Annotated in this window: 678 protein-coding genes, 6 tRNA genes, 1 rRNA gene, 1 other RNA gene, 162 pseudogenes and 1 riboswitch; of the genes and pseudogenes, 458 read left to right on the top strand and 390 right to left on the bottom strand. The window is 38.5% G+C overall.

Features of this window, described 5'->3' with window-relative positions; genetic code table 11:
- Positions 1 to 99: 99 nt before the first annotated feature.
- From AAZO_RS03775 to purD, 3 genes are all read right to left on the bottom strand, one after another.
- Positions 100 to 1589, bottom strand: a 16S ribosomal RNA gene (locus AAZO_RS03775).
- 714 nt (positions 1590 to 2303) lie between these two features.
- Positions 2304 to 4313: a two-component system sensor histidine kinase NblS gene (gene nblS / locus AAZO_RS03770; protein ID WP_013190230.1), complete on the bottom strand. Its 2010-nt coding sequence runs from the start codon at positions 4311 to 4313 to the stop codon at positions 2304 to 2306.
- A gap of 156 nt (positions 4314 to 4469) precedes the next feature.
- On the bottom strand, positions 4470 to 5756 hold the full coding sequence (gene purD, locus AAZO_RS03765) for a phosphoribosylamine--glycine ligase (protein ID WP_013190229.1): 1287 nt from the start codon (positions 5754 to 5756) through the stop codon (positions 4470 to 4472).
- 401 nt (positions 5757 to 6157) lie between these two features.
- Here purD and AAZO_RS03760 point away from each other — a divergent pair, with 401 nt between their 5' ends.
- A complete protein-coding gene (locus tag AAZO_RS03760) occupies positions 6158 to 7108 on the top strand; it encodes an NAD-dependent epimerase/dehydratase family protein (protein ID WP_013190228.1) in 951 nt (316 codons plus the stop codon).
- 595 nt (positions 7109 to 7703) lie between these two features.
- On the opposite strand, the gene AAZO_RS36705 is transcribed toward AAZO_RS03760, so the two are convergent.
- Positions 7704 to 8177 carry a hypothetical protein gene (locus AAZO_RS36705; RefSeq protein WP_228371488.1) on the bottom strand — a complete coding sequence of 158 codons (474 nt, stop codon included), beginning with the start codon at positions 8175 to 8177 and terminating at the stop codon, positions 7704 to 7706.
- Positions 8098 to 9135, bottom strand: a complete 1038-nt coding sequence (locus tag AAZO_RS36700) for a hypothetical protein (RefSeq protein ID WP_228371487.1) — start codon at positions 9133 to 9135, stop codon at positions 8098 to 8100. The genes AAZO_RS36705 and AAZO_RS36700 overlap by 80 nt, the downstream gene beginning before the upstream one ends.
- On the opposite strand from AAZO_RS36700, the gene AAZO_RS36695 reads away from it, so the two are divergent.
- Entirely contained in the window at positions 9134 to 9316 is a 183-nt protein-coding gene (locus AAZO_RS36695) for a hypothetical protein (RefSeq protein ID WP_228371486.1), read from the top strand. The two genes, AAZO_RS36700 and AAZO_RS36695, sit on opposite strands and share 2 nt — an antisense overlap.
- Before the next feature lie 202 nt (positions 9317 to 9518).
- Here AAZO_RS36695 and AAZO_RS36690 read toward each other — a convergent pair whose 3' ends face one another.
- From AAZO_RS36690 to AAZO_RS03750, 4 genes are all read right to left on the bottom strand, one after another.
- Positions 9519 to 9866 (bottom strand): hypothetical protein, encoded by a 348-nt coding sequence (locus AAZO_RS36690; RefSeq protein WP_228371485.1) that lies wholly within the window; start codon positions 9864 to 9866, stop codon positions 9519 to 9521.
- A gap of 59 nt (positions 9867 to 9925) precedes the next feature.
- Complete coding sequence (locus AAZO_RS36685; protein WP_228371484.1) at positions 9926 to 10096, bottom strand: hypothetical protein; 171 nt, start codon at positions 10094 to 10096, stop codon at positions 9926 to 9928.
- 34 nt (positions 10097 to 10130) lie between these two features.
- Positions 10131 to 10997, bottom strand: a complete 867-nt coding sequence (locus AAZO_RS36680) for a hypothetical protein (protein WP_228371483.1) — start codon at positions 10995 to 10997, stop codon at positions 10131 to 10133.
- Positions 10998 to 11185: 188 nt separating this feature from the next.
- Entirely contained in the window at positions 11186 to 12625 is a 1440-nt protein-coding gene (locus AAZO_RS03750; RefSeq protein ID WP_013190227.1) for an FAD-binding domain-containing protein, read from the bottom strand.
- 332 nt (positions 12626 to 12957) lie between these two features.
- On the opposite strand from AAZO_RS03750, the gene AAZO_RS03745 reads away from it, so the two are divergent.
- Together AAZO_RS03745 and AAZO_RS36675 are read left to right on the top strand one after the other, a co-directional pair.
- Positions 12958 to 13500, top strand: coding sequence for a cupin domain-containing protein (locus tag AAZO_RS03745; protein ID WP_013190226.1), 543 nt, complete (start codon positions 12958 to 12960; stop codon positions 13498 to 13500).
- A gap of 175 nt (positions 13501 to 13675) precedes the next feature.
- Positions 13676 to 13795 (top strand): annotated as a pseudogene (locus AAZO_RS36675) (IS701 family transposase); the annotation flags it as partial.
- An 84-nt stretch (positions 13796 to 13879) separates the two neighbouring features.
- On the opposite strand, the gene AAZO_RS28610 reads toward AAZO_RS36675, so the two are convergent.
- From AAZO_RS28610 to AAZO_RS36670, 3 genes are all read right to left on the bottom strand, one after another.
- Positions 13880 to 14452 (bottom strand): hypothetical protein, encoded by a 573-nt coding sequence (locus AAZO_RS28610; protein ID WP_228371482.1) that lies wholly within the window; start codon positions 14450 to 14452, stop codon positions 13880 to 13882.
- Positions 14453 to 14479: 27 nt separating this feature from the next.
- Positions 14480 to 14614, bottom strand: coding sequence for a hypothetical protein (locus tag AAZO_RS40890; RefSeq protein ID WP_266888061.1), 135 nt, complete (start codon positions 14612 to 14614; stop codon positions 14480 to 14482).
- 207 nt (positions 14615 to 14821) lie between these two features.
- Positions 14822 to 15100 carry a hypothetical protein gene (locus AAZO_RS36670; protein ID WP_081462686.1) on the bottom strand — a complete coding sequence of 93 codons (279 nt, stop codon included), beginning with the start codon at positions 15098 to 15100 and terminating at the stop codon, positions 14822 to 14824.
- Positions 15101 to 16092: 992 nt separating this feature from the next.
- Between AAZO_RS36670 and AAZO_RS03730 the strand changes: the two genes are divergently transcribed.
- The 5 genes and pseudogenes from AAZO_RS03730 (at position 16093) to AAZO_RS42175 (ending at position 20734) form a co-directional block, all read left to right on the top strand.
- Positions 16093 to 16740, top strand: a complete 648-nt coding sequence (locus tag AAZO_RS03730) for a histidine phosphatase family protein (RefSeq protein ID WP_013190225.1) — start codon at positions 16093 to 16095, stop codon at positions 16738 to 16740.
- A 189-nt stretch (positions 16741 to 16929) separates the two neighbouring features.
- Entirely contained in the window at positions 16930 to 17955 is a 1026-nt protein-coding gene (locus AAZO_RS03725; protein ID WP_013190224.1) for a glucokinase, read from the top strand.
- 42 nt (positions 17956 to 17997) lie between these two features.
- The gene (locus AAZO_RS03720; protein ID WP_013190223.1) at positions 17998 to 18621 is read left to right on the top strand and encodes a hypothetical protein; all 624 of its coding nucleotides are present in this window, start codon (positions 17998 to 18000) and stop codon (positions 18619 to 18621) included.
- Between the two features lie 284 nt (positions 18622 to 18905).
- Positions 18906 to 20385 (top strand): annotated as a pseudogene (locus AAZO_RS43305) (IS1634 family transposase).
- A gap of 154 nt (positions 20386 to 20539) precedes the next feature.
- Positions 20540 to 20734, top strand: a complete 195-nt coding sequence (locus AAZO_RS42175; protein WP_013190222.1) for a hypothetical protein — start codon at positions 20540 to 20542, stop codon at positions 20732 to 20734.
- Positions 20735 to 21101: 367 nt separating this feature from the next.
- Here AAZO_RS42175 and AAZO_RS03710 read toward each other — a convergent pair whose 3' ends face one another.
- Both AAZO_RS03710 and AAZO_RS03705 read right to left on the bottom strand, forming a co-directional pair.
- Positions 21102 to 21599, bottom strand: coding sequence for a hypothetical protein (locus tag AAZO_RS03710; protein ID WP_013190221.1), 498 nt, complete (start codon positions 21597 to 21599; stop codon positions 21102 to 21104).
- Positions 21600 to 21609: 10 nt separating this feature from the next.
- Positions 21610 to 22989 carry an aminopeptidase P family protein gene (locus AAZO_RS03705; RefSeq protein ID WP_013190220.1) on the bottom strand — a complete coding sequence of 460 codons (1380 nt, stop codon included), beginning with the start codon at positions 22987 to 22989 and terminating at the stop codon, positions 21610 to 21612.
- Between the two features lie 139 nt (positions 22990 to 23128).
- Here AAZO_RS03705 and AAZO_RS03700 point away from each other — a divergent pair, with 139 nt between their 5' ends.
- Positions 23129 to 23836: a 16S rRNA (uracil(1498)-N(3))-methyltransferase gene (locus AAZO_RS03700; protein WP_013190219.1), complete on the top strand. Its 708-nt coding sequence runs from the start codon at positions 23129 to 23131 to the stop codon at positions 23834 to 23836.
- 590 nt (positions 23837 to 24426) lie between these two features.
- Complete coding sequence (locus tag AAZO_RS44565; protein WP_476691476.1) at positions 24427 to 24630, top strand: hypothetical protein; 204 nt, start codon at positions 24427 to 24429, stop codon at positions 24628 to 24630.
- 776 nt (positions 24631 to 25406) lie between these two features.
- Here AAZO_RS44565 and AAZO_RS03690 read toward each other — a convergent pair.
- Positions 25407 to 25766, bottom strand: a complete 360-nt coding sequence (locus AAZO_RS03690) for a hypothetical protein (RefSeq protein ID WP_013190218.1) — start codon at positions 25764 to 25766, stop codon at positions 25407 to 25409.
- A 357-nt stretch (positions 25767 to 26123) separates the two neighbouring features.
- Between AAZO_RS03690 and AAZO_RS36650 the strand changes: the two are divergent.
- Positions 26124 to 26669: pseudogene (locus tag AAZO_RS36650) on the top strand (esterase/lipase family protein).
- Positions 26670 to 26935: 266 nt separating this feature from the next.
- On the opposite strand, the pseudogene AAZO_RS43300 reads toward AAZO_RS36650, so the two are convergent.
- Positions 26936 to 28259: pseudogene (locus tag AAZO_RS43300) on the bottom strand (IS1380 family transposase); the annotation flags it as partial.
- 1459 nt (positions 28260 to 29718) lie between these two features.
- On the opposite strand from AAZO_RS43300, the pseudogene AAZO_RS32690 reads away from it, so the two are divergent.
- The 4 genes and pseudogenes from AAZO_RS32690 (at position 29719) to AAZO_RS28575 (ending at position 33211) form a co-directional block, all read left to right on the top strand.
- Positions 29719 to 30770, top strand: a pseudogene (locus AAZO_RS32690) (IS630 family transposase).
- Between the two features lie 432 nt (positions 30771 to 31202).
- Positions 31203 to 31397 (top strand): annotated as a pseudogene (locus AAZO_RS44560) (ISLre2-like element ISCst1 family transposase); the annotation flags it as partial.
- A 209-nt stretch (positions 31398 to 31606) separates the two neighbouring features.
- Positions 31607 to 31864 (top strand): hypothetical protein, encoded by a 258-nt coding sequence (locus AAZO_RS03665; RefSeq protein ID WP_013190217.1) that lies wholly within the window; start codon positions 31607 to 31609, stop codon positions 31862 to 31864.
- Positions 31865 to 31944: 80 nt separating this feature from the next.
- Positions 31945 to 33211: pseudogene (locus AAZO_RS28575) on the top strand (IS701 family transposase).
- A 328-nt stretch (positions 33212 to 33539) separates the two neighbouring features.
- Here AAZO_RS28575 and AAZO_RS44555 read toward each other — a convergent pair.
- Positions 33540 to 33782 carry a hypothetical protein gene (locus tag AAZO_RS44555; RefSeq protein ID WP_476691478.1) on the bottom strand — a complete coding sequence of 81 codons (243 nt, stop codon included), beginning with the start codon at positions 33780 to 33782 and terminating at the stop codon, positions 33540 to 33542.
- Between the two features lie 93 nt (positions 33783 to 33875).
- Entirely contained in the window at positions 33876 to 34079 is a 204-nt protein-coding gene (locus AAZO_RS36635) for a hypothetical protein (protein ID WP_049790540.1), read from the bottom strand.
- Between the two features lie 771 nt (positions 34080 to 34850).
- Between AAZO_RS36635 and AAZO_RS36630 the strand changes: the two genes are divergently transcribed.
- The 3 genes and pseudogenes from AAZO_RS36630 (at position 34851) to AAZO_RS28565 (ending at position 37365) form a co-directional block, all read left to right on the top strand.
- Positions 34851 to 34988: a transcriptional regulator gene (locus AAZO_RS36630; RefSeq protein WP_013190216.1), complete on the top strand. Its 138-nt coding sequence runs from the start codon at positions 34851 to 34853 to the stop codon at positions 34986 to 34988.
- Between the two features lie 106 nt (positions 34989 to 35094).
- Complete coding sequence (rsmG, locus tag AAZO_RS03650; protein ID WP_013190215.1) at positions 35095 to 35850, top strand: 16S rRNA (guanine(527)-N(7))-methyltransferase RsmG; 756 nt, start codon at positions 35095 to 35097, stop codon at positions 35848 to 35850.
- Between the two features lie 634 nt (positions 35851 to 36484).
- A pseudogene (locus tag AAZO_RS28565) lies at positions 36485 to 37365 on the top strand (IS701 family transposase).
- Positions 37366 to 37643: 278 nt separating this feature from the next.
- Here the strand turns inward: AAZO_RS28565 and AAZO_RS03640 are convergent.
- Complete coding sequence (locus tag AAZO_RS03640) at positions 37644 to 38366, bottom strand: superoxide dismutase (protein WP_013190214.1); 723 nt, start codon at positions 38364 to 38366, stop codon at positions 37644 to 37646.
- A gap of 718 nt (positions 38367 to 39084) precedes the next feature.
- Here AAZO_RS03640 and AAZO_RS03635 point away from each other — a divergent pair.
- From AAZO_RS03635 to AAZO_RS40860, 3 genes and pseudogenes are all read left to right on the top strand, one after another.
- Positions 39085 to 39888 (top strand): annotated as a pseudogene (locus tag AAZO_RS03635) (SDR family NAD(P)-dependent oxidoreductase).
- 101 nt (positions 39889 to 39989) lie between these two features.
- Positions 39990 to 40124, top strand: a complete 135-nt coding sequence (locus AAZO_RS40865; RefSeq protein ID WP_266888031.1) for a hypothetical protein — start codon at positions 39990 to 39992, stop codon at positions 40122 to 40124.
- A 45-nt stretch (positions 40125 to 40169) separates the two neighbouring features.
- Complete coding sequence (locus AAZO_RS40860; protein WP_266888028.1) at positions 40170 to 40292, top strand: hypothetical protein; 123 nt, start codon at positions 40170 to 40172, stop codon at positions 40290 to 40292.
- Positions 40293 to 40879: 587 nt separating this feature from the next.
- On the opposite strand, the gene AAZO_RS36625 is transcribed toward AAZO_RS40860, so the two are convergent.
- The 3 genes from AAZO_RS36625 to smc all read right to left on the bottom strand — a co-directional run bounded on the left by AAZO_RS36625 (position 40880) and on the right by smc (position 46843).
- Entirely contained in the window at positions 40880 to 41059 is a 180-nt protein-coding gene (locus AAZO_RS36625; protein WP_228371478.1) for a hypothetical protein, read from the bottom strand.
- A gap of 1013 nt (positions 41060 to 42072) precedes the next feature.
- The gene (locus AAZO_RS03630; protein WP_013190213.1) at positions 42073 to 43062 is read right to left on the bottom strand and encodes a PRC-barrel domain-containing protein; all 990 of its coding nucleotides are present in this window, start codon (positions 43060 to 43062) and stop codon (positions 42073 to 42075) included.
- 127 nt (positions 43063 to 43189) lie between these two features.
- On the bottom strand, positions 43190 to 46843 hold the full coding sequence (smc, locus tag AAZO_RS03625; protein WP_013190212.1) for a chromosome segregation protein SMC: 3654 nt from the start codon (positions 46841 to 46843) through the stop codon (positions 43190 to 43192).
- Positions 46844 to 47028: 185 nt separating this feature from the next.
- Between smc and AAZO_RS03620 the strand changes: the two are divergent.
- The 5 genes and pseudogenes from AAZO_RS03620 (at position 47029) to AAZO_RS03605 (ending at position 49090) form a co-directional block, all read left to right on the top strand.
- Positions 47029 to 47464: pseudogene (locus AAZO_RS03620) on the top strand (GNAT family N-acetyltransferase).
- 100 nt (positions 47465 to 47564) lie between these two features.
- Positions 47565 to 47708, top strand: coding sequence for a hypothetical protein (locus AAZO_RS42170; RefSeq protein WP_338027024.1), 144 nt, complete (start codon positions 47565 to 47567; stop codon positions 47706 to 47708).
- 267 nt (positions 47709 to 47975) lie between these two features.
- Positions 47976 to 48263, top strand: a complete 288-nt coding sequence (locus tag AAZO_RS42165; RefSeq protein WP_338027023.1) for a ComF family protein — start codon at positions 47976 to 47978, stop codon at positions 48261 to 48263.
- A gap of 138 nt (positions 48264 to 48401) precedes the next feature.
- On the top strand, positions 48402 to 48524 hold the full coding sequence (locus AAZO_RS42160; protein WP_338027022.1) for a hypothetical protein: 123 nt from the start codon (positions 48402 to 48404) through the stop codon (positions 48522 to 48524).
- An 89-nt stretch (positions 48525 to 48613) separates the two neighbouring features.
- On the top strand, positions 48614 to 49090 hold the full coding sequence (locus AAZO_RS03605; protein ID WP_013190211.1) for a PPC domain-containing protein: 477 nt from the start codon (positions 48614 to 48616) through the stop codon (positions 49088 to 49090).
- A gap of 53 nt (positions 49091 to 49143) precedes the next feature.
- On the opposite strand, the gene AAZO_RS03600 is transcribed toward AAZO_RS03605, so the two are convergent.
- Positions 49144 to 49761: a TetR/AcrR family transcriptional regulator gene (locus AAZO_RS03600; protein ID WP_013190210.1), complete on the bottom strand. Its 618-nt coding sequence runs from the start codon at positions 49759 to 49761 to the stop codon at positions 49144 to 49146.
- A gap of 361 nt (positions 49762 to 50122) precedes the next feature.
- Between AAZO_RS03600 and AAZO_RS03595 the strand changes: the two genes are divergently transcribed.
- Both AAZO_RS03595 and AAZO_RS03590 read left to right on the top strand, forming a co-directional pair.
- Complete coding sequence (locus tag AAZO_RS03595) at positions 50123 to 51613, top strand: M16 family metallopeptidase (protein ID WP_144031378.1); 1491 nt, start codon at positions 50123 to 50125, stop codon at positions 51611 to 51613.
- Between the two features lie 194 nt (positions 51614 to 51807).
- Positions 51808 to 53328: a M16 family metallopeptidase gene (locus tag AAZO_RS03590; protein ID WP_013190208.1), complete on the top strand. Its 1521-nt coding sequence runs from the start codon at positions 51808 to 51810 to the stop codon at positions 53326 to 53328.
- A 398-nt stretch (positions 53329 to 53726) separates the two neighbouring features.
- Here AAZO_RS03590 and AAZO_RS03585 read toward each other — a convergent pair.
- Positions 53727 to 54982, bottom strand: a pseudogene (locus tag AAZO_RS03585) (IS701 family transposase).
- Between the two features lie 230 nt (positions 54983 to 55212).
- On the opposite strand from AAZO_RS03585, the gene AAZO_RS03580 reads away from it, so the two are divergent.
- From AAZO_RS03580 to AAZO_RS03555, 6 genes are all read left to right on the top strand, one after another.
- Entirely contained in the window at positions 55213 to 55461 is a 249-nt protein-coding gene (locus tag AAZO_RS03580; protein WP_013190207.1) for a hypothetical protein, read from the top strand.
- A 444-nt stretch (positions 55462 to 55905) separates the two neighbouring features.
- Positions 55906 to 56139 (top strand): hypothetical protein, encoded by a 234-nt coding sequence (locus AAZO_RS03575; protein ID WP_013190206.1) that lies wholly within the window; start codon positions 55906 to 55908, stop codon positions 56137 to 56139.
- Positions 56140 to 56302: 163 nt separating this feature from the next.
- Positions 56303 to 56518: a hypothetical protein gene (locus AAZO_RS03570; RefSeq protein WP_013190205.1), complete on the top strand. Its 216-nt coding sequence runs from the start codon at positions 56303 to 56305 to the stop codon at positions 56516 to 56518.
- Positions 56519 to 56603: 85 nt separating this feature from the next.
- Positions 56604 to 57761, top strand: coding sequence for a phosphotransferase (locus tag AAZO_RS03565; protein WP_013190204.1), 1158 nt, complete (start codon positions 56604 to 56606; stop codon positions 57759 to 57761).
- A gap of 40 nt (positions 57762 to 57801) precedes the next feature.
- Entirely contained in the window at positions 57802 to 58899 is a 1098-nt protein-coding gene (locus AAZO_RS03560; protein ID WP_013190203.1) for a T3SS effector HopA1 family protein, read from the top strand.
- Positions 58900 to 59023: 124 nt separating this feature from the next.
- Entirely contained in the window at positions 59024 to 59326 is a 303-nt protein-coding gene (locus AAZO_RS03555; protein ID WP_013190202.1) for a HetP family heterocyst commitment protein, read from the top strand.
- Between the two features lie 682 nt (positions 59327 to 60008).
- Here the strand turns inward: AAZO_RS03555 and AAZO_RS03550 are convergent.
- The 12 genes from AAZO_RS03550 to moeB all read right to left on the bottom strand — a co-directional run bounded on the left by AAZO_RS03550 (position 60009) and on the right by moeB (position 79270).
- Positions 60009 to 60794: a peptidylprolyl isomerase gene (locus AAZO_RS03550; protein ID WP_013190201.1), complete on the bottom strand. Its 786-nt coding sequence runs from the start codon at positions 60792 to 60794 to the stop codon at positions 60009 to 60011.
- Between the two features lie 154 nt (positions 60795 to 60948).
- Positions 60949 to 62475 carry a beta-barrel domain-containing protein gene (locus AAZO_RS03545; protein WP_013190200.1) on the bottom strand — a complete coding sequence of 509 codons (1527 nt, stop codon included), beginning with the start codon at positions 62473 to 62475 and terminating at the stop codon, positions 60949 to 60951.
- A 250-nt stretch (positions 62476 to 62725) separates the two neighbouring features.
- Complete coding sequence (locus AAZO_RS03540; protein WP_013190199.1) at positions 62726 to 65767, bottom strand: ABC transporter transmembrane domain-containing protein; 3042 nt, start codon at positions 65765 to 65767, stop codon at positions 62726 to 62728.
- Positions 65768 to 65788: 21 nt separating this feature from the next.
- On the bottom strand, positions 65789 to 66388 hold the full coding sequence (locus AAZO_RS03535; RefSeq protein WP_013190198.1) for a helix-turn-helix domain-containing protein: 600 nt from the start codon (positions 66386 to 66388) through the stop codon (positions 65789 to 65791).
- A gap of 1630 nt (positions 66389 to 68018) precedes the next feature.
- A protein-coding gene (locus AAZO_RS28550; RefSeq protein WP_085940196.1) for an IS5 family transposase occupies positions 68019 to 68812 on the bottom strand; the annotation gives its coding sequence in 2 pieces (ribosomal slippage) (positions 68019 to 68461 and positions 68461 to 68812; 795 coding nt in all).
- A gap of 763 nt (positions 68813 to 69575) precedes the next feature.
- On the bottom strand, positions 69576 to 69959 hold the full coding sequence (locus tag AAZO_RS03520; RefSeq protein WP_013190195.1) for a HetP family heterocyst commitment protein: 384 nt from the start codon (positions 69957 to 69959) through the stop codon (positions 69576 to 69578).
- Between the two features lie 294 nt (positions 69960 to 70253).
- The gene (locus tag AAZO_RS36620) at positions 70254 to 70637 is read right to left on the bottom strand and encodes a hypothetical protein (protein WP_228371477.1); all 384 of its coding nucleotides are present in this window, start codon (positions 70635 to 70637) and stop codon (positions 70254 to 70256) included.
- Positions 70638 to 72718: 2081 nt separating this feature from the next.
- Positions 72719 to 75139 carry a GH116 family glycosyl hydrolase gene (locus tag AAZO_RS03510; protein ID WP_013190193.1) on the bottom strand — a complete coding sequence of 807 codons (2421 nt, stop codon included), beginning with the start codon at positions 75137 to 75139 and terminating at the stop codon, positions 72719 to 72721.
- Between the two features lie 172 nt (positions 75140 to 75311).
- Positions 75312 to 76391, bottom strand: coding sequence for a recombinase RecA (gene recA / locus AAZO_RS03505; RefSeq protein ID WP_013190192.1), 1080 nt, complete (start codon positions 76389 to 76391; stop codon positions 75312 to 75314).
- Between the two features lie 195 nt (positions 76392 to 76586).
- Complete coding sequence (locus tag AAZO_RS36615; protein ID WP_228371476.1) at positions 76587 to 77330, bottom strand: MFS transporter; 744 nt, start codon at positions 77328 to 77330, stop codon at positions 76587 to 76589.
- Between the two features lie 90 nt (positions 77331 to 77420).
- The gene (locus AAZO_RS36610) at positions 77421 to 77702 is read right to left on the bottom strand and encodes a hypothetical protein (RefSeq protein ID WP_228371475.1); all 282 of its coding nucleotides are present in this window, start codon (positions 77700 to 77702) and stop codon (positions 77421 to 77423) included.
- Between the two features lie 395 nt (positions 77703 to 78097).
- On the bottom strand, positions 78098 to 79270 hold the full coding sequence (gene moeB / locus AAZO_RS03495; RefSeq protein ID WP_013190190.1) for a molybdopterin-synthase adenylyltransferase MoeB: 1173 nt from the start codon (positions 79268 to 79270) through the stop codon (positions 78098 to 78100).
- Between the two features lie 759 nt (positions 79271 to 80029).
- Here moeB and AAZO_RS28545 point away from each other — a divergent pair.
- The 3 genes and pseudogenes from AAZO_RS28545 to AAZO_RS03475 all read left to right on the top strand — a co-directional run bounded on the left by AAZO_RS28545 (position 80030) and on the right by AAZO_RS03475 (position 82242).
- On the top strand, positions 80030 to 80296 hold the full coding sequence (locus AAZO_RS28545; protein ID WP_081462685.1) for a helix-turn-helix domain-containing protein: 267 nt from the start codon (positions 80030 to 80032) through the stop codon (positions 80294 to 80296).
- Positions 80297 to 80424: 128 nt separating this feature from the next.
- Positions 80425 to 81002, top strand: a pseudogene (locus AAZO_RS28540) (transposase); the annotation flags it as partial.
- 130 nt (positions 81003 to 81132) lie between these two features.
- A pseudogene (locus tag AAZO_RS03475) lies at positions 81133 to 82242 on the top strand (ISAs1 family transposase).
- A 415-nt stretch (positions 82243 to 82657) separates the two neighbouring features.
- Here AAZO_RS03475 and AAZO_RS28535 read toward each other — a convergent pair.
- The 3 genes and pseudogenes from AAZO_RS28535 to cysS form a co-directional block, all read right to left on the bottom strand.
- A pseudogene (locus tag AAZO_RS28535) lies at positions 82658 to 83796 on the bottom strand (TldD/PmbA family protein); the annotation flags it as partial.
- Positions 83797 to 83875: 79 nt separating this feature from the next.
- On the bottom strand, positions 83876 to 84040 hold the full coding sequence (locus tag AAZO_RS42155; RefSeq protein WP_013190189.1) for a four helix bundle protein: 165 nt from the start codon (positions 84038 to 84040) through the stop codon (positions 83876 to 83878).
- Positions 84041 to 84212: 172 nt separating this feature from the next.
- The gene (gene cysS / locus AAZO_RS03460; protein ID WP_013190188.1) at positions 84213 to 85673 is read right to left on the bottom strand and encodes a cysteine--tRNA ligase; all 1461 of its coding nucleotides are present in this window, start codon (positions 85671 to 85673) and stop codon (positions 84213 to 84215) included.
- Between the two features lie 172 nt (positions 85674 to 85845).
- On the opposite strand from cysS, the pseudogene AAZO_RS03455 reads away from it, so the two are divergent.
- From AAZO_RS03455 to dtd, 3 genes and pseudogenes are all read left to right on the top strand, one after another.
- Positions 85846 to 86467 (top strand): annotated as a pseudogene (locus AAZO_RS03455) (Uma2 family endonuclease).
- A gap of 78 nt (positions 86468 to 86545) precedes the next feature.
- The gene (locus AAZO_RS03450) at positions 86546 to 87628 is read left to right on the top strand and encodes a CobW family GTP-binding protein (protein WP_041642491.1); all 1083 of its coding nucleotides are present in this window, start codon (positions 86546 to 86548) and stop codon (positions 87626 to 87628) included.
- 207 nt (positions 87629 to 87835) lie between these two features.
- On the top strand, positions 87836 to 88288 hold the full coding sequence (gene dtd / locus AAZO_RS03445; protein ID WP_013190186.1) for a D-aminoacyl-tRNA deacylase: 453 nt from the start codon (positions 87836 to 87838) through the stop codon (positions 88286 to 88288).
- Between the two features lie 484 nt (positions 88289 to 88772).
- Here dtd and AAZO_RS03440 read toward each other — a convergent pair whose 3' ends face one another.
- Positions 88773 to 88961 (bottom strand): hypothetical protein, encoded by a 189-nt coding sequence (locus AAZO_RS03440; RefSeq protein ID WP_144031232.1) that lies wholly within the window; start codon positions 88959 to 88961, stop codon positions 88773 to 88775.
- A 276-nt stretch (positions 88962 to 89237) separates the two neighbouring features.
- On the opposite strand from AAZO_RS03440, the gene psb28 reads away from it, so the two are divergent.
- From psb28 to AAZO_RS28525, 4 genes and pseudogenes are all read left to right on the top strand, one after another.
- Entirely contained in the window at positions 89238 to 89573 is a 336-nt protein-coding gene (gene psb28, locus AAZO_RS03435) for a photosystem II reaction center protein Psb28 (RefSeq protein ID WP_013190184.1), read from the top strand.
- A gap of 128 nt (positions 89574 to 89701) precedes the next feature.
- Entirely contained in the window at positions 89702 to 89872 is a 171-nt protein-coding gene (locus tag AAZO_RS28530; RefSeq protein ID WP_081462888.1) for a zinc ribbon domain-containing protein, read from the top strand.
- A gap of 278 nt (positions 89873 to 90150) precedes the next feature.
- Positions 90151 to 90628, top strand: a pseudogene (locus tag AAZO_RS03430) (MogA/MoaB family molybdenum cofactor biosynthesis protein).
- Between the two features lie 66 nt (positions 90629 to 90694).
- A pseudogene (locus AAZO_RS28525) lies at positions 90695 to 90844 on the top strand (PCP reductase family protein); the annotation flags it as partial.
- A gap of 77 nt (positions 90845 to 90921) precedes the next feature.
- Here AAZO_RS28525 and mraY read toward each other — a convergent pair.
- Together mraY and AAZO_RS03420 are read right to left on the bottom strand one after the other, a co-directional pair.
- Positions 90922 to 92025 (bottom strand): phospho-N-acetylmuramoyl-pentapeptide-transferase, encoded by a 1104-nt coding sequence (gene mraY / locus AAZO_RS03425; RefSeq protein ID WP_187289592.1) that lies wholly within the window; start codon positions 92023 to 92025, stop codon positions 90922 to 90924.
- Between the two features lie 90 nt (positions 92026 to 92115).
- On the bottom strand, positions 92116 to 92355 hold the full coding sequence (locus AAZO_RS03420) for a DUF3134 domain-containing protein (RefSeq protein WP_013190182.1): 240 nt from the start codon (positions 92353 to 92355) through the stop codon (positions 92116 to 92118).
- 240 nt (positions 92356 to 92595) lie between these two features.
- On the opposite strand from AAZO_RS03420, the gene AAZO_RS03415 reads away from it, so the two are divergent.
- Positions 92596 to 93177: a PAP/fibrillin family protein gene (locus AAZO_RS03415; RefSeq protein WP_013190181.1), complete on the top strand. Its 582-nt coding sequence runs from the start codon at positions 92596 to 92598 to the stop codon at positions 93175 to 93177.
- 438 nt (positions 93178 to 93615) lie between these two features.
- Entirely contained in the window at positions 93616 to 93867 is a 252-nt protein-coding gene (locus AAZO_RS03410; protein WP_013190180.1) for a type II toxin-antitoxin system RelN family antitoxin, read from the top strand.
- Here the strand turns inward: AAZO_RS03410 and AAZO_RS03405 are convergent.
- Together AAZO_RS03405 and AAZO_RS03400 are read right to left on the bottom strand one after the other, a co-directional pair.
- Positions 93864 to 94489, bottom strand: a pseudogene (locus tag AAZO_RS03405) (Uma2 family endonuclease). The gene AAZO_RS03410 and the pseudogene AAZO_RS03405 overlap by 4 nt on opposite strands.
- A 334-nt stretch (positions 94490 to 94823) precedes the next feature.
- Positions 94824 to 96079, bottom strand: a pseudogene (locus tag AAZO_RS03400) (IS701 family transposase).
- 279 nt (positions 96080 to 96358) lie between these two features.
- Between AAZO_RS03400 and sbcC the strand changes: the two are divergent.
- Both sbcC and AAZO_RS03390 read left to right on the top strand, forming a co-directional pair.
- Positions 96359 to 99382: an exonuclease subunit SbcC gene (gene sbcC / locus AAZO_RS03395; RefSeq protein WP_013190179.1), complete on the top strand. Its 3024-nt coding sequence runs from the start codon at positions 96359 to 96361 to the stop codon at positions 99380 to 99382.
- Between the two features lie 563 nt (positions 99383 to 99945).
- Positions 99946 to 101709, top strand: coding sequence for a sensor domain-containing protein (locus tag AAZO_RS03390; protein WP_228371474.1), 1764 nt, complete (start codon positions 99946 to 99948; stop codon positions 101707 to 101709).
- Between the two features lie 101 nt (positions 101710 to 101810).
- On the opposite strand, the gene AAZO_RS03385 is transcribed toward AAZO_RS03390, so the two are convergent.
- Both AAZO_RS03385 and AAZO_RS03380 read right to left on the bottom strand, forming a co-directional pair.
- The gene (locus tag AAZO_RS03385; RefSeq protein WP_013190177.1) at positions 101811 to 102287 is read right to left on the bottom strand and encodes an SH3 domain-containing protein; all 477 of its coding nucleotides are present in this window, start codon (positions 102285 to 102287) and stop codon (positions 101811 to 101813) included.
- Positions 102288 to 102437: 150 nt separating this feature from the next.
- On the bottom strand, positions 102438 to 103949 hold the full coding sequence (locus tag AAZO_RS03380; protein ID WP_013190176.1) for an AAA family ATPase: 1512 nt from the start codon (positions 103947 to 103949) through the stop codon (positions 102438 to 102440).
- 426 nt (positions 103950 to 104375) lie between these two features.
- On the opposite strand from AAZO_RS03380, the gene AAZO_RS36605 reads away from it, so the two are divergent.
- Positions 104376 to 104597, top strand: a complete 222-nt coding sequence (locus tag AAZO_RS36605; RefSeq protein ID WP_228371473.1) for a hypothetical protein — start codon at positions 104376 to 104378, stop codon at positions 104595 to 104597.
- A gap of 673 nt (positions 104598 to 105270) precedes the next feature.
- Here the strand turns inward: AAZO_RS36605 and AAZO_RS36600 are convergent.
- From AAZO_RS36600 to AAZO_RS03340, 10 genes and pseudogenes are all read right to left on the bottom strand, one after another.
- Complete coding sequence (locus AAZO_RS36600; protein ID WP_266889310.1) at positions 105271 to 105618, bottom strand: DNA methyltransferase; 348 nt, start codon at positions 105616 to 105618, stop codon at positions 105271 to 105273.
- A 331-nt stretch (positions 105619 to 105949) separates the two neighbouring features.
- Positions 105950 to 106312: a site-specific DNA-methyltransferase gene (locus AAZO_RS36595; RefSeq protein ID WP_228371472.1), complete on the bottom strand. Its 363-nt coding sequence runs from the start codon at positions 106310 to 106312 to the stop codon at positions 105950 to 105952.
- A gap of 620 nt (positions 106313 to 106932) precedes the next feature.
- A pseudogene (locus tag AAZO_RS36590) lies at positions 106933 to 107140 on the bottom strand (AbrB/MazE/SpoVT family DNA-binding domain-containing protein).
- A 69-nt stretch (positions 107141 to 107209) separates the two neighbouring features.
- Positions 107210 to 107716, bottom strand: coding sequence for a YceD family protein (locus tag AAZO_RS03365; protein ID WP_013190175.1), 507 nt, complete (start codon positions 107714 to 107716; stop codon positions 107210 to 107212).
- A gap of 78 nt (positions 107717 to 107794) precedes the next feature.
- Positions 107795 to 108328: a Jag family protein gene (locus AAZO_RS03360; protein WP_013190174.1), complete on the bottom strand. Its 534-nt coding sequence runs from the start codon at positions 108326 to 108328 to the stop codon at positions 107795 to 107797.
- Between the two features lie 2 nt (positions 108329 to 108330).
- The gene (gene yidC, locus AAZO_RS03355) at positions 108331 to 109482 is read right to left on the bottom strand and encodes a membrane protein insertase YidC (RefSeq protein WP_013190173.1); all 1152 of its coding nucleotides are present in this window, start codon (positions 109480 to 109482) and stop codon (positions 108331 to 108333) included.
- Positions 109483 to 109717: 235 nt separating this feature from the next.
- Positions 109718 to 110107 carry a PH domain-containing protein gene (locus AAZO_RS03350; protein WP_013190172.1) on the bottom strand — a complete coding sequence of 130 codons (390 nt, stop codon included), beginning with the start codon at positions 110105 to 110107 and terminating at the stop codon, positions 109718 to 109720.
- A complete protein-coding gene (gene rnpA, locus AAZO_RS03345) occupies positions 110094 to 110516 on the bottom strand; it encodes a ribonuclease P protein component (RefSeq protein WP_013190171.1) in 423 nt (140 codons plus the stop codon). The genes AAZO_RS03350 and rnpA overlap by 14 nt, the downstream gene beginning before the upstream one ends.
- Before the next feature lie 26 nt (positions 110517 to 110542).
- The gene (gene rpmH / locus AAZO_RS28515; RefSeq protein WP_013190170.1) at positions 110543 to 110677 is read right to left on the bottom strand and encodes a 50S ribosomal protein L34; all 135 of its coding nucleotides are present in this window, start codon (positions 110675 to 110677) and stop codon (positions 110543 to 110545) included.
- A gap of 155 nt (positions 110678 to 110832) precedes the next feature.
- Complete coding sequence (locus tag AAZO_RS03340; RefSeq protein WP_013190169.1) at positions 110833 to 111345, bottom strand: DUF2808 domain-containing protein; 513 nt, start codon at positions 111343 to 111345, stop codon at positions 110833 to 110835.
- 1074 nt (positions 111346 to 112419) lie between these two features.
- Between AAZO_RS03340 and AAZO_RS03335 the strand changes: the two genes are divergently transcribed.
- From AAZO_RS03335 to AAZO_RS03310, 6 genes are all read left to right on the top strand, one after another.
- Positions 112420 to 113574, top strand: coding sequence for a Re/Si-specific NAD(P)(+) transhydrogenase subunit alpha (locus AAZO_RS03335; RefSeq protein WP_013190168.1), 1155 nt, complete (start codon positions 112420 to 112422; stop codon positions 113572 to 113574).
- A gap of 172 nt (positions 113575 to 113746) precedes the next feature.
- Positions 113747 to 114040, top strand: coding sequence for an NAD(P) transhydrogenase subunit alpha part 2 (locus AAZO_RS03330; protein ID WP_013190167.1), 294 nt, complete (start codon positions 113747 to 113749; stop codon positions 114038 to 114040).
- Positions 114037 to 115440: an NAD(P)(+) transhydrogenase (Re/Si-specific) subunit beta gene (locus AAZO_RS03325; RefSeq protein WP_013190166.1), complete on the top strand. Its 1404-nt coding sequence runs from the start codon at positions 114037 to 114039 to the stop codon at positions 115438 to 115440. The genes AAZO_RS03330 and AAZO_RS03325 overlap by 4 nt, the downstream gene beginning before the upstream one ends.
- A 461-nt stretch (positions 115441 to 115901) precedes the next feature.
- Positions 115902 to 117482, top strand: coding sequence for a photosystem II high light acclimation radical SAM protein (locus AAZO_RS03320; RefSeq protein WP_420807044.1), 1581 nt, complete (start codon positions 115902 to 115904; stop codon positions 117480 to 117482).
- Positions 117483 to 117546: 64 nt separating this feature from the next.
- Positions 117547 to 118929: a DICT sensory domain-containing protein gene (locus tag AAZO_RS03315; protein WP_013190164.1), complete on the top strand. Its 1383-nt coding sequence runs from the start codon at positions 117547 to 117549 to the stop codon at positions 118927 to 118929.
- The gene (locus tag AAZO_RS03310) at positions 118926 to 119570 is read left to right on the top strand and encodes a pentapeptide repeat-containing protein (RefSeq protein ID WP_013190163.1); all 645 of its coding nucleotides are present in this window, start codon (positions 118926 to 118928) and stop codon (positions 119568 to 119570) included. The genes AAZO_RS03315 and AAZO_RS03310 overlap by 4 nt, the downstream gene beginning before the upstream one ends.
- Positions 119571 to 120059: 489 nt before the next feature.
- Here the strand turns inward: AAZO_RS03310 and AAZO_RS03305 are convergent, their stop codons facing one another.
- Together AAZO_RS03305 and clpS are read right to left on the bottom strand one after the other, a co-directional pair.
- A complete protein-coding gene (locus tag AAZO_RS03305; protein ID WP_013190160.1) occupies positions 120060 to 120893 on the bottom strand; it encodes a CPBP family intramembrane glutamic endopeptidase in 834 nt (277 codons plus the stop codon).
- 57 nt (positions 120894 to 120950) lie between these two features.
- Entirely contained in the window at positions 120951 to 121229 is a 279-nt protein-coding gene (clpS, locus tag AAZO_RS03300) for an ATP-dependent Clp protease adapter ClpS (RefSeq protein WP_013190159.1), read from the bottom strand.
- A gap of 333 nt (positions 121230 to 121562) precedes the next feature.
- Between clpS and AAZO_RS03295 the strand changes: the two genes are divergently transcribed.
- Complete coding sequence (locus tag AAZO_RS03295; protein ID WP_013190158.1) at positions 121563 to 121919, top strand: hypothetical protein; 357 nt, start codon at positions 121563 to 121565, stop codon at positions 121917 to 121919.
- A 55-nt stretch (positions 121920 to 121974) separates the two neighbouring features.
- Here AAZO_RS03295 and AAZO_RS03290 read toward each other — a convergent pair whose 3' ends face one another.
- Positions 121975 to 122172: a hypothetical protein gene (locus AAZO_RS03290; RefSeq protein ID WP_013190157.1), complete on the bottom strand. Its 198-nt coding sequence runs from the start codon at positions 122170 to 122172 to the stop codon at positions 121975 to 121977.
- Between the two features lie 565 nt (positions 122173 to 122737).
- Here AAZO_RS03290 and AAZO_RS03285 point away from each other — a divergent pair.
- From AAZO_RS03285 to AAZO_RS03275, 3 genes are all read left to right on the top strand, one after another.
- The gene (locus tag AAZO_RS03285) at positions 122738 to 125434 is read left to right on the top strand and encodes a TIGR03960 family B12-binding radical SAM protein (protein ID WP_013190156.1); all 2697 of its coding nucleotides are present in this window, start codon (positions 122738 to 122740) and stop codon (positions 125432 to 125434) included.
- 567 nt (positions 125435 to 126001) lie between these two features.
- Positions 126002 to 128143: a ribonuclease E gene (rne, locus tag AAZO_RS03280; protein WP_013190154.1), complete on the top strand. Its 2142-nt coding sequence runs from the start codon at positions 126002 to 126004 to the stop codon at positions 128141 to 128143.
- An 8-nt stretch (positions 128144 to 128151) separates the two neighbouring features.
- Complete coding sequence (locus tag AAZO_RS03275) at positions 128152 to 128817, top strand: ribonuclease HII (RefSeq protein WP_013190153.1); 666 nt, start codon at positions 128152 to 128154, stop codon at positions 128815 to 128817.
- Positions 128818 to 128931: 114 nt separating this feature from the next.
- Here the strand turns inward: AAZO_RS03275 and AAZO_RS03270 are convergent, their stop codons facing one another.
- Positions 128932 to 129519 (bottom strand): DUF1997 domain-containing protein, encoded by a 588-nt coding sequence (locus AAZO_RS03270; protein ID WP_013190152.1) that lies wholly within the window; start codon positions 129517 to 129519, stop codon positions 128932 to 128934.
- A gap of 326 nt (positions 129520 to 129845) precedes the next feature.
- Here AAZO_RS03270 and pheA point away from each other — a divergent pair, with 326 nt between their 5' ends.
- A complete protein-coding gene (gene pheA / locus AAZO_RS03260) occupies positions 129846 to 130727 on the top strand; it encodes a prephenate dehydratase (protein WP_013190151.1) in 882 nt (293 codons plus the stop codon).
- 112 nt (positions 130728 to 130839) lie between these two features.
- Here the strand turns inward: pheA and AAZO_RS03255 are convergent, their stop codons facing one another.
- The 9 genes from AAZO_RS03255 to AAZO_RS44550 form a co-directional block, all read right to left on the bottom strand.
- Complete coding sequence (locus AAZO_RS03255) at positions 130840 to 131490, bottom strand: LON peptidase substrate-binding domain-containing protein (protein ID WP_013190150.1); 651 nt, start codon at positions 131488 to 131490, stop codon at positions 130840 to 130842.
- Positions 131491 to 131687: 197 nt separating this feature from the next.
- Positions 131688 to 132005 (bottom strand): 30S ribosomal protein S10, encoded by a 318-nt coding sequence (rpsJ, locus tag AAZO_RS03250; protein WP_010998474.1) that lies wholly within the window; start codon positions 132003 to 132005, stop codon positions 131688 to 131690.
- 199 nt (positions 132006 to 132204) lie between these two features.
- On the bottom strand, positions 132205 to 133434 hold the full coding sequence (gene tuf / locus AAZO_RS03245; RefSeq protein ID WP_013190149.1) for an elongation factor Tu: 1230 nt from the start codon (positions 133432 to 133434) through the stop codon (positions 132205 to 132207).
- A 22-nt stretch (positions 133435 to 133456) separates the two neighbouring features.
- Complete coding sequence (fusA, locus tag AAZO_RS03240; protein ID WP_013190148.1) at positions 133457 to 135535, bottom strand: elongation factor G; 2079 nt, start codon at positions 135533 to 135535, stop codon at positions 133457 to 133459.
- A 139-nt stretch (positions 135536 to 135674) separates the two neighbouring features.
- Positions 135675 to 136145: a 30S ribosomal protein S7 gene (gene rpsG / locus AAZO_RS03235; protein WP_013190147.1), complete on the bottom strand. Its 471-nt coding sequence runs from the start codon at positions 136143 to 136145 to the stop codon at positions 135675 to 135677.
- 363 nt (positions 136146 to 136508) lie between these two features.
- Complete coding sequence (gene rpsL, locus AAZO_RS03230) at positions 136509 to 136892, bottom strand: 30S ribosomal protein S12 (protein WP_013190146.1); 384 nt, start codon at positions 136890 to 136892, stop codon at positions 136509 to 136511.
- 189 nt (positions 136893 to 137081) lie between these two features.
- Positions 137082 to 137414, bottom strand: a complete 333-nt coding sequence (locus AAZO_RS03225) for a HesB/IscA family protein (RefSeq protein ID WP_013190145.1) — start codon at positions 137412 to 137414, stop codon at positions 137082 to 137084.
- Positions 137415 to 137583: 169 nt separating this feature from the next.
- Positions 137584 to 138003, bottom strand: coding sequence for a phosphomannose isomerase type II C-terminal cupin domain (locus tag AAZO_RS03220; RefSeq protein ID WP_013190143.1), 420 nt, complete (start codon positions 138001 to 138003; stop codon positions 137584 to 137586).
- Between the two features lie 352 nt (positions 138004 to 138355).
- Entirely contained in the window at positions 138356 to 140284 is a 1929-nt protein-coding gene (locus tag AAZO_RS44550) for a phosphodiester glycosidase family protein (protein WP_013190142.1), read from the bottom strand.
- Between the two features lie 876 nt (positions 140285 to 141160).
- On the opposite strand from AAZO_RS44550, the gene gltB reads away from it, so the two are divergent.
- A complete protein-coding gene (gene gltB, locus AAZO_RS03210) occupies positions 141161 to 145876 on the top strand; it encodes a glutamate synthase large subunit (RefSeq protein ID WP_013190140.1) in 4716 nt (1571 codons plus the stop codon).
- 60 nt (positions 145877 to 145936) lie between these two features.
- On the opposite strand, the gene AAZO_RS03205 is transcribed toward gltB, so the two are convergent.
- The 3 genes and pseudogenes from AAZO_RS03205 to AAZO_RS03195 all read right to left on the bottom strand — a co-directional run bounded on the left by AAZO_RS03205 (position 145937) and on the right by AAZO_RS03195 (position 149225).
- The gene (locus AAZO_RS03205; protein ID WP_013190139.1) at positions 145937 to 146845 is read right to left on the bottom strand and encodes a polysaccharide deacetylase family protein; all 909 of its coding nucleotides are present in this window, start codon (positions 146843 to 146845) and stop codon (positions 145937 to 145939) included.
- Positions 146846 to 147512: 667 nt separating this feature from the next.
- Entirely contained in the window at positions 147513 to 147806 is a 294-nt protein-coding gene (locus AAZO_RS03200) for a hypothetical protein (RefSeq protein ID WP_013190138.1), read from the bottom strand.
- Between the two features lie 474 nt (positions 147807 to 148280).
- Positions 148281 to 149225, bottom strand: a pseudogene (locus AAZO_RS03195) (glycosyltransferase family 2 protein).
- Positions 149226 to 150008: 783 nt separating this feature from the next.
- Here AAZO_RS03195 and AAZO_RS36580 point away from each other — a divergent pair.
- The 6 genes from AAZO_RS36580 to dxr all read left to right on the top strand — a co-directional run bounded on the left by AAZO_RS36580 (position 150009) and on the right by dxr (position 156529).
- On the top strand, positions 150009 to 150377 hold the full coding sequence (locus AAZO_RS36580) for a hypothetical protein (protein ID WP_228371470.1): 369 nt from the start codon (positions 150009 to 150011) through the stop codon (positions 150375 to 150377).
- A gap of 396 nt (positions 150378 to 150773) precedes the next feature.
- On the top strand, positions 150774 to 150908 hold the full coding sequence (locus AAZO_RS40855; RefSeq protein WP_266887911.1) for a hypothetical protein: 135 nt from the start codon (positions 150774 to 150776) through the stop codon (positions 150906 to 150908).
- Positions 150909 to 151444: 536 nt separating this feature from the next.
- Positions 151445 to 151669 carry a hypothetical protein gene (locus tag AAZO_RS36575; RefSeq protein ID WP_228371469.1) on the top strand — a complete coding sequence of 75 codons (225 nt, stop codon included), beginning with the start codon at positions 151445 to 151447 and terminating at the stop codon, positions 151667 to 151669.
- A gap of 263 nt (positions 151670 to 151932) precedes the next feature.
- Positions 151933 to 153480 carry an ArnT family glycosyltransferase gene (locus AAZO_RS03185; protein ID WP_013190137.1) on the top strand — a complete coding sequence of 516 codons (1548 nt, stop codon included), beginning with the start codon at positions 151933 to 151935 and terminating at the stop codon, positions 153478 to 153480.
- 227 nt (positions 153481 to 153707) lie between these two features.
- The gene (locus AAZO_RS03180; RefSeq protein WP_013190136.1) at positions 153708 to 155198 is read left to right on the top strand and encodes a glycosyltransferase family protein; all 1491 of its coding nucleotides are present in this window, start codon (positions 153708 to 153710) and stop codon (positions 155196 to 155198) included.
- Positions 155199 to 155332: 134 nt separating this feature from the next.
- The gene (gene dxr / locus AAZO_RS03175; RefSeq protein ID WP_013190135.1) at positions 155333 to 156529 is read left to right on the top strand and encodes a 1-deoxy-D-xylulose-5-phosphate reductoisomerase; all 1197 of its coding nucleotides are present in this window, start codon (positions 155333 to 155335) and stop codon (positions 156527 to 156529) included.
- 158 nt (positions 156530 to 156687) lie between these two features.
- On the opposite strand, the gene AAZO_RS03170 is transcribed toward dxr, so the two are convergent.
- Positions 156688 to 157113: a hypothetical protein gene (locus tag AAZO_RS03170; protein WP_041639415.1), complete on the bottom strand. Its 426-nt coding sequence runs from the start codon at positions 157111 to 157113 to the stop codon at positions 156688 to 156690.
- Between the two features lie 257 nt (positions 157114 to 157370).
- Here AAZO_RS03170 and AAZO_RS36570 point away from each other — a divergent pair, with 257 nt between their 5' ends.
- The 5 genes from AAZO_RS36570 (at position 157371) to AAZO_RS36560 (ending at position 159202) form a co-directional block, all read left to right on the top strand.
- Positions 157371 to 157649: a hypothetical protein gene (locus AAZO_RS36570; protein WP_081462684.1), complete on the top strand. Its 279-nt coding sequence runs from the start codon at positions 157371 to 157373 to the stop codon at positions 157647 to 157649.
- A gap of 15 nt (positions 157650 to 157664) precedes the next feature.
- Positions 157665 to 157850 carry a hypothetical protein gene (locus tag AAZO_RS36565; protein ID WP_041639414.1) on the top strand — a complete coding sequence of 62 codons (186 nt, stop codon included), beginning with the start codon at positions 157665 to 157667 and terminating at the stop codon, positions 157848 to 157850.
- Positions 157851 to 157856: 6 nt separating this feature from the next.
- Positions 157857 to 157991, top strand: a complete 135-nt coding sequence (locus AAZO_RS40850) for a hypothetical protein (protein ID WP_266887901.1) — start codon at positions 157857 to 157859, stop codon at positions 157989 to 157991.
- A gap of 27 nt (positions 157992 to 158018) precedes the next feature.
- A complete protein-coding gene (locus AAZO_RS28500) occupies positions 158019 to 158588 on the top strand; it encodes a hypothetical protein (RefSeq protein WP_228371468.1) in 570 nt (189 codons plus the stop codon).
- 416 nt (positions 158589 to 159004) lie between these two features.
- Positions 159005 to 159202, top strand: a complete 198-nt coding sequence (locus AAZO_RS36560; RefSeq protein ID WP_013190133.1) for a hypothetical protein — start codon at positions 159005 to 159007, stop codon at positions 159200 to 159202.
- 50 nt (positions 159203 to 159252) lie between these two features.
- Here the strand turns inward: AAZO_RS36560 and AAZO_RS03145 are convergent, their stop codons facing one another.
- From AAZO_RS03145 to AAZO_RS03130, 4 genes are all read right to left on the bottom strand, one after another.
- Positions 159253 to 159750, bottom strand: coding sequence for an acyl-CoA thioesterase (locus AAZO_RS03145; RefSeq protein WP_013190132.1), 498 nt, complete (start codon positions 159748 to 159750; stop codon positions 159253 to 159255).
- Between the two features lie 202 nt (positions 159751 to 159952).
- On the bottom strand, positions 159953 to 160297 hold the full coding sequence (locus AAZO_RS03140; protein WP_013190131.1) for a DUF1815 family protein: 345 nt from the start codon (positions 160295 to 160297) through the stop codon (positions 159953 to 159955).
- Positions 160298 to 161059: 762 nt separating this feature from the next.
- Positions 161060 to 161275 carry a DUF2839 domain-containing protein gene (locus AAZO_RS03135; RefSeq protein ID WP_013190130.1) on the bottom strand — a complete coding sequence of 72 codons (216 nt, stop codon included), beginning with the start codon at positions 161273 to 161275 and terminating at the stop codon, positions 161060 to 161062.
- A 193-nt stretch (positions 161276 to 161468) separates the two neighbouring features.
- The gene (locus AAZO_RS03130; RefSeq protein ID WP_013190129.1) at positions 161469 to 163031 is read right to left on the bottom strand and encodes a helicase C-terminal domain-containing protein; all 1563 of its coding nucleotides are present in this window, start codon (positions 163029 to 163031) and stop codon (positions 161469 to 161471) included.
- Positions 163032 to 163194: 163 nt separating this feature from the next.
- Between AAZO_RS03130 and AAZO_RS03125 the strand changes: the two genes are divergently transcribed.
- A complete protein-coding gene (locus AAZO_RS03125) occupies positions 163195 to 164157 on the top strand; it encodes a M48 family metalloprotease (protein ID WP_013190128.1) in 963 nt (320 codons plus the stop codon).
- 139 nt (positions 164158 to 164296) lie between these two features.
- On the opposite strand, the gene AAZO_RS03120 is transcribed toward AAZO_RS03125, so the two are convergent.
- Positions 164297 to 165235, bottom strand: a complete 939-nt coding sequence (locus tag AAZO_RS03120) for an AAA family ATPase (RefSeq protein ID WP_013190127.1) — start codon at positions 165233 to 165235, stop codon at positions 164297 to 164299.
- 425 nt (positions 165236 to 165660) lie between these two features.
- Between AAZO_RS03120 and AAZO_RS03115 the strand changes: the two genes are divergently transcribed.
- Positions 165661 to 166056 (top strand): hypothetical protein, encoded by a 396-nt coding sequence (locus AAZO_RS03115; protein ID WP_228371467.1) that lies wholly within the window; start codon positions 165661 to 165663, stop codon positions 166054 to 166056.
- A 644-nt stretch (positions 166057 to 166700) separates the two neighbouring features.
- Here AAZO_RS03115 and AAZO_RS43285 read toward each other — a convergent pair.
- Positions 166701 to 168303: pseudogene (locus tag AAZO_RS43285) on the bottom strand (IS1634 family transposase).
- A gap of 244 nt (positions 168304 to 168547) precedes the next feature.
- On the opposite strand from AAZO_RS43285, the gene AAZO_RS28495 reads away from it, so the two are divergent.
- The 3 genes from AAZO_RS28495 (at position 168548) to AAZO_RS28485 (ending at position 169492) form a co-directional block, all read left to right on the top strand.
- Complete coding sequence (locus tag AAZO_RS28495; protein ID WP_081462683.1) at positions 168548 to 168754, top strand: helix-turn-helix domain-containing protein; 207 nt, start codon at positions 168548 to 168550, stop codon at positions 168752 to 168754.
- The gene (locus AAZO_RS28490) at positions 168700 to 169059 is read left to right on the top strand and encodes a hypothetical protein (RefSeq protein ID WP_187289590.1); all 360 of its coding nucleotides are present in this window, start codon (positions 168700 to 168702) and stop codon (positions 169057 to 169059) included. The genes AAZO_RS28495 and AAZO_RS28490 overlap by 55 nt, the downstream gene beginning before the upstream one ends.
- Positions 169060 to 169165: 106 nt before the next feature.
- Positions 169166 to 169492 carry a transposase gene (locus AAZO_RS28485; protein WP_081462681.1) on the top strand — a complete coding sequence of 109 codons (327 nt, stop codon included), beginning with the start codon at positions 169166 to 169168 and terminating at the stop codon, positions 169490 to 169492.
- Positions 169493 to 169844: 352 nt separating this feature from the next.
- Here AAZO_RS28485 and AAZO_RS03095 read toward each other — a convergent pair.
- Together AAZO_RS03095 and AAZO_RS34810 are read right to left on the bottom strand one after the other, a co-directional pair.
- A pseudogene (locus tag AAZO_RS03095) lies at positions 169845 to 170464 on the bottom strand (Uma2 family endonuclease).
- Between the two features lie 66 nt (positions 170465 to 170530).
- A complete protein-coding gene (locus AAZO_RS34810; protein ID WP_187289589.1) occupies positions 170531 to 170689 on the bottom strand; it encodes a hypothetical protein in 159 nt (52 codons plus the stop codon).
- 96 nt (positions 170690 to 170785) lie between these two features.
- Here AAZO_RS34810 and AAZO_RS03090 point away from each other — a divergent pair, with 96 nt between their 5' ends.
- From AAZO_RS03090 to AAZO_RS28475, 8 genes and pseudogenes are all read left to right on the top strand, one after another.
- Positions 170786 to 171112 (top strand): hypothetical protein, encoded by a 327-nt coding sequence (locus AAZO_RS03090; RefSeq protein ID WP_144031231.1) that lies wholly within the window; start codon positions 170786 to 170788, stop codon positions 171110 to 171112.
- Positions 171113 to 171434: 322 nt separating this feature from the next.
- Complete coding sequence (locus AAZO_RS40835) at positions 171435 to 171557, top strand: hypothetical protein (protein ID WP_266887887.1); 123 nt, start codon at positions 171435 to 171437, stop codon at positions 171555 to 171557.
- Positions 171554 to 171727: a hypothetical protein gene (locus AAZO_RS36530; RefSeq protein WP_228371463.1), complete on the top strand. Its 174-nt coding sequence runs from the start codon at positions 171554 to 171556 to the stop codon at positions 171725 to 171727. Before AAZO_RS40835 ends, AAZO_RS36530 begins: the two co-directional genes overlap by 4 nt.
- A gap of 304 nt (positions 171728 to 172031) precedes the next feature.
- A complete protein-coding gene (locus AAZO_RS03080; RefSeq protein ID WP_338027159.1) occupies positions 172032 to 172430 on the top strand; it encodes a DNA methyltransferase in 399 nt (132 codons plus the stop codon).
- A gap of 505 nt (positions 172431 to 172935) precedes the next feature.
- Positions 172936 to 174201 (top strand): annotated as a pseudogene (locus AAZO_RS28480) (IS701 family transposase).
- Entirely contained in the window at positions 174198 to 174542 is a 345-nt protein-coding gene (locus AAZO_RS03075) for a hypothetical protein (protein ID WP_041639412.1), read from the top strand. Before AAZO_RS28480 ends, AAZO_RS03075 begins: the two are co-directional and overlap by 4 nt.
- The gene (locus tag AAZO_RS03070; RefSeq protein WP_041639411.1) at positions 174539 to 174787 is read left to right on the top strand and encodes a hypothetical protein; all 249 of its coding nucleotides are present in this window, start codon (positions 174539 to 174541) and stop codon (positions 174785 to 174787) included. The genes AAZO_RS03075 and AAZO_RS03070 overlap by 4 nt, the downstream gene beginning before the upstream one ends.
- A 34-nt stretch (positions 174788 to 174821) precedes the next feature.
- Positions 174822 to 175634, top strand: a pseudogene (locus AAZO_RS28475) (IS5 family transposase).
- Positions 175635 to 176544: 910 nt separating this feature from the next.
- On the opposite strand, the gene AAZO_RS03050 reads toward AAZO_RS28475, so the two are convergent.
- Positions 176545 to 177141 carry a hypothetical protein gene (locus AAZO_RS03050; protein WP_013190122.1) on the bottom strand — a complete coding sequence of 199 codons (597 nt, stop codon included), beginning with the start codon at positions 177139 to 177141 and terminating at the stop codon, positions 176545 to 176547.
- Between the two features lie 214 nt (positions 177142 to 177355).
- On the opposite strand from AAZO_RS03050, the gene AAZO_RS03045 reads away from it, so the two are divergent.
- Positions 177356 to 177979, top strand: a complete 624-nt coding sequence (locus AAZO_RS03045) for a hypothetical protein (RefSeq protein WP_013190121.1) — start codon at positions 177356 to 177358, stop codon at positions 177977 to 177979.
- A 101-nt stretch (positions 177980 to 178080) separates the two neighbouring features.
- Complete coding sequence (locus tag AAZO_RS03040) at positions 178081 to 179187, top strand: tetratricopeptide repeat protein (protein WP_013190120.1); 1107 nt, start codon at positions 178081 to 178083, stop codon at positions 179185 to 179187.
- Between the two features lie 94 nt (positions 179188 to 179281).
- Here AAZO_RS03040 and AAZO_RS03035 read toward each other — a convergent pair whose 3' ends face one another.
- The 6 genes and pseudogenes from AAZO_RS03035 to AAZO_RS34800 form a co-directional block, all read right to left on the bottom strand.
- Positions 179282 to 180037 (bottom strand): hypothetical protein, encoded by a 756-nt coding sequence (locus AAZO_RS03035; protein WP_013190119.1) that lies wholly within the window; start codon positions 180035 to 180037, stop codon positions 179282 to 179284.
- Between the two features lie 97 nt (positions 180038 to 180134).
- Positions 180135 to 180584 (bottom strand): annotated as a pseudogene (locus AAZO_RS43280) (DUF2267 domain-containing protein).
- 707 nt (positions 180585 to 181291) lie between these two features.
- The gene (locus AAZO_RS03025; RefSeq protein WP_013190118.1) at positions 181292 to 182656 is read right to left on the bottom strand and encodes a sensor histidine kinase; all 1365 of its coding nucleotides are present in this window, start codon (positions 182654 to 182656) and stop codon (positions 181292 to 181294) included.
- A 362-nt stretch (positions 182657 to 183018) separates the two neighbouring features.
- On the bottom strand, positions 183019 to 183270 hold the full coding sequence (locus tag AAZO_RS36520; RefSeq protein WP_228371462.1) for a transposase family protein: 252 nt from the start codon (positions 183268 to 183270) through the stop codon (positions 183019 to 183021).
- Positions 183236 to 183412 carry a hypothetical protein gene (locus AAZO_RS34805; protein ID WP_187289588.1) on the bottom strand — a complete coding sequence of 59 codons (177 nt, stop codon included), beginning with the start codon at positions 183410 to 183412 and terminating at the stop codon, positions 183236 to 183238. The genes AAZO_RS36520 and AAZO_RS34805 overlap by 35 nt, the downstream gene beginning before the upstream one ends.
- On the bottom strand, positions 183409 to 183615 hold the full coding sequence (locus tag AAZO_RS34800) for a hypothetical protein (RefSeq protein WP_041639410.1): 207 nt from the start codon (positions 183613 to 183615) through the stop codon (positions 183409 to 183411). Before AAZO_RS34800 ends, AAZO_RS34805 begins: the two co-directional genes overlap by 4 nt.
- A 353-nt stretch (positions 183616 to 183968) precedes the next feature.
- Between AAZO_RS34800 and ppk1 the strand changes: the two genes are divergently transcribed.
- Positions 183969 to 186134, top strand: coding sequence for a polyphosphate kinase 1 (ppk1, locus tag AAZO_RS03010; protein ID WP_013190117.1), 2166 nt, complete (start codon positions 183969 to 183971; stop codon positions 186132 to 186134).
- A gap of 224 nt (positions 186135 to 186358) precedes the next feature.
- Here the strand turns inward: ppk1 and AAZO_RS28465 are convergent.
- The 5 genes and pseudogenes from AAZO_RS28465 to AAZO_RS02990 all read right to left on the bottom strand — a co-directional run.
- Positions 186359 to 187135 (bottom strand): annotated as a pseudogene (locus tag AAZO_RS28465) (transposase); the annotation flags it as partial.
- Between the two features lie 9 nt (positions 187136 to 187144).
- A complete protein-coding gene (locus AAZO_RS03000; RefSeq protein WP_041639409.1) occupies positions 187145 to 187624 on the bottom strand; it encodes a transposase in 480 nt (159 codons plus the stop codon).
- A gap of 93 nt (positions 187625 to 187717) precedes the next feature.
- Complete coding sequence (locus AAZO_RS43275; protein ID WP_187289510.1) at positions 187718 to 187885, bottom strand: winged helix-turn-helix domain-containing protein; 168 nt, start codon at positions 187883 to 187885, stop codon at positions 187718 to 187720.
- 108 nt (positions 187886 to 187993) lie between these two features.
- Entirely contained in the window at positions 187994 to 188221 is a 228-nt protein-coding gene (locus tag AAZO_RS33215) for a helix-turn-helix domain-containing protein (RefSeq protein WP_041640488.1), read from the bottom strand.
- A gap of 73 nt (positions 188222 to 188294) precedes the next feature.
- Positions 188295 to 188852, bottom strand: a pseudogene (locus AAZO_RS02990) (transposase); the annotation flags it as partial.
- 257 nt (positions 188853 to 189109) lie between these two features.
- On the opposite strand from AAZO_RS02990, the gene AAZO_RS02985 reads away from it, so the two are divergent.
- The gene (locus AAZO_RS02985; protein ID WP_041639408.1) at positions 189110 to 189526 is read left to right on the top strand and encodes a response regulator; all 417 of its coding nucleotides are present in this window, start codon (positions 189110 to 189112) and stop codon (positions 189524 to 189526) included.
- A gap of 199 nt (positions 189527 to 189725) precedes the next feature.
- On the opposite strand, the gene AAZO_RS02980 is transcribed toward AAZO_RS02985, so the two are convergent.
- Positions 189726 to 189920, bottom strand: coding sequence for a hypothetical protein (locus AAZO_RS02980; protein WP_013190115.1), 195 nt, complete (start codon positions 189918 to 189920; stop codon positions 189726 to 189728).
- Between the two features lie 130 nt (positions 189921 to 190050).
- On the opposite strand from AAZO_RS02980, the gene AAZO_RS02975 reads away from it, so the two are divergent.
- Positions 190051 to 190596, top strand: coding sequence for a DUF2854 domain-containing protein (locus AAZO_RS02975; protein WP_013190114.1), 546 nt, complete (start codon positions 190051 to 190053; stop codon positions 190594 to 190596).
- 80 nt (positions 190597 to 190676) lie between these two features.
- On the opposite strand, the gene AAZO_RS02970 is transcribed toward AAZO_RS02975, so the two are convergent.
- Together AAZO_RS02970 and AAZO_RS02965 are read right to left on the bottom strand one after the other, a co-directional pair.
- On the bottom strand, positions 190677 to 190937 hold the full coding sequence (locus AAZO_RS02970) for a CRR7 family NDH-1 assembly protein (RefSeq protein WP_013190113.1): 261 nt from the start codon (positions 190935 to 190937) through the stop codon (positions 190677 to 190679).
- Between the two features lie 98 nt (positions 190938 to 191035).
- On the bottom strand, positions 191036 to 192241 hold the full coding sequence (locus AAZO_RS02965) for a histidine kinase (protein ID WP_187289587.1): 1206 nt from the start codon (positions 192239 to 192241) through the stop codon (positions 191036 to 191038).
- 585 nt (positions 192242 to 192826) lie between these two features.
- Here AAZO_RS02965 and AAZO_RS42140 point away from each other — a divergent pair.
- From AAZO_RS42140 to AAZO_RS02955, 4 genes are all read left to right on the top strand, one after another.
- On the top strand, positions 192827 to 192982 hold the full coding sequence (locus AAZO_RS42140; protein ID WP_338027019.1) for a hypothetical protein: 156 nt from the start codon (positions 192827 to 192829) through the stop codon (positions 192980 to 192982).
- Positions 192983 to 193078: 96 nt separating this feature from the next.
- Positions 193079 to 193300 (top strand): hypothetical protein, encoded by a 222-nt coding sequence (locus AAZO_RS42135; protein ID WP_338027018.1) that lies wholly within the window; start codon positions 193079 to 193081, stop codon positions 193298 to 193300.
- A gap of 474 nt (positions 193301 to 193774) precedes the next feature.
- Positions 193775 to 193915 (top strand): hypothetical protein, encoded by a 141-nt coding sequence (locus AAZO_RS42130; RefSeq protein ID WP_338027017.1) that lies wholly within the window; start codon positions 193775 to 193777, stop codon positions 193913 to 193915.
- Positions 193916 to 194062: 147 nt separating this feature from the next.
- Positions 194063 to 195451 (top strand): S-layer homology domain-containing protein, encoded by a 1389-nt coding sequence (locus AAZO_RS02955; protein WP_041639406.1) that lies wholly within the window; start codon positions 194063 to 194065, stop codon positions 195449 to 195451.
- Between the two features lie 236 nt (positions 195452 to 195687).
- Here the strand turns inward: AAZO_RS02955 and AAZO_RS02950 are convergent.
- Positions 195688 to 196456, bottom strand: a pseudogene (locus AAZO_RS02950) (class II aldolase/adducin family protein).
- A 194-nt stretch (positions 196457 to 196650) separates the two neighbouring features.
- On the opposite strand from AAZO_RS02950, the pseudogene AAZO_RS28455 reads away from it, so the two are divergent.
- Positions 196651 to 196963, top strand: a pseudogene (locus AAZO_RS28455) (M42 family peptidase); the annotation flags it as partial.
- A 572-nt stretch (positions 196964 to 197535) separates the two neighbouring features.
- Here AAZO_RS28455 and AAZO_RS34795 read toward each other — a convergent pair.
- The 3 genes from AAZO_RS34795 to AAZO_RS02930 all read right to left on the bottom strand — a co-directional run bounded on the left by AAZO_RS34795 (position 197536) and on the right by AAZO_RS02930 (position 198727).
- Positions 197536 to 197733 carry a hypothetical protein gene (locus AAZO_RS34795; protein WP_049790531.1) on the bottom strand — a complete coding sequence of 66 codons (198 nt, stop codon included), beginning with the start codon at positions 197731 to 197733 and terminating at the stop codon, positions 197536 to 197538.
- A 405-nt stretch (positions 197734 to 198138) separates the two neighbouring features.
- Positions 198139 to 198378, bottom strand: coding sequence for a hypothetical protein (locus AAZO_RS34790; protein WP_049790530.1), 240 nt, complete (start codon positions 198376 to 198378; stop codon positions 198139 to 198141).
- Positions 198379 to 198655: 277 nt separating this feature from the next.
- Positions 198656 to 198727 (bottom strand) — tRNA-Thr (locus tag AAZO_RS02930).
- A 36-nt stretch (positions 198728 to 198763) separates the two neighbouring features.
- Between AAZO_RS02930 and AAZO_RS02925 the strand changes: the two genes are divergently transcribed.
- Positions 198764 to 199033, top strand: coding sequence for a DUF3493 domain-containing protein (locus AAZO_RS02925; protein WP_013190109.1), 270 nt, complete (start codon positions 198764 to 198766; stop codon positions 199031 to 199033).
- Between the two features lie 96 nt (positions 199034 to 199129).
- Here the strand turns inward: AAZO_RS02925 and AAZO_RS02920 are convergent, their stop codons facing one another.
- The 7 genes from AAZO_RS02920 to AAZO_RS02885 all read right to left on the bottom strand — a co-directional run bounded on the left by AAZO_RS02920 (position 199130) and on the right by AAZO_RS02885 (position 209679).
- Positions 199130 to 200770, bottom strand: coding sequence for a DUF1565 domain-containing protein (locus AAZO_RS02920; RefSeq protein ID WP_013190108.1), 1641 nt, complete (start codon positions 200768 to 200770; stop codon positions 199130 to 199132).
- A 491-nt stretch (positions 200771 to 201261) separates the two neighbouring features.
- Positions 201262 to 201459, bottom strand: a complete 198-nt coding sequence (locus AAZO_RS02915) for a hypothetical protein (RefSeq protein WP_013190107.1) — start codon at positions 201457 to 201459, stop codon at positions 201262 to 201264.
- 654 nt (positions 201460 to 202113) lie between these two features.
- Positions 202114 to 205242: a translation initiation factor IF-2 gene (infB, locus tag AAZO_RS02910; RefSeq protein WP_013190106.1), complete on the bottom strand. Its 3129-nt coding sequence runs from the start codon at positions 205240 to 205242 to the stop codon at positions 202114 to 202116.
- A gap of 488 nt (positions 205243 to 205730) precedes the next feature.
- Positions 205731 to 206003, bottom strand: coding sequence for a YlxR family protein (locus tag AAZO_RS02900; protein WP_013190105.1), 273 nt, complete (start codon positions 206001 to 206003; stop codon positions 205731 to 205733).
- Positions 206004 to 206155: 152 nt separating this feature from the next.
- Positions 206156 to 207433 carry a transcription termination factor NusA gene (gene nusA, locus AAZO_RS02895; protein ID WP_013190104.1) on the bottom strand — a complete coding sequence of 426 codons (1278 nt, stop codon included), beginning with the start codon at positions 207431 to 207433 and terminating at the stop codon, positions 206156 to 206158.
- 117 nt (positions 207434 to 207550) lie between these two features.
- Positions 207551 to 208012 (bottom strand): ribosome maturation factor RimP, encoded by a 462-nt coding sequence (gene rimP / locus AAZO_RS02890; protein ID WP_013190103.1) that lies wholly within the window; start codon positions 208010 to 208012, stop codon positions 207551 to 207553.
- A gap of 251 nt (positions 208013 to 208263) precedes the next feature.
- A complete protein-coding gene (locus AAZO_RS02885; protein ID WP_013190102.1) occupies positions 208264 to 209679 on the bottom strand; it encodes a hypothetical protein in 1416 nt (471 codons plus the stop codon).
- Between the two features lie 253 nt (positions 209680 to 209932).
- Here AAZO_RS02885 and AAZO_RS28445 point away from each other — a divergent pair.
- The 4 genes and pseudogenes from AAZO_RS28445 to AAZO_RS02855 all read left to right on the top strand — a co-directional run.
- Positions 209933 to 210730: pseudogene (locus AAZO_RS28445) on the top strand (IS5 family transposase).
- Between the two features lie 126 nt (positions 210731 to 210856).
- Positions 210857 to 211534 carry a peptidoglycan-binding domain-containing protein gene (locus AAZO_RS02870; protein WP_013190101.1) on the top strand — a complete coding sequence of 226 codons (678 nt, stop codon included), beginning with the start codon at positions 210857 to 210859 and terminating at the stop codon, positions 211532 to 211534.
- Positions 211535 to 213179: 1645 nt separating this feature from the next.
- Positions 213180 to 214268, top strand: a complete 1089-nt coding sequence (rfbB, locus tag AAZO_RS02860) for a dTDP-glucose 4,6-dehydratase (protein ID WP_013190100.1) — start codon at positions 213180 to 213182, stop codon at positions 214266 to 214268.
- 245 nt (positions 214269 to 214513) lie between these two features.
- Positions 214514 to 214927, top strand: a pseudogene (locus tag AAZO_RS02855) (sugar nucleotidyltransferase); the annotation flags it as partial.
- A 300-nt stretch (positions 214928 to 215227) separates the two neighbouring features.
- Here the strand turns inward: AAZO_RS02855 and AAZO_RS02850 are convergent.
- Both AAZO_RS02850 and AAZO_RS02845 read right to left on the bottom strand, forming a co-directional pair.
- Positions 215228 to 216331, bottom strand: a pseudogene (locus tag AAZO_RS02850) (ISAs1 family transposase).
- Positions 216332 to 216497: 166 nt separating this feature from the next.
- Positions 216498 to 217463 (bottom strand): annotated as a pseudogene (locus tag AAZO_RS02845) (IS701 family transposase).
- Between the two features lie 222 nt (positions 217464 to 217685).
- On the opposite strand from AAZO_RS02845, the pseudogene AAZO_RS43270 reads away from it, so the two are divergent.
- The 5 genes and pseudogenes from AAZO_RS43270 to AAZO_RS42110 all read left to right on the top strand — a co-directional run.
- Positions 217686 to 218172 (top strand): annotated as a pseudogene (locus tag AAZO_RS43270) (sugar nucleotidyltransferase); the annotation flags it as partial.
- A gap of 86 nt (positions 218173 to 218258) precedes the next feature.
- A pseudogene (gene rfbC, locus AAZO_RS02835) lies at positions 218259 to 218804 on the top strand (dTDP-4-dehydrorhamnose 3,5-epimerase).
- A 56-nt stretch (positions 218805 to 218860) separates the two neighbouring features.
- Positions 218861 to 219031 carry a sugar nucleotide-binding protein gene (locus AAZO_RS42120; protein ID WP_338027015.1) on the top strand — a complete coding sequence of 57 codons (171 nt, stop codon included), beginning with the start codon at positions 218861 to 218863 and terminating at the stop codon, positions 219029 to 219031.
- A gap of 19 nt (positions 219032 to 219050) precedes the next feature.
- On the top strand, positions 219051 to 219314 hold the full coding sequence (locus AAZO_RS42115; RefSeq protein WP_338027014.1) for an SDR family oxidoreductase: 264 nt from the start codon (positions 219051 to 219053) through the stop codon (positions 219312 to 219314).
- Positions 219315 to 219359: 45 nt separating this feature from the next.
- Positions 219360 to 219692 (top strand): sugar nucleotide-binding protein, encoded by a 333-nt coding sequence (locus tag AAZO_RS42110; protein ID WP_338027013.1) that lies wholly within the window; start codon positions 219360 to 219362, stop codon positions 219690 to 219692.
- A gap of 5 nt (positions 219693 to 219697) precedes the next feature.
- On the opposite strand, the gene radA is transcribed toward AAZO_RS42110, so the two are convergent.
- The 3 genes and pseudogenes from radA to AAZO_RS28440 all read right to left on the bottom strand — a co-directional run.
- Positions 219698 to 221254, bottom strand: a complete 1557-nt coding sequence (radA, locus tag AAZO_RS02825) for a DNA repair protein RadA (RefSeq protein WP_013190098.1) — start codon at positions 221252 to 221254, stop codon at positions 219698 to 219700.
- Between the two features lie 197 nt (positions 221255 to 221451).
- Positions 221452 to 222186, bottom strand: coding sequence for an IS200/IS605 family accessory protein TnpB-related protein (locus AAZO_RS02820; protein ID WP_228371460.1), 735 nt, complete (start codon positions 222184 to 222186; stop codon positions 221452 to 221454).
- 25 nt (positions 222187 to 222211) lie between these two features.
- Positions 222212 to 222551, bottom strand: a pseudogene (locus AAZO_RS28440) (helix-turn-helix domain-containing protein); the annotation flags it as partial.
- Between the two features lie 276 nt (positions 222552 to 222827).
- Between AAZO_RS28440 and rpaB the strand changes: the two are divergent.
- From rpaB to AAZO_RS02795, 4 genes are all read left to right on the top strand, one after another.
- Positions 222828 to 223556: a response regulator transcription factor RpaB gene (gene rpaB, locus AAZO_RS02810; RefSeq protein ID WP_013190096.1), complete on the top strand. Its 729-nt coding sequence runs from the start codon at positions 222828 to 222830 to the stop codon at positions 223554 to 223556.
- An 83-nt stretch (positions 223557 to 223639) separates the two neighbouring features.
- Positions 223640 to 224278 carry a cofactor assembly of complex C subunit B gene (locus tag AAZO_RS02805; RefSeq protein WP_013190095.1) on the top strand — a complete coding sequence of 213 codons (639 nt, stop codon included), beginning with the start codon at positions 223640 to 223642 and terminating at the stop codon, positions 224276 to 224278.
- 104 nt (positions 224279 to 224382) lie between these two features.
- A complete protein-coding gene (locus tag AAZO_RS02800; RefSeq protein ID WP_013190094.1) occupies positions 224383 to 224901 on the top strand; it encodes a DUF456 family protein in 519 nt (172 codons plus the stop codon).
- A gap of 535 nt (positions 224902 to 225436) precedes the next feature.
- On the top strand, positions 225437 to 226111 hold the full coding sequence (locus AAZO_RS02795) for a PEP-CTERM sorting domain-containing protein (protein ID WP_013190093.1): 675 nt from the start codon (positions 225437 to 225439) through the stop codon (positions 226109 to 226111).
- Positions 226112 to 226248: 137 nt separating this feature from the next.
- Here the strand turns inward: AAZO_RS02795 and nblB are convergent, their stop codons facing one another.
- Both nblB and AAZO_RS02785 read right to left on the bottom strand, forming a co-directional pair.
- On the bottom strand, positions 226249 to 226905 hold the full coding sequence (nblB, locus tag AAZO_RS02790) for a phycobilisome degradation protein NblB (protein ID WP_013190092.1): 657 nt from the start codon (positions 226903 to 226905) through the stop codon (positions 226249 to 226251).
- A gap of 107 nt (positions 226906 to 227012) precedes the next feature.
- Positions 227013 to 227471 (bottom strand): CBS domain-containing protein, encoded by a 459-nt coding sequence (locus AAZO_RS02785; protein WP_013190091.1) that lies wholly within the window; start codon positions 227469 to 227471, stop codon positions 227013 to 227015.
- A 431-nt stretch (positions 227472 to 227902) separates the two neighbouring features.
- On the opposite strand from AAZO_RS02785, the gene AAZO_RS02780 reads away from it, so the two are divergent.
- Entirely contained in the window at positions 227903 to 228202 is a 300-nt protein-coding gene (locus tag AAZO_RS02780; protein WP_013190090.1) for a hypothetical protein, read from the top strand.
- 122 nt (positions 228203 to 228324) lie between these two features.
- Here the strand turns inward: AAZO_RS02780 and mutT are convergent, their stop codons facing one another.
- The 5 genes from mutT to dpsA form a co-directional block, all read right to left on the bottom strand.
- Positions 228325 to 228744: an 8-oxo-dGTP diphosphatase MutT gene (gene mutT, locus AAZO_RS02775; RefSeq protein WP_013190089.1), complete on the bottom strand. Its 420-nt coding sequence runs from the start codon at positions 228742 to 228744 to the stop codon at positions 228325 to 228327.
- Between the two features lie 191 nt (positions 228745 to 228935).
- On the bottom strand, positions 228936 to 229280 hold the full coding sequence (locus AAZO_RS02770) for a DUF760 domain-containing protein (RefSeq protein WP_013190088.1): 345 nt from the start codon (positions 229278 to 229280) through the stop codon (positions 228936 to 228938).
- 251 nt (positions 229281 to 229531) lie between these two features.
- Positions 229532 to 230488: an RNA polymerase sigma factor, RpoD/SigA family gene (locus tag AAZO_RS02765; protein ID WP_041642460.1), complete on the bottom strand. Its 957-nt coding sequence runs from the start codon at positions 230486 to 230488 to the stop codon at positions 229532 to 229534.
- Between the two features lie 674 nt (positions 230489 to 231162).
- Positions 231163 to 234447: a carbamoyl-phosphate synthase large subunit gene (carB, locus tag AAZO_RS02760; protein ID WP_013190086.1), complete on the bottom strand. Its 3285-nt coding sequence runs from the start codon at positions 234445 to 234447 to the stop codon at positions 231163 to 231165.
- Positions 234448 to 235034: 587 nt separating this feature from the next.
- Entirely contained in the window at positions 235035 to 235589 is a 555-nt protein-coding gene (dpsA, locus tag AAZO_RS02755; protein WP_013190085.1) for a DNA starvation/stress protection protein DpsA, read from the bottom strand.
- Positions 235590 to 235903: 314 nt separating this feature from the next.
- Here dpsA and AAZO_RS02750 point away from each other — a divergent pair, with 314 nt between their 5' ends.
- Positions 235904 to 236140: an Asr1405/Asl0597 family protein gene (locus AAZO_RS02750; protein WP_013190084.1), complete on the top strand. Its 237-nt coding sequence runs from the start codon at positions 235904 to 235906 to the stop codon at positions 236138 to 236140.
- A gap of 40 nt (positions 236141 to 236180) precedes the next feature.
- Complete coding sequence (locus AAZO_RS02745) at positions 236181 to 236765, top strand: (2Fe-2S) ferredoxin domain-containing protein (protein WP_013190083.1); 585 nt, start codon at positions 236181 to 236183, stop codon at positions 236763 to 236765.
- A 19-nt stretch (positions 236766 to 236784) separates the two neighbouring features.
- Here AAZO_RS02745 and AAZO_RS02740 read toward each other — a convergent pair.
- Positions 236785 to 236858, bottom strand: a tRNA-Pro gene (locus tag AAZO_RS02740).
- A 127-nt stretch (positions 236859 to 236985) separates the two neighbouring features.
- Between AAZO_RS02740 and lipA the strand changes: the two genes are divergently transcribed.
- From lipA to AAZO_RS02720, 4 genes are all read left to right on the top strand, one after another.
- Positions 236986 to 237855: a lipoyl synthase gene (gene lipA, locus AAZO_RS02735; protein ID WP_013190082.1), complete on the top strand. Its 870-nt coding sequence runs from the start codon at positions 236986 to 236988 to the stop codon at positions 237853 to 237855.
- Between the two features lie 135 nt (positions 237856 to 237990).
- Complete coding sequence (locus tag AAZO_RS02730) at positions 237991 to 238944, top strand: NAD(P)H-dependent glycerol-3-phosphate dehydrogenase (RefSeq protein WP_013190081.1); 954 nt, start codon at positions 237991 to 237993, stop codon at positions 238942 to 238944.
- Positions 238945 to 239623: 679 nt separating this feature from the next.
- Positions 239624 to 240877 carry an RNA polymerase sigma factor SigC gene (gene sigC / locus AAZO_RS02725; RefSeq protein ID WP_013190080.1) on the top strand — a complete coding sequence of 418 codons (1254 nt, stop codon included), beginning with the start codon at positions 239624 to 239626 and terminating at the stop codon, positions 240875 to 240877.
- A gap of 146 nt (positions 240878 to 241023) precedes the next feature.
- A complete protein-coding gene (locus AAZO_RS02720; RefSeq protein WP_013190079.1) occupies positions 241024 to 241479 on the top strand; it encodes a Fur family transcriptional regulator in 456 nt (151 codons plus the stop codon).
- Between the two features lie 119 nt (positions 241480 to 241598).
- On the opposite strand, the gene AAZO_RS42105 is transcribed toward AAZO_RS02720, so the two are convergent.
- The 4 genes from AAZO_RS42105 to cobN all read right to left on the bottom strand — a co-directional run bounded on the left by AAZO_RS42105 (position 241599) and on the right by cobN (position 246488).
- Positions 241599 to 241799 carry a peptidoglycan-binding domain-containing protein gene (locus AAZO_RS42105; protein ID WP_338027158.1) on the bottom strand — a complete coding sequence of 67 codons (201 nt, stop codon included), beginning with the start codon at positions 241797 to 241799 and terminating at the stop codon, positions 241599 to 241601.
- Between the two features lie 70 nt (positions 241800 to 241869).
- On the bottom strand, positions 241870 to 242127 hold the full coding sequence (locus AAZO_RS42100) for a peptidoglycan-binding domain-containing protein (protein ID WP_338027012.1): 258 nt from the start codon (positions 242125 to 242127) through the stop codon (positions 241870 to 241872).
- Between the two features lie 75 nt (positions 242128 to 242202).
- A complete protein-coding gene (locus AAZO_RS42095; protein ID WP_338027011.1) occupies positions 242203 to 242385 on the bottom strand; it encodes a hypothetical protein in 183 nt (60 codons plus the stop codon).
- Between the two features lie 230 nt (positions 242386 to 242615).
- Positions 242616 to 246488, bottom strand: coding sequence for a cobaltochelatase subunit CobN (cobN, locus tag AAZO_RS02710; RefSeq protein ID WP_013190078.1), 3873 nt, complete (start codon positions 246486 to 246488; stop codon positions 242616 to 242618).
- Between the two features lie 149 nt (positions 246489 to 246637).
- On the opposite strand from cobN, the gene AAZO_RS02705 reads away from it, so the two are divergent.
- Positions 246638 to 248560 carry a GAF domain-containing sensor histidine kinase gene (locus AAZO_RS02705; RefSeq protein ID WP_013190077.1) on the top strand — a complete coding sequence of 641 codons (1923 nt, stop codon included), beginning with the start codon at positions 246638 to 246640 and terminating at the stop codon, positions 248558 to 248560.
- Positions 248561 to 248665: 105 nt separating this feature from the next.
- Positions 248666 to 249355, top strand: a complete 690-nt coding sequence (locus AAZO_RS02700; protein ID WP_013190076.1) for an N-acetylmannosamine-6-phosphate 2-epimerase — start codon at positions 248666 to 248668, stop codon at positions 249353 to 249355.
- Between the two features lie 104 nt (positions 249356 to 249459).
- On the opposite strand, the pseudogene AAZO_RS36510 reads toward AAZO_RS02700, so the two are convergent.
- A pseudogene (locus AAZO_RS36510) lies at positions 249460 to 249715 on the bottom strand (IS4 family transposase); the annotation flags it as partial.
- Positions 249716 to 249758: 43 nt separating this feature from the next.
- A complete protein-coding gene (locus tag AAZO_RS34785) occupies positions 249759 to 249896 on the bottom strand; it encodes a hypothetical protein (RefSeq protein WP_187289586.1) in 138 nt (45 codons plus the stop codon).
- A 653-nt stretch (positions 249897 to 250549) separates the two neighbouring features.
- On the opposite strand from AAZO_RS34785, the gene AAZO_RS02695 reads away from it, so the two are divergent.
- Positions 250550 to 251212 carry a DUF4159 domain-containing protein gene (locus AAZO_RS02695; RefSeq protein ID WP_013190075.1) on the top strand — a complete coding sequence of 221 codons (663 nt, stop codon included), beginning with the start codon at positions 250550 to 250552 and terminating at the stop codon, positions 251210 to 251212.
- 103 nt (positions 251213 to 251315) lie between these two features.
- Here the strand turns inward: AAZO_RS02695 and AAZO_RS02690 are convergent.
- Positions 251316 to 252233 (bottom strand): annotated as a pseudogene (locus tag AAZO_RS02690) (IS701 family transposase); the annotation flags it as partial.
- 254 nt (positions 252234 to 252487) lie between these two features.
- On the opposite strand from AAZO_RS02690, the gene AAZO_RS02685 reads away from it, so the two are divergent.
- On the top strand, positions 252488 to 252736 hold the full coding sequence (locus tag AAZO_RS02685; protein ID WP_041639359.1) for a transposase family protein: 249 nt from the start codon (positions 252488 to 252490) through the stop codon (positions 252734 to 252736).
- A 36-nt stretch (positions 252737 to 252772) separates the two neighbouring features.
- Positions 252773 to 253033 (top strand): transposase family protein, encoded by a 261-nt coding sequence (locus tag AAZO_RS25775; protein WP_081462680.1) that lies wholly within the window; start codon positions 252773 to 252775, stop codon positions 253031 to 253033.
- Between the two features lie 652 nt (positions 253034 to 253685).
- Here the strand turns inward: AAZO_RS25775 and AAZO_RS02675 are convergent.
- The 7 genes and pseudogenes from AAZO_RS02675 to AAZO_RS28425 form a co-directional block, all read right to left on the bottom strand.
- Positions 253686 to 253922 (bottom strand): annotated as a pseudogene (locus AAZO_RS02675) (amidase family protein); the annotation flags it as partial.
- A gap of 7 nt (positions 253923 to 253929) precedes the next feature.
- Entirely contained in the window at positions 253930 to 254118 is a 189-nt protein-coding gene (locus AAZO_RS02670) for a DUF4089 domain-containing protein (protein WP_013190073.1), read from the bottom strand.
- Positions 254119 to 254359: 241 nt separating this feature from the next.
- The gene (locus AAZO_RS42090; protein ID WP_338027010.1) at positions 254360 to 254458 is read right to left on the bottom strand and encodes a DUF952 domain-containing protein; all 99 of its coding nucleotides are present in this window, start codon (positions 254456 to 254458) and stop codon (positions 254360 to 254362) included.
- Between the two features lie 10 nt (positions 254459 to 254468).
- Complete coding sequence (locus tag AAZO_RS42085) at positions 254469 to 254618, bottom strand: DUF952 domain-containing protein (RefSeq protein WP_338027009.1); 150 nt, start codon at positions 254616 to 254618, stop codon at positions 254469 to 254471.
- 276 nt (positions 254619 to 254894) lie between these two features.
- On the bottom strand, positions 254895 to 255002 hold the full coding sequence (locus AAZO_RS43265; RefSeq protein WP_081462679.1) for a hypothetical protein: 108 nt from the start codon (positions 255000 to 255002) through the stop codon (positions 254895 to 254897).
- Positions 254987 to 255244, bottom strand: a complete 258-nt coding sequence (locus AAZO_RS02665) for a hypothetical protein (protein ID WP_013190072.1) — start codon at positions 255242 to 255244, stop codon at positions 254987 to 254989. Before AAZO_RS02665 ends, AAZO_RS43265 begins: the two co-directional genes overlap by 16 nt.
- A 115-nt stretch (positions 255245 to 255359) precedes the next feature.
- A pseudogene (locus AAZO_RS28425) lies at positions 255360 to 256098 on the bottom strand (thioredoxin-like domain-containing protein); the annotation flags it as partial.
- 81 nt (positions 256099 to 256179) lie between these two features.
- On the opposite strand from AAZO_RS28425, the gene AAZO_RS43260 reads away from it, so the two are divergent.
- The 4 genes from AAZO_RS43260 (at position 256180) to AAZO_RS43245 (ending at position 257105) form a co-directional block, all read left to right on the top strand.
- Positions 256180 to 256362 carry a hypothetical protein gene (locus tag AAZO_RS43260; RefSeq protein ID WP_420807043.1) on the top strand — a complete coding sequence of 61 codons (183 nt, stop codon included), beginning with the start codon at positions 256180 to 256182 and terminating at the stop codon, positions 256360 to 256362.
- Positions 256363 to 256388: 26 nt separating this feature from the next.
- Entirely contained in the window at positions 256389 to 256478 is a 90-nt protein-coding gene (locus tag AAZO_RS43255) for a hypothetical protein (protein ID WP_420807042.1), read from the top strand.
- Positions 256479 to 256540: 62 nt separating this feature from the next.
- A complete protein-coding gene (locus AAZO_RS43250; protein ID WP_420807054.1) occupies positions 256541 to 256825 on the top strand; it encodes a glutaminase in 285 nt (94 codons plus the stop codon).
- 70 nt (positions 256826 to 256895) lie between these two features.
- Entirely contained in the window at positions 256896 to 257105 is a 210-nt protein-coding gene (locus AAZO_RS43245) for a glutaminase (protein ID WP_420807041.1), read from the top strand.
- A gap of 50 nt (positions 257106 to 257155) precedes the next feature.
- On the opposite strand, the gene AAZO_RS02650 is transcribed toward AAZO_RS43245, so the two are convergent.
- Positions 257156 to 258661, bottom strand: coding sequence for a hypothetical protein (locus tag AAZO_RS02650; RefSeq protein ID WP_013190071.1), 1506 nt, complete (start codon positions 258659 to 258661; stop codon positions 257156 to 257158).
- A gap of 596 nt (positions 258662 to 259257) precedes the next feature.
- Here AAZO_RS02650 and psaA point away from each other — a divergent pair.
- Together psaA and psaB (AAZO_RS02640) are read left to right on the top strand one after the other, a co-directional pair.
- On the top strand, positions 259258 to 261516 hold the full coding sequence (gene psaA, locus AAZO_RS02645) for a photosystem I core protein PsaA (protein ID WP_013190069.1): 2259 nt from the start codon (positions 259258 to 259260) through the stop codon (positions 261514 to 261516).
- 222 nt (positions 261517 to 261738) lie between these two features.
- Positions 261739 to 263970, top strand: coding sequence for a photosystem I core protein PsaB (gene psaB / locus AAZO_RS02640; RefSeq protein WP_013190068.1), 2232 nt, complete (start codon positions 261739 to 261741; stop codon positions 263968 to 263970).
- Between the two features lie 568 nt (positions 263971 to 264538).
- Here the strand turns inward: psaB (AAZO_RS02640) and AAZO_RS34780 are convergent.
- Positions 264539 to 264685 (bottom strand): hypothetical protein, encoded by a 147-nt coding sequence (locus tag AAZO_RS34780; RefSeq protein WP_187289585.1) that lies wholly within the window; start codon positions 264683 to 264685, stop codon positions 264539 to 264541.
- A gap of 289 nt (positions 264686 to 264974) precedes the next feature.
- Here AAZO_RS34780 and AAZO_RS43240 point away from each other — a divergent pair.
- A pseudogene (locus AAZO_RS43240) lies at positions 264975 to 265163 on the top strand (STAS-like domain-containing protein); the annotation flags it as partial.
- Positions 265164 to 265648: 485 nt separating this feature from the next.
- Here AAZO_RS43240 and AAZO_RS02630 read toward each other — a convergent pair.
- Both AAZO_RS02630 and AAZO_RS02625 read right to left on the bottom strand, forming a co-directional pair.
- Positions 265649 to 266224 (bottom strand): annotated as a pseudogene (locus AAZO_RS02630) (Uma2 family endonuclease).
- 52 nt (positions 266225 to 266276) lie between these two features.
- Positions 266277 to 270266, bottom strand: coding sequence for a magnesium chelatase subunit H (locus tag AAZO_RS02625; RefSeq protein ID WP_013190066.1), 3990 nt, complete (start codon positions 270264 to 270266; stop codon positions 266277 to 266279).
- Between the two features lie 459 nt (positions 270267 to 270725).
- Between AAZO_RS02625 and AAZO_RS28415 the strand changes: the two are divergent.
- From AAZO_RS28415 to AAZO_RS02610, 3 genes and pseudogenes are all read left to right on the top strand, one after another.
- Positions 270726 to 271142: pseudogene (locus AAZO_RS28415) on the top strand (Uma2 family endonuclease); the annotation flags it as partial.
- Between the two features lie 282 nt (positions 271143 to 271424).
- Positions 271425 to 272666: a glycosyltransferase family protein gene (locus tag AAZO_RS02615; protein ID WP_013190065.1), complete on the top strand. Its 1242-nt coding sequence runs from the start codon at positions 271425 to 271427 to the stop codon at positions 272664 to 272666.
- Positions 272667 to 272891: 225 nt separating this feature from the next.
- Positions 272892 to 273221, top strand: a complete 330-nt coding sequence (locus AAZO_RS02610; RefSeq protein ID WP_041639351.1) for a TaqI-like C-terminal specificity domain-containing protein — start codon at positions 272892 to 272894, stop codon at positions 273219 to 273221.
- Between the two features lie 181 nt (positions 273222 to 273402).
- Here the strand turns inward: AAZO_RS02610 and AAZO_RS02605 are convergent, their stop codons facing one another.
- Both AAZO_RS02605 and AAZO_RS34775 read right to left on the bottom strand, forming a co-directional pair.
- On the bottom strand, positions 273403 to 274767 hold the full coding sequence (locus tag AAZO_RS02605; RefSeq protein ID WP_013190064.1) for a UDP-N-acetylmuramoyl-tripeptide--D-alanyl-D-alanine ligase: 1365 nt from the start codon (positions 274765 to 274767) through the stop codon (positions 273403 to 273405).
- 498 nt (positions 274768 to 275265) lie between these two features.
- Entirely contained in the window at positions 275266 to 275403 is a 138-nt protein-coding gene (locus AAZO_RS34775; protein WP_013190063.1) for a hypothetical protein, read from the bottom strand.
- A gap of 626 nt (positions 275404 to 276029) precedes the next feature.
- Here AAZO_RS34775 and AAZO_RS36505 point away from each other — a divergent pair.
- Positions 276030 to 276281: a hypothetical protein gene (locus AAZO_RS36505; RefSeq protein WP_228371647.1), complete on the top strand. Its 252-nt coding sequence runs from the start codon at positions 276030 to 276032 to the stop codon at positions 276279 to 276281.
- Here AAZO_RS36505 and AAZO_RS02590 read toward each other — a convergent pair.
- The 4 genes and pseudogenes from AAZO_RS02590 to AAZO_RS02575 all read right to left on the bottom strand — a co-directional run.
- Positions 276246 to 277160, bottom strand: a complete 915-nt coding sequence (locus AAZO_RS02590) for a histone deacetylase family protein (protein ID WP_013190062.1) — start codon at positions 277158 to 277160, stop codon at positions 276246 to 276248. The two genes, AAZO_RS36505 and AAZO_RS02590, sit on opposite strands and share 36 nt — an antisense overlap.
- 495 nt (positions 277161 to 277655) lie before the next feature.
- A complete protein-coding gene (gene lnt / locus AAZO_RS02585) occupies positions 277656 to 279155 on the bottom strand; it encodes an apolipoprotein N-acyltransferase (protein ID WP_041642442.1) in 1500 nt (499 codons plus the stop codon).
- Between the two features lie 96 nt (positions 279156 to 279251).
- Positions 279252 to 281861 (bottom strand): DNA topoisomerase (ATP-hydrolyzing) subunit A, encoded by a 2610-nt coding sequence (gyrA, locus tag AAZO_RS02580; RefSeq protein ID WP_013190059.1) that lies wholly within the window; start codon positions 281859 to 281861, stop codon positions 279252 to 279254.
- A gap of 1393 nt (positions 281862 to 283254) precedes the next feature.
- Positions 283255 to 283625, bottom strand: a pseudogene (locus tag AAZO_RS02575) (IS701 family transposase); the annotation flags it as partial.
- A gap of 78 nt (positions 283626 to 283703) precedes the next feature.
- On the opposite strand from AAZO_RS02575, the pseudogene AAZO_RS28400 reads away from it, so the two are divergent.
- Positions 283704 to 284970, top strand: a pseudogene (locus AAZO_RS28400) (IS701 family transposase).
- A 19-nt stretch (positions 284971 to 284989) separates the two neighbouring features.
- Here AAZO_RS28400 and AAZO_RS36500 read toward each other — a convergent pair.
- Positions 284990 to 285664: pseudogene (locus AAZO_RS36500) on the bottom strand (IS701 family transposase); the annotation flags it as partial.
- Positions 285665 to 286198: 534 nt separating this feature from the next.
- On the opposite strand from AAZO_RS36500, the gene AAZO_RS02565 reads away from it, so the two are divergent.
- The 3 genes from AAZO_RS02565 to AAZO_RS02550 all read left to right on the top strand — a co-directional run bounded on the left by AAZO_RS02565 (position 286199) and on the right by AAZO_RS02550 (position 288888).
- Positions 286199 to 286834 (top strand): bifunctional 4-hydroxy-2-oxoglutarate aldolase/2-dehydro-3-deoxy-phosphogluconate aldolase, encoded by a 636-nt coding sequence (locus tag AAZO_RS02565; RefSeq protein ID WP_013190058.1) that lies wholly within the window; start codon positions 286199 to 286201, stop codon positions 286832 to 286834.
- Between the two features lie 724 nt (positions 286835 to 287558).
- Positions 287559 to 288026, top strand: coding sequence for a L,D-transpeptidase (locus AAZO_RS02555; protein ID WP_013190056.1), 468 nt, complete (start codon positions 287559 to 287561; stop codon positions 288024 to 288026).
- A 328-nt stretch (positions 288027 to 288354) separates the two neighbouring features.
- Complete coding sequence (locus AAZO_RS02550) at positions 288355 to 288888, top strand: L,D-transpeptidase (RefSeq protein ID WP_013190055.1); 534 nt, start codon at positions 288355 to 288357, stop codon at positions 288886 to 288888.
- A 274-nt stretch (positions 288889 to 289162) separates the two neighbouring features.
- On the opposite strand, the gene AAZO_RS02545 is transcribed toward AAZO_RS02550, so the two are convergent.
- Both AAZO_RS02545 and AAZO_RS33195 read right to left on the bottom strand, forming a co-directional pair.
- On the bottom strand, positions 289163 to 290758 hold the full coding sequence (locus tag AAZO_RS02545) for an Hsp70 family protein (protein ID WP_013190054.1): 1596 nt from the start codon (positions 290756 to 290758) through the stop codon (positions 289163 to 289165).
- A 66-nt stretch (positions 290759 to 290824) separates the two neighbouring features.
- A pseudogene (locus tag AAZO_RS33195) lies at positions 290825 to 290938 on the bottom strand (UV damage endonuclease UvsE); the annotation flags it as partial.
- 203 nt (positions 290939 to 291141) lie between these two features.
- Between AAZO_RS33195 and AAZO_RS02535 the strand changes: the two are divergent.
- Positions 291142 to 292129 (top strand): annotated as a pseudogene (locus tag AAZO_RS02535) (hypothetical protein); the annotation flags it as partial.
- Positions 292130 to 292136: 7 nt separating this feature from the next.
- Here AAZO_RS02535 and AAZO_RS40830 read toward each other — a convergent pair.
- From AAZO_RS40830 to AAZO_RS02525, 3 genes and pseudogenes are all read right to left on the bottom strand, one after another.
- The gene (locus AAZO_RS40830; RefSeq protein WP_266887812.1) at positions 292137 to 292262 is read right to left on the bottom strand and encodes a hypothetical protein; all 126 of its coding nucleotides are present in this window, start codon (positions 292260 to 292262) and stop codon (positions 292137 to 292139) included.
- Positions 292263 to 292585: 323 nt separating this feature from the next.
- A pseudogene (locus tag AAZO_RS02530) lies at positions 292586 to 292972 on the bottom strand (IS66 family transposase); the annotation flags it as partial.
- 397 nt (positions 292973 to 293369) lie between these two features.
- Complete coding sequence (locus AAZO_RS02525; protein ID WP_041639337.1) at positions 293370 to 293552, bottom strand: hypothetical protein; 183 nt, start codon at positions 293550 to 293552, stop codon at positions 293370 to 293372.
- A 66-nt stretch (positions 293553 to 293618) separates the two neighbouring features.
- On the opposite strand from AAZO_RS02525, the pseudogene AAZO_RS36495 reads away from it, so the two are divergent.
- The 7 genes and pseudogenes from AAZO_RS36495 to glf form a co-directional block, all read left to right on the top strand.
- A pseudogene (locus AAZO_RS36495) lies at positions 293619 to 293990 on the top strand (hypothetical protein); the annotation flags it as partial.
- Between the two features lie 354 nt (positions 293991 to 294344).
- A complete protein-coding gene (locus AAZO_RS44545; protein ID WP_041639337.1) occupies positions 294345 to 294527 on the top strand; it encodes a hypothetical protein in 183 nt (60 codons plus the stop codon).
- Between the two features lie 397 nt (positions 294528 to 294924).
- Positions 294925 to 295311, top strand: a pseudogene (locus AAZO_RS44540) (IS66 family transposase); the annotation flags it as partial.
- A 323-nt stretch (positions 295312 to 295634) separates the two neighbouring features.
- The gene (locus AAZO_RS44535) at positions 295635 to 295787 is read left to right on the top strand and encodes a hypothetical protein (RefSeq protein WP_187289584.1); all 153 of its coding nucleotides are present in this window, start codon (positions 295635 to 295637) and stop codon (positions 295785 to 295787) included.
- Positions 295788 to 295855: 68 nt separating this feature from the next.
- A complete protein-coding gene (locus tag AAZO_RS36490; protein ID WP_013190053.1) occupies positions 295856 to 298120 on the top strand; it encodes a glycosyltransferase family 2 protein in 2265 nt (754 codons plus the stop codon).
- Positions 298121 to 298177: 57 nt separating this feature from the next.
- Positions 298178 to 300043: a glycosyltransferase gene (locus AAZO_RS02495; RefSeq protein ID WP_013190052.1), complete on the top strand. Its 1866-nt coding sequence runs from the start codon at positions 298178 to 298180 to the stop codon at positions 300041 to 300043.
- Between the two features lie 126 nt (positions 300044 to 300169).
- Complete coding sequence (gene glf, locus AAZO_RS02490) at positions 300170 to 301321, top strand: UDP-galactopyranose mutase (RefSeq protein ID WP_013190051.1); 1152 nt, start codon at positions 300170 to 300172, stop codon at positions 301319 to 301321.
- Positions 301322 to 301572: 251 nt separating this feature from the next.
- On the opposite strand, the gene AAZO_RS42080 is transcribed toward glf, so the two are convergent.
- The gene (locus tag AAZO_RS42080; protein ID WP_338027157.1) at positions 301573 to 301992 is read right to left on the bottom strand and encodes a DsbA family protein; all 420 of its coding nucleotides are present in this window, start codon (positions 301990 to 301992) and stop codon (positions 301573 to 301575) included.
- 636 nt (positions 301993 to 302628) lie between these two features.
- On the bottom strand, positions 302629 to 303966 hold the full coding sequence (locus AAZO_RS02480; RefSeq protein ID WP_013190050.1) for a Mur ligase family protein: 1338 nt from the start codon (positions 303964 to 303966) through the stop codon (positions 302629 to 302631).
- A 190-nt stretch (positions 303967 to 304156) separates the two neighbouring features.
- Between AAZO_RS02480 and AAZO_RS02475 the strand changes: the two genes are divergently transcribed.
- Complete coding sequence (locus AAZO_RS02475) at positions 304157 to 304747, top strand: thylakoid membrane photosystem I accumulation factor (RefSeq protein ID WP_013190049.1); 591 nt, start codon at positions 304157 to 304159, stop codon at positions 304745 to 304747.
- Positions 304748 to 305049: 302 nt separating this feature from the next.
- Positions 305050 to 305658, top strand: coding sequence for a hypothetical protein (locus AAZO_RS02470; protein ID WP_013190048.1), 609 nt, complete (start codon positions 305050 to 305052; stop codon positions 305656 to 305658).
- Between the two features lie 124 nt (positions 305659 to 305782).
- On the opposite strand, the gene AAZO_RS02465 is transcribed toward AAZO_RS02470, so the two are convergent.
- Positions 305783 to 307015, bottom strand: a complete 1233-nt coding sequence (locus AAZO_RS02465) for a bifunctional cobalt-precorrin-7 (C(5))-methyltransferase/cobalt-precorrin-6B (C(15))-methyltransferase (protein ID WP_013190047.1) — start codon at positions 307013 to 307015, stop codon at positions 305783 to 305785.
- 54 nt (positions 307016 to 307069) lie between these two features.
- On the opposite strand from AAZO_RS02465, the pseudogene AAZO_RS02460 reads away from it, so the two are divergent.
- From AAZO_RS02460 to AAZO_RS02445, 4 genes and pseudogenes are all read left to right on the top strand, one after another.
- Positions 307070 to 307869, top strand: a pseudogene (locus AAZO_RS02460) (PhzF family phenazine biosynthesis protein).
- 42 nt (positions 307870 to 307911) lie between these two features.
- The gene (locus tag AAZO_RS02455) at positions 307912 to 308337 is read left to right on the top strand and encodes a DUF4332 domain-containing protein (RefSeq protein ID WP_013190046.1); all 426 of its coding nucleotides are present in this window, start codon (positions 307912 to 307914) and stop codon (positions 308335 to 308337) included.
- Between the two features lie 75 nt (positions 308338 to 308412).
- On the top strand, positions 308413 to 308595 hold the full coding sequence (locus AAZO_RS28390) for a hypothetical protein (protein WP_081462677.1): 183 nt from the start codon (positions 308413 to 308415) through the stop codon (positions 308593 to 308595).
- Positions 308596 to 309029: 434 nt separating this feature from the next.
- Positions 309030 to 309248, top strand: a complete 219-nt coding sequence (locus AAZO_RS02445) for a hypothetical protein (RefSeq protein ID WP_144031229.1) — start codon at positions 309030 to 309032, stop codon at positions 309246 to 309248.
- Positions 309249 to 310372: 1124 nt separating this feature from the next.
- Here AAZO_RS02445 and cobS read toward each other — a convergent pair.
- On the bottom strand, positions 310373 to 311140 hold the full coding sequence (gene cobS / locus AAZO_RS02440; RefSeq protein ID WP_013190045.1) for an adenosylcobinamide-GDP ribazoletransferase: 768 nt from the start codon (positions 311138 to 311140) through the stop codon (positions 310373 to 310375).
- A 406-nt stretch (positions 311141 to 311546) separates the two neighbouring features.
- Here cobS and AAZO_RS02435 point away from each other — a divergent pair, with 406 nt between their 5' ends.
- The 5 genes from AAZO_RS02435 (at position 311547) to psbM (ending at position 314165) form a co-directional block, all read left to right on the top strand.
- Positions 311547 to 311999, top strand: a complete 453-nt coding sequence (locus AAZO_RS02435) for a hypothetical protein (RefSeq protein ID WP_013190044.1) — start codon at positions 311547 to 311549, stop codon at positions 311997 to 311999.
- Between the two features lie 34 nt (positions 312000 to 312033).
- On the top strand, positions 312034 to 313218 hold the full coding sequence (gene tgt / locus AAZO_RS02430; protein ID WP_013190043.1) for a tRNA guanosine(34) transglycosylase Tgt: 1185 nt from the start codon (positions 312034 to 312036) through the stop codon (positions 313216 to 313218).
- Positions 313219 to 313300: 82 nt separating this feature from the next.
- Entirely contained in the window at positions 313301 to 313438 is a 138-nt protein-coding gene (locus AAZO_RS28385; protein WP_013190042.1) for a photosystem II reaction center protein K, read from the top strand.
- A gap of 195 nt (positions 313439 to 313633) precedes the next feature.
- A complete protein-coding gene (locus AAZO_RS02425) occupies positions 313634 to 313930 on the top strand; it encodes a 2Fe-2S iron-sulfur cluster-binding protein (protein ID WP_013190041.1) in 297 nt (98 codons plus the stop codon).
- A gap of 121 nt (positions 313931 to 314051) precedes the next feature.
- Entirely contained in the window at positions 314052 to 314165 is a 114-nt protein-coding gene (psbM, locus tag AAZO_RS28380) for a photosystem II reaction center protein PsbM (RefSeq protein WP_013190040.1), read from the top strand.
- Between the two features lie 126 nt (positions 314166 to 314291).
- Here the strand turns inward: psbM and AAZO_RS02420 are convergent, their stop codons facing one another.
- The 3 genes from AAZO_RS02420 to AAZO_RS02415 form a co-directional block, all read right to left on the bottom strand.
- A complete protein-coding gene (locus AAZO_RS02420) occupies positions 314292 to 315143 on the bottom strand; it encodes a universal stress protein (protein ID WP_013190039.1) in 852 nt (283 codons plus the stop codon).
- Between the two features lie 569 nt (positions 315144 to 315712).
- Positions 315713 to 315904, bottom strand: coding sequence for a hypothetical protein (locus tag AAZO_RS34770; protein ID WP_187289583.1), 192 nt, complete (start codon positions 315902 to 315904; stop codon positions 315713 to 315715).
- The gene (locus AAZO_RS02415; RefSeq protein ID WP_013190038.1) at positions 315882 to 317987 is read right to left on the bottom strand and encodes a M3 family metallopeptidase; all 2106 of its coding nucleotides are present in this window, start codon (positions 317985 to 317987) and stop codon (positions 315882 to 315884) included. The genes AAZO_RS34770 and AAZO_RS02415 overlap by 23 nt, the downstream gene beginning before the upstream one ends.
- A 233-nt stretch (positions 317988 to 318220) precedes the next feature.
- Here AAZO_RS02415 and AAZO_RS02410 point away from each other — a divergent pair, with 233 nt between their 5' ends.
- The 8 genes and pseudogenes from AAZO_RS02410 to AAZO_RS02370 all read left to right on the top strand — a co-directional run.
- Complete coding sequence (locus tag AAZO_RS02410) at positions 318221 to 319006, top strand: dienelactone hydrolase family protein (RefSeq protein WP_013190037.1); 786 nt, start codon at positions 318221 to 318223, stop codon at positions 319004 to 319006.
- 556 nt (positions 319007 to 319562) lie between these two features.
- Positions 319563 to 319934: a hypothetical protein gene (locus AAZO_RS02400; RefSeq protein WP_228371459.1), complete on the top strand. Its 372-nt coding sequence runs from the start codon at positions 319563 to 319565 to the stop codon at positions 319932 to 319934.
- A 6-nt stretch (positions 319935 to 319940) separates the two neighbouring features.
- A pseudogene (locus tag AAZO_RS02395) lies at positions 319941 to 322051 on the top strand (hydantoinase/oxoprolinase family protein).
- 61 nt (positions 322052 to 322112) lie between these two features.
- Positions 322113 to 322826: pseudogene (locus tag AAZO_RS02390) on the top strand (Uma2 family endonuclease).
- A gap of 80 nt (positions 322827 to 322906) precedes the next feature.
- Positions 322907 to 324465, top strand: a pseudogene (locus AAZO_RS02385) (hydantoinase B/oxoprolinase family protein).
- A gap of 190 nt (positions 324466 to 324655) precedes the next feature.
- Entirely contained in the window at positions 324656 to 325030 is a 375-nt protein-coding gene (locus AAZO_RS02380; RefSeq protein WP_013190033.1) for a DUF1823 family protein, read from the top strand.
- Between the two features lie 435 nt (positions 325031 to 325465).
- Positions 325466 to 326515: a 3-deoxy-7-phosphoheptulonate synthase gene (locus AAZO_RS02375; RefSeq protein ID WP_013190032.1), complete on the top strand. Its 1050-nt coding sequence runs from the start codon at positions 325466 to 325468 to the stop codon at positions 326513 to 326515.
- Positions 326516 to 327501: 986 nt separating this feature from the next.
- A pseudogene (locus AAZO_RS02370) lies at positions 327502 to 327874 on the top strand (MotA/TolQ/ExbB proton channel family protein); the annotation flags it as partial.
- A 17-nt stretch (positions 327875 to 327891) separates the two neighbouring features.
- On the opposite strand, the gene AAZO_RS32680 reads toward AAZO_RS02370, so the two are convergent.
- Positions 327892 to 328942, bottom strand: a protein-coding gene (locus AAZO_RS32680) for an IS630 family transposase (RefSeq protein WP_144031228.1) whose coding sequence is annotated in 2 segments (ribosomal slippage) — positions 327892 to 328495 and positions 328494 to 328942 — 1053 coding nt in all. Because the reading frame shifts where the segments join, the coding sequence is not laid out codon by codon here.
- Between the two features lie 71 nt (positions 328943 to 329013).
- Between AAZO_RS32680 and AAZO_RS02355 the strand changes: the two are divergent.
- The 3 genes and pseudogenes from AAZO_RS02355 to AAZO_RS02345 all read left to right on the top strand — a co-directional run.
- Positions 329014 to 329301: pseudogene (locus tag AAZO_RS02355) on the top strand (MotA/TolQ/ExbB proton channel family protein); the annotation flags it as partial.
- Complete coding sequence (locus tag AAZO_RS02350) at positions 329285 to 329698, top strand: ExbD/TolR family protein (RefSeq protein WP_013190031.1); 414 nt, start codon at positions 329285 to 329287, stop codon at positions 329696 to 329698. The pseudogene AAZO_RS02355 and the gene AAZO_RS02350, both read left to right, overlap by 17 nt.
- Before the next feature lie 20 nt (positions 329699 to 329718).
- Positions 329719 to 330713, top strand: a pseudogene (locus AAZO_RS02345) (FecCD family ABC transporter permease).
- A gap of 637 nt (positions 330714 to 331350) precedes the next feature.
- On the opposite strand, the gene AAZO_RS02340 reads toward AAZO_RS02345, so the two are convergent.
- Positions 331351 to 331611: a helix-turn-helix domain-containing protein gene (locus AAZO_RS02340; protein ID WP_081462676.1), complete on the bottom strand. Its 261-nt coding sequence runs from the start codon at positions 331609 to 331611 to the stop codon at positions 331351 to 331353.
- Between the two features lie 400 nt (positions 331612 to 332011).
- On the opposite strand from AAZO_RS02340, the gene AAZO_RS02335 reads away from it, so the two are divergent.
- On the top strand, positions 332012 to 332215 hold the full coding sequence (locus AAZO_RS02335; RefSeq protein WP_013190028.1) for a hypothetical protein: 204 nt from the start codon (positions 332012 to 332014) through the stop codon (positions 332213 to 332215).
- A gap of 177 nt (positions 332216 to 332392) precedes the next feature.
- On the opposite strand, the gene AAZO_RS02330 is transcribed toward AAZO_RS02335, so the two are convergent.
- The gene (locus AAZO_RS02330; protein WP_013190027.1) at positions 332393 to 333127 is read right to left on the bottom strand and encodes a DUF1995 family protein; all 735 of its coding nucleotides are present in this window, start codon (positions 333125 to 333127) and stop codon (positions 332393 to 332395) included.
- A gap of 165 nt (positions 333128 to 333292) precedes the next feature.
- Positions 333293 to 334354, bottom strand: a complete 1062-nt coding sequence (locus AAZO_RS02325; protein WP_013190026.1) for an aromatic ring-hydroxylating oxygenase subunit alpha — start codon at positions 334352 to 334354, stop codon at positions 333293 to 333295.
- Positions 334355 to 334499: 145 nt separating this feature from the next.
- On the opposite strand from AAZO_RS02325, the gene AAZO_RS43230 reads away from it, so the two are divergent.
- Both AAZO_RS43230 and AAZO_RS36470 read left to right on the top strand, forming a co-directional pair.
- A complete protein-coding gene (locus tag AAZO_RS43230) occupies positions 334500 to 334622 on the top strand; it encodes an S-layer homology domain-containing protein (RefSeq protein ID WP_420807053.1) in 123 nt (40 codons plus the stop codon).
- A gap of 163 nt (positions 334623 to 334785) precedes the next feature.
- Positions 334786 to 334959 carry a hypothetical protein gene (locus tag AAZO_RS36470; protein WP_228371789.1) on the top strand — a complete coding sequence of 58 codons (174 nt, stop codon included), beginning with the start codon at positions 334786 to 334788 and terminating at the stop codon, positions 334957 to 334959.
- Between the two features lie 43 nt (positions 334960 to 335002).
- Here AAZO_RS36470 and AAZO_RS02315 read toward each other — a convergent pair.
- Positions 335003 to 335074, bottom strand: a tRNA-Thr gene (locus AAZO_RS02315).
- Positions 335075 to 335511: 437 nt separating this feature from the next.
- Between AAZO_RS02315 and argF the strand changes: the two genes are divergently transcribed.
- The 3 genes and pseudogenes from argF to AAZO_RS02300 form a co-directional block, all read left to right on the top strand.
- Positions 335512 to 336432: an ornithine carbamoyltransferase gene (gene argF / locus AAZO_RS02310; protein ID WP_013190025.1), complete on the top strand. Its 921-nt coding sequence runs from the start codon at positions 335512 to 335514 to the stop codon at positions 336430 to 336432.
- A gap of 171 nt (positions 336433 to 336603) precedes the next feature.
- Entirely contained in the window at positions 336604 to 337206 is a 603-nt protein-coding gene (gene lexA / locus AAZO_RS02305) for a transcriptional repressor LexA (protein ID WP_013190024.1), read from the top strand.
- A 120-nt stretch (positions 337207 to 337326) separates the two neighbouring features.
- Positions 337327 to 338400, top strand: a pseudogene (locus AAZO_RS02300) (DEAD/DEAH box helicase); the annotation flags it as partial.
- Between the two features lie 542 nt (positions 338401 to 338942).
- Here AAZO_RS02300 and AAZO_RS02295 read toward each other — a convergent pair.
- Positions 338943 to 339586, bottom strand: a pseudogene (locus AAZO_RS02295) (DGQHR domain-containing protein); the annotation flags it as partial.
- 298 nt (positions 339587 to 339884) lie between these two features.
- Here AAZO_RS02295 and dndC point away from each other — a divergent pair.
- The 6 genes and pseudogenes from dndC (at position 339885) to AAZO_RS36455 (ending at position 344107) form a co-directional block, all read left to right on the top strand.
- A pseudogene (dndC, locus tag AAZO_RS02290) lies at positions 339885 to 341504 on the top strand (DNA phosphorothioation system sulfurtransferase DndC).
- 112 nt (positions 341505 to 341616) lie between these two features.
- Positions 341617 to 341826 carry a hypothetical protein gene (locus AAZO_RS42075; protein ID WP_041639304.1) on the top strand — a complete coding sequence of 70 codons (210 nt, stop codon included), beginning with the start codon at positions 341617 to 341619 and terminating at the stop codon, positions 341824 to 341826.
- The gene (locus AAZO_RS42070) at positions 341811 to 342044 is read left to right on the top strand and encodes a Uma2 family endonuclease (protein WP_338027156.1); all 234 of its coding nucleotides are present in this window, start codon (positions 341811 to 341813) and stop codon (positions 342042 to 342044) included. The genes AAZO_RS42075 and AAZO_RS42070 overlap by 16 nt, the downstream gene beginning before the upstream one ends.
- A 457-nt stretch (positions 342045 to 342501) precedes the next feature.
- The gene (locus AAZO_RS36465) at positions 342502 to 342726 is read left to right on the top strand and encodes a hypothetical protein (RefSeq protein WP_266887767.1); all 225 of its coding nucleotides are present in this window, start codon (positions 342502 to 342504) and stop codon (positions 342724 to 342726) included.
- A 557-nt stretch (positions 342727 to 343283) separates the two neighbouring features.
- Complete coding sequence (locus AAZO_RS36460; protein WP_228371458.1) at positions 343284 to 343628, top strand: hypothetical protein; 345 nt, start codon at positions 343284 to 343286, stop codon at positions 343626 to 343628.
- A gap of 119 nt (positions 343629 to 343747) precedes the next feature.
- Positions 343748 to 344107: a hypothetical protein gene (locus tag AAZO_RS36455; protein WP_228371457.1), complete on the top strand. Its 360-nt coding sequence runs from the start codon at positions 343748 to 343750 to the stop codon at positions 344105 to 344107.
- Here AAZO_RS36455 and AAZO_RS28370 read toward each other — a convergent pair.
- Positions 344084 to 345393 (bottom strand): annotated as a pseudogene (locus tag AAZO_RS28370) (IS701 family transposase). The gene AAZO_RS36455 and the pseudogene AAZO_RS28370 overlap by 24 nt on opposite strands.
- Positions 345394 to 345469: 76 nt before the next feature.
- On the opposite strand from AAZO_RS28370, the pseudogene AAZO_RS02265 reads away from it, so the two are divergent.
- From AAZO_RS02265 to AAZO_RS02235, 6 genes and pseudogenes are all read left to right on the top strand, one after another.
- A pseudogene (locus AAZO_RS02265) lies at positions 345470 to 345757 on the top strand (DNA sulfur modification protein DndD); the annotation flags it as partial.
- Between the two features lie 41 nt (positions 345758 to 345798).
- Positions 345799 to 346136 (top strand): annotated as a pseudogene (gene dndE, locus AAZO_RS02260) (DNA sulfur modification protein DndE).
- Positions 346137 to 346293: 157 nt separating this feature from the next.
- Positions 346294 to 347580: an AmpG family muropeptide MFS transporter gene (locus AAZO_RS02255; RefSeq protein ID WP_013190023.1), complete on the top strand. Its 1287-nt coding sequence runs from the start codon at positions 346294 to 346296 to the stop codon at positions 347578 to 347580.
- A complete protein-coding gene (locus AAZO_RS02250) occupies positions 347565 to 347966 on the top strand; it encodes a hypothetical protein (protein ID WP_013190022.1) in 402 nt (133 codons plus the stop codon). Before AAZO_RS02255 ends, AAZO_RS02250 begins: the two co-directional genes overlap by 16 nt.
- Positions 347967 to 348298: 332 nt before the next feature.
- Positions 348299 to 348862, top strand: coding sequence for a GNAT family N-acetyltransferase (locus AAZO_RS02240; RefSeq protein WP_013190020.1), 564 nt, complete (start codon positions 348299 to 348301; stop codon positions 348860 to 348862).
- A gap of 93 nt (positions 348863 to 348955) precedes the next feature.
- Positions 348956 to 349714 (top strand): HEAT repeat domain-containing protein, encoded by a 759-nt coding sequence (locus AAZO_RS02235; RefSeq protein ID WP_041642384.1) that lies wholly within the window; start codon positions 348956 to 348958, stop codon positions 349712 to 349714.
- 245 nt (positions 349715 to 349959) lie between these two features.
- Here AAZO_RS02235 and ung read toward each other — a convergent pair whose 3' ends face one another.
- The 8 genes and pseudogenes from ung to AAZO_RS02195 form a co-directional block, all read right to left on the bottom strand.
- Positions 349960 to 350640, bottom strand: a complete 681-nt coding sequence (ung, locus tag AAZO_RS02230; RefSeq protein ID WP_013190018.1) for a uracil-DNA glycosylase — start codon at positions 350638 to 350640, stop codon at positions 349960 to 349962.
- Positions 350640 to 351026, bottom strand: a complete 387-nt coding sequence (locus AAZO_RS02225; protein ID WP_013190017.1) for a phosphomannose isomerase type II C-terminal cupin domain — start codon at positions 351024 to 351026, stop codon at positions 350640 to 350642. The genes ung and AAZO_RS02225 overlap by 1 nt, the downstream gene beginning before the upstream one ends.
- Positions 351027 to 351105: 79 nt before the next feature.
- Positions 351106 to 352317: an EAL domain-containing response regulator gene (locus AAZO_RS02220; protein WP_013190016.1), complete on the bottom strand. Its 1212-nt coding sequence runs from the start codon at positions 352315 to 352317 to the stop codon at positions 351106 to 351108.
- Positions 352318 to 352325: 8 nt separating this feature from the next.
- Positions 352326 to 355742 (bottom strand): PAS domain S-box protein, encoded by a 3417-nt coding sequence (locus AAZO_RS02215; protein WP_013190015.1) that lies wholly within the window; start codon positions 355740 to 355742, stop codon positions 352326 to 352328.
- Between the two features lie 368 nt (positions 355743 to 356110).
- A pseudogene (locus AAZO_RS28365) lies at positions 356111 to 358033 on the bottom strand (glycoside hydrolase family 10-like protein); the annotation flags it as partial.
- Between the two features lie 105 nt (positions 358034 to 358138).
- Positions 358139 to 358348 carry a hypothetical protein gene (locus AAZO_RS02205; RefSeq protein WP_013190014.1) on the bottom strand — a complete coding sequence of 70 codons (210 nt, stop codon included), beginning with the start codon at positions 358346 to 358348 and terminating at the stop codon, positions 358139 to 358141.
- A gap of 84 nt (positions 358349 to 358432) precedes the next feature.
- Positions 358433 to 359758 (bottom strand): TIGR03279 family radical SAM protein, encoded by a 1326-nt coding sequence (locus tag AAZO_RS02200; RefSeq protein WP_013190013.1) that lies wholly within the window; start codon positions 359756 to 359758, stop codon positions 358433 to 358435.
- A gap of 94 nt (positions 359759 to 359852) precedes the next feature.
- Positions 359853 to 360761: an undecaprenyl-diphosphate phosphatase gene (locus AAZO_RS02195; protein WP_013190012.1), complete on the bottom strand. Its 909-nt coding sequence runs from the start codon at positions 360759 to 360761 to the stop codon at positions 359853 to 359855.
- A 917-nt stretch (positions 360762 to 361678) separates the two neighbouring features.
- On the opposite strand from AAZO_RS02195, the gene AAZO_RS33165 reads away from it, so the two are divergent.
- The 3 genes from AAZO_RS33165 to AAZO_RS02185 all read left to right on the top strand — a co-directional run bounded on the left by AAZO_RS33165 (position 361679) and on the right by AAZO_RS02185 (position 362754).
- Positions 361679 to 361858 (top strand): hypothetical protein, encoded by a 180-nt coding sequence (locus AAZO_RS33165; RefSeq protein WP_144031227.1) that lies wholly within the window; start codon positions 361679 to 361681, stop codon positions 361856 to 361858.
- 92 nt (positions 361859 to 361950) lie between these two features.
- Positions 361951 to 362181, top strand: a complete 231-nt coding sequence (locus AAZO_RS43225) for a winged helix-turn-helix domain-containing protein (RefSeq protein ID WP_049790517.1) — start codon at positions 361951 to 361953, stop codon at positions 362179 to 362181.
- 93 nt (positions 362182 to 362274) lie between these two features.
- Positions 362275 to 362754, top strand: a complete 480-nt coding sequence (locus tag AAZO_RS02185) for a transposase (protein ID WP_041639278.1) — start codon at positions 362275 to 362277, stop codon at positions 362752 to 362754.
- Positions 362755 to 362764: 10 nt separating this feature from the next.
- Here AAZO_RS02185 and AAZO_RS43220 read toward each other — a convergent pair.
- From AAZO_RS43220 to AAZO_RS43210, 3 genes and pseudogenes are all read right to left on the bottom strand, one after another.
- Positions 362765 to 363081: pseudogene (locus AAZO_RS43220) on the bottom strand (DUF4277 domain-containing protein); the annotation flags it as partial.
- A 100-nt stretch (positions 363082 to 363181) separates the two neighbouring features.
- Positions 363182 to 363511: an IS5/IS1182 family transposase gene (locus tag AAZO_RS43215; RefSeq protein ID WP_041642380.1), complete on the bottom strand. Its 330-nt coding sequence runs from the start codon at positions 363509 to 363511 to the stop codon at positions 363182 to 363184.
- Positions 363481 to 363864: an IS5 family transposase gene (locus tag AAZO_RS43210; protein WP_013190010.1), complete on the bottom strand. Its 384-nt coding sequence runs from the start codon at positions 363862 to 363864 to the stop codon at positions 363481 to 363483. Before AAZO_RS43210 ends, AAZO_RS43215 begins: the two co-directional genes overlap by 31 nt.
- A gap of 372 nt (positions 363865 to 364236) precedes the next feature.
- On the opposite strand from AAZO_RS43210, the gene AAZO_RS02170 reads away from it, so the two are divergent.
- The 6 genes from AAZO_RS02170 to nadB all read left to right on the top strand — a co-directional run bounded on the left by AAZO_RS02170 (position 364237) and on the right by nadB (position 369287).
- Positions 364237 to 364581: a hypothetical protein gene (locus AAZO_RS02170; RefSeq protein ID WP_041639274.1), complete on the top strand. Its 345-nt coding sequence runs from the start codon at positions 364237 to 364239 to the stop codon at positions 364579 to 364581.
- A gap of 245 nt (positions 364582 to 364826) precedes the next feature.
- Positions 364827 to 365039, top strand: a complete 213-nt coding sequence (locus tag AAZO_RS02165) for a hypothetical protein (RefSeq protein ID WP_041639271.1) — start codon at positions 364827 to 364829, stop codon at positions 365037 to 365039.
- 45 nt (positions 365040 to 365084) lie between these two features.
- Positions 365085 to 365207: a hypothetical protein gene (locus AAZO_RS40820; RefSeq protein WP_266887753.1), complete on the top strand. Its 123-nt coding sequence runs from the start codon at positions 365085 to 365087 to the stop codon at positions 365205 to 365207.
- Positions 365208 to 365915: 708 nt separating this feature from the next.
- Positions 365916 to 366695 (top strand): DUF3120 domain-containing protein, encoded by a 780-nt coding sequence (locus AAZO_RS02160; protein ID WP_013190009.1) that lies wholly within the window; start codon positions 365916 to 365918, stop codon positions 366693 to 366695.
- 368 nt (positions 366696 to 367063) lie between these two features.
- The gene (gene psbU / locus AAZO_RS02155; protein WP_041642372.1) at positions 367064 to 367492 is read left to right on the top strand and encodes a photosystem II complex extrinsic protein PsbU; all 429 of its coding nucleotides are present in this window, start codon (positions 367064 to 367066) and stop codon (positions 367490 to 367492) included.
- Positions 367493 to 367616: 124 nt separating this feature from the next.
- A complete protein-coding gene (nadB, locus tag AAZO_RS02150) occupies positions 367617 to 369287 on the top strand; it encodes an L-aspartate oxidase (RefSeq protein WP_013190007.1) in 1671 nt (556 codons plus the stop codon).
- A 184-nt stretch (positions 369288 to 369471) separates the two neighbouring features.
- On the opposite strand, the pseudogene AAZO_RS02145 reads toward nadB, so the two are convergent.
- Positions 369472 to 371547, bottom strand: a pseudogene (locus AAZO_RS02145) (CHASE2 domain-containing protein); the annotation flags it as partial.
- Between the two features lie 139 nt (positions 371548 to 371686).
- On the opposite strand from AAZO_RS02145, the pseudogene AAZO_RS02140 reads away from it, so the two are divergent.
- Positions 371687 to 372778: pseudogene (locus tag AAZO_RS02140) on the top strand (ISAs1 family transposase).
- Between the two features lie 693 nt (positions 372779 to 373471).
- Here the strand turns inward: AAZO_RS02140 and AAZO_RS02135 are convergent.
- Both AAZO_RS02135 and btpA read right to left on the bottom strand, forming a co-directional pair.
- Positions 373472 to 374455 carry a vitamin K epoxide reductase family protein gene (locus tag AAZO_RS02135; RefSeq protein WP_013190006.1) on the bottom strand — a complete coding sequence of 328 codons (984 nt, stop codon included), beginning with the start codon at positions 374453 to 374455 and terminating at the stop codon, positions 373472 to 373474.
- 99 nt (positions 374456 to 374554) lie between these two features.
- Entirely contained in the window at positions 374555 to 375403 is an 849-nt protein-coding gene (gene btpA, locus AAZO_RS02130) for a photosystem I biogenesis protein BtpA (RefSeq protein ID WP_013190005.1), read from the bottom strand.
- An 803-nt stretch (positions 375404 to 376206) separates the two neighbouring features.
- Between btpA and rimO the strand changes: the two genes are divergently transcribed.
- On the top strand, positions 376207 to 377529 hold the full coding sequence (gene rimO, locus AAZO_RS02125) for a 30S ribosomal protein S12 methylthiotransferase RimO (RefSeq protein ID WP_013190003.1): 1323 nt from the start codon (positions 376207 to 376209) through the stop codon (positions 377527 to 377529).
- Between the two features lie 96 nt (positions 377530 to 377625).
- The gene (locus tag AAZO_RS02120; protein ID WP_013190002.1) at positions 377626 to 379167 is read left to right on the top strand and encodes a DEAD/DEAH box helicase; all 1542 of its coding nucleotides are present in this window, start codon (positions 377626 to 377628) and stop codon (positions 379165 to 379167) included.
- A gap of 114 nt (positions 379168 to 379281) precedes the next feature.
- On the opposite strand, the pseudogene AAZO_RS28345 reads toward AAZO_RS02120, so the two are convergent.
- Positions 379282 to 379735, bottom strand: a pseudogene (locus AAZO_RS28345) (aldo/keto reductase); the annotation flags it as partial.
- A gap of 165 nt (positions 379736 to 379900) precedes the next feature.
- Here AAZO_RS28345 and AAZO_RS36445 point away from each other — a divergent pair.
- The 21 genes and pseudogenes from AAZO_RS36445 to AAZO_RS36365 all read left to right on the top strand — a co-directional run bounded on the left by AAZO_RS36445 (position 379901) and on the right by AAZO_RS36365 (position 389927).
- Positions 379901 to 380116 (top strand): hypothetical protein, encoded by a 216-nt coding sequence (locus tag AAZO_RS36445; RefSeq protein WP_228371455.1) that lies wholly within the window; start codon positions 379901 to 379903, stop codon positions 380114 to 380116.
- Between the two features lie 74 nt (positions 380117 to 380190).
- Positions 380191 to 380772, top strand: a complete 582-nt coding sequence (locus AAZO_RS02110; protein ID WP_266887741.1) for an acyl-CoA synthetase family protein — start codon at positions 380191 to 380193, stop codon at positions 380770 to 380772.
- Between the two features lie 393 nt (positions 380773 to 381165).
- Positions 381166 to 381522, top strand: coding sequence for an acyl-CoA dehydrogenase family protein (locus tag AAZO_RS36440; RefSeq protein WP_228371454.1), 357 nt, complete (start codon positions 381166 to 381168; stop codon positions 381520 to 381522).
- Complete coding sequence (locus tag AAZO_RS36435) at positions 381503 to 381961, top strand: acyl-CoA dehydrogenase family protein (RefSeq protein ID WP_228371453.1); 459 nt, start codon at positions 381503 to 381505, stop codon at positions 381959 to 381961. Before AAZO_RS36440 ends, AAZO_RS36435 begins: the two co-directional genes overlap by 20 nt.
- Before the next feature lie 213 nt (positions 381962 to 382174).
- Positions 382175 to 382381 (top strand): helix-turn-helix domain-containing protein, encoded by a 207-nt coding sequence (locus AAZO_RS36430; protein WP_228371452.1) that lies wholly within the window; start codon positions 382175 to 382177, stop codon positions 382379 to 382381.
- Positions 382327 to 383106, top strand: coding sequence for an IS630 family transposase (locus AAZO_RS28340; RefSeq protein ID WP_228371451.1), 780 nt, complete (start codon positions 382327 to 382329; stop codon positions 383104 to 383106). Before AAZO_RS36430 ends, AAZO_RS28340 begins: the two co-directional genes overlap by 55 nt.
- Positions 383107 to 383351: 245 nt before the next feature.
- Complete coding sequence (locus tag AAZO_RS36425; RefSeq protein WP_228371450.1) at positions 383352 to 383555, top strand: hypothetical protein; 204 nt, start codon at positions 383352 to 383354, stop codon at positions 383553 to 383555.
- Between the two features lie 132 nt (positions 383556 to 383687).
- Positions 383688 to 384653, top strand: a pseudogene (locus AAZO_RS28335) (IS701 family transposase).
- Between the two features lie 60 nt (positions 384654 to 384713).
- On the top strand, positions 384714 to 385094 hold the full coding sequence (locus AAZO_RS36420; protein ID WP_338027155.1) for an MBOAT family O-acyltransferase: 381 nt from the start codon (positions 384714 to 384716) through the stop codon (positions 385092 to 385094).
- Positions 385085 to 385396 (top strand): hypothetical protein, encoded by a 312-nt coding sequence (locus tag AAZO_RS36415; protein ID WP_228371449.1) that lies wholly within the window; start codon positions 385085 to 385087, stop codon positions 385394 to 385396. The genes AAZO_RS36420 and AAZO_RS36415 overlap by 10 nt, the downstream gene beginning before the upstream one ends.
- Before the next feature lie 392 nt (positions 385397 to 385788).
- A complete protein-coding gene (locus AAZO_RS36410) occupies positions 385789 to 386058 on the top strand; it encodes a hypothetical protein (RefSeq protein WP_228371448.1) in 270 nt (89 codons plus the stop codon).
- Positions 386059 to 386060: 2 nt separating this feature from the next.
- Positions 386061 to 386411 carry a hypothetical protein gene (locus AAZO_RS36405; protein WP_228371447.1) on the top strand — a complete coding sequence of 117 codons (351 nt, stop codon included), beginning with the start codon at positions 386061 to 386063 and terminating at the stop codon, positions 386409 to 386411.
- A 28-nt stretch (positions 386412 to 386439) separates the two neighbouring features.
- Positions 386440 to 386676, top strand: coding sequence for a hypothetical protein (locus AAZO_RS36400; protein WP_228371446.1), 237 nt, complete (start codon positions 386440 to 386442; stop codon positions 386674 to 386676).
- Positions 386677 to 386752: 76 nt separating this feature from the next.
- Positions 386753 to 386983 carry a hypothetical protein gene (locus AAZO_RS36395; protein ID WP_228371445.1) on the top strand — a complete coding sequence of 77 codons (231 nt, stop codon included), beginning with the start codon at positions 386753 to 386755 and terminating at the stop codon, positions 386981 to 386983.
- Positions 386984 to 387021: 38 nt separating this feature from the next.
- Positions 387022 to 387210, top strand: coding sequence for a hypothetical protein (locus AAZO_RS36390; RefSeq protein ID WP_228371444.1), 189 nt, complete (start codon positions 387022 to 387024; stop codon positions 387208 to 387210).
- 33 nt (positions 387211 to 387243) lie between these two features.
- Entirely contained in the window at positions 387244 to 387423 is a 180-nt protein-coding gene (locus AAZO_RS36385; protein WP_228371443.1) for a hypothetical protein, read from the top strand.
- A gap of 197 nt (positions 387424 to 387620) precedes the next feature.
- On the top strand, positions 387621 to 387755 hold the full coding sequence (locus AAZO_RS40815) for a hypothetical protein (RefSeq protein WP_266887730.1): 135 nt from the start codon (positions 387621 to 387623) through the stop codon (positions 387753 to 387755).
- A 348-nt stretch (positions 387756 to 388103) separates the two neighbouring features.
- Positions 388104 to 388493 carry a hypothetical protein gene (locus AAZO_RS36380; protein ID WP_228371442.1) on the top strand — a complete coding sequence of 130 codons (390 nt, stop codon included), beginning with the start codon at positions 388104 to 388106 and terminating at the stop codon, positions 388491 to 388493.
- The gene (locus AAZO_RS36375) at positions 388469 to 388756 is read left to right on the top strand and encodes a hypothetical protein (protein ID WP_228371441.1); all 288 of its coding nucleotides are present in this window, start codon (positions 388469 to 388471) and stop codon (positions 388754 to 388756) included. Before AAZO_RS36380 ends, AAZO_RS36375 begins: the two co-directional genes overlap by 25 nt.
- A 123-nt stretch (positions 388757 to 388879) precedes the next feature.
- Complete coding sequence (locus tag AAZO_RS36370) at positions 388880 to 389542, top strand: thiol-disulfide oxidoreductase DCC family protein (protein ID WP_228371440.1); 663 nt, start codon at positions 388880 to 388882, stop codon at positions 389540 to 389542.
- A complete protein-coding gene (locus AAZO_RS36365) occupies positions 389499 to 389927 on the top strand; it encodes a hypothetical protein (protein ID WP_228371439.1) in 429 nt (142 codons plus the stop codon). The genes AAZO_RS36370 and AAZO_RS36365 overlap by 44 nt, the downstream gene beginning before the upstream one ends.
- Positions 389928 to 390138: 211 nt before the next feature.
- Here the strand turns inward: AAZO_RS36365 and AAZO_RS02055 are convergent, their stop codons facing one another.
- Positions 390139 to 391074 carry a 1-aminocyclopropane-1-carboxylate deaminase/D-cysteine desulfhydrase gene (locus AAZO_RS02055; protein WP_013190000.1) on the bottom strand — a complete coding sequence of 312 codons (936 nt, stop codon included), beginning with the start codon at positions 391072 to 391074 and terminating at the stop codon, positions 390139 to 390141.
- A gap of 72 nt (positions 391075 to 391146) precedes the next feature.
- Between AAZO_RS02055 and AAZO_RS02050 the strand changes: the two are divergent.
- Positions 391147 to 391713: pseudogene (locus AAZO_RS02050) on the top strand (pyridoxamine 5'-phosphate oxidase family protein).
- 40 nt (positions 391714 to 391753) lie between these two features.
- Here AAZO_RS02050 and AAZO_RS02045 read toward each other — a convergent pair.
- Positions 391754 to 392233: a DUF1499 domain-containing protein gene (locus AAZO_RS02045; protein ID WP_013189999.1), complete on the bottom strand. Its 480-nt coding sequence runs from the start codon at positions 392231 to 392233 to the stop codon at positions 391754 to 391756.
- Between the two features lie 22 nt (positions 392234 to 392255).
- On the opposite strand from AAZO_RS02045, the gene AAZO_RS02040 reads away from it, so the two are divergent.
- Positions 392256 to 392438 carry a hypothetical protein gene (locus AAZO_RS02040; protein WP_049790514.1) on the top strand — a complete coding sequence of 61 codons (183 nt, stop codon included), beginning with the start codon at positions 392256 to 392258 and terminating at the stop codon, positions 392436 to 392438.
- A gap of 367 nt (positions 392439 to 392805) precedes the next feature.
- Entirely contained in the window at positions 392806 to 393714 is a 909-nt protein-coding gene (gene rnhA / locus AAZO_RS02035) for a ribonuclease HI (protein WP_013189998.1), read from the top strand.
- 46 nt (positions 393715 to 393760) lie between these two features.
- Here rnhA and cruG read toward each other — a convergent pair whose 3' ends face one another.
- Both cruG and cruF read right to left on the bottom strand, forming a co-directional pair.
- Positions 393761 to 394927 (bottom strand): 2'-O-glycosyltransferase CruG, encoded by a 1167-nt coding sequence (gene cruG / locus AAZO_RS02030; protein WP_013189997.1) that lies wholly within the window; start codon positions 394925 to 394927, stop codon positions 393761 to 393763.
- A 114-nt stretch (positions 394928 to 395041) separates the two neighbouring features.
- Positions 395042 to 395950, bottom strand: coding sequence for a gamma-carotene 1'-hydroxylase CruF (cruF, locus tag AAZO_RS02025; protein WP_013189996.1), 909 nt, complete (start codon positions 395948 to 395950; stop codon positions 395042 to 395044).
- A 447-nt stretch (positions 395951 to 396397) separates the two neighbouring features.
- Between cruF and AAZO_RS02020 the strand changes: the two genes are divergently transcribed.
- Positions 396398 to 396823 carry a hypothetical protein gene (locus AAZO_RS02020; RefSeq protein ID WP_013189995.1) on the top strand — a complete coding sequence of 142 codons (426 nt, stop codon included), beginning with the start codon at positions 396398 to 396400 and terminating at the stop codon, positions 396821 to 396823.
- A gap of 178 nt (positions 396824 to 397001) precedes the next feature.
- Here AAZO_RS02020 and rpmA read toward each other — a convergent pair whose 3' ends face one another.
- Both rpmA and rplU read right to left on the bottom strand, forming a co-directional pair.
- On the bottom strand, positions 397002 to 397280 hold the full coding sequence (rpmA, locus tag AAZO_RS02015) for a 50S ribosomal protein L27 (RefSeq protein WP_013189994.1): 279 nt from the start codon (positions 397278 to 397280) through the stop codon (positions 397002 to 397004).
- 31 nt (positions 397281 to 397311) lie between these two features.
- Complete coding sequence (gene rplU / locus AAZO_RS02010; RefSeq protein WP_013189993.1) at positions 397312 to 397719, bottom strand: 50S ribosomal protein L21; 408 nt, start codon at positions 397717 to 397719, stop codon at positions 397312 to 397314.
- Positions 397720 to 398152: 433 nt separating this feature from the next.
- On the opposite strand from rplU, the pseudogene AAZO_RS02005 reads away from it, so the two are divergent.
- The 3 genes and pseudogenes from AAZO_RS02005 (at position 398153) to AAZO_RS01995 (ending at position 402229) form a co-directional block, all read left to right on the top strand.
- Positions 398153 to 399286 (top strand): annotated as a pseudogene (locus AAZO_RS02005) (nucleotidyltransferase domain-containing protein).
- The gene (locus tag AAZO_RS02000; RefSeq protein WP_013189992.1) at positions 399286 to 400548 is read left to right on the top strand and encodes a proton extrusion protein PcxA; all 1263 of its coding nucleotides are present in this window, start codon (positions 399286 to 399288) and stop codon (positions 400546 to 400548) included. Before AAZO_RS02005 ends, AAZO_RS02000 begins: the two are co-directional and overlap by 1 nt.
- A gap of 463 nt (positions 400549 to 401011) precedes the next feature.
- Positions 401012 to 402229 (top strand): hypothetical protein, encoded by a 1218-nt coding sequence (locus tag AAZO_RS01995; RefSeq protein ID WP_013189991.1) that lies wholly within the window; start codon positions 401012 to 401014, stop codon positions 402227 to 402229.
- 127 nt (positions 402230 to 402356) lie between these two features.
- Here the strand turns inward: AAZO_RS01995 and AAZO_RS01990 are convergent, their stop codons facing one another.
- The 4 genes from AAZO_RS01990 to AAZO_RS44520 form a co-directional block, all read right to left on the bottom strand.
- Entirely contained in the window at positions 402357 to 404249 is a 1893-nt protein-coding gene (locus AAZO_RS01990) for a transketolase (RefSeq protein ID WP_013189990.1), read from the bottom strand.
- 867 nt (positions 404250 to 405116) lie between these two features.
- A complete protein-coding gene (locus AAZO_RS44530) occupies positions 405117 to 405239 on the bottom strand; it encodes a hypothetical protein (protein ID WP_476691475.1) in 123 nt (40 codons plus the stop codon).
- Positions 405240 to 405766: 527 nt separating this feature from the next.
- The gene (locus AAZO_RS44525) at positions 405767 to 405916 is read right to left on the bottom strand and encodes a hypothetical protein (protein ID WP_476691474.1); all 150 of its coding nucleotides are present in this window, start codon (positions 405914 to 405916) and stop codon (positions 405767 to 405769) included.
- A gap of 12 nt (positions 405917 to 405928) precedes the next feature.
- Positions 405929 to 406111, bottom strand: coding sequence for a hypothetical protein (locus AAZO_RS44520; protein ID WP_041639258.1), 183 nt, complete (start codon positions 406109 to 406111; stop codon positions 405929 to 405931).
- Positions 406112 to 406480: 369 nt separating this feature from the next.
- On the opposite strand from AAZO_RS44520, the gene AAZO_RS01980 reads away from it, so the two are divergent.
- On the top strand, positions 406481 to 406816 hold the full coding sequence (locus tag AAZO_RS01980; protein WP_228371438.1) for a hypothetical protein: 336 nt from the start codon (positions 406481 to 406483) through the stop codon (positions 406814 to 406816).
- 82 nt (positions 406817 to 406898) lie between these two features.
- Positions 406899 to 407350, top strand: a pseudogene (locus AAZO_RS01975) (DUF4231 domain-containing protein); the annotation flags it as partial.
- A 144-nt stretch (positions 407351 to 407494) separates the two neighbouring features.
- On the opposite strand, the gene AAZO_RS01970 reads toward AAZO_RS01975, so the two are convergent.
- The 6 genes from AAZO_RS01970 to alr all read right to left on the bottom strand — a co-directional run bounded on the left by AAZO_RS01970 (position 407495) and on the right by alr (position 417349).
- Complete coding sequence (locus tag AAZO_RS01970; protein ID WP_013189989.1) at positions 407495 to 410428, bottom strand: hybrid sensor histidine kinase/response regulator; 2934 nt, start codon at positions 410426 to 410428, stop codon at positions 407495 to 407497.
- 161 nt (positions 410429 to 410589) lie between these two features.
- Positions 410590 to 412842 (bottom strand): methyl-accepting chemotaxis protein, encoded by a 2253-nt coding sequence (locus AAZO_RS01965; protein ID WP_013189988.1) that lies wholly within the window; start codon positions 412840 to 412842, stop codon positions 410590 to 410592.
- Between the two features lie 150 nt (positions 412843 to 412992).
- Positions 412993 to 413508: a chemotaxis protein CheW gene (locus AAZO_RS01960; RefSeq protein ID WP_013189987.1), complete on the bottom strand. Its 516-nt coding sequence runs from the start codon at positions 413506 to 413508 to the stop codon at positions 412993 to 412995.
- 63 nt (positions 413509 to 413571) lie between these two features.
- Positions 413572 to 414618, bottom strand: coding sequence for a response regulator (locus tag AAZO_RS01955; protein ID WP_041639247.1), 1047 nt, complete (start codon positions 414616 to 414618; stop codon positions 413572 to 413574).
- Between the two features lie 1320 nt (positions 414619 to 415938).
- Positions 415939 to 416020, bottom strand: a tRNA-Leu gene (locus tag AAZO_RS01950).
- Positions 416021 to 416161: 141 nt separating this feature from the next.
- Positions 416162 to 417349 (bottom strand): alanine racemase, encoded by a 1188-nt coding sequence (alr, locus tag AAZO_RS01945; RefSeq protein WP_013189985.1) that lies wholly within the window; start codon positions 417347 to 417349, stop codon positions 416162 to 416164.
- A 316-nt stretch (positions 417350 to 417665) separates the two neighbouring features.
- Here alr and AAZO_RS01940 point away from each other — a divergent pair, with 316 nt between their 5' ends.
- The 5 genes from AAZO_RS01940 to AAZO_RS43195 all read left to right on the top strand — a co-directional run bounded on the left by AAZO_RS01940 (position 417666) and on the right by AAZO_RS43195 (position 421138).
- The gene (locus AAZO_RS01940) at positions 417666 to 418163 is read left to right on the top strand and encodes an HNH endonuclease (RefSeq protein ID WP_013189984.1); all 498 of its coding nucleotides are present in this window, start codon (positions 417666 to 417668) and stop codon (positions 418161 to 418163) included.
- A 513-nt stretch (positions 418164 to 418676) separates the two neighbouring features.
- Positions 418677 to 419966, top strand: a complete 1290-nt coding sequence (locus AAZO_RS01935) for a DHH family phosphoesterase (RefSeq protein ID WP_013189983.1) — start codon at positions 418677 to 418679, stop codon at positions 419964 to 419966.
- 171 nt (positions 419967 to 420137) lie between these two features.
- Complete coding sequence (locus tag AAZO_RS43205) at positions 420138 to 420320, top strand: hypothetical protein (protein WP_041639242.1); 183 nt, start codon at positions 420138 to 420140, stop codon at positions 420318 to 420320.
- Positions 420321 to 420332: 12 nt separating this feature from the next.
- Positions 420333 to 420482: a hypothetical protein gene (locus AAZO_RS43200; protein WP_187289579.1), complete on the top strand. Its 150-nt coding sequence runs from the start codon at positions 420333 to 420335 to the stop codon at positions 420480 to 420482.
- A 269-nt stretch (positions 420483 to 420751) separates the two neighbouring features.
- Positions 420752 to 421138: an IS66 family transposase gene (locus tag AAZO_RS43195; protein ID WP_049790510.1), complete on the top strand. Its 387-nt coding sequence runs from the start codon at positions 420752 to 420754 to the stop codon at positions 421136 to 421138.
- Positions 421139 to 421500: 362 nt separating this feature from the next.
- Here AAZO_RS43195 and AAZO_RS36360 read toward each other — a convergent pair.
- Both AAZO_RS36360 and AAZO_RS43190 read right to left on the bottom strand, forming a co-directional pair.
- Positions 421501 to 421746 (bottom strand): annotated as a pseudogene (locus tag AAZO_RS36360) (C4-dicarboxylate ABC transporter).
- 139 nt (positions 421747 to 421885) lie between these two features.
- Positions 421886 to 423523, bottom strand: a pseudogene (locus AAZO_RS43190) (IS1634 family transposase).
- 192 nt (positions 423524 to 423715) lie between these two features.
- Here AAZO_RS43190 and AAZO_RS01915 point away from each other — a divergent pair.
- From AAZO_RS01915 to AAZO_RS40800, 17 genes and pseudogenes are all read left to right on the top strand, one after another.
- A pseudogene (locus AAZO_RS01915) lies at positions 423716 to 424477 on the top strand (IS701 family transposase); the annotation flags it as partial.
- 294 nt (positions 424478 to 424771) lie between these two features.
- Positions 424772 to 424942 (top strand): hypothetical protein, encoded by a 171-nt coding sequence (locus AAZO_RS01910; protein WP_013189981.1) that lies wholly within the window; start codon positions 424772 to 424774, stop codon positions 424940 to 424942.
- A 148-nt stretch (positions 424943 to 425090) separates the two neighbouring features.
- Positions 425091 to 425585, top strand: a pseudogene (gene sixA / locus AAZO_RS01905) (phosphohistidine phosphatase SixA).
- A 112-nt stretch (positions 425586 to 425697) separates the two neighbouring features.
- Positions 425698 to 426834, top strand: a complete 1137-nt coding sequence (locus AAZO_RS01900; protein ID WP_013189980.1) for a citrate synthase — start codon at positions 425698 to 425700, stop codon at positions 426832 to 426834.
- Between the two features lie 533 nt (positions 426835 to 427367).
- Entirely contained in the window at positions 427368 to 428486 is a 1119-nt protein-coding gene (nuoH, locus tag AAZO_RS01895) for an NADH-quinone oxidoreductase subunit NuoH (RefSeq protein WP_013189978.1), read from the top strand.
- Between the two features lie 138 nt (positions 428487 to 428624).
- Positions 428625 to 429209 (top strand): NAD(P)H-quinone oxidoreductase subunit I, encoded by a 585-nt coding sequence (ndhI, locus tag AAZO_RS01890; protein ID WP_013189977.1) that lies wholly within the window; start codon positions 428625 to 428627, stop codon positions 429207 to 429209.
- Positions 429210 to 429384: 175 nt separating this feature from the next.
- Positions 429385 to 430002, top strand: coding sequence for an NADH-quinone oxidoreductase subunit J (locus tag AAZO_RS01885; protein WP_013189976.1), 618 nt, complete (start codon positions 429385 to 429387; stop codon positions 430000 to 430002).
- A gap of 110 nt (positions 430003 to 430112) precedes the next feature.
- Positions 430113 to 430418, top strand: a complete 306-nt coding sequence (gene nuoK, locus AAZO_RS01880) for an NADH-quinone oxidoreductase subunit NuoK (RefSeq protein WP_006199065.1) — start codon at positions 430113 to 430115, stop codon at positions 430416 to 430418.
- A 6-nt stretch (positions 430419 to 430424) separates the two neighbouring features.
- Entirely contained in the window at positions 430425 to 431345 is a 921-nt protein-coding gene (locus AAZO_RS01875) for an NAD(+) kinase (RefSeq protein WP_013189975.1), read from the top strand.
- 1124 nt (positions 431346 to 432469) lie between these two features.
- Positions 432470 to 433243, top strand: coding sequence for a GNAT family N-acetyltransferase (locus tag AAZO_RS01870; protein ID WP_013189972.1), 774 nt, complete (start codon positions 432470 to 432472; stop codon positions 433241 to 433243).
- A gap of 230 nt (positions 433244 to 433473) precedes the next feature.
- Positions 433474 to 433929, top strand: coding sequence for a DM13 domain-containing protein (locus AAZO_RS01865; protein WP_013189971.1), 456 nt, complete (start codon positions 433474 to 433476; stop codon positions 433927 to 433929).
- Positions 433930 to 434368: 439 nt separating this feature from the next.
- Complete coding sequence (locus AAZO_RS44515; protein WP_041639239.1) at positions 434369 to 434638, top strand: hypothetical protein; 270 nt, start codon at positions 434369 to 434371, stop codon at positions 434636 to 434638.
- 9 nt (positions 434639 to 434647) lie between these two features.
- Complete coding sequence (locus AAZO_RS44510) at positions 434648 to 434806, top strand: cell wall metabolism sensor histidine kinase WalK (protein WP_144031226.1); 159 nt, start codon at positions 434648 to 434650, stop codon at positions 434804 to 434806.
- Between the two features lie 49 nt (positions 434807 to 434855).
- Entirely contained in the window at positions 434856 to 435038 is a 183-nt protein-coding gene (locus AAZO_RS25710) for a hypothetical protein (protein WP_049790513.1), read from the top strand.
- A gap of 12 nt (positions 435039 to 435050) precedes the next feature.
- Positions 435051 to 435200: a hypothetical protein gene (locus tag AAZO_RS34765; protein ID WP_187289580.1), complete on the top strand. Its 150-nt coding sequence runs from the start codon at positions 435051 to 435053 to the stop codon at positions 435198 to 435200.
- Between the two features lie 320 nt (positions 435201 to 435520).
- Complete coding sequence (locus AAZO_RS34760) at positions 435521 to 435697, top strand: hypothetical protein (protein WP_228371436.1); 177 nt, start codon at positions 435521 to 435523, stop codon at positions 435695 to 435697.
- 45 nt (positions 435698 to 435742) lie between these two features.
- Entirely contained in the window at positions 435743 to 435865 is a 123-nt protein-coding gene (locus tag AAZO_RS40800; protein WP_266887688.1) for a hypothetical protein, read from the top strand.
- 502 nt (positions 435866 to 436367) lie between these two features.
- Here the strand turns inward: AAZO_RS40800 and AAZO_RS01840 are convergent.
- Positions 436368 to 437388: pseudogene (locus tag AAZO_RS01840) on the bottom strand (ISKra4 family transposase).
- A 130-nt stretch (positions 437389 to 437518) separates the two neighbouring features.
- On the opposite strand from AAZO_RS01840, the pseudogene AAZO_RS28305 reads away from it, so the two are divergent.
- The 4 genes and pseudogenes from AAZO_RS28305 to arsS form a co-directional block, all read left to right on the top strand.
- Positions 437519 to 437908: pseudogene (locus AAZO_RS28305) on the top strand (sensor histidine kinase); the annotation flags it as partial.
- 352 nt (positions 437909 to 438260) lie between these two features.
- A complete protein-coding gene (locus AAZO_RS01830; protein ID WP_013189970.1) occupies positions 438261 to 438935 on the top strand; it encodes a response regulator transcription factor in 675 nt (224 codons plus the stop codon).
- A 114-nt stretch (positions 438936 to 439049) separates the two neighbouring features.
- Positions 439050 to 440018, top strand: a complete 969-nt coding sequence (arsM, locus tag AAZO_RS01825; protein ID WP_013189969.1) for an arsenosugar biosynthesis arsenite methyltransferase ArsM — start codon at positions 439050 to 439052, stop codon at positions 440016 to 440018.
- Between the two features lie 302 nt (positions 440019 to 440320).
- A pseudogene (arsS, locus tag AAZO_RS01820) lies at positions 440321 to 441307 on the top strand (arsenosugar biosynthesis radical SAM (seleno)protein ArsS).
- Positions 441308 to 441696: 389 nt separating this feature from the next.
- On the opposite strand, the gene tatC reads toward arsS, so the two are convergent.
- Positions 441697 to 442491 carry a twin-arginine translocase subunit TatC gene (tatC, locus tag AAZO_RS01815; RefSeq protein ID WP_013189968.1) on the bottom strand — a complete coding sequence of 265 codons (795 nt, stop codon included), beginning with the start codon at positions 442489 to 442491 and terminating at the stop codon, positions 441697 to 441699.
- Between the two features lie 501 nt (positions 442492 to 442992).
- Here tatC and AAZO_RS01810 point away from each other — a divergent pair.
- Complete coding sequence (locus tag AAZO_RS01810) at positions 442993 to 443223, top strand: hypothetical protein (RefSeq protein ID WP_013189967.1); 231 nt, start codon at positions 442993 to 442995, stop codon at positions 443221 to 443223.
- A 20-nt stretch (positions 443224 to 443243) separates the two neighbouring features.
- Here the strand turns inward: AAZO_RS01810 and AAZO_RS01805 are convergent, their stop codons facing one another.
- Together AAZO_RS01805 and AAZO_RS36335 are read right to left on the bottom strand one after the other, a co-directional pair.
- Positions 443244 to 444077: a DNA adenine methylase gene (locus AAZO_RS01805; protein WP_013189966.1), complete on the bottom strand. Its 834-nt coding sequence runs from the start codon at positions 444075 to 444077 to the stop codon at positions 443244 to 443246.
- 859 nt (positions 444078 to 444936) lie between these two features.
- A complete protein-coding gene (locus AAZO_RS36335) occupies positions 444937 to 445230 on the bottom strand; it encodes a hypothetical protein (protein ID WP_228371435.1) in 294 nt (97 codons plus the stop codon).
- A gap of 100 nt (positions 445231 to 445330) precedes the next feature.
- Between AAZO_RS36335 and AAZO_RS01795 the strand changes: the two genes are divergently transcribed.
- From AAZO_RS01795 to AAZO_RS01790, 3 genes are all read left to right on the top strand, one after another.
- Complete coding sequence (locus AAZO_RS01795; protein WP_013189965.1) at positions 445331 to 446056, top strand: cytochrome b/b6 domain-containing protein; 726 nt, start codon at positions 445331 to 445333, stop codon at positions 446054 to 446056.
- A gap of 305 nt (positions 446057 to 446361) precedes the next feature.
- Entirely contained in the window at positions 446362 to 446505 is a 144-nt protein-coding gene (locus AAZO_RS34755; RefSeq protein WP_187289683.1) for a hypothetical protein, read from the top strand.
- A 390-nt stretch (positions 446506 to 446895) separates the two neighbouring features.
- Positions 446896 to 447084: a hypothetical protein gene (locus AAZO_RS01790; RefSeq protein WP_013189964.1), complete on the top strand. Its 189-nt coding sequence runs from the start codon at positions 446896 to 446898 to the stop codon at positions 447082 to 447084.
- A gap of 54 nt (positions 447085 to 447138) precedes the next feature.
- Here the strand turns inward: AAZO_RS01790 and AAZO_RS01785 are convergent, their stop codons facing one another.
- The 3 genes and pseudogenes from AAZO_RS01785 to AAZO_RS01775 form a co-directional block, all read right to left on the bottom strand.
- Positions 447139 to 448227, bottom strand: a complete 1089-nt coding sequence (locus AAZO_RS01785) for a hypothetical protein (RefSeq protein WP_041639225.1) — start codon at positions 448225 to 448227, stop codon at positions 447139 to 447141.
- Positions 448228 to 448323: 96 nt separating this feature from the next.
- Positions 448324 to 451735: pseudogene (locus AAZO_RS01780) on the bottom strand (molecular chaperone).
- A gap of 74 nt (positions 451736 to 451809) precedes the next feature.
- Positions 451810 to 454368 carry a dynamin family protein gene (locus tag AAZO_RS01775; protein ID WP_013189962.1) on the bottom strand — a complete coding sequence of 853 codons (2559 nt, stop codon included), beginning with the start codon at positions 454366 to 454368 and terminating at the stop codon, positions 451810 to 451812.
- Positions 454369 to 455074: 706 nt separating this feature from the next.
- Here AAZO_RS01775 and AAZO_RS36330 point away from each other — a divergent pair.
- From AAZO_RS36330 to ilvD, 8 genes and pseudogenes are all read left to right on the top strand, one after another.
- Positions 455075 to 455332, top strand: a complete 258-nt coding sequence (locus tag AAZO_RS36330; RefSeq protein WP_338027154.1) for a helix-turn-helix domain-containing protein — start codon at positions 455075 to 455077, stop codon at positions 455330 to 455332.
- Between the two features lie 356 nt (positions 455333 to 455688).
- Positions 455689 to 455949 carry a hypothetical protein gene (locus AAZO_RS25700; RefSeq protein ID WP_049790511.1) on the top strand — a complete coding sequence of 87 codons (261 nt, stop codon included), beginning with the start codon at positions 455689 to 455691 and terminating at the stop codon, positions 455947 to 455949.
- A gap of 50 nt (positions 455950 to 455999) precedes the next feature.
- Positions 456000 to 456158 (top strand): annotated as a pseudogene (locus AAZO_RS36325) (IS701 family transposase); the annotation flags it as partial.
- 226 nt (positions 456159 to 456384) lie between these two features.
- Positions 456385 to 457350 (top strand): annotated as a pseudogene (locus AAZO_RS28290) (IS701 family transposase).
- Between the two features lie 67 nt (positions 457351 to 457417).
- Positions 457418 to 458277: pseudogene (locus AAZO_RS25695) on the top strand (IS701 family transposase); the annotation flags it as partial.
- 1004 nt (positions 458278 to 459281) lie between these two features.
- Positions 459282 to 459893 carry a cyclase family protein gene (locus tag AAZO_RS01745; protein ID WP_338027153.1) on the top strand — a complete coding sequence of 204 codons (612 nt, stop codon included), beginning with the start codon at positions 459282 to 459284 and terminating at the stop codon, positions 459891 to 459893.
- A 190-nt stretch (positions 459894 to 460083) separates the two neighbouring features.
- A complete protein-coding gene (locus AAZO_RS01740; protein ID WP_013189960.1) occupies positions 460084 to 460854 on the top strand; it encodes a pentapeptide repeat-containing protein in 771 nt (256 codons plus the stop codon).
- A 185-nt stretch (positions 460855 to 461039) separates the two neighbouring features.
- Positions 461040 to 462731 carry a dihydroxy-acid dehydratase gene (ilvD, locus tag AAZO_RS01735; protein ID WP_013189959.1) on the top strand — a complete coding sequence of 564 codons (1692 nt, stop codon included), beginning with the start codon at positions 461040 to 461042 and terminating at the stop codon, positions 462729 to 462731.
- Positions 462732 to 462944: 213 nt separating this feature from the next.
- Here the strand turns inward: ilvD and modA are convergent, their stop codons facing one another.
- The 7 genes from modA to AAZO_RS01700 form a co-directional block, all read right to left on the bottom strand.
- Positions 462945 to 463757 carry a molybdate ABC transporter substrate-binding protein gene (gene modA / locus AAZO_RS01725; RefSeq protein WP_013189958.1) on the bottom strand — a complete coding sequence of 271 codons (813 nt, stop codon included), beginning with the start codon at positions 463755 to 463757 and terminating at the stop codon, positions 462945 to 462947.
- 262 nt (positions 463758 to 464019) lie between these two features.
- Positions 464020 to 464844, bottom strand: a complete 825-nt coding sequence (gene thiD / locus AAZO_RS01720) for a bifunctional hydroxymethylpyrimidine kinase/phosphomethylpyrimidine kinase (protein ID WP_013189957.1) — start codon at positions 464842 to 464844, stop codon at positions 464020 to 464022.
- A 77-nt stretch (positions 464845 to 464921) separates the two neighbouring features.
- Complete coding sequence (locus AAZO_RS01715; protein ID WP_013189956.1) at positions 464922 to 466196, bottom strand: M16 family metallopeptidase; 1275 nt, start codon at positions 466194 to 466196, stop codon at positions 464922 to 464924.
- Between the two features lie 138 nt (positions 466197 to 466334).
- Entirely contained in the window at positions 466335 to 467576 is a 1242-nt protein-coding gene (locus AAZO_RS01710; protein WP_013189955.1) for a M16 family metallopeptidase, read from the bottom strand.
- Positions 467577 to 467806: 230 nt separating this feature from the next.
- Positions 467807 to 467990, bottom strand: a non-coding RNA gene (gene ssrS / locus AAZO_RS28285) — 6S RNA.
- A 117-nt stretch (positions 467991 to 468107) separates the two neighbouring features.
- Positions 468108 to 469247, bottom strand: a complete 1140-nt coding sequence (locus tag AAZO_RS01705) for a 5-(carboxyamino)imidazole ribonucleotide synthase (RefSeq protein WP_013189954.1) — start codon at positions 469245 to 469247, stop codon at positions 468108 to 468110.
- Positions 469238 to 469726, bottom strand: coding sequence for a pentapeptide repeat-containing protein (locus AAZO_RS01700; protein WP_041639209.1), 489 nt, complete (start codon positions 469724 to 469726; stop codon positions 469238 to 469240). The genes AAZO_RS01705 and AAZO_RS01700 overlap by 10 nt, the downstream gene beginning before the upstream one ends.
- A gap of 431 nt (positions 469727 to 470157) precedes the next feature.
- Here AAZO_RS01700 and AAZO_RS01695 point away from each other — a divergent pair, with 431 nt between their 5' ends.
- A complete protein-coding gene (locus AAZO_RS01695) occupies positions 470158 to 470481 on the top strand; it encodes a slr1957 family protein (protein ID WP_013189951.1) in 324 nt (107 codons plus the stop codon).
- 447 nt (positions 470482 to 470928) lie between these two features.
- Here AAZO_RS01695 and AAZO_RS36320 read toward each other — a convergent pair.
- The 10 genes and pseudogenes from AAZO_RS36320 to AAZO_RS01650 form a co-directional block, all read right to left on the bottom strand.
- Positions 470929 to 471285, bottom strand: a pseudogene (locus AAZO_RS36320) (Uma2 family endonuclease); the annotation flags it as partial.
- A gap of 60 nt (positions 471286 to 471345) precedes the next feature.
- Positions 471346 to 471561, bottom strand: coding sequence for a hypothetical protein (locus AAZO_RS36315; RefSeq protein WP_228371434.1), 216 nt, complete (start codon positions 471559 to 471561; stop codon positions 471346 to 471348).
- Positions 471562 to 472034: 473 nt separating this feature from the next.
- Positions 472035 to 473902: pseudogene (locus AAZO_RS01685) on the bottom strand (GTPase family protein).
- A 145-nt stretch (positions 473903 to 474047) separates the two neighbouring features.
- Positions 474048 to 475889, bottom strand: coding sequence for an ATP-dependent zinc metalloprotease FtsH3 (gene ftsH3 / locus AAZO_RS01680; protein ID WP_013189950.1), 1842 nt, complete (start codon positions 475887 to 475889; stop codon positions 474048 to 474050).
- Positions 475890 to 476004: 115 nt separating this feature from the next.
- On the bottom strand, positions 476005 to 476796 hold the full coding sequence (locus AAZO_RS01675) for an aminotransferase class IV (RefSeq protein WP_041639204.1): 792 nt from the start codon (positions 476794 to 476796) through the stop codon (positions 476005 to 476007).
- 225 nt (positions 476797 to 477021) lie between these two features.
- Positions 477022 to 477807, bottom strand: coding sequence for a hypothetical protein (locus AAZO_RS01670; RefSeq protein WP_013189948.1), 786 nt, complete (start codon positions 477805 to 477807; stop codon positions 477022 to 477024).
- Positions 477808 to 477832: 25 nt separating this feature from the next.
- Positions 477833 to 479050, bottom strand: coding sequence for an acetate kinase (locus AAZO_RS01665; protein ID WP_013189947.1), 1218 nt, complete (start codon positions 479048 to 479050; stop codon positions 477833 to 477835).
- Between the two features lie 105 nt (positions 479051 to 479155).
- Positions 479156 to 480505, bottom strand: a complete 1350-nt coding sequence (locus AAZO_RS01660; protein ID WP_013189946.1) for a (Fe-S)-binding protein — start codon at positions 480503 to 480505, stop codon at positions 479156 to 479158.
- Positions 480506 to 480696: 191 nt separating this feature from the next.
- Entirely contained in the window at positions 480697 to 482010 is a 1314-nt protein-coding gene (locus AAZO_RS01655) for an FAD-binding oxidoreductase (protein WP_013189945.1), read from the bottom strand.
- A gap of 182 nt (positions 482011 to 482192) precedes the next feature.
- A pseudogene (locus AAZO_RS01650) lies at positions 482193 to 482944 on the bottom strand (Uma2 family endonuclease).
- A gap of 536 nt (positions 482945 to 483480) precedes the next feature.
- Here AAZO_RS01650 and AAZO_RS01645 point away from each other — a divergent pair.
- A complete protein-coding gene (locus tag AAZO_RS01645) occupies positions 483481 to 483684 on the top strand; it encodes a hypothetical protein (protein WP_013189943.1) in 204 nt (67 codons plus the stop codon).
- Between the two features lie 871 nt (positions 483685 to 484555).
- Here AAZO_RS01645 and AAZO_RS01635 read toward each other — a convergent pair.
- From AAZO_RS01635 to AAZO_RS01630, 3 genes are all read right to left on the bottom strand, one after another.
- On the bottom strand, positions 484556 to 484942 hold the full coding sequence (locus AAZO_RS01635) for an IS66 family transposase (protein ID WP_049790510.1): 387 nt from the start codon (positions 484940 to 484942) through the stop codon (positions 484556 to 484558).
- A gap of 269 nt (positions 484943 to 485211) precedes the next feature.
- Positions 485212 to 485361 carry a hypothetical protein gene (locus AAZO_RS34750; RefSeq protein WP_187289579.1) on the bottom strand — a complete coding sequence of 50 codons (150 nt, stop codon included), beginning with the start codon at positions 485359 to 485361 and terminating at the stop codon, positions 485212 to 485214.
- Positions 485362 to 485373: 12 nt separating this feature from the next.
- Complete coding sequence (locus AAZO_RS01630) at positions 485374 to 485556, bottom strand: hypothetical protein (RefSeq protein ID WP_144031225.1); 183 nt, start codon at positions 485554 to 485556, stop codon at positions 485374 to 485376.
- Positions 485557 to 485744: 188 nt separating this feature from the next.
- Here AAZO_RS01630 and AAZO_RS01625 point away from each other — a divergent pair.
- A pseudogene (locus AAZO_RS01625) lies at positions 485745 to 486836 on the top strand (ISAs1 family transposase).
- 497 nt (positions 486837 to 487333) lie between these two features.
- Here AAZO_RS01625 and AAZO_RS28280 read toward each other — a convergent pair.
- Positions 487334 to 487612: pseudogene (locus tag AAZO_RS28280) on the bottom strand (NAD(P)/FAD-dependent oxidoreductase); the annotation flags it as partial.
- Positions 487613 to 487789: 177 nt separating this feature from the next.
- Between AAZO_RS28280 and AAZO_RS01620 the strand changes: the two are divergent.
- From AAZO_RS01620 to AAZO_RS01585, 8 genes and pseudogenes are all read left to right on the top strand, one after another.
- The gene (locus tag AAZO_RS01620; protein WP_041639194.1) at positions 487790 to 488029 is read left to right on the top strand and encodes a histidine kinase; all 240 of its coding nucleotides are present in this window, start codon (positions 487790 to 487792) and stop codon (positions 488027 to 488029) included.
- 120 nt (positions 488030 to 488149) lie between these two features.
- Positions 488150 to 489145, top strand: a complete 996-nt coding sequence (gene ilvC, locus AAZO_RS01615; RefSeq protein WP_013189941.1) for a ketol-acid reductoisomerase — start codon at positions 488150 to 488152, stop codon at positions 489143 to 489145.
- Positions 489146 to 489651: 506 nt separating this feature from the next.
- Positions 489652 to 490281, top strand: a complete 630-nt coding sequence (locus tag AAZO_RS01610; RefSeq protein ID WP_228371433.1) for an SAM-dependent methyltransferase — start codon at positions 489652 to 489654, stop codon at positions 490279 to 490281.
- Positions 490282 to 490814: 533 nt separating this feature from the next.
- Complete coding sequence (locus AAZO_RS01605; protein WP_013189940.1) at positions 490815 to 491306, top strand: hypothetical protein; 492 nt, start codon at positions 490815 to 490817, stop codon at positions 491304 to 491306.
- 269 nt (positions 491307 to 491575) lie between these two features.
- A pseudogene (locus AAZO_RS01600) lies at positions 491576 to 492027 on the top strand (sodium-dependent bicarbonate transport family permease); the annotation flags it as partial.
- A gap of 81 nt (positions 492028 to 492108) precedes the next feature.
- Positions 492109 to 493370 (top strand): annotated as a pseudogene (locus tag AAZO_RS01595) (IS701 family transposase).
- Between the two features lie 37 nt (positions 493371 to 493407).
- A pseudogene (locus tag AAZO_RS01590) lies at positions 493408 to 493911 on the top strand (sodium-dependent bicarbonate transport family permease); the annotation flags it as partial.
- A gap of 4 nt (positions 493912 to 493915) precedes the next feature.
- Positions 493916 to 494209 carry a P-II family nitrogen regulator gene (locus AAZO_RS01585; protein WP_013189939.1) on the top strand — a complete coding sequence of 98 codons (294 nt, stop codon included), beginning with the start codon at positions 493916 to 493918 and terminating at the stop codon, positions 494207 to 494209.
- Positions 494210 to 494492: 283 nt separating this feature from the next.
- Here the strand turns inward: AAZO_RS01585 and AAZO_RS01580 are convergent, their stop codons facing one another.
- The 7 genes and pseudogenes from AAZO_RS01580 to AAZO_RS01550 form a co-directional block, all read right to left on the bottom strand.
- The gene (locus AAZO_RS01580; protein WP_013189937.1) at positions 494493 to 495020 is read right to left on the bottom strand and encodes a Crp/Fnr family transcriptional regulator; all 528 of its coding nucleotides are present in this window, start codon (positions 495018 to 495020) and stop codon (positions 494493 to 494495) included.
- Entirely contained in the window at positions 495020 to 496417 is a 1398-nt protein-coding gene (locus tag AAZO_RS01575; protein WP_013189936.1) for an amidase, read from the bottom strand. Before AAZO_RS01575 ends, AAZO_RS01580 begins: the two co-directional genes overlap by 1 nt.
- Before the next feature lie 162 nt (positions 496418 to 496579).
- Positions 496580 to 497407, bottom strand: coding sequence for a type I methionyl aminopeptidase (gene map / locus AAZO_RS01570; RefSeq protein WP_041642316.1), 828 nt, complete (start codon positions 497405 to 497407; stop codon positions 496580 to 496582).
- A gap of 667 nt (positions 497408 to 498074) precedes the next feature.
- Positions 498075 to 498454 (bottom strand): annotated as a pseudogene (locus tag AAZO_RS01565) (cupredoxin domain-containing protein).
- Between the two features lie 155 nt (positions 498455 to 498609).
- Positions 498610 to 501423 carry a M16 family metallopeptidase gene (locus AAZO_RS01560; protein WP_013189934.1) on the bottom strand — a complete coding sequence of 938 codons (2814 nt, stop codon included), beginning with the start codon at positions 501421 to 501423 and terminating at the stop codon, positions 498610 to 498612.
- Positions 501424 to 501580: 157 nt separating this feature from the next.
- Positions 501581 to 502015, bottom strand: coding sequence for a VOC family protein (locus AAZO_RS01555; protein ID WP_013189933.1), 435 nt, complete (start codon positions 502013 to 502015; stop codon positions 501581 to 501583).
- Positions 502016 to 502103: 88 nt separating this feature from the next.
- Positions 502104 to 502616 (bottom strand): TIGR02652 family protein, encoded by a 513-nt coding sequence (locus AAZO_RS01550; protein ID WP_013189932.1) that lies wholly within the window; start codon positions 502614 to 502616, stop codon positions 502104 to 502106.
- 239 nt (positions 502617 to 502855) lie between these two features.
- On the opposite strand from AAZO_RS01550, the gene AAZO_RS01545 reads away from it, so the two are divergent.
- From AAZO_RS01545 to AAZO_RS34745, 4 genes are all read left to right on the top strand, one after another.
- Entirely contained in the window at positions 502856 to 503377 is a 522-nt protein-coding gene (locus tag AAZO_RS01545) for a gamma carbonic anhydrase family protein (protein ID WP_013189931.1), read from the top strand.
- Between the two features lie 198 nt (positions 503378 to 503575).
- On the top strand, positions 503576 to 503701 hold the full coding sequence (locus AAZO_RS01540; protein WP_013189929.1) for a photosystem II protein Y: 126 nt from the start codon (positions 503576 to 503578) through the stop codon (positions 503699 to 503701).
- Positions 503702 to 503828: 127 nt separating this feature from the next.
- On the top strand, positions 503829 to 505145 hold the full coding sequence (locus AAZO_RS01535; protein ID WP_013189928.1) for a bifunctional folylpolyglutamate synthase/dihydrofolate synthase: 1317 nt from the start codon (positions 503829 to 503831) through the stop codon (positions 505143 to 505145).
- Positions 505146 to 505166: 21 nt separating this feature from the next.
- A complete protein-coding gene (locus AAZO_RS34745; RefSeq protein WP_187289578.1) occupies positions 505167 to 505304 on the top strand; it encodes a hypothetical protein in 138 nt (45 codons plus the stop codon).
- 226 nt (positions 505305 to 505530) lie between these two features.
- Here the strand turns inward: AAZO_RS34745 and AAZO_RS01530 are convergent, their stop codons facing one another.
- Entirely contained in the window at positions 505531 to 506829 is a 1299-nt protein-coding gene (locus AAZO_RS01530; RefSeq protein WP_013189926.1) for an ABC transporter substrate-binding protein, read from the bottom strand.
- Positions 506830 to 507043: 214 nt separating this feature from the next.
- Here AAZO_RS01530 and pilM point away from each other — a divergent pair, with 214 nt between their 5' ends.
- The 7 genes from pilM (at position 507044) to AAZO_RS01495 (ending at position 515828) form a co-directional block, all read left to right on the top strand.
- A complete protein-coding gene (pilM, locus tag AAZO_RS01525; protein ID WP_013189925.1) occupies positions 507044 to 508168 on the top strand; it encodes a type IV pilus assembly protein PilM in 1125 nt (374 codons plus the stop codon).
- A gap of 4 nt (positions 508169 to 508172) precedes the next feature.
- Positions 508173 to 508982, top strand: coding sequence for a PilN domain-containing protein (locus AAZO_RS01520; protein ID WP_013189924.1), 810 nt, complete (start codon positions 508173 to 508175; stop codon positions 508980 to 508982).
- Entirely contained in the window at positions 508979 to 509758 is a 780-nt protein-coding gene (locus tag AAZO_RS01515; protein WP_013189923.1) for a GspMb/PilO family protein, read from the top strand. The genes AAZO_RS01520 and AAZO_RS01515 overlap by 4 nt, the downstream gene beginning before the upstream one ends.
- Positions 509759 to 509897: 139 nt before the next feature.
- On the top strand, positions 509898 to 512354 hold the full coding sequence (locus AAZO_RS01510; RefSeq protein ID WP_013189922.1) for a type IV pilus secretin family protein: 2457 nt from the start codon (positions 509898 to 509900) through the stop codon (positions 512352 to 512354).
- 495 nt (positions 512355 to 512849) lie between these two features.
- Positions 512850 to 513134, top strand: a complete 285-nt coding sequence (locus tag AAZO_RS01505) for an HU family DNA-binding protein (RefSeq protein ID WP_013189921.1) — start codon at positions 512850 to 512852, stop codon at positions 513132 to 513134.
- Positions 513135 to 513160: 26 nt separating this feature from the next.
- Positions 513161 to 514255, top strand: coding sequence for a threonine-phosphate decarboxylase CobD (cobD, locus tag AAZO_RS01500; RefSeq protein WP_013189920.1), 1095 nt, complete (start codon positions 513161 to 513163; stop codon positions 514253 to 514255).
- Between the two features lie 67 nt (positions 514256 to 514322).
- Positions 514323 to 515828, top strand: coding sequence for a dihydrolipoyl dehydrogenase family protein (locus tag AAZO_RS01495; RefSeq protein WP_013189919.1), 1506 nt, complete (start codon positions 514323 to 514325; stop codon positions 515826 to 515828).
- A 41-nt stretch (positions 515829 to 515869) separates the two neighbouring features.
- Here the strand turns inward: AAZO_RS01495 and AAZO_RS01490 are convergent, their stop codons facing one another.
- Positions 515870 to 517618: a DUF3685 domain-containing protein gene (locus AAZO_RS01490; RefSeq protein WP_013189918.1), complete on the bottom strand. Its 1749-nt coding sequence runs from the start codon at positions 517616 to 517618 to the stop codon at positions 515870 to 515872.
- A gap of 123 nt (positions 517619 to 517741) precedes the next feature.
- Positions 517742 to 518179, bottom strand: a complete 438-nt coding sequence (locus tag AAZO_RS01485; RefSeq protein WP_013189917.1) for a Fur family transcriptional regulator — start codon at positions 518177 to 518179, stop codon at positions 517742 to 517744.
- 437 nt (positions 518180 to 518616) lie between these two features.
- Between AAZO_RS01485 and AAZO_RS01480 the strand changes: the two genes are divergently transcribed.
- Entirely contained in the window at positions 518617 to 519111 is a 495-nt protein-coding gene (locus AAZO_RS01480; protein WP_013189916.1) for a CRR6 family NdhI maturation factor, read from the top strand.
- Between the two features lie 109 nt (positions 519112 to 519220).
- Here AAZO_RS01480 and AAZO_RS01475 read toward each other — a convergent pair whose 3' ends face one another.
- Positions 519221 to 520180: a glycosyltransferase family 9 protein gene (locus AAZO_RS01475; RefSeq protein WP_013189915.1), complete on the bottom strand. Its 960-nt coding sequence runs from the start codon at positions 520178 to 520180 to the stop codon at positions 519221 to 519223.
- A 522-nt stretch (positions 520181 to 520702) separates the two neighbouring features.
- On the opposite strand from AAZO_RS01475, the gene AAZO_RS36310 reads away from it, so the two are divergent.
- Complete coding sequence (locus AAZO_RS36310) at positions 520703 to 520873, top strand: helix-turn-helix domain-containing protein (protein WP_228371432.1); 171 nt, start codon at positions 520703 to 520705, stop codon at positions 520871 to 520873.
- A gap of 670 nt (positions 520874 to 521543) precedes the next feature.
- Here AAZO_RS36310 and pabB read toward each other — a convergent pair.
- The gene (gene pabB, locus AAZO_RS01465) at positions 521544 to 523739 is read right to left on the bottom strand and encodes an aminodeoxychorismate synthase component I (RefSeq protein ID WP_013189914.1); all 2196 of its coding nucleotides are present in this window, start codon (positions 523737 to 523739) and stop codon (positions 521544 to 521546) included.
- A gap of 416 nt (positions 523740 to 524155) precedes the next feature.
- Here pabB and ispD point away from each other — a divergent pair, with 416 nt between their 5' ends.
- The 3 genes from ispD to AAZO_RS01450 all read left to right on the top strand — a co-directional run bounded on the left by ispD (position 524156) and on the right by AAZO_RS01450 (position 525934).
- Complete coding sequence (gene ispD / locus AAZO_RS01460; RefSeq protein ID WP_013189913.1) at positions 524156 to 524836, top strand: 2-C-methyl-D-erythritol 4-phosphate cytidylyltransferase; 681 nt, start codon at positions 524156 to 524158, stop codon at positions 524834 to 524836.
- 24 nt (positions 524837 to 524860) lie between these two features.
- Positions 524861 to 525436, top strand: coding sequence for an SMC-Scp complex subunit ScpB (gene scpB, locus AAZO_RS01455; RefSeq protein WP_013189912.1), 576 nt, complete (start codon positions 524861 to 524863; stop codon positions 525434 to 525436).
- A 153-nt stretch (positions 525437 to 525589) separates the two neighbouring features.
- The gene (locus AAZO_RS01450) at positions 525590 to 525934 is read left to right on the top strand and encodes a DUF760 domain-containing protein (RefSeq protein WP_013189911.1); all 345 of its coding nucleotides are present in this window, start codon (positions 525590 to 525592) and stop codon (positions 525932 to 525934) included.
- A gap of 40 nt (positions 525935 to 525974) precedes the next feature.
- On the opposite strand, the gene AAZO_RS01445 is transcribed toward AAZO_RS01450, so the two are convergent.
- The gene (locus tag AAZO_RS01445) at positions 525975 to 527180 is read right to left on the bottom strand and encodes an HhoA/HhoB/HtrA family serine endopeptidase (protein WP_013189910.1); all 1206 of its coding nucleotides are present in this window, start codon (positions 527178 to 527180) and stop codon (positions 525975 to 525977) included.
- Positions 527181 to 527474: 294 nt separating this feature from the next.
- Here AAZO_RS01445 and AAZO_RS01440 point away from each other — a divergent pair, with 294 nt between their 5' ends.
- Positions 527475 to 528359, top strand: coding sequence for a LysM peptidoglycan-binding domain-containing M23 family metallopeptidase (locus AAZO_RS01440; protein WP_013189909.1), 885 nt, complete (start codon positions 527475 to 527477; stop codon positions 528357 to 528359).
- A 31-nt stretch (positions 528360 to 528390) separates the two neighbouring features.
- Here AAZO_RS01440 and AAZO_RS01435 read toward each other — a convergent pair whose 3' ends face one another.
- The 3 genes from AAZO_RS01435 to AAZO_RS43180 form a co-directional block, all read right to left on the bottom strand.
- Entirely contained in the window at positions 528391 to 529428 is a 1038-nt protein-coding gene (locus AAZO_RS01435; RefSeq protein ID WP_013189908.1) for a cysteine hydrolase family protein, read from the bottom strand.
- Positions 529429 to 529919: 491 nt separating this feature from the next.
- Positions 529920 to 530084, bottom strand: a complete 165-nt coding sequence (locus tag AAZO_RS43185) for a hypothetical protein (protein ID WP_187289572.1) — start codon at positions 530082 to 530084, stop codon at positions 529920 to 529922.
- Positions 530074 to 530301: a hypothetical protein gene (locus AAZO_RS43180; RefSeq protein ID WP_420807040.1), complete on the bottom strand. Its 228-nt coding sequence runs from the start codon at positions 530299 to 530301 to the stop codon at positions 530074 to 530076. Before AAZO_RS43180 ends, AAZO_RS43185 begins: the two co-directional genes overlap by 11 nt.
- A gap of 1047 nt (positions 530302 to 531348) precedes the next feature.
- Between AAZO_RS43180 and AAZO_RS01425 the strand changes: the two genes are divergently transcribed.
- The 3 genes from AAZO_RS01425 to ispG all read left to right on the top strand — a co-directional run bounded on the left by AAZO_RS01425 (position 531349) and on the right by ispG (position 533442).
- On the top strand, positions 531349 to 531579 hold the full coding sequence (locus AAZO_RS01425) for a hypothetical protein (protein WP_013189906.1): 231 nt from the start codon (positions 531349 to 531351) through the stop codon (positions 531577 to 531579).
- A 29-nt stretch (positions 531580 to 531608) separates the two neighbouring features.
- Positions 531609 to 532037: a PIN domain-containing protein gene (locus tag AAZO_RS01420; RefSeq protein WP_266887610.1), complete on the top strand. Its 429-nt coding sequence runs from the start codon at positions 531609 to 531611 to the stop codon at positions 532035 to 532037.
- Positions 532038 to 532218: 181 nt separating this feature from the next.
- Entirely contained in the window at positions 532219 to 533442 is a 1224-nt protein-coding gene (gene ispG / locus AAZO_RS01415; protein ID WP_013189904.1) for a (E)-4-hydroxy-3-methylbut-2-enyl-diphosphate synthase, read from the top strand.
- A 51-nt stretch (positions 533443 to 533493) separates the two neighbouring features.
- Here ispG and AAZO_RS01410 read toward each other — a convergent pair whose 3' ends face one another.
- Positions 533494 to 534186, bottom strand: a complete 693-nt coding sequence (locus AAZO_RS01410) for a response regulator transcription factor (protein WP_013189903.1) — start codon at positions 534184 to 534186, stop codon at positions 533494 to 533496.
- A 344-nt stretch (positions 534187 to 534530) separates the two neighbouring features.
- On the opposite strand from AAZO_RS01410, the gene AAZO_RS01405 reads away from it, so the two are divergent.
- The 5 genes from AAZO_RS01405 to AAZO_RS01385 all read left to right on the top strand — a co-directional run bounded on the left by AAZO_RS01405 (position 534531) and on the right by AAZO_RS01385 (position 538110).
- Positions 534531 to 535049, top strand: a complete 519-nt coding sequence (locus AAZO_RS01405; protein ID WP_013189902.1) for a globin family protein — start codon at positions 534531 to 534533, stop codon at positions 535047 to 535049.
- A gap of 61 nt (positions 535050 to 535110) precedes the next feature.
- Positions 535111 to 535599, top strand: coding sequence for a globin family protein (locus AAZO_RS01400; protein ID WP_013189901.1), 489 nt, complete (start codon positions 535111 to 535113; stop codon positions 535597 to 535599).
- A 109-nt stretch (positions 535600 to 535708) separates the two neighbouring features.
- Positions 535709 to 536542, top strand: a complete 834-nt coding sequence (locus AAZO_RS01395; RefSeq protein WP_013189900.1) for a phycobilisome linker polypeptide — start codon at positions 535709 to 535711, stop codon at positions 536540 to 536542.
- Positions 536543 to 536657: 115 nt separating this feature from the next.
- The gene (locus AAZO_RS01390) at positions 536658 to 537443 is read left to right on the top strand and encodes a HEAT repeat domain-containing protein (RefSeq protein WP_013189899.1); all 786 of its coding nucleotides are present in this window, start codon (positions 536658 to 536660) and stop codon (positions 537441 to 537443) included.
- Positions 537444 to 537654: 211 nt separating this feature from the next.
- On the top strand, positions 537655 to 538110 hold the full coding sequence (locus AAZO_RS01385; RefSeq protein ID WP_013189898.1) for a HEAT repeat domain-containing protein: 456 nt from the start codon (positions 537655 to 537657) through the stop codon (positions 538108 to 538110).
- A 5-nt stretch (positions 538111 to 538115) separates the two neighbouring features.
- Here AAZO_RS01385 and AAZO_RS42055 read toward each other — a convergent pair whose 3' ends face one another.
- A complete protein-coding gene (locus AAZO_RS42055; protein ID WP_338027008.1) occupies positions 538116 to 538241 on the bottom strand; it encodes a hypothetical protein in 126 nt (41 codons plus the stop codon).
- Between the two features lie 398 nt (positions 538242 to 538639).
- Here AAZO_RS42055 and AAZO_RS40795 point away from each other — a divergent pair, with 398 nt between their 5' ends.
- Together AAZO_RS40795 and AAZO_RS40790 are read left to right on the top strand one after the other, a co-directional pair.
- Positions 538640 to 539101 (top strand): transposase family protein, encoded by a 462-nt coding sequence (locus tag AAZO_RS40795; protein ID WP_266887596.1) that lies wholly within the window; start codon positions 538640 to 538642, stop codon positions 539099 to 539101.
- Complete coding sequence (locus tag AAZO_RS40790; RefSeq protein ID WP_266887593.1) at positions 538986 to 539279, top strand: transposase family protein; 294 nt, start codon at positions 538986 to 538988, stop codon at positions 539277 to 539279. The genes AAZO_RS40795 and AAZO_RS40790 overlap by 116 nt, the downstream gene beginning before the upstream one ends.
- Before the next feature lie 128 nt (positions 539280 to 539407).
- Here the strand turns inward: AAZO_RS40790 and AAZO_RS01370 are convergent.
- The 3 genes and pseudogenes from AAZO_RS01370 to AAZO_RS34730 all read right to left on the bottom strand — a co-directional run.
- A pseudogene (locus tag AAZO_RS01370) lies at positions 539408 to 539734 on the bottom strand (Uma2 family endonuclease); the annotation flags it as partial.
- A 371-nt stretch (positions 539735 to 540105) separates the two neighbouring features.
- Positions 540106 to 540378, bottom strand: coding sequence for a DUF6883 domain-containing protein (locus AAZO_RS43175; protein WP_420807052.1), 273 nt, complete (start codon positions 540376 to 540378; stop codon positions 540106 to 540108).
- A 128-nt stretch (positions 540379 to 540506) separates the two neighbouring features.
- Positions 540507 to 540683 (bottom strand): hypothetical protein, encoded by a 177-nt coding sequence (locus tag AAZO_RS34730; RefSeq protein WP_187289577.1) that lies wholly within the window; start codon positions 540681 to 540683, stop codon positions 540507 to 540509.
- A 156-nt stretch (positions 540684 to 540839) separates the two neighbouring features.
- Between AAZO_RS34730 and AAZO_RS01365 the strand changes: the two genes are divergently transcribed.
- Complete coding sequence (locus tag AAZO_RS01365) at positions 540840 to 543494, top strand: PAS domain S-box protein (RefSeq protein ID WP_013189896.1); 2655 nt, start codon at positions 540840 to 540842, stop codon at positions 543492 to 543494.
- 121 nt (positions 543495 to 543615) lie between these two features.
- On the top strand, positions 543616 to 544899 hold the full coding sequence (gene ctpC / locus AAZO_RS01360; RefSeq protein WP_013189895.1) for a carboxyl-terminal processing protease CtpC: 1284 nt from the start codon (positions 543616 to 543618) through the stop codon (positions 544897 to 544899).
- 43 nt (positions 544900 to 544942) lie between these two features.
- Here the strand turns inward: ctpC and AAZO_RS01355 are convergent, their stop codons facing one another.
- Positions 544943 to 545128, bottom strand: a complete 186-nt coding sequence (locus AAZO_RS01355; protein ID WP_041639165.1) for a hypothetical protein — start codon at positions 545126 to 545128, stop codon at positions 544943 to 544945.
- A gap of 176 nt (positions 545129 to 545304) precedes the next feature.
- On the opposite strand from AAZO_RS01355, the gene AAZO_RS43170 reads away from it, so the two are divergent.
- Together AAZO_RS43170 and AAZO_RS01350 are read left to right on the top strand one after the other, a co-directional pair.
- A complete protein-coding gene (locus tag AAZO_RS43170) occupies positions 545305 to 545379 on the top strand; it encodes a hypothetical protein (RefSeq protein WP_420807051.1) in 75 nt (24 codons plus the stop codon).
- A 100-nt stretch (positions 545380 to 545479) separates the two neighbouring features.
- On the top strand, positions 545480 to 546043 hold the full coding sequence (locus tag AAZO_RS01350; protein WP_420807050.1) for a DUF4058 family protein: 564 nt from the start codon (positions 545480 to 545482) through the stop codon (positions 546041 to 546043).
- Positions 546044 to 546850: 807 nt separating this feature from the next.
- Here AAZO_RS01350 and AAZO_RS43165 read toward each other — a convergent pair.
- Positions 546851 to 547174 (bottom strand): annotated as a pseudogene (locus tag AAZO_RS43165) (prohibitin family protein); the annotation flags it as partial.
- A 271-nt stretch (positions 547175 to 547445) separates the two neighbouring features.
- On the opposite strand from AAZO_RS43165, the gene AAZO_RS01340 reads away from it, so the two are divergent.
- Positions 547446 to 547892, top strand: coding sequence for an EVE domain-containing protein (locus tag AAZO_RS01340; protein ID WP_013189892.1), 447 nt, complete (start codon positions 547446 to 547448; stop codon positions 547890 to 547892).
- Here the strand turns inward: AAZO_RS01340 and AAZO_RS01335 are convergent.
- Positions 547889 to 548170, bottom strand: a pseudogene (locus AAZO_RS01335) (hypothetical protein); the annotation flags it as partial. The gene AAZO_RS01340 and the pseudogene AAZO_RS01335 overlap by 4 nt on opposite strands.
- Positions 548171 to 548256: 86 nt before the next feature.
- Between AAZO_RS01335 and AAZO_RS28250 the strand changes: the two are divergent.
- A pseudogene (locus tag AAZO_RS28250) lies at positions 548257 to 549744 on the top strand (IS1380 family transposase).
- A gap of 409 nt (positions 549745 to 550153) precedes the next feature.
- Here the strand turns inward: AAZO_RS28250 and AAZO_RS28245 are convergent.
- Positions 550154 to 550387 (bottom strand): annotated as a pseudogene (locus AAZO_RS28245) (IS4 family transposase); the annotation flags it as partial.
- 325 nt (positions 550388 to 550712) lie between these two features.
- Here AAZO_RS28245 and AAZO_RS28240 point away from each other — a divergent pair.
- Positions 550713 to 550961: a DUF29 family protein gene (locus AAZO_RS28240; protein ID WP_081462886.1), complete on the top strand. Its 249-nt coding sequence runs from the start codon at positions 550713 to 550715 to the stop codon at positions 550959 to 550961.
- An 89-nt stretch (positions 550962 to 551050) separates the two neighbouring features.
- Here the strand turns inward: AAZO_RS28240 and AAZO_RS34725 are convergent, their stop codons facing one another.
- The 3 genes from AAZO_RS34725 to AAZO_RS28230 form a co-directional block, all read right to left on the bottom strand.
- Positions 551051 to 551188, bottom strand: coding sequence for a hypothetical protein (locus tag AAZO_RS34725; RefSeq protein ID WP_187289576.1), 138 nt, complete (start codon positions 551186 to 551188; stop codon positions 551051 to 551053).
- A 272-nt stretch (positions 551189 to 551460) separates the two neighbouring features.
- Positions 551461 to 553491 carry an elongation factor G gene (locus AAZO_RS01320; protein WP_013189890.1) on the bottom strand — a complete coding sequence of 677 codons (2031 nt, stop codon included), beginning with the start codon at positions 553489 to 553491 and terminating at the stop codon, positions 551461 to 551463.
- 354 nt (positions 553492 to 553845) lie between these two features.
- The gene (locus AAZO_RS28230; protein WP_187289649.1) at positions 553846 to 554862 is read right to left on the bottom strand and encodes an IS630 family transposase; all 1017 of its coding nucleotides are present in this window, start codon (positions 554860 to 554862) and stop codon (positions 553846 to 553848) included.
- Positions 554863 to 554951: 89 nt separating this feature from the next.
- Here AAZO_RS28230 and AAZO_RS01310 point away from each other — a divergent pair.
- The 5 genes and pseudogenes from AAZO_RS01310 to AAZO_RS28225 form a co-directional block, all read left to right on the top strand.
- Positions 554952 to 555820, top strand: a pseudogene (locus tag AAZO_RS01310) (tetratricopeptide repeat protein).
- 87 nt (positions 555821 to 555907) lie between these two features.
- Positions 555908 to 556459 (top strand): annotated as a pseudogene (locus AAZO_RS01305) (phosphate-starvation-inducible PsiE family protein).
- A gap of 167 nt (positions 556460 to 556626) precedes the next feature.
- Positions 556627 to 556866, top strand: a complete 240-nt coding sequence (locus tag AAZO_RS01300; protein ID WP_013189888.1) for a hypothetical protein — start codon at positions 556627 to 556629, stop codon at positions 556864 to 556866.
- 375 nt (positions 556867 to 557241) lie between these two features.
- Positions 557242 to 557439: a hypothetical protein gene (locus AAZO_RS01295; RefSeq protein WP_013189887.1), complete on the top strand. Its 198-nt coding sequence runs from the start codon at positions 557242 to 557244 to the stop codon at positions 557437 to 557439.
- A gap of 67 nt (positions 557440 to 557506) precedes the next feature.
- Positions 557507 to 557806: pseudogene (locus AAZO_RS28225) on the top strand (IS4 family transposase); the annotation flags it as partial.
- Between the two features lie 66 nt (positions 557807 to 557872).
- On the opposite strand, the gene AAZO_RS01285 reads toward AAZO_RS28225, so the two are convergent.
- The 8 genes and pseudogenes from AAZO_RS01285 to AAZO_RS01265 form a co-directional block, all read right to left on the bottom strand.
- Complete coding sequence (locus AAZO_RS01285; RefSeq protein WP_013189885.1) at positions 557873 to 558928, bottom strand: D-alanine--D-alanine ligase family protein; 1056 nt, start codon at positions 558926 to 558928, stop codon at positions 557873 to 557875.
- Between the two features lie 261 nt (positions 558929 to 559189).
- Positions 559190 to 560046: pseudogene (locus AAZO_RS01280) on the bottom strand (SDR family oxidoreductase); the annotation flags it as partial.
- Positions 560047 to 560060: 14 nt separating this feature from the next.
- The gene (locus tag AAZO_RS36295; protein WP_228371431.1) at positions 560061 to 560228 is read right to left on the bottom strand and encodes an alpha/beta fold hydrolase; all 168 of its coding nucleotides are present in this window, start codon (positions 560226 to 560228) and stop codon (positions 560061 to 560063) included.
- Between the two features lie 151 nt (positions 560229 to 560379).
- Positions 560380 to 560529: a hypothetical protein gene (locus AAZO_RS36290; protein ID WP_228371430.1), complete on the bottom strand. Its 150-nt coding sequence runs from the start codon at positions 560527 to 560529 to the stop codon at positions 560380 to 560382.
- Positions 560530 to 560776: 247 nt separating this feature from the next.
- Complete coding sequence (locus tag AAZO_RS40785) at positions 560777 to 560992, bottom strand: SDR family oxidoreductase (protein ID WP_266889254.1); 216 nt, start codon at positions 560990 to 560992, stop codon at positions 560777 to 560779.
- A gap of 25 nt (positions 560993 to 561017) precedes the next feature.
- Complete coding sequence (locus tag AAZO_RS40780) at positions 561018 to 561275, bottom strand: SDR family NAD(P)-dependent oxidoreductase (RefSeq protein ID WP_266887581.1); 258 nt, start codon at positions 561273 to 561275, stop codon at positions 561018 to 561020.
- 343 nt (positions 561276 to 561618) lie between these two features.
- Positions 561619 to 561885 (bottom strand): annotated as a pseudogene (locus tag AAZO_RS36285) (hypothetical protein).
- Positions 561886 to 561924: 39 nt separating this feature from the next.
- Positions 561925 to 562719, bottom strand: a pseudogene (locus AAZO_RS01265) (thiolase family protein).
- A gap of 109 nt (positions 562720 to 562828) precedes the next feature.
- Between AAZO_RS01265 and AAZO_RS28215 the strand changes: the two are divergent.
- Positions 562829 to 564094 (top strand): annotated as a pseudogene (locus AAZO_RS28215) (IS701 family transposase).
- Between the two features lie 514 nt (positions 564095 to 564608).
- Positions 564609 to 565417: pseudogene (locus AAZO_RS28210) on the top strand (IS5 family transposase).
- A 429-nt stretch (positions 565418 to 565846) separates the two neighbouring features.
- Here AAZO_RS28210 and AAZO_RS42050 read toward each other — a convergent pair.
- From AAZO_RS42050 to AAZO_RS40775, 6 genes are all read right to left on the bottom strand, one after another.
- Complete coding sequence (locus AAZO_RS42050) at positions 565847 to 566050, bottom strand: hypothetical protein (RefSeq protein WP_338027152.1); 204 nt, start codon at positions 566048 to 566050, stop codon at positions 565847 to 565849.
- Positions 566051 to 566227: 177 nt separating this feature from the next.
- The gene (locus tag AAZO_RS36280; RefSeq protein ID WP_228371429.1) at positions 566228 to 566434 is read right to left on the bottom strand and encodes a hypothetical protein; all 207 of its coding nucleotides are present in this window, start codon (positions 566432 to 566434) and stop codon (positions 566228 to 566230) included.
- A 39-nt stretch (positions 566435 to 566473) separates the two neighbouring features.
- Positions 566474 to 566704, bottom strand: a complete 231-nt coding sequence (locus AAZO_RS36275; protein ID WP_228371635.1) for an alpha/beta fold hydrolase — start codon at positions 566702 to 566704, stop codon at positions 566474 to 566476.
- A gap of 650 nt (positions 566705 to 567354) precedes the next feature.
- Positions 567355 to 567918 (bottom strand): general stress protein, encoded by a 564-nt coding sequence (locus AAZO_RS01240; protein ID WP_013189881.1) that lies wholly within the window; start codon positions 567916 to 567918, stop codon positions 567355 to 567357.
- Positions 567919 to 568637: 719 nt separating this feature from the next.
- On the bottom strand, positions 568638 to 568886 hold the full coding sequence (locus tag AAZO_RS01235; protein ID WP_144031221.1) for an IS66 family transposase: 249 nt from the start codon (positions 568884 to 568886) through the stop codon (positions 568638 to 568640).
- A 6-nt stretch (positions 568887 to 568892) separates the two neighbouring features.
- Positions 568893 to 569015, bottom strand: coding sequence for a hypothetical protein (locus AAZO_RS40775; RefSeq protein ID WP_266887576.1), 123 nt, complete (start codon positions 569013 to 569015; stop codon positions 568893 to 568895).
- A gap of 411 nt (positions 569016 to 569426) precedes the next feature.
- Here AAZO_RS40775 and AAZO_RS28205 point away from each other — a divergent pair.
- Positions 569427 to 570914, top strand: a pseudogene (locus tag AAZO_RS28205) (IS1380 family transposase).
- Between the two features lie 357 nt (positions 570915 to 571271).
- Here AAZO_RS28205 and AAZO_RS01225 read toward each other — a convergent pair.
- Positions 571272 to 571454, bottom strand: a complete 183-nt coding sequence (locus AAZO_RS01225) for a hypothetical protein (RefSeq protein ID WP_041639142.1) — start codon at positions 571452 to 571454, stop codon at positions 571272 to 571274.
- A 97-nt stretch (positions 571455 to 571551) separates the two neighbouring features.
- Here AAZO_RS01225 and AAZO_RS01220 point away from each other — a divergent pair.
- Positions 571552 to 572599: pseudogene (locus AAZO_RS01220) on the top strand (phytoene desaturase family protein); the annotation flags it as partial.
- Positions 572600 to 572637: 38 nt separating this feature from the next.
- On the opposite strand, the gene ndhI (AAZO_RS01215) reads toward AAZO_RS01220, so the two are convergent.
- Positions 572638 to 573261: an NAD(P)H-quinone oxidoreductase subunit I gene (gene ndhI, locus AAZO_RS01215; RefSeq protein ID WP_013189879.1), complete on the bottom strand. Its 624-nt coding sequence runs from the start codon at positions 573259 to 573261 to the stop codon at positions 572638 to 572640.
- A gap of 566 nt (positions 573262 to 573827) precedes the next feature.
- On the opposite strand from ndhI (AAZO_RS01215), the gene psaB (AAZO_RS01210) reads away from it, so the two are divergent.
- The 3 genes and pseudogenes from psaB (AAZO_RS01210) to AAZO_RS43160 form a co-directional block, all read left to right on the top strand.
- A complete protein-coding gene (gene psaB / locus AAZO_RS01210) occupies positions 573828 to 576056 on the top strand; it encodes a photosystem I core protein PsaB (RefSeq protein WP_013189878.1) in 2229 nt (742 codons plus the stop codon).
- Positions 576057 to 576223: 167 nt separating this feature from the next.
- Positions 576224 to 577690: pseudogene (locus tag AAZO_RS01205) on the top strand (hydroxysqualene dehydroxylase).
- A gap of 96 nt (positions 577691 to 577786) precedes the next feature.
- Positions 577787 to 578042 (top strand): annotated as a pseudogene (locus AAZO_RS43160) (ISAzo13-like element transposase-related protein); the annotation flags it as partial.
- A gap of 996 nt (positions 578043 to 579038) precedes the next feature.
- On the opposite strand, the gene AAZO_RS01200 reads toward AAZO_RS43160, so the two are convergent.
- The 9 genes and pseudogenes from AAZO_RS01200 to AAZO_RS01165 all read right to left on the bottom strand — a co-directional run bounded on the left by AAZO_RS01200 (position 579039) and on the right by AAZO_RS01165 (position 586942).
- Positions 579039 to 579320: a DUF427 domain-containing protein gene (locus AAZO_RS01200; RefSeq protein WP_013189876.1), complete on the bottom strand. Its 282-nt coding sequence runs from the start codon at positions 579318 to 579320 to the stop codon at positions 579039 to 579041.
- A 136-nt stretch (positions 579321 to 579456) separates the two neighbouring features.
- Positions 579457 to 579564: a hypothetical protein gene (locus AAZO_RS44505; RefSeq protein ID WP_476691473.1), complete on the bottom strand. Its 108-nt coding sequence runs from the start codon at positions 579562 to 579564 to the stop codon at positions 579457 to 579459.
- Between the two features lie 280 nt (positions 579565 to 579844).
- Complete coding sequence (locus AAZO_RS44500) at positions 579845 to 580033, bottom strand: hypothetical protein (protein WP_041639134.1); 189 nt, start codon at positions 580031 to 580033, stop codon at positions 579845 to 579847.
- Positions 580034 to 580302: 269 nt separating this feature from the next.
- A pseudogene (locus tag AAZO_RS44495) lies at positions 580303 to 580596 on the bottom strand (PAS domain-containing protein); the annotation flags it as partial.
- Between the two features lie 15 nt (positions 580597 to 580611).
- Positions 580612 to 580827 carry a hypothetical protein gene (locus AAZO_RS44490; RefSeq protein ID WP_228371428.1) on the bottom strand — a complete coding sequence of 72 codons (216 nt, stop codon included), beginning with the start codon at positions 580825 to 580827 and terminating at the stop codon, positions 580612 to 580614.
- A gap of 126 nt (positions 580828 to 580953) precedes the next feature.
- The gene (locus AAZO_RS44485) at positions 580954 to 581928 is read right to left on the bottom strand and encodes a hypothetical protein (protein WP_041639116.1); all 975 of its coding nucleotides are present in this window, start codon (positions 581926 to 581928) and stop codon (positions 580954 to 580956) included.
- A gap of 337 nt (positions 581929 to 582265) precedes the next feature.
- Positions 582266 to 583753 (bottom strand): annotated as a pseudogene (locus AAZO_RS28190) (IS1380 family transposase).
- 84 nt (positions 583754 to 583837) lie between these two features.
- Positions 583838 to 586219, bottom strand: a pseudogene (locus AAZO_RS28185) (ATP-binding protein); the annotation flags it as partial.
- Positions 586220 to 586543: 324 nt separating this feature from the next.
- A complete protein-coding gene (locus AAZO_RS01165; RefSeq protein WP_049790498.1) occupies positions 586544 to 586942 on the bottom strand; it encodes a hypothetical protein in 399 nt (132 codons plus the stop codon).
- 612 nt (positions 586943 to 587554) lie between these two features.
- Between AAZO_RS01165 and AAZO_RS01160 the strand changes: the two genes are divergently transcribed.
- On the top strand, positions 587555 to 588007 hold the full coding sequence (locus AAZO_RS01160) for a response regulator (protein WP_013189875.1): 453 nt from the start codon (positions 587555 to 587557) through the stop codon (positions 588005 to 588007).
- A gap of 166 nt (positions 588008 to 588173) precedes the next feature.
- Here the strand turns inward: AAZO_RS01160 and AAZO_RS34720 are convergent, their stop codons facing one another.
- Positions 588174 to 588386 carry a response regulator gene (locus AAZO_RS34720; protein WP_041639113.1) on the bottom strand — a complete coding sequence of 71 codons (213 nt, stop codon included), beginning with the start codon at positions 588384 to 588386 and terminating at the stop codon, positions 588174 to 588176.
- A 148-nt stretch (positions 588387 to 588534) separates the two neighbouring features.
- Here AAZO_RS34720 and AAZO_RS25600 point away from each other — a divergent pair, with 148 nt between their 5' ends.
- Together AAZO_RS25600 and AAZO_RS34715 are read left to right on the top strand one after the other, a co-directional pair.
- Entirely contained in the window at positions 588535 to 588723 is a 189-nt protein-coding gene (locus AAZO_RS25600) for a hypothetical protein (protein WP_049790496.1), read from the top strand.
- Positions 588724 to 588857: 134 nt separating this feature from the next.
- Positions 588858 to 588998 (top strand): type III secretion system chaperone family protein, encoded by a 141-nt coding sequence (locus tag AAZO_RS34715; protein ID WP_187289575.1) that lies wholly within the window; start codon positions 588858 to 588860, stop codon positions 588996 to 588998.
- Positions 588999 to 589204: 206 nt separating this feature from the next.
- Here AAZO_RS34715 and AAZO_RS01145 read toward each other — a convergent pair whose 3' ends face one another.
- Together AAZO_RS01145 and AAZO_RS01140 are read right to left on the bottom strand one after the other, a co-directional pair.
- The gene (locus tag AAZO_RS01145; protein ID WP_013189874.1) at positions 589205 to 589528 is read right to left on the bottom strand and encodes a hypothetical protein; all 324 of its coding nucleotides are present in this window, start codon (positions 589526 to 589528) and stop codon (positions 589205 to 589207) included.
- Positions 589529 to 590320, bottom strand: a pseudogene (locus AAZO_RS01140) (ion transporter).
- A gap of 121 nt (positions 590321 to 590441) precedes the next feature.
- Between AAZO_RS01140 and AAZO_RS01135 the strand changes: the two are divergent.
- Positions 590442 to 590852 (top strand): annotated as a pseudogene (locus tag AAZO_RS01135) (nucleoside deaminase).
- A 159-nt stretch (positions 590853 to 591011) separates the two neighbouring features.
- Here the strand turns inward: AAZO_RS01135 and AAZO_RS01130 are convergent.
- The 7 genes and pseudogenes from AAZO_RS01130 to AAZO_RS01105 form a co-directional block, all read right to left on the bottom strand.
- Positions 591012 to 591510 (bottom strand): annotated as a pseudogene (locus tag AAZO_RS01130) (protoglobin domain-containing protein).
- A gap of 84 nt (positions 591511 to 591594) precedes the next feature.
- The gene (locus AAZO_RS36255) at positions 591595 to 591783 is read right to left on the bottom strand and encodes a hypothetical protein (protein ID WP_228371427.1); all 189 of its coding nucleotides are present in this window, start codon (positions 591781 to 591783) and stop codon (positions 591595 to 591597) included.
- A 60-nt stretch (positions 591784 to 591843) separates the two neighbouring features.
- Positions 591844 to 592215: a DUF4388 domain-containing protein gene (locus tag AAZO_RS36250; protein WP_228371632.1), complete on the bottom strand. Its 372-nt coding sequence runs from the start codon at positions 592213 to 592215 to the stop codon at positions 591844 to 591846.
- Positions 592216 to 592359: 144 nt separating this feature from the next.
- A pseudogene (locus AAZO_RS01120) lies at positions 592360 to 592672 on the bottom strand (hypothetical protein).
- Positions 592673 to 592948: 276 nt separating this feature from the next.
- Positions 592949 to 593321 (bottom strand): annotated as a pseudogene (locus AAZO_RS28170) (roadblock/LC7 domain-containing protein).
- 898 nt (positions 593322 to 594219) lie between these two features.
- Entirely contained in the window at positions 594220 to 594876 is a 657-nt protein-coding gene (locus tag AAZO_RS01110; protein WP_013189870.1) for a response regulator transcription factor, read from the bottom strand.
- Entirely contained in the window at positions 594873 to 596081 is a 1209-nt protein-coding gene (locus AAZO_RS01105) for a sensor histidine kinase (RefSeq protein ID WP_013189869.1), read from the bottom strand. The genes AAZO_RS01110 and AAZO_RS01105 overlap by 4 nt, the downstream gene beginning before the upstream one ends.
- Before the next feature lie 226 nt (positions 596082 to 596307).
- On the opposite strand from AAZO_RS01105, the gene AAZO_RS01100 reads away from it, so the two are divergent.
- The gene (locus tag AAZO_RS01100) at positions 596308 to 596787 is read left to right on the top strand and encodes a hypothetical protein (RefSeq protein ID WP_013189868.1); all 480 of its coding nucleotides are present in this window, start codon (positions 596308 to 596310) and stop codon (positions 596785 to 596787) included.
- 108 nt (positions 596788 to 596895) lie between these two features.
- Here AAZO_RS01100 and gntT read toward each other — a convergent pair whose 3' ends face one another.
- The gene (gene gntT / locus AAZO_RS01095) at positions 596896 to 598254 is read right to left on the bottom strand and encodes a guanitoxin biosynthesis MATE family efflux transporter GntT (RefSeq protein ID WP_013189867.1); all 1359 of its coding nucleotides are present in this window, start codon (positions 598252 to 598254) and stop codon (positions 596896 to 596898) included.
- A 138-nt stretch (positions 598255 to 598392) separates the two neighbouring features.
- Here gntT and sipA point away from each other — a divergent pair, with 138 nt between their 5' ends.
- Positions 598393 to 598641, top strand: a complete 249-nt coding sequence (gene sipA / locus AAZO_RS01090) for a regulatory protein SipA (protein WP_013189866.1) — start codon at positions 598393 to 598395, stop codon at positions 598639 to 598641.
- Positions 598642 to 599053: 412 nt separating this feature from the next.
- Positions 599054 to 599612 (top strand): annotated as a pseudogene (locus AAZO_RS01085) (peroxiredoxin).
- A 115-nt stretch (positions 599613 to 599727) separates the two neighbouring features.
- Here the strand turns inward: AAZO_RS01085 and ppsA are convergent.
- The 4 genes and pseudogenes from ppsA to AAZO_RS01065 all read right to left on the bottom strand — a co-directional run bounded on the left by ppsA (position 599728) and on the right by AAZO_RS01065 (position 606376).
- Positions 599728 to 602169, bottom strand: a pseudogene (ppsA, locus tag AAZO_RS01080) (phosphoenolpyruvate synthase).
- 722 nt (positions 602170 to 602891) lie between these two features.
- On the bottom strand, positions 602892 to 603113 hold the full coding sequence (locus AAZO_RS01075; RefSeq protein WP_013189864.1) for a DUF4327 family protein: 222 nt from the start codon (positions 603111 to 603113) through the stop codon (positions 602892 to 602894).
- A 380-nt stretch (positions 603114 to 603493) separates the two neighbouring features.
- The gene (locus AAZO_RS01070) at positions 603494 to 605389 is read right to left on the bottom strand and encodes a CheR family methyltransferase (protein WP_013189863.1); all 1896 of its coding nucleotides are present in this window, start codon (positions 605387 to 605389) and stop codon (positions 603494 to 603496) included.
- Between the two features lie 97 nt (positions 605390 to 605486).
- Positions 605487 to 606376 (bottom strand): annotated as a pseudogene (locus AAZO_RS01065) (PPK2 family polyphosphate kinase).
- Positions 606377 to 608102: 1726 nt separating this feature from the next.
- Between AAZO_RS01065 and AAZO_RS01060 the strand changes: the two are divergent.
- A complete protein-coding gene (locus AAZO_RS01060) occupies positions 608103 to 612359 on the top strand; it encodes a PAS domain S-box protein (RefSeq protein WP_013189862.1) in 4257 nt (1418 codons plus the stop codon).
- 74 nt (positions 612360 to 612433) lie between these two features.
- Here AAZO_RS01060 and AAZO_RS01055 read toward each other — a convergent pair.
- The 11 genes and pseudogenes from AAZO_RS01055 to AAZO_RS00990 form a co-directional block, all read right to left on the bottom strand.
- Positions 612434 to 613510 (bottom strand): annotated as a pseudogene (locus tag AAZO_RS01055) (ATP-dependent 6-phosphofructokinase).
- Positions 613511 to 613616: 106 nt separating this feature from the next.
- Positions 613617 to 614655, bottom strand: a pseudogene (locus AAZO_RS01050) (dihydroorotate dehydrogenase-like protein).
- 351 nt (positions 614656 to 615006) lie between these two features.
- A pseudogene (locus tag AAZO_RS34710) lies at positions 615007 to 615306 on the bottom strand (hypothetical protein); the annotation flags it as partial.
- A pseudogene (locus tag AAZO_RS28160) lies at positions 615301 to 615522 on the bottom strand (C4-dicarboxylate ABC transporter); the annotation flags it as partial. The pseudogenes AAZO_RS34710 and AAZO_RS28160, both read right to left, overlap by 6 nt.
- Before the next feature lie 109 nt (positions 615523 to 615631).
- Positions 615632 to 617285 (bottom strand): annotated as a pseudogene (locus AAZO_RS43150) (IS1634 family transposase).
- 139 nt (positions 617286 to 617424) lie between these two features.
- The gene (locus AAZO_RS01030) at positions 617425 to 617904 is read right to left on the bottom strand and encodes a transposase (protein WP_041639070.1); all 480 of its coding nucleotides are present in this window, start codon (positions 617902 to 617904) and stop codon (positions 617425 to 617427) included.
- Positions 617905 to 617997: 93 nt separating this feature from the next.
- The gene (locus AAZO_RS43145; RefSeq protein WP_049790495.1) at positions 617998 to 618228 is read right to left on the bottom strand and encodes a winged helix-turn-helix domain-containing protein; all 231 of its coding nucleotides are present in this window, start codon (positions 618226 to 618228) and stop codon (positions 617998 to 618000) included.
- Between the two features lie 45 nt (positions 618229 to 618273).
- Positions 618274 to 618501: a helix-turn-helix domain-containing protein gene (locus AAZO_RS33090; RefSeq protein ID WP_041640488.1), complete on the bottom strand. Its 228-nt coding sequence runs from the start codon at positions 618499 to 618501 to the stop codon at positions 618274 to 618276.
- Positions 618502 to 618664: 163 nt separating this feature from the next.
- A pseudogene (nifJ, locus tag AAZO_RS28150) lies at positions 618665 to 622120 on the bottom strand (pyruvate:ferredoxin (flavodoxin) oxidoreductase); the annotation flags it as partial.
- A 487-nt stretch (positions 622121 to 622607) separates the two neighbouring features.
- Positions 622608 to 622826, bottom strand: coding sequence for a hypothetical protein (locus AAZO_RS34705; RefSeq protein WP_013189861.1), 219 nt, complete (start codon positions 622824 to 622826; stop codon positions 622608 to 622610).
- 920 nt (positions 622827 to 623746) lie between these two features.
- Positions 623747 to 624040, bottom strand: coding sequence for a HetP family heterocyst commitment protein (locus tag AAZO_RS00990; protein WP_013189860.1), 294 nt, complete (start codon positions 624038 to 624040; stop codon positions 623747 to 623749).
- A gap of 1475 nt (positions 624041 to 625515) precedes the next feature.
- Between AAZO_RS00990 and AAZO_RS00985 the strand changes: the two genes are divergently transcribed.
- Both AAZO_RS00985 and pgmB read left to right on the top strand, forming a co-directional pair.
- A complete protein-coding gene (locus AAZO_RS00985) occupies positions 625516 to 627945 on the top strand; it encodes a sucrose synthase (RefSeq protein ID WP_013189858.1) in 2430 nt (809 codons plus the stop codon).
- Positions 627946 to 628026: 81 nt separating this feature from the next.
- On the top strand, positions 628027 to 630924 hold the full coding sequence (pgmB, locus tag AAZO_RS00980) for a beta-phosphoglucomutase (RefSeq protein ID WP_013189857.1): 2898 nt from the start codon (positions 628027 to 628029) through the stop codon (positions 630922 to 630924).
- 63 nt (positions 630925 to 630987) lie between these two features.
- Here pgmB and AAZO_RS43140 read toward each other — a convergent pair.
- Together AAZO_RS43140 and AAZO_RS40755 are read right to left on the bottom strand one after the other, a co-directional pair.
- Positions 630988 to 631518, bottom strand: a pseudogene (locus tag AAZO_RS43140) (Uma2 family endonuclease).
- 39 nt (positions 631519 to 631557) lie between these two features.
- Complete coding sequence (locus tag AAZO_RS40755; RefSeq protein WP_013189856.1) at positions 631558 to 631683, bottom strand: hypothetical protein; 126 nt, start codon at positions 631681 to 631683, stop codon at positions 631558 to 631560.
- Between the two features lie 624 nt (positions 631684 to 632307).
- On the opposite strand from AAZO_RS40755, the pseudogene AAZO_RS00970 reads away from it, so the two are divergent.
- The 3 genes and pseudogenes from AAZO_RS00970 to AAZO_RS00960 all read left to right on the top strand — a co-directional run bounded on the left by AAZO_RS00970 (position 632308) and on the right by AAZO_RS00960 (position 634110).
- A pseudogene (locus AAZO_RS00970) lies at positions 632308 to 632790 on the top strand (adenosine-specific kinase).
- A 12-nt stretch (positions 632791 to 632802) separates the two neighbouring features.
- Positions 632803 to 633225: a hypothetical protein gene (locus tag AAZO_RS00965; protein WP_013189855.1), complete on the top strand. Its 423-nt coding sequence runs from the start codon at positions 632803 to 632805 to the stop codon at positions 633223 to 633225.
- A 354-nt stretch (positions 633226 to 633579) separates the two neighbouring features.
- The gene (locus AAZO_RS00960; RefSeq protein ID WP_013189854.1) at positions 633580 to 634110 is read left to right on the top strand and encodes a hypothetical protein; all 531 of its coding nucleotides are present in this window, start codon (positions 633580 to 633582) and stop codon (positions 634108 to 634110) included.
- Between the two features lie 826 nt (positions 634111 to 634936).
- Here the strand turns inward: AAZO_RS00960 and AAZO_RS00955 are convergent.
- Both AAZO_RS00955 and AAZO_RS00950 read right to left on the bottom strand, forming a co-directional pair.
- Positions 634937 to 635341 carry a response regulator gene (locus AAZO_RS00955; protein WP_013189853.1) on the bottom strand — a complete coding sequence of 135 codons (405 nt, stop codon included), beginning with the start codon at positions 635339 to 635341 and terminating at the stop codon, positions 634937 to 634939.
- 94 nt (positions 635342 to 635435) lie between these two features.
- Positions 635436 to 636059 (bottom strand): 4Fe-4S single cluster domain-containing protein, encoded by a 624-nt coding sequence (locus AAZO_RS00950; RefSeq protein ID WP_013189852.1) that lies wholly within the window; start codon positions 636057 to 636059, stop codon positions 635436 to 635438.
- A 357-nt stretch (positions 636060 to 636416) separates the two neighbouring features.
- Here AAZO_RS00950 and AAZO_RS33080 point away from each other — a divergent pair, with 357 nt between their 5' ends.
- On the top strand, positions 636417 to 636683 hold the full coding sequence (locus AAZO_RS33080; protein WP_144031219.1) for a hypothetical protein: 267 nt from the start codon (positions 636417 to 636419) through the stop codon (positions 636681 to 636683).
- A gap of 473 nt (positions 636684 to 637156) precedes the next feature.
- Here the strand turns inward: AAZO_RS33080 and AAZO_RS00945 are convergent, their stop codons facing one another.
- From AAZO_RS00945 to petN, 4 genes are all read right to left on the bottom strand, one after another.
- On the bottom strand, positions 637157 to 637366 hold the full coding sequence (locus AAZO_RS00945; protein WP_013189850.1) for a hypothetical protein: 210 nt from the start codon (positions 637364 to 637366) through the stop codon (positions 637157 to 637159).
- Between the two features lie 69 nt (positions 637367 to 637435).
- Positions 637436 to 640075, bottom strand: a complete 2640-nt coding sequence (locus AAZO_RS00940; RefSeq protein ID WP_041642289.1) for a GAF domain-containing sensor histidine kinase — start codon at positions 640073 to 640075, stop codon at positions 637436 to 637438.
- Positions 640076 to 640243: 168 nt separating this feature from the next.
- Positions 640244 to 640405 (bottom strand): hypothetical protein, encoded by a 162-nt coding sequence (locus tag AAZO_RS34700; RefSeq protein ID WP_013189848.1) that lies wholly within the window; start codon positions 640403 to 640405, stop codon positions 640244 to 640246.
- A 7-nt stretch (positions 640406 to 640412) separates the two neighbouring features.
- Positions 640413 to 640499, bottom strand: coding sequence for a cytochrome b6-f complex subunit PetN (gene petN / locus AAZO_RS28140; RefSeq protein WP_013189847.1), 87 nt, complete (start codon positions 640497 to 640499; stop codon positions 640413 to 640415).
- Positions 640500 to 640606: 107 nt separating this feature from the next.
- On the opposite strand from petN, the gene AAZO_RS42035 reads away from it, so the two are divergent.
- The 3 genes from AAZO_RS42035 to AAZO_RS00930 are packed head-to-tail and all read left to right on the top strand — an operon-like array spanning position 640607 to position 641610.
- Entirely contained in the window at positions 640607 to 640774 is a 168-nt protein-coding gene (locus AAZO_RS42035; RefSeq protein WP_338027007.1) for a hypothetical protein, read from the top strand.
- Complete coding sequence (locus tag AAZO_RS42030) at positions 640768 to 641052, top strand: hypothetical protein (RefSeq protein ID WP_013189845.1); 285 nt, start codon at positions 640768 to 640770, stop codon at positions 641050 to 641052. The genes AAZO_RS42035 and AAZO_RS42030 overlap by 7 nt, the downstream gene beginning before the upstream one ends.
- Positions 641053 to 641073: 21 nt before the next feature.
- Positions 641074 to 641610, top strand: coding sequence for a 3'-5' exonuclease (locus AAZO_RS00930; RefSeq protein ID WP_013189844.1), 537 nt, complete (start codon positions 641074 to 641076; stop codon positions 641608 to 641610).
- Positions 641611 to 641615: 5 nt separating this feature from the next.
- Here the strand turns inward: AAZO_RS00930 and AAZO_RS00925 are convergent, their stop codons facing one another.
- The 3 genes from AAZO_RS00925 to AAZO_RS00915 all read right to left on the bottom strand — a co-directional run bounded on the left by AAZO_RS00925 (position 641616) and on the right by AAZO_RS00915 (position 646307).
- Entirely contained in the window at positions 641616 to 642857 is a 1242-nt protein-coding gene (locus AAZO_RS00925; protein WP_013189843.1) for a glycosyltransferase, read from the bottom strand.
- 165 nt (positions 642858 to 643022) lie between these two features.
- Positions 643023 to 644714, bottom strand: coding sequence for a glycosyltransferase family 39 protein (locus tag AAZO_RS00920; RefSeq protein ID WP_013189842.1), 1692 nt, complete (start codon positions 644712 to 644714; stop codon positions 643023 to 643025).
- A 21-nt stretch (positions 644715 to 644735) separates the two neighbouring features.
- Positions 644736 to 646307 (bottom strand): LA_3751/LA_3752 family putative glycosyltransferase, encoded by a 1572-nt coding sequence (locus AAZO_RS00915; protein ID WP_013189841.1) that lies wholly within the window; start codon positions 646305 to 646307, stop codon positions 644736 to 644738.
- Between the two features lie 24 nt (positions 646308 to 646331).
- On the opposite strand from AAZO_RS00915, the gene cofH reads away from it, so the two are divergent.
- The 5 genes from cofH (at position 646332) to AAZO_RS34695 (ending at position 648678) form a co-directional block, all read left to right on the top strand.
- Positions 646332 to 647480: a 7,8-didemethyl-8-hydroxy-5-deazariboflavin synthase subunit CofH gene (cofH, locus tag AAZO_RS00910; protein WP_013189840.1), complete on the top strand. Its 1149-nt coding sequence runs from the start codon at positions 646332 to 646334 to the stop codon at positions 647478 to 647480.
- Positions 647481 to 647579: 99 nt separating this feature from the next.
- On the top strand, positions 647580 to 647978 hold the full coding sequence (gene psb27, locus AAZO_RS00905; RefSeq protein WP_041642284.1) for a photosystem II protein Psb27: 399 nt from the start codon (positions 647580 to 647582) through the stop codon (positions 647976 to 647978).
- 174 nt (positions 647979 to 648152) lie between these two features.
- Entirely contained in the window at positions 648153 to 648266 is a 114-nt protein-coding gene (locus AAZO_RS43135) for a hypothetical protein (protein WP_144031374.1), read from the top strand.
- On the top strand, positions 648229 to 648447 hold the full coding sequence (locus AAZO_RS00900) for a DUF4253 domain-containing protein (protein WP_013189838.1): 219 nt from the start codon (positions 648229 to 648231) through the stop codon (positions 648445 to 648447). The genes AAZO_RS43135 and AAZO_RS00900 overlap by 38 nt, the downstream gene beginning before the upstream one ends.
- A 72-nt stretch (positions 648448 to 648519) precedes the next feature.
- Complete coding sequence (locus AAZO_RS34695) at positions 648520 to 648678, top strand: hypothetical protein (protein ID WP_187289681.1); 159 nt, start codon at positions 648520 to 648522, stop codon at positions 648676 to 648678.
- A 38-nt stretch (positions 648679 to 648716) separates the two neighbouring features.
- On the opposite strand, the gene AAZO_RS00895 is transcribed toward AAZO_RS34695, so the two are convergent.
- The gene (locus AAZO_RS00895) at positions 648717 to 649469 is read right to left on the bottom strand and encodes a tetratricopeptide repeat protein (RefSeq protein ID WP_013189837.1); all 753 of its coding nucleotides are present in this window, start codon (positions 649467 to 649469) and stop codon (positions 648717 to 648719) included.
- Between the two features lie 758 nt (positions 649470 to 650227).
- Between AAZO_RS00895 and AAZO_RS00890 the strand changes: the two genes are divergently transcribed.
- Together AAZO_RS00890 and AAZO_RS00885 are read left to right on the top strand one after the other, a co-directional pair.
- A complete protein-coding gene (locus tag AAZO_RS00890; protein ID WP_013189836.1) occupies positions 650228 to 651193 on the top strand; it encodes a protochlorophyllide reductase in 966 nt (321 codons plus the stop codon).
- Positions 651194 to 651416: 223 nt separating this feature from the next.
- Positions 651417 to 652763 (top strand): pentapeptide repeat-containing protein, encoded by a 1347-nt coding sequence (locus AAZO_RS00885; protein WP_013189835.1) that lies wholly within the window; start codon positions 651417 to 651419, stop codon positions 652761 to 652763.
- A 19-nt stretch (positions 652764 to 652782) separates the two neighbouring features.
- On the opposite strand, the gene AAZO_RS34690 is transcribed toward AAZO_RS00885, so the two are convergent.
- The 4 genes from AAZO_RS34690 to AAZO_RS36220 all read right to left on the bottom strand — a co-directional run bounded on the left by AAZO_RS34690 (position 652783) and on the right by AAZO_RS36220 (position 654644).
- Positions 652783 to 652956 carry a hypothetical protein gene (locus AAZO_RS34690; protein WP_187289574.1) on the bottom strand — a complete coding sequence of 58 codons (174 nt, stop codon included), beginning with the start codon at positions 652954 to 652956 and terminating at the stop codon, positions 652783 to 652785.
- Between the two features lie 242 nt (positions 652957 to 653198).
- On the bottom strand, positions 653199 to 653900 hold the full coding sequence (locus AAZO_RS43130) for a carboxymuconolactone decarboxylase family protein (RefSeq protein WP_013189834.1): 702 nt from the start codon (positions 653898 to 653900) through the stop codon (positions 653199 to 653201).
- Positions 653901 to 653972: 72 nt separating this feature from the next.
- Positions 653973 to 654215, bottom strand: a complete 243-nt coding sequence (locus tag AAZO_RS00870) for an HNH endonuclease family protein (RefSeq protein WP_013189833.1) — start codon at positions 654213 to 654215, stop codon at positions 653973 to 653975.
- A 219-nt stretch (positions 654216 to 654434) separates the two neighbouring features.
- The gene (locus tag AAZO_RS36220) at positions 654435 to 654644 is read right to left on the bottom strand and encodes a hypothetical protein (RefSeq protein ID WP_041639018.1); all 210 of its coding nucleotides are present in this window, start codon (positions 654642 to 654644) and stop codon (positions 654435 to 654437) included.
- Positions 654645 to 655011: 367 nt separating this feature from the next.
- Between AAZO_RS36220 and AAZO_RS36215 the strand changes: the two are divergent.
- Positions 655012 to 655185 (top strand): annotated as a pseudogene (locus tag AAZO_RS36215) (TauD/TfdA family dioxygenase); the annotation flags it as partial.
- 146 nt (positions 655186 to 655331) lie between these two features.
- Here AAZO_RS36215 and AAZO_RS00855 read toward each other — a convergent pair.
- From AAZO_RS00855 to AAZO_RS00845, 3 genes are read right to left on the bottom strand one after another with little or no spacing between them, the layout of a single operon-like run.
- Positions 655332 to 655547, bottom strand: coding sequence for a hypothetical protein (locus tag AAZO_RS00855; RefSeq protein ID WP_041639010.1), 216 nt, complete (start codon positions 655545 to 655547; stop codon positions 655332 to 655334).
- Complete coding sequence (gene map / locus AAZO_RS00850; protein WP_013189831.1) at positions 655534 to 656322, bottom strand: type I methionyl aminopeptidase; 789 nt, start codon at positions 656320 to 656322, stop codon at positions 655534 to 655536. Before map (AAZO_RS00850) ends, AAZO_RS00855 begins: the two co-directional genes overlap by 14 nt.
- Positions 656323 to 657330, bottom strand: a complete 1008-nt coding sequence (locus tag AAZO_RS00845; RefSeq protein ID WP_013189830.1) for a Gfo/Idh/MocA family protein — start codon at positions 657328 to 657330, stop codon at positions 656323 to 656325. It lies immediately after the preceding gene.
- Between the two features lie 426 nt (positions 657331 to 657756).
- Between AAZO_RS00845 and AAZO_RS00840 the strand changes: the two genes are divergently transcribed.
- Positions 657757 to 658056 carry a ferredoxin gene (locus AAZO_RS00840; RefSeq protein WP_013189829.1) on the top strand — a complete coding sequence of 100 codons (300 nt, stop codon included), beginning with the start codon at positions 657757 to 657759 and terminating at the stop codon, positions 658054 to 658056.
- A gap of 446 nt (positions 658057 to 658502) precedes the next feature.
- On the opposite strand, the gene AAZO_RS00835 is transcribed toward AAZO_RS00840, so the two are convergent.
- Complete coding sequence (locus tag AAZO_RS00835; RefSeq protein WP_013189828.1) at positions 658503 to 660104, bottom strand: SpoIID/LytB domain-containing protein; 1602 nt, start codon at positions 660102 to 660104, stop codon at positions 658503 to 658505.
- Between the two features lie 181 nt (positions 660105 to 660285).
- Here AAZO_RS00835 and AAZO_RS00830 point away from each other — a divergent pair.
- The 4 genes and pseudogenes from AAZO_RS00830 to AAZO_RS00820 all read left to right on the top strand — a co-directional run.
- A pseudogene (locus AAZO_RS00830) lies at positions 660286 to 660465 on the top strand (ParB N-terminal domain-containing protein); the annotation flags it as partial.
- A pseudogene (locus AAZO_RS34685) lies at positions 660463 to 660546 on the top strand (DNA starvation/stationary phase protection protein); the annotation flags it as partial. The pseudogenes AAZO_RS00830 and AAZO_RS34685, both read left to right, overlap by 3 nt.
- A gap of 211 nt (positions 660547 to 660757) precedes the next feature.
- A complete protein-coding gene (gene grpE, locus AAZO_RS00825; RefSeq protein ID WP_013189827.1) occupies positions 660758 to 661450 on the top strand; it encodes a nucleotide exchange factor GrpE in 693 nt (230 codons plus the stop codon).
- A gap of 263 nt (positions 661451 to 661713) precedes the next feature.
- Positions 661714 to 662040: an STAS domain-containing protein gene (locus tag AAZO_RS00820; protein ID WP_013189826.1), complete on the top strand. Its 327-nt coding sequence runs from the start codon at positions 661714 to 661716 to the stop codon at positions 662038 to 662040.
- On the opposite strand, the gene AAZO_RS00815 is transcribed toward AAZO_RS00820, so the two are convergent.
- The 3 genes and pseudogenes from AAZO_RS00815 to AAZO_RS00805 form a co-directional block, all read right to left on the bottom strand.
- Positions 662037 to 663173, bottom strand: coding sequence for a PP2C family protein-serine/threonine phosphatase (locus tag AAZO_RS00815; protein WP_013189825.1), 1137 nt, complete (start codon positions 663171 to 663173; stop codon positions 662037 to 662039). The genes AAZO_RS00820 and AAZO_RS00815 overlap by 4 nt on opposite strands.
- Positions 663174 to 663404: 231 nt before the next feature.
- Positions 663405 to 664172, bottom strand: a complete 768-nt coding sequence (locus AAZO_RS00810) for a DUF1350 family protein (protein ID WP_013189824.1) — start codon at positions 664170 to 664172, stop codon at positions 663405 to 663407.
- A gap of 415 nt (positions 664173 to 664587) precedes the next feature.
- Positions 664588 to 665614: pseudogene (locus tag AAZO_RS00805) on the bottom strand (IS701 family transposase).
- 832 nt (positions 665615 to 666446) lie between these two features.
- Here AAZO_RS00805 and AAZO_RS36210 point away from each other — a divergent pair.
- The 6 genes and pseudogenes from AAZO_RS36210 to AAZO_RS28115 all read left to right on the top strand — a co-directional run.
- Positions 666447 to 666998 (top strand): annotated as a pseudogene (locus tag AAZO_RS36210) (AAA family ATPase); the annotation flags it as partial.
- Positions 666999 to 667233: 235 nt separating this feature from the next.
- A pseudogene (locus AAZO_RS00795) lies at positions 667234 to 668299 on the top strand (ISKra4 family transposase).
- Between the two features lie 66 nt (positions 668300 to 668365).
- The gene (locus tag AAZO_RS25580) at positions 668366 to 668665 is read left to right on the top strand and encodes a hypothetical protein (protein ID WP_049790494.1); all 300 of its coding nucleotides are present in this window, start codon (positions 668366 to 668368) and stop codon (positions 668663 to 668665) included.
- Positions 668666 to 669556: 891 nt separating this feature from the next.
- Positions 669557 to 669886, top strand: a complete 330-nt coding sequence (locus AAZO_RS33065) for a S8/S53 family peptidase (protein WP_144031217.1) — start codon at positions 669557 to 669559, stop codon at positions 669884 to 669886.
- Between the two features lie 541 nt (positions 669887 to 670427).
- The gene (gene ndhD1, locus AAZO_RS00780; protein ID WP_187289648.1) at positions 670428 to 671996 is read left to right on the top strand and encodes a photosynthetic/respiratory NAD(P)H-quinone oxidoreductase subunit D1; all 1569 of its coding nucleotides are present in this window, start codon (positions 670428 to 670430) and stop codon (positions 671994 to 671996) included.
- Positions 671997 to 672173: 177 nt separating this feature from the next.
- Positions 672174 to 672982: pseudogene (locus AAZO_RS28115) on the top strand (IS5 family transposase).
- A 238-nt stretch (positions 672983 to 673220) separates the two neighbouring features.
- On the opposite strand, the pseudogene AAZO_RS00765 reads toward AAZO_RS28115, so the two are convergent.
- Positions 673221 to 674286: pseudogene (locus AAZO_RS00765) on the bottom strand (ISKra4 family transposase).
- A gap of 437 nt (positions 674287 to 674723) precedes the next feature.
- On the opposite strand from AAZO_RS00765, the gene AAZO_RS00760 reads away from it, so the two are divergent.
- A complete protein-coding gene (locus AAZO_RS00760; RefSeq protein WP_013189820.1) occupies positions 674724 to 676007 on the top strand; it encodes a valine--pyruvate transaminase in 1284 nt (427 codons plus the stop codon).
- Positions 676008 to 676012: 5 nt separating this feature from the next.
- Positions 676013 to 676666 (top strand): ribosome maturation factor RimM, encoded by a 654-nt coding sequence (gene rimM, locus AAZO_RS00755; protein WP_013189819.1) that lies wholly within the window; start codon positions 676013 to 676015, stop codon positions 676664 to 676666.
- Positions 676667 to 676738: 72 nt separating this feature from the next.
- On the opposite strand, the gene proS is transcribed toward rimM, so the two are convergent.
- Positions 676739 to 678532: a proline--tRNA ligase gene (gene proS, locus AAZO_RS00750; RefSeq protein ID WP_013189818.1), complete on the bottom strand. Its 1794-nt coding sequence runs from the start codon at positions 678530 to 678532 to the stop codon at positions 676739 to 676741.
- A 1172-nt stretch (positions 678533 to 679704) separates the two neighbouring features.
- On the opposite strand from proS, the gene AAZO_RS43125 reads away from it, so the two are divergent.
- On the top strand, positions 679705 to 679890 hold the full coding sequence (locus AAZO_RS43125; protein ID WP_049790493.1) for a helix-turn-helix domain-containing protein: 186 nt from the start codon (positions 679705 to 679707) through the stop codon (positions 679888 to 679890).
- 799 nt (positions 679891 to 680689) lie between these two features.
- On the opposite strand, the gene AAZO_RS00740 is transcribed toward AAZO_RS43125, so the two are convergent.
- Positions 680690 to 681463: a class II glutamine amidotransferase gene (locus AAZO_RS00740; protein ID WP_013189816.1), complete on the bottom strand. Its 774-nt coding sequence runs from the start codon at positions 681461 to 681463 to the stop codon at positions 680690 to 680692.
- A 252-nt stretch (positions 681464 to 681715) separates the two neighbouring features.
- On the opposite strand from AAZO_RS00740, the gene msrB reads away from it, so the two are divergent.
- Entirely contained in the window at positions 681716 to 682210 is a 495-nt protein-coding gene (gene msrB / locus AAZO_RS00735; RefSeq protein WP_013189815.1) for a peptide-methionine (R)-S-oxide reductase MsrB, read from the top strand.
- A 233-nt stretch (positions 682211 to 682443) separates the two neighbouring features.
- Here the strand turns inward: msrB and AAZO_RS00730 are convergent, their stop codons facing one another.
- The 4 genes from AAZO_RS00730 to AAZO_RS00715 all read right to left on the bottom strand — a co-directional run bounded on the left by AAZO_RS00730 (position 682444) and on the right by AAZO_RS00715 (position 685247).
- A complete protein-coding gene (locus AAZO_RS00730; RefSeq protein ID WP_013189814.1) occupies positions 682444 to 683253 on the bottom strand; it encodes a TPM domain-containing protein in 810 nt (269 codons plus the stop codon).
- A gap of 193 nt (positions 683254 to 683446) precedes the next feature.
- Positions 683447 to 684025: a DUF948 domain-containing protein gene (locus tag AAZO_RS00725; RefSeq protein ID WP_013189813.1), complete on the bottom strand. Its 579-nt coding sequence runs from the start codon at positions 684023 to 684025 to the stop codon at positions 683447 to 683449.
- A 194-nt stretch (positions 684026 to 684219) separates the two neighbouring features.
- Entirely contained in the window at positions 684220 to 684573 is a 354-nt protein-coding gene (locus AAZO_RS00720) for a YtxH domain-containing protein (protein ID WP_013189812.1), read from the bottom strand.
- A gap of 380 nt (positions 684574 to 684953) precedes the next feature.
- Positions 684954 to 685247, bottom strand: a complete 294-nt coding sequence (locus AAZO_RS00715; RefSeq protein ID WP_013189810.1) for a hypothetical protein — start codon at positions 685245 to 685247, stop codon at positions 684954 to 684956.
- Positions 685248 to 685460: 213 nt separating this feature from the next.
- Here AAZO_RS00715 and AAZO_RS34680 point away from each other — a divergent pair, with 213 nt between their 5' ends.
- The 3 genes and pseudogenes from AAZO_RS34680 to AAZO_RS00700 all read left to right on the top strand — a co-directional run bounded on the left by AAZO_RS34680 (position 685461) and on the right by AAZO_RS00700 (position 688042).
- Positions 685461 to 685850 carry a hypothetical protein gene (locus tag AAZO_RS34680; RefSeq protein ID WP_013189809.1) on the top strand — a complete coding sequence of 130 codons (390 nt, stop codon included), beginning with the start codon at positions 685461 to 685463 and terminating at the stop codon, positions 685848 to 685850.
- Positions 685851 to 686065: 215 nt separating this feature from the next.
- The gene (locus AAZO_RS00705; protein WP_013189808.1) at positions 686066 to 686785 is read left to right on the top strand and encodes a hypothetical protein; all 720 of its coding nucleotides are present in this window, start codon (positions 686066 to 686068) and stop codon (positions 686783 to 686785) included.
- 254 nt (positions 686786 to 687039) lie between these two features.
- Positions 687040 to 688042 (top strand): annotated as a pseudogene (locus tag AAZO_RS00700) (IS701 family transposase).
- Positions 688043 to 688265: 223 nt separating this feature from the next.
- Here the strand turns inward: AAZO_RS00700 and AAZO_RS00695 are convergent.
- The 3 genes from AAZO_RS00695 to AAZO_RS00685 all read right to left on the bottom strand — a co-directional run bounded on the left by AAZO_RS00695 (position 688266) and on the right by AAZO_RS00685 (position 692596).
- Positions 688266 to 690353, bottom strand: coding sequence for an NAD(P)H-quinone oxidoreductase subunit 5 (locus tag AAZO_RS00695; RefSeq protein WP_013189807.1), 2088 nt, complete (start codon positions 690351 to 690353; stop codon positions 688266 to 688268).
- Between the two features lie 322 nt (positions 690354 to 690675).
- On the bottom strand, positions 690676 to 691062 hold the full coding sequence (locus AAZO_RS00690; RefSeq protein WP_013189806.1) for a thioredoxin family protein: 387 nt from the start codon (positions 691060 to 691062) through the stop codon (positions 690676 to 690678).
- Positions 691063 to 691879: 817 nt separating this feature from the next.
- On the bottom strand, positions 691880 to 692596 hold the full coding sequence (locus AAZO_RS00685; protein ID WP_013189804.1) for an NnrU family protein: 717 nt from the start codon (positions 692594 to 692596) through the stop codon (positions 691880 to 691882).
- Between the two features lie 240 nt (positions 692597 to 692836).
- Between AAZO_RS00685 and AAZO_RS00680 the strand changes: the two genes are divergently transcribed.
- The 3 genes and pseudogenes from AAZO_RS00680 to AAZO_RS42025 all read left to right on the top strand — a co-directional run bounded on the left by AAZO_RS00680 (position 692837) and on the right by AAZO_RS42025 (position 695702).
- Entirely contained in the window at positions 692837 to 693850 is a 1014-nt protein-coding gene (locus AAZO_RS00680; protein ID WP_013189803.1) for a LysR family transcriptional regulator, read from the top strand.
- 76 nt (positions 693851 to 693926) lie between these two features.
- Positions 693927 to 694896: pseudogene (locus AAZO_RS43120) on the top strand (protein kinase domain-containing protein); the annotation flags it as partial.
- 647 nt (positions 694897 to 695543) lie between these two features.
- Positions 695544 to 695702: a hypothetical protein gene (locus AAZO_RS42025; protein WP_338027006.1), complete on the top strand. Its 159-nt coding sequence runs from the start codon at positions 695544 to 695546 to the stop codon at positions 695700 to 695702.
- Here AAZO_RS42025 and AAZO_RS42020 read toward each other — a convergent pair.
- Positions 695699 to 696001: a hypothetical protein gene (locus AAZO_RS42020; RefSeq protein WP_338027005.1), complete on the bottom strand. Its 303-nt coding sequence runs from the start codon at positions 695999 to 696001 to the stop codon at positions 695699 to 695701. The two genes, AAZO_RS42025 and AAZO_RS42020, sit on opposite strands and share 4 nt — an antisense overlap.
- Positions 696002 to 696084: 83 nt before the next feature.
- Here AAZO_RS42020 and AAZO_RS00665 point away from each other — a divergent pair, with 83 nt between their 5' ends.
- From AAZO_RS00665 to AAZO_RS00660, 3 genes and pseudogenes are all read left to right on the top strand, one after another.
- Positions 696085 to 696507: a nitroreductase family protein gene (locus AAZO_RS00665; protein WP_228371422.1), complete on the top strand. Its 423-nt coding sequence runs from the start codon at positions 696085 to 696087 to the stop codon at positions 696505 to 696507.
- Between the two features lie 355 nt (positions 696508 to 696862).
- Positions 696863 to 697018: pseudogene (locus AAZO_RS33055) on the top strand (ISLre2-like element ISCst1 family transposase); the annotation flags it as partial.
- A gap of 360 nt (positions 697019 to 697378) precedes the next feature.
- Positions 697379 to 698449, top strand: a pseudogene (locus tag AAZO_RS00660) (PstS family phosphate ABC transporter substrate-binding protein).
- A 73-nt stretch (positions 698450 to 698522) separates the two neighbouring features.
- On the opposite strand, the gene AAZO_RS00655 reads toward AAZO_RS00660, so the two are convergent.
- Positions 698523 to 699242 (bottom strand): Crp/Fnr family transcriptional regulator, encoded by a 720-nt coding sequence (locus tag AAZO_RS00655; RefSeq protein ID WP_013189801.1) that lies wholly within the window; start codon positions 699240 to 699242, stop codon positions 698523 to 698525.
- A gap of 311 nt (positions 699243 to 699553) precedes the next feature.
- Here AAZO_RS00655 and AAZO_RS00650 point away from each other — a divergent pair, with 311 nt between their 5' ends.
- Positions 699554 to 700474 (top strand): DALR anticodon-binding domain-containing protein, encoded by a 921-nt coding sequence (locus tag AAZO_RS00650; RefSeq protein WP_013189800.1) that lies wholly within the window; start codon positions 699554 to 699556, stop codon positions 700472 to 700474.
- 231 nt (positions 700475 to 700705) lie between these two features.
- Here AAZO_RS00650 and AAZO_RS00645 read toward each other — a convergent pair whose 3' ends face one another.
- Both AAZO_RS00645 and AAZO_RS00640 read right to left on the bottom strand, forming a co-directional pair.
- Positions 700706 to 701545 (bottom strand): Cof-type HAD-IIB family hydrolase, encoded by an 840-nt coding sequence (locus AAZO_RS00645; RefSeq protein ID WP_013189799.1) that lies wholly within the window; start codon positions 701543 to 701545, stop codon positions 700706 to 700708.
- A 226-nt stretch (positions 701546 to 701771) separates the two neighbouring features.
- Positions 701772 to 702467, bottom strand: coding sequence for a choice-of-anchor E domain-containing protein (locus AAZO_RS00640; protein ID WP_013189798.1), 696 nt, complete (start codon positions 702465 to 702467; stop codon positions 701772 to 701774).
- A gap of 647 nt (positions 702468 to 703114) precedes the next feature.
- Here AAZO_RS00640 and polA point away from each other — a divergent pair.
- Positions 703115 to 706063: a DNA polymerase I gene (gene polA / locus AAZO_RS00635; RefSeq protein ID WP_013189797.1), complete on the top strand. Its 2949-nt coding sequence runs from the start codon at positions 703115 to 703117 to the stop codon at positions 706061 to 706063.
- Positions 706064 to 706282: 219 nt separating this feature from the next.
- On the opposite strand, the pseudogene AAZO_RS00630 reads toward polA, so the two are convergent.
- Positions 706283 to 707860: pseudogene (locus tag AAZO_RS00630) on the bottom strand (NAD-binding protein).
- A 284-nt stretch (positions 707861 to 708144) separates the two neighbouring features.
- Between AAZO_RS00630 and AAZO_RS00625 the strand changes: the two are divergent.
- Positions 708145 to 708807: pseudogene (locus AAZO_RS00625) on the top strand (transaldolase family protein).
- Between the two features lie 770 nt (positions 708808 to 709577).
- Here AAZO_RS00625 and AAZO_RS00620 read toward each other — a convergent pair.
- Positions 709578 to 712448, bottom strand: coding sequence for a glycerol-3-phosphate acyltransferase (locus tag AAZO_RS00620; RefSeq protein ID WP_013189796.1), 2871 nt, complete (start codon positions 712446 to 712448; stop codon positions 709578 to 709580).
- A 164-nt stretch (positions 712449 to 712612) separates the two neighbouring features.
- Entirely contained in the window at positions 712613 to 712837 is a 225-nt protein-coding gene (locus AAZO_RS00615; RefSeq protein WP_144031216.1) for a hypothetical protein, read from the bottom strand.
- A gap of 193 nt (positions 712838 to 713030) precedes the next feature.
- Here AAZO_RS00615 and AAZO_RS00610 point away from each other — a divergent pair, with 193 nt between their 5' ends.
- Positions 713031 to 713990: an SGNH/GDSL hydrolase family protein gene (locus tag AAZO_RS00610; RefSeq protein ID WP_041638967.1), complete on the top strand. Its 960-nt coding sequence runs from the start codon at positions 713031 to 713033 to the stop codon at positions 713988 to 713990.
- A 65-nt stretch (positions 713991 to 714055) separates the two neighbouring features.
- Here AAZO_RS00610 and AAZO_RS00605 read toward each other — a convergent pair whose 3' ends face one another.
- On the bottom strand, positions 714056 to 714679 hold the full coding sequence (locus tag AAZO_RS00605; protein ID WP_013189793.1) for a hypothetical protein: 624 nt from the start codon (positions 714677 to 714679) through the stop codon (positions 714056 to 714058).
- A 246-nt stretch (positions 714680 to 714925) separates the two neighbouring features.
- Between AAZO_RS00605 and AAZO_RS00600 the strand changes: the two genes are divergently transcribed.
- From AAZO_RS00600 to AAZO_RS34670, 5 genes are all read left to right on the top strand, one after another.
- Positions 714926 to 715474, top strand: a complete 549-nt coding sequence (locus AAZO_RS00600; RefSeq protein WP_013189792.1) for a pentapeptide repeat-containing protein — start codon at positions 714926 to 714928, stop codon at positions 715472 to 715474.
- A 341-nt stretch (positions 715475 to 715815) separates the two neighbouring features.
- Positions 715816 to 715998, top strand: a complete 183-nt coding sequence (locus AAZO_RS28095) for a hypothetical protein (protein WP_081462669.1) — start codon at positions 715816 to 715818, stop codon at positions 715996 to 715998.
- A gap of 12 nt (positions 715999 to 716010) precedes the next feature.
- Positions 716011 to 716160 carry a hypothetical protein gene (locus tag AAZO_RS34675; RefSeq protein WP_187289573.1) on the top strand — a complete coding sequence of 50 codons (150 nt, stop codon included), beginning with the start codon at positions 716011 to 716013 and terminating at the stop codon, positions 716158 to 716160.
- A 286-nt stretch (positions 716161 to 716446) separates the two neighbouring features.
- Positions 716447 to 716638, top strand: coding sequence for a hypothetical protein (locus tag AAZO_RS25560; protein ID WP_049790491.1), 192 nt, complete (start codon positions 716447 to 716449; stop codon positions 716636 to 716638).
- On the top strand, positions 716628 to 716792 hold the full coding sequence (locus AAZO_RS34670; RefSeq protein ID WP_187289572.1) for a hypothetical protein: 165 nt from the start codon (positions 716628 to 716630) through the stop codon (positions 716790 to 716792). The genes AAZO_RS25560 and AAZO_RS34670 overlap by 11 nt, the downstream gene beginning before the upstream one ends.
- Positions 716793 to 717226: 434 nt before the next feature.
- Here the strand turns inward: AAZO_RS34670 and AAZO_RS28090 are convergent, their stop codons facing one another.
- The 7 genes and pseudogenes from AAZO_RS28090 to cobG form a co-directional block, all read right to left on the bottom strand.
- Positions 717227 to 717367, bottom strand: a complete 141-nt coding sequence (locus AAZO_RS28090; RefSeq protein ID WP_081462884.1) for a hypothetical protein — start codon at positions 717365 to 717367, stop codon at positions 717227 to 717229.
- Complete coding sequence (locus tag AAZO_RS34665; RefSeq protein WP_041638958.1) at positions 717337 to 717564, bottom strand: transposase family protein; 228 nt, start codon at positions 717562 to 717564, stop codon at positions 717337 to 717339. Before AAZO_RS34665 ends, AAZO_RS28090 begins: the two co-directional genes overlap by 31 nt.
- A 1196-nt stretch (positions 717565 to 718760) precedes the next feature.
- A pseudogene (locus AAZO_RS00585) lies at positions 718761 to 720045 on the bottom strand (IS701 family transposase).
- A gap of 552 nt (positions 720046 to 720597) precedes the next feature.
- The gene (gene cobJ / locus AAZO_RS00580; protein WP_013189790.1) at positions 720598 to 722043 is read right to left on the bottom strand and encodes a precorrin-3B C(17)-methyltransferase; all 1446 of its coding nucleotides are present in this window, start codon (positions 722041 to 722043) and stop codon (positions 720598 to 720600) included.
- 149 nt (positions 722044 to 722192) lie between these two features.
- A complete protein-coding gene (locus tag AAZO_RS00575) occupies positions 722193 to 722897 on the bottom strand; it encodes a precorrin-2 C(20)-methyltransferase (RefSeq protein ID WP_013189789.1) in 705 nt (234 codons plus the stop codon).
- A complete protein-coding gene (locus AAZO_RS00570; RefSeq protein ID WP_013189788.1) occupies positions 722894 to 723523 on the bottom strand; it encodes a precorrin-8X methylmutase in 630 nt (209 codons plus the stop codon). Before AAZO_RS00570 ends, AAZO_RS00575 begins: the two co-directional genes overlap by 4 nt.
- Before the next feature lie 35 nt (positions 723524 to 723558).
- A complete protein-coding gene (gene cobG / locus AAZO_RS00565; RefSeq protein ID WP_013189787.1) occupies positions 723559 to 725043 on the bottom strand; it encodes a precorrin-3B synthase in 1485 nt (494 codons plus the stop codon).
- 37 nt (positions 725044 to 725080) lie between these two features.
- Positions 725081 to 725285: riboswitch (cobalamin riboswitch) on the bottom strand.
- Positions 725286 to 726717: 1432 nt separating this feature from the next.
- On the opposite strand from cobG, the gene AAZO_RS00555 reads away from it, so the two are divergent.
- Entirely contained in the window at positions 726718 to 726921 is a 204-nt protein-coding gene (locus AAZO_RS00555) for a type II toxin-antitoxin system Phd/YefM family antitoxin (protein WP_013189785.1), read from the top strand.
- Positions 726922 to 726953: 32 nt separating this feature from the next.
- Positions 726954 to 727337: a type II toxin-antitoxin system VapC family toxin gene (locus AAZO_RS00550; RefSeq protein WP_013189784.1), complete on the top strand. Its 384-nt coding sequence runs from the start codon at positions 726954 to 726956 to the stop codon at positions 727335 to 727337.
- Positions 727338 to 727425: 88 nt separating this feature from the next.
- Here the strand turns inward: AAZO_RS00550 and AAZO_RS00545 are convergent, their stop codons facing one another.
- Positions 727426 to 728838 (bottom strand): lysophospholipid acyltransferase family protein, encoded by a 1413-nt coding sequence (locus tag AAZO_RS00545; protein ID WP_013189783.1) that lies wholly within the window; start codon positions 728836 to 728838, stop codon positions 727426 to 727428.
- A 214-nt stretch (positions 728839 to 729052) separates the two neighbouring features.
- On the opposite strand from AAZO_RS00545, the pseudogene AAZO_RS00540 reads away from it, so the two are divergent.
- Positions 729053 to 729682: pseudogene (locus tag AAZO_RS00540) on the top strand (DUF938 domain-containing protein).
- Here AAZO_RS00540 and AAZO_RS00535 read toward each other — a convergent pair.
- Positions 729683 to 729755 (bottom strand) — tRNA-Ala (locus AAZO_RS00535).
- A gap of 112 nt (positions 729756 to 729867) precedes the next feature.
- On the opposite strand from AAZO_RS00535, the gene trhO reads away from it, so the two are divergent.
- Positions 729868 to 730788 (top strand): oxygen-dependent tRNA uridine(34) hydroxylase TrhO, encoded by a 921-nt coding sequence (trhO, locus tag AAZO_RS00530; protein ID WP_013189782.1) that lies wholly within the window; start codon positions 729868 to 729870, stop codon positions 730786 to 730788.
- An 18-nt stretch (positions 730789 to 730806) separates the two neighbouring features.
- On the opposite strand, the gene AAZO_RS00525 is transcribed toward trhO, so the two are convergent.
- The gene (locus tag AAZO_RS00525; protein ID WP_013189781.1) at positions 730807 to 731469 is read right to left on the bottom strand and encodes a class I SAM-dependent methyltransferase; all 663 of its coding nucleotides are present in this window, start codon (positions 731467 to 731469) and stop codon (positions 730807 to 730809) included.
- Positions 731470 to 731704: 235 nt separating this feature from the next.
- On the opposite strand from AAZO_RS00525, the gene AAZO_RS00520 reads away from it, so the two are divergent.
- Positions 731705 to 732643, top strand: coding sequence for a phosphoribulokinase (locus tag AAZO_RS00520; RefSeq protein WP_013189780.1), 939 nt, complete (start codon positions 731705 to 731707; stop codon positions 732641 to 732643).
- Positions 732644 to 732711: 68 nt separating this feature from the next.
- Entirely contained in the window at positions 732712 to 732903 is a 192-nt protein-coding gene (locus AAZO_RS00515) for a hypothetical protein (protein WP_013189779.1), read from the top strand.
- Between the two features lie 299 nt (positions 732904 to 733202).
- On the opposite strand, the pseudogene AAZO_RS28085 reads toward AAZO_RS00515, so the two are convergent.
- Positions 733203 to 734647 (bottom strand): annotated as a pseudogene (locus tag AAZO_RS28085) (IS66 family transposase).
- 626 nt (positions 734648 to 735273) lie between these two features.
- Between AAZO_RS28085 and AAZO_RS44480 the strand changes: the two are divergent.
- The 7 genes and pseudogenes from AAZO_RS44480 (at position 735274) to AAZO_RS00475 (ending at position 739444) form a co-directional block, all read left to right on the top strand.
- Complete coding sequence (locus AAZO_RS44480; protein WP_476691472.1) at positions 735274 to 735426, top strand: hypothetical protein; 153 nt, start codon at positions 735274 to 735276, stop codon at positions 735424 to 735426.
- Positions 735396 to 735782, top strand: a pseudogene (locus AAZO_RS44475) (IS4 family transposase); the annotation flags it as partial. The gene AAZO_RS44480 and the pseudogene AAZO_RS44475, both read left to right, overlap by 31 nt.
- 549 nt (positions 735783 to 736331) lie before the next feature.
- Positions 736332 to 736544: a DUF2997 domain-containing protein gene (locus AAZO_RS00495; RefSeq protein ID WP_013189778.1), complete on the top strand. Its 213-nt coding sequence runs from the start codon at positions 736332 to 736334 to the stop codon at positions 736542 to 736544.
- A gap of 40 nt (positions 736545 to 736584) precedes the next feature.
- The gene (locus AAZO_RS00490) at positions 736585 to 736971 is read left to right on the top strand and encodes a DUF1257 domain-containing protein (RefSeq protein ID WP_013189777.1); all 387 of its coding nucleotides are present in this window, start codon (positions 736585 to 736587) and stop codon (positions 736969 to 736971) included.
- Positions 736971 to 737426 (top strand): ferredoxin, encoded by a 456-nt coding sequence (locus tag AAZO_RS00485; protein WP_013189776.1) that lies wholly within the window; start codon positions 736971 to 736973, stop codon positions 737424 to 737426. The genes AAZO_RS00490 and AAZO_RS00485 overlap by 1 nt, the downstream gene beginning before the upstream one ends.
- A gap of 544 nt (positions 737427 to 737970) precedes the next feature.
- On the top strand, positions 737971 to 738495 hold the full coding sequence (locus AAZO_RS00480) for a DUF192 domain-containing protein (protein WP_013189775.1): 525 nt from the start codon (positions 737971 to 737973) through the stop codon (positions 738493 to 738495).
- Between the two features lie 721 nt (positions 738496 to 739216).
- A complete protein-coding gene (locus AAZO_RS00475; RefSeq protein ID WP_013189774.1) occupies positions 739217 to 739444 on the top strand; it encodes a DUF2949 domain-containing protein in 228 nt (75 codons plus the stop codon).
- A gap of 441 nt (positions 739445 to 739885) precedes the next feature.
- Here AAZO_RS00475 and AAZO_RS00470 read toward each other — a convergent pair whose 3' ends face one another.
- Together AAZO_RS00470 and AAZO_RS00465 are read right to left on the bottom strand one after the other, a co-directional pair.
- Entirely contained in the window at positions 739886 to 741034 is a 1149-nt protein-coding gene (locus AAZO_RS00470; RefSeq protein WP_013189772.1) for a pyridoxal-phosphate-dependent aminotransferase family protein, read from the bottom strand.
- A gap of 324 nt (positions 741035 to 741358) precedes the next feature.
- The gene (locus tag AAZO_RS00465; protein WP_013189771.1) at positions 741359 to 741595 is read right to left on the bottom strand and encodes a DUF5340 domain-containing protein; all 237 of its coding nucleotides are present in this window, start codon (positions 741593 to 741595) and stop codon (positions 741359 to 741361) included.
- Positions 741596 to 741692: 97 nt separating this feature from the next.
- On the opposite strand from AAZO_RS00465, the gene AAZO_RS40750 reads away from it, so the two are divergent.
- On the top strand, positions 741693 to 741827 hold the full coding sequence (locus AAZO_RS40750; protein WP_266887431.1) for a hypothetical protein: 135 nt from the start codon (positions 741693 to 741695) through the stop codon (positions 741825 to 741827).
- On the opposite strand, the gene trpC is transcribed toward AAZO_RS40750, so the two are convergent.
- Both trpC and lpdA read right to left on the bottom strand, forming a co-directional pair.
- Complete coding sequence (gene trpC, locus AAZO_RS00460; RefSeq protein ID WP_013189769.1) at positions 741808 to 742692, bottom strand: indole-3-glycerol phosphate synthase TrpC; 885 nt, start codon at positions 742690 to 742692, stop codon at positions 741808 to 741810. The two genes, AAZO_RS40750 and trpC, sit on opposite strands and share 20 nt — an antisense overlap.
- A 161-nt stretch (positions 742693 to 742853) precedes the next feature.
- Complete coding sequence (lpdA, locus tag AAZO_RS00455) at positions 742854 to 744284, bottom strand: dihydrolipoyl dehydrogenase (RefSeq protein ID WP_013189768.1); 1431 nt, start codon at positions 744282 to 744284, stop codon at positions 742854 to 742856.
- Positions 744285 to 744573: 289 nt separating this feature from the next.
- On the opposite strand from lpdA, the gene AAZO_RS36200 reads away from it, so the two are divergent.
- The 9 genes and pseudogenes from AAZO_RS36200 (at position 744574) to AAZO_RS00430 (ending at position 748341) form a co-directional block, all read left to right on the top strand.
- Complete coding sequence (locus AAZO_RS36200; RefSeq protein WP_041638936.1) at positions 744574 to 744771, top strand: SWIM zinc finger family protein; 198 nt, start codon at positions 744574 to 744576, stop codon at positions 744769 to 744771.
- A gap of 53 nt (positions 744772 to 744824) precedes the next feature.
- On the top strand, positions 744825 to 744950 hold the full coding sequence (locus AAZO_RS36195; RefSeq protein WP_266887424.1) for a hypothetical protein: 126 nt from the start codon (positions 744825 to 744827) through the stop codon (positions 744948 to 744950).
- Positions 744951 to 745114: 164 nt separating this feature from the next.
- A complete protein-coding gene (locus tag AAZO_RS36190; protein ID WP_228371420.1) occupies positions 745115 to 745537 on the top strand; it encodes a hypothetical protein in 423 nt (140 codons plus the stop codon).
- Between the two features lie 394 nt (positions 745538 to 745931).
- Entirely contained in the window at positions 745932 to 746147 is a 216-nt protein-coding gene (locus AAZO_RS36185) for a hypothetical protein (RefSeq protein ID WP_228371419.1), read from the top strand.
- A gap of 3 nt (positions 746148 to 746150) precedes the next feature.
- Positions 746151 to 746330: a hypothetical protein gene (locus AAZO_RS36180; RefSeq protein ID WP_228371418.1), complete on the top strand. Its 180-nt coding sequence runs from the start codon at positions 746151 to 746153 to the stop codon at positions 746328 to 746330.
- A 9-nt stretch (positions 746331 to 746339) separates the two neighbouring features.
- Positions 746340 to 746485, top strand: a pseudogene (locus AAZO_RS36175) (type II toxin-antitoxin system RelE/ParE family toxin); the annotation flags it as partial.
- Positions 746486 to 746531: 46 nt separating this feature from the next.
- A complete protein-coding gene (locus AAZO_RS00440) occupies positions 746532 to 746876 on the top strand; it encodes a helix-turn-helix domain-containing protein (RefSeq protein ID WP_013189767.1) in 345 nt (114 codons plus the stop codon).
- 132 nt (positions 746877 to 747008) lie between these two features.
- Positions 747009 to 747554 (top strand): photosystem II reaction center PsbP, encoded by a 546-nt coding sequence (gene psbP / locus AAZO_RS00435; RefSeq protein WP_013189766.1) that lies wholly within the window; start codon positions 747009 to 747011, stop codon positions 747552 to 747554.
- Positions 747555 to 747747: 193 nt separating this feature from the next.
- A complete protein-coding gene (locus tag AAZO_RS00430; RefSeq protein WP_013189765.1) occupies positions 747748 to 748341 on the top strand; it encodes a Maf family protein in 594 nt (197 codons plus the stop codon).
- Positions 748342 to 748450: 109 nt separating this feature from the next.
- Here the strand turns inward: AAZO_RS00430 and AAZO_RS25555 are convergent, their stop codons facing one another.
- On the bottom strand, positions 748451 to 748687 hold the full coding sequence (locus AAZO_RS25555) for a DUF4351 domain-containing protein (RefSeq protein ID WP_013189764.1): 237 nt from the start codon (positions 748685 to 748687) through the stop codon (positions 748451 to 748453).
- Positions 748688 to 748871: 184 nt separating this feature from the next.
- Between AAZO_RS25555 and AAZO_RS00420 the strand changes: the two genes are divergently transcribed.
- The 4 genes from AAZO_RS00420 to AAZO_RS00405 all read left to right on the top strand — a co-directional run bounded on the left by AAZO_RS00420 (position 748872) and on the right by AAZO_RS00405 (position 754023).
- Positions 748872 to 749609 carry a phycocyanobilin:ferredoxin oxidoreductase gene (locus AAZO_RS00420; RefSeq protein ID WP_013189763.1) on the top strand — a complete coding sequence of 246 codons (738 nt, stop codon included), beginning with the start codon at positions 748872 to 748874 and terminating at the stop codon, positions 749607 to 749609.
- Between the two features lie 921 nt (positions 749610 to 750530).
- Positions 750531 to 751970, top strand: a complete 1440-nt coding sequence (locus tag AAZO_RS00415) for an HlyD family efflux transporter periplasmic adaptor subunit (protein WP_013189762.1) — start codon at positions 750531 to 750533, stop codon at positions 751968 to 751970.
- A gap of 37 nt (positions 751971 to 752007) precedes the next feature.
- Positions 752008 to 753162, top strand: a complete 1155-nt coding sequence (gene devC / locus AAZO_RS00410; RefSeq protein WP_013189761.1) for an ABC transporter permease DevC — start codon at positions 752008 to 752010, stop codon at positions 753160 to 753162.
- A gap of 132 nt (positions 753163 to 753294) precedes the next feature.
- A complete protein-coding gene (locus AAZO_RS00405; protein ID WP_013189760.1) occupies positions 753295 to 754023 on the top strand; it encodes a DevA family ABC transporter ATP-binding protein in 729 nt (242 codons plus the stop codon).
- Here AAZO_RS00405 and AAZO_RS00400 read toward each other — a convergent pair.
- Entirely contained in the window at positions 754020 to 754838 is an 819-nt protein-coding gene (locus AAZO_RS00400; RefSeq protein WP_013189759.1) for a hypothetical protein, read from the bottom strand. The two genes, AAZO_RS00405 and AAZO_RS00400, sit on opposite strands and share 4 nt — an antisense overlap.
- A gap of 91 nt (positions 754839 to 754929) precedes the next feature.
- Here AAZO_RS00400 and AAZO_RS00395 point away from each other — a divergent pair.
- A pseudogene (locus tag AAZO_RS00395) lies at positions 754930 to 755739 on the top strand (HAD hydrolase family protein).
- A gap of 24 nt (positions 755740 to 755763) precedes the next feature.
- On the opposite strand, the gene AAZO_RS00390 reads toward AAZO_RS00395, so the two are convergent.
- Both AAZO_RS00390 and AAZO_RS00385 read right to left on the bottom strand, forming a co-directional pair.
- Entirely contained in the window at positions 755764 to 756459 is a 696-nt protein-coding gene (locus AAZO_RS00390; protein ID WP_013189758.1) for a M15 family metallopeptidase, read from the bottom strand.
- 576 nt (positions 756460 to 757035) lie between these two features.
- Complete coding sequence (locus AAZO_RS00385) at positions 757036 to 757518, bottom strand: retropepsin-like aspartic protease family protein (RefSeq protein ID WP_228371417.1); 483 nt, start codon at positions 757516 to 757518, stop codon at positions 757036 to 757038.
- Between the two features lie 467 nt (positions 757519 to 757985).
- Between AAZO_RS00385 and AAZO_RS00380 the strand changes: the two are divergent.
- Positions 757986 to 759635: pseudogene (locus AAZO_RS00380) on the top strand (IS1634 family transposase).
- Positions 759636 to 759954: 319 nt separating this feature from the next.
- Here the strand turns inward: AAZO_RS00380 and yidD are convergent.
- Positions 759955 to 760200: a membrane protein insertion efficiency factor YidD gene (gene yidD / locus AAZO_RS00375; RefSeq protein WP_013189756.1), complete on the bottom strand. Its 246-nt coding sequence runs from the start codon at positions 760198 to 760200 to the stop codon at positions 759955 to 759957.
- Between the two features lie 43 nt (positions 760201 to 760243).
- On the opposite strand from yidD, the gene AAZO_RS00370 reads away from it, so the two are divergent.
- From AAZO_RS00370 to AAZO_RS25550, 14 genes are all read left to right on the top strand, one after another.
- Positions 760244 to 760954: a diacylglycerol/polyprenol kinase family protein gene (locus AAZO_RS00370; RefSeq protein WP_013189755.1), complete on the top strand. Its 711-nt coding sequence runs from the start codon at positions 760244 to 760246 to the stop codon at positions 760952 to 760954.
- A 285-nt stretch (positions 760955 to 761239) separates the two neighbouring features.
- On the top strand, positions 761240 to 761629 hold the full coding sequence (locus tag AAZO_RS00365) for a CTB family bacteriocin (RefSeq protein WP_013189754.1): 390 nt from the start codon (positions 761240 to 761242) through the stop codon (positions 761627 to 761629).
- A 401-nt stretch (positions 761630 to 762030) separates the two neighbouring features.
- The gene (locus tag AAZO_RS00360) at positions 762031 to 762414 is read left to right on the top strand and encodes a CTB family bacteriocin (protein ID WP_013189753.1); all 384 of its coding nucleotides are present in this window, start codon (positions 762031 to 762033) and stop codon (positions 762412 to 762414) included.
- Between the two features lie 481 nt (positions 762415 to 762895).
- Positions 762896 to 763267 (top strand): CTB family bacteriocin, encoded by a 372-nt coding sequence (locus AAZO_RS00355; RefSeq protein ID WP_013189752.1) that lies wholly within the window; start codon positions 762896 to 762898, stop codon positions 763265 to 763267.
- A gap of 42 nt (positions 763268 to 763309) precedes the next feature.
- Positions 763310 to 763609 carry a CTB family bacteriocin gene (locus AAZO_RS00350; RefSeq protein WP_013189751.1) on the top strand — a complete coding sequence of 100 codons (300 nt, stop codon included), beginning with the start codon at positions 763310 to 763312 and terminating at the stop codon, positions 763607 to 763609.
- Positions 763610 to 763723: 114 nt separating this feature from the next.
- The gene (locus AAZO_RS00345) at positions 763724 to 764047 is read left to right on the top strand and encodes a CTB family bacteriocin (RefSeq protein ID WP_013189750.1); all 324 of its coding nucleotides are present in this window, start codon (positions 763724 to 763726) and stop codon (positions 764045 to 764047) included.
- Between the two features lie 986 nt (positions 764048 to 765033).
- A complete protein-coding gene (locus AAZO_RS00340; RefSeq protein ID WP_013189749.1) occupies positions 765034 to 766554 on the top strand; it encodes an HlyD family secretion protein in 1521 nt (506 codons plus the stop codon).
- A gap of 93 nt (positions 766555 to 766647) precedes the next feature.
- The gene (locus tag AAZO_RS00335; protein WP_013189748.1) at positions 766648 to 768816 is read left to right on the top strand and encodes a peptidase domain-containing ABC transporter; all 2169 of its coding nucleotides are present in this window, start codon (positions 766648 to 766650) and stop codon (positions 768814 to 768816) included.
- 34 nt (positions 768817 to 768850) lie between these two features.
- Positions 768851 to 769168: a hypothetical protein gene (locus AAZO_RS00330; RefSeq protein WP_013189747.1), complete on the top strand. Its 318-nt coding sequence runs from the start codon at positions 768851 to 768853 to the stop codon at positions 769166 to 769168.
- A 422-nt stretch (positions 769169 to 769590) separates the two neighbouring features.
- Complete coding sequence (locus tag AAZO_RS33040; RefSeq protein WP_013189746.1) at positions 769591 to 769860, top strand: hypothetical protein; 270 nt, start codon at positions 769591 to 769593, stop codon at positions 769858 to 769860.
- Between the two features lie 982 nt (positions 769861 to 770842).
- On the top strand, positions 770843 to 771082 hold the full coding sequence (locus AAZO_RS34660; protein WP_013189744.1) for a hypothetical protein: 240 nt from the start codon (positions 770843 to 770845) through the stop codon (positions 771080 to 771082).
- A gap of 261 nt (positions 771083 to 771343) precedes the next feature.
- Positions 771344 to 771556, top strand: a complete 213-nt coding sequence (locus AAZO_RS00315) for a hypothetical protein (RefSeq protein ID WP_013189743.1) — start codon at positions 771344 to 771346, stop codon at positions 771554 to 771556.
- Positions 771557 to 771738: 182 nt separating this feature from the next.
- Positions 771739 to 771900 carry a hypothetical protein gene (locus AAZO_RS34655; protein WP_187289571.1) on the top strand — a complete coding sequence of 54 codons (162 nt, stop codon included), beginning with the start codon at positions 771739 to 771741 and terminating at the stop codon, positions 771898 to 771900.
- Positions 771901 to 771921: 21 nt separating this feature from the next.
- Positions 771922 to 772446 carry a transposase family protein gene (locus AAZO_RS25550; protein ID WP_049790490.1) on the top strand — a complete coding sequence of 175 codons (525 nt, stop codon included), beginning with the start codon at positions 771922 to 771924 and terminating at the stop codon, positions 772444 to 772446.
- Between the two features lie 404 nt (positions 772447 to 772850).
- On the opposite strand, the gene AAZO_RS00305 is transcribed toward AAZO_RS25550, so the two are convergent.
- Positions 772851 to 773744, bottom strand: coding sequence for an alpha/beta fold hydrolase (locus tag AAZO_RS00305; RefSeq protein ID WP_013189742.1), 894 nt, complete (start codon positions 773742 to 773744; stop codon positions 772851 to 772853).
- A gap of 349 nt (positions 773745 to 774093) precedes the next feature.
- Here AAZO_RS00305 and AAZO_RS00300 point away from each other — a divergent pair, with 349 nt between their 5' ends.
- From AAZO_RS00300 to AAZO_RS00285, 4 genes are all read left to right on the top strand, one after another.
- Positions 774094 to 774618 (top strand): redoxin domain-containing protein, encoded by a 525-nt coding sequence (locus AAZO_RS00300; protein WP_338027003.1) that lies wholly within the window; start codon positions 774094 to 774096, stop codon positions 774616 to 774618.
- Positions 774619 to 775085: 467 nt separating this feature from the next.
- Positions 775086 to 775814 (top strand): UMP kinase, encoded by a 729-nt coding sequence (pyrH, locus tag AAZO_RS00295; protein ID WP_013189740.1) that lies wholly within the window; start codon positions 775086 to 775088, stop codon positions 775812 to 775814.
- Complete coding sequence (gene frr, locus AAZO_RS00290; protein ID WP_013189739.1) at positions 775801 to 776349, top strand: ribosome recycling factor; 549 nt, start codon at positions 775801 to 775803, stop codon at positions 776347 to 776349. The genes pyrH and frr overlap by 14 nt, the downstream gene beginning before the upstream one ends.
- Positions 776350 to 776586: 237 nt before the next feature.
- Complete coding sequence (locus AAZO_RS00285; RefSeq protein ID WP_013189738.1) at positions 776587 to 777708, top strand: geranylgeranyl reductase family protein; 1122 nt, start codon at positions 776587 to 776589, stop codon at positions 777706 to 777708.
- A gap of 257 nt (positions 777709 to 777965) precedes the next feature.
- Here AAZO_RS00285 and AAZO_RS00280 read toward each other — a convergent pair whose 3' ends face one another.
- The 3 genes from AAZO_RS00280 to AAZO_RS40745 form a co-directional block, all read right to left on the bottom strand.
- Entirely contained in the window at positions 777966 to 778838 is an 873-nt protein-coding gene (locus AAZO_RS00280) for a CPBP family intramembrane glutamic endopeptidase (RefSeq protein ID WP_013189736.1), read from the bottom strand.
- A 191-nt stretch (positions 778839 to 779029) separates the two neighbouring features.
- Positions 779030 to 779467 (bottom strand): AbrB family transcriptional regulator, encoded by a 438-nt coding sequence (locus AAZO_RS00275; RefSeq protein WP_013189735.1) that lies wholly within the window; start codon positions 779465 to 779467, stop codon positions 779030 to 779032.
- Between the two features lie 455 nt (positions 779468 to 779922).
- The gene (locus AAZO_RS40745) at positions 779923 to 780054 is read right to left on the bottom strand and encodes a hypothetical protein (RefSeq protein WP_013189734.1); all 132 of its coding nucleotides are present in this window, start codon (positions 780052 to 780054) and stop codon (positions 779923 to 779925) included.
- Between the two features lie 919 nt (positions 780055 to 780973).
- Between AAZO_RS40745 and AAZO_RS00270 the strand changes: the two genes are divergently transcribed.
- The gene (locus AAZO_RS00270; protein WP_187289570.1) at positions 780974 to 781972 is read left to right on the top strand and encodes a succinate dehydrogenase/fumarate reductase iron-sulfur subunit; all 999 of its coding nucleotides are present in this window, start codon (positions 780974 to 780976) and stop codon (positions 781970 to 781972) included.
- A 47-nt stretch (positions 781973 to 782019) separates the two neighbouring features.
- On the opposite strand, the gene AAZO_RS00265 is transcribed toward AAZO_RS00270, so the two are convergent.
- From AAZO_RS00265 to psbX, 4 genes are all read right to left on the bottom strand, one after another.
- Entirely contained in the window at positions 782020 to 782547 is a 528-nt protein-coding gene (locus AAZO_RS00265) for a TolB family protein (RefSeq protein WP_013189731.1), read from the bottom strand.
- Between the two features lie 58 nt (positions 782548 to 782605).
- On the bottom strand, positions 782606 to 783160 hold the full coding sequence (locus tag AAZO_RS00260) for a TolB family protein (protein WP_013189730.1): 555 nt from the start codon (positions 783158 to 783160) through the stop codon (positions 782606 to 782608).
- A 46-nt stretch (positions 783161 to 783206) separates the two neighbouring features.
- Positions 783207 to 784127 (bottom strand): Ycf66 family protein, encoded by a 921-nt coding sequence (locus AAZO_RS00255; protein WP_013189729.1) that lies wholly within the window; start codon positions 784125 to 784127, stop codon positions 783207 to 783209.
- 232 nt (positions 784128 to 784359) lie between these two features.
- Positions 784360 to 784479 (bottom strand): photosystem II reaction center X protein, encoded by a 120-nt coding sequence (gene psbX / locus AAZO_RS00250; RefSeq protein ID WP_013189728.1) that lies wholly within the window; start codon positions 784477 to 784479, stop codon positions 784360 to 784362.
- A gap of 222 nt (positions 784480 to 784701) precedes the next feature.
- Here psbX and AAZO_RS00245 point away from each other — a divergent pair, with 222 nt between their 5' ends.
- Positions 784702 to 784995: a YggT family protein gene (locus AAZO_RS00245; protein ID WP_013189726.1), complete on the top strand. Its 294-nt coding sequence runs from the start codon at positions 784702 to 784704 to the stop codon at positions 784993 to 784995.
- Between the two features lie 163 nt (positions 784996 to 785158).
- Here AAZO_RS00245 and accC read toward each other — a convergent pair whose 3' ends face one another.
- Positions 785159 to 786505, bottom strand: coding sequence for an acetyl-CoA carboxylase biotin carboxylase subunit (accC, locus tag AAZO_RS00240; protein WP_013189725.1), 1347 nt, complete (start codon positions 786503 to 786505; stop codon positions 785159 to 785161).
- A 333-nt stretch (positions 786506 to 786838) separates the two neighbouring features.
- Here accC and AAZO_RS00235 point away from each other — a divergent pair.
- The 4 genes from AAZO_RS00235 to ccsB all read left to right on the top strand — a co-directional run bounded on the left by AAZO_RS00235 (position 786839) and on the right by ccsB (position 790772).
- A tRNA-Leu gene (locus AAZO_RS00235) sits at positions 786839 to 786919 on the top strand.
- Positions 786920 to 787075: 156 nt separating this feature from the next.
- Positions 787076 to 787693 (top strand): chorismate lyase, encoded by a 618-nt coding sequence (locus AAZO_RS00230; protein WP_013189724.1) that lies wholly within the window; start codon positions 787076 to 787078, stop codon positions 787691 to 787693.
- 137 nt (positions 787694 to 787830) lie between these two features.
- Positions 787831 to 789531, top strand: coding sequence for a DUF3352 domain-containing protein (locus tag AAZO_RS00225; RefSeq protein ID WP_013189723.1), 1701 nt, complete (start codon positions 787831 to 787833; stop codon positions 789529 to 789531).
- A gap of 188 nt (positions 789532 to 789719) precedes the next feature.
- Positions 789720 to 790772: a c-type cytochrome biogenesis protein CcsB gene (gene ccsB / locus AAZO_RS00220; RefSeq protein ID WP_013189722.1), complete on the top strand. Its 1053-nt coding sequence runs from the start codon at positions 789720 to 789722 to the stop codon at positions 790770 to 790772.
- Between the two features lie 150 nt (positions 790773 to 790922).
- On the opposite strand, the gene AAZO_RS36170 is transcribed toward ccsB, so the two are convergent.
- Positions 790923 to 791156 (bottom strand): hypothetical protein, encoded by a 234-nt coding sequence (locus AAZO_RS36170; RefSeq protein WP_013189721.1) that lies wholly within the window; start codon positions 791154 to 791156, stop codon positions 790923 to 790925.
- 185 nt (positions 791157 to 791341) lie between these two features.
- On the opposite strand from AAZO_RS36170, the pseudogene AAZO_RS28065 reads away from it, so the two are divergent.
- Positions 791342 to 792108, top strand: a pseudogene (locus AAZO_RS28065) (IS5 family transposase).
- A 107-nt stretch (positions 792109 to 792215) separates the two neighbouring features.
- Positions 792216 to 792386: a hypothetical protein gene (locus AAZO_RS34650; protein ID WP_187289569.1), complete on the top strand. Its 171-nt coding sequence runs from the start codon at positions 792216 to 792218 to the stop codon at positions 792384 to 792386.
- Between the two features lie 35 nt (positions 792387 to 792421).
- On the opposite strand, the gene AAZO_RS00200 is transcribed toward AAZO_RS34650, so the two are convergent.
- Positions 792422 to 793558 carry a cob(I)yrinic acid a,c-diamide adenosyltransferase gene (locus AAZO_RS00200; protein ID WP_013189720.1) on the bottom strand — a complete coding sequence of 379 codons (1137 nt, stop codon included), beginning with the start codon at positions 793556 to 793558 and terminating at the stop codon, positions 792422 to 792424.
- A 226-nt stretch (positions 793559 to 793784) separates the two neighbouring features.
- Here AAZO_RS00200 and fraC point away from each other — a divergent pair, with 226 nt between their 5' ends.
- The 3 genes from fraC to AAZO_RS00185 are packed head-to-tail and all read left to right on the top strand — an operon-like array spanning position 793785 to position 796198.
- Complete coding sequence (fraC, locus tag AAZO_RS00195) at positions 793785 to 794333, top strand: filament integrity protein FraC (RefSeq protein WP_013189719.1); 549 nt, start codon at positions 793785 to 793787, stop codon at positions 794331 to 794333.
- A 33-nt stretch (positions 794334 to 794366) separates the two neighbouring features.
- On the top strand, positions 794367 to 795377 hold the full coding sequence (fraD, locus tag AAZO_RS00190) for a septal junction protein FraD (RefSeq protein WP_013189718.1): 1011 nt from the start codon (positions 794367 to 794369) through the stop codon (positions 795375 to 795377).
- Positions 795374 to 796198, top strand: coding sequence for an ABC transporter permease (locus AAZO_RS00185; RefSeq protein WP_266887351.1), 825 nt, complete (start codon positions 795374 to 795376; stop codon positions 796196 to 796198). The genes fraD and AAZO_RS00185 overlap by 4 nt, the downstream gene beginning before the upstream one ends.
- Positions 796199 to 796259: 61 nt before the next feature.
- On the opposite strand, the pseudogene AAZO_RS00180 reads toward AAZO_RS00185, so the two are convergent.
- Positions 796260 to 797132 (bottom strand): annotated as a pseudogene (locus AAZO_RS00180) (carbohydrate ABC transporter permease).
- A 60-nt stretch (positions 797133 to 797192) separates the two neighbouring features.
- Between AAZO_RS00180 and purN the strand changes: the two are divergent.
- The 3 genes from purN (at position 797193) to rdgB (ending at position 800073) form a co-directional block, all read left to right on the top strand.
- A complete protein-coding gene (purN, locus tag AAZO_RS00175) occupies positions 797193 to 797870 on the top strand; it encodes a phosphoribosylglycinamide formyltransferase (protein WP_013189716.1) in 678 nt (225 codons plus the stop codon).
- 101 nt (positions 797871 to 797971) lie between these two features.
- Positions 797972 to 799414: a phosphoglucomutase/phosphomannomutase family protein gene (locus AAZO_RS00170; protein WP_013189715.1), complete on the top strand. Its 1443-nt coding sequence runs from the start codon at positions 797972 to 797974 to the stop codon at positions 799412 to 799414.
- Positions 799415 to 799494: 80 nt separating this feature from the next.
- The gene (rdgB, locus tag AAZO_RS00165; protein WP_013189714.1) at positions 799495 to 800073 is read left to right on the top strand and encodes an RdgB/HAM1 family non-canonical purine NTP pyrophosphatase; all 579 of its coding nucleotides are present in this window, start codon (positions 799495 to 799497) and stop codon (positions 800071 to 800073) included.
- Positions 800074 to 800114: 41 nt separating this feature from the next.
- On the opposite strand, the gene AAZO_RS43115 is transcribed toward rdgB, so the two are convergent.
- From AAZO_RS43115 to AAZO_RS25545, 4 genes and pseudogenes are all read right to left on the bottom strand, one after another.
- Complete coding sequence (locus tag AAZO_RS43115; RefSeq protein WP_420807083.1) at positions 800115 to 800372, bottom strand: TIGR02391 family protein; 258 nt, start codon at positions 800370 to 800372, stop codon at positions 800115 to 800117.
- A gap of 477 nt (positions 800373 to 800849) precedes the next feature.
- Positions 800850 to 801188: a P-II family nitrogen regulator gene (locus AAZO_RS00150; RefSeq protein ID WP_013189711.1), complete on the bottom strand. Its 339-nt coding sequence runs from the start codon at positions 801186 to 801188 to the stop codon at positions 800850 to 800852.
- A gap of 111 nt (positions 801189 to 801299) precedes the next feature.
- Positions 801300 to 803771: a cell division protein HetF gene (hetF, locus tag AAZO_RS00145; RefSeq protein ID WP_013189710.1), complete on the bottom strand. Its 2472-nt coding sequence runs from the start codon at positions 803769 to 803771 to the stop codon at positions 801300 to 801302.
- A 282-nt stretch (positions 803772 to 804053) separates the two neighbouring features.
- Positions 804054 to 805341: pseudogene (locus AAZO_RS25545) on the bottom strand (IS701 family transposase).
- Between the two features lie 2261 nt (positions 805342 to 807602).
- On the opposite strand from AAZO_RS25545, the gene AAZO_RS00130 reads away from it, so the two are divergent.
- The 4 genes and pseudogenes from AAZO_RS00130 (at position 807603) to AAZO_RS00110 (ending at position 812255) form a co-directional block, all read left to right on the top strand.
- Positions 807603 to 809036 carry a BCD family MFS transporter gene (locus AAZO_RS00130; RefSeq protein WP_013189707.1) on the top strand — a complete coding sequence of 478 codons (1434 nt, stop codon included), beginning with the start codon at positions 807603 to 807605 and terminating at the stop codon, positions 809034 to 809036.
- 59 nt (positions 809037 to 809095) lie between these two features.
- A complete protein-coding gene (locus tag AAZO_RS00125; protein WP_013189706.1) occupies positions 809096 to 809905 on the top strand; it encodes an inositol monophosphatase family protein in 810 nt (269 codons plus the stop codon).
- A 491-nt stretch (positions 809906 to 810396) separates the two neighbouring features.
- Positions 810397 to 811224, top strand: a complete 828-nt coding sequence (locus tag AAZO_RS00115) for a BTB/POZ domain-containing protein (RefSeq protein WP_228371415.1) — start codon at positions 810397 to 810399, stop codon at positions 811222 to 811224.
- Between the two features lie 51 nt (positions 811225 to 811275).
- Positions 811276 to 812255, top strand: a pseudogene (locus tag AAZO_RS00110) (alcohol dehydrogenase catalytic domain-containing protein).
- Between the two features lie 162 nt (positions 812256 to 812417).
- Here AAZO_RS00110 and AAZO_RS34645 read toward each other — a convergent pair.
- From AAZO_RS34645 to petP, 5 genes are all read right to left on the bottom strand, one after another.
- The gene (locus AAZO_RS34645; protein ID WP_013189703.1) at positions 812418 to 812606 is read right to left on the bottom strand and encodes a globin family protein; all 189 of its coding nucleotides are present in this window, start codon (positions 812604 to 812606) and stop codon (positions 812418 to 812420) included.
- 5 nt (positions 812607 to 812611) lie between these two features.
- Positions 812612 to 812881 carry a hypothetical protein gene (locus tag AAZO_RS00100; protein ID WP_013189702.1) on the bottom strand — a complete coding sequence of 90 codons (270 nt, stop codon included), beginning with the start codon at positions 812879 to 812881 and terminating at the stop codon, positions 812612 to 812614.
- Positions 812882 to 813032: 151 nt separating this feature from the next.
- On the bottom strand, positions 813033 to 814064 hold the full coding sequence (gene chlG, locus AAZO_RS00095) for a chlorophyll synthase ChlG (RefSeq protein ID WP_013189701.1): 1032 nt from the start codon (positions 814062 to 814064) through the stop codon (positions 813033 to 813035).
- A gap of 106 nt (positions 814065 to 814170) precedes the next feature.
- A complete protein-coding gene (locus AAZO_RS00090; protein ID WP_013189700.1) occupies positions 814171 to 815274 on the bottom strand; it encodes a Get3/ArsA fold putative tail anchor-mediating ATPase NosAFP in 1104 nt (367 codons plus the stop codon).
- 69 nt (positions 815275 to 815343) lie between these two features.
- The gene (gene petP, locus AAZO_RS00085; protein WP_013189699.1) at positions 815344 to 815535 is read right to left on the bottom strand and encodes a cytochrome b6f subunit PetP; all 192 of its coding nucleotides are present in this window, start codon (positions 815533 to 815535) and stop codon (positions 815344 to 815346) included.
- A 107-nt stretch (positions 815536 to 815642) separates the two neighbouring features.
- Here petP and AAZO_RS00080 point away from each other — a divergent pair.
- From AAZO_RS00080 to AAZO_RS36145, 12 genes and pseudogenes are all read left to right on the top strand, one after another.
- Positions 815643 to 816251, top strand: a pseudogene (locus tag AAZO_RS00080) (Uma2 family endonuclease); the annotation flags it as partial.
- 109 nt (positions 816252 to 816360) lie between these two features.
- Positions 816361 to 816657, top strand: coding sequence for a hypothetical protein (locus AAZO_RS25535; RefSeq protein ID WP_081462667.1), 297 nt, complete (start codon positions 816361 to 816363; stop codon positions 816655 to 816657).
- Positions 816658 to 816906: 249 nt separating this feature from the next.
- Positions 816907 to 817116, top strand: a complete 210-nt coding sequence (locus AAZO_RS25530) for a hypothetical protein (protein WP_144031215.1) — start codon at positions 816907 to 816909, stop codon at positions 817114 to 817116.
- A 45-nt stretch (positions 817117 to 817161) separates the two neighbouring features.
- Positions 817162 to 817284 carry a hypothetical protein gene (locus AAZO_RS40740; protein WP_266887285.1) on the top strand — a complete coding sequence of 41 codons (123 nt, stop codon included), beginning with the start codon at positions 817162 to 817164 and terminating at the stop codon, positions 817282 to 817284.
- Between the two features lie 578 nt (positions 817285 to 817862).
- Positions 817863 to 819107, top strand: a complete 1245-nt coding sequence (locus AAZO_RS00070) for a type IV pilus twitching motility protein PilT (protein WP_013189698.1) — start codon at positions 817863 to 817865, stop codon at positions 819105 to 819107.
- Between the two features lie 44 nt (positions 819108 to 819151).
- Complete coding sequence (locus AAZO_RS00065) at positions 819152 to 819907, top strand: circadian clock KaiB family protein (protein ID WP_013189697.1); 756 nt, start codon at positions 819152 to 819154, stop codon at positions 819905 to 819907.
- Positions 819908 to 819965: 58 nt separating this feature from the next.
- Positions 819966 to 820718, top strand: a complete 753-nt coding sequence (locus AAZO_RS00060) for an MBL fold metallo-hydrolase (RefSeq protein WP_013189696.1) — start codon at positions 819966 to 819968, stop codon at positions 820716 to 820718.
- Positions 820719 to 820844: 126 nt separating this feature from the next.
- Positions 820845 to 822225 (top strand): annotated as a pseudogene (locus AAZO_RS43110) (tetratricopeptide repeat protein); the annotation flags it as partial.
- Positions 822226 to 822297: 72 nt separating this feature from the next.
- A pseudogene (locus AAZO_RS28050) lies at positions 822298 to 823739 on the top strand (IS66 family transposase).
- Between the two features lie 1085 nt (positions 823740 to 824824).
- Complete coding sequence (locus AAZO_RS00040) at positions 824825 to 825592, top strand: hypothetical protein (RefSeq protein ID WP_013189693.1); 768 nt, start codon at positions 824825 to 824827, stop codon at positions 825590 to 825592.
- A 732-nt stretch (positions 825593 to 826324) separates the two neighbouring features.
- Positions 826325 to 827947: pseudogene (locus tag AAZO_RS43105) on the top strand (IS1634 family transposase).
- 129 nt (positions 827948 to 828076) lie between these two features.
- Positions 828077 to 828238 carry a hypothetical protein gene (locus AAZO_RS36145; protein ID WP_081462666.1) on the top strand — a complete coding sequence of 54 codons (162 nt, stop codon included), beginning with the start codon at positions 828077 to 828079 and terminating at the stop codon, positions 828236 to 828238.
- 34 nt (positions 828239 to 828272) lie between these two features.
- On the opposite strand, the gene AAZO_RS00020 is transcribed toward AAZO_RS36145, so the two are convergent.
- On the bottom strand, positions 828273 to 829121 hold the full coding sequence (locus AAZO_RS00020) for a hypothetical protein (RefSeq protein WP_013189691.1): 849 nt from the start codon (positions 829119 to 829121) through the stop codon (positions 828273 to 828275).
- A gap of 437 nt (positions 829122 to 829558) precedes the next feature.
- Positions 829559 to 829687, bottom strand: coding sequence for a hypothetical protein (locus AAZO_RS40725; protein ID WP_013189690.1), 129 nt, complete (start codon positions 829685 to 829687; stop codon positions 829559 to 829561).
- Between the two features lie 224 nt (positions 829688 to 829911).
- Here AAZO_RS40725 and AAZO_RS33025 point away from each other — a divergent pair.
- A pseudogene (locus AAZO_RS33025) lies at positions 829912 to 830067 on the top strand (ISLre2-like element ISCst1 family transposase); the annotation flags it as partial.
- A 387-nt stretch (positions 830068 to 830454) separates the two neighbouring features.
- On the opposite strand, the pseudogene AAZO_RS36140 reads toward AAZO_RS33025, so the two are convergent.
- Together AAZO_RS36140 and AAZO_RS36135 are read right to left on the bottom strand one after the other, a co-directional pair.
- Positions 830455 to 830613 (bottom strand): annotated as a pseudogene (locus AAZO_RS36140) (C4-dicarboxylate ABC transporter); the annotation flags it as partial.
- 129 nt (positions 830614 to 830742) lie between these two features.
- Positions 830743 to 832369 (bottom strand): annotated as a pseudogene (locus tag AAZO_RS36135) (IS1634 family transposase).
- Positions 832370 to 832500: the final 131 nt, after the last annotated feature.

Below are 832500 nucleotides of genomic sequence, written 5' to 3'. Positions count from 1 at the left end.
TTTTCAACCAATCTCCACCGACCTAGGATAGACCAATTCAGAATCTAATTACAGAATAACAGAATGTGTTCGATTTCTAAATGGATTAGGTCTCCCTAAAAAGGAGGTGATCCAGCCACACCTTCCGGTACGGCTACCTTGTTACGACTTCACCCCAGTCACCAGTCCTACCTTAGGCATCCCCCTCCAAAAGGTTGGGGTAATGACTTCGGGCGTGACCAACTTCCATGGTGTGACGGGCGGTGTGTACAAGGCCCGGGAACGAATTCACTGCAGTATGCTGACCTGCAATTACTAGCGATTCCTCCTTCACGAAGGCGAGTTGCAGCCTTCGATCTGAACTGAGCTACGGTTTATGAGATTTGCTTGCTATTGCTAGCTTGCTGCCCTTTGTCCGTAGCATTGTAGTACGTGTGTAGCCCAAAACGTAAGGGGCATGCTGACTTGACGTCATCCTCACCTTCCTCCGGTTTGTCACCGGCAGTCTCTTTAGAGTGCCCAACTTAATGCTGGCAACTAAAAACGAGGGTTGCGCTCGTTGCGGGACTTAACCCAACATCTCACGACACGAGCTGACGACAGCCATGCACCACCTGTGTTCGCGCTCCCGAAGGCACTCTCAGCTTTCACCGAAATTCGCGACATGTCAAGTCTTGGTAAGGTTCTTCGCGTTGCATCGAATTAAACCACATACTCCACCGCTTGTGCGGGCCCCCGTCAATTCCTTTGAGTTTCACACTTGCGTGCGTACTCCCCAGGCGGGATACTTAACGCGTTAGCTCCGGCACGGCTCGGGTCGATACAAGCCACGCCTAGTATCCATCGTTTACGGCTAGGACTACTGGGGTATCTAATCCCATTCGCTCCCCTAGCTTTCGTCCCTCAGTGTCAGTTGCGGCCTAGCAGAACGCTTTCGCCACCGGTGTTCTTCCTGATATCTACGCATTTCACCGCTACACCAGGAATTCCCTTCTGCCCCGAACGCACTCTAGTTCTGTAGTTTCCACTGCTTTTACAAGGTTGAGCCTTGCTCTTTAACAGCAGACTTACAGTACCACCTACGGACCCTTTACGCCCAATCATTCCGGATAACGCTTGCATCCTCCGTATTACCGCGGCTGCTGGCACGGAGTTAGCCGATGCTTATTCCTCAGGTACCGTCATTTTTTTCTTCCCTGAGAAAAGAGGTTTACGACCCAAGAGCCTTCCTCCCTCACGCGGTATTGCTCCGTCAGGCTTTCGCCCATTGCGGAAAATTCCCCACTGCTGCCTCCCGTAGGAGTCTGGGCCGTGTCTCAGTCCCAGTGTGGCTGATCATCCTCTCAGACCAGCTACTGATCGTCGCCTTGGTAGGCTCTTACCCCACCAACTAGCTAATCAGACGCGAGCTTATCTTCAGGCAATAAATCTTTCACCTCTCGGCATATCCGGTATTAGCCACCGTTTCCAGTGGTTGTCCCCGACCTAAAGCCAAATTCTCACGCGTTACTCACCCGTCCGCCACTAAGTTCCTAAGAACTTCGTTCGACTTGCATGTGTTAAGCATACCGCCAGCGTTCATCCTGAGCCAGGATCAAACTCTCCGTTTTGGTAAGTTTGTTTTTTAGCTCTATTTTTTTCGAGTATCTGAATCCTCTACTTGTCTTTCCAGGATTCTTAAATCTCAAATCTCTTGAGGAGTAATGGTCGTCTCTATTCTTTCAAAGTATTATCTTTTCTCGGTTCAGTGGTTGAGGCGCTTGCCCTTCACCTCTATTAATATACCAACTCTTTCTCTTTTTTGTCAAGCAGTTCTTTAAACTTTTTTTGGTCGGGGTTGAGTGAATGAAGTTGCAGTGATTAAAAACCTCATGGTATATAGCTTTAGGCTACTTTTTTATTAACTAAAGCTATCTTGCCTGTCTTCTTAGCATCCTCTTGTTGCATCAATGGGTAGAATTAGGACGTTTACTCGTACTTGCATATTTTCCTTCAAGTTTTGGCTACTATATAATATTGTTCTCGTTATTGTCGGCTCACTCTCAAAGCCTATGATTATCCTATAATTCCCTTGCACTGAGCTATTGGGGAGGATTATCTCTGTGGGAAGTGCATCTATCATTTTGATGATATTTGTAATTTTCCTAAACGTCCGTATGCTAAATACTGTAAGCTTTACAAGAATTTAGAGGAGATTACATTAGGAACACAACAACAGATTTTTGCTAAAAGCTGTGGTATAACTATCAAAAATTGGTTTAAAGGCTATCAGGCTTGGCTGTTACTACTATTTGTAATATTTCGTATGCTTGCTTATTAGTGTGTCAAGTTTCTAAAGAATCAGCATTGGCAGTTTCTATCTTGGTAGGTGATATTTTTTCTTCCAATACGTCTAAGTCAAACCAAAAAGTAGTACCGACACCAACTTCACTGACTAAATTAACCTGACTGTGATGCCTTTGCATAATATTTCTGACAATTGACAGACCTAAGCCTGTGCCTTCAAGGGTATGAACTCGATTTTCTACTCGAAAAAAGCGGTCAAAGATTGCCTGTTGGTCTTCTGGGGCGATACCAATTCCTGTATCACTGATTTCAATCCGTACTCTGGAACGATGATTATGTTCGTTTAGTGTTGCGTGGGTGTGGTTTTCTGTTTCAACCAAGTCTGTCTCAGGAGAAGATAAGGCAAAATTGGGGTGAGGATGCAGCTGGTAGGCTCGAATTGCGACTTTCCCTCCTGCTTTTGTGAATTTGAGTGCATTACCGATTAAGTTGCCAAAGACTTGTAGTAATAAATCGTAATTACCTATAACTAAGGGTAAGTTGGGGGCGACTTCCTGAACTAGTTCAAGTCCTTTGTCTTTGGCATTGAGTTGGTAAGTACGTAGTGTCTGCTCTAATGCTTGTCCTAAATCAACTCCGTCAAAATTATAAGTGCGTCCGGATTCAAGTTTTGATAAGTCTAAAACATCATTAACTAAGCGGGTAAGTCTGTCTGTTTCATGATTAACAGTTTCGAGGAATTCTTGGCGTTCTTCTGCACCTAAGTCTTCACCGTAGTCATGCAGAGTTTCAATATAGGTTTTGATGTTAAATAGAGGTGTGCGTAGTTCGTGGGAAATGTTGCTGATAAATTGGCTTTTGGCTTCATTCAGTTCTACTTCACGGGTGATGTCTTGAACTGTAATAGCAATACCTTTGATACTTTCTCTTTGCAGGTTGAGGACTGTTGTTAAGAGAATGCGGATTGTGCGCTTGGTGGGTTGCTGGAGCGGGATGCGGAATTCCGCACTTTCACATTCACCGGCGGCCATTTTGTATAAGGTACGGGTGATTTCTATTTGTATGCTTTGAGGTAAGTTGTGAAGTAAATTGCTACCGACAACATCAACTCCTTCCCAAGCAAAAATGCGTCTGGCTGTGGGATTGACTAAAATGATCTGCATATTATTGTCAATCAATACTGCTCCATCTGCAATGGTGGAAACTAAGGTTTCTAACTTTGCTTTTTCGGCTGTCAGTTCTTCAATATTTTGTTCTTCATAGCGTTCTAGACGCTCTGCCATTTCATTAAAGCTGAAAATAAGTTCTCCTAGTTCTCCTCCTAGTGGGAGGTCTATTCGCTGTTTAAAATTCCCTGCAGCAATTTGTTTTACTCCTACGAGTAGTTCTTTAATGGGTTTAGTAATAGTTAAGGCATTGATTACTCCTGCTAATATCACCATCACCCAAATTGTGATAAAGACTGCAATGGTGACATCACGGGTGAAGTTGGTGGAAATAACTGCTGTTTGGTTGGGGTTGATGCCGATAGCTAACACACCCAGGTATTTTTTATCCACTATTAAGGGAATAAATACATCTGTAACTATGCCGTCTGGGGTTGTATGTTGGCGTACGATTGGCTGGTCATCATCGCTGGGATAATCTTCTGGTAGTTGCATTTTCCGTTTGATGGTGAGGGAGTTTTCTACTTCTGGTTCCCAGAATGGAATGCCGAAAAAGATTTTTCCTGTTTCATCGGCATAAAGCATATAACGCACACTGGATGTGCTGCTGTAGAAACGTTGGGAAAATTGGGCAACTTCTGTAAGATTGTGATCAGCGATGAGTGGAGCAACGTTAGAAGCAAGTAGTAATCCCAGGTCGCGGCTGAAACGGGTGTCATTGAGACGTGCATCTTGCTGAATTGTATTCACTGCCCAAAATGTCAGCCCACTCATTACCAGGGAAACCACCAGGGTAGCGACAGCTAAGAGTTTGGTTTGCAGGGTGAACTCATACCACCAATGAGTAATCGCATCTCGGATTGTTGTAAAAAAAGCCAGCATCTTAAATAGACTTAAAATATAGTTGTTAGTAGTTCTTTGTTTTCTCCCCCAACAACTTAAAAATTAACAGCTAATTCAGTAAAGGTGTTAGGGAGAAATAGGAAATATGGAAAGATGGGAGGGTGGAGAGATAGAAGAACTACTAATTAAGCTAACTCAGGTCTCAATTTTTAGGACTCTATGACCAATATCTCTACGGTAATATACGCCTGGAAATTGAATGTGTTTGATGCCAGTATAAACTTGAGCGATCGCCTCTTGGAAATTTTCGCCAGTCCCAGTTATATTCAACACTCTACCACCTTCTGTAATGATTTGTTGGGCTGAGTTCAACTTGGTGCCGGCATGAAACACAATGGCTCCGGCTGCTTCTGCTTTTTGAATCCCAGTAATGATCTTACCTTTTTCATAATCTCCAGGATAACCTCCTGAAGCAGCCACTACTGTAGCCGCTGCACCTTCCTTCCAAGCAAGAGGTGGCATTTCTCGTAAACGTTGGTCGATGCAAGCCAAGATTAAATCTTCTAAGGGGGTTTCCAGCAATGGTAAAATTACTTGGGTTTCTGGATCACCAAAGCGACAGTTAAATTCTAAAACTTTAAAGTCGCCATTGGGTGCAACCATTAAACCAGCATACAAAACTCCTCGATAGTCAATACCCCTGTTTCTTAAAGCGGTAATAGTTTTTTCTAAAACTTCTGTTTGCACACGCGCCATTAACTCTGGTGTAGCGATAGGTGTAGGAGTGTATGCTCCCATGCCTCCGGTATTTTCTCCTGTATCACCTTCTCCAATTCGCTTATAATCTTGGGCTGGTAGTAATGGACGAATTGTTAACCCATCAGTAAGTGCTAAAACCGAAACTTCTTGTCCTAGCAAACATTCTTCAATGACCACAAAATTGCCTGCACTACCAAACTGTCCTTGAAAAATGGTATCAATGGCGCTTTCTGCTTGTTCAATAGTTTCAGCCACTGTCACACCCTTGCCAGCGGCCAAGCCGTCAGCTTTAATAACTATTGGCGCTCCTTGTGCTTGGAGATATGATTTTGCTGCTGCGGACTCTCTAAATACTGCAGCTGTAGCTGTTGGTACTCCGGCTTCTTGCATTAAAGCTTTAGCCCAAGCTTTACTAGCTTCAATTTGCGCTCCTGCTTTAACCGGTCCAAATACCATGAGTCCTTGATTTTGGAGATAATCTGTAATTCCATTGGACAAAGGCACTTCTGGACCAACTACTACCAAGGAAATACCCTTTTTTAAGGCAAATTGACTGATGCCTTCAAAATCATCTACCGCTAAGGGCAAGTTTTGACAGCGTTCCAGAGTTGCTGTACCTCCATTACCTGGTACACAGACAACTTGCTCAACTTTATTCGATTGCAGCAGTTTCCACGCTAGAGCGTGTTCACGTCCCCCATTACCGACAACTAAAACCTTCACTTATTTCCTCGTGTGTCCCTTGCAAACAGCAAATGCCTTAAAGCTACTCGGAGATCAATTTTTTCATTAATTATGCCACTAATCAAGTGTTATAACAGAGAATGGGGAACGCAAAACAATAATTTCAAAGCGAAATTAATCACAATCAGTTAAAAATGTAAACATTTCATGAAGTTTTCTACTTTTTAAGTAGGCTGCAAATCAGTGCTTAAAAATTAATGACAATTTAGCTTAATTTATTAATAGTTATAGCAATTGTATGTGAAGTTCCATCCAACAGATTTTGTATAAACGAAATCTCTAAAGTTTCTGTAGTGAGGAATAAGGTGTATCTTCATAGGAAATTTGTATGAATATGAGGCTGCTAAATAATTCAGAAAGAAATATCAAAAATAAACAACATGGCTAAGATTATTGTTACTGGGGCTGCTGGTTTTATAGGTTCTCACCTGGTTGATATTTTATTGCAACGGGGAGAAGAAGTAATTGGCATTGATGAGTTTAATGATTACTACGATCCAGTTTTGAAACGAAAAAATATTGCTACTTTTCAAAATTTGTCTAATTTTACTTTAATTGAAGGGGATATTCGATTTTTAGAGTTACCAGGAATTTGCCAAAATGTGGAGATAATTTATCACCAAGCTGCACAAGCTGGGGTCAGAAGTTCATGGGGTAAGGGCTTTCGGGCTTACACTGAACGAAATATTAATACTACACAAGTTTTGTTGGAAGCTGCTAAGGATGCTCGAAATTTGAAAAGACTAGTTTTTGCTTCGACTTCTAGTATATATGGTGATGCCGAAACTCTACCGACAAATGAAGAAATTCATCCTAAACCTGTTTCACCGTATGGTATTACAAAGTTAGCGGCTGAAAGGTTGTGTGGACTATATCAAAAAAACTTTGGTGTACCTTTTGTTTCATTGCGTTATTTTACTGTTTATGGTCCTAGGCAACGGCCAGATATGGCATTTAATAAGTTCTTTAAAGCTGTTTTAGAGGATGAGGCTATTCCTGTGTATGGTGATGGACAACAAACACGGGATTTTACATTTGTGAGTGATGCTGTTGCTGCTAATTTAGCTGCTGCTACTGTACCAGAAGCGGTGGGCGAGATTTTTAACATTGGTGGTGGTAGTAGGGTGGTTTTGGCTGAAGTGCTGGATACAATGTCCGAAATAGTTGGCAAGCCTATTAAACGTAACCATATTGAAAAAGCTATGGGAGATGCGCGTCACACAGCTGCAGATGTATCTAAGGCGCGAAAAATTCTGGGTTATGAGCCACGGATTTCTCTGAGGGAGGGTTTGCAGCAGGAATGGGAGTGGGTGAAGTCGTTGTATTTGTAGGGAGGAGATAAGAATTAGTCTCTCGCAAAGACGCAAAGATAAAAAGGAAGAAAGAATAGCTTTTGATGATGTAAGTCCCTAGCTTCTTTGAGAGGTTGGGGCTATCTTAAGTCTTAATTTTAATTTTTAATTAGTCTTATTCCCATTCTTGAAATTTGTTGCTGCTACTACGAAGTAGACCGTTTATTTGGGTGCGTCGGGTTTCACAGTTGGCTGCTATGTAAATTAAGATAATACCGACTAGTAAACCTACAATCCATTTTAAGAAGGAATAGCGGGGGCTAAATATTACTAACTGATAACTACTGCTGCTGAGAAAAGTGGCTGTACCAATATAGAGAAATGCGCGTATTCACAAAGCTAGTCCAGCAAAGATGGTGATGAGGCTAAGAATAGTGGGGATAAGAGGTAAATTTTGATGAAAAAGTAACCCCCAACTACAAATTAAATCACTGCCGATTGTTCGTACAATATGACGAATTTATTTTGATTGTGGTAGTTTTAGTTGTGGGTCTATCTGGGCAATATTATATAGTATTTATAGTCCGATATGTGTGATATACCATAAGGTATCTTTGAGGTTTAATTCTTGAAATCAGTTAAATAAGCCCCAATGAATTAAGATGATACTAATGTAGGTAAACTGTGGTTGTCTTTTGGTTGTGGCAAGAACGATATAATATCCGGCTGCAATTATTAAGGTGATGGGATAAATTTTTTGTTGGATTAATCCTAGAATGATTAATGCTAAGATGTATGCTGTTATTTGCCAAGGAGTTTTTAACCAACCTAAAGTATCCCAAGGTAAGATGTAAAGGAAGTAGGAAAATAAGCAAGTCATCGCACCATTCCAAGGAACTAATTTTTGTTGAGTAAAAAAGCGTCCTATTGATAAGTCTTGTAAATATAAACTTGTGATTCCTAATTCCATCGAACCCAGGTAAACCAAAATTTCATCTACACCTATCTTTCCAATACTTTGTGCAGGTTCATGAATATTGTTTCGTCTTCCTTGGCATATTGCATAGCGGGTTAAAAATATTCCTGTTCCTATTCCTACATAAAGCATAAAGGTTATTTTGAATAGGAATTGTAATGGCAAATAAAAATAAACTGCTACTCCCAATCCAGTATAAGTGGGCAATATTTTGTAGTTCTTCTGGTGTAAGTCGCAAATAGCTAATTAACCAAGGGTGAAGGATGCGGGAAACATACATGATGCTAGTAACTAAAGCGGACATAGCGATTAGAATATCACCAATTGCACCTCCTTTTACTACAGAAAGTTGATAGAATAGGAGTTGATAAGCAGAAATGAATACACCAATTATACCAAAGTAAAGTAGGGCTTTACACTCTTCTTTTCTGCGTCCTATACTAATTGAAATTAAGGCTATACTCAAGGAAGAAAAACCTGTCCATTCGCAGAAGTTATTAATTCGTAAGATGTTGCTAAATACACCAGAGATGAGGGATATGATATTAAAGCTAGGGGGTAATATTTGATATCTCCTATGCCACCATTCTCCAAACAATTGAGTTTTTAACCCAAGGGCAATATTAGCAATAGTAATACTAATAATAGATGGTTGCCAAAATCTGAGAACTTCGGTGACTAATAATTCTAAACACCAGCCGATGCTATAAAATGCCCAATTAGATGGTTGTTGGCAACTACGATAGATAATTGGTGCTAGAGTTATTAGTGTGGCAGTTGGATAGCAAATACTGGGGCTTCTATCCCCTGCATAAATGAGGAAGGAGTCTATAGTGATGCTAAATAATTCTAGGATAGAGAGTGCGATCGCCCATTTGTCAGCGCCTAAGGCATAAATTTGAGTTTTGTTAAATAGTAATTTCCTCGCTACCCATGAACTGACAATGGCTAAGGCATATACTATTAACCAACCTGATAACCCTAGATCTGGGAAAATTTGCCATAATGAGGCAACTATTAAACTCAACCCTAAACCGATGGTAGTTCCCATAGTTGTTTGATTTCGTGAATAGCAAGTATTGACAAACATGACAGCAGTTCCTACTGCGAAACCAATTAGTCTATTTCCTGCTAATGGAAGGGTTAAAAGTTGGGCTTATAATACAGCTATCACAGTGACAAAAATTCTGGTACTGCGGCTAGTGTCACTGCTACGCTTTTCTAAAGCGGTGAGTGTTAAAGGTGTAATTAACCAAACAGTACGCGAATAATCGGCATTAGTGATATTAGCATACCAAAATGCTTCCGCTTTTATCCATAAGTAGGAAAAGACTGACAGTAGCTAAACCTAAATCAATATACCAGGCACTATTTTTCCAGATAGTTTCTGTCCAGCTAAATATCCATTCTCCTACTATCAAACCTAATAAAAATGTTGCCCAAATTTCATAACTGAGATTAGGAGACCACCAATTAATAGTATAACAAAGCGCTATTACTCCTGTAACGTGAGTCAGATATACATAAGATACTAGAATAAAAGCGTTGTTTGGTGATAGTAGCTAGGGTAATAGTAGAGAAGAGAAGATTCAGTAATCGCACTGTGGGACTAATTATCGCTAAAATTGTCAAGGATACCCCAAATAATACATTTAACTGCACGCCAAAGATCACCAAATTTGCTTTATTAGCACGATGTAAACTATTTGTTAGTACCACCATCAAAACTAAATAGGGAAATAAAGCCCGAGTCGATAATACAAAATTTTGATTTTGAGTATTAGTTAAATTAGTAGCGATATTAATAGTTAACTTCTGCAATTCACCAGGAAGTAACCCCCAACCTCACCAAATTGTTTGTAACCCAATTAGAAAAAACGCTAATAAGTCAATAATAAGTCAATTTGAAAAATATACTTTCCTAAACGGCGACTAAAAAGCCATAAATTCAAACCACTGACAGTTATTGCTTGCCAAAGTTCATCGATTACCGACTCTAACCAACCCAAGAACAATAAAATTCCCCCTAATTTTTCCCAAATATGAAGCAAGGGAAGGTGTATTTGTCGAGGTGCTTACTTTCCTCTATCCTTGGGGAGAGGAGTTGGGGGTGAAGTTTCTCTCTGCTAACAAAACTGCCAACCAACCACAAATACCAATAGCTAAACCCAACTGATTAACATTTACACCAGCCACAAAAATGGCCCTTGATATTATTCCTAATAACCCGTAAAAGAGCACAGGAAAATATATACCAGTGCCCCAAATATCATTGTGTGCATCTGAATCTTTTCTAGTTTGGCTTAGCTCTGTATAAAGAGTAATCAAACTTGTACCTACTATTGCCAAATAAACAGCAATTAAAGGAAAACCGGATATCTTCCAACCCCAATGCAAATAACTCAGACCCAAAATATTGAATAATGGTAAATTCCCACTGTGAAAATTACTAAGAATTGTCTGATTTCGAGAAAGTGAAACGGTTATCGTTGATAGTACTAGAGAACCAAAGGCTAAAATTACCCAGTTGATAGGATTGTTCCACAAACTAAAGGTATCCATCGCCCAGAAATTGACAGGCACTAATAACGAAGTCAAAATTAATAAAGTCTGTGCTGTCAATTTAAGGTTAGTTTGTTTTCCAGCCCAGAAAGTGAAACCGTAAAAACTCAAAGTATAGGCTAATAAAACTCCATATTGTCCAATGACAGTAAACCTTTTCCACGGACTTCCAGCCAATACACCAGAGGATAAAACTACTAAAAATACTCCCGACAATAACAACCAGGGTACACTTAATTCTTCACCCAATGATTGAAACATCGAAGTGAAGACATTTGGTTTAGCCGGTGCTTTTGGTTCTGGGGGTAAAGTAGTAATTAATGGTTTTGATCTATTTGCACTTGTCAATACACCTTGTGGAAGATTTTCAATTTGTGGTTGTAATACCATAGGACAATCAAGATATTCCCGACATATTTGCCTAACTTTGGTATCAGATATTAAACCTAAGCGCAGCTAAATATCCAGTCCCTCGAATAACTGAGGATGGTACAGTGCAAGCGCACAGAAAAGTGTAGTCTTTTATTAAAGAGACAAGGTATATTGTAGCCATTTACTGAAAGTGTCACTGGTGGAAATCAATCCATACCTGTTTTTTGCTCTTGATATAATTGTTTAAACAAACCTTGCTGTTTTTTATGATCTACTATGGGTGTAGGATAACCAACAGCACGACGTTCTAAAGGTGTAATATTACCACTTACTAAGTATTCTGTATCTACAGATTTTAATTCTCGAACCCATTGACGAATATATTCACCGTCAATATCGAATTTTTGCGCTTGGCTGGCTGGGTTAAATATCCTCAATGGTTTGGAATCCATCCCACTCGAAGCACTCCATTGCCAACCACCATTATTAGCAGATAAATCACCGTCAATGAGTTTCTGCATAAAATATTTTTCTCCCCATTGAGGATTAATAATTAAATCTTTGGTGAGAAAACTGGCTACAATCATTCTACATCTATTGTGCATCCAGCCGATTTCATTTAATTGCCGCATCGCTGCATCAACTATCGGATAACCAGTTTTCCCCTCACACCAAGCTTGAAAATGTGCTTGATTATTCTGCCAAGGGAACTTTTTGAAAATATCTCGATATGCACCATTAGCTAATGCCGGAAAATGATACATTGCATGTTGATAAAATTCCCGCCAAGCGAATTCTTGTTGCCATGTGCGAATACTCGCTGTTACTTCTTCACTATTACTAGTTTCTAATAATTCTTTTGTAGCTTGCCAGATTGTACGAATACCAATTACACCAAATTTCAAAGCTGCACTTAATTGGGATGTTCCATGTACGGTGGGAAAATTACGTTGTTCTTGATATTCATTAATGGCAGAAGTGGTAAAGGTTTCTAACCTGGCTTTTGCTACTGCTTCTCCTGGTTCAATGATTAATTCTCCATCCCAAATAAAGCCTAAATCTTGTGCAGACGGTAAGTTAATTGCACCAGATTGTTTTGCAATTTCTTGTTCTGCTGCTGTCAATCCTTCGGAATTTTTTAAAGTTGCAACTGGGTTTGCTTTTGGTTTACTACTCCAATTTTTCCAGAAGGGAGTATAAACTGTGTATGGGGTTTTAGAACCACTAAGAATTTCATCCGGTGAGTGTAGCAACTGATCCCAATTTTGATTAAGAGTCTGAATACCTTTTTCTCTAAGGACGCAAATTACATCATTATCCCGTATTTGTGCGTAAGGTTCTACATCCCAATTCCAAAATACTGCTTTAACTTTCAATGCTTCCGCTAAGGCGGGAATGACTGCGATAGGGTTATCATATAAAATTACTAACTGGCTACCTGCTTGAGTGTATTGTTTTTCTAATGACTGTAAACAGCCCATCATATACTTTATTCTTGCAGGTGCAACATCATCACTGTTTAAAATACAAGGGTCAAGACAAAATACACCTACTATCTTTGAACTTTGTTCTCTAGCCGCTATTAGTCCTGTATTATCAGAAATACGTAAATCCCGGCGATGCCAAAACAAAATTAAATGAGACATTTCGATATGATATAGTTTTCTTGTACTATTTTACCCTAATAGAATTATTCACAGTTATCAATTCAGGACTTATGCAACTGGCATATTAGTATGGTGGGTCAGACCTATAAATCAGTTAATATCAACGAATTTTCGGCATCTGACACACCCTACAAGAGACTTGATTGTGACACTTGCGTAAGTCCTACGAAAAAATCGGTGTAAAGCAGAACTGGCGTAAATACCTAAGAATATTTAGTATGTGTTAAAACACCTCTTTGTCAGTCGAAGATAGTGGCTTTTTGGTAGAAATTTAAGTAAACTGTTCTTAATAAAGAATTTAGTATTTTGTCATGGCGATTTTATTACTTGACAACGGCATAACCGAGAGTAATTTCAGTGAGATAGTTCATGAACTAAAATCCCTAAATATCAAGCTGAGAAATTATGAACTAGGAACATCACTGCTTTCCTCTGAATTGCTAGAACAGGAAACTGTTACGGAATCAGAGAAACTTTACATTATCGAACTTCATAACAGTCTGTTTGAATTCCTGCAAAAAGAAACCGATTATCATTGGAGTGATTTACTCAATATACATCCTGGCTCCACAAATTTAGAAACTTGGATAGTAACTTACGGACGTTACCATACGCACAATGCAGCTGAAGTGATTTATTTGTTAGCAGGAGAGATGATTTATGGTTTCGTTAAGCCTGATGGTAGCCAAGTCCAGTTATTACTTCAGCATCAAGACTATTTGTACATTCCCATCGGTGTAGAACATTGGTGTAGTCCTTCAGCATCCTTACATTTTAAGGTGATCCGTTATTTCACGACTGTTGAAGGTTGGATGCCAAATTATACGGGTACTCATCAGCAATTCAAAATTTAGCGACTCAAAAGCTAAGAGAGTGCATCTACTTAATATAATATCGAACGAGTACAATAATATTGTATGACTTATCCACTAATAAAGTAGCAAAATAGTGTAGTGATGAAAATGTCATCTACTTAGCAGGTATGGGAGAATTAGAGAAATAACCAAACCTGCTACAGCACAATAGAATCTGGAACATTACACTCTGTTTTTGCTATCATAACTAAAGCATGGGGGATGTTGTAGATTGGCAGAGATATTGGAAAACGTTTCACATGACAGTGTGAATAGATTATTTCTCAGAGAGAGATAGGAAGCGAAAGATTTACTCGATACAGTAAAGGAAATCATAAATATACTAGGAGCTATCCCCTGAATACTTCGGGGGAAGAACTTATTCAGGTACCCATAAGCAATCAAAAGGATTGAAAGCAGATTTTTCGTCAAGAATAGTCGCCAAATAGGGAATATTACCAACCTTAGAAATGCAGTCACGAATATATTTAAAGAAGCTAATTCCCAACTTACGAGTAGTAGTAACAAGAGACATAAAAGTATCCCAAGTCTGAGTCCCTTCGAGAGTCTGAGTGGCATCACTAATATTACCTCGCTGCACCATAGTTCTAGCACCTAACTCAGCCGGGTTATTGTGCAAAGGTAATTCAGGATGCTCTAAAACATAAAGCAACTCAGAAATTTTGACCAGAGTTAATGGTTTTCGCTCATCCAATTGTTGATAACCACCACTGTCAGTGTGGAACAACTTCCAAAACTTATACCGGAGTTTATCTGCCGTTTGCTGATTGGGAGAATCTTGATCAGGGAGTAAGTCTCGGTAGTAATTGCAGAAATCATCCAGGAATTTATCTAAAACCTTTTGGTGACAAGCAATAAACGCACTTAACTTCTTATAATTTCTTCCTTCATCTACCCAACACCAAACGATATTATCAGTCAGTAACTTCAATTGAGGAGCATCATTACAGACCAGAGTTTACACCACTGGCCAATCAGTTTGTTGATGATAAAAAGCAATAGCTACTGCTTCCATAATCCGAGTCCGTTGTTGTGAACCCAGTTTAGGCAGGTGTGTATCCAGTAGGGTATAAAACTCTGCCTCACTCAACACAGTTTCTTAAGGTAATACTTGGAGAGCATTTTTCCATTTAGTTGGTAGTTGAAAATGCTCGAGCAAGTCAATATTCTCTAGGAACTCTAACAACTTGCCTTGGGTCATGTTGCCCCCATACTACAAGCTGATAATCAAGGTTTTTATTCCTAGACCGAATTCTCCCTCATAACCCCAAGGAGGTTCTGCCAAATAGGTTTTTCCTTCTCATAGTGAGTAGTATTTCTCTTTCCGGAATAGTACGTTATCGGTTGCCAGGATGATGTCTTGGATGATTACTTCTTCATACCCTTTGAACTGCGCCTCTGCTGGCAGTAATTCTTGGGGATATTCTAGTATTTCTTCTCTGTCTATTTTAGTCCCAGCCTTCTTACTGCCTTTGTTGTCCTTTTTTGGCGTTTGTCGCTCTTTCTCCCATGAGTGATTGCTTGTGAAGCCTTTTTGATTCTTGGCTTTTATCTCTGGCTGACCGTTTTCTCCCTTCAATCGGTTGTTTTCATCTCTTAACCCTTGATTTTCTGCCCGTAATTCTTTTACTTCTGATTGTTACTGCTCTCTTAGATTCAGTCATATCTCTACTTTCTGACCCATGGATTCCTCTGCAATTCCTTTTCCCTCAATGCTTTGGAGCAACTCTGTTTGTGATAAGTCTTTTGCTAAAATTTTTTGCCTAATGTCTCATATTTTATAATGCCTTGTGTCCCACTCTCAATTTTTTCTTTTTTTCTCTTACCCCTACTTATTCCACCGATACGGTAGGACTTACGCACAATTCATGCAAGAACGAACCACGAAGGGGAGCAAGGCGATTTTGTGAGGTGGGGTAAAGAGTGTGCTTTCAGCTACACCAACCACAGCCATCACTAAAAATTATTTACGGTACAATTAAAATATAGATACAAGTTATCAATTTAAGAATGCAAGGAAACAGTAAATTTTGGTTAGAAGAAAATGGGGAAATTATGTTACGTCTTCCTTGTCAATGGATAGCTGGAAGTTGGCATCATTTCTGTAATTCCATTTTCACCTCTTTTATCCATCTTCAAAGTCTCTAATATTTTATACCTACAACTCCCATTTAACAGAATTATCTGTGCTAATAAATACCTGCTGATTTGATTACTGGCCTAAGCAGCTTATTCCCACCACCCACGAATTCTTGAATATAGGTCTTTCTAGGATATTCCGAGAAGATACTTTCTCTTGCAATTTGATTTGTTTGATATCATTTATTTTACCTTAATTCCAGAAAAATATTTTAGCGATGCCTGTGGTTGGTGTAGCTGAAAGCACACTCTTTACCCCACCTCACAAAATCGCCTTGCTCCCCCACGAAGACACTTTCACATAGTGTCGCGAAGGGATAGGACAGCAAGAAGAGAGACTTTTAGAGATATTTTGCGTAAGTCCTGAAGAGTATATTACATTGGTAACTTGTAAAGAACCTTTACATTGATACCTATAAAATTTTTTCACTCATGAGTCAAATAATCTGGATTGCACGACACGCCAATCGCCTTGATTTCGTAAACCCTGATTGGTTTATGACTGCGGAAAAACCCTATGATCCTCCCTTATCGGATGATGGTATGGTGCAGGCCAAACAATTGGCAAAACGGCTAAAAGGTGAAAAAATATCCCAAATCTTTGCTTCTCCATTTTTGAGAACAGTGCAAACTGCTAACGCGGTAGCAGAAGTTTTGGACCTACCGATTAAATTGGAAACAGGCTTAAGCGAGTGGCTGAATCCAGAGTGGATGTCAGAAGAACCGGAAAAACTGTCAATGATAGCTTTAGCAGCATTATTTCCCAGAATTGATAATGGCTACACATCGCATATTGCGGCACAATATCCCGAAACTCATGAAAAGGTGCGACAACGTTCTGGACAAACTGCTAGATGTTTAGCGGCTGAGTGCTGGCCGGATGATATTCTTTTAGTGGCACATGGGGCTTCGGTACTGGGTGCGGCAATGGGTTTAGTAGGGGATATTGCCAAAACAGAAGTTAAAGCTACTTTATGTTCTTTGGTTAAAGTGGTGCGTCAAGAATCAGAATGGTTGCTAGAACTAAAGGGAGATATTTCCCATTTGACGACAATAGAGGAAGTGGTGCGATTTGTTTAAGTCTCTAATTTAGAGATTTTAAATTACAACAGTTTTCGTTTATTTAAACCACATTTTTATTTTAAGGCTTTCTTGCTGTCTGCCTTTGCATCTTGATGTGACATAAAAATAATGTGGTTCATTTACTTGAAAATAGCTATGTAATTCCATAGTAAGTAAGTACAAGTAACCAAATAGCTGATAAATTTTATGACATTGGTACTAGCAGGAGATATTGGTGGGACAAAAACTATTTTGCGAGCGCTTGAATCTTCTGAATCTTCAGGATTAAAAACTTTGTATGAGGAGAGTTACTGCAGCGGAGACTTTCCCGATTTGGTGTTGATGGTGCAGAAGTTTTTGGCCGCAGCAAATTCTTCGACACCAGAAAAAGCTTGTTTTGCGATCGCAGGCCCGGTGGTAAACAATACTGCTAAACTGACTAATTTAGCCTGGTTTTTAGATACGCACAGGTTAGCCCAAGAACTGGGTATTGTTTCTATTTCCCTGATTAATGACTTTGCGGCTGTTGGTTATGGTATTTTTGGTTTAACTAAACAAGATTTACTGACTTTGCAAGTTGGTAAACATAAACCAGAAGCACCTATAGGGGTTATTGGTGCAGGAACTGGCTTAGGACAAGGTTTTTTAATCAAACAAGGTAATCAATATCAAGTTTTTCCCTCAGAAGGTGGACACGCGGATTTTGCACCCCGGAATGAGTTAGAATTTCAACTTTTAAAATACCTGTTGGATAAACATGATATTGAACGGGTTTCTGCGGAAAGAGTTATTTCCGGCTTGGGTATTACTTCGATTTATCAATTTTTGCGAGATAGAAAAATCGCTAGCGAATCACCAGAAATTGCTCAAGTTGTCAGAAATTTGGAACAAGAAGCGGGACAAGCAGAAAAAACTGTAGATGCAGCTGCAGCTATTGGTAGTGCAGCTTTAGCGAAAAGTGATTGCCTTTCTGAACAAACCATACAACTCTTCATTGAAGCTTACGGTGCAGAAGCTGGTAATCTGGCTTTGAAATTACTACCCCATGGTGGATTATACATTGCTGGTGGTATCGCTCCAAAAATTCTGCCTTTGATGCAAGATGGCAGTTTCATGTTAAATTTCACACACAAAGGGAGAATGCGTTCTATTCTCGAAGAAATTCCAGTCCATATAATTCTTAACCAACAAGTGGGATTAATTGGTGCCGCTTTGTGTGCGTCTAGGCTATAAATAGCACCAACCGTGAAAAGCACATCTGCGAAGGCTACAAATATGACGAGCAAATTTTTCTTACCATTCATTGCTGCTACTATTGTATACAGTGGAGTTGTTTCGGCTGAGGTCTGTAAATCTAAACCTGCGGCTTCCAGCAGCAAATCAACTGTCACCCAACAAAAATCAACTGTTCCTCAAGTGGTGCAGCCACAATGGAAAGTATTCACGCCCCCAGATAAGGGTTTTCAGATTTTGATGCCAGGAAGGCCGAAAACCAAAACTCAAATGCAAAAAACTTATATGGGAGAAATAGAATTACAAATATTTGTAGCCCAACCACCGGAACAGGAAGTTGCATATTTGGTGACTTACAATGAATTTCCTTATAGCTATGCTCAAATGACTAAACCGCAAACTATTTTGAGTCAGGCTCAATCTAATACCTTAAAAGCTACACAAAGCAATTTAATTAGTGAACGGAGTATTCGCAGTTGGAATGGTCATCCAGGTAAAGAAATTCAGTATATAGATTCAGCTGGTAAGGTAACTACAAATAGGATATTTGTTGCTGAGGGGCGTTTATATCAAGTAATGGGAATAGTTTCTAAAAAACAGCGTTCAAATTTAAGTAGAACTATTACAGGATATTTGAATTCCTTTCAGTTGGTTGTGAGAAGATAAAAAGAATTCAAAATTGGTTAGTTATATCCTACCTTCAGCACCCTAACTGTACCCTAACTGTCACAGATATTAGTACATGAAAACTAAAACTCCTGCAAGGAAGAAAAGGCTCAATGAGAATAGTATCATTAAAATGGCAATAGAGTGAGAGAATAAAGTTTTGTAAAGAAGATAAAAGAAAAGAAAATTTAATGATTTAAAAATTAAATTAGAACAGAAGAATAAATGATTTAATCACAACAGGAGTTGTGGATAATTCTGTTGTGAAATCAAAGCTTCAAAAAATGGAGATTCAAAACCTAGACCATTTAGGCATCGTAGCAGGAATAATAGACGCCATAGGAGTAGTAGAAATAATCCTTGAAATTGGAGAGAAACTAAGTCCGGGTCATGTAGTAAAACCCATGATAATCAACGGGTTAGGATTTGTATGAAAACCCTTATATATGTTTCCCCAAGATTTTGAAACAATCCCCTGTGACCATCTAATAGGACCAGGAGTAACACCAGAATATGTCAAGGACGATAAACTGGGGAGAGTCATGGATAAACTATTTATAAAAGGATTGGATAGAATATTCTTTATTGTCGCCTTAAAAGCAGCCCAAAAATTTGGAGTATCCCTATGAGCAGGGCATCTAGACTCATCATAAATGCACATACATGGGCAATATAATACCAGCTTACCAGAAGTAATATTTGAGAGTCAAAAAGTAGGAAATAATCAAGAAATAGAAGAATTAGCAGTAAAATCACCAAAAGAAATAACCATCACCTACGGTTATTCTGGTGACCATAGACCGGAGTTAAAACAGTTCATCATAGAAATGATATGTTCAGGAGATGGAGACATATCAATATATATTTTTAATACTAGCATCGGGAAACCAAGCAGATTCATCATGCTTTGCTAAAATAGCAGTAGAGTACCAACAACAATTAAAAGTTAACAGTCTCATAGTAGCAGACTGGGCCTTATATACAGAATCGAATCTGAAAATGATGTCAGATTTAAGCTGGTTATGTCCAGTGCCATTAAGCGTAGAATCAGCACAATCATTAATATCAACATTACCAGAACCAGAATTTATTGATAGTAACTTACCCGGATATAAACTAGCTTCAAAAACAGTAAATTATCCAGGAATAGAACAAAGATGGTTAGTAGTGCAAAGTCAAGAAAGAAGAGAATCAGACCTGGGTAAACTCTCACAAAGAATTACCAAGGCACAATCAAAAGCTGTGCAAGATTTGAAAAAGTTATCACCAGAAAAATTTGCTTGTGAAGGTGATGCTATCAAGGGGTTATCTAAACTATTCAAACAATTCAAATATCACCGAATTAACCAGAGTAAAGTTACTCAAATCAAATCTAAGAAAAAAGATAGTTCAGGAGAGATATCCTATGAAATATCAGCTACAGTTAAAGTCTCCCAGAATGAAATTAAAATTAATACAGAATCTCTGAGGGCAGGGCATTTATTTTCTGCAGACAGTATTTTCCTAAAAAGTCCAGAGAAAATAGAGTCCCTGGGAATGATTATGGGTTTATGTCTGCTGGTTTATACTTTAGGGCAACGACAAATTAGAACCCCTTTGAGAGAGTCTAAATCAACAGTAAAAAATCAATTGGGCAAACCAACTGACCGCCCCACTTTACGCTGTATTTTTCCATGCTTTTAGTCTATTCATCTAGTTACACTTAACCAGGAAAAACACATCTGTTACTGGACTAAAGAGAGAGATTTTATTGTGAATCTTTGACCAGATCATTGTTTTCCCTACTATAAATTGCTTACCTAATCTTTCTCTCTATTAATTTAGTTTCTATCAGAAGATAACCTAATATCTTTGATTTATAGCTCTATTTTACTATGCCCATAATTTCTTTTTTTACTTCAATCTATGAGTATAAGTTATGATTTATCTCTTGAATATCTTCATTTATCTGTTGACTCCTCTGGGTGGTGTTCTTTCTTATTACTCCTTATTGGGAATAGCTTTTGATACTATTTTTGGTGCTTTACTCTTTCTCCAATACCTTTTTTCACTACATATGTTTGTTTTCATGCTCCCTTGGATTTTTTCTCTCCGTAATTTCTCTCTCTGGTAGTTTAGGGTGCGGAATGTGACTTAGATTCCCCTCAGATTAGAAATCCGCGGCTATACAAGCAAAGCCCGCCTGTGCGGGCCATATTTATCCACTAGATGATAGTAATTGTTGAGTATTATGAACTTGATGGATTAATTGAGGTACTAACCACTCTTATATTGTGCGACTTAAAGTTACAATTGCACCCGAATTTACCAACCCACTGGACAAGATCGTTAAAGGTACTTCTTTCTCTATCTTCCTGGGTAATTTGAACACTGCCTATGACTATTTTTCCTACAGCAATTCCCGGTTGAGTGAGATACAAGGAACCCACCCCCGCAAGCAGGGAGGGGACTATATATAGTATCTGCCATAGATGTAGGAATTATCTAGTTGAAGGAGAATTTACACTTTTTGGTTTTGCCTTTTCTTGTTGATAAAAACGGACAACTTTCTGCACATAATCACCAGTAAAACCTTTATCACAACCTGTATAAAGTCCTGTCATCCACCAACAAGCCGCACCACGGACAGCAGCAATTTCATTATTATTTGTAGCCTTTAACTGGTTAGTTAACTCGCGGTTGACGATACAAGAGATAATTTGACGTGCTGTTTTGGGATCGGTTTCAAACTGAGTTGGTGTGAGTTCTTTTTTCAGGCAATTTTTTGACCAAACCTTCAAAGTTTCTGGTTTAACTTGCCATGCGCTGTAATATCCGCTGTTTGGCTTTTTTGTTTGGGGTGCAGCTAGTCGCAAAGCTTCTACCATTGCTGCAATTTGGCTATAAGAAACAGGTGGTTTGATTTCAGCCAATAATGGGGATAGTCCTACACTGATAATAACTCCGGTAAGTAGCAGTTGCATTGGTTTGTTAATCATGATGTTGCAATTATTTTGGAAGTTTTAACAAATCTTCTATATTATTAGCTTGATTTGGTAATGCGGCTGTTAAGACTTCGCTACCTGATTCTGTAACTAGAACATCATCTTCAATGCGAATTCCACGCACATCTGCAAATTGTTCTAAGCGTTCCCAATTGATTAAATATTCATATTGATCACGAATTTTTGGATCATTTAAAATTCCGGGAACTTGATAAAATCCAGGTTCAATAGTTACTAACATTCCTGCACGCAGAGGACGATTCAAACGCAGGTAACTTAACCCAAATCGATCACTTCTTTTTCTTCCCTCTTCATACCCAGCTAAATCCCCCAAATCCTCCATATCATGGACATCTAAACCTAATAAGTGCCCAATTCCGTGGGGGAAAAATAATGCATGAAGATCCATTTTTACCAAATCTTCTGGCTTACCTTGTAAAATTCCCAAATCCACCAAACCTTCCGTAATCACAGTTGCAGCTATAAGATGAATTTCCCCATATTCCACACCAGGAGCTATTTTTTCAAAACAAGCATCATGGGCAGCTAATACAATATCATAAATATCTCTTTGGGTAGATGAAAACTTACCAGATACAGGCCACGTCCGGGTAATATCAGCAGCCCAACCTGTTTCAGTTTCTGCACCCACATCGGCTAAAAGTAAATCTCCGGGTTCTAACGAGTGATAATAGTGGTTATTGTGTAAGAATTCACCATGCACTGTCACAATGCTGGCGTAAGCAGTTGTCATATTATAACCTATAATCACTGCTTCCATTGCCGCCCGAACTTCTGCTTCTAGTTTTGCTGTAGATGTAACAACCATTCCCGCTTTGTGTGCTTCCACACTCACCGCCACAGCTTTACGCAATTCTACTAATGCCGCTGCATCGTGGGTGAGACGCAAGGAAACAATAGCTTTAGCTAATTCTAAATCAATTCCTTGGGGTGGTTGTTGGGGTAAAAGCCATCTATGTAATAATAGTGATTGCTCTGTCGAAGTTGCCGCATCTTGAACAGGAATAGTGGCAGCATTCTCCAAATAATCTTCTAATTCTGCGATCGGTCTAGCATCATCTGCACCTATATTTGCGGCTATTTCCTCTCGGGTTGGTGTTTCTCCGTGCCACAGGGTGCTACTGGGGTTAGGGTCATCTATAAATAGTTGTAGCTTCCCACTTTCTAGGCGAATGGCAGCATTTTGGAGAGGAATTCCTCCAAAATAGAGGAAATGACTACTAGGGCGAAAGGGGAAGACATTAGCTGGAAAGTTGCGGGAACTGCTACCACCAGACCAGAGAATTGCTGGAAAATCTATCAGTTCTGCCAGTCTTTGACGACGATGGTGGAGGGTTTCTAGAAAGATGCTGGAGGTGTGCATAAATTCTGTAGGAGTTTCAATAAGAAGGCTGTAGGGAAAAATTTGTGGGGACTTGGTTTTAACCCACTACTATCTTATTGATATACAAGCAAAATACAGAAACAATCAACAACCGTCATCCTGTGAATCATAAAAATCTATGTCTCAACTACAACGTATCACTATTAATCCGTCCCAACTCCAAGAAAGCCAACTTTTATTAACACCCCAACAACAACATTATTTATTGCGGGTTTTGCGATCGCGAGATGGAGATAAATTTATTGCTATGGATGGAATCAGTAAGTGGTGGTTGGCACAATTAATAGGGGAACAAGGACAGATTTTAGAACCGCTGGAAGTCACAACAGAGTTACCTGTATCCATAACTTTGATGGTGGCTTTACCAAAGGGAAATGGATGTGATGATATTGTCCGGTGTTCTACGGAGTTAGGCGTAACTTGTATTCTTCCTATTTTGAGTGATCGCACTTTATTAAAACCTAGTCCACAAAAACTAGAACGTTGGCGGCGGATAGCTTTAGAAGCTGCTGAACAATCAGAACGGGCGTTTGTCCCAACGATATTAGAACCGGTAGCCTTTAGGACAGCTATTAATGAATGCGCATCTATTCACCGTTATATTTGTGAAGCGCGTGGTAACTATCCACATTTGACAACAGTGTCTAATAAATTCTCTAGTGAAATTATAATTGCGATCGGGCCAGAAGGAGGATGGACAGATCAAGAACTGGAAATAGCACTAGAATCAGGATTTCAACCTATTTCGCTTGGTCGTCGGATTTTGCGAGCAGTCACAGCCCCTATAGTAGCATTATCCTTGATTGCGGCTGCCTGTGAAGTATAAATGATATATCTCATGCAAAAGTATAACGCTTTTCTTCCACCTTGGAGCGAGCATTCCATCAGGTTCATTATTAAAGTCTGCTAGAAGAGGTTATCGCCGCCTTTGAATCCAAGGACTACCAAACCACAGCCAAATTACTCAAACCGTTACTCAAAGAATCACTAGAAGATCCTTGGGTGCAATTTTATTTTGCAGGATTACATAAAATCTCTGGAAAGCGACAGGAAGGAGAAAAAGTTTATCGTCAACTACTACAGATAAAAACTCATCAGAAGATATTTTGACAAGCACACCAAGGTTTACAACATCTTGAAAAGATTCAGCAAGAAGAAAGACAAAAAGCTATTGCTAAGGTGATCACACAACCAAGTAATAACGAAGCGGGAATATTAGTTTTAGAACCCATCCCTAACGAATAGAAAACTCTAGCTGTGCCCAAATTTGCCCAAATAATCCAAATAGATCCGTACACGGCTAGACTGATGTTACTAAGTAGCTATTGGAAAGTATACCGCAGGGAGAAAATAGGTGAACTGCAATTTTATGGGGCGCAGTTACAACAGGCAGTTATTCCTTATTTTTGATTTAAAATGGCACAAATTAAACAAATGCAAGTATATCAACTTAAATATTGCTCTGAATCACCGTCAAAACCCACAGCTATTTGTCAAAATAGCGAAAATCAACCTGGTTCTATCAATTTGGACTGGTTAGAAGTAACAGCTAGAGTGGTAGAACTGTTGGCCATTTTTAAACAAGTAGTAGATATTAACGTCAGTGGTAAACTAGAATGAAAAACCCAAACTCCAGACTATGCCCAATTCTGTGATTTACACTTACCTGCAAGAAATAGTATTTTGCAAATTTATGACAACGGTTATGAATTTCAACAGGGTTTAGAAATCACTCCCCAAGGCAACCAAAATAAAAATAAAATTAGAAAAAACTGGAATAGTTTGATAAAATGGGTTCAATAGCATTTATGTCAAATCAAAACCTGGTAAAAGTTCCAGCCCTTTGGTGAAACCGTTTTAGATCAAATAGAAGTGCTAAATCAAATTCCCTCTCATCTTCAAGTATTTAGGAGAGAAAAGACCAATTGGGATTCAGCATTTGATTTATACAGTGGAATTGTATTTGTTAAAGATGTGGCAAATAAATTCTAGTATCACAGAAAGGAATTAAGAATTAAAAATTAACAATTAGAGATGAATACCGCATAAGCTGTCCATAGATTTGGAGTTGGTGGTTTATTTCGTCAGTGTAATGGTCAGGGAAATTTTAGGTTTTAGATATTGGATTTTGGATTACATAATTCAATAAATTCTAAGACTTACGCAATTATTACACAGAATATCTCTTATAGACTGCTTCAGATGTCGAAAATCTGTCACTATTAAGCAAATTTATATGTCTGATGCATCCTAGGAATATTCCATTCGTGTAAGTCTTGACATTTAAAAATGCCAAATCCAAAAAGATTTCCAGCCACCTACTTTGAGGTGATACATAAATCTAAAATCATCAATCTAAAATCTAAAATTTACTCATCAATAAGCATTTGACAAACTTAACCAGGAACTTTCACTTGACGCGCCATATCCATATAAGTGTTCATGTTCGCACCGGGACGACGACGATCGTTAGAAGATGAAGGAATCAAATACTTAGGTGCAAAGGTAGTTTCAGTTGGTGCTACTGGTTTAGCAGGTTCTGCTTTGATTGCTTTAGCGGGTTCTGCTTTTACTGATGCCTTAGCTACTTTAGCAGGTTCTGCTTTCGCTGCTGGGGCTACTGCTGGTTTAGCTGCTACTGGTTTGGTTTCAGCAACTTCTTCCTTTAGTTCCAAGTAGTAGCCATCTTTATTGCCAAATAGCCCAGTAATGAAACCTAAAATCCCACCGATTAAATTTTCGATAAACCTGAACATTAAGATTTCTCCTGTCTTTAATATCTTACAATATCACCGCATTGATTAATTATGGCAACATAATGTAAGTTTATGTTCCCATAATTGTTTCGGGTAATAATTTTTTTAGGCATTTTTACTCAATCAGCTTGTAATCATACCTATAACGCAATTGTTATAACTTGACTAGAACTATTGGCAACCTATAGACACTGCGGACTAATTATTAAATCTTACTGTAACTATGAGCAAGATTCTGAGAAGTTCCTTAATAAAAATTAACATCAACTAATTAGCTGCATAAACTGTCATAATCTCATTGTCAGTAAGTAAGGTACTTAGTTATATTTCGTACTTAATTAATTAAGAATAGTCGGAATGAATAGTGAGAATAAACAACGCAATCCCGTCTTGTTAGTGCATGGTATTCATGACACCGGGGCTATTTTCAACAGAATGGCGTTTTACCTCAGACAGCGGGGTTGGTCTGCGCATACTTTGGATTTATTACCTAATAATGGCCCTGTAGTTCTAGATTAGTTGGCACAGTACGTTGCTGATTATGTGGCTGCTACCTTTAAACCACAACAACCATTAGATTTAGTAGGTTTTAGTATGGGGTAATTGTCAGCCGTTATTACATTCAAAGACTGGGGGGAATTAATCAAATTAAGAGGTTTATCACAATTTAATCACCTCATTATGGAATAATAATTGCTTTTGGTTTTCCGCTTCCTGGTTGTGTATAAAGGCGTCCTAATGGTGCATTTTTGAATGATTTAAATTCTGATATAGATATGTTAAAACATTTAAACCTTACATCTATTTGGACACCTTATAATTTGATAATTTTACCGCCAAATAGCTCACAAATGCCTACCTATAGGTAAGGAAGTTACTTTACCAGTTGCACTTCACCCTTAGCCGGGATTTCTCACAAGCAGTAAGAAATAAATTCACATGACCTGATGTGAGACTAAATTTTGATACATCATCAATCAAAACTGAATCGCAGAGATAAATTAAATATAAAATCGCATTTATAAAGCTAAAATAGTCACTATCTTTTTATTGGTAGTAAAATCAAAATGCTCTGTTCATAAAATTAAGCATGACAAAACAAGACTTGAATCAACCCAAGGGCGAAGTATGATTAATTAGAAATAAGTAAAAGGCAATTTAACTTCAAATTAAGCAGTATTAGTCAGCATTATTAAGCGTTTATGAGCAGTAGCAAAGATATGTCTGTATGGGCAAGAACTAGTAATCGCAATTAAAATGGGACGTGTACTTACAGTAATTAAAGCTCCTAACTGTAATAATTTGGTACGAATAGTCCCAACAGTAGCATTTTGTAATTCGGTTTTAGCTAAACATTTTTGACCCAAGGCATTGAGCAAAACCTAAGCTATAGAAGAGAACCATAAACCTAATTGATTTACCGTAAATGTATCGTTGCTTGTTCTATCACTAAAAAGTTCTAATTGTTGTTCTTGAAAATGATTTTCCATCTCACCTCGCTGACAATATTTTTGTCTATATATTTGACTAGGAGGTACTTTATTAGTAGAGACTGAAGTTACAACAAAACGAACATTAGTCCCTTTTACTCCATATTCAACTTTAAAAACAACACGACGACTACGGCTCCAAGATTCACGAGCTTTATAGTCTAAAGATTTATAGCAAATTGAGTTATTAATCAAGTCACCAGCAAATTCTGCAAGTTCTTCATCTGGTTTAAACATAGTTTCTAAGAATGAGACTACTGTTGATAGTTTTTGCTCAAACTCAAGGGATGCTCTACTTTGAGTCGTTCTAGTCATCCCAATTAAACGACTATTTTGCGCCAATCCAAAAACATAATCCACACCCATTTGGGATTCACACCATGTCATGATATCGTCTCTAGAATAAGCACTATCTCCACCTACTAAAATCTCAACATTCTTCTATTGTTGACCTATTTGTTTAATCACTCTTTGTAGTTCTGATAATGCCCCAAATGCTGGGTCTACGTTTGAAGGGCGAAGTTTGGCTGCTAATAGATGTTTTCCACAGAAAATATAAAGTGGAGCATAGCAGTATCCCCCATCATAAGTATTGAAGAAAACCTGCTCCTGATAGCCGTGTACTAAGTCATCAGTTACATCTAAATCCAAAACAATTTATCTTGGTTCTTTGGCGTAAGATTCTAGAAATATTTTGACAAATAAGCTTTCAATTGCTGATGAAGAATCCCCGATTTTATGGTACCCGCTGTCTGCTCCTTGTTCCACATCTTCAGGACAATGTTCCAGGTTCATTCTCTACTCCAATGCTTTTTCCTAATGCTATAGCAAACATCTGGTCATGACGTAATTCTTCGTGGTCATTCAAGTCTTCATACCCCATGACCAGCCCGTATATTCTTTGTTTAATTAAGCTCTCTATTGAATGGTCAATCCGATTTGGCTTTCGCTAATCTTGGAAACATTGTGCAAACTGTGATGTGATTTGTAATTTTCTATCTATTGTAGGATCATTTATCTAAGTCAGGACAGGAAATGGTAATAAACTGGGAACAGTCGAAATTTCTGTGTTGATTGTTCCCACAAGTGGATAATATGAAACTCATGGTAAACAGTTTTCGGCTGACTGACTAATTTTAAGTTTGATCGCAACTCATTCTTTCTGTACCCCTGATAATCTAGCTAGATAGTAATTAAGTTTGTTTCCTAATCCTAATTTTTCCAAGATTGCTCTTGAACGATTGAGCATTTCTTGCGTTGATATGTTCGATTGCAATTCTAAACCCATTCTTACATTTCGAATTGCTGTTCAACTTCCATGTAAATTATAAGATCAAAAAATATAAGCATAGCTGCGTCGCGCTTGGAGTAGTTGTTGAGTACTAACATTAAAGAGTTCATTATCTAATAATAGTAAACTCTCATATTGATCAGAACGTAGTCCACCTGCTAAGGTTAATAAAGTGATTTTACCATAACCATATGAACCAGTAATGATGACTACTTCACCTCACCATTACCTCACCATTAGTTGAGGTTGATATTAAATAAAACTTGTTTGTGGAGTTGTACTTTTTCAGGAAAATGGTCGATAGTTTGAATGGAAATTACTGGTTTTGTCACATCAATAGTTTGCATAATCAATTGTTAATTTGACATTGATATAACTTGTGTTGACGTAAGGAAACCCAAGTTATATCAGAATTTGTTTTGGGTTGTGCTGTTGCTTAACTACAATTTAACCTTCCCTATTTAAAACATATCCTCAGGGTCTTAAAGCGAGATTTATACTTAGTGCTAATCTTCTGGTACAGATCTGTGAAAAGTTTTCATCGCTAGAAATTAACGTAACCTCTGTAGTGAATGATGCTCCTAATTGAAATTATATACTAATATAAATTGTCCATTTAAGTAGAGAGACACAAATAAACATAACTCTGTAACGAAATGTAAATTACTTAAAACTCTTGGGATTGCTTGATTCCCCTTTGCTACATTCGCCATGACATAGTTATGAATTTTTCCGCTCACCTACTTATCTATTGCTGTGCTGGCAGTTTTACCACCATCTATCTGGTTGAAAACTTGATCATCATCTCCTCTTGAACCAAAATCCAAAAGAAAATTATCAGGTAATTGAATCTTATCTAATTGAGTATTAACGTCTGGTATATGTAATGCAGGTTGTTCAGGATTAAAGGCGATGACTTGGAATATGGTTTTGCGTTTTGTTTGGGGATTTTTCTAAGTTGCTAAACCGATATACATGGCTTCGGCTGACTTTACACCGAGGGCAACACAATTTTATGAGGTGGGACAAAAAGTGTGCGATCACTAAACCTAAAACAGGCAGAGATAACAATCATTTACCGTACGATTCAAATATTATATAGAAATCATATTTCATTTTTGAAAAAGACTAAGGGATAATACTGAGGAAATGTCTTGTCTAATAGCTAACAATGACCAACCAGGAGCTACAATCTAAAATTGCAGAACTACAAGAATTTATAGATGAGCGTCCAGATGGAATGGAAGTAAGAAAAGCATTGGCAGTGAAGCTGGTTTATCAAAGCTAGAAGTATGAGGAAATTCAAACAATTTTAGATGTTTCAGTTGGTTCAATAACAACATGGAAATAAGCCTATGAGAAAGATGGAATTTTAGGACTGCGCCTGAAACACAAAGGGAGAAAAAGCCACTTGAATACTCAACAAAGAGAAGAAGTACTGGCTTGGTTACAAACGAATGAATGTTGGGAGCTTGGCGAACTTGAGTATGAATTGGCCTTTGAATATGATGTACTTTATGAATCAAAAGGTAGTTATTACGACTTGTTTGATGCGGCAGGAATTAGTTGGAAGAAAACATCTTCAGCAAATCCAAAAGCTAATGAAGAAGCAGTTGCCGCAAAAAAAAAGAGATTTCATCATTGTTGGCGAGCCGCCGAGAAGATATAGGAGCTACGCTATTGAGAGTTTTGCTATTAGATGAGTGTCATTTACTTTGGGGAGATAGCATTGGATATGTTTCGGGTAGAACTAACCAAGAAATAAGCATTCCAATTAGTATTAGTAACGAATGAGATAAACAAACTTATTATGGAGCAGTTGACTATTTAGGTAAAAATTTATTCTTGAGAACCTATGATACAGCTAACTCAAAAAATACTATTGATTCTCTCAGCTATTTACTATAAGAGTCACTTAACCAACAATTACTTATTTTTTGGGATGGAGCTAGTTATCATTGTTCAAAAGAAATTCAAAATTTTTTAGCATCTATTAACCAAGGTTTACCTTTAGAGCAATGGAAAATTTATTGCGTCCGCTTTGCTCCTAACTGTCCCTCTCAAAACCCCATAGAAGATGTTTGGTTGCAAGGGAAAACTTGGCTGCGACATTTTTGTGCTTTAATCACAACATTTTCTCATCTTAAGTGGATGTTTGAGTGGTTCATTCAAAACAATACCTTTGATTTTCCGTCTCTCCAGATGTACGGGGCATTTTCATAAATCAAATACTATTCCTATATACATCTAAATTAAATAAAATCATTTAAACAAATTTATCAGATGAGAGAAGTTGGGACAGACTGGTATTTTGTTCAAAAACAGGTAGGATCGCCAAAGAAAAAACAGGAAACGTCTACCATTAATGACACAAATAATGACACAAATATATATTGAAGTCCTAATTTATTTAAGCAGATGTTTGAAAGATTTTCAAGAGTAAGTTACGAAACTTTTAGAAAAAAACATTCCCCAATGGAACGGAAAAACTTTTAAGGCCTATGAACAAAAGATTAGAGAAGCTACATTAATATGGATGAATTTATTACTTCAGCAGTAGGATATCACTCTAAAATGCTGGTTCAATAAGGGAATTATCTTTTACATACCTATGGGGAATAACCTTCAAATTATGCTAAAGTTTTAGCTCGTAGATTACCTATTGGTAGTGGAGCTATGGAAAGTTTAATCCGCCAAGTTATCAATTTAAGAATGAAAGAGAACAGTAAATTTTGGTTAAAAGACAATGAGGAAATTATGTTAAATCTTTGTTCTCAATGGATAGCTGGAAGTTGGCGGAATTTCTGTAATTCCATTTTTACCTCTTTTATCCATCTTCAAACTGTCTAATATTTTAGAGCTACAACTCCCATTTAACAGAATTTTCTATGCTAATCAATACCTGCTTATTTGCTTACTGACCTAAGGAGCTTATTCCCACCAGCTACAAATTATAGAATGCAAATCTTCGTAGGATATTTTGAGAAGATACTTTGTGTTGGAACTTTATCTGTTTGGTGTGATTTGTCTTACCTTAATTCCAGACAAATTTTTTAGCCATGTCTGTGGCTGGCGTAGCTAAAATTACACTTCTGCCACACGTCATGAAATCGTGTTGCTCCCCTTTAAACTCTACAGCTTTAATTTACAGTATAGGTGTGACTAGAGCTACTGATGGTTTACAACCATTGATTTACAATACCAGCAACGGTGCATTATTCTTTGATACTGATGGTAATTGCGCAGATTTAAGCGTTCGTATTCCCACTCTAAGTACTCAGCAGTTTCTCAGTAATAGTGACATTACTGTAATTTAATTAACGGGACTTAAATAAAAGTTAAGACTAAAAAGGAGTATCATAGGATTCCGGTGTAGCTTTCACGTTAAAAGAAGCTGATGAAAGAAACTACTGCCGCAGCAATGGCACCATGGTTTGAAAGATGGTGTCATTTAATGATGTATTTACTCATCAAGGGGAAAAAAGAGAGTTTAGACATGATTTAGGGAGATGATTGGGTGAAAATAAGAGAAAAAACCTATTTCAAATGGCAGAGAATGCCCTAGGGGTGACCTACCACCGATTACACCACGTTTTAACTGAAGTATCTTGGTCCAGTTCCCAAGTCAATGACCGTCGGTTAGAGATTATGAACAAATATAGTCAGAGGAGAATCACCAGAGGATTTAGCTTAATAATTGATGATTCTGTCCATAGAAAAAGCGGGAATTTTAGGGATGGAGTAGGAAGACAATATATTGGAGAAATTGGGAAAAGGGATACTGGAATAGTAGTAGTAACAACACATCTATATGGCAGTAAAAGCTTACCATTAGATATAGAATTATATCACCACGGTGATTCTTTACCCAAAGGGAAACCAGACCCTCTATTTGAGAACAAAGAAGAAACCTGAGTTAGGAATTAAATTAATACATCTGACCTTAAGCCGTGGTTATCAACCAAGAATAGTAATTATAGATCCTGGATATGGCCACAATACATCTTTCTTATTAAAGATAGAAAACCGGAATTGAAAGTATTGAGGAGGATTAGCTAAAAATCCCAAAGTCCTTGGCAGTGACCAAGAGGATAGTCCACAAATAATTCGGTTAGATGAATTAGCACAAAGTTTACCCCAACAGGCTTTTACAGAAATTGAACTGCAGTTAGATAAACCCAAAACATTATGGGTAGTAACTAAAGAAGTAGAAATATCAGCCTTAAGTGGAAAGGGTAATATTGCTATCGTCATCAATGCTTCTACTTTCTCTCAAGCCACCGATATTGACTACTTTATGACCAATGTTTCTTCATCAGTTATCACACCCCAGTAGATAGTTGATACATATTCTCAAAGAAATTGGGTATAAGTTTTTTACAGGGAAGCCAAGGGATGGTTAGGACTCAAAGAATATCAAGTTGGAGATAACAGCAGTTTACTGCGCCATTTTATTTTGGTTTTCTGTGCCTACACTTTTATTCTTGGCCATCAGTGGACTGGAGGATTAAGACCAAGGTGGGCTAAGAAACCTTTGAATACTTTTACTGCAGCTTTAGAAGCGTTGAGAACAGCCATATCCTTTCTATTTTATTGATTGGTTCAACTGGAATCCGGACGTGTTTCCTTCTTATCAAGCCAGTTTAGGCTACATTTGGGCTTGATTTTTATTTAAGTCCCGCTAGCCACAAATTATTAAATGCAAGTCTTCTTAGGATATTTTGAGAAGATACTTTGTCTTGGAATTTTATTTATTTGATGTGATTTATTGTACTTTAATTCCAGGAAAATATTTTAGCCATGGCTGTGGTTGGTACTTGCCCCACCTCGCAAAATCGTGTTGCTCTCAGCACGGGTGTGAACATCAAATATTATGCCGTTTTGTGCGGCTTTTACATAAGTTCGATATAAATTTGCCTTTGCTTGTTGTGCTGGGGCTATGGTGCGGTTAACTTCGGCTATTTGGTTTAATGTGGCTTGGGCAGGACTGATTTATTTGCTAGCAGTGGCGTTAACCCGGTTTAGGGAGGTTTTGGCTTCGCTAATTTGCTTTTTTCCCTTGCTATCAATACGATTGAGGTTTGCTTTAACTTCACTCAATTGTTGCGTAATGGTATCCATACTCAGGTTTTTACTATCAAATAAAGATTGAGAAATTACTCCATCTTTGTAAAGTTGCTGGTATCTTTGCAGTTCAACTTGAGTATTTGTGACTTCTACTTGTAGACTATTAATTGTTGCGCGTTGTGCATTGGTTTAACCTTGGCATTGTGCTTCTAATCTTGCTACGGTTTCTCTCTGTCCAGTTTCATCTCCTAAATTTTGGGCTCACATTCTAGCAATTTTGGTTTTTTGGGCTTCTATTTCTCCAATTTTCGCACCTGATTTAACTTTTTTTAGGTTTATCTGAGCAATTTTTACCGCTGCTTGTGCTTCTTGATCAGCAGCTTGGAGACAGGGGCGGTTAACTAAAATGGGTATGACTTGTCTGGCTTTAACTTTATCGCCTTCTTTGACCAAAAGTTGACTCATATCTTGTACCTCCCCGTACAAACCCAGGTAACCTCAAAATATAGGGGATAAGGCCACCTTATTTTTATTCGTTTCTATCGGTAAATCAAGGGTTTTGATAAAATACTGTGTGATTGAATTCCATCAATTTTTGTTGGTGTAAGATGTGAGTCTACTCGGTTGCCTTAACTAGATGTGGGTGCAGAAAGTGTAATTACTTTTCCCTTGGGTTGGATTCTTCCTAAGACTGACACCGTCTTAGTTTGGAGTATCCTGACTTAGGAGACCTGAACTTACGATTATTCAGATATGTTGCATGGTCGACATATTTGACCAATGGAGAGCGATCACTTGATTGATAATCTTGTTAAGTTGAGGGGGTGATAAAGAACCTAAAAAGTTTTCCGTATAAGGGTTATAGCCCTTATAACCTAGTGATAAAATGTCCACTTATTGCGAATAAAACTGATGAGTTCCTCCATTAACAAGACCATTCTTTTCCTCTCTTCACAGTTTATGCTGATCTAGCCGCCTAATGGCTTTACAATTAATTTTGAATAAGCACCGTCCTTTTATCAATTTTTCGAGGGAGCTATCACGTACAACCTTTGTCCTGTGATAGTTTCACTTTGCTTATAGCTCCCTCAACTTGTTAAGTTAATGAGCAGTAATCAAATATCACCCAATATAAATGCTGACAAGTATTCAGGAACAAGGCATAAACCACCCAGAGGCAAGCGCACACCAGGAGGTAAATTTCAGGCTGATTATTTATGGTTCTGAGACTAAAAAATGCGGTCTATCAGGCTTACAGATATAGCTTGGACAAATTTAGATGAATTAGCGCAAGAAAATAATTTAACTTCCAGTGAAATGATTAAACTCTTTCCTTCTGAAGGCTTTGGAGATACTAAGGAGTCAGAAGAGTAGTTTTGTATATAGATGGTAATTATTACCATAGCAGGTTAGAGGGTTGGAAATCTCTTTAGCATTCTGTATTTTGAATACTTACACGCAAACAATTGACTGAGTACAAATGAATTTAGAATCTTTACCTGTAGCTAGTTTGCCGGAAATGCCAGAAATATGGCAACAAACTTTCAATTGGCAACCTACAAATCAACAACAAGAACAACTTCAGCAGTTGTATAAGTTAATTTTAGAAGGAAATCGTCAACTTAATTTAACTCGGATTACGGAACCTGAAGAATTTTGGGAAAAACATCTTTGGGATTCTTTAAAGGGAATTGCACCAAAACAACAATTTATTCCTTTTTTGAATCAAAATGCATCTGTGATCGACATTGGCACAGGTGCAGGATTTCCTGGTGTACCAATTTCTATTATTTTTCTCAGTTGTCAGGTAACTTTGTTAGATTCTACTCGTAAAAAAATAAATTTTATTGACACTGTTTTAAGTAATCTCTCTCTCACAAATGCTAAAACTCTTGTCGGGAGAGTCGAAGAAATAGGACAGGAAAATAAACATAGAGAAAACTATGATTTAGCTGTTATTCGTGCTGTTGGTAGCGCTTCTGCTTGTGCTGAATATAGCTTACCTTTGGTGAAGAAAGGTGGTTTAGCTGTAATTTATCGGGGAAGTTGGACGGAGGAAGAAAACCAAAGTTTACAAAATGCAGTTAAGCAGTTAGGTGGAAGAGTTGAATTAATTGAGGAATTCACAACTCCTTTAACTAACAGTATTCGTCATTATTTATATTTGCGAAAGGTGAAAAATACAGCTTTTAATTTTCCTCGTGCTGTGGGTGTACCAACCCAGAGGCCACTTTAAATGAGTTTTGAGAACACTGTTTAAGAATGTGCTAAACTATTTTATATTTCAATACAATTAGGTTAAAGTTAAAAACTTTCAATCAATTGCGTAGGTTAGTAGAATTTTTTCTTTTAGTCTTTCTTGATAGTCCATCGCAAGTTGTAGCCGCAGTAGAACCCTTACAAGGTTTAATGCAAGTTGCCGACTACCAAAAGATACAGCAGGAGCCAGGAGTCAGGAGTAGAACTCTCTTGCTGTCTAGGATAGAATTTAGATTCTATACCTCATTGATCTGTAATCTGCTGTAGTAAAAAAATACAAGGCATTATCTGGTATTTAAATTTTAGTTAATCCAGGAGATGGTGGGAAAGAAAATGGTGCTACTGGTGCCACTGGGTTTTTAGCCAAGGATGGGAATTTAACTGTTTCTAAATTACTGCCTACCGACTTACAAAAGCGAGGTGCTAGTTAATAAATCAGGACTTAGGCAACTGGCACAGGCGATGGGTGAAATATAGCACATCCGGTATTAAATGAATCGGATACCGAAAGCTTTATCAACCCATAGGAATTAGCTGCAACAGGAAACATTCTTGAAATATTCATGAGAAAATAGGTAGGAGATTGTATTATATAAATATTGCTGACGGTAATGAGATTTACTAAACTTGATTACTGCCAATACTTATTAAGTAGTCAAATCGTAATGGGTACATGATATTTGATCATAGTGTTTTAGACAAAAGGTATTGTGAAGAAATAGAGATGGTGAGGAGACAATATAGTGGTAATGAACATGGCATACTCGAAGGAATTAGTGTATTCAGTTGTGTATATGTGGATTCTAAAGTCAAAAGATTTTGGGGAATAGATCACCGCATTTTTAATGCGGATGTGGATGGTAAAACCAAGATAGACCATGTGAAAGATATGCTGCAAAACCTGGTTTATTATAAGCTTTTCCCATTTGATATGGTTTTGATGGGCACATGGTATGCAGTAAACAGTTTCATGCTGTATATTGATAGCTTAGACAAAATTTATTATTGCCCTTTAAAAAAGGATCGGTTAGTTGATGATACATTTGCCAAAGGAAAAGATAAACCTATTGAATTATGAGAATGGAGTACTCAAGAGTTAGAATGTGGTAAAATTATAAAAATTAAAGGGTTTCCCGCTCAGAAAAGAGTGAAACTGTTCCGGGTTGCTGTTTCTACCAACAGAACGGATTATGTCGCTACTAACGATTTATCTCAAAGTTATACGAATGTTGTAGAAGAGGTGTGTAAAATTCGTTGGAAAATCGAGGAGTTTCACCGAGAGATTAAACAAATAACTGGCATTAAATATTGTCAATGTTGTAAAGCTAGGTTTCAAAGAAATCATATTGCTTGTGCAATGTTGGTTTGGATTAAATTAAACAATTTAGCCTGTCAAACTGGTCAAACTGTTTATCAAAACAAGCATAGATTCCTTTTTAATTATTTAATTCAGCAACTAAAATGCCCCAGTCTTCCTATGTGCTTGGTTTGAGTTCAATTGTTCCGTGCCAGGGCTACATGCCGCCCGCTATTTGTGCCAGTTACTTAAATCCTGTAAATTAGGATGTAAATCTCAAGTTGTGTATTGAATTAACTTAGCACTGACTCGTCTAGAAATTGCACCATCAGTAGTGTTAGAATTGGGTTTTATGACACATCCTGAATAATTCAACTGGAGAGTTAATCCCCAAAAACAAAAAAGTTAGCGATCACACTGACTTAAGCAACTGTAGAATGGTTTAGACATTCTCAGGACTAAAAAGATGGCAATTACCCTAATTCACTTCCATTTGCAAACCTTTGATTAATTTCATCCCAATTCACTACATTCCACCAAGCTTCTAAATAGTCAGGTCGGCGGTTTTGATATTTCAAATAATAGGCATGTTCCCAAACATCATTACCAAAAATTGGGTATTTGCCTTTCATAATTGGACTATCTTGATTTCCTGTGGTTGTGATTTCCAGCTTACCGTTTTTAGTGCGAACTAACCAAACCCAACCGCTACCAAAACGACCAGCACCAGCTTCATTAAACTTTCTTCGAAAATCTATGAAACTGCCAAAATTATCTTTAATTGCAGTTGCTACTTCTCCGCTAGGTTCACCACCACCATTAGGTTTCATTATTTTCCAAAACATCGAGTGGTTAACATGACCACCCGCATTATTTCTAACTATAGTTCTAATATCTGACGGTACCTGATCGAGATTTTGTAGCAGTGCTTCTACAGGTTTATTTTTCAGTTTTGGGTATTTGTCTAATACCTTATTTAAGTTGTTGACATAGGCTGCATGGTGTTTATCGTGATGAAACTGCATTGTTCTACTGTCGATATGCGGTTCTAGTGCTTCGTAAGCGTAAGGTAAAGGGGGTAATTGAATAGTCGGTGTTGTATGGGAAGGTGTTTCAGCGGTAGCATTGCTATCTAAAATAAAAGCACTCGCAGTAGCACCCAGTAAAAGTAAGAAATGACGACGATTTAAAGTCATAAGGCTTTTTCCACCTAATCTTTCATAAATTTACTTACAGTTTTCACTTTTTTAGATCATAACTGCAAAAACGTATTCAGGAATGGTGAGTCTTACCCCTCCACAGTATCACGTGAGTTACAACCCTATAACCCACCATAAAGTTATCACTTGAGTTGGGAATTATTCGTAGGTCGACTTATTTAACCGTAAGATAGTTTCAAGGCAACAATAAGTATCAATACTTATCGCTTAAGTAAAGGGAAAAGGACGAAGAAAAAGCTTTACCCTTTAAGTTTTAAGTATTCCCTAATGCAACTGAAAGTTTCCAAGTTCTTAACTAAGTAGTATTTTATATCAAGTCTGGTTAAAGGCACATAGTTTCAATCCCCTGTAACCAAAGGATTTGTCACTTGTTTTTAGTGTGGTTGTTCAAACGGATTTGATATCAATATGTATGATCCTTCAGCAATCCTAAACCTTGCACTTTTTTCATTCTATTTGGCTACAGTCGCCATAAAATTGTGTAATCAATCAGGCTAAATTACTTACTTACAAAATCTGTATTACGCAAAAAAGCTTCATCAGTTGCATGATAGTAAATCAGGGAATACAGGTTCTCGGATGGGAGACTGATATGGTTAACTTGAATGATGCACAGGTTACTAAAGGTTAATTTAAATAAGGTTCATATAAGAACTTTCTTGGTTTATTCAAGTTAAATTAGCTATTGTATCTAATGAAAAATGATCATAGATCCCAACAGAAAACTGCGCTTATTACAGGATCAGCACATGGAACTTGCTACCAATTAGCATATATTTTTGCTCGTCATAGTTACAATCTAGTTTTAGTGGATAAAGGTCAAGAAAAACTTGCGCTAATTGCTGAGGAATTCATCCAAAAACTTGGTATTTATGTCAAAACTTTAGTTATAGATTTATCTATATCAACATCTCCAGAAGAAATATTCAATGACTTACAGCAAGCAGCAATCAAGATTGATGTATTAGTTAATAATGCTGGATTTGGTACCTATAGAGTATTTAGCGAAACTGACCTCACTACAGAACTAAAAATGTTATAAGTAAACATAGTGGGTCTCACCCATTTAACTAAGTTATTCCTCAAGGATATGATCTACCAAGGCTATGGAAAAATATTAAATGTTACTTCAGTTGCAGCTTCTCAAGCCGGTCCACTAATGGCAGTGTATTTTGCGACTAAAGCTTATATTTTATCATTTTCCGAAGTGATTGCTAATGAAATAGAGGGTACAGGTGTAATAGTAACTACTCTTTTTCCAGGACTGACAGGATCGTAATTTCAAAAGGCAGCGACAATGGAAGAAGCCAAAATTTCTCATATTAATAGAATGATAAATAGTGAGACTATCGCTAAAATTGGCTATTTTAGCCTAATGGTAAATAAAACTATTGTGATTCCTGGTTTGAGAAATAAGATATTAGCTTAATCTGTGATCTTTGCACCTAGCAACATAGTTAGCAAAGTCGTGAAAAATATGTACGAACAAAGGAAATAGTCATGAATGTATTGAAATGAGATGTGGACTAAGAATACAATTTTGGGATGGATTAATAACTAGGGCCATTAGTAGGTACCAGTGAAGGACTAGATGGTCCAGTGGCTCAAAGTATTCATAGCCTCAAACAGTGGATAAAACAAACCCAGCCTCATATCCTTGGGGATGAAATACCCTGGGTAGTCAAATGGGTAAAACAATGGTTATGGATTTTTGCCAATAGTGACTTCCCTTGATTGCATGGGTCTGATACTCCTTGTCCTGGCGAATTAGAATCCATTGTGGGTTCAAGGTACTCTGGTGTACTCAGTTCTGATGACTTTACTGCCTATAAGGGTTATCCGGTCACAGCTCAACAGAAATGTCAGGCACATCTACCCTACCCCGTCACTTCAAGACACTAATCAAGATTCCTGGCTTCAATCACCAAGAAGTTGGCACAAAATTCATGGACCTCATAGATGGTTTTAAAAGCTACCCTTTATTCCAACAAACCCAAAACCTTCATCAATTCTTGACTTGGCCATCCTAGTTTCAACCAAAAGTTGAATCTTCCATTCATTCATTGATCAAGCCCCAGGGGAACCTGGTAAACTTTTACCTTCCTTAGGCACTAGACCTTGATCATAATTTAGCTGAACTAAGGTTAGGTTTAGCACTGACACAATAAAAAGTCTGTGGTGGTTCTCTTTCTCTGGAGCTATTCCAACATCCTGCCAATTTATTGACGGTTATACAAACTTGTCGCCGTCAAGCACTTTCTCTAATTGAGTTTTCTGACCAACCTATGAAAGCTATGGTTCACTCTGCTTTCCATACACCTTCTTCAATCCCTCCACCTTAGACCTGAATACTTACCTCATTAATTTTATTAATGAATCAAATTGTCTAATAATTGAAATATTAATAATATCCATAAACCGACTTATATATCTGTAGTAATTATAGCAAGTCTCTGAGAGGAAGAGCAGAATATACTTAATTTCAGATGTCAAATTATAAGACTCACTTTTTTATTTATCGGATTATTTATGGCTTTTCCTAATTGATTTTTTAGAGTATACTTTAAGTATTTTAAAGTTGCTCTAATTTCTCTTTGTGCTAGAGTGTAAACTAGTAAACAAAACCCCATTCTCACTGCTAATGCTTCTATTGTTTCTGGACTTTCCAAAAAACACTATGCCCTAGAAATAAGGGGTTTTCTAGAAAACTAAATCCTCTTTCACACGATTGCTGCGCTGTATATTCAGAAAGCATTTTCTCATTGCTTAGTTCCTTTTCACACAAAATATTTGTAGCAAACATAAACCTTCCTGCTCTTAATATTTCTCGGTCAATAACATCTTTATTGTCACTAACAGTTGATGAAATCTGATAATATTTTCGATTGATTCTCTTCTTTGGTATCAGTATTTTTTTCCAGCATTTCTATATTTTCTACCTGATGAGATTTAAATAAATTCTTTACTTATTTTGCTTAATTCCTTTCTAGCGTCAGCAGCACAAGGAAATTTTTATCGTGATAGTTTTTAACTTAGCTCTGAGTATTTATCAAGGCTTTTTTTATTTTCTCTGATAATTTCTTTAAGTTAGATTTTTCCTATCCTGACGTTTCTGTGATATAATAAAGGGTTATATATTTTATTTATGTGTTTTTGGTATTCTTTGTGCCCGCTAATTCAAACATAACCCTGTAACTCTAACTTCTGGCTAAAATAAAGACAAACCCCTTTTATAACATGAAATTAATAATTCTCTAAGAGGTCTAATGACTTTAAACCAGGTTTTCCATAAAAAAAACCTAAGAACCAAAATTTTTTACTTAGTCGTGTTTATTAAAACAACATCTAAACTTAATAATAGTATTCATTCCTATTTAGCTCCAATAAATTCTAGTGAATTATCTCTGTAATTAGTTTTCATGTACTAAATACATCCCTTTTATTGGGGTGTGATAGTTGTGGGTGCGGAATATGGTTTGTATTTCTTGACACACCTTTCTTTTATTCTAAATCCTCCTCTTCTTCCTCCTGACTCCTGACTCCTAATCGTCACAAATAACTTTCCTAGCAAGCCCTAGTTAGGATTTTCCAAAACACCAAAGCTAATTCACAGCAAGCATTTCACTTTTAACTTTTCTTATAAAAACCTCCTCTGACTCATGGTAGTGGGGGTTAAATAAACTTAATATCCGCCTTCTTCTTCGTATTCTGGCTGTCTTTCCTTCACCTTTTTGGGAATATTCACAGGCTTAGGTGCATCTTCCCAAGCATCACCTTCTACATCGTCATAATCGTCGTAATCGTCTGAGTATCCCTTGTTAGAAGGTTGAGGTGGGTATCTTAGTGGGACTTGATACCTATCTCTACCTGTCGCTTCACTCCAATTATCTTCTTCGTCCTCTTCATATTGAATTGATTCGTAGGAACGGGCTGGCATAACTCGTCGGTGTGGTCTTTCTTCTTCCATATAATCTTCTGTCCATTCCTCCTCTTCCTCTCCAACAGGTTCAGGAGCACGTACTTTGGGCTTAGGTGGTTGTAATGGTACTCCGCTGGGTAACTGATTGGGTGGGGCAACTACACGCGGAGCAGAATAGCCATATTCTTCTTCTGGGTCTCTTTCCCAAGGTGCTTTACCAATACCCAGTCGTTCTAGAACACCGACTGTTAACTGGTTAACTCGTTCTTCTGCACCTTCAAAGACAATTAACCGACTTGGTCCAGTGCTGACAACTTCATCTATTGAGATTTCGTAGGTACTCAAAAATTGGTCGGGTATTTGAGGTAATCCCAAAGATGCTATGACGAGGGAGTAAATTTTTCCTGTGTCTCCATTAAACTTAAAGCCCCTTACTTTCCCTAATACTTCCCCAGTTTCCGTGATAACTTCCCAGTTGATCAGGTTGCTGAGGGCTTCAACTTCAATATCTTCAATCACATCTTCGTTATCCACGAGGATGACATCACCGATTTGGTTGATGCTATTGAGATACATTTGGCGAGGTAGCCCAGAAATAGAGATCAGGCTGTCTCGTAAACTAAGCGCCACAACCTCTCTTTGATCAATATCAACCCAGACTTGACTGACAATGCCTAACCGCTTGCCATTGTCGCGGGTGATTACCTGAGTGTTTAATATATCGGAACGTCTAATAACTTGTTCAGAGGTCATTCTATACGGAGTCCTGATCTCGAATCCAGTTTATCTATAAACCATTTTTAACAGATACTCAAGGGGATTGGTAATTAGTAATTGGTAATTGGTAGACTTCTTACCTGTTACGTATTTGCTGTTCCCTTTAACTAGAGGATTGTAACTTAATACCCAATACTTGGGTATAGGCTCCTCTGGCTTGAGTAACGCCAATTGTGCGCTCGGCCGATTGTATCATCGGACGACGTAAACTCACAACAATAAACTGTGCTTGTTGTGCCTGTTGTTTAATCATTTTAGCTAATCGTTCGACGTTTGCTCCATCTAAAAACATATCAACTTCGTCAAAGGCGTAAAATGGGCTGGGACGATAGCGTTGTAGGGAAAAAATAAAACTTAATGCTGTTAAGGATTTTTCTCCACCAGACATGGAAGCAAGACGCTGTACTGGTTTACCTTTGGGGTGTGCGACTAGGTTTAAACCGCTGTTAAAGGGATCTTCTATATTATCCAGTTGGAGGTATCCGTCACCGTCGGAAAGGGTGGCGAAAATTGATTGGAAGTTTTCGTTTACTGCGTCGAAGGCTTCTTTAAAGGCGATTTGACGTAAGCTGGTAAAGTTTTCAATTCTTAATAATAGTTCTGTCCGTTCTGCTTCTAGGGTGTGTAACTTATCAGTCAGTTCCTGGAGACGATTTTGGACTTTATCATAGTCTTCCAATGCCAGCATATTGACGGGTTCCATTGTCTGTAAGCGTTTGGCTAGACTTCTCAATTCTTGTTGCAATTCTTCTAATTCAACTTGAGCAGGAACTTCTGGCAGGGGATTGGGTAATTCTGCGCCTAAATCCCGAAATTGAGTTTGTAATGCGGTTAGGTCTTCTCTCCGTTTTTCTTGGGTTTCTTGCAGTTTCTCTAATTCCCATTGTAATTTTTGTTGTCGCAGGAGGAGGGCTCGCACTCCTGTTTCCGTTATATCCCGTTTCTTTTTCTCTTCTCCTAAGTTCTCTTCTAATTGCTTCAAATCGGCTTGAATGGCTGTAATTTGGCTATTCAGTTCTGTCAATTGACTAGTAACTGTTGCGAGTTGATTGTTAACTGTTGTCTGTTCTTGTTGATATTCAATAACTCGCGTCTGAGCTTCTTGTGTTTTTTCTTGTAAACGTTGTTGTTGATTTTCTAAACTCTTCAATTGTTCTTGTGCATCCCTTAAAGCGGTTTCTTTTCCTTGTAATTGTTGCTCCTGAGTTTTAATTACTGCTTGGATTTGTTGCCATTCGCTAGAAGTTTGAGACGATTCCAACTCTGACAAAGTATGTCTTAATTGTTGCAATTGATTTTCTAAACCTGGTAGTTCCCGATTTAAAATTTCCAGACGAGTTTGTGCAGTGGTAACTTTTTCGGTGTTTTGGGATAATTGACAGCGTGCAGTTTCTACTTGCGCGGTTAGAGTCTTGATATCTTTCTCTAACTGTTCTAAACGTAACTGCTGTTCCAGTCGTGCTTGACGTTCTTCTATAAATTCTTGGGAAAGTTTCTTACTGTAGCTAGATAAATTAGAGATTGCTTCTAGACAACGATCTAAAACGCGGTCAATATCTGCCAATCTTGTCTTTAAACTGGATACTTCTTCCGATTCCTTTGCTTCACCTATGCCAAATTTTAACGCTGAACGCTGAGTATTGCTTCCTCCTGTCATTGCACCGCTGGTTTCTAATAATTCACCATCTAGGGTGACAATACGATAAAGACCGATTTGTTTTCTGGCTTGTTCTAAAGTGGTAAAAACTACCGTATTACCAAATACATACTTAAATACTTCTTGATAACGGCGATCACACTCTACCAAATTCATAGCATATTCAACAAACCCATCCGCATAACGCAAAGTTAAATCTGGGGTAAATTTTGGAGCTTGAATTTTATTCAAAGGTAAAAAAGTTGCTCTCCCCACGCGTTTTTGTTTTAACAACTCAATCCCCGCAGATGCCACTCTGTCATCTTCCACCACAATATGTCCCAAACGCGCACCCGCCGCAGTTTCCAAAGCCAAATGATGGCGGTATTCCACCTTAGCAAGGTGTACCACCAACCCACACAAACCAGGTAAACCAGATTGAATAATTATCTTACTCGCTTGTGTACCCTGAACTTCCTGCTGTGCTTGGGCTTGGGCTTCCAATTTATCTAACTGGCGTTGTTTTTCCCGTTGTTCTTGCAAAAGTCGCTTTTGAGTTTCCTGTTGAATTTGTAACTCTTGTTCCGTCGCCGCCAGATTTTCAGCTAAATTTTGAATAGGCACGGTAGAAGCATTAAATTCCGTTTCCAGTTGATTACATTCAACTTGCTTGTCTGCCAATTCCGGTTCTAAAGTGGCAATTAGTTCGGATTGTTCATGAATAAGTTGCTTTAACTGAGTATTTCTTTCTTCCAGTTGTGCTTGTTCAGTTCGTTGAGGTTCGAGAGTTTGCAGTAAAGTTTCAATTTGGCGATTTAACACAGTTTGTTGTTTTACCCAAGCTTCTGAAGCCGAAGCAATCTCAGCTACCGCTTGACGAGAAGCTTCTAAAGCTTGTTGCGTCTCATTTCGTTGTTGTTTAAACGATATTACCTGTGCAGTTTCTACATCTTGTTGTTCAATAGCTTGTGACAGAGAAACTTGATATTGTTGAATTCCTTCCTGAGTTTGCATCAAACGTCTTGCAGATTCTTTTAAAGCCGTTTCTAAATCGCGCTGCTGACGTTGAAATTCCTTGCGTTCTACTTCGTGAATAGCGAGGTTAGACTGAACCGCTAAAAGTTCCTCTTCCCCCAAAGCTTTGACACGAGAATTGAGTTCCTCAAGTTCAAGAGTTTTTTGAGAAATATCCGAGTTAACAGTGTGAAGTTGATTGGTAAAATCCGTAAAAGATTGTTCACCAGCTTGAATTTGTGCTGTTAACTTTTCGTGCTGTACTTGGAGAGAACGGTAGGATAACACAGTTTGCCAAGACTGCTTATGAACAAATTCCGTCCGTAACTTTTGATATCTTTCTGCCTTAGCCTTCTCTTGACCCAAGCGATCGCGCTGTACAATTAACTCAGTCTCAATAATCCGACAACTGTCTTCCCTTTCCTTCACCTTATCCAAAGTTGACTTAGCTTGAATAATCTTCCGATCATAAGCCGCTACCCCAGCCAACTCATCAATAATTTCCCGACGTTCCCGCGCATTCATCGAGATAATGCTAGTTACATCACCCTGCAACACCACATTATACCCTTCAGGATAAACCCGCAGTTCCTGTAATTGCTCATGCAATTCAGTCAGAGTGCAAGAAACACCATTAATATAATAATTGGACGTATAAGTTCCTTGCTGTGTCACCCTTAAGCGTCTAGTAACACTCCATTCTTTTGGGGACTGGGGACTGGGGACTGGGGACTGGGAATTATTGTCCTCTTCCTCCCCAATATCTCCTGTTTCCCCTGCTTCCTCTACTTCCTTTACTTCCTCCCTCTCCCCCTCTGGCTTTCTGCATAAGACAATATCTGATAAATCAAAGGTCACTGTCACACTGGCTTCCAAGGAGGAACGCCCCTTATGCTTTTGGGCATTATTCACCAAATCTGGTAAACGTTCAGCCCGCATTCCCTTAGAACTAGCTAGTCCCAAACAAAACAGCAAACCATCGAGAATATTTGATTTACCAGAACCATTGGGTCCAGATATGACAGTACACCCCGGCAGTAAAGGGACAGAAGTAGTACCGCCGAAGGATTTGAAGTTTGTAAGTTCAACGCGCTTGATATGCACCATTATGGGCGCTGCTTAACTCTTGAGAGAGGCTCAAAGAACAAGTGTATCAATTATTTTAATATATGCATATGCAACTCTTGAGAAGAAGGAATTTTGATTTATAGTAGCTTTAATGTGTGGGCTATACTTTTCTTATAGAAAATTAAGTAAAGTAAGTAATGAAACATTATTAACAAGATTTTGTAATTCGTGATTGGGAACCCAAAGACTGTACACGAGCAGCATCTGTAATTAGTTATGTATTATCAGAATATGGTTTGGGTTGGGAACCTGACAGGGCAGATAGAGATATGTTAGAAATCGCACAATATTACATAGAACCTGGGGGCGAGTTTTGGGTAATTGAACACCAAACTTAAATAGTAGGTACGGGGGCATATTATCCTATTAACCGGGGTGAAAAAGCTTTAGGAATACCCAAAGTGTATCTATTACCAAATATGTGGGATTTAGGTTTAGGGAAGTATTGATTAGAACAAATAGAATTAGCGAACGCTAAACATGGCTTTGAGCAAATTTGGATTGAAACAGCCACTATATTGAAAGAACCAGTCCAACTATATCCCCACCACTGGTGTGGAAACAAAAAGGTGTGATCCCATTTATGTGAAATATATTTAGGGGACTGAAGTTCTCTTTTTATCTCTCCATTAAGTAAAAAATAGGAGTAGCAAGATGAGCGCTCACAAAGTAGAAGCTGTTTTAACTGAAAGATGTAACCTTGATATTGCGGGGCGGTGTTTACCTAACTTTTCATGCAGGGGAAGGATTAGAGGTTATTATTCTCGAAGCTAAAACTCCACAGACTCAAGAAGCACTACCTACCCAACCAGAAAAAAATGCGCGGGAGAGTAGTCCGTTATGATGACCCTACAAAACCCGTCGCTTTAGAAGATTGGGAAGTTTTGCAATGATTATACTTGATACACATATCTGGGTTTGGTGGGTTGACAGTAACCAACGATTCACTACAAAACATCAGGAATATATAGAATAATAGTCAGTCTCAGGGTTTGGGAGTATATTCAAAAATTTACTCAATCTTTTTTTACAAAGCAACTGACCTATCTGTTAGCTCATTACACACGGAGGGATTTTTGAAAATTGTACTAAACAACTCCAACCCTGTTACTTGAAAAATCCTAACTATTTTTTATGGCAACAACCATTACCAGTTTTTGGTTGGGGAAGTTATGGAGGTTTATTGAAAAGAGTGATCGCAGTGATGAAATATGAAAACCAGCCGGAAATTGGGCGAGTTTTAGGTACTCCTTTGGGAGTAGCATGGTTCTTAAATACTCCTCAATTAAATAAAAAACCTGTAGTCATAGTCATACTACTCCACACCAAAAAACTCAAAGAACGAGGTTACAACCAAGCCACACTCATAGCTGAAGGTTCCTGCCAAAGAACGGGTTGAAAGTTAAAAGCAAATGTTTTAGCGAGAATTAAAGAAACTAAGGCCCAGTTTAGTGGGCCCGGGTCTGACCGAGAACAAAACCTAGCCGATGCTTTTTCCATAGGACAAGATTTTAGCTGTCGTCACCCAGATGCACCAGTGCTGTTAGTGGATGATATTTATACCACAGATGCAATTGGCGAATCTGCTGTTTACACAGTTCATCAAAGTAGCATTTCTGTACTTGGTTTAGCTGCTGTTGCCACAAATAGTTCACAATAGATTCAGCCTCAAGTTTATGGGCAATTTCCAATTGGGAAACCTATAATTAGGAAGATTACCCTGTATTTGAGGGAAAACTGTATCAAATTATGAATAAAGCTTTTGTTGCGGCTTTGGGAAAAATTATTATCTTTCCTGTCACGTTGCTGACGATGGGGATATCTATCAATACAGTCTTTGCTCAAAAAAATACTATTATTAACAGCAGTAACTTATATAAGCCACTTCCTATTAATGGAAGTACGGAAATTAAAGATACATTATCAGACCAAGATATTCCCACAGGTCAAGGAGGATTCGCCCGTGATTATACCATGAAATTAACCAAAGGTGATAATTTAGCTATTGATTTGTCTTCTGATAACTTTGACAGCATTATTACTCTGTTATCACCCAATGGTTCAACAGTGGCAGAAAATGACGATGGGCCCGATGGTACAAGTAATTCTCTGTTGTTTACCCGCATCACCCAAACAGCAACTTACATTATTCGCGTGCGGTCTTTCGGAGAAACTGGGTTAGGCAAATTTCAACTCAAAGTGACAAAATTGCAGCCAGTGAAATAATTCAAAATTCAAACCTCTTACCCCATACCCAGTGCCCCATGCCCTATTCACTTTTAAGATTCTTTTGCCAATACACCATTGAGAAAGATATCAGCCAGTCCTTCAGCCATTAGCTGCATTTCTTGAGGTGATGCATTAGGTTCAATGAGGGTGTTGTCAGAAAAGCCGGCAACAGCGAACATTCCCAAAAATACCTTGGCGACTAGGTTAGCATCCATTTGGCGATAGATCCCTTTATCCATAGCGGTTTGGAAGAATGCTTCAGCTACATCAGTCATTTTTGTGATCACTTCTGTTTGAATGCGATCGCGCAAATCTGGGTGAAATTGTACCTCCATGAAGCACACGCGCATCATATCGGCATTTTTTCTTAAATTCCACATCCGACGGCGCATAACCTGGGCTACAGCCTTATAACTGCCCATTTCGCTTAACTCTGTCAGTAAATCTGTGAGAATATCAACCCAGCCATTTGTGGCCACTTCGACTAGAATAGCTTTTTTATTAGTGAAATGACGAAATAGAGTACCCTCAGCCACACCCGCTGCTTGCGCCAAGTCGCGGGTAGTAGTACCATCAAATCCCTGAGATGCAAATAACCGCTGTGCAGCCTGAAGAATGCGGGTGCGCGTCTGTGCTTCTGATGGTGGGGGAGAATTAAAAACTCGCATAATAGTAGTTATTGCTATATCTCTGGAACACGAACTGTAGCAATATTGTCTAACGTGAAGTCCGAAAAGCACAGAAAGCTTAATACAAGATTAACGCTTTGTCTGCTCAATAACCCAAATTTAAGGGTGTAAAGGTGTAAGGGTATAGGGTGTAGGGTGTAGGGGACAAACTTAATTCTTACTTATCCCTCCTGCCTTGTTAAAAACTGTCAATTTCCTTTAATCTCTGTTTATGAATTATTCAATTTTGGATTCCTGGAAGAGTAAAACTAACAAGTCTCAATTTAGATACTCTCAATTATTCCACAAATTTCCTTTCTCTCCAGTTTTGCATCGTTTGTTAATAACTGCTTTGGCGGTAATGATATTTTGTTTGGGTGTAACACCACAAGCTGCAATCGCACTGGAACCTACCCAAAGTTTAATTCAACCATATTTAGATCAAGTAGTTAAGCAATTAACAGAATTTCGCCTTGATAATGGCTTGAAGTTCATTGTTTTGGAAAGACACCAAGTGCCAGTGGTTTCTTTTTTGACTTATGCTGATGTGGGTGGGATAGATGAATCAGATGGTAAAACAGGTGTAGCTCACTTTTTAGAACATTTGGCTTTTAAAGGGACAAAACGTATTGGGACAATAGATTACAAAGCCGAAAAACCGCTACTAGAAAGTTTAGAACAGTTAGATACCCAAATTAGAACTGCTAAATCCCAAGGTAAAAATGATGATTTAGCAAAGTTAGAAACTGAGTTTAAATCATTAGAATCTCAAGCACTGAAACTAGTCAAACAGAACGAAATCGGGCAAATTGTTGAGCAAGCGGGGGGTGTAGGTTTAAATGCGAATACTTCCACCGAAGCTACACGTTATTTCTACAGTTTTCCGGCTAATAAGTTGGAACTGTGGATGTCTCTGGAGTCAGAAAGATTTTTAGATCCTGTATTTCGGGAGTTTTATAAAGAAAAAGATGTGATTTTGGAAGAAAGACGGATGCGGGTAGAAAACTCTCCCGTTGGTTTGATGGTTGAGAAATTTATTGATACTGCTTTCAAAGTTCATCCCTACAGACGACCAGTGATTGGTTATGACGAAGATATTCGCAATTTGTCACCGAAAGATGTGAAGCAGTTTTTTGACAGTTATTATGTTCCTAACAATCTAGTGATCGCTATTGTCGGTGATGTTAAGCCTAATGAGGTGAAAAAATTAGCACAAGTTTACTTTGGACGTTATCCGGCTAAACTTAAAGCCCAAGCAAAAATCACCCCCGAACCTAAGCAAACTGAACCCAGAGAATTTACCTTAAAGTTACCTACTCAACCTTGGTATTTCCAAGGTTATCACCGTCCAGGTATCACCCACCCCGATAATGCAGTTTACGACATTATTGGTAGTTTATTGAGTGATGGGCGCACTTCACGATTGTATAAGTCTTTGGTGGAAAAGCAGAGTTTAGCCCTTGCGGCTCACGGTGTAAGTGGGTTTCCTGGTGATAAATATCCCAATTTGATCTTATTTTATGCTCTCACATCTCCAGGTCATACAGTTGATGATTTGGCAATCGCACTGGGAAAAGAAATCGAAAAGTTGAAAACTGAGCCTGTCTCCACAACTGAGTTACAGCGAGTGAAAACTCAAGCGCGGGCTGGTTTGTTACGTAGTCTTGATTCCAATATGGGTATGGCGCAGCAGTTATTGGAATATGAAGTGAAAACCGGCTCTTGGCGGAATTTATTTAAGCAGTTAGAGAATATTGCAGCAGTGACACCTGCTGATATTCAGCGTGTAGCACAGGTGACTTTTACCCGGGAAAATTGCACTGTTGGTAAGTTGTTGTCGAAGGAAGGATAGGAACAGCCGTGAATTCAAAATGCTTCTATCAGAAGAGCTACGGTAATAAAATAGTCTTTCCAGCAGGATGCAGCGACAAAATTCAAAATGAATACGGTGTTAGCCTTCCAGAGATTTGGAATAGTTGGTTTATTTACGCCGTAGTGTACTAGGTACTGGAAACGAAGAAATAAAGAGAAGAGAAAAATATAGATATGTTGAATTTTCTGGTGAAGGGTAGGAAATTGAAGTTTTCACTAAAGTTTTCCAAGAGTTGGCGGTTTATTTCGGCTTTCGTTGTTGCCTGTTTGTTAACGTTTAATTTTCCTTGGGCGGCGACAGCAACAGCAAAGCATTACACAGATTTACAATTTACTCCTTTGTCGGAGGTAAAGTTACCCAAGTATGAACGTTTTGTACTGGATAACGGTTTAGTTGTTTATTTAATGGAAGACCATGAGTTACCTTTGGTAAGTGGGACTACACTTGTGAGAACGGGAAGCCGTTGGGAAGCAGGTGATAAAAGCGGGTTAGCTGAGATTGTTGGTTCCGTAATGCGGACTGGTGGAACTCTCAAACATTCAGCTGATGAGTTAAATGAGATTTTGGAACAACGGGCTGCGGCGGTAGAAATTAGTATTGGTGAAGCTGTTGGTAGTGCTAGTTTTGACAGCTTGAGTGAAGATTTAGAAACTGTATTTGGGCTGTTTGCTGAGGTGTTACGAGAACCAGCATTTGCTCAAGAAAAGTTAGATTTGGAGAAAACACAGACTAAGGGTAGTATTGCTCGCCGCAATGATGATCCTAGTAGTATAGCCAATCGGGAGTTTAAAAAATTAATTTATGGTCAAGATAGCCCATACTCTCGCACAGTAGAATATGCGACCTTGGAGAAAATCACCCGTGAAGATTTGCTGAGATTTTACCAGCAATATTTTTATCCCAATAAAATGATTTTAGGGATTGTGGGAGATTTTAACGCCAAAAAAATGCGATCACTCATTCAAGCCAAATTTGGCGACTGGAAACCAAATCCTAAAATCTCCAAAACTCTATTACCAGAGGTTTCACAAGCTAATTTAGGCGGTGTGTTTTTTGTCAATCAACCCCAACTCACCCAAAGTAACATTCTCATTGGTCATTTAGGTGGTAGTTTCAATAATCCCGATTATCCAGCCTTGGATGTGATGAATGGGGTATTAAATGGATTTGGTGGACGCTTATTTAATGAAGTGCGATCGCGTCAAGGTTTAGCATACTCTGTATATGGCTCGTGGAGTCCCCGTCATGATTATCCAGGTATGTTCATCGCCGGCGGACAAACCCGTTCTGATGCCACAGTTCAGTTTATCAAATCCTTGGAAGCAGAAATCAAGCGGATGCAAAATGAAAAAGTGACAACACAAGAACTGAATTATGCTAAAGATTCTACCCTCAATTCTTTTGTATTCAATTTTCAAGACCCCAGCCAAACCTTATCTCGGTTAATGCGCTACGAATATTATGGTTATCCCGCTGATTTTCTGTTTCACTATCAAAAAGCTGTCACCGCAACCACAACAGCAGATATACAAAGAGTAGCTAAAAAATACCTCAAACCAGAAAATCTCGTAACTTTAGTAGTAGGTAATCAAACCGCTATTCAACCACCATTAACACAGTTAGCTGCTAAAGTGACGCCAGTAGATGTAACTATTCCCGGTTCTCAAACCCAAGCACAGAACTCTAGCAAGTAATAGGTGATAGGTGATACAGCAGATAGTAGATCAATGAGGTACAGGATTGAAATTGAAACCTAGACAGCAAGAGAGTTTTACTCCTGACACCTGACACCTACTGTAGGTGATAGGCTTCACCGTGAGTGTCAGCAGCTTCCCTCAAAAGCGGGGGTATTAGAGAGAGGGCAATACAGTTCAGGTAAGCCTCTTTCTCTCCCCCTGTTTCCCCTGCCAGCATAAACAGATAATTTTCATCCTTCACTAAACCATATTTAAGGGGGATTAATAAGTCCCTAAAACCACACCAACGACTTTTAGAACAACCTCTCAGAGATTTTGATTCCCGACTTCTTGAAGAAATGGAGAATATTATTTTTCTATAGCATTTGAGAGCGGGACGTAAACAAAAACCAAGCCTAAATGTAGCCCAAACTGGCTTGATAAGAAGGAAACACGTCCGGATTCAAGTTGAACCAATCAATAAATAGAAAAGATATGGCTGTTCTCAACGCTTCTAAGGCTGCAGTAAAAGTATTCAAAGGTTTCTTAGCCCACCTTGGTCTTAGTCCTCCAGTCCACTGATGGCAAAGAATAAAAGTGTAGGCACAGAAAACCAAGATAAAATGGCGCAGTCAACTGCTGTTATCTCCAACTTGATATTCGTTGAGTCCTAACCATCCCTTGGCTTCCCTGTAAAAAACTTATACCCAATTTCTTTGAGAATATGTATCAACTATCTACTGGGGTGTGATAACTGATGAAGAAACATTGGTCATAAAGTAGTCAATATCGGTGGCTTGAGAGAAAGTAGAAGCATTGATGACGATAGCAATATTACCCTTTCCACTTAAGGCTGATATTTCTACTTCTTTAGTTACTACCCATAATGTTTTGGGTTTATCTAACTGCAGTTCAATTTCTGTAAAAGCCTGTTGGGGTAAACTTTGTGCTAATTCATCTAACCGAATTATTTGTGGACTATCCTCTTGGTCACTGCCAAGGACTTTGGGATTTTTAGCTAATCCTCTTCAATACTTTCAATGGCGATTTTCTATCCTTAATAAGGAAGACCTATTGTGGCCATATCCAGGATCTATAATTACTATTCCTGGTTGATAAGCACGGCTCAAGGTCAGATCTATTGGTTTAATTCCTAACTCAGGTTTATTCTCAAATCGAGGGTCTTATTTCCCTTTGGGTAAAGAATCACCGTGGTGATATAATTCTATATGTAATGGTAAGCTTTTACTGCCATATAGATGTGTTGTTACTACTACTATTGCATTATCCCCTTTCCCAATTTCTCCAATATATTTTCTTCCTACTCCATCCCTAAAATTCCCGCTTTTTCTATGGACAGAATCATCAATTATTAAGCTAAATCCTCTGGTGATTCTCCTCTGACTACACTTGTTCATAATCTCTAACCGACGGTCATTGACTTGGGAACTGGACCAAGGTACTTCAGTTAAAAGGTGGTGTAATCGGTGGTAGGTCACCCCTAGGGTATTCTCTGCCATTTGAAATAGGTTTTTCTCTCACTTTCACCCAATCATCCCCCTAAATAATGTCTAAACTCTCTTCTTTCCCCTTTATGAGTAAAGACATCATCAAACCTTTAACACCATCTTTCAAACCATGGTGCCATTGCTGGGGCAGTGGTTTTTTTCATCAGCCTCTTTTAACGTGAAAGCTACACGGAAACCGCACCATACTCCTTTTTACTCTTAACTTTTGTTTAATTGCCGTTAGACACAACTCCTTAAATTGTGTCTGGGAAAACACGCTAAAAGTATTGACTTCTACAGACATAAGTTCAGAATATAAAAGAAGGATTTTAAAATCGTGACTTGATTATATCCAGATCAATATTTGAGCAATATTTAAGGAGGTGATTCAAAAATGGGTATACAAATTTATGACCTATACTCTACTCATGAAGTACAAATGATTGATAAACTAACGTCTTCAGAAATGAAAAATATCAATGGCGGTATCATGAACAGAAGAAGGAGAGACAGGAACCCAACTACAACAGATAGAAGCAACCTTTCCGCACTAGTGGCAGACATAAAGACTAATGTCGGTAACTGGAGATTGGAACTCAACAAAACAATTGATAACTTGAGAGAAGAAAGATTAGATTTTTGATAGACTGAAAATATTCAGATTCCCGATTTATTAAATAAGTCGGGTATTTCTTATATGGTCAGGAATTAACAGAAATTATACCATTATGGACTTTAGAAATGTTCCTATATAAACTTTTCATCTTTCCATTTATCGCCATCTTTTTCTAACTTTGTATTACATCATGACTCCTATCTATATCAATACTTGTTGCTGCCTGGGGGGAATGGGTAAGAAACAACTTTTACCTTTTACCCACCAAACCTGATTAGTATTTCAATGTGAGTTTTATATAATTGCCATTTCAAAAGACATAAAATCGTGATTAATGTCTAATCAACATAGCTTTAACCATTGAAATTATGGATTCTTCTCCATAAGAATAGAAGCATCAGTTAAGAAAATAATAACTTAACTGCCCACATGAATTCAACTAACTGAAAACAAGTCTCTTAGGAGGAAATTATGGCAAGTATTAAACTCTCTCAACTGCAAGCAACTGGTTCTGAATTGTTCCAAGATTCCGAAAGCTTTCTCAATGAAATGAGCGATGTCAGTTCCATCTATGGTGGTGGTTATGACAACGATGTAAGCGATATTTCCACATTGGAGAAATTGGCTGAAGCCTTCGTTAATGTATATGGTATTGGTCATATCGCTTACTTAGCTAAGTCCTACAGCTACAGTAACGGCTACTAATAGTCTTTTAGTTTAGGACTGAGCTAAACGGCTCTCTTGGGAATGAAGGTAAAAGTAATTTATGTGAATAACATAAGTTAATAAATTTACCAATCAACCAGGAGAGCCTGTTAAAAATATCTAACTCTGGGCAAATCACTTAAACAAATTAAATAAAAAATAAATGACAAGAATTATCATTGCTGATCTCCATCTTATTGATTCAGAGGTGTTTATCAATGAAATCACAAGTACAGATGAGCAATCTGTATTTGGTGGTCGATATGAATATCGTCCGCAAATTTTAGAAGTTGGGGTTAAAGCTCTTGAATTTATAGTTATGCTCGCAGCTATTGATGCTATTTCGTTCCTCACTACTTCATTCATAAGAACTGATTAATAGTCCAATTATTTGTGGTGCTTATTACAGTATTGATATAAAGTAGAAAGCGAATTATAAATCATTTCATCAGTCTTTTAATAATATGCCATTTCTCTTGAGTTCTCAAAATGTTTTTAACTATCTAATTTCCCAAGGACTGTGTAATCTAGAAGAACAGTCATTGAGCCAAATTGAGTTAAAAGCTGCCAAAAACTTTAATTTATTAGTCAGCTTACCAGATGGTAGTCAATTTTTAGTCAAACAAGAGCGTCTGAACCGAGAAGGTAAAACTCGTGGTGAGTTTATTAATGAATGGCAAGTACATAATTTTTTTCGAACATTCCTAGAAATTAGTCATTTACGCTCATGTTTATCAGAAGTAATTCATTTTGATGCTGAAAATTCCATCATTGTTTTCAATTATCTTAATGACTATCGTGACCTAGCAGAATTTTATGGACTAGAGAATATCTTTCCTACTAATATTCCTCGGTCAATTGGAGCGAATTTAGCATCAATTCATCGTTTAACTATCAACCGTCAAGATTATCGGGCGTTTTTCCAAACCTCTGATAATATAATAAATCACACAACTTCTACCCTATCTAGGGGATTAGATAGAATTACACCAGAAGTTTTTGGTTCAGTTCCTGCGGATGGTTTAAAATTCTTTGCACTTTATCAACGTTACGATAATTTAGATCAGGCGATCACAGATTTGAGTAATGCGGTCAATCCTTGTTGTTTAACTCACAATGACCTCAAACTCAACAATATTCTTCTCTCGTTAAATTGGCACACAGCCATTCATCCAGAATCACGCCTTATTGACTGGGAAAAAGGCGCTTGGGGAGACCCCGCTAGTGATTTAGGTGCAATTATTGCTAGTTATCTGCAAATCTGGCTATATAGCATGGTAACTAGTAAAACAACACCGATTGAAGAGTCTTTACGTTTAGCTGCAATTCCCTTACAACTGCTACAACCGTCCCTCTCATCCTTGGTAATTGAATATTTAACCAACTTCCCGGAAATTTTAGAACTTCGTTCTAATTTCCTGCAACTAGTTCTCCAATTCTCTGGTTTTTGTCTAATTCGTGCTATTCAAGCCAAATTGCAATATGAGAGGACTTTTGGTAATTCTGGTATCTGCATTCTCCAAGTGGCCAAGAGTTTATTGTGTCGTCCTCAAGCATCTATGACCACAATTTTTGGGATGGAAGCATCAGACTTGACCCCCACATCCTTATCTCATGTTTGATTTTGGATTTTGGACTAATTTTTCCCCACACCCTACAGCCATGCAACTATTAGATTCACTCCATACACAACTGTCCGAATTGCCGGAACAATTGCAAATATCACTGCAAGATATTGCGACTCAGATTGAAATTGCATCTCACCACTGTATTAAACATCCAAAGCACAAAACCATAGCGTTGCCAGAGTCGGTCATACCTCGCTTTGAGCAGTTACCATTAGAGATGCAGCAACAGCATTTAAAACTACAACTGCGTAATTTCATATACAGTGTTTATTATAACGTTGCCTCAAAGCCTATTATCAGTGCTGATGAGAAGGAAAGCAATAGGAAAATTAAGCAAAATCTTGAAAATAAGAACTTATTCGGCATAGATTTAGAATTTTACGATCGCTTACATACCAGGAACAAAAGTGAAGGCTACTGGAGTCATAACTGGCAGGTGGTCAGGGAAGAAACGGATGGCACTTTAGCAGTGCATAAGAATGGGTTAACACTGCATGTTGATCCAAATTTGCATCTGTTACCAACAGTTACCTCTTGGGTTGTTGGTAAGTTTGTATCTATCAAAATGCCAAAGAATTTGGTACAAAACGGGTTTTATATGGCTGTAGCTAATGCAGGCTCCCAAAATGGTCATAATATTACGCGAATATACTTTAATTTAACACCAGAAGGGGCAGCCGCCGTAATGGAAAGTTTAACAGTCCAACTAAATAATATTCCCATTTCTTTTTCCTTCAAAGCACTATATAATCCTCCCGATTATGGACGTTATGACTCAGCCGTGCTTTACTTTAACAAAGACCAATATGAGATAGTTCACCCAGCATTAGAAAGAATCTATGCAGATAATCAATCCTATTTTGATGAACCAGTGCCTTTGTTTACTAAGCAATTAGCACCGGGGTTAGCGTGTGCAGAAGAACCAAACCAAAAATTTGGTGATAAAGAAAGTTTTGGTACAAATCGTTGTCAAATTATCGCTAATGCTTTAGTTACTGCTTGGCAGCAAGGTGAACATAGTCCAGATAAAAGAATGGCATCTATTTTTAAGCAGTTTGCATCACACAAGATTCAGTTACAACGTCCTTATCTTAATGCTAACTCTGAGGATATTTACACTCCCTTGTCTTAATAGCATTAAGAATTGATCATCATGTCTAATGCTTGAATATGTCTAATGCTTGAATGCAGATGATTTTTGTGGGAGCTAGTATAGTTGATAAATTAGGTTAACTTCACATACAGGAGGTAATAGAATGATTAAAGGAAATTACGAACAAAATAAACAGTTCAATAAGATACTTCAGCAGTCACAATTTCGAGAAATTATCAAAGCTATCATCCTTGGTAAATATTCCTGGGCTTGTATTCTATTTCTCCATTTTTCTGGATGCGATCCTCTAGACTATATACCTCATGAAACTTACAGTAAGTTAATCCGAGAAAACTATATCTTTGCTGAAGATAATCATGATTCAATTCATGAAAACAAATTAAGACTACCTGGTATAAAATTAAGCTGGATTAATTTAAATAATGAGAACCACAGCTCAAATTAAAGTTGGGTGATTGGAGATGTCTATTGGGAACTGTGCAAATTTTAATTTCAACCAATTCCTATAAGCAATCATTCTTTGATAGAAAAATCCACCGAATTTATCTGGGAAATTATAAACAAAAACATCCCCGTTTCTCTAAGAAGTCGGGGATATGAAATTTGTTAGATTAAAGTATATTAAATATAGGATTCCCCTTTGATTTTTGAAAAAACTCAGTATAATTTTATTCCTTCTTTCCTGTTCCCTGAATCTACGAGTAGTTATGGCTTACACCACGCAACCTATCAGGAATCAAACCGGATTCCTATAAGTAGGTGGGTGTTAAAAATTATCGTTATGACAAGGTAAGAGGTGAACCAGCGTGGTCTTGGGGAGCCACTCAGGTGGAGGGGTTTCCTGGCATAAAGCAAGTAGTGTGGTTTCCCCCATGTAGGCGCTTCGCCTTCCCCCCAGGGTCCGACTGGAGAACCGGAAGGGCAAGAGGCACTCATGCAATAGGGAAGAGGTTTTGGTCAATTTTACTTTTCATTACATACTACTCTTCGACAAGCCGCTGCGCGTCTATGGTTCTTTTGTCCCTTCCTACTTATATACCAATTTGAACAATGACTGTGAAAAATGGTATTGCTCTAAACCTGATACAGTCAGGGATTCCCAATCCGAAATTATATTAGCAATTATATTAGCTGGCTTCACTCAACTTCTCTGAAGAAGATGGGGGATTTTGATGTTCTATGAGTTTGGCGACAATTTCTAATGTATTAACTTGTTGTTTTAACCAATTTGTAAATAACTCTCCCATAATTTTTAAGCGCATCTGTTCGTTTAACTGGGGTTTAATAATTTCTTCAACCATAATAATATGCGCTCCTTTAGGTGTAATTATGGGTTTGAGAATTTGCGGTGGATTAGCTGCAAAAATTGCCGATGCTATTTCTGGTCTAAAATCGTTACGTTTCCGAATACCTTGATATCCTCCAGCACGACGAATTTCTGCATTGTCAATATATTGACGAGCAATTTCTTGGAAACTTATTTCTCCTTCTTGCAGAGAATAAAATATTTCTAAAGCTAAATCTTCATCATCTAATATTACTTCATAAGTTACTGCTCCAGTATAATCGAGTTGATGAGCATAAAAAAATGGTTCAACTTTATCTGCAAATAAATGATTAGCTAACTTGGCTGATAGTAGATTGAGCTGGGCAATTTCTTCAAAATTATCCAAAGAGAGATAATGTTTTTCTAACCAAGCCCAAGTGTCTTCTGCTTTAATCAGTTTATTGGCTAATCTAAGACTATCTGCTGCCTGTTGTAGTTCTTGGATTTCGATTTGAATACCCTCTTGAACAGCAGTATCAACAATAGTCCTCCTGGTGGCGACCGCTTCTAATAAATTAGGGATTTGGCAAGTTATTCTTACATGATCAACAATATCTTCATGGGAAACAATTATAACTTTTGACATAATCTAATCCCTCAATTTCTAGGTATTTATAATCTTAAATTCTCGCTTTATCTTGAGAATTAATTTTAATTAACCGATGTAATGAAAATCTAAATGCTCATATTCCCAACTTCTCTCATAAATTGGGAATCCTGTTATTCAGGATCTCTCATCTCTAAAGTTCTAGACCATTCTTTTGTAGTTTTTTGAAAGGATCTAAGATAAAGTCAATAACTCGACGCTGACGGACAATTACTTCAGCAGTTGCTGTCTGACCTGGCGTGAGAGGAATGCGTTTATTACCCGTTTGAATATAAGGTTGATCCAATGCAATTTCTAACTGATATGTTTCCTGACGGGTCGGGCTATTTTCCTGAATTTTAGAATCAGGTGAAATCGAAGTTACGTACCCTTGCATCACACCATATTCTTGGAAAGGATAAGCATCAAATTTAATTTTGACTGGCATTCCCTCCTTCACAAAACCACTTTGCCGGCTAGGCATTTCTGCTTTTAAAATTAAAGCCGCACCTTTGGGCGCAATTTGCGCTATCATTTGTCCTGGTTGCACCACAGACCCCGGCTTTTTAATGGGTAATTCAAAGATTGTCCCATCAATAGGCGAGCGCACTACTCGTTGCTGTAACTGCAACTGTAATGATGTAATCTGACTCTTAGTTTGAGAAATTTCTGATTTCAAAGAAGTAATTTGTGTTTGCAGATCTTTATATTGTTCCTGACTTTTTAGTAACGTGAGCTTACCTGCTTGGACTACACTTCCATAGCTATTTTCCTCCTCTTGTAAACGGAATTTTGCCTGTTCAATATCTGACTGAGCTTGACTCATAATTGAATTATATCGACTTAATTCTTCCTGTAGATGCAACTCAGATTGTTGGATATTAGCTTTAGCTTCTTCCTGCAAGCGTTCGCTATCTTCTGCTGTTTTCTCTACTTCTACAACTCTGGTTTCAGGAATTGCACCTTCCTGTAACAGTAGACGATAGCGTTTAACTTCTAATAAGTCTCTACTCAAACGACGTTTGGCTAACCGATGAGAAATTTGAGTAGAATTTATGTTCTGTTCTACTTTATCAATTTGAGCAAGTTTTTCCAGTTTTTGCAAATGATATGCACTTTGTTTCGCATCCAAGTTTTGCCGTGCTTGATTAAGTTGAGCCAGTTTTTCCAAAGTTTGAGACTGATTTTGTCGTTCTTGAATATTAATCACCAATAATACCTGATTTTTGAGTAATTCTAATTGTCCCTGACGATTTACTAAACCTTCTAACTTAGCTTGACTTTGCTGAATTTCAGTCCGCAGAACTTCAGATTCAATTTCTACTAAAACCTGTCCAGCTTTAACATTTGTACCTTCTTTCACATTGACAGCAATAACACTACCAGTAACTACACTATCTAATTTTTGGGTGGATCCTTTAGGTTCTATTCTTCCACTAGCATTTCCAGTTTCATCAACTTTAGTAAACATTACCCAAGGTAAAGCTACTACTGTAAAACTAATCAGTAAATACAGCATTGAGCGTGTCCAAGCTTTGGGTAAGGCATCTAATAATTCTTCTGTACCATAAAACCAGTCGTTAGTTTTACCTGCTGTTTGTGTCTCATGTAGACTGGATGAAGATTTGACCTGTCCTGAGATGAAAAGAGTAGATGATGAATTGTAAGTTGACTGTGGCATAACCAAATTTGGATTAATAATATTAGTGTTTTGGAAAAACTGTTACACATGAATAATTAACCGCAGATTGACGCAGATTAATGCGGATGAAATCCCCTGATACAATCTTGAATATAAGTTGTAAATGAAGCATATATATTAGAGACGTTGTATACAACGTCTCTGAGTTTGAGTTGGAGATTGCCGATTGTGAATCAAAAATACCTAACCAAATCCACTGTTGACTATTAACTGGTAACTGTTAACTGATTCAGCCTGTTGACGCTAGTTGTTGTTGATTAAGATAGTAATAATGTCCTCTCTTGAGAATTAATTCTTCATGAGTACCACTTTCAACTAAAATCCCCCGATCTAAAACTAAAATTAGGTCAGCATGACGCACGGTGGAAAGACGATGGGCGATAATAAAACTCGTGCGTCCTTTGAGAATTGTTTTCAGATTGTTCTGAATAATGCGCTCAGATTCTGCATCAAGATGACTGGTTGCTTCATCTAATATTAAAAGGCGCGGACTTCCTAATAATGCACGAGCTATTGCTAGGCGTTGGCGTTGTCCCCCTGATAACATTCCTCCACCTTCACCGATTTGGGTTTCATAACCCATAGCCATGCGTTTAATAAACTCATCTGCACCTGCAAGTTGGGCTGCTTCAATAATTTCTTCTAGGGTAGCTTCTGGATGAGCTATGCTAATATTTTCTCGAATTGTACCGCCAAATAAAAATGTATCTTGGTCAACAACTCCTATTTGCGAGCGCAATGAATGCAGAGAAATACTAGCCACATCTTGATTGTCAATTAATACTCGGCCATCTGTCGCTGGATATAAACCCAAAATCAACTTAGAAAGAGTTGTTTTCCCTGAACCACTCCGCCCTACAACTGCAACAGTTTGTTCAGGTAAGATCTCAAAACTGAGATTTTCTAGGATGTTAATATCGCTTTCAGCATGATAGCGAAAAGTTACATTGTCAAAATGTAAATGGCCACGTAATCTAGGTAATATTTGACGTGAGTGAACTGCTAGATCCTCTTCTGGGCTTGCTTCTAAAACATCATTAATTCGTTCTGTAGAAACTATCACTTCTTGTAACTGATTCCACAAACTAATTAACCTTTGGAAAGGCTGAATAACGTTACCTAGTAACATATTAAAAGCTACTAGCTGTCCAATGGTTAACTGGTTCTGAATTACTAACCATGCTCCAAACCACAATAATCCTGTACTGGCTATGGCTTGAATTGTAGAACTAATAATTTCCAGTTGATTTCCAATTACTTGAACACTGAAGTTTTTCTTAGTCAAATTATTCAGCAATTCTTCCCAACGCCATCTTACTGTTTGTTCAATAGCCATTGAGCGAATCGAGGAAATTCCCGTTAAACTTTGAATTAAGTAACTATTTTCTTTTGTCACCGCCGTAAAAACTTCACGACTAGTTCGTCTTAAAAAAGGTGTGGCAAAGAGGGCTAGTAATACAAAGGGTGGTACAATTGCCAAAACCAATAAAGCCATTGAAGGACTGTACCAAAACATCAAGCTGATGTAGATAAATACTGTCAGAAAATCTAAAACAATAGATAGTGCTTCACCAGTTAAGAAACGCTGAATTTTTTGATTCTCTTGGACACGAGAAACAATATCACCAACGTAACGAGACTCAAAAAATGAGAGAGGTAAACGAAAGGTATGTTTAATAAAACCTACCATCAAGGCCACACTAATTCTGTTAGCTGTGTGGTCTAGTAAATATTGTCTGAGTCCATTGATAACAACACGAAATAAGCTAAAAATAAGTAACCCAAACCCAACAGTATTTAAAGTAATGGTGCTACCTTGGACAATTACTCTGTCTAATAATAGTTGAGTAAATAAAGGTGTCACCAATCCAAATACTTGAATTAACACTGAAGCAACAAATACTTCTAGCAGTACCTGGTAATGAGGTTTTACTAACTCAAATAACTGCCAAAATGGTGTGTTAGCTTCTGGGATTGTTTGAAGTGAGTTTGTTGGTTGTAATAACAATGCATAACCAGTCCAACCTGCTTTAAATTCTCGAATAGACAGATTAAGTTGACCGATAGCAGGATCGGCGACAATTACCCATTTTTCGGTAATTTCATAGACGACGATGTAATGTTTACCCTCCCAGTGTGCAATCGCAGGTAACGTTTGTTGTGCTAATTTATCTAAACTAGCTTTCACCGGACGAGTAGCAAAACCGATACTTTCAGCCGCCGCAGTTAAACTCCGCATAGATGCACCAGCACGGTTAATATTAGCCAGTTCTCGCAAGCGATTAATGGTAAAATTCTTACCCCAATAACGACTAATCATCACCAAACAAGCCGCACCACAATCAGAGGCGCTTTGTTGTTCACAAAACGGATAGCGTTTACTAACTTTACGCCACCAATTTCCAGCGGTGACAGTAGGACTAGGAAAGTATTTCTGGCTTTGTTTTGGTTGTGATTGTTCCTGGATTGTGGTTTGGGGAAATTGAATCACATTGCGGCTTCTAGCCTTAACTTCGCGCTTGATTGGTTCTGTAATTGGCTCATTTTCTACATCAATTAACCTACTTAATTGCGGCCAATATTGTAGTGCTGTTTGCAAATCAGCATCATGCAAAATGTATACTCTGCTGGGTTGTGTTGCTTGCCACTTTTCCTTGTGGGGATTTACATAAATGTTACCTGGCGTTAATTTTTTACCCTGACAATGTTGTAATTCCCCCTGACACACTAGCAATAGTTTGGTATTTTCGGTCACTTGAGGATTTAGAGAACCAATTTCTAGATTTTGTTTTGCAAATAGAGATAATGCTGTTAGTATCTCCTCTACCGATTCATGACGAGGTGTAGCAGAGTTTTGAGATAATAACACCAGTATATCCCAAAGTTCTGCCTTTATGAATAGGCGATCGCTCACACCCACAAATCTATTAATTACCTCCTGGGGAAGATAACCGACCTTTAAATTTACAGAAGCCCTCGCTACATAAGCACTAAAATTTTGTTCGGGAAATAAAGTCAACTCCCCAAAAGATGAACCAGAAGTCAAAGTTGAAATCAAATTATTTCCACCATCCAATAGCCTGACCTTACCCGACAAAACTAGATAAATTCCTGGTGGTGCTGTTGTCGATATCCAGAATTGTTTGGCTATTGGTGGTTCAATAATATCTAATGCTTGAACACAATTTTCAAGTTCTTGATCTGATAGCGAATCACCCACAATTTTGGTAATTTGTGTTGCTAAATATGACTGAGAAAACGCTGATGGCATTTCCTTACCTCGCTGGCAATATTAGTTATTGGTCTGAATCAAGTTAAATGACCAACTGAAACTAGGTTCGGAACTAGATTGCAAATCGCAAATTGTGATACTAGAATCCTGATTTGGCGCATTTGTTGATGGTTGGGAAATTTTGCGTTTAGTAGAAAGTCCCATTTGTTTAAGCAGGCGATTAATATGGCGATCACTAATTTCAATCCCCAACTCATTTGCTAAATGTTTACTTAACCATTGAGCCGTCCAATACCCAAAAGCATAACCATATTCACGTGGACTATGACTAACCAGTTCTTTCAATCTTTCAATATATTGACTATTTACAGTCTTGGGTCTACCTATCCTTCTTTCATTCCATTTATGAGCTATACCAGCTTCAGCTATACCTATCCAATACCTCGCCATCTCCTGAGAACAGCCAATAATTTCACAAATATGAGATTGCGATCTACCCATATCTGCTAACAACATGATTTCAATCCTGCGTCGATATTCTGGTTGTAAATCAGATTGCAAATTTTTCAGCAACACCTTACGCTGAAACGGTGTTAAGAACTTACTTTCGTGAGCATCGTAAATTTCAGAAACTGTGTTTTGATTAGAAGATGAGGACATAATTCTTACCAGTTGCTGTCTACTGTAAAATTTGGGCAAATTTTTACCTTACATCTGTTACTAAAATCCAGATGCACTATTAATCAATTAGTATTGGACAGTAAAAACCTCAATAGCTGTCAGTTAAGGAAAAAATAAAAAGGTTTTAATTTACCCCCACATTTACACCTTAAATTCCAGTATCAGCCCTTGATCAATAATTACATAAATGCAACTTAGAGCTTATTGTTAGCCCTAATTTTGAGGATGTGTTTGAACACTGCAATACAGGTTCATACAGCAGCCTCCAAATATTTAAATTAGTTGGGTTCTGATTAACCAACCTGAGGTAAAACCTGTTATAACAATACATTGAAGCCTGAAGATTGCTAATATCAGACAAGGAATTTATCTATTTCTTAACGCTAGCTTAAAAATAGTATTTTCTCATCAGCAGATTGTCGTAAGTCTGAAATTTTTCGGAAGAGAAATCACAAGAAAAATCCACAATTCCTCAGTTTTTATCTTTCCTTACTATTATTCATCTTAAAATACTCCTACATCTTTAGCAAAGATTAATATGAAGACGTAAAATCTTTATATAATCTTTACAATAAACTTATATTAAAGTTATATTTTTATAATAACCACTCTAGAGGGAAGATTTCAAGAATTTAGAATTATTAATCAATTAGATTATCAGTTATTTAAAATAATATTAGATCCTTTTGTGAGATTATAAAAATCAATATTTTTTCAACATCAAATAGATAAATATCTATCTTGGGTAATAGAGAGATATCTTCTATTACCATCTCAAATATACTAAAGATGTATCTATCTTCCGAAGGAAGATCTTTAGTTATTAATAAAACCCTTAAAAAATAGATAAGTTAAGTTAAAAAATCTAACTTTCGATAAATTAGCAAACAGTAAATATGTGGTAAGTGATAGGAACTTAATGAAGTACCAAATGAAGAAGTTTTTTTAAAATTTAAAAAAGTTAAACTATACCCCACACCCTGTTTTCTGTCACCTACTATAGGAATCTTATTTGAACCTATCAGGAATCAAACCGGATTCCTCTATATAGAGAAAGAAGCAGTGTAAATTTTAAGCTTCCAGTATCAGTTATATAAATTGCTAATTTATACAGTGAGCGTTATCCTATTTGGGAAAAATAGGGTTCTCATAATTGAGACAGAAGTGTAATAGCGATAAATCCTACCAGCCGTGAGGACGGTTCTACCGTAACTTTTCAATTTCCCAGCCTACTTTTAGTGCTAAAGCTTGTAATCAAAAATTTTTAATTGCTTAGACCTTCCAGGAAAAACAACCACCAGTAGTTACAGCTTATTGTCATTGGTGTAAAAATCATCTAATCCATAAAATGATGAATGTTGAAACATCCACTGTGATGTATTTCATGGTTAGACAGAATTACTAACTTTGTTGGTAAAGGTGAATTTAGGTGCCGTTCACGTCTTTCATGTTTTTATATCTAATCTATAAGATATTATGAGTGTATATTTGCCATTCTGGCAGAACTTTACACTTTACACCGATTCAGCACACCGATTCAGCTATTTGAGCGGCTTGCAGTACATGGTAAATGTAGTACATGGTAAGAGATGATTTATAAGGTAAATCTTTAGGAGACAAGAGGAAGTAGCATAATTCTAGTCATAAGAGCATATATAGCCCCTTCCCTCATTTGTGTTAAACGCTCATAATCCTTGCTTAGACGAGGATATTGGTTAAACCACCCAAATGTTCTTTCTACTACCCAGGGTTGTGGTAAAACTTTAAATTCTTGCTCAGTAGGTCCTATGACTTCAACATGAGCTTGAGTCAGGAACCAAACTGCAAGTGCAAATTTATCACCGTCATAACCGGAATCAACCCATAAAACTTGGACCTTTTCCAATAATTCTGTGGGTTCCTCTAGCAGTTCCATTAGTGCATAGGCAGCAAGTATTCGTTCTGGGGCATTCGCTTCACTAACAACAACTTTCAACACAAGTCCCAGGCTATCAACTAAAGTCTGCCCCTTTCTTCCTTTTACCTTTTTACATCCGTCAAAACCATACACATCCCCTTTTTTTGGTCAGTGTTGACCGACTGACTGTCTGCAGCGAGCGCGGTAGGTTGTGTTGATTTACCTAATTTCGAGCGAACTTGACCACCCAATGTATGGTTGAATTTTTCCCAAATCCCCTGGAGCTGCCATTTCCTGTAATAGCTATATACCGTTGACCTTGGCAGGAAGTCACCTGGAAGCATATTCCATTGACATCCAGTTTTCAAATGATAATAGATGGCATTACATATTTCACCCATATCTGTTGTGGGTGGATGCCCTCCTTCTTTAGCTGGTGGAATCAATGGGGCCAGGATTTCCCACTCCATATCAGTTAAGTCTGTGGGGTAAGACTTTCGTGCCATGATTAGCTATGTAAATACACTACATTTTATGTATCCTATCCTTCTAATATTCCTTTTCTACTCCCCTTTACATTTACTTTATCAGCCTCTTAATGTATTCGTATAGTGTTTAGAAAATTGAATCAAATATTCACTTCTGGAATGCTCTTAAGCTGGGTACTACCCACCCGACTATACTAGTAGAGTACGGCGTAAATATAGCAACCATTTAAAATAGAAGAAAAGCCTACTCCATAAGATTTTGGACTTTTGAATTTCACCTTGCAGTACTATCGTTAGGGGACAAAGGTAAGGGGTAAGAGGAAAAGAAAAATCTTTAACCTAAGAGCATGTTTGAAAAGTTTTAGGAGGTACAAATTGTCATTTTGAGGGCAATTCAATGGAGCGTATCCCTTCTGGACACTGCATGAACGTGAAGCGTGCCGGAGGCTCTAGAATCTAGGTTTTGAGCGTGTACTGAGATGTTTTATTCCGCTCCGCTGCATTCAACATGCTACAAAGACCGACTTTTCAAACAACCTCTAAGACCACTTACCTTTCCTCGTCCTTTTAGGGTATGGGGAAAACTGTCTTTCCCTACACCGCACAACTCATACCTCAGACCCTGTTTTCGGTCAGTCATACTCCTCAACTTCCTATATCAAGATGGTAGTTATAGCAACGGATAAGGAGGTTAGGACATCAAGTGATAGCGTGGTATAAGCCATTGATGAAACTCTATGCACAACAGAGTTTTACTCCTGAATTCTGACTCCTGCTATAGCTATGCTGATTTTTTCTCTCTGTGGCTACCGCGTACTTCTGCTTTTTGCTTACCCCCTACTTCCAGATAAGCAATATCTTTAATTTTGCTCAAGCAAGCAGATGCTAGATGAGTATCACACCTTTTCTCTGTTGCTGGTTTAGCAAGTTTCAGACTTTCATTCTGTTGGGTATTTGACCTACTAATACGAGAGTTTTCTTTGAGTAATCGGTTATAAGTGCGGTAAGGAATGTAATGCAAAGGATTGTAACCAACAAACCGCAGCATTAAAACACAAGCCCAAGAATACTTACCAGCTAGGATAGCTTCTATTACTTGGTCAAACTGTTCAGGATTGATTTTCTTCTCTAAGTTGCTACTTTTACCAGAAATGTCTTGATTCATAATGAGTGTTAGTTTTATTTGAATGAAGTTGACTAGTCCAGTTGTTTTGAGTCTTATTGTGTCAAGTGCTATTTACAAACTGCAATACTAGTCCACCACACCATCTTTGATGAATTCACAATGGGAAGATCATGTATATTCTTTCCATGGGTACCTTGACCCACCAATTCTGGTTTGGTTGATTACTAGCTTTGAGACAGCAGTTGAATTAATTACAGGAATATATTGGTAATGGATTAGTACTGAAAATTGAAAAAGTAGATAACCTTTTCAACAGGCACATCCCGAAATTTCTCAAGTTCTCAGAGGTTGCTGTAACTCCCAGTGGAAAAGGCTTTTTCTAAAACTGCTCTGTTGTTTTGTATGTGTATGGATACTTTTGAGCCAAGTTTTAGTTTCCACAGTGTTGGTTGCTGTCTGGGTAGTTTTCTGTATGTCGAGGAGCAGCTTCAATAAATTAATTTTCAAAGCTAAAGCTCTTCGGGTTGCTTGTTCTGCTCTAGCTATAATCTCCCCAAGGGTTTGAGTCTTTAAAGAACTATGAGCCATCCCATCTATGATTTTCGTTCCTTGGGTGTGGCTGACTTTGACAATCTTTCCTATCCACACCCAAACCACAACTATGGGATAGAAATCTAACTTGCTCCCCCAAACTAAATACAGAAGGTTTGAAAACACCTCAGTTTCAAAGGATGCTGACCTGTTGCTTATATTCTTAATTGCTATGTCACTACTTGTTCGTAGGACTGATAAATTTAACTTTGGTAAAAGTACAAGACTTTCATGAATAGATGCCTGACGAGGATGTAACTCAGAGAGTTTGACCCCTACAAGACCCCGCTGGCTTGATGTTTCGACTGCATTTGACCTGATGATTTGTTTCATGACCTGACCTGTGATTGAAAACCTGACTGTTTTTAATCAAGTCTGTGTGCTGCTTTGCTGTATTGACCCTGTTGTGCAGTTTTGTAACCTGGTGGTTTGAGTTGCTGATGAAAGACAACTACCATTGGTTACTTCTCGGCTGTAGCTTTTGCTGATTCGTAAATGAAAGGTAAAAGTTTACCATCTTTCTGTAATCTAGTGGTCTTAGTAGATGCTGTTGTGTCTTCTAAAAATTAGACAATCTTGAGTTGAATAGATGTTCCCTGGCTATTATTGTATAACTTACGGCTGAGAATTAGTAATAATTTTCAGTGAAGTCTTATAATTTTCAATTGAGCCGAGAAGATCATTCATATTAGGATCTAAATAGCTACATTCGTATTTATACTATTTTTTGTCGCTAATGTCATCTGCCAATTTTGCAGGCTTATAAGTTAAATTTACTGAATATCTCAGAATGTTCATTTGAGGGTTGTGCAACTTTGACTTTTGTCCCATTTTTGTTAAAAGAATGGGGGGTGTCACCCCTCATTTTATCTACTAAAAAACTTTTATTATCTGTAGTTTAACAGCAAATATTACTAGTTATTTAATTTCAGAAGCCTTATAAATAAACAGGCTTAGACCTTTTTCTAAAAGCCTTATTCGTTATTTTTAGCATAATTAGCCCTGAAAGTTTAGTGATTATATATTGTTATATGTTTTTCTTGGAGGTGTTCTCTGAAAATCTTTTCATCCATACCTATTACCTATAAGTGCTAGTCATATCTGACTCATAATTACCTAAGAACAGGTCAGTGCATCCAGAACCTAAATGGTTAAGAATACTATCTTAGAATATGATGTATTTATGTTCTTGATAACACAAACTTTTACAATAAAAAACACCCATAAAGGGTGTGTTTACTAAAACTTTAGCATCTTAAATCTGTATGCAATTATATAATCAACGAAATCAATCTAAATTAAGCGATAAAATACACCTATGAGTTGATTTTAAATAAGTTATATTTTTTTTGATTAGGCAGGAAGTTTACTAATTTCGGTAGGAAAAATTACATCTTCTGTTTCAGCTTTATTGAGTACAGGTTTCAACAGTTAGTTGTTATTAATTTGCCACAAGTAAATGCTGGAGGATTAATACTTCGCTTTAGTAGCATTATTTAATTTGTTGAGTCCTGGTCTGAGATAATTAACTCTCTTGGCTTGTTACTTGCTAATTAGAATTAAAGGAGTTATAATGTAATTCCCTCAAGCTATAACTCGCTACCAAAGGTAAAGAGTGAAACGACTTGTAAACCTGACATCATCAATCAAGACGGTTTTTCCTGCTTTTACTTTCACTACATAGACAGAGCTAAATTTCTTTTTGCTGTGGTTTTTTCTGGGCAAGAGTTTAGAAAAATCTCTTTTTGTCTGTCATCTAACCGCTTATTACCATATGTTTGTCAAACCATGTTTTATGGTTGATGAGGATTTTGCTGTTTTTGTCTCTGGTAATCATGTTTCTGATTTTCCTGGGGGATAGATTGTGAGAGAAGGTGAAAAATCGCAATCTGGGATTGTAGTAATGGACAGAGTAGTGAGGACATAAATTAATAGGCTCTTTTTTACCTGAGTTCTGTTTCCTGCTATATAACAGGTCTGAATACTTGCCCGTTCAGGGAAAAAGGGTGAAAACCTTGACTTTGTACCCATGCCAACCTAATAGCATGACACGAGTCTCAAGGTTTAAATCTTTCAACTCTTACCATTACTTATTTTTTCTACGGATTCCGGAAATAACCGGAAAATACTATCACATTTATTGAGATAATTATTTTTCCCAAGTAGGTATTATCTATTACCAGAGATGGCGGAGATAATAAGAGTATTTAAATGAACATCATATAAATTGCCCAAATAGCCATTGGGCGCAGATAGGTACTAGCGCGAAAAGTACCAACGGGGGTAATGGCTTCGGGGGTGCGAAATTGTAAACCATTGTCGTAAATTTGCTCAACAACGGCTTGCGTTAACTGCATAGCTTCATTTTTCATACCCATCTGCACTAGGAAAGCTGCTAAACCAAAGTTAATTCCAGTCCATACTTCTAGAGGATGGGTGGCTTTGGGGTTTTCTGGAGAACCGTCGGGAAGAACGCCGTTAGCTGCACCAAACTTACCATCATAAAACTTTACAAAGCAGGCTTCATATACTGTTTGCAAGGCAGAATGGGCATGATTACTGGGGACAATATCCGGTAAACCCAGTAACCGCGTGTAGAATTGTCCACATAACTGGTCTGCCATGACTACATCAGAACCACTTTCACTGTCTAAGCGGTAATACTGACCGTTCCAAAGCTTTTGTTCATAAATTGGTCTTGATTGTTGTAACCAAGATTGATAAATTGATTTTTGCGATCGCAATTTGTCTGTCTTCTCTGTGTTCTCTGTGCCTCTATGGTTTGTTAAAATATCAGCTATTGCGATAGCACTTTCTAAAGCCGCTAACCACAACCCGCCACAATATGCACTAACACCATTTAACAGCCAATCATCAAAGGTTTGATCAGGTGCGCCAGAATTTTCTGGTATTCCATCACCATCTAAATCAAAGGTTTTCAAATAATCGAGAGTCTGCACAATTGCATCCCAACAGTCTACCAAAAATTGTACATCGTGACTACCTGTAAATAGAAAATCTCGGTATACTTGCAATACAAAATCGCTACTTAAGTCTTTCCATAAGTTGCAATCTTGATAACAGGTGTAGTTGGTTTTTTCCCACACCCATTCATTTGGTGCGCCTAAGTCATGGGGTGTAGCTTTAGCTACTTTGCGGATGGCTTTTTTTGTTTCAGCACCAATTGTATAATAATAGCCAATCACTCGCAGATGATCATCGCTGTGGGGAATTGCCCGTGCAAAGGCGCGAATTACTGACTTTTCGAGTTCTGGGAATAAGATTAGTAGGGCGAAAGAACCATATAACCTGACATCTAAACTTTCATACCAACGGTAATCTAAACATTCTAAGACAGCAAACTGACCTATGGGATCAATTTCTGAGGCTGCACTCCAGAGAGTTCCACCGCTTGTGAGGTCATAAAGTTCGTTAAAGAGTGCCATCTTAAACCATTCTGGCAAATCTTCGCGGTCAAGAATCGGTTTTTGCCAATTTTGAATCTGCGCTCGCCAAACTTGATATTGTTCTAGTCCTCTAGATGTGATTGCAAAAGCATTATCACCATAGCGACTAAAAAAATCTGTATATCTACGGTAATAATTAATGCCCTCAGCAAATTCCGTTACAGGAAAATCCCAAGCCAGAGTAAAGGGAATTTCCAGAGTTTCCCCTGGTTGGAGAGTACAACGCACAGCCAAGGCAGCCCCTAACCGTGTATCTGCATCTGCGGGAGTTGCATTCAGATAATTAGGCAAATAACCATCAGTTGAAAAGCTTTCCCAAAGATCCGCACCTGAACCGACTGGATTAAAATGCGTATGATAAAATACTTCCATGCGGGGATTTTTAGGAGTAGCAATACACCAGCTACCATCACCTTCCTGTATAGGTAAACCAGTAGGCACACGACCCAAAAAACAGCCAAAAAATTCTGTATTTTCCACTATATGATTGTAGTTTCCTTTACTTTCACCTAAACGCGGCTGATATTCATAAACCGGACTCCCATCATCCCGTATCTGCAAATCAGGAGATTTCAGAGCATTAGTAAACCAACCCACTATGTTTTCCCAAGTCAGCATGATACTGAGGGTAATAGGTGCATTTGTGGGGTTATGTGCTTTCCAAACAAAAACAGCTACAGGATAACTAGTTTCTTGATAATTATTTGCCCAAATAGGGGAAAACTGCTCACAAGTTAGCTGGGTTTGCAAGACATTTTCATAAACAAACCAGCTGCGAGGATAAAGTGCATGATAGGTGCCGGTTGCTTGGGTAGTAGTTGATGGTGGATACCATTGCCAACTTTGTAGAGTCCCATCTTCCGGGATTTCGGTCGATAATGCATAAGCTTTAGAAGATGAACCAGTAGATTCAAATACACTAAATTGGCAAGATGGAAAGGATTTGAAGAGATGTTCACCACCGTCAATGTGCCACAGATTAAAGTCTCCTCGTGAAGAACGGCCAATACAACCAGCACCAAAACCCCCCAAAGGCATTCCGTGCCATGGTCCATCATCTATATTACTCACATAGCGGACAGTATAAGGCTTGTCCCAACCTAACCCGATGGGACGCTGCCAACTACAGGAGGGAATTTCTGGGAAGGGGGAAGTTGTCATTATTTTTCGGGAACAGGAAATAGGGAACAGAGAAGAGGCAGGAGGCAGGAAGCAGGAGGTAAGGAAGGGGCAAGAGTAAGAATTTATTTTTCTTCTCTACAACGCCAGTCGTCTCAAGTCGGGAAACCTGCCCACGACCCTGGATCCCCTACAGACCACACCCTGTTCCTAATTATTCTTCGTCTAATTCAATTTCTTCTTCCTCTTCTTCTCCATTGACTTTAGATACAGAGTTAGCAGAAACTACTGCCCCTTTATCTAGCTTTTCACACACTAACTCTCTAATCTTGTCAGCAAATTCTGTTTTTTCTTCTAAATATCTGATAGCGTTATCTCGACCTTGGGAGATGTTTTCACCGTTATAACTGTACCAAGCACCTTTACGCAGGAGAACTCCTGTTTCTTCTGCTAGGTCAACTAAACAACCTAGGGTAGAAACTCCCTTACCAAAAATAATGTCAAACTCAGCGATTCTAAAAGGTGGTGCTACTTTATTTTTGGCTACTTTCACTTTGACGCGATTACCAAATTCATCAGAGCCTTTTTTTAAGGTTTGAATCCGGCGAATATCTAGACGCACGGAAGCGTAAAATTTCAAGGCGTTACCACCAGTTGTGGTTTCTGGACTACCGTAGGTGACACCGATTTTTTGCCGCAATTGGTTAATAAAAATTACTGTGCAACCAGATTTACCAATATTACCTGTAATTTTTCTGAGGGCTTGGCTCATTAATCGGGCTTGTAAACCGACGTGAGTATCACCCATATCGCCTTCGATTTCAGCGCGGGGTACTAGGGCGGCTACGGAGTCAATGACGACAATATCAACTGCGGCAGAACGCACTAGTTGATCAACAATTTCTAAGCCTGCTTCTCCTGTGTCAGGTTGGGAAACGAGTAAATTTTCAATATCTACACCTAATGCGCCGGCGTAGGTGGGATCTAGGGCGTGTTCTGCATCAACGAAGGCAGCTATACCGCCGTTTTTTTGTACTTCTGCAATCGCATGAAGAGCTACTGTAGTTTTACCAGAACTTTCCGGTCCATAAATCTCAATTACCCGCCCTTTGGGTAGACCTCCACCCAAGGCTAAATCCAAAGTCAGCGCCCCAGTGGAAATAGTTTCTACACGCATCCGGGTAGCATCACCTAAACGCATGATTGCTCCTTTACCAAAACTGCGCTCAATCTGGTTGAGTACCATCGTCAGTGCTTTTTGCTTGCCAGAAGTATCTGCTGTGTTGGTTGCCATTAGAGTCTCTAAATATAGGATTTAAGGAAGTTTACGTTGGAAGCTTAATTAGAACAGATATACTATCTTAACCGGAAAGTGCGCGATTGGTACTCTTGGAAAAAAAGGTTGAGAAGATTGTAACGCGATCCAGACGGCGTGACTATTATAATAGGGCATTGGGCATTGGGAATTACTTTGCCTGTGGACTCCTGGTTATTGCGATTTCGGTAAAATAATACACAGAACAGCTAGCAAAAATGCCAATGCAGGAGCTATATAACTGACTATCATCGTTATCCCTAGGGTAAACACATATCCAAATACACTCACTGCCAAAGAGAACCCACCAAAATAGCTGCCAATACCTAAACCAGGCCAGTGAGGGGGCATTAATTCTAAGATAAATGGAATTGCCCCATTGACAATCAAACTGAAACCCGCTGCTATAAAAAGTATAGAGAGAATCTCTGGGGGCATATAGACCATTAACACTATTAAGAAGATAGTTGAAATAATACCTCCGAGCATTGCCCGACCATTACCTACTTTGGTAGCGCAAAATCCAGCAGGTAAAGCTGTAAAGGCAAGAGCTAAACTAATGATGCAGAGCATGATTGCAGTGACATCGTTTGTATTGAATTGGGGTTTCAGGGTTTTGCCTAAACCATTCATGAGGAAAAGCGAACCCCAAGTAATGCTAGAACCTGTGAGAAAAATAAAAGATAGGTTTTGAAAAGGTATTTTTGGTGTTTTTAGGTTTTGTAATTCTGTTGGTATTTCTGGCGCGTGCAAAAACCGCAGTGTAAATGCTGCTGCCAGAAGAACAAAAGATGTGATCGCAAAAGCCCAAACTGGCCCTAAACTCAGAATAAAGGTATTAGCAACTCCAGGAAAAGCACTAATCAGACCCCCTGCTAAAGTTACAAAACTGAATGCTAAAGGTAACTCAGCAGGCATTAACTACTTTAGCAACAAGGCAAAAGCTTGAGAAGGAAAGACTGTCATTGCTAACGCCCAAGCAGCTAAAATACTGCCGATCACCTCACTTCATGGGACAAAAGTAGCAACACACGGAATAGCAATAAACAAAGTTGACGCGAGAATCACACCAATGGAAATGAAAGGAAAGCGAGTTCCGAATTTCCGTTGATTTTGATCGGAAAGTCCCTCTATTAGTGGTTCCATCACCACAGCTAAAGCATTTTCAACAACCAGCAAACCAGCTGCTAAAGACGCAGGAAAACTAAACTGAGGCAAAAGTTCCGGTAAATAACCATTATAAACCAACCAACTTAATGTAATTCCTCCCTGCAAACCTGCTAAAACCAAAACTTGAACTCATAAAACACTTGGTTGAGATTTTGAGGTAGTCATATTGATATGGGGAGAGGAGGAGGTAGGGAACAGGTGACAGGTGATAGGTGATAGAAGTTATTTTACTTTTCCCCTACAGCCCCGCTCCCTTAGAGGGTGTTTGAAAAGTTAGAAAAGTATAATTTGTCTTTTGTATCCCTTCGGGACACTGAGTGAACGCCATGCCTGGCGTATGACTCCTACGTAGTCACGTAAGCTATAGCCATGTGGAACAAAGTGGGGCGAAGAATCTAGGGTTTGAGCGATTACTCTGAGTGCTTCACTACGCTGCGCTAGGTACCCTATGGGAAGCAAGGTACAGCATGACTTTTCAAACATCCTCTCACACGCGTTGTTGTGTCACCAATAATTTAATATTGAGGAACAGAAGGATCTACTTCTTGACTCCAAGCATTAATTCCACCTTTGACATTTGTTCCCACAATACCCGCATCCGTGAGGATAGCAAGAGCTTTGGCAGAACGTCCGCCCATTTTACAATGAGCAATTAAGCGGTGTCCCTTGAGTAGTTCCTTCACCTGAGTCACACCATTACCATTTTCAATATCTGGTAAAGGTACTAATACAGAACCGGGAATTTTAGCAATTTCGTACTCATGGGGATTACGTACATCCAGCAGCACAAAATCTTTTGCACCACTATCGAGTAATGCCTTCAATTCCTTGACGGTCATTTCTTGAATTTCCATCTGCTGTTTTGCCTCTTCTGCTTTTGCTTGGGGAATACCACAGAATTCTTCGTAGTCTATCAATTTTTGGATGACTGGACGGATGGGGTTAGGACGCAGTTTTAACTCCCGGAATTTCATATCCAAGGCATTGTAAAGCATCAAACGTCCACTAAGAGTATTACCTTGACCAATAATAACTTTGACTGTTTCCGTGGCTTGGATAACACCAATAATTCCAGGTAAAATTCCTAATACACCACCTTCTGCACAGGAAGGAACCATTCCTGGTGGTGGTGGTTCTGGATATAAGTCTCGATAGTTGGGACCACCTTCGTAGTTAAATAGGGTTGCTTGTCCTTCAAAACGGAAGATAGAACCGTAGACGTTGGGTTTCTCTAATAATACGCAAGCGTCGTTAACTAAATACCGTGTGGGGAAGTTATCAGTTCCATCCACGACGATATCGTAAGGATGAATGATATCTAAGGCGTTTTCGGAACTTATCCGAGTTTCGTATAAATCAACCTGACAATGGGGGTTAATTTCATGAATACGGTTTTTTGCAGATTCAATTTTGGGTTTACCTACCCAGGATGTCCCGTGAATTACCTGACGTTGCAAGTTAGAAGTATCAACCACATCAAAATCAACTATACCTATGCGTCCAATACCTGCTGCGGCTAAATATAACAGCAATGGTGAACCTAGTCCACCTGTGCCGATACATAATACACTGGAAGCTTTCAGGCGTTTCTGTCCCTCTAGTCCCACTTCTGGTAATATTAAGTGGCGAGAGTAGCGTTCATAGTCGTCTTTTGTCAACTGGATTTCATCCAGATTGGGATTTAGCATAGTAGTTAAGATGTAGAATGTCAGACTATTAATGTTAACTTAAAGTTGCTAAATTTATACATTCAATGGTTTCAAGTTGAAATTGGTGGTTGTCGTCAATACTCCAGCTTTGTAATTCACCAGCTTTACCATTCATTGTGGAGGGATACTATCACATAAGAGTTTTCTGGACAAGTATATGGGCTGTGGGCGATCGCATTTTCCAGGTATTGCTTAATGATATGGTTTCGTGCAAAGATACAAATAACTAAAGGCGCAAAGGACAGAAGTTTTCAAAGTTGAGTTTAATATTCCCTTCCCACTAAAAGAATAAGGTCATAGTAATAGGGTAGCGGGATAATGCTTTTGTGTAAGGTGGAATCCCACACCCCTAATTTCATACTGGGAAGGGAGTAAGTACGATGTTGTCGCTTGCAAAATTAAATGACCACTTGACAAATAAATGTCCACAAGAAGATTAACTCTATAAACCCTTACTGTGTAAGGGTTTTATTATTTCAGCCTATGTTTAGCTAGTAGTCAACCAAGGCAATGTTGCTGGGTAAGCCCCTCTACATTGATAAACTAGTCAAAAAAGGGGTTGACCATGGCAAAAAAGTATGTTGTAGATTTAAGTAAAGAGGAAGTTTTACAACTGCAAGCAATCCTCAAAAAAGGAAAGCACAAAGCAAGAACTATAACCCGTGCAAACATTCTTTGAATGTCATCTGAGGGAGAAACGGACACGGCGCTGCCGCAGTTCGAGTTCATGTTGCCACGGTGGAAAGGACAAGAGAAAAGTTTGTGATTGGTGGATTAGAATTTGCTTTAAAGGATGGGGAAAATCTACCAAAACCCAAAAAATTAGATGAAAAACAAGAAGCATTTTTGATTGCGACTGCTTGTTCTAATCCGCCAGAAGGAAGAGTACGTTGGACAATGCAATTATTAGCGGAGCATTTAGTGAAGGTTGGTATCATAGATTGCATTTCAGACGAAATAATACGCCAAACTCTAAAAAAAAAAATGAAATTAAACCGTGGGTAAAAAAAGAGTGGTGTATTCCCGAAGTTAACCCAGAGTATGTGTTCAGAATAGAAAATGTTTTGGATTTGTACAATGAGCCATATGATCCGAAAAAACCTACACTCTGCCTAGATGAATGCCCATATCAATTAGAGATAGAATTAGATCACCACGGTGATTCTTTAGCCAAAGGGAAACAAGACCCTCTATTTGAGAAGAAGCCTGAGTTAGGAATTAAATTAATAGATCTGACTTTAAGCGGTGGTTATCAAGCAGAAATAGTAATTATAGATGCTGGATATGGCCACAATACATCTTTCTTATTAAAGATAGAAAATCAGAATTTAAAGTATTGAGGAGGATTAGGTAAAAATCCCAAAGTCCTTGCTAGTGAGTGACCAAGAGGATAATCCACAAATAATTAGGTTAGATGAATTAGCACAAAGTTTACCCCAACAGGCTTTTACAGAAATTCAACTGGAGTTAGATAAACCCAAAACATTATGGGTAGTAACTAAAGAAGTAGAAATATCACGCTTAACTGGAAAGGGTAATATTGCTATAATCCAACGTCATCAACGGTTCTACTTTCTCTCAAGCCACTGATATTGACTACTTTATTACCAATGTTTCTTGAGCAATTGTCACACCCCAATAGATAGTTGATACATATTCTCAGAGAAATTCGGTAGAAGTTGTTTACAGGGAAGCCAAGGGATGGCAGGGCGAACGCATGTAAATATAGTACATATATTAAGAAACGAGAAAGGTAGGGAGGGCTGATGATATAGAGGTTGACCAATGAGGCTCTGATGGTAAAGTCATTGTAAAAGTAGAAGAAGAAAGTCCCAAAAAGTGTGAAGCTCAAGTCCAAAATCACGATTACTGACCACGTTGCACAGATGGAAGATCCAAGAGTAGAGGGGAGGAAACGACACAAGTTAATTGACATTCTTACCATTGGAATTTGTGCAGTAATTTGTGGAGCAGATAGTTAGGTGGCAATTGAACTGTATGGCTGCACAAAATATAAGTGGTTAAAAACCTTTTTAGAACTAGGAAATGGGCTCCGGTCCCAGGACACATTTGGAAGGGTATTTGCACAATTGAATCCGCAAAAATTTCAAAATTGTTTTTTGAACTGGATGAAATCAGTACATAAGATAAGGGATGGTGAAGTTGTGGCAATTGACGGGAAAACTTTATGTAGTTCTCATGGTAAAAATAGTGACTAGAGTGCAATCCAAATGGTAAGTGCATGGGCAACTACAAATAAATTAGTGTTGGGACAGGTGAAGGTGCATGAGAAATCAAATGAAATTACAGCAATTCCCGAATTATTAAAGGTTTTAGAATTAGCTGGATGTATTGTCAGGATTGATGCCATCGGGTGTCACAAAGACATAGTAAAGTTAATTACGCAAGAAAATGCAGATTATGTAATTACTTTAAAAAAGAACCAAGGTAATCTGTATGAGTCAGTAGAACAGCTATTTAAGTCAGGGATAAGTACAGGTTTTCAAGAGCTTCGACATAGCACATATAAACCCGAAGAAACAGGGTATGGTCGTCATGAGATCCGCAATTATGTGATGTTACCTGGAATTGGGTTTCAGCTTGACCCTGATTCAGTTTGGTCAAATCTCAAAAGTGTTGGGATGGTAGAACCTATCGGACAAGTGGACGATAAAACAACAGTAGAGACTCGTTATTTTATTAGTAGTCTTGAGTCAAATGGAGAACAATTGGCTAATTCTGTCCGGAGCCATTGGGCAATAGAAAATTCATTGCATTGGGTATTAGATGTAGCTTTAAAACAAGATGACTGCCGGATTAGGAAAGATAATGCTCAACAAAACTTTGCAGTAATGCGGCAGATAGCAGTCGATCTTTTGGGTAAAGAGAACCCCGTGAAGCGGGGGATAAAAAATAAACAGTTTTTGGCAGCAATGGATAATAACTCTTGAGAAAGAGTTTTAGCTTTAGCCTCAAATAACTTGTCAACAATTTACTTAATATTTTCTTCTACTTATTTTTACAGATAAGTTTACTTATTTATGGATGAATAGTTAGCTCATTTATCCTTAGCTAAGAGTTATTCAATTGGAGATAAGCTAATTCATCGCTTAATAAAAAACTGAAATTTACTTAATATTTTCTTCTGCTTATTTTTACAGATAAGTTTACTTATTTATGGATGAATAGTTAGCTCATTTATCCTTAGCTAAGAGTTATTCAATTGGAGATAAGCTCATTCATCGCTTAGTAAAAAAGTGATTAATTTTGTTTATATATCTATCAAGCTTTGCACTTATATATATAGATGATTTTAAAATCCTCATTAGTTTTTATTAGGAAATAAGGTGCATTTCCCCTGATCTAAACATCGTGTTTTATTCCCGCAATCATGTCTGCCAAACTGGCATTTCCTGGTTCTAAATTTCAGTTTGCCATGCGATCCATTGGTGGCCGATTCCAAGAACAAGCATGCGCACAAGCAACCCCTGGTAAACCTGATCAAGATTGACTTTCTAAACTTCCTAAACCTCTTTGTAAAATACCATCTTTAACCATATATTCTCTGGTTGCTTTTGCACCAGTGTCATCAAAACTATAACTAGCAAATTCACGTTCTACAGTGGGAGCAAAGGTAATATCCATTAAATATGAACTATATTCTAATTGGCCAAAATCACTCATTTTAACAAAACTACCACCAGCATAGTTACGTTCATCTCCTAAAATTCTATCTATTTCTAAGGGATGTCCAATGCTTTCATGAATTTGTAGCATCATTTGGTCTGGTGCTAAAACAAAAAAAATTGGTGCGGATATTTGGAAATTCTTCGGCTGTTAATAATTCTAATGCTTGTTCACCAATTTTCTGCCTTTGATGCCATAGGTTTTCTTCTTTTAAGAGTTCCCATCCACCTTGATAAAAGTGCGCTTGTAGTCCATTATTTGTCCGCTGTTGAACAAATCCACGATCTTGTGTGATCACACCGAGATGAGTACCAATAGACAGAATTTTTTGATATACTTCTGAACCATTACTACTCACAAACCAAGTTTCCTTTTGACCGGTGTTTATGTTAGCGTTAGTTTGTAGAATTTTGTGTTTATCGTTAGTTCTTATGTTTTCGACACAGACGAATTAATGACTCGTTTATTTCACCTAGACTAATAGCATCTAATAGTTCAAACAATGGTGAATTATATTCCCCAACAAGTTTAGGACGGGTGTTTTCTCGAAAAGGATAAATCCAAAATTCACTAGCTGCGAGTGCTTGTTGATAGGCTATTTCGGCAGCATTTTGCAAGGATGATAGTATGAGGGAGTTGGTAGCGGCATAACGTAAAGAACCCTTAAATATGACTTCTATCATCCCTCCCATTGATAATATTTTACCATTCCTTTTGGGTAAGCCATCACGAACAGAATGCTTGCTCGATATTTCTTTGACAGCGCGAATACCGATCCAATCAGCATGAGAAATTGCTGTTGTTAATTCTTTCCACATAATTAAAATTCAAAATTCAAACATTATTATTTTGGCCGATTTTCTTCTTTATTGACTAAAATAGCCGTAATTCTTTTGATCAATTAACTTCTCCCGAAATTGGTAGTAAAAGTTCTTCTGGCATTAACTCAGTCGCTATTAGCAATCTTAGCCAATATCTAGTTTCTCTTCGTTCCTTTAAGGCAATTTCTAATTTGTGAACGAAATCATCTGTACTTTGTTTGTCCAGATTGAGATTCTTCAAGACTTCCTCCAATTGATTTACCCGACCTCACTAATTGCTGAGATATTGTTCGGGATACTCCTGACTTTTCATCTAATGCCTGGCAAAGTTATATGATACGAATCGCGAAATCAAATGTTCTATCAGTGATAGCTTTGTTGTTATTCATAACTTTGAATTTTGAATTTTGAATTTATCCTCTATGCCAACGAGTTCCTTCACAGTTATCAATTAGAGTAATGCCTTTTGATAAAAGATCATCACGAATGCAATCAGATTCAGCAAAATTTTTTCCTTTTCTCGCTTCCTGTCTTTTTTGAATTAGATCCTCTATTTCTGCATCAGTTAAAGCATCCTCAGATATGGTTTCTATTTCTAGTTGTGCAGTTAATCCTAACACATCTGCTAAAGTCACAAGGGTTTGCCATTCTTGCAGTAATTTATCCGGTGGAGTTTCCGTTTTTCCCTGATGTACAATAATATTTTTTTCTCGAATTAGTTCTTTGGCTAATTCAAAAATTACTGCTAATCCACCAGGAAAGTTAAAGTCATCATTAACGACTTCTTTAAATCTCTCGATGTAGGTATTGGAAGTTAGGTTATTTCTGATTCCTAATCCCCACTCCCCAGTCCCCAATTTCTTACCATATTGATAGCCAAATAATAAACCTTGTCTCAATGTATACCAGCCGTTTGTTGCTGCTAATATGGCTTCATCAGTAAAATCAATCGGTTTGCGATATTGTGCCATCAACACAAACAACCTTAATGCCATTGGGTCAACACCCCGATCTAACAAGTTGCGGATGGTGGTAAAATTACCCAAGGATTTGGACATTTTTTCTCCATCGACCTTGACCATGCCATTGTGTAACCAATAATTAGCAAGAGGTTTGCCTGTAACAGCTTCCGATTGGGCAATTTCGTTTTCATGATGAGGGAAAATTAAATCTGCACCACCAGTATGAATGTCAATGGTATCACCCAGGCGCTCGCGCACCATGGCTGAACATTCAATATGCCATCCAGGACGACCTTTACCCCACGGAGATTCCCAAGCAGGTTCTCCCTGTTTTACAGCTTTCCACAGGGCAAAATCAAAGGGGTATTGCTTCTTCTGATATTCCGCATCTTCGATATTTACCCGTTCACTCGCACCGAGTTGTAAATCTTCTAGTTTGCGTCCTGAAAGTTTGCCGTATTCATCAAATTTCTGCACTGCATAATAGACATCACCATTAGCAGGATAGGCAAAACCTTTATGTTCTAAATCGTGAATTAATCTTTGAATACCATTCATCGTATGGGTAGCACGGGGATATTCATTAGCTTCTTTAATCCCCAAACGTGACATATCTTCAAAATATGCCTGAATATAACGTTCTGCTACGGCTTCCATTGTTGACTTTTCTTGTCTAGCGCGGTTCAGAATTTTATCATCAATATCCGTGAAATTTTGGATATAACGGACATCATAACCGATAAGTTGCAGATAGCGACGCACTACATCCCAAATAATACACGCTCTAGCATGACCCAAATGACAATAGTCGTAAACCGTAACACCACAACAATACATCTTGACCTTGCCAGGTTCGACGGTAGTAAACGGTTCTTGACGACGAGTAAGCGTATTATAAATAGATAGGGTCATAATCTAGGAATGGGACAATCTAACGATCAGCAATAATAACGTAAGTTGTGAGTGATGGGCAAAATGTTGCATTCATTATATATACTAAATCATAGCGTTATTTATCAAAGATAATGAAGTAGCCCTAGGACAAAACGTAAAGTTTAAAGTTAACAATATATAAAGGTAAATTGTGATTCTAGCTCTACCGAAAACTCAATCAGTAACTTTTGAGGAACTTGTACAGTGGAAACCATAAGACAAGTATTATAAATTACAAAATGGACTAATTGTTGAAATGAATCAACCATCAGGTCAGCATGAATGGATCATCATTTTTCTGAATAAAGAAATAACCTCAGAATCCACACGCCTAAATTTATACTATGGAATAGCAAAAACTGTTTTGGTTAAACCACCTGAAAGTCAATCAGCTTATTTACCAGATGTTTTACTAGTGAATCCTGTTAATTTGGCAAATGAGCCGTTATGGGAAAAGCAAGCTACAGTTACTCAAGCTGCATCAATTCCATTAGTTATTGAAGTTGTGAGTACAAACTGACGCGTTGATTATTTGACTAAGGTCAAGGAATATGAAGAAATTGGTATTCCTGAATATTGTATTGTTGATTATCTGGTATTAGATGGAACTCCCTAAATAAATAGGAAATCCTAAGCAAGCAACTATTTCTAGTTATGATGTAGTAAATGCCGAATATCAAGTTCAGTAATTTAGAAATGATGAAGTAATTGTATCAGCAACTTTTCCAGAGTTAAAATTAACGGCTAATCAGATTTTTCAAGCTGGTATATGAATCGAGTTCTCATCCAGAAATGCCAACTAGCCCAAATCAGGCTAATATTCAAAATAGACAAAAATCCTACTCATGACTATGCCATCACCAGTTATTTCTGAATCTCAAGCAATGGAAGCCCCTAAACAAGGATTACCTGTAACTATTATTACAGGGTTCCTTGGCAGTGGCAAAACAACTTTACTCAATCATATTCTAACTAATCAACAAGGTGTAAAAACTGCTGTTTTAGTTAATGAATTTGGTGAAATTGGTATTGACAATGAATTGATTGTTGCCACCGAAAATAATATGCTGGAACTTAGCAACGGTTGTATTTGCTGCACTATTAATAATGACTTGGTTGATGCTGTTTACAAAGTTCTAGAACGGGAAGAAAAACTAGATTACCTAGTTGTAGAAACTACAGGATTAGCAGATCCTTTACCTGTAGCCATGACATTTCTCAGTTCGGAACTGCGAATTTTAACCCGTCTTGATTCCATAGTTACTGTAGTTGATGCGACAAATTATAGCTTAGATTTATTCAATTCCCAAGCTGCATTTAATCAAATTAGTTATGGTGATGTAATTCTGTTAAATAAAGCAGATTTAGTCGACAGCAGCACTTTAGAGGAATTAGAAGGAAAGATTAACAAAGTTAAGGAAGGTGCAAGAATTATTAGGACTAAAAATTCTCAAGTTCCACTTCCTTTAATTCTCAGTGTTGGTTTGTTTGAATCTGATAAATACTTTGAATCAGAAGCACACAAACATAACCATCACGATGATGACCATGCTAATTGTGGTCACGATCATCACACCCATGAACACCACCACCATCATCATTCTGACCATTTGGAAAATGATGGTTTCACATCCATATCTTTCCAAAGTGATAAGCCCTTTTCAATTCGCAAATTTCAGTATTTCTTAGATAACCAACTCCCCAACGACGTATTCCGCGCTAAAGGAATTATGTGGTTTGATGAAAGTCCCCAACGCCATATTTTCCATCTCTGCGGTAAACGGTTTACCATAGATGATGATGAATGGAAGGGTGAACGGAAAAACCAAATAGTGTTAATTGGTCAAAATTTGAATGAAGAAACTCTACTCAAACAACTAGAGAACTGTCTTTGTATTCCTTCAGCTAGTAGAGGTAAAGGATTTGGGAAATAATTCGTAATTCGTAATTCGTAATTCGTGATTATCAACAGTCTCAAAATCATCAATAAATTGAGTAGTTTTTTTAACCCTATTACGAATTACGAATATTCTATTTGCTTTTTATAAGTATGTGTGGATTATTGAAAATAATCAAGTTTCATATATTAGGGTTAATCACTATAAAATAAACAACAGAAATTTGACTAATTATTAATAATAATGCGCGTTATTGTTCAACGAGTTAAATCATCGCAAGTAAGTGTAAATGGGGAAATTATCGGTAAAATTGGTCGGGGATTAAATTTACTTGTGGGTATTTCTCAGACAGACACTGATGCTGAAGTTGATTGGATGGTTCGTAAATGCTTAGAACTACGCTTATTTCCTGATTATGAGGGTAGTGACAGATGGCAGAAATCTGTACAAGAAATTAACGGCGAATTATTAGTAATTAGTCAATTTACCCTCTATGGAGATAGTACTAAAGGTCGTCGTCCTTCTTTTGACCGTTCTGCTAAACCAATATTAGCTGTAGATTTATATAATAGCTTTGTTGATAAATTACGAACCAGCGGTTTAAAAGTCGAAATCGGTGAATTTGGTGCAATGATGTCAGTGGGAATCGAAAATGATGGACCCGTGACTTTGATATTAGAACGGGAAGCTAAGTGAAAGGTGATCATAAATAAATATTAATTAGAGACTCCCTTGCCAGTAAGAAATTAGGGGTGTGGGATTCCACCTTACGCAGAAGCATTATCCCTCTACTCCATTAGTATGACCTTATTCTTTTAGTGGGAATCGAGTAGTTGATCCAATAGGTGAACGCTATGCTATCTGATAGCGCAGGATGGCGTAAGCCATGTTTTATTATAACTATCTGTATTACAGTAGTTATGCGATTGGAAAGAATAGTCAGCTTATTAATTGTAGTTGAAATACCCTGAAAGGGATTATATCGTTACTTGTTATAAATAACAAGCAACGGTTTGATTAAAATCAAAGTATTCTCTTGGAGAAAAATCTCATTTCAGTCAAATACTAGGGTTTATCTGGTTGTGAGGGACCTTGGAAAGCTTGACCACTTTGCTTAAAGTCTGCAGTAAAACCAGGGTAGAGGTTAAAACTAGCTGTCCTTGTTGTTTATCCCTCAACTTCAGGGAAACGAGGAGCGACTAGCGACTGTCCACCAGTAGCTTATTGGGGTAGACGAAACTCCTGGTGCAACATAGCCGAAACTCAGCACAGGTTGCCCAGGAGAATCGGTAATTTCACGATTACTATCAGTTATGTGTACATCAAATAGTTCTGAATCATCATCAAGATCAATAATATTTACAATCATTGTGATCGAAGCAATACTGACCCTTGTGATTGCTGAAGCCTCCGGCAAGCTAAGCATTTACGTAGTATCCCAAAAGGATACATTCCGCTTCGCTACATTCGCAATGACATTGTATAATTAATTCTTTCTAGGTACTTATTGAGGGATTTTTCAGTAAAAGGATACCTGTGCCGTAAGTTCTGAGCTATTTAAGAGATTCCACTACCATCACCAAATACCTGCTGTAAGATGAGAGAATATTAAACTAAACATCACAAAACTTAAAATTCATTCATCATGGCAAAAATCCAGTTTTCTAGAGGCGTTGACGAAGTAGTAGTTCCAGATGTACGCTTGACGCGATCGCGTAGTGGGGATCAAGGTACAGCGACATTTATTTTTACCAATCCCCAGATTTTGGGTCAAGGTAGCACTGATGAAATCACTGGGATGTATATGATTGACGAAGAAGGCGAAATTCTTACCCGCGAAGTTAAGGGTAAATTTGTCAATGGTAAACCGGAAGCATTAGAAGCTGTTTATCTGATGAAAACTCCCGAAGAATGGACTCGCTTTATGCGCTTTATGGAACGCTACGCTCAAGAAAACGGACTTGGATTAACTAAATCCTAAGTAAGATAAAGTGATAGGTTAAAGGGAAGTAAGCAGGAGAATATAAGGGAGAAATAAATGAAAAATTAAAAAACTCCTGCCTGTTATCTTGTACATCTTACCTTTTCCTACTAATAACTGATTCATAGATTGCCGGCGCAAAAGTTGTTCTTGTCCCACCTGCCTATACCAGTCAAACTTATTCCCGATGGGGATATATTTACCCAATCAAGGGTAGGTCCTATTACGAGGGGAAAGTTTCTAAGTGTGCGCATTGTGGATTTGAACATGATGGTGATATAAATGCTGCTATTAATTAAATGCTGCTATTAATATTACTGCTTTGGGAAAGTCTATAAGCCTTCCTGAAAGTCCAGGGATGAATTGTCAATTAAAGGATCCACTGCCTTGGGGGGCTCTGCCGACTTGTTAGGGAAGCTCCTCTGAAAGAGGGAGCAAGTGGCGTGGGCAATTCTCTCTCTTCCCGATGGATTCAAATCTGTAGCTAAAGTCTCGTGCCTTTAGGTCGAGGTAAGCTTACCTCTCCTTGTTACCTATTTAAATTTTTGTTCGGTCATTGGCTGAAATTTCCCTATGTATGAAACTGCAACTACATCCAGACTCAGCAGAAATGACTGTCATTTGTACAGTTGTCAGCGTAAGTAATACACGCACCCCAGAAACAGATAAAAGTGGTCAATTGATTCACCAATTGTTGTTGACTGCTAATCATATTATTGATGGTTACACAATTATCAAAGATGAAACAGCACAGATCCCAAAATAGATAGAACTGCTGGGTAACAATGCAAATTTAGGTGCTTTCATTTTTAATGGTGGCATAGGAATTGCACCCAGAGATACCAGTTATAATGCTATTTAAAAGTCGTTAGAAAAGACTTTACCTGGATTTGGTAAATTATTCCGCTTTCGCATCTCCCTCTGTACCTGGTATCTATCAAAATCAATTAATCTTTTCTCTTCCCGGTTCCAGTAACGCTGTACGACTGAGAATGGAAAAACTGATTTTACCACAATTGGTGCATTTGGTAAAACAGGCGACAGGGGATCGGTAGAACCTGTAAACTATCAAAAGTGAAACCTAGAGATCCAGGAGTGAAAAAATTTAATGGACTGCTGAAGCCGAAGCTAAACTCAAAGACATTCCCTTTTTTATCCGTCCTTTTGCTCGTAAAAATATTGAACCTTATCCTCAAGATCATAGTTTATCTCTGATCACAATTGAGATTTATGAACAGGTTAAGCAACAGTTCAATAAAAAATATGACTAACTGATTAAATGAAGCAAGAAAAATAAAAAACCCCCTAATTTACAGGGGTTTTTTATTTTCTTTGTATGCTAAAGTTTTCAGAATGTAATCATTGTCAAGCAGATAGTAGCCAAAATCGCGGCGATAATGTAGAAAACGGAAACTACTTGCAATTCTGACCAACCAGTTAATTCTAAGTGATGGTGTAATGGAGCCATTTTAAATAGACGCTTACCTTTACCATCTGCCCCTTTGGTGGCTTTGTAATAACTCACTTGCGCCATCACAGACAGGGTTTCCACAAAAAAGATACCGCTAAGAATAAACAGGACTACTAAACTGTTAGTTAGCAGTGCAACAGCAGCTAAAGCACCGCCTAATGCTAGAGAACCGGTATCTCCCATGAAAACACGGGCTGGGTTACGGTTATGGGCTAAAAATCCTAAGCAACTACCACTTATGGCTGCACAGAATATCATAAGATCAGGTGAAGTTGGTGTAATAAAAGCACCTAATGCAAAAATAGCGATCGCAACTGTTCCCCCTGCTAACCCATCAATCCCATCTGTTAAATTAGTCGCATTACTTTCTGCTAGCAACACAAAACCAGCCAAAGGCCAAAAGAGTAATCCTAAAGGTAGGGAAAAACTAACCCAAGGTAAGGCGATATTTGATATACTAAAATCTCTATTCAACATCATCCACAGACAGAAACCAGTCGCAAAAAGGATCTGCAAAACCAGTTTCATCTTCGGAGATATACCTTTATTTGATTTACGACGCAAAATTTGCCAATCGTCTATCCACCCAATTAAACCATAGCTGAGCGTTAAAACAGAAACAGCAACTACATCTTGAGCAAAGTTAGACAAGACACAGGCAACCATTATAGCTACAGGTATGAAAAAAACACCCCCCATAGTAGGAGTTCCAGCTTTTTTCAAATGTGCTTGAGGCCCATCTTCCCGAATAACTTGCCCTGTCTTCAATGCTTGTAATAGGGGTATGACAAAATTACCAGCAGCCGCAGCACCCACAGAACACAGTAAAAACGGCATGGTAAGGGAACTCGGATGCCAGGGTAATCTATGCCCCAGCCAATCTAAAATTAATGCAGTTGCAGTCAATGAAAGGGCTAATAAACAAGCCAACCCAATACCAGAAATGTTCAAACCTTGATTAGGAGATAGTTTAGCGTCCACAAAAAATTTCCCTTCACTCCACACTTAAAATAAAAACAGCAAAAAGAGACTATTGATGTTGATCAAACTAAGTCCCCAGGCCTCTTGTGACTAGTCCTCATCTATAGCGATATCATTATCATCATCATAGTCAAGGTCGCCAATTGCATCTTCTCCACCCAGGAAATCTGATATTTCTTCTTCTTGTTCGGAAAAGGCCGATTCGTAAGGTTCACGTGCTATGAGACGACTGCTAGATTGCAACCAGTCCAACATTGAGGACTCTTGCTTCAAGGGAATTACTGTAGCTCGCTGGTTTCGGGGTTGCTCACGTAGAGGAGAATTTAACATATCAACGAATGTACCAAGAGTTCTTTGTAACTAGACATTAAGAGTCTATCATTTGATACGGGATAATTTAGTTAATGATTCAACTCTTTGATTTATAAATCCGAATTAAACAAAAAAATTAATTTAATAAGCCTATAGTAAACCGCCTGTAATTCTTAGTAGATTGCATGGGTGTATAAACAGAACATTTATTAAGATTGTTAATTGTGATTTTATAGTTATATTTTGAGGTAGAAGGCCATGATGACAAAATCTGCTCTTTTAGAAGCAATTGCTGGTACAAATCGCGGTTTGCTGGCAACTGAAACCCAAAAACAGGCTATTCTAGCTGTGATCGCAGGTTTAGAAGACTTTAAGCCCACACCGCGCCTTTTAGAAGCCACCCACTTACTAGAAGGTGATTGGCGACTACTATACACTACGAGCAAAGCTTTGTTAAACCTAGATCGTTTTCCCTTTTATAAACTTGGCCAGATTTACCAATGTATTCGAGTAGAAACTACCAGTGTTTATAACATAGCTGAAATCTATGGACTACCTTCTTTAGAAGCATTAGTCAGCGTAGCCGCTAAATTTGAACCAGTCTCTGACCGTCGAGTCCAAGTAAAATTCCAACGCTCTATTATTGGCTTACAAAAGCTAGTTGGCTACAAATCACCAGCATATTTTATCCAACAAATTGAATCCGGACAGAAATTTACAGCTATTGACTTTCCTATCAACAGCGACCAACAAGGATGGTTAGATATTACCTATATAGATAGCGATTTGCGGATTGGCAGGGGTAACGAGGGAAGTGTGTTCGTCTTGAGCAAGGCATAAATTTTAGTATTTGGTAAGAAGTATTTGCGAACGACCTTATTCTATTATGAGTCGTTTGTCAAGTAGGGAATGATACTCTTATGGGGGAATAGGGTATCGGGTGTAGGGGGAGATAGAGTTCAGCAATTTTCGCACAGGTATGAGAATTCTCACTGATTAGCCGGACTAGGTATGATGCGGGAAGTGCTATTCAGGATTGACGCAACTGGCATATTAGTATGGTGCAACAGACCTATAAGTTGGTTAGTATCAATAGATTTTCGAGCTCTAACGCACCCTGAAAGAGATATTGACTGTGACAGTTGCGTAAGTCCTATAATTTGTTATTCCTGATTTTTGACCATTCTTCCACAACTGGAAAACAGCAATTCCCTTGAAAATCAGCAAAAATATAAAAAAAATAAATCTAAATAATATAGATGAAGTTTGGACAGATAAGTGAAAGCCGTAGAAGTTACAGGAACAACTGACGAAAAAGAACAATTCTTATTAGACCAAGCCATCAATGTAGAAATACCTGGTCGTGTCCGAGTTATTCTTCTATTTGATAGATCTACAGATGAATTAGAAAATGACCCAGATGATACTCCTATTAAATCTGTCAAAGCAAGTCTCAAAATTTTATTACAGCAAGCAAAAGCTGGAGAACATATTCTACTTGCTCAAATGTGGGAGGGAATTGGTTTCTAATCAACCTTTAACTCAGTCTGAACAATCTGCTCAACCGTCAAATTCAATTCTGGGAATCTGGTGATTTAAAGGTTTTATTTCCACGAAACTGAGTAACTTGATATTCTCCATCTACTAATTCATAAACAGGAATACTCAGTTGTTTAGGATTACCAATGAAATTTCTTCCACCGAAAGCTAAATAATCAATAATCCAATATTCTGGAATACCTCACTCCTCATAGTCTCCCAGTTCCTTAAAATCATCATCACGCCAATTGGTGCTGACAACCTCAATGATTAATTTCACTGATCTCCCTTGAGTAATGACTGATTCAGATTCCTATCTGAGTTCATTTACAAGCGCTGCGTCATCTAGAACTATCACCTCTGGTTCATATCCAGATTTTCCGTCTACAGATTTGATGATACATTCTCTGGGAATAAAGAAGGGTAATTTATATTGTCTCAACAGAGAATTTAGCTCAGCGATGATAAATCCTGCTGATTTTGAATGGTTACCTTTTGGTTTCGGCATTTGGGCAATTACTCCATCATGCAATTCATAAGGGTGTTCTGTATTTTCTGGATACCAGGGAATAAATTTGTCAAATGTGACTTCTTTGTGTAAAGCTTGAATCATTGTTGCTGTTTCTCCCCAGATGGACAATGTTCGCTCTAATTCTTGTTGCCAGACATTAATTACCCAGAATAAAATTTTCACCTCAACACCATTTGCCGAATCTGGGGAATGGGAAAAAGTATAACAAATTACCTTCCTCAATAATCTCCACTTTCCAAGAAGAAAAATGAACCGAGAAGAAGTGTTCGCGTAGTTTTAGGAAGGGATAGGAAACAAAGAAAAGAGAATTGCAGAGAGATTTTGCATAAGTCCTGTAATCTCGTGCTTCTAAAGATTATTGTCTATTGTTGGCTTGGGACTGTTTATGCTAACGGGACATAACCAAAAATCAAGGCTAAATGTAGCCCAAACTGGCTTGATAAGAAGGAAACACGTCCGGATTCAAGTTGAACCAATCAATAAATAGAAAAGATATGGCTGTTCTCAACGCTTCTAAGGCTGCAGTAAAAGTATTCAAAGGTTTCTTAGCCCACCTTGGTCTTAGTCCTCCAGTCCACTGATGGCAAAGAATAAAAGTGTAGGCACAGAAAACCAAGATAAAATGGCGCAGTCAACTGCTGTTATCTCCAACTTGATATTCGTTGAGTCCTAACCATCCCTTGGCTTCCCTGTAAACAACTTATACCCAATTTCTTTGAGAATATGTATCAACTATACATTGGGGTGTGACAATTGATGAAGAAATATGAGTAATAAGGTAGTCCATATCAGTTGCTTGAGAGAAAGTAGAAGCCTTGATGACTATAGCAATATTCCCCCTTCCAGTTAAGGCTGATATTTCTACTTCTTTAGTTACTACCCATAATGTTTTGGTTTTATCTAACTCCAGTTGAATGTCTGTAAAAGCCTCTTGGGGTAAACTTTGTGCTGATTCATCTAACCTAATTATTTGTGGATTATCCTCTTGGTCACTCACTAGCAAGGACTTTGGGATTTTTAGCTAATCCTCTTCAATACTTTCAATGGCGATTTTCTATCCTTAATAAGGAAGATGTATTGTGGCCATATCCAGCATCTATAATTACTATTCCTAGTGATAAGCACGGCTCAAGGTCAGATCTATTAATTTAATTCCTAACTCAGGTTTATTCTCAACTAGAGGGTCTTGTTTCCCTTTGGGTAAAGAATCACCGTGGTGATATAATTCTATATGTAATGGTAAGCTTTTACTGCCATATAGATGTGTTGTTACTACTACTATTCCATTATCCCCTTTCCCAATTTCTCCAATATATTTTCTTCCTACTCCATCCCTAAAATTCCCGCTTTTTCTATGGACAGAATCATCAATTATTAAGTTAAATCCTCTGGTGATTCTCCTCTGACTACACTTGTTCATAATCTCTAACCGACGGTCATTGACTTGGGAACTGGACCAAGGTGCTTCAGTTGAAACGTGGTGTAATGGGTGGTAGGTCACCCCTAGGGCATTCTCTGCCATTTCAAATAGGTTTTTTCTCTCACTTTTACCCAATCATCCCCCTAAATCATGTCTAAACTCTCTTTTTTCCCCTTGATCAGTAAATACATCATCAAATGACACTATCTTTCAAACCATGGTGCCATTGCTGCGGCAGTAGTTTCTTTCATCAGCTTCTTTTAACGTGAAAGCTACACCGAAATCCCATTATACTCCTTTCTTTTTAGTCTTAACTTTTGTTTAAGTCCCGCTAACCTAGGTTTTTTTGATTGATTTCTACTGGAACCATCAAATAGTAAAAAAATAGTAAAAAAATTGCTGCTGAATTGTAAATTTTTGTAAAATGAATGTCTTCAAGACTAGAAACGTGATATTCAGACAGCTAAACTAACAAGAAGTGCATCTGTACTGCTAATTATCAAAATTGTAGATATGGCGCTATAGCCTGAATGATCCCAGTTCAACTTATCCTTAAAAACTTCCTTAGTTACCGTGATGCAACTTTAGATTTTGGCGGTTTGCATACGGCTTGTATTTGTGGTTCTAATGGTGCAGGTAAATCTTCCCTTCTGGAAGCTATCACTTGGTCTATTTGGGGTCAAAGCCGTGCCACTGTTGAAGATGATGTTATCTATTCTGGCGCAAAAGAAGTCAGAGTTGATTTTACTTTCTACAATAACCAACAAACTTATCGCGTAATTCGTACTCGCGCACGGGGTGCCACTAGCATCCTGGAATTTCAAATTGAAACTCCTGCCGGTTTTCGTCCCCTAACTCGCAAAGGGATGCGAGCAACGCAGGATGTGATTATACAACATATCAAGCTCGATTACGAAACCTTTATTAATTCTGCTTACTTACGTCAAGGACGAGCAGATGAATTCATGCTCAAACGTCCTACTGAACGGAAGGAAATTTTAGCGGAGTTGTTAAAACTCGATCAATATGATGTATTGGAAGAAAGAGCTAAGGACAGTTCTAAACTTTATAAAGGAAGGGCGGAAGAGTTAGAGCGTTCTTTGGATAATATCAAAGTTCAACTCCAACAACAGGAAACAACAAAAGCGCAAAGAGTGGAGTTAGAATCTCAACTTAATAGTCTTCAACAGCAGCAAGCTCTTGATAATATTCAATTGCAAAGTTTGCAAGTTGTCGAACATAAACGCCAAAACTGGGAACAACAACTGAATTTTGTCTGGCAACAATATCAAAATCTTAGCCAAGATTGTGATCGCTTGCATGAAGAACAATTAGCTGTTAAATCCCAATTAGCAGATTTAAAAGTCATTTTAAATCAAGCTGCCGAAATTATCGCCGGATACGCTCAATATCAGAGTCTACAATCCCAAGAAGAGGCTTTTGCTGTTAAATCTGAACAACATACCCGCGCTACCAGCTTCCGACAACAACAACAACAAGAGCTTACTAAACAAGTCCAAACAATTGAATACCGATTTCAACAAGCTCAAGCTCAATTAGAAGGTTTAGAACAACAAGAGCAAGAAATTCAACAAACTCTCACTAAATCTTCGGAAGTAGAAACTGCTTTAGCTCAATTAGCTTCGGCTCGTAAGCATCTTAATTATTTCGATCAGTTGCAAATGCAAGTGAATCCTTTATTACAACAACGGTTAAGTTTACAGAATCAATTAGATCGCACTCGTGCTAGTTTAGTAGCGCGGCTGGAACAACTGCAAGCTACAGAAACCCAACTCCAAAGTCAATATCGTCGTCAACCACAACTACAACAAGCGGCGCTAGATGTGGGTATACAAATTGAAGAACTGGAGAAAAAACGGGTGTATTTACAGCGGGTGCAGGAAAAAGGACAGGAACGCAGGCACTTTATCGAACGTTTACAAGTACACCAACGAGATTACGAGAAATTACTGGGAGAACTAGAGCAGAAATTACAAGTACTCCAAAGTCCTAATGCTTTGTGTCCTTTGTGTGAACGTCATCTAGATGAGCATCACTGGAGTCGGGTTATACAAAAAACCCAACTAGAGTATGAAGATACCCAAGGACAATTTTGGGTAGTGCGGGAACAAATGGCGGTTTCTGACAGAGAAATTCAGGTACTTAGACAAGAATATCGAGAAATTTCTCAGCAATTAGCTGGTTATGATGCTTTGCGTGAACAAAGGGGACAATTAGCTGCAAAATTACAAGCAACTACAGATGTTCAAGAGCAGTTACAACAAATTGCTCTGGAAAGAGAACATTTAGAAAGTTCTTTGCAAGGAGATTATGCTCCTGATAAACAAGTAGAACTCCAGCAATTAGAGCAATATCTGCAACAGTTGAATTATAATGAACAAGACCATACTTTAGCTAGAAGTGAAGTAGAGCGTTGGCGATGGGCAGAAATTAAACAAGCACAAATTAAAGATGCTACTAAAAAACAGGCTCAATTAGCAGCCAGAAAACCAAAATTACAAGCTACTATTGACGAATTTAAGCTCAAAATTCAGTTAGAACAAACAGATTCTGATACAGCTAAACAAATAGAAGCTTTAACTCAGGAAATTAAAGAGCTTAACTACAGTTCTGAACAACACAATAAGTTGCGTCAAGCTGTACGTGAGTCACAATCTTGGCAGTTGCGTTATCAACAGTTTTTGTCGGCTCAACAAAAGTATCCTCAACTTGAGACAAGATTAGAAGATTTGGCAAGTTCTTACAAGAGTAGATTAGCAGATCAGCAAAGATTTGCTACTCAAATTGACAGCATTGTAGAGCAATTAAAAGCTACAGCGAACCCGACGGAGCAAATTAATGCTTTAGAACAGCAAATAGCGATTCGCAGAAGGGAACTTGACGAGAAAATAGCTAATTTGGGGCGTGTAGAACAACTATTACATCAATTACAAACGTTGCAGACTCAGTATGTGCAAGAACAGGAACAATTAAAATATTGTCAGCAGCAACATCGTGTTTATCACGAATTAACGCAAGCTTTTGGTAAAAATGGTATCCAAGCGTTGATGATTGAAAATGTGTTACCACAACTAGAAGCTGAGACAAATCAACTACTTTCACGGTTGAGTGCTAATCAACTACACGTACAATTCGTTACTGTGAAAGCGGGACGTAGTGGAAAATCAACTAGGAAACATACTAAGTTGATCGATACTTTAGATATCTTAATTGCTGATGGGAGGGGAACGCGAGCCTATGAAACTTATTCTGGGGGCGAAGCGTTTAGAATTAATTTTGCGATTCGCTTGGCCTTAGCGAAATTATTAGCTCAACGTGCGGGAGCAGCCTTACAACTGTTAATTGTAGATGAAGGCTTTGGGACTCAGGATAATGAAGGGTGTGATCGCTTGATTGCGGCGATTAATGCGATCGCTAGTGATTTCGCCTGTATACTTACAGTAACTCATATTCCCCACCTCAAAGAAGCCTTCCAAGCGCGGATAGAGGTTAACAAAACTCAACAAGGTTCACATATATATCTATCAATTTAATTGCTAATTAGTTATAGCCTTACTTAATTAAATCTTTATATAATTGACCATTATTTATTTGATGCGCCAATATACGCAATCCCAAGTGAACCCTTTAACTATTAAGTGGTAGATTTTTTGTTATCACTGCGTAACTTCTAGATTATATCTAAATATATCCTTTATTGATTACAAGTATTCGGTATAGTAGCTTATTAATATCCTGACTATTAATATCTTGACATTTCTAATGTTTATTAGTGATAATACTTAAGACAAGCCCTTAAGCTACCTTTATTTATCTGAAAAGGTTTACAGTTCAGAAAGTTTTGGTTTTAAACTAGATCAGGATATGAACGTGGATTAATTCATTATGCAAAATCACAAATATAAAAAGACGAACATCAGCAGCACTCTACTAGAGCAAGAATAATATGATAATTTTCATGATTGGGGTAATCACCGGCGTAGGGATTCAACTGATTTCTTTATCTCTTTTTAATTTCTTTGTGACTAAGTTTAGTGAGAACCAACCAAAAAAGCAACAGAATAATAATTTAAATTTCACAGAATCAGAAGGATATTTGTCAATAAAATTGGATAAAGAAATATCTGAATGCCAACGTATACAACCTGAATTGCAAAAACTACTGCTTTTGCAAAAAGCGACTTTAGAATCTGCTACAGATGCTATTTTAATAGTAGATAGCCTAGATAAAATTGTAGGATTTAATAAGAAATTCTTGGAAATGTGGGATATACCTGCATTAATGATCACATCAGGTAATTATAAACAAGCATTGAGAACTGCCATCAAAAAATTAGACAATCCTAGACATTATTTATCAATTCTTAGAGAATTAGATGAGAATCCAGATATTCATATTGGTGAGAACATTCTTTTTAAAGATGGACGAATATTTAATCCTTTTTATCAGCAGCAATATAAGTATAAAAAAAATATTGGTCAAGTTTGGATTTTTCGCGATATTACTGCCGAAAAGTTAGCTTCAAATATAATTAATTATGAATCTTTACATGATATTTTAACTAATTTGCCAAATAGACTATTACTTAAAAACTTACTGATTGATGCTTTGACAAAAGTTAGTCATAATCATAGCTTGGGTGTATGTTTTTTAGACTTAGACCGCTTCAAAAAAATTAACGATAGTTTAGGTCATGGTATTGGTGATAAATTGTTACAAATGGTTGCCCAATGTATCAAGAAATCTCTGCGTTCAGATGATATAGTTGCGCGGTGGGGAGGGGATGAGTTCATTATTCTACTACCAGAAATTAGTGAGATGTATAACATTGATCTGATTCAAGAGCGCATATTCGCAGCATTTAAACAAGGATTTAAGATAGATAATTATCACTTAAACATTAGTCCCAGTATTGGAATTGCTTTGTATCCCCAACACGGAGAAGACGGAGAAACATTAATTAAAAATGCTGAAGCAGCATTATCTTTTGTCAAATTACAAGGACGTAATAACTATAAAGTGTATCAAGCAGCTATCAATTCCCAAGCTACAGAATTGTTCATTTTAGAAAATAGCTTATACAATGCCTTAGAACGCCAGGAATTTAAAGTTTACTATCAACCGCAAGTAAATAGTTCTACAGGTGAAATTACCAAAATGGAAGCTCTACTACGTTGGCAACATCCAGAACTAGGTTTAATTCCACCAGCTACTTTTATTCCTATTGCGGAAGAAACTGGATTAATTCTCCCAATTTCTGAATGGGTCTTAAAAACTGCTTGTTTACAAAACAAAGCCTGGCAACAGACACTAAACTTATCATCTCTATCAGTGGCTGTGAATTTTTCAGGCAGACAATTTCAGCAACCTAACTTAGTTGGTATAGTAGAACAGGTATTATGCGAAACTAAATTAGCCCACAGGTATTTAGAGTTAGAAATTACTGAAACTGTAGCTATGCAAGATGTGGAATTGACTCAAAAAATTTTAAGACAATTAGATGAAATGGGAGTTACTATATCAATAGATGATTTTGGTACAGGATATTCTTCTCTAAGTTATTTAAAAGATTTTTCTATTCACGCCTTAAAAATAGATCAGTCTTTTGTGCAGGATTTAGCTAATAAGGATCATCAGACAGCGATTACAACAGCGATTATTTCCTTGGCACATGGACTTAATTTATCAGTAGTTGCTGAAGGAGTCGAAACTCAAGAACAACTAAATGCACTGCGAATTCTGCAATGTGAAATTATGCAAGGGTATTTTTTTAGTCACCCCCTCTCTGCGGAAGAAGCTACAAGAATGTTGACAGCATATCAACCCCATAGACTCAAAGACTCATATTTACTTGCATGAATCAAAGAATAGGAGTTAGGAAAAACCTATTCCATAAGAAAGATTTTTGACTAGAGCATTTGACTTTCGCTTTGCGGTTCTAGCCTTTAGACAAAAGAGTGTCAATCAACTCGTTTACTATTACCTGCTTTTACCCAACCTTCTTTATCAGTACCTTCAATACGAATTTTCTGCCAATTCTTATCTGGGCTTTCTTCTAAAATAATCACCTTTTGATTAGCAGCAACCCCACCTACACTTTGAGCATCCAGGGTTGGTTGATCTCGCATACTCAAGCCTTGTGACCAAGTTACAATGCCTTGGTAAGCTCCTGGTGGTAATGAATCAGGTGATTCACTTAGAGTGGGAGTAGGACTGGGAGTGGAACTGGGAGTAGGTTTGGGTATGGATGTGGCTTTTACCTGAGTGACTTTTGGTTTGTCTGGTTTGGTTTGGGGATTATCGTTAGCAAATGTAGGTCTTGCAGGGGCTATGGCAGTACGATTGACAAAATAAAGAGCTATTGTTAGTCCACTACCTAATAAAACTGCGGTCGCTAATAGAAACCCTAGTATAAGTTTAAGCAAGCTAGAAAGCATATTTATATCCTTTAGTTAGTGGTAATTGGGAAGAGGCAAGAGGCAACAGCTAGAAGGTGATTATCCCCAATCCCTGTTTTAATCAATAGTCCATAGTAAAGCATCATTAAACCATGAACTATTGATCAAGTAATTTTGACTAAAATATTATTACATTTGACGTTGAATACGTTCACTCAAAGGACTATGCTTTGAAGCTAAACGCGCTCTTCCTGCAGCAGCCCATTCTTGCAGCTTCTGAATTTGTTCTACCGCAGTTCGCGCTAAAGGTATGATTTGACTAGCGGCTTCTAAAATATCATCGGTCGTAAAGTCACGATTTTGGCTAAACCCAATGTGCATCGCTTCAGTTAATGTTTGCTCAATTTCAGCGCCCGAAAAATCAGGTGTTTCGTAAGCTAATCTGTCAATTTCATAGCTGTTCAAGTTATGGGGACGCAATCGGGATAAATGGACCTTAAAAATTGCTTTTCTCTCTTCTTGAGTAGGTAAACCAACAAAGAAAATTTCATCAAAACGCCCTTTCCGCAACATTTCCGGGGGTAAGGCTTGGATATCATTAGCGGTAGCAACGACAAATACAGGGGAAGTTTTTTCTGCTAACCAGGTGATAAATGTTCCAAATACCCGGCTAGTTGTTCCCGCATCACCTTTACTACCTAACCCAGAAAAGGCTTTATCAATTTCATCAATCCATAATACACAGGGTGCAAGGGCTTCTGCGACTTGAATCATTTGCCTGGTGCGGGATTCCGATTCACCCACTAAACCGCCAAATAACCGCCCTACATCTAAGCGTAACAGGGGTAAATGCCAATGATGTGCGATAGCTTTGGCTGTTAAAGATTTACCAGTTCCTTGAATCCCCACCAACATTAAACCACGGGGGTGCGGTAATCCGTACTGTCGCGCTCGTTCTGTCAATGAACCACCCCGACGAATCAGCCAATCTTTGAGGTTATCGAGTCCTCCTATATCAGAAATCTGCTCAATGGCGGGGTAAAAGTCCAGGATTTGGGTTTGGCGGATAGTTTGGCGTTTTTCCTCCAAAACTAAATCAACATCCTCTAGTTGTAATTCTCCATGGGATGCAATCGCCCTGGCTAAAACTCGGCGTATCCGTTCCATTGATAATCCTTGACAAGAATGCACCAAGTCATCAAGAAATTTACCAGATGGAGAGTTACCAGTGGTTTGTAATAACCGTTCTACCTCGGTTTTAATTTCCGGTGCGGCTGGTAAAGGAAACTCAACCACCGTCAACACCTCCATTAAATCGTCAGGAATAGCGATCCGTGGCGATAATAAAACAATATTTTTCGGTTGAGATTTTAGCAGTCTGGCTAAGTTGCGGAGTTTGCGAGAAATGGCCACATCATCTAAAAAGCGGTGATAATCGCGGAGAATTAAGACCGCTGGTGCAGTAGCAGGTAATTTTTCGATAAATTCCAACGCTTGTAAGGGGTTGCGCCTTCCAAATCCCGCATCATTAGGGTTTCCTTGATAACCATCGACAAAATCCCAGGTATAAACAGGGCGATTTCCTTGGTTTGTAGCTTCTTCACGGATAGCTGCTTCTACCCGTTCTTCTTCGTAGGTGGGAACATAAATCAGCGAGTAGCGGGCGCGGAGGAGGAGTTTAAATTCGTCACGGAAGTTCATAAGGTAGTTGTTGCTGGTGATTTGTTCTTGATCCCATTTTTCAACTTTGTTAGGAATTACGCACAAGTTAGGAAAAAATGAAACATGTATCTCTTATGGGACTGTAGGAATAGACACGAAGGAAGAAGGGAAGGAGAAGAGCGATCACTGTTTGAAAATTTTGAACACTGCTTTTTTGTTTTGAGCAATCTCCGTTAGGAGATTCGGAAGGGTAGTCGCAAAGACGCAAAGGAAGAGGATACTGACCGCAGGAGATCTGGATATCCAAAGTTGATGGGTGAGTATCCACAGCTTGTTGAATCAACACTTAGACGCGACTAGCACAACTAGTTATGGTAATAACTTGTACTTTTCAGAACAACAGGAAAATAATATTGAATACATTTACTAGTTATAAAACTATAGCATCTAAGTGGAGTACTATATTTGATTACATTTGATTCCCCTTTCTATCAAGATTCCTTGGATGAAGCTAAAATTCTCTATGAGAAAGTATTATTACGTTTTATAGGAGTTGTAGAACAAGGTCAAACCTCTGCAAATTTACTTGAGATTATCACAAAAGAGCCGGATCATTTGCTAGTTCAACTACTTAGAGTTGTTCGCAAATATCTCCAGATACATCAATTGAAGTCAATGTTGAAATGAGCAAGACGAAAAGTGAAATACCTGATATTATTTAGAGACTTTGGCTATAGATTGCGTGCAATAGGGCAAGTGAGGAAAAATCTGCCAAGCCTTCCTATACAGGATTAAACTCCCATGGCAATACTTTTGGAGCAAAGTACACGAGGACAAAAAGTTATGACTTAACATAAAGTTTTTTCTTATAGTTTAACAAAATATTTAGCAAAGATTATTTAATTCGTGGTCCTGTAGGTGCTGGACGATATTTCATACTAAATGAAGTATTAGATAACTGGCAACATAAAACTCCTACGGATATGTTGATATCTCACTTAGATGGTACTCCATTAGTAGTTGTATTTGCTCGTTATGACTCTAACAGAGGAGGTTCTCAGGAAGATGAGAGAACAGGTGGAAATCGAGAGAAAACCACATAAATACTGAGTTATACTCAAATATACAATTTACCATTAAAAGCATTAATACTCAATCATGGACCTGGATTACTTCTCGGTTCTATGTGGGATAATTACGCTAGTATTAAAGAATATGGAGAAGGTAAAGTTATAATTTGTAAATTAAAAATGTAAGATGAAAGACTTACAAAAAATTGGTTATACACTTAAGTTGATTATTCCCATTATCGATGATTTCTGAAGAAATTATCGATAATCTGTGAGCCTTAAATATAAAACTATAAGCCAGTTCTCAAAACTATATTGACTTCAATTAAGTTGATTGATTGACATTGATTATTACCACTTTTGCCACTAACAAATTCCCCCATTACTTCACTGCCATTAACTAAACGTTTAATGATATTATCAATAGATAATGGTGAATTATCAATACCTATCCATTTTCTCCCTAGTTCTTCAGAGACAGCTAAAGTAGTTCCACTCCGACCAAAAGCATCTAAAACCATATCTCCAGGATTTGATGAAGCCATAATTGTCCGTTTCATCAAAGCTACATTTTTTTCTGTTGGATAACCAGTAATTTTAATATTTTGATTGTATGCATCTTTAAAATCAAGCCAAATATCTTGAAGAGAAATACCTTGACTGTTATCTAAATATACTTTTCTTCTGGGATTACCATTTGCAGACTAATATATTTGTCCCCTTACATCCATTTTTTCTAAAGTTCCTGGTGTATATTGCCAATGTTTACCGAGAGATGGTAGCATACTCCTTTAAGGTTAACCAGTTGCTTCTTTTCTTACTCCTGGAGCATAGGTAGGGAATTTTTTATATATTCTTCCTGCTTCTTGTTCTACATATTGATTTTCTTTTTTAAACGCCTCTTCTTTCCAATTCTCAAAGGCTTGGTTCCATAGATAGTTATCTGTTTTTGTATAAAAAAGAATAAAATCAGCTTTCTGATGAAAGTTCTCTGATTTTAATCAGACGTTGGCGCAAAAATCCTAAATATTCTGCACCTTCCATGAGATCATGATAAGCATGGTTTCTATTACGAGACTCAGAACTGCTACCTGTTGAGTATGGCGGATCAATATAAACTAAGTTAACTTTTCTGTTAGCACTATCATGATTTAATAACCTGCGAACCACGTTTAAGTTATCGCCATATATTACTTGATTTCTAGGTTCTCCTTCAACACTGATTACAGGATTTAACTTGGCTGGCTGAATTCTGAATATATCTTGAATAGGCGTTTTACCATCATAATTTAATACGGAATGAGATCGTAGTTTTTTGGTGATTACGTCCATTTCTATTAGGTATTCCTGTTGCTACTTTCTTCTGATTCGAACTTTTTTATCATTGTAATATTACTATATTTTTTCATCAAGATTGTTTTTTATCTCATGCAAAGACGCAAAGATGCAACGGAAGAGGAGAAGAAGGGGTAATATCGGTATTATCGTTTAGCAGCTTGATATGTCTGGGAATTCATTCCCAGTCTCATAACGGAAGTCCGTTCAAACTTACTAAATAATTCTAAATTATTCTAAATAATCAAATATTTTCTCAGTCGTCTTGAAACGAACTTTGCTATTAGCCTGAGATTTCAATCTCAGCCAGATATGGGCGATTTTCCAAACTCTTGAATCATTACTTTACGTTAGTAAGGCATTTTATTTGCATCCGTTGACGGAATCTCCTATCAACTTTTTCAAAGCACTATTAGAAGCTCCACTCGGATGAATAAAATTTAGGTGCTTAAATTTCTTCTCTAGTAAATTGATCAGGTTTACCACGTAAAACTCAGACTCATTCACAGAGAACTACATTAGCAACAAAACATTCCTCCGCAGCTTCAATGATTTCAGCAGCTTGTTCCCACTGTTGTTAATCATATTTTGTCAGGTAGCGCACTAAAATATTTGTATCAACTCCAATCACTTGATCGTTCTCTAAGTGCTGCTTCCATATCCTCTAAAGTTGCGGGAGTCATACCCGGACGATGTAAAATCCCGGATAAACCTTGAACAGGAATATTTAGAGGAATAAGGTTTGACTATCCGATTTTCATCAATGAAAAAATCAACCTTGACAGAGTTAGCAAGGTTGAGATAATCTCTAATTTCTTTTGGGATAGTTACTTGTCCTTAAGTCGTGATAGTTTCACTAGCCATAACTCAAATTCCTTACTTGACTTTATTTTACTATTCTGGAAGTTGCTTTTTCAAGCTTTCCAAAGCAGACCAACGATTATCAATAATCTCCTCAGAAATACTAGCAACAGCATCCAAAATACCTGGACATTTACGATCGCACAATTGACGCTGGGGAATTGCTAAACACATTTGCTCATACAGCCATTCACTAGGATAAAAATAACCATCATGTGAAACCGCCTCCACTAAATCTTCTATAGCCACTTCCCTTTCTAAAGGCAAGTCCTCGGCTTGATTAGCATTTGGATCTAACCAAATAATTTCTTTAGTATTAACAGCCAAACGTTGATTATATTGCTGCAAACAGCGGTTACAGGTACAAGTAATAATTGATTCTGCCTGAGCGGAAACTTCTAAATAATTCCCCTGATGCTGTACGTGGATAACTCCACGTACCGGGGTTAAAGTTTCCAGACCAGGCAGAGACTCATTAACTTGAATTTCCTCTGTCCGCTCCGGGGCTTTAGTTAGCTGCGGAATAAAAATAGCGTCCATAGGATTTGTGAGATATCCTCACGCAAAATTATGATTGATAATCAGCAAAGTTGCTGTTACTACACTTTGATTTTAGCTCTAATAGCCAGGATCTGTTGGTGGTTCAGTCGCAGGTCGAACTACCAAATTACGATGGGGTTCTTTCCCTCGGCTGAAGGTTTCCAAATCTGGAAATTCCTTCAGAAAGTTGTGAACTTGTCGCCGTTCGGCCGAACTGAGGGATCTAATTTCCACTTCTCGTCCAGAAAAACGCACTTCTTGAACCGCTGTTTTTGCTAAAGCACTAATTTCTGCTTGTCGTTTAACACGGTAGCTATTCAACTCAATAGTATAAGATGTATGTGCGTGTTCTGGTTGATGCAAATTCAGCACCGAATTTGCTAGATACTGCATCGCATCCAACACAGTACCACCAGCACCAGTCAACATCCTGATTTGTTCTGGCATCAAATTCGTTTCATCAATTGTCAACCAGTAACTATCCGGTTCTTGAGAACCTACCCCAATAGCTGGAGTAGCATCCAAATTCCCTCTAACATTAGTAGATATACCAGTGAGTTGCAGCAATTGTGTTAACCATTCTTCAACATGCTGCATGGAAATGTAACTCATAATCAGCCTGTAGCCTTTTTCTTAGAACTTTTTGGCTCAAAGGGCAAAGTTTTAGCTTCTGCGGTTGCTGCTTCTTTTTCCTTATCCTGGAGAACCACCAACTTTTGCAACTCCTCCGGTAGAGGTTCGCGGGAAAGAATGTAGGTTTGCAGGGTTTGGAAAATGTTGCCAATCACCATGTACATCAGCACACCAGCAGGTAGTGGGAAAAACAGAAACATCCCCGAAAAGATTACAGGGGTAATTTTGTTAACCGTATCCTGCTGAGGATTCCCACCGCTGGAATTCTGCCCAGAAAGCATTTGGCTGACGTAAAGACTAATGCCAAAGAAGACAATCATCGCCACAATATCCCAGTGAATTGTGCCATCAGGATCTTGTGCGCCTACCCTACCTAAAGCATCAATGAACAGAAATCCTCTATCTGCCGCCAGTCCTGGGATTGAGCCTTGAATTGTCACGTCTCCTGGCTGTAAGGCTTCTATATTGCCTTCGGCATCAATTTTTACCCTATCTTCCCCTTTCATGATTTTCCATTCAGGAGTCAATTTGGTTTCTGGATGTTCTGCTAAGAGCAAATCAAATGGTTTGCCCTCCATTGTTTGATATTGGACTTTTGTCTTTTCTCCTACTGCCAACTTATTACCACTAGGGAGGATAGCGGTAATTTTTGTGTGTTCCCCATCTGCAATGTAGATATTTTGGGGAGCAGTGGCAAAGGCTTGGGGTTGAATGCGTTCGATTTGTTCGGCGGGTAATATTTGCAGGTTAACAGAGTAGTTAACTCCCGCAAATGGTGAACCCCGCAAAGTAGCAAACAGTGCCAGTAAGACAGGCATCTGTAAAAGTAATGGCAAACACCCTGCCAAGGGGTTGCCAAATTCTTTTTGGACATTGACCATTTCCTCTTGCTGCTTTTGCGGATCGTCTTTATAACGCTCTTTGATTTCTGCCATCCGCCTTTGCATCACAGGCTGGACAACCCGCATTCGTCGCATACTGCGAATCGAGCCAGCACTCAGGGGATAGAGCGCAAAGCGGATTATCAATGTCAAGGCAACGATCGCCAATCCATAGCTAGGGAAAAAACCATAGAAGAAGTCTATGATTGGCAGCATCACGTTGTTCGAGAGAAATCCGATACCAAAATCCATTATTCTGAATCCAACCTGAGGTACTGTAAATTGAACTGAATCTAATTTATCTAAATAGTCATTTATTAGCGATTATGCTTCGCTACGGATAGCCGCCCAATGGAGATTGGGGACTGGGGGATGGGGACTGGGGGGTAAATTTGTCCTCTTCCTCTCTTTATCTCCCACTCTTTACTCTCCTACCCACCATCTTTTTCCTATTTGATTGGTCTTGATATACACAGTTTATGAATGACTACTGTTTAGCAGCACTGTATTGGGGATTTTTAGCAGCAACTTTTTCGTTAATGTATTCATAAACTTCCCGAAAGTTGGGAACTGCCCGCATTTCTAAACGAGTGCCGTTTCTGAGTGTAACTACCATATCTCCCCATAAGCCAACACCACGTGGTATTTTCACTAATTTGACGATTTCTGAGTAAATTACGTCAGTGCGATCGCGTCCCATCCAACCACCCATCACCGCAATTCGGCGATCAGTGATGCGAAAACGCAACCACAACGCTCTGACTATTGCGCCAATAGTCAATGGCAAACCAACCAAGGTTAGCCCAATTAATAAATTGAGAATCAAATCCCCAATATGGGGGCCACCTTCATAATAAATTTCTTCACGAATACCCATTTATGACCTCAGCTTTTGCCAATAACTGCTCTAATTCTTGCAGAAATTGTTGGCTTACGCACTCAGATTCTGCTGCCTTTGGCTTCACAATTATGACTAGCCGCCATCCCGGCACTAAATTAGGTATTAATTGATACAAATCTTTAGCAATTTGCCGTTTAATACGGTTGCGAACTACTGCTCTTTTACTGACTTTGGTGCTAATAGAAATGCCAATTTTAGTCGTGGCTAAATTTTCACAGCTAGTTGGTTTTGTTGTGACATCGGCAGCATCCATAGAAGGTCGTTTTACACCCAACGGTTTTAAAGCTCTCAAAGTGAAATGAGAGCTATGACACCGAATTCCTTCTCGGAAAACTGCCTGAAAATCCCGTAGGGATTTTAGTCTATATGCTTTGGGCAAAGGCACAACGGCTGTTTATTGGTGAATTTACCCTAAACACTCAGACGATGACGACCTTTTCTTCTTCTGGCGCTAATCACGTTTCTACCTTCTGGTGTCCGCATTCTGGCACGAAACCCAGAGGTTCTTTTTCTCTTACGACAAGTGCCGCCCAATGTCCTTTGCATACCTTTCTCCTCTTAGCCGATTTTTATAAAAAGTCACAATCTCTAATCTTACTACTTCTCAGGCAATCTAAACATATTTCTGGATAGAGTTCCTGAGGACTGGGGACTGGAGAGAAATTTATTCTTTTGCCTGTTCCCTATCCCCTATTCCCTTTTTAAGAAATACTGATAATCCAAGAACCAAGGTAACGGAGTAGTGGTACATCTCCAGGGGAGAGAACTTGGCAGTTGAAATAGAAAATTCCCCCAAAGGTGGGATTCTGTACGTTAGATAGGACTAACTCAACGTTGGTACCTGCTGGTACTAGTTTCTGGGGTAATATTTCAATTACCCGCCCTTCTTTGTCCCATTTCACTTCACTCAGGGGCACGCTTTTATCTTTGACTCTAACTTCGACCTTTTTGGTGTCAAAGGTGCCTTTATAATATTTAGGGTAAGTAATGGCAAATTGAGCCACTGCCAATTTCATTTTTTTGGCAGGCAGTCGGAGTATATATCTGTCTGTCGAAGCTGTTTGTCCACCAAAATCTAAGCGGAAGGGCAGCTGATTTTCTGATTTAACACCGCTTAACAATGTTAAGCCGGGTAAACTTTGTGCCACACTAGTAGCAGTAAGACTTGTCAACAAATAACCAGTAACAGCCAAAGCCGAAAGTAAATGTCGCATAGTTAGGCATCCTCTAAATAAATATTATCTCTGTAATCTTAAGTAACAGTCACGTTAGTATTCGTAACTACACTTTACTACTTTATGATTGAAGATAGACGGAAAATCACAATTAAAGTGTCTTGTGCGTCCAAAATTAAGGGTGCAGGGTGTAGGTAGGATGTGGGGTAAGGAACTTAATTTTATCTCCTGATCGTTATCGTTGTAGATTTGATGTTTTACATCAAATTTAGGTTATCTGCTTAAATGTTCCTGAGTATATATAAATAAATATTGAGAAATATAAGAAAATTCATAAAAGTTGAAATATAACTTCGCCGATCGCTAGTGAAATTGCGATAAATTTGGTTAGACTGAAACTTTCTAGTTGACTGCCGTGGCTAATCAGATGTATTGTAAACTGAGTTTTGTCTTCTATATACACCAGAATCAAGTAGACATCTTGTAAAATTCTTTCTGTGGTATGATAGAAATTTTTAGATTTTATGTATTTTTGGTGTTGTTTGTGTTCAGTATTTCAAACATAACTGTGTAAATATAACTTTCGTTTGGCTAAAAAAATAATACCTCCATTATAACATACATAAAATTAATTCTGCAAGAGGTATAATCTACATGTGTTGGTATTAACCCTCTCAAGTATTAGTATTTTAGGAATCCCTGAGATTATTTACCAATAGGAATGAACTCATAAAAAATTAACAATTAATAATTGCAAGAAAGCTAAAGTGGCGAAATTTAATGAAAATTGCATGATGCCAACAAAAAATAGCAAACTTTATCAATCCCGAAAATAATCTGAAGACATATATATAACATTAGAAAAAGACCATAAGATGTGCAATAAGTAAATTAGTATCCAACTATCTAGGATAGGTATATGCTTTTTCATTGACATAATCAAGCTTTGCTGGGGGAGAGAAACTAAGAGTGGAGAAGACAGAGTTGAATTTGAAATCTACTAAAAAAATCAGGGCTGACATTACCCGCTTATATACCATAAGTCGCGGAAATCCTTCAACAGAGGAATTCCATAGTTAGTAGATATGTAGGTATTTATCTTCAGGAGATTCCATGAAAATAGCAGTTGCTAAAGAAATTGAAGTTTGTGAACGTCGTGTGTCATTAATTCCTGACATTGTAGCTAAATTGGTCAAACAGGGTTTAGAAATTTATGTAGAAAGTGGTGCTGGAGACAAAACATATTTCACAAATGCAGACTATGAAGCAGCAGGTGCAAAAATTATCAGTGATGTAGCGACATTATGGAGTGAGGCGGATATATTACTGAAAGTAAGTCCTCCCCAAGATAGAGAAGATGGACGTTCAGAAATTGACTTACTCAAACCAGGATCAGTTTTAATCAGCTTTTTGAATCCCTTGGGTAATCCTGTCATAGCGCAGAAATTGGCAAATAGGCAAATTACAGCGTTAAGTATGGAATTAATCCCTCGTACTACCAGGGCGCAAAGCATGGATGCTTTATCTTCCCAAGCATCATTAGCAGGATATAAAACCGTACTGTTAGCAGCAGCAGCATTACCAAAATATTTTCCAATGTTAACCACCGCTGCTGGGACGATCGCCCCAGCCAAAGTATTTATTATGGGAGCAGGTGTAGCAGGATTGCAAGCGATCGCCACAGCCCGTAGACTAGGAGCAGTAGTAGAAGCCTTTGATATTCGCCCAGCCGTGAAAGAAGAAGTACAAAGCTTAGGCGCGAAATTCATAGAAGTCAAACTAGAAGAAGACACCGTAGCCGCAGGTGGTTATGCCAAAGAAATCTCCGAAGACAGCAAAAAACGTACCCAACAACTAGTAGCCACCCACGTCAAAAACTCAGATGTAGTAATTACCACAGCCCAAGTACCAGGGAGAAAGGCCCCCATTCTCGTGACAGAAGAAATGGTAAGAGCAATGAAACCCGGTTCTGTGATTGTGGATTTAGCTGCAGAACAGGGTGGAAACTGCGCTTGTACTGCACCAGGTAAAGACATAGTTTGGAACGGCGTAACAATTATTGGACCCATCAATCTCCCCTCATCCATGCCAGTACACGCCAGCCAACTGTATGCAAAAAACATTACCTCATTAATGCAACTACTAATCAAGGACAAAGCCTTGCAAATCAACTTTGGTGATGACATCGTAGACGCAGCTTGCATTACTCATGGTGTAGAAATTAGAAACCAACGAATCAAAGAAGCCCTACAGACAGCCACAGTTTAACCACCAGCGCAAAAAGATTTAGAACACAGATGAATGGATGAGATATATTCCTTCCCTTTCTTTACGTCTTTGCAGCTTAGCGACGACTCTTAGGAGATATGCCTCCAGCATTTTAGACGAACGCTAAAAGCGATTGCGCGAAACCCAATTCTTCATTCAATCCAAAATAGACATGACAGAAGCATTACTCGCCGCCTTATTTGTACTCGTCTTAGCCTCTTTCATTGGCTTTGAAGTTATCAACAAAGTTCCCCCCACACTCCATACTCCCTTAATGTCGGGTTCAAACGCCATTTCAGGTATTTCCGTAATTGGTGCAATACTTGCTGCGGGGGAGAAGAACACCGATTTATCTGTAATTCTCGGTTTAGTAGCTCTAATTTTGGCAATGGTTAACGTTGTCGGTGGTTTCCTCGTTACAGATAGAATGCTACAAATGTTCAAAAGAAAGGAAGTGAAAGCATGAGCGACTTTTTACCCACTGGGATTCAGCTGACGTACTTAGTCGCTGCATCATTATTCATTCTAGGTTTGAAAAAACTCGGTTCACCAGCTACAGCCAGAAACGGTAATCTTGTCGCTGCGGTGGGAATGCTGTTAGCAATTATCGCAACAATGCTAGATCAGCAAGTATTAAATTACGAAATGATTTTAGTAGGTTTGTCCATTGGTTCAGTTATTGGTGCTGTTGTAGCTTACAAAGTGCAAATGACCGAAATGCCACAAATGGTGGGTTTACTCAACGGTTTGGGTGGAGCATCTTCCGCACTTATAGCAGTTGCCGAATTTTCGCGGTTATTAGGAAGTTCTCAACCTATTCCCCTTCATGTCAACATTTCCATGTTGTTGGATGTGTTAATCGGTGGTGTGACATTAACTGGAAGTTTTCTCGCTTTTGCGAAATTGCAAGGTTTAGTTAGTGGCACACCGATAACCTTTCCTTTGCAACAACCATTTAACCTCTTCCTTTTAGGTACATATATAGCCGGAAGTGCCTATTTAATCATGTCGCCGGATAGTTTACCCATCTTTTTAGCGGTGGTAGCTGTCTCCTTGGTATTGGGTGTGATGTTTGTACTACCAATTGGTGGCGGTGATATGCCCGTGGTAATCTCCCTGTTGAACTCCCTCTCAGGTGTAGCTGCTGCTGCTGCGGGTTTTGTGGTGATGAACAACATGTTAATCATCGCTGGTGCTTTGGTGGGTGCTTCTGGTTTAATCCTGACAGAGATTATGTGTAAGGCTATGAACCGGTCATTATTCAGTGTCTTATTTAGTGCCTTTGGTTCAGTGTCTACCGCTACTGGTGATGCAGTCGCTGGTGCAAGTAATCAAACAGTGCGCAGTATCGATCCGGAAGAAGGGGCAATGATGTTGGGATATGCCCGTTCTGTAGTGATTGTACCAGGATACGGTATGGCGGTTGCTCAAGCACAGCATAGCGTCCGTGAGTTGGCAGATCAACTAGAACGTATGGGTGTGGATATTAAATATGCGATTCACCCTGTTGCAGGGAGAATGCCTGGACACATGAACGTATTATTGGCTGAGGCTAATGTGGCTTATACCCAGTTGTACGACATGGATGATATTAATCCCCAGTTTCAACAAGCTGATGTAGCATTAGTGATTGGTGCTAATGATGTAGTGAATCCAGCAGCCCGTAATGATACGAATAGTCCTATTTATGGAATGCCGATTTTAGAAGTTGATCGGGCAAAGCAGACTATTGTGATTAAGCGCGGGATGAGTGCAGGTTTTGCTGGTGTTGATAATGAGTTGTTTTATAAGGATAACACAACGATGTTGTTTGGTAGTGCTAAGGATATGGTGGCTAAGTTGGTTTCGGAAGTTAAGCAGCTTTAAGACAAACGAAGTACTAAGGCACGAAGAACAAGAATACAAGTATCAATAAGGATTAGCTTGCTTTGAGATTTTAGTAATTTTGAGGCGAGCTAATTTTTCCTTTATAGTTGCTAAAATTACCCGCAGTGAAATCGAATGAAGTAGTTAGTGTTGATCCATCCACTAATTGTAGTGCCAGGCAATTTCAGTTTTTATCACTTTTAAGCTAAGACAATTTACGCGTATGAGCATTAGCTCATTTATTAGTCAAGCAAAATAAAAATAAATATTGGTAAATTAAGATTAACCACACAAACCCACAAGTTCAAAGTGCACATCTCCAACAAAGAAGGTAGAGGCTTTACATGGAAAGTCTTTACAAGGGTTTTGGATGACGCATATTTAATTAATTTCTGGAGATGTGTACTGGGTGCTTATGTAGCTTTACCCTAAAAATTGGTAAGATGGCAGGTAAAACAACTATGATAGACAACCGAATACTTTACGTTCGCCTTCCCTGTAACCCTATCTTTCCCATTGGGGTTATTTATCTTTCTGATCATGTCCACAAGCTGTTTCCCAACATTAAACAGCGGATTTTCGACTTAGGCACAGTCCCACCTCTAGATTATGCTGCTGCCCTAGATTCCTACATTGATGAATTTAAGCCTACACTCCTAGTCTTTTCTTGGCGGGATATTCAAATATATGCTCCAGTGGGTGGACGTGGCGGTAATCCGCTACAGAACGCCTTTGAATTCTACTATGCTAAAAACCCATTCATAAAATTGCGTGGTGCATTAGGTGGTTTGCGAATCTTCATTGCTTACTATATCGAATTATGGCGTAACATAGGACTAATTAAGCGGGGGTTAAAACGCGCCCAAAAATATCACTCTCAAGGGCGTGTACTTGTAGGTGGTGGTGCTGTCAGTGTATTTTATGAACAGTTAGGTAAAAGCCTACCAGCAGGAACAATTATTTCTGTAGGTGAAGGGGAAACCCTGTTGGCAAAATTTTTAGGTGGACAAGAGTTTCGAGATGAACGTTGCTATGTAGTGGGAGAAAATGAACCACGGGAACGCCTGATTCATGAACAACCCACACCCCTAGAAAAAACTGCTTGTAACTACGACTATATAGAAACCATCTGGCCAGAATTTAACTATTACTTGCAAGATCAGGATTTCTACATTGGTATCCAAACTAAGCGTGGTTGTCCCCACAACTGCTGTTATTGTGTTTACACTGTTGTTGAAGGTAAACAAGTACGGATTAATCCCGCTGATGAAGTCGTAGCTGAGATGCGACAATTATATAATCGTGGTATTAGAAACTTCTGGTTTACTGATGCTCAATTTATCCCTGCCCGGAGATATATTGATGATGCTGTAGAACTATTGCAGAAAATTGTCGATTCTGGCATGACTGATATCAATTGGGCAGCATATATTAGAGCAGACAACTTAACACCAGAGTTGTGTGACCTGATGGCTAAAACTGGTATGAATTATTTCGAAATCGGCATTACCAGTGGTTCTCAAGAACTTGTACGCAAAATGCGGATGGGTTACAACCTGCGAACCGTTTTACAAAATTGCCGTGATTTAAAATCAGCGGGTTTCAATGATATGGTTTCTGTCAATTACTCCTTTAACGTGATTGACGAACGTCCCGACACCATCCGCCAAACAATTGCTTATCACCGGGAACTAGAACGAATTTTTGGTGGTGATAAAGTCGAACCTGCAATTTTCTTTATTGGACTCCAACCCCATACCCACTTGGAAGAATATGCTTTTAAGGAGGGTATCCTCAAACCAGGTTATGATCCTATAAGTTTGATGCCCTGGACAGCTAAAAAACTCCTGTGGAATCCTGAACCATTGGGTTCATTCTTTGGTGAAATTTGTTTACAAGCTTGGCGACGTAACCCTAATGACTTCGGACGAGAAGTTATGAATATCTTAGAAGAAAAATTAGGTTGTGCCGAACTAGAAACAGCACTTTCTGCACCAATTGAAGCCAAAGAAAAGCAACGTGCAGGGATAATGAAATCCTGAAGTCCTGAGTGGGCAGGGAAAACCTGCCCTTAATGACTCCCGAACTCCCCAACTCTCGAACTCCATGTTACAAGGTTCAATTCTCCAACAACTAGAAATAGCCCATCGTCACAGTACAAGGCCGATTCACTTTAGGGTGTATTACAAAAATACCCTGGTCGCTTTGTGTCACGCTCTGGAAGACCACATTTTAACTGAAGAAGGTCAACCTTTAGTAATAACGGCATTCCAACGCGGTAAATGGTATCTGCAAGAGGCAAATAGATACGCAGATATTGCCCAAAAAAGCCGTGAAATTGTGATTATCGCTACTGCTGATGCTGTCTTTGCCGAACATCCTACCAGTCAGCTACCTAATGTTAATTTAGTAGGGTTAGAAGCAGATGATCCTGTGGGACAGGAGTGGCACTTGATTATTCTGTCACCCCAATACACAGCAATGGTAATTTGTCAAGAATTATCTGAAAGTGATTATGGTAGTTGTGGTTTACCGACTTCGGATTTAGAGCGTAAATTCTATGGTTTGTGGACATTTGAGCCTGAATTAGTAAGACAGACAGCAGACTTTGTGATCGCTCACATTGAAAAATATAACCCAGAACTAACCACTAAACTCAACACCCATAAACAAGCAGTTCAAGCTGCCATCATCTCACCCAAAGATGTAAGCAAAGTTGTTACCCGCGTAGTTGATTACCTGCAAACAAGACAAAATAATTTAACCATTCCCCCAGTGCTAGATAGTAACTTAGTTTCTAACGAAATCCAGGCATTTTTACGGATGGCCCAACTGGTAGATTTAGCAGAGATCAACAACCCCATGGCCGCGTCAGAAGTAGTCGCAATTGTCGAGACAATGGGGCAATTATTGGATTTACCAGCATGGCAAATTAAAAGATTGCGTCTTGCCGCGTTATTACACCGTATAGATCCACTCCAAAGAGTAGAAAACTTACTCACTCCCAGTGCATCCACAAGTTACGAAAAAGATGCCCCCAGTTGTCCTTTAAGCTGTTCCCTTGTCCCAGGAGCGCAAACACTACGGACAATGCCACGACTGCGAGCAGTTGCTGAAATTATCACCCACCAAACTGAGTGGTGGAATGGAACAGGTCAACCAGCAGGTTTAGCAGGAGACGAAATTCCCCTAGAGTCAAGAATCTTAGCATTAGCAGCAAGTTTTCAATGGCAAGTTAGCAAACAATTATACTCAGAAACAAGTGAAAAAGATGTATTTACTCAAGCCTTAAATGAGTGCAGACAGCAACAATCTACCCGTTTTGACCCTAAACTGATAGATATACTAACTTTGTTAGTGATGGGTTTACAACAGGGACTAGACTTACCCCTGATGAGAACAAAAATCAGCAGAGGTATGTGGTTACTTGATTCTCCATGGGATAGCCACAGTAAAAGCAATGAAAAGATTAATCGTTACCCCCAATGAACATAGAAGCTATTAGATCAGGAAAAATCAAACAACTGCCAGGAGCAGACTTAGAAGAGGAGGAACTATCCCAAATAGATTTAAGCTGTGTCAACTTAGCCGGTGCAACCCTCGTTGGTGCTAACTTTACAGGTTCTAAACTGGAAGGTGCACATTTAGAAGGCGCGAATTTAATAGGCGCTAACCTCCAAGAAACTGACTTGCGAGCTAACCTAATGGGAGCAAACTTGATGCAGGCTAACTTAACCAGTGCGGACTTGCGGGGTAGTAATTTGCGTGGTGCTAACTTAATGGGTGCTACAGTTCGCGATGCCTCTTTCGCAGGTGCTTTCTTGAGTGGTGCTAATTTGATGAGTGTAAATTTGCAAGGTGTTGATTTTCGGGCTGCTGACTTGCGCGGTGCTAACCTCACAGGGGCAAATCTTAAAGGTGCAGACTTGAGTCAGGCTGATCTACAAGGAACTTTATTAAGTAAAGCTAATTTGGAAGAAGCTGATTTGCGGGGTGCGAACTTAGCAGGAGCAAATTTAAGTGGGGCAAACTTACTTTGTGCAGAGCTAGAAACTGCAAATTTCAGCGGTGTAAATTTAGATCGCGCTTGTTTGGTTGGTACAGTGCTTGAGGCAGTTTCTTACTCCTAAGTTTTGTTTATGAATGATATATCACGTTGGCAAGAATGGCTAACTGTACTAGCATATCTGGTAATAACTACATTTATTATGTGGCGCATATTTGCCACAGGAAATAAATAGAATAAACCCGGTCTACCTTGAGAAGCTGATGGTATTTGGCTCGAAAGTATTTCATGACAAGAGATTACGTGTTGATTTATCCTATTATTAGTTCTTAAAAAAAACTACAAATCATCTCACCAGGACTATTCTCTGTAAATTCCGAAACAGTCCCATCTTTATTTACCTTAAACTTAGTACGAGAATTGTGAACTTCTACAGGTGCTTTCTTTCACACCATCAACAGTTATAGCAGCCCTATGTTCCCTATATTTCTTAGCACTGCGTTTAATATTAAGAATACAGACTTCATATCCATCATAATTGTGACAAACAAGAGCAAACGCTGGAGATGTGAAAGACAAAGAAAATATCAACGACAGTAAAATGACCAAATATTTAATCATACAACTTTAAGGCTTTACCCCTCATCCACCAAGCTAGTCCACCCATAAATAACACGCCCAATATTCCCTGTAAAGGATTATTATTTACACCTGTCAACCAGTCTGGAACTACTCCTGAATATTTTGTCAATTTTCCCACATTAATAATGTAATAACCCGAAACTAAACCACCATGTAAACCTATTGGTAATCCTAACCTTCCTCTACATAAACGTTTACCCCATACCTGGGTTAACCCTAACAATACCAAAGCGGGAAATTGTGGCAAAGTATGAATAATAGACTCTAAAGGTTTAATAAAATGGGTGACAGCAAATAAGATACAATCTATCCAAGTTGCTAAACTGAAACCATAATCTCTTTCTAATTCATCCAACAACCAACCGCGAAATGATAATTCTTCAGCAAAACCAACACCGAAACCAACTAGTAAACCTTCTAAAATAATTTTCAATAAGAAAACTTTCGGTTGTTCCCATACCAACCAACCTAACAAACCCTGTAAACTAAATACAATCAAAATACTAATTAAGCCAATAGCCAAACCTTGGACAAAATTTACACCATTTAGACTGGAAAACTCTAAACCATAATGAGTTAATATTTTTGGTTGCTGATAGACTTGCTTTCCCCATAGCTTCAGCAAAAAGATAAACTGAACATAAAGTATGACGATTGTCAAGATGCTTTCTAAATTAGAATAAGGTACTAGCAAGTATATTGGTACAGCCAAAGGCAACCATAGCAGTAATAAAACCAAGATAAAACAACCCAGCCTCAAAGGGGCAGGGCGTTGAGCGATTTGATATAGATTAATTTTTATCATGTATTAGTCAATTATCATCAGTCAATCTTATATATATTCATCAATGACCAATGACTATTAATCAGGTTCAATAGTGCTGCTTAAACCATGACCTTTTAAGGTTTCACAATAAAACTCAGCGTGTTCCTGAGCGCAGGTAATAACTAAGGCTAACCCGCTATTATGGGCTTCCATCATGATATTCACAGCTTGGGGCTGTGTAATGCTCGGCACACTGGTCATTAGCACCTGAACCACATACTCCATAGAGTTGTAGTCGTCGTTATGGAGCAAAACGCGATACTGAGGCGCGAGCTTGCGGGTTGTTGAACGCTTCTCAATGGTTTCGACTGACACTACTCTTTGCTCTTTTATTGTTGATTTACTACAATGCGGTTACTGCCTAGCGTTTGCTTAACACTTATTTACTTAATTTTATAACATTTTATTCCCATTTCCGGCATAAAAATTTTTCTGTCTGAGGATTGCTGGTGCTGTGTACTGAAATACACTATGAGTAAGGAGTAAGGAGTGAAACTCTCTTTCTGTCTAAGTTTCAATTGAGATTCTGTACCTCATTGATCTGCAATCTACTGTATATCAAATGGTAATCATAATACTATATTAGCGTTACTTCTAGAATTAAGAAAACTGCTACAGAATCCTTGCATATACTGTCAATGCTTGATTATGGATATTAACTCTAACTTTCAACCGGGACAAATTCTATCTTTGGATTATGGCCACAGAAATCTTTATGCCGAAGTCATTCAAGTGGTCATTTCTCGAGATTTGTGCTGGGTGCGTCCTTTAATGCTGGTTAATTTTACCCAAGATATACCCTTGATCACGGATATGCGAGATGCATCTGATCTGTTATGGCCTGTAAATTTATTTCGACCTGCTTTAGATACAGAAGTAATTAGCTTTTTGGGTGATCTTTTACCAAAAGAACCAAAAGCCGACAACGATCTCGCTGCTCAACAGCAACTCCACCAGTTCATTTACCAATTTTGGCAAGCCTCCCAAGATGGTCAGCAATTGTAAATTTATGAAGACTCTATTTAATAATTCAGCATTTATGGTGGATAATGAGTGGAATTTAGCTCCAGCGGGGGACTAACTGCACTCGTCCAGCATCCATCTCTGCCATTAAGAGTTCTAAAGCTTCATAATCAACATCAGAGATGTAACCTAGTTGGGTTAGTTCTGAGTTAATCTCATTTTCTATTTCTGGCGTTAATTTTTTTATGTGCAACGCCTTCTCTACTAATTGACGAATCGCGTATTGTGTGATCATAAAGAATAAACTTACTTTAACTGTTGTTGATTATCTGCGATAAGCATTGGTATAAAAAATGATCTAGATATCTGGGTTTAAGTGATATAGATCACGACAGACTTTAGATAGATTTTTTGTTCTCAACCTTGCTTCTGTCATTTTGAAGGTAAAAATTAGTGAGAGGGTTTAAGGAGATTTTGGCTTAGATACTGTAATTTTTAGCCAATAGTAAGGCTGATATCTAAGGGCAGAGATGATTTAATCTGCATTTCGACTATCTTATGTAGATTGTTTTTTAAGTCACCTAAAAAAAATGTATATATAGACACATTTTCTAGTATAGTTATGACAATCTTTAAACTAAAGAGCCGCACCCTAAAAATTTAGCAAAGACGCTACCCAGCACTGCTCAATTGAGGAAAAATCAGTTTATCTTCAAATAACCCAACATAAGTTTACAGATCAGGATATAAACTTATGTAAAACAGTTCTAAGTTAATCATGAGCAATGCGGTTGAAAAACAGAATTAATGCTAAGTTGAAGGAGATTAGCTGTAATTTAAGGTAGCTAGAAGATAGCAAAGTGGCTGTTTTAGTTGAGCAATTAATAACACCGGATATTTTAAAACCTGCCCGTTACCTGGGTAACGAGCGTTTAGCAGTACACAAGCCTTGGGATGAGGCCACTATACGTTGGGTGTTAACTTACCCTGAAGTATATGAGGTTGGTGCATCTAATTTGGGGCATATCATTCTTTATAATATTTTGAATGCCCAACCAAATCAATTATGTGATCGCGCTTACCTCCCAGGGCCAGACTTAGGAGCAAAACTCCGCACGACCCAAACACCTTTGTTTGCGGTAGAGTCAAAACGCTTTCTAACAGAATTCGACATTTTAGGTTTTAGTCTCAGTTATGAACTAGGTGCAACCAACATCCTAGAAATGTTGGATTTGGCGGGTATTCCTTTAACATGGAGAGAGAGGCAAGAGGCAGAAGGCAAGGGGCAGGAGAAAGATAAATCTTCCTATCCATCTTCCCAGTCCCCAATGCCCTTGATTTTCGCCGGTGGGCAAACAGCAACATCTAACCCCGAACCTTACGCCGATTTTTTTGATTTTATTGTTTTGGGAGATGGGGAAGAACTACTACCAGAAATTGGCTTGGTATTAGCAGAAGGTAAACAGGCTCTTTTAAGTCGGGAAGGACTTTTACTGGACTTGGCACAAATCCCTGGTGTATATGTTCCTCAATTTTATCACATGGGAGAGGGTGGTGCAGTACATCCCCTGCGTGCTGATGTACCAAGACGCATTCTCCGCAGAGTAGCAACACCGATTCCTGCTTATTCTATTGGCTTAGTCCCCTACGTTGAAACAGTACACGATCGCCTAACAATCGAAATTCGCCGGGGTTGTACTCGTGGCTGTCGCTTCTGTCAACCAGGTATGTTGACTCGTCCAGCACGAGATGTGAAACCAGATCAGGTGGTAGAAGCAATTGAGGCGGGAATGCAGGCGACAGGTTACAATGAATTTTCTCTGTTATCTTTGAGTTGTTCTGATTATTTATCTCTGCCAGCAGTGGGGATGGAAATCAAAAATCGGTTAAAAAATGAAAATATTACCCTCTCCTTACCTTCTCAGAGGGTGGATAGATTTGATGAGAATATTGCCAATATTTTGGGTGGTACGCGCCAAGGTAGCTTGACTTTTGCACCTGAAGCGGGAACTCAACGGATGCGCGATATTATCAATAAGGGCTTGACAAATAAAGAATTATTGCGGGGAGTAAAAACAGCCTGGGAACAAGGGTGGGACAAAATCAAGCTGTATTTCATGATTGGTTTACCGGGGGAAACAGATGCTGATGTTTTGGGCATTGCGGAAACGGTAAACTGGTTACAGCAAGAATGCCGCGTTAGGGGCAGAAAATTACTTAGCTTGAATTTGACGATTTCTAATTTTACGCCCAAGCCACATACACCGTTTCAATGGCATTCGGTTTCTACATCCGAGTTTAAGCGCAAGCAAAACCTACTGCGACAAGAATTCCGACCCATTCGCAATGTGAAGGTGAATTTTACTGATATTCGCCTTTCGGCAATGGAAGACTTTATAGGCAGGGGTGATCGCTCCTTAGGTAAAGTTTTAAGACGTGCTTGGGAATTGGGTGCAGGGATGGATTCTTGGTACGACAATGTAGAACAGGCTTTTTCCGCATGGGGAACTGCAATCGCTGAAGCTGGTCTAGATTGGAAATACCGTCAAGTTGAAAATGGCGAGTTAAATCTTTTTTCTGTAGGCAACGGGGAACAGGAAACAGAGAATCGCGAACAGGATATAGTCTCACCTATCACTATTCCGCTATCACCTCTTGACATTGCCCTACCTTGGGATCATATTGATACTGGAATTGACAAACAGTGGCTATATGAGGACCTAAAACGCGCTCTAGAAGCAGCAATTGTTCCCGATTGCTCTTTTGAGGGTTGTTCTCATTGTGGTGTGTGTGGTACTGATTTCGGTCACAATATTCTTATTAAGCCACCTGCGATTCCTAAATTTGCTGGTGATTTTATTCCCAACACTACCAAGCTGCAACGTTTACGAGTGCGGTTCGGCAAACATGGTGATATGGCTTTAGTTAGTCACCTAGATTTAATGCGCTTGTTTGATAGAGTCATACGAAGAGCAGGTTTACCAGTTGCCTTTACTGGTGGATTTAATCCCCATCCCCGGATTTCTCTAGCCAGTGCTTTATCTTTGGGTAGCACCAGCAGTGGTGAAATTGTGGATTTTGAGTTAACTCAACCAATGGATTTAGGCAGTTTTCATGAGCAGTTAATCAGCCAACTACCCTCAGATATTCCCATCTACCAAGTGGAAGAGATAGATTTAAAAGCGCCCGCAGCTAACCAAGCAATGCAAGCAGCAGAATATTTGCTCACACTGTCCACGGTTGGTAATGTGACAACAAAACAATGGCAGGAGTGGATTGAAGCAATCAAAATCACAGAGGAGTTCTTGGTAGAACATATAACTAAATCAGGCAAACATCAGATGATAAATCTGCGCGCTCGCTTGTTTGATCTAGAATTAATAGAAGCCTATAACTCCCCAACCAAATCAAAAGCTGTCTTACGTTATTTGGGTAGCTGTTGTCATAACGGTGTGATATTGCGTCCTGAGCAATTATTATCTTTTTTAGAAAAAGTGGCTAAAGCAGAATTTCACCTCCTGCATATCCACCGCAACCGGCTACTTTTAGAGATATAATCCCAGAAGGGCAGCTTGCTAGTAGTTGCCCAGATGTTATACATCATGGGAATTGATTTTTAGCAAGGTTGCGTTAGAATGAGATGAAGAGAAATTTTCTGGCGCTGCATTATTGAATGAGTTGGTTCACTACCCTGATATTCAGGGAGCGAAAGCAAACATATTAGAGTGCAAATTCTAGGATTGAATCCCAGACAAACTGAGGCAGATTAAAGAATACTCTCTCTATAGCGACCTTGTGAATCAATTACTACCAATAGCTCTACGCCTGATCTCCAACTCTAGCTTTTTACAACACCTGCTCAATACAATTACCCTAGATGGTGAAAGTATTGCATCAAAAATCAACCACGGACGGTTGGTTTAATTACTTAAAACATATGCAGCCGTTGTGGAATAATCAGGCGTGTGAACGCAATTACAGTATTAATAGCTTCCAATTATGGAAAGCTCTCTCAGATTTAGAATTTTTATTACCAGTAGCACCGTGTAGGGCTGCCAGTAGGGGCTAGAGGTATAAAAAGTCTTCTAATCCCCATTGGTGCTGCCAATTTTTGAGGAACTTGAATGCCAAAACAAATTATTATCGCAGAACAGCATCAAATAGCTGCCGTTTTTTCGGAAGATCAAATCCAAGAACTCGTTGTTGCCACTGGTCATCATCAAATTGGTGATATCTACTTAGGTGTAGTAGAGAATGTGTTACCTGGGATAGATGCAGCCTTTGTCAATATTGGTGATCCAGAACGCAACGGTTTTATTCACGTCACTGACTTGGGTCCACTCAAACTCAAGCGCAGTTCCGCAGCCATTACTGAATTGCTCACACCACAGCAAAAAGTATTGGTACAAGTAATGAAAGAGCCAACGGGAACAAAAGGCCCGAGACTCACAGGTAACATTACCCTACCTGGACGTTACGTAGTGCTGATGCCCTATGGCAGGGGTGTTAATTTATCCCGACGAATTAAGAGTGAAAGTGAGCGTAACCGCCTCCGCGCCCTAGCAATTTTAATTAAACCAGCAGGTATGGGTGTGCTGGTGCGAACAGAGGCAGAAGGTAAGCCAGAAGAAGCGATTATTGAAGACTTAGAATTGCTACAAAAGCAATGGGAAGTCATCCAACAGGAAGCGCAATCCACCCGCGCTCCAGCATTACTCAACCGGGATGATGACTTTATCCAGCGCGTATTGCGGGATATGTATGGCGCAGATGTAAATCGCATTGTTGTTGATTCCAGCACTGGTTTGCGCCGAGTTAAGCAGTATTTACAGAACTGGAGTGGAGGTCAGACACCACAAGGTGTACTCATTGACCACCACCGCGACCGCTCCCCAATTTTAGAATATTTCCGCATTAACGCCGCCATTCGGGAAGCCCTAAGACCCAGAGTAGACCTACCTTCTGGCGGTTATATTATCATTGAGCCAACGGAAGCGTTAACAGTTATTGATGTTAATTCTGGCTCCTTCACGCGCTCCGCTACAGCCAGAGAAACAGTTTTGTGGACAAACTGCGAAGCAGCTACAGAAATTGCCCGACAGCTGCGTTTGCGGAACATTGCCGGCGTAATTGTCGTTGACTTCATTGATATGGAATCGCGGCGCGACCAACTACAAGTTTTAGAACATTTTAATAAATCGCTCAAAGCTGATAAAGCTCGTCCTCAGATAGCCCAACTCACTGAGCTAGGTTTGGTAGAACTAACCCGCAAACGCCAAGGTCAAAATATTTATGAATTGTTTGGGGAAACTTGTCCCACCTGTGGCGGTTTAGGACATACCGTGCGCTTACCAGGGGAAATAGAAAACCGGATGCCTATTCCCGCAGCAGATATACAAGAGAGGTTTACAACACCCATATCTCAAAGAGAACCACGGATGCCATCTACTCGCATGTCAGAACCACGGGAAAGCTATGATGCATTTGGGGAAGGATTGGAAGGTGACGCTGAGTTAACACCTATGCATCTGATTAACCATCCCAGTTATCAGGAAATGGGCGATAACAAACGTCGTACCCGGACCCGTCGTAGTCGAATTGGTATCAATGGTGCTAATGGCAAGGATGAAAACCGCCTGGGTACGCCACTGGCTTTTGTGAACGATTCAGATTTAGATTTAGATGCTGACAGTGATATAGCTCCAACACCAGAAATTCCCTCTCTGCTCTCCGATACGCGACGAGAAAGAGATGTTATGCGAACACCCACTCTGGGTAAAGCTGGATGGACAGAAAGAACTGAACGCACCAAAGTGAAAATCGATCCCATCAAACCGGTGGTAGAACCTCCGCAAATTGTTTCTGTAGAAATGACAGTGCAGGAACAAGATATGTTTGCTTTGATGGGAATTTCTCCTAGTGTAAAACTGGAGCAAGAAGTCAAAAATCCCAAATCTGTGATTTTTAACATTGTTCAACCTGGACAAACATCAACTTCCACAACGGAATCAACATCAACATCAGAATCAATATCAGAATTAACGGTTTCTGAAAGAACCAATTCTGAACTGACTAAAGTCAAAATACCCATTCCCAAAGTTGAGGTAGAAGAACTATCTTTAGAGCCATTAATCATCGATCCTCCTGTTCAAGAATCCAGCACCATTGGATTTGAGTCTTTCACTGATGAAGAGGAACTAAGTAGTACTTCTTCTACTCCTAATCGCCGTCGTCGCCGTCGTTCTTCAGCAATAGAGGAAAACTAACAGCTGTTATGGTAGAAACAGAACCAAAACCTGTATCTCTTTTGTCAACTGCACCCTTACCAGAATCTAGTTGGTGGGAGTTGTCCACTTGTGCTAATATTCATGGCTTGGTTGCAGGTGTAGATGAAGTGGGACGTGGTGCATTATTTGGTCCTGTAGTTGCAGCAGCAGTGATGTTATCAGCAGATGCATTGCCAAAACTGATGGCGGCTAAAATTAAAGACAGCAAGAAGTTGTCTGCTTCTCGCAGAACTCAGTTGGCACAGCAAATTAATGGGCTCGTTTTAGACTGGAAAATTGGTTATGCTACAACTGCGGAAATTGATCAGTTTAATATTTTGCAAGCTACTTTGTTAGCCATGAAGCGGGCTGTACTGAAGTTGAAAGTACCGCCTGCACTCTGCTTAGTTGATGGTAATCAGTTGGTAAAGGACTTACTGATACCACAAGAAACTATGATTAAGGGAGATGAGCGATCACTCAACATAGCATCTGCTAGTATCATGGCCAAAGTTTGGCGTGATGACTTACTGCTACGTCTGGCATCTAAATATCCGATGTATGAATTAGAGCGTAATAAGGGTTATGGAAGCCAGCGTCATTTGCTGGCTCTTCGAAAATACGGAGCATCACCCTTACATCGTCGATCTTTTCGTCCCTGCCAAATTCAGTGATGAGGCAAAAGGTAGAAGAATTTGTATCTGCTTCGCTAACGCAAATCCCAAATTGTTGGGACAGCAAGCTAGAGTAATTAATCACCAATTACCAATCAGGAATTACTTAGAAAGTTAGTCAAAGTTGAGAATTGCTAAATCAGTATTTTCAGCACCAATAACCTTTGTTTGCGTTTGTGATATTACCCAATGACGATAATCAGTGAGGAGGTGATGTAACAATCTTTGTTTAATTGTCATTAACACACTTTTAAGTAAGCCATTACCTGTGGCTTCTAAAATTGCTCTTGGAGTGAGGGAAAATGGCTGGGGAATATCCACTACCACTTCCAAATCGGCTTTTCCCTGTAAGTGAGTCTCATTATTTACTTGTTGTGGTGATAAATATCCTTTTAAATTCAGAGTAAAGCGTTGGTTAATATACTCAAGTCCAAGGATTTCACAACCGACAGAACGTAAATAAATCGTTCCTTGGGAATCTGACCAAACTCTCATGTCTACAGTAGGTTGAATACTCAATGAAATAAAGGTCAGAGGACGCATTTTTAACCGGAACACTTCCTCAGACAACTGGTGAATCCTGTTGTTATCAGTCAAAGTATTCACCAGCCGTTGAGGCTGACGCAAGTAGTGGTGAATAGGAATAGGCTGTTTGGGGACAGCAATTTCGACCGATTGGGAAGCAGTAAATTTGGTAGCCATGAGTAGATTAAAGCATTGTTTTCTAATTTTAATATTTAAAAAAAAAATTAAATTGATGTGTATACAATCAATAAGTTTATTAATAATCCATCAAAGAACTAGTACCGCTGTGAATTCAAAATGCTTCTTTCAGAAGAGCTACGTTAACAAAATAGTGCTTCCAGCAGGCTGGGTCAACAAAATTCAAAATGAATGGGGCGTCAGCTTTTCAGAGATTTAGAATGGTTGGTTGGTTTATTTACGCCATACTGTACTAGGGTGCGGAAGGTGGGATATAAGGTATAGAAGTATAAGAAACTTTCAGTGAACCCAAAATTCAAAATAATATGACTGTAGCGACGGCGAAACGCGCACCTTCGGTGATTGCACATTTAGGTCCGGCTGGAACTTATTCTGAACAAGCAGCTTTTTTTTATCTCAACTGGCTAAAAAGCAATCAAAATATAGAAGCCAACTTATCTCCTTACCCCACCATTGCTAAATCATTGCAAGCAGTTACTACACAACAGGCTAATATAGCTGTTATCCCTGTGGAAAATTCCATTGAAGGTAGTGTGAGCATGACAATGGATAGCCTTTGGCAATTAGACACATTGCAAATTAAACTGGCTTTGGTTCTGCCTATAAATCATGCCTTAATTTCCTGTGCAAATAGTTTAGATAAAATAGAGACCGTTTATTCTCATCCACAAGCATTAGCACAATGTCAAGGTTGGTTAGCTAAATTTCTACCTAATGCTAATTTAATTGCTAGTAATTCTACGACAGAAGCATTACAGCGACTCCCTGGAGTACCAATAATAGCTGCAATATCTTCTAGCAGGGCCGCCCAGCTTTATAATCTACCTATTCTCGTCAGTGGGATTAACGACTATCCAGAAAACTGTACACGCTTTTGGGTGGTGGATCAAGCCGATAGTGCTGAACAATCTTTTGCACCTACTCATACATCTTTAGCTTTCAGCTTACCTGCTAATATGCCTGGTGCATTAGTCAAAGCCTTGGAAGTATTTGCTCATCTGGGAATTAATTTGAGTCGAATTGAATCTCGTCCCACCAAGCGTTCTTTAGGAGAATACTTATTTTTCATAGATGCAGAAGCAGGGATAAACTCTCCTTTGCTGAGATCTGCTTTATCTGAATTAAGCACTTTTAGTGAGGTTTTAAAAGTTTTTGGCAGTTATAATATTTTAGCTATTAATAGCTAACCAAGTTGGTAGTTATAAGCTTGATGGAGTGTAGGGATCAGAGGAGCGGGGGAGAAATTTTTTTCTTACCTCTTGCCTTTTGCCTTTTCCCTGATAACTAGCCACTTGGTTATTAACTCATATTATTAAATGTATCTTTCAGAACGGAACGTGCTGCCAGATGATTACGAGTAGAAGTTAAAATTTCTGCTTCTCTTTGTAAGCGGGCATATGTATCTTGCAGTTCTAACAAAGCCTGTTGCTCAGGAGCTACACCGTAAAGGTTACTTGCTACCCAGTAAGATAACTCTGTGGGTAAATCTGGTAAGTCTTCTGGTAATTCAACATTTTTCTCAGTTAACTTGACTGAAAGACGGATAACATCTCGAAGTAGCTGTTCTACTTCAGTAGCTAAGGGTCGCAAATCTTTAGATGGTGGTTGATCTTCAATCCATTGAACCAAACCTACACGATAAGGCTTTTCACGAACATATTCTAAAACCCGAAATCTTTGTTGTCCTAGAGTTAACATTTCCATTCGGTCGTCAGGCATTCGCTGATAATGAATAATTTCTGCACAGCAGCCGACCTTGGCAATTGTACCTTTGACTGGATCAATCATCAAAACTCCAAACCTGCGATCGGCTGCCAAAATCGTATTCATCATGATTCGGTAGCGAAATTCAAAGATATGCAGAGGTAATGGTCTGCTAGGAAACAGAACCACTTCAGCTAAAGGGAACAGAGGTAGTTCACGGACAGCGATTCTAGAAGAAGATGTCATTGTTGTTTGGGTATAAATTTTATTCTTAAAATATATTTTTCACTACTTTTCCCTTACTTTGTATTTTATCATTATGTCTTATAGTTAAATGAAAAGCTCTGAGATAAATTTTCCCAGAGCATAGTCAATATTTATCTTCAATTTCAGCAGTCAGTTGTTTCTTGTTCTTTGCAACTAACTACTGAAGAATGACTAAATTACAATTTGACTTCAATATCGACACCAGATGGTAAATCCAACTTCATCAGTGCATCAATAGTTTTAGAAGAGGGCTGATATATGTCAATAATCCGACGATGGGTGCGGGTTTCAAAGTGTTCGCGGGAATCTTTATCTACGTGAGGTGAACGCAGTACGCAATATATCTTCCGTTTTGTTGGTAGAGGAATTGGTCCTATAGCTGTAGCGTTAGTCCGGTTAGCAGTGTCTACAATCTTCTCGCAAGATGTATCCAATAAACGTCGGTCAAAAGCCTGTAAGCGAATTCTAATCTTCTGCTGCTGTAAAGTTGCCATCTTCAGTTTTCCAGGTTCTGTGAATTTTAGATTTTAGATTTTAGATTTTAGATTTTAGATTTTGGATTTTGGATTTTGGATTTTAGACGCAATCCCAAAGCCAAAATTTAAAATCCAACCTTAGTTTGGGGAAACAAAAGGAGCAGAGATGAATTTTAACCATCCCTGCTCCCTGATAATCAGAGCAAAAAGGTGAGTTCTACTTCAGGATTTTGGATACAACACCAGCACCAATGGTGCGGCCACCTTCACGAATAGCGAAGCGCATACCTTGCTCAATGGCGATCGCGTTAATTAGTTCTACTGTCATCTTGATGCGGTCGCCTGGCATTACCATTTCTACCGCACTACCATCATCAGCTGTGTAGCTTTTGATAGTGCCAGTTACATCAGTTGTGCGTACATAGAACTGAGGACGATATCCAGCGAAAAATGGTGTTTTCCGGCCACCTTCTTTTTCTGTCAAAACGTAGACCTCACCTTCAAACTCAGTGTGAGGAGTAATTGAACCGGGTTTGGCGATTACCATACCGCGCTCAATGTCTTCTTTTTTGAGACCACGCAGTAGCACACCTGCGTTATCCCCAGCCATACCTTCATCAAGGCTCTTCTTAAACATCTCAATCCCTGTAACAGTGGTGGTACGAGTGTCTTTAAGGCCAATTAGCTCGACAGTATCGTTAACCTTAACTTTCCCACGTTCGATCCGACCAGTAGCCACTGTACCACGACCTGTGATCGTGAATACGTCTTCTACTGCCATCAAGAATGGTTTATCAACATCACGTTCTGGGTTGGGGATGTAGGAATCTACAGCGTCCATCAGTTGGTAGATTTTGTCTACCCAAGGATTTTCTCCCCGTTGAGTCTTGGGATTCTTAGTCATTGCTTCTAAAGCTTGTAGACCAGAACCTTTGATAATGGGGATGTCATCACCAGGGAAATCATAGCTAGAAAGTAGTTCACGGAGTTCTAGTTCTACTAATTCCAGAAGTTCTTCATCATCCATCAAATCTTCTTTGTTCAAGAAGACAACTAAGCTGGGAACACCTACCTGTTTTGCCAATAGGATGTGTTCACGAGTTTGGGGCATAGGTCCATCAGTAGCAGCAACTACGAGGATACCACCGTCCATTTGTGCCGCACCAGTGATCATGTTTTTCACATAGTCGGCGTGTCCAGGGCAGTCTACGTGAGCATAGTGCCGTCCTGCAGTTTCATACTCAACGTGAGCAGTATTAATGGTAATACCACGTGCCTTTTCTTCGGGTGCGTTGTCAATTTGGTCATAGCCCTTAGCTACAGCTTGACCCATAGCTGCCAAAGTCATGGTAATGGCTGCTGTTAAAGTAGTTTTACCGTGGTCAACGTGGCCAACAGTTCCGATATTAACGTGGGGTTTATTTCTTTCAAACTTTGCGCGTGCCATGAATGCTCGTTTCCTTTTTTAATTATGCGTTCCCTTTGCTTTTTGCGATGATTGCCTCAGCCACGTTACGAGGTACTTCTTCGTAGTTGCTAAACTCCATGGAGAAGATGCCTCGACCTTGAGTTTTAGATCGGATATCAGTGGCGTAGCCAAACATTTCTGCCAGTGGGACTTTAGCAGTCACTTTGGCCAGACCCTGTTCAGATCCCATACCTTCAATTTGACCACGACGGGAGTTGAGGTCGCCCATCACATCCCCAAGAAAGTTTTCAGGTACTTCCACTTCGACTTTCATCATAGGCTCTAAAAGGACTGGTGAGGCTTTCGCTACTGCCTCTTTCATCGCCATTGAACCAGCGATTTTAAAAGCCATTTCTGAAGAGTCTACATCGTGGTAAGAGCCGTCTACCAAAGTAGCTTTGACATCAATGAGTGGATATCCAGCTAATACCCCAGATTCACAACATTCTTTCATTCCCTGTTCTGCGGGGTTGATATACTCTTTAGGTACAGAACCACCAACAATCTTGGAGACGAATTCAAAGCCAGTACCGGGTTCTCCTGGAGCCAAATCAATTACAACGTGACCATACTGTCCCTTGCCACCGCTCTGGCGGATAAATTTACCTTCTATTCTGGTTACTGTTTTACGAATTGTTTCCCGGTAAGCTACTTGTGGAGCACCAACATTGGCTTCTACCTTGAATTCGCGTAACATCCGATCCACAAGAATTTCCAGGTGTAACTCTCCCATTCCGGCAATTACGGTTTGGTTAGTTTCTGGATCAACACGAACACGAAAGGTAGGATCTTCTTCTGACAAAGATTGTAGTGCCTTTGACAGCTTATCCATGTCGTTCTTGGTTTTAGGTTCAACTGCTACCGAGATTACAGGTTCAGGAATAAATAGAGATTCTAAAATGACTGGAGAACCTTCATCACACAAAGTGTCACCAGTCAACGTGTCTTTCAATCCCAAAGCTGCACCTAAATCACCCGCCCGCAGTTCATCCACATCTTGTCGATCATCTGCCTTCATCAGAACCAAGCGGGAAATCCGTTCTTTCTTGTCTTTGCTAGCGTTAAGAACGTAGCTGCCCTTTTTCAAGACACCAGAATAAACACGAACAAAGGTCAGGCGACCGTAGGGGTCAGCCATGATCTTGAATGCGAGAGCAGATAGGGGTTCGTTGTCATCAGCCCGTCGCTCAACAGTATCGCCATTCGGCAATAAGCCTTGAATTGGTGGTACTTCTGTTGGTGCTGGCAGGTAATTTACAACTGCGTCCAGCATCAACTGGACACCTTTATTTTTAAATGCTGAACCACAAAGCACAGGTACTATTGTTCCCGCAATAGTACCTTTACGTAGGGCTGTACGGATTTCAGCTTCTGTCAGTTCTTCACCATCAAAGTACTTGCTCATGAGAGCATCACTGGTTTCTGCTACTGCTTCTACCAACTTAGTACGGTATTCTGTGACCTGCCCTTGCAATTCGGCGGGAATTTCTGTTTCTTGAATATCGGTGCCTTGGTCATTGGTGTACATATATGCACACATCCGTACTAAGTCAACAATGCCCTTAAATTCGGTTTCACTACCTATTGGCAGTTGAATGGCGATCGCATTTGCTCGCAGGCGATCACGCATTTGGTCGTGAACTTTATAGAAGTTCGCACCCGTGCGATCCATCTTGTTAATAAAAGCTATCCGAGGTACTTTGTAGCGGTCTGCCTGCCGCCATACTGTCTCAGATTGTGGTTGCACACCACCTACGGAACAAAAGACGGCGATTACACCATCTAAAACGCGCATGGAACGTTCAACTTCTATTGTGAAGTCAACGTGACCAGGAGTATCGATAATGTTAATTTGATGATCATTCCAGCTGGTACTAATTGCAGCGGCAGTAATGGTAATTCCCCGCTCCCGCTCCTGATCCATCCAGTCTGTTACAGCAGTTCCTTCGTGAACTTCACCAATTTTATGAATTATCCCAGAGTAAAACAATATTCTCTCTGTTGTCGTCGTTTTGCCCGCATCTATGTGCGCCGCAATACCGATATTGCGTACTTTCTCTAGCGGGTTTGTGCGTGCCACAGTTACCTCCTATAATTTTGGCCTCATGATATCTTGTATATTACTCTTTGTTAAGATTCTATACTTTTTCGGAAAACCGTCTTTTTGAGAAGTTCTACGATATACCGCTTTTTCTGAAGACGATATATCGTTGGTCTACTTAGTAACGATAGTGTGCAAATGCTTTGTTTGCTTCAGCCATGCGGTGCGTTTCTTCCCGCTTGCGAATGGCGCTTCCCGTTTCGTTAGCAGCGTCCATTAACTCATTTGCTAGTCTACTGGCCATCGTGCGACCAGGTCTAGACCTAGAGAACTGCACTAACCAACGCAATGCTAACGTAGTACCCCGATCAGAACGTACTTCCATTGGTACTTGGTAAGTTGCTCCACCTACTCGTCGAGCCTTTACTTCTACCAAAGGAGTGGCGTTACGCACTGCTCTTTCAAATGTTTCCAAAGCACTGTTACCAGTGCGTTCTTCAATACTTCTTAAAGCATCATACACAATTCTGGCGGCAAGTGATTTCTTGCCATGACGCATGATCCGCCTGATAATCATGCTCACAAGGCGACTGTTATATACTGAGTCAGACGGAACTGGGCGCCTTTGACTAACACCACGACGAGACATACTTAATCCTTAAATTCGGAATTTGGCAACGAAATTATATGCTATCAGAACACAGAAATCTAAAAGCGGTCTAACTGGCCGCTCAAATCTCCTTGAGTTTTGGCTCTAGTTGCAATAAAGCTGAACTAATTGACCTCTTAACCCTTTATCAAACACACAAAGCGAGAACTTTATCAACTTTAATATTTCAATCAAAGTGTTGACATCCCTTACAGTATTTGGCTTAAAAATCCTTACACTTGCTCGCTTAGTGCAAGTGTAAGGATTGATTGCTTAAACAAGAATACGCCCCTAGATTCTGTGTTTTATGGGTACTGAGACTCAGACAATAATCGTTCATTGGTGCGATTAATCGCCTAGTTTTTACTTTTTAGTTTCTTTTGGGCGCTTAGTTCCATACTTGGAACGTCCTTGTTTCCGGTCTTTAACTCCGGCTGTATCTAAGGTGCCACGAATAATGTGGTATCTCACGCCTGGTAAGTCCTTTACCCGACCGCCACGAATCATGACAACAGAGTGTTCTTGCAAGTTATGGCCAATTCCTGGAATATAAGCTGTAACTTCAAATCCAGAAGTCAGTCTTACTCTTGCCACTTTACGGAGAGCTGAGTTAGGTTTTTTGGGGGTAGTCGTATATACTCTGGTACAAACTCCTCGACGTTGAGGACATTGTTTCAGAGCAGGGGACTTGGTTTTTTGACGCGCTAGTTCGCGTTCACTACGTATTAGTTGCTGTATTGTTGGCATGAGTTACAGCACGTTTTGCTGCTTATTATCTATTTTAACAAATCCTGATTATAGCTTTTTGTGTGTTTTTATGTCAATTATTATTTTTTTTTTGAGGAGTCAGGAGTATGGAGATTGCCACGCTGCGCTATCAGATCAGAATAGACCTTTTACCACCTACACCCTACTTTATTTCCTCTATCCTAAAGACTAAGAACTTGGATTCATAGAGAAAGAATTGCCACAACTACAAGTAGAGGTGGCGATGGGGTTATAAAAGCGAAAACCTCCACCCATAAGATCCTCTGAATAATCTAGTGTTAAACCGTTAATATACTTTATGCTTTCTTTGTCTATGACCAGCTGAATATTATGAACATCAAAAATCTGATCTTCACATTTGACGGCTTCATCAAAGGAAATATTGTATAACCAACCCGAACAGCCACCTGGTTTCACCCGCAAGCGAAATAAGATATTTGGCTGTTGTTTGGATTTTAAGCGCCTGATTTCATTTATCGCTGCTCGACTGAAATTGATCATGGAATTTTTGTAGCACTCAGAAAATCCATATTTAATATTACAGGAGTTCAGGAGTATAGTATGGTGATCGCGACGCTATGGCTACGGCACACTAAGTGTAGCTTGCTTCCTATAGGGTACACTATCAGAAGAAACAATTGATTTTCCCCATGCTCCCAAATCCCACACACTATTTGTCACTGCGAGCATAATCATCTTGGTAGCGGATAATATCATCTTCGCCCAAGTATTCGCCATTTTGCACTTCAATTAGCACCAAGGGAATTACCCCAGGATTTTCTAAACGGTGAACAGTACATTGGGGTACATAGGTAGACTGATTATTGCTTAGTAAAACTTCGTTTTCACCACAGACAACCTTGGCTGTACCGGAAACGACTATCCAGTGTTCGCTACGGTGGTGGTGCATTTGTAGGCTAAGGCGATGTCCGGACTTAACTTCTATGCGTTTTATTTTGTATCCGCGCCCTTCTTCTAAAACTGTAAAAGAACCCCAAGGGCGTAATTCACCGGCGGCAACGCCTCTGGAATTAAGGGTTGCATTTAGGGTGAGAGTGTTGTTACGTAAGGTCTCTGTAAATTGAGCCATAGTTACCTCATTTCTAGATATACAAAAAAGTTATTATTCTTAATATATATTTAGTGAAAAAATTGTGTTTGATATTGCTAATGGGAAAATTAGCTATTTGATTTCACTTTCATAACCATATCAAAATATAAGGTTACACTGTAAACAACTGCCAGTAAAACTCTTGGTTCTACATTAACTCTTGATCAAGAAAAATGCCAGCTTGTTCTCAACTTTAAAAAGTGATTAAAAATCCTCCTTTGCAGAAAATCAAAATGTCAACTTAAACAAATTATCTTTTAATTTCCAGACTTACATAGAACCAACGCAATTACGAGGGAAAAGCCTGAAAACGCTTGAGGCAGTGACTGAATTATCGAGGGTTAATAAAAATACCAATACCGTTGTGGACACGGGCGGCTGTATTTGGAGAACGATCAAGTAATTGTCCTCCCAAATATAGAGTTGTAGAACTACCCCCGTCTAAGTTGAGGGCATTCACACAACCCATAAACTGCATTAATTGGGCATGTTCAGCTAAAGTGGGACCATTACCACCAGCGCGATTATGTACGGCTGCAATCATTAAATTACCTGTTGTGGTGGTACAAATGGCACTGCGAACTGCTTTTTCGGCAATGAAAGCATCGCTGAATGTTTCAGCTTTAGCATTAAGGACAATTTGCCGATTTTGGACTAGAAGTGGACCTGCGCCGATAATGTGGGGATAACGGCTAAAATCACCAGGAGTGGTGGTGCTGGTAAGACTAACTTTTGTACCAATTGGTAATTTAGAGGTGTTAGTGGCAGCTGTACCGCGTAAGCTGAGGAGGTAGCCGTCTTGAGGGATGGGAATTGGTGTTACACCTACTTTACTACCTGGTAGCTGGTTTATAATTTGGTCTTTTTGGACAACGAGGATGATTTCGTTATCTGTGAGGGGTGTGTAAGTAGAGCCCCAAATAGGGGTATAACGGGCAATGCCATTTTGTACATAGCCGCTGTTGAGGAATAGAATTGATAATGGTTGGTTATTGCTGGTGATTAAAGTTTCGTTGAGGGTGAGGCGGCCAAAATAATATTCTCCTGAATCATTCCATCCGATCGCACCTCGGTTCAGAATTGGGCCTGATACCCACTGATTATCCCGCCGAATTGCCCCCAAAGGTAATTTATTGTTACGGTTAAAATAACCCCCGTTAATTCCTGCTACTGCCAAATAACGTTGTGCTGTTTGTATTAAGGGGGCTATACCTGTTTGGGTTTCTGGGTTAGCCCAAATCGGTTTTAGTGATAACCCAACAACGGTGGGATTAATTTCCAGCCAAACTACAGGAAAACTATCTGTACCTGAATTTATAAATTTTTGCTGCCAACGTAAACCCTTTGCCCAGGTTATATCCTTTGCTACTAACCCATCAGGTTGAATATCAATCACCAAGCGATTCGGGTTGGTTATTGCACTAACCTGGGGAGCGAAACCAAAGGGTACACTAAGACTAATAATAGTTCTGTTATTAACAATTTCCACTTTTTGAATTATTTGTTGAGGGGAAACTGGTGAAGGTAATTTTTTTAGTTGTTTTGGCAGTAATCTCGATTGAGGTGTATACCTTTGAATCAAGCTGTTATCAGCGGTACTATCTAGAGTAATTATCCACTCTCTATTTTCTCTATTTAGCGGTTTAGGGGGTTGAGAAATTCGTGTATGAGAATCTACAGGTCTTTTTATCAGTTGACCTTGTGTAACTTGCCACGGAGTTGGGTGATCTAAATCAACAACTAGTCTCTCACCAGTAGGTCGTTTTCCCTGACGAATATTATTGATTTTTGCTTGGGTAGTAGAAATCACCAATGTGTTGCCATTAGCTTCTATTTGCCAACCTGCAATGTGAGCAAAATTAGAAATATCTAGATAGCGATATCCTCCCAAAAGCTTGGCATTAAGTGTTGGTGTACCCGAGGAAAACCATTCCACAGGTTGTAGTTCAGGATTGCTGGTATTTAATAAATCCACCCCCATCAAGTGTCTCAGTGCCCCATCACTGAGATGAGTTATCACTTTACCGTCTGTTTGCCGTTGTTGTAACCAGGCTGCTGATAAAGTACGACCATTAAGGGTAATTTCATTACCGGATGATGGTGTTGGTAATTCAGAAATCAAGCTAGCCAGGAGTTGAGAATTTCTAGGAGACTGTTGGGCGCTAGTAGTATAGGTAGCAATCAAACACAGTGCAGTCGAAAGAATTGATGAAACTGAATAGCGGAAAAACCGCTGGTTGTTAATTACGAGCATGGGCATTTTTAATATCCTTAAATGGGCATTGGTGATTGGTGATTAGCCATTGGTCCTTAGGAAAGTTACTTCCCCAGTCCCCATTTGCCAGTCCCCTTACCACCTTAGAGGATATCTAATCAGTTATGAGGAAATCTTAAAAAATTAAGCTTCTATTTTTCAATAAAAGTGATATTATGTATTTTGCCTATTTTATTTATATCCAGTAAAAACTGGCAAGTAATTTTCCCGCCAAAACTACTAAGGCTAATTGTTCTAAATAACACATTTTTACAAACACGCTATAATAGTAGTCCTGGTATTTAAACCAAAAATTCAGATATTCCATCATCACGGATAGCGCAGCTTGACATAAGTCATTGGCTGTTGCGGTTTCACTGATGTCTCATTGTCAAATAGACAGGTAACGATTGACAATCGGCGAAAATTATAGACAACAGCTATAGTTTACGAATCGTCAAATGGTTATATAGTTTAATACGCTGTCTTTGTGACATGCAACCAGAGAATTCCAGCTTTCGAGACACTGGATTGTTCAGTTTACACTGAATCTCAGGTACACCAAGGCAGGTTATCCTGATAAATACCCTTTATCTGGCTACAAGGGGATTGAAAAATACTTAGCTTTATCATCATAAATAAACGTAATGTCAGCGAAAGCAAATAGTCTAGATAAAGGCAGTTTTTCTAATAGTACATAAACACATAAAAAAATAACGCGGTTATTTTAACACGGTTAACCCAAAAAGTAAATCCGAAGTTAAAATTTTTTTTCCCTAAATTTTTGTGATTATGTATTTCTCCACCGCTAAATTTAGAAATTTTTTTCTTGGCAGTAGCAATAGTGGCAAAATCCGTAACTCAATATTTCAGGAATAGAGTATGAATCATCAATCATTGAATCAGGGTCAAAACATTACATTGTCAGACATGGAAATTACGGATACTTACTCAGGACAACGATGGTTATCAGAGGAAAGAGATGCTTGTGGTGTAGGGTTTATAGCCCATCGGCAAAATCTCGCCAATCATGAAATTTTAACAAAGGCTTTAACTGCTCTAACTTGCTTAGAACATAGAGGAGGATGCAGCGCCGACCAAGACTCTGGTGATGGTGCAGGGATTTTGACAGCGATTCCTTGGGAATTGTTTCAACAAGAAGGGATTAATGTTTCAGATAGTGGTAATATGGCAGCAGGAATGATATTCTTGCCTCAAAACCAGGAATCAGCAAAAAAAGTCAAAGCTATATTTGAGCAAGTAGCGGCTGAGGAAAAATTGACTGTGCTGGGCTGGCGAGTAGTCCCCGTGCGTTCAGAAGTATTAGGGATGCAAGCAAAAGAAAATCAACCCCAGATAGAACAAGTTTTTTTAGCGTCGGCTGATAAAAGTGGCGATGAATTAGAACGGGAATTGTATATTGCCCGTCGCCGTATTGTTAAAGCAGCCAAAAACATTTCCGAAGAATTTTATGTCTGTTCCCTATCGACCTGCACAATTGTCTATAAGGGTATGGTACGTTCGGCGGTGTTGGGAGAATTTTACCCGGATTTAAAAAATCCGGCTTTCAAGATTGCTTTTGCTGTTTATCATCGTCGGTTTAGTACTAACACGATGCCGAAATGGCCTTTAGCACAACCCATGCGGCTATTGGGTCACAATGGCGAAATTAATACACTGCTGGGTAATATTAACTGGATGATGGCCAGAGAAGCTACCTTAGATCATCCGGTTTGGAATGGAAGAGCTGAGGAATTTAAACCATTGGTAAATACTGACAGCAGCGATTCAGCTAGTCTTGATAACGTACTGGAGTTGCTGGTGCGTTCTGGACGCAGCCCTTTGGAAGCTTTAATGATGATGGTTCCAGAGGCTTACAAAAATCAACCTTCTTTGCAAAATTATCCTGAGATTGTTGATTTTTATGAATATTACAGTGGTCTGCAAGAACCTTGGGATGGCCCTGCGCTGTTGGTATTTAGTGATGGAAAAAGAGTGGGTGCGACTTTAGACCGTAATGGTTTAAGACCAGCTCGCTATTTGATTACTAAAGATGACTATATCGTAGTTGGTTCTGAAGCAGGTGTGGTGGAATTCCCAGAAGCCAATATTTTGGAAAAAGGCAGATTGGGTCCAGGACAAATGATTGCTGTAGACTTAACCAGCAATGAGATCCTTAAGAACTGGGAAATTAAACAGCGTATTGCCAAGCTACATCCTTATGGGGATTGGTTGCAACAATATCGCCAAGAATTGAAACATTTGGTAAAACCGTCAGCTGTCAATGCTAACGGTAATGGTCATCATAGGACTGACAATGGACATCTGACCACTGACATACCAGAAAAACAAACTTTACTCCAACAACAAATTGCTTTTGGCTACACCACAGAAGATGTGGAAATGGTGATTCAGCCGATGGCTAATACTGGTGCAGAACCGACTTTCTGTATGGGGGATGATATTCCCTTGGCGGTGTTATCAGAAAAACCCCATCTGCTCTATGACTATTTTAAACAGCGGTTTGCTCAGGTGACAAACCCACCAATTGACCCTTTACGGGAAAAGCTGGTGATGTCTTTGACGCTGGAACTGGGTGAAAGAGGTAATTTATTAGAACCGAAACCAGAACACGCTCGCAAACTGAAGTTAGATTCGCCTGTTTTGACGGAGACTGAGTTAGCAGCAATTAAGTTGTCTGGTTTTGCGACTGCTGAGTTGTCAACTTTGTTTTCTATTGCTGCAGGTCCAGAGGGTTTGAAAGAGGCGGTGGAAGCTTTACAAAGACAAGCAGTGGAATCTGTGCGCGCTGGTGCGAAGATTTTGATCTTGAGTGATAAGATCCCCCCAACCCCCCTTGAAAAGGGGGGCGAAGAAGGCATAAGTGGGATAAGTGCTGATTTTACTTATATTCCACCTTTGTTGGCTATTGGTGCGGTTCACCATTATTTGATCCGCGAAGGTGTGCGGATGAAAACATCTTTGGTTGTTCACACCGCCCAATGTTGGAGTACCCATCATTTTGCTTGTTTGTTGGGCTATGGTGCTGGTGTGGTTTGTCCCTATATGGCTTTGGATACTGTGCAGGATTGGTGGTCTGATCCGAAAACGCAACAGTTTATGGAAAGGGGGAAAATTAATACTCTGACTCTAGAACAGGCGATCGCAAATTATCGCCAAGCTGTAGAATCAGGTTTGTTGAAGATTCTCTCAAAAATGGGGATATCTCTACTTTCTAGCTATCAAGCAGCACAAATTTTTGAAGCTATTGGTATCGGTGGGGATTTGTTGGCTTTGGGTTTTAGAGGAACAACTTCCCGCATTGGTGGCCTTAGTTGCAAGGAATTAGCTCAAGAGGTGCTTTCTTTCCACAGTAAGGCTTTCCCGGAACTGACAGCGAAGAAGTTAGAAAATCTCGGCTTTGTTCAGTATCGTCCTGGTGGTGAATATCATGGTAATTGCCCGGAACTGGTCAAGGCGCTGCATAAGGCTGTGGATGGTAAGAAATATGAACATTACGAAGTTTATAAACAGTATTTACAAGGTAGACCGACAACGGCGTTACGGGATTTGTTGGATTTTGCCAGTGAGTGTCCTTCTATTCCGATTGAAGAAGTAGAGTCTGTCAGCGAAATTGCTAAACGCTTCTGTACTGGGGGAATGTCTTTAGGTGCATTATCACGAGAGGCACATGAAACTTTAGCGATTGCCATGAATCGCATTGGTGGTAAATCTAACTCTGGTGAAGGTGGGGAAGATCCAGTTCGTTACAAAGTATTAAATGATGTTGACTCAACTGGTCATTCATCCAATTTCCCCCATTTAAGTGGGTTGCGAAATGGTGATATAGCTTCAAGCGCCATCAAACAAGTTGCTTCTGGTCGTTTTGGTGTCACACCGGGATATTTAGCCAGCGCCAAACAAATCGAAATCAAAATCGCTCAAGGTGCCAAACCAGGGGAAGGTGGACAGTTACCGGGTCCAAAGGTCAGCCCCTATATTGCTATGTTGCGCCGTTCTAAGCCTGGTGTAACTTTGATTTCTCCACCACCACATCATGATATTTACTCGATTGAAGATTTGGCGCAGTTGATTTTTGACTTGCATCAAATTAACCCAAAAGCACAGGTTTCTGTGAAGTTGGTTGCAGAAATCGGGATTGGTACTATCGCGGCTGGTGTGGCGAAAGCTAATGCTGATATTATCCAAATTTCTGGTCATGATGGCGGTACTGGTGCATCTCCTCTAAGTTCTATTAAACACGCTGGTAGTCCTTGGGAACTCGGTTTAAGTGAAGTGCATCGGGTGTTGATGGAAAATGGATTGCGAGATCGCGTGATTTTAAGAGTTGATGGTGGTCTCAAGAGTGGCTGGGATATTCTGGTTGCTTCCTTAATGGGTGCCGAAGAGTTCGGTTTCGGTTCTATCGCCATGATTGCTGAAGGCTGTATTATGGCACGGGTGTGTCATTTAAATTCTTGTCCCAAGGGTGTAGCCACTCAGAAGGAAGAGTTGCGTCAACGCTTTACAGGTATCCCAGACCATGTCGTTAACTTCTTCTATTTTGTGGCGGAAGAGGTTCGCAGTTTGTTAGCTAAACTGGGTTATCGATCCTTAACAGAATTGACTGGTAGGGCAGATTTGTTAACAGTGCATTCTGATGTGAACCTGGCTAAAACCCAATCCATCAATTTAGGCTGCTTAACTAAGCTACCAGACGCAAAACAAAACCGTAGCTGGTTGGTACATGAAGAGGTTCACAGCAATGGATCTGTGTTAGATGACCAAATTTTAGCTGATAGGGATATTCAAGCTGCAATTAGCAATCAATCGACTATCAGTAAGACTTTTACAGTCGTAAACACTGATAGAACAGTAGGTTCAAGACTAGCAGGGGCAATCGCATCCCAATATGGTGACAGTGGTTTTGAGGGTCAAATTAACCTAAATTTCCAAGGTAGTGCAGGCCAAAGCTTTGGCGCGTTTAACCTTCCTGGTTTAACCCTCGCTTTGACAGGGGAAGCTAACGACTATGTAGGTAAGGGAATGCACGGGGGAGAAATTATCATTAAGCCCCCAGCAGATGCTAACTATGACCCCTCACAAAATGTGATTGTTGGCAATACCTGTCTTTATGGTGCAACTGGTGGTGTATTATTTGCCAACGGTTTAGCCGGAGAACGCTTTGCTGTACGTAATTCTAAAGGTACAGCGGTAATTGAAGGGGCTGGTGATCACTGCTGTGAATATATGACTGGTGGTGCAGTTGTGGTTCTGGGTAAAGTCGGCCGCAACGTTGGCGCTGGAATGACTGGTGGACTGGGTTACTTCTTAGATGAAGATGGTGCTTTCCCTGAGTTGGTTAATAAGGCTCTTGTGAAAATTCAGCGGGTGGTGACGGAAGCTGGTGCAAAACAACTATATGATTTGATTAAAGCTCATGGTGATCGCACTAGTTCACCAAAAGCACAACTAATTTTACAAAATTGGTCAGAATATCTCCCTAAATTCTGGCAAGTTGTACCACCTTCAGAAGCTGACAGTCCAGAAGCTAATGGTGAAACTGAGAAGGTAAGTAAACAGTTAAGTTCGGTTTAAGCTGGGGACTGGGGACTGGGTAAGAGTTTTTACAAATTACCAATTACCCATTACCAATCACTACTTCTTCTTAGCAAGTAACTGTTGATGTTTATCTTGCATTTCTAACATTTCTGGAATAGTGACAAACTCATAGCCTTGCTTGCGGAATTTATTAATAACTTCTGGTAAGGCTTTTACTGTGTGAGAGCGATCACCACCGCCATCATGCATTAATACAATACCACCGGGTTTTGCTGATCTGAAAATATTGTTAATTAATCTTGGGACACCAGGACGAGAATAGTCTGTTGAGTCTGAAGACCACATAATAATTGCATACTTATTACTTCTAGCATAAGCTGCTACTCCATTATTCATAATCCCACCAGGTGGACGAAACAAACCTGTTTTTATACCTGTAGTTTTAAAAATAATATCTGATGTATTAGCAACTTCATAGGCTGCGGTTTGCGGGTTCATTTTATGATACAAGTGATACCAAGTATGATTAGCAATGGTATTACCTTCAGCAACTATTCGTTTAGTTAAATCTGGATAATTTTGTACATTTTGCCCAAGGACAAAAAATGTGCCTTTAATATTATTTCTTTTGAGAATATCAAGGATTAGCGCCGTGCTTTTCGGCCAAGGTCCATCATCAAAGGTAAGTGCAATCACTTTCTGATCTGGGGGGAGTGTTGCGGCTTTAATTGTTTCACCTTGAAAGCGTGATGGCACATCAGTGGTAATACCTTTTTCTTGTGCTTCTTGCTGCCAACTAGTGAGTATTGTCGCCTTAAAAGCCTCAATCCGTTGTTGAGTGCCTACGTTAGCAGCAATATCATTACTACTGATATCGTGCCGACTTTGTGCATCAGAGATATTTGGCTTCACAAGCATCATAAAACCAATGCCTACAGTACCAGTTAAGCAAAGTAATGTAATTAATATTCCCTGCGGCCAAAAAAACGACTTATTGTGTTCCACTATATATCTCCTTGGGGGTTGAACCATCAGTCATGTTTCTGACGGTAGGTTATAACACATTTTGTCTAAATATTAGATACTCAGTGATTGACTAGTAATCATGAAAATTGGGATACAAAGTTACAGAAAATCTGAGATTTAGGCAGGAAGATTAGATTATACTGATTTTCCCAAAACCTGAGTATTTAGCATTCCACGACTAGCTTTAAGCAATGAATCTCTGAGTTTTGTACATTTGTCAACACAGTAGGATATTGAATCAATGATTCTTCCACATAAATAGTCCATAACAATAGAGTATCTATCCTAAAATAACGGCACAAGCTATCAGCAATATTACCAGTAGTGTATATTTTGCTGCTAAAGTTTGTTCCTACATTTTAAAGAGAAAATTGAATTCTCAGATATATATTATTGTTTTAAAAAGTTTATCCAATAAGTGGATAAGTAAAAAACAACTGATCATATTTTCCCATGTTCAAGTCATGTTTATTCGTTAACATAGATCCTGTTCCAGGATACAAAAAAAATAATTTTCTTAATAGATAATGAGGTTGTGTGTCAACGACAATAAATAATTCTGATTTTTAAGTGATTTTCGCCAGATTACTAATATCACTCCTGTCACAATGAAACCTAATCCTACAATACGGAGTAAAGGAATAGGTTATTTAAGAATAAAGTAACTCAGTAATATAGGAAAGATATAACCAACTAATACAGCAGGAGCAGTGACACTGAGATTAACTCTTGTTAAGATTAGGATATAAGCGAGCACACCAATACCATAAGAGGTAAGTCCTAATAGAAGTTCTGGTATGGTGATAATGTTGAAAATTAGACTCCAAAAGTTCCGAGCATGAACTTTACCTAATTTTAATGCTCCTATTTTTAATAAAAACTGTCCAGCAACACTTATGAGAAGCGATATTAGCAGTAAACTAAATTCTCGTGGAGACACTGGTATTACCTGAGTGTTTTAACTCTGATTTTGGGATAAATAACAAGAAAAATTACTTCTGAAAAAATCAGGACTTTAAGAGGATCTTTGAAAAGTTAGAAAAGGTATAATTTGTCATTCTGTATCCCTTCGGGACACTGGGTGAACGCGAAGCATGCCGGAGGCTCTAGAACCTAGGGTTTAAGCAATTAATCTGAGATGCTTCACTTCGCTGCTTACCCTGAGGGAAGCAAGCTACAGCATGACTGTTCAAACACCCTCTAAGTAACGTAAGTTGCTAGTTACCAATATTCAGGTTTATTTCTGAAATAGATCCCCCATAACCCCTTGTTGATAAGGGGGGAAACGGAATCAAGGTCCCCCTTTTTAAGAGAAGCCAGTTGCTCATGGGGGTTTTCCCCCATGAGCAACTGGCGTAGATTTATAGGGAGCGAAAAGACTGCTAGTTATAACTAGCAACTTGGGTTAAGTAGATCAAGTTCTTGTAAAACCTACAGTTTCTTTAAGCGTATAAAGAGGACGACCCTTCACGTCTTCATATATCGGACCAATGTATTCACCCAAAATACCAATACAAATTAACTGTATAGACCCTAAGGAAAACATAGCAATTGTAATTAATGTATAGCCTATTAAGGGAGATACTGCTGCAAATATCTGCCAGTAAAGCACGAGTAGTATCATAATTAAAGCAATAGCAGCCGATAAAAGCCCTAAATAAGTAGCTAGTCTGAGGGGAACTCTGGAGAAAGAAATAGTACCATCGATTGCTAAAGATAAAGATTGACCAAAAGTATATTTTACATCACGTACATAACAGCGATTTCTTTCAAAAAGTACGGATGTTCGTTAAAAACCAACCCAAGCACGTAAACCAAGAATGTAGCGGTTACGTTCTCTCATAGCATTGAGGATATCTACTACCTGTATATGCATTCAACAGGAGTCTCCGGTATGCACAGGGATGTCAACTTGAGCCAAACGCTTGAGAACACGATAAAAAAGATATGCAGTAAAGTGTTTTAGCTAACTTTCTTTTTGACGTGAGATACGTTGGGTATAAACAACTCGATATCCTTCATGCAATTTGTCAATCATAGTTGAAATTAATTCTGGAGGGTCTTGTAAGTCAGCATCCATGACAATGATGCTTTTGCCTTGGGCAAAATTTAAACCTGCGGTGACTGGGACTTGATGACCGAAATTTCTAGCTAGACTCAGGTAACGTACTCAACTATGATGATGATAGAGTTCGCGGATCATACTCAAAGAGTGATAGCCACTACCATGATCAATTAAAATTAGTTCAGCATAACCGTCTAATTCTTCCATGACATTAATTATACGGCTATACATTTCTGTAATATTTTCTTCTTCGTTGTCAATGGGGATAACCAGGGAATAAATGGGCTGATTCACAACAATTGATAATTTTATACACCCTTTTTAATCTAGCTTTGTTGAATCCACAACAGCTTATATAAAATCCGAATTTTGTCGCATTGCTCACTGAAACTATGAATTAGTTTTACCTACTAAAATCGGAGTCTGAGAACGAAAATTCTTGAATTTCATCTTCTAATTTACTAACTCCAGTTTACTTATTGAACTAGAAATTCTTTTCAGCATATAGATAATTTAATCTAGTAAAAAGTCGTGTTCCTATAAATATGAATTATTAGCATGATTCTAAATATGAACAAGATTATCTCATACTATTAGTAATTTGGTTAGTGGCATTAGTTATAGATAGAACTTAGTTTTTATTAGATAACTCTATATGATCAAAGCGCACATTTAATAGGAGCATTAAGTCATTATCGCATCTTTGAGAATTTTAATTTATTCTCAGGGGAATGGTAATTATCTCTGTGGCAATTAGCCCCTAGTTATCCCGCCACACATATATATATCTATACAACTACCTTTTTGTTTCTGTTTGGTCAGGGATACGACCAAGCAAGTTTAGTTAATTTATTATATTCAGCAATAATTATATTATCTATATATCATTTAGGAAAATATTTATTTGAAAATCGCAAAATAGCTATAACTACCAGCATTTTGTGGCTAGTATCTCCTATATTGGGAATTGTCAGAACAGATTATTTATTAGATTATGCTTTAAGAGCAATCGTGATTTCCATATTTAGTATTTTAATCATTTGGAGAAATAGTTACACCAGTTTTATCTCATAGAGATTGACTTTTATATTGGGACTAGGAATAGGGTTGATCATCTTGGCTAGACCCACAGGATTTATTTTTATTTTAATTCCTGGTATCTGGACATTAATTACCTTTGTCACAAACCGAAAATCTATTAAACTAACTCAGTCAGGTTTATCTTTAATTTCTGCCTGGTTAATTTGTAGTTCTTGCTATAGTGTCAACTCGTTAATAATTATCACTTCAGCTTTACACGCTAACAGTTTTAGAAAAAGGGAAGGAGATCCTTCTGTAACACCCATTACTCGATGGTTACTTTATCCGCCATTTGTACCAGAAACTGTGGGTTTACCAATATTTATTATGTGTGAATTTAGCCAGTTTACTAGTTTATGTAAATAAATATAACTTTTATCAAGATGCAATTAAATATAATAGTTTGGGAAACTCTGGTTTAATCTGTTTATTAATTTACCTTGGTTATTAACTTACCTATTCAGCAGTTACATACTTTGTACTTTGGGTACAAATAAAGATATTAGATATATTCTTCCTGTTTTTCCCATCATCAGTTTTATTTTAGCTTATTTGTTCCATCTAATAGAAAATCTCAGCTTTGATAGACTGAGATTAGCAAATTTAGGATTCAGCGTCATAGTTTTATTGAATAACGTGTTTACTTTACCGTTAATACAAGCATGGTAACAAAGACATTTGTCCAATGATGACGCTAAAAAATATCCCCTTTCTCAATTAATAGATGAAATTAAGCAAACAACTCCCTATTGAAGGTTAACTTTGGGGATAATTCCGGTTTCTACACAGCAGATCAACGAATCTACTTTAGATTATTACGGTAAATTAGCAGACTTTCGCGTACATGGTAGAAGATTAACCACAGAATTAGCGCATATCGACCAAGATTTACAGTAGTTTTCCTGCTATATCACAAGAGATAACGAACCAGAACAAGCAGGAGAAGAAGGAGAATTTAAACGCAAATTAAAATCTTCGGTCGAATCTTCTCCTGACTGAAAATTACAACCTAAGTGGGAATTACCAAATAATAATAACTTGCGATTATATCATCGTAAGAATCTCAATATAGTAATTTAGAAATTAGATATTCTTGATCCTGAAGTTAGCTTAACAGTCGTGAAAATTGCCAATGAATTAATCACAGAAAAAATAATCCTGTTACTTCATAAGTCACCGATAAATGGGATGATCTACAAAATGGTTTATTAGTATTAAGATGGCACAATCAGCAATTTTTACTGTTGTATGATCATGCAATCACACTGGGAAGTCTATACTGTGCTTTTAAATGTGATCCCTAAGAAACTCTTAGAGTAATTGAGCATTTATCTACATTTATAACCGAAACACTAGCTTTAAGAAAATATCAACTTTCTGCTTTCTGTTTAGATAGAACAAATCACCAAATTAAACCTTCAAACATCCAAGATTTGACTGTAAATTTTACAGATAAAGGAAACATAGAAAAATTACCACCTTTACACTTAGTTTCCCGCATCTCACAATTAGCACCAGAACTACAAAATGGTATATTAGAAAATATATTTGGGCAGGTAAATAATTTCAATCAACATGATCCTACTCAAGACTATTTAAAGCAAGTTGAAATTCCAGCTAACTATTACCTGCAAAATGAATCAAACAACCTCAATTAGCGTTATACTCTGGTTTTATCACAAGTTTTACAATGCAAAGCACCAGAATTAATCCAGAATTTAACAGAATTAACTAAATATGATAGTCGAAATTATTACCTATGGACATATTTAGCCTTTGTTCATTTATATAACTTTCAACCAAGATTAGCTGAAAAATGATTAATTATAGCCGAAGAAATAAAACCCGATATACCAGAACTAAAAACGTTGGAAAACTTGACAAGTATCATGAATTTTCTGCCATTAATCAAATTCTCAATATGAATAACAAATACTGCTCATTAGGGTTATTAATTACATCTTTATTCTTGTGGCTGATATTTTTAGGAAACTCTCCCTTACGAGATTGGGATGAAGGGACTGTAGCTCAAGTTGCCCGCGAGATTTGGCGTAATCCGGTTGATAAAATGGTTTGGCTTTATCCAACTTTAGGAGGTGAACCATATCATAATAAACCACCTTTAATCCATTGGTTAATTGCTTTTACTTATTCATTAGGAGGTGTAAATGAATGGACAACACGCTTACCAAGTGCAGTATTAACTGCCTTAGGTGTGCCTTTACTTTACTCAGTAGGAAATTTAGTTTTTAACCAAAGTTTACCAGCATTATTTACTGGTTTGGTTTACATGACTATGTTACCTATAGTCCGTCATGGCAGACTAGCAATGTTAGATGGTGCAGTAATTACATTTTTTTTATTGTTATTATTTTGTATTTTAAAATCCCGTCAGCAAAGTATTTATGCTTTAGGGATCGGATTTAGTTTAGGATTAATTACTCTTACGAAAGGTATGATTGTTTTGCTGTTGGGAGGAATTACTGGTTTATTTATATTAGTCAATAGACAGTTTTATTTATTAAATAATTTATATTTATGGATAGGAATATTATTAGGAAATGCTTTACCTATTGCTTGGTATATTGCCCAATGGGAACATTATCGAGAGAACTTTTTACAAATAAATTTGCAAGCACAAACTTTAGCACGACTGGTAGAATCTGTCGAAGGTCATAGCGAACCTGCTTGGTTCTATTTAATAGAAATACTTAAATATGGTTTTCCCTGGTTATTATTTTTGCCAGGAGGGTTATATTTAGCTTGGAAGAGACGCCACACTACGTGGGGTTGTCTGATTCTTATCAGCACAGTTATTTACTTCGGGACTATCTCATTTATGAATACAAAACTCCCCTGGTATGTAATGCCTATATATCCATTTTTAGCTTTAGCAATTGGTGTTAACTTGAGCGAAATTTGGCAGGAAAGGAAATTTAAAGTAAGACTTTGGGGAGGATTTCTTGCTATCTTAACTGTTGCTGGTTTAGGAATTTGTATTTACTTTATTGTTACTGACCCACAACCTGTATTAATTACTCTGAGTATTATTTTAGCAATAAGTATGGGTATTGCTGCATGGTTAGTTATCGAGGAAAATCGTAACTTTATCCCTGTTTTATTTGCGGGAATATATTTAGTTTTATCGCTACTAATGAGTTCAAAATATTGGATTTGGGAATTAAATGAAGCTTTCCCAGTTAAACCAGTAGCTGCATTAATTCGTCAAAAAATTCCAGCGGGAATGAAAATCTATACTTCTTTTACTTATAGTCGTCCTAGTTTAGATTTTTATAGTGATTGTAGAGTTATTGCTGTTCCTATTTCAGCTTTACAGGAAATGTTGTCTAATAAATATTATTTGTTGGTCGATAATGAAGCTTGGGAGAAAATTAATTTAAATCAAAGTAAAATTATAGGAGAATCTAACGGTTTTAAATTGATTTCACCTGATGATGGTAGTCTGTAGAAGTTGAGGAATTTACTATATAAATACCTAAATTTAATTATTGCAATTTAAAAATTACCGTAAGAATTCAGGAGTCAGAATGTTTGAGAAATTAGTTAATCATCAAATATGTATTTTTCCCGTTACTCTGAAAAATATTACTGCTGATGGCTGATGGCTGAATGCTGAAGTTAAAACTTGTCAGATTATCATATTATATATAGGATATTATCTCTCCATAACAATAGATGAACCGCCTGTTTAAACCAGACCACCTATTATTAGGCATCCTGATTATTATTGCATTAATACTGCGTGTTGGCATGGCTTTAAAGTTTCCCAATATATTTTGGGCAGATGAAATTTTTCAATCCCTAGAACCTGCACATAGACTAGTTTTCGGTAATGGTATCGTCACATGGGAATTTAGAGATGGTATTCGTTCTTGGGTATTACCAGGAATTTTAGCAGGTGTTATGCACCTTACAGCATCGATGGGAGAAGGTTCTACTGGATATTTAATAGGAGTTAATATCTTTTTGTCTCTACTTTCCCTGAGTAATATCTTAGTTGCTTATGTTTGGGGAAAAAAAATAGGAGGAACAATTACAGCCCTTATTTGTGCCGCTATTTGTACTATATGGTTTGAGTTGATCTATTTTTCACCCAAAGCTTTTACCGAAGTTGTAGCTACTCATGTCCTCTTACCTGGAATTTACTTAGGAGTGCAAAAAGATTCTATCACTAGAAATCGCCTATTTTTATCAGGATCTTTGTTAGGAATATCTTTAGCATTAAGAATTCATCTCATACCAGCTATAATTTTTGCAGTAGTTTACATTTGTAAACGAGGTTGGCAGCAAAAATGGTTGCCAATGATAGCAGGTATTATAGCTCCCGTATTATTGTTTGGTACTGTGGATGCTTTCACTTGGTCTTATCCTTTTCAATCTTTCTGGTTGAATATTTGGGTAAATATTGTTGAAGGTAGAAGTAAACTATATGGTGTTTCTCCTTGGTATGAATATTTTATTTTTTTGTTCAAAAGTTGGTCGTGGCTATCCATACCTATTATTATTCTTACTATTATAGGTTTTCGTCGTATTCCTATTTTGGGATGGTTAGCCTTAATTATTATCTTGTCTCACAGTTTCTTGGCTCATAAGGAATATCGTTTTATTTATCCAGCATTACCAATGTTGTTTATATTAGCAGGAATAGGCACAGGTGAGTTAGTTTTAAGATCTTCTGGTAGATGGTCTTCACTGCACATCAGGATAATAGCAATATTACTCTCTATTTATCTTTGGAGTTCAACTTCTATTGCTCTCTTGAGTAGATTTAATATTTATGCTCCTTTAAGCTTTTCCACTTTTGGCACGAATTGGGAAATGACACATCTCTATGCTACTGCTAATAATCTCGTAGTCTTGCAAAGTTTAAGTACAGAAGAAAATGTATGCGGTCTTGGACTTTGGGGTGTTAATTGGGCCTTATCAGGAGGTTATACTTATTTTCACCGTGATGTACCTATATATCAAGTTGATACACAAATAGACTTTGCAGTTGCCAATTCAGGTTTTAATTATGTTGTTGGTAATTCTCCTCTACCATCTACATATCCAAATTATTCTTTGCAGCAATGTAGGCTAGGAACTTGTGTTTATAAACGTCCGGGTTCCTGTAGCAAAATTAAGGAACGTGAAATCAATTATGTGCTTAAAATGTCAGGAAATTAGTTAGCATTCAAAATTCAAAATTCAAAATCTCTTACCTCCTGTCACTTATTCCCTGTCACTTAACTAGCAACTGACGTTCAGAGTGAGTCCTCAACAATTTATAGTTAAGAGTAAGTGTAAATTGTTAAATCATTGTGAAAGCTATTACTCTTCTTGGTTCTACCGGCTCTATTGGTACTCAGACTTTAGACATCGTTTCTGAGCATCCAGATAAGTTTCGTATAGTTGGACTGGCTGCTGGGCGGAATGTGGAGTTGTTCGCGGCGCAAATTCGCCAGTTTCGTCCCCAAATTGTGGCTATTTCTGCTGCTGATAAGTTACCAGAACTTCGGGAAGCAATTAAGCATGTCAACCCCCAACCTATTTTACTGGCTGGTGAAGAGGGTGTGATAGAAGTGGCTCGTTATGGTGATGTTGAAACGGTTGTTACTGGTATTGTTGGTTGTGCGGGTTTACTTCCCACTATCGCTGCTATTGAAGCAGGTAAGGATATTGCTTTAGCAAACAAAGAAACTCTCATTGCTGGCGCTCCTGTGGTTTTACCTCTGGTGGAAAAATATGGTGTGAAACTATTACCAGCAGATTCTGAACATTCGGCGATTTTTCAATGTCTCCAAGGTGTTCCTAAAGGTGGTTTAAGGAAGATATTACTTACTGCTTCTGGTGGTGCTTTCCGTGATTGGCCTGTGGAAAAGTTGCCTGAAGTAAAAGTTGCTGATGCTCTGAAACATCCTAATTGGTCCATGGGACGAAAAATCACTGTTGATTCAGCAACTTTGATGAATAAGGGTTTGGAAGTTATTGAGGCTCATTATCTGTTTGGGGTGGATTATGATGATATTGAAATTGTTATTCATCCTCAAAGTATTATTCATTCTTTGATTGAGTTACAAGACACTTCTATTTTAGCTCAACTTGGTTGGCCAGATATGCGTTTACCTTTGCTTTATGCTTTATCTTGGCCGGAGCGAGTTTACACTAACTGGGAAAGATTGAACTTGGTTAAATCTGGTGATTTAACTTTCCATGAACCGGATCATCAAAAATATCCTTGTATGGGATTGGCTTATGCTGCGGGTAGGGCTGGCGGTTCTATGCCTGGAGTTTTAAATGCTGCTAATGAGCAAGCTGTGGCGCTATTTCTAGAAGAGAAAATTAGCTATTTGGATATTGCTCGGTGTATTGAATTGGTGTGCGATCACCATCAACGTGATAACACACGTAATCCTTCTTTAAGTGACATTTTGGCAGCAGATCAATGGGCTAGACAAGAGGTTTTCACGGCTACAGAAAAATTAGTAATTCAGCCACAGATAATTTCTCTAGGCTAACAATCAAGATAGTCCTATACTCCTAATACTCGGTGCGGTATAGGATTATGTTTCATTTATTTTCCTTGGATATTAATTTTTGCACAAGACTCTATAAAATCTTGAAAACTATACAAATAGTATACATTTTCTTGAATTCTGGCTAATAATTGGTCAAATTAAGATTCCTCTGGTACTTCTTTTTGTCTAGATTTACTATAGGATAAATTACGTTCTTTAAAAATCTCTCTCAGATATCCTTCGTGAAATAAAGCTTTGGTTTTATATCCAAGAATTTCCTTTGTATTGCCTTCGTTTTGTTCCAATCCATTAGCTAAATCTTCAGTATCACTCAGTCTTAAATGAAAATATTCAATGTATTTACTCAATATTTTATTGACTTGTCTATTTCTAGGGAGAAGATTTCTATTTCCTAAAAACCAAGTTTCAATACAAACTTTTCGAACAATTATTTCTAATTGATAATTGCCACGTAAAGTTTTAAATGGTTTATTTTTTAAGTTAAACTCTATTTTCTCGAATGCTTCTGCTCTTTTCTCGGAAATCGTCGACCTATCTGCTTCTGTAAATAAGTATCGGCGCAATAAGTAGGGGTAAGAGAAAAAAAGGAAAAAGTTGAGGGTGGGACACAGGGCGTTATAAAATATGAGACATGAGGCAAAAAATTTTAGCAAAAGACTTATCACAAACAGAGTTGCTCCAAAGCATTGAGCGAAAAGGAATTGTAGAGGAATCCATAGGTCAGAAAGTAGAGATATGACTGAATCTAAGAGAGCAGTAAGAATCAGAAGTAAAAGAATTACGGGCAGAAAATTAAGGGTTAACAGATGAAAACAACCGATTGAAGGGAGAAAAGGGTCAGCCAGAGATAAAAGCCAAGAATAAAAAAGGCTTCACAAGTAATCACTCATCGGAGAAAGAGCGACAAACCCCAAAAAAGGACAACAAAGGCAGTAAGAAGGCTGGGATTAAAATAGACAGAGAAGAAATAATAGAATATCCCCAAGAATTACTGCCAGCAGAGGCGCAGTTCAAAGGGTATGAAGAAGTAATCATCCAAGACATCATCCTGGCAACCAATAACGTACTATTCCGGAAAGAGAAATACTACTCACCATGAGAAGGAAAAACCTATTTGGCAGAACCTCCTTGGGGTTATGAGGGAGAATTCGGTCTAGGAATAAAAACCTTGATTATCAGCTTGTACTATGGGGGCAACATGACCCAAGGCAAGTTGTTAGAGTTCCTAGAGAATATTGACTTGCTCGAGCATTTTCAACTACCAACTAAATGGAAAAATGCTCTCCAAGTATTACCTTAAGAAACTGTGTTGAGTGAGGTAGAGTTTTATACCCTACTGGATATACATCTGCCTAAACTGGGTTCACAACAACGGACTCGGATTATGGAAGCAGCAGCTATTGCTTTCTATCATCAACAAACTGATTGGCCAGTGGTGTAAACTCTGGTCTGTAATGATGCTCCTCAATTGAAGTTACTGACTGATAATATCGTTTGGTGTTGGGTAGATGAAGGAAGAAATTATAAGAAGTTAAGTGCGTTTATTGCTTGTCACCAAAAGGTTTTAGATAAATTCCTGGATGATTTCTGCAATTACTACCGAGACTTACTCCCTGATCAAGATTCTCCCAATCAGCAAACGGCAGATAAACTCCGGTATAAGTTTTGGAAGTTGTTCCACACTGACAGTGGTTATCAACAATTGGATGAGCGAAAACCATTAACTCTGGTCAAAATTTCTGAGTTGCTTTATGTTTTAGAGCATCCTGAATTACCTTTGCACAATAACCCGGCTGAGTTAGGTGCTAGAACTATGGTGCAGCGAGGTAATATTAGTGATGCCACTCAGACTCTCGAAGGGACTCAGGGTTGGGATACTTTTATCTCTCTTGTTCCTACTACTCATAAGTTGGGAATTAGCTTTTTTGAATATATTCGTGACCGCATTTCTAAGGTTGGTAATATTCCCTGTTTGGCGACTATTTGTGACGAAAAATCTGCTTTCAATCCTTTTGGTTGCTTATGGGTACCTGAATAAGTTCTTCCCCCGAAGTATTCAGGGGATACGATTTTTTGTTGTATGAGCACTATCTTCTATTTGATTTAGAGCGTCATAAGCGTCTTGTATTCTGCCGTCTTATTTCAATACATGTATGATTAATTGATTGGAAGAAAACTTAGGCATTTCTCGATTGTTAAACATTATTTTTTCTTGACTTGGTTTAGTTAAAATAATATTTTATGAAGTCAATTTCTCATAAAGTAATTACGGTTTTTCTTTTTCCTCGAAAACTAGTTCCTCAAAATCTAAACCTCAAAAATTATTATTGAGTCTAAGTGAAACTATTTTTAGAATAGTATTAAGATTGTATTAATACAAGGAATTATATTGTTATTTGCAACTATAATTGGTAGCGTTTTATTAAAAAGAATCATTGTTAAGATTCTGGTACGATGATAATTACTTTAATAGTCGCTTGGATAATATTTCTCATACTTTGGAAATTAGTAAAAACCACTATCAAAACTGCTGTTACTTTTGCAGCGATAGTGGTTTTATTATACTTTGGTTTTGGCATTACACCTCAGGATATTTTGCATAAAATCTCTGAGATTACTCAAAAATTTTCGCAAACACCTGTGCGTAATTAATCCTGCTTCACGAAAATAAGTTAAGTTTTTAACGGTCAATTTCTAATTGATTACTTATATGATGTGGAAGTTTTAGCCAGTGCATCTTTAACCGCAGGAGGTAATTGAGGCATAATTTTACCTCTTTCCCTGTCTAATGCCACTAGTGTTATCTGTGCAGTAACATATAATTCTTGTTCATCAGTGGAAACAATTTTATAATCCCAGTTAATATGGACACCAGTTACTTCCAGCATTCGGGTTTTGATCAGCGCTATCATTCCTAATTTAAGTGACCGATGATAACGTACTAATAATTCTACAACAGGTAAGTCACAACCTAAAGCTACTAAATCAGCAAATTCAATGCCTATAGAGCGTAAATATTCTACCCGGGCTTCTTCCAACCAAGTTAAATAAGTACCGTGCCAAGCTATTCCTGCATAATCTGTATGATGAGGCTGCACTCTCATAGGATATTCAAACCAATTGTCAAATTCAGCCGTCGTCACTTTATTAATGGCGCTGGTTGGTGGTAGTTTTGGTTGGTTTACTTTTGCTTGAGTCATATTATATCTTCTGAGTACAGGTGTTAATTCTTGCTCATCAGATTTTAACAGACGCTGAAAAACACTGGATAAAACAGTATCAAGATGGTCTATTTCCAGTAATGGTGAATAGGTAGTAAACCTATTACCTATTCACCATTACCGATAAAGCCATATTTACTATCGCGCAACACAACACTTACACAAATCGCTCTTGGGCAATTTAACACTTTTTAATAAGGGTTTTATGACCTGTAGGACTTTGTATAGATTGCTTGACAAGATTAGCGAGTTCTTGTAGTTGGTGGATTGCTTCTGCACCTTCTAATTTCATTAATTCCCGCTCATCTCGCATTTCAGTCCAGGTAATTCCGTAGTCTGATACCAAAAAGCGAATTAGATGGTTGTCTCCTAAGCTGACCATAAATGAAGCACTATTCATTTGGTCGCCACAGGTATAGCAAGAAGCTGGGTAGCCGTTGCGCTCTAATACTATTGCCAAGGCTTGTAGGTTCATTACCAAGTCTTGAACAAATTGTCTATGTTGATGTGCCAGTCTCAAAAACACTTTTTTCCTCCAGACACCACAGTCATTTGAGTCTCTTTTATATTTTCTTTAGATTTTTCTATCCTTTGGTATTGTAAACTATTCATTACAATTTCTAGCGTAAGGTTTAGTATGTCATTGGCTACCTTGCTTAGGGTAGTGAATAACAATTGTCCCTGTCGTATCAAACTATTCAATTTGCAAGATATAAATCTCAGATAAAACGACTAAAGTTAACATTGTCTTTAGATGTTTAGCTCGATTTCCCTACTTGCTTAAGGCAGTCAGCTTTCAGCGTAACTTAAATTTCATGGTAGTCAACTAGGAAAATGTTCCATATTACCCTTTTATAGGTAGTATTTAAGCCAATTTGCACTATTTATTTACTCTAGCGTAACTTTTCATCTTTTTCTTGCTAAATCTATTCTACTGAATTTATTCTTGCTCGTAAAAGTAGATTGAAAGCAATAAAGGAATATCTTATCCTATTTGTGATTTAAGTAAGTGTTTAAATTGTATTGTAAATAGGCTACTTAGAGCTGAATACTGAAAATAGAGTTCAATAGTGATGTATTAAATAAGCTATTTCTACTGAAACTTAATTTGATAAAAGCCCAAACCTATGATACTTCATATTGAAGATATATAAACTGAGGATACCTTTGTACCCATTTAGGCAATTGTTTTGTTTCGAGATATTCAATCGTACAGGCTGGGAAGATAGGGAAATGGGGAGATGGGGAAAAATTATTACCTCCATACACCCCTATCCTAGACCTTTGTTCAATCAACTACTTGCCACCAACCAAAAGCTGGACCGATAAAACGAATTGTCACCCACGCGGCAAACATAAGGCCAATACCGATCCAAGCTCCGCGAGTTGTTAAACTCACAAACAGTTCAGCTTGAGATTTTGTGATGGGAACCCAAGGTAAGATACGAGTGTCTTCACCATATTGTTCTCCCAGTGTGCTTTTACGACGTTTTGCTTCACCCATAATCAACCAGTAATTGAAATTTCGGTTTAGGTTCTTAAATATATGTTCGCAGGAATCATGGATATTGTGGAGAGGATGAAGAAGGCAAGGAGGTAGCACAGATGGGCAGGAGAGCACAAAATTAATAATGCAGAAAATTAAGAATTACGTATCCCTAGCGGAACTAGAGGCACTATGAGGAATTACGAATTACCTATTCCCTATTTGAATTTTCGTCATTTGGTGGAGAAAACAAGCTGGGATCAAGATAGTTCAAGCGTGCTAGAGGGCTAAGGGCAGTGAGAATTTGAACGCCGTAGCTGCGATTTACGACGCGACTATCGAGTAAAGCTACGATACCTTGATTTTCGCGGAGTGGTGCGATCGCTCTTTGCAATTCATTCAATGCAGTGGGTAATAAGTATAACCTGAACCAATCTTGGTGTGCTCGCTTGTAATGAGCTACTCTACCAGCGACCAAAGGATTTTCTAAAGATGGCAAAGGTAGAGTTGCAATAATTAACAATCGGGGAGCGGGTAAAACAGTTTGATGTGCTCGCCAATATTCCCAACCAGTAACCAAAATACCATTTTCATCCAAACAAGTTTTTTCCACCTGCACGCGCGAACCAAACTCCGAAGCCAAAATTGCTGCTACTCTGGATTTGAGAGGTACATCTCCCACTAACACTAAAGTCATTCCTGGTGCTGTCGCACTTAAACAAACCAAGGTGCGGACTTGGTGAATAAATGCTCCTTGAAATTCTGGTGTATTCGGTAGAGGTAACTTATAGGGTGCATAAAGTTGAATTGCTTCCCCTTGACTATCAGTAGAAAACTTTAAGCAAGTTACATCCTTAAACCCCAAACGTTGACGGAACAGAGGAGCTTCCGTTTCTGGTTCTAAGGCGCTGCCAATTAATACTACAGGTTGCCGCTGCCAAATTGGTGTGAGTGCTTTAGCTAATTCCAGTGGGGCGTAATGTAAAGAAAATAAGCCTTGACGACGGGCAATAGTAGCCCAGAAAAGGGGAGGAGAGGCAGAAGAAGACGGATTGTCAACCAGGCTTTGGAATTGTTGCCTTAAGTGTTTCCAAATATCTGGGAAGCTATCTGAGTCTAAGGCTAAAAACAAATTTTGTAAGATTTCTGTTTCTGGCTGGGACAGTAGATAACAGTGGTATGGATTTTCAGGATGTTGGAATAACTCATGTGTCAGTTGTACCCTAGCTTCACGAATTACATTAGCTTCGTAGGGACAAGCAAGCATCAGTTGATCCCAATCATGGGATTGAATCTCTTGTGTTAGCTGATGACGCACCCAATCTTCCAAATCATCAACTCCATCAATAATTGTGGGAATATTTGGGGGAAAACTATCATTATCAGCCAACTGACCTTTTAGCCAAGCTTCTGGGGATGTCAACAACAACCCTTGGAAATCAGTACCAGGCCAAACTTCACCTGTTCTGATGGGTTTGTTAGCTTGTAACCATTGCTGTAGACGGGGAATTTCTATTTTCAGCAACCGCTGCTGCACAACTTCTGAGGCCACAATAATTACAGGGCCATGCCACATCAAGGAGGATGCGATAAAACTTGTGCGATATCGCCCTTGATAGCCACAAACAGCACCTACTTGAATTAAGGCACTACGTCCCAAGCGCAAAGCGCGTGCTACCAACCGTGCCATCGTTAAGTGATGGGGCCAGGAAGGAAAACCCGCCTGCGATCGCAGGAAGTTATGTAGTGATAAATGAACTTCTGCCTCAATCACACGCTTTTCATCCCATAACAAGTGACTTTTTCCAAACTGCCCCATTTATATTATGTTGTCATTAGTCATTGATGATTGGTAATGGGTAATTGGTAAACTTTCTCCTGTATTACCAGTCACCAGTCCCCAATCCCCAACCACCATTTACCAACTTCCCTAAATTATGCCAACCTACACAGGAATTTCCAGCGAAGCCTTTAGGCATCCACTAGATCGTCAAGCTGAGCAAGCCTTACGAAGTTTGTCGGGATTTGATTTAATCGCTCGTAAATTCGTGGAATTTGTCTATGAACGCCCTCAATTAGTCTATTTAATGGGCAACACCATCCAAGTAGGACCGCGTCAATATTCCACTATTTACCAAATATTTCGGGAATGTGTGCGAGATTTGGACATTTACCCTGAACCAACACTATTTATCTCACACAACCCCCAAGCCAATAGCTATGCATTGGGGCAAGAAAATCCCTACATAGTCCTAAACACAGGGATACTTGACTTACTCAATGAAGCCGAAATTCGGGCAGTGCTTGCCCATGAACTGGGGCATATTAAATGTGGTCATACTATTTTAATTCAAATCGCGATGTGGGCAATGAGTGCCGCTTCCGTCATTGGTGAATTAACCTTCGCTTTAGGTGATTTCGTCAGTCAAGCTTTGATTTATGCCTTTTTTGAATGGCGACGTAAAGCCGAATTATCCGGAGATCGCGCCGCATTGTTAGTCATGGATGACCTAGACCCAGTTATGTCATCCATGATGAAAATCTCTGGCGGTAGTAACAAATATGCCAACGAATGTAGTTTACAAGAATTTATTCAACAGTCAGAAAAATATCAAGCACTGGATGATGATGGACTCAATCAAGTATATAAATTTCTCATGTACAATGGCGCTCAAGGAATGATGCTTACCCATCCACTCCCTGTAGAACGCTTGCATTATTTACGCTCTTGGGCAGTATCAGAAGAATATCAGCAAGTTCGCCAAGGAAACTATCAGCAAACACCCACTACCAGAGCAGTCAATGTCAAAGTTGAAACACAGGAAAATGAAGCGGAAAAATTACGTAAACAAATTGAAGAATTGCAAAAAGAAATCAACAGAATGAAAAACTCAGATTAGGGAATAAGTGATAAGTGACAGGTGACAGTAAGAAGGGAATAGGAAACAGGCATATAGGCACGATGATGACAGGAAGATGTTTACTCAATTCCCCTAATCCCCAATCCCCAATCCCCAGTCCCCAGTCCCCAGTCCCAAATCAGCTTTCCGGTTCGCAGTCAGGAACACCTTCCCTAAATACTCGACTAGCAAGAATATCTACTGCTTCGATAGTAATTAAGTCTTGCTTATTTATTTTCTTGCCACTATTCAATAAACGACTAGCTTGACGCAAACGCGCTCTATCTATAGCATTCCGGACACTACGAGCATTAGCAAAATGGGGCATAGTCTTCCGTCTAATTAAATACTCTCGGAAGGCCTGTTCCGCATCTGGGCTAAAACAATAGTTTTGAGTTCTGACTATAGATTGAGCAATAATTAACAAATTATCAACACTATAATCATTAAATTCAATATGAATTCCAATACGAGAATTCATACCAGGATTACTGTGGAAAAAATGCTCCATTTGGGTTTTATAACCAGCAAGGATAACAACCAAATCATCACGCTGATTTTCCATCACCTGCATGAGAATTTCAATTGCTTCCAAACCAAAATCTCCTGGATGATCTGGGCGGTATAAAGTATAAGCTTCATCAACTAATAAAACACCCCCCATTGCATTATTTAAAACTTCCCTAGTTTTCGGTGCAGTTTGTCCAATACCTTGCCCAACTAAATCATCTCGCGTGACCAACATGACATTCTCTTTGCGGATATATTCGAGACGATAGAGAATTTCAGCCATTCTCATAGCTACAGTAGTTTTACCCATACCTGGGTTGCCTAAAAAAGTCATGTGCAAACTAGGGGCACCAGCAGTTAAACCGAGACTTTTACGAATCCGGTCAACCAGCAACAAAGCAGCCATTTCCTTAATTTTGTTCTTGACAGACTTTAAGCCGACTAACTCCTGGTCTAACTTATCAAGAATATCTTGGATATGAGATTCCGAGAAAGCCGCCTCTAAGTCAATTTCGCTATCTTGGGTAACGGGACTAATCGTTTCTTTGTTTAAGACTTGTTCACTCATGACTGTCTCCTCTAGTAATAACTTTGATCATAGCCCCAAGTCTGGTAATATAAAAGAATGTAATTCTAATATGACTGATATATATTTCTTTATTATCCATTTCTGAATTTAGTCATAGAGAAAACATAATCTCCTTCACCACACCGCCAATATAGAGACAGTGTGAGGCCTGGTTATTGGTCATTGGTAAGATTCTTCACGTACGTATAGATAGTTTATACCAATCCTCTTTAACTTTGAAGCATATAAGATCTTTCAAAACTCTTCACTAATAGGGGCTAAGAGGAATGATATGTATCAATATTTAAGAGAAACGGTATTTCCTATAAGTAGGAAAATAATAAGGGCTTGACTATAGCCCAATCTGGAATTTGATTTAGGCTTTTCTCAACATGATAATTAAATTGAAAAAACGGTTGTTTGCATTGCTACTTATTGTTTATGTAGCTTTCTTATTACCAGAAATTACGGTAGCATCAGCAAATAATTTTTTTAATTCATCTCAAGTCATTTTCACTTCTTATAGTGAAGATACTAAGGATACTATTACTTTCTCGGAGGGTGACTTAACTCCCCAAGAACATCAGAAACTTCAAGCAGTCCGTCAGCGTAGAAACAAGGAAATTATCGCAGTTTTAAATTCTGCTCAACGTAAACAAATTGCTCACTATTTGCATACTGGTAATGACCTAAATCACGCCCTAGAGGCGCTAGATTTAACCTCAGAACAACAGGAACTAATAAATGCTGCTATTGAATTTACTAATTTGAAACTGAAGGGAATTTTTTCTAATCATGCATTATTATCGACTGATAAATAAAGCTTATTTATTGGTAATCAGAAACTATGTCATTTGTGAAATGTTTTGCATTTGGAGCCACTGACAATAACAAAGGCAAGATTATTTTTATTTTTATAAGCTATGATTTATTAAAGAATAAGTTTTAAGAATTGATACAATGTGGGGTTGGCTACTTTACATTCATAGAACTCTATTGAGCCAATACAGGTCATTGATGTCTTTTTTTGTCACCTTATTTTACTCTTAGGAAAAATTAATATCATTTAAAATTCTCAGTAGGCAACTCCAATATTTTCTATATTCTAACCTCAAATATCCACAAAAATATTCAACCCACATTCCGCAACATAAACTGCCACAGAGGGAAATTACGGAGACAAAAAATTCAAGGGAGCATAACAACAAACATATGCAGTAAAAGAAGGCATTGGAGAAACAGTAAGGCACCAAAAATAGCATCAAAAGCTATTCTCAATAAGGAGCAATAAGAAAGAACACCGCCCAGAGGAGTCAACAGATAAATGAAGATATTCAAGAGATAAATCATAACTTAGACTCATAGATTGAAGTAAAAAAAGAAATTATGGACATAGTAAAATAGAGCTATAAATCAACGACATTAGCTTATTTTGTGATAGAAATTAAATTAAGAGAGAGAAAAATTAGGTAACTAATTGATAGTAAGGAAAACAATGATATGGTAAAAGATTCACAATGAAATCTCTCTCTTGAGTCCAGTAACAGATGTGTTTTTCTTGCTTAACTGTAACTAAATGAATAGACTGAGCGCATGGAAAAATCCAGGGTAAACTGGGGCGGTCAGTTAGTTTACCCAATTGATTTTTACTGTTGATTTAGACTCTCTCAAAGGGGTTCTAATTTGGAGTTGCCCTAAAGTATAAACCAGCAGACATAAACCCATAATCATTCCCAGGGACTCTATTCTCTCTGGACTTTTTAGGAAAATACTGTCTGCAAAAAATAATGGGTCTTTGAGAAAAGCAAACCCTCTCTCGCAAGACTGTTGAGCTTTATATTCACTCAAGATGGAGTCATGGGTAAGTTCATTTAAATCCAAAAGGTTTGTACCAAAAATAAAAGGCCCTGCCCTCAGGAATTCTGTATTAATTTTACTTTTATTCTGGGAGACTGTAGCTGATATTTCAGAGGATATCTCTCCTGAACTATCTTTTTTCTTAGATTTGATTTGAGTAACTTTACTCTGGTTAATTTGGTGATATTTGAATTGTTTGAATAGTTTAGATAACCCCTTGATAGCATCAGCTTCACAAGCGAATTTTTCTGGTGATAACTTTTTCAAGTCTTGCACAGCTTTTGATTGTGCCTTGGTAATTTCTCCTGAGAGTTTACCCAGGTCTGATTCTCTTCTTTCTTGATTTTGCACTACTAACCATCTTTGTTCTATTCCTGGATAATTTACTGTTTTTGAAGCTAGTTTATATCCGGGTAAGTTACTATCAACCAATTCTGGTTCTGGTAATGTTGATATTCATCATTGTGCTGATTCTACGCTTAATGGCACTGGACATAACCAGCTTAAATCTGACATCATTTTCAGATTTGATTCTGTATATAAGGCCCAGTCCGCTACTATGAGACTGTTAACTTTTAGTTAACTTTTAATTGTTTTTGGTACTCTAGTGCTATTTTACCAAAGCATGGTGAATCTGCTTGGTTTCCCGATGCTAGTTATAAAAATATTGGTATGTCTCCATCTCCTGAACATATCATTTCTATGATGAACTGTTTTAACTCCGGTCTATGGTCACCAGAATAACCGTAGGTGATGGTTATTTCTTTTGGTGATTTTACTGCTAATTCTTCTATTTCTTGATTATTTCCTAGTTTCTGACTCTCAAATATCACTTCTGGTAAGCTGGTATTATATTGCCCATATACGTCCATTTATGATAAGTCTAGACGCCCTGCTCATAGGGATACTCCAAATTTTTTTGCTGCTTTTAAGGCGACAATAAAAAATATTCTATCCAATCCTTTTATCAATAGTTTATCCATGACTCTCCCCAGTTTATCATCCTTGAGATATTCTGGTTTTACTCCTGGTCCTATTAGATGGTCACAGGGGATTATTTCAAAATCTTGGGGAAACATATATAAGGGTTTTTATACAAATCCTAACCAGTTTATTATCATGGCTTTTACTACATGACACGGACTTACTTTCTCTCCAATTCCAACGGTTATTTCTACTACTCCTATGGCGTCTATTATTCCTGCTACTATGCCTAAATGGTCTAGTAGTCAACCAAGGCAATGTCCTCTAATTAATAAACTAGTCAAAAAAGGGGTTGACCATGGCAAAAAAGTATGTTGTAGATTTAAGCGAAGAGGAAGTTTTACAACTGCAAGCAATCCTCAAAAAAGGAAAGCACAAAGCAAGAAGTATAACCCGTGCAAACATTCTTTGAATGGCATCTGAGGGAGAAACGGACACGGTGCTGCCGCAGTTCGAGTTCATGTTACCACGGTGGAAAGGACAAGAGAAAAGTTTGTGATTGGTGGATTAGAGTTTGCTTCAAAGGATGGGGAACATCCATCAAAACCCAAAAAATTAGATGAAAAACAAGAAGCATTTTTGATTGCGGCTGCTTGTTCTAATCCGCCAGAAGGAAGAGTGCGTTGGACAATAAAATTATTAGCGGAGCATTTAGTGAAGGTTGGTATCATAGATTGAATCTCAGACGAAACAATACGCCAAACTCTAAAAAAAATGAAATTAACCCGTGGTTAAAAGAACAGTGGTGTATTCCCCAAGTTAACCCAGGGTATGTGTTTAGAATAGAAGATGTTTTAGATTTGTACAATGAGCCATCTGATCCGAAAAAACCTACACTCTGCCTAGATGAACGCCTATATCAATTATTAGAAGAAGTAAGACTTCCTTTGCCACCAGAACCACATCAGCCTGAAGGTTATGATTGTGAGTATAAACGCAATGGTGTTGTAAATTTATGTTGTAAATTTATTTGGCTTTTTTGAACCAATAGCCGGGTGGAGGCATATTGAAGTTACACAAAGTCGGACAAAAGCTGATTTTGCTAAACAATTAAAAGATTTAGTAGATGTTTATTAACCCCAAGCTGATGTGATACCTTTACTTGTTGATAACCTAAATATTTATACTCCAAGTGTTTTATGTGAAGTTTTCTCTCCACAAGAAGCATGCCGCATTATTCAGAAATTAGAGTTTCACTATACTCCTAAACACGCTTCCTGGTTGAATCAAGTAGAAATTGAATTATCAGTGTTATCTGGCCAATGCTTAGAACGACGTATTCCTAATGTAGAAGTATTATCTTCTGAAATTGCTACTTGGGAGTCACAGCGTAATCAACAAAAACCCAGTGTTTGTTGGGGTTTTAAAATCAAGGATGCACGTAAAAAAATGCAGCGTTTATATCCGATCATTTAACCTAGCAAAATTACCTTGGCAGACTACTAGGTTTTGAATTTCCATTTTTTGAAGCTTTGATTTCACAAGAGAATTATCCACAACTCCTGTTGTGATCCAATCATTTCTTCTTCTGTTCTAATTTAATTTTTAAATCATTAAATTTTCTTTTCTTTTATCTTGTTTACAAAACTTTATTCTCTCACTCTATTGCCATTTTAATCATACTATTCTCATTAAGCCTTTTCTTCCTTGCAGGAGCCTTAGTTCTCGTGTACTACTGTCTGTGACAGTTAGGATACAGTTAGGGTACGGAAGGTGGGTTTTATTTAGTTAAGGGATCAAAGCCTTTTAGTATAAGGCTTTGGAGTTTTTACTCCTGATGGTAAAAATAAATCTGGTTAGTAGTTAGAGACAGTTCTGGGAAAGTTGGTGATACTATTCGGTCGTCACCTCTAAACTGATTAACTTGGTATTTCCCCTCAACTAACGAGTAAATCAAGATGGCTGGTTGCTTAGGATTGCCAAGAAAACGCCTACCTCCCAATGCAGCATGGTCTACAATCCAATATTCTGGAATGCCTACAGCTTCGTATTGATCTAGTTGTGTGAAATAGTGATCACGCCAATTGGTGCTAACTACCTCAATCACTAGAGGGATTGACGCGCCCTGACTAACTGTAGATTGCTTTTTCCATAGTGGTTCATTTACGAGATTGGGGCGATGGACCACCAATATATCTGGTGAATAACCGGATTCATTTTCAGGTCGTTTGACAAGTGCAGTTTTGGGAATGAAGTAGGGAAGATGTAACCGCTTGATATCAGCAGATATTTCTAGTGCCAAAAAACCGACAACATCTTCATGATCACCTGTAGCCTGTCAGATCTTAATAATTACCCTGTCATGTAGTTCATACCTTCCCCCTCTAGTTTCCATTGGGCAAATTCATCAAAGGTTAGTTTCTCAGTTTTAGGTAAGGCCTGAACTATCTATCATTTACCTACCTTTTCTATTTTTAGTGTTTACGATTGGCGAGCGCCAACTATCGCAATTGGTTATATCGCAATTGGTGATTTTACTTTGTAATCAGGATCGTGCTTTTGAACGTATCCCTCTACAACCTCAGTGACAACTTCACTAATATTTCTGTCTTCTTTACCCGATAAAGCCTGAAAGGTTTTTCTGAGTGACTCAGGCATTAGTAACAATATCAAAACTTTAGCTACAGAAGACGAACAACACCAGTATGATCAGAGGATGATACCCACGGAAAGATATTGGTTTGGTATAGTTATCTTTTTCCCAAATGGTTGGAAGAAGAAGACCCCAATTTTGAAAAGTGGAAAGAAAAATTAATGGCTGGAGAGTTTGGACACAGTGAGACTCAAGTCCTGACAGCAGTAGCTAAGGAAATTAGACAGGATGGGGGAGACTTGTGGCAGTCTGATATTGCTGATTTGGCGAGCCCAACTGATATAATTGTGAGTAGTAGGCTAGAACAGCATTTATGTATTCAAGTTACCAGCCTATCTGATCTATCTTCTCAATATAAGTTTGATAAATGGGAAAATACGCTTAAATACTGGGTAATAGAGAGAGGATTATTTTTAAGTTACAATCCTAGTCTAAGTAACTAGACACAAATAAACATAAGTATGTAACAAAATATAAATTACTTGAAACCCTTACAATTGCTTGATTCCCCTTTGCTGCATTCGCCATGATATAGTTAGAAATTTTTCCGCCCACCTACTTGGATGGTTTTGTTCAACAGATAGTTAATATTTCGCTATATAATAGCGATTATTTGTAAGTAGGCGTTTATTTATAATTTAATTTATAGCTGTTTATTTGCATTCACGATTTTCATTAGAGTTAATAATTATAGTAAAAGAAAGACCAACTAACAGCTAAGAGAAGTTCACACAATTTCCGTAACATTTAGGAGAAGGTAGACAGTTGCAGGAAGACTGGATAAATCATGGTATTGACTGTGTAGATTTATATATTGAAAATACAGATAGCGATTGGTTGGAAAGTTGGGTAGATCGTGAGGAGGAACAAGTAATAGAGAGTTATTGACAACTTTGTTAGAAAGTGATGATTCTGTAGCAGTGAAGGTACGCGAGAAGTTGCATAATAAGTCTATTTCAGAAGTTGAAGCTATTCAAGGTTTGGAATATTGTTTGAGTCAATTAACAGAGAATGACAGAATTTTTGTTGCCAAAGACTTTTATTGGGTAGTGTTGTGATCGCAGGAAGTAATCGCAGTTCTAGTGATGAGATGATTGATGAAACTGAGCTATTAGATTTAGCAGAGGATTTGTTGTAGAAGTTGAAGAGAATTCTCAACTAATGCTTTCTCATTCTAAAAAAATAGAATATCTTAACCCAACAATAATATGACATCATCTACACCAGAGAGTTTATCTAAATTTTTTTAATTTTGCCAACAACACATCACCGGAGAAGAACGCGACAAGAACGCAAGGAAGCCCAAACATTTCTCGACCGCTTTTTTCGTACTTTTTTTTGGTCATGAAGGTCCTTTAGAAGCTGGGTTTTTGCGAAGATAGGCTAGAAATAGCAAATACAATTAAAAAACTTTCTGCACTGGAGATAAAATTGCAAAGTCATCGAGTTTTAGATCTGGCTTGTGGTTTGGGTAATTTTCTTTATTTAGCCTGTCAGGGAGTGAAAAGAGTTGAAATATTGTTGTTAGGAAAAACCGCTAACCTGCGGAAGTCAAAAGATAAACAAATGCAGATGAGTTTAGTGACACCTTTGCAATTTTATGGAATGGATACAAATCAGTTTGTGGTGGAGTTTGTAAAGGTGACTTTGATGATAGCACAAAAGGTTGCGACTGATAATTTCCAATTAATAGGACCTGCGTTACCTTTGGATAGTTTAGATATATTATTTGTCAGGGTGCTTTATTTACGCAATGTCTAAAAGCTAACGAAATTATTGTAAATCTGCCTTTTTTGGGTTGTAAAAAATTGAGAATAGAATTAGGAGATGAATATATACATAAGATATATAAAGCTTTTCCACATGACAAAAGGCAGCCTTATTTTTGTGTTTTTTGGTTTAAGAAAGTATGTGATTTATTAGATCAAAAACGTAGGTCAGGATTAGTTGCTAGTAATTCTGTTCCTCAGGGTTCAGGAAAAAAGGCTAGTTTAGCTTATTTATTAATGGTGGTATTATTAATGATGCAATTCTTCTCAAGGATGGTCTGGAGATGCTGCTGTTCATGTAAGTGTTGTTAACTGGGAAAAAGAAGAGCCGAGAAAAAATTTTTAGATAATATTGAGGTTCCGTTTATTTCCTTGTTTCTCATAACTGAAATATCTATTACCTATCCACAAACATTATTAGCGGGACTTAAACAAAAGTTAAGAGTGAAAAGGAGTATAATGGGATTTCGGTATAGCTTTCACGTTAAAAGAAGCTTATGAAAGAAACCACTGCCCCAGCAATGGCACCATGGTTGGAAAAATGGTGCCATTTGATGATGTATTTACTCATGAAGCAGAAAGAAGAGAGTTTAGACATTATTTAGGGGGGTGATTGGGTGAAAATGAGAGAAAAAACCTATTTGAAATGGCAGAGAATGCCCTAGGGGTGACCTACCACCCATTACACCACGTTTCAACTGAAGCACCTTGGTCCAGTTCCCAAGTCAATGACGTCGGTTAGAGATTATGAACAATTGTAGTCAGAGGAGAATCACCAGAGGATTTAGCTTAATAATTCATGATTATGACCATAGAAAAAGGGGGAATCTTAGGGATGGAGTAAGAAGACAATATATTGGAGAAATTGGGAAAAGGGATACTGGAATAGTAGTAGTAAGAACACATCTAATCTATATGATGGCAGTAAAAGCTTACCATTACATATAGAGTTATATCACTACGGTGACTCTTTACCCAAAGGAAAACAAGACCCTCTATTTGAGAATAAACCTGAGTTAGGAATTAAATTAATAGATCTGACCTTAAGCCGTGATTATCAACCAGGAATAGTAATGATAGATCCTGGATATGGACACAATACATCTTTCTTATTAAAGATAGAAAATCGGAATTGAAAGTAGTTAGGAGGATTAGCTAAAAATCTCAAAATCCTTGCCAGTGAGCAAGAGGATAATCCACAAATAATTAGGTTAGATGAATCAGCACAAAGTTTACCCCAAGAGGCTTTTACAGACATTCAACTGGAGTTAGATAAAACCAAAACATTATGGGTAGTAACTAAAGAAGTAGAAATATCAGCCTTAACTGGAAGGGGGAATATTGCTATAGTCATCAAGGCTTCTACTTTCTCTCAAGCAACTGATATGGACTACCTTATTACTAATGTTTCTTCATCAATTGTCACACCCCAATGTATAGTTGATAGATATTCTCAAAGAAATTTGGTATAAGTTGTTTACAGGGAAGTCAAGGGATGGTTAGGACTCAAAGAATATCAAGTTGGAGATAATAGCAGTTGACTGCGCCATTTTATTTTGGTTTTCTGTGCCTACACTTTTATTTTTTGACATCAGTGGACTGGAGGATGAAGACCAAGGTGGGCTAAGAAACCTTTGAATACTTTTACTGCAGCTTTAGAAGCGTTGAGAACAGCCATATCTTTTCTATTTATTGATTGGTTCAACTGTAATCCGGACGTGTTTCCTTGTTATCAAGCTAATTTGGGCTACATTTGGGCTTGATTTTTGTTTACGTCCCGTTAGTAAATAAAGGATTTCCATTTGACGGATGTAAGTTAATAGGAAAACGATTTTTCATATCAGAAAGAGAAGCTAAACAATGGATTACTGCGAATCTAAACAATAAGAAATTTCTCAAGCCCATGATTGACGGGAGAGGTTTAGTCAATCCATTAGAAAAAATAAATTGGGTAATTGATTTTGCGGATATGTCAATTGAAGAAGCTTCTGAGTATCAAGAACCGTTTAACAGAGTTAGAGAGAATGTTAAACCTGAGAGAGAGATAAGAATAAAGAAACTCGTGAAAACTGGTGGTTATTTGAAAGATATAGACCAGCAATGAGAAAGGCTTTAGAAAAGTTGAGAATTTATTTCACTTTACTAAAAATTGCTAAATGGGTGATTTTTACACCTGTGGATATTTCTATATTACCTTGTGAAGCTAATATGGTAATTGCATCAGATAATCTTTCTATTCTGGGTATTCTCACATCTGATTTAGATAGTCTTTGGGTAAAAGCACAAATTTCAGAGGCTATTGATAAAGTAAATGTAAAGGGGAGTAGAAAAGGAATGTTGGAAGGATAGGATACGTAAATGTAGTGTATTTACATAGCTACTGATGGAACGAAAGTCTTACCCCACAGACTTAGCTGATATGGACTGGGAAATCCTGGCCCCATTGATTCCACCAGCCAAAGAAGGAGGGCATCCACCCACAACAGATATGGGTGAAATATGTAATGCCATCTATTATCATTTGAAAGCTGGATGTCAATGAAATATACTTCCAGGTGACTTCCCGCCAAGGTCAACGGTATATAGCTATTACAGGAAATGGCAGGTCCAGGGGATTTGGGAAAAATTCAACCATACATTGGGTGGTCAAGTTCGCTCGAAATTAGGTAAATCAACACAACCTACCGCGTTCGCCGCAGATAGTCAGTCAGTCAACACTGACCAAAAAAAGGGGATGTGTATGGTTTTGACGGATGTAAAAAGGTAAAAGGAAGAAAGGGGCAGACTTTAGTTGGTTGATAGCCTGAGACTTGTGTTGAAAGTTGTTGTTAGTGAAGCGAATGCCCCAGAACGAATACTTGCTGCCTATGCACTAATGGAACTGCTAGAGAAACCCACAGAATTATTGGAAAAAGTCCAAGTTTTATGGGTTGATTCCGGTTATGACGGTGATAAATTTGCACTTGCAGTTTGGTTCATGATTCAAGCTCATGTTGAAGTCATAGGACCTACTGAGCAAGAATTTAAAGTTTTACCACAACCCTGGGTAGTAGAAAGAACATTTGGGTGGTTTAACCAATATCATCGACTAAGCAAGGATTATGAGTGTTTAACACAAATGAGGTAAGGGGCTATATATGCTCTTATGACTAGAATTATGCTACTTCCTCTTCTCTCCTCAACATTTACTTTATAAATCATCTCTCAAGGTCAAAATGTAATACCTGCTACACTAATACAACTTGTTTTGAAACATTCCCATTTCCACAAATAGCAGATATTAAAACAGTAGAAAAAATCCGCGCAAAAGCCGAAGAACTGCATCAATACAGCAAACAACAAATAGAGTCTAAGCAATCGAGAATTACGATATTTTTATATAAAAAATTATTTAATGAACCAAGTAGCCAACTTTATAAACTACATCAAAAATTAGATAAGCTGTTAATGGATGCTTATGAATTTCAACCAGAAGATTATTTTTTAGAAAAACTCCTGATATTGAATTTAGAACTAGCTAAAAAAGAAAAATAGGGAATTAAAATACTAGGACATTGGTCACATAAACTTGGTATAACTTGACAAGTTATACCAAGTTTATGTGAGGCTGCACAGAATTATGAAATCCATTGATCTAACCGTCTTTATCTGTTTTTATTTGCGTTTATCTGCGGTCAATTATTCTTAATATGATACATATTCTATGCAGCTTCTTATGAATTTGGTATTACAATACCTTAGCCAAAATAAAAGGCTACAAAAATTTTGGCAAAATCGGCAAGGTTAAGCACACATAAGCCTTGTCCTTAAAAGCTAGTTTGGAATCTTAAACCCTTATACTGGAGTTAATAGGTTAAAAAACACTTCTAGGAAACCTGGAAGGAATTTTTAAGACTTATTATTTTTGGCAAGCCTCAAAGAAATGGGAGTTAATAGTTCAAGCATCATCAACTCACCCCCCTATTTTGGCGACGGTATTGGTTTTACACACTGCTTTTTCTTCCGTTGCGTCTTTGCGTGAGCCTTTTAAATCTTGAAACAAATATGAAGAAATTTAGGGTGCATCAGCAAAAAACCCAACACACTCTAAAGATTTATGAAGAAACCTACCCCTTAACTTCAGCCAATTCAATCACGCGTCCTTCGTAGTCTTTTACCAAAAAATTCAAAGGCTTCTGATTGCGAATCTTGAACTTCAAACCTCGTGTTTCCACCCGCATTAAAATCAACTCCAAACATTCATGGTCAAAACAAACATGGCGTTGCTGATTTTTAGTACCTATACTCGCACCAGTAATAATGTGGAGTTGAGTATTTTTCTTTAATTGATACCACAACCCATCGTTGGCGTTATTCATCATTTTATTTGACCAACTGGGACTGGTGGACAGATAAAGCGGGTCTATGCCAGTTGCACCAATGGTTTGTTCGTAGTTGTAGTAATAGTGCAAAGGTACTTCTGCTGCTGGCAAATCTAGTAAGCCTTCATACAACTGTCGAGCAATTTCCAAGTCCGACACCATGACAGTATAGACTTTGGGGGCGCTGGTCAGAAACATCCACATTGCACCAGCATAACCTGCCAACAGCATAATCATTATGCCTTGGGTGGAGAACAGGCTATCCAACGGTAAGGAAGGTAAGAAAGAGCCTAAAGTAAAGGGACTAAGCAGGAAAGGTATCAAATTAGCTGCTATAACCATGAATAAACAAAGATTGTATAAGGGAGCCGCTTTTAGTATTCTCGATAAAGACTAAATATTAAGTCCTCTTTTTTAGTTTATCTCATAGTTTGAGGCAGGGAATAGGTATTGGGGACTGGCGAAGATGAAGGGAGATGGGGAAGTAATTTTCCCAATGCCCTATACCCCATGCCCAATTACCCTGTATATTTTAACCACTACTATTTAAAGGCTTGTGCAAATTCCTTCTTTTCCTGAAGCTAATCATCCTCTGGTTAAATCGCTGTTTCATCACACCGACCAGGAATTACTGACTCTGTTTAGGCGCTATCCCGATGATGGTAAATACTTTACGGTCATTTTTTGCCGCTATAGCCCTATAGTTTACACTTTGATTCAACATTCGGCGCGATCGCCTGTCCAGGCAGATTATCTATTTGCGCTCACATGGCGACATATATACTATGAACTCGGTGCACTCTATCTAACTAACCCGGAAACAGGTGAGGATATATTAACCTTGCAAAACTGGTTAATTAACATAACTGCGTTCTGCATTAATGAAATTAAATTACCACCAACAGAGGCAATTCATTATTCACTCAAGGACACTTCACCACCGTTATGGTGTTATATAGAACAGTCATTAGACCAACTACCGTCAATATTACGGTTAATTGTCTTGATGGCTCAAACCTTGCACTGGAGTGAAACACGCATCGCTGCTTATCTGCAAGCTGAAGGCGAAAAGACTTCCCCTGACGAAGTAGCCAATTTTCTCCAAGAAGGTTATCGTATCCTAGAAGACAAATTACCAGCTGATATTCGCGCCATTTACTTAGGTGAAAATGCCGCGTAAGCTTGACTTAGGTATCAATCTGAAATTAGCTATTTTGTACCTAAAAATTTAAACTTTTGCTTACACCTTTTTGAAAAGCCGGAATTTCATGGTTAATTTTTATGAAAAAACTACATTTCTTATCGAATTCTACTATTTTCAGTTTACATGATTCCCTGATTTTACAGCAAGTTCATAAATTGCCAGCGATTATTATTTATACTCTATTATTTACTGCCTCTTCCATACCTACTGGGGCTAATGCCATTGATATTACCAACCAAATCTATAGTCCTTTAAATCATCCTATTGGCAAACGATTAAATGTTAGACAGTTCAGAGAAGAAGCTGATAGGTTACTGTGCCTCGGTAGACAACAATATGCTTCTGGTTCTGTGAATAAAACCATTGAATATGGATTAAAAGCACTAGAAATTTATCACTCTCTTGGTGATATGAACGCACAGGGTTCAACCTATGATTTACTCGCTGGTGCTTATCTAAAATTAGGTAATCTCAAAGATGCTGAAGGTGCTATCCGTCGTCGGTTAGGAATAGCGCGTGATAATAAGGATTTTAAAAATCAGATTTTTGGACTTAATAATCTTGCAACTCTGTTGTTACAAAAAGGCGAGCCAAAAGCCGCTGGAGAAACTATTCAAGATGCTTTAGTGATTGCTCGCAATCTTGATGATATTGAAGGAAAAGGGCTTTCTCTGAGTAATTTAAGCCTGGTATATATAAGATTGGGTGATTATAATCAAGCTGTTAAATTAGCGGAAACTGCTTTATTTTTTCGCCGCCAAACAGGTAATGTTATCGGTGAAATAAATACCCTCAATAACTTAGGTGATTCTTACTTAATGGTGGGAGATTATGGAAATACCATAGGTGCTTATGGGACAGCGATGCGGTTAGCGAAAATGAATTCCTATCGTCGTGACCAACTACGAGCAATTGATGGTTTAGTGACGGCTCATAGTGCTGTTGGTCGTTATGAACGGTGTTTGGAATTACTAGAACAACGGCTTGCAATCGCTAAATTTTTAAATAGTCCCAACGAGGAACTAAAATATTTCGTATCCTCCGGTCAATTGTATGAACAAATCCGTGATTATCCCAAAGCACGTAATTTCTATGAACAGGCGCTTTCACTAGCACGAAAATTAGATGACATTAAACAAGAAGCGAAATTGATGCATAGTCTCAATCAATTGAAAGGAAGTTAACTGTATTAAAGCAGGTGACAGTTAACAGGTAACAGGTGACAGAAGATGGTATGGTCATTAAGTTATATAATGACTAATGAACAATTACTAATGACTAATTCAAGAATACTGAACCGTTTGATTGAATATTCATTGCACTTCTATCTTGGTTAAAATCACTTGTTTCTTGCAATGTTACTTCTAATGTTCCTTTTTCTTGACCAGGTTTAGGTGTGACCATCAAAAATCCGCCATCTTCCCGTTGAAATGTCACAGTTACTGGTGTACTTAAACTTCGTAGAGTCACTCCTGATTTACCTTGTAACTTGCGTGGGGCTGTATCACCAATAACTTGGTAAGTAACGTTTGCCCCTGAATTATTAATTAGCTTGATATTTACTTTGCTATCTGCTAGTGTCATTCTTGCACTGGGATCTTGTCTTTGTTCTGATGCAGGTAGTTGTAAGCTGTTGGATGGGGGAAGAGTTGGTACAGTTTGTACATTATCTCCTGACCGAAATCCGCGTTGAGAACGATTATAAGGCTGTTCACTAAAAATACCGGGATTAGGATTCAGTGCTGATGGTGCTGGTGCTTCACCTCCCACACCCAACCTTACTTGGTATGGTGGTGGAGTAGTAGGGACTGGTAGTAACCCAAGTTGCATGAGTATGAGTGTCAAATCATTGGGAGGACAAACTGCGGGAACTATAACCCGAATATTATAAGGTTCTTCATAAAGAATACCGGGACAAGGGTTAAGTTTAGAAGTTGTTTCTTTTGCCAAAACTGCTTGCGGAATGATTGGTAAGTTCATCAATAATCCACTACAAACAGTGCCAAATAATTTCATATATTTAGGAAAATCCATTATTTTTACTCCTCTTGTGAAAATATTCAGAATTGGGAATAGGGTGTAGGTTGTAGGTAAATCATTTTCTCCTTGTTACCTGTTCCCTACCACCTAATTACGCCTCTTCCCACATTTGATGAATTCTATCAGGTAGCCAGGTAAAAATTTCTTGAATTCGTTCTGCTGATAATTCATCTTTGGTGGTATAAAATACAGCTTTAACTACTTGTTCTACATCTACATTTGGTGGTATTCCTCCTTCATTTGCAACTCGTAATAAAAAGCGAGCGCTATCAATTGCTCTGAAAATTCCTGTTGGTTGTAAAGGTGGACAGAGTCGACTTAAAAATGCCACAATTGGGTTGGTATCATGCCACAAATCGGCAATTTCTACTAGTTGTAGGGATTTATCTCTAGTTATTTCTGCTTTTATTTCTGCTTATTCATGGAGTTCCGCTTCCACTCTGTAAGCAGCTTCAGTTCTCATTAAATCCCCCATGACTCGGAAAAATACTTCTGTTAAATCCCTCACATCGAAAATATCTATCAACCCACTTTTAGCCATTACTTTGTCTAAAAACGGCAAATTTTTATCAGCAATAGCTACTGATGGTTTTGTTTCTGAAAATTGGGGCTGATTAACTTCTAATTTCTCTAATAGATTCTGGACTTTTTCGGTTATTTCTGCTTTTTTGAAAGTGATCAAATGTGGTAAAGGTCCATCCCGTGCGCTATAATTGTTGGCAATTCGCAGGTCAATTTCCTGGGGGTGAATCAAATCAGGAAGATATTCTTGTGTTGCATAGGTATTACCTGTAAACTCAGCATTGATATAATGACTTTGATTTAAGTAATCTAAGTGTCCTAAAAATTCACCTATAGTGATTTGATGTCCGGGAAAATCACTTTGATGAAAGTGAACTTCATGCATTCCCCTGCCAGTTTCTTTAATTTTATTTAGTAAAGTGTAAGTAATATCTTGTCTCATGGTATTTGGCATCTGTCCTGAAACCTAATGTTGTAATTTTTTCATCTTTAACTAAGTAGGAAGGCACAAAAAAACCGTAGACGCGCAGTGGCTTGTCGGAGATTAGTTAGTATGTAACGAAAAATAAAATTGACCAAAACCTCTTCCCTATTGCCTTTTACTTCTTGCCTTGTCATAACGACAGTTTTTAACAACCACCTACTTAATATCTACACTAATAAGTCAATATATTTGTCTCCCTCTACCACAGGAAACAAATGTTGAATAAATGTTTAACTATTAATTTAATACTCAAGAGTGATGGGTAAAATCACGGTAAAAGTAGTACCTTTACTAAAGATACTTTCTACTTGGATTTGTCCTTGATGATGTTCAACAATTGCCTGTGCGATCGCCAGTCCCAATCCTGAACTAGTTGTAGTTTCGCGACTTTGATGAGTTCGCGCTGGATCTACACGATAAAATCTATCAAACAATCGTGGTAATGATTCTGGAGGTATACCAACTCCCGTATCACTGATTTTAACTTCCAAACAAGCCACACCATAACGCACACCAGAAACCCGTGCTAACTCAACCTGCACTTTTCCCTGAGTTGGTGTATAATGCAAAGCATTACCAATCAAATTTGTACATAACCGCACCAATTGGTCCCAGTTTCCCATCAAAGTAAACCAATTGTCTTGTAATTCTGGGTCAAGTTCTAAGGAAGGATCAACCAAGTTGAGAGTTAAGGTAATTTCTTTTTCTTTAGCTACCAGTTGTTGTTCTTCCACAACTTCCATTAGCAAAGCATCAAGGGGACAAGTTGAAAAAACTTCTTGGCCAATTTCACTATCTTGTCGTGCTAAAAATAATAAATCATTTACCAATTTACCCAAACGCTTGGTTAATCTTTCTACTAATTTTAATTGTTGCTGATAATGAGCAACACTGCTGGTTTCTAAGTCTAAATCAGCCAGTGCAACTTGGACATTAGTTTGAATCAAAGCAATGGGACTTCTCAGTTCATGGGAAGCATCAGCTGTAAATTGCTTGAGACGTTCGTAAGACTCTCCCACTGGTTCCATAGCTTTCCCAGACAGAAACCAACCACTCGCAGCTACTGACAACACCATTAACCAAATTCCTAAAGCCAAATCGAAAATCAACTGACGACTGGGTTTGGTGACTTCAAACCAAGGATGACTCACGCGCAGATATCCTAAAACCTGTCTTCCCATTTCTACCCGATGGGTAACTTGTCGCAGTAGCAGTTCTGAGTCTCCCCATCCCCCCAATCTCACCACACGAACAGTTTCACCTGTATTTCCATGAATAGGAATATTTATAGGTTCGGAAAAAGTTGACCACCATAATTCACCAGTGGGGCTAAACCATTCTAGGTCAATGCGATCGTCTTCTGCTGTATGAGAATTATTACGAAAACTCGCTTCTACATTCACGCGGAGTTTATCAGGTTGGAAGTTAACAGGTTCAATTACCAATGAACGCTCTACTACTTCGACTACATGATTTAATGTATCATCAACTCGTTCAATTAGCGTATTGCGAACATATAAATAAACCCCAGTGGCAAATAAGAGTAGTAAAATAGCAGTAACAGCAGTGTACCAAAGAGCAAGACGACGACGAGTAGCTTGGAACATTATTTCCGTATTGTTTGTTAAATATCTCTTAACCAAAACTCACTATATTAACTAGACAGGTCCGAAAATTCACAAAGGAGTCTGTGTCTGGCTTTCCATAGTGTTAAGATGAGGAAAGAGCGAAGAAAAGAATCAGGTTTGGGAATAGTTAATGATAGGAACTATCCATGAAGATATTGATGACAAATTCATAACTGACCTCATATCCATAACATTTATGAAATGGGCAAAACTAATGAACTAATTCCTAATATAATGTGACTAAACCACAAATACTTAGTAAGAATTACTTGTGAGTAAATTGGGGAATTCAGGGGAAATGCCTGTTGAGGTACCCGGAATATTTTTACAAGTCTAATGACCTATTCAATAAAAATACCCTTGGTGAAAAACTCTTTGTTTCCTACCTTTGATTCTAAGGTTAATTCTCCTTTAAGTGGTTTCTTATAAGGTGTGCTAATATTCCTTCCTCCTTGATATGCTTTATCTCCTTCAAACATGTGGTTGTTATGGAACTTTTCTTGTTGCTCTCGAAATAAGCTAATATCACTGGTTGGGCCTTTTTCTCCTACTTCTATATCAACAATATCTTTTCCTTCTGGAGCTAATATCACTGGTTGGTCCTTTTTCTCCTACTTCTACATCAACAATATCTTTTCCTTCTGGTAAGTTGACAAACTGATTTTTAAATCTGTGCTGCTTGTTCTTACCTGGAAAATACTCTTTTGCTCCTGATGATCTCAATGCCTTCCTCATTGCTGTTCCATGCTCTCCACTATTAAGTTAAACTCCGTCAGTAGTTCTATCGCGATGGCATAGTCGCTATCATGTTTTTCTACTTGTTCAAGGAGACTAGCATGGAAAAGATTTCGTAATATTTCTAGCCAGTAATGAAATGTGTCTTTTGCTTCCGTTGTTAATATACCGAAATGCAGACCTAAAACCTCAAATATTGGCATTTTCCTCCAATAGCACAAGCATAGACATACCTGTTATTTTATCTCTAGTTTCCCTTGCCCCTTCCTCCTTTCTGATTTATACCTATCTTTTTACTTTCTATGTCACCTTGAAGTTTTTTATGCTACATTCCAGGTTGGGCTAACAAGTCTTGAAACTGATGGTTAGTTATTCCCAGTATTTGTTTTCTACGATGTGGATATTCTTGAATATAGTTAATTTAGTGGATTTTTCCTTTTGGTAGACGGTCAGAATTCCCTTCTACCATTTTTTGCACACCAAGTTAATTTTCCTGACAGGTCTACTACATCTTCTCCAGTTTGCTGCGCGATATCTACTAGCCTCTAAAGTAATCATGCCAAAATCCAAAAAGACTAACCCTGCCATTAATTTAAGTGATGCACAATACTATATAAACCGAGAGTTAAGCTGGTTACAGTTTAATAGTAGAGTATTACATGAGGCTTGTGATGAAAGAACTCCCCTACTAGAACGCCTCAAATTTTTAGCTATTTTCAGTTCTAACTTGGATGAGTTCTTTATGGTGCGGGTGGCAGCCTTAAAGCAACAGGTAGAAGCAAAAGTAAATCTCTTAACTCCCGACGGTCGGACACCACAACAACAATTAGATGATATTCGGTCGTACCTCAATCCAGTAGTTACAAAACATAACGAACAGTTTGAGCGAGTTTTACAGCCATTGTTGCTTAATCAGGGAATTTACATTTTAGATTACATAGAACTGAATTCAAAACAACGCAGTTATCTGGATCATTATTTTAAAGAACAAATCTTTCCGGTTCTAACTCCTCTTGCTGTTGATCCTAGTCATCCTTTTCCTTACATTTCTAATCTCAGTTTGAATTTGGCTGTTGTCGTGAAGAATCCAGAGACTGAAGAAGAATTTTTTGCCAGAGTCAAAGTTCCCAGTGTTTTACCACGATTTTTACCGTTACCGTCGGAATTAGGACTTCAAAACAACGGTAAACCTGTGTATTGGACAGGTATACCTTTGGAACAAGCGATCGCACACAATCTAGAGTACCTGTTTCCAGGGATGAATATACAAGAATGTCACCCCTTCCGCATTACTCGTGATGCTGACCTAGAACTGGAAGAAGACGAAGCCGATGATTTGTTATTAGCCATTGAACAAGAACTCCGCAAACGTCGCATGGGTGGGACTCCCGTCAGGTTAGAAATTAAATCCCAAACACCAGAAGTATTACGTTGTCGGTTGTTGCAAGATTTGGAACTAACGGAAAACGATATTTATCAAGTCGATGGTTTATTGGGACTGCGAGACTTGATGTATTTTATGGCCTTACCATTATCAGCACTCAAAGAACTACCACGTCAATCTGTTGTTCCTTACCGTTTACAACGTCTCAGAGAACCAAACATAGATCCCGATTTATTGGAACTAGAAGAAGGGAAAGACTTCTTTTCTATTATTCGAGAAAAAGACCTCTTAGTACATCATCCTTATCAATCATTTTCTGGCACAGTCGAACGGTTTATTACTCATGCCGCTTGGGATCCAAATGTATTAGCTATTAAAATGACTCTCTACCGGACTTCTGGTGATTCACCCATAGTTAATGCTTTAATTGCTGCGGCTGAAAATGGTAAACAGGTGTCTGTTCTAGTAGAATTAAAAGCCCGATTTGATGAGGAAAATAATATTTATTGGGCCAGACGTTTAGAAAAAGTTGGTGTTCATGTTGTTTATGGTTTAGTCGGACTCAAAACCCATAGTAAAATCGTATTAGTAGTGCGACGAGAAAAAGACCGGATACGCCGTTATGTCCATATTGGGACCGGAAATTATAACCCGAAAACAGCACGATTATATACAGATTTAGGTTTGTTGAGTTGTCGTGAAGAATTAGGTGCAGATTTAACAGATCTGTTTAACTTCTTAACCGGATATTCTCTGCAAAAATCTTATCGAGAAATATTAGTTGCACCTGTGAATATGCGTGATTGCTTTCTGGGATTAATCAAGCGAGAAATCGAAAATGTTAAAAACGGATTTTCCGGCCGTATCGTTGCCAAAATGAACGCCCTAGTCGATCCCGAAATTATCGCTGCCCTATATGATGCCTCCCGTACTGGTGTGCAGATTGACCTGATTATCAGGGGTATATGCTGCTTGCGTCCTGGACTCAAAGACATCAGTGAAAATATTCGTGTCATCAGCATTATTGGCCGATTTCTAGAACATTCCCGCATTTTTTACTTCTACAATAATACTCAAGAAGAAATATATATTGGCAGTGCTGACTGGATGCGTCGTAATCTAGATCGTCGAGTGGAAGTTACCACTCCCATCAAAGACCAAGATATTGCCAAAGATTTGCAAGAAATCCTGGGAATTATGTTAGCTGATAACCGTCAAGCCTGGGAACTACAGTCTGATGGGAGTTATATTCAAAGACGACCCTGCGATAATTGTCCAGAAGCCAATTCCCAAAAAACTTTCATGTCTATGGCATTACGTTCTACAAACATGACTTAAATTTTGAGGACTTTAAAAAATTTGACTAAGTAGGTAAACACAAATAAATATAACTATGTAACAAAATGTAAATCAGTAAATAACTTGAAACCTTTGGGATTGCTTGATTCCCCTTTGCTGCATTCGCTATGACATAGTTATAAATTTTTCCGCCCACCTACTTATACCTTAAAAAGGGTATCAACTTATATTGTCTTATCAATACCTTGGCCAAGTTACGAGGATTAAACGGCTGTAGAAGCATTATGAATACGACCAAGAGAGGTAAGCTTGGCAAAAATCTGGGCTAATAAAATAGGGTCTGGCGGTTGCGGAAGCATTTTTAATATTTCACGAACATATTGAAAACCACGACAGTAAGCCTTCACATCAACAATGCCAGCACCAGAATTATCTTGACGAAACTGAGCTAGAAGATAATGGGACAAATTAACCATGAAAAAAGAAAGATTAGCAGCATTACTCACCACAGTTTGACCCAGATTCATAAAATCTTCCAATCCCCAAAACTCCTTAGCATCCCGAAAATTAAATTCGATTTGGAAACGAAGTTCGTAGTAGTCGATTATTTTCTCATATGATAAAGAATGGTCACTAGAAAACAGAATTATGTGACTGCGAGTATTAGTTTTCAGATTTGTTTTCAACAAAATAACTACATTCAGGGATTGGGGAAATTCTTTGTGGCATAAGGTGGCTTGCTAAGTATCGGTTTGGATATCCTCTTCAATACTAGTGTGACGCAAATATGCCCCAGGAATATTACACCAGTCCAACTTCTCTCCGTATTTACGACGCGAAAGATGATGAGGATCAGCATTGTGGTAAGGTATATATAACGCTGAATCGTGGCGTAAGTTGGAAATTATGTGCAAGTTTACCTGCCGAGCCATCTGCAAAGCATTATTATTTCCAAAGTGACCGTCTAAAGCTAAGTATGTGAGGGGAATAAAGTTAGCTATTAACTGAAATAGCTCTTTAATCATCTTCTCTATTCTGATACCAATTCTCTATGAGGCTGCACAGAATAAAGCTTGGTGAAACAGAGCTGCAAGGATGAAATCATAACTGGTCAAAGAGGAGATGACCTCAGAAGATAATTGAGCTAATTCATTTTGAACTCCTTGACGCAATTGGTCGAGATGTGAGAGACTTTCACCTTTGAACTGACGTTTAATAAACTGCCATAATCGCTCCATGGGGTTAAGTTGAGGAGAGTGAGATGGTTGAAAAATGGGAATAATATTTTCAGGGCAAGACAGTGCCAAAGCTTGGTGTGCAGAAGCTTGATCCATCTGCATCAATGCCATATCAGAACCTAATTCTTGAGATAGGACATCCAAGAATTTCTGAAAATTCTCACTGTTTAGATGAGGATATTCCTGACAAAAATGCCATCCAGAGGTGGGTTCAATAACTCCATAAAGCCAAAATGCTTTTCGTGGCCACTGCACCCTCACTACAGGTTTAACACCACGAGCCGTAATCACTCACTCCTCCAGTTTCGGTCTTCAAACCTAATCTGGTTTCATCCTGGCACAGGTAACTCAGTCGTTTTCCCCCACCCAATAGTTTCTCTAAAGCTACCAAGGCAAGGGGGATGTTTTCTTAAAAAGGTTTATAGCTTGCTCATCTTGTGATGAGCTGATGGGTCGAGGTACTTTCAATTTTGCCCCTAGTTTGTAGGGCACTAAACTGTAAACTGTCTTGTATTTGACTTGGACGTGCCATTCTTGCTCTAGCCATTCCACAATTTGCCTATAACTGCTAAACCCTTAGGGGGATTCTAACTTTGATATTAGTTGTGATAGCATTTCACCTTGTATTAAAGGAGTTGCCCCAGGCGCAGTTTTTACCTCTCAAAGAGAAGATAGTCCTCCTTTTCCATACCTTTGTAACCATCCTGTTATTGTTGACCCATCTCTGCCCAATCTTCGGCTCACTTCTTGATGCTGGGTTACTTGTTCTGTTTTTATCCACCACAGCATTTGTAAACGTTCTTTGTCTAATGCTGTCCGCGCATTTTTCAGGCTTTTTGACAAATACTCAGCACTTTCTTGAACTTCTAGATTGAAAGGGCGTGCCATTGCTTCCTCATGACTCTTTATCTTCTATGTTCTTTATTCTACAGTTCTATCTACACTCATTTAGACTTGGTATGAGTAATTCTGATGTGAAAATCACTTCTGTTTGATTTTGATTTTTACTTCCTTTTGGTCGTCCTCTTCCCCGTTTATCTTGAGATTTTTTTTCTGGGCTTGATGAGCCACTACTTTTTTTTACATCGCTCTTGATTATCTGTTCTATCTAAATTGGAAATGACTGTCTTTTTTCCACACTTACTAATGAGAATGTAAAGAAACATAGTCCTGATACTGGTTTGCTCAATAGACTAGATTAGAATCTATCTAACCCATATGTTTTTTTACCTGCTTTAGTGATTACTCCCTCGTCTCCTGCCAGCAAATAAACATCATTTGGGCAAAACAAATGCCGAGGAAAAAATACCCAAAACACTGTTGCCCAAGGTATGACTATGTGAAAGAATCTCCTCACTGTTCGATAACTACCTCCCATGGCTGCCCAACGGGAGATTCCCAACATCGTTACTCGTCCGTTCATGGCTCACATGGCCACCATGATCCTGCTCAACTGCCGCATCGTCGTCACTTTTATCTCTGGTAGCAGGCATTGCAATAGTGTTAGTATGTCGAACATGAGCTGTGTGTGGCTTTCGAGTTGTTATTTTGGAAGACTATAACTCTACTATATCAGCCCTCTCTCTTCATACTCTTTTTTTTGGCTAAGGTATTGTTTATAAAATATAAAAAGTTATTTTTTGGTGCAACCTGAATCATGACTTCATCATTACTTCATAATAGAAATGCTATTATTCCCCCTCAAGGTAGAGTCAAAACTGGCACTTCTTCCCATAGACTATAAAAGCTCTTAGATGTAGTATTTTGTAGCTGGGAATGTTAATGTTGTCCTGTGAGTCTTTTTCCTTGCGCGTTCTATTAGTTGATGATCATGAGCTAACTCGCTTAAGCTTACAACTAGTTTTTTCTTGCCAAGAAAATATCCAAGTCGTAGGTTTAGCTAGTAATGGTCAAGAAGCCATAGAAATGGTCAAAAGTTCCCAGCCTGATGTCATTGTTTTGGATTTACATATGCCAGTTATGGATGGTTGGTGTGCATCACGTTATATTAAATCCATATCTCCCAATACTCAGATCTTGGCTTATTCTTCAATAGAGGATCATTATTTACAGCAGACCAAAGCAATGCATAATTTTGATGACGTTTGCAAAAAAGATGCTCCCACAAATGAACTTATTGCTTTAGTTAGACAACTAGGCCAACGTGCTGCCAACAATTCATCTGTAGGATGAGAAATTATCCACTTTGAATTTTTGACAGTATTTTAGATTTTAGATTGAGTTTTAGTGCTGATTATTGAATTATTACTGTATATTTTTATTGACTTGAATCACCCAGCTATATCTATATTCTGGGTGAAAGGAAATTTACATCACAGCAAATATCGTCAGCTTAACAGCAAAATTACGGTTTGCCGACGTAATTTTTAGCTCATAATTTGAACGGCTTACTATCTGCTTGGGGAATTATGCGTTTAAATTCGTCAATTAAATCATCTAATTCTTCCAAAGCTTGATTGACATCAACTCTCAACGTTCCCAGGTTTGGTTGTTCCAGTAGACTCAGCAAGTAGTCACGCTTGGTTTGTACTGATGAAATTCTTTCTTTGATGGTTTGTAGTTCCATTGTTGTATTCCCAATCTTTAACTATCTTCAATTAAAGTTAACGCAAAATGGGCTCAGGCTGATAGCGCATCTTGGCATAAGCCATTGATAATAAAACTAAGATGTTAAGAACTTATACTCACCTCAGATCATGCTAGGCAAGATTTCTTTGGGAACACTCGGTTTAACTGTCGGTGGCATATTAATCATAGTCGGTTTTATCGCCTATGCTGTGGAGAACGCTACTCTCAACCTCGTGGGATTTTTCTATGGCTTTCCTCTTTTCTTGGGAGGTTTAGCACTCAAGGCCAATGAACTCAAGCCTATACCCTTTAGTCAAAGGACCACACCATCAATATTGGATCTCAGAAAACAGCAAGCGACTGTAACTCAAAACAAAATCCGCACGGACATTACACGCTTTTGCTATGGTCAGGAAGCACATTTAGATCGGGCGCTTGCTTATCTGGGTTTGAGTCCTAGCGATGAAAAAAGACCCATAGTAACTGGGTTAAGAGAAACAGAACTTAATGGTGCTTATTCCTTAATTTTAGAATTTGATTCCCCTCTAATTCCCATAGATATTTGGCAGCAAAAACATGCAAAAATGACTAAATATTTTGCTCCTAATGTTGAAGTAAAAATTACACAGCCCGCTGAAAATAGAATTGAACTGGAGTTAATTAAAACTCAATAGGAATTTCTAGTGATTGATGATTGGTAATTGGTAATTGGTAATTGGAGAAGAGAAAAAACCATTACCCATTACCCAATTCTTTATTTTTCTAACCGCACTGCATACCACTGTAGATATTTACCAGGTCCCACATCTAAGTCACAACTGCTATCAACTAAATATTGTGCTTGTTCTGATACTAATTTAAGTTTCTGCACATCAGGAGGCAAGTCATCAAATGGCAGTTGCTGTAAAACATTTTCCAATTTTTCTAATAACTCTGATAATGTCAAAAATTGTTCTGTTTGGTTTGTTTCTAGAACAAGAAAGTGATCCTGTTGATACATTAATAGATTTGGCATTTTTCAATCCATTTATTAAAGGACAATTAAATTTACTTGTGTGCTGGAAGTCAGAAATCAGGAATCAGGGGAAGAATCAGAACTGACAACTGACCTAATTAAGATGGATAAACTGGTAAAGTAAAATGAAACCATGCTCCACCGTGAGGTCCAGAGTCTACCCAAATTTGACCATAGTGTGCTCTGACAATGCGTTGACATAAAGCCAGGCCAATTCCGTAACCATCTGTTCCTTCATCTCGTTGTAGACGGAAATGATTTTCAAAGATGCGATCGCGGTTTTCCTGAGGAATACCAGGTCCAGTATCACCAATGGTAAATTGGACTTTTTGGGTAGTACGGTGCAGTGCAGCCAAACTGATGATGCCGTCACCAGGTGTATATTTAATAGCATTATCTAAAAGATTTACCAAGACTTGGCGAATGCGTTCTGGATCTGCATATACACGGGGTAAATCATTGGGAATATCTGTTTCTATTTTTTGTGATTTAGCAATGTAGCGATCGCGCAATTCTTCCAAAACCTCCAAACTAAGTTTACCTAATTCCAGCTTTTGCGGAACAATGGGAAACTCCGTGTCATGACCACGACCAACTTGTAACAAGTCAGCTATCATTCGATCAATTATTCGCGTTTGATTCCGGGCTTGTTTTAATAATTGGGCTGTCATCGCTGGTTTGAGGCGCTGAAATTCTCCCACTTCTACATTGTAGTTAGATTGCAGAGTTTCTATAGCTATAGCCGTAGCTGTCAAAGGATTGCGGAGGTCATGTGCTAACATTGACATCACTCGATCTTTAAATTGTAGCTGTTCTTGAAGTTTCTCTTTTTCCTGCTTCAAGTGAAAAATTTCATCCGAAAGCCTAATCAACTCGGCAGAAACAGCTACAGAACGGATTGTAGACTGAGGAGATGTTCCCCGCCCATCCTCTTCTATACGTTCTTGCAAATCTTCCTGTAACTTTAAGAAAGCATCTACAGCCGTTTGCCATCGAGGCCACCAGTTTTTCAATTCGGCTATGATATTACTGCCAGCTAGAGTTTGCTGGGGTTCAGGATGAATTTTGATTAAAGCAGGCGTGGCTATTAATTTAAAATGTTCCGCCAAATATGGTTGTTGCCCAACATCAATCATTTGAAGTTCAAAACTATACTGAGCCTCTAATTCTTTTAAATACGCGCGTATTCGCTGTACCTGTTGGCGGGACTTTGGCCGTCCATCGACAAACAACAGCAGCTGGAGTGGGGCTTCAGAATAGATCGGCTGATCCTGGGAAACTTTCATGTAATCGTGTTTCAACACTGGTAACAACCTGGCAACGCTTTCTTTGAAACTAAGAGTATGGCTTGCGCCTCTCTCCGCAGTTCAGGAATTTAGGAGTGAAAAAAGAATAAACCCTTAAGCATCAACATCAAAAGCCATTGAATTAGTTTCTCCAATCTGCAACGGAGGCGAGAGTATTACCCGTTACCCACTTTGCAGAAAGTAAAAGAAACTGACAGTTCTTGATAGTTGTTGTTTTCTTCCAATTTAATATCTATTTTAGATTTTCATCCTCCTATTCTGATCTGCATTTCTGAAATGAAAAAAATCTTTTTGGGACTTTTGGTCCCTTTTCCACTAATTTCCACCCCTAGCTTCACCTCAGCTATGGAATATAAGTCTCCATTTCCACTAAGTCAAAATTCGGCTTCAGCACAAGAAACCGATAGATTTCATACCATGGTAACGAGGCTAGTACAGCAGCAGATTTATTTAATTGCGCGACTTGAGTAAGCACTTAGCAACCCAGACCCCAAAAAAATTAGAGCCGTTCGGGGGCAATTAACTATTAATACTTATTCTGTAGAAAGTTTTCTCAAACGTCAGTACCCAAATCCCAAAACTTTGTGTACTGCAAAAGGAGAGGTTTATCAACAGTCTTCTTTACCTGTGCAGTTAACTGAGTCCCAATCACAAATTTACTGCTCTTTGTACACTTCTAACCAGGAATTATTGAAGTTATCCCCGATTATAGATCACTTATTGTCTCGACGAGGTTAGTTAGCCTTGGTTAGACCTCTACCTTTAGTTTCTGGACAATGAAAGTGAGATCCGGTACTTTCCGTTCCACCAATTCAGCGTCCTGATCTTGGAAAAGTGGCCACACCTTTTATCAGTAGACAACCAAATATCACTTCATACTATGTAGCACCCATCCAACTAGCTATTGGTGTACCAGAAGAGATTATTTTTACTCTCAAAACTGCTGATCAAATGTTGAAAGCAGTCCAACTAGCATTTTCCCAAAATACTAAATTTATCAATCCTCAAACAGACGCAGCCATACTTGAGCGATTTGCTTACGACATTGATCCCTAAGAAAAACAAATCTATACTCAGTTTTCAGCATTGCCTTACACGGGAATTTTTCGAAAATACCTGATTCAACCTACCGTCATTAGCCTAATACTCTCCAAAATAGATTACTACCAAGTGTTAGTAAGCGTTATCCTTTTCCTGTTGTGGGTGAGGTTAAAGGTGATTTAACTCCCAGTTAAGCACTAAAAATGATTGGTGATAAGTTTCAATTAAGCCATCGAGGAATAGATTATGGCTTCATGATAGATGTGGGTGAAAGATACCCTTAGAAAAATTGGAAGGTCGGTTACAAGGCGTTTCTACACCTACTGGAGATTTTTCCCGTAATTACCAGGCGCCAAAATAGTTAAAAGCCTTACAAATAGACAGACTGGAGATTTTTAACTGGTCAAGATTAGAACTGGTCACAAAATCCAATATTGTTGGCGGGTCTAAAAGCTAAGTTCAATCATACCTAATATTAGTGGGGATTTAGTGCGAGCGCACCAATTCCAACTCCCAAAAATAATCTTAAATCCTCAACCCATTTCCGCACAATATAGCCGTATTAAGCAGCAATTAGGACAAATGATAGTGCGTAGCCGTCCAGATGGCAGCTACACCATTCTGTGGTGAGTCCTCAACCAATTACCAGCACCAGAAATTGAAGATTTAGACAAAAAATATGTGCAGTAGGGGAGAAGAGGGACAGAGGGGCATGGCAACTGATAACTGATAACTGAAATGCTAGGGTAGGAAATGAAACTAGATTTATAATTTCCTGTGTTGTCTTCTAAACGTCCAGCTATCTTTCTGAGTATGGCTGTTTTATTATCTTCCTTAACAGCCTGTTCTAACAGTCCTGCATCCAAAAATTTGGAACAGTCTTTAGCAGCAGATCCCCTGCTGCAAAATAACCCTACAGTTTTCGGACAAGCTAAGAATAAAGAAATCTCAACCACACCTACAGTTCAGTTACCTACAGATTTTCCTCAAGAAGTTCCTATATATCCCAATGCTACATTACAAGAAGTCAAACCTGCTAACAACTCAGAAAACTCAGAACCAAAAACTATAACTCGCTGGCAAAGTTCTGACCCCACCAATTTTATCACTAGCTTTTACCGAAGTCAGTTTCAAAACCAAAACTGGCAGATTTTACAACAACCAAAAGATGATACGGAAGGTATTTTTGAAGTAAAGCAAAATAATTTACTTTTAAAAGTAACAATTCGACCAAAATCAGTTACTAACGTGACACCCAATCAAGCTCAAACTACAACTGAATTATTAATTGAATACTTAGCTAATGAAATTGCCATCAATCAACCTACCATTAATCAACCTGATTTAAATCAAAATTCAAATCCAAACTCCAGTGAAGTTGCCCAACCACCTAATCCACAGTTTATTGGACCTATCATACCCAATGCAAATGTAGTCCAACAACCAGTTATCCCAAAAAACACATCTGAACCTCAAGAATTTAGTGACCTAAATCAAGCACCAGCAGAATGGCGAAAACAGATTCAAGATTTGGCAACATTGGGTGTATTGTCAATAGAACCAGAGCAAACTCAACCCAACTCTAATTCTAGAAATAACCAATTCCAACCTAATAAAATCATTACCCGCAGAGAATATGCTCGTTGGCTAGTTGCTGCTAATAATACCATGTATGCTAATAATCCTGGTAAACAAATTCGTCTAGCATCAGGAAATGATCAACCTGCTTTTAGAGATGTTTTACCTAAAGATCCTGATTTTCTCACAGTTCAAGGATTAGCAGAAGCAGGATTAATTCCCAGTTCTTTATCTGGAGATACGACAGCAGTTTTATTTCGTCCTGATGCACCCCTAACAAGAGAACAATTGTTATTGTGGAAAGTCCCATTAGATACTCGTCAAGCCTTACCTGCTGCTAACTTAGAAGCCGTCAAGCAAACCTGGGGTTTCCAAGATACAGAAAAAATTGACCCTAAAGCACTAAGAGCAATTTTGGCTGATTTCCAAGGTGCTCAACAATCAAATATTCGTCGGGTGTTTGGGTATACAACATTATTTCAACCCAAAAAAGCTGTAACTCGTGCTGAAGCTGGTGCGGCTTTGTCATATTTCGGTATTCAGAGTGAGGGAATTTCAGCAACCGAGGCTTTGAAATTAAAGGTGTAAAAACAAACTATACCAAGCGGTTATAAACGTGTCCTCACGACTGTGAATTGCTGGATAAAAAATGTCAAACAGACTATTTTCGACTACAAGTTTTTGATATCTACAGCTTGATGCGGCTTGCAATTTAATAATGTACCAATCGAAATAAGGCTAAACTTTTGCGTTAGCAGCTTAGGGACTGTTGGGTCTGGGGGGGTTCGGTGTAACAGGAGTTATTAAACGTCAACAAAAGACTCTTAATTCAACAAATCTGGTTCTTGCTGCACAATCATCTCGTACAACGCTTGAAAGCTAAACCAACCCAATTCATGAGAACTTACCTGAGAGTGGGTTAAGCTTGCATACTCTGGTTGGATAGGATCGCGTTTCCCTGCAGCTTCAGGTAGTAATTGTGCTTGACAAGAACGCTCCATTGTAATGAACCACCAAGCTGCCTCATCAACTGTTTTCCCTACTGTGAGTAAGCCGTGGTTCTGGAGAATAATGGCTTTGTTTTTACCTAACGTTTGGGAAATACGTTCACCTTCTTTTGGGTCGAGAACGACACCTGTGTAGTCTGCAAATAGGCTGTGGTCTTGCTAGAAAGCGCAAGCATCTTGGGTAATGGGATCAAGGAGACGACCAAGGGTAGACCAACTTTTTCCGTACCATAGAATGGGTATGGGCAGTAGCTATTACATCAGTACGGGCGGTATGAACTTGAGAATGAATAGCAAAAGCTGCCCGATTTACTGGGCTATCACCATAAATTACTTCACCATTCTGGTTAACTAAAATCAGGTTGCTAACTCGAATTAAACCAAAATGGACACCAAGGGTATTAACCCGAAAGTGTTCTGGGTTTTCTGGATCGTGGGCAGTAATGTGACCAGCAATACCTTCCTCAGAACCAAACCGGGAAAATAGACGGCATACTGCTGCTAGACACTGCTGAAGATATAGCCGTTATTCTGCAACAGAATTACAGGTTGGTATTTGGAGAATATTTTTCCTTGGTTGAGATATAACTTATATATGATTCGTATGTTTAATGGAAAGTGGACTATACACAACAGAATTATGAGTCAGGTGTACAAAAGGCTTTACACGCAGCTTTGAAACTAGATAGTGTACTTCATTTATTCTGATATCTGATGTAAGTGTATATATAACTTAAGATATTAATAGCACTGATACGTCTCAAATCTACAATCATATAAATGTGGAATTACGAACAGTTATTTAATAATATTGGAGAATTAGTAATGTACCATTCGCCTAGTGGTGTAGAAACAGAAATTAACGAATTTTTGTTTTTACGATTTACAGGCTTGGGGGTTCAGGTATAGTGTGATCGCGCCGATAATATTATCGCCAAAATCCCCGGAAAAACCCACAGACCGAGCACTCGCCTCTGGTGCTGCGCCCCTGGCAATCGCTATCACTGCCCACAAACATGAAATTGGTACAATTGTGAAAAGCATCGGTGAAGCTGGTAAATTCGAAGTTTGCAAATTAGGTGATGCTTATCCTTGAATTTATGCAATACATTAGCTAAAATAAAAGCCTACAAAATTTTTGCCGATTTTACCAAAATTAAACACACATAAGCGTTTCGTTTAAAAGGCAGTGTGGAATCTCAAACCCTTATACTGCATTTAATACGTTAGGAAACCTGGAAGGAATTTTCAAGACTTATTGGTTTTGCCAAGCCTCAAGGAAATTGGAGTTAATGCTTAAAGTATCATCAACTCACCCTCCTATTTTGGCGACTTTATTGTTTATGGTAAGGGAGTTGTTGATTTACTTGGGGATAAAGAAACGATTAGCAGTATTCTCAGCTTTGGTTCGCGCCACGTTTCCCATGAATCACCCCAAAAATTTCAGGAATACTGGGATAGCTTTTAATTAATTCAAAGCCGTTTTCAACTTCTTTATAGGAATTGACTTTCACTTCTCTAAACCCTTCTTTGGGAAGAGTTCAATATCTAACTGTTAGTTCTTGATATAAATCGAAACTTCCTGTACCTTGATCCTGAAGATTAGGGTTAGCATGTTCCCTATTAATATCAAAAATAATTTCTCCAATAGGATATTGAGGGTTATTAATTATCTTCTGTTAAAAGTTTAAGGACTTGTTCTGGCATTCCTTGACTCTTATCTAAAGTAAGATGTGCATTATTGCTCATTCCAACACAAGATTGAATTATCTTTTTAACTGTGCTAGATTTTCCTGTCCTAGTCATCCCAAAAACAGCCCTTCTTTTCCCTGCAGAATCGGCAGCTTGAACATAAACTATCACATCTTCTTCTTGCTGTTGAAAACGACTACTAGAACTATAGTGAACTTTACCTATTTTGATATCTCTAGAGCCTCGAGTACTTCCATTTTCCCTATAGTTAACAATTCCTTTTAAAATATCTGCTAAAGGTTGAACAACTGAGTAATTATTTACGCTATTAGACTTTTCTAAGTCTGTAGCAAAACGAGTTTCTCCATTTTCATCAATATAAAAATAACCTAAAATTTGACGTTCTAAACCACTAAAGGAGAATTCATACCTGGTAAAAGTATCTAACTGAGATTTCTTAGGTTCTCCTGTTTTAATATCATCTTTATACTATTCAAGTATGCTACTAATTACTTCCTGATCCCTTGTTAATGTCGTTGATTGAATAACTCTGAGTTATATTGCTTCAATATCGTTTTATTTATCAAGTTTATTTTCATAAAAAGCTAATAAAAAGCAACCTTGAGGAATGGCTTTAGCTCTTTGTTTCAAAGCATCAGCTACCAAGATTCCTACTTTTGTATAACTTAATCGAAATGGAGGACCAACAAATATACTAGTTTCCCAATCATCAGTACATTTATTGCGTTTAAAAAGATCAGTTTGTGTTAATTGCTGAATGATACTCATGTGAATAATCCTTTTATCACCACACATCGCCCTTTCCCGGTAAAATTATATCAAGGAAAGCGGAGCATCCTGTGGTGACAACAAGATCAATTGCTTCACTTGACCAGAAGTAAACCACTCCGATTCTTTTGCCTTCAGCCTTTTCAGAGTTTCACAGGCAATATCAAAGCTTATACCCACACACAGCCAATATACTATAGCTACCAGATCCACCAAATTAGACCTCAGTAATAAATACTACCGCCAGTTTCAGTAGCACCAAGTAGACACATAACTGGTATTGTTAAATAAAACAAATAATTAAAGCCGATGATGGGATTTGAACCCACGGCCTGCTGATTACGAATCAGCTGCTCTACCACTGAGCCACATCGGCATATACGATTTGATATCATAGCATATTTTTACAAAAATGGTAGAACCAAATCCTAAAAATCGCCTCAACTCCAAGCAGTATGCTCAGCTCAAAGCTGAAATAACAGCCCCCTATCGTGGTTTGCGCCAATTTATATATGTTGGTATAGGTGCTTCTGGTTTTATTGGTGCATTTGTATTTTCCTTTCAAATACTTGCTGGTAGGAACATCGACAGTGCTTTACCTAACTTTACCCTGGAAGCGGGAATAGTTGGCCTGATGGTATTTCTTTATCGATGGGAACAAAGGCGGCAAAAAGGGTCTTAAAGGTTAAAAATTCCAACTTATAAAACTATGGTGGGTTAGAGCAGCATAACCCACGCTACTAAAACTCATGCAACAACCTCTTTTCCTAGGATCTGACTACTGAGCCGTTACCACATAAGGAGAAGGTGTTGGTTGCGCCCGTCCAATAGTGACAAGTGCTTGATAAACAAAAGCTGCAATTTCTGCTCTAGTAGCTTCACGATTGGGATCAAGTAATTTTACAGTGGGATAGTTAACCACTAATTGCCTGACTGTTGCAGCAGCAACAGATCCCATTGCATAATTAGGGATTTGAGCAGCATCTGTGTAAAAACTAAGAATACTTTCATTGTTGGCAGTAAGGTTTAAACCATTAGCTAGAGCAACTAAAGCCTGAACTCTAGGAATTTGTTGCTGTGGTTTAAAAGTACCATCAGGATACCCAGCCACAAATTGACTTTGGTAAGCTGATTGAATTGCTCCATAAGCCCAAAAATTGCTATTTACATCGTTAAATCGAATTGCTGTCCGTCTAGACGGTGGTGCCAAAGCTTTGGTTATAATGGTAGCAAATTGAGCGCGAGTTACAGGATCATTAGGCTTAAAAGTACCATCAGGAAAACCCGCAATAATATTTTGGGAAGCCAAAGCTTCAATGTAGGCTTTTGCCCAATAACCTGTTGGTACATCCTGAAAACCGGTAGAACCTGTAGTACCTCCACCTGTAGGAGGGTTAACAGTTGCAGCCACAAAATCTACTGCGCCAAAAATCCGCTTTTGATCAAAATCGTTGCCAATAGCAACAATCCTGTTAACCTTAGTAGAATTATTCAAGTCATAACGAGTGTTATTACGGATGAGATTACTACCAGGATTGTCATTAGTACCAAGATTGGGTAGAGCGTCAATAGTTGCGACAATACCATCGCGCCTATTATTCTGAATGACATTCTTACGCAAAATAGGTTTAGCAGATTCGGAGATAAATATACCGTCTTGGTTTTGAAGAATTTGGTTTCCTTCTACCAAGGGTGTCGAACTACCACCAATAGCCAAACCAAAACCAGTATCTTCAAATGAGTTGTTGCGTATCTCACCTTGAGCATATTTAGTTATTGAAATCCCATTACCCCGGTTTTTGATAAAAAGGTTGTTTTCAATTTTGGGATTACCTGTACCTGTAACGAAAACACCGTCTCTGATGCTGTCAGTAAAAGTATTGTTTTTGATAGTTGGACTACTTGACTCTACCCAAACAGCCGTACCTCGTTGATTAGGGTTGGTAACAGTAATACCAGCAATAGTAGTATTTTCCGCTAGGATGGTAATATCTTGTCTAGCAAAGGTACGACTGATATAATGACCACCACCGATGATGACTGTTCCTTGACCTTTGATAGATTCATTACCGACAAGTATCACTCCTAGTTTAAGCAGTAAGGGAAAAGTTTCCCCAGTATCCTTAGTATAGGTACCAGGAGCGAGTTTAATCACTGTATTTGATTTAGCCTGCGAAAGAGCGAAGGTAATAGTTTTATAGGGTGCTTCTGGGGTAATACCAGCACTAGAACTATCTTGACCGATCACAGGATTAACATAAATCACTGTTGCACTTGCTGGAATTTGTGCAATCACAGTAGGAGGAGAACCAGCATTTACTTGACTGGTTAATAGCATGGAACTACTAGCAATTACCAACAAAGCGGTTAGACTAGCGCCTAAAGATAAAGTAGAGATGTGAAAACCGCTATATTTCATTTTATTTTTGCAATGTACTTGATGACGTTACTCTCAACACCATTTGGGAGGACAGCGTTTATTTGTAAAATCAGCAGATCACAAAGTTATTTATTGAGGCTGGTACTGGGGTGTGATGTATTGGAAAAAATAAGGATTGATAAAAGGTTTTTCTTTCCTTTCCCCCTTTCCGCAAGCACCAAAAAGTATTGTATCCCGATGTCCACCAAGAACTTTTTGATCTACAGAAAATCTATGCAAAACTATACTGGATGATCAACACTTATTCAGCGAAAATTTTCATGAAAGAACAATACGGTTCAGTTAACTTGAGCCACAATGTTTAGCATGTGGGGGTGAGTTGAACTGTATTCAATAAAAAAAAGGTAATTGTATGGTTATGGTGGCATTTTATCACGGATTTGGCCTGTAGATGTCTGAGAAGTGATTTCCCATGCATTCCGCCGCCAATTGTTTACCAATTAACAACGCTCCAAAGGTTTACTGAGTTATTAATAAGCTAAAGTTTCTAATGTTTCTCGTAAATACCGTTGTAGTTGCTGTTCTAAGTGCAAGCCTTGTAACTGAGTATTACACTCTAGTTGCCAGCTTTGAAAACCGGAACTAGCAGAAATGGCATACTTAAGGTTTTGCCAAATTCGATTATCACGAGAAAGTTGGCCTGGGCTAGTAGCTGAAATTTGAGCCATAGTTCCTCATTCCTCATTTTTAACTTCCAGGGTCAAACAATTTTAGATTTTGGATTTTGGATTGATGACTTTTTTCATCTCCAAGGGATAAGACATAAACCAAACAAGCTAAATCTAACATTTTTCAAATGGGGCAGGTTGGAATCCACCCTTAGTTCTCAATTTCTGAAATCTTAGTTAATCTCTTCTAAAGAGAACGCTTATATAAGAGTAAATTCTGTCTTACTTGATCACTAAAATGAGGAATATACTCATAGCAATCTATCAAAACAACTTATTTTGTTAATTAAAAGGAAATTCTTTAACTACTGATTTAATGCCTTTTTATGTTCAAGAAGCAGATTTTTACCTATTATCTACCACTTTAGCTGATATACTAAAAACGGTTTAAAAGTGTGATTCTGAAGGTTCGCGGAGCGTCTCTAAAAGAGAAAGTGAAGTATCTCCGAGATACTGCCCTGCACTAGATTACCCATGGCTTACGCCACACTGCGCTATCAGTATGACATAAGTCCAAGTCTCACCCTTTTGCAGTATATGTTTCTGGCGAGTTATGAGTGCTGAGATTTTTTTCTTTGAAAGTTGAATGAACTAAATATTATGTCAATTCAACACTCATAAATGTACTCAGCACTCAACAGTCGGTACTCAAGACTACTTAGTTAATGTAAGAGTACGACGTTTAGTTACCATTTGGTAGGATTCGATGATGTCACCTTCAGCCCAGTCATGGAACTTATCAATACCGATACCACATTCATAACCAGAATTGACTTCGCGGACATCTTCTTTCATCCGTTTGAGGGAATCAAGAACGCCTTCGTAGACCACTTTATTGCCACGACGTACACGCACTTTGCAGTTGCGAAGCAGTTTGCCTGATTGTACATAACAACCAGCTACTGCACCACGACCAACAGGGAAGACAGCACGTACTTCTGTTTGTCCTAGAGGTTCTTCTACCAACTCTGGTTCTAATAGACCTTCCAAAGCTCCTTGGATATCTTCTAGGAGTTTGTAGATGATGTTGTATTCACGCACGTCTACACCTGCTTCATCGGCAGCTTGTCTGGCACCACTAGCGTAGGTGGTATTGAAGCCAATAATGACGGCGTTACTAGCGGCAGCTAAGTCTATATCTGTTTCTGTGATTTCTCCAGCAGTAGCCAACAACATCCGAATTTGTACTTCGTTTTGAGGGATTTGCTTGAGAGAGCTGATAATGGCTTCTACAGAACCTTGGACATCTCCTTTCAAGATCAAGTTAAGTTCTTTCAATTCGCCTTCTTGTGCTTGAGCTGATAGGGTTGTCAGTGTGACTCTTCCTTGTAACAGGCGGGATTGGCGTTGCTTGTCGGCGCGATCACTTGCGAGGGAGCGAGCTTCTTTTTCGTTCGCGAACACCTCGAAATCATCACCTGCTGCAGGTACATCACTTAAACCTAATACCTCAACAGCAAAGGATGGGCTTGCAGCTTCTACACGCTTACCTCTATCATCTACCATTGCCCGGACTTTACCAAATGCCGAGCCAGCTACTAACATATCTCCAACATGGAGAGTCCCATTTTGAATCAGCAGGGTAGCAACTGCACCCTTAGCTTTATCCAAATGGGCTTCAATAACTGTTCCCTTAGCGACGCGATTTGGATTGGCAGATAGTTCTCCTACTTCTGCTACAAGAAGAACCATTTCTAGGAGTGTATCTAGGTTTTCTCCCTTGATGGCACTCACAGGAACCATGATGGTTTCACCACCCCAATCTTCTGCGGTTAAACCATAATTGGTTAGTTCTTGTTTAACGCGCTCTGGTTGTGCGCCTTCTTTGTCAATCTTGTTAATAGCGACAACAATTGGCACACCTGCGGCTTGAGCATGGCTGATAGCTTCCACTGTTTGCGGACGCACTCCGTCATCTGCGGCAACTACCAAAATAGCAATGTCTGTCACCCTTGCGCCTCTAGCTCGCATCGCTGTGAAGGCTTCGTGACCGGGGGTATCTAGGAAAACAATCTGTTGTTGTTTGCCCTCATTTTCTAGATCCACATGGTATGCACCAATGTGTTGGGTAATACCACCAGCTTCACCAGCCGCTACTTTAGTTTTGCGAATTGAGTCGAGCAGAGTAGTTTTACCGTGGTCTACGTGACCCATAATTGTCACGACTGGTGGACGACGAATCAGGTGTTCGAGATCCGCGATGTCAATCATTTCTGTGACTTTGCGGGCTTCTGCTTCTGGTTCTGCCGTTTCAACTTCTACTTCTAATTCTTTAGCTACTAAGGTAATGGTCGGAATATCCAGGTTTTGGGTAATACTTACCGCCATGCCTTTCATAAACAGGATCTTGACGATCTCTGTATCGGCCATCACTAAGCCTTCAGCCAACTCCTGTACTGTCAAGGGTCCTGTGACGATCAGTTTTTCTGGACGCTCACGCTTGACTTCTACTTCTTGTTGACGACGGTTTTGGTCACGGTATGAACCCGATTTTTTATTTTTAGTAGTTGGTGCGTACGCAGCTAGGGTTGGTTGCTGTGGAGATCTAGTCACCTTGGGTTTAGAAGGACGAGCAATGGAAAGGCTTACTTGGACGGTGGCAGGAATTGCCAACCCATCTTCATCAAGCAAGTCGTCTTCTTCAAAATCATCATCTAGGATGGGTTTAGCTCGTTTACCTTTTGGTCCAACCTTTGCCTTTTCTTTAATCTCGTCAATTATTTCCTCTTCTTGCCATTTTTTCCCACCTTTGGCTATTCGAGGCGGCAATGGGCGTTTTAAATCAAGGAGATCAGGTGTGATTGGGGTATCATCTAATCCCTCTTTTTTTGCCCCTACTCCTGCTATCTGTCTTGGTGGGGTAGCAACTGGAGCAGCTGGAGGTTCACTATGGCGAGATGGTCTGGGGCGTTGTACATCTATAGATGATGTTCCTAGAGGAGATGGTCTGTTTCCTCTCGGTTCTGGTCTGGTGGGAGATGATGGAGTTGAACGCGCTCTTTGCTCTGTGCTTGGTTTGCCTACTTTTGGCTTACCTTGTTCACGTTCTTCATCTCCACGCTTTAGACGCTCGCGTTTGAGGATGGGTTTTACTGCCTGAGATAGCTGTTCACTTACAGGCTCTGTTTCCTCTGCTGGTCTTGAGGGTGGATCTACCAGTTGTGGTTTTGGAGTTTTTTCTGGTTTTGGCCTGGGAGAAACTGTTTTTTCTGGTTTTTCCGCTGCTATTTTTTCAGATTCTGGAGGATTTGGATTTGTGGTCTTATCCGTTTCCGGAATCTTGGGTTTCTGCGGGGTCTCCGATTGATTCCGGGGTACAGGTCGAGTTGGTGCCGTCGGCTTCATGGGTGAGACTTGTGTAGCGAAAGGCCTTGGAGGAGAGGGAGAATTAACTAAGGCTCCGTCTTGTAAGCTATCGGACGAAGGAACTTGGTTATTGGTAGTAATTGAATCGCTATCAGGGCGTGAGGTAGTGTTTCTCAATATTTTGGGTTTGCGAATTTCCAAAATTTGTTGTTTATGGGTTGCAGCAGGTCGGTTACGTCCGCCAGTTTGAAGTGAATTTGGTTTATGGTTATTTGTACCTAATTCCTTTTTGGGCGTGACACTCGTAGCTGCGAGTTTCTGCGCAGCTGTACGAATTTCTTCAGCATCAGATTCTGATATGGTGCTGCTATGGCTTTTGACCGCAATGTTGAGCTGGTCGCAAATTGCTAATAGCTCTTTGTTATCCAAATTCAATTCCTTTGATAATTCGTAGATTCTAACTTTTCCGTTGTTCATCCACTCTTTCCCCTTAAATTTACAGTTTTAGCGGATGGTTGCCTGGTTTGCGACATCTCCATCCTTTGATCACTGTTTTTTAGGTTACCCTTGGTGATGTTGCCGATGCCTCCAATTAGGAAAGAGAGATGTTTCGGTTTAATGCTGGCATCTCCATCGGAAATGATGGTTGACTGGCTACCAGAAAAATTTTTTAAATCAAAAATTTTTCTGGTTAGCCTTGACGCCGAACTGGGCTTGAGCGCTACCAGGTTACCATGCTTAAGTTTTTTGTTTTGCCGATTCTGAGTCTTCCACAACACAATCGAGTAAAACTTGTTGGGAGTATTGTTTTATAGTCCCTCTCTATTTTGGAGAGTCGCTTTACTTCTACACCCATTTACTATTTTGGCACTAACCCCAACGATACCAGAGGTTGTGATGAGAGCGCCAGTTATGAGACTTTCATCACAATCTTTTTAGAAATTACCGTTTTGGAGTTTTTCCAATTAAATCTGATTTTCTTGGGTATTGCTTACGGTTAGGCGCTGCCACAATGTTTGATACACTGTTTCAGGCACTGCTCCATGTAGCGACCGCCCTAATCTATTTTTTTTCTGCGCTGCTTGTAGGCAGCTAGTTTGTGGACAAATATAGGCTGAACGCCCCATGCCCTCATCTAATTGTACCTTTCCAGATGGAAAGAGGCGGACTATCCGCCAAAACTCTTCTCTTAGTCCTAGTCGGCGACAACTAATGCAACGCCGATAATTCGGTTTCATCGAGTTTTTACTCAGTCAGGTCAGCAATTCGTACTCTACTAAAAATTTAGTTTTTGTTATTTTTTCTTTATTGTGGCACCTGCTAAATGTTTTTTAATTTACATTTAAGGCTCGAAAGTGAACAGATAAGGCCTAGCAAAAGCTGTTTAGGATTAATCTTCGTCACCAGTGCCAAATCTATCATGCTCTAATTCTAATTCTTCTTGATTTTCATACTCTAGTTCCTCCATTTCATTTTCATCATCTTCCGGTTGATATTTTGCCCTGACAGCCACAAATTTAGTATCTTCTGCGCCATGGTCATATTTAGCTTTATCTTTAATGTCTATTTTCCAACCTGTCAACCTAGCAGCTAATCGAACATTCTGCCCTTCTTTCCCAATAGCTAAACTGAGTTGATCTTCAGCTACCAGTACGTGCGTTTGCCGACTTTCTGGGTCCATCAGCCGCACTTCATCCACTCGTGCTGGACTTAGAGCATTAGCAATATAAGTTGCTGGATCTGGAGACCAGCGAATTACATCTATTTTCTCACCCCTTAACTCATTGACTACTACTTGAATTCGAGATCCTCTAGCGCCAATACAAGCCCCAACTGGGTCTACATCACGATCGAGGGTATCTACTGCTATTTTAGTCCTTGGACCTACGTAACGGGAAGGCGGATTAGCTTCTCGTGCTACTGCGACTATTCGCACGACTTCATCTTCTATTTCTGGAACTTCGTTGGCGAATAAATAAACTACCAATCCAGCATCAGCACGAGAAACTAGTAGTTGAGGTCCACGCTGCTGACCTTGGGATACCTTTTTTAGGTATACCTTAAACGTGGCGTTGGCTCGATAATTATCGTTAGGTAACTGTTCTCGTTTAGGTAATTCAGCTTCTACTTCTGGTTGACCAAAACCACTGGTGACTGCCAATATTACAGACTGCCTTTCAAATCGTAAAACTCTGGCTTGTAAAACGGTGCTTTCTAAATCTTGGAATTCTTCTTGCACCATTTGGCGCTGTTGATCCCGCAATTTTTGCGCTAATACCTGTTTAGTTTGCATTGCTGCCATGCGCCCAAATTCACCTTGATCTGGGGTGACATCTAGCACCACTGAATCCCCTGATTGGGCTTCTGGTGCTACTTGTTGTACTTCTTCGAGAGAGATTTGATGGTCAGAGTTATTGACTTGTTCGACAATTGTTTTGGTAGAAAGAACTCGAAAGCCTTCTCCGTCAATATCCAGTTCTACTTCAAAATTATCAAAATAATCTTCATCAAATTGTTTGCGTTCTAAATTTTGGGCGCGGCGATAACGTTCGTAACCTTTAAGTAATGCTTCTCTAATAGATGATTGCACTGCCAAACGAGGTAAATTTCGCTCGCGGCTAATACTTTCAATTAATTCTTTTAACCCAGGTAAAGTAACCATTGACATAAGCATATTCTCCTTAACTTTTATGTCAGCAACCGCTACAAAGATTTTAAATTGAGAATTTTAGATAAGAATCTAAAATTCTCAATTTAAAATCTAAAATCTCTGGTCTAAAATTAGTTAGCGGCGCTCATCCAGCTGCACCCTAGTAACTAGGGGTCGGGGAATTTCAACTACACGACCTTTTTGGTTTAAGTAAATTTTTGTTTCACCCCGACGAATCAACTGACCTGTCCACTCTTGCTGTCCGTCGTAGGGTTGAGAAGTGGAGATAACTACAGGAAATCCTTTAAAGGAAATAAACTCCCTGTCTGTTATCAGTTGTCGCGAAATCCCAGGACTGGATACTTCCAATACATAAGCATCTGGAATTATCTCTGCCGCATCTAAGGAGGCTTCTAATACACGGCTCATCCGTTCGCAATCATCCAGACTGGTATCCTGTTGGGTATTACGGATGTCTACCCGCAAAACTGGCGGACGTTGGTTCGTGTGCAAAACTATACCAACAACTTCTAGTCCCAGTTGTTCTGCTACTGGTATCGCTAGGTCAATAATTTGTGGAACTAAAGGATGAGTCATGCGAGAATTCAATAAAAAAAGTGGGTATCTACCCACTTCCTGCGATAGGGATATCTTCCAAGAAGTCTTGTGACGAACCGTCGTCGGTTGGCCCCTAACATGAGTGTAGCGTATTTTTTCGGTTAGTCATTAGTCATTAGTCATTAGTCATTGAGCATCAGGAAAATTAGTTCCCTATCTCCCCCATTTCTGTCATCTTCTTCATCTTCCGCAGTCCCCTCTAGCTGTCCCGGATTTCTGGGAAAGTGCGTCTATTGACTATTCTTTGGAACAGATGCTTGAGATCGCATTTGTCTAGTTTGTTCAATAACTTGCTCAATATCCTCTTTAGATAGACGTTGAATGTAGTTAATTTTGACTTCCTCTAAAAAGTCGTTGAGTAAATTTTTAATTTCTACGATTACGTGTTTTTGCTGGATTTCTGAACCTATAACAGTCGTAAATTTCTCAACTAGGTGATTGCTAAGTTCGGCAGCGACGGGATCTTGAATGGCACTAACCAGTGTAAAATACAGATTAGTAGTAATTTGATTTGATAGTTGCTCACTGACTTGGGTTTGTGCTTTTCCTACTACTGGCAACATTAGCAGGTTTCGATAAACAGGAATTTGCTGAAAAGCGGTGTCAATATTGTGGCGTAAAATGGCATTGATTTCTGGCTGGATTTTGGGCAGAACTTGATTAACAATTGTTTGTACCAATAATCCTGCAATTGCTTCGACTTCATTTATATTATTAATATCTATGTCACTACGCTCTTTTTCTGGTTGCAATAGCCAGGGAGTTATATCACCTACTTGGATCCAACCTTGCATCTGGTTAATTACCCGCACCACAACTATTCCTGTGATTTCTTCGGCAAAATTGGCTACTATTCCTTGATGTATTTGCCTTCTGATTAAATGTAAACTAATCAACTGTGCTTTATCTAACCGCACCATGACTGGTAAAATTCTGAGCCAACGCCAAAAAGGAATTAGTAAAAATAGGTCATACCAACGCCACAGAATTGCTTCTAAGCAACTTAAATGGCTATTTTGCCGTTTTATATAGAAAGTGCGTGCCAGTAATTCCAAGCCAAATATGACTACAAATGGTAGATCAATTAGCCAGAAATTATCCAGTAATTCGCCATTTTCCCCTATTTTTCGATAATAGTTCGTTGCGATCGCAGGACGAATTTTCTGGGTGAAAAAATTAATTTCTTGAATCCAGCCACGTTTAGATAAATATTCTCGACTCCAAAAAGTAAGAAAAGCATTTTTTGCAGATTTTTGGCCAATGTGTTCCCGCATACGATTTTTGATTTTTTCCAGAGACCCACTCTTACCCACACCAGCAAAGGGGTTAGTTTCAATCATTTCAGTACTGAGACGACCGATTTCTTCTAACTTGATTTGTACTTGAGGAGATTTTAACCCCATTTGACTGACCTCTTCTTCTAATGCAGCTACTGTTTGTAGATAACTATTCGTATCTCGATGGGGTTCAATACCTTTAATTGGATCATAAATCTGAGTCATTTGGGGAACTTTTCGGAAGTAGAAATCCCGCCATGGCAAGTAACTTAAATCGAAGAAAACTAAACCTAAGTTAACAGTGCTAGTAATGGCTATTAACTTTTCAAACCATAGCTTGTGGTGCTTACGGGATTTGGGGTTACTCATTATTAGTGACTTAATATACAGGGATAAGATATTTCCTATCTTTAATACCAAGCATGGGTAGATAATCACTCCTGGTAATAAAAAATAAGACTATGGATAGATGCAAAAAAACAAAATATCCATAAATGATATTAGTTAATAATCAATTAAATTGAAATTAAGAGGCTATTGATAAAGTAAATGTAAAGGGGAGTAGAAAAGGAATGTCGGAAGGATAGGATACATAAAATGTAGTGTATTTACATAGCTACTGATGGAACGAAAGTCTTACCCCACAGACTTAACTGATATGGAGTGGGAAATCCTGGCCCCATTGATTCCACCAGCCAAAGAAGGAGGGCATCCACCCACAACAGATATGGGTGAAATATGTAATGCCATCTATTTTCATTTGAAAACTGGATGTCAATGGAATATGCTTCCAGGTGACTTCCCGCCAAGGTCAACGGTATATAGCTATTACAGGAAATAGCAGGTCCAGGGGATTTGGGAAAAATTCAACCATACATTGGGTGGTTAAGTTCGCTCGAAATTAGGTAAATCAACACAACCTACCGCGTTCGCCGCAGATAGTCAGTCAGTCAACACTGACCAAAGAAAGCGGATGTGTATGGTTTTGACGGATGTAAAAAGGTAAAAGGAAGAAAGGGGCAGACTTTAGTTGGTTGATAGCCTGAGACTTGTGTTGAAAGTTGTTGTTAGTGAAGCGAATGCCCCAGAACGAATACTTGCTGCCTATGCACTAATGGAACTGCTAGAGAAACCCACAGAATTATTGGAAAAAGTCCAAGTTTTATGGGTTGATTCCGGTTATGACGGTGATAAATTTGCACTTGCAGTTTGGTTCCTGATTCAAGCTCATGTTGAAGTCATAGGACCTACTGAGCAAGAATTTAAAGTTTTACCACAACCCTGGGTAGTAGAAAGAACATTTGGGTGGTTTAACCAATATCATCGTCTAAGCAAGGATTATGAGCGTTTAACACAAATGAGGGAAGGGGCTATATATGCCCTTATGGCTAGAATTATGCTACTTCCTCTTCTCTCCTAAACATTTACTTTATAAATCATCTCTAATCAAAATTGATGAATGATCGCAAAATGACAGCTTAAAGAAATTTAAGATACATTTGTTAGCATTTAGATTTTACTGATTTCATGTAAAGGAGTTGTAAGAATGTGGTGTGATTTAGGAAAATTAAGAACAACAGTGGCTTTAGTCTGTCTAGTCACAGTTAGTGCAGGAATTTCAGACATAGGTTTTGCAGTCCGTCAGCGTAATTATAAACCTCAAGAATTCCGGGCTGTCTTGCATGGGTTAGGATATAGTGTGAAAGTAACAAATGATGCACTGACAGATGAGGAAATTAAAAAAGCAATCAGTGAATTTCAAAAAGGTTATAAGCTGACTGTTGATGGTAAAGCAGGTCAAAAAACTCAGGCTTTTGCTGCGAACATAGTAAAAATTCTCCAAGGGAATTTAAATGCAGCACTGAAACCTAATCCTCCCCTACCCCGTGATCAGTTCTATAGCCCTCGGATGGAAAAATTGGTAAAAGAGTATCAGAAAAAGAATCAATTAACGGAAACTGGTATTGCTGATTTGGTACTTCGTCAAAAGTTGGATGAAAACGCCAAGAAAGCTATCGGACAAACAATGAAGCCGACAGCTAAACCAACCGTCAAGCCAACTACTAAACCAACCGTCAAGCCAACTACTAAACCAACCGTCAAGCCAACTACTAAACCCAAAGCTACACCAACCGTCAAGCCAACAGCTACACCTTCAACCACAACTTCAACTACGCCGTCAGCAGAATCGACGACTACACCTTCAACAAAAGCAATACCCTAGACTCATACTTTATTACTGAGTATATTTCCTACACTGGTTGCAAGCAATACAGTGTAGGATTATAGTTGGATTAGTTACAATCTAGGTTAGTCTCTCACTCTGTGTTATAGATACGGTAAATGTTGATTGATATATAACACTCTATACAAGACCTACACAATAAGGTGTGAAACTATGTTTCTTTATTTTCTATCCTTATGCCTAGAGCACGCTGCAAGTCGCTAACAGCTTTGGTAAGTGTGGTTCGTTTTTCCGTTATCAATACATAAGTGCTAAATATAACCAAGTTTACTATGATACATAAAAATATTATGTATACATGCTATATACCAGATATTTATATGTCAAGTTTCTTTATACTATTGCTACTCACATAGATAGCTATAAAAGTTAAGTGAACTTCTACAATCACTTGTAATTTCATCTTAAGATGAAAATTGCCACTAGATGACAAATTCGCAGCTTTCTATTATTATTCCGATGAGGGAAGGTATTCAACATTCATGACTACAAGAACTCTTAAAAGTTCAAGGTAGCACTGAGTTTATTTTAGTTTATCCACCTCATGTCTGTTTTATCGCTATTAGTGATCCTCGCTTACGTCAAATCATCAGTCCCCTACGAGGAGAACTCATTCAAAGAGTTACTACTTTACTTAATGCATTAGGAAAATACCTTCTCTCCATTAATTGAGATGAATATCTGCATACAAATATTATTGAACTTACAGAAGATTATTTTACAAACTTTTCTGATAGCTATTTCTTCAGATTAAATCAAGTTCAATTTCCTTTTAACAAAGCACCCATTGATAAACCTTGGGATTTATTACCTAATATTCAAAATATCCAAGTCAGAAAGCGTGATGTTTCAAAAAGTTACTCCGACGAAGAAAATAAATATACAATGAGAGAAATTCCCCTTGTTCCTTGTGATAATAAACTAGACTTCTTAGCAATTCTTAGGGGCATAGAGATGAAAAAGGACCTCATCAAGAAAACTTTGACAAGAAGGTTTGGAAAAATGATCTTGTTCAAGAAGCACTCAAGGGGACTTAACCGAACTTTAATCTATTTGGACCATTTAAATATATTCCTTGTTAGACAGCTGACCGATTGATGGGATTATATCTACAGGCAAGATTGTTTGAGCCGGGAAAAATAGCGGGTCATTTGCTACCTTTACCGAAGCAAGTTTGTACTGAGGACAATCTTCCGAACTAACCACGAAGAAATCGATGTTATGTATTAGCTCACATCCTATTATTAAGACAACTTAGAAGTTTTGGCTATATTGAGAATTTGGCAATATTCGATAGAGGTGGGATTTTTATGGTCTGGTTTCCCAAGGATAGACTAAGAGGGTGTTTGAAAAGTCATGCTGTAGCTTGCTTCCCTTAGGGTACGTAGCGCAGCGAAGTGAAGAATCTCAGATTAATTAATTAATCAAACCCTAGATTCTTCATTCCGCTTTGATCCACTCAGAATGACAAATTATACCTTTTCGAAGTTTTTAAACATACACTAAGAAAAATTGCCCAAAAATTAGGCTTGAAAAAATCCTAAACCAGAGATGATATCTCTATTATTAAAATTACCAAAATTCCCTTGAACTCAAAACATAAAAATAGGATGAATAAGTTTATATGTCAAATTTAAATAAAAATGATTTGCCAACTTTATTAGTAACAGGTGGCGCAGGATTTATTGGGGCTAATTTTGTCCTCCAAGTTAGAAAATTCAAATGGGCTAACATCGTTAATTTAGATAAATTGACTTACGCTAGTAACCTCCAGAACCTAGCAGAATTGCAAGATGATACCAACTATTATTTTATTCAAGGAGATGTTAATAATTCTGAATTGCTAAGTTATTTACTAGAGAAATATCAGCCAGATGCCATTATAAATTTTGCCGCTGAAACTCACGTTGATCGTTCAATTATTAGCCCACATAATTTCATCCAGACTAATATAGTGGGAACATTTGAATTATTAGAAGCGAGTAAGGCTTATTGGCAAAAACTCACATCGCCAAAAAAAGAAAAGTTTCGCTTTCTGCACATATCTACTGATGAAGTATATGGTTCTTTAAGTTCAACAGATCCAGCATTTCGAGAAGATACACCCTATGCACCCAATAGCCCCTATTCTGCTTCTAAAGCGGCTGCTGACCATCTCGTGCGCTCCTACTATCACACATACAACCTACCTACTTTAACAACTAATTGCTCGAATAATTATGGACCTCTGCAATTTCCCGAAAAACTGATTCCTTTAACCATTCTCAATGCTTTAAATGGTAAATCTCTACCTATATATGGTGATGGTCAAAATATTCGAGACTGGCTTTATGTAAGAGATCACTGTGATGCTATTTATCTGGTTCTGATAGAAGGCTGTATTGGCGAAACTTACAATATCTGTGGCATGAATGAACAAACAAATTTGGTAGTTGTGGAAAAGATTTGTGCCATTCTTGATAAATTAGCACCTAAAGATAATTTTCAATATTCTTCTCTAATTTCTTTTATTAAAGACCGTCCTGGACATGACCGCCGTTATGGAATTGATTGTAGTAAAATCAGCAAAAATTTAGGTTGGAAACCAAAAGAAAATTTTGATGTTGGTCTATTGAAAACTGTGCAGTGGTATCTGAATAATTCGGCTTGGGTAGACTCTGTATGTACAGGTACATACCAAGGTTGGATTAAACAAAATTATGAAACTCGTTGAGGAAGAAATCAACCCCTCCGGGGAATTGAAAGTTCAAAGCTCAAAATTCGAAATAATCTCTGGGGGCTTGAACCTGTTACTGATTACTGACCACTGAATTTCGTTTAGTGGAAGCCTGTACTCACAATTGGTAAATTGAGAATTCTGTCTTCATCTTATTGGTGCAGCCGGCTGTAAGCACCATTTTGGATTGTGACTCTTGAATTCTTTATGAATAATTTATTCTGCTATATAAGGATAGTAAAATGAAGGGTATGATTCTAGCTGGTGGTTTTGGTACAAGACTTTATCCTTTAACTCAAGTTATCAGTAAACAGTTAATGTCTGTTTATCACAAAGTAATGATTGACTATCCTTTATCGGTCTTAATGTTGGCTGGAATTAGGGAAATCCTGATTATTTCTACTCCCATTGATTTACCTCCTTTCCAGCGACTTCTTAAGGATGCTAGTCAATGGGGTCTTAAGTTCATTTATGTTGAACAGCCTAAGCCTGAAGGTTTAGCTCAAGCTTTCATATTAGGAAAAGATTTCATAAGAAATAACCCAGTATACTTAATTTCGTGAGACGATATATTTTATGGACATGGTTTAACTGAAGTCCTGACTCGTGCGTCTGAACTCCAACATGGAGGGTTGGTTTTTGCTTATAAGGTCAGGACTTACGCAACTGGCACAAATAGCGGGCGGGATGTAGCCCAGGGGAAACGCACGTTATTTCCTAATAAAAACTAATGAGGATTTTAAAATCATCTATATATATAAGTGCAAAGCTTGATGGATATATAAACAAAATCAATCACTTCTTTATTAAGCGATGAATTAGCTTATCTCTAATTGAATAACTCTTAGCTAAGGATAAATGAGCTAACTATTCATCCATAAATAAGTAAACTTATCTGTAAAAATAAGTAGAAGAAAATATTAAGTAAATTGTTGACAAGTTAGTTGAGGCTAAAGCTAAAACTCTTTCTCAAGAGTTATTATCCATTGCTGCCAAAAACTGTTTATTTTTATCCCCCGCTTCACGGGGTTCTCTTTACCCAAAAGATCGACTGCTATCTGCCGCATTACTGCAAAGTTTTGTTGAGCATTATCTTTCCTAATCCGGCAGTCATCTTGTTTTAAAGCTACATCTAATACCCAATGCAATGAATTTTCTATTGCCCAATGGCTGCGGACAGAATTAGCCAATTGTTATCCATTTGAGTCAAGACTACTAATAAAATAACGAGTCTCTACTGTTGTTTTATCATCCACTTGTCCGATAGGTTCTACCATCCCAACACTTTTTAGATTTGACCAAACTGAATCAGGATCAAGCTGAAACCCAAAGTTGCGGATTTCATGAAGACCATGCCCTGTTTCTTCGGGTTTATATGTGCTATGTTGAAGCTCTTGAAAACCTGTACTTATCCCTGACTTAAATAGCTGTTCTACTGACTCATACAGATTACCTTGGTTCTTTTTTAAAGTAATTACATAATCTGCATTTTCTTGCGTAATTAACTTTACTATGTCTTTGTGACACCTGATGGCATAAATCCTGACAATACATCCAGCTAATTCTAAAACCTTTAATAATTCGGGAATTGCTGTAATTTCATTTGAGTTCTCATACACCTTCACCTGTCCCAACACTAATCTATTTGTAGTTGCCCATACACTTACCATTTGGATTGCACTCTAGTGACTATTTTTACCATGAGAACTACATAAAGTTTTCCCGTCAATTGCCACAACTTCACCATCCCTTATCTTATGTACTGATTTCATCCAGTTCAAAAAACAATTTTGAAATTGTTGCGGATTCAATTGTGCAAATACCCTTCCAAATGTGTCCTGGGACCGGAGCCCATTTCCTAGTTCTAAAAAGGTTTTTAACCACTTATATTTTGTGCAGCCATACAGTTCAATTGCCACCTAACTATCTGCTCCACAAATTACTGCACAAATTCCAATGGTAAGAATGTCAATTAACTTGTGTCGTTTCCTCCCCTCTACTCTTGGATCTTCCATCTGTGCAACGTGGTCAGTAATCTTGATTGTGGGCTTGAGCTTCACACTTTTTGGGACTTTCTTCTTCTACTTTTACAATGACCTTACCATCAGAGCCTCATTGGTCAACCTCTATATCATCAGCCCTCCCTACCTTTCTCGTTTCTTAATATATGTACTATATTTACATGCGTTCGCCCTGGGATGTAGCCCTGGCATGCAATAATTGAACTCAAACCAAGCACATAGGAAGACTTGGGTGTTTTAGTTGCTGAGTTAAATAATTAGAAAGCAATCTATGCTTGATTTGATAAACAGTTTGACCAGTTTGATAGGCTAAATTCTTTAATCTAATCCAAACCAACATTGCATAAGCAATATGATTTATTTGAAGCCTAGCTTTACGACATTGACAAGATTCAATGCCACTTATTTGTTTAATCTCTCGGTGAAACTCCTCGACTTTTCAACGAATTTTACACACCTCTTGTACAACATTCGTAGAACTTTGAGATAAATCCTTAGTAGCGACATAATCCGTTCTGTTGGTAGAAACAGCAACCCGGAATAGTTTCACTTTTTTCTGAGCGGGAAACCCTTTAATTTTTATAATTTTACCACATTCTAACTCTTCAGTACTCCATTCTCATAATTCAATAGGTTTATCTTTTTCTTTGGCAAATGTATCATCAACTAACCGATCCTTTTTTAAAGGGCAATAATAAATTTTGTCTAAGCTATCAATATACAGCATGAGACTGTTTAGTGCGTACCATGTGTCCATCAGAACAGTATTAAATGGGAAAAGCTGATGATACACCAGTTTTTGCAGCATATCTTTCACATGGTCTATCTTGGTTTTACCATCCACATCAGAATTAAAAATGCGGTAATCTATTACCCCAAATCTTTGAACTTTAGGATTCACATATACACAACTGACTACACCAATTCCTTTGAGTATGCCATGTTCATTACCACTATATTGTCTCCTCACCATCTCTATTTCTTCAGAATATCTTTTGTCTAAAACACTATCATCAAATATGATGTACCCATTACCATCAGGTTCTACTACCTCTTTCACCTTATCCCATAGTGAACGAGATGTTAACTTTTCGGTTTTTAAATAATAGTTAATTGCATTATAGCTAATACTTTCTAAATGCTCTGCTAAATTAGTAATTGTATAATTAATTTGACTACTTCATAAGTATTGGCAGTAATCAAGTTTAGTAAGTCTCATTACCGTCAGGAACATTTATCTAATACAATCTCCTACCTATTTTCTCATGAATATTTCAATAATGTTTCCTGTTGCAGCTACTTCTGATGGGTTGATAAAGCTTTCCATATCCGATTTATTTAATACCGATGTACTATATTTCACCCATCGCCTGTCCCAGTTGCCTAAGTCCTGAAGGTGACAGAACCTCGAAAGTATAGTGTGATTGAATTTAACGCTGATGGTAAAGCAATTAGGATAGAAGAGAAACCGAAACTTCCTAAATCAAAATACGCTGTTCCTGGTATTTACTTTTATGATGATCAAGTTACGGAAATTGCTGCTAGTTTGAAGCGTTCTCCTCGTAATGAACTAGAAATTACTGATGTGAATTTAGCCTATTTTAGATCAAGGTCAATTACAAGTGGAAATTTTAGGACGGGGATATGCTTGGTTAGATACTGGTACACATGAATCTTTGCATCAAGCTTCCAATTTTATCCGGACTTTGGAACAAGGACAGGGGCTGAAAATAGCTTGTATTTAGGAAATTGCATATCTTCAAGGATATATTGATTCTCTTCCGTTGTCTTACTTGGCTGAATCTATGGGTAAAAGCAGTTATGGTCTTTATTTAAGGAAAATGCTAGAAGATGAAATTGCTTCTAATCTAGAAAAATAGATTCTCTAACCATGGTAATTAGTACATTAGAGAATATTTTATTATCATGGGTGGTTTAATTCTTTTGAGGCAAGAAGTATAATGCTATGAACGTCGTGTTTACAGAAATATCTGATGTGCTGCTAATTGAGCCCCAAATCCTTGGAGATAAACGTGGCTTTTTTTATGAAAGTTATAACGAAAGAGTTTTTTTAGAAAAGGTAGGAATATTATCTCATTTTGTCCAAGATAATCACTCACGTTCTATTAAAGATGTTTTGCGTGGTTTGCACTACCAAATTGAGAAGCCCCAAGGAAAACTGGTGAGAGTTGTAGTAGGTTCGGTATTTGATGTGGCTGTTGATTTGCGAAAAATTTCTGCCACTTTTGGTCAATCTGTTGGTGTGTGTTTGTCGGCTGAAAATAAAGATCAATTGTGAATACCACCGGGTTTTGCTCACGGTTTTGTAGTGTTGTCTGAATATGCTGAGTTTTTGTACAAAACTACTGAATATTATGCACCTCAGCACGATCGCACTATTTTATGGAATGATCCTAATTGAGCGATCACATCGCCTATTAAAGATGAACCTATTGTCTCTGCTAAGGATAAGGTTGGTAAGCTGTTATCGGAAGCAGAGGTGTATTTATGAAAATCCTCTTAACAGGTACAACTGGACAAGTCGGTTAGGAACTGCAACGCACTTTGATGACTGTGGGTGAAGTCATTTCTGTAGGGCGTAACCAAATGGATTTAGCACAACCAGATATGATTTATCAAACAATTAGAGAAATAAAACCCGATTTCATTGTCAATCCTGCTGCTTATATAGCAGTAGATCACACCAGGCGCAATACAATTAATAGCCATCGCTATTAATTGTATTGCGCCTGGTGTGATGGCTGAGGAAGCCAAGGATCTGGGTGCAGCTATGATTTACTATTCTACAGATTATGTTTTTGATGGGACTAAAAATACTCACTATACAGAAAATGATCAACCAAACCCCACAAATATCTATGGAAAAACAAAGTTAGCTGGTGAGGAGGCAATCACATCTGTAGGTGTTGATCATTTAATTTTTCGCACTAGTTGGGTTTATGGTTTGCATGGGAAAAACTTTTTACTGATGATGCAAAGACTGGCGAAGGAACGGGAATAAATCAGGGTAGTTAATGATTAAATTGGCGCACCGACTTGGAGTCGGGTGATTGCGGAAATTACAGCCCAAATTATTTCTCAAGCTCTGCCAAATGCATCTGATTTTTTCGCTAATCAAGGTACATTATATCACTTATCAGCAAGTGTAAAAACTACCTGGTATGGTTTTGCTAAAGCAATCTTTGCCAGAGAAATTTTTGACCCTGATTTACAATCGAGTCGACGCAAGTTACAGAGGTTAATTGCTATTACTTCACAGGAGTATCCTACAGCCCCAAGCAGACTAGGATATTCTCTTTTAGATAATCAAAAATTATCTCATGATTTTAAATTGGTGATGCCAGATTGGGAAAGGATTTTAGAGTTATTGCTTGCTTAGTTTTCTTATTCCTCATCCGGTTCTAAATCTTCTTCTGTAAGTTCTTGATGGGGAATGGCGGCAATAATGGCATCTATGACTTTGGAAACTTGCACAATCTCAATGTTAAGGTCAGGGAATTTTTGTCCTTTGGGAACAATCGCACGTTTAAATCCGAGTTTTGCTGCTTCTTTTAACCGCAGTTCCATTTGGGAAACTGATCGCACTTGTCCCCCTAACCCGACTTCCCCAATTAATACTGTGCCTGGATCAACTATTCTGTCGCGAAAACTGGCAACTATGGCGATTGCTATTCCTAAATCTACTGCTGGTTCTTCTACGTTCAAACCCCCAGCAGATGCAACGTAGGAATCTAATTTGGACATGGGTATTCCTACTCCCTTTTCTAATACGGCGAGAATTTGAACCAAGCGGTTATAATCTATACCTGTTCCCGCTCGACGGGGTGAAGGGTAACTAGTGGGACTAACTAAAGCTTGCAATTCAACAACTATTGGTCTTGTTCCTTCACAAGCTACGACTATGGCTGTCCCTGGTGCGGGATCGTCACGGTTGCCTAGAAACAATTCTGAAGGATTATTTACTTCCCGTAATCCTTGGGATACCATTTCAAATATACCAATTTCGTGGGTAGCTCCGAAACGATTTTTTACTGTTCTTAATAATCGATGGGATGCAAAGCGATCGCCTTCAAAATACAAAACTGTATCTACTAAATGTTCTAATACTCTCGGACCGGCAATCGTCCCTTCTTTGGTAACATGACCAACAATTAACATGGTAATATCTTCATGTTTAGCCACTTTCATTAAAGCAGCAGTACATTCCCGGACTTGTGCTACTGAACCAGGTGCAGATGTCAATGCTGGAAAGAATACTGTTTGTATACTATCAATTACTGCCAAATTTGGTTTAAGTGAGTCTATTTCCCGAAGAATTTCTTCTAAATCTGTTTCTGGCAAAACATACAGATCCGCACCGATGCTGAGAGGATTTATAGGCTCTTCTGTACTATTTTGTATATCCATAGTTCCTGCTGCATCGGTTTCTTTACTTTCAGTTTCGTCAGTAACTACTATATTTATGGGTTTGGACATTCCCAAACGAGAAGCACGTAATTTTACCTGTTGTCCAGATTCTTCTCCTGTGACGTAGAGAATACGGTATTTTTGTGCTAACTGATTAGATACTTGTAGTAATAAAGTAGATTTTCCTATACCTGGATCGCCGCCGATTAGCACCATTGAACCGGGGACAACGCCCCCACCGAGTACCCGATCTAATTCTCTATATCCAGATTCCCAACGAGCAATTTGGCGATCACTAATTTGCTCGAAAGTCAGTGAAGCTCTTGGTTTAGCTGGTTTAGTAGTAGATTTACCATTAGTTTGTGCAGCGTGCCAGTTACCTACTCCCCCATGACTAAGTATGTCTACCCTAAAAGGTCTGGCATTCTGTTCTACTAAAGAATCGTAAGTGTCACAATTTGAACACTTTCCAAACCATTGGGAGAACTCGGCTCCACATTTGCTACAAATGAAAATGGTTTTTGGCTTTGCCATGTTTAATGTTTGTTTAAGAAACTTAATTCTTCCTTAAGTTTTGGAGATAACTAAAGTTGAATACTAGTAGTTACAGCTTTTTCCAATTAACTAGATATTGATTTTGCTAAATTGTGATTACGAACAATGCCTTTGACATGAAGATTCTCTACTTTAACTCTCCCCTAGCCTTTAGCCTAGGGGAGAGTCAAAGGATGCTACACAACAAGGCTAAAGCCATATTGCTTGCTAGGCGTTTTCCTTTCCAATTTAAGAAGATTAATCCTTCTTGGAGCGGTCAAAGACCCTCTCGACACTCGGTTAAAACCTTCGTGCTTACTTTTCCGTCCGATATTCAGTGAACCATTTAGATCTGCATTCACCAGATGTGCAGTTTTTGTCCTGTAAAATCCACGCTGAATTCGCTTATCAGAAAACTGATATTCTTTTGGATTCTCGGCGTTGTAAACAGGTATCTCATCACCATCAGGCGCACTGGCTTTGGAGGTGTAAGATTCGTCTTGCTCCTGATAGTTCAATCCATATCTTTCACACATTGCCTTCAGCTTATAAGGCAATGTGTGAAAAGGAATTTGGACGAAGTTTTGGTTATTGCATCCACCAATATTGATTTCTTGTTTGATACTAGGATTGTAGCCAACAATCAAATTAGCGATACTATTTTGGATGCAGTGATTAACCATAAATCTTCCTGTCTTATTCAGGTAATCTCTGACTTGATTATTACGTTTTGCTGTAAGTTTCACTTGTTGATTAGTGATACCCTTAATTAAGAGCGTATCCTTGATATATTGCAGTTGAGCATTACGCTTGTTGAACCACTGGTTAATAGATTTGATTGGTGGAGCATCCACAAGAAAGGATGCCCATATTATCGATACAGTGGGCTTTAGCTCACCCTCTCCTTTTTCCGCCCAGTGGCTAAAAGCCACTGGGTTTCCAAACTCCCATGAGGTTTTTTATGAAAGCTTGGCTATGCTTAGATTTAAATTTAGGAAACCCAGCCTGGTTATCAACAAAGTCTTTGTATGCTGTCATTAAATAGAGTCTTGTAGCTTCTAAAATCTGACTATCACAATCAGCTAACCACACAGACAGTATATTCAGGTTTTTTCAGTGCAGGAAGAAATGCGTTAAGTGCTGACCTGCCTAGACCCTTACCCGTTTCTTTATAAACCTCAATTGATTTATTTATGGCATAATTCCACCACCAATCAGGGCAACCAAAAGTTTTAGCTAATTGAAGTTGCTGCCCTTGGGACGGATATAAACGGACTTGAACTACTTTGTGTAACACTCAACATCACCTTCTTGTTTACCTATTTTAACACAAAGTATAATTTGTGTTAAAGCTCATCAAATTATAATAATTGCTGATTCCGCACTATGTATTGTTACACTAACATACATCCAGTTTTTGTTTTTGCTGTGCAGAAAATTAACATTTAATATTATAGATGCAATCGTCATTAGCAGCTCAGAATCAGCATTTTACCAGTACATTGAAGGTGGTGACTTCTGGGATCTGTTAAAATCCGTAATGTAAAATTCCAGTTAGGGAGCTTAGGAAAACTTGGACAGTCATAAAGAAAAAATCCTGGTAGTAGACGACGAAGCCAGCATTCGCCGGATTTTGGAAACGCGCCTTTCCATGATTGGCTATGATGTAGTAACTGCTGGTGATGGAGAAGAAGCTTTAGAAACTTTTCGTAAAGCTGAACCAGACTTGGTAGTTTTGGATGTGATGATGCCCAAGCTAGATGGTTATGGTGTTTGTCAAGAATTACGCAAGGAATCTGATGTTCCCATTATTATGCTAACAGCTTTGGGAGATGTAGCTGATCGCATCACCGGCTTGGAATTGGGCGCTGATGACTATGTGGTTAAACCATTCTCTCCTAAAGAATTAGAGGCGCGGATTCGCTCAGTTTTACGACGAGTAGATAAAACTGGTGCGACTGGTATTCCTAGTTCTGGAGTAATTCACGTCGGGAATATCAGAATTGATACAAATAAGCGCCAAGTTTACAAAGGCGATGAACGTATCCGCTTAACCGGGATGGAGTTTAGCTTACTAGAATTATTAGTGAGCCGTTCTGGAGAAGCTTTTTCTCGGTCAGAAATTTTACAAGAAGTTTGGGGATACACACCAGAACGCCATGTGGATACTCGCGTGGTAGATGTACATATCTCGCGGTTAAGAGCAAAATTAGAAGATGATCCTAGTAACCCAGAACTTATACTAACTGCTAGAGGTACTGGTTATCTTTTCCAAAGGATACTGGAATCGGGCGAAGAGTGAAACTGGGGAATAGGGAGCAGGGCGCACGGGGAGAATAATAACTAACCAATGTTCAATGCCCAATGACCAATGACTAATGACCAATGACTAAATCTGATCCTAATGTTGTTTTGCGGCGTTTGCCCTTGGTAGTCGGGGGTTTGAGTGCTGTACTTTTGCTGGTTAATCGCTTGTTGACACCAGAACTCACAAATTCTCAAGCACGGGGGGATGTGTTGGGGGTAATTTTGAGTGCGGTGTTAATTTTAACGGGTTTAATTTGGCAACAGGTACAGCCGCGATCGCCTGATACTGTACAACTAATTGGGGAAGAGGGATTTATTCTAGCACCAGATTTACCAGAAGCCGTGAAGACAGAATTAGCCTGGGCATCGCATTTATTATTGACCAATACAGTCACGCGATCACTCATAGTTTACTACCAAGGGAAAGTTCTGTTACGTCGCGGTATTCTGGCATCTAAATCTGAAGTCATACCAGGAACAATATTACAACGGGTGCTGGAAACACAAAAACCAGTTTATTTAGTAGCGTTGAAAGTATATCCCGGCAGAATCGAATTTGATTATTTACCGGAGAACACACAAGGAGTAATTTGTCAACCTATTGGAAAAGAAGGTGTTTTAATTTTAGGAGCAAATGCTCCTCGTAGTTACACCAAACAGGACGAGAAGTGGATTGCGGGAATTGCCGATAAATTGGCTGTAACTATTCCAGAGTAGGGGTGTATGGGTCTAGGGGAAAATAGGGAGGAGTTTTCCTAATTAGGTATCTCCTACGGAAGCCGGAGGCATTATTAAAAATTACGAATTATGAATTAGAAATTATGCAAATAATTTACTGGTTATTAATAGCTGTCATGCTTGTGGGTGTAGTTGGTGCAGTAGTTCCAGCTATTCCTGGTAGTAGCTTAATATTAGTAGCTATTATTCTCTGGGGAATCGTCAGTAGTTCCTTTACAGCCATTAAAATTCCCTTGATTGTCACTATTATCGTTCTATTTTCGAGTATGGGAGTAGATTTCCTAGGTGGTTACTTAGGTGCAAAACAAGCTGGTGCAAGTAAATGGGGACAAATTGGTGCACTTGTCGGTTTATTTCTGGGATTTTTCGGATTATTGCCAACATTACCCTTTGGGGGACCACTATTAGGAATCTTACTGGGTCCACTTTTAGGCTCAATTATAGGTGATTATACTTGCCGTCGCGACTTGGGTAAAGCGGTCAAAGCCGGGATAGGAATTACAGTCGGAACAGTAGTAGGGAACTTACTTCAGGGTATTATCGCTGTTAGTGCTGTCGTAATTTTTATATGGACTACCTGGAGTCAAGTATATGGAGGGTAGTATTTTCATAGTGAAATATAGTTTAAACGGCAATTTCTGACAACTTTAAATAATCTGGCAGACTGTTGCGGGGTAGATAAATTAAAAATAAAAGTCAATAAAACCTTGAAATATGGGCTTTTCGTTGATTCTTAAAACAGATAGTACAGCTGTTCCGATTCACTAAACTGGCTTGATTTAAGACTATTGCCGTAATATTACGTTTTACATTTACGGATGCAAGAAAAACAACTATCTTCTTGATAAAGATAATATCAAGATGCTTCAGTATATGTTGCCAGTCACTGGCTGAGTATGTAATTATTGTTGTATGGGGAACACAGAAAAAACTCAAGGAACTCAAGCAAACAGCTACAGTATCCTAACGGTCTTAACACAGCAATCCTAGCCTAGTATTTAAACAAAAACACAAAACGACTCCATACAGGGATAATATCACTTAATTTCATAAACTACTACGCAACTTACAGGACGGTTGCTAGGAATATCACCTAATTATTTGTTCGCAATTTTTTGATAGGAGCGGAAGACTACAATGTTTAATTTCAAATCTGAATTGTTAGGCGCTGCTGCTGTACTACCTATTGCTGCTGCTGGTTTCTTAGGTTCTGCTGGTTCTGCTCAGGCCTTAACACTGAATGGCAGTATTGGTATTAATGGTACAGCTATAGTTCCTAGCGATGGAGTGAATCCAGCTACTACTAGCGTTACGTTTGTCGATGTTGATGGTGTGGATCTTACAGGTGATTTTGCAAACTTCACACCAAACTCGGACTCAAATACATTGGCTATTACAGGCATTAGTATTACCACTCTGAATCTAACAAGAACAGCTATTATCTCAGCTATAAGAGCTACATACTTAACAGGAACTTACACTCCATTTATTGACTTTGGAGAAAGAACCCTAGATGGTGTTACTGCCTTTCTTACCTTTGACCTAGACTATACTGAAGTTACCATAACTCAGTTAGCGAGCAATAACATCAGTGATGTAACATTGGATGGTCTGACAGGAAGATTTAATTTCGATGGAGTAACTGTGGCGACAGGCTTTTTGAACGCTTCTCTTTCTGGTATTTCAAGCACTTACCAGTTAACTATAGTTACTGATCTAACTCCTATTCCGGAACCAACTACAATGCTAGGTTTAGGTTTGTTTGCTGCGGGAATGACTGTAGCTCGTCGTCGCCAACTAGTAAAAGCTTAGTTTGAAAGACTAGTTCTGACATCAAGATCTTAATTTGCGATCTGGTTGGAATGCGACAATTTACCAACCAGGTCAATTTTTTTGATCTGTAGAGAAGTTGTATACAATATCTCTACATTCTTTTGTTTACCATATGTCTATTCCAAAGCTTGTTTCGCTTCTTGTCTGATCGCATCTACTTCATCATTAACCAGTGTCTCCAGAATAGATTGAGCTTCCGCACCACCTAAATTGCTTAAAGCTTGGACAACTATGTAACGCACTTGCCAATCTGGGTTAGTGCTGTATGGAATCAATAGAGAAACTGCTTGGACATCTCCTAACTCACCTAGAGAACTGATAGCAGCAGTTTGGATTAAACTGTTATCTGAGTTAAGAGCTTGTTTGAGAAGTTCCAAACTGCGCGGATCACCAAATGCTCCTAATGTAGCAATAATACTGAATTGTACTAGCCATTCCGAGGTTGTATGGTAAAGTTGCTCTAAATCTTCAAAAGCTGCGTGTAATTTAAGCGCACCTAAACAATCTGCTGCTGCTGCTTGCACATCCGCTTCAGGATCATTGAGCAGTTCGCGTAATATCCGCAAAGATAAATCGAAATCCTGCTCTCCCAGGGTATCAAGTTGACTTACCGCCGAATAGCGAACACGGGAATTTTTATCACCAATAGCGATTTGAACCAATTCAAACCCAGTGTTTGGTTCTAGTTCTCGAATTTGATTGACTGCACGCAAGCGATCGCCCAAATTCTCCGAACTCAGTAATTCTCTCACAGATTCAGCAGAAGCACTCATGATAATTATCCTAGATTTTGAAAATTGTAATTAGTCATTGGTCATTGGATATTGGTTTAGTTGTTCTTCTTCCCCTGCTTCCTCCCCCCTTGCTTTCTTTCCAGTCCCTACTCTGTAGCCATAGCTCGGATAATATCACCACGAGTTAGAATACCTATCACTTGACCTGTGCTATCTAACACTGGAAGACGGTGAACTTTATATTCTTGGATTATTTTTGCAGCTTCTTTCAGGGGTTTATCAGGAGTAATAGTAATAGGGCTTTTACTCATCACTTCCCCCACAGTTTGTCCTAAAGCCTTGTGTAAATCCCGTTCATAAGCACCGGGATTTTGTAAATAAATCACACTATCCAAAAACATGATGTAAGCTGGGGGAGTTACACCAGTTTCTTGCCACATCAAGTCAGTTTCTGATATAATTCCCACCACTTTACCTGCATCATCAATAACAGGTAAACCACTAATTCGCTTTTCTGCCAAAATTTGGATAGCTTCTTTTAAGGGAGTTTCAGGACGAACCAGAATAGGATTGCTACTCATCACGTCAGCAACAGTTTTAGGCATTTTTTTTACTTACACCTTTTATAAAAGTATTTATTAATTATTGTAGAAAATTATGAGTAACAAATAAATACTGTTAATACATTGTTACTTCTTATTTTGAGAATAACCACTCATTGTCCTGAGACATACTTTTATATAAACTAGAATCAGTAGGTTGAGTTGACGTAAGAAACTCAAAAATTATTAAAACTTTTCTTGGGTTCCACTGTAGCTTAATCCAAGCTAAATCTTTATTTATCAATTTAATAGCCTAAGTCTCTAACAGCTTTCATCAACTTTTTATATCTTTCAACATTGCTCTGATTTCAAGATAGTTCTGCGGCTACTTGGAAATTAGAAATAGCAGCTTCATCATTACCAAGTCTGGCATAATATTGAACCGCGATTACCATAAGCAGAATCTAGTAACGGTTCTAATACCAATTCAAAAAATGTTTGCGCTAAATAGTACAGAATTACGCGCTGCGGGATTTGATTTAAGTTCTTTATCACAACAAGGTTCGGAAACTTTTGCTTTCAAATCTGCTAAATCTCTTGTACCAATTGGTAAATATCTAGCAACTTTAATTTTAGAATGCAATCATGATAATGATGATGCGGTCGTACTCAAAGGAGAAACAACTCATATCAAACGTCTAGAACCTTCTACTATTTTTGGATTAATGACAACTGCTTTAATTTTTGCGGCGAGTAATTTTGATAAATTGCGTAAATTTCAATTGAGCAAATAGCAATATCTAACAATAGATACGTTAAAAATGAAGAAATAATAATTAATCCTTCATCCCTAAAAATGTTCATCTAACTTTTTGATATACTTGATTGTTTATCTGGCGATTTTTTCCTGACTTGATTAATTATCATTTTGACCTTTTCTCAAAGCGGTAATAATTGCTAAATTCGCTTCTGGAAAACTAAAATCATCTAACTCATCTAAACTTACCCAACGAATTTCTGCACATTCTATAGCTTGGGGAATACCTGCTAAATGACGACAGTGATACACAGTTAAAGTTACTTGCAAATGGCTATAAGTATGATTAATAGTAATCAGATGTATGCCAACTTCTATTTTAATTCCTAACTCTTCTAAAATTTCCCTGCCAATACACTCTTCTATCGTTTCTCGTGATTCAATTTTACCACCAGGAAACTCCCATAAACCAGCCATTGTTCCTTTGGGAAGACGACGGTCAATTAAAATTTGTTTTTGGTCGTTCCAAATTACAGCAACACCAATGATTTTATGAGGAATAGTAGATATTTTATTCATAGAATAATACCCAATCGTCAATAAAGAACTCGACAGATAGATTCTTTGACTGTCGAGTTTGTAATTATACCAAATTTGCAATATAAAATATTAACATTTATTTATTCACTAAAAAACACCAATTATTAAATTTTTCTTGTGAAGTTGATATTTCGCAGAGAATTTATTTAACTGGCGTTAATGTCGTTGTTCTATTCAGCAACATCACTGCTATTTGCTTCAGTTTCTTGCAAGCTCATGTTAAAGCTCATTCGCTGTTCAGCATTACGCAAAAAATAACCACTAATCATAGCAGATGCCAGTAACCGTCCCAAATTTTCCCTATTCGTAGTTATAGTCACACCGAAGTGTTCAGAAGGTAAGTTTCCTAATAGTCCTGTGATATTGCGTTCCATCACGTGAAAGACTTCGGGAGAATTTGGTTTGGATAGCTGGGTAACTGTTTCTGGACTTAAGGATTTAACGTAATGCCATAAGTTGCTAGTTTCAGACTCGCTATCAAAAAACTCAGAGACTCGATTCGGTTGGTTACTCACTTTTGATCTCCTTTACTAACACTGTTAATTGCGGTGTTTGGGACTGAAATAATTAATAACCTATTTCGTATTGAAATTAGATGAAAATTGTGTGTTCATATCAATCAATTTAACAGGTTATGCCAGTCGTGGGAGTCGGTGAAACCGTACCAAAGGCGGAGTATTTTTACGAATAGGTAATTGGTGATTGGGTTATTTAAATCCTCAACTTCCTAATGACTAATCCCCAGTCACCAGTCCCTTTCAACTACCTAACTAGCAAGATATTCGTTAATATTAGCTTTAGATTTGCGAAGTTTCGTTAAGGCTTCGCGCTCAATTTGTCGGACTCTCTCACGGCTGATATTGAGGATTTCTCCGATTTTGGAGAGTGTTAAAGCTTGTCCATCTATTAACCCGAAGCGTAGTTTAATTACTTCCTTTTGTTGAGGAGTTAGTTCTTTCATCAGACGTTCTATGTCGGAAGATAAAGAAGATTGGATCACAAAATCTTCTGGGGTTGCACCTGTATCTTCCAACATTTCACCCAGTTCTGTGTCGTAATTGTCTCCTAACCTTAAATCTAGAGATAAAGGCAGTCGGGCTTTTTCTAGGCACTCCCGCACTTGTCTGGGTGTTAGTTCTAATTCGTCAGCTAGTTCTATAGCTGTGGGTGCACGTCCTAATTTTTGAGATAGTTGACGTTGGGCTTTTTTAATTTTATTGAGTTTTTCTGTAATATGAATAGGTAGCCTTATGGTGCGAGCTTTTTCAGCGATCGCACGAGTGATGGCTTGACGTATCCACCAGTAGGCATAGGTAGAAAATCTATAACCCTTGGTGGGGTCAAATTTTTCTACTCCCCGTTGCATCCCAATACTACCTTCTTGGATTAAGTCGAGCAAATCGATATTACGCTTAATGTACTTTTTCGCAACAGAAACGACTAGACGGAGGTTGGCTTCTACCATTCTCCGTTTAGCAATTTCACCTTCTGCAATCGCTGTATTTAACTCTACTGGTTCTACTTGTGCTGATGCTGCCCACTCTTCTAAAGTTGGCTGATAACCTAACTGGGTAGCAAGATTTTCCCTCACTTCATACAAGGTTGTACATCTTTGTACCTGTTTACCATAATGAATCTCTTCTTCGTGGGTGAGAAGTGGAACACGGCCGATCTCACGCAGGTAAGTCCGCACAAGGTCGGTGGCTGTCTGGGCGGTCTTCATGGCGATACTTTTTGGTGATGATGGGTTTGCTGGTAGTGTCATTAGCTGATAAATGCCTTGAGAGGCTGCTACCCAGATGACCTGGGAAACCATGCTAAGGTTTGCAAATTAAATGCCCGATGAACTCGGCTGCTCGTATTAATTTGGTCAGTTTTGGCTCCTTAACTGCTAGAAGTTACAGTCACTTCCTAGTGATTACAAGTATCTACAGTTAGATATAAGGTAGCAAGTTAAACATTTCATGTTTTACTTGAATATTAATAATTGTAACATTTATGAGAATATTTTGACTACCGAGAAACCCGAAACTTCTTGGTAATTTCCGGTTACTAACTCCCTTAATTATAATGGTAGTATTTTAGACTGTGTAATGAGCCGTCCAATTTTGATAACCCTTGTATAATTAAGATTTGAGGATTTTAGCTTACCTTGGTTATAGTGGCTTATGCTATCAGCTCATATATCTTAAGCCACCGAAATGGTTCTTTGGAGAGGAAATAACTTCCTCATATTTGTTAAAATATCTCAATGATAACTATCATGATTCTCTTATAATGATTGCTTAATATTTCAGGTGACAGGGAAGTAGGTGTGTAGGGAGCAGGGGAGAAAAATAAGTTATTTCTCCTGAACTCCTGATAGTGGAGCGTGGTGATAACCATACTCCTGAAATCCTACCCCATTGGGCAATATTCTTGAATCACCTTCACATCCAAAGTCGTATTTTGCAAAGAACGGATAGCTGCTACTGTTGCTCTAGCTCCAGCTATGGTAGTAATGATAGGGATTTTGTAGGCTAGGCCAGTACGTCGGATTAACCGCGCATCGGTTTGTGCTTCCTCTCCTGATGGCGTATTAATAATTAGTTGGATTTTCTCATTTTTGATAGCATCAAGGACGTGGGGACGCCCTTCATGTAGTTTCAAGATTAAGTCAACTTTTACCCCGTTTTGCTGTAGAACTTGGCGTGTCCCTTGGGTAGCGATGATGGTAAAACCTAAGCTGATAAATTCTTTTACTACCTCTATGGCTGCACCTTTATCTCTATCACTCATAGACACAAATACGCTTCCTTTACGTGGGAGTTTTTCCCCTGCACCTAATTCTGCTTTTGCAAAAGCGCGGCCAAAGTCAGCGTCAATACCCATGACCTCCCCTGTGGAACGCATTTCCGGTCCTAATAAAGTATCTGTACCGGGGAATTTATTAAAGGGTAATACAGCTTCTTTAACGGCTATATGAGAAGGAATAACTTCTTGGGTAAAGTTCAATTCTTCTAGGGTTTTACCCGACATGATTAAGGATGCTAATTTGGCTAAGGGGATACCTGTGGCTTTGGAAACAAAGGGGACGGTACGGGATGCTCTAGGGTTGGCTTCTAGGATGTAAACTTGGGGAGAGTAACCGTTTGCACCAACGACTGCAAATTGAATGTTCATTAAACCCACAACGGACAAGGCTTGTGCTAGTTGCACAGTCCAGGTGCGGATTTGGTTTAATACGGCTGGGGAAAGAGAGATTGATGGTAGGGAACAAGCGGAGTCTCCTGAGTGAATTCCGGCCTGTTCTATGTGTTCCATAATGCCGCCTATGACGACTTTACCTGTATAATCGGCGATCGCATCTACATCCACTTCAATGGCATTTTCTAAAAATTTATCAATTAAAATCGGGTGTTCTGGTTCTACCTGTACTGCAAAAGTCATGTATCTTTCTAACTCTGCATCAGAATAGACGATTTCCATCCCCCTTCCTCCTAATACATAGCTAGGACGAACTACGACAGGATACCCAATCCGTTTGGCAACTATTAATGCATCTTCATAACTTCTAGCAATACCATTAGGCGGTTGAGCAATATTTAACTCTTGCAAAATGTTTTCAAACCGTTCCCGATTCTCTGCCATGTCGATAGAATCAGGAGATGTACCCCAAATCTGAGGGACTGGGGACTGGGAACTGGAAACTGGGGACTGGCAACTTCTTCCCTGTAAATATTGCTGTAATGGTATGGCTAATTTTAATGGTGTTTGTCCACCGAACTGGACAATAATACCGACAGGGTTCTCGGCTTCAATGATGTTGATAACGTCTTCTTTGGTTAAAGGTTCAAAGTACAAGCGATCGCTGGTATCGTAATCTGTAGAAACTGTCTCTGGGTTAGAGTTCACCATGATGGTTTCATAACCGGCAGCTTTCAGAGAATAAGCTGCATGACAACAACAGTAATCAAATTCAATTCCCTGTCCAATACGGTTTGGACCACCTCCCAAAATCATCACCTTGGGCTTGTCGGTGGGTAATACTTCCGTTTCTTCTTCGTAGGTAGAATAGTAATAAGGTGTGAAAGCTTCAAATTCAGCCGCGCAGGTATCCACAGTTTTGTAAACTGGTTTAATACCTAGTTTTTGCCGATATGCTCTCACTTCATCTTCCTTGGTTTTGGTCGCATAGGCAATTTGGCGATCGCTAAATCCATTTCGCTTCACTTCATACATTTTCTCTTTTGTCAACTGCTGTAAAGGTGTGCGTTTGAGGAACTTCTCAACTTCCAAGATTTGCTGTAATTTATCCAAAAACCAAGGATCAATGGCTGTTAGTTCATAAATCTCTTCATTAGTGATACCCAACTGCATCGCATGACGCAACGCATATACTCTTTCTGGGTTGGGAGTCCGTAATTGAGCGCGTATTTGTTCCGCACTAGGTAATTTTTCTGACTTATCACAACCCCAACCTGCACGACCCGTTTCTAAAGAACGCAGGGCTTTTTGGAAAGATTCATTAAATGTCCGGCCAATAGCCATTGCTTCCCCGACAGATTTCATTTGTGTAGTCAGAACCGAGTCAGAACCAGGGAATTTTTCAAAGGCAAACCGGGGAATCTTTATCACCACATAATCTATAGTCGGTTCAAAGGATGCAGGAGTTTGTTTCGTGATGTCATTTTTAATTTCATCCAAGGTATAACCGACAGCTAACTTTGCGGCTATTCCCGCTATGGGAAAACCAGTGGCTTTGGAAGCTAAAGCAGAACTACGAGATACACGGGGGTTCATTTCAATAACTACCACATCCCCGTTCACAGGATTTACCGCAAACTGAATATTAGAACCGCCGGTCTCTACCCCAATTTCGCGGATAATTTTAATTGCCATATCTCGTAGACGTTGATATTCCTTATCTGTGAGAGTTTGAGCAGGTGCAACTGTGATAGAATCGCCGGTATGAATGCCCATAGGATCGAAATTTTCGATTGAACAGATAATCACCACGTTATCTGCTAAATCTCGCATTACTTCTAGTTCATACTCTTTCCAACCTAGCAAAGATTGGTCAATGAGAATCTGAGAAACAGGACTAGCATCAATACCGACCTGTGCCATCAGCTCAAACTCTTCTTGATTATAGGCGATACCGCCACCGGTTCCACCCATTGTAAAAGCGGGACGAATAATGAGAGGATAAGTACCGATATGATGAGCGATCTCTTTAGATTCTTCCAAAGAAGACGCTGTACCACTAGGACAAACTGGAACCCCAATCTTGCCCATCGCTTCATTAAACAACTTCCGATTTTCAGCTTTTTCAATTGCTGGTAATTTTGCCCCAATCAATTCCACATTATACTTATCCAACACCCCATTTTTCGACAAAGCCACAGCCAAATTAAGGGCGGTTTGTCCTCCCATTGTTGGTAACAAAGCATCTGGACGTTCTTTTTCAATGACCTTTGCTACCAATTCCGGTGTTAGTGGTTCAATATAAGTGCGATCGGCAGTTTCCGGGTCAGTCATAATGGTAGCAGGGTTAGAATTAACCAACACGACCTCATAACCCTCTTCCCGCAAAGCTTTACAAGCTTGAGTACCAGAATAGTCAAATTCACAAGCTTGGCCAATCACAATCGGACCAGAACCTAACAGCAATATTTTTCTGATATCTTGACGACGAGGCATAGTTTTTACTTTAGATTGAGAAAATACAAATCTTGACTATTTTAAGGGTCTTTACCCCTGATCATCTTATATTAAGTTTTCCGGGTATCACCCAGTAGCGTGCGTCAGAGATTCAAAATCTGCTCATTATCTATCCCATACATATAATGTTGGCATTTATTTGCACCTATCTAAATTTAGATATAATTAATAAGTCTATAAGGTCTACTATATGTTGTTTGTTCCGTGTATTAAGGAACCTATTCCTACAGAAAAAATGCAAATATACAAACACAGAAATACATCCATATTTACAAATACATATTTTGATTTCTTGATGACTTTTAAACTGAGAATTATAAAAATAATTCTCACAACATCAAAAATAGACTGATTTAATAACCATCAATATAAAAAAACAAATATGACAGTTAATCACAATTAATATATCTAATATCTTTCCGATTTTACCGATAATCATTTTGGCAATGTCCATGAAAAAAACAGAGATCAATTTTCCATATCTCTGCCAAAATTTATTTTACTGAAAATTCCGCTCTTCAACCTATTCTTTAAGTAGTCTTAAACTAAACCTAACCATTTAAAGTTTATTTATGTGCGGGTTGCAAAAATCCTAAAGTTAGACTTTCTTTAGCTAATAAATGTGCTAAATGATAAGCTCTTTCTTCAGTTTTTAACAGAATTTTCTCATAGAGATAGCGTGTACCTCTATCTCCTAAACTCTCAGCCTGAGTAGCTTGACGACGAATCACACCAATCATTACTTGTTCTGCTGCAAGGTCATTTTCTACCATCTTCTGGGAAGAATAAACACCATCAGCTTCAGGTTCAAAGCAGCATAGTTCCGCTAATTTACTAAAACTTGCTGCAGGTACACCACCTAACCCATTTAAACGTTCGCCAATCTCATGAATATGATCTTGAACTTCTCGATAGCTGTCATTGAAGAAATCATGCAAGGAAGTAAATTCTGCACCTTCTACCACAAAATGATGTTTTTGATACTGTAAATAAAGTGCTTGAAAACTTGCTAACGTAACGTTAAATCCTTCTACTACTGGAGCAGTGACGCTGTTATCTAGTAATATTGGATTGTCGTAAACTTGACCAAAGTTGTGTAAAATAGCTTGAGTATCGGACATCGTTCTCCCCTTTTTGTGACAGTTAGAATTTTTAACTGTTCAGTTCTTACATATTAACATTGAACAAAGTGAACGCAATACTAACAAACCTGAGTCAAATTTAGATTTTTAATATTTGCAAGTCAGAGTTCTAACTCTAAGTTTCTGATCACTCATATATTATTATTGACTAACCGGCCTAAGTATGCTTGGTCAGGACAGTATAGTAAAATGAGATTTTATTGCAAAATTAATGATAATATTTTTCATTTAATGTATTCTGAAGACAGATTGGGGTTAGATGTTTAGTTTGTTCTGTACTTAGAACTCTAAAGATGGAAGAAAAGAAGGTTATAGACATAAATTGGGCAGATAGATGGCAGGTCTATCAACGTCTGCGGCAGTTGGATATTCCCTGTACATGTGAGGTTAACCAACCTTTACGGGTCGAAATAGCCACTCCAATATCAGCACTGCAAGCTTGGAGTGTAATGCGGCAAATAACAGCTTCTCGTCAAGATAGGATTCGGAGTTTGGAACGCTGCTGGTGTATGCGTCACAACAACTTTTAATTAGCTGATAGTTTCTTTTAATTAAAAAAAGGTTAAAAAAATGAGAATATCTTCTAGTATGGAAATGACAGAATTTTGCTTAGAAGGCAGATTTTTAGATTTTGTGATTAAGGATGGTTATAAATTGAAGGGTTTATTGTTGGCCACCAGCGAGGGTCAATGCTATGTGAAGTTAGCCAAGCATTTACGGGTGGCTTTTGATTTGGGTTTACCACATGGTACTTGGTTGCAAGTGGTAGGTACGAAAAAGTATGATTCTAAAAAAGATGAACTGACATTAAAAGCTGAACGGGTTATGGCTACAAGTGTTGATATGGGACTTAAACCTAAACCTGAAGCAGCCAAAAAGCAGACTATTTTATTTTGTCAAAAGTCAGGTTGTATGAAAAGCGGTGGTAAAGCTGTATGTCAGATGTTGGAGAAAGAGTTGAGTGATCGTGGTTTGGACAATAAAGTAAATATTAAAGGTACTGGTTGCATGAAAAACTGTAAGGCAGGCCCTAATTTAGTTATGCCAGATAAAACTCGTTACAGTCGCATCCAAGCCAGACAAGTTCCCGCAGTTATAGATAAGCATTTGGGGAAAAATATGGAAACAGAAGTGCCTCAGTTTGTAAAAGTTTAGGCAATAGATATGAAACAAATCGGGATGACTGGATTCGAACCAGCGGCCCCTTCGTCCCGAACGAAGTACGCTACCAAGCTGCGCCACATCCCGCTGAAAAAACAGCAATATAAGCATATAATATCACAATCAGCACAAAATAATAAATCTTCCATCTTCCACAAAGGTCTTTGCTTGCTAGCATTAGATTTGTATAACTAAAAAATGGTAAAAGTAGACTGTGACTTTAAAACCAGACTGGTTGAGGGTAAAAGCACCTCACTGGGAGCGTGTCGGTAACGTTAAAGAAATTTTGCGGGATTTATCCCTCAATACGGTTTGTGAGGAAGCATCCTGTCCCAATATTGGTGAGTGCTTCAATGCTGGTACTGCTACGTTTTTGATCATGGGACCAGCTTGTACAAGGGCTTGTCCCTACTGTGATATTGATTTTGAGAAAAAACCTCAACCATTAGATTCTACAGAACCGACTCGATTAGCAGAAGCTGTACGTAGAATGTGGCTTAATCACGTCGTCATCACTTCTGTGAATCGGGATGATTTACCGGATGGTGGTGCATCTCAGTTTGTTCATTGCATTAATGCAGTTCGCAGCGTGTCACCACACACTACAATTGAGGTGCTAATTCCTGATTTATGCGGAAATTGGAATGCTCTGGAAATTATTCTTGAAGCTGCACCAGAGGTACTCAACCACAATACAGAAACGATATCACGCTTATATTGGCGAGTACGTCCCCAAGGTAATTATGAGCGGACAATGGAATTATTACAACGCTCTCGCCAGATTTCTCCCAGTACATACACCAAATCCGGTATTATGGTAGGCTTAGGTGAAACTGATGCAGAAATTCGTCAAGTTATGCAGGATTTGCGAGCAGTAGATTGTGATATTTTAACTATTGGACAATATCTCCAACCTAGTCAAAAACACTTGCAAGTGGCTGAGTTCATCTCTCGAGAACAATTTGCTGCTTGGAAGGTATTCGGAGAGAAATTGGGTTTTTTACAAATAATTTCTTCACCATTGACACGAAGTTCATATCATGCAGAACAAGTTAGGGAACTAATCACACGCCATCCGCGATAATCAGTTATGACTTACTGCAGATTGCAGATCAATGAGGTACAGAATCTAAGTTAAAACCTAGACAGCAAGATAGTTTTACTCCTGACTCCTGATTTGTGCTGTATCACTTATCACTTGCTACACTTAATCTTAGTAATGACTTATCGAAAATCGAAAATCGAAAATCGAAAAACTGTTGTGATTCTGGGTGCTGGTGCCTGGGGAACAGCCCTGGCAAATTTAGCGTGGGTAAATGGTCATGAAGTGCGTTTGTGGTCCCGTAACAGTTCCCAGACGCTGGCAGCAGTACTACAAGATGCTGCTGATATAGTTCTATCTGCTATTTCTATGAAAGGAGTGAGGGATGTAGCTTTATTAGTAAAGTCTTGTCCATTATCTCCAGAGATAATTTTTGTCACAGCAACAAAAGGGTTAGATCCGCAAACTACTTACACACCTTCACAAACTTGGCAAACAGAATTTCCTCACCACTCAGTAGTTGTACTATCTGGTCCAAATTTATCCCAAGAGATTGAACAGGAACTACCCGCTGCATGTGTAGTAGCCAGCAAAAATTTTGCTGCGGCTCATCAGGTGCAACTGGTATTTTCTTCCAGTCGTTTCCGTGTTTATACCAGTCCTGATCCAATTGGTGTAGAATTGGGAGGAACAGTGAAAAATGTGATGGCAATCGCAGCGGGTGTCTGTGATGGACTGCACTTAGGAACTAATGCCAAAGCAGCTTTAGTAACTCGCGCTTTGACAGAAATGGTTCGGATAGGTCAAGTTTTAGGCTCAAAAACGGAAACATTTTACGGTTTATCCGGTCTAGGGGATTTGTTAGCAACCTGCAACAGTCCCCTAAGTCGCAACTACCAAGTTGGATATCAACTGGCTAGTGGGAAAAGGCTGACAGAAATACTCAATACTTTACCAGGAACCGCTGAAGGAGTTAACACTTGCCGAGTTTTGATGCAAATATCTCAGCAACAAAATATTACTATACCAATCACTGAACAAGTTTATCGGTTACTGGAGAGTGAAGTTACACCTCAACAAGCCCTTGATGAACTAATGTTAAGAGATATGAAGCCGGAATACAACCAATAGAGTTATGCTTTGCACCACAAGGCGCTATCAGCATTATTCCCTAACTAAGATCTGCTTCTTACCAAATAATTACTAAAAAAAGATATTAAATTGTCAGGAAATTACTTTCTTGCTCATGTAATTATAACTATGTAGTTTATCTCCAGCAGAATTACTAGGAATATGTTTATACGCCGTTATGAAAATAATGGTTACTATTCCTGGGAAATTCCATGGTATAGTCCCCCCAGGGTAATTAGGAGAACCTTAAATTCTGGAATCTTTGTCAGACAAGAGTTTTAAAAAGCTGACTGCTGACTACTATGGCTAGGTAATTTCTTAATTTGCAGTTAGATTGTGGCTGTAAACAGTTATAATTTCCATCAAAAAACTACATTTACCGATAAAATTCGGAAAAAATGTATCACTCAGAGGCTGCTAAATAAGTCTCATTTTATACTAGTCATTCATGTTTGGGAGTTCGTTCAGGCTAACTTTGTTTGCGTACTAGCGAATTATACTCGTTACATACTTTTGAGACGGAGAAAGCAGAACTTGTACAATCTCTTGCAAAGAATTGTACGGCAAACCTCAATTATGTTATTTCATCGTGAATTACGGGAACAATAGCAACAGTTAATTAGCTGACCGTAATTTTAGCTGACCTTAATCTATTGTTACCTGGAGCAATAAAGACGTTATGCCAGCAACATCTTTTCATACAGATACCGCTTACGATTCCCCAAGGTCTAATCCAAAATTAGAGCCTGATTTGGGTATTGATGATGGTGATTTTTCCCTAGATGATCTACAGGATTTGGATATAGCTGCTGCTGTTGATTCTCATAATCTAGCTGCAAACACTAACCGTCGCAGCACAGACTTAGTACGTTTATACCTGCAAGAAATTGGTCGGGTGCGTTTGTTGGGGCGGGATGAAGAAGTTTCCGAAGCTCAAAAAGTGCAGCGGTATTTGCGGTTGCGGATAGTGCTTGCTAATGCTGCCAAGCAAGGTGATACTGTGATTGTACCCTATCAGCGGTTAATAGAAGTTCAGGAGCGTTTGTCATCTGAACTGGGACATCGTCCATCATTGGAAAGATGGGCTAAGACTGCTGGTATAGACTTAGCGGATTTGAAGCCAACTTTGTTAGAGGGTAAACGTCGTTGGGCTGAGATTGCCAAATTGAAAGTAGAAGAACTGGAAAATGTTCAATCCCAAGGACTCCAAGCCAAGGAACACATGATTAAGGCGAATCTTCGTCTGGTGGTTTCTGTGGCCAAGAAATATCAAAATCGTGGTTTGGAATTGTTAGATTTAGTCCAAGAAGGGACTCTGGGTTTAGAGCGAGCTGTGGAAAAATTTGACCCAACTAAGGGTTATCGTTTTAGTACCTATGCTTATTGGTGGATTCGTCAGGGAATTACCAGAGCGATTGCTACCTCTAGCCGGACAATTCGCCTCCCTGTTCATATTACAGAAAAACTGAACAAAATTAAAAAAGCACAACGTAAAATCTCTCAAGAGAAAGGTCGTACTCCCACTTTAGAAGATCTAGCAATTGAATTAGACATGACACCTACTCAAGTTCGGGAAGTGTTGTTGAGAGTACCCCGTTCTGTTTCTTTAGAAACCAAAGTCGGAAAAGATAAAGATACCGAGTTAGGGGAATTGCTAGAGACTGATAGTATCACCCCAGAAGAAATGTTAATGCGGGAATCTTTACAAAAAGATTTGCACCATTTACTGGCAGATTTAACCAGTCGAGAACGGGATGTGATCCTGATGCGGTTCGGTTTATCTGATGGTCATCCTTACTCCTTGGCCGAAATTGGTCGCGCTCTAGATTTATCACGGGAACGGGTACGACAAATTGAATCCAAAGCTTTGCAAAAGCTTCGTCAACCTAAGCGCCGTAACCTGATTCGGGACTATTTGGAATCTTTGAGTTAGAAAAGGTGATTGGTGAAAATGACCAATGACTAATGACTAATGACTAATAACAACTACCAAATATTCTCAATAAGCAACAATTGTTGCAAATTAGGTCAAACATTTGCTATATTCTCAATTAACAGGCTTTGTTGAGAAAATTTAGTATGACTGTCTACACAACTGGTTCACTTAAGGCAGAACTAAACGATCGAGGCTGGCGTTTAACTCCCCAGCGCGAAACAATACTTCACATTTTTCAAGAACTTCCACAAGGTGAACACTTAAGTGCGGAGGATCTTTATCTGAGGCTAGAAAGTGACGGTGAGGGCATCAGTCTATCCACAATCTATCGGACTTTGAAGTTGATGGCGAGGATGGGCATTTTAAGGGAATTAGAGTTAGGTGAAGGACATAAACATTATGAAATTAACCAACCCTATCCCCATCATCACCATCACCTCATTTGTGTTAGATGCAACACTACCATTGAATTTAAAAACGAATCTATTTTGAAAATTGGGGTAAAAACAGCCCAAAAAGAAGGTTTCCACCTGCTTGATTGTCAGTTGACAATTCATGCTGTTTGTCCCAAGTGTCAAAGAGCTTTAATGCCTGTTTAACACTTAAGTAGGGGAATCTAACTGCGACCCTAGAAATTACCATTTTTGATATCAGTAAGGCTGATACCATAAAATTCTTGCGCTCGCTGGATGGCTTTTTTGGTATCTGCTACCATTACTCAATTGATTTGACCTTTATAAAAACCCTTTTCTTGCAATCGTCTTTGAATTTCTAAAACGCTAAAATCACTTTTATTTGAAGTTTTGACTAAGTTATGTAACTTAGCTCTGGTAGTTGGCCCAGCAATGCTGTTAGCTTCTACTCGGTGATTTATTTGAAAGCGACTGACAGCACCGACTGTATGAAAACCATAGTAGATATTAGGTTGTTTGTCTAAATATCCAGCTTTGATTAAATGTTCTTACAAAATTCGTACAGCTTCACCGCGATCACCTAAACTCAAATGAATCTGGATTAATTGCTTTTTTGGAAGTTTGTTCTCCATCTGGATTAAGGGGTGGTAATTTGGCAAGTGTGGCTGAACCTACAACACCATCAACATTCAATTTATAAGCCTGTTGGAATCGCTTGACAGCTTCTTCGGTAATTAGCCCAAATATACCAGTAGAATTCCCATAATAAAAGCCAGCGATTCCTACCCGTGCTTGTAAAATACTGATATGTTCACCTTCATGACCTTTGACCAAGAAATTAGGACTTTTGCGTTTTGTAGTGACTGGATTAAAAGTGGTGATTTTTGTGGTTGTGGTTGTAGCGATGGTTCAGTTACTTCCAGGAGTTTTTTGCCAAGGTTCTATTTTTTGTTCTAACTGTTCTGGAATGCTCACTTCAATTACATTATTCACCGATAAATCAGAAATTTTTTGATTACCTATTTCTAATGCTAAAAGGGTACTGACAGCACTCAAGATCGATAAGGTGAGTGCTAGAGGTAGTATATACATCTAAGCTTTGCTGGAAAAACTTTTCTACTTTGGTACTGGTGCTTTATAAAAGAAAGAATCCCAGCAGATTAATTGAGTGATATGACTATCTTCGTAGGCATAAGCTAAGTGCAAATACGCAAGATTTCCCATATTTGTTTCTTACAGAGATTTTAAAGTTTCGCGCAAAGGAAGAAATGAACTTGGGGTGTGGTCAAAAGTCCAGAACTCCTAACTCCTTCCTGCTGTACTTATTGTTCTTCGACTGCTGCTTCTGCTTGATGGACTAGGTTGCGTAGATTGTCCAGTGTCTTTGAATTGGCATCTTGCCATAATCCTCTTTGATGGGCTTCTAGGAGTCTTTCTGCTATATCACGTAGCGCCCAGGGGTTCTTGGCTTGGATGAATTCGCAAACAACAGGATCTTCTAAATAAGCTTGGACAACACCCTGATAAATATGGTCTTCTACACATTGGGCGGTAGCATCGTAGGCGAATAAAAAATCTACCGTTGCAGCCATTTCAAATGCACCCTTGTAACCGTGACGCATCACTCCCGATATCCATTTAGGATTAACTACACGAGAACGGTAGACCCTGGTAATTTCCTCTTTCAGGTGGCGGACTTTAGGCTTGGATGTGTTGGAGTTATCGCCAAAATAGGTTTCGGGATTTTTTCCTTGGAGAGAACGCACCGCTGCTGTTAAACCACCCTGAAATTGATAATAGTCGTCAGAATCAAGAATGTCATGTTCACGGTTGTCTTGGTTTTGCAGGACAATTTGCATTTCCTTCAACCGTTGCTGGAAAACTTCGGGAGAGGTAACAGGTGATAGGTGACAGGTGACAGTATTATTGCTTTCTGTTCCTGGTTCCTTATTCCCTGTTCCCTGTTTTGAAGAATAGGCGTAACTACTCCAATTGATGTAAGCTTGGGCTAAATCTTGGTCTGTTTGCCAGTTTTGAGAGGCGATTAAACCTTGGAGTCCGGCACCGTAAGCGCCTGGTTGAGAACCAAAAACACGATATAGTGATCGCTCTTTTGCTGTTTCTAAAGATAAACCTTGGTCAGTCCATAATTCGGTTTCTTTTTGTACTGCAACTGCTAGAGGGTTGTTTTCTGCTGGTTCATCTAAGTTAGCAACTGCAGCGACTGCTTGGGAAAATAAATCTATTAAGTTGGGGAAAGCATCCCGGAAAAATCCCGAAATTCTTAAGGTAACATCAACACGGGGACGACCCAAAATAGATACGGGCAAGATTTCAAAATCCACTACTCGCCGTGCTGCACCATCCCACACAGGTCGTACACCAAGTAAAGCCAAGGCTTCGGCGATATCATCACCCCCAGTCCGCATGGTAGCAGTCCCCCAAACGGATAATCCCAGGGTTTTGGGATATTCTCCATGTTCTTGAGTATAGGTTTCAATTAGGGTTTCTGCCGCTTTTCTGCCAATGTCCCAGGCGGTTTCTGTGGGTATGGCACGAATATCAACAGCATAAAAGTTTTTGCCGGTGGGGAGAACTTCAGGACGGCCGCGTGTGGGTGCGCCGGATGCGGCGCTGGGGACATATTTACCGTCCAATGCTCGTAAGAGGTTGGTGATTTCTTCTTTTGTTTTTTCTAGTGCGGGAAGGAGTTGTAAGGTGATCCACTTAAGAACTGGGGACTGGGGACTGGGGATTGGGGACTGGGAATTGATGATTTGTTCAACTAAATCCGCGGCTTGTTCTTCTAGGAGTTCTACGATGTCGCCGTGTGTACGGCAAGATTTTAATCTTACGGAGAGATGCAGCGGTGCAGAGAGGGTTGGAGAAGGGGTGAAAGGGGTGCTAAGGTCTGTTGAGAGGGGGTCTATATCTAAGCCCCATTCTTGAGCGATCGCACGGGTAATGCCGATAGAATGACGGTTGGGGATCCGAGCGATCGCTACTATTAAATCTCGCAGTTGTGTTCCTTGGGGGGTTTGTCCAAATATGTGTAGTCCGTCGCGGATTTGGGCTTCTTTGAGTTCACACAGATAGCCGTCGAGGGAGTTTAAAATTAAGGTTTCAAAGTTGAAAATATCTTTTTCGTCGGTGATGCCTAAGTCTTTGTAGAGATTTTCTTTGATGACTAGTTCTTGAATGCGATTGCGGATTGCTGGCATTCTATTAGGATCTAAACTTTCAGCTTCGTAATATTCATCAATTAAATTTTCTACTTGTTGCAATCCCCCATATAAATCAGCCCTGGTCATGGGGGGTGTAAGATGATCAATAATTACCGCTTGGGCGCGTCTTTTAGCCTGTGAACCTTCTCCGGGATCATTGACTATAAATGGATATAAATGAGGCATCGCCCCAAATGCTACTTCGGGATAGCAGGTATCAGATAAAGCTACACTTTTACCCGGAAGCCATTCTAAATTTCCATGTTTACCAACATGAATAATGGCATCACTACCAAAGCTTTCTCTTACCCAATAATAAAAAGCTAAATAATCATGGGTTGGTTCTAAATCTGGTGCATGATAATTTAAACTTGGGTCAATATCATAACCCCTAGAAGGTTGAATACCTACAAAGACATTACCAAATTTAATTCCTAAAATGGGAATGGGTGATTGGCTATTTCCTAGTCCCCAACGTTTAGTAATTCCTTGTTGTACAGTTTCGGGTAAGGTAGAAAAATATTCTTGATATTCCTCCACAGAAAGACTTTGCTGTATTGGTTTCCAGTCTCTTCCTTCTGGATCATTTGTTACACCATATGTTAAACGTTGAATTAATTCATCACCGTCTGCGGGGATATTATCTACTTTATAGCTGGCTAATTTTAAAGCTTTGAGGATTTCCAGACAACTCGCGGGAGTATCTAAACCGACACCATTAGCTAAACGTCCATTGGTGTTGGGATAATTGGCTAAAATTAAGCATATGCGCCGTTGCTGGGGTGGTTTTTGGCGGAGTTTTACCCAGTTAGCTGCTAGTTGAGCGACAAATTCAATGCGATCGCTCACTGGTTCATAAACTACCACATCCGTTTCTAAGTCATTGTTCCGAGTTTGTAAGGTTTTAAAGGAGACAGCACGGGTAATAATTCGCCCGTCTACTTCTGGTAATGCCACATTCATGGCCATATCACGGGGAGTCAAACCTTGTAACCCTACATCCCATTGTTCTCGAAAACCACCACTCAGAATTACCTGGAAAACTGGTACATCTAATTTTTGCCAAAGTTCAATTTCAGGTGTTTCCGTTTCTAACCGCGCTAAGGAAAAACTGGTAGTATTCAATAACAAATCAATATACTGAGAATCTTGAGGTTGAAATAAGTCATATAATCCTTCACAAACACCAGGTTCACGCAAGGAAGAAACAAATACTGCCACAGGCTGTAAGTTTCTTTGTACTAAAGCAGTACATAAAGCATCAATTACCTTGGTATTTCCCGCTAAATAATGAGCGCGATAAAATAAAATACCAACTTTGGGTAATGGGTAATTGCTAATGGGTAATTGGTGATTGGGAATGGAAACAATTTCTCCTTTACTGCTGGTTTCCCTAGTCCCCAGTCCCCAGTCCCCGGTCCCCAGTCCCTCATACAAGCCCACACGGGGAATAGTCTGTGGTAGTGGAGGATTAAATTTAGTATCAAGGCATTTATCAGCAATAAATTGGAGGGCATTGAGGAAGTTTTCAATACCACCTTCTTTAAAGTATTGCCACACTTGATTAACAATTTCTATGGAAATAGTGGAATGAGAAATTAAATCGGGATCAAGAGCGTCGTCTCCTGGCATTACAATTAAGGTTGTACTCTGACGTTGTACAATCTCCTGCACGACTTCTAAACCATAAGCCCAATAAGAATGTCCTCCTAACAGACGCAGCACAATGACTTGGGCAAGTTCTAAAACTTGTTCACCATAAGTATCTATACTTATTTGTTGCTGTAATTGCAACAGGTTGGCGACTCTGAGGGCAGGAAATTGTGTAGGTAATTTTGGGACTGCTGCTGCTAGGGTTTGAACGTCGGTGTCAGCCGCAGTAATAAACACAAAAGGGGCTGGAGTTTGTTCTAGGAAAATTAAACCTTCTGACTGATTCCATTCACCTGGTGTGGCATTGATACGATGCATAATCTTCTATTACGTCCTTAAATGGCTGGTAAGTACACAATTCCCAAAACTAGAAAACAGGAAATGGGTTTTTAAAATTTATTCTGTTCCTGTGTCTGGAGTTGTTGTTTCTATTTAGGCATTTAGCCCATTTCACTTTTATTTTGAAAATGCTTAGTTCTCCCGATTTGAGCTTTTCTCGAACCTTGCCTCTGAGTGTATTTAATCGGCTTGGGGAATTGTTGCAGCAGATGGCTCAAGCAGTGGGTACTGCCGCTTTGATGCTAACAGAAGCTGTGTTGCAGCGAATGCCCATTCCCGCTGAATGGGAAAGGCAACGGTTTACGCTGGTAATTTCTGAACAATTTAGTGCGCTGCTGTTGGGAAATATAGAAGCAGGGGAACAGGAGACTAGGGGACTAGAAAAGCCAGAGAATCCCTCGATAAATACTAGTTTGACATTTAATCCAGATGAGATCGCTTCTTTTATCTCAGAAGTCATAAATTTGTTTGACTGCAATTCTTGCATTTATCAAAACATCGCTCGATATCAACAAGTTATCGCCCCTAATGATGCTAAACTGCAAAGTAAACTTACCCTGTTATTATTAGAATATATGCTACCCATTATTAGTAATGAGGTAACAGTATCTTCAACTATAACTCCTGGTGAAGCTTATAGTTATCAAGGAGTAGAAGACGCTCTAAATAAGCAAATTGCTCAAGAACGACTGTTAAATGAAGTAACAAGCCAAATCCGTAAAAGCTTGGATTTGCCAATCATCATGAAAACGGCAATTACCCAAATACGTGAGTTTATGGTATTAGATAGATTAGTAATTTATAAATTTGCATCGGCTCAAGTTAAGAGTCAATACTCATCATTCAATGACCAATATTTACCTAACTCTCAACATTTACCACAAAATTATCAAAATTACCAGGGTTGTATAGTTTATGAATCTCTGAGCACAGATGATATTCCCTCAGTATTAAATTATCAAGAAGAAACTTGTTTGATGCGAACTTCCTTGTGTTGGGAGAAATACCGTCAAGGTTTTGTTTTAGCTGTGGATGATATAGAAAAAACATATCCTTTGGAAGAATGTTTATTGAATTTCCTAAGAAGAAGTAAAGTCCATGCGAAATTAGTAGCACCGATAATTTTTGAAGAAAAACTGTGGGGATTATTAATTGCTCATCAATGTAATGCTCCCCGTGAATGGACTGAAAGCGAAAAAAGTTTGCTAACTTCAGTTACCAAACAGTTAGCGATCACAATTCATCAAACAGAGTTAATGGCATCTCTTACTAAACAAAAACAAACCCTAGAACAACGGGTTATTGAACGCACAATGGCACTGCAAGAAGCCTTACTAGCAGCGGAAGCAGCCAATCGTCTCCGAAGTGAATTTCTTGCTACCATCAGCCATGAATTATTAACTCCTTTAACCTATGTAATTGGGATGTCTTCAACATTATTGCTTTGGCCTTTAGGCGAATTAAGCAAACGACAACGGGATTATTTACAAACCATCCATGACAGTGGAGAACATTTATTAGAAATGATTAATGACATTCTGGATTTATCACAAGTTGAAGCTGGTAGGACAGTATTAAATATTACCGATTTTTCCTTAGTTAAATCAGCACAAAACACTTTAGATTCTCTCTTAGAAAAAGCCAGAAGCGAAAAAGTAACACTTAAATTAGACTTGCAAATTAATCCCTCACATGATAGCTTTACCGGCGATTCTACAAGAGTAGAACAAATTCTCTGGAATTTATTAACAAATGCAATCAAATTCACTCCCGAAGGTGGTAATGTCACCTTACGTTTGTGGGTAGAAGATGCAACCGCCATTTTTCAAGTAGAAGATACTGGTATTGGTATTCCAGAAGAACAATTACCACTTTTGTTTGAGAAATTTCAACAACTTGACACACCCTACCGTCGTCGCTACGAAGGTACAGGAGTTGGTTTGGCTTTAACCAAACAACTTGTAGAATTACATCGAGGTCGAATTGAAGTAGAATCTACCGTAGGTATAGGTTCTATTTTTACTGTTTGGATACCTAATCAATTAAAGTAATTTGTAATTAAGTTATGTCATCGAGAATTTAGACTTACCTAGAAAAATTATCACTTTTAGAAGTGGTAAACTTAAAAACCTTAAAAATTAGTTAAAAATTAAAAGATGACGCATTTACCCAAAGGCTTAATTGTTTCCTGTCAAGCACCTATAAATTCACCTTTGGATGATCCTTATATCATAGCTGCAATGGCAGAAGCTGCTGTGAATAATGGTGCAGTATCCGTGCGAATTAATACCCCAAATCATATTAAAGCTGTGAGAGCAAAAGTACAAGTACCAATAATTGGACTTTGGAAACAAGTAATAACAGGTTCACATGTCTACATTACCCCACAGTTCCATCATGCTGTCGCAGTTGCTGAAGCAGGAGCAGATATTATTGCTATAGATGCGACTACTAGAAATCGTCCTGGTGATGAAAAATTACCAGATATCATTAATAATATTCATCAGCAATTAGGTAAGCCAGTAATGGCAGATGTAGATACTTATGAAGCAGCAAAATTAGCCGTAGAAGCTGGTGTAGATATTGTTGGCACAACTCTTCTTGGCTACACTTCGGAAACCAAAAGTTTTGCACCTCCTGGTTGGGAATTGCTAACTCAGATCATAGAAAACTTAAATATTTTTGTAATCTGTGAAGGTGGTATTTCTTCACCAGAAATGGCAAAAAAAGCGTTAGAATTAGGCAGTGATGCTGTGGTAGTTGGTACTGCAATTACTGGTATTGATTTATTAGTTCGAGCTTATAATCATAACATTGCCAATTTTTATGGAAAATCGACAATATGAACATTAGGAGATATTTGTAAAGCCTAGTTTTTCCTCAAAGTCCTCCTTAAAAAAAAAGGAGGATTTAGGAGAATTGATAACAAGTTAAGGCTGAAAGTCTTTTGTCAATAGGGTTTTGGAGAAATATGGAAAAAGAATTGATCAGGACCTCGTTGAAGATAAGGAAACGGAGCGATAATTAACCTAAGATTTGGTTTTCGCTGTTGTTTGACAATACCTAGATCGAGATTTAGGGGATCAGGAAAATACTTAACTATCTTCTGTTGCCTTACCTTTTTGATGAGCCATCCTGAAATTATAAATACGACGATAAATCATTTCTAATGAGATTTCATCAAAGGGCAGAGAAAATTCATCCGCTTGGGATTTTCTTCAAACCAAATCTCAACAGATAATCTGGTCATTAAATCAATGACCAGATTATCTTTCCTAGCAATTGTCCTCTTTGAGCTTCTTCTAAACTTTGTAATTTCCTAAATAATGCCTCCAATGTTGAACCCTTCGGGTTCGCCAGTTGCCATAAGGTTAACACCGCAGCCATAATTAACAGTATACCTCTTGCAGAATTAATTTTATGTTACAATGGCGGTTTGTTTTTGTTTTAGCCAAAAGTTAGAGTTACAGGGTTATGTTTGAATTAGCAAGCCCAAAGAACACCAAAAACACATAAAATCTAAAACTCCCTATCATACTACATAAACAATTTTGCAACAGATCTAGTAAATTCAGTATCCGTTTTCTGAGTCTTAATTTTCGGTAGTATTTGTCTTGATTTGTAATGGCTGGTGTCAGTAATATTGAGAGTTGCTCCGCAATTACTTCATCTTCTACCAGTGGTCTGTATTTCTTTTTTGTGTAGTGTCGATTGCTTCTTGGGGACTGTGTGATGGCTGGTAACAATCGCTCAATTACTTGCCTATAATGAGTTGCTAACGATTTTTAAGCACTGCAAATACCACCCTTGACAATTTTGCCTTTTCCTTAACTTCTCACCAATGGTTCCACGTAGATGCACTGTGTTTTATATCACTTATAATTAAGACTGAATTTATTTGTCTCGTTACCCTGGCTTTTGATCAAAACCAGGGATCTTTTTATGACATTGCCGTGCGCCTGGCTGGCTAGACAAATTATATGACGCACTACACTACAGTAACTATTTGAGATGAAGTTAAATTAGCAAATCCACAGGATTTGTTATTCCCTGATCTTAACGAGTTGGATTTGCGCTATCGTTCTCAGGCTAAAGCCAGACCACAGGTGGTAGTGAGTATTGCTACTGCTTTCAATATGAGCGATCACAACTATCAGAAAATTTCCGATTTTATCCAATCTGTAGAAAGACTTTATCCAACTTTACAGGGAACAGCACCAGTTGGACAGATAGATTTACAAATAAACCCCATAGAATATCACTTAGTACATCTCATTGGTTGGCAGCTATTAAATCTAGAACAACAACAACTAGATACTTGCAATGAATACTTACAAACAGGTGGCGTAATTCTCATTGAAGTTCCCACCAATGGTTCTATCTTAACAGAAGATATCAAAAATCTAATTGCATACCACTTTGAGATTCCCTTACAATCTTGGCAGGAACTGAGCCGTAATCATCCCTTAAGAACAAAACCTTTTTTATTCGCAGGACTTCCCCACATAGATGAAGAACTTCTTCGCATTTCAAATGCAGGAGGAATTATTTTGGTAGAAGGTGAATTATCAGCAGCGTGGGGATTAGATGATAATTTGACACTTGATCGCAATGATATTCGCACAGCCCAAGAATTAGGCATTGATTTTCTCCATTTTGCCCTGCAACGCCGACAAATGACACAGTTAATAATTCATAATTAAGTTTTATAAGGGAGATTTAGACCCCTAGAATTAGTTAAGTTTTCTGCATCAAAATTGATAGTAAATAGGAGTTACACATTGACAAAAAAATCATCCGTGCGTATTAAACAGCACCAGCATTGGTAAGATTTTCCACAATGTAGTTGCGCACAACTAAAGTGAATAAGTTCCTTTGCAATTCATACCAATTAGAAATTATATTTTCAGAGCGCATTCTTTCTAAACAAACAAATGCTTGAAGTGAACAAAATATCTGTGTTTTAATTCCTTGGCTATCTCTAACCATAAATCGACAAATTCCACATACTTGTTTAATGGCTCTATGAAAACTTTCAATCCCCCAATGAGTATCATGAATTGTCACAAACTCACTTTTGGTGATTTGGTTGAGAGCTTCTTGATCTGCTAGATACACTATATAGTCTCTAGAGTCTTGTTTTTTGAAGTCTTATCTAAACAGTTTGATCAATCGAAATGCTCTCAAATGAGTTATCAAACCTTCATCAATAATTTCTAAACTCCTTAATAGACAATAATTTTCCAGTTTATTCAATACGGTTCTACTTTTGTCAATCCTAAATAGGAAATCCGACTTCTAGTTTTTTAAAAACTTTCAGCTTTCTACCCCTGAATACTAACTGTCTCCTGTAAGTATTCTTGGCTTTACACTCCAATCAATCACTTCCTTTAGCATTTCCTGAAAATAATTGTTCTTCGTCTTTCCCTCCTTTTTGTCGTATATTATGTAATTTATTCGTACTGAATTTCCATACACATCACTGTAGTACAGTGTGGTTAAGTTTATGCCTTTCATGGTCCTATGATATTTCCTAGACCAACAACAACTGATTAATTCTGCGTTTTTTGGGTCACTATACAATCTTTCTACTACTCTATCATCTACACTTGAAATCCCTCCTACTATATTTAGTATTTTCTTTACTGTATCAAATAAATCTTTCAGTTCATATCTATCTCTGAGCAATAGTCTACTCATACTATCATATGAAACATATTCTAATAGACCTATCCTTAAAAGGCAGTTTGTAGGAGAATAAATAGAAAGAATGTAACTGTGTATTGTATATCAATAATGACAAGTCCCCTAGAAAGAATAGAATTATTCCGCCAGGAATCAAAAAGATTAATTGGGATTAAGTATGAAGACTTTATCAGATTAGTAGCATTAGTAGAAAAAGGTATCTAGAGGAATAAGTAGAAGTTGAAAAAAGAAAAATTAGGTTAATAGCGTCTGGAGGAGGAGGTAAAACAGAAATGACCTCAAGGGAGGGAGTATCTATATCCCTAGTGGACCTGAGACAGAAGCCAATATTTGAAATCCTAGGATTATTGTTTGATCTATGGAGGACAAAAGCAAATAACACATTTAATTATTGGGTAGAAATCCTGAGGGAAATTTTACCTTCTTCCCAAATAGAAGAAGCAAACAAATATGAGCAGGAATATCAAGAATTATGGGAAGGACTCACTGAGTATCCATTACTAATAGATAGTGTACAATAAGCTATAGAAATACCAGGTGACTATTAAAAGCAGAAAATAAGAGCAGAAAAATATTATGCAGTCAAGGAGGAAATACACACTCTAAAAAATCAATTTATAGTATTGCCAGGAGGTAAGGATATAGTTGATATTTCTATTGGACAATTAGGTAAGATAAGTGATATTACACTATTTATAAATAATCGCCAAAACCTAGATGCCAAAGAAAGATTTTTGGGAGAGAAAGCTTATATAGGAGAAGAATTTGTTACTACACATTATAAGAAGCCTAAAAAAGCCGGACCTTCAGAGATTTAAGAAGAAGAAAATCAGAAAATATCATCAATAACAATTGGTGTTGAATATCTCATATGTAGAGTCAAAACTTTTCGAGTAGCTAGTGATAAATTTCGTTTAGCTGGACATCGTTATTATCAGGTGTAATCGCAGTATGTAGATTAGACCTCTTGCAAAATTGTTTCTGTGGTATGATAGAGGGCTTTAGATTTCATGTATTTTTAGTGTTCTTTGGGCTCCCTAATTCAGACATAACCGTGTTCTAACTTTTGGCTAGAACAAAGATAACCCAGTTTTATAACATAAAATTAATTCTGCAAGAGGTCTATTAGTTAGGTTACATCTAAATTACTCATTTATACTAAGTCATGATATTTGAATTATCAGCCTTTAGATTTTCTTTTTTAGAAAGTTATGATAAACATAACTTTTAATAATTTTCATATTTTTATCCCCAAATCCTTATTTTTACCTTCAGCCATAATTAGTGTTTCATCCCAGTTATAGTTCGTGTAACGCTTTCACAGTCAGCTTCTTATCTTTTTTAGACAAGTCTACTGTGCTGTAGAAGGTTTGGTTATTACTCTAATTGTCCGATACCTGCTAAGTAGATGACATCTTTTATTACTACAGTATTTTGCTACTTTGTCAATGCCTAAGTCCTATTATATTTATTAAATGAATTTTTTACTGCAAAAGGTACACCAGCTAATACACGAGGACTTTTACCTTTAGCGATATTTTGATCAATATGTGCTGCATCTTGTAAAGCTGTCTCCACAGCGATATCAGTAAAACAATTAAGTTCATTATCTTTAGTAGGAATTTTCGATAACGCAGCTTGAGTAACTTCTACTGCACTGACTTTACCTGATAATATATTTTTAGCTACAGATACAGCATCATTCATAGTTTATCTATGGTTCAAAAACTGGTGCGATTTCAATTTCTTCTGGTAAAGGACAATTATTAACTATTTTTGCTATGGATATGAGTTTTTCAAAATCTGCTATCATTTCATTTCGATACTCATCTTTTATTTCTAAATTCAGTAACAATGAGATCTGCTCAATATATTCATCTATATCAATCTCTTGATTATTCATTTTTTATGTCTAGACTTTGAGTTTTATTGTAAGAATTCAGGAGTCAGGAGTTAGGAATCACAATCTTTGAGAAATTGGTTAATTATCAAATAGGTATTTTCAGTATTAGTCTGAAAAAGCTGACTGCTGATAGCTGAGTACTTACGTTTTATTTATTTTAAATTTAGTACTTCTGGGAGAGAATCAAAAAAACTATCCTCTCTAGGTAGAAAACTTATAACTTGGTATAGGGCATCAATATTCAAAGCGCCGCGCCATAAATGTGTGGAAATAGTTCACTTACTTCAGCAGCTTCATGACGAACTTCTGATTGCAACTTTTCCGAATCTATAAACAGCAAGAACTAAATCCTATTGATTGTGACAGAAATCATTTGCCACTTTAACAGCTTGTGATGCTAGGGAGTAATGAATAAATCCTTCAGTCTCTAAGGTGCTACAAAGATAGCTTTCAAACATTTTTGCTTGTTGGCATTTTTGGCTTTCGGTGATATGGATCATGGTGTCCATACTGAATTACTGCCAATCAATAGACCTCTTGCAGAATTAATTTTATGTTATAATAGTTGTTTGTCTTTGTTCTAGCCAGCAGTTAGAGTTACACGGTTATGTTTGAATTCGGGAGCCCAAAGAACACCAAAGATACATAAAATCTAAAGCCCTCTATTATACCACAGAAACGATTTTGCAAGAGGTCTAATATAATTCAGAGTAATTGATATTTTTAGCAATGTGTTGTAAATTTTATAATGCTAATAGTTCATCTAAGTCATCAGGCTAAAATTCCATGTACACCTCATCAGCATGTTGACCTTGAGGTGATATAGATATTTTAACTTTCAGTTTTCCTTTCTGCCAGTTTTTACCACCTATCCTGAGTAACAAACAATCTTTGAGAAACTCAAATTAATGCTATTTATTTCTGTCATTTCTTCGGCTATTTCCATATGTGCCAATGATTTGATTATTGCTCCCTGAGACTGTTGTTGATTATTGCGAATTCGCTGCATTAATCTTTCTCTAATTTCCCAAAGTAGCAAGTCTCTAAATCTACTTATTTTAAAAAAATCTTTCGGTAAAGATAACATCCCATCATCAGAATTTGAAAAAATATGCTTTTTCTTCATTCATATTTTTGCCATTTTACTAATGTTTATTGAAACCTATTGAAACCTATTGGTAAAAATTGACCAGCAGCAAGTCAATTTGTCGCAAGGTATAGTTTTGTGTATGAGTACCCTAGAGAATTTGAGTCTCATTATCATAAGTCACTCCCTGTGGTGCATAAAAATATGCTTCATTAAAAGCACCATCAGTTAATCTCAATCTTCCTGTACCAATTATATGAATAAGTTCACCTTCCAATGTACTGATAACTATGTGGTGATGTCCAGTGTCGGCAATAAATAAACCCCTTGCTGTTGCTAATACTTTACCCAGAAAGGCTAGAGGTGTAATTAATGGTTGATGGTGTTTTTCTAAGGTAAGGCTAAATTGTTGAAAATTGATGTTATCTTGATTTTTCTCGTGAAGCTGAATAATCATGTTTTCAATTACTGGAATATGTCCTTCTCCACCAAATTGACTAATCACATATCCTTGTAGATCAATGTAGATCGATAATGATTAAATTAGACCAGGCCTTGATAGTATAACTATCCCAAACGCGAAAATCACTATCGACTAGAACCGGATGTTCAATGTCATAACATAGAATGGCTTGACGCATGTTTTCAATTTCCTTCTTGTTATCGAATTTCTCAGAGTGAAGACCAATAATAGTGAAGCTATCTTGATATTTGTGTTCTAAATATTTCAAACCTGGTAATATGTGTAGACAGTTAATACAGCAATAAGTCCAAAAGTCTAGAATAATGATTCTACCGTTGAGTGCTTTTAGAAATAATGGTTTATCTGTATTTAACCAAGGTTTATTTTATGGTAATTCTGGTGATATAACACGAGGGAGCTGAGATTTTATCTGGCTTCTCAGGGTTACATCTGTCCCATAGTTTTGAGTTGGTATAATTTTATATTGTCTACTTAGAGTCGGATCAAAGTTTTGATCAAACTACAAAGCATCAATCCAGATAATTTATCTCTCTGGGTTAAGCAAGCACAAACTCAAGGAGAACAGGGAAGTGTTATTCAACGCATTCCGCTTTTAGCTGTAGCTAATCCTAACTGGTTTGTTGTTCATATCTGCTGTGAGCTACGTGTCAGTCACGCATTAATTACAACTTAGGTGATAATACTTTTATATTTCCTTTAATGAGTGTTATTAAACCTTTCTCTTTTCTATATCTGCTGGAACATTTAGGTTCAGAAAAGGTATTAGATTGGGTTGGGGTTCGACCTTAATTAATGCCTTTTAATTCCTTATAACATTTAATAGCTGATAATGGACACCCCTGCGATGATTAATTAATACTGGTGCTATTACTGTAGCTGATAATTTACCTGGTAAAGATGGAAGTCATCGCACGCAATTATTTTGTGAATACTTAAATAAGTCAGCAGGTAGTAAACTATATTTAGATGCGGAGATTTTGGCTTCGGTGCGTGGTACTCGTTCTCAGGTAAATGTTCTGATCGCAGACTATCTCCACCAAACTCAATACATTGAAAATATTGAATCAGCTCTTGAGATTTGCGACAAAATATGCTGTATATCTGGGCAAGTACAAGATTTGGGGAAAATAGGATAACTCCTAGCTTCTGAAAGCAGTTTTATAAATTCCCAACATCGTCAGATTGTTAAATCTGTGATGTTAACTTGTGGATTATTATCAAGCTTCTCCCCAGTATGCAGTCACAATTGGTTTACCCATGAAATCGGGTATAAGTGGTGCATTGTTAGCCACCGTACCAAATAAGGGAGCGATAGCCTGCTACAGTCCTGCCTTAGATAGTATAGGCAATCCTGTAGCGGGGTTGGCATTTATCAAAACCTTATCTCAAAATTTGCAACTGAGTATTTTTAGCTAATTAGATTTTTTGAGGTTTAGTCAAGGTTTACCCTTAAAATACTCACTTAATCACCTTAATCCTGTTTTTTCTAGCTTTGATTGATCTTTTTGTATTGACTCAATAGGGCTTGGTGTTTCCTGCGGTTCAGGTGCTGGTTGTATTTGAGGAGTGGGAGAAACTTCAATTTCTGGAGTCGGTGGTTTTTCCACTTGAGCTTGAGGAGTGGGGGAAACTTCAATTTCTGGAGTCGGTGGTTTTTCCACTTGAGCTTGAGGAGTGGGGGAAACTTCAATTTCTGGAGTCGGTGGTTTTTCCACTTGAGCTTGAGGAGTGGGGGAAACTTCAATTTCTGGAGTCGGTGGTTTTTCTACTTGAGGTTGAGGAGTGGGAGAAACTTCAACTTCTGGAGTCGGTGGTTTTTCCACTTGAGGTTGAGGAGTGGGAGAAACTTCAACTTCTGGAGTCGGTGGTTTTTCCACTTGAGCTTGAGGAGTGGGGGAAACTTCAATTTCTGGAGTCGGTGGTTTTCCCACTTGAGGTTGAGGAGTGGGAGAAACTTCAAGCTTGGGCGTTACAGTAGGTGTAGGTTTAGTAACCGGAATCTTAGTTGTATAATTCGGGTCTACAATACCGCGCACCTCATTAGCGGTAAGTTCCCCTCTGACAATTCTTGAAAGTGAGTCTTTACCTTTAGGTTCGTAATTAATAAGTCTAGCTGTACTGTTAAAGACATTTTTAACAGGGTTGCCTTGGTTATCAAGGAATTCCAGTTTTACCCAGTTTTTACCAGGTGTAAAACCTTTGAGATAAACTGACTGCCAGCGATCAAGAATGAAGCTTTCACCATTAATTGTACAACGAATACGCCAATCGCTGATTGTGTCATCAGGATTATCTTCAGCAGCAATATGCAACGGTGCATTAGTTAAGTAAAAATCCAGCATAATAGGTTCTGCACCGTAACTGGCATTAGGACTACTATAAGTCAGGAGGGGTAAATTGGAGGCAGGATTGTTATCATCAGTTTTAGTAAAAATATGAAATCTTATTTGGGTATAAGCACCTTCATTTTTAAAACTTTCATGCCAAGGACGCGACGCAAAAACACGCAATGTATGTGTACCTACGGACAAGTCTGATAAAACTAAAGGTTGATTTAGATCATAAACCGCTATGTAAGGTTCATTGTCAATAATTACGTGCACATGAGGTCCTAATTGCCATTGGGGATCTTTAAATATTGGTAAGTCTGTAACCTGGAAACGGACTGTAATAGTATTGTCTTCAATAACTTCATCTGCCGTAGGAGTCATAATTGTTACTAGTGGCTGATAAAGTTCCAAAATTGGGCGCAGTTCTTGAATTACTTCTGGTGGTGCAGTTTCTGAAAATTGCCGACATACTTGGGAGATTTGTGACGCTGTTTTTTGATTGTCAATAGATACTTCTTGGCTTCCAGCTTTTTCAGTACAACTGGTTAAACTCAAAATTAGCAGTAATGTCATTACCCATTTGAAAATAGGGAAACTCTGAGAAAGGAGTTTCTCTAGAGCCGTCTTTTGCCTAGATTTCATACTTTCCATCTTTATTGATTGTCTGTCTTCAACACCATTTTCTTTTGTTTTCTTCACTACAACCCCACAATGCCAGTAGCCACCCTGCGGGAAATTGTAAAGGTGTGGGGTATAGGGGAAGAAAAAAGGCAACAGGTAGCAAAAAGAAAAACTTTATCCTCTACACCTCGCAGCCTGCCTCCTGAATGTTTATGAAAATTTTTTACTTCTTTATCATAAAACTTGCGAAAATGTAATATTTTCGACAGAATTTTCCAATCTAACTCGAAGAACAACGAAAATATACAGCCAGAACAGCAACATTTACGGCTATATCCAGAATTAAGCACAAGTTTTAAGAATTGTTATAGTTTGTAAATTAAATAGAAAAGGTATTGACTTTTTTTCAATAACTTTGAATATAAAAGGCAGATATGACAATAAATCTAGCGAGTTTGAATTATTGTTAAAATCTCTCCAACAATGTACAAGTACAGACTCTATAATTCAACAGAAACAACAAATCCACATGACTCCAGAAAATCTCTGGAAACGACGAGTAAAATTCACTCGGTGGTATCCATGATTCCTCATTCCTTATTGACAGAGGAGGTCGAATGACGATTAGTCCTCCGGAGCGAGAGGAGAAAAAAGCAAGAGTCATCGTTGACAAAGACCCTGTACCCACCTCATTTGAGCGATGGGCCCAACCTGGACACTTCGATAGATCCTTAGCTAAAGGTCCAAAAACAACAACCTGGATTTGGAACCTCCACGCCCTCGCCCACGATTTCGATACGCATACAAGCGACTTAGAAGACATTTCCCGCAAAATCTTCTCCGCGCACTTTGGCCACCTGGCTGTAGTGACAATCTGGTTAAGCGGAATGTTATTCCATGGTGCTAAGTTCTCTAACTACGAAGCTTGGCTGACCGATCCATTAGGAGTTAAGCCCAGCGCCCAAGTAGTTTGGCCTATTGTGGGACAAGACATTTTAAACGGTGATGTTGGCGGTGGCTTCCACGGCATTCAAATCACCTCTGGCTTGTTTCAAGTATGGCGTGGCTGGGGTATTACCAACTCCTTCCAACTCTACTGCACTGCAATTGGCGGCTTAGTATTAGCAGGTTTATTCCTGTTTGCTGGCTGGTTCCACTACCACAAACGCGCTCCTAAACTGGAATGGTTCCAAAACGTGGAGTCCATGCTGAATCACCACTTGCAAGTATTGCTAGGTTGTGGTTCCTTGGGATGGGCAGGTCACTTGATCCATGTGTCCGCACCAACCAACAAGCTTTTGGATGCAGGGGTTGCTCTTAAAGATATACCCTTGCCCCACGAATTTATTTTGAATAAGGATCTGTTGACAGAGTTGTATCCCAGCTTTGCCAACGGTTTAACACCTTTCTTCACTTTGAATTGGGGAACTTATGCTGACATTCTGACCTTTAAAGGTGGTTTGAACCCCGTAACAGGCGGTTTGTGGATGACTGATATTTCTCATCACCACTTAGCTATCGCTGTACTGTTCATCATCGCTGGTCATATGTACCGTACCAACTGGGGTATCGGTCACAGCATCAAAGATATCCTAGAGAACCATAAAGGCCCCTTCACTGGTGAAGGTCACAAAGGTCTTTATGAAAACATGACCACCTCGTGGCACGCTCAGTTGGCTACTAATCTGGCCTTCTTGGGTTCTTTGACAATCATCATCGCCCATCATATGTACGCGATGCCTCCCTATCCATACTTGGCAACTGATTACGCTACACAATTGTGTATCTTCACTCACCATATTTGGATCGGTGGTTTCTTGATTGTTGGTGGTGCTGCTCACGCAGCAATCTTCATGGTGCGGGATTACGATCCCGTTCTTAACCAAAACAACGTTCTAGATCGTGTGATTCGTCACCGTGACGCTATAATCTCTCACCTCAACTGGGTTTGTATTTTCCTCGGCTTCCACAGCTTTGGTTTGTACATTCACAACGACACAATGCGTGCCTTGGGTCGTCCCCAAGATATGTTCTCTGACGCAGCAATTCAGTTACAACCTGTGTTTGCTCAGTGGGTACAAAACCTGCACACACTGGCTCCAGGTGGTACAGCACCCAATGCTTTAGAACCAGTTAGCTACGCTTTTGGTGGCGGTGTATTAGCTGTAGGTGGTAAAGTCGCAATGATGCCCATAACTTTGGGTACAGCAGACTTTTTGATTCACCACATCCACGCTTTTACCATTCACGTAACTGTTCTTATTCTGCTCAAGGGTGTATTGTACGCCCGCAGTTCTCGTCTGATTCCAGACAAGGCAAATCTAGGCTTCCGCTTCCCTTGTGACGGACCTGGTCGTGGTGGTACTTGTCAAGTATCAGGTTGGGACCATGTATTCCTGGGACTGTTCTGGATGTATAACTCTTTGTCAATTGTTATTTTCCACTTCAGCTGGAAAATGCAATCTGATGTATGGGGTACTGTAGATGCAGATGGTGTAGTAGAACACATCACTGGTGGTAACTTTGCTCAAGGTGCCATCACCATCAACGGTTGGTTGCGTGACTTCCTGTGGGCGCAAGCTACACAAGTCATCAACTCCTACGGCAGTGAACTGTCTGCTTATGGACTCATGTTCTTAGGCGCTCACTTCGTTTGGGCATTCAGCTTAATGTTCCTGTTCAGTGGTCGTGGCTACTGGCAAGAACTAATTGAGTCCATAGTTTGGGCGCATAATAAACTGAAGGTAGCTCCTACTATTCAACCCCGCGCATTGAGCATTACTCAAGGTCGGGCTGTCGGTGTGGCTCACTACCTACTTGGAGGAATTGCTACAACTTGGGCATTCTTCCATGCACATATCCTTTCAGTAGGGTAGCAATCAGTTGAATTTTGGATTTTGGATTTTAGTAAGGTATCGCAGCAAGTTCTTTCTCTATGGTGGTTTTCCCCATAAGCGACTGTCATACCACTTCGTGAAGCTACCCTAACTCCGTAGCCACACCCGAAGGGATTTTAGATTCAATCCAAAATCCAAAATCTAGAATCTAAAATTTTGCTGATACCTGATGGCTAAAGGTCAGAGGACATATCAAAACCTATGGCAACAAAATTCCCAAAATTTAGCCAGGATCTCGCACAGGACCCGACTACTCGTCGGATTTGGTATGCGATCGCTACAGGCAACGACTTTGAAAGCCACGATGGCATGACAGAAGAAAATCTTTACCAAAAGATTTTCGCCACTCACTTCGGTCACTTGGCAATCATCTTCCTGTGGGCATCCAGCCTCCTGTTCCACGTAGCCTGGCAAGGTAACTTTGAACAGTGGATTAAAGATCCCCTCCATGTCCGTCCTATCGCCCATGCGATTTGGGATCCCCACTTCGGTGCTCCAGCAGTTGAAGCTTTCACCCAAGCTGGTGCAAGCAATCCTGTAAACATTGCCTATTCCGGTGTTTACCACTGGTGGTACACCATCGGGATGCGGACAAACCAAGAACTGTACACCGGTTCTGTAGGCTTGCTCCTGTTGGCAGCATTGTTCCTGTTCGCTGGTTGGTTGCACTTGCAACCCAAGTTCCGTCCTAGCCTCTCTTGGTTTAAGAGTGCAGAACCACGTCTGAACCACCACCTGGGTGGTTTGTTCGGTGTTAGCTCCTTAGCTTGGACTGGTCACTTGGTTCACGTTGCTATCCCCGAATCCCGTGGTATCCACGTAGGCTGGGATAACTTCCTGACTGCTGCTCCCCACCCAGCAGGGTTAACCCCCTTCTTCACAGGTAACTGGGGTGTCTATGCTCAGAACCCTGACACCGCTGGCCACTTATTTGGTACTTCCACTGGTGCTGGTACAGCGATTCTTACCTTCTTGGGCGGTTTCCACCCCCAAACAGAATCCCTGTGGTTGACCGATATGGCTCACCACCACTTGGCGATCGCTGTATTATTCATCATTGCCGGTCATATGTACCGCACTAACTTTGGAATTGGTCACAGCATCAAAGAAATGCTGAACTCCAAATCCGGTTTAGTTCCCGGTAGCAAGAGTGAAGGTCAGTTCAACCTACCTCACCAAGGCCTGTACGATACCATCAACAACTCCCTGCACTTCCAACTGTCTTTGGCATTGGCAGCACTGGGAACCATCACTTCCTTGGTGGCGCAACATATGTACTCTCTGCCTCCTTATGCTTTCATTGCTAAGGACTACACAACACAGGCAGCACTGTACACCCACCACCAGTACATCGCGGGTTTCTTGATGGTTGGTGCTTTCGCCCACGCCGCCATCTTCTGGGTACGTGACTACGACCCCGAACAAAACAAGGGCAACGTATTAGACCGGATTTTGCAGCACAAAGAAGCGATTATTTCCCACCTCAGCTGGGTATCTCTCTTCTTGGGCTTCCACACCTTGGGCTTGTACGTTCACAACGACGTAGTAGTTGCTTTCGGTACTCCTGAAAAGCAAATCTTGATTGAGCCAGTATTTGCTCAGTTCATTCAAGCTGCTCACGGTAAATTACTCTACGGCTTAGACACTTTGTTGTCTAATCCCGATAGCGTCGCCTACACAGCCTACCCCAACTACGGTAACGTTTGGTTGTCTGGCTGGTTAGATGCCATCAACTCTGGTACTAACTCCCTCTTCTTAACAATTGGCCCTGGCGACTTCTTGGTTCACCACGCTTTCGCCCTGGCTATCCACACCACAACCTTGGTACTTGTTAAAGGTGCTTTGGATGCTCGTGGTTCTAAGCTGATGCCCGATAAAAAGGACTTCGGCTATGCTTTCCCCTGCGACGGTCCCGGCCGTGGCGGTACTTGCGATATCTCCGCATGGGATGCTTTCTACCTGTCTATGTTCTGGATGTTGAACACCATTGGTTGGGTAACTTTCTACTGGCACTGGAAACATCTAGGTATTTGGCAAGGTAACGTTGCTCAGTTCAACGAAAACTCTACCTACTTGATGGGCTGGTTCCGTGATTACCTCTGGGCTAACTCTGCTCAGTTGATTAACGGTTACAACGCCTACGGCATGAACAACCTGTCTGTTTGGACTTGGATGTTCCTTTTTGGACACCTAATCTGGGCAACTGGTTTCATGTTCCTCATCTCTTGGAGAGGTTACTGGCAAGAGTTGATCGAAACCTTGGTTTGGGCGCACGAGCGTACTCCTCTGGCTAACTTAGTTCGCTGGAAAGACAAGCCAGTTGCTCTCTCCATTGTTCAAGCTCGTGTGGTTGGTTTAGCTCACTTCACTGTTGGCTACATTGTCACTTACGCAGCGTTCCTCATTGCTTCTACTGCTGGTAAGTTTGGTTGATCCTGACTGCTCGTTTTAGGTAAGTAACAAGAAAATCCCCTACCTCACGGCAGGGGATTTTTTCATGGGCGGATTTAGATTATTAATTGCAAAAATGCTGCTTATCTTTTTGTAAGGATTCAGGTCTAAGGTAGAGGGATTAAAGAAGGTCTATGGAAAGCAGAGTGAACTATGGCTTTCATAGGTTGGTCAAAAAACTCAATTAGAGAAAGTGCTTGACGGCGACAAGTTTGTATAACGGTCAATAAATTGGCAGGATGTTGGAATAGCTCCAGAGAAAGAGAACGACCACAGACTTTTCCTTGTGTCAGTGCTAAACCTAACCTTGGTTCAGCTAAATTATGATCAAGGTCTATTGCCTAAGGAAGGTAAAAGTTTACCAGTTTCCCCTGGGGCTTGATCAATGAATGAATGGAAGATTCAAATTTTGGTTGAAACTAGGATGGCCAAGTCAAGAATTTATGAAGGTTTTGGGTTTGTTGGAATAAAGGGTAGTTTTTAAAACCTTCATCTATGAGGTCCATGAATTTTGTGCCAATTTCTTGGTGATTGAAGCCAGGAATCTTGATTAGTGTCTTGAAGTGACAGGGTAGGGTAGATGTGCCTGAGATTTCTGTCTAGTTTTGGTGGCAGCTTCTTTTCCATAACTGCTATATTCTGCCTCACCTATCACACTTGTCAATACCCCACCACCTGAATCCTTACGGTAAGACAAACTTTCTCTTTGGAGATATGATGATTGTATTCTTCTACAAGAGCTAAATCATGTGGGTACAATTATTGATTTCTAAATTGATCCCAGTAAAGATATTGATAGAAAAATTGCACTGGGTGGTTACGAACCTGTAAATTTGTTTCTATAAGATTTGGGAAATGATATAGGTGAGCATTGTATTCCCATTAAAGATCATATATCTGGAACTGGTACACGAATTGCAGCCAACAAAATCTGTACAATTGTAGTTAATATAATTAATATGGGTGCTTCATGAGTTGTCCTTCATTTTTCAGGAACTGCTGTTATTTATTCCAGCTTTGCTGATGAATTTATAGGTAAACTTGTTGTTCAGTATGGTTTTTATGAGTTTCAAAGGAGAATTAGGATAAAAAGTATGAACGAAGTATGTCAAGCCACTGTTCATACATCAGTAGCTCAAAGAATGATGAATAGTATTCACAAAGAACTATATTAAACAATAATGAATCATAAAATTATGAACAAAAGTAAAAAAGTTGAGGACTTTGTTAAAAGCCAGATATTACCAACGGTTATTTATGTTTGGAATATTGGAGGTAGAAAACCTCACTTAAGTCAACCTCATGGGGATATTGACATAGACTCCAATCATTATAGTATTTACTGTGAATATATGGATCAATTTTCCAGGTCTGATCATCAGGGTTTTACCTATAGTAAAGCCGAAGAATGCTTATCTGAAACTCTAATCAAACTTGGCTTAAATAAATAAGGCTCTTCCGTATATATATATTATGGTAAATCCGGTTCATGAAAGCCATAAAACCCTTCGTATTCAACAAATACAGGCTTTGTTATTAACATTTTAGAAGTTTTTCGTGGATTTTATTTTCTTACTTTGATTTTTCAATAAAGTTTTGATGTTTAATTAACAGTTTGGGATAACAAGTAGCGAAGAACCATAAATAATTACTACAAGACCTACCAAATAATACCCAAATTTAACACAAAATCCTTTAAAACATTTTCCCCCGAAACCGCAGCAGGAGAATCCAAGACTTCAACTTCCTTACCTTGTCCATAAATTTCCACGTGATGAGATTTACGATTAATTAATAAACCTAAACGTACACCATTGTCTATATATTCCTTCATCTTTTCCTGTGTAGTCTTTAAACTATCACTAGGAGAAAGTAACTCAATCAGAAAATCAGGACAAATCGCGGGAAACTTTTCCTTTTCTTCCTCAGTTAAATTATTCCATCTTTCTAAGTTTATCCGAGAAGCATCAGGAGAACTATCTGCACCATTGGGTAATTTAAAATAGCTAGAATAATCAAAAACTATATCCTGTTTATTTTAATCATTCCAAATCCAAATTTGAGCAGTGATACCCGCATTCCTATTTCCCGTTTCTCCCCCCGTTGGTGGCATAATTATTAATTCCCCATTTGCTGTTCTTTCAAATCTTAATTCGCGGTTGTTTTGCCATAGCTGAAAAAACTGCTCATCAGTCATTTCTATTACTGATTGTAAATTTACAGTTAAAGCATTCATGGTCATATCCTCCTGGAATATTTAGGCAGGCGTTATACCTGCCTAAATATTCCTATTCTATACCCTCAATCCGGTTTTCCACCTCCTGATACAACTCTCTCAACTGATCCAAATTCTCCTCACTAGTCTCCCAATAACCGCGACCATTGACTTCCAACAAAGTAGAAACAATCTTGCGGAAAGAATGAGGATTAAGATTCATCAAACGCTTCTGCATTTCCTCATCTTTAATAAATGTCTCATTGGTTTCCTCATAAACCCAATTATCCACAGCACCAGCAGTCGCACTCCAACCAGTAGTATTTACCAATCGCTTAGAAAGTTCCCGCACACCTTCGTAACCGTGAGACAACATCCCCTCATACCATTTGGGGTTTAACAACTTGGTCCGCGCATCCAAACGCACAGTTTCTGATAAACTTCTTACCTGTGCATTCGCGGTAGTTGTATCTGCAATGTAAGATGTAGGTTTCTTACCATCTGCACGCAGACTTGCAACTAAGTTAGTTGGGTCAGAGTCGAAATAATGGGAAACATCTGTTAAACTGATTTCCGAAGAATCAAGGTTTTGGAAAGTTGCATCAGCAGTTTTCAAAGTAGTTTCAAAAATCTGCCGTGACTCATCCATAACACCAGGATTATCAGAATTAAAAGAGAAAGATTTGCGCTTCAAATACATTTCTTGCAACTCTGCTTCACTATCCCAAGTGCTATTCTCCACCGCAAGGTTTATATTAGAAGAATAAGAACCAGAAGCATTAGAGAAAACGCGAGTTGCAGCTTGACGCAGATTTATCCCCATTTCCTCTGCTTGTTGCAAAGCGTGTTTACGGACAAAATTCATTTCCAAGGGTTCATCAGCTTCTGCTGCCATTTTCACACCTTGGTCAAGTAGGTTCATTTGGTTAATGAACAAGTCGCGGAACACACCAGAACAGTTAATTACAACGTCAATTCTAGGTCGTCCCAATTCTTCCAAAGGTATTAATTCTAACTTGTTTACCCGTCCCAAAGCATCGGCAACTGGGCGCACTCCCACCATCCACATAATTTGGGCGAGTGATTCACCGTAGGTTTTGATGTTATCTGTACCCCAGAGGACGCAAGCGACAGTTTCTGGCCAGTTTCCACCATTTTCAGCCTTGTTACGTTCTAAAAGCCTATCAACAACGGTTTTAGCTGATTGAACTGCGGCGGTGGTGGGGATAGATTGGGGATCTAAGGCGTGTATATTTTTACCTGTAGGCAATACGTCAGGGTTGCGGATGGGGTCGCCACCGGGTCCTGGTAAAATATATTCACCTTCTAAACCTTGCAGTAAACCACCAAGTTCGTTATCTGCACAAACTTGTTTTAAGCAGAATTCCAAATACTCGAATAATGGTTTTAATGCAGAGGTGTCAACTTTGCTGTAACCAGATTTGTGCAATGATTCTACCCAAGGTTCTTTTTTGCCCATTTTGAAGAAGTTCAACTTGGAAACTAGGGAAACTCTACCTTCTGCGTCGGTTTGTTCTTGTACTAAGGAACCGACAGCAGCGCGAGTTGCGAGGGTGATATCTTGTAATAGTTGCACGTCGGCTAAAATGCCGGCATCGCTGTTTTTGTATATTTCGTCAATGTCCCGTCCTAAGCTGTTGGCAATAATTCGGGGTAAACTGAAAATTTCTTCTTCGCTGCGGTCTAAGCTGGCAATATTGACTAAAGTTGCAACGGCTTCTTCTGCTGTGGGTGGTTTACCAATGACGTGCAAACCGCAAGGTAATAACCGAGATTCAATTTCCATTAACTTGCTATAAACCATACCGACGATATTATCCCTTTCTTCTGAGGACATATCTTTTGCGTCGGTTTCGGGTAAGTTAATATCTTTGTCTAGGTTAACGATACGACATTTATCCATGATGGAGTTAACAATGGGAACTCCACGACCGCTATCTTTTAAGGTTTGGTAAGATGCAATTAATTCACTGAGTTCTTTCAAACCTTTGTACAAACCTGCATTTTCTGCAGGAGGTGTGAGGTAAGAAATTGTTTCTGCGTAACTCCGACGTTTGGCAATGGTGGCTTCACTGGGGTTATTAGCTGCGTAATAATACAGGTTTGGAATTGTGCCAATTAGTTGATCGGGGTAACAATCACCAGACATTCCCATTTGCTTACCAGGCATGAATTCCAATGAGCCATGTGTACCAAAGTGTAAAACAGCATCAGCACTCCAAATCCGTTCTAGGTAGGTGTAGTAAGCGGCAAAACCGTGGTGAGGACTAGCGGAGCGTGAGAATAATAAGCGCATGGGGTCGCCTTCATAACCAAAGGTGGGTTGCACACCGATGAAGACGTTACCGAATTGTTTACCGTAGATGAGTAGGTTTTGTCCGTCGCTGTTTAAGTTTCCTGGTGGTGGTCCCCAGTTTTCTTCTAAGCGTTGGGAGTATGGTGTTAGTGCTTCATATTCTGGCACGGACATTTTGTAAGCGATGTTGAGTTCGGGGCTTGCGTATTGTGCTTGTGCGTCGTGGATGACTTGTTCCATCAACTCTTTTGCAGTTTCGGGAATGTCCTGTACGTCGTAACCGTTGTTTCTCAGTCCTTTCATGACTTCGTGGATTGAACCGAATACGTCTAAATATGCGGCTGTTCCGACGTTGCCTTTATCTGGTGGAAAGCTGAAAACGGTGATGGCAACTTTCTTGTCTAGTTTGGGTTTGCGGCGTAGGTTTGCCCATTTTAAGGCACGTTGGGCTACTGACTCTACTCGGTCTTGGAGTGCGATCGCTTTTCCTGTGGCTCCATCTCTACCTGATAATATGATGGGTTCGATCGCACCGTCAAGTTCGGGAATGGCAATTTGTAAGGCTACTTGAATGGGGTGTAAGCCTAGTTCGCTGTCTAACCATTCTTCGGTAGTTTGGAAAACGAGGGGTAAGGCCACCATGTAGGGACGATTGAGGCGTTTAAGTGCGTCTATAGCTTTGGGATGGTCTTGTCTTGCAGGCCCACCGACTAAAGCAAATCCTGTTAAGGATACTACTGCATCTACTAGTTGTCTACTGGTTGTAGGTTCATAGAAGTAAGCTTCTATTGGCTTCGAGAAATCTAAACCGCCAGCAAACACAGGTAATACTTTTGCCCCTAATGATTCAAATTCTTGCACAATCGCTACATAGTGGGCATCATCACCAGTTACTAAGTGAGTTCTTTGTAAAACTAGTCCAATACATGGAGCAAGTGGGTCTTTTACATCTTTGGAAATATCCTTACGGCCGGTGTACCAGTTGAGGTATTCACGTACATCTTCAAACATTGTAGTAGCTAAAGGGTGCCAAATTCCCATGTCAGGATAAAGAACAGGTGCAGCATAGTTAATACTTTCTTCTGTTCTTTGTTCTTTGCTGCTTTTTAATACATATTTATCTGCCAGCATTAACAGGAAGTTTTCCAGATTCTCGGCTGAACCACCTAACCAATACTGGAAACTAAGCATGAAATTACGTGCATCCTGGGCTTTATCTATGGGTAGGAATTTTAGCACCTGGGGCAGCGTTCTCAGTAGTTTCAACATCCCATCCTGAAAGCTAGCGCCAGATTTTTCCTTGCGCTTTTTCATGAATTGAGCGATTGCACTCTTGGATTGTCCTAATTGTGCTAGGGAAAAAGTACCCATCTTATTAAGGCGCATTACCTCTGGCATAGATGGGAAAACAACGGAAACATCCAGGTTATCCCGATGGGGTTCAACAGCCGCAACGACTTTCTGGGCTAAGTCTTCGATGAAAATTAGTGAGGCAATGAATATATTAGCACTAGCTATGTCACGCTGAAACTGTTCATAATTCTCTGCCTTGCGTAGTTCTTCAATTAAATACCCACTGATTTCAATCGCCACATTGGGATGATTAGCATTAACCTCTCTTACTGCTTGTGATAAAGCACTTTGGTATTGAGACTCAAGCACAACATAAACAACCTTAATCAGATTACGTCCCCGTAAATCATTAGGTGCAATATGTCTAATAGTGGACTTGACCTGGGTAAACATTCAGATAAGCTCCTAGAATATTAACTATCTTCGGCAATTAAGAGTTTTTTAGCAGAAAACTCGGACTCAGTGGGGATTTTGCTCCCTAACTGACACAAAATGATATAAAAAACGTAATCCTTGTTAACTAATCTTAACAAAGAAACAAGATTATCCCAGCCTTCTGTAAATTCCTTAAATTCTTTTTACATTAGTTAGCAAGTTATTATAGTTAGCAAGTTATTATTTAACTTTATAGTTAAATAGCGAAGATTAGAAACAGCAGCAATTCATATTAGTTGATACAGGATGTAAAGCATATTTATACTAAATAAAATAAATGGAAGGCAGTGAATTATACCAAAATCTAAAACATCAGATTCATGATCTAGAATAGGATATGAGATAGTTAAAATTTCTACCTGAATATTCAAGGAGGATATGATCATAAATGCTTTAACTGTCAACTTTTAATCAGTAATAGAAATCACTGATAAGCAGTTTTTTAAACTATGTCAAAAAAACCGCAAAGTGAGATTTCAAAGAACTGCAACTGGAGAATTAGTAATTATGCCACCAATGGGAGGAGAAACAGGAAATTGTAATGGGAGACTAAATCAAGAATTATTTAATTGGACTGATGCTGATGGGACTGGGATAGCTTTTAATTCTTCTACTTGTTTGAAATTGCCTAATGGTCCAGATCGTTCTCATGATGCTGCTTGAATAAAATTAGAAAGATGGAATACTTTAACTGATGAACAAAAAGAAGAGTTTCCTCATAGCGCTCCTGATTTTGTGGTTGAGTTACTTTACCCAAGTGATAGTTTGAAGACTACACAGGAGAAGATAAAGGAATATATAGATAATGGTGTACAGTTAGGTTTATTAATTAATCTTTCATTACTTAAATTCATAGATTTTCAAATTTCCCAGAGTGATATTAAAGATATATAAATACTTTCTTATTACTTAGGTAAGTATGACACTCAATATCTATTTTAAGGTGTATCAGATGTTGGAAATATGTTGATACTCACCAAGTTATAGGTCTGACGAACCCTACTAATATGCCAGTTGGGTCAGTCCTATTTCTATTCTCTATTCCCTAAATCAAAGGATATGATAAGTTTATCTCTTACCAGCAGCAAAGCTCAAAACCGGACATAAAAAAACATAATGACACCAGTAGATATTCTCATTCTCTCCAACGGTCCAGGGGAAGTAACAACCTGGGTACGTCCTGTCGTGAAAGCATTAAGAGAACAATTAGGAAATGACCGTTCTCACGTGAGAATTTCTGTAATCTTATCACCTTGTCTCCATGCTAGTGGAAAAGAAGCAAGCATAGCTAAATCTTATTCAGAAGTTGATAGAGTCCAAGCACCTGAATTCTTTTGGCAGTTTTTAATATGGGGGAAAACCGCAAAAAATTGGGATTGGAGAAATAAAGGTGTAGTAGTATTTCTGGGAGGTGATCAATTTTTCCCAGTGATTATTGGTAAAAAATTAGGATATAAAACTGTAGTTTATGCGGAATGGGAAGCACGTTGGCATAAATTGATTAATCGGTTTGGAATTATGAAAGCTGAAGTTGCAAAACATGTATCACCTAAATATGCTGATAAGTTTATCATTGTCGGTGATTTAATGTTAGAAGCAGCAGAGTATCAAGATATCAAGATAGCACGGGAACAAGGGTGTAGGGAAGAAGAAATTATCGGAATTTTACCAGGTTCAAAATCAGCGAAATTAACGCAAGGTGTACCGTTAACTTTAGCAATTGCTGAATATATCCATGAAAAAAGGCCAAGAACAAAGTTTTTTATTCCCGTTGCACCGACTTTAGATATACCAATTTTACTGAATTTTGCTAATCCTGCAATTAACTCATTTACAAAAGCGTTTAATTTCCAAGGAGCATCTTTAGTAGAGACTAACTTAGTCACTTCTAGAGGTTTAAATGTGGAATTAAAACAAGGAAGTCATGCTTATCATTTATTATCTCAGTGTTCTATTTGTTTAACTACAGTTGGCGCAAACACCGCAGAACTGGGAGCTTTAGGTGTGCCAATGATTGTATTATTACCAACTCAACAATTGGATGCAATGCGTTCTTGGGATGGTTTACCGGGATTATTGGCAAACTTACCAGGGGTAGGTTCTAGTTTTGCTAAATTAATTAATTGGTGGATGGCAAAACGTAAGGGTTTATTAGCTTGGCCAAATATTTGGGCGCAAAAAGAAATTGTACCAGAATTGGTGGGGAAATTGCAACCTTCAGAAGTAGGAGAAATGGTATTAGAGTTATTAAAAAACCCAGAAAAATTAGAGAATATGCGTGATAAATTACGCAGTGCTAGAGGAGAAACTGGTGCAGCAAAAAAGTTAGCTACCTTGGTAAAGGAAGAGTTATTGTAGAGATATTTTGCCGCAAAAGAGAGGAGGTTTAAATTCATGAATGCTAAAACTAATAAATTGATTATTTTCGCTGATATAGTTATAAATAATGGTTTAATGGAATTAATTCCGAGTAAGATTTTTGAGAGTCAATATCCTTTGACGTGGAATTATTGACTAGATAATGAAAATTATTTACAAAGTAGAGAAAATACTAAAATGTTAGGAAACAACTAGTATAGTTATGTGTATCGAAGAACCTTAGATGTAATAGCCTCAGCAAAAATATTTACTCCTGATATTGCTACAGTTTCATCATTTGGATGGGACAAAATAGGCGAAGTATTTTTTACAGGTGGTGTAGCTGGAGGATATGGAATCTTAGTTAAATCTAGCCATTCATGGAAATCCATTTCAGGACTGTTAAATAGTAAAGTCTTAGAACTTTATCTAAAAGAATCATCTACATCAGTGAGAGGCGGTTACTATAGTGTTGAATCTCGATTTATCTGCAATCTTCCTATTAAAATCATGTTTCTGCTTCTCAGTAATGTGAGAAGCAGAAACATGATTTAATTGTTAGTTAAGTCCAACAACTGCTTTCTCTTCATGAACAATTAAATCAAGCATAAACACCACCAGTTATAAGAATAATTCAAAAATAAATTACAGCTACTGATAGACAACTCAAACAGCTAGTGTATGAACTCTATGAATTAACTGATGAGAAAATCACTATTTTAGAAAGTGTATAAGTTTATTGGTTTGAAATAATCAATTCTAGCCGTAACTGATTAACGACCCGATCCAATCCTACCGAATGGGCTGCTTTAAATAGTAAGCGATCGCCTGCTTGCATAAATGTTTTTAATCTTGCTATTAAATCAGCATGAGTGGCAAAACATTCACAAGGAATACCCTTAGCACTATTAGCGATAAATTCCGCATCCTTGCTATCAACTAACAGCAACAAACCATCTAAATTCAACTTCTGTACCATTTCCCCAACTTGTTGATGCAATTGTTGCGATCTTTCTCCTAACTCCTTCATTACCCCTAAAACAGCAATTTTCCGCTTTCCTGGAATATCTGCTAACAACTGCAAAGCTGCTAACATTGCTTCTGGGGCAGCATTATAGGTTTCATCTAAAATTATCACATCATTAGGTAGTGTAAACCGTTGCGATCGCCCATTAGGCATATTTACAATTACCCCAGCTTGCAGCGATTGCCAATCAATTTCTAACACCTTGGCTACTGCTAAAGCTGCTAAAAAATTAGTTGCATTATGACGACCAGGTAAGGGTAAAGGTAAACCTATGCCAGCCACTTCTACAGTTTCATTATCAATTAATTTTCCTTGAATATCTCCACCAGAAAAACCATAACTAATAACTTTCCCCTGCCAAAATTTCTTTGCTGTCTCCATTAATAATGGACTATCATAATTAAGGATTGCCACACTATCATTAGGCATTTCTGCTAACAACTCACATTTAGCTTCAGCTATAGCTTCTTCTGAACTAAGTAACTCAATATGTGCCGTCCCTACATTAGTAATTACACCAATAGTTGGCCTAGCAATTTGCGTTAATTCCGCAATTTGTCCCCTTCCCCGCATCGCCATTTCTATTACCGCAAAATCATGTTCTGCACCCAGTTCTAAAAGAGTTTTGGGAACACCAATTTCGTTATTGAAATTGCCATAGGTTTTGTGAACCTGTCCCTTTGTGGCTAAAACTGCGGCTATGAGTTCCTTCGTTGTGGTTTTACCCACAGAACCCGTTACCCCAATCACAGGAATAGAATAAGAATCCCTCCACCATCTACCAATTTGCTGATATGCTTTCAATGTATCAGTAACTTGCAATACAGGGAACACAGGGTTTTCATAAGCATAATCTACAATAGCTGCGATCGCACCTTTTACGATTGCCATCGCTACAAACTCATGTCCATCAAACTTTTCACCTCGTAAAGCCACAAACACTTCACCCGGTTGTAAAATCCTGGTGTCTGTTTGGATACTTTTACTAACCTTAGTTAACGCAGATGCAGATAAATTTACAGAAGAGGCTGACAGAATTTCAACCAGTTGGGATAAAGTGGCCGACACAGGCATACTGATAATCAATAAAAGTTAATTACCAAATCCTACAATCCTTGAGGCCATAAATAAAGCAGTAAACAAAAACAGGGTGTAGGTTCCCCATACTCAAAAAGAACGGGGAAGAGTTAATAGCTTTTCTTTCACCCTTCCCCTTTTTTATTGACAAATCTCTATAGTTACAAAACTTCATCTAGAATTCTTCATTCGAGAATTTACATAAAAGAGACATCGTTTATCTTCATCAAAAATATAAAATTCTGCTATTGTACTTTTGTACTGTGACAAAAAATAGTATTTTGAATTTTAGCTTGGTAAGCTAATCTCCTAATTTTGAATTTTTGACTGATATTCCCGTCCCAGTAGCGGTACAGTTACCTGGGGGGCTGAAAAATTTGATCACTTCCAGGTAAACCTGCAACGCTGTTAGACCTGTAGAGATTGTTCCCAGATAGAGGGTGAACAAGCCCATAGAATCTTGTGGTTTCATAAGTACACCCAAGGAGTGTAAATTTAGTGTTCTCCCGTTTTTCCAATTGTCTCAATAACTGCCAAACCTATACTGGAAGCTGCAATTAATATGATTGCTGAAATCAAATAGGCATTGGTCAGCATTCGGAGGGCTTCGTCAAAAAAAATGTAGGTGGTCATTTGTTCACCTTCTGAACTTTAATTGGCTACTAGTACTATTTATTTCTCAACACCCTGATAGGTTAATTTCGCTGATTAATTCCTAGCAATAGCATCTTAACAAAACTTTAGCTCTTTCAGAAAACCATGACAAACTTTTCTCCCTAAGGTTTTGATGAATTTAACCTCGATTTGGTGAGAGACAATACAGAAAAATACTATAAGTAAAGATAACACCCTTTGAAAGTACGGCAAATATTGTAAAATCTTTGTTATTTAACATACATAGTAATCGAGAAGTATTATGCAATATTTATATTTAGCAATATTCACAGATCGCTTATTATTAAAGCCACTATCACTCCAATATACTCCAATATAAAGAAGACATTTTTCAGGAATTCACTGTGTAAGTTACAACTTATTTATATGCAGCCCCACCTGAAGAAGTTGGAGATAGTAAATTCTTTATTAATCAACCTTTCCTAGAAATGCAAAGAGGAGAGAGTTTAATAGTTGTGATTTTCAATAAAGATCCTCAAGGATTTTTAGGCTGTATTGGCATATATAAAATTAATAGCAAATATCCCCAAACTGGAATTTGATTAAGAAAATCAGCATTCGGCCAAGGGTATGCAACAGAAGCAATTAAATCCCTGAAAACATGGGCTGATACTAAGTTATATTATGAATATCTCAAATATCCTGTAGACGCGGAAAACGCTCCCAGTAGAGGGATCGTAGACAAACTAGGAGGACAAATATTTAGTAAATATAAGCATACCAATTTGAGTAGACAAGTTTTGAATGTAGTTGAGTATAGAATCCGTAAACAATCAAATTTCTATACTCTCAAAACAACACTAAATACAACAGCTCTCAATAGTGGCAACTACTGATTTTGATAATGTTTGTAAGTCATAGCCTCCTTCTAAACCAAATAGAATTTTGCGAGTTATACCTAAAGAATGTTCTGTGAATAAACCAAAATCTTCAGGTTGCAAATTAACACTTGCCAAACCATCATCTTCTAAAGCATCATAGCCAGCACTAACAATCAGTAAATCTGGCTGAAATTTAGTTAAAAAAGGCAATATCAAACTTTCCCACAAGGGTTGATAGGTAGTAATATCACTACCAGGGGGGAGAGGTAAATTGAGAACATTATTATGCAAACCTTTTTCGGAAGCTTTCCCAGTACCTGGATAAGCTGGGTACTGATGTAAAGAACAATATGCAATTTGTGAGTGAGTCTCCACTATTGCTTGAGTACCATTACCGTGATGTACATCCCAGTCTAAGATAGCGACGCGGTTAACTCCTGCTTGTTGTAAGGCGTATAAAGCAGCGATCGCCGCATTAGAAAATAAGCAAAATCCCATCCCCGTATCACTTTCTGCATGATGTCCTGGTGGACGTGCTAACACAAAAGCCGGATTTTCCCTGGTTAAAACCTCATTTACTCCATCTAACCAAGCACTTACCGCTAACAAAGCCACGTCATAACTGCGAGGAGAAATGGGGGTGTCTCCATCCAAATAACCACCACCACTAGAAGCAATATCTTTAACTTTCTTAATATAAGTCTGATGATGGGCTATTTCTATCCACGACATCAACTCAGGTTTAACTGGTTGAGGATTTACCCATTCTATTTTTTCAGCAAAATTAGCAGTTTTTAAAGCGTTGACGATCGCCCTTAATCGTTCTGGTTTTTCTGGATGATAGGGCCCCGTTATGTGATCTAAAAATTCATCAGAATAGATGACTGGTAGCATGAGATAGAAAAGTCAATATACTTAATTGCCATTCTAGCCTGACTATTCCTTAGTGTAGCTGGTTATTATATCCGTGGGTTCATCCAGGATTTCGGGAACTAAAGCTTGATGTCCGCGTTTTTCCTCTGGTGTTTGTTATCGGATCACATCATCCATTTTTGGAGGGTGTTTAATTTTGTGTTACAACTCTGGACTTAATTCCGATGCATCTCCTTCCGAGTTCAGCTTTTCAGCGTGACTGGCAACTGTTTCTTTATTCATAATTGTTGTCCCAAGTATACCCATTTAGTCTAAAAAATATGATTGTTAAATTCACTTATCTATAGACATAGATGGCCGATTAATTAGAGGATTTTTGAAAAGTGGTGATGTATCAAAAATCTTTAGATCGCCTCTAACCCCCTTTTGAAGGGGGGAAATGGAGTAACCCACCCTAAAGGAGACTTGATTGTGACACTTGGCTAAGCCCTACATATATTATATATATAATATTTTTTAACCCACAGGTTTGATAAACCATGCCAAAATCCCCAATATCAACAATAAAGGCATCAACCAATCACCAAAGCGGACATATAAAGTCTGGGTTTGGCGAGGATAAATAGTTTCGGCGTGGGTTTCGTAGGTGTTATATGCTGATTTCCATACAGTTCTCCCATGAGGATCAACAAAACCTGAATAACCGGTATTTGTTGCCCTAACTGCCCATCTATCAGTTTCAACTGCCCGCATGATATCCTGGGCATGATGTTGGTCTGCCATAGCAGCAGTATAATGGGCATCATTGGAAGAAATAAGAATAAATTGCCCACCTTTAAAAGCTTGACGGCGAAAAGTTTCTGAAAATGCTGATTCGTAACAAATGCCAACAATAACCCGCCCGAAGGGAGTATGAAATACTTGATTTGCTGCACCATGAACTTGATGTTCGTCTAATGGTGATAAACGTTGTATAACTGCCCGTAAAATTTGTTCAAAGGGAATATATTCTCCTAAAGGTACAAGTTTAGATTTATCGTAACGACTGGTAATTTCTCCTTTACTATTAACACCAAATAAACTATTTGTATAGCTTTTTCCCCGTTCTCCAAAACCACCTATCCAAGCAATTACCCCTTTTTCTTTTACTGCATCTAATAAAGGTGTACTTTTAAAGTTGCGTTCATATAAAGGTAATGCACCTTCAGGTGTAAGAACTCCATTAACACCTTGATTTGCTAATTTTAAATATCCGTTGGTGTAACCTGTAACTGCACGACGCAATCCTTCTGGTCTTAGTTTGATTTGATTGGGAATATTACCTTGAATAATACCAATTTTTAAAGCTGTAGTTTGGGTTGGTTTTAGGGGTTGGGTGTAGAGAATAAAACCGATCAGATGGGAAAGAATAAATAGTGAAAAAGCTAAAATTAAATAACCATTGACCAAGCCTTTCCCTAAACCCTTTTCCTCCTTTGCACTTTTGCGTTTCTGGGTGGAATTTTCATAATATATGCAAGCTTCACCAAGCAATCCATTAACAGCAACAATAACTGCTGTCACAGTATTTGGACCTGAAAGTTTCCCTAAATGTAAAATTACTAGATTGTGCGGTGATTGTGTGTAGGAAAGAGAACTCCACCATAAAGATCCTGAACTCCACAAGCTTTCTAAGGCACACCATAAAGCTGTACCAATGAGAACCCGCAGCCACGGTTTTTGTTTATCTAGCCGCACCATCAAAATAGCCCACAGGGAGACTAATATTCCTCCCCACAGGCTGATAAATGTCCAACAAAAGATGGTGATGGCTAAACTTGGCCACCAGGGAACACCCAGCCAGTTCATGGGATGAATGCCCATGATCCAGGAAACGGCGATTCCATGATAGGCGAGCGCCCAAAGAAAGGCAGCAGTTTTTATTCTCGTGGTATATTTAACAACCAACACCCAAAAGGGTGCAAGGGCGAACCAGGCGAAGAACCAAGCGCCAATAGGGGCGACGGTTACACCCATGAGAATCCCACTGATAAAGGATAAACCGTAAAGGTGGAAGGATGAAAACAGCTTTGTTTCTAAATACTTCATGGTTCATCCTTGATCCTTGATCCTTTATTCAACCTCTTCTAATTCGCCAGTATCACCAGTGTCGGGAGGAACGATCGCTACTCCGGTAATAGCATCATCTTCGTCTAAACGCTGTACTCTAACTCCGGTTGCTGACCGTGATTGTACGGAAATTGCATTGACCGTTTGCCGAATAATAATACCGCGATTTGTCGCCATCATAATTTCTTCGTCGCTGTTGACAATTCGCAAGGTTGCTAGTTTGTCTTTGGTTTTGCGGTTTTTGAATTTGGTGGCGGTTAAACCTTGTCCGGCGCGGTTTTGTAGGCGGAATTGTCCCACTGGTACGCGCTTTCCATATCCTCCCATCGTAATTACCAATACCCAAGGTCCTGTGCTGTTGCTGTTGGGTGCTTCAGTGGTTTCTGAAATTTCTTCGATTTCGGTGGTCTCTTCAATGTCAATAGTTTCTTCTTCGATTTCCGCTTCTGTCTCTGTATCTAAAGTTTCCAGAATTGCGGCAGGTAGAATATCCATCCCTACCAGTTCATCACCTGGCTTGAGTTTCATTGATTTTACCCCACGAGTCGCCCTACCAAGGGGACGCAGTTGATCATGGGTACAACGGAAGTGAATGGCCATTCCGTGACGTGAACCAATGATGATACTATCTTCTACTTTGGCGCGTCTTACCCAGCGCAGTTGGTCACCTTCTTCTAAGGATATGGCGATTAATCCGTTAGCGCGAATGTTGCTAAATGCTTCTAGTGCAGTTTTTTTGATGTTACCGCCTTTGGTGAGCATGACTAGATATTCTTCGCTGGTAAATTCGTCTACGGGGACGATAGAGGTAATTTTTTCTTCTTTGGGAATGGGTAACATCTGGACGATGGGTGTACCCCGACTGGTGCGGGAACCTATAGGTATTTGATAGGTTCTGAGGCTGTAGACTACGCCCCGATCGCTAAAAAATAATACGCTGTCATGGTCACAGCAGGTTAAGAAATGTTCAATGGTATCATCATCTTTCACCTTAGCCCCAGCTTTACCTCTGGTAGCACGACTTTGGGCTTCAAAGGTGTTGACGGGCATCCGCTTGATGTAACCTTGTTTTGTCAGCAGAATCAGGACTTTTTCATTGGCTATTAAGTCAATATCATCTATATCCCCTTCTGCGTGGGTAATAATTGTCCGTCGGGGGGTAGCAAATTGGGTTTTGATTTGGGTAACTTCGGTTTCAATGATTTCCAGGACCCTTTCCCGTCTGTCCAAAATATCCTGCAAGTCGGCAATTTGCACCTGTAATTCTTCGTGTTCCAGGCGAATTTTATCTGCTTCTAGGGCTGTTAACCGTCGCAGTTGCATTTGCAAAATGGCATCGGCTTGGACTTCGGAAAGTCCATAATTGGTGATTAATTCACCTTTGGCTGAGGGTGCATCTGAGGCGCTACGAATTCGGTTAATAATTGCGTCTAAATGTGATAGTGCAATTAATAAACCTTGCAGTATATGATCTCTTTCTTCTGCTTTTCTGAGTTGGTAACAGGTACGTCTGTTAATGGTTGCAATGCGGAAATCCAGGAAGACGCTGAGGAAGTTTTTAAGAGTGAGTAATTGGGGTTCCCCATTGACCAAGGCCAACATATTCGCGCCAAAGTTCGACTGGAGTGGGGTTTGTTTATAAAGGTTATTTAAAACCACGCGCGGATAGGCATCCCGTTTTAATTCTATGACGATTCGCATTCCGTCGCGATCACTTTCATCCCGAATATCTGCTATGCCCTCAATTTTTTTATCATTCACCAACTCGGCGATTTTTTCAATTAATGCTGCTTTGTTGGTTTGATAAGGCAATTCTGTAATAATAATTGCCTCCCGTTCCGGTCTATTCCGTTGTTCTATCGTTTCAATGGTAGCCACACCGCGCATGGTAACAGAACCGCGCCCAGTGGTGTATGCCTCTTTAATTGCCGATGTTCCCAGAATTTGCGCCCCAGTGGGGAAGTCTGGACCGTGAACATACTGCATTAACTGCATGTTGGTGATTTCTAGGTTGTGAATCAATGCTACTAACCCATCAATCAATTCTCCCAAATTATGCGGAGGAATGTTGGTAGCCATGCCGACCGCAATTCCAGAAGAACCATTGAGTAATAATTGGGGGATGCGTGATGGTAAAACCGTGGGTTCTTGTTGGGAACCGTCGAAGTTATCAGCAAAGTCTACGGTTTCTGATTCGATGTCTTGCAGTAAGGACGCGCTGGTTAAAGCTTGTAAACGACATTCTGTGTACCGCATCGCCGCTGGGGGATCGTTGTCCACAGAACCGAAGTTACCATGACCGTTAATTAAGGGCGATCGCATGGAAAAATCCTGCGCCATCCGTACCAAAGCATCATATACCGCCGTGTCACCGTGGGGGTGATATTTACCCAACACTTCCCCCACCACACGGGCGCATTTTCTAAAAGGGCGATCCGGCAGCAAACCCAACTCGTGCATGGCATAGAGGATGCGACGATGCACAGGTTTTAGACCATCCCTGGCATCTGGCAGCGCCCGACCTACAATTACGCTCATGGCGTATTCCAGATAAGATTGCGACATTTCTTGTCGTAAATCTGTCGGGATAATCCTCTCCTGTGAGGTTGTCATAAACAACAAAACTCCAAAAATCGTAGATTTTAGCCTTTCAAGTTGACAAAATACAAAATTATGTCAAATGAGTCTTGAATCATTGTCATATCTTGCTATGATTTTAACATAAATTAGTAGTCTTTGTGGAAAAATTCACTCACAAAGGAAGAGGACATAAAAAGTTTAAAATTAAAATCTTATCTTCATCAAGAAAATAAGCATGATTATTGACATATTTTTTCTATCATATTAAAAGCTATAGTTCAATTCATAACTAATTCATATACAGCAGGAGTCAGGAGTGAGGAGTACAACTCTATTTTTGTCTAGGTTTCATTTTAGATCCTGTACCTCATTGATCTGCAATCTGCTATATTACTAACTATGTATGAATAAAGTATGCTTATTCTTAATTTGACAACTTTACGCGAAATAAAAAGATGATTTCATCCACCCCATAAATTTCATATAGACGCATCATCTTCGCTAAATAACCCATCACAAAATAGGAAAGAAAGAAGTGCAAATCTAGACCATTTTGTTAGAACCTTTGCTCATGTAAGGCGCATGAGAAGCTGATACCAATTAGGAAGCAGAGATTACTAAAGATAGTGGAAAAGGGAAGAACCATTTACTAATTTAGTGGGGAAACACTGCATTTTGATGGAAATTAAACAGCACAGACAAGATTTAGGTAAACATTATTCCCAAGCCTTTGATTATTGGACAAGTTTATTACCAAACCGTCCCAATATCACTCGGTTAAAAATCTGAAAATTGTCAGTTGGGTTGGAAAAAAGTTAAAGGGTAAGAAATCTTGATTTTTCTTCCCCTTTACTCCTTAACCTACAAATGTTGGAAATTGACCTAAATATGTAATTTTATACAAGTTTATATTTGTGATTAGTCCGAATTGAGGAACCGACAGGTGTATCTTGTCTTAGTCATTGTTTGATAAATTAATTGTTATATTACTGCCAAATAGTAAAAACGGAAATTTTGCTTTTTGGTGTTGGGTTTCATGTATTGTTGCTTTCTAGCAATCGAGCAATACTTTCAGTTGTTTTAACTGCTGTGACTGTTCTTCCAAGCGAATGGAGAGGTGATTGCACAACAACTCACATATCTGGAAAATTAACGGGTCAGTAATTTCATAATAGACACTTACCCCATTATACAACCGATTCAGGAGCTTACAAAAACTATTTCTGATGTTGCTAATCCTCTAATTGAATATGCAAATATTTATGCAAATCCTGGAGCATCTGGTCATGAATTTGAACATAAAGCATCAGAGAATTTTAGAAAACTCTCATCGCGTCTTAATGCACAAATATATTTAATCCCGTGGTATGACTGTACCTCAAATATATAGGAGTTACCCATTGACAAAAAAACTCATTCATGGTTATTAAGCAGCACCAGCATTGGTAATATTTTCCACAATGTAGTCGCGCACAACTAACGTGAATAAGTTCCTTTGCAAATCATACCAATTAGAAATTATATTTTCAGAGCACATTTTTTCTAAACGAACAAATGCTTGAAGTGAACAAAATATCTGTGTTTCAATTCCTTGGCTATGTCTAACCATAAATCGACAAATTCCACATACTTGTTTGATGGCTCTATGAAAACTTTCAATCTCCCAATGAGTATCATCAATTGTCACAAATTCACTTTTGGTGATTTGATTGAGAGCTTCTTGATCTGGTAGATACACTATATAATATTATATATAGATATATAGTCTCTAGAGTCTTCTTTTTTGAAGTCTTGCCTAACGGGACTGAAACAAAAGTTAAGAGTAAAAAGGAGTATAGTGCGGTTTCGGTGTAGCTTTCACGTTAAAAGAAGCTGATGAAAGAAACCACTGCCCCAGCAATGGCACCATGGTTTGAAAGATGGTGTTAAAGGTTTGATGATGTATTTACTCATCAAGGGGAAAGAAGAGAGTTTAGACATTATTTAGGGGGATGATTGGGTGAAAGTGAGAGAAAAAACCTATTTCAAATGGCAGAGAATGCCCTAGGGGTGACCTACCACCGATTACACCACGTTTTAACTGAAGCACCTTAGTCCAGTTCCCAAGTCAATGACCGTCGGTTAGAGATTATGAACAAGTGTAGTCAGAGGAGAATCACCAGAGGATTTAGCTTAATAATTGATGATTCTGTCCATAGAAAAAGGGGGAATTTTAGGGATGGAGTAGGAAGAAAATATATTGGAGAAATTGGGAAAAGGGATAATGGGATAGTAGTAGTAACAACACATCTATATGGCAGTAAAAGCTTACCATTAGATATAGAGTTAGATCACCACGGTGATTCTTGACCCAAAGGGAAACAAGACCCTCTATTTGAGAATAAACCTGAGTTAGGAATTAAATTAATAGATCTGACCTTAAGCCGTGATTATCAACTAGGAATAGTAATGATAGATGCTGGATATGGCCACAATACATCTTTCTTATTAAAGAGAGAAAATCGGAATTTAAAGTATTGAGGAGGATTAGCTAAAAATCCCACAGTACTTAGCAGTGACCAAGAGGATAGTCCACAAATAATTAGGTTAGGTGAATTAGTACAAACTTTACCCCAAGAGGCTTTTACAGACATTCAATTGGAGTTAGATAAAACCAAAACATTATGGGTAGTAACTAAAGAAGTAGAAATATCAGCCTTAACTAACTGGAAGGGGGAATATTGCTATGGTCATAAACGCTTCAACTTTCTCTCAAGCCACTGATATTGACTACTTTATGACCAATGTTTCTTCATCAATTGTCACACACCAATGGATAGTTGATACATATTCTCAAAGAAATTGAGTAGAAGTTGTTTACAGGGAAGCCAAGGGATGGTTAGGACTCAACGAATCTCAAGTCGGAGATAACAGCAGTTGACTGTGCCATTTTATTTTGGTTTTCTGTGCCTACACTTTTATTCTTTGCCATCAGTGGACTGGAGGATTAAGACCAAGGTGGGCTAAGAAACCTTTGAATACTTTTACTGCAGCTTTAGAAGGGTTTAGAACAGCCATATCTTTTCTATTTATTGATTGGTTCAACTTGAAGCCGGACGTGTTTGCTTCTTACCAAGCCAGTTTGGGCTACATTTGGGCTTGATTTTTGTTTACGTCCCGCTAAACAGTTTGATCAATCTAAATGCTCTCAAATGAGTTATCAAACCTTCATCGAGAATTTCTAAACTCCTTAATAGACAATACTTTTCCAGTTTATTTGATACAGTTCTACTTTTGTCAATGCCAAATAGGAAATCCAACTTCTGGTTTTTTAAAAACTTTCAGCTTTCTACCCCTGAATACTAACTGTCTCCTGTAATTATTCTTGGTTTTACACTCCAATCAATCACTTCCTTTAGCATTTCCTGAAAATAATTGTTCTTCGTCTTTCCCTCCTTTTTGTCGTATATTCTGTAATTTATTGGTACTTAATCTCTATACACATCAATGTAGTACAGTGTGATTAAATTTATTCTTTTCATGGTCTTATGATATTTCCTAGACCAAAAATAACTGGTTAGTTCTGCACTTTTTGGCTCACTATACAAGTTTTATACTACTGTGTCATCTACACTTAAAATCCCTCCTACTATATTTATGATTTTCTTTACTGTATCGAATAAATCTTTCGGTTCCTATCTATCTCTGAGCAATCATCTATTCACACTGTCATGTGAAACGTTTTCCAATATCTCTGCCAATCTACAACATCCCCCATGCTTTGCTTCTGATAGCAACAACAGAGTGTAATGTTCCAGATTGCATTCTGCTGTAGAAAGTTTGGTTATTTCTCTAATTCTCGGACACCTGCTAAGTAGATGACATTTTTTATCACCATACTATTTTGCCACTTTGTCAATGCGTAAGTCCTAATATATTTAAATTACCTTCAAAAGATAAATTATTAAGTGCAGCGGAGGATCTAATTGGTCTTTCCAATGGTGTTTTCAAATCAGCAATGGATGTAACAGGGATAAATATAGAGAGAGCCAAAAGAATTCGCAGTAACCTTGGTATATATATACCGGAAAGTGAATCTTAGCTTTTTCTCAGATACCAGTTTGGTTTAAGCGACAGATCAACCCAATAAAGTCCAGCAGATGTTGGGTTTTCTTCAGTTAATCCAAGCTACTGAGATATTAGACCTCTTGCAAAATTGTTTCTGTCGTATGATAGAGAGTTTTAGATTTTATGTATTTTTGGTGTTCTTTGCGCTCCCTAATTGAAACATAACCGTGTAACTCTAACTTTTGGCTAAAACAAAGAAAACCCCCTATTAAAGTTTTCTAGACCACTAAGCTCAATTCCAGCAATTACAAGTCACCGTCAAAATGTCCAATCAAGTTTGGTTATCACAGTTACAGCAAAATCGAGCCATCGCAGTTATTCGCGCTCCCAAAATGGTATGGGGTGAAAAAATGGCTGTAGCTGTGGCTGATGGAGGTATGCATCTGATAGAAATTACCTGGAATAGCGATCGCGCGGCTGATCTAATTTCTCAACTCCGTACACACTTACCCCACTGTCTGATTGGTACAGGAACGCTGTTTAATGTCCAACAATTACAAGATGCAATCGCCGCTGGGGCGCAATTTCTCTTCACTCCCCACACTGACCCAGAAATGATTAAAGTCGCAGTTTCTCAAGATGTGCCGATTATTCCTGGCGCACTCACACCTACAGAAATTGCTACCGCCTGGACTCAGGGTGCAAGTTGTGTGAAGGTATTCCCTGTCCAAGCAGTAGGAGGAAGTAATTATATTCAAAGTTTACAAGCTCCTCTAGGTCATATTCCCTTAATTCCTACGGGGGGTGTAACCTTAGAAAATGCTCAGGATTTTTTACAAGTTGGGGCTGTGGCTGTCGGCTTAAGTGGGAAATTATTCCCTAAAAAATGGGTATTAGAGGAAAATTGGAGTGCGATCGGACTCCAAGCTAAGAATCTTATGGGGACGTTAAATAGCTGATACTTGCCGATTCTCTCAAACTGTATACGTTTTGGTAACTTGGTCATCACCGTGTTGAAGATTTTCTCACTTCTAATTGTTAAATTCCAACTTTAGCGTGTGTATGGTTGTACTGTATTAAGGTCAGGTATAACCCTTTATTTTGAAATCTTGGGACTCCTGAGATTTTTTGAAAACATTTGAGTGATTTGATCCGGTTTATGTGAGCCGAAGTATTCTCGAAGTGCTACAGCATAAAGCTGACTACGGGATAAATCTTTATGTTTTGCAAATTGTTCCGCAGCGTCAAACATAGGATTAGGGATGGAAATTGTTGTTTTCATAGGTTGGTATAAATTGAGTTATACCCTTATCCTACCTATTTTTCGTAATTATGGCAATGACACACTTCCATCAATCTTTAGCTTTATTCAAATAGATGATTCTAGATCATTACTTCATTCCAAACTAGTATCAAGGGTTACTTGAAGAGCGAAGAACGATGGCTTTGCCCACCGTATACATCGCAGTGCGAATTGCATAATTCCTATTAATGCAATTTACACCTGGTTACAAGAGAATAAAAGGGGTTGTAGGAATTGCCATAGGAAATACTTGTTAGGAGAGGTAAAATAACATTACACTTAATTTAATCAGCAAACAACTTACTTAAATAACTTATTTAAGGTAGGAGTGTTTTTACCATGATAAATCTTATTTATCTTCACTGAATACGTCCTTTAAAATGTTACTTGCAGGTACAGTAGTTTCTGCTAGTATATGCAATCCTATATCAAGTCAAGTTTGGGCAAATTCCGACAATAATAAAATTGCTACCGCTATTCAAACACTCAAACAATCTGAGCAACGCTGGATTCAAATTAACCTATCGAAGCAAAATTTAACTGCTTGGGAAGGCAACAAACCTGTTTATGCAATCACCATTTCTTCTGGAAAAGGCTCTACACCTACTCGCATCGGGACTTTTAAGATTCAAACGAAGCAAAAAAAATCACGGATGCGCGGTAGAGGTTATGACGTTCCCAATGTCCCCCACATTATGTATTATCAAGGCGGTTATGCCATTCACGGAGCCTACTGGCACAACAAATTTGGTACTCCTGTGAGTCATGGCTGTATAAATCTTGCACCTAATCATGCGAAATGGATATTTGAATGGGCTGATATAGGAACTCCAGTAGTAATTCAGTAATAGGTGATTGGTGATTAGTCATAGGTGATTGGTGATTGGTCATAGGTGATTGGTTAGGAGATAGGAGGCAGAAATTTTCAATTCATTTTTCCCCATCTTCCTCATCTCCCCCAGTCCCCAGCGCCCAGTCCCCAAATCACAAGAAATCAAAACAATTAAACAGTTCGCTATTCTCTAGGATAAGTAAGATAGAGAGGGGGTATTGAAAATCTCTATTTTCCATAATTTGGCGTAAATCCTGATGAGTCCTGTGCGAACTGATAATTACAAATCTTCAATCAAGACAAGTTCGCCTCTACTAATTAGATAATTAAAAGGTAATTGGATTATGCCAATGTGGATTCGCAGTGCTTTAATACGTGGCTCTGGAACTTTTTGTACAGGTATAGTATTGATGCTGATGGCTTGGTTTTCTTGGTCATTACCAACCAGTAACCTTAAAACTACTACAGCTAACGCTTATACTTTAAAACAAAGTATTACTGATTCTAAAAATCATCAAATATCCCAATCTCGCTGGATTGAAATTGATTTATCTGAGCAGAGATTACGGGCCTGGGAAGGTAAAACAGTGGTTTATTCTTACCGAATTTCTACGGGTAAGAGCAGAACTCCGACACCTGTTGGTAGATTTCAAATTAATTCTAAATATCCTACTCATCAGATGCGTGGTCCAGGCTACGACATTCCTGATGTTCCTTATACCATGTATTTTTATCAAGGCTATGCCATTCATGGAGCTTATTGGCACAATCGTTTTGGTACTCCAGTGAGTCATGGTTGCGTTAATTTGCCAGTTAGTCAAGCGCGTAGGTTATACAATTGGTCGGGAATGGGTACTGTCGTGGTTGTGCGTCGGTAGGTGATTCAATTTTGGTAGGACTTATGCAACTGTCACACTTAATGTTTCTTCTAGGGTGGGTCAGATGTTGAAAATCTGTCGATACCAACGAATTTATGGGTCTGACACACCGTACTAATATGCCAGTTGCATCAGTCTTGTTTGGGATTCGGATTTTCTAAAAATGTAATCTCAAGTCTGCCTTAATAACCATAGATTTGGGCTGTTTGGTAATTAGTTTTTCCAATTATCAGCCCAAGAAGACCAAAATGTTTTTTAACGTCAACCCAAATATTTAACTCAATTGTGCGACAATTTGATTTTCTACCAGGGTATCATTAGTTAACAAGTCCTCAACAGTAATTCTTAAAAAACGTTGTTCATCGACTTGAAACTGGACTTTAATGCGATCGCTGCCTGGAAAGCCTGGCGGTATGAGTTGGGCTATATTTCTCGCACCTTCTTTATCGTTGAGGGGTTTGACTGTGCTTCCTAGACATTTAATATTGCGAGTAATTAAGCGATCACCATCAAAATAAACTTCTGTTCCCCCTGTTTCAGCTCCAAATTCTCCCAAAATTAACTCTATACTGGGTTGATTTTCCATTGAAGCCCCTAATACTAATTCTACTGGTTGGGTCATGGGGTAAGCCTGTCCGGCTTTGACAATGGGTTGCCAACTGTGACATTGGTTGCGACGATCCCAATAACGTACACCATAACTGTGATAGAGATAGTCTTTAATTTCCATCCCTTGGGTAATTTGTAGCGCACCTTGGGCGATCGCTTCAAAGGGACGTTCACAACGGATTTTTTCTGGCTCAAAATACTGATTCACATAAGTCTGTACTGCCTGCAACTGTACAGAACCACCGACTAACAAAACAGCATTAATATCATCAAGTTCTATTCCTTGTCGTCTGGCTTGCTGTAATAGTGCTATCATGGCATCATGCAATCTATCAAAAAAACCATTTTCTTTGAGGAGTTCTTCTAATCCCTTCCGATTAAGTTCCATTTCAAAACTTTCGAAAGTCTCATTATCAAAAAAAAATTCACTAGCTTGTTCTTGGGTAGATAGCTGAATTTTTAACCGTTCTGCTAGTCTTGTTGTTAGGGAATTAACTGGTAATCCTTGACTTTTGGCAAAGTAATCTACTATCCAATTATCAATATCTGTACCGCCTAAATTTTGTCCGGCTTTAGCTAAAACACGGGCAGTTTTTACCTTTTGTTTTGAGTCTTCAGCAAGGAATTTATTACCCCATTTCAGCAGAAATCCCACAGGTTTTGCATCTGCTACCTTTTTGTCTAAACACACTAAAGACAAGTCTAAAGTACCGCCTCCAAAGTCAATTACCAACAGATTTTCCTGTGCTGATAAACCATAACCCAAAGCAGCAGCTGTTGGTTCATCTAACATCCGCACCTGTGGAACAGGCAGTGCTTGACAAACTTTGCCTAACCAGTAACGATAAGCTTCAAAGCTGTCTACAGGGACGGTTAAGACTAAAGAATCTAAAGGACCTTCTATAGGTGCTAATTCAGTAATCACCTTGGTTAAGAACCATTCTCCTACTTGTTCAAAGGTAATATTTTTCCCATCTAGTTCTGGTAAAAATCCTTGCGTATTTGCACCTATACCCCGTTTAAAGTTTCGGAAAAACCTTTGTTCAGCCTTAATATCCAGCCCGCGATCGCGCACTTGTTGCCCAACTAAGACTTTTCCCTGGGTAGCATCTTCTACATAGACTAAGCTGGGAATCAGTGGGGGATTGAGATTTTGTTGAATTGATAAACCCGGGAAACTTAGGGTTTCTGGTTGCTGGGTGACAGGATTCCAGCGGGTAATGACAGTGTTACTAGTACCAAAATCAATAGCGATCAGCATATCTTATTTTATAATTTTCCATCAGGATGAAAAAACGTAAGTACAGTTAATATATCCTTAGTTATTTTAAATTAACCACCAATCTAGCAAATGAGTTATGGCTTTTTCCTTGTGTTTGGCTTCTAGCTCTATCCAAGGTGCTTGGTAGTAAACATCAGGCATAGCAGTAATTAAATTAGTGATGGTTTGCTCCGATTTGTTGATTTGTAGTAACTGGATTTTAGTCATCCGATTATAGATTTGGGACTTTGGATTGATACCACGGATAAATCTAGAGGTTTCTACCATCAAGGAATTATCATTAAATTTAACAATCTATTCCTAGTATTTTTGCAGAAACTTTTGTGAAATTACATCTGTCAAAGTGCTTAAATTTTCTAAAAATTTCCATATCTGTCCAAGGCATTCCCGGATTGCCAGATTTAACACATCTTGAATTACTTTAGTGCAGTTTGGCACTAAAGTAATTCAAGATTCATTGTTATTTGTATTTTTGATTGTAGCTTTAGGAGTTGCGATCGCACTAATAAGTTTTTCCCTCAGACGCAAAACCACCGAACAAGTAGTTTTCTTTGGAGAATGGTCTATTCGTTATTCCCAACTACTAAAATGACTACAATATTTAGCCCTAATATTTAGTTTTATTAATTACCAGATTTTTCCTGACTTCCACTTTCGCTTGTTTCCACCAGTGGAAACAAGCGAAAGTGGCACAAGTAGCTGAAAGTGTCGCAGGAGATACATTAGATAGAACAAAATGCACCCCAAATACGTTACATTACTGAAGAAGCATACACCTATAAAAGGCAAGTTAACGGTAGAATAGTTAAAGTCAATGATAAACAAAAAGTTACCCGCTACCTCAACTTACCCGCCTCACAAATTCAAGTCAAGATTGACCAAAGTGTCAATGTTCAGAATTTCAGTGCTATTTATAGCACAGATTACACTGACGATTACAAAGTTGTAAATCCACTAAGTGATATTAATAGTTTCCTTTTTGAAACAACACCACCTTATGGTTACTCACTACTAGCTAGTTACAAAGTAGTACGAGACGGAAGAAGATTAAAACAAACCAATCCCGGTGATTATGGTTTTCCATTTCACTTAGAACCAGGACAAGAAACAACATTTAGAGTTACCTATCAAGCCCAAGGTAGACCACGTTGGGTTTATAATTCCGCCAATTAACTGCTTTCTCAATTCCGGCTCACAGCAACAGCTAATTTTAAAAATGCCGACTTTACTAGTGGTATTGTTCCTACAGAAAATAAAGGTGATGCAAACAGCACCCAATTTATCTGGATATTTGATGATAATGTTTCTGTCAAAAATCCCTTTGGTGTTTTTACAAGCACTAGTCAAATATAAGGATTCAGTTGTAAGGTAGAGGGATTAAAGAAGGTGTATGGAAAGGAGAGTGAACCATAGCTTTCATAGGTTGGTCAAAAGACTCAATTAGAGAAAGTGCTTGACGACGACAAGTTTGTATAACCATCAATAAATTGGCAGGATGTTGGAATAGCTCCAGAGAAAGAGAACCACCACAGACTTTTCATTGTGTCAGTGCTAAACTTAACCTTGGTTCAGCTAAATTATGATCAAGGTCTATTGCCTAAGGAAGGTAAAAGTTTACCAGGTTCTCCTGGGGCTTGATCAATGAATGAATGAAAGATTCAAATTTTGGTTGAAACTAGGATGGGCAAGTTAAGAACTCATGAAGGTTTTGGGTTTGTTGGAATAAAGGGTAGTTTTTAAAACCTTCATCTATGAGGTCCATGAATTTTGTGCCAATTTCTTGGTGATTGAAGCCAGGAATCTTGATTAGTGTCTTGAAGTGAGGGGGTAGGGTAGATGTGCCTGACATTTCTGTTGAGCTGTGACCGGATAACTGTTATAGGCAGTAAAGTCATCAGGACTGAGTACACCAGAGTAACTTGAAGCCAGAATGGATTCTAATTCGCCAGGACAAGGAGTATCAGACCCATGAAATAAAGGGAAGTCACTATTGGCAAAAATCCATAACCATTGTTTCAGCCCTTTGACTACCCAGGGTGTTTCATCCCCAAGGATATGAGGCTGGGTTTGTTTTATCCACTGTTTGAGGCTATGAATACTTTGAGCCACTGGACCATCTATTCCTTCATTGGTACCTACTAATGTTCCCACTCCAATTTCTATTTGACCCAGTTCCCACAACAACAAGTGTTGTTTTTCATAGGGTCAATGGCCCTAGTTATTGCTCCATCCCAAAAAAGCTTGTCCTGTGATTCCTATATCTTGTCCCGGTAAGATCTCTGGTGACCAGTGTGGCCTTTGTGTTTCCCCACACACACTCCAAATCCACTTCCATTGGCCTATCCACCAAGTCCCCTACTTGTTGTGTTTGGATTTTTATTGGTTCGCCAAACAATTGCCCCTGAGCTCACCATCCACACACTTACCGTCCCACTATCTCAAATCTATCTACTCCACCAAACACCTTTCTCCTTTTTCCTCTATGCCCTGGTTGTCCTCTTGGTTTCCGTTTTGGTCTCTGGTTTTCTTCTGGTTTCTCTTGTTGTTTATTCTCGGTTTTTTTGAGGATGTATCCCGACGGTGGTTTGGATCATGTTATGGTCTCTAAATCTCTACTGACTTTGAGTTTCTCTATTTGTTTTTCCAGTTCTACTACTCTATTTCTTAGGTTCTCTATACTTTTCCCCTGGTCAATAATGATTTCTACCAGTTGCTCTGTTCCCAACTGCTTCAATATCTCTCTATCTGGTTTTGGTGGCAGCTTCTTTTCCATAACTGCTATATTCTGCCTCTCCTATCACACTTGTCAATACCCCACCAGCTGAATCCTTACAGTCAAATTAAAAATAGTGGCATTATACCCCGGTTATTACTGTTAGCACCAGCCATATTACTCTTTGTGATGGATATTACTGCGGTATTTATCTCTACCAATGAGCTTAAAAAATATCACTATAGCCGACGGTATTTTCTTTGCTTGTTTATTAACATTAACTTATATGGCACGGTTAATAAATGCCGAAATAGGTTGGTTGGGTAATGATTTCATTAATCTTACGAGGTTTAACCTATGGGTTAGGATCAAATAATAGTGCTTCTTTAGGAGTAACTAATTTGTACCATTGCGGGAGGGAGCTTACCTATTTTTCGTTTATTAATACCATTGAGTGGTTTAACCCTTAGCTTTGCTGGGTTGCTTTCAGTTCCGTAGTTAGCTGTACATCACTGGAACTCTTAACAGGTGAGAGGAAACATGTAAAACAAGGGAAGACTATCAATTACCCACACTTATTAATACTAATCAATAACTAAATCCTCACCTACAAGTAGATGGGACTTTTTACATGAATAACGTTTTTTGACTACAAACAATTACTCTATAGACAGACGAACTCAACAATATAACCTGGTAAATATTCGAGCATTATTACCTTTTATTAGTCGTAATAAGCTCAGTCTTTAGAAGTAAGATAAATAAAAATACATACTCAAATAAACTTTCCTGGTAAAGATTCAGGTAGTGGGGTATTGACAAGTGTGATAGGAGAGGCAGAATATAGCAGTTATGGAAAAGAAGCTGCCACCAAAACCAGACAGAGAGATATTGAAGCAGTTGGGAACAGAGCAACTGGTAGAAATCATTATTGACCAGGGGAAAAGTATAGAGAACCTAAGAAATAGAGTAGTAGAACTGGAAAAACAAATAGAGAAACTCAAAGTCAGTAGAGATTTAGAGACCATAACATGATCCAAACCACCGTCGGGATACATCCTCAAAAAAACCGAGAATAAACAACAAGAGAAACCAGAAGAAAACCAGAGACCAAAACGGAAACCAAGAGGACAACCAGGGCATAGAGGAAAAAGGAGAAAGGTGTTTGGTGGAGTAGATAGATTTGAGATAGTGGGACGGCAAGTGTGTGGATGGTGAGCTCAGGGGCAATTGTTTGGCGAACCAATAAAAATCCAAACACAACAAGTAGGGGACTTGGTGGATAGGCCAATGGAAGTGGATTTGGAGTGTGTGTGGGGAAACACAAAGGCCACACTGGTCACCAGAGATCTTACCGGGACAAGATATAGGAATCACAGGACAAGCTTTTTTGGGATGGAGCAATAACTAGGGCCATTGACCCTATGAAAAACAACACTTGTTGTTGTGGGAACTGGGTCAAATAGAAATTGGAGTGGGAACATTAGTAGGTACCAATGAAGGAATAGATGGTCCAGTGGCTCAAAGTATTCATAGCCTCAAACAGTGGATAAAACAAACCCAGCCTCATATCCTTGGGGATGAAACACCCTGGGTAGTCAAAGGGCTGAAACAATGGTTATGGATTTTTGCCAATAGTGACTTCCCTTTATTTCATGGGTCTGATACTCCTTGTCCTGGCGAATTAGAATCCATTGTGGGTTCAAGTTACTCTGGTGTACTCAGTTCTGATGACCTTACTGCCTATAACGGTTATCCGGTCACAGCTCAACAGAAATGTCAGGCACATCTACCCTACCCCCTCACTTCAAGACACTAATCAAGATTCCTGGCTCAAATCACCAAGAAATTGGCACAAAATTCATGGACCTCATAGATGAAGGTTTTAAAAACTACCCTTTATTCCAACAAACCCAAAACCTTCATGAATTCTTAACTTGCCCATCCTAGTTTCAACCAAAATTTGAATCTTTCATTCATTCATTGATCAAGCCCCAGGAGAACCTGGTAAACTCTTACCTTCCTTAGGCAATAGACCTTGATCATAATTTAGCTGAACCAAGGTTAGGTTTAGCAATGATACAACGAAAAGTTTGTGGTGGTTCTCTTTCTCTGGAGCTATTCCAACATCGTGCCAATTTATTGACGGTTATACAAACTTGTCGCCATCAAGCACTTTCTCTAATTGAGTTTTTTGACAAACCTATGAAAGCCATGGTTCACTCTGCTTTCCATACACCTTCTTTAAATCCCTCTACCTTAGACCTGAATCCTTACGTGGCAAATTGGTATTGACGAAATAAAAATATTTAGTTATAAACTGTTAATACAAACTAAATATAATAAGCAAATTCAGGAACTAAATGAAGATTACCAAACTTGCTATCATTATTGTTACATGGAATAAAATGAACCAGGTTTGTCTACTTCTAAAAGACCTTAATAAACTAGAACTACCAGATATTAATATTGATATCTATGTTGTAGATAATGCATCAACAGATGGTACTCAATCTTACATAGAAAAATATTATTCTGATCAAGTTAAGGTTTTACAAACTGGTAGTAATTTAGGTGGTTCTGGAGGATTTTCCTGCGGACTACAGTTTGTTAGTAAACTTGATTACAATTATATTTGGCTACTTGATGATGATATTCGTCTAGATTCTCTAGCACTAATACCATTAATTAATACATTACAGAATTATGAAGAAGTTGGCGTAGTAGGTTCACAAATTCGGAAGCTACAGAAACCCAATGCTATTCAGGAAATTGGTAGCTTTATTAACAATAAAAAAGCCCACTTAAAAGTCAACTTTGGCAATCAAGTAAATATATCCACAGAAGATATTCTTCAAGGTAAACCCTACGTTAATGTAGATATCTGTGCAGCAGCCTCACTATTAGTGCGGTGTAAAATTGTACAAAATATGGGAGTATTTGAAGATTACTTTTTACACTTTGATGATGTGGAATGGTGTTTACGAGTCAAACAAGCTGGATGGGTTATTGCGGTAAATCCACATTCAATAGTTTGGCACGATTCTCCTGATTTCAAATCTAGACCTTGGATGAATTATTATGATGAGCGTAATCTTTGTTACTGTTGGCAAAAACATCGACCAGAACTTTTATTAAAAAGAGTGGTTGTGAGTTTTCCCCGACTAGTTTATTACGCTGCTACAGGAAGATACTTTCTAGCTGAAATTTCTATTGCAGGTTTTCAAGACTTTATCAATGGTGTTCAGGGAAAGATGCTCAGAAAAATTAATTATACTGAGTATCCTTTAGGAGAGATTATTCATGAGCCAGCTAAAGTTTTTGTGCAATCTAGTATCTATCAAGACGAGTTTCAAAGTCAGAACCTCAAAAAGATAGAAGTTGATGAAAAAGTTACTTTTTGGCCTTTACCTAATAAATTCAGTCGCATTTGGTTATGGATAATTGCTTGGTTTTGGAAACCAATTGATATTGCCATTGTTACTTATCAACATCCGACTCTTGACGTTCTCAATCTCGCAAAATGGGTTTACTACTTTACAGGTAATGGTTATGTGCCTGTTGTCATTAATCCGTTAGTTTTGACAAAGGCAGTTATGAAGACTAGTAACGAAATGTGGCAGATATACTGGCAAATTCGCAAGCTGAAGTTATCGTCAATACCAGAAATCATGCCTACTCCCTTATCTCCTCTAGTTTCAATCATACTTTGTACAAGTAATCGCCCCAATTGTTTAGAAAAGGCTTTGCAATCACTAGAACTAATTCACTATCAAAACTTTGAAGTTATTGTGATTGATGCTTCATCAACAAATCAAACAATTGAAATGGTCAATCAAGTGTCTAGCAAAAATAATTTGAAGATAAATTTTCTACAAGTTGAACCAAAAAACATCAGTTATTCCCGAAATATGGGCATCAAATTAGCAACAGGTTCAATTGTGGCATTTTTCGATGATGATGCCATTCCACCGTCTGAATGGATTGAGAAGTTACTAGATATTTACGCCATACATGATGAAAAATGTGCAGCAGTTGGAGGTACAGTGCGTGATTTAACTCGTCCTGGTTATCCCCTACAATTCCACCGGGGAATCACCAATCTTTTCAGCGAAACTATTGCTATTCGTTCTGCTGATGCTACAAACTATAACCAAGCAAATGGCTTATGGTTTAACGGGTTAATGGGAACTAATTGTTCTTTTCGCAAAGACATTTTGGAAAAGATTAATGGCTATGATGAATTTTTTGACTACTTTCTCGATGAAACAGATGTTTGTTTACGTTTAATTCAAGCAGGATATGAAGTTCACTATGCTGATGTAGTAATAGATCATTATCCCCAACCTAGCCACAATCGGATTGATCAAAAACATCTCACCTGTTGGTATTCCTTAGCAAAAAATACAACTTACTTTGCTATCAAGCATGGATTAACAAGAGGTTTATTTCCTATATTCGTTACCCGTTTGCTTTTACTCATTACCTATCGTTGTTGGTTGAGAATTATCCGTCTGAAATTCACCCATCATATTCCTAACTCAGTTTTAATAAAGTATATTCAACAAACCATTGAAGGAATTCGGGTTGGTTGGAAAAGCGGTATGAACCTGCATCAAGTTAATTAATACCATCCTCTCTCTCTAATTGCAATTTCAACTTATTATTACAAGGAAGGATTTTAAATGTCACAAGCTTTGCTAAATTCACGACCCACCCATCAGAATGTACAAACGACTGTTAAATTGCAGAATATTATTTTGCCGAATTTAGATATATGCACTGTCGAAGAACTGTATTTTCGATTAAACTCTGAATTTTCCATGAATTATGAACAAAATATCATTGAGATTAATAAATCTGAAATTATCAGTTTTGACACTTATTTCAATTCTTTCTCAATTCAAAAATGGCAAGAACATACAAATATAAACTCTATCAATATTAACCTGAATGTAAAAGGTAAATTTAAGATTAATCTCCTTAATATCAATTATTCTTCACAGATCAAGGGATTAGTACATCAAAAAATAATAACTAACACCGAACTTAGAGAAGTATGTGTATTTAATGATATAGACACACAACCATATAAAGGATTATTGTATTTAGAACTTGAACCCTTGGAAGATAATTGTATTTTCGCTGGTGGATATTTTTATGCAAACGCGAACATTAATAACTTTTGTAAATCAAATCAGAAAATAGCTATTGTCATCTGTACATACAAGAGAGAAGCTTATGTAAATAGAAATGTGTCTTTGTTAGAAACACATTTATTCTCTCAACCAGACATAGGAAATAAATTTGAAGTATTTATTATTGATAATGGTAGAACAATCAAAGATTTTTATAATAGTAAAATCCACGTCATACCTAATAAAAATGCAGGTGGTACTGGTGGATATTGCAGAGGCATTATAGAAGTTATGAAGCGGAAGTCTGATTTTTCGCATATTGTCTTTATGGATGATGATGTAGTTATTAATCCTGAAGTATTCGAGCGTATTTATAATTTTCAAACTGTCGCTCATAATCAGAATTTATGTCTTGGTGGTAGTATGTTACGGTTAGATACAAAATATATTCAATATGAAAATGGAGCAGTTTGGAATAAAGAAGTAATTAGATTAAAACCAGATTTAGACTTGAGAACTGTAAGAAATATTTTATTAAATGAAATAGAAGAACACCTTAGTTACAATGGTTGGTGGTTATTTTGTTTTCCCATAAAAAGTATAGATGATTCCAAATTACCTTATCCATTTTTTATCAAAATGGATGATATGGAGTTTCCGATTAGGTTAAATCATAAAATTATTACCTTGAATGGTGTGTGTGTTTGGCACGAAGCATTAGAAAATAAATACTCACCCATGATGAACTATTACTTAAAAAAGAACGAGTTAATTTTAAATGTCATTGTATCTGATGACTTTAGTAAACTAGATGCAATCAAACGAATTATTAAATTTACCCTTAGAGAAGCATTTTGCTATAAATACCAAAGTGCAAATGTTATTCTTAAAGCTGCTGCTGATTTCTTGAAGGGTCCCAGACATTTAACAGAAATTGACCCAGAAGAGAAAAACATAGAAATTAGAAGCATGGGAGAAAAATGTGTTAAAGATACTGAATTACCTTTTATGTATATCAAGTATGAAGAAAGCGTAAATAAAATAGAAAGTACAATGCATCGCTGGCTGAGATTTATTACTCTAAATGGACATTTGTTACCTTCTCCATTTTTCTATCAAGATATTAAGTTAACTGGACAGGGATACAAAGTAATTCCTATGCAGGAATATAGACCTACAAATGTATTTAGAGCCAGAAAAGCTTTGTATTATAACTTAATCGATCAAGAAGGATTTGTCGTTAGCTTTTCTAGAGAAGAATTCTTTAAAGTTTTGATGAAAACATTAGCTTTATCGGTAGAAATATACTTTAAGTTCTCTAAATTGAAACAAGACTATAGAGAAACATTACCTGAACTGACTAATAGAGAGTTTTGGGAAACCTATTTAGAAACTAATAAATACTCTAAATAGATTTAAAGATAAACTCTTAGGAATTGAGAACTTACGGAAGAAGTATTTAAAAATCTCTTTTCTTCGTGGCTCGTTTTGCTATTACCTAAAATTCAGAAACTTAAAAATAAGTACTGAGAATAAAAAATGGAACCTAATTACAGTTCTACTACCGTTACTCCAGACACCTTTGAGAGAGATTTTGTATTTGATTATTTAATAGTTGGTGCCGGATTTTCTGGCAGCGTTATTGCCGAACGTTTAGCTAGTCATTCTGGAAAAAAAGTGTTGATAGTAGACAAGCGTAATCATATTGGTGGTAATACCTACGATCATTACAATGAACATGGCATACTTATTCACAAATATGGTCCTCATATCTTTCACACCAACTCCCGCGAAGTTTTTGAATACCTTTCATGCTTTACTCAATGGCGGACTTATGAACATCGTGTGTTAACCAGTGTAGACGGTCAATTAGTTCCCATACCCATCAACCTGGACACAATTAACAAACTCTATGGAATGAATCTCAATTCATTTGAGGTAGAGGAGTTTTTCAAGTCCCTTGCAGAACCAAAAGAATATATCCGCACTTCTGAAGATGTGGTAGTTAGTAAAGTTGGTCGAGATTTGTATGAAAAATTTTTCCGGGGGTACACTCGCAAACAATGGGGACTCGACCCGTCCGAGTTGGATAAATCAGTAATTGCCCGTGTTCCTACTCGTACCAACCGCGACAATAGGTATTTTACGGATACTTATCAGGCTATGCCACTCCATGGTTTTACACGGATGTTCGAGAAGATGTTAGCGCACCCTTATATTAAGGTGATGCTGAATACAGATTACCGGGAAATCCTGCGGGCTATACCTTATCGAGAGATTGTTTATACAGGTCCAATTGATGAGTTTTTTAATTATCGTCATGGCATTTTACCCTATCGCTCCCTTGATTTCCAGCACGAGACTCATGATACTCCCGTATTTCAATCAGCACCTGTTATCAATTATCCTAACGAACATTTATATACCCGTGTGACAGAGTTTAAATACTTGACTGGACAGGAACATACTAAAACTAGCATTGTTTACGAGTTTCCTAAAGCTGAGGGAGATCCTTACTACCCAGTACCACGTTCTGATAATAATGAAATTTACAAGCAATATAAAGCGCTGGCAGATGCAATGCTAGGAGTATATTTTGTTGGCAGACTGGCAACCTATAAATATTACAATATGGATCAATGTATTGCTCAGGCGCTTTCTGTGTATGGAAAAATTGCACTTAAAGTTTAAATATTATGGTAAAAACTCAATATTCAGAATTTGATTTATAGTGTAATGTAAAGAATTTTGAAGTTTATGTGACCACTTCAAGAATCTCGCACAAAAAGCCCGACAAAAAGATAAAAAATAATTAAATTCAGTTATCAATTAACTGACAAATAAGAACTGGTAACTGATCAGGACTGACGCACCCTACAAGAGGCTTGATTGTGACACTTGCCTAAGTCCTACTGATAATTGATAACTGATTTAGGAGGGTTTCAATTTCTGAAAGCTGAACTGGAGTGGAGAAATATCTTGCTATTAATGATAAAATAATGTGTGTTAGAAAGACCCAATTTATATACGAGTTGCAAGTGTTTCTGAATTGCTTTATTAGCTAAGTCCACATCAAGTTTAAACTTTGCTAAATCCAAATTCAAGTTTTTAGCAATATCTAAATAGAAGGTTTCTCCCAATTGTTGTTGATTGGTAAAGAAAGCATCATGATATGGCCAAAATTTACCTTGTTGATATGCTGCCCAAGAGGCTTTTGCTGCTGGTAATGCTTGGTCATGAATTTGAATTAGTAGAAAATTTTGGTACACTAAGGTAAATTGATTGGGATATTTTGCTAATAAGTTTTTGAGAGTTGTATGTGCTTCGGTACAATATGGATATTCAAAACCAGATAATTCGATTAATACTGTTTGTAATTGATTTGAAGCAATGGTGGTAGAATCATAAATTACAGCTTTGGGATTAGTTTTTAAATCCTGTAAAAATTTCTGTCTTAGTTGCTGTAATTTCTGTTGTTGTTCTTCTTCATAAGCTTGAATGGTTTCGATAATTACTTATGGATTTTTGCGAATAATTTGTAACACTCGCTGTTCTAGTTTTGGGTGAATTTTTTGAGCAGCCTGTGCTGGCAGTGACCAGCTAAGACTTAAACACAGTAAAGTGACGAGCGCCCAAATACGTAAAAGTGACGAGCGCCCAAATACGTCAGTTTTTAAAAATTCTGAACATGAGAAAATAATTAATTTAAGTTGCTATAGCAATTCTAAATCATATTGAGTCCGGTTGATATTGTGTTCGGTTCAAGGGGAAAGGGAAAGAAAAACCTTGCACCCTTCACCACGCTAAACTTCAAGTTCAAGATGCTGAAGCTACAGAGGTAAAGCTGTATTCCGGTCGTCTTCTGGATTTCCTTGGGTATCATGTCTAGCTTGGGTATTACCAGGTTGGGGGTCACGGGGTGGTCGGCTTTGGTCTTACCATTCGGGATTACTGGGGTAGTCTTTACTTACCCCAGAATCGCAAAATATAACTAATAGTTAACGAATTTTTCTCCCTGTTAACACTTCCCTTACTTCCAACATGGCAGAGTAAGTAGGAAGAATGTGCAGAGTTTCATTTGCTGGTGTATGTTCTAAAGCTGTGCCGATCGCACGTCGCAAATCTTCATCTACAATCAAGTTAATCTTACTCTCAACAGACTTCTCGCTATAACGCAACCTTAAAGCCATATCATATACGCGATCGCCACTTACAACCAACGTCCCACCACGTTCAACCAACTTCTCAGTATCTACATCCCAAATCCAAGATATATCAGTACCATCAGGAGTGCGATCGTTCAACACCACCAAAGTAGTTGTATCATTACTTTGAGTAACTACGCGAATAGTTTCATTTGTTCCCACAGGATTTTTAGATAACAAAATCCTCACCCGTTTACCATCAATCACCAAATCTTCTGCACGACCAAAAGCAGCTTGGAAATTATTAATGGTTTCTCTAATAGTCCCTTCATCAACTCCCAACTCTTTTGCTGCGGTGGCTGCGGCTAAGGTATTATATTTATTGTACAAACCCACCAGGATTTGTGACCATTTGCCACTTTCTAAACTTGGTCTACTCTTACTAAAACCGCAACTAGGACAAGTGAAATCTCCTAAATGGGAAAGATAAATACCTTGATAATCTAGAGAATGTCCACATCTCGGACAATATATAGAGTCAACAGCATGAGGAATCGCTTCTAAATAATGTTCTGGTTCATTTAAACCAAAAAACAACACCTTTTGATTTAACTGTTGACCCAAATATGATAAAGTCGGATCATCAGCATTGGAAATAACTACCGTATCTGCTGGTAAAGTAGAAATAACCTTTGTCCATCGTTTGCTAATAGTGTCAACTTCCCCGTATCTATCGAGTTGGTCACGGAACAAATTTAAACAAAGAATAATCCTTGGTTCCAGAGGTTTTAAAACCTTGGGAAAAATATTTTCATCAACTTCCAAAATTGCGTAATCTACATCTAAAGAACCTAATAAACCAGTATTCTCTATCAAAGCCGTTGCTAAACCATTTTCCAGATTTGCACCAGTAGAATTATGGGCAATTCTATAACCTTTGTGTTTTAAAATAGTGCATAATAACAGGGATGTGGTGGTTTTCCCATTCGTTCCCGCAATCAAAATTACCCCTTTTTTAACCTGCTGACTCAATAAGTGCAAAAGCCTGGGTTCAATGCGTCGTGCAATAGAACCTGGTAATACACTAGCAGCACCAAGACGCAGAGAACGCACCAAAAATGTGACGCTTTTAGCAATGGATACAGCTAAACCCAGTCGGACTCTATCTATAAGTTGTATTTTCTTTCCCACAGCAGTTGTTAAGTAATAGTCTTTAATTACAAAATTAATCTTGCCAGTGTAGCTAATCTTGGTAAAAAATACCAGCCATCAAGAATTTAAAATTGATGCTAGAGAGAAGACCACTACAAGTTATGGTAAAAAAATAGTGCCCAGATGTAATTATATATCTAGGCAAAAGAGTTGAATAAGGTTCCTGTTGATGAATAGCATAAAGTGGCTTTTTTTACAAACTAAAATAATTACTAACTGGCGACGGTTGGTGTCAAAATCCCTCTTATTGCTGTTTTGCATATTCATAATAAGTATGCAGCCAGCTTTCGCCGGTATGAAAGATGATAGGTATGAAGGTAATATCTTCGTGGTTTTTGCAGGTAATGGTTCCCTAGTACCTTCCAAACTAACTCTAGCTCAAACTTTAGCAGAACATAAACCCGCAATGCTAGCATTTTATGTGGATGATAGCAGAGATTGTAAACAGTATGCGGTCTTTATTTCTCAAACACAAGCATTCTATGGACGGGCTGCGGAGATTATTCCTATCGGTGTTGATACCATCCCCATGAAGGAAACCTACGACCCCACAGAACCAGGATATTACTATTCAGGAGCAGTACCACAAGTTGTCCTCTTTGACCAGTCGGGAAAAGTCATCTTGAATAAAACAGGTCAAGTACCTTTTGACGAGATAGACGATAAATTTAGAGAAGTATTTAATTTGTTACCCCGTGATCAGTCAATTGAGTTCAAGCAGCGTTCATTTAATGAATATAGCAGTGAGTTTAGTCAGTAGATACAGCAGGAGTCAGGAGTCAGGAGTCAGGAGTAAAACTCTCTTGCTGTCTAGCTTTTAATTTAGATTCTGTAGGTCATTGACCTGCAATCTGCTGTATATTTACAAATAATACACAAAGGAGTTAATTTTTGTAAAAGTCCGCCGTTGCGGACTTATTTTCTATCTTCATCATTTCTCATATCCAGGTTGAAAATTTTCGTTTGTTCTGATACTGCATTTCCATTGCTGTCAAGAGATAATAATATTTAAATTACAGCTGACCAATGACCAATAACTAATAACTAATTAGGTTTGTTCCGATGTCCAAAGTTTATACTACCCAGGAACTCATCCAAATTTTAGCAGCAGAACGCCAGGCTTGCTTGAAAGGAGAACGCCTAAAGTTAGAGCTGAAAGTTTCAGGCAATCCTATTATAGACCAGTTTATCACAACCGAAGGGCTACAGAAGTTTACAGCCTATCAAGATTTTAAAGCCTCTATTCATGAATATCAAAGAGACAATGTAGTTTCTGGAATTGTCTGGAAAAATTTGACTATTAAAACTAAAACGTTGGATTATCCAGAAGTTGACGCACAGTTAATTGCATTAAACTCCGATTTAGAAATATTGAAAACAGCGAAAGATTCCATGCTCGAATTTTGGCAGGAAATTACATCTGAAATGGAATTATATTTAAGTGTTAGTAATGGGAAACAACACGCAAAAATCAACAAATTAGATGTAGAAAGAATTGCCCAAAGAACAGAATGGGTAAGTTTGATAAAATGGGAAAATACGAACTTTCTAGAAGTGATTTTACAAATGGGTTGGGGAAAACCAGAAGAAGCTACTTATAAAAGAGGAAGACCACATTCCGGTAGTGAATTTATTCATGCGGTCAACCCTGGTAATTATCCCATTGGTTGATTTCATCCGCGTTTATCTGCTTTTAATTAATCATTATTCTCATCCGGAAAGAAAATATATCATTCCTTTGTATATAGGTATTTTGTGTTCCATTCGGTGTTTTAACTCCCATCATCAATAGGATTTAATCTTGAATTTTGAATTTTGAATTCTTATATCCTACCCATTGGGTGACTTGAGACATTCCCTTCCAACCTAAAAACTTACCAATAGGTTCTGCACGTTGAATAGAAATGCGCGTGAAATTTCCTCCAACTTTTTCATACCACTGAAATAAAGTTTGTTCTCCTTCCAAAGTGACAACATTAGCAACCATCCTCCCTCCAGGACGCAACGCATTCCAACAAACATCAAAAAGTCCAGATGCTGTCACACCACCACCGATAAAAATAGCGTCAGGAGTGGGTAAATCTGGGATAACTTCTCGTGCTTTCCCGGCAATGATTTGTAAATTGGGAGTACCCAAAGCAGCAGCATTATCGGCAATATAATTGAGTCTAGTGGAATTTTGTTCAACTGCGATCGCACGACATTTAAAATTACTCCGCATCCATTCTATAGAAATAGAACCACAACCCGCCCCAATATCCCAGAGTAACTCCCCCGGTAAAGGTGCTAAACTTGATAAAGTCACCGCCCTTACTTCCCGCTTCGTCAACTGTCCATCATGGTGAAAAGCATCATCTGGTAAACCGGGAAAAATCGATAAAGTAACTGTTTCCCCATCAGCAATACATTCCACCGCAATAGTATTTAAAGCTGCGATATCTGTTTCATTCCAACTAGCCGCAGTACCTGTTAAAATCCTCTCATGAATACCACCCATTCTTTCTAAAACAGTAAATTTACTATCACCATAACCCCGCTTCCTTAAAATTTCTGCCACAATTCTAGGTGTATTTTTCCCCTCACTCAAAATCAATAACTTCGCACCAGGATAAATATAAGATTGTAGTAAATAGGCAGGACGACCGCATAAACTTAAACATTCCACTTCCGTGAAACTCCATCCCAACCTAGAACAAGCCAAACTAAAAGCTGAAAGAGAGGGAAGAATAGAAACTTCTGCAATAGTAATATGCTTGAGAATAGTTGCACCCACTCCATAACACATAGGATCACCACTAGCTAAAATGCAAATTGATTCACCCCGACGTTGAACAATTTCTGCTATGGAATCCTGAAAAGAAGACTTCCAAATAATCTTTTCTCTAGTATCATTTGGAGACAAGATTGATAAATGACGTTCACCACCTATGATAATATGAGCTTGGTCAAGGAGAGAACGAGCCATGAGACTTAATCCCTCAATTCCGTCCTCACCTATGCCAATTATCGACAACCATTTTTTACTCAAAAAACCCTCTCTTTGCGCCTCCGCGTGAAATATTTTGTAATTCTTGCTGATTTTATGAACCAAACAATTACCCAACTTGATGCCTTCACCAACATACCATTTAAAGGAAATCCTGCGGTAGTATGCGTATTAGAAACTTCTCAACCAGACGACTGGATGTAAAAAATAGCCCAGTTACTGAACTTATCAGAAACAGCCTTTTAACTAAACAAAACGACAAATATAACTTACGTTGGTTTACTCCAAGGGTAGGAGTTCTCCTTTGTGGTCATGCCACTTTAGCCAGCGCCCATATATTATGGTCAGAAGGACATTTATAACCTGATGAAGAAGCACGATTTGCAACTAAAAGTAGCAGATTGATTGCTAAACTCCAAGGTGATTGGATAGAGTTAAATTTTCCGGTCGATGATTCCCAAGCAATTCCCACACCAGCAGAATTAAATGATATTTAAGGTGTAGAATATCAGACTGTATATTTAAATTCACTGGGTTATTTAGTAGAAGTTGCATCTGAAGATTTGGTACGAGAAATCCAACCCAATTTTCAAAAAATCAAAATGTTACCATTTGGTACGCTGATAGTTACTACTTTGACGGATTCTGGTTCAGATTATGATTTCATTTCGCGTTTTTTTGCACCAGCAGTAGGTATTAATGAAGATCCAGTCACTGGTTCAGCCCATTTCTGTTTAGCACCATTTTGGCGAAATAGGTTAAATAAAGATGAATTTTTAGCTGCTCAGGCTTCTAATCGGGGTGGTATAGTTAAGGTAAGGTATATTGGCGATGCTCGTATTTTTTGGGCTGGACAAGCTATAACTGTGATGCATGGTGAGTTAATTACAAGTTAATTTTTTTCTCAAGTAGAGACGCAAAGAGAAGGAAGAAATGATATGAGTTTAAGATTAAATACTGACTGGCCGATTGAAAATTTACCAGGATTAAATGCAACGGAACAAAACCAATTATTAGATTTTGGTATTAGTACGACTGGGGCATTATTTAAACACGGAAAAACGCCAGAAACAAGGTTAGCTTTGGCGAGTAAATTGCAACTACATCTTCAATATGTGAACAAATGGATAGCCTTAGCAGATTTAGCACGTATTCCTAGTGTGGGTACACAATATTGTGGTTTATTACTTCATACAGGTATGATTTCTGTGGCACAATTGGCGCAAACTCCTACTCATATATTACACCAACAAACTCTGCGTTTGCAGGTAGCAACACTGCAGAGACGTGATTTGTGTCCAGCTATAGAATTAGTAAAGCAGTGGAGTCAACAAGCGGGAACTTTTGTGACTGCTAATAAGTAGGTGACAGGTTAAAAGGTAAGGATTCAGGTGGTGGGGTATTAACAGGTGTGATAGGTGAGGCAGAATATAGCAGTCATGGAAAAGAAGCTGCCACCAAAACTAGACAGAGAGATATTGAAGCAGTTGGGAATAGAGCAACTGGTAGAAATCATTATTGACCAGGGGAAAAGTATAGAGAACCTAAGAAATAGAGTAGTAGAACTGGAAAAAGAAATAGAGAAACTCAAAGTCAGTAGAGATTTAGAGACCATAACATGATCCAAACCACCATCGGGAGACATCCTCAAAAAAAGCGATAACAAACAACAAGAGAAACAAGAAGAGAACCAGACACGAAAACGGAAACCAGGAGGACAACCAGGGCATAGGGGAAAAAGGAGAAAGGTGTTTGGTGGAGTAGATAGAATAGATTTGAGATAGTGGCACGGCAAGTGTGTGGGTGGTAAGGTCAGGGGCAATTGTTTGGCGAACCAATAAAAATCCAAACACAACAAGTAGGGGAGTTGGTGGACAGGCCAATCCAAATAGTAGAATATGAAAGATATACGTAGATTTCCAGTGTGTGTAGGGAAACACAAAGGGCACACTGGTCACCAGAGATAGTACCGGGACAAGATATAGGAATCACAGGACAAGCTTTTTTGGGATGGATCAATAACTAGGGCCATTGACCCTATGAAAAAGAATACTTCTTGTTGTGGGAACTGTGGGAACTGGGTCAAATAGAAATTGGAGTGGGAACATTAGTAGGTACCAATGAAGGAATAGATGGTCCAGTGGCTCAAAGTATTCATAGCCTCAAACAGTGGATAAAACAAACCCAGCCTCATATCCTTGGGGATGAAACACCCTGGGTAGTCAAAGGGGTGAAACAATGGTTATGGATTGTTACCAATAGTAACTTCCCTTGATTTCATGGGTCTGATACTCCTTATCCTGGCGAATTAGAATCTATTCTGGGTTCAAGTTACTCTGGTGTACTTAGTTCTGATGACTTTACTGCCTATAACGGTTATCCGGTCACAGCTCAACAGAAATGTCAGGCACATCTACCCTACCCCGTCACTTCAAGATACTAATCAAGATTCCTGGCTTCAATCACCAAGAAATTGGCACAACATTCATGGACATCATAGATGAAGGTTTTAAAAACTACCCTTTATTCCAACAAACCTAAAACCTTCATGAATTCTTGACTTGCCCATCCTAGTTTCAACCAAAAGTTGAATCTTCCATTCATTAGACCTCTTGCAGAATTAATTTTATGTTATAATCAGGGCTTGTATTTGGTTTGGCCAAAAGTTAGAGTTACAGGGGGATGTTTGAATTAGCGAGCCCAAAGAACACCAAAAATACATCAAATCTAAAACTCTCCATCATACCACAGAAGGAATTTTGCAAGAGGTCTATTCATTGATTGATAAAGCCCCAGGGGAACCTGGTAAACTTTTACCTTCCTTAGGCAATAGACCTTGATCATAATTTAGCTGAACTAAGGTTAGGTTTAGCACTGACACAAAGAAAAGTCTGTGGTGGTTCTCTTTCTCCGGAGCTATTCCAACATCCTGCCAATTTATTGACCGTTATACAAACTTATCGCCGTCAAGGGCTTTCTCTAATTGAGTTTTTTGACCAACCTATGAAAGCCATGGTTCACTCTGCTTTCCATACACCTTTTTTAATCCCTCTTCCTTAGACCTGAATCCTTACAACTTTAGAAGGTATTTTTGTCTAAGTTTTATCAATACCTATGACTTCCAACAGGGAGACACATTAATAGGTTTGGTATCTAATAAATAAACATTGGAGATATGAATTGAATTTATTAGTATTTTTTATATTTAAGTTTAGATACATCATTATCTGTAGGTATTTACCAGTAGTAAACTAGCTTAAATGCAGCACAAAAGCACATTTTAGTATCTGTTACCAAAAAATATGTTTAAAAAATCTTTACTAAATCAAAATTCTAGGCAATTTTCGCACCTAGATTAGTGGGAACTTATGATGCCCAAACAGATATGATAATTTTTATTCAATTAAAACTGGTGAGTACACACAAAAATAAGGCTTCAGTCCACTCGACTACTGCCCCATAAGTATCTCCTGTATGTCCACCTAGTTTATGATTAAACCACGCTCCTGTTAAAGTTGCGAGCGCACTCCCAGCTAAAATCATACCCACAGATAAAACTAAATTTTGGGGATTAATGAACCATATTACACCACTCAAACCCAGCATTAACAATAAGCTTGGTAATAAATCTTTCTCAGAATGAATAGCCTGTTTATGCAATGCACCTTTACCTGTCGGTTTTAGGTAAGGATATCGACAAATAGCCACCTGTTGTCCCCACCTTCCCCAGCCACAAGCAGCTATTAATACTAAGTAGCGATTTTCTGGCATATCTGTCAAAGCAGTTATTTTCAATAATACTATAGCGATCGCACTCATGGCTCCGAACGCACCCGTAGCACTATCAGCCATCACCTGTAACCGTCGTTCTGGATTCGTCACCGCTAACCCATCAGCAGTATCCATTGCTCCGTCTAAATGGAGCCCACCCGTAGTAAAGATCCAAATAATTACTACTAATGCACTACGAGTTAATATTGAGAAATTTAGATAATTAAATGTTGTATCTAATAAACCTAAAATCCCCCCAATCATCAATCCTACAAGTGGGGCAAAACAGGCTACTCTACCAAATTCTAAACTTTTGATATACGGTAGAGGAATAGCAGTATAGAATATAATAGTTGCTACCAAATCTAACAGTTGCTGTTTGCACCAATACAACATTTTATTTTTTTCATAAAAAGTATAATTAAAGCTAGATTTATGTAATTGCTTACGTAATATTCACACTATTAACATCCAGAGATATTCCAGCCTTTTGTAAAGCTTCAGCCATAAATAGAGACTTACGCTACAAAGTTTGTTATGCTAATTTTGTTATGCTAATTTAGTTAGTATACAAAGAAAAATGTCAAACTTAATACAAAAGTATTACTGAGAAAACCAGCAGAAATTAATCATGGGTGGATTCAGATGCTCTGCCTGTACTTATCTCAACTAAGTAGTTGACTTCGGATTGTTGGACGATCACCCTACTAAGTTGATATTTTGGAAATAGTAGGGGTCAAAAGCTAGGCAATTGACTTTTTAGCTGTGTTGTCACTCACCTTCCCTCAATAGCCATTTTTCTATGAGTCATCATCTACCCGACACCAGGATACCCGCTCCGTGTATTGTTAACACTGGCATTATAGTCAATAAGCTCGACATCAGACGATTACTGACTGATTTAGGTCGAGTCCACTACATCTACACCCAAGACAACAAGCTACTGAGCGAAGGTGACGGGGATGTAATGGAAGTATTTGTTCATCATCAAAGATCTACAATTGTTGCTAATCATGCCTTGTATCTGAATATTAATAGTTTTGACTGCCTGGAATTAAAACAGCCATCCGAAAAAGAATCTTTCTTTGATTTAATCCAAGAAGATATCTGTTTGCGTTTAATTCCCCTATCTACACCATTACAAGAACGATACGAGCGCCACTTTCAAGGTACCACCATAGAAGCAATGATGGATCAAGTGCTATCAGCAAGATGGGATGCAGAAATTGATGATGATTGTTCTGATTGCTTTTAAGAAAAGGGAGCGTCAACCCAATGACTAATGACTAATGACTAATTTTTCTTTTCAACTTCTAGCTACCTGTAGTCAGACGAAAGCCAGAGCCGGAGTATTTTCTACTCCTCACGGGCCTGTAGAAACTCCCAGATTTATGCCTGTAGGAACACTGGCAAATGTTAAAACCATTACCCCAGCTCAACTCAAAGATACTGGAGCGCAAATGGTTTTATCTAATACCTATCATTTGCATATTCAACCAGGAGAAGCAATTGTAGCTGCAGGTGGTGGACTGCACAAGTTTATGGGGTGGAATGGTCCCATGCTCACAGATTCCGGTGGATTTCAAGTTTTCAGTCTCAGTGAAATGCGGAACATTACAGAAGCAGGTGTAACTTTTCGCTCACCTTATAACGGACAAGTAATTGAATTAACACCAGAACGTTCCATAGAAATTCAAAATATTTTAGGGGCAGATGTCATCATGGCTTTTGATGAATGTCCTCCCTATCCCGCTACCCGTCAAGAGGTGGAAGCAGCCACAGACCGCACTTACCGCTGGTTAGAACGTTGTATAGTTGCACATCAGCGCACTGATCAAGCATTATTTCCCATCGTTCAAGGTGGTGTGTATTTAGATTTACGCGCTTGTGCTGCGGAAGCCCTAGCAAAATTAGATATGCCAGGATACGCTATTGGTGGGGTGAGCGTGGGTGAACCACCAGAGTTAATGGCAGAAATTGTGAAGACCACAGCCCCACTGTTACCACATAATAAACCCCGTTATTTGATGGGTGTGGGTACCTATCGAGAAATGGCCATAGGGATCGCTTCTGGTGTAGATTTATTTGATTGCGTCATCCCCACCAGATGGGCGCGACACGCAACAGCGATCGTATCAGGTGAAAGATGGAACTTGAAAAATGCTAAGTTTCGTGAAGATTTTACACCATTAGATGAAACTTGCCCTTGTTATGCTTGTCAAAATTTCAGTCGTGCTTACATTTCTCATTTAGTGCGAGCGCAAGAAATATTAGCTTATACATTGTTAAGCATTCACAATATCACCGAATTAGTTCGCTTCACCCAAAAGATCCGCGAGTCAATTTTGAGCGATCGTTTTATTACAGACTTCGGTCACTGGCTAAAAGATGAAGAGGTGACTGGGGACTATGGGCTGGGGACTGGGGAAGATGGGAAAATTACTTCCCCATCTTCCCCAGTCCCCAATAAGTAAAGACTAATAACTAATGACTAAACCATGTTAAGATACTTCTCAATTATGAAAGATGTGTTGGATTAGTTGGATTTAAACAAACATGGAAGCCGCACTATTATTAGCAAAACTGCCTGAAGCTTACCAAATCTTCGAGCCCTTGGTAGATGTACTCCCAGTAATTCCTGTTTTCTTCTTGTTACTTGCTTTCGTTTGGCAAGCAGCAGTTGGTTTCAGATAAATTAATTTATCTTCAATTTTGTGGACAGGTAAAATACACCTGTCCTATTTTTTGTGACCTTATTTTTTTAAAACTTTGTATATTATATATCTTAATATTTTGCAATAAAAAATTAGTATGATTAAGTAAAATAATGTAACAAGCTAGACCAAAAAAAAGCCAAAAGCCACACTTACACTCAGAGAGGAAACAGTTATGGGAAACATCAAATTCGTCAAAGAGAATAAAGAAATAGTGGCGGCAGATGGTGCCAACCTCCGACTCAAAGCCATAGAAAATGGCATTGATATCTATAAGTTCTTGGGAAAAATGACAAACTGCGGTGGTTACGGCCAGTGTGCTACCTGCATTGTCGAAGTTGTTGAAGGACTAGAAAACCTCTCACCCCGTACCGATTTTGAAAACCGCAAATTTAAGAACAAGCCCGATAACTATCGTTTAGCCTGTCAAACCATGGTTAATGGACCTGTCAGCGTTATCACCAAGCCTTAAATTTCTCTATTACCTGGAGATTAGTATTTGCAGACACAGAAAACTTGGGATAACTCTGTCATCTAAGGTGCTATTCTAAAATTAATGACTGAAAATTAATTTAAAGAGAGGCGATCTTGCCATGCAAGTTAATGACCTGGGGTTTGTAGCAAGCATTTTGTTTGTGCTTGTTCCCTCTGTTTTTTTAATAATTCTTTACATCCAAACTGCCAGCCGAGAAGGTGGAAAAAACTAAGAGTTTGGAGATGAAATAAAAACCTCTCCACCATTGGTGTAGAAGGTTTTTATTTTTGAGGACGTAAAAAGTAACAGGCAAAATGCAGAAGGTAGAAATTAAGTTTTTACCCTACACCCTTACTATTTATCCTACAGTCCGCGCCAACAATACCGGACAAGGCGCATTAACTCGCACATAATCAGATAAAGAAGCGCCAATAAGACGATCTAAATCGACAAATTTCTTAGCAATAGATGGACGACGGTCTGGAGAACCCAGCAGCAATAAGTCCACATTCAGTTCTTCAGCTAAACGGCAAATTTCTTCACCAGGTTTACCACTGCTGGTTACACAACGGACAGGAATATTTTGTTTTTCAGCTTCTGCAACGGCATTTCCCAAAACTGAATTTCTTTCTGGCTTGATATCAGTAATTCCTGACAATTTTCCGCATAAATCTGTATTGATATGTGACAGAATCAACTGACCACCTTCAACACCTTGCAACAAAAATAAAGCTATTTTCAAGCAATTTGTTGATGCTTCTGAATTATCTGAAGCAACCATGATGCGCTTAATTCTTTTGACATAAATGTCATCTTTAACCAACAACATGGGACGAGAAGACAACTGGAAAACATACTGGCTGACAGAGTTAGCTAAAATTGATTGTAGTCGCTTCAGTCCTCTTGAACCCATAATAATTAAGTCAGCATCCATTTCTTCAGCTACTTGACAAACTACATCTTTGGGATCACCTTGTCTCAAAATAGAAGAAACCCGACTAGGGTCTAAATTCAAAGACTGTATGGCATTAGCCAGAATTTTGCCACCTTCTTCCCATTTATCCGTCATTGCAGCTGCAGTGCTTTGTGGGGGTACAACGTGCAGAACTGTGACTTTTGCAGATAGGATAGATGGCATTTCTTTCAATGTCTTCATCATTTCTTCTGCGTGTCCCAGTCCAGAGACAGCCAGCAAAATTTTTCGTATCATCTTCCGTAATTGTTCTTAAGGTTTCTTTGGGTTTCCCTGCTAGTACTGAGCATCAGAACTGATGTTCTCCGCTTCACTCAAAAATCTAGTCAGTAATTAGGCGCAAATAAAGCTTAGTCATTGGTCATTGGATTTACTTATTGGTATTTAGTCATCAGTCTTTAATCATGACAACTCAAATTAACCAATGAGCAAAAAACTAATAAAAGGTTAAGTTTCTTTGCGATTAGTTACTTAAAATTGCAACTAGACTTTCCATAGATTAAGCATACTCTCAATTTAGCCTAATAAACTTTACGAAATATGATATTAGTTACTATTTTTAATCTAAATTAATTTCTCTAAATTAGACTTATTTTAACTTTTACTAAAAAAGTTAAATAAATAAAAGAATATTCTATCAATTATCCAAACAATACAGAATTTTACTTCAAAAATATAATTTTTCGTAAGCATTAAGGTGGAAGGAAACAGGGTGTAAAGAAGATAAAGAAAATGCACTAACATACCGCAGATTGCAGATAAATGAGGGACAGAATCTAAATTGAAACCTAGACAGGAAGCAATTTTTACTCCTGACTCCTGACTTCTGACTCCTGACTTCTGACTCCTGACTTCTGACTCCTGACTTCTGACTCCTGACTCCTGACTCCTGACTCCTGCTGTAATTGTGGTCCGACAAGAGGATATTTCGGATTACGAACTTGAAGGGCGGGTAAACTCCGCCCAAAACAGTTTTTAGATAGTAGGCAACAAACCATTATGTTTGAGTAAAGCCGTGGTACTCGGTTCTCGATGTCGGAAGGCTTGAAAAACTTCCATTGGGTGCATACTACCGCCCAGTGCTAATACTGTGTCTCTGTAAAGTCTACCAGTAACATAAATTGCTTCTTCATCTTCTAGTCCAGCTTCTTCAAAAGCAGCAAAAGCATCCGCACTGAGAACTTCAGCCCATTTGTAGCTGTAGTAACCGGCTGCATAACCTCCTTCAAAAATGTGACCGAATGCACATAGAAAACCATCTTCAGGTAGTGGCGGTAAAACGGTAGTGGTTTTAGCAATGCGTTGACGCACATCTATGGGAGTTTCGTCACCACTAGGACGATAGCGGTAGTGTAGTTCTAAGTCCACGCTGCTGAGGTGAATTTGACGCAACATTGCCGAACCACTCATATAATTACGTGATGCTAAGAGCTTTTGATAATAATGTTCTGGTAGAGGTTTACCTGTTTCATAATGTTTAGCCATATCAAACAAAGTGGGACGGTCATAACACCAGTTTTCCATGAATTGACTAGGTAATTCTACTGCATCCCATTCAACGTTATTGATGCCTGCAGCTCCAGTATAATTAACCTTGGTGAGCATGTGGTGTAAACCATGTCCAAATTCGTGGAATAAGGTTTCAACTTCATCAAAAGTCATTAAACTAGGCTTGTGATCAACTGGAGGAGTTTGGTTGCAAATCAAATAAGCTACAGGTAAGCGGATGCTAGTTATACCAAGTTCTGTGATTTTGCGGCGATGAATACAGGCATCCATCCAAGCACCACCACGTTTTTCAGCGGGACGGCTGTAGGGGTCTAGATAAAAGTAGGCGATCGCATTAGCATATTTATCAGAGATTTTAAAATAGCGTACATCTTCATGCCAAACAGGGGCTTGACCATCAGCTGGTGTCACCGTTACACCAAACAGGCGTTTAATTAGCCCAAATAAACCATCTAGCACCTGGGGAAGAGGGAAATAAGGACGTAATTCCTCTTCAGTAAAAGCAAATTTTTCTTCTCTTTGACGTTCAGCCCAAAAGCTGATATCCCAATGTTGTAAATTATCTGCTTCTGCTGCTCCCTTGGATTGAGCAAAAGCTTTAAGTGCTTCTAAATCTTTAACAGCCGCATCATAACTAGCTTGGCGTAGTTCTTCTAACAGCTTTTCCACTGCGGGGACATTCTTCGCCATCTTACTAGCCAAACTCAATTCAGCAAAATTATCAAAGCTAAGTAACTCTGACAATTCTTGCCGCAGTTCTAAAATACGTTCAATCAAAGGATTATTATCCAATTCCCCGAAAGAAGCACGGGTAATATAAGCCTTGTAAAGTTTTTCGCGCAAATCCCGCCTAGTGCTGTGCTGCATAAACGGGAAATAACTGGGAAAATCCAACGTAATATGCCAAGGACCTGTTTCTGGAGTCGCATATTCTTCTCCAGCAATGCGAGCAGCTTGGGCAGCTAAACTTAGTAAACTGCTAGGTAAACCCTCTATTTCTGCTTTGGTAGTGAGAATTAAGCTAAAAGCTGTAGTCGCATCCAAAAGATGATTAGAAAACTTGGTAGCCAGTTCCGCTAACTCCATCTGAATAGCATTAAAACGCTCTCGCGCTTGTCCTTCTAAGCCGACACCAGACAATTTTGCATCTCGAATAGCCGCTTCAATAATCCGCTGCTGGGCTGATTCTAAGGTTTCCCAAGTATCGCTGGCGCGGAGTGCTTTAAAAGCCTTGTATATAGGTTTACTTTGTCCAAGGGTATTAATAAACTGTACTACTAGTGGCTGAACCTTTTGATAAGCTATCCGTAGCTCTGGGCTATTTTGAACACCCATTAGATGGTTCAGGATGCCCCAACTCCAATGCAGCCTTTCTGTTAGCTTTTCTAGAGGTTCTACTAAACCATCCCAAGTAGGTTGGACATTAGCTTCTAAAATATTTAGCTGTTGTTCCAAATCTGCTAACAGATGCCTGAAAGCTGGTTCTACTTGTTCTGGTGTAATCTCTGCAAATGCAGGTAAACCAAAGCCTTGGAGTAGAGGATTTTGAGAAATAATAGCAGTTGCACTCATGGTTTTATGTTAGTAGCCGATTAATAAGCGGAACAATGGTTTTTATTTATTAACTAATAATGTACCGCTACTAAACAATTTAACCTTGCTAGAATGGCAGTCTTATGAATTGCTGAAAATCAGCCATAAAGCAGAAGTAAAATTTTTGAAGTAGGGGGTATGAGATTGCACCCGTTTTGGTTGGCTTTACGGGGATAATCAAGGGTGATGAGTGTCTTAGTATTTACAGCATCATGAAAACTCTACTTTCTGTTTTGTTTACACCTGTGGTTATATTATTTACCACTATGGATGTATTGGCAGCTATTAAGACCAAAACAATTGAATACAAGCAATGTGATACAGTATTAGGAGGGTATTTGGCTTATAATGACGCGATCAAGGGAAAGCGTCCTACTGTGTTAGTGGTTCACGACTGGACTGGCTTACAGTCTTTTACAAAAAAAAGAACTGAGCAACTAGCCAAACTGGGTTATGTTGCCTTTGCGGCTGATATTTATGGTAAAGGGATCAGACCAGAAAATATCCAAGAGTCAGGAACGCAAGCAAAAATTTATCGTGATAATAGATCATTAATGCGCGATCGCGTCAATGCTGGAGTACAAGTTTTACAAAAATATCAATTAACTGATCCCAAACGTATTGCTGCCATTGGTTACTGCTTCGGTGGTGGTACAGTCTTAGAATTAGCACGTACTGGTGCTAATATTCAAGGTGTAGCCAGTTTTCATAGCAACCTCGATACCCCCAACCCCGAAGATGCCAAAAACATCAAGTCAAAGGTTTTAGTATTACATGGAGCCAATGATCCCTTTATCCCACAAGAACAAGTCCAAGGCTTTGAAAGAGAAATGCGACAAGCCAATGTAGATTGGCAATTAATATCCTACGGTGGTGCAGTTCATTCCTTTACTAATCCAGAAGCAAAAAACGGTCCCAAGGGCTCACTTTATAACCCAACTGTAGAGCAGCGTTCTTGGAAAGCAATGCGACAATTTTTTGCAGAAATATTTCGTTAAGGAGAGAGCAAAATTGTAAATTTTAGCTAAGACTTCAGAAGTCAGGAGTCAGGAGTCAGAATGTTTGAGAAATTGGTTAATTATGAAACAGGTATTTTTGGTGTTAGCCTGAAAAAGTGGACTGCTGATGGCTGTTCGCGTAGCGTGCCGTTAGGCATTAGCTGAATGATTACGATTTTAGATTTGGGATTAAACAATCTAAAACTTAAAATATTACCTGCCGTGCCTCTGGTTCTCCAATACCAATCCAAAATTAAAATGGCAGGAGACAGAAGAGAAGAAAGTAGGCTGAATCAGCTTTTTGGGCTTATTAGATTCTTTCACTTCATATATTTTGATATTTGTGAAAATATCCTGGGCCTTGCACTGAAAAACTCCCTACACCCCTGCCTCTCTACTTTCCTGCCCACGCAAGCTATCAAAAATCACATCAAATTGCTATAATAAAAACCCCTTAGTCAAAATTAATCCAAAGACCAACAAAATGCACAGAAATTCATCTGACTTTGAAAAAGTCTTACTTGGCAATTTTGAAGTGCACCAATATTTGTTAAAAATGTCGGAAGTTGTCAGAAAGTATTTCCCTGAAAATACAAGTGAAGCGGAATTATGGTGCGAAAAAATGTTTGAAGGATTTAAAATGTTCATACCTAATGCAGAGTCATTAATAGATGGGATGTTGAAAGTATGTTTTTGGCAACAATCATCTGAAGATGGTACTTTTAGTTTTAGCGCCCCCTACAAATTAGATCACATAGAATTTCATTCAATTTGGGACGAAATAACTCAAGTAGATGCTTATTATAGCTATTGTGGAAATTGGGCTTACAGCGGCTGGGCGACAGAATATAAAATATCACCTGATATAGTTAAAGATATTTGTGTAGAGCTTTTTACCTTGTTTCAGGATTTAACAATATCTGTATAGGCTAAAATGTTGAAAACTTTTGCAGACAGAGGTGGCACATTTACAGATATTGTTGCTGTCACCAAGAATCAGACAATAATAAAGAGACTCCTAAGTTATACAGAACGTTTTTTAATTGTCCCTCTACCTAACCATCAATGGGTAATAGTCTATAAATTATTATCAGACAATCCTGAACAATATGAAAATGCAGTTATCCAAGGAATTCGGGATATTATCGGAATGTCTGCTAAAGAGTCTATTCCCAGCAAAGGTATAGAAATAGTTAAAATGGGAACAACAGTAGCTAGAAGTGCGCTCTTAGAAAGACATGGAGATAGAGTAACTTTGGTCATTACTAAAGGATTTAAAGATCCCTTGAGAATTGCTTATCAAAATCGCCCCAATATATTTGCCAGACAAATTATTTTACCTAGCATAATTTATGAGAAAGTAATTGAGGTAGATGAGAGATATGATGGTAATGGACATGAATTAACACCTGTAAATATTGAACAATTTAAAGAAGATTTACAAACAGTTTACAACACAGGAATTAGAAGTTGTGCAATTGTATTTATGCACAGTGATCGCTATGCTAAACATGAACAATAAGTAGCTACAATTACCCAAGAAATCGGATTTATACAAATCTCTATATCCCCTCAAATAAGTCCATTAATAAAACTCATCAGCAGAGGAGATACAATCGTTGTTGATGGTTATTTAACTCCTATTCTCCGTCGCTATGTTAAGCAAGTAGCTAGTCACTTACCCAACGTAAAATTAATGTTTATGAAATCCGATGGAGGGTTAACCAACGCACAAAAATTTCAAGGGAAAGATAGCATTTTAACTGGTCCTGCTGGTGGTATTGTCGGTGCAGTTCAAAGTAGGAAAAGAGCAGGTTCTGATTTAATTATTACCTTTGATATGGGAGGAACAAGTACAGATGTTGCTCACTTTAAAGGAGAATATGAAAGACAACTAGATTCAGAAATTGCAGGTGCGCAGATGCGAGTTCCCGTATTAGCAATTAATACCATTGCTGCGGGTGGCGTTCAATTTTAGATTTTGATGGTTCTAGTTATCGTGTAGGAGCAGAATCTGCTGGATCAAATCCTGGACCAGCTTCTTACCGACGTGGAGGACTATTAACAGTCACAGATGCTAAGGTCATGTTAGGCAAAATTCAGCCTGCATATTTCCCTGCAGTTTTTGGTAGTGAAGGTAATTTACCCCTAGATAAAGAAATTGTCATTCACAAATTTACCCAAGTAGCTGAAGATATCGCATGTGTGACAGGAAATAGTCGTACTCCTTAACAAGTTGCATCGGGTTTTATTAGCATTGCTCTTGAAAATATGGCAAATGCTATTAAAAAAATCCACCTCCAACGTGGTTATGATGTCAGTCAATATGTACTGTGTTATTTTGGTGGTGGAGGTGGACAAGTTACTTGTTTAATTGCTGATACTTTAGGAATACAAAAGATATTTTTGCACCATTTTGCTGGAGTTCTTTCTGCTTATGGAATGGGGTTAGCTGACGTGATAACTACCAGAGTACCCAGAGTAGAACAGCCTTTAAAGCAAGCACTAATTCCTCAACTACAGCAATTAATAGCATGTTTATAAATCGAATTCCGTAGCGGATTAAACCACCAAGAAGAAATCAAACTAGAAGAAGAAGTAATCGAAAAAGTTAATTTAAAGTATGAGGGTAATAATTCAATTTTCACAGTTGACTTTACCTCAGATGTGACCTTAATACAACATCGTCTTGAAACTGAAGATAAATCAAGATATGGTTTTATTCAAACTGAAAAACTATTAATTATTGAATCTATTTTTGTAGAAGTAATCCAAAAAATGGATACTCCTGAAGAACCAGTCATCATTCGTAAACGCCCTGGAGAGGAAACACCCCAGCCTGTAGAAATAGTAAAAATATTTACTCGTGACGTGAAAAATAGGATGATACACCAGTTTATCTACGAGAAGATTTACAACCAGAAGATTCTATAAACAGTACTGCATGCAATCATTGTTGAAAAAACCAGCACCATTGTAGTTGAACCTAACTGGCAAGCCATATTAACTAAGCGTAATCATTTAATTTTGCAACGTCTTGTTTAATTAGATTTATAGCTACTGTAATTAATGCTAAAATCAACACATAACTACTTGCTATCATATCATGATGATTACTCAAGAATTAGTAGATGAACAAAATATCTCTGAAGATGTAATTTTTCCTCCCAGTGGTTTATCACTATATAAACCACCAGTGGAAACAGAACTACATTTAGAGCCAGTTATGGTCTTAATTAAATGTCTTAAATGGTTATGGAAGGATAGAACTGATTTCGATGCTGCGGGAAATTTAAGTATTTATTATAGTCCTAACTAGAGAAAAACCGAAAACTTTCGGGGACCTGATTTTTTTGTAGTCTTAGGAACTGAACGCAAAACCCGTAAAAGTTGGGTAGTGTGGGAACAAGACGGTAAATATCCTCATGTAATTGTCGAAATTCTCTCACCAACAATAGCTAAAACTGTTAGAGAATCTAAAAAGGAACTTTATCAAGATACTTTCCGCACACCAGAATATTTTTGGTTTGACCCTTATACATTATAATTTGTAGGTTCTCAGTTAATAAATGGCAAATATCAACCAATAGGAACCAATAAGAAGGACATTTATGGAGTGAATAATTGAGTTTGTATTTAGGAATTAATTCATGAGGGTTTATTACGTTATTTCACATCTGAAGGGAATTTAGTAAGCACACCTGAAGAAACCGCATAATTAGGAATTCTAGAATTAGAAATTACGGAATTAGAAACTAAAAGAGCAGAACGTGAAGCATCAAAATTGCGGGAATTAAGTATTAAGCTAGATACGATTTAGAAACATCTGATAAAGTAGACTAGATTGATGCAAAGAAAGCCACCCTAACGTTTATTTTGAAGTTGGAAATAGGGTTAAAGATGTACACCACATCTCAACCAGATCCAGTCCGTTTAGAAATATCTAAAAATCTCTATCAGTTCATCTCATCTTAGAACAAATGGGAATTATTTTGCAATATACAGCAGCATCAGTATCAGTCAATATTAAAGAGCGTCTAGATTTTTCCTGTGCTATTTTTGATGTTTCTGGTTTATTAGTTGCTAATGCTCTTCATATTCCTGTACACTTAGGCTCAATGAGTGAAAGTGTCCGCAGTTTAATAAATGCTTAAGGCCACAATATCAAACCAGGAAATGTGTATTTATCAAATAACCCCTATAACGGTGGAACACATTTACCTCATGTCACAGCCATTACCCCCGTCTTTTTAGAGAGACGCCAAAATATTTTTTTCCGTTGCTTCCCGTGGGCACTAAGCGGATATTGGTGGTATTACTCCCGGTTCTATGGCTCCTCACAGTACCACAGTAGAAGAAGAAGGAATGATTTTTGATAATTTTCTCTTAGTTGCAGAGGAAGAATTTCAAGAAGCAGCAGTAAGAGAATTCTTATTAAATCATCCTTATCCTAGTCGTAATTCTGAGCAAAACATTGCCGATTTAAAAGCCCAAATTGCTGCTAATAAATAAAAGGGGAGTTCAAGAACTTGTGAAAATGGTCAATCAATATCAACTAGAAACAGTTAATCCTTATATGCAGTTTGTCCAAGATAATGCGGAGGAGTCAGTCACACGCGCAGTTGATATTTTGAAAGATGGTTCATCTATTTATGAAATCGATAGCGGTGCAATAATCCAAGTAGTGATAACAATTGACCGGTATAATCGTCGTGCAAAAGTTGATTTTATAGGGACATCTGCACAATTAAATAGTAACTTCAATACCCCCAAAGCTGTAACTCAAGCTGCCGTTTTATATGTATTTCGGACTTTAGCTGATGATAATATTTCTCTCAATGCAGGTTGTCTCAAACCTTTGTAAATCATTATCCCTAAAGGAAGGTTGTATGTTAAAACCAACTTATCCAGCAGCAGTATTAGCAGGTAATATAGAAACTTCGCAAACTATTGTTGATGCTTTATATGGTGCTTTGGGTGTGATGGCCGCTTCCCAAGGAACAATGAATAATTTCATTTTTGGTAATCAACAATATCAATATTATGAAACTATTTGTGCCGGTTCTGGTGCAGGAATTAATTTTGATGGTAGCGATGGGGTTCATACCCACATGACTAATTCTCGTTTAACTGATCCTGAAGTTTTAGAAACCCGTCATCCTGTGCAGGTGGAAAGTTTTAGTTTACGTCCTCATAGTCGAGGAAAAGGAAAATATTCGGGTGGAAGTAGGGTAATTCGCCGTATTAAATTTTTAGAAAAGATGACTGCAAATATTCTCTCTAGCCATCGTTTACTTCCTCCCTTTGGATTAAATGGTGCAGCAGGGAGACAGGTAGGACACAACTGGGTACAACGTCAAAATGGCACTGAGGAAATCTTAGGTAGTACAGCAACTGTAGAGATGCAACTAGGGGATATTTTTGTGATCGAAACTCCAGGAGGTGGGGGTTGTGATTGATTGATTAGTGGGAAAAAGCAAAGTGTAGCTTCTTCTGGTTATGTTTCTTGGTTGTAACCAATAAATCTTCTAGCATTTTTCTAAAATGATAGAATCAAGCCTGTCTTTAGAAATCTATCTAGGTAGTAAAATTTTTTTTGCTTTTATGCAATTAGTTGACAACTGATCACTGACAAACTTTAACTTGCTTATGTCTAACCTACCACCACTCAACACACAAACAATTTGGGCAATCATCAATGATACAATTGACGATTCTACTGTCAACCAATTAGTATGGCATTACTTAGGCTATCGCTACGATTCCATATCTGAAAAATGGGATAGTAGTTCTGTAGCAGTAGAATGGCAACATGAATACCCAGAACCACCTAATTTTCTAGGATCTCGACGCGGAACTATGAAATTAACTCGCTCTATTCCTCAAGAAAATAAACAAATACTCAAACAAAAGTTAGGTTTTAAAGGTTACAAGATTGGTGAATTTGGACCTCGACAAACTCGGAGAGCAACAGCAGCAAATTGGTTATTAAGCTATATGCAATTAAACTCATTATTCAGCTAATAACGTAAATTGCTAGTTACAGCAGATTGAAGATCAATGAGGTACAGAATATAAATTGAAACCTAGACACCAAGAGAGTTTTACTCCTGACTTCTGACTCCTGCTATATACCCAGTCCATAAGAGATTGCACAGAATCATAAAATCAATTAATTCATCTATCTTCATCTGCATTTATCTGCCGTAATTGTCATGAAAATATAATTTTATGATTCTATGCAACTTCATCTGAATTTTGAATTTACGGCGTTACTAGCAATTGAGGCTAAAAATTTATGTCCAATGATAAATTTACTAGAGTGAGCAATTAATTTTATTTATTATTTAAATACACTAATTATAATTATTGGCTTACTGATATTTTTCGTTTATACTGTATATAGTATTCATCTACACACAAAATAAGATTACATAAGCCAGGCTAGAGATTTACACCATGATCAACAAATTAATTAACACTAACATTAAAAGTTCGCACGTTCTCTTAACTCCCAATGAAGTCAAAGCAAAATTACCTCTAACGAAATATGCTGAAAACACAATTTTGAAATTCAGACAACAAATAGAAGATATTCTTGATTTTCAAGATATCAGAAAATTTATTGTAGTTGGTCCATGTTCAATCCACGATCCAAAAGCTGCTATAGAATATGCTGAAAAATTGAAAGTTCTAGCAGAGAAAGTTCAAGATAAACTGGTGCTGATTATGCGGGTCTATTTTGAAAAACCAAGAACAACTGTAGGCTGGAAGGGTTTAATTAATGATCCAGAGATGGATGATTCTTTCCATGTAGAACACGGTATATTAATCGCCAGGAATCTGTTATTAACATTAGCGGAATTAGGTTTACCAACTGCCACAGAAGCACTTGATCCCATCATCCCTCAATATATTAGTGAATTGGTTGCTTGGTCAGCAATTGGAGCTAGGACAACTGAATCACAAACTCACAGAGAAATGGCTAGTGGTCTTTCTATGCCAGTGGGTTTTAAAAATGGTACCGATGGTAATATTCATGTAGCTTTAAATGCTTTAAAATCAGCGAAAACTCCACATAATTTCTTAGGAATTAATCAAAAAGGACAGGTCAGTGTATTTCAAACTAGAGGAAATGCTCATGGTCATGTAATTTTACGTGGTGGAAATCAGCCTAACTTTGATCCAGAAAGTATCAGACTAGTTGAGGAACAATTGAAAGCAGAAAATTTACCCCCGAGAATAGTGATTGATTGTAGTCATGGTAATACGAATAAGGACTACAGATTACAATCTCTTGTGTTAGAAAATGTAATTCAGCAAATCGTCGATGGTAATACCTCAATTGTAGGAATGATGCTGGAATCAAATTTATATGAAGGTAGTCAACCAATTACAGGGAAACGTGAAGAATTACAATATGGTGTTTCAGTAACTGACAAATGTATTAGTTGGAAGGAAACAGAAAAAATTATTTTGGCTGCTCATTCCAAACTGAAGTACATTTAATAATGTAGCAGAGACGCAGACTAATTTTTCTGCAAGAATATGTCTTGAAAAGTTGAGCCACTGCGGTGGAAGGGTTTCCCTGCTTCGAGTAACTTTTCAGGTTCTTCAGTACCTGTTATGCCAAACTATTAATTAAATATAAAAATTTCGTCCAAAAATAAAGGCAAAAAAGGCAAAAAGCTAGAATCTACGACCAACCTCTAAAATGTTAATAAATAATGCCAGTTTTTATTGCATGATAAGGTTTTCCTTGTTTTTGTGAACGAAATTTAGCATCATATGTAATGAAGAGCCACTTTCCTTTGTAATCGAAGGTAAAGGTTTGAGAGGTTCTGTTTTCGGAGCCAGAATCACAGCAGGTTGAGACGAAACTACTGTGTTTTTTTGTGGTTGCGGTAGAACTCCGCTCGGAGAGGAATCAGAATGATTATTTGTACTGGTGAAAATCTGTGAATTATCAACAACTTTAGGTTTTATGTCTTCTTCTGGTTGTTGTATAGGTTTTATTTCTTCCGGTGGAATCTCTACAAAAGTGATTTATACTGGCTCTTCTTGGGGCACTTTCGTGAGTAGATTCCCAATAGCAGAAGCCAGCAACCCAATATGTAGAGTCAACGAGCCAATGAAACTATAGGTTAAAAAGGTGGTCCGTGTCTTTAATTCGTCTTCTCGCTACTCTAGGTCTGTACTGGAAAAATTCATAATTTATTGCTACCTATTTTCAGTAACTTTGGCAGATTAACAGAAATTATCTGTAAATGTCAATTAATCACTTTTAGCTTTTGTATTTGTGGATGTTAGCCATAATCTCTTACCAGCAAATAATTACAGCGATTTTAACCACAGGATAGACTGTATCCATTTCCGAAGATGTAACAAAAGATTAATAGATAGTTTTATTTGCTCTAATTTGAATTGAGAAGTTATAGGAGCTATAGTTGCTAAACTAGTTAGACAATCTACTACTAAGGGCTTGAAAACCGGACATGGATATCAAAAATCTGTTTACAGCAGGTGGTGTGGTCATGTGGCCGCTGCTACTGTCTTCTGTATTGGCGGTAGGGTTAATTGTTGAACGTATTAAGTTTTGGGTAACAATCAGTACCCGTCAGCAACTGGTATTCAGAAATGTGTTGAATCTCTATCGTCACAATAATGTGGTAAGTACAATTGATACACTTCGAAAGAATGCAGATTTACCCATGGCACGGATTTTTTTAACTGCTTTGGAGTTGGAAGAACCAAATCCAGAAGAATTTCGTTTGGCTTTGGAGAGTGAAGCGCAGGCAGAAATAGCTTTATTCAAACGGTTTAATACAATCAATTTTTGACACCATTATTGCTCTTGCACCACTGCTATAGCACTAGTATTTGATTTATGAAAATGCTCCGTACATCTGGAGAGACGGAAAATCAAAGGTAGTGTTTTGAATGAACCACTCAAACATCCACTTAAGATGAGAAAATGTTGGGATTAAAGTACAAAAACGTCGCAGCCAAGTTTTCCCTTGCAACCAAACATCTTCTATGGGGTTTTGAGAGGGACAGTTAGGAGCAAAGCGGACGCAATAAATTTTCCATTGCTCTAAAGGTAAGCCTTGGTTAAGAGATGCTAAAAAATTTTGAATTTCTTTTGAACGATGATAACTAGCTCCATCCCAAAAAATAAGTAATTGTTGGTTAGGTGACTCTTCTAGTAAATAGCTGAGATAATCAATAGTATTTTTTGAGTTAGCTGTATGAGAGGTTCTCAACGATAAATTTTTACCTAAATAGTCAACTGCTCCATAATAAGTTTGTTTATCTCGTTCGTTACTAATACTAATTGGAATGCTTATTTCTTGGTCAGTTCTACCCCAAACATATCCAATGCTATCTCCCCAAAGTAAATGACACTCATCTAATAGTAAAACTCTCAATAGCCCAGCTTCTATATCTTCTCGGCGGCTCGCCAAAAATGATGAAATCTCTTTTTTTTGCGGCAACTGCTTCTTCATTAGCTTTTGGATTTGCTGAAGATGTTTTCTTCCAACTAATTCCTGCCGCATCAAACAAGTCGTAATAAATACGTTTTGATTCATAAAGTACATCATATTCAAAAGCCAATTTATACTCAATTTCGCCAAGCTCCCAACATTCATTCGTTTGTAACCAAGCCAGTACTTCTTCTCTTTGTTGAGTATTCAAGTGGCTTCTTCTCCCTTTGTGTTTCAGGCGCAGTCCTAAAATTCCATCTTTCTCATAGGCTTGTTTCCATGGTGTTATTGAACCAACTGAAACATCTAAAATTGTTTGAATTTCCTCATACTTGTAGCTTTGATAAACCAGCTTCACTGCCAATACTTTTCTTACTTCCCTTGCATCTGGACGCTCATCTATAAATTCTTGTAGTTCTGCAATTTTAGATTGTAGCTCCTGGTTGGTCATTGTTAGCTATTAGACAAGACACTTTCTCAGTATTAGCCCTTAGTCTTTTTCAAAAATCAAATATGATTTCTATAGGATTACTAGGAACTGTATTAGGATTGATTGGTTCTTTTACTTCTCTAAATATTGGTGATGTTGCGGGAACAAAAGCCCCTGGAGTCACTAGCGGTATTAGTGAGGCCTTGCTTTCTAGAGCTACTGGGTTAATTGTGGCAATTTTTACCCTTATTTTTGCTAATACCTTCCGGGGATTTTATCAACGACAATTGGCTTTGATTCAAGAATATGGTGGACAGTTAGAACTTCTATATCGTCGTCGTTACGAAAGAGGAGAAAAAGCGTATGCGTCTACAAGATGAACCGGAACTACCAGCACAGATTAACCCAGCACAGATTAACATTGTGCCGATGATTGATGTCATATTTGCAACTTTGACGTTTTTTATTATGTCAACGTTGTATTTAACCCGTTCCGAGGGTTTACCAGTTAATTTACCTCAAGCAGGTAGGGGAAAAATAAATCGTCCTGTACAGGTAATATTAACTATTAATAATACTGGCAAGATTTTCTTGAATAAAGAAGCAGTTAGCTTAGATCACTTAGCCGCCCAGGTGAGAGAAAAAGTAGAACCATCACAGCCGTTGATGGTGATACTCAATGCAGATGCAGTCGTTAATCATGGACAGGTGGTAGCGGTAATGGATAAAGTCCGACAGTTAGAAGAGGTCAAATTAGGTATAGCTACTCGTAAATAGTTCAGGAGTTGAGAATTTTGATTAATTCGGTGGGTAAACCTGTATTCAGCTTAGTTGTCTGTTTGATACTGCTGCTCATTTGTTTGGTATTTAGTATCACACTGGGGACGGCAGAAATACTACTAGCTCAGATTTTTACATCCTTTGTTAGCTTTGACGATTCATATCAACACTTGGTGATTCAAACAGTCAGATTACCGCTATCACCCATTGCCATTTTAGCCGGTGCAGCCTTGGCAGTATCTGGAGCATTAATGCAAGATTTAACACGCAATCCCTTAGCAGATCCAGGTATTTTGGGTATGGAGTCCGGGGCAGCACTGTCCGTAGTTATAGTAATTTTTGTGTTTGGTACTTCATCCGTTGGGACTTTAACTGTTGCGGCCTTTTTGGGTGCGGGAATCACAGCCATTTTAGTCTACTTCTTGGGTTCATTGGGAAAGGGAGGTGCTACCCCACTGAATATCACAGTAGCAGGTGCAGCCCTAACGGTGCTGATTTCTTCCCTTACCACAGCTATCTTGATTATTAGTCAAGGCACATTAGAAGAAATTAGATTTTGGTTACCGGGTTCATTAGCTGGTAGAGATGTCAGTATTCTCTTGCAAGCACTACCTTTTATCACTATCGGATTAGTAATTGCCCTTGCTTTGGGTCAACAAGTTACCACCATGAGTCTAGGTGACGATTTAGCCAAAGGTTTAGGCTAAAATACTGCCTGGATAAAAATTCTTACTGCCATCAGTGTAGTTTTACTCGCAGGAAGTTCAGTAGCCCTGCCTGGACCTATAGGTTTTATTGGTTTAGTTCTTCCTCACACAGTCGGATTTTTGATTAAAACGGATTATCGCTGGATTTTGCCTTATTCCGCCGTTGCCGGGGCAACTTTACTGTTAGTAGCAGATATTTCTGGCCGTATCCTCCTAAAACCCCAGGAATTACCTGTAGGTGTCATGACACCACTGGTTGGCGTTCCCTTTTTGTCTACTTGGCTAAATCAAAGGTGAAAAAATGAAGGCTGATTGGTTGGTTATCCGTTCCTCAGCGATATCTTTTCGTATAGACCTGCGTATACCAGTCATGGTGTTTTCTTTACTAGCAGTGATTGGGATAGCAATCCAATGCGCGGGAAAATTTCTCATATAACGTTTTTATCCCCCTCCAGTCATTGATTTATCGAGGTTTTCCCTTTATTCAGCAAATCCTAATTATTCTTAAACAAATTCATTGTTGACATTCCCTCAGCCCAACTTAGTGTACCCAATGGTCATACAGTTAGCCAAAAAGAACGATCCGCTTCAAGCAATACTTCTACCGCACAGAAGAAACCTACGTGCAGTAGATTAGATGGACTGTTATAATAGAGACGTTGGTAAATTCACAAAGGAGCCGGTATCTGGCTTTCCATAGTGTTAAGATTACGAAAGAGCCAAGGAAAAAATCACGGCTGGGAATAGTTACGGATAGTTCCTATCCATGAAGATGTTGATAACTAATTCATAACTGACCTCATATCCATAACATTTATGAAATGGGCAACACTCATGAACCAATTCCTAATGTGACTAAACCACAAATAGTAAGAATTACTTGTGACTAAATTGGGGAATCCAGGGGAAATCTTTGTTGAGGTATCCGGAATATTACAAGTCTCATGACCTGTTCAACAAAAATACCCTTGGTGGAAAACTCTTTGTTTCCTGCCTTTTGTTCTGAGTCGCCATGGCATAATCACTATCATGTTTTTCTACCTGTTTAAGGAGACTAGGAGGGAAAACATTTCGTAATATCTCTAGCCAGTAATGAAATGTGTCCTTTGCCTCCGTTTTCCATATACCGAAATGCAAACCTAAAACCTCAAATGTTGGCATTTTCCTCCAATAGAACAAGCATAGACATACCTGTTGTTTTATCTCTAGTTTCCCTTTCCCCCCTCCTCCTTTCTGATTTATAGCTATGTTTTTACTTTCTATGTCACCTTGCAGTTTTTTATGCTACATTTCACCTTGGGCTAACAAGTCTTGAAACTGATGGTTAGTTATTCCCAGTATTTGTTTTCTACCATGTGGATATTCTTGAATATAGTTAATTTAGTGGATTTTTCCTTTTCCTACACCCTCAACATTCCCTTCTACCATTTTTTCACACCAAGTTAATTTTCCTAACATGTCTAATATAATACCTGGGCAAGATATACGAATTTAGCAAATTTGATACAAGTGTTTTGATCTAAGTATATGGTTCTACTTTAAGCCGGACACAGAAGACGATTCCCAATCAAAAATCCAAAATGGTATAAGGAGGCAGCAAGTTATGAATCAAACACAAGCTGCTTTGAGAAACGAAGTTCGAGAACTTGCAAAAGTAGCATTTCATCGCAAGCTGATTTCAGGATATACTGGTGGAGCAGATATCAATGAATACCAAATTATCTACCAAGGAAAACCTAGACATATTTATCTGGAACAAGCTCGTCTTCTTTTGATAGATTTGCTATATAGGAATCAGATTTATTAATATTAGGAATCAGATTTACTAATATTTTATGAAGTTCTACAGACAATACCTTCGCCAATTTATGACGGTTCAACGCTCGTAGTACCAGGGCTCGTAGTACCAGGATGAATACCTCTACTGCGTTATGTTTTGTGCAAGTCCCGATACTCTTTTTTTTGGCGAAGGTAATGAAATTACCTAACTACTCAATGCCTTGATAAACCGTTGCAAACTCTTAAACACACTGGGTTTTTTGGCTGGTGTTCCTTCACTGGTTTTTGCTGGTTGTCCTTTCATCAGGATCATGTCTATTTCGTCACCGGAGGGTCGTTTGGGTAATTCAGCAATTTTTTCATATTCGTTGTTGCTTTCTAGCCATACTTCCCACTGTCCAGGGTAGCAGCGAAAAAGGGCAGATTCATCATCGACGGGACGCAGATAATAACAAGATTCAATGGTACTGATGAAACGTCTGCGGGTTTCTCTGGCTGCGTAACCAATACCCACGACTCCAGAATCTTCTAAACGGGGATTTAACAACACGATGGGGCGCGTATCTATTATTTCACACATTTTTTCTAGTTGAGGTACTTCTACGGGTGTGGGGGCAATAAATAGAAAGATTTCATCTTCTGGTTGAATTTTCGTTTGTAAAGAAGCAGCCCTCCCTGTACCAATATCTTCCACTTTAAATGGTACATTTTGCCAGTCACGACGGGCTAAAGCAGCCGCACCAGCATCAGCAAAAAAGACTTTGACACGGGATTCATATTCAGCAAACAGGGGTACAAATTGTTCTGCTACTGGCATGAATTTGAGTTCTGGGAACAGAAAATCAACTTGAATACGAGTCACGCCATCTGCTAAGGCAGATTTTACCGCTTCACGAGATTGTGTGATCGCTTCTTCTAGGGTTTTGGGTAGTTCAGCCATAATTTAGAGATTTGATAAACTGTCTGGGTCAATATTCAATTCTCGCAGCTTGGCCGCTAGACGTTCAGCTTTTTATTTCTTTTGTTCTACTACTGCTTCTAGTGTGGGTATTAGCTGTCCTTATGCGGTAATATCTCCAACTTTTTCAATCCTTTCAAACACCCTCTAAGCACGCCACCGCAATAATATACTCTTAACAGGATTGATAAATTCTCGTTTTTCAGATGTGGCGCGAGCAAATTCTCGTTTTAGTTGATAATACCATTGTGCTTGCATATCTGAATCTTTAATTAATCGCAACACAGGATTGTATTTAAGCCCAACTTGCTGTTTTTCTACTACTGTTCGGTCTTGTCCCAGAAATTTCCGTGCCAAGATATGAATCAGAGGTTTGAAGATTCTTAACCAAGCAGGTATGCCATAAAGCACAAAATTTACTTCTGTTTCTGTTTCAGAAATTGGTGTAACTGCTGTCAAGTTAGAAACTCGATGTTTGCCAAAAGTAATTTCTTCTATTCTCACACCAGGTAAACGAAAAGAAATTTCTACTTCGGGAATACCACCACCAACTAACCAATATAATCGGCTCATATTCTCCATATTCTCTGAAAGCTTATGTCGCCGGACTGTAAAGCCGTAAGGTGAAGGATCAAACTCTTTAACTTCTTCATGCAGTTCTCCGCTTCTCCACCACCATACCCGATGCACATAAGGAGAATGGGCAGGATCCATTAAACCTGTCACTGCATGATCTATAAAACAGGGAAACCGTATCACTTCTACTAGATGGGGTTGTTGTTCAATAACACCTGATACTATAGGAACTTCGTTTTCCACAGGACTGGGTTTATATTTATCCCCATCTGACATATATATCCAAATGTTGCCTTGAGTCTCTTGTATGGGATATGATTGCACATCAAAGCGACTTAAATCGGTGTTTTGCTCTGGTAATAAGGATGGAATCTCTACACAACGTCCCTTGGGATCAAAGCGCCAACCGTGATAACAGCATTCTACTTCTTGTCCATTGAATCGGCCACAACTTAAGGGTACAGCGCGATGAGGACATATATCTCGCACGGCTGAAACCTGACCATCTTTATTTCTAATCAGCAGTATGGGTTCTTCTAACAAAATCTTCGCCACCATCTTACCTGGCTTGAGGAGATAGCTAGGTAGCGCATAATACCAAATATTACGTAATAAGATGTTGTTATCTATCATAATAATTAAGATTTGTTTGATGTTTGAAATATACGTCTTTTACCAATACAAGCTCAAGTTTTCTGCTATTAACTATAAATATCAAGTTTACGTAGCATCAAGTCTCATATGTTAAACTAGTCCATTTTTTCAGACATTAAGAACCATTGATTGGGCAAAAGCATCTATTCTCGCGGCTGGGGAGCGTAATATACTCAAAGGTTATCCACATGCTACTTTTCGTCCTGATGCACCTGTGACTCGTGCAGAATTTGTGGCTATTATTTAGACAGCCTTACCAAAATAATCATCATCTCGTCTTGGGATTAATTTCATAGATGTACTGGCTAATCATTGGGCACCTCAGGCCATCGAGCGCTTCAGCATATCAAACAAATTGTCTCTCTGGCTATCCCAATCTTTCTTTCAAACCCCGTCAACCAATCCCCCGTGTGCAAGGTTTAACGGCTTTAGCTTCAGGGTTAGGTTATGGGCTGAAAGGAGATGCTATCCCTACTTTCAAAAAGTATTATACTGACTTTGAGCAAACTCCCACTTATGCTATGAATGTGATCGCAGCGGCAATTCAACAAAGTATAGTTGTTAACTACCTGGTGCCTATCTAAACTTCACAGATATAGATATAGTATAAAATTTTCTAAAATCGTAAGCCAGCAGCGGGATTTGAACTCGCGACCTTCCGATTACAAGTCGGATGCACTACCACTGTGCTATGCTGGCGTATTGGTGAATGCCTTAAAACACTCAACGATTAATTATCTTAGCATAAATAAATAATTTGTCTAGGGGTTATAGGAAAAAATTCCCCAATCCCCCATACTCCATGCCCCATGCCCCATGCCCCATGCGTAAGTTATAATCAAATATCATCCCCAAAGTAACTATACTAAAAACGGTTTAAAAGTGTGATTCTGAAGGTTCGCGGAGCGTCTCTGAAAGAGATAGTGAAGAATCTCCGAGATACTTCGCTACACTACGTTACCCATGGCTTACGCCACCCTGTGCTATCAGTATGACATAAGTCCAACTTTCACCCGTTTGCGGTATATAATCCCGTAGATCAAGGTAAAAATATTTGGTACAGTTTTAAGTCTGTATTCCTGTTGACGCGGCTGAGTAAAAATACAGAAAAACATTATTATTTACAAATCATCAGCATGGCAGCATTGATCGGACGAGATTTATTAGGTCTGGCGGATCTTAGTTCCACAGAACTGCAAGAACTTCTAGAAATGGCAACTCAACTGAAGTCACAACAGTTAAAGTTGCATTCTAATAAGGTTTTGGGTTTATTGTTCTCCAAAGCATCAACTCGCACACGAGTAAGTTTTACTGTAGCAATGTATCAGCTTGGTGGACAGGTTATTGATCTCAATCCTAATGTGACACAAGTAAGTAGGGGAGAACCTGTACAAGATACGGCTAGGGTATTGGATCGTTATTTGGATATTCTCGCAATTCGCACTTTTGCCCAGCAAGAGTTAGAAATATTTGCGAATTATGCCAAAATTCCTGTAATTAATGCCTTGACAGATTTAGAACATCCCTGTCAGGTGTTGGCTGATTTACAGACGATTCAAGAATATTTTGGGACTTTGGCTGGTTTAACTTTAGCTTATGTGGGTGATGGAAATAATGTAGCTAATTCCCTCATGCTGGGTTGTGCGTTGGCAGGAATGCATGTGCAGGTTGCTTTTCCTTCGGGATATGCACCTGATGCGGAAATTGTAGAAAAAGCTAGGGCAGTAGCTAATAATAAAACTGAAGTTGTTCTCACTCATGACCCCAAAGCAGCCGCAGAAGGCGCACACATTCTATATACTGATGTTTGGGCAAGTATGGGGCAAGAAGCAGAAGCTGACAACCGCTTACCCATCTTCCAACCTTATCAGATTTCTGAACAATTATTAGGTCTTGCCGATCCACAGGCAATCGTTTTACACTGTCTACCAGCCCATCGCGGTGAAGAAATTACTGAGGAAGTAATCGAAGGTTCTCAATCAAAGGTTTGGGATCAGGCAGAAAATAGATTACATGCTCAAAAGGCTTTACTGGCTAGTATTTTAGGGGCAGAATAACAGTATTGGTAGTGGGTAATGGGTAATGGGTAATCAATTCTATTTTTCCCAATCACCAATTACCTATCACCAATCACTAATTACCATTAATATTTAATTGAATCTTGTTAATGAGGGGTTTTTATAGTACAAATGCTCTAGGGACATTTATAATTACTTCCCAATAAATTTATGGAAAAACTAACTGAAGCTCAACAGGAATTGTACGAATGGTTGGCAGAATATATCCGAGTTAATCAGTATTCTCCCTCAATTCGCCAAATGATGCAAGCGATGAATCTGAAATCGCCGGCACCAATTCAAAGCCGGTTGGAACATTTACGCAACAAGGGATATATTGACTGGAATGAAGGTAAGGCGCGAACGATTCGGGTTTTACGTCAAACAAAGCAAGGTGTGCCGATTTTAGGCACTATTGCAGCTGGCGGTTTGATTGAACCCTTTACAGATGCGGTGGAACATTTAGACTTTTCTAATTTATCATTACCTGCCCATAGCTATGCTTTGCGGGTTGCTGGGGATAGCATGATTGAGGATTTAATTGCTGATGGTGATGTGGTGTTTTTGCGTCCAGTACCAGAACCCAATCATTTAAAAAATGGCACTATTGTTGCGGCTAGGGTGGAGGGACACGGTACAACTTTAAAACGTTTTTATCGTCAGGAAAATATGGTAACTCTCAAACCTGCTAATCCTAAGTATCAACCGATAGAGGTACCTGCTATGCATGTGGAGGTGCAAGGTTCTTTGGTGGGTGTTTGGCGGGGGGTATAACTAGGGACTGGGGTAGATGAGGGACATGAGGAACATGAGGGACATGAGGAAGTAATTCTCCTAATGCCCAATGCCCAATCACCAATCACCAATTATCTTATGTTATATATAACATAAGGTATAAGGCTAAAACCAGTGCAGAAATCGGCTTCTTTATCTCTCAAGTTGCCGTTTGTCAGGGAGAATAGTGGCAGCTATCACGTTAAGCCTGCATCACCAGGATGTCCAAAAATGTCTTTATCTCTGCAGCGGGGATATCAACGTCAAGCTATGACGAGCTGGTTTGCTAATAATGGCAGAGGAACGCTAAAAGTAGCTACTGGTAGTGGTAAGACGATTACTGCGTTGGTGCTCGCTTGGGAGTTGTATCATCAGATAGGCTTACAAGTCTTGTTAGTGGTGTGTCCTTAGCGTCATCTTGTCAGCTAATGGGCAAGGGAATTTGAGAAATTTAACTTGCAACCGATTTTGGCTTTTGAAAACTTAAGTAATTGGCAAAGTCAACTTTCAACACAAATCTATAATCTGCGTTCTAGTTCTCAAAGTTTTGTGACGATAATTACCACTAACTCGACTTTAATTGGTGATGGCTTTCAGTCCCAACTTAAATATTTGCCACCAAAAACTCTAATTATTGGGGATGAACCCCATAATTTGGGCGCACCTAAATTAGAGGAAAGTTTACCCCGGAATGTGGGGTTGCGACTGCCTTTATCTGCGACACCGGAAAGATATTTTGATGATGGTGGTACACAATCTTTATTTGATAATTTCGGAGTTTTTTTACAACCTGAGTTTAATTTGCAGGATGGGATCACAAAAGGAGCTTTGGTACATTATTTATATTATCCAGTTCTCGTGGAGTTGACTGAGGCAGAAAGTCTTCCTGATTTAAAGTTAACCAAAAAAATTGGGCCTTCTCTTCAGTATCGAGAACCGGAAAATGGTGATGTTGGAGATTTTGAAGACAAGCAAGATATCAAATCTTTATTAATGCAACGTGCTAGGCTAATTAGTGCAGCATAAAATAAATTAACAGCTTTGCGAGAATTAATGCAAACTCGCAGGTATACAACCCACACTCTATTTTATTGTAGTGATAGTTCTCCAGAAACTGGGCATTATTGATCTGTGCGCCAACTCAAAGCTGTGGCGAAAATCCTGGGTATAGATTTGGGTTATAAAGTCAGCACGGGAGCAAGGCGATTTTGTGAGGTGGGGCAAAAACTGTGCTTTTAGCTACAGCAACCACAGGCATCGCTAAAATATTTTTCTGGAATTAAGGTAAAATAAATCATATCAAACAAATCAAATTGCAAGAGAAAGTATCTTCTCGGAATATCCTAGGAAGACCTGTATTCAATAATTCGTGGCTGGTGGGAATAAGCTGCTTAGGTCAGTAATCAAATAAGCATGTGCATGTATTGATTACCATAGAAAATTCTGTTAAATAGGAGTTGTAGGTATGAAATCTTAGACAGTTTGAAGATGGATAAAAGAGGTAAAAATAGAATTACAGAAATTATGCCAACTTCCAGCTATCCATTGACAAGGAAGATGTAGCATAATTTCCGCATTTTATTTAACCAAAATTTACTGTTTCCTGTCATTCTTAAATTGACAAATTGTATATATACAATATTCTAATTGTACGGTAAATGATTTTTATCGATGCCTGTTTTGGGTTTAGCAAGCACACACTTTTTGTCCCACCTCACAAAATGGCCTTGTTCCCGTTCTACCTGATATTTATCAATCAAATTAGATAGAGTGATAAAACTCTCATCAACTGCAGTTTTATCTCTTTTATAACGTTGAACTTTACCAGATTGAATTAACTCCATTAAACGTTCTACACTCATTAATCTATGCTGACCATCTAACCGACTTTAGCATCTTCATCTAAAGGTATAAAATCAGTAGTAGCTTTTTTAGCCCGTCCTTGACTATCCCACTCCAGTGCTTTGGAGTTATCTACCCAAGGCAGATTAATTACCACCAAAACAGCCGGAAATTGATGGTTTTTTCTAGCTGCTAAATACTATTATAATAACGCTGTTTGACGCGACCAGTCAACAGGAGGTTGTTGAATTTCATCAATACTATCAGCGTCAATTTCAATATTCTCTGTCTCTGAGTTGTAGTTTTTTTGCAGCAGGGGTAAACCAGACGCAAAATATACCCCTCCCGCGAACCATTCCAATGTAACAGAACCGACGTAAGCCTCAGTACCACCCATTTCGGTTTTTTGGACAAGAATTTGGTCTTTCTTCTCTAAAAACCTCTCTAGCAGTAAAGCTAATACCTGTTTTTCCTTATTTTCTCGTTCTAAATACTCCTTAGCGAGTTGATTATTTAGTGCTCCTGTACTATAACTTATGGGAATTTTTGAGAACTAGAGTATATAAAATAGCTTATCTTGTTTAAAACATTGGATATAGTAACTGTTCTTTTAAAAAGACTTAAAAACGTTATAATGGAGACTTTATGAGCTAATTTAAAGCAAGTGTAGGTTGTGTTTACATATATAGTTCTATGTTATATATAGAAAATTATTATAGTCCGCCTGTGCGGACTCTCTTCGTGTGCTGCCGAATTTTGTTCTCAGCGCCGCTGATTAAGTAAATACAGCAACAAATGAATTTATAAAGATGTGTGTTTAAGTAAGGAATACAAAAATGACTCCTGAACAAGAGCCAGAAAATAAAAATCAGCAAAGCTATACTCTAGCAGAGTTCATTGAAGATATTCAAATTCTTACTACATAAATTCAAGAATTGTATTGTTTAGATCAGATACCTTGGGTTGTAGGTTATTCGGGTGGAAAAGACAGCAGAGCTACTTTACAGCTTCTTTTACAGCTTTTGTGGAATGCGATCGCTGAACTTCCACCTGAAAAGCTAACTAAAAAAATATATGTTATTACTATAGACACATTAGTAGAAAATCCTATTCTTGCTGCTTGGGTTCGTAATTCTTTACAACAAGTGAAATCTGAATCCCAAGCCCAAGGATTACCCTTTAAACCCCATTTATTGCAGCCAGATTTCAAAGAAACATTCTGGGTAGGATTGATTGGTAAAGCTTATCCTGCTCCAAAAGGGAAATTTCGCTGGTGTACAGAACGACTTAGAATAGATCCCTCCAATCGCTTTATTCGCGATGTTATCCGTAATAATGGAGAAGCAATTGTTGTATTGGTAACTCGTAAAGCTGAAAGTGCAAAACGTGCCAACAGAATGAAAAAGTTAGAAGCCCAACGCGTAAGGTATCACCTAAGTCCTAACATGAGTTTCCTAAATTCTCTGGTTTATAGTCCTATTGAAGATTAGCAAAATGATAATGTACGGATTTATTTAATGCAATGGAAAAACCCTTGGAAATACAGCAATAAAGATCTATTTGCTATTTATAGAGGTGCATCAGCAGATAATGAATGTCTTTTAGTTGTTGATACTTCTACTCCTAGTTGTGGAGGTTCTCACTTTGGATGCTGGGTTTGTTCACTTGTTAGTGAATATAAATCACTAACAGCCATGATTAAAAATGATGAAGAAAAACAATGGATACAACCATTATTAGATTTTTCTAAAGAATTAGATCTAGAAGAGAATCGTAGCCGGAGATATTGTCGCCGTAGACGCGGAGGTGTTCAATTATATGAACGTAATTTAGAGAGTGAAGTGTCTATTAACCCTATTCCTGGTCCATATCTTAAAGAAGCACGGGAAGATTGGCTAAGAAAGCTACTAACAGTAGGAAAGCAAATCTGTCAAACAGACCCAGAAAATATGCGTGATATCACTCTAGTTACTATAGAAGAACTGAGTGAAATTCGCCGGATATGGTTAGAAGAAAGACACGAATTTGATGATAGCTTACCCCGCATATATCAAGAAGTCAAGGGAGAAGTATTTAAAGATCACCATTCCTGGTGCTGACTAAAGCATACTCGGAAGTGATGAATGAGAGGTATTAGAAGAAATCTGTGACGGTGACGAAATGCACTTAGAATTGATGGCACAGTTATTAGATACAGAACGCCAATTCAAGAAGAAAACTCGTCGGGTGGGTATCTACGAAAGCCTAGAAGAATACTTTCATACAATTCCCATTCTCCAGAGGGACCAATTAAGAATACCCATTTACAACGGGATTTACGACAAGCAGCTTTGGAAGGTGATGTAGCCAGAATTAGGGAAAAGGTGAAACAATTAAGTTTATGAGATGCACCTGAAAAGAAAGAAAGTAAACCACAAACTTGGGCTAATTTGAAGTATGCAAAAGAGGAAGAATAATGATATTCCTGGTAAATGCAATTTGCGGCTAGATAGCTAAAAATAGCCTAGTCTGGTTCATCAAATATCAATTTTTACTCACGCAAAAAAAGAATTATTTATATTACTAGCTTTGACGGAATTAATAGAGTTATATCAATTTATATATTGGTATCTAGATGGCTATGGACGCTTTGAATTACATGATGGGGTAATTATTGAAATGCAACCGACGGGAACTAATGAACAGGTATCTGGTTTTTCGCAGATCAAGTTAGGTGTACAAATTGAAAAAAATAATCTGCCTTATTTTGTCTCAGACAATATATTATTAAACGTGTAGATTCTGGTAAATCAGGCTATAACCCCGATGTAATTGTTTCAAATTGGAATGCTATTCATCATGAACCTTTATTACATGAAGTTTTTACTATTACTCACGCTGAAACAGTACGTTTACTAATTGAAGTAGTAAGCACTAATTGGCAAGATGATTATTTAATTAAGTTGGCAGAATATGAAAGATTAGGTATTGCTGAAATTGGATTGCTGATTATTTAGGTTCAGACGGTAGGAGATATATTGGCAACCCTAAACAACCAACTATTTCTATTTATAATTTGATTGAAGGCGAGTATCAGGTTAATCAGTTTAGAGGAAGTAATGTCTTAATTTCTGCTGCATTTCGGAATTTGAATTTAACTGCTGATCAAATTTTAAAAATTGGTGATCAAAGGTAGGGACTAGAAACATACTTTCGTCCCTCCTTCCTAGGCTCTGGCTGGGAATGTCAATCTTGAGGTTCTACCTCAACTAATTATAAGATAGGCAGAGCCTCTAGAAAGCATTCCCTGTCAGAGCTAGGGAATGAGATTATTAATCCAAAATCTAAAATTGTCTGATGATATTCCTCGAATTAGTCCTGCAGAACTTCGGTCCTTATACCGGAAAATAAGTCATTAACCTCAACCCGAAAACTGATGAAGATAACATACCCCCAATTATCCTTTTTAGAGGAATGAATCGCGGTGGAAAAACCACTCTGATTGATCCTATTCGCCTGGCTTTATATGGACAACGCGCCCAATGTTATACACCGATAAATCTGAGTTATACTGATTTATTAAGTAAATGCGTAAATACTAAAGTAGATGCTATAGAAAAAACCAGAATTGAATTAGTTCATAAACATATTGAAGATGATAAACAGATTAGACATCGTGTTCTTAGAAATTGGGAATAAATCGTAAAGATGGTAAAGAATATTTGAGAATATTAGGTGATTATGAAACTTGAATAATTGATTCATTACTCAATATTTGGGATGAATATATAGAACATATTTTACCTTTAGTCATTTCTAATTTATTTCTCTTTAATGCTGAACAAGTTAAAGAACTTGCAGAACAGGAAATACCACCGCCAATAGTTATTGATACTATTAACAGACTTTTAGCTTTAGAATTAGGAGATAAATTAGCAGTTGATTTAGGAATTCTAGTCAATCGTAAAGAACGAGAATTTGCAGATAATCAAGATTTAGCTAAATTAGAAGCACTTAAAAGTAAATTACCGGAAAAACAGCAAGAATACGAAAAGAATCAGAAAAAACTAGAAAATCTCAATCTTGAGGTTGATATTTTAGAGAAAATTCAGGAAGAGGCTTTACATAAATTTCTTAATGAAGGTGGTAAAATTGCTGCTCAACGTGGCCAATTAGAACGAGAAAAGGAAGATAAAATCAAAGCTGGTAATAATATCCGTGAGTCTTTATGTGAATTAGGATCTGATTTTTTACCTTTGGTATTAATTAGTCCTTTATTATCTCAAGTCCAACGACAGCGAGAAAAAGAACTTAAAAGCCAACAGATCCAATTAGCTCAAGATGTCTTAGTTGCTAGATATGAAAGATTAATTAATTGGTTACAACAATTAAATCTGGAGACTAATAAAGTTACTCATATTCAATCTTTTTTAGCTGAAGATATTAATAGTTTATATACAAATAATGTCTCAATAGAAAACACTTCGTTGAATGGATATCAAGAAAGTTTAACTTTCCTTGATAATGTAAATTATCGGTTGCAAATTTCCAAAAGTACAGCCCAAAAGCAGTTAAATGAATTAGATAATTATGAAGAATAAATTCTAGCTTTATAAAGACAAGTACAAACTGCAGCTGCACCGGAAGAATATACCAAATTGCAAAAGCTGTAAAACAGGCACAAACTCAATTCAATAAAATTAAATCTCAGGCTGAAATAATGAATCACCAACTGATAGAATTAGATATAGAAATCAAGAAACCGAAGCAAGAATTAAATGAATACACTGTAGAAGATCTTAAATATCAAAATAGTGAATATATTATTGACTCTGCTTCGAGAGTACAGGAAACCTTAAAGGTGTTTCGAGAAAGATTAACGTTGAGAAAACTGAATAAATTAGAAGAGGAAGTAAAAAACTGTTTTCTGTACTTATTATATAAGTCATATTTATTACATCCTATTGCTATTGATGCTAAAACCTTCGGCTTATCTTTATATGATTTAAATGGTAAAGCAGTTCCCAAACATCGACTTTCTTCAGGGGAAAAGCAATTAACGGGACGTAAACAAAAATAAAGCCCAAATGTAGCCCAAACTAGCTTGATAACAAGGAAACACGTCCGGCTTCAAGTTGAACCAATCAATAAATAGAAAAGATATGGCTGTTCTCAACGCTTCTAAAGCTTGAGTAAAGGTATTCAAAGGTTTCTTAGACCACCTTGGTCTTAATCCTCCAGTCCACTGATGGCAAAGAATAAAAGTGTAGGCACAGAAAACCAAAATAAAATGGCGCAGTAAACTGCTGTTATCTCCAATTTGATATTCGTTGAGTCCTAACCATCCCTTGGCTTCCCTATAAACAACTTCTACCCAATTTCTTTGAGAATATGTATCAACTATCCATTGGGGTGTGACAATTGCTCAAGAAACATTGGTCATAAAGTAGTCAATATCAGTGGCTTGAGAGAAAGTAGAACCGTTGATGACGATAGCAATATTGCCCCTTCCAGTTAGTTAAGGTTGATATTTCTACTTCTTTAGTTACTACCCATAATGTTTTGGTTTTATCTAACTCCAGTTGAACTTCTGTAAAAGCCTCTTGGGGTAAACTTTGTGCTAATTCATCTAACCTAATTATTTGTGGACTATCCTCTTGGTCACTGGCAAGGATTTTGGGATTTTTAGCTAATCCTCCTCAATACTTTAAATTCCAATTTTCTATCTTTAATAAGAAAGACCTATTGTGGCCATATCCAGGATCTATAATTACTATTCCTAGTTGATAACCACGGCTTAAGGTCAGATGTATTAATTTAATTCCTAACTATTTAATTCCTAACTCAGGTTGCTTCTCAAATAGAGGGTCTTGTTTCCCTTTGGGTCAAGAATCACTGTGGTGATATAACTCTATATCTAATGGTAAGCTTTTACTGCCATCATAATAGATGTATGTGTTGTTACTACTACTATTCCAGTATCCCTTTTCCCAATTTCTCCAATATATTTTCTTCCTACTCCATCCCTAAGATTCCCCCTTTTTCTATGGACAGAATCATCAATTATTAAGCTAAATCCTCTGGTGATTCTCCTCTGACTACACTTGTTCACAATCTCTAACCGACGGTCATTGACTTGGGAAGTGGACCAAGGTGCTTCATTTAAAACGTGGTGTAATCTGTGGTAGGTCACCCCTAGGGCATTCTCTGCCATTTAAAATAGGTTTTTCTCTCACTTTCACCCAATCATCCCCCTAAATCATGTCTAAACTCTCTTCTTTCCCCTTGATGAGTAAATACACCATCAAAGCTTTGACACCATCTTTCAAACCATGGTGCCATTGCTGGGGCAGTGGTTTCTTTCATCAGCTTCTTTTAACGTGAAAGCTACACCGAAAGCCCATTATACTCCTTTTTACTCTTAACTTTTGTTTAAGTCCCGATATTAGCGATCGCATTTTTGTGGGGATTAGCAAAAGTATCAGGAAAACGCTTACCAGTCGCCATTGACACACCCCTGGGAAGACTTGACTCCTCCCACCGCAACAACCTAGTAGAAAGATATTTCACCTCAACCAGTCATCAATTTATCCTCCTTTCCACTGACAGAGAAATCGGCATAAAAGAATATCAAAACCTCCAAGAAACCGAAGCCATAGCCCGTGAATACCTACTTCAATACAACTCCAGTAAAAGAGAAACTACAATTAAACCTGGTTATTTTTGCTAATGGGTCTAATCACCCATTAGCAATCACCCATTAGCAAAACTATGGAATCACCAATAGAAAGAATTAAACTTTCTCAAAGAGCCAAAGAACAACTTTTCAAACTCAAGCGCAGTACCAAAATTGACCAATGGAACATATTATGTCGGTGGCCATTTTGTCATTCCCTTGCAGAAATAGAATAGCCCCGCCCTCACCTGTACGTATTCCCCAAGATAGCAACGTCGAAATGAAATGGCGCGTCTTTGGTGGTGAAATATCCTATATTTTGCTTTTAGCCCTGAAACAACGCTTCTACAATGACGGCTTAGATACAGATAGAGAAACCCTAATTACGCAATTTAGCTTACATTTACATCGTGGTCTTGGCTATCTAGCATGAGATCAGAATATCAAGAAAATTTAAGATTTAATTGCCATCGCTACAAACAAAGTGAAATCCTGATTTTGCAATGTTAATTGGCGTGTAGGCAGGAAAACACATAGCCAATATGGCAAGATAACTGCAATTTTCTTAGGTGAGAAGGAAATTTAAACTAATGAATACAGTCAAATCTCTACTGCAAGTTTTCGGTAGCCGGAAGATGGCAGCTTTGATACTACTCGGTTTTTCATCTGGGTTGCCCTTGTTTTTGACTAGCAAGACCTTACAAGCTTGGATGACAGTTGAAAATGTCGATTTAACCGCCATCGGGTTATTTAGCCTTGTAGGTGTACCATACTCCTTAAAATTTCTCTGGTCGCCTCTGTTAGACTGGTTTACATTGCCATTTTTAGGAAGGCGACGGGGTTGGTTAATCGCAATTCAAATTGGGTTACTAATAGCGCTCGCTTGCATGGCACTGCAACAGCCCAAACAAGCCCTACAACTGTTAGCCATAAACGCCGTTGCGATCGCATTCCTCAGCGCCACCCAAGACATAGCTGCTGATGCTTACCGCACCGACATTCTTGAACAACTAGAAATGGGCGCAGGTGCAGCAGTATTCGTCTTAGGATATCGTATCGCCCTACTACTCACAGGCTCCTTAGCCTTGATTCTCGCCGATATAATTCCCTGGTCTTCCGTATACTTATTAATGGCAGTCGGCATGGTAGTAGGCATAATTGCCACCGTATTTGCACCAGAACCCAAAGAAATCAGTCCACCAGAATCCTTAAGCGCAGCCGTCATTCTCCCCTTTAGGGAATTTATTCAACGTCAAGGTGTAGTTCAAGCCATACTAACTCTGTTGTTTATAGTCCTTTATAAACTCGGCGATTCCTTTGTCAACAATATGTCCACCTCATTTTTACTAAAAACAGGCTTCAGCCAAACCGACATTGGCGCAATTCAAGGCGGCATGGGACTGATAGCAACCATAGTTGGCATACTGGCAGGTGGTGCATTTTTGAGTAAAATTGGACTGAACCGCTCACTTTGGCTATTTGGTGCCTTGCAAGCAGTCAGCAACTTAGCTTACCTTTTACTTGCACAAGTTGGTAAAAACTATCAGGTTCTCCTACTGACAATTAACATAGAAAACTTTTGTGCTGGCTTAGGAACAGCAGCCTTTGTTGCCTTTTTAATGAATATGTGTAATCAGCGTTATTCCGCAACTCAATATGCTTTACTTTCTAGTTTTATGGCCGTAAGTCGTGATATTCTAGTTGCGCCAGCAGGTTCTTTAGCAAAAAGCACAGGTTGGCCTTTATTTTTTGTCATTAGTATCGTTGCTGCTATACCAGGACTACTCCTATTACCATTATTTGCTCCCTGGAACTCAAAACCATTACCACTCAAAAGACCAGGAATTGAAGAAGAGGATATATGGGGAACCAAGTAGTAATCATTGTCGGTACATTTGTCCTCGTCGTCACAGGGTTATTACTGGGTTACGTACTATCCCAGTTAGTTCTAGGATATCTTGGGTTTAACCTCCTCACCCTCCTAGGAACAATTAGCCTAGTTTTAATTTTCAGCACACTCTACTACGTTTTATTTTGGCAGTTACGACGAGAACCATCACAGCCATTTAAAGGCAAGATACCCAACCAACCAGATGAAGAAATCACAGGTAACTACCTGAAAAATCGGCTGATTGCTAGATTATCCGGTGACATTGCAGCAGCTGAAAGATTAATAGAACAAGCCAAGCAGAATTATCCCGGAATGCCAGAAAATTGGTATTGTGAGAGAGTCCTGGATGATTTAGATCGTGATCAGCGTTAACCTTGTGTTCTCCCTGTCCCCAAAATCGCTAAAATAAATTAAGAAAACTTGACAAATTCTGAGCTAGATTTTCCCAAAATTCCTTGGCTAATTAAAATCCAAATATGGCTATTTTTCGTCAATACATCGCCCCGTTACTCGTCGTTCTAGTATTTATAGTCGCCTTAGTATCAGTCAGCGCCCGCATCTTTTTACCCTCCGACATGGCGGCACCAGCACCCATCGGGATCGTAATTCGTAATTTGTAAAGAAGGGAATAGGCAATAGGCAATAAATAGTTGATTGACTTCCCCTTACCCAATGCCCAATGCCCCAACTTTGAATTTTGAATTTTGAATTTCCCTCTTCCTGGCTACCATATCCGTCGAGGCTCTACGATAGATAGAGCAATCCTAGTCAAGTTCATGCAGTGGACTTACCAGGAAATATTCCCTCATCAAGATTTTTCCCACCTAGCTCGAACAGTTGAGCAATATTTCTCCGTTGACACCCCTTTATGGTGGGTATATGAACAAGCAGGGGAGCAGACACCAGGCTGTAGAGGAGAATTTACCCAGTCCCCAGTGCCCAATCCCCAGTGCCCAATCCCCAGTGCCCAATCCCCAGTGCCCAATCCCCAGTCCCTAGTCCCCATAGCCTGTTTATGGGTGGGTAACGCCATAGATCAAGTCACTGGTAGCCGTCATGCTCACATTTTCCTCCTCTACGTTGTCCCAACATATCGCCGTAGGGGAATTGGTAGAGCCTTAATGCGCTATATTGAAAACTGGGCAAAACAAAGAGGGGATCGCCAAATTGGATTACAAGTATTTGAGTCCAACACACCCGCATTAAATCTTTATCATCAACTTAGTTATCAAACACAATCTCTGTGGATGATAAAATCACTCCAATAACCTGTACAATAATTTAATTAATGTCTATCAGGGTTTTGCTGGTTGGATAGGGGGTTATGAATTGATCCCTAGCAGGGATGTAAATAGATGATTATGTACCACGAAGAAGACCTAAGCTTACTTGATGCCGAAGCGGAGCTAGACAGCCCCCTCGACCATATACAACCACTTACTGCAGAATCAGAAGTGGCAAAACCTGATCCTGAATTAATGCTAGCACTGCTGGAAAATCCTCAGCCCCAGCAACGAATGTTAGCGGCGCGTGCTTTCTGCGATATCGAATATAAACAGGCCATTCCTCATCTTATTAGTCTACTAACTGATGATTGTCCTTTAGTGCGAGTAAGTGCAGCCTATGGGATCGGACGCAATCCTAGCCAAGAAGCAGTAGATCCATTGATTAATCAACTCAACATTGATTGTAACGGCTATGTGCGAAAAGGTGTAGTTTGGGCTTTAGGAAACTGTCGCGATCGCCGTTCCGTAATTCCCCTAGCATATGCCCTCAGAACCGATATTTCCGCCGTCCGTCTTTGGGCAGCAAGCGGACTTGCCCAGATGGCAGGAGTCAGTTATGAAGCTGTTGTTGGAGCAATACCCCCATTAATTGAATCTCTAGTTCAAGACGCCATTGCCGCAGTTCGCAGCAATTCCGCTTGGTCTATTGGTCAACTGTGTAAAGAACTACCTTCCAACGTAGTTTATGCCACAGCCATAGATGCCTTAATTCAAGCCTTTGCGGAAGACAAAGACTTAGGAGTAAGAGAAGATGCCAAAGCATCACTCCTGGGAGTAGGAGATCCCCGTGGCTTGCAATTAATTGAAACCCTAGAACAAGAAGGCTGGTTTTAACAGTTATACTACAAACGGGTGAAACTTGGACTTATGTCATACTGATAGCCCAGCGCATCTATCCCTTCGGGACACTGCGTGAACGCGGGGTGTCCCCTAGGCGCAGGCTGTAGTATCTCGGAGATTCTTCACTATCTCTTTCAGAGACGCTCCGCGAACGTTGAGAATGACACTTTTAAACCGTTTTTAGTATAACAGTTATCAGTCACTTGTCACTTATTCCCCACACCCTATACCCTACACCCTTACACACCTGGCAATTGCCAGTCAATCTCCGGTTTACCATAATCACTTAAGGCTGAATTAATAGCGGAAAAAGGTTTACTACCAAAAAAGCCATTGTGTGCTGAAAGAGGTGAAGGATGGGCAGATTGTATAACTAGGTGTCGGTTAACATCAATCAATTTCAGTTTCCTTTGTGCATATCCACCCCACAGCACAAACACCACCGGATCACTTCTTTCATTAACCTTATTAATAACTGCATCTGTGAAAGTTTCCCAACCTTGATTCTTATGAGAATTTGGTGTGTGTGCTCTTACAGTCAAAACCGCATTAAGCATCAGCATACCCTGTTTAGCCCACTGCGACAAATAGCCATGCTTAGGAATATCACAACCTACATCTGCTCTTAGTTCTTTGAAAATATTTACCAGTGATGGTGGTGGTTTAATCCCTGGTTTGACAGAAAAGCATAATCCATGTGCTTGGTTTTCATTGTGGTAGGGATCTTGTCCCAGCAACAAAACATTAACTTGCTGATATGGTGTCAATTCAAAGGCAGAAAAAATATCTTTCTCAGGTGGATAAATAGTATAAGATAGTCGTTCGTGTATCAGAAAGTCTTGGAGTTTAGCAAAGTATGGTTTTACCAATTCTTCAGCTAGAACTTGTTGCCAAGAACCAGGCATTTGGAGAGTTTTCATTAAACTAAATTCCAAAGACTAGGACGTTCTATATCATCTTCACCCAAATACTCACCATTTTGAATTTCTAGAATCACTAGAGGAATAGAACCTGGATTTTCTACTTTATGCAAAGTTGCAGCTGGTACATAGGTTGACTGATTACGATTTAGCAATATCTCCTTATCACCACAAATTACCTTAGCTACACCAGAAACTACTACCCAATGTTCATGACGATGATAATGAATTTGCGGTTTAATCCCATGTCGGGGCTTAATTTCTACACGACTAATTCTATAATTCTCTCCCTCTTCTATTACTTCTACATAACCCCAATAACGTTCACCTGAATGGGAAGAATATTCTTCAGTCTGGATATTAAGATCATTTTCTTTTTGGGTCATAATTACTTTTCTCACCTTAGAGAATATTAGATTTTAAAGTTCAAACTAATTATTGCCTGTGCATTTTTCATAATTACATTTACATAAATGATGTTTTTTTACCAAATACAAGTTTCTCGAATTCTACTGCTGGTAATGCTGGACTGAATAAAAAACCTTGAATAGCATCACATCTATTTTGCTTTAAAAATAACAATTCTGCTTCTGTCTCTACACCTTCAGCAATTATTCTTAGATTTAGTTCCTGAGCCATTTTGATCATGGATTTAGTAATAACTGATTTGGAGTAATTATTGCTGATATCGTGAATAAAATCACGATCAATTTTGATTGTGTTAACTGGAAAATTTTGGAGATAGTTTAAAGAAGATTGCCCAGTACCAAAATCATCAATTGCTATTTTGATTCCCAGTAAGCGTAATTCATTCATGGTATTGATTGCACTCTGCACATCTTCTATAATCTTACTTTCAGTTAATTCAATTTCTAGAGAACTTGGATCTAACTGATTAGTGTCTATTAAGCCAATAATCTTAGATATTAAACCAGGTTGATTAAATTCAACTGCTGATAAATTTATAGTAATAGTAAAACCACTAATTCCTGCATCGTACCAATTTTTAATTTTTTTACAGACATTTTTCAAAACCCAGTTATCAATAGGAATAATTAAACCATTTGACTCTGCCAGGGGAATAAATTCACTTGGTGAAATTTGACCTAATTCATCACTATCCCAACGCAATAAACTCTCAGCAGAAGTTATTTTACCAGTATTAATGTCCATTATCGGTTGATAATAAATCTCAAATCCCTTAAAATCATATTCTTTTATTACTCGGTATAGACTTTTTTCTAACAACTGCATTCTCGGAGTTAATTTCTGAACAGTGGTCTGCACTAATAAATGTTTTTTTAAATTTGCAAATTTTTCTAATTTGTTTTTAATTGCACTTAATAATTCAGAACGGGTAAATGGCTTGGTGAGATAATCATCTGCGCCCAAATCCATACCTTGTCGGAAATCAGATTTTGCAGATTTAGCAGTTATAAAAATAAAGGGAATAGTCGCAGTTAATGGCTCTTGTCTTAGTGCAGTTAATACCCCATATCCGTCTAATTCTGGCATCATCATGTCACAGAGAATTAAATCTGGTAATTGGGAAATAGCTAAATCCAATCCAATTGGACCATTATCTGCTGAGATCGTTTTAAAGTCTTCAGCTTGCAACAAATCTAACAGGTTTTCCCGAACTGATTCTTCATCTTCTATTACTAAAATTTTGGGCATAATTAACCTCATTTTATATATTTTTCTACTGGTAGTTTAACAGTAAACTGTGTACCTATTCCTAGTTGGCTAGTGAAATAAATTTCACCGTTGTGAATATCTACACACTTTTTAACAATTGCCAATCCTAATCCAGTTCCTAAGATATTCCCGACATTATTAGCACGATAAAAAGATTCAAATAAACGGGGTTGGTTTTCTTCAGGAATACCAATTCCCTGATCTTGAATTTTCAATACTGCTTGTTCATTTTTACAAGCGAGTGTAAATCTAACTAAACTACCATCAGGAGAATATTTGAGTGCATTTGATAGCAAATTACTGAGAATATATCCCAGTAATTTGTCATCCATATAGCAGGATATAGATTTACATTGACTGGTAAAGAAGATCAAGTGTTGACTTTTTAAATTCAACCGTACTTCTTCTACTAATTGACGGCAGTATTCGACCAAATCAAAGAATAAGGGCTTATATTCGAGTTTTCCCGCTTCTGCCTTGCCAATTACCAAGATATCATCTAGCATTTCTGTCATCCTATGGACAGCAGTTTGAATTCGTCTTAGATGTATCAATAATTTTTCTTCTGTCCATCGCTGATGGTAGTGTTCTAGCAACTCAGCAGAAGACAGAATAGTGCTTAAAGGGGTGCGAAATTCGTGGGAAGTCATCGAAATAAAGCGAGATTTAAGTTCGTTGAGTTCTTTTTCTTTCTCTAGTGCTGTTCTGAGTTCTTGCTCTAATTGTTTGCGGCTGGTAATATCTGCCCAGTAACCAACAAGTTCAAGTGGGTTGCCAGCTTTATCCCACACTACCTTACCTTGATCGTATATCCAGCGATAAGTACCGTCTGCATGTAAAAACCGATATTCTAAACTGTATTGTTTTTTATCAAATACTTGTACTTGTGAAAGTTCAGCTAGTACATCTGATGCATCTTCTGGGTGAATGTGACTAAACCAAAAGCCAGAATCTTTGACAAATTCCTGTGCTTCATAGCCTACCATACCTTTGATATTATTACTGATAAAAACAGTGCCATAATCTCTCATGGCTTCGCTGGTATAGATTACGGCTGGGCTAGCACTAAGTAAGTATTGTAGCCGTTGTTGAGTGACAAGTAATGCTGTTTCTGCCTGCTTACGTTGAGTGATATCTGTTTGAATTCCAATATAGTGGGTAAGACAAGCTTCTGTGTCATATACGGGAGAAATATTTAACTCATGCCAGAAGAGGCTGCCGTCTTTACGATAGTTCCGTAAAATAACTTTGCAGTCTTGTCCTGTTTGCATAGCAATTTTCATTTGTTCTAAAGCTGGTTGATTGATATCAGCACCAAGGAACAAACGAAAATTTTGTCTCATCACTTCCGCTGCTGTATAACCAGTCATGCGCTCAAAAGCAGGATTGACATAAGTAATTGAGCCATCAGGGATGGTAATATCAGCAATAATAATGCCATTACTACTAGCTGCGATCGCGCGATCTCGCAATCTTAAACCTTCTTCAATAAACCTTCTTTGAGTAATATCAGTATAGATACTAACCAAATAAACAATCTTACCAGTTGTATCCTTAATCGCATCAGTCCGCAAATCAACCTGCACATAGTCCCCACTCTGAGCTTGCATAGTGACTTCACCATGCCAAGACTCTCCTCTGTGGACAGTAGCCAATACTGTCTCAAAGACTTTGGGATTCCTAAAAGTAGTCACCAAGCCACCACAAGTATTTAATTGAATACCTGTATAGTCAAGTACTTCTGTAAAGGCGGGATTGACATAAATTACCTGTCCAGAAATATTTGCAATACTAATACCATCGCTGGTACTTTCTATAGCTTTTTGTAGTCTTAACAAAGACTTTTCTGTTAACTTCCTTTCAGTAATATCACGAGTTAATTTACAAAAACCTCTGAGTTCACCAGTATCATCATGCAATGCCGTTAAAATACAATTAGCCCAAAAGTAAGAGCCATCTTTGCGAACAAAAATACTTTCAGATTCACACCTAGAATTCACGCTTGCTGCTTCTAGTTGTTGTTTGGGCATGGCATTGGCAATATCTTCAGGTGGAAAAAAGCATGCGAAATCACGTCCTATAATTTCTGCTGCTTGATATCCGGTCATACATTCCGCACCAGAATTCCAACTCATTACCCTGCCTTCAGGGTCTAGCATATAAATAGCGTAGTCTTTAACTCCTTCTACTAATAAACGGAAATATTCTTCACTTTCTCGGAGAGCAATTTCTGCGGTTACGCGATCATGAATGTCAGTGTTAGTTCCAAACCAGTTGACAATTTTGCCTTGGCGATCTCGCAACGCTAAAGCTCGTCCCATATGCCAGTGATAGGTTCCGGAAGGTTTTTGAAACAAGCGAAATTCTACTTCGTAATTTATGCCTGTAGCTAAAGATTGATTCCAAACATTGACAACATTGGGCAAATCATCAGGATGTACCCATTGTGTCCATTTCCCACCCAGAACTCGCTCTCTTGTAGAGCCAAAACCATCCAGAACCCGCTGATTCATATACACAAGATTTCCATCAGCATCAGCAATCCATACTTGCTGGGGAATAGATTCCGCAAGAAACCGAAACCATTCTTCACTTTTTTCTAAAGCCTCTTGTGTTTCCTTCCTCTGAGTAACATCTTGTACTGTCCCTAACATACCAACCACTTGCCCTCCTATACTATGTAAGGGGACTTTATTAGTTTCTAGCCAAATCTGACTGCCATCTGCTTGCTGTTTGGGTATAATCTGATAATATTCAGGCTGATTAGCCTCCATCAAGGTAGCATCATAAAATTCTGCTTGTTCTGGATCGACAACTAAATCAAAATCAGTCTTGCCCACAATATCTTCTGGATTTTCAAAACCTACCATTTTTGCAAAGTTGCGATTACAACCCAAAAAGACAGAATGAATATCTTTCCAGAAAATACCATGTGGAATGGTATCCATAATTAATTGCAACATTTGCTGAGATTGCAGAAGTTGATTTTCCACCATTTCTACTACTCCCAAAGCCAGACAGATACTTTCAGGGGTAATAACTCCCACCATTTGATCTTGCTCATCTATAACAGCTATTAATTGCGTCTGAGTCTGAGAAAACAGAGATACTATGGGTTTTAAAGCGTCTCCTGCTGCTACCTTCAGTTTTATCACTGAGCTTTGCATCACTTCAGCAATCTTAGTAGTTCTCAACTCTGTTCCTAAAGCGACAAGTCGCATGATATCTTGTGATGTCAAGCATCCTATGACCTGGGAGCCAGACTTTACCAAAACATCTTGACATCGTTCTGCCATCAGAGCGATCGCATCTAATACAAGCGTTTCTGGTCCAACCGTCAGGGGTGAAGAGTCAATAATTGCATCTAAATTTCGTAGTACGAGATAGTGAGGTGATGCTTGCATAATTTATTTAAAATTCACTACCAAAAAATATTTCTTAAAATCTGCTGATTCTCATACTGTTGTGTGAAATAAACAATATTATTATATTGGGTAGACTTACAAAAGTATTTATGTTACATAGTATACTCTATTCTCAAACATTAGAAAATAAGGTAGGTCAACAAGATTAGACCTTCTAAAAAAGTCTATCATTATCACCTTAAAATCAAGCTGTTATTGTAAGAATTCAGGAGTCAGGAGTCAGAATGTTTGAGAAAGTGGTTAATTATCAAATAGATATTTTTGGCGTTAGCCCACAAAGCTGACTGCTGATGGCTGTTCGCGTACCGTGCCGTTAGGCATTAGCTGAACACTTACTTACCTATTATCTAATTGAAAGTGGCCTTATTAATCACTCTTCTCTCAGCATAACGCAATAAACTTTCTATAGTAATCAAACGATTTTCCCACACTTTAACTTGATAAGGATTTTCTTGTACTGGTACGCTCATCCAACTTTTAAACTGAGACTGAAAACGAGTCAAAGATACTTTAGCACTAATCAAATTACTAGCAGAAGGTAAAATCGCCAACTGATTTAAAGCATTTTGTAATTCTTGGTATTGGTTCTTAAAATTATCACTTGTAGTTACAGGGTTAGGTGCTCGCTCACTCTTTTCCCACAGAAATTGCCATTCTTTTTGTAAAGCAGCATAGCGAAAAGCTGCAGTCTGAAAAGGCTGACTTTTAGGAATAGGATCATGCTTTGTATTTTGCACCTTCCCTTGAGTGCTAATCAATATTTCGTCTAACTTCTCATTAAAATTCTCAGCCGCAAACAAAGCATAACCACTAACAGGTAAATCCCTCAGCAGTTGTAACTGGTCAAATGTTCCCAGACTTGGTAAAGAAAGCAGACGAATCCCAGGAACCAATAAAGTAGAACCTAATTTAGTAGAATGAGTCCAAGGTTCTGCCAATGGTTGGAAACGGGGAGTATCCAAAGCATCAGTCATCGGCACAACTAAATCTATATCTCCTCGTCTAGCCCAAACTTCCCAATCCTGTTGAATCTTTTGTACTCGCTCGTATTCCCCTAACGGAAACACAGCCACCGATAAAATTAAATAAGACCGCTTTTGTCGCAACATCTGTGCAACTTGACCCACAAAAGTGTCAACTTATTCACTGCGGAATGCTGTCCACTGCCGAATGCTGTCCACTTTTGCCACAACTCCCGCTGAGTGGGCGAAATTTTTACTGGATCCACACCAGTTTGTTGGTGACACTTTTCCCTGACAGCTTTACCATAACCATAAGTTCGACCAGAAAAAGGGTCTTGGAAGGGATAGCGAATATAGTCTAAGTGCAGACCATCAACTTGATAGCGAGTGAAAATTTCCGCGTATAGCTTTAATAAATACTGACGTACTTCCTAGCCGGGTCTAAAAAAGGCTTTGTTGGACTAACAGGAATCATTTGCCCACGCTGATCATAATTTGCCCAATCGGGATTAGCTGCCAGCACAGGCCCTGGATAATCAGCACCAATACCAATAAGTTCATTGTGACGGCGATTACCAGCCGCAAAAGTCCACACCCAAGCGTGTAACTCCATTCGTAGTTCATGGGCTAATTTCACTGCTGCTGCTAGTGGATCCCAGTCTTTAATCAAGGGGTTTTGTTGGGGTCCAACCTGACTGGGATAAATAGTATAATTAGTATTAACGGTTTTAAAAAATACAGTATTAATTCCCGCTTGCGTCAAGCGATCAAAAATCTTTGGTAGTTCCGCTTCATTACCAGCCTTAACAATTGTCCCCCGATCTAACCAAACAGAGCGAATTGCTGGTTGAGCTATTCGTTGATTTACAGGAAATTGTTGCCATAAGGTTGTTTTTGACTTTAAGCACTGTTGACGTACCAAGGCATAGTTTTTTTTGGGAAATCAAAACAGGTATATTTTTGGCAACTTCCCTTGCTTGGGCTCAAGTTTCCTCTAAACTTAAGTCTGTGGTTTCAGTAGAGATTAACTTGGGAGTTTCTGCCTTTAATGATTGAGGTTTATTCACGTTCACAATGGTGGTGTGAACAGATGCAGCTAAATTGGCGCTTTCTAGTCTAACAATCAAACTTTCTAACTCTTGTTGCAGTGTGATCGCATCTTTACTACTTACTAATTGGTTGATTAGAATTAGGTGTGACATCCAAACGCACTCCTGCTTCTAGTTGATCAATATCCTCTTGGAAATTTGGAGGCGTGACTTTAGTAACGGGTTTTAGTTGAGGCGTTGTTTTCGGAACAGTTACCCGTCGAATTTGGGTTTTTGCTTTACCAGGATTAGCTTTCTTGCCAGCATTAAACCGTCGAGATTGGGTTTTTGGTTTCCGAGAATTGGGTTTTTTCCCAACCTTGAGCTATTGAGTTGGTTTTTCGGCTAGCATAGAATTAGTGTTAGTAATATCTATCAATTGCTTGGCATCTTCCTGGCTGTTAATGATGTTTAACTCCCCTGTTTGTGTTGCTGCATTTAGAGGTAATCTTACCCAAAAATTAAAAATTAATAAATTTAAGTTCAAACAAAATAACCCCACTTTTTTTAAGGGGAATTTAATATTTTTACTCATTGGTAATTGGTAATTTAATGCAGATAATTACTTGATGGTACAAGCCCCCAGATTTATCCGTGGGGTCAATCCAAAGTCGGATGACTACTGACAACAACTGTTGATTAAATCTTCAACTCCTCCAACGGGGAATAATTTGGTATTTAATTGAAGAGATACTTCCTCAACAGTCATATCATCTAAAAATATTAACTCCCCATGTTTAAGGATGACAATAGGCAACAAAATACCCTCACCTAAATCTTGTCCTTTTAAGTGGAATATTAAATCATGTCCGGTCAATAATCCCGTAACGCTGATATTTTGCCCCCAATAATCGCTACATAAAGCATGCATATTCACCTCTAATCCTTCCACAGCATTTAACTGTTGAAGAATTGGTTGGAAGGCTTGTTCAACAGCATTACCTACAACCCAAGTTAATTTTCTCGGTTCAGCAATTTTGGGCGGTAGTAATTCTTGGGCAGCATAGGTAAATTGCTTAATAAATAACCGAATAGAACCAACACCATTATCAATTTGTGGATAGTCCTCATATTCAACTTCGCTGGGTAATTCTTCACCAGCGATTAAAAACCACTCATCAGCTAACCAAGCCACACTAGAACGGTATTTTTGACCGAATTCCTGAGATAGTGATTTCACTTGAGTAATTACTTCTCTGGCTTTTCCTGGGGTTACAGGTATGAGTTCATCTTCTTGGGGACGAAATCGCGTTAAACCAACTGGAACGACTGCCACTGATGCTACCGTAGGTATTTCCCCAGTATGAAAAGATATTAAATCTCGTAATGTTTTCTCCAAATGTTCACCATCATTTATACCTGGACACACTACAACTTGAGCATGAATTTGTAAACGTCTTTTTTGAAACCATTTTAGTTGTTCTATAATTTTCCCAGCACGGTTATTTTTTAATAGTCTAGTTCTCACTTCTGGTTCTGTTGCATGAACAGAAACATACAAGGGAGATAAACGCATTTGTTCAATCCGTTGCCATTCTTTATCTGATAAATTAGTCAGAGTTAAATAAGAACCATATAAAAAACTCAGACGGTAATCATCGTCTTTCAAATACAAGCTAGAACGCTTACCTGGTGGTTGTTGATCAATAAAGCAAAAGGGACAACGGTTATTACACTGAATTAAACTATCAAATAAAGCCGTTTGAAATTCTAGCCCCAAGTCGTCATCATAATCTTTTTCAATTTCAATATGATGAGTTTTACCTCCAGCATCTAAAATTTCTAATTTTAAAACTTCATCCGCACATAAAAACTGGTAATCAATTAAATCACGGGGTTTTATCCCATTAATAGCAACAATTGCATCACCCACATCAAAGCCAATTTCAGCAGCTATGGACTCAGGTAGCACCTTGGAAATTTTTGCAGGACTAATAGTAATCATGGAGAACTCAACATTGGGCATTGGGCATTGGGCATTGGGCATTGGGGATATTTATCTTTCTTCTTTCTCCCCCACACCCTAAACCCTTCAATAATTATCCTTGCCAACCGGCTGTTATCGCTAATAAAATGGCACTGCCAAAAGCCAATCTATACCAGACAAAAACAAAGGTATTTTTTGTTTGTAAGTACCGAATCAAAAAAGCGATTGATAGGTAGGAAAAAATAAAAGTTGAAATAATACCAACAATTAACAGAAAAACAATATTACCTGGTAACTGTTGTTCCTGAAATAGCTTGAATATTTTCAGGCTTTTATACAAGGTAGCTATCGTCAGAGTGGGAAAGCCTAACAAAAATGAAAACTTAGCGGCTGTATCACGTTCTAATCCTAAAAATAAGGCAGTTGTCAAAGTTGACCCAGAACGAGAAACCCCAGGAATCAAAGCTAGAGTTTGTCCCAATCCTACTAATATACCATCTCGAATCTGTAAAGAATCCAAACCTCGCTTGCGAGTGCCAATTTTTTCTGCCAAACCTAGTAACAGTGCCATTAATACTGACATGATAGCAATAATTAATGCACTTTCAGGTAAAATATCTTTTAACAGAAAGCCAAAAATTAATGCTGGCATTGTGCCTACAGCAATACCTACAATAATCTTCCATTCTTCACGTTCCCAATCTCTATCCTTTAATGCAGCAATTCCACCTTTAAGAATACTAGAAATCAGCGACCAAAAATACAACACAATAGCAATCACACTGCCAAATTGAATGGCATCAACAAAGTCTTTATAACCTAATTCCTTCCAAGCAAATATCTTGGTCACAATTAACAGATGTGCTGTACTGCTAATGGGTAAAAACTCTGTAATACCTTGAACAATACCCAAAATCAGTGCCTGTAACCATTCAGGGGTGATTTTTTCCGTGTTTTCTGCCACAGCCAAAAGTGGCCAACATAGTAAACCTATACTACTTACTTCTAAGATTGTCGCCATCAACCAGACTCCCAAAATGGATGCGTAATTTTAGCAAATTATCCAACCTGATCCGTTTTCATCATCAGATTTTCCGGGCAAGATTCACAGGAAGAAGTGTGCAGTAATAAGTCCTCGTGCACAATAAATTGCACATTTCGGGAAGGGAACAGGGAATAGGACGAGATTACAGGGATTTCTATTTTTTAGCTAAATGAATAATTAATTTTGGTGATGTACGTAGTCCCTCGCCAGTATTAAATTACGATTGTGGGATTCCACCTTACGCAGAAGCATTATCCCTCTACCTTAGTAACCCACATTCCGCACTTAAATAAGTAGCATAAATAAACTACATTGTAGAGGCAATTCAGAACTAGAGTTTTTAAAGATCCAGTAGCCATGAAAATAGAAATTATGCACATCAAAGTTCCAGCTTTTCTTACACAATCAAAAAGCCAGTCAGACAACAATGTTTAATTTAAATTGTTCAATCACTTATGAAAATACAAGACTATGCGATAGTGAATTAGAGATTTGAAAACTAAGCAAATAAATAATACTTTTGACAAGCTGTAGGTAGGAATTGCAAAATTCGACAACGTTCCTCTGTCAAGTTCAGAATCCTGTGAACTCCTTGTGTAATCAGAAAATGAATCCCTTGAAAACATATGCCAGTTGCTGCCTCTTTCAGAGGAGCTTCCCTAACAAGTCGGGGAACCCGCCGAACCCACAGGCTCTGAAAGATCCAATAATTATTGTCCTAGATTACTTAGGCAATTACTATACTCTCCATGCAAATGCAATGAGGTTGAAGCTAAATGGGAATATTTGATTGCTACTCCATGTTTTTTTACCACTTCTAATACCAAGTCTAAATGAGTGTAGATAGAACTGTAGAATAAAGAACATGGAAGATAAAGACTCATGAGGAAGCAATGGCACGCCCTTTCAATCTAGAAGTTCAAGAAAGTGCTGAGTATTTGTCAAAAAGCCTGAAAAATGCGCGGACAGCATTAGACAAAGAACGTTTACAAATGCTGTGGTGGATAAAAACAGAACAAGTAACCCAGCATCAAGAAGTAGCCGAAGATTGGGCAGAGATGGGTCAACAATAACAGGATGGTTACAAAGGTATGGAAAAGGAGGACTATCTTCTCTTTGAGAGGTAAAAACTGCGCCTGGGGCAACTCCTTTAATACAAGGTGAAATGCTATCACAACTAATATCAAAGTTAGAATCCCCCCAAGGGTTTAGCAGTTATAGGCAAATTGTGGAATGGCTAGAGCAAGAATGGCACGTCCAAGTCAAATACAAGACAGTTTACAGTTTAGTGCCCTACAAACTAGGGGCAAAATTGAAAGTACCTCGACCCATCAGCTCATCACAAGATGAGCAAGCTATAAACCTTTTTAAGAAAACATCCCCCTTGCCTTGGTAGCTTTAGAGAAACTATTGGGTGGGGGAAAACGACTGAGTTACCTGTGCCAGGATGAAACCAGATTAGGTTTGAAGACCGAAACTGGAGGAGTGAGTGATTACGGCTCGTGGTGTTAAACCTGTAGTGAGGGTGCAGTGGCCACGAAAAGCATTTTGGCTTTATGGAGTTGTTGAACCCACCTCTGGATGGCATTTTTGTCAGGAATATCCTCATCTAAACAGTGAAAATTTTCAGAAATTCTTGGATGTCCTATCTCAAGAATTAGGTTCTGATATGGCATTAATGCAGATGGATCAAGCTTCTGCACACCAAGCTTTGGCACTGTCTTGCCCTGAAAATATTATTCCCATTTTTCAACCATCTCACTCTCCTCAACTTAACCCCATCAAGCGATTATGGCAGTTTATTAAACGTCAGTTCAAAGGTGAAAGTTCCTCACATCTCGACCAATTGCGTCAGCAAGTTCAACATGAATTAGCTCAATTATCTTCTGAGATCATCTCCTCTTTGACCAGTTATGATTTCATCCTTGAAGCTCTGTTTCACCAAGCTTTATTCTGTGCAGCCTCATAGAGAATTAGTATAAGGCAATTATTAGGAATAATTTAGTTAATCCATAATATTTGTATAGCTTATCCATTACTCTCCCTATTCTATCATCATTTAAATCTTCGCCTTCAATTCCCACTCCTAATCAATGTTATATGGTTTTTTCCTCAAAAAGTTGAGGAAATAAATATAATGGTCTCCATAGAAAACCTAGTCCATAATGATTGCTTTGACTATTTCTCCTGTATTCACTTTCTCTCTACTATCTATTCAGAATATCTCATTAATTTTTTCTACAATTCCTATCTCATCTATTAGAGATGATTTATAAAGTAAATGTTGAGGAGACAAGAGGAAGTAGCATAATTCTAGTCATAAGAGCATATATAGCCCCTTACCTCATTTGTGTTAAACGCTCATAATCCTTGCTTAGACGATGATATTGGTTAAACTACCCAAATGTTCTTTCTACTACCCAGGGTTGTGGTAAAACTTTAAATTCTTGCTCAGTAGGTCCTATGACTTCAACATGAGCTTGAATCAGGAACCAAACTGCAAGTGCAAATTTATCACTGTCATAACCGGAATCAACCCATAAAACTTGGACTTTTTCCAATAACTCTGTGGGTTCCTCTAGCAGTTCCATTAGTGCATAGGCAGCAAGTATTCGTTCTGGGGCATTCGCTTCACTAACAACAACTTTCAACACAAGTCCCAGGCTATCAACTAAAGTTTGCCCCTTTCTTCCTTTTACCTTTTTACATCCGTCAAAACCATACACATCCCCTTTTTTTGGTCAGTGTTGACCGACTGACTGTCTGCAGCGAGCGCGGTAGGTTGTGTTGATTTACCTAATTTCGAGCGAACTTGACCACCCAATGTATGGTTGAATTTTTCCCAAACCCCCTGGCCCTGCCATTTACTGTAATAGCTATATACCGTTGACCTTGGCGGGAAGTCACCTGGAAGCATATTCCATTGACATCCAGTTTTCAAATGATAATAGATGGAATTACATATTTCACCCATATCTGTTGTGGGTGGATGCCCTCCTTCTTTGGCTGGTGGAATCAATGGGGCCAGGATTTCCCAGTCCATATCAGTTAAGTCTGTGGGGTAAGACTTTCGTTCCATCAGTAGCTATGTAAATACACTACATTTTATGTATCCTATCCTTCCAACATTCCTTTTCTACTCCCCTTTACATTTACTTTATCAATAGCCTCTTATTCCTGCTATTATTCCCAAGTTATCCAAGTTCTTACTCTCAAACTCTTCTTTTTGGTAATTCATATTTTTGGGGGTTTTTACTTAGTTTAGGCTCATTAACATTCATTTTCTCATGTTCTCTCCTGAATTTATTGTCAATACTTACGAGTTCTAAGTTGTTGCCAATTTTTATTGTATTGTCTATTTTCTTACTATTTAAATTATGTGTTTACTACGGTAAGGATTGAGGTGGTGGGGTATTGATAAGTGTGATAGGTGAGTCAGAATATAGCACTTATGGAAAAGAGGCTGGGACTAAAACTAGACAGAGAGATATTGAAGCAGTTGGGAACAGAGCAACTGGTAGAAATCATTATTGACCAGGGGAAAAGTATAGAGAACCTAAGAAATAGAGTAGTAGAACTGGAAAAAGAAATAGAGAAACTCAAAGTCAGTAGAGATTTAGAGACCATAAGATTATCCAAAGCACCCTTGGGAGACATCCTCAAAAAAACCGAGAACAAACAACAAGAGAAACCAGAAGAGAACCAGACACCAAAACGGAAACCAGGAGGACAACCAGGGCATAGGGGAAAAAGGAGAAAGGTGTTTGGTGGAGTAGATAGAATAGATTTGAGATAGTGGGACGGCAAGTGTATAGATTTGAGATAGTGGGACGGCAAGTGTGTGGATGGTGAGGTCAGGGGGAATTGTTTGGCGAACCAATAAAAATCCAAACACAACAAGTAGGGGAGTTGGTGGACAGGCCAATCCAAATAGTAGAATATGAAAGATATACGTAGATTTCCAGTGTGTGTCGGGAAACACAAAGGGCACACTAGTCACCAGATATAGTACCGGGACAAGATATAGGAATCACACAACACTTGTTGTTGTGGGAACTGGGTCAAATAGAAGTTGGAGTGGGAATATTAGTAGCTACCAATGAAGGAATAGATGGTCCAGTGGCTCAAAGTATTCATAGCCTCAAACAGTGGATAAAACAAACCCAGCCTCATATCCTTGGGGATGAAACACTCTGGGTAGTTAAAGGGGTGAAACAATGGTTATGGATTTTTGCCAATAGTGACTTCCCTTGATTTCATGGGTCTGATACTCCTTGTCCTGGCGAATTAGAATCCATTGTGGCTTCAAGTTACTCTGGTGTAATCAGTTCTGATGACTTTACTGCCTATAACGGTTATCCGGTTACAGCTCAACAGAAATGTCAGGCACATCTACCCTACCCCGTCACTTCAAGACACTAATCAAGATTCCTGGCTTCAATCACCAAGAAATTGGCACAAAATTCATGGACCTCATAGATGAAGGTTTTAAAAACTACCCTTTATTCCAACAAACCCAAAACCTTCATGAATTCTTGACTTGGCCATCCTAGTTCCAACCAAAAGTTGAATCTTCCATTCATTCATTGATCAAGCCCTAGGGGAACCTGGTAAACTCTTACCTTCCTTAGGCAATAGACCTTGATCATAATTTAGCTGAACCAAGGTTAGGTTTAGCACTGACACAACGAAAAGTCTGTGGTGGTTCTCTTTCTCTGGAGCTATTCGAACATCCTGCCAATTTATTGACGGTTATACAAACTTGTCGTCGTCAAGCACTTTCTCTAGTTGAGTTTTTTGACCAACCTATGAAAGCCATGGTTCACTCTGCTTTCCATACACCTTCTTTAATCCCTCTCCCTTAGACCTGAATCCTTACTTACTACGTAGCTCTTTGGTTTTTTTTTACACCTATACATGGACTACAAGATGAAGTGCTGAATGTGGGCTATTACTATGACCTTATTCTTTTAGTGGGAAGGGAGTATCTTAATTCTCCTCATCTCCCTCATCCCCTGTCTCTATCGAAAATTTTTCGTTAAATTTGCAGTATAATCAGAATGCCCCCTGGGGGGATTTTAGAGTGTGGTACTGTAGATAAGTAAAGTTTAGTAACAAATATTAAAAACATTGATTAATAATACATTGTCTGCTTACACTGTTGAAAACTCATCTATTGATAATAATTTGCATATTACTGAAACTAGGCATAGAGGTATTAAAGAATTGGAGTCCACCCTTTCGTTATCACCCTTCCTTCCCAGTGGAATAACTTGGAGGCAAACTTGGTTAGTATTTGTCGCAGCGATTTTTTTAGTAACCGTACCAGTATTTATAGAAGCGCCACTAGTGCGATCACTACCTACTCTCAGTTTAGTAATCACAGGATTCTGGATTTGGCTGAGTTTGACATTAATGTCACGTCCTCACACCTATCTCTGGGGAGATTTACTCTTAGGATTTAGCTGGAGTTGGTTCACAGGGGCAATTTATTGGGGTTGGTTACGTTGGGAACCCTTATGGCACTTACCCATAGAATCTCTTGGACTACCCTTTGCTATCTGGTGTTTGTGCCGAAATTGGGGCAAAGTCGGTAACTGGTTTTATCTGGGTTCTTTATTCGGCACAGTTTTAACAGATATATATTTTTATGTAGTAGATTTAATGCCCTATTGGCGGGAAATTATGAGAACAGATGCCGATGGAGCTTCAGGAATCTTAAGAAATGCTTTAGCACAAGTGCAAACTCCTTGGGGAGAAGTTTGGGCAATCATTCTGGCCTTAGCACTATTGACCGTCGGGCTGGTATCTTTGGGTAAAAAGCAAAAACATTGGTACGCCTTTGGTGGAGCAGTTTTGAGTACAATTTTAGTAGACAGTTTGTTCTTAATAGCTGCCATTCTTACTTAAAGTTCTCAGCTACTAACAATCAACTTCAAAAAAGCTCAATACTATATTTGGAAATAAATTTTTACAAAGTAAAATTTCCAAAATATCTCTAACGTGGTAATAGCCAATCGTACTAGAAGTTGCAACTTCAAATGCAGCTTAGTTTCGGTAGTTCACTAAGCTGTATATTAGTTTCTGATGACTGCTGTGTGTTGATTCAGCTATCAGCTATCAGCCCAAGCATGAAGTCAGAGGAAAAAGTACCCCATCACCCCCCAAAGTTATCACGGGGGTTGAATCAATACTCCATACTTCTCACTTCAGCCCACAGTTGACGGCGTTTAGTTGAAAGGTTTGATTTTTGTTTGATGGAAAGAGGTAGAAAAATCGTGAAAGGATTAGTACGTTTATTAACAGTGTTTAGTTTGTTGCTAGGCTGTTGGGGATGGCTGGGAACAACCCAAACAGCCCAAGCTATCAGTTTTAGCAAAATTGCTTTGCGTCAAGTTCCAGTTTTAGCAATTGCACGTCAAAATAAGGCAGATGCCAAGTTAGGAACTGAATTTGGTAAAAAAATTGATTTGAATAATACCAACATTGCTGCTTTTCAGCAGTATCCAGGGCTTTATCCCACCTTGGCTAAGAAAATCATCACAAATGCTCCTTATAAGAGTGTAGAAGATGTATTAAATCTACCAGGATTAAGCGATCGCCAAAAACAAACCTTACAAGCCAACTTAGGTAACTTCGCCGTCACAGAATACGAGCCGAACTTCAATGAAGGAGATGATCGTATTAATAACGGTATCTACAGATAACTTTGGTTGGTAATAGGTAATAGGTAATAGGTAATTGGTGATTAGTGAAAAGTTAATTACCAATTACCAATTACCAATTACCAATTACCAATTACCCATTACCCATTACCAGTAATTTTGAATTTTGAATTTATTAGATATTCCCAGGCAATTTGATGTTTTAATAGTCGGCGCTGGCGCTGCTGGACTATACACAGCACTATGTCTACCAGAATCCTTACGAGTAGGCTTAATTACTAAAGACACTATAACTTTATCTGCCAGTGATTGGGCGCAAGGTGGTATTGCTGCTGCTGTTTCTCCAGAGGATTCACCCAAGCTGCATATTGCAGATACATTAAAAGCCGGAGCGGGTTTGTGTGATGTCAAAGCGGTAAAATTTTTAGCTGAAAAAGCCCCTATTTGTATTCAGTCCTTAGTTAACTTAGGGGTAGCCTTTGACCGTCATGGTAACACCTTGGCTTTAACCTTGGAAGCTGCTCATTCCCGTCATCGTGTTCTTCACGCCGCCGATACCACAGGTAGAGAAGTAACCACAACTCTCGCGGCTCAAGTCTTGCTTCGTCCCAATATCCAAGTTATTCAGCAAGCTTTAGCTTTATCCTTATGGATAGAACCAGAAACCAATCTTTGTCAAGGAATTAGCCTGTTTTATCAAGGTAAGGTTACATGGGTAAAGGCTGACGCTGTAGTTTTGGCAACAGGTGGTGGAGGTCAAGTATTTGCCCAAACTACTAATCCGGCTGTAAGTACAGGTGATGGCGTAGCTATAGCTTGGCGGGCTGGGGCTATCCTCCGCGATTTAGAATTTGTCCAATTTCATCCTACAGCCTTGACAAAACCAGGACGCTTTCTGATCAGCGAAGCTGTACGCGGTGAAGGAGCGCACCTTGTTGATAACGAAGGACGACGTTTTGCTTTTGACTATCATCCAGATGGGGAACTTGCACCGCGAGATGTGGTCAGTAGAGCTATTTTTAGTCATTTACAAGATACAGCCGTTGATCTTGCCACTGCCCATGTCTGGTTAGATATGCGTCCTATCCCTGCTGATAAAATTCGCCATCGGTTTCCTAACATTATTAATGTTTGTCAGCATTGGGGTATTGATGTCTTCAATGAACCGATTCCTGTAGGTCCGGCTGCTCACTATTGGATGGGTGGTATTTTCACAGATTTGCACAATCGTACCAATATCCCTGGTTTATACGCTGTGGGAGAAACTGCCAGTACGGGAGTTCATGGCGCTAATCGCCTCGCCAGTAATTCTCTATTGGAATGTATAGTCTTTGGGGCGCAGATGGCTCATTTCCAGGATGAAATGCTGAGAAAGGGACAAACTACAGAATCTCCATCTTCCCCAAATCCTTTATCTTTTGAGTTATCCGTTAGTGATTGGGAAAATCAACAATTACAACTAGAAGCAATCAGGAAAAAGTTACCCCGTTTAGTCTGGCAAACTGCTGGTATTTGTCGAGAACAATCAAGTTTGGAAAATGCGATCGCTACTATAGAATCTTGGCAACAAGATTTCGCTAATTTACCTTTAAGTAAATTTTTACAACGTTTACGTCCTCAAGAACCAGCAAGTTTCAATTTACCGAATATTGATCAGCAATTGCGACTTTGGGCAGAAACCCACAATTTATTAGATGTAGCTTATTTAATTCTCAAAAGTGCTGCTTTTAGAACTGAAAGCAGGGGGGGACACTACCGTTTAGATTATCCCCAACTAGCTCCTGAGTGGCAAGTCCACACAACTATCCAAAATCATCATTGGTGGCAATCTAACTAAATATTGCAAGCTGATACACACAATCCAAAATCTAAAATCCAAAACTATATCATCAGCGTGTCCCGCTACCATGTTGACTATCAGACGCACCATAGTTTGGGGGAATATATTAGGACTTACGCTGCGAGTATTTGGAATTTTAATTCAATCCAAAATCTAAAATTTTTCGTATCAGCTCAAAAACTTATGACGAAAACTCATAGCGATTTTTCCCCAGATGTTTGGCCTGGTACATTGCTGTGTCCGCTTGTTTAATCAAGGTTTCACTGTTATCGGCATCGTTAGGGTAAATACTAATACCGATGCTGGCAGAAACGCTAATAACATGGCCATCCAAAATTATCGGCTCAGCTATTACACTTAGAAGTTTTTCGGGTACCGTTGCAAGTATCTGTACATTAGAAATAGCCTGTAAAATACCCGTAAATTCCTAACCGCCGAAACGATAAATTATATCAGCAATACGCAAAGTATTACTTAGACGTTGAGCAATAATTACCAGCAGATGATCGCCCATTTCATGACCTAATGAATCATTCACTCATTTAATACCATCTAAATCTATAAATAATAATGCCAACATAAAGTTATTAGATTGTGACCATTTCAAACATGCATATAGTTGTTCAGTGAAAAACTTGCGGTTAGATAAACCGGCCAGAGGGTCATGGTATGCTAATTGCCGCAAGTAGTTTTCTTGGATTTTTAATTCATAATTAGAACGAAATAAATCATCAGCAATTTGTTTTAGTTATTCCTCGATTTGTTTGCGTTGAGTGATATCTCTAAGAACACCAACTAGAAAGAAATTACCAGCAGCATCTTTGTTGAGCGCTCGCTTAGTAGCTATCAGATGAGTTTTACCATGAATGTCAGTAAATTCTTCTTCATGTTCCTGGGGTTGCTGAGTCTGAAAAACAAAATTTTCTTGTTGAAGAAATATATTGGCTTCATGCTGAGGAAAAAGATCGTAATCTGATTTTTCCATTAATAAATTATAGGAATAACCACTAAATTTACAATAAGCCTCGTTTAAAAGAATCTATTGATATTGTTGGTTTTTGACAAAAATGGGATCAGGAATAGCATTGATAACTTGATGCAGAAATTCTTTAGAACGTTTTAATTCTTATTGTATATAAGTGATGTAAAAAGTTATGGCAATAGCTGAACTACAAAAAGTCAGCCCGGGAGGAATAATCGGTATCCACCATCCTGCTAACAAAGCAATGTAAAGACTTATGTTTAACACCAAACCCAACAGTATAAATATGAATATACTTTTTCTTGGCTGTTTGATTTGCCATGTAATTACTGCTCCTATAAAAGACCAAATAAAAATCCACAGGCTTTCTAGGAAATCGGGACAGACTCTCAGTAATGGTCGTCCTTGTAGAGCAGCAGAAATTAATTCATGAATAAAATAAGCTTGTAGTTGAACTCCAGCTATAGGTTTTGCTTCACTCATTCGCATCAAAGGACTGGAGTAGGGAATAAATAGAAAATCCTGGAGGATAGGTGCTGTAGAACCGATAAGTACGATGTGATCGGGAATTAAATCCTCTGGAACTTTGTCAGCTAATATAGCTCCCAAAGATACCTGATGATAACTATAAGATTCCCTAGATGAATTTTGACAACGGGGTTTAGGAAAATTAGATACAATTTGATAGCCTCTCCCATGAGCCCCAATATAAGCACCATTATTACTCTGAAACCGAGGAAATACAGCCTTACCTAACTGTAAATATTCAGGATTGCTAGCAGATTTTTTCGGTGTGATTCCCTCAGAATTAAGATATAATAAAGCCAGCCTCAAAGCAGAACTTTCATAAACTTGATCATTTGCGTGCCAGTATAGTAAACTGCAGCGCACCTTGCCATCATGGTCATATAACACATTATTAAAAGCCACTTGTCCGTGCTGTTTTAACTCTGGTGCAGGTGAAACTTTACTATCTATTTTATGTGCCAGTAGTTCGATACCAATCAAGTTTGGCATTGCCTTATAAGTCGCCACCAGTTTATCATGACCAGGCTGTACAGGCAAATCTCTATAGATATCTAAGCCTATTGCACGGGGTTTATAGCTGTTTAATTTGGACAACACCTGAGCTTTTTGATCAGAAATTGGCCAAGAACCTGCTTGATACAAAGAGGTTTCATCAATTGCGATGATAGTAATACGTTCCTCTGGTGCTTCATAGGGACGCAAATGGAAAAATTGATCTAAAGCTGCTAACTCGAAAGACTGTAATAATTAGGGCGAACGCATGTAAATGTAGTACATATATACTAAGGAACGAGAAAGGTAGGGAGGGCTGATGATATAGAGGTTGACCAATGAGGCTCTGATGGTAAAGTCATTGTAAAAGTAGAAGAAGAAAGTCCCAAAAAGTGTGAAGCTCAAGCCCACAATCACGATTACTGACCACGTTGCACAGATGGAAGATCCAAGAGTAGAGGGGAGGAAACGACACAAGTTAATTGACATTCTTACCATTGGAATTTGTGCAGTAATTTGTGGAGCAGATAGTTGGGTGGCAATTGAACTGTATGGCTACAGAAAATATGAGTGGTTAAAAACCTTTTTAGAACTAGGAAATGGGCTCCGGTCCCAGGACACATTTGGAAGGGTATTTGCACAATTGAACCCGCAAAAATTTCAAAATTGTTTCTTGAACTGGATGAAATCAGTACATAAGATAAGGGATGGTGAAGTTGTGGCAATTGACGGGAAAACTTTATGTAGTTCTCATGGTAAAAATAGTGACTAGAGTGCAATCCAAATGGTAAGTGCATGGGCAACTACAAATAAATTAGTGTTGGGACAGATGAAGGTGCATGACAAATCAAATGAAATTACAGCAGTTCCCGAATTATTAAAGGTTTTAGAATTAGCTGGATGTATTGTCAGGATTGATGCCATCGGGTGTCACAAAGACATAGTAAAGTTAATTACGCAAGAAAATGCAGATTATGTAATTACTTTAAAAAAGAACCAAGGTAATCTGTATGAGTCAGTAGAACAGCTATTTAAGTCAGGGATAAGTACAGGTTTTTAAGAGCTTCAACATAGCACATATAAACCCGAAGAAACAGGGCATGGTCTTCATGAAATCCGCAACTTTGGGTTTCAGCTTGATCCTGATTCAGTTTGGTCAAATCTAAAAAGTGTTGGGATGGTAGAATCTATCGGATAAGTGCATGATAAAACAACAGTAGAGACTCGTTATTTTATTAGTAGTCTTGAGTCAAATGGAGAACGATTGGCTAATTCTGTCCGCAGCCATTGGGCAACAGAAAATTCATTGCATTGGGTATTAGATGTAGCTTTAAAACAAGATGACTGCCGGATTAGGAAAGATAATGCTCCACAAAACTTTGCAGTAATGCGCCAGATAGCAGTCAATCTTTTGGGTAAAGAGAACCCCGTGAAGCGGGGGATAAAAAATAAACAGTTTTTGGCAGAAATGGATAATAACTCTTGAGAAAGAGTTTTAGCTTTAGCCTCAACTAACTTGTCAACAATTTACTTAATATTTTCTTCTGCTTATTTTTACAGATAAGTTTACTTATTTATGGATGAATAGTTAGCTCATTTATCCTTAGCTAAGAGTTATTCAATTGGAGATAAGCTAATTCATCGCTTAATAAAAAAGTGATTGATTTTGTTTATATATCCATCAAGCTTTGCACTTATATATATAGATGATTTTAAAATCCTCATTAGTTTTTATTAGGAAATAAGGTGCATTTCCCCTGCTGTAATAATCCGATATATCGAAATAGCAACACACAGATAGGAGTCCACTAAGCAGTCATTAATTCTCTACGTCCTTGACTCACCATTTGTTGGATTGCAAATACAAGTCTAGGAAGAAAATTTCTGAACTGCTGATGCATAAAAACCTCGTCTCAGTCCTTATTTTATTTGGCTAAAGTACGCTTAAATCTCAATACTACTCGGTTAATAATCAGGAATTAGTAAATTGTTTTGGGGAAAGCTGACTGTGTTTAGGGTAAAGGTTTTTTCTCCTTTTCCCCTTTCCCTTGTCCCAAGCCAAATTAAAAGTATAAGGTAATTAACCGAGCCATATTGAAGCGTAAGTTACGTGTGACGGGTTGATAATCAGGGTAAGAAGAAGACAGTGTAAGGTGTGTTTTGAGTGGAATGAGGCACTTTACTTAAAATACTTGAAGTTTTGAGGTCCTGTATAACCAGTTATCTTTGCCAGTTCGTTTAAATTCTGCACACCACTGTATGTTTTACCATTCATAACCCAAGAAGGGTAACTTTCAATTTTCGCAGCTATGCACTCTTGTGTTGGTGTGCCAGGGTTATCGGGAGAAGCACATTCAATGTGGTTGATTTCTTTGTAAGCTTCTTTGCCAAAGAGTAGCTTTTGTTCATGACAGTGAGGACACCACCAAGCAACATATTCTTTTGCACCGATTTGGGTTAAGTGTTTTGCTAATTGAATTTCTGACTCTCCAGAAGTAGTAGTAATTTGCCAGCCTACTTGTGGTTTTGGTTCTTCTTTGGCGTCAAAGAAAATCTGTACGGTTTTACCATCAGTGGGTTCGGCTATATTCCCTGATGTGTTTATATCGGAGTAAATACTGAATGTAGTAATTAGTGTCACCATACCGACAATTAGAGCAGTGAAGAATATTTGTCCAATATCTTCCCAGTCACGACCCAGGATGGTGAGAGTTAAGATACTCACAGCAAACAAAGCTGAGGCAATACAGTAAAGACACAAAGCTTGGAGTTGAAATGCTAGGACATACATTAAATATCCACTAAATACTGACATAGTGATCGCACCGACCAGCAGCAACCACCAAGTCAGATTTTCTATTTGTTTTCGATTTTTGTTCCCTTCTACTGAGTTCAAAGCCAAGGGAGCTACAGCCAAGAGCAACATACCGATGTATGTCAGCAAACCAAACAGAGCTAAAGGCTGGCCAAAAACTGTACCCCAGGGGCTAGAAAGTACATCAGTACAACCTTTAACACCTTCTGGAGTAGTGCAAACAGGATTACCTCCTGTTAACTTTTCAAACGTGAGATAACCTGTGTTGAGGATACCAAGCCCAGTGATCGCCCCAATCAATGGACGCGACCATTTATGAATCCAAGGAGTAGAACGACGGTGAATCATAATTGGTAATTGGTAATTGGTCAGTAGTAATTGGGCATTGGGCATTTGGTATTAAGAAAATAACTTCCCCATCTCCCGTATCTCCCCAGTCTCCAGTCCCTAAGAATGTAATTTTATTGAGGAACTTGATTTACTTTCACCTTTAGAATTCCAATTCCGGTGAGCAGCTTCTACAAATTGACTGACACGAATTGGGTCAATAGGCTGGGAAATTTGATCGTGGCGTTTGAGAGAACTGGAAACAATCACACCATTTGCTGCTTGCATCAGCGTACCAATATTTTCCCAATTAGCTCCGCTACCAATGAACACTGGTGTACCAGCAGCAGCACCGCAAGCCAGTTCCAAGTCTTCTAAGTTAGGAGGACTGCCAGTAGCCCAACCTGATAAAATCACCCCATCAGCTAAACCTCTTTCTATTGTGTCTTTGACAGCAACTGTTAGATTGGGTGAACTTAAAGGACGCGCGTGTTTAACCAACACATCAGCCAAGATTTTCACATCAGAACCTAGTTCCCGACGATAGCGGAGTAATTGATGTGCCTCTCCTTCAATTAATCCCTGGTCAGTGGCCATTACTCCTGTAAGGATGTTAACCCGGATAAATTGTGCCCGTACACAACTAGCGATCGCCATTGCACTTTTGCCATCATTCCGTAAAACATTTAAACCCACAGGCAAAGTTACTAAATTCTGTATTCGCTGTACCACCACAGTCATAGCACTGACAACGGCTGGATCAACTTGGTTTTTAGTAAAGGGTGCATCGAAAAAATTTTCTACAATTAAGCCGTCTACCCCACCACTGGCCAGGGCGGTTGCTTCTTGTTCAGCACGGTCAGTTACTGCTTTCAGACTACCACCCCAACGGGGTGAGGTAGGTAGGGGTAGCAGATGAACTACGCCAATAATCGGTGTTCGAGTTTTGAATAGCTGATATAAGTCCACGTCTTTATTTTGCTTGGCAAAGTCCAGGGTTGAGAATTTCTTGTTTAAGGATCAAGGATGAAAAGACAAAAATAATTTTGCATCTGACCTGTCCCTTAATAGGTGGTAAATTAGGTATTGGCCTGCTTTTGACTATATCTTCTGGTAATTGAGACAGTCTCCGCCTTCATATTTCATATTTCACCAAACTCTTGACTTTATATCTAGACTAGTGAATTCGTTTGATTATGAATGGTTCGTTACCTCCTTCTCAAGATGGAAATTAGCGTTAAACCTTTCATAAGATATGTTAAGATAAAATCTGGCTACAAGAGGAGTTTGCCACTCACAAGACGCAAGGCAGCTTTCCCGTAGTTTAGGTATTATGCCAGCGCATCATCGCGGGTTTAGCCTAAGATATAGGGTAGCATTACTGCTTTATGGGCGCAGTCGCGTTTGCGATTTCCCTGAGGGTAGCGACTTCTCAAAAACAGCCCTTTGGGCGGCTTCCCGATGGGTAAATTAACAACGCACACGCTGCGGTAGCGTAAAATACCAATAAGCGAATCGTTAAGAAATATTAAGAGTGTCAAAATTGCCATAAGACACTCAGGTTTACCCTAGGAAACAGATTAATAAAAACATCATAGCATGACCGCTATATCTTGACTGATTAGGGTCATACGTCCACTGGCACTTACGAAAAACAACTGGTAGTGAAAATCCATTACTGCGGTGTCCTGATCAGGGTGCGGGAAAAAGCACCTAATTATTACTTGTTATGTTTGACTGCACAAGAAAAAAACTGAAGATATTTTCAAAATATGGGTGACAAACCAACAATAGCCATTTCTCACTTGGGCTGCGAGAAAAACCGAATAGATACAGAACATATGTTGGGTCTGTTGGTAGAAGCAGGTTATGGTGTAGATACAAATGACGAGTTAGCTGATTATGTAATTGTCAATACTTGTAGTTTTATCGAAGCTGCTAGAGAAGAATCGGTAAAAACCTTAGTAGAACTGGCAGAAGCAAATAAAAAAGTCGTTATTACTGGTTGCCTAGCGCAACACTTTCAAGAACAATTATTGGAAGAGTTGCCAGAAGCACTAGCCGTGATTGGCACAGGTGATTACCACAAAATTGTCAATGTCATTGAGCGGGTAGAACAGGGAGAGAGGGTGAAACAAATTACCCCCCAACCTACTTACATAGCGGATGAAACCACACCACGCTACCGAACTACAACCGAAGGAGTAGCTTACCTAAGAGTTGCTGAAGGATGCGATTATCGTTGTGCATTTTGCATTATTCCTCATCTGAGAGGGAATCAGCGATCGCGCACTATTGAATCAATAGTTGCTGAGGCCAAGCAATTGGCAAGTCAAGGGGTAAAAGAAATTATTCTGATTTCCCAAATCACCACCAATTATGGTTTGGATATTTACGGAAAACCAAAGTTAGCGGAATTACTTTGTGCTTTAGGGAAAGTAGATGTACCGTGGATCAGAATGCACTATGCTTATCCTACTGGACTCACACCAGATGTGATAGCGGCAATTCAAGAGATACCAAACGTGCTGCCTTATTTAGATTTGCCCTTGCAACATTCTCATCCAGAAATTCTTCGAGCCATGAACCGTCCTTGGCAGGGAAGAGTGAACGATACAATTATCGAAAGTATCAAAACTGCCCTCCCCTCAGCAGTGCTAAGAACCACATTTATTGTTGGTTTCCCTGGAGAGACACAAGAGCATTTTGAACATTTACTAGAGTTTACCGAGCGACATGAATTTGATCATGTTGGTGTCTTCACCTTCTCACCGGAAGAGGGAACCCCCGCCTACAATTTACTAAATCAATTACCACAAGAATTGATGGTAGAGCGTCGTGATCAACTCATGGCACTCCAACAACCAATTTCCCTCCTCAAAAATCAACAGGAAGTAGACAAAATAGTTGATGTCCTGATTGAGCAAGAAAATCCCGAAAGTGGAGAATTAATCGGCCGTTCCGGCAGATTTTCCCCAGAAGTTGATGGTCAAGTCTATGTTAAAGGCGACGCAGGGCTAGGAACCATCGTGCCAGTAAAGATCCACAGTGCCGATGCCTACGACCTCTATGGTCAAATAATTATGAGTAATTAGTCATGGGTCATATTGCTATGACCCATGACCAAATTTACAAATAAGTATCGGTTTACAAGTCCAAAAAAACTCACAATAAAATCTTTAGGAGAATTAATGAATCTTACCTTTCAAGAACTAGGCATTTCCCAAGAGCGTGTTGAAATTCTAGAAAAACTTAGCTTTACCACACCTACAAATATTCAGACTCAAGCTATTCCGCAACTATTAGCGGGTCGTGATGTAGTTGGGCAATCGCAAACAGGAACAGGTAAAACAGCAGCCTTTTCACTGCCGATGTTAGAAAAGCTGGATGTCAGCAAAAAAGCTGTACAAGCTGTTGTACTAACACCTACTCGTGAATTGGCAATGCAAGTTCATGATGCTATTTCCCAATTCATGGGGAATGATGGATTACGAGTATTAGCAATCTACGGTGGTCAGTCAATCGACCGTCAAATGATGCAGCTAAAACGCGGTGTTCATGTAGTTGTGGGTACACCAGGACGGGTGATAGATTTGCTAGAGCGTGGTAGCTTAAAGCTGGATCAAGTGAAATGGTTTGTCCTTGATGAAGCTGATGAAATGTTGAGCATGGGCTTTATTGATGATGTAATCAGAATTCTGTCCCAAGCTCCCACAGAGCGCCAAACGGCTTTATTTTCGGCAACTATGCCCCCATCCATTCGCCAATTGGTGAATAAGTTTTTAAACTCTCCGGTGACCGTAACCGTTGAGCAACCAAAAGCTGCACCCAATAAAATCAATCAGGTAGCTTACTTGATTCCTCGCCATTGGACAAAGGCTAAAGCTTTACAGCCAATTCTGGAAATGGAAGATCCAGAAACAGCTTTAATCTTTGTTCGCACCAGACGGACAGCCGCAGAACTAACCAATCAATTGCAAGCTGCTGGCCATAGTGTGGATGAATATCATGGTGATTTGTCTCAGCAAGCACGGGAAAGATTATTAACCCGTTTCCGCAATCGTCAAGTCCGCTGGGTGGTAGCTACTGATATTGCTGCACGGGGTTTAGATGTGGATCTACTTTCCCACGTGATTAACTTTGACTTACCCGATAGCGTGGAAACCTACGTTCACCGGATTGGTCGGACTGGTCGTGCTGGTAAAGAAGGAACTGCGATTTCTTTGGTACAACCATTTGAACGCCGCAAACAACAGGCATTTGAACGCCATAACCGCCAAAATTGGCAGGTGTTAACAATTCCTACCAGGGCGCAAATTGAAGCTAGACACATCAAAAAATTGCAAGAACAGGTAGCAGAAGCTTTAACTGGTGAACGTTTGGCTTCATTTTTACCAATCATCAGTGAGTTGATTGAAAAATATGATGCTCAGGCGATCGCAGCTGCGGCTTTGCAAATCGCCTATGATCAAACCCGTCCCGACTGGTTGCAATCTGGTGTAGATATTCCCCAAGAAGAACCATCTCCCAAACCCAAACTCAACAAGCATCGTGATAGTGGCGAATACCCACGCAGCGGTGGTGGTGAACGTGAACGTAGCCGTTCCTCTTGGTCTAAATCAGATAACGGTGGTGATGAAGGACGGGGAACACCAAAACCCAGATTACGGACAACAACTCAACGTGAATCTTCTGTTACACCCAGCCAAAAACTAGGTTCACATAGGGAATAGATCACAGGTGACAGGTGACAGGTGACGACTATCAGATTATGCTTCCCCTGCTTCCCCTGCTCCGCCTCCTTACTCCAAGATTGGATATTTTATTTGGAAATCCCTTATGTTTTTCTAGGGGTGGGTAATTTTATCTAACTTACCTAACCCATCATCAGTCAATTTCCAACCAAAAGCGCCAACATTCTGTTTTACTTGTTCGGCGTTTTTAACCCCAGCAATGGGAATTACGTTCCCCTGAGCAACTAACCAGTTAAGGGCTACTTGGGCAGGGGTACCACCATATTTTTCACCCATGTTTCTGAGTAAAGATAATACCGGGGCAATTTTATAAAAAAGTAGGCTGAAAACCCTTACTAAATTGCGGGTATATGATTGTTGCACCTGTAGGATATTGAAAAGGTGTATATTTACCTGTGAGTCTTCCTTGACCTAAGGGACTATAACCTAATATTGTGACATCTAAATTACGGGCAGTTGACAAAATACTGTTGGTTTCAACTTCGAGTGTTAATAGAGAATAACGAACTTGATGAACTGCTAAAGGTATTCCCCATGCTGCTAATATTAAGTCCTCTATACCCTATCACAGCGAGGTTTTTGCTGATATTACGTTGTGATTTTGTCTAATGTATCTTTCCGAATGTTGGCTTAGTTAGCAAATCACTCACTAGCTACTAACCCCTCACACCCATAAATACTGAAAGCACATAACTGTAATAATTTTTCACGATTGGGATTGGCTACTCTTGATTTGAGTAGTTGGCAAGCTGCGGGAAATGCCGCAGAACCTATTAATCCTAGAGTCTTAGAAGAATTTTTTGATAAATTTTCTGCTTGTGGTTTCTGCTGGGATACCTTTGCACCTGCCTATGGTTTGGCAGAAGATACATTGCTAGTATCAACTAGTCCTAGACAACAACCACAGAAATTGAGAAAAACACAATAGTTGAAGTTGCTGGTTGTGGTGATGGTGTTCGGGCTATTCCTGGATGTGGACAACTGGTATGTGATACTCAAGTAGTGATCGCCAACCCCGAAACTTTAACTCGTTGTCAACCTGATGAGGTGCGTAAGATTTGGGTATCTGATCCTAGTGTGGCTGGTGGTTATTGGAATCGTCCAGAAGAAAGTGAGAGTACCTTCTGTCCCTACACTGCTGATACTAAAGAAGGCCCATTCCTGCGGACAGGCGATTTAGGTTTTATGAGGGGTGGTGAGTTATTTATCACAGGATGGATTAAATATTTGATCATTATCAGGGGTACAAATCACTATCCTCAATATTTAGAGTGGATAGTGCAGCAAGTTCGTCCTTGTTTGCGTCCTGACTATGGTGGAGCCTTCTCCATAGATGCGGATGGTGTGGAAAGACTGATGATAGTGCAGGAAGTAAAACGCAATCCTGAAGAGTTTACAGCGGATGAAGTAATGACTGTTATTCGCCAAGCGATCGGAGAAATTCATGAACCTCAAGTTTTCGCTGTTGTTTTAGCTAACCCAGGTAATATCCACAAAACTTACAGCGGTAAAATTCAACGTCGCGCTTGCTTGCAAAACCACCTTCCTCCCAGGAGAGTTGGAAGTGTTAGCAGACTGGAGTGACAACCCTAAATACAACGCCAACTACCGCAAATTATCCAAGAAAGTTGATACCTCTTACTAGATCAAGTGCAAGTTGCTCACTAAGGAGAACATTATGCAGCCACTTAAACAATTTTGGGTTGCTGAAGGACTAGAACGAGATTTAGGCAACCCTGGCAACCCAGATAATATGATGTCCCTTCAAACAGGTAATCGACCTGGATGAAAAGGAAGAATTTCCCCAGGAAATTATCAACTGGTTATATAACTGGAAACTAAAATATTACTAGATTCCGACAGAATACGGTGGTGAATTTACAAGCTTTGATGAATCTATTTACTTTGCTGATGTGCTCATACAGTTTGCTGTAACAGCAATAATCACTTTAGCACCCATGTTCTATTTATACATGGATGGCACGAACAGACGGGCAGAAACAAACCCTAGCCAGATTTATGAAGGATACCAATGGCACTATGTGTTTAGCTTATTCAGAAAAAGTACATGCTAGTAAATTTTTAAGCGTGGATATGCAAACCACAAAAATTCCTGGTGGTTATCTCCTAAACGGCGAAAAATGGCCAATTAACCGTGCTACCAATTCTATAATCGCTTTCGTACTAGGTAAAACAGAGCCACATGGGGGACCCCGTAGCCTCTCCCTATTCATGGTCGAAAAGAGTAAAATCAACCCAGATAATTATACCACTCATATCCAAAATCCTCACCCATGGGATTCTGGCTTTGGATATGAGTGGTATCCGCTTTGATAACTGCTTTATTCCAAAATCTATGCGGTTAGGGGCTGAACGTGCGGGTTTGGAAATAGCTTTGAAAGGCTTCCAAATTACTAGAGCCTTATGTGCAGCCTTTTCTCAAGGTGCGGCTGATACCGCTTTAGGTACCACCCTGAAGTCTGCTATAGAGCATAAACTATACGGCAAAATATTCTTCGATATACCCCAACCCCAGTGCACTCTCAAAGATCCGTTTTTGGATATCTTGATTTGTGATTGTTCAACCTTTAGTGTGGGACGTAGTTTTAATACCATCCCAGAACAAATTAGTGTCTGGTCAGCAGTGGTGAAATATTTTGTTACCACTAACTTGGAAACAAGGGTACAGAATGTATCCGTCGTTTTAGATTCACGCTTTTATTATGTGGGAACCACACCACTAGTAGTCCACCAAGGCAATGTTGCTGGGTAAACCCCTCTAATTGATAAACTAGTCAAAAAAGGGGTTGACCATGGCAAAAAAGTATGTTGTAGATTTAGGCGAAGAGGAAGTTTTATAACTGCAAGCAATCCTCAAAAAAGGAAAGCACAAAGGAAGAAGTATAACCCGTGCAAACATTCTTTGAATGGCATCTGAGGGAGAAACGGACACGGCGCTGCCGCAGTTCGAGTTCATGTTGCTACGGTGGAAAGGACAAGAGAAAAGTTTGTAATTGGTGGATTAGAGTTTGCTTTAAAGGATGGGGAAAATCCACCAAAACCCAAAAAATTAGATGAAAAACAAGAAGCATTTTTGATTGCGACTGCTTGTTATAATCCGCCAGGAGGAAGAGTGCGTTGGACAATGCAATTATTAGCGGAGCATTTAGTGAAGGTTGGTATCATAGATTGAATTTCAGACGAAACAATACGCCAAACTCTAAAAAAAATGAAATTAACCCGTGGTTAAAAGAACAGTGGTGTATTCCCGAAGTTAACCCAGAGTATGTGTTCAGAATAGAAGATGTTTTGGATTTGTATAATGAGCCATATGATCCGAAAAAACCTACACTCTGCCTAGATGAATGCCCATATCAATTAGTAGAAGAAGTAAGACTTCCTTTGCCACCAGAACCACATCAGCCTAAAGGTTATGATTGTGAGTATAAACACAATGGTGTTGTAAATTTATTTGGCTTTTTTGAACCAATAGCCGGGTGGAGGCATATTGAAGTTACACAACGTCGGACAAAAGCTGATTTTCCTAAACAATTAAAAGATTTAGTAGATGTTTATTACCCCCAAGCTGATGTGATACCTTTACTTGTTGATAACCTAAACATTCATACTCCAAGTGTTTCATATGAAGTTTTCTCTCCACAAGAAGGACGCCGCATTATTCAGAAATTAGAGTTTCACTATACTCCTAAACACGCTTTTTGGTTGAATCAAGTAGAAATTGAATTATCAGTTGTATCTCGCCAATGCTTAGAACGACGTATTCCTAATGTAGAAATATTATCCTCTGAAACTGCTACTTGGGAGTCACAGCGTAATCAACAAAAACCCAGTGTTTATTGGGGTTTTAAAACCAAGGATGCACGTAAAAAAATACAGCGTTTATATCCGAGCACTTAACCTAGCAAAATTGCCTTGGCAGACTATTAGTAGTTCCAGGATTATCAGAAAGTTGGCAATCAAATTCTATTCCTGGTATAGGTTCAATTCCACCAGGATTGTCTTATTATACCTTTCAAATAGTGGGGTTTGTGGTTGACTCCTATACCGGCAGAAAAAAACAACCCATTGCTGCTTTAGATTAGGTCAACTTTGTTTCCTTTTTCCCCCAAGTGGTAGTAGGTCCAATTGAACGCAGGTCAGACTTGTTTCCGGAAATTGAAATCGAAAGTTTTCAATTGACCTTTGATAACTTTGAATCTGCTTCTCGTTGGTTATCTCTAGGACTATTTATGAAGTTTGTCCTGGCAGATAATATTCAGGACTTAGGCAACTGGGACAGGCGATGGGTGAAATATAGTACATCGGTATTAAATGAATCGGATACCGAAAGCTTTATCAACCCATAGGAATTAGCTGCAACAGGAAACATTATTCAAATATTCATGAGAAAATAGGTAGGAGATTGTATTAGATAAATGTTGCTGAAGGTAATGAGATTTACTAAACTTGATTACTGCTAATACTTATTAAGTAGTCAAATTAATTATACAATTACTAATTTAGCAGAGCATTTAGAAAGTATTAGCCATGATGCAATTAACTATTATTTAAAAACCGAAAAGTTAACATCTCGTTTACTATGGGATAAGGTGAAAGAGGTAGTAGAACCTGATGGTAATGGGTACATCATATTTGATGACAGTGTTTTAGACAAAAGATATTCTGAAGAAGTAGAGATGGTGAGGAGACAATATAGTGGTAATGAACATGGCATACTCAAAGGAATTGGTGTAGTCAGTTGTGTATATGTGAATCCTAAAGTTCAAAGATTTGGGGTAATAGATTACCGAATTTTTAATCCTGATGTGGATGGTAAAACCAAGATAGACCATGTGAAAGATATGCTGCAAAAACTGGTGTATCATCAGCTTTTCCCATTTAATACTGTTCTGATGGACACATGGTACGCACTAAACAGTCTCATGCTGTATATTGATAGCTTAGACAAAATTTATTATTGCCCTTTAAAAAAGGATCGGTTAGTTGATGATACATTTGCCAAAGAAAAAGATAAACCTATTGAATTATGACAATGGAGTACTGAAGAGTTAGAATGTGGTAAAATTATAAAAATTAAAGGGTTTCCCGCTCAGAAAAAAGTGAAACTATTCCGGGTTGCTGTTTCTACCAACAGAACGGATTATGTCGCTACTAAGGATTTATCTCAAAGTTCTACGAATGTTGTACAAGAGGTGTGTAAAATTCGTTGGAAAATCGAGGAGTTTCACCGAGAGATTAAACAAATAACTGGCATTGAATCTTGTCAATATCGTAAAGCTAGGCTTCAAAGAAATCATATTGCTTGTGCAATGTTGGTTTGGATTAGATTAAAGAATTTAGCCTATCAAACTGGTCAAACTGTTTATTAAAACAAGCATAGATTGCTTTCTAATTATTTAATTCAGCAACTAAAACGCCCAAGTCTTCCTATGCGCTTGGTTTGAGTTAAATTGTTCCGTGCCAGGGCTATATCCCGCCCGCTATTTGTGCCAGTTACATAAGTCCTGAATATTTCAGCTTATATCAAAATAGACCAAGTTGACAATCTTTGGTTAGTTTGTTTTTTCGCCTTTCTGTTTACATTACAAATTTATTTTGATTTTGGTGGATATAGTTTTATTGCTGTGGGGTTAGGAAAATTTGTAGGTGTTAAGTTAACCCTTCACTTTCTTTCTCCCTATACTTGCCAGAGTATTAAAGAGTTTTGGCGGAGATGGCACGTTACCCTTAACACTTGGTTTAGAGACTGTGTTTTTCTGCCTTTGATGGGCAAGAACATGAAGTATCCCCAATTTTATCTTTTTATTACATTTACCCTATCTGGTTTCTGGCACGGAGCAGCATGGAATTTTATTCTTTGGGGAGCTTATCACTATTGTTGTTAGTCTTGCCCTATGGTGGACGACCATTTTATAAATCTTTAGGACAGCAAAAGTTTATGATGCCGCAGTTTATTTCCTGGGCTTTAACTTTTGGATCTGTAATTCCGGTATGTCTGTTTTTTATGGAAACAAATACACATCACTTAGTGCAGAAATTGCAAGTTTTAGTAACTCCTTGGAATTGTTCTCTATCTAATTTAGCTGAGGTGTTTTCATTCCTTAATGAGAATGGAGCAGCAGCTTTAGTCTTCACTTTGCTACTCTCAACAGGACTGTTATTTATGGAACAAATAGGAGTTTGGTGACAAGGAGAGACGGAATATAATTTATTGGTTTCTCCTTGGATCTCACTGTTACTGTTAGTGCTCCTATATACAGGTTCCCCGTTTATTTACTTTGATTTTTAGAGGGTGTTTGAAAAGTCATGTTCTAGCTTCCTTCCTGCAGGGTACATAGCGCAGCGAAGTGAAGCATCTCAGATTAATTAATCAAACCCTAGATTCTAGAGCCTCCGGCACGCTTCGCGTTCACGCAGTGTCCAGAAGGGATACAGAATGACAAATTATAGCTTTTATAACTTTTTAAACATCCTCTTAGATTCAGTTATCACTCTTGACTGTCAACTCTTCCCTGTCACCTCTTATGAACAAGTTCTTCAGACTTTCCAGTTGATTTGCGATCACAGGTTTAACTTGGGGTGTTGGTTATTTCTATAAATGCCCGTTATGGAGGTGAACTTAGCAGGTTGCGTATGATGTATGAACAGAAAATGGCGATCGCCAAGGAAGTACAAGCACCCCAACGTATTCTAATTGTCGGTGGTTCTGGCGCTCATTACACCGTCGATGCCAAACTGATCCAACAGAAATTAGGCATCCCTAGCATCAACATAGCCACAGATGAGCCAATCGGATTAGATGTGATTCTGCCCAGTGTTGCTGATGTGATTAAAAAAGGCGATATGTAATTTTGATACCTCACTATGTATTATTACTAAATAAAGATGGTTTTGGCGATTGGTCTGGTCAATTTGGTGCACCTATTGGTAAACTCGGCTTAGGAAATGTACCCCCCAAGGAACTAGCCCAAGACCTGATGTTATTAGGTATACCTACCCTAAAAGGCGCAACTAAATCATCTCTGGATGTGGTGCAGAAAGGTCGTTTAACAGGTTATTATTCTGACTCCGTGACAGCTAACGGTGATCCCACAGTCTTGAAAAAACGCACCAAGAGCGAATGGTGGTCATTGAAAATCAATGATAGTCTTTCTCCTCATTCTTTGCGGCGAATTCAGCAATTGAAACAGGAAGTAGATTAAACAGGAAGTAGAGGCTAAAGGGGCAACTTTGGTATTAGGACTTTCTTGGATTTATGGCAGCACTGATACTGAAACTCTTAGTAATATAAGCAAGACAGCAGAAGAGTTAGGCAAAATTGCACCTGTACTTTATGACAAAGAAACCTTAAACGTGAAGACTGATTCTAGTTTGTTTGCTGAAACCCATTATCATCTGAATCCTTATGGTCCTCGCACTCGGACAAGTGAACTTGTTGAGCAATTTAAGGCTGCAAATATCAAATAATATATTTATTTTATTTCGCCTAAAGGAGCAAAGACGCAAAGGAAGAAAGAGAGGAGAAAAGTATGAACTATAGATCATGTATAAGAAAAATGATAGTTTAAGTAAATACAGTAAATTTAAACAATCTGCACTTCCTAATCATCATCCAGTACGGATTTGTATTTTAGGTGGTGGTTTGGGTGGTCTTTATACGGCTTTAGAACTGGAGAAGTTTACTCAAGTTACAAAGCCTAATTCTGAGGTTTTCTTAGTAGGAAAGCGGGAACATTTTTTACTTACTCCTTTACTCTATGAAGTAGTGACGTGAGAACTAAATAACTGGGAATTTGAACCAGGTTATAATTGTTGGCAGATAGTCAAGCTAAATTTTATCAAGGAGGAATTATAAATTCTAATTTAGAGAAAAGATTGGTAAATTTGGAAAATGGAGAAATATTAAATTATGATTTATTTGTGTTGGCTGTTGGTAAAGGAACTAGATTAGATGTAGTCCCAAGAGCAGCAGAATATGCCCGAACTTTTCGGACTTTATAAGATGCTGAATATTTAAAAGAACAGTTACGGGTTTTGGAAACATCTGATCTTGCTGTAATTAGGATCACTATAGCTGGTGCTGGTCCCAATGGTGTGGAAATAGCTTGTAAACTGGTAGACAGGCTGAAGACCCGGGGAGAGATTCGCTTAATTGATAAAGACTTACAACCTTCTATAAAGGTAGTTAAGATGCATCATATAGGGCTTTATTAAAACGGGGTGTACAGATAGACATGAATACTAATATTGAAACGATTCAATCTAATACAGTGATTATTAATCGTCAAGGTAAAACTCATAACTTACCGAGAAATTTAGTTTTGTGGACAGGAGGAAACCGATAAATTAAATGGACACAAAGCCTAAGATATCAACATAATCAACAAGGATAATTAATTGCTACCCCAACCTTGCAACTAGTGGGATATCCAAATGTATTTGTATTAGGAAAGTTAGCAGAAATTAGAGATATTAAAGGTAATAAATCTCCCGCTACAGCCCAAGCTGCCTGTCAACAATCACCCTGTACGGCTCGCAATATCTGAGCAGAAATTACAGGTCGTCGCTTAAAATCATTTAGCTACTTACATTTAGGAGAGATGTTAACTTTAGGTATTGAGAATGCTGTAGTTTATAGCTTTGGCATCACCTTAGATGGTAATCTAGCTAGCATCATTCGCTGAGGAGTGTATATTCAAAGTTTACCAACCCTTAAATATAAACTTCAAGTAGCTAAAAAGTGGATATTTGGAGAAATTAAAAAACTGTTGAGAAGATAAATACTTATGCAAAGGAGGAAAAAGTAAAATTTTACTATATTCCTACTTTAAAAAATGCTTATCTTCCTCCTTCTTCTTCTTCTTCGCGCCTTCGCGGTTCATTAAAAAAATCTAATGGTTACTCAAATACAAACATCAAAAACATCCTGGAGAAGAAATCTAGAAACTGTCTTAGGACTAGATTTGCGATCGCTCGCTGCGTTTTGTATCGGTATTTCCATCATCATTCTCGTAGATTTATTTACTCACTTTGGTGATTTAAACGCCCACTATACTGATTTCGGTGTTCTTCCCCGTACTTTACTAGCGGAAATCGCCAAACCTGGATATTGGTCTTTACATACTATCAGCGGCGAACCGATTGTTCAGGCATTATTATTTGCTATTGCAGCTTTTTTTGCGCTGCTAATGTTAGTGGGTTATCGCACTAGAGTGGCTACCATTGCTTCTTGGGTATTGCTGGTATCCATGCACAATCCATGCACAATCGTAACCCAGCCTTGATTTTTGCAGCGGATGATGTTTTTTTACGCGCTCTCATGTTTTGGGCGATGTTCCTACCTTGGGGCGCTTGTTATTTCTTTGATACTGTTGATAGTGTGCTGAATACTTCTCAACCTCAGTTACCGGAAATAGTGGTTTCTAGTGCTACTTTTCCTCTGATGTGTCAGCAGTATTTTATCTATATTTTTTCCGCTGCAATTAAAACTAAAAGCCCCATTTGGGTTGATAGTAGTGCGGTTTATTATGCTTTGAGTTTTGACTAATATGTTACCTTTTTTGGTTATTCTATCCTCAATTTTCAACCGATTTTAAAGGTATTTACTCAAATTACTTTGGTACTGGAATGGATAGGACCACTGACTATATTCATTCCTTTCCGGAATAGTTTGTTTCGGTTAGATGCAGTTCTGACTTTTATCGGACTTCATGCCGGATTCGGTTTAACTTTCAATATCGGCATTTTCCAGTTTTTGAGCATTTTTAGTTGGTTAGCATTTCTTCCTACTTCCTTTTGGAATAATTTGGAACAGCACCTACAAACACCAGTACGTCAAGGCTTAAAAATTCGTTTTGATGCTGATTGTGGTTTTTGTACAAAGGTAGTGCATATCTTACGAACTCTGTTGATTTTGCCAGTAACACCGTTATTAATGCCGCAGGAATACCCAGATATTCATGCTGATCCAGATATTCATGCCGATATGGAAGCTGAGAATTCTTGGGTAATTGAAGATTATCAAGGAAAGCGACATTTTAAGTCTAAAGGTATTGTTTATGTTGTGAGTTTGTCACCTGTATTTAGGTTTTTAGTGCCATTGCTAAATTGGAATCCAGTGATGGCTGGGAGAAAAAAGTTCTATGAAGCGATCACATCTAATCGTCAGTTCGCTGATAATTTCACCAAACCTTTTCAATTCCGTCCTTTGGAAATTCGTAAATCCCGCCTTTTGAATCTTTTGGCTGTGGTGTTGTTAATTTACGCTTTTATTTGGAATATCCAAAGTTATGCTCCTGATTTATTCAAGTGGAAAATATCGCAAAAACACTGAAGTTACTGGCCGAGTTACAAGGCTTGATCAATCATGGAGTATTTTTGCACCTGCACCGCCTAGAGATGATGGATGGAACATTATACCAGCTAGTCTGGAAAATGGCAGCGAGGTTGATATCTTTCGTTGTGGAAATCCTGTTAATTGGGATAAAACTAGTTTGAGTACCAGAAGTGGTATTTATCACAATATGCAATGGCTAACTTATTTTATTAATCTTAATGGAGCGATCGGTAAAAAGCTTTATCCTTTCTATGGAAAATATCTCTGTTACGCTTGGAATACTAAACACAAAGGTGGTGAAAAATTAGAGAATTCAACATCTACTTTATGGATGAGCGTACTGTTCCCCCTGGTGAACAACAAACTGTTGAGAAAAAGCTGACTTGAGAACAATCCTGTTATGCCACTCCATAATGAAGATAATAGTTAGACAAAATCATGAAATATGTATTGATTATCCATGAAGTTGAAGACTATGATTCATGGAAGAAGGTTTTTGATAATGCAGGCGATATCCGAAAACAAGCTGGAGAAATAGTATATCATGACTTCTGACTCCTGCTGTAGGTGGTTCTGATTTATTAAAAGTTACTTTACTTAAATACTTTCCTAAGTAATTTCTCGTTAATGCCCTGATTTCCCTGTAAAACGCCTGTATGTATTAATAGTAGACGACCTGGTTGAAAAAATCCCTGTTGTAGTAAATTCATGACTCCATAAAACATTTTTCCCGTATATACGTAATCTAGGGGTATGTCGTGTTCTTGGGTAAATTTTTGGCAAAACATAATTAATTCCTGATTTACCTTTGCATAACCTCCGAAATGATAGTCACATACTAATTCCCAAGGTGCAGGAGAATTAACTAGTGCAGGTAAATCAGATGTGAGATAATTGTTAATTAAACTCTCTATTTCTGCTGCTAGAAATTCTCCACCTTTTAATATAGGAAAGCCAATTATTTTCTGTTTCAAATGTAATGATATGGCAATACCAGCTAATGTTGTGGCTGTTCCACAGGCTAGACAAATAGTATCAAATAGTTCTAAATTTTGCATTATTTCTGTACAACCCCGCATTCCATTGAGGTTACAACCACCTTCGGGAATGATAAATACTTCATCAAACCGTTGTTTTAAGTCTTCCTGTAGTTGAGTTGTATGGCGTTGTCGATAGGTTGTGCGATTGCAATATACTAACTGCATACCTTGTTCTACCGCAAAACTCAATGTAGGATTGAGGGGAAAAGTTTCCTCTCCACGAATCACCCCAATAGTACGAAAACCAAAAATATTACCTGCGGCTGCTGTGGCGAAAATATGGTTAGAATAAGCACCGCCAAAAGTGAGTATAGTGGATACATTTTTCTCCTTAGCTGACAACAGGTTATATTTCAATTTGAACCACTTATTACCATTAACCTGTGAGTGCATGAGATCAAGACGTAGTACGTATAATTTAACACCAACACTATCAGCTATTTGACTATTAATTTTTTGTATAGCTGGAGGAAGAAAGATTGACGACATTTAAAACAGAAGTTAAGCTTTTCTAGAATAGTAGATAACAACAAATCTTCTACAAAAACTCTCAGAACGTTTATGGCTAAAGTTTTTGATCCTATTACGGAAGAATTGCAAAAATTTGTAACTCAGCAGATGTTTTTTGTTGGGACTCCGCCTTTAAGTCCTACAGGCCATGTTAACCTTTCTCCTAAAGGTTTAGAAAGCTTTCGTATCATTTCACCCCTTTGTGTTGCTGACATAGATGTAAGATAATAGGTCGTGGAAATAAAACTTCTGCCCATATATTAGAAAATGGCAGAATCACATTTATGTCTTGGCCTTTTCAAGAACCTCCATCTATTCTCCATCTTTATGGCAAGGGAAAAACAATTTTCCCTAATTCCCCACAATGGGATTCTTTATATTCTTTATTTTCTCCTCTTCCCGGAACTCGACAAATAATTGTTGCCGATATTGAACGAGTACAAACTGGCTGTGCCACTGTATAAATATCAAGGACAAAGAGAAACTTTAGTTAATTGGGTTAATAAAAAAGGTGCACAGGGAATTAAAGAATATCATCAGCAGAAAAATTTTGTCAGCATTGATGGTTTGTTAACTACCTTGTTTCAAGTTCACAATCAAAAATCTATTGATTCGTAAATGATCATTATTCAACTTCAACAACTGTATGCAAATAAAATCAAATGTTCAAATCACGCATAGCTAAACGAATTTGTTCCATACGTCTGGGGTTGACACCGAGATCCGACTCTCCTACACGAGATGCTGAACGGATATGAATTACCGATTCATCCACAGGTAAATAAAACTCTACACCATCCACAAATTTGAAGATGCGGCTTTTAGAAAGAGGATGAATGTAATTATCTGTTTGTTCTATAACTTCTGTACGGGGAACAACAGTGAGAACTTTGAGTAAAACTTCTTTAGCTTTTTCACGGTCTACATGATAAGTAATTGGTTCAATGTTGTGATTAGCATCAGCATTTTGACTCACAACACAGTTGTCTGAAGCTGGACAAGAAATAAGATGACCATTATCAATTCCCAAGCCAGTAACCCAAGTTACTCCAGGAAGTATTACACTTATAATTAGGGTTAAGAATATCTTAAAAGTAATACTATGTAGTCGCTGGGATAATGCTGTTAGACGGTACATTATTAATGTACTCCTCAATGATTTGGGTTTTCTTGCCATATCCAATAATTCTAAATTATTAGATGAGGTGATTCATGATTTTCAATTAAAAGAAGTTGTAAAGATTTCTCTTTACTGTTTATCAGAAATGATTCATTTCTATAAGCGTTGGGGTGTCCAAAACGATGTAGATGGAATTAAGTTAATGCGACGTTATAACCTATAATTTGAGGATAGAAGAGCATGATTATTAATGAAAAAAAGTAGTCTTTTTTACCGTTACCCTTAATAGCACCATTGCAGGAATTATTGACATTGGATAAACGAAAAGCGCTCGCACAGTCAATACTACTATAGCGCTCGCAGGTATCGGACTTGCAACCAGTCAAATCGCTTCCTCTGTCCTGGTTTCTCAATTCCCACCATTACGAGAAGACCCATTTATCATCACCCCGCCTTTTTACATCAGTGTTCTAACTTTTTACATCAGTGTTCTAACCGGAGTGATTGTCAGTATAATAGCCTAGATATTATTGACCAAAACTCGTCGCTAACTCTTTCATTTGTCTTCTCTGCGGTTTCATACTCCCACCATGTCTACAGAACGCATAATTCAAAGCATATATACTGATGGTGCTTGCACAGGCAACCCTGGTCCTGGTGGTTGGGCTGTAGTTGTTTATTTTAACGATGGTTCAGTTCACGAAATGGGTGACGTATCACGCCATACCACCAATAATAAAATGGAAATGCAAGCTGCGATAGCTGCCCTGGAACTATTTGAAAAATCTGGACAAACTGAACCCATCACCCTCTATACCGATAGCGAATATGTGATCAACTCCGTTACCAAATGGATGCAAGGGTGGAAAAAGAAGGGCTGGAAAAAGTCAGATGGGAACCCAGTCCAAAACCAAGATCTTTTACAAACTCTCGACCAACTCAACAGCCGACTCGTCAAATGGCAGCACGTGCGCGGACATTCTGGTAACATAGGTAACGAACGTTGTGATGTGATTGCTCGCTCCTTTGCAAGCGGTAAAATCCCATCTCTTCAACAATTATCCCCTGCAAATCCTTACCCAACCTTAACCAATACAAACCAAATCAATGTAGCCAAAGTGTGCAATTCTTCAATAAACTCTACGAAAATTAACGAAAACATCTCGGATAGCAGTAATTTGTCATCAGACATAACCACTATGGAACCATCTACAGCGTCAGCTGCGACCACAAACGACGAAAAACCACCTGAGATGAGGGTTTCACAACTCCGCAACTTAGTTGAAACTCTGCGGGTTGCTGACGAAATAGCAGAAAAAGGCTATTTAATCACTAGTTCAGAACTAGCAGACCTGATGGATGTCCACGCCAGTGCTGTCACCAGTCGAGGAGATCAGTGGCGTTGGCGAAACTGGATAGTTTCCAGAGTACGACGGGAAGGTAATCAAATTCTTTGGGAACTGGAACGAGGTGATCAAATAGGAACTGAAGCCGAATAATTCATTCCCAACTACCAATTACCAGCCACAACCAGCATAACTTACCTTAATACTTCCTTCCTCGCCATTCTCGCGGAGTGTGGAAAGCAGATAAAAAGATTCGCAGTACAGCCAAAGGATCAGCCAGGGGGGAAAGCCAGAACAACCAACCTCCCTTGGCATTTTTACGGTCGTAAGAAGGTGCGATCACTAATAATAGAGCAAAGCGAATGAACAAGAGAAATATATTCAGCCCCAAAACCAAGGAAATAGGGAGATAGGGAGATGAGGACATGGGGAGATAAGCTAACAAAATGATCAGAGGTAAACCTTGCACCGCTGATAATAGCCATAAATCACCCCAAATTTGAGCACGGTTAGACGCATCCTTCAAATCTAAACTGCGCCCCCATTCCTTCCAAGTTTCCATTGCCCCCTCATACATCCGCACCTTTAGCAATTTTGCCCCATCCAAAAACCCCACCTTAAAACCAGCTGCCGCAATATTTCGTGCCAAAGTCACATCATCACAAAACGAACTCTTAGCACTCATATAACCATTTATAGACGCTAAAACCGAGCGACGACACAAAAAACACTGCCCATTGGCCATTACCCTTTCCGCTTCTTCTGTATAAATACCAGGAGGGTCAAATCTATATAAAAGAGTCATTAACAATGACGGTTGTAACCAGCACTCTCCTGGATACTTGAGAATAAACTGAGGCGAAAGAGAAACCAAATCATAACCCTCAGTTTGGGCTGTTTTGACTAAACTTGCCACCAAGCCAGAATTGGGTTGAATATCCGCATCCATACCCAAAAACCACTCACTTCTCTCGGAACTAAACAAAAAACCATTGTGTAACGCCCAAGGACGACCTACCCAACCAGAAGGCAAGGGATCATCTGTGATCACTCGAAACCGTGGATCTTGTTGCTGTGCAGCTTGTACCAAGTCGGGAGTGCCATCTTGGGATCTGCTATCAACCACAATTACTTCTCTGACTTCGTAACTTTGCCGACTCAACCCCTTTAACAGCGGACTAATGCGTAATGCTTCATTTAACGTCGGCACAATAACACTAACACGACCTAACATATCAGGCGTTGGTTGCTGTGGTTGCAGGGGTGGATATCGTCTTGGTCCTTTAAGTAGCCGTGATAGTAGAAGTGCTGTTGCTGGTACTTGAATAAGTAGTAATAGGAGGGAAATAGTGCTTTCTATGATCAAAATATTGATACCAAATTCAAAATTAAAGATTCAAGATTAATTACCAATCACCAATCAGCAATCACCAATTAGTGCTGAGTAAATTAGTAGTAATTATACTCAGCACTAATGAAGTTACTTGAAAGCGACTTTGACGCTGGCAACGGAAACTTCTTTGGTTGCAGGTTCAACACCTACGAGAGTGGATGCGCCAGGACCTCTCAACCACAGTGCTACAGCAGGTGCAACGCCAAGTACCAAACCTAGCAATACAGGAATGGAGAAGCCCGCAGCCAAACTCATCACGGTTGCAAAACCAAAGTTACCCAAATACACAACTAAAGGAATATTGAGTTGTGCGCGCTCTAATTTTACTGGATTGTTTCTCCACAACACCGCCGCTACTGTCATAAAGACTGAACCAGTACCCATCCAACCGGCAAAGTTTTGGTAAGGCATCCCAAAGAAAGCACCTGGTTGTTGCCAATACCAGAAGGGAAGAGAAGTTTGACTCATAGCCGGGTCAAGGACAAAATCCCAAGAAGTCAGCAATAAAGCACCAAGGGCGATTGCACCTAGATGACGGAACAAACTGGGCTTTTTATCTACCTCTAACCCTACACGCGCCAGCAGGTAGGAAACGCATCCCACATAAAACCATGACAAGGGAATGGTAAACGGCACTAAACCCGCAATCTTATAACCCAAGCCACTCAAATAGCTGTAGTTACCAAAAGGAAAACCTGTGCTGGTTCCTAGTAACTCACTAGTCAAAGAAATTAATACAGAAGGCAACAGGAAACACAAAGCACGACCTAAACCCAATGTCCGGTAAGCATACAGGAAAACACCTACTGCACCTAAAATCATATAAGCCACTCCCCCACCTGCCATACTCCACTGCATGACAGTCTGCCCGACTTCAGATAAGCTCAAAATTAATTCCGCATTAGGAATAACTAATAATATCCCTACTAGTCCAAACACCATAGACACGATATGACCAATCAGGCATACGCGCTCAACAATAACTAGTTGTTTCATGATCAGCCCTTAACCTTAATAAAATGAGACACGCGGCTACTCGACTGCTAATAGTTTACAAATGTTTAAGATCATAATTTAACTAATTTTTACAGAATAATCCGGGAAAATTGATAGTTGATTCATCTCTAAGTTGAAAAAAGGATCAATATCCTGAACCCTAAACCCTTGTTTATACTAAAAACGGTTTAAAAGTGTCATTCTGAACGTTCGCGGAGCGTCTCTGAAAGAGATAGTGAAGAATCTCCGAGATAATAGAGCCCACTGCACCCTCTACGTTCACGCAGTGTCCCGAAGGGATACGCTGTACTACGTTATCCATGGCTTAGGCCACGCTGTGCTATCAGTATGAGATCAGTCCAAGTCTCACGCGTTTGCAGTATAACTGCGCCAATCAACTGAAAATTGTGAAATAATATCTCCACCAGCTACTGGGAACACCAATCTATGCCAACCTTAAACAGAATCCCTTGGTTTTCCCTAGCACTAGCAGTGCTGAGTTACAGCACTTTGGGCTGGGTGATATCCGAAACCAAAGCTCCTTGGTTTGTGTGGTTAATAGTTGCAGTGGCTATATTGCTATTACTAGCCAGTTTCACTGTTTCATGGTCAAAACTAGCAGAGTATTACAGTATGCTGTTTCAATCAAATATCAGGTCTTTTGGCATCACTGTGTTGGCAGCTTTCCTCTTCTTTCTCATGATTGCCTGGTTTCGAGTATTTCTTGATACTTTGCTGTTACTCTCAGCTACCATACTGGTGAAGATAGACTTTCAAGTCGCTGGCTTCAAAGAAGGTATAGCTTTTTGCTTGACATCTATTATTTCACTAGCAGGTTTAGCCACAGGCGCTTTACTACACAGGTTTATTTAATAGGTTTGTCAGCAATTAGGAGTTTAGGAGTCAGGAGTCAGGAGTCAGGAGTCAGGAGTTAGCAGTCAGGAGTTGACAAGAAATGTAAATATTCCCTATTCCTAATGACTAATGACTAATGACTAATGACTAATGACTAATGACTAATGACTAATGACTAATGACTAATGACTAAAACTTAACTAGCTACTGCTTCAGCAGCAACAGCAGGATAAACGCTGATTTGTTTCCGGGTTTTGCCCTTTCTTTCAAAAGTAACAACACCATCAACTAAAGCAAATAAAGTATCATCACTGCCAATACCAACGTTATTACCAGGGTGGAATTTAGTCCCACGCTGACGGATAAGAATATTTCCCGCACGCACAGCTTGACCACCAAAACGCTTTACGCCCAGACGTTGAGCATTAGAGTCACGACCGTTTCTTGTACTACCTGTTCCTTTCTTGTGAGCCATAATTTCCTCTTAATTTATCTACTTGTTTTGATTATTCAGCAGCAACAGCTTCTTCAGGAATGCTATCCATAGTATTAGGAATTTCTGGAGTAATTGGCGCTTCTTGATATGCTAAAACCTCACCGTTGAGGTTAATGGAGTTAATTAAAAGTCTGGTTGTTTCCTGGCGGTGTCCGCGTTTTTTGCGGGTTTTCTTCTTAGGTTTCATTTTGTAAACCAGGACTTTACGACCTCTAAAATGTCGCATCACCGTCCCTTCTACCGTCGCACCTGCCACTCGGGGCTGTCCAATTGAGACTTCGCCCTCATGCTGCACCAGCAATACTGCGTCTATGGTCACTTTTTCATCTGGTTGGGTACTCAGCAGTTCAATGTCGTAAAAACGACCTGCTTCAACTTTAATTTGTTTACCGCCAGTTTCAATAATTGCGTAGGTCATGAAATTGTCCTTGAAGTTGCCGTACAGGTAGCTGGTCTTAATCTCCTATAGAGACTATAATTTATGGCTTTTACCAGCTTTTGCAGTATGTCTACCTGATCCGAGCAGGAATTAGACAGACAATCTTATATCTTATCTTAATGAGCAGGATTCAGTCAAGAATATCATTGATTCGAAAATCTTATCTAGAAAATTTGACTTGATTACCGGAATGGAGATGTATGTATTTTTAGTCAGTTGAGACACCGACAGAATAACAATTTAAGCATCTGGGCAGTATCTACCGGTAGAGTTGCTCAGATTTTTTTCAGCGTTTATTTATAAATTTGGTAAGGTTAAAATAGATATCTAGAGACTAGATCAACAATAATATTTCACTATATCATCTTATGGATGCCGTACCACTAGTTATCATTAGGTTTGATAAAAAAATATGAAAAGAATAGAAGTTGAACCAAGAAGTATTTTTATCGGCTTGGCAGGTAGTTACGGCTATGGTTTAAATCGTCCCGACTCCGATTATGATTATCGGGGCGGGGGCGTATTTCTTGCCCCTAAGTGTTACTATTTGGGATTCTCTAGCATAGAACAAAAAGATACAGACTGGGATGAACCAGACATATTTCCCTTTATAGATGGTAATGACGATACTGTTATTTATGAATTAAGGAAAGTATTACATTTATTGGCAGGTGCTAATCCCAATATTCTAGAATTACGCTGGTCGCCCACATATCCAACTTTAACTAATGTTGGACAGCATTTGATTAATCACAGACAGCTATTTTTGAGTAAGAAATTTAAACATACCTATTATGGTTATGCTTTTGCTCAAATTGAAGAAATGGAAACTCATCGCAACTGGTTGTTAAATTCACCCAAGAAGAAACCAATACCTAGTGATCTTGGTATAGAAGATGAACCACCTTTGAGCAAAGATAAAGATGCTCTATAAGAGCATCTTTATCTCTTAATTAGGGGCAAAGTTGAATTTTTAGAAGAACCCGAGCAATTATATAAATTGCTGACAGCAAATATTGATTTTGAAGGCATATTAAAACAATATGCTTTAGCTGATAGAGCTGTAGAATACAGCCAAAATCTAACTAATAGCCCTAAGGATTTGATTCGGCTGTTGCAAAAAAGTCAAAGCTATCAAATCGTGTTAAGAGAATGGAAGGCTTATATATCTTGTCTTGGCAGCCAAATAGAAATCCTGCTAGATCTGAAATTGAAAGAAAGTCATAACCTGACTTGAAACACCGAATGCATTGTATTAGATTACCTACTTCGTAGTGGACTAGAAGTATTGTAAAAAGGAGAAGTAATTATCAATGAAAATATTGCTGGATGTATTGATGATTGAAAAGCTATTTTCAGAGAAAATTCTACTTATTAACAATTGATTAAAATGGCGGAAGACTTAGTGAATAAAATGGATATCTAGTGTGAGCAATCTACCTTACCTCATAAACGATATCTAGAAAAAATTAATGATCTGTATATGGAATTAGTTAAAATGCAAGGTTGGGAAGAGTTCAATAAAGTTCCTGTAGGAGAATTTTGATGAATGGTAAATTTTCTACTCAATATACAAGAGTAATCAGCCAAAAAATTAAAGAATCCTGGCGTTTATTTGATCAGTGGTTTTCAAATACTCCAGAAAGAGCTATTTTAGAAGCTTATGAAGCGGCACAAGCGATTCAAAGAATTGAAGTTGAGCAATTCGGTGGTAAAAAAATTACTCATCAATCAGGGAATTTTAGTGAAAATGTCATGGCTTTCTGGCAAGGAAATTTAAATAGGAATTTAGCTATTATTAGAGTTAGATTAGCAGAATTTCACGTAGTACTTACTTTTGTCAATATTTCAGATCGCAGCTTCTTAGAAAAACTCAAATTTATTGATGAAGTAATATCTAAATATGTCGATCAAAATAAAATCATTAACGAACCAATAGAAAATTCTATTCGGGCAGGTAAAAAACAGCTAAATTCATCGGAGCCAGCTATTTTTAAAGAAGCATCTGCAACTCAACGTACTGGTGTATTTCCCAGGTCAATTAGTAGAACTTTTAATAAAATTGCTCAAGATTTTACTCCCCAGGCAGAAGAAGAGTTTGTCAAACAATATCGAACTTCTAGAAATAGAACTATCAGGGCAGTTAAATTTTTCTTAATACTGATTATTGTACCACTATTAACTCAGCATTTTTCTAAACAATTATTAGTCAACCCTGTGGTGAAACATTTCAGATACGAAAAAACGACGCAAATTTTTATCAATTCACTAATGGAGGAGAAAGCATTGAATGAATTAAAAACTTTTGAGCAAGGATTGAAATTTAGATCCCTCGTCCGTCAAGCACCAGAAATTTCATCTGAAAACTTTGAAGCAAATGTTAAAAATAAAGCGATTGAGATAGCAGAAGAATTCCGCAATAAAACTAACGGTGCTATCAGCAACTTATTTGCTGATTTTATATCACTGATTTCCTTTGCTATAGTAATTGTTCTGAGCAAAAAAGATATCATCTTTGTTCAGTCTTTTATAGATAAGCTTGTTTATGGTTTAAGTGACAGTGCTAAGGCTTTTTTAATTATTTTACTGACAGATATATTTGTAGGATTTCACTCTCCCCATGGCTGGGAAATTCTTTTAGAAGGTTTCGCAGAACATTTAGGTTTACCAGCAAGTAGAAATGGAATATTTTTGTTTATCGCTACATTTCCAGTAGTTCTAAACACAATATTCAAATACTGGATATTCAGCTATCTAAGTCGCTTATCTCCTTCTGCATTGGCAACATTAAAAGAGATGGATGAGTAGGAATGAATAGTTCATGTAGGTATTTAGCTAATATCCTTGTATCCTACAGCTATAGATTGTGTCCCAATACGGCTAAGTTAAGGGGGAATAAAAATCTTTATCCCTTAACCCTTGCCCTACTAATACTATTGGGGAAGGGTTAAGGGATATTAACAGGAAAATAAAAAACTTTATTGGTAATTTTGTCAAGTTCCAAAAATTTTTCATGAATCTAGATAAATATTTAGTGCAGAATCTCCGATTATCTGCTAATAATTAGGTTTAATAATTGCTTTTGTTGATAAACATACAGCAGGAGTCAGGAGTAAAACTCTCTTGCTGTCTAGGTTTCAACTTAGATTCTGTACCTCATTGATCTGCAATCTGCTGTAAAAGTAATTATTAAGACGTATAAGTGATGCACTATGAAGCATCACTTCTAGCTTAGAAATGAATTTAGAAGTTTAGTTCCCGACTTAGCCTTATGAGTGTCTTATTCAATAGTAAATTCCAAATCACAGCAGGTATTGTTACTTTTTTTTTGGTTGTTTTAGCTCATCAAAACCTATATGCACAATCAGAAATTCCGCAAGTAATTACGCAACCACAAATTACACCAACTGAATCTATTAATTTATTCAGTCAGCAAAATCAAGCTACATCTATATTCTATTCTGTCATTGATGAATGGCAAAAATATAAATATAGTGTCAATGGTAAACAGATTTTAAAATCTGTACAATTACCAACAGCTAAAGTTAATTTCAATCAAGCTGATTTATTAACTGTTCTCACTAATACGCGCAAATATTTCCAAGATAATACTGACAAAGATCCTAATATTTCCCGCAATGGATTGTTATTAAGCCAAGGTGTGACTGTACAGGACGTTCTCAAAACTTTGGATTTTATGATTACTGTTTTGCAGGAAGATATTAGTAATAATCGTCCTACTCGTTTACAAGATCCTAATTTTATCAATGCTAATTTTCGAGTAATTAAATGGTCAGCTTATAATCTTAATTATCCGCAACAGAAACAATTAAGAATTACAAAGTATGCAGTTTTTAAACATCCTGGCTCTCGATCTAAAACATCTCAATATAATATACCGATTTATAGTCTGAAAGACAATTTAGGAAATGATAATTTCTACACCAAATACACTAAACAAGATGTTTTATCAGGTATTTATGAACCTGGTGGCAAAGAATTTGGAAGGGTAGAATCTTTGGCATATCTCACCCGTCAAGGTTTAGAGGAAGCATTAATGCAGGGAACTATCTTGATTAATTTTACAGATGGTTCACAAGGGTTGTTTAATGTGGATAGCAATAATGGAATTTCTTATGTAATAGGAGTAAAACCCACATTGCAAAAACGTTATTGGTATTTTAGAAAAGTTGATGAGATCAAAGGTTATGGATATAAGATTGATGCGAAGATTTCTATTAAGCCAGGTGTAACTTTTGCTGGAGATATCCTCAATATTGGGTTGGGTAGAGTGATTGTTATGGAATATAATCAAGGTGGACGCAAACGCCTACAAATGGGTGTAATGGCAGATACTGGTGGGGCATTTTTACCAAATTTGCATCAACTCGATTTTCTGGCAGGTATTTTTGAGGATCAAAAAGATTTTAGGCAGCATATCCAGCAATTACCTGAATATGGGACACCTTATATTTTGGTAAAAAAGTGAAAGTAGTATTATTGAGAATTGCGAGCGTATCTACCAAATGTACAGAATCTACAAAAGTGACAAAAGTGCTGAAAATTTCCTCCCACACTTGAGAAATTGGTAAGTGTAGGCTTCTGAACCAATTTGGCTAAGATACTCCTACCAGTCGCCTAACTTGTGATTTCACAACTTCTACAATGGCATCTGCATCAATTTTAGCAGCATGGAGTAGTTCTTCAGGAGTTCCAGAAGTTGGCATATTTTGAACTGCAAGTTTAATAATCTGTAATTGCGGAATTTTGTAGGCAGGGGTGGTACTATTACCAGCAAAGGCATCTAAGACAGCCGCACCTAATCCTCCTTCTGGCCAATGATCTTCTACAACTACTAAATTACCGTTGGTATCTTTTGCTGCTTGATGTAGTGTTTGCACATCAATGGGTTTAACGGAATAGGCATCAATAATACGGGCTGTGATCCCTTCATTTTTCAATCTGTCATAAGCTTTGAGGGCTTCATGTACAGTGATACCTGCGGCAATAATTGTGGCTTGGTCGCGCTCGGACCGGTGGATAACTTTGCTGCCACCAATGGAAAATTGTTCTTCACTACCATAAATTACAGGTGTGCTTTCTCTGGTGGTGCGGAGGTAAACTATACCAGGGGCATTACTCATCTGTGGTACTAGTTTAGCAGTCTGATTAGCATCACTGGGATACAATACAGTGCTATTACACACAGCGCGAAAAGCTGCTAAATCTTCTAATCCCATTTGGGAAGCACCATCTTGACCAATGGAGACACCCCCATGAGAACCAACTAACTTAATGTTGGCACGAGATACCGCACCCATCCTAATAAAGTCGTAACCACGAGTTAAAAAAGCTGCAAAAGTAGAAGCAAAGGGTTTGTATTTTCGGACCTGCAAGCCTACTGCGGCTGCTATCATTTGCTGTTCAGCAATGTACATCTCAAAGTAGCGTTCTGGAAAAGCTTCGGCGAAATCTTCCGCATAAGTGGAATTACTCACCTCCGCATCAAGAGCAACCACATCAGGTTGCGATGCGCCTAAAGCTAATAAAGCATCTCCATAAGCGCGACGGGTGGCTACTTTATTGCCTTTTTGATATATGGGAAGTTGTAGGGGTTGAGGTACTCCCAGTGTAGCGGGTTGGCTTTGTTCTTCTGGTTTATCAACGGTAATGGTAATGTGACGTTCTCCACCTAGTTCCGTAATAGCTTGTTGTTCTTGATCCTGTTTCAGTGCTTTACCATGCCAACCACCTAAATCTTCTAAAGCCTTCACACCTTTACCTTTCTTTGTCCTAGCAATAATCACCGTGGGACGGTCATTTATAGCCACGGCTGCACTAAAAGCTTGGTCAATTTCTGTTAAATTATGACCATCAATTTCTATTGCTTGCCAACCAAAAGCCTTAGCACGATTGCCATAAGCTTGTGTATTCCAGCCTAATTCAGTTTGACCACGTTGACCAAGCCGGTTGACATCAATAATGGCGAGCAGATTATCTAATGTGTAGTGAGAAGCATGATCAAAAGCTTCCCAAATCGAACCTTCAGCCGTTTCACCATCCCCCAATAATACCCAAACATTATAAGGTAATTGGTCTAAATATTTACCTGCCAAAGCCACCCCCACACCAATGGGTAAACCTTGTCCGAGAGAACCTGTTGCCACATCCACCCAAGGTAAAATTGGTGTGGGATGACCTTCTAAACGGCTACCAGACTGACGCAATGATAGTAATTCTTGGTCAGAAATGACCCCCGCAGCTTTATACATGGAATATAGTAGAGGTGCAGCGTGTCCTTTGGAAAGAATAAAGCGATCGCTATTCGGATTTTCTGGATGATCAAAATCGTAGCGAAGATATTTAGATAGAAAAACCGCCATCAAATCAGCGGAAGACATAGAAGAAGTAGGATGACCTGAACCTGCGATCGTTGTAGCGCGAATACTATCCACACGCAACTGTTGAGCTAGTTCTTGCCATTGATATAGTTGCTCTTGGGTGGTCATGGTTTTTAGGGAATAATAATCAGGGTTTTTTGGCAAAAATTTGAGATTAATGGTATATACAGCGTTTTAGATCTAAATAGCCCACATTATAAAAATGCTACAGACAACATCTCTACAGGTGTGGAAATTTTATTTTGGTGTTTCATTGACCTAAGAATTTATCTTGGCTTGGGTTTAATTTAGAGAGTTGGTTTTATAAAGGCTTCTAGCTAATGGAATAAACATAATTTATATCTAAAGACTTACAAACTTAACTTTCATGGTTGAATTTCAATCTTTAGACAGAATATTCCTGAGCGACAACTAATAATAATTCAGCATATTTTTTTTACAGCAACCAAAATAGTCAAGCATTTATAAACTTTCCAAAAAATCAAATTTTCTCAACTATAAATAGTTTACTTTTCCTTGTAAGGATTCAGGTCTAAGGTAGAGGGATTAAAGAAGGTGTATGGAAAGCAGAGTGAACCATGGCTTTCATAGGTTGGTCAAAAAACTCAATTAGAGAAAGTGGTTGACGGCGATAAGTTTGTATAACCGTCAATAAGTTGGCAGGATGTTCGAATAGCTCCAGAGAAAGAGAACCACCACAGACTTTTCGATGTGTCAGTGCTAAACCTAACCTTGGTTCAGCTAAATTATGATCAAGGTCTATTGCCTAAGGAAGGTAACAGTTTACCAGGTTCCCCTGGGGCTTGATCAATAAATGAATGGAAGATTCAACTTTTGGTTGAAACTAGGATGGCCAAGTCAAGAACTCATGAAGGTTTTGGGTTTGTTGGAATAAAGGGTAGTTTTTAAAACCTTCATCTATGAGGACCATGAATTTTGTGCCAATTTCTTGGTGATTGAAGCCAGGAATCTTGATTAGTGTCTTGAAGTGACGGGGTAGGGTAGATGTGCCTGACATTTCTGTTGAGCTGTAACCGGATAACCGTTATAGGCAGTAAGGTCATCAGAACTGAGTACACCAGAGTAACTTGAACCCACAATGGATTCTAATTCGCCAGGACAAGGAGTATCAGACCCATGAAATCAAGGGAAGTCACTATTGGCAAAAATCCATAACCATTGTTTCAGCCCTTTGACTACCCAGGGTATTTCATCCCCAAGGATATGAGGCTGGGTTTGTTTTATCCACTATTTGAGGCTATGAATACTTTGAGCCACTGGACCATCTATTCCTTCATTGGTACCTACTAATGTTCCCACTCCAATTTCCATTTGACCCACTTCCCACAACAAGAAGTGTTGTTTTTCATAGGGTCAATGACCCTAGTTATTGATCCATCCCAAAAAAGCTTGTCCTGTGATTCCTATATCTTGTCCCGGTACTATCTCTGGTGACCAGTGTGCCATTTATGTTTCCCCACACACACTGGAAATCTACGTATATCTTTCATATTCTACTATTTGGATTGGCCTGTCCACCAACTCCCCTAGTTGTTGTGTTTGGATTTTTATTGGTTCGCCAAATAATTCCCCCTGACCTCACCATCCACACACTTGCCGTCCCACTATCTCAAATGTATTCTATCTACTCCACCAAACCCCTTTCTCCTTTTTCCCCTATGCCCTGGTTGTCCTCCTGGCTTCCGTTTTCGTGTCTGGTTTTCTTCTCGTTTCTCTTGTTGTTTGTTCTCGGTTTCTTTGAGGATGTCTCCCAAGGGTGGTTTGGATCATGTTATGGTCTCTAAATCTCTACTGACTTTGAGTTTCTCTATTTCTTTTTCCAGTTCTACTACCCTATTTGTTAGGTCCTCTATACTTTTCTCCTGGTCAATAATGATTTCTACCAGTTGCTCTATTGCCAACTGCTTCAATATCTCTCTGTCTAGTTTTGCTCCCAGCTTCTTTTCCATAACTGCTATATTCTGCCTCACCTATCACACTTGTCAATACCCCACCACCTCAATCCTTGCTTTTTCTTAATTACTCGTGAACAAATATTTTAAAAGTTTTATGTTTGCTTATATTGATTTACTTATTCAAGAAATTTAAAGAAATTTAAACTTTCTCATCTTCCTTAGATTAAACCTACAAGCTGGCATTTTCAGGACTGTATTTTTGGTAAGTATTAGGCTAATAAGCTTGTAGTAAATGCTACTTTAGTGTATCATAATTGGTTGTTTGTGAAATAAACCTTGTTCGGGACTTTCACCCAATTTTTAATTGAGCCAGAAGTTCTCTGTACATTTCATCTATTTTCTTACCCAGGTGAAAAAATGCCATTGTTTTTAAAGCTGATTGATTATCTATTAGCAGCTGTTTTTATCAGTGCGGCAATCATCATTTATTTCGCTTCTAGTAATCAACAGCATGTAATAGTTGGAGCAGGAGCTTTAGCTGTTGCAATTTTTTCGTTTCTACTCAACAGAAGCTCAGTTAATAATGCTCGTAAAGATGCACAACAGGCTGAACTACAACAAAAGGCTGAAATTTACACTTCATTGTTAACTCATAGTAATTCCTTAGAAAACAATAGACCTCTTGCAAAATTAATTTTAGTTATAATGGGGGGTTATCTTTATTTTAGCCAAAAGTTAGAGTTACACGGTTATGTTTGAATTAGGGAGCGCAAAGAACACCAAAAATACATAATATCTAAAATTCTCTATCATACCACATAAACAATTTTGCAAGAGGTCTAATGGAGTTGTTCCGGCTAGAGCCAAAGCTTTGGAATATTGTCAAGATTTGATTAATGCTTATTAATGCTTACAAAAGCACTAGAAATTAGGCAAGAAATCTTTACTATGTCTTGCAGATTTCTACCGTTATTTTGTCAGGTATAACACCAATTAATTTATTGTTAGTATTGGTAGATAAATTAGAAGTAGGACAAGCTTGGCTGAGGTGGCTATCGGTAATTTGTCCGGCTCTTGCTTCTATCATCGCTAGTATTGTCACTTCTTTTCCTTTCCAAAAAAATGCCGTTGCAGCTAACACAACTGTTGAGTTGTTAGAAGCAGAATAAGAGAAATTTATCTTGGGAATTACTCCAGCCTACCGTTGTTATGATGTTTCTGGAGAAGCTGAACAACAACAAAGAGTAAGTCAAGCAGTAGTTTATTAACCAAGTCAATAGGATTTACCTACAATAAGTTCAACAAGCAACTGAACAACAGGATAAGAAAAAAGAGATAAATACAACCTAAGAATCTAGTGCTGATAAATCCAGAACCGAATGCTCTTCTGAATTCAGTTATCACTTATTATTCTTTCCTTGCTCCTCTAACGTTTATTCAATTATTTACAGAGCCACTTTCCACAATCCTAAAAATCATTTTTTCCAATGTTCTCAACAAATCTTGTTCATTATAAGGTTTAGAAAAATAAGCTCTTGCTCCTAATTGCATTGCTAGTTGACGATGTTTATTACTACTACGAGAAGTCAACATAGCAACAGGAATATTCCTTAAAATATCATTAGATTTAACTCGTTCTAAAAAACTATAGCCATCAAGACGTGGCATTTCAATATCACAGATTACAGCTTGAACTTTTAAACCACTTTCTAACTTTTCCCAAGCATCTTGACCATCTTTAGCCTGTTCAACTTGATACCCTCCTTTTTCGAGAGTTAAAGCTAAATAACGTCGGACATTAATTGAGTCATCGACGATTAAAATCATGCCTTTTTGGTGAGTAGGGCTAGTAATGGGTTTATGCTTTTGTGGTTTGAGAAAAGCTGTTTTTAATTTAGTTGCAGGTGATTTATTACTTAACTGACTACTTCTATGGGGGCGTTGATTGTTAGTAATCCAAGATACTAATTCATTAGTGTTTATTAATGGTACTACCCGACCATCACCGAGCATTGTACAGTTACTAAAACCATCAGGTAAAGGGATTTTTCCCTCAACTTGACGAATGGCCACTTCTTGCTCACCCCAACAGCGATCTATTTGTACAGCTACGGGTTGATGATCATTTTTGATAATTAACACACTGCTGGCATTAATTCCCGTAGGACTTTCTAATTCTAAATTATTGTAGTGGGAACAGTTAAAATCAAAGTAATTCCCAAGTCGCATTAAAGGTAGCATGGTATCTTGCCATTTGAGAAACTCCCCACCATCCATAGCGAAAACCTGATCACTTCCTAGTAAAAAGATTTCTGCAACTAGATCTGTAGGAAATGCCAAAATCATGCGGTGATTTAAACCGCTACCTGTTTCACTTTCTACTAACAAAACTCGCGCTACAGACAGTGTAAATGGGACTGATAAAGTAAAAGTTGTACCAATTCCTGGCTGTGTATCAACTTTAATATCGCCCCGGACGAGTTGTAGGTTATTACGAACTACATCCATTCCCACACCACGACCAGATAAAGCCGTAACTTTATCAGAGGTGGTAAACCCAGGTTCAAAAATCAGTGATAATAGTTCTTCTTCACTAGCTGCAGCTATTAATGCTGTATCCAAACCCATAGCTATAGCACGTTGGCGGATTTTTTCTAGAGAAATACCTCTACCATCATCAGTGATAGCTATGATGGTGCGATCGCTCCGATGATATCCTTTAATTTCAATCAATCCTTGTTCAGGTTTCCCTTGAGCATGACGGGTAGCATGATCTTCAATTCCATGATCAAAAGCATTACGTAATAAATGCATTAAAGGCTCATTCAAAGCCTCTAAGATGCTGCGTTCAATTAATGTTTTACCACCTTCAATTTTTAATTGAACATTTTTATCATACTCAATATTTAAATCGCGGATAGCTCTGGGAAATCTTTCTACCAAATCAGATAAAGGACGCATCCGCACCTGTGTCAACTTTCTCTGCACTTGCTTAGAAGTTTTATTTAACTTCCGCGCAATTTGATCTGTATCATCCACACTAAGTTGAATATCACTGGCAACTTCTGCTACCTGTACAATAGTTTCCATCAACTCCTGAGATAGCAGGTTTAATTTTTGATAGCGATCTATTTCTAAACTAATTACCTCAGAGTCTGTAACCTGCTCATCTGGTGTTAATACTCCAGAAGACATAGTTTGGTGAAAAAGTTTTTGATATGCTGAACACACTTCTCGATGCTCCTGGTCAAGAGTTTGCACTCTTTGGCTCAGTCCTAAAACTAGTTTACGTAATCTTTCTAATTGAGAATTTAAGCCATTACGTTGAATAATTATTTCCCCAAATAAATCATTAATTTCCTCTAATTGCTTACTGGGAACTCTAACTGTATTTTCATGATTTTCTTTATCTTTAGAAACACCAATAATTTCTCCTTTACGTTCAATATGTTTATAATCTAAAGAAGGAATCTCTGGTGGTAACTCTATTTCTAAAGACTCAAAATCAGGAACTTGCTTTTCAGCTACCAAGGTATCTTCTTGATTGATAGCTATTGGGGGAATATTGATTTGCTGAGGAGTGAGGTTAATAACTACTTCACCTAATTTAATTTCTGTAGGTAATCTATCCCTTTGATTTGTCAGGACTAAAGCTTGCGATCGCCTCCAAGCTTGCAATGCTAATTGACTAATTTCTAAATAACGATCAGGCTGACTTTCTAAATAGTGATTAACTGATTTACAAAGCCGGACAAAAGCATGTACCTGAAGCATTTCTCCTAACCCACCCAACTCGGAAGCCATCACATCTACTGCTGTTTTTAAATCATTTGTTGGATGACTTTCTAATAAAGATTCTAAATGTTGTAAACATTCTTCCACCTCAGTTTCAAACAGCAAAGGAACAATTTCTTGCCCATCTTCCGGTGATAGCATTGTGGTGACATCCTCTGGAGAAGGATCACCCAAACGCTGATGCAGTTCATCAAAAATGGGATAACAAAAAGTTTTTAACCACTTATCATCTAGAGATTTTTTCTCTGATAACAAATCCACAATTTGCCTTAACCAGTCAACTCCAGATAACAATAGACTCTGCAAATGAGTATCAATCTCTAGAGATTTATTGCGAGTTTTTAAAACTTTAAAAGAATCTTCTAAACGATGCGCCAAATTACTCAATACTTTAAAACCCATCATCGCTGCACCACCCTTAATAGAATGGGCAGTTCGCATGGCTGCATTAATTTTCTCTAATTCGATATGTTTACTCGTATCAATTTCCAACAAGATAGTTTCTAAAGTATTCAAATAATCGGTTGCTTCTTCCAGAAATTGCATCTGGATTTCCAATTCTTTATCACTAGTCATAAATCATCAGTCCTCATTAGTTGTTAGTCCCTAATTATTAGCCAGAAATAAACTTCAAAGATGAGAGATGCAAAATGAAAAACATAGGTGTATTAACACCTTTGGTGAGTTAAGTTGGTGAGTTCAGTTGTGAAAATTAAAAGCTAGATATAATATATTAATCAATTGATTTTGAAAGTTTCTACGTTGTTTTTTAATTGCTGGGAAATAGCCGCAGTTTTTTGTAAAGATTCAGAAATTTGGAGAGAAGAATCTTTAGTAAGTTGAGAAATAGCAGCAATATCTTGCATCAATTTGCTAATAAGTTGGGATGTTTCTAGCTGAGAACTAGAAGCAGTAGCAATTGAATTTAGCAAAGTATCTATTTGCTGGGAAATATCTAAAATATCATTTAAACTCTGCTTGGCATGTGCAAAAATCTGCGTGCTTTTAACTACCTGATTATTTCCCACTTCCATTGCTTGTACAACTTCATTTGTATCTCGTTTAATTTTTTCAATAATTTGCTCAATTTCTTGGGTAGCAGCCGCACTACGAGCCGCTAACTCTCCTACTTCTTCAGCAACGACAGCAAAACCTTGACCTTCTTCTCCTGCACGGGCTGCTTCAATTCCCGCATTAATTGCTAACAAATTAGTTTGCATGGCAATTTGATTAATTAAAGACACCACGCAGGAAATTTGTTGAGAAGATTCACCCAAGTACCTGACTTTTTTAGCCGTTTCACCCGCAGTTTCCTGTAAAGACAGAACATTCTGCACTGTCAAATCCATCACTTTTTCACTCTCAGCAGCAGTTTGATGAGCATGATGAGCGAGCGCACTAACCTTTTGAGCGCTAGCCGCTAAAACTTGCATGGAATTGGTCATTTGCTCAATCCTTGTTAAGGAGCAATTTATATTTTCAACTTGTGTAGTTGCTTCCTGTGCTAAGTAATTGAAATAATCTTGATTTGAATCAAGGGATGTATTCACTTGACAAGTAGTTTGTTGAACTCGGATAACTATATTGCGGAGATTTTCTACTATTGAGTTAAAAATATTGGCAATATTACCAACTTCACCATCTATCACATCAGCGTGTACAGTTAAATTTCCCTGAGCAGCAGTTTCTATCTGGTTGATTAACTTCAGAAGTTGCAGACGTAAAGTATCTTTTTCTTGCCATTCTTGTTCAAATGTAGATTCTTGATGAGCCTGAATATGCCATTCTTTAAGCGCAGGGGGTAATTCTTCATTTTTTCGCTCGCTCAGGGGAATATTAGTTTCTTCATTGGCTAGAGTTTCTATCCGTGCAGATTCAGAGTGATTTTGCTTTGTTAACAGCTTGATCAATCCAGCTGCAAGCAATGTCATTAATAAGGCTGTTATGGCTGTTATCTGAGCAGTTGCTATCAGAAATTGTCTTTGTGGATATAGAGTGCTCGCTGCATCTTTAGCTAAAATTAATTGCCAGTTTAAATCTGGTAAACCTTCAATTTTTTTAAATGGCACATAACTGACTAGCTGTAATGGTTGATTAATTGTTTCCACTTGTGTAAACTCACCACCATTTCGTTTGTTTAGGAATTTAGACAAACCAGGATATATTACAGTAGCTTCTTGTCCTAATAAATCTTGCTTGGGACTAAAAATAAATTTCCCTGAATCATCTAGCAAATAATAGTCATCACTATTAGGGAAATAATTTTTTATTTCCGCTGCTAACAGATCTATCGGTATCCGAGTTCGCGCTACAGCAATAGTTCTTTGGGTTACAATATCTTTCACAGGTGCGGCAATATATATCACCACCTTGTTGTTTTTTAATGTTTCTGGTTGACTAATAACTAGAGCATTATTTCGCAGAACTTCTTGAAAGTATTTCCGGCTTTTTTCTTGTCCACTAGTTCCACCCCTAGACTGTATCATTACTCTGCCATTAAGATCAAAAACTGCCAGATGATCATAAATTTTATAGGTATCAATAAAACGATTTAATATAGCCTGCTTTTCAGTAAAACTGCTAATCTTACCAACTTCTTGATTTGTCAGGAATGGTAGATGTGAGATAATTTGAATATCTCCATATTTCGAGAAGATAAAACGGTTAATAATATCACTTAAACTAGTTACTTCTGCTTCCTGAGTTCTCACAATTTGCTTACTAATAGATTTACTGCTAAAGCTATAAGCCATAAAGCCAATTCCCAATACAGGCAATGTACCTATAGTAATAGCGAAAATTACTTCTTTTGCATTAAGTTTAAATTTCTGTAAATGTCTAACTACATAATTTCTATGATTATCATCAGTAATTGTGATATCAGGTTGATTGATAATTTCTCCTTTATTTTCATTAACTTTCGATGATGCCAGCAAAGATGCTGTATTTTGAGCATTACCAGTTTGAGCAGTATCAGTTTTATTAAACATAAATTAATTCCCCCTGAATCCATTTAATAATATGAGTAAAACCTGATTTCTATAAACTTCATCACTTACAGTGTATTCTAATTTGTAGAAAGTACAAAATAAGATTGATAAAGCGATACACCAACATATTTCAACGAGTAGAATACACTGCTAAACCTTACTGCTACTGTAATCAGTGCAAGAATTAGCATAATTTACAATATTCTGTGCATCTAAAACTAGCAATGTTTCTTCCTTTTGTTCGACACAACCACATAAATAAGGTACTAAACTAGCTGCGACTTGTCCGATAGGAGAATGAATATCATCTGCTATCAATTTAATCGTACCTTTAATCTCCTGCACAACTAAACCTAAAACCATTGATTCCACGTTGACGACAATAATATTGTACTGCTGAAGAGGATAATCTACTCCTTCTAAATTGAACATCTTTGGCAGATCAATTACCCAAATAATTCGACTACGCCAATTCATTAATCCTAATATAAAAGCGGGCATATTAGGTATAGCTGTTACTGATGTAACAGGTACAATAATCGCTTCTTGAGTGTGATGAATTGATAAAACAGCTGTAGTTTGTTGATTGAGTTGAAACTTCAGATAGCTATCTGGTAAAGACTTTTGGCTGGGTTGATAATAAAGGGTTACTTTTGGATTTGTCATTGCTTAAAGAGCTTATACCAATTTTTAACAAATATTTGGGTTTGATTGTTAGTAATTACTAAATTAACCAATGTGCTTAGCCACCACTTTTAGCAAATCTGCTCTTGTGAAAGGCTTAGTCAAATATCCTGATGACCTAACAATTTTAGCTTTGGCTTTATCAATAAACCCCGTTCTACCAGTCACCATAATAATCGGTGTATTTTTAAATAACGAATGTCTCCTTAATAATGAACATAGTTCATAACCATCTAAATTAGGCATTTCCACATCCAGCAAAATCAAATCTGGTTTGCTTCTGATAATTTGCATTAAAGCTTTCACTGGCTCATTAATCATCACCACTGAAAATGTTTCCTCATCTAAAAAATGTTGGATAGAATTCAACACTGCTTGACTATCATCAATACAGGCAATTGTATAAAACTCCTTACTCAGAGAATACTGGTTATTTTTATGATTTATCTGTTTGGCAGGTGAGATTGTTCTTGATTTCGAATATTGTTCTCCCAGTTGGTTTTCAGTTTGTGTTTGAGGTTGAGAATTATTATTAGATGCAATTCCCGGCTTACTATTTTCCCGATAGTTTAATTGTTTTTGACAATGTTCAACAATTGATTGCAAATCTAAATGACAGAACTTTGGTAGTTCATGTAAATCATGAGCAGCATTAAGTTGATAATTACCTTCTTTTAAACAAATAAATGACTCTAGCACTTCTTTTGCTAATTCTTCTATCAGCATTCCCGCTTGTGCACGAGTAATGTACTCTTGCTTTACTAGCCAGCAGATAGCATAATAATCAGCATTTGCTATCAACTGATTATTATTGTTTGCTTCTGACATCAATCCCATCTCTGCATAAGCCGCATGATTAAAAGCGGGTATTTGCTGGTTTAACCGTTGGAAGTGACTTTCAAGACGTTCAAAAACCTTATCTGAATAAGTAGCGTAAGTTAGTTTACCTTCTTCTAAATAGATTGACCAAGAAACAAGATTAGTGAATACACTTAAGTCTCCTGTAACTTTCCTAGTGCTTAATTGTGCTAGAAGAGAGAGGGGATGTAGTTTGTGAAACAACTTGTAGCTACTTAGAGGAATTGTCATCATTTTGCTTTTTCTTTAGCTAGATTCAATACTTATGATTCTAATTGGCTTATAGCAGTTCTATTTGGTTTGTAAAGGATAAGTCTATCCATCGAGGTAACAAGTAAGCTGCTAGTCCCTTCCCACTAAAAGAATAAGGTCATAGTAATAGGGTAGAGGGATAATGCTTCTGTGTAAGGTGGAATCCCACACCCCTAATTTCATACTGGGAAGGAAGTAATAGATAACAGATGTGGTAACAAAAGATTTCAATTTGCATAGCAGATGGGTAATACTTAAAATCAAGTATAAAGCCTCAAATACTTTGTACTCCTAAATACAAAGTCTGATTTTATCGCTTATAGTAAAACTTAACGATAGCAGTGTTAGTTAAAGATTACCAAATATTAGCCAATTTGTAGATTTTCAATAACTTATTACTGATATTGCGATTATCCGACATCTTTAGGAAATCACACAAAAAGTCTCAACCCCAGATAATAGAAGGCAAAACGCACAAGACAGAAGGCAAGATACAAAAGGTAATAAGCATGAAGTAATATATTACGGGAGCAAGGCGATTTTGTGAGGTGTGGCAAAAAGTAAGTGTGCGATCACTAAACCCAAAATAGGTATCGATAAAAATGATTGACCGTACAATTAAGATATTGTATATATACAAGTTGTCAATTGAAGAATGAAAGGCAACAGTAAATTTTGCTTAAAAGACAATGGGGAAATTATGTTAAATCTTTGTTGTCAATGGATAGCTGGAAGTTGGCATAATTTCTGTAATTCCATTTTTACCTCTTTTATCCATGTTCAAACTGTCTAATATTTTAGACCTATCAATACCTGCTTATTTGCCTACTGACCTAAGCAGCTTATTCCCACCAGCCAAAAATTATGGAATGCAAGTCTTCTTAGGATATTTTGAGAAGATACTTTGTCTTGGAATTTTATTTGTTTGATGTGATTTGTTTTACTTTAATTCCAGAAAAATATTTTATTTTAGCGATGTCTCTGGTTGGCGTAGCTAAAAGCACACTTTTCGCCCTACCTCAGAAAATTGCGTTGCTCCCTATATTACTCTCTCCTTTGTCCCGAAACTCAATGTTAATAAAAGTATTATCGCGTGTTGGGTTGGGATTCCTTTAAACAAAGTCAATAATATTTATGATTGATAGCAGCAAAAATTTGTATGGGAAAACCTGACTTCCTCTATTGAGCAGCGAGATAAAGAAAAAACTGATGATCCATGCTTCAGGATTTCGATCAAGGAAAAATATATTTAATATTTTAATATATTTAACTTATCAATTTTTAATATATTTAACTGATAAATGCGGATGAAAGGACTTGAACCTTCACTCCTCTCGGAACTAGAACCTAAATCTAGCGCGTCTGCCAATTCCGCCACATCCGCATCGGTATTTCATAATAGCATAACACATTATGGATGGCAAGAGGTAATACCAATTCAAAATTCAACATTACATACGCTGGTGATTGGTAGTTGGGAAAAAGACCACAGGGAAAAGTAAACCTTGATAACTGATAACTGATCCTATATCACAGCTACACGGGGTAAACGATGCTTGAAGGCACAGAGAATTTCCCAGGAAATGGTGTTTAATTGATTTGCCCAATCATCTGCGGATATTTGTTCTTGTCCCTGTTCTCCTAGTAGGGTGACTATTTCCCCTTCTTGCAAATCGGGTATAGAACTAACATCTAGCATGATTTGATCCATTGTAATGGTGCCTATTTGGTGCACACGCTGTCCACGGAGTAAAACTTGCATTTGGTTGGAAAGACTGCGGGGAACTCCATCGGCATAACCAATCCCGACAACAGCAATACGCATTTCTCTGGGTGCGATAAACTGATGACCATAGCTGACACCGGTTCCTGCGGCAATAGTTTTAACGTGGGTAACTCGTGCTTTGAGTTGTAAAACGGGTTGCAGTTTGATTTTATTTTCTAGGTGGGTAGCAGGATAAAGTCCGTAAATGGCTAAACCTGCACGTACCATGTCATAGTGCAGTTTTGGATCTGCTAGGGTAGCGGCTGAGTTGGCTAAATGCAAGCTGGGAATTTTGATGCCTCTGGCTTTGATTTGTGCGATTGCCTGTTCAAATCTGTTATGCTGCTGCTGCATGATTGCCGGATCAGGACTATCTGCTGTAGCTAGGTGAGAATAAACACTAGCAATATCAAGATGGGGTAATCCCTGTACTAACTGGACAAAATCACCGGCTTCTTGCCAATTTGTGCCTAATCTGGACATTCCCGTATCTAATTTGATGTGTACAGGGATGGGAGAATTATAATTAATAGCTTCAAGAGTGTTAGAAACTTCTAAAGCCTGTTTCGGGCTGCATAGTGTCGGCTGAAGTTTCCACTGAGCGATGGCATGAATTTGTTCTAGTGTATGAGTTGCTCCTAAAATTAAAATTGGAGCTTTTATACCACCTTCCCGTAATTGAATCCCTTCAGGAACTGTAGCCACTCCCAAGCAACTCGCACCAGCTTCCAAAACCGTTTTAGCAACTGTTACCGACCCATGTCCATAGGCATCAGCTTTTACTACTGCCATTAACTGGGTACGTGATGATAAAAATATTACTAACTGCTTAACATTATAGGACAACGCACCCAAATCAATTTCTACCCAAGCTCGCTGCGAAAACCAAGCATAGGTATCACGTTCTTGACTATCAGCAAAACTAGGGGTTTGCTTGCTACTGAACATTTCTCTTCACTCCTATCACACCACTGCAAAGGTTCCAGACTATCTGATGATTCTGATTGCCCCGCTCAAGGCCATATCAATTTAATCAGGAAAGTTTACCGCTTATCCGGGAGTTTGTACAAGTATCAGTTATTCAGTTATCAGTTATCAGTTATCAGTTATCAGTGGCTATTCTTCTCTAATTCCCCTACACCTTACACCTTTACCGCTCTTCTTCCTGCTACCAAATTATTTAATAAGTATAAATTATTCTCATCTCCCCAGGAAGGTATATCTGTGTTAAAATATTCAAAACTAATACCTTGAGCTAATATCAATGGGGAAGGTTTTAGTCCTGAACGCCTCTTACGAACCGCTCAACATTACGAGTTGGCGACGTGCCATAGTTTTGTTGATTAAAGGCAAGGCAGAGCACGTAGAACATAACGGTAAATTTATCTACTCGGATTTTCCACTGCCAACCGTAATTCGGTTGCGCCATTACGTGCGTGTTCCCTATAAAGAAATCCCTTTGACGCGCCGGAATATATTGCATCGTGATGGACATACTTGTCAATACTGTAGTTATACAGGAGACCAGTTGACCTTAGATCATGTAATGCCGCGATCGCGCGGAGGGGGTGACACCTGGGAAAACATTGTTACTGCCTGTGTACCCTGCAACGTCAAAAAAGGCTGTCGTACACCTCAAGAAGCCCGGATGCCTTTGCGCCATCCACCTCGTCAACCTTACAGTAGCCTCTACTTTGAGGTGACTAAACATCTGAAGAGTGGACTTCACCAAGAGTGGCAAAAATATGTAATAGGACTTTGACATTATACAGAGTCAATGAGTCAAGGAGGGAGACAAGTTCTCACCTGTATATATTATTGCTCTTTGACTATTGTCAGGACACTTTACCACAAGTAGACGGCTTAGTTTGACATTCCTTGGTGTTTTTTTGCGGCTGAAGGGGCAAATTCCTAAAAGCTAGAGGAATGTTCTGCCTAAATCCAGGACAGCTAATAACACACAGAATGACTATTCTAACTCATAAAAATCAGGTATATATCGTTATACCTCTGACTTTTTAGCAGAAATAAATATTTTTGTCAAAATCAGGTTTTCACAAAAATTGCATACGTTGTTGATTCCAGAATCAATATTCAATCCAGACAGATGTAATAAGTTCTTGACCAATACTATTGACAAAAAATAGACCAAGGTATGCAGTGCAAAGATAGTTGATTTCTGTCAAGATCATAATGTGTGGCTAAACCAGTGATGCAATGATTGGAGTATCTCGGAAGGCATACACAAGCCACCGCGCTGAACACCAAATGCCCTATGTATTTGAATTCTCCTGTTACTCAATTTGAGAGTTTTTCATTGACCACAGAACCGAACCCGGAGGAAGTTGAGATAGATAAAGAATCTTCTTATGAACTTCCACCCCTTACCCGTCCTTCTTTACCACCATCGAATAATGGTGATGGAGGTATCTATTTAGCTCAACGTGGTAATTCTCTAGCACTTCAAAAATCAGATGAACTGCAGAAAACCCTGCTTGGACACAGACATGAGCGTCATTTAGTGATTTTGCAAGATTTCCCTGATCCTGATGCTCTTTCTTGTGCTTGGGCTTACCAATTAATTGCTCAACAGTATGATATCAAATGTGAAATCATTTATGCTGGGACATTAAGCCACCAAGAGAATATTGCCTTGGTTAAGTTGACTACTTTACCTGCTCAACGGTGGACAATGCAAACCCTGAAAAATAAAGATTTATCATCTTATCAAGGGTTCGTACTAATTGATAACCAGGGAACCACATCTCAGCTGTTATCAGCAGTACAACAGGCAGGACTTCCCCTGGTGGTGCTGGTCGATCATCATAGCTTGCAGGGAGAACTGAAGGCCGAGTTTGTCGATGTTCGTCCTTATGTGCGTGCAACTGCAACTATCTTCACTCAGTATTTACAAGCGGGTTTGCTGGGATTAGATAGTAGTATTAGCCAGCACGTTAAATGTGCAACTGCTTTGATGCATGGTTTACGCTCAGATACCAATAGGTTGATGCAAGCGCAGGAAGAAGATTTTATGGCTGCTGCCTATCTGAGCAGATTTTATGATGCTCAGTTACTGAATGCCATTTTACAGGCAAATCGTTCCAAGCGGGTCATGGATGTGATCGAGCGATCGCTCAAAAATCGCATTGTCCAAAATAACTTTTCCATAGCTGGGGTTGGTTATTTACGCTACGACGACCGGGATGCTATTCCTCAAGCGGCTGATTTTCTAGTGACAGAAGAAAACGTTCATACCGCAGTAGTTTATGGAATTGTTCATGATGAAGATGATGAATTAGAAGTAGTCATAGGTTCCCTAAGAACCACAAAACTTACTTTAGACCCCGATGAATTTATTAAAGAAGCTTTTGGACAAGATAGCACTGGGCGTTTCTTTGGTGGTGGACGTACAGGTGCAGGTGGCTTTGAAATTCCAATGGGTTTTTTATCTGGGGGCAATGAAAATTCTGCTTATGCCAAAATGAAATGGGAAGTTTACGACGCACAAATTAAACAGAAATTATTGAAATTGGTGAATCCTAGAGATAACCCAATTCAGTCGTAGAGAATGGATTGTTTTCAAGTACCAAGAATCAGTAACCGAATTACGTTCAAACAGACCAAAAAACGGTGTTGATTCAGTGGGGGTAAAGCGCATTGCTAAACCCCTACAAAACTAAGGATTGAGGTGGTGGGGTATTGACAAGTGTGATAGGTGAGGCAGAATATAGCACTTATGGAAAAGAACCTGGGACCAAAACTAAACAGAGAGATATTGAAGCAGTTGGGAACACAGCAACTGGTAGAAATCATTATTGACCAGGGGAAAAGTATAGAGAACCTAACAAATAGGGTAGTAGAACTGGAAAAAGAAATAGAGAAGCTCAAAGTCAGTAGAGATTTAGAGACCATAACATGATCCAAACCACCCTTGGGAGACATCCTCAAAGAAACCGAGAACAAACAACAAGAGAAACGAGAAGAAAACCAGACACGAAAACGGAAACCAGGAGGACAACCAGGGCATAGGGGAAAAAGGAGAAAGGTGTTTGGTGGAGTAGATAGAATAGATTTGAGATAGTGGCACGGCAAGTCTGTGGATGGTGAGGTCAGGGGGAATTATTTGGCGAACCAATAAAAATCCAAACACAACAACTAGGGGAGTTGGTGGACAGGCCAATCCAAATAGTAGAATATGAAAGATATACGTAGACTTGCAGTGTGTGTGGGGAAACATAAAGGGCACACTGGTCACCAGAGATAGTACCGGGACAAGATATAGGAATCACAGGACAAGCTTTTTTGGGATGGAGCAATAACTAGGGCCATTGAGCCTATAAAAAACAACACTTGTTGTTGTGGGAACTGGGTCAAATAGAAATTGGAGTGGGAACATTAGTAGGTACCAATGAAGGAATAGACAGTACAGTGGCTCAAAGTATTCATAGCCTCAAACAGTGGATAAAACAAACCCAGCCTTATATCCTTAGGGATGAAACACCCTGGGTAGTCAAAGGGCTGAAACAATGGTTATGGATTTTTGCCAATAGTGATAGTGACTTCGCTTTATTTCATGGGCCTGATACTCCTTGTCCTACCGAATTAGAATCCATTGTGGGTTCAAGTTATTCTGGTGTACTCAGTTCTGATGACTTTACTGCCTATAACGGTTATCCGGTCACAGCTCAACAGAAATGTCAGGCACATCTACCCTACCCCGTCACTTCAAGACACTAATCAAGATTCCTGGCTTCAATCACCAAGAAATTGGCACAAAATTCATGGACCTCATAGATGAAGGTTTTAAAAACTACCCTTTATTCCAACAAACCCAAAACCTTCATGAATTCTTGACTTACCCATCCTAGGTTCAACCAAAAGTTGAATCTTCCATTCATTCATTGATCAAGCCCTAGGGTAACCTGGTAAACTTTTACCTTCCTTAGGCAATAGACCTTGATCATAATTTAGCTGAACCAAGGTTAGGTTTAGCACTGAAACAACGAAAAGTCTGTGGTGGTTCTCTTTCTCTGGAGCTATTCCAACATCCTGCCAATTTATTGACGGTTATACAAACTTGTCGTCGTCAAGCACTTTCTCTAGTTGAGTTTTTTGACCAACCTATGAAAGCCATGGTTCACTCTGCTTTCCATACACCTTCTTTCATCATTCCGCACCCTAAACTGCCACAGAGAGAAATTACGGAGGGGAAAAATCATAGTTAGTATTAAAAAGTATAAGTATTTAAAAAGGCATTAGAGAAACAGTAAAGCACCAAAAATACCATCAAAAGCTATTCTCAATAAGGAGCAATAAGAAAGAACACCGCCCAGAGCAGTCAACAGCTAAATGAAGATATTCAAGAGATAAATCATAACTTAGACTAATAGATTGAAGTAAAAAAAGAAATTCTAGTAAAATAGAGTTATAAATCAAGGATATTAGGTTATTTTCTGATATTAATTAAATTAATAGAGAGAAAAATTAGGTAAGTAATTGATAGTAGGGAAAACAATGCTCTGGTAAAAGATTCACAATGAAATCTCTCTCTTGAGTCCAGTAACACATGTGTTTTTCTTGGTTAAGTGTAACTAAATGAATAGACTGAAGGCATGGAAAAATCCAGCGTAAAGTGGGGCGGTCAGTTGGTTTCCCCAATTGATTTTTTACTGTTGATTTAGACTCTCTCAAAGGGGTTCTAATTTGTCGTTGCCCTAAAGTATAAACCAGCAGACATAAACCCATAATCATTCCCAGGGACTCTATTCTCTCTGGAATTTTTAGGAAAATACTGTCTGCAAAAAATAATGGGTCTTTGAGAAAAGCAAACCCTCTCTGGCAAGACTGTTGAGCTTTATATTCACTCAAGATGGAGTCATGGGTAAGTTTATTTGAATCCAAAAGGTCTGTAGTAATAATAAAAGGCCCTGCCCTCAGAAATTCTGTATTAATTTTACTTTCATTCTGGGAGAATGTAGCTGATATTTCATAGGATATCTCTCCTGAAATATCCTTTTTCTTAGATTTGATTTGAGTAACTTTACTCTGGTTAATTTGGTGATATTTGAATTGTTTGAATACTTTAGATAACCCCTTGATAGCATCAGCTTCACAAGCAAATTTTTCTGGTGATAACTTTTTCAAATCTTGCACAGCTTTTGATTGTGCCTTGGTAATTTTTTGTGAGAGTTTACCCAGGTCTGATTCTCTTTTTTCTTGACTTTGTACTACTAACCATATTTGTTCTTTTCCTGCATAATTTACTGTTTTTGAAGCTAGTTTATATCCGGGGAAGTTACTATCAACAAATTCTGGTTCTGGTAGTGTTGATATTAATGATTGTGCTGATTTTACGCTTAATGGCACTGGACATAACCAGCTTAAATCTGACATCATTTTCAGATTTGATTCTGTATATAAGGCCCAGTCTGCTACTATGAGACTGTTAACTTTTAGTTAAATTTTAATTGTTTTTGGTACTCTACTGCTATTTTACCAAAGCATGATGAATCTGCTTGATTTCCCGATGCTAGTTTTAAAAATATATATTGGTATGTCTCCATCTCCTGAACATATCATTTCTATGATGGACTGTTTTAACTCCGGTCTATGGTCACCAGAATAACCGTAGGTGATGGTTATTTCTTTTGGTGATTTTACTGGTAATTCTTCTATTTCTTGATTATTTCCTACTTTTTGATTCTCAAATATTACTTCTGGTAAGCTGGTATTATATTGCCCATATATGTGCATTTATGATGAGTCTAGATGCCCTGCTCATAGGGATACTCCAAATTTTTGGGCTGCTTTTAAGGCGACAATAAAAAATATCCTATCCAATCCTTTTATAAATAGTTTATCCATGACTCTCCCCAGTTTATCGTCCTTGAGATATTCTGGTGTTACTCCTGATCCTATTAGATGGTCACAGGGGGTTGTTTCAAAATCTTGGGTAAACATATATAAGGGTTTTTATACAAATCATAACCCGTTGATTATCATGGCTTTTACTACATGAACCGGACTTACTTTCTCACCAATTTCAAGGATTATTTCTACTACTCCTATGGCGTCTATTATTCCTGCTACTATGCCTAAATGGTCTAGGTTTTGAATTTCCATTTTTTGAAGCTTTGATTTCACAAAAGAATTATCCACAACTCCTGTTGTGATTAAATCATTTCTTCTGCTGTTCTAATTTAATTTTTAAATCATTAAATTTTCTTTTCTTTTACCTTCTTCACAAAACTTTATTCTCTCACTCTATTGCCATTTTCATGATACTGTTCTTATTAAGCCTTTTCTTCCTCGAAGAGGAGACAATATAGTGGTAATGAACATGGCATACTCCAAGGAATTGGTGTAGTCAGTTGTGTATATGTGAATCCTAAATTTCAAAGATTTGGGGTAATAGATTACCGCATTTTTAATGCTGATGTGGATGGTAAAACCAAGATAGACCATGTGAAAGATATGCTGCAAAACCTGGTGTATCATCAGCTTTTCCCATTTGGTAGGGTTTTGATGGACACATGGTATGCAGTAAACAGTTTCATGCTTTATATTGATAGCTTAGACAGAATTTATTATTGCCCCTTAAAAAAGAATCGGTTAGTTGATGATACATTTGCCAAAGGAAAAGATAAACCTATTGAATTATTAGAATGGAGTACTGAAGAGTTAGAATATGGTAAAATTATAAAAATTAAAGGGTTTCCCGCTCAGAAAAAAGTGAAACTATTCCGGGTTGCTATTTCTACCAACAGAACGGATTATGTCGCTACTAACGATTTATCTCAAAGTTCTACGAATTTTGTACAAGAGGTGTGTAAAATTCGTTGGAGAACCGAGGATTTTCACCGAGAGATTAAACAAATAACTGGTATTGAATCTTGTCAATGTCGTAAAGCTAGGTTTCAAAGAAATCATATTGCTTGTGAAATGTTGGTTTGGATTAGATTAAAGAATTTAGCCTATCAAACTGGTCAAACTGTTTATCAAAACAAGCATAGATTCCTTTCTAATTATTTAATTCAGCAACTAAAACGCCCAAGTCTTCCTATGTGCTTGGTTTGAGTTCAATTGTTCCGTGCCAGGGCTACATCCTACCCGCTATTTGTACCAGTTGCGTAAGTCCTGATACATAATTTATGATCTTATCTGCGTAACAGCTTATCTACGAGATGTTACGCCAATAAGAGCGCGGCTCAACTAACAAATGAACGAAATCTGTAGCTTGATTTAGCATTAGCCTAACCCAACATTAACTTATATTGGTTTAAACCTAGACTAACTAACAAAGATCTCTAAAATGACACAACAAGAATTATTAAATGAATTTTCATCCCTTCCCTTGAAGCACAGCGTCAAGTGTTCGAATTTATTGCTTTTTTACTACAAAGATATCATCTAGTTGAACCTGCTACTCAGTCACTAGATATTGACTTAATAAATGATGGATTTATTGGGATGTGGAGCGAACGTCAAGATTTAACAGAGAGCAACGCTTGGGTGCGTAGTGTTATAAAAAACGAGTGGTAAGACTCCCATAACTAACTCGACTATTGTTGATACTGATATCATCATTGATGTTGGTCGCGGTGTGATCCAAGCAGTAAGTTTAAACCTATTACCATATCCATAAATTTGATAAGCCCTAACTGATAGTTGAATACTCAACAATAAAAATATGGAACTATATTTAATTAGTCATGGCATCGCCGAAGAACATCAACCATCGCTAAAAGATGAATAACGTAAGCTAACCAAAGAAGGAAGAGAAAAAACCGAAAAAGTAGCCTAAAAATTATTAAAACTGGATCTAAATTTTGATTTAATTCTCACCAGTCCCCTAGTCCGAGCACACGAAACAGCAGAAATACTCATAGCCGTGGGACTCTCTTCTCAATTAGAAATATCTCACCATCTCACCTTTGAAGGAAATATCAAAAATCAGCTCACAAACTGCTTAGAACCAAGAAATTATACTCAACAAACTACCATAGCATTAGTAGGATATGAGCCGTGTTTGAGCAGTTGGGCAGAAATTCTCCTCTGTGGGGAAGCAAAAGAACGCCTCGTCCTTAAAAAAGCAGGTATGATCGGAATAAAACTACCAGATGGTGGTTCTCCTTTGGATCGTAGTCAAATGTTCTGGTTGACACCACCCAAGTATCTGCTATAACAGTTTTTGGACCTTTCGCATAGAATAGTTGTTAAATCGGCAACTGTTATGGTGAAAATAATCTCTGGTGAGTTAGCGTGTTCAGATATTTCACAAAGCAAATGGTGTAGCCATGACGGTGTGCGAATACAAGCCTGGTTTAGAAGGCATTCCCGCAGCCCAATCGAGTATTAGTTATGTAGATGGGCAAAAGGGAATACTGGAGTATCGTGGCATTCGGATTGAGGAATTAGCAGAAAGAAGTACATTCTTAGAAACTGCTTATCTCTTAATCTGGGGTGAATTGCCAAACAAGGAAGAATTGGCGGCTTTTGAAGATGAAGTTTGTACCCACAGGCGGATAAAATACCGCATTCGGGATATGATGAAATGCTTCCCCGAAAGCGGTCATCCAATGGATGCTCTACAAGCCTCTGCTGCTGCCTTGGGTTTATTTTATTCTCGTCGTGACTTACATAACCCTGTCTATATTCGGAATGCAGTAGTACGTTTAGTAGCGATAATTCCCACAATGGTAGCGGCTTTCCAGTTGATGCGGAAGGGTAATGATCCGGTAAAACCAAGGGATGATTTGGATTATGCCGCCAACTTCTTGTATATGCTCAATGAGAAAGAACCCGATCCGTTAGCAGCGCGAATTTTTGACATCTGTTTGATTCTGCACGTTGAGCATACAATGAATGCTTCTACCTTCAGTGCGAGAGTTACAGCTTCTACCTTAACTGACCCTTATGCTGTGGTTGCCAGTGCGGTAGGTACTTTAGGCGGTCCGCTGCATGGTGGTGCTAACGAAGAAGTTATTGAGATGTTGGAAGAAATTAGCTGTGTGGATAATGTCCGTTCCTACATAGAAGATCGTCTGCAAAAGAAGGCGAAAATTATGGGGTTTGGACACCGTGTATATAAGGTAAAAGATCCACGGGCAACTATCTTACAACGATTGGCAGAGCAACTGTTCGATAAGTTTGGCTACGATAAGTATTATGAAGTTGCTCAAGAAGTAGAATGGGTAATGGCCGAGAAAGTCGGCAGCAAAGGGATTTATCCTAATGTTGACTTTTACTCTGGGCTCGTGTATAGGAAAATGGGAATTCCCACGGATTTATTTACACCTGTATTTGCGATCGCTCGTGTGGCTGGTTGGTTAGCACACTGGAAAGAACAACTTGCAGAAAACCGGATTTTCCGTCCTACCCAAGTTTATAACGGTCGTCACGAAATCACTTACACTCCCATCGACAAGCGTTAACCAGCTTGAAAATAGTTGACTCTTAACAGGTGACAGGTGACAGTTCAGAGGAATTTTCCCGCAATTAGGTGACAAGAAACCAATTTTAGATTTGAGATTTGGGATTAACGCCCAACAGTGGACAGATTGATAAGTGTCATCTGTCTGATAAAGTGGGCTTGCACTTAAATATCTCAACTCGATAATCTTAAAATTGTTGCTGTACTTCAATTATCACAGCCATCAGTGCCGGAAAATAAGACAATTTAGTCGGAAGTATTAGGAGTTCAGGAGTTAAAAGCAGAAATTTCACATCTGCTCCCCCCATCTCCCTCATCCTCCCCATCCTCTTCTTTCTTAATCCCAACCATAAGCAGAAGTTGTCATCTTGGTTAATGGGGTGAAAACCATCCCAGGATATACTAAACTCATGGATTGGTAACAAATCTACAATTAGGCATCATCTCGGCAGAGATTATCAACCAGTGAATTTACAGTGATTAACTCAACTAGTTGTGATTCACCATGACTTGAAGATTTAAAGAGTAGCAAAAATGAATGCAGGAATTGACCTCCAAGGAACTTTTATTCAATCTGTCAGGGATTTAGGAATACCACCAGGGGTAGCCAAAGCGATTTGGATGCCATTACCAATGGTCCTGATGCTGATTGGTGCAACGGTGGGCGTACTGGTTGCGACCTGGCTAGAACGGAAAATTTCTGCTGCGGCACAGCAACGAATTGGCCCTGAATATCAAGGGCCTTTTGGGTTGTTAGTGCCTGTAGCAGATGGTCTGAAGCTAATCTTTAAAGAAGATATCGTCCCAGCAAAAGCAGATCGCTGGCTTTTTACTCTTGGCCCAGTAATTGTGGTAATCCCGGTATTCTTGTCGTTTCTGATTGTCCCTTTTGGGGAGAATATCGTCATTACCAATGTGGGGATGGGAGTCTTTTTATGGATTGCATTGTCTAGTATTCAGCCAATTGGCTTGTTGATGGCAGGCTACGCATCCAATAATAAATACTCTCTATTGGGTGGTTTACGGGCAGCAGCACAGTCAATTAGTTATGAAATTCCATTGGCGCTGAGTGTGTTAGCGATCGCAATGATGTCTAATAGCCTCAGCACGGTTGATATCGTCAATCAGCAATCTAATTTTGGCATTCTCGGTTGGAACATTTGGCGACAACCATTGGGTTTCATAATCTTTTGGATTGCCGCTTTAGCAGAATGCGAACGCTTACCCTTTGACTTACCCGAAGCAGAAGAAGAACTAGTAGCAGGGTATCAAACCGAATACTCAGGCATGAAATTTGGTTTATTTTACCTGGGTTCTTACATTAACCTGATCCTTTCTTCTTTGCTAGTAGCAATTTTATACTTGGGTGGTTGGCATTTTCCTGTCCCTATAGATTTACTGGGTAATGTGCTAGGAGTAAGTCCTAACAACCCTGTACTCCAAGTAGTAACAGCCGCTTTAGGCATTACCATGACCGTACTCAAAGCCTATTTTCTAGTATTTTTGGCCATCCTCATCCGTTGGACAGTACCACGGGTAAGAATTGACCAATTACTAGATTTAGGATGGAAGTTCTTGCTACCAGTTGGTTTGGTTAATCTCCTATTAACCGCAGCCCTAAAATTAGCTTTTCCCTTCGCCTTTGGTGGCTAATAGGGGACTGGGGATATTAAAGTCAAAAGTCAAAATTAGAAAAGTCATGACTAATGACTAATGACTAATGACTAATGACTAATGACTAATCACCAATCATCTATCATCTATCACCTGAAAAGAGTAGAGACACAAATAATGCTAAAGTTCCTCAAACAAGTTGGTGATTACGCCAAAGAAGCATTACAATCAGCGCGTTACATTGGGCAAGGTTTATCTGTCACCTTTGACCACATGCAGCGTCGTCCTATTACCGTACAGTATCCCTATGAAAAATTGATTCCTGGGGAACGGTTTCGGGGTAGGATTCACTATGAATTTGACAAATGCATAGCTTGTGAAGTTTGTGTGCGTGTTTGTCCCATTAACCTCCCTGTAGTTGATTGGGAAATGGACAAAGCCACCAAAAAGAAAAAACTCAAACACTACAGTATTGATTTCGGAGTTTGCATCTTCTGTGGTAACTGCGTGGAATACTGCCCCACTAACTGCCTATCCATGACAGAAGAATACGAGCTTGCTAGCTATGATCGCCATGAATTGAACTACGATAACGTAGCACTAGGACGACTGCCTTACAAGGTAACAGACGATCCAATGGTGACACCCTTGCGCGAACTGGTTTACCTACCTAAAGGCGTACTCGAACCCCATAGGGTACCCGCAGATGCTCCCCGTGCTGGTTCTCGTCCAGAAGACCTTGTAGAAATCAGTGAACAGTAAACAGTTAACAAACTGATAAGTATAAAAGTTCCATCGGAACATATCTACAACAGACGACTGACGACTGACAACTGACAACAGACAACAGACAACAGACAACAGACAACAGACAACTGACAACTGACAACTGACAACTGACAACTGACAACTGACAAAGGATAAAGGACAAAATAAAGTGAACCTAGCGGAAGGAGTACAAGTTATTTCATTTGGCATATTAGGTGTAATGATGATTGGGGCAGCATTGGGTGTAGTGCTGTTTTCTAACATCGTCTATTCAGCATTTTTGCTAGGTGGTGTATTCATCAGCATGGCTGGACTATACCTGTTGCTAAATGGTGATTTTGTCGCAGCAGCACAAATTTTGATTTATGTGGGTGCGATTAACGTGCTGATATTGTTTGCCATTATGTTGGTCAACAAGCGTCAGGATTTTTCACCTTTACCTAGTGCTGGGTTGCGAAAAATAATTACATCTCTAGTGAGTATAGGACTGTTTGGCCTTTTAAGTACGATGGTAGTGGCAACGCCTTGGGCATATTCCTCTGTGCCTGTGGCTGGTGAAAGTTCTATAGTTTTGATTGGTGAACATTTCTTCACTGACTTTTTGCTGCCCTTTGAATTGGCTTCTATTTTGTTGCTGATGGCTATGGTGGGAGCAATTATTTTGGCTCGTCGTGAGTATTTACCAGACGAAGTACCTTCTTCTGATATGCCACAAACAATCTTAACCTTGCCAGAACGCCCCAGAGAATTGGTATCAACTGGTAGCGGTGCTGGAACTGAAGAATAGGTAATGGGGACTGGTAACTGGTGACTAGGGAGATAAATTACCCAATTACCAATTACCAATTACCAATTACCAATTACCAATTACCAATTACCAATTACCAATTACCCATCATGCAACTTCAATACTTTTTATTACTAGCAGCAGCTTTGTTTTGCATTGGCATCTATGGCTTAATTACTAGCCGTAACGCTGTGCGGGTACTGATGTCAATTGAGTTGTTGCTGAATGCTGTTAATCTGAATTTAATGGCATTTTCCAACTTTCTCGATTCAACCTTAATTAAGGGTCAAGTTTTCACAGTTTTTGTGATTACTGTGGCAGCTGCTGAAGCGGCGGTTGGGTTAGCGATAGTGCTGGCCATTTATCGCAACCGTGATACCGTCGATATGGAGCAGTTTAATCTCCTGAAATGGTAACAGTGCGTGCAACTAAAGCAGGTAATAATTGCTTATAAAGCGCGAGATTCCCAGAGTAAACGCTGGGCAGAACTCTGTGCTAAACAACTAGAATACCATCAGTGCCAAGTTTTGGTGGGGCCTAGCGGACCAAAAGATAACCCCTATCCGGTGTTTTTAGCATCCTCCAGTCAACCAATTGATTTAGCTTTGGTACTTGGTGGTGATGGTACTGTTTTGACGAGTGCGAGGCATTTAGCCCCAGCTGGTATCCCCATTCTGGGAGTGAATGTGGGAGGCCATTTGGGGTTTTTAACCGAGTCAATGGATGAGTTTCAAGATACAGAACAAGTTTGGGATCGGCTGTTTGAAGATCGTTATGCTCTCCAGCGAAGGATGATGTTGCAAGCGGCTGTATATGAGGGTGATCGGACAAACCTAGAACCGGTGACTGAACAGTTCCTCGCTTTGAACGAGTTTTGTGTAAAACCAGCTTCTGCTGACCGGATGATTACCTCAATTCTGGAAATGGAAATTGATGGTGAGGTAGTTGATCAGTATGTAGGAGATGGGTTAATTGTCTCTACTCCCACTGGTTCAACTGGTTATACGGTTTCTGCCAGTGGACCAATTATGCATGATGGCATGGAGGCAATTACTATTACACCCATTTGTCCCATGAGTCTTTCTAGTCGTCCTCTGATTTTACCCCCTGGTTCGGTGGTAAGTATTTGGCCTCTGGGTGATTATGATTTAAGTACAAAATTGTGGATGGATGGGGTTTTATCTACTTCAATTTGGCCGGGACATCGTGTTGATGTGCGAATGGCTGATTGTCGGGCTAAATTTATTGTGTTGCGGGAGAATAATTCATATTATCAAACGCTGCGGGAGAAGTTACTTTGGGCTGGTACAAGGGTTCGCTACAGTAATAATCATCGCAATTAACCAGCTATTAGCGTTTGCAAATGAAAGAAAAATGATTTTAGCCCCCGGAGATATGTTCGGGGGTTTTTTGAGGGTTCATAAGCAGAAGGTAATAGATGATGATAACATAGTTTAGGGAACTTTATAACCCCTAAGATGGAAAATTAATCTTCTTTAAGTCATACTGGGGAAAAGTCACCGGAGGCTTTAGCCTCTAGATGGCTTTCATCCCCGACTGAAAATACATAACATAGAATCCTAAAAACTTTTTGGCTGTTTAGGGTTCTATATCGGGGTTTTCAGCCTATTTCCTTATAAATGTGTATCTTATTGCCAGATTTTATTGTTCAATATGTTGATAATAAAAGTAATCTCAGCTTCATAATTATTGGGAGCATCCCAAATGTGTAAGTTTATTTTTATCTGACCATACGACTTATCTAAGGCATGAAATAAACAAACTGCAAAGGATAGAAAGAACGCGAAGGAAAGAGAGTTTCAAAGGGTTTTTGAACTAGTACAGTACGGCGTAAATAAACCAACCATTCCAAATGTCTGAAAAGCTCAAGCCGTATACATTTTGAATTTTGTCCGCGTAGGGTCTCCCAAGGAGATATTTTGTTAGGGTAGCTCTTCTGAAAGAAGCATTTTAAATTCACGGCGGTACTATACCTCTTGCAGAATTAGTTTTATGTTATAATGGTGGGTTGTCTTTGTTTTAGCCAAAAGTTAGAGTTACAGGGTTATATTGAAATTAGCAAGCCCAAAGAACACCAAAAATACATAAAATCTAAAACTCTCTATCATACCACAGAAACAATTTTGCAATAGGTATAGTAACGCCGTGATTTTTGCCTTTATTGGGATGCTCCCTAATTATTGAATATATATATTATCTCTGTTATCTGCTCTATATCTGAGTAGGATTTTTCATGCATACAGCACAATATATTGTAGGTAACGCTATCTAATAATAAGGCCTTCCTCCTGATTGCTGACCTCTATTTAGTAATTTCTTGATGGTAAAAGCCCAGGATTTATCTGTGTCATCAATTCAAAATCGTTCCACTGAGTCTCTGAAACGTCCAAAATTTAAAATCCAAAATCGGATGACCGCTGCTGTATAAGTAGGAAAACAGATGTAAATGTATTACCATATCATCTCTTCTCAACTACATCCTATTGATTTTCCCATTTTGCAAAATGACAAGTATATTGTACGACTGGCTGCAAATGAGGAAGAATTAGAATCTGTTTTCCGTTTGCGTTTTGAGGTGTTTAATTTAGAATTAGGTTTGGGATTTTCTGGTTCTAATGTTACAGCAATGGATCGAGATAAATTTGATGATGTTTGTCATCACTTGATACTTATTGCTAAACATACTGGCAAAACTATTGGTACATATAGGATGCAAAGTTATACAATGGCTGGTAAAGGTTTAGGTTTCGATTCTGCTGATATATTTAATCTTAGTAAATTTCCCGATCTTTTACTTCAGTCATCTGTAGAAGTTGGACGTGCGTGTATAGCTAAAGAATATCGGAATCTTCATACATTTTTGTTAATTTGGGAAGGATTAGCTAATTATTTGATTTGGAGTGGAAAAGAATATTTTTTTGGTTGTGCATCATTACTGACACAATGTCCTGTCCAAGCTAATTATGCTTATCATTATTTTCAGCATCATGATTTGATGCATCCAAGTATTTTAGTTGAGCCAAATTCAGAATACTCTGTGGAAATTGCTCAAGATTGTCCTAATATATATAATGTTGAGATTCCGAAGATTTTACAAGCTTATTTGAGTATTGGAGCTAAAATATGTAGTTTACCCGCTATTGACAGACAGTTTAAAACTATTGATTTTTTAATTCTATCGAATATTACTGATTTTGCGAAATTTATGTTATGGGAATAGTAATAATTCAGAATTTATCGGTAAGCAGTAATAATCCTTTAGTCTGTGACATTTTTTAGTATGTTTTGTGCCTTATTTACCTATTAATGTTTGTCACAATTAGGATGCTAATTGATGTTTTTCTCAATAAAGATTGACCGAATTCTAAACAAGTTCTCAGGCTAAATTAATTTAAATGATGGAATCATACTTGAAATTGTCCCTAAGGATAATTCTAAGGAAGTTCAAGTATGAAATTCCACCTTTTAGTTATTGTTGGTATGGTGATTTTTTTCAGCTTAGGTTGTACAAAGGAAATAAAATCAACTCCTATCAATAATCAGCCTCAGTCGGTAAAAAATATGGATAATTCAGTAGCAGCATCTGAAAGCTTTAAGACTTTGGAACACAGGATTCATGGGAAAGTGAGTTTTATTACTGAAAATGGAATTAGCTATTTAGAGTTTGACAAGAGTTTCAAAACTGAGAATAGACCAGATTTATTTTTAAATCTGTATCATTCTAATACACCGGCAAAATATGGTATTAAGGAAAAAGATTATGCACGTATTGCTCCTTTACAAAAGATTAGCGGTTCTCAACGTTATGCCTTACCTAATAATGTGAAGTTGGCAAATTTTGGTTTTTTGGCTATGTGGTGTCGCTCATTTAATGTTAGTTTTGGGTATGCGGGTTTGCCTAAATAGTTACAGCAGGAGTTAGGAGTAAAAGCCATTTGATGGTTGATTTTGGATTTTTAGTTTATCTACTTGAAGTTGCAATATGCTGTATCAGAGATGGTTGATAAAGTAAATATTAAATTGTAGGGTGCGTTATAGCAAAGCTTAATGCACCGAGGAATATGGTGCGTTACGGCTAATCCTCACTCTCTCAAATTCCCCAATCCTTACATAGCCGTAACACACTCTAGTGAATATTTAATTTATAAGTAGGCTCTCACTGGAGTGTAAATATTAATCTTTATATTTCCAATTTAATTAAATTACAACAAATCGCAAATAAACCTAAGTCTGTAAACTTGTTATCATCGAATTTTATAATCACAAACTTCTAAATACTAAAGTGAAACAAATCCACAGGTTTTGGTAGAAACTTGATATTTTTTCTTTGCGGTTACGCCTAAGTATGCGTATTACTGTGGTTTCAGCATCTTCTTTGGGAATAGGTGGACTGGCTAGTTGGACAAGTTTGAATATGGAGCAAATCTTAATTAATAGTCACAAGTATTTCAATATGATGTTATCGCGTCTGTCCCAATCTCGGGAACAGAAACGACAAGTTGTGAGTAATGTGTCTCACGAATTATGTACACATTTGACTATTATGAATGGTTATTTGCAAAGTCTTTTAAGAAGACAGAATAATTTAAATTCAGCGCAACTTGAAGCTTTATAAACTGCGTGTATGGAAACGGAAAGGACTATTAGACTTTTACAAGATTTACTTGATTTGGCTAGGGCTGATAGTGGTTATTTACATTTGCGCTGGGATGTTTGTTTACTAAATGAGTCAGTAGCAGAGGTTGGAAGTATGGCTAGTATAGCGAAAGAATGTAAGGATTGAGGTGGTGGGGTATTGACAAGTGTGATAGGTGAGGCAGAATATAGCAGTTATGGAAAAGAGGCTGGGACTAAAACTAGACAGAGAGATATTGAAGCAGTTGGGAATAGAGCAACTGGTAGAAATCATTATTGACCAGGGGAAAAGTATAGAGAACCTAACAAATAGAGTAGTAGAACTGGAAAAAGAAATAGAGAAACTCAAAGTCAGTAGAGATTTAGAGACCATAACATGATCCACACCACCCTTGGGAGAAATCCTCAAAAAAACCGAGAACAAACAACAAGAGAAACCAGAAGAAAACCAGACACGAAAAAGGAGACCAGGAGGACAACCAGGGCATAGGGGAAAAAGGAGAAAGGTGTTTGGTGGAGTAGATAGAATAGATTTGAGATAGTGGGACGGCAAGTGGGTGGATGGTGAGGTCAGGGGGAATTATTTGGCGAACCAATAAAAATCCAAACACAACAAGTAGGGGACTTGGTGGACAGGCTAATCCAAATCCAAATAGTAGAATATGAAAGATAGACGTGGATTTGCAGTGTGTGTGGGGAAACACAAAGGGCACACCGGTCACCAGAGATAGTACCGGGACAAGATATAGAAATCACAGGACAAGCTTTTTTGGGATGGATCAATAACTAGGGCCATTGACCCTATGAAAAACAACACTTCTTGTTGTGGGAACTGTGGGAACTGGGTTAAATGGAAATTGGAGTGGGAACATTAGTAGGTACCAATGAAGGAATAGATGGTCCAGTGGCTCAAAGTATTCATAGCCTCAAACAGTGGATAAAACAAACCCAGCCTCATATCCTTGGGGATGAAACACCCTGGGTACTCAAAGGGGTGAAACAATGGTTATGGATTTTTGCCAATAGTGACTTCCCTTGATTTCATGGGTCTGATACTCCTTGTCCTGGCGAATTAGAATCCATTGTGGGTTCAAGTTACTCTGGTGTACTCAGTTCTGATGACTTTACTGGCTATAACGGTTATCCGGTCACAGCTCAACAGAAATGTCAGGCACATCTACCCTACCCCGTCACTTCAAGACACTAATCAAGATTCCTGGCTTCAATCACCAAGAAATTGGCACAAAATTCATGGACCTCATAGATGAAGGTTTTAAAAACTACCCTTTATTCCAACAAACCCAAAACCTTCATGAGTTCTTGACTTGGCCATCCTAGTTTCAACCAAAAGTTGAATCTTCCATTCATTCATTGATAAAGCCCCAGGGGAACCTGGTAAACTTTTACCTTCCTTAGGCAATAGACCTTGATCATAATTTAGCTGAACCAAGGTTAGGTTTAGCACTGACACAACAAAAAGTCTGTGGTGGTTCTCTTTCTCTGGAGCTATTCCAACATCCTGCCAATTTATTGACGGTTATACAAACTTGTCGCCGTCAAGCACTTTCTCTAATTGAGTTTCTTGACCAACCTATGAAAGCCATGGTTCACTCTGCTTTCCATACACCTTATTTAATCCCTCTTCCTTAGACCTGAATCCTTACGAAAGAATGATAAAAAGTGGGACCATCGAGTTTTGGCAGAAAGACTCAAATAGGAAGCAAACCATTGAGATAAGCACAAGGAAGGGAAAGGATTTGGTAGACACTTTCAACATTCCACTGTGGGCCAGAAATTCTAATCCTTGCTCCAATCTGTTGAATAGCAGATTCGACAGATCCAGAACCAATAGAACACAGTTGTTCAGCTTGGTAGTAGGTGTAGTTAATAATGCTAGTGGGATATTTTTCGCTTATGTCGAAAAACTTCTTAACTTGTTTGCCTCGACAGTTATTAAATAAGGCTTGAATTGGCTCTATCTGACATTACCACAATAAACTCTCAACAGCTTGGAGATGCTTTAAATAACCACCGATTTAATAAAGATTCTCTTTGAGGTGATACCAATCCAAAATTTCCAAAGGTTTGAATTTTTCAGTTCCAAACTCTTTAACTAAATTCCAAACTCCATCATGACCATCCCCCAAACACACAAGGGGGTTAACCAAAGACTGGCTATTAACATAATCAACTCATGATTGATTAGTTGTTATCAAAAAATGCGCCATCATAAATTCCTTGTAGACGAAGGGTTTTATAGTCTCGCCAGTACCAGCCTGCTTGTAGTTTGCCCCCTAGTCGTACTTTTCCACCATCCATGCTCACTTCACAGATAGCTTGTTTTCCTTGTGGTAGCTCCCAATCTTCTTCCACAACTAGTTTTTGTTGCCTCCTATGGCCAACTTTTACTCCTGTTAATGCTTCAATTTCAACTTCTGCTTGTTGATATGATTCCTTAGCTGATAGCCTCAAGCAGCACTTTTGAAGTAATGGACTTAATCGACTTCTTGGCTTCAAACCCAGTCTCTGCAACTATTTAGCTTTTAGTTTTAGTTCTCCTCTCCTACCAAGGTTTTGACTTTCCTGGTTTTACCTACTTTCCTTCCGGTTGTTTCTTCAATAAAAAATGGCTATTTCTGGACTTACCACTTCTAATATTTGACTCCTTACTGTTTTTTCTATTCCTTCCAAGTCTGTTATCTGACTTTTGTCTGCTTCTTCATATAACAATGTTGCCTATTCTTCTAAGCAGGCTTTGAGCCGTTCTTTCTTCCTGGTTTATGGTTGCTAATCCACACTTGTTTATCCTTATATAATCCTATCACTTGTGTATATTCCAATAGTGGATCCTCCTATAAAAGTTGAGTCAATAAATCAGGTAATTGAGGTAGAAACAGATTTTAATCGTTTAAAACAGATTTTACTAAACTTGATTAATAATGCTGTTAAGTATTCCCCAACAGATACGCCTATACTTATTAATTTAGATTTGCAAGGTGAAGAGGTAATTATTGAAGTTTGTGATCAAGGTTATGGTATTCCTTCACAACATCAGGCACGAATTTTTTAGCGCTTTTACGGTGTAGATGAAGCAGGTACTTATTCTACTGGTAGTTGTGATTTGGTATCATCAATCGTTAAGACTTTTGTCGAAAGGATGGGTGGTCATGTGAGTGTACGCTCTCGGTTAGGGGAAGGAAGTATATTTACAATTAGTTTACTCGCATCACCATTATCTGTTAATCTATAAACCGATATCTTATATAATTATCAATTACTGTCAGTAGGGCTATGTGGTATGCAAAATGATCAGGTATATGGTGAAAGGAGGCAAAAGGGAAGAAAGCATTAAACTTCTTTCACTGGATTTCACTATATATCCCAGTCCTATTTGATTTTTGTAAAGTTAGGTATAGCTGAATTTTCTAAAATCCTCTTGCCTTTTACCTGCGTACACAAGTAAATATGGCTTCGCCTCCTGTAAGGGATACAGGAATCAAACTGGATTCCTATATTTGTTTTCGCCATGGTGAACTGGTGTGGAAAATTTGTCTGTTTTTGTATTAATATGACCATCCTCTGGTAAAATACCAAATATTTTTATGACACACATCTTACTGGTTGAAGATGAAGTGAAATTGGCTCGATTTATAGAACTAGAATTGAGTTATGAAGGCTATCAAGTTAGCGTAGCTTATGATGGACTGACTGCACTGACAGCAGCACGACAGTTAAATCTAGATTTAATAATCTTAGATTGGATGCTACCTGGTGTTTCGGGTTTAGAAATTTGTCGTCGCTTGCGAGCTAGCGGTGATAAAGTACCGATAATTTTATTAACTGCTAAAGATGAAGTTAGCGCTTGCGTGGCTGGTTTAGATGCTGGTGCTGATGATTACGTAGTTAAACCATTCAGTTTGGAAGAATTATTAGCCAGAGTCCGCGCTCATTTACGTAGAAGTAAAGAAACAGATAGCGCAGATATCTTAATGTTTGATGATTTGAGTTTAAATCGGAGTACGGGGGAAGTCTACCGAGGACAGCGTTTAGTCGAGTTGACTGCAAAGGAATTTGATTTACTGGACTATTTACTCACCCATCCGCGACAGGTAATTACACGCGATCGCATTTTAGAAGAAGTCTGGGGTTACGACTTCATGGGTGATTCCAACGTTATAGAAGTTTACATTCGTTACTTACGCCTAAAACTCGAAGCCAACAACGAAAAGCGTCTCCTCCAAACCGTGCGTGGTGTCGGTTACGTATTGCGTGATTAACGTGATTAAGTTTAAGAAATTCTCAGGAAAAACTCATCCGATCCATACTTGACTATACTAATATGCACAATTTATCTATACTGATCTATACACAGTTAATACCAAATAGCAGCAATGACTTATTTAGAAACTGTAGCCCAATTTTATAGCGAAGTTGCCCAAACACCAGAAGTAGGACTATGTTGTATCCAAAGTACACCCCTGCAATTACCAGGATTGAAAATTCCCTTACCAATGCAGGAAATGAATTATGCTTGTGGTACAACTGTTCATACTAATGAACTAGTAAATCAACCTACTGTTTTATATGTTGGTGTTGGTGGTGGTTTAGAAGCATTACAATTTGCCTATTTTTCTCGTCGTCCCGGTGCAATAATTGCTATTGAACCAGTGGAAGCAATGCGCGAAGCCGCTGCACGTAACCTAGAAATTGCTGCTCAAGAAAATCCTTGGTTTGATACCAGTTTTGTCAAAATTTGCCCAGGAGATGCATTGAACTTACCTGTTACAGATGCCTCAGTAGATGTATTAGCACAAAACTGTCTGTTCAATATTTTTGAACCAGCAGATTTAACTCGTGCGTTAAAAGAAGCATATAGAGTATTAAAACCAGGTGGAAGACTGCAAATGAGTGACCCCATTACTACTCGTTCTATTCCTAAACATTTACAACAAGATAAAAGACTACGCGCCTTATGTTTATCAGGCGCACTCACCTATCAAGAACATACCCAATTAATTATAAATGCTGGCTTTGGACAAATTGAAATTCGCGCCCGTCGCCCTTATAGATTATTAGATAAACAAACTTATAACCTGGAAGAAAATATACTCTTAGAAAGTCTTGATTCCGTTTCCTTCAAAGTTGATATGCCTGAAGATGGAGCTTGTATTTTCACAGGCAAAACAGCAATTTATGCAGGAACACAAACATTTTTTGATGATGCAGCAGAGCATATTTTACAACGTGGTATAGCCGTAGCGGTATGTGATAAAACAGCCGCAAAACTAGCAGCATTAAAACCTACAGAAATCATGGTGACAGGTTCCACCTGGTATTATGACGCCGGTTGGTGCTGTTAGAATAATTAGCAATTGTGCCTAGGGCACGCTACACTATACATAATTAAGTTTTATAACGGACATTGAAACCCGACCATAAAACTTGCTGCTTGTGAGTTACAGGGGAGTTAGAGGAGCGGAATTGAGCAACCTCATAGTAAAGCATATCACGATTTAACACAAAACCGAGATTCTTAACTGCACTTCGTTACTTTCAGAATGATAAACTATACCTTTTATAGACATTTAAAGCATCCCTTAAACCCCCAAAATTGGTTAAAAATCAAAAATACCAACCGAGCAAATTGATTAAGGTATAAATTATCGTGCCAACAGGAATTACACCTTTTCAAACTAAACTAACCTCAGTGTTAACCAAAAAAGAAATAAATGTTCTACAAATTAATCTAGGGAAGCGTTGTAACCTAGCTTGTAATCATTGTTATGTAGAAGCAAGTCCCAAAATAACAGAATAACTTTCCCTAGGAACTTGTCTAGAATTAATTGAACTGATTTATAAGTTCCCAGAAATTAAAATCCTCGATTTAACTGGTGACGCACCAGAAATTAACTTTGGTTTTAAGCCATTGGTAGAAGCAGCAAAAGGAGCAGGTAAAGAAGTAATTGTTCGGTCAAATTTAACCATTTATTTTGTTGAAGGATTTGGTCATCTACCTGGTTTTTTTGCTCAAAACCAAGTCAGAATTTTAGCCTCTCTGCCCTGTTATCTAGCAGATAATGTGGATAAAATGCGCGGTAAGGGTGTATTTAATGATTCAATGAAAGCTTTACAATGGCCGAATCAAGTTGGTTATGGAAAACATCCCAATTTAAGTTTAGATTTGGTGTACAATCCCCAATTACCCAACAGTGGAAAATTTTCCTTAACTCCTGAAAAAACAAACTTAGAAATAGCTTATAAAATGTTCTTGCAAAAATATTTCGATATTGTGTTTAATAACCTATTCACTATTACTAACCTACCTATCGGGAGAACAAAGTTACATTTAGAACGTAAACAGCTTTACTGAAGCTCTTTACAATTTTTAGAGATGCAATTTAACTCTCATACTGTTGAGAATTTAATGTGTCGTAATCAACTGTCAGTAGACTATTTAGGACATATCTATGATTGCGACTTTAACCAAGTGATGAATTTACCAGCAAAATATCATCATGGACAAAAATTGACAATTAGCAAATTATTAGATAATGGAAGTTTAGAAGTCATTAGTCCAGTGCAAACCGCTGACTATTGCTATGGTTGTACCGCTGGATGTGGTTCTAGTTGTGGTGGTGCTTTAGTGTAAATTTTCCAGGGTTGAGATTAATGAAGTAATGTATCAATGTCATCAAACCAAAATGATGTAACGAAAGTTGTGGCAATTGAGTAATCAATAGTTATATGCATTATGATAATATTTAGTTAGTTAAGTCTCCTCACACCACACCAAAGACCGTGGATTGATTGAAATCTCCACGGTTTTTATTTATTAGTAAGAAAAATCGAAAAATGCCTTACGCTACGCTGCACTCTCAAGTATTAAGCCGATTTTGCTCCTGAATGCTCATTTTCAAAAATTCTGTTACCAAAAGTGATACAAGCCATCAAGGTGGAAATAGTTAGTCTATGATGATAGTTAGTTAAGCTCCTCACACCATACCGAAAGCCGTGAAACCTTATGGTTCGCGGTTTTTTTTATTTTCCTGTAATTTTAACTAAACCAATACCGGCAAAATAAAGACCTAAAACTGCTCCAGCTAAAAGACTTTGAGTGAGAGGATCAGTAGAAGGTGTAAGTATAGCCCCCAAAACAACTGCGGACATAATTACAAACCGCCAACCAGCCAGCATTTGTGTAGAAGAAACAATACCTAAATTACCTAGCAATAATTGGATAATCGGAATTTGAAATGCCAATCCTGTTGTAAATAACAGCAATAACACAAATTCAAAATATCTTTCAATTGACCACAATTGTTCTACGACATCTGCACCGTAATTGATGAAGAATTGCAAAGCTGCGGGAATAAGTAGAGAATAAGCAAAAGTTAACCCACCAACAAATAATATACTCGATCCCAAAACCACAGGCCCCAACAAACGACGTTCACGGCGTGTTAGTCCCGGAAGCACGAACTGGATAATTTGGTAAAGAATGAAGGGACTAGCAAGCACCAAACCACTGTAACCAGCAACTTTGATAGAGACAAAGAAATATTCTCCGGGTGCAAGTTGTAGAAATTTGATACCATGGGCGGGGATTTCCAGTAGCTGTACCAAGGGTTTAACAACAATAAAACAGCCAACTACACCCAAAGCTATAGCAATTAGAGAATAAAAAATCCGTCGCCGCAATTCTTCCAGATGGTCAAAAAATGACATTTCCACCTCATCTGGTAATTCATCTAGAGGATTAGCCTCAGAATTACTGTATCCTTTCATGTCCGTATCAGGAGAATTGATAGTATCTAAGTCTGGTGAAGGGGTCATGAGTCAATTAATAGGCTACATTCCTTAACTATTTTATCTGGGAGAGCGACTACCAATAGAGGTTTTTCCGGTTTGGGGGATTTTTCCGATTCTGTGGCGCTGCATCTGCTTAAGTAAATAAGAAGCGATGTTGGGGGCAATACTGATTAAATTCTTAACAAGAAGAACTTTTATCATAGTTGAGAAAAGGCTAACGGAAAATTTTAGCCCCTTCTCCCTTTCCTTCTTTGCCAACTCCTGTCAGAAGAATATTATACAGCAGTACAGAACTATTGGTTTTTCAATCACGTCTGGGGGTACTTACTAATCACTCCTGACTCCTGCTGTAAGCCAGGAGTAAAACTCTCTTGCTATCTAGGTTTCAATTTATATTTTGTACCTCATTGATCTGCAATTTGCTGTATGAGTTCATGATAGTTGTACTTCTCCACTACGTTATGAACTCTGATTCATCAAGATAATGTTCCTGATAACACTATTATTAATAGAAACAGAGGATTTATGAATAAGAAAATTATTTATATGGGATTGATAATATTACCAGTGTATATTTCTAATTCCACTTTAGGTCTGATTACTAGTATTTTGTTGGCACCAAAGTATACATTTCCTGTGATAATTACTCACAATACCTTGGTAACTGATGCTAATTTTCTACCAGACTGGAAACCTATCTGCCCCAGAGATGACCAAACAGAAGATTGCTTGCGTTCAGGTAACTGTAAAGCCTGATGATTAGTAAGATAAAAAAATTAAATTCTATTTTCTTCATTCAAGCTAACTTGATTATTACTAATAAATAACTCTTTACTAAGATCAGCTTTCGTCTGTTTATAGTTATTCATCCCATACTGTAATTCCCATTCGGTAATAGTTGTCCATGTAAAATCCTCATGATTTTGTAGTGCATCCTCATAAGTGAGCAACCACTTATGAGGGCATTTTTCTAATGATTTTGCTAATCTTATATGGTCAAAGACCGTGTGTAAATCTCCTCTTTTTCCATGTAATTTAGGTTTTTCGGCTTTCACATAAGGAGGATCTAAAAATATGAATACATTTTTCTCATCTCCATGTAAGAGTTGACTATAATCTAAGTTGGTAATTTTGACATCTGCTGTTAAGATATGCTCTGATTTTTCCAGAAGTTCTATTGATGAATTAGTAAAGCGTTTATGAAAAGCTCCTAGAGAAAAACCACCTGATTCTACAGTGCCACTGAAAGTAATTCTGTTGAGAACAAAGAAGCGGACTGCTCGATCTGAATCTGATAAAGTATTGACATCTACACTGGTTAACTCGGAAAATAGCAATCTGCCGTTTTTATGATGTTCTTTAATATGACCAACTTCAGAAACTAATTTAGATAAATCAGACTGGGGAAAATGCCAAAATAGAAATAGTTCCCGGTTTAAATCGTTAATCCAAATCTTTAATTGAGGAAATTTTTCTTTTAAGTAAATAAAGACAGAACCACCACCAACGAAAGGTTCTCTGAAGTGCGTGAAGGTTTCTGGTAAATATTCAGATATTTTTTCGATTGCTCTTGATTTACCACCAGGATAACCGAGAGGGCTTTTAATCATAACAAGATTATAGCGTATAGTTGCCAGATACTTGTATTTTCAGGTTTGGACTATTATCAGCCTCTAAAGCTAAATTTAGAATAATTTCTTTCTGCTTTTCCTTGAATATGTTTGTATTAGCTTGTAAGAAACATTCTCTTTCTTGCATTGTAGCATCAGGAAAAATAATAGAAACAACTACATTTTTTCCAGTCAGCTTCAATTTAGTAACAACATTACTGGTTCACTGTTCAGTGCTCAATAATCCAAGTTAGAATATAGAATTAATTTGAATCAACCACCTTGAATATCAGGAAGTTTTGGTAAAGATTCTGTTGAAGGATTTTTAGATTATTGAATGATATACATATCATTATCGAAAAATATTTATTTCATCGGCAGTCAAATAGTAAACTCCTCCTAAGTAATTCTCGATACTAAAAGTTACTTTTAGTCCATATGTTAAATATTCCAGTTGATGAAAAGTCATAGCTTCGCGTTTACTGGCATACTAAGAACTTTCCAGGGAAATATTTTTAAATTCTTCAAGTTCCTCTGTAATTTTTTGTAAATATCTCTTCAAACTCACTCGTGAGTTAACCAAGACCCCACTTTGATGGGAAATGACATTATAAGAACTTAATGCTTTCTCAAAAATTGATACCAATCTTTCTTAAGATAAATCCTGATTCCAATGTAAAGTACTTTAACGATATGCTAGTATTTCGTTAATTTGAGAATTCACAAATCCATTACTAAACTTTTGATTAGTAAGCTTATTTTTGCCTGCTTGTCATTTTTTATGGCTTCTTTGTGCTGTTTCATAATAAGCAAGTAAAATGTAAATATTCAATAGATTCATCCATGAAATCGTAGAGTATTAAATCTTATCTATATCTCCATCTCGTCTTTTATCTTTAACTACTGGAATTATGGTTATAATTTTAGATGCATTGTATGTAGCATAAATCCTCGCAAATGGGTAACTTCTAGTTCTTTTACGTGAAACCCATTTAGAATAAGCAAGTTCAGTTATAGACGACTTTATCAATCCATAAGCACCTGCTTGATTAACATCAAAATTACCTATGTAAATTTCATTTAACTTCTCACCTAAGTAAGTTTTATAGATGACTCCTTTGATAAATCCTGTAAAATGTATAATTTCAGCCATTAATGCAGTATTTTTTAAGTATTGTCTAATATATTAGATATGTTTGATGGCATATCTAGAGCAATTTAATCAGCGCATTCAAAACATCTTCAATCAGCTTATGAATCGTTCAGCACCCTATCAACCTTTGTTGTTGCGAATTCTGCATGGTGTCAGTGGAATTTTAGTAATTGCGGCAATTATTAGCGGTTTCTTAGTTTACAACACTTTTGATAAAAGATTTGGCAAAATCCCAATTCCTAAAATTGATCCCATTCAGGATATTCATGGTACTGTGGGGTTATTTCTCTTACTTTTATTACCAGCTTTTACTCTTTATAGCTTTCATGCAGGAGAAAAGCGTTTATTACAACCAGATTTTTTACAAAAACTCTCACAAGTTGGTAAACCAATTTGGTGGGTAAGTCTGCAACGTTTAACAAATACTTTGATGCTTATTGCTGCGGTTTTGGCAGTGATATCTGGCAGAATGATGAAGGAAGAATGGCTACCGATAGGTGAACTTAATCACGTATGGTATTATTTTCACCTAACAGCTTGGGTGATTATGATTTGCTGTTTAGCAATTCATGTTTTGATGTCTGCTAAGGTGGTTGGTGCGCCGTTGTTATTATCAATGTTGTCATGGAAAGTTCGCCATGAAGATAGTCCTAAAAATTGGTTTAGTCGTTTGCGTGGTTGGTTTAGTAATTTTCCCAATCATTTGCAGGCGGGAATTAATCAGTTTGTCCAGGGTAGTTTAATCTTAAGAATTATTGAGGTGGTTGTATTGGGTGGTGTAATAACTGCATTTGTTTTACCATTGTTTTTCTCTGCTGGGGAATGAGTGAAGGAATTGAGTCACCTTGATGTTTAGTTTCTAACTAATGCTGATACCTTGCTTTTTTTGAGCGGTAGATTTTAGCAATTCATCCCAACTTCTACCATCAAGTTCTATACCAAATTTTTTCTTTTGCACTCCTCCCCACTGTTTAAAGGGAAACGGGATATTAGCTTGTATAGATTCAGAAAGAACTTATGAACATAGTGGCATATTCATAGTGGGAAATAAACCAATAACCATGGGTCAGGGATATAGCACAATTGCCTGGATACGAGAAAGTGAAGGGAGTTGGGCATTACCTTTAAGACATGAACGAATCACAAGTGCGGAAAGTCCAGTCTGTTGATAAATTGACCCCTGGAAGAGTTGCTCAAGGGTTGGGTGGAGTTTTTGCAGTCATTGGTACTCCCACCTCTGCACCCAAACCTCGGGGAAAGTCTCCTGGTTGGTAAACAGGAAAAAACGTCAGAGTAAGAACCGATTCGCACTTGTAGAAAACAGGACTTCGATCACCTAAAGAACCATCAGTTACTGTTTAATAGTCAAGATTATTTATTATTTCATTACGTCTCTGATCAACTCAGCCCTGCTGGGTCATTTTCCATAGCTTAGTCTAAACTCCAGTTAGAAAGTGAACTCTGTAACTTTTGGTTTTATAGGATTCACATATGTTCGAATAGACGGAAATATTCTGTTTTACATCTTACTTAAACAACAGATTTTGCAGTTCTTATAGATGTGGTTTTCTACCTAAAGTCACACAAGTAAGACTACCTATAGCGAGATATCTAGAACTTGAGGATTGAGCAAAATAGGGTCATATTAGCCTTGAGGATAAGAATATGAGGAATTTAGCACTAGTGAGTTTAGCTGGATTTTTGGTTACTGCTGCTGCTTTTGCAATACCTAAAGATTCTGTAGCTATGAACGCGCCCCAAACTTTATTATCTCAAAAATTAGCCCGAAAGAATCCTTCGCCTACTTCTCCACCTAGACCTATTAGTACTCCTGGCAGCCCCCGTATGGAGTAAATAGGTAAAATATTAAGGATAAGGAAGGCGGTAATTTGGGAACGTCTTCCTTTTTTACCGTAAAGACCGAAATATGACTCTCCCTGGATTTTGTTCTTCATTAATTCGTGTGTATAATCGCAAACAAGTTAAAACTTCTCCTGGTGTACCTCCGCAGTCTAGTTGGAGGTCATCTTTTGAATAAGCGCAAATATCAGCATAGAGTCCTGATAATTGTCTAATTTTTACGTCATGACCTGCTTGAATAGCTTTATCAGCTAATTTCTTGAGGATACGCCGTGATTCTTGTTGTAGGTTTCCCCACCAGGAATAACGTTCGGCTGGGGGAACAAATACTAGGGAATGTATAGATTCATCCATGTCAATCCAAGCACGTAAGTTTAAGATGGGGTCTGTATTGTCCTCATATTTTTGAACTCGTTCCAAGCGATCACTCAATGCTTTAATATAAAGATGGCACTGTTCTGGCTCGGAATCTAACGAAACAACATCAAAGCTAAACACACTCTTTAAGGCATGATGTAAATCAGGTTCTATTTCAATCAATTTGATATATAGAAGTACAAAACCTGTTAGTAAATGCACATATTCATAATTATATGTCTGAGCAATATCTGATTTTAAAAAGGCTTCTTTTGATAAACATAAACCTCTAGCTTGGACAGAACCATTTAGTCCAGGGTAGATGATTTCATCACGGATAAATGGCAAGTGGTAAAGATTTACATAATCTTCTGTTGCACCAACTTTTTGAACCATTTCTAAAGCGCGTTTTCGCCAAGATGTTGCTAAATATTCTGGAACACGCAACAATTTACGGTGAATTTCATTCCATAAATCATCATCATTTTGACTTTGGAGATGTGTATCTCCTAGATAAAAATTCAGTTCTATGTCAGAATTAAAAGTATCATGTAATTGAATTAATTTAGGTTCATCATGAATATCAATGTGTGTAACTCGGGTGTGATTTAAAAGCGTGTGAAGTTCTTGCAGCACTTGTTCACATAAATCATTTCCTGGATCTTGTGGATATTCTATCAAGGCTTGATTTAATACTGCTTCTAGTCCGTATAAACTAAATTTTAAAGCTTGGGCTAATTGTGAGTTTTCTGTGGCAAATAGTTGATGTAAATGCTGCATCATGGCAATAATAAGGAGAGGGCATTGGGTAGAAGAAAATTAATTAGCTTTTTACTCTTGGATCTTTTTTTCTTCAACTGATAACTGATTACTGATTTAATGTATGCCGCAAAAGGGATCGCGTTCTTTATCAATTTCATTAGGTTGTAATTCTAATTCGGCACCATAAACACATCCTTCTTGTTTAAGGCATTCTTGATTATGTGATGTCCAATAAGGTACTTCTCCAGCATGCATTCGCAAGATACCTTTGTTGTCAAGTGTGACATGATATTGACAGGGGTAATCTGTGGTGATCTCTGGTTTGCTAAGTCCGCCAATACAAATCCATTTTTTGGTCTTGGTTTCGCTATCTGTTTGATAGATATAGAAGGTGTGTTGACCATTTTGCGGGAAGGGGGGTAAGGGATTACTAATTAATCCTTCTCCTGGTTCGTTGATACCATCGTGTAAATAGTGAAATGTTTGCAGTGGTGTATTTTCATTATGATCAACTGCAAATACTAAATGATAAGCATCTGGTTGATCAACTGTTGCTGATTCTAAGACATTGATGGCAATATCACCATCAGTTAAGTCTTTATGGGGTTGTTCAATGGCGATATTCCACTTCAATTTACCATCAGTAAATAAATTGGCTGTTTCTGAGTCTGCTGAGATGACATCATTGAGATCAATACCATGAACATCTATTAAATAATGGGCATTTCCTCGACAAAGGGAAATGCTAAATTGCAGGGTTTGGTCAATTTCAAATTGGACTTTTATATTCTTGAGAAACTCTGGTTCTTCCATGTTTAGTTTCTCCATTAATGTTTTACCATCGTAGCTTCCCCACAGGCGTAAATCTCCATCTTCGTAGTCTTGACGATAAATGATGTTTGTTAATTGGATACCTTGCCAATTAGTACGCACTTTGGCGATGCTTTCCCAAGGTGCTAGTTGATAAAGTTCTTGTCCGGCGTTGAATATGGCCAGGAGTTCGTTGCTTTGAGTTTTGCGTTTGAAGTTGCAAGGTAGATAATAAAAGAGGTTTTCGATATCTATTTCTAGTTGGTTTGCACCTTTACGTAGTAAGCTTTTAGATTCTTCGGGGTCAAATCTTAACCGGCGTAGTTTCTCGGCATAACAAGCACCGGCTGAGGTGGCAAGTTTGGTAAATTCTAAAACGAAGGTAATTCGTTCTGGGTTCCAAACAAAATAGGGAGATTTGCTAAACTCCTGATAAATTTGTTTTTGTACTAGGTCGAGATTGCAAGTTTTACCGGAGAGAATTAACCAATCTACTTTTTGTTTATTTTCCGAATCTAAACGGCTTTCCATTAGTCCTTTAGCAATACCAATGGCTTCTTTAATCGCAGAAATTGCAGTGCGTTCAAATTGCTGACTGTCTAATGTGAGGGAGATAGCATCGGGAATGATTATTTGGAATTTAACTGCGCTTTGGGCAAGTAGTTCACTAATTTGTTGTTCGGAAAGGGTGAAAGTTAATAAAGAACCATCTCCTGGTAATTTTTGTCCTAGTTTGAGTTTTGCAGCTTCGGCATAATCCCAAAGGGTGTAAAATATTTGGAGGCGTTGTGGTGCTTGTTGCCAACGGGTAGGTAATACTTTTTCGGCTGTGTCTAAGGCATCTTTAAAAGCAACATCACCTTCAGGATTTTCTTTATCTACACATTTTAATAAACTGCCACTTTTAAATTTCCCCTCTTCTAGAAAGCGTTCGTTTAATTCGGAGTTGATTAGGTCTTCTAGTTTGTCACTTTCGATATCACCTGTGGTAATTGCTGTTAAGAGAAAATCGGCTAGTGCAATTTTTAAAAGCCGGAATATTCGCAAGGTGATTAATTCACCACCTAATTGTAAATGTCCTGAAGAACCTAATAATTTGGGGGTAAGTTTATAATAACGTCCACCTAAACCTCTATCTTCATTATCTGCAAAGAAGGGAGTTTTATCTTCTAATGTCAGTTCAATTAATGCTAGGTCTGTAGTCCCACCACCGATATCTAAGACTAAAATATTTTGTGACCATTTATTCTTTTCTTGACGACAGCGAGTTTTCAAAGATTCAATGCCAATATTCAGATTTCCACCAAATTCTCGCCATAAAAAGAATATAGCCACAGAAACTGCTTCATCATAAGCAGTTTGCACATCATCCATACCTAATTCTTCGACTAGGGCTTTAATTTCTTTGCGAACTACTGGAGGTGCAACTGTAGGATAGGTGACAACTACTGTTAATAGATCGCCTTCTGAAAATCTTCTTCTAGCCCGTTGGCGATAATCTTCAGTTAACTCAATTAAATGCGCCCACGCAGCTTGAATTAATTGGTTGACTTCAATGTTTTGTTCTTCTCCACCTAAGATAACTGGAAAGGTTCGATTTTGACCAAAATAGCGTTTAGGTGAGTGATGAAATCTGCTGATAATATCCTTAACAGAACTAATTGTACCTTGAGCGATCGCCTTTTTGCGATTGTCCCTTGCTTCTCTACCCATCTGCAATTTTAATGGTTCTACTTGATCAACTTCCATCTCACTGGGAATTTCTGTATCTCGTCTGTCAATATCCAAGACTACAGGAATTAAATTCTGTGATTCTAAGGTGGGAACACGGAAAACTTCGTGATATATCTGATAAAGTCTTTTGCTAACAGCACGGCGAAATCTATCACTATTTCCTAAACATAATTCAATTTGGCGAATTGCTTCTAAAAATTGCTCTTTGTTATCACTTTCAAAAACGTCAATTAATTTTTCTGGTTCAATGTCTAAATTTTTGCTAATATTAGTGATAAACCTTTCCCACTCACTAACACTAATATCTGGTAAAGCAGAAGTAGCAGGAGAATTTAACCATTCTGCTAATCGCTGACGTAATCTTAACTCTTGTTCTCTGGGTAAGACTTCTGCAATTGGTACTTCAATGGGGTCAAAAAGTGTAACTGTGGAGTTAGAAGTTCCAAAATCTAAAGCCAACCAACCAGGAAATCTTTTTTTGGGTTTTTCATTGAGTTTCTCACTCAATTGCTGACTTAATTTATTTAGATATGTGTCTAATTCAAAGGGTTTCATTTGTGTATCCGTTGTGACTGTTTCCAAATTTTGTAAAAACCAAAGATTACAAGAAACTCCCATATTTTTACGAATAGATAATATGGGTTTTCCTGTCATATCAGAATCAAAATACTCAACAATAACCTCTAAGTTACAGTTAACTGCTTCGGTTAAAGGTTTTTCTAACTGACAAAGATATTGACCTAGTTGACATAAGTTAGAGATTTTTTGGGGTGTAGCGGAGTTAAAGTGTTTATATGTTTTTTGAATTTCTGCTGCTAGTTCCGTGGCTGTTCCTCTGACACTACAAGTAATGCGAGATAATGCGAGAAATATGGAGAATATTGCTGTTAGTAGCAACAATTTGGATAGCAGGTAAATCTAAACATTTATTTTCTTTAACCCGCAGTTGATAGCGTGGTGGAAGACGAATTTCCACAGGCATAATAGGTGACAGGTAACAGGTGACAGGTGACAGTGAAGAAACTAACGACTGACTAATAACTAATGACTGATCTGTTAAAGATACTCATAAATATCACTTTCGTTAATTGTGGCGATCTTAGTAAGAATCTCTAACCAAGTGGAAATTGCTAACTCTGGGGGTAAGTCTCCAGCAGCAATGTATCTGAGTAGCTCTTCTTTTTTAGAGAGGTTTTGCAAATTAGGAATTATTTGATCTAAAATTCCTTCTAATTCTGCATTCACTTGTTGATTAACTTCGCTGACATATTGGACAAGGTGAAGACTGGCACTAGTTGTTATTTCATCTCGCAACCGCAAGACAAAAAGTTGATGATTAGCAGTACGAGATGAAATTTGATTTCTGTCAGGAGACCAATCAAATATTTGCCCAATGGTGTGTTTTTCGTCTTGTCGTGCCAGGGGAAACATGATTTCTGGAGAAATTGATTTATCTTGGTTGTTGATTTCTAAGATAATCGCTTCTTTCCATTGGTTGGGGTCACATCCCAAGAGGAGTTTATAAAATAAGTCTGCTGCTTCTACACCAAATTTATCTTCAATAAATTCTTCCATTTCTGGGTTGAGAATCACCTGTAATTTTTCCCGTTCTAGAACTACTTGATGGGCTAATTTATTTAACAGGTCTACCACTGCTTGGCAAATGCGCTCGCGGGCAAATTCTTCTAGTTGTTTAACGGTTTTGGCAAACTCTGGATAAAAGTCATCACTCTTGGTCGGTAGAGAGTTATTAACTCTATTCCCTCGGTCAAATAATTTTCCGGCTGCACCTTTAGATTCTGCTATAGCAATCGTACCATTTTGGGATTTATTAAATAAAAAAGTCCACTGACTCCAATTGAGAATTCTAAAAGTCAGTTCATCTTTAATTACATCACTGACAACCACACCACGTCGGTCTTTAAGTGGTTCTTTACCCAAATCTTTTTGAACGCTTCTGTAGGTTTTCTCTAAGCTCTCAATTGCTAAGCTCAATTGAATTAAAGCTGGATTATCTGCTGTAGGTATACCTTGTTCATGAATTTCAGCTATGATATCTTTTAGTTGTTCCTGTTGTTGACGAATAACATCAGCCGACCTCCGAGTATCTTTATATAATTGCTTTAAACCGTGAGTAGCAACATGATTTTGAATTAATTCTCGCAGTTTATTAATACCACCATCTTGAGCAAAGTAATTTAATTGTCTACCCAGCGAATTACCAGGGTCTGTTGTTAGTAAACGTTCGCTTAATTTACCCCATTTCTGTTGTAATCGTTTGGAGCGATCTAGATAATCAGGATAATCTAGATTAGCGAGGAACTGCTCTGAACCGACTTTAATGGTAGTAGAACTTTTTGCTAATTCAGCTAATCCTAACAATGGAGATAATAAAACAATGCGGTCTTTTTCGGTTGTAAAAGCATCTGCACCATCAATAATGGTTTGCAGAACTTTCAACTTCTGAAAAACTACATCTGTTTGTAAAGGTTGAGCATTGGGATGATCCTCAATTAAGAAATCAAGAGTTCTTTCTCTACCTTCACTGTCTAAAGGTAATTGATCAAAGCGTCCCACACCAACAAGAATTAAATCTTTTAAATCTTGTCCTGGTCGTTGCTGTTGCATCATGGTGAAAATTTTGTTAGCGTGATCGCTCCCCGGTGATTTACCATTCAGCAATACTAAAATTGTCTGTACTTGTGCCAATTCTCGCAATGATAAAAAAGTGTCTCTTGCCCCAGAATTAGCTGCACCCAAGCCAGGAAAATCTAACAGTACAAATTCTTCTGCACCAGTTAAATCCCAAATTTCTCTGCATATTTTTACTTCAAGATGAACTCGACGAATCAAGGGAAAACTATTTTGTAGTAATTGAGTTTCCAGTATTTGGGGCGCACTGGGTAAGCGAATATGTGCCGATGGTATATCCTCAAATTTAAGAGTTTGAATCGCCATTGGCATTTCAGTGAGTTGTAACCCTTCATAGGCTGTAATCGCATCAATGTGATAATGCTTACTACACAAGGCCTCACCATAAGCTTGATAAGCCCGCAGGAATAAAAGTAACTCCCGCAACAGATAGCGTAATTCTAAATTATTTGAGCTTTTCCAGGCTTCTTCGCACCAGTTAGAAATATCTTTCCCAGTTTGAATTTTAGATACTTGTAAAGATGGCAGTCCGGCTGCTGTAGCGCGACGATTTGCTTCTCCTAACATGAAGTGTAAACACTCATTCACACCTTCATGAGATAAATACTCTACTGCATAATTACCTAGCTTAGTGGTAACAAAACTCTCCTGTGGTTTAATATGAATAGCGGTGACATTTCCAGTTGTAGGATTTTCACTCACTGGCAAAGCATCTGCATAACCAATTAAACTACCCAGTAGCAAACTCTTACCGCTACTAAATTCACCCATCACACCGATTTTTACGGGTGAAGTAGCCAGTTCTAAAGTCTTCTGTGCAGCCTCTCTTAAGCCCATAAGACAATCATCAAGGCTGGTCGGAACCCAATCTTCTTGTTGGGAAGGACGTTGGGGTACAGAGTCAATTTTACGGAGGATAAACTCACCGTACTCTTTAAACCTGGCTAGTTTGTCTGGTTCCATAGAGTGGTTTTCTGTCTAAGTTCATTTTCTGTGTGGGTTATAGCACAAAAAATGAAAACCTCCACTTTTGGTGCAACCAGGAAATAATTAAAAATTGAAAAACTCCTGATTTATTTTTTACGAAGGCAGCACGGGAGTTTGAAAGCCGTTGCCAGCCCTGTGTCTTTAGAGGTTAGTATAGTAGGTTGCCAGTCCCACGTAACTGTCGTGAAAAATTGATGCAAAAAGGGCGCACTTACACTTAAATATCGTAATTGCGGCCTCGCTTTCTTCTTCTGTAAAATTAAGTTCTGCAATTGTGTTATCAGATGGCTGCGATGAGACTATCCTCGATTTTTGTGCAGGAGCAGCCTTTGGATCTCTCTCTGAATCTCGAATGCATACAAAGTCATTGAGACTGTGAGGATTGGTGATACAAGTATGACCGTCATTAGTGTGGATTGATCTCTGGGTCAAATTAATACTAGCATGGGCAGGATTAATTTGACCCAGTGTAGATATAAACGATGTAAAAATTGAGGAACTGGCAAGTCAATTCAGTATGAGCTTTTTGTTCATAAACTTCCTAAAAAAAGATAATAGTCCCTATCTTTAGCGAACTGCAAACATCCAGAGATAAAACTGCAAACAACGCAATTTTGAAACCAAATTAACTGCAAATAAAGGGGGTCTCAAAACCAGATTATTTGCAAATGAAACTGCAAACATAACTTTCAAACGGCAAATAAGGGAAGCCGAAATTCGCAGTTATCTAGCTAAAGGCATCAGCAAACGCTCAATTGCTAAACTCGTCGATTGTTCACCTTCCACCCTCTACGACTGGTTAGAACGCAAACATCTCCACAAGAGCCACGATAAAGTTTGCTCAAACCAACCACCGTCAATCTTTATCTCAACAAATGGGGTTACGACCGCGATACCCTCCTGCAACAACGACCTGCTGTTCGCTGCCAGGCAGAATTAGCAATCAATGTTGGTATTTTGACCTCAGTCCATCAGACCTCAAGCAGGTTAAAGCACCAGCCTGGATAGAACCAGGGAGGGGGCATCCTCTGTTAATACTTTATAGTGTTGTGGATGACTGTAGTGGCTTTGCATACCAAGAATACCACTTTGTTTTGCGATTTAAGTACAGAAAAGGATGCTAAAGCACTGACTCAACCAGAACTAAGATAACGGAAATTTTTAGCTTTAATTCAAAAATGCCCTAAGCCTGTAGTGCTTTTTGTTGATTAAGCTCATGACATTCATGCTAGTACGTTAGTCAAGATTAGGCGTTTAATTTAATTAGTACGTCAGAATGGTTGCACTTTATCTGTAGTGCTACTGGGACATCCCAAGTTAAAAAACGATCTGCGCCGACCATCTTTGGAAGAGATTGGTGCTAGAACCAATATTTTTAGTTTAGAAGGTATTAGGGGACATCAGGTTGAGTATATAAAATGGCTGTTGAGCGACTGTATTCACGATGATTATCTGCCTGAAGATTTGATTACCAATGAAGCAATTGCATTTTTAGCAGAACGATTGACGACTCCATTGCAAATTGAACATTATAGGACTTACGCATTGATAAAGTAGCAAAATAGTGTAGTGATAAAAAATGTCATTTACTTAGCAGGTGTCCGAGAATTAGAGAAATAACCAAACCTTCTACAACAGAATGCAATCTGGAACATTACACTCTGTTTTTGCTATCAGAACCAAAGCATGGGGGATGTTGTAGATTGGCAGAGATATTGGAAAACGTTTCACATGACAGTGTGAATAGATTATTGCTCACAGAGAGATAGGTAGGACTTAGGCAACTGGGACAGGCGATGGGTGAAATATAGTACATCGGTATTAAATAAATCGGATATGGAAAGCTTTATCAACCCATCAGAAGTAGCTGCAACAGGAAACATTATTGAAATATTCATGAGAAAATAGGTAGGAGATTGTATTAGATAAATGTTCCTGACGGTAATGAGACTTACTAAACTTGATTACTGCCAATACTTATGAAGTAGTCAAATTAATTATACAATTACTAATTTAGCAGAGCATTTAGAAAGTATTAGCTATAATGCAATTAACTATTATTTAAAAACCGAAAAGTTAACATCTCGTTCACTATGGGATAAGGTGAAAGAGGTAGTAGAACCTGATGGTAATGGGTACATCATATTTGATGATAGTGTTTTAGACAAAAGATATTCTGAAGAAATAGAGATGGTGAGGAGACAATATAGTGGTAATGAACATGGCATACTCAAAGGAATTGGTGTAGTCAGTTGTGTATATGTGAATCCTAAAGTTCAAAGATTTGGGGTAATAGATTACCGAATTTTTAATCCTGATGTGGATGGTAAAACCAAGATAGACCATGTGAAAGATATGCTGCAAAACCTGGTGTATCATCAGCTTTTCCCATTTAATACTGTTCTGATGGACACATGGTACGCACTAAACAGTCTCATGCTGTATATTGATAGCTTAGACAAAATTTATTATTGCCCTTTAAAAAAGGATCGGTTAGTTGATGATACATTTGCCAAAGAAAAAGATAAACCTATTGAATTATGAGAATGGAGTACTGAAGAGTTAGAATGTGGTAAAATTATAAAAATTAAAGGGTTTCCCGCTCAGAAAAAAGTGAAACTATTCCGGGTTGCTGTTTCTACCAACAGAACGGATTATGTCGCTACTAAGGATTTATCTCAAAGTTCTACGAATGTTGTACAAGAGGTGTGTAAAATTCGTTGGGAAATTGAGGATTTTCACCGAGAGATTAAACAAATAACTGGCATTGAATCTTGTCAATGTCGTAAAGCTAGGCTTCAAATAAATCATATTGCTTGTGCAATGTTGGTTTGGATTAGATTAAAGAATCTAGCCTATCAAACTGGTCAAACTGTTTATCAGATCAAGCATAGATTCCTTTGTAATTATTTAATTCAGCAACTAAAACGCCCAAGTCTTCCTATGTGCTTGGTTTGAGTCCAATTGTTCCGTGCCAGGGCTACATCCCGCCCGCTATTTGTGCCAGTTGCGTAAGTCCTGATAGGAACCGAAAGATTTATTCGATACAGTAAAGAAAATCATAAATATAGTACGAGGGATTCCAAGTGTAGATAACACAGTAGTATAGAAATTGTATAGTGACCCAAAAAATGCAGAATTAATCAGTTATTTTTGGTCTGGGAAATATCATAAGAGCATCAAAGGGATAAATTTAATCACACTGTACTACAGTAATGTGTATGGAAATTCAGTATGAATAAATTACAGAATATACGACAAGAAGGAGGGAAAGACGAAGAAGGATTATTGTTAGGAAATGCTCAAGGAAGTGATTGATTGGAGTGTAAAACCAAGAATAGTTACAGGAGATAGTTGGTATTCAGGGGTAGAAATCTGAAAATTTTTAAAGACCCAGAAATTGGGTTTTCTATTTGGGATTGAGAAAAATAGAACCGTATCAAATAAACTGGAAAAGTATTGTCTATTAAGGAGTTTAGAAATTCTCGATGAAGGTTTGATAACTCATTTGAGAGCATTTGGATTGATCAAACTGTTTAGACAAGACTTCAAAAAAGAAGACTCTAGAGACTATATAGTGTATCTACCAGATCAAGAAGCTCTCAATCAAATCACCATGAATTTGTGACAATTCATGATACTCATTGGGGGATTGAAAGTTTTCATAGAGCCATCAAACAAGTATGTGGAATTTCTCGATTTATAGTTAGAGATAGCCAAGGAATTGAAACACAGATATTTTGTTCACTTCAAGCATTTGTTCGTTTAGAAATAATGCGCTCTGAAAACATAATTTCTAATTGGTATTAATTGCAAAGGAACTTATTCACTTTAGTTGTGCGCGACTACATTTTGGAAAATCTTACCAATGCTGGTGCTGCTTAATACTTATGGATGAGTTTTTTTGTCAATGCGTAACTCCTACATTATTTACAAAGGGCATTTGAAGATGCTTACCAAGCAGCAACTAAGCCTGTCACCCTTGATATGCCTGAAGCTGTCTTGACTGTTGAACTTAGCTATTTAGAACCTCGCTTAATATGGCATGGTTACACTGCTAAAGTACTATCTGAATTATTAAATACACGTGTAAGTGAGGTAAATTCTTTTCTACATGCTCAATTGTCTCCTAGTCGAACCCAAGATTTGAGAGACCAGATGTTAAAAACTGGAATTCCTTTGTATGCGTCAGAGGGAAATTAAATTAATATGAGAAATCCCACATCCAGAATTTCTCTGTTTTATTTGTGTTCAGTTCATTTTTCGCGAAATAGACATATGTGTCTGGTGTAAAAGTTCTTTTTTTCTGGACAGTTTGGTGACCATAAATACTGTAAATCAATCACAGTCAGCTTTACGGCTTATTGCCACAGAATGTGATTTCAAACCCGTTATTTGCCGTCTGAAAATTATGTTTGCAGTTTCATTTGCAAATAATCTGGTTTTGAGACCCCCTTTATTTGCAGTTAATTTGGTTTCAAAATTGCCTTGTTTGCAGTTTTATCTTTGGATGTTTGCAGTTTGCTACATCTAGGTTATTCGATTCACTATCAACGATCAAGTGAATTTTCGAAACCACTAAATTTAATAATAGAAAATGTAAGTGTAATAATAGAAAATGTTAAGGTGATTAAAATTGATCGTGTCCCAGCTGGTGAGCTACGTCGAATCATCCTTCTCAGGTCTGTTCGCACAGCGTTTCCGTAGGGTAGACAGGCTCTTGTATCTCATCTCGCGTATCAATCATTAAGATATGAAGTAGCCCATCCAGCGAGGAAAGCTATTATACATCGCCAAAACCAAAATAACATTGCCTACTCCCATGTTATCCACCTGAGTCATCTGATTGACACAGCTATACCGCAATGGACTGGTGATCCGAGTGTGAAATTACTACTCTTGCTGGACTCCAATATGATGGCTATTATCTGCGACGTTTTTCTTTAGGGGAACATAGTGCTACTCATATCAATGGCCCTATTAGTTTTCACAGTAACGGTATCAGCATTGACGAATACTCAGCCCAGTCGCTGGTAGTACCTGCGGTAGTCATAGATATCTGTAAACAAGCTGCAGCAAATCCTGATTATCTTTTAACTGTGGCTGATATTTTGGCATGGGAAGCAGAATTTGGGACTATTTCTGCTGAAAATGTCCTGCTACTTTATACGGGTTCGCAAACTAAATGGCTGGATAAAAACGGATTCTTAAACCAGGATGCAGGCCGAAATATGCAAATTCCAGGGTTTGGCAATGATGCCACCCAGTTTTTAACTACCGAAAGGCAAATTGCTCAAGTGGGAATTGATACAGACGGTGTAGATTCTGGACAAGATAATAATCTTACTACTAATCGTTTGGTCTTGGCAAAACAACCGATTGTCTTAGAAAACCTCACCAATTTAGAGCAACTACCGCCTCAAGGCACTACTATCTCTTTTCCTTCTTGGTCATTGGTATTCTCAGGTTGCGGGGTGGTTCTAGTTCTCCCGCTGCGGTAATACCATTGTTTTGAGTGCTAATTTGTACAAGTTTTTTACGCCTAAATGTAATAGTTTTTTCAGATCAGGTAAGATTGCTATAGAGACAAATACTCTGCTAGATTAGGGCAAATGAATCATATTAACTATCAATGTAAATCTAGATTCAGCTAAGATTTAGTCCTGATGAAGATAGATTGCAATATCAAATATGAAAAGCCAAATTATTTCTACAGCAGCCTTTTTGCTTACTATTAGTTTGCCAGTAACCGCGCAAGCTACAAATGATGACCAGATAAGACAATTGTTAGCCACTAAAAAATGTCAAAACTGTCAACTGATTAATGCTGGTTTGGCTTTGGCTGACTTATCAGGGGCTGATTTGAGAGGTGCTAATCTTGAAGGTGCTAACCTCAGCCGTGCCAATTTGACAGGTGCTGATTTGCGGAGCGCAAACTTGGCTGGTGCTAGTTTATTTGGTGTTAATTTAAGTAGGGCTAAACTCAATGAAGCAAATCTCACGGGTGCTGATTTGAGAAATACTTATTTAATGAATATAGAATTGACTAACGCTAACCTCAATGGTGCTAACTTTCAAGGTGCAGTGGGTATACCTTTGCAAATTGCTAAACCAGAGGAATTTTATGCTTGGGGTGTAGCAGCGGCTGATAAAGGCAACCTCAAACCAGCTATTGATTATTTTAGTCAAGCGCTCGCACTTAAACCGGACTATGCAGGTGCATACTTATCCCGTGGTGTAGCTAGTTACCAAAACTTAGACAGAAAAAATGCCTTGGAAGATGCCCAAATGGCTGCAAAACTGTTTGAAGAACAAAAAAATGCTGAGGGAGTGAAAACAGCACTAGCTTTTATTCTGGAACTAAAAACACCTTATGGTGAAAAAGTTACTACTGGTAAACCCAGTTTTATGGATTTTGTTGGTAGTCTGGGTTCAATATTACTGCAATTTTTGCCTTTTTAGGGGGGGATTGGGTACTGGGGACTGGGGACTGGAGACTGGGGGAGATGACGGAGATGGGGAAGTAATTTTCCTAATGCCCAATGCCCAATAACTAATAACTAATAACTAATGACAAAATTTTGAGAGAATTATTATATACAAAAATCGCAATTATAGCGATGATGGTAAATAAGGAAAAAAGATAGATGTCAGAAAATATTAAGAGTAAATTTATCACACAAGGGGTACAGCGATCGCCTAACCGGGCTATGTTGCGGGCTGTTGGTTTTCAAGATGCAGACTTCAACAAAGCCATAGTCGGTATTGCTAATGGTTACAGTACCATCACCCCCTGTAATATGGGGATTAACCAACTAGCACAAAGGGCAGAAATGAGCCTCAGAAATGCAGGTGCAATGCCCCAAGTTTTCGGCACAATTACCATCAGTGATGGGATTTCAATGGGAACAGAGGGGATGAAGTTCTCTCTGGTGTCACGGGAAGTGATCGCAGATTCCATTGAAACTGCATGTACTGGCCAAAGTATGGATGGTGTTCTGGCTATTGGTGGTTGTGACAAAAATATGCCAGGGGCAATGTTAGCAATCGCTCGCATGAATATCCCTGCTATCTTTGTTTATGGTGGCACAATCAAACCCGGACACTACGATGGCAAAGATTTAACCGTTGTTAGTTCCTTTGAAGCCGTCGGCCAACACAGCGCCGGCAAAATTGACGAAACCGAACTTTTAGAAATTGAACGCCGTGCTTGTCCTGGTGCTGGGTCCTGTGGTGGAATGTTCACAGCTAATACCATGTCTTCAGCCTTTGAAGCAATGGGAATGAGTTTACCTTATTCCTCAACCATGGCCGCAGAAGATGCCGAAAAAGCGGATAGCACAGAGAAATCCGCCTTTATCTTAGTCGAAGCCATCCGTAAGCAAATATTACCCCGGCAACTTATCACCCGGAAATCTATCGAAAATGCCATATCTGTAATTATGGCCGTTGGTGGTTCTACCAATGCAGTTTTACATTTTTTAGCGATCGCCCGCGCAGCTGGTGTAGAACTAACTTTAGACGACTTTGAAACCATCCGGGCCCGTGTTCCAGTTTTGTGCGATTTAAAACCCAGTGGTAGATACGTAGCCACAGACTTGCATAAAGCTGGTGGTATTCCTCAAGTCATGAAAATCTTATTAGTTCGTGATTTACTGCATGGTGACTGTCTAACTATCTCTGGTCAAACTGTAGCCGAAGTCTTAGCAGACATACCAGCAGAACCATCACCCAAGCAAAATGTAATTCGTCCTTGGGATCGTCCCATCTATGCACAAGGACATTTAGCTATTCTCAAAGGTAACTTAGGTACTGAAGGTGCAGTTGCTAAAATTACTGGTGTGAAAAAACCCATCATCACCGGGCCAGCGAGAGTATTTGAATCAGAAGAATCTTGCTTAGATGCAATTTTAGCAGGTAAGATTAAAGCAGGTGATGTGATCATCATCCGTTACGAAGGTCCAAAAGGTGGGCCTGGTATGCGGGAAATGTTGGCTCCCACCTCAGCAATTATTGGTGCGGGATTAGGTGATTCTGTGGGCTTAATTACGGATGGACGCTTTTCTGGCGGTACTTATGGGATGGTAGTTGGTCACGTCGCTCCAGAAGCTGCAGTCGGCGGTAATATTGCCTTGGTAGAAGAAGGTGATAGTATCACCATTGATGCTAATTCTCGATTATTACAAGTGAATATATCGGATGCAGAATTAGCTAGTCGTCGTGCTAACTGGCAACCGCGTCCACCACGTTATACAAAAGGGGTGCTGGCGAAATATGCCAAGTTGGTATCTTCTAGTAGTGTTGGTGCTGTTACAGACTTAGATTTGTTTGGTAATTAACCATTAAGAAGTAGGTGACGGAGGAAAGGAGTTTAAAAGTAGAGAAGACGCAAGAAATAAGGATTGATAGGGTAAAAACTCAAGTACTTTTTCCTATTTTTAATGATTCTGAAAACTTCTTAATTCCTCCTGAACTCCTGATAGCGGAGCGTGGCGATAGCCATACTCCTGAACTCCTACTTCTTCACGAATAAATTTTTCACCAAACCCTAATTAAGGGAGAATAAACGCATATTTTTTGAATATCCCCTTAGCTTGATCACTAGATAAAAATTGAGAAAAATTCCTAGCTAGATCAGGGTTTTTGCTGCGTTTAATAACTGCTAATGGATAAATAATGGCAGAGTGATATTTTTCGTCAGCCCCAACTACAACTTTTGCATTTTTGGAGATTTTTGCATCAGTAACATAAACTAATCCTGCGTCAGCATTTCCACTTTCTACAGATGCTAAAACTTGACGTACATTATTAGTATAAACCAGTTTTGGTTTGACCAATTCCCATATTTTTAATTTCTCCAGAACTTGTTGTGCATATTGGCCAGCAGGTACGCTTCTAGGTTCACCAATAGCTATTTTTTCGACTTTTGCATCTTTGAGATTATAAAAACTACTCACACGAGAAACATTATTTGGTACAACCAAAACCAAGCGATTTTTAGCGATGACAGTACGAGTACCGGGAACTAAAAGATTTTTTTGTTCTAAAGCATCAACTTGTTTTTTTGCCGCAGATATGAAAATATCCGCCGGCGCACCTTGTTCAATTTGTTGTTCCAAAGCACCAGAAGCACCAAAGTTATAACTAATTTTGACGTTTGGCTGACTTTGTTGGTAGAGAGGCTTAATTTCTTCTAATACATCTTTCAGACTGGCCGCAGCAGATATCAGTAAGTTCGTATTTAACTGCGCTTCTACAGCAGTTGGAGTCAGGATTGGTAAACTAATTGCTATGAGCACCGTAGCTAGTGCTGTAGCAATTAATATCATTAACCGTCTTCTTTTCGTTGAGAAAGTTTTTTCCATAACAATTGATACTCAATATGCCTTAGGCAAGATTACAAAATTTTTACCATGTAAGTTGGTAAATATTGGATAACTTTATTTAGAGGATGTCTGAAAACTTTGTCGTGTGGTTCATAACACCTGTTGATCCCCCTAAGTCCCCCTTTCTAAGGGGGACTTAGATTTCTTCTCCCCCCTTTCTAAGGGGGGTAAGGGAAGATCGTTAATTAACTTTGATACTTCTCAGACATCCTCTAAACAAATCCCTACAAGCAAGTAGCTTTCAGCCTTTTACCAACAAGGGGAAAAAATGCCCTACAGGTCCCTGTCCCTTACCAATTTCCAACGAATAAGTAAGTGCAGTTGTCACATAATCTTTAGCTTGTTGTACTGCTGTCCACAAATCTTTACCCAAAGCTAAATTAGCAGTAATGGCAGCTGATAAAGTACAACCAGTACCATGCGTATTCTTCGTTTCTATTTGTTGCGTCGTCAAAGTTTCCAACCGTTGACCATCAAACCACACATCTACACCACGCAAACTCCCAGACATTACCCCACCCTTCACCAAAACAGCCTTAATTCCTAATTTCTTAAATATGATTTCTGCGGCTGTTTGCATATCCTCTAAAGACACAATTTCTAACCCGCTTAAAATCTGTGCTTCATAACGATTAGGTGTAATTATCGCTGCTTGGGGAATCAGTTCATCACACAAAGTTTGCACAGCATCATCATCAATTAATTGCGCCCCCGTCCGTGATACCATCACTGGGTCAACTACCAAATGATCAATTTCTAAAGCTGTTACTTCCCGCGCTACAGCGGTAATAATTTCCTCATTTAGCAACATTCCCGTTTTGGCAGCTTGGACACCAATATCCTCAACCACCGCCCGGATTTGGGCAATAACAGCCTCTTTGCTCATCGCATCAACCCGCACCACACCCACAGTATTTTGGGCTGTAACGCAAGTAATAGCACTAGTACCGTGAACACAGTGAAAAGCAAAAGTTCGTAAATCTGTTTGGATACCCGCACCACCACCGCTATCAGAACCAGCAATAGTTAAAGCCACAGGTATTAATTTGGCGTTGGTTTTTATCATAAATAGGGAAAAGGGAGAAGTCAGTTCAAAATTCAAAATTCAAAAACTTTTACCTCTTGCCTTTTGCTTGCCTTCTTCTAACTTACCGCTGTTGTAATCGCTTCCTCTTGTCCAACTAAAGATAAATACGGTTCTTGTAAATACCGATTAGCTGCTGTCATTGCTAACTTGGAACTGACTTTCTTAATGAGTTCGGAAAATTCCTGGTCAAATTCAATTCCTAAACCTAAAATCTCATACCAACCGTATATTTGAGCTATTTGTCCGTTAGTTTGTTTACCCAATGCATACTGTCCCAAAATTTTATTCTTGGCTGTTTGCAGTTCGTCGGTTGATAGTTCAGTAGTACATAATAGTTCTACTTCTTGGCGTAGTCGTTGTAGGGCTATACTGGTATTTTCCGGTGCAGTACACATATAAACTATAAATGAGGCGGGAAAGAGGCGTGTGGAGAACATAGCAGAGACTTCATAGGCTAAACCTCTTTTTTCTCGTAATTCTACAAATAAGCGGCTAGAAAGCCCATTTCCTAAGTAGGTAGATAATAATTTCAGGGCTGCGTATCCAGGGGCGCTGACTGAGGGACCCATGTAGCCCAACATGACAACTGATTGCTGTGTATTTAAGGGTTTGAGGCAGGATTTGGGTTTGACAGAAATTGCTGGTAAATCTAGTATGGGACGTAGTTGGGGTGGTTGTGGCCAATCACCAAAAACTTCTCCTACTAAGTCTAAGGCTGCTTGTGGTGTAATGCGTCCTACAATACTAATAACGATGTTATCTGGACGAAAATGGGTTTGGTGAAATTCTACTAAGTCTGCACGAGTGATGCTGTTAATGGTTGTTTCTGTACCTAAGACCGACATTGAGTATGGGTGTTTTTGGTACATGGCCTGTCGCATTTGTTCAAAAGCCAAGTTAAAGGGTTGCTCTTTTTGGGAGCGAATATCTTGTAGTGCTAACCGTTTTTCTAGTTCTACTTGGGTTTCGGGAAATGTGGGCGATCGCAACAACAAGCCTGACAATGTTAAAATATCTGCAAAATCGGCACTCACTGTTTTCAAGGACAGTAAGAAGTAATCTGTACCAGCATGTGTGCTTAAACTTGCTCCTACTGATTCCACTTTTTCTGCAATTTCTAAACTCGATAAACCATCGCAACCCTTTGTCATTACTGATGATAACAAATGTGCTAAACCAGCTTTTTCCCGGTGTTCATAACAACTACCAGCACGCACAAAAATCCGCCCTGCAATAATATCCGCAGCTTGGTTTTCTACCACCAAAACAACAATGGCATTAGGTAATACAGTGCGATAAATAGAGGAGTTAGAATTATCTATATTTTGCATTCTTAATCAAGAGGTTAATAATTAAAGGAGTCAGGAGGAAGAAGGCAAAAGGCAAGAGGCAAAAGGCAAGAGTTCTTAATTTTTAATTTTTAATTTTCTTCCCCCTACTCCCTACACCCTACACCCTACACCCTATGACTAATATGGTTTGAGAATAGTAACTGCGTAACTTTGCGGTGAAAGATACTTTTGTGCTAATTTTTGCAGTTCCTGAGCATCAAAGGATTGGATTTCCTGGGGATAGGCAACGGCTAATTCAGCTTGGGCAATGGTATGGTAGTAACCATATAGGGATGTTAACTGATTTGGTGTTTCCGTCGCAAAGGCATATTCATTACATAATGACCTACTGGTACGATTCAGTTCTTGCTCGGTAATACCTATAGTTTGTAAATTTTGCAAATGTTCCTGAATTAAAGACTCTACACGCTCCAAATATTCTGGTTCTAACCAGGCAGTTATTGTCAACAAACTCGATTCCCGTTGTAGGGAAAAATTACTACAAATTGCTTGCACCAGTTGTTTTTCTTCCCGTAAATCATACACCAACCGGGAAGTTCGTCCTTGTGCTAATAATACTGATAGGAAATCTAAACCATGACCATCTCGGAGTTGTTCTACACCTGGTGCTATCCAAGCCATCATTAACCGTGCTTGCTCTAGCCTTGGTAAGATCAACTCTCGACGGCAAATACCTGTAATTACTGGTGCTGGTATTTTATCAGATACAGGAGAATCAGAGCGCTCACTAAAATCTGCAAAGCTACTATTTACCAATTCCCAAGCATATTCTTGTCCAATACCACCTACAACCACCACTGTCATATTTTCTGGTTGGTAGTGAGAACGATGAAAACAGCGCATTGCTTCTGGTGATTGCTGCATTAATTCCTGCTCAGTACCCAACACAGAACGTCCATAGGGATGATTTCTATAGACATTTTTCTGTAGAGATTCATATCCTATCCAATCAGGATCATCAGCACAAGCGCGAATTTCTTCTAAAACAACATCCCGTTCCCGGATAAATTCATCTTTGGGAATTGCCGCATTGAGCAAAAGTTCACCTAAATGGGGTAAAGTCTCTGCTAAGTAAGGAGTAGCTGTGGTGAGAGAGTAATGAGCATAATCATGGCTTGTTGCTGCATTACTCACACCACCCATCTTTTCAATGTTATAATCGAACTCCCCAGGCGGTAAGGTATCTGTACCTTTAAAAATCATGTGTTCTAGAAAATGTGCCATTCCGAAGCAAGGTTCTCGTTCTAAGGTTGCTCCAGCACGAACCCAAACATCTGCCACTACTACAGGGGTAGTGGGTATCTCCTGATGAATAAATGTCAAACCATTGTCTAGGTGAAAAACCGAGGCTGGAAACACTGTGTTAGTTGGGTATTTGGTCAATTTTTTGTATCTTAAACTACTACAATTTAACCTAATTTGGCTATCTTAACTCTGAATTTTACTTAATTTAGAATCAATTAAATTATACAGACTTTTATCTTTAAAAGCATTAGGAAGAATAAGGGTGTAAGGAAGAGACTGAAATAACTGATAACTGTTAAGTGATAAAGCTCCCAAGCTGAAACAACCTGGGAGCAAAAATTTTTAAGTTCACCACAACGCCGTTTTACCTAAGTTTATGACCTGGTTCAACCAGGTGGGAGCGGTAGTTTCTCGTTTAAAGTTTCCGGGTACAGGCCCGGTTTACTGCCACAAGAACTGACTTGCTCCCTTTTCTTTAAAGACATAGATCAAAAAACTTGAGGGCAGTCACCAACGTCGCAGTGCAACTAACTCATTATAACTATCAAAAGCAATTTGTGTGTTGCATGATGAAAAAAATTTGGGTATTGGACATTGGGCATTAGTTCAGTTGTTATTCTCCCCATGCACCCTGCACCCTACATCCTAACCAGGATACCATATAGATTCTATGGTCTGGATGATAGACTCTATCATGTCTCGGCTTTGCCGTTCTAGCAAGACGGTGATATGTCCGAGTTTACGTCGGGGACGAGATTCTGTTTTTCCGTACCAGTGCAAATAAGCTTGGGGAATATCTATTAATTTTTGCCGTTGCTTTGAATAATCGCTGTGTGAGTTTTCATACCCTAGCAAGTTGACCATCACTGCACTGGGACAATTTAAGGAGGTATTAGTCAGAGGTAAACCAGTAACGGCTCTTAGATGTTGTTCAAATTGGGAAGTTTCACAAGCGTCTAAGGAAAAATGCCCAGAGTTATGAGTTCGTGGTGCAATTTCATTAATCAGTATTTTACCGTCAGCGGTGATAAATAGCTCAATTCCAAAGATGCCTACTGCTTGTAGACTGTTTAATATTATATGAGCGATGACATTAATTTCTGCTGCTTGTTCGGGTGTAATATCCGCTGGTGCAATTACTCTCCGACAAACTTGTTGTTCTTGTTGGGTTTCTACCACTGGATAAGTGACAATTTCCCCATTCACAGAACGCGCCGCAATTATAGCTAATTCTCTCGTAAAAGGAACAAATTCTTCTACTAAAAGCTGTGTATTACTTTTATTTACTACAGTTGACAAAGTTGCTAAATCATGAATTATAAAAGTTCCCTGTCCATCGTAACCATGTCGTCTGGCTTTAAGAACAATCGGAAAACCTAAATATTCTATTTTCGATTGAATATCTGCTGATTTTCCCAGAGCGAAAAACTGAGGAACACGTAATCCTAAATCCCGTAAATAGCAACGTTGATGATATTTATCTAATAGCGGAGATAAAGCTGCTAACCTGGGACGAAAACAAACACCTTGTGTCTCTAATAAAGATAAAGCATCTAGATTAACAAATTCATTTTCAAAGGTGATGACATCGCATTTTTTAGATAAAAATTCCGTTGCTGCTGCGTCATCAACTGCTGCTAAAACGATAGCTTGAGCGATAGATACAGCGGGATCATTTTTGCTAGGAGTTTGTACTATTAATTCTATTCCTAGTTTTTTGGAAGCATGCACCATCATCCAGGCCAGTTGTCCACCACCAATTATACCAATACGCTTTATCGACATCCTAAGGACTCACGAGTTTCTACACCAGTTTGAGAATTTACACCACTGGCTTTTTTACATAGCTCTTGAATTTGCGATCGATCTAAAATTGCATCACTAAAGTCTGCACCTTCGATATTGACATCAGTAAAGATAGAACGCAACAACAGAGCTTCTAATAAGATAGCATCACTTAAATCAGCCCCGTTCAATTTTACTTCATTAACCATTGCATTGGTTAAATTTGCTCCATGTAAATTAGCTTTTGTCATCACTGAAGCACTAAAAACTGTTCCTCGCAAGTCAGCACCTGCAAAATTGGCCATTTCCAAGTTAGCGTTGGAAAACTCCGCAGCTTGCAGGCTTTGTCCGGAAAAATCCTGTCTTCCTAACTCTGCATTACTAAATGATAGGGGATGAGTCCAGTCTGCTAGTACTGGAGATGCCACCCAGCATATTATTACTGTTAACAGTAATGCTAACCCTTGTCGCGAATACATCATTATATTAACCAATGGTAATGTTTCATGTATTTTACACTACAGGATTATTCTGGATAGAATCTCTATTTTGCTTAATATTCCGTAATAATTTTATGTGTTCATCCACTAAAAACTCTTATTTATTCTATCGCAAGATTGATAAATTCATGATTACTCAATAGTTAGGGATTACTCACTATTATATTTACATTTATTTATATTGCTTATTTCAAGTAAAGTTTATTGTATTTTCTGGCTGGCCATCTTTATTCCCTGTTATCCTTTTGATTAGGGACAGCAATATAAACTGCTGAACTCAATTTGCTGATTATTTCATTCATAATTATGGAATTAGCGTTAAGCTTATAAGCATTTATTACTTTGTCAAGAATCTGCGATAAATCTATATTCATTAGCTACTCAAACTGAAAACTGGAATTGGTATCCTCATGATGAATCATTACTCTATTGAATGGATTGAAGCTTGGTGCATGGAAAACGGCTGGACAGATTTATTTGTAGAACGCCGTGGTAACTATTGGGCATTTCCTCCAGGGGGAGTAATGCCGGAGCCAATTCCGGTTCATGTCTTGAGAGTAATTAAAGAAGAGAATGGATTAACTAATCAGGAACTATTCTGGTCATTGGCCGCTGTATTTATTACCATCTTATCTGTTATTTATACCTTTGCATTCAAGTGTCCGATACCGTTGGTTTTTGCTTTTGCGTTTAATGCAGTAACAGTGGCACAGCTTGAACCAGAAGATGTCTAAATTATTGATTTTGGCAATTTTGGTACTTGGGAAAGACTGCTTTCTTTAAGAGTGAAAAGAGAGCAGTTATTAATCTTATATTATCTATGCTTATGAGCTTCACTGCTCGTTAGAGATATATTTATCATATCTGTGATGGCAGTCAAAAGGCAAGAGCCAAGAGGCAATAGTAAAGAAGTTATGATAAGTGATTACAACAGATTGCAGATCAATGAGGTACAGAGTCTAAATTGAAACCTAGACAACAAGAGAGTTTTACTCCTGACTCCTGACTTCTGCTGTAAATTGTCATTCTGTGAGCGAAGCGTGGCGTAAGCCATACGGAACGGAGTGAAGTCTATCCCTTCGGGACACTGCGTGAACGCGAAGCGTGCGCTGCGCTTCATACCCTGCGGGAAGCAAGCTACAGCATGACAATAAACTTACACATTTGCGATGCTCCTATTTTTATTGAATCTTACTCCTTACCCATTCTCTAAATTCTTTGATTAAACCTAAAGATTTTTTACTACCAGCATTTTTTAGGAAGTTGGAAATTTCTGTTAAAGGTAAATTAGGAAAAGCTAAACTTTCATCAACAACTATATATTTACCATTTTCTAGAATATTGATCGTAAATACCTTACCATCGTATCGCCAAATTTCCGGTACACCCATTTCTCCATAAATCGCAAAGCGTTCCTTTGAACTGCTAGTAATATCTACTTCTACAACTAAATCAGGTAGTGGATCTTGTTGTAAATTAATTCTGGTTTTACCTTGAATTGAATTAACATTTTTGATGTAGAAACATTTATCTGGTTCTGTACCACTTAGTTCTGGTTATTTGAAAGTAGTAGAGCCTAGTGGATCAATATCCAGTTCTCAGTCTTCGGCTAAAGTTGCAACAAATCGACCAGTAATTTCTTTGTAACGTTCATATTCAGGTGAAGGAACCATAATTTCTAGATTACCCCGATAATAAGTTAAGCGTAGACGACCACCTTTACTCAGTTCGTTGAGCAAACTTTCATAGGTATGCCAACTGATACCTGATAAATGGACGATTTCTTCTGGTTGAATCAGTGTTTCGCTGGTCATGGAGAGATACACTGTATGATAGTTTTATCATAAGAATTTAGGAATCAATAGCAAGCCAGGGTATAAATTATATACATCTATATAGCAATCCTAAATGAATCATGAGAAAATACTGTTACTGCATTTGTAAGTTATAAAACTAGAATTTAAAACTATGAATTACCATTGATATACCACTTCAGCTACAAAACACAGATTTATTTTGTATTTATCTTATCTTTAATAAATTAAGTATTTTTCCACCAATGATTCCGGATTACTATATCAACAAGAAAATAGACAGGGAATAAATTCCCTGTCTTATAGCTAAAGTCGGTTTTACCCAACTATTTTCTATCAACAGACAGATAGCTTAACCACTAAATTCAGTTTTATTTTTCTTAATTTTAGTGCGTCTTAACACACTTTAGCTATTAGGCAGAAACTTAAGTTCTGCGAGGTATATAAAGCCAATAGATAAGCCATTTTTAGCATCAAACTTGTTTGAGATAATAATCAAATCTTTCCCGCAGTTGTTCAATGGTTAAATTCTGAGTCGAATATTCTATTAAAGCATGACCAAATGCCCAGGCGTTAGTATCTGGTTTACCAGTATTTTGTAACAACAAAGGCCAAAGAGATAATAAATAAAAATTGCGGTATTTAGAATCGTCTGTATTTAATAGTGGAAATAGTTCATACTGCAATTTACCAATAACGATGGGTAATTCCTCTACAGAAATTTATTCTGCTAGAAGATAAGCGAGGTTAGAATAACCTGTTGATAAATTAGAAATAAATTGTACAATAGGACTTTTGAGAAGTGCGGTAAGTCCTTGGGTTATTACCATTTGAAATGTATAATGGTCAATTATTTTAGCAGTTGTGGTAATGTGGGTTTCTAGGTTACGTAAAAAGCGGGTGAGACGTAATTTTTCGGCCGGATTTATGGCTGATCATAATCAGAAAAATAATTCATCTAAATTCCAAGCACTGCGTCCAGGTTTCACGTCATTTGTGACAATGGTTACAACTAAGGTAGAGTGATTTACTAACACTTGACTTCGATATTCTGTTGCTTCTCAAATGGAGATTTCTTTGGGTTTGTTTCCTGTTTTCCAATTATAAGGAGGTTGCCATTCACGGATAGGACGCAGTTTATCTACTTGGGTGACAATGGTAATGATGGGTAAATCTACAACTTCTGCTTTAATCTCTTCGAGAAAGTCTACATCCATTTGTAAAGCAGGATCTAGTGCGGGAGTAACTAATAACAATAAATCGGCTTTTGTGGCATAATCAATGACTAAATCTCGCGAATTATTGCATTTTACTTGTTCATAAGTGGGAGTATCGCAAAGAGTAAGTGTTTCTCCAGTGTCTGTTGTCCAATGATAATTTTGAATTATATCAGTGCTGGGTAAAACATCAACAACAGCCAGTTCACTTTGAAAACTAGTATTAATTAAACTACTTTTACCTGACCTGTACGTCCGACAAGGAGAATATTAACTGGCTTTTGTTCTACTTTTTCTGGGGGTTCTGCTTGGGTAAGAATATCTCGCAGGGTTTGGGTTTTAGGCTGGGGTAGGGTGGGGGTAGGTAATTCAATGTTAGTTCCTGTATAGAGTGCGCTCGCTTGTTGATATAAGTTTCCCAAAGCTACTTCTCTTAATAGTTGACTAAAATTTATTAGTAATTCTTGAGAAGCACGATTACTAACTCCTTGACTGGCTTTTTTTGCTACCGCAGTAACAGGATTCAAGAACCATTGCACCCAGTTCCAAACGCCCCAAAATTTGCGAGCAGATGGTTCTAATTTACGGTAGGCTTTGTAAGCTTGGTAAGCTTGTCCAACGGTAACTTGATTGAGAACTGGTGATAATTTCTGCATCCATTTATCCATATCATCGACTGTTCCGCGAATCAGTCCATAGACTTGGGGAATGTAAATATTCCGCAGAGGATATTTTACTTCGGGGTTATAAATTTGTGCGCTCGCAACTACTAAATCTTGACATCTTTGCCAAAAAGTTTGTAAATCTTCCCAAACTGGACGATCATTTTGCGAATCAGTCAGAACTTTTTGTAATGCTGCTTCTATTTGGTGGGTTTTGTCTTTTCCAGTTGACACATTTAGATTATTGTCGGTGCTAGATTCCAATTCTTCTTGCACAGGTGCAAGAAGAATTGGAATCTGATTTACACTAGGTTTAGTCCAGCGTACCAGCAACCAACGCCAACCCACAAATATAACTGTAAATACAGCCCAAATCCAACTTAATCCCCAAGCGTGAATTTGTGTTCCTGCGGCTATAAGTAGGAAGGTGATAATTATTGCTATTGGTGAGACTAGGATGATCCATTGCTAGGGTTTTAAACGTACCATAATTTGATACCTGTTCTCTTTGTATTTTGGTATTAGCCTAGCTCAAAAAAAATTGGAGTAACTCCAGAAAGCCCAGAATTACCCCAATCTTATAAAAGTCTTAAAAACCAACTAAAAACTATGCAAAAGCAGCAGTTTTCACATCGTTATTCGCTAGAACCTCTTGCAATTCATCAGCGTCAACTGTTTCTTTATCAATCAGCATTTGCGCGATTTCATCCAAAATGTGGCGGTTGTTCACTAATACTTCCTTAGCGCGTGCGTAAGCTACATCTACTAATTTACGAACTTCTTCATCAATTGCAGCTGCGGTTTCTTCGGAGAAGTCACGCTCAGACATGATATCTCGACCGAGGAACATATTACCTTGTTGACGACCCAAAGCAACTGGACCCAAGCGATCACTCATCCCAAAGCGAGTTATCATTTGTCTAGCAACTCTCGCTACTTGTTGCAAGTCGTTGGAAGCACCGGTGGTAACTTCTTCTTCACCAAAGATTATTTCTTCAGCTAAACGTCCACCCAAAGCTACAGCCATCTGATTTTCTAGATAAGCACGGCTATATAAACCTGTATCCATGCGGTCTTCGCTAGGGGTAAACCAAGTTAAACCACCAGCACGACCACGGGGAATAATGCTAATCTTTTGTACGGGGTCATAGTCAGGCATCAATGCACCAACTAAAGCGTGACCAGCTTCGTGATATGCAACCAAGGTTTTGCGTTTTTCGCTCATTACTCGGTCTTTCTTCTCTGGTCCAGCTAATACACGGTCGATGGCATCATTGATTTCATCCATCGAAATTTCGGTTAAGTTGCGACGTGCTGCTAAAATTGCGGCTTCGTTCAACAGGTTGGATAAATCTGCACCGGTGAAACCAGGGGTACGACGAGCGATTTTATCCAAGTCCACATCTTTGGATAAGGTTTTACCCCGTGCGTGAACTTTAAGAATTTCGCTGCGTCCACCGTAGTCAGGACGGTCTACCACCACTTGACGGTCAAAACGACCGGGACGCAATAAAGCTGCGTCTAGTACGTCAGGACGATTGGTAGCAGCAATGATGATGATGCCGGTGTTACCTTCAAAACCATCCATTTCGGTGAGTAACTGGTTGAGGGTTTGTTCCCGTTCGTCGTTACCACCACCTAAACCAGCACCCCGTTGACGACCTACTGCATCAATTTCATCAATGAAGACGATACAGGGAGCGTTGGTTTTAGCTTGTTCAAATAAGTCCCGGACCCGGGAAGCACCCACACCAACGAACATTTCTACAAACTCAGAACCGGAGATTGAGAAGAAGGGTACACCAGCTTCTCCTGCTACCGCACGTGCGAGGAGGGTTTTACCAGTACCAGGAGGTCCAACTAATAATACACCTTTAGGAATTTTTGCACCAACGGCGGTAAAGCGATCGGCGTTTTTCAAAAAGTCTACTACTTCGTTTAATTCCAGTTTGGCTTGGTCAATACCAGCAACATCACCAAATGTTACTTGGGTTTGGGGTTCCATTTGGACTCTGGCTTTAGATTTACCAAAGTTCATTGCTTGGCTACCGGGTCCACTTTGAGCGCGACGCAATAAAAAAAATAAACCAACTAGAAGTAATACAGGGAAAAATAAACTGCTGAGTGCTTTAAACCAAAATCCTTCATCGGTTTGGGGTAATACCGCAATATCAACACCTTTAGTAGTCAGTGTATTGATTAAGTCTGGATCGTTAACTAAGGTGACGCGCTTTTTATTGGGGTCATATTTAGGCGTAACCATTGCTGTAGAACGGTCTGAACTGAGACTGACCTTTTCTACTCTACCGCTTTCAACTTCTTGAATAAATTGACTGTAACGCCATGTTTCTACTTGTGGGGGTTGGTTGTCAAAAAACGCAGTCCCTAAAGCAATTACAACTATAAATAACAGCGCATATAGCCCTGTATTTCTCCATCTTTTATTCACTGAGGTCTATCCTCCTGTATCTTTTGTGCGTTAGTGTAACTTCTCTAAAATTTAAGAGAGGGCATTATGAGAATTATGTTAACTTATCTTAAGATATACCAAAATGGCATTCCTGTCATGGTAGAAATAATCCTTTAAGTTGTGAATAACAAGGATGGTAAGGATTATATTCTAACGATCCTATCGGCTGTTGTACGGTATGGATCGGAATTATCTCTACGACACTATTAGTGTAGGAGATCGCTTCTAATTTTTTGACTAGTTCTGGTGTCCAGAGTTGCTGCTGGATGGTAGTTTGACGCTTTTCTAGATGGGTGATGATGTGCGATCGCTCAATTCCAGGTAAAATTCCCACTGTTAACGGTGGTGTCCACCAACTCTCTTCTTTCCATCCCCAAAGATTGCCGGTACTGGTTTCTAGCCAATTTCCCTCACAATCTATTAAAATCACTTCTTCGGCTTTTGAAGACTGTACAATATTTCTTGCTAACCAAGCACTCAAGTAATTGCCGGTTTTATGACTGGGGAGAGAGCGGGCAAATTCTCCATTGGTAAGAGTGGCTATTATACCATGTTTTTGCTTTTGGGTCAAGTTTTCTGGTAATAATCTGCCTGTGATCCATTCTCGACCATCGGGGAAAATAGTAATTCTGAGAACGGGAAAATGTTGTAAAAGAATTTCTGCACCTTGACGCACAAAATCCCAATCTGGTTCTGTCCAATCAAAGGTTTGTAAACTAAATTGCAGACGGGAACAATGGGCTTGCCAATTAGTTAAATTATGATCAAGAGAATGATCATAAACTCGTAAGGTTGTAAAAACCGTAGCTCCATAAATCAAACCTGGATCATTAATATCTAATTCCAGCTTTTGTGATTCTATTAATTTGTTACAATACCAATACATAAAGGGGACTGGGAAGAACGTAACCAGTGACAACTGACAACTAGAGTAAGCCACAAACAAAATAAATGCTCCTATCTTGTTATGCTGAGTATAACGGTCGCGAAGCGTGGCGTAAGCCATAGGCAAAAGAAGCATCTCGGAGATTCTTCACTATCTCTTTTAGAGACGCTCCGCGAACCTTCAGAATGACATTGGGCATTTGTTTTTGTGGAGTTCACCTAAAATCTAATCTTTTTCAGGTAAGATGACAGCAGGTACTCCATTAGAGTTAATCACGACTTTACCTCGGAGATTTTCAATTTCTTTAATTGCTCGTTTCCGATTTCTCTCATCTACATTATTTTGTAATACCATTGTCCAAGTCGCAATTCTGGCAAACTTACTATCAGGATTATTTCGAAGAAACTCTGCTGTTTTTTGGGAGATAAAAACTACATTTTTACTTTCTTGATCATCATATTTACTAGCCCATTCTGCTGCTTGCAAAAAAGATTTTCTTGCTGCTTGGGAGTCACCTAAAAATAATAGCTCATCTGTGCCTTTATAACGCCAGATATAATAAGATTTTGCTGGCAAGTTAGGAGACATTGATTTTAAGCCGTTGTCCATAATAGCAATAGTTCTTTCTGGCATACCTGCATATAAAGAAGTGCTGACAAAAAGACCAAGATAAGCTTCTAAAAATTTAGGGTCACGTTTGAGGACAACTTCAAAAAATTCTGGGCTTAAAGTATAACCTATTTTATCTCTGACTTCATTATCACCAAAGTATTGCAAAAAATCTACATATACCCAGTTAGCAATTATATTATCGTAACCAAAAGTGGGTATTTCTTGGAGTAAACCCAGACGAAAACGTTCTTTTTCCTGTTCTCTTTCTAAAGCTTCCACAGACATAGATTCTTTGCTATTTAACAATTTGTGTAGTCTGGGTAATTGACTGAAGCTAATTCCTACAATGCAGAAACAAGCTACCAAAGGGGTAATAATAAATTCACGAGATAAGAACATATTCAAATGTTGAAAATGATATTTTTTACTCTTGTAATAAATGCCAACATTGTTGAGCGATTTCCCAATCTTCTTGAGTGTGTATAACTAATATTCGCACATTAGAATCAAGTGTAGCAATATCTACATCAACTGGCTGCTGTTGATTTTTTTCTGGGTCTATTTTCAGTCCTAAAAATTCCCAAGCCTCACAAGCCGATTGGCGAATTCCTGGGGATTTTTCCCCTACTCCAGCGGTGAATACTAACGCATCCAATCCTCCTAAACTAGCCAGCATAGAACCGATACCAGTCTGCAAACGATGCACGTATATATCATAAGCCAGTTGGGCGCGCTCGCTACCTTGGTTAATGGCTGTCATGATTTCCCGTAAATCGCCAGAGATCCCCGAAATTCCCTTTAATCCAGAAGTTTTATTTAACACATAATCTAACTCTTCAACCGAGTAATCAGATTGACGTAGCAAGTGAATGAGAATCCCTGGATCAATGGAACCAGAACGACTACCCATCATTAAACCATCTAAGGGTGTGAAACCCATTGTTGTATCAACACTTTTAGCATTTTTAATAGCAGCCAAAGAACAACCGTTACCTAAATGGCAGGTTATTAACCGCAATGATGTTAAATCTCGGTTGAGAATTTGCGCTGCACGGTTGGCACAGTATTGGTGACTTATACCATGAAAGCCGTAGCGACGGATACCTTGTTCTACCCATTCATAAGCACCGGGATAGATTGCAGCTGCATCAGGTAAGGTGCTGTGAAAACTAGTATCAAATACTGCTACTTGTGTGATAGTTCCTAGACTTTTCTTAATAGCTTCTATGCCTTCAACAGCGGCTGGATTATGTGCTGGTGCTAGGGGAGAAAGGTGTGTAATCGCCTTTTTGATATCCTCAGTAATTACTACACTATGTCGGTAATATAATCCACCGTGTACCACACGATGTCCCACTACATCAATCTCCGATAATTGACGGATTACTTGAGTCGCACCACGAGTCAGAGTATCCAGCATATAAGCGACCTGCACTGCACGGGAGTCACCATCAATGGATTCTTGTAGGACCGCCCCAGTTGCTGTTTTTACCTCAATTTCTGGCTCATTCCGTTCTTGATTCCAGTCAACTTTTCCCTCCCAAAGAGGTTGCAGAACTTCCTTAGGTAGATTTGCATCAGGAATTTCATATAAACAACTTTTTTGGCTACTTGAACCAGCATTTAGGACTAGTATTTTCATAAAATCATAGAAAATATAACCTGTTTTATGATGTCACGTTATGCTATCAAAATCCCCAAGTTTTTATAGAAATTGGAGATATTGTAGAGGTGAGCATATAGGATTTTACAATTTCAACTTCTCTCCGCGAATAGAATAATCTAACAATTCCATCGGGTGCATTACTGATATATTCTGTCCAGGCAAATATTTCCTAATTTGCAAAGTACAACCAGGATTTGCAGAAGCAATTAAATCAGCACCTGTATTTAATAAATACTGCACTTTTTGTTTACCTAATTCCTCAGCAACTTCCGGTTGCAACATATTATAAACACCAGCACTACCACAACACAAAGCCGCATCTATTGGTTCTCTTAAATTCACACCCGGAATTTTTCTTAACAACTGACGGGGTTGGACACTAATCTTTTGTCCATGCAATAAATGACAGGCATCTTGATTAACTAAAGTTAAATGTTTATCAGCTAATGGTGAAAGTTTAGCAGTTAAACCAACATTGGCTAAAAACTCCTGTGCATCTTTAACTTTAGCTGCAAAAGCTTTAGCTTTCTCTGCATACTCTTGGTCATCGGCTAAAATACGACCATATTCTTTTAAAGTATGACCACAACCAGCAGCATTAATAATTATAAAATCCACATTTGTATCAGCAAAACTATCAATCATTTGTCTTGCTAAAGCTTGCGCTTGTTCCGTTTGTCCTTGGTGTTCAGGAAGTGCAGCACAACAACCTTGAGATTTAGGAATTACCACTTGACAACCATTTGCAGTTAAAACCCTCACCGTTGCTTCATTCACAGGAGAGAAAAACAATCGTTGCACACATCCCAAAATCACCCCAACACGATATCTTTTGTCACCTTTAGCAGGAATTACATCCGGTAAATTATCTTGAAAACATTGGAGAGTAATTTCTGGTAACATAGATTCCATTGCTGCTAACCGGGGAGATATAGCTTTAATTAACCCAGTAGCCTGCAATAATTTAGAAACTCCCAACTTTTGATAAACCAATAAGGGAAAAAGTAAAATTCTTAAAATATCAGGATTAGGAAACAAAGAAAAAATCAATTTTCGCACTAACTTATCAGGTAAACTGCGGTTATAATTCCTTTCCACCTGATGGCGAGTTGCCGAAATTAATTTATCATACTGCACACCAGAAGGGCAAGTTGACACACAAGCAAGACAACCTAAACAAGAATCAAAATGTTCAATAGTTACCGTATTCAGTGCAATTCTACCCTCATTAATTGCATCCATTAAATAGATGCGTCCCCTTGGTGAGTCCATCTCCTTTCCTAACACTCGATAACTAGGACAAGTAGACAAACAAAAACCACAATGCACACAACTATCAATCAACTTCGGATCAGGAGGATGACTTTCATCAAACCCTTTTAGATTCTTAATACTAGCAACATTATTAACACCACCATCTGAAACTTGCATTTCTCTTTCCTCTCTTTACCTCTGTGTTCTCTGGGAGCATTCAGCTATCAGCTATCAGCTATCAGTAGTCAACTTTTTCAGCCTAAAGCCAAAAATACCTATTTGATAATTGACCAATTTCTCAAACATTCTGACTCCTGACTACTAAATTCTTACGTTCTCTGTGCCTCTGTGGTTCGTTATCTTAAATCTTAAATCCCACCCACAAACCGACCAGGACTTAAAATATAATTACCATCAAACTGTTCCTTAATTCCCCGCATAATATGTAAAGCATTACCAGTATACCCCCACACACCCAATCTTTTTTTGATTTCCACTGATGCAGCCAACACACCTAAAAATCCACAATTAGATTGACATAAATTACGCAATGTCAGAACTAAATCTTCATTTTCCAGACTTACTAAACCCAAACCACTGCTCAGGTGAATTAAACCGGTACTTATCTGATTAATAACCTCTATTCCGGTAGTTGGCATTACTCCTATTTTACAAATAATGAGAGAAGATGTAACATTAGAATATATTTGTTCTGGTAATCGTTGCCATAGTTCAACTTCATTTTCGCCTGAATAAATCGCCCCATGTAAACCCAATTGTTCACCAACTGATAAAAGTCGGTTTGACTGTTCCTTCACACTTTCGCTAATACTTTGGAAACGGGTAATCAAACCTACTCCTGTACCTAAACCTAAGCGAAAAACTAATTGATTTGATATCAAATCTGCTTGAGTTGGTGTTAACTCAGAACCTTGGAGAATTGTCACAGCTTGGGATATGGCTTCAACTTTTCCAGTTAACACCACTGTTCCTGACGTTTCTGGTAAGGGATAAACTCGAAAAGTGACTTGGCTGATAATTCCTAATGTACCGTAAGAACCAGTAAACAACTTCATCAAGTCATAGCCAGCAACATTTTTTACTACCCTTCCCCCCCCTTTGGCTATTTGTCCATCAGCACGCACAAAAGTTATACCTAGAAGTTGGTCACGCACACCACCATAACGTTGACGCAGAGAACCTGTATCAGCAGTAGCAACAATGCCACCAATGGTAGCAGAATTAGGAAAAGCCGGGTCGAGAGCTAAAGTTTGCCGAGATCTGGCTAAAATTTCCTGAAGTTCGCCAAATTTTATTCCTGCTTCAACGGTGATAGTTAAATCACCAACAGCGTGTTCTATCAGTTGGTTGATGCGTTCCGTACTGACAACAATATCAATATTCTTACTTAGGCCACCCCAATTGAGTTTACTGGTACTACCACAAGGAAGAACACACCATTTCTTACGGTTAGCAGTGGCTATAACTGCGGCTAATTGTGCTTGGGTGTGGGGATAAACAATACAACTGGGATGGGTTTGAGAGTCTATTGCTTGTTGGATGTGTTGTTGCTGACTGGGTTCAAGTTTTTCCCAAGGTAAGACAGCGTTTTCTGTATTAATAATAGATGCTAGGGTAGATGCGTAGACACTTTGTGTCTTTTCGTTAGACATCGCATTCATTAGTGTATTTTCATATGCTCTTTACTAATGTACTAGTTAATTTGACCAAAATAGCAATGCTATTGAGGTTTCAATAAAGGGTATTAAGAAAGACTGAAAAAACATTTCCACTCTGGGAACCTCTGCGGGTACCTCCGCGTACCTCTGCGTTAAAAAAAAGAACTTAGTTTGATTGAATAAAACTAATCTAAATCAGGTTCAACACCAAGCCCACGGAGTTGTCCAATTAATCTTTCAGTTTTTTGTCTTTCTTGTTCTGCTTTTTGTCTTTGTTGTTCTGTGGGAGTTAAAACCCAATTACCATCTTTATCATACCAACGTAACCAAAGCATATTTACATTTTTATAACTGCCTTGCCACACTCCTAAACCTAATTCTATTTCTGGAATCCAAAAACGTAAATCTGATCAATTTACTTCAGCATAACGAGGGCCAGTTAACTGAAACATTCTAAACTCAGATTTATAATGGTCAAATATAGCCTAATAGGGTACTCTTAAAATTTGCTCGTAAACTTCCCATTTGCCAGGAGGTTTTTCCACATCTCGCAATGTTGAACCTAAATCTTATTTTTGTGTTCCTGGTGAAAGTAATTCAACGACAATATAAGGATTAACGGCTTCTTGCCAAGCTACATAACATAACTTAAACGTAAATCTCTGTTGTTATAAAGATCAGGAACACCCACAACTGCAAACCAATCTGGGCGTTTATCCCAAAGTGGATGACGGGAATCATAATGAAGATTCATATCACTAGCTGTAAATATTTGGCCCCTAGGATAGATAGGGGGTCTGAATGTTTCTGCTAATAATTGTGGTTGGAATAAATGAAATTGATCTGGCAAACCAGCTTCCTCCGGGTCTTGACTAGGAAGAACATACATTGTTGGTAATGTTTCTTTAGCAGAAAGTGGTGGATCTGTTTGATACATTTTTCACTATCCTCTCAATTTACCTTGTTTATTTATCATATTGTAATCAGAGAATGAATAATATTACTACCCGTCTCGTACTCAACAATGGTATTATAAATAATATGCTTCACTAGGAGCAAAACATTCATGCAAGTAAGTAGGTTGGGCGGAAAAATTTATAACTATGTCATGGCGAATGTAGCAAGGCGGAATCAAGCAATCCCAAGGGTTTCAAGTAATTTACATTTTGTTAAATAGTTATGTTCATTTCTGTCTACCTACTTAGTAAAAAACCAAGACTGGTACTGAAACAATAGTAAAGTTCTTATTGTTGCTGCTAATTGGAGAGGACCCATAGCAGTTAAACATCGCGGTTACATCTGCGAAAATAGGCGAAGTTTTCAATCTTCTCGTTATATTGGGTTCTACAAGAATGGTACAATTAAGTATATTTATGAAATTGTGGATGCTCCATATTATAATTCTACGTTAGGTAAGACACCAGTTTTGAGAACTCTGAATGATTCGACAGGGCAGAAAAACCACGTCAGATAATGTATATCAAGCCCTTCCTTAGAGTTGATCCAATAGTTAATGATACTCTCGACAAAAATAGTAAGTCTTGCGCGTTTACACAGGGTCATCGCTATACTACTCTTGCTCTGGTTCAGAAAGCTAATAAAACATCAGAACTAGTTGCGTCACCTGATGAAGATGTGAATGTTTCACCAGAAGAAAATGTTCATACAGAAAAATAATCACTTGTTCCCAGTTTCTAGACTGTGAATAGTATAAGTCCTCAAAAATCCATCAATTTTAGCTCTAATAAACTCGGTAATCCCATATAATGACGATGACTATATATGGAAGTTGGTTTATTTTTCAGGAATTGCTGATAATAAGCAACCTAAAGCCCGATTTAGTCCTTCTGATATTTGGAAAATTTTAGCGACATCAGGATCAAGGATCACAGTAATTCTCTTCTCTGAAGTTGACGCAAAACGATTAGGACATGCTTTGCTATAATCGAAATTATATTCAGGTAATAAATCATCTGATTCAGACGAGTTTTGCTCACCGACGGTTGTTTCGTTGATGCTCTTGTCGTTATTTTTTAGTGTTTAAACGAGAACTGAAAATACGGATTAAATCTTTATTTCTTTCGGTAAAATGTAAGGATTTAGGTCTAAGGTAGAGGGATTAAAGAAGGTGTATGGAAAGCAGAGTGAACCATGGCTTTCATAGGTTGGTCAAGAAACTCAATTAGAGAAAGTGCCTGACGGCGAAAAGTTTGTATAACCGTCAATAAATTGGCAGGATGTTGGAATAGCTCCAGAGAAAGAGAACCACCACAGACTTTTCCTTGTTTCAGTGCTAAACCTAACCTTGGTTCAGCTAAATTATGATCAAGGTCTATTGCCTAAGGAAGGTAAAAGTTTACCAGGTTACCCTAGGGCTTGATCAATGAATGAATGGAAGATTCAACTTTTGGTTGAAACTAGGATGGGTAAGTCAAGAATTCATGAAGGTTTTGGGTTTGTTGGAATAAAGGGTAGTTTTTAAAACCTTCATCTATGAGGTCCATGAATTTTGTGCCAATTTCTTGGTGATTGAAGCCAGGAATCTTGATTAGTGTCTTGAAGTGACGGGGTAGGGTAGATGTGCCTGACATTTCTGTTGAGCTGTGACCGGATAACCGTTATAGGCAGTAAAGTCATCAGAACTGAGTACACCAGAATAACTTGAACCCACAATGGATTCTAATTCGGTAGGACAAGGAGTATCAGGCCCATGAAATAAAGCGAAGTCACTATCACTATTGGCAAAAATCCATAACCATTGTTTCAGCCCTTTGACTACCCAGGGTGTTTCATCCCTAAGGATATAAGGCTGGGTTTGTTTTATCCACTGTTTGAGGCTATGAATACTTTGAGCCACTGTACTGTCTATTCCTTCATTGGTACCTACTAATGTTCCCACTCCAATTTCTATTTGACCCAGTTCCCACAACAACAAGTGTTGTTTTTTATAGGCTCAATGGCCCTAGTTATTGCTCCATCCCAAAAAAGCTTGTCCTGTGATTCCTATATCTTGTCCCGGTACTATCTCTGGTGACCAGTGTGCCCTTTATGTTTCCCCACACACACTGCAAGTCTACGTATATCTTTCATATTCTACTATTTGGATTGGCCTGTCCACCAACTCCCCTAGTTGTTGTGTTTGGATTTTTATTGGTTCGCCAAATAATTCCCCCTGACCTCACCATCCACAGACTTGCCGTGCCACTATCTCAAATCTATTCTATCTACTCCACCAAACACCTTTCTCCTTTTTCCCCTATGCCCTGGTTGTCCTCCTGGTTTCCGTTTTCGTGTCTGGTTTTCTTCTCGTTTCTCTTGTTGTTTGTTCTCAGTTTCTTTGAGGATGTCTCCCAAGGGTGGTTTGGATCATGTTATGGTCTCTAAATCTCTACTGACTTTGAGCTTCTCTATTTCTTTTTCCAGTTCTACTACCCTATTTGTTAGGTTCTCTATACTTTTCCCCTGGTCAATAATGATTTCTACCAGTTGCTGTGTTCCCAACTGCTTCAATATCTCTCTGTTTAGTTTTGGTCCTAGCTTCTTTTTCATGACTGCTATATTCTGCCTCACCTATCAGACTTGTTAATACCCCAGCACCTCAGGGCGAACGCATGTAAATGTAGTACATATATACTAAGGAACGAGAAAGGTAGGGAGGGCTGATGATATAGAGGTTGACCAATGAGGCTCTGATGGTAAAGTCATTGTAAAAGTAGAAGAAGAAAGTCCCAAAAAGTGTGAAGCTCAAGCCCACAATCACGATTACTGACCACGTTGCACAGATGGAAGATCCAAGAGTAGAGGGGAGGAAACGACACAAGTTAATTGACATTCTTACCATTGGAATTTGTGCAGTAATTTGTGGAGCAGATAGTTGGGTGGCAATTGAACTGTATGGCTGCACAAAATATGAGTGGTTAAAAACCTTTTTAGAACTAGGAAATGGGCTCCGGTCCCAGGACACATTTGGAAGGGTATTTGCACAATTGAATCCGCAACAATTTCAAAATTGTTTTTTGAACTGGATGAAATCAGTACATAAGATAAGGGATGGTGAAGTTGTGGCAATTGACGGGAAAACTTTATGTAGTTCTCATGGTAAAAATAGTGACTAGAGTGCAATCCAAATGGTAAGTGCATGGGCAACTACAAATAAATTAGTGTTGGGACAGGTGAAGGTGCATGAGAAATCAAATGAAATTACAGCAGTTCCCGAATTATTAAAGGTTTTAGAATTAGCTGGATGTATTGTCAGGATTGATGCCATCGGGTGTCACAAAGACATAGTAAAGTTAATTACGCAAGAAAATGCAGATTATGTAATTACTTTAAAAAAGAACCAAGGTAATCTGTATGAGTCAGTAGAACAGCTATTTAAGTCAGGGATAAGTACAGGTTTTTAAGAGCTTCAACATAGCACATATAAACCCGAAGAAACAGGGCATGGTCTTCATGAAATCCGCAACTTTGGGTTTCAGCTTGATCCTGATTCAGTTTGGTCAAATCTAAAAAGTGTTGGGATGGTAGAACCTATCGGACAAGTGGATGATAAAACAACAGTAGAGACTCGTTATTTTATTAGTAGTCTTGAGTCAAATGGAGAACAATTGGCTAATTCTGTCCGCAGCCATTGGGCAATAGAAAATTCATTGCATTGGGTATTAGATGTAGCTTTAAAACAAGATGACTGCCGGATTAGGAAAGATAATGCTCCACAAAACTTTGCAGTAATGCGCCAGATAGCAGTCAATCTTTTGGGTAAAGAGAACCCCGTGAAGCGGGGGATAAAAAATAAACAGTTTTTGGCAGCAATGGATAATAACTCTTGAGAAAGAGTTTTAGCTTTAGCCTCAACTAACTTGTCAACAATTTACTTAATATTTTCTTCTACTTATTTTTACAGATAAGTTTACTTATTTATGGATGAATAGTTAGCTCATTTATCCTTAGCTAAGAGTTATTCAATTAGAGATAAGCTAATTCATCGCTTAATAAAAAAGTGATTGATTTTGTTTATATATCCATCAAGCTTTGCACTTATATATATAGATGATTTTAAAATCCTCATTAGTTTTTATTAGGAAATAAGGTGCGTTTCCCCTGCCCACCACCTGAATCCTTACGGTAAAACAAACTAGAAGTAAGCGATTTTGAGTAGAATAACCAATAATAATTTCTCTTTTTTCACCAAATGAACCAGATCATCAAATATCAAAGCGAACGGGTCATGAAATACTGTCTTTGCTTCCTCATTTATGAAAGTTTATTTCTGCTTTGTTATGATCCCATAGCTGCATCAGTTTCTTTCAAATGCTATAAAAATTCACCGACGCATTTCAATAGCATCCTCAATAGTCTTTAAACCTGGTGCAAAAGTTTCCCAATTATCCTTACCAAAATAGGAATGCTTTGCACCTGTAGCCACAATTAACGTATCATGAGTTACAACTTAATTTCCAACCGTCACCTTTTGGGCTGTGGAGTCAATATCATTCACTTCACCCAACAGCACCTTAGTATTTTTACTCTTACTGAGAACAGAACGCAACAGATAAGAAATATCCCCTGGAAACAAAGCACCTGTAGCTACTTGGTACAGAAGAGGATGATTTTTTAATAAAACCTTTTTCCGCTGATGAACTCATGCGGGCTATAAATAGACAAATGGAAAAAATGGCTGTATTTAAAAAATACACCCAGTCAAAATTAAATACCTTAAGTAATAATATTTCTATGTCTATGCCCCAGGAAATGAATTCATCATTAAATAGGTGTTGCACAAATGTTGATGCAAGGTCATAACTTTCTCAATAATATAGAAGCAATGGAAATGGCTGAATATATTTACAATACAGCTTTGAGATTAAATAGATTAGTCCAGAATTGCCTATATTATACAGAATTAGAATTAACAGCTACACACCCCGATAAAATTAGAGAAACTAAAGGCTGTACCAAAGATATCATTAATCAAGTAGCTTATAGATTGAGAACACCTGTCTGTATCTATATCTGCGGTTAATTAGCAAAATTCTCACCATCACCAATAATTTATCAACAACTTTATTCCCCGTCCCCAATTTACGGTAAAATTATAAATCTGCCAATTTCATAACAAACTTTGCGGACAGGAGATGCTTCTATGGCACGTATGTACTATGATGAAGATGCTAATTTAGACCTTTTAACAGGAAAAACCGTTGCTATTATCGGTTATGGTTCTCAAGGTCATGCCCACGCGCTGAATTTAAAAGACAGTGGTGTTAACGTTATTGTGGGATTATATTCTGGTAGCAAATCCACAGCCAAAGCTGAAGCTGCTGGTTTGAGAGTAAGAAGTGTATCTGATGCTGCGAAAGCTGCTGATTTAATTATGATTTTGTTACCTGATGAGGTACAAAGAACCATTTACAAAAATGAAATTGAACCAAATCTAGAAGCAGGTAACATTTTAGCCTTTGCACATGGTTTTAACATTCACTTTGGGCAAGTTGTCCCTCCTGCGGATGTTGATGTGATCATGGTAGCACCTAAGGGACCTGGGCATTTAGTCCGTCGTACTTACGAACAAGGACAAGGTGTACCTGCGTTATTTGCGATATATCAAGATGCTACTGGAAAAGCACGCGAGCGCGCAATGGCTTATGCTAAAGGTATCGGTGGTACTCGTGCAGGAGTCTTAGAAACCACCTTCCGGGAAGAAACTGAAACCGACTTATTTGGAGAACAAGCAGTATTGTGTGGTGGTTTGAGTGCCTTAATCAAAGCAGGTTTTGAAACCTTAATTGAAGCAGGATATCAACCAGAACTAGCTTATTTTGAATGTCTGCACGAAGTTAAACTCATCGTTGACTTAGTAGTTGAAGGTGGTTTAGCAACCATGCGCGATAGCATTTCCAACACTGCGGAATATGGTGATTATACACGGGGTCCTCGTGTTGTTACAGGCCAAACCAAAGTAGAAATGAAGAAAATCCTCAGCGAAATTCAATCTGGACAATTTGCGCGGGAATTCGTATTAGAAAACCAAGCTGGTAAACCAGGTTTTACCGCTATGCGTCGTCAAGAAGCAGAACATCCTATTGAAGAAGTAGGTAAAGATTTACGTGCTATGTTTAGCTGGTTGAAGAAAGCGTAATTTTTGGTAATTGGTAATTGGTAATTGGTAATGGATAATTACCAGGTTTTAAGCATTACCTGTTACCAAATTACACTAAATTGGTAACTATAGCTTTTTCTAGTTTACTAAGCTACAGATTTATCTGCTTTTATCCGTGTTCATCCTCTTCTATCTGCGGTTAATTTTTATTCCTGTACCTGACTAGAATGGTAATCGCTATATGTAACTAAATTTTATTTATTGTTTTTAATCAAAGTATTGACAGTAGAAGCCGTTTGTTCAGGTTTTCCAGACGTAGGGAAAACTAAAATACTCTTAACTTCTGGGTTATATAATAATGCTCGTAAGCGGTGAACTTGTGGTTCACTAATAGCAATACCATTATTATGTTTGACATAATAGAATGTCCTACACTCACCAAAAACTTATCAATCTACAGAATTTCTGTTCCTTGAGCTACCTCAAAGACAAGATGATCAAATTCTGGCAGATTTAGGATAGAAGAGATACAGAGGGTCAGACAAATGACCAACACTACCCTCAAATTCTCAACTGCTTGTGGACACCAAGTGTTAGCAGCAGCAGGTAAAAAATATCTACGTCCCGATGGAGGCATAGCTACGGAAAAATTATGCCAATGGGCGAATTTTCAACCAAGTGATAGAGTTTTAGAATTAGCTTCTAGCTTTGGTTATAGTGCCATTTCTCTAGTTCAACACTACCATGTAAAGGTAGTAGGAATAGAAAAAAATCCCGAAAGTGTAGCTATTGCGCATGTTAATATCCGCGCTGATGGCTTAGAAAATGAAATTCAAATTAGTGAAGGCGATATTTTACACCTGGATAAAATACCAGGCATATTTGATTACTTTTTAGCAGAAGCAATTCTGATAATGCAATCTCCACAAGGGAAAGCCAAGGTATTAACAGAAATTCACAACCGAGTGAAACCGGGAGGTAAATTTCTCTCCCATGAATTATTAGCTAATGACAAAGAAACAGAAATTAGTGCAGATTTAGCTAAGGTAATTAAAGTGAATTCTACGCCTCTTTCAGCAATTCATTGGATTCAGGCTTTTACACAAGCAGGATTACAAGTACAGAAATATGAAACTGCTGCTATGAGTTTACTGAATTGCTGGCGAATGTTGTAAGATGAAGGAATTATCAACACCATGTAGATTTTGTATAATATCTTGACAAAACCACCTATGCGACAACGGGTTTTAGAAATGCGTCAAGTTTTCCAAAAATATCAGCAAGAACTAGGCTATATTCTTCTCTCTGCTGTTATTGAATAATGTCTTGACACTTTGGAAATTTCACTCTTACATTGTTATTGATTCTACTGTTACCAAACTACGAGAACAAATTTAATATCTCCGGTCGGGAGTTTTAAGCCAAGTGCTGGCAAAAGATACAGCTTGTCAATATACCCTCTTTTCTTTAGCAGCAAACACAGAAATATCTGAGGATACCTCTACCCTTACTACTACTGTAAATGTCTGAAAAGGTAGAGGTTTGCTAACTTTATCAGGGGAAGAAATTGAACTATAACCTGGAGTTTTTAATTTTTTGCTTCCTAATGCCCCTCATGCTTTACAGGCTGAATCTAATCTATCATTCCTGATCACACTTTCTGAAAAATCCACAGATGTTAATTAATTATTTTTTGGAGATTGGCAAAATGTCATCACTAATTTCTACCTTTAGTCACCATTTAGATTTCTCTCAACCAGAAATAGAAGCAATACTTTCCACACCTTTAAATGAGGTGCTTAATTCACCAGCCTTAAAACAAGAACTAGACAGTTTAGACATTAACTTACTGCGAGAAACTTTACCAACGGCAGGTGCAGTTTTAGCCACACATTTACCACCTTTCTATAATTGGCTAAAAAATGAATTAGGAGTTAAGCGTGTTCCTGACAGTCCAGATCATACAACAAAATGGGTAATTGGTTTTCTCAATAATCAAGAAAGTATAAATCATCTAGTTGAGTTACATCGTCCAGTTCCACACGCAGCTTTAGAAATGGCTGTTCCTCGTTTGGTAGGTTTATTTGATGGTGTAGAAGATATTAAAGTTTGTCAGGAATGGAAAAAGGCCGTTGCTGCACTTTGTTTAGTGTTAGTTGTTGATGCCCGTGAACAAGAAAAACTTGCCAAGATAGGTTAATTATTTGGGTGGGCATTGCCCACCCAAATAATTAAAGAAGTATATATGTAATTTATTCTATCTAGGTACTTATGCGACCTGACATTAAATTTGTATAAGCTACCTAGGAACTGCTATAAAATTTATGCTCAATGACAAGGCTGTCAGTTGAACGTCTTTGCTATAGAAAATTATACTGAGGACTAAAATTATGATACTCATTCACAAACCTCTATATTAACAACTATGTTCAATTATGTCTGACATATAAACAATTAAATTAATAAAGAATGAATTCTAGCATTATATTGTCCAACATCTTAAACCCGCCAGTATTATTCTTTTTTTTAGGAATGCTGGCAATTTTCCTGCAATCTGATTTAGAAGTTCCTGAAGCATTACCTAAATTATTTTCTCTTTACGTATTACTAGCAATTGGGTTTAAGGGTGGATATGAAATCGAAGAAAGTGGAATTAATCCTGAAATAGCCCTTACTCTTTTAGCCGCTATATTCATGGCGACAATTGTACCTATTCATTTTTTATCCTGAAATGGAAATTGGATACTTATAATGCAGCGGCTATTGCTGCAACTTATGGTTCCATCAGTGCGGTTACTTTTATTACTGCCTAATTATTTCTCAGAATTCTCAATATTTCTAGTGGTGGAGACATGGTAGCAGCTTTGTCACTGATGGAATCTCCAGCAATTGTTGTGGCTATTGTTTTAGTGAGAGTCTTTGCTAACGGGACTTAAACAAAAGTTAAGAGTAAAAAGGAGTATAATGCAATTTCGGTGTAACTTTCACGTTAAAAGAAGCTGATGAAAGAAACCACTGCCCCAGCAATGGGACCATGGTTTGAAAGATGGTGTCATTTGATGATGTATTTACTCATCAAGCAGAAAAAAGAGAGTTTAGACATTATTTAGGGGGATGATTGGGTGAAAGTCAGAGAAAAAACCTATTTCAAATGGCAGAGAATGCCCTAGGGGTGACGTACTAGCGATTACACCACTTTTTAACTGCAGTACCTTGGTCCAGTTCCCAAGTCAATGACCTTCGGTTAGAGATTATGAACAAGTGTAGTCAGAGGAGAGTCACCAGAGGATTTAGCTTAATAATTGATGATTCTGTCCATAGAAAAAGCGGGAATTTTAGGGATGGAGTAGGAAGACAATATATTGGAGAAATTGGGAACACGGATAATGGAATAGTAGTAGTAACAACACATCTATATGATGGCAGTAAAAGCTTACCATTACATATAGAGTTATATCACCACGGTGATTCCTTACCCAAAGGGAAACAAGACCCTCTATTTGAGAATAAACCTGAGTTAGGAATTAAATTAATAGATCTGACCTTAAGCCGTGGTTATCAACCAGGAATAGTAATTATAGATCCTGGATATGGCCACAATACATCTTTCTTATTAAAGATAGAAAATCGGAATTTAAAGTATTGAGGAGGATTAGCTAAAAATCCCAAAATCCTTGCCAGTGACCAAAAGGATAGTCCAACAATAATTAGGTTAGATGAATTAGCACAAAGTTTACCCCAAGAGGCTTTTACAGACATTCAACTGGAGTTAGATAGAACCAAAATATTATGGGTAGTAACTAAAGAAGTAGAAATATCAGCCTTAACTGGAAGGGGCAATATTGCTATCGTCATCAACGGTTCTACTTTCTCTCAAGCCACTGATATTGGCTACTTTATTACCAATGTTTCTTCATCAATTGTCACACCCCAATGGATAGTTGATACATATTCTCAAAGGAATTGGGTAGAAGTTGTTTACAGAGAAGCCAAGGAATGGTTAGGACTCAAAGAATATCAAGTTGGAGATAACAGCAGTTTACTGCGCCATTTTATTTTGGTTTTCTGTGCCTACACTTTTATTCTTTGCCATCAGTGGACTGGAGGATGAAGACCAAGGTGGGCTAAGAAAACTTTGAATACTTTTACTGAAGCTTTAGAAGGGTTGAGAACAGCCATATCTTTTCTATTTATTGATTGGTTCAACTGGAATCCGGACGTATTTCCTTCTTATCAAGCCAGTTTGGGCTACATTTGGGCTTGATTTTTGTTTACGTCCCGTTAAAAGTCAAGAAGCAGGGGAAGAAGAGAAATTCTCTTGGGGTGAGGTTTTCAGAGAAGCTTTCTTAAACGGTTCTGTTGTTCTGTTAGTTGGTAGTCTGATAGTGCGAATTCTCACAGAAGAAAAAGGCTGGGAAAAATTACATCCATTCACCCAAGATATATTCTATGGTGTGCTATCATACTTTTTACTAGATATGGGTATGGTGGCTGCTAGAGGAATTAAAAAGTTAAGTAAAACAGGTTATTTTCTAATTAGTTTTGGCATTTTTATGCCTGTAGTTAATGGAACTGTTAGCATTATGATCAGTAAACTAATTAGTATATCTGAAGGTAATGCTCTCTTATTTTCCGTACTTTGTGCTAGTGGTTCCTATATTGCTGTACCAGCAGCAATCAGAATGACTATTCCTGAAGCTAACCCCAGTTTATATGTGTCTATGGCCTTAGCTATCACTTTCCCGTTTAATATGATTTTTGGTATACCTTTGTATTTTAACAATATCAAGATTATAGGAGTATAACAAGGTGAAAATTGTCAAGAGAATTGAAATACTTAGTAATTCTTTAGAACTACAAAATATTTTAAAAAAATTAGATAATGCAGGCGTTTCTGGATATAAAATTATTCAGCATGTTATAGGCAAAGGAAACAGAGGTAGAGTTATTGATGATTTAGAAGGCCATGGACTCACTAATGGTTCTATTATGAATACTTGTAGTGAAGAACGAGAATATCAAGTAGTTGAAGCGATTAGACCTGTTCTCAAAAAATTCGGGGGTGTATGTGTTGTTTCTGATCCTAAATCAATTATACATTAGTTGATTTTTTGAACGAGCATATCAAAAATAAGATTAGTTGTTGCTGCCTGTAAGCAGGAAAAACTTTCCACAGTTCGGTTAATTATTTTGGTAGGTGTTTACCACCATAATTAATCAATTTTTCCATCTGGAATATAGTTTAATTTATCAATGTCAATGATTGTGATTTCCCCACCTCGATGATAGGAAATTAATGGTTTCATACTTGTAGGTAAGCGGACACATTATTCATAGGTAATACCTATACTCCGCGCAATAATATGATAAACTTTCTTTTAAATGCTCACCTTTTGCTATTGTTTCTGTTCCCGATGTAGTAGCGAAATATTGAACTAATCTCGCTAGTCGAAAATCGAATAATTGCCCTTTCTGAAACTAAACCGTGAACTGTTTCATGTAATTGCTGTATGCGGTTATTAAAAACTACTAACATTCGCAAAGGAATATCAGGCTTTTGTTGAATAGCTGTTAATAAGGCATCTTGTTCTACAGTTAGAATTTCACAGTCAGATTCAGCGGTGACAGTAGCTGGAGAAATGCCATTACCTAATAATGCAGGTGCGGCGAAAATTTCCCGAGTTCCTAAGTTACGAAGGATTGTTTCTTTACCTGTGGTTGCTGTTTTACTAACTTTAATTACTCCACTAGCAACAGCATACAATTTAGCGGGTAAGGAATCACTTTCATGAAAAATTATCTCTCCTTTTCCATAAGGTTTCACTACAGTATAAGGTTGCAGATTTAGTTGATCTGTGGTTTCTAAATCTGCAAACACTTTAATTTGGGTAATTTGTGCTAAGGAAGCCTGCATTATAGGGCAAATACGGGACGATGTTGAATCCAAGGGTTAGCGGTTTCTAATTGCGCTGCTAGACTAATTAAAGTGGACTCAGCGGCAGGTTTACCTACTAACTGCACACTCATGGGTAACCCGTTGCTATCAAAACCAACGGGAATAGCGATCGCAGGTAAGCCTGTAGCATTTGCTACAGGACAAGGGGCAACCCAGTTAATAATATTTTGGAATGTCTCTTCTGGACTCAAATTTTCCCATTCACCCACGCGAATTGGGGAATGTAAATAAACTGGTAAAACCAGCACATCTACAGTATCAAAAAAGGCGACAATTGACCGAGAAAAGATTTGCATTTGTGCCAATGCTTGTAAGTACTCAGCTAGAGAACCAGTTCTAGCTAATAACCACCGATTCAATGGCTGCAATGCTTCTGGGGGAATTCCCGCCGCAGCTACTCCAGATTGCCAGACAATTTGAAATGGTTCTACTAAACCGCTGAAATCAGGACATCTTTCTTCTACTTCGTGTCCAAATTCTTCTAGAAGTTCAACTGTTTGTAAAACTCCTTGTTGACAATTCTTGTCGGCTGCTCCCAACGGAGGGACACTGGTACTAAAAGCTATTTTTAACCTAAGGTTTTTCACTTGAGTTGCTGCAAAAAAGGAAGGTTGTGGATCGCTTAACCAATAAGGATCACCAGTGAAATAGCCAGATATGACATCTAACATCGCTGCTGCATCTGCTACAGTTCTAGCAATGGGTCCATTGACAGCTATTCCTCCCAAGCGATCACCTACCGGTGCTTTTGTGACTCTTCCCCGCGCTGGTTTGATTCCCACCACACCACAACAAGCCGCAGGACCACGAATTGAACCACCACCATCTGAACCTTGTGCGATCGCACTTAATCCCGCAGCTACTGATGCGGCTGCACCACCACTAGAACCACCGGGAGTATATTCTAAATTCCACGGGTTTCTCGCTGGAGGAAATCCCACAGGTTCGCTGTAAGGATAAGAACCTAACTCAGAAGTGGCAGTTTTGCCAATAATCGTAAAACCGGCTTGTTTAATCCTGATAACTACGCCATCATCATAGTTAGGGATATGATTCAGCAATGCCGCATTTCCGTAAGTGCAAGTAATACCTGCAACAGCATTTAGGTCTTTAATAGAAATCGGGACACCAAAAAATGGTGGTAGTTCTGAGGTGGTTGTGAGTAATTCTGTCTTGGCTTTAGCATCAGCAACAGCCAGATCTGCTGTAACTGTAAAATAACTTCCTAATTGGGGATTTAAGCGGTAAATCCGTTCTAAATATATTTCTACCACATCTAGGGGTGAAACTACCCGAAGACGGATTAGTTGCGCTAATTTTAAAGCTGGGGTAAAAGCTAAATCAATTTCATTCATTGTTATAGCAGGGGACAGGGAACAGGGAATTTAGAGCCTTAATCTTGCTCCTACTTTTTAGCAAGTTATCATTTGTGGATGCTTATGTCTAACGACACAAAAAAATGCGATCGCTAGTCTCACAGTAGGTATCGCATTCTCAAGTAATTCAAATTTGGATCATTAAACTAGGGATCTATCAGTCAAAATCTCATAACCACTGTCTGTAACTAATACAGTATGCTCAAACTGAGCAGACAAAGCATTATCAACAGTTACAGCCGTCCATCTATCAGCTAAAATCCTGGTATTCTTAGAACCAGCATTCAAAATTGGTTCAATTGCCAAAGTCATACCAGCACGCAATTTTACATTGGGAATGTCACGAGTCCGGTAGTTAAAAACCGCTGGTTCTTCATGTAAATTTCTACCCACACCATGACCTGTAAATTGTTCAACTACATTAAAGTCATTAGCTTTAATATGGTCTTCAATTGCAGCAGCAATTTCCACCAGATGAATACCAGCTTTTACCTGTTCAATCCCTTTAAATAAAGCCTCTTCAGCCACACGAATCAATTTAGCAGCTTCTGGAGTAACGTTTTCTACGGCAATTGTAATACAAGAATCGCCGTGAAATCCTTGATAATAAGCTCCTGTATCAACTTTTAATACATCTCCTGCCCTAATCACTTTTTTCGGGCTGGGAATACCATGTACAACTTCATTATTAATGCTAGAACAAATCGAAGCCGGAAAACCGTGATATCCTTTAAAGCTAGGAGTTGCACCCATTTGCCGGATGCGTTTTTCCGCATGAGTATCCAAATCAGCGGTAGTCATTCCTGGCTTGACTAGCTCAGAAATTTCTTTGAGAACAGTTGCCACAATCTTTGCTGATTGTCGCATAATCTCAATTTCGCGGGGAGATTTAATTTCAATGCCCCGGCGTTGTTTTGGTGCTGGTTTTGGCTGAACTGGTTGAGAAAGCAAGCTGCTGAAAATGTTCATCATGAAATTTAGTAATTACCCGCGCTTTACGGATTAGGTGTTAGGTTGTTGAGATTTATTGAGAAAAATATCTACATTTAAGTTAACTTATTTTGCGCTGCTAGAGAAAAATAGGGAATAGCACAAGAAAGAATCTAAACCCAACAAACTAGAGTTGGGGATAGGTTTCTATAAATAAGTTTTTTCAATCTCTATTTTGAGAAAGTTGTACAAATTCCCACCTTTAGCAATAATTGACCTATATTCTCAATATTATTGAGAATATAGGTCAATTATTTGATTAATTTCCGTGTTTTCAGCGTTTTATATTGATCTATTGAGTTTTTTTTCTTTTTTCTATCTAAAATCTAAGGTTTTTTTATATAAACTTATAAAAATATTTATTTTGTTGAAAAACTACATTTTTCTCCCAATAATTTCTAGGCAGTATTTAATTACTGCAACATAGTTCTGCCTTATTAGGGCTAATAATATCAGATTTCGGGGTTCAAGTCAACACCCTCACTTCATAATTTTGGCAGCCATTAACAAAAAATTTACCGCCAATTCTTCACAGGTGACTACTGAAAGGAATAATTTTATGACAACACCAGAAACAACTCAAACTCAATGGTAAATTTTAAAAATCCTGTAAATCCTGATTCTGAGATTAGGATTTAATCACAATCTATCCTGTCATTCCTGCTTCTGAATGTCCAGCAATGGTACAAAGTAAACCATATTTACCTGATTTCAGTCGCATAAACACCCATTCTGCTTCTGCACCGGGTTTTAATTGCAATTCGCGAATACCACCTTTAATTTCTAAATTCCCGGCTTCGACTTTTTGTGTCCAAATTCCATCAGCAAAATCTTTACTCCTAAAATCATGCTTTACTGGGCTAGGATTAGTTAGCTGGAGATTATATGACCAGCTTGAAATTCCAGGTAATTCGGCTCAAATTTGAGTTGACTCGTTGCATTACCCAAACCGACTGTAATTTCTGTAGGTGGTTGTTTGAGTAGATCACCAGATAAATTCACTGCGATAGCTGGAGTTGCATCCATTAAACTCAGACAAAGGGATGTGAATAAAGAAATAGCTATATTTATAGATGTTTAGAAATTCTTGTCAGGAAACTACTCATTTCGCACCTTGTCTATCAGTAACACCTATCACAATTATCCATTATCTGAGCCTCTTTCTTGTCACCAATCACCAATTACCAATCACCAATCACCTCAGCCATGATTGCAGGCCCAGCCGTCACCACTACAAATTTATCAGGATAAAGTAACTGACGCGCAACTTGATTCACTTCATTTTTGGTAACTTTCTGAATCTTTTCAACAAAACCGCGTAATTCCATTTCGTCTAATTCATAAACCTCATTCATCAGAATTCTGGCTGTTAATTGCTCAGGTTTGGACAGAGAAATATGATAGTTACTAATCAGAGTCCGTTTAGCGGTTTCAACTTCTAGTTCTGTCACACCTTGCTGATGCAGTTGTTTTAATAGTTTGCGGGTGGTTGCGATCGCTTTATTAGTATCTTCTGGACTGGTTTGCATTTCAATCAAAAATGTCCCAATATTCTTTCCACCTTGGAAGTTGCTATAAATTTCGTAGGTTAAACCCAAGCGATCGCGCACTTCTGCCCCCAGTCTACTAGATAAACTATCGCCTCCCAAAATTTGATTTAACACCAAAGCTTGATAAAATCTGGGATCTTGGCGTTTAATACCTGTGTAACCCATATAGGTGACAGCCTGGGATTTACCAGGGAGAACAGAATTAACACGCACCCCCTTATCTGTCATCACCACAATGGGATATTCTACCATCGGTGCTTTACCACTGACTCGCCAATCACCAAATTGATTTTCGATGAGTGATCGCACTTTCTCCACATCAAAATCACCCACCAATACCAATACCATACTATCTGGTCGATAATGTTTTTGTTTGAAAGCGATCGCATCCCTTTGTGTAATTCTCTGTATAGTCTCCTTCGTCGCAAAGGTATGAGAAGGGTGATTTTGCGGATACAAAGATTGGATAAATTGTCGGTTCGCTACCTGGTAAGGATCATCTAATTCAACATTCAGCGCATTTAAAGCTTGTTGACGAGTCAGTTTTAATTCCTGCACAGGAAAAGTGCTATTTCTCACAACATCTACCATCGTTGCCAACAAAACAGAAAAATCTTCCCTTAAACTCTTACCCTGGATACGTACACCTTCCCGCTGTGCAGTAAAATTTAAACTCGCTCCTCGATCTTCCAAAATTTTCGCAATAGTCAATGCATCCTTAGTTTTAGTCCCACTCATCAAATTATCTGCCACCAAAGACGCTAAACCCGCTTGTTCATTTTCCTCAAATTCTTTACCCGCTTTGATATAGCCACTTAAAGTTACAGTTGGACTACTATTACCTGGCAATAGTAACACCCGCAAACCATTAGCTAATGTTAGTTTCTGTAGTATTGGATGATTTAATTTATTGTTAGTATCATCCAAATTTGGTAAATACTTGATCACGTCAGATGGAGTTGCTGTAACTCCAGAAGTCAAATTTTCTTCAGTCCCCACAGACGTGGATGGACGATGATCATAGTTAGCATTGTCTTGAGGTTCAAAAAACCCCACTACTTGCGCTTCTGGTTTGAGATACTTCTTAATTACAGCTATCACATCCTCAGATTTTACCTGACGAACATTTTCTAAATAACGTTCTGTATAGCGATCATCACCAGCAATTAGCTGATCATTCGCAAATTGCATTCCTTGACCAGTGATATCACGCCTATTTAAAATCACGGATGCAGTTAATTGAGTTATAGCGCGTTTAACTTGTTCCGATGTCACTCCTCTTTTAAGAAGTTTCGTAATTGCAGTCTTAATAGAATCCTCAACTTTCCGTAAATCTTGATTTGGTGAAGTATTCACATATAAATCATACCAACCGATTGCCCCCAAACTGGCAACATGAGCGGAAACATCATTAGCCAAACCCGACTTCACCAAAACCTGATATAAATAAGAATTCTTCCCCCCCGTCAAAATATAATCCATCACTCCCAAGATTGGTACATCTGGGTGATTGACATCAGGAAGAGGATAAATCACCTGTAACAGTTTCCCCGCACCTGGTTCTCGTAAAACGATGGGAGAAGAAGGAAATTGAGGAATAGGGGGAGTAGGTTTTGGGAGAAGTGTTTGACCTTGGGGAATTTTACCAAAAATCTCTTCAACTGTTTCCAGAGTTTGTGGAGTTTGGAAATCTCCAACAATCACCAATACAGCATTGTCAGGAGTGTAGTATTTTTGATAATACTCCCGCACCTGCTCAACAGTCAATTGTTCCACATCCGCTTTAGTTCCACCTGTAGGTAAACCATAAGCATGATCGGGAAATATAGACTTCAATACAGCACGCTTGAGACGGTATTTGGGACTATTTTCATAACCCTCTAACTCAGAAATAACCACCTGCTTCTCACTCGCTAATTGCTGATGATCAATGAGCGAATTTTGCATCCTGTCTGCTTCCAATTCCAGCAGTGCTTTGAGTTTATCACTTTCAGCGGTATTGTAATATGCCGTTTGCTCATAACTAGTAAAAGCATTGGAGTCACTACCCAAAGCACTAAATAACTGTCCAAATTGAACAGGACGGTTTTTTGTACCTTTAAACATAATATGCTCCAACTGGTGAGCAATACCATTCATCCCAGGTTGTTCATTACCTGAGCCAACTTTGTACCATACCTGCACCGTGACAACTGGTGCATTATGTACCTCTTTTGTCAAGACTGTTAAACCATTTTCCAGCATGGTCTTCTGGACATTTCTTGTCGTCAATGTAAGAATATTCGTTTTTTTATTTACGAAGATTTGCTGAGAATGTTCCCATTGGGGGATCGCCAAATTTTGGCGTTCGGAAACAGGATGCTTCAATAAAACCGCTGCAATTAGAGAAAAAATAAATAGTAGTAGAGGAATACGATATCTATGGAAGACAGAAATAACAAACATATATTTTTTGAATGTAAGTAAATATTACTACATCTTTTTATCTAGACAGTCGGAGTTTAAATTTTCTGGAAAATTTTGAGAAGAAGGATATCAAGGAGTCAGGAGTCAGGAAGCAGAAGAAAGATACTGTTCCTTATTCCCTTCTTACTGTCACCTGTCACCTGTCACCTAACTTGCCTAAAAACCGGATAAACTCCAAAGCCAAGCCATCAGCGTCGGCGATGAAAGCGACTTCTAAGATGTGATCGCCTATTTGCTGCTGAGTTGGTTGTAAAAGGACTGTTAGGGGTTGCAACTCAGTTATCGCAGCTATTTGCGCCTTTAAATCTGATAACCAGTTGTGTAAATCTGGTGTAATCTCAGTTAAATCAAAGGAAAGATGATAATAGCCCACATAATGCTCATCTGCAAAAGCATCAGGGGCTGGTTTAGGCTGGGGAATTTGGATCAATTCAATGCGGCTATCCAAACCTTCCATCCAGCAAGCTAGAGTATAACCTGTAGTGAAGCGATCGCCAACAGTAAATCCTAACTGTTCATAGAAAGCGATCGCACGGTGAATATTAGCAGTCCGAATAGAAGCATGGTGCATAAAATTTATCAAATCTCAGTAGTCAGTGGTCAGTTGTCAGTTGTTAGTTCTTTATTACCACTGACAACTGACCATTGACTACTGTCCACTATTCAAATAAGCGGAAATAAGGATAACGTACCGGTACACCAGGCTCCTTATCCAAATCGAAATTAATCACATCCCAGCATGAATCTTCAGCAGGATTGGGACTAAACTCGACTGGTAAACCATACAAACGAGCAGATGTAGCTTCCGGTTGTCCAGAACGCCAAGGACTACTGCGTTCCAAATAGCCACTCATCAAATCCTGATAGCGTCGGGCAATAATCACCCTTGTAGCTCTATATCCTTGAGTATAAAGCTTATCTAACGCCTCGTGAATTTCAAAGCGAATCCCATCAGGATGAGTATGTTGTCGATACCATTCATTATTCCACCTGCGCCAATGACGACCCGACTGGAGATGTACCAACTCCCCAGTTTTCGGATTCGCTTCAAACGCGCCATGACGGGTACACAGATAGGTATCAGTCAGAGTCAGTGCGGGAATAGTTTGGCGACAGTGAGGACACTGTATTTCAGGGCCAAATATTGGGTACTGCAAGCCTGGATTCATCATGAAGTGCGTACAAGCATAATTTTGTCTTTACCAGCACCAATAGGTTGGATTTAACACTTCGGCTCCACCACCTTGAGTTAGTAGCTCAGCACCGCAAAATAATGAGTTGCAGCAACACCAATTCTCAGTAGTGCCTTCCTTAGCATACAGAGCAAACGGCTGTGATATCCTAGTTGTGCAACCAGCCTCAACGGTTGGAGTTTTTCCAGTGTTCCTGGGTACCATATCAATATTCTATCGTGTCTACTGTTTCCTACTGGACATCTCCTGATTTTTCTCAAGCCGCCTTTGTCGCACCCAACGCCGTTGTTGTTGGTTCAATCAACATAGCAGCAGGCGCAAGCATATGGTATGGCGCAGTACTGAGAGGAGATGTAGTACGCATTGATATTGGCGAATGCACAAACATTCAGGATGGGGCCATTTTGCATGGTGATCCTGGTCTGCCAACAATATTAGAAGATCATGTAACTATAGGGCATCGTGCTGTGGTACATTCTGCCCATATTGAACGTGGAAGTTTAATAGGCATTGGCGCAATAATTTTAAATGGAGTCAGAGTTGGTCATAGTAGCATCATTGGCGCAGGTGCAGTAGTAACCAAAGACATACCCCCATGTTCCGTAGTAGTCGGCATCCCCGCTAAAATTGTCCGTCAACTCACAGACACCGAAACCGCAGAACTCATAGAACACGCCGAAAAATACCAAGAATTAGCCCTAGTTCACGCCAGCAAAGGGACAGATATTGGTTTTAGGTAGGGATTGGGGACTGGGAAGATGGGGAATATGGGGGTGATGAGGGAGATGGGGAAAAATTTCTGCCTTTTGCCACTGACCACTGACCAAGTTAATCATTCTTTACACTTCTCCTTGGAAAAATACCCCACTTCAGATAAAAATAAAAATTGATAACTGTTGATAAATCTTTAATTTCTACATAACAGAGGGCTACTAGATATGGACATTGATACCCGTGTAATCATCGTTTTAGCACCACTAGCCATTGCTGCTGGTTGGGCTGCTTTTAACATCGGCGCTGCTGCTATTAGACAAGTACAAAACTTTTTGAACAAGGAAGCTTAATGACTAACTAAAGGAATAGGGGATAGGGAATAGGGGTTTTTTAATTTTGAATTTATTTCTCCCCATCTCCCTCATCACCCCCATATTCCCCATCTTCCCAGTCCCCAATCCCCAGTCCCCAGTCACCGTGAATATAGATTCCTTACTCCAACCCCTTCAGCATTTTGGTGTCAATCTGGGACTAACACGCATTGTCAAATTATTAGCAAATCTTGACAATCCCCATCATCAAGTTCCTCTAATTCATGTTGGTGGAACTAATGGCAAAGGTTCTGTATGCGCTTATCTTTCCTCCGTACTCACCGAAGCTGGTTATCGTACAGGACGGTACACTTCCCCGCATTTGGTAGATTGGACAGAACGTATCTGTATAAATGAACGGCCAATCAACCCAGAAACTTTATCTCAATTGATACTACGTATTCAATCGGCTATTGACCTAAGAGAAGAGTCACCAACCCAGTTTGAAGTAATTACCGCAGCAGCTTGGTTATATTTTGCACAACAAAAAGTCGATGTGGCGATAGTGGAAGTGGGATTAGGAGGGCGTTTAGATGCTACTAATGTTTGTCCTAAGCCTTTAGTAACGGTAATTACTTCCATTAGTAGAGAACATTGGCAACAATTAGGTCCGACAGTTGCTGATATTGCCGGAGAAAAAGCAGGTATTATTAAACCTGGATGTCCTGTAGTAATAGGACAATTGCCAGCAGATGCTGAAAAAGTTGTGCGAGCGCGCAGCTTAGAATTACAATGCCCTATAATTGCCCCTCAACCTGCTCAAGAAATTAACCCAGGATGGGCAGAATACTATAAAATTCAAAATTCAAAATATCCTCCGGGAAATCACCCTCCAGGTTTATACCAAATTGAAAATTCTGAATCAATTAGATATCATCTACCATTACAAGGACAAATTCAATTACATAATTCGACTTTGGCTTTAGCGGCTTTAGAAATATTACAAAAACAAGGTTGGCAAATTTCTGAACAAACCATTATTAATGGTATAGGAAAAACCAAATGGCCAGGAAGAATGCAATGGTTCACATGGAAACATAATAATTACAATTATCAATTATTAATTGATGGCGCACATAACCCAGCATCAGCACAAGTTTTAAGAAATTATGTAGATAGTTTCAGTACCCAAAATATAACCTGGGTAATTGGAATGTTAGCCACCAAAGATCATAGTGATATTTTTCACGCATTATTGAAAACAGGAGATAAATTATATTTAGTACCAGTCCCGGATAATAATTCAGCCAATCTTGACCACTTATCAAAATTAGCTAATGAAACTTACCCAGACTTAGGTTTTTGCAGCACCTATCCAGATGTATTTTCGGCTTTAGATGCTGCTTTCACCTCTACAGATAACCTAGTTGTTTTATGTGGTTCTCTTTATTTAATTGGACATTTTTTAGGAAATAGTAATTAGGGCTTGCTGAAAGAGTTGTTCGTGACGATTAGGAGTCAGGAGTCAGGAGTCAGGAGTCAGGAGTCAGGAGTCAGGAGTCAGGAGTCAGGAGTCAGGAGTCAGGAGTCAGGAGTCAGGAGTCAGGAGTCAGGAGTCAGAAGGAAGAAGAGGAGGATTTAGAAGAATCTAGAATCTGAAAAAGTGTTTGAGTTTTCATGGTATCAAGGCTTATTTCCTGCATCTTATCCACCTTAAATAACCCTTAAACTATCGATTCATCCAGGTCTGAGGTTTATTCAACAAGCCCTAATTAGGTATTGGGCATGGGGCATGGGGCATTAGGAAAATTACTTCCCCATCACCCCCATCATCCTCATCTTCCCAGTCCCCAATCCCCAATCTACAATCACCGATTATTCCACTGTTGCGCTGCATCTTCTAGAGCTTTATCGACCGTTTTTTGTCCTAACATTGCAGCTTGGAGATTTTCATAAATTGCCTTTTGTAAAAATTTAAAATCCTTCATTTTCGGAGTTAAAACCTCTGCTGTTTGCATCTGTTGGGCGCTGATAATACGTCCCTTTTCCGCAATGGTAGCAGTAGCAGGAACTTCTTTAAAATAACTATCAGCAAGTGCTGTAACTGTTGAAGGTAAAACATTAGCAGCTTTAGCAAAAGCTAATTGATTTTCGTCATTAGTAACAAATAAGGCAAATTTCACTGCTGCATCAGGTTGTTTGCTGGCACGGGGAATAACTATGTTCATGACAGCGACATTTTTCTTCCCTGTATCTCCTGTAATTTGAGGTGCTATAGCAGAAGCTTGAGAAATTTTGGGTGCATTATTTGATATCGTCTCCAAAAACTCAGGACCCGAAGCTAAAAATGCTGTTTCCCCTGATTGGTATAAATCAATTGCATGACGGTGGCCTTGTGTTAATGATTCTTTAGGTAGTAATCCTTTCTTATACAGATATACCCAATACTGAAAAGCTGCTTTTCCTTGTGGTGAATTAAAAGCCGCTTTACCCTCAGCATTGACCAGAGTAACTCCCATCTGTACAAATGATTCCAAAACCTCACCAGAATCTTGGGGTACAAAAGTAGCAAAAAAGGCGTATTTACCAGTTTTATCTTTAATTTGTTGTGCCTCTTGCGCTAATTCTGTATAAGTTGCAGGTGGTTTTGTGATACCAGCTTGTTTTAACAAATCAGTGTTATAAATAGTTAACCTTGTGGTGAGATACCAGGGAATGCCAAAAGTCTTGCCATTCAAGGTACTAGCTTGCCAAATATTAGGCAAATAGGAGGAACTAACTTCACTTGGAACTTTTTCATCCAAATCTAACCAGGCATTTCGTCCTGCCAGTTGGGATGCAAAATCTGGGTTAAGGTTAACAACATCTGGTGGCGTTTTTGCGGAGACAGCTGTTAAAATTTTGTTCTCCATTGCAGACCAAGGCACATCTACCCATTTAACTTTGATACTGGGGTTTTGGGATTCAAAGCTTGTAATCAGGCTTTGGAAGTAGTTGGTAAATTGAGGTTGGAGTTGCATTGTCCAAAACTCAATCTTTGTCACTTCTGAAGTCACTGGTTTTGAAATTGTTCCCACATTGTCTGTGCTGCAACTTACTATCCAACTGGTAAGTAAGCCAAGCATTACCCAAACAGTTAGTTGTTTGAATTTTTGTAATCGAATCATCGTGGTAATATTTTTACGATTAAAAGGGGTGAAAAACTTATGCAGAAATGTCGAGATTATAAGCTATATAGATTACTTACTAAGAACACATCAGTTATTAGAGACAGGTGATGGGGTGTAAGGGTATAGGGGTGTACAGGAAGGATAACCTCTTTTTGCCTCCTGAATTCCTTATTTTAAAAATATTCCATTTAGCAATCTAGCAGGTAAAACTGTGGTAAACGTCTTAAGCAATCTTAGTAATCTCAGTAATATCCTTGGGAAATCTAATAAAGGTGTTGGCATTGAGCTTGCACCAGAACGAATGAATATAGTTCACCTATGTAAGCAACGCCAAGGCTTAAAAATAGAATCTTTGACCACCATACCAGTTCCAGAGGGGATAGTTGTTGATGGTCAAATTAACGATCCTCCTAGGATGGCGGAAATCATCCAACAGGGAATGGCTGAAAGTAAAATTAAAGCTTCCCGTGTTGCCACTTGTATCCCCGGACGAGATGCTATTGTGCGTGTGATTCCTGTTCCAGCAGAGTTGGATAATAAAGAGTTGCGGGAGATGGTGCTTAACCATGAGGCTGCACTATATCTACCCTATCCACGAGAAGAAGCTGATGTAGATTATCAGAAATTGGGGTATTTTGTGGATGAGGATGGTATTGAAAAAGTACAAGTGCTTTTAGTTGCCACTCGTAAGGAAATAACAGATACCTATATTAACACTTTTGCTGAAGCAGGATTAAAAGTTGATGTTTTAGAAATTAACAGTTTTGCCCTGATTCGGACTATTCGAGACCAGTTAAGGCTATTCGGACCCCAAGAAGCCGCTGTATTAGTTGATATCGAGTTTGACAGTACTGAAATTGCTATTATTATCAATGGAGTACCACAATTTTCCCGTACAGTACCTATAGGTACATATCAACTGCAAGCAGCTCTATCAAGGGCAATGAATTTACCCACATCACGAGATATGGATATGTTGATGGGCATGACTATTCCTACAAATTCTATGGATGTGGGTAGGACTGGGACTACTGGTGTTAATCCTGGTATGGGACCTATGTTAAAAATACTGGGAGAATTATCAGATGAACTGCGTCGTTCTATAGATTTTTACATTAATCAGAGTGAAGGTTTAGAAGTGGCGCAGATTCTACTAGCTGGGACTGGAGGAGGACTCCAACAGCTAGATGAGTTCTTTACTCAAAGATTAGGTTTTCCTACTACTCAAATAGATCCAATTAGGGATTTGTCCTTGCAAGTAGAAGCCGAAAAATATCCACCCGTGCAACGTCCTGGATTGGGGATAATACTGGGTTTAGCAATGCGGGAGGGATAACAAGATGTATAGTCTGGATATTAACTTTCTTAGAGACAGAGCGTCTATTGAGTTTAATGAGAATCAACCTGTCAGACAACCAATTAATCTGGAAGATTTAATACCAGTGTTTTTGGGAGTGGGTGTAGGTTTATGTTTCCCAGCTTTGGTATTTGGTGGTTTTTGGATTTTACAAGCACAAAGTTCTGGATTAGAACAAAAAATAGCAAAACTAGATCAGGAAGGTAAGGAGTTAGACGGTAAAATAGCCGACATTAAGAAAATAAAGGATGAAATGGCAGGTGTCCAAGACCAAACACAAGCTTTGGTGACTGTGTTTGATCAGATCCGTCCCTGGTCAGCGATGTTACAAGATTTGCGCGCTCGCATTCCCCCAAGTGTACAAGTTGAAAATATCAGGCAAATACCACCTGTGATTCAAGCACTGGCTGCCACTGCCACTGTTACAAGTCCAAAACCTAGTAATCCTGCGGGGATATTAGAAATTAATGGCTATGCACGCTCTTTTAGTGATGTTAATGACTTTCTACTAACTATGGGACAATCTAACTTGTTGAATGCCGCAGAAAGCGGAATTAGTACAGCAGAGTTAATTGATGCACCTGCTATCACTGGTGCTGTTCCACCTGAAAATAAATCTCAAGATACATCTGGGGTTAAATTCAAACCACCACAAGTGGTTAAGTACACTATTAAAGCTAGTCTCAGTAATGTACCAGCATCGGAATTAATTCGTGAATTAGAACAAAAAGGCACAGTCGGATTAGTAAAGAGGATTCGTAGCCTCCAAGAAACAGGAGCGATCGCTAAATGACACTGAGTGATGATTTAAGTTTTTCTCAACAGAATACCAACTTTGATGATGCGGCATCATCCTATCGATCTGTATTTGGTATCACTTTAACACCACAGATTATTGGTGGATCGGTGGGCGGTATAGGATTTCTTGCCGCCGTTTATATGATACTGAATATGGTCATGCCCGCTTGGGATAACTTTCAGCAGTTACAAACCAAAAGCACCGAACTGCAAGGGCAAGTTGACCAAAAAAGACTCCAAGCCAAACAAGCTGACAAAGTAAAGACAGAATTAGCTGATGTCAAGAAGCAGCAAATCCAAGTTTTAGGCTTGTTTGCCAATGAAAGAAGTTTGGATACTTTATTGATGGATACCAGTCGCTTAGTAGATTCTAGCAATGCTCAAATCACTGCTAATGATGCCATAAGAGCCAAACTCAAACGGTTTGTACCAGCAGCAGATAAAGCAGAAATAATTGCTGATAACAGTCTGGGAGAAAAAGTTAACAATAAGCTTAAACGCAGAGTTGTTAAGGTGGAAATTGAAGGTAATTTTGAACAAACCCAGTCAATAATGCGTAATATTGAGCGTTTACAGCCTTTATTACTTGTTCAAAACTATGATTCAAAATTGGTACCACCAGAGGTAGACAAAGCAAATGATGAAAAAAAGAAAGCAGTGCGGACTGGAATAGGCAAACTGTCAACGTCTTTTGACCTAGTCGCATTAATGCCATTGACAGCAGAAGAAGCCGCAGAATTAGCAGCAAAAGCTGCTCCCCCAGCCAAGTAGTAACCATCAAAATTCTTGAGTGCTGATGAGATCAACTTAAATGTAAATTCAATTCACACTCGGTTAATTTCTAAGTTCTGGTTAATTGGTTAACCACTAAACATACATACTGGTTTTTATTTAGTGTGAGGAATGAACTGTGAAACAAGTTCATAGTAATGTTTTAATCTCAAGTGCAACTGCTTGTGTACTCTTAGCAGCCCAGCCAGCTTCGGCACAGACCACTCAAATTACTCAAGTACAACTAAGTCCTGCTGAGGGAGGAATTAGTGTCATTTTAAAGACCTCTGCTGGTGAGAAGCCCCAAGTATTTACCACACAGCGTGGTAACGCCCTAGTCGCAGATATTATTAATACCAAATTGCTTTTACTGCAAGGTAATAATTTCCGCCAAGAAAACCCCGCCCCCGGAATAGCATCGGTAGAAGTAAATCAATTAAATGCTAATAGTGTGCGTGTGACGGTCACTGGTAATGATACCGCTCCTAATAGTAAACCCGTCATGCGTCAAGATAACAGTCTGACCCTGAGCTTTACTTCTAGCAGAGACGCGACAACATCTATAACACCAAATACAGATACTACCGCAGCAGTACCTATAACCCCTGCTGCTACTCCAGTCGAACCAGGCAAAAAGATAGAAGTGCTAGTTCCTAACCCAGAAGTAACAATTGATGGAAAACCTGCACAACCAGCAGGACCTAATCAACCTTACAACCAAGCACCTCCCTTCTTGCCCAGAGCTGTTGCTCCCCCAGTAGGAGATATTACAGTATCTAACATTGATACTTCTCCTACCAGTATTGATTTAGGAACTCAGGAACGAGTGCCGCGTTTAGTATTGCGAGATGCGCCAGTTAGAGAAGTTTTATCACTGCTGGCTCGTGCTGCTGGTATGAACGTAGCTTATATAGGCAGCGAAGGAGCAGCAGCAACACCACCTGCGGGAGGCCAACTGGCTGCTACCACCAGTCAAACGATTTCTCTGGATATTGAAAATGAAGCAGTGCAAGATGTATTTAATTACGTTTTGCGTTTGAGTGCTTTAGAAGCTAACCGCAGTGGGAGAACGATTTTTGTCGGGGCTAAATTGCCTAATTCCACCCGTGATAATGTCATGCGGAGTTTGCGGCTGAATCAGGTAACGGTTGGTGTTGCTTTAAATTTTTTAGTTGCCTTGGGTGCAGAAAGCGCTGTTAGCCGTGAAAGACTGGTTACTAGCGTGAATGCTGTGCCTGTAGGTAGTGCTGCTAATGCCGCAATTACCCAAACTCAGACCACTACAGAAACAAAAATTGAGACGCAACGAATTGACTACAAAGATTCAGTACCCTTACTCAGAGGGTTACAAGCATCAGGAGACGAACGGACAAATTCTGTCACCTTAGTTGGAAATCCAAAAATAGTTGAGATGGCAATATCTCAACTCACTCAACTTGATGTCCGTCGTCGTCAAGTTGTGGTCAACGTCAAAATTATTGATGTCAACCTTTTAGGTATTCAAGACTATACCTCTAGCTTTTCCTTTGGGATTGGTGATAATTACTTCTCTAATGACGGGGGTGCAGCAACTTTTAATTTTGGTGGTTCTAGACCAGCTACCAGTAGTGAAGTGGCAAATAGTATCACTGACACACCTGTGATCACAAATCCAATTACAGGAGAGCCTTTCTTAAGTACCACTGAATCTACAACGCTTACAGGTGCAGGTCCCGGTACAACAATTATTAACCAATCTGCAAGTGTAGTGCCTCTAGGGGATGGCACTACACTTGCACCCGGAGGTATTAAAGTAATCCCTAACACAGATGCTACTACATTTACACCCATTTCATCGGCATCGAGTAATCCCCTACAACCAGGTTTTACATCAATTACTCAATCAACAAATAATATCATCACTATCAATGCAGATGGAACTACAAGCGTAACACAAGGTACTGCTGGCACAGCAACAGCATCTTTACCTTCTCTGTACAAATTCCCCAAACGTTTCCTTGCAAGTTTACAGGCTCAGGTACAAACTGGGAATGCGAAGATTTTGACTGATCCAACCTTAATTGTGCAGGAAGGACAGGATGCTGTAGTTAAGTTAACCTCAGAAGTATACGGAGGTATTAGAATCACCGACACACTGAGAGAACCAATCATCAAGGAAGCGGGTTTAACTCTAGCAGTTAAAGTAGAGAGGATTGATGACAATGGTTTCGTGTCCTTGTCTGTTGCACCAACTGTATCTGCATTTGCTAATAGTGCATCAACTCCTGATGGCAATATTGCCTTATTAGCAGCCAGAAGTCTTCAATCTGGTATACTTCGCTTACGAGATGGTCAAACCCTGATTTTATCCGGCATTATTCAAGACCAAGACCGAACTACTATTTCCAAGCTGCCTATCTTGGGTGATATTCCTCTGCTTGGGTCGCTGTTTAGAAAAACAAACAGACAGAATGAACGTAGGGAGGTAATTGTGTTACTCACACCGCAGGTAATGGATGACTCGGAGCGTTCTGCTTATGGTTATAACTACAATCCTAGTTCACAGGTGCGACAAATCCTGGAGCGTCGTGGGTTGAAGGTTCCTAATAATCGTTAAGTTGTGCAGATACCCGAATTTTTAGATCATTCGGGTATTTCAAATATGATCCATCCTTCTTTGTCTAGAGTAGTTCTCACTGCATTGTAAAAACAATGCTGCGCTATGTAACATTTCCTGACTCTGTAACCTCAAAACACTACTATCATTTTAGTTCTAAAGAAAAAAATAATCTTTATCCCCAATACCCAATCCCCAATCCCCAGTGCCTAGTAAGTTTTTATTCCTAAAAATAGGGTGTTTCCAGGGCAACAATGAAGCAAAAAACACAATAGATCCTGAAATCTATATAAATTAATGCTTTCATCTGTTCACTTCTGGCTACAACACCTTAGAATGATTCATTGAAAAGTCGAGCCAATCGGATTTACAGCGGTTTTGAGTGTAAATACTCTTAAGGGACGATTTTTGTAATTCTGCCAACAGAGATTTACGTAAAGATGTCATCTATCACATCTTTACGTAAATCCCAAGTAAACCTCAAGGAGTTTGATTATGAACAAGGGCGAATTAGTTGATGCAGTGGCTGAAAAGGCTAGTGTGACTAAAAAACAAGCAGATGCTGTCTTAAGTGCGGCCATAGAAACTATTATTGAGGCTGTTGCCTCTGGTGATAAAGTCACTTTGGTGGGATTTGGTTCTTTTGAATCACGGGAACGCAAAGCTCGTGAAGGTCGCAACCCAAAAACAAATGAGAAAATGGAAATACCGGCAACTAAGGTTCCTGCCTTCTCTGCTGGGAAACTATTTAGAGAAAGGGTAGCACCCCCAAAAGAGTAGGTTCTGTTCTAGCAAATCCATTTTTGATGCGGGAAAAAGCACACGGGGGAAATTTAGTTTGGGCAGCGGCATTAGCTGGCTGTCCCCCTGATGCTATTGTTGATTTTTCTGCCAGCATCAGCCCGTTGGGACCACCAAACAGCGTTATTGCTGCGATCACGTCCCAATTTGCTAATCTTAAGCACTATCCAGACCCAGATTATAGGGAACTCAAACTATCTCTGGGTCGCTTTCATAAAATACCTCTTGAGTGGATTTTGCCTGGCAATGGTTCAGCAGAATTACTAACTTTAGTAGGTAGAGAATTGGCGCATTTAGCGGCAACAATGTTAATTACTCCAGCCTTTGGTGACTATTACCGCACCCTAGCGGCTTACAATGCTAAAGTGCTGGAGTTTCCCGTTAATTTGGGGATTAGGGACTGGGGACTGGGAAAGATTTCTTCCTCTTTTCCCTTGTCTAGAAATTGTGGTTTGTTGCTAAATAATCCTCACAACCCGACAGGGAAGTTATTTTTACGAGATGAGATTTTGCCCTACCTGGAAGATTTTGCTTTGGTGGTGGTGGATGAGGCGTTTATGGATTTTCTCCCTCCTGATGAGGAACAAAGCTTGATTGGGTTGGTGCAGGAATATGAGAATTTGGTGATATTACGATCGCTCACAAAATTTTACAGTTTACCGGGGTTAAGGTTAGGATATGTGATCGCTCACCCTGACCGTCTGGCTAAATGGCAATCATGGCGAGATCCTTGGCCAGTAAATATCTTAGCCGCAGCCGCAGCCATAGCAGCACTTCAAGATACAGAATTTCAACAACTAAGCTGGAAATGGCTACCAGACGCACGCAATCAACTTTTTCAAGGTTTAGTCCAACTTCCGGGATTAAACCCCCTAGAAGGCGCTGTTAATTACCTATTAGTAGAGTCTCAACAGTCTACCTCTGAGTTACAAACAAAATTACTTCAACAGCACCAGGTTTTTATTCGTGATTGTCTTAGCTTTAAAGAATTGGGCGATCACTTTTTCCGCATCGCTGTCCGTTCGGAATCTGATAACCAACGCTTGCTAACAGCCCTTAAATCAGTTATCAGTTATCAGTATGGGGACTGGGGGAGATGAGCGAGATGGGGTAGTAATTTTCCTAATGCCCAATGCCCAATGCCCAATGCCCAATGCCCAATGACCAATGAAAATTGATTATGATGTCGTAATTGTTGGTGGCAGTATAATTGGATACTACGCTGCCTTAACGGCAACCCAACTACAGGCCAAAGTTGCCTTGGTACAGCCTCAAGTCAACTATGAATTTAATTATCATTACGCACTCAGTGAAATTGCTAAAATGATGCAGCATTGCCTTGATGTCGCAGATTTGGGAATTATTACACAACCAGATACTGAATTAAATGGGACGAATAGCGATACAATACTAGCTGACAAATCAGAAATATCAATACATCAAGCCCGCTACATTAACCCTTGGAAACAAGCGATAATGTATGCTGATGCGATCACTACAAATCTCAACCAAGTTAATTCTCTCGCTAATTTAGCTACTCAAGGAGTTGATGTCATTATTGGTAATGGTGAATTTTCATCTTCTCCCCAACTTAGTTTTGCAGTTAATAACCGAATTTTAAACGCGCGTACCTATTTACTTGCTTGTGGTTCGCTTTCCAAAATTCCCGACATTGCAGGTTTGAAAACCACTGGTTATGTAACTCTTACTAATATTTGGCAATCGTTAGAAAAACCTAATCCGCCAAAAAATTGGGTAATTCTTGGTGGGTTACCTCAAAGTATGGAAATTGCGCAAACTTTAGCCCGTTTAGGTTGCAATATCACTCTGATATTTAATCATCCCAGCGTTTTCTCTCATCTTGACCCAGAATTAGCCCAGTTATTGATAGCACAATTAGAAGCTGATGGTGTGTGTGTCTTGAATCAAATAATAGTCACTCAAGTGCGACAAGTTGAAGATAAAAAATGGGTTCAAGCTGGAGATAAAGCCATTGAAACTGATGAAATTTTAGTTGCTACTGGACAACAACCAAATATAGGAAATTTGAATTTAACAGCAGTAGGAGTAAAATGTCGTCCACGCGGTTTAGTGGTTAATGACAAACTACAAACTACAAATCAACGCATTTATGCTTGTGGTGATGTTATAGGTGGTTATGATATTGCCAATATCGCTAATTATGAAGCCAAAATCGCTGTCAACAATGCTCTATTCTTTCCGAGATTGGCAGTTAATTATAATTATATTCCTTGGATGATATCTTCTCAACCAATGGTAGCCCAAGTGGGGTTAACAGAATTGCAAGCTAAACGCCAATATGGTAAACAGGAAGTTTTAGTTTTAAGACAATATTTTAAAACACTAGCAGCAGCCCAAGTTCAAGACAATATTACAGGTATTTGTAAACTAACTTCCTTAGAAAATGGCAAAATTTTGGGATGTTCTATATTGGGTACAGCCGCAGGAGAGTTAATTAATTTAATTGCTTTGGCAATGTCGCAAAATCTGAAAATTCAGCATTTAGCAAAAATAGCTGCTGTTTATCCCAGTTTCTCGGAAACATTAGAACAAACTGTACGAGAATGGAGTAATATAAAACTTTCTAAAAACCACAGGTTACAAGAATTTCTACAAAGTTTCTTCCATTTTCGTCGTGATTGGAATTTATAGGATTTTTTTTAACGCGGAGGAACGCAGAGAGTTTTCTGTAATTATTTGGTTCGTTCTTTCTGACGCTTTTGGGTTTTTTCTGTTAAAGCAACGCTACCGATGCCTTGTAGAACACCACGTCCAATTAAACCTAAACCCCGACCAATTATTTGTGTTAGTATGAAAACAATTCCATTTCCTACAAAAGATAATAGAGATTGTAAACGAGGTGTGATCGCATCCCGGAGTTCTAGCAGTAATGTCACCATTAGTGGCACACCAGAAAGCTTTGCTAATTCCTGATTACGAGGTGAGTAAATTGATATTTTAGCAATACCACGAGGTGCAAATACGAATAGTTCATAGCGACTTTCAAAAATTGCTTGTGGTTCATTAACATAATTATTTAATCTGTATTTCCAAGATAAATTATTTCTAAATCGTTCAATTTCTCTGGTAGAGATAAAGTGACGATCATATAAATTTTGTTTAATCGTTTCTACGTCTGCCAGAGAATTTAATAATGGTTGTAATACCCCATTAGCAATCTGAATCAATAAGTTCTCCAAAATCATTGATCCTTGGGAATTTGCTGGTTCACTACCAGCCGAATATGATATATTATCAATATATAAATCTGTTTGGCAAAGTAAATAAGAAAATAATTCCTCAACTAAAGGAATTTTATTTAAAATTTCAGTTTCTACACCGACTGCATTATTTAATAAGAAATTCACTATTTCTATATCTATATCTCCTACATTGATTTGAGATAACTGGATATAAAAATCTTTAATTGCCGATTGCCATAAATTATTTAATATTTGATTTTTTAAGTCAGATAATTGCTGAATTTTAACTTCGGATTTACGCAGTTTATTTAGTTGTTTAGATACTTGTTGTAAGATAATATAAAGTAACTGCCTTTTTTTGTCTTCCCGTAAAATATCAATTTCTAAAGGTATATCTGTGACATTTGGTAAAGGGAATTGGAGTTTATTAATACAGGATGCAAATAGCGTAGATTGTAGTGCTTTGGGACTCAGTAAAGGCGGTACAAAAGTTTGTATCTGTTGTGATTCTGGTTTAGCAATCAGGTTAGGATAAGGAATAGATAATGGTAGTGGTGGAGATGTTTGTGTTGGTTGTCTTTCTTCTGGTGCAGCTAATAAGTGATTAACCAGCCATTGCGCAGCTAACAATTCTCGGCGATGTCCTGCGAGAATAGCTTTATCTAATAGAGGCAGTCCAGGTATTTTTAATTGGGTGGTGACTGCGGTGAGGGTATGATTAATGTGGTTAATTCCTGAGAAACGGATATGATTCCGTAGTTTAGCAAAAGGTAAATGAGATGATGAAGAGTTTACTATTCCTGTTGTTCCCAACCAATAATAACCACCATTTACTAGTTCTTCCATGATGGGAACTAATTCAGAAATGGATATACCTTTGGGACAATAGCCATTTACACCTGTATTCTGTGCCGCTAACAGCATTTCTTGTGTAGAAACAGAACTCAGAAGCAAAATAGGAATATGAGAATATAAAGCTTTGAGTTGTCTGCAAAATTGCAAACCCAACTGTTGAGAGTCTATAGAAATTCCATTCCCTAACTCTAAAACTATTAAATTTACTTGGTTAAGGTCTGAAGCTGCAATTTCCGCTAACACCTGTAAAGCTGCGGTATGTGTAGGAACATCGGCCAAAATTTGTAGATGGGGGATTGTTTCTAGAGCTACCCTTAATCCTAGACGAAAGATGGGATCCGGGTCGATTAACAATAATTTTAAGGCTAAAGGGTGATCGCTCATAGTCAAGTCAAATACATATAGACTTTCCAAGCATCTCTTGTCAGTGGAAAAAGGCAAAACGCAGAACGCAATACATTATTCCCCTCATCTCCCCACACTCTTGTCACCTGTCACCCTTGTTTCCTATGAGTTACGATGTCCAAAGAAATTAATAGTGTAGGCAATAATCTTTACTCCTGTTTGTGCTTCAACCTGCTGAATTAACTCTGCTGGTAGTTCTATATGTACGTCCAGGATTTGATTTGTATCCACACAGTTAACATGGCTATGAGCATCATTAATATTGCCGTATAAACGCCCGTCGCAATGTTCAATACACTCAATAATACCTTGACTGGATAAGGCTTCTAAATTTTGATAAACAGAAGTATGACCAATCTCTTTACCTTGTTGGTTTAAGCGATCATATATCTCTCTAGCAGAAAGATGTTCATTCGCTTGCCAAAGTAATTCTAGAATAAAACGGCGCTGGCGGCTGACGCGCATACCCAGCATTTGACACCGATGGAGAGCATCTTCTAAGGAACTAATTGCTTTTGTAGAAATAGCTGGCTTTTGCATATTTCAGTTTTCAGTATGGGGATATCTTTCCCCTTCAATGACGATTGTTATTTTTCCTATGCCCGGATATTACATACAACTGTTTTGCTTGTACCTGTGTATTTGTCATTTAATGTCTTATTAATCACAGGCTTGAGCAGGGTTCGCTGTTGATTAACAGTTGTATTGTCACATCTTCAATCTAAAACAAAGTCATTACAACTTTAGCTTATAAAGGCTGCAAATGTCCAGGTTAGGGCAGGTGTATTTTTTTGTAGGTAAAAAGACTAAAAATACAAAAAAATTTAACACCAAAGATAAAATAAATGTGTAGGATATTACCCCAAAGTCCAGGGAGCAGCACCATCAGTAAATAGACAGTAGCATCAAGTCCTAAAAACTGCTACTGTGTATTGTCGATCTTATTTTTGATCCATCAAGAAAGCACCCAACAGTCAATGACAACAACAATCACAATCAACCTCAAAAACGACTCCATCAACAATCTGGATTTGTCACCTGCACTAACGGTAATTGAACCACTCCTGCATGAGGAATCCATTACATCCTATGAACAGCAATTATGCTTTGAAATTAGCTACGCACGGGAAGCCAATGATCCACGGGAGCTTTCAGAAATTCCAGAGGTAAGGTTGTGGTTTGTGCGTTTAGATGCAAAGTATCCATGGTTGCCATTTTTACTAGACTGGAAAGCTGGAGAATTAGCTCGTTACTCTGCCATGCTAGTACCTCATCAGTTTAGTTCTAAAGAAGGTATACAGTACAACCCTGAAGCTTTAGAAATCTTCTTGATGCAGAAAATTTTTATTTTGAGCGATTGGTTAAAACAGCAAAGTATCCCTACTCAATTTCGGCTCAAGTCTCTAGCACAAATCCTGGGTTATGAATTAGAAGATGCTTTCTTTGAAATGATTGAAAAAAGTAATTCGTAATTCGTAATAATGCCTCCGGCTTCTGTCAGGGATAGGCAATTCGTAATTACTAATTCACTCCTCTGTCCCATGCCCCATACTCTAATTTTGAATTGAAGCAAAGCGGTGGTCAACCACCCCAGATTTTTTCTAAAACCGTTGGAGGTGGAATATCTACTGTTTTTCCGCTATGGGATTTAATTGCTAGGAATTTATCACTTTTTGGTAATAACTTGTCTGCATCTGTAGAACTCAGTAGAGCGATAGTATATGTTTGTACAGCGACCGCAAGTTGTAGCGGCCCATTCTCGATAGACAACATTAAACTAGCACCACTAATTATGGCGGTTAATTTGCCAATATCATCAGGAGAGGTGATTTTGAGATTTGAACAAGATTCCAGAAGCACACGCACAAAATTCTCATCATCAGCTTCTTTAATCAGCACTATCGGTAACTCCGGCTGTTTGTGTTGACAATCTTGGATAATTTGCTGCCAACTCGCTATAGGATAGCTTGTATCTGCGCCATCAATTTGGGACGAATGGCTAGAGCCACCATAGATTAGGATGTAACCTGTTTCATGGATACCTAAACGTTTTTGTTCTTGTTGCGCCCATTGAATATCAGGTTTAGGGACATTAGCTGTTAACTCTGGACAAGGTGTTTTAATGCCCACAGGTTTTAATAGATCATGATACATCGCTGCTACATATTGGGATGTATTTCGCCTGATGGTGTTGGTGAGAAAACCTGCACCTTTCCCTTTGTAGCCAATGCGTGTGGGAATTCCAGTCAACCAGAGAAATAAACCTATAAACCAACTTTCTCCAGTAGTCATAGCGACATCATATTCGCGATCGCGAATCGTACCAACTAAGTTACCCCAATCTGCTAGACTGTTGTGATCGCTGTAATCAAAGGTCAATACCTCGTGAACTGACTTGCTCAGTCGGTAGGCAGCCTTTGACTGGGATTCCACAATGACATCTATCTGTGCGTCGGGATAATAACGCTTCAGATCATCCAAAGTGGGAAAAAAGAGAATTTGGTCACTAATTGAACCAGGTACAAAAGCTACTACTCGCATAAATAATATATTATTGACGCTTATTGCTCCTTATTTTAGGGGAATATAGGTAATATCGTTTGACTTTTAAATTACTACATCAGAATAAGCTGTTCAAGAACAGGGTGAAATAGGAACTGATTCAGGCTCCCTTTTTTTGATGAAATTCAGCAGATCTTAACCATAATCAATCAAATGGCTGATACAATGGCTATAACCGCAATGAAGTGCATAAAAATAAATGATAAATTAATCCCAGCAATTAAGGACGGCGTAGGTAAATCTTTCAAATCCAGGGGATTTCTGGTGATATCGTTAAGATATTCAAAGGAAGTTCCTACCTCTCTACTAATTGAAGTAGTATAATTAGTGGAGAGGTAGGAAAATTAACTTGGTGTGAAAAAAATGGTAGAAGGGAATTTTGAGGGTGTAGCAAAAGGAAAAATCTACTAAATTAACTATATTCGAGAATATCCACATCGTAGAAAACAAATACTGGGAATAACTAACCATCAGTTTCAAGACTTGTTAGCCCAAGGTGAAATGCAGCATAAAAAACTTCAAGGTGACATAGAAAGTAAAAACATAGGTATAAATCAGAAAGGAGCAGGGGGGAAAGGGAAACTAGAGATAAAACAACAGGTATGTCTATCCTTATTCTATTGGAGGAAAATGCCAACATTTGAGGTTTTAGGTTTGCATTTCGGTATATAGAAAACGGAAGCAAAGGACACATTTCATTACTGGCTATAGATATTAGGAAATGTTTTCCCTGCTAGTCTCCTTGAACAGGTAGAAAAACATGATAGTGATTATGCCATGGCGACTCAGAACAAAAGGCAGGAAATAAAGAGTTTTCCACCAAGGGTATTTTTGTTGAATAGGTCATTAGACTTGTAAAAATATTCTGCGTACCTCAACAAAGATTTCCCCTGAATTCCCCAATTTACTCACAAGTAATTCTTACTAACTATTTGTGGTTTAGTCACATTAGGAATTGGTTCATTAGTTTTGCCCATTTCATAAATGTTATGGAAATGTTATGGATATGAGGTCAGTTATAAATTTGTCATCAACATCTTCATGGATAGGAACTATCAGTTACTATTCCCAACCCTGATTCTTTCCTTGGCTCTTTCCTAATCTTAACACTATGGAAAGCCAGACACAGACTCCTTTCTAAATTTTCGGCCGTGTCTAGTAATTAATATAGGATAGGTAAAAAACTACTAGTCAAGGCGACCCCGGAAACTAAACCGAGAGAACGAGATAAGGTGACTAAGCTCGAAGCAGTACCTAAGTTGTTTGCAGGTACGGCAGCTATCAATAGGCTCACCTAATTTTCCCACTCTAGGTACAGCAACCGTAAGCACTAAATTCTCAATTAAAAGAACCCATTGTATGGTTTCAAAATCAGATTGGAAAACATCATAAAACACTGGGAAGTTTTTGATTCTACTCCTAAGATACTATATAGGTCTTCTTCAAATTTACCGTGTATTGTCATAACCATAGTCTGGATTAAGGCTTTAGCTTTTAGTAGTATTTCTTGAAATTCCATTTCTGGGTCAGAAAGTGCTACAATACCACCACCGACACCAATAGAAGTTCCATCAGGAGTGAAAATAGCAGTGCGAATAACTATGTTCAAATCGCTTGCACCATTCAATCCCAAAAAGCCGATTGCTCCTGAATATACTCCCCGTGCTTCTTGCTCGAGTCTGTCAATAATTTGCATGGTTCTAATCTTGGGTGCTCCTGTCATCGAGCCCCCTGGAAATGCTGCATGAATACAATCTACGGCTTGGAGGTTTGATGGCAAATGTCCACGGATAGTTGTTACCAATTGATGCACTGTGGCATAGGTTTCTACATCCATTAATTTTGGTACATGAACGCTACCTACTTCACAAACCCGTCCTAAATCATTACGTAATAAATCGACTATCATAAGATTTTCAGCCTGGTCTTTTTCGCTGTTTCGCAGTCGTTCCTGTAAAATGAAATCTTCTTCGGGGTTATCTCCTCGTCGTAGCGTACCTTTTATGGGCTTGGTTTCCACCCACCCCTGGCGATCAATTTGCATAAATCGTTCTGGAGAAGAACAGGCGATCGCAATCTCTCCAAACCGCAAAAACGCAGAGTATGGCGCAGGATTAATCTGACGTAATCGGCGGTAAAATGTCAAGGGATCAGGGCTGATATCAGCGTGAAGTTGATTAGTCAAACAAACTTGATAAGTTTCTCCTTCATGAATTTCCTCTAAACAATGGTGAATGTCATTAATATAATTTTGGTAAGAACGACTTAAATATAACCTTACTGGTTCACCATTTCCCTGTGCTACAAGTGGAGGAAGAGGATTCAAAATTTTTAATTGTTGTTGGATCGTATCAAACCAAGTTCCTGCCTGTTGTGTTTGTCCTGTTTTGACTAATTCCAGCAAATAAAGACACTGTTCTTCGTGATCTATAGCAATCATGCGATCAGCTAGTAAAAAAATTGCATCTGGTAATGGTGAAGAATGTACCAATTTTGCTCCACACTCTGCATTGAGTTCATAACCAAAATAACCCACAAATCCGCAGTTAAAATCAAAAGGTAACTCATCACTTTGACAACTTCGGAGTCCAATTTCCCGTTTGAGAAATTCAAAAATACTTTCGGTGCGACGCGTGACCTTATCTGATTGTGTGATGATCAGTTCTTGAGTTTGAGTATGGTAACGCACCAATAAACTGTTTTTCCCTTTGCCATCACCCATAAATGAGAAGCGAGACAGACCCGGTTCTACTCGACTACTATCTAACCAAAAGCTATTTGGTTCTTCCTGAAATAAATGGACAAATATCTGTTCTGTATTCGGGCAAATATCTAACTTTCTGGTATAAAGTTCAAACCTCTCTTCCTGTTGGTACATGTCCTCAACAGAAGAATAAAGAGACTGATATCCTGGAAAATAATATTTTGATTCTGAACTTATTGATAATTTCTTTGTAAATAGCAGCGTGATATCTCTAAAATTGTTTAATAATGTTGTTCCATATTCTGTACAAATAGATTCGGGATGAAACTGTACACCCCAAAAGGGTAGATACCGATGGCGTAATCCCATTACTAATCCGTCTTCAGTCCAAGCAATTTTTTCTAAACACTCAGGTAATTCATCTGCAACTAACAAAGAGTGATATCGCACCACAGAAAATGGACTAGGAATACCTTGGAATAATTCAGATTCATTGTGATGAATTTTACTTATTCTCCCGTGCCTAACTTCCGGTGCATGAATCACTTTAGCACCATGTAGGTAGCCAATCCCTTGATGTCCCAGACATACTCCCAATAAAGGAACATCTACATTATTTTCAATAATTTGCCGACAAACTCCAAAATCTTCCGACTTTTCTGGGCGGCCTGGACCAGGAGAAATCACAATATTGTCAAAGGCAATTTTTTTTAGTTCATCCCAGGTTACTTCATTATTACGAATTACTAAGGGATAGTTTCCATTTACCTCAGCAATCATCTGATACAAATTGAAGGTATAAGAATCATAATTATCAACAATTAATGTTTGCATGTTTTTTATTGATTAGATATTCTTATGAGAATGTCTGAAAAAAACAACGGCCAATATAATATTGATTCCCAGCGCCAAGGATGTAGCCTGCCTCCTGTAAGATACGCGACTATACAAACAGGATTTACTTACATGGGATAAAAAAACTTTAACCATACAGCTAGGAAGATACTAGATGCATAAGTGACTTGTCAATCCCTTGAACGTAAACTTAGATCTTAAATTGCGTAGGTGATCGCTTCGCTGCAACTCACTCTTGTTTCAAGCAGGTCTAACCCGGATTTTTGACAAGAGAAAAAATCATTTGGACAACAATCTGTGGACTTTGACAGGTGAATATTGACAACTATGCAACGCCAAAAAAAGCAGTAGAGTATAAATTACTAATCCCCAATTGCCAATTATGGAGAAATGTTGTGTATTTATTAATTCCTGCCGCAGGTAGTGGCAAAAGAATGGGTGCTGACCGGAATAAACTTTTATTACAAGTACACTCAAAATCTCTGATTGCTTGGACTTTGTTAGCTGCGGAAGCTGCGAGTTCTATTAGTTGGATTGGGATTATTTCTCAACCGCATGACTGGGAAGACTTTAAAGGCATTATAGCGGATTTAAAGCTCACTAAACCAGTAGAATTAATTACTGGTGGTGCCACCCGCCAAGAGTCGGTTTATAATGGCTTGTTGGCGTTACCAGACGCTGCGAAACAAGTATTAATTCATGATGGGGCGCGGTGTATAGCTACACCGAATTTGCTCAATGCTTGTGCGGAAGCTATTCTTCATTGTCCTGGGTTAATTGCTGCTATACCTGTGAAAGACACCATCAAAGTTGTGGATGAAAGTGGCATAATTCAAAGTACACCAGATCGAGAACAACTTTGGGCGGCTCAAACTCCCCAGGGATTTGATGTTAAGTTGTTGAAACAATGTCATGCTGAGGGTGTGCGACAAGGATGGGAAGTGACAGATGATGCAGCTTTGTTTGAAAAATGCGGGATTAAAGTACGCATAGTGCCAGGAGAGGAAACAAATTTGAAAGTGACAACTCCTCAAGATTTAGTGATCGGTCAATTTATCCTTAGTCACAGGGAATAGGTGATAAGTGACAGGTGTCTCAATATGTCCAAGAAAAATATAGCTATAGGAATCAAAATAGAAGCAATTCTTTATTTAAAGGGTAAACCCTTGTCTTTGAGTGAAATTGCTGAGTATGCTGGGTGCGATCGCCCGACAGTGGAAGAAAGCATAATTGAACTTATGGATAATTATGCCCGTCGAGATAGCGCCCTCGAAGTCGTAGAAACCGAAAATGGTTATAGCTTGCAACTGAGGTCAGATTTTCATGACTTGGTGCAAACTTTGATACCTGTAGAATTGGCAGTAGGACCTTTGCGGACATTAGCTGCGATCGCTCTCCACAATCCCATACTCCAAAGCGATTTGATTAATTTACGTGGTTCAGGAGTATACCAGCACGTTCCTAAACTGGTGGAATTAGGTTTTGTTCGCAAACGTCGAGACAGCGATTCCCGTTCATATTCATTACAAGTGACACCGAAATTTCACCAATATTTTCAAATCGATCAACTCCCCCAAGTGTTTCCCAGAGATGAAAAGGAACAACAGCTAGAACTAAAATTAAATATTCAAAGAGAATCAGTACACAGCGTAGAGGTTACAGAGAAGATGGAGTGAATAACCACTGACAACTGATAACTGATAACTGATAACTGATAACTGATAACTGATAACTGATAACTGATAACTGATAACTGATAACTGATAAATGCGCTAGGCTTGTACTATGGTTTAGAGTAGAATTAGCAACTAAGCTAAAAAAAATTGCCAATGGTGTTTGATCCTGACTTTTTGAACAACAACTCTGAGGAACACACTAATCAGCTTCTGAACGAACACTTTGGGGAACACCCGAATCAACTACTTAAATATTTACAGCACCAGTCTCCCGAAGTTCTAGCCCGTGTAGCTCAGTCTGTCACCCCAGAAATTAAGCAAATCATTTCCCAGAATGTCCAAGGACTAGTAGGAATGCTACCAGCAGAAAGTTTTAACGTCCAAATTACAACAGATCGGGATAACTTAGCTGGGCTGTTAGCATCAGCAATGATGACCGGGTACTTTCTACGCCAGATGGAACAAAGGATGCAATTAGATCATTTATCTAATCAATAGTCAAGAGTACAAACGTCAGCAGCCGAGCCTGTACTTTTAACTATTTGTGAGGGTAAGTTCCTGAGCGTATTTTGAAGATTTGAGTTTTGCCGTTGCGGTGGACTTCAATTGTCAGAATGTCACCGACTGTACTAAACTCAATAATTTTCTGTGCTTGGGCTAAACTTTTAATTGGTTTGCCATTGATTTTTTGAATCACATCGCCTATGAGTAAACCAGCCTTTTGTGCTGGGGAATTTGCCACAATTCCTTTAATGGCAAAACTGACATCAAGCTGAATGTTGAGTTGCTTTTTTTGATTCAATTCTTGTTTTTTGGCAGGTGAAAGCTCTGCCATTTCAATTCCTGAAAAGGGGTGTTCTGCTTTTCCTTTGGTAAATAACTCATGAGCTATGCGGGCAGCAGTTTCAATGGGAATAGCAAAACCAAGTCCTTGAGCGTCGGTGCGGATGGCGGTATTAATGCCAATAACTTCTCCTTGGGTGTTTAAGAGAGGGCCGCCAGAGTTACCAGGGTTTATTGCTGCATCGGTTTGGATAAAACTTACCCGCTTATCAGGAACACCAACTTGGGCACTAGTACGGTCGGTGGCGCTAATGATACCAATAGTAACAGTATTATCTAAACCTAAAGGATTACCAATAGCGATTGCCCACTGTCCAGGAATTAAGTTTTGCGAATTCCCTAATTTCACCGTCGGTAAATTATCAGCGGCAATTTTGACCACTGCGACGTCGGTTATAGTATCAATTCCTACCACCTTACCATCAAAAGTTCGCCCGTCCTTGAGCGTAACTTGTACGGTATCAGTATTATCTACTACATGAGCATTCGTTAGTAACTGACCATTGGCGCTTAAAATGAACCCCGATCCTGTACCACGCTCAATTCGTTCCGAAGGAATTGGTTCTTCATCTTCCCCAAAAAAACGCTTTAACATAGAGTTGTCAAATGCGCCAAAAATTGGATTTGCTACTTTACGAGTAGCATTAATTCGTACAACTGCCGATCCTACTTTTTGTACAGCAGTAGCAATAAAGTTGACATTATCACTCTTAGTAGAGTTAGTTGCTCCATCAATAGGATAGGGAACAACTGCTTCTGGAGGTAAAGCCACTGTGACATTTTCTAACTCTTGAAATGAGTGATGCTGGGGCAAAAAATAGCGACTGCCAAATACACCTCCACCTCCACCAACAGCTACTAAAAACAAGTAAACGACTAGTTGCTTCACAGATAACTTCATATTAATTAATTAAGAATAATTGCGCTCACAGAAAGACAGTTACTAATTTCTAAGTGTAGTTAACTAAATCATAAGTGAACAAATTAATTTACAGAAATTGAATACAATTCATGACAATGCTTCTCGGTGAAGAGAGGAAGAGGTAAATTCCTCAACCCAATTCATAACTTTCTTTTTTGACAAAGTGAGTAGTAATACTATTCATGGAATCACATCCAATCAAGCAAAAAGATTACCCTATCTTTAAGATTCCGCATATAAAATCTAGAATTAGCGAGTTGGGAACTTTTTGTCATGACTTTTTCCTATAGACCACTGTTTTTATATAGCTTAATGAGTGTTTTGGGGCTACTAGCCACATTGTCACCAACCCAAAATGCTAATGCTGCTGTACCAAGTTGTCCAACTCCTACTTTATCCCGTATTCAACGCTATCAAGTAGTTCGTGGTGAAACTTTAGAGAGTATAGCCCAGCGTTACAATCTCCAGCCCACAACAATTGCTGGTATGAATCCATCTGTTAATAACAGAATGCTCGCAGCTGGTACCCAATTGCAAATACCCCCCTTCGATGGAATTGTAGTAGCAGTAACTGGTGATCAAATTTGGCGACAAATAGCTACAAAGTACAAAGTGCGTCCAGATACTTTGTTTGAAATTAATGGTTGTCAACAAAATGCCAGAGTTGTTTTTGTTCCAGTTGTTCCAGAATTAACAAAAACACCTAATAGAATAATTACTGCATCCCTTGGACAAACTGCACGATCTGCAACCATATTTGGATATCCTTTACCAAGAAGTACAACCGTAGCCTTACCTTATGGGTGGCAAATTGAACCAACATCAAGTAAAGTTTTTTTTCATAGTGGTGTAGATTTGGTAGCACCAGTGGGTACTCCTGTGCAAGCGATCACACCAGGTATTGTAGTCTTTGCTAAATACCAGGCTAGTTATGGCAAATTAGTCATTATTAACCACGCAGGTGGACTGCAAACTCGTTATGCTCAACTGGAAACTATTCAAGTTACCCTGGGACAAGCAGTAAAACAAGGTGACATATTAGGAACAGTCGGTGCTACAGGCCAACCAACTTCTAGAGAACCACACCTACATTTTGAAATTCGTGCTAATGAATCCCTTGGTTGGACTGCAAAAGATCCAAAAGAGTATTTGAAATGAGGGACTAGGGACTAGGAAAATATTTCACCAATTACCAATTACCCATTACCAGTTCGGTAGAGTTAATAATATGCATTCCTGCTGCTGCAAATCTAGCGAAAGTGGCATTAGCTTGTTCCGTGTAGTCAACTACTCCCGGAACAACAACAGCTGAGGTGCAATCTTGGAGTAGATAGATTTTATTTGTTAGGGTGCTATCTACCTGTTGAATTTCTGTTAATAAATGGTCAATTGTCCAAGACACACAGTGACTTTTAGCTTGTCCGCCAATAATTACAATATCAAATTCTAAAAGTTGTTTTATTAAATTTGTGTTTTTTTTAGCAATTGGCTTTTGATCAAATCCTAATAATACTTCTGGACGTAAAACAGAATAATTTTCTGTTAAAGGGTTTTCCCCTTTTAGTTCAAATTGGGTTTGACTTTGACGAGCGATACTATGAAAAAATATGGCTTCTTCAACAGATGAAACCAAAGCATGACCAATTCCTCCTAACATAGAATGATAAGGCCAAACTGTTAGCGGGTATTTCCCATCTTGACTGAGTTGTTTAACGTAATGAAAAGCCTGTTCTTTCAATGATTCATAATCACCATTAGTCACACTATTAGCCACTGCTGGGTTAAGTTGCCAAATACCTGCTTCAATATCTGCGGGTGTAATATTGGTTGCTGCTGGTGTAGGATGTTCTCCATCTGTATTTATCCAAAAAATAGGATGGAATATTTGCATAGCTGTGTGAGTGTCGAGGGTGGGGATAATTTTTGTAATTACTCCCAAATTGCAATAAATAAATTCACATAATTTTTTATTATTATCAACTGCACCTGTTCCTGTTTGTCCACCTACATATAATTCAAAATTAGGAATACAAAAAGTGTTTTGGACATCAATTAATAATAGACAAACACGGGCTTTATCTGTTGATGCTGGTGGGATATTATGTTGTTTTGTCCATACTTCCGCTTCGGTTGCGCGTTCTTGGTAAGGTAAGCGGTATACTTCACCGACTTTTGCAGGGTTAAAGTGTGGGGGAATGGGCAGTTGGGTGGTTATTGGAATACTCATGTTCAAATATACCTTGATTTTATTTAAATATTTTGTAAGGATTCAGGTCTAAGGTAGAGGGATGAAAGAAGGTGTATGGAAAGCAGAGTGATCCATGGCTTTCATAGGTTGGTCAAAAAACTCAATTAGAGAAAGTGCTTGACGGCGACAAGTTTGTATAACCGTCAATAAATTGGCAGTATGTTAGAAGAGCTCCAGAGAAAGAGAACCACCACAGACCTTTCGTTGTGTCACTCCTAAACCTAACCTTAGTTCAGCTAAATTATGATCAAGGTCTATTGCCTAAGGAAGGTAAAAGTTTACCAGGTTCCCCTGGGGCTTGATCAATGAATGAATGGAAGATTCAACTTTTGGTTGAAACTAGGATGGGCAAGTCAAGAATTCATGAAGGTTTTGGGTTTGTTGGAATAAAGGGTAGTTTTTAAAACCTTCATCTATGAGGTCCATGAATTTTGTGCCAATTTCCTGGTGATTGAAGCCAGGAATCTTGATTAGTGTCTTGAAGTAACGGGGTAGGGTAGATGTGCCTGACATTTCTGTTGAGCTGTGACCGCATAATCGTTATAGGCAGTAAAGTCATCAGAACTGAGTACACCAGAGTAACTTGAACCCACAATGGATTCTAATTCGCCAGGACAAGGAGTATCAGGACCCATGAAATAAAGGGAAGTCACTATTGGCAAAAATCCATAACCATTGTTTCACCCCTTTGAGTACCCAGGGTGTTTCATCCCCAAGGATATGAGGCTGGGTTTGTTTTATCCACTGTTTGAGGCTATGAATACTTTGAGCCACTGGACCATCTATTCCTTCATTGGTACCTACTAATGTTCCCAGTCCAATTTCTATTTGACCCAGTTCCCACAACAACAAGTGTTGTTTTTCATAGGGTCAATAGCCCTAGTTATTGATCCATCCCAAAAAAGCTTGTCCTGTGATTCCTATATTTTGTCCCAGTACTATCTCTGGTGACCAGTGTGTGTGCCCTTTGTGTTGCCCCACACACACTGCAAATCCACGTATATCTTTCATATTCTACTATTTGGATTGGACTGTCCACCAACTCCCCTACTTGTTGTGTTTGGATTTTTATTGGTTCGCCAAAGAATTGCCCCTGACCTCACCATCCACACACTTGCCGTCCCACTATCTCAAATCTATTCTATCTACTCCACTAAACACCTTTCTCCTTTTTCCCCTATGCCCTGGTTGTCCTCCTGGTTTCCGTTTTCGTGTCTGCTTCTCTTCGTGGTTTCTCTTGTTGTTTGTTCTCGGTTTTTTTGAGGATGTCTCCCAAGGGTGCTTTGGATAATCTTATGGTCTCTAAATCTCTACTGACTTTGAGTTTCTCTATTTCTTTTTCCAGTTCTACTACTCTATTTGTTAGCTTCTCTATACTTTTCGCCTAGTCAATAATGATTTCTACCAGTTGCGGTGTTCCCAACTGCTTCAATATCTCTCTGTCTAGTTTTGGTCCTAGCTTCTTTTTCATGACTGCTATATTCTGCCTCACCTATCACACTTGTCAATACCCCACCACCTGAATCTTTACAATATTTTTTTGGTATTGATCAACTAATTTTCCACTTTTAATAATTATGCCATTAAGACTGTAGAGCCTTGGAGGTGAATTTTTTAGTCAAATTGAATTCATGCATCTTCTATCTGTACTAAAATGTCAGCAGCCATTACACCACGAATAACGCCACCTTCAATAGAAAGCAGTCTTTTTACTTCTGTCATAAATGTTTCCATAGCTTACCCAAATTCCATTATATCTGACATTCGGCAAACTTGGTGAAATTTCCAGGTATTTTTTGATGTTTGAAGTCGGACTGAATACCCAATATAATATATCCTAATTCACATTTATAAAAGATATTATTGAGGTTACATACGTCGGTTTTCCGGAGTTAGCCTATGCTGTTACAAGAACTTAAGGAGCAGGTTTACAAACTCTCTGTGAGTGATCGCCTTTCACTGGTAAGCCTCATTATTGAATCTCTCCAAGCTATATCCAGCCTCCAGCCTGATAAATCTAATGCAATTGGACGAATGCGAGGTTTGTTAAAAACAGACCAGCCAGCACCAACAGATGAAGAAGTCGAGGCAATGTTAGAAGAGCGACTGGTGGAGAGGTATCTTCATTGAAAGTCTTGATTGATAATAATATTATTGTTATGCTGGATTTTCTTTTGCACCGAGAGCCATTTCGACAAGATGCAGAAGAGTTATTTCAAGCAATTGATTCTGGTCGCATCATTGGCTATGTTACAGCAACTACCCTCACAGACATTTTCTACATTGCCCGAAGACATACTCGGAGTATTGAACAAGCACGACAGGCAGTTTTAGAAACATTGACGGTTATGATGGTTTGCCCCGTCAATCGAACTATTTTGGAGTGGGCGTTCGCATCTGGAATCGGTGATTTTGAAGATGTAATTCAAATTGCCTGTGCTGTTACTCAAGGATTAGAAGCAATCTTGACACGCGACAGGCAGGGTTTTTTAAGTTCAACAAACAGTGCCTGTATTGTCGGTTCGTCAGCTATTGGAACAATTAGACATCTCCGAAGGTTGAAATCAAATGTTTTTCTCAGTCACTAGATGGAAAAGATTAAGTTTAATTGCCATTCTTCTCAACTCTACGTGAACACTGGTCATTAGTATCACCAATTTTCTAACTTTCCCACTCCATCACCCCAAAACACCTCAACTGTAGCAATCTGAGAAGCAGAACCCCTTGTAATCTGATATTTTAGCTACAGAAAATCTACATGTTGAAGCTATGCAAACCATACAACCCCTTGAAACTACCAACACTACTAGTCAACCTGTTTTTGATACCACCATCAAACGGCGCAAAACCCGTGCTGTAAAGGTGGGAGATGTCACCATTGGGGGAGGCTACCCAGTGGTGGTACAGTCAATGATTAACGAAGATACACTGGATATTGACGGTTCTGTGGCGGGTATTCGTCGTCTCCATGAAATAGGCTGCGAAATTGTTCGCGTTACAGTTCCCAGTCTAGGACACGCTAAAGCCTTGGCGGAAATTAAGCCAAAATTAATCAAAACCTACCGCGATGTCCCCATTGTTGCCGATGTCCATCACAATGGCATGAAAATTGCCATGGAAGTCGCTAAACACATTGAAAAAGTCCGTATTAATCCGGGTTTATATGTATTTGAAAAACCAAATACCAGCCGCACCGAATATACAAAAGTTGAATTTGACGAAATTGGCGAAAAAATCCGCGAAACCTTAGCTCCCTTAGTAATTTCTCTACGTGATCAAGGTAAAGCTATGCGGATCGGTGTTAATCATGGTTCCTTAGCTGAAAGAATGCTATTTACCTATGGTGACACCCCGGAAGGGATGGTAGAATCGGCTTTAGAATTCATCCGTATTTGTGAATCTTTCGATTTTCGCAACATCGTTATTTCCATGAAAGCCTCACGAGTTCCTGTGATGGTGGCTGCATATCGGTTGATGGCCAAGCGCATGGATGATTTAGGGATGGATTATCCTTTACATCTGGGTGTGACAGAAGCAGGTGATGGGGAATATGGCAGAATTAAGTCTACAGCGGGAATTGCCACATTATTAGCTGATGGTTTGGGTGATACAATCCGCGTGTCTTTAACTGAAGCACCAGAAAAAGAAATTCCTGTGTGTTACAGCATTCTGCAAGCTTTAGGTTTGCGGAAAACGATGGTTGAGTATGTGGCTTGTCCTTCCTGTGGAAGAACTTTGTTTAATTTAGAAGAAGTGCTGCACACAGTTAGAGAAGCTACTAAACATCTAACAGGTTTAGATATTGCTGTCATGGGTTGTATTGTCAATGGCCCTGGAGAAATGGCAGATGCTGACTATGGTTATGTTGGCAAAACTCCCAGTTACATTTCTTTATATCGTGGCAGGGAAGAAATTAAAAAAGTCCCAGAAAATCTGGGTGTGGAAGAACTGATTAATTTGATTAAGGCTGATGGACGTTGGGTAGAACCTTAAGGTGTAAAATCCCAAGCCGTACCCAAGTAGACCTCTTGCTGAATGTGAAAATTAGGACTTTTGCAAGAGGTCTAGTGATTTGAGACGATAGCCCATACCGTGTATTGTTTCAATAAAATCTTCAGGCGCACCAGCAGCTTTTAACTTCTGACGTACACTTCTGAGATGAACTTTCACGGTGTGTTCATCTGGACATGTATCGGTTCTCCAAATATGGTCGATGATGACGCTGCGACTCAGGAGTCGGCGACCATTCCGCAGTAGTAGTTCCAGAAGACTGTATTCTTTGGGTGTGATATGAAGAGGGGTATGGTTATAGGTTACTTCGTAGGTACTAGGATTAAGTTGAAGATTGCCCCACTCTAAAACAGGAGGAGAGATTGTATTACCTCGACGTAATAAAGCCCGAATGCGAGCAAATAATTCTCCCAAATCAACGGGTTTAATAATGTAGTCGTCTGCGCCGGCATCTAGTCCAGAAATTTTGTCGCTGATTGTATCACAGGCAGTGAGCATGAGGACAGGTTTTTGATAGCCATGCGATCGCAACCGATGACACAGAGTTATACCATCAATTTCCGGTAGCATTAGGTCCAACAACAGCAAGTCATAGTCTAGTGCTTTGGTACAATTCCAAGCGGATTCTCCATCTGTGGCGATGTCAACAACATAAAGCTGGTCAGTTAGAGCTTCTGCCAGCGTTTCAGCCAAACGAATATCGTCTTCAATTAGCAGAATCCTCATCAGACTAGATGATTAGATAACAAATTCTAATTATAGCTTACAGGAAAAGAGCTATGTTTATGAGCGGGCGAAATAGGGAATTTTAATTCAAAAACCGCAAAAGATGCAATTCTTTTTGTTGCTTAAAAAATCCAAATACTTCTTTCGTTTTTGCAAAACTTCTTTACAATTTGCATTAACATCTGTAAAGATTGCCGTGGTTCTACTAATCTTTCCGAATTTTTTACAAATCTCTTACCAATTTATTTACAACTAACCAATTACTCTTCTAAAGTAAGGCGGGTCAAGATAATACTCCGATACCAAAACCCAGCCAAAACCTAACAGTTTAGGAGAAATTGAAGATGCTTGATGCTTTTTCTAGAGTGGTTGAACAGAGCGATCGCCAAGGCTCATACTTGAACGATGACCAAATTAATGCTTTGTGTGCATTAGTTGGGGACAGTAATAAACGGTTAGATATAGTAAACCGTCTAACCAGCAACGCCTCAACAATTACAGCTAATGCTTATCGGGCCTTAGTTGCTGAACAACCCAAGGTATTTGGACCTGGTGGTGCTTGTTTCCATCACCGCAATCAAGCAGCTTGTATTCGTGATTTAGGCTTTATTCTTCGTTACGTCACTTATTCCATCTTATCTGGTGATACCAGTGTAATGGACGATCGCTGCTTGAACGGTTTGCGCGAAACGTACCAAGCATTAGGAACACCAGGTGCTACCGTGGCTTCCGGGATTGGCAAAATGAAAGATGCAGCGATCACTATTGCTAATGACAACAGTGGCATTAGCCGTGGAGATTGCAGCAGCTTAATATCAGAACTGGCTACTTACTTTGATCGGGCAGCAGCAGCAGTTGCTTAAAAGCATAAGATTTTGAATTCATTTTTGATCATTGACACATATTTAGGGAGAAATTTTAACTATGAAAACCCCGTTAACCGAGGCTATTGCTGCTGCTGATACTCGTGGTGCTTACCTGAGCAACACTGAAATGCAAGCTGTATTTGGTCGTTTCAGCCGTGCTAAAGCTGGACTAGAAGCTGCCAGAGCTTTCAACCAAAATGGTCAGAAATGGGCAGAAGCAGCAGCTAATCATGTTTATCAGAAGTTCCCTTACACCACCCAGATGCAGGGTTCTCAATACGCTTCCACTCCCGAAGGCAAATCTAAGTGTGTCCGCGATATTAGCCATTACCTCCGCACCATCAGCTATTGCTGCGTCGTTGGTGGCACAGGCCCACTAGACGAATATGTAATTGCTGGAGTTAAAGAACTTAATGCAGCCTTGGGCTTATCTCCAAGCTGGTATGTAGCAGCGTTGGAATTTGTCCGTGACAACAATGGTCTATCAGGTGATGTGGCTGGAGAAGCCAATATTTACCTGAACTACGCCATCAACGCCTTGAGCTAAAAATTAGCAATAATTTAAAGGGGAAAGGGGAAAGGGGAAAATTAATGATTTATCCTTTTGCCCTTTTTATTTATTTCCCTGCGCGAAATTGTTTAACGGAGTTTAAATTATGAGCCTGTCAATGGAACAAAGATTAGGCATCAGTGCAGTTACAAATGCAAAAATTGAACTGCGCCCTAATTACAGGGAAGATGAATTGCAACAGATATTTAAAGCCGCTTACGAACACGTATTTGGACGTGAACGGGTTTATGTTAGCGGAATTTTTTCTAGTGCGGAAGCAATGCTCCGTAATGGCAAAATCAGTGTGCGCCAATTTGTCCAAACATTGGTAAAATCCGAATTTTACAAAGAGAGATTTTTTTATAACAACTCCCAAATTCGGTTCATTGAACTAAACTACAAACATCTGTTAGGACGCGCTCCCTACGACCAGTCAGAAATTGCTTATCATGTCGATCTCTATGCCTCTCAAGGTTACGATGCGGATATAGATTCCTATATCGACAGCCAGGAGTATAATAACGCCTTTGGTGATAACACAGTTCCCTACTATCGGGGATTTAAATCAATTCCTGGCATGAAACAGATTGGATTCAACCGCTTGTTTACACTGTATAGGGGCAATGGTAACAGCGATAATGCTGGCACAAAAAGCCCTCGTTTACGGCAACAACTGGCAATGAATTTGCCTAATATGATTATTCCTCCTAGTTCCGCTATCCGCTTTGCATCTGTGCTGAGTGTTGGACAATTAAATACTTCTCCTGTTCGTGGAGACCAGCGACTTTATGTGATCGAAATTATCGCTGGTGGTGTTGGTACTAAGGTAGCAGTACGTCGTAGCCGACAAGTGTATACTGTGCCGTTTGATCAACTCTCTAAGCGGTATCAGGAAATTCACAAACAAGGTGGCAAGATTATTAGCATCACACCTGTGTAAAAGTGATTGTTAATTGGTAATTTGATGACGAATTACCAATGAGATGAACAGGATAAATTAATCATCTCCAAATCCATCCTGTTCATTCTTTAGTTCTGTAAATTCTGATTCTGACATGGTTGTTACTAATTCCTCTACTGAACCAATTCTCTCTCCTGAAACAGCGATCGCTGCCCTAGATGCAGAGGATAATCAAATTAGATATTATGCTGCTTGGTGGTTGGGAAAACATCAAATTCAATCAGCCTGTACAGCACTTTGTCAGCAACTCCATGATGTACGCTATCGTACAGTTCAAGGCGGTTATCCTTTACGTCGTCAGGTTGCTCGTGCTCTAGGACAACTCAAAAATATTCAAGCATTACCCGCATTGCTGGAAGCCCTCAGATGTGAAGAAGATGGGCAATTTCGGGAAGCTGTCATTGAGGCATTGGGAAAAATTGGCGATCTCACTGCGAGTTATCCTCTGTTACAACTTTTACAGTTGGGTACATCCCAACCCTATGAAGCCTTAATTGAAGCCTTGGGAGAATTACGGGTATCAGAAGCTCGTCCTTTGGTTGAACCATTTTTACAGCATTCCTCAGAAAGAGTGCAGTGTGCAGCTGCTCGTTATCTCTATCTCATCACCCAACAACCTGAATATCTCCAACGCATCATTAAAAATCTGAATCATGAAAATCCCTATTTGCGCTGGGCTGCTGCCTTTGATTTAGGGGCAATTGGTCACATACAAGCAGCTGAAGCAATTGTGCAAGCAAAGGTTGGTAATAGTCTCAAGCTGTTAAACCTAAAACAAATTTTAGAGACAGTATTAGAAGGCGATGTTTCCGAGTTGGAAAAACAAAAAGCAATTCAAAACATATTTAAAGCAATTGATCAACTTTTAATGCGACTTTAAATAATTAAGGCTCTTGCGTTGTTTTTATGGTGATTGAGGATTAATTACAACAAAACCCTTGCCCCGTAAGGGTTATAAAGAATTATTCCCTGACTTTAAATGAAATAACTACGGAATAAGGCTTTCAAGGGTTTTGAAGCTGTTTTCCCATAAAAAGAACTGAAGAACGATAATTAATAATTACCATTACCAATTACCATACCTCACAGATATGATAAGTCTGCAACCAGACATAACATTAGACCAACTTGCATTCCTCAGTGTGGAATCTTTGATTGAGGCTTATCCCGCTTGCCCAAATCAAAACATACAGGCACGTATTATCAGCATTCTAGCTGAACTTGGTGACGAGCGCGCTTTAGATTTACTTGTGGAAGTTGTGGGTGTAGAAGTTGCTAATCACTGCCAAGGAAATATACGTCGAGTGGCAGCTAGGGGCTTAGAACAGATGGTGATTGCCACTACGGACCCGGAAAAAAGCCAAAGAGCAATTTATAAGCTATCTTGGGCATTATTAAATGCTGAAGATTGGGCGTTGCGTTATGCAGCGGCAGTTTCTTTGGGAGGAATTGCTACTGTTGAAATCAATACCATCCTTGACCAAGCTATGACGCAAGAATCAGACCGAGTAGTTAAAGAACGGATTCGGATGATTTTGAATGTGTAAATACTTTAATTACTCATTTTCAGCCAATCAAATACTTTAGTAACTGTTAACTCCAAGTCTATCCCTGCTAAGACTGGTAAACGTTTATCATCCTGTAAAAGTTCTGGTTGTTGATTTGGAGGAAAAATCAAAATAGAACGGTCTTATGGATCTATCAACGAACCTAATTGACAACTATGATTTAAGCAATAAAGAATATTATCCATAACTCGATTTGAACTTTAGACCTGTCAGGAAAATTAACTTGGTGTGAAAAAAATACTAGAAGGAAATTTTGAGGGTGTACCAAAAGGAAAAATCCACTAAATTAACTATATTCAAGAATATTCACATCGTAGAAAACAAATACTGGGAATAACTAACCATCAGTTTCAAGACTTGTTAGCCCAAGGTGAAGAAATGTACCATAAAAAACTATCAAGGTGACATAGAAAGTAAAAAGATAGGTATAAGTCAGAAAGGAGGAGGGGGGAAAGGGAAACTAGAGATAAAACAACAGGTATGTCTATGCTTGTTCTATTGGAGGAAAATGCCAACATTTGAGGTTTTAAGTTTGCATTTCGGTATATGGAAAACGGAAGCAAAGGATACATTTCATTACTGGCTAGAGATATTACGAAATGTTTTGCCTACTAGTCTCCTTGAACAGGTAGAAAAACATGATAGCGACTATGGGATGGCGATAGAACTATTGACGGAGTTTCACTTAATAGTGGACAGCATGGAACAGCCAGGAGGAAGGCCTTCAGATAATCAGGAGCAAAAAAGGTATTTTTCAGGTAAGAAGAAGCAGCACAGATTTAAAAATCAGTTTGTTATCTTACCAGAAGGAAAAGATATTGTCGATGTAGAAGTAGGACAAAAAGGCCCAACCAGTGATATTAGCTTATTTCGAGAGCAACAAGAAAAGTTCGATAACAACCAAAGGAGAATTAACCTCAGAACAAAAGTCAGGAAACAAAGAGTTTTCCACCAAGGGTATTTTTGTTGAACAGGTTATTAGACTTGTAAAAATATTCCGGGTACCTCAAGAAAGATTTCCCCTGGATTCCCCAATTTACTCACAAGTAATTCTTACTAACTATTTATGGTTTAGTCACATTAGGAATTGGTTCATTAGTTTTGCCCATTTCATACATGTTATGGATATGAGGTCAGTTATGAATTAGTCATCAACATATTCATGGATAGGAAGTATCCGTAACTATTCTTAACCCTGATTCTTTCCTTGGCTCTTTCCTAATATTAACACTATGGAAAGACAGACACAGACTCTTTTCTAAATTTTCGGTCCTCTCTTTTGCTCTGGGGAAAAAATTTCAATTGTCCAGTCTGGAAAAAGCGGAAAATCATTAGGTACTTCTCCGTCAGTAGCAAAGGGAATACGTGACCAGTTGAAAACAGCTATATCAGGTACTATTGAGCGAATACCAAAACTACAACGCAGTTCAGGAAAAGCATAAGCAATCTTTTCACTTTCGGTAACATCATTAACACTATTGCAAAGTTTTAACTGTAATCGGCTATACTTCCCTTTTGCCATGGGTTTTGGAATAATTTTACCGTTGATGTATTCGGAGGTATGTTTTGTTTCTAGTAGTTTAAGAAACTCTTCTAAGTCCATGGATTAAGTAATTACCGTTGTCATTTCTCCTGAATCCTGCAAACGAGATGTGTTTTTAGTCTAATGGGACGCTATACAAATACACTACGCAGCATTAGTTATCAAACTGACTGCGGGTCTATCGGCACTATTTGGCAAGCGAAAACAACTCTTTGGTAATGTTACAATTGTCACAGTATTGCCAAGCATATGGAAAAACTCAACACTTTAGCCTGTTTATAGTCCGGGAATATCATGTTTTTCAACTACCGTGCCAATATTTCCAGTCTATACATCCCCTTCAGGAATATCACGCAATAGTTTTATATCACAGTAAATAATATTACATTTGAGTAAAGGGTGAAATTCATTGCAGCCTCCAATATTGCTTGCTAATCGGTAAATAAAGTGATCAGTCGAGGAAAGTCTGTACCTCTATCTATTTGCCAGATTGTCTTGACAAGGAGTGGTCTGTTGATGGGGCTAAGCAGATTTACGCTAACTTCATATCTTGTACCATAAGCAGTTTCTTTAATCAGATTAACATCTATAGTTAGATGAAACTTACGGATATCTAATTCTAGCTGCTGCCAGTGATTGGGAGAATAGTCAAATTGGAGGAGTAATTTAGCTTTTGTCCCACCACGTTTATGTTCAGTTCTTATTAAAAACTAAGTCAGCTTAGATGGCTCGATTACTGCGCGATCGCTATTTGGGATTTTCATAATTAATATTCACTCCTAATTTATCTGCAGCAAGGAGTTCAACACTTCTGGTGATCCAGATGTGATTCTTAATCACAACTCCTCAAATATGTATGTTTGCTAAATAATATCAGGTGTAAATTTTTTTCTTTCAGGGTACGGTAATGAATGTAGGTATGAAAGTCGAAAATTCCATTTTTCAAACTCTTTCTCTTTGCCTCTGTGCGACGCACACTTTGCTCAAGTCGGTAAAGCCACCCACGCAAGTGTCCTCCTGTGCGTGAAACAAATTCATACTTTCATCCAGCAATAGTAGTGAAATAAATAAGATTCTACTGTTACTTTTCACGAAACATCTATATTGTGAAAACAGCATCTAACAATTCATCATACGAGTTATCATAATCGTAAACCCTTGCCCCATGCTTAATCCATTAGGTATTGCAATTGGATTCTTAATTATCATCCTTTTCACAACTTACTACTTACTGCAACGACAAATAACTCAACGACAACAGACAGGAAATATCCTCCGACAACAGACAGAAAGAGAACGTCTAGTTAGCCAAATAGCTCACCATATTCGCACATCTCTGAACTTAGAAGAAGTGCTAGTCACTACAGTTGCAGAGGTAAAACACTTTCTTCAAGCTGACAGAGTGCTGATTTATCGACTTTGGGAAGATGGAACCGGTAGCGCCATTACCGAAACCGTATCACCTGACTATCCTTGTATTTTGGGTCGAATATTTCCAGCGGAAGTCTTTCCTAGAGAATATCATCACGCCTACACTCAAGGAAGAACTACTGCTATTACCAATGTTGAAAGCGATGTAAATTCATGTTTGGCAGAATTTTTGAACCAGTTCGGTGTAAAGGCTAAATTGGTAGTACCGATTTTGCAGGAAGTCAGGAAAGTTAGAGAAACTGATAACTCTGAATCCCTCCACCCTTCTCCCCATCTTTGGGGATTGTTAATTGCTCACCAATGCAGTAATGTGCGTCAATGGCAAACCTGGGAAGTTGAGTTAATGAAACAACTAGCCACCCAGGTAGCGATAGCCATTCAACAATCAGAACTGTACGAACAGTTGCAACAACTCAATGCTCAACTAGAACATCGTGTACAACAACGCACGGAAGAACTAGCCAGAACCAATACATCTTTGCGGGCTGAAATTGTCGAACGTCAGCGCACTGAAGCTGCACTCCGCCACACTAACCAAACCTTACAATCTCTCATCGCCGCCTCACCCCGTGCTATTTTCACCTTGGATTTACACAACAATGTCAAAATGTGGAATCCCGCAGCCGAAAGAATGTTTGGTTGGAGTGAAACAGAAGTATTAGATCAGCCCAACCCGATTATGTCCGCAGAGTTGGAGGAGTATGAAAAGATTAAGGAAACCGTCATCCAAGGTATCACTCCTCCCAGTGTAGAAGTACGTCAACGCAAAAAAGACAATTCGCTAATTGATATTGTGTTCTCTGCTGCTCCCCTACACAACAGTGAGGGAGTGATTAGTGGTATGGTGGCAGTTGTAGCCGACATCACCGAACAGAAACGGCAAGCCGAGCAAGTGCGATTTCTTGAGTCTGTAGTCGTTAACACCAATGATGCAGTTTTGATTACAGAAGCAGAACCCATTGATGAACCAGTTCCCCGCATTCTCTATATTAATGAAGCCTTTACTCGGATGACTGGGTATAGCCCGGAAGAAGTGTTAGGTAAAACCCCCGGTATTCTCCAAGGACCGAAAACTACTGGCGCTGTCTTGGATCAAGTGCGAACCGCCCTATTTAGTAGGGAATCTGTGACAGTGGAGGCAATCAACTATCGCAAAGATGGCTCGGAATTTTGGGTAGAATCCAGTATAGTTCCTGTAGCTGACAAAACTGGTTATTATACGCACTGGATTTCAATCCAGCGAGATGTTAGCGAACGCAAGCGCATTGAACAAGCATTACGTTGTAGTGAAGAAAGATTTCGCTCGTTAATTGAAAATGCCCTAGATGTAATTACCATCCTCGATACAGACGGAACTATTCACTACATGAGTCCATCTGTGGAAAAGGTTTTGGGTTATCGGTCTGTGGAATTGATTAATCAAAACTTTTTTGCCTGGATTCATCCTGATGACTTTGTTGCCACTTGTTACAACATTACCAATGCCATTAAAAATCCAGATGTACCCTTACCTGTAGAATTTCGTTATCGTCATCAAGATGATTCTTGGCGGACTCTAGAAGCCATCAGCCAGAAATTTGTGGATAATTCAGAATTAACAAGCATTGTGGTGAATTCACGTGATATTACGGAACGAAAACGATTAGAAGAAGTGAGACTTGCATTGGAGCGAGAAAAAGAATTAAGTGCTATGAAGATTCGCTTCTTCTCGATGGCATCCCATGAATTTCGGACACCACTGAGTACAGCCTTAGCTGCTGCCCAATTATTAGAAAATTCTCCCCATGCCTGGGAAAATGGAGGAAAGCGATCGCGCAACTTACGGCGCATTCAAGACTCAGTGAAAAATATGGTGCAGCTTCTAGATGACATCCTCACCATCAATCGGGCAGAAACTGGTAACTTAGAATTTAATCCCCAATGGCTGGATTTAGAAAGATTTTGTCGTCAGTTTGTGGAAGAAATCCGTCTGAGTAACACTTCTGAATACATACTCACCTTTACTTGTGACAGCGTCCCCTGGCGTAACACCGTAGAACAATGGCAACAAGCATATCTGGATGAAAAGTTATTGCGCTCAATTTTGGGAAATCTCTTGTCAAACGCCATTAAATATTCCCCAGAAAAAACTCAGGTTGATTTCTGCCTCAACTTTGATCATAATCAAGTAATTATTCAAATTAGCGATCACGGCATCGGGATTTCCACAACTGACCAAGATCAACTATTTGAGCCATTTCATCGGGGTCACAATGTCCGTAACATTGCTGGAACCGGACTAGGACTAGTCGTTGTTAAAAAATGTGTGGATCTACATGGTGGGCATTTGAACATCGTTAGTGAACTAGGTCATGGTACAACTGTCACCGTCACATTACCCCTAGCCTAATCTGAATTTTCTTTACTTTGAATTTTGAATTTTGAATTTTGAATTTTGAACCTTGAATTGTTTACCCTGTGTTAGATTGGGCATACTGACTATAAATTTTCCCTCTGACACAGCTGTCATTATGGTAATTACAAAAAGTAGACTTGTTTTAGGTGCTACGGCAGTGACGCTTTCTACAATTGCTGTTACTAGTCTTGGCATTCACTCCCGTGGTCAGGCTTTATTTAAAGCAAGCCCCAAGGAATTGATAGACGAAGTTTGGCAAATTGTTTACCGTCAATATGTAGACGGGACGTTTAATCAGGTAGATTGGCAAGCTGTTCGTAAAGAATATTTAAGCAAGTCCTACACCAACCAGGAAGAAGCTTATAAGTCGATCCGGGAAATGCTGAAAAAGTTAGAAGATCCTTACACCCGGTTTATGAACCCAGAGGAATTCAAGAATATGCAGGTTGATACCTCTGGAGAACTCACAGGGATTGGTATCACGATCAGTCAGGATGAAAAAACTAAGCAATTAGTTGTGATTGCCCCGATTGAGGATACACCCGCCTTTAAAATGGGAGTTATAGCTAAGGATGTGATCCTGGAAATTGATGGCAAAAGCACTGAAGGCATGGATACTAACCAGGCTGTATCTTTGATTCGCGGTGAAGCGGGAACTAAGGTCAGATTGAAAATTTTGCGGAATGGTCAGAAAAAACAATTTGATATCACACGGGCCAGGATTGAAATCCATCCGGTTAAGTGTTCTGAAAAACAAACTCCAGCGGGTAATCTTGGTTACATTCGTCTAAATCAGTTCAGTGCTAATGCCGCCAAGGAAATGAAAGATGCAATTAGTAAATTAGAGACTAAAAACGTATCTGGTTATATTTTGGATCTGCGGGGCAATCCTGGTGGTTTATTATTCTCCAGTGTGGACATTGCCCGAATGTGGTTAGATAAAGGAACTATTGTCTCTACTATTGACCGTCAAGGTGAACAGGAGAGGGAAATTGCTAAAGGTCGTGCTTTAACTACTAAACCTTTAGTGGTGTTAGTTGATAAGGGTTCAGCTAGTGCTAGTGAAATTCTTTCCGGTGCTTTGCAGGATAATAAACGTGCGACCATAGTGGGTACGCAAACCTTTGGTAAGGGTTTGGTCCAATCTGTACGACCCTTGGAAGATGGTTCAGGGTTAGCAGTGACTATTGCTAAGTATCATACCCCTAGCGGTAAAGATATTAATAAGCATGGTATTGATCCTGATGTAAAAGTGGATTTAACTGATGCCCAAAGACAAGATCTGTGGTTAAAGGAACGGGATAAACTAGCCACTTTAGAAGATCCCCAATTTGCCAAAGCTGTGGAAATTTTAGGTAAACAAGCTGCTAAAAATAGTAAGACTACAAACAAGAATTAAACAAATTGTGTTCGCACAGCCTGCTGGAAGCACTATTTTGAATTTATTGGGGTTGGTATTTTCTAGCCCTGATTAATCCTACTCGACGGGCGATTGCTTCTGGTTGTGAATTAAAAGTTCCCCGTTTTTTGATAATATCTGGGTTATTTTCTTTAACTTGTTGGCTGGGTTCTATTTCGCATATTTCGGATTTATAGTTGATAATATACCAGGTTTGTGTATTCGTCATAATCAAAGATGGGTTTCCTAGCATAGGATTAAGAGGCACAACTTAATTATCAATCCCGGATATTGCAAAAAAAAAACAAGCTGCGCGGGTGTGAATTTTACTTGAGTTGAATTTGGAATTATTTACCTATGCCTTCACCATTTCCAGGGATGAATCCCTATTGAGAACATCCTGAATTGTGGACAGAAGTTCACAGTAGATTAATCATTGCGATCACTGATGCAATTTTCCCTCATTTACGACCAAAATAGAGACTAGCTGTAGAAAAAAGAGTGTATCAAATGACAGATGGAAATTCTGTTTTAATTGGTATTCCTGATGTTACTATAGCACGTTCTTTAAAACCCACAAATCAAGAATTATCTAAAGATTGCTGTTGCTTCTCCACCTGTTCAACCCATAACAGTAAACATTCCCATTCCTGAGGAAATTAGAGAAAGTTATTTAGAAGTCAGAGAAGTTGTGACAGCAGAAGTTATCACAGTCCTTGAACTGCTTTTACCTAACAATAAACGTGCGGGACAAGGAAGAAACACATATCAAACTAAGCGTCAACAAATATTAGGAGGTTCTACACATTTAGTAGAAATAGATTTATTACCTGGTGGTGAATATATACCGATATTAGATAATGAAATTAAATCAGATTATCGAATTTTAGTTAATCGTAGTCAATTACGTCCTAGAGCAGAATTATATCCTTTTAATTTACAAGAATCAATTCCTGCTTTTTTCTCACCTCTGAAAAAAGGAGATATAGAACCTTTAGTAGATTTACAAGATGTGATTCAAGATTTTTTTGATCGTGCTGGTTTTGATTTAGCTATAGGTTATAACTGTGAACCTGTGCCACCAATTCAAGAAACGGATATTATTTGGGTGAATGAGTTGTTAAAAGCCCATGGTTTGCGGTAGACTCAATTTTCTGAATTCGGTCAATTTGCTTTAAATGCAAGATAATAATGCAATTATTACATGGAACCTTTAAATTACTTACATAAATAACAGATGATCACAATGACATTGTTTGTTACTGCTATTGTCCACTACAACACACACAATGTGGTGGTTTTTATATTCTCTTCAGTATTTTGAATTATGTCAGCTTCAATGGAATTGCAACCGACGTTAGGTAAAAGTATTTGTGAAGACTGTGCATTTTATGTCAAATTAGAGTGTACTCACCCCGATGAGTTAGGGGTTAATTGTGCTACTGTGATTTTTTGTAATTCATTCACTCCACCGGTAGAAATTAGACCTCTTGCAGAATTAATTTTATGTTATAATGCGGTTTGTCTTTGTTTTAGCCAAAAGTTAGAGTGACACGGTTATGTTTGAACTAACGAGCCCAAAGAACACCAAAAATACATAAAATCTAAACCTCTCTGTGATACCACAGAAAGAACTTTGCAAGAGGTCTATTGGTAGTCCTTGTGTGTCTTTCGGTAGTGATGATGAATAAAAGATACAATAATCCTAAAAAGTGTGATCGCTCATAATATAACTTACTTAGGTAATTTTTACCTAATAACTTGAATACAAGCATGTTGTCCTAGTAATTCATAAAGCTAAAGGTAGAACCTCATTCCATGTTTGACATCCAGAAGAGATAATTTTTCGGTGATTGTCTGTGTGTGAAGTCTAAATAAACTGAACGGTTTATTTTTAAGTGGGATTGAATTTTAGATTTTGAATGCTTTAAGGTTTTGATATTCCTGTATCTCACTGAATTAAAATAGGCATTCCCCCTTTTTCAGAACCGATGACGAAAATTTTAGAATTATACCGATGACGAAAATTTTAGAATTATTAGGTTGAGCAAGTTTTCCCGTAGCTTCCTTCAATTGAGCGTAATTGCAGAACTTGCTTAGTAAGTCCACCAGAGATAATTTTTTGAGAATCAGCTATACCTTTCGCTTGGATTTTCTTTCTCTCAGCTTCTTGACGCTCTTTTTATAACACAAATCTCATCTGTTGATTTTCTAGTTCTGTTGTTAATTGTTCAATTTCTACGGCTAAATTTCTATCGAGTTTCAAATTAGTGAGAGGAGAACCATTAATTTTAATTTAAATATTATTAAGCGCCGCTTGTAACTTTTCTGTTAAGAGTGGGTCATCAGATAAAATATGTCTACGATTAATTTAGAAAAATTTAACTTAAAACTAAGTTCTTTATGAGCATTATCAGGGATAATACTAGATTATTACAGTATTAGGTTCATTTGCCATATCTGGCTGTCAATTTGGGTCGGTATCTCCCTCATAAATCTTCACAATATTCTTTATCTTCTCAATGAACTATGCAAATTATTAGTTAATGAAATCTGAACCGGAAGTTTATAGTATTACTGACCTGCAACATCAGCGTGAGACTATCTGGGACGGTGTGCGTAATTATCAAGCTCGTAACTTTTTACTACAAATGGAGTTAGGGGACTTAACTTTTTTCTACCACTTTAATACTAGTTACCCTGGTATTGTGGGGTTAATGCCTATAGTCAAAACAGCTATTGCTGACCCGACTCAATTTGAGCCAACGAGTAAATATTATGACCCTAAATCAAGTCCCGAATCCCCTCGGTGCCAAACAGTAGGAGTGGAATTTGTTGAGACTTTTTCTAACCCTATCTTGCTATCAACACTCAAAGAAAAATTTAGTTCTGATGAGCTACTTTTGGTCAGACCAGGAAATCGGTTATGGGTGATGCCTGTGTTGTCAGCAGTGGCTAAGAAAATACTACCTATATCATTTGTGACCAGTTAAGGCTGAAAGTCTTTTGTCAAGAGGCTTTTGGAGAAATAAATATGGAAAAAAAACTGGTCAGTCCCACGTTGAAGATCAGGAAAAGGAGCGACAATTAACTTAACATTTGGTTTTTGCTTCTGTTTGATAATACCTAAATCTCGATTTTGAGGGTCAGCAAAATATTTAACAGGATCTGTTGCCTTACCTTTTTGATGAGCCATAGTAAAATGATAAAGACCACGATAAATCATTTCTAATGAAATCTCATCAAAAGGCAGAGAAAGTTCATCTGCTAAGCCCGGATTTCTCACAAAAAGATAAAAAAAAGGGGTCAAAGACTGCGAAAATGTATATATAGCAGGCATTTCAGCAGTTGGAAACCATGACCCCATCTTCAACAGATTGTATACCAAAACAGTTGAAATTTGAGCAACAAAAATGGCTGCCAGTCATAGTCAATTTCCAGGGTGGACAAGTAAGAGCAGATGCAGGATTAAGCTTAATTGCTGAAATAGACAGAAAATTGCAAATCACATCACAGTTTGCACAATGTTTCCAAGATTAGCGAAAGCTAAATCGGATTGACCATTCAATAGAGAGCTTAATTAAACAAAGAATATACGGGCTGGTCATGGGGTATGAAGACTTGAATGACCACGAAGAATTACGTCATGACCAGATGTTTGCTATAGCATTAGGAAAAAGGATTGGAGTAGAGAATGAACCTGCAACATTGGCAGGAAAGAGTACATTAAATCCCCTGGAACATTGTCCTGAAGATGTGGAACAAGGAGCAGACAGCGGGTACCATAAAATCTGGCATTCTCCATCAGGAATTGAAAGCTTACTTGTCAAAATATTTCTAGAATCTTACGCCAAAGAACCAAGAGAAATTGTTTTGGATCTAGATGTAACTGATGACTTAGTACACGGCTATCAGGAGCAAGTTTTCTTCAATACTTATGATGGGGGATAATGCTATGCTCCACTTTATGTTTTCTGTGGAAAACATCTATTAGCAGCCAAACTTCGCCCTTCAAACGTAGACCCAGCATTTGGGGCATTATCAGAACTACAAGGAGTGATTAAACAAATAGGTCAACAATGGAAGAATGTTGAGATTTTAGTAGGTGGATATAGTGCTTATTCTAGAGACGATATCATCACATGGTATGAATCCCAAATGGGTGTGGATTATGTTTTTGGATTGGCGCAAAATAGTCGTTTAATTGGGATGACTAGAAAGACTCAAAGTAGAGTATCCCTTGAGTTTGAGTAAAAACTATCAACAGTAGTTTCATTCTTAGAAACTATGTTTAAACCAGATGAAGAACTTGCAGAATTTGCTGGTGACTTGATTAATAACTCAATTTGCTATAAATCTTTAGACTATAAAGCTCGTGAATCTTGGAGCCGTAGTCGTCGTGTTGTTTTTAAAGTTGAATATGGAGTAAAAGGGACTAATGTTCGTTTTGTTGTAACTTCACTTTCTACTAATAAAGTACCTCCTAGTCAACTATATAGACAAAAATATTGTCAGCGAGGGGAGATGGAAAATCGTTTTAAAGAACAACAATTAGAACTTTTTAGTGATAGAACAAGCAACCATACATTTACGGTAAATCAATTAGGTTTATGGTTCTCTTCTATAGCTTAGGTTTTGCTCAATGCCTTGGGTCAAAAATGTTTAGCTAAAACCGAATTACAAAATGCTACTGTTGGGACTATTCGTACCAAATTATTGAAGTTAGGAGCTTTGATTACTGTAAGTACACGTCCCATTTTAATTGCGATTACTAGTTCTTGCCCATACAGACATATCTTTGCTACTGCTCATAGACGCTTAAGAATGCTCACTAATACTGCTTAATTTGAAGTTAAATTGCCTTTTACTTATTTCTAAGTAATCATAGTTCGCCCTTGGGTTGATTCAAGTCTTGTTTTGTCATGCTTAATTTTATGAACAGAGCATTTTGATTTTACTACCAATAAAAAGATAGTGACTTTTTTAGCTTTATAAATGCGATTTTATATTTAATTTATCTCTGCGATTCAGTTTTGATTGATGATGTATCAAAATTTAGTCTCACATCAGGTCATGTAAATTTATTTTTTACTGCTTGTGAGAAATCCGGGTAAGGCATCACCTAAATCTACTAAAACACCATAAAATAACCACGTTGCCCAAATTTGTAATTTAATTCCATTGATTGAACCTGTTCATAAATAACTTAAACCCAAGAATCTTTTGACCGTATTAAAAGCATCTTAAATTCGCCTTGACTAAGTTTTGTGGGATTACACCACAGCAAATTATCTCTGGCTAACATTCTTGTCAGTTCTCTGACTCCTGCTATATCTCGCCACAGTAAGGTCAACACTGCAGCCATGATCAACGGTAAATTCAGTATCCGTTATCTGAGTCCTAGTTTTCGGTAGCAATTTTCTTGATTTGTAATGGCTGGTGTCAGTAATCTTTCCAATTGCTGGCCTATTACTTCATCTTCCACCATTTGTCTCTGTTTTTTTTGCCGTGGTCTCGATTCGTTTTTCGGCTGTTTGTCATGGCTTGTTTCAATCGCTCAATTAATTATCTAAAGTGAGTTTATCACGATTTTTAACCTATCCAAATACCATCCTTGAGAATTTCTTCTTTTCCTTAACTAACTTGTCACCAATGGTATAGCAATCTGAATTGATTCCTGATAGTTTGCTTAGCTTCTAACAATCAATTGAAACAGGATAAGCTGTGGAAGTAGAATCCTATTTTTAAGGTTTGGCCATCAACTAAGGAATTTGAGTAATAGTGAATGGGTTAAATATAAATAGGATCATTTCATTCTGCTGAAAGAAGATTTAACCGAAAGTCCAAGTTTAAAAAAATACTTCTCTGAGGTATTTAGCGAATGTTATCAAGATGCGAGAAAACAAACATCCTTAGAAACTGGATTATCACTTGATAGTTTTCCTATAGACTCTCCATTTACTACAGATGAAAGCTTAAATCAAGATTATTTACCAAAACTTGATTCTTATCTTCTCTTCTTGATTTGTGTCTTTGCTTCTCTGCTCCTTTGCGCGAAATAAAAATGGAAGGTAGAAATAGATACCCCCAGCCCCCCTTAAAAAGGGGGGCTAAGAGAAGTTATAAGTATCAGAGTTTTCGTGAAATGGAATCAGAGACTGAGAACGAGATTAAACTTACCGTTACCATTACTAATCAAAATGCGTTCAGCCAGCTTTTTTGGTACTTCCTGAAGATGATCCTGTTGCCAGTGGAAAGAACCAACGCCTAAAGTGAGTGATTCACACAAGCCAATTTCCCTGTAGAATTATTGTTAGATTAACCTGAATATACTAAAAATTATTTCCTAATATGACAGCAGCATCAGTCATTCATAAGCAGTATGTTGAATATAGACAAACTGGTTATTGGATTATAGATAGCCATATTTCCTTAGATTCAGTAGTTTACGCTTTTTTAAAAGGTACATCACCTGAAGGTATTGTTCAGAGTTTTCCCCTTTGCGTCTTTGCGCGAAATAAAAAACTCAGGACACCCTGTATGGGTGTCCCTAAAACTAGCCTATTTACCATTACCACCATTAGTAGTGAGAATTCGTTCAGCAAGCTTTTCTGGTACTTCTTGCAGATGATCTTCTTCCCAATGGAAAGAACCAACGCCTAAAGTGAGCGATCGCAATTCTACAATAAAATTCTGCATTTCCCCTTGGGGTAAATATGCAGAAACATTATCCCAAGCTGGCCAATCTTGTCTACCCTCATAACCCAAAACCTGCCCACGTTTACCACTCAAAAGCTGCAGAACCTTAGAAGTAAACTCACTGGGAGTATTCACATCTACCTTTAAAATCGGTTCTAACAGCGTAGGTTGCGCTTGGGGTATCCCCGTCTGCATTGCTAGACGTGCAGCTTGTTTAAAAGCTTGTTCCGAACTATCAACGGTATGATAAGAACCATTGGTTAATGTCACTGCTACATCCACCATTGGGTAACCTAAAGGTCCATGTGTGAGAAATTCCCTCACTCCCATTTCTACACAAGGAATATATTGTCTAGGAACAACACCACCCACAATTTTTTCCTTAAAATTGAAACCTTCTCCCCTGGGTAAAGGTTGAATATCTAAGAACACATCCCCAAATTGTCCATGTCCACCACTTTGGTGTTTATAACGTCCATGAACTGAATTGACAGGTTTGCGAATCGTTTCTTTATAAGGAACTTGGGGAAGATGAGTAGACATTGGTAAATTATATTTGCGACGCAACCTATCTAATGCAACTTGCAAATGTATTTCCCCTTGTCCCCAAAGTATCACTTCATGAGTATCACCGTGTTGTTCCCAAGCCAGAGAACAATCTTCTTCTAATAATTTGCTAAGAGCTGCACTCAGTTTTACCTCATCATTGCGTTTTTCTGGTGTAATTGCTAAAGCAAAAACTGGTTCTAATTTTTCTGCTTTTGGTAATTCTTTCAAATGGGAATTTGTTGAAATTGTCTCCCCAGTTTTAATTCCTTCCAACCGACTTATAGCGACAATTTCCCCAGCCACAGGTTGATTAATTTGCTGTTGTTGTTGTCCCATTAAGCGGTAAAGACCACCAGCACGCACGCCATTTAAAACTATACCATCAGTTAATGTTCCTTGCCATACTCGCACCAGAGAAAGTTTACCACCTTGGGGAGTGTAGAAAGTTTTGAGAACTTGCGCTAAAGGAGTATCGCTGATTGTTTTTAAGCGCCGTTCCATTGTCGTTTCTGGTTCTGGTGCTTCCCGCAGTAGTGCTTCTAATAAAGGTCTAACACCAAAATCTTGTTCCGCCACACCAAAGAAAACAGGTACAACTAAGTCTGCACCTAATTCTAGTTTTAAATCTTTGAGAATTTCCTCTTGGGGTGGTTCGATGTCTTCTAAAAGTTCTTCGAGTAAATGATCATCAAAATTTGCCAAAGCTTCTAACATTTCTGCTCTAGCTATATGTTCTTCTGCTTTTAATTCTTCTGGAAAAGGTATAGAATCAGCAGGTGCGCCGGCATGATATTGGTAAGCTTGTTCACTTACCATATCAATAAATCCTGTCAGTTGTTCCCCTTGCATAATTGGGTATTGGTGAGCAACTAAAGGACGGCTGGAAACTGCTTTTAGGGCTTCTAATGTTTCTAAAACATGAATATTTGCCCTATCCATTTTGTTCACAAAGACGATATGGGGAATTTCCCAATCATCAAGGAATTTAAATAATGGTGCCAGGGTAAGAACTCGGTCGCGGATTGGTTCGCAAACGACAATTGCGGCATCAACTCCGATTAAAGCATTGTATGTTTCTTGGGCAAATTCTAAAGAACCGGGACAATCTATAAATGTGAAGCGTGTATTTTCATATTCCGTACAAGCTGCAGATACCTCCACACTCATGCGTCTGTCCCGTGCTTCGTTGGCGCTATCTCCGACTGTGTTACCATCTTTAACGTTACCTTTGCGAGAAATCCCTCCGGTGACAAATAACAAACTTTCTAGTAATGTGGTTTTTCCACTTAAATATGGTCCAACAATTGCCACATTCCGTGAACCGGATTTTACGTTTTCGTTCATAAACCCTCCTTTACGGTGATTCTCTCAACCGCATCATGTATATTTTCAGGAGTAATTCATCGATTGGACAGGAGAATTATTCCTGCGTTCTTTAATTTTTCATTATCCATTGTTTAATCTGAGTTTAAAAAAATTGTAGTTTATTGTAAGACTTAGTTTAAGTTATATTAACTTATATGCCAAAATATAGAATTATTGTCAATAAATAAGATTTTAGGAACGTTTTTTAACTAGAGAAACTAACTCAAGATATTTTTATCTAGAAAAGTTATGACATTTTTTTTACACAAATATCTACTAATTGGAATTGTTACTTTATTGGTACTATTTGGTACTATAGGACTAGTATTTGATTTATGAAAATGCCCCGTACATCTGGAGAGACGGAAAATCAAAGGTAGTGTTTTGAATCAACCACTCAAATATCCACTTAAGATGAGAAAATGTTGGGATTAAAGCACAAAAACGTCGCAGCCAAGCTTTCGGTTGCAACCAAACATCTTCTATGGGGTTTTGAGAGGGACAGTTAGGAGCAAAGCGGACGCAATAAATTTTCCATTGCTCTAAAGGTAAACCTTGGTTAATAGATGCTAAAAAATTTTGAATTTCTTTTGAACGGTGATAACTAGCTCCATCCCAAAAAATAAGTAATTGTTGGTTAGGTGACTCTTCTAGTAAATAGCTGAGATAATCAATAGTATTTTTTGAGTTAGCTGTATCATAGGTTTTTAACAATAAATTTTTACCTAAATAGTCAACTGCTCCATAATAAGTTTGTTTATCTCGTTCCTTACTAATTGGAATGCTTATTTCTTGGTCAGTTCTACCCCAAACATATCCAATGCTATCTCCCCAAAGTAAATGATACTCATCTAATAGCAAAACTCTCAATAGCCCAGCTTCTATATCTTCTCGGCGGCTCGCCAACAACGATGAAATCTCTTTTTTTGCGGCAACTGCTTCTTCATTAGCTTTTGGATTTGCTGAAGATGTTTTCTTCCAACTAATTCCTGCCGCATCAAACAAGTCGTAATAACTACGTTTTGATTCATAAAGTACATCATATTCAAAAGCCAATTTATACTCAAGTTCGCCAAGCTCCCAACATTCCTTCGTTTGTAACCAAGCCAGTACTTCTTCTCTTTGTCGAGTATTCAAGTGGCTTTTTCTCCCTTTGTGTTTCAGGCGCAGTCCTAAAATTCCATCTTTCTCATAGGCTTGTTTCCATGTTGTTATTGAACCAACTGAAATATCTAAAATTGTTTGAATTTCCTCATACTTGTAGCTTTGATAAACCAGCTTCAGTGCCAATGCTTTTCTTACTTCCCTTGCATCTGGACGCTCATCTATAAATCCTTGTAGTTCTGCAATTTTAGATTGTAGCTCCTGGTTGCTGATTGTTAGCTATTAGACAAGACACTTTCTCGGTATTATCCTTTAGTCTTTTTCAAAAATCAAATATGATTTCTATATTAAATATTAAACCAGTATTTTCAACTTCTCCTCATCTACCCTTACTGGCGCAAGCTCCTCGCCAAATTGCTTTAGACTGGTTAAATAAAGGCTTACAAGCGATTCAGGAGAGCAGGGTACAAGATGGGATCACCGCTTTTCGTCAAGCAACGCAATTAGATCCGACCTTAGCAACAGCGCATTATAATTTAGGTTGAGCACTGCGACAAGCGGCACAATTACAACCAGCAGCAGAGGCATTTTATCAAGCGACACAAGCATATCCACAGTTTGCACCAGCCTTTGCAAATTTAGGTGGTGCGCTGTTAGAAGGGAATAACTTACAGTTAGCAACTGACTATTTACAACGGGTTTTACAACTAGATCGAAAGCTGGTTTTTGCTTCTTATAACTTAAGATTGGTAAGAGAAATACAAAAAGATTGGAATGGTGCGACCGCATATTTTCAAAAAGCCATAATATATAGTCACAATTCACCAGAGATAGCCTATCATTTAGGAATATCTTATTTACAACAAGGCAAAAATAAACCAGTAAAATAAGCCTTTCCCAAAGCAATATCTAAAAATCCCATATATGTATAAGCTCATTAGAATTGAGGTTTGGTTTTGTTTAACCAAGGTAAATTTAACGAAGCATTACCAGCATTTAGAAAATTAGTCGATACTAACTCTAACTATGCTGATGCTTATTACGGTTGAGGATTATTATTTATATAATTAAAGCAATATACAGAAGCCGTGGAAGTAATAAAATATGCCGGAGATGTCTATAGAAAATAGGTAACTCTAAGTGGGCAATCAACGCCGAAAAATTGTTAGTACAAGTACAAGACTTAAATAACAAACCACACTGAGGCGCAAAGCATTAATATTACGTAACAATAAGAAAATCGGGTTAACTTGCTAGTGTGGTCTAAACTACCATTGGAATGTAAATTGTCATCCAAAAACGCTTCAAGAGTAGGTTTTTATTTTGCGATTGGTAGTTAGATCTTCATGCAGTTGTTCTTAACATGGAGGCATTTCAAGACCTAATTGTGATGGTCCTATCTTTATCGTTATTTCCAGTGATATTGATCCAGGTATGGGGTATATTTATTGCGATCACCCAATTAATAGACTACAAAGAAGTAACAGCTAAAATGCTATTTGTGTTGATTCTAGTTCAGTTATTTAGACTAATCATGGTTTAGTTAAAAGAGCATAGTATAGCTGTTGGTTTAGCAGTCGAAGTAGCTATTGTTTCTGTACTGCGGGAAGTAGTCGTTCATGGTGCGCTAAAAATTTCGGGAATACAAACAGCAGTAATCTGTGGCTTATTATTGATTTTGGGTGGACTATTATTAGTGTCTGCGCAAATACCCCACATGGACTGTATGAGTGCAAACACAAAATACTGTCCTATCGCGCATCAAGGACGGAGAGAACGACAAAACGAGTTGGAATTTCAGTATTTAGATGAATGTGAACAAAAACAGCCTATGTCATACTAAATAGGCCAATGGGTAGAAATAAAAATCATACCCAGATCCCCAACCTCTTTGAAAAGTCGGGGATCTATCTTCTGTAGCAAAACTGATATTTTTTGTCCACTTGCAGGTAGATGAATCAAACTTTGAAGAGTAATAAATTAAATAAACACTTAAAGGATCGAAAAATAATGACTACGGGTAACGGACAATCTCAACAACCCATCACTAATTTAGAGTATGACTTTATCACTATACTGCACAACAAAGCCGCAGCAGTGCAAGCTTATGACCGTTACATTCAAGATGCCCAAGAAGCAAATTCTCAGCCTTGTGTTGAACTGTTCCAAAAATTGCGTCAGTCAGAAATTCAAGAAGCACAAGAAATTCGCCATCATCTCCAACAAGTAATGGCACAAGGAAGGATGTAAACCTTAAACTTAGGGTGCGTTACGCTGTCCCTAACGCACCATTACTATTTTTAATCCCTGTATTCTGTAGTGTGACCTAGACATTTTCTAAAAGAAATATATAATTTAATATTATGTGAATATCAAAATGTACTTCTACACCTTCTTATCACAAAAGTAGTGCGCTCGTCCCTGTCAAAAATACACCAGTTAATACTCTTCAATGGCTATATCTAAACATAGATAAATTAGAATATTTACCAGCAGAATTTGGCAGATTGAGTAACTTGAAACAATTAATCCTAGAGAATATGTAAGACCTCAAAGACCTACCTGCCTGCTGAGTTTTCGCAACTAAGTTCTCTGGAAGAAATAAAGTTGCTTCATTGTGAATTTATGGCAGTGCCAGAGCCTATTTTTGAACTGACAAATCTGAAAAAGCTGAAGTTCAGTGTGAAATCTGGCATACACTGTGTTTTTTCCCCGAAAAATGGTCACCTGCACCAATTGCAAGAGTTAGAGATTGTGGGGACTTTTGATCATTATCAACCAGATGAAATTGGGGAAATATCAGGTTTAGAGAAGGTAAATTAAAATTGCCTAACTAGAGAAATTCGCGCAATGGCTGACCACTAAAGGCATGAATTTCGCTGATTGTAGGTTATTTTATGCTGTTTTAGTAGATTTAGGTGATGCCGTAGCGGATGAACTTTCTCTGGCCTGTGATGAGATTTCATTAGAAATGATTTATCGTCGTCTTGATCATTTTACGATGGCTCATCAAAAAGGTAAGGCAACAGAAGAAAGTTAAGTATTTTGCTGACCCCCAAAATCGAGATTTAGGTATTATCAAATCAAATAACAGTGAAAACCAAATGTTAGGTTAATTGTCGCCCCGTTTCCTGATCTTCAACGTGGGCCTGACCAACTCTCTTTCCATATTTCTCCAAAAGCCTCTTGATAAAAGACTTTCAGCCTTAACTTGTCACCAATGGGCTGTAGAGGGGAAAATCTAATGCCCAATGCCCTAATTAGAATGTCTTTCCATTGCTAGTTGAATTAATTGGTCTACTAATTTAGGAAAAGAAATACCAGTATTTGCCCAAAGTTGAGGATACATACTGGTGGATGTAAATCCTGGTAAGGTGTTAATTTCGTTGATTAAGATTTCTCCGGTAGCTTCTACATAGAAAAAGTCTACCCGGGCTAAACCAGCGGCATCAACGGCTGTAAATGCTTGTAGTGCTTTTTCTTGAATTTGTTGAACAGCTGATTCTGGCAGATGTGCAGGAATAAATAAATCAGCTTTACCTTGGGTATATTTAGTTTCGTAATCGTAAAAATCGCTATCAAAAGTAATTTCACCAATAACTGAGGCTTTGGGGTTATCGTTACCTAAAACGGCACATTCTACTTCTCTAGCGACCACTCCGGCTTCAACAATGATGCGTCTATCATAGGTTGCGGCATTATCTAAAGCTGCTTCTAATTCTTGGCGCGATTGCACTTTGGCAATACCTACCGATGAACCCAGATTAGCAGGTTTAACAAAATAGGGATAGCCTAATGTTGCTTCTATTTCATCACACAATTTTGGGAATACACAAGGATTGGACCAAATCTGCGCCCTAGTTAATGCTTTATATTTTACCTGGGGTAGTCCTGCTTGAGCAAAAGCAGTCTTCATAGCGATTTTATCCATTCCCGTTGCTGAACCTAACACCCCAGAACCAACAAAGGGAACTTGCATCAAAGTTAGTAAGGCTTGAATGGTCCCATCTTCACCGTTTGGACCGTGGAGAATTGGAAACCAAAGATCAATTTCTGCTGTTTGCGGTGGAAACTGCCATAAATTAGCTCTATTGCCTGGATGTTCTTTAGCTACACCTGATGTTAAAACTTGCTGTGCAACTTCACCAGCTTGCCAAAACCCATCTTTTTGGATGTAGAATGGCATAATTTCATACTTATGACTATTTTCTTCTGCACTTAAAGCATTTGCGATCCCCCTTGCGGAAATTATTGAAACTTCATGTTCTCCAGAACGTCCGCCAAACAGCAACCCCACCCGCAGTTTAGACATCTTCTGTACCTCGACACTATCTAAAGGAAATAGCGTACCACAGGGAATGCAATCTTCATTCAAATGGGTGATGACAGGAAAAGAATTTCTATTCTTCCCCTGCTCCCCCTGCCTGCTTTTACCTGTCATTTCTGGGTTGACACTACCAGACCCCTTTCATTCCTAACTTCTGCTGTACAAGGGATTTCAATCCAAAATTCTGTACCTCTTCCCTCTTTTGATCTATAATTTCAATACACCACCATGGTGATCAACCACAACAGGAATAGGCTGATAAAAGTTATTTGGTGCGTTTCAGATTTTGGCTCAGAACTATGTTGTAAATCGAAACCTATGAGCAGTAAGAGTGAATCTGGTAACCCTGGCGAAATCCGTTGTAATAAATCCAGCGTCTTGGCTGCATCACCGACTAAAAGGTCACGGGTGCTGTGTTCTGCTGCATAGGGAACAGCATCAGCTACTAGTTTGGGGTCGTAGTAAGGTGTTATTCCGGCTGCTTTTACGCCTAACTTAGTTAAACTATTATTCCAAAATGGGGTATTAATTACCGCAGGTTTGATACTGGTGAGACTAATCGGCCATTTATCATGTTGTAATTCCACACGCATAGCCTCCACAAAGCCTTCAATTCCATGTTTAGCGGTAGAGTAAGCACTTTGATAAGGAAGTGATCGCCTACCTTCCATGGAAGAAATATGAATTGATGCACCCCTTCCTTCTCGCTTCAGATGGGGTAAAGCTGCCATTGCGCCATAAGCTTGACCAACTAAGTTAACGTTAATAACGTGCTTAGATTCGGCTGGTGTTGTTTTGTCGAAAGTGGCAAAAAGTCCAACTGCAGGGGCATGAACCCAAGTATCAAGCCGTCCAAATGTCTCCACAGTTTTATCTGCGATCGCATTCACCTGTTCAAATTCCTGCACATCGGCAACAATAGAAGTTGCTTCACTCCCAAAACTGCCAATCTCTTCCACCAGAGACTTTAACCCTGATTCCCTACGGGCGGAAACAACTACTTTTGCACCCCGTCTAGGAAATTGCAAAGCTGTTTCTCGGCCAATACCGCTAGAAGCACCAACGACGGAAACGACTTGTTGATTGATTGGTTTTAATTGCATAGATGCTACTCCTTTTATTCAACAGAATCAAGAAACTGGTTTAATTCAGCAGTGAATAATTCAGTATGTCTGGAGTTGGGTATTAAAGCCAAGTGTCCTTGTTGCAGACGACTAACAGCATTTTCAGCTTGATTATTTGGCAAAACTAAATCATTGATTCCCCACATAATTAGAGTTGGCATTTGTAATTGTGGGAGAGAATCAAGTAATATTTGATGCTGTCCAAATAGATTTAATTGGGCGCGGAGTGAAGATAAACCAGCCTCTCAAAAGCCCGGTATTCTTGCCATACCCTCCTGTTCTGCTATCCATTGAGGAAGGGAATTTAACAGGTTAGTTAAACAGCAGTAATGCCCGTGACCAAGCCCGCTGTGTTGCTCCTAGAGAAGTTTTGCACCAGGGGATCACTAACTCTCCGTACAAAGGCAAGGTCAAATTAGACAGAATGGCGTTAACTATGTTGCTAATTCGGGTAGTACGCAAGACCAATCAATAACACTTTCACCAACTCCATGTAGTAAGACCAAAAGTGGATCATTATTACCTGCTCTTATATAGCGGATGTTTAAGCCATCTACATCTATAATATTTTTCTTCTGTCGTAGTTTCTGTAATCCTTTTTTTTAAGGAGTTCAGGAGTCAGGAGAAAGAATAAATTTTTCGCCCTGCGCCCACACCCTTCTAAGTATGATGAGTGCCGTTAACTCGCATAACTGTGCCTGTAATATAGCTACTGGCTAAGGGTGAGAGGAGAAAGGGTACAGCCCAAGCAAGCGACTTCTTCGGGTTTACCAAAGCGTGATAGGGGAATTTCCCATAAAATCCGTTGTTTCACCTTCTCGGAAATGGGGTTAAGCATATCGCTTTCAATGAATCCCGGTGCTACTGCATGTACCCGCACTCGATACATGGCTGCTTCTCTGGCTAAGGATTTAGTTAAGCCTATTACCGCTGCTTTGGATGCTGCATAATTAGTTTGACTGAGCGAGGTTGCCTTGTTCGCCGGAAATTGAGGAAATACAAACTACTGAACCAGAAGGGCAATCGTACATTTTGGGGATAATTGGTTTGAGGGTATTATAGACTCCTTTTAAGTTGCTATCCATAACTGCATCCCAGTCTGCACTTGTTAGCTTGGGAAAAAAGTTATCTTTGGTCATGTCGGCATTAGGGACAATTCCGTAAATTGTACCGGGTTTGTTTTCTACCTGTTCTGCTACTTGTGCCATAGGGGTTTTATCGGTGACATGTGCGGGGATTGGGAGGATGCCAAGTTGGTGAGTGTGCTTGCTGCGCTAGGTGTAAGCTACTTTGCTTCCTAAGTCTAAAAGCAAGTTGATGATCGCACTTCCTATGCCTCGATTACCACCTGTGACTAAAATTAGTTAATTTTCTAATCCTAGAGATGTCATGTTACTGATTGAATGAACCACGTTCGCGGAGCGTCCCGAAGGGATAGACGCGAAGGAAGAAGGAAGAAGAAAGTAGTTTCTACCTGAGTCTTGATAGTGCGATCGCAGTTCTGCCACCACTACCATGACAAACTGCGGCTAATCCTAAATGACCGTTTTTTTACTGTAAGGCGTTGAGTAGGGTAACTAAAATTCCCGCTCCTGAAGCTGCTAGAGGATGTCCTAGTGCGATCGCACCCCCAAAAACGTTTCATTTCTCTTCGCGAATTCTTAATAAGCGATTAAATAATACGTTACTCAGAGCGAAGGCTTCGTTATTCTCAAGTAAATCAAAATCGTTAATTTTCATTTTCAGCTTTTCTAACAGTTTTCTTACAGCTAAAATCGGCGCTTTGGGAAATCTCCAAGCTTCTCCACCTGTCCATATTCCACCTATTAACCTGGCTATAGGTTGGAGTTGATGACGTTATACTGCTGTTTTACTTGCCAAAACTAAAGCTGCTGCACCATCGGATATTTGACTACTATTACCAGCAGTGAAAACTCCATCTTCTCTAAAGGTTGGTTTCAAGTTCGCTAGACTTTCTAAACTCGTTTCTGGGCGAATTCCTTCATCTTGAGCGATAATTTGCTGCCCTTTTTTTCCCTGGATTGTAATGGGAATGATTTCCTGCTTAAGAAAGCCGTTTGCGGTAGCTTCTGTTGCTCGTTGTTGTGAATAAGAAGGAACTTCATCTAACTCAAACCCTGTAATTTGGTAAGTAGTTGCTAACCGTTCCGCTTGTTCTCCCATTGTTTCTCTACTGATGGGATCTGTGAGTCCGTCATCAACTAAAATATCCCTGAGTTGTTCTGGGGATTCCTATGAAAATTTATATCCCCAGCGAGCGCGATCTGATAATAGTACAAATTCTGTATGAGATATAGATTCCATCCCCCCAGTCAGCACTAAATCAGCTTCACCAGAACGAATCGCTGTAGCAGGATTGATGGCGCTCATCATTCCTGATGAACACACCATATCCACCGCATAACCGTTTACTGTGTCAGTAATCCCGATTTTGAAAGCTGCTTGACGGGGTAATGACTGTCCGTGTCCGGCTCTGAGTACATTACCAAAAATATACAAGTCTAAAACATCCCCCGAAATTCCCGCTTTTTCTAAAGCTGCACCCATTGCGCTCGCTCCCAAGTTTACTAGTAAGAAATTTACTAAAATACCTCCAAATTTACCCAGTGGTGTACGGACTGTTGAGACAATATAAGCTTCTTGAATACTGCTCCATCAAACTAACGAGACTTAAACAAAAGTTAAGAGTAAAAAGGAGTATAGTGCGGTTTCGCTGTAGCTTTCACGTTAAAAGAAGCTGATGAAAGAAACCACTGCCCCAGCAATGGCACCATGGTTTTAAAAATGGTGTTAAAGGTTTGATGGTGTATTTACTCATCAAGCCCAAAAAAGAGAGTTTAGACATGATTTAGGGGGATAATTGGGAGAGAGTGAGAGAAAAAACCTAGTTCAAATGGCAGATAATGCCCTAGGGGTGACGTACCACCGATGACACTACGTTTTAACTGCAGCACCTTGGTCCAGTTCCCAAGTCAATGAGGGTCGGTTAGAGATTATGAACAAGTGTAGTTAGAGGAGAATCACCAGAGGATTTAGCTTAATAATTGATGATTCTATCCATAGGAAAAGCGGGAATTTCAGGGATGGAGTAGGAAGAAAATATATTGGAGAAATTGGGAAAAGGGATACTGGAATAGTAGTAGTAACAACACATCTATATAATGGCAGTCAAGGCTTACCATTAGATATAGAGTTATATCACCACGGTGATTCTTTACCCAAAGGGAAACAAGACCCCCTATTTGAGAATAAACCTGAGTTAGGAATTAAATCAATAGATCTGACCTTAAGCCGTGGTTATCAACCAGGAATAGTAATTATAGATGCTGGATATGGCCACAATACATCTTTCTTATTAAAGATAGAAAATCGGAATTGAAAGTATTGAGGAGGATTAGCTAAAAATCCCACAGTACTTAGCAGTGACCAAGAGGATAGTCCACAAATAATTAGGTTAGATGAATTAGCATAAAGTTTACCCCAAGAGGCTGTTACAGAAATTGAACTGCAGTTAGATAAACCCAAAACATTATGGGTAGTAACTAAAGAAGTAGAAATATCAGCCTTAACTGGAAAGGGCAATATTGCTATAGTCATCAACACTTCTACTTCCTGTTAAGCCACTGATATGGACTACTTTATTACCAATGTTTCTTCATCAATTGTCACACCCCAATAGATAGTTGATACATATTCTCAAAGAAACTGGGTAGAAGTTGTTTACAGGGAAGCCAAGGGATGGTTAGGACTCAAAGAATATCAAGTTGGAGATAACAGCAGTTGACTGCGCCATTTTATTTTGGTTTTCTGTGCCTACACTTTTGTTCTTTGCCATCAGTGGACTGGAGGATTAAGACCAAGGTGGGCTAAGAAACCTTTGAATACTTTTACTGCAGCTTTAGAAGGGTTTAGAACAGCCATATCTTTTCTATTTATTGATTGGTTCAACTGGAATCCGGACGTGTTTCCTTCTGATAGAGCCAGTTTGGCCTACATTTGGGCTTGATTTTTGTTTACGTCCCGCTCATACAAATCCCTCTAGAGGAGATAGATGATAGATAACCGACTTCTTTGATAAGTTGGGAATATGGGTATTCTGGGTATGGTTTTTAAACTCTAAATTCCACTATTTTAAATTTCACAATAATATAGAAAAATATTTATTCACGAATCACTCTTGAGAAATAAATAAAATCTGACATATCTAGTCACTTGAAAATTGAAGTTGCATAGATAGAATAATATCAGCCAATAGGAGTAATGACAATGGATTTTTTGAAAAATTTTGAGCAGTTTTTCAGGCAGTTAAACGAATTTCAAAGTTTGGTTATCAATAATTCGACTTCAACTCTATCAAGTATGCAGAATATGAACTTATCAAATCCACCAGAGAACTTATAACAAAGTATGAAACTACAAGAAGACTTAGAGGCTATTGATAAAGTAAATGTAAAGGGGAGTAGAAAAGGAATATTGGAAGGATAGGATACATAAAATGTAGTGTATTTACATAGCTACTGATGGAACGAAAGTCTTACCCCACAGACTTAACTGATATGGACTGGGAAATCCTGGCCCCATTGATTCCACCAGCTAAAGAAGGAGGGCATCCACCCACAACAGATATAGGTGAAATATGTAATGCCATCTATTATCATTTGAAAACTGGATGTCAATGGAATATGCTTCCAGGTGACTTCCCGCCAAGGTCAATGGTATATAGCTATTACAGGAAATGGCAGCTCCAGGGGATTTGGGAAAAATTCAACCATACATTGGGTGGTCAAGTTCGCTCGAAATTAGGTAAATGAACACAACCTACCGCGCTCGCTGCAGACAGTCAGTCGGTCAACACTGACCAAAAAAAGGGGATGTGTATGGTTTTGACGGATGTAAAAAGGTAAAAGGAAGAAAGGGGCAAACTTTAGTTGATAGCCTGGGACTTGTGTTGAAAGTTGTTATTAGTGAAGCGAATGCCCCAGAACGAATAATTACTGCCTATGCACTAATGGAACTGCTAGAGGAACCCACAGAATTATTGGAAAAAGTCCAAGTTTTATGGGTTGATTCCGGTTATGACGGTGATAAATTTGCACTTGCAGTTTGGTTCATGATTCAAGCTCATGTTGAAGTCATAGGACCTACTGAGCAAGAATTTAAAGTTTTACCACAACCCTGGGTAGTAGAAAGAACATTTGGGTGGTTTAACCAATATCATCGTCTAAGCAAGGATTATGAGCGTTTAACACAAATGAGGTAAGGGGCTATATATGCTCTTATGACTAGAATTATGCTACTTCCTCTTGTCTCCTCAACATTTACTTTATAAATCATCTCTTAGTGAAAAACTCATTAGATTTTCAAGAACAGGTGAATCGTTTCTCCATTGACACTCAAAGAAAATTGTGGGATAGTCTTTTTAAGATGATGCGTAAATCATAAACCAATAATGTAGGTTGGAGAGCCATATCTTTGGACGGGTTCCCCGGCTTGTGGCGAGATTAATATTAATGTAGGTTGGATTGACGCAAGGAAACCCAACATCATCTATATGGTTTACCCTATCGCTTAACCCAATCTAAGAGGTTATTTTAAAAGTTTCTGGCTGTGACTTTCCTAACCCCCCTTTGTTAAGGGGGAAACTAGAATCAAAGTCTCACTGAATAAGGGGGATTTAGGGGTATCTAAAAGTTTTTGATACATCAGTAAACTAAGGACTTTTCAAAAATCCTCTAAGATTTTCTACTATTTTTAATTTTTACATTCGCATCTTTAACCAATTTCCAATAGTTAAAGGTAAGTCTTTCTGCACCTTGCTACTTACATACATTCCAATATGTCCAACTGGAAAAGAATGCACTGTATAATCAACACTAGCAATATATTTCTTAAGTGCTAAAGATGAAGCTGAGGGGACTAAATGATCCTGTTCTGCATAAATATTTAAAATTGGTATTTGGATATTTGCTAAATTAACTCGCTGTGTACCAATTTTTAATTCACCTTGAATTTACTTCCTTGATAAAAATCCTTAATAAACTGTCTAAATGTTTCACCAGCTTGATTAGTATTATCAAAAATCCATTTTTCCATTGTCAGAAAATTCAGCTCTCAGAAAATTCAGCACTTTTTCTTCACATTAAATAATCTCTAGCAAATCAATATATTTTTTAATTCCCAATTGAGATAGTTTCAACATTAAAAAGACATAATTAAGTAAATTACCAGGCAGATTCCCCAAAGTATCAACTATTAGGTCTACATCTAAAGCTTGAGAACCTAATGTAGATCTACTCCAAATATTCAGGAGTCCATCATTAACATGAAAGTCCACTGGAGTAATCATCGTAATTAGGTTTTTTACCTTCTCTGGATACAGAGAACTTTAACAAAGGCTGAATGTTCCACCTTGACATATTCCCAATAAATTAATCTGTGCAAGATGATGGACTTTGGATATTACACCTACACAATTATTGATATAATCATGGATATATTTATCCAAAGTCAGCCAGCGTTCATCCTTACCAGGATATCCCCGATCAATTAAGTAGACATCGAAACCAAGTTTGAGCAAATTAGAAACGAAAGAACGTCCCTCTTGTAAATCAACAATCTAGGGACGATTCACTAGAGCACAAACAATCAAGATTGGGATGTTTAAAGAATTTCCACCAGGTGAGAAATGGTATATTACTACTTTATCTTCTTTGTATACTTCTACTTTTAGTGTTACTCCTACCTTAAGTTTATCTGCATACAGATTGACAATATTAATCGGATCAATTTGATTAAAAAAGTTGAGAATAGGCAAAAAATCCTGAATGAGTTGTTGCTGGTGTGACGAATTAACAATAGCTATATTTAAGAATATACATTGAATAATAACGGCATCTTCGGAACGAAATTTATCAGCTTATTTTTGGTCAAACTCATTAGACTATAATTCAATAATGTGCGAGAAATCATCCAGTATTTTTTTTACTATTTCCATCTTTTCATCTACTAAATTCAGATTTTTGATAAATTCCTAAAAAGCCCTAATTAATATAAATATCGTTTAATAAGAGTTGATAATTAAAACTGGCTTGATAGAGCTTAAAGAAATAATTAAGAAATTTTTCGTATTCATCAAGATAATTTTGTATAGGCATCAAAGTAAATTCCCTCATAATCATTCAGGATAAACTAGGGGTTTAGCAGATTTAGATCCCCAACTACTTCCAGTAGTTGAGGATGTCACTTATATAAGTTAGGTATAATTTATCACCGTACTCTTGGAGTTGCTAGAGAATTAAAAACACCCCAATTTTGGATACCTTCCTGACCTAATATTGCTTCAGCACAATCGATTTCTGTGTCTGTACCATCAAGAATAATTAAATAATAACTTTGCTGGAGGTGATCGCTATACATTCTTGCTCTGTCTTCGGGAATACCTAAATCCTTTAAAGACCTGACTAAATTCTCATTTGCGGTTACTCCCACAGTCACACCTGCAATACTAGCCACCAAGGCTACACCTACAGAACCTGCTGCCAGTATCGCTCCTAAACTCGGTATAGCTAGTCCACTCAGTCCAATTAACAAATTAGCCCAGGTAGTTGAAGTCAGTGTATCTCCCACTCCAACCGTAGTATTAACATCTTGATTACCAATTTGATGACTTGTTTGTGCTTCCCCAAGGCTACTATTATGTTTTATATCTTTGCCAATAATGGAAACTTTCTCCATCGGATAGCCGGAAGCTTTTAATTGCTTAATTGCTTGTTCTAATTCTTGGGTTTTAGCAAATACTCCTAATCCACGTTTAGCTTCTTGAGTGATCATATTTTTTTCCTCGTGAATCTTTTTATCTTTACTTGTAATATTGCTTGCTGGTTTATAAGCATTTGGTTCTCATTTAATTACAGCAATTTATGATTGAATATCTCCTCTAACTAAAGTTACTTTTCTTTGAAACGATATAGTGATTACATCACCTTTTTTATAATATAAATTCAACATAAATATCATCAGTATCCTAAAGATAGGCAATAGTTTATAACTCATGAAGGATTTAGATACCTTCAGAAGTTTTTATCATTCTTTCGTAAGGATTCAGGTCTAAGGTAGAGGGATTAAAGAAGGTGTATGGAAAGCAGAGTGAACCATGGCTTTCATAGGTTGGTCAAAAAACTCAATTAGAGAAAGTGCTTGACGGCGACAAGTTTGTATAACCGTCAATAAATTGGCAGTATGTTGGAATAGCTCCAGAGAAAGAGAATCACCACAGACTTTTCGTTATGTCAGTGCTAAACCTAACCTTGGTTCAGCTAAATTATGATCAAGGTCTATTGCCTAAGGAAGGTAAAAGTTTACCAGGTTCCCCTGGGGCTTGATCAATGAATGAATGGAAGATTCAACTTTTGGTTGAAACTAGGATGGGCAAGTCAAGAATTCATGAAGGTTTTGGGTTTGTCGGAATAAAGGGTAGTTTTTAAAACCTTCATCTATGAGGTCGATGAATTTTGTGCCAACTTCTTGGTGATTGAAGCCAGGAATCTTGATTAGTATCTTGAAGTGATGGGGTAGGGTAGATGTGCCTGACATTTCTGTTGAGCTGTCACCGGATAACCGTTATAGGCAGTAAAGTCATCAGAACTGAGTACACCAGAGTAACTTGAACCCACAATGGATTCTAATTCGCCAGGACAAGGAGTATCAGACCCATGAAATAAAGGGAAGTCACTATTGGCAAAAATGCATAACCATTGTTTCACCCCTTTGACTATCCAGGGTGTTTCATCCCCAAGGATATGAGGCTAGGTTTGTTTTATCCACTGTTTGAGGCTATGAATACTTTGAGCCACTGGACCATCTATTCCTTCATTTGTACCTACTAATGTTCCCACTCCAATTTCTATTTGACCCAGTTCCCACAACAAGAAGTATTCTTTCTCATAGGGTCAATGGCCCTAGTTATTGATCCATCCCAAAAAAGCTTGTAGTGTGGTTCCTATATCTTGTCCCAGTACTATTTCTGCTGACCAGTGTGCCTTTTGTGTTTCCCCACACACAGTGCAAATCCACTTCCATTGGCCTGTCCACCAAGTCCCCTACTTCTTGTGTTTCGATTTTTATGATTGGTTCGCCAAACAATTGCCCCTCACCTCAACATCCACACACTTGCCGTCCCACTATCTCAAATCTATTCTATCTACTCCACCAAACACCTTTCTCCTTTTTCCCCTATGCCCTGGTTGTTCTCCTGGCCCGGATTTCTCACAAAAAGATAAAAAAAGGGGTCGAAGACTGCGAAAATGTATATATAGCAAGCATCTCAGCAGTTGGAAACCATGACCCCATCTTCAACAGATTGTATACCAAAACAGTTGAAATTTGAGCAACGAAAATGGCTGCCAGTCATAGTCAATTTCCAGGGTGGACAAGTAAGAGCAGATGCAGGATTAAGCTTAATTGCTGAAATAGACAGAAAATTGCAAATCACATCACAGTTTGCACAATGTTTCCAAGATTAGCGAAAGCCAAATCGGATTGACCATTCAATAGAGAGCTTAATTAAACAAAGAATATACGGGCTGGTCATGGGGTATGAAGACTTGAATGACCACGAAGAATTACGTCATGACCAGATGTTTGCTATAGCATTAGGAAAAAGGATTGGAGTAGAGAATGAACCTGCAACATTGGCAGGAAAGAGTACATTAAATCCCCTGGAACATTGTCCTGAAGATGTGGAACAAGGAGCAGACAGCGGGTACCATAAAATCTGGCATTCTCCATCAGAAATTGAAAGCTTACTTGTCAAAATATTTCTAGAATCTTACGCCAAAGAACCAAGAGAAATTGTTTTGGATCTAGATGTAACTGATGACTTAGTACACGGCTATCAGGAGCAAGTTTTCTTCAATACTTATGATGGGGGATAATGCTATGCTCCACTTTATGTTTTCTGTGGAAAACATCTATTAGCAGCCAAACTTCGCCCTTCAAACGTAGACCCAGCATTTGGGGCATTATCAGAACTACAAGGAGTGATTAAACAAATAGGTCAACAATGGAAGAATGTTGAGATTTTAGTAGGTGGATATAGTGCTTATTCTAGAGACGATATCATCACATGGTATGAATCCCAAATGGGTGTGGATTATGTTTTTGGATTGGCGCAAAATAGTCGTTTAATTGGGATGACTAGAAAGACTCAAAGTAGAGTATCCCTTGAGTTTGAGTAAAAACTATCAACAGTAGTTTCATTCTTAGAAACTATGTTTAAACCAGATGAAGAACTTGCAGAATTTGCTGGTGACTTGATTAATAACTCAATTTGCTATAAATCTTTAGACTATAAAGCTCGTGAATCTTGGAGCCGTAGTCGTCGTGTTGTTTTTAAAGTTGAATATGGAGTAAAAGGGACTAATGTTCGTTTTGTTGTAACTTCACTTTCTACTAATAAAGTACCTCCTAGTCAACTATATAGACAAAAATATTGTCAGCGAGGGGAGATGGAAAATCGTTTTAAAGAACAACAATTAGAACTTTTTAGTGATAGAACAAGCAACCATACATTTACGGTAAATCAATTAGGTTTATGGTTCTCTTCTATAGCTTAGGTTTTGCTCAATGCCTTGGGTCAAAAATGTTTAGCTAAAACCGAATTACAAAATGCTACTGTTGGGACTATTCGTACCAAATTATTGAAGTTAGGAGCTTTGATTACTGTAAGTACACGTCCCATTTTAATTGCGATTACTAGTTCTTGCCCATACAGACATATCTTTGCTACTGCTCATAGACGCTTAAGAATGCTCACTAATACTGCTTAATTTGAAGTTAAATTGCCTTTTACTTATTTCTAAGTAATCATAGTTCGCCCTTGGGTTGATTCAAGTCTTGTTTTGTCATGCTTAATTTTATGAACAGAGCATTTTGATTTTACTACCAATAAAAAGATAGTGACTTTTTTAGCTTTATAAATGCGATTTTATATTTAATTTATCTCTGCGATTCAGTTTTGATTGATGATGTATCAAAATTTAGTCTCACATCAGGTCATGTAAATTTATTTTTTACTGCTTGTGAGAAATCCGGGCTGGTTTCCGTTTTCGTGTCTGGTTCTCTTCTGGTTTATCTTCTTGTTTGTTCTCGGTTTCTTTGAGGATGTCTCCCAAGGGTGCTTTGGATCATGTTATGGTCTCTAAATCTCTACTGACTTTGAGTTTCTCTATTTCTTTTTCTACTTCTACTACTCTATTTGTTAGCTTCTCTATACTTTTCCCCTGGTCAATCGTGATTTCTACCAGTTGCTCTGTTCCCAACTGCTTCAATATCTCTCTGTCTAGTTTTAGTCCCAGCTTCTTTTCCATAAGTGCTATATTCTGCCTCACCTATCACACTTGTCAATACCCCACCACCTCAATCCTTACACATCGGGCAATAAAGTATATTCCTAAAATTGCAGTTATGGAAGCGTATGATGTTGTCATTATCAGTGCAGTGCTGGACATAATGGCTTAGTTTGTGCTGGTTATTTATTCCAAGCAGGGTACAGTGTTTTGCTATTGCAAGGGAGATCCATTCCCGGTGGTGGTTGCACAACAGAATAACTTATACCCCAAGAAGCACCTAGTTTTAAATTCAATCCTTGTGCAGTAAATCACTTATTTATTTTTCTGGGTTCAGTTATTCAAGAATTAGAACTGCAAAAATACGGTTTAGAATATCTGGTTTGTGATCCAGTAGTCTTTTATCATCATCCTGATGGTAAATATTTCTTAGCTCATAAATCTGTAGAAAAAACTTGTGCGGAAATTGCCCATTACAGTCAGCATGATCCCAAAAATATCCTGAATATGTTGACTTCTGGGAAAGGTTTATCACATCTGCCATACTCTTTTTTAATGCTCCTCCTAAATCAATGTAGACATTGCTGGTAATTACAATCTCCAAAATTTACAAGATATGTTTGTTTTGCGTTGTGGGTGGTACAAAGACTACCTTAGATTTAATTCGTACCTTTCTTAGCAGTCCTATAGATAATATCGACGAATATTTTGATTCAGAATTTCTCAAAGCAGCTTTAGCAAAACTTTCCGCAGAATTAACTTCACCAGCATAAGAAAAAGCTATGTCCTTTGGGGCAATGATGATGGTATTACGTCATCATCCTGGTATGGCTAGAGTAAAAGGTGGGAGTGGTGCGCTAATTGATGCTTTGGTGAAGTTAGTAAAAAGTGCAGGTGGTGTGATTCTCACTGACTAAAAGGTAGGAAAAGTTTTAGTTTATAATGGCCAGGCAGTTGGTGTGCGGGTTGCTGGTGGTAAAGAATATCGTGCTAACAAAAGTGTAACTTATCGTATTGATGCGGAACGTTTATTTTTACAACTAATTGATAGTAACGATGTAGATAATGCTGATGCAAATTTACGAACTAGATTAGACCGTCGGATTATTAATAATAACGAAACTATTCTCAAAAACGCAATGGCATGCTTCACTGCGCTGCGCTTCATACCCTACGGTAAGCAAGCTACAACATGACAATAAACCTACACATTTGAGATGCTCTCATGATTAACATCTTTACTATCTTCTCCAGCTTGCTCTAAAATCTCCACAGGAAATAAACCTGCACGATGAGCATCAACAGGAATTCCATGAGGATCTAAACTGCCTTTAGGCAAGTAAACTAATTCTCTTAAAGGTGTCACCATTGGGTCATCGGTGACTTTATAAGGTAATCTTCCCATTGCCACATTATCAAGATTCAACTCGTGGCGGTCATAAGTACAAAGGTCATATTCTTCAGTAAATGAAATGCAGTTAGTTGGGCAGAATTCCACACAGTTACCGCAGAAAATACAAACACCAAAATCAATGCTGTAATGATTGAGTTTTTTCTTCTTAGTTTCTTGGTCAAATTCCCAATCTACTACCGGCAGGTTGATGGGACAAACCCGAACACATACTTCACAAGAAATACATTTATCAAATTCAAAATGAATTCTGCCTCGGAAGCGTTCTGAAGGAATGAGTTTTTCGTAAGGATATTGAACAGTTATGGGACGACGGTTCATGTGGTCAAAAGTCACCGATAGCCCTTGTCCAATGTATTGAATGGCTTGCACGCTATTTTGGACATAATCACCAATGTGTTGAAGAAATTTAAACATGAATAACCTAATTTTTACTAAAAATACTACTAATCTTCTTCTACACGGTAATAGCTGCTGTTAGTTTTACCCTCTATCAGTTGACAGAATTCATATTTGTCTGTAGTGGATATTTTCAAGGTAATAATTTTAAGTTAAGTCTTTCTTCAGAAAGATGTGGTAATTACTAAAGGTTGGAAATATGGCAGTATGAATCGATAAAAAATGAGGCTATGGTTTAGAAAAAAGGAAATACTCTTATCACTGATGAAAAACTGCCATTTCCCCTAGTAAGCAATGGTTTTATCCTCATGAGCTTGATAATCTTATTTATAGCTGCGATTTATTACGGAATTATTAACCCATAGGGATTTAAAGAAGATTACAGGTAAATGAAATATAGCAGGGAATAGGTAATAGGGCATTGGGAAGCAGAGGATAAAATCACCAATCACCAATTACCAATCACCAATCACCAATCACCAATTGTTTTAATTTCCTCCCAAGGTGTGATGGAAGTATGAGTAGTTAATTTCTTAATTACTCCTATAAACAGAAAGCGTTTTTAAAGGATGTGATGACAATACATGGCAAAAAGATATCCAAAGTTTAGCCAGGATCTGGCACAAGATCCAACGACGCGGCGGATCTGGTATGCGAGCGCTCAAGCTAATGATTTTGAAGTCCATGATGACATAACTGAAGAGAATCTTTACCAAAAGATTTTTGCCACCCATTTTGGTCATGTGGCAATCATTTTTCTCTGGGCTTCTAGTCTTTTATTTCATGTTGCTTGGCAGGGTAATTTTGAACAGTGGATTAGAGATCCGCTGCATATTCGCCCTATTGCCCATGCAATTTGGGACCCTCATTTCGGTAAACCTGCCATAGAAGCTTTTAGTCAAGGTGGTGCAAACTACCCCGTTAACATTGCTTATTCTGGTGTCTACCATTGGTGGTACACTATTGGGATGCGAACAAACCAAGAATTGTATATTGGTTCTCTGGGGTTCTTGTTGTTAGCAGCACTGTTTTTGTTTGCTGGTTGGTTACATCTGCAACCTAAGTTTCGTCCTAGTTTGACTTGGTTTAAAAGTGCTGAACCTCGCCTGAATCACCATTTAGCTGGGTTGTTTGGTGTCAGTGCTTTGGCTTGGACTGGCCACTTGATTCACGTTGCTATTCCCGCATCTCGTGGTATTCATGTTGGTTGGGATAACTTTCTGACTACCTTACCTCACCCGGCTGGGTTGACTCCTTTCTGGACGGGTAACTGGGGTGTCTATGCCCAAAATCCAGATACAGCAGGGCATATTTTTGGTACTTCCCAGGGTTCTGGGACGGCAATTTTGACTTTTTTGGGTGGCTTCCATCCAGAAACAGACTCCCTATGGCTGACGGATATAGCTCATCACCATTTAGCGATCGCTGTTGTTTTTATAATCGCCGGTCATATGTACCGCACTAACTTCGGGATTGGTCATAGCATTAAAGAAATGCTCAATGCCAGAAGTTTCTTTGGTATCCACACGGAAGGTCAGTTTAACCTACCCCACCAAGGACTGTACGACACCTATAACAATTCTCTCCACTTCCAGTTGAGTATTCATCTAGCAGCTTTGGGAACTGTGACTTCTTTAGTAGCACAGCATATGTACTCGCTGCCGCCTTATGCTTTTATGGCGAAGGACTACACCACCCAAGCGGCGTTATATACTCACCATCAGTATATTGCTGGCTTCTTGATGATAGGCGCATTTGCCCATGCGGGGATTTTCTGGGTGCGGGACTATGACCCAGAACAAAATAAAGATAATGTGCTGGATAGGGTACTTCAGCACAAAGAAGCGATCATCTCTCACCTAAGTTGGGTGTCTTTGTTTTTGGGATTCCATACACTAGGGTTATATGTTCACAATGACGTTCTAGTTGCCTTTGGCACGCCAGAAAAGCAAATTTTGATTGAGCCCGTATTTGCTCAATTTATCCAAGCTGCTCACGGTAAATTACTGTATGGCATGGATGCTTTGTTATCTAACCCCAATAGTATTGCCTTTACAGCTTGGCCAAACCACGCTAATGTTTGGCTTCCTGGTTGGTTAGATGCGATTAATTCTGGTACTAACTCACTGTTTTTGACCATTGGACCTGGAGATTTTTTGGTTCATCATGCGATCGCACTCGGTTTGCACACCACTACACTAATATGTGTTAAAGGTGCATTAGATGCCCGTGGAACCAAGTTGTTTCCCGACAAGAAAGACTTCGGTTTCAACTTCCCCTGTGATGGTCCTGGTAGAGGTGGTAGTTGTCAAACTTCTTCTTGGCAACAGACCTTTTTCCTCGCGTTTTTCTGGATGTTAAACCTCCTGGGTTGGGTAACATTCTACTGGCACTGGAAGCATTTAGGCATTTGGCAAGGTAACGTTGCCCAGTTCAATGAAAACTCAACATATTTAATGGGTTGGTTTCGTGATTATCTCTGGGCTAACTCAGCACAATTAATCAATGGTTATAACCCCTTTGGTACAAGTAACCTCTCTGTGTGGGCTTGGATGTTCCTGTTTGGACACCTAGTTTGGGCAACAGGTTTCATGTTCCTAATTAGCTGGCGTGGCTATTGGCAAGAGTTGATTGAAACTCTGGTGTGGGCACACGAACGCACCCCCTTAGCAAACTTAGTTTACTGGAAAGATAAACCAGTAGCTATGTCCATCGTCCAAGGTTGGTTAGTGGGTTTAGTTCACTTCACAGTTGGTTATGTCCTCACCTATGCTGCATTCCTCATAGCTTCAACCGCCGGTAAACTTGCATGAAATATTAAGAGTTCCTCTGACCTTTTTGCAATTTTCCCCCTCGATACCTTGCGGTTCGAGGAGGAATTTTTTTGGACTGCAAATTAACAGCGTGAGAGCTTATTTAAGGTAATTTAGAACACAAATTCAGATAAATTAGTTGAAAGACGGAAATAATGGGGGCAAAAATGTCAGAGAACTCACAACAACAACCCGTTTTTGTTGTTGGTGCTGGTTGGGCTGCTTTAGGGGCTACTTACCATTTAGCCCAATAAGGTTATGATATCACACTATTAGAAGCAGGTTCCTATCCTGGTGGACTGGTTGTAGGTTGGCAAACCGGCGGAGGAAAATCTGTAGAAGCAGGTATCCATGGCTTTTGGTATCCTTACAGAAATCTTTTTTGCCTAATCAGTGAATTAGAAATTAATCCCTTTACAACTTGGACTCGTTCTGCTCAATATTCCCCCGCAGGTTTAGAAGTTGAATCACCAATCTTTCAAGATTTACCAAGATTGCCAACACCATTAGGGACTTTTTTTACACTCAATTTCAACGTTTACCACTTATTGACAGACTCAGCGCCTTACCATTACTTTATAGCTTAATTGATTTTGATAATTCTCATGAGGCTTGGCGACGTTATTATTCTATAATAGCCCGTAAACTATTTCAAACTTTTGGTGTTTCTACACGACTTTATCAAGAAGCATTTGAACCAATGTTATTAGTGGCCTTATTCGCCCCTAGTGAAAAATGTTCAGCCGCCGCTACTTTAGGAAAGTTATATTATTTCATTCTCTCTCATCAACCTGACTTTGATATAGTGTGGTGTCGGGGAACGGTGGGATAAAAAATCTTCCGTCCTTGGGTGAAGCAGATAGGAAATCTAGGCACAAAAGTTTTATCTAAACACAGAGTTACAGATGTAATTATTGATCATAATCTCCAAGTTAAAACTGTAGTTTGCGGTGATGAAATACTTGATGCTGATGCCATTATTTTTTCGGCTGGTATCACAGGACTGAAGCAAATTGTCTCTATTACTCCTAGTTTACAAAGTTATGAATAATTCCGTAATTTAAATAATCTAGGTGCAATTGATGTTTTAGCAACTCGGCTATGGTTTGACAGAAAAGTCGATATTCCTCGTCCTTCTAATGCTTGCCTTCGTTTTGAAGATACAACAGTATGAACATTTTTTGATTTAAATACTTTACATGATGAATTCAAAAATTAAATAGAACCAGTAGTGGACGTTGATTTTTATGATGCTAATCAATTTGTTGATCATTAAGATTAAGAAATTGTCAAAATACTTCAAGGTTATTTAGCAAGTTGTATCCCAGAGTTTAAACAAGCAAAAATAATAGATCGTAGTGTAATTTGGTTAGCAAATGCAGTAACTCAATTTTCACCCGGTAGTTATCGGTATTGACAGCAGAAACCAGTTGAAAAAATGTGTTGATGAGTGGAGATTAGATTATTAATAGTCACGGTTCATGGTCACATGATAAAGCCTATGTCACAGGTTTAGGAGCAGCTAATTTAGTAGTTTCATATTTACAAAATGGGAAAGAAGCAGATAGAAAACAAATGAAATCCATATAGAAATAGCCAGAAACATGAATCAATCTATCCGTGATGTAGGTTAAATTGATTTACCTAACTTTTGGTTGCCTTAGTTTAGTGTGTAGGTTGGGATTACTGTTAAAATCCAATTCCCGACTTCTTTAAGAAGTCGGGGTCTAAGTAAATACAACCCCATAGAACATTGTTTCGGTTGGTTAGAACAGCATTGGAATGGCAGTGTACTTGACTCTGTTGAGACTGTACTGAATTTCGCCTTTTAGGGTAAAAGTCCGGTTGTTACATTGGTAGAAAAGGTTTATTCCACAGGAGTTAAACTTACAACCTCAGCTATGGCAGAATCTGATTGAAACACAGATTCATCGCCTACCCAATCTCAAAAAATGGTTTGTGGAAATTTTCGCTAAATCAGCATAGCTATTGGATCATCTTTTTTGTGGAGTTCTCTTATTAACTTCTAGTTCAGTAGTTTTAGTTGCTTTATCAGTTTCTAATTCAGCAGTTGTACTTGTTTGATTAGCTTATAGTTTACTACCTTTAGCTGTAGGTCATATTTTGAAAAAATAATTTTAGGAAGAATTGTCCTCATACACTATGTCTAGAACTACAACTGCTGTAATTGCAAATCATAATTGCATCTGAATTGTAGTAGGATATAAAATGAAGCTTTTGAATTTTGCTCTTCAATAGTCCTAGCTTGAAGGTTATGAGTTTGTGTCTTTAACAGTAACGGCTTAAATAGGTTTTTATGGGAACCAGCTTGTTCTTCTTAAGCCTGAATGATTCCTGTGTCTTTTTTCTCTTCTTGTTCGGCTTCACATTCTGAGCAAGCGCGTTGAACAGTTCCCTCATTTGCTGAGTTGGAATCCTGATCACCATCATCTCCCGATTGATTCGCTCAGATGATCGATTTCAACCGTCTCATTCCCTACTTCCTCGGTTTTCTCCATCCAATGGCTCCAAGGTTATATTTTCGCCTGGCGATAAATCTGTGTTGGCTTTGGGCTGGACAGCAACTTTGATGGGATTGGCTGTTGCCTATACATACCCCCCCATTAAGTCTGGTTCAGCTTCATCTGAACTTCTGGTGTCACTACTGGAGTGGCACGTGGTGTAAATTTCGAAGCATCTATGAAAGGCACTTTTATGCTGCTTTACCTCTTCTTTTTGAGTCTGTTCTTCTGGTGAGGGTATTGATACTAAAAACGGTTTATTTAAAAGTGTCATTCTAAACATTCACGGAGGGTCTCTGAAAGAGATAGTGAAGAATCTCCGAGATACTAGAGCCTACGGTAGGCTCCACGTTCACGCAGTGTCCCGAAGGGATACGCTGCACTACGTTACCCATGGCTTACGCCACGCTGCGCTATCAGTATGACATAAGTCCAAGTTTCAGCCGTTTACAGTATAGTACTAAGCTTCCACTTTCACGCCTTTCCAGAAGCCGATATAACCTTCTATATTTTTGGCTTTCTCTTTGGTGCTGGGATAGTACCAAGCTGCATCTTTGTTGACTTGTCCATCTACTTCTATGTTGTAGTAACTAGCAACTCCTTTCCAAAAACAAGTGGTGTGAGTATCACTGTCTCTAAAATATTGTTTGTTAATGGTGTCAGCAGGAAAGTAATGATTTCCTTCTACCACTACGGTTTTGTTGCTTTCGGCTAAAATAGCACCGTTCCAAGTTGCTTTCATAGTGAGGATTGAAAATAAGTTAACAATTCTTATTGTTACATTTTTATGGGAACTTACCTATCAAATCTCAATGGTAAAACTTGCTCCTTGTTCACAAGGGGTAGGGTGTGGGGTGTAGGGGGAAGGAGTTAAAAAATTAAGCCTTGATGGGAATGGAAATTAAGAATTCTGTACCCTTTTCCAGTCTGGAATTCACCTCAATTGTGCCACCGTATCTTTCTTCCACAATTTGACGTGCGATCACTAGTCCTAATGCTGTACCTTTACCTACTCCTTTAGTAGTGAATAAATGATCAAATATTTTTCCTTGGACTTATGTACTTATACCTTTACCATTATCTCTAATCTTGATATAAACTTGGTTAGCGATCACCTCTGTACTAATTGTAATTTGTTGAGGATGAGCTTAGAGTTTAGGAAAGGTAGAAGTTTGTGCCATCTCATCAAACATATCAATGGTATTCGCCAAGATATTCATAAACACTTGATTTAATTGTCCAGGGAAGCATTTAATGGGCGGAATATTACCAGTGTTCGTTAGCTTTGAGGCAGTATTTTAACATCAACAGGGTACTATCCAGACCTTCGTCCAGATTAGCAGTTACTTTGTAGTGGGTGTCAGCACGGGATAAGGTACGCAGACTCTTACTAATAGATTTGATGCGGTTATTTGCGCGTATCATCGCACCGAGTAATTTGGGTAAATCTGCCATCAAAAATGCCAAATCTATATCTTCTCAGTTCTCTTGAATCGCTGAAACTGCTTGGGGATAGTGTTGTTGATAAAGTTCTATATGTACCATTAAATCGTGGATGTATTCTTTAGCTTTTTTGATACTGCCGTTGAGAAGACCGATGGGGTTATTGACTTCATGGGTAACACCTGTAACCCTGCAACTAAGTTACCCAGGGATGCCATTTTTTCATTCTGCAGTATTTGTAGTTGCGCTTGTTTTAGTTCTTGTAAAGCTGTTTCTAGTTCCTAGGATGTTTTCTGAATTGCTGCTTGTGCCCGTTGGCGATCGCTAATATCTAAAACCATCGAAACTCCACCGCAAACTTCACCATTTAAGTTCAACATGGGGGCATTAAACCACTCGCAAATAATCCGCCGTCCATCCTTAGTCAAGTTTTCATTAATGGAGTGATAACCTCCACCTTCAGCTAAAATCACCTTGGTTAAATTAGCTACATAGGCATGATACTCTTCAGGAATAATGCAACGGAAATCTTTACCTAAAATTTCTGCTGCTGGATAGCCAAACATTTTCTCGGCGGCTGGATTCCAAACCTAAAATTCAAACTCAGTATTCCACTCTATGATAGGTATAGGTGTTTGTTGAATAATTAATTGCAATTTTTGTTGAGATTCTTCGAGATAGTAGGATTTTTCCCTTTCTTGGGCGTGGAGTCGGGCATTTTCCAAAGCAATGACCGCTTGGGTACAAAGGAAGTTAAGGAGCGGAATGCGATCGCTAAAACCCCTACTATTTGACGCATTTTTCAAATACAAAATCCCAATTAAATTTCCTTGATTGAGAATTGGCAAGCACAGTACACTTTTTGGTTATTGTTCATATAAATACTGAACAATAACAGGTAAATCGGTCTTCAGCTCGTCAATCATCCGAATTTATTGGGTGTTTTTGACGTACTGAATTAGTTTGACGGGTAGATTGGGATTACCTTCTAGGAGTTGGGAACAAAGTTCTGTGGTTTCGGTTGTGGCAGGGGCAACTTGACTGCTCTCCTCAAAGTATTCTCCTTTGAGGAGAGCAGGATTTTCTACAGATTCAGTCAGGTTATCAACCACCTGTATCCAAATATGCAATTGGTGAATCCGTTGTTCTTGTTTCAAACCAATTATCGCCTGAATATATTTCTCATAATCGTTGTGAGTGTATTTGAGATTCTTCCCCGATAGAATTGTACAAAAGTAGGCATTGATGAGACAGTAAGCACAACTTTCAGCGTCTCCATTTTGGGAAAAACTTTGATAACGTAAAATTAGAGGTTTGAGGCCATCCCGCACTGGTTTGTAAAAATGGCGTGATAAGCCGTAGATGGCATTATATGTCACTGCTCGGTATTCCTGGTCAGACTGCTGCTGTTCTAGAGCGATCACCAATTCCCCAAACTGTTTACCAGTGTCAATATCCCCTAGACACCCGTTAATTAATACACTAAACATCCCAAAGGCAAAGGGAGTTAGAGAGGAACGACCATATTTCAATGTGACATCCACCAGTCGGCATACCAACAACCCCAGCATTTCTGGTACAGCAAAATAGGCAGGATAGGAAGACCAGCGTAGAATTTTCATCGCTGCTAGTTTCTCAGCATTTTCCATGGGCGGGAGTTCGGCCAGATTTTCAAAGCCCACCCGCTGAATCAACTCGGTAGTAGTCTGAAGTGCATCCAGAAGATCTTGAGTATTAGGACTAGCTCGAAATGTATCACCTAAATGGTTTAAGGTTTGCACCGCCAAAGTTACGGCTTGGCGGAGCTGAGATTGAGTATGATAGTGAAAAATAAGGAGTTCGTAAATCTTAACTTGCTCCTGGATCTGGGTGACAACTGTCAGAATATAGTCACACAAACCTTTCATCGTCTCAAAATCAGTTTTCAGACAAGCTGACTCTGCTGCACCTATGTATAGATCTAGGGCGAGGGAGTATTCCCGGATTTCTCACAAGCAGTAAAAAATAAATTTACATGACCTGATGTGAGACTAAATTTTGATACATCATCAATCAAAACTGAATCGCAGAGATAAATTAAATATAAAATCGCATTTATAAAGCTAAAAAAGTCACTATCTTTTTATTGGTAGTAAAATCAAAATGCTCTGTTCATAAAATTAAGCATGACAAAACAAGACTTGAATCAACCCAAGGGCGAACTATGATTACTTAGAAATAAGTAAAAGGCAATTTAACTTCAAATTAAGCAGTATTAGTGAGCATTCTTAAGCGTCTATGAGCAGTAGCAAAGATATGTCTGTATGGGCAAGAACTAGTAATCGCAATTAAAATGGGACGTGTACTTACAGTAATCAAAGCTCCTAACTTCAATAATTTGGTACGAATAGTCCCAACAGTAGCATTTTGTAATTCGGTTTTAGCTAAACATTTTTGACCCAAGGCATTGAGCAAAACCTAAGCTATAGAAGAGAACCATAAACCTAATTGATTTACCGTAAATGTATGGTTGCTTGTTCTATCACTAAAAAGTTCTAATTGTTGTTCTTTAAAACGATTTTCCATCTCCCCTCGCTGACAATATTTTTGTCTATATAGTTGACTAGGAGGTACTTTATTAGTAGAAAGTGAAGTTACAACAAAACGAACATTAGTCCCTTTTACTCCATATTCAACTTTAAAAACAACACGACGACTACGGCTCCAAGATTCACGAGCTTTATAGTCTAAAGATTTATAGCAAATTGAGTTATTAATCAAGTCACCAGCAAATTCTGCAAGTTCTTCATCTGGTTTAAACATAGTTTCTAAGAATGAAACTACTGTTGATAGTTTTTACTCAAACTCAAGGGATACTCTACTTTGAGTCTTTCTAGTCATCCCAATTAAACGACTATTTTGCGCCAATCCAAAAACATAATCCACACCCATTTGGGATTCATACCATGTGATGATATCGTCTCTAGAATAAGCACTATATCCACCTACTAAAATCTCAACATTCTTCCATTGTTGACCTATTTGTTTAATCACTCCTTGTAGTTCTGATAATGCCCCAAATGCTGGGTCTACGTTTGAAGGGCGAAGTTTGGCTGCTAATAGATGTTTTCCACAGAAAACATAAAGTGGAGCATAGCATTATCCCCCATCATAAGTATTGAAGAAAACTTGCTCCTGATAGCCGTGTACTAAGTCATCAGTTACATCTAGATCCAAAACAATTTCTCTTGGTTCTTTGGCGTAAGATTCTAGAAATATTTTGACAAGTAAGCTTTCAATTCCTGATGGAGAATGCCAGATTTTATGGTACCCGCTGTCTGCTCCTTGTTCCACATCTTCAGGACAATGTTCCAGGGGATTTAATGTACTCTTTCCTGCCAATGTTGCAGGTTCATTCTCTAATCCAATCCTTTTTCCTAATGCTATAGCAAACATCTGGTCATGACGTAATTCTTCGTGGTCATTCAAGTCTTCATACCCCATGACCAGCCCGTATATTCTTTGTTTAATTAAGCTCTCTATTGAATGGTCAATCCGATTTAGCTTTCGCTAATCTTGGAAACATTGTGCAAACTGTGATGTGATTTGCAATTTTCTGTCTATTTCAGCAATTAAGCTTAATCCTGCATCTGCTCTTACTTGTCCACCCTGGAAATTGACTATGACTGGCAGCCATTTTTGTTGCTCAAATTTCAACTGTTTTGGTATACAATCTGTTGAAGATGGGGTCATGGTTTCCAACTGCTGAAATGCCTGCTATATATACATTTTCGCAGTCTTTGACCCCTTTTTTTTATCTTTTTGTGAGAAATCCGGGTATTGACTCTGCCAACAGTCTGAAGTTAACAGATGAATTCCCTGATCAAAGTAACCATAGGCAGACTCATATCCTGTAGCCAGTTTTGATCGCTCCTTACCTGCTAGTAAATTTAACTGAGCCAGTTCTGCGCGTTGGCTGGGCTGGGCAATTAGTTCAACACCGTAATTCAATAGGTTGACAATATGAAAGATTTTTTCTTCTACCTCTGCTTTGGCAGTGTGCCTGAATAGCAGTTCCCCAATTGTGCGATGAGTCTGTTGCTTCTGATCTGATGGAATTAAAGAATAGGCAGCTTGTTGGACGCGATCGTGTAGAAAGCGATATGTGACATTTTCTATGGTGTTAGTATTTGCACGTTGCTGTTCCTGTTCCAGATAGAATTTGTACAACTCACTCTTAGGCAAAACTAATTCTTCCTGTAAAGCTTTCCACAAAGCCGTTGCGACATCAGATTCGGATTGTTGAGAGACAATAGCCAGTGTACTCAAATCAAAGTGATTACCAATATAAGCAGCCAGTTTTAACACCGTCTAAGTCTCAACCGGAAGCTTCTGCAACCGTTGCGCCATCAACTCCACCACATCATCCGTCAAGGCAGCATCTCGCACTTGGATGATGTCACATTGCCAATACCCAGTTTGAGCATCAAGGGTAGTTAGTTATTTTTGATACAATACTTTAAGAAACTGCGTGGCAAAAAAGGGTTGCCTTGAGTTTTTCGATGGACTAATTCCGTCAAGAGTTGGGCTAATTATATGGCGCAATTAATGGTATCTGCCACAAACTGATTTAAACTAGATACAGATAGAGGTTTTAATCTAATGGTATTCAGTGTTGCTCCAGCTTTGCTGACTTCATGCAGTTTTAGCATCAACGGATGTGCTGGAAATACTTCATTATCCCGGTCAGCACCTATCAGCAGCAAATATTCTGTTTGTAATTCGCCCATCAACAACTGTGTCAACTTCAGCAATGCCAAATCTGCCCACTGTAAATCATCTCAAAATATCACTAGGGGATGATCTGCTATGGTGAAGACTTGAACAAATTTCTGGAATATATAAGTTAAACTGATTCTGGCCTGCGGTGCTTGATAGTTCTCGTGCTGGTGGTTGTTCTCCAATGATCCGTTCCAATTCGGGAATGACTTCGATGATCACCTGAACATTTTCTCCCCAGGCGGCAAGAATTTATCTTTTCCAAGTTTGTAGTTGGGTGTTGGATTGGGAAAGCAACTGCCCCATCAAATTACAAAAACTTGACACAAAGGCAGAAAAGGGAATGTTGCGATTAAATTGGTCAAACTTACCTTTAATAAAATACCCGTGCTGACGGGTAATTGGTTTGTGAATTTCATTGACTACCGCTGTTTTACCAATGCAGGAAAATCCTCCCACGAGCATCATTTCTGATGTGCCTTTGAGCGTGTCGCCAATGGCATCTAGTAACCTCTGAACTTCCGCTTCACGGCCATAGAGTTTTTCAGGAATCAAGAAATGATCGCACACATCCCTCTGACCAATTTCAAAATCTGTAATTTTGCCTGTATCTTTTAGTTGAGACGAACAAGTCTCGAAATAGTGCTTTAATCCCAAAGCACTATGATATCTACTTAGGCGTTTTTTGCCAAGAGTTTATTTATAATTTTACTGATAACTTGTGGTATTTCTGGTTTGATATCAGATACGTAACCAGCCAGTTGCGCCAGATGACAATGCACCAACTCCATGGGGGGATCACAGATAAATGGTAACTCTCCTGTCAATAATTCATAAAAAGTGACTCCCAGAGAATAAAAATCACTGCGGTAGTCTATCCCTCGATTCATCCTCCCGGTTTGTTCTGGGGAAATATAAGCGAGAGTTCCTTCTAACACATTAGGATTTTTGATGTCTTCGGTTTCTTTGGGTAACAGGGAGGCAATACTAAAATCAATCAGTTGGACTTGTTTTGTTTGTAGGTTAATCAGAATGTTGGCAGGTTTTATGTCTTTGTGGATCACCCGCTTTTGGTGCAAATGGTGGAGAATATTAGTTAGTTAGATAGTGATCGCTAAAAATTCGGCTAAAGGCAGGGTAGTGGTTTTGATGTACTCTCTTAAAGAGATTTCTTCCTGATCTGCTATGACTAAAATATAACCACTACCATAGCTATCTAATGATAGAGGCTGAATAATACCAGGAAGATTGAGATTTTCGCTAATGGTATATTGGTTGCGAAATTGCAATAATTTGTTGAAACTGCGATATTCTGATGTCAAAATTTGGCAATTGATCGATCTGTTGAATAGCTCGATATACTCTAGTTCTAGACCCTGTATAAAGTAGTTCCCTAATTTGATATCCAGGAATTATTGGGGTGTCAGCATTAGTATTCATTTATCCGTATCTGTAATAGACCTCTTGGAAAATTCTTTCTGTGGTATGATAGAGGGTTTTAGATTTTAGATATTTTTGGTGTTCTTTGCGATCACTAATTCAAACATAACCATGTAACTCTAACCTTTGGCTAAAAAAAAGGTAAACCCTTATTTTAACATAAAATTAATTCTGCAAGAGGTCTAATGTAATTTCACCTGAGTTCGACTCAATTGAAACCAGGAACTAATTTTGACACTTCTGAGACAAAGGTACAGGGATTATTAAGTAGCCCAAAAGCGGACTCTTAAAGGTATAAGGACGCAGGGGGAGAACCCCATAAATTTAGGTAGGTAGGGGTTTGAAACCATTAGTGTCATTAAGATCTAGGTTAGAAGGCATACTTAGCCAAAAAGCTTTAATCCCAAACCAAAGTTTGACCATGGACACCAGAGAAAATCTAGTTCTGCCATTAATGAGTTTTAATACTGGCGTGGAATATTTCACTAGCGCATATACAGTCTTTTGGTATTTTGGTAATTTTGAGATATCTGTTAATTCTCCTTGTTTGTATTTCTTGTTTAAAGTCTTAAATAAATTAAATGTTTCAGCTACAGAAATCAAAACCTGTTCTGCTGCTTGTGGATATAAAGCTTGAGAATATTTATGGTTTTTGTATTCTTCAGTAATTAAATCAAATCTATCCAAAATCTTTCCTAACTTAAAATTATAATTGCCTTGCATAATAAATACCGCAATTGGTTAATTCATCAGATTCCAAGCAAATAAATTCTAAGACCAATTTTAACTGCTGATAGGCATTGATTAAATTTTGCTTACAACTGTACAAAGATATCACCGTCTTTAACTAAAGAATCATCAACATATTCTCATAAAATCACGCTTGATGTGAACACCTCACTTACCTTACTTTGCGGAAATATGATGCATATATTTCCGGGTTAAAAGATATCGAACCTTCAAAAGTTTTTGGGTTTTTAGCAGTTGATTCCAGAGTCTCCAGCCTATTTTCTTATAAGATAGTAATAGTGCGCCCATCAGCCTGTCATATCTGATAGTTTTAGTTCTCATTACATCAGTGACAACTCTTACAGGCTAAGAAATACAAGCATTTTGGGTGTCTAGTACCGCCGTGAATTGAAAATGCTTCTATCAGAAGAGCTAAGCTAACAAAATAGTGCTTCCAGCCGGCTGCGCTAACAAAATTCAAAATGTATACGGTGTGGGCTTTTCAGCGATTTGGAATGGTTGGTTTATTTATGCCGTACTGTACTAGTTAAGCCCCCATCTTCCCCTGCCCCACACCCTGTTTTTGCTCAATTAAGGTTCTTACAGATGGAAGATGTTGATTCCAAAACTGTCTTATATGTTGAGGATGACCCTCCCTATGTACTACTTCTCAAACGGGCCCTACAGCGTTCTAAGTTGGAGAAACTGCCCAAATTGTGGGTCGTCACCACAATGGAAGATGCTGTTCGCTATTTACTGGGGCAGATTCCCTATGAAGATCGATTTACTAATCCTCTGCCCAGCCTACTTTTGAGAGATTTAAGGCTACCTAGAAAGTCAGGGATCCAGCTTGTGCAATCGGTACAGGCACAACTCCAATTTCAACATCTACCTATAGTGATCTTGACTGGTACTGCTTTAGATGAAGATATTGTATTGGCTTACCAACAAGGTGTAAATTTTTGCTTGGTGAAGCCAGCGGATGTTGATTCCTTAATCAGCATTATCCTTGTACTGAGTGTATACTCGATTCCATCACCAACTAAGGCGACTATTTGATTTCCTGGATGAGGTTGGCAACAACTATTAGCAGTTTGTCTCACTCGATGGGTTTGGCAATATAACGTTGAAATCCAGCGCGGTAAGCTTGTTTTTTGTTGTGTTCACTGGCGTAAGCAGTGACGGCAATAGCAGCAATTGTCGGCTTTAAATTCGATGCTTGTATCTATTGTAATAGAGTATAGCCGTCAAGATCAGGCATACCAATATTGCTAATTAATACATCTGGTTTGAGTTGAGTAAAAAGTTGTATAGCTTCAGTGGCTGATGCCGCAGTAGTGACTTTAGCCCCATGTTGCTCTAGGACAAATGCGACAAATACCACATATTGGCGGGAATCTGCCTCATCATCTACTACCAGAATTTGAGTTCCTGCCAAGGTTATTACCTGTGATGAAGCAGGATGAAGTTGGTTTTCTGTTACAGGGGTACTGATGATGGGTAATTTGACAATAAAGGTAGCGCCCTGTCCTTCGCCAGAAGGAATGACTAATTCTTCTGAAGAATTGGCTAAGAATATTTCGTAAATGCCTCAAACCATGATTTCCGAAGCTGTGGAGGAAATAAACAATGATCTGGAAAATTTAGCTGAAGATATATTTGAAATAACAGATGAAGTTACCACTAGCGAAACTATTTTTTCGGGTATAGTCAACTTCTTTAAAAAAATGGTTGGCTTTTCAGTCAGTTTGCAGAAGAGCAAGTTTTATATATAACTTATCAAGGTAAAAATCGTAGATAGAATTGCTGTGCTAAAGCCAGAGAACAACAGCAGCAATTTGTATTTTACTCGGTTTATCCTGTGACAGCCCCAAAATCTTAACGACAAGCAATAGGAGAGTTTATTGCAATGGCAAATTATGACATGATTATTGGTAACTTTGAACTAGACTTTCGTGATGGGGAAGTTCGCTACAAAACAAGTATTGATGTTGAAGGTGATAGACTCAGTTTTGCTTACATCAACAATTTAGTTTATACCAACGCCTAATGATAAATGAATGGAATGGGTAATAATAGAAAAATGTGCCGCGAGTAATTGTAATTCCTCCTGTTTTTTTGGTGGTGCATCTAGATAATGTTAGTCCACAATTTCCAAAACATCAACCTGTTGACGATGAAGAAATAAATCGCTTTTGAATGGTTGACGAAAACCTAACCCCACAGCTCATTTTGGTAAATGAGATAGCATTGTTTCTAATCTCCACCACCACAGGAACTACCACTGCTGCAAGAACTACTACGACTGCAAGAACTACTACTTACTTGAGAGTATGTTCGGGGAAAGAATGCTTTATCTAATGAGTCATAAGAAGTACCAGCAAGTGCAGGAATGCCAAAGAGTGCTACTACTAAGCTGTAGTCGAAGGTAGAAGGAGTATCAAAGGATGTTTGCTTAATTTTCTGCTTTAGCTGCGAGAATGTTTGTTCAAGTTGTCGTCTGTAAGCTATTCCTTTGTAACTTAAACGCGATCTGAAAATATTTGAAACATTAGAAACTTTGAAAATAACCTCTAACATTTATTCCATCTTGTTCAGAGGTAACTTGGTACTGCACCTTTTACAAAATTCCGCATCTGTATCATGAAGAGCCAAACCACAACCAGAACAAACTGTCTCCAAGTGATTCGCATTCTTCACCAACTGCTTAATTAAATCCCCCACTTGCTAAGGAATCAGGGGTACTCCTATTAAAATCATTAAAACTGTGAGCAAACGACCTAATTTAGAAATTGGTATCACATCACCAAGTCCTACAGTTGTCATTGTCACAACTGAAAAGTAAAAACCATCTAAAAAATTGGCAAACTTGTCCGAATTAACTGGATGTTCAACTTGATAAATTAAGCCAGAATAAACAAAAATAATTGCAAATAAGGTAAATAATATTCGTGCAAAAATTACGGCATCTTCGCTGCTGATACTGGCAAATAAAAATTTACTATCTATTAATAGAATTAATCGTGAAATTCTAAACCATCGTAATAAGCGTATAAACCTGATATCTACAAACCCAATAAAAGAGGGCAATATAGCTACTAAGTCAATGATTTAATAAAAACGTAAAATATACTTAGTTTTATTTTCTCCACTCCATAACTGCAGTAAATATCCGCCAGCAGAAATTATTAAAACACAATTATCTAAAGTTATTAATTCTAAATGAGCATCTTCAGCAATATTATATGTTTCAGCCAAAAAAATTCCTGATGAAACTAAAACCAAGGCAGCAATTGTTAAATCAATTGCTTTACCTACTCGTGTTTCGAGGTCTGTCAAATAGAATTCTATTTTTGCTCGGTTGAGTAACATCATACAACTAAACATGAATTAACTCATTCACACCATAACAGCCAAAATACGCTTTTACCGTAATTATTGGAGATTATTGTGCTAAATAAACTATTGTGTGAAGATAAACCAAGAATATTTTATGCATCTAGCTATAGAACAAGCAAAAAAATGAGATACTGCTTATGGCACTGTCATAGTTAAAGAAGATAATCCAGTAGTTGCAGCAACTTATAATACTGTAAACCAAGATAGCGATCCTTTTGCCCATGCAGAAATTAATGTCATTGGCAATTTAACCACTAAACTCAAAAACCCTTCTTTAGATGGTTATTCTATATATACCACTAGTAAACCTTGTCCCATGTGTGCTACGGCTTGTATATGCACGGAGATATCAGAAATTGTTGATGGTGCCTCAATTACAGATTTAATTTCTATTAATCAAGCACAAATTAATATATTTTATGAAGAAGTTATCGCTAAATCATTTAGAAGTATAAAGGTAACAAAAGGAGTTTTAAGAAAGGAATATCTACAATTGTTCGCATAAAATAAAGTCCCAGAAATATATCCAGGGCTTGCGTAGGGTATGGGGTAAGAATGTTTATCCTCTGCACCCCTGCTTACTAAAACTAATATCTTTGAACGCAACTTGGTATTACATACTAGATACGCCAGTAGTAATAAGACGTTTGAATAAGGCTTCTGACTAGCCAGTTTCTCTAAGTACCGCAGATGATGAGACTTCTACATAAGCTTGCTTAATAAAAGCTAAATCAATCAGACAAATTCTACCCAATACTTCTTTTAATTCTTCTGGTTTTCCATCAGCTTTTAATTCTTTACCAACTTCATGAACCACCACTGCCATAGCTGGAACTACGTGCTGACGAGCAATGCCAATTTTGACATGGAAAAGTCCTATATGCCAACGATAATCAGCATAGGTTTTGCCCCAATAATCTATACCTGTCAACATTTGATGAAACCATTGAATAAATGTTTCATGTAGGCGATGAATTCGTGCTTCGGTTTTATTTAGAATGGCATTCATTTCTTCATCACGTCCTAAAATAGAAGTGCTCAGCCATTGTTGGTGCATTTTATAGTCCCCAAGCTGCGTTGGATTTCAGAAGAGATTTATCTTCAGAAGTTAAACCTACTCTTCTTGCGAGCGTTGTCATAAAAGCGTTAGGCCCTACTGTCATAACTGATCCTTTTGTATTGTTGAATGTTTGTTGATTGTTTACTGTTTACTGTTCCCTGTTAAACACCAAAATTACCTTTTTAAATTAAGCTGCTTTACTGCGGAGAAAACCAACTAAATCTTTGAGGAAAGATTGACTAACAGTGGGCTTTTCTGCGGGCTTTTCAGTTGCTTTGATTGCAGGTAAAGTTTCCTGTACTGCTTCTGGAAAAGTAAGTGTGGCAGTGGAAGTAGAAAGAGATTCTTCAGTTGCATACATACTCAGACCTGTCATTTCCCCTAAAGGCAATGTTGATGTCGGTTCAAATCTAAATAGAGCATCCTTGACTTGGAGTCAGGCACATACTGGTCGCAAAACCTGGCTATTAAATAGCAGTCTTAGTTGTTCTGGTTGCACTAATCCTTGAGCTTTTAAGCATAATCCCAATGGTGAATTAATGAAGCAAGAAGAAATTTGAGTGACTCTAGAAATTACTCGCTCACTGATCCACCCTCTTTGAGTAATTATTAATATTAAGCCTTGTTGGTCTAAACTATCAGCAGCACTGACTACACGACATTGATGTAGCCAGATATAATAAACTTGCTTTTTCTTCTTATCATTTTCTTCAGCTAAAAATTCAATGCTAAGTATTCCTATTTTTTTCCCTTGATCTAAAAATTGGAGTAATTCAGGTAAGGAGAAACCTACAAAGTTACCAGTAATACCAATAATTTCTCTCCTGATTCAAAATAAATATTGATGTAAATATTGAACTAATTCAGAATAATTTTTTTCCGAAATGTAACTTCTAAAAAATTTAATTCCTTTTAGGAAAGAGTCCTAAAAAATTAATACCTATCAGATATATTACACTGGACAACTCTCCATTAAGTGCTGTACTAGGGCAATAACAGCTTCTGCGACAGAATCTCCTTGGTTGGGATTGACTCTAACCATAGGAGGTCTTTCGTCTTCATTCACGTATCCAATGGCAAGGTATACATCTTCCTCTGACCATGCACCGCGACAATCGGTGTGTGTTAGACCTTTGTTTGAGTAATGCTGTTTCATCAGTGGCACGTGTATCTGTATCTACAACTTCGATTTCACTAACGGAACGAATAAAAGTGGATTTACCCGCACCTACTGACACCGTGACAATTAACCTCATAGTCTCCATGTTTATTTACTCCTTAAATAAACAAATTAATGATTGATTCTTCACTATTTTCAGAAAGCTCCTAAATGTCTTTGATAGTTTGTTTTTAGTGGGTAAGCTAAGTGGGTGTTAAAAATTGTCGTTATGACAAGGCAAGAGTGAAGAGGTTTTCAGGCTAATTTACATTTTGTTACATACTTTTTTTTTTCACGTCGTTCCATTGTATACAATTCCCTAGATTAACTAGGATTTTTATACAATGGAACTTACAATTGAGTCACCTTTGATTTGGATCATTTAGTTCAAAACTAGTTTTAGTTCTTGGAGAACTCGTTTGAGTTCTAGCATTAATACTCCCTGTTTGGCGGATTCACTAGCCCAAACTAGGAATACTGCATCTTCACCACAACCAGTTAATATGCCAAAGCCTTTTTTCCCTTCTAAAAAGATGCGGTCAACTGTAGCTCTGGCTAACTTAATACCAATTCTTTAACCTAAAGACAGCATGGATGCTGATATTGCTAAGACCCGTTCTTCGTCCATCCCACCAGGTAAACTTGCTGCTAAAGGCAAACCATCTGGAGTAACGAGTACCGCTCCTTCAACATCTGTTTGTAGCAGCGAGAAAGTTTTGCAAAATCATGCCCAGTCTTTCTATGTTAATTGCCATAATGATTATTTTCCTGTGGTTTAAATGTGAGAGTAAGTAATAAATTCAGAACAGCGGTCAGAGTCATTAGCAGTTGAGTAGTGCTAAACCATTACAGCAGTAAATATATGTTAGTGGATAAATTTTTATCTGAATTTTGTGTTTTGAATTCACGGCGGTACTAGTCACCCAATAGTTAGGTCTGATTTATCTAAGCGGGCGGGAAAAATTAATTACCATTTCCAGTTATGTTACCAAATTTTTGTTTTAGCAATAACAACACTGTTTCAATGGATGCTTTTGTCCTCATTTGCTATTGATTTAATTATCAAGTAGTCAGAATTAATATCACACCGTAAAATTACTGAATTCGATATTAATTATCTTGTAGATAAGTTAAGTTAACATGAGCATATACTCATTTATAGATTTCGAATTGAAAACAATATATTTTATTACTGTTAAAAAGTATTTATTTATATTAATAAATGTCAATATTTTTCGCTAATGCTAAATAACATTTCATAGAAATGAAATAAAAAAATATGTTTTTAGCAATATATTGTGATGAACCTGACATAATTAAGATTTTGAACCTTACTCCTGAGTGAGTAGTTAGTGTTTCATTAATAACCATTCGTTTCTCGATGCTACAAGCCTCCGGATTTATTCTTTGTGGAGTCAATCGAAAATCGTTTGACTGAGGCTTCTGAACATCCAAAATCAAAATTTGATATTTACTAGACCTAGTGCAAAATTGTTTATGTGGTATGATAGATAGTTTTAGATTTTATTTATTTATGTATTTTTGGTGTTCTTTCTTTAGGCTCCCTAATTCAAACATAACCCTGTAACTCTAACTTTTGGCTAAAACAAAGACAATTCCCCATTATAAGATAAAATTAATTCTGCAAGAGGTCTACTGTTCTAAATATGATAAAAATGTATTAGCAAGAATAGCGGCTTGGGTGCGATCGCGCAAATTAAGTCTACTTAAAATGTTAGTAACATGATTTTTGACTGTTCCTTCAGAAATGTAGAGTGTATGAGCAATTTCTCGGTTGCTGGCACCGTTAGCAATTAACCGTAAAACCTGTTTTTCTCTGGGTGTGAGTTCGACTAAACTTGGTGGTATGGATTTTACAGGGTCGGGTGCTGTGGTTGGAAATTGAGTTAAAAGTTTTTTAACAATTTCTGGACTGAGTTGGGAAAATCCTTTATCAACAGCACGAATAGCAACTGCTAATTCTTCTGAAGGTGTATCTTTGAGTAAATAACCCATTGCACCATTTTGTAATGCAGCTTTGATATATAGATCATCATCAAATGTTGTCAATACTAATACCTTTGTAGCTGGAAAATGGGTTTGAATCGTTTTTGTTGCTGCAACTCCATCGATAATAGGCATTCTGATATCCATTAAAACCACATCTGGCTGTAGTTGTTTCACTAAATGAATGGCAATTTCACCGTTTTCTGCTTCTCCAACTATTTCTAAATCTGTTTCTAATTCTAGTAATGCTCTTAAACCCTGACGAATTAAACTTTGGTCATCTGTAAGTAAGACTTTAATCATGTTTTCCACCTAGCTAAAGGAATATCAACTATTATTTGACAACCAGAATTTTGAGCAGATTTAATTGTAAATGCGCCTCCTAATGCTAAAGTGCGATCTCGCATACTTTGCAAACCAAAGCCCGTTGTATTTTGAGTAACATCAAACCCTCTACCATTATCTTGAACTATTAATTTTACAGCTTTGTCTGTTGTACTTAATTCTAGTTGTACTAATGATGCTTGCGCATATTTGGAAATATTTGTAAATGATTCTTGAATAATGCGATAAATAGGAATACTCATTTCCGTGGGTATGGCATATTCTAAGGAGACTAGACAACTTGGTAAAATCCCATTGGCACGTTGAAAATCTTCTATTAAGATACCAATTGCTTGTTCTAAAGATTGTGACTGTAAAGGATGCGAGCGCATAGTAGAAACAGAGTTTCGCACATCTTGTAATGCCTTAGAACCTAGTTCCTTAGCCCTAGTTAAAAAGGTCATGGCCCTGGGAATATCCGATTTAGATAGTTTGAGAGCAGTTTCTAATTGTAAATTTAAAGCAGTTAAAGAATGTCCTAGAGAATCATGAATTTCTCTAGCAATGCGGTTGCGTTCTTCTAAAGTAGCTTGAGTTTCGATTTTTAGAGCATATTGACGCAGTTTATCGTTAGCAATTCCCAGTTTTTCTCGACTCTGACGCTCAGACAAAACAGCATTCATTAAGAGTAAAACAAATACTAAACTTAAACCAAATAGGACGGATAAACTAAAACTGAAAAATCGAAATCTTTCTTGTACTATTGGTGTTAATCTATTAGGCATCCAGCGAGTCTTAAGTGTCATCAAAAATAACACAAATGATGAAAAAGTAACCGTTAAACGCCCTGGTAATTGAAAAATTAAACAACTACGAGTTACTAACATTAAATAGAGAAACGGAAAAAGTCGCGCTGTTCTCCCGCCAAGAAATCCAGTAATTAGTATTAAAAATACTTCTGTGGCAGTATATATAATCTTCCCAAATTGATTACTAGTAGGTAATCTTAACCCCATCAAGCCAAAAAAAGCCAAACTACAAATAGTTAACTCTGGAAACTTGGCAGCAAATTTGGGTGATGGTGAGGGTAAAATTACCATTAATACAGAAAAAACCAGTAATATCCATTCTAAATACAATAGAAATCGAAATGGATGATTATTAATTTGAATAGGACGAGACATAACAATTGAAAATTTAAAATAGTGCTTCCAGCAGGCTGCGCCAACAAAATTCAAGAAGGTCTAAATTACTAACTTGGATTTATCTCTCCTTTATTTTGTTCTATATTGGTCACGTCTATACCCATGACTTTAGTCATGGGTATAGACGTGACTTTTTCCTCATGTTGTTGCAGAGGATAAATTTATATTATGGTGACATCCAAGCAGAAACAACACAAGAGAATTAATGAAAGGCAAGACCTTATTATTTATAGCTGCTGCTTTTGCTCTAACTTTAACAGCAACCCCCTTGGTAGCGCAAGTACAAAAAACTGTTCCTTCAGGTCAAGCAGGTCAAGGATTCGCGGAAAAAGGACCTTGGAAAAAGTTGGGACTAACATATACACAGAAAACCGAAATCCAAAGAATTCACCACAATACTCGCGCGGAAATGGATAAGGTTCTGACAACTGAACAGAAAGAACAGTTAAAAGCTGCAATGCAAGAACGTCAAACGCAACGTTCACAAGGTGAAGGTAGAGGTAAATGGAAAAAAGATATTTTTACTTCCTTGAATTTAACTGACGCACAGAAAAGCCAAATCCAGGAAATTAGGGAGTTATCAAGAAAACAAATGGAAGCAGTTTTGACTCCAGCACAACGACAACAACTCCAACAAATGGAGCAGAATTGGAAATCGCGTCGTCAACAAGGTAATAGCAATTAAAAACGGGGGAAAGGGGAAGAAAAATCTTTACCATTTAACCGTTCCTCCTCGGTTATGGGATAAACAATCTTTTCTTACACCCTAGACCAGAAACCCTATCTTTGGTTATCAAGAATTAGCGAGAGATTTCTGCTTTTCTAAGTTTTGGTGATTCAAAGTTTGGGGTAATTTCAACGCCAAGGCTATCATAATAGTTGTCATATAAGAAACAATAGTTGCCCATAATAGGTGGTTGTTTTGGAAATACCAAGCTGCGATCGCTAGGGGGATAAAACCCACAAAGAAAGCCATTAATACAGCATTACGTAAGCTAGTACCTTCCTTTAAACCAATAAAATAACCTTCAAGAATGAAGGCGATCGCTGTAATGGCTAAAACAGGTAACAACCAGATTGTATAAATAGTAATACTATCGTTTACCTCTTGATGATTAGTCAGCAGACCAAAAACTTGCTCAGGGAAAATAATTGATACAAAAGCAAAAACCAATGCTATCGCCAAAGCTGCCAGCATAGAGACAGTTAGTAATGGCATCATCTGTTGCCCATTTCCCTTACTTTTAAAATTACCAGTCAGTGTTTGGATTGTCATCCCCACACCTTGAACTGCAAACTGACTCAAAAAAGCAATCTGGAGTAACAAACCATTTTCTGCTAAGATATTTGTTCCCATGACCGCACTCAGATTAGTGAAAATAGAGTAGGCAGAAATCAAGGATACATATCGAATCAAAATATTACTCTTGAGTGCAAAAGTCTCTTTGAGAGATACCCAATCGAAAATTTCTGAAACTGCGGCTGGTAACGCTTGCCACTCAATACTCAAAGCAACCCCAATCAAACCAATAATTAGCGCCAAATACTGGCTTAAAGCTGTAGCTAAACCTGCTCCAGCACTTTCCCAACCCCACTTGACAATCATTAAGTAATCCAGCAACACATTAGAACCATTACCAACAATTGACATCAGCAGCACTACACCATTTTTTTCCCTTCCTAGAAACCAACCAAATAACACAAAGTTCAGTAAAACAGCAGGTGCACCCCAAATCCGTCCGTAGAAATAATCAACTCCAGAGGCTTCAATGTCTGGAGAACCACTCAACAGAAAAAAACCAAACTTCTGGATAGGATACTGCAATAGTAGAATCAATAAACTGACTATTAAGGCAATTAAACCACTTCTTAATCCAGCCAGTAATACAGCTTTAGGTTCATCAAGTCCCACAGCATAAGCAGTCAAAGTATTGGTACTCGACCGCATAAATTTTAAAACCCGATAAAGATAATCAAAAAGGATAGTTCCCAAAATCACCCCAGCCAAGTGACGGATATCTTGCAAATGTCCTAGAAAGGCAATATCTACCAGACCAGCTAAAGGAACCATCATGTTAGAAAAGACACTCACACTCGCCAGCCGATAAAAGCGAGGTAAAAAGTCGTATCTACTTAGTAAGACATCAGGCATGGCATTTTTGATCTCAATTGGGAAATATTACTACTTCAGATACTTCAAGTTTATTATTGTCATCAAAAGATGTAGATATAAAATAAAGCAAGTCCCTGTTAAAAATTAAAAATCTTGACACTTTCTCAATATTTGCAAATGTCCCAAGAATTCCCCATTGGTAGTAAAGTTCGCGTCATCGCCTTACCACCCTACATCAAAACTGCTGATCCTATGCCTATGCTGCGCCCTCCTGATATCATCAGCATTGGTGAAGAAGGTATAGTTCTTGACCGTCGTCCTGGAGGTTATTGGGGAGTACGCTTTACAAGAGGTGCTTTCCTCATAGATAGCCAATACATCGAAAGTACAGAACATCCACCGGAATCTCAGCCGGATTCAGAATAGTAGCTATACTAAAAACGGTTTAAAAGTGTGATTCTGAACGTTCAAGGAGCGTCTCTGAAAGAGATAGTGAAGAATCTCCGAGATACTAGTACCGCTGTGAATTCAAAATGCTTCTTTCAGAAGAGCTAAGCTAACAAAATATCTCCTTCGGAGACGCTACGCGAACGAAATTCAAAATGTATACAGAGTGAGCTTTTCAGAAATTTGCAATGGTTGGTTTATTTACGCCGTACTGTACTAGAGCCTACTGCACGCTGCGCTTTCACGCAGTGTCGCCAAGGGATACGCTGCACTACATTACGCATAGCTTACGCCACCCTGCGCTATCAGTATGACATAAGTCCAAGTTTCACGAGTTTGCTGTATTACAAGAATGATAACTTATGTTAACTTCTCATTCCAGTTTGCAACTATGATTTCTCCTCGCACTTTTATCAGCATTTTATTTGCCGGTTGTTTTACCTTCATGAGTTGGTTAAACTTCACTCCCACAGCTAATGCTTTGGGTGGTAAATTACCTGCAATCAACCAACCTGCACCGGATTTTACCTTACCCACCAACACAGGAGATGGTAAAATCGCTCTCTCTGATTTGCGTGGTCAGTGGGTGGTTCTATATTTTTATCCCAAAGATTTTACCTCTGGCTGCACTATTGAAGCGCGACGTTTTTAACAAGACTTACCCAAATATCTAGAAGAAAACACTCAGATTATTGGTGTGAGTGCGGATGATATTGATTCCCATCCTGAATTTTGTGATTCTGAAGGATTAAAATTCCCCCTGTTGGCTGATTAATGGTGCAGTCAGTAAAGCGTATGGCTCTTGGCTTGACTATGTATCTATGCGCCATAGTTTTATCATTGATCCACAAGAGGTGATACGGGAGACTTTTGTGAAGGTAAATCCCAATATTCACAGTACAGAAGTTTTAGCACGACTGGAAAAGTTGCAGTCAGAAGAAAGGGTGTAGGGTTGGGGTGCAGGGGTGCAGGGGAAAAATACTCTCTTTTCCTTCTTCTTCTGACTCCTGAACTCCTGACCTTACCGGGCGTTGGTGCGGTTAATAAAGTCTTACCAATCACCAATCACCCATTACCTTCTGCTGCGGCAACTTCTAACAGTATTTTGATTACAGAATCTGGGTTGAAACTGATAGAATCTATGCCTTCTTGAACTAGGAAGCGGACAAATTCTGGATAATCGCTGGGTGCTTGACCGCAGATACCTATTTTGCAATTAAATTGTTTTGCGGTGGCGATAACTTTGGCAATTGTCATTTTCACAGCTTGATTGCGTTCGTCAAACAGATGGGCTACTAATTCAGAATCTCGGTCTAGTCCTAAAGTTAACTGTGTTAAGTCATTAGAACCAATAGAGAAGCCATCAAAAACTTGGCTAAATTCGTCTGCTAATACCACGTTACTTGGTAATTCGCACATTACGTAGACTTCCAGACCGTTTTCGCCTTTTAACAAGCCATTGGCCGCCATTTCTTCTAGTACCCGTTTTCCTTCTTCGGGAGTGCGACAGAAGGGAACCATCAAAATCATGTTGGTTAAACCCATTTCGTCACGTACCCGTTTCATGGCTTGACATTCTAGGGCAAAACCTCCACGGTAATGGGGATCATAGTAGCGAGAAGCACCACGCCAACCAAGCATTGGGTTTTCTTCTTTAGGTTCAAATTGTCTACCACCCAAGAGGTTTGCATATTCATTACTCTTGAAGTCAGACAAACGCACAATTACTGGTTTAGGATAGAATGCTGCGGCAATTGTACCAATATCTTACGCTAGTTGAGCAATAAAGAACTCTGCTTTATTTTCGTATTGGGCAGTTAATTCGGCAATCTTCTATTTAGCAAGTTCGTCTTCTAATTGATCAAAGTGGAGTAATGCTAAAGGATGTGCTTTAATGTGGTTAGCAATAATAAATTCCATCCGTGCTAAACCTACACCATCATTAGGAATTGCTGTTAAACCTAATGCCTCTTCTGGGTTGCCCATATTCATCATGATTTTAGTGCGGGTACGAGGCAAGTTTTCTAAGGTTAATTCTTGAATTTCAAACTTTAATAAACCTGCATAAACTTTGCCTGTTTCGCCTTCAGCACAACTAACAGTAATTTCTTGTCCAGTTTGTAAAACTGTTGTGGTATTTCCACAGCCCACAATGGCGGGGATTCCCATTTCTCTGGCGATAATTGCAGCGTGACAAGTCCTACCACCAGCATTGGTGACAATGGCACTAGCACGTTTCATGATTGGTTCCCAGTCTGGGTCAGTACGGTTGGTAACTAGTATGTCTCCTGGTTGGAAGAGGTTAATTTGGTTCGCATCAAGAATAACTCTGGCTTTACCTTGGCCAATCATTTCGCCAACACTACGACCTGTGAGGAGAACTTCAGCTCTTTCCTTAATTTGATAACTTTTAAGGACGGTTTTCGACTTTTGAGATTGTACTGTTTCTGGTCTAGCTTGGATGATAAATAATTCACCAGTTATACCATCTTTTGCCCATTCAATGTCCATTGGTGTATCCATACCACGGGCTTGGGAATAATGGTCTTCGATGATGCAGGCCCAGTTGGCAAGTTGCAGAATTTCGTCCTTATTGAGGGCAAATTGGCAGCGTTCGGAGGGAAGAACGGAGACGTTTTTGCTTAGTTTCGTCCCACCTTGATCATAAACCATTTTAATTTCTTTGGTTCCCAGACGTTTTTGCAGAATGGGTTTATATCCTTTTTTCAAGGTGGGTTTGAATACTAAATATTCATCTGGGTTAACGGCACCTTGAACTACGTTTTCACCTAAACCATAAGCAGCTGTAATTAGTGCTGCATCTTTAAAGCCTGTTTCCGTGTCGATGGAGAACATGACACCAGAACTAGCTAAGTCAGAACGTACCATTTTTTGTACGCCTACTGACAGTGCGACCTCGAGGTGGTCAAAACCTCTTAGTTGTCTGTAGGAAATGGCACGGTCGGTAAAAATGGAAGCAAAGCATTGATGACAAGATTCTAGTACGCCTTTGAGTCCATGAACGTTGAGATAGGTTTCTTGTTGTCCCGCAAAACTAGCATAGGGTAGGTCTTCTGCGGTGGCACTGGAACGAACTGCAACGTCGGTATCTTCACCGTATTCTTGGCAAAGGGCTTGGTAGGATCTGGCGATCGCTTCTTGCAAGTCTAGGGGAAATGTTATTTCCAACATTAGCGAGCGCGCTTGTTTACCACATTGCCGCAAATTATCAACATCTTCAACATCTAATCCCGCAAAAATCTTTCTTAATCTGGCTTCTAAACCCGCTGTCGTGATGAAATATCTATAAGCATACGCTGTGGTAGCAAATCCAGTGGGAACCTTGACTCGTTTGGGTCTAAGTTCTTGAATCATCTCTCCCAAGGAAGCATTTTTGCCACCAACAAAAGGAATATCTGCAATCCCAACAGCATTAAAAGGCAGGACTAAGGCCTGTTCTTTGGAGAGTAGGCGATCTGTTTCTTGATTGCGTCGTCTTTCGAGCATATTTGAGAGTCCTTTAAAATATATCAATATTTTATTTTGATGAAGAAGCTTTTAGTAAATTCTTCTGCTTCCAGTTTTCATAATTATTTTTATACATAGAGAATTTGAGGAACTTGTGAGGATATAACGTGAAGAAACTTCAAGTAAGTATCTATCTAATATTTACAAAAAATAAGGTATATGTTGATATCGAAAGAATTCTCACAACTTCCTCACATTTATCAACTAGGTTATAGCTATAAAAACTTTATTTTATACTTAACTCAACTGGTTAATTGACGGCTACATACTGTAAACACTTTTATTAATAGGATTTAATCAGCATTATGAATTACTGTCCTTGTTGTTCGGACTTGCTTTTACAACATATACGCAGATCTGAAACTTACTGGTTTTGTCGTACTTATTGGCAAGAAATGCCCGTAGTTAAGCGCCATTTATCGAGTTCCTTGTCAGAGACTATTTTAGGTAAAGTACCTAGAAAACCTCATAAACACTCATTTTTAGGTGGGTTTAAATAATTCAAAATATAGGAATCCTGTTCCCAGCCTTCACGAGTAATTTTACTAATCACACCCGAACCCTATAATTGAAACAGTAAGTTGTTATTGGAAACCCCCAGAATTAATATGGGGGATTGAACTATTGATGAGAAGAGTTTATCTTTGAATTGAGAATTGATGTCCGATATTGCTAATTCCTGATTTACTGTAAGTGTTGTTTCAATCTTCTTCCCATTTTTCCGAGGCAAGCAAGTCAATAATCCTATCTCTGAGCAAATATTCGTTATTTTCGAGTTCATGCTCAAAATAAGCCCATTCACGATCAGGAATATATTTAAAAAGGGTAAAAATTGGCTGTTGTCGGTTAACAAGCCCCTTTCTAGCAAGTTGACGAGCTTCTTCCTGGATAACTTCGATGTCGTATTTTATAGTAGTATCCACAGCTTGTTACCTCGTTATTCATCAAGGAATTAAGAAACAAAAGCATAATTTTTTTGCCTCTACTTTAAATGTATCAAAAATTTGAGTAAATATGTCAAGAATGACCACATGAATATTTAATAAGTAACATTACTTTCCATATTACTCCTTTAAGAGCCTGGAAGTTTTCGTTTGGTTTGGGAACAGGGTAAAGGTTTTTTCTGATCTTTTTTCCTTTCTCAGTTAACTGAGCAGTATTGGCTCTATTTTAAAAACTTATTTCGTAAGAATTCAGGAGTCAGAAGTCAGTATTTCAGCAGTCAGAATGTTTGAGCTTAATTCTGACTGCTGAAATACTGATAGTGCAGGTTGATGCAAGCCATACTCCTTCTTTATTATTCTTAATGCTGCTGTCGTCTTGCTTCAATTTCTTGAGCGGAAATCATACTCTTCATTTTCTCAATATCCACCATAATCAAAACTACCCCTTCTATTTCTCTGTCCATGAGGGGAGTAATAGCAATATAACATCTAATTGGCTTGCCCCGACGATTAATGGCATCTAAAATCATTTCCTGAAATTGTTGTTTCCCAAATAGGAAGTCGCGGATAGGCGATCGCAACTTTTCTACAGGTAAACCAATATCTAAGCTAAAGAGAGATTTATGAATCACTTCTTCAGTGCGTAAGCCCCATAAATCTTCTAATAAATGATTCCAAATTAAAATACTAAAGCTTTTATCAATTACGACCATTCCTGTTTGTAGACTTTTGAGAATGGAAATAATAAAAATATTAGTCCGGTTAAGTTCTAATGTCCGTTGACTAAATTCATAATTAATTGTTTGTAGTTCCTCATTTGCAGATTGAAGTTCTTCATTCATTGTCTCCAGTTCTTGATTTGTAGATTGGAGTTCTTCGTTAATAGTTTCTAGTTCTTCGTTAGTAGACTGGAGTTCTTCGTTAGTGGTTTCTAATTCTTCGTTGGTAGACTGCAGTTCTTCATTAGTAGTTTCTAAATCTTGCTGATAACGTTGCAGTGCTTCTTGAAGTTTAAGATAACGACTAACATCATGAAAAGTAATGGTGACACCTAAGAAACTTAGATCAGTATCTTGGAGTGGTGTAATCCTTACATCTAAATATTGCTTTTCAGTGTTAGATAAATATCGCTCTATATTTGTCAAAGTGATGGGACGACGCTCGTTATATGATCTTTCAATCAGCGATCGCAACTCTATTGGTCGATAGGAAATTTCTAAATCCTGAAAAGGACGATCTAAATCTCTTTCTGACAAACTGAATAAAGAACGTGCTTGCTCATTCAGCATCACTAATAAACCATTAATATTAATGACTATTTCCGCAATTTGGGCTGTATCAAAAACTAGCTCTCGGAGTTTAAGATATTGAGTAAATCGGTTGCTAGGTTCATCATCAGTAGAATTTGCCATCACTAATAAGCGATCACGTATGTTTGTTGATAAAACTTTAGTAAATATTCGGTTTTTTAATTCTATAGGTATAAATAAATTAGCGTGCATCAACAGCATCTCTGCTTTCCCCAAAACGAGATAACCCGTATCATTCAGCGCAAAATGGAAACGAGCTAATATCTGTCCCTGAACCTCACTATTGAAATACATGAGTGTATTGCGGCACACTAGTAAATCTATCCGAGAAATTGGTGCATCGTGAATTAAATTATGACGACCAAAAATTACAGAACGGCGTAAATCCTGCCTAAATACATAACTTTCCCCTACTAATTCAAAATATTTATCCCGCAGTTCCAATGGTATGGACTGGATATCTTTGGCTGAATATACTGCTTGACGAGCTTGCTGAAGAGTTTCTTCATCCACATCTGTGGCGTAAATTTTTACCCATTGACGAAAATCTTCTACTCCTAATATTTCTGCTATGAGCATTGCTAGAGTATAAGCCTCTTCTCCAGAAGCACAACCAGCAGACCAAATGCGAATCTGCGCACCATTTTTTTTACATCTCATGATATTGGGTATGATTTGTTTTCCCAGATATTCCCAGGCAGAATCATCCCGAAAAAAGGCAGTTACATTAATCAAAATAGTATTGAATAAATAATTAAATTCTGCTGGATGAACTTGAAGATAGTCTATATAATCTGTAAAACTTCCTAGATTTACTGACTGCATTCGCTTATATATACGACGCATTAACGTTGATCTTTTATAGCCTGTGAAATCAAAACCCCGGCTTTGTCTGATATACATCAGTAAATTTTCAAAATCGAGGTTTTTTTCTGGGGAAGTCATAGGTTTGCTCAGAGGATATCAGGTCTTGGGTGTGGTTTAATTTTTAGAACTATCTAATCATAACTACAATTACCAGCATTTTTACCAGTTGCTCTTATTAATTACCAATATTTATTGAATAAATATCATTCCAAAGGAGGATAACCTTCAGATAAAAACGTAAAGGTAAAAGTTTCTTAGCTTCCAAAAGCTTCTGGCGATGATCTTCAGATATGCGGGGATATTGTAAATTCAATTCTTTTAATTTTGTACAAAAAATCTCTGATACAACCAACCGTGTAAACCACTTGCGATCAGCAGGAATAATATACCAAGGAGAACACTCTGTACTAGTGTGGTTAAAAACTTCTTCATAAGTAGTCATGTAATCATCCCAAAAACCTCTTTCCCGCACATCACTAGCTGAAAATTTCCAATGTTTTTCTGGTGATTCAATTGTGTCTGGAAAGCGTTTTTTCTGTTCCTTTTTTGAGACATTGAGAAAAATACTTGGTCGATAATGGAATTATCGACCAAGTATTTTTCAAAGTTATTAATTCCCTCAAAATGAAGTTGTTGTTTTCCTAGAATTTCTGGATGCATACACACCACCAACAATTCTTCATAATATGAACGGTTGAATATAGCGATTCCACCCCGTTCTGGTAAAGCCTTCATTGTTCATTTTTGATGGTAAATCTTCTAGCCCATAGCCAGCTTAGTCCGCCATAAATAATCATGGTCTAATTCTTCTTCACTTGGTGCTTTGAAACTAAATAGCTGACATCCTTGTAGATTGATCCCAGATATAATGTGCTTGATAGTGCTATCCTTCCGAGCCACATCCATTGCCTGAAAGATAATTAGCAACGCATAAGTATTTTGGGCATAGAGAATATCTTGAGATTTAGCTAATTGTCGAATACCCGCTTGTAATTTTATTGTTGCATCAGCTGTTTCATGGTATTCAGGTTTATAGGATGGATTATAATCATTCTTTAAAGAAATTTAACCGCCTGGAGAAACAATAAAAGCAGCATGATTCATTTTTAATGAAATCCCTTCAAAATTCAAAACAAAATATATCCCTCTACTTCCGTAAGAGATAAAAAATTAAACTCCTTTTGATAGCATAGTTTTACATAATATTCAGATTCAAATTATTCTGAACATCATACCAATCAAATAGGACTGCTATATTCTATTTGGTAACTTCTTCTGCTAATTACGATATGGTAACATAGCTGTCTGCAAGTACAAATGTTTTTGTATTGTCATCCGATTTTGAATGTTCAGGAGTCATTTTCGAATGATTTTGGATTCACTTCACGGATACATCTGGGGGCTCAGAGGATGAATGCACAAGTCTAGTACTGCCGTGAATTCAAAATGCTTCTATCAGAAGAGCTAAGCTAACAAAATAGTGCTTCCAGCAGGCTGCGCCAACAAAATTCGAAATGAATACGGTGTGAGCTTTTCAGGGATTTGGAATGGTTGGTTTATTTACGGCTGCTATGTACTGTACTAGTATTGTATTCATATCCCCCCTAATCCACTTGAAAAGGGTGTAATAACCTGTTCAAAGTCCTCTTTTTTCAGGAGTATTGAGGATGATCTAAAGTTTTGTATACCTCCGCCACAACTTTTAAAATATCCTCTTAAGATATTTTGGATTTTAAATTTCGGATTGATTCCATAGATGAATCCGGGGACTTGTACCATCAAGAAATTATTTATTGGTCATATTTAAAAAATAGTTATTTTAAAAGATTACTTTTATTCTCTCCTTTCACCTTGGATATTATTTACTGAATATACTAATTAAGTAAATCAAGGTTTTGTTAAGAAAAGTAAATAGGAGTCAACAAAGCCTATACATTTTGATAAATTTGATGAATCACGCTTACATAAGCAGAAGTTTGAGCAAAATGTGGTTCACTCACCTGAAAATGTATGTAAATTTAATGACTAAACTATATTCACGTAAGTTGCTACTGAGATAACTTTTAATAGGTAAGAATGCGATCGATTATCATTATCCATTTGTTCACCATACTAAGGACAGGTGAAGATTTTTATTTTTAGTGATCGCAGAGAGTATTTGAAAAAGATAGTGAAGAATCTCCGAGATGCTATAACCTCCGTACCATACGCAAAGTAAACTATAGCATAAAATTTACACCTTTCAGGGAGCCTTTTATATGGGTGGTATATTAGGTAATAGCTTATGAGATCAGTATGGCTGCTCTGTAACAATCATTATGAATCTCATCAGACTACTATTATACGAATTTAGAGTATTAGATTAATCATCGTCTGTTAACTTGTTAAGTATTTAGAAAATTTAACAAAAAATATAGTAAACTGAATTAAGTTATGAAAAAATAAGGGTCTTCGGTCATTTTTATATAGCAATCCTAAATCATTCGTGAGATAGAAAATACCTGAAACCCTTATCAATCAAGACTTTTTACCACCGTATTTTCTCATATCTCAGATAGGATTGCTAAAGAAAACCTGGTTCAAAATCATTGAAAGCCTGATTATGTTGATTGTTTATTTAAAACGCAAGAAGCCGAGTCCTTTATAATCCTTAGTGGACAAGGGTTTTGTCCTAATCAATCCTCAATCTCCATAAAAAAGCTAAAAGAAGCAAAAATAATTAGTCTTAAGTGTCAAACCTAAAAGTAAAATTTTATTCAATCAATAGGATAATTAAAATCAACGATTACCTATGCAATTCAACGATCATCTAATTGATTTGCCTTCTTTACATAAAGTTATTGATCGTTACCCTTTGACGATTAGCCCTGATAGTCATGTGATTGAGGCTATTAACTTGATGAATCAGGAGGAAAATCATAGCTGCAACTTATACAATGTTGCCAGATCATTACTTCGCAGCAAACAGCAGAAAAAAGTAAATAGCTATATTTTAATAGTACAGCAAGGGCAGTTACTAGGAATATTCACGCTTGCAGATGTATTAAAATTAATAGCATTGAATATGGATTTAGCCAAGACAACAATGGTTGAAGTGATGACCCAACCAGTCATTACATTGAAACTATCCGATTTAGATCATATTTCAACTGTTTTATACTTTTTGCAGCAATATAGTGTTCAGGATTTACCGATTGTTGATGATGAGGGAAATCTAGTAGGCATAATTAATGAATCTAGCTTGTTACATGAGTTAGATTTAGTCAAGGTTGTTGGTGTTGTTGAAGCTGTAAATCAAACGTTAACAAATATCACGAATCAGTCCCCGGAAAACTATCAGCAACGAGAGAAAGTAAGCGGCAAAACTGATAACTTGTTGAAAACATGGATAGAGGAAAAAATAGCCAAAGAAATACAAATTAATGAAGAACTTCAGCAAACCTTAGAAGAATTGCAAATTATTAAAGAAGAATTACGCCAACAAAATAAACAACTGGCTACTGCTCGTGAGATAACGGAATCGGAGCGCCGACGGTACCAAGATTTATTTGAATTTACTCCTAATGGTTTTTTAGTAACTGATAAATTGGGTGTTATTCAAGAGGCTAATCATGCAGCTTCATCTTTACTCTGTGTGCATCAAAAGTACCTAGTTGGCAAGCCAATTACAATTTTTCTTGGTCAATCAGATCGCCATAATGTTCTCTCCCATCTGAGTCTTTCTCAGCACTTCCAAGAATGGGAAATTTACATTCAACCGAGAGAAGGGGTGCCCTTCCCCGCCAGTATTAGATTAAGGGCTGTGTATGATCGCCAAGGTCAGTGGCTTGGTTGGTGTTGGTTAATATGCAATATTAGTGTACAGAAACAAGCTGAGAAAACACTGCGTCGAAGCTCAGATGAGTTGGAACAACGAGTGGCAGAACGCAGGAGAGAATTGATAGTTGCTAATCAAGCTTTGGAACAAGAAATCAAGGAGCGTAAAGAAACGCAAGCTGCTTTGCGGAAGAGTGAGGAGACATTTCGCCAATTTGCTGAAAATCTCGAAGCATATATATGGATTTGTTCCCAAGATTGCAGCACCCTCTTTTATATCAACCCGGCTTATGAGAAAATTTGGGGTCGTTCTTGCCAAAGTCTGTGGGAAAATCCTCTATCTTGGATAGAAGCTGTTCATCCAGAAGACCTTGAGCCCATGATGGCAGAGGTGGAGAAGCAGCATCAAAAGGGTGAAAATATTAGCGTACAGTATCGTATTATCCGTTTGGATGGTTCAATACGCTGGTTGTGGTCTAGACGTTTTCCTATCAAGAATGAACAAGGACAGATTCAATACTATGGTGGCATTGGTGAAGATATAACAGAACGCAAACAAACAGAAGCAGCAGTCAGGGAGAGTGAATATAAGTTCCACCAATTTGCCGACAACATTCAAGCAGTAGTTTGGATTGCTTCCGTGGATTGTACAGAGAACGTCTATGTGAACCCTGCCTATGAGAAATTTTGGGGTCGTTCTAGAGCAAGTATGGGTAACAATCCTAAATCTTGGATAGAGGGAGTTCACCCCCAAGATCGTGATCGCGTCATTGCACAAATACAAAGTCAAAAGGATAATGAATCTGGCGTTCTAGAATATCGAGTTCTACGACCTGATGGATCAATAAGCTGGCTATGGGCTAGAAGATTTACCATCAAAAATGAACAAGGACAGATTCAATACTTTGGTGGCATTGCCGAAGATATCACAGAACACAAGCAAACAGAAGCTGCACTCAAGAAGACTGAGGAAAAATTCCGATACTTTACCGAAAATAGCGATACCCTAATCTGGATGGCCTCCAAGGATAGTAAGGAAACCCTATATATTAACCCGGCTTATGAAAAAATTTGGGGACGCTCTTGCCAAAGTCTGCGGGAAAATCCTCAATCATGGAGAGAAGCGATTCATCCAGAAGACCGCGATCGCATTTTGGCAGAAATAGAGGAGCATCATCAAAAAGGTGAAGGCGCTAATTTAGAGTATCGCATCGTACAACCGAACGGATCAATCCGCTGGATTTGGGGTAGATGCTTTCCCGTTAAAAATGAACAAGGCGAGCTTGACTACTATGGTAGTCTGACCGAAGACATTACCGACAGGAAACTAGCTGAAGAATCTCTGCGAGACAGTGAAACGCGACTAACTCTAGCCCTAGAAAATGCTAACATGGGTATATGGGAGTGCAACCTGATTACCGACCAATGTATTTGCTCTGATAATGTAGGGCCACTTTATGGACTACCAAAAGGTAGTGTATGTCCATCATCCCATGAAGAATTCTTCAATTTCTTCTATCCTGAAGATCGTGAATTTTGCATTCAGGCAGTGAAACGCGCTATTGAACAAGAAGGCGAATTTGCCGTAGAATATCGCGTCGTTTGGCCTGACGGCAGCCTACACTGGTTAAGGGGTACTGGAAAGGTCTACCACAACCAACAAGGTCAGCCCATCAGGATGATTGGTACAACTAGAGATATATCTGAACGCAAGGAAACAGAGCACCAACTCTATGAACAAGCAGCATTATTAGATATCGCTACCGATGCCATTTTCGTGCGAGATTTTCAGACAAAAATCTTATTTTGGAATCAAGGTGCAGAAAGAATATATGGTTGGCAGAAACATGAAGCTGTGGGTAAAAACCTCAAGGATCTTTTCTGTTCTAAAACTACACAACAACAAGAATCAAGCGCACTCAGAACAGTAGTTAAATTGGGAACTTGGCAAGGTGAGCTACGTAAGAAAACAAAATTAGGCCAAGAAATTATTGTTGAAAGTCGTTGGACACTGATGTTTGATGCCGACGGTCAACCAAAATCTATCTTGATTGTAGATAGTGACATTACAGAGAAAAAACAACTGGAAGAACAGTTTTTCCGCACCCAGCGATTAGAAAGCATTGGTACTTTAGCTGGTGGTATTGCCCACGACTTAAATAATATATTAACTCCCATTTTAGGAGCAGCACAATTACTAAAAGGTAGATTTGCCAAAGATGAAGAACGTCATCCCCAACTATTGGCAATCATAGAAAATAATGCTCAACGTGGAGCTGCTTTAGTCAAACAAGTCTTATCTTTTGCCAGGGGATTAAAAGGAGAAAGAGGTATTGTCCAAGTGAAACATCTGATTGCAGAAATTATTCAAATTGGTAAACAAACATTTCCCAAATCTATCGAATTTACCACCCAAATTCCAGAAAACCTGTGGACTGTTTCTGGAGACACCACACAACTACATCAGGTATTAATGAATCTGGTAGTTAATGCCCGTGATGCTATGCCAGAAGGTGGCACTCTCACAATTACTACAGAAAATATTTATATTGATGAAGCTTACACCCGGATGCTGATTGAATCCAAAATTGGCAATTACATTGTTATTACTGTCACCGATACAGGTGTAGGAATGACTAAAGAAATATTAGATAGAATTTTTGAGCCATTTTTCACCACGAAAGAATTTAAAGGTGGAACAGGATTGGGTTTGTCAACTGCTTTAGGAATTCTTAAAAGCCATAATGGTTTTGTAACAGTATCCAGTCAAGTGGGTAAAGGCAGTACATTTAAGGTATTCTTACCATCTGTAGAATCTCCTCAAGTTCCTGATATAGATCAATCGAAAATACCATCAGGACAAGGAGAGTTAATTTTGGTAGTAGATGATGAACCTCAAATTCGTGATGTAGCCACAATTATTCTAGAAAACCACAATTATCAAACCCTAACTGCTAGTAATGGAGTGGAAGCGATCGTACTGTATGCCCAACACAAAAAAAATATCAGCGCAGTATTGATGGATATGATGATGCCAGAAATGGATGGGATAACCGCTATTCGCACCTTGAAAAAAATGAACCCAAAAGTTCAAGTGATTGCTTGTAGTGGACTAAATACAAAAGATGTATTCCCAGAATCAGACGAAATGGAAGTGCAATCCGTTTTATTCAAACCCTACACTGCCAATGAGTTATTAAGAAACTTAAATCAAATAATTCGTAATTCATAAATAAGGGAACAGGGAACGGATAAAAGGTAAAAGGCAGTAGTTGATTAATTTTACCATGCCCAATGCCCTAAAACCTAACTATTCCCTACATAAATTCCTAAAGATTGAGCAGTTTCGATTAAATAACTGTGAGGATCAACAAGTGAGGGACTTTGATCTAAAACGTTGTGGATTTTCCCATTCACAACTTGTCTGTCTTGTCAGGATAACATCTGGTCATATTTTTCTTGGGCAATTAAATTAACTGCTGTTTTACCGAAAACTGTAGCTGTGAGAGGGTCTAAAGCAGAGGGAATACCACCACGGTGAATATGTCCTAAAACAGAAACCCTGGTGTCATGTCAAGTTGATTATTACTGCAACTAGCAATTTGTTCAGCGATGTATTATTATTGTCCACGACCACATTTAGCAGTAGAACAACTAGCTGCATTGTCCACATCTTCTGAGCAAGGGGAAGCACCTTCAGCAACGACGATAATGGCAAATTGACGCCGCCAGCGATGGCTCAATTGGCTAAGATGTTCACATCAACCTGTGATAGTATAGGGGAATTCAGGAATTAAAATTACATCTGCACCACCAGCAATCCCTGAGTGTAGTGCTAAATGACCTGCAGTACGGTCCCATCACTTCCACAATCATCACGGAATCGTGACTTGCTGCCGTAAACGTGAGACAATTAATAGCATCGACAATAGTATTAATTACTGTGTCAAAACCTATAGAGACTTCCGTAAAAGCTACATCATTATCAATAGTCTTAGGAATACCAACCAAATGCCAATTACCTAAAGTTCCCAATTGCTGGATAATCTTTAAACTACCATCACCACCCACAGTAATTAAAGCATCTAAAACCAACGCTTCATAACTAGCTAAAATGTCATCAGCATGAGCTAAGGTATCCCCTTTATTGACACTGCCTAAAACCGTTCCTCCCATATTCAGTAAAGGGTCAATACCGCGTAAATCCCAACCATGCATACTTAAAAGAACAGTTTGCCGTTCTAATAAACCTTGTGTGGCATAAGGAATACCGACCACTTCCCAATTGTAAGTAAGATTAGCATGACTGACTGCTGCGCGAATTGCACAATTTAGAGCAGGAGAGTCACGACCACTTGTCAGAATACCGATACCTTTGTGCATAATTCGTAATTAGTAACTTGTAATTCGTAATTCATAATTAGGGACTGCGGATTGATAATTGGTCATTGGGAAAAATCTTCTCCCTTTCTCCCCAGTCCCCAGTCCCCTAACATAGTGTATAAACCTTACCCCAACTTGGTTGATAATTTTGCAACGCTTTCATATACTGAGCGCGTTCAAAAGCACTAGGATTAGGACAATTGACTTGGCTCATACTACCTTGAATTTGCTTTACTGATTCATATTTGTGTGTTTCCATCCATTCTCGTAAGTATTTTTCCAAATTACGAATATGATCAACACCATGCCGTAATAATACAGAACAAAGCATGGTTGCATTTGCCCCTACCATTAACATTTTTATCACATCAAGGGCATTGTTAATACCGCTAGTTGCGGTGAGACTACCTTGAATATGACCATAGAGAATCGCTATCCAACGCAGAGGTAAACGCATAGATTGAGATGTACTTGAAAGCACATGAGGTTTAACATCTAAGGTTTCCAAATTAATATCTGGCTGATAGAACCTCTTAAATAAGACTAACCCATCAATCAGCCCCAGCATAATCTAAACGCTTGGCCATATTTGCAGTATTAGTAAATTAGGGACTGAGTTTTACACCTACAGGAATGGTGACTGCGGCTTTAACTCTGGTCAGAATATCAATATATTATATTATAATATATGTGTTTTCAATTTCGTGGCTTGTCAGGTCTATGTCTGTAGGAACATAGTAAATATTGAGTTCTACGGCAGATGCTCCTGCTTGTTCAATAAGACTGGCATAATTAGTCCATCCTCCTACAGAACAACCATTGAGACTGGCAATAATGGGAATCTCTACTTTTTCTTTTGCTTTGCGAATATGGTCTAAATATTCTTCTGGAGCGACTCGGAAAGTTGTAGGTTCTGGGAAGTAGGTTAAAGCTTCAGGGAAACTTTCTGTACCGTAAGTGAGATGATGATGAAGTTCGTATTTTTCTAAAGTCAATTGTTCTTCAAATAATGAGCGCATAACTACTGTACTTGCACCAGCATCTTCCATTAATTTAATGTTGTCAACTTCTTGGGAGAGGGGAGAAGCTGAAGGAACTAAAGGTGACTTTAATTCTAAACCCAAATATGTTGTTGTTAAGTTCATAAATTTTACGATTGGTGATTGGTGATTGGTGATTGCTGATTGGTGATTGCTGATTGGTGATTGCTGATTGGTGATTGCTGATTGGTGATTGCTGATTGGTGATTGGTGATTGGTGATTGGTGATTGGTGATTGGTGATTGCTGATTGGTGATTGCTGATTGGTGATTGCTGATTGGTGATTGCTGATTGGTGATTGGTGATTGGTGATTGCTGATTGCTGATTGGTGATTGGTGATTGGTGATTGGTGATTGGTGATTGGTGATTGGTGATTGGTGATTGGTGATTGGTGATTGGTGCGTTAGGCTAAAGCTAACGCAACCTACAGTTATTTTGATATTAGATAGAAGCTGTTAAACCCTTATGGTTATTATTTGCTTCTGGTTGTTTAGTGATATTTTGAATAGGTTCTGGTTCTGGTTCTTGATGTGATTTTCTTGTAATTTTCTGGCGGCTAAATATTGGTACATTTGCCAACGGATATTAACATCCTCTTGGGCTTGTTTGAGTAATTGTTTAGCCGTTTCTGGGTTTATTTTGGTTAACATCTTGAAGCGGTTTTCCATATACATCGACTGTTCAACTGGTATTCTGGGAGTGCGGGAATCAAGTTGTAAGGGGTTTTGTCCTTGTTGAACACGGTCGGGGTTATAACCCACATTCTCCACCCTAAAGTGCCACAGAGAGAAATTACGGAGAGAGAAAATCCAAGGGAGCATAAAAAGGAACATATGCAGTGAAAAAAGGCATTGGAGAAACAGTAAAGCACCAAAAATAGCATCAAAAGCTATTATCAATAAGGAGCAATCAGAAAGAACACCGCCCAGAGGAGTCAACAGATAAATGAAGATATTCAAGAGATAAATCATAACTTAGACTAATAGATTGAAGTAAAAAAAGAAATTCTAGTAAAATAGAGTTATAAATCAAGGATATTAGGTTATTTTCTGATAGAAATTAAATTAATACAGAGAAAAATCAGGTAAGTAATTGATAGTAGGGAAAACAATGCTCTGGTAAAAGATTCACAGTGAAATCTCTCTCTTAAGTCCGGTGAGAGATGTGTTTTCCTTGGTTTAGTGTAACTAAATGAATAGACTAAAAGCATGGAAAAATCCAGCGTAAAGTGGGGCGGTCAGTTGGTTTGCCCAATTGATTCTTTACTGTTGATTTAGACTCTCTCACAGCGGTTCTGATTTGTCGTTGCCCTAAAGTATAAACCAGCAGACATAAACCCATCATCATGCCCAGGGACTCTATTCTCTCTGGACTTTTTAGGAAAATACTGTCTGCAAAAAATAATGGGTCTTTGAGAAAAGCAAACCCTCTCTGGCAAGACTGTTGAGCTTTATATTCACTCAAGATGGAGTCATGGGTAAGTTCATTGGAATCCAAAAGGTTTGTAGCAATGATAAAAGGCCCTGCCCTCAGAAATTCTGTATTAATTTTACTTTCATTCTGGGAGAATGTAGCTGATATTTCAGAGGATATCTCTCCTGACCTATGTTTTTTCTTAGATTTGATTTGAGTAACTTTACTATGGTTAATTTGGTGATATTTGAATTGTTTTAATAGTTTAGATAACCCCTTAGAAAATCTTTCTGGTGATAACTTTTTCAAATCTTGCACAGCTTTTGATTGTGCCTTGGTAATTTTTTGTGAGAGTTTACCCAGGTCTGATTCTCTTGTTTCTTGACTTTGCACTGCTAACTATCTTTGTTATATTACTGCATAATTTACTGTTTTTGAAGCTAGTTTATATCCGGGTAAGTTACGATTAACAAATTCTGGTTCTCGTAATTTTGATATTCATCATTGTGCTGATTGTACGCTTAATGGCACTGGATATAACCAGCTTAAATCTGATATCATCTTCAGATTTGATCCTGTATATAAGGCCCAGTATGCTACTATGAGACTGTTAACTTTTAACTGTTTTTGGTACTCTACTGCTATTTTAGCAAAGCATGATGAATCTGCTTGGTTTCCCGATGCTAGTTATAAAAATATATATTGGTATGTCTCCATCTCCTGAACATATCATTTCTATGATGAACTATGTTAACTCCGGTCTATGGTCACCAGAATAACCGTAGGTGATGGTTATTTCTTTTGGTGATTTTACTGCTAATTCTTCTATTTCTTGATTATTTCCTACTTTTTGACTCTCAAATATTACTTCTGGTAAGCTGGTATTATATTGCCCATGTAGGTCCATTTATGATGAGTCTAGATGCCCTGCTCATAGGGATACTCCAAATTTTTGGGCTACTTTTAAGGCGATAATAAAAAATATTCTATCCAATCATTTTATAAAAAGTTTATCCATGACTCTCCCCAGTTTATCGTCCTTGAGATATTCTGGTGTTACTCCTGCTCCTATTAGATGGTCACAGGCTATTGTTTTAAAATCTTGTGGAAAGATATATAAGGGTTTTTATACAAATCCTAACCCGTTGATTATCATGGGTTTTACTACATGACCCGGACTTACTTTCTCTCCAATTTCAAGGGTTATTTCTACTACTCCTATGGCGTCTATTATTCCTGCTACGATGCCTAAATGGTCTAGGTTTTGAATTTCCATTTTTTGAAGCTTTGATTTCACAACAGAATTATCCACAACTCCCATTGTGATTAAATCATTTCTTCTTCTGTTCTAATTTAATTTTTAAATCATTAAATTTTCTTTTCTTTTATCTTCTTTACAAAACTTTATTCTCTCACTCTATTGCCATTTTAATCATACTATTCTCATTAATACCAATTCTCTATGAGGCTGCACAGAATAAAGCTTGATGAAACAGAGCTTCAAGGATGAAATCATAACTGGTCAAAGAGGAGATGACCTCAGAAGATAATTGAGCTAATTCATGTTGAACTCCTTGACGCAATTGGTCGAGATGTGAGAAACTTTCACCTTTGAACTGACGTTTAATAAACTGCCATAATCGCTTGATGGGGTTAAGTTGAGGAGACTGAGATGGTTGAAAAATGGGAATAATATTTTCAGGGCAAGACAGTGCCAAAGCTTGGTGTGCAGAAGCTTGATCCATCTGCATTAATCCCATATCAGAACCTAATTCTTGAGATAGGACATCCAAGAATTTCTGAAAATTCTCACTGTTTAGATGAGGATATTCCTGACAAAAATGCCATCCAGAGGTGGGTTCAACAACTCCATAAAGCCAAAATGCTTTTCGTGGCCACTGCACCCTCACTACAGGTTTAACACCACGAGCCGTAATCACTCACTCCTCCAGTTTCGGTCTTCAAACCTAATCTGGTTTCGTCCTGGCACAGGTAACTCAGTCGTTTTCCCCCACCCAATAGTTTCTCTAAAGCTACCAAGGCAAGGGGGATGTTTTCTTAAAAAGGTTTATAGCTTGCTCATCTTGTGATGAGCTGATGGGTCGAGGTACTTTCAATTTTGCCCCTAGTTTGTAGGGCACTAAACTGTAAACTGTCTTGTATTTGACTTGGACGTGCCATTCTTGCTCTAGCCATTCCACAATTTGCCTATAACTGCTAAACCTTTGGGGGGATTCTAACTTTGATATTAGTTGTGATAGCATTTCACCTTGTATTAAAGGAGTTGCCCCAGGCGCAGTTTTTACCTCTCAAAGAGAAGATAGTCCTCCTTTTCCATACCTTTGTAACCATCCTGTTATTGTTGACCCATCTCTGCCCAATCTTCGGCTCACTTCTTGATGCTGGGTTACTTGTTCTGTTTTTATCCACCACAGCATTTGTAAACGTTCTTTGTCTAATGCTGTCCGCGCATTTTTCAGGCTTTTTGACAAATACTCAGCACTTTCTTGAACTTCTAGATTGAAAGGGCGTGCCATTGCTTCCTCATGAGTCTTTATCTTCCATGTTCTTTATTCTACAGTTCTATCTACACTCATTTAGACTTGGTATTAGCCTTTTCTTCCTTGCAGGATCTTTAGTTCTTGTGTACTACTATCTGTGACAGTTAGGGTACAGTTAGGGTGCGGAAGGTGGGTTTTAGCGATACAATAACCAGCGTCGAGAGTCTACAGCCGCTTTTTGATTTTGCATGGCTGTACTCATGTTGATGCCGTGAGGAATATAATGGCTGTAGGCAAAAATTAAGGATGGACCTTCATAAGCTTCAGCTTCTAAGAAAGCTTTTAATGTGTGTTCACCTCTCGCACCCATAGCCACACTAGCAACATAAACCTTACAGTAAGTCATGGTGATTAAACCTAAGTCTTTTTTGGCTGCTGGTTTACCACTTTACCACCTGCGGCAAATTTTACCACTGCACCTTTAGGGGTCTATTTGGAGATTTGACCGCCAGTATTAGAATAAACTCCTGTGTCGAGAACGAGGATATTAACGTTGCGACTACTAGGAATTACATGATCTAATCCATCGTAACCAATATCATAAGCCCAACCGTCACCGCCTATCATCCAAACACTCTTCTTCACCAAATAATCAGCAAGAGATTTGAGATTCTTAACCGCCAATAAACGCTGATGAACGCCGATATCATCCTCTTTCACTTGTGTTAATCTGTATTCATCTGCGGTAATAATTTCATCCAGTTTTCGTTTGAGAATAGATACCCGTTCCCGTTGTTCATAAATATCTGCTTCGTCGTTTTGTTCAGCGTTGAGGATATCTGTTACTAGGGTTTCACCTATTTGGGGTGCAAGTTGTTATAGTAAATAAGCTGCAAATACGGCTTGTTTATCTATGGAAACGTGGAAACCTAAAGCAAATTTGGCGTTATCTTCAAATAAGCTGTTAGACTAAGCTAGTGCTCTGCCTTCAGCATTCTTTGTCCAAGGTCTGGTGGGTAAGTTACCACCATAGATAGAAGAACAACCGATGGCGTTGGCAACGATCATGCGATCGCCAAACAATTGTGTTACTAATTTAGTATACAGTGTCTCTCCACATCCTGCACAAGCACCGGAAAACTCAAACAACAGTTCTTGCATTTGTTGTTGATTAATATGACTCAACTTCAAATTCCGTCGGGCTAGTTTTACTAAACTCAAGAAGAAGTCCCAATTATCTCTTTCTTATTCTCTTAACGGTCTTTGCTGTTCCATATTAATGGCTTTTTTGCGTGGTTCGGCTTTATTTTTCGCCGGACATACATCAACACATAAAGCACAACCTGTACAATCTTCCGCAGCTACTTGAATGGTAAATTTCAAATCATGCCAATCATGTTCTTCGGCATTTTGAAAGTTGGCGGTGCATTTTCTAATTGTTCTGGTTCATATACTTTACTATGGATAACAAACGCTGTGTGGATATACATACCATCACCCATTTACCACATTGAATGCAAACATTAGGATCCCAAACAGGTATCTCTTGGGCAATATTGCGTTTTTCCCATTTTGATGTTCCCGTTGGATATGTACCATCTATGGGTAATGCACTGACGGGTAAATCATCACCTTCACGGGCAATCATTTTACCCAATACATTGCGAACAAATGCAGGTGCATAATCGGGGATTGGGGGTTTGTTTTCTTCGCTATGCCCAATGTCCCATACCCGATGCCAAATTTCATACAGATTATCCCAGGTTTTATTAACGGGTTGGATATTCATTTGGACAATTTCTTCGCCTTTTTTACCGTAGGTTTTGCGAATTGATTTTTTAATTTGTGCGATCGCATCTTCTCTTGGTAAAATCCCAGAAACGGCAAAGAAACAAACCTGCATGACAGTGTTAATATGTCCGCCCATTCCGGCTTCCCGCGGGACTTTATAGACGTTGATGACATAGAACTTGAGATTTTTATTAATTATCTCTTCTTGCATAGCAAAGGGGAGTCTTTCCCAAGCTTCATCTTTCTCGTAGGGTGCGTTTAATAAAAATGTGCCACCGGGGATGATATCTTTCAACATCGGGAATTTTTCGATAAACTCCCACTGATGACAGGCGACAAAGTTAGCTTTGCTGATTAAATAAGTAGAACGAATTTGTTGAGAACCAAATCGCAAGTGACAAAAGGTAATATAACTAGATTTATTAGAATCGGAAACAAAATAATCTTGGGCGTAATTATCAGTTTCTTAACCAATAATTTTGATGGAGTTTTTATTGGCAGTAACTGTACCATCTGTAACTAAACCATAGAATATAGCCCGCACAATATTATCTGGTTCTATGTTAAATTCGGGGTCATATTGTAAGCTGGTGTGGGTGACATCATCATTAATGCCAACATTAGTACCAACTGTAAAATGATTCTTTGGTGTGTCAGCCAAATTATCAAGGATAGTTGTATCTTGATTGCCCCCATCTTTAAGGGGCTTGGGGGGATCAAATTACCAAATAAAGCTTTCAGGATTGCGGGTGTAAATTATTTAGATGATAACCCATATTTCTCCCTCACAACTTGAATATTGTTGAGTTTGTTTTCTGCCAAAGCTGTAACAACATCAGTATATCAATGTTCACCAACTGCTCCTGGTTTTCTTGTGATGTTTAAAACAGCAGTACTGCTGTTTTTCTGGTAAAGGATTAATAAATCTTTGGGTGTCAAAGGGACGATATAATCTAATTATAACAACTCCAACTTTTTCACATTGTTTGTTGAGATAATCTACCGCTTTATGAACTGTTTTACAAGCAGAACCCATGAGGATAATTCTTTTTTCTGCTGTTGGATCTCCATGATATTCAAATAGTTTATATTCTCGCCCTGTAACTTGAGCGAATTCATCCATTACCTTCTGAGTTATATCTGGGCAAGCTAAATAAAATGGGTTAACGGTTGCCCTGGCTTGGAAGTAAACATCCGGCTTTTGGGCTTTTCCTCTTAATACGGGTCTATCAGGTGTTAAAGCCCGTGAACGATGGGTAATTACTAACTCTATGGGAATAAATTTCTCTAAATCTTCTGTTGTTAATGTTTCTACTTTATCGACTTCGTGAGAAGTGTGGACTCCATCAAAAAGGTGTAGGAAAGGAATGCGTGATTCTAAAGTTGCGTGTGTGGAAATGAGGGCAAAATCTTGGGCTTCTTGGACAGAAGCAGCACACAGCATGGCAAAACCTGTGGTTCTGGCTGCCATAACATCGCTATGATCACCGAAAATAGATAAAGCTTGGGCTGCCAGCGATCACGCTGCAATATGAAATATTGTAGGTGTAAGTTAACCCGCAATCTTGTACATATTCGGCAGCATCAAAATTAATCCCTGAGACGCTGTAAATGTGGTAGTCAGTGAACCCGTTTGTAAAGCACCATGTACAGCACCCGCAACGCCCCCTTCACTCTGAAACTGTACCACCAAGGGAACAGTTCTCCAAACGTTCGGTTTTGTTTCACTCATCCAAGCATCAGACCATTGACCCATAGGTGAAGATGGAGTGATAGGATAAATAGCAATAACTTCATTGAGTGGATAAACGACCTTAGCAAGCGCTTCATCACCGTCTATGGTGGCATAAGTTCTGGTTTTCATATTCCCCAGCCTTTGAGAATTGCTAAACTATAGGTAATTGGTAAAAGGGAAAAAATTTTAACCAGTCCCGAGTACCCTGGTTTCTACCTTGAAACTTAAGACGAAAATTTGAGGAACTTGTGAGGAACACCTACACTTGCGGATTTAAGTAGGTTAGCGTTAAAAATTGTCATTATGACAGGCAAAAGGCAACAGGGTTTTGGTGATTTTACTTTTTGTTACATACTTCTGTTTTTTGCCGCCGACTTACTTAGTCTACAAATCTATTGATTCTTTGATAACCCTCATTAAACCCCCATCAACATATATAATATATATAGTAATTACCAAGGTTGTTAGGACATCAACAGACCATAAAACTTCGATACAAACAGACTTTTAACTCTCTCACCGTTTGGCTGCTATAAAATTTCCCAGATAGAAATGCATCCTTACAATTTCCTCAGATTCTTGCTCTAAGTTAATAGTAAAGTTAAAACGTAAGCATTCAGCTAATGCCTAACCGCACGCTACGCAAACAGCCATCAGCAGTTAGCTTTTTCAGGCTAACTGCTGATGGCTGTTTGATAATTAACAGATTTCTCAAACATTCTGACTCCTGAATCCTAACTCCTGAATTCTTAGGCAACATCCTGTCAAGAGTGTAGAGAAAGTCTACATTTAATACATTTAATTGTAAAACTAACCTGGAGAAAAATGTCATCATAATACTAACTGTATTTCACTTCACTCATTACCTATGAGCGACTATCTGTTTCCAATGAATCTTATTAGGAAGATTAATCAGGAATTAGCAATAAGTGGACAAATTACACTAGAACATCTACATTAGCTTGCTGATTATGGTTACAAATCTGTCCTAAATTTGTGTTGTGCAAATGAATCAATTTAATGGACAAATGAACAGCAAAAAAGTGAATTTTTAGGATTGTAGTATGTCAACCTGCCGACTTAGATTGAAAATCTAATTCATCAAACTGCAAAGCAAGTTTTTCAAATTATTGATGAATTACCTAAACCGCTGCTGATACATTGTGATAATTCCAAACGTTCAGCAGCTATAGTATTATTATATATTTCTACTAAACAGGGAATTGCATTTGAGCAAGTATGGCAACAAACTATTAATCTGGACTTGTTGTAAGAAGGAATTGGGGAGTTATACAGCAAACGGGTGAAACTTAGACTTATCTCATACTGATAGCGCAGGGTGGCGTAAGCTATTCGTAACGTAGTACACGGTATCCCTTCGCGACACTGCGTGAAAGCGCAGCGTGCAGTAGGCTCTAGTACAGTACGGCGTAAATAAACCAACCATTGCAAATTTCTGAAAAGCTCACTCTGTATACATTTTGAATTTCGTTCGCGTAGCGTCTCCGAAGGAGATATTTTGTTAGCTTAGCTCTTCTAAAAGAAGTATTTTGAATTCACGGCGGTACTAGTATCTCGGAGATTCTTCACTATCTCTTTCAGAGATGCTCCTTGAACGTTCAGAATCACACTTTTAAACCGTTTTTAGAATACAGGAGTATGGCTTACGCCAGCTTCCGCTATCAGGAGTTACAGGAGTTCAGAAGAGAGAAGAAAGAATTAATTCTTCCCTCACCTCCCCCACACACTACACCACTAATTGGTACTGTAAATTTGAGATGAAGGCACACAATGAGAACTATTCACTGGGTGAAGTTTCGGTTTATTGGTAGATGCTGATGCTATCTCAATTTGGCTATTTTCTTTCATTAAACGGCTATAAGTGCGCTGGGGAATATAATGCAGTGGATTATAACCAATAAAACGTAAAATCAGCACACAAGCCCAGGAATATCTACCATCAGCGACAGCTTCAAGGACTTGATTTAATTCTTCAGGAGTAATAAGATTCTGAACGTTAGTTTGAGAAGGAGAAATTCGGTAGTTCATGACTGTCCCGGATATAATTTGTACTATTGAAGGTTTATCGTTACTTTCGTGCGGGATTCTCTATTAGCAATGTCCATACACCAGATTGCAGATCAATGAGGTACAGAATCTAAATTGAAACCTAAACAGCAAGAGAGTTTTACTCCTGACTCCTGACTCCTGCTATAACTGCCAAAAATCTAGAAAACAGCATTTAGATATCGCTTGTCACTATCTCCATATTTTTCACCATCAGAGATTTATGAAAATCTTTCTAAAAGCCACATATTCCTATGATGAAAGTGATATTTAAAGTTGAATAGATTCTTCATTTCTCATGTAAATATCAGTTGATTTTTAACCAAGAGGATATGTAAGAATTCAGGAATCAGGAGTCAGAATGTTTGAGAAGTTGGTTAATTATCAAACAGGTGTTTCTGGCGTTAGCCTGACAAAGCTGACTGCTGATGCCTGTTCGCGTAGCGTGCCGTTAGGCATTAGCTGAATGCTTACAAGAATACTATTATTTTCTGTGACTTTTATTTTGCAGAAAGATTAATAGCAGGACTTATATGACTTAAAAGCTAGTGCCGCAAGGCGAAAGTCAAAAAAAAATCTTATGGAGTAGGCTTTTCATCTATTTTAAATTGTTGCTCTATTTACGCCGTACTTTACTAGGAATGAGTTTATCATTAGCTTGGGCTTTTTAGTATCATTAACCACTGGTAATCTTGACAGTTTTTGCTTTCGTATTTTTGAGTCTGGAAGTCAGAAATTTCATTAATTCTTAGTTTCATTTCACCGATTCTCCCTTACCTATATGCAAATGCTAAAGTCATGCTCTTGGCATTAGATACTAAGCCAATTTTGGAATTAAAAAATAGGGAACACAGACATTCATCTGATATGCAGAATACTACCTTTTTTGAATCAATTTAGCCAACTTGGCAAATTTTATCCAAGAAAATTATAGTTGATGGGATTTTCTACCTATCTATCAAATACCTATTTAAATACTGGCACACGACGAGTTTACAAAATTGCATTCACCAGGTAATGAAATATCAAAACAACAAAATTAACCACAAAAATATCTACAGTCCGAGTCAGCAGTCATCAGTAAAATACTGATTGAGGCTTTAAATGGGAAAGAGGAGAGGTAGATATGTAGGTTGTTTTTTCTTCCTATATCTAAAGAATTACCCAAGGCTTTCACACCTCAGCTAGATGCGATACTTTTTACAAGTAATTTACTATCAGAAAAAGATACATCTCACCTAATCTAATTATCTAAGAATCCAGTTTTTCAAGAGATAAAAATGAGTGCGTAGGTAAGCATTCAGCTAATGCCTAACGGCACGCTATGCGAACAACAGTCAGCTTTTTTCAGGCTAACGCCAAACATACCTGTTTGATAATTAACCAATTTCTTAAACCTTCTGACTCCTGACTCCTGGATTCTTACAATTGTAGTTGTTATAGTTGGGTTATTTCCCATGTATGAATTATTTCAGGCTGTTTTAACCAGTGATGAAAAAACTGCACTACGTCAGTTTCTGTTGATATTGCATGATTTTGATAAATGTTACTTTTTGAGGAATGAAATTTTACAAGCTTTTACTAATTATTGTCATCAATCTGAAAAACCTACTTATTTTTACCATTCTTCATCCCTAGGTACGCTTATTCATTACACTCATGAAATTATTATCGAAGATGAAAATACTTGGTTTGTCGTCAGACCAAGGATAGCTAGTCAAGAAGTGTGGAGACTAACTGCAGATTTCACCCATTTCGATTTAATGACTCCTAAAGCATTTTTAGATGTGAGTGATCGCTTAGTCAACCGTTACCAACCCCACATCCTAGAAATTGACCTCCACCCATTTTACCAAACATCTCCGAGAATTAGCGATCCCAGAGAGATTGGTCAAGGTCTGACTTTCCTGAACCATTATCTATGCAATCAATTTGTCTCCGATCCTCAATATTGGCTAGAAACCTTTTTTCAGGCATTACAAGGGATACAATTCAATGGCATGAAGGTGTTAATTAGCGATCGCATTCATTCCGGTATCCAGTTTGCTAAACTAATTAAACCAGCGATCACCTTATTAAGCGAACTTCCCCCTGACGAACCCTATGCACAATTTCGTTCTCATCTCCAAGAACTCGGTTTAGAAGCTGGTTGGGGTAACAACGCTGGGCGAGTCAGGGAAACCTTAGAACTACTACAAAGACTCATTGACACCCCCCAAACCTACATTCTCGAAGCTTTTGTCGCACGTATTCCCGCAGTTTTTCGCGTCGTCCTCATTTCCATACATGGTTGGGTAGCACAAGAAGACGTTCTAGGACGAGATGAAACATTAGGTCAAGTTATTTATGTCCTGGAACAAGCACGCAGTTTAGAAAACAAACTCCAACAGGAAATAAAACTTGCTGGTCTTGACTTCTTAGGTATCAAACCTCATGTAATTATTTTGACTCGCCTGATTCCCAATTGTGAGAGTACATTTTGTGACTTGCGTTTAGAAAAAGTTCACAATACAGAAAATGCTTGGATTTTACGAGTTCCATTTAGAGATTTTAATCCAGAAATTATTAATAACTGGATTTCTAAATTTGAAATTTGGCCTTATTTAGAAAAATTTGCCCAAGATGCAGAAAGAGAACTGCTAACAGAATTTTCAGGTAAACCAGATTTAATTGTTGGTAACTACAGCGATGGTAACTTAGTCGCCTCTCTACTCTCCAGTAGCTTAAAAATTCCTCAATGCAATATTGCCCATTCCCTAGAAAAACCAAAACATTTATTTAGTAACTTATATTGGCAAGACCTAGACGAAAAATATCATTTCTCAGCCCAATTCACTGCCGATTTAATTAGCATGAATGCTGCCGATTTTATTGTTGCTTCATCCTATCAAGAAATTGTCGGTACACCAGACACGATGGGACAATATGAATCTTACAAATGTTTTACCATGCCCCAACTCTATCATGTAGTTGATGGAATTGATTTATTTAATCCTAAATTTAATATGATTCCCCCTGGAGTCAGTGAAACCTTATTTTTCCCCTACAGCCAAACAGAAGATAGAAATCCACAAGAAAGCCAAAAAATTAAAGATTTATTGTTTCAACAGCAAGATGATCATATTCTCGGTAACATAGACGATATTCACAAAAGACCAATTTTTGCAGTTGCACCAGTTACCTCAATTAAAAACCTCACTGGTTTAGTTGAATGTTTTGGTAAAAGTCAAGAATTACAAACTCGATGTAACCTGATTTTATTAACTAGTAATTTATCTGTAAATGAAGCGACATACCCAGAAGAAGCTGGAGAAATAGACAAACTGCACAATCTTATTAAGGAACATCATCTGCAAGGAAAAATCCGGTGGTTAGGAATGCGTCTACCAAGCCAAAAAATTGGTGAAGCTTATCGTATTATTGCTGATTATCAAGGTATTTATATTCACTTTGCCCTTTATGAAGCCTTCGGACGTAGTATATTAGAAGCAATGATTTCTGGCTTACCAACCTTTGCAACTAAATTTGGCGGGTCATCAGAAATTCTCGAAGATTTGCAAACTGGATTTCATCTCAACCCTACAAATTTAGAAAGAACAGCTAAGACAATTCTTAACTTCTTAGATAAATGTGATGCTAACCCAGAATATTGGCAAGAAACTTCCCAATGGATGATTCAAAGAATTCGCCATAAATACAACTGGGAATCATACACAGAACAATTACTATTAATAGCTAAAATCTTTAGCTTCTGGAACTTTATTGTTCCAGAAGCTAACGACGCAAGAGATAGATATATGGAGATATTATTTCATCTTATTTACAAACCCAGAGCCGAACAAATTATCGGACAACATCAACAACGATACGCTCACATTTACAAATAAATCATGACTTTTGATTCTTCGTTTCTCTTTTCCCTCTTGCTTTGCGCCTTGGCGTGTCACAAATTCTATTCATTCATCAATATGGAAAACAAACGAGATTTTATCTACACAGATTGGGTATTAATAGAAAACCAATTTAATCCCGATGAATTACACACCAGAGAAACAATATTCACCATTGGTAACGGTTATTTAGGTACAAGAGGCAGCTTTGAAGAAAGCTATCCACGCACACTATCAGCTACATTTATTCACGGTGTTTATGATGATGTTCCCGTAGTCTATACCGAACTAGCTAACTGTCCAGACTGGCTACCATTGGTAGTAATGATTGATAGCGAGCGCTTTCGTCTAGATCAAGGTAAAATCTTAGAATACAATCGGAAATTAGACCTACATCAAGGGATTCTTAGCCGTTATCTGCGTTGGCGTAGTCCCACTGGAAAAACCATAGATATCAGCTTTGAACGCTTTGCAAGTTTAGCCGAAAATCATGTATTAGGACAACGTTGCCAGTTAACAACAATAGATTTTCATGGATTTATCGAAATCCAAGCGAGTATCAACGGCTACCCCGAAAACAAAGGTTTCAATCACTGGGAAAAACTAGACCAAGGGAAAATTGACAAAGGCTTCTGGTTACACAGTCGCACCCGCTACTCCCGAATTGATCTCGGTATGGCTGCAAAAATGACCATATCAGGAATAGAAACGGCAATGCAAGTCAATACTGCACCTGGCTATCCTAGCATCAGTACAACTTTCTTTTCTGAACCACAGCAGACGGTAACCATAGAGAAAATTGCCACCGTTTTTACTTCACGGGATGTTGAACAACCAGTCTCCGCCGCACAGGAAAAACTCGACCAACTACCTGATTATATCACCCTAAGTAATGCTAATGAACAAGCATGGGCAGAGGTTTGGGACAAAAGCGACATTACAATTGAGGGAGATAATACAGCCACATTTGCTGTTAGGTATAATTTATTTCAACTAATTATCGCCGCTCCCCGTGATGATGACAGGGTGAGTATTCCTGCAAAAACCTTGTCTGGTTTTGGGTATCACGGTCATATTTTTTGGGATACAGAAATTTTTATTCTGCCATTCTTTACTTTTACTCAACCAGCATTAGCGCGGAATTTACTGAGTTACCGCTATCATAGTTTAAATGGAGCGCGACGGAAAGCAACACATTATGAATATCAGGGTGCGATGTATGCTTGGGAAAGTGCGGTGACAGGTGATGAAGTAACACCGAGATGGTCGCTACCTAGTGATTACTATGCTGAGGATGTGCGGATTTGGTGTCGCGATCGCGAAATTCATATTAGCGCAGTTATAACTTATGCTGTATGGTACTATTGGCAAGTCACTGGTGACGATGAATGGCTCAGAGATTATGGCGCAGAGATAATTCTAGATACCGCAATTTTTTGGAATAGCCGTGTTGAGTTTAATCCCCAAGCCGAACGTTATGAAATTCGTAACGTCATAGGTGCAGATGAATATCACGAGTTAGTACATAACAATGCATTCACTAACCGCCTGGTGCAATGGCATTTAGAAAAAGCTTGTATAGTTGATGATTGGTTACGTCGTCATGTCCCAGAAAAAGCTACAGAACTAGAGAAAAAATTGCAACTTACTGACGAAATCAGAAACCATTGGCTAGAAATTATCAACAAAATCTGGATTCCGTACAACCCAGAAACAGGATTAATTGAGCAATGTGAGGGATTTTTTCAATTAGATGATATTAATTTAGCAGATTACGAACCACGCCAAAAGTCAATTCAAAGCATTTTAGGTATTGAAGGCACCAACAAACGCCAAGTCCTTAAGCAGCCAGATGTATTAATGTTGCTTTATTTAATGCGTAAGAATGCTGTTTTTCCCTACAACCTAAAAACATTGCAGGTCAATTGGGACTACTATGCACCCCGCACAGATATTACCTATGGTTCTTCCCTCGGTTCAGCTATTCACGCGATTTTAGCCGCAGATTTAGGCCAAACCCAGGAAGCTTACGAACGCTTCATGCAAGCGGCTATGGTCGACTTGGCAGATAGACGAGGCAATACTAGTGATGGGATTCACGGCGCTAGTGCTGGGGGAATTTGGCAAGCTGTAGTTTTCGGTTTTGGAGGTATTCAATTTACAGATAGTCAACCCGTAGCTAATCCCCACCTACCGCCACACTGGACAAGGCTGAAGTTTAAATTATACTGGCATGGTAAATGGCAAGATTTTGATTTACACCAAGAATTGGGGACTGGGAACGGGAGGAGAAATCCGGCCACTGCAATTCGGGGGATGATTTTTGATTTAGATGGTGTGTTAACCGATACAGCACAATATCATTACTTAGCTTGGCAGAGATTAGCAAATGAGGAAGGTATTCCTTTTAACCGTCAAGCTAATGAGGCATTGCGGGGAATTTCTCGCCGTGCTTCGCTGATGCTAATTATTGGTGATAGGCGATATTCGGAAGTGCAAATTCAGGAGATGATGGAACGTAAAAATGACTATTATGTGGAGTTGATTCAACGTATCACACCCAAGGATTTATTACCGGGTGCTGTTTCCTTGTTGGACGATTTGCGTCAAGCTCGCTTGAAGATAGCTATTGGTTCAGCGAGTAAAAATGCGCGTGTGGTGATTGAGAAGTTGGGAATTGGTAATAAAATAGACGCGATCGCAGATGGTTATAGTGTCCAAAAACCCAAACCCGCACCAGATTTATTTCTGTTTGCAGCCCAGCAGTTAGGACTTTCACCACAGCAATGTGTAGTTTTTGAAGATGCAGCCGCAGGTATTGATGCAGCTTTAGCCGCAAGTATGTGGGCGGTAGGTATAGGACCACCGGTAAGAGTGGGAACTGCTCACATTGTTGTACCCAGTTTAGCAGGTGTGACTTGGGAAAATTTGCAAGGAAAATTTAGAGATATTGCTTTACAAAAACTAAGGAACTAAAGAAAATAATAGCAAATAATCTAATTCCGTTGTTATAACCAACTTAAGGTTATAGATTTACTCTTAAACATTAAAATCCACTTTACCGTAAGTATCAGCTAACACAATTTGGCAAGGAACAGAGGCTAAATTTAAAGTTGTTTATGCATCTGTAAATTCAGAAAATACCCATTTATTATCACCAATTTTGCAGTATTGCTCAACGTACATTGTATATTGGTCAATTAAAATATGCACTTTAAAAGTGGGAATTGTTCGATAGGCAGCAAATTTTTCGTCTTTATCATAGCTTTTGGTTGAATTTGATAAAACCTCAGCAATCATCACAGGATTAGTAACAGTGTCTATTCTTCCTTCTTCAAATACCAAGGGAGTTTGAATAACCATAATATCAGGATAAGTGTAAATTCGTCTATTAGGAATCCAAAGACGTTGGTCTGTGACAAATACTTGATAAGGAAGACGTTTGAGAACAGTGCGTATCTATTAATACAGATATATTGCCAGTAATTTGGTTATGATTTGGTCTTCCGCCTGTCATTGGTATAATAAATCCATCAATTCAATATATTCGTGACCTATGCCTGAATTCACTTCTAGTTCAAGGTATTCTTCAGGTGGAGAGTAGCATGTTTATTGTGCAATGTTCATGATAATTTCCTCTGAAGGAAGCTTACTCATACCCAAGGCTACAAGTTGTTGATTTATCCAAGCTGTAGCTGTAGTTTCGTCGGCTTGAATGGCTTTCTCTACTCCCATGTTAGCAATTTATAAGAGTTGTTTAGACTGTTCACATTTTTGGTGAGATTCTTCAAATTTTTTCTAATTTTTTTCTGTATAGACTCGGAGCATTCTAAACTAAAAATTGAGCGATTTACTGGGATAAACTCGAATAATTCCTGATGTTCCTTGCAAATGCTTTTGGGCTTGTAATTGTCCCGCAATACTATACTATTGAGATTAATTGATAGATATACCGGATTATATAACGAAAAGTAAAATTGACCAGAACCTCTTCCCTATTGCATGAGTACCTCTTACCCTTCGGGTTCTCCAGTCGCACCCTGAGGGAAGGCGAAGCGCCTACATGGGGGAAACCACGCCACTTGCTTTATGCTGGGAAACCCGTCCACCCCAATGGCACCTCAAGACCGCGCTGGTTCACCTCTTGCCTGATCATAATGAAAATTTTTAACACCCACCTACTTACTTGAAAAAACCTATGTGCTGGCATAGTTCAGTAAATATGATGTGTGATGTATCAGCACTCAATTTCCCATATCACACATTATCACAAATCCTGAAATCTATACTACTGAGGTTTAACCATCTGAAAAATATCACAATAGTTCCATAATAAATATTGATTGTGTCCAAAAAAATATGGAACTCAAAACCTTTAGTCTAGACATTCCCGTAGGTTGTAACCTGATTTTGGGACAAACGCACTTTGTCAAAACCGTAGAAGATTTATATGAAATCATGATAGGCATATCTTCACAGGTAAAGTTTGGTATCGCTTTCTGTGAAGCATCAGCTGCTTGTTTAATTAGAATTGCTGGAAATGAAGAATTTTTGCAAGAAGTAGCTACAGAAAATGCTTAATTAATTGGTGTAGGACACGGTTTTATAATTGTACTTAAAGACGCATATCCTATTAACTTTCTCAATGCTATTAAACACTGTCTAGAAGTTTGCAAGATTTATTGTTCTACCGCTAATCCTGTCCAGGTGATTTTAGCAGAAACTCAACAAGGTCGGGGTATTCTCGGTGTTATTGATGGCTTTTCACCCAAAGGTATAGAAGGAAATGAGGATATAAAGGCACTTCAAGATTTACTTCGTCACATAGGTTCTAAATTATAGATGGAAGAAATGATGATGATTAATTATCGAGAGAAAATAATTGCTTTGTGGACAGTGTTCCTATTAGGTATACTGTTTCATACTCAACTGGGTTTAATGCCATTATTTCACGGTTTAAGTGTGGTTGAATCTCAAAAAGCTGCATCAATCAATGAACTTTCGGGAATTTTTTGGTTGATGCTGGGCTTTTTTATGTTGCCAATGTTAGCAATAGTTGGTACAGCTTTTACTGAAAATAAACTCTATAGAGTCACGCATTTTGGCTTGACTATATTTTATGGCATTATGAACTTAATGCACTTAGTTTTAGATTTACTACTACCACATATTCTCTGGTACCAAATTGGTTTAATGGCATTTTTATTTTTGATTGGTTTATTATTAATTTTTGTCGCTTACCAGTGGATGAAATCACCATTAAGTAGGGCTTGCTGAAAAACTTGTTCGTGACGATTAGGGGTCAGGAGTCAGAAGGAAGAAGAGGAGGATTTAGAATCATGTAGAATCTGAAAAAGTGTTTGAGTTTTCATGATATCAAGGCTTATTTCCTGTATCTTATCAACTATAGTAAGGCTTAATCTCAATATCTAGCTGACCAAGAATGGTTTAAGACTATATGTATAAGAAAATACCGACATGGAATGCCAATTCTTCCGCATGGAAGGCAGGACTAAAGTTGTCTATCTGCCTGATGTTACAGTCCTTAAAGACGTAATGATTGTCAAGGTTATCCCCAGCAAGGAGCTAATATTCAAAACCGCGTATCCTTTGAATTGAGATAGTGAGCATATGAGTCAAGCATTCGAGATATGTTACTGGTGGGAAAACTTAAGCAAACCAGGTTATTGTGTAGAGATGGTGGACGCAACTAGAGTTTTTATATCTCTAAACTATTTCTTTTCAATTTATGAGGAAGAGTTTGTTATCCATATTCAGGAGTATGATGCCTGCTTTGACCTGCGTCCAGACCTATCTACTATATTTGAAGACATTCCTGTTGTCTTGAAACAACTGACGACCGACACAAAATCACCAGTGGAATTTGATTTCTTTGAACAGGGTACTGCTGTGGGAATGTTGATGGAGCGGCAAGGTGATAAAATCACGATCCGCTTTGAAATTACACCCGGTTCGGGTGAAAAGTTCCAGTTTTTGCCCGATACCGGGATTCCGGTTACATCTGATGAATTTATAGGACAGTGGCTGCAATTCGTCCGATTCGTACTAGATGCTCTTGTAGACTTGCAACCAGATATTGTGAATGACGAAAGTTATCAGGAATATCGTACTCGACTCGATATTATAAAGTCGAGTAAGTAGTTCCGAGCCGGAAATAAATAAGGTTTTCAAGCGCCTCGCTGAGTATGTTTAGTTAAACAATCTAAGATTACCCTCTAAACAGAGATAGTGCTTCAGAGTACAAAAGGTGTAACTATGAGTCCTATTAATCAAATCCTCAATTTGTTTTAATCTCATTCATTTACGAATATTTGGATTGTTGGCTATATTGATAGTGATGAGAGCATAAAACGATTTAACCCCATAGAGTACCACTCATATCTGGGTGAAATTGATATATTTCCACGGGAGCAAGGCAATTTTGTGAGGTGGGGCAAAAAGTGTGTTTTTAGCTACGCCAACCACAGATATCGCTAAAATATTTTTCTGGAATTAAAGTAAAATGAATCACTTCAAAGAAGTAAAATTGCAAGACAAAGTATCTTCTCAAAATATTCTAAGGAGACTTGCATTCAATAATTTGTGGCTGGTGGGAATAAGCTGCTTAGGTCAGTAATCAAATAAGCATGTATTGATTACCATAGAAAGTTCTGTTAAATGGGAGTTGTAGGTATAAAATATTAAACAGTTTCAAGATGGATAACAGAGGTAAAAATGGAATTACAGAAATTATGCCAACTTCCAGCTATCCATTGACAAGGAAGATGTAACATAATTTCCGCATTTTGTTTAACCAAAATTTACTGTTTCCTTTCATTCTTAAATTGACAACTTGTATCTATATTTTTGTACGGTAAGTGATTTTTACCGATGCCTGTTTTGGGTTTAGCGAGCGCACACGTTTTGCCCCACCTCACAAAATCGCCTTGCTCCCTATTACCACCTTGCTTTGAGAAACTGGCGCACTTCAGTGGCTATTGCAGGTAGAATGAATCTCTTCTACCTGGAGAGACTGACGAATTCGCAAAGCCGCAGCAGCAATTATTTGTTGTTGTTCCCGACTTTGTTCTATTTGTCTGCTTAAATACATGCGTTCCACTATTTGATGAATCCCACGTTGCAGAATTTGAGCGGTGAGTTGACCTTTGATTAGATAATCTTGGACACAACTTTTCATGGCACTGACAGCAATCATTTCGTCCCCTTCTCCTTTCAGCATAATTATGGACGATTGACTATTGCTGAACTTGTGCCTAAATCCTACAACCAATTCTAACCCATCACCATCTGGCAACAAAAAATCCAGTAAAATGATATCTGGTATTTCTTGCTGACACCATGTAATTGCTTCTGTTGCAAAAAGTGACGACACAAGTGTCTATCTTCGATGCAATAATCAATGAGCAAGTATGTGACAGCATTTTCCGTGTAGCCATAAACTCATAACGATGGGGTCAATTTCAGGTTTAAGTCAGTTCTAACCAACCTTGATAACCAGTCACAATGCGATCGCCATCTTTGAGGACGTGAACTTCTATTTGGTCACTAGCCCAGGTAATTTGATCTTTGAATTCTGGGTTAAATACATGAACCTGTTGATTTCTAGAAGAAACGGGAGATAAGGGAGAATTAATGGCTTGAGACTCAACAAAAGGCCCGTCAATTAAAATATCTAACTGTTCTAACAATTCTTCAGAACCTGGAGGTGCTGATTCAGATTGCAGTTGCTTCAGGGTAAAACCAGTAAAAGCCATGACATTTAATCCAGCAACTTTGACTTTACGTGCTAAATTAGCCAATGCCGATGCTTGCCAAAATGGTTCACCACCAGAGAAAGTTACACCTGTGTTATGGGGATTTTTGAGAATATCTGCGCCTAAGGAATCTATAGCAACTAGCTGGTTAATCTCAAATGTCCAAGAGTCGGGATTAAAGCAACCAGCACACTCACGAGGACAGCCTTGCACCCACACCACAGCACGACAACCAGGACCGTTGACTTCTGATTTATCAACATAACCCATAATATTGAGATAACCAGCAGGAATTTCTTGCTGTGCTAACAATGCTTCCGTTAACTTTGTTCCCATCTTTTTAACTCCTTAATTGAAAATAGTACAGCAGCGGTCAGCGTTTAAAAGGGTATAAGGGTGTAGGGAAGAGGTTTTGGTCAATTTTACTTTTAGTTACATACTACTCTCTGAGAAGTCGCTGTGCATCTACGGTTTTTGTGTGCCTTCCTACTTATCTAAATAATTTAATTCGTTGGATAATACAGCAGATTGCAGATAAATGAGGTACAGAATCTAAATTGAAACCTGGACAGCAAGAGAGTTTTACTCCTGACTCCTGACTCCTGACTTCTGACTCCTGGTGTATCTGGTAAATCAATTATCTCTAGAGGATGATTGATCTGCCGTAGTTGATTTAACGAAACAGAATCTAGTTTGACAGCGACAATATCCGCTATTTTTAAAGCATCACGGACAGATTTATCACCTAGTAAAGTGCTATTGGTTAATACGGCTTTTGGTTGTTTGAAAATTATGTTTGTAGCAGCCAGAATTTTCTCTAAATTCAGTGTGAGGGTCGGTTCACCACTACCACTGACAGTTACTATATCTATGTATAATTCCTTTTGCGCGATCGCTTACAAATCAGAAATAACTTGGCTACTAGGAACAAAAATTTGCCGTTTAGTAGTTTCTTGTTGAATATTCCCTAACTGATAATATATACAGTTAAGAGAACAGCTAAATCTTAACCCTATAGGATCAATACCAAGTGATCGCCCAAATCGCGAAGAAGTTACTGGTCCGTACACAGAGGAACAGAGTGGTTTTGGAGATGATGATAATGTACTCATAACTACCTCATTACCTAGTACCGCAGGGCGGAATTCAAAGGTCAAAATAGAGCCTACAGCAGCGTGTTAACGAAGTTCCTCCGAAAGATGCACAGAAGTCAAAATCAGCTAAAATATAGAGCTATTTTGTGAGGAAGTTGTGAGGTAAATACTCATATTTTTTACGGTAATTTAGTTATAAGTTATCAATTATCAGGAGTCAGAATGTTTGATACATTGGTTAATTATCAAACAGGTATGTTTGCCGTTAGCCTGAAAAAGCTGACTGCTGATAGCTGTTTGCTTAGCGTCCCGTTAGGCATTAGCTGAATGCTTACAACGCTACTTTTGTTCTGTTTCCTGTAGTTCCCGTTCCGTTCTTTTATAGGGATTTGTTTTCGGTTTCCAGGAAGGAAATCTGCCGATCAAAAAGTTATTTACAGATGTCCGAGTTTGGGTACTCACTTTCCCAACAGCACCAGGGAAAACCTTATCTCCTCCAGCCACAAATAAGATAACACCAATAAGTATCAAAGGCATATAACGTTTCATATTTAAAACTCCATTTTACAAAGGGCATTGGGCATTGGGAAAATTACTTCCCCATCTCCCTTATCTCCCTTACGCTCTATTTTCAGTCATGGGAATTTCAATCCACAACTCACAACCCTTACCAGGTTCTGAAACACAGTTAATCTGACCACCATGTTTTTCGACAATAATTTGATAGCTAATAGATAGCCCTAAACCAGTACCTTGTCCTGGTTCTTTCGTGGTGAAGAAGGGTTCAAAAATGCGTGATTCCATGCCTTTCTTGATCCCACAACCATTGTCAGCAATCCAAATCAAAATATAATTCCGATCTGTAACTTGTGTACGAATCCAAATTTTAGGCTTGTCAGTTAATCTGCTATCTGCTAATGATTGTTCTAGCGCCCAAATCGCATTATTGATAATATTCATAAACACCTGATTCATCTGAGCTCCATAGCAAAAGACTTGAGGTAGATTACCATACTCCTTCACAATTTCAATAGCAGGAAAATCTCCCTGTGGTTGGAGACGATTTTGGAGAATTAAAAGTGTACTGTCTATCCCTTCATGTAAGTCAAGAGGTTTTTTTTCTGCTTCGTCAAGGCGTGCGAAAGTCCGTAATGAAAGCACTAATTCTCTAATTCTATTTGCACCAATCATCATTGAATTGAGCATTTTGGGCAGATCATCAGCGATGAAATCTAAATCTATATCTGCTGTTTGCTGTGCAATCTCTTGTGTTGATTGAGGATGATTTTTATGATATAGACACACTAAATTCAATAAATCTTCCATATGATTAGTAACATAAGGAATATTACCGTAAATGAAACTAATTGGGTTGTTAATTTCATGTGCTAAACCAGCGACCAATTGACCTAAACCAGCCATTTTTTCACTTTGAATTAACTGGCTTTGAGTCGCTTGTAATTCCTTGAGAGTTTGGGTAATTTCTTCTTTTTGGCGTTGGGTTTTTCCTAACAACTCGGCTTGCTGGAGTCCTACTCCTAATTGAGAACCAATCTGCACTAACAAATCTACCTCATCTTTCTGCCAATCACGGGTTTGAGAATGTTGATAAGCTGCCAATAATCCCCAGAGTTTTTCTCCTTGAAAAATTGGCACAATCATATATGCTCTGGTTTCTGTTGGTGTAATTAAGGCAATATGAGGAATAGGAATATTTGTGGCAGATGTGTCGTTAACAACGATTATTTTACCGTTGGTAGAGTCCTCTCTTGGAATTAATCGTAGATAATCATCTGCAATTACTGGCACAAGTTCCTGTACTGATTTCCATCCATAAGCTAATGACTCGGCCACAAATTCACCACTCCCATCTGGACGAAATCGGTAAATTGTGACGCGATCAACTTCTAATAACCGCAAGACCTCTTGAGTGCTGGTAGCAAAGATAGTATTTAGATCAAGAGACTGGCGAATTTTTTCTACAGTTGCAGCTAAAGCTTTTTCTCTTTCTGCTGCTTTCCGTTCTCTTTCCGCAGCTTTAGCAAGTTTCTGAGCTTGAACTTGCATTTGTTTCAATGATTCAGCTTGCTGTAATGCTACACCTAATTGAGAACTAACTTGGGTGAGTAGATAAATTTCATCTTCTTGCCAATCTCTAGTTCCTGTGTTTTGATAAACGGCTAATAAACCCCAAATTTTATGGTTATAAAGAATTGCAACTATGACATAAGCTCTGGCTTGATAGCTTTCTAAAATTTTGATGTAGCATTCGTTAAAACCAGCACTATAAATATCATTACAAATCCGGTATATTTCTCCTTTAGCAAACTGACCTCCTCCTGTATCTTGCAAATATGTATCAGTGGGTGGTTCAACTAATTCCTTTAAGTTACAGTTGCTAATGTTGTCTCTTAATTCGGGACGCTGTAACTGTTCTTGCATAAGAGTAACCCAACCCGATGTTATAGATTCAAACACAAAATCACCACTCCAGTCAGGATTGAAACGATAAATAGAAACCCGATCGCTATTTAGTAATTGTCTGAGTTCTTCGGTGGTGGTGCGAAAAATGCTTTCTAAATCTAGAGACTGACGAATTTTTTCTATGGTTCGCGCTATAGTTTTTTGCCATTCTGCGGCTTTTTCTCTAGCTTTAGCTTGTGCAAGCTGGGCAGATTGTAATTTCATCTGTTCTATATAATCTGCTTGTTGTAAAGCAACTCCCAAATGTTGAGCTATTAATTGCACAAATTCAATTTCTGATGCTTCCCATTGTCGTGGGTTATTACATTGATGAATACACAGTAATCCCCATAGATCTTTGCATTTCATGAGGGGTACAGCTATGTTGGCACGTACTTGAAACTTTTCCAGCATTGTGACGTGACAATCTGTGACAACATCTTCATAAATATCTGATATGGCTTTAATTCTCCCTTCCTGATAAAGTTCGGTAAACTCTTCAGCAAAGCAGTGGTCATGGAGTTTGGTAGCTAATATAGATATCCATTCTGTGCCTACATCTTCATAAAGAAATTCCCCTTCCCATTCCAAATCAGGATAAAATCGAAATACGCCAACCCTATCTGTGTTGAGTAACTGACGTACTTCTGTGACTGTTATTTTGAAGATGGTTTCTATATCTAGAGATTCCCGAATCCGGGCAATCACTCTAGATAAAGCTTTTTGTTTCTCACTCTGATCCAGGGAAAAAATCATGCCTGGTTGATATTCTTTTTGGGAAGTAGGTTGTATCATTCCCCACAGGGTTGTCAATATAATTCTTCTATAAGGTAACAATAAATATTCAATATTGGTTTGTGTATTATGTTTGTATAATATGAATATGTGGGGATACGCTCTCAATCCCATCCCCACAAATAGGTTTTTTAAGCCATAAAACATGCTGATATTTGCTGTACAAAATCAGCGTCGTTTGGCAGTGCTGCGTTTAAGTTCGCGGGTTTCGTCTTCTCGACGACGGCGATCACGCCAGTCTGCTAGTGTTAAATAAACTACACCACCAGTGACTCCTACTAGCAGCACTATGGCCATCAAAGCCAAAATAATCAAATATGGACTTTCCACGATTCCTCTATAGTCCGTTGCGTCCCCAAACTACCATAGAAATCGACCATGTGAACACAACCAAAAGTGATACCCATCCCAGTGTCAAAATCATAGTTCTACTTTTCAAATAATTACAAAAGGTCTCTAATGTTTATCATACTGGGAAAAGGAGGTTGATTGCTCAATGGTGTTGATGCGAGGTTGGGCTAGATTATGGAAATGATTGCAGAAGAACGATTAGAATCTCTTAAAGCAGGGCTTATTGGTGGTTTATCTGCTGGTTTAGCTTTCTTAATCACTACTGTTGTTAATGGTTTGCTGCTGAATCAGTATTTTTCGATACTGAATATTAATCAATTTCAGCTAATTAATTTACAATTTTGCTGAGTGCTGGAATTGCAGGTCTCTCTGGTTTCCTATTTGGTGTCACTTACCGCTATATCATCCACGTAGATAAAAATCCCCAACTCAAATCTTCTGCTGCACTTGCTTTTGGTTTGGTGCGGGGATTAAACCAGATAGAATTTGGCTGGAATCTAAATAATACACTTTTGCCTTTTTTGATCTTAGCTGGAGAAAGTATTTTCTGGTTTGTTTTAGCAGCTTTTGTTCTTGATACTGCTATTTTACTTAATTGGCTAAAACCGTTTTCATCTAGATTTTAATTTTTTCTGAATCACTATTTCATGGTCATTAATCTGGAAGCTACTTGCTCTGATAAGCATACATTTTACCGTCACGAAATGGAAACTATTGAAATTGGTGCAGTGATACTAAATCGCCAAACCTGGGAAATTGATTCTGAGTTTCAACAATTTATTAAACCTGTGAGAAATCCTATTTTGACAGATTTCTGGAGAAATTTAACGACTATTTCTCAAAAACAAGTTGATACTGCACCTCAATTTCCAGAAGTGATGCCAAAATTGGCAGAGTGGATGAGTTCATTTCCTAATGATATATTTTGTCCTGGGGGAAATTATGATAAAACGCAATTTTTACAATATTGCAAGTTTCATAATATCCCATATCCTTTTGGTCCAGAACACAGAAATATCAAAAAACAATTTTCTGAATATTTGGGTGTATATAATAAATTTGGCATGGCACAAGCCTTGCAACATTTAGGAATGGAATTAAAAGGCACACATTACAGAGGTATTGATAATGCCCATAATATTGCCGTAATTTACCGTTATATGCAGACTAATAGAAAAGGTTAAATCGACTATTTCACATCAGTTACCCGCCAACTTAGTTTCAGGTTAACCCAGAAATTCCAAATTGTAGCAACTGCGATCGCAATTAAGTTGGCAATATACCGATTAGGAATCAATAAATTAAAGACTATATTCAAAACAACTACATTTAAAACCAATCCTGCCAAGCAAATCACATTAAACTTCAAAAACCGTTTGATTGTTTGATTCCAACCTTTTTGTTGCATGGAAACATCCGCAAATGTCCACGCATCATTCCATAAAAAATTATTGAAAATGGCAACTTCACCAGAAATAATTTTACTCCGCGTTAAAGGTAAAGCCAGAGTTGAAGGGTCACTGAGTAAATAAAGCACTGCCATATCTACAAATACCCCACTGAATCCCACTACACCAAAGCGGATAAATCGACCAACGGGGAAATTAACTTTTTGACTAATTTTGCCTAACCGTCCAGTAGATACTCGTAAACGGATTAAGTGTTGAATATACTCTACATATTGCTTCCACGTTACCTTGCTTTCGCCTTCAGTACGTTCACGAAAGATATAACCGGCTTCAGCAATTTCTCTAACTTGTCCGCGACCAATCACTTCTAGGAGAATTTTATACCCTACAGGATTCATTGTTGCACCTGCGATCGCACTCCGACGCACCATAAAATAACCACTCATTGGGTCAGTAACTCTACCCAATACACCAGGTAAAATAATCAAACCTAAAACCTGCGCCCCACGAGACAAAAAGCGCCTGATTATAGTCCAACTACTCACGCCACCGCCATCTACGTGACGACTGGCTAAAGCCAAATCTGCCCCCTCTTCTATCTTCTGCAACAGTTGTATTAACACTTCTGGTGGATGTTGTAAATCTCCATCAATCACACCCAAAATACGCCCTGTGGCAACTTGCCAACCACGAATCACCGCTGAAGATAGTCCCCATTCCTCTTGACGACGCATCACCCGCAACTGCGGATAATCTGGAAGTAGAGATTGTGCTAGTTCCCAAGTTAAGTCCGGGCTATCATCATCAACTATAATTAGCTCATAATTACCAGGGATAGCTTCATCCAGCAACCTACTGAGGATATTGACGATATTCTCAATATTATTACGCTCTTTATAAGTAGGAATCACCAGAGATAACAGAATGGGATTGTCTCTATGGAAATCAGTAAGTGGATGTTCGGAAATCTTTAATGCCCCAGTGGGAACTACTAATAGGGAGTTTGATGAGTTTGCATTCATAAAGTTAGTAAATTTCTAATTGCGGGATTACATGTATAAAGTTTAATTATTAGCACAATACATCTTTTATTAAAAAATGTCAGATAAAAATAAACTTACACATTTGGGATGTTCCCTGCAATCTAACAAAGATAAATCACACCTCATACTTTTGTTTTGCAGTGTTTAATTTTTGGATGAGACTGTGTAAAGCTTGGCTGTAAATTCATCAAGCTTCATTGTACCTGAAAGATTCTTTGTTTCTTTTAATTGAAACTCAGATGATAAAATCTGTTCTGTTTTTTGTTCTTTCCGCTTTATTTCCATTTCTGTTTTCAAAGGTGACCACAAAGGATCACCGCTATTTAACCAAATAATACGAGCATATCGACCTGGTTCTTCCTTGATAACTTTTTCTAAATGAGTTGCTAAATCTCCGGGGTAGTCAGATAACAACATGACTGGATAATCAGTAGGAATATAATAAGCTAAACGGTTTACATGACCCCAAGCTTTCGAGTTCATAGCAATTAAAGTTGGCTTATTTACATCTTTGGCAATTAATTCTGCAACTGAACGAAAAACTGAGCGATGTCGCAAACTTAAATCACCAATACTAATTGTTAGGTACATTAGTAATATTCCACCAGTTACCAGGAGACACCATTGTTTAGAAACTGCTTTTTCTACCCACAAAGCGATTAATAATAAACAGCCAGGTAGCATAATGATGAAAGTTCTACCGAAGCCAGAACCCAAGGTAAATTTTTTGGTAACAATATCTACTATCAGTCCTAATAATATCGGTAAAATGCCTAATATTAAAACTGTACCTAACTTTTGTTTTTCATTTTGTTTCCACAGATGAATACTAAACCCAACAAATACCAAGATTACTAAACAACCAGATAAACTAATGATAATAGGATCTAAACTAGTTGCCCAGTCCCCTATCAATATATCAGTACCTAAAGTATTAGTAAAATCCTGTAAATGTCTTAACAAGGGAGGTAATGTAGATTTGGCTTTACCAAAACGATCTAAGTCAGCGTTATGAAGTTGTTTAATTGTCCCCCATAATACCCAAGGTATGGTTAATAAAACTCCAGTACCTAAGCGTAAAGCATGTTGAAACGAATTTCTTCTATCTAAATAAAGTACCAATACTCCTAAAACTATTAGCCAATAGGCATATAAATAAAAAGTCATCAAACCAGCAGTAATAGAAATAATTAAAAGCCCATTCCATAACAACTTACTGGGACAACCTTGACTAATGTCAGGATTTTGCTGTTCAATTAGATATAGCAACGACCATGTACTGAGAATTACCCATAGTACTAGAGGTGCATACATTCTGAGATTGAGGGAATGAAATAAATAAAATGGACTAATAGCTACAAGTGCTGCAAAAAAAAGTCCACCACGATGTCCTAGAAAAAATTTCCCTAAACCATAAGCGCCACCTATTGAAACTACACTCAATAAAGTGTTTAAACTCCTCATAGCTGCTTCCCTATTGCCAAGAAGCCGCAACCAAAAATGTTGACTTAAAAAGAATATTGGTGGATGAGGTTCTCCACCCAAGAGACTTTTAATTAGTAGCGTGATAGTTTGGATAACATTTCCTAAACTTACTTCCTTGGGCAAGCTTAATAAGGATGTATATTCTGCTAATATTACTGGTGCATCTCCAGGAGTTTTGTAAACCCCATTTTGACTGGTAGAAAGTAGTAATGATAAAACTTCATCATACCAAAATTCTCTAGTTCCTAAATTGATAATTCTGATTATGACTGCTATTGCAATCGCAATCAGGGATAATTTTTCTACAGACAATATCTGTTTCAGGTAGTTACTGGGTAAATTCGTCTTCATTATTTATATTAATTTGTTTTTTTAAAAAATTGTGGCTTCTTCTATTCTGTATCTTTTATTTTCTTTAATCTTTCTTAGTTGAATTGTTAATCTTTTCTGCTTTCTTACTAATTTGACTTGATCAGGTATTGTGGGAGAGGAAAAGCATTTATCATAAAAAGGACATACATACAGGAATGTTTTATATCCTTGTTCATTTAATGCTAAAGCTAATTTACTTAGATCTTCAGGTTTTTTAGTAAGAAAAAATATTTTCTGTTTAAAGGTGGCTTCAAAACTTTGTCCAACATATTGATTAGCTACAGCTACAATTTTATTACTATCTTTACGTAAGAAATCAAGAAGTTCAATATTTTCTTTTTTGTCTTTTTGATAGGAGGTTTCTGTCCCTTCAATTATGTTGATATTGAATCCCAAGATAAATAGTACAGCTAAAATTCCTGTGCTAATATATCTGATGCCAAATTGTTGAATTCTCCATGTTTTCTCCAAACCAGATATAGCTATGACATTAACTAATGGGATTATAATTAATAAAAATCGTGATCCCCACTGTTTACCACCATCACTAGGAATAAGTATCGGCACTATCAACAGAAATAAAAACGATATGAGTAATATTTGTTTGCTTGCAGTTTTTAATCTCAAATTAGTTTTGAATATAGAAATGAAACAAATTGCCAATCCAAAGTATATGATCGGGAAATGTTTGAGCAAGTTGTTTTTGAGTTCATTAAAAAACCTACATGATTTTAATAGTCTGTCTGATAATGAAAAATTTTCTACCACTTGGAAGGCATGAGCGCCCAAAGGATTATTATAGATGATTTTATTCAATATAAAGAAGCATAATATTGTTAATATTAAACTCGCCAGAAATATTGTTCTCTTATTTTTGATGATTGTAATTAAATCGAACTTCATTATAAATGAAGCAGTTATTAATATGATCAAAATAGCTACTAGAGCTAGAAATTCTGGTCTAAACCAGACTGATAAACCAATTAACATGCCACTCAGTATGGCTGCTTTGTTTGTAAATTGATTTTCTCTGTCGGAAAATATCATAACTAACCCACTAAATGCTAAAGCTACTGCCAGTGTATGTTCCCAATACATACCGCTATACATAGTGAGTGGAGAAGCAAAAATAAGAGTTATTAAACCCAGGGAAATCATGAAATTATCAAGTTTAAAAGACTGACAGAGACGATAATAATTCACCCAGATAATCCATGCAGAAATTAAAGGAATTATATAAAACCCTCTGTAGCCGAAAATTGCATAAAATGGAGCAGTAACTAGGGGAAATGTAAATGGGAATGTAATATAATAAAGATTAGAAATTTTATAGCTAAATGGTGGTTCAAAAGGATATAATCCACTATCCCAGATATTATGCACCCATGGTGGTACTTGGAGGTTTAGATCAAAACGTAAATTACCAGAACTAAGTTGTTTAGCTAACAATGCTTTGAGTCCACCATCACTACTAAAGTAAATGTCATCTGGAACTTGTGACCGTAGATATAAAGAAAAAATCACACCTGACAAGATTATAAATAATGGTGCTGTGGCTTTTAATTTATTCATAGCTTAATACAATTTTGGTGAAGTGTGACTAATATAACTGTGGATACTATTCTTGATCGTTCGCTGCTAGGGTTTAATATATCACCATCTGAGGCAGTAGTTTTATTAAAGCAAACTGACCCACAGGCTGTAAATTCTATTAGGGTTACAGCTGACCAACTGAGGCAAAAACAAGCAGGTGAGACTGTTACTTACGTAATTAACCGTAACATTAATTTTACTAACATTTGTGAACAGCACTGTAGTTTTTGTGCTTTTCGGCGAGATGATGGTGATACCGATGCTTACTGGTTAAATTGGGCGCAGATTTTGGAGAAATCTACAGATGCGGTGCGTCGGGGTGCGACAGAAATCTGTATGCAAGGCGGATTGTACCCAGAAGCACAAATCAATGGTAAATCTTTGCCTTATTACCTTAACTTAGTAGAAACTATTAAACAGAAGTTCCCTAAGTTACATATACACGCATTTTCTCCCCAGGAAGTCCAGTTTATTGCCAGATTAGATGGAATTTCATACACTGAGGTAATTACAGCTTTGCGGGATGGGGGTGTGGGTTCCATGCCAGGAACAGCAGCCGAGGTGTTAGATGATGAAGTCAGAAGGGTATTGTGTCGAGAAAAGATTGATACTGCTACTTGGCTAGAAATTGTCAGTACGGCACATAAATTAGGTGTTCCTACTACTAGTACCATGTTATCTGGGCATATTGAAACGCCAGAACAGCAAATTGGACATTTAGAGAAATTGCGATCGCTCCAACAAACGGCAATAGAACAGGGATATCCTGCTAAAATCACAGAATTTATTCTCTTACCCTTCGTAGGACAAGAAGCACCAAAATCCTTACGTCGTCGAGTGGGAAGAGATCAACCAGTATTAGCTGACGCACTTTTATTAACAGCGGTAGCGCGGATATTTTTAGGAAATTTTATACCTAATCATCAACCAAGTTGGGTAAAATTAGGGCTGGCTGGTGCAACAGAAGCCTTAACGTGGGGTTGTAACGATATTGGTGGCACATTAATGGAAGAACACATTACCACCATGGCCGGGGCTATTGGTGGTACGTGCATGGAAGTAGAAACCCTACAAAGTGCGATCGCATCCCTAAATAGACCTTACCAGCAACGGAATACCTTATATGAGGGTGTGGGGGGATTAGGGGGATGAGGAAGATGGCGGAGAACAACTACTGATAACTGATAACTGACTGATCCCAATCCAAGATAGGATGGACGTTGATTTACATATTGTTTTTAATGAATGGATATGAAACATTATTGGTCGCGTCTGCTGGCACTGGTTTTAGTTGTCACCCTTGGCTTAATGGGTTGTTCTGGAACTCCTGATGGCTTGTCAGGAGATTATCGTCAAGATACTTTAGCTGTAGTCAACACTTTAAGACAAGCCATAGAAGTATCACCAGAAGATCCAAATAAAGCAGCACTCCAAGCAGAAGCACGTCAAAAAATCAATGACTTTTCTGCTCGTTATCAGAGAGTTAATTCTGTTTCTGGTCTGAATTCTTTTACAACTATGCGAACAGCACTCAATTCCTTAGCTGGACACTATAGTTCTTACCCCAACCGTCCCATCCCTGAAAAACTGAAAAACCGTCTAGAGTTAGAGTTTGATCGTGTTGAATTAGCCCTAAAGCGTGGTGGTTAATTATCAGGTAAAAGCTGAAAACTGTGAAAGATTCTTAATAGCAGGCAAAGCCTGCTTTTCTAACTAATCTAACTAATATCAATTACAAGAGATACTTACAGCAGATTGCAGATAAATGAGGTACAGAATCTAAATTGAAACCTAGACAGCAAGAGAGTTCAAAATTATTGGGAAATACTGGCTTATCTGCATTGGTATGGGGCTAGTTATATAGGCAGTGATAAGGTAATGGCTATGTTAAAATATTGGCATGAACAATATGGTTGGTATGGAATTAATATGTCATGATGGAACTATGTTACAAATAACGGTCAAAAATAAACCCAAAACTTTTAAGGAAGCTTTTCAATTAGCAATTGAACAAGAAACTATTGCACCTTCTACAACAATTGTACCTAGTATTTCTCTTTCAGAATATGCTTGTGCTTTATTAAAAACTGATCATTGGTTTCTACATGAACGTCCTTAAATGTGTTAAAATCTAAGTGATATTGTGGTTAGTTAAAAACTATAATTTTCACCAACTAATAACACGGATTTTATGTATGTAAGTATTCAGGAGTCAGGAGTCAGCAGTCAGCAGTCAGCAGTCAGAATGTTTGAGAAATTGGTTAATTATCAAATAAGTATTTTTGGCGTTAGCCTGAAAAAGCTTACTGCTGACGGCTGTTCGCGTAGCGTGCCGTTAGGCATTAGCTGAATACTTACGATTTTACCGCTGTAAATGCTATTGATAAACTATTCTTTTGATTCTAATATTTGCTGAAATTGTTGCTCATCACGCACTTGATCGAAATCTGAGTCTGTTTTTGCCAAATTACTGTATTTTTCAGGTACAAGTTGAATCGCTTTTTGTAGGTTCTCTATTGTTAGTTCTACATTATTTTGTAAGGCATAATTACAAGCTTTGTTATAATATGCTTGATGCAAATTTGGCTTAATGCTGATGGCTTGATTGTAAGAGGCTAAAGCTTCTTTGTAGCGACGCAATTTTGTCAGTGCTATTCCTCGATTAATCCAAGCTTCATCTTTATTTGGTTGAATGGCGATCGCTTCATTGTATGCTTTAACTGCTTCCTCATAACGCTCCAAGGCTGTTAGAGCATTTCCCCGATTATACCAGGCTTCATTTTTATTCGGTTGAATAGTGATCGCTTTCTCATAAGATTCCAAAGACTCTTCATAGCGATGCAAGGCTATCAAGGCATTTCCCCTGTTCACCCAAGTTTCCACATTGTCAGTTTTAATAGCGATCGCTTGATTATAGAATGTCAAAGCCTCTTTGTAGCGATTGGTATCTAAAAGATAATTGCCCTGATTCAATAAAGTTTTAGCTTTTTGGCTATCCTCTACTTCTGTCAGCAGTTGATTAACATTGCTTTCTTTTACAACTTGCTTGGTAATATCTGTTGATGATATTGTCAAATCACCACAGCCAATTATCAAAAAACTGATAAATCCCCAGGCAATAAAGCATCGCCTCACAACCATACTGCACCTACAAAATTTCTAATATATATTATTATGTTATGACTTTCTGAATCTCAAAAATCGTATCAAAATCAACTAAACTATTATTAATTATCTTTTATTTTATTCAGGAATAGATGAAGATTTGGAGAACCTTTTCTTAAATCATACCTATGATATCATGTTTAGGTAAAATTAATCAATTAATTTGCACAGGCTGTACCTTTTTTTATAAAAATCCTTCCTATACTAATCCTAAATCAATCATGAGAAAATACTGTTACTGCATTTGTAACTTATAAAAACAGAACTGAAAGCTATGAATTACCCTTAATATACCACTTCAGCTACAAAACACAAATTTATTTGGTATTTATGTTATCTTTAATGAATTCAGTATTTTCTCACCAATGATTCTGGATTGCTACATCACTCCCATCTAACCCAGTTGATTGATAATAAGCAGAAATTTGATGAGAGAACAGTGATTAGTCACTGGTACAGTACGTTGAAATTTAACCGCAATATGCCTTGACTATTTGGCCTTTCTATCCATTTGTCGGGGTTTTCACGTCCTTTGGGTGATTCAATTCATGATACCATAAAATCTCTGAGAGCTTTAGCCCTCAACTGGCTTACCCTGCGGGAAACAAGCTAAATCCCAGCTTTAAACGACATTTAACCCTCAAAAGTTTTTGAGATTTTAGGGTTTGATTACTGGGTATTCAGCCTATTTTCTGATCAAAGCTAAACCACATTCAAATAAAGTCTTAACAGAGATGGAACAAAATCGACAGTCAACGGTTGTGATTACAGGTACATCTTCAGGTGTCGGTTTGCAAGCCGCAAAAGCTCTAGCCCAAACTGGTCAATGGCAGGTAGTTATGGCCTGTCGTAATCTCTCAAAAGCAGAAGAAGCAGCCCAATCTGTGGGAATACGACAGGGCAGCTACACAATCATCCATCTTGACTTAGCCTCTTTAGACAGTGTTCGACAATTTGTGAAGGACTTTCGAGCCACTGGCAGGTCATTAGATGCCTTGGTTTGCAACGCTGCCATCTATATGCCTTTAATCAAAGAACCTTTGTGGAGTCCAGACGGATATGAGTTAAGCGTGGCTACAAATCACCTTGGCCATTTCCTTTTGTGTAATTTGATGTTAGAGGATTTGAAAAAATCATCCGCTTCAGAACCCAGACTCGTGATTTTGGGAACAGTGACACACAACCCCAATGAGTTAGGAGGAAAAATTCCCCCCCGTCCAGATTTGGGAGATTTAAAGGGTTTTGAAGCAGGATTCAAAGCGCCTTACAGCATGATTGATGGTAAGAAATTTGAACCAGTAAAAGCTTATAAAGATAGCAAAGTTTGTAATGTGTTGACCATGCGAGAACTGCATCGACGCTATCATGAGTCAACAGGTATCACCTTTAGTTCTCTTTATCCGGGGTGTGTAGCAACAACAGCCTTATTCCGTGACCATTATCCACTATTCCAAAAACTCTTCCCCATCTTCCAGAAGTACATCACTGGTGGGTTTGTATCAGAAGAGGAAGCTGGTAAGAGAGTAGCAGAAGTAGTTGCTGATCCTGCATACAATCAATCTGGTATGTATTGGAGTTGGGGAAATAGACAGAAAAAAAATGGTAAATCCTTCGTGCAAAAAGTTTCCAACGAAGCCAGTGATGAAGATAAAGCCGAGCGTCTGTGGGAACTAAGTGCCAAATTAGTGGGACTAGCTTAAAAAATCCTTGTTTCCTTGTCCATAAAAAATAAATTTACTTACGAAGAATTTCTCAGGAGTCAATAGTTAGCAGCAGTGTGCAACTTACTCCTGACTTATTGATAAAAGTTTAAATCTTAGAAAGATTCAGGAGTAAAAGGCTATTCTAGATTCTGTATTTTGAATCTTTACAAATCTAAAATCTAAAATCTAAAATTATATCAAGTATTGAAAAATAGAAAGCATGACGATTGCATCTAATTCTTCTCATCCACCAAAGCCAGAAACGAATATAGATAAAGACTTGCAGCCAGATGATTTTGATGCAAGTGAAAATGGACTAACTTCAGAAGGTTTGGCCGCACAACAAGCCTTATCAGCAATTTCTTCTTTACAATCTCCCCAACATACAAATGCTCTCAAACAAGCGACATCTGGTTTTAAAGACATTTCTCATCATCAACTTGCTGTCAAGCCTAGAGCATTATTATTTACTCTACTAGCGATCGCACTCACTTTTATTGGTATTGCTATTAATAACTCCTTTCTGGGCATTTTAGGAACTCTCACAACTTTGGTGTTATCTGTGGCTATACTTTTACCTTGGTTGCAAGACGTCGTTCAAGAATGGTTTTCTGCCCAAGAAAGAACAGTTTTGGTGGGTTTGACGGGCTTATTAGTAGCAATTTGTGGCTTATTCAGGTTTACTGGTGTCGAAAATGGACTACTCCGCTGGGGAAGCAAGATTAACTGGGATATTGCGGGTACTTTAGCAGATTGGTTTGGCGCTTTAGGGCAAATTTCCATAGCTATCATCGCTGTTTACGTAGCTTGGCGACAATATGTAATTTCTAAAGACTTAACTATTCAACAAAACCTGCTGACAGTACAACAAAATATTATTACCCAACAGCAAACAATAGATTCTTATTTCCAAGGTGTTTCTGACTTGGTACTGGACGAAGAGGGATTATTAGAAGACTGGCCACAAGAAAGAGCGATCGCAGAAGGACGAACTGCCGCAATTTTTAGTAGTGTAGATGGTAGTGGTAAAGCCAAAATTCTCCGTTTTCTCTCCCGTTCAAAATTACTCACACCATTAAAACGCGATCGTCGTTTAGGTAGAGCGATTCTTGACGGTATCGGTGGCTACGCAGAAGACCTTTTAGAAGGTGTGCGCGTCATTGACTTAGGTGTAATGTTAGCAGGTGCAGACCTGTCGAACACTGATTTACGCTGGACTGATTTAAGCGAAGCGAATCTTGTCCGTGCTAATCTCAGCGGTTGTGATTTAGTCAAAGCCAACCTATCCCGCACTATCTTATATGATGCGGATCTCAACAATAGCGATTTAAATGGAGTGCGTTTCTTTTATGGTTCATTAGAAAAAGCCTCACCCCGCAGTCGCAACAACCCACCCAACTATGAAACAGGGGAACACACCGGCGCAGTTGTGGAAAATGCCGATTTCAGAAACGCACAACGGATGTCCGAATCAACCCGTCAATACTGCTGTGCTTGGTGTGGAGAAGAAGCCAGACGGACTATTCCTGGTGGTTGTGAAGGTATTCCCAATAAATTGGGTAGATAAACTTGGCAAAACTGAGCTTTTAGCTAGTTGGGAGGATGATGTTCAAAGAAGTGCGTACATCGTCCAATGGACTTTCCCACAAAAGATTCCATTCAATCCCAAACAGAAGTGTAGCGTGTTTTGCCATTATCCATCCTTGAGCGATCACATCCATATATTTTACCGAAAGCTCAACATCATAAACAATACTCAACTAAAAAAACGTAATACCCATATTTCCGAATATTCAAAGAAATTTGGGTATCTAGTACAGTACGGTGTAAATAAACCAACTATTCCAAATCTCTGAAAAGCTTACGCCGTATACATGTTGAATTTTGTTAGCGTACCTCTTCTGAAAGAAGCATTTTGAATTCACGGCGGTACTAGTGTGGGTTTTAGATTGAATTATGTTGACTTATTTACTACTGCTTAAATATTTCATCAACAGGAATTCTATAGAATTTTATAACCGTTAGCAAACCTATTTATCATATTGGTAGCACCAGTAATAGCCATCAGTTCACCAAACATTTGATGAGTGATCCCCTTATTAAGTGCCGCCGCTGAGTGTGAAGCAATGCAATATTCACAGCCATTTGTCACACTAACAGCAATGTAAATTAATTCCCGCATCAATGGATCTATTTCCCCAGGATCTGCCATTATTTCCTTGAGGTTTTCCCAAGTGGGTCGCAGAGTCGGAGGATGATTAGCTAAAGCTTTCCAAAAACTTTTGATGGTAAGGTGTCCTTCAGCACCTGCACCTAAAACCCAGCGAAGAGTTGTGAAAAAACGAGGCCAATTTCCTGTACCATCATCAAAATATTCTCCTGCAACTTTTTCTTCTAGATCATTTATATCAAAAGTCTCATCATCAAGTTCTTTATTGATTTTATCAATCACAACAAGTCTTTGATCCTTCAATCGTGGAATATTGAGACCAAGCTTGTCAATAGTAAACTGAACATTTTTAACAGGAATCCCAGCCGCTATACAGGCGGTTTCATTAGCTCTAATTTCACCATCCTTACTACTGAATTTAAATAAACTTGATGTTGGTAAAGTCAGAGGATTTAATAATCTACTATCAGGGATAAAATCATCCTTTTTTTTACCACAACATGGTGAATCATGGGGTAATTTTGAGGTTGCCATATCATCATATCATGTTCTAAACCACCTGGTGGAAGACAGATAGCCAACATATTTTGCCAATCTAAATCATAATTATTTTCTTTTGTTGATGGATTGTTTACGAGGAATAAAATGATCAACAGAGCGATTGTTTTCGTGAATAGACATTTCACAATACGCACAAAGTCCTTTTTGATCAGCCACTAAAGTTTGCAGAACAGCATTGAATGTCATTCGATTACTTTTTAAATGCTTCCATCTTTTGAATTGTGAAGAATATTGTAACTTATAATTCTTAAGTTCCTCCGGTTCTGGAGATTTCAGCACATTTTTCACACTGCATTCCTCCGTTATAAGTGACAGATCTGGATATCCGCTATAGTCATATCTGGATCAAATGATTCCCAGTGTCGTAGTTCTTGACGTAGGCGTTTTGCTTCCTCTAATTGACCATTATCAATTGCTTCAAAAAGACGTTGGCAACAGAAGATTATTCCTGATTTAAAGTGTGAGTGTTCTTGTTTCTTCTGTATCTGGTCTTAACTCACTCACCCCTCAAATATTTCTAACAATATCTGAACTTTTCCTCCCCTTAGTAGGTTCGCGATATTGTTTTATTTGATAATCTTCTAATATCCATACCTGATTTGGCTTCACAGTTGTCACAACTTCAGGACTGTGAGTAGTAGCGATAATTTGAGTATGGGGAAATACTTTCTTTAAATCAGGAATAATCTTCTGTTGCCAAGTTGGATGTAAATGCAAATCATCATATCCTCAATTTTCCCAATAAATCAGGGATATTTCTCTTTACAGATTATTTACAAAACTTTGCAAGTAAATTAAGTACACATCTTCATAACATAGGTCTTCTGGGGTAGGCATCCTGCCTGCCCTTGTGTACCTCTTTCTTCAATATCCTTGAAGTTTTTAGTAATCTTGTGGCGTATCAATATCAATTGCACCTGAAGGAAACCGAATACTAAAAACGTCTTGATGGTGGGTCTTAATTAATTTTGTTGCTCCTACATCTTCACTCAAATTAGCTGATTCTGAAAAGAAAATGTGGTTAAATAAAATGTGTATGGAAGATAAACGAGAATAAGCACAGCAATATTGGCAAAATTTATTTGAGACTGTTTTACAATGTACTCCCGTGTATTCTCATATTTGGGAGCCAGTAGATATTGTTTTTTGGGATAACTCACAAGTAATGCACCGAGGAACTTTCTATGATTCCACCAAATACCAGCGGCTTGAATTACGGTTAGGTGTTGTGGACTGTGAATCATCTGGTGAAAATTAAATATGCGGTTTTCAGCCTATTTTTTCATCAATTCTTGTTGTAGGGTGCTTCAGACTCTATAAATCCAGCAAATAAACAGATTTTAAAATCTGAAGCACCCTACTAATGTGCCAGCTGTGTCAGTCCTGAACTTGCAAAGTCTTGTATTACAACAACTTATCAGCTGTTATAGGTAGATCACCCATGGGTTTACCTATAGCATGATAAATGGCACTAGCGATCGCACCAGAAACACCTGTAATCCCTATTTCACCCACACCACGTACCCCCCGCCGAGCTATAACTGTTCCGGCTGTAGTCAGTGCCTGTCCCAAAAAACCACGTCGGGATGTTTTCCCACGCTCATGTTTAGGTTTTTCCATGATTACTGGGTCCTTCTGGTAAAGTCAGGATTTCCACCCCATCTTCTGTGACAACGATAGTATGCTCAAATTGGGCGGAAAGTTTGCGATCGCGTGTTACTGCAGTCCAACCATCACTCAACATCTCCACTTCATAGGTTCCTTCATTAATCATAGGTTCAATCGTAAACACCATCCCCGGTCTCAAACGCTTACCCCTGCCTCTAATTCCATAATGGGGAATATCTGGTGCAGTGTGGAAAATATTACTAATGCCATGTCCCACAAAATCTCGCACCACAGAAAAACCTTGAGCCTCAGCATACTCTTGAATAGCTGCCCCAATATCTCCAATCTTTGCATCTGGTTTCACCTCCACAATACCTAAACAGAGACACTCTTCTGTCACTTTCACCAACTTCTGTACCTTGGGAGAAGATACACCAACAATAAATGTTTTGGAAGTATCGCCATGATAACGATCTACAATCAGTGTTACATCAATATTAATAATGTCACCTTCCCTCAAGATTTGTTTAGCATTAGGAATACCGTGACAAATTACCTCATTTACACTAGTACAAATTGACTTAGGAAAGCCCCTATAGCCCAGAGGTGCGCTTATCGCACCGTGTGCTTGCGTCCACCTTTCTGCTTCATCATTGAGTTGGAGGGTGCTGACCCCTGGTTTTACCAAAGGTTCTAAATGTTGTAACAGCTTCGCTGCCAAACGTCCAGCCCGACGCATTTTTTCTATTTCTCGCTGGGATAAAATAACTATTGGTTCGGTTTTCATTTAGGACTCTTTTGTTAAAAAAATAGTTAAACCTGTTTCCGCAGCCCTACGTGCAGCATCTGCGACCTTTAGGGCATACAAGCTTTGCTCTGGAGTGACATACAAAGAAGTACCATACAAAAGATGGTCTAATACCATTGTTGTATCTTTGACAAATAATCCGCGACGACCACTCACCTCAATCAACTTTGTTTCCTCTGGCTGAACCAAAATTCCTGTGTCACCATCCAGAATTAATCCCCCTTTTTCACCATTAATTTCCATTTTCCGTTCTGACTGCCAAAGGGATTCACCTTTACCATAAATAACTTGGGCTAACAACCCAGTGGCAAAGTACAATTGAACGACGCATAAACAGCTTTGGTAATAATCTGACTGTGTTTCCCAATATCGCTGGTGACAATTCACCGTTAAAACTTTGCCAAACAAATTTGTGAGCCGATGTAAGCGAGAAAGAGCGCCAATGAAAGGAAAGCCGAAAAGCTCATGGTTATAAGTCCATTTCCTTGGTGCTGGATGTTCAGGTTTGACTGTGCTGTAGCGGATATAAAACAACTGACCAAGTTGGAGTAAATATTGTTTTAAGGCTTGATGCCAACCGCCCAAAAGTTCAATATGTTCGACGTGCAGCAGTTTATTTTTGGCTTTGGCTAAAGCAATTAATTCTTCAGCCTCTTTAATATCTACAGACAAGGGATACTCAACAATAACGTGCTTGCCACTAGTAAGGGCTGCACGGGTAATTTGACCATGATCTCGATTAACCGTGGATATGATAACTAAATCTAAATCTTTTCGTGCCACCAACTTTTGCCAAGAATTCATCACCTCAGTTTGATATTCTTGAGCCAAAGCTGCTGTTTTTTCGGAAGTATGTCCAGAAATTGCTACTAAATGTGCGCGTGTATCTTGCCGCAATGCCTCAGCCCGGAGTTTTGCCGCAGACCCAGTACCAACTAAACCCACCCGCATAGTTGTATTTGCCAAAGGTGCATTGGAATTATACATGATGTTCAGCAGTTCTGTTTGTTGGGTTTTTAGATGGACAGAGTTAATTGTGCCACCACTGAATCAATTACAGTGTCATCAATGTCATACGCATTCTACCAAAAAGAGGGTGTGGGTTGATGAGGAGGATGAGAGAGTAATTTCATCTGTCACCTGTCACCTGTTCCCTGTCACCTAATTACACTAGTACCCATAAAAATTTTTTCAACATCTATCGCGTTGATGATCTTACATAACTAAAACTTATTGTAAATAAGTAACTAAATTTCATTACTAATCGTGTTCAATTTTCGGTTATAAGGTTTAGTTTTTCCCGTAGTATCAGAACTGAAGCAAATTTAAACCAGCGGCTGATTCTACAGGACTAGCTGTGGGCTTTGCTTTAGGATAACTTATACTGCCCTTTGCACAAGAAGAGGATAACTAATGGCTACTTACAAAGTCACATTAATCAACAAAGCTGAGAATTTCAACGAAACATTAGAAGTTGCCGATGATGTTTATATCCTAGACGCTGCTGAAGAAGCAGGTTTTGACTTGCCTTACTCTTGCCGTGCTGGCGCTTGCTCAACCTGTGCAGGTAAATTAGTTTCTGGTACAGTTGATCAATCTGACCAATCATTCTTAGACGATGATCAAATCGAAGCTGGATATGTTTTAACCTGTGTTGCATACCCATCTTCGGATTTGGTAATCGAAACTCACAAAGAAGAAGAACTTTACTAACTAATAGTGTCAGCATTGTATTAATAAGCGTGCCTTGACAATGACACGCCAGTTAGTAATATGGTCTAATACAAAATACAGCAGGAGTAAGGAGTCAGGAGTCAGGAGTAAAACTCTCTTGCTGTCTAGGTTTCAATTTAGATTCTGTACCTCATTGATCTGCAATCTGCTGTATCTTTTTCCATATTTCTGGAGAAAAACCCAGGGGAGGAGCAAAGCGGTAGTTTCCATTTCCTCCCCATTGTTTTTTTACGAATTACGAGTTGCGCTGGTACCGTACGGTGTAAACCAACCATTCCAAATCGCTGAAAAGCTCATGCCGTATTCATTGTGACTTTTGACCCCCGTTTTTACAGGCTCACTCGCTAAGCGTAAAGCTTAGTGGCTTTAGCCTTAGATATATGAGAGTGTCAAAAGGGCAACCTTTTGACTTCCACCCTGTGGTACTAGTTGTTCAAGAATGGCTTAATCTCGTTACTGAGCAGTTGAAGTTGAGTACCAGGATAATAGAAGTGGAGAATTTTCACACTTGACCAACCTAACTTGGCTAAATTTTGAGCGCCTGTTTGACTCAAGCCTACGCCATGTCCTAGTCCACCACCAATAAAGGCGTATCCCCACACATCTGGTTTACCTTTGTTGATAGGTTGCAAATAAAACAGTGTGCTGCAGGGAGCAGCGAAGGCACTGCGAACTTCATCTTTATGCAGGGTAAAAACGCCGATATCCGTTTTCACCGCCATATCCAAAATTCTGCCACTGTCGCTGCGTTTCGTTACAGCTAAGGCCTCAACGGTTTTCAATTTGGCATAGGGACTTTTTTTCAGGCGCAAAAATTTCTGTAAGTCCTTGGTAATATCTTCTAAGCTGGTTTGTTTGTGCCAACGGAAAACATCCCAGGTGCTTTCATTAAATCCTTTTTCCAAGTTAATAAACTGTCGGAAGTTCTTTTCATGTGCTAAACTTTTTTCCGATAAGTTCCAAATATTCACAGCCGCATCTATTACTGGCCGCAGATAAGGACGATCTTCACGATTCCAGACATCGCTAAAGGAGGCGGTGACTCCACCTGTAGTGGAAGAATAGAGTGCGTCTACTAATTCTTGATTATAAGTTAGTACCATTCCCCTTGTAGCTGCGATCGCTTGATCTGTTGTCTTCGCTACTCCATTGAGTCCATCATAAACTTGACAGTGTGTATCAGCACATAACTGGTAATCATCAATAGCAAATCTACGTAAATTTCTAAGAGCATAAGTACGGGCAATAACAGCCTGGGCTTCCAAGGATGCTTTCGGCGCACTCGTGCCAATTTCGTAAGGCAACACTCCACGCAAATAAGTTTCTAAAGGCACTTTATTTACTAAGGAGTAAGTACCGTAAGCATTGGGCTGCAAATTTATCCGCCCTGCAAAAAGACGGGTATTACCTGTTTTTCCGCCTTGATTCACCCGAATTAGGTTTTTGCCTGTGGTTATTTCTAAATAGTTTTGGCTATATCGCTTACCTTTGATTTCCCAACTCACTCGCGGTACTTGTTTGAGTATTTGCGTATATAGGTAGGGGAGTTTTTGTCCTGATACCTGTATGCTTTGTAAGAACAATCGCCTTACTAAAGGCGTGCTATAAACATCTCGTTTCGCCCATACTTGCCAGCGTTCGGGTTGGGCTATTTCCACTTCTATGCCCTGAGAACGCCAGTGTCTGGAACTATCTTCCGCTGTTTCAAAGGTGGGGAAATCTCCCAAAACGACTACCTCTTGTATTTTTGGTTGAGGTAAGGTTTCCATCACTGTTTCTAGCTGCACGGGGTTGGCTGTCACCAGTGTTTGTGGCTGATTACCTACTGTCCATTTTAACTGCAAGCGATCGCCTTGATTTGGTGTCAATTGTACCTTGGCTGTGGGTGTCGCTCCAAATCGCTGAACAATGCCAATTTTGAGTTCCACATCTTGGTTATTGTTCACACGACTTGATGCAGCAGTCAGTCCCAATAAACATAATGTTGTCAGTATCTTGTAGGCAGAAGGCCAAAAAAAAGTGTTCATGAAAACTCGATTTTGCTCCCACGGTGAGGCTTCGGGGCAGATTCTGATTTGTAGCGTTTTTTGTGTCGCGTAACCATTTCCATGATATCACTACCTGTTTAAGATCCGTTACTTACAAAATAGAGTCATATCGACTATGATTTATTTAGGACATAAAACAAAAATAATCAACAAAAGTCCTATGGTGAAGATTCAAGAAATTCCCATAAATCAAATTCAACGTCCATTACCACGTCAGAACGATCCCCAAAAAGTAGTATTTTTAATGGCTTCCATTGCGGAAATTGGTCAGCAATAACCTATAGATATCCTAGAAGTCGATGGATGCTATTATGGCTTTTGTGGTTGTCATCGTTATGAACCCAGTGCAGACTTATTAACTCAAAGAATGCAGGTTTATGAAAAAACTGCTCGGATGTTGAGAAGTTTGTTGAAAGATTAAAGATTTTAAGAAGGGTGTGGGGTATCCCCATCAATAAATCGCGAAGCGTCCTAAACGAAGTGAAGGATCTAGGCTTTAAACCACTTGGGTATTGAGGAAGATGTTGATTTAATCAAATAATTTTTCTTTACCCCTATACACCATACACCCTAGCTTTGGTAAAAATGGGGTATAGTTAGGTGACGGTGCCTTAGGCTCCATATTATATTTTATGCCCGATGATGATTTGACTCAAAAGTTGCAAAATTTAATGCAATGTGTGGGTATTTCCAGTTTTAAATCTCTAAGTGCTGCGGCTGGTGTCTCAGAACGCCAAATTCTGCAATTGCGGAGGGGAAAGCTAAAGCAAATGCGAGTGGAAGTTTTGCTGAAGTTAGCCAAAGTCTTACAACTATCATTGAGTGAATTGGCAGCAAATTTTTCAGATGCGAGTTCTGATTACCAGGTGTTGAATTTAACAGTCGATACTCGAAATTTAACTCAAAGTATAAATACTGGCATAGATCTAGTACAAGAAAATACAAATTTAAAAGGAGAGTACGAGCGAATTGTGCTGATGCTCCAACAACAGCAAGAGTTATTACAGCAGGAGTTTCAGGAATCAGGTTTGGAAATCTTGGAGTCTTTATTGTTGTTCTGGCCGACAGCAGCGCAGAAAGCTAGAGAAAATCCTCAGCTAGAGGCGGTGAAAATACTGCCTTTGGTGGAAAAGCCTCTTGATCAATTATTGCAGGCTTGGGGGGTGGAAGCGATCGCCTCTGTGGGATCAGAAATACCTTATAATCCCCAATTACATGAACTACTGGCAGGAGTAGCACAACCAGGAGAAATAGTTAAAGTATGTTATATTGGATACCGCAAGGGTGAAAAACTACTCCATCGAGCTAAGGTGAATCGCCTCTAATTGGTGATTGATATCAATACTAATGGCACAAACGGAATTAGGATTTTTGATTGGTTGCTCATCATACTAGCTATAAATTATTATTTATAAGTTCATATCTAACCATTTTCAAGAAATTCTTTATTGGCTAATTTATAATTAGCTGATGATATTTTTCCCCTAAAAAATTCACATAGTTTAGAAAGGATTTTTTTTATAAATTTTCTAGTTTGGTATATACTAGCTACAAGAGGTCTATTGATATCAACCAGAGTAACCTAATCATGAATCAAAAGGTTAAAGTTCTTACACTTAAGAAAAATTTAAACGCCCAAACCTCATCAGAGTTTCAGCAAGCGATTACCGTAATTCTGGAAAGTGGCGCTGAGATTGTGTTATTAGATTGTCAAAATATTACATTTCTGGATAGCTCTGGTTTAGGAACTCTAGTTTTGGCTTTTAAAACACTTCGGGATGCTGGCAAAAAAATGGTTCTCTGTTCCATTAACGATCAAGTGAGAATGATATTTGAATTGACTAGTATGACTGAGATATTTGAAATATTTCCCAGCAAAGATGAGTTTAATCAGATTTTATTAGCTAAGAATTAATCGAACTTAATTTGTAGGATAGATAAATCATCATCAAAGGCTTCTTTGGAGTTTAAATTGATTAAATAATTCAGGATATGTTCAAGTTGGTAATCAACTGAATGTTGTAAACTAACTAGCAACTGAATAAATCCGTCTAGATTCCAAAGAGTCCCATCTGATTTAGTAATTTCATAAGCACCATCACTAAAAATGTAAAGGCTACTGAAGTTATCAATCCTGCAAGCTCTATCTACATATTTTGCTTCAGGAAACATCCCCACTGGCATACCAGGTGTTTTCAATAGTTTTAATTCTGTAGTAGCAGGGGATTTTCCAGAAACTAATATTGCTGGTGGATGTCCAGCACTTGCATAAGTTAATTGGCGATTGATACGGTCATATACCCCATACCAAATAGTAAAATATTTATCATTTTGATAATTCATTTGAAAAGTATCATTTAAAGCTGTTAAAACCTGACTAGGTTGATAATAATTAAGTCCTTTTAGCGCCCTAGAGCGAAGTAGATTCAATACAGAAATAGAGGGAAGAGTTGCTCTGAGTCCATGTCCAGCAGTATCTAATAGGTAAATTGCCACATAATCAGAATCAAGCCAATAATAATCAAAGCAATCACCTCCCAGTTGTCGAGAAGGAATAAATCGAGAATTAATAGCTATAGGTGCAGACATAGGTAAAGGTAGAAGGGATTTTACATATTCTGCTGCTTCTGCTAGTTCTGTTTCTAATAATAATTTTTGGCTTTGTAAATCTCGATTTAACTGATGTAGACGTAATCCTGCTCTAACTCTAGCTTGAAGCTCATTTTGTTCTATAGGTTTGGAGATAAAATCATCAGCACCTGCATCTAGTCCCTTGACACGATCAGCTACTGAATCTAAGGATGTTAATAAAATAAAAAATGTGGTGGATAAATTGGGATCTTTTTTAATGTGATCGCAGACTTCTATCCCTGTTAAACCTGGCATGATCCAGTCACAAATAATTAGGGCTGGAGGACAAGCAAGTGCCTGTAAAATACCTTCCTGTCCATTACTGGCAGTAATTACTTCATAGCCCTGTTTTTCCAACATCCTTTTTAGGAATATTTGTATTGAATAATCATCATCAATTACTAAAATTTGAAACATAATAAATATCGCACACAATTCATATTTTTTTATGCAGAAATAAAAATATCTAGGAGCGGTTTAAAATCAGTAACACAGCCCTTCTTAAACATGGCTTTGGTACTAAATTTTCTACTTCACTTACCTGCAATACACTGTAAATGCAGTCATGAGTAATATGTTAGTAGAATTCAGAATTCTGAAGCTAATAACATTTTCTGAAAAACTCGCCTTTAAATATCCCTTGGGCTATTATGTCAGTGCAAGAGGATTGAGCCATAAAAGGATGATTTTTCTTAGCTGGTTTAAATCCCGATATACCTCTTGCTTAAACCATTGCCCTAAAGCATCCAAGGGAGTAAAAGAATTTCCTGGTTGCCATTTAATCTCTTGACCTAATGGTGTGGTGTGATTTCCAGAAAGAGTTTGTGTTGTCACCATTTCTGGAAAGCGATTTTGTAGAATTTTCGTTAAAACTGCTGATTGATCAAGATTGTCATTACTAAATTTTATTAATAAGTTACGCCTGATGTGATAACGTTCTTCTACAAGCTGGTTAGTTTCCAAAGGTGTGGGAGTAAATTCAATTGCCAAAGTGGAGTTTAATTGTTCTACTAGGGGTATGGCTTCCTTAGCAGTATAGTTGTTAAAAGAGATGAGGATATTCCCTGCTCGTTCTACTTTGAAAAGGCTGCCAATTAATAAATGAAGTTTGCAACCCATACTGTGACCAACACCATAAATTGGCAAATAAAGCTTCCGTAATTCCCCCGTGTCCTGTAATCGCTCTAGGGTACGTTCAAAGTTAATTAGTACAGATTGTGCGATCGTACTATGATCTAAGGTGTTGACAAAAGGCGTTGCAATAACAACGTATCCCTTAGCTGCCAACTGTTCTAGTAACCAACGGTAAGTCAGGTGAGGTGCAGTAGCGACAAATGCACCTCCCAAAAAATGGATGATACCGATGGGTTTGGGTGGAATAATTACCCAGTTGCCTCTGATGTCTTTCCAGTCCATGTCAATGTGCGATACCTACCTTAACGCTTGATTCATGTTCTTTAATATTACTCTGTTCCTGCGGGAAGATTACCTATAATCTTTAACAGGGTGTAATCTACTAAAAAGATAAATATATCCTCAGCTTAACCTAACAACTGTGTGGCTGCATACCAACGTCAATATCTATAACAATCCGGTTTCATTCCTGTATCCCTGACCGGAAGTGAAGCCATAATTACTCATTAGGTCAGAGAATAAGGAATAGGCAATAACGGAACTTCTTGTGTACGCAACTTTCAAAAGTTCAATTGGAGTCTTATAGTTCGAGAATAGAACTGCCACAATGCAACAACAACCCTAATAACAGTAAGACAACAAGAGAAAAACAAATTCTTAGGAGTTACGCATTGACAAAAAAACTCATCCATAGGTATTAAGCAGCACCAGCATTGGTAATATTTTCCACAATGTAGTCGCGCACAACTAAAGTGAATAAGTTCCTTTGCAATTCATACCAATTAGAAATTATGTTTTCAGAGCGCATTGTTTCTAAACGAACAAATGCTTGAAGTGAACAAAATATCTGTGTTTCAATTCCTTGGCTATCTCTAACCATAAATCGAGAAATTCCACATACTTGTTTGATGGCTCTATGAAAACTTTCAATCCCCCAATGAGTATTATGAATTGTCACAAATTCACTTTTGGTGATTTGATTGAGAGCTTCTTCATCTGGTAGATAAACTATATAGTCTCTAGAGTCTTCTTTTTTGAAGTCTTGTCTAAACAGTTTGATCAATCGAAATGCTCTCAAATGAGTTATCGAACCTTCATCGGTAATTTCTAAACTCCTTAATAGACAATACTTTTCCAGTTTATTTGATACAGTTCTACTTTTGTCAATCCCAAATAGAAAACCCAATTTCTGGTTTTTCGAAAATTCTCAGCTTTCTACCCCTGAATACCAACTGTCTCCTGTAACTATTCTTGGTTTTACACCCCAATCAATCACTTCCTTGAGCATTTCCTGAAAATAATCGTTCTTCGTCTTTCCCTCCTTCTTCTCGTATATTCTGTAATTTATCGGTACTGAATTTCCATACACATCACTGTAGTACAGTGTGATTAAATTTATTCCTTTCATGGTCTTATGATATTTCCTAGACCAAAAATAACTGATTAATTCTGCATTTTTTGGGTCACCATACAATTTTTATACTACTGTGTTATCTACACTTGAAATCCCTCCTAGTATATTTATGATTTTCTTTACTGTATCGAATAAATATTTCGGTTCCTATCTTCTCTCTGAGCAATAATCTATTCACACTGTCATGTGAAACGTTTTCCAACATCTCTCCCAATCTACAACGTCCCCGATGCTTTGGTTCTGATAGCAAAAACAGAGTGTAATGTTCCAGATTGCATTCTGCTGTAGAAGGTTTGGTTATTTCTCTAATTCTCGGACACCTGCTAAGTAGATGACATTTTTCATCACTACAGTATTTTGATACTTTATCAATGCGTAAGTCCTAAATTATTAAATTTACACAAATTAATATAATTATCATCGACAGGATAATCACATTATAATTGGTGACGCACTAAGTAATATACTACACCTCTTGCAAAATTGTTTCTGTGGTATGATAGAAAGTCTTAGATTTTATGTAATTTGGGTGTTCTTTGGGCTGGCTAATTCAAACATAACCGTGTAACTCTAACTTTTGGCTAAAACAAAGACAACCGCCCATTAGAACATAAAATTAACTCTGCAAGAGATATAGTATACTTATACTACATAAATAAGAAATTGGTATTTTTGCGGAGAGAGGCAATATGAAAGGAGAGCTTCTCAAAAGATTTTTTAGAGCGATCGCTAGTTCAGATCAAGAAGCGATTGATAAACTCCATATCTAGTTATAGAAGAAAAACGTAGCAAAGGACATACTCTTCTTCCTGACCAATTAGAAAATATCACTAAGGAGAAACCTAAAGATCAATCTCCCGACTCCATTAAACCTACTTATTCTACACCGGAAAAATTACAGGGTTTAAGTGAACTACCAACCAGTCAGCGATTTAATCTTCCTCTGGTAACAACTATACCAAGGGATAAATTACGTCATTACATGATATTGCCTGAAAAAATTGAGAAGCGTTTTCAGCGAATTGAGTGTGAATATGCAGCAAGAGATAGACTAGCTCATCATGGACTGCGTTACAGGCAAACAATTCCTTTGTATGGACCTCCTGGCTGTGGAAAAACGCTAGCTAGGTGCAGAGCGTTTAGCTTGGAATACTGGCTTACCACTTTTGAAAGTTCGGTTTGATGCAATGGTGTCGTCTTTTTTAGGAGAAACTGCGAGTAATTTGAGACTTGTATTTGAGGATGCTTCAAAAAGTCCATGTTTGTTGTTTCTTGATGAATGTGACTCGATTGCTAAGACGCGAGAAGACTCACAAGAAGTAGGAGAAATTCAGCGAGTTATAAATACATTTTCGCAAATTTCGGATGAGTATCAACCTTCCTCTGGGCTGATGGTAGCCGCTACGAATCTGAATAAATCTTTGGATACTGCCCTGTGGAGAAGATTTGATGACTTGATTGCAGTACCCAAACCCGGAGAACAAGAGCTAGAATTTATAGTAAAAGAAACACTATCTGTTATTGAAGTGGGATCTATCAACTGGCCAAGGATTATTGAGCAGATGAGAGATTTTTCTGCGGCTCAAGCTGTGAGAGTTGCACAAGGTGCTGCTAAATGCGCAATCCTTGAGCGAGAGGAGTTAGTGATTCAGGAACACTTAGAAGAAGCGATCACGGAAATCAAGGTTTCTTAGTTTTTTGAGAGTAAAATCTTTGGTGTCTGGAGAGAAAAATGCTTTAAAGTTATCAGGCCTTTCCACATATAAATCTTAAATTAACAACAGAAGGACGTGCTGCATCACCACCAAGAGGACGAGGACAAGAGAGTCAAATAACACTTGTTAATCTGAATAATCGGGGAGCATCCACTATTGGAAGATATATAAGTGTTAGGAGAATATAAGGATAAACAAGTGTGGATTAGCAACCATGAACCAGGATAAAAGAACGGCTCAAAGCCTACTTAGAAGAATAGGCAACATTGTTATATGAAGAAGCAGACAAAAGTCAGATAACAGACTTGGAAGATATAGAAAAGACAGTAAGGAGTCAAATATTAGAAGTGGTAAGTCCAGAAATAGCCCTTTTTTTTTATTGAAGAAACAACCGGAAGGAAAGTAGGTAAAACCAGGAAAGTCGAAACCTTGGTAGGAGAACTAAAACTAAAAGCTAAACAGTTGCAGAGACTGGGTTTGAAACCAAGAAGTCGATTCAGTCCATTACTTTAAAAGTGCTGCTTGAGGCTATCAGCTAAGGAATCATATCAAAAAGCAGAAGTTGAAATTGAGGCATTAACAGGAGTAAAAGTTGGCCATAGGAGGCAACAAAAACTAGTTGTGGAACAAGATTGGGAGCTACCACAAGGAAAACAAGCTGTCTGTGAAGTGAGGGTGGATGGTGGAAAAGTACAACTAGGGGGCAAACCACAACCAGGCTGGTACTGGCGAGACTATAAAACCCTTCGTCTACAAGGAATTTATGATGGCGCATTTTTTCATAACAACCAATTATTAGTTGATTATGTTATAGCCAGTCTTTGTTTAACCCCCTTGCCTGTTTGGGGGATAGTCATGATGGAGTTTGGAATTTAGTTAAAGAGTTTGGAACTGAAAAATTCAAACCTTTGGAAATTTTGGATTGGTATCACCTCAAAGAGAATCTTTATCAAATCGGTGGTTATTTAAAGCATCTCCAAGCTGTTGAGGGTTTATTGTGGTAAGGTCAGATAGAGCCGATTCAACCTTTATTTAATAATTGTCGAGGCAAACAAGTTAAGAAGTTTTTCGACATAGGCGAAAAACATCCCACTGGCATTATTAACTACACCTACTACCAAGCTAAACAACTGTGTCCTATTGGTTCTGGATCTGTCGAATCTGCTATTCAACAGATTGGAGCAAGGATTTAAATTTCTGGTCCACAGTGGAATGTTGAAAGTGTCTACCAAATCCTTTCCCTTCCTTGTGCTTATCTCAATGGTTTGCTTCCTATTTGAGTCTTTCTGCCAAAACTCTATCCTCCCAATAATCTTCAGGGACATGGTAGTAAACTAAAAAATTCAGTGGAATCTTTAATATATTCTTGGCAAGAAGATCAAGAAGAAAGAAAACAAGAAAAAAAACCACAACTTAAATCTCGAAGGAGCATTTTACAGATTGCTCCTGATTCTTTCAATCCATCTAGATTGAAAACTTATGGCATTGAATTAATTGCTGATACAGAAGACGGCTATATTACCGGTGCATCAGTAGATTTAGAACTGGGTGAACTTCAAGAAAAGATAGGGAAATTCATTAATGAACAGTATGGGGGGAATAAAGTTGCTCAAATTTGGGAAGTAATGGATGGTAAAAAAAGCTAGAATTAATTCTTTCTACTAGTTTATTTACTGAATTATATGAGAATTGGCTTCCCATAAAAGAAGAACAGACTTATACTGTAGAGTTAAGTGATAAATATGTAATAAGTGAAACAAAGCTACCTAGTTATCCAAAACGATAACCTTATGACACTGATGAGAGTTTTACAAAAAAGGTTAAGAATTGGATTCCCAAACGTGAGTTAACAGAATAAGAATGGGAAAAACTCTCATGGGAAAGGCAAGATGAATTTGAAGAGCTGATTAAATTTTATAAAGGCAATATTATTGGAGGTTTTAAAGATGAGGGAGGTGAACTTCGTACAGTTCCTTTACCGGATAGTCTTTCGTGTCGCATTCAGATTTCAGGTAAAGGACTAAAAGATTTAGTTGAGAATTTTCCCTATATTTTTGATATTAATAAGCCAGATGAATTTGCAGCAATTATTCAGCACAGAGAAGTATCTGATATTGATGTTCCAATGTTTAAACTAGATCCGCCACTATCTATAATGCTCCCAAACTATGCATTATAGATAGTGGCATTCAAGAATGACATTCTCTTGTAACAGCAGAAATTGATTCACAAACATCAACATGTTGGATTTCAGGATAAACTGATAAAACTCCTGATTCTGTAAAAGAAAATGGTGGACACAAAATAAGTGTAGCTGGTGCAATTCTTTATCCCAGAAATATACCCGTAGTGGTAGTTAAAGGCTGTTTGCTGGATTCAAAATGCTAGGCTTCTTCAAGCTAATGGTAAACTGCCTGAAAAAGTATTTCCACCTAATCTAGTAACTGAAATTATAGAACTTTATTACCAAAAAACAGGAACTAGAATTTTTAATCATTCTATCACTGCTTCTGTTCCTTGTAGAACTAGATATATGAGTGAGTCCTTGGGCATCAGCTATTGATAATTTAACATGGCAACAGGATATTCTTTCTATTGTTACAGCAGGACATCTACCTCTAGATAGTAGAATTGGACTCACAAGATTATCTGTAAGAGAACGTCTTAATGAAAATCGAGTATACCCAGATTATTTATTAGAAGACTCATGTAGAATAGCTAACCATGCACAAATTTTTCAAGCTTTAACTGTTGGTTCAATAGCCTTAAGTTTCTATCATGCACTACCCTATTCTTCAATTGGACAACAGGAGCAACCATCCGCTTTCTCATGTTCTGGGTTTGGAATTTGGAATCCTATTAAATAGGTTGTGATATCTTCCCAAAGCTCTGAAACTGATAAAGTTTGTCCTGCTGTTACCTGTGGTACTGACTCTTGCAGGTCAGCTAATATTTGTGCTTTTGGCTCTTGTTCATCAATCCACGCTAAAACAGTAACATTATCAGAATTGATGCAACTCATCAGCTGTTGCCAAAGTTCTACAGGAACGAGTACATCTGTTGTTTCTCCATCTACGTTGGTGACATAACGAATCTGACTTTCAATTTGTGAGGTGATGATAAACTTTTTTATCCTGTCATGCTTTTATTTTAAAATATACAAGGCATTCCATCGCGTATATCCTAGTTTAGCGGTCTTTTGAAGCTAATTTTTGGACTTGACTGGGAGTATTCCACTCTACATTCCGTACCCCCAAGCATTCAAAAAAATACCCCAGAGAAAAACGGGGTCTTGCCAATTTAATTAAATCAACCTAACAATGAAGGCAAAACTGCCAAAAAGCTGTTAGTTATTAACTGTGAGTTTTTGCCAAACATGATTTTAATTGCTGACTGATTGTCATGAATATAGCTAATTTTCCGTGGCTGACGACGATTATTTTGTTTCCAATAGCCGCGTCACTACTACTTCCTATCATCCCAGATAAAGATGGTAAAACAGTGCGCTGGTATTCCCTGATTGTAGGGCTGATAGATTTCGCACTGATTGTTTACGCTTTTTATACTGGTTACGATTTCTCTAATCCCGATTTGCAACTGGTGGAGAGTTACCCCTGGGTTCCGCAATTGGGTTTAAACTGGTCAGTGGGGGCTGATGGCTTATCTATGCCCCTGATTTTGCTAACTGGATTCATTACCACTCTGGCAGTTTTAGCAGCTTGGCCTATAACCCTGAAGCCGAAATTATTTTATTTCTTGATTTTGGCCATGTATGGCGGTCAGATAGCTGTGTTCGCTGTCCAAGATATGCTGTTATTTTTCCTGGTGTGGGAACTGGAACTTGTACCGATATACTTCCTGTTGTCGATTTGGGGTGGTAAAAAGCGCCAATATGCGGCGACCAAGTTTATTTTATACACGGCGGGTGGTTCACTGTTTATTTTGTTGTCTGCCCTGACAATGGGATTTTATGGTGATACAGTGACTTTTGATATGCGAGCGATTGCATTGAAAGATTTTGGACTAAATTTACAACTTTTACTGTATGCTGGCTTCCTGATTGCCTACGCTGTCAAGTTGCCTATTATTCCTCTACATACCTGGCTACCTGATGCCCACGGTGAAGCTACAGCGCCTGTACATATGTTACTAGCTGGTATTTTGCTGAAAATGGGTGGTTATGCCTTAATTCGCATGAATGCCGAAATGTTGCCTGATGCCCACGCTTATATTGCACCCGCATTGGTGGTTTTGGGGGTAGTAAATATCATCTACGCGGCTTTAACATCCTTTGCCCAGAGGAACTTAAAGCGGAAAATTGCCTATTCTTCTATTTCCCACATGGGCTTTGTTCTCATTGGTATTGCCTCCTTCACCGATTTGGGTTTAAGTGGGGCAATGTTACAAATGGTTTCTCATGGATTAATTGGGGCGAGTTTGTTCTTTTTAGTTGGTGCAACCTATGACCGGACACACACCCTAATGTTAGATGAAATGGGTGGTGTTGGTAAGAAGATGCGGAAGATTTTTGCCATGTTTACCACCTGTTCAATGGCATCTTTAGCGTTGCCAGGAATGAGTGGTTTCGTAGCAGAATTAATGGTATTTGTTGGCTTTGCTACTAGCGATGCTTATAACCCCACATTTAAAGTCATCATCATCTTTTTGATGGCGGTTGGTGTAATTTTAACGCCAATTTATCTACTTTCAATGTTGCGAGAAATTTTCTACGGTCAAGAAAACGAAGAGTTAGTTTCTCACCAAGCTTTGATTGATGCTGAACCACGTGAAGTCTTTATCATCGCTTGTTTGTTGATACCAATTATCGGAATTGGTTTTTATCCGAAGTTGCTAACACAAATATACGATGCTACAACAGTACAATTAACAGCAAGATTGCGTGATTCTGTCCCAACTTTGACAGCAGCAAAAGCAGTGGAAACTGTTTCTTTGACTGCGCCAATAATGGGACATTAATTCCTAATATAATTACAACTTACGAGTTGTGTTGAGGGTGGGTTGAATACCTGCCCTTTTTTCAGTCCTGAAACTGGCGGTTTTAGAGGCTATTGATAAGGTAAATGTAAAGGGGAGTAGAAAAGGAATGTTGGAAGGATAGGATACATAAGATGTAGTGTATTTACATAGCTAATCATGGCACGAAAGTCTTACCCCACAGACTTAACTGATATGGAGTGGGAAATCCTGGCCCCATTGATTCCACCAGCCAAAGAAGGAGGGCATCCACCCACAACAGATATGGGTGAAATATGTAATGCCATCTATTATCATTTGAAAACTGGATGTCAATGGAATATGCTTCCAGGTGACTTCCCGCCAAGGTCAACGGTATATAGCTATTACAGTAAATGGCAGGGCCAGGGGGTTTGGGAAAAATTCAACCATACATTGGGTGGTCAAGTTCGCTCGAAATTAGGTAAATGAACACAACCTACCGCGCTCGCCGCAGACAGTCAGTCGGTCAACACTGACCAAAAAAAGGGGATGTGTATGGTTTTGACGGATGTAGAAAGGTAAAAGGAAGAAAGGGGCATACTTTAGTTGATAGCCTGGGACTTGTGTTGAAAGTTGTTGTTAGTGAAGCAAATGCCCCAGAACGAATACTTGCTGCCTATGCACTAATGGAACTGCTAGAGAAACCCACAGAATTATTGGAAAAAGTCCAAGTTTTATGGGTTGATTCCGGTTATGACGGTGATAAATTTGCACTTGCAGTTTGGTTCCTGACTCAAGCTCATGTTGAAGTCATAGGACCTACTGAGCAAGAATTTAAAGTTTTACCACAACCCTGGGTAGTAGAAAGAACATTTGGGTGGTTTAACCAATATCATCGTCTAAGCAAGGATTATGAGCGTTTAACACAAATGAGGGAAGGGGCTATATATGCTCTTATGACTAGAATTATGCTACTTCCTCTTGTCTCCTCAACATTTACTTTATAAATCATCTCTTATGTCATCATTCAGTATTAAACCAAGTTGCTAGTACCGCGGTGAATTCAAAATGCTTCTTTCAGAAGAGCTACGCTAATAAAATAGTGCTTCCAGCAGGCTGCGCAACAAAATTCAAAATGTATACGGCATGAGCTTTTCAGAGATTTGGAATGGTTAGTTTATTTACGCCGTACTGTACTAGTCATCTAGTTGAGGCTGGGGGAGGATAGAGTTTTGGCAGAAAGACTCAAATAGGAAGCAAACCATTGAGATAAGCACAAGGAAGGGAAAGGATTTGGTAGACACTTTCAACATTCCACTGTGGACCAGAAATTTAAATCCTTGCTCCAATCTGTTGAATAGCAGATTCGACAGATCCAGAACCAATAGGACACAGTTGTTTAGCTTGGTAGTAGGTGTAGTTAATAATGCCAGTGGGATGTTTTTCGCCTATGTCGAAAAACTTCTTAACTTGTTTGCCTCGACAATTATTAAATAAAGGTTGAATCGGCTCTATCTGACCTTACCACAATAAACCCTCAACAGCTTGGAGATGCTTTAAATAACCACCGATTTGATAAAGATTCTCTTTGAGGTGATACCAATCCAAAATTTCCAAAGGTTTGAATTTTTCAGTTCCAAACTCTTTAACTAAATTCCAAACTCCATCATGACTATCCCCCAAACAGGCAAGGGGGTTAAACAAAGACTGGCTATAACATAATCAACTAATAATTGGTTGTTATGAAAAAATGCGCCATCATAAATTCCTTGTAGACGAAGGGTTTTATAGTCTCGCCAGTACCAGCCTGGTTGTGGTTTGCCCCCTAGTTGTACTTTTCCACCATCCACCCTCACTTCACAGACAGCTTGTTTTCCTTGTGGTAGCTCCCAATCTTGTTCCACAACTAGTTTTTGTTGCCTCCTATGGCCAACTTTTACTCCTGTTAATGCCTCAATTTCAACTTCTGCTTTTTGATATGATTCCTTAGCTGATAGCCTCAAGCAGCACTTTTAAAGTAATGGACTGAATCGACTTCTTGGTTTCAAACCCAGTCTCTGCAACTGTTTAGCTTTTAGTTTTAGTTCTCCTACTAAGGTTTCGACTTTCCTGGTTTTACCTACTTTCCTTCCGGTTGTTTCTTCAATAAAAAAAAAGGGCTATTTCTGGACTTACCACTTCTAATATTTGACTCCTTACTGTCTTTTCTATACCTTCCAAGTCTGTTATCTGACTTTTGTCTGCTTCTTCATATAACAATGTTGCCTATTCTTCTAAGTAGGCTTTGAGCCGTTCTTTTATCCTGGTTCATGGTTGCTAATCCACACTTGTTTATCCTTATATTCTCCTAACACTTATATATCTTCCAATAGTGGATGCTCCCGAGGCTGGTAATTGGTAGTTGCTAATTGATTATAAAATCCCAGTCTTAATCCTGTTCATCCTTAAATCATGGAAATCCTGTATCCCTTACGGGAGCGTAAGACATTGCTGACAATTTCCTAACTAGCAAGTTACGTTATTATCAATTGTCCAGATTCCTATTTAATTTTGAAAGTTCAAAGTAAAGTTGGCAATATCCATGAAAATAAGGTTACAAAGAATCGGTATAAGATTGTTCAAATTACCATGATTTTGTTACAATCTCATTCACTGGTTTAAATTCAGATAAAAGCGTCAGATTTTTTGCTGCCGCAACCATCCGGTAATTTATTCACTTTTGCTCGTAATTTAGTCTGTAACAAGCCTATGAAACCTGCCCTTACCAAAATTGGCGCTCAAATGTCCAACTTAACTGGCGTGAGAGCAATTATGAAGGATATTAATGAAACACTTAGAGCTAATGAGGGGCAGGAGTTATATAATTTGAGTGCGGGAAACCCGCTGATTTTACCAGAGGTAGAACAGTTATGGCGGGATTGCACAGCAGACTTATTAGCTAGTCCTGAGTATGGTGAAGTTGTTTGTCGCTACGGTTCATCTCAGGGTTATGCACCTTTTATTTCGGTAATGGTCAAAGATTTTAACCAGCGTTATGGGTTAAATTTAACAGAGCGCAATATCTTAGTCACTGCTGGTAGTCAGACTATTTACTTCTACGCGGCTAATGCTTACGGTGGATATACTAACGATGGCGATTTAAAACAGATTGTTCTGCCTTTAAGTCCAGATTATACTGGCTATGGTGGCGTTGGTTTATGCCCAGAAGCCTTGATTGCTTACAAACCCACTCTTGATATTGATAGCGCCAACCACCGCTTTAAATATCGTCCTGATTTTAGCCAACTTTCGATTACACAAGAAACTGGTTGTATGATTTTCTCTCGCCCTTGCAACCCTACTGGTAACGTTTTAACTAATGACGAAGTTGAGAAAATCGCCGCTTTAGCTGCACCCTATCATGTGCCTGTGTTGATAGACTCAGCTTATGCACCTCCTTTCCCTGCGTTGAATTTTACGGAAATGACACCTGTGTTTGGTGAGAATATTCTGCATTGTATGAGTTTATCAAAGGCAGGATTACCAGGGGAAAGAATCGGCATAGCTATTGGTGATGAAAACCTGCTGCAAGCTTTAGAGTGTTTCCAAACTAATGCAGGGATTCATTCTTCCAGGTATGGTCAAGCGATCGCAGCTAGAGCGATAGAATCAGGTGCATTAGCCAATATTGCTGAAAGTGTGATTCGTCCTTTTTATCGGCACAAATTTAATGTGTTAGAAAGCACATTAGAAGTAGCGATACCTAACAATATACCTTGGTTTTTACATCGCGGTGAAGGGGCGATCTTTGGTTGGTTGTGGTTGGAAGATTTACCAATGACTGATTGGGAATTTTACCAGGAATTAAAGAAAGTGGGTGTGATTGTTGTTCCTGGTAGTAGTTTCTTCCCCGGTCTAAAAGAGGAGTGGGAACACAAGCATCAATGTTTGCGTATCAGTCTGACTGGTAGTGATGAAGAAATTACTATCGGTATGCAGCATTTAGCTAAGGTTGCTGAACAGGTTTACCAACGTGCGGCTGTCAGTGTTTAAGAGAAATGAACCACGAAGGCACTAAGAAAACGAAGAAAAGGAAGGGGAAAGGGGAGGTGAGTAAAAAATCTTCCCCAGTCCCTAGTCCCCAGTCCCCAGTCCCCAATCTCCATGATTGGTTAGAAATTGGTAAAATTGTCGCACCTCAAGGTTTAGCTGGGGAGTTGCGGGTTTATCCCAATACTGATTTTCCGGAACGGTTTGAGGAATCGGGAACTCGTTGGTTATTGCGTCCAGGGGAAATGGAACCGCAACCAATAGAGTTATTAGATGGGCGGTATGTTGAGGGAAAGAATCTATATGTAATTAAATTGGAAGGGGTGAGCGATCGCACGGCTGCGGAAAATATACGTGATTGTCGGTTGTTTGTCCCAATTAGCGATCGCCCAGAAGTAGAAGAAGGTGAATTTCATGTTATAGACTTGTTAGCATTACAAGTCTTCATGCAAGAAACTGGTCAATTTGTGGGAACAGTAGTGGATATATTACCTTCAGGTCATGATTTATTAGAAGTAAAATTCGATCCTGCTTTTGCTGAAGATAAAGCAGGAAAAACGGTTTTAATTCCCTTTGTGATAGAGATTGTTCCTATAGTTGATTTAGAAACCCGTCGAGTTGAAATTACTCCTCCTCCTGGTTTGTTATCAATTAACGATTAGCAAGATGATTAAACTGGTCAATGGCAGGCATTTTGCCTGCCATTGACTAGTTTAAATTTTTCCTTCTATTGCTTATTTAAGCCATTGTTGCAATGTATTTACAACTTCCTCAATGGCTATTTGTTGAGATTCACGGTTTGCCCGTTTTACTACTTCAACTTTACCATTGGCAATAGCCCGACCTGTGACAATCCTAAAAGGAATGCCAATTAAATCTGCATCTTTGAATTTAACACCTGCTCGTTCATCACGGTCATCGAGTAATGTTTCTACACCTGCTTTGTTAAGTTCTGTGTAAAGTTTTTCGGCTACTTCGATTTGTTGAGCATCTTTAATGTTAGGAATGGTGATAATCGAGTGATATGGTGCGATCGCCACTGGCCAAATTATGCCATCTTTATCATAGGACTGTTCAACGGCTGATTGTGCTAATCGTGACACTCCCACACCATAACATCCCATAATTAAAGGTTTTTTTTCCCCTTGCTCGTTGATATAAGTTGCACCCATCGCTTCAGAATACTTTGTACCGAGTTGGAAAATGTGGCCAACTTCTATACCTCTTGCTGTTTTTAGGGTTTGACTGGGGTCGTGCAAAGAGCGATCACCCACTCTAGCTTTCCGAATATCTACTACCAACTCAGGTAATTTAAACTGCTCACACCAATTTGCCCCAACTACGTGAGAACCGCTTTCATTTGCACCTGTGACAAAGTTCTTTAACTCCACAGCAGTTTTATCCACCAAGCGCACAAACTGAGAATGTACCTGCTTACTCCCGGCAATATAATCATCATCCAGATCCGGTGCAATGTAACCTAAAGGTAAAGACTTTGTAGACCAGCTTGCAATTATTTCATTAGTGGGTACACTGATAGAAACGACAGTTTTAGCACCGAATTGGCATGCTAATTTAGTTAATTCGTTTTGGAATTTTACTTCATTAACTTCCTGATCACCACGAATATTTACTAATACCAAAACAGTCAAACCGCTATCATAGACAGCTTGATATAAAATGTTCTTGATAATGTGGGTAGGAGAACACTTGAGAAATTTACAAACTTTTTCTATGCTTTCCGTTCCCGGTGTTTCCCGTTTTTCAAACCTGGTAAAAGGTGAAGTTTCTGCTTCCGCAGGTAAGGAAACAGCCTTTTCTACATTCGCTGCATATTTCCCATCTTCAGTGTAGAGAACTTCATCTTCTCCGGCATCTGCCAACACCATAAACTCTGTAGAACCAGAACCACCGATAGCACCAGAGTCAGCTTCTACCGCCCGAAAAGCCAAACCAGCACGCCGCAACATATTACTGTATGCTTGGTACATATCCTGGTAGGTTTTCTTCAAACTTTCCTCATCAGTGTGGAAAGAATAACCATCTTTCATGATAAATTCTCGACTACGCATCAAACCAAACCGAGGACGAATTTCATCACGAAACTTAGTTTGAATTTGATATAAATGTAGCGGTAATTGCCGATATGAACGAATCATATCACGGGCAACAGTAGTAATTACTTCTTCGTGAGTTGGGCCAAGTCCTAATTGTTGTTCCCGTCTATCAATCAGGGAAAACATGATCCCCTCAGCTTTAGTATAAGTATCCCAACGTCCCGAGTCCTTCCATAACTCCGCCGGTTGTAACTGCGGTAACAAACATTCCTCAGCACCAGTGGCGTTCATTTCTTCCCGCACTATTTGGGAAACCTTCTGCAAAACCCTCCACATCAAGGGGAGATAAGCATAAACACCGCTACCGATGCGACGAATATAACCTGCGCGGAGTAATAATTGATGACTGGGAATTTCCGCATCACCAGGATCATCTCGAAGTGTAACAAATAACTTATTTGACAGTCGCATCGTTTTTACCTTTACAAATTTGCAAGTCCCTTATCACCTAATTATGATAATTTTGCTGCAGAAAACTTATGACGTTAGCCAAGTTCATCTGTTTTAGCTTACCTTCTGGCCGTGTTATCACTAACAAAATATTAGTTTCTGACCAAGTGTTTTGCGATTGTGCCATAAATGCTATTCCTCTTCTGTATGGAAGCATCCCCAATTGGATGTGATTCGTGCGTAATTTCTAGTATCATAAAGAGGTACGGTGACTAAAATATCACATAATTTTAGGTTATAAATCGTATTTTCCTTTAAGTATTTCCCGTATAGTGCCAATAATGCAAAGGGTTTGGGTAAATGGTTATTCTTTTTCTGTTACCCTCCTCAGCTAAAAAGATCCGTCTTCAGGTATAGCAGGTGACGGGTGATAGGGTGGTAAGTTTGTTTGTATCCAAGAGTTATCACTAGGTATGAATCACGAAAGAGATACAGTCTTTATCCTAACTACCTTGGCGGTTGCCATACTCTGATCAATTGCAGCTGAATTATATACATTAACATTATTATGATGAAAGTATTTTAATAGATTACTGGGATTATTTGCTGTTGGGAAATTTATATATATGCGACGAAGAAAATTCAGAAAAACAAGTTAATAATATATATTGTGGAAAACACCATAAGTCAAGTTTTATTTAATATGGCTTAACAAAAGAATTTATCATTTTTTAGTTGGGAACGTAACCAAGAATTAATATTAAGATCACCGCTGATTTCTAGAACTGCCAATTGTTAAACAAACACAAGATGCTTGGCAACAATGGTTAGCAGCATGATTTGGGGATATTTATCCTTATTTATCTTCTGTTTTGCGCAAACCAGAGTAACTCCAACACCAGGTAATTCCACTGGTGTAAAAAAAGCTTGATAGATTAATCAGTAGACCTATCTTTAAAAGAAGTTTTGTGGCAAAATAAACAGAAAGAATGTAACTGTGTATATCAATAATGACAAGTCCCCTAGAAAGAATAGAATTATACCCCTAGCAATCAAAGATATTAATTGGGATTAAGTATGAAGACTTTATCACATTAGTAGCATTAGCAGAAAAAAGGCATCTAGAGAAACAAGCAGAAATTGAAAAAAGAAAAATTAGGTTAATAGCGTCTGGAGGAGGACGTAAAGCAGAAATGACCCCAAAGGAGGGAATATGTGTATGCCTAGTAGACCTGAGACAGAAGCCAACATTTGAAATTCTAGGATTATTGTTTGATCTATGGAGGACAAAAGCAAATAACATATTTAATTATTGGGTAGAAATTCTGAGGAAAATTCTACCTGTCTCCCAAATAGAAGAAGCAAAAAAAGATGAGTGAAAGTATCAAGAATTATAGGAGGGACTGAGTCAGTATAAATTAATAATAGATAGTGCAGAAAAAGCTATAGCAAGACCAGGTGAATATCAAGAGTAGGAAAAATATTATTCAGGCAAGAAGAAAATACACACTCTAAAAAATCAATTTAGAGTATTGCCAGGAGGTGAAGATATAGTTGATATTTATATTGGAGAATTAGGTAATATAAGTGATATTACACTATTTAGAAATAATCGCTAAAACCTAGATACCAAACAAAGAGTTTTGGGAGACAAAGCTTATATAGGAGAAGAATTTATTACCAGACATTACCTTATAAAAAGCCCAAAAAAGTTGAAATTTTAGAGATTCAAGAATAAGAAAATAAGAAAATATCATCAATAAGAATTGGTGTTGAACATCTCATATGTAGAGTCAAAAGTTTTCGCTTAGCTAGTGATGTATTTCCTTTAGCTGGACATCGTTATAATCCGGTGATCATGGCAGTATGTAGATTAGTTAGGTTAGATCTAAATTATTCATTTATACTAAGTCATGATATTTGAATCATCAGCCTTTAGATTATCTCTTTTAGAAAGCTATGTTTCTCAACACCTTTAATAATTTTCATATTTTCACCCCCAAATCCTTATTTTTGCCTTCAGCCATAATTAGTATTTCATCCCAGTTATAGTTCATGTAACGCTTTCACAGTAAGCTTTTTATATTGTGTGGACAAGTCTATTGGTAAATATACTTTTTGGGATTTAGGTGCTAAAATGAATCAGAGTTTGTTATCAATTGTTCGTTGATTAATTCCTTATATCCATCTGAGTGGTAAACCATCTTGAAATACTAATATTTCTCCTGGTGGAATTGGTGTCCAAACTTCGTTATCTGTGAGGGGAGTAGTGACAATGATGGCAACGCGATCGCTTGGTGTAGCTAGTTCAGTAAAATCAACTATCATCTCTTCATCAATTAAGTGTGCGGCGGCAAATGGTGCTTGTCGGATAATGTAACAGAGTTTGGTAGAGCAGTGAGTAAAGAAATGTTCTCCATCAGATAGCAGGTAGTTTAAAATACCTATTGATGCTAATTCTTCCGTTACTTTACTTAATACAGGATAAAGTAACTTTAAGGGTGGTTTACCATCGGGAAAACTAGCTCTTAAGGTGTTGAGAATTAAGCAAAATGCTTGTTCACTATCTGTGTCACCTACAGGTTGAAAAATGCCATAATTTTCTGGATGAAAATCTGGTAAATTACCGTTATGAGCAAATGCCCAATACCTACCCCAAAGTTCCCGTTGGAAGGGATGACAGTTTTCTAGGGCTATTTTACCTTGGGTAGCTTTACGAATATGGGCTATGACATGGGTAGAGTGGATGGGATAGCGTCGAACTAATTCTGCCAGTGGAGAAGCTACGGAGGGTTTGGCATCTAAAAAAATCCGACATCCTTTACCTTCAAAAAAAGCAATACCCCAACCATCGCTATGTTCATCGGTTTTTCCTCCTCTGGCTGAAAACCCTTCAAAGGAGAAGCAAATATCCGTTGGTATATTGCAGTTCATTCCTAGCAGTTGACACATTGGGATGGCAGTTATAAATTTGTATGGCCTGTTTGAAGATTAGGATACATTACTTCAGAAGAAAGGAGCTGTGTTGTACAATGACTCCGCTAATTGTAGGCATCGCCTTCAACTATTTGCTTTGGCTATTTAACCTTTTTAACTAATTTTAATCCAGTTATCAGGTATTTTTCAGAGCGATCGCTGATGATCGATCAATCCTGATCGGGGATGAGTTGGCTAAGGAAGGAAAAAATAGCAAATAATAGATATATGGAGAAACGCCATTTTTTACAAATTAGTGCCGTATTGGTTGGCACAGCCTTTTTTTTACGTTATATCAATGGGAGTTCTGAAAATATGGCAGATGCAGATACTAAGTTTGAAGTTACCAAACCTGAAGAAGAGTGGAAAACGATTTTAACATCGGAACAGTTTCAGGTCCTGCGGAAACATGGTACAGAACGCGCTCATACTAGTCCTCTGGATAAAACTTATGAGCCGGGTACTTATGTATGTGCTGGGTGTGGACAGGCTTTATTTACATCAGATACCAAGTTTGACAGTGGTACTGGCTGGCCAAGCTTTTTTAAACCAATTGAGGGTGCGATCGCTACTACTGTAGATCGGTCATTTTTCATGACTAGAACGGAAGTACATTGCAGTCGTTGTGGTGGACATTTAGGCCATGTTTTTAATGATGGACCCAGACCTACTGGCTTCCGTTACTGTATGAATGGTGTATCTTTGAAGTTTACACCTGCATAGCTTGCTAACTATTGACACTCTCCAGGCTAAAGCCACGGAGATTCTACATTCATCATCAAAACTTCCTTAATCAGGCTTGCCCCCTTTGGGTATGCCTCCGGCACGCTACGCGAACGCCAGTCACCCTCTCACAGGATTTTGGATTTTAGATTTTGGATTATTAGATTCACCCCACGGATAAATCCGGGGCTTTCAGCCTATTTTTTTATAAAAACTGACAACTGATAACTGACTCAAGACTCAGTACTGGAAGAAGGACGACTGAAAACAGGAGATAAATAGGCAACCAAAACACCAATTAAAAAGGCGGAAATATTACGAACCAGAGGCACCCAATCACTGGTACGAGTTATTACCGGTGCAATACCGAAAGCAATAAACAAAATTCCCCACAAAGGTGAGAAAATTAACGCCCATTGCCAAGCAAAAATTTGTTTATCATTGCGGGGTTGAGCAGCAAAGCCACAAATGACTCCACCAACAGCTGAAGTAATCACGGTGAGAATCCATTGTTCCCTTGGTAGTCCAGGAACGACATTACAACCACCTTTGAGTAAACAGCCTTTCACTGAATCCAAAGCTTGCAGAATGGCTTGGTCTTCTCCTTGTTCCCGCACAAAGTACAAATTACCAAAACGGGTTTGCAGTTCAATCCAGAATGTGCGTGGTAAAAGTTCATAAACCGCTTCACCCACGCTAAAGCTGAGAATATTACCACCACGAGCATCTGCAACCAACAGAATACTTTTGTCATCTAAACCCCAATATTTGATTACCGCTCTCCCTGGGGTGCGATCGTACTGGGTTAATACTCGCAATTTCCAGCCAGTATTAGTTTCAAACTGTTCTAACTCTTGGACTAATTTCTCCTCCTGGGGGTCAGGGAGAGTTTTGGCCAAATCCACAACTGGAGTAAATCTTTCAGGTAGTAAATCCGGGTTTTCATAAGCTAGGGCTGATGGAGAATTAATCGCCCAAATTGATCCAGCAAAGAAAAATACTGCAAGGGATACCAAAAATCGTCGCCAAAAACAAAGCTGCATGGAATTTTTTATACAAAAATTAAGGGTAGAAGTGAACAAGTTGTTTTTAAAGAGTACGAGAAAAGTGATACTTCTTTACACTTGTTTACTTTACTCTAATCTAAGGGAACAGGGAACAGGGAACAGGGAACAGGTGACAGGTGACAGAAGAAATTACTCCCCCATCCTCCCCATCTCTCTCCCTCACCCTCTATCAATCAGACCAATCTTCCAAGGGGGCTGATTTGGAAACTAAGTCTCCCTCATTAAAATCATTTTCCCAATTCACAGCTTTGTTGTAACCATTATTGTTGCGGTACGTTTCTTGTTCTGTGCGCCTATTTTCTCGCCTCAGCATTTCTCGCTCTCGTAAGGTTAGCTGTGCTTGATCATTTATTGGTAAGCGTTCTATGCTGCTGCGTTTATTAGTTCTTTGACTCGTAAAAGTTAGCCACGCAGTTCTTATTCCTACTAACACGCTGCGTGTGCTGGATTGAATATTCTGTGCTTGTTTTCTGGCGCTATCCAGGCTTTGATCTGCTTGTTTTACGACTTGACTGGCGCTTTTGACACCTTCACTCACATCATCGGTTAAATCTGTTATTTCTAAACTGGTATTGCGAATAGCGTTAAGAGTGGGTGGTAACTCCCTTGAGAGAGTATCAAACAACTTTTCGGCACTGCGAGCAGCGCGAGCTAACTCCTGCAAAGCGGGTATAGCCACTACTAATACAGCAGTTAAACTAGCAGCGACTAAGAGGATGGACAGTCCCAGCCAAAACAGAGGGTTCATAAACAGTAGCCAAAACGCTGATTTTTGTAACTTTTCCTAACAAAAAATGATATGCTGGAAACATAGGAAAACTTGCATCCAGTTACAAAAGAACAAAACAATCAGATTTTTTAGTTGTTGACGATGCTGAGAATCCTAGATTGTGAGCTTTATGTTAGCAAAAAAGTATTGATCTATCACGATTGTGCTATTTATCAGCGTTCCAGATGCTGGACTAGAGGATCTGCGCTTTCGCTTTCAGCAGAATTTTGCCGTCTGAGGGCTCCGCTTTCACGTTGAGTAGCATCGACTCCAGCTGCTATCGCTATCCGCAATCTCTCTAAAGTATCATCCCAATTTCTTAGTGCGCTGGCAGAAAGTCGGTCTGCTTGAATGTGCACAGTTGTAGATATATCCTCTGCCAATTCCGGTAAAGCATCAGCAGATTTTTTCAACAGTTTGCGCGTTTCTCGGCCTGCGCGGGGAGCAGCCAGCAACCCGGTTAAAGCACCGATAGTAGCCCCTAGCATCAAGCCGCCAATAAATACTCCAGAACGGTTATTAGACATTGTTATTGTTTATCTCCTTATACCCATTTTAGGTGGGTTTTATCCGCTGGCAATAGTAAGAGGATTTTATATGGTCAATCTCTGCTGACAATGTATCAGTATGTGAACTTGCTTTTAATGATTCAGATAAACCCCTTCGGGGAATTAAAAATAGTTCTTACAGCAGGCTACACCAACAAAATTAAAAATTCAAAATTGAAGACCCCACTGATAAATCCAGGAGCTTGATACCTTCGGCACGCTACGGGAACACACTCTCTCTTCTCCATCAATAAATCGCAAAGCCTCCTGAACGAAGTGAAAGATCTCGGCTTGTACCTTTTTGGGTGTGGGACAAACCATTTTTCCCTACACCCCTACACCCCACACTCTGTTTTCGGTCACAGATACCTCTGCCAAATTTTTCTCCCCAGTAGCAGGAGGTTCAGAATCTGCCGCACTTGTTGAATTTGAAGTTTGAGGTTTTGATTTTTCTGCCGCAAGTTATAAATTTGCTGTTGTCCTGTATAAATCTTTGCTGGTGCTGTAGACAGGACAACATAAGTAGCGTGTTCATAGGAATTTAACCTATCTGCAATAATTCCCAGTTTGTGCGTAAGTTGACAAACTTGCCAAGCTACATAAAAGAGGATCAGGGAGAGGATGATGTTAAATAGGACAACCACGGTTACCATTTTTACCTTTACCCTAATTAACTTGACTTGGCTTTCATTTAATCATACAGCAAAAATCAGCAGTGAAGTTTTTACGCTTCTTTTGTACTGCCTACAACCTGCAATATTGTGTACTTAAAGTTTTCATTGCTGTAGCCTTAACATAAGTTGTTGGTCAAGCAATTGAACTATACTTAATAATGTCACAATAGAAGTTATTTAACTTAAAAACAGATGGCTGATAAAAGTTTGGAAGCATTGGTGGTTAAAGTTGTTAAGAAAGCGATCAAAAAAGAAATAAAAGCCATAAATCAGTACAGCCTACCAATTGTTTCAACTCAAAGAAATCAGGAATTACAAAGTTTTGCTGAAACTCTAGAAACTGAAGATCACACACAGAGTACAGCAGAAATTTTTGATAATACATATGCCAGTAATACCGTTAATTTTCCTGCTAAAGAAGATGTAGAACTTGAGCGCAAGTTAAGGGAAATCAAATTTAAACAGGACCTTAGGAAAGATTGGATCTTATTTATTCTCAGAGATGTCATAGTTTATGCTGCTACTGTCCTCTTGATATTTACTGTGACTGGATTTTATTTATTCGCTATTATTAATACATAAATTCATTTGCAAGTATTAATATTTGCTGTCATCTATCCTGGGCGTTAAACTATAATAATTGATTGAAGCATAGTTTTAATAAACTCTCATCTGGGAAAAATCTATTTTTTATCTAATTTAGATAAAGTTTTGGTAAAATAACATGCTGATTACCATTCCCGAAATTTGATTGCTATATTAGAGTAAATTACTATTTAAATGAGGTTTAGGAAACTGTGCGCGATGATTTAGAAGGCCTGGAAATTAGTCATCAACAGTTAGATAAATTAACTAATTTACCTGTTAATAATGAATTGATACTTATTACAAAGTATCTAGGTAAATGGGGAGAATACTTAATAGAAAAGATGCGAGTTACTGAAGGTGCCACTGTAGTTTTTATTGGCTGTTGTACTTTTGTCTCTCTATATCTTTTATTTGATATTTTTCTCAAAATGTTTGTTATTAAAATTCCTATACCATCTGGGATACTATTAATTTTACTTAGTATCTGGATAGGTGGTTTTATCCAGACAATCTTATATATGGTGTGGAAGATTAAAAGTAATTTTCTCAAAAGTAATATGACAAATTCTTTGGGAATTTTACTTAGTGATGTGAAACGATACAATGATGTAATTAACGCTATAAATATTAACGACCAAATAGAAGAAGCTGGTAATTTAGAAGTAGGTATCAAGCAAAGAAAAAAAGTGATTGAAGCTCTGAACCTTACAAAATTAGATTTAGTAAGGGCATTAAAAACAGAACGAATTTTACGAGAAAATAAGAATTTCATTTTAAGTAATTCTGAGTTATTTACCAATAATTTGGCTACTTTAACATCTATGCAAGTTACTGAACAAGCAACTGAACATGGACGATTATTAAATGAAGCTTTGCAAATTGCTTTAGATGTGCAGTACGAAATGAGTAGGTTACACAGTCAAGGTTAGAACCAAATTTTAAACTATCAGTTATCGGGAAATAGAGTTTAGAATTTGGTAAGCATTCAGCTAATGCCTAACGGCACTCTACGCGAACAGCAGTTATCTTTTTCAGGTTAACGCCAAAAATACTGATAATTAACCAATTTCTCAAACATTCTCACTCCTGACTCCTGACTCCTGAATTCTTAGAGAATTAGGACTTACGCATTGAGAAAGTAGCAAAATAGTGTAGTGGTAAAAAATGTTATCTACTTAGGAGAATTAGAGAAATAACTAAACCTTCTACAGCAGAATGCAATCTGGAACATTACACTCTGTTTTTGCTATCAGAACCAAAGCATCGGGGACGTTGTAGATTGGGAGAGATGTTGGAAAACGTTTCACATGACAGTGTGAATAGATTATTGCTCAGAGAGAAGATAGGAACCGAAATATTTATTCGATACAGTAAAGAAAATCATAAATATACTAGGAGGGATTTCAAGTGTAGATAACACAGTAGTATAAAAATTGTATGGTGACCCAAAAAATGCAGAATTAATCAGTTATTTTTGGTCTAGGAAATATCATAAGACCATGAAAGGAATAAATTTAATCACACTGTACTACAGTGATGTGTATGGAAATTCAGTACCGATAAATTACAGAATATACGAGAAGAAGGAGGGAAAGACGAAGAACGATTATTTTCAGGAAATGCTCAAGGAAGTGATTGATTGGGGTGTAAAACCAAGAATAGTTACAGGAGACAGTTGGTATTCAGGGGTAGAAAGCTGAGAATTTTCGAAAAACCAGAAATTGGGTTTTCTATTTGGGATTGACAAAAGTAGAACTGTATCAAATAAACTGGAAAAGTATTGTCTATTAAGGAGTTTAGAAATTACCGATGAAGGTTCGATAACTCATTTGAGAGCATTTCGATTGATCAAACTGTTTAGACAAGACTTCAAAAAAGAAGACTCTAGAGACTATATAGTTTATCTACCAGATGAAGAAGCTCTCAATCAAATCACCAAAAGTGAATTTGTGACAATTCATAATACTCATTGGGGGATTGAAAGTTTTCATAGAGCCATCAAACAAGTATGTGGAATTTCTCGATTTATGGTTAGAGATAGCCAAGGAATTGAAACACAGATATTTTGTTCACTTCAAGCATTTGTTCGTTTAGAAACAATGCGCTCTGAAAACATAATTTCTAATTGGTATGAATTGCAAAGGAACTTATTCACTTTAGTTGTGCGCGACTACATTGCTGCTTAAGACTCATGGATGAGTTTTTTTGTCAATGCGTAACTTCTATAACTAATGGATGGATTGGGTATCCACATATTCAAAATCTAAAACTTTGCACCTTTGCTCCTTAGCGTCTACCCTTCGGGATCGCTAAGAGCGATTGCGCGAAACAAAATTACTCTCTGCGTCTGGAGCGCCTCTGCGTGAAAAAAATAATCTAGGGGCGGACAAACGCCCACCCCCATTAAAATCAGGTAACACCAAAAACAATCACCAAGCCCAAAACAGCCCCAAAAACAATTAAGGCATAGAATTGAACCCGACCGTTTTCTAGGTATTTCAAACCTTCACCACTAACCAAGGTAAAGAAGCCAGTTAAATTAACCGCACCGTCAACAACGCGGAAATCAACTTCCATCACTTGTCTAGCAACACGACGCAAACCAAGCACAAACACACGATGATAAATATCGTCAAAGTACCACTTGTTCAAGGATAATTCATACAGTGGCTTGATTTTAGATGCGATCGCGGCAGGGTCAATTTTCTGGGCTAAATACATCAGCACCGCCAAAGTAATCCCCACCACAGAAATAGCCACAGAACTACCCGCCATAATGTAAAACTCATGGGGGTCAAATTCCGCAGCCTTTTCCATCACTTCTGCCAGGCTTTCATTGGGAGAAAAGATAAACTGCTCAAAATAATTGGCGTAGGGAGTACCCACCAAACCAATCAAAATTGAAGGCACAGCCAACACCAACAACGGTAGAGTCATTGTCCAAGGAGACTCATGGGGAGAAGTGCTGTGATATCCGTGGGAGTCATGAGAATGATTATCTAGTTCACCTTTTTTCATCGCCCCAGGTCCAAAGTTAGGTGCTAGTTCCACAGCACCTAATTTTTCAGCAGCCCCAGCCGCAGCATTTTTGAGTTCGGTTTTGATTTTTTCATCATTACCCCGAAATTTGCCCTCAAATGTCGAGAAATACATTCTAAACATATAGAAAGCGGTAATCCCAGCTGTTACCCAACCAATGAACCACAACAGGGGGTTAGCAGCAAAAGCGGCACCAAGAATTTCATCTTTTGACCAAAAACCAGCAAAGGGAGGAATTCCGGAAATGGCCAAACAACCAATTAAGAAGGTGATACCGGTGGCGGGCATATATTTCCGCAGTCCACCCATTAACCGCATATCCTGTGCTAAAACAGCATCATGACCAACCACGCCTTCCATACCGTGAATCACCGAACCTGAACCCAAGAATAGCATCGCCTTGAAATAGGCGTGGGTCATGAGGTGGAATAATCCCGCACTATAAGCGCCTACTCCCATAGCCATTACCATGTAACCGAGTTGGGAAATGGTGGAGTAAGCCAAGCCCTTTTTGATATCGTTTTGGGTAATAGCGATTGTAGCCCCCAAAAACGCTGTAAATGCCCCAGTAAAAGCGATCACGGTCATTGCAGCGGGAACGTGTTCAAATACTGGGTACATGCGCGCAATCAGGAATACACCTGCTGCTACCATTGTCGCCGCATGGATGAGGGCAGAAATGGGTGTAGGACCTTCCATTGCATCTGGTAGCCAGACGTGGAGGGGGAATTGGGCAGATTTGGCAACTGGACCAAGGAAGACTAAAATCGCAAACAGGATGGCGAGAAAATTGCTCACAGAACCTGTTTCTACCAGTTTCGCCAGGCGATCACCCATGATCATAAAATCAAAGCTACCTGTTGCCCAAAATAGCCCCAGAATACCCAGAAGTAGGCCAAAATCACCAACGCGGTTAGTTACAAATGCCTTTTGACAAGCATCTGCTGCCGCTTTGCGATCATACCAAAAGCCAACCAGGAGGTAGGAACACATCCCTACTAATTCCCAGAAGATATAAATTTGTACCAGGTTGGGACTGACGACCAACCCCAACATTGAAGAGCCAAATAAGCTGAGATAGGCGTAAAACCGCACGTACCCAGGGTCATGGGACATATAGCCATCAGTGTAAATCATGACTAAGAAGGCTACTGTTGTGACAATTACTAACATCAGGGCTGTTAGGTGGTCAATAGTGTAGCCCATAGTCAAGTGAAAATTACCTGCTGCTGCCCATTCCAGCGTGCGGAGATAAGGCTCATGTCCTTGAAATTGACTCCACAGCAAGGCCAACGACAGTCCCATAGCTGCTCCCATGAGGGAGATAATTACCACTGCATTAAGCTGTCGCAGGCGATTTGTCACCTGATTTTTTGAGATTAGCCCTAGACCGACCAGCATTGCTCCCAAAAGAGGTAATACTGGAATCAGCCAGGCATACTGATAGATTGCTTCCATCACTGACGCCTACTTTTAGAATTCTTGACAAGTTTAGGACAGTGCTGTACAAGTTTCTTCCACAGGCAACTGTCCAGAGCGGAACTATTAATAATTGTGACAGCTATAATTTTATTGGATCAATCAGGATAAACCAAATAAACCTCATTTCACACGAACAACAAACAAATGATGTCGGCCTGATTGATAATAAAATACCCCACCCAATCAGATTCGGGTGAGGTGTTAAGCATGGTTTTATATTTGGGAACTGGGGACTGGGGATTGGGTACTAGGTACTCGGTACTGGGAAGAAAAACCTCCCCCTGTTACCTGTTCACAATTACGCCGATTGGCACTCCAAGTCAGCTGTTTCTGAGCTATTGTAAATTTTATAACTACTACTGTAGCTGAGTTTAATTTCTTCTAAAGCCATACGAAAGTCGTCTCTACTGCGAAAAGCTTCTAAGCGTTGTCGGACTATACCTTTTTCAATCAACAGTAAAGTTGGTAGAGACTTAAGTCTATAAGTGGTAGATAGTTTGAAATTTTCATCAGCGTTAACCCCTACAAGTTTTATTTCATCGCTACATTGAGTTTGAAATTGCAGCAATAATGGGTGGATGATCCGACACAAGCCACACCAAGGAGCCTCAAAATTAACTAAAACTGGAATCGGAGATTCTAAAACTTCCTGAGTAAATGTCCGTTCACTGACCGACAACACCATGACGCCTCTTGAATTATAAGGTTTTTATATCAAAGTAACTACCAGTAGCAGGGATTGGCAAGTGATTCTATTATGATTTGGTTGACAAAAAAGCCAGCGCGATCAAATTCACGGTGGCTTCTTTTATGTTCAACTCCTGATTGCGGTTTCCTGCTGTTCAAAGCCTAGTCGTTTTTAGACTTTGATGAATGCTTGATCAGGAGTATGGGAGCAATGATCCTAATCCCAAAATGATCGCCATAGTTAGCATTTTCTTCCTGCTACTCTTGTTTACGGAATCCTAAGTGAGCAGTAACGCCTAAATCCGAATATCATGATGGCAGTGTATGCTATCTGGTCTACAGGATGAAACGACATATCTAGCTGCCTACTAGAAATCCTACTCCTTTTTAGGCGTTGTTGCCTAAATAAAGATGATTAGTTATTGTCACATTTAGTGAAACAACTTATCAGTATAAAACAGCAGTCAGCATTAAACTTAAAATATTTCTCCCACCAAGGGCGAACTATTAAACCTTACTCAGATTAGTAGATTTCTTGCACAAGTGGCGAGTTATTTACCATTGCTGATAGTGGTTAGCTGATAGCTTTATCAAAGTGGATGGATAGGTTTTCGCTGATTTACTGAATATTCTAGACCAGAAGTGTGATCTGAGTCAATTTTAGTAAAAGCTACTAATTGGCAAGAGATTACTTACTGTTAATTAACTTTTACTGACATCTATTCTAAGATATTCTACATCAATTTGGGGCTGATTGAACAGCAGGGATTTGATGAAATTAGTTATGTTCAGTGTATTTTGGGGATCACTTAAAACTACCATGGTATCCTACTCGTTCCCAGGATTAACAGAGGGTGAGACCACCAAAGCAGGAATATAAAAATGGCAACTCCCAAGTAAGCAGGACGAAGAAATTCATGCCCTTGGAGAGATTGACGACCATCAAGAATTGCGAGAAAGGGAATTATTGAAGTTCGCTGTTTGACTGCGGCAAATGCTTCACCATAGCTGTTGCTCAAACGGCGATCGCCATGCCAAACTCCAAATAAGTGGTGTAATACCAAACCCATTGATGTAACAAGAGTAAAGGTAGTGCCTAACCAGAGGGTATGGGCAAGACACCAAATCACTTGTCCTACCATTTGCGGATGGCGGGTAATACGAATAATTCCTATCTCATAAAGATAGACTTGGGGCTTTTGAATAGCCGCAATTTCTAGTAGATTGAAAGTAGCAGGATACAAAAATAAAAACGAAATCGCTGACAATACCCAAACGACTGCTTTTACTCCCGGTATGCCTTGCACCTGCCAAAGTTGCAAGCCATCATAACGGTGATTAAAAAAGTAAATAATTAATATCACTGCTAAGGGTAAGCTAACTAATGCAAACAAAATGCGATATAGTCTTGGTCCGATGTGTGTTTCTGCCCAAGGACGCAAAGCAGCGCCTCCGCTGTGGGCGATCACAAAAGCTAATTGTAATCCCAGCATCACAGAATGACTGGTGGTGAACCAAGGATTCGGCATCATAGACACAACTCAATTCCAGATGAAAAATTTAAAATTCTCAATGAAAGAAGCTACTATTGGTAAGCATCTTGACCTTTAACAGATTATACACAAGAGGATTTTAGTCAAGATGTTGTGGTAATGTCTTTTTCGTATCAAGCCTTCAAATCTAACAATGTCATAAATCATGCCTAGCTACAAAGCTATCCACCCTGATTTATTGCCAAATCCGCTCCTTTCAAAGTTTGTGGGTTGAGCCTTATGTCTGACCTTCCTTTCACTTTAGATCAGTTACGCATTCTCAAAGCGATCGCTCAAGAAGGGAGCTTCAAACGCGCCGCTGATAGTCTTTACGTCTCTCAACCAGCAGTCAGTTTACAGGTTCAAAATCTAGAACGCCAGCTGGATGTCCCCTTATTCGACAGGGGAGGACGACGCGCTCAATTAACCGAAGCAGGGCATCTACTCCTGAGCTACGGTGAAAAAATTCTCAGTCTGTGTCAAGAAACTTGCCGCGCGATCGAGGATTTACAAAATCTTCAAGGCGGTACTTTGATTGTCGGAGCTTCTCAAACTACCGGTACTTATCTTTTGCCGCGCATGATTGGGATGTTCCGACAAAAATATCCCGATGTAGCTGTACAACTCCACGTCCATTCTACCCGTCGTACCGCTTGGAGCGTGGCTAATGGACAAGTTGATCTAGCAATTATCGGTGGTGAGATCCCCGGTGAACTGACAGAATCTTTGGAAATTGTTCCTTATGCTGAAGACGAACTGGCGCTAATTTTACCTACATTCCATCCCTTTACCAAATTAGATACCATCCAAAAAGACGATCTATATAAGCTGCAATTCATTGCTCTCGATTCCCAATCTACTATCCGCAAAGTCATTGATCAGGTACTAGCACGCTGTGAAATTGATACTAGGCGGTTTAAATTTGAAATGGAACTAAATTCCATTGAAGGAATTAAAAATGCAGTGCAGTCTGGTTTAGGGGCTGCTTTTGTCTCTACCTCTGCGATCGCGAAAGAATTACAAATGGGTGTGCTACACCGTACTCCCATTGAAGGTGTAGTTGTCAAGCGAACCCTGTGGCTGATTTTTAATCCCAATCGCTATAGATCCAAAGCAGCAGAAGCTTTTAGTCAGGAAATTTTACCTCAGTTTGCTACCCCTGGATGGGATGGCGATACGTTAAAATTATCACGAAAGAATCTAGTGGTAACTGCATTGGATACATTAACGCCCAACCTAGCTGAAGCAGAATAAACATTTTGTCAGTAGTCAGTAGTCATTAGCGAACTACTTTTGACTACTGACTATTGACAAATAACTAACATGGAAGTTTACTGTACCCGTCCAAAGTTTACAACCTGGACAACAAAAGCAGTTTTTCTTATCTAGTTCAAGAATATATTGATGGGCAAAATCTAGAAGAAGAATTAGTTCAAGAAGGCAAATTTTCGGAAATAGGGATAATACAAATACTCACATAAATTCTCCCAGTTCTAACTTTTATCCACAACAAAGGCATTATCCACAGAGATATTAAACCCTCCAATATTATGCGCCGTCGGGATGGTAGACTATTTCTCTTGGATTTTGGTGCAGTTAAACAAGTGACTAATGCCCCTGGTGGTTCTACTGCTTCCACAGGAATTTATTCTATGGGATTTGCACCACGGGAACAAATGTCTGGAAATCAAGTGTTTCCATCTACAGATTTATAAGCCTTAGGAGTTGCCCTCATTACCTTACTCACTGGGGAAGAAGCAAATAAACTATTTGATGCCTACAATAATCAGTGGAAATGGTGCACACAAGCCACTGTCAAGGACAGACTAGCTGAAGACAGAATGCTGCTAACTGCTGCCAATCAACGCTTTCATTCAGCTGCAGAAGTTCTAGAAGCCCTGTCTCCACGGCCTCCCACAGTTCTTCCCACAGCCACTTCCACCAGTACCAGTACAATCGGCTTTTGCTACATGGGAATTATTAGCTGGGGCTGCTTTTAGTGGATTTGAAGGGGCTTTAATAGCGATCACACTTCTTAGTCTAGTTAAAAACACCATTATTACTTTGGCTATTGCCGTTGTAATTTTAAGTGGTTTAATTTTTGCTCAAACTAGACGCTGGTTAGAAAAATTTGAGTTATTGATTATCCCCGGAATTACTTTTGTCGTTATATTTTTGATCTCTCTCATTGTTAAGGAGTAGCCTGGGCATTAATTCTGCAAGTAGTTATTTTCGCAGTTGCTACCGCCTTAATTGCCATTGCTGTAACAACATTATTTCGATTGATATATGAAATATAATCCTCAATGCTCTAAAAGCATCTGGTACTAGTTATGAATTATCAGAGATTGTTGATACAATATGCTGCTGGAGAAAGAGATTGCACAATTTAATAGTAAATTCAACTCAATTGAAAATAGTTTATGTAACAAAAAAATGAACCTAAGGTTTTAGTTATATCCCTGCTGTTAACAATAGATATACTAGGTGGTCGTATTTAGTTTTTTATTAAGAAATCTGTACTAAAATATGAAAGTGGCACTACTTGTAATGAAACTAATAACAGTAATAAATTAATTGGCGAACGTATTAGTTTTGGAGAAAAAATATTCAGTCATGGCGATATTTCTCTAGCTAAAAAAGAAAGATGGCACTAGGGCTATAGCTGCTAAAAATTATGAGCAAGCGATCACTAACTTCACAGGATCCCTAAAACTAAAACTAAAGGACCTAGAAGCAGTTATATATCTGAATAATGCCCATATCGGCTTGATAAAGAACTATAGCATTGTTGCATATTTACCTATTGGTACTGACCCAAGTGCAGCATTAGACATATATTTTACTTGAGGGTCGAGAAGTAACTCGCGAATCTGATTGATCTCAAGCAAATTCTAGTGGAGCTACAAGTGTAGAACAGGGGCTTGGGCAAAATGCAGAAGTTTTAATGTTAGCTGCTAACACCGAAACTTTAGACAAAGCATTGCAAGTAGTTCAGGTGAATCAAAAACGTCTGACATTATTAGGAGGAGATGATGTGTACACACTGAAAACTTTGGAAATTGGTAGAGAACAAGCTGTAGGAATGGTAGTAGCAGTTCCCTAGCATATTGATGCTGATTCCAAATCCGATTTTCCCAAAAAATCCCGACAGTTATGGGGTGGTGATGTGAGTTGGGGTACTGCCTTGGCGTATGATGCCACAAGAGCCTTAATCGCGCCATTAGAAACCGATCCCAGCTGTGCTGGAGTCCATAAAGCCCTTTTATCACCTGAATTTTCTCCCACAGGTGCTGCTGGCTGGGAAAATTCGCTTTTTACCATCAGGTGATCGCAATACCTCAGTCCAACTTGTAAAAATTGTTCTCCGTAATCGCTCGCGCACTGGGTATGATTTTGAGCCAATTCCCAAAAACTAAAACTGAAAAATTTAACACAACCTCATCATAGAAAAACCCTCTAATTCCCAGTATCCAATTCATCAATTATTGCAACAACGTTGGAGTCCGTTAGCATTTTCTAACAAACCCATTGCTGGAGAAACAATTTGTAGTTTATTGGAAGCTGCTCGTTGGACAGCGTCTTGTTACAACGAACAAGCTTGGCATTTTATTGTGGCGATACAGGAAAATCCCACACAATTTAACCAGTTACTCAGTTGTCTGGTTGAAGCAAATCAAGTATGGGCGAAATATGCTCCTGTGTTGATGATTGCGGTAGCCAAGCTTAATTTTGAGAATGAGAAAAATGGCAATCCAAACTGCCATGCTATTTATGATGTGGGGGCAGCAGTTTGTAGTCTCACCATTCAGGTTACCTCCTTAGGGTTATTTGTCCACCAAATAGGAGGATTTAAGGGGCTTCCAAGACGCGAGAACTATACAATTTTCCAGAGGGGTATGAGCCAATAACTGCGAGCGCAATTGGTTATCCAGGCGATCCCCAAACCTTACCAGAACAATACCAACAACGGGAATTTGCACCAGGTCAACGCCAACCCTAAGAGGCATTTGTATTTACGGGTAATTGGGGAAATACTTAAATTTCTACCTGATTCAACTTCATATGGGGATTGAGCATCCGAACTCAGAATTTCAGAAGATGTTTAAAACAATAAAGCAGATTGCAGATCAATGAGTCTAAATTGAAACCTAGACAGCAAGGGGAGCAAGGCGATTTTGTGAGGTGTGGCAAAAAGTAAGTGTGCGATCACTAAACCCAAAACAGGCATCGATAAAAATCACTTACCGTACAAAAATATAGATACAAGTTGTCAGTTTAAGAATGAAAGGAAACATTAAATTTTGGTAAAAAAAAAATGCGGATATTATGTTACATCTTCCTTGTCAATGGATAGCTGGAAGTTGGCATAATTTCTGTAATTCCATTTTTACCTCTTTTATCCATCTTGGAACTGTCTAATATTTTAGACCTGCAACTCCCATTTAACAGAATTTTCTATTCTAATCAATACACGCTTATTTGATTACTGACCTAAGCAGCTTATTCCCACCAGCCATAGATTATTGAATGCAAGTCTCCTTAGGATATTTTGAGAAGATACTTTGTCTTGCAATTTTATTTGTTTGATGTGATTTATTTTACTTTAATTCTAGGAAAATATTTTAGCCATATCTATGGTTGGCGTAGCTAAAAGCACACTTTTTGCCCCACCTCATAAAATCGCCTTGCTCCCACAGGAAGAGAGTTTTACTCCTGATTCCTGACTCCTGCTGTAATAAGGTTTCTGACTATTCCCATCGAACAGTGGATTAATTCATCATGTCTCAAGAAAATGAAACTCTGGTTCTGACAATATCTCTGTTAACAACAATTTTATTGGTAGCTGGTGGTTTTTGCTAGTTTAGCAGAAAGTCAAATGTAGACCTGAATAAAATTATTAGCTCCCAGTCAAATAATTCTAGCTCCAGTAATCAAAACCAACCACAGAACACATCGGCACAACCTCAAGGTACCAGCTTCTCTGCTGTAAAGAATGTCGCCACCTGATTGTTTAACTACGTAGGTAGTACATCTTGGGGTCCAATTCGACTGACAATTGACCCTGCAATTCAAGCAGCAAGACCAGAGTTTCGGCTACGTTATGTACAACCCAGTAATGAGGCTCCAGGCACTGGTACAGGCATACAGTCATTAATTGATGGTCAACTAACTTTTGTCCATTCCTCCCAACCAATTTTAGATCAAGAGTTAAGCCGCGCCCAGCAGCGTGGATTTAAACTCAATCAAATTCCTGTAGCCATTGATGGCTTAGCAGTAGCCGTTAACCCCAACCTGAATATCCCAGTATTGACAATAGACTAACTTAAATCAATCTACACAGGCAAGATCAATAATTGGAACCAAGTTGGTGGCCCCAATTTGCCGATCAAGCCGTATTCTCGTCGTATCAATAATGGCGGCACAGTAGAACTTTTTGTTCAAGACATTTTGGGTGGTCAAGCTTTCAGCCCCCAAATAGAGTTTATCTCCACGACCACCCAAGCCTTAAAAAAGTTGGCTCATAGTCCTGGTGGAATGTATTACGCATCTGCCCCAGAGGTTGTTCCTCAATGTTCGATTAAACCCTTACCCTTGGGACGAATGCCAGGACAATACATTGCTCCCTATCAAGAACCATTTATTCTCCCTAATGAATGTCCTGATAAACGGAATTAATTGAACATTAAAGCGTTTCAATCAGGAAAATACCCGATTACCCGCAATCTGTTTGTGGTGGTCAAACAGAATGGTCAAACTGAAGAGCAAGCTGGTGTTGCTTATGCTAACTTACTGCTAACAGAGCAGGGACAGGAACTCATTACCCAAACTGGGTTTGTTAAAATCCGCTGACTCCTGCTAGTTATGGCTTATAAAATAGCAAGTACCAAGTTAATACGCTCTCAAGCTAGCTTCTGATTGCGCTTTAGTTGGTTCTGTTAATTGACTCTGCTGGCAAGCAAATCAAATTATCCCCTTGGGTGAGGATTAGTCCACGTTGACGCAATTTACCCATTAAACGGGTAACTGTGACACGAGTTGAACCAATGGCGCTACCAATTTGGGCATGAGTGAGAGGGAAGGGCAGACAATAGCCACGAATTACATCGGGATCAGTTTCGCTCATTGCTGGCTCTCCATATTCCTCAATCAGCAATGTGAGGAATCCTAGTAGTCTGTCAATGGTGCGTCGCTGTCCCAATGCACTGAGCCATAACAGCTTGCGTTGGTGTTGATATCTAAAGGCATCCATTACTTCACGACGGAAGTGAGGCCAGTTATCTAAATCATGCCAGTACATCCATAACACCGCAGTTTGGTCAACGTGGGCATAAGACTGGAGAGTGAATGGTGACTGAGCCACAATTTCAAAAGGTTGTCCTGCTCCCACAAAACCTAAGAAGGCTTCTTCTGGGGTTCTATTGATGCGTCGAGATGTTAACTGGCTGGCAGTGGCACTAACTTGGGCTGTTCCTACCATGCGGATTGCACCCCTTTGGACTAAATAGAGCAAGCCAGGTCTGGCGGGAATGCGCTCATCTTTGCTGAAGGTGCGGCAGCGGTAGTGTTCTTGAGCCCAATCAAGAATTCGTTGCCAAGTTAGAAAAGGCCGTGATGCTTCGGAAAAGGAGGATTGAGATTGCATAGGTAACAAAGAGCGTTCGGCTGAAGACAAAGACTAAATAAAAAGGTGCAAGGAGTGTCTTTGTGTTAACAGGGTAGGCTTAACGCCTAACAGCGTCAGCTATCCAAAGAGTACAAAGCAGTTTTTGCTATCTACTCTTTTGTTATACTTCTTACTGTACAATGAGGGTAGTAAAGTTTACTCACTAAACATCAATTATTCATGAAATTTTATCCTACTCTCATTTTTCTTTACCTAGACTAAACTTCTATCTAAAGGTGGATGGAACAGGATAAAATGGTGATAATCACAAAAGTTCCCCAAATAGCTACGTGCATTATTGGCTACTTTTTAAGAAGTATACCTCAAATAAACAATTAGTATATCTCCATTTTTTGAATTTTCTAAGTGTTTATACTAAGGATGAAGAAATTCTAAGCATAGGAAGGGGAAAAATTCCTCTATATCAAGACACAGATGCTGAAAAAATTTTATATATTTCCAGTCTAGGTCAGCAAATTTCAGCATCTAAAAATTCACATAGAATGGCAATTCTCAGGGAACTTGCTGCTTATTTATCAGCAAATTGTGGGGAAATTTTTAGTGTGCAAATAGTTCCTCCTGATTGGATTCATATAGAACTAACTGATCCTACTTTAGCGTGGTGGTTAAATAATCTGACCGTCGATAGTTTAAGGTTAGAGAGTATGAAAGGGGAGATGAGAAGATGGGGAGATGGGGAGAATAATATATTACTTTCTGCCCCTTCCCCCTTGCCCCCTGACTCTTCTTTCCTGAGAAATAAAAAGAAATCATTCTTTACAGTCCAATATGCTCACGCACGCTGCTGTTCGTTATTACGATTAGCTCACCAAGAGGGATTAATTCAACTGACAGATAATGATGCTGGTGTTCAGTGTTTTCTGTCCGCACAGGCTATACCCTGGTTAAATTCTGATCAAACACTACGTTTCCATCAATTAGAGGAGATTCGACTCATTCATCAGTTGGTGAAAATGGTGGATGATTTGGTCGTTTCTGATTTTAGTAGCTCGGTTAATTGGGAAAAAGCGGCATTGAAATTAAGCCAAGCTTTTGAAAGCTTTTGGTGTCACTGCCGAATTTGGGGTGAAGTGAAAATTAAGTCTTTGGAGTTAGCGCAAGCCAGACTGGGATTGTTAATAGCTACTCAGTTGGTCTTGAGGGCTGTGTTAGAAACGAAATTAGGCGTGTTTGCACCTGTTGAGTTGTAAATAATCTCAGGTTTTTCCTGTAGCCCTATTTCCTATGACATCAACTGAAAAACTTTGAGTAATAATTATTTTGATGGTACAAGCCCCCGGATTTATCCGTGGGGTGAATCCAAAATATAAAATCCTATTGACGCGATGAATCTACTGGGCTATATTAGTTGATTTGTGAGGAGCGAACCAGCAAGGACACCGAGACGAAACACAGCCAGTGGCTGGTGCGCTTTCTCATGTTTAGAGCAAAAATTTTTCAATTGCGATCGCAACTCCATCATTTTCTACACTCGGAGCTACCCAATTAGCGAGCGCTTTTACTGAATCTGGGGCGCTACCCATAGCTACACCAATACCTGCATATTCCAGCATCTCTACATCATTGATGTTATCACCAATAGTCATGACCTGATCGCTTTCTAATCCCAGCACTTCTTCTGCGAGATAACGTACAGCACTTCCTTTATTGACAACAGGGTTAGTTGCTTCCAAGAAAGTAGCAATAGATCTTGTCATATATAGTTCTGCTGGTGTGTATTGAATACGTAAATTACCCAAAAGTGCTTGAATTAAATTCGCGTCATCACACAAAGCTAAAACCTTAGTGGGTTCGTTACTTAAGACTTGACGTAAATCACTGACGGGTATAGGAGTAACACCACAGCGTTGGGCATAATTTTCTGTTTCAGTGGTGATTTCCCGCACGTAAAGCTGGTCATTGATGTAAAAATGGATAGACAGCAGAGAAAGCAATTCAGGCTGTTCAAAATAGTCTAGTAATTGCTGCGCAATTTCCCTGGAAACAGCCAAATGACGATGAATTCTTTGATTACTTGGGTCTTGAATCCAAGCTCCTTGATAGGCTACCAATGGTAGAGTAGAATTGATTTCTTGATGAAACCGCAAAGCTGAACAATACATTCTACCCGTGGCTATAGCCACTTGAATGCACCTCGCTTGCGTTGCTTGAATGGCTTGCCTGACAGTTTCACTTACTTGATTGTCATGCCCTGCGATCGTACCATCTATATCTAAAACTAATAGCTTAATATCATTTGCAACACCAGATGCTTTATGCATAAGTTCCCCAGAATCAAAGTTCCAGTAAAAGGTTAACAGTCTGTGGCATAGAATAGAGAGTTTTTTAGGTAAAAAATATTTTACCTGAAAATAGCAATTTATCGTACCTTGGTAGAAGATACGATAAAAAATAACTAAATATATTCACACAGTAGACTGTTCAATCCTAAATTTGATTACAGGGTGAAAAAATCTCTCAATTACAGAAATCTATGACTTTGAGATTTTAAATCGGCTTTTTTTTGCTTGTGACAACAAACGAAACCCAGCAATTAGAACAAATCCCAGTAAAGTGGAGGGAGGCTTCAGGTATCTTAATCAAAGTGGAAGCATCGTAGTTATATGTAACTGTAAGTTGTCCTTTAGCAAGTGTACCGATTTGAGAAAGAATGTTACCTGATCCTGTAACACTTGAGTCAGCTATAGCTGAAACCAAAAAGTTAACATTACCAGAACCAATAAATGATTCTAGATTATTGGTTAAAGTCCGAGTCGCGACATCTTCATCCAGGATGATATCAAGTGTGATTGCAGAAGTACCAGCAAAATCAACCACGCCATCAAATGCAGTAGCTTGATAAGACTTACTATTAGAGGGATTAAGTGAAAATAAGGTTACACCACCCTGAGTTAAGTTGAGTATTGCACTAACGTTTGCTCTGATTAGAGATGAAGCAGCATTTAAGCTTTCAAATTTTGCATTTCCATTGATGAAGCCAACAATATCCAAGGTAACACTGGTCAGTATACCAAGAGAAGTATCAAATTGCTGTAAACTGAGTGTTTGATTAAAATTTGTGATAGCATAATCACCAGAAGAAGCAGTATAGCTAATAGAAGCTGCACTAGAAGTTCCAGCAGTTACCACAATTCCAGCTAAGGTACTGACCGCAGCGAAAGTACTAAAAAATTTAGAGTTCATGTGTAGATTGCTGTGTCAAAAAAATTGCAGTTACAACTAGATATCTAACTCTAAATAAAATTCTGTTTACCGCTTTAGTGAAAATACCTAATTTAGTTTCTATATTTCATTATGATTACAAGTATAAATTTATATTTCACGGCTTAATATGTAAGTAAAATACGAAGAACCATAAATTTTTGATTATCAAATAGAAGTTATATATGTCACGTCATTGCTCAGCAATCAAACCAAATTTATATAAAAATTTTGAAATTACTTAAGTGTAATAAAAAGATATATATACTGGAAACTGTTTAAAAGTGTCATTCTGAATGTTCGCTGAGGGTCTCTGAAAGAGATAGTGAAGAATCTCCGAGATACTTGACTGCACTACGTTACCCATGGCTTACGCCACCCTGCGCTATCAGTATGACATAAGTCCAACTTTCACCCGTTTGCAGTATAGAAAACCGGTTTGATATCTGTATCCCTGACGGGAGGCGTAGCCATAATTATTTGCGTAGTCAGGCAAAAGGCAAACAGGTTTCAGAGAATTTAGGTGTACCGAGTTTTTTATGGCTACGGCACGCAAGCTATCAAAAATCTAATAGGAGTCCTAATATATCTAAGTAATACTTACATAAAAAACCAGCTATAATTTTATTGTGCCTCTAAGTTCTTTTAATAATTTGACTTCAGACTCCACAATCAGCAATAATCCTACGTTTATTCTCGTAGATGGACATTCTCTTGCTTTTCGTTCCTACTTCGCTTTTGCTAAAGGTAAAAACGGAGGACTCCGGACAAAAGCAGGTATTCCTACTAGCGTTTGTTTTGGGTTTATTAAGTGCTTATTAGAGGTAATAACCACTCAAAAGCCCCAAGCAATAGCTGTAGCTTTTGATTTAGGATTGCCAACTTTTCGTCATGAAGCGGATGATACTTATAAGGCGGATCGTTTAGAAACACCAGAAGATTTTATTCCCGATTTAGAAAACCTGAATGAGTTATTGAGAGGTTTAAACTTACCGATTTTTACAGCACCAGGTTATGAAGCAGATGATGTTTTGGGAACTTTATCACAAAAAGCGTCTGCGGCTGGTTATCGGGTGAAAATTCTGTCTGGTGATAGGGATTTATTTCAACTTATTGATGGAGATAAGGGCATTACAGTTTTAAATTTCAGTCCTGAAGCTTTGAAACGTTATGCAAATAGTATCACCGAATTTCAAGCAGAACAAGTTAAAGAAAAATTAGGCGTATTACCTACACAAATCGTTGATTTTAAAGCTCTATGCGGTGATAAATCAGATAATATTCCTGGAGTTAGAGGAATTGGTGAAAAGACAGCAGTAAAACTACTAAATACTTATAATTCCCTTGATGGGATTTATGCAAAATTAGACGAAATTACAGGTTCAACACAAGAAAAATTGATTGCAGGTAAAGAAGATGCTTCGCATTCTCGTTATTTAGCACAGATAGTTGTGGATGTACCGTTAGAAGTTAATTTAGAAGATTGTCAATTAACAGGTTTTGACACTAATCAGTTAATTCCAATTCTAGAAAAATTAGAATTCAATAAATTTTTAGACCAAATCAACGAACTACAACAAAAACTCGGTGGACAGGTTCTAGAAACAAAGGCAGAAGAAATCAATACCACTCAAGAAGATGATGATTTATGGTTCTTTAGTGGAGAAGATACAGCTAATACAGAAAAACGACCTGATTCATCAATTCAGATACGTATTATTAACACTGAAGATAAATTACAAGAATTAGTTGCCATTCTGCAAAAATGTACTAACCTAGAAAAACCTGTTGCTTGGGATACGGAAACCACCGCCTTAGAACCAAGAGATGCAGCTTTAGTAGGAATTGGCTGTTGTTGGGGAACAGGATCTGATGAAGCTGCTTATATTCCTGTTGGGCATAAAATAGGGCATAATTTACAATTAGACTTAGTGGTATCAGCATTACGTCCAATTTTGGAAAATGCTAATTATCCAAAAACTTTTCAGAATGCCAAATTTGATAGATTAATTTTCAAATGTCAGGGAATTAATTTAGTAGGGGTAGTATTTGATACGATGTTAGCAAGTTATTTGATCAATCCAGATACTACCCATAATTTAAGTGATTTATCTTTAAGAAATTTGGGATTACAACTAACAGAATATAATGATATTGTTACCAAAACTGGTAAAAAAGAACTACAAAAAAATATTGCTGATATTGGAATTGATATAGTAGCGTATTATTGTGGTACTCAAGTTTATGCAACATTTCAATTAGTTGATAAATTGCGTTGTGAATTGAATAAAACACCAGATTTAGCTAAATTATTGGTGGAAGTCGAGCAACCGCTAGAAGCAGTGTTAGCGGAAATGGAATATACAGGGGTGAGAATTAATTCTAGTTATCTACAAGAACTATCTCAGCAATTGGAATCTGAATTAGCTAAATTAGAAATACAAGCAACTGAGATTGCTAGTGAGAAATTCAATTTAGATTCTCCCAAACAATTGAGTTATATTCTGTTTGATAAACTTGGTTTAAGTACCAAATATTCCCGCAAAATTCAAACTGGTTATTCTACAGATGCAGCAACTTTAGAAAAACTCCAAGAAGTTGATAATACTGGCTTTGTTGATGCGATTATTGAATATCGGACTTCATCAAAATTAAAATCTACTTATGTAGATGCATTACCAGCGTTGGTACATCCCCAAAGTCAACGGTTACATACTGATTTTAACCAAACTGCAACTTCTACCGGTAGGTTATCTTCTTCTAATCCGAATTTGCAAAATATTCCTATTCGTACGGCTTTTAGTAGACAAATTAGAAAAGCCTTTTTACCAGAATCTGGATGGTTGATGGTAGCTGCTGATTATTCTCAAATTGAGTTAAGAATTTTGGCACATTTGAGTCAAGAACCTGTGCTGGTACAAGCATATAAGCAAAATGAAGATATTCACACTGTCACAGCTAAATTAGTCTTTGAAAAAGATGAGGTGACATCAGAAGAAAGACGTTTTGCCAAAACAATTAATTTTGGTGTAATTTATGGTATGGGTTCGCTGAAGTTTGCACGTTCTACAGGTGTAGATAAAGCTAATGCTAATGAATTTATTAGGCGATTTAATGAACGATATCCCCAGGTATTTGCATATTTGGAAAAGGTGAAAAAAGAAGCTATTTCTCAAGGATATGTAGAAACTATTTTGGGAAGAAGGCGTTATTTTGATTTTACTAGTAAAAGCTTAAAGGAGTTAAAAGGCATAAGTTTAGAAGATATTGATTTGAGCAGGTTAAAGAATTTGGGTGCTTATAATGCTGGTTTACTTCGTTCTGCTGCAAATGCACCAATTCAAGGTTCGAGTGCGGATATTATTAAAATTGCAATGGTGCAATTACATGAAGTTTTGAGGAATTATCAAGCGCGGTTGTTGTTGCAAGTTCATGATGAATTAGTGTTTGAAGTTCCTCCTCAAGAATGGGGAGAACTGCAATTACAAATTAAGTCGGTGATGGAAAATGCTATGAGTTTAAGTGTACCTTTAGTTGTGGATGTGCGTGCGGGTGATAATTGGATGGAGACAAAGTAATAGAGCAGCGTGTTCCTTATGTTGCCTAAATTTAGCCTGAAAAACCTAACTGCTGATGGCTGATAGCTTAATGCTTACATTTTACTAAAGAACCACGACTGAAGATTAGTAACTGTATCAGTACCAAAAGAAAAGAAAGCTATTTTTAAATTACCAATTACCAATTACCAATTACCAATTACCAATTACCAATTACCAATTACCAATTACCAACCCTAATCAACTTACCATCTCCTGTTCCTCGCTCCATAACTGATATAACCGATTTGCAGGAATTGTCAAATACAAAATATCATCTGCACTCAAATTAGTGTCCAACAAATCCCAACCATGTAAAGTTTGGTGATTTATTCTTTCTACATACAAAGGGACAAAATCGGCATATCTACCTACATCTTTCACCCACTCACCACAAAAAGGATGGTTAGGAGTAATCAAAGTTGGAAAAGCAACCCATAGATTATCGGCAATAATCCCATTAGCAATAATTCTACCTCCCAGAGCGGCGGCAGCAAAAGCTGGTGCTGCTAATTCTGCTGGACTTAATACAGCTTCAAGATCAAATACCTGTTGTGCCATGCCGGCAAAATCAGGGTCAGCATAATCAACAATAACAGAAATTTTCGGTGTTAACCCCTTGGCTTTGAGGGCAATTTCTAAATTAGTAGCATCGTTATTAGTAACTGCTAAAACTGCGGCTGCGGTATCTATATTACTTGTTTGTAGACTTGTGCGGAAACTTGCATCTGCAAGAATTACAGTAATACTCATTCCTATAGCAGTGTTGACAAGTCTATGATTAGGATCAGTTTCAATTACTACTACTTCATGTCCACTTGCCTGCAGTTACTGAATTATTCTAATGCCAATACCACTTAAACCACAGACAATATAATGATGACGTTGAGGAATTCTGGCAGCATCCGAAAATTGTTTCAGACTAGTTCCTAAAATAAAATCGGTAAGCATAGCATACCAAATACCAAGGACTACTGCTCCTGCCAGCATCATGAAAACTGTAAAGAATTTAATACTATTGGGTGCGTTCTCTACCACTTTGTCATTACCACTAGCACCTGTGATCATGCCAACAGCAAAATATAAAGCATCAAAAAATGAGATGTTTAATTTCGTAGAAACCTAAGTAAATATAGCGGTTAAAATAATTACTATTACTGCTATTGCCATGACAATGACTGACCTTGTGTGTTTCTGAAAATGCTGGATACTGGTGAATATTTTGAATAGTTTTCTTCCCAATCATTTGCCTATGTGATTGATGCGTGGTTGAGTACCAATAATTAAGCGATCACCTAATATTTTATATGATCTTTCTTCATGAATATATTCTTCCTGAATTGGCCAAGTTTGATCAAATAATTTAATTTGTCAGATCGCTTGATTCCCCAAAGCTGCAAAAGTAAATACTGGTGCTACCAAACCAACAACACTCATACTTAAATGATCAATGAGTGTGTGATCTAAACGTTCACCTAAATTGGTGTTATAAAAGCGTTTAATAATCCAAATCTGAGGATTTAGAACTCACGCTTGCATCATAATTGATAAATTTACCGCATCATCAGAACCACCAATTACTAAAGTATTAGCCTGTTCAACTCCTGCCGCTTGCAAGGTAGAAGCTGCACATAATTCACCAACAATTACATCTCCCGTAACTTCTCCAGGAATGGGTTTGCGATGAATACCAACAACCAAAGCACCCTGTTGTCTCAGCAGACGAAAGATCTTATATCCAGTACGTCTTAAGCCGCAAACAATAACTCGAGGTTTCATGAAACAGCAGCATAATTTACACACAAAGCTGCATATCAGTTATTAATCTCTATTGTTGCCTGATTTCTTCAAATAGAACTGTAACTGAACATACGATATAAACCTGTAAGTAGTTAAAAATTAACAATTCAAAATTTAAGAGACAATCTGTTGAGTTACCCTGTCTATACATGATGAATAGTAGGAGAGTAATCAAATGTTAAACCTGGACAGGTGAGTCATCCTCCAGAAACCCCCCAATACCTGTAGAATTTTAGGGTGATTCAGGGGCTTGTAACATTCTTATGGCGCTTTCTCTGGATTCTGCGATCGCATCCGAAGCTAAAATAGTTCAATATTGGGGTTGGGTCAAAGGGATCACCACCAATCCTACTTTGTTAGCACAGGCTGATACCCCACCAGAAACCACCCTGAAAACCTTGGTTTCTTTAACTTCCGGCCCAGTTTACTACCAACTCCTGTCCGCTGATAAAAAGAGGATGATATCAGAAGGAATCAAAGCTTTTGCAATTCTTCTTCGTTCTCAAACAATCTTGAAAATTCCCGCTACAGCAGTAGAGTTTGAAGTCCTAGCCACACTTTCACCAGAAATTACCTGTTCCGTCACTGGTATTTACAGTCCCGCACAAGCCACAGTGGCCAGGGAAACCGGCGCAAAAACAAAAATCGCCATAGCTTACGTCAATCGTGCTACACCCTTGTTAGGTGATGGTATTGCTTGAGTGCAAGATATGTCCAGCGTTCTCAAAGGTACTGGTATGGAAATCTTGGCAGCTAGTATCAAGTCACCTGAAGAAGCAGCCGCATCTATCCAAGCAGGTGCGGATCATCTGACTTTACCTTTAGCAATGTTGCAAGTAGCAATGTTGCAAGCTATAGCCACACACGAACTTTCTCATCAAACCGTTGCTGATTTTGCTGCTGGTGGTGTTGGTTTCAAGATTTGAATTAGCATCATCATAACTTTGCAGAAACTGTTAGTTGATTAATAAAGGGTTAAACCCCTCATACCTAAAGTATGGATATCGCATGGTAAGCTTAGTTGAAAATAAGTTTTCAGCGTTTTATAAATCAAGTGTGTTAAAAGCCACTGAAATCAATTCCTAATGCGGATGATGGGTGTCACCCCCCCCATTGATTTAATAATAGTCTCTTTCTCATGTACCGGAAGTTTTAACTGTTGCATTAACAGGAATCTATGTTTTCAACTGTTAGCAATGAACAATGAGAAAATTTTATAAAAATGCCAATTTGGCAACCATCCTCTAATGAAATAAGTTAAATTAAATCAGACAAACGAAAGTAAAGAAGTTGTTAAAAGGTTAAACAAATTAACAATTCAATCTTGTTATGATTGTCGAATCAATATATAATAGAATTAGCGTTTGCTGCAATAGGAATATCCATTGAGTAGAGGCGTTATCGTTAAACTGTAAATTACCCCCCCTAATTAACGATTAGTGTTATATGTATGTTCCTGAATCGCTTCAGCAGCAAATAGTAGAGTGGGAGTGAATGGCGCTTGATAATGCCTCCTCCCACTCTCTTTTTTTGGGGGTGAATTTCGCGTAATCGCACTTCGTTTGTCTCTTTCAGAGAAACTTCAGGCATCAGCAGTCAGCTTTTTCCGACTAACGCCAAAAATATCTATTTGATAATTAACCATTTCTCAAACATTCTGACTCCTGACTCCTGACTCCTTAATTCTTACAGGTTATTAGGTGAAGAATTCCTGGAGTTCTACAATACCCTTTGAGCCATCAATTTTGACTTGTTGACCATCTTGGAGTAGATAAGTAGCACCACGGACATCCATAACTGCGGGAATGCCGTATTCACGGGCGACTATTGCGCCATGTGACAGTTTACCACCGGCCTCTGCAATTATGCCTCCGGCTCTGACTAATATTAGAGCCCAGCCTGAATCTGTATAAGGTACGACAAGAATTGTCCCTTTATCAATTTCACCTACTTCTTGTAAATTTCTCAATACTTTGACTAGTCCGGTGGCTTGACCTTGACTGGCGGGAATGCCTAGTAAGATATTATCAGCGCTATCAATTGGTGAGTCGATGGGGTGGGGAGGATTATAACCATATACCAGTGGGGGAATTTGAGTAATCTGGCTGTCTTGGTTAAATTGTGATCGCCTGTTTGCTACTTTTTCGGAAACTTGATTTCTCAAAGCTGGATCTGCTTCTGCTGCTAAACGCCGCACTTCACCTAATTTTAAAAAGAAGATATCCCCTGGCTGTTGCAATACACTACTCTGTAACCAAATCTTTTCTAAAGCTAAAAAAGTCCAGCGTAATTCAGCTAACAAGCGAGAATAAATTTCTGTGACTCGTCCTTTGAGATCCACTCGCTTTTGTACAAAACCTTGGTGACGCTTTTTTGACCCATCCTGATTTGGTGGTTCGTTTCCTTGCACCAACTGGATAAATAATTGTCTGACTATGTGAGGCTGTTCTTTCCATCTGGAAACGGAAATATCTGTTCCTACCTCGCTTAAATAGCCGTAATCTTCGACAATTTCTTGAAATTCATACAAGATTTTTTCGCCCTCTGGAGTTTCTGCCAATTGTTCGAAAACTCTTGCTGGGTCTATGTCTGGTAAGATTTCTTTGGCATCTGCGGCTAAAAGACTGAGCGATCGCAATGATGAAACTTCTGGTGTAATACTATGATCAATTTGCTCATCTTTCACCCCCGTAGCTGCTTGACGAATTGCTGCACTCAAGGGCGATAAAATACTGTAATAAGTAGCTTGGTTGAGCAAATCTAGAACTAAGTCAACTCTAGTTAATAACTGGTTTGGTGATAATTCCTCAATTAATTCATTTGCTAACCTTGTCAACCCAGGAATAAATCGGTGACGGTAATCTTGTTTAAATTGATTTTCTAAACAGATTTCTCGCTGTAGTAACTTTGTCAGTCCTGGCAAATTCTCCCAGGTGGAAGCTAGAGGTGGTTTACTCATTTTTGTATCTCTGGTTAAAAACTCCAGACTTTCAGGTGGTAAACCCATTTCCAGAAAAATCTCTCCTAAGAAAGAAGCATTAAAATACGCTCTGGAGTAATGCAGAGTTGCCATTTTACTAAAGTCTGACTCGCGGGTGCGATCGCCTAATACTAGGGTAAAAATTTCTCCCCACATCCCACAAGTTAAGGGCAAATTAATTGACCAAGTTAAGGGATGAATCACTCCAGGAATCACTTCAGCAGCAATTTTTCTTGTCCAAATGGGCAGTAAAGTGGTAATTGGTCGTGCTTGTAATACCCAAAGATTTTGTCCATCATAACTCCACTCCACATCTTGAGGTATGCCGTAATAACGTTTTTCCAGTATCCGGGCTAGGTATGCTACTTGCTTAATTAATGGTTGGGGAATTTTTCCTTCTCCCTCAAATTTAAGAGTAGATAGCTTGTCTTCACCCACGACAAAAACACGATATTGTTCTGGGGTAACTTTTCCTGAAACCACTTGTGAGGCGCTACCAGAAACAGCTTCAATGACTACAGCATCACCTTGTTGGGCGATGGGATCACGGCTGAAAGCCACACCAGAAAATACACTCTGGACTTGTGGTTGAATGAGTACCGCCATAGCTTCATCTTTGGCATGGCGATCACGTCTATATTGAACAGCAGCAGGATTATTATAGGAGGCTTGGACTTGTGTGATCGCTTCTTCTAATTCCTGTTTACTCGTTACATTCAAAATAGTTGCGTACTGTCCAGCTCCAGAAGCTTGTTCTGAGTCTTCCCCAATAGCTGAAGAACGGACTACCAACGGTGAAAGTGTGGATGGTTGGAGAAAATCAATCAGAACCACAGGATTATCAAAAGGTGCAAGTATCCATCCTTTGGGAACTGGATAACCCCAGCGTTTAATTTGTGATAATGTCGAGGCCTTGGCTCCAAATATTTCTGGTTCTAATTCCTCATCCAGGGTGATAATTCCCTGCTCACCACTATTTAAATATGCCATGACCTGCTGTGTTTCCCCCTCAGCCTCTTGTACTGGCAAGTCCATATCATCAGGGATTTCTTTGTAAATCCAGCCAATTAACCCTGCTAGGGTAAATACTGCCACTATTCTGGGCAAATCATTGGAGTAGAGGACAGCTACCAGCAGAGGAAGCAGAATCAATACCCCAAATTTGATCGTCTCTCTAGACCGCACAAACATCAAACCAATAGCTGCTACTAAAGTGACAAAGCCGGCAATGAGGGGATCATGCATCAAAAATCCCCAAACGACATTTGTTGTCCCTGCGCCTCTCCCTAAAGCATATCTACCTATAACTAAGGCAATCAGCGCAATCAATTCCCAAAATGAACCTGTGGGAAAGAAAAGACGAGAAATTAGTACCGCCGCAATGCCTTTGAAACCTTCAGACAGCACTGCCAAAATACCCACCAATTTGCCGCCGTGATAAAAAGCAGCAGACACACTAATATTACGTGTACCTATTTGTGCTAATCGCTTACCCTTGAGAGCGTAGCTAATCCAAGCGATTAGCGGCATTGCCCCTAAGAGTGGGCAAGTAATTAAAATAACTAATAAACCCCAGAGATGAAACATTTATTGTTTAATGTGAATTTTAGACCTATCTTCTATCTGAAATTGTCAATTAGAAATATAAATTTTGATAAAAATTTTTTTGATAGTTTGATTGCTTGGTTTATGGACACTAAGCAGACACGGAAATCCTTGTTGCCAGTGTCCTCCCATCTGATCAATTGATTCTAACTCAGCGCATAGGCAGATTGCAACGCCCACAAAATAAGTGCTGCTATTGACCCCAAAAGTAATACGGTAGAAACAGTAACTACTTTTGGTGAATCTGCGCCTTCAAATTTCATAATTCCGCGATTTAAGTCGGACATACCTTTGTAAGCCTCCTTTGTTACATTAACTACTCTGTCAGTTTTGATTGTAGTTCTTCTATCAGTCAATGATGTTAAATTCACATTATGATTTTCTTTAAGCTTTGCAACGTTCTCTCATAGAAATAGGGTGTGAGGCGTGGGGTATGGGGTGTAGGGGAAAATAGGGAATAGGTAAAAGTCGTGTAATTTTGACTTTTAACTTTGTATTTCTCTCCTGCCGCCACTTAGCAATGTAAATGCATAAAATAATACTTTCTCTTAAGTAATATTGCAGGTGAAAGTAGTGCTGATGGTAATTTTGGCGGTACTGGTGGGGCTGTTTGTAGCAATAGAAATAGGATTGCGCTCGCTATTTGGTTTTGGTAATCCTCTGATTTACATTGGTGATGAAAAAATTGGTTATTTATTAGCACCAAATCAGCAAACTTACCGTTTTGGGAGTCGGATTGAAATTAATGAATTTTCCATGCGGAGTGGAAAAATATCCAAAATACCTGCACCCGGAACATTCAGAGTTTTACTATTAGGTGATTCTATCGCTAACGGTGGTTGGTGGACTGATCAAAAAAATACAATTTCTCATTTGCTGATGAATTCTTTAACTCAGAGTAGTAATTATCAGCAAATTGAAGTTTTAAATGCTTCTGCTAACTCTTGGAGTCCCCGCAATGAATTGGCATATTTACAAAAATTTGGTACTTTTCAATCTCAAAACATAGTATTATTAATTAATACAGACGATTTATTTGGAACTGCACCGACTTCTTTACCAGTAGGAAGAGATAAGAATTATCCAGATCGTAAACCACCACTGGCAATTGTGGAAGTATTACAGCGTTACACCTTTAAACAAAAGGCAATTCCCGAACTAGAAGCTTTGTATCCAGAAGGAGGCGATCACGGGAGTATAATCCTTGAAGCAATTGGTAATATTCAAACCTTAACTCAAGCCAATAATAGTCAACTAATTGTAGCTATGACTCCCTTACTACGGGAATTAAACGCCAAGGAAAAAAGACATTATGAAATTGTCGCTCGTCAGCGTCTGTGGGATTTTGTGACAGAGAATAAAATAAACTACATAGATTTTTTACCTATATTTCAAGCCAATACTAATCCAAAAAGCTTGTATCATGACCACATTCATCTTAATTTACAAGGTAATCAGTTTGTGGTTGATGTAATTGAGAAATCACTGTTAGAAAGCTTGGGGGAAAATAGCACAACACATTAAAGCAGAAAACAAGAAATAGCGTAAATTTATGTACCTGAAAATTACTGTAAATTATCTGAAGATGTCTAATTAGGGTTTGCTTTAATCCAAATTGCCAAACCTCCACCACGACCACGGGCGGCTATAAAATCTTCAGTTAGTAAAAAGAAAGCAAAAAATGGTAATTTAGCTATAGGTTGATTGTCAAAATCTAAAGTTTGAGTTTTACCAGAACGTATTTGACGGTTGTAAACAACGCGATCAGAAAAACTGATTTGCATCTGGGTAAAATCAAATGCTAATAAATTCTTGTTACCTAAATATTTTGCAGGGCCATTCAAGTTTAATAATATCGAGCCTAATTGTACCTGATTACCAATTTCACCTCTATCTAAAACTTGTTCTGTAATGATACTAAAGGAAATATGTACTGATGTAAATCTAGGCACATAAAAGCCCTTACCTAAAACAATTCCTCCCCGCTTCCTGATTTTTTTAGTACCAGTAACAAAGCACAGCCGCCATTTACCCATTAGAGAGTCAAAAGGATAATTTAGTCGTTGTTGCTTGGCATATTTTTCTGCTTGTAGTAAAGCATTTACCACTACATCAGCCTTAGGAGGTTTGCTTCCTTCTCGATATGCAATCGCAGTTTGGGAGAGAATGCTATGAAAATCAGGGGTAATGCTAGATGTTAAATCAGTCGTCATAAGCATATTTTTTCGCTTTTTCCATAGTCTTAATAGATTTTACCCTGAACTTCTTCCATAGCTATAAAACCATAGCTATAAAAATAGATGCCTCGTCAGCTATAGATGCCATAGTATTAAGTTAAGTATCTTTCCATTAAGCAAAGATTCAAAATCTAAAAATCTTTAGCACAATAGAATAACCCGATTGTATTGAATTTGGTTTGAGGCACTTTCAACTCACCTATAAATAGGACGAGGTGAACTATGGATACTATCAGCTTTCTGAATGAATATAAATCAGGACAGCGAAATTTTCAGGGCGTAACTTTGCATCAAGCAAAGCTAACCAAAGCAGAATTAACTGGTGTAAATTTATCTGAAGCTGACCTTAGTGGTGCTGACCTAAGCGAAGCTAACTTGAGTAAATGTAACCTAGCCAGAGCCAATTTAACCAATGCTGACCTCAGTCAAGCCAATTTACACAGTGCAAACTTAAGTGAAGTAAATTTGATTGGTGCGGACTTAATGAAAGCCAACCTCCTCGATGCTAACCTCAGTCGTGCAGATTTGCGTGGTGCAAATTTAATGTGGGCAAATTTACTGGGTGCAAACCTCAGCGAAGCAGAAATGAGTGGTGCTGTTTTAAGTGGTGCTAATCTCCGCGCAGCCAATTTAATTGGTAGCAATATCAATGAATCAGAATTCAATGATACAGAATTAGCAGAAGCAATCATTACTGAACTAGAGATGACTGGTGAAATTTTGCATATGGGTTTATCCCATCAATGGATAACTTGGGCTGGAAGTTATTGATATTTTTAGGGAAATGGGTTTTATGAGTTATTAGTTATACTAGAGACGTCCGAAAATTTAGAAAGGAGTCTGTGTCTAGCTCTCCATAGTGTTAAGATTAGGAAAGAGCCAAGGAAAGAATCAGGGTTGGGAATAGTTACGGATAGTTCCTATCCATGAAGATGTTGATGACTAATTCATAACTGACCTCATATCCATAACATTTATGAAATGGGCAAAACTAATGAACCAATTCCTAATGTGACTAAACCACAAATAGTAGGAATTACTTGTGAGTAAATTCGGGAATTCAGGTGGTGGGGTATTGAAAAGTGTGATAGGAGAGGCAGAATATAGCAGTTATGGAAAAGAAGCTGCCACCAAAACTAGACAGCAAGATATTGAAGCAGTTGGGAACAGAGCAACTGGTAGAAATCATTATTGACCAGGGGAAAAGTATAGAGAACCTAAGAAATAGAGTAGTAGAACTGGAAAAAGAAATAGAGAAACTCAAAGTCAGTAGAGATTTAGAAACCATAACATGATCCAAAGCACCCTTGGGAGACATCCTCAAAGAAACCGAGAACAAACAACAAGAGAAACCAGAAGAGAACCAGACACGAAAACGGAAACCAGGAGGACAACCAGGGCATAGGGGAAAAAGGAGAAAGGTGTTTGGTGGAGTAGATAGAATAGATTTGAGATAGTGGGACGGCAAGTGTGTGGATGGTGAGGTCAGAGGCAATTGTTTGGCGAACCAATAAGAATCCAAACACAACAAGTAGGGGACTTGGTGGACAGGCCAATGGAAGTGGACTTGCAGTGTGTGTGGGGAAACACAAAGGGTACACTGGTCAGCAGAGATAGTACGGATACAACATATAGAAATCACAGGACAAGCTTTTTTGGGATGGATCAATAACTAGGGCCATTGACCCTATGAGAAAGAATACTTCTTGTTGTGGGAACTGGGTCAAATAGAAATTGGTTAGAGTGGGAACATTAGTAGGTACCAATGAAGGAATAGATGGTCCAGTGGCTCAAAGTATTCATAGCCTCAAACAGTGGATAAAACAAACCCAGCCTCATATCCTTGGGGATGAAACACCCTGGGTACTCAAAGGGGTGAAACAATGGTTATGGATTTTTGCCAATAGTGACTTCCCTTTATTTCATGGGTCCTGATACTCCTTGTCCTGGCGAATTAGAATCCATTGTGGGTTCAAGTTACTCTGGTGTACTCAGTTCTGATGACTTTACTGCCTATAACGATTATGCGGTCACAGCTCAACAGAAATGTCAGGCACATCTACCCTACCCCGTTACTTCAAGACACTAATCAAGATTCCTGGCTTCAATCACCAAGAAATTGGCACAAAATTCATGGACCTCATAGATGAAGGTTTTAAAAACTACCCTTTATTCCAACAAACCCAAAACCTTCATGAATTCTTGACTTGCCCATCCTAGTTTCAACCAAAAGTTGAATCTTCCATTCATTCATTGATCAAGCCCCAGGGGAACCTGGTAAACTTTTACCTTCCTTAGGCAATAGACCTTGATCATAATTTAGCTGAACTAAGGTTAGGTTTAGGAGTGACACAACGAAAGGTCTGTGGTGGTTCTCTTTCTCTGGAGCTCTTCTAACATACTGCCAATTTATTGACGATTATACAAACTTGTCGCCGTCAAGCACTTTCTCTAATTGAGTTTTTTGACCAACCTATGAAAGCCATGGATCACTCTGCTTTCCATACACCTTCTTTCATCCCTCTACCTTAGACCTGAATCCTTACATCTGACTAAACCACAAATAGTAAGAATTACCTGTGAGTAAATTGGGGAATTCAGGGGAAATCGTTGTTGAGGTACCCGGAATATTTTTACAAGTCTAATGACCTGTTCAACAAAAATACCCTTGGTGGAAAACTCTTTGTTTCCTGCCTTTTGTTCTGAGTCGCTATGGCATAATCGCTATCATGTTTTTCTACTTGTTCAAGGAGACTAGTAGGCAAAACATTTCGTAATATCTCTAGCCAGTAATGAAATGTGTCCTTTGCTTCCGTTTTCGATATACCGAAATGCAAACCTAAAACATCAAATGTTGGCATTTTCCTCCAATAGAACAAGCATAGACATACCTGTTATTTTATCTCTAGTTTCCCTTTCCTCCCTGCTCCTTTCTGATTTCTACCTATGTTTTTACTTTCTATGTTACCTTGAAGTTTCTTATGCTGCATTTCAGCTTGGGCTAACAAGTCTTGAAACTGATGGTTAGTTATTCCCAGTATTTGTTTTCTACGATGTGGATATTCTTGAATATAGTTAATTTAGTGGATTTTTCCTTTTGGTATACCCTCAAAATTCCCCTCTACCATTTTTTAAAACCAAGTTAATTTTCCTGACAGGTCTACTGCAAACGGGTGAAACTTGGACTTATGTCATACTGATAGCTTGCGTGGCGTAGCCATACGAAATTCAGTATAAGTGAATCCTCTAAGACCCTTTTACATCTTGCCTTTTGCCTTTTGCCTTTTGCCTGGCTACACAAGTAAATATGGCTTACCCCACGCAAGCTATCAATAATCAAATCGGATTCCTATAGCTAATGTCAGTATTTATCTATGAAATCAATAATAGTAGATTTGGGGATTTACTGATAGGCGCAGAAAATAGGGAAGAACACAACTTATTGTATACATAATCTTTAAGGGCAAAGCCTAGGCTGCGGCAATAAAAATCAAATATAAGTTCTATATTGCTGATAATTAATTAAGATTTTCGGACATAACTCTCTTGGTTATGTCTTTTTCTTTTGGTAACCTAAAAAAAGCTAGATGTCGATACAACATAAGTAGGTGGGTGTTAAGAATTGTCGTTATGACAAGGCAATAGGAAAGAGGTTTTGATAAATTTTCCTTTTCGTTACATACTTCTCTGCGAGAAGTCGCTGCGCGTCTACTGTTTTCCCGTACCTTTCTACTTACTTCTTTGTCAAGAAGTTTAAAATATAAATTAACTTGGATAAAGAGTGAGAAATCTGGTACTTTAGGTAACTAGTATTTAGACTAAATGTACTTTAATATTTATTTTTAACTCAAAATATTAAAGTACATTTATAAAAAAATGTCCGCAATAGCGGACATATGTCAGGGCTTCTGTCACTTTTATTGGCTACAATCATGTCTGTAACATGATGCTTTTATTGTTGATGATAGAAAGCAAAAGATCAAGTGTTTTTAATCATTTACATAGACATAATTACTTGATTTATATCTCTTTATCTCTAACGGGACGTAAACAAAAATCAAGCCCAAATGTAGCCCAAACTGTCTTGATAAGAAGGAAACACGTCTGGATTCAAGTTGAACCAATCAATAAATAGAAAAGATATGGCTGTTCTAAACCCTTCTAAAGCTTGAGTAAAAGTATTCAAAGGTTTCTTAGCCCACCTTGGTCTTAATCCTCCAGTCCACTGATGGCAAATAATAAAAGTGTAGGCACAGAAAACCAAAATAAAATAGCGCAGTCAACTGCTGTTATCTCAAACTTGATATTCGTTGAGTCCTAACCATCCCTTGGCTTCCCTGTAAAAAACTTATACCCAATTTCTTTGAGAATATCTATCAACTATCCATTGGGGTGTGACAATTGATGAAGAAACATTGGTAATAAAGTAGTCCATATCAGTGGCTTGAGTAGTCCATATAAGTGGCTTGAGAGGAAGTAGAAGTGTTGATGAATATAGCAATATTGCCCTTTCCACTTAAGGCTGATATTTCTACTTCTTTAGTTACTACCCATAATGTTTTGGGTTGATATAACTGCAGTTGAATGTCTGTAAAAGCCTCTTGGGGTAAACTTTGTGCTAATTCATCTAACCTAATTATTTGTGGACTATCCTCTTGCTCACTGGCAAGGACTTTGGGGTTTTTAGCTAATCCTCCTCAATACTTTCAATGCCGATTTTCTATCTTTAATAAGAAAGATTTATTGTGGCTATATCCAGCATCTATAATTACTATTCCTGGTTGATAACCACGGCTTAAGGTCAGATGTATTAATTTAATTCCTAACTCAGGTTTATTCTCAAATATAGGGTCTTGTTTCCCTTTGGGTCAAGAATCACCGTGGTGATCTAACTCTATATCTAATGGTAAGCTTTTACTGCCATCATAATAGATGTGTTGTTACTACTACTCCATTATCCCTTTTCCCAATTTCTGCAATATTATATTGTCTTCCTACTCCATCCCTAAAATTCCCGCTTTTTCTATGGACAGAATCATCAATTATTAAGCTAAATCCTCTGGTGATTCTCCTCTGACTACACTTGTTCATAATCTCTAACCGACGGTCATTGACTTGGGAACTGGACTAAGGTGCTGCAGTTAAAAAGTGGTGTCATCGGTGGTAGGTCACCCCTAGGGCATTCTCTGCCATTTGAAATAGGTTTTTTCTCTCACTTTCACCCAATCATCCCCCTAAATAATGTCTAAACTCTCTTCTTTCCCCTTTATGAGTAAATACATCATCAAATGACACCATCTTTCAAACCATGGTGCCATTGCTGGGGCAGTGGTTTCTTTCATCAGCTTCTTTTAACGTGAAAGCTACACCAAAACCGCATTATACTCCTTTTTACTCCTAACTTTTGTTTAAGTCCCGATATTAATTTCTCAAACTTGTTCGATTTTTTGATTTATATACAACAGTTTTCATCTATAGCAAGTAACATATAAAAGAATTGAAAGTCTATTTGTGTCTAAGTTTTATCAATATCTACGGCTTCGAAAAAGGGATACATGTTGATGTCCTCAGCACCTTGGTGGTTGCTTTATTTAGACCATATCCTGAATAGATCTATTCCTTTGCAACTGACACAGTATCGCGTGAAATCTCAAAATGTGGTTTATTTATCCGAAAATAGCTGTATTTAGTTTATACAGTTGGAATCCGGAAGGTGAGTCATATCACAAGTTAGAAAAATCATCAATTTCGTTTGAGACATAAAAACTGGATTTATGCCTTTGCGCTCTCAAAAATTATGATATTTTTAAATATAAAAGGTAAAGGTGGTCAGGTATGTAAGCCCTAAGAATATATTGTTATTCCTGGGGCTTTATTTATGGATGAACTTGCACTCACATTTGGTAACGACGCGGCGTATAAACCCAAAGATTACTATCACTGGTTTGCACTTGCCGAGTTTGGGAAGAACCAACAATAATCAAGGTTCGCATATCAGCATCATTTGGTTCTAACTGTTCAAGAGTAATTACTTTAATCACTTGTCGAGGTCTACCAATATTTCGCCCTAATATTACTGGAGTATCTGGTTTTCTGTACCGAAGTAAGATACTTTTAGCTTCTGATACTTGCCAAGTACGTTCTTTAGAAACAGGATTATAAAAAGCAATAACAAAATCGCCTTGGGCTGCTGCTGCAATACGTTGAGTGATAATTTCCCAAGGTTTTAAAATGTCAGATAGAGAAATCGCACAGAAATCATGCCCTAATGGTGCCCCAATGGCTGCTGCGGTGGCTTGCATGGCGGAGATTCCAGGGGCAACTTGAATATCAATATTTTGCCATTCTGGTTTGTTGTAGCGGTCTAAAACCTCAAAAACTGCGGTAGCCATTGCATAGATACCTGGGTCTCCAGAAGAAACTACTACCACGTATTTTCCTTGGGCTGCTAAGTCTAGGGCAAATTTTGCTCTTGCTTCTTCTTCTCGATTATCAGACTCATGGCGATTTTTGCCATCTGCTAAAGCACCAATTAAATTGATATAGGTTTTATAACCGACTAAATCACTAGCAGCATGGAGAATTTCTTTGACTTCGGGAGACATCCACTTTAATGCACCTGGACCAGTCCCAATGATGGCTAATTTTCCTCGTGGTTGGTCAATGGTTTCTGAGGAGAGGATATTTTGGGGAGAAATGTCTGCTGGTATTTTTTGAGGGTAATAAACTAAACAGTTCGGTTGAGGAGTCCCCAAATTTTCAGTAATCTGAATAGTCAACTCTCCATTTGGGTCTATTGGTAATTTACTTTCAATCAACCAAGGGGCTTTTCCTTCTAATTTAACTTTTGCCCCTGCTAATAAATCAGCAATGAATTTTTTCCCATCTTCTGGGTTAGCTAAATGATAGCCAGCGGGAGGAGATAATAAAGCTGTGTGAAAACGCAAATCTCCTGTGGTTGTAATTGCGGCTTTCACATTTAATGCTTCTGCAATTTGACGCGCTAAATCATTTACTCCACTCAGTCCACCCAATAGGGGTACTACCGCACTCCCATCTTCAGCTACGGCTAATACTGGAGGTTCTTGTCCTTTATCTGTAATTAGGGGTGCTAGAGTTCTAATAAGAATTCCGGCTGCACAAATGCCAATTAAAGGCGTTCCAGCAGGGAACAGTTCCCGCACAGTGTCCCCAAAGTTCTGGAAACTCACATCAACATCTGAGGTGCGACTTGCTAAACCATACAATTTCGCACCTGGAAATATGCTGGTGATCTTACGACCTACAATTAAACTATTCTGACTCAGTATGAGTATGGCAGGTGCAACCCTTGTTTTCATGAGTACCTAGAAAATTCACAATTTAAAATTACAACTAGGGGAGATGGGGGAGTATGGAGAGTCTAATATATTACTTCTATATTACTTCCTGTCTTCTGCCTCCTGATAGCGCAGCGTGGGGTAAGCCATACTCCTTTTTTCTTCCAAGTTCACAATTTCTGCTTCGTTGGTATGACAATCATAGAGAAATAAGGAACATCATCTGGGTTCACTTCATCTAGAGGCACAATTCTTTGTTGTGTCATTGTCGCCCTTTCAATATATTTAGCCCGTGATGCTAATCCTAATTGATGTAGGATATCCCGAACTTTTGCGAAATTGCGACCCAGTTTCATAATTGCTGCTGCATCTGTAGCTAATAAATGTGAGGTTAGCATTTCTGTGGGCAAGGTGGCTGGTAAAACTGTGAGAATATCGTTGTAGTAGGTAAAGGGTACACCTAATGATACTGGACAGGCCATGAGTGAAGAAACACCTGGAACAACTTCCGTTTGATATTCGTCTGATAAACGAGTAAAAATGTACATAAAAGAACCGTAAAAAAACGGGTCTCCTTCACACAGAACTACCACATCTCGACCTGCTGCCAAATGTTCGGCGATGGGTTGAACTTCTTGGTCGTAAATGGATTTGGCTTTTTCTGGTTCTAAGGCACGGGGCAGATGAAATAAAACTTCAACCTGATTTTCTGGTAAGTATTGTGACGCTATTTTCCTAGCGATACTGTCCTTATCTATTGCTGATTGATAGGCAATGACAGGGGCAGTTCGTAATAATCGCAGTGCTTTTAGTGTCAATAGTTCTGGATCTCCGGGGCCTACACCAATACCATATAAACGACCTTTTGAGTTCATATTTCTTCCTCTGTTGCTAGGGCATTAATGGCAGCAGCTGCGATCGCACTCCCGCCCCGTCGTCCATGTAAAGTTAAAAATGGTACATTGCGGCTATTTGCAGCCAAGGCGGCTTTTGATTCTGCTGCACCCACAAACCCCACAGGAAAGCCCAATATTAATGAGGGACGTGGCACTCCCTCATCAAGAATTTCTAATAACCGGAATAAGGCTGTAGGTGCATTACCTATCGCGATAATTGCACCATCTAAATGAAAACGCCATAATTCTAAAGCTGCTGCTGACCTTGTATTTGACAAGCGTTTCGATATTGTTGGCACTTCTGGATCATTGATTGTGCAGATAACTCGGTTATTGGCAGGTAATCTTTTTCTAGTCACCCCTTCAGCCACCATGTGACAATCACATAAAATCGGTGCGCCAGCGGCTAAGGCTTCTCTACCCGACTGCACAGCCGTTTGTGAATATTCTAAGTCAGAAAGAATATCCGTCATTCCACAGGCATGGATTAGACGTACCGCTACTTTAGCTACATCATCTGATAGAGCATCTAGGTTAGTTTCTGCCCGGATAATGGCGAAAGAGTTACGGTATATTTGGTTAGGATCGCGTATATAGTTAGACATAATTAATTGCTATGTGGTAATTGGTGATTGGTAATTTAACTAAATATTTGCAACAATTGAGATGTACCATAACGGTAGACAAATTCTCTAAATGACTCATCAAGGCTTAATCGTTGATATTGATAAATTTGCAACATTCTGGAAATCAGTTTTGGTAATTCAGTAAAGGTCACATATTCATATAATTGATAACCAAATTTTCGTAAAGTACCATCACTGACGTACACTTGATACCCTTCCAAAGATTTATCTTCTGCTTCAGAACTGACACCAATTAAAGTAATATCAGCTTGGTCGTGTTGAGCGCAAGATTTCACACAACCGCTGAAGTGAATATTAATTGGAGAATCTAGGGTGAGGTGGTTTTCGAGATATGCGGCTAGTGCTAAAGCATGGTCTTTAGTTTCCGTTGCGGAAGCAGCACAACCCCGTTTACCAGAACAGGCCACTAATGCACTATTGATATGAGTTGATGAGATATTTAACCCTAAGCTGGTAATCTCTTGTGTGACTTCAGCAATTTTATGCTGAGGAATATCAGTAATTAGTACATTTTGCCAAGGTGTTAACCTCAAATTACAACTACCATATTTTGTCGCTAAATTAGCTAAACCCCTCATTTGCAAACTTTCTAAACGTCCTAGAGGTAAAACTACACCTATATAGAATAAACCCGTCTGGCGTTGAGGATAAATACCAAGATGGTATAAGAAATTTTCCCTTTTAGGTTCTTGTGCAGTAAACAAGGAGTGGGAGAAAAATAATTTATCATCACAGACGGAATTATTCACCTTGAAATGTTGTTCAACTTCCTGTAGATATTGTTCTACACCCAACTCATTGATAACTTCCCGTAACCGGGGTTTACGGCGTAATTTTGCATCTGTATGTTGTAAGTAGACATCAGCTAAAGCCGCTAAAACAGGAATACATTCCTTTGGCTTTAACAAAATTCCTGTGTCTTGGGGTGGTTTTCCTTTTTCACCACAACTGAGATGCAATCGAAAATAAACATGATGAGTTTTTCCATCTCCATCGAGTAATTCGGCTGCTAAAGTGATATCATTCAGACAATTCTTAACCGCAACTTTTCCACCACCATCAAAACAAACGCTAAATTTAGCAGATAGTCCTGAAAAATGCGAATGTGCTGTAATATAGTTATCCCAAGCTTTAACCAGGGGACGAGTATCAGTTAACTCTTGCGTATCAATACCCGCAGTGGGACTAGTCATAATGTTGCGGATATGATCTACAGCGGTATTAACAGAACCTAAAGCTAACTCCTGTAAACTTTGGAGAACTTCAATATTTATCGCAGCTTTTATTTCGCGTATTTGCAGATTGGCGCGATTTGTTACATCAATATAGCCACCACCATAATTATCAGCTATGTTGGCAATCATCCCACACTGTTCACTAGTAAGGATTCCACCGGGAATTCTGATGCGAGACAACATCCCATCTTGAGCTGGTGTGGTGTAAAATAATCCTGGACAGGCGTAAAATGCAGACAGCAAAACTAATACTCCTTCCCCGTGCGACGCAGAGACAGAACTTGATCAATTTCTTAGCGTTGGCATTCTGACTTGGAAACTAGCAAGTAAAAGGCTGAATTAAATTCCATATTAAATTCCATTCTTTTGCTTTTTGCCCTTTACCCGTTGCCTTTTCTTCACAGCTGCGGCACAGTCCCGGAATTTAACCGGAGTTTCCCAACTCTAAGATTTAGAAGTTTAGCACGAGGGGGGATTTATCGGGTGGAGTATTTGGGAAACTACAATTTTTGAGTTTATATCGTTTGTTACTGTTGTGTAAATGAATTACATATTCTATTTTACGCATAGGCGCAGGAAGTAATACAAGAGTGTTGTTTAAACATATAAAAATTAATTGCTGAGAATTTGCTTTGGTTCTAGTTTTATCAATTAGCTGTGCTACTTCTGCTACCATTGCCTAAAGTTCAGGCTGAGTTCTGATAATTTTCTCAAGGCTTCTTTTAAACCCTAATTAATTTTGGTTTGGTGGAAACCCGAAATTTATATAGGAATCCAGTTTGATTCCTGCTCTCGTAGAGTGGCGTAGTCATAATTACTTATGTAGGCAGACACGAGGTGAAAGGATTGTGGAGGATTAATGGGTACTGAGTTCTGTTCAAAAATCAAATAAGAATATATCAGTAAACCACAAACTTTTGAAAAACAAGGTCCAAACAGGGGTTTCAGCCATTGTCAATGAGGAGTATTGACCATTGGTTTTAGAGGGATCTTAGAGCGAACGCTTCAAGGTAACTATGGATATCGTCTCAAATGCTCAACAAAATGTTGTTTTGTGATATCCCTGGCTTTAGCTGCAATCTCTACATGGTAAAGCTTATAAAAAACTTTTTGGGTTACTGAATATATACGATTTCTTTTATATTGTGATATATTTAAACTTAGTTGACGACGTTAAGTTGTTCGGGTATAAAAATAATCCAGAACCCATAAAAAAAGGGCAGAAACCCACCATGCTGCTAACAGCATAGATGATCTACCCTCAAAGTTCCACAAATCTTATCTAGTAAGCTTGACTCTTACAAACTGAGATTTGCCAGTATTTAAGTTTACTGTTTTATCGCAGTAACTCTATCAACTACTGATTTAGCCAAATCGGCCGCACTCAATGCTACAGCCCCACCGTTTGATGCTAATGCTAATGTTTCTATTGCGATAAATAGCAATAGAACAGATAAAATGATAGCAAATAAAGTCCACTTGGTTTCATATTCGTGTTTTACCTCACTTGCTGCCTATTTTTATGTGAGTGTACAGACCATAATTTACCCTACTCAATCTGGTTGAGTAGGGAATTTCATATTTCTATCTCTATTAATTATATATCCACATTCCTGATTTTTACGCAACCACAAAAATATCTATCTAACCTAGAGTCATGTCTTCTCTAAAATAGCTTACAGTACAGCTAAATTATTTACCAATCTGGATATAGGAACAGCAAATCGAATAATTTAATCCGTGGGTAGAATTTGCTGGTATATTCAAAGACGACCCTCTTTTTGATGAGTTTGTAGAAGAAATGGCTGCAAATCGGCGTGAATTAGATGCAGAAATGGCTTTTTTGGATTAGCTAGAGTCTTTAATTCATCCTCCACTGTCTATAAATATTCCTGACCACTCATCTCAAAATAATTCATGCTAACCCTAACAATTGATGAAATACAAAAAAATCTAACTAGCTATCTTCACCAAGTAGGAGCACGAGAGAATATTATTCTCATACAAGAAGGTCAGCCCATTGCAGAAATTAAACCAGTTTCATCTACTGCTCAACAACTGAGACCCTATGGTTTATGTCCTGGAGAATTTACTGTTGCAGATGATTTTGATACTCCTTGACCTGAAGATATTTTGAATAATTTTGAGGGTAAATGAAACTATTGTTGGACACCCATATTTTTCTATGCTTCATTAGTGGTGAGCAAGGATTACCAATTCATTTGCAGAATAGCATTCGTGATTTAAACAACGACGTATATTTAAGCTATATCTCTGTGTGGCAAGTTACTGTTAAGTATCAATCAGGCAAATTATCTTTGCCAGCGTATTCTGAAATTTATCTTCCCAAACAGCGACAGCAACACCTTATACGCAGCCTCAACTTAGAGGAAGAAAGTGTTGGTCAACTCTTGAACTTGCCATTATTGCATCGTTGCCCTTTTGATCTAATTTTGATTTGTCAAGCTTTACAGCATAATTTGAGTATAGTAAATTTATATCCTGCTATTCGTGCCTATTCTATCAACGTCTTATAGCTGAATTATATGGTTGAAATCAAATGTATCAGCTTACCCAGATCAAGACAAAGAAACCTTCTCCGTGCGTCTGCGTCTATGGGTGAAACTAATCTTTAACCAACGCCTCCAACTCCACCTGCAAATCATTTGTTAAATCACTCAACTCCCTTCTAGAAGCCTGTTTATTACCTTGACACATCTGCCATCTTTCACTCACAGAAATTGGTTTACCTACGGTAATCATCGCCTGTTTTAAACCTAAACGCGGCCTTCCTGGTAAAGTAGACTCTTTAATTCTAGACAACATATCAAACATTAATAACGCCGTTTCTGCAAATCGTTCCGCTGTGGGTTTATCCTGAATATAATTAGCAGTAACCGCCACAAAACCTTCCGCTATTCTCATGTGCTGCATTCGCAAATCTGCTTCTTCTGCTACCCAGTCAGCAAGAGCACGTTTGAAGGGTGGTAAACTATTAATATCAGCTATTTTATCACGATAAATATAATTCCATCCAGCTTCTTCTAAGCGCCGACATCTATAAATAAAATTACCTTGCGGCTGTACATTGAAATATTGTTCACAAACTTGTAACGCTGTATCCATTAAACGGTGTAATCTCGTAATTAAAATATCATTAGGTTTAGCTGTTTCCTTAGCAAGAATTGCTGGTAAATCTCGATGATAAAAACAACGGTAAAATTCTTCCATTTCTGTGATGAGATATTCAGCAAGATTTAAAATCCGCTGACATAATACTTCTTCCAGTTTCTTCCCTGTTGGATTAATTTCCGCAACGGGTAAACCGCTATCAGCTTCTAATTTAGATAACAACCAATCTATTTTTGACCAAGGTGGGTTAACGTAACTATATTTAATGCCAATGGGGATAATAACAACAGTTTCTTCACGGTTGGCCTTTTGTAAATCTTCCACACACCAAAAACCCAACTGTGCTACACCTGGTTCTAAAGGACTGACAATACCACTATGACCATTTATACCTCCTTCTGGTGCGATCGCAATCGGCATTTTAGCATTTGCAAATAAATCCCGTGCCATTTGAATAGCGTTTCTGTCTACTCGTCTTCCCCGACGTACAGGTACACCACCAACATAAGAGAATAACCATCCTAACCAATTTCCTGCCCATAATGTCATCCCTCGTTCATACATAAAATGACTATGTACGGGGTATTCTAGGGGAATGCCTTTGTCTCGTGCTACTTTGGGAACTATGCGGGAAAGTAAATATAGCATAGATAGGGGATCTTCGACTTCTGGGTGACGAAAAGCGATTAAAAAGCGAATTTTCCCTGCTTGAAATTCCTGGTATAATTTGGCTAATATTTCGGCATTTTTGGCTTCAATTTTCACAATACCTGCTGGTAGCCAAGGTCTAGTTCTCACCCAGAGAATCAAGGGAAGAAACCAAGAAACAGTCTTGAGTACCAAAGGGTTAAAGCGTGGAGAAATAAATTTCAGTGGGGGTTGGGTGGAATGAATTAATTTTGGCAAGTCTTTCTCCTGTATTGTGGTGAAAAAATGTGAACAGGGAGCGAGCGCACTTATAGTAGGGAATAGATAAGAGAAAAACACTTATTCTCACTAATTAGCCGGACTTCATATTATTTTGTCAAATATTCGAAAAACTTAAAAATCTAAAGAGCTAAAATTAATATGTACCTTCATCTCAATCCAGTTTAATGATAATCATAAAGACATCGGAAGTATGAATACAAATTCCGACAAAAACACTTTGCACCAGCAACCCAAGGCAACCGTGAAGCTATTTTAGAGGTACTTTTACAAGTATTACCTGCGAATGGTACTATTTCAGAAATTGCCAGTGGAACAGGAGAATACGCAGTATTTTTTGCACCTCATCTAGCACCGCCAAAATGGCTACTTTATGACCCCCAACCCATATTACACAACAGCATTGCCGCTTGGTCAGAAGAATTTAAAAGTGACAATCTTTACCCACCCATAGAAGATGCACAGTTACCAACTTGGCCTGTGGATAAAGACACATTATCCAACTCGCCAATTGCCGCTATAGTCAACATTAACATGATTCATATTTCCCCTTGGTCAGCCTGTCTAGGACTCATGGCCGGAGCTGGGCAGATTCTTCCCCCAGATGGTATCCTGTACTTATATCGGTCCCTACAAACAAAATCGCCAACATACCGCACCCAGTAATGAAGCTTTTGATGAGTCGTTACAGTCACAAAACCCAGAATGGGGAGTGCGTAATTTAGAGGATCTGGTGAAAGCAGCAAAGGCTGAAAATTTGACACTGGAAAAAATTTACCAGATGCCAACAAATAACCTGTCACTAGTATTGAAACATGATTAATGGAAGTTAGCCGACTCGAACCGCTGACATCCTGCTTGCAAAGTAGGCGCTCTACCAACTGAGCTAAACTCCCTTAACAATCCAAAATTAAAAACTTTAATAATTTTATTTTTATTAAAAGAGGATTGACTTCAAAACTTTGAAAGAGATTACGATTACAATAATATTCTTTGTTTGTAAATAGTATGACACCAGAAAATATTTTAGTTGTGGCAGCGCTGTATAAATTTGTCAGTTTACCCGACTATATCGAACTGCAACCACCCCTATTGTCTTTTTGTCAGGAACAAGGCATTAAGGGAACAATTTTACTAGCTAAGGAAGGCATTAACGGGACTATAGCTGGTTCTCGTCAAGCTATTGATGCGGTTTTAGCATTTCTGCGTGGTGATACTCGGTTAGCAGATTTAGAACATAAAGAATCTTACACAGACACACCACCATTTGAAAGAATGAAAGTGAGGCTAAAACGAGAAATAGTAACTTTGGGAATACTAGAAGTTGACCCAAATGAAAAAGTAGGAACTTATGTTAATCCTCAAGAATGGAATGATTTGATTTCTGACCCACAAGTGATCGTAATTGATACCCGCAATGATTATGAAGTAAGTATCGGCACTTTCAAAAGGGCAGAAAATCCCCAAACTCAAATATTCCGAAAATTCCCTGAATATGTAAGTAAAAATCTAGACCCTAAAAAGGACAAAAAAGTTGCCTTATTTTGTACTGGTGGCATTCGCTGCGAAAAAGCCTCATCTTATATGATGACTCAAGGCTTTGAAGAAGTTTATCACCTCAAAGGTGGCATTCTCAAATATTTAGAAGAAGTCCCCAGCGAAGAAAGTCTATGGGAAGGAGAATGCTTTGTATTTGATGAACGGGTTACAGTTCGTCATGGTTTCGAAGAGGGAAGTTATGAATTATGCTTCTGTTGTGGTCATCCCATTGCGGAAGATGATAAAACCTTACCCAAGTATGAAGAAGGTATTTCCTGCCCGCACTGTTTTGATAGTTTGACCAAGGAAAAAAGGGTGCGACAGCAGGAAAAATGGAAACAGTACAGGTTAAATAAGTTAACAGTTAACAGTAAAGAGACTGACCACTGATAACTGATAACTGAATCCTTAATTCTTTCGTGCTAACGTCAACCCATCAGCTATGGGAACTACACTCAGGGTGACTCGTGAGTCTTGATGTAACTTTTGATTGAACGCGCGAATTTTTTTAGTTTGATTATCTTGAACTTCGGAATCTGCAACTTTCCCAGACCACAGTACATTATCAACGGCAATTAGTCCACCTGGTCGAATTAATTGCAGTGAGCGCTCATAGTAGTTTTCATAGTTACCCTTATCAGCATCAATAAACGCAAAATCAAAACTTTCTGTTTCCCCTGTTGCCAGCAAATTGTCTAAAGTTTCCAAAGCTGGAGCAATACGTAAATCAATCTTATCAGCTATCCCTGCCTTTTCCCAATAACGGCGAGCAATGCTTGTAAACTCCTCACTCACATCACAGGCGATAATCTTACCATCTGCTGGTAATGCCAAGGCTGTTACTAAGGAACTATAACCTGTAAAAACACCAACTTCTAAAGTTTTCTTTGCTCCCAGCAATTTAACTAATAATGCCATGAACTGTCCCTGTTCTGGGGAAATTTGCATTTGATCCATTGGTAACTGGGCGGTTTCATGGCGCAGTTGAGTTAAAATGTCCGGTTCTCGCAAAGAAACTGCAAGTAAATAATCATATAAGTGTTGCTCTAAGCCAATTGTTTGTTTTCCCATAGTTTTTTTGATAAAAACTTTATCTGTTTCTTTATCTGTTTTAGTGTAACCAGAACTTGCCTCTTTTAAACTCCTATAATTTTTATAACTCCTGAACTCCTTTGATTGTGTAGAGATATTGCGTCCATAGGGAAAGCTTGAATTTATTAGCTAATTCCCCTCTAAAATTAATAAATTAGCTAAAAGTGTTCCTGACAAACATTATCACGCAACTAATTTGTGTTAAGGGGGTAAGATGAGTTGTCCAATCATTCTTGGTATTGTAGGTGACAGTGCAGCCGGAAAAACTACCCTGACCAGGGGTATTGCTCAGATACTTGGCCCGGAGAATGTTACACTCATCTGTACTGATGATTACCACCGTTATGATCGCACAGAACGCGCCAAATTAGGTATTACAGCCCTTCATCCTGACTGTAATCATTTAGATATTATGCAGCAGCATCTATCACTTTTACGCACAGGTCAACCAATTCTTAAACCAGTTTATAGCCACCAAACGGGAAGCTTTGAAGCTCCAAAGTATATTAAACCTAGTAAATTTGTCATTATTGAGGGCTTACTTGGTTATTCTACCCGTGCAGCCCGTGATGCTTATGATGTTAAAGTTTACCTTGCACCACCGGAAAAACTCCGCGCTACGTGGAAAGTTAAGCGAGATACGCAAAAACGCGGCTATACTCCAGAACAGGTATTGGAAGAATTAGAAAAACGTGAACCAGACTCACAACAGTTTATCCGTCCCCAGCGTCAATGGTCTGATATAGTGGTGAGTTTCTATCCTCCCAACGAAAATGAGGATGAAAGCAATGGACATTTAAATGTGCGCTTGGTGTTGCGTCCAACAATCCCCCACCCAGATTTTACAGAGATTATTGAAGCTGGTAATGGTGATCTAGAATCAGCCGTGCGTTTGGGACTAGTCCGAGATATGGGTAAACCGGTGGATGTGTTAGAAGTTGATGGACACGCTACTTTGGAACAGGTGAATAAGATAGAGCATATTATGTGTTCAGATATGCCTTACTTAAAAAGTATATGTGATCGCGAAATTAATCCCGAACTAGGTAAAATAGCAGGTACAACGGGAGAGACTTTGCAAAGTTATCCCCTTGCACTTACCCAATTAATCATTACTTATCATATGTTGAAGGCTACGCAAATATATCAATAATATTGTCTGCATTAGTTTGTTGAGATGTAATGAAATTAGCATAAATGGCAATATCAGAGGCACAGTGAATGCGAAAGTCTGGAAATAAGAGTAGATTCAAGTTACAAATTATCAATAAATCTGCCTTAATTCTTTTGGCTGTGCTTCTTGGTATTGTTGCAGTTTCCAGTATTTGGATATGGTGGATGATGTTATGGATACCGGAGAAAAGTTATCAAGGAAAACTTCCACCTCTAAAAACAGCAGAAATTACCCTTTGAATCAAAGATTACTACAACAAGATTAAAAAAAGCTGGCTGTTGAAATTGGTATTCGGAACACTAGTCAATATGAGAAACTCAATCAGACAAAAGACTTTTTAATCACTTCTTTAACTCAATCTGGTTACGAAATCCAACAACAAGAATATAAAATAGATGGTAAATCTTACTACAACATTGAAGTTGAAAAGAAAGAAATAAATAAACCCGAAGAAATAATTGTAGTGGGTGACCACTATGATTCAGCCTTTACCAGTCCCAAAAGGGTTACAAAGGAATTATGGTGTAAGGATTCAGGTCTAAGGAAGAGGGATTAAAGAAGGTGTATGGAAAGCAGAGTGAACCATGGCTTTCATAGGTTGGTCAAAAAACTCAATTAGAGAAAGTGCTTAACGGCGACAAGTTTGTATAACCGTCAATAAATTGGCAGGATGTTGGAATAGCTCCAGAGAAAGAGAACCACCAGAGACTTTTTGTTGTGTCACTGCTAAACCTAACCTTGGTTCAGCTAAATTATGATCAAGGTCTATTGGCTAAGGAAGGTAAAAGTTTACCAGGTTCCCCTGGGGCTTGATCAATGAATGAATGGAAGATTCAACTTTTGGTTGAAACTAGGATGGCCAAGTCAAGAATTCATGAAGGTTTTGGGTTTGTTGGAATAAAGGGTAGTTTTTAAAACCTTCATCTATGAGGTCGATGAATTTTGTGCCAATTTCTTGGTGATTGAAGCCAGGAATCTTGATTAGTGTCTTGAAGTGACGGGGTAGGGTAGATGTGCCTGACATTTCTGTTGAGCTGTGACCGCATAACCGTTATAGGCAGTAAAGTCATCAGAACTGAGTACACCAGAGTAACTTAAACCCACAATGGATTCTAATTCGCCAGGACAAGGAGTATCAGACCCATGAAATCAAGGGAAGTCACTATTGGCAAAAATCCATAACCATTGTTTCACCCCTTTGACTACCCAGGGTATTTCATCCCCAAGGATATGAGGCTGGGTTTGTTTGATCCACTGTTTGAGGCTATGAATACTTTGAGCCACTGGACCATCTATTCCTTCATTGGTACCTACTAATGTTCCCACTCCAATTTCTATTTGACCCACTTCCCACAACAACAAGTGTTGTTTTTCATAGGGTCAATGGCCCTAGTTATTGATCCATCCCAAAAAAGCTTGTCCTGTGATTCCTATATCTTGTCCGGGTACTATTTCTGGTGACCAGTGTGCCCTTTGTGTTTCCCCACACACACTGTAAGTCTACGCATATCTTTCATATTCTACTATTTGGATTGGCCTGTCCACCAACTCCCCTACTTGCTTGTTGTGTTTCGATTTTGATTATTGGTTCGCCAAACAATTGCCCCTGACCTCACCATCCACAGACTTGCCGTCCCACTATCTCAAATCTATTCTATCTACTCCACCAAACACCTTTCTCCTTTTTCCCCTATGCCCTGGTTGTCCTCCTGGTTTCCGTTTTCGTGTCTGGTTTTCTTCTGGTTTATCTTCTTGTTTGTTCTCGCTTTTTTTGAGGATGTCTCCCAAGGGTGGTTTGGATCATGTTATGGTCTCTAAATCTATACTGACCTTGAGTTTCTCTATTTCTTTTTCCAGTTCTACTACTCTATTTCTTAGGTTCTCTATACTTTTCCCCTGGTCAATAATGATTTCTACCAGTTGCTCTGTTCCCAACTGCTTCAATATCTTTCTGTCTAGTTTTAGTGGCAGCTTCTTTTCCATAACTGCTATATTCTGCCTCTCCTATCACACTTTTCAATACCCCACCACCTGAATCCTTACATTATGGTGACATATACTTACTGCGCCTTATCGCTATCAATATTACCACACATCAGAAGATACGTATGGTAAAGTTGATTTCCAGAAACTAGCACGAGTTGTTAATGGTTTGGTAAAAGTAATATCTGATGTAGCCACATGATTCAATATATTAAAACCTCCCGTCTCAATATATAATATTGCCTATCACAGCCATGGTGAAAGTGATGCACCAACGATAGTTCTTTTGTATGAGTGGCCTGATGATGCACTAACTTGGAATGCCATTATCCCTGCATCATTGGTGACAAGTTAAGGAAAAGAAGAAATTTTGTCAAGGATGGTATTTGGATAGGTTAAAAATCGTGATAAACTCACTGTAGACAAGTAATTGAGCGATTGAAACAAGCCATGACAAACAGCCGAAAAATCAATCGAGACCACGGCAAAAAAAATAGAGACCAATGGTGGAAGATGAAGTAATAGGCCAGCAATTGGAAAGATTACTGACACCAGCCATTACAAATCAAGAAAATTACTACCGAAAACTAGGAGTCAGATAACGGATACTGAATTTACCGTTGATCATGGCTGCAGTGTTGACCTTACTGTGGCGAGATATAGCAGGAGTCAGAGAACTGACAAGAATGTTAGCCAGAGATAATTTGCTGTGGTGTAATCCCACAAAACTTAGTCAAGGCGAATTTAAGATGCTTTTAATACGGTCGAAAGACTCTTAGATTTAAGTTATTTATGAACAGGTTCAATCAATGGGATTAAATTACAAATTTGGGCAACGTGGTTATTTTATGGTGTTTTAGTAGATTTAGGTGATACCGTAGCAGATGAACTTTCTCTGCCTTTTGATGAGATTTCATTAGAAATGATTTATCTCGGTCTTTATCATTCTACTATGGCTCATCAAAAAGGTAAGGCAACAGATCCTGTTAAATATTTTGCTGACCCTCAAAATCGAGATTTAAGTATTATCAAACAGAAGCCAAAACTAAATGTTAAGTTAATTGTCGCTCCTTTTCCTGCTCTTCAACGTGGAACTGACCAGTTTTTTTTCCATATTTCTCCAAAAGCCTCTTGACAAAAGACTTTCAGCCTTAAATTGTCACAAATGAGCTTAGACTAAGGGTTTTCAGCCTATTTCTTTCTAAAATTCTGTGACACTGATTTAGCTCTAGAAGTAGTATTCTACTATATATAGCAATACTTATAAATAAAAATATACTAAACACAAGCGAGCAATCGCACCACGATGATCCAACATAGCCTTTATTCGATAAAAATGATAAATCTTTTCAATAAGCTTTAGTATTTTTTTAGATTTCTCTTTGTGTGTCTTTTGGCTGTAATCCTAGTTTTACAGAGTTTTTACAGTTCTTCATGTTGGATAATCTTGATCTTGACTAATTGATCAGGTTAAGAGAGACTTACTACTAACAGATGCAACCGCTTATAAAAAAAATAATTTTTGTAAAGATTCTGAGATATATATTTTCATTTTCGATTCGATGGAACATTTTTTAACAAATGGCAAGCAATTTTGTTTCTAAATAGTTCCTGCTGCTAGGTCTTAACCAACTCTGCTACAGCAGTAAGGTTTAATTGTACTATCGAGGTTGGCTTTCAGACAATGGAAACATTAGAATTCATAATTTATCCAGACGGTAGAGTACAAGAGAAAGTCACTGGTATTGTGGGTGCTTCTTGTGCTGAAGTAACAGCAGCAATAGAGGCTCAACTGGGACAGGTACTCATTCAAGAGCCAACCTCAGAATTTTTTACCACCAACAATATTCAGGAATCTGGTATAGCGAACAGGCAAACCTCGTTCAGCGAATGGTAAGTTTTCCAACTAGTAAAGTTTCTACAGATTACAAAGCACCATGTCACACTTTAGCCAAATTAAAACACAAATCCGTAACCTCGAATCCTTAAAAGATGCTCTCTCTGACTTAGGTATAGACTGGAAACCAGGACCCCGTGAAGTGAGTGGTTATAGTGGTCAAACCCATGCAGCGGAAGTTAGCATTGAGCAGGAAAATGGTTATGACATCGGTTTTAGATGGAATGGAAAGGAATACGAATTGGTAGCTGACCTGCAATATTGGCAGCAAGATTTGTCTGTAGATGGATTTTTGCGCCAAGTTACTCAGCGTTATGCTTATCAAACAGTGATGAAAGAAACTACAAAAGTGGGCTTTCAAGTTGCTGAACAACAAAAAAATGAAGATGGTTCTATTCGCTTAGTATTACAACGCTGGAGTGCGTAATGACCCAATTGCAGCCGTTACCAGAATATTTAGAAAATAATCGTTCCCGTTTAGAGCCAGAATTAGGCGGTTTTTTAAGGGATGAGCCAGAACGCTCTGGTTTAGAACCGGAACTGGGCGGCATGGTGCGGCAGAAAGGGGTTTACGTAGATGAAATTACCTGTATTGGTTGTAAAAGTTGTGCTCATGTTGCCCGTAATACCTTTTATATTGAACCAGATTATGGGCGATCACGTGTCATTCGCCAAGATGGTGACGCAGAAGAAGTAGTTCAAGAAGCTATAGATACCTGTCCAGTTGATTGTATTCACTGGGTTGATTACACTGAACTAAGAAACTTGGAAGATGACCGCAAATATCAGGTTATTCCTGTAGTTGGTTATCCTGTAGATCATGCTGTCGCTACTATAGAAAAACGTCGGAAGAAACAAAAGTTAAATAAGAAACAACCGTAAAGTCGTAATATCAAGCAATTAACACTTTATAAGGCTGGTTATAATTCCAGCCTTTATTTTTGATCAAGAAGAATTTGGTCCTTCAGTACCTAATATGCAAAATCTAGCAAAATATCTCACAAAAGCCGACTACCTAGCAGAAATAAGGCATAATTTTAACACTATTGCATACTGCCTCTTTCCTCTGTTTCCTGTTTCAGACTGGTGATTTATACTGTAAACGCGTGACACTTGGACCTACTGAAAGAGATAGTAAAGTATCTCTTTCAGAGACGCTCTGCGAACGTTCAGAATGATACTTTTAAACCGTTCTTAGTATAGTAGAACAAGTACGATAGAGTCAAGAATTTTTATCATTGGTGTTTGATTAAAAAAATGATTGTAAATAGTGGGCTATTTTTTGGAAATTTCTGTTAGATCCAAATCTAAATCACAAAAACCTAGAGTATTCAGTTAATACCTCTTTAATTTTCCCACCTTTAATGGCTATAACCCTTACTAGCAAATCACTTGTCGATTCAGAAATGTGAATTTTGAACTGCTTATGTTGCGTCAGCTAACTTTGTTGTGTGTACTGCTAAGTATTTTACTTATGGGTTGTTCTGCACCAACCACAGCACAATCTGCCACTCCGACATCAGTTTCTCAAGCTCAAGCACCAATATCTAAAGGTCAAACTTTGCCAATTTCTGCTCAAGCTACTGTTCCCAATGGGACAAAAATTAAGCTGGAAGTAGCACAAACACCAGAACAGCAAATGATGGGGTTGATGTATCGATCAGCTTTACCAGATGATCGTGGGATGGTGTTTGTCTTTCCCTCTGCTCAACCAGTCCAATTCTGGATGAAGAATGTACCCGTACCTTTGGATATGGTCTTCCTTGACAATGGTGTAGTCAAGTATATGCAAACTGCTGCACCTCCCTGTAATAGCGACCCTTGTCCGACCTATGGACCTAATGTACTGATAGATCAAGTAATTGAACTAAGGGCAGGACGAGCTACCGAACTAGGTTTACACGCAGGTGATCAAGTCAAAATGAAATTCTTCAAATCCTCAGGTTCTTAGTTATCAATTATCAGTTATCAGTTGTCACTGTTGCTTCCGACACCTCACACCCTGTTCTACTAAAAACGGTTAGTATCATTCTGAACGTTCGCGGAGCGTCTCTGAAAGAGATAGTGAAGTATCTCCGAGATACTTCGCTGCACTACGTTACCCATTGCTTATGCCACCCTGGGGTATCAGTATGACATAATTCCAAGTGTCACCCATTTGTAGTATATTGATGTATTGATGTGAAGAGTCTATCAAGTTTTGATGAAGATTAGTGGTTATAAAACTATTGCTTAAAGTAGCAATAATAATAGTTAAGAGCTACTACTCAACAGTAGCACTAATCACATTCAACTTTTTCTATTCCTCAGTTATAGTCCTGGCTTCAAATTTTAGCTAGAAAAATCCTCCTTTTGACATAAGTGTTAATAGTCATCAATAGAGGAATATAGGCTATGGAATCTTTGTTACTCCAAATATAATTACATCCAGTACAAAAAAGTCAACAAGATGAAATTAATTTAACAAAAAGTCTGAAACAGTTAATGCTGCTTAAGATGGGGGCAAACAAGCAGGACAGAATTTGCTTTTCTGCACACAAGTTAGGCTTTAATGAACATAAATTTACTCTCAGAGGAATAATAAATTAGCTGTGCTAAGGTATCAATTCAGTCACAGCACAGTGACAAATAAAATACTGGCTTTAGATCATTGAGAAAAGAGGTCAAGATATATGATAATACACTCTACTCAAGGACGTGAGATACAAATGGCACCATCGAGATATTCTCGTTTAATTAATTTTCTCCAAGAAGATTTAGCGATTTCCGCGGCTTCTCTGGCTGTAGCACTGCGTCACCGAGAGCAAGATCCTGGTTCTTTAACCATGATCCTGTGGCAGTATGGCTTGATTACTCTAGAACAGTTAGAAAAAATTTATGATTGGCTAGAGACGGCATAGGTTAGCAATGTATATTGAAAAAATCCATTGCTGATAGCTATGATTGCAGCTAACTGTAGACAAATAAAATGTGAAACGGTTGAGCTATTTGAGGAGTATTTGAGGTATGTCAAATCAACTCTGCCCTGTGCAAAGTTTGATAGAGAGAACGATTAACTCAGACAGTTTTTACTCATTGATATCCAAATTAAAAGAGCGGGTTGAACAAACAACTCGCTCTTTTGGTTTTAGTGGTCAGTTGTCAATTGTCAGTTGTAAATCTCTTTACTGTCACCCTTCGGGTGATGCCTCCGGCACGCTACGCAAACATCAGTTGCACCCTGGGGGAAGGCGAAGCGCCTACATGGGCGAAACCACGCCACTTCACTTGCTTTATGTCGGGAAACCCGTCCACCGCAGTTGCTCCCCAAGATCGCGCTGACTCACCTGTCACCTATTCTCTTATCCGAAAACCTTTGCCGCTGCGCCTATAGCAGTACCAGGGGTAAAGTTTTCATAGCCCAGTTCTGAAAGTACGACTTCCAATGATGCTATACAGCTAAGAATATCGCGATCGCTCACAAATCCTAAGTGACCAATACGGAAAATTTTATTGCTCAAATGGTCTTGACCACCAGCTAAAGCAATATCGAACCGCTTTTTCATCAACGACCGAATTTTATCTGCTTCCATTCCCGGTACTGATACAGCGGTAATAGCTGGACTAGCACATTCATCTGCCGCAAACAATAGTAAGTTTAAAGCTTTCATTGCTGCCCGGGTAGCATTCTTTTGACGTTCATGACGAGCAAAAATTGACTCCAAACCCTCTTTCTTCATCATCCCCAAGGTGGTGTGTAATGCCACAATCAAATTAACTGGGGGAGTAAAAGGAGTTGTATTTTTAGCAGTCGATTTGCGATATTTACCTAAATCTAAATAATATTTTGGCAACTTAGCAGTTTTATAAGCTTCCCAACCTTTAGGACTCACAGACACAAATCCTAAACCGGGTGGTATCATGTAGCCTTTTTGGGAACCAGAAGCGACTATATCCAAACCTAAAGCATCAACTGCAACATTGTATGCACCCAAGCTGGTGACAGCATCAACAATAATTAAGGCTTCACCATGTGCTTTTACATGGCTGTTGATAGCTACCAAATCATTAATTACACCTGTTGAAGTTTCGCTGTGAGTAATAATTACAGCTTTAATTTCCTTGTTTGTGTCAGCTTGCAACTTTTCGGCAAACTTAGCTGGGTCTAAAGGTTGTCCCCATTCTGCGGTGACAGTTTCCACATTCAAACCAAACGCTTGACCAACTTCTACCCAGCGTTCACCGAATTTACCATTAGAACCGACTAAAATGTGATCGTCTGGAGAAAGAAAATTAATTATTCCCGCTTCTACTGCACCAGTACCGCTAACATTCAGCATTAGCACATCACTTTCAGTTTGGTGCAGCCATTTGAGGTTTTCTGTCACCTCCGCCATCATATTGCTGAATTCAGCAGTACGGTGTCCAATTGGGTGCTTGGCCAATGCCAATAAGGCAGCTTCTGGAACTGGGGTTGGTCCAGGAATCATCAACATTAGCTTATTGTCCATTATCTCTATCCTAAAAATCCAATAAGAATCAAAATTGTGTGAAGATGATTAAATCCGATGGCAAATTTTAGATATTCATTTACCAATTTCGTCATCAGATTATAGTACCTGAGAGAGCGACATCTACTGTAGGTATCAATCAGAAATCAAAAGGAAAAGGTTCAAGGATAAGGGAAAAAGGGAAAGCCCATACTTAAAAGCAGGGGTTTTGCTCAGGACACCGTCAATTCAAGTTACCCATCAATTAATCTGTCCTCGACTTGATAGGGAAGGTAGTTTTTCATACAGTTTCCCCTTTAACCCTTCCCCCTTACCCTTCGTCAGTCATGACTTTCCCCCCAGATGATTAAGTGACCAACGGTGGTCAACTTCTACGGAGGAAGCCTGACAACTTTCCTCTAATCGCTTTTGTTGTGCCGCAGCTTTTCGCAGGGTAATAATTAGCTGACTGACTTGTTGCCGTAACTCTTGGTTGTTATTTATAGCACTCATCGTCTGCTTTTCTAACAGTTGAAGTATAAGTTCGTAGTGAATAGGTGCAGGTAGAGGAATTTGCTCCATGAACTTAATTGAAAATTGCCAATGTGAGATTTTAGGTTAAAAAGAGTTTATATCTTATCAATTAAATTGATACATAGGAAACAAAGTTTGGGGATTGGTGATTGGTAATTGGGCATGGGGCATTGGGCATTGGGCATTGGGCATTGGGCATTGGGCATTAGGAAAATTACTTCCCCATCTTCCCCATCTTCCCCAGTCCCCATTCCCCAGTCCTATTTACCAAAAAGATTAGTAATTGCCAGTTTTGGATCTGGTTGTTTGACCAATGACTCACCAATGAGTACGGCTGATGCGCCGGCTGTTTCCACTACACTTAAATCCTCTGGGGTATGAATTCCTGATTCACTAACTACCAAAATATTTCTGGCCTGTAATTGACTGCCTTTATCTTTTAGTAACTGACAAGTAGTTTGCAAATCAACAGAAAAATCTTCTAGGTTCCGATTATTGATACCAACTAAGGTAACACCATCTAAGGATAAAACTCTGTCAAGTTGTTCTAAACTATGAACTTCTATCAAAGCTGCCATTTTTAGATTATTGGCAATTTTGACAAAATATTGTAAATCTTGAGCGCTGAGAATTCCCGCAATTAATAAAATCGCATCTGCGCCATTAATTCGCGCTAAATAAATTTGATAAGGATAAATGATAAATTCCTTACATAATACTGGCAAATCTACCGCAGCATGAACTAAACATAAGTTCTCAAAACTACCTTGAAAAAACTTCCTATCTGTGAGTACAGAAAGACAACTAGCACCACCTTCTTGATAAGATTGTGCGATCGCTACTGGGTCAAAATCTGCGCGTAAAATTCCCTTGCTAGGAGAGGCTTTTTTCACTTCAGCAATTAGTGCGGGTTTGGTTTTACCTTGACGGAGTGCGGCAACAAAATCACGGGTAGGAGGTGCGGAAAGCACCTTTTTCTGCAATTCTCGCAAAGGCAGCTTTTCCCGCATTTGCTCAATTTCTATCTCTTTTTGCCAAACAATTTCTTCCAAAATATTATTTGGCGCTGCATCTTGTAAAACTGCTTGGTAGCGGATAACAGAGACATCAATAGTGGGACTAGGTGAACGACGACGGATTTTCATTGTGGGGACTGGGGACTGAGGATTGGGGAAGATGGGGACTGAAGATTGGGGAAGCAGGGGACTGAGGATTGGGGAAGCAGGGGAAGAATATTTATCTTTTGCCTTTTGCCTTTTGCCTTTTGCCTTTTGCCTTTTGCCTTCCTTCTGCCTCCTGCCTTCAATTAACTTGCGATAGCTCGTTTGTAAGCTTCATCCAGAACTTCGGATAGTGTAGGATGGGCGTGAACTAAATAAGCCAGGTCTTTTACAGACTGACGTTGTGCAACTGCTGCGGATGCTTCGTGAATTAAATCAGAAGCGTGTAAACCGAAAATATGCACACCCAAGACTTCACCTGTATCTTTACGGTAAATCACCTTGGCGATGCCATCAGCTTCATTTTCTGCTAAAGCTTTAGAATTACCTTTGAAGTAACTCTTACTAATACCAATTTCAAATCCTTCAGCTAAACCCATTTCTTGGGCTGCTGTTTCAGTTAAACCCACATAACTAACTTCTGGATGGGTAAAGGCTGCTGCGGGAATGCTGCGATAGTCTGCTTTTTTGTCTTTACCAAGGATATTTTCTACAGCTATGATACCTTGTGCCGAAGCTGCGTGTGCCAACATCATTTTCCCGTTAGCATCACCAATAGCCCAGAGATGGGGAACAACTTCACCGGCTGAAAGTACTGCCATACAATCGTTAACAGGAATAAATTTCCGTCCATCAAGTTCCACACCGACAGAATCTAAACCAAGATTTTGGGTAGCCGGGATGCGGCCTGTAGCTACTAAGCAAGCATCAACTTCCAATACTTCTAAATAGTCTTTAGTTTGGAAATCGGCTAACTCAATCACAACTGGAGAACCAGGAATAATCCTTTTGGCGTAAATCCCGACTTTGGTTTCAATATCACGGGGAGTAATTAAAACCCGTTCTGCTAGTTTAGCAATGTCGCGGTCAAATCCTGGCATTAACAGGTCTAGGGCTTCAATCATTGTGATTTCACAGCCCAAAGCGGTGTAAATATCAGAAAATTCCAAACCAATGTAACCGCTACCAATAATTGCTATCCACTTGGGTAGAGATTCTAATTTTACCCCTTGGTCACTGGTAAAGACTGTTTTGCCGTCTATTTCAATTCCGGGAGGAACGAAGGGAACAGAACCGGGGGAAAGAATGATGTTTTGAGCCGTGATGCTTCTTTCACCCTTATCTGTGGTGACAGAGACTTTTTGTGTTTCAGCTAATTTTCCCCAACCCCGGATGATATCGACTCCCAAGCGTTTGAGGCTGTTGGTTAAGTCTCCTTGAATTTTAGAAACAAGATTATTGGCATGATTAGCGATCGCTTGCCGATCAAATTCTACATTACCAATCTGAATTCCCAAAGATTTGAGGTGGTGGGCATTGCGTAACTCCCGCACCCTTCCTGAAGCTGCTAAAAGCGCCTTGGAGGGAATACAGCCCCGGTTGACACAGGTTCCCCCCATGTGTGCTGCTTCAATAATCGCTGTTTTCAGACCATAGTTGACAGCATGTAGGGCTGCGCCATGTCCACCTACACCTGCGCCGATAATCACTAAATCGTAATCGAATCCAGAACTCACGTTAGTCTCCCCGTTTTTTTAGTCTACTTATTTTTAACTTGATATGCCCCTTTTAAAACATTTCACCCAATGCGTTAGTGTTGAGAATGAGGATGACTGTAGTGTTCAGAAAAAAATTATAGTTATATGTTGATCATGGGTTTTTCTTGACATTTTGTAATTTTAGCGGATTTTCGTGTAACTTTGAGTTTCATTACAACTCATGATTGACATACCGACAGTCAAGGTAATATTTATCCAGCCCTAAAATTTCCACAGGGGTAGGGGTAGCCGATTAAAGTACGGTCCCATGTCTATTTCCCTATTCAGTGAATTTACGATTCGCCGTCATGCCAACGCCAAATCTTTCCAGAAAGGAGAGGCATATTATGACGTGGGTGCTGTCATTTCTCTAACCCAACGTGGGAAAAAAACCTTTCAGGCTGAAGTTGAAGGCACTGAAGCTAAAATCTACCACGTCAATATTAGTTTAAACGTGATTGGTTAAAGTTTTGGCGGTGTAGCTGTCCTTACCACTTAGAAGGATGGTGTAAACATATCGTGGCGACGATGCTTATTTGTATGGGTCAGCCTGAAATTACTGAACATTGTCCCAGCTTGGAAGAACTACTCAATCGCCTAGATGATATCCGAACCCAAAAGCTGCTGGGAGCGTTGGTAGCATAACATCCGCACATACTAGAAGCCATTGATCAACAAGTCAGTTGGATGACAAATGCCATATCTGTGGGAAAACCTACCAAATCAGAGATTACCATTGATATAGTTCCCTATTGCCAGTAAGTAGGTCAAATTCTCCGGTATAGTATGTAGGATTTGGAATGCTGAAGTTGGTAAACATTGCGGTAGATTATTGCGAACGTGGGGAAGGACATAATGGGATCACAATTTTGGAAGCCATTACCGCTACCTGTGTGGAAAAATGCGATGAAGTAGCCGAATACGGCCCAGAAAATGATGAAATTGTTCAGGAATTAAATTATCCTTGGACTCAAGCAATTCTTTCCACTGAACTTAATCCAGAAGAGAAAGTAGACATCCAAGTAAATTTAGAAACATCGCAAGATGAATGGAATGCTGATTTTCCCATGAGTTTAGAAGCCTTATATCACGATTGGTATCAACCAAGATTAATACAAGTTATGATGGGAAACATTACTCCCAGAGGAGTTTGGACAGAAGAAGTCCCAGAATTTGCAGATGATTTAGCATTGATTCGTCTTACAATATTAGAAAGACAACAACGTCATTAAGAATATTTGTATTTAGCAGAAAAGAATATTTTTATTTAGCAGAAGCAGAAGGGAAAAGTCAACATTATCTAGCCATGTTAGGGCCTTTAGGCACAGTTGAAGAAGCAATGCAAGCAGCCCAGACCCAGATAAAAAGAATGGAACAGGCTTTTAGTTTAGCGAAAACTTTAGCATAAGAGGGGAAATTAAACCAGGCTTTATAAATTGCTAAGACAGGATTGAATTTACCAGGAGATTGTCAATTTTAACTAGGAATCTAGAAAAGTAGTTTAGCAGATGAATTGGTAAATAATCAAGCCAAATTATTAGTAAATAAAGCTATTTTACAAATTTAATAATTGCAGATTACCAAGAAATCAAAACCTTGGTTGGTGAAGGTTAGGAAAATGAGAAATTGGATTTATTAAAAATAATCCGCACCTATAGAGGTTGGGGTTCAGAATCAGCCAAAGTATATATATTTTTAGATGAAGGATTAATAGATGATGCAATCAAGATTGTCAGTGAACTGGATGGTTATCATAACGATTTAATTCACAGAGTCATGACCGCTGCTGTTCCCTATAAACCTAACTGGGTAATTGCTAATTCGCGTCGTCGTGCTGATTGAATTATGGATGCCAGCAAGGGAAAATATTATAGTGACGCAGTTGATTGGCTAAAACAAGCACGCGCAGCTTATTTAGCATCTGGGAGAAAAGCCGATTCGGTAAAATATTGGGAAAAGCTAACGCTAGTTCATGGACGTAAGCGTAAATTGATGGAATCCTTAAAAGAAGGGGGTTTGGGGTGAAGAGTAAATATTCGTTTTTATGCAGATGATGGTGTATGGCGATTAGCATTTGCTTTTGACCCAAAGAAGAAGCAATATTACTTGTAGCTGGTAACAAAGCAGGGACAAGTGAAAAAAGATTTTACAAACGACTGATTGCAAAAGCAGATAAGTGATTTGACTCCCATCTTCAGGAATTAAAAGACAAAGGAGAATGAAGATATGGCCACAAAACTGAGTGATGTAATGGTACAACTCCCACCAGCATGTCGAGCAAAAATTGAACCTCACGCTCAAGAGCTTATTGTTGAAAACATGAGGCCTCAAGATATCAGAAAAGCCGGAAAATTAACTCAAGAATCTATGGCAGAACTATTAGGAACTCCCCAAGATAGTGTTTCTAGGCTGGAAAAACGTGCTCACCTCCTTCTTTCTACATTGCGTAGTTACCTAAAAGCTATGGGAGGAGAGCTAAAACTTGTAGCAGAATTTCCTGATAGACCAGCTGTGATTATTTCTTCACTGGGAGAATTAGAAGAGCAACCTTCAGAACTAGAAGTAAAATAAACCTTCTCTCATTCTCCGTACCTCTGCGCTTCTGCGTGAAATTTACCCCGAAAGCGTACCTATTAATGGGAGAATAAAAACTTGCAATCATCCTTGTCATATATTGCTTCCAGCCCAAAGGACTTTTGTCAAATGTGGAAACGAATTGCGTTAATCTTGGTCTTGGTGTTCAGTATCAGCCTGAGTAACCCTAGTGTAGCTAATGCTTATGGACTTAAAAGCTTTATAGATAGTGCTGATGGTTATCAGTTTTTATATCCTAATGGTTGGTTGCAAGTTAAAGTTGCCAACGGTCCCGATGTGGTATTTCACGATTTAATTGAGGTATCAGAAAATGTCTCTGTGGTGATTAGTCCTGTTCCTGACGGTAGGACTTTGACAGAACTAGGGACACCGACAGAAGTAGGATATAATTTAGGTAAATCTGCTCTTGCTCCTGTAGATTCTGGGCGTTCAGCTGAATTAATCAATGTTGGTCAAAAAGAAGTCGATGGTAAAACTTACTACGTTCTAGAGTATGAGATCACTCTCGCCAATCAGCAAAAACGTCACAATGTATCTAGTGTAGCTGTGAGTCGTGGTAAGCTTTTTACTTTTAATGCTTCAATACCAGAAAAGCGTTGGAACAAACTTCAACGCACAATTTATGAACTTGTAAATTCTTTTACGGTGTATTAATCAGGTGATTGGAGAATGGGTAATGGGGACTGGGAGTAGAGTCGTTCTGGTGAGCAATTACAAATTACCTATATTCTTGACCAAAAACAATCAGGATACAAGCCCCCGGATTTATTCGTGGGGTCTTCAATTTTGAATTTTGTTGGCGTAGCCTGCTGTAAGCACTATTTTGAATTCCCCGAAGGGGTTGACTATGACCATTCCTCAATTTATACTTGCTTCTGCTTCTCCTGCCCGTCGTCGCTTGTTGCAAACTGTGGGTATTGAACCGATAATTTGCCCTAGTGATTTTGATGAGTCGCAAATACAACTGACTGAACCAGGAGAATTGGTAAAAACGCTGGCTCAGCGTAAAGCAGAAACTGTGGTTTCACAATTTCCATCGGCTTTGGTTATGGGTTGTGATTCGGTTTTAGCTATTGATGGTGAGATTTATGGTAAACCTGGAGATGCAGACGAAGCGCTCGCCCGGTGGAAGTTAATGCAAGGTAATTTTGGTGACTTGTACACTGGTCATGTGTTGATTGACACCTCACAAAGTTATGCTATTGTCAAGTGCCAAGTTACTAGGGTTTATTTTGGGACGATGAGCGAGCGCGCAATTCAAGCTTATGTAGCCACAGATGAACCTCTTAAATGTGCTGGAGCTTTTGCTTTAGAAGGGTTTGGTAGTTTATTTGTTGAAAAAATCGAAGGTTGTCACAGTAATGTAATTGGCTTGAGTTTACCCCTACTACGGCAGATGTTAGCTGAATTGGGGTATGAGGTAGTTGATTTTTGGCAATAGTGATTATTGTTCGTTTTGAGAAAAGATTACTTTTTCAATGACAATGCTCACTCAACCAACTAATTAAGTCACCTTCAGTTTGAAAATCTAATAAAGCTTAGCCTGGATCTTATAACTGTGTAAGAGATAAATCTTGAATTTGATTTTGAATTTCAATACCTATTTTTCCCAAACGACGCTGAAGTAGACGCATAATTAATTTAACTTCAGAACCTCTTCCCTGTTCCAAACCTTCTCGAATGATTTTTTGATACACGACAGATTCTTGCATAATATTAAGTAACCATTGAACAATGGCTTGAGGATATTCTTCAATTAAGTATTTAAGGGTTCTGTCATAGCTCATATTTCATTGTTTTGTTGTTTTTTTTATTTTTGCGTAAATCTTGTTACATAAATTTTTTTCTATTGCCGATTCAGTTAACCGAAAATTATCAAACTAAAGTATAGTTGTGTGTTTATATTTCTCCATATAACAGAATGTACTTACTAATTGTAAACTAGACACTAAATTACATGGTTCAAATAATATGTCTTCCACTTTTACCCCCTCTCTCCGTGAAGAACAACATCCCCTGATTCGTCAACTAGCTGATTGTATAGAATCAGTTTGGCATCAACACCTAGATTTATCAACCTATCATTTACCAGCGGAATTGGGATATGTAGAAGGTAGACTAGAAGGGGAAAAACTGATTATAGAAAACCGCTGTTATCAAACACCACAGTTCCGCAAAATCCACTTGGAACTAGCGAGAGTGGGAAATATCTTAGATATTTTGCATTGCGTGATGTTTCCCTGTCCAGAATATGACATTCCCATGTTTGGTTGCGATTTAGTTGGAGGGAGAGGTCAAATTAGTGCTGCTATTGCTGACCTTTCTCCTGTAAACTTAGAACGTATTTTACCAGATGGTTATAATTCTGATCTGAGCAATTTAACCAAATTTGAATTCTCCCAACCCCGTGAATTACCAGAATGGGGAAAGATATTTTCTGATTTTTGTATCTTTGTTCGTCCTGTATCTGTTGAAGAAGAATCAATGTTTCTCCAGCGTGTAAAAGACTTTTTAGATATTCATTGTACTCAAGCGCTCGCATCTAGTCCTGTAGCATCAGAAAAAGTAGATCAGATTATCGCTGGGCAGAAAAATTATTGTACCAAACAGCAGCAAAATGATAAAACCCGTCGAGTTTTAGAAAGGGCTTTTGGTACAGATTGGGCAGAAAATTACATGACCACTGTATTATTTGACTTGCCACAATAATCATATCTCCATCTCCTCACATTTCCCATATCCTCATCTCTCTATCTGTAAGTTCCGTTACGTTTTCCTGCAACTGATGAATGTAGAATTCATTTAACCGAATTCTCATGGAGTCTAAAAACGTTAGTATTCACCAATCAGCGGTTAGCCGTCAGCAATAAAAGCCTGTGGTTGCACAGCTTTGCCATTAAATTTTTCACTTCATTTAACTGCAATACGCAGTAACAATCTAGTTAACAATCAAGTTAGGTAAACGGTGATGTTAAAAATGCTCTAATTAATCAACAATTTCTTGATGGTACAAGCCCCCGATTTTATCCGTGGGTTCAAGCTAAAATCCTGTTATAGGATGACAAATAGATATATTTCTATTCGTTTTTAACCGTGCCAATTTCAGATTTTAAATTGAGGATTTTAGATTTTTTGGCACATTTATCTACGTTCAATTATCGAATCAATAAACCGGGAACAGTTCAGAGAATGATAACTAATAACTGATATTGGTAATAGCATTGTTAGGACTTACGCAAGTGTCACGCTTAATGTCTCGTGTAGGGTCAGTCAGATGTCAAAAATCTGTTGATACTAACGAATTTATAGGTCTGACGCACCATACTAATATGCTAGTTACGTAAGTCCTGATTGTTTACTGCCGAGAATATCACTGCATTATTATATCTACCAAATTTATACCAATTCAAAACTGTTCAGTTAAGTTCTGGAACTGATAATTTGACTGTGCGAATTTTAGATTTTAGATTTTAGATTTGGGATTGAGCTTGTTTGGTAATCCTGCAAAGAAGCAAGCTACATAACCCTTCACTAAAGGAAATCTAAAATTTAAAATTGTTTGATTTTTTTTCAACTGAGGCTAATTTGCTTTTTTACTTCCATCAGCACAAATCAGATAGGTAATATACCATGTCAAGGGTGAGTGAGAAGCCAAAGTTAACAGGACAGACACTAGAAAAATCTAAAGTTTGGTTAAAAATTGCTGTAGCCGTGCCTGTAGTGATCGCAGCTGGATACCTAGCTACAGCCAAAATTGAACAATTAAAAAAACTAACTTCCTCCGTATCCATGACACCAACTCCTAGAAGCATCAGTGCTATAGGAAGATTAGAACCGCGAGGAGAAGTGATTAAAATTGCTGCCCCTAACTCAGGACTCTCAGCAGGTTCACGAGTGCAGCAACTCTTAGTCAGAGAAGGACAACGAGTGCAGCAAGGTCAAGTCATTGCTATTTTAGACAGCCGTGATAGTAACATGGCTGCAGTTGAAGAAGCAAAAGCCAAACTGCAAGAATCTCGTGCAAATTTAGGCCAAATAAGAGCTGCTTCCCCAAGAGATATTCAAGCTCAAGCAGCCATAATTGCGCGTTTGCAAGCACAGTTAAATGGGGAAAAAGAAGCTCAACAAGCGAGCATTTCCCGCATAGCAGCCGAGTTAAGTGGTGAAAAAGTTGCTCAACAAGCCGGTATCAAACGTCTAGAAGCTGAACTCAGAGGGCAAAAAGACGGTTTAAGAGCAACCATTTCCAAAGTACAAGCTGAACAGCGTGACGCTGAAGTTGATGCCGGACGCTATGAGTTTTTATACGGAGAAGGTGCTATTTCTCAGCAAGAAAGAGATAAAAGGCGTTTGCGTGCGGCTACAGCTAATCAGCAACTGCGTGAAACTCAAGCCAGTTTGAGAGAAGCACTGGGAACATTACAACAACAAATAGCACAAGCCAGAGCTACCCAAGTTCAAACGCTCGCCACCTTAGAACAGCAACTAATCGAAGCCACAGCTACCCGCGAGAAAACGGTAGCCACTTTGCAAAAGCAAATAGACGAAGAAAGAGCCAGATTGAGTAGACTGCTTGATGTTCGTCCCACTGATGTACAAATGGCACAAGCCCAAGTTACTAATGCAATGGCAGTGATCAGAAAAGCCCAAGCAGAACTGCAATTAAGTTACGTCAAAGCACCAACCCCCGGTGAAATTTTAAAAGTTCACACCAAATCAGGGGAAGTCATGAGTACAAATGGCATTGCTGAAATTGGACAAACTGATCAGATGTTTGTAGTTGCAGAAATTCCTGAAGATAGTATTGGTAAAATCCGTGTTGGTCAACGGGCGACTATCACCAGTGATAACGGCGCATTTAACGACCAATTAAAAGGAACTATAACCGAAATTGGCAGAAAAATTGGCAAAAAAGATGTGTTAAATAACGATCCAGCCGCAGATATTGATGCCAGAGTAGTCGAAGTAAAAATTGCTCTCCCCTCAAATTATAGTCAGCGAGTTTCCGGTTTAACAAATGCCAAAGTTATGGTAGAAATTAATACCGATGAACTTCCTCATAAACAGTAGTCAGTCAAAGAAGTGATACTGCAATATCTCATAGCAAATGACTCAGAAAATACCTTTATCTTGGCTACAACTAACCAGGGAAAAAACTCGCCTAGCTGTGGCTTTGTCAGGTATTGCTTTCGCTGATATTTTGATGTTTATGCAGCTTGGTTTCCGAGATGCACTATATTACAGCAACGTCAGAATGCACGGCAGTTTAAAGGGTGACATTGTTCTAATTAACACTCAATCTAATGCCGTGTTAGCAATGAAACCTTTTTCCCAACGGCGATTATATAAAGCCTTAGATTTACCAGCAGTAGAGTCAGTATATCCCATATATTTGGACTACACAAGCTGGAAAAATCCCATAACAGGTCGCCCCCGCAGCATCCTCACTTTTGGTATCAATCCTGAACTTAATGTCTTTGATTTACCTGGTGTTGAGGAAAATTTAGATAAACTTAAACTACCTGATGTAGTATTATTTGACCGTTCTTCCAGACTTGAATATGGTCCAATCGCCGCTGATTTTGATCAAGGAAAAAATGTAACAGCAGAAGTTAGACGACGAAAAATAAAAGTCACAGGATTATTTACTTTAGGTGCATCCTTTGGTGCAGATGGAAACCTAATTACCAGCGATGTCAACTTTTTGCGGTTATTTACTACCCGACAAAGAGGATTAATTGATATTGGCTTAATTAAATTAAAACCAGGAGCAGATCCCAACCAAGTCGCCGCCTATTTGCGAACTTATTTACCTACAGATGTCAATATTTTAACCAAACGAGAATTTATTGACTATGAAAGAAATTACTGGGCAAGTAGTACCGCTATTGGCTTTATTTTCACATTAGGAACAATTATGGGTTTTATTGTCGGAACTGTAATTGTTTATCAGATTTTGTATACAGAAGTAACAGAGCATTTGTCTGAATATGCTACCCTCAAAGCCATAGGTTATACACAAAACTATTTATTAACTGTCATTCTTCAAGAAGCATTCATGTTAGCAGTTTTAGGATATCTACCTGGATTTGCTTGCGCTTTGTTTATGTACCATGTGGCTAGAGATGCTACACTTCTACCAGTTTTTATGAGTCATGAACGCGCCATCATGGTGCTAATATTAACAATTTTTATGTGTTTTATATCTGGAATAATCGCTATGAGAAAATTACGTTCCGCCGATCCAGCAGATATTTTTTAAAGGTAAGAATTCAGGAGTCAGGAGTCAGGAGTCAGAAGTCAGGAGTTCAGGAGAAGAAAATATTGCCCCATCACCCCCATCACCCCCATCTATCTACCCCATCTCCCTACACCTTTACACCCATACACCCTTATGATCAACACACAACCTGTAATCGCCATTCAAAATATTAACCATTACTACGGCAGAGGTGCGCTTAGAAAACAAATTCTATTTGATATTAATCTAGAAATATATGCCGGAGAAATTGTGATTATGACTGGTCCATCTGGTTCAGGTAAAACTACATTACTGAGCTTAATAGGTGGGTTGCGGTCTGTACAGGAAGGAAGTTTAAAATTTTTAGGTACAGAACTTTCAGGCTCCAGTCAAAGTAAACTAGTGCAAAGCAGACGTAATATAGGTTATATTTTTCAAGCTCACAATTTACTAGGATTCTTAACTGCTAGGCAAAATGTGCAAATGGCAGTCGAATTAAATAATACTATTTCTCAATCAGAAGCTATTAAGAAGTCAGAAGCAATGTTGGGATCAGTTGGCTTGGCAGAACGAATAAACTACTATCCAGACAATCTATCTGGTGGGCAAAAACAAAGAATAGCCATCGCCCGCGCCCTAGTCAATCATCCTCCATTAGTCCTAGCAGATGAACCCACCGCCGCATTAGATAAACAATCAGGACGTGATGTGGTAGAAATCATGCAGCGTCTGGCCAAAGAACAAGGAACTGCTATTTTATTAGTCACCCATGATAACCGCATCTTAGATATAGCCGATCGCATCGTCGAGATGGAAGACGGTTTATTAACTCGTGATGCCCAAAATGTAGTTAGTAGTCCCAAGGTAGCAGAAGGAGTTTAAGAGCCTTGTGCCTTGTTTTTTTGAATTGGTGGATTCGGGGGTATAGTAGCATTCGGTTGGCGAGTAGTACGGAAGGTTACATTTACACCTTCATTGGATTGTTCCAGCACTAACAGAGGAGTCGGTTTAGCCTTTTGATCCCAGTGCATATAAACAATCCGACCTTGAATTGTCGGCTGCCATGAATCGTCATCTTCTCTAGGACTAAGGTAAGTTTCTATACAGTCTATGATTTGACTAATAGTAGCAGAAGTAGCTTGGGTAGGTAATTTCATCAAGCGAATTTGAACCCGAAACAGTACTCGCTTAACAATATTGGGTGAAACACCAGTTTCATACTCAACATCAAAAATTTCATCCAGCTGTCTACCAGCGTTACTAGCAATCCCAACTTGTCCCTGTTGAGATTGTCCTGGACGCAGCGCCAGAGAAATTTTATCTTTAATCTTGAGTTTAATTTGATTAACAACCCCAAAATGAAATACCTCCTCTGACATCCGCATTCGCAGATAATCGAGGTTAAAGTCCCGTGAGTGAACTAAATCAGGGTTAGTTTCCATTTTGCGAATGGTTTCCAGCGCTAACTTCAATTTTTTTTCTAATTCTCTAGTCCGAAATTTTTCAAACTTAACTTTTTTATCATAGTTACGCACTAAAATTTTGCCATACAAAATCCCTGCAATTAGGGCTAAAAGTAGTCCTCCACTGCTAAACATTAATAAATATGTGATTGGAGATTCACTAGCTGGCACTGTTTTGATCGTCTTTTGAGTCCTCGAAGTTGAAGACTGGGCCAGAAACAAGATATTAAGCATGATTAGCAAACTGAAAAATATTACTCTTATATGATTAGGATGCCCAAATTTTGATTATCACATTACCCTATCGTTAGTGTTTTTTTACATCATGATTTCCCAATCCCCATTTTATATGTCTAGTCACATTAGTCATTCTCATGACTTGAGCAATATTCGTCTCGTAGCTACAGATATGGACGGGAATTTAACAACCTACGGAAAATTTACATCTTCACTATTGCAAGCTTTGGAGAATTTTGCCGCCTCTGGAGTACAGGTACTGATTGTAACTGGAAGATCAGCGGGTTGGGTGAATGAATGGGCTAAATAGTTGAATGCCGGTTGCAGGTGCCGTAGCAGAAAATGGTGGTTTGTCCTGTCCATCTACAAGATTAGAATCAGTAGCTTTAACACCCATTCCTAATTTAGCTAACCATCGTCAGCATTTAGGGACAATGTTTGAAAAATTACAATTGAAATCTCCTCAAATGACGGAATCTGCTGATAATTGTTTTGGTATCACTGACTGGACGTTTCATGTAGCAGCTTTGACAGAGAATGAACTGCAATATCTCAGTGTTCTTTGTCAACAACAGGGCTGGGGATTTACTTACAGCAATGTCCAATGTCATATTAAACCCCAAGGACAAGATAAGGCAGTGGGATTGTTACAAGTTTTACGCGAATATTCCCCAGAATATACAGCATCGGAAATTGTCACCAACTGTGACAATTTCCGATGATGAAAGTTTATTTGAACAACGTTATTTTCCAATTTCCTTTGGTGTAGCCAATGTTAGCAAATACTCCAGTCAAGTTGCAGCATCAACCAGCATACATAACGACTGCGGCTTCAGGAGAAGGATTTTCTGAGTTATCCAATTATATTTTGCAAAGCTTTTCTGCAAATAATTCGTAATTATTAATTAACTCCCATGCTCAATCATATCAATCTCCCATAACGTGCAGTGACGGGATAATCAGGATTGGACTGATTATATAACCAAGCCCACATTTGATCACCAGAAGAAAAATGCCACCACTCTCTAGGATTGCGTTTAAATCCTGCTTTTAGCATGATATCTCGTAACAATTGACGGTTAGCATGATAGTTTGGGTTACTTTGAGCATAATAATCTGGGTGGGATCGCACAGACATCTCATCAATTGCAGAACCCATATCTACAACTTCCCCATTATCATCCACCAGCGTAATATCCACCACAGCACCTGTACTATGGGGAGGAGGAGTATTCATATCCAAACTTGGTACAGCCCAAATTTCATATACCTGTTGCCAAACCTCTTCTCGTTGCTGGGGTGATAACTCTTCTGCACTCACTCCCCTCGCTCGCAACGCTTCCCCAAAGCTGTAATCCACCATAAACTGCTGTACACCTACAGGTCGATAACCATCAAAAATTTGAATATACCAACCAGGATGCAGCAACTGTAAATAATTTTGCGCCTCAATTAAATTCTTAACAACACTCTCACGCAGATAATAAGGTGAGTATTCCCCATAAGTAGCACCTAACTTTTCATAAGGATGGGGAGATTCCACAGCAAATAACTCCAGAGGAATCTTCACTAATGGTTCACCACATTCAATAATCGAGATTTGGTGATAAGGTTGCATTTATTTTAAATTTGGGATTTTAGATTTGTAAGAGTTGAGAAATCAAAATTAATAAAATCGTCAGATTAAGAATTTAACACATTAATAGACATCCGTCCAATAATTCCTTGCCCTCAGATTTATCTGTGGGGTGAATCCAAAATCCTGTTAGAGGATGACACAACTAAAATTATGCCCTTCCTACAAATTAATCATTAGACCTCTTGCAGAACTAATTTTATGTTATAAAAGGGGGTTTGTCTTGGTTTTAGCCAAAAGTTAGAGTTACAGGGTTATGTTTGAATTAGCGAGCCCAAAGAACACCAAAAATACATAAAACCTAAAACTATTTATCATACCACAGAAACGATTTTCCAAGAGGTCTATTCTGCACATAGAAGACTGATTTATTCTGAATAATATAAGTAGGTGGGTGTTAACAATTGTTGTTATGACAAGGCAAAAGGCAAAAGACAATAGGTTTTGGTCAATTTTACTTTTCGTTACATACTAGTCTTAGAGAAGTCGCTGTGGGTCTACGGTTTTTTTGTGCCTTCCTACTTATTGTCACTCAATCCTGACAATTTTAACTCTGTTTTAACGCTTATGAAATTCAATCTGTTTTTTGAGAATTCTTACATCATAATTCTGAAAAAAACCATGACCAAGTAAACCAATCTCAGCTTTAGGCGCAATAGAAATTTGGGCATTATTGACAACAACACTCCCACCAGAGACAGAAAGAATTGTTATAGTTTGGAATTCTACTACACTACCATCAGCAATAGTGAATCGACTTTTTCCCGCAGGCTTGATATTCGACTTTTTCGCGATTTCTTGAGTAATCAGGATACCACTTGCACCAGTATCAAAAACCATCTCAAAAACTTGACCACCATTAAACTTAACATATATAATCGGATTCTTTGCCTGACGACCCTTCATAGGGACGCGAAAAAAAGTATCCGTGGTTTGTATAACCTTGCATATTTCCCCCAAATTGATACTACCTGATGATGTCGTCATAAAACAAAGACCCGGATCATTAGCTTTTGCTACCGATAGCACTGTTAAAACCATTAACCCAGATAAAAACCTAATCCATCTGCTTTGAATAGGTTGCATTTTTTAGATAAGATTTAGGTAGTATAGATTATCTTATACTAGATTCATCTAAGATACTTAGATTTCATCGTGGTTAGATTTACACAAGGCACATAACACTAACTTTTATAAGAGTTGGGAACAAGTTAAAAGAAGTTAAAAGAATAGAACTTACACAACTGCCTATTAACCCACATTCGGCACTTCATTTTGTAGTAAATATACATAAAAATGTAGGAATAGTACAAATAACTACATAGTGAACACATACTTAAATTGTAAAACAATAGACAATACAATAAAAATTGCCAACAACTTGCAACTCATAAGTATTGAGAATAAATTCAGAATAAAAGATGAGAAGATGAATGTAAATAAGCCTGAATTAAATAAAATTACCCGAAAATATGAATTACTAAAAGGAAGAGGTTGAGAGTAATAACTTGGATCACTTGGGAATAATAGATGACATAAGAATTTTAGAAAAAATTAATAAGATATTCTTAATAGAGAGTAGAGAGAAAGTGAATACAGGAGAAACAGTCAAAGCAATCATTATGGACTAGGTTTTCTATGGAGACTATTATATTTATTTCCTCAATTCTTTGAGGAAAAAGCTATAGAACATTTATTAGGAGCGGGAACTGAAGGCGAAGATTTAAATGATGATAGAATAGGCACAGTAATGGATAAGCTATACAAATATTATGGATTAACTAAATTATTATTCCTAATAATTGCCCTAGAAGTAGTAGAAAAATATGGAGTAGCAATCAACCAAATATTCCCATTTAGGTTCAACCTCATTGCATTTGCATGGAGAGTATAATAATTGCCTGAATAATTGAGGACAAGAATTAGGAATGAACCGAGAAAATCCTATTAACATCACACAAGGATATTCTCGTGACCATAGTCCAGACTTAAAACAATGTATATTAGATTTACTAGTAAGTAGTGAGGGAGATATACCCGTATTTTTTAGAGGAGCATCAGGAAATGAATCAGATAAAGCAGTATTTGCTCAAATCTTCGTGGAGTATGACAAACAAATAGATTTTGAAAGTATAATGGTGGCTGATAGTGCATTATATAGCGACAGTAATTTAAAATTAATGTCGAACATGAAATCGATAATTCGAGTACCTTTATCCATTGAAAAAGCCAAAAACTTGGTCAAAGGATTTACCAGTACAGAACTGAAACCAAGTGAAATCAAAGGATATAGCTATCAAGAAGAAAAAGTATCTTATGGGGGAATAGAGCAAAGATAGCTATTAGTAGAAAGTACAGACAGAAAAAAAGCAGACCTAAAGAAATTAACCCAAAGCATTCAAGAGGAGTTTCTAAAAACCAGTAGACAAGTAGGTAGATTAGTCAAAGAAAAATTTCAACAGACATCCTTAGCGGAATTAAAGATTCAAGAACTGGCAGCACAATTAAAATATCATAAAATATCGGACTTAGAAATTACCGATAGGTTAAATAAATGACAAACAGTAGTTTATCAACTAAGAGGTAAACTAATAGAAAATCAGGAGTTAATCACCCAACATCATAACTCTTGTGGTCGATTTATTTTAGCAAGGCATATTTTAGAGACAAGGAGATTAGAAATCATAGGAATATTGAGAATATATAGAGAAGAGAAATCAACAGAAAGAGGATTTAGATTTATCAAGGACCCGTTATTTTTCGCCCATAGTCTTTTTGTGAAAAGTCCAGAAAGAGTAGAGACAATGATGATGTTAATGGCATTGGGTCTTTTGGTTTATAATCTGGGAGAAAGACAATTGAGAATCTCTTTAAAGACGCAAAAAGCGACAGTTAAAAACCAACTGAATAAACCTACAGAATCCCCTACTTTACATTGGATATTTCAGAGCCAGTGCCTTGGGCTGGTTCCCCGACTTGTTAGGGAAGCTCCTCGGAAAGAGGCAGCAACTGGCGTATGTTTCCAAGGGATTCATTTTCTGATTACAGAAGGAGTTCATAGGATTATGAACTTGACAGAGAAACTTTGTCGAATTTTCCAATTCTTACCTACAGCTTGTCAAAAGTATTATTTATTTTCTGAGTTCTCAAATCTCTAATTCACTATTGCATAGTCTTGTATTTTCATAAGTGATTGAAAAATTCAAATTCAACTTCAACATTGTTGTCTAAATAGCTTTTTTTATACAATAAGAAAGCTGGAACTTTGACGTGTATAATTTATTTATATTTCCATGGCTACTGGATTTTTAAAAACTATAGTTCTGAATTCCCTGTAAATGTAGTTTATTTATGCTACTTATTGAAGTGCGGAATGTGGGATTAACATAAGTTGCCAATTAGGAGCGCCTCACAAATGGTAAACTACCCCCTACGAATGAAAGAAACTGTTTTTCTTCACCTGCACCCTAGTTTTGGTCAATCATGATGGTCACAACAGGATTTTTCCGCTAGTCCTGGTACAGGATCATAACCACCAGGATGGAAAGGATGACAGCGTAAAATCCGCAAAGTTGCCATCCAACCACCACGCAGTAGCCCAAAACGTTCGATCGCTTGGATAGCATACATCGAACAAGTTGGTTGAAAGCGACAAGTAGGAGGAAAAAGAGGAGAGACGAATAACCGATAGCCTTTAATAATCCAAATCAATAATATTTTCATAGCCTAAATCTAATAAAGTAGTGATAGAAGTCAAGAACTTTCTGTGTTGATTACATTATTTCCTGGTTTGGAATCTATTTCTCTATTGTGGCTGCAAATTACCCTTGCTGCTGCTTGGGTTGTATTGATAATCCTTATCGCTTGGGGAGTCAGTCGTTTTACCAACAGTGAACCAGAAATCATCCGCAAAATCGTGCATATTGGCACTGGGAACGTAATTTTGATCGCTTGGTGGTTAAACATTCCAGCCACTGTGGGTATTACAGCTTCGATTTTCGCCAGTATCATCACACTATTGTCCTACATCTTCCCAATTTTGCCAGGAATTAATAGCGTTGGCCGCCAAAGTTTAGGAACATTTTTTTACGCTCTCAGTATTGGTATTTTAGTAGCTGGATTTTGGTATTTACAACAACCACAATATGCTGCTATAGGAATTTTAACTATGGCTTGGGGAGATGGACTAGCAGCTTTAATTGGGCAACGTTTTGGTAAACATAAATATAAACTTTTGGGCTCAAACAAAAGCTGGGAAGGTTCTTTTACAATGACATTCCTTAGTTTCCTAATTAATATGTTTATTTTATTGGGAACACAAGGAAACATCTGGCAAACATGGGTAATATCAATACTTGTAGCTATAGTAGCGACTACATTAGAAGCTTTTTCATTTTTAGGTATTGATAATTTAACAGTTCCTGTTGGTAGTGCGGCCTTAGCTTATAGCTTAATTCAGATACTGGTGCTTAATTGAATAGCTAAATACTAAGTTATACATTGCTTGCAATATACCCTCAGAAAACTGAAGAATCTGTATGGATTTAGCAAGTAAAGTCAAAAACATAAAATATTTAATATACCTTCTCTAAAGGTATGATTATATCTGTGAAAATTAAAAGACTTTATATCTACTTTGAGAAGTAGAACTACCAAATTCGAATTCTATCCCTAGATTTATGAATTGGTGAGGAAGAATGCTTATAGTTGGGTTATTAGGTGGCGATTCACCGAATTTCTTAAGTGAGGCTAAAAATTAATTATGCCAAATCAAATAAATGCGTCCGATTTGTTTGTTGTCTTATCTGATCACCAACAAGAGTTTTTAACTGGTGGGGCTGACTTTGAACTAGCTGGTAGTAACTATGCCAACAGATTAGCAAACCTGCAAGGTACCACAGCTTCCGGCCCTGCTGGTAGTACTGGTAACTCTATTGGTACAACTTCCGCTGTCAACACCGCAGCCCAGGACTTGTTGGGATTAGGTGCGCCGACAGTCCCAACTGTTGGTGCGTTGGGTGCAGCGCCAATTCTCAATGGTCTAGCAGCAGCCCCATTAGCAGCTGCACCAGCCGCAGGTTTAGGTGGACTAGGTGGCTTGGGCGCTCCTGGCTTTGGTGGTTTAGGTGGCTTTGAACCTGGCATTATCTAAATCAGTTCAACCTTGTCACCATTCCCACAGGTGGCTAGAAAATTAATTTTCATACCATATCACTTCGCCTATCTAGACTTGGGAATGGTGTATCGGGGTGATCAAAGAGGCAAATACCCAGGTTTTTCTCGATACCCCTACCCAAACGACAACTGTTATTTCCCATAACTAACTGATGATTATAGTTCAGTTACATCAAGGTGCATCTTGATCTATGCGGTGCTGCTGGTACTTAGCAAACTGAGCGTTCTGGGTTTCCTATTGTTTGTTGGGAGTTAGCAAGCAGACATTCCATGACAGATGCTGTAGGCTTTCTTGTTACCCAAAATAACACTGCATACATACATAAGTAATTCTTTGGAATCCTTTATTTGATTATTACGTAAGTGAGGCTAAAAATTATGTCAGATCAAATAAACGCATCCGACTTGTTTGTTGCTTTATCTGATGACCAACAAAAATTTTTAACTGGTGGGGCTGACTTTGAACTAGCTGGTAGTAACTATGCCAACAGATTAGCAAACCTGCAAGGTACCACAGCTTCCGGCCCTGCTGGTAGTACTGGTAACTCTATTGGTACAACTTCCGCTGTCAACACCGCAGCCCAAGACTTGTTGGGATTAGGTGCGCCGACAGTCCCGGCTGTTGGTGCGTTGGGTGCAGCGCCAAGTCTCGATGGTCTAGCAGCAGGAAATCCAGCACTAGGAGCCGATGCTTTCATCAATCCTGTCCTTACCAGTCCTCTAGGAGGCTTAGGTTTAGGAGCGCCCGGAACACTTTTGTAGAAGTCTTAGGATTTGTGTAACAATAAACTGAACAGTTTTTATATGGAAGTTGGATTAACAATCCATTTTCGATAAAAATTGTACAACTTATTTTTACATGATGCTTTAATAGAAGACCTATTGGTATATTTGCCGTAGGCAATTAGCAAATTTTGCCGCATTCCCTTTTCTTATCAAGAAACTGTATTTTGGAAATTAGAGCGTTTCAGGTATCTAGTTCCATTTGTCATTTGAAATTTGGGATTGTGAAAAGTTTACTTCATAATTTTTTCAGCAATTCATCTGTGGCAATCATTTTTCTAATTCGTATAAGTTTCTGTCTCTTGGGAAGTAGCAAGTAAGTATGGATTATAGGAGCTTTTATATTATTTTCTTAACTGCAAACTCTGAATTATCTCACTTTTATAAGAGAGATAATTAAATCCATGATTCAGTTTCTGGAATCCTGTATTTGAATATTACGCAAGTTGCGCCAAAAATCATGTCAGTGCATATTATTATATCCAATTTGTTGGCAGATTTATGTGAACAGCAACAGGAGATTCTAACTGGCGGTACAGACTTTGAGTCATCTGGCAGTAATTTTGCTAACAGACTAGTTATGTTACGAGGGTCTGTATTTTCTGGACCAAACGGTAGTTTCGCAAATTCATCAGGTCAAAGTTTACAAGTCAATACCGCTGCACAAGATTTATTGGGATTGGGTGCGCCATCTATACCTAACTTTCCGGCTTTGGGTTCTGCACCAGTTCTCACTGGCTTACCCGCAGAATTTACAACAGGGTTAGGTGGTTTAGGTCGCTTATTAGGTTTAGGTGACTTCGGACAAAGTTTTAGCGGTTTTGGCAGATGAATAAATTCAGCCAAACTAAAAAACTATGGGAGGCAAACAATCATGTCATGTCAAATTATCATACTCAAATTATTTGTTGAGTTATCTGAAGGGGAACAGGAATTAATGTCTGGTGGTGCTGAACCTCAGATTAATAACAACAATTTTGCTCAAAGAACTGGAAATACAAATTCAACCAATAAGACTGGTATATTAGGCAATGTTTCTCAGATTAATAGCCAACTAGCTGATGTCAATAGTGGTGGACAAACAATTTTGTCATCTGATGCTCTGGGAGTTTCTCCTATGGGTGGTGTAAATAATTTTGCACCCAGCCAACCATTTTCATCAAAAATAGTTTAGTAAGTAGAATACTCATGAACCTAAAGATTTTGTTTCTTTTATTTGTAACAAAGAAATCACGCTATCTGTGGGGCTTTACCAATTTAAAAGCTAATTTAACTAAGGTGAACAATCATGTCAAATTCCATCACTATACAAAAACTGCTAGTTGAGTTATCTGATCAACAACAGGAGCTTTTATCTGGTGGTCAGGCTGGGTCTGCTGATCCACTTCTTACCCCTATTACTGCTCTCAGAGGCAGACCAGTAAATCCAATTGGTAAAGCTATCAATGATGGTTCAGAAACTAAATTGGGTAATAATACTCTACAAGGAGTAACTAATTCTAGACTACTAGGTAGTATTGGTAATTCCACTGGACAGGGTGAGGGTACTAGTACTGGTGCAGAAGATATTATGATTTTGCCAGCATTTTTGGGTTTCAGTCAAACACTCTAGAGTTTATGGTTTCTCATTTCAGAAAACTTTGTCAATTTTGGCAGACTAAAATCTCCGCCATTTATACATTAATACAACATAATTCAAGAGTCAGAAGTCAGGTTTTCGGTTTAAATTATGTACTTAATTTACCTGCAATATGCTGTAGCTAGAACAAATGTGCTGTATACAGCCAATTTTTGTATACAAAATTTATTCCCAAATAAATTTGGAATGATTAAACAGTTAAGTTTGAGGCTTGAGTAAGTTTTTTACATCAAATTTATTTTACTGTTTTCTTTGTCTAGTAAACACTGACAATTTAATTGTCATAGTTATCATTTCATTGTGATTGGCTAAATCAGTAATTTAAAACTCAATCGGCAAGTAAATATGTGGAATCTGGTGTTTGTAATTAGGAAGGGGGGAGAGGAGATTCTTACTACTCGCTCAACGTAAGTGAGGTCTTTGAGTGAGATTGAGCGTTCTCCTCTGTTTTTTTCTCAGCGTTGCCCACGTCAGAGATTGAAAGAAAAGTTTTTGCTATGGTCAGCCGTTACTTTTCGTATCCCCCACTAATGATTATAGAGGATTCTTGACCATGATGTTTACTATTGTGAGAGACTTATTTTATTCTGGTGCTGTTTACTTGAATTAAGACCTGTTGTTATCCTGTTTTGACAAGGTTGATATTTCGGATATTCTTTATCTTCACCAAAAGATAGAGGGAAAGATATCTTTTTTGAAGGGTATTTCTCGAGAGGTGGTTCTGAATAATCGCCGAACTATAAAATGTTAAACTTGGCTGCTTGATTATTTTTCTCCAAGTAGAACACTTTTACAAATTTTTACTACTCTCTGAGGACAGGTTACTTCAGACAGTGATTTTTCTGTGAAATGGGATTTGCAATTAAGTTATGTGGAGTTATCTAAGCCGTCTCAATATCACCTGCGAACCCAGATAATCCTTATGTCTGTTGATATTTAAAACAAAAAGGTGCAACACTGTGGACTATTTACGCCGCTATGAAAATAATGTTTGGAATGGATCTCATGATCCAAATTCTGAACATCTGCATTTAGTTGAAGTTAATGAGTTTCTACCCCAAATTCACAAATGGACTAGCATTGGTGTGGGGGTAATGTTGACTATTTTTGTAGTGGGTGTAGGTTTGACAACTGTACTCAATTACAAAGTAACAGTAAAGGTTCCTGCCAGTATTAGACCGATGGGAGAACTAAGGCTAGTTGAGTCAGCCATTTCTGGTCAGGTGCAAAAGATTGTGGTTAAAGACAATCAGATTGTAACTCAGGGGGATGCGATCACTTACGTTGATGATTCCCGTCTACAAACCCAAAAAAGCCAACTACAAAGTAATATTCAGCAAGGTCAATTACAAATTGTACACATTGATGCTCAACTAGGTGAAATTAATACTCAGATTTCGGCACAGGCAAATTTAAATAATCGCACAATTTTAGCTGCACAAGCTGAGTTAGGTGGTACTCAACGCAACTTTGATGATCAACAAATCAAAGCTAATGCAGAAATGTCACAAGCCGAAGTGGCTTTAAGATTTACGAAATCACAACTTGAACGCTTACAACAAGATAGAGTATTAACCACAACGATAGATGAAGCACAAACAGCGTTAAATCTTGCCAAGTTGCAAAGAGATAGATTGCAAGTGATCGCTAATTCTGGTGCAATATCTCACAGTATGTTGGAAGAAAAACAACAAGCCGTTAAATCTGCCCAAGCCAAGTTAGAACAAGCTAAGAACAACGCTGAAACTCTCCTTGAAGAAAAACAACAAGCCCTAGAAATTGCTCGAACAAATCTATATAAAGCAAGAACAGCTATCAATCCTAGTAATTCTGCGGTAATTATCGCATCGGAACGAATAAAACAAGAAGAAGCTAGGAGTGAAGCTACCTTAGCCGCTTTGAAAAAAGAACTTCAGACTCTACTCCAACAACGTCTAGAAATTCAAAAGCAGCTTATTCGTGGTCGTCAGGACTTGCTACAAACACAAACTGATTTGAATCAGAGTGTAATTCGCGCACCTATTACTGGCACTTTACTACAATTAAGACTTCGCAACCCTGGACAAGTGGTACAACCCAGTGAAGCGATTGCTCAGATCGCTCCCTTGAATGCTCCTTTACAAATCAAGGCTTATGTACCTGCTCAAGAGATTAACAAAGTAGAAGCAGGTCAAAAAGTCCAAATGCAAGTTTCTGCTTGTCCTTATCCAGATTACGGCACTCTCAAAGGCATTGTCAAAAACGTTGCCCCAGATATTTTTCCAGTTGCACAAACCCAATCTCAAAATAATACAGCCGCAAATATTCAGCAGGTAAATGGTTATGAAGTAACTATTGAACCAGAAACATTATATGTAGGTAGAGGCGATCGGCAATGTCATCTCCAACCAGGAATGCAAGGTCGAACTGATATTATTTCCCGTGAAGAAACTGTAGTGCAATTTATTCTCAGAAAAGCTCGACTAATTACTGATTTATAATTAGTCATTAATCATTGGCTACTAGTTGTTGGTCATTAGTTGATTTACAGACGTTTTCTGTTTTTAAATTTTGAATTTCAACTTTTGTATTATATGTTTAATCCATTCAAATCTCAAAAACAATACCAATCTGTTTTACAGGCAAGTGAAGAAGACTGTGGTGCAGCTTGTCTAGCTTCCATTTGCAAATATTACGGACGCTTCTTAACCATAAATAAAAGCCGAGAAGCCGTAGGAACAGGACAACTAGGTACAAGTTTATTAGGTTTAAAACGTGGATCTGATAATTTAGGATTCAATGCTAGAGCTGTTAAAGCCTCACCAGAACTTGTAGATAGAATCACAGAAATTCAACTACCAGCAATTATTCATTGGCGCGGTTATCACTGGGTTGTTTTATATGGACAACGGGGTAAAAAGTATGTCATTGCTGATCCGGCTGTAGGTATTCGCTATATCAAACGCGAAGAATTAGTAGCAGCTTGGAACGGAGTCATGCTCTTACTGGAGCCAGATCCAGAGCGTTCTTCTCAACAACCCCAAGAAAAACCTCACGGTGGGTTGTTACGCTTCTTCATGCGAATATTGCCCTATCGGGGATTACTCACTCAGGTATTGATGATCAATATTATCCTGGGTATCCTAGCTCTAGGAACTCCTGTTTTAATTCAATTACTAACCGATGATGTCCTGGTGCGGGGAGATATTCAGCTACTTACAGTAGTAGTATCTGCTGTTGTCGTTATGACCATATTTAGTAGTAGTTTACAAGTCATTCAAGCTACTATGATTGCTCATTTTGGGCAACGATTGCAATTAGGCTTAGTCTTAGATTTTGGACGCAAAATACTGCAATTACCCTTAAATTACTATGAGTCTCGCCGCAGTGGTGAAATTACAAGTAGGTTAAGTGATATTAATGAAATTAATCAATTACTTTCTCAGGTAGTAGTTCTTTTGCCTAGCCAAATTTTTATTGCCGTTATTTCATTTTGCTTAATGATGTTTTATAGCTGGCAATTAACAATAGCTGTAATTGTTTGTGGTGTTTTAATGACTTTATCAAGTCTGCCATTTTTGCCAATTCTTCAACAGAAAAACCGCAGTATATTAGTTTTAGGAGCAGAAAATCAAGGGGTATTAGTAGAAACTTTTAAAGGCGCACAAGTAATCAAAACAACTAATGCTGCTCCTCAATTTTTGGATGAATTTCAAACCCGTTTTGGTCGTCTAGCTAATCTTACTTTCAGCACAATTCAAATTGGTATTATCAACGGTACTATTGCAAAACTTCTTTCTACTCTTGGTGGTGTAATTCTACTGGGTATAGGCAGTATGTTAGTAATTAGCAACAAATTAACTATTGGTCAGATGCTGGCTTTTAATGCCTTACAGGTGAATGTTTTAGCTTTAATTGGTTCTTTGGTAGGATTAGTAGATGAATATTTCCGTTCTCAAACTGCAATTTCTCGTTTGCTAGAAGTTATTGATGCCACACCGGAAGTAGTTGGAGGTAGTGAAAAGCCTATTGCACAAATCGCTGTTGATGCTGATATTCATTTCTCTCATCTTACATTTCACCACCCCGGAAGAGTTGATTTATTAGAAGATTTTTCTCTTAAACTTCCGGGTGGAAAGGTGATTGCTTTAATTGGTAAATCAGGTTGTGGTAAAAGTACCTTAGCAAAATTGATAGCAGGTTTATATCAGCCAACTTCAGGTAATATTCGCATTGGGGTTTTTAATATCCATGACCTTTCTCTTGATTGTTTGCGACAACAAGTAGTTTATGTACCCCAAGAACCTCATTTTTGGAGTCGATCAATTTTAGAAAACTTTCGTTTAGGAACACCTTCTATTCCTTTTGATCAAGTTGTTAAAGCCTGTGAAATTGCTGATGCCGATGGTTTTATTAGTCAATTACCTAACAAGTATCAAACGGTGTTAGGAGAATTTGGTGCAAATCTTTCTGGTGGACAGAGACAACGATTAGCGATCGCACGCGGAATACTTACCAATCCACCCATTTTAATCTTAGACGAAGCAACCGCAGGACTAGATCCAGTAAGCGAAACTCATGTCTTAGATCGATTGTTCGCATCTCGTAAAGGTCAAACCACAATTTTGATTACCCATCGTCCCAGTGTGGTTAATCGAGCAGATTGGATAGTGTTAATGGATAAAGGTCAAGTAGAACTCCAAGGTAGCCTAGAAACTTTTCTTTCTCAGAAGGGAGAGTATATGAAGTTTTTAACTATATAAAATTAATGCTCTCGTCTTGTAAGGATTTAACACTATGGCAGATAATCACACATCTAACCATCAGGCACTATTTCATGATTTATCTGAAGCAAATCAAGAAATATTAATTGCTGGGCAAGGTTTTAATGTTATTGGTAAAACTGACTTTTTCTTCCAAAAAACTGACATTGACAGCGCCGCAGATAGTGACTTAAATCTAGAAGGTAGTGAATCTATTACACAAAGTAGTAAATATAAGTTATCACAAATTAGCATAGGTACTTCTTTCACTTTTGGTATACCCATAATCAATTATCCTGGTAACAAATTGAGTGATTTTTTACCTAATTTCCTAAATAAATTGTTTTCCTGAAGCACAAATCTGGCTCTTGCCTTGTTTTTATGGTGATTTAGGACCAATTATAGCATAACCCTTACCCCGCAAGGGTTATGAATAACTATGCTCTGTCTTGAATGAAATGCCTATGAAATAAACCCAGTTTTCCTTAAAAATAATTCAAGAACCGGAAATTTAAAATTTAAACATCATTGTGTAGATAGAAAATAATATATATATTATTTTCTATCTCTACATTTTTGTTGCTTATATAAAGGAATATCACTAATAATATATATCTCGTAGACTTTACTTCTTCTCTGAAAAAATCATGAGTTAAAAGAGACAAATTTATTTAAAAAAAATATAACTAGAGTTCAATTTTATTAAAAAAAAAAACATTAATAATAAAAGCATAGGTGATTACACACCTAAATATGTTTTTGAGGTCAATAATCATGTCAGATAAAATCAAAAAATCAGATTTAGTTGCTGAATTATGTACAGAAGAACAACAGCTTCTTTCCGGAGGTCAATACGGTATGGGCAGGTATCCTGGTAGTAGCTACCAAGGTGGTGATGGTTATCCTGGTAGTAGCTACCAAGGTGGTGATGGTTATCCTGGTGGTGGCTACCAAGGTGGTGATGGTTATCCTGGTGGTGGCTACCAAGGTCGTAAACGTTACCCCACCTATATCTGTCGTCCTATTTACGGCTACGGTTACTAAACCAGCACCATCTAGAGACTAACAGTTCTGTAAGTTAGACTTTTCAATTACTACAGGGAGGAGAAAAAACATCTAATTCACTCAACGTAATCAAAATGAAAATTAGAATTTGAGAGAATTTAAATAATCTCTTCTTCTCCTCCTTTGCAGTGATGACAATCTTGTTTTCGATTTACTGAGTTTTGTCATTTCCCTACTATCCGATATTTAAAAAATCGGATCTTACCTAAACATTGACAACTGTAACAATGTAAGTGAGGCAACTCATCATGTCTAATCAAATCAATAAGTCAAATTTAGTGGAATTAACAATAGAAGCACAACAACTTATATCCGGGGGATATTGCGATTATTCCCCTTGCTATAAACCTCCTAAATGCTGTGGATACAAACCCTACTGTAAGTCTACACCCTATAAAGACTATGATTACTCTTCCTGGTACTCATAAGAACTAACATCCAGTAAGTAAAGTCCCGAAAATAGGCTAGGATAGTTTGTGTTTTTCAAAACTCTAATTCTAGTTTGAAGAGGAAATTTAGATAACTTCACTTTTTATAAATCGAGTTTTGTAGAACTCGAAACCCTAATGAGTGTCTTATCTTCTTGAAGATTGAGCAAATATAGCAGCCAGCTAATGTCTAAGCTACCCTATGGGGGGCAGCGCACGCCATTTATAACCTGATCTTTCAAGGTTTTCTTAATTACATTGGCAACTGCTATAACAGATAATTATCTCAGATAAGAAACCTCTAGACTCCATATCTGATTTTCTCTTCAAATTTCTAAAAATAATAAATATACACAAATAGAATTAATTTTAAAATAAATAATCAAGCATCTAATTCATGATCTCTTAATCTATAACAACCAAAAGGTAGAAGTTTGAGTCCATTAAATTATCACTAGGGAATTATTGGATTTATTGTTATTTGTGTTTATAAAAATAGTATGGATTGATAACACCAATTGAGGCTAGAAATTATGTCAGAGAAACACATCACATCTGATTTGGTTCAGGAGATATCCAGCGAAGAACAGCAACTTCTATCTGGTGGCTGGGGCGGTGGTCCCTGGGGCGGTGGTCCCTGGGGTGGTGGTCCCTGGGGCGGTGGTCCCTGGGGCGGTGGTCCCTGGGGCGGTGGTCCCTGGGGCGGTGGTCCCTGGGGCGGTGGTCCCTGGGGCGGTGGTCCCTGGGGAAGAAGACATCACTATTGGTACTAGTGAGCTAGACAAATCCACAAAATAGATATCCAATTCCTTTTAGTTAAGGGTAAAAGAGCAAAGATAAAATATTTTGATTTACCACTTACTCTTTACTCTTCATCCCTTAACCTTTCCTATTTTTCTCATCAACTTTTTTCCGAAGATATAATTAGATCTTTATTTACCACTTTAGATTAGTTTCATCCCTGCAAAAAAAGATTTTTATTAATAAAGATATTAGGTCATAAACACCTATTTTTGTAAGTGAGGCTAAAAATCATGTCAGTTCAAATCCTTAAATCTGAATTATTTGTGGACTTACCAACAGAGGAACAAGAGTTAGCATCTGGTCGGCTTGGCTATGCTGGTTTGGGTGGGTACAGCTATGGTCTACCTGGTGCCGGATTGGGCTATGGTGGTAGTCTAGGCTATGGTGCTTATCCTAGTATGGGTTGCTATGGTGTCTTACCAGGTGCCGTTTTTGGCTATTAATAACTTCAGAGAACTATCCCATAATTGTTACAAGCTGATTAACTAAAGGGGTAGAAAATCACTCATCTAGCTAACTCAAGATTGAATCTATTTTGGGTGAGTTTAAGCAGTATAAGAGACCTTTCTTTAAAAGAAAGGTTGTATGGAAATAAACAGAAAGAATGTAACTGTGTATATCAATCATGACAAGTCCCCTAGCAAGAATAGAATCATACCTCCAGGAATCAAAAAGATTAATTGCAATTAAGTATGAAGACTTTATCACATTGGTGGAATTAGCAGAAAAAAGGTATCTAGAGAAACAAGCAGAAGTTGAAAAAAGAAAAATTAGGTTAATAGTGTAGGGAGGAGGATTTAAAGCAGAAATGACCCCAAAAGAGGGAGTATGTCTATGCCTAGTAGACCTGAGACAGAAGCCAACATTTAAAATTCTAGGATTAGTGTTTGATCTATGGAGGACAAAAGCAAATAACACATTTCATTATTGGGTAGAAATTCTGAGGAAAATTTTACCTGTGTCCCAAATAGAAGAAGCAAAAAGAGATAAGCAAAAATATCAAGAATTATGGGAAGGACTGAGTGAGTATCTATTAATAATAGATAGTGCAGAACAAGCTATAGAAAGACCAGGTAACTATCAAAAGCAGAGAAAATATTATTCAGGCGAGAAGAAAATACACACTCTGAAAAATAAATTTAGAGTATTGCCAGGAGGTGAAGATATAGTTGATATTCCTATTGGACAATTAGGTAAGATAAGCGATATTACACTATTTAGAAATAATCGCCAAAACCTAGATGCCAAACAAAGATTTTTGGGAGACAAAGCTTATATAGGAGAAGAATTTATTACCACAGCTTATAAGAAGCCCAAAAAAGCTGAGCCTTGAGAGATTCAACAAGAAGAAAATATAATCAAGAACAATTGGTGTTGAACATCTCATATGTAGAGTCAAAACTTTTCGAATGGCTAGTGATAGATTTCCCTTAGCTGGACATCGTTATAATCCGGTGATAATGGCAGTATTTGGATTAGTTAGGTTAGATCTAAATTATTCATTTATACTAAGTCATGATCTTTAAATTATCAGCCTTAAGATTATCTTTTTTAGAAAGCTATGTTCCTTAAAACTTTTAATAATTTTGATATTTTCATCCCCAAACCCATATTTTTGCCTTCAGCCATAATTAGTGTTTCATCCCAGTTATAGTTCGTGTAATGCTTTCACAGTAAGCTTTTTATCTTTTGTGGACAAGTCTATTGTTTATATTTTGGAATTAAATGGTGAAAATATCATATTGATAGCTCACGAATCCAATCCTGTAAAATAGGATTTACCAATTCAGGCGCTTCATCTTGGGGGCAATGTCCCACTCCATCTAAAGCAATAAACTTCTGAACTTGAGGAAAATTAGCTAACTCTTTACCCAAATTAATCGGTTCCCAAGGGTCAGCCGTTCCCCATAAAATAATTGCTGGGCAAGATAGTACGGGTAAAAGGTCTTCTGGTAAAGGTCCACTCGAATAGGATGTAAAGGCTAAAAATACAGCCGCAGCACCAGGATCATTTGCTGGTTTCATGAGAATATCTACTAACTCATCGGTCACAGTTTCCCCGTTACCATACGCTTGGAGGAGAATCTTCCGTACCGTTTTTGGTTTAGCTAGTTGACTAAAAAAGAATTCACCCACTGTGGGAATAGATAAAAGTTTTTGCAGAATTGGCGCACCAACGCGCTTTGTCCAAGGTAAAGTTACTCGTTTGCAATCATGTAATAACCTTAGAGAACAGTTGAGTAAGGCAGTTCCCAAAGCTATATCTGGGTTACTAACAGCAGCTTGCATAACGACAATGCAACCGATAGAATTTCCCACTAAAAATGCAGGTTCTCCCACCACTTCCCGACAAAAATCTGCTATTTGTTGTCCCCAGCTTTCAAGTGTGTAGGTAATTCTTTCGCCTGGTACTGGTTTCGCTGAAGCACCAAAACCAATCAAGTCAATCGCATAAACTCGACATTTTTCTGCTAAAGCTGGTATATTTTTGCGCCAGTGCAACCATGAAGCACCAAAGCCATGTACTAAAATAACCGCAGGTCCAGCATTGCCCTGAGTCTGGTAACTAATAGGGAAGCCTTGCCAAGTCCAAGTTTTTGTTGAAATAAAAGCATTTGTATAAGTTGTCATAGAAAATTTAAGTTTCAAATATATATATTGAATCAGGATCTGACTGTGGTGCGGTTAATTTAAACGGATACATATTAAGTAGTTTAGCCTATCTTTAAATAAAATTTACATAAATATTATAACTGGGAATAATGAAACAAGTATTAATATCAGATCAGTAGTTTTACAATTTACGTCAACCTGTACTAGTATAAAGTTAATTGAATATAGAACGAAAGCTCAAGCCTGGTTTTACACCTGAAAACTAACGCTGATTTTGAAAAAGTTTATGTTCCTAGTTCGTTTGGACAAGACAAAATGATTATACTAGAAATAATAGATACTCCTATTGGAGGTTATGCTCCTGATTTTGAGTTGCCAAGAATTGATTCATGTCCATCATATGAGCCGCTATCGGGAAAATTTACGCACCGTATGCGTAATTTATATGTGTAAACTCTGTCCTTATATGCAGCTATATCTAGACAGGCTAAAAAGAATTCAAACTGAATTTTCCGCTGATGCTTTTACACTGCTTGGACTCAACACTGCTAATGGTAACAATGATGTGAGTGCTGAATCAGAATTTGGTGCTGTGTCAACTTTTGAAAATATGAAAGCTTTTGCCCAGCAACATGAGTTAAATTTCCCTTATATATGGGATTCAAACCAAGATGTGACTTGCAGTTTTGGGGCAATCAGTACACCAACTGGTGATTTAATTGATAATGAGGGAATTTTGGGTTACAAAGGTCAAATCGACAATCACCCCAGACATCCATTGATAGAGGGAGTAGATTTTTTGAAAAATGTGAGCGCAGCTTTATTTCAAGGACAAGAAATCCATCCAGCACAAACAGAACAGATTGGTACGCCATTAATATGGCGTAAATAGACATATTGCATTATAAGATAACTAATTATCTAACTATTTCCTCTGAATCTACATACAACTGGAGTCAGAAGTCAGGTGTTAGGAGTCAGGAATCAATTCCTACTAAATAATTTATAGTTAACAGGTGGGATTCATCATCAACATCATGTTCATTATGTTGCACTTAACTAAACCGATTTAAAACTCAAGACCCGTGTTTATCAATGTCATAATATTCAATGTTCAACGTTTATAATCACGATAGATAGAGATTAAGAGAAGGTTAATAACCTGTTAGATGCACCATAATGAATTTGTACGCCAGGCTCTGGCGGAAGTTACGCCCGTAGACAAGAAGTAGCCTTCTACCTTTGTGGAAGCGGGAAATAAACAACAATGTATGTATGGCTTGCGACAAGCTGCACTACCAGCATTGTATAAGTTTTATTGAGCAGGCAATTGCAACTTATTTGATAAAGCGTGACTTCATGGGAACGAATTACCGACGGGTTTTACTTAAACTAAGCGGTGAAGCCTTAATGGGCAACATGGGCTATGGCATTGATCCAGAAGTAGTCAAGGGAATAGCTCAGGAGTTAGGAGAGGTAGTAGCCACTGGCGTTCAAGTCGCTATTGTCGTTGGCGGCGGCAACATTTTTAGAGGCGTTAAAGCTGCATCGGCAGGAATGGACAGGGCAACAGGTGACTATATAGGGATGATTGCCACAGTAATGAATGCCATGACGCTGCAAGATTCCCTAGAAAGAATAGGGGTACAAACGCGGGTACAAACGGCGATTGCTATGCAAGAATTAGCAGAACCGTATATTCGTCGTCGTGCCATTCGGCATTTAGAAAAAGGACGAGTGGTAATTTTTGGGGCTGGTTCAGGAAATCCCTTCTTTACTACAGATACCACTGCTGCCTTAAGAGCAGCAGAAATCGAAGCAGAAGTGATTTTTAAAGCCACCAAAGTAGACGGAATCTACGATGCTGACCCCGAAATTTATCCTGAAGCCAAACGTTATTCAACCCTCACCTACACCCACGTTTTGGCCAAAGATTTGCGAGTCATGGATAGTACCGCAATTGCCTTGTGTAAAGAAAACAATATTCCCATTTTGGTATTTGACCTAACGGTGCGAGGAAATATCCACCGAGCAGTAATGGGAGAATCTATTGGCACCCTTGTGGGAGGTTCTTGTGAAATTAGCTGAAGCTGAAAGCAAAATGCAAAAAACTGTTGAATCAACTCAACAGGCTTTTAATACCATTCGCACTGGTCGAGCCAATGCGAGTCTATTGGATAGAATCCAGGTGGAATACTATGGTTCACCTACTCCCCTGAAATCATTGGCAAACATTTCCACACCTGATGCCTCAACAATCCTGATCCAGCCTTATGATAGGAGCAGTTTAAACATACTTGAAAAGGCAATTTCCTTGTCAGATATAGGTATAACCCCTAGTAATGACGGTTCTGTTATTCGTTTGAACATTCCGCCTTTAACAAGTGATCGCCGGAAAGAATTTGCCAAATTAGCTGCTAAGTATGCCGAAGAAGGACGGGTAGGCATTCGCAATATCCGCCGTGATGCCCTCGATTCCATTCGCAAACAAGAAAAAGCTGCCGAAATTTCCGAAGATGAATCAAGGGATCAGCAAGACAAACTGCAAAAACTTACCAACAAGTACACAGAAAAAATTGATCACTTGTTGACAGAAAAAGAAAAAGACATCACAACCGTCTAAGAGGGTATAGGGGTGTAGGGAGCAGGGGAAAAAATTAATTCTTTCTTCTGATAGCGTAGCTTGGCCTTAACTGAACTCCTGATAGCGTTAAAGTATTGTGCCATAGGCATAGCGTGGCCATAGCCATACTCCTGAACTCCTATTCCCGATATTTATTGAAACTTTACCAAAAATTGGAAACCCTTATATATACTTGAAAATCAATTAATTAAAATAAAAAGCAAAAATTTAGCCATTATGTACGACTGCATCATCATCGGTGCTGGACCAGCGGGTGGAACAGCAGCATATCATTTAGCCAAACGGGGACGCTCAGTATTAGTTTTAGAAAAAGAATCCCTGCCCAGATATAAACCTTGTGGTGGTGGTGTGTCACCAGCGATCACTCAATGGTTTGACTTCGACTTTAGCCCCGCAATCTCCGTCAAAGTAGATTCCCTCCGATTTACCTGGAAACTAGAAGATCCCGTAGAAGCCAAAATTGGCATCAAAGAACCAGTCTGGATGGTGCGGCGACATGTTTTTGACCATTTTCTAGTTCAACAAGCCCAAAAGCAAGGAGCTGAACTAAAAGACTATACAGAAGTCACAGGCATCGAATTTCAAGGCGATTATTGGCAAGTAAACACAGCTAATGGATCCGTTACAGGTCATTACTTAATTGCTGCTGATGGAGCAAAAGGGCCAATGGCAAAATGGCTAGGTTTTAAAGACCGTAAACGCCGTTTAGCAGGAGCATTAGAAGCCGAAGTTCCCGCCGAAGTCATCAACAACAACATGGCATACTTCGAGTTCGGCTTGCTGAAAAACGGCTATATTTGGAACTTCCCCAAAGCTGATGGCTATTCTATTGGTGTAGGTACATTTATTGGTGGCGAACCTCAAGACTTTAAGAAAATTTTGGATGACTATGCCAAGTCCTTTAATCTAGATGTCAAAACGACCAAGCAGTACGGTCATCCCATCTGTTTGTGGAATGGTAATCAAAAACTACATACCCAAAATGCCGTTTTAGCTGGTGAGGCTGCTTGTGTAGTTGACCCATTTACCGCAGAAGGTATTCGCCCCTCAATATTTAGCGGTGTTCTAGCAGCACAATTTATTCATGATGCCTTGAGTGGTGATATCAACGCTTTAGAAAATTATACTCAGGCCATTAATGAACAATGGGGAACTGATATGGCTTGGGCGCAAAAATTAGCCGGCACGTTCTATCGTTTTCCCAGTATTGGTTATAAGGTCGGCGTTAAACGTCCATCTGGCGCTCAAATTATGGGCAAAATCCTTTGTGGTGAATTGCGATATGGTGATGTAGTCGGTCGCGCCTTGAAGCGGTTAATTCCTGGTTTTGGTGGTTAGTTAATGAAAGGGGTGTAGGGAATCCCATGATTAAAATCAGGGGTCTCAAATTAGAACTGTGTATTTCTGGTACTGTGTGTCTGGAACCATATTTTTGTTTTCTCCATCAATAAATCGCGAAGCGTCCTAAACGAAGTGAAGGATCTAGGCTTGTAACTTTTATAGTCCAGGACAAACTATCTTTCCCTACACTCCACACCCTTTTTTCGGTCTGGCTTAGATCCCCAACTTCTCTAAAAAATTGGGAATCTTTTTGTTTAAAACTCATTTTGAGAAAACCACCAGAGAATTACTCCTGTTGCTAAAACGTACAAAACCCCAGCTAAACCAGCTAGGGATTTTTTGTTTTTACCCGTAAACCAGTCTGAAACTTTTCCTGTATAGGTTATTAAGCCCGCTGTATCTATAGTCGCGATCACCCACACCCAACCAGCATGAAGTCCCCAAGCTATCCCTAAATTTTTATTATCAGCTAATCTGGCCACGACTAAAACCATTCCCATCAGCCATAATCCTGGAATTTCGGGTAAAGTTTCCCGTTGTTCCCACACTAAATGTAGTAAAGCAAAAATCAAGCTAGAGATAATCGCCGCCATCCAAATTGGATAATCTTTCTCCAGCGTAGTCAACAAAAAACCACGGAAAACCAACTCTTCTATCCCACCTACAAATAAGGCCACCAAATAAATTGGTAGCAAAATAGATGGTATTAATTTGATATTTGACTTTTCTAAATAGCACCAACCCAGCCAAAGTTGGCAAGTAAACAGCATCACAAGCCCCAACACACCCAAACCAAAACCCAGCAATAAAGAAACCCAAATAGTATGGTTCTCTACTAAGCCATAATCAGCAAAAGATCCAAATCCTAGCCAATTAACTCCCCAAAGAATTAAAGGTGCTAATGAATAGAGAGATACCAATAAAGGTATTTTTTGCTCTGTTTGTAAAGGTTTATTAACTTGCCAATTCAGTAGAACAGTAATTATCCCTGCTAATGGCAACCAACACCCTACCCAAACAATAAAAAAAGCCATGACAAGAAACACTACTGGGGCATTTTTCAAAAACGCTAGTAATGTATTGACTGATGGCTCTAAAAGTGATAAGAAAGCAGACAAGAAAATCACGATAGACTTCTGGTTAAAATAGGGCTCTTGATAATTATTCAAGACTCTACTACAATTGGTAACTTGTCTAAGAGGTCAAATCGTATTTTGTTGTGTAAATAAATTCTTAAACTACAAATACTATTTATTTGTAGCAGTAGGGACAAGTTGTTAAGCATTCACCTCAAACTTACCCCTACTATCAGAGAAATTTAATTCTCCTCTTCATCTTCTAAATCTGCTTCGTCAGCGTCTATATCTGGCGCGGTTAATTTTTTATCACTTTCACCTAACTGAATCAAGTGAATATGCTTGTAACCTAGTCGAATTTCAAACTCATCACCAGGCTTTAAGCCCATTGCTTTGGTGTACGTAGCACCAATCACAATCTGGCGATTTTGATGAACACTCACCCGATATGTCGGTTCGCGACCACGGCCATCTTTAGGTGCTTCTGGACTCAGAGGAATGCCTCTAGCTGACAGCAAAGCATCATAAAAGTCAGTGAGATTTACACGAACCTGGTTATTCTTAGTAACGGTGTAATAGCCGCACTGCTTTGCTCTTTCTCGGCGTGGTAAATTAGAAAGCTCTTTTACTTTAGCCAGCAGTGCTTTTCCAGTTAATGGGGCGGTTGCAGTTTCAGTCATTATGCTCAAAATTTCCTTAATTTCTCAAAGCTGATCATCAATCTAGTCTTATTCTTTGTATTTGGCCTCTTAGCCAATTTACAGAGCTACTGAAGACTGGAGGGTGATATATGAATTCCTGCTGATGTAAGCGGACAAAGTACCTCTATAAATGGTTAGATTATCCATATTAAATTAGAGGTCATGGTTGTCACAGACATTTATTTAGGTGATTTTACAACACTTTTAACCATCATTCGCCATTAGAAATTCAAGTATTTTATCTTTTGGCGCTACTGTAGCGGTGTATTTTTAACCCACCTTTACAAATCAGGTTACTTCTACTCCAAAAAAGTCGTAGAAACAATAAATTGCAGGTTTTCCACTTCTAGTGCTTGCCTTCCTTGAGTTTAACTTGTAAGGGTATCCCTACTCGTCGTCTCAAGCTGAGGATAGCATAGTATTTGTTGATGGTCTTACGGACAGACACCCTGTTGTCCAGCCAGCAGAGACATGAATTTTCTTGGCTCTACATTACGAATAAACAAAGCAGCCACCGCCGCACTTGTACGGCGATTGGTACTGGTTTTGTTAGTTCGTAATTTCATATTAAATACTATTATGGACTAATAGTAGCAAAATATTTATTTAAATTAAAAAGCAATTTGCAATTTAATTTTTTTCTAGATCCCTGGACTTGGGCAGCGAAAAAGCAGTGGAGATTTTTTAAAAGGCTTTATGCTGTCATGAGTAATGAGTCAAGACTTTTATAAAAATTAATCTGATCGACACGAGGAGTTTTGAGTGAGTGAGTTAAGCGCAGGTTTTATTGATATAGATCAAACAAAAAGCATGGGGTATTTTGCGCCATGTTTATTATCATCAGTCAAAATCTCTCCGATTATTCTGCACATCTAGGGTAAAAATCAATTTACCATATCTATCCCCTGCTTTATAGCCATGACCAAATTATTTCTGCCGCTTTGACACTTCTCTATATTCAAAAAATTTTTGCTTCACTACTGCTTGAAGACTTTTTATAACTAGGGCTTGACGAAAGAAGTGTGAAGTATGGACAGTAAACTTGTGATTGACAGAAGCATCATCAATGTTTTTTTGATTAGTAGGGGTAAAGGGCATTCCTTATTGCCTACTTACCTAGCAGCCTGGATCAAGATTAAGGGTTGAATTAAAACCTTTTCCCTTTCCCTCTGAAGCCAAAGGTCTTGTAATATTAATTTTTCCTCTTAGCTTACTTGCAGGAGATAAATTTCACCCACAGCACTTCTACAACTAAAATTTGAATGGTTATCCTAGAAATGGAATCATGAATGCCTTCAGTGTCATCCTGTAACAGAATTTTGGATTCACCCCACGGATAAATCCGGGGGCTTGTACCATGAAGGAATTATTCGTCAGGTTATTTAGCCACTGATCTGAAATAAATGGCTAATTTTTGACAACAACCTGCCTGTACAGATGATTTTTGCACCAGGTAAAGCAATTTTAAGAATTTGGTTGGTAATAATGGAAGTTATTTTTAAGATTATTCGGCAACAAGAAAACTCTGCGGCCGTTGTGCAAACTTATCCTTTGCAGGTAGAACCAGGAAATACAATCCTCGATTGTCTGAATCGGATTAAGTGGGAACAAGATGGAACTTTAGCATTTCGCAAAAATTGCCGCAATACTATTTGTGGCAGCTGTTCTATGCAAATTAATGGACTTTCGGCTTTAGCCTGTAAAGAAAATGTTGGCAGTCAACTGGCTAGATTACAACATATCCAATCACCAAAAACCCAAAATAAGACCATACACGAAATCACAATTGCCCCTTTGGGTAATATGCCTGTAATTAAGGATTTGGTCGTGGATATGAGCATTTTTTGGAATAACTTAGAAGCAGTTGCGCCTTATGTAAGTACAGCAGCACGACAAGTACCAGAAAAAGAATTTTTGCAAACACCACAAGAGCGATCACTGCTAGATCAAACTGGTAATTGTATTATGTGCGGTGCTTGTTATTCAGAGTGCAACGCCCGTGAAGTTAATTCTGACTTTGTCGGACCCCATGCCCTCGCCAAAGCATATCGCATGGTGGCAGATTCCCGCGATAGTAATACAGAAAATCGCTTGGAAAACTACAACGAAGGTACTAAAGGAGTTTGGGGTTGTACTCGCTGTTTTTACTGTGACTCAGTTTGTCCAATGGAAGTAGCACCATTAGAACAAATTACCAAAATTAAACAAGAAATTCTCGCTCGCAAACAAGCCAGCGATAGCCGTTCAATTCGTCACCGCAAAGTATTGATAGAGTTAGTAAAAGCAGGTGGTTGGATTGATGAACGCCAATTTGGTATCCAAATAGTTGGTAACTACTTCCGCGACTTACAAGGATTACTCAGTCTTGCACCTCTAGGTTTGCGGATGCTTGTCCGGGGTAAATTTCCCCTCTACTTTGAACCCTCAGAAGGTACACAACAAGTGCGCTCGCTCATCGAATCTGTACAAAAAGCTGAATCCTGATTGGGGATTGGGGACTGGGATTAATTGTGATAATTACGAATTACAAATTATCTTGGTTCTTGAGGAATATTCAACTGTTGTCCAGAACGGTCATACAGTAAAATATCCCATTGCCCATTATTGCTAAACTCAAATGCGATCGTATTCCCATCAGCACTAATTGTCGGATTACAGACTTCTGCTTGGAGATTAGCAGTTAAGTTCCTTGATTGGCGTGTTTCCCGGTCATATAGAAAAATACTTGATCGCCCCAGATGACTGGCAACAAATACAACATAACGACCATCTTGAGTAACAGAAGGATGAGAAGCGATAGTATCAAAGGCATTTAAACCCGGTAAGTCCACCAAGTTCTGTGACACCGTATCAAACATATAAACATCTTGGCTACCCCGACGGTCAGTAGTAAATAGAATATATCTTCCAGAAAGTTGCGGATTTAACTCTGAAGCCAGACTGTTCAGACCCCGACCACCTGGATCAAACGGATAACTTAATATACGTGGGTAGCCAAAACACCCAGTTAATAAACTAGAGCTTAAAAATGAAATAATTGGTAATTTGTAATTGGTCATTACTCATTGGTCATTAGTTATTCTTGATTTTTAATTTTTAATTTTTAATTTTTAATTTTTAATTACTCACAGTTGAACCATTGGAAATATCTAACTCTACAGTCGGACCTCTGTCTAAAACTTCAACATCCCATTGTCCACGACTAGCAGATTCAAACACAACATAACGTCCATCAGGACTGATATCAGGATTTCTCACCCAACCGCGATAGGTAGGAGTAAGGATTTGTGATTGTTGCATAGCGCGATCGTAAAGAGCTATCACTGGTCTACCTTGCTCGCTAGTTAAATAACAAATATAACGACCTGTATAGCTCAAACTAGGGCTTTCAGCAATAGTTGCTCGACGATTTAAACCTGGTGTGGGAATAAAACTTTGCGTTTGCAAATCGTACATCAATAATTGCTGATTACCATTTCGATTAGAAACAAACGCCAAAAAGCGACCATTTCCACTTAAAGCAGGTTGTTCCTCAGTAAAACGACTATTGAGCGAAGAGACCCCAAGAGGAATATCACCAGAACCACAAGACATAAGTAAACCAGTCAAACTAAAAACAAGGCTCCAATGAATGCGTCTTTGGAGCCACAATGTAAAAGTAAATGTTTTCACATTAACCGTTTTCCGTCGCCTTTGAAAGTACCATCACCCAAATGTCTTAAATCTCATCATCAAAGTCGTTAGCATTATCTGAACCATCATTTGGCTTTTCAATTGGATTATATGGTACATAATCAGTGGGAATAGCCTCATCATACCTTTCTCTGGGAGGAGAAGAGTCAACAGGTGGACGGCCTTTTCTAGGTCTAGGAGCAACATCGTCCTCACTACTTGCTGGGCGCTGAGGTCTATTACTAGTAGTGCGCCGTGGCGTTTTTCTTACTTCCTCTTGAGAACTTTCCCAATCATCAACTTCCCTGGAAACAGAACCCCAATTTTCCTGTTCATAACTTTCACTAGGGCGATTTACCGAACGGCTATAACTACTAGTACGACGTTTCTTTTCTGTAGTTTCAGGTTTTTCTCTAGTATTACGACGTTCTAAACGACGGGGAGCTTGATCCTCATAGTAATCCTCACGTCCTGAACGCTCATCTTTGCTACCACGAATTTTAGCACGTACAGGACGATCTTCTTCCTCTTCCTCGTAATAAGGTAGGGGTTCTAAATCTGCATCCATCTCTGCTTGATAATTTCGACGATCAGAGTAAGAATATTTTCTGCTTACCTCTCGCTCATCATCCACAATCGGAGTATTCCGTTTCGCTTGTTGGGTGGCTATACTCCTGAGACGAATACTTTCAACCGCAAAAAATACAGTAGAGCCAACCAACAACAACTGACCAAATTGCAAAATTGGGTCAAGTCGCCATCCTTGAAAAATAAGAATAAATCCGCATAACAAACCCACTGCCGCAAAAAAGATATCCTGATCTCGTGACAGTTCTGGACGCACAGTGCGGAGAAAATACAGTGCTGCCCCAGCCACAGCCAGGAAAATTCCCAGAATACTGGCTGAGTTAGCCCCAAAATTTACCTGAGCCAAAACACTGGCTGAGTTCAGCCCAAAATTTATCATTGCTGTTTTCCCAATATCAAATCTATATTAGCGAGTCAACATTAAAATCACTACTCTAGCTACTGAAAATATATTTAAGCTTCAAAGCATCTGGCAAAGAATCTTTGAAGCTGTTTACCCTTATTGGAGACTGGGGATTGGGAGGATGAGCGAGATGAGGGAGATGGGGAAAACACAAAATATACCACCTGTCATCTGTTACCTGTCATCTATTCCCTATTCCCCAAAAACGTTAAGAACGTTGGATCTTATCTTTCTGACTGATGAAAATCAAGCCAACAGTAGCAGGGATTACCACAATAGCAGTACCCCAAACCAGACTCCAAAGAAAATTTGCTAAAGAGGGTGTCATAGTTCTCAACCTTTTTTTACACAGTTCATTTTAATTTTAATGGTGTATCACTTTCTTGAGAAGCCATTAACAGTTATCTGTTATTTGTTACCTGTTCGAGAAAATGACAGCATTTGGTTACAATGTGAGAGAGAATGCTTTAGAAAGCTTAAACTTTTCTGGCTTACGCCCCCAAGTTTTTTTTGATTTGATTTCCTCACAGATAGATAGTAACTCAAAGCCATGACTGGTATTAACCTGACTGTTTGGATTCTCAGTCCCGTTTTGGGAATCATGACCTTTTTGTTTATTTTCCGCATCATTCTCACTTGGTATCCACAAGTGAATCTCAATCGGTTGCCTTTCAATCTCATTGCTTGGCCGACAGAACCATTTTTAGTGCTATTGCGAAAGGTAGTACAACCCATTGGTGGGGTGGATATTACCCCCATTATCTGGGTCGGTATTTTCAGTTTTATCCGCGAAATTTTACTAGGCCAACAAGGATTACTGACCATGATGGCGTGTGTTAATTAGGTGACAAGTGACAGGTGAGTCAGCGCGCCGGAGGCATACCCCAAAGGGTGACAGGTGATAGGAAAGAGAAGAGGGGAGAAGGCTTACGCCGTTAGTATCAGACGAATGGGAGGAAGGGATGAAGATCTTTCCCAATCACCAATCATCAATCACCAATCACCAATCACTGCTCTTTCATTTCCTGCACAAAATTGGTATAAACGTTGCCTTGTAAAAACTGCGGGGTTTCCATAATCTTTTGATGAAATCCAATAGTTGTGGGTAGACCAGTGATTGCACACTCTCTCAAGGCCCGTTTCATGCGGTTAATGGCTGTAGATCGGTCGGGACCCCACACAATTAGCTTACCGATGAGGGAGTCATAATAAGGCGGAATCTGGTAATCTGTATACACATGGGAATCAATCCGCACTCCGGGTCCTCCGGGGGGTAGATAGCCGCTGATTTTGCCAGGGGAAGGACGAAAATCATGTTCTGGGTCTTCGGCATTAATACGGCATTCGATGGCATGACCTCTTAAAATCACTTGCTCTTGCGTTAACTGGAGTCTTTCACCTTGAGCAATGCGAATTTGTTCAACAAGTAAGTCTATACCAGTAACCATTTCTGTAACTGGATGCTCAACTTGAATCCGGGTGTTCATTTCCATAAAGTAGAATTTACCGGACTTATCCAACAGAAACTCAATAGTACCAGCCCCAGTGTAGTTAATGAATCGGGCGGCTTTTACGGCTGCTTGTCCCATTCTTTCCCTGAGTTCCTCATCTAGTGCAGGGCTGGGGGCTTCTTCTAAAAGTTTTTGATTACGTCGCTGAATTGAACAATCTCTTTCACCTAAATGGATAACATTGCCGTAGCTATCCGCTAAAATTTGAAATTCAATGTGACGCGGACGTTCAATAGATTTTTCTATATAAACGCCAGCATTGCCAAAAGCTGCTCCTGCTTCTCCTTGGGCTGCTAGAAAAAGTTTGACAAATTCATCTTCAGAAAGAACAAGCCGCATACCCCGTCCACCACCTCCGGCTGTGGCTTTAATCATGACAGGATAACCGATATCTTTCGCGATGAGCTTACCTTCCTGGTCGGATTCTACCAAGCCATCACTACCTGGTACAGTTGGTACTCCTGCTTTTTGCATGGTTTCTTTCGCTGTGGATTTATCGCCCATTAACCGAATGGCTTCAGGAGTGGGTCCAATAAAAACAATTTGATGATCAGCACAGATTTCTGCAAATCGGGCATTTTCTGCCAAAAAGCCATAACCAGGATGAATAGCAGTAGCGCCGCGTGTTAAGGCAGCGGCAATAATATTGGGAATATTCAAATAACTTTTACTGCTGGCAGGTTCGCCAATACAAACGGCTTCGTCAGCAAGTTGGACATGGAGAGCATTCCGGTCAACGGTGGAGTGAATGGCAACCGTCGCGATTCCCATTTCTTCACAGGCGCGGAGAATGCGAAGAGCTATTTCTCCCCGATTGGCAATTAAGATTTTGTCAAACTTCATTTTCAAGCTGCGATATTAGTACCAATAGATTGACATTCTCTCCTATCCCGTGGAAATAAAGCTGTCGCATTACTGTAAATTCTCAAAAATTTTCAGGGATTGGGGACTGGGGATTGGGAAGATGAGGGAGATGAGGGAGATGGGGAAGTAATTTTTCTAATGCCCCATGACCAATTCCCCCTGCCTGCTCCTAAGGACAAATATTTACGCCCACCTACTTAGTCCTGCCTTCTGCCTCTTGTCTATTCCCTGATTAAAACATTTTGGGAAAAAACTGGAAAATATTTGCTTTTATCTATTTCTTATGCTATATTATGGTTCTATTCAACTTGTGCGGATGTGGCGGAATTGGTATACGCGCACGCTTGAGGTGCGTGTGGCTTTGCCTTGCGAGTTCGAGTCTCGCCATCCGCATTTTTAAATTTTGAGCGATTTTGTTGCTCAATTTATTAATTATCGGCTACCCAAAATTTTTAATGATGGATTTGTCAGGATATTTTACCCAGTCTCCCAATAGGAATCTGGGTTTTTTGTGCTTTCATAGAAATAGGTAAAGATTTGTAAATAAAATTGACTACTATTGTTACGCCCACAAATAACTTAATACTGCCAACCGATTGGCATCGCCTAAATCCTATTTGGCAAGGTGGAGAAGAGGATATTCAAAAAGGTTTGCCTCACACTCAGTTAGCACCAGCATGGCAATTGCTGCTTTTGGGTGATGGTTCTCCAACCAGACACTTACAATTACTCACTTGTGAGCCAATAGAAGTGGATGTGATTGATATGTCTTTGATTGGCATGAATTCGGATAATGCTCCTAGTTTAATTCAAGCTGTTCGAGGGCCCAGACTGCGCCGACAGGTATGGCTGCGTACTCCCTCTGGTCAGCGTTTGGGTTATGCTACTTCCTGGTGGGAGGCTAGTCATGTTGATGAGTTTTTGCAAAACCGTTCTTTACCGATTTGGGCGAGTTTAGCTCGTATCCGTACAGAGTTGTATCGAGATATCAAAGGAATTTACTGTGGTTACTCAGCCCCGCTGGAGTCAGGCTTTGATGAAGTTGGTCCTTTTTGGGGTCGCCATTATTTGTTTTGGCATCATGGACACCCTCTAACTTTGATTTATGAGGTTTTTTCACCTTATTTAACTAAATATTTGGGTCAACAAGAAGGGTGTAAGCTCTAGGGTTTTATCGAAAATCGGGGTTTAAAACCCCGTCCTAAAAGGACGGATTTTCTTGATTTCTGAAACGATTTAAAAGATCGATCATAAACTGAATTTATTCAGTTAGTAAGTATTCTTAATTATAGGTATAAGTTGCAATGACGCTACCTATTGTGTCTGAGAAGAAAAAAAAGAAGCGGTCTTTAGTACTGACATTATCAGCTGCGGCGTTATTGATTGGTGTAGGCAGTTTTGCTCATTGGTTTTTTACCCAAGGACGACCGTTTTCTAGAAGTTTGCCAGTGGGTGCAAATATTATTCCTCAAGATGCCTTGTTTGCAGTTTCTTTAACAACAGATACTAAACAATGGCAAAAGTTGAGGGAATTTGGGACACCAGAAACTCAAAAGGAACTGGATAAAAATTTGGTGCAACTGCGTGATCGCTGGTTAACCAATAATGGCTACAATTTCGAGAAGGATATTCAACCTTGGGTGGGGGATGAGGTCACCATTGCTGTTTTGCCTCCCCCAGTAGTCAAGCCAGTGCTGAAACCAGTAGCTACTGAGGCTAATATTCCTTATGAACAGTCAATGGTGATGGTGCTGCCAATCAAAAACCCAGCAATTGCTAAAAAGATGTTGGCACAATCTCAAACCCTTAAACAAGGTAAATCGACTGAGCTTACTTATCGGGGAATCGCAATTAAGCAAACTGAAGGAAAAGCTGGAGAAAAGCTGTCAGCAACATTAATAAATCAGCAATTGCTTGTAATTACAGATAATGCTAAAGCCACAGAAAAAACAATTGATGCTTATAAAAATCAAACATCTGTAGCAACATTAGTAGGCTTTGCAGAAAATTTCTCAAAAACCTCTAGTTATCAACCGTTTGCTCAATTTTATATAAATGTACCCTTGGCTGCAAAAATAGCGGCGACAGCCCCTAATCGACGTTTACCTGTTCAGGTTCTTGCCCAACTTCAGAATAACCAAGGTTTAGCGGGAACTCTGAACTTAGAATCTGAAGGAGTGCGTTTAAAGGGTATTTCTTGGTTAAGCCCTAATAGTCAAAGAGTTTTGGCGGTAGAAAATAAAGCTGGAAGTATGCAAAATCGCCTCCCCAGCGAAACCTTAATGATGTTGTCTGGTAGTAACTTAAAGCGGTTGTGGGCAGACTATGTTTCTACTTCTGGGGGAAATCCGTTGGCACCAATCAAACCCGAAGAACTGCGACGGGGTGTAAAATCTTTAACAAATTTGGATTTAGATCAAGATTTACTGAGTTGGATGAAGGGGGAATTTTCAGTTTCGGTAATTCCTAATACTTCACGAGATGGTTCACCGGATAACTTTCGGGCTGGTTTAGTATTTATGGTTAAGGTAAGTGATGGTAAAGCTGGGGTACGGCAATCGGCTGAAACTGCTTTACAAAATCTTGATGATGTGCTGAAAAATCAATACCAGTTTAAAGTTGAATCAGCTACTGTTGGGGGTAAACCCGTTGTTAACTGGATTTCACCTTTTGGGACTTTAACGGCTACTCATGGTTGGTTAGATGACAATGTGGTTTTTTTCGGCTTCGGCGCTCCCATCAGCGATAAAATTGTTCCTAAACCCAACAATACTCTAGCCAACACTCTACGTTTTCAACAAACCGTTCCCAAGGAATTAAATCCAGCCAAGGGTCAATTTTTCTTGGATATGGAACGGACTGTTAAAAGTTTTCCTCTCAATCTTGAATCTCCTGGTCAACAAGCATTACTTTCTGCTATACAAACTATAGGTATAACAACTGCTGTCAACGATAATCGTAGTCAGGAATATGACATTTTTGTGGAACTGAAAAAAGGTAAATAGTTGAGGACTTGAGGGGACTGGGGACTGGGAAGAATACCAATTACCAACCTCCTGTTACCAAAAGTAGATAGGATCAGGATAGTCGGAATTAAATCAGTGAACCGTGATCAAGGGTTTGAGTTGGGTTTATTGTCTAACTCAGTCTGATAACTGATAACTTATAACTGATTCACTAGGGAGAAGAATTTATGAATCTGATTGTACTCCAGAACTGGTTAGATAATGCCTCCTTTGCTGTCTTATTCTGCACTATGCTGGTTTATTGGGTGGGGGCGGCTTTTCCGAGTTTATCGGTGACTACGGCTTTGGGGACGGGTGGAATGGCGATCGCAAATTTGTGTATTGCGGCTCTACTAGGCGCAAGATGGATTGAAGCAGGTTATTTTCCCCTCAGCAATCTCTATGAGTCTCTATTTTTCCTGACTTGGGGAATTACGGCTGTCCATCTAATTGCAGAAAATACCAGTCGTAGTCGCTTGGTGGGAGTTGTCACTGCTCCTGTAGCAATGGGAATTGCAGCTTTTGCTACTTTGACACTACCATCAACAATGCAAGTCTCGGAACCTTTAGTTCCGGCTTTAAAGTCGAATTGGTTAATGATGCATGTCAGCGTGATGATGCTGAGTTATTCGGCTTTGATGGTAGGCTCTTTGTTAGGGATCGCATTTTTAATTGTTACTCGCGGGCAAAATATCCAATTACAGGGTAGTTCCGTAGGCACAGGTAGCTATCGCAGGAATGGTTACAAATTACTCAAAGCTGGAGAGTTAGTTACTCAACCCTCAACACCCTCACCGGAAAATAATGGGTTCTCTCGCTTGGAAAGCAGTAACAACGGTCATGGTACTGCTGTTTTAGATTTAGTAACTGTTGCAGAAACGCAAAACATCGCCTCAAGTGAAAGGCTTTCACCCCAACGCCTCAGCCTAGCTGAAACCTTAGATAATATCAGTTATCGCATTATCGGTTTGGGATTTCCCCTACTGACCATTGGTATTATTGCAGGTGGTGTTTGGGCTAATGAAGCATGGGGTTCTTATTGGAGTTGGGACCCAAAGGAAACTTGGGCTTTAATCACTTGGTTAGTTTTTGCAGCCTATTTGCACTCCAGAATAACTCGTGGTTGGCAAGGTAGAAAACCAGCAATTTTAGCTGCGGGTGGTTTTGTTGTAGTTTGGATTTGTTATTTGGGTGTAAATATTTTAGGTAAGGGTTTACATTCTTACGGTTGGTTTTTCTAAGCATATCTTATTCCCCCTTTCTAGTGAGAAGGGGGAATAATTAGATTTTGTGAAATTAATTTTAAATGTAAGAAAAAAAACCACTCTAAGTTAAGAAGGTTAGATAAATTATTTATTTTGTAAATACAGTTACTGCCGAAAATGTCCAGCTTAACTTAGATATGTTAACCAATGCCCAAACCACTTAAAATTAACGTTAATGATACAGCTCATATACACTCTCAAAGAATCGGAAAGATTAGCCACTTCTGTAGTTAATTCATCAAATATCCTAGCTCCCAGCAAATAAACTCTTCGTCTCACTACATATCCTTGATATTGTCCTTGACTACCATCAAAATGGTGTATCAGTAACTCAGTACCCAGATATCCTTCAATTACCATATTCGTGCTTTTAACAACTTTACCTGTAAAATAGTCACAAACGTGAATATATAATAAGAGGCTATTAATAAAGTAAATGTAAAGGGGAGTAGAAAAGGAATGTTGGAAGGATAGGATACATAAAATCTAGTGTATTTACATAGCTACTCATGGAATGAAAGTCTTACCCCACAGACTTAACTGATATGGAGTGGGAAATCCTGGCCCCATTGATTCCACCAGCCAAAGAAGGAGGGCATCCACCCACAACAGATATGGGTGAAATATGTAATTCCATCTATTATCATTTGAAAACTGGATGTCAATGGAATATGCTTCCAGGTGACTTCCCGCCAAGGTCAACGGTATATAGCTATTACAGTAAATGGCAGGGCCAGGGGGTTTGGGAAAAATTCAACCATACATTGGGTGGTCAAGTTCGCTCGAAATTAGGTAAATCAACACAACCTACCGCGCTCGCTGCAGACAGTCAGTCGGTCAACACTGACCAAAAAAAGGGGATGTGTATGGTTTTGACGGATGTAAAAAGGTAAAAGGAAGAAAGGGGCAGACTTTAGTTGGTTGATAGCCTGGGACTTGTGTTGAAAGTTGTTGTTAGTGAAGCGAATGCCCCAGAATGAATACTTGCTGCCTATGCACTAATGGAACTGCTAGAGGAACCCACAGAATTATTGGAAAAAGTCCAAGTTTTATGGGTTGATTCCGGTTATGACGGTGATAAATTTGCACTTGCAGTTTGGTTCATGATTTAAGCTCATGTTGAAGTCATAGGACCTACTGAGCAAGAATTTAAAGTTTTACCACAACCCTGGGTAGTAGAAAGAACATTTGGGTGGTTTAACTAATATCATCGTCTAAGCAAGGATTATGAGCGTTTAACACAAATGAGGGAAGGGGCTATATATCCTATCCTCTTATGACTAGAATTATGCTACTTCCTCTTGTCTCCTAAACATTTACTTTATAAATCATCTCTAACTGATGCAATCAAAACAAAAGATGAATCAACAAGAGTTTTAGCGTGTATTCGAGAAGCTGACAGATCGGCGCAAAGAAGTCTTGCAAAAAATACTAGCATTTGATGTTAGTTGGCTATGCACAGCCAAAAAATTTCATTGGTTAGTTACATCTGGAATGTTGACAGAGGTTTGGAATATAGAAAGTTGTCGGCGCTACTGGTTGATGGAAGACTATGTAGTTTTTAAGTCTATAATGCTGAATACGGAATAAGATAGAATCAGGACGGGAAAACCCCGCCCATAAAGTTAAAAATCTACCCCTCGCTTTAATTCCACCCCTTGATTAGCATAGTGCTTATGACAATAAACCTCCGAATGAATGCTGGCTAAGTCAAAATATGCAGGTTGATTTTGACAACGACCGGTAATAATAACTTCTGTATCGCGGGGTTTACGCAGCAAAGCTTGAACAATCGGGTCAACAGGAAGTAGTTCTAAATCAACAGTAGGGTTAAGTTCATCGAGAATGATGGTTTTATAGATTCCAGATGCGATCGCAGTTTTGGCAATTTCCCAACCTCTCTCTGCTTCCACATAGTCTAATTCTTGCCGAGAATTCCGCCAAACAATGGCATCCCGTCCACAACGTTGATGATCTACCACTTCAGGATAAGACTTTTGCAAAGCTGCGATCGCCGCATCTTCCGTATAACCACTGCCACCCTTCAGCCACTGCATAATTAATACACGCGTAGACCCAGGGTGATTTATCCCTCTGCCAATAGCCTGTAAGGCCTTACCCAAAGCACTAGTAGATTTACCCTTACCTAACCCAGTATAAATTTCAATTCCTTCCAGGAAAAGTGCTTCAGCCGTGGGATGGTGCTGAGGTTTCATTTCCGAATGTAAATCGGCAATATCTAGTAGCTGTTGGGGTGCACCCCGTCCAGTCGCAATGATTTCCAATTCCTGGGGTTTAGATTTTAAAGTTTGTACCACCTCATTCACAGCGAGTAAACCCAAATCTAGAACCGGGTTAATTTCGTCTAAAACCACAACTGAATACAACCCAGATGCGATCGCACCCTTGGCCACATCCCAACCCCGCGCAGCTTCTGTTCTATCAAAAGGAGTAATCTCATCATGTCCAAAAAACTCCGCCCTCCCCGTGCGAACCTGATCAATCAAATGAGGAAAACCACGCTGTAAAGCGGCGATCGCCCCATCTTCATCATAATCACGTTCTGGCCCCTTCAAAAACCTCAACAATAAGACGCGATTAGAATCACTTGGTGTATTTATTCCCAAACCAATCGAGCGCAGAACTACCCCTAAAGCCGCTTGGGACTTACCTTTCCCAATGCCATCATAGACGTGAATTTGACCAGTGAGCCGTTCAGAACGCACTTGCGCTGTGCGAATACCGATCCCATTTCTTGTCATCTCTGGAAATGCTATAACGTGGTGGTTTCTTATTTTACCCAACCTTTTGACCAATGAGGCAGGCTAATTTTAACTAACATAACCGTATAAGGTGCAATCCGATGTATTAATAATATTAATCAAAATATACTGGCAAAAAAGGATAAAAAATGGTAATAAGAATGAGATGATTTCCACAATCATCCGTTATACTCTAAAAAAAATTAACTCCTACTTTTGACAGTTTATGCCTGAAGAATTGTCACTTCCCAGAATTTTGCCCATCGGTGCAATGTTGTTTGAAACTTTATTTTTACTAGTTGCCATTTCCATAGAAGGGTATGTTTTGCATAGATGGCTAAAATTTGACAAAAAAACCAGTATTTTTTATGCCCTAGCCATAAACGTTTTTTCTAGCGTCTTTGGATGGAATATATTTTTTCTAGTTGAGCCAAGATTAGACGTTAAATTAAAATCAGAATTAATAAGCTATATATTTTTTAATAACTTTAAGAATCCTGGAACACAGAGTACCATAATTTTTCTGGCTTCTTTAATCTTCCTTGGTACTTTTTTGATCAAGTTTTTATTACTCAAAGTTCTAATTATTACCTTAAGTGAAATTGGGGAAAAAGAAAAAATTGAAACCTCTCAACAACAAAAATTATACAGAATTGAAAAAATGCAATTGCAAAATACTAACCTAATTACTACTACATTAATAGCAAATTCTATGAGCTATACAGCCATAACTTTAATTTTACTAATTCGCAATTTATCTATAGGACTAAACTAACTTAATGAAATACAATTAATTTAAGGTGATACTATGAATTCATCATTGTTTAAAGAAGTAATACTGATCTTTAAATTTATTCAGGATCTATTCTTAGGAATTCAAAAAGTGATCATGCCTCTCAAGGCTTTTTCTTGGCAGACATTGATATATTTAAGTGTTTTCTCATGGGGAATTTCATATCTTGCCATAGGTTTTATTAAAGATATAATTGCATTTTCGGGTTGGTTATTTTTGATAGCTGGTACAGCTTGGTATACTACAGACAATCCTTTAAGAGTTCCTGGTACTTTCATGCCAGTGGGAGCATTAATAACCGGATTCTTAGTCAGTGTTTTTGCCTTTGGACATGAAGTAAATGTAGTCACACCTAAAACTATCGTTTTCTGGCCAACCATTGCAGCCATCATTACAGCTATACCAGAATTTTTTGCAGGTACAGGTACAACTTCAAAAGCTGCCATTCCCAAACTAGAAGTACGCCAAAAAGTTATCATTTTGCTGGCTTGGTCGATGTTAATCAGTTGCTGGCTTCAGTTTTACTTTGTTCTAGATCAATGGTTAAAAGAATATCCTAGCTTATCTGCACAGAATTTTCTGCGTAGCACTTTTGTAATTAGACTAGAACCAAAATCCAAAACACCTCAAAACGGTAATATTATTTTAAATAGAATGCAACCACTAATAGAAGAACAAATATTTAAAAAACCTTGGTCAGAAGTAGAGAAATGGTTAATAGAAGCGAACCAGCAAATGGGAAATTTAGGTAAGGGTGTCATTTATAAAAACCTAGAAAAATACGATGAACAGGGACTATGGGGGATTGAAGCCCGTGTAGTCAATGTCAAATCAGGATATAGATTAGATATTCTGACAATTTGGACAGGTCCAAGTGCAAATACACGCGGATTTTATCTCCAGAAATCTTGTTTAATTCAACCAGTTGCAGCCGTCAACAAACCAGAAAATCAAAACGCAGTAGCAGAAATAGAATGCGATCGCACCAACAAATTTTTTATAGGCTCACCACCACCGAAGCAATGAAAATTCAAAATTCAAAATTCAAAATTCAAACAACAAACAATATGAATCCAAGCAGAACTTTTGTAATGGCCAAAAATGTGTTTCAGGAAGTGATACGCGATCGCATCCTGTACATCATCGGTTTTTATGCAATTATCCTCGCAGTTGGTAACCGCGCAATTTTTGAATTTGCAGCTACAACCCAAGACAAAATCTTCTTAGACTTTGGTTTAGCAGGAATGAATATCATCGGCTTAATCGTTGTCGTCTTTATTGGTACAGCACTAGTGAACAAAGAAATTGAAAAGCGCACCATTCTCATGTTAATTGCTAAACCCATCAGTCGCAGTGAATTTATCACCAGTAAATACTTAGGATTATCAGGTGTATTAGCTGTACTTATAGCAGCAATGACAGCAATTTATTTAGTATTTTTACAACTTGGTAAAATACCCTATCCCACAACCACCATTCTCATTGCTGTACTCTTTTTATTCTTACAATTAACATTAATTAGTGCTGTTGCTATTACATTAGGAGTTTTTACCAGTTCCCTCATAGCTACCCCTTTAACATTTGCAGTCTATTTAATGGGGAATATTACACAAGATTTAGTTGCACTTGGTCATCTTAGTCAAAACCCTGGTGTAGAAAGGATTACCCAAGGCTTATATCTTATTCTCCCCAATTTATCTCGCTTAGATTTAAAAAACGATGCCGTTTATGGACTGCAAGCAATACCTGATCCAGTTACATTAATAGGTAATGCAACTTACGGCTTACTGTACAGCTTCATGCTGTTAGCAATAACTATTTTTATCTTCTTAAGAAGAGAATTTTAATAAACAGGGAACAGGGAACAGGGAATAGGATACAGGTGATAACTGAAAACTGATAACTGATTTACACTTCTCTCGAAGTTTTTAACTGGAAATAAACTAATACCAACGTCACCGCTAAGAAAAAAGTTGCTACTGCTGCTGCATAACCAAAATGAAATTGACCACAAGCTTCTTGATCAGTGTAATAAACCAGCAAATTAGTAGAATTCACAGGACCACCACCTGCTAATTACATAAACAGCTTCAAAACTCCGCAATATAAAAATAGCGGTAGTGACTATGGTAAATATTAAAGTAGGTCTTAAGGTCTTAATCCTGGTAAACTAAAGTGCCGAAATTGTTGCCAACTATTTGTACCATCTAATTCTGCTGTTTCATAGTGATTGAGAGGAATTGCTTGTAAACCTGCCAAGAAAAGCACCACATTGAAACCTATTTGTTTCCAAATACTAAATAAGATTATGACTTACATTGCCAAGAAAGTATCACCTAATCATGATATGGGAGGAATATCAAAAAAATTCAACAATCCATTGACAGGACCCGTATTTTGAAACAGGCAACGAAATCCTAAACCAGCAGCAACAAGGGAGATAATAGAAGGTAGAAAATAAGCACTTCTCAAAATACCCCGTAAAGCCAAAGAACGATTTAATAATACTGCTAATCCCAAGGGAATAACTAAACTGGGAACAAGACTACCAAGGGGAAAATAAGTTTTATTAAGAAAAACTTGCCAAACATCAGCGTTCAAAAAAAAACGCCAATAGTTTTTGAAACCTACGAAATAAATACCAGTTGAAGTGAAACTACCAGCCGTGAAACTGAGATAAAACAAATAGACAATTGGCAAAATTATAAACAAGATTAACAAAATTAGTGCTGGAGTCAGAAAGATGCAAGCAGCAGCTGTATCATTATCTAGAAGTTGCATTGAAGGCAAACGAGGTTTTCTTATGGTAATCTTAGTAATTCAGACGATATTCATAATTTTATGAATCAATATTATCCGACTGAGGTAGTCTCTAGCTTAATTTGTCCCGACATTTCCCAAGAAAATTTCCAGTCAATGAAGTCATTGAAATTAGGAATAATGGCTTCTGGAAATGGCAGCAATTTTGAAGTAGTCGCCCAAGCTATTGAAGAGAGGAAACTCAACGCTAAAATTCAAGTTTTAATTTATAACAATCCATCAGCTAAAGCAGCATTAAGGGCAAAAAATCACGGTTTAGAGGCAGTATTATTAAATCACCGTGATTACAACAAGCGTGAAGATCTTGATCAAAAAATTGTCCAAACATTGCGTCAATATGATGTAGATATGGTGATTATGGCTGGCTGGATGCGCCTGGTGACACAAAAATTAATTGATGCTTTTCCTGACAAAATTATTAATATTCATCCGAGTTTATTACCTAGTTTCAAAGGAGTTCAGGCTGTCGAACAAGCCTTAGAAGCCGGGGTAAAAATAACAGGTTGTACTGTACATCTCCTGCGTTTAGAAATGGATAGTGGTCCAATTTTGATGCAAGCCGCAGTACCAGTATTTCCAGAAGATACAGCAGAAACACTACATGCTAGAATCCAAATTCAGGAACACCGAATTTTACCATTAGCGATCGCATCCCTCGCCGAAGGCATTGCTTATCTTGGCGCAAGAGGGAATCAGTGAACAGGAAACAGGCACAGAACTTTCACCCCACTCCTCAATCCCCAGTCCCGAATCCCCTGTATCAATGCTACAATCCTCAGTTAGAAATTGAGGATATCTCCATGCCCGTTGTAACTAACCCAATCAAGTTTGGTACGGATGGCTGGCGGGGCGTAATAGGTGATGAATTTACCTTTGAACGCCTAGCCTTAGTAGCCCCAGTTGCAGCAAAAGTATTATATAATACTTATTATTCTCATGTAAGTAGCCGCACCATTATTGTCGGTTACGATCGCCGTTTTATGGCGGAAGAATTTGCCCGTGTCGTGGCTGATGCTGTCACCGCAGTTGGTTTTGATGTGTTATTTAGCGAAAGCTATGCCCCAACACCAGCATTTAGTTGGGCGGCTAAAGAACTCAATGCTTTGGGGGCCCTAGTTATTACCGCTAGTCATAACCCTGGCACATATTTAGGCTTAAAAGTCAAAAGTGCTTTTGGCGGATCTGTACCACCAGAAGTTACCAAAGAAATAGAAGGTTTGTTAACAGTAGAAGTCCCAACCGCACCTATTCCTGGTAAGGAAGAGAAATTTGATCCTTGGCCTAGTTATTGTGGAGCCTTACAAGGTAAAGTTGATATTGACAAAATTCGCCAAGCGATCGCAACTAGCAAATTAACATTATTTGTTGATGTTATGCACGGTGCAGCCGCTAGTGGCTTGGGTAGGTTATTAGGCGAAAAAGTTCAAGAAATTAACAGCAACCGTGATCCCTTGTTTGAAGGTGGTGCGCCCGAACCCTTACCAAAATACCTTTCCCGACTATTTGCAGAAATCAAAACTCATGGGGAAAGTAATAACTCAGGTTTAACGGTGGGTTTAGTATTTGATGGAGATTGCGATCGCATTGCTGCAGTGGATAAGAACCCTAATTTCCTCAGTTCCCAAATCTTAATCCCCATCTTAATTGACCACCTTACCCGCAGACGCAACTTCACAGGCGAAATCGTCAAAACAGTTAGCAGTTCTGATTTAATTCCCCTAGTCGCTAAATTACTGAACTTATCTGTATTTGAAACCGCAGTCGGTTATAAATACATTGCCAATAGAATGTTAGCCACAGAAGTATTACTAGGTGGTGAAGAATCCGGTGGAATTGGTTATGGTAGCCATATTCCCGAACGAGATGCCCTACTCTCAGCATTGTATGTATTAGAAGCAGTTGTAGAATCAGGCTTAGATTTAGGCGATTATTATCATGAATTGCAGCAAAAAACCAATTTTACATCAGCCTACGACCGTATAGATTTACCCCTAGCCAACATGGAACTTAGAGGAAAGTTATTACAACAACTACAAACCCAACCTTTAACAGAAATTGCCGGAAAAAAAGTAATTGATTGCAACACAATTGACGGTTATAAATTCAGTCTTGCTGATCAAAGTTGGTTAATGATTCGCTTTAGTGGCACTGAACCAGTTTTACGCCTTTATTGCGAAGCACCCACAATAGAACAAGTCCATCAAACCCTAGCTTGGGCAAAAAATTGGGCAGAATCTAATTAGAAGAGATAGGGGGGAGAATAGCTTTCTATCTATTCCCTATTCCTTTCTTACTATCACCTGTTATCTATCACCTATTTTTAATGACTAAAACACTCGTAGTAGCTACAGGAAATCCCGGTAAATTACGGGAAATGCAAGCTTATTTAGCTGATTCTGGTTGGGAATTAACCCTCAAACCAGAAGATTTAGACGTTGATGAAACTGGAGAAACTTTTCTAGCCAATGCTTGTTTAAAAGCATCAGAAGTTGCTAAAGCTACAGGGAATTGGGCGATCGCAGATGATTCTGGTTTAGCTGTAGATGCCCTCAATGCTTCACCCGGTGTATATTCTGCCCGTTATGGCAAAACAGATGCAGAACGTATTTCTCGGTTATTACGGGAATTAGGCGATACAGAAAATCGTCAAGCACAGTTTGTCTGTGCGGTAGCGGTTGCAAATCCTACGGGGGAAATAGTTTTGCAATCTGAAGGTATTTGTCGTGGTGAAATTCTTTATGCAACTAGTGGTGAAGGTGGTTTTGGTTATGATCCCATTTTTTATGTCCCAGAAAACCAATTGACTTTTGCCGAAATGTCACCGGAATTGAAAAAGTCAATTAGTCATCGTGGTAATGCTTTAAAAAATTTAGTTCCTCAGTTGGTGAAGGTGTTGGGGTGAAGAGGTTTTTGGGGGCTAATTGTTTTTTGTTGAGATTAAGTTTAACGAACCACGAAGAGCGCGAAGGAATAGGAGAAGAAGAAGAAGTTTGCTATTTTATGGTTTTGTTTTGGTAGTCTCATCAATGCGTAGGCAAAAAAGAGATGCAATAAATATTCATAAGGTTTTTTGACTTCTTCTTGCTGTCCATGAATATGTGCAAGTACGTTACGCACTCCTTTTACAAATCCCTGTAGGATCATCATCAAACCAGGCTGTTCGTTACCTAAAGTTTCTGTCGATAAATCACTACAGCAGATAGCAGATCAATGAGGTACAGAATCTAAATTGAAACCTAGACAGCAAGAGAGTTTTACTCCTGACTCCTGACTCCTGACTCCTGCTTTAAATGCAAGAATGGGTTGGTGTATGCTAAATACTTTAGTTATTAGTTTATCTCCATCTAATGTCCATCTAAATTGTCAACTTCTATTAGTCTAGTTTTAGATTGTAATTTCCATATTCCCAGTTGAGATCCAAGGAGAAATGCTTGCTTTCATTTCTTTACCAATTTTTTGTTCAGCAAGTCTGAGTTCATAATTTTTCTGCCAATTCATCCAAGATTCAGCACTCGTACCAAACCATTGGCCTAGATGTTATGCGTTACGTAACCTATAAATTTTTTGCTTGAGCACAATCAAACCACAGAAGGCGCTGTTAGTATGAAAGATGAAGAAAAATCTTAAAAACTTCTCACCCCCTCATTCAACAACGCCTACTATCTAGATATTCAACACTTACACAGCTTCCGTATTCTTTTCTCCGGTACGAATCCGTATAACTTGCTCAACAGGGGAGATAAATATTTTACCATCACCAATTTCACCAGTCCGGGCAGCACCGATAATTTTATCAACCACCATATCTACCTGGGCATCTTCAACCACTATTTCTACTTTGAGTTTTTGCAAAAACTCCACGGTGTATTCCGAACCACGATAGCGTTCAGTTTGACCTTTTTGCCGTCCGAAACCACGGACTTCAGAAATGGTCATGCCCACAATTCCTGCATTAACTAAGGCAATTTTGACTTCATCTAGCTTAAATGGGCGGATAATAGCTTCTACTTTTCTCATTTTTTTCAATCCCTAACTTCTAAGAACGTTGTTTATATATCTAACCAGATTAGTCGTCTAAAGCTGTAACTATAGCTTTACTTATTTAACATGAGTGTTATGTATTTTATATCACCTCTTTTTTTGTTGCTGAAGGAGCGATCGCCAATCTGCGATCGCCTTTTCTGTCCACAGCCAATTTTGAGCTAACTTATCTACTGTAAAACTTACCGGATCATTCTGAATTACCAGTTGACGCAGCTTAATCGCCTCATTCATATATTGCGCTTGTTTAGCAGAAGGTTGATTATTTACAGATTTATATAAACCCAAAGCTAACCCTGCATAGGCAGTTAAAGCCTCTGGTGGCATAATACTATTAGCATTTGGTGTTAATGGGAAGTTTGTATTCTGGTTTTTCAGTGCTAAATTCACAGCTTTGAACCACGCATCATTAGCCCGATTCAGATTTCCTTCAGCATAATAGGCAAATCCCACTGCGTTATTATACAAAACAGAATTAGGTTGATCCCGCACAGCAATTTCCCAATAACGACGGGCATCATTAATACTGTATTTTGTCTCTCTCGTCTGGGCAAACTGCCAAGCCAATCTTCCCCGCATAAAGTTAACAGCAGGATCTTCCGTTTGCTTGGTGGGAATTAAAGCTAAAGCCGTATCTGCTGAGGCTAAAGCCCCACGATTCAGCAATTCCTCCACAGCTTCTAACCCTGGCTGTAAATTACCTTGACTCAATTGTTCTGTTGCCGTAGCAGTAACAATACCTGTTGATGATTTTTTGAAGTCAACAGCTACTGCTTTGTTTTGAGGCCCATTCTGGACAGGAATAGGTGGAATTTTGACACCCCTCGACTGGCGATGATTAGACCACCAAATTAAACCAATAATGGCAGCTAACACACTTACACCAATAATCCCAGCCATCGGCCATCGCCGACGAAGGCGACGTGGTTGGCGAATTGGTAGTAATGCAATCTGTGGAGAAACGACCTGATTACCTTCAGTATCCGACAAATTTGGAGTTCTTGAAGTTGATTTATCTCCCCAAAAATCTATGTCCTCTTGCTTCTCTGAAGCCTGTATTTCCTGACGATGATTCTCTCGTACAGATGATTCTAATTCCGCCTTCATGGAAGTTTCTTCAGTGAGGACTTGTGGATTACCTAACTGCCGGAATAAATCCGCAACTATCGCCGAATCCTCATCATAATCAGGGTGCTCATAATCCACTTCATCTAAAAGATCCCCCCAAGTATCATCCCCCAGCCAATCCAATTCAGAAGACTCCCTAGACAAATCCGAAGGCATAATATCCTCGAAATTTAAAGGTATTTCTAAATCATCTGCTGAAGCATACATTGAATTAGCAGATGTTCCCATTGGTGACTGATATTCATTTAGCAACTCCCCATTGCCAGAGAAACTAATTTGCGGAGATAGAAAACCTTCAAATTCTCGATGCAGATACAGTATCGGTAACGCCCAGTACATCTGGTGAGAACCATAGGCAGAAATTAAGCCCTGACGCACCCGACTGACACACAAATCCAAAGGATAGCCCTGACTTAAGTTGCGGTAGAACAATTGTGTTAGCGTCAGCGCCACTTCATCAGGAATGCGCTCTGACATTGCCAAAACGCTTTTAAGACCCCTTTTTACCAAGCTTTCAGTTAAGTTGCGTTCTCCTGTATCCCCAGATGTCTCAGATTTTGCCCTATATGCGCCCAAACAGGAGTTAAACACCGCCATTTGAATATTATTATTAATCAGCAACCCTGCTAAGTCATCACCGCTAAGCGTTTCTGTTAAACCAGTTCTTCTACTAACTAAATAAATTTCTCCCCCGTTCGCACCCACATTACTATGACCAGAGTAATGAAGAACTTGATATCGTCCTTGTTCTAAAGCTTGGGTTAACTCTTCCCTTCCTGGTTGATCAAGAACTGTCAGGTCAATTTCTGGCAGATAATGATCATTTTCTCCACGGGGATTTTGGCGATGTAGTTCTGTTTGCAGGTTAATAGCTTCTTGTTTGAGCAAATCAAGATGCACTTGATCAGTAGGGGAAGAGATGATCATCAACACTTTTACCCCGTAATCTTCCTGTTGTGTAGGAAGATTGCGAGTTGGTAGTCTTGATGTGGAAGGAATTCCACTTTGGTAGCGGGAAAAAGCGATATAAGGACCCGTTGCCAAAGGGCGATCGCCTGCGTGCATCACTTCCCACGGCAACCGCGCTAACTTAGTATCTTTGAGTCCCAAACGTAAGCGCAATACCTGTTGCTGATTCTGGGCAATACCTTGGGCAGTAATCCAACTATCTCTCAGAGTGCCTTGAAACAGTGCATTGTATAATTGCTGACCCAGTGCCACCAAGTTTACAGAGTTTCTGGCAATCGCATCCCCCTGTAGCACCAACTGTAAAGGGTCATTCATCAAATGTCCTGCTGCTGCTAACCACTCAGCCACAGGCCAAGTTACCAGTTCTTCTGCCAAAGGCACCCCAGGTGCGACTTGTTCCGTCCGCACCAAGTAGTCATTCTGCCCTACTGGGGTTACGGAAATGTGAAATTCCTGGGTCACAACTTCTCCTATTTGCCTCCTAAATTCGGTTTTCACCGTAAAAGTTTCTAGTAGTTTTTCCTCTTATTGATACTTTAGATGGATATTTGTGAGGAATGTTTCTGATTGGGGGTTGTTTCGCCTTTTTCAGCTTATACAACTTTATCCGGATTGGATTACTTCTAACTAGAACACTTTATTGGTAGATGCACCTTGATCTTCAACTCCTCTGGTAGGTTAACACCCACCGGAGGTTTTCTTTTTAATTTTGGCAAAAAAAGCAATCTTTGACCCAAGAATTTCTTAACGGGACGTAAACAAAAATAAAGCCCGAATGTAGCCCAAACTGGCTTGATCAGAAGGAAAAACGTCCGGATTCCAGTTGAACCAATCAATAAATAGAAAAGATATAGCTGTTCTCAACCCTTCTAAAGCTGCAGTAAAAGTATTCAAAGGTTTATTAGCCCACCTTGGTCTTAATCCTCCAGTCCACTGATGGCAAAGAATAAAAGTGTAGGCACAAAAAACCAAAATAAAATGGCGCAGTCAACTGCTGTTATCTCCAACTTGATATTCTTTAAGTCCTAACCATCCCTTGGCTTCCCTGTAAAAACCTCTAGCCAATTTCTTTGAGAATATCTATCAACTATCCATTGGGGCGTGATAATTGATGAAGAAATATTGGGCAGAAAGTAGTCAATATCAGTGGCTTGAGAGAAAGTAGAAGTGTTGATGACGATAGTAATATTCCCCTTTCTAGTTAATGGTGATATTTCTACTTCTTTAGTTACTACCCATAATGTTTTGGGTTTATCTAACTGCAGTTGAATCTCTGTAAAAGCCTCTTTGGGTAAACTTTGTGCTAATTCATCTAACCTAATTATTGGTGGACTATCCTCTTAGTCACTGCTAAGGACTTTGGGATTTTTACCTAATCCTCCTAACTACTTTAAATGCCGATTTTCTATCTTTAATAGGAAAGATATATTGTGGCCATATCCAGGATCTATAATTACTATTCGTGGTTGATAACCACGGCTTAAGGTCAGATCTATTAATTTAATTCCTAACTCAGGTTTCTTATCAAATAGAGGGTCTTGTTTCCCTTTGGGTCAAGAATCACCGTGGTGATATAACTCTATATTTAATGGTAAGCTTTTACTGCCATCATATACATTAGATGTATTGTTACTACTACTATTCCATTATCCCTTTTCCCAATTTCTCCAATATATTTTCTTCCTACTCTATCCCTAAGATTCCCCCTTTTTCTATGGTCATAATCATCAATTATTAAGCTAAATCCTCTGGTGATTCTCCTCTGACTACACTTGTTCATAATCTCTAACCGACGGTCATTGACTTGGGAACTGGACCAAGGTGCTTCAGTTAAAAAGTGGTGTAATCGTTGGTAGGTCACCCCTAGGGTATTCTCTACCATTTGAAATAGGTTTTTTCTCTCACTTTCACCCAATCATCCCCCTAAATAATGTCTAAACTCTCTTTTCTGCGCTTGATGAGTAAATACATCATCAAAATGACACCATCTTTCAAACGATGGTGCCATTGCTGGGCCAGTGGTTTCTTTCATCAGCTTCTTTTAACGTGAAAGCTACACCGAAACCGCACTATACTCCTTTTTACTCTTAACTTTTGTTTAAGTCCCCTTAAGAAAACTCCACAACAACAAATCCCCATAATTAAAATCAGGGGTTTCAAATCAGGATTTTGTATTTCTGGCGCTGCGCCTCTCTCTGGAACTACATTTTTGTTTTCTCGTAAGAATTCAGGAGTCAGGAGTCAGAATGTTTGAGAAATTGGTTAATGATCAAAGAGATATTTTTGGCGTTAGCCTGAAAAAGCTGACTGCTGACGGCTGTTCGGGTAGCTTGCGGTTAGGGATTAGCTGAATGCTTACGTTTTCTCCATCAATAAATCGCGAAGCCTCCTGAAGGAATTGAAGGATCTAGGCTTGTACCTTTGAGAGTTTGGGATAAACTGTCTTTCCCTACACCCCATCACCTGTTTTCGGTCAGTTGGTTTGGGAAGAGATTCAAGGGTAAAGATTTTTTTCTTCCCCTTTCCCCCTTCACAAACAAGTATTGCCACCCCAATAGCTATTGCTACCTTGCTGACTCCTCAAGTGCTGAATGCTGACATAACTTTCTCTCAAACTATAGAATATCTAACCCTAATAACCAACTCCCCTAACCAGCTACTAGCTATAGGAATTTTTTCTGTAAGTGACATCCACCTACATTTGGTGAAATTGATCCGGAGCATAGTAGTTAAAGCCAGAACTTATATTATATGGTAGATGCACCCTGATAACTAATCTCCCCTAGCTGGCTAACACCACTGGGGGTTTTTTTGCTTAAAAATATCAATGATGGAAGTGCAACCAGATTTTTCCGGAGATAAGATGAAATTTACGAACATTAAATTAGTAGATGCACCCTGATAACTAATTTCCCCTAGTTGGCTAACACCGCTGGGGGTTTTTTTTGCTTAAAAATATCAATGATGGAAGTGCAACCAGATTTTTCCGGAGATAAGATGAAATTTACGAACATTAAATTAGTAGATGCACCCTGATAACTAATTTCCCCTAGTTGGCTAACACCGCTGGGGGTTTTTTTTGCTTAAAAATATCAATGATGGAAGTGCAACCAGATTTTTCCGGAGATAAGATGAAATTTACGAACATTAAATTAGTAGATGCACCCTGATAACTAATCTCCCCTAGTTGGCTAACACCGCTGGGGGTTTTTTCTTAGGTTCACAAACAAAAATAATCATGAACCTAGCTACCTGAATTGCTCCGGAGATAAGATGAAATTTATGAACATTAAATTAGTAGATGCACCCTGATAACTAATCTCCCCTAGTGGGCTAACACCACTAGGGCTTTTTTGCAGTTAGCATCATTCTAACTTGGTCAGTATTCAACCCTGAGGGAGCAGCGACTAGGAGAATTTAATCTTTACATTCCAAATTAGTACTAGCAAATTAAACTCTCCAGATTGTTGACGTTATCATGGCGTTAGCCAAACTAGCCTACTCTGTTTTACTAACAGCTGATGAAAAAATACCTGTCTACCCTGATGAGCAAAAATTTATCCGGAGGATGGTGCAGTGCCTGAGAACATTAAATTGGTAGATGCACCCTGATAACTAATCTCCCCTGGATGGCTAACACCTACTAGGGGTTTTCTGTAAGTAAAAGCACAATTTATGTACTATTCAGTTAAGGTTTTACTGTAGCAATATTCTACCTTAGTTCCTACTGGCTGGAAAGCACCAATATCTATTTGTTATTTGCCAAAAGCAAAACCCTGTTCCTAAATCCCTTTCACTTCATTTTGGGATGAAGGTATGACTTCAGAATGATTACCGCGATATATAATACTATTCTTAATTATTTTTACATATTTTAAGTCAGGGTCGGGAGTCAGGAGTATGGCTTGGGCTAAGCTGCGTTATCAGTAGTAAGAATTAAGTTTTTTCTTTTGATTTTAATAAAAAAATGCTAAGAATTACTAATAATTACTAACGTTTTCTTCCTGCTTCACACTGGAAGTGTCCGCACTACGTACGAAGTCCACAGGCAAGAAGCGACTAATCTAGCCGCTTCTTGCCTTAAATTAAGAGCAGCATTAAAATCTCTATCAGACTCAAACCCGCAGTAATCACCTTGGAATACTCTTTAAGACAGTGACAGAGATGTTTTTTCTCACCACACACAACTAGAGCAAGTTTTACTATGTTCAGGTGACTCGAAAGCGGTTGGGTGTTTCGGTTTATCTTTGTGAATGAGAGATTAAATTCTGCAAACAATACAAGAAAGTAGTTATGACAAGCGGTGATGTATTTGATACTCAAACAGAATCCTTAGCTGTGCCAAAGGTCAACTTAATGACCATGTTTCGGCTGGGATTATTTCAGATGGGTTTGAGTATGATGTCTATTTTGACTCTGGGGGTACTCAACAGAGTCATGATTCAGGAAATAGCGATTCCGGCAACACTGGTATCTTTGGTGTTAGCATTACCGGCGTTTGTGTCTCCTACCCGAATTTTATTTGGACAGATTTCTGATGCTAAACCGATGTTAGGTTATCATCGCACTGCTTATGTTTGGATAGGGGCAGGAATATTTGCGATCGCAGCTTTTTTAGCAGTACAAGTAATGTGGCAGTTAAATACAGTTAATATTGCTGATACTTGGATCTGGACAACTCAAACTATTGGTTGGACAGGAGTTTTAGGTTTAGTTTTTGCTGTCTATGGTTTAGCAATTTGTGTTAGTGGTACGACATTTGCAGCTTTGTTGGTAGATATCTCAGAAGAAGATAACCGTTCCCAAGTCGTCGGTATTGTTTGGTCAATGCTGATGGTGGGAATTATAGTTGGAGCAATTATTAGTTCTAGCTTGCTGAAACAATTAACAGCAGGTGCAGCTATTGAAACTTTACAAGCAGCAATCAATAGGCTATTTATGATTGTCCCTGGGATTGTATTTGTATTGGCAATTGTAGCGACTATAGGCGTAGAAAAAAAATATTCACGTTTTTCCAAACGTTCCATACCAGGAAACAGAGAAGATAGTATTACCTTGGCTAAGGCTTGGTCAATATTAACAGCTAGTCCACAAACAGGTATATTTTTCACCTTTTTATTGGTGATGACTATTAGCTTGTTTATGCAAGACCCAATTTTAGAACCTTATGCGGGTGAAGTGTTTAAGATGCCTTTGGCTGAAAGTACCAGACTAAATATTTTTTACGGTACAGGAATTTTAATTGCTTATGGTGTGACTGGGTTTTTAATTGTTCCACGTTTGGGTAAACGCAGAACCATAAAGTTAGGCTGTATTTTAGTAGCTTTATCAGCTTTATTACTTGGGTTATCAGGATTTTCTGCTAATCCTAATTTCTTAAAATTTGGTTTGGTGATATTTGGTTTATCCACAGGTTTCTTAACTACAGCAGCAGTTAGTTTAATGTTAGATTTAACGGTCGCTGAAGCAGCAGGTACTTTTATTGGTGCTTGGGGATTAGCACAATCTATATCTAGGGGAATAGCTGTAGTTATTGGTGGTGCTGTTTTAGATTTAGGACGCAATTTGCTACCCAATAACTTAGTATTAGCTTATGGTTCGGTTTTTTCTTTAGAAGCGGTGGGTATGTTGGTGTCAATTTGGTTTCTAAGTCGAGTTAATGTAACCGAATTTCAAACCAATACCAAACAAGCTTTAGCTTCTGTTTTAGAAAGCGATTTAGATTAAAGGTAACAGGGAACAGGGAACAGACGAGAAAGTAACTAATGACAAATAACAAATAACAAATGAACGATTTTTGGAACACGATTTTAGAGTTTTCTGAAACTACCACTACTAGAGTGGGACAACAATTGATGCAAGATTTTGGGAAAGTGGAAGCTTCTCAAAAAGCTGATGGGAGTTTAGTAACTCAAGCTGATAAATGGGCTGATCAAGAAATTCGAGATGCGATCGCTTCTAATTTCTCAGGTTACGGTATTTTAAGTGAAGAAAGTGATCAAACTTTTCCCAATACAGAATGGTGTTGGGTAATCGATCCTTTAGATGGAACAACCAACTTTACAAGGGGTATTCCCATTTGGTCGATTTCTCTGGGTTTACTTTATCAAGGAATGCCCATTTTTGGCTATGTTTACGCACCACCATTAAATCATCAGTCCTTTTACGGTTTTTGGCCTGATTCTTCAGGTTTAACAACACCAACGGGAGCATTTTTGAATCATCACGCTATTCATACTAGTCAAGATACTCCCAGCGGAAATCATTTTTTTAACCTCTGTTCTCGCAGTACGGGAATAATTCAACCAGGGTTTCCCTGTAAACTGCGGATGTTGGGAGTTGCTAGTTATAATTTTCTGACAGTAGCGACTGGTGCAGTTTTGGGTGGAATCGAAGCCACACCAAAGGTTTGGGATATTGCAGGTGCTTGGGTAATTGTTCAAGCTGCTGGTGGTAGCTGGATATCTCTGAAAGATGAACCTTTTCCATTATCACCGGGAACAGATTATAGCGATCACTCTTTTCCGACAATGGTTGTTAGTCAACCTGAATTAGTTCCTGTATTTACACCATTTATTGAGGGGGTAAAATTGTAATAAATTTAACCCGCTATGTCAAATCCATTAGCGGGAAAGTCCGTCAAGGCTTTACATTCTCGATTCATTGAAGAAGGCAGAAGGTTTCGTTTAGATGGCTATTCTAAGCGCACCTCAGCGAGAGCTACCAAATTTTCAGTTTGGTAGGGGTCTGTCCCTTTATTCCTCAAGAAAATTAGTATTTATACTATTTATTATATCTTCCATAAACAAATATTATACTAGTTAAATATTGTTTATTTACAATAATAGTGTAATAATAAATAATTGTAACTAATACCAAGTTGAAAAATGATTGTGACAGATGGAAGGACAAAAGGCTTGTGCAGCAAGACTTTTACAATCCGAAATCCAAGATCCAAAATCCAGAATTCAAAATTTAAAATGGTATAACGTTTACTACTTTCACCTTATCCTGTGTAAATTAACTAGATATAAATTAGTTGGTTTGAACGCACATTTAATTTTAGAAAAGCCTATTAATAATTTTATTGAACATCATCACCAGTGATTGGTTGTCTGACTACCAGACACTTACAAATTCTGATGAAAATTCATTCTATTCAAATTCAAGTTATGGATATATCGGAGTGCTAAAAATGAAACAAGTAACAGCATTCATTGAAAAGAAGAAGCAAGAATTTGCTCAAACACCGTTCATGAAGTTCCTGCAAGACAAGAGTATAGACCCAAGACAAAGGCTAACTTGGGCACCGGCGTTTGCTCCTTTTGCAATGAGTTTCAAAGACTTGAATAGAAACGTGCTTCGTAAAGAGCCTGCCAGTAGCAAGCTCCAAGAGATGATTAACCAGCACACCTACGAAGATGGTCGCCACTGGGTGTGGTTTCTGCAAGACATGAAGGTGATGGGATATGACCACTCCATAAACTTCACTGATACATTGAAATTCCTATGGGGTGAAGAAACAATTAAAGTGCGCCAAATGGCTTACGACTTATTTGCCATATGCACCTTTGAAGAAGATATTTTAATGAAGTTGGTTGTGATTGAATCGATAGAAGCGACGGGAAATGTTGCTTTATATGAAATTGCACAAGTGGCAAAGGAACTCCAACAAATAACTAAACAGCATCATCCGTATTTTGGTGAGTCTCATTTTGCTAAAGAGACCGGTCATATTCAGGCAGACATCGATCATGATGTAGAGTATTTCGTTGAAAGTATACAACTGACAGAGGCACAGAGGAAAAAAGCATTTATGCTGGTGGAAAAAGTCTTTGCAGATTTCACAGAGGCAATGAGTGAAATGCTGGTGTTTGCCCAAAAGCATCCTTATAACCAACCATTTAAGTTATAAGCCACCGTCCGCACCCAAATTGTCACACATCAAACTTAGGTGAGAATAAAAATGAAAGGACTTTGGTTAGAAAACAAGCAATTACAACTCAAAACAGATATTCCCATACCTGAACCACCTCCAGGAGAAGCTTTGGCTAGGGTTTTACCTACGGATATTTGTAACACTGACTTAGAATTACTTAGAGGCTATTATCCCTATAAAGAAAGATATATTAGGCCATGAGTTTGTCGGTGTTGTCGAAAAAGGTTAAGAACAATTAATTAATAAAAGGGTAGTTGGTGAAATCAATGCTGTTTGTGGTTATTGTCGGTTTTGTCGTAGTGGAAAACCTATCCACTGCGGGAATGATCCCACAGTTTTAGGTATTTGTCAACCGCGATGGTGCTTTTGCTGATTACCTTTGTTTACCAGTTGAAAATTTGCACCCAGTCCCGGAAAATGTCTCAACCGAAGCTGCAACTTTTACCAAACCCATAGCAGTAGCTTTGGAAGTTCAACAGCGGGTCCAATTATGTAGAGTAGAGATGATCGAGTTTTATTAGTCGGACATGGGAAATTAGGACAACTGGTAGCGCAGACAATGGCGTTAATTGGTTGTGATTTATTGGTGGTGGGACGATAGAGAGGGATATTGCTTAACTGAGAAGCACGGGGTATTAAAACTGGTTTAAGTGATGCAGTCACAGATAGGGCTTTTGATATCTCAGTTGAGTGTACAGGAAACCCAGAAGGATTTGCGATCGCACGTCGGGCTTTACGTCCCAGAGGAACACTAGTCTTAAAAAGTACCTATGCTGGTAATCTGAGTCTAGATGCTTATTCATTAGTGGTAGATGAAATCCACCCTAATTGGTTCTAATGGTGGACCATTTGCCCCACCATTAGAACTATTAGCAACAAAACAAGTGGATGTAGAATCACTAATTCATGGTCATTATTCCCCGAATCAAGGGTTAGGTGATTTTAAGAAAGCGCAAACTAAAGGAGTTTTAAAAGTATTATTTACAGATGAATTAGCAAATCATTGAAAACTTCACATTGATGCTGCACCAGAGGTAACTAGACGTTTAAATCAAGCTGCTGACTAGCCACTTTCTCTTAGAACAGCAGATGCAGAAACTTGCATATAGGACTGTTTAATAAAAGTCAAATCAATCATACAAACAAGTGTTTCCTAAAGCATCTCTTAGTTATTCTGATTTTCCTTCTATTTTGAGTTTCTTGCCAACTTCATGAACTACAGTAGCCATAGCTGGAACTATATCCTGAAGTCCAATTCCCACGTTGATATGAATAGGGTTAGCCCAGCGTAACCCACCCTGAATTTTTGGGTAATTTATTTTTTGGTGTTCCCTAAATCCTGATTCAGACAGGAACATAATAATTAATTTGATTGATAATCTTTACAACCAATTGCTTCTTCCGTATTGGCAATATATGGATTTACCGTACATTTAAGACGATAATTTTTAGTAAAAAACTGGCAATTATGACAGGGAATTTTGTGCATTTTTTGAGCAGTTTTAATGGTGTCTTTCGTCGCTGCCCATAAATTCATAAACACCAGAATAATCACAGTCCAAGCTATGACAAAGCAAATCGGTATCAATAAGGGTTGTATCCCATTAATTAGGAAAGATATAAAATTTAACACGGCATTTGCTAATGCAATTGAGGAGTTAGAAATTAATATAACTTCTAACTCCTCATTGATCACTTCTAGCTAAAGATATATTAAGCGTAAGAATTGAGGAGTAAGGAGTTAGGATATCAAGGAGCAAGTTAACAGTGATAACTGATAACTGTTAAACTCCAGCATGACCTAATGCTATACCTGTTACTAGCATTCCCAAAACCAGAAAAGGTTGGGCGCTGGCTTGATACTTAACGTCATTTGCTATGGGGTCACGCAGAAAATACATATCCTGGAAGGTGATTTGGGGAATGATTAATAATACCAAGATGGCAGCATACAAGTTTTCATGAATACTGACGAGATATGCTGCAACTAAACCTTGGAATAAGTCAATCATCACTACACAAATCAAGGCCGCAGTTTGCACACCGAACATGACTGGTAGTGATTGTAAACCTAGTTGGCGATCGCCGTCTACACTCTTGAAGTCGTTCACAATGGCAATACCCAAACCTGCTAAGCTGTAAAATAAGGTGAGAACTACAATCCACCAATTTAGTTCACCAAACAAAGCATGACCTGCCCACCAAGGTAACGCAATGTAACTTGCACCTAAAGCATAATTACCTAACCAGCCATTTTGTTTTAATTTCAATGGTGGTGCTGAATAGATATAGGCAATAAATGTACCGAAAATTGACAACATGAGGACATTAGGAAATGTATGACCTGCCCATAAATCTAAGGTATAGGCTACCCCATATCCTAGTAATACTAAAACAATGACTTGGGTAATTACTTCCTTTTCAGAAATTGCGCCAGAAGGAATAGGACGGTAAGGTTCATTAATAGCGTCAATGTCCCTGTCATAATAATCATTGATGGTTTGGGTGTAACCTGTCAACAAAGGACCAGAAAGCAACATACAAAGGGCGGACTTCAAAACATTTTCTAGAGTCCAGGTGTAGTTACCAGAAGAAGCCGCACCGCAGACTACACCCCAAATCAGGGGAATCCAGGTTATAGGCTTCATCAACTGCAACCGGATTTTCCAAATCGAGGTTTCTCCAGGTGCTGCACCCTTCATTCCCAGGAGTTGGCGAGTTTTGGCAGTACGTTCAGCAGATGTTACTTCCGCACTTGTAGATTCTACTGCTTCACTAGGTTGAGGATTTGGGTTAATGGGAGTTGATTCAGACATAAGGTGTAATGGTAATTGGTCATTGGGGATTGGTCATGGGTGATTGGTCATGGGTGATTGATAATTCTTGCCTAGTCTCCAATCCCCAGTCCCCAGTCCCCAGTCCCTAAAAAGAAATGATCAAATAACTATTTTGAAACTTAGCTCCGGTTACTGGTTTACCACTTAAGGCAGGGGGTAGAAAGATATTACGTCTTTGATCTCCGGCTTCTACCGTAACTTCTGGACCGTATTGAGTAAGTTTGACTTGTTTTTTGTCAAAACCAGGTAAAAATAAGCGTACTTCGCGATTATGAACGTCAATTTCGATTGGTTTAGGAGCCTGTAATGCTTGTTCTACAAAGTTAGGTAAGGCATCTATCAGGGGTTGCCATTCACCGTTTAATACATCGGGAAGGATGGTGATAGGTAGGGGTGTAAATTCTGCTGATAGGTTGCTGTTTTCCTCATCAGCAGCTAGCAAAATAGCACCGCCAATAGTTAGACCAACTTGTTGGGCAGTACCCCAAAGATAGCGGGAATTTGCTACATCTATGGGATCTGGGGTTGTTACCAGAAAGGCGGCTACACGCTGGGGGTCAGCTAAAGCAGTTTTACCGTGTTCGAGAAAATTATTAACTTGGTTAGTGGGTTGGGCGGAGTTATCAACCGTCCAATTAACATTAAAGAAACTGGTAATCACTGATTGAATTAAGGGAGATTCAGAAATTGTTTTGCCTAAATCGGAGTTAACAAACAATTGTCGAAATCGCCGCACATACCAACTGAGAGATTCAGGCATTCCCAACATCCGCAAGGTAGAAGATTCGCCTCTGCCATCATAGATAATTGCGTCATATTTGCCACTGGCATCATATTCGCGGATGGCATTGAGAGCGAGGGCGTTGTCCATGCCTGGTAATACTACCAATTCTTGACCATAAACCTCTTTAAAAATAGGTGTGCGTAGATATTGCGCTTCCAGTTTTTTGACTTCTTCCCAGTTACGTTCTAGCAGTACAGAAGATACAAACTGTACTGCTTGGAAGTTGGGAGCGATTTCTTGGGGGTCAGGAGAAAGAGAAGTACCTAGTAGAATTGACAATGTTGGCTCTGCAAGTCCTGCTAGGAGTACCCGTTTGCCTTGGTTTGCCAATAGCTTGGATGCTGCGATCGCTATTTTGCTACGAGCGATGCTGCTTGTTCCTAAAAATGTCAGTATCAAGGCCATGACTTGATTTCCAATTACCGCCTATCTTTTCAACTCCAACTTAGCATTCAACTAAACTGCTAAACGTCCCTATATGGCTTTAATTTCATCCTCAAAGAACCAAGTGGAGGAGTTATCGTCAAACTTGACGACTACACCGAAACCTCCACCATCGGTAACTTTGTAGCCTTCGATCATGCCAAATTGGCCTAACTTTTTGGTGATAGGGGCTGATACGCGATCGCGGATACGAATCACTTTAACCTTTTGTCCGATTTCCATGTCTAGTTACAATCCAATAATCCAAGTCTCAGTGTAGCGGAATCTGGCACTTTGTTATCATTGCTCATGGCTTAAAATTAAATCAGTACGCAAGCACGTATACTCCCATGTTTGTGACAGCCCAACAGCTAGAACAACAAATGCCCGATGCCAGTCGTTTGTTAAGTGATGAGCCAGAGATGGAAAGTTGTTTACATTATAATATGCAGTTACTATTGTTAGTAACTAGTTTACAGTGGCTATGGCGTGCTCAAAATGATTTCTTTATTAGTGCAAATCTGACCATCTATTTTATTAGTCGTCAGCAGTTAAAGAATCGAGAATTTAGAGGTCCTGATTTCTTTTTAGTGAAAGATACGGAAAAACGTCCCCGGACTTCTTGGGTTGTGTGGGAAGAAGATGGACGTTATCCAGATTTAATTATTGAGTTACTATCAGATAGTACGGCTAAAGTTGACCTCAATCTCAAAAAAAGTCTGTATGAAAATCGGTTTCATACTCCTGAATATTTTTGGTTTAGCCCAGAAAGTTTAGAATTTACAGGGTTTAAACGAGTAGGTAATCAATACCAATAAATTATACCCAGTAAGCAGGGATGGGTTTGGAGTGAAGTCCTAAATTTATATTTAGGTGTGGAAAATGCTAAACTTCGCTATTTTACCTTTGAAAGTGAGTTACTACCAACACCAGAAGGAGCTGCTATAAAAATCCAAAAAGGTAAGGATTCAGGTGGTGGGGTATTGATAAGTGTGATAGGAGAGGCAGAATATAGCAGTTATAGAAAAGAAGCTGGGACCAAAACTAGACAGAGAGATATTGAAGCAGTTGGGAACAGAGCAACTGGTAGAAATCATTATTGACCAGGGGAAAAGTATAGAGAACCTAAGAAATAGAGTAGTAGAACTGGAAAAAGAAATAGAGAAACTCAAAGTCAGTAGAGATTTAGAGACCATAAGATTATCCAAAGCACCCTTGGGAGACATCCTCAAAAAAACCGAGAACAAACAACAAGAGAAACCAGAAGAAAACCAGACACGAAACCGGAAACCAGGAGGACAACCAGGGCATAGGGGAAAAAGGAGAAAGGTGTTTGGTGGAGTAGATAGAATAGATTTGAGATAGTGGGACGGCAAGTCTGTGGATGGTGAGGTCAGGGGCAATTGTTTGGCGAAGTAATAAAAATCCAAACACAACAAGTAGGGGACTTAGTGGACAGGCCAATGGAAATGGATTTGGAGTGTGTGTAGGGAAAGACAAAGGGCACACTGGTCACCAGAGATAGTACCGGGACAAGATATAGGAACCACACTACAAGCTTTTTTGGGATGGATCCATAACTAGGGCCATTGACCCTATGAAAAAGAATATTTCTTGTTGTGGGAACTGGGTCAAATAGAAGTTGGACTGGGAACATTAGTAGGTACCAATGAAGGAATAGATGGTCCAGTGGCTCAAAGTGTTGATAGCCTCAAACAGTGGATAAAACAAACCCAGCCCAATATCCTTGGGGATGAAACACCCTGGATAGTCAAAGGGGTGAAACAATGGTTATGGATTTTTGCCAATAGTCACTTCCCTTGATTTCATGGGCCTGATACTCCTTGTCCTGGCGAATTAGAATCCATGGTGGGTTCAAGTTACTCTGGTGTACTCAGTTCTGATCACTTTACTGCCTATAAGGATTATCCCGTCACAGCTCAACAGAAATGTCAGGCATATCTACCCTACCCTGTCACTTCAAGACACTAATCAAGATTCCTGGCTTCAATCACCAAAAAATTTGCACAAAATTCATGGACCTCATAGATGAAGGTTTTAAAAACTACCCTTTATTCCAACAAACCCAAAACCTTCATGAATTCTTGACTTGGCCATCCTAGTTTCAACCAAAAGTTGAATCTTCCATTCATTCATTGATCAAGCCCCAGGGGAACCTGGTAAACTTTCACCTTCCTTAGGCAATAGACCTTGATCATAGTTTAGCTGAACTAAGGTTAGGTTTAGTAGTGACACAACGAAAAGTCTGTGGTGGTTCTCTTTCTCTGGAGCTATTCCAACATCCTGCCAATTTATTGACGGTTATACAAACTTGTCGCCGTCAAGCACTTTCTCTAATTGAGTTTTTTGACCAACCTATGAAAGCCATGGTTTACTCTGGTTTCCATACACCTTATTTAATCCCTCTTCCTTAGACCTGAATCCTTACCCAAGAACAAGGTTATATTGATTAAAGTATTTGGATATAATCAAGAAAATATTCTGGAATCATCAGCAAAAAAACACACAGAAGGTCTATTTAATTTTTTACCTACCCAATTTGAAAATATATGATACAACCGCAAGGATGCAGTCTACCGCCGGGCCCACCAGCACCACCACCGCCAACATCTGCGACACCAAGACCGACACAAATAATGCAGATGCAAACAGAGATCAAGAGTAATCCCCCTGGGAAAAATGCACCGCCACCACCACAAATACCACCGGCTCCCGCTACTCTGAAACAGCCTTCAGGACTGACCTTAGCTCAACTAATTCAAGAAGCTTTTGATCAAGGATATTCTGACGTTCACGTAGGTATAGGTGAAATACCACGCTTCCGTAACCGAGGAGAAATTCAGATGACGAATTATCCAGAGGTTGATAAACCAACTTTTATCAGTTGGTTACGGGAGATTATGACCGATGCAGAAATTCAACGCTTTCAAGACACCCTAGAATTTGACGGTGCGACTCAGTACGAATTTGCCCGTATACGGGTTAACGTTTTTGACTCCCTTCGGGGTTATGCAATGGTGCTGCGGTTAATTCCGCTAAAAATATTGTCGATGGATCAGTTGAGATTACCGCCAATCTTTCGGGATATTTGCCATTATCACAAAGGTTTTATTTTGGTTACAGGTCCTACTGGTTCTGGTAAATCTACGACAATGGCGGCAATGGTTGACTACATCAATCGAGAGATGCCCAAGCACATCATCACCATCGAAGATCCTATTGAATTTGTTCACCCAAGTCGGAAATCTTTAATCAAACAGAGGGAAGTAGGAATGCACACCCTCAAGTTCGATAATGCGTTAAAAGCGGCTTTGCGGGAAGACCCAGATTTGATTCTGGTGGGGGAAATGCGGGATAAAGAAACTGTGAATACTGCCTTAAAAGCGGCTCAAACTGGTCACTTGGTAATGGGAACACTGCACACTAATAGTGCGGTGAAAACTATTGAACGGATTCTCAATTTCTATTCAGGTGACCAGCAAGATGCAGTGCGGGTAGCTTTTTCCGAGTCTTTAGTGGCAATCATTGCTCAAGGTTTGTGCCGAACTACTGATGGTAAGCGGGCTGCGTTCCACGATATCCTGATTAATACTGAGGCAGTTAAAGAATGGATTAAAGATGGTAAGTATGACGACATTGGTGAATTGATGAAGCAAGCCGGTTTTGATGGTATGATGACCATGAATCAGTCGTTATTCAATCTCTACCAAGAAGGTCGCATTACTGAAGAAACAGCTATAGAAATGTCACCAACTCCCAATGAAATGATGCAATTCCTCCGAGGTCGTGTATAAGAAGTTCAGTTATCAGTTATCAGTGAATAGCAAGAATTGAAAGGATGACGGACAAACTATCTACACCAGAGTTATTTAAAGGTATTGCTCTTTTTACACCTGGAGGAGATTTAATTTACTGTATTGACCCTAGTAAGCAGGGTCGATGGCATCTGCATCTGTGTGGGGCTTTACAGGAAATCCTGGATTTACCAGAACCACCACATTTTTTAGTACCTTGTTATACGGCAACAATTGATCACTGGCTAAATCCACGCACAGAGCAAGTACAAACCTTTGCGGAAGCTTATCCAGCCGTTATGCGTCATCAATCTGTGCTAAGGGCAATTTTTGGCACTGGGGAGTTGGTATGGCAAACAGCACCTTGGCAGGAAGATTTGTGTGATCGGATGGTGTTAGGAACTTATCGCTCTTCTTTCCCCCAACTTTGGGAAGATCATGATTTAATCGTACGCTTGGATCGTGCAGATATAGCCCCACAATACCAGCAACATAAACTAAATCCACAACAGGGTATAGCTCATACTCAAGGCTATGTCTTACGTCTGTTTGTTGCTGGTCATAGCGTAGCTACAGAACGCATTTTACAAAATTTACATGAATTATTAGAGCGCTCGCTAAAATATCCTTATACCCTGAAAGTTATTGACGTTTTAACACACCCAGAACAAGCAGAAATCGATCAAGTTTCAGCAACTCCCACCCTAGTAAAAGTTTGGCCTCATCCCATTCGGCGCATTGTTGGCGATTTGGATAATGTCGATAAGCTTTTGCAAACACTGGGGGCAAAGGAAATATAATTAACTATTAGTGTGCAGTAAATAACATACGAAGTATTATTATTACTTTTTCAAAACTATGTACTTCACTTGGTTAGACAGCAATAGTTGGCTGATGGAAATTGGTAAACAGAGGATATTGGTTGATCCTTGGTTAGTTGATTGCTTAACATTCAATAACTTGGATTGGCTATTTAAAGGTTATAGACTTCAAGATCGGCCAATACCAGAAAATATAGATTTGATATTGTTATCTCAGGGTTTAGAAGATCATGCCCATCCACCAACTTTGAAGCAGCTTGACAAAAATATTCAAGTTGTCGCATCTCCTAATGCAGCTAAAGTCGTAGAAAAATTAGGCTATAAAAATCTTATCACCCTCAATCATGGGGAAACTTTCACCTTGAATAATCAAGTAGAAATAAAAGCTTTTCCAGGTTCTCCCATTGGACCAACCGTGTTAGAAAATGGTTATCTTCTCAAAGAGTTGTCCAGTGATTTAACGTTATATTACGAACCACATGGTTATCATTCACCCCAACTGAAACAGCTTGCACCCATTAATATAGTAATTACACCAATTGTTGATTTAACCTTACCTTTGCTGGGATCAATGATAAAAGGTATGAATAGTGCCTTAGAAGTCACTAAATGGTTGCAACCTCAAATCATTTTACCTACAGCTGCTGGAGGAGATATCTTATTTGAAGGATTTTTAAAAAAATTTCTGCAAGCAAAAGGAAGTACAGAAGAATTTCAAGCATTATTAGAGAAAAACAATTTAGCTACACGACTAGTTGCACCTAAACCTGGTGAACAGGTCGGTTTTTAGCTATTTTTTTCCTTTTGCTTCTCATTTTTAAGTAGGGGTTTAGCAATGTGCTTTAACCCTACTTCTTTACTCAAACCACATTTTTGATTAAAATGAGTCAATCAAAAGACCGCAGAAATATAATAAATGGATTGGATTACCTTACTCCGATCGCTAGAAACTGACTTTATTCAAAAATTAAAATCTGGTTGTCTACTTCACTGCCAAACAGAAGGCCAGCATAGTGAATTAACTATTATCTCTGGTCACAGATTAAAATCACTAAGGGAACTTTGCTGGTTAATGGCAGAAAAATATAAACGAACATCCCCAGTCCGTGACGTCTTTATTAATAACCTTAAAGGTAAACTAGGTGAAGAACTCCTCAAAGAACGTTTAGCTGACTTTATTACTGAAGTCGATTATGAAAAACGCATGGGTGGCGATGGTAAAAGTAATTTTACCTTCACCTCCAACCCGGCCATAGGTGTAGAAGTAAAATCTCCTTATGGTACTATTCATATAGTTAGATAGTTAGTCAGTTCTCAAGAAGTCGAAAAAAAACCGTTATTGTTTGTGTCTTAATTCAAGAAAAAGTTAATGAAGCTCAGTCTGAATATCATCTTTTTTTAGCTGGTTTTCTCCCCAGCAAAATGATGAAGCTAAAAACTGGCATAACTTCTTTTGGCATCAATCAATTATTATATCCTGGTGGTTTATTATCCTATTTAGAACAATCGCAAACTACTCCAAATAATGCTCATCAACTAGTAGAATTATCCCTGGATAACTCTAACAAAACTAATATCACTCCAGAATCGGAACAAAATCAACGACCAAATATAACTCTAGTTTATGAGAAATTAGGTAACAATTTTTCTCAAAAAGGTGAATATGCACCAGCAATTAACAACTATAATCAAGCATTGCAACATAAACCTTGTAATGCTGATATTTATTATAAATTGGAACTATCTTATTATTAAGTAGTTGATTATCAAAGAGCAGTTAAAGATTAAACCCAAGCAATCGATATTAACATTAATCATGGCAAAGATTATAATAAAATGGGTTGAGCACATTATCAACTAGCTAATTATTAAACCGCAATTGAATATTATAATCAAGCAATTAGAATTAATCCTGATCTTGCCGTTAATTACAAAAATCGTGCTGACACTTGTTCTCGAATTGGAGCTCCTCAAGGAGCAATTGAAGATTACACTCAGGCAATTAAAGTTAATCCTCACTATGCTATTACCCATAAAAACAGAGAACTTGCTCATTATCTTTCAGATGAACAGCAAAAATTAATTCCAGTGAACAGCAAAAATTAATTCCAGCCAGTAAGATTGCTCCTGATGATGCAGTTCCTTACAAAAATAGGGGCAATACTCGTTTAGAACTAGGAAATTATGAAACAGCAATTGGAGATTATAATCAGGCAGTTCAAATAAACCCTAACTATGTCGATACCTATTATCAACGAGGTAATACTCATTGTGATTTAGGAAACTATGAAGTAGCAACCTCAATTAAGGTAAGGATTCAGGTGGTGGGGTATTGATAAGTGTGATAGGTTAGGCAGAATATAGCAGTTATGGAAAAGAAGCTGGGACCAAAACTAGACAGAGAGATATTGAAGCAGTTGGGAAAACACCAACTGGTAGAAATCATTATTGACCAGGGGAAAAGTATAGAGAACCTAAGAAATAGAGTAGTAGAACTGGAAAAAGAAATAGAGAAACTCAAAGTCAGTAGAGATTTAGAGACCATAACATGATCCAAACCACCCTTGGGAGACATCCTGAAAAAAACCGACAACAAACAACAAGAGAAACCAGAAGAAAACCAGACACGAAAACGGAAACCAGGAGGACAACCAGAGCATAGGGGAAAAAGGAGAAAGGGGTTTGGTGGAGTAGATAGAATACATTTGAGATAGTGGGACGGCAAGTGTGTGGATGGTGAGGTCAGGGGCAATTGTTTGGCGAACTAATAAAAATCCAAACACAACAACTAGGGGAGTTGGTAGACAGGCCAATCCAAATAGTAGAATATGAAAGATATGCGTAGATTAGCACTGTGTGTGGGGAAACACAAAGGGCACACACACTGGTCACCAGAGATAGTACCGGGACAAGATATAGGAATCACACTACAAGCTTTTTTGGGATGGATCCATAACTAGGGCCATTGACCCTATGAAAAACAACACTTGTTGTTGTGGGCACTGGGTCAAATAGAAATTGGAGTGGGAACATTAGTAGGTACCAATGAAGGAATAGATAGTGCAGTGGCTCAAAGTATTCATAGCCTCAAATAGTGGATAAAACAAACCCAGCCTCATATCCTTGGGGATGAAACACCCTGGGTAGTCAAAGGGGTGAAACAATGGTTATGGATTTTTGCCAATAGTGACTTCCCTTTATTTCATGGGCCTGATACTCCTTGTCCTGGCAAATTAGAATCCATTGTGGGTTCAAGTTACTCTGGTGTACTCAGTTCTGATGACTTTACTGCCTATAACGGTTATGCGGTCACAGCTCAACAGAAATGTCAGGCACATCTACCCTACCCCGTCACTTCAAGACACTAATCAAGATTCCTGGCTTCAATCACCAAGAAATTGGCACAAAATTCATCGACCTCATAGATGAAGGTTTTAAAAACTACCCTTTATTCCAACAAACCCAAAACCTTCATGAATTCTTGACTTGGCCATCCTAGTTTCAACCAAAAGTCGAATCTTCCATTCATTCATTGATCAACCCCCAGGGGAACCTGGTAAACTTTTACCTTCCTTAGGCAATAGACCTTGATCATAATTTAGCTGAACTAAGGTTAGGTTTAGCACTGACACAACGAAAAGTCTGTGGTGGTTCTCTTTCTCTAGAGCTATTCCAACATCCTGCCAACTTATTGACGGTTACACAAACTTGTCGCCGTCAAGGACTTTCTCTAATTGAGTTTTCTGACCAACCTATGAAAGCCATGGATCACTCTCCTTTCCATACACCTTCTTTAATCCCTCTACCTTAGACCTGAATCCTTACTAATTTCACAAAGTAATTAAAATTAAAAATTACACAGATGCTTTTTATAATCGTGGTAATTCTGGGTTAATTATAGGAGACAAACAGGGAGTAATTGATGATTTTCAGAAAGCCGCAGATTTATATTGGCAAGATGGACAACTGGAAGAAAATAAAGATACACAAGCTAGAATTTTCTATTTACAAATAGAAAAGTCATTAGATATTTTAAATTTCTAAAAAATAGTAAAATTTATACTACAAACGGGTGAGACTTGGACTTATGTCATAGTGATAGCCCAGCGTATCCCTTTGGGACACTGCGTGAACAGGGAGCGTGCCGTAGGCTATAGTATCTCGGAGATTCTTCACTATCTCTTTCAGAGACGCTCGGCGAACGTTCAGAATCATACTTTTAAAGTGTTTTTAGTATATTTTATTTAGTAAAACAGGTGTAGGAATATGATTGTCAGATCAAAACACATTAGTGCTTTATTTGCGTTAGCTTTATTTGCGTTATCTTTCCTAGTCAATACTGGAAGCCTTCATGATTTAGCTATAGCCTTACCACAACAGCATATTAATAGCCAAGTTTAGCAACCACACCCAGTTTTTAAGTCAGTTCTGCCTAAATTAAAGAAAAATAGTCAAATTAAAATTTGATTATCGAAGTATGTTCCTGAGTCAGATGGCGAAAACCCACTTTACGCTATTCTCTAAAACAGCGCAAAAAATAAGTATGATATACTACTAGGATTTAGCCCAAATTGCACTGGTGGTACAGCTTGCATTATTGGTATAATTTTTGCTAAAATATCAGTAGCAGGACATCCAAACTCACAGCTAAAGCCGTATGTTTAGCTAAAGGTATCAGTGGCTATTTTCTAGATGCTAAATGTGGTGCGGTGCTAATTCTTCTGATGCTACCTTACCCTGGGGGCAAAAAGGTGTTCAGTATACCATTAGTTTAAAAGCAGGTAAGCAGGCCGACTTAGTGAAAATGGCCAAGTCAGTAATTACACTAGTGTGATAAAATTGACATTGCACAGCAATTCCTATTTGCTGTAAACCACTGATGGAAATTGTGATCCCATGCGTAATTCAATAATTACTAGCCGCCAAGTCATCAAGTATCTACAATTTCCAGCTTTAGCAGTAATTTTAGGGGCTAATTTAGCAATTACAACCTTAGCTCCTAAAGTTTTAGCCCAAACTACTTTAGCCTCATTTGTGGGAAACGCTGTAACATTTACTTGCAATGATAGTGAAGCCACAATTAAAGCTAAAAATGGACCAAAAGCAATTTTTGGGACAAGAACTATCTATATTGGTTATCAACAAGTAACATCTGTTAATAAAGATCCGCGCATGATCCGGTTTGATAATGGTGTGAGGAAATGGTGTCGCAGCGACTACGAAACAACCAGCGACGACGGTACAGGATATGGATTGCTTTGGAATGGAAGCGGGGTTTTATATGGCGTTTTTACCTCTACTGGTTCCCAGACTGGTAATAATTTCTGGCGCTTTGCTGCTGGCCGTTGGCTACCTAGCTATGGTAGTGGAGGCGGTGCAAAAGTAGCAGTTATAGCCCGTATCAACCCAACTACTGGGGATGTAAATTATGCTACGTTTGTCAGTGCGAGAAAATTGAGCGATGGAAAAACTAACTCTTTAGTAATCAGGGGATTATCCTGGAATGGAACAACTTTAACTGTAGAAGCTGATTCTTGGTCGAGTCCCCGTCGCGCTGATAGAAGTTCCATGACTTGTTCTGGTTCATCACCTTTTAAATACACAGCGGTATTCACTGGTGATTTAATCAAGGTTAATTCGGCTACAGCAGTTACTTGTAATTAAAAAGGGGATGTAATAGCCAGAGTTAGGGATTTAGGTTGACTAAACTTAATATCCGCCTTCTTCTTCGTGTTCTGGCTGTTTATCCTTGACTTTGTTAAAAAGATTTACAGAATTTGGTGTATCATCTTTATACATCAATATGTTTCAGTCACACGCAATGTCTCTTATAGAGTACATCAGACCTATAAATTGCTTAGTATCAATAGATTTTTAACATCTGAGGCACCATACTAATATACCTCTTGCATAAGTCCTGAATCTTCAAGTTTAAAGCTTGATTGATATTGCACAGAAAATAGTGCTGTACACCAGTGAAGGCAATACTGCCCAGGTTTGTTTTCCAGGAAAGATGGGAAAAACCTTTACCCTAAACCCAGTACACTTTTCCCAAACCAACCGATAACTTCCCGGCTCACAAATGGAATAGTAAAGTAGCAATTCTACTCCCTATTAATTCATCTATTGGGAATGTAAATTAAATACAACCCACCTTCCGCACCCTAACTGTCACAGATAGTAGTACACGAGAACTAAAGCTCCTGCAAGGAAGAAAAGGCTTAATAAGAATAAGTATCATAAAGATGGCAATAGAGTAAGAGAATAAAGTTTTGTAAAGAAGATAAAAGAAAAGAAAATTTAATGATTTAAAAATTAAATTAGAACAGAAGAAGAAATGATTTAATCACAACAGGAGTTGTGGATAATTCTGTTGTGAAATCAAAGCTTCAGAAAATGGAGATTCAAAACCTAGACCATTTAGGCATAGTAGCAGGAATAATAGACGCCATAGGAGTAGTAGAAATAATCCTTGAAATTGGAGAGAAAGTAAGTCCGGGTCATGTAGTAAAAGCCATGATAATCAACGGGTTAGGATTTGTATAAAAACCCTTATATATGTTTCTCCAAGATTTTGAAACAATCCCCTGTGAGTATCTAATAGGAGCAGGAGTAACACCAGAATATCTCAAGGACGATAAACTGGGGAGAGTCATGGATAAACTATTTATAAAAGGATTGGATAGAATATTTTTTATTGTCGCCTTAAAAGCAGGCCAAAAATTTGGAGTATCCCTATGAGCAGGGCATCTAGACTCATCATAAATGCACATACATGGGCAATATAATACCACCTTACCAGAAGTAATATTTGAGAGTCAAAAAGTAGGAAATAATCAAGAACTAGAAGAATTAGCAGTAAAATCACCAAAAGAAATAACCATCACCTATGGTTATTCTGGTGACCATAGACCGGAGTTAAAACAGTTCATCATAGAAATGATATGTTCAGGAGATAGAGACATACCAATATATATTTTTAAAACTAGCATCGGGAAACCAAGCAGATTCATCATGCTTTGGTAAAATAGCAGTAGAGTACCAAAAACAATTAAAAACAGTCTCATAGTAGCAGACTGGGCCTTATATACAGAATCAAATCTGAAAATGATGTCAGATTTAAGCTGGTTATGTCCAGTGCCATTAAGCGTAGAATCAGCACAATCATTAATATCAAAATTACCAGAACCAGAATTGGTTGATAGTAACTTACCCGGATATAAACTAGCGTCAAGAACAGTAAATTATGCAGGAATAGAACAAAGATGGTTAGTAGTGCAAAGTCAAGAAAGAAGAGAATCAGACCTGGGTAAACTATCACAAAAAATTACCAAGGCACAATCGAAAGCTGTGCAAGATTTGAAAAAGTTATCACCAGAAAAATTTGCTTGTGAAGGTGATGCTATCAATGGGTTATCTAAACTATTCAAACAATTCAAATATCACCAAATTAACCAGAGTAAAGTTACTCAAATCAAATCTAAGAAAAAAGATAGTTCAGGAGAGATGTCCTCTGAAATATCAGCTACAGTCTCCCAGAATGAAAGTAAAATTAATACAGAATTTCTGAGGGCAGGGCCTTTTATTATTGGTACAAACCTTTTGGATTCCAATGAACTTACCCATGACTCCATCTTGAATGAATATAAAGCTCAACAGTCTTGCCAGAGAGGGTTTGCTTTTCTCAAAGACCCATTATTTTTTGCAGACAGTATTTTCCTAAAAAGTCCAGAGAGAATAGAGTCACTGGGAATGATTATGGGTTTATGTCTGCTGGTTTATACTTTAGGGCAACGACAAATTAGAACCGCTGTGAGAGAGTCTAAATCAACAGTAAAAAATCAATTGGGCAAACCAACTGACCGCCACACTTTACGCTGGATTTTTCCATGCTTTCAGTCTATTCATTTAGTTACAGTTAACCAAGAAAAACACATCTGTCACTGGACTCAAGAGAGAGATTTAATTGTGAATCTTTTACCAAAGCATTGTTTTCTCTACTATCAATTACTTACCTAATTTTTCTCTCTATTAATTGATCTCTATTAATTTAATTTCTATCAGAAAATAACCTAATGTCGTTGATTTATAGCTCTATTTTACTATGTCCATAATTTCTTTTTTTACTTCAATCTATTAGTCTAAGTTATGATTTATCTCTTGAATATCTTCATTTATCTGTTGACTCCTCTGGGCGGTGTTCTTTCTTATTGCTCCTTATTGAGAACAGCTTTTGATGCTATTTTTGGTGCTTTACTGTTTCTCCAATGCCTTTTTTCACTGCATATGTTTCTTTTTATGCTCCCTTAGATTTTTTCTCTCCGCAATTTCTCCCTGTGGCACTTTATGGTGCCGAATGTGGGATCCATGAGCAACCAAAAGGATTGAGAGCAGATTTCTCGTAAAAAGTAGTCGCCAAACAGGGAATATTCCCAACCTTAGAAATGCGGTCACGAATATATTCAAAAAAGCTAATTCCCAACTTACGAGTAGTAGCAACAAGATACATAAAAGTATCCCAAGCCTGAGTCCCTTCGAGAGTCTGAGTGGCATAACTAATATTGCCTCGCTGCACCATAGTTCTAGCACCTAACTCAACCGGGTTATTGTGCAAAGGTAATTCAGGATGCTCTAAAACATAAAGCAACTCAGAAATTTTGACCAGAGTTAATGGTTTTCGCTCATCCAATTGTTGATAACCACTGTCAGTGTGGAACAACTTCCAAAACTTATACCGGAGTTTATCTGCCGTTTGCTGACTGGGAGAATCTTGACAAGGGAGTAAGTCTCGGTAGTAATTCCAGAAATCATCCAGGAATTTATCTAAAACCTTTTGGTGACAAGCAATAAACGCACTTAACTTCTTATAATTTCTTTCTTCATCTACCCAACACAAAGCGATATTATCAGTCAGTAACTTCAATTGAGGAGCATCATCACAGACCAGAGTTTGCACCACTGGCCAATCAGTTTGTTGATGATAGAAAGCAATAGCTACTGCTTCCATAATCCGAGTCCGTTGTTGTGAACCCAGTTTAGGCAGATGTGTATCCAGTAGGGTATGAAACTCTGCCTCACTCAACACAGTTTCTTGAGGTAATACTTCGAGAGGGTTTTGCCATTTAGTTGGTAGTTGAAAATGCTCGAGCAAGTCAATATTCTCTAGGAACTCTAACAATTTACCTTGGGTCATGTTATCCCCATAGTACAAGCTGATAATCAGGGTTTTATTCCTAGACCGAATTCTCCCTCATAACCCCAAGGAGGTTCTGCCAAATAGGTTTTTCCTTCTCATGGTGAGTAGTATCTCTCTTTCCGGAACAGTACGTTATCGGTTGCCAGGATGATGTCTTGGATGATTACTTTTTCATACCCTTTGAACTGCGCCTCTGCTGGCAGTAATTCTTGGGGATATTCTAGTATTTCTTCTCTGTCTATTTTAATGCCAGCCTTCTTACTGCCTTTGTTGTCCTTTTTTGGGGTTTGTCGCTCTTTCTCCGATGAGTGATTGCTTGTGACGCCTTTTTAATTCTTGGCTTTTATCTCTGGCTGACCCTTTTCTCCCTTCAATCAGTTGTTTTCATCTCTTAACCCTTGATTTTCTGGCCGTAATTCTTTTACTTCTAATTGTTACTGCTCTATTAGACTCAGTAATATCTCTACTTTCTGACCCATGGATTCCTCTGCAATTCCTTTTCGGTCAATGCTTTGCACCAACTCTGTTTGTGATAAGTCTTTTGCTAAAATTTTTTGCCTCATGTCTCATATTTTATAACGCCCTGTGTCCCACCCTCAACTTTTTCTTTTTTTCTCTTACCCCTACTTATTCCGCCGATACGGTAGGACTTACGCACAATTCATGCAAGAACGAACCACGAAGGGGAGCAAGGCGATTTTGTGAGCTGGGGTAAAGACTGTGCTTTTAGCTACACTAACCACAGGCATCGCTAAAAATTATTTACCGTACAATTAAAATATAGATACAAGTTATCAATTTAAGAATGAAAGGAAACAGTAAATTTTGGTTAGAAGAAAATGGGGAAATTATGTTAGGTCTTCCTTGTCAATGGATAGCTGGAAGTTGGCATAATTTCTGTAATTCCATTTTTACCTCTTTTATCTATCTTCAAACTGTCTAATATTTTATACCTACAACTCCCATTTAACAGAATTCTCTATGGTAATCAATACCTGCTTATTTGATTACTGACCTAAGCAGCTTATTCCCACAAGCCACAAATTATTGAATGCAAGTCTCCTTAGGATATTTTGAGAAGATACTTTGTCTTACAATTTTATTGTTTTGATGTGATTTATTTTACTTTAATCCAGAAAAACATTTTAGCGATATCTATAGTTACTGTAGCTAAAAGCACAGTCTTTACCCCAGCTCACAAAATCGCCTTGCTCCCCTAAAGAGTTATTTTTACTATCACTCAATTTTATATCGGTGATAAACGTAGCATACAACCCACATTCGGCACCATAAAGTGCCACAGGGAGAAATTGCGGAGAGAAAAAATCTAAGGGAGCATAAAAAGAAACATATGCAGTGAAAAAAGGCATTGGAGAAACAGTAAAGCACCAAAAATAGCATCAAAAGCTGTTCTCAATAAGGAGCAATAAGAAAGAACACCGCCCAGAGGAGTCAACAGATAAATGAAGATATTCAAGAGATAAATCATAACTTAGACTAATAGATTGAAGTAAAAAAAGAAATTATGGACATAGTAAAATAGAGCTATAAATCAACGACATTAGGTTATTTTCTGATAGAAATTAAATTAATAGAGATCAATTAATAGAGAGAAAAATTAGGTAAGTAATTGATAGTAGAGAAAACAATGCTTTGGTAAAAGATTCACAATTAAATCTCTCTCTTGAGTCCAGTGACAGATGTGTTTTTCTTGGTTAACTGTAACTAAATGAATAGACTGAAAGCATGGAAAAATCCAGCGTAAAGTGTGGCGGTCAGTTGGTTTGCCCAATTGATTTTTTACTGTTGATTTAGACTCTCTCACAGCGGTTCTAATTTGTCGTTGCCCTAAAGTATAAACCAGCAGACATAAACCCATAATCATTCCCAGTGACTCTATTCTCTCTGGACTTTTTAGGAAAATACTGTCTGCAAAAAATAATGGGTCTTTGAGAAAAGCAAACCCTCTCTGGCAAGACTGTTGAGCTTTATATTCATTCAAGATGGAGTCATGGGTAAGTTCATTGGAATCCAAAAGGTTTGTACCAATAATAAAAGGCCCTGCCCTCAGAAATTCTGTATTAATTTTACTTTCATTCTGGGAGACTGTAGCTGATATTTCAGAGGACATCTCTCCTGAACTATCTTTTTTCTTAGATTTGATTTGAGTAACTTTACTCTGGTTAATTTGGTGATATTTGAATTGTTTGAATAGGTTAGATAACCCCTTGATAGCATCACCTTCACAAGCAAATTTTTCTGGTGATAACTTTTTCAAATCTTGCACAGCTTTTGATTGTGCCTTGGTAATTTTTTGTGATAGTTTACCCAGGTCTGATTCTCTTCTTTCTTGACTTTGCACTACTAACCATCTTTGTTCTATTCCTGCATAATTTACTGTTCTTGACGCTAGTTTATATCCGGGTAAGTTACTATCAACCAATTCTGGTTCTGGTAATTTAGATATTAATGATTGTGCTGATTCTCCGCTTAATGGCACTGGACATAACCAGCTTAAATCTGACATCATTTTTAGATTTGATTCTGTATATAAGGACCAGTCTGCTACTATGAGACTGTTAACTTTTAATTGTTTTTGGTACTCTACTGCTATTTTAGCAAAGCATGATGAATCTGCTTGGTTTCCCGATGCTAGTTTTAAAAATATATATTGGTATGTCTCCATCTCCTGAACATATCATTTCTATGATGGACTGTTTTAACTCCGGTCTATGGTGACCAGAATAACCGTAGGTAATGGTTATTTCTTTTGGTGATTTTACTGCTAATTCTTCTAGTTCTTGATTATTTCCTACTTTTTGACTCTCAAATATTACTTCTGGTAAGGTGGTATTATATTGCCCATGTATGTGCATTTATGATGAGTCTAGATGCCCTGCTCATAGGGATACTCCAAATTTTTGGCCTGCTTTTAAGGCGACAATAAAAAATATTCTATCCAATCCTTTTATAAATAGTTTATCCATGACTCTCCCCAGTTTATCATCCTTGAGATATTCTGGTGTTACTCCTGCTCCTATTAGATACTCACAGGGGATTGTTTCAAAATCTTGGAGAAACATATATAAGGGTTTTTATACAAATCCTAACCCGTTGATTATCATGGCTTTTACTACATGACCCGGACTTACTTTCTCTCCAATTTCAAGGATTATTTCTACTACTCCTATGGCGTCTATTATTCCTGCTACTATGCCTAAATGGTCTAGGTTTTGAATCTCCATTTTTTGAAGCTTTGATTTCACAAAAGAATTATCCACAACTCCTGTTGTGATTCAATCATTTCTTCTTCTGTTCTAATTTAATTTTTAAATCATTAAATTTTCTTTTCTTTTATCTTCTTTACAAAACTTTA

It is taken from the genome of 'Nostoc azollae' 0708, from assembly GCF_000196515.1.
In the GTDB taxonomy this organism is placed as follows: Bacteria; Cyanobacteriota; Cyanobacteriia; order Cyanobacteriales; family Nostocaceae; genus Trichormus_B; species Trichormus_B azollae.
This window is presented reverse-complemented; position numbering and strand designations above follow the sequence as displayed.

Bases quoted from the DNA above. Each gene is read 5' to 3' on its own strand.
- AAZO_RS36455 (WP_228371457.1), top strand. From the start codon at position 343,748: ATGAATCACCAACTGATAGAATTAGATATAGAAATCAAGAAACCGAAG.
- AAZO_RS01605 (WP_013189940.1), top strand. From the start codon at position 490,815: ATGTCATCACTAATTTCTACCTTTAGTCACCATTTAGATTTCTCTCAA.
- AAZO_RS03295 (WP_013190158.1), top strand. From the start codon at position 121,563: ATGGATATTAACTCTAACTTTCAACCGGGACAAATTCTATCTTTGGAT.
- ispG (WP_013189904.1), top strand. From the start codon at position 532,219: ATGCAAACCATACAACCCCTTGAAACTACCAACACTACTAGTCAACCT.
- AAZO_RS02800 (WP_013190094.1), top strand. From the start codon at position 224,383: ATGCAAATAATTTACTGGTTATTAATAGCTGTCATGCTTGTGGGTGTA.
- AAZO_RS03315 (WP_013190164.1), top strand. From the start codon at position 117,547: ATGTTACAAGGTTCAATTCTCCAACAACTAGAAATAGCCCATCGTCAC.
- AAZO_RS00605 (WP_013189793.1), bottom strand. From the start codon at position 714,679: ATGACGACTGATTTAACATCTAGCATTACCCCTGATTTTCATAGCATT.
- AAZO_RS00940 (WP_041642289.1), bottom strand. From the start codon at position 640,075: ATGATACAACCTACTTCCCAAAAAGAATATCAACCAGGCATGATTTTT.
- AAZO_RS00680 (WP_013189803.1), top strand. From the start codon at position 692,837: ATGTCTGACCTTCCTTTCACTTTAGATCAGTTACGCATTCTCAAAGCG.
- AAZO_RS03510 (WP_013190193.1), bottom strand. From the start codon at position 75,139: ATGACAACTTCCCCCTTCCCAGAAATTCCCTCCTGTAGTTGGCAGCGT.
- AAZO_RS02745 (WP_013190083.1), top strand. From the start codon at position 236,181: ATGAGAATATCTTCTAGTATGGAAATGACAGAATTTTGCTTAGAAGGC.
- AAZO_RS01530 (WP_013189926.1), bottom strand. From the start codon at position 506,829: ATGATTCGATTACAAAAATTCAAACAACTAACTGTTTGGGTAATGCTT.
- trhO (WP_013189782.1), top strand. From the start codon at position 729,868: ATGACACCAGAAAATATTTTAGTTGTGGCAGCGCTGTATAAATTTGTC.
- AAZO_RS40795 (WP_266887596.1), top strand. From the start codon at position 538,640: ATGCCAACATTTGAGGTTTTAAGTTTGCATTTCGGTATATGGAAAACG.
- AAZO_RS00550 (WP_013189784.1), top strand. From the start codon at position 726,954: ATGAAACTATTGTTGGACACCCATATTTTTCTATGCTTCATTAGTGGT.
- AAZO_RS02555 (WP_013190056.1), top strand. From the start codon at position 287,559: ATGTTACTTGCAGGTACAGTAGTTTCTGCTAGTATATGCAATCCTATA.
- AAZO_RS00430 (WP_013189765.1), top strand. From the start codon at position 747,748: ATGACCATTCCTCAATTTATACTTGCTTCTGCTTCTCCTGCCCGTCGT.
- AAZO_RS01935 (WP_013189983.1), top strand. From the start codon at position 418,677: ATGTATTTGAATTCTCCTGTTACTCAATTTGAGAGTTTTTCATTGACC.
- AAZO_RS00690 (WP_013189806.1), bottom strand. From the start codon at position 691,062: ATGGTGTTGTCGGTCAGTGAACGGACATTTACTCAGGAAGTTTTAGAA.
- AAZO_RS01395 (WP_013189900.1), top strand. From the start codon at position 535,709: ATGAGCCTGTCAATGGAACAAAGATTAGGCATCAGTGCAGTTACAAAT.
- AAZO_RS02970 (WP_013190113.1), bottom strand. From the start codon at position 190,937: ATGCCAAATCTATTAATGTATCAACAGGATCACTTTCTTGTTCTAGAA.
- AAZO_RS34660 (WP_013189744.1), top strand. From the start codon at position 770,843: ATGTCAGAGAAACACATCACATCTGATTTGGTTCAGGAGATATCCAGC.
- AAZO_RS00925 (WP_013189843.1), bottom strand. From the start codon at position 642,857: ATGAATGCAAACTCATCAAACTCCCTATTAGTAGTTCCCACTGGGGCA.
- AAZO_RS25710 (WP_049790513.1), top strand. From the start codon at position 434,856: ATGGAAAAGAGGCTGGGACTAAAACTAGACAGAGAGATATTGAAGCAG.
- AAZO_RS02805 (WP_013190095.1), top strand. From the start codon at position 223,640: ATGACTAAATCTGATCCTAATGTTGTTTTGCGGCGTTTGCCCTTGGTA.
- AAZO_RS01965 (WP_013189988.1), bottom strand. From the start codon at position 412,842: ATGTTTAATAAAACTGATACTGCTCAAACTGGTAATGCTCAAAATACA.
- AAZO_RS03725 (WP_013190224.1), top strand. From the start codon at position 16,930: ATGACATTGGTACTAGCAGGAGATATTGGTGGGACAAAAACTATTTTG.
- ilvD (WP_013189959.1), top strand. From the start codon at position 461,040: ATGTCAGAAAATATTAAGAGTAAATTTATCACACAAGGGGTACAGCGA.
- AAZO_RS34680 (WP_013189809.1), top strand. From the start codon at position 685,461: ATGGCTGATAAAAGTTTGGAAGCATTGGTGGTTAAAGTTGTTAAGAAA.
- AAZO_RS03590 (WP_013190208.1), top strand. From the start codon at position 51,808: ATGTTGAATTTTCTGGTGAAGGGTAGGAAATTGAAGTTTTCACTAAAG.
- sipA (WP_013189866.1), top strand. From the start codon at position 598,393: ATGTCCCAAGAATTCCCCATTGGTAGTAAAGTTCGCGTCATCGCCTTA.
- AAZO_RS00760 (WP_013189820.1), top strand. From the start codon at position 674,724: ATGAAACCTGCCCTTACCAAAATTGGCGCTCAAATGTCCAACTTAACT.
- AAZO_RS00835 (WP_013189828.1), bottom strand. From the start codon at position 660,104: ATGAACACTTTTTTTTGGCCTTCTGCCTACAAGATACTGACAACATTA.
- AAZO_RS03340 (WP_013190169.1), bottom strand. From the start codon at position 111,345: ATGCGACATTTACTTTCGGCTTTGGCTGTTACTGGTTATTTGTTGACA.
- AAZO_RS01295 (WP_013189887.1), top strand. From the start codon at position 557,242: ATGGCAGTGCCAGAGCCTATTTTTGAACTGACAAATCTGAAAAAGCTG.
- AAZO_RS00020 (WP_013189691.1), bottom strand. From the start codon at position 829,121: ATGACCCAAGGTAAATTGTTAGAGTTCCTAGAGAATATTGACTTGCTC.
- AAZO_RS02685 (WP_041639359.1), top strand. From the start codon at position 252,488: ATGACCTCAAGGGAGGGAGTATCTATATCCCTAGTGGACCTGAGACAG.
- AAZO_RS02325 (WP_013190026.1), bottom strand. From the start codon at position 334,354: ATGATAGATAACAACATCTTATTACGTAATATTTGGTATTATGCGCTA.
- AAZO_RS01110 (WP_013189870.1), bottom strand. From the start codon at position 594,876: ATGATTAAAGTCTTACTTACAGATGACCAAAGTTTAATTCGTCAGGGT.
- AAZO_RS03535 (WP_013190198.1), bottom strand. From the start codon at position 66,388: ATGTCCTCATCTTCTAATCAAAACACAGTTTCTGAAATTTACGATGCT.
- AAZO_RS00600 (WP_013189792.1), top strand. From the start codon at position 714,926: ATGGATACTATCAGCTTTCTGAATGAATATAAATCAGGACAGCGAAAT.
- AAZO_RS03630 (WP_013190213.1), bottom strand. From the start codon at position 43,062: ATGACCTCTGAACAAGTTATTAGACGTTCCGATATATTAAACACTCAG.
- AAZO_RS01145 (WP_013189874.1), bottom strand. From the start codon at position 589,528: ATGTTAGAGGTTATTTTCAAAGTTTCTAATGTTTCAAATATTTTCAGA.
- AAZO_RS03330 (WP_013190167.1), top strand. From the start codon at position 113,747: ATGACAGAAGCATTACTCGCCGCCTTATTTGTACTCGTCTTAGCCTCT.
- AAZO_RS00730 (WP_013189814.1), bottom strand. From the start codon at position 683,253: ATGCAGCTTTGTTTTTGGCGACGATTTTTGGTATCCCTTGCAGTATTT.
- lexA (WP_013190024.1), top strand. From the start codon at position 336,604: ATGGAAAAACTAACTGAAGCTCAACAGGAATTGTACGAATGGTTGGCA.
- AAZO_RS03380 (WP_013190176.1), bottom strand. From the start codon at position 103,949: ATGAACTTCCGTGACGAATTTAAACTCCTCCTCCGCGCCCGCTACTCG.
- AAZO_RS02420 (WP_013190039.1), bottom strand. From the start codon at position 315,143: ATGATACGAAAAATTTTGCTGGCTGTCTCTGGACTGGGACACGCAGAA.
- AAZO_RS01805 (WP_013189966.1), bottom strand. From the start codon at position 444,077: ATGATTAAAAGCCCTCTCGGTTATCCTGGTGGTAAATCAAGAGCAATC.
- AAZO_RS00125 (WP_013189706.1), top strand. From the start codon at position 809,096: ATGAACGATTTTTGGAACACGATTTTAGAGTTTTCTGAAACTACCACT.
- AAZO_RS01785 (WP_041639225.1), bottom strand. From the start codon at position 448,227: ATGCAGCATTTACATCAACTATTTGCCACAGAAAACTCACAATTAGCC.
- AAZO_RS34655 (WP_187289571.1), top strand. From the start codon at position 771,739: ATGACAAGTCCCCTAGCAAGAATAGAATCATACCTCCAGGAATCAAAA.
- AAZO_RS01990 (WP_013189990.1), bottom strand. From the start codon at position 404,249: ATGACCACCCAAGAGCAACTATATCAATGGCAAGAACTAGCTCAACAG.
- AAZO_RS01515 (WP_013189923.1), top strand. From the start codon at position 508,979: ATGACACTGAGTGATGATTTAAGTTTTTCTCAACAGAATACCAACTTT.
- rplU (WP_013189993.1), bottom strand. From the start codon at position 397,719: ATGACCTACGCAATTATTGAAACTGGCGGTAAACAAATTAAAGTTGAA.
- AAZO_RS02020 (WP_013189995.1), top strand. From the start codon at position 396,398: ATGCCAACCTTAAACAGAATCCCTTGGTTTTCCCTAGCACTAGCAGTG.
- AAZO_RS34775 (WP_013190063.1), bottom strand. From the start codon at position 275,403: ATGACCACCTACATTTTTTTTGACGAAGCCCTCCGAATGCTGACCAAT.
- AAZO_RS01810 (WP_013189967.1), top strand. From the start codon at position 442,993: ATGAATAAGAAAATTATTTATATGGGATTGATAATATTACCAGTGTAT.
- AAZO_RS02400 (WP_228371459.1), top strand. From the start codon at position 319,563: ATGTCGGAAGTTGTCAGAAAGTATTTCCCTGAAAATACAAGTGAAGCG.
- mutT (WP_013190089.1), bottom strand. From the start codon at position 228,744: ATGAATAAAATATCTACTATTCCTCATAAAATCATTGGTGTTGCTGTA.
- recA (WP_013190192.1), bottom strand. From the start codon at position 76,391: ATGGCAACCAACACAGCAGATACTTCTGGCAAGCAAAAAGCACTGACG.
- AAZO_RS01705 (WP_013189954.1), bottom strand. From the start codon at position 469,247: ATGTCGATAAAGCGTATTGGTATAATTGGTGGTGGACAACTGGCCTGG.
- nblB (WP_013190092.1), bottom strand. From the start codon at position 226,905: ATGAGTGCTTCTGCTGAATCTGTGAGAGAATTACTGAGTTCGGAGAAT.
- AAZO_RS40745 (WP_013189734.1), bottom strand. From the start codon at position 780,054: ATGAAATTACGAACTAACAAAACCAGTACCAATCGCCGTACAAGTGCG.
- ppk1 (WP_013190117.1), top strand. From the start codon at position 183,969: ATGCCAAAATCCAAAAAGACTAACCCTGCCATTAATTTAAGTGATGCA.
- AAZO_RS03070 (WP_041639411.1), top strand. From the start codon at position 174,539: ATGAGAAAGGCTTTAGAAAAGTTGAGAATTTATTTCACTTTACTAAAA.
- AAZO_RS44520 (WP_041639258.1), bottom strand. From the start codon at position 406,111: ATGGAAAAGAAGCTGGGAGCAAAACTAGACAGAGAGATATTGAAGCAG.
- AAZO_RS02705 (WP_013190077.1), top strand. From the start codon at position 246,638: ATGCTTAGTTCTCCCGATTTGAGCTTTTCTCGAACCTTGCCTCTGAGT.
- AAZO_RS00090 (WP_013189700.1), bottom strand. From the start codon at position 815,274: ATGGCCTTGATACTGACATTTTTAGGAACAAGCAGCATCGCTCGTAGC.
- AAZO_RS03415 (WP_013190181.1), top strand. From the start codon at position 92,596: ATGATGACAAAATCTGCTCTTTTAGAAGCAATTGCTGGTACAAATCGC.
- AAZO_RS00920 (WP_013189842.1), bottom strand. From the start codon at position 644,714: ATGAAGACGAATTTACCCAGTAACTACCTGAAACAGATATTGTCTGTA.
- AAZO_RS00720 (WP_013189812.1), bottom strand. From the start codon at position 684,573: ATGTCTAATAACCGTTCTGGAGTATTTATTGGCGGCTTGATGCTAGGG.
- AAZO_RS34645 (WP_013189703.1), bottom strand. From the start codon at position 812,606: ATGTTCCTGTCTGAATCAGGATTTAGGGAACACCAAAAAATAAATTAC.
- AAZO_RS44550 (WP_013190142.1), bottom strand. From the start codon at position 140,284: ATGCCCATGCTCGTAATTAACAACCAGCGGTTTTTCCGCTATTCAGTT.
- AAZO_RS00645 (WP_013189799.1), bottom strand. From the start codon at position 701,545: ATGCATAAAGCATCTGGTGTTGCAAATGATATTAAGCTATTAGTTTTA.
- AAZO_RS01995 (WP_013189991.1), top strand. From the start codon at position 401,012: ATGAGTGTCTTATTCAATAGTAAATTCCAAATCACAGCAGGTATTGTT.
- AAZO_RS00620 (WP_013189796.1), bottom strand. From the start codon at position 712,448: ATGTTTCATCTCTGGGGTTTATTAGTTATTTTAATTACTTGCCCACTC.
- AAZO_RS01610 (WP_228371433.1), top strand. From the start codon at position 489,652: ATGACCAACACTACCCTCAAATTCTCAACTGCTTGTGGACACCAAGTG.
- AAZO_RS00275 (WP_013189735.1), bottom strand. From the start codon at position 779,467: ATGACTGAAACTGCAACCGCCCCATTAACTGGAAAAGCACTGCTGGCT.
- AAZO_RS02170 (WP_041639274.1), top strand. From the start codon at position 364,237: ATGGAAAAGAGGCTGGGACTAAAACTAGACAGAGAGATATTGAAGCAG.
- AAZO_RS01580 (WP_013189937.1), bottom strand. From the start codon at position 495,020: ATGCAGGCTTCCTTAGCACAAATTACCCAAATTAAAGTGTTTGCAGAT.
- AAZO_RS34790 (WP_049790530.1), bottom strand. From the start codon at position 198,378: ATGTGTGGTGATAAAAGGATTATTCACATGAGTATCATTCAGCAATTA.
- map (WP_041642316.1), bottom strand. From the start codon at position 497,407: ATGAACATTTTCAGCAGCTTGCTTTCTCAACCAGTTCAGCCAAAACCA.
- AAZO_RS03145 (WP_013190132.1), bottom strand. From the start codon at position 159,750: ATGACTCAAGCAAAAGTAAACCAACCAAAACTACCACCAACCAGCGCC.
- AAZO_RS02550 (WP_013190055.1), top strand. From the start codon at position 288,355: ATGCCAATGTGGATTCGCAGTGCTTTAATACGTGGCTCTGGAACTTTT.
- AAZO_RS00345 (WP_013189750.1), top strand. From the start codon at position 763,724: ATGTCAAATTCCATCACTATACAAAAACTGCTAGTTGAGTTATCTGAT.
- AAZO_RS36310 (WP_228371432.1), top strand. From the start codon at position 520,703: ATGCAGCATAAAAAACTTCAAGGTGACATAGAAAGTAAAAACATAGGT.
- AAZO_RS01645 (WP_013189943.1), top strand. From the start codon at position 483,481: ATGTATATCAAGCCCTTCCTTAGAGTTGATCCAATAGTTAATGATACT.
- AAZO_RS36295 (WP_228371431.1), bottom strand. From the start codon at position 560,228: ATGCCAACTCTAATTATGTGGGGAATCAATGATTTAGTTTTGCCAAAT.
- AAZO_RS00170 (WP_013189715.1), top strand. From the start codon at position 797,972: ATGCCCGTTGTAACTAACCCAATCAAGTTTGGTACGGATGGCTGGCGG.
- psb27 (WP_041642284.1), top strand. From the start codon at position 647,580: ATGAAACATTATTGGTCGCGTCTGCTGGCACTGGTTTTAGTTGTCACC.
- yidC (WP_013190173.1), bottom strand. From the start codon at position 109,482: ATGGATTTTGGTATCGGATTTCTCTCGAACAACGTGATGCTGCCAATC.
- AAZO_RS01410 (WP_013189903.1), bottom strand. From the start codon at position 534,186: ATGAGGATTCTGCTAATTGAAGACGATATTCGTTTGGCTGAAACGCTG.
- AAZO_RS40780 (WP_266887581.1), bottom strand. From the start codon at position 561,275: ATGGCACAAGTAGCAGAACAGGTAGAAAACAAACCCGGTACAATTTAC.
- AAZO_RS01660 (WP_013189946.1), bottom strand. From the start codon at position 480,505: ATGCAAGTTTCAGATGGTGGTGTTAATAATGTTGCTAGTATTAAGAAT.
- AAZO_RS03705 (WP_013190220.1), bottom strand. From the start codon at position 22,989: ATGCACACCTCCAGCATCTTTCTAGAAACCCTCCACCATCGTCGTCAA.
- petP (WP_013189699.1), bottom strand. From the start codon at position 815,535: ATGGAAATCGGACAAAAGGTTAAAGTGATTCGTATCCGCGATCGCGTA.
- AAZO_RS01900 (WP_013189980.1), top strand. From the start codon at position 425,698: ATGACGGTGTGCGAATACAAGCCTGGTTTAGAAGGCATTCCCGCAGCC.
- AAZO_RS00810 (WP_013189824.1), bottom strand. From the start codon at position 664,172: ATGGACTGGAAAGACATCAGAGGCAACTGGGTAATTATTCCACCCAAA.
- AAZO_RS00330 (WP_013189747.1), top strand. From the start codon at position 768,851: ATGGCAGATAATCACACATCTAACCATCAGGCACTATTTCATGATTTA.
- AAZO_RS00350 (WP_013189751.1), top strand. From the start codon at position 763,310: ATGTCATGTCAAATTATCATACTCAAATTATTTGTTGAGTTATCTGAA.
- scpB (WP_013189912.1), top strand. From the start codon at position 524,861: ATGTCCAAGAAAAATATAGCTATAGGAATCAAAATAGAAGCAATTCTT.
- cysS (WP_013190188.1), bottom strand. From the start codon at position 85,673: ATGACCCTATCTATTTATAATACGCTTACTCGTCGTCAAGAACCGTTT.
- AAZO_RS44565 (WP_476691476.1), top strand. From the start codon at position 24,427: ATGGCACAAATTAAACAAATGCAAGTATATCAACTTAAATATTGCTCT.
- AAZO_RS44515 (WP_041639239.1), top strand. From the start codon at position 434,369: ATGCGTATTACTGTGGTTTCAGCATCTTCTTTGGGAATAGGTGGACTG.
- AAZO_RS02415 (WP_013190038.1), bottom strand. From the start codon at position 317,987: ATGAGTGCAACTGCTATTATTTCTCAAAATCCTCTACTCCAAGGCTTT.
- AAZO_RS02795 (WP_013190093.1), top strand. From the start codon at position 225,437: ATGTTTAATTTCAAATCTGAATTGTTAGGCGCTGCTGCTGTACTACCT.
- AAZO_RS00305 (WP_013189742.1), bottom strand. From the start codon at position 773,744: ATGACAACTTATACAAATGCTTTTATTTCAACAAAAACTTGGACTTGG.
- AAZO_RS00555 (WP_013189785.1), top strand. From the start codon at position 726,718: ATGCTAACCCTAACAATTGATGAAATACAAAAAAATCTAACTAGCTAT.
- AAZO_RS03040 (WP_013190120.1), top strand. From the start codon at position 178,081: ATGAAAAAACTACATTTCTTATCGAATTCTACTATTTTCAGTTTACAT.
- AAZO_RS01100 (WP_013189868.1), top strand. From the start codon at position 596,308: ATGAAAGGCAAGACCTTATTATTTATAGCTGCTGCTTTTGCTCTAACT.
- cobJ (WP_013189790.1), bottom strand. From the start codon at position 722,043: ATGAAAACAAGGGTTGCACCTGCCATACTCATACTGAGTCAGAATAGT.
- AAZO_RS40725 (WP_013189690.1), bottom strand. From the start codon at position 829,687: ATGAGGCAAAAAATTTTAGCAAAAGACTTATCACAAACAGAGTTGGTG.
- AAZO_RS00950 (WP_013189852.1), bottom strand. From the start codon at position 636,059: ATGGGAACAAAGTTAACGGAAGCATTGTTAGCACAGCAAGAAATTCCT.
- AAZO_RS44480 (WP_476691472.1), top strand. From the start codon at position 735,274: ATGGCTGCAGTGTTGACCTTACTGTGGCGAGATATAGCAGGAGTCAGA.
- AAZO_RS02650 (WP_013190071.1), bottom strand. From the start codon at position 258,661: ATGAAATCTAGGCAAAAGACGGCTCTAGAGAAACTCCTTTCTCAGAGT.
- AAZO_RS00265 (WP_013189731.1), bottom strand. From the start codon at position 782,547: ATGACCAATTACAAATTACCAATTATTTCATTTTTAAGCTCTAGTTTA.
- AAZO_RS02200 (WP_013190013.1), bottom strand. From the start codon at position 359,758: ATGATTACTATTAGTCCTGCAAAAATTTCCAAGGTGCTACCTGAGTCC.
- petN (WP_013189847.1), bottom strand. From the start codon at position 640,499: ATGATTTTGACACTGGGATGGGTATCACTTTTGGTTGTGTTCACATGG.
- AAZO_RS01405 (WP_013189902.1), top strand. From the start codon at position 534,531: ATGCTTGATGCTTTTTCTAGAGTGGTTGAACAGAGCGATCGCCAAGGC.
- AAZO_RS02565 (WP_013190058.1), top strand. From the start codon at position 286,199: ATGTCCAATCAAGTTTGGTTATCACAGTTACAGCAAAATCGAGCCATC.
- AAZO_RS03120 (WP_013190127.1), bottom strand. From the start codon at position 165,235: ATGAGTGAACAAGTCTTAAACAAAGAAACGATTAGTCCCGTTACCCAA.
- psb28 (WP_013190184.1), top strand. From the start codon at position 89,238: ATGGCAAAAATCCAGTTTTCTAGAGGCGTTGACGAAGTAGTAGTTCCA.
- AAZO_RS02215 (WP_013190015.1), bottom strand. From the start codon at position 355,742: ATGCAAGCATCACCTCACTATCTCGTACTACGAAATTTAGATGCAATT.
- AAZO_RS01495 (WP_013189919.1), top strand. From the start codon at position 514,323: ATGAAAATTGATTATGATGTCGTAATTGTTGGTGGCAGTATAATTGGA.
- pabB (WP_013189914.1), bottom strand. From the start codon at position 523,739: ATGCAAACATTAATTGTTGATAATTATGATTCTTATACCTTCAATTTG.
- AAZO_RS03125 (WP_013190128.1), top strand. From the start codon at position 163,195: ATGCCAACCTACACAGGAATTTCCAGCGAAGCCTTTAGGCATCCACTA.
- psaB (WP_013189878.1), top strand. From the start codon at position 573,828: ATGGCAAAAAGATATCCAAAGTTTAGCCAGGATCTGGCACAAGATCCA.
- ilvC (WP_013189941.1), top strand. From the start codon at position 488,150: ATGGCACGTATGTACTATGATGAAGATGCTAATTTAGACCTTTTAACA.
- pyrH (WP_013189740.1), top strand. From the start codon at position 775,086: ATGGGAACGAATTACCGACGGGTTTTACTTAAACTAAGCGGTGAAGCC.
- AAZO_RS01445 (WP_013189910.1), bottom strand. From the start codon at position 527,180: ATGAAGTTATCTGTGAAGCAACTAGTCGTTTACTTGTTTTTAGTAGCT.
- AAZO_RS03305 (WP_013190160.1), bottom strand. From the start codon at position 120,893: ATGATAAAAATTAATCTATATCAAATCGCTCAACGCCCTGCCCCTTTG.
- AAZO_RS34805 (WP_187289588.1), bottom strand. From the start codon at position 183,412: ATGAGGAAGGCATTGAGATCATCAGGAGCAAAAGAGTATTTTCCAGGT.
- AAZO_RS00960 (WP_013189854.1), top strand. From the start codon at position 633,580: ATGAGTCAAGCATTCGAGATATGTTACTGGTGGGAAAACTTAAGCAAA.
- AAZO_RS33090 (WP_041640488.1), bottom strand. From the start codon at position 618,501: ATGGCACGCCCTTTCAATCTAGAAGTTCAAGAAAGTGCTGAGTATTTG.
- AAZO_RS01105 (WP_013189869.1), bottom strand. From the start codon at position 596,081: ATGTCTCGTCCTATTCAAATTAATAATCATCCATTTCGATTTCTATTG.
- AAZO_RS36635 (WP_049790540.1), bottom strand. From the start codon at position 34,079: ATGAGTCAACTTTTGGTCAAAGAAGGCGATAAAGTTAAAGCCAGACAA.
- AAZO_RS02590 (WP_013190062.1), bottom strand. From the start codon at position 277,160: ATGCTACCAGTCATCTATTCTGATGAATTTTTAGATCACATAACGGGG.
- AAZO_RS36440 (WP_228371454.1), top strand. From the start codon at position 381,166: ATGGCACGAACAGACGGGCAGAAACAAACCCTAGCCAGATTTATGAAG.
- AAZO_RS00475 (WP_013189774.1), top strand. From the start codon at position 739,217: ATGATAATACACTCTACTCAAGGACGTGAGATACAAATGGCACCATCG.
- AAZO_RS00885 (WP_013189835.1), top strand. From the start codon at position 651,417: ATGACGATTGCATCTAATTCTTCTCATCCACCAAAGCCAGAAACGAAT.
- AAZO_RS03560 (WP_013190203.1), top strand. From the start codon at position 57,802: ATGCAACTATTAGATTCACTCCATACACAACTGTCCGAATTGCCGGAA.
- AAZO_RS28095 (WP_081462669.1), top strand. From the start codon at position 715,816: ATGGAAAAGAAGCTGCCACCAAAACTAGACAGCAAGATATTGAAGCAG.
- AAZO_RS01940 (WP_013189984.1), top strand. From the start codon at position 417,666: ATGGGGAAGGTTTTAGTCCTGAACGCCTCTTACGAACCGCTCAACATT.
- AAZO_RS00150 (WP_013189711.1), bottom strand. From the start codon at position 801,188: ATGAGAAAAGTAGAAGCTATTATCCGCCCATTTAAGCTAGATGAAGTC.
- AAZO_RS02475 (WP_013190049.1), top strand. From the start codon at position 304,157: ATGAATAGCATAAAGTGGCTTTTTTTACAAACTAAAATAATTACTAAC.
- AAZO_RS02750 (WP_013190084.1), top strand. From the start codon at position 235,904: ATGGAAGAAAAGAAGGTTATAGACATAAATTGGGCAGATAGATGGCAG.
- AAZO_RS28385 (WP_013190042.1), top strand. From the start codon at position 313,301: ATGGAAGCCGCACTATTATTAGCAAAACTGCCTGAAGCTTACCAAATC.
- AAZO_RS01960 (WP_013189987.1), bottom strand. From the start codon at position 413,508: ATGACAAATCCAAAAGTAACCCTTTATTATCAACCCAGCCAAAAGTCT.
- AAZO_RS03550 (WP_013190201.1), bottom strand. From the start codon at position 60,794: ATGTCAAAAGTTATAATTGTTTCCCATGAAGATATTGTTGATCATGTA.
- AAZO_RS34665 (WP_041638958.1), bottom strand. From the start codon at position 717,564: ATGCCAACATTTGATGTTTTAGGTTTGCATTTCGGTATATCGAAAACG.
- AAZO_RS03290 (WP_013190157.1), bottom strand. From the start codon at position 122,172: ATGATCACACAATACGCGATTCGTCAATTAGTAGAGAAGGCGTTGCAC.
- AAZO_RS01285 (WP_013189885.1), bottom strand. From the start codon at position 558,928: ATGTCTAAACTGCGGGTGGGGTTGCTGTTTGGCGGACGTTCTGGAGAA.
- rne (WP_013190154.1), top strand. From the start codon at position 126,002: ATGCCAAAACAAATTATTATCGCAGAACAGCATCAAATAGCTGCCGTT.
- AAZO_RS34800 (WP_041639410.1), bottom strand. From the start codon at position 183,615: ATGCCAATATTTGAGGTTTTAGGTCTGCATTTCGGTATATTAACAACG.
- tgt (WP_013190043.1), top strand. From the start codon at position 312,034: ATGACTAATTTTTCTTTTCAACTTCTAGCTACCTGTAGTCAGACGAAA.
- AAZO_RS00130 (WP_013189707.1), top strand. From the start codon at position 807,603: ATGACAAGCGGTGATGTATTTGATACTCAAACAGAATCCTTAGCTGTG.
- ung (WP_013190018.1), bottom strand. From the start codon at position 350,640: ATGAAAACTCTCCAAATGCCTGGTTCTTGGCAACAAGTTCTAGCTGAA.
- AAZO_RS02235 (WP_041642384.1), top strand. From the start codon at position 348,956: ATGTACCACGAAGAAGACCTAAGCTTACTTGATGCCGAAGCGGAGCTA.
- argF (WP_013190025.1), top strand. From the start codon at position 335,512: ATGGCAGCATTGATCGGACGAGATTTATTAGGTCTGGCGGATCTTAGT.
- AAZO_RS33165 (WP_144031227.1), top strand. From the start codon at position 361,679: ATGGCACGCCCTTTCAATCTAGAAGTTCAAGAAAGTGCTGAGTATTTG.
- rnhA (WP_013189998.1), top strand. From the start codon at position 392,806: ATGTCTACAGAACGCATAATTCAAAGCATATATACTGATGGTGCTTGC.
- AAZO_RS02335 (WP_013190028.1), top strand. From the start codon at position 332,012: ATGAATCAAACACAAGCTGCTTTGAGAAACGAAGTTCGAGAACTTGCA.
- AAZO_RS03570 (WP_013190205.1), top strand. From the start codon at position 56,303: ATGACAAGAATTATCATTGCTGATCTCCATCTTATTGATTCAGAGGTG.
- fraD (WP_013189718.1), top strand. From the start codon at position 794,367: ATGAATTCATCATTGTTTAAAGAAGTAATACTGATCTTTAAATTTATT.
- carB (WP_013190086.1), bottom strand. From the start codon at position 234,447: ATGCCTCGTCGTCAAGATATCAGAAAAATATTGCTGTTAGGTTCTGGT.
- AAZO_RS02525 (WP_041639337.1), bottom strand. From the start codon at position 293,552: ATGGAAAAGAAGCTGCCACCAAAACCAGATAGAGAGATATTGAAGCAG.
- AAZO_RS02350 (WP_013190031.1), top strand. From the start codon at position 329,285: ATGCGTCTACAAGATGAACCGGAACTACCAGCACAGATTAACCCAGCA.
- AAZO_RS44500 (WP_041639134.1), bottom strand. From the start codon at position 580,033: ATGGCAGATTTACCCAAATTACTCGGTGCGATGATACGCGCAAATAAC.
- AAZO_RS34755 (WP_187289683.1), top strand. From the start codon at position 446,362: ATGAACGAATCACAAGTGCGGAAAGTCCAGTCTGTTGATAAATTGACC.
- trpC (WP_013189769.1), bottom strand. From the start codon at position 742,692: ATGAAAATCCGTCGTCGTTCACCTAGTCCCACTATTGATGTCTCTGTT.
- AAZO_RS01435 (WP_013189908.1), bottom strand. From the start codon at position 529,428: ATGAGTATTCCAATAACCACCCAACTGCCCATTCCCCCACACTTTAAC.
- AAZO_RS01675 (WP_041639204.1), bottom strand. From the start codon at position 476,796: ATGTATTGGTATTGTAACAAATTAATAGAATCACAAAAGCTGGAATTA.
- AAZO_RS01520 (WP_013189924.1), top strand. From the start codon at position 508,173: ATGTATAGTCTGGATATTAACTTTCTTAGAGACAGAGCGTCTATTGAG.
- AAZO_RS00225 (WP_013189723.1), top strand. From the start codon at position 787,831: ATGACGCTACCTATTGTGTCTGAGAAGAAAAAAAAGAAGCGGTCTTTA.
- AAZO_RS01475 (WP_013189915.1), bottom strand. From the start codon at position 520,180: ATGCGAGTAGTAGCTTTTGTACCTGGTTCAATTAGTGACCAAATTCTC.
- AAZO_RS42025 (WP_338027006.1), top strand. From the start codon at position 695,544: ATGTTAGCTGCTAACACCGAAACTTTAGACAAAGCATTGCAAGTAGTT.
- AAZO_RS00040 (WP_013189693.1), top strand. From the start codon at position 824,825: ATGCGTAATTCAATAATTACTAGCCGCCAAGTCATCAAGTATCTACAA.
- rpsL (WP_013190146.1), bottom strand. From the start codon at position 136,892: ATGCCAACAATACAGCAACTAATACGTAGTGAACGCGAACTAGCGCGT.
- AAZO_RS36435 (WP_228371453.1), top strand. From the start codon at position 381,503: ATGAGTGGTATCCGCTTTGATAACTGCTTTATTCCAAAATCTATGCGG.
- AAZO_RS02605 (WP_013190064.1), bottom strand. From the start codon at position 274,767: ATGCCTGTGTCGGCCACTTTATCCCAACTGGTTGAAATTCTGTCAGCC.
- AAZO_RS03270 (WP_013190152.1), bottom strand. From the start codon at position 129,519: ATGGCTACCAAATTTACTGCTTCCCAATCGGTCGAAATTGCTGTCCCC.
- AAZO_RS02255 (WP_013190023.1), top strand. From the start codon at position 346,294: ATGAATACAGTCAAATCTCTACTGCAAGTTTTCGGTAGCCGGAAGATG.
- AAZO_RS36380 (WP_228371442.1), top strand. From the start codon at position 388,104: ATGGTTACTCAAATACAAACATCAAAAACATCCTGGAGAAGAAATCTA.
- AAZO_RS34695 (WP_187289681.1), top strand. From the start codon at position 648,520: ATGTATGTAAGTATTCAGGAGTCAGGAGTCAGCAGTCAGCAGTCAGCA.
- AAZO_RS02470 (WP_013190048.1), top strand. From the start codon at position 305,050: ATGTCCAAAGTTTATACTACCCAGGAACTCATCCAAATTTTAGCAGCA.
- sbcC (WP_013190179.1), top strand. From the start codon at position 96,359: ATGATCCCAGTTCAACTTATCCTTAAAAACTTCCTTAGTTACCGTGAT.
- AAZO_RS02425 (WP_013190041.1), top strand. From the start codon at position 313,634: ATGGGAAACATCAAATTCGTCAAAGAGAATAAAGAAATAGTGGCGGCA.
- AAZO_RS02785 (WP_013190091.1), bottom strand. From the start codon at position 227,471: ATGCCTAAAACTGTTGCTGACGTGATGAGTAGCAATCCTATTCTGGTT.
- nusA (WP_013190104.1), bottom strand. From the start codon at position 207,433: ATGTCAATGGTTACTTTACCTGGGTTAAAAGAATTAATTGAAAGTATT.
- AAZO_RS00255 (WP_013189729.1), bottom strand. From the start codon at position 784,127: ATGATAAATTTTGGGCTGAACTCAGCCAGTGTTTTGGCTCAGGTAAAT.
- AAZO_RS44545 (WP_041639337.1), top strand. From the start codon at position 294,345: ATGGAAAAGAAGCTGCCACCAAAACCAGACAGAGAGATATTGAAGCAG.
- AAZO_RS36490 (WP_013190053.1), top strand. From the start codon at position 295,856: ATGAAGATTACCAAACTTGCTATCATTATTGTTACATGGAATAAAATG.
- AAZO_RS34705 (WP_013189861.1), bottom strand. From the start codon at position 622,826: ATGATGACATTTTTCTCCAGGTTAGTTTTACAATTAAATGTATTAAAT.
- AAZO_RS02925 (WP_013190109.1), top strand. From the start codon at position 198,764: ATGGTAGAACCAAATCCTAAAAATCGCCTCAACTCCAAGCAGTATGCT.
- AAZO_RS43185 (WP_187289572.1), bottom strand. From the start codon at position 530,084: ATGGGTCCTGATACTCCTTGTCCTGGCGAATTAGAATCCATTGTGGGT.
- AAZO_RS00185 (WP_266887351.1), top strand. From the start codon at position 795,374: ATGAAAATTCAAAATTCAAAATTCAAAATTCAAACAACAAACAATATG.
- ndhI (WP_013189879.1), bottom strand. From the start codon at position 573,261: ATGTTTAAATTTCTTCAACACATTGGTGATTATGTCCAAAATAGCGTG.
- AAZO_RS03745 (WP_013190226.1), top strand. From the start codon at position 12,958: ATGGCGATTTTATTACTTGACAACGGCATAACCGAGAGTAATTTCAGT.
- AAZO_RS01695 (WP_013189951.1), top strand. From the start codon at position 470,158: ATGATGAATCATTACTCTATTGAATGGATTGAAGCTTGGTGCATGGAA.
- AAZO_RS00915 (WP_013189841.1), bottom strand. From the start codon at position 646,307: ATGAATAAATTAAAAGCCACAGCACCATTATTTATAATCTTGTCAGGT.
- AAZO_RS43255 (WP_420807042.1), top strand. From the start codon at position 256,389: ATGAGTGTTATTAAACCTTTCTCTTTTCTATATCTGCTGGAACATTTA.
- AAZO_RS01790 (WP_013189964.1), top strand. From the start codon at position 446,896: ATGAGGAATTTAGCACTAGTGAGTTTAGCTGGATTTTTGGTTACTGCT.
- AAZO_RS42115 (WP_338027014.1), top strand. From the start codon at position 219,051: ATGGCTGAGGAAGCCAAGGATCTGGGTGCAGCTATGATTTACTATTCT.
- AAZO_RS00365 (WP_013189754.1), top strand. From the start codon at position 761,240: ATGCCAAATCAAATAAATGCGTCCGATTTGTTTGTTGTCTTATCTGAT.
- AAZO_RS00420 (WP_013189763.1), top strand. From the start codon at position 748,872: ATGTCTTCCACTTTTACCCCCTCTCTCCGTGAAGAACAACATCCCCTG.
- AAZO_RS34715 (WP_187289575.1), top strand. From the start codon at position 588,858: ATGGCAAATTATGACATGATTATTGGTAACTTTGAACTAGACTTTCGT.
- AAZO_RS01355 (WP_041639165.1), bottom strand. From the start codon at position 545,128: ATGACGAATACACAAACCTGGTATATTATCAACTATAAATCCGAAATA.
- ccsB (WP_013189722.1), top strand. From the start codon at position 789,720: ATGAATCTGATTGTACTCCAGAACTGGTTAGATAATGCCTCCTTTGCT.
- AAZO_RS25600 (WP_049790496.1), top strand. From the start codon at position 588,535: ATGCCTCAAACCATGATTTCCGAAGCTGTGGAGGAAATAAACAATGAT.
- AAZO_RS02045 (WP_013189999.1), bottom strand. From the start codon at position 392,233: ATGTACCGTCTAACAGCATTATCCCAGCGACTACATAGTATTACTTTT.
- AAZO_RS03335 (WP_013190168.1), top strand. From the start codon at position 112,420: ATGAAAATAGCAGTTGCTAAAGAAATTGAAGTTTGTGAACGTCGTGTG.
- gntT (WP_013189867.1), bottom strand. From the start codon at position 598,254: ATGCCTGATGTCTTACTAAGTAGATACGACTTTTTACCTCGCTTTTAT.
- AAZO_RS01320 (WP_013189890.1), bottom strand. From the start codon at position 553,491: ATGAACGAAAACGTAAAATCCGGTTCACGGAATGTGGCAATTGTTGGA.
- AAZO_RS00335 (WP_013189748.1), top strand. From the start codon at position 766,648: ATGTTTAATCCATTCAAATCTCAAAAACAATACCAATCTGTTTTACAG.
- AAZO_RS43225 (WP_049790517.1), top strand. From the start codon at position 361,951: ATGCTATCACAACTAATATCAAAGTTAGAATCCCCCCAAGGGTTTAGC.
- tuf (WP_013190149.1), bottom strand. From the start codon at position 133,434: ATGGCACGCGCAAAGTTTGAAAGAAATAAACCCCACGTTAATATCGGA.
- AAZO_RS01300 (WP_013189888.1), top strand. From the start codon at position 556,627: ATGACTACGGGTAACGGACAATCTCAACAACCCATCACTAATTTAGAG.
- AAZO_RS01070 (WP_013189863.1), bottom strand. From the start codon at position 605,389: ATGACTTCCCCAGAAAAAAACCTCGATTTTGAAAATTTACTGATGTAT.
- AAZO_RS01365 (WP_013189896.1), top strand. From the start codon at position 540,840: ATGCTTAATCCATTAGGTATTGCAATTGGATTCTTAATTATCATCCTT.
- AAZO_RS03580 (WP_013190207.1), top strand. From the start codon at position 55,213: ATGGGTATACAAATTTATGACCTATACTCTACTCATGAAGTACAAATG.
- AAZO_RS00390 (WP_013189758.1), bottom strand. From the start codon at position 756,459: ATGCAACCTTATCACCAAATCTCGATTATTGAATGTGGTGAACCATTA.
- AAZO_RS01555 (WP_013189933.1), bottom strand. From the start codon at position 502,015: ATGCACCATGCTTCTATTCGGACTGCTAATATTCACCGTGCGATCGCT.
- AAZO_RS03385 (WP_013190177.1), bottom strand. From the start codon at position 102,287: ATGCTTTCTAGCTTGCTTAAACTTATACTAGGGTTTCTATTAGCGACC.
- AAZO_RS00965 (WP_013189855.1), top strand. From the start codon at position 632,803: ATGATGATTAATTATCGAGAGAAAATAATTGCTTTGTGGACAGTGTTC.
- AAZO_RS36595 (WP_228371472.1), bottom strand. From the start codon at position 106,312: ATGGACGTAATCACCAAAAAACTACGATCTCATTCCGTATTAAATTAT.
- glf (WP_013190051.1), top strand. From the start codon at position 300,170: ATGGAACCTAATTACAGTTCTACTACCGTTACTCCAGACACCTTTGAG.
- AAZO_RS01440 (WP_013189909.1), top strand. From the start codon at position 527,475: ATGACTTTTTCCTATAGACCACTGTTTTTATATAGCTTAATGAGTGTT.
- AAZO_RS01385 (WP_013189898.1), top strand. From the start codon at position 537,655: ATGATAAGTCTGCAACCAGACATAACATTAGACCAACTTGCATTCCTC.
- cobN (WP_013190078.1), bottom strand. From the start codon at position 246,488: ATGCATCGTATCAATGCCACACCAGGTGAATGGAATCAGTCAGAAGGT.
- AAZO_RS00060 (WP_013189696.1), top strand. From the start codon at position 819,966: ATGTACTTCACTTGGTTAGACAGCAATAGTTGGCTGATGGAAATTGGT.
- AAZO_RS02195 (WP_013190012.1), bottom strand. From the start codon at position 360,761: ATGGCGACAATCTTAGAAGTAAGTAGTATAGGTTTACTATGTTGGCCA.
- AAZO_RS02435 (WP_013190044.1), top strand. From the start codon at position 311,547: ATGAGTCATCATCTACCCGACACCAGGATACCCGCTCCGTGTATTGTT.
- AAZO_RS03595 (WP_144031378.1), top strand. From the start codon at position 50,123: ATGATATTTTGTTTGGGTGTAACACCACAAGCTGCAATCGCACTGGAA.
- AAZO_RS02870 (WP_013190101.1), top strand. From the start codon at position 210,857: ATGTGGTGTGATTTAGGAAAATTAAGAACAACAGTGGCTTTAGTCTGT.
- psaB (WP_013190068.1), top strand. From the start codon at position 261,739: ATGGCAACAAAATTCCCAAAATTTAGCCAGGATCTCGCACAGGACCCG.
- AAZO_RS36145 (WP_081462666.1), top strand. From the start codon at position 828,077: ATGATTTATCTCTTGAATATCTTCATTTATCTGTTGACTCCTCTGGGC.
- AAZO_RS02615 (WP_013190065.1), top strand. From the start codon at position 271,425: ATGACACCAGTAGATATTCTCATTCTCTCCAACGGTCCAGGGGAAGTA.
- psaA (WP_013190069.1), top strand. From the start codon at position 259,258: ATGACGATTAGTCCTCCGGAGCGAGAGGAGAAAAAAGCAAGAGTCATC.
- AAZO_RS02730 (WP_013190081.1), top strand. From the start codon at position 237,991: ATGACTTATCGAAAATCGAAAATCGAAAATCGAAAAACTGTTGTGATT.
- AAZO_RS02120 (WP_013190002.1), top strand. From the start codon at position 377,626: ATGAATCTTACCTTTCAAGAACTAGGCATTTCCCAAGAGCGTGTTGAA.
- cobS (WP_013190045.1), bottom strand. From the start codon at position 311,140: ATGTTGTATTGGTGCAAACAGCAACTGTTAGATTTGGTAGCAACTATT.
- AAZO_RS36365 (WP_228371439.1), top strand. From the start codon at position 389,499: ATGCTCCTGATTTATTCAAGTGGAAAATATCGCAAAAACACTGAAGTT.
- dpsA (WP_013190085.1), bottom strand. From the start codon at position 235,589: ATGTCCGATACTCAAGCTATTTTACACAACTTTGGTCAAGTTTACGAC.
- AAZO_RS02765 (WP_041642460.1), bottom strand. From the start codon at position 230,488: ATGAAGACCGCCCAGACAGCCACCGACCTTGTGCGGACTTACCTGCGT.
- sigC (WP_013190080.1), top strand. From the start codon at position 239,624: ATGCCAGCAACATCTTTTCATACAGATACCGCTTACGATTCCCCAAGG.
- AAZO_RS03700 (WP_013190219.1), top strand. From the start codon at position 23,129: ATGTCTCAACTACAACGTATCACTATTAATCCGTCCCAACTCCAAGAA.
- AAZO_RS02980 (WP_013190115.1), bottom strand. From the start codon at position 189,920: ATGGAACTACAAACCATCAAAGAAAGAATTTCATCAGTACAAACCAAG.
- AAZO_RS03220 (WP_013190143.1), bottom strand. From the start codon at position 138,003: ATGGCTCAATTTACAGAGACCTTACGTAACAACACTCTCACCCTAAAT.
- AAZO_RS01425 (WP_013189906.1), top strand. From the start codon at position 531,349: ATGCTGTTACAAGAACTTAAGGAGCAGGTTTACAAACTCTCTGTGAGT.
- AAZO_RS00495 (WP_013189778.1), top strand. From the start codon at position 736,332: ATGGAAACATTAGAATTCATAATTTATCCAGACGGTAGAGTACAAGAG.
- AAZO_RS03450 (WP_041642491.1), top strand. From the start codon at position 86,546: ATGCCATCACCAGTTATTTCTGAATCTCAAGCAATGGAAGCCCCTAAA.
- accC (WP_013189725.1), bottom strand. From the start codon at position 786,505: ATGAAGTTTGACAAAATCTTAATTGCCAATCGGGGAGAAATAGCTCTT.
- AAZO_RS36335 (WP_228371435.1), bottom strand. From the start codon at position 445,230: ATGGCTGAAATTATACATTTTACAGGATTTATCAAAGGAGTCATCTAT.
- AAZO_RS03420 (WP_013190182.1), bottom strand. From the start codon at position 92,355: ATGTTAAATTCTCCTCTACGTGAGCAACCCCGAAACCAGCGAGCTACA.
- fraC (WP_013189719.1), top strand. From the start codon at position 793,785: ATGCCTGAAGAATTGTCACTTCCCAGAATTTTGCCCATCGGTGCAATG.
- rpmH (WP_013190170.1), bottom strand. From the start codon at position 110,677: ATGCAAAGGACATTGGGCGGCACTTGTCGTAAGAGAAAAAGAACCTCT.
- AAZO_RS02985 (WP_041639408.1), top strand. From the start codon at position 189,110: ATGTTAATGTTGTCCTGTGAGTCTTTTTCCTTGCGCGTTCTATTAGTT.
- AAZO_RS01665 (WP_013189947.1), bottom strand. From the start codon at position 479,050: ATGAAAATACTAGTCCTAAATGCTGGTTCAAGTAGCCAAAAAAGTTGT.
- AAZO_RS01240 (WP_013189881.1), bottom strand. From the start codon at position 567,918: ATGATCACTCAAGAAGCTAAACGTGGATTAGGAGTATTTGCTAAAACC.
- AAZO_RS03720 (WP_013190223.1), top strand. From the start codon at position 17,998: ATGACGAGCAAATTTTTCTTACCATTCATTGCTGCTACTATTGTATAC.
- AAZO_RS03440 (WP_144031232.1), bottom strand. From the start codon at position 88,961: ATGATTGTAAATATTATTGATCTTGATGATGATTCAGAACTATTTGAT.
- AAZO_RS36395 (WP_228371445.1), top strand. From the start codon at position 386,753: ATGTATAAGAAAAATGATAGTTTAAGTAAATACAGTAAATTTAAACAA.
- moeB (WP_013190190.1), bottom strand. From the start codon at position 79,270: ATGCTAAATCCCAATCTGGATGAAATCCAGTTGACAAAAGACGACTAT.
- AAZO_RS01865 (WP_013189971.1), top strand. From the start codon at position 433,474: ATGAAATTCCACCTTTTAGTTATTGTTGGTATGGTGATTTTTTTCAGC.
- nuoH (WP_013189978.1), top strand. From the start codon at position 427,368: ATGAATGCAGGAATTGACCTCCAAGGAACTTTTATTCAATCTGTCAGG.
- AAZO_RS34785 (WP_187289586.1), bottom strand. From the start codon at position 249,896: ATGGCTGCGGTGTTAACCTTATGGCAACTGGCGAACCCGAAGGGTTCA.
- AAZO_RS01620 (WP_041639194.1), top strand. From the start codon at position 487,790: ATGTTGATGCAAGGTCATAACTTTCTCAATAATATAGAAGCAATGGAA.
- ndhI (WP_013189977.1), top strand. From the start codon at position 428,625: ATGCTAAAGTTCCTCAAACAAGTTGGTGATTACGCCAAAGAAGCATTA.
- AAZO_RS03180 (WP_013190136.1), top strand. From the start codon at position 153,708: ATGAACCGCCTGTTTAAACCAGACCACCTATTATTAGGCATCCTGATT.
- AAZO_RS03555 (WP_013190202.1), top strand. From the start codon at position 59,024: ATGATTAAAGGAAATTACGAACAAAATAAACAGTTCAATAAGATACTT.
- psbX (WP_013189728.1), bottom strand. From the start codon at position 784,479: ATGACACCCTCTTTAGCAAATTTTCTTTGGAGTCTGGTTTGGGGTACT.
- AAZO_RS03325 (WP_013190166.1), top strand. From the start codon at position 114,037: ATGAGCGACTTTTTACCCACTGGGATTCAGCTGACGTACTTAGTCGCT.
- AAZO_RS01200 (WP_013189876.1), bottom strand. From the start codon at position 579,320: ATGAAAGCAACTTGGAACGGTGCTATTTTAGCCGAAAGCAACAAAACC.
- AAZO_RS33215 (WP_041640488.1), bottom strand. From the start codon at position 188,221: ATGGCACGCCCTTTCAATCTAGAAGTTCAAGAAAGTGCTGAGTATTTG.
- AAZO_RS03690 (WP_013190218.1), bottom strand. From the start codon at position 25,766: ATGTTCAGGTTTATCGAAAATTTAATCGGTGGGATTTTAGGTTTCATT.
- AAZO_RS02885 (WP_013190102.1), bottom strand. From the start codon at position 209,679: ATGAGTAACCCCAAATCCCGTAAGCACCACAAGCTATGGTTTGAAAAG.
- AAZO_RS03760 (WP_013190228.1), top strand. From the start codon at position 6,158: ATGGCTAAGATTATTGTTACTGGGGCTGCTGGTTTTATAGGTTCTCAC.
- AAZO_RS36200 (WP_041638936.1), top strand. From the start codon at position 744,574: ATGTCTATTTCCCTATTCAGTGAATTTACGATTCGCCGTCATGCCAAC.
- AAZO_RS00440 (WP_013189767.1), top strand. From the start codon at position 746,532: ATGGCCACAAAACTGAGTGATGTAATGGTACAACTCCCACCAGCATGT.
- AAZO_RS03665 (WP_013190217.1), top strand. From the start codon at position 31,607: ATGTCTGTGGCTGGCGTAGCTAAAATTACACTTCTGCCACACGTCATG.
- AAZO_RS00640 (WP_013189798.1), bottom strand. From the start codon at position 702,467: ATGAACTCTAAATTTTTTAGTACTTTCGCTGCGGTCAGTACCTTAGCT.
- AAZO_RS36465 (WP_266887767.1), top strand. From the start codon at position 342,502: ATGAATCGCGGTGGAAAAACCACTCTGATTGATCCTATTCGCCTGGCT.
- AAZO_RS01480 (WP_013189916.1), top strand. From the start codon at position 518,617: ATGACAACAACAATCACAATCAACCTCAAAAACGACTCCATCAACAAT.
- AAZO_RS03640 (WP_013190214.1), bottom strand. From the start codon at position 38,366: ATGACTTTAAATCGTCGTCATTTCTTACTTTTACTGGGTGCTACTGCG.
- devC (WP_013189761.1), top strand. From the start codon at position 752,008: ATGACTCAGAAAATACCTTTATCTTGGCTACAACTAACCAGGGAAAAA.
- map (WP_013189831.1), bottom strand. From the start codon at position 656,322: ATGAAAACCGAACCAATAGTTATTTTATCCCAGCGAGAAATAGAAAAA.
- rdgB (WP_013189714.1), top strand. From the start codon at position 799,495: ATGACTAAAACACTCGTAGTAGCTACAGGAAATCCCGGTAAATTACGG.
- AAZO_RS02455 (WP_013190046.1), top strand. From the start codon at position 307,912: ATGAGTTTAAGATTAAATACTGACTGGCCGATTGAAAATTTACCAGGA.
- AAZO_RS00490 (WP_013189777.1), top strand. From the start codon at position 736,585: ATGTCACACTTTAGCCAAATTAAAACACAAATCCGTAACCTCGAATCC.
- AAZO_RS00575 (WP_013189789.1), bottom strand. From the start codon at position 722,897: ATGAACTCAAAAGGTCGTTTATATGGTATTGGTGTAGGCCCCGGAGAT.
- AAZO_RS01700 (WP_041639209.1), bottom strand. From the start codon at position 469,726: ATGTATTCGCGACAAGGGTTAGCATTACTGTTAACAGTAATAATATGC.
- AAZO_RS43210 (WP_013190010.1), bottom strand. From the start codon at position 363,864: ATGGAACGAAAGTCTTACCCCACAGACTTAACTGATATGGACTGGGAA.
- AAZO_RS01830 (WP_013189970.1), top strand. From the start codon at position 438,261: ATGACACACATCTTACTGGTTGAAGATGAAGTGAAATTGGCTCGATTT.
- dtd (WP_013190186.1), top strand. From the start codon at position 87,836: ATGCGCGTTATTGTTCAACGAGTTAAATCATCGCAAGTAAGTGTAAAT.
- AAZO_RS00360 (WP_013189753.1), top strand. From the start codon at position 762,031: ATGTCAGATCAAATAAACGCATCCGACTTGTTTGTTGCTTTATCTGAT.
- AAZO_RS03255 (WP_013190150.1), bottom strand. From the start codon at position 131,490: ATGACATCTTCTTCTAGAATCGCTGTCCGTGAACTACCTCTGTTCCCT.
- AAZO_RS36280 (WP_228371429.1), bottom strand. From the start codon at position 566,434: ATGATTACTCCAGTGGACTTTCATGTTAATGATGGACTCCTGAATATT.
- AAZO_RS02700 (WP_013190076.1), top strand. From the start codon at position 248,666: ATGACGCATTTACCCAAAGGCTTAATTGTTTCCTGTCAAGCACCTATA.
- AAZO_RS01225 (WP_041639142.1), bottom strand. From the start codon at position 571,454: ATGGAAAAGAAGCTGGGACTAAAACTAGACAGAGAGATATTGAAGCAG.
- AAZO_RS03050 (WP_013190122.1), bottom strand. From the start codon at position 177,141: ATGGTTATAGCAGCTAATTTGATACCTTTCCTGCTTAGTCCCTTTACT.
- AAZO_RS00695 (WP_013189807.1), bottom strand. From the start codon at position 690,353: ATGGAAGCAATCTATCAGTATGCCTGGCTGATTCCAGTATTACCTCTT.
- AAZO_RS36630 (WP_013190216.1), top strand. From the start codon at position 34,851: ATGCGGTCTATCAGGCTTACAGATATAGCTTGGACAAATTTAGATGAA.
- AAZO_RS03035 (WP_013190119.1), bottom strand. From the start codon at position 180,037: ATGGATTTTCCTAAATATATGAAATTATTTGGCACTGTTTGTAGTGGA.
- AAZO_RS00070 (WP_013189698.1), top strand. From the start codon at position 817,863: ATGATACAACCGCAAGGATGCAGTCTACCGCCGGGCCCACCAGCACCA.
- AAZO_RS03520 (WP_013190195.1), bottom strand. From the start codon at position 69,959: ATGAATCAAGACATTTCTGGTAAAAGTAGCAACTTAGAGAAGAAAATC.
- nuoK (WP_006199065.1), top strand. From the start codon at position 430,113: ATGCAACTTCAATACTTTTTATTACTAGCAGCAGCTTTGTTTTGCATT.
- AAZO_RS01575 (WP_013189936.1), bottom strand. From the start codon at position 496,417: ATGAATGAAATTGATTTAGCTTTTACCCCAGCTTTAAAATTAGCGCAA.
- yidD (WP_013189756.1), bottom strand. From the start codon at position 760,200: ATGAAAATATTATTGATTTGGATTATTAAAGGCTATCGGTTATTCGTC.
- AAZO_RS00485 (WP_013189776.1), top strand. From the start codon at position 736,971: ATGACCCAATTGCAGCCGTTACCAGAATATTTAGAAAATAATCGTTCC.
- AAZO_RS03025 (WP_013190118.1), bottom strand. From the start codon at position 182,656: ATGTTCCAAGCTACTCGTCGTCGTCTTGCTCTTTGGTACACTGCTGTT.
- gltB (WP_013190140.1), top strand. From the start codon at position 141,161: ATGAATCATCAATCATTGAATCAGGGTCAAAACATTACATTGTCAGAC.
- rsmG (WP_013190215.1), top strand. From the start codon at position 35,095: ATGAATTTAGAATCTTTACCTGTAGCTAGTTTGCCGGAAATGCCAGAA.
- pheA (WP_013190151.1), top strand. From the start codon at position 129,846: ATGACTGTAGCGACGGCGAAACGCGCACCTTCGGTGATTGCACATTTA.
- AAZO_RS03540 (WP_013190199.1), bottom strand. From the start codon at position 65,767: ATGCCATCAGCGTTTTCTCAGTCATATTTAGCAACACAAATTACCAAA.
- AAZO_RS02410 (WP_013190037.1), top strand. From the start codon at position 318,221: ATGAAAACTCTACTTTCTGTTTTGTTTACACCTGTGGTTATATTATTT.
- AAZO_RS02975 (WP_013190114.1), top strand. From the start codon at position 190,051: ATGCTAGGCAAGATTTCTTTGGGAACACTCGGTTTAACTGTCGGTGGC.
- grpE (WP_013189827.1), top strand. From the start codon at position 660,758: ATGCCCGATGATGATTTGACTCAAAAGTTGCAAAATTTAATGCAATGT.
- AAZO_RS00845 (WP_013189830.1), bottom strand. From the start codon at position 657,330: ATGTATAATTCCAATGCACCTTTGGCAAATACAACTATGCGGGTGGGT.
- rimP (WP_013190103.1), bottom strand. From the start codon at position 208,012: ATGACTCATCCTTTAGTTCCACAAATTATTGACCTAGCGATACCAGTA.
- AAZO_RS01970 (WP_013189989.1), bottom strand. From the start codon at position 410,428: ATGACTAGTGATAAAGAATTGGAAATCCAGATGCAATTTCTGGAAGAA.
- AAZO_RS36560 (WP_013190133.1), top strand. From the start codon at position 159,005: ATGATAATTACTTTAATAGTCGCTTGGATAATATTTCTCATACTTTGG.
- AAZO_RS00895 (WP_013189837.1), bottom strand. From the start codon at position 649,469: ATGGTTGTGAGGCGATGCTTTATTGCCTGGGGATTTATCAGTTTTTTG.
- AAZO_RS25550 (WP_049790490.1), top strand. From the start codon at position 771,922: ATGACCCCAAAAGAGGGAGTATGTCTATGCCTAGTAGACCTGAGACAG.
- AAZO_RS03600 (WP_013190210.1), bottom strand. From the start codon at position 49,761: ATGCGAGTTTTTAATTCTCCCCCACCATCAGAAGCACAGACGCGCACC.
- pgmB (WP_013189857.1), top strand. From the start codon at position 628,027: ATGGAAAACAAACGAGATTTTATCTACACAGATTGGGTATTAATAGAA.
- tatC (WP_013189968.1), bottom strand. From the start codon at position 442,491: ATGACCCCTTCACCAGACTTAGATACTATCAATTCTCCTGATACGGAC.
- AAZO_RS43205 (WP_041639242.1), top strand. From the start codon at position 420,138: ATGGAAAAGAACCTGGGACCAAAACTAAACAGAGAGATATTGAAGCAG.
- AAZO_RS00065 (WP_013189697.1), top strand. From the start codon at position 819,152: ATGACGGACAAACTATCTACACCAGAGTTATTTAAAGGTATTGCTCTT.
- smc (WP_013190212.1), bottom strand. From the start codon at position 46,843: ATGGTGCATATCAAGCGCGTTGAACTTACAAACTTCAAATCCTTCGGC.
- AAZO_RS02720 (WP_013190079.1), top strand. From the start codon at position 241,024: ATGACTGTCTACACAACTGGTTCACTTAAGGCAGAACTAAACGATCGA.
- AAZO_RS00520 (WP_013189780.1), top strand. From the start codon at position 731,705: ATGAGTTGTCCAATCATTCTTGGTATTGTAGGTGACAGTGCAGCCGGA.
- AAZO_RS00385 (WP_228371417.1), bottom strand. From the start codon at position 757,518: ATGGTTTTAACAGTGCTATCGGTAGCAAAAGCTAATGATCCGGGTCTT.
- AAZO_RS02250 (WP_013190022.1), top strand. From the start codon at position 347,565: ATGGGGAACCAAGTAGTAATCATTGTCGGTACATTTGTCCTCGTCGTC.
- AAZO_RS44485 (WP_041639116.1), bottom strand. From the start codon at position 581,928: ATGAAAGGTTTGTGTGACTATATTCTGACAGTTGTCACCCAGATCCAG.
- ctpC (WP_013189895.1), top strand. From the start codon at position 543,616: ATGGTAATTACAAAAAGTAGACTTGTTTTAGGTGCTACGGCAGTGACG.
- AAZO_RS43125 (WP_049790493.1), top strand. From the start codon at position 679,705: ATGACCCCAAAGGAGGGAATATGTGTATGCCTAGTAGACCTGAGACAG.
- AAZO_RS02225 (WP_013190017.1), bottom strand. From the start codon at position 351,026: ATGACCCAAAAAGAAAATGATCTTAATATCCAGACTGAAGAATATTCT.
- AAZO_RS00985 (WP_013189858.1), top strand. From the start codon at position 625,516: ATGTATGAATTATTTCAGGCTGTTTTAACCAGTGATGAAAAAACTGCA.
- AAZO_RS42175 (WP_013190222.1), top strand. From the start codon at position 20,540: ATGATTTATCTCTTGAATATCTTCATTTATCTGTTGACTCCTCTGGGT.
- AAZO_RS00470 (WP_013189772.1), bottom strand. From the start codon at position 741,034: ATGGACAATAAGCTAATGTTGATGATTCCTGGACCAACCCCAGTTCCA.
- AAZO_RS00855 (WP_041639010.1), bottom strand. From the start codon at position 655,547: ATGGAAAAACCTAAACATGAGCGTGGGAAAACATCCCGACGTGGTTTT.
- AAZO_RS01655 (WP_013189945.1), bottom strand. From the start codon at position 482,010: ATGAATGCGATGTCTAACGAAAAGACACAAAGTGTCTACGCATCTACC.
- AAZO_RS00715 (WP_013189810.1), bottom strand. From the start codon at position 685,247: ATGGTAACCGTGGTTGTCCTATTTAACATCATCCTCTCCCTGATCCTC.
- purN (WP_013189716.1), top strand. From the start codon at position 797,193: ATGAATCAATATTATCCGACTGAGGTAGTCTCTAGCTTAATTTGTCCC.
- AAZO_RS01560 (WP_013189934.1), bottom strand. From the start codon at position 501,423: ATGTTTGTTATTTCTGTCTTCCATAGATATCGTATTCCTCTACTACTA.
- AAZO_RS00900 (WP_013189838.1), top strand. From the start codon at position 648,229: ATGAACAATATGGTTGGTATGGAATTAATATGTCATGATGGAACTATG.
- AAZO_RS01340 (WP_013189892.1), top strand. From the start codon at position 547,446: ATGAAATCTGAACCGGAAGTTTATAGTATTACTGACCTGCAACATCAG.
- AAZO_RS25555 (WP_013189764.1), bottom strand. From the start codon at position 748,687: ATGAGCTATGACAGAACCCTTAAATACTTAATTGAAGAATATCCTCAA.
- AAZO_RS02625 (WP_013190066.1), bottom strand. From the start codon at position 270,266: ATGTTTACCCAGGTCAAGTCCACTATTAGACATATTGCACCTAATGAT.
- AAZO_RS01450 (WP_013189911.1), top strand. From the start codon at position 525,590: ATGGTGTTTGATCCTGACTTTTTGAACAACAACTCTGAGGAACACACT.
- AAZO_RS01870 (WP_013189972.1), top strand. From the start codon at position 432,470: ATGTATTACCATATCATCTCTTCTCAACTACATCCTATTGATTTTCCC.
- AAZO_RS34670 (WP_187289572.1), top strand. From the start codon at position 716,628: ATGGGTCCTGATACTCCTTGTCCTGGCGAATTAGAATCCATTGTGGGT.
- AAZO_RS00740 (WP_013189816.1), bottom strand. From the start codon at position 681,463: ATGTGTCAACTGCTAGGAATGAACTGCAATATACCAACGGATATTTGC.
- AAZO_RS03320 (WP_420807044.1), top strand. From the start codon at position 115,902: ATGATAGACAACCGAATACTTTACGTTCGCCTTCCCTGTAACCCTATC.
- AAZO_RS01060 (WP_013189862.1), top strand. From the start codon at position 608,103: ATGCAATTCAACGATCATCTAATTGATTTGCCTTCTTTACATAAAGTT.
- rpsG (WP_013190147.1), bottom strand. From the start codon at position 136,145: ATGTCTCGTCGTGGTGTTAGTCAAAGGCGCCCAGTTCCGTCTGACTCA.
- AAZO_RS01485 (WP_013189917.1), bottom strand. From the start codon at position 518,179: ATGCAAAAGCCAGCTATTTCTACAAAAGCAATTAGTTCCTTAGAAGAT.
- AAZO_RS00245 (WP_013189726.1), top strand. From the start codon at position 784,702: ATGACTGGTATTAACCTGACTGTTTGGATTCTCAGTCCCGTTTTGGGA.
- AAZO_RS00840 (WP_013189829.1), top strand. From the start codon at position 657,757: ATGGCTACTTACAAAGTCACATTAATCAACAAAGCTGAGAATTTCAAC.
- AAZO_RS02920 (WP_013190108.1), bottom strand. From the start codon at position 200,770: ATGAAATATAGCGGTTTTCACATCTCTACTTTATCTTTAGGCGCTAGT.
- AAZO_RS01160 (WP_013189875.1), top strand. From the start codon at position 587,555: ATGGAAGATGTTGATTCCAAAACTGTCTTATATGTTGAGGATGACCCT.
- AAZO_RS00945 (WP_013189850.1), bottom strand. From the start codon at position 637,366: ATGAAACGTTATATGCCTTTGATACTTATTGGTGTTATCTTATTTGTG.
- AAZO_RS02915 (WP_013190107.1), bottom strand. From the start codon at position 201,459: ATGGCTCAAATTTCAGCTACTAGCCCAGGCCAACTTTCTCGTGATAAT.
- rfbB (WP_013190100.1), top strand. From the start codon at position 213,180: ATGTCAAATTTAAATAAAAATGATTTGCCAACTTTATTAGTAACAGGT.
- AAZO_RS00355 (WP_013189752.1), top strand. From the start codon at position 762,896: ATGTCAGTGCATATTATTATATCCAATTTGTTGGCAGATTTATGTGAA.
- AAZO_RS02135 (WP_013190006.1), bottom strand. From the start codon at position 374,455: ATGATTCACCGTCGTTCTACTCCTTGGATTCATAAATGGTCGCGTCCA.
- AAZO_RS42120 (WP_338027015.1), top strand. From the start codon at position 218,861: ATGACTGTGGGTGAAGTCATTTCTGTAGGGCGTAACCAAATGGATTTA.
- AAZO_RS42085 (WP_338027009.1), bottom strand. From the start codon at position 254,618: ATGATCCATATCACCGAAAGCCAAAAATGCCAACAAGCAAAAATGTTT.
- AAZO_RS42095 (WP_338027011.1), bottom strand. From the start codon at position 242,385: ATGTATATACTACCTCTAGCACTCACCTTATCGATCTTGAGTGCTGTC.
- chlG (WP_013189701.1), bottom strand. From the start codon at position 814,064: ATGTCTGAATCAACTCCCATTAACCCAAATCCTCAACCTAGTGAAGCA.
- AAZO_RS00415 (WP_013189762.1), top strand. From the start codon at position 750,531: ATGTCAAGGGTGAGTGAGAAGCCAAAGTTAACAGGACAGACACTAGAA.
- AAZO_RS03565 (WP_013190204.1), top strand. From the start codon at position 56,604: ATGCCATTTCTCTTGAGTTCTCAAAATGTTTTTAACTATCTAATTTCC.
- AAZO_RS01400 (WP_013189901.1), top strand. From the start codon at position 535,111: ATGAAAACCCCGTTAACCGAGGCTATTGCTGCTGCTGATACTCGTGGT.
- AAZO_RS00515 (WP_013189779.1), top strand. From the start codon at position 732,712: ATGCGAAAGTCTGGAAATAAGAGTAGATTCAAGTTACAAATTATCAAT.
- AAZO_RS02670 (WP_013190073.1), bottom strand. From the start codon at position 254,118: ATGAATAATCAAGAGATTGATATAGATGAATATATTGAGCAGATCTCA.
- AAZO_RS00405 (WP_013189760.1), top strand. From the start codon at position 753,295: ATGATCAACACACAACCTGTAATCGCCATTCAAAATATTAACCATTAC.
- radA (WP_013190098.1), bottom strand. From the start codon at position 221,254: ATGGCAAAGCCAAAAACCATTTTCATTTGTAGCAAATGTGGAGCCGAG.
- cobD (WP_013189920.1), top strand. From the start codon at position 513,161: ATGCGGGAAAAAGCACACGGGGGAAATTTAGTTTGGGCAGCGGCATTA.
- AAZO_RS36615 (WP_228371476.1), bottom strand. From the start codon at position 77,330: ATGCCTGCTGAGTTACCTTTAGCATTCAGTTTTGTAACTTTAGCAGGG.
- AAZO_RS03575 (WP_013190206.1), top strand. From the start codon at position 55,906: ATGGCAAGTATTAAACTCTCTCAACTGCAAGCAACTGGTTCTGAATTG.
- AAZO_RS01505 (WP_013189921.1), top strand. From the start codon at position 512,850: ATGAACAAGGGCGAATTAGTTGATGCAGTGGCTGAAAAGGCTAGTGTG.
- lnt (WP_041642442.1), bottom strand. From the start codon at position 279,155: ATGGGTGTAACCGTCGCCCCTATTGGCGCTTGGTTCTTCGCCTGGTTC.
- AAZO_RS03750 (WP_013190227.1), bottom strand. From the start codon at position 12,625: ATGTCTCATTTAATTTTGTTTTGGCATCGCCGGGATTTACGTATTTCT.
- AAZO_RS03710 (WP_013190221.1), bottom strand. From the start codon at position 21,599: ATGATTAACAAACCAATGCAACTGCTACTTACCGGAGTTATTATCAGT.
- modA (WP_013189958.1), bottom strand. From the start codon at position 463,757: ATGGAAAAAACTTTCTCAACGAAAAGAAGACGGTTAATGATATTAATT.
- AAZO_RS03310 (WP_013190163.1), top strand. From the start codon at position 118,926: ATGAACATAGAAGCTATTAGATCAGGAAAAATCAAACAACTGCCAGGA.
- arsM (WP_013189969.1), top strand. From the start codon at position 439,050: ATGACTTATTTAGAAACTGTAGCCCAATTTTATAGCGAAGTTGCCCAA.
- AAZO_RS00315 (WP_013189743.1), top strand. From the start codon at position 771,344: ATGTCAGTTCAAATCCTTAAATCTGAATTATTTGTGGACTTACCAACA.
- AAZO_RS03360 (WP_013190174.1), bottom strand. From the start codon at position 108,328: ATGAGTTACATTTCCATGCAGCATGTTGAAGAATGGTTAACACAATTG.
- AAZO_RS43130 (WP_013189834.1), bottom strand. From the start codon at position 653,900: ATGGCAACCTCAAAATTACCCCATGATTCACCATGTTGTGGTAAAAAA.
- AAZO_RS00465 (WP_013189771.1), bottom strand. From the start codon at position 741,595: ATGGAGCAAATTCCTCTACCTGCACCTATTCACTACGAACTTATACTT.
- rimO (WP_013190003.1), top strand. From the start codon at position 376,207: ATGGGTGACAAACCAACAATAGCCATTTCTCACTTGGGCTGCGAGAAA.
- AAZO_RS33040 (WP_013189746.1), top strand. From the start codon at position 769,591: ATGTCAGATAAAATCAAAAAATCAGATTTAGTTGCTGAATTATGTACA.
- AAZO_RS03225 (WP_013190145.1), bottom strand. From the start codon at position 137,414: ATGATCAATTTCAGTCGAGCAGCGATAAATGAAATCAGGCGCTTAAAA.
- proS (WP_013189818.1), bottom strand. From the start codon at position 678,532: ATGCGACTGTCAAATAAGTTATTTGTTACACTTCGAGATGATCCTGGT.
- AAZO_RS36315 (WP_228371434.1), bottom strand. From the start codon at position 471,561: ATGACCAGCGAAACACTGATTCAACCAGAAGAAATCGTCCATTTATCA.
- AAZO_RS01795 (WP_013189965.1), top strand. From the start codon at position 445,331: ATGAATCGTTCAGCACCCTATCAACCTTTGTTGTTGCGAATTCTGCAT.
- AAZO_RS02000 (WP_013189992.1), top strand. From the start codon at position 399,286: ATGAATGGTAAATTTTCTACTCAATATACAAGAGTAATCAGCCAAAAA.
- AAZO_RS02900 (WP_013190105.1), bottom strand. From the start codon at position 206,003: ATGAAACCGAATTATCGGCGTTGCATTAGTTGTCGCCGACTAGGACTA.
- AAZO_RS01540 (WP_013189929.1), top strand. From the start codon at position 503,576: ATGGACATTGATACCCGTGTAATCATCGTTTTAGCACCACTAGCCATT.
- AAZO_RS00400 (WP_013189759.1), bottom strand. From the start codon at position 754,838: ATGCTTAATATCTTGTTTCTGGCCCAGTCTTCAACTTCGAGGACTCAA.
- AAZO_RS36170 (WP_013189721.1), bottom strand. From the start codon at position 791,156: ATGGTAATTGAAGGATATCTGGGTACTGAGTTACTGATACACCATTTT.
- AAZO_RS03365 (WP_013190175.1), bottom strand. From the start codon at position 107,716: ATGGACGCTATTTTTATTCCGCAGCTAACTAAAGCCCCGGAGCGGACA.
- AAZO_RS01630 (WP_144031225.1), bottom strand. From the start codon at position 485,556: ATGAAAAAGAAGCTAGGACCAAAACTAAACAGAGAGATATTGAAGCAG.
- rpmA (WP_013189994.1), bottom strand. From the start codon at position 397,280: ATGGCTCACAAGAAAGGAACAGGTAGTACAAGAAACGGTCGTGACTCT.
- AAZO_RS00655 (WP_013189801.1), bottom strand. From the start codon at position 699,242: ATGCAATCTCAATCCTCCTTTTCCGAAGCATCACGGCCTTTTCTAACT.
- AAZO_RS36255 (WP_228371427.1), bottom strand. From the start codon at position 591,783: ATGACAGGTCTGAGTATGTATGCAACTGAAGAATCTCTTTCTACTTCC.
- msrB (WP_013189815.1), top strand. From the start codon at position 681,716: ATGGAGAAACGCCATTTTTTACAAATTAGTGCCGTATTGGTTGGCACA.
- AAZO_RS03730 (WP_013190225.1), top strand. From the start codon at position 16,093: ATGAGTCAAATAATCTGGATTGCACGACACGCCAATCGCCTTGATTTC.
- AAZO_RS01550 (WP_013189932.1), bottom strand. From the start codon at position 502,616: ATGATGAATCCAGGCTTGCAGTACCCAATATTTGGCCCTGAAATACAG.
- AAZO_RS00570 (WP_013189788.1), bottom strand. From the start codon at position 723,523: ATGTCTAACTATATACGCGATCCTAACCAAATATACCGTAACTCTTTC.
- nblS (WP_013190230.1), bottom strand. From the start codon at position 4,313: ATGCTGGCTTTTTTTACAACAATCCGAGATGCGATTACTCATTGGTGG.
- gyrA (WP_013190059.1), bottom strand. From the start codon at position 281,861: ATGACAACCTCACAGGAGAGGATTATCCCGACAGATTTACGACAAGAA.
- AAZO_RS01165 (WP_049790498.1), bottom strand. From the start codon at position 586,942: ATGCAAGGCAATTATAATTTTAAGTTAGGAAAGATTTTGGATAGATTT.
- AAZO_RS00815 (WP_013189825.1), bottom strand. From the start codon at position 663,173: ATGTTTCAAATTTTAGTAATTGATGATGATTATTCAATACAAATATTC.
- AAZO_RS01490 (WP_013189918.1), bottom strand. From the start codon at position 517,618: ATGAGCGATCACCCTTTAGCCTTAAAATTATTGTTAATCGACCCGGAT.
- AAZO_RS02380 (WP_013190033.1), top strand. From the start codon at position 324,656: ATGTCTAACCTACCACCACTCAACACACAAACAATTTGGGCAATCATC.
- AAZO_RS00200 (WP_013189720.1), bottom strand. From the start codon at position 793,558: ATGACAAGAAATGGGATCGGTATTCGCACAGCGCAAGTGCGTTCTGAA.
- AAZO_RS03350 (WP_013190172.1), bottom strand. From the start codon at position 110,107: ATGGGTATTCGTGAAGAAATTTATTATGAAGGTGGCCCCCATATTGGG.
- rpsJ (WP_010998474.1), bottom strand. From the start codon at position 132,005: ATGGCAACTTTACAGCAGCAGAAGATTAGAATTCGCTTACAGGCTTTT.
- AAZO_RS02495 (WP_013190052.1), top strand. From the start codon at position 298,178: ATGTCACAAGCTTTGCTAAATTCACGACCCACCCATCAGAATGTACAA.
- AAZO_RS43145 (WP_049790495.1), bottom strand. From the start codon at position 618,228: ATGCTATCACAACTAATATCAAAGTTAGAATCCCCCCAAAGGTTTAGC.
- AAZO_RS36375 (WP_228371441.1), top strand. From the start codon at position 388,469: ATGCACAATCGTAACCCAGCCTTGATTTTTGCAGCGGATGATGTTTTT.
- AAZO_RS01740 (WP_013189960.1), top strand. From the start codon at position 460,084: ATGAAAAGCCAAATTATTTCTACAGCAGCCTTTTTGCTTACTATTAGT.
- AAZO_RS01955 (WP_041639247.1), bottom strand. From the start codon at position 414,618: ATGATGACAATTCCTCTAAGTAGCTACAAGTTGTTTCACAAACTACAT.
- alr (WP_013189985.1), bottom strand. From the start codon at position 417,349: ATGTTCAGTAGCAAGCAAACCCCTAGTTTTGCTGATAGTCAAGAACGT.
- cruF (WP_013189996.1), bottom strand. From the start codon at position 395,950: ATGAAACAACTAGTTATTGTTGAGCGCGTATGCCTGATTGGTCATATC.
- AAZO_RS36680 (WP_228371483.1), bottom strand. From the start codon at position 10,997: ATGGTATTACAACCACAAATTGAAAATCTTCCACAAGGTGTATTGACA.
- AAZO_RS02205 (WP_013190014.1), bottom strand. From the start codon at position 358,348: ATGAGTAAAAATATTAAATTCCCCTTAAAAAAAGTGGGGTTATTTTGT.
- AAZO_RS01420 (WP_266887610.1), top strand. From the start codon at position 531,609: ATGCTGGATTTTCTTTTGCACCGAGAGCCATTTCGACAAGATGCAGAA.
- AAZO_RS00480 (WP_013189775.1), top strand. From the start codon at position 737,971: ATGTTGCGTCAGCTAACTTTGTTGTGTGTACTGCTAAGTATTTTACTT.
- AAZO_RS42035 (WP_338027007.1), top strand. From the start codon at position 640,607: ATGATTGCAGAAGAACGATTAGAATCTCTTAAAGCAGGGCTTATTGGT.
- thiD (WP_013189957.1), bottom strand. From the start codon at position 464,844: ATGATAAAAACCAACGCCAAATTAATACCTGTGGCTTTAACTATTGCT.
- AAZO_RS00285 (WP_013189738.1), top strand. From the start codon at position 776,587: ATGTACGACTGCATCATCATCGGTGCTGGACCAGCGGGTGGAACAGCA.
- AAZO_RS01390 (WP_013189899.1), top strand. From the start codon at position 536,658: ATGGTTGTTACTAATTCCTCTACTGAACCAATTCTCTCTCCTGAAACA.
- psbM (WP_013190040.1), top strand. From the start codon at position 314,052: ATGCAAGTTAATGACCTGGGGTTTGTAGCAAGCATTTTGTTTGTGCTT.
- AAZO_RS36695 (WP_228371486.1), top strand. From the start codon at position 9,134: ATGACAGCAGTTCCTACTGCGAAACCAATTAGTCTATTTCCTGCTAAT.
- AAZO_RS34770 (WP_187289583.1), bottom strand. From the start codon at position 315,904: ATGGTTTGTTGCCTACTATCTAAAAACTGTTTTGGGCGGAGTTTACCC.
- infB (WP_013190106.1), bottom strand. From the start codon at position 205,242: ATGAACAACGGAAAAGTTAGAATCTACGAATTATCAAAGGAATTGAAT.
- psbP (WP_013189766.1), top strand. From the start codon at position 747,009: ATGTGGAAACGAATTGCGTTAATCTTGGTCTTGGTGTTCAGTATCAGC.
- AAZO_RS03545 (WP_013190200.1), bottom strand. From the start codon at position 62,475: ATGCCACAGTCAACTTACAATTCATCATCTACTCTTTTCATCTCAGGA.
- AAZO_RS00270 (WP_187289570.1), top strand. From the start codon at position 780,974: ATGGAAGTTATTTTTAAGATTATTCGGCAACAAGAAAACTCTGCGGCC.
- AAZO_RS02220 (WP_013190016.1), bottom strand. From the start codon at position 352,317: ATGCCCAAAATTTTAGTAATAGAAGATGAAGAATCAGTTCGGGAAAAC.
- AAZO_RS02055 (WP_013190000.1), bottom strand. From the start codon at position 391,074: ATGTCGTCAATCTTTCTTCCTCCAGCTATACAAAAAATTAATAGTCAA.
- AAZO_RS00525 (WP_013189781.1), bottom strand. From the start codon at position 731,469: ATGGGAAAACAAACAATTGGCTTAGAGCAACACTTATATGATTATTTA.
- AAZO_RS02545 (WP_013190054.1), bottom strand. From the start codon at position 290,758: ATGCTGATCGCTATTGATTTTGGTACTAGTAACACTGTCATTACCCGC.
- AAZO_RS02330 (WP_013190027.1), bottom strand. From the start codon at position 333,127: ATGGCTGAACTACCCAAAACCCTAGAAGAAGCGATCACACAATCTCGT.
- AAZO_RS00990 (WP_013189860.1), bottom strand. From the start codon at position 624,040: ATGAACTACCGAATTTCTCCTTCTCAAACTAACGTTCAGAATCTTATT.
- AAZO_RS02665 (WP_013190072.1), bottom strand. From the start codon at position 255,244: ATGAAGAAAAAGCATATTTTTTCAAATTCTGATGATGGGATGTTATCT.
- AAZO_RS44510 (WP_144031226.1), top strand. From the start codon at position 434,648: ATGGAAACGGAAAGGACTATTAGACTTTTACAAGATTTACTTGATTTG.
- AAZO_RS03605 (WP_013190211.1), top strand. From the start codon at position 48,614: ATGAATAAAGCTTTTGTTGCGGCTTTGGGAAAAATTATTATCTTTCCT.
- AAZO_RS00890 (WP_013189836.1), top strand. From the start codon at position 650,228: ATGGAACAAAATCGACAGTCAACGGTTGTGATTACAGGTACATCTTCA.
- AAZO_RS03275 (WP_013190153.1), top strand. From the start codon at position 128,152: ATGGTAGAAACAGAACCAAAACCTGTATCTCTTTTGTCAACTGCACCC.
- AAZO_RS40755 (WP_013189856.1), bottom strand. From the start codon at position 631,683: ATGGGAGTAGAGAAAGCCATTCAAGCCGACGAAACTACAGCTACAGCT.
- AAZO_RS00820 (WP_013189826.1), top strand. From the start codon at position 661,714: ATGAATCAAAAGGTTAAAGTTCTTACACTTAAGAAAAATTTAAACGCC.
- AAZO_RS36180 (WP_228371418.1), top strand. From the start codon at position 746,151: ATGGATGCCAGCAAGGGAAAATATTATAGTGACGCAGTTGATTGGCTA.
- AAZO_RS03135 (WP_013190130.1), bottom strand. From the start codon at position 161,275: ATGGGTGAAGCAAAACGTCGTAAAAGCACACTGGGAGAACAATATGGT.
- AAZO_RS01670 (WP_013189948.1), bottom strand. From the start codon at position 477,807: ATGTTCTTATCTCGTGAATTTATTATTACCCCTTTGGTAGCTTGTTTC.
- AAZO_RS01715 (WP_013189956.1), bottom strand. From the start codon at position 466,196: ATGCAAAATATAGATAATTCTAACTCCTCTATTTATCGCACTGTATTA.
- AAZO_RS36705 (WP_228371488.1), bottom strand. From the start codon at position 8,177: ATGCTTTATGTAGGAATAGGAACAGGAATATTTTTAACCCGCTATGCA.
- rimM (WP_013189819.1), top strand. From the start codon at position 676,013: ATGAACCACGAAGGCACTAAGAAAACGAAGAAAAGGAAGGGGAAAGGG.
- AAZO_RS00930 (WP_013189844.1), top strand. From the start codon at position 641,074: ATGGTCATTAATCTGGAAGCTACTTGCTCTGATAAGCATACATTTTAC.
- AAZO_RS01775 (WP_013189962.1), bottom strand. From the start codon at position 454,368: ATGGAACCAGACAAACTAGCCAGGTTTAAAGAGTACGGTGAGTTTATC.
- AAZO_RS00685 (WP_013189804.1), bottom strand. From the start codon at position 692,596: ATGATGCCGAATCCTTGGTTCACCACCAGTCATTCTGTGATGCTGGGA.
- AAZO_RS36700 (WP_228371487.1), bottom strand. From the start codon at position 9,135: ATGTTTGTCAATACTTGCTATTCACGAAATCAAACAACTATGGGAACT.
- AAZO_RS00725 (WP_013189813.1), bottom strand. From the start codon at position 684,025: ATGAACCCTCTGTTTTGGCTGGGACTGTCCATCCTCTTAGTCGCTGCT.
- AAZO_RS03185 (WP_013190137.1), top strand. From the start codon at position 151,933: ATGAATAACAAATACTGCTCATTAGGGTTATTAATTACATCTTTATTC.
- AAZO_RS02780 (WP_013190090.1), top strand. From the start codon at position 227,903: ATGTTTGCGCTAAATAGTACAGAATTACGCGCTGCGGGATTTGATTTA.
- AAZO_RS28390 (WP_081462677.1), top strand. From the start codon at position 308,413: ATGGAAAAGAAGCTGCCACCAAAACTAGACAGAGAGATATTGAAGCAG.
- AAZO_RS02375 (WP_013190032.1), top strand. From the start codon at position 325,466: ATGATCAACAAATTAATTAACACTAACATTAAAAGTTCGCACGTTCTC.